This is a genomic window from Halomonas sp. SL18_1 (assembly GCF_055755715.1).
Genome location: NZ_JBVTRK010000001.1, coordinates 1022071 through 1933029 on the forward strand (window position 1 = coordinate 1022071; position 910959 = coordinate 1933029).

Genomic DNA, 910959 nt, shown 5'->3' on the forward strand with positions numbered 1-910959 from the left:
ACTGTGGGGTATGGGGACGTGACCCCGATCACCGCCCTGGGCAAGTTCTTCGCCGGCCTCACCGCCGTCGCGGGCATCGGCATCATCGCCATGCCCACCGGCATCCTGGCCGCCGCCTTCAGCGACGCCTTCCAGAACAACAAGCACCAGACATCAGAAGTGCGAGAAGGGAAGGACCCGACGTCCTCATGACCGGTGACATCGTCGTCGCGGTGGATGACGAGGCCATCGTCGCGGCGCGCCCTGTTGCTTTTCGAGGTGGCGGCAGTGATGCTTGATTAAGCATATGCCGAACAATGCCGATATGACCCGCTGACGCTCGTGCGAGGAGCGCGCTATGCCGTTGGAACTCTGGCTCTCTTTCTGCCTGGCCTCCCTGTTGATCATCGTCTCTCCCGGCCCCGCGGTGGCGCTGCTGGTGACCACCGGGATCAACCGCGGGCGACGCGCCGCCCTGGCCATGCTGCCGGGCTTCTTCCTGGGCGACCTGCTGGCCATGACCCTGTCGTTCGCCGGGGTGGGCGCGCTGCTGATGGCCTCCGCCGAGCTGTTCCAGCTGTTCAAGTGGCTCGGGGCGGCCTATCTGCTCTATCTGGGCATCAAGATGTGGCGTGAGGCGGGGCGGCTTGGCGACCTGCAGCCGACGGGCACGGACATCCGGATCGGCACGGCCAAGGCCTTTCTGGTGACCGCGTTGAATCCCAAGAGCCTGGCCTTCTTCATGGCCTTCATGCCCCAGTTCGTGACACCGAGCCAGCCCTTGTTGCCGCAGTTGGCCATCCTGTTCTCGACTTTCCTGGCCATCGGCGTGCTCAGCGATCTTGCCTTCACCTTCCTGGCCACCACCGGCGGCCGGATGCTGAGTGCCCGGTTTCGCCGCATCCTTCACCGCGCCGGTGCCGGCAGCCTGATCGGGGCGAGCGCCCTGGTCGCCGCCATGCGCCGACCCTGAAGGGAAGGGGCGCTGCCATGTGCCGCTTGCTCTGCGACCCGGATACCTTGCTTCGCCGGGATGCCGCTCCGGCGAAGCGTTGGGGGCAGAGGAGCGGGGGCTTTCGCGTCCGCCGAAGACGGGGCACCATGCCCTGAACGCCGCCGATGGAACCCTGCCATGATGCGACTCCACCACTGCGTCAGCGCCCGCTCCTTCGCCCCCTCTGGCTGCTCGAGGAGCTGGGGCTGCCCTATGAGCTGGTGATGCACCCCTTCCCGCCCCGGGTGCGTGACGAGGCCTTCCTCGAGATCAATCCGCTGGGCACGGTGCCGGCGCTGTTCGACGGCGAGGTGGCGATGACCGAATCCGCGGCCATCTGCCAGTACCTCGCCTCCCGCCGCCCCGAAGCGGGCCTGGCGGTGGCGCCGGACGATCCCGCCTATGGCGACTACCTCAACTTCCTGCACTTCGGCGAGGCGACCCTCACCTTCCCTCAGACCCTGGTGCTGCGCTACGGCCACTTCGAGCCGCCGGAGCGGCGCCAGCCCCAGGTGGTGGAGGACTACGCCCGCTGGTGCCTCTCCCGGCTGAGGACCCTGGAACCGCGCCTGACCCGGGAGCCCTTCCTGTGCGCCGGGCGCTTTACCGCCGCCGATGTCTCGGTGGGCTATGCGCTGCTGCTGGCCAGCCATATTGGCCTGGGAGAGCGCTTCAAGCCCGCCGTGTCCGCCTACTGGGAGCGCCTGCAGCAGCGGGAGGCCTTCCGGCGCGCCCTGGCCGTGGAGCGGGAGGCGGCCCTGGCCCAGGGCGTCTCGCCCGAGTCGGCCATGGCGGTGGGAAAGGCCTCGCAAGCAGGAACAGGCCCTCGTTAACTCACTGCCAGGCCGGCCCCCTGTAGACGGCAGGAGCAGCACGAGGGTAGGCATGAGGACAGTACTCGATACCCTGGCTGGCGCCCTGGCCGAGCGGCGCTACATCGCCGGTGAGACCTTCAGTGCGGCGGATATCTACATCGGCTCGCATCTCGGCTGGGGGATGCAGTTCGGCACGATTCCCCGCCGCCCCGAGTTCGAGGCCTACTGGGCCGGGCTGAGGGAGCGGCCGGCCCACCAGCGCTGCGAGGCCTTGGTGCAGCAGGCCCTGGCCTGAAAAGGGAACAGAACAGGCCCTCATTGCCTTATCCCCGGGGCGGCGTGGTGCTGGACGACCCCGACGACTACGTCAGAGACGGCTCAATGCCCCGCCAGAGAGCTGATGTCGGCTCAGCTCTGCACATGCCAGCTACCGTCGGGTTGGCGACAGGCCGTGCCATGGACCTGCTGCATGCGCCCGTCGATGGAGGCGTCGATGGTGTATCCCCGGCAGGGGCCGGTGGCAGCCTCGAATGTGCGGGTGGGTGTCACCCGGTACTGGACGCCAGTATCCGGATTCAACCATACCGCGGGCACGCCGGTGCGCACCGTCTCTAGGGTCTGGGCCGTCTTGAGCCGATCCGTGTCATCCATGGACCGGCCCACGGCGCCTCCTATGGTTGCACCTGCCAGAGTGCCGGCGATGATGGCGGCGGTCTGGCCGCGTCCTGCGCCGACCTGGCTGCCCAGCACGCCGCCCAGTACACCACCAATGACCATGCCGGCCTGCTCGGAAGGGCCTCGATAATGATTGGCGCAGCCGGCAAGGGCGAGGCTCGCTGCCAGCATGAGCGAGATGAAGATCTTGTGGATCATGGGAGTGTGCTCCAGAAGCGGCTACATCATGCGGCCCTTGCCTCCACTGTAGTTCGCTTAGGGGGAGAAGGAAAAGAGTCTGTGATCGCTCCGTAAGGAAATATGAGCCGCCCAGCAATCGTACCGAGCCGCATCTCGTGCGGGCGCCGCCAGGGCGCCCGCTTGGGTCATGGACCTCGCACTCAGAAGCGGTCGAGGCGGAACGGGGCCATGTCCACCGCAGGTTCTTCGCCATCCATCATCTGGGCGAGCAGCTCGCCGGTGGCCGGGCCCAGGGTAAAGCCCTGATGGCCGTGGCCGAAGGCGAGCCACAGCCCGGCCTTGTCGGGGGCGGGGCCGATCACCGGCTTCATGTCCGGCATGCAGGGGCGCGCCCCCTTCCAGGGCTGGCTGTCGCGGCGCTTGCCCAGCGGGAACAGCTTGCGTGCCACCTTCTCGGCGGCGGCCAGCTGCTTGTACTGGGGCGGCGAGTCCAGGTCGGCCAGCTCGGCGCCCGTGGTCAGGCGAATCCCCGCCCGCATCGGCTCGAGCAGGAACCCCTTCTCGGCGTCCATCACCCAGTGGTTGAGCTTGGCCCCCTCCTCGGAGGAGTAGTGCATGTGGTAGCCGCGCTTGACGAACAGCGGCACCTTCATGCCCAGCCTTTCCAGCATGTCGCCGGCCCAGGGGCCCAGGGCCACCACCACCTCCTCGGCCTCCAGTGGCCCCTCGCTGGTCTCGACCCGCCAGCCGCTTTCTACCTGGAGCACATCCTCGACGCTGGCCTGCACTACCCGCCCGCCCTGCGCCTCGAAGCTGCGGGCGTAGGCCTGCACCAGGCCGCCCGGGTCCGAGACCATCCAGGGCTGCGTCCAGTGGATCGCCCCGATCAGCCCCTTGCCCAGATGCGGCTCCATGGCGTAGAGCGCCTCGGCGTCGAGCACCTCATACTCGACCCCGAAGCGCTCGTGGTTCTCTCTGGCCTTGTCCTGGCACTCCTCGAACGCCTTGCGGGTGCGGTAGAGCTCCAGCCAACCGCCCTGGCGCACCAGCGCCTCGGCGCCGGCGGCCTCGATCATCGGCGCGTGGGCATCCTGGCAGCGCATGATCAGCGACGCCCACTCGGTCACGATGCGCTCGTAGCGCTTGCCACTCGAGTTCAGCCAGTAGTTCAGCAGCGGGCCCGCCGCACTCATCATGCCGGTAGGGCGGTAGCGAATGTCCACCTGGCGGTTGGGCACCACCCGCAGCAGGGTACCGATATCCCGGGGAAGGCGTAGGGGCGCACCGCCTCGCGCTGGATGATGCCGGCATTGCCGAAGGAGGTCTCGAGCCCCGGCTCGCGGCGGTCCACCAGGGTGACGTCATGGCCGCGACGCGCCAGATGCCAGGCCACTGATACGCCGACCATGCCGGCACCAAGAACGAGGATATTGCGGGCCATGAGAGTCTCCCTGCCGATGGAAATGGAAAGCTCCGCCGCGGGCGGAGCTTGTCATGCAGGGAGTCTAGCAGTGCTTCCCAGAAAATCGGATATGTCCTGATAATTAAGATGAAATCACTATTTTAATTTTTGTTTTCAGTGTTTTTATCTGCTTGTGGCATTTATTTTAGATCGCTTTCCGTGCCGCACCGCCAGGTCTGCCGCTCGGCACAGGGGAGGGGGCATGGTGCTGGGGTAGCCTCGGGCGCGGCTTGGTGGTGGGGCCCGGGCGCCTCGACTATCGTCAAGGGCGGGTAGCCATCACCAAGCGCCTGATCACAATGACGACCATAGAGGTTGCCGTGCGAGGCGGCATCTTCGCGCCGACCTTTTTTCGATCAGCGATTTCTGGTCACCTGGGAGGTGCCCGAGGCCTCCGGCAAGAACGACCGGGACGATACGCCGGAGCGATGATTCTATCCGGGCGGCATGACACCCTATCATCACCCTTTGCGGGACGATCTCCCGGGCACTGTGCCGGCCGGCGAATCTGGCAACGGGGGCCCGATCCGGGTGGCTCCCCACCACAGGAGGTTCGACTTGCATGACACAGCCCGATCGCACCACAGCCTGCCCCTGCGGCAGCGGCCAGGCCCTGACCGGCTGCTGCGGGCGCTACCACGCCGGCGAGCCGGCGCCGACCCCCGAGGCGCTGATGCGCTCGCGCTACAGCGCCTTCGTGCTTGGCCTGGCCGACTACCTGCTGGACACCTGGCACCCCAGCACCCGCCCCTCGAGCCTGCCGCTCGATGCTGCGACCACCTGGAAACGGCTCGAGGTGTTGGATAGCGGCGAGCAGGGGGAGCAGGGCTGGGTGCATTTCCGCGCCACGTTCCACGAGGGCGGGCGCTGGTCGGCGCTGGAGGAGGCGTCGCGCTTCCTGCGCGAGGCGGGGCGTTGGCGCTATGTCGATGGCAATCCTGCCGTGCAGCGGCTCAAGCCCGGCCGCAACGCGCCCTGTCCCTGCGGCAGCGGGCGCAAGTTCAAGGTCTGCTGCGGCCTCGCCTGAAGGACCGGCCGGCGCGGGCATTAACGTCTGGCGCCGCTGCCAGGCGCACCATATGCTTCTTGCTGTCCGGCACTCGCACGCCGCGAACCCTGTGTCGCCGGGCCTATGAGGGAGATTCGCCATGGAGCCTGACCAGAAACCGCCGCACCGTGGACCGCAGCTGATGCATGACGAGCTGCCCAAGGAGCACGAGGATCCGCTGATCCGGCGGCTGCACGTCGTCATCCGCTACGCCATCAAGCTGCTGGCGGTGCTGATGGTGCTGGTGATCATCTGGGGCGTGCTGGATGTCATCTACGTGCTCTACACCAAGTTCCTTGCGCCGCCGGTGCTGCTGTTCGAAGTCGGTGACATCTTCGTGATTTTCGGCGCCTTCATGGTGGTGCTGATCGCCGTGGAGATCTTCATCAACATTCGGCTCTACCTGGGAACCAACGTCCTGCCTATCCGGCTGGTGATCGCCACGGCGCTGATGGCCATCGCGCGGAAGGTGATCATCCTGGATATCGAAACCATTTCGGCCGAGGAGATGTTGGCGATTGCGGCGGTGGTGCTGGCGCTGGGGGTGACCCACTGGCTGGTCGGCAAGCAGGAGTAGCGACGGCTGTTCGAACAGGGTGGGGAAGCTGAAACGCATCAGGGCCCGCCGAGGCGGGCCCTGATGTCGAACCCCTAGGGTTCGAGAACTCGCATGACCCTTAGGTCAGGCGAGTGCCTTGATGTTCGAAGCCTGAAGGCCTTTCTTGCCTTGAGTCACGTCGAAGGAGACGCTTTGGCCTTCCTGCAGAGACTTGAAGCCTTCCGCCTGAATTTCGGAGAAATGGGCAAAAACATCGTCGCCGCCGTCAGCGGGCGAAATAAAGCCAAAACCCTTTGAATCGTTGAACCACTTGACTGTGCCAGTCGTCATAAGAAATCCTCTCGCGCTTAGCGCATTGCAATATATCCTGGTATTACCCAGATGAGCAGCGGGTACAACAAGGAATACAATGACAGGCTATCGAACGAAAGAATTCGAATGCTGCTGAAACTATGCATACTTGCCAACCAACTGGTGCCACGGTGTCATGCTTGGCGATGTGGGTCAAAGGATTTCGGTATTCATTTGTCGATGCTCAGGAGGCGATGGCTTAGCCAATGAAACCTTAACAGGCTATCGTTTGTCGGAGGGAGATTGTTGGGCCTGGCGGCCCCCGCAGCGGCGCCAATGCCAGGATGCCTGTCACGTTGCCTGAACAGGAGGCTTCATGAGCCAAGGACACGATTACACGCCCCCCAGGGTCTGGACCTGGGAGAAAGCCAGTGGCGGCAAGTTCGCCAGCATCAACCGGCCCATTGCCGGGCCGACCCACGAGAAGGCGCTGCCGGTGGGTCAGCACCCCTGCAGCTCTATTCTCTCGCCACCCCCAACGGGGTCAAGGTGACGGTGATGCTGGAGGAGCTGCTGGCGCTGGGCCATGAGGGGGCGGAGTATGACGCCTGGCCGATCCGAATCACCGAGGGCGAGCAGTTCGGCAGCGGCTTCGTCGAAGTGAATCCCAACGCCAAGATTCCGGCTCTGATGGACCACACTACGACGCCGCCTACCCGAGTGTTCGAGTCCGGCTCCATCCTGCTCTACCTGGCGGAGCGGTTCGGTGAGTTCTTGCCCGGCGATCATGCTCGCCGCACGGAGGCCTTGAACTGGCTGTTCTGGCAGATGGGTAGCGCCCCCTTCCTGGGCGGCGGTTTCGGTCACTTCTACGCCTATGCCCCGGAGAAGATCGAATACGCCATTGACCGCTACGCCATGGAGGCCAAGCGCCAGCTAGACGTGCTGAATCGCCGCCTGGCCGAGCATCGCTTCCTGGCCGGGGAGGCGTATAGCCTGGCCGATATCGCCAACTGGTCCTGGTATGGCCAGCTGGCGTTGGGTCGGCTCTATGACGCCGCCGAATTCCTGCAGGTGCAGGAGTATGAGCACGTGCAGCGCTGGGCGCAGGAGATCGATGCCCGCCCCGCGGTACAGCGCGGGCGGATGGTCAATCGCACCTTCGGCGACCTGGGAATGCAGCTCCATGAGCGCCATGCCGCCAGCGACTTTGCGACCCGGACCCAGGACAAACTCGAGCCGGTGACCTCAGGCGACTGAGCGCCCTCTGCGACTGACGCAGAGGCGCGCCGGGTGCTGTCGGTAGGAGGAAATTCCCCCTGCACTATACTGAGTCTGACGACAGCGACCTTGGGAGGTGTGACATGCTCGCGCGTCTTTGGAGAGGTATCGTGGCGGGACTGGTGGCCACCCTGGTCATCTCAATGTTCCTGATCCTGCGTCTGTCGGCGGGGCTGATGCCCTGGTACAACCCCATCGAGATCATGAACCTGACGGCCCAGAGTGCGCTGGGCACCCCCGATAGCATCATGGTGGGGTGGCTTATCCACTTCGTGGTCGGGGGGCTGATATGGGGCACCCTGTTCGGGCTGCTGGCGCCCATGCTACCCGGTGGTACCCGGGTGCGGCGCGGCCTGGTTTTCGGGTTGGTGGCCTGGGTGGTGGTGATGCTCACGGTGTTCCCCTGGCTGGCTCGGGCTTCTTCGGCCTGGGCTTCGGGCTGGCGGCACCGCTTTCCACGCTGGTGGGCCATATCGTGTTCGGCGCCGTGCTGGGCGCAGTCTACGGCTGGCTGCGTGGCATCGAGCCCTGATGCCGCCACGGTGACCCTGCCAGCGCCGGCTGTGGCATATTATGCTTTTCTGTCTGGAGGTCACCAATATGGCAAGCATCTTTACCCGCATCATTCAGGGCGAGATTCCGGGACACTTCGTCTGGGAAGACGACCAGTGCGTGGCGATCATGACCCTGAACCCCATGAAGCCGGGCCACCTGCTGGTGATCCCCCGTCAGGAGGTCGACCACTGGGACGATCTGCCGGCCGATCTCGTTGCTCACCTGATGGGGGTTTCCCAGACCCTGGCCAAGGCGCTCAAGCGCGCCTACCCCTGTGAGCGGGTGGGCATGCTGGTGGTCGGCCTGGAGGTGCCGCACGTGCACATCCACCTGGTGCCGATTGATGCGATGCAGGATATCCGGGTGGAGGGGCTTGCACAGGCCGAGCCCGAGGCGCTGGCCGAGGCGGCCGAGCGGATCCGCGAGGCCCTGCCCGCAACCGCGCGCGGCTGAGGATCACTGCACGGCGGTGACCACCACCGGCGCGATGCCGCGGCTGATCATGCCGAGCTCACGAGCGGCACGCTTGGAGAGGTCGATGATTCGCCCGCGAACGAAGGGGCCGCGATCATTGATGACGACCGTCACCTCGCGGCCGTTGTCCACGCGCGTTACCACCACCTCGGTACCGAAGGGCAGGTCGGGGTGCGCGGCGGTCAGTTGATTCTGATCGAAGCGCTCGCCGCTGGCGGTGGTGGCGCCCTGAAAACGGTCGCTGTAGAAGGAAGCAATGCCTTCCTGGGGCTCCGCCTCGATCTGGTGGGCCAGGGCGGCGTGGGTGCCGAGGGTCAATGCCGCCGTCAGGCAGCAGGTCAGGAACAGGCGCGATCGGGTTCCCATAGGGTTACCTCACGGATCTCATGATGCAGCTATCGCATGCTGCGATGCAATATACCTCGAGGGCGTGGCCATGGTAACCGGCTTCAGTGAGGGCGGCAAGCCCTGTTGGAGATGGCGGGAGATGGGCGCCAAATGGCGACAATGTCGCGAATTTGCCCTTATTCGGTGGGTGTTCACCGCCTGGCGCTACGCCGGGCGTTGAAGCAGAATTGGCGGCGCAGCCCGGCGTCGTGCTCCGCATTGACTAGGCTAAAGCCATGCCCAGTCTCGCTTCCTTGGAGAACGATATGTCGGAGACGGATCGCTACGCCTATCCTCATCGCGTGCTGCACTGGCTGGTGGCCGTGGTGATGCTGCTGTCCCTGGCCAGCGGCCTGACCCTTGGCTTTCTCGGTTTCGAAGGCGCCATGGAGCGTTTTGGCCGCGCCGGGACCGACTTCCTCTACACCTCTCACAAGTCCCTGGGTGTGGCGATTCTGGCGCTGATGACCGTGCGCCTGATCTCTCGGTTGCTGTTTGTGGTGCCCGATCACGACCCGCCGCTGCACCCCTTTCAGCGCGTTCTCAGCACCGCCGTGCACTACTCGCTCTATGTGGCGCTGCTGGCCCAGCCCATGCTGGGCTGGGCGGCCACCGCCAGCGGCGATTTCCCGGTGCAGTTCCTTCACTGGCACCTGCCCGGTGTCGTCGGGGTCAACGAGGCGCTCTCGGAGCGGCTGTTCATGTGGCACGGCTGGCTGGGCTGGACGATTCTGGGGCTGGTGAGCCTGCATATCACCGGCGCCCTCTATCACTGGCTGATTCGGCGTGACGGGGTGATGAAGCGGATGAGCCTGTTCTGAGTGATAGGCCGAAAAGCAGAACACCCAACCGGCCGGGGCCGAGTGGGGTGTGGGTCTGCTGGGTAGCAGGATCATGCCGTCAGGGCTGCTGCTCTTCCTCGAACAGCTCGGCCTTGGCGTCGCGCATGACGTCCTCGCAGGCGGCCTGGTGGGCAAGCTGGGTGAGCAGGCTTTGGGTCACCGCGAATCCCTTGCCCAAACAGGTGTCGATCTCTTCCCGGCTTACCTGCGGGGTGACGCTGCAGTCAATCTTGATCGTTCTTCCGCCGCCTTCCAGTCTGTCGGCCAGCGCTCGCATGCTCCAGGCGATACGCTCCCTCCAGCCGGCAGACGCTTCCACGCCTTCGTTTACGCTAAACGTGCACTGCCACTCAGGCTTGTAGACCTTCATGTGAACCTCCTGTGCTGGCTGGGAAAGAATGATCGATCGTGGTGGTTACTCCGTGTCAGAATCTCTTGCCCGCCCACTATACCGCTCGCCCGGCATCGGCTACCAGGCATTCGAGGGAGATAAGGTGCGAAGTGCCAGGCGAAGTCGGGTGTCAGCCCAGGTAGGCGGCGATGGCGTCGGCGGCGGTGCGCTGCCATAGGGCCTGGGCGGCCCAGAACTGCAGCACTTCGCGATCGATTGAACGGTCGGGGTAGATGAGATATGCATGGTGCGGACCCTCCTGTAGGGACTACCTTGACCAGCATAGGTGTTTTTGTTGCATTGCAGCATGAAAAGTTTGCATGTCACCCTTTGCTTAATAAGGGCTTGCAGGATCTCGGCCGCTGCCCAGCGGTGACGGCCCGATCCATGGTCGCTCAGGTGGGGTGACGCCGTAGGGGAAGGCGAATGACGACAGCAAGCAAGGCAAGCGGCAACCCGGGGGTAGGGCGCTGGCTGCGCCCCCTGCGCTGGCTTGGGGTGGCCGGGCTGGGGCTGCTGGCCAGCGGCTGTGCCATGATGGCGCCCGCTCCGCCCGAGGATCAGCGCAATATCTGCGAGATCTTTCGCGAGCAGCCCCGCTGGTATGACTATGCCCGCGACGCCCAGGACACCTGGGGTACGCCGATTGCCACCCAGATGGCCTTCATTCAGCAGGAGTCCTCGTTTCGCAGCCATGCGCGCCCGCCCCGTCAGCGCATCTTGGGCTTCATCCCCGGCAGCCGCCCCTCCTCCGCCCGCGGCTATGCTCAGGCGCTGGACCCGGTCTGGGGGAGTACCGGGACGATGCCGGCGCTACTCTGGCACGCCGCACCCACATGAAGCACGCCACCGACTTCATCGGCTGGTACAACGCCCGCTCCCATCGGCAGCTGGGGATTTCGCTCGACAACCCCGAGCAGCTCTATCTGGCCTACCACGAAGGGGCCGGAGGCTATCGGCGGGGCAGCTACCGCAGCAAGCCCCAGGTGATGCAGGCCGCCAGCCGCGTCCAGGCACGCGCTAACCGCTATCGGTCGCAGCTGGCCGCCTGCGAGGCCGAGTTCCGCTGTCGGCGTTTTTATCAGGTTGGGCCATTCTGCCCCGACAGCTAAGAGCCTAATCGTCGCCGGCGAGAGATTGGCTATCCGCTTCTGCCCGCCAGGCCTCGAGCCGCTCGCGTAGCTCGTCGGCGGTGGGCCGGGCCTGGGCCATCACCTCCTCGACGCGGTTGAAGTGCAGCAGTCGCACGCCGGTCACGTCCGGCTGCAGGTAGAGGTCGGGCGGCCGGTGCTGCACCATCTGGCGAATGATGGACTGCTGCATGATCTCGAAGGTCTTGAACAGCAGGTCGGTCATCCCGGTGGCCTCTCCCGCGACCGGTTCGCGCCTGCCCGTCACGTCCACGGCGATGACCCGATCGACCCGGCCCTGGAGCAGGTCGAAGGGCAGGGGATTGGAAGTGCCGCCGTCGATCAGCAGCTGGCTGTCGCGGCGGCTGGGCTTGAACAGCCCCGGCACCGCCATGCTGGCCGCCAGTGCCGGGAAGAGCTCGCCCTCTTCGAGCACCACGCTCTCACCGCTCCAGTAGTCGGTGGCGACCACTGAGAACGGGATGCGCAGCTCGCTGAAGTCCCGCACCTCAGTATGGCCGGCGAGAAAGCGCAAGAAACCGCTGGAATCGAGCAGGCCGCCTTCACCGAGGCCGAGCTGCAGCAGATCGGTCACGCCGAGCTCGCTGTCGCCGGCCAGCTGAGTGAGGGCGTCCAGCGGCGAGCCGCCGAAATCGTCGAACAGGTCGAGGATCTCGGCGGCGGAAAGCCCGGCCGCGTAGAGTCCGCCGATCACCGCCCCGATGCTGGTGCCGGTGATATGGTCGGGCTGTATCTCGAGTTCGTCGAAGACCTGCAGCACGGCGATGTGTGCTAGGCCGCTGGCACCGCCGGAGCCCAGCGCCAGGCCGATGGTGGGACGAGGGGTATCGTCGGCCGCACTCGGCGCGGGTGCGCCAGCCAGCAGCAGACTGGCCAGCAGGATGCCGGCGAGGCCGGCGGCAAGAGGTCGGGTCATGCAGGGCTCCTGGGATAGCCGCGGGGTAGGGCGCGATGTTGTGGTGTCACCCGATGTCGTGCCACGCCTCGTGGGCACAGCTCTGGCAGCGGTAGAACCCTTCATAGCGGCCGTCGCCCGCGGCGCTTTCGCGCACCGTGCCTTGCTGGAACCGGAAGCTGCGTAGCGAACAGATCGGGCAGCGTGCCACATCGTCTCGCGGCGCCCGGGGCAGGGTACGATGGGGCGTGGCCGCGTTGACCGGCTGCGCCGTGCCTTCTTGAGCCGCGAGATCGAGTTCGGCCAGCAGGTCGTCTGCCAGTCGGCGGGCAGTCTCGGCCTTGTCGCTGTCGGCGAGGCTTGCCAGCTCGCGGATCTGTTCCTTGATGCGCTTCAGTCGCGGCGTGATATCGGCCATCTCGGACCCTCCATCAGGTCGTCATTGCGTGAACGCTCTCTACATAAGCATACCTCGCGATGGGCGTTGCAGCCCGCTCTCGCCACGGTTGTGGCAATACGCTACTGTCAGAGGCTTTAACGTGTTGCCGATCAGGGGCATTGGTGCCCGAGGGGAGGGAGCTTGCGTGAACCCATCGCGGCGGTAAACCTGCCAGCGGCCGAAGTGAGCTGCGCCAGCTGCCGGGCCAGCTGCTGCCGCCTTGAAGTGATGCTGATCACCGATACCGGCGTGCCGGAGCGCTATATCGACACCGATGCCTGGGGCGGCCAGGTGATGGCCCGGCTGGCGGATGGCTGGTGCGCCGCGCTGGATCGTGACACCCTGCGCTGCCGGATCTACGCGCAGCGCCCCTGGATCTGTCGTGAGTTCGAGATGGGCGCCGAGGAGTGCCTCGCCGAGTATGAGCCCCGCCGTATCACCACGTCGGCGGGATGCCGCGACAGTCAGTGAACAGGGCTTGGCCAGATAGGGAGGGAGTATCGCGATGCGGGATCATCGGATCGGGCTTGGACAGGCGCGATGGGGTGGCTTGCTGCTGGTGCTCTGGACCTGCTGGCTTGGCCTGGGTGCCCCGCTGGCGCAGGCAGCCACCCCGGATACGCTGCGGCTGCTGGACCATCGCGGCGCGGCTCCGCCCGACCAGCCGGTTGCGTCGCTGTCGGGGCAGGAGCTGCCCCGCTCCCAGCGTCAGAACCTGGGCGTAGCCGCTCATCCGGTGTGGCTGCAGTTGCGCCTGTCCGAGCATCAGGCCGAGCGCCTGCTGCATCTCGACAACCCACTGCTGCACCATGTCGAGCTCTACCGCCATGAGGCGGCACAGCCGGCTCCCTGGCAGCCGGTGCCGCGCCAACGTATGGTGTCGCTCTCTGGCGAAGAGGCCTCGGCCTGGCGGCCCATCTTTCCCGCGGCTGCCGCAGGCGACTACTTACTGAAGATCGATTCTACCCAGGCGCTGCGTTTCGCGCTGACGCTGCAAACGCCAAAGGCGCTGGAGCGCGACTGGCGTGGCTTCAGCCTGGGGCAGGGGCTTTACCTGGGGCTGGTGCTGGGGTTGGTAATCTACAACAGCGTCCTGCTGTTGAGTCTGCGAGATGCCAGCTACTTCTGGTACCTCGGCTTCGTGCTGGGCTTGGCCGGCTACTTTGTGTTCCAGAAGGGGCTGCTGTACGAGTTTTGGCCATCGCTGTCTCTGCCGCTCAATGAGGCGCTGATGTTCACCTCCCTGGCGGTGGGAGCCGCCAGCGCGCTCCAGTTCTGTCGACGCTTTCTGCTGATGTCCAGGGAAGACCCCAGGCTCGACCGCTGGCTGCAGTATGTGGGGATTCTGGCACTAGCGGGCGTGTTCCTGGCCTGGTGGCGGCCGGGACATACCACCGTGGTGTTCTTCTCGCTTTTCGGTCTGGCAGTGATGGGGCTTTTCCTGCTGGTGTCCGTGCGTGCGCTGCGCCGTCACTTTCGGCCGGCGCGCTGGCTGCTGCTGGCCTGGTCGTCGCTGGTGGCGGGGGCGACGGCTTTCATCCTCGCCACCTACGGACTTCTGCCGCACCACTTTCTCACCTACTACGGCTTTCAAGTGGGCTCGGCCATCGAGGCGATGCTGCTTTCCCTGGCGCTGGCGGATCGCATCAGCCTGATGCACCGTGAGCGGGAGACGCTGCTCGATGAGCAAACCCGGTTGCAGGGGATGAGCTATACCGATGGGCTGACGAACCTGCATAATCGGCGCTTTCTGGACGAAAGGCTGGGGACGCTGGTACCCGCCGCCCAGGCGGAGGGCTCGCCACTGAGCCTTGTCATGCTGGACCTGGATCATTTCAAACGATTCAACGATGGCTGGGGACACCTGGAGGGCGACCGTGCCCTGCAGCACCTGGCAAAGGTGATGCGCAGCGTGGTACGCAGCGAGGACAGCTCTTGCCGCTACGGCGGAGAGGAGTTCGCTATCGTCCTGCCTGGGCGCAGCCAGTCCCAGGCGGCGGAGGTGGCCGAGCGTATCCGCAGCGAGCTGGCGCGGCAGCCGCTGAAGCTGGAAACCGGGGAAGCCGTTCACCTGAGCTGTACCCTGGGCGTTGCGCAACTGGCGCCGGGAGAAACTGCCGAATCGCTGCTGGGGCGCGCCGACCAGGCGCTGTATCGCGGCAAGCAGGCCGGGCGCAATCGAGTGGTCGCACATGCCGGTACAGATCCTCGCGGCCTGTACGAGCCCGTTGCCGAAGAGCGCTGAGCCTTCGCCCATTCAACCGACGAGAGACAACCGACACAGGGAGATTCGATACATGATCAATCCAGCACAGCGCGAGTGGATAAAGGGTCACCTCGAGGAGATCGCCACCGCGGTCATGACCGCCTTCTTTACCGCGCTGATGTTCCGGGTGGGGCTGGGCATGCTGTTCTCGATCGTCATGGGCCTGGCCCTGGCGTATGTGATTCGCCTCTTCGCCCTGAAGAAGGCGCTGGAGGCCATCACCCGTCGTGTGCCGTGGCTGAGGCGTGATGAGGCGCGGGATGAGCCTTAATAGCGCTGATGCCTGGCGTTGACCCTATGAGGTTGGCCCTGACTGAGTCCAGAGGAGAGTCGCCATGAAACTGCAGCTGGCCACCTGGCAGGAGGTGGAGGCCTACCTTCGGCGTGCCACCGGGATCATCGTCCCCATCGGCTCGACCGAGCAGCACGGCCCCAACGGGCTGGTCGGCACCGATGCGATCTGTCCCGAGGCCATTGCCGAGGCGCTGGGCGAGCGGCACGAGGTGCTGGTGGGACCGACCCAGCACCTGGGCGTGGCCCAGCATCACCTGGCGTTTCCCGGCACCATCAGCCTGCGCCCCAGCACGCTGATCGCGGTGCTGCGAGATACCGTGGCCTCGCTAGCCCGCCACGGCTTCACCCATGTGATGTTTCTCAACGGCCACGGCGGCAATATCGCCACGATCAACGCGGCCTTTGCCGAGATCTACGCCGAGCGCGACGGGGCGTCCCAGGGAGCGCTGCAGCTTGGGCTGTGCAACTGGTTCGCCGGCCCGCGGGTGCGCGAGCTCGCCGATTCGCTCTACGGCGAGGCCGAGGGCAGTCACGCCACGGCGTCCGAGGTATCGCTCTCCTGGTTCGCCCGCCCCGAGGCGGTCAAGCGGGTAGCAATGTCGCCGCGCATTGCGCCCTCCGGCAGCGCGCTGTGCGATGCCGAGACCTTCCGTCGCCGCTTCCCCGACGGCCGCATGGGCTCCGACCCGTCGCTGGCCAGCGTAGCGCACGGGGAGCGCTTCCTCGAGGCGGCGGTGGGGGACGCCTGGGAAGCCTACCGGCGCCTTATCGGCGGAGAGTAGCGGCCAGCGGCCGTGGGGCCGCCGGCGCGTCGTCACTCAGGCGCTGCGTTGAGCCGGGCGAAGCCCTCGCCCTGGTGGATGGTCAGCTGGTTGAACGGAATCACCCAGTCGTGCTCGTTGCAGGCCTGCACGCAGGCCGCCTGGATCAGCCGGTTGACCTTGAAGTAGTAGGCGGCGGCCTCGCCGCTGAGCGTCACCATGATCTGATAGTCCAGCGACGAGTCGGCCGCTTCGCGGAACTCCACACTGACGCTCTCCACCCAGTCGGCCAGCTCGGAGCCGGCCAGCCGCGCCTCTACGGCGTTCCGGAAGATGTCGGCCACCTCGGCCACCGGCAGGCTCTGGTGCCGGTAGTCGATGCCGAAGACCACCACCGCCAGAAAGCTGTCCCGGGAGAGGTTGCGCGGCCGGGCGGCGAGGAAACCGGCGGTGTCGTACTGCACCAGGTTGCCCAGCACCCGCAGCTGGACGACCTCGGGCGACTGGCGCGCCACCTGGCCGAAGGTGCCGTCGTCGAGCAGCACATAGTCGCCCGGCCGGGTCGGGAACCAGGGCTCGTCGTGGTTGAGCGGGCGCGAGATCAGCGTCGCCAGTTCGGACAGCGGCAGACGCAGGCGGCCGTTCTCGAGCTCCGGATTGACCAGCCAGGAGTAGAAGCCGATGGCCCGCACCCGCCAGGGAATGCCGTGGTAGATCACCCGCTCGCGCTCACGCACCTGGCCGGCGTTGAGGAACAGCCGGGCCTCGGCCAGGTAGCGTGGCAGGTAGGTGCGAAAGCTCAGCAGCAGCGCCACGATCAACAGCAGCGCCAGCGAGAACAGCACCAGGTCGCCGGCCGCGTATAGCACCATCATGAACACCAGGACCGACAGCAGCGCGGCCACCAGCCGGTAGCCGAGCAGGAACAGCCGGGTGCGCATGCCGCGACGCGGTATGCCTCGCCGTTCGCGGTACTGCAGCAGGCGGTTCATGCCGCCCTGTAGCACCAGTACGGTGAGGGCGAAGGCGCCGATGGCGACCAGCAGGGTCAGGCCGCGGCCGACGAAGAACTCGCGCAGCGCGCGCTGGCCCTGCTCGTAGAGGCTCTCGTCCCGCTCCATCAGGTTGTCGAGCTGCAGCTGGACGATGGCCTGCTGGCGCTGCAGGTCGGCCTGGCGGTCCCGCCAGCCCTGTTCCAGCTCCGCCAGCCGGGCCGCTGTGGCCTCGTCGTGGTCGGCCTCGGCGAAGGCCTCGATATCGTTCAGGGCCTGGTGGATCACCCCCAGGCGCTGATGGATCAGGGCGCGGTCCCGGCGCAGGCGCTCGAGGGTCCGCGGTCGCTCGGTGAGCTGACGCATCTCGCTGAACAGCGGACGCATGATCGAGAGCAGCTCGTCCTGCCAATTGAAGTCCTCCTGCTCGACCTGCTCGGTGAGGATCGAGCGATCGAGGCCGCCGATCGCCACGTCCTCGAAGAGCTCGCGCAGGTTGCGGCGCTGCTGCTCCAGCTGCTCGAGCTGCTCGCGAATCTGCCGGTACTCCTCGTCATCCGCGTCGAGCCCCTGCAGCTGGTGGCGAAGCATCTCGCCGCGGCTGCGCACCTCGACCAGCGAGCGCTGGATATCGCGAAGCTGGCGCAGCGCCTCGTCTCGCTCGCGCTGTTCGAGCGGGGGCTGCGGGGTGATATCGAATTCCGGCAGCCCATCGAGTTCGGATTCCAGCGCTTCCAGGGAGGAGGGCACCTCGCTCTGGGCGTTAGCCTGGCCCGGCAGCCATAGCGCCAGCAGCAACATCAGCAGCAGTGGCCAGCGCAGCGTGGCCGAGCATGAGCGGCGGTGAAGGGGATGGGTAAAAAGCATGGAGTCCTCGACGGATGGCGCGGGCGGGCAGCGCTCAGTTTACTGGCTTTGGTGCGGTGCGTAGAAGGGAGAGTGGCCGTTCGGCCTTGTCATGCCGCCGGGGATCGGCATGTTGTAGGCACACATCTTGGATGTCGAGTGCGCCATGCCGAAGCCCGATCCCCACAAACCCTCTGGCAAGCCGCCTGCCCCGCTCGACTGGGAGTCGCAGTCGCCGGGTAGCGGCCTGCAGCCCCCGCCGCGTCCCCAGTGGCCGCTGTTTCTCTGGTTCGCCTTCGCCATTCTGCTACTGTTCTTTTATCTCGATGCGGCCCAGCGTGACGTGCAGGCCGAACTGAGCTACACCGAGTTTCTCGAGGCGGTCGATGCCGGATACGTCGAACGGGTCACCCTGCGCGGCCAGTCGGTGGAGGGGCATCTCTCCGAGTCCGGACGCGAGACGCTGGACGTAGGCGAAGCCGAAACCTTCGAGACCACGCGGCCGGACGTGGAAAGCGATCGGCTGCTGGAGCGGCTGGAGGCCCAGGGGGTTCATATCGCGGCACGCCCGGTGGACCCGCCCTGGTGGCAGCGTATTCTGGTGGGGGCGCTGCCGTGGATCCTGATCCTGGCCCTGCTGTTCTGGTTCTGGAACCGCATGCAGCAGCGCGCCATGTCGGGCGGCGGCATGTTTAGCATGGGCAAGTCCCAGGCCCGTCGGGTGCGCAGCGAGGAGAGCGAGACCCGCCTGGACGACGTGGCGGGCTCCGAGAACGCCAAGCGCGAGATCATCGAGGTGGTCGAGTTCCTCAAGTCGCCCGACCGCTTCCAGGCGCTGGGCGCCAAGATTCCCCGGGGGATCCTGATGATGGGGCCGCCAGGCACCGGCAAGACGCTGATGGCGCGTGCGGTGGCCGGCGAGGCCGAGGTGCCTTTCTTCAGCATCAGCGGCTCCGAGTTCATCGAGATGTTTGTGGGGGTGGGGGCCTCGCGGGTACGCGATCTCTTCAAGCAGGCCAAGGAGCAGGCGCCGGCGGTGATCTTCATCGATGAGCTGGACTCCATCGGCCGCTCCCGGGGCGCCGGCATGGGCGGCGGCCACGACGAGCGCGAGCAGACCCTGAACCAGATCCTCTCGGAGATGGACGGCTTCGAGGCGGAGGAGTCGGTGGTGGTGCTGGCGGCCACCAACCGCCCCGATGTGCTGGATTCGGCGCTGCTGCGCCCCGGCCGCTTCGATCGCAAGATCACCCTGGAGCGCCCCCACCGCGATGCGCGCCAGGCGATTCTGGAAGTGCACACCCGCCGGATACCGCTGGCCGAGGATGTCGACCTGGAGCGGCTGGCCGAGATCACCATCGGCTTTTCCGGGGCGGATCTCGCCAACCTGGCCAACGAGGCGGCGCTGCTGGCGGGGCGCCGCGAGTACGAGGCGGTGGATTGGGCCTGCTTCACCGACGCCCGCGACCGGCTGCTGCTGGGCGAGGCCAAGGACGTGGGCCTCTCCGACCAGGAGCGCCATATCGTTGCCTACCACGAGTCGGGCCATGCGCTGCTGGCCTATCTGTTGCCCAAGGCCGACCCGCTGGAGAAGGTCACGGTGCTGCCCCGCGGCCAGGCGCTGGGAGTGACCGCCCAGGTGCCGGACGAGGAGCGCTACAACCACGGCGAGGCCTACCTGCGCGATCGCATCACCGTGATGTACGGCGGCCGCCTGGCCGAGTCGATCGTCTTCGGCGAGGTAAGCAGCGGGGCGGAGAACGACCTGGAGCAGGCCACTCAGCTGGCACGCCGCATGGTGGCCCGCTGGGGCATGAGCGAGCGGGTCGGGCCGGTGATGTTCGCCCAGAGCCGCGAGCATGTGTTCCTCGGCAAGGAGATGGCCCAGGCCCGCGAGCACAGCGAGGCCATGGCGAACCTGGTCGACGAGGAGATCCGCCGCCTGCTGACCGAGCTGGAGACGCGGGGCCGGCGCCTGCTCGAGGAGCACCGTGCCGCCCTGGATGCCCTGGCATCGGCGTTGGAGGAGCGCGAGACCCTGGAAGCCGAGGCGATTGGCGAGGTGCTCGAGGCGGCGGGCAGCGGCCAGCAGACCGGACGATAGTCCGGCGCCTTTGCCGCCTTTCTGCTATCCTGCGGCCGTCCGTATGCCCGCATTCCTGGCCGATGCCGCCCGGCTCTGGCTGCTCGTTATCTCGCCGTCCCGACGGCCCTGACTTCCTCTGCAGGATCTCACCTTGTCCGATGTCTCTCCCGATGCCGCCTTCGCCACGTTGCCGCTGGCGCCGGCGCTGATCGATAACCTCGCCTCCCTGGGCTTTGCCGCCATGACGCCGATCCAGGCCGAGGGGCTGCCGCCGATCCTCGCCGGTCGCGACGTGCTCGCCCGCGCGAAGACTGGCTCCGGCAAGACCGCGGCCTTCGGCCTGGGGCTGCTGTCGCGGCTCGACCTCGCGAGCTTTCGGGTGCAGGGGCTCATCCTCTGCCCGACCCGGGAGCTGGCCGACCAGGTGGCCGGCGAGCTGCGTCGGCTGGCGCGCACCCTTCCCAACGTCAAGGTGCTGACCCTGTGCGGCGGTGCTCCCTTCGGCCCCCAGCTCGCCTCCCTGGCCCACGGCGCCCACCTGGTGGTGGGCACCCCGGGGCGCGTCGAGGAGCATCTGCGCAAGGGCTCGCTTGCCTTGGACGGACTCGAGACTCTGGTGCTGGATGAGGCCGACCGCATGCTCGACATGGGCTTCCAGGCGAGCCTCGAGGCGATCGTCGCCGAGACCCCGGCCCGCCGGCAGACCCTGCTGTTCAGCGCCACCTTCTCCGACGCCGTGCGCCCCGTGGCCGAGGCGCTGATGCGCGACCCGGTGACGGTGGAGGTGGCCGAGGCCCACGACGCCAGCAGCATCCACGAGCGGGTCTATCGGGTGGGCGATGGCGACGAGGCGCGCCTGGGGGCGCTGTGCCGGCTGCTGCTGCACTTCCGCCCGGGTAGCAGCGTGGTGTTCTGCAATACCAAGCGCAAGACCGACGAGGTGGCCCAGGCGCTCGGGGCGGCGGGCTTCAGCGCCCTGGCGCTGCACGGCGACCTGGAGCAGGCCGACCGAGACCGGCTGCTGGTGCGCTTCGCCAACCGCAGCGCCTCCATCCTGGTGGCCACCGACGTGGCGGCTCGGGGGCTCGACATTGCCGAGCTGGATGCGGTGTTCAACTACCAGATCGCCCGGGAGCTCGAGGTGCACGTGCACCGGGTCGGGCGTACCGGCCGGGCCGGCAGCGCCGGTATCGCCTGTACCCTGGTCGGCGAGGGCGAGGCCTACCGGCTGGCGCGCCTCAACGACTTCCTCGGCGAGCCACTGGAAGAGGCCCCGCTGCCGCCCCGCTCGGTGCTCGCTCGGGAGCCGCTGGTACCGCCCATGGCGACCCTGCAGCTGGGGTCCGGCAAGAAGCAGAAGGTGCGCCCCGGCGATATCCTCGGCGCCCTGACCGGCGAGGCGGGGCTGGCCGGCGACCAGGTGGGCAAGATCAAGGTGCTGGCCAACAGCGCCTACGTGGCCGTGCGGCGCGAGGTGGCCGACGCAGCCCTGGCGCGGCTGCTCGACGGTAGAATCAAGGGGCGCAGCGTGCGCGCCCGGCGCCTCGGCCGGTGAGGCCCAGCGGCGAATTTCGGGAGAAGAGATGAAGATACCCAAGCGACTGCAGCCGCTGGTGGACGACGGCCTGATCGAGGCGGTCGAGGGCCAGCTGATGAGCGGCAAGGAGGCCCAGGTCTACGTGGTGCGCTCCTACGGCGAGCGGCGCTGCGCCAAGGTCTTCAAGGAGGCGAAACAGCGCAGCTTCAAGCAGGCCGTGCAGTACCAGGAGGGACGCCGCGAGCGCAACAGCCGCCGTGCCCGGGCCATGGCCAAGAAGACCCGCTACGGTCAGAAGGAGCAGGAGCAGGCCTGGCTCAACGCCGAGGTCGACGCCCTCTACCGGCTGGCCGCGGCGGAGGTGCGGGTGCCCAAGCCCTACGGCTTCATCGACGGCGTGCTGCTCATGGAGATGATCTCTGACGCCGAAGGCTTCACCGCCCCGCGCCTGGACGACGTCACCCTGAGCGCCGAGCAGGCCCGCGAGGCCTACGCCAAGATCATCCGCGACGTGGTGAAGATGCTGTGTGCCGGCCTGGTGCACGGGGACCTCTCCGAGTTCAACGTGCTGCTGGCCGCCGACGGCCCGGTGATCATCGACCTGCCCCAGGCGGTGGACGCCGCCGGCAACAACAGCGCCGAGTGGATGTTCGAGCGCGACGTGGACAACATGCGCCGCTACTTCGGCCGCTTCGCCCCGGCGCTTCTGGCCACCGACTACGGCAAGGAGATCTGGGCGCTCTATGAGGCCGGCGAGCTGCATCCGGAGAGCGAGCTCACCGGATGCTTCGTCCACGACACCACCCCCGTGGATGTCGACGAGCTGATGACGGTGATCGACGACGTGCGCGACGAGGAGGCCTACCGCCGGGCGGCCCTCAACCGCGGCGACGAGCCCGGGGTGGAGGAGGCCGCCGAGGAGTGGCAGGCGTCCCAGCGGGAGCGTTGAGCCCACCTGCCAGCCCCGCCGCCCTCGCCCAAGGGCCTCTCGGGCTTGACCGGATATCGCAGTAGATTCGTGTTAAATCAGACGGGCTCCTGAGTTGCGTTAGACTGTTTCATGACCTGCCTCCCTCAATAGTGGCTCTGTGTTGTTGCCTCAACCTCAACGTAACCCACGACGTTGAGGAGGGGCAGGTCAATCCATCATGTCTAAGCTGGGAGGGTGGAGGCGGGCTGCGGGTAGCCCGTCGAGCCAATCGGCGGCGGTGGCCGCCCAGCACGCCATCGCGGGATGGCAAAGGAGGACACCATGCATAAGCGGATCTATGCCCTGGCGCTGGGGCTTGCGGGCAGCGCGCTGTTGGCGGCGCCGGCCCTGGCCGACCTGGAACGTATCTCGGCCGCCGAGGACGCCGAGGTCTATTTCATCTCGCCCGAGGATGGCGCGACGCTGTCCGGTCCGGTGACGGTGCGGATGGGACTCAGGGGCATGGGCGTGGCCCCGGCCGGCGCCGACTTCCCGGATACCGGCCACCATCACCTGCTGGTGAACATGCCGCTGGAGGACGTGGACCTGGACGCGCCGCTGCCCTTCACCGACCACACCCGCCACTTCGGCGGCGGCCAGACCGAAGGCGTCCTAGAACTGGAGCCGGGCGAGTACCGCCTACAGCTGCTGTTCATGGACTACCGCCATGTCAGCTTCGACCCGCCGCTGGTCTCTGATGTCATCACCGTCACCGTGGAGTAGGGCGGGCGGCCGTCAGGCGCCGCGCAGGCGGTTGACGGCCATTACCCCCAGGGCGGTGGCCACCGCCAGCCAGCCGGCGGAGACATTGGGCATGGCCAATCTGACCTTCATCGATAGGCAGGCAAGCGACATGGCCGTTAGCGCCTCGATGTCAGGAGAGCCGCCGGGCGGCGATCCCGCCACAGACAGGCGAACATCCACAGGAACACCGGCACGTTCATCAGCAGGCCGTAGAGCAGCGGGACCAGGCCGATGGCCGGCTGCTGGAGCAGCACGAAGGCCACCATCATCGCCACGCCGGCGTTCTGTACGCCTACCTCAACGGTAATGGCGCGCACGCTCTCCTGGGGCAGGCGAAGCCGGCGGGCGACGCCTTGCCCCAGCGCCATGCTGGTTAGGCAGAGCAGCAGCACGGCCAGGGTCTCCAGGCTGATCAGTGCCGGCAGCCGCTCGGCGTGGGCGACGAAGAGTGCGACCACCATCGCGATCATGGCCACACCGGTAAACCCCTTGACCCCCGGCAGCACCCGCTCTCGCCAGTGCGGTGGCAGGGCCCGGCGCAGCAGCATGCCGGCCAGCACCGGTAGCAGGGTGACCTGCAGCAGCTGGCCCACGGTCTGCCAGTAGGGCAGCGAGAAGCCCAGCGCAGTGAGCCCCAGCCGCTCGAGGTTCCAGCCCATGATCAGCGGCAGGGTGAAGGGAGCCAGCACCGCAGCGAGAGCGGTGAGGGTGACCGACAGGGCCAGGTCGCCCCGTACCAGGTAGCTGAACATGTTGGAGGTGGCTCCGCCCGGCACCAGAGCCACCAGCAACAGGCCAGCGGCTGCCGGTGGCGAAAGCGGAAGCAGCAGGACCAGCGCCCAGGCCAGCAGCGGCAGGGCGAGCAGCTGCAGGCCGCTACCGAGCAGAACCCGGCGGGGATGGCGCCAGGTGCGGGTGAAGTCGGTCCCGGTCAGGCTCAGGCCCATGGCCAGCATCACGCTGGCCAGCACCCAGGGCAGGGCAAGCTGTGACAACCCGTCGGCGGACATCCTGCCTCCTTGCGATCGTCCTCATGACACCACAGAGTATGCCCCACGCTGGGCGTGCCGACGACCGGAAGCGCATGTTCAGGGATGACAAAGGACAGGACGACGCAATGAACAAAATGGCCATCTGGCTGCACACCCTGCGCCCGCGGACCCTGCCGGCGGCGCTGGGGCCGGTCTCGCTGGGCCAGGGGCTGGTGGTGCCCGGGCATTTCGCCTGGTCCACGGCGCTGCTTTGCCTGCTCTGCGCCCTGGCGCTGCAGCTGGCGGTCAATCTGGCTAATGATCTCTTCGATGGCCTCGCCGGAGTCGACCAGGCCGATCGCCTTGGCCCCACCCGTGCCCTGCAGGCGGGCTGGCTCAGCGCCAGTGAGCTCTGGGCGGGGCTCGCCGGGGCGCTGGGTGTGGCTGTGGTGACGGGGCTGTGGCTGGTCCTCTTTGGCCACTGGCTGCTGTGGCTGCTGGGGGCGCTGGCGCTGCTCGGCGTGCTCGGTTATAGCGGCGGAGCGCGCCCCTACGCCAACCTGGGGCTGGGCGAGGCGGTGGTGTGGTGCTTCTTCGGCCCGGTGGCGGTGCTCGGCGGCCTGCTGGCCCAGCAGAGCCCGATCACGCTCCAGGCGGTGGTGGCCAGCGTGCTGGTAGGCATGCCGGTAGCCGCTATCCTGGTGGTCAACAACCTGCGGGATCGCCACACCGATGCGCGGGCCGGCAAGCTCACCCTGGCGGTGCGGCTGGGGCCGGGCGCGACCCGGCGGCTCTTCGCTATGCTGACGGCAGGGCCGCTGGCGGTCACCCTGCCCCTGGGGCTGCCGGCCTGGTGGTGGGGCGTTTGGCTGTTGGCCGGCCTGGCGGCCCTGGCCCTGGTTCGCGAGCTGCACCGGCGCGATGGCGCGGCCCTCAATGCGCTGCTGGGCCTGACGGCGCTCTATGCGCTGCTGGTGGCGCTGTGGCTGTGGTTACGCCTGTCGGTAGCCGGCGGCTGAGGGTCAGGCAGCTTCGTGCAGAAGCGTTAGGAGGAAAGATGCTACTACGCTCGCTTGCGTGGATCGCGCTGGCTTACCTGCTGGTGGTGGCGCTGGCCTGGCTCTTCCAGGAGCGGCTGCTCTACCTGCCCCATGTGGGGCGTGACCACGTTGCGAACCCCGCCGACCGGGGCATGCCCTGGGAAGAGGTGGCGCTGACTACCGAGGACGGTCTGACCCTGGACGCCTGGTGGGTGCCGGCCCAGCACGAGCGCGGCAGCCTGCTGTTCTTCCACGGCAACGCCGGCAATATCTCCCACCGGCTGGATTCGATTCGCCAGTTCCACCGCCTCGGGCTCTCGGTGCTGATCCTCGACTACCGGGGCTATGGCCGCAGCGAGGGCCGGCCCTCGGAGGACGGCACGGCGCTGGACGCTCGGGCCGGCTGGCGCTGGCTGGTCGAGGAGCGGGGGTGCCGCCAGAGGAGATCGTGCTGTTCGGCCGCTCGCTGGGGGCTGCCGTGGCGGCGGAGCTGGCCGTCTCCCGGGACGAAGGTGAGCAGCCGGCGGCGGTGATCCTGGAGTCCGTCTTCCGCTCGGTGCCCAAGCTCGGCCAGCGGCTCTATCCCTTCCTGCCGGTGCGCTGGCTGGCCCGGCTCGACTACGATACCGAGTCGCGGGTGGCGCGAATCGACGCCCCGCTGCTGGTGATCCACAGTCGCGATGACGAGATCATCCCCTTCAGCGAGGGCGAGGCCGTCTACCAGGCCGCCAACGACCCCAAGCAGCTGCTGGTGATCCGCGGCGGCCATAACACCGGTTTCCTCGATAGCGAGCCGGACTACTCCAACGGCATCGAGGCGTTTCTGGACGAACTCAGCGGGCTGCCGCGGCGGTGACGCCGGCTCGTCTACTGCTCGGGGAGCTCGGCGTTGTGGAAGACGTTCTGCACGTCGTCCAGGTCGTTGAGCGCGTCGAGCAGCTTCTCGAACATGGCCACGTCGTCGCCCTCCACCGGCGTGGTGGTCTGGGGCACGAACTGGATCTCGTCGACCTCGAACTCGAGCTCACCGAAGGCGTCGATCAGCGCCTGCTTGGTCTTGGCGTACTCGGTATGGGGCGCGAAGACGGTGATCCGACCCTCTTCGTTCTCGATGTCGGTGACATCGACATCGGCCTCCATCAGCGCTTCGAGCACCGCTTCCTCGTCATCGCCCGCCATGGCGAGGATGGCGCAGTGGTCGAACATGTGGCTGACGCTGCCCGGGGTGCCGAGCTTGCTCTTGGCCTTGTTGAAGCAGGCGCGGACGTCGCCGAAGGTGCGGTTGGGATTGTCGGTGAGGCAGTCGACGATGACCATGCAGTTGCCCGGCCCGAAGCCCTCGTAGCGTGCCGGGGAGAAGTCCTCACCGCCCACGCCGCTGGCCTTGTCCAGCGCCTTGTCGATCACGTGGCTGGGTACCTGATCCTTCTTGGCCCGTTCGATCAGGCCGCGCAGGCTCAGGTTGCCGGCGGGGTCGGTGCCGCCCTGCTTGGCGACCACATAGATCTCGCGGCCGTACTTGCTGTACACCTTGGTCTTGGCGGCGGCCGTCTTGGCCATGGATTCCTTGCGGTTCTGAAAGGCCCTGCCCATATCGTTGTCCTGTCGCGTCAAATACGCCCCGGATTCTACGAAACCCGGGAGGAGGGAACAGCCTTATTTCGTGCCGATTCCGGGCGGCATGACGGACGTCATGGCTACACTGGCGACTGAACCCTGTCACTGCCTGGAGCTTTCCCCCATGGATCATCACGCCTACCGTCATGCCCTGGCCTCGCATCTCGAGGGGGCCGAGCTGCCCTTCCCCGCCGAGGAGTTCGATGCCCGCCTGTCGCGCACCCGAGACGCGATGCGTACCGCCGGGCTCGAGGCGCTGCTGCTTACCGACCCCGCCGATATCTTCTACCTGACCGGCTATCACACCTTCGAGGTCTCGGTGCATGCGGCTCTGGTGGTCTCGGCCGACCGCGTGGTGCTCCAGGTGCCCTCCATCGAGACCGGCCCGGCGGTGGTCACTGCCCGGATCGACGAGATCCTGGGCTATCGTTGGGAGGGCATCGACGAAGTGATCGCACCGCTGGCCGAAACCCTGTCCGGCTATCGCACCATCGGCATCGACGCCTTCGGTGCCGGCCTGCGCCTGGGGGTGATTCGGGAGCTGCAGGCGCGACTCGGCGCCGAGCGCTTTCGCGACGACGGTGGGGAGCTGCTCGATCGACTGCGCATCGTCAAGTCGGCCGCCGAGCTGGCTTGCCTGCGCGAGAGTGCACGAATCACCGCCGCCGGGCTGCGTGAGGCCGAGGCGCTGATTGCCCCGGGAGTGACCGATAACCAAATCGCCGCCGAGGGCGCGCGCGCCATGCTGGCTGCCGGCGGTGAGTTCATGAGCCTGCAGCCGATCGTTACCACGGGACGTCGCGCCAGCGTCATCCACGTCAACCACAAGCGCGTCCCCATCGAGGCGGGCGAGCCGGTGTTCCTGGAGTTCGGTTCTGCCTTCCAGCGCTATACGGCGCCGATGATGCGCACCGTGGTGGCCGGCCGCGCCAGCGACGAGATGCGGGCGGTCCGTGATCTGTGCCGCGCCCTCTTCGAGACCCTGTGCGACGCCATGCGCCCGGGCAACAGCTTCGATGCCGCCGCCCGCGCCGCCGAGTCGGTGCTCGCGCCCAACGCCGAGCGACTGTTCTTCTCTGGGGTGTACGGCTATGCGGTAGGGGCTCAGTTCCCGCCCAGCTGGGTCGAGGGCACCGGTTTCATCGCCGCCGGTCAGCAGCGTGAGTTTGCCGCCGACATGGTATTTCACCTGCCGCTCTGCCTGCGCCTGCCGGGGCAGTGGGGCATCGGGATCAGCGATACCGTGCGAGTGACGTCACGGGGCGGCGAACCGCTCACCGACAACGACTGGCAGCTGGGAGAGCGCTGAGCTGACAATTTCATGTATACAAAAATTGTCTACTGTTTTCGTTTCTATTAGGGTGTCGTGTGCATTATTGTTGTATACATAAAAATAGCCACGAGACCTGAGATGAGCACACCACAACATAACCAGTCAGTTTTCGACTTCTATGGCAAGCCTCCGCTGGGCAAGGCCTTGCCGCTCTCCTTCCAGCACATTCTGGCGATGATCATGGGCACGGTGACCGTGCCGATCATCGTCATCGGCGCGGTGGGCGGCAGCCTCGCCGAGCAGATGCTGCTGATCCAGATATCGCTGATTGCCGCCGGCATCTCCACCCTGATCCAGCTCTACGGTATCGGCCGCTTCGGCGCCCGCCTGCCGACCATCTTCGGCGTGGGGTTCGCCTATGTGCCGACGCTGGTCGCGGTGGGCGCCCAGTACGGGATCGGCGGCATCCTCGGCGCCCAGATCGTTGGCGGGGTGACCATGATGCTGGTGGGCCTGTTCATCACCCGGATTCGCCATCTGTTCCCGCCCATCGTGGCCGGTACCGTGGTGCTGGTCATCGGCCTGTCGCTCTACGACATCGCCATCCACTACATGTCCGGCGGTGTCGGCGCCAGCGACTACGGCGATCCGCGCAACTGGCTGGTGGCCATCGTCACCCTGCTGGTGGTGCTGGGTGTCTCCCAGTTCGCCCGCGGCTTCATGAAGCTGGCGGCGATCATTTGCGGCATCGGCGTGGGCTACGGGCTGGCGCTGTTTCTGGGCATGGTCGACTTCAGTCCGGTACGCGATGCCGGCTGGATCAGTACGCCGCGCCTGATGCCCTTCGAGCTGGAGTTTCACCTGGCAGCGATCATCTCGGTGGTGATCATCTGCGTAGTCAATTCGGTGCAGACCATCGGCGATCTCTCGGCCACCTCGGTGGGGGCATGAATCGCGAGCCCACCACCCGCGAGCTGTTCGGCGGGCTGATGGGCAACGGCGCCACTACGGCGGTGGGGTCGCTGTTCGGCGCCATGCCGACCTCTTCCTACAGCCAGAACGTGGGCATCGTGGCCATGACCAAGGTGACTTGTCGCTTCGTGCTGGCCCTGGCGGCGATCTTCATGCTGGTGGCGGGGCTGGTCCCCAAGTTTGGTGCCGTCATGACCACCATTCCCTATCCGGTGCTGGGCGGGGCCACCATCACGGTGTTCGGTATGATCACCATGACCGGTATCCAGCTGATCACCAAGGATGAGCTCTCGGCCCGCAACATGACCATCGCCAGCCTGGCGCTGGCGCTGAGCATGGGGATCTATGCGGTGCCCGAGGCGATCGAGGCCTTCCCGGACATGCTGCAGCTGGTCTTGGGTGGTTCGCCCATCGTGGTGGCGGCGGGGGTGGCCTTCACCCTGAACCTAGTGCTGCCCAAGCGCTCGCTGGCCGATGAGGCCGCCGAGCGCGAGGCGATGGCGCGCAAGATGAACGAGCAAGACCGCGCGCCTGCGGCGCAGTCGCGGGCGTCCTGAGCCGTTGGCCGACGGCGTGCCGGCGCTGAATCCGGTGCGGCCCTCGTCTCGCTTGGGCACCAACGGCGACCGGGCCTGTCACAAGGGTCGATAGCAACGTCTCATCAAGGAAGCGCTCAAGGAGACGCGATGACCGCCTGTCGACCCTGCCGCTCATGAGCATGACTCTGGCACTGGTGGCCGTCACCACGGCGGTGAGTTTGCTGGCGTGGCGCTGGCCCCGACTGTTCGACGCCCTGATCTACTGGCCGCCCGGCGTTGCCAGGGGGCAGTGGTGGCGGCTGCTGAGCCACGGCTTCATTCACTCCAGCGGTACCCACCTGCTCTTCAACATGATCACCCTGTACTTCTTCGGCACGGTGATGGAGCTGGTGCTGACGCCGCGCATCGGGCCCCTGGGCTTCGTGCTCTTCTATCTCTCGGGCCTGCTGGTGGCCATCCTTCCGACGCACTTTCGCCACCGTCGCAATCCTCGCTTTCGCAGCCTGGGCGCCTCGGGGGCCGTCTCGGCGATGCTCTTCGCCTATATTCTGCTGCGCCCCTGGTCGCTGCTGTTCGTGTTCTTCATCCCGGTGCCGGCGATCCTGTTCGCCGCCGCCTACGTCATCTACTCCTTTCGCGCCCAGCGCCAGGGAGGTGACAACATCAACCATAGCGCTCACCTGTGGGGCGGTGCCTGGGGGGTGGCCTTCATGTTCTGGCTGGAGCCGGCCCTGGCGCTGCGCTTCTTCCACGAGCTGGTGGCGCCGCTGGAGGCCTCCGGGGGGATCTGGCTGGGATAGGGGCTCCTGCCGTGACTATCCTATGGGAAGTACCGCTGTGATCGGCAACCAGCAGGGGAGTGACGGCCATGACCATGGCAACAGTGAAGCAGTATCTCGATGAGCAGAACGTGAAATACGTCATCATGCAGCACTCCGAGGCCTATACCGCCCAGGAGGTGGCCGAAGCGGTGCACGTCCCCGGCAGGCACTTCGCCAAGTGCGTGATGGTCAAGATCGACGGACGGCTGGCCATGGCGGTCTTGCCGGCGACCGATCAGGTGGATCTGGATCGACTGGGCAAGTCCACCGGGGCGCGGGAGGTCGTGCTGGCCGAGGAGGCGGACTTTCAGGACCGTTTCCCGGATTGCGAGGTCGGGGCCATGCCGCCTTTCGGCAACCTGTTCGACCTGGAGGTGTTCGTGGCGCCGCACCTGACCCAGGCGGACCTGATCGCTTTCAATGCGGGCAGCCACACCGAAGTGATGCAGCTGGCCTACACGGCCTTCGAACGACTGGTCAGCCCGGTGGAAGTGGCGATGTGAGCCGACGGCGCTGGGAGCCCTTGTGACGGTGTGACGCAGTTGCCGCGTCTGTTGAAGTGGCGATAACCCTCTATGCTGGGGACAGGCCGACGTCACTGCGTGGCGTCGGTAGCCCGGCAATACCCAACGGCAGTATCACTCAGCCATGTGCAGAACACTTGGGAGGATGATATGACGCAGACGGTTACCGCGAGCTACAGTAGTACCGACAAGGCCCGTAACGCCTTCGATGAACTGGTGGCCGAAGGCTTCCCCCGCGAGAAGCTCTATTTCGACAAGGAGACCAGCCAGGTCAAGGTGATCATCCCGGACACGTCCCAGCCCGAAGCGGAGGAGATTCTTCGCCGCCACGAGCCGGATGATGTCTGGTCACGCCCCTATGAGGAGCCACGGGAGGAGGCCTAAGCGATAGCCGACCGGCGGTGGAGCATCGCCCGCGAGGGCCGCTCTCCACCGCCGGCGGGTCCCTCGATAGGATGAAGCTACTCAGGGAAGTGCTCGGTCATGCGCCGGGGGGCCTTGCCGCGCCAGGCGGCGATCAGGGCGGCGCGCACCCGGTGGTGGTCCGCCACGGCCAAGCGCACGCCGGTGCAGCCGGGCCGCTGCCACTCGCCTTGGGCGGGGGCAAAGGCGTCGGGGTCGGCGGCGATGAACGCCTGCTGGTCGTCTGGCGTCAGCATGACCAGGCCCCAGGCCGCATCGGGATGGCCCAGGGCGGCGAAGACCTTGCCGCTGACCCGGAAGTCGGGGTGATACATCTCGGCGTGCTCGACCGCGCCGGGTAGTCCCAATGCCAGACGGCGAAATTCCTCATCTGTCATGACCGCCTCCCGGCGTGCCAAACCTAGTAGAGACGCTGCTCGCTTTCAGGGTAGAACAAAACGCTCGGCTTTCCCTCCGTTGCTACCGGCCGTGGCTGGCTGTCGAAGGCCGCCTGGGGCGGTCGTGCTATGGTGAGAGTGTGGCCTACGAGCCGTGTCATGCCTGGCGGTCGAGCGCCAGGTAAGGGAGGCGAACCATGCTGCCGGAGCTGCTGCTGACGATGGCCGTGAACCCGGAAGCCGACCCGGTGGCAGCGGCGCTGACTCGCGTTGAGCAAGCCACCGCCTACCGGCTGATCCTGCGCAGCCAGGGCGACGGCGGTGAAGAGGTCATTCGCTACAGCTATCGCCGGCCCGGCTTCATTCGCCTGGACATGGTCGCCCCCTACCGCGGCGCGGTGATTCTCTATCGCCCCGACACGCATCAGGTGCGGCTCTGGCCGCTCGGCGGCCCCGGGCGTCGGCCCGGGATGACGCTTGCCCCCGACAACCGCTTGGTGCGCAGCGCCCGGGGGCATCGGGTCGATGAATCGGATGTGGCGACTCTGCTGCGCAATGTCCAGCGGCTGGAGCGTCATGGCCGTTGCCAGCGGCTGGGCGTTGTCACTCTCGATGGTCGGCGTGCCGAGCAGCTGGTCGTCGAGGGCGCTGCGGACCCGCACCTGGGGGCGGTGGCACGCTACGAGCTGTGGATTGACCCCGAGACCCGTTTTCCCCTCCAGGTGATCAGTCGCGACGATCAGGGGCGACGCCTCGAGGCGGTGCGCTTCGAGGCGCTGGAGATCGACCCGGTGCTGCCTGCCGACCACTTTTCGCCTTGACCCCTTCGCGCCGCTGTCGTGCATCCTGCTCGAACCGGAATCGACGCCTCCTGCTAGGCTGAACCCACAACCCGCGGCAAAGGGAGGTGACGATGTTGCAGGCCGTACTACTCGATATCAGCGGTGTGCTCCACGAGGATGGGGAGGCGCTGCCGGGCGCCGTCGAGGCGGTGGCGCGACTGCAGGCCTCCAGTCTGGCGCTGCGCTTTGTGACCAATACGTCCCGCAAGACGGCCGCTACGGTCTATGCTGAGCTGACCCATATGGGATTCGAACTGGAGCGCCAGCAGATCGTCACGGCCCCGGCGGCGATCCGACGCCACCTGGTCGAGCAGCGACTGCGCCCCTACCTGCTGATTCACGAGCAGCTCGAGCCGGAGTTCGCCGGGCTGGATACCGTCGAGCCTAACGCCGTGGTGCTGTGCGATGCCGAGCATCGCCTCGACTATCGCCATCTCGACGACGCCTTCCAGGTGCTGCAGCGGGGAGCGCCGCTGCTGACCGTGGGCACCAATCGCTATTTTCATCAGGATGGCGGCCTGCATCTTGACGTGGGTCCCTTCGTCAAGGCCTTGGAGTATGCCGCCGAGACCCAGGCCCTGGTGCTTGGCAAGCCGGCGCCGGACTTCTATCACGGAGTGCTCGAGGATATCGGGGTGACGCCCGCCGAGGCGCTGATGGTCGGTGACGACGTCGAGGCCGATGTGGCCGCGGCCATGGCGATCGGCATGCAGGGCGCGCTGGTGCGCTCCGGCAAGTATCGCCGGGGCGATGCATCCCGGGTGCCGGAGGCGTGGGTCGAGGCCGACCTGTCGCAGGTGGTGGAGCGGCTGCTGTGAGGCCCCGCGGCCTGGGAGGCGACAGATGGCGGCCTACCACTTCGTGACCACCTGGCAGCTCGAGGCACCCATTGATGAGGTCTATCGCGTGCTGACCGAGTCGCAGCGCTGGCCGACCTGGTGGCCCAGCGTCACGTCGGTAGAGCAGTTGGCGCCGGGCGATGAGCGAGGCATCGGGCGCATGTATCGCTACGCCTGGAAAAGTCGCCTGGGCTATCGCCTGCGCTTCGATATCCGCGTCAGCCGTGTGGAGGCGCCTTGCTTGATCGAGGGTGAGGCCAGCGGCGATGTTCAGGGCCGCGGGCGATGGCGGCTGAGCGAGGAAGGGCGGGTGACTCGCGTACGCTACGAGTGGCAGGTGCGCACGACTCGGCGCTGGATGAACCTGATGGCACCGCTGGCACGGCCGCTGTTCGCCTGGAGCCATCATGCGGTGATGCGCGACGGCGCTGCCGGGCTGGCGCGGTGTCTCGGGGTGCGCCTGCTGGGAGTGGCCCACGACTGAGCCCGCTACCGGGGGATCAAGCCAGCCAGGCCACCGTCAGGCCTACCGCCAGCGACAGCAGCATCGGCACGGCGACGCGGCGGCCGATTGGCCGCGTGCCGACGGCGGTTGCCATGCCCGCCTTGACTAGATTGTTCACCGCCGCGGCGATGATGATGCCCAGCACGGCGGTGCTGGCGTCGATGCTGGTCAGCGACATGCGGCTGAGCGACAGGGTGATGGCGTCCACGTCGGCCAGGCCGGAGGAGGCCGCCAGCAGGTAGATGCCGGCCTCGCCCAGCAGCTCGCGCAGCCACTCGCCGAGCACCATGATCAGTGCCAGCAGGGCGCCGAACAGCAGCGCCACGCGCAGCTCCAGCGGGTTCTGGCTCAGCGGGTGGTCGACCTTGAGGGCCTGGCGCTGGCGATACCAGATCACCAGGGCCGGCACGTAGAGCGTCAGCCCCATCAGCGCTATCGGCAGCAGCAGCTGGGGGACCAGGCCGGGGCTGATCACCGTGGCGTAGAGCAGGATACGCGGAAACATGGTGCCGCAGGCCAGCAGGATACCGGCGGCCAGCATCGGGCTCAGCACCGGGTTACGGCGGGATTGGCGGGCGAAGTGCAGGGTCAGGGCCGTGGAGGAGCTGAGCCCGGCGAACAGCCCGGTGAACAGGATGCCCTTCTCGGTGCCGCCCACGCGAATGGCGAAGTAGCCGACGAAGGAGATCGAGGCGATCAGCACCACCAGCCACCAGATTTCGTAGGGGTTGAGTACCTCGCCTGGCCCCATGCCGCGGTTGGGCAGCAGCGGCAGCATCACGGCGGAGATCAGCAGCAGCTTGAGGCCCGCATCCAGCTCGTGGGCCTGCAGCTTGTTCAGCAGGCCGTGGATCTCCTGCTTGTTGTCGAGCACCACCGCGGTCACCACCGCGCAGGCGGTCGCCAGCACCAGGTCCACGGCCACCGCCACGGCGCCGAAGCAGAAGGTCAGCAGCAGCCCCACCAGGCCGGTGATGCTGTAGTCCTGGCTCTGCTCCATGCGCGCCCGGTAGCCCACCAGGGCGATGACTGCCACGGCCAGGAAGACCAGCGGCAGGATCCAGACGGTCACGGTTTCGGCAAGCAGGGCGGCGATGCCACCGAGCAGCCCCACCAGGGCGTGGGTCCGTATCCCCGCCACGCGCTCCCCCGACTTCTTCCTGCGTGCCACCCAGCCGCGCTCGATGCCGATCAGGGCCCCCAGCAGCAGCGCCACCGCCAGCTGGATAGCGGTTTCGTTGGCGGCAATGAACTGGCTGGCGACGTCGTCCATGTGCTTGATATCCCGGCATTCGAAGGCGGCCCATGACCTTTTCATGGTGGACCGTCACGGCCCTGGTAGCAATTGCCACGCGGCGGCCGATGGGCGTCTAGGCTGTCGCCGGTCGCTCGGCCTCAGTCGGGGTCTTTCAGGTGCGCCCTTGCCTCCTCGGCGCTTTCATAGATATGCGGCGGCACGGCGCGCGCCTCCAGCGCGTGGCCGAGTTTCTTGCGCATGAAACCGCTGGTGGTGTAGCGGGTGACCTGGTGATAGAAGCGTCGCTCCAGGTCGCCGACCATGGCGGTGTAGGCGTCCAGCAACGTTTCGTCGATGCGGAAGTGGTCGTAGTTGACGATGGCGTAGACCCGGCGTCCCAGCGGTGACAGGTGGCGCTCCACGGTGTGGCGAATGGCGTCGATATCGGCCTGGGAAGCGATCTTCAGGTTCTCGAAGTTGATGAAGAAGATCTCCTCGGCGGCGTCGAAGTGAAAGCGCTGCTCGAACGGCAGGGTGAGCAGCGACTCGCGCAGCCCCATCGGGGCCTCGCGGAAGATGCGCGCGTCCATCGGCCGTGGCGGCTCGGGCATCAGCGGGGTGAAATCCATCAGCGCCAGGATATCGCGCTCGAGGTCCACCCCCGGGGCGATCTCGGTGAGGGCGATGCCCTGCGGGGTCAGCGTGAAGACGCAGCGCTCGGTGACATAGAGCACCGGCTTGGCATCCTCGGCGGCCAGAACGCCGCTGAAGGTGCGCTGCTCCACCTCGGCAACGAACTTGTGCAGCCCGCCCGCGGGGAGGCGCAGTTGGCCGTCGACGATGGTCAGAGCCTCCTGGGTGGCGACGAAGGTGCCCATGAACACCACCCGACGGGCGTTCTGGCTGATGTTGATGAAGCCGCCGGCACCGGCCAGCCGGGGGCCGAACTTCGAGACGTTGACGTTGCCGGCAGCGTCCACCTGGGCCATGCCGAGAAAGGCGATGTCCAGCCCGCCGCCATCGTAGAAATCGAACTGGGCGGGCTGGTCGATGATCGCCTGGGTGTTGAGCGCGGCCCCGAAATCGAGTCCTCCGGCGGGCAGGCCGCCGATCACCCCGGGCTCGGCGGTGAGGGTCAGCAGCTCCAGCACTCGCTCTTCGCTGGCCACGGCGCTGATGCCTTCCGGCATGCCGATTCCCAGGTTGACCACGCTGTTGGCGGCCAGCTCGAAGGCGGCGCGGCGGGCGATGATCTTGCGCGCCGAGAGCGGCAGGGCCTCCGGGGTGGCCATGGGCGCCTTGATCTCGCCGGAGTAGGCCGGGTTGTAAGGGGTACGGAAGGTCTGCCAGTGATGCTCGGGCTCGTCGCACACCACCACGCAGTCCACCAGCACCCCGGGAATGCGCACGTCCTTGGGGTGCAGGGTCCCGCGCTCGGCCAGCCGCTCGACCTGCACGATCACCAGCCCACCGGAGTTGCGCACCGCGGTGGCGATGGCCAGCGCCTCCAGCACCAGGGCCTCGCGCTCCATGGTCACGTTGCCCAGGGTGTCGGCGGTGGTGCCTCGCAGCAGCGCCACCTGCAGCGGCAGCGCCGGGTAGAAGAGATACTCCTCGCCGTCGATGGGCAGCAGCCGCACCCGCTCCTCGGTGGTGGCCTCGTTGATCTTGCCGCCGCCCAGCCGCGGGTCGACGAAGGTGCCCAGGCCCACCCGGGTCAGGGTGCCCGGCTTGCCGGCGGCGATGTCGCGGAAGAGGTGGGAGATCACCCCCGGGGCAGGTTCCAGGCCTGAATGCGCCCCTCGATGGCGAGCCGCTGCAGGGCCGGCACCAGCCCCCAGTGGCCGCCGATCACCCGGCCGACCAGGCCCTCATGCCCTAGGTGGTTGAGCCCGCGGCGCTTGCCGTCGCCCTGGCCGGCGGCGTACATCAGGGTCAGGTCGCGGGGGCGGCCGGTCTCCAGGAAGCGCGCCTCCAGAGCCACCGCCAGGTGCTCGGCGAAGCCGATGCCGACGAAGCCGCCGGTAGCCACGGCGTCGCCGTCGCGGATCAGGTCGATGGCCTCCCGGGCGGATACGAACTTGCCCTTTTCGGTGAAGGGGCGGCGGGAGAGTAGCGGGTGGGTCTGGCGGTCCATGGGCGGGCTCCCTTGGGGATTGTTGTTGTCACGGCACCTTATCACAGACCTCGGAGCACTCGGTGAGCGGGGGAGTTGCCAAGCGGCCGAATCTTACAGATACTGTATTAAAATACAGTATCTGGGGGTGCTCATGCGACAGGCTCTGCCACCGGCCGTACGTCTTGTCGGTCGCGCCATGATCGAGTCCGCGGCCCGCACTCAGCCTCTGATGGGGTGCCGAGTGCGGGCCGGATTTCCCAGCCCGGCGGACGATCATCTGGACGTGGAGATCGACCTGCATGCCCATGTGGTGCGCCGGCCGGCCTCCACCTATTTCGTGCGTGCCGAGGGGGACTCCATGCGCGGCGACGGCATCCACCACGGTGACCTGCTGGTGGTGGACCGTAGCCTCGAGCCGTTGCCGGGGCGGGTGGTCGTCATCGCCGTGGACGGCGAGCCCACCGTCAAGCGGCTGGCCCGGCAGGGCGAGGGCATCGTGCTGCTGGCCAGCAACCCGCGCTTCGCGCCGATTCCGCTGGCCGGACGCGAATGCCATGTGTGGGGCGTGGTCACCCATGTGGTGCATGCCCTGCCGGAGGCGGCGCCATGATAGCCCTGGTCGACGCCAACCACTTCTATGTCAGCTGCGAGCGGGTCTTCGACCCGCGCCTGGAGGGGCGCCCGGTGGGCGTGCTCTCCAACAACGATGGCTGCGTGGTGGCGCGCTCTCCCGAGCTCAAGGCGCTGGGCGTGGCCATGGGCGCGCCACTGCACCTGCTGCCGCCGGAGATTCGCCGGCGCGCCACGCTGCTCTCCAGCAACTACGCCCTCTACGGCGACATGAGCCGGCGAGTGAACCAGGTGCTCGCGGAGTTCTCGCCGGACGTCGAGCCCTACTCCATCGACGAGAGCTTCGTGGGCTTCGACGGCTTTCCCGAACGGGACCTGGAGGCACGCTGCCGGGCGCTGCGCGACACCGTACGCCAGTGGACCGGGATTCCCGTCGGGGTCGGCGTGGCGCCGACCCGGGTGCTGGCCAAGGTGGCCAACCACCAGGCCAAGCGAGAGCCCGCCCACGAGGGGGTGTGCCGGCTGACGGCCGAGGGTGCCGCGACTCGCCGGGTGCTCGAGGGCCTGCCGGTGACCGCGCTGTGGGGCGTGGCGCGGCGCAGCGGCGAACGGCTGGCGCTGATGGGGATCGACACCGCCTGGCAGCTGCGCCAGGCCGACCCCAAGCGCATTCGGCGCGCCTTCTCGATGGTGCTGGAGCGCATCGTCTGGGAGCTGCGCGGCCATCCGGCCATCGTGCTCGAGGACCTGGCCGCGCCGCGCCAGCGTATCCTGGTGTCGCGCTCCTTCGGGCGGCTCACCGGTGAACTCGACGACCTGCAGGCGGCCGTTCGCCAGCACGGCGCCCGGGCCGCCGAGAAGCTGCGCCGCCAGGGCAGCCTGGCGAGAGCGCTGCAGGTGTTCTTGCGAACCAACCCCTTTCTGGCCGGCGAGCCCCAGTACCGCAACAGCGTGGTGGTGCCGCTGCCCGAGCCTACCGATGACAGCCGGGCGGTGCTCGAGGCGGCGTCGCGCGGGCTTGCGGCGCTGTTTCTCGAAGGCTATCGCTACCAGAAGTGCGGCGTGATGCTGCTGGACCTGGTGGACGCCGAGCGCCGCCAGCTTCCCCTGCTGGAAGGGCCGGTGGACGAGGCCAGGCGCGACCGCAGTCGGCGGCTGATGGCGACGCTGGACCGGCTCAACCGCGAGATGGGACGCGACACCGTGCGCTTTGGCCTGCCGCACCGGGACAGCGCCTGGATGCTGCGCTGCCAGCGGCGCACGCCGCGCTACACCACGCGCTGGGATGAGCTGATGAACGTCAGGGCGGGGTGAGGCCTCGGGGGCGTCAAAGATCGCGCTGGCGTCACTGCTAGCAAGCCCCGTGCGGTGCGGCGACAGGGCGTCAGCGGCGGGAATGGCGAAGGTGGCGCCGGGGTGCCATCCTGTAGGCACATCCCTGTCCCCGAAAGCCGGTGTTGAAGGAGACCTATGCCACTGCCGTCGATCCGGCGCTATCTGGCGCCTCTGCTGCTGGGCAGCCTGCTGCTGCTTGGCTTCCAACATGCCGCCGCTCGGGAGCTGGCCGCCGAGCCTGCCGATATGGTCGAGGTCGAGATCGCCACCGTCGGCGTGGCAGGAGCCGGCGGCCCGCCGGTGGTGCTGCTGCGCGAGCCCGGGGCCCGGGCGGTGATCCCGATCTTTATCGGGCCCAACGAGGCCGGCGCCATCCTCAGGGGGTTGAGCGGCGATCGCACGCCGCGCCCCATGACCCATGAGCTTCTCGGCAGCGTGCTCGAGGGCATCGATGTCACTCTGGAGCGGGTCTACGTCGATGCCATCGTCGATAACACCTTCCTGGGCATGCTGGAACTGCGGTTGGAGGGGCAGGAGGCGCCGGTACGCATCGATAGCCGACCCAGCGACGCCATCGCGCTGGCGCTCTATGCCGGGGCGAGCATCCATGTGGCCCCCCAGGTGCTGGAGGCCGCTCAGCAGATCGAGTATCAGGGCCTGGAAGACCAGGCGGTGGCCGCACTGGGCATTACCGTCACCCCGGTCAGCGATGACCTGCGCGAGGCCCTCGGCCTGCCGGACCAGGAAGGCGTGCTGGTCAGCGACGCCAGCGGGCCCGCCGCGGAGGCCGGGCTGACCCCCGGGGCGCTGCTGCTGGAGGTCAATGGTCAGGTGCCGGCGACGCCGATGGCGTTCCTCGAGCTGGTGCGCGATACGCCCGAGGGCGAAGAGGCCCGGCTGCGCTACTGGCAGGAAGGCGAAGAGCATGAGCTGGAACTCTCCACCGACGTTCCTTCGCCGCGCCCGGCCCCCCGTCAACGCCAGCGCCCCGACGCCCCCGCCATTCGCACCTGAGCCTTTGGCCGCTGCTCGCCACCCCTGCCCTGCGCCGCGGGGCGGTGGTGCGAGGGCGCGAGGCCGTCACTCTCGCGAGCGGGTGGCAAGCCAGGCGACGAGGGCGGCGCAGGCGCCGTAGAAGACGGGGCTGGCCAGGCCGTGGGCGATGAACGGCTCCAGGCCCAGGATGGCGCGAAGCCCGATGGCGGCGGCCATGATGCCGAAGCCGGCCAGGGCGGTAATGGTGAGGCGCTGTGATGTGGTCATCGGCGTGGCTCAGGTTGTATCGCGCAGCCGGGTGAGACCCTCCTGGGCGGTGGAGGCCACCAGACGGCCGCGGCGATCGTACAGACTGCCGCGGGCGAAGCCGCGGGCGCCCCCGGCCCAGGGGCTGTCCATGTCGTAGAGCAGCCAGTCGTTGACCTTGACGTCGTGATGAAACCACAGGGCGTGATCGAGGCTGGCGATCTGCAGCCGCGGGTCCCGAAAGCTGATGCCGTGGGGCACCAGGGCCGAGGTCAGCAGGTTGAAGTCGGAGCTATAGGCGAGCAGGTAGCGGTGCAGCGCCGGGTCGTCGGGCATATCGCCGGTCAGGCGGAACCACAGCCGCTTGCGCCCGGGCAGGCCCGGTTCGGCCTCGTCACCCAGGTGGAGAAACTCGATGGGGTGGCCGGGAAAGCGTTCCAGGCGGGCGTCGGGGCTATCGGTGAGCGCCTCCGGCAGGGCCACCTCGGGCATCGCCATCTGATGGGCCAGGCTCTGCTCGGCGCCCTGGAAGGAGGCGCTGCAGAAAAAGATCGGCCGGCCTTTCTGGATGGCGGTGACTCGGCGGGTGGTGAAGCTGCCGCCGTCGCGCACCGCGTCCACCTGATAGACTACCGGGCGATGCGGGTCGCCGGGGCGCAGGAAGTAGCCGTGCAGCGAGTGGGCGCGGCGGGCGGGGTCCACCGTGCGCGTGGCGGCCGACAGGGCCTGGCCCAGCACCTGGCCGCCAAATAGCTGCGGCAGGCCGAGATCCTGGCTGCGACCCCGAAACAGGTTCTCTTCCAGCTCTTCCAGGCCGAGCAGGTCGACCAGGGCATTCAGCGCGTCCGACATGGGGGATCCTCAGGGGCGTCTCATACGGTTGTTTCACTGTCAGCATACACGGAGTGCCGGTCGATGCGCAGCGACGAATTCTACATGCACCGCGCCCTGGATCAGGCGCGTCTCGGCCTGGCTGCCGGGGAGGTGCCGGTAGGCGCGGTGGTGGTGGATGCCGCCGGAGAGATCGTCGGGAAGGGCTACAACGCACCGGTCTCGGAGCACGACCCCAGCGCCCATGCCGAGATTCGGGCGCTGCGCGACGCCGGGGCGCGGCTGGGCAACTACCGTCTCGATGGCTGTAGCCTCTTCGTGACGCTGGAACCCTGCCTGATGTGCACCGGGGCGATCATCCATGCGCGTATCGCTCGGCTGGTCTACGGCGCCGCCGAGCCGCGCACCGGAATGGTGGAGTCGAAGGCCAACCTGATGGCCCAGCCGTGGCACAACCACCGGGTGGAGGTGCAGGGCGGGGTGCTGGCCGCCCGCGCTTCGCGGCTGCTCAAGGCTTTCTTCCAAGCGCGACGTGAGGCTTCGGACTCCGCGGCTTCATGAGCCGCGCCCCCGCTGTGCCGGTTACAGGATGGGCGGCACGATCTCGAACTCCCGGCCGTTGCCTTCCTCGTCGTCGAGCAGTTCGTTGAGCTGCAGGTACTGCTGCTGGCTGCGATCCACATGGGTGAGGATCTCGTAGTAGCGGCGGATGTTACGCACGTAGATCACCGGCTCGCCGCCGCGGGCATAGCCGTGGCGGGTCTGGCTGTGCCATTCGCGCTTCTGCAGCAGCGGCAGCGCCTCGCGCACGTCTTCCCAGGCGTCAGGGTCGCCGCCGAGCTGTTCGGCAATGCGCCGGGCGTCGTAGAGGTGGCCCAGGCCCACGTTGTAGGCGGCCATGGCCATGAACAGGCGATCCTCCCCCTGGATCGACTCCGGGAGCCGGTCCTTGATGTGGCGCAGGTAGCGGGAGCCGCCGTCGATGCTCTGGGCCGGGTCGAGGCGGTCGTCGACGCCCATTTCGCCGGCGGTGGGCAGGGTCAGCATCATCAGCCCGCGCACCCCGGTGGGCGAAGTGGCCTCCGGGTCCCAGTGGGATTCCTGGTAGCCCAGGGCCGCCAGCAGCTTCCAGTCGAAGCCGGTGTCGCGGGCGGCTTCGCGGAACAGCTCGGTATAGTCGGGCAGTCGGCCATGCACGTGGCCGATGAACACCCGAGCGCCGACGTATTCCAGGTAGTCGTCATGACCGAAGTAGCGGGCCACCAGGTCGTCCAGCACCTCTTCCTGGTGCAGGGCGTGCAGGAAGCGGTTGGCCTCCTGCTGCAGTCCGAGCCCGCCGGGGTGGGGAAACGCCCAGGCCATGGAGAGCGGTCGCCCCAAGGGAAAGCCGCGCTCCACGTCGGGAAAGAACAGCCGGTTGAGGCGGAACTGATGCTCGTAGACCACGGCGGCATCCAGGCTGCCGCTCTCGATCCGGCTGAGCAGCTCGGCCACCTCCACGTCGGAGGACTCCTGCCAGCCCAGCTCCGGGTGTTCGGCCTGCAGCTCGCGCAGCACCCGGTCGGCGCCGGAGCCGCGAATGGTCCCGATCTCGAGCCCGGCGAGCCGCTCGATATCGGTGACCGGCGGCAGGCCGCGGCGATAGACCAGCAGCGGCTGCAGGTCGAGGATCGCCCGGCTGTAGATCAGGCCTTCCCGGGTCGGCTCCAGGGGCAGGACGGCGGCGCCCAGGTCGCCTTCGCGCGCCACGGTCTCAAGCACGCTTTCGATGGAGTGGCTGGCATCCAAGGTCAGGCTGACGCCCAGGTGGTCGGCGAAACGCCGCATCAGCTCGTATTCGAAGCCGGTGGGGCCATGGCGGCCCTCGTAGTAGGTGGTGGGGGTGTTGCGCGTATGCACGCTGAGGAAGTCGCGGGCCAGCACCGCCTCGAGCTGACCCTCCGGGGGCGTCAGGTGGCGATAGGGCACGAGGCACAGCGCCACGCCCACTAGCAGGGCGGCGGCGATACGCAGGTGGCGCAGCGCTGGATGAGACGGTAGTCCGGGCATGAAGGCGACGGTCGGCGATGAGAGCCACACGATAGCGGCCGCAGCGGCGGCTGTCATCCGCTGCATTTCGCCAGCCCCCGCTTTCCAGTATCATGGGCGCTTTCTGCGCCGCCCGCGGCGGTTCCCCCTCATGCTGGCTTCAGAGGCTCCAAGACATGCTCGAACTTCGAGGCGCGCCCGCCCTTTCCGCTTTCCGTCATGCCAAGCTGCTGGCTGCCCTGCGCGCGCGGGTTCCCGAGATCGAGTCGCTGCACGCCGACTACGTGCACTTCGTGGATCACGACGGCGAACTGCCTGACCGGGCGCGGGACCTGCTCGCTCAGCTGCTCGACTATGGCGTCAAGGCCGAGGGGGCGTCCGACGCCCGCGGGGACGGTCAGCTGTTTCTGGTGGTGCCGCGCATCGGCACTCAGTCGCCCTGGTCCTCCAAGGCCACCGATATCGCCCACAGCTGCGGCCTCGGCCAGGTACGTCGCCTGGAGCGCGGGATCGCCTATCGGGTAGCCCTCAAGGCGCCGATGTCCGAAGCCGCCTTCCTGGCGATCGTGGCCACGCTGCACGACCGCATGACCGAAACGGTGCTCACCGACGCCTCTGACGCGGCCAGGCTGTTTGCCCATCACGCGCCGGCGCCGCTGGGCAGCGTGGATATCCTGGCGGGAGGGCGCGCAGCGCTCGAGACCGCTAACGGCGAGTTGGGCCTGGCGCTGGCCGCGGACGAGATCGACTACCTGGTGGGCGCCTTCCAGGAGCTTGGCCGCAACCCCACCGACGTCGAACTGATGATGTTCGCCCAGGCCAATTCCGAGCACTGCCGCCACAAGATCTTCAATGCCGACTGGGTGATCGACGGCGAGGCGCAGACGCACTCGCTGTTCAAGATGATCAAGAACACCTACCAGGCTTCGCCGGAGAACATCCTCTCTGCCTACAGCGACAACGCCGCGGTGATTCGGGGAACCACGGCGCCACGCTTCTTCGCCACGCCCCTGACCGGCGCCGATGGCGAGCGGGCCCGCTACGGCGCCGTCGAGGAGCCGATCCAGATCCTGATGAAGGTGGAGACCCACAACCATCCCACCGCCATCGCGCCCTATCCCGGTGCGGCCACCGGCGCCGGCGGCGAGATCCGCGACGAAGGCGCCACCGGCATCGGCGGCAAGCCCAAGGCGGGGCTGACCGGCTTCACCGTCTCCAACCTGCGCATCCCCGAGTTCGTCCAGCCTTGGGAGGCCTTCGACTACGGCAAGCCCGAGCGGATGCAGTCGGCGCTTTCCATCATGCTCGAGGGGCCCATCGGCGGTGCGGCCTTCAACAACGAGTTCGGCCGCCCCAACCTCGCCGGCTACTTCCGCAGCTACGAGCAGGACGCCCTGGGGGCGAACGGCATCGAGCGGCGCGGCTACCACAAGCCGATCATGATCGCCGGTGGCTACGGCAACATCCGCGACGGCCACGTCCAGAAGGGCGAGATTCCGGTGGGTGGCAAGCTGATCGTGATGGGTGGGCCGGCCATGCTGATCGGTCTGGGCGGCGGGGCGGCCTCGAGCATGGCCTCCGGCACCTCCAGCGCCGATCTCGACTTCGCCTCGGTGCAGCGCGAGAACCCCGAGATCGAGCGCCGTGCCCAGGAGGTGATCGACCGCTGCTGGGCGCTGGGCGAGGCCGATCCCATCCGCTTCTTCCACGATGTGGGCGCCGGGGGCTCTCCAACGCCCTGCCCGAGCTGGTCAAGGACGGCAACCGCGGCGGTCGTTTCGAGCTGCGTGAGGTGCCCAACGCCGAGCCCGGGATGAGCCCGCTGGAGATCTGGTGCAACGAGGCCCAGGAGCGCTACGTGCTGGCGGTGGCCCCTGAGGACCTCGATACCTTCGACGCCCTGTGTCGCCGCGAACGCTGCCCCTATGCGGTGGTGGGCGAGGCTACCGAGGCGCACCATCTCGAGGTGCGCGATGGCCATTTCGCCAGCCAGCCCGTCGACCTGCCGATGAGCGTGCTGTTCGGCAAGCCGCCGAAGATGACCCGCGAGTTCAGCCGCCAGGCCATCGAGCTGCCCGGGGTGATGCTCGACAACCTCGACCTGCGCGAGGCCATGGAGCGCGTGCTGCGCCTGCCTACCGTGGCTTCCAAGAGCTTTCTGATCACCATTGGCGATCGCTCCATTACCGGCATGGTGGCCCGCGACCAGATGGTCGGCCCTTGGCAGGTGCCGGTGGCCGACGTCGCCGTGACCACGGCGAGCTTCGACACCCATGCCGGCGAGGCCATGGCCATGGGCGAGCGCCCGCCGGTGGCGCTGATCGACCCCGCCGCCAGTGCCCGGCTGGCGGTGGCCGAGGCGATCACCAACCTGGCCGCGGCCCCTATCGAGAAGATCGGCGACATCAAGCTCTCCGCCAACTGGATGAGTGCCGCTGACCATGCCGGCGAGAACCAGGCGCTGTATGACGCCGTCCACGCCGTGGGCATGGAGCTCTGCCCGGCCCTGGGGATTGCCATCCCGGTGGGCAAGGACTCCATGTCCATGCGCACCGCCTGGCAGGAGGAGAGCGGCGAAGGCGAGCCCGAGGAGAAGAGCATCACCTCGCCGCTATCGCTGGTGGTCACCGGCTTCGCCCCGGTCACCGATGCCCTGAAGACGCTCACCCCGCAAATCAATCTGGAACAGGACGAGTCCGACCTGATCCTGATCGACCTGGGCGGCGGCAGGAATCGTCTGGGCGGCTCGGCGCTGGCTCAGGTCTACGGTCAGGTGGGCAGCGAGTGCCCCGACCTGGACGACCCGGAGGACCTCAAAGCGTTCTTCGCGGTGATCCAGGGGCTCAACGCCGAGGGCCAGCTGCTGGCCTACCATGACCGCAGCGATGGCGGCCTGCTGGTCACTCTGCTGGAGATGGCCTTCGCCGCGCGTGCCGGCCTGGAGATCAAGCTCGACTGGCTGGTCGACGAGCCCGTCGAGGCGGTGGATGCGCTGTTCGCCGAGGAGCTTGGCGCGGTGATCCAGGTCAACCGCCAGCATACCGAGGCGGTGCTGGCTCAGTTTGCCGCCGCGGGCATCGAGACCTGTGGCGTCATCGCCCGCCCGCGCTACGATGACCAGGTGCGGGTCACCCTCTTCGAGGAGCCGCTGCTGGAGACCACCCGGCTGCTGGCCCAGCGCACCTGGGCCGAGACCAGCTACCGGATGCAGGCGCTGCGCGACAACCCAGACTGCGCCAAGAGCGAGTTCGACGACCTGCTCGACGGCCGCGACCCGGGTCTATCCGCCGCCCCCAGCTTCGATATCGGCGAGGACATCGCCGCGCCCTACTTCCACCAGGCGCGTCCGGCGGTGGCGGTCCTGCGCGAGCAGGGCGTCAATGGCCACCTGGAAATGGCCTGGGCCTTCGACCGCGCCGGCTTCGAGGCCGTGGACGTGCATATGAGCGATATCCTCGAAGGACGGGTATCGCTGGAGGACTTCAAGGGGCTGGTGGCCTGCGGCGGCTTCTCCTATGGCGACGTGCTCGGCGCCGGCGGCGGCTGGGCCAAGTCGGTGCTGTTCAACGATCGGGCCCGGGAGCAGTTCGCGGGCTTCTTCGGCCGCGGCGACAGCTTCTCGCTGGGGGTCTGCAACGGCTGTCAGATGCTCGCCCAGCTCAAGGAGCTGATTCCCGGCGCCGAGGCCTGGCCGCGTTTCGTGCGCAATGAATCCGAGCAGTTCGAGGCTCGGGTGGCCATGGTCCAGGTGGAGCAGAGCCCGTCGATCCTGCTGGCCGGCATGCAGGGCTCCCGCCTGCCCATCGCCGTGGCCCACGGTGAGGGCCGTGCCGAGTTCCGCGACAGCGCCCACCTGCGCGGCATCCAGGGCAGCACCCAGGTGGCTCTGCGCTATGTGGACAACTACGGTCAGGTGACCACGCGCTACCCGGCCAATCCCAACGGCTCGCCTTCGGGGATTACCGGCCTGACCACTCCGGATGGCCGCGTCACCATCATGATGCCCCATCCGGAGCGGGTGGTGCGGGCCGTCACCAACTCCTGGCGCCCCGGCGACTGGGCCCAGGACGGCGCCTGGCTGCGGCTGTTCCGCAACGCCCGGGTCTGGGTGGACTGAAGCCGGAGAAGGCTCTGATCCCATCAGCAGAGGCGGCCACTGGCCGCCTCTTGCGCATCATGATGCTGGTGGGTGCGCCAGCGGCTATCCCGCCGATGCCATCCTGCCGCTTTGTCGGCAGGCGGCACGGTACTCCTGCAGCACGGCGTGTTCGGCGCGCTTCTGGCGGAGTATCGCCGACAGTGCCGGGTCGAGGGCGGGAATGGCGCTGGCCTCGCGCAGGTGCTCATCGAAATGCAGCGAGTATTCGGCGCCAGCGATCGCCTGCTGGAGCTCATCGAGGGCCGCGTCCGGACCATCGATGACAAAGCGGTGGGTCGAGTTGCCGTGATGGCCGTGGTGCTGCTGGGTGCCGCGGGCGGGTGAGGAGGCGTGTCCAAGCTGCTCTGCCATGCGTTTCAGCTCCTCCACGCGCATTTCGCACTGGATGCCCAGCGAGGCCATCAAGCGGCTGGTGGCAGTGTTGAAGGTCAGAAAACTGAAGGCGAGTCGTCGGTAGCGGTTAAGCTCTGCGCGCTCGTGGGCATCGGCCAGCGTCAGCAGTTCGTCCAATACCAGCACCAGCTTCGCTGTCGTTGTTTGAGTCGTTGGCATGGGCAGTACCTCGAAATGGGGGCGCAATCTTCAGGGGAGTTCGACCTGCGAAGCATCCTGATAAATTGTGCCCGGGATCTCATGATCTATGTCAAGAAATCCTGGCGATAATGACGATGAATCAGGCATTTCATAAAACAAGCATGATGAAAGTCAGCGGCCTGCCTCCCCCATTCCCCAGACAGGCTGCGGCTTTCGTCTAATTCGGCACCTCCGCTCACTATAGACCAGAGGAGCTTCCTGCGGGGTGGGCGTGCGCGATAGGGTGCATATTAAACAAGTGTTTGAATATGGTGCTTTCCCCGGGCACACTCGATACATTGACGAGGTGAGGAGAATGGCCGTGGAAAGGTGCTTCGAAGAACGGGTGCGGTTGACGGTCGATGCGGCGGGCGTAGCCCAGGTGAGCCTGGCCCGGCCGGCGGCCCACAATGGGCTGGACTGGGCCATGATCGATGGCCTGCTGGCGGCCCAGCGGTGCCTGGCCGAGCGCGAGGGGCTGCGTGCTTTGGTGCTGACGGGGGAGGGCGAGAGCTTCTGTGCCGGGCTCGACATGGGAGCGATCATGGCCCAGCCCGAGCGGGTGCCCAGCCTGCTCGAGCCCGATACCGCCGACGGCGTCAATCCCGTGCAGCGCCTGGCGCTGGGCTGGCGCACCCCCGGCGTGCCGGTGATCGCCGCGCTCCAGGGGCACGTCTACGGCGGGGGCTGCAGATCGCCCTGGGGGCCGATATCCGCGTGGTTCACCCGAAGGCGCGGCTGGCGCTGCTGGAAATCGTCTGGGGCATCATCCCCGACATGGCCATCAGCGTCACGGGGGCGGGCTTCGCGGCGATGTGCTGCGCGAGCTGGCCTGGACCGGCCGCAAGGTGGGCGGTGAGGAAGCCGTGACCCTGGGGCTGGCGACCCGGCTGTCGACCACACCGCAGGAGACCGCGCGGCAGGTGGCGGCCACCGTCGCCGAGCACTCCCCCGGGCGGTGGCGGCGGTGGGCGAACTGCTGGACGGGGCGCCGGGTCTGGACCGCCGCGAGCGGCTGGCCCGGGAGGCGCGCCTGCAAGCTACGCTGCTCGGCTCGGCCGAGCAGCAGGAGGCCGTGGCGGCACGCCTGGCCGGTCGCCCGGCGCGTTTCACCCCCTGACGTGGGCACCCTGGGCGGGTAGGATAGGTCGCCCGTCCCGGAGCCGCTTTTTTCATGACCGCACCCTCCACTGCCCCGCCCACGCTTCGTCCCTATCAGCAGGAGGCGGTGCGCCGGGTGGTGATGCACTTTCGCGGTACCGATGAGCCCGCCGTGGTGGTGCTGCCTACCGGCAGCGGCAAGTCCCTGGTGATCGCCGAGCTGGCGCGCCTCGCCCGGGGGCGAGTGCTGGTGCTGGCCCATGTGCGCGAGCTGGTCGAGCAGAACCACGCCAAGTACCAGGCCTATGGCCTCGAGGCGGACATCTTCAGTGCCGGATTGGGACGCAAGGAGAGCAGCCGCCAGGTAGTGTTCGGCTCGGTGCAGTCGGTGGCCAGGAACCTGCCCGCGTTCGCGGCGTCAGCCCCGGGGCAGGGCGAGTTTACCCTGCTGGTGATCGACGAGTGCCACCGGGTCTCGCTGGACGATGACTCCAGCTACCGCCAGGTGATCGCCTATCTTCAACAGCGCAGTCCGCGGCTCAAGGTGCTCGGCCTCACTGCCACGCCTTACCGGTTGGGGCAGGGATTCATCTACCACCGCCACTATCACGGCATGGTGCGCGGCGAGGCGGACAGCTTTTTTCAGGACTGTGTCTTCGAGCAGCCGCTGCGGCTGATGGTCAAGCAGGGCTATCTGGCCGAGCCGCGGCGAATCGATGCTGCCGTCGAACGCTACGACTTCGCGGCGCTGATTCCCTCGTCCAGTGGGCTGTTCCGGGAGGAGGCACTCAATCGGGTGGCGGCGGGCAACCGCGCCACGCCGGGCATCATCGCCGAGGTGATCGAGCGTGCCCACGACCGGCAGGGGGTGATGCTGTTCGCTGCCACCGTGGCCCATGCCGAGGAGATCATGGGCTACCTGCCCACAGGCCAGGCGGCGCTGATCACCGGCGAGACCCCCTCCGTCGAGCGCGAACGCCTCATCGGCGCCTTCAAGGCGCGCCGGCTCAAGTACCTGGTCAATGTGGCGGTGCTCACCATCGGCTTCGATGCCCCCCATGTGGACCTGATCGCCATCCTGCGTCCCACCGAGTCGGTGAGCCTCTATCAGCAGATCGTCGGTCGCGGCCTGCGCCTCTCGCCCGGCAAGCGCGACTGCCTGATCCTCGACTACGCCGGCAATCCTTGGGACCTCTACGCCCCGGAGGTGGGATCGCCGAGACCCGCCTCCGACTGCGAGCCGGTGCAGGTAGCGTGTCCCGCCTGCGGCCATGCCAACCTCTTCTGGGGCAAGCGCGACGGCGAACTGGTGATCGAGCACTTCGGCCGCCGCTGCCAGGGGCTGGTTGAAGGGGAAGCGGGCGCCGATAGACAGCATGGCGCGGCTTCGGGCGCCGATAGACAGTGCGACTTTCGCTTTCGCTTCAAGACCTGCGGCGACTGCGGCGCCGAGAATGATATCGCCGCACGGCGCTGCCACGGCTGCGACACCCTGCTGGTGGACGCCGACGACAAGTTAAAGGAGGCGCTGCGCCTGCGCGACGCCCGGGTTCTCAGAGTGGCCGGCATGCAGCTCGAGTCCACCCTCAATGGCCGTGGCATGCCCCGGCTCAGGGTCACCTACCACGACGAGGATGGGGCCACCCTGTCGGAGTGGTTCGCCCTGGAGACCCCAGCCCAGCGCGCTGCCTTCTCCACGGTCTTCCTGCGCCACCACCTGCGCGCACCGGGCGTGCCCTTCCGGCCCACCACGCCGGAGGAGGTGGTCGCCGAGCGGCGCCGCCTGCGTCACCCGGATTTCGTGGTAGGGCGCAAGGTAGGGCGCCACTGGCAGGTGCGCGAAAGCTCTTCGACTACGTCGGGCGCTATCGCCGTGCCGAAGCGGCGGAGTAAGCGTGAGTGGTCTGAACGTGAGGCGTCGGGGACAGGCCGTAGGGGAGGTCCTACGCCATGGATGGCGTCGGTAGCGTACAGGGACGTATTCACAGCGCCTCCCCGATGGTCCGACACTTCGGGGCCTGTCGCCGGATCAGCCTCGTGTGGGCTGTGAGTGCAGTCGCTGGCGCTGATGCTGTCTCCTGGGCCGCCATCTTGCTAGACTGGCGCGTTGATCCTGCGTCCCCGGAGAGGCACGCCGCGTGAGCGCCACCCCCGATACCGCCAGCCCCGAGCCGAGCGCCGCCGAGAGCGGCGGAGAAGGTGCCGCCGCGCCCCAGCAGGCCGTGGCGCTGGGGCGGCTGTTCGACGAGCCGATCACCGAGCTGCCCGAGGATCTCTACATCCCACCGGAGGCGCTGCGGGTGTTCCTCGAGGCCTTCGAGGGGCCGCTGGACCTGCTGCTCTACCTGATTCGCCGCCAGAACCTGGATATCCTGACCGTCGACGTGGCCGCCATCACCCGCCAGTACATCGAGTACGTGGAGCTGATGAAGGCCATGGAGATCGAGCTGGCCGGCGAGTACCTGCTGATGGCGGCGATGTTGGCCGAGATCAAGTCGCGCACCCTGCTGCCGCGCCCGCCGAAGGAGGGTGGGGACGGCGACGAGGAGGACCCGCGGGCCGAGCTGATCCGCCGCCTGCAGGAGTACGAGCAGCTCAAGCAGGCCGCCGAGGCGCTGGCCGAGCTGCCCCGGGTGGGGCGCGACTGGTTTCCGGCGCGTGCCGCCCTGCCGCCGCTGCAGGCGCGGGTGATCCATCCCGAGGTGGAGCTCGATGAGCTGCTCGGCGCCCTGGCCGGCATCCTCAAGCGCGCCGAGCTCAACCAGGCCCACCAGATCAGCCGCGAAGTGCTCTCCACCCGGGCGCGGATGCTGGCGATCATGGAGCGGCTGAGCCACGAGCGCTACACCCCCTTCGAGGCGCTGTTCACCCTGGAGGAGGGGCGCGCGGGCGTGATCGTCACCTTCATGGCGATCCTGGAGCTGGCCAAGGAGGCGATGATCGAGATCGTGCAGAATGCCCCGCTGTCGCCGATCCACGTGCGCGCCCGGACACCCCATGATGCCGAGGCGGAGGTCGAGTCGGCGGCTGACGAGGCAGTAGCAAGCGAGGAGGCGGGGGAGAGCGCCTTCGCCGAGGATGACCCCGAGGGAGGCGAGGCGACATGACGGCCATGGAGCAGCCGGGCAGCCTGGATGAGATCCTCGAGGCGGCGCTGCTGGCGGCCGGCGAGCCGCTGTCGCTGGATCGCCTGGAGGCGCTGTTCGATGATCACGAGCGACCGCCGCGCCGGTCGCTGCGCGAGGCGCTCACCCGGGTGGAGGTGCGCCACGAGTGCGGCGCCATGGAGCTGCTCGAGACCGCCTCGGGCTTTCAGTTGCGCATTCGGCCGCGGCTCTCGTCCTGGGTGTCGCGGCTGTGGGATGAGCGCCCCCAGCGCTACTCCCGGGCGCTGCTGGAGACCCTGGCGCTGATCGCCTATCGTCAGCCGGTGACCCGTGGCGACATCGAGGAGGTGCGCGGGGTGGCGGTGAGCAGCTCGATCATGCGCACCCTGGCCGAACGCGGCTGGGTGCGGGTCGTCGGGCATCGCGACGTGCCGGGTCGCCCGGCGGTCTATGCCACCACCCGGGCCTTTCTCGACGACTTCGGGCTCAAGACCCTGGATGAGCTGCCGCCCACGCATGAGCTCAAGAACCTCGACGAGTCGCCGTTCGGCGACCCCTACGCCGAGGAGGCGCCGCCGGCCGCGCCGGCCGAGGTGCTGGCCCAGGCCGATGCCCCCGGCCCGGACGATGAGGCCAACGTTTCAGTGGCAGCCGACCAGCAGCATGACGACACGACGGCCGGGACGGCCGACGAGACACACGCCGGGACGGCGTCCGACCGGTCAGGGCTGAGCTTCGCCGATCTCGAGGCTCGCCTGGCCGAACGTGCCCGCACCAGCGTCGCGGAAGACGGCGGAGCGGGGGCGGAATCCATACCCGAAGAGAGGTCTGACGACCCATGAGCAACACCACGGAAAAACTGCAGAAGGTTCTCGCCCGCGCCGGGCTCGGCTCGCGCCGCGAGATGGAAGCGGCCATCGCTGCCGGCCGGGTCAAGGTCAACGGCAAGCCGGCGACCCTGGGCGATCGCATCGAGCTGCGCGACCGGGTCAGCTTCGACGAGCGCCCGGTGACCCTGCGCGGCGCCGAAGAGACCCCGCGGCGGGTCATCATGTACAACAAGCCGGAAGGGGAGCTGTGCACCCGCAAGGATCCGGAGGGGCGGCGCACCGTCTTCGAGCGGCTGCCGCGCCTGAAGGGCGAGCGCTGGATCGCCATCGGCCGGCTGGACATCAATACCAGCGGCCTGCTGCTGTTCACCACCGATGGCGAGCTGGCCAATCGCCTGATGCACCCCTCCACCCAGATCGAGCGGGAGTATGCCGTGCGCGTCATGGGGGAGGTGACCCGGGAGCACGTGCGGGCCATGGTCGAGGGCGTGATGCTCGAAGACGGACCGGCGCGCTTCACCGACGTGCAGGAGTTCGGTGGGGAGGGCATCAACACCTGGTTCCACGTGGTGATCACTGAGGGCCGCAACCGCGAGGTGCGCCGCTTATGGGAGTCCCAGGGTCTGACGGTGAGCCGCCTCAAGCGGGTGCGCTACGGCAATATCTTTCTCGACAAGCGGGCCCGCGCCGGGGAATGGGTCGAGCTCTCCCAGGACGAGATCGACGACCTGGCGGTGAATGCCGGGCTGGCGCCGCGCAAGGTGCCGGAGCTGACGCCGGACGAGAAGAACCGCTGGAGCCGCGACAAGAACAAGCGCCGCCCGGTGCAGGCGATGCGCAAGCCCAAGGGGCAGCGTGGCCGGTGAGGCCGCCGGCTGCGACCAAAGGCAAAAAAGTCCTTGCCAGTGAAGGGTGCGATCAGTAATATCTGCACCCGTTCGGACGGGTCGTTAGCTCAGTTGGTAGAGCAGTTGGCTTTTAACCAATTGGTCGTAGGTTCGAATCCTACACGACCCACCATCCGAGCCTGTACGCTTGTTCGCAAGCACCGGGTCGTTAGCTCAGTTGGTAGAGCAGTTGGCTTTTAACCAATTGGTCGTAGGTTCGAATCCTACACGACCCACCAGTTGCTGACGCCCCCGCCTCCCAGTGAGGCGGGGGCGTTGTGTTTGGGCGGTCCTATGGCTTGTATCGCGGGCTTGTATCGGGTAAGGGGCTTGTATCGGACCCGGGGCGCCCCCATAACAGGCGTGATGCCGCTTTTCGGGCCGGGGCTGGTCAATACCCCAGCGTTGTGGTCTAGAATAGCGCTATGGGCATCGGCGGCGAGAGACGCTGCCGGCCCCAGGCGCATCGTCGGCGCGGAGCGCGCTGCTCGCGATGCACCCGTTACCCGCAGGGGGAGCCCCTGCCAGTCACAGTGGTAGACACGATGACGATCATGACTTCCCGAGCCGAGGTGCGCGACCACCTGGCTCGCGCCTACTGCCCCACCCGCATTCCCGCCGAGGACGAGGCCCGCGTCGCGGAAATCAAGCGTCTGCTCGAGGCCCACAACGCCGTGCTGGTGGCCCACTACTACACCGACGATGCCATCCAGCAGCTGGCCGAGGAGACCGGCGGCTGCGTGGCCGATTCCCTGGAGATGGCCCGCTTCGGCGCCCGTCACGAGGCCGACACCCTGGTCGTCGCCGGGGTGCGCTTCATGGGCGAGACCGCCAAGATCCTCTCGCCGGAGAAGCGGGTACTGATGCCGACCCTCGAGGCGACCTGCTCGCTGGATATCGGCTGTCCCGCAGACGAGTTCAGCGCCTTCTGCGACGCCCATCCCGACCGCACCGTGGTGGTCTATGCCAACACCTCCGCGGCCGTCAAGGCTCGCGCCGACTGGGTGGTCACCTCATCCATTGCGGTGGATGTCATCGAGCACCTGCAGGCCCGTGGCGAGAAGATTCTGTGGGCCCCGGACAAGCATCTGGGCGGTTATATCCAGAAGCGGACCGGTGCCGACATGCTGATGTGGGACGGCGCCTGCATCGTCCACGAGGAGTTCAAGGCCAAGGGCGTCGAGGACCTCAAGGCGCTCTATCCCGGCGCGGCGGTGCTGGTTCACCCCGAATCGCCGGCGGCGGTGGTGGAGCTGGCCGACGTGGCGGGCTCCACCTCGCAGCTGATCAAGGCCGCCAAGGAGCTGCCCCACGACAAGCTGATCGTGGCCACCGACCGCGGCATCTTCTTCAAGATGCAGCAGGCGGTGCCGGAGAAGACCCTGTTCGAGGCGCCCACCGCCGGCAACGGCGCCACCTGCAAGAGCTGCGCCCACTGCCCCTGGATGGCCATGAACGCCCTGGACAATCTGGCCGGCGCTCTGCGCCACGGCAGCGGCGAGATCCAGGTCGATGCCGCGCTGCGCCAGCGCGCCCTCAAGCCCCTGGAGCGGATGCTCAATTTCAAGGCGTAAGGTTCGAGGGACGAGGGGCACGCTTTCTGGTTCATCGCAGACTGGCGTGAACTTGCCCTGTGGGAGGGAGCTTCAGCTCGCGAAGTAGCGCGCAGCGCTACCCATGGGCGCCTGCGGCGCCTTCGCCCGGCAGAGCCGGCCTTCCACCATAGAGCCTGCCAAACATGTTCACGCTAAAGTGCGAAGAGCCTCTTTCTTGCCCCTCGCCCCTCGTTCCTCGCCCCTGCTCAGAACTTCTCCAGCGTCTCCCGATAGCCGATGAAGGCCTCGCGGCGCTGTTCGATGCGCGCCGCGGCGTTGCCGTCGCCGCTCTGCTCGGCGACCCCTCGGGCCACCTCGAGCTGGCGAATGGCGCGATCGATCTCGCCGGTGAGCTGCAGCTGCTCGGCGCGGGCCAGGTGGCCCCAGGCTTCGCGGCCGCTGCGTCCGGCGGCCTCGGCCAGCAGGGTGAAGGCCAGGGGGTCTTCCGGACGCCGCTCGGCGAGGTCGCGTAGCACCCGGTAGGCCTCGTTGGGATCGCGCTGCAGCAGCGCCTCGCCCAGCACCATCGTGGCTGGCACATGGCCCGGCATCAGCCGCAGCAGGCGCCGGCTGCGCTCGATGGCGTCGTCGTAGCGCCCGGCCGCAAAGGCCACCTCGGCGGCGCTGACCGGGATCATCGCCAGGTCGGGCAGCTCCCGGGCCAGGGCGTCGAGCTGATTCAGTGCCCTGTCGGTATCGTTCTGCCGGGCCGCGATCAGCGCGGCCAGGTAGCGCTGCGCCTCGGTGGGTGCGCCGTCCTGCTCCAGGCGTGTGGCTGCCTGCTGGGGAGCGCGCTGGTGAATGGTCAGCAGTGCCCGGGCGCGCACCAGGTGATAGCTGGGGTCGCGGTGGCGGCGATCGCTGGCCGTCAGCTGGGCGGCACGGTCCTCGGCGTCGCTGATGCGTGATTCGGTGAGCGGGTGAGTGAGCAGGAACTCCGGCGGATCGCCGCCCTGCAGGCTGGCCTGGCGCTGCATGGCGCGGAACATGCGCACCATCGCCTGGGGGTCGAAGCCCGCCTGGGCCATAGCCTGCAGCCCGATGCGGTCGGCCTCCTGCTCGAAGCGCCGCGAGTAGGCCAGGCGATCCTGGATGAAGGCGGCCTGGGAGCCCATGGCGGCGGCGATGCCGGCATCCCCGCCGCCGCTGGCGGCGATCAGCATGCCCGCCAGCATGGCGGCCATGGCCGGAATCTGGGTCTGTTCGGCGCGGGCCTGGCCGCGGGCATAGTGGCGTTGCGACAGGTGGCCCAGCTCGTGGGCCAGCACCGAGGCCACGGCGTCCTCTTCATCGGCGAAGGCGAAGAGTCCAGCGTTGACGCCGATCACCCCGCCGGGCACGGCGAAGGCGTTGAGCTGGCGGCTGTCGACCAGGGTCACCACCGTGCGGGCGTCGGTGAGGCCGCTGTGGGGCGACAGCTGCGCCAGCATGGCTTCCACGTACGCCTGGGCGATCGGGTCTTGCCAAAGCGGGGCCTGGGCGCGGAACTGGCGCAGCCAGGCGCGGCCCAATCGGTACTCCTCGCCGCTGATGGCCTGGCTGCTGCCCGTCAGGCTGGGCAGCCCATAGTCATCCGCCGCGTTGGCCGAGCCGAGGGGAGTGAAGGCCAGAAGTAGCGCCAGGGTGCCGGCGCTGAGGCAGGATCGTAAGTCGCGGGGCATGGCCATCCTCGTCATGATGGGGCGGTCGGGTCTCTTTCCGACATTGATTCGGCCTGCAAAGTGCCTTTAAATCCCAAGGGTTTTGACGCTGCCGGTCGCGGGGCGTCGCATTTCAGCATTCTCCCGGGAGACATCATGGCTGTGCAACCAGACGACGTGCTCGATGCCTGCGGGCTGCCCTGTCCGCTGCCGCTGCTCAAGGCCAAGCAGGCGCTGGCTCGGCTGGCGCCGGGACAGCTGCTCGAAGTCGTGGCCACCGATGCCGGCTCGTGGCGCGATTTCGAGACCTTTGCCGAGCAGAGCGTCCACGAGCTGGTCGCCCGCGAGGAGCGCGGCGAGGTCTTTCACTACTGGATCCGCAAGGGTGGGGACGTGGCGCCATGACCCTGCGCGCCGTTTTCAAGAGCTGGGTCGAGCGCTATTTCTCCGACGAGGAAGCAGTGATCCTGCTGGTGGTGCTGGTGCTCGGCTTCAGCGCCCTGATCCTGTTCGGGCGCATGCTGGCGCCCTTTCTCACCGCCCTGGTGATCGCCTTTCTGCTGCAGGGTGGCGTCAACGCCCTGACTCGCCGCGGGGTGCCCCACCTGCTGGCCGTGACACTGGTGTTCCTGGGGTTCATCGGGATCCTGATGGCGATGGCCTTCATCCTGATGCCCTTGATATGGAACCAGCTCGTGGGGCTGGTACAGGAAACCCCGCGCATCGTGGCCAGCGGCCAGCGCTGGCTGGACGACGTCCAGGAGCGCTACCCCAACCTGGTGACGCCCGACCAGGTGCAGGAGTGGATCGGGGTGGCCGGTCGCGAGATGACCCAGTTCGGTCAGCGTGCCCTGACCCTGTCGCTGGCGTCGCTGGGCAATGTCCTGTCGCTGATCATCTATCTGGTGCTGGTGCCGATTCTGGTGTTCTTCCTGCTCAAGGATCGCGAGCAGCTGGTGGCCTTCACCCTCTCGCTGCTGCCCCAGCAGCGCACCCTGATGACCCGCATCTGGTACGAGATGGACGACCAGATCGCCAACTACGTGCGCGGCAAGTTCGTCGAGATCATCATCGTCGGCACCGTGACCTTCTTTACCTTCGCCTTCTTCGGGCTGCCCTATTCGGCGCTGCTGGCGGTGCTGGTCGGGCTCTCGGTGCTGGTGCCCATATCGGCGCCGCGGTGGCCACCCTGCCGGTGGCGGCGGTGGCGGGGTTTCATTTCGGCATGAGCGACCAGTTCATCTATGTGCTGATCGCCTACGGCATCATTCAGGCCCTGGACGGTAACGTGCTGGTGCCGATCCTGTTCTCCGAGGCCGTCAACCTGCATCCGGTCTCGATCATCGTGGCGGTGCTGTTCTTCGGCGGCGTCTGGGGCTTCTGGGGGATCTTCTTCGCGATTCCGCTGGCCACCCTGCTCAAGGCCCTGGTCTACGCCTGGCCGCGGGGCATCAAGCAGGTCCAGGCCCAGGAGGCCGTCGAGGAGAGCGTCGAGAAGTGAGCGGCGGCGGCGCCCGCCGATGGCGGGCGCCGCCGACGATCAGCCCTCGGCGTGCAGCGCCTGGGCGGCGGCCAGCACTTCCTCGACATGGCCCTTCACCTTCACGCCGCGCCACTCCCGGGCCAGCCGGCCCTCGGCGTCGATCAGGAAGGTGCTGCGCTCTATTCCTAAGTGTTCCTTGCCGTAGAGCTTCTTGAGCTTGATGACATCGAACAGCCGACAGAGGGTCTCGTCCTTGTCGGAGATCAGTGCGAAGTTGAAGCCCTGCTTGGCCTTGAAGTTCTCCTGGGCGCGAAGGCCGTCGCGGGATACGCCGAGGATCACCGTATTGGCGGCATCGAAGGCGTCCTTGTGGTCGCGAAAGTCGCCGCCCTCGGTGGTGCAGCCGGGGGTGCTGGCCTTGGGGTAGAAGTAGACCACCACCTGCTGGCCGCGCAGCTCGGAAAGGGTCACGCGGGTGTCGCCGGTGGCGTCGGCGGTGAAGTCGGGGACGGGCTGGCCGATGGCAAGCGTCATGGGGCGCTCCTTGGTGGGTCGGGGAAGGGGTGGCCGCAGCGAAACCTGCGTGCAGCCCGCTGCTGATTACACGCAACCGGGGCGACGCTGTCAAAGACAGGCCGCGCGCCGCTGTACAGCCTTCCACCGCCTGAGTACCATTTACCCTTTGGCTACGGGGTGTCGCCGTTGGCGCGGGCCGATTCGACACTCGCGGGCGGGGCATGAGCGAGAGGAATGACAGGATGATCACTGGCAGTATCGTCGCCCTGGCGACGCCGATGAAGGTCAATGGCGATATCGACTGGGAGGCGCTGCGCCGCCTGGTGAACTTCCACCTGGAAAACGGCACCGACGGCATCGTGGCCGCGGGGACCACCGGTGAGCCCACCACCATGTCGTTCGCCGAGCACTTCGACGTGATTCGCACGGTGGTGGAGGAAGTCGACGGCCGCATCCCGGTGATCGCCGGCACCGGGGCCAACGCCACCTCCGAGGCGGTGGAGCTGGCGCGCTACGCCAGCGAGGTGGGGGCCGACTACTGCCTGTCGGTCTGCCCCTACTACAACAAGCCGACCCAGGAAGGCCTGTTCCAGCACTTCAAGGCGGTGGCCGACGGCAGCCGCCTGCCGGTGATCCTCTACAACGTGCCGGGCCGCACCGCTTCCGATCTCTACAACGAGACGGTGCTGCGCCTGGTCGAGGTGGACAATATTATCGGCCTCAAGGATGCTACCGGTAACCTCGAGCGCGCCGAGGACCTCATCGCACGCCTCGCGGGCAGCGGCTTCATGCTCTACTCCGGCGACGACGGCACCGCCTGCGAGTTCATGCTGATGGGCGGCCATGGCGACATCTCGGTGACCGCCAACGTGGCCCCCAGGGCGATGCACGAGCTGTGTACCGCCGCGGTGGCCGGCGATGCCGACCGCGCCCACCAGCTCAACACCCGGCTGATGCCCCTGCACACCAATCTGGGCATCGAATCCAATCCGATTCCCGTCAAGTGGGCCCTGCACCGCATGGGACTGGTCGAGCCCGGCATCCGGCTGCCGCTGACCTGGCTCTCCGAGAAGTACCATGCAACCGTGGACGAGGCCCTGCAGCTGGCCGGCGTGATCGACGACTGAACGTTACAACGCTCGACGAGTCACTAGGAGCCTGTCGGGTTTGACCGATCGTCGCGAGGAACACGGATTTCGAGACAAGTTTATCGATCTGATGAGGCGAATAGCGCGCTATTTAACGAATCAGATCGAATGGAATTGGCCGAAAGCCCGGGTTTCGCAGCAGATCAGCGTTAAGCCCGACAGGCTCCTCGGCCGACAACACAATGCAAGGTGGACGCATGAATTCTGCGCTGAAATGGATGCCGCTGGCGGCCGTTATCGCCCTGGCCACGGCCGGCTGCGCCCGAGACGGCTTCTACGACGACCGCAACATCGACTACGTGGAGGCCCAGCGCAGCGCGCCCCTGTCGCTCCCGGCAAGCCGTGACGAGCAGCGCTATCGGGATGCCATGCCGGTGCCCCAGGCGACCGGCACCCTGCGCCGCGACGGCGAGCGCTTCCGCGCACCCAGCCCCGAGCGCCTGGCCACCGGACGGGCCGTGGAACGCGACTTCGTCGAGCGCCGCGAGGTGGGCGATGACCGCTGGCTGGTGGTCGGGGCCGACCCCGGCATGGTCTGGCCGCAGCTGCAGGATTTCGCCCGTACCCGGGGCCTGAGCGTCGAGGCCAGCGATGCGGATCGCGGCGTGCTGGAGACCACCGAAGGTCGGCTGAGCGTCCGCCAGGGGCTGCGTGCCGGGGACAGCGAGGTGCGCTGTGACCGTCAGGGGCGGCCGGTGGCGGCCTGCCTGGAGGCGCTCGAGTCGCACTTCAGCGCTCGCACCGCCACCGCCAGCGCCGCCTCCCTGGCCGGCCAGCGGCTCGCCGGCGAAGCGCGCCTGCGCCTCGACCAGCTCGACAGCGGCGAGTGGGTCGTGCAGATCCCGCTGGAGATCGACCGGGTGTGGGCCGAGCTGAGCCATCAGCTGGAGGCCGATTTCACTGTCGAGGAGCGTCGCAACCTGCTGGAGCAGAACCCCCAGGCTCGCGATTTCGTGATCGACTACATGACCGCCAGCGAGCGCGAGCGCGGCTTCGTGCAGATCGTGCTGAGCCCCGACGTGCGGCAGATGTCACAGCAGATTCGCCTGGTGCTGGAAGAGACGGGGCCGCAGCAGACCCAACTGCGCGCCGTCAACGAGAGCGATCGCCGCTTCACGGAGGGGGATGCCCGCGAACTGCTGGAGCGGGTGGCGGGCCTGCTGCGCTGATGGCCGGAGAAGGCGCCACCGTCCCGGCGAGCCTGTCCGACCCCGGACGGCTACGCTTCGCTTCCCTGGGCAGCGGCAGCAAGGGTAACGCCACCCTGGTCAGCGACGGGGAGACCTGCCTGCTGGTCGACTGCGGCTTTGGCCTGCGCGAGACCGAGCGGCGCCTGGCCCGGCTGGGGGTTCACCCGCGTCAGCTGGATGCCGTGCTGGTCACCCACGAGCACGGCGACCACCTGCGCGGCGTCGGGCCGCTGGCTCGCCGTCATGCGGTGCCGGTCTATCTGACGCCGGGTACCTGGCTGGCGGGCCGCCTGGGCGAGGTCCCGCAGCGCCACTGGGTGACCCCCCAGGTGCGCTTCGCCATCAAGGGGTTGACCATCGACCCGGTGACTGTGCCTCACGACGCGCGCGAGCCGGTGCAGTTTCGCTTCGAATCCGGCGGTCGTCGCCTCGGCGTGCTCACCGACCTGGGGCATCCCACCGAGCACGTCGCCAGCGCCTTCGCCGGCTGCGATGCGTTGGTCCTGGAGTGCAACCATGACGTGCAGATGCTCGCCGAGGGCCCCTATCCGCCGCGGCTCAAGCGCCGCGTCGGCGGCCACTGGGGCCACCTGGCCAACGGCCAGGCGGCGGCGCTGCTTCAGCGCCTGGGGCTGGATCGCCTGCAGCGCATCGTCTGCTCGCACCTCTCCGAACACAACAACCGCCCCGAGCTGGCGCTGGAGGCGCTGACCCCGCTGCTCGACGGCGACGCCTCGCGGCTGACGGTCGCCGCCCAGGATCAGGGGCTACACTGGCAGGCGATCATCTGAGCCGCCCAACCTTATTTCCTCAAGCGCCATCATGCCTGGAGACACCCATGGAAAAGCGCCAAGAACTCTATGCCGGCAAGGCCAAGTCGGTCTACGCCACCGATGACCCGGACTTCGTGGTCCTGCAGTTTCGCGATGACACCAGCGCCTTCGACGGCGAACGCATGGAGTCGCTGGCGCGCAAGGGTATGGTCAACAACCGCTTCAATGCCTTCATCATGGGCAAGCTCGAAGCGGCGGGGATCCCCACCCACTTCGAGCGCTGTCTCTCCGACACCGAGAGCCTGGTGAAGACCCTCGAGATGATCCCGGTGGAGTGCGTGGTGCGCAACATCGCCGCCGGCGGTCTGGTCAAGCGTCTCGGCGTCACCGAGGGCCAGGAACTTACGCCGCCCACCTTCGAGCTGTTCCTCAAGAACGACGCCCTGCACGACCCGATGATCAACGAGTCGCTGGCCGAGACTTTCGGCTGGGCTACGCCCGAGCAGCTGGCCGAGATGAAGGCGCTGACCTTCAAGGTCAACGCCGTGCTCCAGGCGCTGTTCGCCGAGGGTGGCCTGCTGCTGGTGGATTACAAGCTGGAGTTCGGCCTGTTCAAGGGGCAGATCGTGCTCGGCGACGAGTTCTCTCCCGACGGCTGTCGGCTGTGGGATGCCAAGACCCGCGAGAAACTCGACAAGGATCGCTTCCGCCAGGGGCTGGGCGGTGTCATCGAGGCCTACGAGGAGGTGGGGCGCCGCATCGGTGTCGACTTCACCTGAGGCCGGCGCGTCGCGCCTAAGGCAAGACCGCGAAGGGCCCCTCGGGGCCCTTCGTCGTGGTGGGGCCGGGAGCCGCTCAGGTCGCCACGATCTCGACCACCTCCATTTGCGTGCCATGGCTGCATGAGACGGCGCGAAAGCGCACGTCCACGTCGCGCAGCCTTACGCCATAGATCCGGTCATGATCGCCGCCCAGGGTGCGCCGGTGATAGGCGGGACGCGGGTCCTGGGCCAATATCTGGATGATCAGTGCGCGCAGCGAGTCGCCGTCGGCGCGACCGGCCAGGGTGGTCTCGCTGACCGTGGAGAAGTCCACCGGCAGCCGGGGTGGGGTCTCCGGGGCGAAGCCGGCGCGGGCCTCGGGCCTGGCCTCGGCCCAGGGCAGGTAGGGCTTGATGTCGAGCACCGGGGTGCCGTCGACCAGGTCGGCACCGGCGAGCACCAGGCGCACGCCGCGCCGGGTGTCGATCTCGAGCAGCTCCACCAGCGACAGCCCCAGGCGGTTGGGGCGGTGGGTGCTGCGGCTGGCGAAGACCCCCACCTTGGCGTTGCCGCCCAGCCGCGGGGGGCGCACCAGCGGCGTCCAGCGCGGCGGGCTCTGATGAAACACGAAGGTCAGCCAAAGGTGGCTGAAGGCGTCCAGGCCGCGCACCGCCAGCGGGTCGTCGAAGGGGGGCGTTAGCACCAGGCAGGCGCGGGCGGCCGTCGCCAGGCCGGGCTGGCGGGGGATGCCAAACTTGTCGGGATAGTCGCTCTCGATGACGCCGATCGGCGTCATCGCCAGGCCCTGGGCGTCGGGCGGGGGAGGCGTCGGATTCATGGCGGCATTATGCCTGGGGGGGCGGTGTCTCGCGAGGGGGATCGGCCGCCGGCGCCCGCTTGTGTAGTCTGCTGGCGACACCGCTTGAGAGACGCCCCGTCATGATTCCGTCCGATACCGACCGGGACAGCGTGCCGCCTTCCGACCATGGGCCGCGCATCCTCTATCGCTTGGCCAAGGCCCGGGACGCCGCCGACCAGGCCGAGGTCTTCCATCACGCCGTGCTGCAGGGGCCGCTGCCCACTATAGTCGGGTCGAACGCGATGCCTGGGCCGCGGTGCTGCCCCGTGAGGCCAGCGCCTGGGCGGCGCGCCAGGCGCTCTACACTACCCTGGTGGCAGCCTGCGACGGGCGCTGCGTGGGATTCGCCGAGCTCGATATTCCCGCTGGGCGCATCGTGACCCTCTATGTCTGGCCCTCGCTGGGGCGACGCGGCATCGGCACCACTCTGCTGGCCCATGCCGAACGGCTCTTCCTCGAACAGGGTCAAGGGCGGATACGCATAGAGGCCAGCCTGGTGCTGGTCGACAGCCTGCTGAAGCGGGGCTGGTGCGACCTGGGCGAAGAGTGGGTCGAGCGCGGCGGTGAGTCGCTCTGCCGTCATCGCATGGAGAAGCGCCTGGCGGCTCTGGAAACCTGACGCCCTGTGACGCTACTGCTCGACGATGCGCATCGACAGGTCGATCGCCTGGACGTCCTTGGTCAGGGCGCCGCTGGAGATGCAGTCTACCCCGGTCTCGGCGATGGCGCGCAGGGTGGTCTCATCGACGTTGCCCGAGGCCTCCAGCGTCGCCCGCCCGGCGGTGCGACGCACCGCCTCGCGCATGTCGTCGAGGCTGAAGTTGTCGAGCATGATGATATCGGCGCCGGCGGCCAGCGCCTGGTCCAGCTCGTCGAAGGATTCCACTTCCACTTCCACGGGCAGGTCGCTGGCGATGTTGCGCGCCTCCTTGACCGCTGCGGCGATCCCGCCGCAGGCCGCGATATGGTTTTCCTTGATCAGGAAGGCGTCCCAAAGCCCAAGGCGATGGTTGTGACCCCCGCCGCAGGTAACCGCATACTTCTGGGCCAGACGCAGTCCGGGCAGCGTCTTGCGGGTGTCGAGCAGGCGCGCCCCGGTGCCTTCCAGCAGGTCGACGCAGCGGCGGGTGTGGGTGGCCGTGGCCGACAGCGTCTGCAGCAGGTTCAGCGCCGCCCGTTCGCCGGTGAGCAGGCAGCGTGCCGGGCCCTCCAGTTCCAGGAAGCACTGCCCGGCCTCCAGTCGGTCGCCGTCCGCCGCGTGCCAGCGCAGGGTGACGGTGGCGTCGAGGCGGCGAAATATCTCGTCTACCCAGGCCACGCCGCACAGCACCGCTGGCTCCCGGGTGATCACCCGGGCGCTGGCCCAGCGGGACTCCGGGATCAGCTGGGCGGTGATATCGCCACCGCCGACGTCCTCCGCCAGCAGGTGGGCGGCGGCTTCGCGGATCGCTTCGGCAAGGGCATCCTGATAGTGCATGGCGGGCCTTCTCATGGTCATGAAGCAGGGAGACCGCCATTATAGGGAAACATCGATGAGGACGTCAGGGGAGTCTATGCGAATCGACAACGGCTGGCTCGAGGGCGCCAGGCGCGTGCCGTCGCCGAACCACAATGCCCGACCCGCCGGCGAAGTCTCGGCACTGGTGCTGCACGCCATCAGCCTGCCGCCGGGGGAGTTCGGCGGCGAGCATATCGAGCGCCTTTTCACCAACCGCCTGGACCCTGCGGCCCACCCCTTCTTCGCCCAGATCGCCGAGCTCAGGGTCTCGGCCCATTTGCTGATTCGCCGCGACGGCGAGTGCGTGCAGTTCGTGCCCTTCCACGACCGGGCCTGGCACGCGGGGCGCTCGCGCTGGTTCGATGGACGGCGCTGGCGGGGGAGCTCAACGATTTTTCGGTGGGCATCGAGCTGGAAGGCGACGAGATCCGCCCCTATCGCGAGGCCCAGTATCGTGCCCTGACGGCGACCCTGCGGGCGCTGATGGCGGCCTATCCGGCGCTTACCCCGGCGCGTATCACTGGCCATGCGCACATCGCGCCGCTGCGCAAGTCCGACCCGGGACCCGCCTTCGACTGGGCCTATTTCCGGCAGTGTCAGCGACGCCATGGCTAGATCATACGGTAGTTTTATTACATGGCGCATTACTGTGCCGATTCGGCTGCCGTCATTGGCGTAACGGCTTGTGTTGCAATGCAATATGGCGTCTGTGGAAAAAATTTCCATTGCATTTGAATTGGCAGCACGGGCAGTTTACGGTATGTTCTACGACATTGGTGGCATTCGCCGCTCCATTGTTTTGTAAAATGACTACAAGTCGCCGCGAGACGGCACGGATTACCCCTGATCGTCGGTCACGCGCAACGTCCCGGCTACCCGCTCGGGCATTCTGACATCACATTGTCACTCGGAGAGACGTCTATGAGTCTTGAGGCAAGAGAAGATTTCGATCCGGTCGAGACCACGGAATGGTTGGATTCCCTGGAATCGGTCGTGGATCGTGAGGGCGAAGAGCGCGCCCGGTACCTGCTGACCCGCCTGGCCGATCGGCTGCGCCGTGACGGAGTCCAGGCCCCCTTCTCGGTGACGACGCCGCATCGTAATACCATTCCGGTGCATCGCGAAGCGCCCATGCCGGGTGACCTGTTCATGGAGCGCCGCATCCGCTCCCTGATTCGCTACAACGCCATCGCCCAGGTGATCCGCAACAACCGGGCGAACCCCGGCCTCGGCGGCCATATCGCCAGCTTCATGTCGGCCGCGACCCTCTATGACGTCGGCTTCAACCACTTCTTCCGCGCCCCCAACGGGGACTTCGAGGGCGACCTTGTCTATATCCAGGGACACGTGGCGCCGGGCGTCTATGCCCGCGCCTACCTGGAGGGTCGCCTCACCGAGGAGCAGATGGACAAGTACCGCCAGGAGGTGGACGGCGATGGCCTGTCGTCCTATCCGCACCCCTGGCTGATGCCGGACTTTTGGCAGTTCCCCACGGTGTCCATGGGCCTGGGGCCGATCCAGGCCATCTACCAGGCCCACGTGATGAAGTACCTGGACTCCCGCGAGCTCAGGGACATGCACGATCGCAAGATCTGGTGCTTCATGGGCGACGGCGAGTGTGACGAACCGGAATCCCTGGGCGCCATTCATCTGGCCAGCCGCGAGAAGCTCGACAACCTGATCTTCGTCATCAACTGCAACCTGCAGCGCCTCGACGGTCCGGTACGCGGCAACTCGCGGATCATGGACGAGCTCGAGGGCGTGTTTCGCGGCGCCGGCTGGAACGTTCAGAAGGTGGTCTGGGGGCGGCTATGGGACCCGCTGTTCGAGAAGGACAAGAAGGGCATCCTGCAAAAGCGCATGGACGAGGCGGTCGACGGCGAGTACCAGAATTACAAGGCCAACGGCGGTGCCTATACCCGGGAGCACTTCTTCGGCAAGTACCCCGAGACCGCCGAGATGGTCAAGGACATGTCCGACGAGGACATCTGGCGGCTCAACCGCGGCGGCCACGACCCCTTCAAGGTCTATGCGGCCTACCATGAGGCGGTCAACAATCCCAACGGCCGTCCCACCGTGATCCTGGCGCACACCGTCAAGGGCTACGGCATGGGCAGCGGCGACGGTGAGGCGGCCAACGAGGCTCACCAGGTCAAGACCATGGAATACGAGGCGCTGAAGAAATTCCGCGACCGCTTCGGCATTCCGCTTTCCGACGAACAGCTCAAGGACGTCCCCTACTACAAGCCGGCCGACGACTCCCCCGAGCTCAAGTACATGCACCTGCAGCGCGAGCGCCTGGGCGGCTATCTGCCGAGCCGGCGCAGCGACTTCGAGGCGCTGCCGATTCCCGACCTCGACGACAAGACTTTCGCGTCGCAGATGGGCGGCTCCAAGGGGCGCGAGGTCTCCAGCACCATGGCCTTCGTGCGGATTCTCAACGGCCTGGTCAAGGACAAGCAGATCGGCAAGCAGGTGGTGCCCATCGTGCCCGACGAGGCGCGCACCTTCGGCATGGAGGGGATGTTCCGCCAGCTGGGTATCTACACCTCCGAAGGCCAGAAGTACGAGCCCGTCGACAAGGGCCAGATCATGTTCTACCGCGAGGACAAGCAGGGCCAGATCCTCGAGGAGGGCATCTCGGAGGCGGGCGCCATGTCGGCGTGGATCGCCGCGGCCACCTCCTACAGCAACCACAACCTGCCGCTGCTGCCGTTCTACGTCTACTACTCGATGTTCGGCTTCCAGCGTATCGGCGACCTGGCCTGGGCGGCCGGTGACCTGCAGGCGCGCGGCTTCCTGGTGGGCGGCACTGCCGGTCGCACCACGCTCAACGGCGAGGGGCTGCAGCACCAGGACGGTCATAGCCACTTGCAGGCCTCGACCATTCCCAACTGTCGCAGCTACGACCCCACCTATGCCCACGAGGTGGCGGTGATCGTCCAGGACGGTCTGAAGCGGATGTTCGCCGACAAGGAGAACTGCTTCTACTACCTGACGGTGATGAACGAGAACTACGAACATCCGGCGCTCGAGGAAGTGCCCGCCGAGGACATCATCAAGGGGATGTACCGGCTGAGCGAGACCCAGGGCGACAAGGGACGCGTGCAGCTGCTGGGCTCCGGCACCATCCTGCGCGAGGTCGAGGCGGCCGCCGAGCTGCTCCGCGACGACTGGGGCGTGGGCGCCGAGATCTGGAGCGTCACCAGCTTCAACGAGCTGCGCCGCGAGGCCCTGCTGCTCGAGCGCGAGGCCTTCCTCAATCCGGAGGCCGAGCCGGTCAAGCCCCACGTCACCCGCTGCCTGGAGGGACGCGAGGGCCCGGTCATCGCTTCCACCGACTACATGCGGCTGTTCGCCGATCAGGTCCGCGCCTGGGTGCCGGGGACTACCATGTATTGGGGACCGACGGCTATGGGCGCTCCGACACGCGCGAAAAGCTGCGCCACTTCTTCGAGGTGGATCGCTACTTCGTCACCGTGGCCGCGCTCAAGGCGCTGGCCGATCGCGGCGAGCTGGATCGCAAGGTCGTCGGCGAGGCGATCAAGAAGTACGGCATCGACCCCAACAAGCCCAATCCGCTGACCAGCTGATTCCGGTGGCAGGGCGGGCCCCGGGCCCGCCTGTTCCAGGCACGATTTGGAAGGAGCGCGACCTTGAGTAGCGAAATCATCAAAGTTCCCGACATCGGCGGCAGTGAGGATGTCGAAATCATCGAGATCGCGGTCGCCGCAGGCGACGTGATCGACGCCGAGGACACCCTGATCACCCTGGAGTCCGACAAGGCCAGCATGGACGTGCCTGCCCCCAAGGGCGGCAAAGTCGTGAAGGTGCTGGTCAAGGAGGGCGATACCGTCTCCGAGGGCGACGATATCGTCGAGCTGGAGACCGAGGGTGCCGGCGGCGGCGAAAGCGAGGCACCGTCCGCGTCAGAGCCGGCGTCCGAAAAGGCCCCCGAGCCCGCCGCGGACAAGCCGGCGGCCAAGGCCGGTGACGGCGGCAAGCGCAGCGTCGAGATCAAGGTGCCCGACCTGGGCGGCGCCGAGGACGTGGAGATCATCGAGGTGGCGGTGGCCGAGGGCGACTCGGTGGCCGAAGAGGACACTCTGATCACCCTGGAGTCCGACAAGGCCTCCATGGACGTGCCAAGCCCGCATGCCGGCAAACTCCTCAGCCTGACGGTCAAGGAGGGCGACAGCGTCTCCGAGGGTGACGTCATCGGCACCATGGAAGTCGAAGGGGCAGGGGATGGCGAGGCGGCCGAGGCCGAACCGTCGGCCCCAGCCGCCGAAGCCCCCGAGCCCGCGCCCCAGCAGGCGCCGAGCGCTGAGGCCTCCGGCGAGCCCGAGCGCCGGGAGATTCGCGTGCCGGACCTCTCCGGCTCCAGTGACGTGCCGATCATCGAGATCGGCGTGGCCGTCGGCGATGAAGTCGATGAGGAGGACCCGCTGATCACCCTGGAGTCCGACAAGGCCTCCATGGACGTGCCGAGTCCCTTCAAGGGCAAGCTGCTCGAGCTCACCGTCAAGGAGGGCGACAGCGTCTCCGAGGGCGATCTGATCGGCTATATCGAGGTGGCCGGCGCTGCGGCCAAGCCGCAGCCCGCGGCGAAGGCTGAGGCGCCCAAGGCCGAGGCGCCCAAGGCTGACAAGCCGGCGGCAACGCCGGCCGGCTCACCGAGCCCCGAAGCCCAGATGGCCGCCCACCGACCGCGCGATGGCAAGCTGGTCCACGCCGGCCCGGCGGTGCGCATGCTGGCCCGTGAGCTCGGCGTCGACCTGGGGCTGGTCAAGCCGTCCGGTCCCAAAGAGCGGGTCCTCAAGGAGGATGTCCACGCCTACGTCAAGCAGGTGATGGCCGGCCAGGCCAAGGCGCCGGCACAGGCCGCGGCGCCGGCGGCCGGCGGCGCTGGGATTCCGCCGATTCCCGAGGTGGACTTCAGCCAGTTCGGCGAGGTGGAAGAGAAACCCATGGGTCGCCTGCTCAAGATGGGCGCCACCAACCTGCATCGCAGCTGGCTCAACGTGCCCCACGTGACCCAGTTCGACGAGGCGGACATCACCGAGCTGGAGGCCTTCCGCAAGGCGATGAAGGCGGAGGCCGAGGCCCAGGGCGCCGAGCTCACGCCGCTGCCCTTCCTGGTCAAGGCGTGCGCCTTTGCGCTGAAGAAGTTCCCGCAGTTCAACGTCAGCCTCAAGGGCGACGGCGAGACCCTGGTATGGAAGAAGTACGTCCACATTGGGGTCGCCGTGGATACCCCGGACGGTCTGATGGTGCCGGTGGTGCGCGACGCCGACAAGAAGTCGCTGATCGAGATAGCCGCCAACATGGCCGAGCTCGGCAAGAAGGCGCAGACCAAGAAGCTCAAGCGCGAGGAGATGACCGGCGGCTGCTTCACCATCTCGAGCCTTGGCTCCATTGGCGGTACTGCCTTCACGCCCATCGTCAATGCGCCGAGGTGGCCATTCTCGGCGTCTCCAAGGCGCAGATGAAGCCGGTATGGAACGGCGCCGACTTCGAGCCGCGGCTGATGATGCCGCTGTCGCTCTCCTACGATCACCGGGCGATCAACGGTGCCGATGCGGCGCGCTTCACGGCCTTCCTGGCCGATGTGCTGACCGATATCCGTCGCCTGCTGCTGTAAGCACAGGCGTCTCGTGGGTCATCAGCGGCGGCGCCCTGGAGGGCGCCGCCGCTGTTTGCGGTTGGGTTGCACGCTGGGTCAACGAGGAAGACCAAAGTGCTAGTTGCTCGTTAATGGATTGAAAAATCAGGCGCTTTGGCTAGTATCGGGAGCCTCATTGACCTTGGTGTGGTTGTCTGGCCGCGGCGCCACGGTTATCGTTCTTTTCCAACTCTTTATCACCACAAGATTTACCACGCTTTCAAGGAGCAACCAGATGCGTTTGATCCTGTTGGGCGCCCCGGGTGCCGGCAAGGGGACCCAGGCCCAGTTCATCTGCGAGCGGTTCAATATCCCGCAGATCTCCACCGGCGACATGCTGCGCGCGGCGGTCAAGGAGGGCAGTGAGCTGGGTCTCAAGGTCAAGGAGATCATGAGCAGCGGCGGCCTGGTGTCCGACGACCTGATCATTGCGCTGGTCAAGGAGCGCATCGGCCAGCCTGACTGCGAGAATGGCTTCCTGTTCGACGGCTTCCCGCGCACCATCCCCCAGGCCGATGCCATGAAGGATGCCGGTGTGAAGATCGATCATGTCCTGGAGATCGCCGTCGAGGACGAGGAGATCGTCAAGCGCCTGGCGGGCCGCCGCGTGCATCCGGGCTCCGGCCGGGTCTACCATGTGGAGTACAATCCGCCCAAGGAGACCGGCAAGGACGACGTTACCGGGGAGGCGCTGATCCAGCGCGACGACGACCGCGAGGCCACGGTGCGCAACCGCCTGGCCGTCTACCACGAGCAGACCGCGCCGCTGGTGGACTACTACCAGCAGTGGGCCAAGCAGGACCCGCAGGCCGCGCCGGTCTACCACCGGGTCGAGGGCGTGGGCAGCGTCGACGATATCACCGCCCAGGTGATCAAGGCCCTGGAGGGCTAATCATCCCTGCTGCCGGCACGGGGCTTTCCCGGCGACAGGCCTGTTCGGGGGCGCTGTGAACCCCTCCCTGGGCGCTACCGATGCCATCCCTGGCATAGGACCCCCTCCAGGCCTGTCCCCGGCGCCCCTGCCTCTCCACGACGTGATTTCCCTGGCCCGCTCAAGCGGGCCATCGTCGTTTCGGGCCTGTATAATGCCCCGTCCCTAATCGATCCTGATGAGGCTGCTCGCCCATGCCGATCCTGCTGGCCCTGGATGCCTCCTCCCAAGCCTGCTCCGCCGCCCTGCTGCGCCGCCGCGAGGGGGCCAGTGACGAACTGATCTCCCGCTTCGCGCTGACGCCGCGCGAGCATACCCGCCGCCTGCTGCCGATGATCGACGAGGTGCTGGCCGAGGCCGGCGTGAGTCCCGCCGAACTCGACGCCGTGGCCTATGGCCGCGGCCCAGGCTCCTTCACCGGGCTGCGCATCGCCTCGGGGACCGCCCAGGGCCTGGCCTATGGCCTGGACCGTCCGCTGCTGGGCGTCTCGACCCTGGCCGCTCTGGCGCTGGGGGCTCATCGCCGCCACCATTTCCGCTGGCTGATCACCGCCCTGGACGCGCGCATGGGCGAGATCTATGTGGCCGCCTGGCAGTGCCGGGACGGCCTGCCCGAGCCGCTTCTCGAGGAGGCGGTGATGCCGCCCGAGCGCCTGCGTCTGCCTCCGAGCCACGATGACCATGACTGGGTCGGGGTCGGCTCCGGCTGGGGCCTGTGGGAGCAGATGCCCGCCGAGGTGCAGGCGGGGCTCGGTCAGCGGCTGGCCGACCAGGAGGCCGATGCCGCCGACATGTCGCTGCTGGCGATGCACGACCTGCAGGCCGGGAAGGGGCAGCCGGCCCACCTGGTGCAGCCGGTCTACCTGCGCGACGAGGTGGCGTGGAAAAAGTCCCAGTGAGCGAGCGACTCCCGGTGGCGGTGACCGATCCGGCTCTGGTCGAGCTCGCCTCGCGCCTGGGGCTGCCGTGGCGCGACGCCGCCGATGCCGAGTTGATCCTGACGCCGACCCCGGACGGCCTGGCGCTGGCCGGGGATCCCCGGCGCTACGGTAAACCGCTGAGCGTGGATTTCGTGACCGGCCGCGCCGCCCATCGGCGCCGCTTCGGCGGCGGGCGCGGCCAGCTGATCGCCCGGGCCTGCGGATTCGGTCAGGGGATAACGCCGGCGGTGGTGGACGCCACCGCCGGCCTGGGCGCGATGCCTTCGTGCTGGCCGGTCTCGGCGCGCGGGTGCTGCTGGTCGAGCGGGTGGCGGCGATCGTCGCGCTGCTCGAGGATGGCCTGGCCCGCGCTCGGGCGGACGCCGAGACCGCCGAGATCGCCGCTCGCATGCGCCTGGTGCATGGCGACGCGGCCCGCGACCTCGAGGGCCTGGTGGCCCAAGCGGATGTTCCGCCCCAGGTGATTCATCTGGACCCGATGTTTCCCCACCGCGACAAGTCGGCGCTGGTCAAGAAGGAGATGCGCCTGTTCCGCACCCTGGCCGGCGACGATGAGGACGCACCGCGTCTGCTGGAAGCGGCCCTGGACGTGGCCAGCCATCGGGTGGTGGTCAAGCGGCCGCGCAAGGCGCCGCCCATCGCCGGCCCCGCCCCGCGCCATGTCCTCGAGGGCAAGACCAGCCGCTATGACCTCTATGTCCATCGGGCGCTGACCCGCTGACCCTTATCCGGCCAGGTCACGGGTCAGCGGGACAGGGCTGGCTATGCCGGGCTCCGCGGCGGGCGGGTTGGCGTAAGCGCTTTTCCTCGACACGCAAACATGCGTCAATTCAGCGATGCAACAGGGATACGGGGAGGCATGCCATGCATGGGGTGTGGCGGGATGGCAATCGCTTCCAGCTACTGGCGGAATCATCGCGGTTTCTGCCGGCGATGTTCGAGGCCATCGAGGGCGCGCGCCACTCGGTGCTGGTGGAGCTCTACCTGATGGAGTCGGGGCGGCTGGCCACGGCGCTGATCGAAGCGCTGACCCGGGCCGTGTCGCGCGGCGTCAAGGTGGCGCTGATGCTGGACGGCTACGGCGCCATGGGGCTTTCCGGCGAGGATCGGCGGCGCCTGGAGGCCGGCGGTGTGGCGCTGCGCCTGTTCAATCCCTTGGGCTTTCACTCCCTGGCCCGCAACCTGACCCGTGACCACCGCAAGCTGGTGGTGGTGGATGGTCGGGTCGCCTTCACCGGTGGCTTTGGTGCCGTCGACGAGTTCCTCGATGCCTGGTACGAGGTGGCGGTGCGCATCGAAGGGCCGGTGGTGGCCGACTGGGTGCGCCTCTACTCGCGCCTGTGGGATTCACCGATGACCCGCGGCGAGGGGCCGGCAGGGCTGGTGCGCGAGCTGGGCACCTCGCTTGCCCATCGCGATGACTATCGCGGCATGCGCGGCCGGGTGGTCTGGGGGCAGGGCTATCGCTACCAGGCGATTCGCCACTCGCTCTACGGCCGGGTCTCCTCGGCCCAGCGGCGGATCTGGCTGTGCACGCCCTATTTCGTGCCCACCTTCAGCCTGCGTCTGCGCCTGGCCAGGGCGGCACGGCGCGGCGTCGATGTGCGCCTGCTGTTGCCGGGCAAGGATCATGATCATCCCGGAGTGCGCTATGCCGGGCAGCGCTTCTACCGACGCCTGCTCAGGGCCGGGGTGCGGATCTATGAGTTTTCGCCGAGTTTCATTCACGCCAAGTTCACCCTGGTGGACCACTGGTCGAGCGTCGGCTCCTGCAACTTCGATCACTGGAGCCTGCACTGGAACCTGGAAGCCAACCAGGAAGTGGACGACGCTCGCTTCGCCGGTGAGGTCGCCGCGCTGTTCGAGCGCAATTTCGCCGCCAGCCAGGAGATCCACCGTCATGAGTGGGCCAGGCGGCCGCGGCTGCAGCGTCTCAAGGAGTGGTGGTTCGGCAACCTGGACGCCTGGCTGACGCGGTTACGATAGGGTTCCAGGTGCGAGGTGCGAGGGGCGAGGGAAGAGGTGCGAGGGGCGAGGGAAGAGGTGCGAGGTGCGATGGGCGAGGTTCGGGAGACGGGAGGCCGGGGGACGGTCCGGCCCGCCGCCCAATGCCGCTTACCGTTTGCCCTTGCCGGAACCGCGTCCTGCCGGTTTTTCTTGCGCGGGGTGGGTTTGGGGGTTTCCGGCGGCACCCGATAGTGCAGGTAGAGGTCGAGCACCAGCTCGGGTAGCTGAGTGGCCAGTGTCTCCAGGCGGGAGCCGTCGGCGAGAAACTCCGCCATGTCCGGCTCGTCATCGAACAGTCCCGAGAGCGCCATGAAGGGCAGCAGCAGGGTGGCGACGGTCTCTTCGTCCTGCTCGAACCAGGCAGCCTCGTCGAGAAATACCCCCTCCATGAAGCCGGCACACCAGTCGCCGATGGGGGTCTCCTCCGCCGGCAGGCCGTCGAGGGTCGCCTCGCAGGGCAGTTCCGGCAGCCCGCCCTGCTCCAGGGTGGTGATGGCGTTATCACGCAGCCGCTCCAGCAGGGCGAGGATCTCGCCGCGCTCGTCGTCATCGGCGAAGGCCGGTTCGCCGTGGAACAGCTCGGCCACCCACACCGCCGGCTCGATATCCCGCGGGGCCACCGCCAGGGCCACCAGAAAGCCGTGGGCCGAGATCAGGTCCAGGGCATCGGGGTCGACCCGATCGGAGTCGAGAAAGTCCTCGAGCCGTTCGAATTCGTCATCCTCGAGCAGGGGCTGGGGCATTGGCGTATCGGACATCGGGCTTCTCGCTTGCGCAGTCGGAATAGCGGTATGACGAGCGGGCTGGACGCCGCCGGACAGGACCGCCATTCTAGCACCCCATGAACCGACCCGCGCTCCCCCTCCCGATTCCGAAGGTCTCGCCGCCCTGAATGCCGCAGGGCTGGAGCGGGCGCTGCGAGATCGAGTCGAGCTTGCCTGGCGGCTATGCTGCGAGGTGCATCCCGCCCTGCCCAGGCCGGCGGTATGGTGCGATTTGCGCGGCAAGTGCGCCGGTCAGGCTCACTTTGGCCGCGGTGGTCTGCGCTTCAACCCGGTGCTGCTGGGAGAGAATCGCGTCGACTTCCTGGTCGAGGTGGTGCCCCATGAAATGGCCCACTGGCTGGTCCACCATCTCGAGGACGGACACTTGGCCCGTCCTCACGGGAGCGAGTGGAAGACAGTGATGCGCGGGCTCTTCGGACTCGTGCCGCGGGTGACCCATTGCTTCGATACCCACCGGGCGAGCCCGGCCCCTTACCGCTATGTCTGCGCCTGTCGCGAGCACGCCTTTAGCCCGCAGCGTCATGCGCTGGTGCGTCGAGGGCGCGGCTATCGCTGCCGCCACTGCGCTCAGACCTTGGTCTATCAACCGTTGGTAGATCGCTGAAAATCGATACAACTAATTGATATGAAAAAGGAAATTCTTGATACCAATGTCTAAAGGGAAGGTTGCCCCAGGGGGTATATGCTGGGTGGGCATCAAGGTTCCGGTTCGCCAATAATAAACAGAGCCGGTGTCATACACTGAGTGGGTGCATCTCCTGGAAGAGGCTATTCAATGACCGAACAGCAAAAAGTCCATCCGGTACGCGACGACTTTGCCGCCAAGGCGTGGATCGATAGAGAAAAGTATCAGGCGCTTTATCAGCAGTCCGTCGACGATCCCGAAGGCTTCTGGGCCGAGCAGGCCAAGCGCCTCGACTGGATCCAGGCACCGACGAAGATCAAGCACACTTCCTTCGACTCCCACAACGTGGATATCCGCTGGTTCGAGGACGGCAAGCTCAACGCTAGCGCCAACTGCCTCGACCGTCATCTGGCCACCCGGGGCGATCAGACGGCGATCATCTGGGAGGGCGACGACCCCAATGACGCCAAGCACGTCAGCTACCGCGAACTGCACGCCCAGACCTGCCGGCTGGCCAACGCCCTGAAAGCGCTGGGCATCGGCAAGGGCGACGTGGTGACCCTCTATATGCCGATGATCCCCGAGGCTGCCGTGGCGATGCTGGCCTGCGCCCGCATCGGTGCCGTGCACTCGGTGGTGTTCGGTGGCTTCTCGCCGGACGCCGTGGCCCAGCGGGTCATCGGCGCCGACTCCAAGCTGGTGATCACCGCCGACGAGTCGGTGCGCGGCGGCAAGCAGGTGCCGCTCAAGGACAACGTCGACGCCGCCCTGACCCGGCCGGGCACCGAGGTGTGCGAGAAGGTGCTGGTGGTCAAGCGCACCGGTGGCGAGATCGACTGGAAGGAGGGGCGTGACGTCTGGTACCACGAGCTAGTCGACCAGCAGTCCACCGAGTGTGAGCCGGAGGTCATGAACGCCGAGGACCCGCTGTTCATCCTCTACACGTCGGGCTCCACCGGTGCGCCCAAGGGGCTCAAGCACACCACCGGCGGCTATCTCACCTACGCTAGCCTGACCCACCAGTACGTCTTCGACTACCAGGACGGCGAGGTCTACTGGTGCACCGCCGACGTGGGCTGGGTTACCGGCCACAGCTACATCGTCTACGGACCGCTGGCCAACGGCGCCACGACGCTGATGTTCGAGGGCGTGCCCAGCTACCCGAGCCACGGCCGCATGGGTGAGATCGTCGACAAGCACAATGTCGCCATTCTCTACACGGCTCCCACGGCGATCCGGGCCCTGATGGCCCATGGCGACAATGTCATGGACTCCAGCCAGCGCGACAGCCTGCGCCTGCTCGGCTCTGTCGGCGAGCCCATCAACCCCGAGGCCTGGGAGTGGTTCTATCGGGTGATCGGCAACTCGAAGTGCCCGATCGTCGACACCTGGTGGCAGACCGAGACCGGGGGCATCCTGATCGCCCCGCTGCCCGGCGCCATGGATCTCAAGCCCGGCTCGGCGACCCTGCCGTTCTTCGGCGTGATGCCGGCGCTGGTCGACAACGAGGGCAATCTGCTCGAGGGAGCGACCGAAGGCAACCTGGTGATTCTGGACTCCTGGCCCGGTCAGGCGCGCTCCATCTGGGGCAACCACGAGCGCTTCGTTCAGACCTACTTCTCGACCTACCAGGGCATGTATTTCACCGGTGACGGCTGCCGCCGCGACGAAGACGGCTACTACTGGATCACCGGCCGCGTCGACGACGTGCTCAATGTCTCCGGGCACCGCATGGGTACCGCCGAGATCGAGTCCTCGCTGGTCGCCCATGATGCCGTGGCCGAGGCCGCCGTGGTGGGCTTCCCCCACGATATCAAGGGCCAGGGGATCTATATCTATGTGACCCTGACTGATGGCGTCGAGCCCAGCGACGAGCTCAAGAAGGAGCTGACTCAGTGGGTTCGCAAGGACATCGGGCCGATCGCCTCGCCGGATGTCATCCAGTGGGCGCCGGGTCTGCCCAAGACCCGCTCGGGCAAGATCATGCGCCGCATTCTGCGCAAGATTGCCGCCAACGAGACCGATGGCCTGGGCGATACCAGCACCCTGGCCGATCCTAGCGTGGTCGACGACCTCATCGAACATCGCGCCTCGCGCTGATCATGCGGATCGCTTGACCCCCTTCGCCGGCCTTCGGGCCGGCTTTTTGTGGGCGCAGGTCAGGAAATCGGGATGTGGCGCCGTCAGAGCTTGGGAATCGCTTTGTCCATGGGGTAACATTCTGGAAACTCATAGCTTCATCGATAGATAGTGCCCAGCGTCGTGGCGGCCGGCCGCCCCCTGCTGCTCGAGGAACCGGAGGAGTATCCATGGCTTTTGCCCAGAAATTCATCGTTGCCGATGACCATCCGCTGTTCCGCGCAGCCCTGACCCAGGCGCTGCGTCAGTTGGCACCCCAGGCCGAGATCGTCGAGTCCGATACCATGGAGGCCACCAACGAGGTGGTGACGCGACATCCCGATGCCGACCTGATCCTGCTCGACCTGCATATGCCGGGCGCCCACGGCTTCTCTGGGCTGATCCAGCTGCGCGGTCAGACCCCGGATATCCCGGTGGCGGTGGTCTCGGGCAGCGATGAGCCCCATGTGGTGCGCCGTGCCATCGACTACGGGGCCTCTGGGTTCATCCCCAAGTCGTCGTCGCTGGCACTGATTGCCGAGGCGGTCAGCGAGATACTCGACGGTGAGGTGTGGCTGCCGGCGGAGCTGGCCGATGCCATGGGAGATGCCAACGAGGACGAAACCCGTTTCGCCGAGGCGATTGCTTCGCTCACCCCGCAGCAGTTTCGCGTGCTCAACATGCTGACGGAAGGGCTGCTCAACAAGCAGATCGCCTACGAGCTCAATGTCTCGGAGGCGACCATCAAGGCCCACGTCACTGCCATTCTTCGCAAGCTGGGCGTGCACTCCCGCACTCAGGCGGTGATCGCCGCCCAGAAGCTCGAGGTGGAGCCGCCGAAGGTCGAGTCTTAGGTTCGAGGTTCGAGGTTCGAGGTTCGAGGTTCGAGGTAATGCAAGAACCCACCATACGGTGGGTTCTTGCATTAGGTGGCGATGTTATTGTTTGACGCTTCTTCCTCGCCCCTCATTTCTTTCTCCTTTCTCCTTTCTCCTTTCTCCTTTCTCCTTTCTCCTTTCTCCTTTCTCCTTTCTCCTTTCTCCTCGCTCCTCGCTCCTCGCCCCTCGCCCCTCGCCCCTCGCCCCTCGCTCTACTGCGTCGCCCGGCTGGCCTGCAGGGTGCGGGTGAGCAGGGCGCGCAGGGCGGCGGGGCGCACCGGTTTTTGCAGCAGGTGATAGCCCGAGCGGCGAATCTCCGCGGCGACTTCCTCGGTGCGGTCGGCGGTGATCACGATGCCCGGCACCACCCCTTCGAAGCGCTCGGCAAGGGCTTCCAGGGCCATCAGCCCGGTGACCTCGTTATCCAGGTGATAGTCGGCGAGGATCGCGTCCGGGTCGCCGTCCAGGTGGCGCAGGACCGACTTGGCGCCGCCGATGGAGGTGGCGGTGAACACCTCGCAGCCCCAGCCGGAGAGCATCGCTTTCATGCCCTCCAGAATCAGCGTCTCGTTGTCGATGCACAGGATGCGGGTGCCGGCCAGCTTGTTGCCGCTCCGCCGGGGCGAGGCGGCCTCCTCGGCCTGTTGGGCCGGGCTGCGCGCTTGCACCGTCGGCACGCTGACCGCGAAGACGGTGCCGAAGCCCTCCCAGGAGCGCACCCGGATCGGGTGGTCGAGCACCCGGCTCATGCGATCGGCGATGGAGAGCCCCAGTCCCAGGCCCTTCTCGCTCTCCTTGTGGCGAGAGGCCTGATCCAGGCGGCGGAACTCCTGGAAGATCTCGGCCTGCTTGGATTCGGGGATCCCGGGGCCGGAGTCCCACACCTCGATGGAAAGCCGCTCGCCCTGACGGCGGCAGCCCAGCAGCACCCGTCCCTCCTGAGTGTAGCGAATGGCATTCGACAGGAAGTTCTGCACGATGCGCCGCAGCATCTGGGGGTCGCTGTCGACCCGATTGGTGGGTTGGTACTACCACCAGGTCGAGACCGCGATCTTCGGCCATCACCTCGAACTCGGCGCGCAGCGGCTGGAAGACATCGGCCAGGGCGAAGTGGCTGCGTCTCGGGGTCAGGGCACCGGCATCCAGCTTGGAGATGTCGAGCAGGGTACCCAGCAGCTCCTCGGCGGCCTGTAGCGAGTTGTCGATATGGCCGACGGTGCGCTTCATATCGACGGGGTTCATCTCCTGAGCCAGTGCCGAGGTGAACAGCCGGGCGGCATTGAGCGGTTGCAGCAGGTCGTGGCTGGCCGCCGCCAGGAAACGCGTCTTGGAGGCGTTGGCGTTCTCGGCCAGCTGTTTGGCCTGGCGCAGCGCCTGCTCGGCTTCGGCACGCACGCGGTTCTCCTGGCGCAGCGCGGCGTTGGCCTCGGAGAGCGCCTGGGTGCGCTCGCGCACCCGCTCTTCCAGGGTTTCGTTGGTTTCCTCGAGGGCGATCTCGGCCAGGCGGCGCTCGGTGATGTCCTGGTAGAGGGCGAAGAAGCCCAGTATTGCCCCGCTGTCGCCGAAGTGCGGGGTGTAGGTCACCAGCATGTAGCGAATGCCGTCGCTGCCCTGCATGGAGACCTCGAAGCTGACCCGCTCCCCGGCCAGCGCGCGGCGGATCCAGGGCGCACGCTCGCGGGCCATCTCGCCGGTGATCACCGTATCGACATGCTGTCCGATGACCTCGTTGCGGTCGATGCCGAAAGCCTCCTCATAGGCGCGGTTGGTGAAGAGATAGCGGCACTCCTTGTCGAAGTAGGCGATCAACGCCGGCACATTGTCGGTGTAGATGCGGATATTGTTCTCGGAGCGAATCAGCGCCTCTTCGATGCGCTTCTGCTGAGTGATGTCCTGGTAGGTGTAGACGAAGCCGCCGCCGGGCATGGGGTTGCCCTGTACCTCCAGCACGCTGCCGTCCTGGCGATAGCGTACGTAGCGATGAGGCTGTCCGTCACGGATGTTGTCGATCAGCAGGCGCACGTGCTCCTCGGGGTCGCCGGGGCCGTATTCGCCGTTGTGGGCGTTGTAGCGGAAGATCTTGTCGATGGGAGCGCCGACCCGGATCAGGTGGTCGGGAAAGCGGAACAGCTCCAGGTAGCGCTGGTTCCACACCACCAGGCGCATGTTCTGATCCACCACGCTGATGCCCTGGTTGATGTTCTCGATGGTGGCCTGCAGCAGGGCGCGGTTGAACTCCAGCACCTGGGAGGCTTCGTCGACGATCGAGATGACGTCGGAGATGCCGATGCCGCGGCCCTGCAGCGCCGAGTTGACCACGATGCGTGCCGAGGAGGCGCCGAGCACCGAGGCCAGGAAGCGTTCGGTAAACTGGATGACGTCGATGGAGGCGCGGGTACCGTCTTCCAGCGAAGTGCCGCTGCGTCGGGCGTAATCGTCGAAGGCCCGCTGAACCTGGCCGGCGCCCAGGAAGCGCTCGCACAGAACCTTGAGGTCGCCCACGGTGGTGGCGCCGGTCCAGGGGCGATTGACCGAGGTCTGGCGGGTCTCCACGCTGTCGACGAACAGCGAGGCCTGGATGCGCTCCACCACCCGCTGGGAGGTGACCTGTGAGATAAAGATGTAGCAGAACAGGTTCACGCCCAGCGAGAGCATGACCCCGTGGGTGAAGCCGTCGCCGAAGTTGAGGCCAAACAGCGCCGTGGGGGAGAGCCAGGCCAGGCCCAGGGGGCCGCCGTCGAGCCAGTGTCCCGGCAGCACCCCGGCGGAGATCATGGCCGGCATCAGCAGGCTGTAGGCCCAGATGGCGAAGCCGGCGTTCATGCCGACGATCACCCCCAGCCGGTTGCCGCGCTTCCAGTAGAGGCCGCCGAGCAGAGCGGGGGCGAACTGGGCGGCGGCGGCAAACGACAGCATGCCGATAGAGGCCAGCGAGCCGAACTCGCCGATCAGGTGATAGAAGCCATAGGCCAGTGCCAGGATGACGCCGATGGTGATGCGTCGGGCGCGCAGCACCAGGCGGCCGTAGTCGCGGGGGCGGGCGTCCAGCCAATGCAGGCGGAACAGCGCCGGGATCACGATCTCGTTAGAGATCATGATCGATACCGCCACCGTGGCTACGATCACCATACCGGTGGCCGCCGAGAAGCCGCCGATATAGGTGAGCAGGGTCAGCCACTCGTTGCCGGCCGCCATGGGCAGTGCCAGCACGAAGGTGTCGGGCTCCACCGAGCCGTCGGGGAACATCGCCAGGCCGGCGGCGGCAATGGGCAGGATGAAAAAGGCGAACGCTACCAGGTAGAGCGGGAACAGCCAGCGCGCCTTGGTCGCATCGTCGGGGTGGGTGTTCTCCACGACCGCGACATGGAACTGGCGGGGCAGGCAGAAGATCGCCAGCATGGCCAGCAGGGTCTGGGCCCAGAAGCCATGCCCGAAGTTCTGGTCGGCCAGCTGGCGCTGCAGCTCGAGCTGACTATCGGCGCGCCCCATCAAGTCGCCCAGGCCGCCGAACATCCCCCAGGTCACATAGGCGCCCAGCAGCAGGAAGGCCAGCAGCTTGACCAGCGATTCGAAGGCCACGGCATGGATCAGGCCCTCGTGGTGCTCGGTGGCATCGGTATGGCGGGTGCCGAAGAGAATGGCGAAGGCGGCCATCACCAGCGCCACGTAGAAGGCGGTATCGGCGAACAGCGGCGCATGGGTGATATCGGTGGCGTCGGTAAGCACCGCGAAGGAGGTCGAGACCGCCTTCAGCTGCAGGGCGATGTAGGGCAGGGTGCCAATCAGCGCCACCAGGCTGGCGAAGGCCGCCAGCGACTGGGTCTTGCCGTAGCGCGAGGCGATGAAGTCGGCGATGGAGGTGATGTTCTGCCGCTTGGCGACGCGAATCATCTTGGCCAGCACCGGCCAGAACAGCAGGAAGGTGAGGATCGGCCCCACGTAGATACTGGCGAACGACCAGCCGGCGGTGGCCGCCTGGCCCACCGCACCGTAGAAGCTCCAGGAGGTGCAGTAGATGGCCAGCGCCAGGATATAGATGATCGGCCGGCGGCGGCTGGCGCCGTGCTTGCGGGCATGGCGGTCGCCGCGCCAGGCGATGGCGAACAGCACGGCGATATACAGCAGTGAAACGGCGACCAGTAGCCAGCCAGCGAACATGCGGGTCCCCTCTTCGGTGTCCGCCTATTTTTGGTTCTCCGCAGACTGGCGTGAACTGGCCCTGTGGGAGGGAGCTTCAGCTCGCGAAGTAGCGCGCAGCGCTACCCAAGGGGCGCCTGCGGCGCCTTCGCCCGGCAGAGCCGGCCTCCCACCATAAAACCTGCCAGACATGTTCACGTCAAAGTGCGAAGACCCTTATTTTAGGGTAATGCCGGCTGCGAGGGCAGCCGGGGCAGCACCACGTCAAGCGCTACGCGCGCTCCTCACACACCGCTCCATAGAGCGGATCATCGGCGTCGAGCTCGCGCAGCGACTCGAAGCGCGGCTGACGTGACTCGCCGACCAGCGGCAGCAGTTCCCGAGTGGTGCAGTTCATCAGGTAGGCTTGGTGGGTGACCTGGTCCACGTACTGCTGCTCGAAGCGGTAAAGAATGAACTCGACCAGCCGGTGTTCATCGGCCTGGCGGGGAATCACGTTGTCCCGGTCCACCACGCTGAAGGCGGTGGTCATGGGGAAGGCGTAGGTCCACGGGCGCCAGATGGCGCCTCCCGCCTCTCGGGAGACCACCTCGGCCGAGTCGGGGAGCTGAAGCTGCTTGTGGCTGAACCAAGTGTATTCGTGATGGATCTGGTAGCCCAGTACGCCCAGGCCGGCACAGACCGGGATGATCCAACGGGGCAGGCGCTTGCCGCTGAGAAAGCGTAGCAGCAGGCCGATGCCCGCCGCACCCAGGCCGGCGAAGGCGGCGGCGATCAAGTGCCATATCATAGTGCGTCATCCTGAATGAAAACGGGCTTCCCGAGGGGAAGCCCGATGAGTGTCGGCTCCGCGGCCCTGACCGTCAGGGCCGGGATACCATTATCGCTTAGTGGCCGGTGGCGGCGCCAGCGCCTTTCGGATAGCGCACGCTTTCCACCAGGTCCTGGATCTCCTGCGGCGGCTCTTCGGTGACGCTGGAGACCGCGAAGGCCACAGCGAAGTTGATCATCGCACCGATTGCCCCGAAGGAGAGCGGCGAGATACCCAAGATCCAGTTGTCCGGCGTGTTGGGCAGCATGTTGGTGCCGCTGATGAAGAACCAGCCCAGGTAGGTGAAGATATACAGCAGGGTGGCGATCAGGCCGGCGAGCATGCCGGCGATGGCGCCCTTGCTGTTCACCCGCTTGGAGAAGATCCCCATCATGATGGCCGGGAAGATGGAAGCGCCGGCGATACCGAAGGCCAGTGCCACCACCTGCGCCGCGAACCCGGCGGATTGAGCCCCAGATAGGTGGCCAACAGGATGGCGCCGGCCATGGAGATCCGCGCCGCCAGCATCTCGCCCTTCTCACTGATGCTGGGATTGATGGTCTTCTTGATCAGGTCGTGGCTGATGGCCGAGGAGATCGCCAGCAGCAGGCCCGCTGCGGTGGACAGCGCCGCGGCGATACCGCCGGCCGCGATCAGGCCGATGACCCAGGGCGGCAGATTGGCGATTTCCGGGTTAGCCAGTACCAGGATGTCGTTGTTGACCTCGAGCTCGTTGCCTTCCCAGCCACGCTCGGCGGCGGTGTCGGCGAAGTCTTCGTTGGCATCGTTGTAGAACTGGATGCGTCCGTCGTTGTTGAGGTCATTGAAGGTGATCAGGCCGGTCTCTTCCCAGGTACGGAACCAGTCCGGACGCTCCTCGTAGAGGATCGGCTCGGCCATGGCTTCCTCGTAGTTCTCCACCTGGCCGGCGGCCTCCGGATAGACCGTGGTCAGCAGGTTCAGGCGTGCCATGGAGGCCACGGCGGGAGCGGTCAGGTAGAGCAGCGCGATGAACACCAGCGCCCAGCCGGCCGACCAGCGGGCATCCGCCACCTTGGGCACGGTGAAGAAGCGGATGATGACGTGGGGCAGACCGGCGGTACCGACCATCAGTGACAGGGTGAACAGTACCATGTTCAGCTTGTTGTCCACGTCCGCGGCATAGTCGCGGAAGCCAAGTTCCACCAGCACCTCGCTCAGCTTGGCCAGCAGCGGCAGCCCGGATTCATTGTGGGTGCTGAACATCCCGAACATCGGAATGGGATTGCCGGTCAGCTGGAAGGCGATGAACACGGCCGGAATGGTATAGGCGATGATCAGGACGATGTACTGGGCCACCTGGGTGTAGGTGATGCCCTTCATGCCGCCGAAGACCGCGTAGAGGAAAACGATACCGGCGGCGATCCAGATGCCCCAGGTATTGCTGACTTCGAGGAAGCGCGAGAAGGCCACGCCGGCGCCGGTCATCTGACCGATGACGTAGGTGACCGAGGCAACGATCAGGCAGATGACCGCCACGGTGCGTGCGGTATTGCTGTAGAACCGGTCGCCGATGAAGTCCGGCACCGTGAACTTGCCGAACTTGCGCAGGTAGGGGGCCAGCAGCATGGCCAGGATGACGTAGCCGCCGGTCCAGCCCATCAGGAACGATGAGTTGGCGTAGCCGCCGGAGGCCAGCAGGCCGGCCATGGAGATGAAGGAGGCCGCCGACATCCAGTCGGCGGCGGTCGCCATGCCGTTGGTGACGGGGTGGACGCCACCGCCGGCGACATAGAAGTCCTTGGTGGAGCCGGCGCGCGCCCAGATGGCGATGCCGATGTAGAGGGCAAAGGACGCCCCCACGAATAACAAGTTGATTGCAAACTGACTCATGCCGGATTACTCCCCGAGACCGAATTGTTCATCGAGCTTGTTCATCTTCCAGGCGTAGAAGAAGATTAACGCGATGAAGGTCAGGATCGAGCCCTGCTGGGCAAACCAGAAGCCCAGGTCGGTCCCGCCAATGGGGATGCCGGAGAGCAGGGGGCGAAGCAGGATGGCGAAGCCGTAGGAGACCAGCGCCCAGACGGCCAGGCAACCGAATATCAGGCGGACATTCGCCTTCCAGTAAGCAGCGGCATTGGATTTTTCATCTGCCATAGTGTTGCACTCCACTTGTTGTTAAAGGTTTGGAAATTGCACTGAAGAGTTGGGCTGACTCATCAAGGCAATCGGGCGTCTACAGCCTGAATCCTCGCGTGACACCGTTGGCAGAGCCGCTCGCAAAGAGAGCGGTGTCCGTCCTGAGTGCGCGCTGTCGGAGGCGGTTATCGACGTGCGATTACCCTGCATGACGCACGAATGGATAGTGGGCAATGAAGGCGAAAATTAAATCCCAGACTTTGGTATCATGAGTTAACTGTGATTGAACGATTCCACATTAAATCTTTATTTTTCATATAGTTGCGATGATTTGTCCGGGTCTTTGGCGGGGCTGTTCGCAAGCGTATAGGACGATGGTATAGCCTGGCGAGCAGGGGCTGGAGATGACCTTTCGGGCATTCTAAAACCTTGGTCTATGGGAAAGGCGTCTTGGACGTTCGTCTAGAGTCGCCGGCCTTGAACGATCGTCTATGTATCGTCGTAAAAGTAGATGTTGCTATTCTGACTTGAATGTCATCTTCATGGTGGTTCATGGGTATCATCAGCGACGAAGCGGCATCCTACTGAGTGGCTTCGCCACCGGACTGACTCCCCCGGAGCCCCTCGAGGGGAGCCGCCGCAACACGAGGACAGCACCATGGTCGAGGTCGATCTCTCACAGCCACCCTTTACCTTTCTGGACGATGAAGGGCGTGAGCGCATTCGCAGTGGCGTGGACCTGGCCTACTTCGACCGCGACGAGATTATCCTCGAAACGGGCCAGCCCGGTGAATTCGTGTTCATCATCCACAAGGGCGAAGTCGCCGAGCTGGACACTACCCTGCCCGGGGCGCGTGAGCGCATCGGCCACTATACCCAGGGGGATCTGTTCGGAGCGATCAGCATCCTCAATGGTAAGAGCCGCTACCGCTTTCGCGCCGAGCAGGAGAGCCTTTGCTACCTGCTGCCCAAGGCGCTGTTCCTGCAGCTGTGCAACGACTACCCGCCGTTCGCCGAGTTTTTCCGCCAGACGCTCTCCCACAAGGCGCGTCTGTTGACCGAGCAGCGCGCCGAAGGGGGCGTGACCATGGCCGGTTTCATGCTGGCCAAAGTGGGCGAATGCATGCGCAAGCCGCTGTGCGTGGCGCCCGCTGCCACCGTCGCCGAGGCGGTGAACACCCTCAATGAGGGCCATGCCGACAGCCTGCTGGTGGAGGGCGAGCAGGGCGCCGGCATGATCACCAAGACCGACCTGCTCAATGCGCTGGTCATCGAAGAGCGCGACAAGCAGAGCCCGGTGATGGACATTGCCCACTTCGAGCTGGTCACGGTAGGGGCCAACCAGTACCTGTTCGAGGCGCTGGTCATCATGACCCGCTTCAAGGTCGAGCGGGTGGTGGTCATGGAGGAGGGGAAGCCCGTAGGCGTCGTGGAGCTGACCGACGTGCTCAGCTTCTTCTCCAGCCGCAGCTATGTGGTCAGCCTGCAGGTGGAACAGGCCGATAGCCTGGAGGCGCTGATGCGCGCCAGCCATCGCACCCCGGAGCTGGTCAAGGCGCTGATGGCCCAAGGCGTCAAGCTGCGCTTCGCCATGGGGCTGCTGGCGGCGCTCAACGGGCGGATCATGGCCAAGGCCTGGGGCTTTTTGATCGACGAGCGCTATCACCGCGATGCCTGTCTGATGGTGATGGGCAGCGAGGGGCGCGGCGAGCAGATCCTCAAGACCGACCAGGACAACGGCCTGATCCTGACCGACGACCTGGAGTGGCCCGATCTCGATGAGCGCATGCAGGCGCTGACCCGCACCCTCATCGATCTGGGCTATCCGCCCTGTCCAGGCAATATCATGGTCTCCAACCCGGAGTGGGTGGGCACCGAGGCGCAGTGGCGCGAGCGCATCGCCCACTGGGTGCAGGTGCGCGACGGCGACAGCTTGATGAAGCTGGCCATCATGCTCGACTCTCACGCGGTAGCGGGCAATCCGGCGCTGCTCGACCGGCTGCGCGAGGGGCTCTTCGAGCAGTGCTCCCGCGACGAGATACTGCTCTCCTATTTCGCTCGGGCCGCCCTGCGCTTTTCCACGCCGCTGACCCTGTTCGGTTCGCTGAAAAAGCCCCAGCACGGCATCGATATCAAGAAGGGGGGATCTTTCCCATCGTGCATGGCGTGCGGACCATGGCCCTGGAGCGGCGCATCAAGCCTACCTCGACGCTGGAGCGACTGGATGCCCTGGCGGCGGACGGGCGCCTGGACGAGCGCACTGCCGAAAACCTGGGCGAGGCACTGTCGCTGTTTACCGAGCTGCGCCTCAAGCAGCAGCTCGAGCGGCTGGACCAGGAGGATGACGGCAGCAGCCCCGACCGCGTGGTGGTACAGCAGCTGTCGTCGCTGGAGCGCGACCTGCTGCGCGAGGCCTTGCATATCGTCAAGGACTTCAAGCAGCACCTCTCCCAGCGCTATCACCTGGAATACAGCTGAGCCGCGGCGTGCCGGCTCTCCCTCAACAAGGTAACGACTACAATCATCACGGAGGTCTTGCATGCTGCGTGCCCTGCGACGCGTCAGCGATCGACGCCGCCACGCCAACGGCGAATATGGCTGGCTGTTCAACCCCTACACCGGCGATGAGCTGGTGGCGATCGACTGCGAGACCACCGGGGTCGACCCGCGCACCGCCGAGCCGGTCTCCATCGCCGCGGTGAAGGTGCGCGGGGATCGGGTATTGACCAGCGAGTCGCTGGATCTCCGGCTGCAGCGGCCGTCGACGCTGTCCGGGGAGTCGATCCGCGTTCACGGACTACGCGGCATCGACCTGGACGACGGCGCGTGCCTCGACCAGGCCCTCGCCGAGCTGCTCGACTTCATCGGCAACCGCCCGCTGCTCGGCTGGCGGCTGGACTTCGACCTGGCGATCCTCAATCGCCAGCTGCGCCCGCGCTTCGGCTTCGATCTGCCCAACAGCGGTATCGACGTGGCCCAGCTCTACCATCGTCAGCTGCGTCGCAGCCACCTGGAGACGGCCGCTGCACCGCGCTTCGAGACGGCCGCAGAGGCGCTGGGGGTGCCGGTCATGGGGCGCAATACCGCCCTCGGGGATGCGGTGACCACGGCGCTGATGTACCTGCGCCTGGAGCGTGGTGCGCTGCCGGCCCGGCGCGAGGCCTGATGCCCGCTTCGCCGGTCCGGGCCTGCGCGGGCCCGTCGCCAGAGCGCGGTCACGATGGTAGGATGGCGGCCGTTATCCACCACCCGCCCTGGCAGCGCCCCCACCATGCAAGACGCCATGATTTTCGACCCCCTCGCTTCCGCCGCCTCCCGCGATGCGTCCTCCGAGGCGCCCGCCGCGCGTTCGCCGTCCCCGCTGGACGCCCTGGATGGCAAAGCGCGGCGTGAGTTCAACAAGCTGCAGAAGCGCCTGCGGCGCCAGGTGGGCAATGCCATCATCGACTACGGGATGATCCACGAGGGCGACAAGGTGATGGTGTGCCTGTCCGGCGGCAAGGACAGCTACACGCTGCTGGAGATCCTGCGCAATTTGCAGCGCAACGCCCCGGTGAACTTCTCGCTGGTGGCGGTCAACCTCGACCAGAAGCAGCCCGGCTTCCCCGAGCACGTGCTGCCCGAGTACCTGGAGCGAATCGGCGTCGACTACCACATCCTCGAGCGCGACACCTATTCGGTGGTCAAGGAGAAGACGCCGGAGGGCAAGACCACCTGCGCGCTCTGCTCGCGGCTACGGCGGGGCTCGCTCTACGGCTTCGCCGAAGAGATCGGTGCCACCAAGGTGGCCCTGGGTCACCATCGCGAGGATATCCTCGAAACGCTGTTCCTCAATCTCTTCTTCGGCGGCAGTCTCAAGGCGATGCCGCCCAAGCTGCTCTCCGATGACGGCAAGAACATCCTGATCCGCCCGCTGGCCTACTGCCGTGAGGCGGACATCGCCGAGTTCGCGCGACTGATGGATTTCCCGATCATTCCCTGCAACCTGTGCGGCTCCCAGCCCAACCTACAGCGCCAGGTGGTCAAGGAGATGCTGGCCGAGTGGGAGGCCAAGCATCCGGGGCGGCTGGAGACCATGTTCAAGGCGGTGACCAACGTGGCGCCCTCCCAGCTGGCCGACCGCGATCTGTTCGATTTCGCGGGGCTGGAAGCCGAGCAGGCCCGGCGCCAGGCGCGGCGCATCGATGCGCTAGAGGTGCCCGGCCGCTGACTGAGCGAGCTGGACGCGTAACGTCCCACCCAAAACCCCGGCAAGCGATGCTTGCCGGGGTTTTGGGTGGGTGCAAGGTGGCGTAGGGCGTCAGCTCTCTTCCTGGGCCTGCTCGAGCAGGGCCTCCAGGTTGAGAATGTTGACCTCGCGCCCGGAGACCTCCACCAGCCCCTGCTGCTGGAAACGCCCCAGGATGCGGCTCACGGTCTCCACAGCCAGCCCCAGGTAGTTGCCGATGTCGGCCCGGGACATGGAGAGTCGGAAGCTGTAGGGGGAGTAGCCGCGGCGCCGGAAGCGGTCGGAGAGGCTGGCGAAGAAACTGGCCAGGCGCTGGTCGGCGGTCTTGCGCGACAGCAGGCGCATCATGCGGCGGTCGTCGCGCAGCTCCTTGCTCATGCTGCGGTAGAGCTGGCCGCGCAGCTCGGGAAGCTGTTCGGACAGCGAATCGAGCCGGTCGAAGGGAATCTCGCACACCGTGGTGGTTTCCAAGGCGATCACGCTGCCGGGGTAGGCTTCCTCGTCGATACCGTCCAGCCCCACCAGCTCGCTGGGCAGGTAGAAGTTGGTGACCTGGTCCTCGCCGGAGCCTTCTGTGGTCACCTGTTTGAGGCTGCCGGAGCGCACCGCGAATACGCTGTTGAATTCGCTGCCCTGACGGAACAGGGATTCGCCCTTCTTCAGGGGCGCACGACGCCGAATGATGGCGTCGAACTGCTCCATGTCCTCGAGCTCCAGCGCCAACGGCAGGCACAGCGAACTCAGGCTACAGTTCTGACAGCGGGTTTCGTGCAGCAGGGAGCGCCGCTTGTTGACCGCACTGGCCGCATTGACAGCCATGGCCACCTCCTCATCGTGATCATGGTGTCATTATGTAGCATTATTCAGGTAGGTAAAATGCTCGTTGCGACGATTGGACGCAAGGCAAGGACCGCGCGGAATCTCCGCAAGGGGAAAACGTCAGGCGCAGCGCCTGGTTAACGAGGAGGTGACTCGTCCGGACGGCGCGCATCGAAGGCCATGGCGAGATGCTGGATCAGCAGGCGCCCCATGGGCGTTGCCTCCAGGCGACTGCCCTGCCAGCCCAGCAGGCCGTCCCGCTCCAGGACCTCAAGGCGGGCCATGGCGTCGGCGAGGTAGCGCGGCGCATCGATACCGAAGCGTTCGCCCAGGGCGTCCAGGTCCAGTCCCATGTCGCACATCAGCCGCTCGATGGCGTAGCGGCGCACCCGGTCGTCGAAGTTGAGCCGCAGCCCTCGGGAAATGGGCAGGCCGCTGGCATCCAGCGCCCCTTCGTAGGCCGCCAGGTGGGGGTGGTTCTGGGCGTAGACATCGTCGACGCGAGAAAAAGCCGAGACCCCGAGCCCCACCAGGTCGCTGTCGACATGGCAGTCGTAGCCCTGGAAGCTGCGCTGCAGGCTGCCCTGGCGCTGGGCCTTCGCCAGGCTGTCGTCGGGCCGGGCGAACTGATCCATGCCGATATGTACGTAGCCGGCGGCGGTGAGCATGGCCACTGCGGTGCGCAGGATCGCCAGCTTTTCCTCCGGGCTGGGCAGTTCCTCGCGGCGGATACGCCGCTGGGGGGCGAACCTTTCGGGCAGGTGGGCGTAGTGGAACACCGAAAGCCTGGGCGGCGCCATGGCGATTACCTGCTCCAGGGTGACGGCGAAACTGTCGCGGGTCTGCAGCGGCAGGCCGATGATAAGGTCGAGGTTGAGAGAGCGAAAGCCCAGGCGGTCGGCTTCATCGATCAGCGCTTCGGTCAGCACCCGCGGCTGGACGCGGTTGATGGCCTTCAATACCCGGGGGTCGAGATCCTGGACGCCGAGACTCAAGCGGTTGAAGCCCAGCGCCTGCAGGTGGCGCAGGGTAAAGACATCCGCCTCGCGCGGATCGATGTCGATGGCATAGTCTCGATCACGCGCGCCGGACAGGCCGAAACGGGCGTCCAGCCGGTCGATCAGATCGCTCATCTGGTCGAGGCTCAAGAAGGTCGGGGTTCCGCCGCCCCAGTGCAGCTGCTGGACCTCCCGCGCGGTGTCCAGGCGCTGCCGGATCAGCACCATTTCCCGGTCGAGTCGCGACAGGTAGGGCTCGGCGAGCCGGTTGGCCCGGGCGGCTACCTTGTTGGAAGCGCAGTAGTGGCAGATAGTGCGGCAGAACGGGATGTGCACATAGACCGACAGCGGTCGGGCCCCGGCGTTGCTGCGCGCCAGCGCGGCCTGGTAGTCCACTTCACCGAAGTCTTCCTGGAAGGCGGACGGTGTGGGGTACGAGGTGTAGCGACGCCCGCCGATGGCGTAGCGGCGCAGCAGCGACTCGTCCCAGGCGAAGGGGTCGGCCATCGCTCGATGTACGGACATCGCGGGGACGGACATGAAGGCACTCCGGCGGCTCGATAGGTGCTCTCATGCTAGCGGGCCCTGAACCACAGTGGATTGAGCTGCGTCAAGCGAAGCGCCAATGGTCGCCGGGATCAGTGCCCGCCATGGGTCGGCAGCAGTGCCCCGCCGAGCTGCCAGAGGGCGAAGGCGATGATCGAGAGCGCGGCCAGCGTGCGGGTGGCGGGGTGGCGGATCAGCCCGGCGAGCTGGCGCGCCGCCAGACCGGTGGCGAGCAGCGCCGGGAGAGTGCCCAGGCCGAAGGCGGCCATCAGCGTCGCGCCGCGCAGTGGGTCGGCCATGGCCAGGCTCCAGGCCAGCATCGAGTAGACCAGGCCGCAGGGTAGCCAGCCCCAGACGGCGCCCAGCCCCACCGCCTGCGGCACCTTCACGACCGGCATCAGCCGGCGGCCCAGGGGCTCCAGGTGGCGCCATAGCCGCTTGCCCAGGGCTTCCAGTCGCAGCAGCCCCTTCCACCAGTCGGCGATATACAGCGCCATCAGGATCAGCATCACCGCGGCGAACAGCTGCAGCGCCACTCGGCTGGCCGGCGTCAGGGTCAGCAGGGTGCCGAGGCCGGCCACCAGGGCGCCGGCGATCATGTAGCTGGCGATGCGTCCCAGGTTGTAGCCCAGCAGCAGGCCGGTGAGGCGGCCGGGGAGCGCATGCTGGGCGGCACGGCGAAGGTCAGGGCGCTCATGATGCCGCCGCACATGCCAATGCAGTGGGCGCCCCCAGCAGCCCGAAGACGAAAGCCGCGGCGAGCGGTGGCAGATCGAGACCGGTAGGATCCATCAGCGTGGCTCGTCGTCGTCGCGAGGCTCGGCGACGTCTGGCTTGTCGCCGGCGTCGCGGCGTTGGCGGCGCTGTTCGGGGGGCAGGTCGTTGTCGTCCTCGTCGAAGAGGATGCGGTGGGCTGGCCCCTCCAGATCCTCGAACTGATCGTGCTTGACCGCCCAGAAGAAGGCCCAGACGGCCAGGCCCAGCAGTATCAGCGATAGCGGAATCAGCAGGTAGAGAATGCTCATGCGTTCACCCGTGTCGGTTCGGAGGAGGGCGTGGGCAGGGGCGCTGCTGCCGGTACGGCGCGACTGCGAAAACGGTTGAGGCGCAGGGCGTTGCCCACCACCACCAGGGAGCTGGCCGACATGCCCATGGCCGCCAGCCACGGCGGCACGAAGCCCATGGCGGCGATCGGCATGGCGGAGAAGTTGTAGCACACCGACCAGATCATGTTCTGACGCATCACCCGCCGGGTGGCGCGACTGATCTCGATGGCCTCGACGATCCGTGACAGGCGCGGGCTGAGCAGGATGGCGTCGGCGCTGGTGCGGGCCAGGTCGGTGGCGCCGTTCATGGCGATGGCCACGTCGGCGCCGGCCAGCACCGGGACGTCGTTGATGCCGTCGCCGATCATGGCCACCTTCTCACCGGCGGCCTGACGCTCGCGGATGCGCGCCAGCTTGTCCTCGGGCGTGGCGCCGCCGCGCCAGCTGGCGATACCCAGGCGCTGGGCCAGCGCTCCGGCGGCGCCGGGCGTATCGCCGGAGAGCAGCTCCACCTCCAGGCCCAGGGCTCGCAGCGCCGTCACGGTTTCGTCGGCGTCTTCCCGTACGTCATCCTGCAGGGCGAACCAGGCCCGCGGTTCGCCCTCCTCGGCCAGCAGCAGCCACTGGCCGTCGCCGGGCGCCTCGAGGCCGGCGTCGGGGGCGGCGAAGCCGGGCCTGCCGAGCCGCCAGCGGCGGCCCTCCAGGATGCCTTCCAGGCCCTGGCCGGTGCGGCTGGTCACGTCGGTGGCGGCTACCGTGGCCAGGCGGAAGGGGCGGAAGGCCCGTGCGATGGGGTGCTCGGAGCGCGCTTCCAGGGCGGCCGCCAGGGTGCGGGCGCGCTTGGCGTCGAGCTCGCCCAGGGCCCGGGTCTCCACGAGCGCCATCTCGCCGCGGGTCAGCGTGCCGGTCTTGTCGAAGATGACCCGGTCCACCTGGGAGAGTGCCTCGATGGCGTCGGCGCGGGTCACCAGCACGCCGCGACGGCGCAGCTGGCCGTGGCCGGCGGTCAGGGCGGTGGGGGTGGCCAGCGCCAGGGCGCAGGGACAGGTGACCACCAGCACCGAGAGCATGATCCAGGGCATTCGCGCCGGGTCGATGAACCACCAGGTGAGGGTGACCACGGCGGTGACCAGCAGCAGGCGCAATACGAAGAGGTGAGCCATGCGCGCGGCCAGCTGCGCCAGGCGCGGACGGCTGGCGAAGGCGCGGTCGGTGAGGTCGACGATTCCGGCCACCCGAGCGTCGCGCCCGGCATGGGTCACCCGCACCACCAGCGGGCTCTCGATGTTCTGGCTGCCGCCGGTGACGGTGTCGCCGGCACGCCGAGTGACCGGCAGGTACTCGCCGGTGAGCATCGATTCGTCGAGGCTCGACTCGCCGTCCTCGATGACGCCGTCGGCGGGCACCCCGTGACCGGCCTTGACCAGGATACGATCGCCGGCGGCGAGCTCGCTGGCGGGCAGGATGCGCTCCTCGCCCGCCTCGGTGAGACGGGTCGCCGAGAGCGGTAGGGCGCCGGCCAAGGCGTTGCCACTATGGCCGCTGCGCCGCCTGGCACGGGCCTCCACATAGCGGCCGAACAGCAGAAAGAAGGTGAACATGGCCGCGGAGTCGAAGTAGACCTCCCCTTTGCCGGTGATCACCGCGTAGCCGCTGGCGGCGTAGGCGAAGCCGATGGCCAGCGAGACCGGCACATCCATCCCCAGCACCCGAGTGCGCAGATCGCGAATGGCGTTGCGAAAGAAGGGCGCTGCCGAGAAGAACACCACGGGGGTGGCCAGGGCGAAGGAGAGCCAGTGGAAGAGGGCATGGAAGTCCTTGCTGATCCCCTCGGGGCCGGCCACGTAGATGGGGATGGAGAACATCATCACCTGGGCCATGCCCACTGCCGCGACGATCAGGCGGCGCACGTTCATGCGCTCCTCGCGCTGGAGACGCGCCTGGGCTTCGTCGGGCTCGTAGGGCTGCGCCTGGTAGCCGATGGCGGCCAGCTCGGCGAGGATGCGCGACAGCTTTACCGCCTCGGGGTCCCAGCTCACCCGCACCCGGTGGTGGCTGAGGTTGACCGCACTGGAGTCGACGCCCGGCACGGCGTTGAGGCGATGCTCGATCAGCCAGGCGCAGGCCGCGCAGGTGATGCCGTCCACCGCCAGAGTGGCGTGGACCCGGTCGCTGTCGCCTTCCGGATGCACGAACTGACGCTGCAGGCCCGGGTCGTCGAACACCGCCCAGGTCTCGGTGCGGGCCGCTTCGCGGTCGTCAGGGCGCTCGGGCAGCTCGGTGCGAAAGCGGTAGTAGCTCGACAGGCCACCGTCGACGATGGCGTGGGCTACCGCCTCGCAGCCGGGGCAGCAGAGCGGATGGCGGGTCTCGTCGAGGGTGATCGACCAGGGGGCGCCGTCGGGCACTCGGCTTCCACAGTGGTAGCAGTCCAGGTAACTGTCGGGGCTGGCGCTGATGGCGGCGTCGGTCATGGCGTCCTGTGGTCTGGCGCGGCGGCGTCAGCTGCGGCGATCGGCGATGCCCGGGGTCAGCGCGAAGTCATCGTCACTGGGGAAGCGACCCTCGCCGACGATCCGCCACTCGGGGGTCTCGTCGGTAGGGTGGAGCTGCAGGTACCAGCGGTAGCGCAGGTTGTCCGGCGCCTGGCCCAGGTAGCGGCCCTCGCGAACGTGCTCGAGGGTGAGGGTCTGGTCGCGATTGTCCTGGGTGGGGAAGATCAGCTCGAGATAGAGGCGGTCGGGCCGGTCGTCGCCGTCGAGCTGGACGACGATGTCGCTGGTCATCGGGTCGATGCGCACCGTCGCCGAGAGGTTAAGCTCGTGGGCGCGCTGCTGTTTGGCCAGCACCATGTTGATGGCGCGGCCGTGCTCATAGTAGTCCTCCTGGACCATGCCGTCGGCCGTGCGCACGGCCATCACGGCCAGGGTCGAACTGCCGAAGATCGAGGTGAACAACAGGCCGAGCAGGAACCACGGCCAGAATTGCTTGTACCAGGGGGTGGGGATCAGGGGGGTCATGGTTATCTCCGGGCTTCACCGATGAAGCGGGTATCACGTTCTAGGGCGACGCGTTCGTCGTGCTGCGAGGTGACCTGCAGCTGAATGGGGTGGCTGGGCACTTCGAGCACCGCCGGGTCGGCGGTGATCTGGATGACCCGGGTGCGAGAGCTGCCCGCCGGCACGCTGAGGCTGTCGGTGTCGAGCTCCAGGCCTGGCAGTCCGCTGATCTCGAGGCGGAAGACGTGGTCTTCCCGGTCGAGGTTGCGCACCGTTAGGGTATAGACGTTGCTGATGCGGCCCTCGCGGGTCATCTGGAACAGCTGGCCGCGCTCGCGCTCGATCTCCACGCCCAGCGGGGTGCGGTCGGCGACGGCCCAGACGAACATGCCGATCATCACCACCAGGGCGGCCAGATAGCCTAGCAGGCGCGGGCGCAGGATGTGCGTGGGCTTGCCTTCCAGGGCATTTTCCGTGGTGTAGCGAATCAAGCCGCGGGGATAGCCCATCTTGTCCATCACGCTGTCACAGGCGTCGATGCAGGCGGCACAGGTGATGCATTCGTACTGCAGGCCGTCGCGGATGTCGATGCCGGTGGGGCAGACCTGGACGCAGAGATCGCAGTCGATGCAGTCGCCGTAGCCCGCTTCTCGGGCCTGCGCGTGGCCGAGGCTGCGCTTGCGCGGCCCGCGGGGTTCGCCCGGGCCGCGTCGTAGGAGACGATCAGCGTATCGGCGTCGAACATCACCCCCTGGAAGCGGGCATAGGGGCACATGTAGATGCATACCTGCTCGCGCAGCCAGCCGGCATTGAGATAGGTGAACACCAGGAAGAAGCCGACCCAGAAGTAGGACCAGCCGTGGGCCTGGAGGGTGGGCAGGTCGATGACCAGCTGGCGAATCGGCGTGAAGTAGCCGACGAACGTCACCCCGGTAGCCAGGGCGATGGCCAGCCAGATGAGATGCTTGGCGCCCTTGCGCCAGGCCTTGTCGACGCTCATCGGCTGCTGGTCGAGTTTGATGCGCCGGTTGCGCGAGCCTTCCAGGCGGTGCTCGACCCAGATGTAGAGAAAGGTCCAGACGCTCTGGGGGCAGGTGTAGCCGCACCAGACCCGGCCGGCGAAAACGGTAATGAAGAACAGCCCGAAGGCACAGATGATCAACAGCCAGGAGAGCAGCACGAACTCCTGGGGGTAGAAGGTGGCGGCAAAGAGGTGGAACTCCCGTCCCGGCAGGTCGAACCAGATCAGCGGCCGGTCGCCCCACTGCACCCAGGGCAGCCCGAAGAACGCCAGCATCAAGACCCAGTTGCTGCCCCGACGCAGGCGCTGGAAGAGGCCCTTGATCTCGCGCACATAGATATGGCGCCGCTTGGCGTACATCTCCTGCTGTACCGTCTCGCGCGGAGAATGATGGCCCACGGGATCCGGGGTCACATCGTGGGTTGGTATCTTGTCACTCATGGCGATCTCGTGGCGGGCGAGGAGGGCCCGCTGAAGGGGAGCAGTGCGGTCGGGTCATTGTATCGAGGGGGCATCACAAAGCGAAAGGGCGCGACCCGAGGTCGCACCCTTTCTCGCGGCCGGCGGTTCAGTCGCGGAAACGTAGGCTGTAGACGTAGGCGGCCACCAGGTGGACGCGCTCCTCGCCGATGTAGGCCTCCTGAGCCGGCATGTGACCATTGCGCCCGTTACGCAGGGTCTGGCGCACGGAGTCCGCCACGCTCTGGCCCGGTGCCTGATAGAGCCAGATGTCGTTGGTGAGGTTCGGTGCCCCCAGGGCCTGGTTGCCGGTGCCGTCGGGCAGGTGGCAGGCGGCGCACACCGAGGCATAGACCGAAGCGCCCTGCTCGGCTCGCTCCTCATCGTGGGGCAGGTCCGAGAGCGCCAGCACGTACTGGGTCACATTCTCGATGTTGGTCTCGCCGATCTGCTGGAAGGCGGGCATCAGGCCGCTGCGACCCTGGACCAGGCTGGTCATGATCTGCTCGGGCTCGCCGCCATAGAGCCAATCGTCGTTGGTCAGATTCGGGAAGCCGTAGCCGCCCTGGGCGTTGGCGCCGTGGCACACCGCACAGTTGTTCTGATAGATGCGCTCGGCGACCTGCATCGCCTCGGCGTCGCGGGCCAGTTCGGGAATCGGAATCTCCTGGTACTGGGCGAAGATCGGCGTGAAGCGCTCTTCGGCGCGGGCCACTTCGCGCTCCCACTGCCCCTCCTGGGTCCAGCCCAACAGCCCGGCGAAGTTACCAAGGCCGGGATAGAGCAGCAGGTAGCCCAGCGAGAACACCACGGTGCCCACGTAGAGCTGGAACCACCAGCGCGGCAGCGGGTTGTCGTACTCCTCGATGCCGTCGGCGGCGTGGCCGGTGGTCTCGACGTTGCCCTCGGCGTCGGGCTGCTTATCGGTCTTCCGGTTGGCATACAGCAGCCAGAAGGCGAAGGCGATGGAGCCCAGCGTGAGGACGATGATCCAGGCGCTCCAGAACCCGGAAAGGGAGTCATCCCATAGATTGTTCATGCGTTCCTGTCTCCCTTGTCTTCTCGGGAATCGACTTGTGGGGATGCGGCCTCGCCCGAGTCGTTCGGCGTCGAGGCGCTCCGGTCACGGTTGGGGCGCTCATCATCCTCGTTGAAGATCAGGTGGGCCGCCTCGTCGAAGTCACGCTTGCGCCGCTTCGAGTAGGCCCACCAGGTGATGCCCAGGAAGGCAATGATCAACAGCCCGGTGATGATGCCGCGAAAGGTGCCGGTATCCATGATCAGCGCGTACCCTCGAGCACGGTGCCCAGCTGCTGCAGGTAGGCGACCAGGGCGGTGATCTCCTGCTGGCCGCGTACCTCGCGGGTGGCGTTCTCGATGTCCTCGTCGGTATAGGGGACGCCGAGCGCTCTGAGGGCACGCATCTTCTTGGGCGTATCCTCGCCGTCGAGGGTGCGCTCGAACAGCCACGGATAGGCGGGCATGATCGAGCCGGGCACCACGTCACGCGGGTTGTACATATGGGCGCGGTGCCAGTCGTCGCTATAGCGGCCGCCGACGCGGGCCAGGTCCGGGCCGGTGCGCTTGGAGCCCCACAGGAAGTTGTGCTCGTAGATGAACTCCCCGGCCACGCTATAGTGGCCGTAGCGCTCGGTCTCGGCACGGAACGGGCGGATCATCTGCGAGTGGCAGCCGACGCAGCCCTCGCGGCGGTAGATGTCGCGGCCCTCCAGTTCCAGCGCGGAGAGCGGGCGCAGGCCGTCCACTGGCTCGGTGGTCTGCTTCTGGAAGAACAGCGGCACGACCTCGGCCAGGCCGCCGAAACTGATCACCACCAGGATCAGGATGGCGAGCAGGCCCACGTTCTTTTCGACGATCTCGTGTTTCATCGGTTTCGGTATCCCCGGTTGCTCAGGCGGTCTGCGGAATCGGCTGACGCGCGGCTTCGCTACGCTTGATGGTCATGAAGACGTTGTAGGCCATGATCAGCATGCCCACGACCCAGAAGACGCCGCCGATCAGGCGCACGATGTAGCCGGGACCGCTGGCCTCGACCGACTCCATGAAGGTGTACATCAGGGTGCCGTCCGGATTGATGGCGCGCCACATCAGGCCCTGGAGGATGCCGTTGACCCACATCGAAGCGATGTAGAGCACGGTGCCGATGGTGGACAGCCAGAAGTGCGCGGCGATCATGCCCACCGAGTACATCTCGGTGCGGCCGAAGAGGCGCGGGATCAGGTGATACATGGAGCCGATGGTGATCATCGCCACCCAGCCGAGTGCCCCGGCATGCACGTGACCGATGGTCCAGTCAGTGTAGTGGGAGAGGGCGTTGACGGTTTTCACCGCCATCATCGGGCCTTCGAAGGTGGACATGCCGTAGAAGGCCAGGGCCACGACCAAGAAGCGCAGGGTCGGGTCGGTGCGCAGCTTATGCCAGGCGCCGGAGAGGGTCATCATGCCGTTGATCATGCCGCCCCAGGAGGGCGCCAGCAGGATGATCGACATGATCATGCCCAGCGACTGGGCCCAGTCGGGCAGGGCCGTGTAGTGCAGGTGGTGCGGGCCGGCCCACATGTAGATCATGATCAGCGCCCAGAAGTGCACGATCGACAGGCGGTAGGAGTAGATCGGGCGCTCCGCCTGCTTGGGCACGAAGTAGTACATCATCCCCAGGAAACCGGCGGTCAGGAAGAAGCCGACCGCGTTGTGGCCGTACCACCACTGCACCATGGCGTCGATGGTGCCTGAGTAGAGGGAGACGGAGTACATGGCGGTGACCGGAATTGCGGCATTGTTGACGATATGCAGCACCGCCACGGTGAGAATGAAGGCGGCAAAGAACCAGTTGGCCACGTAGATGTGAGAGGTCTTGCGCAGCTTGATGGTGCCCAGGAAGACGATGGCATAGCTCACCCAGACCACGGCGATCAGGATGTTGATCGGCCACTCCAGCTCGGCGTACTCCTTGGTGGTGGTGTAGCCCAGCGGCAGCGTGATGACCGCCGAGAGGATCACCGCCTGCCAGCCCCAGAACGTAAAGGCCGCCAGCTTGTCAGAGAAGAGCCGCGTCTGGCAGGTGCGCTGCACGACATAATAGGAGGTGGCAAAGAGTGCCGAGCCGCCGAAGGCGAAAATGACGGCATTGGTATGCAGCGGTCGCAGACGGCCGAAGCTCGTCCACGGCAGGTTAAGGTTGAGTTGCGGCCAGACCAGCTGTGCGGCAAGGATGACACCGATGAGCATGCCCACGATGCCCCACACCACTGTCATGATCGCAAACTGCCGAACTACCTTGTAATTGTAGGTCGGGTGCTCTAATGCTGTGCTCATGTCAGGTTCCCATCGAACGCGGTATCGAGAAGCGACTGTGGCAGCCTGCCGCAGCCGTCGCTCCCGGTAGAGGTGATGCAGGTCAAAACACCCCGGATTCTAGCGCAGGCACGTGACAGACTGAAACATGGCCATTGGTGAAAACTCATAGTGGAGTTTGACGGGTGTCGAATTTTGCACGACTTGAGCGGGTCGCAATCCCCCCGGCGCGTGTGGCGGAGTCGCTGTGCGTCGGAGCGGCCGAGAGCTGGCAAGTCGAGGGGATGGGGCCGCTCGACGTGCAGGGCAGCGGCACCGTTGGCAGGCTGTTGATTGCCCACGGGGCGGGCGCTGGGCAGGGGTCGGAATTCATGCGGACGCTGCGCGATGCCCTGGCGCTGCGGGGCGTGCAGACCCTGGCCATCGAGTTCGACTACATGCAGCGCATGCAGCAGGAGGCGCGTCGGCGACCGCCGCCGCGCATCGATCGCCTGGTGGATGAACTCGCTGCCTGGTGCGACATTCTGACACACTCCAAGCTGGGGCCGCTCTGGCTGGGCGGCAAGTCCATGGGGGGGCGTGCCGCTAGCCTGCTGGCGGCACGCGACCAGGCGCCGGGCCTGATTCTCTGCGGCTACCCCTTCCATCCGCCGGGCAAGCCGGAACGCCTGCGCCTGGCCCACTGGCCGCTGCTCGGCTGTCCGACGCTGGTGGTGCAGGGCAGTCGCGACCCCTTCGGCAGTCGAGACGAGATCGAAGGCTATGCGCTGCCCGATTCGGTGGCCGTGCACCTGCTGGAAGACGGCGATCATGACTGGAAGCCGCGGCGCGCCTCGGGACATACCCAGCAAGGGCATATCGAGGCGGCGGCCACGGCGATCGCATCGTTCATGGGCGAGTGCGAAAGGCGTTGACAACCGGCGCCGGCCCTGTAGAATGCAGCGCCACGTGACCGGGGGTGGTTAGCTCAGCTGGGAGAGCACCAGCCTTACAAGCTGGGGGTCACAGGTTCGAACCCTGTACCACCCACCATCGCCGCCGAGCGGCGCCGATCACGTAGGAAACACGCAGCGGACCGGTAGTTCAGTTGGTTAGAATGCCGGCCTGTCACGCCGGAGGTCGCGGGTTCGAGTCCCGTCCGGTCCGCCACATGTTTCCGTTGCCGCAGTCGTCTTGCGGACCGGTAGTTCAGTTGGTTAGAATGCCGGCCTGTCACGCCGGAGGTCGCGGGTTCGAGTCCCGTCCGGTCCGCCACGATGGCTTGGCAATGCGGTAATAAGCAGTACGACAATTGCGTGTAGCGTGGGTGATTAGCTCAGTTGGTTAGAGCACCAGCCTCACATGCTGGGGGTCACTGGTTCGAATCCGGTATCACCCACCACGCGGACCGGTAGTTCAGTTGGTTAGAATGCCGGCCTGTCACGCCGGAGGTCGCGGGTTCGAGTCCCGTCCGGTCCGCCATCGCAGTCGTAAGAATTCCGACCCCGAGCCCACGGCTCGGGTCGTTCGTTTTGTGCCTTCTCCTGCACGTGTCTCTATGTGTCCGCCGATCCTTTGCGGCCTTCTCCCTCCTCCCCACCCTCGGTGCGGATCACGTATTTCCTGGTCCCGGCTTCGCCAAGGTGCTATGTCCTTAGCAGCTAGGCCCATAGCCGCTAAGGGGTAGGCAGGGTGCTTTCTCTTTGCGCATCGCGGCCGACTATCATACAGTTGTTTGAATTTCGTCTGTCCGACACCGTGACACGATCAGCAGGAGGTATCCGGCGTGCGCTACCCGAATCTTTTCCAACCGCTCGACCTGGGCCATCTGACGCTGCCCAATCGGGTGCTGATGGGGTCCATGCATACCAATCTGGAGGAGGCGCCCGACGGCTTTGCACGGCTGGCCGCTTTCTACGCCGAGCGGACCCGGGAGGGGGTGGGGCTGATCGTCACCGGCGGCATCGCCCCCAACCCCGAGGGCGCGGTGTTCGACGGCGCGGCGACGCTGATGCGTCCCGACCAGGTGGCCGACCATCGCGCGGTGGTCGAGGCGGTCCACGCCGAGGGGGGGCGTCTCTGCCTGCAGATTCTACATGCCGGGCGCTACGCCTATTCGCCGGCGCTGGTAGCGCCCTCGCCGATCCAGGCGCCGATCAATCCCTTCAGCCCGCGTGAACTGACCGCGGACGAGGTCGAGCAGCAGATCGATGACTATGTGCGCTGTGCGACCCTGGCCCGGGAGGCCGGCTACGACGGCGTCGAGGTCATGGGCTCGGAAGGCTATCTCATCAACCAGTTCCTGTGTCTGCGCACCAACCGACGCAGCGATGCCTGGGGTGGCCCCTTCGAGAACCGCATGCGCTTCGCCGTCGAGATCGTCTCGCGCATCCGCCAGGCGGTGGGCGAGGATTTCCTGATTATCTTCCGCCTGTCGATGATCGACCTGGTGGAGGAGGGCAGTACCTGGGAGGAGGTGGTGACCCTGGGGCGCGCCATCGAGGCCGCCGGCGCCAGCCTGATCAATACCGGCATCGGCTGGCACGAGGCCCGGGTGCCCACCATCGTCACCAGCGTCCCCCGTGCGGCCTTCACCGAAGTGACCCGGCGCATGAAGGCCGAGCTCTCCATTCCGCTGATCACCACCAATCGCATCAACATGCCGGCGGTGGCGGAGAAGGTGCTGGCCGAGGGGCATGCCGATATGGTCTCCATGGCGCGCCCCTTCCTTGCCGACCCCGCCTGGGTGAGCAAGGCGGCCGAAGGGCGCGACGAAGAGATCAATACCTGTATCGCCTGCAATCAGGCATGTCTGGATCATACCTTCCAGGGCAAGCTGACCTCCTGCCTGGTCAACCCCCTGGCCTGCCACGAAACCGAGCTCGTCATCGAGCCTGCTGAAACACCGCAGGAGGTGGCCGTGGTCGGTGGTGGGCCGGCCGGGCTGGCGGCGGCGGTCACGGCAGCCCGCCGCGGTCATCGGGTGACCCTTTTCGAGCGCACAGCGGAGCTGGGCGGCCAGTTCAACCTGGCGCGTCAGATTCCCGGCAAGGAGGAGTTCGACGAGACGCTGCGCTACTTCCGGGTGATGCTCGACAAGTACCGTGTCTCGGTGCGCCTCAACGCCGAGGCGGATGTCTATGGGCTCAAGGACTTCGACGCGGTGGTGCTGGCCAGCGGGGTTCGCCCGCGACCGCTGGAGCTGCCTGGCAGCGATCACCCCAAGGTCATGAGCTATCCCATGGCCATCCTGCACCCCGAGCGTGTCGGGCGGCGGGTGGCGATCATCGGCGCCGGTGGCATCGGCTTCGACGTGGCCGAGCTGCTGACCCATGTGGGGCACCCGGCGCTGGACACCCAGGCCTGGTGTGCCGAATGGGGCGTGGATCTGAGTGTAGCCGGGCGGGGCGGTATCACCGAGCCCCAGCGTCCGGACACGCCGCGCCAGGTCACCCTGCTGCAGCGCAAACGCTCCAAGCCCGGCAAGGGGCTTGGCAAGACCACTGGCTGGGTGCACCGTGCGTCGCTCAAGCACCGTGGGGTCGAGACACTGGCCGGCTGCGAGTATATGGGCATCGATGATGAGGGCCTGCACATTCGCCTCGACGGCGAACCGCGGCTGCTGGCGGTGGACAGCGTGGTGGTCTGCGCCGGCCAGGAGCCGGTGCGCGATCTGCTCGAGCCGTTACGCTCGGCCGGCGTGGCGGTGCACCTGATCGGCGGCGCCGACGAGGCCGCCGAGCTGGACGCCAAGCGTGCCATCGAGCAGGGCACCCGGGTGGCGGCTGGTCTATGACCGGCGGCTGCCTCAGTTCAAGGCGACCGACATCGAGCCCGAGAGCACTAGCGCGATGAGTTCGGCCTGGCGATGGGTGTCGGTCTTCTGGAACAGGTTGCGCAGGTGAAAGGCAACCGTGGTGCTCGATACCGACATCTGCTCGGCGATCTCGTCGCTGCGCAGCCCCTCCGCCAGGGCCAGCGCGATCCGCGCCTCGGTGGGGGTCAGCCCGAACAGGCTGGCGAGCACCGTCTGGGGGACGCGGGCCCGCTTTTCAGGATCCGCGAGCAGAATGACGGCGGCCGGCTCCTGGGCAAGGCCGCCGACGTCGCCCAGCGAGCAGGCCAGCACTAGCAGGGCGCGTCGCTTTCCTGGGCGGGCCAAGCGCAGGCAGTTCACGGCCTCCCGACCGGCATCGCTGGCCGACAGCGTGGCGCGTATCGTCTGGCGCAGTGCCTGGCTGTCGGTACCGCTGCTGATCGACAGGCCGTGCGTGACCTCGAGTCCCTCGACTTCTCCGGCCAGCTGTCGAGCGGCGCGATTGGCATATAGCAGCTGGCCGTCTGGGCCCAGCAGCACCATGCCCGGAGCCACCAGGTCCAGGGCTCGCGTAGCGGCGGAAAATGCCTGGCTGCTGGCTTCATGGCGAAGGTCGGTCATCGCCTGGCGCAGCTCGTCGATCTCCCGTGAGGCCTTGCGACGCATGCGCCGCACCTGGCGCAGGCGAGCCTCCAGGGTGGCCAGCATCAGATCGAAATCGATCGGCTTGACCAGGTAGTCGTCGGCGCCCAGCCGCTTGCCATCAATGACATCGCGAGGGTCGGAGAGCGCGGTCAGGAACACGAAGGGCATGTCGGCGAGGTCGGGGCGGGTATCGCGAATCTCGCGCAGCACCTCATAGCCGTTACGCCCGGGCATGTTGATATCGCACAGGATCAGGTCCGGTGCCACGGCGTGAATCTGGCCCACGGCCTCCTCGCCGTCGGCGGCTTCGATTACCGCATAGCCGGCATCGCGCAGCTCGTCACGGATATGGCCGCGCAGCTCAGCGTGATCTTCGGCGAGCAGTACCAGCGGCGTGTCATGGGTGAGGGGCGTCTCGCTCATGGTGTGGCCTCCCTGTCGTCGAGCGGTAGTGTCAGCGTCATGGTGGTGCCGGCGTTCTCCCTCGAGTGCACGCTGATTTCGCCATGCTGGAGCCGGGCTAACTGGCGGGCGATGTGCAGTCCCAGCCCGATACCCTGGGACGAGGTGGCGTTGCGCGCCCGGAAGTAGCGCTCGAACAGCTGGGGCAGGTCCTGCTCGGCAATGCCGATCCCGGCGTCGATGATACAACATTCGGCTTTTCCGCCGTGTCGGGCCAGATGGACCTTGACCGTCGTCTCCTCGGGCGAATACTTCAGGGCGTTGGCGATCAGGTTGGCCAGTATCTGCTCGGTCAGCGAACGGTCGCAGCGCACGGCGAGCTGCGCGACACCTTCCAGGTCGATGCACCGTTGGCCGGAGGCCTCCTGCTGCAGCCGGCAGACCTGCTCGGCAATGCGGCGCAGATCGTGGCGGGCCGGGGTGACGGTTACCTGGCCGCCATCCAGCCGCGCCGTGGTCAGCGAGTTGTCGACCAGGCGCGTCATCTGGCCCACGGCATCACGAACCCGGCCGTAACGCGCCTGCCGCTCCTCTGGCGACATCCGTTCGCCGCGTCGGATCAGGCGCTGCAGGCCGGCGTCGATCACCGCCAGGGGCGTGCGAAATTGATGCGACACCATGGCGGCGAAGCTGCGATAAAACTCGCTGAGCGCTCGCTCTTGATCCAGTGAGCGTTCCAACTGCTGGGCCATCAGACGCTGACGTATCGCACCAATCAGCAGGGTGGCAAGCAGCAGTCCGCTGAGCAGGATGCCCACCACCGAGGCAATCACCTGCAGCAGGCTGCTGCGGTGGCGATCCAGTCGCTCGCCGGTGTTTTCCCACTCTTCGATCATCACCGCATTGGCGATGCGGTTGAGGGATATCATCATCGGCTTGAGCCGCGTGTAGATGGCATCGGCCGCCTCGAGACGACCCGGCTGGACGTCATCGAGCAGCGGTTCCACGGCCTGGAGCTGCTCGAAAGCCTCGTCCACCGCCTCGGCGAAGCCAATCTCGGCGAGGTAGCGGCGCTGGGGGCCTTCATCGAGTAGAACCAGTCGACTGGCCAGGACGTCATGGCGCAGCGTGGGGTGTGCCTGCTCGTCGCCGAGCACTCGCCGGTGGACCTCCTCGTCGAGTCGGTGGCTGGCGACCTGGGCCTGGGTGATGACCCACAGCATGTTCTCGCTGACATTGCTGCGCATGTCCTGCTCCACCTGAAACAGGCGCAACAACGAAAAGCCGAGAAAGGCAGCGAAGGCGACCACGGCAACCATCGGCAGCAGGTAAGGCGGTCGATGTCGCAGCCAGGACCTCATTGAATCTCCAGATGCTCCAGCTGCCAGACCCAGCGGTAGTCATAGCGGATATCCTGCAGGGCCGTGTGGTCGTCGCGGGGATAGACGATCCACAGCGGCCCTTTGTCGCGTGGGGTTAGCTCTTCGCCGTCCATGTGGGTAGCCACCACGACATCGAAATCACGAAAGTCATCCAGCGGAATGTCGACGACATAGTCGTTGAGCGCCGTCGCCACGGCGGTGTCACCTTCGGCACCGACCCATTCCAGCAGGTCGCGCATCAAAAATCCCTCGAAGCGGTTGACGCCGTCGGTAACGACGGTCGAGGTATCGAGCCGCTGGCGTGGGAGCTCGGTCAGCAGAGCGCGATCGAAATGGGCTTCGTCACCGACATTGGTGCGCGCGATCTCCCCGCTGACGCGCAGCAGTGGGGGACTATCGGGAACCGGTAGGGCCGCGGCGGACGCTTGGGCAGCCAGCAGTCCGCAGACAACACCCGTGAGTATGGCGTGGTAGCGTTTTAGCATGGTGGTCTCCTCGGCAATGCGATCGGGTCGTGCACACCATAGCCAATATCGTGCCTCCTATCTTCCGACCGGCAGACTGGGTTGTCCCCGTTCAAACGAATGGGGGAAGTCTGATATGAATCCACTAGGCTTGATCATGCAGAATGACCAGTGCATTGGGTAGAGCGGCGAGGCGGCTGGCGTCGAGTACGCTGGCCTTTCCGGTTGTTGCGCCGGCCACGCATGCGGTGGTGCCGTGGGCCCATCGATTCCATTCCGGTTGGGGGTGACATGACACCTGAGACACTTCGACAGCCCGCTGTCAAGGAGCGTGTTGTGCAGCTGGGCTATCTGCTCAAGCACACTTTCGCCCTAGTGGGCCGCGACCCGGGGATTCTCAGGCCCTGGATTCGCATGTCCGTCTACGGGGTGGTGATGGCCAGCCTATTCTTCATCAGCATGATCGCCCTGTGGGTCAACAACGGTGACATTGGTACCCCGGCGCTGCTGCTGTGCCTTGTGATGTTCGTCTACAAGTACTTCTATTATGTGCGTCAGGAGCTCCGGCAGAGCTGGCTGGTCAGCGAGGCCCTGCAAGGTCATCGGCGCACGGCGTCGGAAGCCAAGGCCAGGGTCAAGGGGTTCAAGGGGGCCAGCCGGCTCATCGCGCTGTTCGAGATGGTGTTCAACGGGGCCTTGAGCTGGGCGCTGCGTATCGGTCGCGTTGGCGTGCTGATGGCGATATTGCTGAAAGGGCTCCGTGAGGTGTGGGACCTGGTCAACCACTATCTGCTGCCCTCGGTGGTCATCGACGGCTACGGCATTCGCGAGAGCGTATCGCGCATGAAGCGACTCAAGGAGAACGTGCCCGAGACCCTGGCCGGGGTGTTCGGGATCGACGTGGCGGCTCGGGCCGTGGGCACCATCATGTTCCCGATCTACGTCCTGATGGTGCTGGTGGGCTTGCTGATCGGCATCTGGGTGGGCGATCCCCAGTCACCCTACTACCTGGGGGACCCCTGGCGGGCACGGCGATGGCCGGTGCCGGGCCGCTGCCGGACACCCTGCCCATCACGGCCCTGCCCATTCTGATCGCCCTGTGGATCGCCAAGCTGTTCAGCGTGGTGCTGGAGCGCATGGCCGCCTCGGTCAAGGTGATCTACTTCTCGATCTTTTACATGCGGATAACCCACGCCGATGACATCGTCCCGGAGATCCGCGGCGAGCTGGAAGCCTATCTGCGCATGGAGGCCGAAGACCCCGAGCCGGTGGCGTCGCCAGGCAGCCAGGGGAGCCCGTAACCACTTATGCCACATATAGCAGGCTCCGGACGGACGCATAAAAGCACGGCAAGAGGAGGTATCGACAATGTTTTACTGGCGCCACGCCGTCATGTCCCGTTGCCCGTCGGCCTGCCGCGCGCTTGTGCTGGGCATATCGGCATTGCTGCCGGCCCTGGCACTGGGCGGTGGCTCGGCCGACTGGGCAGCCGCCGAGATGCAGCATGAGTTCGAGCTGGAGTCGAGCGTCGAGCAGTTGGCGTTCTCCTCCGATGGCGCCCTTCTGGCGAGCGGCAGCGAGTCGTCCCTGAAGGTGTGGGAGACGGCCACCGGCAGGCTGAAACAGCAGCTGGATGGCCATCGCTCTCCGGAAGTGGACTGGCCGCTCCCGGTCACTGGCCTGGCCTTCAGCCCCGATGGCAGCGTTCTGGCGAGCACCAGCTGGAACCCCGGCGTGATCCCCAAGGCGTCGCTCAAGCTTTGGGACCCGGACACGGGGGAGGCGCTGCACGCCCTGGCGGGTAGCCAGGGGTGTCGCGAGGTCGCCTTTACGGCCGATGGAGAGAGCGTCTGGGCCGCCTGCGGCCGGGACGTTCAGCGTTACTCTCTGGAGACGGGCGAGCTGCTGGAGCGGGCAGAGCGCTTTCCCGGTGAGCTGCTGCCTCCGGGGGATGCCGAGGCGGCGGCGCCTGAGCTGCCCATGCCCCGGCAGGGACCGCCAACCGCCCTTGCCGTGAGCGAGGAGGGCACCCGCCTGGCCTGGGCCGGCCAGCCGCCGACTTATCCCTCCCCAATTCTGCGCATTTGGCAGGCCGCAGCGACTGCCGATGTCGCCGCTGTGGATCAGAGCAGCGGGGACGAAGCGGACTATCTCGTCCTCGACCTGCCCGGAGAGACTACCGCGCGCGATCCCGTGACCCTGGCCCGGAAGCACTACAGCCGGGAGCTGCCCAACCCCGTGACCGAGGAGCAGATCGAGCAGTGGATGCTGGACTCGGGGGAGGTGCGCGTGATGCTCACCCTGAGCAACCTGAAGGACGATGCCTCACGGGCCTGGCGCTATCGACTCACCTTCGAGCCGCTCGAGGATGGCCGCTGGGAGCTGACTCGGGTGGAGCGCAAGCACCAGTGCCGTCGCGGGCCCACTGAGTCAGATGAGTGGACTACCGAGCTCTGCTATTAACGAGCATGGCGGCGCCTCGATAGGGGGTGGCGGCCGACACACCATGTCCGGCCCAGATGGCTGGCCTCACGCCCCCGTTCGAATGAAGGGGGCCGTGAGGCTGAGACACGTCTAGGCTGTTGCTATCTGTGTATCTTTTCATGCGATAGGGGGACCCATGTGGGACTTTCGGATCGGTCAGTCGCTAGGACTGATGGCCAAGACACTGCCCTTCATTCTTTTCCGCCTGGCCGTCTATTTCGGCGTGGCCTTGGCCTATGTGCTGATGACCGGCGTCGGTGCCGGCGTCGGCTGGGGGATCGGCGGCTTCGGTGACGAGGGTTTTCGTGCCGCCTCCACCTTCTGGGGCGGCGTCGTAGGCTTCGGCATCGTCGGCGCCATCATGTACGTGCTGCGCGAGTACCTGCTCTATATGGTCAAGGCCGGCCATATCGCCGTACTGGTGGAGCTGCTCGACAAGCAGCCGCTGCCCGAAGGACGGGGCCAGATCGACCATGCCGCCACCGTGGTCAAGGAGCGCTTCGGTCAGGCCAGCCTGCTGTTCGGTGTCGACCAGCTGATCAAAGGGGTATTGAAGACCCTGACCGGGCTGGCTCGCGGCGTGTTTCGTCTGCTGCCGATTCCCGGGGCCCGCCAGTTCGTTCGGTTGATCGAGATGTTCCTGCGCATTGCCGTGGGCTTCATCGACGAGGTGATCCTGGCCTACTGCATTCGCACCCGCTCCGACAATGCCTGGGCCTCCTCCCGTGAGGCGCTGGTGCTCTATGGGCAGAACTACAAGCCGATGCTCAAGAACGCCGCCTGGCTGGCGCTGATCGTCTACGGACTCTCCTTTGTCGTGTTCCTGGTGATGCTGGCACCGGCCGCCCTGGTGGCCTACCTGATCCCCGGCGGCTGGTCGGCGACCGGTGTGATCGTGGCGCTGCTGTTCGCCTGGAGCGTCAAAGTGGCGCTGCTCGAGCCCTTCGCCATCACCTGCCTGATGCAGGCCTATTTCAAGACCATTGAAGGCCAGCAGCCCGACCCGGAGTGGGAGGCCAAGCTCGATGGCATGTCGAAGCCGTTTCGCAAACTCAAGGAGCGCGCCAAGGAGGCCGGTGGCCAGCAGAAGGATGCCGTTTCCACCGGCAGCGCCGGGTGATGAAAGCCGAGCTGGCGTTTCAGGCAGCTGGAGAGGACGAGGTAAGCCTGTCTGGGGACCTCGAGGGGCTCGAATTCGAGCAGTGAGTTATCTTGATCTCAATACCAACAAATGGGGAAGCAGACCATGGGAATCCTTCGTAGCCGGTTGGGCGTTGCCGCCCTGGGGGCGGCACTGCTTTGGCCGATGGCCGTCCAGGCCCAGGACGAGGTCATCGAGCAGATAGAGTTGGGGCTCGAGCTCTATCAGGAAGAGGAGTACGGTGCGGCCATCACCGAGCTGGAATTTGCCATCAACGATATCCGCAAGCTGATGTCGGGGCGAATCGGCGCGACTTTCCCCGATGCGCCGGATGGCTGGACGGCTGGGGAGGTGGAGTCGGCCGGCGGCGGTGCGGCGGCCATGCTGGGCGGTGCGGGCGGCACCATGCTGCAGCGTCAGTATCGTGAGCAGGACGGCAATGCCCAGCTCGAGGCCTCCCTGATGATCGACAATCCGATGGTGCAGGGCATGGCGGCGATGTTCAGCAACCCGGCACTGATTGCCGCGCAGCCCAACATGGAGCGAGTGCGCCTGGGCCGCGAGTCGGCCATCGTCAAGTGGGAGCCCGATCGCTCCCGGGTCGAGGCGACCCTACTACTCGATGGTCGCATTCTCATGCAGGTGAAGGGCCAGAACCTCGCCTCCCAGGACGTCGCGGTGGAGCTGCTGAGCGCCTGGGACCTGGCGGCCGTGCGTGAGCAGGCCGCGCGCTGATCCCTCCTGGTTGACCCGAAACCGGCCCGACGAACCGGCGTGACGGCCCCCTGACCCGGGGCCGTTACGCTTCCTTGGGTACGTCGAAGGGCCTAAGCCAAGCGTCCTTGCAGCGTTTAATGGCTCTCCTGCTGCTGATCGAACCCTGCCTGCTCCCCGCGTTCTCATGGGTACATGTTCCTTGCGTTGATAGCTCGCAGACCGCCATTGGCTGATGCTGTCTAGGCTGATGGGTAACCCACGGAGGCCATGCGGTGTCTCGATGGCTGAAGGGGCGGGCAAACAGGAGGCTTCGATGAGCATCTTCGATCATGTGCAGAATCGCTACGAACGGGTCCGGCAGGAGGAAATGAGCCTGCAGGAGTACCTGGAGCTGTGTCGCGAGGATCCCATGGCCTATGCCAGCGCCGCCGAGCGCATGCTCAAGGCCATCGGCGAGCCCGAGGTGATCGACACGGCGAAGGATTCGCGGCTCTCGAGGATCTTCTCCAACAAGGTGATCCGTCGCTACCCGGCTTTTTCCGAGTTCTACGGCATGGAGGAGGCCATCGAGCAGATCGTGGCCTACTTCCGTCATGCTGCCCAGGGGTTGGAGGAGCGCAAGCAGATCCTCTACCTGCTGGGGCCGGTCGGGGGGGCAAGTCGTCCCTCGCCGAGCGTCTCAAGCTGCTGATGGAGCGCATTCCCTTCTATGCCATCAAGGGCTCGCCGGTCTTCGAGTCGCCGCTGGGACTCTTCTCCCCCGAGGAGGACGGTGAGCTGCTCGAGAAGGAGTTCCATATTCCGAGTCGCTACCTGAAGAGCGTGATGTCGCCCTGGGCGGCCAAGCGGCTTCAGGAATACGGTGGCGACATCTCCCAGTTCCGGGTGGTCAGGCTTTACCCCTCGCGGCTCAATCAGATCGCTATCTCCAAGACCGAGCCGGGCGATGAGAACAACCAGGATATCTCCTCCCTGGTGGGCAAGGTCGACATCCGCCAGCTCGAGCTCTACTCCCAGGACGATCCCGACGCCTACAGTTTCTCCGGTGGGCTGTGCAAGGCCAACCAGGGGCTGATGGAGTTCATCGAGATGTTCAAGGCACCGATCAAGGTGCTGCATCCGCTGCTGACCGCGACCCAGGAGGGCAACTACAACCCCACCGAGGGCATGGGGGCGATTCCCTTCGAAGGCGTGGTGCTGGCCCACTCCAACGAAAGCGAGTGGCAGACCTTCCGTAACAACCGCAACAACGAGGCCTTCCTCGACCGGGTCTATATCGTCAAGGTGCCCTACTGCCTGCGGGTCACCGAGGAGATCAAGATCTACCAGAAGCTGCTCGAGCACTCCTCGCTCAACCAGGCACCTTGTGCGCCGGATACCCTGCGGATGCTGGCCCAGTTCTCGGTGCTCTCGCGGCTCAAGGAACCGGAGAACTCCAGCATCTATTCCAAGATGCGCGTCTATGACGGTGAGAACCTCAAAGATACCGATCCCAAGGCCAAGTCGATCCAGGAGTATCGCGATGCGGCGGGGGTCGACGAGGGGATGGACGGGCTCTCCACCCGTTTCGCCTTCAAGATCCTCTCCAAGGTGTTCAACTTCGACAATCACGAGGTGGCCGCCAACCCGGTGCACCTGCTCTATGTCCTTGAGCAGCGTCTCGAGCAGGAGCAGCTGCCGCGTGAGACCTTCGAGCGCTACCTCCGCTTTATCAAGGAGTTCCTGGCACCGCGCTACGTGGACTTCATCGGCAAGGAGATTCAGACCGCCTATCTCGAGTCCTACTCCGAGTACGGCCAGAATATCTTCGACCGCTATGTTACCTACGCTGATTTCTGGATTCAGGATCAGGAGTACCGCGATCCCGAGACCGGCGAGCTGTTCAACCGCCAGGCCCTCAACGAGGAGCTGGAAAAGATCGAGAAGCCGGCCGGCATCTCCAATCCCAAGGACTTCCGCCACGAGGTGGTCAACTTCGTGCTGCGGGCGCGTGCCCAGAACAACGGCATGAACCCCAGCTGGCAGTCCTACGAGAAGCTGCGCGGTGTGATCGAGCACAAGATGTTCGCTAACACCGAGGAGCTGCTGCCGGTGATCTCCTTCAACGCCAAGGCGTCCACGGCGGATCAGAAGAAGCACGAGGACTTCGTGGCACGCATGAAGGATCGTGGTTACACCGAAAAGCAGGTGCGGCTGCTGTCCGAGTGGTACCTGCGGGTGCGCAAATCGCAGTAACGGCCGCGAAGGCGGGAGGTCTGCATGACCTATTTCATCGATCGACGCGCTAATGCCAAGCACAAGAGTGCGGTCAACCGGCAGCGCTTCCTCGATCGCTACCGGACCCATATCAAGCGCTCCGTGGAGGAGGCGGTCAACCGCCGCTCGATCACCGACATGGAGCGCGGTGAGAAGGTGTCGATCCCCACCCGCGACATCTCCGAGCCGGTGTTTCAGCACGGGCCCGGCGGTAAACGCACCATCGTGGCGCCGGGCAACAAGGAGTTTGTCGAAGGGGACCGGCTGCGCCGGCCGGGTGGCGGGGGAGGCGGTGGAGGCGCCGGCGAGGGTAGCGCCTCCAACCAGGGCGAGGGCATGGACGAGTTCGCCTTCACCCTCTCCCGGGAGGAATTCCTCGACTTTGTCTTCGATGGTCTGGAGCTCCCCATCTGGAGCGCAAGTCGCTGGTGGATCTCGATGAGGTGCGCCCGGTGCGCGCCGGTGTCTCCAAGGAGGGGGTGCCGGCGCGGATCAATATCGTGCGCTCCATGCGTGAGGCCCAGGCACGACGGATCGCCATGCGCGCGCCGATCCGTCGCGCTCTGCGGGAGGCCCGCGAGGCGCTGGCGGAGGAGGAGCGCAAGGACCCGGTGCTGCGCAACCCCTCGCGTATCGCCGAGCTGAAGGAGGAGATCGAACGCCTGGAGCGGCGCCTGGAGGCGGTGCCCTTCATCGACACCTATGATCTGCGCTACAACAACCTGATCAATCAGCCTCAGCCCTCGAGCAAGGCGGTGATGTTCTGCGTGATGGACGTCTCGGGTCGATGACCCAGGGGCACAAGGATATCGCCAAGCGCTTTTTCCTGCTGCTCTACCTCTTTCTGGAGCGTAACTACGAGAAGGTGGAGCTGGTGTTCGTGCGCCACCATACCGCGGCCAAGGAGGTCGACGAAGAGGAGTTCTTCTACTCCCGGGAGACCGGTGGGACCATCGTCTCCAGCGCGCTGACCCTGGTCGACGAGATCATCGAGAAACGCTACCCCCGGGGCAGTGGAATCTCTACGTGGCCCAGGCTTCCGACGGCGACAACTGGGACGACGATTCGGTGAACTGTCGCGAGCTGCTGATGAAATCGCTGATGCCGCGGCTGCAGTACTTCACCTACGTGGAGATCACGCCCATGCCCACCAGGCGCTATGGGAGGAGTATGAGACGGTGGCCGCCGAGTTCTCCGATCGCTTCGCGATGCGCCAGATTGTCGAAGCCGGCGATATCTATCCCGTCTTTCGCGATCTGTTTCGGCGCCGAACCGCCACCTGATGCGGATGAGGAGGCAGCATGACCCGACGCAAGCCCATCGCTACCGGCTCTGACTGGTCGTTCGAGGTGCTGGAGGCCTACGAGCAGGAGCTGGTGCGCCTGGCCGACGAGTACCGCCTGGACACCTATCCCAACCAGATCGAAATCATCACCACCGAGCAGATGATGGACGCCTATGCCAGCGTGGGCATGCCGGTGGGCTATCACCACTGGTCCTTCGGCAAACAGTTCCTGGCGGTGGAGCAGGCCTACCGGCGTGGCCAGATGGGGCTGGCCTACGAGCTGGTGATCAACTCCGACCCTTGCATCGCCTACCTGATGGAGGAGAACACCCTGATGATGCAGGTGCTGGTGATGGCCCACGCCTGCTACGGCCACAACTCCTTCTTCAAGGGGAACTACCTGTTTCGCACCTGGACCGACGCCAGCTCGATCATTGATTACCTGGTGTTTGCGCGAAAGTACGTGGCGGAGTGCGAGGAGCGTCATGGGGTTACCGCGGTGGAGCAGCTGCTCGATGCCTGCCATGCCCTGCAGAACTATGGCGTCGACCGCTATAAGCGACCTTCACCGATCTCCGCCGAAGAGGAGATGCGGCGCCAGAAGGAGCGTGAGGAGCATCTCCAGGCCCAGGTCAACACCCTGTGGCGCACCATTCCCGGCCCGCTGACCAGCGAGACGCTTGCCGACGACCAGGACGAGGACGACCCACTTGGCCTGCGCGGCGGTGCCCGATACCCGCCCGAGCCCCAGGAGAACCTGCTCTACTTCATCGAGAAGAATGCACCGCTGCTGGCGCCCTGGCAGCGCGAGGTGGTGCGCATCGTGCGCAAGCTGGCGCAGTATTCTATCCGCAGCGCCAGACCCAGGTGATGAACGAGGGCTGGGCCTCCTTCTGGCACTATACGCTGATGAATCGACTCTTCGACGAGGGGTTGGTGGACGAAGGCTTCATGCTGGAGTTCCTGCAGTCGCATACGGCGGTGGTCAACCAGCCGCCTTTCGACAGTGCCTATTTCAGCGGCATCAACCCCTATGCCCTGGGCTTCGCCATGTTCAGCGACATCAAGCGCATGTGCGAGGCGCCCACGGACGAGGATCGCGAATGGTTCCCCGACACCGCCGGGGGCGACTGGATCGAGGCGGTACACTTTGCCATGCGCAACTTCAAGGACGAGTCCTTCATTCAGCAATACCTGTCGCCCAAGGTGATCCGCGACCTCAAGCTGTTCATGGTGGTCGACGATGACCAGGAAGAGATGCTGGAAGTGGCGGCGATCCATGACGACCGTGGCTACCGGCGCATCCGTGAGGCCCTGGCCACCCAGTATGCGCTGGCCGTTCGCGAGCCCAATATCCAGGTCTACTCGGCGGACATCCGTGGGGATCGCTCCCTGACCCTGCGCCATGTCCAGGACAGCCGGCGTCCGCTGGCACGCAGCGTCTATCCGGTGATGCGCCATCTCCACCAGCTATGGGGCTTTCCGGTCCGCCTGGAGTCGACCATGGACGACGATACCGTCGCCCGGCGCTATCAGTGGCCGCTCCCCGAAGAAGAAGCGCGTACGCACTGAGCCCTGGCGGTCATACCAGGCATGGCATATCGTCATCAAGGCAAACGAAACGACCGGGCGGGCGCCCGGTCGTTGACATGCAGATAGTGCACTCGCGACGTTGCCCTCAGGTGATGGGAGCCCAGGATTGGCACCAGCCCTGGGGCTCTACGCTGTGCTGCGGGAACAGCTGGCAGCCTTCCGTATCGGCTTCGAAGAACATGCAGTTGTCACAGACCTCGCCCTCTTCGTAGGCCGGGTGGTCGCTGGCATCGCTAGCCACCTCGACATAGTTCAAGGCCTGTGCCTGGTCGTCGTTGGGGTCCAGGCGCGGCAGCGTCTCAGCGAAGGCCTGTTTCGATAGGATGCCCGCACCCAGGGGCAGGGCGGCCAGGCCCAGCAGGCTGTTGCGCATGAAGTCACGGCGGCTCTGATTGCCCATGGAGTCTCCTTATCGTCACGGTCTGAGTTATCGGCCATGATAGCCCTATTGGCGGGTATCATGGAGTCGACGGTAGTCGTCCGTCTGTTGCTCCGACCCGTCTCGGGGCGTTGAGTTCGAAGCGACGCGCCGAACGCTGAAGGAAGCGGCTGGGACGAGCGCCCAGGCGATCGACAGACACAGACAAGGGAGGGGAGATGGCAATCTTTACGCGACTGGACTCGTCGCTGGGCGAGCTGCTGATCGAGGCCGACGAGCACCAGGGGATCACGCGGCTGACCCTCGATGCCGAGGGGCTGGCGGACCCCACCGATGCGCGCCGTGATGACGAGGCGCTGGAGGAAGTGCGCGAGCAGCTGCTGGCCTACCTGGCGGGGCGGCGTCGCAGCTTTAGTCTGCCGCTGGCGCCGGGCGGCAGCGATTTTCAGCGCCAGGTATGGTCGGCGCTGCAGCGCATTCCCTACGGGGAGACCTGCACCTACGGCGAATTGGCCAGGCGGCTGGGACGCGAGGGAGCGGCCCGGGCGATCGGCGCCGCCAACGGCGCCGATCCCCTGCCGCTGCTGATTCCCTGCCATCGGGTGGTGGCGGCCGGTGGGCTGGGAGGGTACAGCGGAGGGCTCGAACTCAAGCGCCGCCTGCTCGCTCTGGAGGGATTGGATACGGCTTGCTTCTAAGGGCGTGCCGGACGCCAAGGCGGTTGATTTTCCGTTTGAATGAGCGTTAATCGCAAGTGAGCATAGGGTAGATAAGGCGGAAATTAAGTACAAAGTCTAAATCAGTCGGCGCGTCATGTGACGGCTGAACGATGTAAGGTGGATAGACCTTATGCGCTGAACGTCCTGCGGTGATTCAAGGGGGCAATGTGCTCAAGTATGCTGTCAGCCTGACTGTCATGATGGCTGCCATCTGGCTACTGCTGTCCGGTTACTGGACACATCCGATTCTTGTGCCGCTAGGCGCTGCATCGGTCGCCCTCACCGTTTATCTTGCATACCGCATGCGAATTCTGGATCGAGAAGGGCATCCCATCCACCTGATGCTCCCCGTTATCCAGTATCTTCCCTGGCTGTTCAAGGAGGTCGTGAAGGCCAATCTGGTGGTGGCCATTCATATCGTGAGAGGGCGCAAGAGCCTGAGTCCGCGCATTAGCCGCCTGGATGCCACCCAAAAAACCGATCTGGGTAGGGTCTTTCTCGCCAACTCCATCACGCTGACGCCGGGCACGGTGGCCGTCTATGTTCGTGAACAGGAGGTGTGGTTCTACGCCTTGACCGAGGAGCTGGAGCAGGGCGTGCTGAGCGGTGAAATGGATCGGCGAGTGACGCAACTCGAGGGGAAATCCTGATGCTGGTTGTCATCGCGCTGGCCGTTCTTGTCAGCATAGGCTGCGCACTGACCCGCGCCTATCTGGGCCCTACGCTCTTCGACCGGCTCCTGGCAGTGAATGTCGTGGGTAGCCTGACGGTACTGCTCATTGCCCTGCTTGGCTTCATCGTCGGCCGTCCTGAGTTCATCGACATCGCCATCGTCTACGCGCTGCTCAATTACATCGGCGTCGTGGCCGTCCTGCGCTTCTTCGAGTCCGGCCGCTTCGGCGCAGCGGGCAGCCGCGATGAGGAGGAGACATCATGAGCCTGTTACTGGATCTGCTCAGCGGGCTCATGCTGGTCAGCGGCGCCATACTGGTGGTCATCAGCGGCGTCGGCCTGCTGCGTTTTCCCGATTTCTACTCCCGTATTCAGGCCGCCGGGATGACCGATACCCTCTGCATGATCCTGATTCTCGGTGGCTTGATGCTCCAGGCCGACTCCTTCGGGGTCGCGGCCAAGCTGCTGTTCACCCTGGTGTTCCTGTTTTTTACCGCGCCTGCCGCCAGCCATGCCCTGACCAAGACGGCGCGCCAGCGCAAGCTCTCTCCCTGGCGGTCTGACAAGGAGGGTGAGTCATCGCAGCCCTGATCGACCTGGTACTGCTGGCCTTCATGGCACTGGTAGCGATTGCCGTGGTGAGGATTCGCAACCTCTTCGCGGTGATCATGCTCACGGGCATCTACAGCCTGCTGGCGGCTTCGTTGTTCGTGATGCTCGATGCCGTGGATGTGGCGCTGACAGAAGCCGCCGTGGGGGCAGGGATCATGATCATCCTCATGCTGGCCGCTCTGGCACTCACCACCAGCGAAGAGAAGGTACGCATCACGCGGCAGAACGCCCTGGCCCTGGTCGTGGTCATCATCACCGGCGCGGCGCTCATCTACGGCACCCTGGACATGCCACAGGTCGGTGATCCCCAGGCGCCTGCTCATATCCATCTGGCGCCCTATTTCACCCAGCAGTCGGTGGAGGAGATCGGCATCCCCAATATGGTGGCCTCGGTGCTGGCCAGCTATCGAGCGCTGGATACCCTGGGGGAGGCCGTGGTCGTGCTCACCGCCGCGGTGGCGGTGCTGCTGGTGATCGGCAGCGGTCGGGCCCGACAGCGCAAGCGCCGCCGGAAGAGGGCGGGCAGCAGGGAGGGCGGCGCGTGAGACATCACATCGTGCTGCGGATCGTCACCAAGATCATGATTCCGCTGATCGTGATCTATGCGCTCTACATCCAGTTTCATGGCGAGTACAGCCCTGGAGGCGGCTTCCAGGCAGGCATCATCTTTTCCGCTGGTTTCATCATCTTCAGCCTGATCTTCGGGCTGGACATGGCTCAGGAGGCCATCCCCCCCGAGGTGGCCCGGTTTCTGGCGGCGCTTGGCGTGCTGCTCTATATCGGCATTGGCCTCGCCGGCATTCTGCTGGGCGGCCAGTTTCTCGAGTACAAGGTGCTGCTGGCGAACGACCAGGCAGGCGAAACCCTTGGGATCATCGGCATCGAACTGGGCGTAGGCATCACCGTGGCCGCCGTTGCCCTTACCCTGTTCTATGCCTTTGCCGGCAGGGAGCGGGAGTAATGGAGTGGATCGGGTTCTATAACTACTGGGTGGTGGTGGTGCTCATGATGGTGGGATTCTACATCGTCATCGCCCAGGGCAATCTGATCAAGAAGATCGTCGGCCTGAATATCTTTCAGACCTCCGTGTTCATCTTCTTCATCAGCCTGGCCAAGCTGGATGGCGGCACCGCACCGGTTTACCTGGAAGGGGTCAGCGACTATTCCAACCCTCTTCCCCATGTGCTCATCCTGACCGCCATCGTGGTGGGCGTGGCCCTGACCGCCGTCGGTCTTGCCCTGGTGGTGCGTATCCATGAGCTCTACGGCACCATCGAGGAGGACGAAATCCACGCTCAGGACGAGGCCCAGTGATGGGGCTTCTTGAGCATCATTTGCCGGCGTTTCAGGTCATCGTGCCCATGCTGGCGGCCCCGCTGGTGATGCTCATGGCCCGCTCGCCGCGGGCGGCCTGGGCGACCGCGACCCTGACCAGCTGGCTCACTCTAACGATTTCCCTGCTGCTGCTGCTCCGTGTTCAGGCCGAAGGCGTCGTCGCCTACCATATGGGCGGCTGGCTGCCGCCGGTGGGAATCGAGTACCGGGTGGACTCGGTCAATATTCTGGTGCTGCTGGTGATCAGCTTCATCAGCGCGGTGGTCATGCCCTTCGCGCGGCTCAGCGCGGCCAGTGAGGTCCGCGAAGACAAGCACGGCTTCTTCTATGCCGCCTTCCTGCTGGCTAACTGCGGGCTGCTGGGCATCGCCATTACCGGTGATGCCTTCAATATCTTCGTCTTCTTCGAGATTGCCGCGCTGGCGTCTTACTCCCTCATTGCCACGGGGCGCGAGCGCCAGGCCGTGATGGCGTCCTATCAGTACCTGATGATGGGAACGATCGGCACCACTTTCCTGCTCATCGGCATCGGCTTTCTTTATATCATGACCGGCACCCTGAACCTGGTGGACCTGGCCGACAGGCTGCCGGAGGTCAACGACACCAGAACGGTGCGTGCCGCTCAGGCCTTCATCGTGGTGGGCATCTCGCTGAAGCTGGCCCTCTTTCCGCTTCACCTTTGGCTGCCCAACGCCTACGCCTACGCCCCCTCCATGGTCACCGTGTTCCTCTCCGCCACGGCAACCAAGGTGGCCATCTATGTGCTGATGCGCTTCATCTTCGGCGTGTTCGGCTATGAGCTGAGCTTTGATGAGCTTGAAATGAACCTGCTGCTGATGCCGCTGGCGATGCTCGGCATCCTGATACCCTCGATCGTGGCCATCTTCCATACCAACGTGAAGCGCATGTTTGCCTACTCCAGCGTGGCGCAGGTGGGCTATATCATTCTGGGCATCAGCTTCGCCAGCACCCTGGGGCTGATGGCCTCGGTGCTGCACCTCTTCAATCATGCGATCACCAAGGCGGCACTCTTCATGGCGCTGGGCTGCATCGCCTACCGGCTCGGCGGTGTGTCCCTCGCTCATATGACGGGGGCGGGGCAGCGGATGCCCTGGACCATGACGGCCTTCATCATTGCCGGGCTGTCGCTGATCGGCGTCCCGCTGACGGCCGGCTTCGTCACTAAATGGCATTTGATTCTTGCCGCCCTGGACGGCGGGCTCTGGCCCATCGCCGTCTTCCTGTTGGGCACCTCGGTGCTGGCCCTGCTCTATGTCTGGCGGGTGGTGGAGGTGGCGTTCTTCCACGCACCGCTGAGGCGAATGGCGGTGAGAGAAGCGCCGCTGTCGCTGCTCCTTCCTACCTGGTTTCTCACCCTGGCCTGCCTCTATTTCGGTATCGAGACATCCCTGCCGGTGGGCCTGGCCGAGCATGCCGCCGAGGCATTGATGGGAGGCTACCGGTGAGTGTGTTCTCGTTCATCGACGCCTCCGTGGCGATTCCGCTTACTCTGGCCATTCCGGCCCTCGGGGCGGGGGTGATTGCACTGAGCGGCCGCCACCCAAATCTTCGTGATGGCCTGATGGTGGCCATCGCCGCGCTGCTGTTCACCGCGGTGCTGCAGCTCTTGCCGGCCGTGCTGGCGGGCGAGCGGCCCGCCGTGACGCTGATCGAACTGCTGCCGGGGCTGAGCATGGCCTTCGAGGTCGAGCCGCTCGGCATGGTCTTCGCGCTGGTGGCCTCCAGCCTCTGGATCATCACCTCGCTCTACGCCATCGGCTACATGCGCGGCGCCAACGAGAGCAAGCAGACGCGCTTTCATGCCTGTTTCGCGGTCGCCCTGTTCTCGGTGATGGGCATTGCCTTTGCCGAGAACATGTTCACGCTTTTCATTTTCTACGAGGTGCTGACGCTCTCTACCTATCCGCTGGTGGCCCACAAGGGCAACCGAGAAGCCCAGCAGGGGGCGCGGACCTACCTGGGGCTGCTGCTCGGCACCTCCATCGGCTTCCAGCTGGTGGCGATCGTCGCCACCTGGTGGCTGACCGGTTCCCTGAGCTTTACCGACGGCGGGATCATGGAGGGGCGCGTGGGCCACGGCCTGGGGGCGCTGTTGCTGCTGCTCTACATCTATGGCATCGGCAAGGCCGCGCTGATGCCCTTTCATCGCTGGCTGCCCGCTGCCATGGTGGCGCCTACCCCCGTATCCGCGCTGCTGCACGCCGTGGCGGTGGTCAAGGCCGGGGTCTTCACCGTGCTCAAGGTGAGCACCTACATCTTCGGGCAGGATTACCTCCGCGAGCTGTGGAGTGCGGATCTGCTGATGTCTATCGCCGCCTTTTCCCTGCTGGCGGCATCGCTGGTGGCCATCCAGAAGGACAATCTCAAGGCGCGGCTGGCTTACTCCACGGTCAGTCAGCTCTCCTACATCACGCTGGGGGCGATGCTGGCCCACGAGCTGGCGGCCATTGGCGGCGGCATGCATATCGTCATGCACGCCTTCGGCAAGATTACGCTGTTCTTCTGTGCTGGCGCCATTTACGTGGCCAGCAAGAAGACCCATGTCAGCGAGATGGACGGCCTCGGGCGACGCATGCCCTTCACCATGGGCGCCTTCCTGCTCGGGGCCCTGGCGGTCATCGGCGTCCCCCCATGGGGGGGCTGTGGAGCAAGTGGCATCTGGTGCTGGGGGCGGCCGACAGCGGGCAGCTGCTTATGGTCCTGGTGATCATGCTGAGCACGTTGCTCAATATCGCCTATCTGCTCACGCCGGTCGTGAGGGCGTTCTCATGCCGCCAAAGCAGGCGACGGAGGGGCACGGTGGTATCCGGGAGGCGCCGCTGCTGTGCGTGGTGCCGCTGTGCCTCACGGCGCTGGGCGGCATGGCGCTGTTCCTGGCGGCGGACCCGCTGCGCGCCATGCTGGCCGGGCTGTTCGTCAACTGATTCGGATCCACGGGGGGAACATGCTCGTCAAGCTGCTCGACCGACTGGTACGCCATGCCAACTGGCTGAAACGGGGAGTGCTGGCCGCCATGGCGGGGCTGGTGATCGCCGATCTGCTGATCCCTACCGGCTATGACCGCTTCGCCTGGGAGGCGTGGGGCGGATTCGGCGCGCTGTTCGGGGCGCTGGCCTGCCTGATCCTCATTGGTCTGGCCAAGGCGCTGGGCCTGGGGCTGGTCTATCGCCGGGAGGCCTATTACGACCAGGAGCTGGCCCCCTACCGGGCGCTCGACGAGGTCGACGAAAAGCCTGACAGCGCCGACCCCTCGTGAGCCGGGCCGTGGTGTTACGTCCTATGCCCGAGTGCCGTCAGTTTCCGGACATCGCCTAGCCGACCATTGAGAGAGCAGCCGTTATGCATGAGTGGTTCGCGATCAACTGGCCTATCATCGAGTGGCTCTCGCCTTCCCTGGTGCTGATCCTGGGGGGGCTGCTGGTTTCGGTGTTGCGCGGAGTGGCGCAGAAGCTGATGCTGCTGGCCGCGCCCACGCTGGCCCTTTTCGCCGTGCTCGGCAGCGCGCCGGGAACTCACGGCAGCCTTGAATTCCTCGCCATGCCGCTGACCCTGGGGCGGGTGGACGCGCTGAGCCTGGTGTTTGCTCATGTGTTCGCCATCATGGCCCTGTTAGGCGCCATCTATGCCCTGCATGTGCGCGACACCATCCAGCACGTGGCCGGCTTGCTCTATGCCGGCTCGGCCATGGGCGTGGTGTTTGCCGGCGACCTGGTCACGCTGTATGTGTTCTGGGAGCTGATGATGCTCTCCTCGGTCTGGCTGATCTGGCGCAATCGCCGGGCCGCCTCGCTGGCGGCCGGTTTTCGCTATCTGCTGGTGCACGCGGTGAGCGGCGTGCTGCTGCTGGCCGGCATCGTGATCTATGTCACTCACACCGGGAGCCTGAGTTTCGACGACATCGAGGCCGGGAGTCCCGCCTTCTGGCTGATTCTGCTCGGCTTCATGATCAATGCCGCGGTGCCGCCCCTGCACGCCTGGCTCACCGATGCCTATCCGGAAACTACGGTGACCGGGGCGGTGTTCCTGTGTGCCTTTACCACCAAGACGGCGGTCTACACCCTGATTCGGGGATTTCCCGAGGCCGAGGTGCTGGTCTGGCTGGGGGCGCTCATGACCCTCTGGGGGGTCACCTATGCGGTGCTGGCCAACAACATCCGTCGGCTGCTCGCCTATCACATCGTCAGCCAGGTCGGTTTCATGGTGGCCGGCATCGGTCTTGGTACCGCCATGGCGCTGAACGGCGCCGCGGCCCATGCCTACACCCATATCCTCTACAAGGCGCTGTTGTTCATGAGCGCCGGGGCCATCATCCAGATGACCGGACGCGCGAAGCTGACCGAGCTGGGTGGGCTGTACCGCTACATGCCGGTGACCTTCGTGTTCTACATGATCGCCGCCTTCTCGATTTCCGCGCTGCCGCTGACCAGTGGCTTCGTCAGCAAGACGATGATCCTCGAGGCCTATGCCGACCGTCAGGCGGCGCTTGTCTGGCTGGTCCTCTCGCTGGCATCGGCCGGTACCTTCCTGAGCGTGGGTCTCAAGCTGCCCTGGTTCGCTTTCCTAGGGCGCGACAGCGGGCTACGTCCCCGCGAGGCGCCGACCAACATGCTGGTCGCCATGGGGATCGCGGCGTTCTTCTGCCTCTTCATCGGCGTCTATCCGCAGTGGCTTTACCACATGCTTCCGCATCAGCCGGTGGGCTACAACGCCTATACGCTGGCCCATGTGTTCTGGGATCTGCAGCTGCTCTCGTTCGTCGGCCTGGTCTTCTTCGTCCTGCTGAGATTCATGGCGCCCAAGGACAGGGTCACCCTCGACACGGACTGGTTCTATCGCGTGGCGGCGCCCGCGCCGTTGGCCTGGTCCACCGCCACGGCACCATCGCCTGGCGCAGCCTGCTCGCGGCCCTGCGCTGGCCCTTGCGCCGCATCGTCGTTCAGGCCATGCGCTACCACGGACCGAGGGGGGTTCTGGCGCGCACCTGGCCGACCGGCAGCATGGTGCTCTGGGTGGCCGTGTTGCTGACCGCCTCGCTGCTGCTCTACTACATCTGATCGGTGGCCGGGCGAAGCATCGGTCGGGGAGGCGCGGCAATTCAGCTTGGCTCGGTGCGCTGCTATACTCGCGCCAGGTCGCGGCGACTGCCTTGCCGCGGGAGTTATCCGACCGGGAGAGTGTCCGATGCAGAATGCCGTGATCCTGATCAACACCGACAAGGGCCAGGTCAAGGCGGTGGCCGAACGGCTCGCCGACGTCGAGGGAATCAGCGAGGTCTACTCCACCTGTGGCCGCTACGACCTGGTGGCGATCGCCCGCACTCGGGACTTCGAGAGCCTGGCCGAGCTGGTCACCGAGCGGCTCAACGCCGTGGAGGGCATTCGCGACACCGAGACCCTCAACGCCATGCAGGTGCACTCTCGCCACGACCTCGAGACGATGTTTTCGCTGGGCTGGTAGCCAAAGGATACGTTCGCTCTCTCGCCCCATGCCGCCGCGCTGAGACGTCCGGCGGCCTCACTGACCGGATGCGAAACGACCAAGGATGGCCAGACGCCGACGCTCCCCACGCCTGTCACGCTGGCGCCGCCAGGCCCGCCGCTTCGGCATCACCCTGCTGTTCGTACTGGTGGGCAGCGGGCTCTGGTATACCCAGGAGCAGGAGTACCGCGACTCGCTCAGCTGGATGGGCGTACCCACCTGGGAGACGTTCACGCCGCTCACCGCACACCGCGTGCTGCGCAACGATGGGTTTCTGGTGGGCTGGTCCGACGTACGGGTCAACCCGCTGTGGGTGAGCTACTTCCTGTATGAGGTGGATGAGATCGGCGTCGGTCCGCGGCCGGACTTCCGTCGCGACTGGCGTACCCTCTGGCCCATCGCCGCCGATAGCTACTTCGGCAGCGGCTATGACCGCGGCCACCTCGCCCCCAACTACGCCATCGCCTCGGTGCACGGGGCCGATGCCCAGCGCCAGACCTTTCTGATGAGCAATATCTCGCCCCAGCGCCCGGACCTCAACCGGCGGCTGTGGCAGCGCCTCGAGGAGGTCGTGATCGACCACTTCGTGCCGCGCTTCGGGGTGGTGCAGGTGATCACCGGGCCGGTGTTTCCGGAACGCTTCTTCGACAACGTGCTCAATCGCGTGGGGCTCGTCGAGATTCCCGAGGCCTTCTACAAGATCATCGTGGTGCCGGCCGAGTCCCCAGGGTGCTGGCTTTCATCATGCCCCAGGCAGTGCGTGGCGATGAGCCGCTGGACGACTTCCTGGTCAGTGTCGAGGAGGTCGAGGCGCGCACCGGGCTGAATTTCTTCCCGGAGCTGCCTGAGGCGGTGGCCGAGGCGTTGGAAGGGGAGGTGGTGGCCGAGGGGTGGGCGTTGGAGGAGGTGGCGCGCCTGCCCGCCCGCTTCTGACAAACACAAAAAAACCGCGATCGCGTCGCGGTTTCCGATAGCTTGCTGTCTCGACATGACGCGGCTGGGACCGTGAGAACGGTGGTGCCCAGGAGAGGACTTGAACCTCCACATCCGTAAGGATACTAGCACCTGAAGCTAGCGCGTCTACCAATTCCGCCACCTGGGCGCATCATGTCGCTGTCGTGTTCACGCATCTGGGATGGTGCCCAGGAGAGGACTTGAACCTCCACGTCCGTAAGGACACTAGCACCTGAAGCTAGCGCGTCTACCAATTCCGCCACCTGGGCGAACACGAGCGATGCCTTTTTCGTCCCGGGCCATGCGGGCCGGGGGGCGATGGTGCCCAGAAGAGGACTTGAACCTCCACGTCCGTAAGGACACTAGCACCTGAAGCTAGCGCGTCTACCAATTCCGCCATCTGGGCAGGCGAGGCGTATGTTACCCAATTTCGTGCTCAATGCAAGGCCGCGCGGCGTCGCGAGGCGAAAAAAAACGCCGCCGGGAAGCGCGTGTCAATGCCCAAGGTTGGGTCGTGCCTTCGCCGGCGCTATACTGCGGCCATGACAATAGACCCGAATGGCAAGTTCCTACCCCCGCGGCGTATCGCCTGCGCCCCATCGGCCCTACCGAGAACGCACACTCCGACGTTGCCAAGGATGCCTGACGCATGACCCATTGGACGCTCAGCGACGACCCGCACGCGAGCCGCGAGGCCCACAAGTACGACAACCCGGCGCCCAGTCGCGAGTATCTGCTCGCCCGGCTCGAGGAGTACGGCAAGCCGATCACCCATGAGGCGATGAGCCGCATGCTGGGGCTCGAGGATGAGGACCTGCAGGAGGCGGTGCGGCGCCGCCTGGCGGCCATGGAGCGCGACGGCCAGGTGCTGCGCAACCGCGCCGGCGCCTATGCGCTGATCGACAAGCTCGACCTGATCAAGGGCAAGGTGCTTGGCCACCGCGACGGGTTTGGCTTCGTGCTGCGCGACGATGGCAAGAAGCCCGACCTGGTGCTGCCGCCGCGCCAGATGCGTCGCGTTTTCCACGGCGATGCCGTGCTGGTGCGCATCAGCGGGCGCGACCGGCGAGGACGTGACGAGGCCACCATCGCCGAGGTGCTCTCCCGCAACACCCAGACCATGGTGGGCGTCTACCGCGAGAACACGCCCGAGTTCGGGGTGCTGATTCCCGAGAATCCGCGCATCACCCAGGAGGTGATCATTCCCCACAGCGCCTGCGGCGGGGCCCAGGATGGCCAGGTGATCTCGGCGAAAATCGTGCAGCAGCCCGAGACCCGGGTGCAGCCGGTGGGCGAGGTGATCGAAGTGCTCGGCGAGCGCATGGACCCGGGGATGGAGATCGATATCGCCATCCGCAGTTACGAGATTCCCGCCGAGTTCCCCCGAGGTGAACGACCAGATCGCCGGCATGTCCGCCGAGGTGGTCGAGGAGGACAAGGCGCACCGCATCGACCTGCGCGACGTGCCCCTGGTGACCATCGACGACGAGAGCGCCAAGGACTTCGATGACGCCGTCTGCGCCTGGAAGACCAAGTCGGGTAGCTGGAAGCTCATCGTGGCGATCGCTGATGTCGCCCACTACGTGCGTCCCGGCAGCGCGCTGGATCAGGAGGCGATCACGCGCGGCAACTCGGTCTACTTCCCGGGGCAGGTGGTGCCGATGCTGCCGGAGCTGCTCTCCAACGGCCTCTGCTCCTTGAATCCCGACGTCGACCGCCTCGCCATGGTCTGCGAGCTGAATATTTCGAAGAGCGGTGCCATCAGCCGCTATCGCTTCTACGAGGGGGTGTTCCGCTCCCACGCGCGGCTGACCTACAACAAGGTGGCGGCGATCCTCGACGAGGAGGCCCCCGAGGGCGATGCCCTGCGCCAGGAGTACCGCGAGCTGGTCAAGCCGCTCAAGAACCTGAATGCGCTCTACCGGGTGCTGCGCGAGGCGCGCGAGGCGCGCGGGGCCATCGACTTCGAGACCACCGAGACGGCCATCGTCTTCAACGAGGAGCGCAAGATCGAGAAGATCGTGCCGCGCTCCCGCAACGATGCTCACAAGATCATCGAGGAGTGCATGCTGGCGGCCAACGTTGCCACCGCCCGCTTCCTCGACAAGCACGACCTGCCGGCCCTCTATCGTATCCACGAGAAGCCGTCGCCGGAGCGCCTGGACAAGCTGCGCCTGTTCCTCAATGAGCTGGGGCTGTCGCTGGGGGGCGGCGACGATCCCAGTCCCGAGGACTATCGCGACCTGGCCGAGGTGATCAAGGATCGTCCTGATGCCGACGTGATCCAGACCGTGATGCTGCGCTCCATGAGCCGGGCGGTCTATTCGCCCCGCAACGAGGGCCACTTCGGCCTGGCCTACCCGGCCTATGCCCACTTTACGTCTCCGATTCGCCGCTATCCCGACCTGCTGGTGCATCGCGCGATCCGCTCGGTGATCCGCGGTCCGCGTCAGACCAACACCGTGCTGCGCGCCGAGGGGGCCAAGGTGGACCCGCCCAGCAAGTGGTGCCCCTACACCTTCGAGCAGATGCTCGAGCTCGGCGAGCACTGCTCGATGACCGAGCGCCGCGCCGACGATGCCACCCGCGATGTCGAGGACTGGCTGAAGTGCGAGTTCATGTCCGACAAGCTTGGCGAGGTGTATGACGGCACCATCGCCTCGGTGACCCAGTTCGGCATCTTCGTGCGCCTCGATGAGGTCTTTGTGGAAGGCCTGGTGCATGTCACCTCGCTGCCGTCCGACTACTACCACTATGAGCCGGAGAAGCATCGCCTCAAGGGCGAACGCACCGGCATGAGCTATCGGCTGGGCGACGGCGTCACGGTGCAGGTGGCCCGGGTCGATCTGGACGATCGCAAGATCGACTTCGCCCTGGCCGACGACAAGCCGCGGCCCAAGCGTGCGCCCCGCAAGCGGCGTGCCGGCAGCGCGGAGGCGCCTGCGGCGTCCCCGTCAGGCGACAAGAGCGAAGACAAGCGCGCTCGCGGCGGCAAGCGCCGCCGCGGGCCGCGCAAGCCGAGGCGCAGCTGATGGCGTCGGGGCAGGGCAGGCGTCGCGGTGAGTCCGGCAAGCGCGGGGGCTCCGGCCACCCGCCGGAGTGCCTGGCGGGCTCGAGGCCGTGTTCGGGGTGCACGCGGTTCGCGCCCTGATCGAGCGTGGCGAGGCCCCGCGTGAGCTCTGGGTACAGGAGGGCGACGCTGGCCGGCGCCTCGCCGAGCTGGTTGAGACCGCCCGGCGGCTGGGGGCTCGAGTGCAGTCGCGCTCACGGGATGACCTCGACCGCCTGGCCCAGGGGGCGGCTCATCGGGGGTGGTGGCGCTGTGTCCACCGCTGGTCGCCGAGAGTGAGGCGGCACTCTGGTTCCGGCTGGAGGCCTGGCCGCTGTCGGCCCCGCCGCTGCTGCTGGTGCTGGATGGCGTTACCGACGTGCACAATGTCGGCGCCTGTTTGCGCAGTGCCGACGCCGCCGGCGTGCACGGGGTCATCGTGCCCAAGGACAAGGCCGCGCCGCTCAATGCCACGGTGCGCAAGGTGGCCTGTGGCGCCGCCGAGAGCGTGCCGGTCTATCAGGTCACCAATCTGGTCCGGTCGCTGGCCAAGCTCAAGGCGCTGGGAGTCTGGGTCATCGGCACTGCCGGCGAGGCCGAGCAGCTGGTCTTTGATGCCGACTTCACGGGGCCCGTGGCGCTGGTCATGGGCGCCGAGGGCAAGGGCATGCGCCGGCTGACGCGCGAGGCCTGCGACAGCCTGGTCAAGCTGCCCATGGCGGGCGCGGTGTCGAGCCTCAACGTCTCGGTGGCCACCGGGGTTGTGCTGTTCGAGGCGGTGCGCCAGCGCCGCACGCCTCCCGTCTGAGCGGCCGAAAAGCGGGTCTTTTCTTGCAACTGGCGCCGCGCCTCACTAGAATGCATGCGCCCGTTCCTGCGTGAGCGGGCGTTTGCATTTTGACTATCACCTCCTTGCTTCCCCTGAGCGACTGCGGTTCTCACGAGGAAGCTGCCAACCCGAAAGGAGATCCCATGCGTCATTACGAGATCGTGTTCATGGTCCACCCGGACCAGAGCGAACAAGTGCCGTCCATGGTCGAGCGTTACTCCAGCATCGTCACCGACAGCGGTGGCACCGTGCATCGCCTGGAGGACTGGGGCCGTCGTCACCTGGCCTACCCGATCAACAAGATCCACAAGGCCCACTATGTGCTGATGAACGTCGAGTGCAGCGGCGAGACCCTCGAGGAAATCGAGAACATCTTCCGCTTCAACGACGCCATCATTCGTAGCCTGGTCGTGCGTTGCAAGGAAGCCGTCACCGAAGCTTCGCCGATGATGAAGCCGGCAGAAGAGAAGCGCCCGCGTCGCGAAGAAAAGCCGCGTAGCGCCGAAACCGCCGAAGCCAACTGATTCCGCACGTCCAGAGGAGACTCTCAATGGCACGCTTTTTCCGTCGCCGCAAGTTCTGCCGTTTCACCGCAGAGGGCGTGAAGCAGATCGACTACAAGGATCTGGACACGCTCAAGGCCTACATCACCGAGACCGGCAAGATCGTTCCCAGCCGTATCACCGGGACCAAGGCCCGTTATCAGCGCCAGCTGGCTACCGCCATCAAGCGCTCACGCTACCTGGCGCTGCTGCCCTACACCGACAGCCACCAGTAAGTCGAACGCCCTGATGTTGCCGATTGCCCGCTGGCTGATGCGCGGAACCCCCTATGCCGCAGGCGGGGCCGCGGTGGCCGCGCTGGTCCCCTGGCTGTTCTGGTTCAGTGCCGCCGTGGCCGCCCTGATGACCCTGCGTCGCGGGCTGATGCCGGCGTTGCCGGTCATCGTCGCGGCGGCTGTGCCGGCCGGACTGTGGTGGACCCGGGGCGATGCCATTCCGCTGGCCACCGTCCTGCTGGTCACGCTGATGGCGGTGGTGCTGCGCGAGCGCATGCGCTGGAGCGAAGCGCTGATCGTCGGCGCCCTGGCCGGGGCGGTGCTGATCCAGCTGGGGGTCTTCGTGCCGCCCGGCGGGACCGAAGCGCTGCTGGAGCAGCTACGCCAGGGATCGGGCGAGATCGACCGCATGCTCACCGAGCTGGCCCGCCAGGGGTACGATACCCAGGAGCTGGCCACGCTGCTGATCGGCGGCGTCACTGGCCTGGTGGTGCTGGTCGCCTCCGTGGCCTGCCTGGCGCTGGGGCGCAGCTGGCAGGCGGGGCTCTACAATCCCGGCGGTTTCCGACAGGAGTTCCATGCGCTGCGCCTGTCGGTGCGCGAGTTCGCGCTGCTGGTCGCGCTGATTGTGGTGGGCATGGTGGTGGGGATTCCCGCCCTGAGCATGCTCGCCTGGATCCCCCTGCTGGTGGCGGGCATCGCGCTGGTACACGGCTTCATCGGGGCCAAGGGCATGAACGGGCTGTGGCTGATCGCCTTCTATCTGCTGCTGATCACCACCTGGCCCACGATACTGATCGTGCTGCTGGCGGCCTGCATCGACGTGTTCGTGGATTTCCGCGGCCGTCTGGCCTCCCGCAGCGACTGACAAGAGGTTCACGAGATGGAAGTCATTCTGCTCGACAAGATTGGCAAGCTGGGCGGCCTGGGTGACAAGGTCGCCGTCAAGCCCGGCTATGGCCGCAACTACCTGGTGCCGTACGGTCTGGCCGTACCGGCAACCCGCGAAAACACCGAGGCCTTCGAGGCCCAGCGTGCCGAGCTCGAGGCCCAGGCCGCCGAGCGCAAGGCCGAAGCCGAGGCGCGTGCCGCCCAGCTGGCCGAGATCGAGCTGTCGCTGGTGGCCAAGTCCGGCGATGAGGGCAAGCTGTTCGGCTCCATCGGTCCCCGCGACCTGGCCGAGGCGCTGGGCCAGGCCGGCATCGATGTCGCCAAGAGCGAAGTGCGTATGCCGGAAGGTCCGATCCGCCAGACCGGCGAATACGACATCGACCTGCACCTGCACGCCGAAGTCGACGCGACCGTGCGCGTGGTGGTCGTGGCCGAATAATCGGCTGCGTCACGCCCGCCAGGGGCGCGGGGAGCTAGGCTCCTCGCGCCCCTTTTATTGCGTTGACAGTACGGCCAATGCGTTCTTGCATGGCGCTGGTTCCTGGCCACTTCCCGACCATACTGCAGATAACGGGAGCTTTGGCGTGTCGCGATGCCGGGCTGCTGTTTCGATCTTCCCCGCGGCCCGCCAGGGTCGCGGGGATTTCCTTCAGGGCCGCATGTGGCCATGGGGTGTCGCCGGGCGATGGGGTAGATGAGCGCCGCTTACTCTGCTGCCGAGGCTCGCTGACCGCCATGAACGACACCGTCGAGTTGGATCAGGAAACCGCCGCCCTGAAGGTGCCGCCCCACTCGCTGGAGGCGGAGCAGTCGGTGCTGGGCGGTCTGATGCTCGACAACCAGGCATGGGACAACGTGGCCGACCGCCTAGTGGCTGACGACTTCTACCGCCATGAGCATCGCCTGGTGTTCAACGTCATGATCGGGCTCGCCGAGGCCGGCCAGCCGCTGGACGTGGTGACCCTCTCCGAGGCGCTGGAGGGGCGCGACCAGTTGGTGACCGTGGGCGGGCTGGCCTACCTTGCCGAGCTGGCGCGCAATACCCCCTCGGCCAGCAATATTCGCGCCTATGCCGATATCGTTCGCGAGCGCGCCACCCTGCGCAAGCTGATCCGCGCCGCCAGCCAGATCGCCGACGGCGCCTTCTCCCCCAGGGCCGCCCCGCCGATGAGCTGCTCGACGAGGCCGAACGGCTGGTGTTCCAGATCAGCGAGGAGCGCCCCAAAACGGGCGGTCCAGTGGGCATGAGCGAGCTGCTGGCCAAGGCCGTGGATCGCATCGACGAGCTGTTCAACATGCAGGGCGAGATGACCGGGCTCTCCACCGGCTTTCGCGACCTGGACGAGATGACCTCGGGGCTGCAGCCCTCCGACCTGGTGATCATTGCCGGGCGGCCCTCGATGGGCAAGACGACCTTCGCCATGAACGTGGTGGAGCATGCGGTGATCGCCAGCGAGAAGCCGGTCATGGTGTTCTCCATGGAGATGCCGGCGGAGTCGCTGATGCTGCGCATGCTTTCGTCCCTGGGCAGGATCGACCAGACTCGGGTGCGTACCGGCCAGCTGGAGGACGAGGACTGGCCGCGACTCACCTCGGCGGTCAACCTGCTCAAGGACAAGCAGCTGTTCATCGACGATACCGCGGCCCTGTCGCCCAACGAGATGCGCTCGCGCATTCGCCGGGTGGTGCGCGAGCACGGCAACCTGGCGCTGATCATGATCGACTACCTGCAGCTGATGCAGATTCCCGGCTTCTCGGAGAACCGCACCGGTGAGATCTCGGAGATCTCCGCTCCCTCAAGGGACTGGCCAAGGAGTTCGGCTGCCCGGTGGTGGCGCTCTCCCAGCTCAACCGCTCGTTGGAGCAGCGCCCAACAAGCGTCCGGTGATGTCGGACCTACGTGAATCCGGCGCCATCGAACAGGATGCAGACATCATTACCTTCGTCTACCGTGACGAGGTCTACAATCCGGATAACCCCGACAACCAGGGGCTGGCCGAGCTGATCATCGGCAAGCAGCGTAACGGCCCCATCGGCACGGTGCACATGGCCTTCATCGGCAAGTACACCCGGTTCGAGGATCTGGCGCCGGACAGCTACGGAGACTCCTTCGGCGACTGAGTGCCGGCGGCACTTGAGCCTGAAGACGGGCACCGTATAATGCCGACCCCCTGACAGATCACCCCGAAGGAGGCAGCATGGCAGGCGGATTTCGGCGCGGTAAGCGCCAGCGTACCCCGAAGCTAGAGGCTCGTGGCGAGCTGCAATCGCTGGAGCGGGAGGGGCCCTTCAAGGAGTGGCTGGGCATGCCCGACCTCTATCGTTTCCATCTGGTGGTCGACGGCGAGGCCTACAGCTATCAGACCGAAGAGGCCGAGCTGGGCGTTGCGGTCGGCGATCGGGTGGTGTTTCGCTACAAGGAGACCAAGGCCGGCAAGTGGGTCGACCGCAACTCCCTGGCCAAGGCCATCGATCCCAGCAGCTACCAGTAACGCCGTGTAACAGCGGGAACCCGGCGTTTGCCCGGTGGTCACAGCTTTGAAATAGCAGGTTAATGCAGCTGTCACGGGGCACAGTCAGGCTGTGCCCACTTTTGTATTTACTGCTATCCGCCAGACTGTCGACCACATGGAGGTAAACATGGAATTCGACGACCTCAAGGCCTTCGTGGCGCGCCACGACAATTTCGAGATTCGCGTCATCACCCATAGCGGCAGCCGTTGCTATCAAGTGGAGCTGGAAGACGTGGAAGGTGCTCGCCACATGCTGAGTCGGCGAGGCAAGCCCACGGTGTTCCGCTCGCTCGAGGATGTCTACCTGGAGCTCAAGCGGGCCGGAATCCACCGTGCCTACTTGGTCCAGCACGTTCCCCAGGACGAGGTGATCGGCCGCGAGGCCCACTACCAGGATCCGCTCACTTCGCGCATGCCGCTGGTCTTCTAGCTCGCCGGCTTTTCGGACGAATCCTCGCCATCCAGGCAGCGCCTTTCCCTACCGCTTCCGCCGCCGCCCCTCCAGCCAGCGCCCCAGGCGCACCCGGCGGCGGGCAAACCCGCGATACCCTGCATCCATCACGGTGGCCACCCCCGGCAGGCAGCTCAGCCAGACCAGCCGGCGATAGCCGAGCACGGCGTAGAGGGCCCGGCTGGCGTCCATGCCGATGAACCAGCGCCCGTCGACATCGCGCAGGTGCAGTTTTCCCATCATCGCCTCGAAACGTATGCCCAGGGCCTGCGGATCGAAGCCCGGCGCCTGAATATCCACCAGCCGTATCCGGTTGCCTCGAGGGTGGCGGCTCAGCCACTGCACTTCCTTTTGGCACAGCGGGCAGCGGCCATCGTGATAGAGGGTGACGGGGGGCCTGGCGGCCAGTGACTCGCGGCGGCTCATGGGCGCTCCTCCCGGTAGCCGGCCAGGTGGTGGGTGCGCTGCGCCTCGCCCGCCTCGTCCCAGGCCGCGGCGCGAGGCAGCTTGGCCAGGAAGGCGTCGGCCTGCTGGCGAAGGGCGGCGCGCTTCGCCTCGCCCATGCGCGCGAGCGATCCGTAGATCAGCTTCATGCGCGGGTTGGCGGCGAGGGTCTCGGCGTGACGCTCCAGGAAGCCCCAGTAGAGGCTGTTCAACGGGCAGGCGTCCTCGCCGGTCAGCTTCTTTGGATCGTAGCGGCAGTGTCGGCAGTGGTCGGACATGCGATGGATATACTTGCCAGAGGCGCAGTAGGGCTTTGAACCCATTAGGCCGCCATCGGCATGAAGCACCATCCCCAGGGTATTGGGCAGCTCCACCCACTCGCAGGCGTCGACATAGACGGCCAGGTACCAGTCGCACAGCGCCTCGGGGGCCACGTCGCAGAGCAGGGCGAAGTTGCCGGTGACCATCAGCCGCTGGATATGGTGAGCGTAGGCGTTGTCGCGGGTCATCTCGATGGCGCGCCTGAGGCAGCGCAGGTCGGTCTCGCCGTTCCAGTAGCAGGCCGGCAGGCTACCCTCGACGCCCAGCCGATTTTCCCGCTTGTAGTCGGGCATGCGGGTCCAGTAGATCCCACGCACGAACTCCCGCCAGCCCAGTATTTGACGAATGAATCCCTCCACCGAGTTGAGCGGGGCGCTACCCGCGTAGTAGGCCCGTTCGGCCGCCTCGCACACCTCCCGGGGCGAGAGCAGCCCCAGGTTGAGCGCCGCCGAGAGCCGCGAGTGGAACAGGAACGGCGCGTCGTCACGGATGGCGTCCTGGTAGCGCCCGAAATCGGGCAGGGCATGGGCGAGGAAGTGGCGCAGGTCGACCAGTGCCTGGCGCCGTGTCACCGGCCAGTTGAAGGCCTTCAGGTCGCCGAAATGGTCACCGAAGTGCTCCGCCACCAGGGTCAGTACCGCCTTCGTCGTGGCATCCCGGCCATGGTGCGGGGGCTCGGGGAGAGGTGCCGATGCCGACAGTGGCTGGCGGTTGGCCTCATCGAAGTTCCATTTGCCGCCGGCGGGCGCCTCGTCCTCCATCAGCAGCCCAGTACGGCGGCGCTGCTCTCGGTAGAAGTACTCCATGCGCAGGGCGCGTCGGCCATGGCCCCAGTCAGCGAAGTCGCTCGGCGTGGTATAGAAACGGTCGTCCTCGAGTAGCCGCCAGGGCAGGGGAGCTGCAGCGCGCTCGCGCATGGCCTGCCATAGCCGCCACTCGCCGGGGCGAACCGCGATGATCTCGTCGCAGCCGTAGAGGCTGGCAAGCCGCTCCGCTTCGGCGATGAGATCCTGGGTGTTGTCCGGATCCTCCAGGGCGCTGTAATGCACCCGCCTGCCGCGCTCACGCAGCGATGCGGCAAAGTGACGCATGGCCGACAGCATCATGGCAATTTTCTGGGGATGGTGGGGGACGTAGCGCCCCTCGCCGGCCACCTCGCAGAGCGCCACCACGGCACTGTCCGAGCGGTGATGCAGGCTGGCCAGGTCGAGGCTGAGCTGGTCGCCGAGCACCAGAATCAGGGGGTAGGACATGGCTTGTTCTCAGGCTGTACAATTATCCCCTATGGTACAACTTTATCCGACTCCCAAGCGACACTCCTGATAGACTGTCCCCACTGCACACCATCGACCCGGAGGAACCTCACGCATGACCCCAGCGAACTCGGACAATCAGCCCGACCTGGACAGCCCCGGCAGCGGACGCCTTCAGCATGCTCCGGCGGACCATCCTCCCATTCCCCGGGCCAGGGTCGGGGTGGTGCTGGCGAACCTGGGCACGCCGGATGCCACCGACTACTGGTCCATGCGTCGCTACCTCAACGAGTTCCTCTCCGACCAGCGGGTGGTCGACTATGCGCGCTGGAAGTGGCAGCCGCTGCTACAGCTGATCATCCTCACTAAGCGTCCGTTCAGCTCCGGCGCCGCCTATCGCGGTATCTGGAACACTGAGAAAGACGAGAGTCCGCTGCTCACCATCACCCGTGACCAGACCCGTAAGATCGCCGAGGGCCTACATGAGCAGTTTGGCGAGCAGGTGGTGGTGGACTTCTGCATGCGCTACGGCAACCCCTCCACCGATAGCGTGCTCAGGCGCATGCAGGCGCAGGGCTGCGAGAAGATCCTGTTCTTCCCGCTCTACCCCCAGTACGCGTCGCCGACCACCGCCACCGCCAACGATCAGGCCTTCCGCACCCTGATGAAACTCAAGTGGCAGCCCGCCCTGCGCACCGTGCCGGCCTACTTCGACGAGCCACGCTATATCGAGGCCCTGGCCAACTCGGTGCGCGAGGCCTACCAGGCGGCCGCCTCGCGTCCCGAGGTACTGGTGGCCTCCTATCACGGGGTGCCCAAGCGCTATCTGCTGGAAGGCGACCCGTACCACTGTCAGTGCCAGAAGACCACGCGGCTGCTGCGCGAGGCGCTGGGCTGGGAGGGCGACACCATTCAGACTGCCTTCCAGTCCCAGTTCGGCCCCGAGGAGTGGGTGGGGCCCCAAACGGTGGATCACGTGGCAGAGCTGGCCCGTCAGGGCAAGAAGCATATCGCGGTGATCTCACCGGCCTTCTCCGCCGACTGCGTGGAGACCCTGGAGGAGATCGAGGAGGAGATTCGCGACAGCTTCCTCGAGGCGGGGGCGAGACCTTCACCTATATCCCCTGTCTCAACGACCGCGAGGATCACATCGAGGCGCTGCTGACGGTCATTCGTCGCGAGCTCTCGGGGTGGTGCTGACCGCCTGGCCTGGCCGACCGCTCCCTATCACGCGAAAGGCTGCCTGGATGGCAGCCTTTCGCGTTCTGGGGTTTCTTCTTAGCGGCGCAGCCGCGAGCGCTTGGCCTTGCGGTACTTCCAGGGATGCTTGGCGCGGGCCGGACGCGCCACCCGGCTCTGGCCGACGTCCTCGTCGCGGAACTCGGGCACCGACCCGCGAGTGCCGGTAATGAAGCGCAGGTGCATGTGCAGGCCGGTCTTGGCCAGCATGTGGCCGGTCACCGGAGCGGTGATGAACAGGAACAGGGTGATCAGCAGTTCCTGAATGTGCAGCTCCCGCTGGGTGACCGAGAAGTAGAGCATCGAGGCGATCAGGATGCAGCCAATGCCCAGAGTGGTGCCCTTGGTGGGGCCGTGCAGGCGCATGAAGAAGTCCTTGAACTGCAGCATGCCCAGCGAGCCGGTGAAGGCGAAGACGCCACCGGCGACCAGCAGGAAGGCGATGATGCCCTCGACAATGACATAGAACGTCATGGCGTCCCCCCTTACTCGATGATATCGCCGCGCAGCAGGTAGCGGCAGATGGCCATGGTGCTGACGAAGCCCAGCATGGCGATCAGGATGGCCGCCTCGAAGTAGGTCTTGGTGTTCAGCCACAGCCCCAGCATCACGATCAGGGCGATGGTATTGACGTAGAGGGTGTCCAGGGCCAGCAGCCGGTCGGGAATGTCAGGGCCGATGGCGAGCCGGTAGATGTTCATCGACATGGCCAGCACGATCAGCGTCAGGCTGATCATCAGCGCGGTGTCTAGCATTCGAAGATCTCCTTGAGCGGCCGCTCATAGCGTTCGTGGATCTCGCGAATCAGCGCCTGCTCGTCGCTCATGTCCAGGGCGTGGATCAGCAGCGAGGAGCCGTCCAGGCGGATATTGGTGGAGACCGTGCCCGGCGTCATGGTGATGGTGTTGGCCAGCAGGGTGATCGCCAACCGGTCCTTGACCTGCAGCGGATACTCGATGAAGCCGGGATGCGGCTCGCGCTTGGGCAGCAGGATCATCAAGCTGACCTGCACGTTGGCCTTGACGATGTCGAACAGCACCACCAGCACGAACCAGGCCAGCTTGACCGGGTGCTTGACCTGGGGCAGCGGTTCCCAGAAACGCTGGGTGAGCAGTGGAATCCCCACCGCCAGAAAGGCCCCTAGCAGCAGCTGGCCCGGAGCGAGGCTGCGCACCATCAGCAGCCAGGCCGTCAGCAGCACCAGCGACAGGGTGGGAGTGGGTAGATAGCGTCCCAGGGCTCTCATGGTGCCTCCCCGTTGATCTCGTGGAAGGTGGCCGCCTGCGCGGCGGGTGGCTCGCCGAATAGTTCAACGATCGTCTGCTGCGGGTTGGCGAGCTGCTGGGCGGTGGCCTGGGTGTAGGCGCTGATCGGCCCTCCGAAGGCAACCAGCAGGGGGGCGCTGGCCAGCAGCCAGGCCACCCCGGTAAGCTGGGCACGACTGACCTTGCCGGTGGCCACTTCGCCCTTGTAGCTGGCCCAGAAGAACACCGAGCCGGCCCGCGACATGGCGATCAGCGCGCAGAGCCCGGCCAGCAGCAGCAGCGGCCACAGCCACAGCCGGGCGCTGCCCTCGGTGGCCTGCATCAGCAGCAGCTTGCCCAGCGCGCCGGCCAGCGGGGGCAGCCCGGCGACCCCCACCGCGGCGATCAGGAACAGCCCGCCAAGCAGGAAGCGCTGATGCAGCCGGCGGGCGCGTACCAGGCGGGTGCCGGCCTTGCCGCGCTGCTGGCCAAGCAGCTCGGCGATCAGGAACAGCGCCCCACAGATCAGGGTGGTATGGGGCAGGTAGTAGAGCAGCGCGGTGGTGGCCGCCGGGGTCCCCAGGGCGGTGCCCGCCAGCAGGGTGCCCACCGAGACCAGCACCAGGTAGGCGATTAGCGGACGCAGGTCGCGGGCGGCGAGCACCCCCACGGCGGCCAGCACGATGGTGGCCAGGCCCGACCACCATAGCCAGGCGGTAATGGCCGCCTCGGCCGGGCTGTCGACGAAGATCAGCGAGTGCACTCGGAGGATGGCGTAGAGCCCCACCTTGGTCATGATGGCGAACAGCGCCGCCACCGGCGCCGGTGCCGAGGCGTAGGTGCGCGGCAGCCAGAAGTAGAGCGGCAGCAGCGCCGCCTTGAGGCTGAACACCACGATCAGCAGCAGCGCGCCGGCGGTGACCAGAGCCGCCTCGTCGCCGGACATGACCGCGATGCGCCGGGCCATGTCGGCCATGTTGAGGGTACCGGTGGCGCCGTAGAGTACGCCCAGCGCGATGATGAAGAGCGCCGAGCCGGCGACGTTGAGGATCACGTAGTGCAGGCCGGCGGCGACCCGTGCCTTGCCGCCGCCGTGCATCAGCAGCGCATAGGAGGCCAGCAGCAGGATCTCGAAGAAGACGAAGAGGTTGAACAGGTCGCCGGTCAAGAAGGCGCCGTTGAGCCCCACCAGCTGCAGCTGGAAGAGCCCGTGGAAGTTGCTGCCGCGGGCGTCGTCGCCGGCGCAGGCGAACAGCACGCAGCCCAGCGCCAGCGCCGCGGTCAGGGTCAGCATCAGCGCCGAGAGCCGGTCGAGCATCAACACGATGCCGAAGGGCGCCTGCCAGTTGCCCAGGGCATAGAAGGCGAGCTCACCGCCGGCGGCTCGCTTCAGCAGCAGCAGGCTGACCACCAGCAGAGCGGCGGTAAGCGCCACGCTGACGCGCCGGTGTGCGGCATCCGAGGCCTTGCCGGCCAGCAGCAGGCCCAGGGCGCCGACCAGCGGCAGCAGAATGGGAAGGGCGATCAGGTGTTGAGGCATCAGCGTGCATCCCCCTCTTCGCCCTGCTGGCCGTCGACATGATCGCAGCCCAGCTCGCTGCGCGCGCGGATCGCCAGGATCACCACGAAGGCGGTCATGGCGAAGCCGATGACGATGGCGGTGAGCACCAGCGCCTGGGGCAGCGGGTCGGTGGGAGTGAGCGATTCGCCGATCACCGCGGCGGCATGGGTATTGAGGCCGCCGGTGGAGAACAGAAAGAGGTTGACCGCATAGCCCAGCATCGCCAGGCCTACGATCACGGGGAAGGTGCGCCCGCGCAGCAGCAGGTAAATGCCGCTGGCGGTGAGTACGCCGACCACCAGCGAGAACAGGGCTTCCATCAGCGTTCCTCCAGGCTTGGGCGGTGGATGGTGGTGATCCGACCCAGGTTGATCAGAATCATCAGAGTCGCCCCGACCACGGCCAGGAAGACCCCCACGTCGAACAGCATGGCGGAGGCCAGCTCTATCTCGCCGATCAGCGGGATATGGAAGTGATCGAAGGCCGAGGTCAGGAAGGGATAGCCGAACAGCCAGCTGGCGAGCCCCGTGCCGGTGGCGATGGCCAGGCCCGTGACGGCTACCACCGGGTAGGAGAGCGGCAGGCGCTCACGGGTCCAGTCGTGGCCGCGAGCCATATACTGCAGGATCAGCGCCACCGAGGTGATCAAGCCGGCGATGAAGCCGCCGCCGGGCTGATTGTGACCGCGCAAGAAGATATAGACCGAGACCAGCAGCGCCAGCGGCAGCAGGATCTGCGCCACCACCGAGAGGATCAGCGGATAGCGATGGCGCGACCAGCGGATGCCCTCCAGGTTGCCGGCGGGCATGAATAGCCGCATGCGATTGAGCAGCTTGAAGGTAGCCAGTCCCGCCAGGGTCAGCACGGTGATCTCGCCCAGGGTGTCGAAGCCGCGGAAGTCCACCAGGATGACGTTGACCACGTTGGTGCCGCCGCCGCCCGGCACCGCCTCGCGCAGGAAATAGTCGGCGATGGTCAGCGTCTCGCGGGTCAGCAGGGCATAGTTGAGCATGGCCACGATCAGGCCCAGGGAGGCGGCCAGCACCAGGTCGCGCACGATGCGTCGTCCCGACACCATCAGCGGGGGGCGCTGGGGCAGGAAGAACAGGGCCAGGATCATCAGGATCATCGAGGCCACTTCCACCGACAGCTGGGTCAGCGCCAGGTCGGGGCGGAGAAGCGCACGAAGGTGAGCGACACCGACAGGCCCACCACCGAGAGCATCAGCAGCGAGACCAGCCGCCAGCGGTGGCTCAGGGCGCTGCCGATGGCGCCGAAGATCATCAGCCCCGCCCCCAGCAGCAGCATGCCATCCAGCGGCTGCAGGCCGCGCTCGCCGGTCAGGGCGTTGAGCTGTGACAGGCCGATGCCGGTCATCACCAGGGCGGTGAGGATCAGCAGCGCCTGGTAGCGCTGCAGCGAGCCGTTCTCCAGGCGCAGGGTCAGCCACAGGGTGGCCTTGATCAGGCGCAGCATGACCGCCTCGAAGATCAGGCTGGCATCGCGCGACGGGAAGAGTGCGGCGATACCGGCGAAGCGCTTGTGATAGATAAGCACCAGCACGCCGCCGGTCACGGCCGCCAGGCTCATCACCAGCGGCAGATTGAGGCCGTGCCACAGCGCCAGGGTGAACAGCGGGGTAGTGTCGCCCTGTACCGCGAGACTGGCGGCATTGACCAGCGGGGCCGCCAGGGTCATGGGGAAGAGTCCCACCAGCAGGCTCATGGCGGCGAGGAACAGCCCGGGCGCCAGCATGCCGCGGGCCGGGTCGTGCACCTGCATGGGCGGCTGGGCCTTCTGCTCGCGGGTCAGCTTGGGGGCGGCGAAGAACAGGCTCCAGACCAGCCGCAGCGAGTAGCCCACCGAGAGCACCGCCCCCATCACCACCAGCAGGGGGATCAGCCCGCTCAGGGCGCCCAGGACGTCATTGACCAGGCTCTGCTCGAAGAGCATCTCCTTGGAGAGAAAGCCGTTGAACGGCGGGAACCCGGCCATGGCGGCCCCGGCCAGCAGGGTCATGGTGCCGGTCAGCGGCATCATCGACCACAGCGCCCCCAGGCGGTCGATGTCCCGGGTGCCGGTCTCGTGGTCGATGATCCCCACGCTCATGAAGAGCGCCGCCTTGAAGGTGGCGTGGTTGAGGATATGGAACACCGCGGCGACGATGGCCAGCGGGCTGCCCAGCCCCAGCAGTAGGGTGATCAGCCCCAGGTGGCTGACCGTGGAGAAGGCCAGGATGCCCTTCAAGTCGCGCTCGAGCAGGGCGAACCAGGCCGCATAGAGCAGGGTCGCCAGGCCCACCAGCGACAGCGTGATGGCCCACAGGGCGCTGTCGCCCAGCGCGGGATTGAGGCGCGCCATCAGGAAGACCCCGGCCTTGACCATGGTGGCCGAATGCAGGAAGGCCGACACCGGGGTGGGCGCCGCCATGGCATGGGGCAGCCAGAAGTGGAAGGGGAACTGGGCCGACTTGGTGAAGGCGCCGAACAGCACCAGCAGCAGGATCAGCGGATAGTGCGCCGAGGCGCGGATGGCGTCGCCGGCCGCCAGCACCTCGCCCAGGGCGAAGCTGCCGGCGGCCTGGCCGATCAGCAGGAAGCCGGCGAGCAGCGCCAGGCCGCCGGCGCCGGTCACGGTCAGCGCCATGCGTGCGCCGCGCCGGGCGTCGCTGCGGTGGCCCCAGAAGCCGATCAGCAGGAACGAGGAGATGCTGGTCAGCTCCCAGAACAGCCATAGCAGAATCAGGTTATCGGCCATGGCGATGCCGAGCATGGCGGTCATGAACAGCATCATGTAGGAGAGGAAGCGGCCGTCGTCCTCCTCGGCGCTGAGGTAGAAACCGGCGTACAGCAGGATCAGGCTGCCGATGCCCAGGATCAGCAGCGCGAACAGCAGGGTTAGTCCGTCGATGCGTAGTGCCAGGTCGAGGCCGAGCAGCGGCATCCAGCTGAGCTGGACGCTGACCACTTCACCGCCGATCACCGCCGGGGCGTGAAACAGCACCAGCAGCAGCGCGAGTAGCGGGGCGATCAGGGTAGTGGCGACACAGACCTTGCGACCACGGCGAGACGTCATCACCGGCACCAGGGTGCCGACGATGGTGAGAAGCGGAATCCACAGCAATGACATCGGTGGCTCGTCCATTCTGACGGCGGCTAGGGTGGTGTCAGCGCCACGCTTGGGTCATGGTGTCGTGGCGTGCGATGCACCCGGATACCACACAGAGGCTCATCGGGATTGGCGGCGATCGGCGGATCGCGCGGCTGGCGTCAGGCGGGCGGTATATGAAGAAACGGCGGAAAATCGCTATACTATCAGGCCGTTTCATCGACGAACGGGGCCCGGTGCTGCCAGCTGCGGCGGAAAGTTTAAAGCTTTTGCGCTGCAATAAACAGCGTCGGATGGGCCCCTTAGGCTCATCCATTGGGAGTAGGCCAGGCGCCGTGAATCAGCGTTGAATGCGATCGGCGACGCTGGCCGGAAAGCTTGCTTCGCTGTCGTTGAGCGGACGTGGTACAGCCGTTGTAGGGTTGGCGGCTGCCTAGGAGCCTGTCGGGTTTGACCGATCGTCGCGAGGAACACGGATTTCGAGACAAGTTTATCGATCTGATGAGGCGAATAGCGCGCTATTTAACGAATCAGATCGAATGAAATTGGCCGAAAGCCCGAGTTTCGCAGCAGATCAGCGTTAAGTCCGACAGGCTCCTAGGGAGTGGGGCGCCTGCGCGGCGGGCGTCATGCCATGACAGTCCCTGACACAGGATTGACCAAAAGAGAGCTGCATGATGCAACTAGCCGTGCTATCGGGTTTCTTGCTGGCCGCCTTCGCGCCGCTGCTGCATCGCTGGTTCGGCGAGCGCACTAGCTTCGTGTTGGCGGCCTTTCCCGCCGCCCTGGCCCTCTGGTTCCTGGGCCAGGTGCCCACGGTGATGGAGGGGGAGACGCTGACCCTGGCAATGGAGTGGGTCCCCTCGCTGGGCATGAGCCTGACCTTCGTCGTCGACGGGCTGTCGCTGCTGTTTGCCCTGCTGATCACGGTGATCGGCACCTTCGTGCTGATCTATGCCGGCGGCTATCTCAAGGGGCACCGCGACCTGGTGCGTTTTCATATTGTCATCCTGGCCTTCATGGTCTCGATGCTGGGGCTGGTGCTGGCCGACGGCCTGCTGACGCTGTTCGTGTTCTGGGAGCTGACCAGCATCACCTCCTACCTGCTGATCGGCTTCAACCACGCCGACCTGGAGGCGCGCAAGTCGGCCCGCCAGGGGCTCTTCGTGACCGTCGCCGGCGGCCTGGCGCTGATGGCCGGGCTGGTGATGCTGGGCATCGCCGGCGGCAGTTGGTCGCTGGCCGAGCTCAACGCCATGGGCGATGTGCTGCGCGAGCACGACCTCTACACGCCGCTGCTGATCTGCCTGCTGCTCGGGGCCTTTACCAAGTCGGCGCAGTTCCCCTTCCACTTCTGGCTGCCCAACGCCATGGCGGCGCCCACCCCGGTGTCGGCCTATTTGCACTCCGCGACCATGGTCAAGGCGGGGATCTACCTGCTGGCCCGCCTGCAGCCGGGCCTGGGCGGTACCGAGATGTGGATCGGCATCCTCTCGGTGGTAGGGGCGCTGACCATGTTCACCGGTGCCTTCCTGGCCATTCGCCACACCAATATCAAGAAGCTGCTGGCCTACTCCACGGTGATGGCGCTGGGTACCCTGACTATGCTGCTGGGCATCGGCACCGACGGGGCGCTGATCGCCTTCGTCACCTTCCTGCTCGCGCACTCCCTCTACAAGGGGGCGCTGTTCATGGTGGCGGGGATTCTCGACCACGAGACCGGCACCAAGGATGTCACGGCCATGGGGGGGCTGCGGCCGTTGATGCCGGTCACCGCGGTGGTGGCGCTGATCGCTGCGCTGTCGCTGGCCGGGGTGCCGCCGCTGTTTGGCTTTATCGCCAAGGAGCTGATGTTCGAGTCGGTGCTCGAGGCGGGTGCCTTTCGCTCGCTGATCGTGCTGCTGGCCTTCTCCGCGGCCTTCCTGACCATCGCGGTGGCGGCCATCGTCGCCCTGCGGCCCTTCTTCGGCGAGCGCCGTCAGACGCCACGGGTCGCCCACGAGGCGCCGGCCTCGATGCTGATCGGCCCGGCGGTGCTGGCGGTGCTGTCACTGCTGCTGGGGCTGACCCCGATGCTTGCCGGCACCGGCCTGCTCACCGCGGCGGCCTCGGCGGTGATCGGCGAGCCGATCGAGGTGTCGCTGTCGCTGTGGCACGGCATCAACCTGCCGCTGCTGATGTCGCTGGTCAGCCTGGGGCTCGGCTATGCGCTGTTCCGCCGCTGGGACCGGGTGCGAGGGCGGCTCGCGCGCCTCGACCCGCTGATGGCGCGGGGCCCGGAGGCGGGCTACGAGGGCTTCATGCACGGGGTCACGGTGGTCTCCGACTGGCAGACCCGGATCCTGCAGAACGGCTATATGCGCAACTACATCATGGTGATGGTGCTGACCCTGATCGCCCTGGTCGGCAACTCGCTGCTGCTGCGCCATGCCCCGGCCATCGCCTTTCATGTCGACGTGCGCTTCCACGAGGTCGTGGTGGTGGGGATGCTGGTGATGGGGGCACTGTTCGCCACCATCACCCGCTCGCGACTCAGCGCCGTGGTGTCGGTGGGTATCATGGGCTTCTCCATCGCCCTGACCTTCATCCTGTTCAGCGCGCCGGACCTCGGCATCACCCAGCTGCTGGTAGAGACGCTGACGGTGATCCTGCTGGTGCTGGTGCTGTTCCGCCTGCCGCGCTTCGCCAGCCTCTCGACACCCGTGGAGCGGGTCCGGGATATCGTCGTGGCGGGGAGCGTAGGGGTGCTGATCACCCTGCTGGTGCTGACCGCCTGGGGCATCGACCAGTTCGTGCCGATCTCCGGCTACATGATCGACAACAGCGTGCCGCTGGCCCACGGCCGCAATATCGTCAACGTCATCCTGGTGGACTACCGGGCGCTGGATACCCTGGGCGAGATCTTCGTGCTGGCTCTGGCGGCCATCGGTGTGATCGCCATGCTCAAGCTGCGCGCCGGCGACAAGGCGGCCAAGAAAGCGACCCCGGAGAAGGAGCGGTACGATGGTTAAGTCCGGTACCCTGATACTGCACACGGCGGCGCGTATCCTGATGCCGCTGCAGCTGCTGTTCTCGGTGTTCCTGCTGCTGCGCGGCCACGATGAGCCGGGCGGCGGCTTCATCGCCGGCCTGGTGGCCGCCGGGGCCTTCACTCTCTATCTGTTCGCCTTCGGCGTCAGTGCCACCCGCGACGTGCTGCGCATGGTCGACCCCCGCGACCTGATCGGGATGGGGCTGCTGCTCGGCATGATCTCGGTGTTTCCCGCCTGGTTCATGGACCAGCCCTTCCTTACCGCCCAGTGGTGGGAGATTCCGGGCATCGACTTCAAAGCCTCGACGCCGCTGATCTTCGATATCGGCGTCTACCTGGCGGTGCTCGGCTCGGTGCTGGCCATGGTCATGACGCTGATGGAGGTGGACAAGGATGAACCCTGAACCGCTGGCCCTCGCCGCAACGCCAACCTGCCAGGGAGGTCCCGTATGGAACCGATAATGGCCGTGGCCATCGGCACGCTCTACGCCGCCGCGATCTTCATGATGCTGCGCCGCTCTATCGTCAAGCTGGTGATCGGCCTCATCCTGCTCTCGAATGCCGCCAACCTGCTGATCTTCACGTCGGCGGGCATGACCCGCGGGGCCCCGCCGCTGATCCCCGAGGGGATGGCGGCGCCGCTGGGCGAGGTGGCCGACCCCCTGCCCCAGGCGGTGGTGCTGACCGCCATCGTGATCGCCTTCGGCGTGCTGGCGTTCGCCGTGGTGCTGATTCGCCGGGCCTATGAAATCGTCAAGGCCGATGATCTGGACAAGATGAAGGAAACCGACACGTGAGGCCCGAAGTTGCACTTCCCGTCCTCCTCCCGCTGCTGTCGGGGGCCGTTTCCCTGCTGTTCTGGCGCTCGCGCCCCATGCAGCGCTTCGTGGCGGTGGCCGGCAATGCCGCCCTGCTGGGGGTGGCGCTCTGGCTGATCGCTGCGGTCAGCCGCGAAGGCTATGTGGTGATCCAGATGGGCGGCTGGCCGGCGCCCTTCGGTATCTCCCTGGTGGCCGATATGCTCAGCGCGGTGATGGTGGTGCTGACCGCCATCCTGGGGCTGGCCCTGGCGATCTATTCGCTGGCCGCCACCGGGCCGGGGCATGAAAAATTCGGCTACTACCCGCTGATGCACCTGCTGCTGGCCGGGGTGGCCGGCGCCTTCCTCACCGGCGATATCTTCAACCTCTATGTCTGGTTCGAGGTGATGCTGGTGGCTTCCTTCGCGCTGCTGATCCTCGGCGGCGAGAAGGCGCAGATGGAAGGCGCCATCAAGTACGTGACCCTCAATCTGCTCGCCTCGGTGATTTTCCTGACCGCCATCGGCCTGACCTACGGCATGGTCGGCACCCTCAACATGGCCGATATCGCCCAGCGCCTGGCAGTGGCCGAGCACCAGGGCATGGTCGAGGTGCTGGCGGTGATGTTCATGGTGGCCTTCGGCATCAAGGCGGCGGCCTTCCCGCTGTTCTTCTGGCTGCCGGCCTCCTACCACACGCCGCCGGTGGCGGTCTCGGCGCTGTTTGCCGGGCTGCTCACCAAGGTCGGGGTCTACTCACTGTTCCGGGTGTTCACCCTGATGTTCGACCAGACCCTGGGCTACACCCAGGACCTGCTGATCTGGGGGGCAGCGCTGACCATGGTCACCGGGGTGCTGGGGGCGGCGGCGCAGTTCGAGTTCCGGCGTATCCTGTCGTTTCATATCGTCAGCCAGATCGGCTACATGATCCTGGGGCTGGCGCTGTTCACGCCGCTGGCTATCGCCGGGGGATCTTTGCGGTGGTGCACAACATGGTGGTCAAGACCAACCTGTTCCTGATCAGCGGCATCACCCGCCGGCTGCAGGGCACCTACGAGCTCAAGAAGATGGGCGGCCTCTATCGTGAGCGGCCCTGGCTGGCCGTGGCGTTCTTCCTCTCGGCCTTCTCGCTGGCCGGGATTCCGCCGCTGTCGGGTTTCTTCGCCAAATTCGTGATCGTGCGGGCGGGCATCGAGGCCGAGGCTTACGTGGTGACGGGCATCGCCCTGGCGGTGGGGCTGATGACCCTCTACTCCATGGTCAAGATCTGGAACGAGGTGTTCTGGAAGACCTTGCCCGAGGACAACCGGGTGCCGGTCGAGGCGACCGTGGTCGGTGACGACAGCCGAATCGTGCCGCCGAGCCTGTGGCTGATGTACCTGCCGGTGGCGGTGCTGGCGCTGTTTTCGCTGCTGATCGGCCTCTTCGCCGAGCCGCTGATGGGTATCATGAACCAGGCCGGGAGCAGCTCGATGCATCCCCAGGGATATATCGAGGCGGTGCTGGGCGCCGAGGTGGGCGTCGAAGACGCGCTGATCGAGGCGCAGGAGGTGACCCCATGACCGGTGCCATCTGGAATCTACTGCTGGCCATCGCCTGGGTCGTCCTGAGCGGCGATTTCTCGGGGCTCAACCTGATGGTCGGGCTGGTCTTCGGCTATGTCACCCTGGTGCTGATCGAGCCCCAGGTGGAGGCGCTCAAGGGCTACCCGGCGCGCATCCCGCGCATCCTGCGCTTTCTGGGCTTCTTCATTCGGGAGCTGGTACAGGCCAATCTACGTGTCGGTTTCGATATCCTCACGCCGCCCTGGCACATGAAGCCCGGGGTGATCGCTATGCCCCTGGAGGCGCGCACCGAGCTCGAGATCACCATGGTGGCCAACCTGATCTCGCTGACCCCGGGCACCCTGAGCCTGGACGTCTCCGACGACCGTCGGGTGCTCTACATTCATGCCATGTTCCTCGACGATGAAGAGGAGCTGCGCCACAACCTCAAGGAAATGGAATCCCGTGCCCTGGAGCTGTTTCGCTGACCGTGACTACGAGGTGCCGACATGGACACCGTGATTCTGATCAGCCAGGTGGTAATGGCCCTGGCGCTGATTCTCGCCTTCGTGCGCGTCGTGCGCGGCCCGAGCCTGCCCGACCGGGTGGTGGCGTTGGAGCTCTTTGCCAGCATCGTGGTGGGGCTGGTCGGGGTCTATGCCATCAAGATGGACGTGTCGAGCTTTCTCGATGCCGCCATCGTGATCGCGCTGATGGGCTTTCTCGCCGCCATCGGCTTCGCTCGGTTCCTGGAGCGGGGAGGGCCGCGCGATGATTGAGGTCGTCAAGGGCACGCTGATTCTATCCGGTGCGGTGTTCATGCTGCTGGCGGCGCTGGGCATCCTGCGCCTGCCGGACCTTTTGACCCGCATGCACGCCACCACCAAGGCCGCGGCCCTGGGGGTGATCCTGATCATGCTGGCGGTGGCGCTGCACTTCGCCGAGGTGGCGGTGGCCGCACGCGCCTTCGCGATCATCGTCTTCGTCTTGATGACCGCACCGGTGGCGGCCCATGTGATCGGGCGTGCCGGCTATTTCGTCGGCTCCAAGCTGTGGAGCGGCACGGTCAAGGACGAGCTGCGCCCCAACTACGATCCGCTCACCCACGAACTGAAGAGCGGGATGGAGACCCAGGCCAACGCCCGGCGCGAGCCGAAGGACGACGACCCGCCCTGAGGGGAATACGGAACCGAATGACGCCAGAGGCCGCCTGCGGGCGGCCTCTGGCATTAGGCGTCGGCCGATGGCGGCGCGCAAGGCTTTATCTTGTACGATATCTGTACGACAATTCATGTGTTGTCCATTTATTCGCTCGAGGTAATCGCCATGCCACGCAAGCCGCACCTGCTCGTCATGTGCTGGGGGAGCCGTCCACGGCGTATCGCCTCGCGTCGCGGTAAAACGGCTACAGGTGATGCGCCATGAGCCTCACCCTCGTCTGGCTGCGTCACGACCTGCGCCTGGCCGACAACCCCCTGCTGCGTTTCGAGACGCCGCCGCAGCAGCTGCTATGTGTCTATGTGCTTGATCGGCAATGGCTCGAGGCGCCGGGCCGTCTCGGCGTGTCGCGCCTGGGGCCGGTGAGGCTGCGCTTCCTGTGGGAGAGCCTGATTGCCCTGCGCGGCGAGCTGCTCAAGCGCGGCAGCGACCTCCTGGTACGCATCGGCGACCCGGTGGAAGTGGTGGCCAAGTTGGCGCTGCGCCATGGCGCCGACCAGGTTCGCGTCAGGCGAGACGCTGGCTGGGACGAGACTCGGCACCTGCAGCGGCTTGGTCAACGGCTAGGCAAGAGCGTCACGCTCAGGCAGCTGGATGGAGGTATGCTGCTCGATGAGGCCTGTCTGCCGATGCCGGTGCCCTCCCTGCCGACCAGCTTCTCTTCTTTTCGCCGCAAGACGGAGCGTGCCTGGTCGGTGCCGGTGGCAGCACCACCGCCCGTGACGTTGCCGCCCTGGCCGGAGGGCGCCCCGCGGGGGCTGCCGCCTCTGGGCAAGGTGTGCAGCCGGGCCGAAAGCTGGCTGCCGGATAAGCGAGCGGCCTTCTGCTTTGCCGGCGGCGAAAGCGAGGGGCTTGCCCGCCTTGAGCACTACCTCTGGAATAGCGGTGCCGTGGCGCACTACAAGCAGACCCGCAACGGCCTTCATGGCGCCGACTTCTCCACGCGGCTCTCGCCCTGGCTGGCTCACGGCTGCCTGTCCGCGCGCCAGGTGCACGATGCGGTGCGGGCCTGGGAGGCGCAGCATGGCGCCAACGAATCAAGCTACTGGGTCATCTTCGAGCTGCTGTGGCGCGACTACTTTCACTGGGCGGCCCGCCAGGAGGGGGCGGCACTATACGGCCGTCGCGAGCTGCCGGCGCCCGGCGATGCCTTCCGGGCGTGGCGCGACAGCCGCACCGGGGTGCCCTTCATCGATGCCGCCATGTGCGAGCTAGCCGCCACCGGCTGGCTCTCCAACCGGGCGCGGCAGAACGTGGCCAGCTTTCTGATCCACGAGCTCGGAGGCGACTGGCGCCTCGGGGCGGCCTGGTTCGAGCACACCCTCATCGACTATGACACGGCCAGCAATTGGGGCAATTGGCGCTACATTGCCGGCGTCGGCAGAAATCGCCGCCCCCACCGCTTTGACGTGCAATGGCAGGCGCAGCGCTATGACCTCGAAGGCGCCTATGTGGCGCGCTGGCTGCCGGCGCTTGCCGAGCGGCCCGGCGGTCCGCAGCGCCCGCTATCGCTTGTGCCGGAATCGGATCAGGAGATGCCATGACTCCCTCTCTTCCTCGACTGTCCCTGGCCCTGGCGGTGGCGCCGAATCTGCGCGATGATCCCCCCTGAACCCTGCCAGGAGAGTGATCGCGTGTTGAAACGGACCCTTGGGCTGAGCCTGCTGTTAAGCGTTCTGACCGGCTGTCAGGGCGGCCCCGTGCGCGAGGCCAGCGCCGACGAGGCGTCGCCCCCCGATGCTGCCGTGGCCGCCGACAATGCATCGGTCGAACCCGTTGCCGCGGAGCCGTCTCCCCCGCTAGCTTCGATGCCTGGCTGGCCCGCTTTAGAGACGAGGCTCGTACCGAGGGCATCTCCGAGGCGACCCTGGCCAGCGCCCTGGACGGCATCCGCTATCGACCGCGGGTGATCGAACTCGATCGCTCTCAGCCGGAGTTCGTGCGCCCGATCTGGCAGTACCTGGATACCGCCGTCTCGGCGGCACGCGTGACCCAGGGCCGAGAAACTCGCCCAGCACCGCGACACCGCGCGGCGCATGGAAGCCCGCTATGGCGTGCCGGCGGAGATCATCGTCGCCATCTGGGGGATCGAGAGCAATTACGGCGGCAACTTCGGTGACTTTTCCACCCTGGAGGCGCTGGCCACCCTGGCCTACGACGGCCGCCGTAGCGACTTCGCCCGGGCGAGCTGATGGCGGCGCTGCGGATCATCGAGTCCGGGGATATTGCCCCCCAGCAGATGGTGGGCTCCTGGGCGGGTGCCATGGGGCACACCCAGTTCATCCCCTCGAGCTTCGAAGCCTACGCGGTGGATGGCGACGGCGATGGGCGACGCGATATCTGGGGCAGCATTCCCGACGTCATGGCCTCCACCGCCAACTATCTGGCCCGTGCCGGCTGGCGAGAGGGCGAGCCCTGGGGCGTGGAGGTGCAGCTGCCCGACGACTTCGACTACGCCCAGACCGAGCTCTCCACGCGGCGCAGCAGTCGCGACTGGGCCGAGCAGGGCGTGCGTGCCCGCGGCGGTGAGGCGCTGCCGGCGTTCGAACAGGCGTCGGTGATCGCCCCGGCCGGCGCCCGGGGGCCGGCCTTCCTGGTGGGACCCAACTACCGGGCCATTCTGCGCTACAACAATGCCACCAGCTATGCGCTGTCGGTGGGGACCCTGGCCAATGAGATCGCCGGTCGTGACGGTATCGTGGCGGGCTGGCCCCGGGACGAGCAGCCGCTGGCGCGCCGCCAGGTCCGCGACATGCAGCAGGCCTTGAACGCCCGTGGCTTCGATGTCGGCGCCGCCGACGGCATCATGGGCCCCAATACCCGCCGCGGGCTGCGCGCCTACCAGCGTGAGATCGGTACCACTCCCGACGGTTTCGCCACCCGGCGGCTGCTGGAGCGGCTGCAGCGCTGAGCCCTAGCCCGGCACACACGGCCGAACGACAAGCGCCCCCGCCAAGGGCAGGGGCGCAGTTGGCCATGGTGGAGGCCTAGTCGGTCATGTTGTCGATGGCCTCCTCAATGGCTTCTCCAGCCCTCTGAGCGCCCTCCTGGGTGCGCTCCCAGGCGCTTTCGGCCCCTTCGCCGATGCGGTCGGCGCCTTCCCGGGTGTAGTGCCAGGCGCTGATGGCACCCTCCTGGGTGGTATCCCAGGCCTCGCGCGCCCGCTCGCGGGCCAGATCCCACCAGTCCTGATCGTAGTGGGGCATCTCCTCGAGGGCCTCCTCGGGGGTGTCGACGATCACATCGTGGGTGATCTGGCCGTCCGCGTCTTCGTGGGTGACGAGATGGTAGTGGGGGTTGGTGACCACCAGCGGGGTGTCGCCGAGCCCCAGTTCGCCGTCGGGGCGTACCACCAGGCCGTGAACCCGCATGTCATCCCCGAGCAGCACGTCTGCCACGCTGCTGGCTTCTGTGTCCGGGATGGACTCGAAGTAGACGTCGGCGTCGAGAATCGACTGGACCGAGTAGAGGCCCTGGGGCTCGTACTGCGCATGAGCGCCCGCCGCGAGGCTAGCGGTCAGCAAGCCCACGGCGGTAGCGAGAGTCGTCCTTGCAAAGCGGCGCTGTGCCATTAGGCGTCCTCCTTTTCCATGATGTGGCCCTCAGTGTAGACGACAGCTTGTTCAGCGCTGTCGATCTGCTCGATGCAGCAAACCCATCGCCCCTTTGGGCGGGCATATCACTCATGACTGATGCATGCCGGGCAGAGTTCCTTGTCACCGTGTCGGCATCTAAAAAGGTTCTTTGCACTTTAGCGTGAACATGTTTGGCAGGTTTTATAGTGGGAGGCCGGCTCTGCCGGGCGAAGGCGCCGGAGGCGCCCCTTGGGTAGCGCTGCGCGCTACTTCGCGAGCTGAAGTCGAGGCGTCGAACCGCCCCTTCCACAGGGCAAGTTCACGCCAGTCTGCGAAGAACCTAAAAAAGTCGGGCGAGCAGGGCGGTCACCGCCGTCTCCACGCGCAGGATACGCGGGCCCAGATGGATGCCCTCGCAGCCGGCCTCGAGCAGCCGTTCGACCTCATAGGGGATGAAGCCACCCTCCGGCCCGACGATGAGCAGGGTGGGCTGGTCGAGGCCGCGGGGGCAGGGGCTGGGCATGCCCGGATGCGCCAGCAGGCCGCGCCGCCCGGCCAGCAGCCCCGCCAGCCGCTCCTCGACGAAGGGGCGAAACCCCCTGGCCAGGTTCACCTGGGGCATCACGGTGTCTCGGGACTGCTCCAGCCCCAGCACCAGATGGTCGTGGATCTTCTGCTCGCCGAGCTCCGGGGACTGCCAGTAGCTCTTCTCCACGCGGCGGGTGTGCAGCAGGGTGATCTGCTTCACGCCCAGGGCGGTGACATGCTCGAGGCTGCGGGCCAGCATCCGCGGGCGCGGCAGGGCCAGCACCAGATGCACCGGCAGCGGTGGGGGCGGCGGCTGGTTCATGGCGTCCAGCGTGAAGCGGGCCTCGTGGGCGTCAAGCGCCACGAGCTCGCCGCGGCCGATGCCGCCGCCCTGAACGCCCAGCGTCAGGCGATCGCCGATTCCGGCGCGGTGGATCTCCCTCAAGTGGCGCAGTCGGCGCGGGTCGCGTACCCGGGCCTGGCGGCTGTCTTCGATGTCCTCGGGGGCAAGCAGGATCAGGTTCATCGGGCCTCGTCGCATCGGTTCGAGTTGCAAGGGCGGTGGCGCAGTGCACAATGGCAGTATGAAGGCAACGCTGCCTGCCATGAACAAGGAGTGCCGCCGTGCGCGTCATACGCAAATATGCCAACCGCAGGCTCTATGATACCCAACAGAGCCGCTATGTGACCCTGGAGGATCTGCGTCGCCTGATCCTCGATCAGGAGCCTTTTCGCGTCGAGGACGCCAAGTCCGGCGAGGACCTGACCCGGACCATTCTGCTGTCGATCATCATCGAGCAGGAGCAGGCCGACGGCGAGGCGGAGGTCTTCTCCAACGACCTGCTGGCGGAGTTCATCCGCGTCTACGACATGGCCCAGCCGCTGCCGCTGGCGCGCTACCTGGAGCAGGGCACGCGGCTGATGCTTGAGCAGCAGAAGCGCATGCAGGATCAGTGGCAGCAGGCCATGCGCCACTCGCCCATGGAGCTGATGCGCGACCTGGCAGAGGAGAACATGCGCTTCTGGCAGCAGACCATCGGTCAGGGAGGCCCCCAGAACAACGACGATGACGACTCCAAGACGTCGTGACCGGGGCGGCGATGGCGGCGTCTTTCTGACATAATGCGGCGATATTTTTCGCCTGCGTCCCCAGGGCGCAGGCGTCGTGCCCGTTCCCAGTCGTTTTATAGGTAGAACAGCGGATGAAGGTTCTGATCATCGGCGGCGGTGGCCGCGAACATGCCCTGGCCTGGAAGGTCGCCCAGTCGCCCCGCGTCGAGCGCGTCTTCGTCGCCCCCGGCAATGCCGGCAGCGCCCGCGAGCCCGGGCTCGAGAACGTCGCCATCGGCGTCGACGACCTCGACGGCCTGGTGGCCTTCGCTCGCGAGCAGCGCGTCGACCTCACCATCGTCGGTCCCGAGGCCCCGCTGGTCGCGGGCGTGGTCGACCGCTTCCAGGAGGCGGGGCTGGCGATCTTCGGTCCTTCCGCCGGGGCCGCCCAGCTCGAGGGCTCCAAGTCGTTCACCAAGGACTTCCTGGCCCGCCATGCGATTCCCACCGCCGCCTATCGCACCTTCACCGAGGTGGCGCCGGCGCTTGCGTATCTCGCCGAGCAGGGGGCGCCCATCGTCATCAAGGCCGATGGCCTGGCCGCCGGCAAGGGGGTGATCGTGGCCATGACCCTCGCTGAGGCCGAGGCGGCGGTGCGCGACATGCTCGAGGCCAATGCCTTCGGCGACGCCGGGGCGCGGGTGGTGATCGAGGAGTTCCTGGAGGGCGAGGAGGCAAGCTTCATCGTCATGGTGGACGGCGAGACGGTGCTGCCCATGGCCACCAGCCAGGATCACAAGCGGGCCCTGGACGGCGACGCCGGCCCCAACACCGGGGGCATGGGCGCCTATTCGCCGGCGCCGGTGGTCACCGAGAGCGTCCACGAGCGCATCATGGAGCGGGTGATCCTGCCCACGGTGCGCGGCATGGCCAAGGAGGGGCACCCCTACACCGGCTTTCTCTACGCCGGCTTGATGATCGATGCCGAGGGCAACCCCAAGGTCATCGAGTACAACTGCCGCTTCGGTGACCCGGAGACCCAGCCGATCATGATGCGGCTGCAGTCGGACCTGGCCGAGCTGTGTCTGGCCGGCGCGCGCGGCGAGCTGGCGGGTCATACCTGCGACTGGGACCCGCGGGTTGCGGTGGGCGTGGTGATGGCGGCCGGCGGCTATCCGGGCAGCTATCCCAAGGGCGATGTCATCCGCGGTCTCGAGGCCACCGAGTCCCGCGACTGCAAGGTCTTCCATGCCGGCACGGCGGAGAACGACCGCGGCGAGATCGTTACCGCCGGCGGTCGGGTGCTGTGCGTCACGGCACTGGGCGAGGGTGTCGAGGCGGCGCGCGATCTGGCCTACCAGGAGGTGAACGCCATCACCTGGGAGGCGGTCCAGTACCGCCGCGATATCGCCCATCGCGCCATTGCCCGCGAGCGCCGGGCCGACTGATCCGGCCTGGCAAATCCCTCCCCAACAACAACGAGACGGAGCGAGGATGGAACGCATCAGACTCGAGTTTCCCGCCCAGGCGGTGATTCACCGCCATCCGTTGTCGGTGCGCATCACCGACATGAACTATGGCCGCCACCTGGGTCACGACACCCTGGTGTCGCTGCTCCACGAGGCGCGCATCCAGGCCTTCGGGGCCCTCGGGCTCACCGAATGGGACCTGGGCGGCTTCCCCAGCGTGGTGGCCGATCTCGCCGTGCAGTACCAGTCCGAGGCCCGCTGGCCGGATGCGCTGGTGGTGGAGACGGCCATCCCGTCGCCGCAGGGCAAGGCGCTGGTCGTCTATCATCGGGTGTGTCACGCCGAGGGCGGCAAGCCCGTGGCCACCGCCCGGCTCAACGTGATGTTGGTCGACCCGGCCATCGGGCGCCCGGTGGCGATTCCCGAGGCCGTGCAGCAGGCCATTGCCGGAGCGGGGAGCGCCTGATGTCGCGCGAGTACCCGATCATCGCCGTGACCGGCTCGTCCGGGGCCGGGACCACCACGGTGAAGCGGACCTTCGAACGGATGTTCCTGCGCGAGGACGTGCACGCCGCCTTCGTCGACGGCGACGCCTTCCATCGCTATACCCGCGACGAACTGGCGCGGATCTTCCGTGATGAGCCCGAGCGCAAGGACGAGCTCTCCCACTTCGCCGTGCAGGCCAACCTGCTCGACCGCCTCGAGGCGCTGTTCCAGGAGTACGGCGAATATGGCACCGGGACCTATCGCCACTATATCCATGCCGAAGACAAGCAGATGATCGAGGCGGGCTATCGGGTCGGCACCTTCACCGAGTGGCAGGCCCTGCCCTGCGGCACCGATCTGCTCTTCTACGAGGGGCTGCATGGCGGCCTGGTCACCGCCGATTACGACATCGCCCGGCACGTGGATCTGCTGGTGGGCGTGGCGCCCACCATGAACCTGGAGTGGATCCAGAAGATCGACCGGGATACCAAGCTGCGCGGCCACTCCCAGGAGGCGGTGATCGACACCATCCTCGGGCGCATGGACGATTACGTGCGCTATATCCAGCCGCAGTTCTCGCGCACCCACATCAACTTCCAGCGGGTGCCCACGGTGGACACCTCCAACCCCTTCGAGGTGCAGGATATTCCCAACGACGCCGAGTCCTTCGTAGTGATCCGTTTCCGTGACCCCGCCACGGTGGATTTTCCCTGGCTGCTGGCGATGATCAAGGACTCCTTCATGAGCCGACCCCACACGCTCGTGGTGCCGGGCGCGCGGATGTCGCTGGCCATCGAGCTGATCCTGGCACCGCTGGTGCGCCACCTGCTGGCCCAGCGCCGCTTTCGCTGAGCGGCCTGCGGCGGCCGCCATCTTCATTCCCACAGGAGCGAATGCCCATGGATTGTCTGTTCTGCAAGATCGTCAACCGCGAGATTCCCGCCGATATCGTCTACGAGGACGACGAGGTGCTCGCCTTCAACGACATCAATCCCCAGGCGCCGACCCATATCCTGATCATTCCCAAGCGTCATATCGCCACCCTCAACGATATCAGCGAGGATGACCAGGCGCTGGTCGGGCGGCTGCCGCTCATCGCTGCCCGGCTGGCCGAGGAGCGCGGCTTCGCCGAGGAGGGCTACCGGGTGGTCATGAACTGCAATGACCAGGGGGACAGACGGTCTATCATATTCATATGCACCTGATGGGCGGTCGACGCTTTACTTGGCCGGCTGGCTAGCTGGCGCCCTGCGGTGTCAATCGCGCGCGTCAAGGTGTTCGACGCATCAGGTGCATACCCCCGAAACGCCACCCGCTCAGGGTGGTGTTGCCGTCATGCCGGGCGGGAACTTCTGACCGGTGCCCGACTCGGCTAGAATGGGGAACCGACGCCGAACCTGACCTGCCAGAAGGGTTGCCATGAACCGCAAGCTGAGCCGCGCCGACGCGCTGATCCATCAGTTCGATACCGTACTGCGCACCCTGGTGCCCCATGCGGCCCGTTCCTCCCGGCCATCGCCGATGACGCCGGACATCCGCGATGACGACATGACCCCGGAGGAGCGCCGCCATGCCGAAGGGTTGATGCGCATCAACCATACCGGCGAGGTGTGCGCCCAGGCGCTCTACCAGGGCCAGGGGCTGACCGCCAAGCTGCCCGAGGTGCGCGGCCAGATGGAGCAGGCGGCCCAGGAGGAGATCGACCACCTGGCCTGGTGCGACGACCGCCTGCAGGAACTCGGCGGGCGCACCAGCCTGCTCAATCCGGTCTTCTATGCCGCCTCGTTCGGGCTGGGGGCCGTGGCCGGCGCGGTGGGCGATCGCGTGAGCCTCGGCTTCGTGGCCGCCACCGAGGAGCAGGTCGGCCACCACCTGGAGGATCACCTGGTCAGGCTGCCCGCCGCCGATCACCGCTCCCGCGCGGTGCTGCGGCAGATGGCCATCGACGAGGCGCACCATGCCCAGCTGGCGCTGGAGGCCGGGGGCAGCCGCTTTCCCGCCCCGGTCAAGTTCGGCATGTCGCTGATGTCCAAGGTGATGACCAAGAGCGTCTATCGGGTCTGATCGGACCGACGCAGCCAGCGGCCGTTTGCCCCGGGGCCGCTGGCGATAGGCACTCGGTCAGCGCCTACTCCTCCAGGATCGTATAGGCGTGGGTAATCTCGACGCCGCCCTGGGCGAGCATGATGGAGGCGCTGCAGTATTTCTCGGCGGAGAGCGCCACCGCCCGCTTGACCTGGGCCTCCTTCAGGCCGCGGCCGGCCACGGTGAAGTGGACGTGGATCCTGGTGAACACCGCCGGCACCGCATCGGCGCGCTCGGCCTCCACCTGGGCCACGCAGTCGGTCACCGAGGCGCGGGCCTTCTCGAGGATCTCCATGACGTCGAAGGAGGCGCAGGCGCCCATGCCCATCAGCATCATCTCCATGGGGCGCGGCCCGGTATTGCGGCCGCCGTGGTCGGGCGGGCCGTCGATGACCACGCTGTGGCCGCTTCCTGATTCGGCAACGAATTGGCGACCGTCGGTCCATTTGATTGAGGCTTTCACGAGCTGAACTCCTTCCGATTGGTTTAGATGCGCTGACCCAGGACGGCCACCGTGGCCGCTTCCGGCTTTCTACAACCCCCGGCAACGAATTGGCGACCGTCAGTCCATTTCACAGAGGCTTTCATGACAAGGGTTCCTTTTTTGATCGTCGGGTAAAGTGGGCCAGCATACAGGGGTATCGCAGCTTCCCATAGCGAGAGGCGCCATAGCGAGAGGCGCCGGGGACAGGCCGCAGAGGGGGTCCGAGGACCAGGGATGGCGGAGGTAGCTTCGGCTCAGCCCCCCAGGCGCCGGTCGAGCTCGGCCAGCCGCTCGGGGGTGCCCACGTCGACCCACTGGCCAGGGTGATGGTGGCCGCTCACGCGCCCCTCGGCCATGGCCCGGCGCAGCAGCGGGGCCAGGGCGAAGGCGCCGGGGGCTCCGCGGCCACCAGTTCGGGACGCATCAGGCTGACCCCGGCGAAGGTCAGCCGCGGCTCGCCCTCGGCGTGCACCCGCCCCCGGGCGTCGAGGTGGAAGTCGCCCTGGGGATGATGGCCGGGGTTGTCCACCAGCGCCAGCCGGGCCAGGTCGTCGCCCAGCGGCGAAAGCGCGGTCGGGTCCAGGTCGCACCAGACATCGCCGTTGATCAGCAGGAAGGGCGCCTCCCCCAGTAGCGGCAGCGCCTGGCGGATGCCGCCGCCGGTTTCCAGCGGCGCCACCTCGCGACTCCAGGCGATGCGCACCCCGTATGCGGCGCCGTCCCCCAGCGCGTCCACGATCTGCTCGGCCCGGTAGCTCACGTTGATCACCACTTCCACGATGCCCGCCTCGCGCAGCCGCGCCAGGTGGTGGACGATCAGCGGCTTGCCCGCCACCGGCAGCAGCGGCTTGGGACAATGGTCGGTGAGCGGGCGCATGCGCTTGCCGAGCCCCGCGGCCAGGATCATCGCCTTCACGCGCCGCGCTCCAGCCGTGCCTCAAGGGTGGGGCGGAAGGTCTCCCCCAGCCAGGCCTTGAAGGCCTCGTGGCCGTCGAGCCCCGCCAGGCTGTCCTCCAGGTGGGCGAGGAAGTGGGGGAGGCGGGTCAGGTAGCCGTCGCGGCCGTCGCGCAGGGTCAGCCGGCAGAAGATGCCCAGCACCTTGAGAGAGCGCTGGGCGGCCATGGCCTGGGTCTGAGCCAGGAAGGCGGCCGGGTCGGTGCGCGAGGGCAGGCGGCCCTCTGCCGCGGCGCGCTGCCGGAAGGCCTCCACCCAGGCGGCGAAGCGCGGGGCGGCGAAGCGGCAGTAGCGGCCGCGGAGCAGCGAGATCAGGTCGTAGCTGAGCGGGCCGGCCACCGCGTCCTGGAAGTCGATCAGATGGAGACTGTCATCCTGGACCATCAGGTTCATGGCGTCGAAGTCGCGATGCACCGCGACCACCGGCTGTGCCAGCGCCGAGTCGACCAGCGCCTCGCGCAGCGCCTCCCAGCCCGGGGGCGCGGCGACCCCCAGCCACTCGTCCAGACACCAGTTGGGAAAGAGGTCCAGCTCGCGCTGGAGCAGTGCGGCGTCATAGGGCGGCAGCGCGTCCGGCGAGGCGCGGTTCTGCAGGGCATGGATCAGCGCGATGGCCCGTTCGTGCCAGGCCAGGGTCGCGGGATGGTCGTCGCCGTCAAAGCAGTGCTGCAAGGGGGTGTCGCCCAGGTCGTCGAGCTCGAGAAAGCCCGTCTCAAGCGCCTCGGCGTGCAGGGCGGGCACCGGCAGGCCGCCGGCGCGCCAGCGGCGGGCGATGGCGACGAAGGGGCGGCTGTCCTCCCGCTCGGGCGGCGCATCCATCAGCATGCGCGTCGTCCCGTCGGGTAGGCGCAGTCGATAGTAGCGACGAAAGCTGGCGTCGCCGGCGGCCAGCCGCAGGTCCAGGGCATCGGCGGCGAGACCGTGTCGCTCGGCCGCCCAGCGGCGCAGCTGGCTCAGTCGTGTCGGAGAATCGGCCTCGGTCATTCGGGCTCCTTGCGAGTGTCGGGCATCGGCGGTTGACGCCCGTGGGACGCCGCCGCATGCTGGCTCGGCGGCCGCGGCGCATACGACAGGCGGGATGCGATCTGTATAATACCGACTCTCTTCGCCGAGGACAGCGAGCACCATGGGCAAGCGATACTCAGGGATGGCCCTTGCCGGCCTGATCACCTCCGGCCTGATCCCCCTGGGCCTGGGCGCCGGCGCGCCGCCGGCCGCGGCCGAGCCGATGCCGGCCGAGCGTCTCGACTGGCGCCCCTGGGGAGACGAGCGGCCGGCGGACGCGCTGTGCCGCGGCGTCTACGTGATGCCCGACTATCGCCTGCCCGCCCCCGACGACCCGCGCCAGGTGCGCAGCGAGTCCGATACCGCCTTCTACGGCGAGGACGGCGAGACGATCCTCGGCGGCGAGGTGGTGCTGCGCCGCGGCGACAGCCAGCTGGAATCGCCGCGCGTCAGCGTGCCGGCAGCCCGCGAAAGCGCCTTCGCCGAGGGCCCCCTGGCGCTGCGGGATCAGAATCTGCTGGTGCGCGGCGAGGCCGCCGAGGTCTCGCTGGTCAGCGATGCCGTGCGTATCGACGCTGCCCACTACGTGATCCATGACCGCCATCTGCGCGGCGAGGCGCTGCGCCTGGCGCGCCAGGAGGACGGGCGCTTTCGCCTGACCTCGGCGAATTTCACCACCTGCGACCCGGGCAGCGAGCAGTGGCGGCTGGTCGGCGGCGACGTGGTGCTCGACCGCGAAAGCGGCTTCGGCACCGCCCGCCATGCGCGGCTCGAGCTGGGTCGGGTGCCGGTCTTCTACTGGCCCTGGGTGCGTTTTCCCATCGACGACCGGCGCCATACCGGCTTTCTGTGGCCGGAGATCGGCGTCTCCGGTGGCGCCCTGGACTACGCCCAGCCGTTCTACTGGAATATCGCGCCCAACCACGACGCCACCATCACCCCGCGCTGGATCAGCGACCGTGGCCTGCTGCTGGGCGGCGAATATCGCTACCTCTTCCCCACCGACGCCGGGCAGATCGAGGGCGCCTACCTGGCCCGCGACGGCGGCGGCTCCAGCGACGACCCCGCCGCTCCCTCGCGGCGCTTCGAGGGGGAGGATCGCTGGTACCTCGACTACCGGCACCAGGGGCGCTTCGATGAGCGCACCGGCTACCAGCTGCGCTACGGGGCGGCCAGCGACGGGCGCTACTTCGACGACTTCGGCAGCGTCTTCGGCGACAGCCCCTCAAACCTCTCCCGTCTGGCCCGGCTCCACTACGGCGGCGATGTCTGGCGACTGGACGCCCGGGCCCAGGGCTTCCAGCGCCTCGACGATCCGCTGCGCGACCGCGACAAGCCCTTCTATCGTCTGCCCAGCCTGAGTGCCGACGCGCGCTGGTCGCAGCCGGGTGGCCTCTACCAGGAGTGGCGCTCCAACCTGACCTATTTCTGGCGCGACGTGGATGAGACCGCGATTCCCCGTGACCGGGAGGCGGCGCTTGGCACCCGGCTGCACCTCTCGCCGGCCACCGGCTGGCGCTTCGAAGAGCGCTGGGGGCACCTGGAGCCGCGGGTCGAGTGGCTCTACACCGGCTACGCCCTGGACTACGGCCGGCGCGAGACCGACCGCGACACCTCGCTCTCCCGGACGCTGCCGGTGAGCAGCCTCGACGGCGGCCTGGTCTTCGAGCGCGAGCTGGCGCTGGGCGGGCGCGACTATCGCCAGACCCTGGAACCGCGCTTCAACTACGCCTATGTGCCGGCTCGCGACCAAACCGAGTTTCCCGACTTCGATACCAGCGAGCGCGCCTTTTCCTGGGAGCGGCTCTGGTCGCCGTACCGATTCTCCGGCGCCGACCGGGTGGGGATCTCAATCGCCTATCGCTGGGCCTCGACTCGCGCCTGCTGGAAGATGACCGCGGGCGTGAGCGCCTGGCGGTCGGCGTGGGGCAGGCGTTTTACCTCGACGACCGGCGCATCGACATGGACGGGGATCCGGACACGGTGCCGGCGCGGAATGACGACTTCCAGGGCTGGTACCGTGCCACCCGGGACCGCTCACCGCTGGTCGCCCGCGCCGACTGGCAGGTGACCGAGCGCTGGCGCACCCGCTGGCAGTGGCTCTACGACGACCACTTCGAGCAGACCGAACGCGCCTCCCTCGACCTGCAGTACCGTGCCCCCGCCGGCCACGTATTGAACCTGGGGTACCGCTGGGAACTCCAAGGCTTCGATCCGTCGGTCGAGCCCGGCGACGACGCCTTCCGTGACTTCAACCGCGAAGAGTATGATGTGTCGTTTGCCTGGAAGACCTCGCCGCGGATCGACCTGATCGGCCGCGCCCTCTACGACTACACCAACGACCGCTTCCTCGAGCAGCTGGCGGGTGTGCAGTGGAATGACTGCTGCTATGGTCTGCAGCTGGTCTGGCGCGAGTGGGTCGACGACAACGACACCGCCCGGGTCGAAGACGACACCACCGACCGCGGCATCTTCCTGCGCTTCGTGCTGAAGGGCCTCGGCGGCGTGGGCGGCGATGCCGGAGACTACTTCGAACGGGCCGTGCCGGGCTACCGCGCCACGGCCTTCTGAACGACCCGCGTGGTCGGCAAACGAGAGACATGATGAGAGGAAAGAACGACATGCGCACTCCCCGAATCGCCACCCTGGGCGTCATCCTGGCGCTGTGCCTCGGGGCCCTGTCGCTCGGCGCCCAGGCGCAGAGCTTCCAGCCGCTGGAGCGTCAGTCGCTGGACCGCATCGTGGCGGTGGTCAACCAGCAGGCGATCATGGAGAGCCAGCTCAGCGATCGCTTGGAGCAGGCGCGCAGCCAGCTGACCGGCGAACAGGCCCAGAACCTGCCGCCGGAGTCGGTGATGCGCGAGCAGGTCCTCGAACGGCTGATCCTCGAGGAGATCCAGCTGCAGAAGGCCGCCGAGGCGGGGCTCTCGGTGGACGATACTCAGCTCAATCGCCAGATGCGCGCCATCGCCGAAGAGAACGGCATGAGCCTGGAGCAGTTCGCCGACGCCCTGGAGGCCGACGGCCTGACGCTCGCCTCCGTGCGTGAAGAGATTCGCCGCGAGATGCTGATGCACGAGCTTCAGCAGCGCCAGGTGGGTAACCGGGTCAACGTCAGCGAGCGCGAGGTCGAGCGCTTCATCGAACAGCAGGGCGGTGCGGTCAGCCGTGAGCAGGCGCGCCAGGCGGTGTTCCAGCGCAAGGCCAACGAGGCCCTGGAGGCGTGGATCCAGGAGATCCGTGCCGAGGCCTTCATCGACAATCGCCTGTCGGCCGCGCGCTGATGGCCGATGCGGCCCAGGCGCCGGTGCTGGCGCTGACCACCGGTGAACCCGCCGGTGTTGGCCCCGAGCTAGCGCTGAAGCTGGCGGCCGCCGCACCGCCGTCGGCACGGCTGGTCGCGGTGGGCGACCCGGCCCTGCTGGCCGAGCGCGCCGCCCTGCTGGGGCTCGATCTGTCGCTGCCGCGGCTCTCGCCCGGCGAGCCGGTGCCCGCGCCCCGCGCCGGGGTGCTGCCGGTGTGGCCGGTGGCGTTGCGGGCGCCGAGCCGAGCGGGGGAACTGGCCACGGCCAACGCCGACTACGTGCTGGAGACCCTCGACGTGGCGGTGGCCGCCTGTCGCGCCGGTCACGCCGCCGGCATGGTCACCGCGCCACTGCACAAGGGCGTGATCCTGGAGGCCGGCCATGCCGGCTTCACGGGGCATACCGAGTACCTGCGCGACGCCTGCGGCGTCGACGAGGTTGTGATGATGCTGGCCACCGACAGCGCCCTGCACGCCGCCGCGCCCGACTGGCAGGGCGGCTCGGCGCTGCGGGTGGCGCTGGCCACCACGCACCTGCCGCTGCGTGAGGTAGCCGATGCCATCCGCGCGCCGCGCCTGGCGCGTCTCCTGCGCATTCTGCACGCCGATCTGCGGCGCTGGTTCGCCGTCGAGCGGCCGCGCATCGCGGTCTGCGGGCTCAATCCCCACGCCGGCGAGGGCGGGCACCTGGGGCGCGAAGAGCTCGAGATCATCGCCCCTGCCTGGCCGGGCTGCGCGACGAGGGCCTCGACCTTGACGGGCCGCTGCCGGCGGATACCCTGTTCACACCGCGCCACCTGGCCGGCGTCGACGCGGTACTGGCGATGTACCACGACCAGGGGCTGCCGGTGCTCAAGTACGCCGGCTTCGGGCGCGCCGCCAATATCACCCTGGGCCTGCCGTTTCCGCGCACTTCGGTGGATCACGGCACCGCCCTGGACCTGGCCGGCAGCGGCCGCGCCGACCCCGGCAGCCTGGCCGTGGCCGTGGCCCTGGCCGCTGAGATGGCTGGAAGTTCTTTTTGCACCAACGCGAGGGGCGCTGGGGCAAGCCAAAGAGGAGGTCCTACGCCAGGGATGGCGTCGGTAGCGTACAGGGACGTATTCACAGCGCCTCCGGAAGGCCGGCCCCGCTCGCAGGCGTGCCGCCAGATCAGCCCCGCATTGAAGTCACTACCGCACTCAAGACAGAGACAGAAGGACACCCCTGAATGGCAGCTCGCCCCCGGTTCACCGGGCCCGTAAGCGCTTCGGCCAGAACTTCCTGCGCGACCCCGGCATCATCTCGCGCATCGTGCGGGCCATCGCGCCGCGCCCCGACGACCGCCTGGTGGAGATCGGCCCAGGCCAGGGCGCCCTCACCGAGCCGCTGCTGGAGGCCGCCGGCGGTCGCCTCGAGGTGATCGAGCTCGACCGCGACCTGATACCGGGGCTGCGGGTGCAGTTCTTCAACCACCCCGACTTCGTGATCCACGAGGGCGACGCCCTCAAGTTTGATTTTCGCGCCCTGCGCGGCGCGGGCGAGCCGCTGCGCGTGGTGGGCAACCTGCCCTACAATATCTCCACGCCGCTGATCGGTCACCTGCTCGAGGCGGGCGATGCCGTCGCCGACATGCACTTCATGCTGCAGAAGGAGGTGGTCGACCGGCTCGCGGCGGCCCCTGGCGGGGCCGACTGGGGCGGCTCTCGGTGATGGCTCAGTACCGCTGCCGCGTGGATGCGCTGTTCGTGGTGCCGCCGGAAGCCTTCGTGCCACGCCCCAAGGTCGACTCCGCCATCGTGCGGCTGACCCCCTACGGCGAGCCGCCGCATCCGGCCGAGGACGAGGCGCTGCTGTTTCGCTTGGTGCGCCAGGCCTTCGGGCAGCGGCGCAAGACGCTGCGCAACAACCTCAAGGGGCTGGTCGACGGGGCTGCACTCGAGGCCCTGGGGATCGACCCCGCGCGTCGCCCCCAGACCCTGAACGTGGAAGAGTTCGTGCGTATCGCCAACCATCTGGCCGCGACGGAGGCGACCCCATGACCCAGGCATCGGAGACTCCTTATGCCGGCGAGATTCGCATCGACGTGGAGCCGGCCTTCCGCGAGGAGGAGTCCTCGGCGGACGAGTCGCGCTATGTGTTCAGCTACACGGTGACCATTCATAACCACTCGCCGCGCAGCGTGCAGCTGCTGGCGCGTCACTGGAAGATCACCCAGGGTAGCGGCAAGGTGCAGGAAGTGCGCGGCAAGGGGGTCGTGGGCCAGCAGCCGATGATCGGCCCCGGGCAGACCTTCCGCTACACCAGCCGGGCGATTCTCGACGGCCCGGTGGGGGTGATGGAGGGCGACTACACCTGCGTGGACACCGCCAGCCAGCGGCCCTTCGAGGTGGCGGTGCCGCCCTTCCGGCTGGCCGGTCCCAACCAGGTCCACTGACGCGGAGCGTCCGGCGCGCCTTTATATCGCACAGGGAGTGGCCATGACCACCTACGCCATCGGCGACCTCCAGGGTTGCCACGCCGAATTCGTCGAACTGCTCGAGCGGCTCGACTTCGACCCTCGCCGCGACCGGCTGTGGCTGGCCGGCGACCTGATCAACCGCGGGCCGGGCTCGCTGGCCTGCCTGCGCGAGGTGCGCGCGCTGGGCGAGGCCGCCCTGACGGTGCTGGGCAACCATGACCTGCACCTGCTGGCGGTGGCCCGCGGCGGGGCCGCGCTCAACCGCAAGGACACCCTGGACGCCATCCTCGCCGCCCCGGACCGCGAGGCGCTGCTCGACTGGCTGCAGTCGCGCCCGCTGCTGGTGCGACGAGGCGATGCGGCGCAGCGTGATACCGTGATGACCCACGCCGGCCTGCTGCCGCAGTGGTCGGTGGGGCGTGCCGAGGCGCTGGCCGAGGAGGTGGCGGCGAGGCTCGACGGTGAGCGCAGTGGCGCCTTTCTCGAGCGGATGTACGGCAATCGCCCGGCCTGCTGGCACGACGACCTCGACGGCATGGACCGACTGCGGGTCATCGTCAACGTGCTGACCCGCATGCGCTTCATCGATGCCCAGGGCTGCCTGGATTTCACCGCCAAGGAGGGGCTCGACAGCGCCCCCGAGGGCTTCGCGCCCTGGTTCCAGTATCCCCGCGATGATGCGGCCCGGCTGCTGTTCGGCCACTGGGCGGCGCTGGAGGGCGGGCTGCCCGGCGCCCGGGTGCGCGCCGAGGCGCTGGACACCGGCTGTGTTTGGGGCGGCAGCCTGACCGCCCTCAACCTCGACAGCGGCGAGCGGGTCAGCGTGCCCAGCCGCCGCAAGCGCTGAGGCCACCATGGATGACGGTCGCGATCCCGGCATCGAAGGGCTCGAGGTCTATCGGGTGGGCGGGGCGGTGCGCGATGCCCGCCTCGGCTGGCCGGTCAAGGACACCGACTGGGTGGTGGTGGGGGCGACGCCGGAGGCGATGCGCCGCCGCGGCTTCAAGCCGGTGGGGCGCGATTTCCCGGTGTTTCTGCACCCGATGACCCATGAGGAGTACGCCCTGGCGCGCACCGAGCGGAAGTCTGGCCACGGCTATACCGGCTTCGTGGTTCACGCCAGCCCGGAGGTGACCCTGGAGGAGGACCTGGCCCGCCGCGACCTGACCATCAACGCCATGGCCGAGACCCCCGAGGGCGAGCTGGTCGATCCCTACGGCGGCCTGGCCGACCTCAAGGCGAGGGTGCTGCGCCACGTTTCGCCAGCCTTCGTCGAGGACCCGCTGCGGGTGCTACGTACCGCCCGCTTCCTGGCCCGCTACGCCGGGCTCGGCTTCGTCATCGCCGAGGAGACCCAAGCGCTGATGCGCCAGCTGGCCGAGAGTGGCGAACTCTCTCACCTGGTGGCCGAGCGGGTCTGGACCGAAACCGAGAAGGCCCTGGGCGAGCCGCAGCCTGCGGTCTACTTCCGCTGCCTGGACGAGTGCGGTGCCCTGGCCGTGCTGCTGCCCGAGCTGGCCGGTGATGAGCAGGCGCTGTCGGCGGCGCTGGCACGGCTCGAGCGGATGCCGGCCGACCTGAGCGGCGAGCGGCGCTGGCGCTGGGCGCGGCTGGTGGAGCATCTCGACGAGGGAGCGCGGGCGGCCATCGCCGAGCGGCTGCGCCTGCCCCGGACCTACGGCGACCTGGGGCGTCAGGCGGCGCTGACCCGGGAGCTTTGGCGCCACCCCGAGCCGAGCGTCGATGCCGTGCAGGCCTGGCTGGACGGCGTCGACGCCTGGCGGCGCCCGGAGCGCATCCCACCGCTGCTGGCGCTGCTGGCCCTGGAGGCGCCGGTGCTCGCGAAAGCGGCAGCCCGGGGCTGGCAGGCCGCGGCGGCCCTTGCGCCCAGGGCGCTGCTGGACGAAGGGTTTCGCGGCCGCGCCCTGGGAGAAGAGCTGGCGCGGCGGCGCGGCGAGGCTATCGCCGCCGCGCTGGCCAAGGCCCTGGAGGGGTAGCGCCCCCGCTTAGCCGTCGGCGTTGATCTTGGCGATGATCTCTTGCAGTCGCTGCTCGGCCTCATCGTTGGCGATCTGGCAGGTGCCGGCATTGCGGTGGCCGCCACCGCCGTAGGCCAGGCACAGTTCGCCGACATTGGTGTTGCTGGAGCGGTCGAGGATCGACTTGCCGATGGCGAAGACGGTGTTCTGCTTCTTGAGTCCCCACATCACGTGAAGGGAAATGTTGCACTCGGGATAGAGCGCATAGATGACGAAGCGGTTGGTGGCGAAGATCGTCTCCTCGTCGCGCAGGTCGAGCACCACCAGGTTGTCGTGGACCGTGGCGCAGCGACGGATCTGTTCGCGGGCCTTGTCGTAGTGCTCCCGGTAGAGGTCGATCCGCTCGCGGACGTCGGGCAGCTCGAGGATCTCCTCGATGCTGTGCTCCCGGCAGTAGTCGATCAGCTTCATCATCAGCTGATAGTTGGAGATGCGGAAATCGCGGAAGCGGCCGAGCCCGGTGCGCGCATCCATGATGAAGTTGAGCAGCACCCAGCCCTGGGGATCGAGGATCTCGTCCTTGCTGAACTGGGCGGCATCGCCCTTGTCGACCGCCTCCATCATGTCGTCCCAGCGTGCGGGGAAGGCGTCGTGTCCGCCGTAGTGGCGCCACAGCACCCGAGCGGCGGAAGGGGCGTCGGGGTCGATGATGTGGTTGTCGGCCCGCTGCTCGTTGCGCAGGGTTTCGCTGAGGTGGTGGTCGAAGGCCAGATGGCAGCCGGGCACGTAGGGCAGGTTGGTGGTGATGTCGCGCTCGCCGATGGCCACCTTGCCGTCCTGCATGTCCTTGGGGTGGACGAAGAGAATGTCGTCGATCATGTCCAGGTGCTTGAGCAGCGCGCCACAGACCAGGCCGTCGAAGTCGCTGCGCGTCACCAGACGAAATTTGGCTGTCATGTCTTCTCCTTGTTCATTCCGCGGGCCAGCCGTGAGTCTACCCCATTATGCGGTGGGGCCAGACAAAATCCACCGGCCACAGGCGTTGGCCGGCGGCCTTGAAGTCGGCGCCCAGTTCGGCCCAGAGATCGACGTAGCGCCTGCCGGTAAGCGGATGCGGGGTGTCCGGCAGCACTTCGGCCAGCGGCTGAAGGACGAAGGCATGCTGCGTGATTTCGTCGCGGGGCAGGCTGACGCCGTCATGGACGCCGGTCAGCCGGCCCACCGTGAGCAGGTCGATATCCAGGGTGCGGGGGCTGAACTTGGGGCTATCGGGGCGGCGGCCGTTGGCCAGTTCAAGGCGCTTGCACCAGGCCTGCAGCTCCCCCACCGTCCAGCGGGACTCGAAGACCACCACCAGGTTGTAAAAATTGCGCCCGTCCTCGAAGCCGACCGGCTCGCTTTCGAAGACCCGGGAGACCGCCAGCTCGCCGAACTCGGCGTGCAGGGCGTCCAGGCAGCGGCGAATATGGCGGTCACGGTCGATGTTGCTGCCGATGCTGACGCTGACCCAGGCCATCAGGGGCTCCCCGGAGGCGTGCCGCGCTCGATACGCACGCCCACCGCGGCGGCGGCGGGCACGGCGCCGGGCTTGCGAACCGTCAGGCGCAGCCAGGCGATGCCGAACTCCTCGCGCAGCGTCTCGGCCAGCCGCTCGGCGAAGGTCTCCACCAGGGCGACGCGGTGGTCGGCGGCGAAGCGGGCGATGCGCTCGCAGATGGCCGCGTAGTCGAGGGTCTGGGTGATATCGTCATCGGCGGCGGCGGGGCGAATGTCGGTGGCCAGCTCCAGGTCGAGCAGCAGCCGCTGGGAGATGGTACGCTCCCAGTCATAGACGCCGATCACGGTGTCCACGCCGAGCGACTCGATCAGAACTTGGTCCATGGCGGGCTCCCGACCGGCTAACTAGTGGTGGCGGATGCACGGCATCCTCTGCAGGCGCCCGATTGTACGTGAGCCGGCCAGGGGATGACAGCGGCCATGCGGCTCCGGCGGGGTTTGCCGGCCAGGGGCCGCCGTCGAGATCAGGTGCGGGAGGGCGAGTAGCGGGTGACTGTGGTCGAGTGGCTATTGCCGCTGATGGGGCTGGGCTATCTCAGCGGCTCCTGGCTGGGCGCGCTGAGCGTTTGTCGGCTGGCCGGCGTGGGCGACCCGCGCCGGGCCGGCTCCGGCAATCCGGGTTTCTCCAACGTGCTGCGGCTCCACGGCCGCCGGCTCGCGCTGGCCACCCTGCTGGTGGATGCCGCCAAGGGCATGCCGGTGCTGCTGCTGGCGATCCACCTGGGGCTGCCGCCCTGGGCCCAGGGGCTGGTGGGGCTCGCGGTGCTGCTCGGCCACAGTTTTCCCGTCTGGCATCGCTTTCGCGGTGGCAAGGCGGTGGCCAGCGCCTTCGGCGTGATGCTGGTGCTGACTCCCGGGGTGGCACTGGCGTGCGCCGGGCTCTGGGCGCTGTTGGCCTGGCGGGTGCGCACTGCCGCAGTTGCCTCCCTGGTCAGCGCCGCCGCGGCGCCCCTCGCCAGCCTGTGGCTGGCGCCGGACTATACGGGAGTGGTGATCGCCTTCACGCTGGTGGTGCTCGTGCGCCACCTGCTCAATATCCGCCGGCTGCGCCGCGGCGACGAGCCGGGGCTATAGCGGGCGAGTTGGCACGGTCGTGCAGGACGGCGAGGCCGGGTAATGAAGCGAAGCGATATCTACCCGGGAGCGCTGGCAACGAGCGCCGCCGCGCACGTCAATCGATAGGGATGTCGAGTGAGGGGCACCCGTGAGGGATTATGTTGTGCCCCGACGTGCAAGCGGCAAGCGAAGTGCCAGGGTTTCGTTCCCGGGATCGCGAGTCTCGTTGCCTGGCCGTCAGGCGGGTGGCGCCAGGCTATCCATCGGCCAGCGGGGCACTGTCTTCATCACACCGACCTCGTCGCGCTCGCCGGCCAGCAGTCGGGCTGCCCCGGACGTAAAGAGCGCAATCATCCTGCCTCTCAGCGTCTGGCGGGGGCCTCCAGGGTCTCCATCGGCCAGCGGGGACCGCCTTCATCACGCCGATCTCGTCGCGCTCGCCGGCCAGCAGTCGGGCTGCCCCCACATAGGCAATCATCGCCCCGTTGTCGGTGCAAAAGCGCCCGCGGGGGTAGTCAGGCCCGGGCCTCGCGCTTCTCGCACTCCCGCTCCAGGCGCTCGCGCAGGCGAACGTTGGCGCTGACGCCGCCCGCCACCACCAGCCGCTTCAGCCCCGTCTGGTCCAGCGCGCGGCGGCACTTGATCACCAGGGTATCCACTACCGCTTCCTCGAAGGCGCGGGCCACGTCGGCGCGTGCCTGGTCGTCCAGCCCGCCATCGGCCTCGAGTTGGCGGATGGCGGTCAGGGTGTGGGTTTTCAACCCCGAGAAACTGAAATCGAGCCCCGGGCGATCGGTCATGGGGCGCGGAAAACGAAAGCGCCCCGGGTCGCCCCGTTCGGCCAGGCGGGCCACCTGGGGGCCGCCGGGGTAGTCGAGCCCGAGCATCTTGGCGGCCTTGTCGAAGGCCTCGCCGGCGGCATCGTCCACCGACTCGCCCAGCAGCCGGTAGTGCCCCAGCCCTTGCACCTCCACCAGCTGGGTATGGCCGCCGGAGACCAGCAGCGCCACGAAGGGGAAGGCCGGCGGCGCGTCCTCCAGCATCGGGGCCAGCAGGTGGCCCTCCATGTGGTGCACGCCGAGCACCGGAATGCCCAGCGCCCGGGCCATGCCGTGGGCGGTGGCAGCCCCCACCATCAGAGCGCCGACGAGGCCGGGTCCGGCGGTATAGGCGATGGCGTCGAGCTCGCCGCGGAAAAGCCCCGCTTGTTCGAGCACCTGCTCGATCAGCGGCAGCAGCCGGCGGGTGTGGTCGCGCGATGCCAGTTCGGGGACCACCCCGCCAAACTCGGCGTGCATGGCCACCTGGCTGTAGAGGGCATCGGCCGCCAGGCCGCGCTCGGTGTCGTAGAGGGCGACGCCGGTCTCGTCGCAGGAGGTTTCGATGCCGAGGACACGCATGATTCAGGCTCGCGAAATGGGCTAAGGCCGGCATTCTAGCAAAGTCGCCGAGGAGGCGGTTGGCAAGAGCGGCAGGATGGGAAAAGCAAGCCGCTAGAATTGTCCGAAATTCAACGCATGACGTCCGCTCGGTCTCGCAGTGTTGGCGAAAAATTGATCTGAATCATGGGGGTATATTGGCATTGGCCTAGGCTGCTGAGTTGGGAACAACCATAACAAGCTCGGCAGGAGCGCTGCCGGTAATGCGTGGGGATTGTCATGCACTTGTTTCGTCATATCTCTATTGGTCACAAGATACTGTTGGCGCTGATGCTGCCGCTGCTGGCCATGGCGGGCTTTGCCGGTCTGCAACTGCTGGAGCGTCAGCAGCTGGCCAGTCATATGAGTCAGCTGCATGGGCTGACCGGTCTGGCGCTGACTGCCGGGGACCTAGTTCATGAGCTTCAGCGTGAGCGGGGTGGCACGGCGATCTACCTCGGCACCCAGGGGCGGCAGTTCGGCGACGAGCTGAAGGCGCAGCGCGTACAAACCGACCGCCTGATCGAGCGTTTCAAGGCACAGCTGCAGGCACTGGGGCATGGCGCGAGTGACAGTCAGGTCCGGCAGCCGATCGAAACCGTCACAGCCCAGCTGGCCGACCTATCGACGCTACGACAGCGAGTGGATGGGTTCGGCGTCTCGGTTACCCAGGCACCTGGCCAGTATACCGAGCTCAACACAGAACTGATCGGCATCGTGGGCCAGCTTAGCCATGTCACCGATGAGGCACAGACTACCCGTAGCTTGGCGGCCTACTACAACCTCCTGCGTGCCAAGGAACTGGCTGGTATCGAGCGGGCGCTGCTCTCGCGTGCGTTCGGCGCGGACCGAATCGATGGTGAGGGGTATCGGGGCTTTGTCTCGCTGATTGGCGCCCAGGAAGCCCAGCTGAACAGCTTTCGGATCCTTGCCTCCCCCGCGCAGCGCGGGCTGCTCGACGCGCAGCTGGCTGGCCCAGAGATCCAACGGCTGGACGAACTCCGCGGGGCGGTGCTTCACAGCGTCGCGCGAGAGGCCTTTGATGTCGATCCTGAGCGCTGGTTCGAGTGGCAGTCGGTCAAGATAGATCGGCTGAAGGTTGTAGAGGATGCGCTGGCCGATAACGTGCTAACACTGGTGGCTGGCCTGCGCGACGGAGCTAGGCAAGACCTGATTCGCAACGGTGTGATCGCCACCATGATCGCCGGACTTGTGGTGTTAGTGGCGGTGATGATCGGGCGCAGTACGGTCCTGCGGCTGCGTCAAACCGCACAGGCCATGCGCGAGATTGCCGAGGGTGATGGTGACCTGACGCGCCGCCTGAGTGTGACCCATCATGATGAAATCGGTAGTCTGGCGGCCCAGTTCAATGCCTTTGCGGCGCGTATGCAGGGGCTGTTGCTTGATGTTAAGGAAAGCGCCCAGCGGGTATACCTCACGGCCGAGGAGATCGCCCAGGGGAGCGAGGCGCTGGCCGCCCGCACCGAGCAGGAAGCCTCGAGCCTGCAGGAGACCTCGGCCTCCATGGAACAGATCACCGCTACGGTCAGCCACAGCGCCGACTCGGCTCAGCAGGCCGATGCGCTGGCGCTCTCCACCGCCGAGGTGGCTCGCCGGGGTGAGAACACGATGCAGGAGGTGGGGGTCACCATGGAGGATATCAGTGCCTCCGCCGAGAGAATTGGCGAGATCATCACCCTGATCGACAGCATCGCTTTCCAGACCAATATCCTGGCGCTGAATGCTTCGGTGGAGGCGGCGAGAGCCGGTGAACAGGGGCGCGGCTTTGCGGTGGTGGCACAGGAGGTGCGAAGCCTGGCCAGCCGCAGCGGCGATGCCGCCCATGAAATTCGTCAGCTGATCGATGCATCGGTGGTCAACACCCGGCGCGGGGCAGAGATCGTGCAGCATGCCGGCGCTACCATGGAGGATATCGTTCACAGCGTTGAGCGGGTCGGCGCGGTGATCGCCGAGATCAGTGCCGGGGCTCGCGAGCAGAGCGCCGGTATCGCTCAGGTCAACCAGGCGGTCAGTGAGCTGGACGGTAACACCCAGCGCAATGTTGCCCTGGTGGAGCAGAGCACGAATGCTGCCGCCGATATGCGCGAACAGGCCGAGCACCTCAATGCTTTGATGAGCGCCTTCGTGCTGGGGTCGCGTGACCGGCACCAGTCTGATACGCCCCCCATGCTGCCATCGCCTGCGACGAGTCGGCTGGCAGAGCCCGCCTGATAAGTCGTAGCCGGAGCTAGGTGTCAGGGGCAGGGCGTGGCGTCGAGGGGTTCATCACCGCGGGCTGCGCTCAAGGCGGCCAGGGAGAAGGCCGCCTGCACCTGATCGAGCAGCTCTCGCTCTCGGCAGATGCCGGGTAGCCAGCCGTGGAGCAGGCCGCTGTCGACGGCGGCAGCGACCCTTGATGCGTCCTGGGGGCGGGCTAGGGCCAGGCAGGCGAGCTCGGGATAGAGGGCTATGACGCGCCGGTGGAACTCGAGCTCGGGCATTTCCGGCAGGTGCAGGCCGCCGATCACCACCCGAACGCCGTTGAGGGCGAGCAGGTCGAAGGCCTCTTCGATACCCGTGGCGGTCAAGGTGCGATAGCCAGCGCTTTGCAGCACACCGGCCAGCGCGGCGAGCGCCTCACCGTCGCTGTCCACCAGCAGCAGCGTGCGGTCGCCCTCGGGCGGGGTGCTGGGAGGTAGGGCCATGCGGGGCCGCTCCTTGAGCAGCGAGGCCGTTTCCGCGGCGGGCAGCGGCCGGCTGAACAGGTAGCCTTGCAGCTGGTCGCAGTGCCGGCGGCGCAGGTAGGCGGCTTGGGCCAGGGTTTCCACGCCCTCGGCCACCACCTGCAGGCGTAGGCCGTGGCCCATGGCGATGATGGTCTGGGCAATGGAGGCCTCGTCGGGGGAGGTGGTGATGTTGGTGATGAAACTGCGGTCGATCTTCAGCGTGTCGAAGGGGAAGCGGCGCAGATAGGCCAGGCTGGAATAGCCGGTGCCGAAGTCGTCCACGGCCAGGCGTACTCCCAGGGCCTTAAGCTCCTTGAGCACGGTGATGGTCTCGTCGGGGTGCTCCATGACCGCGCTTTCGGTCAGCTCCAGCTCCAGCAGCTCGGCCGGGAAGCCGGTGTCGGCGAGGATCCTGCCGACCGAGGCGGCCAGGTCCGGCTGCTGCAGCTGCCGGGCCGAGAGATTGACCGCCATGTTGAGTGAGCCAAGGCCCTGGTCCCGCCATGCCTGGCCCTGTCGGCAGGCCTCGTAGAGGGCCCATTCGCCCAGCGGCTGAATCAGCCCAGTCTCCTCGGCCACCGGAATGAAGTGCATGGGCGAGATGTGGCCTTCGCTGGGGTGATGCCAGCGAGCCAAGGCCTCCATGCCCACTACCTCGCCGCTGGCAAAATCCACCTTGGGCTGATAGTGCAGCTCCAGGGCGTTCTGCTCCAGGGCACGGCGCAGGTCCTGCTCCAGAGCGAGCCGCTTCAGGGCTGCGGCATTGAGATCCTCGGTAAAGAAGCGGAACACCCGCTGCCCCTCTCGGGCGGCAATGTGCTGGGCGGTGGTGGCGTTGCTGAGCAGGGTCTCGAGATCCCGGCCGTCCTGGGTAATACGCTAATGCCTGCGTGCATGTTGATGTGCAGCTCGTGGCCCTCGATGGCCATGGGGCGGTGCACGGCATCGATCATGCGCTGGGCCACGGCGGCAACGCCCTCATAGTGGGGGGCGTCGGCAAGGATCACCACGAATTCGTCGCCGGCGTAGCGAGCGACGGTATCCTGGCCGCGGGCGCATTCGCCAAGCCGCTGGCCGACGGTGCGTAGCACCTTGTCGCCGGCGCGGTGGCCCAGGCTGTCGTTGATCAGATGGAAACGGCTGATATCCAGGGAGAGGACCGCAATCTGCTGGCCGCGTTGCAAGGCCCGCTTGGCCAGCTTGTTGAAACGCTTGGCCAGCAGGGTGCGGTTGGGGAGATGGGTCAGGTCGTCGTAGTAGGCGAGCAGGTTGATCTGCTCCTCCATCTGCTTGCGTTCGCTGATGTCGTACTGGATGCCGACGAAGTGGGTGATGACGCCGTGCTGATTGCGCACCGGGCTGATCGAGGTGAGCTCCCAGTAGGCCTGGCCGTCCTTGCGGCGGTTGAGGATCTCGCCCTCCCAGACCTTGCCCTGCTGAAGGGTGCGGCGCAGGTTCTGATACTGGCTGCGGGGCAGGCGGCCGGGTTCCAGCAGGGGGATGCGTCGCCCCTTGATTTCCTCGGGCTGGTAGCCCGTGGTGCGCGTGAATTGGGGATTGACGTACTCGGTGATGCCGTTGGCGTCGGTGATCACGATCGAGCTGACGCTCTGGTCGATGGCTTGGTTGAGTTTCTTTAGCTCCTGCTCCGCGCGCATCCGCTCGGTGATATCCCGGCCGTTGGCCACATAGTGGGTGATCTCCCCTGCATCGTCATACAGCGGCGAGACCGCCATTTCCTCGTAGTAGAGTTCGCCCCTGGCGCTCAGATTGACGAGGATGGTACGGAAGGTCTCGCCCTTGTCCAGCGCTTCGCGAAAGCCCCGGTAGACCTCTGGAGGGTTGCGCTCGTGGCTTCTCAGCAGGCGGGCATTCATGCCCATGATGTCCTCGCGGCGGTAGCCTCGCAGCTGCTCGAAGGCACTGTTGACATACTGAATGTTGCGATCGCGGTCGGTGATGATGACCGAATCCGCGCTCTGTTCCACGGCGTGGGAGAGCTTGCGCAGCTCAGATTCGCTGGCCTCGCGCCGGGCAATATCGTCGATCAGGCTTACGCGCAGCTGTTCGAAGGCGTGTGCCAGGCTGCCGATCTCATCGTTGCGAAAGCGCGGCAGCGGGCGGTCGAGATGGCCCTGTGTCACCTGATTCATCGACCCCTCGAGCTGGCGCAGAGGGTGCAGGATGCGCCGGCGAATCGACCAGACGGCGAACAGGAAGACGCTGACGGCGGTGAGAATCGATATGGCCACCATTGCCCGTGAGAGCCGGGCGTGGTCCCGCAGCCGTTCCAGGCGGGATTCAAAGTGCTCGCTGACCGCCTCGGAGAGCACCAGTAGGGTGCCGATTCCGCGAGTGGCGTTCTGGTACCACTCGCTGGCGCCGACCGGGTAGGGCTCGCCTTCATGGCTGGCCGCATACACTGCCTCGCGCAGCGCCTGGTAGTCCCCAGGAACCCGGCGTCCAGCGCCTCCCGTGCTGCTGACATCTCGGGGATATCGGGCAGCTGCTTGAGCAAGGTGTTGGTGCGCTCCAGCGAGATGTCGACGATGTCGCGATAGCGCTCTAGTCGCGCCAGCTCGGCCTCGCTCAGCGAGCGCGACTGGGCAATGGCAGCGCCGACGATGGCGCGCTCGCGGCCGGCGTGCTCGCTGGCATTGAACAAGACTTCCTTGATCACCGGATTGGGGGTGTGGGAGTAGAGGTTGCCGGGCTTGGACTGATTGGTGGCGTCGCGAAGATCTGAGAGTGTCTCGATATGGCGGGTTGCCAAGCGTATCCACTGCTGCTCGTTCAGGGCGGGAGCGTCACCGGCGATCAGCTGGTCCACTTGCTGGCGGGCGCTGGCCAGTTCGTTTCGATGATGTTCCAACTGTCGCAGGCTGCGTGACAGCGGCAGGTCGGCATCGGCGTCGGTCAGCTCCGATGCCAGTGCCACGATGGTGCCGTAGAGCTCGTCGCCGCTGCGGCGCTGCTCGGCCATTTCGTAGAGCATCTCCGGATTGGCCCGATCGGGGTCTGAGAGAATAGCGGCGGTGATGCCGCGCTCCATGGCCATGACGCCGCTGGCGCGCAGGGAGAGGTCGGCCACCTGATTGCTCTGGTGCACCCACTGGGCGGCACTCTGCTTGGCGCGAATCTCACGAATTTCCCAGCTAGAACCGACCAGGATCAGCAGGCCCATGAGGGTCAGCAGGGTAATCAGCAGGTTACGGATGCTCATCGGCAAAGCCACCTCTTGGCCCTGGTGCCGCCTACTCGCGTTGGCGGGGCATGGGCTGGCGCTCACGGGAAAATTTCAATATTCCTTATAAAGCTAGACAGCACGCTATCCTGGCGGGCAGGGGCTGGCAAGCCGAGTGCGTCAACATGACCGGTGATGTCAAGATAACGCGTGCATTGACTCTCACATGGTTTGCAAAGCGCGGGAGCGACGACTAAAATACTGTGCGCTGCAAGACTGGGTCGTGCATCCAGGGGCATTTCCCGCATCCGTTGCCTTGTCGCCACCGGTAGTTTGCTGCCGGTGAGGTCAGGCGACCGCGAGATCTGTCCGAAGAGGGTGTGCGTACAAACCGAACTCAAGAAACCTTAAGGTAGGTGAGTGCTTAATGCCTTCTGTCAAAGTACGTGATAACGAGCCGTTTGACGTCGCCCTGCGTCGCTTCAAGCGTTCCTGTGAAAAAGCCGGCATTCTGTCCGAGGTTCGCCGTCGCGAGCATTACGAGAAGCCGACCGCAGAGCGCAAGCGCAAAGCGGCCGCCGCGGTCAAGCGTCACGCCAAGAAGCTTCAGCGCGAGCGCAAGCGCTTCGAACGGCTCTACTGATCCGTACTGTGGGGCGGTCGAGGCGTACGTCCCGGCTGTCCTGGAAGGATGACCAAGCGGCCGCCGGCGGGTGGCCGCTTGTTTTTCCATTGATCCCGCCGCGACTTTCATCCACCTGCCCTATGTCGAGGTGGCGATAACCGCATGGCCGGTCAGATTCCCCAGCGCTTCATCGATGACCTGCTGGCCCGCGTCGACGTCGTCGAGGTGGTCGGCGAGCGGGTGCCGCTGAAAAAGGCGGGGCGTAATCACGCCGGCCTGTGCCCCTTTCATCAGGAGAAGACGCCGTCCTTCACCGTTAGCGCCGACAAGCAGTTCTATCACTGTTTCGGCTGCGGCGCCCACGGCAATGCCCTGCGCTTCCTGATGGAGTACGAGCGGCTGCGCTTTCCCGAGGCGGTGGAGCAGCTGGCCGCCCGGCTGGGGCTGGAGGTGCCTCGCGAGGGGGATGACGACCCGCGGGCCCAGGCTCGCGAGCGCAAGCGCCGGGAAGGCGTCAACCTGCTGGAGCTGTCGGCGAGCTATTTTCGCGAGCGCCTGAAAATGCCCGAAGGAGAGGGGGCGCGAGCCTATCTCGAACGCCGTGGCCTCTCGGCGGACGTGCAGCGGGCCTTCGGCATCGGCTATGCGCCGGACGGCTGGGAGTCGCTCAAGCGCCATCTGGGCGAGCGCGGCATTCCCGAGTCGGTGCAGGTGGAGTATGGCCTGCTGGTTCAGCGCGAGGAGAGCGGACGGACCTACGACCGCTTCCGCGACCGGGTGATGTTTCCGATTCGCGACCTGCGCGGCCGCACCATCGCCTTCGGCGGTCGCGTGCTGGGCGATGCCAAGCCCAAGTACCTGAACTCGCCGGAGACGCCGGTCTTTCACAAGGGGCGTGAGCTCTACGGGCTCTACGAGGCGCGTCAGGCCAGCTCGCGCCTCGAGCGACTGGTGATCGTCGAGGGCTATATGGACGTGGTGGCGCTGGCTCAGTTCGGCATCCGCAACGCCGTCGCCACGCTGGGCACCTCTACCAGCGAAGCGCATCTGAGCCGGCTATTCCGGATGGTCAGCGAGGTGGTGTTCTGCTTCGACGGCGACCGGGCCGGTCGTCAGGCCGCCGGTCGCGCCCTGGAAACGGTGCTGCCGCTGATGATCGACGGACGCCAGGCGCGCTTCCTGTTCCTTCCTGAGGGTGAGGATCCAGACACTCTGGTGCGTCGGGAGGGGCAGGCGGCCTTCGAGGACCGCATTACCTGCGCCAGTCCGCTGTCGGAGTTTCTCTTCGATCAGGCGGCGGCGGGGCGCGACCTGGCGCAGGTCGAGGAGCGCGAGCGCTACGCCAGCCAGGTGCTGGCAGCGATCGCCAGGCTCCCCGAGGGGGTGCTGAAGTCGTTGATGCTGAGCGAACTCTCGCGGCGAACCGGCGTCGATCAGTCTCGCTTCGAGACACTGATGACGCGCCATGTCGCCACGCCGGCCGAGGCCGCTGCCGACAGCGTCGCACCGATGGCGCCGCCGCTGGGCGATCGACCGGCGGGTGAAGGCGATTCGCTGGGCGTCGATAGGGCGCCGCTGGGGCTGGTGGGACGAATCCTGCAGCTGCTGGTGCATGAGCCCGCGCTGGTCGAGCGGCTGCCCGCCGAAGACGACTGGTACCCCGAGGGCGATCCGGACAGCGGGCTGTGTCGTGAAGTGGTGGCGCTGCTGCGCGCCGGGCGCTATCGCAGCCCCCAGGTGCTGCTGGCGCACTTTCACGGCAGCGAACCGGGGCAGCGGCTCGCTGCCCTGGCGCAGCGCGAGATGCTGATCCCGCGCGGCGCCAGGGCGGCGGAGATCGACGGCCTGGTGGAGCACCTGCATCGCCATCGGCGGCGCCAGTCGCCCCAGGAAGAGTACGCGGCCCTGCTGGCCAGGGAGCGCGGTGGCGAACGTCTACCGCGTGAAGCGCGTCTAAGGCTGATGGAATTGCTGGTGGAGCTGAAGGGCTAAGGAGCCGGGTGGATGCGCGAAGGGCCGGTCGGGTGCGGTCGCCGGGGTTGAAATCGCCGGGCTCGCCCCCATCTTGGTCGCAGGTCTGAGGGCTCCGGCGCCAGCACAACCGAATAAATTAACACACCTGAATGATAGAGCAAATGGGGCGAGCTGGCGGGATGCAGGCATTTTCCGCTATACTGTTCGGCTTCATGAGTTTTCTCCACCCCAGCGCTTCAGGTGCTTCATTCTTCTTCGTCGAGATAGGGTTTCTATGGCTGGAAATGCGCAGCAGCAGTCGCGTCTGAAGGAGTTGATCGCGCGCGGCAAGGAACAGGGCTACCTGACCTATGCCGAGGTCAACGACCATCTTCCCGAGGACATCGCCGACCCCGACCAGGTGGAAGACATCATCGGCATGATCAACGACATGGGTATCAGCGTCGTCGAGGTGGCGCCCGATGAGGATACCCTGATGATGTCGGATCACTCCACCGATGAGTCGGCTGCCGAAGAGGCCGTGGCGGCACTGGCTGCCGTGGAGAGCGACGTGGGTCGCACCACCGACCCGGTGCGCATGTACATGCGCGAGATGGGCACCGTGGAGCTGCTCACCCGCGAGGGCGAGATCGAGATCGCCAAGCGGATCGAGGAGGGCACCCGCGAGGTGATGTCGGCGCTAGCCTGGCTGCCCGGCGCGGTCGACTCCATCCTCGAGGCCTACGACGCCACCCAGGACGAGGAGGCCCCCGGCCGCCTGTCCGACCTATTCTCCGGCTTCATCGACCCCGACGAGGGCATCCCCGGCGTGGCCGAGGCCGAGGTGCCGGAGGAGGAGCCCCGCGCTGAGTCCGAGGGCGACGGCGACGAGGATGACGACGAGGACGAGGGCGAGGAAGAGACCACCGGCGGCCCGGATCCGGAGGAGGCTCGGGCCCGCTTCGAGCAGATCCGCGAGCTCAACGAGTGCGCCCGGGCGGCGATTGCGGCCCATGGGCGCGGGTCTCCCGAAGCCAGGGCCGAGCTCGAGCGTCTGGCCGAGCTGTTCTCGCCGATCAAGCTGGTGCCCAAGCACTTCGAGCGCCTGGTCGGCCAGGTGCGCATCAGCGTCGAGCAGGTGCGCGCCCAGGAAAAGGCGGTGATGCAGCTGTTCGTCAAGAAGGCCAAGGTGCCCCGCAAGACCTTTATCAAGGCCTTCCCGGGGAACGAGTCGCGCCAGGACTGGCTCGACGAGTTCATCGCCGCCCATGGCAAGTACGCCGACCGTCTCAGTGCGCTGCGCGGCGACATCCAGCGCGCCCAGCGGCGCATCGCCTTCGAGGAGGACATGGTCCAGCTGGCCGTGCCCGAGCTCAAGGAGATCAACCGCCGCCTCTCCATCGGCGAGGCCAAGGCGCGTCGCGCCAAGAAGGAGATGGTCGAGGCCAACCTGCGCCTGGTGATCTCGATCGCCAAGAAGTACACCAACCGCGGCCTGCAGTTCCTGGACCTGATCCAAGAGGGCAACATCGGCCTGATGAAGGCGGTGGACAAGTTCGAATACCGCCGCGGCTACAAGTTCTCCACCTATGCCACCTGGTGGATTCGCCAGGCGATCACCCGCTCCATCGCCGACCAGGCGCGCACCATCCGCATCCCGGTGCACATGATCGAGACCATCAACAAGCTCAACCGGGTCTCCCGGCAGATGCTCCAGGAGATGGGCCGCGAACCCACGCCAGAAGAGCTCGGCGAGCGCCTCGAGATGCCCGAGGACAAGGTGCGCAAGGTGCTCAAGATCGCCAAGGAGCCGATCTCCATGGAGACGCCCATCGGCGACGATGACGACTCCCACCTGGGCGACTTCATAGAGGACGGCACCATGTTGCTGCCCATCGACTCGGCCACCGGCGAGGGGCTGATCGAGGCCACTCGCAACGTGCTGGGCGGCCTGACTGCCCGCGAGGCCAAGGTGCTGCGCATGCGCTTCGGTATCGACATGAACACCGATCACACCCTCGAGGAGGTCGGCAAGCAGTTCGACGTCACCCGCGAGCGGATCCGTCAGATCGAGGCCAAGGCGCTGCGCAAGCTGCGTCACCCCAGCCGCTCCGAGCCGCTGCGCTCCTTCCTGGACGAGTAACCGCCCGCCGCCCGGTCAGCCTCCGGCTGGCCTGATACGACGAAGCCCCCGCCGGCAGTGCCGGCGGGGGCTTTCGCTGTCTGCGTCACCCGGTGGCATGCAGCGTCCGGCCGGGGCCGGGCGCGTTGACCCGGTTGGGGGCGGTCTACAGCACGTAGTGGGTCGCCGATCCCGGGCCCACCGGCAGGCCCAGCACGAACACCCAGACGAAGAACAGCAGGCTCCAGCCGATCAGCATGAACAGGGTGTAGGGCAGCATCAGGGCGACCAGGGTGCCGATGCCCAGGTCCTTTCGGTAGCGCGCCGCCACGGCCATGATCAGCCCGAAGTAGCTCATCATCGGCGTGATCAGGTTGGTCACCGAGTCACCGATCCGGTAGGCGGCCTGGATCACCTCCGGGGCGTAGCCCATCAGCATCAGCATCGGCACGAAGATCGGGGCGGTCACCGCCCACTGGGCGGAGGCGCTGCCCAGCGACAGGTTGACGAAGGCGCACAGCAGGATGAACAGCGCGAACAGTGCCGGGCCACGCAGCCCCAGGGACTGCAGGACGTCGGCGCCGGCCACGGCGATCACCGTGCCGAAGTTGCTCCAGTTGAACAGCGCCACGAACTGGGCGGCGAAGAACACCAGCACGATATAGAGCCCCAGGCTGCTCATGCTCTTGGCCATGGCGTCGACGATGTCGCGGTCACCGCGCATGGTGCCGGCCAGGCGGCCGTACACGTAGCCCAGGATCGTGAAGGAGACCGCCACGATCACCACGATGCCGCCGAGGAAGGGCGAGCCGCTGACCGCGCCGGTTTCGGGATGGCGCAGAATGCCCCACTGGGGAACCACCATCAGGGCCAGCGTGGCGGCGATCGCCAGGGCGGCCAGGCCGGTGCCCTTCAGGGCCTGCTTTTCGGTGGTGGAGAGGCCTTCCATGCGCTGGTTGTCGATATCGTCCTCGGCATAGGCGGCATGGAACTTGCCGAGCTTGGGCTCGACGATGCGCTCGGTCACCAGGCCGCCGATCAGGGTCACGGCGAAGGTGCTGACGATCATGAAGAACCAGTTGGCCTCCGCACCCACGCTGTAGGCGGGGTCGAGCAGGCGGGCGGCCTCCTGGGTGATCCCGGAGAGCAGTGGGTCGACGGTGCCGATCAGCAGGTTGGCGCTGTAGCCGCCGGAGACCCCGCAGAAGGCCGCGGCCAGACCGGCCAGCGGGTGGCGGCCCAGGGAGTGGAAGATCATCGCCGCCAGCGGAATCAGCACCACATAGCCGAGTTCGGCGGCCATGTTGGACATGATGCCGGCGAAGACCACTGCAAAGGTGACGATGCGCGGCGAGCGGTTGAGCACCAGGGCGCGCATGCTGGCCGAGAGCAGGCCGGAGTGCTCGGCCACGCCGACGCCCAGCATGGCCACCAGCACCGTGCCCAGGGGGGCGAAGCCGGTGAAGTTGGTGACCATCTCGCTGATCAAGCGGCGAAGACCCTCGGCGTTGAGCAGCGAGTTGACGGCGATCCACTCACCCTCGTTGGCCGGGCGCGGGTCCGCCACCGAGACGCCCAGGGCGCCGGCAATACCACTGGCCACCACCACGATGACGCAGAGCAGGGCGAAGAGCGTGACCGGGTGGGGAAGCAGGTTGCCCAGCCACTCCACGCTGTCGAGAAAGCGGTTGAAAGCGCCGCGGCGGAGACGCTCGCTGCGCGTTGCATTAGCTGACATTGAATTATCTCGTTGTATGGCTATTTTGCAGGATATTGTGTTGCCTTAAAGGCATGGCGCGCGACATTACTTGGCATGAGCGCGTTCTGCAAACCCATTCCTGCTTTTTTTGAGCTGGGGCATAAGCGGCCTCTCGCAGAGGCCTCGAGCAGGGGGAGGGAGGTGCTATCGATGCGCTTCTTCGACGATCCAGTCGTGCACCGCGGCGACCCGGCGGTCGTCCAGGGCGCCGCTGGTGTGGACGATACCGTAGCGCTTGCCGGTGGGGATGCGGGTGGCGAAGGGGGCGATCAGGCTGCCGGTCTTGAGCTCGTCGGTCAGCAGGGCCTGGCGGGCGATGGCCACGCCCATGCCGGCCACGGCTGCCTCCAGGGCCAGGCGATGTCGGTTGAAGGTATAGCCGCGGCGGGCGTTGATCGGCGGTGCATCGACCGCTTGCAGGTAGTGCTCCCACTCGGCATAGGGGTGGCCGCCGCGCCAGGCGGTGACGTCGTGGAGCAGCGGGTACCAGGCGAGCTCTGCCGGGCTAGACAGCGAGGGGCGGCGGCGCAGCAGGGCCGGCGCGCAGACCGGGAAGATCACCTCCTCCATCAGCGGCGTGGTCGAGAGGCCGGGATAGTGGCCATCGTTGAGGTCGATGGCCAGGTCGAAGTCGCCCTCGCGCAGCGACAGGCTGCTGTCTTCGGCGACCAGCTGCATTTCGATGTCGGGGAATCGCGCCTGCAGCCGCGGCAGGCGCGGCATCAGCCACTTGCTGAGAAAGGCCGGCACGCTGCGCAGGCGAACGATGCCGCTCATCACCCCGCTGCGCAGGCGTTTCACCTCCAGGCCCACCGCCTGGTAGGCCTCGTCGACCACGCCGGCAAGCCGGCGGCCCTCCTCGGTGAGTTCCAGTCGGCGCGGCAGTCGGCGAAACAGCTTGAAGCCCAGCCGGGCCTCCAGCTGCTTGATCTGCTGGCTGACCGCGCCGGTGGTCACGTGCAGCTCCTCGGCGGCGCGGGTAAAGGAGAGGTGGCGAGCGCTGACGGCAAAGACCTTCAGCCAGGCGTGGGTCTGGGCGTGCAGGAGGCGGCTCATGCTTTAGTCATTCTATACTCAAGGGAAGTTATTCTGGTTTGTCCGCCGCAGCGAACCGCTTCAACATAGAGCGAAAGCCAACAAGATGGCAAGACTGTTTAGCTCCACTGATGTATTTGCCGGTATTCGGAGCGTCTTGCCCGCCGTCAGTCGCCGTTCCCCTGCGAGGTAGATGTCATGGCAATCAGCGCTTTCGATCTCTTCAAGATCGGTATCGGTCCATCCAGCTCCCACACCGTCGGGCCGATGCGTGCCGCCTACGATTTCGTCGAGGCACTGCGCCAGCGGCGCCTGCTCGAACGGGTGGCCCGCATCGAGGTGCATCTCCACGGCTCACTGTCGGCCACCGGCAAGGGGCATGGCACCGACCGCGCCGTGCTCATGGGCCTGATGGGCGAGCGCCCCGATGTCATCGACCCCGCCATCGTCGGCCCCAGCATCGAAGAGCTGCTGGAGTCCAGCACCCTGCTGCTCGACGGCCGCCTGGCGATCGCCTTCCTGTGGGCTCGAGACCTGCAGTGGCATGACGACTGCCTGCCGTATCATCCCAACGCCATGACGCTGGTGGCCCATGGTCACGGTGACGAGCTATACCGCAACACCTTCTACTCGGTGGGTGGCGGCTTCGTGGTCGACGAGCAGCAGGCCGCCCGGGGCGAGCTGGATAGCGACACCACGGCACTGCCCTACGACTTCAATTCCGCCGCCGAGCTGATGGCGCTGTGTCGCATGCACGACCTGCGCATCAGCGAGCTGATGCTGGAGAACGAGAAGGCCTGGCGCAGCGAGGCGGAGGTGCGCGCCGGGCTGTGGGAGATCTGGCAGGCCATGCAGGCCTGCGTGGAGACCGGCCTGCACCACGAGGGGTGTTGCCCGGGGGGCTCGACGTCAAGCGGCGCGCGGCCTCCCTCCACCGTCGCCTGCTCGCCGCCGAGGATGACCGCAGCCTGATCGCCTCGACCTTCTCGGCTATGGACTGGGTGAACGTCTTCGCCCTGGCGGTCAACGAGGAGAACGCCGCGGGTGGGCGCATGGTGACCGCCCCCACCAACGGCGCGGCCGGCATCATTCCGGCGGTGCTGCACTACTACATGAAGTTTCAGCCGGGCGCCTGCGAGCGCGACGTGGTGGACTTCCTGCTGGCCGCCGGCGCCGTGGGCATCCTGTGCAAGAAGAACGCCTCCATTTCCGGCGCGGAGGTGGGCTGTCAGGGCGAGGTCGGCTCCGCCTGCGCCATGGCCGCCGCGGGGCTCGCCGAGGTGATGGGCGGCAGCGTCGGCCAGGTGGAAAACGCCGCCGAGATCGGCCTGGAGCACAACCTGGGGCTGACCTGCGATCCGGTGGGGGTCTGGTGCAGGTGCCCTGCATCGAGCGCAACGCCATCGCCTCGGTGAAGGCGATCAACGCCGCCCAGATGGCGCTGCGCGGCGACGGCGAGCACTTCATCTCCCTGGACAAGGTGATTCGCACCATGCGCGACACCGGGGCCGACATGCAGGAGAAGTACAAGGAGACCTCCCGTGGGGGGCTGGCGGTCAACGCCATCGAGTGTTGAGGGGCGAAAGCTTCTTTAGATCAATCCTCTATATCGAGCCAGCGCGATGCCCCGACGGGTGTCGCGTTTTTGTTTGCAAGCTACTGAAAACCGGAGCGTCTACGCCATTGGTCGAGTTCGGCGTTTCAGGTGTTGCTCCTCGGGGGCGTCTCCTCTAGCTTACGTTAACGTAAAGGTTAGAAAGTCCCGGGCTGGTACTCGCCTATCAGCCTTCATGACAAAGACAACAAATCAGCGCGGATCGCCGGCGGCGATCCAGAGAGGACGTCACATGACCCAGGAGTTCATACTGGAAACTCGCGGGTTGACCAAGCAGTTCCGCGGCTTCACCGCCGTGGACGATGTCAACCTGCAGGTCCGGGAAGGACATATCCACGCCCTGATCGGTCCCAACGGGGCCGGCAAGACGACCGTCTTCAATCTCCTCACCAAGTTTTTGCCGCCGACCCGCGGCGAGATCCTCTATCGCGGCGACGCCATCACCGGCATGAAGGCCAACCAGATCGCGCGGCTGGGCATGGTGCGCTCCTTCCAGATCTCGGCGGTGTTCGCCCACATGACCGCGCTGGAGAACGTGCGGGTGGCGCTGCAGCGGCCTATGGGCACCTCCTTCCACTTCTGGAAGTCCGAGCGCACCCTCGAGCACCTCAACGAGCGGGCCATCGAACTGCTGGACGAAGTGGGCCTGCGCGAGTACGCCGACGTGCTCACCGTGGAGATGCCCTACGGGCGCAAACGGGCGTTGGAAGTGGCCACCACCCTGGCCATGGAGCCGACCCTGATGCTGCTCGACGAGCCGACCCAGGGCATGGGCGCCGAGGACGTCGACCGCATCGTCGAGCTGATCCGTCGCGTGGCCAAGGGCCGCACCGTGCTGATGGTGGAGCACAACCTCAGCGTGGTGAGCCGGCTGTGTGATCGCATCACCGTGTTGGCGCGCGGGGCGGTGCTGGCCGAAGGCGACTACGCCGAGGTGTCCGCCGATCCGCGGGTCAAGGAGGCCTACATGGGCAGTGAAGCGGATGCAGAAGAGGAGGCCAGCGCATGAATCAGGTAGCCGAACCGGTCGCCGACGCCACGCACTATCAGGATCACGACGGCGCCGAAATGCTGCGGGTGCGCGACCTGCACGCCTTCTACGGCGAATCGCACATCCTCCACGGCGTCGACTTCGACGTGAGGCGTGGCGAGCTGGTCACCCTGCTGGGCCGCAACGGCGCGGGGCGCAGCACCACCCTCAAGGCGATCATGAACATGGTGGGCCGGCGCACCGGCTCGGTCATGATCAACGGGAACGAGACGCTGGGCATGAAGCCTCACCGCATTCCGCGGCTGGGCATCGGCTATTGCCCGGAGGAGCGCGGCATCTTCGCCAGCCTCGACGTCGAGGAGAACCTGCTGCTGCCGCCCACGGTGCGCTCCGGCGGGATGAGCCTCGACGAGATCTACGAGATGTTCCCCAACCTCTATGAGCGGCGGCGCAGCCAGGGCACTCGGCTCTCCGGCGGTGAGCAGCAGATGCTGGCCATGGCGCGCATCCTGCGCACCGGCGCGCGCATGCTGCTGCTCGACGAGATCACCGAAGGGCTCGCCCCGGTCATCGTGCAGAAACTCGGCGAAGTGCTGGTCAAGCTGCGCGACCGCGGCATGACCATCGTGCTGGTGGAGCAGAACTTCCGTTTCGCCGCGCCCCTGGCCGACCGCCACTACGTGATGGAGCACGGCCGGATCGTCGAAGAGATCAGCAAGGCCGAGCTGGCCGGCAAGCGCGACCATCTCAACTCCCTGCTGGGGGTGTGAGTCCATCGCGCGGGACGATTTTTCCGGAGGGTGCCCTGGCTTGGATGCCTTCCCGAAAGCGCAGTAGCTGGGCCGCCTCGGCGGCTGACCAAAAACCGCAACCGCAACTTTCGTAACCACCACCACAGCGGCGACTGATCGCAGCGCCCGCGACAACAACAAGCAGCCCTACGGGGCCATGGAGACGAAAATGACCTTCATCAAGAAGACCCTCGCCAGCAGCATCGCCATTGCCGCCACCGCCGCCATGGCCGCTACCGCCCAGGCCGAGATCAGCGACGGCGAAGTGCGTATCGGCTACCTGGCCGACATGTCCGGCACCTATCGCGACCTGGCCGGCCCGGGCGGCCTCGAGGCCCTGCGCATGGCGGTCGAAGACTTCGGCGGCAACGTCAACGGCGCCTCGATCGAGGTGTTCAGCGCCGATGACCGCAACAGCGCCGACGTAGGCGCTAGCACCGTGCGGGAATGGATCGACACCCGCAACGTCGACATGGTGGCCGGCCTGGTGGCCTCCTCGGTGACCATCGCCGTGACCCGGGTGCTGGAAGAGAACAACGGCTTCGCCATCGTCTCCGCCTCGGCGGCGTCGAGCATCACCAACGAGCACTGCACGCCGAACCACATCCACTGGGTCTATGACACCTACCCGCTGGCCAACGGCACCGCACGGGCGATCGTCGACCAGGGCGGTGAGAGCTGGTTCATGCTCACCGCCGACTACGCCTTCGGCCACGCCCTGGAAGGCGACGTGACCCGGGTGGTGGAAGAGAGCGGCGGTGAAGTGGTGGGCGGCGTTCGTCATCCCTTCCCCACCGACGACTTCTCCTCCTACATTCTCCAGGCCCAGGGTTCCGGTGCCCAGATCATCGGCCTGGCCAACGCCGGCGCCGACACCGTCAACGCCATCAACACCGCTGCCCAGTTCGGCGTGGTCGAGGCGGGACAGCAGCTCGCCGGTCTGCTGGTGTTCCTCAACGATGTCTACGCCATGGGGCTCGATACCACCCAGGGGCTGCTGCTGACCACCGGCTGGTACTGGAACATGGACGATGAGTCCCGCGAGTGGTCCGAGCGCTACTACGAGCGCGTGGGCCGCATGCCGACCATGGTCCAGGCGGGCATCTACTCCAGCACCATGCACTACCTGCAGGCGGTGGAAGCGACCGGCAGCGACGATCCGGCGACCGTGCGGGCCTACATGATGGATCAGGAGATTAACGACTTCTTCGCCCGCAACGGCCGCCTGCGCGAGGATGGCCGTATGGTCCACGACATGTACCTGGCCGAAGTGAAGTCGCCGGCCGACTCCACCCATGAGTGGGACCTCTACGAGATCCTGGCCACCATTCCTGCCGAAGAAGCCTACCGCCCGCTTTCCGAGAGCCAGTGCAAGCTGGTGCAGAACTAAGCTGGGCAAGACACGGCGGCGGCGTCAGCCGCCGCCCCTCTGACGGCGAGGAGAACCTAACATGACGATGATATTCGGGGTGCCGTTGGCGGTGTTCATGGGCCAGCTGATGCTGGGCCTGATCAACGGCGCCTTCTACGCCCTGCTGAGCCTGGGGCTCGCGGTGATCTTCGGCCTGCTGAAGATCGTCAACTTCGCCCACGGGGCCATGTACATGCTCGGGGCTTTCGCCACCCTGCTGGGAATGCGCTACCTGGGTATCAACTACTGGGCGGCACTGCTGCTGGCGCCGCTGGTGGTGGGCCTGCTGGGGATGGTGATCGAGCGGCTGCTGCTGCGCCGCATCGGGCACCTGGACCACCTCTACGGCCTGCTGCTGACCTTTGGCCTGGCGCTGATCTTCGAAGGCACCCTGGTCAATTTCTTCGGGGTCTCAGGCGCCCGCTATCCCACGCCGGAAGCGTTGCAGGGCGGCTTCCAGCTGGGCTTCATGTTCCTGCCCGTCTATCGCGCCTGGGTGCTGCTGGCGGCACTGGTGGTCTGTCTGGGTACTTGGTTCATCATCGAGCGCACGCGGCTTGGCGCCTACCTGAGGGCCGGCACCGAGAACCCGGCGCTGATGCAGTCCTTCGGTGTCAACGTGCCGCTGCTGATTACCCTGACCTACGGCTTCGGCGTCGCGCTGGCCGCCTTCGCCGGGGTGCTGGCCGCACCGCTCTATCCGGTGTCGCCGACCATGGGCTCCAACCTCTTGATCGTGGTCTTTGCCGTGGTGGTGATCGGCGGTATGGGCTCGATCCTCGGCGCCGTGCTCACCGGCCTCGGCATGGGCCTGATCGAGGGTCTCACCAAGGTCTACTACCCCGAGGCGGCCAACACCGTGATCTTCCTGGTAATGATCCTGGTGCTGTTGATTCGACCCGCCGGTCTCTTCGGCAAGGAGGCATGACGTCATGGCCACGACGCAAACCCTGACCCCGACCATGGAGCGCCAGCGGCGCGCCAACATGCGCCGCAACCTCCTGTATCTCGTGCTGATCGCGATCGGCCTGGTGGCACCCTTCTTCGCCTACCCGGTGTTCTTGATGAAGGTGCTGTGCTTCGCGCTGTTCGCCTGCGCCTTCAACCTGCTGCTGGGCTACGCGGGGCTGCTCTCCTTCGGGCATGCCGCCTTCCTGGCCACCGGCGGCTACGTGACCGGCTACCTGTTGGCCAGCTACCCGGCGCTGACCCCGGAGATGGGCATCATCGTCGGCACCCTGGCGGCCCTGGCCCTGGGCACGGTGTTCGGTGCCCTGGCGATTCGCCGCCAGGGAATCTACTTCGCCATGGTGACCCTGGCGCTGGCGCAGATGGTGTACTTCTTCTACGTTCAGGCGCCCTTTACCGGCGGTGAGGATGGCCTGCACGGGGTGCCGCGGGGCGAGCTGTTCGGCGTGATCAGCCTGCGCAGCAACCTGGCGATGTACTACTTCGTGTTCGCCGTCTTCCTGATCGGCTTCGCCATCGTGCAGCGCGCCGTGCACTCACCCTACGGCCAGGTGCTCAAGGCGATCCGCGAGAACGAGCCGCGGGCAGTATCGCTGGGCTACAACACCGATGCCTACAAGCTGCTGGCCTTCATCCTCTCCGCGGGCCTGGCCGGCCTGGCCGGCTCCACCAAAACGGTGGTGTTCCAGCTGGCCTCGCTGACCGACGCTCACTGGCACATGTCCGGCGAGGTGATCCTGATGACCCTGCTGGGCGGGGTGGGCACCCTGTTCGGCCCGGTGGTGGGCGCCGGCCTGGTGGTCAGCCTGCAGCATCTGCTGGCCCAGGGCGCCCTGGGCGCCTGGGTGGGTCCGATCCTGGGGGTGATCTTCGTGGTCTGCGTGCTGAGCTTCCGTAGCGGCATCGTCGGCGAGATCCTCAAGTCCTATCGCAAGAACTTCAAGTGAAGGCATCGGCAAGGCCTCTTCCTGGCGCCCTACGGGGCGCTTTTTTTATTGAGATAATTCTCTGATTCCCTTGGGTTTCGCCAGCTCCATAAGCGGCCTAGACTGAAAGGCATCGACCACCTCGTCAGGAGATCGCCATGAAGACACGAGCCGCCATTGCCCGGGCTGCGGGCAAGCCGCTGGAGCTGGCCGAGATCGACGTGGAAGGCCCCAGGGCCGGTGAGGTGCTGGTGCGCATGGCCGCCACCAGCGTCTGCCATACCGACGCCTACACTCTTTCCGGCGCCGACCCGGAGGGGCTGTTTCCCTCGGTGCTGGGCCACGAGGGGGCCGGTGTCGTGGAGGAGGTGGGGCGGGTGTCGCCAGCGTCAGGCCGGGCGACCATGTGATTCCCCTCTATACCGCCGAATGCGGCCAGTGCAAGTTCTGCCTCTCCGGGAAGACCAACCTGTGTGGGGCGGTGCGTGCCACCCAGGGGCAGGGGCTGATGCCCGACGGCACCAGCCGCTTCTCGCTGGAGGGCAAACCGCTGCACCACTACATGGGTTGCTCCACCTTCAGCGAATATACGGTGCTGCCCGAGGTGTCGCTGGCGGTGGTGTCCAAGACGGCGCCGCTGGACAAGATCTGCCTGCTGGGCTGCGGGGTGACCACCGGCATCGGCGCGGTGCTCAATACCGCCAAGGTGGAGCCTGGCTCTACCGTGGCGGTGTTCGGCCTGGGGGCCATCGGCCTGGCGGTGATCCAGGGGGCGATGATGGCCAAGGCCAGCCGTATCATCGCCATCGACGTCAATCCCGACAAGTTCGCGCTGGCCGGCCAGTTCGGCGCCACCGATTTCGTCAACCCCAAGGACTATCCCGACCCGATCCAGCAGGTGATCGTCGAGATGACCGACGGCGGCGTCGACTACTCCTTCGAGTGCATCGGCAACGTCAACGTGATGCGCTCGGCGCTGGAGTGTTGCCACAAGGGCTGGGCGAGTCGATCATCATCGGCGTGGCCGGGGCCGGCGAGGAGATCGCCACGAGGCCGTTCCAGCTGGTCACCGGCCGGGTCTGGAAGGGCTCCGCCTTCGGCGGGGTGAAGGGGCGCAGCGAGCTGCCGGGCTATGTCGAGCGCTACATGAACGGCGAGATCAACATCGACGATTTCATTACCCATGATATGCCCTTCGAGCAGATCAATGAGGCCTTTGAGCTGCTGCACCGTGGCGAAAGCATCCGTACCGTGCTCCACTATTGAGCCGTGACATGCGCCGCCATGTCTCAACTTAGCCGTCGCGTGTCGCGCGACGGGTGACATCTTTGCGCGCCGGGAGAGCGTTATGACCATGACCGAACAGCTGGAGCTGGTGTCGAGCAACAAGTGCTTTGGCGGCTGGCACAAGCGCTACCGCCACCGCTCGCGGGCGCTGGACTGCGAGATGGTGTTTGCCATCTACCTGCCGCCCCAGGCGGAAACCCAGCGGGTGCCGCTGCTGTGGTGGCTCTCGGGGCTCACCTGCACCGACGAGAACTTCATGCAAAAGGCCGGCGCCCAGCGCCTGGCCGCAGAGCTGGGCATCGCCATCGTCTGCCCGGACACCAGCCCCAGGGGGACCGATCTGCCCGGCGAGCACGATAGCTACGACCTGGGGTCCGGGGCCGGCTTCTACGTCAACGCCACGCGTCAGCCCTGGAAGGCGCACTATCGCATGTACGACTACGTGGCCGAGGAGCTGCCCTCGGTGGTGCGCCAGCACTTTCCGGTCAACGGCCGCGAGTCGATCAGCGGCCACTCCATGGGCGGTCACGGCGCGCTGATCATGGCCCTGCGCCGGCCCGGCCACTACCGCTCGGTGTCGGCCTTCGCTCCCATCGTCAACCCCAGCCAGTGCCCCTGGGGGCGCAAGGCCTTCGGGGAGTACCTGGGCGACGACCCCGGCGCCTGGACTCAGTACGACGCCTGCGAGCTGGTGGCCAAGGGGGCCTCCAGCCAGCGCCTGTTCATCGACCAGGGTGAGAGCGACGACTTCCTCGACGAGCAGCTCAGGCCCGAACGGCTGGAGGCGGTGTGCGCCGAGCACGATCACCCCTGACGCTGCGTCGCCAGCCGGGGTATGATCACAGCTACTATTTCATCGCCAGCTTCATCGAGGACCACCTGCGCTATCATGCGGAGCATCTATTCAAGCGTTGACCGTCCCCCGACCCAGGGCGCGGCATGATCCGGGCGCTGCTGCGCCGACTACTGCGCTGGGCGGCCCTCGCGGTGGCCGTCTTTATTACGCTCTCGGTGCTGCTGGTGCTGGCGCTGCGAGAGGTGCCCGCCTACGGCTCGATGGTGATGTTCGAGCGCAAGGTGCAGGGCTGGCTGGTCGGAGAGCCGGTGGCGATCCAGCGCCAGTGGCGTCCCTGGAGCGAGCTCTCCGACCACGCCAAGCTGGCGGTGATCGCCGCCGAGGACCAGCGCTTTCCCGATCATCGCGGCTTCGACATGGTCGAGATGCGCCGCGCCTGGGAGGCCAGCCGCAACGGGGCGCGGCTGCGCGGGGCCAGCACCATCAGCCAGCAGACGGCCAAGAACCTCTTCCTGTGGACCGGGCGCAGCTGGGGCCGCAAGGGCCTGGAGGCCTGGTTCACGCTACTGATCGAGACGCTATGGCCCAAGCAGCGCATCCTCGAGGTCTATCTCAATATCGCCGAGTGGGACCACGGGGTGTTCGGCCTGGAAGCGGCCGGCCAGCACTACTTCGGGGTTTCCGCCGACCGGCTCAGCGAAGCCCAGGCCAGCCGCCTGGCCGCCATCCTCCCCAACCCCCGCGGCTGGGATGCGGCGCGCCCCAGCCCCCATGTGGAGCGGCGCAGTCAATGGATACGCCAGCAGATGCGCAACCTGGGTGGCCCGCGCTACCTGGAGCGGCTGGGAGGCGACTGATCCGGCTTGCCGCGTACTGCCAGCACCACGCCCACGATGGTCACCGCCATGCCGATCAGCCCGGCCAGGGGCAGTCGCTCGTCGAACAGCCACCACGCCTGTAGCGCCGTCACCGGCGGGACCAGATAGAAGAGGCTGGCCACCCGCGACGCGGCGCCGCGGCGGATCAGCGCCATCAGCAGCAGAATGGCGCTGATCGACAGCACCAGCACCAGCCAGGCCAGGGTCAGCAGGAAGGTCGGGGTCCAGTCGATGCTGCGCTCCTCGAACAGCAGCGCCCCCAGCCCCAGCAGGGTGCCCGCCGCCAGGTACTGCACCACGGTGCCGGAGAGCAGGGGCATGCCGGTGCAGAAGCGCTTCTGATAGAGAGTGCCCAGGGTGATGCCCCCCAGGGCGGCCAAGATGCTGGCCAGGGCGCCGACCCCGAAGCCCTGGAACAGCGCGGCGCCCGGATCGAGCTTGCTGCCCAGCACCAGGCCGATCCCCACCAGACCGAGCGCCAGCCCCAGCCACTGGACGGCCGTGATGCGCTCGCCGAGCAGAGGGCTTGCCAGGGTCGCGGTCAGCAGCGGCTGAAGCCCCACCAGCAGCGCGGCCAGCCCGGCCGGCATGCCTAGGTGGATGCCGTAGAAGACCCCGCCCAGGTAGGCGCCGTGCACCAGCAGGCCGGATACGCCGATATGCCCCCAGAGCCGTGCTCCCTGGGGCCAGCCGCCGTTGAAGAGCTGTACCAGCGGAATCAGCAGCATCAGGGTCAGCACGAAGCGCACGAACAGGAAGGTAAAGGGCTCGGCGTGGGGCAGGCCGAACTTGGCCCCGATGAAGCCGGTGCTCCACAGGGCCACGAACAGTAGCGGCATGGCGGCCAGACCCAGGGACTTGAGCGTGGCGGAAGAAGAGGCAGGCATGAGGGGCGACGTCCTTGACCGACGGAAAGGCTCGACGATACGGCTTCGAGCACGTCGGTGGAAGACGACCGAGGTAGCAATTAGCGGACTATCGATATATTACATAGCGTTACAAGAAAATGGTGAACCCTTATGCCCGTGGTCCGTCACAGGGGGCACATACACCGCAACCCCCCCTTGGAGGTATTCATGCAACGGATCACTGCCCTGTTCTCGGCTGCTCTGCTCACTGCCGGCCTGATGGCCGCTCACGCCCATGCTCAGCAGGACCCGGCAGCCGCACCGGAACAGCCGCAGGCGGCAGCCCCGGCGCAGGACTTCTCTGATGACCAGCTTCAGCAGTTCGCCGATGCCTCGCAAGAGATCGCCGTCATCTCCCAAGAGTACACCGAGCGCCTTCACGCGGCCGAAGACGAGCAGGCCCAGAACGAGGTCCGCATGGAAGCCAACGACAAAATGGTCGAAGTGGTCGAGGACAGCGGTCTCGATGTGGATACCTTCAACGCCATTGGCCATGCCATTCAGCAGGACCCCGAGCTGATGCAGCGTGTCCAGGCGATGGCCGAGCAGTCGTAAACGCGCGACTCGCCAAGCGGCACCTTCGAGAGGCCACCCCATGGGTGGCCTCTTGCCTATGTGGTCGACCCTCGGCTGGGTGCTTTACAGTCAACGGGCGCCCTTTCACACTGCGATAATGCCGGATCGCCACGCAATCGGAGGGGACGCATGGAAGTAGAGCTGCTGGAAATTCGCCAGCACATGGGCGCTTTCCGCCCTTCGACGGTCTCTCCGATGAGCACCTCGACGCTCTGGCCGGTCGGGTCGAAGTGGGCTACTTCAAGGCCGGGCGGATATCCTGGTGCTCGACCAGGAGGTGCACGATTTCTGCTATATCCGCAGCGGGGCTGTGGAGGTCTACCGCCGTAACGGCGATCTCTACAACCGCCTGGGCGAGGGCGATATCTTCGGCCACTTCAGCCTGATGCGAAATCACCGCGTGCGCTTTCCGGCCCGGGCATTGGAAGACTCCCTGATCTACTTCATTCCCGAGGCCGAGTTTCGCCGCCTGTGCGATGCCGACGAGCACTTCGCCGACTTCGTCGAGCTCGACCGCCCCCGCCTGAAGGCGGTGGTGGAGCAGCAGAAGAAAGCCAACGACATGATGATCACCCGGATTCGCAAGCTGCTGACGCGCTATCCGGTGATGGTCGAGGCTACCACCACGGTGCAGGCGGCGGCGCGCCAGATTACCGAGGCTCAGGCGTCATCGGCGCTGGTGCTCGATGCCCCGGGGAGCAGCCGCGCTACACCTTTACCGACAGCGAGGACCGCCCCTGGCAGCTGTGTGGCATCCTCACCGACAGCGACTTTCGCACCCGGGTGGTGGCCGAGGGGCTCTCCCCCGATACCCCGGTAGGGGATCTGGTCGACGGACGATCGATCACCATCCAGTCCGACGAGTCCGTGCACGAGGCGATGCTCACCATGCTGCGCAACAACGTGCATCACCTGCCGGTGCTGCATCGCCGCCGCCCGGTGGGGATCGTGCACCTGTCGGACATCATTCGCTACGAGACCCACTCCAGCCTCTACCTGGTGAATAATATCTTCAGCCAGTCCAGCGCCGAGGGCCTGGCCCGGCTGGCGCCCGACGTGCGCGCCGCCTTCGTGCGCATGGTGGAGGAGGGCAACAACTCCCAGATGATCGGCAGCGCCCTGTCGACCATCGGCCGCAGCTTCACCCGGCGCCTGCTGGAGCTTGCCGAGGAGGAGCTGGGGCCGCCGCCGGTGGCCTACTGCTTCATGGTGAATGGCTCCATGGCGCGCAACGAGCAGTCCATCGTCACCGATCAGGACAATGCCCTGGTGCTTGCCGATGACTTCGACCCCGACCAGCACGATGCCTATTTCCTGGCCCTGGCGAAGCGGGTCAGCGACGGGCTGGATGCCTGTGGTTACCCCTACTGCAAGGGCGAGGTGATGGCCACCACGACCAAGTGGCGTCAGCCGCTGTCGGTGTGGAAGGGCTACTTCAACGACTGGATCGACAACCCCACGCCGGAACGGCTGCTGCACAGCTCGATTTTCTTCGACCTGGACAGCGCCTACGGCGATGAGGCGCTGGTCGAACAGCTTCAGGACCTGGTGGCCAAGAAGGCGCCCCAGAGCCCGCTGTTCCTGGCGGCGATGGCCCGCAACGCCTTGAACCGCACGCCGCCGCTGGGCTTCTTTCGTACCTTCGTGATGGAGAAGGATGGCAAGCACAACAACTCCATCAACTTGAAGCGCCGCGGCACGGCGCCCATGGTCGACCTGATCCGTGTTCATGCCCTGGCCTGTGGCTCCCGCGCCCAGAACAGCTTCGAGCGGCTCGATGACATCGGCCGCACCCAGCTGCTGGCGCCCGGCGTCGGCGAGAAGCTGCGCTATGCGCTGGAGTTTCTCGCCATGTCGCGGATTCATCACCAGGTGATCGATCTTCAGGAGGAGCGCGAGCCGGACAATAATATCGAGCCGGAGAACGTCGCCGACAGCGAACGTCACAACCTCAAGGATGCCTTCCAGGTGCTGAGCAACGCCCAGAAATTCCTCAAGTACCGCTACCCGCTGCCGGCGCGTGGCGCACGGTCTCGCTGAGCCGATGTCTCTCCTGCGACTGCCCTCCCGGCGCACCGTGCCCGACTGGCCGGGCTACATGGCCCAGCGCGCCGGCGGCGCCTCGCATCCGCTGCTGGCGCGTTTCTTCGCCGCGGGCTGCCCGGCGGCGGAAACGCCCATCGGTGAGGCGCCGTTGGCGGCACTGGACATGGAAACCACCGGCCTGGATGAGCGGCGTCACGCCATCGTCAGCGTCGGCCTGGTGCCCTTCACGCTGCGGCGGATCCGGCTGGCGGAGCGCCGCTACTGGGTGGTGCGACCGACCCGGCCGCTCTCCCACCAGTCGGTGACTCTTCACCACATCACCCACTCGGAGGTGGCGGAGGCGCCTGACCTGGAAATGATCCTGCCCGAGCTGCTAGACGCCCTGGCCGGACGCCTGGTGGTGGTGCACTTTCGGCATATCGAGCGCCCCTTCCTGGAGTCGGCGGTCAAGTCCCGCCTGGGGGAGGGCGTGCGTTTCCCGGTGATCGACACCATGTCGCTGGAGGCGCGGCGCCACCGGCTCTCGCTGTGGTCGCGGTTCCGGCGCTGGATGGGGCGGCCGCCGGTGTCGATCCGCCTGCACGACAGTCGCGCGCGCTACGGCCTGCCGGCCTACCAGGGGCACCATGCCCTGGTCGATGCCCTGGCGACTGCCGAACTGCTGCAGGCGCAGATCGCCACCCACTACGCCCCCCAGACACCCGTGGGGGAGCTGTGGAGCTGAGCCGGGCGTCGCCGTTTGGCCAGGCATGGGCCCTGTCGCCACCCGGGGCATGCTGATCGGTCCACCATGTCGACCTTCAGGCCGCTTTGACTGTGCTATTCCGGCTTTCATCGACGCCCGGGCTGATGCACGATAGGCGCGTTTCACCCTTTCGCTGGCCAGTCGGTACGCGAGGTCACGCTGACGCCCATGACATCCTCCTCTCCCGCTTCTGCAGGTCGCTCGGCCATTCGGCCCATCGGCCGCATCCAGCCCTGCGGCTGGCTGCTGGTGCTCGATGCCGAGGCGTCGAGCGTGCTGCAGGCCAGCGCCAACCTAGCGGAACTCACTGGCCTGACCGTGCCTCGACTGCTCGATGCCCGGCCGGCCGAGCTGCTGGGGCGCCGCCTGGTGGCTCGCCTCAAACGCGAGCTCAAGGGGCGCTCGCGCCTGCCGGCGCCGCTGTCGGTCACCCGCCGAGTCGATGGCGGCCCGCTGAAGGTCCAGGTCAATGCCCACCGCCGGGGCGACCGTGTCATCGTCGAGATCGAGCCCCTGGGCTCGGTGGGGCAACGGCGGCTGATGGCCCTGGTCAACGAGTGGCTCAGGCGGATCGCCGAGGCCGAGAGCCGCGACCGGCTACTGGACACCCTGGTGGAGGGGGTGGCGCAGCTGACCGGCCATGACCGGGTGCTGGTGTGCCGGTTCGATGCCGACTGGCACGGCAAGGTGGTGGCAGAGTACCGTCGGGGGGCGATGGACTCCCTGCTGGGCCAGCATTTTCCCGCCAGCGACTTCCTCCCCAGGCGCGCAGCCTGATCGAGCACAATCCCGTGCGCAGCGTGCCGGATGTCCAGGCGCGTCCCGTCGAGGTGCTCAGTAGCGAAAGCGAGCTTGGCGCGCTAAGGGACGATTTGACGGCTAGCGTGCTGCGAGCGCCCTCTCCCGAGCAGGTGAGCTATCAGGAGCATCTCGGGGTCGGGGCGATGCTGTCGATACCCATCCAGAGCCAGCAGGAGCTGTGGGGGCTGTTGATCGGCCATGCCATGGCGCCGGTGCCGCTGGCCCCGGCGATCCGGGAGGCCGCCCGGGCCCTGGTACAGATGGCCACCCAGCGGCTGTTCCTGCTGCGCGCCCGTCAGGAGGCCCGCTACCTGCAGCGGGTGCAGGACAGCCGCGACCTGCTCACCCGGGCCCGGCGGCGCCTGCCCAGCCCCGAGCTGCTGGTACGCCGCCATGGCGCCGAGTGGCTGGCGCTGTTTCGTGCCCAGGGCGTGACCCTGGTGCATCACGGGGAGCTGGTCAGCTTTGGCGAGGTGCCGGCCCATGAGGCCCTGGAAACCCTGGTCCTGCGGCTGGATGCGCAGCATCGCCACGAGGGGCCCTGGTATACCGCCAATGCCGGCACGCAGGCGATGACCCAGGGGCTGGCCCTCGACGGCGTCTGCGGCGTGCTGGCGATTCCGCTGCGGCTCAATACTCAGCGCCGCGACTGGCTGCTGCTGTTTCGTCCCGAGCAGGTCGAGACCCTCTATTGGGCGGTGGCCGGCGAGTCGGCAAAGGCGCGGTCCGCTGCTGTCCCTGACCAGCCGCTGCCCGGTCGCCATTCGGCCTGGCGCGAGGAGGTCAGCGGTCGCAGTATCGCCTGGGAGCGAATCGAGCGCCTGGCCGCCATGGACCTCGGTGAGGACCTGGCGCTGGCGGCTTCCGTCCATGAGATCGACCGGCTCAACGCCCGCCTCCATGAGGAGCAGCAGGCGCTCGCCGATGCCAACTGCCGGCTCGAGCAGCTGGCCCACTTCGATTCGCTCACCGGGGTGTGGAATCGCTATCGGATCGAGCAGGCCATCGACGTTGAGCTGGCCGCCGCCGAGCGCTACGGACGCTCCTTTGCCCTGCTGCTGTTCGATGCCGATCACTTCAAGCGCATCAACGACCGCTTCGGTCATGAGATGGGCGACCGGGTGCTGCGCGAGCTGGCGCGGCGGGTCGGGCAGTCGCTGCGCGGCTGCGACCACCTGGGGCGCTGGGGCGGCGAGGAGTTCGTGGTGCTGGCCACCGAAACCGATCGCCAGGCCGCGGCGGGCCTTGGCGAGCGGCTGCGCCGGCTGATCGCCGAGGTCGCGGTCGAGGGGCTGCCGCTGTCGATCACCGCCAGCATCGGCGTGGCCCTGTGGCGGCCGGGGACAGCCGCAAGACGCTGCTCCAGCGTGCCGATCTGGCCATGTACCGGGCCAAGACCGAGGGCCGTGACCGGGTCTGCCTGGAGGAGGGCGGCGCGGAGGCGCCACCGCCGGCCTGAGCTCTGGCCAGCCGCTTCACGGCCAACGGCTTACAGCCACCGGGCAGCGAAGCTGTCGGCATCCACCGGCCGGCCGAAGTAGAAGCCCTGCACGCCGCTGCAGCCGAGAGCCCTGAGTGCCTCGGCCTGCTCCCGAGTTTCCACCCCTTCGGCAATGGTCTGCATGCCCAGGGTCTGGGCCATGGCGATGATGGTGGCGACGATGGCGTGGTCGTGGCTGCTCTTGAGCATGTCCTGCACGAACGACATGTCAATCTTCAGGGTGTCGGCGGCGAAGCGCTTGAGGTAGTTCAGCGACGAGTAGCCGGTGCCGAAGTCATCGATCGCCATGCCGAAGCCGGCATCACAGAGGGTGCGGGTAATGCACACGGTCTGATTCGGGTTGCGCATCAGGCCGCTCTCGGTCAGCTCCAGGCCGATGCACGCCGACGGCACCCGTGCGGTCAGGCGCTGAATATGCTCGGCCAGCCGGGGGTCGTCCATCTGCTGGGCCGAAACGTTGACACATAGCCGCCCGGGGAACGCCTTTCCCTGAGCCTCCCAGCCCGCCAGCTGGCGGCACGCGGTGTCCAGCACCCAGTCGCCTAGCCGGCCGATCAGGCCCTGCTCCTCGGCCAGGGGGATGAAGTCGCCGGGGCTGACCCAGCCCAGGGTGGCGTCCTGCCAGCGACACAGGGCCTCGGCGCCGATCAGCTCGCCGCTTGCCAGGCTGAACTGGGGCTGGAAATGCAGCGACAGGCTCCCCTGGCTCAGGGCGTGCAGGAAGCGTGCCTGAAGGACTTCGCGTCGATGCAGCTCATCGGCCATGCCGGCGCTGAAGAAGCGGATCCGGTCGCTGCTGCGCTTGGCATGGTTCAGCGCGATGCTGGCGTGCTGGAACAGCGACTGGGCGTCGTCGGCATCCAGCGGGAACAGCGCCGCCCCGGCACTGGTGGCTAGGGAAAAGCGTCGCTCGGCGATGCGGATCGGCGGGGAGAGGCTGCGTCGGTAGCGCTCGATCGCGCTGGCCATGGCGCTCGCGTCGGTGTCCATCAGCAGCACCATGAATTCGTCGCCCGCGAGGCGGGCGACGAATTCGCCGGGGGCCGCTGCGGCGCCGAAGCGGGCGGCGGTCTCGGCTAGTAGACGGTCGCCCAGGGCATGCCCCTGGGTGTCGTTGACCTGCCGGAAGCGCCGCAGGTCGAGATAGACCAGGCCCAGGGCGCAGCCCTCTCGGCGGGCCTGCGCGCAGCCATCGGTGAGTCTCTCCATGAACTGGCGGCGGTTGGGCAGCCCGGTGACGCTGTCCCAGTAGGCCAGCTGTTCGATGCGGTGGCGGCTGCTGCGCCGCTCCCGCTCGGTGGCCTGACGCGTCAGCTCGGCGCCGGCCTGAGCCGCCGCGATACGCAACACTTCCGGGGCGTAGTCGGTCAGTGCCAGGGGATGATTGCCAAGGATCGCCATCAGCCCCAGCAGCTGGCCGTCCGGCGCCTTGATGGGCGCCCCCATGTAGCTGTTAACCCCCATCTCGCGCAGCATGGGATCGTCGGGAAAGCTCGCGCAGACGTTGTCGGGATAGTGGCAGGTCCGGTCGTCCAGCACATGGGCGCAGGGTGTGCCAGCCAGCGGATAGCTCACCGCAGGCTGCAGCTGTCCCTGTGACCAGACGGCCACCGTTCGCACCGACTCGCCGCCGGGCAGCACCTCGGCGATCAGTGCGTGCTCGGCCTCGAATATGGCGGCCACGCGCTCGACCAGCAGATCGAACACCCGGGGGGTGCCGCTACTGCCCAGGCTGTCGGCCAGCAGGCGGAAGGCGTCTTCGGGGGCCATCATTGGCGGCGGGTGGCTCCTATTGGGTCGGGGGTGCAACGACAGGGTGCCAGGAAAATATGCCCGAAGCGGCGTCGGGTTGCCAGTGCCGGTCGCCATCGGCGCTGTCGCTCATTAGATGGCGGCGGGTTGACGCTGGACAATGCGCAACAGAGCGGGAAACGGCATAGTGGCACGCCAGCCATGCGGCACACGGTGATGACACGAGCACCGCGACATCATTCTCCACGACCCTACCACGGACACTGACAACGACAAGGAGAGCGCCATGGGGCAACGCTGGCCGGCGCTGAGGTCTGCCGAGCGCCACCTGATCCCGCTGCTGCTGGCCCTGCTGCTGGGGCTGGCGAGCTGGCAGCAGCGGGTCTGGCCGCTCGCGGTCGCCGCCGGGCTGCTGGGGCTGATGGTGCTGGCGCTGGCGGTTCACCAGGGTGTCCAGCGGCGCTCTCCCCAGGAGGTTCGCGATGCGCTGCGCTCCTCACTCGAGGAGGCCAACCTGCGCATTGCCGCAATGGCCTTCGAGACCCACCTTGGCATGATCATCACCGATGCCCGCGGCGCCATTCTGAAAGTCAATCGCACCTTCACCGCCATCACCGGCTATACCCAGGAAGAGGTGGTCGGCAGGAATCCGCGACTATGGAGCTCCGGCAAGCATGATGGGCGCTTCTACCGGCGCATGTGGCGGGCCATCCACGAGACCGGCAGCTGGCAGGGTGAGATATGGAATCGCCGCAAGGACGGTGAGCTCTACCTGCAGTGGCTGACCATCAGCGCGGTGCGCAACGATAGGGGCGAGGTGACCCACTTCGTGGCCACCCTGACCGATATCACCCAGCGCCGACATGCCGAAGAGCAGGCGTATCAGCTGGCTTTTTACGACCCTCTCACCGGCCTGCCCAATCGTCGTCTGCTGCTCGACCGCCTGGAGGCAGCGCTCAAGGCCAGCCATCGCAGCGCCGAGCATGGCGCCCTGATGTTCATCGACCTGGACAACTTCAAGGTGATCAACGACACCCAGGGCCACCAGCGGGGCGACGACCTGCTGCGTGAGGTCGCCCGCCGGCTGACCGCGGTGCTGCGGGAGACCGATACCGTGGCGCGGCTGGGTGGCGACGAGTTCGTGGTGATGCTCACCGACCTTGGCGAGGCGCCGCTGGCCGCGGCCCAGATCGCTGAGCGGGTCGGCGAAAAACTGCTGGCCGTCCTCGAGGAGTACCATGAGGTGGGAGAGCAGCGCTTCGCCATAAGTGGCAGCCTGGGCATCACCCTGTTCACTGACCACGGCAGCCGCACCGACGAGATCATGCAGCAGGCCGACCTGGCCATGTACCAGGCCAAGGCCGCCGGGCGTAATACGCTGCGCTTCTTCGACGCCGAGATGCAGGCCAGCGTGATCGAGCGGGCCACCCTGGAGGCCGATCTGCGCCAGGCCCTCGATCGCGAGGAGCTGAGTCTGCACTATCAGCCGCAGGTGGACAGCGAAGGGGCCGTCGTTGGCGTGGAGGCGCTGCTGCGATGGGAGCATCCTACCCGCGGCCGGGTCAGTCCCGGGATCTTCATTCCGCTGGCCGAGGAGACCCGCATGATGCTGCCCATCGGCCGCTGGGTGCTCCGCGAGGCCTGCCGCCAGCTGGCCGCTTGGGCGCAGGAGCCAGACAGGCGTGGGCTCAGGGTGGCGGTAAACGTCAGCGTTCAGCAGTTTGCGGCGGCGGGCTTTGTCGACCAGGTCGAGGCGGTGCTGGCCGACACCGGCGCCCCGGCCGAGCGGCTCGAACTTGAGGTTACCGAATCGCTGCTGATGCACGACCCGGAGGACACCCGCGACAAGATGCTGCGCCTACGGCGGCGCGGCATCGGCTTTGCCCTGGACGACTTCGGGACCGGCTACTCGTCGCTGGCCTACCTGCGTCGACTGCCCCTGGATCGGCTCAAGATCGACAAGTCCTTTGTCCGCGATGTGGACCAGGACGCCACCAACGCGGCCATCGTCGAGGCGATCATCACCCTGAGCACCACCCTGTCACTGGAGACCCTGGCCGAAGGCGTCGAAACCGAGGCCCAGCGCCGGTGGCTAGAGGCCCATGGCTGTCGGCGCTATCAGGGCTTTCTCTATGGCCGGCCGGCGCCGTTGGCGGACCTGACTCTCGGCGGGCTGCCGAGCGCCGTTCGCCACTAGCTCGGAGGCGACAGCGGCGCAGGCGACGCGCTGCGGAGAACGAAAAGGCGGCCCGTGGGCCGCCTCGTGAGTCTTGCTTGGATCTTGCGCCTGTTTTGCGGGGCTATGCTATACGGCCCTGGGCTCGCTCATCAGGCCCTTGACGATGGCATAGCAGGCCACCAGCAGCACCAGAGTGAAGGGCAGGCCGGTGGTGATCACCGCCGTCTGCAGGGCCGTCAGGCCGCCGCCCAGCAGCAGGGCGATGGCGATGGCCCCCTCGATGATCGCCCAGAAGAGCCGCTGGGGCTTGGGCGCATCGATCTTGCCGCCGGCGGTGATGGAGTCGATCACCAGCGAGCCGGAATCCGACGAGGTGATAAAGAACACCATCACCAGCACGATGGCGATGAAGGAGGTGATCTCGGTCAGCGGGAGACCGCCCAGCATGATGAACAGCGCATCGACGTCGCCCTCGAAGTTGCCCGCCAGGAACTGCTGGATGCCGGCGGTACCGAAGGAGGTCATCCACAGCACCGACACCAGCGACGGCACCAGCAGCACGGCGACCAGGAATTCACGCACGGTGCGGCCGCGGCTGACCCGGGCGATGAACATGCCGACAAAGGGCGACCAGGAGATCCACCAGGCCCAGTAGAAGGCCGTCCAGCCCTGGCTGAAGTTGGCGTCCTCACGACCGAAGGGCATGGAGAGGCCCGGCAGGTTGGTGAGGTAGGCCAGCAGGTTCTGGAAGAAGCCGGTGGCGATCATCAGCGTCGGGCCGACCAGGATCACGAATATCAGCAGCAGGAAGGCCAGCCCCATGTTGAGCTTGGAGAGCTGCTGAACCCCCTTGTCGACCCCCAGCGTAATGGAGCCCATGGCGACCACGGTAATACCCATGATCAACAGCACCATGGTGGCATTGGCGTCGGGAATGCCGAACAGGCTATTGAGGCCGCTGGTAGCCTGCTGAGCGCCGAGCCCCAGGGAAGTGGCCAGGCCGAATAGGGTGGCGAACACCGCCAGGATGTCGATCACATGGCCCGGCCAGCCCCAGACGCGCTCACCCAGGATGGGATAGAAGACCGAGCGCATGGTCAGCGGCAGGCCCTTGTTGAAGGAAAACAGCGCTAGCGCCAGCGCCACCACCGCATAGATTGCCCAGGGATGCAGCCCCCAGTGGAAGATGGTGGACGCCATGCCCAGGGCAATGGCCGCCTGCTCGTTGCCTTCGGCAGCGCCCAGCGGCGCCCAGTCCGTACGTGCGCCATTCTCGGTGGCGATCCCCCCCAGCGCCGACTGGAAGTGGTCCATGGGCTCGGAAACCCCGAAATACATCAGGCCGATGCCCATCCCCGCGGCGAACAGCATGGAGAACCAGCCGAGATAGCTGAAATCCGGCTTGGCCTCGGCCCCCCCGATGCGCACCTTCCCCAGGGGGGTGAAGATCAGCACGATGGAGAGAATCACGAAAATATTGGCGGCCAGCAGGAAGAACCAGGCCATGTTGACCGTCAGAAAACTGAAGCCGACATTGAAGATGGGCTCGATCTGATCCTGCAGCGCCAGGGCGATGATCACGAAGAACAGGATCACTATCGATGAGACAGTGAACACCTTGCCGTGCAGGTCGAGGTTGATCCCAAGGGGACTGGCCGTGATGTTGTCCTGACCGATCACGTAGTCGGTATCGATTAGATCGGCGGGCCCTTCCGGGGCCGGTATCCCTTCCGAAGGCTTGTTGGCCTCTGGGGTGCTGTCGTCGTCAGGATGCTTGTCCACTTGACGTTCTCCCTTTGCTTGACATCTGAATTATTGGCGGTTAGCGATGTGGCTCAGTCTGCCTTGGGTCTGACCAGAAACACCGAGACGTCGGTGTGAGTGGCGATCTTGCCCCCGTGGGAAGTCATGATGACATCCAGGTGCTTCGGAGGATGTGTTGGCATGACCACCAGGTCGGCGCCCACCTTGTCGATGGCTTTTAGCAGCAGGTCGTCCAGATTGGCCACCGGGTCCGCGCTATGCACGGTATGCGTGCTGACCGGCTGGCCGTGTACCTGGGCCCGCTTTTGGGCGAAGGCGTCCAGCTTCTGCTGAAACTCCTCCGGGCTTCGAGCCACGCTGCTGGGGCTGCTGGAGGTCACACCCACGTAGCAGACCTCGGCATCATAGTGGCGGGCCAAGTCGGCGACCGCCTCCAGGGATGGCTCGATGACGTCGATATGTGCCAAGTCGATCGGCACCATGATCTTGCGGTACATACCCTACTCCTCCTTTCGCTGCGGAGCGACCAGCGGGTCGCTCAGGGGATCGCGGCAGTATCCTGTGCGGCTGCCCCTTTGAGTGTGGCGGTTTTGTCGAACACCGCCAGTGCCGCGGGCCTCCTGCTGTCAACGGGGCTGGTGATCGCTATCGCCACCTGTCGCCGATCGCCGACGCATTGTACATGATCAAACACCTTGATTCCGAATGGGTTTAAACGCCTGTTTTTCATCCTGTCTGGGATAGGGAGATCGCGGCAGGGCAGGGGAGCCTGCTGTGACAGCCCTGACCCATGTGTCATTTTTCACCAGCGCCCTGGGGCTGAGTGTGCGTTGCTAGAGCTTGTTCGTATCTTGTTAATATATTGATTTTCAATGTTTTTTTGTCTTTTTGGCGTGTGTGGCATGCCCCCTGCAATGCGCTGGGTGAACGCGAATGACTCAGGGAGACATCCAGATGAAACACACCGATCACACTCGATTCTCGCGCCGCGGTCGTCTGGCGGCACTCGCCTCCATCGCGGCCCTGGCACTGGGCACCCTGGCCCTTGCCGGCTGCGGCAACGATGACGAACTGCCACCGATGGAAGAGCCGCCCATGGAAGAGCCGGCCCAGGATCCGGGCATGGGGCAGGACCCTGCCGATGACCCCGGCATGGGGCAGGATCCCGGCATGGAGCCGGAAGAGCCCATGGGCGAGCCGATGGATGACGAGCAGGGCGGCTTCTAACGCCACCAAGCCACGGCGCCCGCGGCGCCACCCCCAACTGCATGCCGCTGTCCGGCATTGGGCGGACAGCGGCAGAGGGCAAAAGGCCCTCCACACTTCGTCGGAAAAGACGACTCCCAGGAGGTATATAGATGATGTCCAAGACGTTTCTCAAGAAGCTTGGCGTATTTGGCGTAACCGTTGGCTTGACGGCAAGTCCGCTTGCCATGGCGGGCAGCTTCCAGCAGGACGACGACTATCAGAACCCTGCCACCCAGCAGCAGGGCGCTGAGACCGCGCCGGGCGCCGACCCCGCCGCACCGGGCGCCGACCCCTCCGCGCCGGGTGCTGACCCCGCCGCACCGGGTGCCGAGACATCACCGGCCGATGAGCCCGGATTTGGCAGCGGCACCGAGCCGATGCCCGGCGAGTCGGACCCGGCCGACGATCCGGTGATGGAGTATGAAGACGAGGAGGAAGAGTGGGAGTATCCCGACGAGGATGACGAGGAGAGCGGCTGGTAAGGCGTTCCCGGCCCTGGCCTGATGGGCCAGGGCCTTCGCCCTGAAAGCCGGATCGTTGTCATGGTGCATGACTCACCTCTTGGCGCCGCCCTCCACTGACGGTCCCACCACCCTCCCTGAGCTCCTGGCGGCATAGCCCAGGAGTGCCGTCAGCCTGGACAAGGCGCCCTTGTGCCCCCGCTCCCCACGGGGGCGTTTTTTCGCCGGAACCATTGTGGTGTGCGTCGCGACGGCATGCCCGGGGATGGCTACTCCTCCTCGAGGCGCCGATAGAGCGTGCGACGGGCAATGCCCAGGATATCCGCGGTGCGCCGTTTGTTGCCGCCGGTAGCTTCCAGCACCTTCTGGATATAGCGCTTTTCGACCTCCTCCAGGCGCGGCCAGCCGCTCTGTGGCACGGTCGGGGTCAGGGCATTGCCGGCTTCCCGGTCGCTCCCGGCTCGGCGCTGCTCGGCGCCGTGCTGGCGAATGCGCTCGGGCAGGTCGCCGTGACTGAGCAGGCCGTTCTCGGCCAAGGTCACGGCGCGCATTACGGCGTTCTCCAGTTCGCGCACGTTGCCCGGGTAGGGGTAATCGAGCAGCGCCTGGAGCGCGGCGGGCTCGACGCTGTCGATCGTCTTGCCCTGGCTCTCGGCGTGCTTGTCGATCAGCGCCGAGAGCAGGCGCTCGATATCCCCGTGGCGCTCGCGCAATGGCGGTATGCGCAGCGAGAAGGTCTCCAGGCGGAAGAAGAGGTCGCTGCGAAAGCGGCCCGCCTCGATCTCCTGCTCCAGGTCGCGGTGGGTGGCAGCGATGATGCGCACGTCCACCGCCTCTTCCTTCTCGGCGCCCACCGCACGCACGGCTTTCTCCTGCAGAGCGCGCAGCAGCTTGGCTTGCAGGCCGGCGGACATCTCGCCGATCTCGTCGAGAAACAGGCTGCCGCAATGGGCGGCCTGGAACAGGCCCTGGCGGGCGTCGCTGGCGCCGGTGAAGGCGCCTTTGACATGGCCGAAGAACTCGCTCTCCATCAGCTCAGCGGGAATGCTGGCGCAGTTCACCGCCACGAAGGGCCGCCCGGCGCGGGGGCTCTCGGCATGCACGGCCCGCGCCAGCAGCTCCTTGCCGGTGCCGCTCTCCCCCAGTACCAGGATGGGGGCATCACTTCTGGCCAGCCGGGCGGCATCGTGGAACAGCGTCTGCATGGCATCGCTGCCGCCGACGATGCCATGAAAGTGGCGGGGGGCGTGGTTTGCTGGAAGCGCTCCACCAGCCGTCGGCTCTCCAGCACCCGATAGACGGCATCGCGCACGCCCTCCAGATCCAGCGGCTTGGTCAGGAAATCGTCGGCACCGATCTTCAGGGCCTCCACCGCCTGATCGATGGTGCCGAAGGCGGTGATCACGATAAAGCCCTGCCGATAGCCCTCGGCGCGCAGCTGCTCCAGCAGCTGCATGCCGCTGATCCCCGGCAGGCGCACGTCGCTGATGATCAGCGCCACCTCGCTGTGGCTCAGGGTGGCCAAGGCCTCCTCGGCGCTGCCGACGCCCAGGGTGTGGTAGCCGGCTTCCTCGAGTTCCTCCGTCAGCAGTTCGAGAATCGCCGGGTCGTCCTCGACGATCAGCAGCGGCAGTGTGAGACAGTCGTTCCCTGTCACGTGGTGAGTCCTCCGTGGGTGGTGTCATCCAGGGGCAGGCCGATCTCGAAGCCGGCCCCGCCCAGGTCGCTGTCGAAGACGCCGATGGTGCCGCCGTGATCGTTGATGATGCGGTGTACCATGGACAGCCCCAGGCCGCTGCCCTGGCCGACGGGTTTGGTGGTGAAGAAAGGGTCGAAGACCTGGGACTGGTCCGCCGGGGCGATCCCGGCGCCGTCGTCCTCCACCCACAGCGTCAGCCAGGCCTCATCCTGGCGGGCGCGAATCCGCACCCGCTGTACGTCCTCGGCCTGGGCGGCGTTGCGCAGCAGGTTGGTCAGTACCTGGATCAGCTGCTGGCCGTTGGCCAGCAGCCGCGGCATCGGTTCGGGCAGTTCCAGCACCAGGCGGATGCGGCGCTGCTCCAGGTCCTCCTCCACCAGCTCCCGGGCGGCGTCGACCAGGCTGTCCAGGGCCAGCGGCTCCTTCTCTACGTTATGGCGGCGACCGAGCTCCATGAGCTGGCGGACGATCTCGACGATACGCTCCACCTCGCCGCGGATGCGCCCGAGGCGCTGCCGTTCGTCGTCGCCGATGTTGTCGCGTCGCGCCAGCCGCTGAGCCTGGCCGTTGATCACCGTGAGCGGCGCACCGATCTCGTGGGCCACGCCGGCGGCCAGCACGCCGAGCTCCGCCAGCTTCTTCGACTTGCGCAGGCGCTGCTCGAGCTCGATCTCCTTGTGCCTTCTGGCTTCGATATCGGCATCCTTCTCGGCGAGACCGTCTAGCATGCCGTTGAGCCCGGCGGCGAGCCGCTGGTACTCCTGGGCCCCTTGACGATGGCCCGTTCGTGGCGATCGCCACTCTCGACCCGCTGCATCACCGCCAGCAGGCGCTCGAGGGGGCGCTCGATATGGCGGCGAAACCCCCACCAGATGCCCAGCACCACGCCGGCGGCGCCGATCACGAAGGCGAGCAGCGCGACCTGACTGAGAAAGCCGGTGTAGTTCTCGATGCCGGTATTGAGCCGGTTGACCTGCAGCACGCCGCGCACCTCGCCGGTGGGCGAGGTCAGCGGCTTGAGGGCCGATGAGTAGTGCCAGCCATCGTCATTGCGGTAGTCGGCCTGCATCTCGCCGGCCTCGGCCACGGCGCGAATGTCCTCGGGGCTGAACAGCGCCTGGCCCAGCCCCAGGCCGTAGACCTCCTGGCCTTGGGCGTCGAAGACATAGGCGCCGTAGATGCGATGAAAGGAGAAGGCCGAATAGAGCGACTCCTCCAGCGGTTCGGTGGTGTCGCGGGCCAGGGCGTGGCTGAGCGAGGTGCCGATCACATGGGTGATGACCTGGACCTCCCGCTCCAGGCGGGAGCGGACGTTCTCCTCCAGCGAGGTGATGGCGACCATGCTGAAGACCAGCAGCACCAGGAACAGCGGGACGATGACGGTGAGAATGATGAGGTTGCGTAGGCGCATGGCAGCCCGGGGTAGGGAGTGGAGGGCCGCTGCCGGTGGCGGGCCGCCGGCAGTGGGCTGGTTCAGTCGGCGGGCACCAGGCGGTAGAGGCTGCCCGGCGCATCGTCGTTGAGCAGGTAGAGGGCGCCGTCATGGCCCTGGCGCACGTCGCGCACCCGGCCGATATGACCGTCGAGGATCACCTCCAGATGAGCCAGCTCGCCGTCCGCCACGGTCAGGCGTATCAGCCGCTCGCTGCGCAGACCGCCGGCCAGCAGGTCGCCCTGCCAGTCGGGGAAGGTGTCGGCGGTGACCTCGGCGAGGCCGGAGGGGGCCAGGGTGCCGTCGAAAACGTGAACGGGGTCGCGCATGCCGGGCAGGGAGTCGGCGCCGATGGGCTCGCCGGTGGCATAGTCGCGGCCCAGGCTGACCTCCGGCCAGCCGTAGTTCTCGCCGGCCTGGAGATGGTTGAGCTCGTCGCCCCCCGGGGGCCATGCTCGGTGGCCCAGGCCTCGCCGTGGCGATTGACGATCATGCCCTGAATATTGCGGTTGCCGGCGGTGAACAGCTCGTCGAGGACCTCGGGGTCATCGACGAAGGGGTTGTCGTCGGGCACGCCGCCGGCTGCGGTCAGCCGCAGCACGCTGCCGGCATGATCGCCCTTGTCCTGGGCGCGAGGCGGCTCGCTGCCGCGGTCACCGATGCTCATCAGCAGGGTGCCGTCGGGCAGCCAGGCCAGGCGTGAGCCATAGTGGCGGCCGGGGCCCGAGAAGCGGTCCTGAACGAACAGCTCCTCCACGTCGGTCAGGGCGTCTCCCTCCAGGCGTGCCCGGGAGAGTGTCGTGGCAGTACCGCCGCTGCCGGCTTGGCTCCAGGTGAAATAGAGCCAGTCGTGCTCGCCGTCGCCATAGTCGGGGTGGAGCGCCACGTCGAGCAGTCCCCCTGGCCACGGTCGTTGACCTCCGGCAGGCCCTCCAGGTGGCGGACCTCGCCCGACTCCTCGATTAGCGATAGGCGCCCTGGCCGTTCGCTGACCAGGAAGCGGCCATCGGGCAGCATGGCCAGGCCCCAGGGGTGGGCCAGGTCGGTGGCCAGCCGCTCCAGGCGCAGGTCCAGGTGCTCGGTGGCGATACGCTCCTGAACCACCTCGACCGCCTGGGCACTCCCGGCGGCCAGCGCCGTGCCCAGCAGCAGAGGGGTGGAGAGTCGCTTGCGTATGGATAGCCGTTTGCGTGTGGTGTGCATCCTGTTCTCCCGGTTGGTGGCTCTCCCTACCACAGCATAGTGACTCCCGGGGCCGGCGGGTGTTCCGGAGTCGGCCGGCTACATCAGGATCGCCAGCAGGATCGGCAGGTAGAGCAGCGACAGCAGGGTGGAGCAGAACACCAGGCTGGCCACATACTCGGGCTCATGCCCGGACCGCTGGGCGAACAGATAGTTGAACACCGCCACCGGCATGCTCATCTGCAGCACCAGGATGGCGAGGGCCAGCGGCGGCAGCCCCAGCAGGGTGCCGATGCCCAGGCCAGCAGCGCCGCCACCGGGGTGCGCAGCAGGCTGAAGCCGATGCCCGACTTGAGGCTCTTGACCTGAATGCTGGCCAGGGAGACCCCCAGGGTGATCAGCATCAGCGGCACGGTGAACCCGGAGATCAGGTCGACGCTATTGTCGAGCCACAGCGGCAGCTCAGTATCGGTAAGCAGCAGCGCCAGGGCGATCAGGATGGCATAGACGGTAGGTGTGCGGGCCAGGGTGCGCCACGGATTGCCTTGGCTTGCCAGCACCGCCCCCAGGGTGAACTGAAACAGCGACACCGTGACCATCACCGTGATGCCGAAGGCGAAGCCGGCGCTGCCGAAGGCGTAGAGCACCACCGGCAGGCCCATGTTCCCGGTATTGGGATACATCATGGGAGCCAGCAGGACCCGCCAGTTGCGACGCAGCAGACGAGACATGGCGACCGTTGCCGCCGCCATGGCGGTCATCACCAGGGCGGTGGCCAGCATGGTACGGCCGAAGCTGTTGGCATCGATCTCGGCCCCGGAGAGCGAGGCCAGCACCAGCGCCGGGGTGCCGATATTGAAGACCAGCCGAGTGACGAACTCCACTGGATAGGGGTGGCCAAGGCGGATCCAGGTGAAGCCCAGGCCGGCACCGGCCAGCACGGGGGCCATCACGGCGAAGAGTTCGGCGAGCATCGGGTTTCCTCGTGGAGTCAGCGAGGCATTGTCGTGAATCGGCTCGGTGGGGTGCAAGCCCGCTGCTTGTTGCGCGGATTCGAACGGTACGTTCCAGGAGGGCGGGCTGAACAGTGAATTGTTAATCATTACTATTCGCCCTCTGGTTGTTTCGTCCTCACAGGAGCCCGTCATATGCCGCCTGCCTCGCTCGCCTTCCTCAAGTCCCGCCTGCTGGGGAGATCCTTCTCGGCGCTGGCGTTTTGCCTGGCCTTCGCCGGCACCGCCCAGGCGAACAGCGTCGAGACCGCCAACGGCTCGGTCGAGGTGCCCGCCTCCCCCGAGCGCATCGTCACCCTCTACGAGGGTGCCCTGGATGCGGCCCTGGCCGCCGGGCACCTGCCCGTGGCGGCGGTGACTACCCGCGGCGGCGACGGCGTGGCCCGCTATATCGAATCCCACCTGGAGGCGCAGCACCCCGGTGCGTCGCTGGCCATCGTCGGCGTGGTGCGGGAGATCAACCTAGAGGCGGTGCTGGCCCAGCGCCCGGATCTGATCCTGGCCGCGCCGCAGCTCAGCGCCGAGCAGTACGCCCTGCTGTCGCGTATCGCTCCCACCGTGGTGCCCAAGACCCGCCCCCTGGCGGCGGACAACTGGGAGGCCGAGGCGCGCCTTTTCGGCGAGGCCCTGGGTGAGACCGATGCCATGGAGGCGGCCATCGCCGAGGTCCAGGCGCGCAGCGCCGCCCTGGCCGAGGCGCTGGAGGCGGCCGAGGCCGGGGGTTCCGCCAACCTGATCCGCTGGATGCCCCAGGGCCCCATGGTGATGTCGGAGCGGCTCTTCGCCTCCGGGCTGATCGCGAAGGCGGGCCTGGAGCTGGGCGAGGCCGGCCTGGTGCGCGATGGCGTGGTGCACAGCGACCCCCTGAGCCTGGAGAACCTCTCGCGGCTGGACGGCGACTGGCTCTTCCTGGCCACTCTCAATGAAGAGGGCCAGGAGGCGCTGGAGGCGGCCCGCCGCTCCCCTGCCTTTGCCCGCCTGCCCGCGGTGGCCGCCGACCGGGTGGTGCCGGTGGATGGCCAGCTGTGGACCAGCGCCAACGGGCCCCTGGCGGCCCTGGCAATCCTCGACGATATCGAAGCGGCCCTGCTGCCCTGATGGCGGGAGTGGCGGCCTATGGGGCCCTGCACGGCCGGCGCTCCCTGGCCGGGATGACGGCGTTGGCCTGCGTCCTGCTGCTGCTGGCGGCGCTGGCCAGCCTGCTGCTGGGCGCCGGTGACGTGGGCCCGACGCGGGCCCTGGCCGTGCTGCTGGGGGCGGGGACGAGGAGGCGCGCTTCGTGGTGGGGTCGCTGCGCCTGCCCCGCACCCTGATCGGCATCGGGGTGGGGCTGGCGCTGGGGGTCTCCGGCGCGCTGCTCCAGGCGGTATCCCGCAATCCCCTGGCCGAGCCGGGGCTGCTCGGCGTCAGCGCCGGGGCCGCCTTCGCCGTGGGCGTGGCGCTCTGGCTGGGCGCCAGCACCGCCACCCTGCGCGTGGCCGTGGGCCAGCTCGGCGCCCTGCTCGGCTGTGCCGCCGTGCTGAGCGTGGTACGCCTGCGCGGCGTGGGCAGCGACCCGGTGCGCCTGGTGCTGGCCGGCGCGGCGCTCTCTGCGCTGCTCGCCTCGCTCACCTCGCTGCTGCTGCTCTTCGATCAGCGCAGTGCCGACGAGATCCGCTTCTGGGTGATCGGCAGTCTCTCCGGGCGGCGCCTGGAGGACCTGCTGGCGGTGCTACCGAGCCTCGCCCTGGCCCTGGGCTTGACCCTGTGGCTGGCCCGCCCCTGGCGGCGCTGGCCCTGGGCGAGCGGGTGGCCGCGGGCCTCGGCCACCATCCCGGCCGGGTGCGCCTGCTGGTGGTCCTGGCGGTGGCGCTGCTGGTGGGCGCCGCCACGGCCATCGCCGGCCCCATTGCCTTCGTGGGCCTGGTGGTGCCCTTCGCCGCCCGGGCCCTGGCGGGCCCCGACGTTCGCCGCACCCTCTGGCTCTGCCTGCCGCTGGGCCCACTGATGGTGCTCGGCGCCGACGTCACCGCCCGGCTGCTGGTCAGCCCCGCGGAGATGCCCCTGGGCGTGCTGACCGCGCTGCTCGGCGCGCCGGTGCTGGTGGCGGTGGTGCGCGCCCGCCGCCTGCCGACGCTTTAGACAAAATGGAAGAGACGATGGGGACGCCGAGCCTTTCACAAACGGGGCTGATACCGCCGGGACTGACCCCGGCAGCGGCGGGGTCCCGCCCGGCTACTGGCACCTGACCGCCGGGCGAGCCACCCTGCTGATCGAGCGCCGCGCCCTGGCGGTCAACCTGTTGCTGCTGACGCTGCTGCTGGCCGCCTCCGCCGCCTACCTTATGGTCGGCAGCATCCCGGTCAGCCTCGCGGAGCTGGCGCGGGCGCTGGCCGGCGACGGCGAGGTGGTCACCACCTTCGTAATCCACGACCTGCGCCTGCCGCGGCTGGCGGCCGCCTGGCTCACCGGCGCGGCCTTCGCCGTGGCAGGCTGCCTGATGCAGACCCTGGCCCGCAACCGCCTGGCCACCCCCGGCATCATCGGCATCGACAACGGCGCCACCGCCTTCGCCGTGGCCTCGGTGGTGGGACTCGGCGTCTCCCTGGCGCCGCCGGCCATGGCCCTCACCGGCGCGGCCACCGCCGCGGCGATCACCTTCGGCCTGGCCAGCGGCGGCGATACCCGCGGCTACCGTTTCATCGTGGCCGGCATCGGCATCGGCGCAGTGTTCGGCGCCATCACCCAGCTGCTGCTGGCCCGGGTGCCCATCGACACCGCCAATGCCGCCTACCCCTGGACGGTGGGCACCCTCAACGCCCGGCCGGGCAGCGCGGTTACCGTGCTCGCCCTGGGCCTGGCAGTGGGCCTGCCGCTGGCCCTGGCCCTGGGCCGCTCGCTCTCGCTGATGCGTTTCTCCGACGCCGTGGCCGCCGGGCTCGGCGTCAGGCTGCGCCGCCGCCGCGCGCAGGTGCTCTCACTCTCGGTACTGTTGACGGCGCTGGCCGTGGCGGTGGCCGGCCCGGTGGGCATGGTGGGGCTGATCGGCCCGGAGATCGCCCGCTCGCTGTCGTCGTCCCGGGGCGTGCCCCTGGCCGCCTCGGCGCTGGCCGGCGCCCTGGTGATGGTGCTGGCCGACCTGGCCGGCCGCGTGCTGCTGGCCCCCATCGAGCTGCCGGTGGGCATCGTCACCGCCATCGTCGGCGGCCCCTGGCTGCTGTGGATCCTGCTGCGACCCGCCTCGAGGAGGCTCACATGAACGTGCGAACCCCGCCGCCGCAGCGCCTTGAAGCCGAGGCGCTGCGTCTCGCCCACGGCCGCACCCCGGTGATCGAGGGCCTGGATCTCGCCCTGCCGCCGGGCCGGGTGACCGCCATCGTCGGGCCCAACGGCTGCGGCAAGTCGACCCTGCTGGCCGGCCTGGCCCGGCTGCACGCCCCCGCAGGGGGCGCGGTTCTCCTCGATGGCGGCGATATCCGCAAGCTGCCGGCCCGGGAGCTGGCCCGGCGCCTGGCGCTGCTGCCCCAGGAGGCCAGCGCGCCGGAGGGGCTCACCGTTCGCGACCTGATCCGCTTCGGCCGCCAGCCCCACCAGGGCTGGCTCAGCCAGTGGTCGGCGGACGACCAGCGGGCGGTGGAGGAGGCGCTGGCCGCGGCGGGGCTCCAGGCCCTGGCCGAGCGCCCCATGGAGGCGCTCTCCGGCGGCCAGCGCCAGCGTGCCTGGATCGCCATGACCATCGCCCAGCAGACCCCGCTGCTGCTGCTCGACGAGCCCACCTCGGCGCTGGACCTGGGCCACCAGCTGGAGGTCTTCGAGCTGGTGCGCCGCCTGGCTGGCGCCGGCCGCACCCTGGCCCTGGTGCTCCACGACCTGGCCAGCGCCTGCCGCTACGCCGACCACCTGGTGGCCATGCGCGACGGGCGTATCGTGGCCCAGGGCGCCCCGTCGGAGGTGGTCACCGAGGCGCTGGTGCGCGAGCTCTACGACGTCGCCTGCACCCTGCTTCACGACCCGGTCACCGGCACCCCTATCCTCACCGACCTGCGGCGGCTGCGCTCCCCTGAGTGAATGCCGGAGGCATTGGTGGGGCAGGGCCGCCGTCGGCTATCCTGTGCGCGTCAATCACAAGGACACCCCATGACCCACACCGCTGCCCCCAACAGCTTCCAGGCGCTGGTGCGCCTGCTGCGCTACGCCCGCGGCTACCGCCGGCGCATCATCGCCGCCACCAGCTGCTCGATCATCAACAAGATCTTCGATATCGCCCCGGAGATCCTGATCGGCGTGGCCATCGACGTAGTGGTCAACCAGGAGCGCAGCTTCGTGGCGCGCCTCGGCTTCACCACGCCCCAGGAGCAGATATTCGTTCTGGCGATCCTGACCTTCTTTATCTGGGCCGGCGAATCGATCTTCGAGTACCTCTACAAGATCCTGTGGCGCAACCTCGCCCAGCGCCTCCAGGCCGACATGCGCCTGGACACCTACGAGCACGCCCAGCGGCTCGACATGGCCTACTTCGAGTCGAAGAGCTCGGGGCAGCTAGTCGCCACCATGAACGACGACGTCAACCAGCTGGAGCGCTTCCTCGACGGCGGCGCCAACTCGCTGATCCAGGTGGGCGTCACCGTGGTGGCGGTGGGGGCGGTCTTCTTCATCATCTCGCCCTTGATCGCGCTGCTCGCCTTCACGCCGATTCCGCTGATCGTCTGGGGCGCCTTCTTCTTCCAGCGCAAGGCCGGCCCGCTCTACGCCGACGTGCGCGAGAAGGTGGGCGACCTCTCCAGCCGCCTGGCCAACAACCTGGCGGGCATCGCCACCATCAAGAGCTTCACCAGCGAGGCCCGGGAGGCGGCGCGGCTGCGCGAGGTGAGCGAGGCCTACGTGGAGGCCAACCGCCGCGCGATCCGGGTCAGCTCGGCCTTCATCCCGGTGATCCGCATGGCGATCCTGGCCGGCTTCCTGGCCACCTTCACCGTGGGCGGCATGCTCGCCCTGCGCGGCGACCTCAACGTGGGCGCCTACGGCGTGCTGGTGTTCCTCACCCAGCGCCTGCTCTGGCCGCTGACGGGCCTGGCCGAGGTGATCGACCTGTTCGAGCGCGCCATGGCCAGCACCCGGCGCATCCTCGACCTGCTGGCGGTGCCCATCACCGTGCGCGACAACGCCACCACGCCGCTGGCCGAGCCCCTGCGCGGCGAGGTGAGCTTCGAGGGAATGAGCTTTCGCTATGCGGCAAGCGAGGTGGGGGTGGAGAACGTCAGCCTCCGTGTGCCCGCCGGTAATACGCTGGCCCTGGTGGGCGCCACCGGCTCCGGCAAGTCGACCCTGATCAAGCTGCTGCTGCGCTTCTACGACCCCAGCGCCGGGCGGGTGCGGATCGACGGCCAGCCCATCGACCAGGTGAGCCTCGCCTCGTTGCGCGGCGCCATTGGCCTGGTGAGCCAGGACGTCTACCTGTTCGAGGGCTCGATTCGCGACAATATCGCCTACGGCAAGCCGGATGCCGCGGAAGTCGAGATCATCGAGGCGGCCCGCACCGCCGAGGCCTGGGACTTTATCCAGGCGCTGCCCCAGGGGCTCGACACCCCGGTGGGGGAGCGGGGCATTCGCCTCTCCGGCGGCCAGCGCCAGCGGCTCTCGCTTGCCCGGGCGCTACTCGAGGACCCGCCCATCTTGGTCCTGGACGAGGCCACCAGCGCCGTGGACAACGAGACAGAGGCCGCCATCCAGCGCTCCCTGCGCAAGATCGCCCACGGCCGCACCGTGATCATGATCGCCCACCGTCTCTCCACCATCGTTCATGCAGACGAGATCGTGGTGATCGAGGGCGGCCGGGTGGTGGAGCGCGGTACCCATGCGCAGCTGCTCGAGGCCGACGGCCGCTACGCCGCCCAGTGGCGGGTGCAGACCGGGGCGCTGATGGCGGATACCGCCCTGGGTGACGCCACCCGTGCGTGAGGCGCTGGATCGCCACCAGGTGTGGGGCTACCTGGTGGCACTCCTGGCGGGGCTCGGCCTGGGGATGACCCGCCCCGAGGCGGCCGGGGCGCTGGAGGGCGCGCTCTGGCCGCTGCTCGGCCTGCTGCTCTACGCCACCTTTACCCAGGTACCGCTGGGCCGGCTCGGCCTGGCGGCGCGGGACTGGCGCTTCGGCGCGGCCCTGCTGGCCGGCAACTTCCTGATCCTGCCCCTGGCGGTGGGGGCGCTGGTGCTCCTGCTGCCCCTGGCGCCCGCCGTCTGGTGGCGGGGCTCGGCTGGCTGCCTGTGCCGCTGCTCGCCGCGGTGCTGTTCAGCATCGCCGCTACCCAAGTGGGCAGCGTGACGACCCTGGGCGGTGTGCTGCTGCAGGTGCTGCCGATCTTCGTGGCCTACCTGGCGCTGGCGGCCCTGCTGGGTCGGACGCTGGGGCGCGCATTCGCCCTGGCGCCCCCGGCGGCCAGGACGCTCACCTTCAGCTTCGCCACCCGCAACTCCTTCGTGGTGCTGCCCATCGCCCTGGCGCTGCCCGAGGCCTGGCAGGCGGCGGTGGTGGTGATCGTCTTCCAATCGCTGGTGGAACTCTTCGGCATGGTGGCCTTCCTGCGCCTCGTGCCGGGCCGGCTGATTCCCGACCGATAGGTCGGCGATACCCGCGAGGAAGATGTCTGCGCGGCCATGCCCGGCGCGTGAGAGGCGAGCGCCGTGCCTATCGGCGGCCGGGGCCCCTGGAGTAGGCGTCGCCCAGCAGTGAGGCCACCAGCTCGCGGCCAATCAGGCCATGCACCCGGCCACCCCTCAGGGGCAGGCCGGTAGCGCCAAGCAGCTGCCGTCCGTGAACCTCGAAGGTGGCAGTGTGGTTCTCGAACATGCGGTGTTTCCTATGTGTTGATCAGAATGCGATGTGGAAAGAGGCGGTAACGCTGCGTTCGGCGCCGAAGTAGCAGAAGTTCAGGTCGTAGCAGGAGGCCACGTACGTCTCGTCGAGCAGGTTGCTGACGTTGAGGCGCGCGCTCATGCCGTCGAGGCCCAGGCGCTCCAGGTCATAGCCCAGGGTGGCGTCGACCAGGGTGGTGTCCGGCACCCTCTGGGTGTTGGCGTCGTCGGCGTAGATATCGGCGTGATGGCGCACGCCGAGTCCTGCATCCAGGCCGGCCAGGGCGCCGGACTGGGCGGTAGTAGCGGCCCCAGACCGCGAGCTGATGGCGCGGCACCTGGTTGCTGCGATTGCCCTGGGTGGCGTCGCCGGTCTTCTCCAGGGTCACGTCGGTGTAGCCGTAGGCGGCCTGCAGCGAGAGGGCCTCGGTCAACTGGTGGTGCGCCTCCAGTTCGACGCCGCGGGACTGGATCTCGCCGGTGGCCCGATAGAAGGTCTCGTTGGGCCGCTTGGCGGAGACGTTCTCCTGGGTGATATCGAAGAGGGCGAGGCTGTAGCGGTGGCGCGTCCCCGGGGGCTGGTACTTCAGGCCCAGTTCCCACTGTTCGCCCTCGGTGGGGGCCAGCAGGTCGCCGTCCTGGTCGGTGGTGCTGTTGGGACTGAAGGAGGTGGAGTAGCTGGCATAGGGGGCCAGGCCGTTGTCGAATGCATAGAGCAGGCCGGCGCGGCCGCTGACCTGGGTGTCATCCAGCACGCTTTGGGTGCCGCTCACCGGGTCGCTGTTGGTGATATCCACCCAGTCGTGGCGCAGGCCGAGGTTGGCCCGCCAGTTGCCGAAGGCCAGCTGATCCTGGAGGTAGAGGCCGGTCTGCTCCAGCTCGCGGCGCTGACGTACCTCCGGGAACATCATGCTGGGTCCGGTGCCGTACTGGGGATCGAAGGCGTCGATGGCGGGGAAGGCCCCGGAGGTCCAGGTGACGTCGTTGTTGCGCCGCTGATGGTCCAGGCCCAGCAGCAGGGTGTGATCCACGCCGCCGGTGGCCAGGCGCGCCTCCAGCTGGTTATCCACGGTCAGGGCATCGAGGGACTCGTCGCCGCCGGAGAAGTAGCGGTTGAGCTCGGTGGGCGAGGCCCAGCCGTAGGCGTAGACCTGGGCCAGCTCCACCTCGGTCTCGGTATAGCGCAGCCGCTGGCGGGCGCTCAGGCCGTCATGGAAGCGATGCTCGAACTCGTAGCCGACCATGAGCTGGTCGCGTTCGAATGTCTCGAAGGCCTCCTCGCCCTCGAAGAAGGTGTTGGCGATGCGGCGGCCGTTACGGTCCACCACCGTGCCCTCGAAGGGCAGGCCGGCATGGTAGCCGCCCTCCGGGTCGCGCTGCAGGTAGGCGTGGAGGGTCAGGCTGGTGGCGTCGCTGATGTCCCAGATGAGCTGGGGGGCGATGGCGTAGCGCCGCTCCTCCACCGGGCCGAACTGGGTATCGGCGGCCCGGGCCAGGCCGGTGAGGCGGAAGGCCAGGCGGCGCTCGGCGTCCAGCGGGCCGGTGAGGTCGAAGGCGGCACTGCGTTGAGCATTGTTGCCCAGGCGCAGGCGCAGCTCGCCGCCGGACTCGAACTCCGGGCGGCGGCTGGTCTGGGCCACCAGGCCCCCCGGGGAGGCGCGGCCATAGAGCACCGAGGCCGGCCCCTTGACCACTTCGATACGCTCCAGGAACCAGGGATCGATCACCAGCGAACTGAAGGAGCCGCCGTCGCTCATCACCTTGAGGCCATCGAGGAAGGTGTTGTTGATGCTGCCGTCGGCGAAGCCGCGCAGTACCAGGTAGTCGTAGCGGTTGGAGGCGCCGATCTGGTTGGTGAAGACGCCGGGGTATAGTCGGCGGCGCGCTGGACGCTCTCGGCGCCGCGGGTCTCCCAGTCCTCCCGCTCGACCACCGAGATCGCCTGGGCGTCTCGATAAAGGGCGTCTCGGTCTTGGTGGCGGCGCTGGCGGTGACCGTCAGGGTCTCCAGGGCCTCGTCGGCCAGCAGTGGCGTGGAGAGCGGGGCGGAGGCCAGGGCGATGGCGAGGGTCAGGCGATGCAAGCGGGGCATGGATCACACTCGGAGGGTTGCTGTGAAAGTGAGAATTGTTCCACTTATTCGCCCCGGCGAGTTATGCGCGCCGCGCAAGGGGTTATGGGCGGGCCCCAGCCTGCCTTAGTGGCGGGAACTCGCCAGGCTCCCCGGCGAGACGCCATAGGTGCGGCGGAAGGCGGTGATGAAGTTGCTGGCGTGGCGATAGCCGCTCAGGTGGGCGGCCTGCTGGACGCTATGCCCGCCGAGCAGCAGCTCCCGGGCCCGGGCCAGGCGCCGGCGGCGCAGGTAGTCGATGGGCGAGCAGCCGTAGGCGGCCCGGAAGCGGCGTGCCAGGGTGCTGGGGCTCATGGCGGCCAGGCTCGCCAGGGCCGCCAGGTCATGTTCCCGCTCGGGATGCTCCTCGAGCAGGCGACGGACCGCCTCCAGGCGCCTGGCCGGGGTCGTCGCGGTGGCCGTGGCCGGGAGGCGTTCCGGAGCGGGGGCGTGAGCCCCTGGGCCAGCAGCTGCAGCGCCAGCCCCTGCAGGAAGAGACGGCGCGACTGGCCGGAGAGGCCGCTGCGATAGCCCTGCTCCAGGGTCAGGGCCAGGGCATTGGGCAGCGGCCAGGCGTATGGGGCCGCCGCGGGCAGCGAGTCGCACCACTGGCCCAGGGCCTCATCGCTCAAAGCCAGGCTGAGGGTGCGCAGGCGCTGGCCGGCGGGCTGGTGGGCACCGAGCACCTGGCGGTCGTCGAGGCGCAGGGTGTAGGCCTCGCCGGCGGTGAGCCAGCGCTCCCTGCCCGCCAGCCCCAGGCGCACGCGCCCCTCCATCACCGCCACGATCAGCAGCGCCGCCTGGCCCCGGGAGCGGGAGGCATAGGGTTGGACCACCTCCAGGTCGGAGAGCACCAGCTCGGCCCCCGCCGTCAGCGCGACCTCTTCCACCCGGCCCTGGGCGATGGGCAGCCGGGCGGCGCGCGCCGGCTGGCTCGGCGCCGCCGGGAAGCGGTAGTCGATCTGGTAGCGGCGACCGTAGCCGAGGAAGTCGGCGACGGTGTGGCGGCGGGTCGGAAACATGTCCTGTCACCTCGCCTATGGCGTGGACCGGCGACAGCTCAGCGGGCAGTTGCCGCAGTAGCCGAGCTCGGGAATCAGGTAGCGGATGCAGCACAGGCGCCGGCGCCGTTCGGGCTCGCCCCGGCGGCGTCGGCCAGGTAGCGCACCGGCTGAAAGAGCGGATTGCGGCGCCCGTCCGGCAGCTTTCGGTCCGGCATGCCGAGGGGGGCCGCCAGGGGAGTGATCGCTGGCGGGGCAAGGTGCTGCAGGGGGCCGATGTAGAGCTTGGCCAGGGAGGAGGGCATGGCGAGACCACCGGATTTGCGGAAAGCCTCATTATACAAGCAATAATCATTATCAAAAATGCCGGTGTGCGCCATGCCAGGCACGGTATCGGTTCGCCGCGGCGACTACCGCCTCACTAGTACCGCATCCAGGCTCACCGGCACCTCGTCGCCGATCTGCTCGTAGCCGAGCAGCAGCATCACCGAGCGCAGGGTCGGGTCGGCCATCAGCTCGCGGCCGTCCAGCGCCACCCGCTCGGCGTTGGTGACCCGCACCCGCTCCGGCGCCTCCCGGGTAAAGCGCACCGCCAAGGACTCGTGGCGGGTGGCGTTGCCGGACTGCACCGAGAGCTCGAGGACCTCCACCAGGGAATCACCCACGGCAAGGGCCTCCAGGCGCTCCGGCGGGAAGCGGGTGGTGAGGGTCGCCATGGGTCGCTCGGTGAAGCCCGAGAGCCAGGGCGGCAGCGGGCCCAGGCGCTCGATCACATCGCTCTGGGCCAGTCGCAGCGGCAGGCTCAGGGTGCCATCCGCCTCGGCCGCACCGGAGAGCCGGCGCACCTCATGCTGGCGCGGAATCGGCCCCTCCGGGGCGAGCTGCACCACGGTGGCGGCCACCCGCGAATGGGCCGGGTCCAGCTCCCAGGCGGCGGCCGGCAGGGCAGCCAGCAGCGCCAACAGGGCAGCGCCCGGGGTGAGAAAGCGGGTCAACGAGCGGGCAAGAGAGCGAAGGCGCACCGGCGGATCTCCAGAAGGGGCGGGCTCAATGAAGACCGCGCTAGCGGGAGAAGGTGCCGCGGCGGTGGAATAGGCGGGGGAGTGCGGCCGGCTATGGCCTCCTTCATCGCCATTCGCTATCATACGTCGGCGCGTTCGCGCCTCCTACGCTGTAAGGGCCTATAGCTCAGTTGGTTAGAGCAGGGGACTCATAATCCCTTGGTCGCTGGTTCGAGTCCAGCTGGGCCCACCAAGCATCAGGCACTTACGCTTAGCTTTCCCCTTCCTCTCGCTGCTCTTCGCGGTACTTGTCTACGTTGTGTCCATTTGGGACTGTGGCTGATCAACCGCTGTGGCGAGCTTGGGTCATGCCGAGATAGGGTAGCCATGCCTTCTGTGTAGGACTCTCCTCATCGTGGCTCAGCCACAGTAGGATGGTATCGGCCTGCCTGGCTGCTTCTATCCCGATGGCCAAGGTGCTGCGGTTATTCCATGAGCCAAGATGGCTGAATTCCGGTCTTGAAAGGAATCCTTGAGACGATGCTGGTTTACAACGCCACCAAGCAGCAATTCATCGACGATGTACGAGCCAACGTCATCACCGACGCCATTGAGAACGAGGTGGCACGCAGGCTGAACCGCAACTCGCCGCGCAGTGAGGTGACGTCCTGGGAGAACTCCCTTCGCTTCATGATGAGCGTGCTGCTCGATGAGGGCATTCCCGCATCGGCAGGCGTAGCCATCGAATACAACATTCCGCTGACCAACCGTCGCGTGGACTTCATCCTGACCGGCAAGAACCACCAGCGGGACGATGCCGCGGTCATCGTGGAACTGAAACAGTGGCAGTCCGTCGAGGTGACGCAGAAGGATGCCATCGTGCGTACCCAGCTGGGCGGCGGCGTACGCGAGACCAACCATCCGTCGTATCAGGCATGGTCCTATGGCGCGCTGATCGAGGATTACAACGAGACGGTTCGCTCCGAGTCGATCCGCCTGGTGCCCTGCGCCTACCTGCACAACATGAAGCAAGGGGACGCCATCAATGATCCCTTCTACGAGCACCACACGCGCCGTGCGCCGGTCTTTATCTCGCAGGATGCCTTGAAGCTCTCGGCGTTTCTGAGCCAGCACATCAAGTACGGCGACAGCAACGACATCATGTATCGCATCGAGCATGGTGTGATCAAGCCGAGCAAGAACCTGGCGGATGCCTTGGCCTCGATGATGCAGGGCAACGCCGAGTTCCTGATGATCGACGACCAGAAGCTGGTCTATGAAACCGCCATCGATCTTGCGCATCGTGCAGGTAGCGGCAACAAACAGTGCCTGATCGTCAAGGGCGGACCGGGCACCGGCAAGTCGGTGGTGGCCATCAACCTGCTGGTGGAGCTGACGAAGCGCGAGATGATGACGCAGTACGTCTCGCGCAACTCGGCCCCTCGTGAGGTCTTCACGAAGAAGCTGACCGGCACGCGCAAGAAGACGCACATCGATAACCTCTTCAAGGGTTCGGGTAGCTACGTCAACGCCGAGCCAGACACCTTCCATGCCCTGATCGTGGACGAGGCGCACCGCCTGAACGAAAAGTCCGGCATGTACCAGAACCTGGGGGAGAGCCAGATCAAGGAGGTGATCGCCGCGTCACGCTTCTCGATCTTCTTTATCGATGAAGCGCAGCGCGTGACGCTGAAGGACGTGGGTACGGTCGAGGAGATCCGGCGACGTGCGGCCGAGTGCGGCGCCGAGGTGCAAGAGCTTGAGCTAGCATCGCAGTTTCGCTGCAACGGCTCGGACGGCTACTTGGCATGGCTCGATCACGCCCTTCAGATTCGCACCACGGCCAACACCGACCTGGAGGACATCGACTACGACTTCCAGGTGTTCGATGACCCGAGTGCCATGCGCCGGGCGATTCTCGATAAGAACCGCAAGGCCAACAAGGCACGCATGGTGGCGGGCTACTGCTGGCCCTGGGCCAGCAAGAAGGACAAGCAGGCCATGGACATCGTGTTTCCCGAACATGGCTTCGCGGCCCAGTGGAACCTCGATGACGACGGCATGCTGTGGGCGATTGCCGATGGATCAGCAGAGCAGGTCGGCTGCATCCACACTTGCCAGGGGCTCGAGTTCGACTACGTCGGCGTCATCATCGGGGACGACTTCGTGATTCGTGACGGCCGTGCGGTGACAGACGCGGCCAAGCGGGCAGGGCAGGACCGCTCGGTGCATGGCTACAAGAAGATGCTCAAGGAGCAGCCTGAGCATGCCCGTGGCCTGGCGGACCAGATCATCAAGAACACCTATCGTACGCTGATGACGCGGGGCCAGAAGGGCTGTTACGTTTATGCCACGGACCCCGAGACCCGAGAGTACTTCGCAGCCTATGTTCGTTCTCAAGCAGCGACCGAGCGACTGGACGCGTCTGAGGACGCCGAAGTGCTGGATGGTCTGCACCTTCCCATCGTGACGCGTGACCAGGCAGCGCCATTCGAGCGCCATGTGCCCGTCTACGACTTGAGCATCGCCGCCGGCGAGTTCAGCGATATGCAGATCGCCGAAGCCGAGCATTGGGTCGAGCTACCGGATTTCATGCGCGCAAGCCCCGGCCTTTTCGTCAGCCGGGTAGTGGGGGAGTCGATGAATCGGCGCATCCCCAATGGCGCCTGGTGCCTGTTCCGTGCCAACCCTGGTGGCACACGGCAAGGCAAGGTCGTCGTGGTACAGCATCGAGCCATCGAGGATCCGGATCACGGCGGCAGCTTCACGGTAAAGCTGTATCAGAGCGAGAAGGTCGAGGAGTACGGCGAGTTCGTGAACCAGCGCATCGTGCTGAAGCCCCAGACCAACGCCTTCGGCTACAAGGATATCGTGCTCGAGGACGAGCTTGAGGACCTGAAGGTCATCGGCGAATTCCTCTCCGTGCTGTGAGCGAGTGGGCGGCTGGATGGTCGCCCATGCCGATGCTGGCTGGATAGTGGGCAACAGAGCAGGCATGCTCACTGCTATCCGATACCGTAGAACCAGGTGAGCCCTAGATGTCAGACCCGTTCAAGCAGCTTCGCGACGCCATGGACCAGTTCGCCACCGAGCGCGACTGGGACCAGTTCCACTCGCCCAAGAACCTGGCCATGGCGCTGACGGTGGAGGCAGCCGAGCTGCAGGAGTGCTTCCAGTGGCTGACCGAGGCGCAGTCCAGGGAGCTGGATGAGCAGCAACTGGCCGCCGTGCGCGACGAAATTGCCGATGTGCAGCTCTATCTGATCCGGCTGGCGGGCAAGCTGGACGTGGATATCGAAGCGGCATGCCGGGCGAAGATAGACAAAAACGCGGCAAAATACCCTTCAGATCGGGTGAGGGGCAGTGCTAAAAAGTACACACATTACGCCGATGGTGAAACAGATTGAGTTGGGCTTGTCCCTGCTGCTATTGGTCGCAGTTCACGCTGTGGCTGATGACGATCAGGTCGACGAGACATGCGGGCAGATCAGCCCGGAGATCGAGCAGGCACGGAAGACGCTCAAGCAGACAGGGACGGATACCGACTAGCCGGAAAGGTAGCGGCGAGGTGGTACCAGGGCGGAAGGCTTCAGGGATAGGAGGTCCCCTTGAGCAAAAGGACTGTATTTGCCCAGAATTTAATAAAATAAAAAAAGAGATAAATATCAGTGTAAATTTCTTCGTTTCATGAAAATGAGAAGGTAAGTATTTTGAGAACTGCAGGGAAGACCATGAGTAATTGTGAGCAAAAAATAAAGACGTTAGTGGATATTGTTTATAACTTTAAGCCAGGCTCGCAGCTTAAGAACTTTATAGGAAGCGCGCGATTCCCGAATTTCAAGGGCCTAGAGAAAGATTCAGAGATAAAGTTCGACTTTCCGTTTACTGCAATTGTAGGAGCAAATGGATCGGGGAAAAGTTCTGTTTTGCATGCTTTACATGGGATGCCTGAGGGCGAGAGTACCGCGGTTTACTGGTTCTCAACTGAATTAGACCCAATTGAAGCAAAGAGGAATAATCCGCCGCGATACATATATTCGCATTGGCACGAAGAATATAGAAATTATGTAGAGACAAGAAAGGCACGTGTCTATAGTACAGTCAGGAAGTATGAGTATTGGGAGCCAACTAAGGCTACCAAAGGCGACGGTATGGCTAGTATGCCGTCCGGAAATTATTCAAGGAAAGATCAAGATAGATGGAATCCCGTTGTTCGGCAGGTTGTTAATCTGAACATGAGGAGCGTAGTTGGGGCTTTTGATAGGGCTTTTAGTTATGGGCTTCCCTTGTCAGATTTACGAAAAAAACATGCCGAGATGAAAGCCGGGCGAAAAGAATTAAACGTGTTTTGCGAGAGGGGATTAAAAGCTGGCATGTCAGCGGAGGGCCGGAGAGAGTTTTTGAAAACAGAGTTTTAAGTAATGAAGAAGTTGGCTGGATCTCTTGTATTCTAGGCAGGGAGTACAAATCCGCCTCTTATCTAAGGCACTCCCTTTATTCTGGGCAAAAAAGTGAAGATGTTAGTGTCGTTTTTGATAGGGGGATAGAGTACTCAGAGGCTTTTGCAGGGAGTGGTGAGGTCTCAGTAGTTGAGATTGTGGTTAATGTTCTCTCAGCTGATGATTACGCCCTCGTTCTTATTGATGAACCTGAGACATCTCTGCACCCAGGAGCTCAAAGAGAACTCCTGAGCTTTCTCCTCGAACAAATTAAAAGGAAAAAACTACAGGTTGTAGTTTCAACTCATTCGATGGAGTTTTTATCAGGTTTGCCTGATAAGGCAATAAAAGTGGTGGAGGCGCAAGATAATGGAAAATCTATCATATTAAACGAGTGCTCTCCCTATGTGGCCCTAAATAGGCTTGGCAAAAAAACCGGAAAGAAAGCCATTCATGTAGAGGATGTTTTGGCCAAAGTCCTGGTTGAGCATGCGTTAAGTGCAATGGACCATGGTGAAGTAGAGGCATGCGAGGTTGTAGTGGCGCCAGGTGGTGCTAATGAGATTTTGTGTTATCAGGTGCCTGGACATATTATATCTGGGAGCGACTGTTACGTTCTTTTAGATGGTGATCAGAAGAACGTTCATGAGTTCACAAAACCAAGCTCTATACCTGACTCCCAAAGTCATCAATTTGGTGATATAATACTTACGGAAGTGGGTGTAAACCCCAAGTTCTCACTAAGTGGCGGTAATAACCCCAAGGGAACTCAGCAAGAAAAAATAGAAAAGCAGAAAGAGTATCTTGAATGGGTTGGAAAGCGTTTAAAGTATCTCCCCTGTCAATATCCGGAAGAATTTTTTTTGGAAGAGATTTTTGGTATCGCTCCAGGTAGCTTTCAAGATTCTGATGCGGCTAAGCTGGAGTTGAGGAAACAGCTTCCAAGCAGCTTAGGTCCCGGCGAAGAAGCCGTGGCGCTCAAAGTTTATTTGGATAATATCCCTGAAAGTAATGCCACTTTTGTTGAGATAAGACGGCAAATTAGAGAATGGCTTGGATGAGGTCTTTTAAGTTTAGCTATGGTTAAAGATAAACAGTTAGTTGCTATAGACCTTTTTAGCGGCTGCGGTGGCTTAAGCGAAGGCCTGAAACATTCAGGCTTTTCTGTGCTTGCCGCTATAGAACTAGACTTGAAGGCGGCTGAAACATACAGACTGAATCATCCAGAAGTCTCATTGCTGAATGAAGATATAAAAAAAGTTGATCCTGTTGAGCTTATGGAAAAGCTTAATGTGAAGCCGGGTGAAGTTGATCTTATTGCTGGCTGCCCTCCATGCCAAGGCTTCTCTAGGCTAAGGACTAAGAACAAGTCAAGTTCTGTAAGAGATGAGCGCAATGACTTGATTGAAAGTTTTTATGTTTTTGTTAACGCAATCAAGCCAAAGTGCGTAATGCTTGAAAACGTTCCTTCTATTGCGGACGACGATAGGTTTTTAAAAGTGTATGAGGAGCTCAATAAAGCTGGATATCAATGTGTTTACGATGTCTTGGACGCCTCTGATTACAATGTTCCACAGCGCAGAAAAAGGTTGATATTGCTTGGCTCTAGAGTTGGCAAGGTGAATCTGGCCGAAAAGAGCTTGAAGAAAAATACAGTCAGGCATGCTATAGAAGGGTTAGGGGCTGCCGGTGATAGCGGCGACGAGATTCATGACATGCCTGAGAAAAGAAGCAAGGAAGTCAAGAACATCATATCGATGATACCTAAAGACGGTGGGAGTAGGTTTGAGCTCCCAGAGAAGTATCATTTGGCATGTTACAAAAGGAGCGGAGGCTTTAGGGATGTTTATGGGAGAATGTCATGGGATAAAGTTTCACCAACCATTACAAGTGGGTGCCACAATCCCTCAAAAGGTAGGTTTTTGCACCCAGAAGATAATCGTGCAATAACTCTTAGGGAGGCTGCTATTTTACAGGGATTTCCTGAGCGATATAGGTTTATTTCAAGCCATGGTAAAGAAAGTATTGCTTTAATGGTGGGGAATGCTTTGCCACCCCCCTTCATAAGAGCCCATGCTGACTCATTAAAAAAATTGCTGATGGACGGCTAGTCGAATTTTGAATGTACAGTGATGGTGTTCGCCTGACACATGCCCCCGTGGGCTCCCTATAGTTAAGCAGTGTTTTCTGCCGTTTTCCTGGGCTCCTTCTTCGTCCCCTTGGGGAGTCCTTTCTTGAAGACGGCATAGGGCGTCGTCCCCTTCATGTTGCGGCCCTGATGCGGCCGTTTCGTGTTGTAGATGACCAGATAATCGTTCAGGTCCTGCTGCATCTCTTCCAGGGCCTCGTACCACTTGGTGCGCCCCTGGATGCGGAAGTGTTCGTCCAGCAGGGTGCGGTGCAGCCGCTCGACGAAGCCGTTGCTCTGCGGTCGCCGAACCTTGGTGGTGCGGTGCTCGATCTCTTCGAGCTGAAGGAACAGCTCATACGGATGCTGATCCTTCCGGCCGCAGAACTCTCGTAAGCGCTCCACGAACCCCACCTGTTGCGGCCTGAGTTAGCCTGGATATTTCATGAGCGCCGCCAGTCGGTGCTCTCTGGTTGTTGATTCGCCGAACGCACCCCACAGCGCATCATGTTGGTCAGTTTTTGATCGATTTCCCGCCGTTTGAGCACACTGCCCCCTTTCCCCCAGTGTTTATTCCGTGCCGGGGACAGCACCGCACCGGTCATCCCGGCACCAGCTTGCGAGCGAGCTTCTGGAAGAGATCCTGATCGGGGTAGTGACTGCTCAGCATCAGGCGGACGCGCCGGGTATTGCGGATCACTACGCCACCGATCTTCAGCAACTTCAGGCGCAGGGTGGTGACCTGGGCCGTGGCGTACGCGGTGCGCTTCAGGTACACCCGGCGCAGCCGTTCCAGCAGCAGGTAGGCCAGACCGGCCAGTAGCAGTCGGTACTGGTTGGGCCACCAGTCATGGCAGCTGGTGCGGTCGGCGAACAGCCATTGCTGCTCCTTGATGCGGTTCTCCATGTCACCGCGCGGGCAGTAGCGGTGGTCATAAAGCCACTGCGGACTGCCGTGCAGGTTGGTCACCACGTAACGGGTGTTGAAACCGCGGTAGCTGGTCTCGGCCTTGACCACTACCTTGCGTCGCGGGCGCTTCCAGCTGTGGGCCGCATAGTCGATGCGCCCGAAGTGACGCTGCTTGGTACGCTCAGCCTCCCAGCGAATCGCCGACTCTAGCGAATATCCAGTGACAGCTTCTCGAGGCGGCTGTTGGTCGCCAGGCCAACGATGTACTCGACACCATGGCGTTCACACCAGGCCAGGATCAGTGGTCGACAGAAGCCACTGTCGCCGCGGAAGACGAGCTTCACCTCGGGCCAGGCCTGACGCAGCCGCCGCACCAGCAGGGCCAGGATGGCGCCGGCATGGTGGGCCGCATCGCGATAGGCCGGGCGCAGGTAGCTGACCAGCAACTGCTGGCCACAGAAGACGTAGAGCGGCAGGAAGCAGTACCCGTTGTAGAAGCCGGAGAAGTGCCGACCGAGCTGCTCGCCATGCACCGGATCGTCGGTGGCATCGAAGTCGAGGATCAACCGCTTCTTCGGCGGTCGCCGGAAGGAGCGGATGAACTGCTCGACGATCTCCTCCTGGATTGCCACCGCCCACTGGCGACTGGCCTGCTGTTCGAAGCGACACAGCGTCGCCTGACTGGCCAGCACGTCGTCGGTACCGACCGCGGTCTGCAAGGCGATGTCGCGACGCAGGGCGTGGTGGTCGTTGAGGTCCTCGTAGCCCAGCGCCAGGCCAAAGACCCGCTGCCGGAGCATGGTCTCGGCCTGATGCCGACAACGGCGCGCAGCCCGCGCATCCTCCAGGCGGCGCGCGATGGTACGGGTCAGCCCCATTTCACGATCCAGTTGGCGAAGCAGCAGGGCACCACCATCGGAGGTGATCTCGCCACCGTCGAAACTGGCGGTGACCTGACGGCCTTTACAGCGTGGAAAGGAGGCGGTCGGCATGGTACATTTCGTCATGGCGGCTGTAGCGGTTGATTCTGGATTAGGCCCTTGAATCATAACCGATTTTCAGCCGCCTTTTTCATGCCTGATGAAATATCCGGGTTAGACCGGTAGAGTGTCTTTCCAGCGCCAGGGCAGCAGCATGCCGAGGTCGTCATCCTCGCCGAGTGTTGGCAGGGTCTCGAACACGAACTGCAGGTACTCGTAGGGCGAGAGGCCGTTGGCCTTGGCCGTCTCGATCAGGCTGTAGATCATCGCGCTGGCCTGGGCACCGCTCGGTGTGTGGCTGAACAGCCAGTTCTTGCGGCCAACGACGAAGGGGCGAATGGCATTTTCTGCTGCGTTGTTGTCCAGCGGGATCAGCCCGTCATCGAGGAAGCGCGTCAGGCGCTGCCACTGGCCATCCAGGTAGTGCAGGGCCTTGCCCAGAGTGCTCTTCGGCAGCACCTGCGTCAGCGACTTGTCCAACCAGGTGCGTAGCTGGGTGATTAGCGGGCGGCTCTTCTGCTCACGCAACGCCTGGCGTGCCTCGGGATCCATCCCCTTGGCCTGCTTCTCCACGGCGTAGAGCTTGCGGATCTGGTTGAGCGCCCAGTCAGCCTTGCCGGTCTTGCCCTTGGGCTGCACCTTCTGCGCCTCGACGAACTTGCGACGGGCGTGCGCCCAGCAGCCGGCATGGGTGATGCCGTTCTTTCGCACCACCTTGGCATAACCCTCGTAGCCATCGGTGACCAGGCGGCCGGCATAGTCACCCAGCAGGCGCAGGGGCACCCGACCGGCTCGGCTGGCGTCATAGTCGAACAGCACCACCTGTTGGCCAGGCGGGCCGCCGCGCTGCAACCACATGTAGGACGTTGAGCTCGCCGGCCGATCCGCCTCGGCGTTGACCTGAAGCGTGGTCTCGTCCATGTGGATCAGCGGGGCCTGTAATAGGTGCTGTCGCAGGGCCTCGACCAGCGGTATCAGTCGCTCGCCCACCTGGACCATCCAGCGGGCCAGGGTGTTGCGCGGTATCTCGGCGCCGTGTCGGGCAAAGATCTGGCTCTGCCGGTAGAGCGGCAAGGCGTCTTGGTACTTGGCGGTGGCCACATAGGCGAGCAACGTCGGGCTGGCGTTACTCTTCGGCAGCAGCTTGGCCGGCGTCGGGGCGATCTGCACGCCCTCCTCGCAGGTGGGGCAGCCGTACTTGAGGCGCACATGGCGGATCACCTCGACCCGCGCCGGCACCACATGCAACTCCTCGCTGATCTCTTTGCCGATCTCCTTAAGCCCGGTGCCGTCGTGGTGGCAATGCCGGGCATCCTCGGGGAGCTCATGGACGACCTCGACGCGGGGCAGTTCGGGCGGTAGCGCCACGCGGCCACCACGGGTGCGGCGTTTGGCCGGCTGATGGGGGTCGGCCGGTGCGTCAACCTCATCGTCAGCCGTGCCATCCTGGGCGCTGGTCTCTTCCTCGTCGACCGCTGCTTCGGCCTCGTTGATGAGAAGGTCACCCTGCGCGACACGGTACTTTTCGGTGGAGGGACCGAACTGACGCTCGATGGCCAGGCGGAACTGCTCGAACAGCGCCGCCTTGGCGGCTTCCCACTCTGCCTCTTCTTCTCCATCAGCTGATGGAGACGCGCGATCTCCTCCTGCTGAGCACGCACTTGGCGCTGCAGTTGGGAAACGCTGGCGGAAGACGTAGAGGCCGACGAAGTCATGCCGATATTTTACCAAGCAGCGCCACCGGAGGCAGCAAAAAAGTCAACCAACTGCCTGAAAATCCAACGCCTTATGAGGCTGCATGGCGCTGAGATCATAGCCGTCAAGAAGCCAGTTCAGCTCTTGGCCCGAGAGCGTGACGGTGTCACCCTCCAGCCGATCCGGCCACTTGAAGCGCTCCCGCTCCAGGCGCTTGTACCAGACCACGAAGCCGTTGCGCTCCCAGAACAGCAGCTTCACCTTGTCGCGCTGACGGTTGCCGAATACGAAGACCGCCTCCTCGAAGGGATTGAGCTCCATGGCCTCCTGAACCAGCAGGGCCAGTCCATCGATCTGCTTGCGCATGTCGACCGGCTCGCGGCACAGGTAGACGCGCAGTCCCGTGTCCGGCCGAATCATGGCGTCACCTCCACGGCGACGAAACGCTGCGGGCGATGACGAGGTGGCACAGGTACATCCTGCACCACCAGACGCTGCTCCCACGCCAGCAATGACGCCAGCTCCAGCCCTTGCTCTTCGGCGTACTCGCTCAGCGGCAGTTGCCGAGAGGAGGCATGGAACAGGTGGCCCAGCCAGAAGGCCTGTGTCGATGTCAGGTCGGTCATGGTGTCCTCCTTGGGATCGGGTGACACCAGTCTGATGGACACTATTCAGTTGCAGAAGATGGGGTTTGTGGAGCGCTTACGAACTCTCGGCCGTTGTCGCTGAGCACCGTGCTGACTTTGGCGTTGTGGGCCTCGAAGAAAGGCAGCACGTCGTTGTTGAGCACATGTACTGCCGTGGTGGGCAGTTTGCCGACCCCCTTGAGCGTTCCGACGAAGAAGGTGCCGACGGCGACCAGTTCGCCGGTGTGGTGGACTTCGATATGCCGTTCGCGAAACTCAGGGCTGAACCGCTCCAGGTGGCGGACTTGATCTTCGGTCAGCTCGATCTTCTGCTCGCGTGTAGCTCTCTCGAGCCGCAGGAGGCGTTCATGGCGGGTCAGCCAGTCATGACGCCCCCAGACGCCTCTGACGCCCGTAGAGCTGACCTGAATGCCTCGTAGGGCCAGTTCTTGCGCGACACGAACCGGGCCGTGAGTGGAGAAGGCCAGGAAATCGGGGACGTACCCCTTTTTCCAGCTGGGCCCACCAAATACCCTACTTGCCGTTGCGCCGTGATGCGCTGTCTACCGAACTGCTCCGGATGTGGGTGTGGGTGGGGATCCCTATCTGTCAACGTAGTTGTCACCTAAACGGATTGAGAGGTGATCAGCGTGCGTTACCCCGCAGAGCGTAAGGAAGCCATCCTCCGGAAGATGGCGCCGCCCATGAGCATGACCATCCCGGAACTCGCCGAGCAGGAAGGCATCACAGCGACAACCCTCTACAATTGGCGGAAACAGGCCAGAGCACGAGGACAGGTTTTGCCATCACGTTCGACCCAGCCCGACCAGTGGACCAGCCAGGAGAAATTCCAAATCGTCCTGGAGACGGCCCCGATGAACGAGGCCGAGCTCAGCGCCTATTGCCGTGAGCGTGGGCTCTACCCCGAGCAGGTGGAGGCCTGGCGGGATGCCTGCATGAACGCCAACGATGAGGCGGCAGCGCAGGCCAAGCAGCTCCGCCAGGAGCGCAAGGAAGAGAAGAAGCGGCTCCGCCAGTTGGAGCGTGAGATACGCCGCAAGGACAAGGCTCTGGCTGAGACAGCGGCGCTGCTGGCCCTGTCAAAAAAGGCCGAGGCGATCTGGGGCACGACCAACGACGAGGACGACTGACCAGCCTCCCGGATCGCCAGCGCATCGTGACCCTGGTGCAAGATGCCCAGCATGACGGTGCTCGGCTGGCCAAGGCCTGTCAGGTGATGGGCATCAACGTGCGGACCTACTATCGCTGGGTCGCCGACGGCGAGGTGACGGCTGATCGCCGCCCCGATGCCGACCGCCCGGAACCGGCCAATAAGCTATCGCCTGAGGAGCGGGAGGCAATCGTGGCGCTGTGCAACGCCCCGGAGTATCGGAGCCGCCCTCCGGCCTTCATCGTGGCCGATCAGGCGGACAAGGGCCGCTACCTGGCCTCTGAGTCGACGATGTATCGAGTACTGCATGAATACGACCAGCAACATCACCGGGGCCGGCAACAGGCCCCACAGCGCAAGCGCCCGCCGACCACGCATCAAGCCACCGCGCCAAACCGGCTTTGGTGCTGGGATATCAGCTGGTTGCCAGGCCCAGCACGCGGCACTTGGTGGTACCTGTATCTGATCATGGATGTCTTCAGCCGCAAGATCGTTGGGCACGAGGTCTACGAGACGGAGACCGGCGAGCTGGCCGCCGAGCTGATTCAAAAGGCCTGCTGGCGAGAGCACCTCACGGATCGTCACAAGCCCTTGATTCTCCACTCAGATAACGGCAGCCCGATGAAGGCAGCGACCTTCCTGGAGAAACTCTACGACCTGGGCATCACCCCGTCGTATAACCGTCCACGGGTGAGTAACGACAACGCCTTCGCCGAGTCGGCCTTCAAGACGCTGAAGTACCGGCCGGGTTTTCCCGTCGATGGCTTTGCCACCCTGACCGAGGCGCAGGAGTGGGTCCAGCGATTCACCGAGTGGTACAACCAGGAGCATCGGCACAGTGCGCTTCGCTACGTCACGCCGAGTCAGCGTCATAGCGGCGAAGCCGAAGGTATCCTGGCGAAGCGCCGGGAAGTCTTCGAGGCGGCGAAGCAGCGCCACCCGGGACGCTGGTCAGGTGGCATCCGGAAACTCAGTTTGCCAAAGGTCGTGTACCTAAATCCCGAGCGGGAACCGGTGCCACAAGCAGCAGGATTTTAAAGAGCCAGAGCTATTTCATGTGTCATCTATGTTGACAGGCTCCGATGCTGGTGTCTGGCGAGTTGCCAAGTGGCCAGCGGGCCGCCCGCTGGCGGCCTCCGAGCCTCGGCAGGCCCTGCACCGGGGTTCCCGGCTCGGGCCTGCTTGATGCTGCGCCTCACCCCTTGGCCGGGGCCGCGGCCTCCACCTTCGCCTGGTCGCGGGCCAGCTCCTCGCGCAGGCTGCGTGCCCGGTAGTAGAAGGTCACGAAGGTGGAGTTGATGACAATGAACAGCGAGTACATCACCGGGATCAGCAGCATCTGCTGCTGGGTCTCGCCGGTGAAGGAGAGGGTGATGATCAACACCGCGAGCGGCCCGTTCTGGATGCCGGTCTCCAGCGACACGGTGCGGGCCTTCAGCGGGTTCAGCCGGGCAGCGCGGCTGAACCAGTAGCCGATCAGGAAGCCGCACAGGCCCAGCCCGATGGCCGCCAGGTAGACCTCGGCGCCGGTGGTCATCAATAGCTGCCAGTTGCGCGGCACCCAGGTCGCGATCAAGAAGACGATCACCACCACGCCGAGGATGCCGCCCAGCAGCTCGGTGCAGGCCCCGAGGTTGGCGTTGCGCTGGCGCAGCCACATGCCGAACAGGGTCGGCACCAGCAGCACCCCCAGCACCGCGACGATATTGCCCGAGGGGATCCGGAAGGCGGCGTCGATGCCGGTGGTGTAGAGGGCCAGCACCACCGGCACCATGACCACCGCCAGCAGGGTCGAGCAGACCGTCATCAGGATGGAGAGGCCGAGCAGGCTCCTCGAGAAGTAGGCGAAGATGTTGGAGGTGGTGCCGCCGGGCACGCAGCCCATCAGGATCAGGCTGACCGCCTGGATGGGGGACAGCTGCAGGGCGCGGCCGATCAGGAAGGCGAGCAGCGGCATGAACAGGTACTGGGAGGCGAAGCCGATGCCGATCGCCTGGGGATGGCGCAGGGCGATGCGGAAGTCCTTGAAGGTCAGCGACGATCCCATGCCCAGCATGATCACGGCCATCATGATGGCCAGCAGCGTTTCCTCGAGTGGGCTCAGCATGATGGGCTCCCGGCGCTGGCGGCGTTTGGGTGATCCTTCAGATACTCGGCGCGCAGGTCCTTGCGCAGCACCTTGCCGATGGGGCTCTTGGGCAGGTCGTCGACGAATTCGATCTGCTTGGGCACCTTGTAGCGGGCGAGGTGCTTCCGGCAGTGGTCTTTCACCGTCTCGGGGTCGAGCTCGCCGCGGGTGACGATATAGGCGCGCACCGCCTCGCCGGTGTCGGGGTCGGGCGCGCCGATCACCCCCACCTCGTGGACGGCGTCCAGCAGGGCGATGCAGTCCTCCACCTCGTTGGGGTAGACGTTGAAGCCGCTGACCAGGATCAGGTCCTTCTTGCGGTCGACGATGCGCAGGTAGCCGTCCTCGTCCATGGCGGCCACGTCGCCGGTATGCAGCCAGCCGTCGCGCAAGGTCTCGGCGGTCGACTCCGGCTGCTGCCAGTAGCCCTGCATGACCTGGGGCCCCCGGACGGTGAGCTCCCCGGCTCGCCCTGGGCCACCGGCGCGCCGCCTTCATCGACCAGGCGGACCTCGGTGCCCGGCACCGGGATGCCGATGCTGCCCGGCTTGCGCGTCCCCAGCAGCGGGTTGAAACTCACCACCGGCGAGCTCTCGGTGAGGCCGTAACCCTCCACCAATGGGGTGCCGGTGACCCGCTCCCAGCGTTCGGCCACGGCGGCATGCAGGGCCGTGCCGCCGGCCGCCGCCGCGCGCAGCCGGCGCGGCGGGTAGAGGCTGAACCACTCCTCGTTGAGCAGGGCATTGAAGAGGGTGTTGACCCCGCTGATCCAGCTGATGGGGTAGTTCTCGATGGCGCGCTGCAGGTTCTGGATCGGCCGCGGGTTGGGCACCAAGACGTTGTGGGCGCCGTGTTTCAAGAAGGCGAGCAGGTTCACCGAGAAGGCGAAGATGTGGTAGAGCGGCAGGGCGGTGAGCACGCACTCCTCGCCGTCGCTGATGTGCGAGCCGGCCATCGCCTCGATCTGCGCCACGTTGGCGAGCAGGTTGGCGTGGCTGAGCATGGCGCCCTTGGCGATGCCGGTGGTGCCGCCGGTGTACTGCAGCGCGGCGAGGCTCTCCGGGGCCAGGTCGCGCCAGTAGTCGCTCACCGTGACGCCTTGCGCCTGGCGTAGCCGCCGGCCCTCGGCCAGCGCCTCGCCGAGCGCGGTCGCCTCGACGGGGCAGGGGGAATCACCCGGTTCCAGTACTTGAGCACCGCCTTGACCACCTGGCGCACCACGGGTGGGAAGCCATGGGCCAGGCTGGTCGTCACCACCTGGCGGATGGCGGTGTGGGGCAGTACCTCGGGCAGCTTGTCGACGAAGAGGTCGACGATCACTAGCGCCTCGGCGCCGCTGTCGCGGAACTGGTGGGTCATCTCCGTGGCGGCGTAGAGCGGGTTGGTGTTCACCAGCACGCAGCCCGCCTTGAGGATGCCGAAGACCACGATCGGGTAGCTCAGGCAGTTGGGCAGTTGCACGGCGACCCGGCTGCCGGGGGCGAGCTGAAGCCCCTCGCGCAGGTAGACGGCGAAGGCGTCGGAGGCCTCGTCGACCTGGGCATAGCTCAGCGCACCGTTCATGCCGTTGGGCATGCAGCTGGTGAAGGCCTTCTGGGTGGCGAAGCGCTCGGCGCTGGCGCTGATCAGCGCGGCCAGGTTGGGGTGTTCCGGGGGCGGCAGCTCGGCCGGGATGGCGCCGTAGTGGCGCAGCCAGGGAGGCTGTTTTCCGGGGAGTGTGGCGGCGTCCGACAATGACTCCATGGGGTGCCTCCCTGGGGCGCGATTATTATTTTAGTACCTTCTTGATAGCGCTAAATGGCCCCTCTGCACCCCTTTTATTGCCACCTGGCGCACGCTCTTTCACGCCCCGGGTTCACAGCGCCTCGGGCGAAAGGTCCACCACGACCGGGTCGTGGTCCGAGGAGCGGAAGGGATCGGGGCGGAAGTGGGGGGCCGCGTTGTCCGGCCCGTCATAGCCGAGGAACACCGGCTCGTCGGCGTTGATGGGCCAGGGCCTGACCCTGGCGACGGCCCCGGCCAGTTCGGGGCTGGCCAGGGCGTGGTCCAGGTAGCCCGACTCGCCGCGGAACACATAAGTGTAGCGGCGCTCCGGCGGCAGCTCCCGGGCCATCAGGTCGACCAGGCCGGCATCGGTCAGGGTGCGGATCGGGTCCTCGGCGCCGTAGGCGTTGAGATCGCCGGTAAGCAGCAGCCGCTCGCTCCCCTCGGCGGCGAGGCGCTCGAGAAAGCCATTCATGGCCCGGGCCTGGGCGACCCGGCGCTCATTCCAGCAGCCCTGGCCGCGGTCGATATCGCCCCGCGACGGGCAGCCGGTCTTCGACTTGAAGTGAGCGGTCACCACGCCGAAGGCCGGGCCGCCCTGGGCGCTGCGAAAGAAGGCCGCCAGGGGCGGGCGGTGGTGGACGCGGTCGTTGTCGGCGTATAGCTCGCTGACCGCCTCCACCCGGTCCGGCCGGTAGATCAGGGCCAGCTTGATGGCATCCGAGCCGCGGTCGGCGCTGCCGCCCACCGCGCGATAGCGCACCCCGGTCCGTTCGCTGAGCTGCTCGACTAGGTCGGCAAGTGCCCCCGGGTCGTTCTCCACCTCCACCAGGGCCAGGATGTCGGCGTTCAGGCCGGCCACCGCCGCGGCCAGCTTGGCCCGCTGGCGCTCCAGCTCGTCGGCGTCCGCGGCGCCGCGCTGCCCCAGGGTGGTGAAGTAGTTCTCGACGTTGAAGGTCGCCACCCGCCGCCGCTCTCCCGGTTCGTCGAGGGGCCCCGGTCTCGGGTTGGCCTCCTCGAAGCGCGGCTCACGGGTCGGGTGAAGGCGGTAGGCGTCGAAGGCGTGGGTGGGCACGCCGGTGAGCCCTGCGACCCGGCTGCCCACGCGGCGGGTGCCATCGTCGTTCAGGTAGGGAATAGGATCGGGAAAGGCGCGGTAGCTGCCGTCGTCCAGCATCAGGACGGCGCGCTCCTGGTCTTCGCCGGGCGCGTTGGTGGGCCGGAAGAGGCGCTCGTTGGCCAGCCTCAGGGAGCCGTAGCGGGCGAGCTCGTAGTTGCCGGTGACGGTCAGGGGCTCCGGGAAGGTCACCAGCAGGCCCGACAGCCGCGCCAACGCGTCCTCGTCCAGCGGCCAGGATAGCGCCTTGGGCTCGGGCAGCCGGTCGCGGGCGCAGCGTTCGACCCGTTCGACCCGCTGCAGCTGGACCCGGCCGCGGTACTCGCCGGTGCGGGCGTGGAGCTGAACGTGCTTGCCCGGGCGGAGGCGCTCGGCGTCGTGCGCCGTGGCCCCAGGCATGTAGACGAACAGGCCCACCGGACCCTGCTCGGTGGCCTGCTGGAGGTAGAAACCGTTCAGGTTGTCGCGGCCGAGGAAGGCGCCGGTCACCACGCCCTCGGTGACCACCGCCCGGCCCTCGGGCAGGGGCGAGGCGTCGCCGGCGCCCTTGATGGCGGCCAGATCGGCGGTGGAGGCCTCGGGACAGTCGGCCGCCGCCGGCGCGGTCGTCAGCAGCAGGGCCAGCAGCAGCGCCGCGCCGGCGGCCACGGGGTGGCGCCGGGGCCGGCCGACGGTGCGGGGGAAACGTCTCGGTCATCCTGGCCTCCATGTCGGTGTTGCGACTCCTTGGCAGTCGCGTCAGCCTACCATTGACAGCTCCGCCAGGCTCGCCAGCACGACCACGGCGCCGTAGGCCGCCACGCCGGCGGCTATCGGCCAGCCGAGCGAGCGAAGCCGGTACCACACGAGCAGGGTGGCGAGCACCCCGACGACGGTGGCGAGCCAGGAGATGGCGTCGGTGGTCGTCGGCACCAGCGAGACGCCGAGTACCGCGGCGATCATCAGCGGGCCGAGGATGCCGAGCCACTGGGGCGTGGCCTCGAGGCCGTCGTCGCCGTCGAGCCGCGCCAGGCGGCGGCGCATCCACAGCAGCGGCAGCAGTCGCATCAGCAGGGTGCCCGCCGCCGAGACCAGCACCGCCAGCCAGAGGGCGTTACTCATGGCGTCCTCCTCTCGATGTCACATTGCACTTCACCAGATAGAAGCAGAGCGCGCCGCAGGCGGCGGCCAGGGGGATGGCGGCGTTGGTCAGCCCGGTCACGGCCAGCAGCAGGGCGATGGCGATGCTCACGCCCAGCGCCAGCGACCAGCGTCGACTGGTGAAGCGGGGGGCCAGCAGCACCAGGAACAGGGCCGGCAGGGCGAAGGGCATGATCTCGCCGAGCAGCGGCCAGCGCCGGGTCAGCTCCTCGCCGGCCACCGCGCCCAGCGCGGTGCCGCCAATCCAGCTGGCCCAGGCCAGCAGCGCGGCGCCGGTGAACCAGCCGAGGCGCTGCGAGGCCGGCAGCTGCGGCAGCCGGGTGTGGGCCAGGGCGAAGACCTGATCGGTGAGGCCGTGCATCAGCCAGGGCCAGGCGCGGCTGGTCGTCAGCCAGGGCGCGATGTTGGGGGCGTAGACCACATGGCGGGCGTTGATCAGCAGCGTCATGATGACCACCAGCCACAGCGGCGACCCCGCGGCGACCATGCCGACGAACAGGAACTGCGAGGCGCCGGCATAGACCAGGGTGGAGATGAGCACCGCCTCCCAGGTGGTAAAACCGGCTTGAACGGCGATCAGCCCGAAGGAGATGGCCACCGGCACATAGCCGCCCAGCAGCGGGATGGCCTCGCGCAGGCCGGCAAGCCAGGGGCGCGAGAGGGCGTTGGTGGCTTGCAGACTCATGGGCTGTCTCCCTCCCCGGTATAGATGACGGTCAGCAGCAGCGTGGCCCAGGCGTCGTGGGTGCGGTAGAGGTGCGGCCGGTCGGCGGGGAAGGTCAGGGTCTCGCCCGCCGAGAGCACTGTGGTGTCGCCTTCCGGGCCGGCCTCCAGCCGGCCGCTGATCAGGGTCAGCGATTCCCGGGCGCCGGGGTATGGGGCTCGGCGCGGCGAACGGTGTGGGGGGCGCAGCGCATCCAGTAGGCGTCCACCTGGGGGCTGTCCTTGCCCTGGTCGAGCAGCCGCACCTCCACCCCCTCTTCGCCCAGCGGCACGCTGATCGGTGCCACCAGGGTGCCGAAGGGCACGCCCAGCTGGACCGCCAGCCGCCAGAGGGTGTCCAGGGTGGGGTTGCCATTGCCCTGCTCGAGCCGCGACAGGTTCGATTTGGCGATGCCGGCGGCGGCGGCCAGCTGAGAGAGCGACCAGCCCCGGGTCACACGGAGGGACTGCAGGTGCTGGCCGAGGGTGGCGAGTGAGCGCTTATCCATGACGGGCCCTGTTGGCGTTCCATTTAACGAACGTTCTATTAAAGGAACAGCCGGCTGTCAATCCCTTTCCCCTTCATCGGCAGGGATCGACAAGGTGCCTCGGACTGCTAGTCTGGAGAGGCTGAACCCGCTCATACGCTTAACTCATCAAGGATGGACTATGTTGTTGACTCGCAGCACGATATCAGGACTGGCGCTTCTGGCGATGGCCGGTGCTCCCGCCCTTGCTCATGCTGAGCCCGACGAGTGGGGGATCATCGTCTGGTACCGAGGATTGAGGGGAGCGAGCTGCTTTCCTACGAGTACGCTGAATTTGGAAGCGTCGAACTGACCTTTGGGCCTCGCGAAGATGGCGAGTATCCTGATGCGCGCACTCTGGAAGGTGAGCATACCCAGCTGCTCTACCTGCTGCGCAGACCGGAGGTGAGCCCACTACAGGTCAAGCGCGCCTACCGCCAGGGGCTGGAGGATGCCGGCTTCGAGATCGCGTTTGCCGGCAGTGGCCGCGACGAGCTCGGTCGTCGCTTTCATCGCTTCGACACCTTCGACCGCAGCCGACCCAGCGGGACCAGCGTGCACGATTATGGCTGGTCGAGCAGTGAAAGTGACAGGCACTTCCTGGCCGCCCGCCATACTGAGGAAGCGGTTTTCGTGAATGCCTATATCCACGAGAATCGGCGTGATGGCGGCGAGCCCGTGCTGCGCGTCGATGTCGTGGAGAAGCCCGAGGAAGCCCCCGCTCTGGGTGTCGTGGCCCCTGAGCCTGCAGAACCGCCACAGGAGCGTGATGAGATAGTGGCCGCGCACGACGCTGAAGACCTGAGTGCTGCCGAGATAGAGGAGGGCATTGTTGCGGAAGGCAGAGTCGCGGTGCGGGATATCCTCTTTGAGTTCGACAGCGCCGAGATTATCGACGAGTCGGCCGATGCCCTGGCCACCATCGCCGAAGTGTTGGAGTCGAGCAGCGAGCTGGAGCTGGTCATTGTGGGCCACACCGATAACGTCGGCGACTTCGACTATAACCTTAGCCTCTCCATGGAGCGGGCTCAGTCGGTAGCCGATTGGCTCGAGGAGCGCCATGGCCTGGATGCCGACCGTCTGCAGCCCGCCGGTGCCGGCATGATGGCGCCGGTGGCCACCAACCGCACCGAGGAAGGCCGCGAGCAGAATCGGCGGGTCGAACTCGTGGAGCGCTGATCGCTCGTACCCCGGCGCCACGCTTGGCGTGGCGCCGAGGGGAAGGCAATCTGATCATGGGCGGGGGACTGGTAGTGCTGGAGTCGTTCCCAGCGCGACCCGCCGCACCAGGCGACGTCGCCATCGAGATCCCAGTCAATGATCATCCCCTGACTGACGTCGTCCCGCTCGGGGTGCGGGACTCGCTGGTCGAAATCGGGTCGGAAGACCCCATCGACTCGGATGCGGATCGAGCCCAGGATCGGCTCGGCGGTGATGGCCTCCGCCATGGCCCACTGGCCGCTGCCGTCCACGGTGTTCACCACTTCGCGTCCAACCAGCATGGGGCCCTGAATACGCATACCGAGCTCCAGCGTGGGCGTTTCGGGATCAATGGGCACTCCGCTGACCTCAATCTGTGCCGGCACTGGCTGTGGGTTCCAGTTCGCGACAGGGATGTTGAGGCCCTGGTAGGGGCTGTCGTCGCCCGCCCACAGCAGGCGATAGCCGATCCGCTCAGGAAACTCCGCCCTGCCCGGCAGGTACTCATACATTACCGCGTCGTCGCGAACGTGGACGATGTCGAAGGCGCTTGGCAACTCACTGCCGCCGCCCTTCGCGGTCTCCAGTGCGAGCACTCCCTCCATGTGACCGAACGTGGCACGTTCAAAGGTGCCGGTCTCCCAGTCCACGCCCTGTAAGGTGATGCCCCGTGGAATGGGGTCGCCACCGAAGGCGGAGGTGCTTGGAGTGTCGAGGCTGCTCCAGGTGGCCGCCTCCTGTCCTTCGAGCAGTCCGTCGACACGGATCTCGTAGTGGCAGCAGGCGCCGACCTGGAACGTCGTCTGGGCAGTCAGCGCTTCGTTCTCGACCGCGGTGGCGGTGACAGTGACGGGGCCGGGCTGACCGGGGGCGGTAAAGGTACCATCGGCATCGATGGTGCCGCGGTCGCTGCGCCAATCCACCTCGATGGGCCTGCCAAACAGTGCCGGATTATCGGCGGCAAACTGCCAGGAGTCACCGGGCTCGAGGCAAACGAGCTGTGCGCAGCCGTCTTCTTCAACGACAGTTATGGTGCCGAGAGGAATCTCGACATCGGGGCGCTGCACCGGGGCGATGGTCGGGCCACGAGTCATGGTCGAGGAGATGGAAAGGGTGACATCCACCTCACCGGGAGCTTCCGGTGCGGTGAAGGCTAGCCCATCCATCGACCCTGCCGAGGTGTCGATCTCGAAATTGCTCACACCATCGAGTGAGGCGCCGGACGCCCGGATCATTCTGGTCTCTCCCGGCTCCATGCACGCTGGCAGCTCGAAGTTCATGGCGCTCAGGGTTCCTTCGAGAGTCGCCTCTCGCACCTGCGTGGCAGCCGGCTCTGGCCCGGCATTGGTCACCCGTGTGAACGGCCCCTCATTGGTTTCCTCCAACGGCACGAGCCAGCGCTTGGTACCGTCGGCAATCACCTGATGCTCGTAGACCATGCTGATATGCCCCTCGGCATCCGCATCTGCAGGCTCAATCTCTAACTGGGCCACGGCGAGTCGGTCGCGTGGTTCGTCGGGGAGACCGCTGACCTCGATCGTTTCGATCAGCAAGGGACTGGCGGCATTCGAGCGGATGACCCGGTCAATGGAGAAGTTCTCAAAACTGCCGTAGGCGCCGGCATGCCAGGTCTCGCTTGGGACCGCGCCGTAGTAGCGGTCGCCCCTGGGCTGGTTGATCCGTGCGACGAATTCGGGGAAGGCACGGTCAAACACTTCGGAGCCCAACGATGGGTGATAGAGGTAGCTCATACCGTGATGGCCGTCATCCGATAGCTGGTGCATGAGTGATCGGATGTGGGCGATGTTGTGCTTCGCACCGAGCCTGTCGCCGACGAACAGAATATAGGGCGCCTTCTCATAGCCTTCGGCAACAGGGTGAGCGAGAAACGGCTCTTGCAGCTCGAGGCTTCGCTCGGTAGCCGCCAGGACATCGATCAAATCGCTATTGGGGAAAGCGAAGGCAATGCCGACGGCCTCGGCAATGGCCTCTTCGAGGTTGAAGACCTCCTGGGCGGGCCGCAAGCTTAGGGCTGGGCTGCGGGCGGAAGCCGTGTGATACCACTCATGCGCAAGCGTTTGCGATAATCTGTCATCAAGGGCGACGGTGCCAACTTCCAATGTCAAGCTGCCAATGTTCTCCACGCCGCCAACCAGGGCTCGGGTGCCGTCTTCGTCACGCGCGAAACCTTCTTGGAGCAAGACTTGGCGCTCGTTATTCCTTCTGAGCCGTAGGTTTGACGGGAACAGGCCGATGTCATCGAACCATTCGCGGATCTCGAGCAGGGTCTCGCCGATGCGCGCGGCCTGTTCCCTGGCCCGGGCATACGTGGCGGCTGAGGTGTCGCAGTAATCTGCAGCTCTGATGTTGTCGCACCGCACGACAATATGGCCCTGTGTAGTGTCGCTGGAACGGCGCGTCTCGAGCTGGAGCTCCGGCGAGAGCCATAGCGGCTCGGCGCCGACAGGAGAGGCGAGTAGTGCGATAAGAGCAGTGATGGCATAGCGGTTTGGAGTTGGCATTGTCAGCGTTGTCCCTTTGAATCGTCTCCATTTTTCACGTCGCTTGCTGGCGGGATTGCCGGATCTCGCTCACCGATCAATAGGTCGCCAGCTGACTCCGCAGTGTAGAGGCACGGCTCTGTATATGCTTACTCCCCATGAGGGTAAGTCGATATTGGAGGCAGGGAGGGCTTTGTCCAAGGTTGGTTGAGGTGGCTGGCGGACAGTCGCCAGCGGGATGTGGTGTCGGGACCGGAGCTGGGAAAGGGGCAGGGGAAAGGGGCGGGGCGAAACGTCGGAAGCGGTTACGCCCCCCCTGGGGTCAGGTGGGCAGGCCCAGCACCGCGGTGGCGATGGCGAAGTAGATCAGCACGCCCACGCCGTCGGCGATGGAGGTCACCAGCGGCGCGGAGGCGGTGGCCGGGTCGAAGCGCAGGCGCTGCAGCAGGAAGGGCAGCAGCATGCCGATCAGGCTGCCCATGATCACGATCAGCACCATGCTCATGGCCACCACCATGGCGATCTCGGTGCCGGCCCGGAAGATACCCACCACCGAGACGGCCAGCGCCATGGTCAGGCCCAGGCCGATGGCCACGCTGACCTCGCGGCCCAGCAGCCTGGCCCAGTCGCGGGTTCGCACGTCGCCGGTGGCCATGCCGCGCACCATCAGGGTCGCCGCCTGGGAGCCAGCGTTGCCGCCGCTGTCCACCAGCAGGGGCAGGAAGAACACCAGCGCGATATAGGCCTCGATGGTCTCCTCGAAGTAGGCGATGCCGGCGCCGGAGAAGATGTTGGCGAACACCAGTAGCACCAGCCAGACGATCCGCTTGCGGTAGAGATCGAACAGGCTGGCCGAGCGCAGGCTACCTTCGATCTTGCCTATGGACATCCCCTTGTGCATGTCTTCGGTGGCTTCCTCTTCGGCTACGTCCATGGCGTCGTCGTAGGTGACGATGCCCACCAGACGGTCGCCGCCGTTGGTCACCGGCAGGGCCATCAGGTCGTAGCGTGAGATCAGCTTGGCCACCTCCTCCTGAGGGGTCTCTACCTTGGCCACCACCAGCTCTTCGGTCATCAGACTCGCCAGGGTGTCCTGGGAATTGGCCAGGATCATCTCGCGCAGCGACAGGGTGCCGAGCAGCCGGCCCTCAGCGTCGACGCAGTAGATCTGGTAGATGGTCTCGGCGTTGGGGCCGGTGCGGCGTACTTTCTCTAGCGCCGTGGCCACGTCCGCCTCGGCGGGCACGGCCACGTACTCGGAGGTCATCAGGGCGCCGGCGGTTCCTTCCTCGTAGCTGGCCAGCTTGCGGATATCCTCACGCTCGGCGTGGGCCAGGCGGCGCAGCAGGCCCTGCTGGCGGGGCTCGTCGAGCAGCTTGAAGAGGTCGGCACGCTCGTCGGCATCCATGAAGTGCATCAGCTCGGCGAGGGTGGCGTCCTCCATCTCGGCGGCAAGCGCGCTCTGGGTTTCCTCTTCCAGGTAGCCCAGGGCGCTGGCCCGCTGCTCCATGGGCAGGTAGTCCAGCAGGGAAATGGAGGTGTCTTCCTGCTCGTGCTGGATGAACTCGGCCAGGTCGGCGAGCTGCATCTCGGCGACCAGGTGGCGAATGGCGTCGGTGTCCTGACGCTGAAGGGCGCTGCGCAGGGAGGCAGCGAGAACGGCATAGCTCATGGTATGGCTCCTTGGCGCGCGTCACTGGGGCGCGCAGGAACCACGGCCTAGCGGATAGGCAGGGGCAGGCTCCGGCGCACCACGCAAGACGACGCGGCGCGATCAATCGAGTAGTCGGTCGTGTAATGGCGACTCGGAGGTTCCATTAGATTCCTCTAAGGGGGTTTCGCTGCCATGCAGCAGCGCGGCGATAGTAGACACTTGGCTAATGGAGGTCAATGGCGAGGATTAGAATTTTTCTCAATCGCACTGCCTCCCCCAGGCCTGCTCATGCCCAGGCCGCCCCGGCGCTTGCCGGGGCGCTGTCTGTGCATTTCAGTGTTGGACCAATGAGTGTCGCTATTCCAGCCCGGCGGGGGCATTCTCGGGGTCGAAGGCGCTTGCACCATGAAAGATGGCACGTGTCTCGGTAACACTGGATACATCCCAGCCGCTGATGTCCTGATTGAAGGCAGACGCCCCAGCAAACATCTGCTGCATGTTGGTGACGCTGCCGGTATCCCAGCTGCCAATATCCTGATTGAAGGAGGAGGCATTGCTGAACATGGATCTCATGTTCGTCACCTGGGAGACACTCCAGCGGCTGATGTCGCCATTAAAGGCATCAGCTTCGGCAAACATATTGCCCATGTTGGTGACACGGGAAACGTCCCAGTCACTCAGGTCCTGGTCGAAGGCGCTGGCACTCCAGAATAGGTAGGACATGTCGGTCACGCCGGATACATCCCAGCGGCCAATATCCTGATTAAAGGACCTGGCTCCGGCAAACATGCCGTGGAGGTTGCGCACACGCGATACATCCCAATCGCCGATATCCTGGTTGAAAGCCTCCGCGCCGTAAAACATGTTGGTCATGTTGGTCGCGCGGGCGACATTCCAGTCGCCGATGTCCTGGTCGAAGGCCTTGGCTTCTGCAAACATATGGCGCATGTTGTGGACCCGGGAGACATCCCAGGCACTGATGTCCTGGTTGAACGCCTCGGCGCCCATGAACATCTGGCTCATGTTGTTGACACGGGATACGTCCCAATGGCTGATATCCTCATTGAACCCGGCCTCGTCCTCGCCCAACCGGCTCATATCGAATAGTCGGCTCATCCCGTTGATGCCGCTGGTACAGGTCGTGGCGGCATTATCCGGGGTGATGTCGTCGGCGGCTCGCTTGGTGTAAACGGTGCCCTCGACCTCGCCACTGTCTCCAAGCTCGGCCTCCACGCACACCACGGTGACGCCATTGGGCGCAAGGGTGAAGTCCGAATTTTCCTGTGCATGCACAGTGAGGGGTAGCGCGAGGGGCAAGCCTGCTAGCGCGGCTGAAAGGGGTATCAGTATCCGGCGGGGCAGGGATGCATCGGTATAAGTAGGCGTCATCATGTCGATATCCGTGCAGTGTCTGAGGTGAGAGCCGTGGGCGTCATGGCTGTTCGGGTGGCGACGTGAAGCGTCGTTAGTCCAACTCAATCCCTGGTGGTGCATTGGCGGAGTCAAAGGCCTCGGCGCCATCGAACATGGCGGACGTATTGACATCGTCGGCGAGATCCCAGCCGCTCAGGTCTTGGTTGAACGACTCGGCTCCGCCGCCAAAGCCTCCAAACATGCGCTCCATGCTGGTGACGTTGGAGACGTCCCAACCGCCGATGTCCTGGTTGAACGACTCGGCAATCGCGAACATCGCGGCCATGTTGGTGACGTTGGAGACGTCCCAATCGCCAATATCACCGTTAAATGACGTCGCACGCGCGAACATCCCGTCCATGGTGGTGACGCTGGAAACATCCCAGGAGCCAATGTCCTGGTTGAAGGAGGCGGCTCTGTTGAACATCTCGCTCATGGATTCCACACTGGAGACGTCCCAGGCGCTAATATCCTGGTTGAATGCTTCGGCGTCAAAGAACATGCCCTCCATGTTCGTGACGCTGGACACATCCCAGCCACCGATATCCGCATTGAAGGACGCCGCACCCACGAACATGTTGCCCATGTGGGTAACGCGAGAGACATCCCAGCTGTCAATCTCCTGGTTGAAGGCTACTGCTCCGGCGAACATGCCTTCCATGCTGGTGACGTTGGAGAGATCCCATCCGCTGATATCCTGGTCGAATATCTGGTTGTCAGAGAACATATGATTCATTTCCCTCACGTTCGAGACATCCCAGTCGCCGATGTCTCCGTTGAACGAGTGGGCATGAGTGAACATGTCACGGGTGCTGGTGACGCTGGAGAGGTCGGGCGTGTCCGAGGCGTTATACGTCATGTTGACGGCGCCGGCAAAGGCGGCCTCCATGCTCGACCATTCGATGTCCCCCCATTGCTCAATGGTTCTTAGCCTTTCGGCATCGTCCGGATTTCCGTTGCCATCAAACCAGACATCCAGAAAGATACGGGGAAAGTCTCCGTGGATCGTCACCTGGTAGATACCTGGCTCCGTGTAGGTGTGAGAGGGGTTCGGATCGCTGCCGGAGACCTCCTCCACGATGCCGTTCCCCAGTCGATCGTAAAGTCATAGTCGGTGTAGGGGGCCGTGGGGATAAAGACCTCCTCGTCGGCCTCGAGGGTTTCCCAGGTGGTGATAAAGGCCTCTGTATCCTCAGCCTGAGCCGTAACCGGCCAGACAAGAGCTGCCGTGATGACCCCCGCCAGCGCAGTATGCAGCGTGAGACCGTGCTTCCCGGGAGACGGAGTGGGAGTAGATAAAGGATTCATAGGCTATTCCGGCGATTCGGGAATGTTGAGTTTACGGGCCTGAAAAGGGGTGCCCTATTCGTGCAGCGTACGTATAACCTGAATGCTAAACACCCCTCTTTTATGTGTTGTGCCGAATAGTCGAATCCCGTAATGTCCGAAGGGGGCAGGTGCATCATCCTTAAGTAGCGAATTGAATTAAAATGCACCTGTTTATTCGCGGCGTTTATCAAGACCATTGCGCCAGATTGCCCCGGCTCCCCCTAGCACCAGCAGGTCGGCGTGGCGACGGGCCAGGCGCGCGCCGAGGTCGTCGGGCTAGCTCATGCCCAGGCCTCCTCGGCGCTTGCCAAAGCGCGCAGGCGCTCCAGGCGGGCCGCCTGGTCGCGGCGCCGAGCCTCCCGGTCGGGGGCCTGGCACTCGGCCTGGAGTCGGGCGATGGCCTCCTCCACCTCGAGGGTGCCGAGGTCGCTGCCGTCCCGGTGGCGCAGGGTCACTCGGCCCTCGGCCGCCTCCCGGCCGCCGACGATCAGCAGGAAGGGAATCCGCTGCAGGGTCTGCTCGCGAATCTTGTAGCCGATCTTCTCGTTGCGCACGTCGGCCTCGGCGCGCAGCCCGGCGCCGCAAAGCGCCTCGCTCAGGGCCTCGGCGTAGCCCGCCTGGGCCTCGGTGATCGACATCACCACCGCCTGCTGGGGCGCCAGCCAGGCGGGCAGCTTGCCAGCGTGATGCTCGATCAGGATGCCCAGGAAGCGCTCCAGGGAGCCGAACAGCGCGCGGTGCAGCAGCACGGGGCGCAGGCGCTGGCCCTGTTCATCCACGTAGTCGAGCCCGAAGCGCTCGGGCAGGTTCATGTCCACCTGCAGGGTGCCGCACTGCCAGTCGCGGCCGATGGCGTCGCGCAGCACGAACTCGAGCTCGGGCCCGTAGAAGGCGCCCTCGCCGGGGTTGAGCTCGTAGGCCAGGTCCATCGTCTCCAGGGCGTCGGTCAAGGCCCCCTCCAGGCGGTCCCATACGGCCTCGCTGCCCATGCGGTTCTCCGGCCGGGTGGAGAGCTTGAGGCGCACCTCCTCGAAGCCGAACTCCCGGTAGATGTCGAGCACCAGCGCCACCACCCGGCGGCACTCCGCGCTCATCTGCTCCGGCGTGCAGTAGATATGGGCGTCGTCCTGGGTGAAGTGGCGCACCCGCAGCAGGCCGTGCAGGGCGCCGGAGGGCTCGTAGCGGTGGACCTTGCCGAACTCGCCCATGCGGATGGGCAGGTCGCGGTAGCTCTTCAGTCCGTGGCGGTAGAGCAGCACGCTGCCGGGACAGTTCATCGGCTTGAGGGCCAGGGAGCGACCGTCCTCCGTCTGCGTGGTGTACATGTGCTCCTGATAGTTCTGCCAGTGGCCGGAGGTCTCCCAGAGGCCGCGGTCCATGATGTCCGGCGTGTTCACCTCCACGTAGCCGCCGGCGGCCTGGCGGCGGCGCATGTAGGCGATCAGGGTCTGCAGCACCGTCCAGCCGCCGGGGTGCCAGAACACCGCGCCGGGGGCCTCCTCCTGGAAGTGAAAGAGCCCCAGCTGGCGACCCAGGCGGCGATGGTCGCGCTTTCGGCCTCCTCCAGGCGCTTGAGGTAGGCCTTGAGCGCCTTGCGGTCGGCCCAGGCGGTGCCGTAGAGGCGCTGCAGCTGGGCGTTGCGGGCGTCGCCCCGCCAGTAGGCGCCGGAGAGCTTGGTCAGCCGAAAGTGCTTGAGAAAGCGGGTGTTGGGCACGTGGGGGCCGCGGCACATGTCCACGTACTCCTGATGGAAGTAGAGCCCCAGGGTGGCCTCGTCGGGCATCTCCTCGATCAGCCGCCGCTTGTAGCGCTCGCCGCGCTCGCGGAAGAGCCGCAGGGCCTCTTCCCGGGGCACCCGCCGCTTGATGACGTCGTACTCCTGGGCGATCAGCGCCTTCATGCGCGCCTCGATGGCCGCCTGGTCCTCCGGCGTGAAGGGGCGCTCGAAGGCGATATCGTAGTAGAAGCCGTCGTCGATGACCGGGCCGATCACCATCTCGGCATCGGGGTAGAGCTGCTTGACGGCGTGGCCCACCAGGTGGGCGCAGGAGTGGCGGATGATCTCCAGCCCCTCGGGTCGCTTGGCGTGATCACCTGCACCCGGGCGTCCCGGGTGATGGGATCGCCGGCGTCCACCAGGGCCCCGTCCACGCGACCGGCCAGCGCCTGGCGGGCCAGGCCGGGGCCGATGGCGGCGGCGATCTCCGCCACGCTGGTGGGGGACGCCAGCGTCAGCTCGCGCTCGTCCGGCAGGGTGATGGTGAGGCTCTCGCCGGCGGCGGGGAGGGCGTCTCGGTCATGGTGTCGTTCTCATGGCGGTTCTCGGGGAGATGGGGTATCAGGCGCTGCCGGCGGCGAGCGTCAGCGGCGCCCAGCGGGGGCCTTCAGGCGTGTCGCGCACCTCGGCACCCAGCTCGGCCAGCTCGTCGCGCAGGGCGTCGGCGCGGGCGAAGTCGCGCTGCCGTCGCGCGCTTTCGCGCTCGGCGACCAGCGCCTCGATGCGCGCCACCGGCAGGTCGGAGCGCCGGGGCGAAAGCGCCGCCAGGGCCTCGGCGGGGGCTGCTGCAGCAGGCCCAGCAGCCTGGCCGAGGCCAGCACGGCACCCTTGGCGCGGGCGCGCGCGGCGTCGTCGGTGGCGGCCTTCAGGTCATCCACCAGCCGCTGCAGCCGGGTCAGCGCCTCGGCCACGTTGAGGTCCCGGCGCAGCGCCGCCAGCAGCTCGGCATCCGGCGGCGTCTTGGGGTCTGCCTCGAGCCCCTCCACCTCGGAAAGCGCCCGGTAGTGGTCGAGCAGGGTGCGGCGGGCGCGCATCAGGCGCTCGCTGTTCCAGTCCAGGGGGCGGCGGTAGTGGGTGGCGAGCAGGGCCAGGCGCACCGCCTCCCCCGGGGCCTGGTCGAGCAGGTCGCGCACCAGCAGCACGTTGCCCAGCGACTTCGACATCTTCTGGCCGTCCACGGTGACGAAGCTGTTGTGCACCCAGTTATGGCAGTAGCGGGCGCCGTGGGCGCAGGTGCCCTGGGCGATCTCGTTCTCGTGGTGGGGAAGATCAGGTCCTGGCCGCCGCCGTGGATATCGAGGGTGTGGCCCAGGTGCTCGCCGATCATGGCGGTGCACTCCACGTGCCAGCCAGGGCGTCCGCGCCCCCAGGGGCTCTCCCAGCCCGGCTGCTCGGGCGAGGAGGGCTTCCACAGCACGAAGTCCAGCGGGTCGCGCTTGTAGGGCGCCACCTCTACCCGGGCCCCGGCCAGCATCTCCTCGGGGCGGCGCCGGAGAGCTGGCCATACTCGGCGAAGGAGCCGACCTGGAAGAGCACGTGCCCCTCGGCCTCGTAGGCGTGGCCGCGGGCGATCAAAGTCTCGATCAGCGCGATGATCTCGGGCATGTGCTCGGTGACCCTGGGCTCGAGGTCCGGCGGCAGCACGCCGAGGGCCTGCATGTCCTCATGGTAGGCGTCGATATAGCGCTCGGTGATGGTGCGGATCGGTACCCCGGCGTCGGCCGCCGCGGCGTTGATCTTGTCGTCCACGTCGGTGAAGTTGCGCGCATAGACCACCTGCGAATAGTCGTGGCGCAGCACCCGCGCCAGCAGGTCGAAGACCACCGCCGGGCGGGCGTTGCCGATATGGGCGTAGTTGTAGACCGTGGGGCCGCAGACGTAGAGGGTCACGCGGTCCGGCCGTTCGGTGCGCAGTGTCTCGCGGCGGCGAGTCAGTGTATTGAAGAGTTGCATCGTGCTCCCGTGGGTGGCTTCCGCTGTTCTGGGTTCGGTCAGGCGGCGTTGGCGTTACTGGTTCAGCGGCGCGGTGATGACCTCCACCGCGTCGTCGCGAATGGCGTTGTAGAAGCAGTTGGGGCGCCCGGTGTGGCAGGCGGGGCCCTGCTGATCGACCCGCAGCAGCACCGCATCGCCGTCGCAGTCCAGCCGCGCTTCTATCAGCCGCTGGCGATGCCCGGAGCTTTCGCCCTTGCGCCACAGGGTCTGCCGCGAACGCGACCAGTAGCAGACTCGCCCGGTGCTCAGGGTCTCCAGCAGCGCCTCGCGGTTCATCCAGGCCAGCATCAGCACCTCGCCGCTGTCGTGCTGCTGGGCGATGGCGGTGATCAGGCCGTCGGCGTTCCAGGGGATGGCGGCTAGCACCGCCTCCAGCGGTCGACGCTCGCCGCGCTCGGCCTGCTCCAGCTGTAGCCAGATATCCATCACGCCTCCTGCCAGTTCCACTGGCTGCGTGCCACGGCGTCGTGGGCGTGCAGGCTCTCGGCGTGCACCACGCGCAGGGAGAAGCCCTCGAGGCCGGGCTGGTCGCGCAGGGCGTGGTGCAGGCGCCGGGCGGCATCCTCGCAGAACATCAGGTTCTGGCCGTTGGCTAGGGCGAAGGCCTGCTCGTCCACGCGCTTCACGGCGGTCTGCAGGGCGGTGCCCAGCGCCTGCTCCACGCGGTCGACCAGCGCCAGCAGCGGCAGCCCCGCCTGGCCGGCGTCGAGGCGCACGGCCAGGTGCGCCTGGCTGCGCTGGCTGTGGGGGGTGGCCAGCACGCCCTGGTCGCTGCCCAGCCAGGTCCGCACCGCCTCGCGGCTCACCGGCATCTCGGTGAAGTCCTCGTCGAAGGCCTGCTGGATCAGCTGGCGCGCCAGGGCTGCCGAACAGGGGCAGGTGGATGAGTAGCCCACGCTAAGCTCCAGCGTCGCCTGCAGGCCGCTGGCGTCGCGGTGGCAGCAAAGGGTGAAGGGGTAGGTCTTCCATCCCGACAGGGGGCTGATCAGCGCCGGGCGGCGCAGCAGCGCCTCGCCCTCCAGGTCGAGAAAGGCCCGGTGGGCGAGCCCCTCGTGGCTTTCCAGGAAGGCGTCGAGCACCCCGGCCACCCGCGACAGCGAGAGCTCCTGACCCTCCAGCTCGGCCAGTGCCAGGTAAAGACGCGACATATGAATGCCGCGGGCGGTGGGATCATCGAGGCTGACGCCCGCCGAAGCGCGGCCGGCGATGGCCTGGCCCGCCACCTGCAGCGGCAGGGCGATGCCCTCCATCCCGACCCAGCTCAGTGTGCCAAGGCGAGTGGCGGGCGCCGCCGCGATATCTTCCAGAGGATGCTTGTTCATGGACCGCTCTCGGTGGTTGATGCAGTAAATGTTATAACATAACATTTGAGCCCAGCCGATAACCAGCCAAGGACTACGTGAGTAGGGCTACCGCAGTTACCGATGCCGGTTAGCGAAAGGCGCCGGGACAGGCCTGAGAGGGGCGCTGTGAACCCCTCCTTGGGCGCTACCGATGCCATCCCTGGCATACGACCCCCTCTTCGACCTGTCCCCGGAGCAGCCTTGAGCGATGCCGCTACCAGCGATAGCCCTGCCCAGAGAGTACCGTCACCAGAGGTCCACCATGACGCGTCACGCCAGCTCGCTCCCTTCGTCTACCGACCCGGCCGGCGTTTCCTCCCGGCTGAGAGGTTTCCTGACACGCCACCGATGGCTGCTGGGCGGCCTGGCGCTGCTGGTCATCGCGGCCGCGCTGCTACTACAGCTGGGCGTAATGCGCGGCCTGAGCCTGCAGATCCTGGCCTGGCAGCGCGATCTTCACCGGGCGCTCACCCTGGCCGTGAGCGGTTGGTCCGAGACGCCCAGCTGGGCCACCGCCGGCTGGCTGCTGGCGCTGAGTTTCGGCTACGGGGTCTTTCATGCCGCCGGCCCCGGGCACGGCAAGGCGGTGCTCTCCACCTACCTGGTCTCCCAGGGCGGTGGCCTCAAGCGCGCCCTGGGGCTCTCGTTCAGCGCCGCCCTCCTGCAGGGCATGATGGCCATCGCCATGGTGCTGGTGCTGGTTCAGGGCCTGGGCTGGCTGACCCGCCAGGCTATGGGCAGCGTGGCGAGCCTGGAGCTGGCGAGCTTTCTGATGGTGGCGCTGCTGGGGGCCTGGCTCTGCCTGAGGGCCTGGCGGCTGCTGCGGCGCACGAAGGCCAGCGGCGATCACGGCCAGCATGATCACCGCCACGCCCACCACCATGCCCACCACCACGCTCACCACCATGATCACGACCACGCTCACGGCCATCAGCACGCGCTGGGGCCAGAACCCGGCCTCGGTCATGAGCACGCTCACCGCCATGCCCATGCCCATGCCCATGCCCATGACCACAGCCACGCCCATGACCACAGCCATACGCATGATCACGGCCACGCTCATGGGCACGCTCCCGACCATCGGCATGATGGCTGCGGCTGCGGGTCGCGCCACCATATCGCCCCGGAGGAGGTCGGCAACTGGCGCACGGCGCTGGCCACCGTGGTGGTGATCGGCCTGCGCCCCTGCACCGGCGCGGTGCTGATGATGGGGGCGGCCAGCCTGCTGGGCCATGCGGCCCTGGGCGCCGCGGCGGTCATGGTGATGGCGCTGGGCACGGGGATGACCGTCTCGGCCCTGGCGCTGGCCAGCGTGCTGGCCCGGGACTGGGTCATTCGCCACTACGGTCGGTTCGCCAGCGGCGGGGGCGCGGCGCGCCTGGGGCGGTTGAGCGGCTGGCTGGCCATGGCCGGCGGTCTGATCATCCTGTGGCTCGGCGCCTCGCTGGCCTGGCAGGTTGGCAGCGCGCCGACGGGTGGGGTGCCGCTACTGTCGTGATACGCTTTGGATCTTCCGTTGCCGGCTTTGGATTAACGAGATTACCCAATGAGCACAGTGCCTTCTCAGACCGTGTCCCAGACCACCTCGCCGATCTTCCGCGCCATTGAAACCCTGCAGGGCAGCCTGTCCTGCGGCGCGGACTACGTGATTGCCGCCGAGCCCCTGGACCCTCGACATCAAGCGCTTCCCCTGGCGCAGTCACAGGCGGTCGATCCGATGCCGACGTTCGAGGAGGTCTCCAACGGCTAAGCGGTGGCTTACGGTGGCGGTGGGGTCTGCTCGGCCTGGGGCGCTTGGAAGAAGTCGAACAGCCGGGTCACGGCCTCGGGCGCCACGCCGTTGGTAATGAACACGAAGCGCGAGACGCCGTCCGGGTAGGCCTCCGTCGGCAGGGTCACCGGTGGATGAAAGATATGCTGGACGCCGTGCAGCGCCAGCGGCTGCACCTGCCCCGCCACGTTCACGATGGCCTTGATGCGCAGCATCTTATCACCGAGTAGGCTCATCAGCAGGTCCAGCCAGTCTTCCAGCGCCTCGGGGGCAATGGGCGCCTCCACGCTGAAGCAGAAGGAGCGAATCTGCTCGCCGTGCCGGCTGAGCGGCGAGGCGGTGGTTGGCGCCAGCAGCGGTGCGGCGGCCTCGCTGGCGGTGGGCGCCAGTCCCGGCTGGAGCGACACCTGAGCGTAGGAGGCGGCACCCAGCCAGCCCTCGGCCTGCTGGCCTGCCTTGCCCGAGGCGGGCAGGCGCCGGGCGGTCAGCCGCTCGGCGTCCACCTCGCCGTGGCGCACCTCCAACTGCTCGGCGGCGGGGTTGACCTCGGTGAGCCGCTCGCGCAGCCGGGCCAGGCGGTCATCGTCGACCAGGTCGGCCTTGGTGATCAGCAGGCAGTCGGCGATGGCGGCCTGGCGCTGGGATTCCCGGTGGGCGTTCAGGGTCGAGAGGCCGTTGGCCGCATCCACCAGGCAGGCCACGCCGTCCAGGCGGAAGCGATGGGCGAGCCAGTGGTCGGTCATCAGCGTCTGCAGGATAGGTGCCGGATCGGCGAGACCGGTGGTCTCGATGATCATCCGCGAGATCGGCCGGCCGCCATCGCGCTCAATCGCCTCCCAGGCCTGCTGGACGCTCTTGCTCAGGTCGCCGCGAATGGTGCAGCAGAGGCAGCCGCTGCTCATTTCCACCACGCTATGCTCGTCGCCCTCGGCAACCAGCCGGTGGTCGAGGCCGATATCGCCGAACTCGTTGATCACCACCAGGGCATCGCGCATGGCGGGCTGGCGCACCAGCTCGTTGAGCAAGGTGGTCTTGCCGCTGCCGAGAAAGCCGGTCAGCACCGTGACCGGCATGAGGTCTGCGTCGTGCATGGGCTACTCCCAGGTGGGGAAGGGGTCGGGCAGCGCCTGCCAGGCCGCCTTGCCGGCCAGCAGCTCCTCCTCGCTGAGCAGGCAGGCGTCCAGAGCCTGACGGATGCGCGCCTCGTCGAGGTTCTGGCCGATGAAGACCAGCTCCTGGCGCATATCGCCGAAGGGCTCCTGCCACTTGTCGAGGATGGCGGCGCGATAGTCGGGGTCCTCCGGCCAGCGGGACTCCGGCACCGCCTTCCAGAACATGCCGGCGAAGCCGTAGTGGGCGATGCCGCCGGCCTGGCTCCACTGGCCGGCGAACTGCGGCCGGGTGGCCAGCCAGAAGAAGCCCTTGGAGCGCAGCAGCCTGGCGCCAAACCAGTCGCCATGCAGCAGCTCGAAGAACGCCTGTGGTCGGAAGGGACGCCGGGCGTGGTAGGCGAAACTCGAGATGCCGTACTCCTCGGTCTCCGGGACGTGCTCGCCGCGCAGCTCCTTGAGCCAGCCAGGGGCCTGCTGGGCGCGCTCGAAGCTGAAGCGTCCCGTTTCCAGCACCTTCTCCAGCGGCACCTGGCCGTGGGCGATGGGAATCAGCTCCGCCTCGGGGTTGAGTGAGCGCAGCACGGCGGTAAGCTCGTCGAGCTGGGCGGCGGTAAGCAGGTCGGTCTTGCTGATCAGCAGCACGTCGCAGAATTCGACCTGATCCACCAGCAGGTCGGCGACGTTGCGCTCGTCCTCCTCGCCCAGACTCTCGCCCGCCTCGGCCAGGGACTGCGCCTCGCGGTACTGGGTGAGGAAGTTGGCGCCGTCGACCACCGTGACCAGGGTGTCGAGCCGAGCGACGTCCGAGAGGCTTTGCCCTTGCTCGTCGGCGAAGGTGAAGGTCTCGGCCACCGGCAGCGGTTCGGAGATGCCGGTGGACTCGATTACCAGGGTGTCGAAGCGCCCCTCCTCGGCGAGCCGGCGCACCTCCACGAGAAGGTCCTCGCGCAGGGTGCAGCAGATGCAGCCGTTGCTCATCTCCACCAGCTGCTCCTCGGCGCGGTTGAGGGTCACCTCCTCCTCGCCACCGGGGGCGCCGCGTACCAGGGCGGCATCGATATTGACCTCGCTCATGTCGTTGACGATGACCGCCACCCGACGGCCCTCGCGGTTGGCGAGGATGTGGTTGAGCAGGGTGGTCTTGCCGGCACCCAGAAAGCCGGAGAGCACGGTCACCGGCAGGGGCGTTTGCGGGGATGTCATCAGCCGTCACCTCGGGTCTTGCGGTAGTGGTTCTCGCGCTGCTCCTGGCGCTCCTTGGCCTCCAGGCAGAGCCTCGCGGTGGGACGCAGCAGCAGCCGCGGCAGTCCGATCGGCTCGCCGGTCTCCTCGCAGTAGCCGTAGTCGCCCGCCTCGATGCGGCGCAGGGCCGCCTCGATATTGGCTAGCAGGCGGGTCTCGCGATCGGCCTGGCGCAGCTGCAGGCGTAGCTCCTCCTCGAAGGCCGCCTGGTCCAGCTCGTCGCTGTCACGCTCATGGGAGGCCATGGCGGCGCGTACCTCGTCCAGATGGCGCTCCACCTGCGCCTTCTCCTCGAGCAGCCGCCGGCGGAAGAAGTCCAGCTGCTCGTCGTTCATGTAATCGTCGTCGGGCATCGCCAGCAGGCGCGCCTCTTCGAGTGTCTGGGGCATGGAAGTCTCGTGGCAGGCGTCAGGTGGGATGGTTGGTCAGCAGCTGTGTCTGGCCTTCGGTTAGCGGGGGACTGCAATGTACCGGCGCCCCATGTCCGCCGCTTTCCCAGCCGCCGCCCTTGACAATGCCAGGTCGCTCATCCCGAGGCGCAGGATGGCGTCGGATAGATGAACGAGGGAGGTGGAGAGCAAGTGTCGGCATTCAGGACTCCATGGCTCGAAATATAAAGTATGTTATAACGTAACTTTTTATTGGCCTGAAGCCAAGCGTTCTACCTTGTGGCTGCAGATCGATCAGTGCCCGCCATCCAGAGGATGGCGGGTGCTGACGATCGGTCAAATCCGACAGGCTTCTTGGGGCAGGCGCTGGGCTCAGTAGCCGACCAGTATCGAGGGCAGGCCGGTGACCAGCGCCGGGAAGAAGGCCATCAGCAGGCAGGCGAGGGCGATCAGTGCTACGAAGGGCAGCACCGCCTTGTAGAGATCGACGATCTCCACCCCCTTGGGGGCCACCCCCTTCATATAGAACAGCGCATAGCCGAACGGCGGGGTGAGGAAGGAGGTCTGCAGTACCACCGCCACCATGACCACGAACCACAGCACGTCGATGCCCATCTGCTGGACGATCGGCAGCATGATCGGGAAGCTCAGCAGCACGATGCCGGTCCAGTCGAGGAACATGCCCAGCAGGAACACCAGGAACAGCATCAGGATCAGCGCCCCGGTGGTACCGCCGGGCATCGCCATCACCAGGTCGCTGATCACCGTCATGCCGCCGCCGCGGGAGAAGACCCCGGTGAAGGCGGTGGCGCCCACCAGCACCAGCATCACCATGGTGGTGGTCTTGCTGGCCTCGATCAGGGTGCGAAAGCAGGTCTTGAGCTTGCGGTCGCCGAAGATCATGAACAGCAGGAAGGCGATGCCCACGCCGATGGCCGAGGCCTCGGTGGCGGTGGCCACCCCGGTGAACAGCGCCCCCAGCACGCCCAGGATCAGCGTCATCGGCGGCAGCACGTACTTGGCCAGCATGACCAGCAGCTGGCCGGTACTGGTCTCGGCGCGCTCCTCGGCGGGCACCGGCGGGCCGTAGCTCGGCTTGACGTAGCAGATCACCAGCACGTAGAGGGCATACATCGCCCCCAGCATCAGTCCCGGCACCAGGGCGCCGGCAAACAGGGCGCCCACCGAGACCGGCGAGTAGCTGGCCATCAGGATCAGCATGATGCTCGGCGGGATCAGAATACCCAGACAGCCGCTGGCCATGATCACGCCCGAGCTGAGCTCCTTGTTGTAGCCGTGCTTGAGCATCGGCGCCAGGGCGATCATGCCCATCACCGCGATTGATGCGCCGACGATGCCGGTGGTGGCGGCCAGCATCACCGAGACGATGACCACGGTAAGCGCCAGGCCGCCGCGCAGGTTGGCCAGCAGCAGGCGCATCACCGCGAACATCTTCTCGGTGACCCCCGAGTCATTGAGAAAGCGCGCCATCAGCACGAACAGCGGGATGGCCACCAGGACATAGTTGTCCATGGCGTTGCCGTAGATGTTGTTGATGATGCTGGCGAGTATGCGCTCGCCGGGGCCCAGGTAGGCGCCGATGACGGCGACGCCGCCCAGCACGAAGGCCAGCGGATGGCCCATGAACAGGCCGATTAGCAGCCCGCCGAACATGAACAGCGTCAGCAGTTCGGGACTCAGGTTCATGCGGTTTCCTCCCGCAGCTGCTGGATGGCACGGATGACGATGGCGATGGCCTGGAGCAGGATCAGGAAGGCGGCCACCACGATGACGCCTTTCACCGGATAAACGGGAATCGACACGACCCCGTAGGTGGTTTCGCCGCGGCTGAAGGAGCGCATGAAGAAGTTCCAGCCCAGCGGCAGCAGCATCCAGATAAAGGGCACGAAGAACAGCAGATAGCCGAGGATCTCGACGGCGGCCTGCTTCTTGCGTGAGAGCAGGCGCTTGAGCACATCGACCTCGACATGGGCGTGATGGCGCAGGCCATAGGCGGCCATCAGCATGAAATGGGCGCCGAACAGCATCTTGGTGATGTCGAAGGCCCAGTCGCTGGGGCGCCCGGTGAACAGGCGCGAGGCGATATCGTAGAGCACCACCAGGGTGATGATGGCGATCAGCGGTGCGATGACTCGCCCAAGCACCTCGTTGAGCGTGTCGATCGCCTTGGCAATCGCATTCATGGATCAGTCTCCGACGTCGGAACGCAGGCCGCCCCGGGCGAGGCCGGGGCGGCTGAGGTGCGCCTTACAGGCAGGCTTCGATCTCTTCCAGGGACGGCAGGTTGTCCATGGTGCGGCTCATGTTGAAGGGCGCGGAAAGATCGCGCCAGTTGGCGTAATGATCCATGTAGCTGAGCATGGAGTGGAGCACCTTGGCGTACATGGGGTCTTCACAGGCGCCGCGCAGGTAGACCTCGTTGGTAATCTCCTGAATCTGGTCCAGTTCTTCCTCACTTAGCTGAGAAATCTCCACGCCCGCCTCCTGAAAGTTCAGGGTGCCTTCGGTAGCGCTCTGCTCGAAATGCGAGATCGACCAGGCGAGGTTGGCTTGGGCCGCAAGCTCCAATTTTTCCTGAGTTTCTTCGGAGAGAGCGTCCCAGGCTTCCTTGTTGATCATCACGCCTAGCACGGTGGCGGACTGGTGCCATCCGGGAGTGGACCAGTAGTTCGCCACCTCGGCAAAGCCTGCTTGGTAGTCGACGCCGGGAGAGGAGAACTCTGCGCCGTCGACCACGCCGCGCTCCACCGCCTGGTAGATCTCGCCGCCGGCCAGGGTCACCTGGGAGCCGCCCAGCTGTTCCAGAATACGGCCCTGGTCACGGCCGCCAAGGCGCAGACGCTTGCCTTCGAAGTCGGCGAGGGTTTCGATCTTGGTGCGCCCGAGAAAACCGGTCTCGTTGTTGAGAATGGCGTAGGGGAGGTAGTGGATATTGAACTGGTTATAGACCTCCTGATAGAGCTCATAGCCGCCCCAGTGCTGGATCCAGTTCAGATAGTCGACGGCGTTGAAGAGGCTTGCCGTGGTGCCTAACAGGGCGAAGGCAGGAGAGCGCCCGGCCCAGTAGACGCCGGTCTCACCGGCGGCATCGATGCTGCCGGTCTCCGTGGCATCGAAGACTTCACCACCAGGCATCAGGGTGCCGCCGGCGCGGAACTCGATCTCGATTTCATCGCCCGCAATCCGGTGGACCGTGTCGACCCAGCGGCGGTCCGCCTCGATTAGCGCTAGGCTATCCGGCCAGGTGGTGGTCATGGTCCAGCGCGCCTTGTCGGCCATGGCGTTGGTGGAGAAAGTGCCGAGTGTCACGGCCGTAGCCAGTGAGCAGGTGATGAACAGTTGTGAATGCTTGTTCATGACGTGGTCCTTGTAATTATTGGGTCAATGTTGAGTGATGCTCTCTCGGAATGATCATTCCTGTCTTACATCCTAGGGAGTGATGCCCCGTGCCGATATACGTAGTACTACGTAGCGGGATGCGTAGATGGTCATGCCGTCTTGACGCTCTGAGGTTGTCAAGAAAGCTGGAAGATACGAGAGACCATCTCAGCGGTATTTCGGCAGTCGAGCTTCTTCATGATGCGCGCGCGATGGGTCTCGACGGTGCGATGGGAAATACCCAGCTCCCGGGCGATCTCCTTGCAGGTCAGGCCATTGGCGATGAAGCCGGAGATTTCCCGCTCGCGCATGGAGAGCTGGTTCTCCGTCTGGGGGCGCACATCGATCTTGATGAAGGTCCACACCGCCAGGTCGAACGGCGCCTCGGGGGTCAGGGTGCGCCCGCGGGTCTTGGCCCAGAAGACTTCCCCGAGCGCGTTTGCATGAAACGCTCGTCGGCATAGTTGGGGGTCTTGAGCATCTCCTTGTAGCCGCGATCGCCGATCGTCTTGAAGTCGGCGAAGCTCGGGTAGAGCTTGAGCATCAGCTGGCCGATCAGCTCGCTGCGCGAATACTCGAAGAGCTCGCAGAAGGCATGGTTGCACTCCAGGATGCGACGCTTCTGGGTGACGACGATGGCGCTGGCGGAATGCTCGAAGGCCAGTGCCATCAGTTCGCGCCCCATGGGGGTGAGGCCGTCATCGGTGTGATACCTCCTCTGGCGGTGTCGTCCTAGACGCAGGTCCAGCCGCCGTCGATGGGCATGGCGGTGCCGGTGATATGGCTTGCCGATTCGCCGCCCAGAAACAGCGCGAGCTCCGCCACATGGGCCGGGGAATCAGGCCGCCGTCCGGCTGCTTCTCCGAGACCAGGTGGCGGATCGCCTCCTCCCGGCTGCTGCCCAGCCGCTGCTGTCGCGCCTCGATCTGTGGCGCGATGATCGGGGTGTCGGTCCAGCCCGGGCAGATGGCATTCACCGTGATGCCCTGACCCGCGGTCTCCAGTGCCACCTCCCGGGTGAAGCCCACTACGCCGTGCTTGGCGGCGACGTAGGCCGACTTGTCCACCGAGGCCACCAGGCCATGCACCGAGGCCAGGTTGATGACGCGCCCCCAGCCCTTGCGGCGCATGTCCACCAGCGCCTGCTTGGTGCAGTGGTATACCGCGACTAGGTTGATGGCGATGATCGACTCCCAGAGCTCGTCGGGGAAATCGGCGATGGGGGAGGTCTTCTGGATGGCGGCGTTGTTGACCAGCACATCGACGTCGCGCTGCTCCTCGCGCAGGCGGGCGAACATCGCGTGGATCGCCTCGCGGCTGCCCAGGTCGGCCTGCTGGTAGCAGACCTCCCGGGCCCCGGCCGACAGCAGTCGAGCCTTCAGGGCGGCCACGGCCTCCTCGTCGGCCGCCACCCGGTCATGGAGGATGATGCCGGCGCCCTGGCCGGCGTAGGCCAGGCAGATGGCGGAGCCGATGCCGCCCAGAGCGCCGGTGACCAGCACGTTCTTGTCGTGAAGGTGTGACATGGAGTGACTCTCCTTGCTTGTTGTTGGACATGACGAGGATGGGAGCTGGCAAGGTAGCACGCCGCCAGCGGCGTGCTGCCGCCAAGGTCAGTCGGCGACCCGCTCCAGCAGGCTCGCGTAGTTGGCCACCCCCATACCCCCATGTTGAAGACGGCGGCCAGGCGGGCATCCGGCACCTGCACGCCGGTCGCCTCGCCGAGCAGCTGGCGGGCCGCCAGCACGTGCATGGAGACCCCGGTGGCGCCGACCGGGTGCCCCTTGGACTTGAGCCCGCCGGAGGGGTTGATCGGCAGAGCGCCGTCGGCCATCACCCGGCCTTCCTCGATGGCGCGGGCGCCCTGGCCGTGGGGGTGAGCCCCATGGCTTCGTAGATCATCAGCTCGGCGATGGTGAAACAGTCGTGAACCTCGGCCAGCGACAGCGCCTCCAGGCCGATGCCCCCCTCGGCAAGCAGCTGCTGCCAGGCGCGCTCGGCGCCCTCCAGGCGGGTGAGGTCGCGACGGGCCAGCGGCATGAAGTCGGTGACCTGCGTCCGGGCGCGGAAGCGCACCTGGCGCGATCCGGCGGGGGCGGCCTCCGGGTGGGCCAGCACCATGGCGGCGGCGCCGTCGGAGACCGGCGAGCAGTCGGTGCGCTTCAGCGGCGGGGCGACCACCGGGTTCTTGTCCGAAGCCTCGCGGCAGAAGTCGACCCCCAGATCCTTCCTCAGCTGGGCAAGGGGGTTGTGGACGCCGTTGGCGTGGTTCTTGGCGGCGATGCGGGCCAGGGCCTCGGTGTGGTCGCCGAAGCGCTCGAAGTAGGCCCGGGCGACCTGGGCGAAGATGCCGGCGAAGCCGGCGTCGATGCCCCGGGACTCGGGCCGGTAGCTGGCACCCAGCAGCCCCTCGGCGATGGCGGCGGGGCTCGCCTCGGTCATCTTCTCGGCGCCGATCACCAGTACGCGCCGGGCCAGGCCGCCCTCGATCAGGTTGATCCCCTGATAGAGCGCCGCGGAGCCACTGGCGCAGGCGTTCTCACAGCGGGTGGCGGGCTTGAAGCGCAGCTCGGGATCGGCCTGCAGCGCCAGGGAAGCGGGGAACTCCTGGGCGCACATGCCGCTGTTGAACTGGCCGACATAGATGGCATCGATGTCGCGCGCCCCGACGCCGGCGTCGGCCAGGGCGGCGCTGGCCGCCTCACTGATCAGGGTTTCCAGGCTCGCCTCGAGCTTGCCGAACGGGCTGTGGGATACGCCGATGATGCGGGTCTTCATGGAGTGCTCTCCTCCTGTTTGCCGTTGAGGTGCTCCCTCAGGGCGGTCTTGACGATCTTGCCGTAGGCGTTCTTGGGCAGCGTCGCCAGGAACTCGTAGCGCTTGGGGCGCTTGAAACGGGCCATGTGCGCCAGGCAGTGCCGGTCCAGCTCGGCCGTCGTGACGGGGCGGTGGAGCGAGACGCAGGCCACCACCTCTTCGCCCCACTCCGGGTGCGGGGCCCCGATCACCGAGGCTTCGTGCACGGCGGGATACTGCAGCAGTACTTCCTCCACCTCGCGCGGATAGATGTTGGTGCCGCCACTGATGATCACGTCCTTGACCCGGTCGGTCAGATAGAGGGTGCCGTCGGCCTCCATGCGGCCGATGTCGCCGGTGCGCAGCCAGCCGTTGCGCAGGGCTTCCTCGGTGGCCGCGGGGTTGTTCCAGTAGCCCAGCATCACGCTGTCGCCGCGCACGCAGATCTCGCCCTCCTGGCCTGCAGGCAGCGGTCTGCCCCGGTCATCCTGGATGGCGACTGCCACCTGGGGATGGGGGCGGCCCACCGGCACCAGGGTTTGGCGCTCGGCACGCTCGGTGAGGCCGGTAGCGTAGGGGACATGGGCCTCCCGGCTCATCACCGAGATGGTCATGGGGCTTTCGCCCTGACCGTAGATCTGCACGAGTCGGGGGCCGAAGGTGGCCAGGGCGTCACGCAGGTCGCGCTCGTACATGGGGCCGCCGCCGTAGACGATCGTCTGCAGGTTGGCGAGCGCAGGCGGGGTGTCGCTGGCGGCCAGGTGATCGACCAGCCGGCGGATCATGGTGGGAGCCAGGAACATGGCGAGCCCGCGGTGCTGGGCAAGCAGCTCAACGAACTCGGCCTCGTCGAAGCCGGCGCTGGCCGGCACCAGGTTGGCACAGCCCTGCATGAGGTAGGGAAGCAGGTAGATGCCCGAGCCGTGGGAGAGCGGCGCAAAGTGCGCCAGCACGTGGTCGGATTCGACGCGATCCACGTTGGTCAGATAGCAGTTGGCCATGCAGGCCAGGTTGCCATGGGAGAGGGTGGCGCCCTTCGGGCGGCCCGTGGTGCCGCTGGTATAGAAGATCCAGGCGGGATCGTGGGAGGCCCGGTGCAGCGGCTCGTCGAGGGGCTCGCCGTCGGCCGCGAAGCCGGGTGCATCGAGCTGGAGCAGGCGCGCCGGGCTTTCGAGCGGTGCATCCGGGGTGCGGTCGGTGATCAGCAGCCGGCTGCCGCTGTCCTCGAGGATATAGTCGACTTCGCGCCAGTGGAGCTTGGCGTTGATCGGTACGACCACCAGCCCGGCGTACCAGGCGGCCAGCAGGGCCTCCAGGTACGTGGGGCGATTCTTCATGTAGATGGCGAGACGTTCGCCCGGGGTGGCTCCCAGCTGGACGAAGTAGCCTGCCAGGGCCTGGACGCGCTGCTGGAGCTCGGCATAGGTGGCCTGGAGCGCCGCGCCGTGATAGAGAGCGGGGCGCTCGGGCCCGACCCGAGCGCTGTGGTCGAGGTAGTGGGCGATGTTCAAGGGGGATCTCTCCGCACTGTCTTGTCGTTGTGGTTGGGGCCTTCGCCGCATGCCATCAAGACTAGAGGTCTCCCCTACGGATCGATATACGTAGTACTACGGAGGTGGGTGCGTATTAGGTCGAGTGCGCGCGAACCTTACAGGAGGCTCCCAATGGAACAGACCTGATGCGGCTTCCTGAAAAAGGTCCCGGTTCGGAATAGTGTCGCTGCGGGGCTCCTGCCTTGAATGTGACGCCGGGGGGCTTTGAGTGCTTTGGTGAAATGCGCTATGTATGCTTGTATGACAAGTGTGTCTGAGGAAGCATCATCGACGAAGCGAATCCTCACCGGAGGCGACGCTCACCAAGGAGTCTCGACGTTCCATGACCCCCAACCCCTTCAAGCATCGCCTGCGCCGTGGTGAGCCCATGACGGGCGTCTGGTTGGGCCTGGCAAGCCCATACGTTGCGGAGCTCGCCGCCACCGCCGGCTTCGACTGGCTGCTGCTGGACGGCGAGCATGCGCCCAACGACCTGGCCAGCCTGCTGGGCCAGCTCCAGGCCATCGCGCCCTATGGCAGTGCGCCAGTGGTGCGCCCGCCCAGGGCGACACCGTGCTGATCAAGCAGTACCTGGATATCGGCGTTCAGAACCTGCTGATTCCGATGGTGGAGACGGCGGAGCAGGCGGCTCGGGTGGTGGCTGCCACCCGCTATCCCCCGAGGGCGTTCGCGGCATGGGCAGCGCCCTGGCCAGGGCCTCGCGGTGGGGCCAGGTCGAGGACTACCTTGACCATGCCGACGAGCAGATCTGCCTGATTCTGCAGCTGGAGAGCCCCCAGGCGCTGGCCAACCTGGAGGCCATCGCGGCGGTGGAAGGGGTAGACGGGTTATTCATCGGGCCGGCGGATCTCTCCGCGGCCATGGGCCACCGTGGCGACCCCGGGCATCCCGAGGTGCGTTCGGCCATCGACGACGCCATCGTGCGGATCCGCGCCGCCGGCAAGGCCGCCGGGATCATCACCCTCGACGAGGCCGAGGCCCACGGCTACCTGGAAGCCGGGTGCGGCTTCGTCGGCGTGGGGGTCGATGCCCTGGTGCTGGCCGAGGGGCTGCGTGGGCTGGCCGGGCGCTTTGGTCAGGGTTGAAGGGGATATGATGCCGTGATGACTATCATTGGAAGAACCCTGAACGGCTTCTGCATGAAGCCTTGGAGACCCTGATGTATTTCCTGCTCACCTATGATTATGTCGACAACATTCTCGAGAAACGCCAACCGTACCGTGAGACGCATTTAGCTCAAGCCCGGGAGGCGGCAGAGCGAGGTGAACTGTTGCTGGGTGGAGCCTTGGCCAACCCCGTAGATACCGGCGTTTTGCTTTTCAAGGGGGATGACCAAAGCGTGGTTGAGGCCTTTGTCGAGCATGATCCCTATGTGCTCAACGGTCTCGTAACCCGTTGGCAGGTGCGAGAGTGGAACGTGGTGGCTGGAGCCTTGTTGTAGGGCAGGGGCCTCTAGTCCGCAACTGGCAATATCCGGCCCGGGTTCATCAGCCCGTCCGGGTCGAACAGCCCCTTGATCCCTTCCACCAGTTCCCGCTCCACCGGCGAGAGGCGTGCCAGGTAGGCATCCTGCTTGGTGCGCCCGATGCCATGCTCGGCGCTGATGCTGCCGCCGACGTCGTCGAGGATCGCAAAGAGCTGGGACTCCAGTTCGTGCAGGTGGGCCTTCTTCTGGTCGTCGCTCAGCCCCGGCGGCGGCAGGATATTGAAGTGCAGGTTGCCATCGCCCACGTGGCCGTAGGCGATGATCTCGCAGTCGGGGGAGCTCTGCTGGATCGCCTGACTGGCCCGTGTCACGAAGTCGGGGATCGCCGAAATGGGTACCGCGATATCGGTGCGCAGGTGTTCGCCGCGCCGCCGCTGCCCCTCCAGCATGCTCTCCCGGAACTGCCACAGCCGCGCGGCCTGGGTATCGCTCGAGGCCAGGGCGCCGTCTTGCACCAGGTCGGCCTCCATGCCGCCCTCCAGTAGCCGTTCGAGCATGGCGTCGAGGTCCAGGGGGCCGCTGGCGCTGACCTCCATCAGCACATACCAGGGGTGGGGCGCGTCCAGCGGGTCGGAGAGCTCGGGGGTGGCCTCCATGGCGAGCTCCAGGCAGCGCCGGGGAATCAGCTCGAAGGCGCTGAGCAGGTCGCTGCAGTCGCGCCGTGCCCGGCCATAGAGGGCGATCACCGCCTCCACCGAGGGCAGCCCGAGCAGTGCCGTGCGGCTCTGGATGGGGCGGGGCGAGAGCTTGAGCACCGCGCCGGTGACGATGCCGAGCGTTCCCTCGCTGCCGAGGAACAGCTGGGAGAGGGCATAGCCGCGGTTGTCCTTGTGCAGGGCGGTCAGGCCGTCCCACACCCGGCCGTCGGGCAGCACTACCTCCAGCCCCAGGACCAGCTGGCGCATCATGCCGTGGCGCAGCACGTTGAGACCGCCAGCGTTGGTGGCGATGTTGCCGCCGATCTGGCAGCTGCCCTGGGCGCCCAGCGAGAGCGGGAAGTCGCAGTCGTGTTCGGCGGCCGCCTGCTTGATGGTCTCCAGAATGCAGCCGGCGTCCACCGTCATGGTGAAGTTGATCGGGTCGATGTCGCGGATACGATCCAGGCGTTCCAGGCTGATCACCAGCTCGCCGCCGTCGGCGGCGGGCAGGGCGCCGGCCACCAGGCCGCTGTGGCCACCCTGGGCGTCATGGCCACGCCGTGGGCCTGGCACAGGCGCACCGTCTCGGCCACCTCCGCGGTGGAGGCGGGGCGCGCCACCGCCAGGGGCAGACCCAGGCGATCTCCCGCCCAGTCGCTCAGGTAGCGGTCCATGGAGGCGGCATCCTGCAGCAGGCCGCGCTCCCCTAGGTGCTGCTGCAGGGCATCGAGCAGATCGTTTTGCGGGGTCGGATGGTTCATGTTACGCCTCCTCCTGCCAGGCGGCGCCATCGGGGAAACGGTGCCGGGCCAGGGCCTCGGGGTGCATGGTGATGCTGTAGCCCGGCGCCTCGGGTACCCGGTAGCGGCCGCGCTTGATCACCACCGGGTCGAGGAAGTGTTCGTGGAGATGGTCGACATACTCTAGGATACGCCCTTCGAGGCTGCCGGAGACGGCAATGTAGTCGAACAGCGAGAGGTGCTGGGTGTATTCACACAGGCCCACGCCACCGCCGTGGGGGCAGACCGGCACGCCGAACTTGGCGGCCATCAGCATCACCAGAATCACCTCGTTGAGCCCGCCGAGGCGGGCGGCATCGAGCTGGCAGTAGTCCAACGCCTCGGCCTGGAAGAACTGCTTGAACATCACCTTGTTGTGGCAGTGCTCGCCGCTGGCCACGCCGATGGGGGCCAGGCGGTGGCGAATCTCGGCATGGCCGAGGATGTCGTCGGGGCTGGTGGGTTCCTCGATCCACAGCGGGTCGAACTCGGCCAGGCGGCGCATCTTGGCCACCGTCTCGTCGACCTCCCACACCTGGTTGGCATCCATCATCAGCACCTTGTCCCAGCCGATCTCCTCGCGCAGCAGCGCCGCGCGGCGGGCATCCTCCTCGAGGTTGCCGCCGATCTTCTGCTTGAAGTGGGTCCAGCCCTCGGCCAAGGCCTCACGGGCGAGTCGCCGCACCTTGTCATCGTCATAGCCGAGCCAGCCCGCCGAAGTGGTGTAGCCGGGGTAGCCGTCGCGGCGCATCTCGGCCTCACGGTCGGCCTTGCCGGCCTCCCGCCTGCGCAGCAGCGCAATCGCTTCCTCCGGGGTCAGGGCGTCGGTCACGAAGCGGAAGTCGAGGCAGCCCACCAACTGCTCCGGGGTCATGTCGGCCAGCAGCTTCCATACCGGCTTGCCTTCTCGCTTGGCCCAGAGGTCCCAGAGAGCATTGACGATGGCCGCGGTGGCCAAGTGGATCGCCCCCTTGTCGGGGCCGATCCAGCGCAGCTGGCTGTCGCCGGTGAACTCTCGCCAGAAGGCGCCCATGTTCTCGGTGAGGGTGGCAAGGGAGCGCCCCTCGACCAGAGGCGCCAGCGAGCGCACTGCGGTGACCACGATCTCATTGCCGCGGCCGATGGTAAAGGTCAGGCCGTGCCCCTCGGGGCCGCCGTCGTCGACATGGAGGATCACGTAGGTAGCGGAGTAGTCGGGCGCGGCGTTCATGGCGTCCGAGCCGTCCAGCGAGCGGGAGGTCGGGAAGCGGATGTCCTGGACCTCGACATGGGTGATGGTGGTCATGGGGGCTCCGAAGTGGGGGCGTGTCAAGCGAGCTGAATGGCCTGGCGCAGGTGGCCGGGTTACTGGTGGCTGTTCCGTCGACAAGCCGGCGCGGAGGCGCTGTGAATACATCCTTGTACGCTACCGACGCCATCCCTGGCGTAGGACCTCCCCTTCGGCTTGTCCCCGGCGCCACTCGCGGGGGTCAGCGTTCCGTCAGATCGCGCATCAGCTGGCGAATGCCGTAGGTCCAGGGGGCAGCTGGTCGCTGCGACCGACCCGGTTGACCAGGGCGCCCAGCGCCGGGGTGGCGATGGTCACGGTGTCGCCCAGGTGGTGGGTGAAGCCCTGGCCCTGGCCGTCGCGATCCTGGATCGGCGAGAACATCGTGCCCAGGTAGAGCATCACGCCATCCGGGTACTGATGGTGGGCGCCGATGGTCTGGCGCACCAGGTCGAGAGGGTCGCGGCTGATCTCGGCCATGTCGCTCTCGCCCTCGAGCAGGAAGTCGTCGTCCTGACCCTCGATGCGCAGCGAGACCTTGGCGCGGCGCACGTCGTCGATGCCGAAGGTGTCATCGAACACGCGAATGAAGGGGCCGATGGCGCTGGAGGCGTTGTTGTCCTTGGCCTTGCCTAGCAGCAGGGCGCTGCGTCCCTCGACGTCGCGCAGGTTGACGTCGTTGCCCAGGGTCGCCCCCTTCACCTCGCCGCGGCTGTCCACCGCCAGCACGATCTCCGGCTCCGGGTTGTTCCACTGCGAGGCGGGGTGCAGGCCCACGGTGGTCCCGAACCCCACCGACGACAGCGGCGGCGCCTTGGAGAACACTTCGGCGTCGGGGCCGATGCCCACCTCCATGTACTGCGACCAGCCGCCGCGGCTCAGCAGCTCGCGCTTCAGCGCCATGGCCTCGTCCGAGCCCGGCACGATGCGTGACAGATCGCTGCCGATCAGTGATTGCAGCTCGGCGCGCAGGGTGCTGGCGCGACCGGGATCGCCAGCGGCCTGCTCCTCGATGACGCGCTCCAGCAGGCTCACCGCGAAGGTGACGCCGCACGCCTTGACCGCCTGCACATCGCAGGGGGCCAGTAGATAGGGCGCGCGCTGGGGCTCGGCCAACGAGTTGTCGAGCAGGGTCTCCGCCGAGCCCAGGGACTCGCCCTCGGCGCTGCGCAGCGACTCGATCAGATCGTCGCGCTCGAGCAGATCGGCCATGGTCGGCCCCAGGTGGCTGATATCAATCGCCTCACCGTCGCGCAGCATGATCAGAGCCGGGCGCGGCTGCGGTGTCTCGCGCCAGACGCGCCCAACCAGCAGCGCGCGGTCGAGATCCTCGGGGAGCAGGGCGTGGGGAGCAGATGCGGTCATGGAGCCTCCAGAAGTGGCGAGCTGGCGATTGGCTCGGCGTCGCCTATCATGTTATTGATGTCGTCTTGTATGAAAGGTATGCCAAGACTATAACAGCGTAACGTACCCGATATCGATAGGGCGTAGCGCATCATCAGCCATGACAGCAAGATCCGGAGTGATGCCATGTTCGATGAATGGAAAGGTAAGCGCGTACTGATCACCGGCGCCAGCCGCGGAATCGGTGCGGCAGTGGCGCTGCAGCTTGGCAGGCTGGGAGCCAGGGTCGGCGTGCACTATCACGCCAGCGCCGAGGGGGCAGAGCAGGTCGCCGACGCGATTCGTGAGGCGGGGGCGAAGCGGTGACCCTGAAAGGCGACCTCGGCGGCAGCGACGCGGCACAACGGGTGGTCGATGAAGCCGTCGGTCAGCTCGGCGGGCTCGATATGCTGATCAATAACGCCGGCGACATGCTGGGTCGGGCGACACTGGAGGAGATCGACGACGACCGCTACGACCGGGTCATGGATCTCAATGTGCGCTCGGTGGTGATGGTGTCCCAGGCGGCACTGCCGCATCTGCGCCAGGCCGGGGGTGGCAATATCATCCATACCAGCTCCATCGCCGCCCGCAACGGCGGCGGCCCCGGTGCCGGTCTCTATGCCTCGGCCAAGGGCTTCGTCAGCACCCTGACCCGCAACATGGCCAAGGAGCTGGCTGCCGACGGCATCCGGGTCAATGCGGTCGCACCCGGCACCATCGCCACCGATTTTCATGCTCGCCATTCCAATGACGACCATCTGGCCGCGGCCCGGGCGAGCATCCCCATGGGGCGGCTAGGCAGCGCCGAGGAGTGTGTGGGGGCCTACCTGTTCCTGGGCAGCGAGTCATTGAGCGGCTATGTCACCGGCCAGGTCATCGAAGTCAACGGAGGGCAATTGATGCCATGAGTCATTCCCACACTGCAGGCGCTGCGACACCCCCGTTCGCCATCGCCTCGTCGATCTGCGCCGCCAGCCCGCCGCGGCAGGCGGTGAGGTATTGGCACCGGGTGACCGGGAGTGGCGCTGCATGGCCTGGCGCGATGTCGACGCGATAATGCAGTAATATGGTCGGCATGTCGGCGACGCCCTGCGGGGTGGACGCCCTAGCAGAGCAAGAGGGACGTAGATGAGCAAGTACCGCGTAGAGCGCAAGACGCTGTCCGAACAGGTCGCCGAGCAGCTCGAGGCCGAGATCCTCGAGGGGCGACTGAGCGAGAACGACCAGTTGCCTTCCGAGCGCGAGCTAATGGAGCAGTTCGGCGTCGGGCGTCCGGCGGTACGCGAGGCGCTGTTTCATCTGCAGCAGCTGGGGCTGATCGCCATCAGTAGCGGCACCCGCGCGCGAGTGATTCGTCCCACCGCCGAGGCGGTGATGGCGCGGCTCTCCGGGGTGACCCGGCAGCTGCTCTCCAAGCCCGACGGCCAGCAGTATTTTCAGGAGGCGCGGGCGATGTTCGAGATCGCGCTGGCCCGCTATGCCGCCCAGCACGCCAGCGAGGACGACCTGGCCCGGCTGCGTGCCGCCCTCGACGACAATCGTCAGGCAGTGGGTGACGGCGCGCGCTTCAAGCGCTCCGACAACGCCTTCCACGGCGTGCTGGCCAATATCGCCCGCAACCCCATCTTCGATGCCATCCACGACTCGCTCTCCGAGTGGCTCGACGACCGTCGCGCCCAGGTGCTGCAGCAGAAGGATGAGGACAAGGCCGCCATGGCCGCGCATATCGAGATCGTGGAGGCCATCGAGTCCCGCGATCCCGACGCCGCCGAGGCCGCCATGCGCCGGCACCTGGATCGCCACTATGGCACCTATATGCAGCTCAAGAAGCGGCTGGATGATAGGGAGGATGAATCCGCCTAGCGCTGCCTGGTGTCCCTAATGCAACGAGCCCGCCGATATCGGCGGGCTCGTTGCGTTCAGGGTGGCTACAGCGATACGCCGCGCTTCCAGGGGATGAAGTCGTACTGGGCGAGCCTGACCGCCTTGGTCAGGTAGCGCCCCGAGGCGGTCTCGATGCAGAGCCTGAGCAGCTCCTCGGCGAGGTCGTCGATCTGCGCTTCACCGCGGATGATCGGCCCGGCGTCGAAGTCGATCACATCATTCATACGTGCGGCCAGCTCGCTGTTGCTCGAGATCTTCATCACCGGGGTGACCGGGTTGCCGGTGGGCGTGCCGAGCCCGGTGGTGAACAGGATCAGGTTGGCGCCGGAGCCGGCCAGGGCGGTGGTCGACTCGACGTCGTTGCCCGGCGAGCAGAGCAGGCTCAAGCCGGCGCGGCTGCGCGGCTCGGTGTAGTCGAGCACATCGACGATGGGGCTGTCGCCGCCTTTCTTGGCGGCGCCGGCGGACTTCATGGCGTCGGTGATCAGGCCGTCACGGATATTGCCCGGTGAGGGGTTCATCGAGAAGTCGGCGCCGACCCGGGAAGCGTGGCGCTGGTAGGCGGCCATCAGGGCCTGGAAGCGCTCGGCCACGGCGTCGCTGGCGCAGCGCGCCACCAGCTCGTGCTCGACGCCGCACAGCTCGGGAAACTCGCTGAGCATGCCGCTGCCGCCCAGCGCCACCAGCCGGTCCATCACCGCGCCCACCAGCGGGTTGGCGGAGAGCCCCGAGAAGCCGTCCGAGCCGCCGCACTCGGCGCCCAGGGTGAGGGCGGATAGCGGCGCCGGGCGGCGCGGCGTGCGGTTGGCCTCGGCCAGGCCGTCGAAGATGGTGGTCAGCGCCTCGCGGATCAGCGCCTCTTCGCTCTTGCTGGCCTGCTGCTCGAGGTAGTGAACCGGGCGCAGCCCCTTGGGGTCGTGGCTTGCCACGGCGCTCTTGAGCATGTCGATCTGGGCCTTCTGGCAGCCCAGGCTGAGCACCGTGGCACCGGCCACGTTGGGGTGGCAGATGTAGCCGGCCAGCAGCTGGCAGAGCGCCTGGGCGTCGTCGTCGGTGCCGCCGCAGCCCAGGGTGTGGGTCAGGAAGCGCACGCCGTCGACGTTGGGAAACAGCCGCTCCGACTCGGTTTGCGGCGCGTAGGCGGCCGCCTCGCCGTGCAGCAGCTGGCGCGCCATCTGCTTGTAGTCGCGGTAGGGGTCTTCGCCGAGGGCGTCGGCCACGCACTGGCGCAGCACCTCGATATTGCGGTTCTCGCAGAACACCAGCGGCACCACCAGCCACAGGTTGGCGGTGCCGACGCTGCCATCGGCGCGGTGGTAGCCGTCGAAGGTCACCCCCTCGAAGGCCGTCACATCGGGGGCGCGCCATTCGCCGCGCCGGGCCTGGGGCTCAGTGGTGGCGGTGCTGTGCTTGGTATTCTCGGTAGTGATGGCGGTGCCGGCGGCGATGGGGCGTGTCGCAAGGCCCACGGTGACGCCGTACATGATCACGCTGTCGCCCACGGCGAGATCATGCAGGGCGAACTTGTGCTTGTGGCGGATCGGCTCGGCCAGGTGCAGCAGGCGCCCCTCGTCGTCGATCTCGCTGCCGGCGGGCAGGTCTTTGAGGGCGACGCGCACATTATCGTCGGCGTGCACGCGCAGGCTGGTCAGGCGCCCGGCGTCGCTGGCAATGGGAGAGGTCATGGTCGGGCTCCTGTTCATCTGACGTCGCCTTCGGCGACCAGGCGTTGCTGCTGCTCACCGAGACCCTCGATGCCCAGTCGCATGCGCTGGCCTGGCCTCAAGTAGGTCGGCGGATGCTGGCCCATGCCCACCCCGGGCGGGGTGCCGGTAGAGATGACATCGCCGGGCTGCAGGCTCATGAAGCGGCTCAGGTAGCTGATCAGGAAGGGAATGCGGTAAACCATGGTGCGGGTGTTGCCGTCCTGGTAGCGGTGGCCATCCACCTCCAGCCACAGGTCCAGCTCATGGGGATCGGCGATCTCGTCGGTAGTCACCAGCCACGGACCCAGCGGGCCGAAGGTGTCGCAGCCTTTCCCCTTGTCCCAGGTGCCGCTGCGCTCGAGCTGGAACTCGCGCTCGGAGACGTCGTTGACCACGCAGTAGCCGGCCACGTGATCCATGGCGTCGGTCTCGTCGATATAGCGTGCGGTCTTGCCGATGACCACGCCGAGCTCCACTTCCCAATCGGTCTTGGTCGAGCCGCGGGGAATGATCACGTCTTCATCAGGGCCGCAGAGGGCGCTGGTCCACTTGTTGAACACCACCGGCTCCGGCGGTACCTCGGCGCCGGTCTCGGCGGCGTGGTCGGAGTAGTTGAGGCCGATGCAGATGAACTTGCCGACCCGGCCGACGCAGGGGCCGAGGCGGGTGTCTGACGGGACCTCGGGGAGCTGAGAAGTGTCGAGCTCGGCCAGTCGGGCCAGCCGCTCGCGGCTGAGGTGGTGGCCGTCGAGGTCCGGCAGGTGAGCCGAGAGGTCGCGGATCGCTCCGTTGGCGTCGCGCAGGCCGGGTTTTTCGTGGCCCTGGGGGCCGAAGCGCAGCAGTTTCATGGACTCTCCTTGGTGTTCGGTTCGATCGATTCGGGTCGGTTGGTTCAAATCAGCCAGCCGCCGTCGATCACCTGGGCCGTGCCGGTGGTGTAGGCGGACTCATCCGCAGCGAGCCGCTGGCCACGAAACCGGCGCAGTTGAAGAGCACGTCCAGAGGCGGCAGCTCGGTCGCCAGGGTCGCCATGGCCGCGGCATCGAGTACGTCCAGGCGGCGGGTCTCAATGCCTTCGCGCCCCTCCAGGTCCTTGAGCTTGTCGCTGTCGATATCGGTAGCGATGACCCGTGCGCCTTCCGCTGCAAAGCGCACCGCGGTGGCGTGGCCGATGCCCTGTCCGGCGGCGGTGATCAGGGCCGTCTTGTCCTTCAATCGCATGTCTCGAGCGTCCTCGACGGGTGGCGGAGCCGTTTATGGCATTGCTGGTATGACAGGATGCTAGGATGACTGTTGGTTAGTATGGAGCATCTCGGCGAGCTTGCCAACTCCACCGGCCGCCGGGCGACGGCCACGAAAAAGGCGGCCCGCAGGCCGCCAAGGATCTCCAACATGTGTCCCCTGTCTCGATTATTCGCGCTTGCCGTCGACCAGGCGGCTGACGCCGAACGGGTTGCTGTCCTGGAGGGCCTCGGGCAGCAGGCCAGCCGGCAGGTTCTGATAACAGACGGGGCGTAGGAAGCGCTGGATCGCCGCGCTGCCCACGGACGTGCTACGGGAATCAGAGGTCGCCGGGTAGGGGCCGCCGTGGACCATGGCGTGGCACACCTCGACACCCGTCGGCCAGCCGTTGGCCAGGATGCGTCCCGCCTTGCGCTCGAGCACCGGCAGCAGGCGGCGCGCCGCCTCCAGGTCGCCGTCGTCCATCTGCAGGGTGGCGGTGAGCTGGCCCTCCAGGGATTCGGCGACCGCCTTCATCTCGCTGACGTCGGCACAGGCAACCACCAGCGAGGTGGCACCGAAGACTTCCGCTTGTAGCGTCTCGTCGGCGAGGAAGTCGGCCGCTTGGGTAACGTACAGGCCGGGCTGGCACTGGTTCGGGCCCTCACCGGCCTGACCACGGGCGATCTCGCGTACCTTGGGATGAGTCGCCAGCGTGTCGACGCCTTGCTGGTAGGCGGCATGGATACCCGGTGTCAGCATGGTCTGGGCGGTGCTTCCCTTGACCGCCTCGCCGGCGGCCTCGAGAAAGGCGTCGAGGTCCGGGCCCTTCACCCCGATCACCAGGCCGGGGTTGGTGCAGAACTGCCCGGCGCCCATATTGAGCGAGGCGACGAAGCCTTCGGCGATCTCGCCACCACGCGCCTTGAGTGCCTCGGGGAGCAGGAAGACCGGGTTGATGGAGCTCATCTCGGCGTAGACCGGGATCGGCTGGGGCCGCGCCTGGGCCGTGGCCAGCAGCGCCAGGCCGCCGGCGCGGGAGCCGGTGAAGCCCACCGCCTGGATGCGCGGGTCGGCCACCAGTGCCTGGCCCACCTCGCGGCCGGCGCCGAACGGCAGCGAGAAGACCCCTTCGGGCAGCTGGCACTTGGCCACGGCGGCCTGCACGGCGCGCCCCACCAGCTCGGAGGTGCCGGGGTGGGCGGAGTGGGCCTTGACCACCACCGGGCAGCCGGCGGCCAGCGCCGAGGCGGTATCACCGCCGGCCACGCTGAAGGCCAGCGGGAAGTTGGAGGCGCCGAACACGGTGACCGGCCCGAGGGGGATGTGCTGCTGACGCAGGTCGACCCGGGGCATCGGCGCGCGCTCGGGCAGCGCCGGGTCGAGGCGCAGGTCGAGCCACTCGCCAGCGCGCACCACCGAGGCGAACAGGCGCAGCTGGCCGCAGGTGCGGCCGCGCTCGCCCTCCAGGCGGGCCCGGGGCAGGCCGGTCTCGGCCATGCCGCGCTCGATCAGGGCGTCCCCCAGCGTTTCGATCTCGTCGGCAATGGTCTCGAGGAAGGCGGCGCGCGCCTCGAGGTCGGTCTCGCGATAGGTCGCGAAGGCCGCCTCGGCGAGCTCACAGGCCCGCGCCACGGCCTGACGGTCCAGGCCGGGGTAGTCCGGGGCCAGGGCCTCGCCGGTGGCGGGATTCACGGCGCGGATGATGGCCTGGTCGCCGGTGACGGCCTCGCGGCCGATGAGGGAAGTACCTTGCGGGGTCATGGGAACTCCTTTCTGTCTTGGAAACACGGCTTGTGGTACCGGGGAATCTGTGTCACCTATCATGTCATCATACAGGCCTACACTATGGCAATTCATGTCGCACCATCCCGCCAGGCGGCGACCAGCTCGCGGGCCTGCTTTTCGACCCGGACGGGTGATTGGCCGGGACGGTAGAGGGCGCCCCCGAGCCCGGCGCCGTCGATGCCGGCGGCCTGCCAGGCCGCGAAGTTGCCAACGCCGATGCCGCCCACCGCATAGAGGCGGGTGCCCGCCGGCAGCACGGCGCGCAGCGCTTGCATACCGTCGATGCCGACCTGGACGGCGGGAACAGCTTGAGACCGGTGGCGCCGGCGTCCAGGGCGTCGAAGGCCTCGGTGGGAGTGACGATGCCCGGCCAGCTCTGCAGCCCGAGGCGGCGGCTGGCCTGGATCACCGCCGGGCGGCAGTTGGGCGAAACCACCAGCTGCGCACCGACGGCCTGGACCTCGTACACCTGGTCGACCGTCAGCACCGTGCCGGCCCCCACCCGGGCGCGCTCGCCCAGCGCCTCCACCAGCCGACGGATGCTCTCCAGGGGCGCGGGGGAGTTGAGCGGCACCTCCAGGGTGGTGATGCCGGCGGCGAGCACCGCCTCGCCTACCGCCACCGCTTCCTCGGGGGAGACGCCGCGCAGTATGCCGATCAGGGGCAGGGGCTCGGGAAGGGTCATGGGGTGTCTCCCGTGTCGTGTCTCAGTCGGCGAGGGGTGGCAGGGTTCGATGGGCCAGGGCAAGGCCGGCCAGTCCGGCGCGCTCACCCTTCAGGCAGCGGCTGGTGTGGCCGGCGGCCTCCAGCGCCAGGGCATAGCGGTCGCAGAGCGCGGCGTCGCCGATCAGGGTAACGGGGCCGGGTGTCGCGGCGTCCGGGGCCGAGAGGGCAGGCCGGCGAGCTCCAGGCCGATGGTGAGCCCAGAGAGGCGTGCCGCCAGCCGGGTGGCGCGAGCCCTGCCGGGGGGCAGGTCGGCGTCCAGCAGGTCGGCGGCGCGCAGGCCGAACAGCCGCGACGAGTAGCGCCCTGGCTCGGCCAGGCTCTCGCGGACGGCCTTGACGAAGGCCTCATGGTCGCCGGGATCGGCCAGATCGTTCTCGTCCTGCCCCTGATCCTGCTCCAGTGAGTGCCTCAGCACCGACTGTCGGGACAGCAGCGCGTAGAGCTCGCCGGTCAGAAAGGTGGTGAAGTGGGTCACCGTGCCTTTCTCGAGGCGAGCCCACTTGGCGTGGGTGCCGGGCAGGCAGACGAGGCCCGAGGCCTCGGGCTCACTGGCTACCAGGCCGGCGAGCTGGGTCTCCTCGCCACGCATCACGTCGAAGTGGCCGTCGGTGGTCTGGCAGAGCCCCGGCAGCAGCCGGACCCGCAGCCGCGGATCCTGGCACGGTGGCGCCACGGCCCCCCGAGCCATGGCGTTCAACCGGGTCGGCACCGGCAGGTAGGCGGCTTCTCGCCAGCCCTGTCGCGCGCCTGCCATGCCGCAGACCAGCACGTCCCGTTGGTCGCGGTCGGGCAGCCAGTCGCCGATCACCCGCAGCAGGGCATCCTCGTACTCGTTGGGGGCCAGCGAGAGCATGCCGCGGTCGCTGCTGCCGCGGGCCAGGACGGCGTCACCGGCATCCAGCGCCCAGGCGCGAAGCCGGCTTGACCCCCAGTCAACGCCGACCCAGTGGACGCGCTCGCGGATGCTTTCGCTCACCATTCGGCCACCGAGCCGTCTTCGTGGGTCCACAGCGGGTTGCGCCAGCGGTGGCCGATACGGGCTCGCTCCTCGACGAAGGCCTCGTCGATCTCCACGCCGAGCCCTGGCCCCTGGGGGATGGCACAGATCCCTCCTCGATGGCCAGCGCCGACTTGTCCACCAGGTAGTCGAGGACGTCGTTATCCCGGTTGTAGTGGATGCCCATGCTCTGCTCCTGGATGAAGGCGTTGTGGCTGACCGCATCCAGCTGCAGCGAGGCCGCCAGGGTCAGCGGGCCCAGCGGGCAGTGGGGCGCCAGCGCCACATCGAAGGCCGAGGCCAGGCCAGCGATTTTCAGCCCCTCGCTGATGCCGCCGCAGTGGGAGAGGTCGGGCTGGACGATGTCGACCATGCCGTCGACCAGCAGGTCGCGGAACTGGAAGCGGGTGTGAAGGCGCTCGCCGGTGGCCAGGGGGTAGCCGAGCCCGCCGGCGATCTGGCTGAGGCAGGGCAGGTGCTCGGGGGCCACCGGCTCCTCGACGAACAGGGGGTGGAAAGGCTCGAGCTCGCGCAGCAGCGCCTTGGCCATGGGGCGATGCACCCGGCCGTGGAAATCGATGGCGATGCCGACGTCGGGGCCCACGGCCTCACGGGCCTCGGCCACCCGGGCCACCGCCTCGTCGACCTTGCGGTGGGAATCGACGATCGCCAGTTCCGGCGTGCCGTTCATCTTGAAGGCGGTGAAGCCCTGCGCCACCAGTGCCTGGGCACCCGCACCGACGTCGCTGGGGCGGTCGCCACCGGTCCAGGCGTACATGCGCATGCGGTCGCGCACCGCGCCGCCCAGCAGCTGATGCACCGGCACCCCTAGATGGCGGCCCTTGAGGTCCCATAGCGCCTGGTCGATGCCGGCGATGGCGCTCATCAGGATCGGCCCGCCGCGGTAGAAGCCGCCGCGGTACATCCGGTTCCAGAGGTGCTCGATGCGTTGGGGATCCTGGCCCACCAGGAGGTCGGCCAACTCGTGAACGGCGGCCTCCACGGTGGCGGCACGTCCCTCGACGACCGGCTCGCCCCAGCCGTAGCAGCCCTCGTCGGTCTCGATCTTGAGGAACAGCCAGCGAGGCGGCACCTGCCATGTCCTGAGTCGGGTGATCTTCATTGTGTCTCTCGTGTCGGATGTGCACGGGGCCGATCAGTTGCCACGCACGGCGGCGAGATCGGGCAGCCAGGTCACCAGCCCGGGAAAGGCGATCAGGATCACCGCCATGACCAGCAGGGTGGCGTAGTAGGGCAGCATCGCCTTGACCAGCTGCTCCATGGTCACCTTGCCCACCCCGCAGCCGACGTACAGGCAGGTGCCCACCGGCGGCGTCAGCAGCCCGATGCCGAGGATGAACGCCATCAAGACGCCGAAGTAGACCGGGTCGATGCCCACCGAGGTGACGATCGGCGTCAGCATCGGTGCCATGATCACCATCGCCGGGGTCAGGTCCATCACGAAGCCCACCAGCAGCAGCAGGCCGGCGACGATCAGCAGCAGCCAGAACGGGTCCTGGGTGATCGCCTGCACCTGGGTCACCAGGGTCTGGGGCACCATGTTGATGGTCAGAAACCAGGCGATCACCGTGGCGAAGGCCAGCAGCAGCAGCACCATGCCGGTGAGCCTGGCGGTGCGGATCAGCATCCCCCACAGCTCGCGCACGTGGAACTCGCGGTAGACCGCCAGCGAGATGAACAGCGAGTAGAGCAGCGCGGCGACCGCCGCCTCGGTGGCGGTGAAGACCCCGCCGATGATGCCGCCGACCACGATCACCGGCAGCACCAGCGCCAGCCAGGCGGCCTTGAACGCCTGCCACAGCGGGCCGAGGCGGAACGTGCGGGTCTGCCCGGCACCGCCGAAGCTGGCCATGATGAAGGTGGTGACCATCAGCCCGAGACCGATCATCACCCCGGCACGATGCCGGCGATGAACAGCCGGCTGATCGAGGTCTCGGTGACGATGCCGTAGAGGATCAGCGGAATCGACGGCGGAATGATGATGCCGATCACCGAGGAGACGGTGTTGATCGCCGTGGCCTGGGGCGCCGAATAGCCCTGCTGCTTCATCGACGGGATCATCATCGAGCCGGTGGCGGCGGTATCGGCCACCGCCGAGCCGCTGATGCCGCCGAAGAACATCGAGCCGGTGATCGCCACCTGGCCCAGCCCCCGCGGATGAAGCCGACCAGCGCGCCGGCCAGCTCCATCAGTCGCCGGGCGATGCCGCCGGCGCTCATCACCTCGCCGACCAGGATGAAGAAGGGGATGGCCAGCAGCGGGAAATTATTGATCCCGCGCACCGACTGTTCGATGAGGATCGACAGCGGGATATCGGAGATCACCGCCATCACCACCGCGGCGATGCCCAGCCCGAAGGCGATCGGCAGGCCCAGGGCCAGGGAGGCGAACAGAATGCCGAGAAAGATCCAGAGCATGACAGAGGCCTCCTAGCGGGCGCCGAGCATCAGGCGGGCGGCGCCCCAGGCGCGCCAGATCGCCACCGCGGCGATGAAGGCGGCGCACAGCACCAGCGAGATGTTGATCAGGTTCCAGGGCACGCCGAGGATCGCGGTGCGCCCGGTGGAACGGGAAATGACGAGGTAGCCGCCGACCATGATCACGATCATCAGGCCGGTGATCAGCAGGTGCTGGATCAGGTAGAGGCCGTAGGCGGCGCGCGCCGGCAACTTGCGCAGCAGCAGGTCGACGGCGATATGCTCGAAGCGCGCGAAGGCCGCGGCGGCGCCGATGAACACCAGCCAGATGAACAGCATGCGCGCCAGCTCATCGGCCCAGGGCAGCGAGCGGTTGAGCAGCGCCCGGCCGATGACGTTGGCCGACACCGAGACGATCAGGGCCACCAGGATCGTGGCGATCAGGTGCTCCATGGCCACGGTCAGCCAGCGGAACGGTGCGGGGCCGCGGCGCTGCTCGGTATCGATCTCCAGCGGCTGGCGGCGCGGGTCGTCGAGAACTCCGCCGGGTCCGGCGGGGAGTGAGAGGGGGGCATAGGCGCTCCAAACGCGGATGGACAAGACGCGGGGCAGCGTGCCCCGCGTCTGACTCAATGGGTTGCCCGAGGGCAGACGCCTTAGTCGTTCATGGTCTGTTCGACGATCTGCTGGATCTCGGCGACCAGGTCCTCGCCGATGCGCGGCGCCCACTCCTCGTAGACCGGCTGCACGGCCTCCTGGAAGGCGGCGATCTGGTCGTCGTCGAGGCGAGTGATCTGCATGCCGCGCGCTTCGAGCTGATCGCGGGACCAGTCGTCATACTCGGTGGCCAGCTGGATCTCGTACTCGGCGGCCTGGCGGGCGGCTTCCTGGATCAGCGCCTGGTACTCCTCGTCGAGGCGGTTCCAGGTGCGCTCGGAGATCATCTTGATGAACGGCGTGTAGACGTGGCGGGTCTCGGAGCCGTAGTCCTGCACCTCGTAGAAGTTGGAGGTGAGGATGGTGCTCCAGGGGTTCTCCTGGCCGTCGACCACGCCCTGCTCCATGGCCGAGAACAGCTCGCCGAAGGCCATCGGCGTGGGGTTGGCACCGAGGGTCTCCCAGATCGACAGGTGCACCGGGTTCTCCATGGTGCGCACCGACAGGCCGCGCACGTCCAGGCCAGCCACGTCTTCCGGGGACGTGACCGGCCGCGCGCTGTTGGAGAGCTGGCGGAAGCCGTTCTCGGAGAACGTCAGCGCCTTGATGCCGGTGCCCTCGAAGCCGTCGAGCATCGCCTGGGCGACCTCGCTGTTGAGCACGGCGATGGCCGCCTCGCGGGTCGGCAGCAGGAACGGCAGGTCGAACACCGCCAGCTCGCTGACATAGGTGGTGGCCGGCGAGCTCGACGGATAGGTCATGTCCAGCGAGCCGGTCTGCAGCATCTCCATCATCTGCACGTCGTCGCCGAGCTGGCTGTTGGGGAAGATGTTGACGCTGATACGACCCTCGCTGCGCTGGTCGAGGATATCGGCGAAGTACTGGGTCGAAAGGTACTGGGGCGAGGTCTCGGCCAGGCCGATCCCCATGCGCAGGGTGACGCTGCCGTGATCGCCGACCGTGTCGCCTTCGATGGCGGGAGGCGCAGAGAGGTCGGGGGTCTGGGCGTGAGCGAGGCTGACAGAGAGGGTGGCCGCGCCGGCCAGCGTGAGCGTGGTACGCCAGATTGGGAGCATGGGTGAGTCTCCAGGGTGACATTGTTTGTTATGGGGGGTACCGCAGTAAGCCGCACCGATTGCGTCGTCCGCCACTGGAATGTCGAACTTATTGCCAATTTGTTCAACATATACTTTTGTATGTATCGACTGGCCGGCGCGTGGAGGAGTAAGGTGCCAGCATCGCGGCGACACGTGTCCCATTCCGGCCTGGCTGACGGAAACAGCCGAGATGGCCCGGCAGGCCGTCTGCACCGAACGGGATGAAGGCGTCGTTGATCTGGCATCAACCCAGCGGATGGAGCGGAGACGATGACGACACACCACAAGGTCGACCCCGAGCAGCTTCGCTCGCGCTACTGGTTCGACAACCCCGAGCACCCCGGCACCACGGCGCTGTGCATCGAGCGCTATCTCAACTACGGCCTGACCCTGGACGAGTTGACCAGCGGCATGCCGATCATCGGCATCTGCCAGTCGGGCTCGGACCTCACGCCCTGCAATCGCCACCACATCGAGCTGGTCAAGCGCGTCAAGGACGGCATTCGCGCCGCCGGCGGGGTGCCCTTCGAGTTCCCCATGCACCCGATCCACGAGAACGTGCGCCGGCCCACCGCGGCGCTGGACCGCAACCTGGCCTACCTGGGTCTGGTGGAGGTGCTGCACGGCTATCCGCTGGACGGCGTGGTGCTGACCACCGGCTGCGACAAGACCACCCCGGCGGCGCTGATGGCCGCGGCCACGGTCAATATCCCGGCCATCGTGCTGTCCGGCGGGCCCATGCTCAACGGCTGGCGGGACAAGGAGCGGGTGGGCTCCGGCACCATCATCTGGGAGCTGCGCAAGCGGCTGGCCGCCGGCGACATCGACTACGCCGAGTTTCTGGCCCGGGCCACCGACTCGGCCCCCTCGGTGGGGCACTGCAACACCATGGGTACGGCCTCGACCATGAACTCCATGGCCGAGGCCCTGGGCATGAGCCTGCCCGGCTCGGCGATGATCCCGGCACCCTACAAGGCGCGCGCCATGGTGGCCTACCAGACCGGCGAGCGCATCGTCGAGATGGTCTGGGACGACCTGCGCCCCAGCGATATTCTCACTCGCGAGGCCTTCGAGAACGCCATCGTCACCTGCTCGGCGCTGGGCGGCTCCAGCAATGCCCCGATCCATGTCAACGCCATCGCCCGGCATGCCGGCGTCGAGCTCACCAACGACGACTGGCAGCGCCTGGGTCACGAGATACCGCTGCTGGCCAACGTGATGCCGGCCGGCGCCTACCTCTCCGAGGAGTTTCATCGTGCCGGCGGCGTGCCGGCGGTGATGAGCGAGCTGCTCGCCGCCGGCAAGCTGCACGGCGACGTTCAGACCGTCAACGGATGCCGCCTGGCGGACAACCTGGCGGGGCGCGGCATCGAGGATCCCGAGGTGATCTGCCGCTACGCCGAGCCGCTGGTCGAGCACGCTGGCTTTCTCAACCTCAAGGGCAACCTGTTCGACTCGGCGCTGATGAAGACCAGCGTGATCTCGCGGGAGTTTCGCGAGCGCTTTCTCAGCGACCCCGAGGACCCGGAGGCCTTCGAAAGCCGGGTGGTGGTGTTCGACGGCTCAGAGGACTACCACGCCCGCATCGACGACCCGGCGCTGGGCATCGACGAGCGCACCGTCCTGGTGATGCGCGGCGCGGGGCCGGTGGGGCATCCGGGCGGCGCCGAGGTGGTCGATATGCAGCCCCCGGAAGCGCTGATTCGCGCCGGCACCGAGTCGCTGCCGTGCCTCGGCGACGGCCGCCAGTCGGGGACGTCGGGGTCGCCGTCGATCCTCAACGCCGCCCCGGAGGCCGCCACCGGCGGCGGCCTGGCGCTGCTCGAGGACGGCGACCGGCTGCGCATCGACCTGGGGCGTCGCGAGGTCAGGCTGCTGATCGACGACGCCGAACTGGCCGCGCGGCGCGAGCGTCTCGAGGCCCGGGGCGGCTATCGCTACCCCGACCACCAGACGCCCTGGCAGGAGATTCAGCGCACCCTGGTGGAGCCGCTGGATCGCGGCATGACGCTGGAGCCGGCCACCAAGTATCGGGACGTGGCCCGGCGGAGCCCGCCGCGAGACAACCACTGACCGGTGGCGGGGCCCATCCAGTCGATCGAGGGAATACGTTATCATGCCCAGGAATCGCAACAGGATCTCACTGCTTTGACGTCTTCACGCTCCCGGCTCGCGGCCCCCAAGCCCGGCTCCCGCCCCAGCATCGCCGAACACCTGGCCGAGGCGATCTTCGCCGGTCGCTATCAACCCGGGGACTTCGTGCCCCGCGAGCTGGATCTCTGCGAGCGCTTCGCCATCAATCGCTCAGCGGTGCGCAGCGACCTTCGTCAGCTGGTCGATGCCGGCATCATCGAGCGGATTTCCGGCCACGGCTCCAAGGTTCGCGAGTACAGCGAGTGGCATATCCTCGACCCCCAGGTGACCGAGTGGATGACCCACTATGCGGCGCCCAACCCCGATATCCAGCGCGAGATCCTGGCCTTTCGTCTCGATGTCGAGCCCTATGTGGCGATGACCGCCGCGCGTCGGGCCAAGGCCCGCGACCTGGTCGCCATCGAGGAGGCCTTCGAAGGCCTCGGGCAGAACCTGCGCAACGCCGGCTGCCCGGAGGAGCGGCGGTTGCACAGCGAATGCGACGTGGCCTTTCACGTGGCGATCTTCAAGGCCACCCACAACATCGTCTGGGCCCAGCTCTCACATATCCTGCGCCCCTCGATCCACCTGCTGGTGTGGATGTCCAATGAGAATGCCAGCGACCCGGAGGAGAGTCTCGAGCGGCATCGTCAGCTGATGGAGAGCATTCGCATGCGGCGCCCGCGAGAGGCCTTCCTGGCCGCCCAGGCGGTGCTGGCCGGCACCGCCGAGGCGCTGGGGATCGAGCCCGGTGCCAGCTCGCTGGGGCGCTGCGTCGAGCTGCCCTGAGACGCGTGTTGCCCCTGCGGGAGAGTCGGGGGCAGTGCTTGCCCCTCGCCAGAATGTACGGACGGCCTGCCTTGAGCGATGAAGCCGGCTTGGACTCGGCTAGCTCGCCTGTCCGTCGCTTAGAATCTGCGAGTCGGCGGCCTGCAGGGAAATCGCGATGCCCCCAGGCAGGTCATGTCGCGATCCCAGGGGCAGCTGGCAATACGGGTGGGGCCGATCAGCTCGGTGACCAGCGCCTCGTCGATGGCGGCCTGCATGCTCTCCTGCATGGCGGCGTAGCCGCGTACCCCGGAGCCGGTCACCAGCACCAGGTCGGGATTGAACAGCGCCAGCAGATTGGCCATGCCGTAGCCCAGCGCGCGGCCCGCCTCGGCGAAGATGCGCCGGGCCTCGGGGTCGCCCTGCATGGCCAACTGGGTCAGGGCCTGCATTTGTGCCTCTGAGGGGTGGGCGCTGTCGCCGGCGGGCAGCTCGAGCACCTCGCGGGCCTCCCGATAGAGCGCGTAGTCGCTGGCGTAGGCCTCGATGCAGCCGCGCTTGCCGCAGGCGCACTGGGCGCCCCCGGCTGGTACTTGCTGTGGCCGAACTCCGCGGCGGAGCCGTTGGCTCCCAGAAACGGCACGCCGTCGATCATCACCGACATGCCGATACCGTAGCCCAGCATGATCACCGCCAGATTGGGATAGCCGGCATAGGCGGGCTTTGCGGCCAGCACGCTGGCGATGCAGTTGGCATCGTTCTCAAGCAGCACCGGGCAGCCAAAGCGCTCTGCCAGGGGCGGTGCCAGCAGCGTATTGCGAAAGCTCAATGCCGGTGACCAGATCAGCGTGCCACTGTGGGATGACACCACGCCCTGCACCGCCAGGCAGATCCCCACTAGCCGGCGGTGGCTGGCCAGTGCCGTGGCGCGCACCGCGGCAATCTTCTCCTCGAGCAGCGCCACGAGATCATCCGGCGTCAGGCTCAGGGTGGGCACGGCATGGTGTTCGCTGTGGTGCACCTGGCCGGCGTAGTTACCCACCACCAGCTGCAACTCATTGATCGACAGCTTGACGCAGATGACGCAGGCCGCCTCGGGTGCGAGCCGGATCAGCGTCTTGGGGCGCCCACGACCGCTGGGGCGTGATCCGTCGGGGGCAGTTCGGTGATGAGTCGCTGCTGAAGCAGGTCGGCACTGATCGAAGTGACGGTCGCCGAGCTGATGCCGTTGAGGGCACCGAGGTCGACGCGAGCCACCGGCCCGCGTTCGCGGAGGGTGCGAATTACCGCCAGGGTGTTGTCGTGGCGGCTGCTGTCGTGTGGCTGAGAGGAGGCCATGGATATCGCCGTTGCGTTACGTCATGGAAAGTCTACCAGAGTCGCCCCGACCCGATTGGCCAGGCAAGGCTCCGCGGCGTGATGCATGCGACTTAAGTTGCATGGCTGGGTATTTATTTTAGCGTCTAAAGTAAATCAGCGCCAAACGCTTCACTCCTTCAACGACAACAACAAGGGAGATTGCCATGCGCGAGCCGATGGCTTGCTATCCCAGTCTTGCCGAGCGCGTCGTCTTCGTTACCGGTGGCGGTGGTGGGATCGGTGCCGCCCTGGTGAGGGCCTTTCATCACCAGGGGGCGCGAGTGGCGTTCATCGATATCGACGGTGCGGCAAGCCAGGCGCTGTGCCGTGAGCTCGAGGCCCGGACCGGCCGCGCGCCCTGCTATCGACACTGCGATATCCGTGACATCGCCGCGCTGCAGGCCGTCATCGATGAGGTCAGTGAGCGCCTGGGGCCGATTCGCACCCTGATCAACAATGCCGCCAACGACGACCGCCACGATTGGCGTGACGTGAGCGTCGAGTACTGGGACGAGCGCATGTCGCTCAACCTGCGCCCGATGTTCTTCTCGAGCCAGGCGGTGGCCGAGCGGATGGCCCAGGCCGGCGGCGGTTCGATCATCAACTTCGGTTCGATCAGCGTGCGTCTGGCGCTGGGCAACCTCTCCGCCTACGTCACCGCCAAGGCGGCGGTGCACGGTCTGACGCGCAGCCTGGCCCGCGACCTGGGCGAGCAGAATATCCGCGTCAATACGGTGGTGCCCGGCTGCATCATGACCGAGCGGCAGCTCGACAAATGGATCGGCCCCGACGATGAAGCGCGCATCCGCGAGCATCAGTGCCTCAAGGTGCGCCTGGCGCCTGAGCACGTGGCGCCGATGGTGCTGTTCCTGGCGGCCGACGACAGCGCCCAGCTGACGGGCCACGAATTCTCGGTCGATGCGGGGTGGGGCTGATCGAGCGATCACAACCCCCCGCTGCTGTCGGCCCGCCGCATTTGCCGCTCGTTTGGTCCCAATCAGGTGCTGTTCGATATCGACCTCGATCTGGTGCCCGGCGAGGTGCATGCGCTGCTGGGCGAGAACGGCGCCGGCAAGTCGACCCTGGTCAAGATTCTCTCCGGCTACCTGAGTCCGACCGAGGGGGATGTCCGCCTGGATGGCGAGGCGCGTCGCTACCGCAGCAGCGGTGACGCCGAAGCCGACGGCATCGTGATGATCCATCAGGAACTGGCCCTGGCTGAACAGCTGACGGTGGAGGAGAACATCTTCCTGGGGCGTGAGCTGCGCCGCGGCCCCTTCCTCGACCGTCGCGTCATGCGCGAGCGCTGCCGTGAGGCGCTGGCAGCGCTCGAAACCCGGGTCGACCCGCGCGCCAGGGTCAAGGACCTCAGCACCTCCGACCAGCAGATGGTCGAGATCGCCAAGGCGATCACCCGCGACGTGCGGGTACTGATCATGGATGAACCCACGGCCACGCTCACCGAGCATGAAGTCGAGGTGCTGTTCGCGCTGATCGGACGGCTGCGCCAGCGCGGCGTGGCGATCCTCTACATCTCCCACAAGCTTCGCGAGATCGAGCGTATCGCCGACCGGGTCACGGTGCTGCGCGACGGTCGCTTGATCGATAGTGGGCCGATGGCCGGACGCAGCAAGGAAGAGCTGGCGCGGCTGATGGTGGGGCGAGAGATCACCGACATGTACCCCGAGCGCAGTGCGCTGGCCAGCGACGCCGAGGTGGTGCTGGAGGCTCGCGACATGGTGGTACCCGGGGCCGTGAAACAGGCGAGCTTCACCCTGCGTCGCGGCGAGGTGCTGGGCTTCGGTGGGGTGGTCGGCGCCGGGCGCACGGCGCTGATCGAGGCGCTGCTGGGGCTGCGCGGCCGCAGCGCGGGCGAGGTGCTACGAAACGGCCGGCCGGTAGCGCTGCGCCACCTTCGCGACGCCGTGCGCCAGCGCATCGCCTATCTCACCGAAGACCGCAAGGGCAAGGGGCTGGTCCTCAACATGGGCCTGCGCCCCAATCTCACGCTACTCAACCTGCGCGCCTACTGCCGGCCGCTGATCGACCGGCATCGCGAAGAGCAGGCCTTCCAGGAGGCCATCGAGCGCTTCGACATCCGCCTGCGCACCCAGGCGGCCACCGCCGCGGAGCTCTCCGGCGGCAACCAGCAGAAGCTGCTGTTGGCCAAGGTGATGTCCATCGATCCCGAGATCGTGATCATCAACGAGCCGACCCGGGGCATCGATGTGGGCACCAAGCACCAGATCTACCACTTCGTGCGCGAACTTACCGATGCAGGCCGCTCGGTGATCCTGATCTCCTCGGAAATGGCCGAGCTGATCGGCCTCTCGCATCGGGTCGCGGTGATGTGTGCCGGGGTGCTGACCGGCGTGCTCGAGGGCGAGCAGATCAACGAACACGACATCATGCAGTACGCATCCGGGATCAAGGGGATGGAGCCGATGAACAACGCCGTGCCTGACCACAAGCCAGCCGCTCGGAGTCACGTCTCCGTCGACCTCAAGACCTGGGGGCCTTTCATCGCCCTGGTCGCCCTGGCGCTGCTGGGGGTGTTGATCAATCCCGCCTTCCTGGGGCTGGACAACCTCTCCAACATGCTCACCCGTAGCGCCTTCATCGGCATCATTGCCATCGGCGCCACCTTCGTGATCACCGCCGGCGGGCTCGACCTCTCGGTGGGCTCGATGGCGGCCTTCATCGCCGGGGTGATGATCATCTTCATGAACAGCCTGGTCGAACAGTTCGGCCCCGGCCTCACCACCATCCTGCTGGGCATCGGCGCCTCGCTGCTGCTGGGGCTGTGTGCCGGTTTCATCAACGGCATGGTGACCACCAAGGGCAAGATCGAGGCTTTCATCGTCACTCTCGGCACCATGGGGATCTACCGCTCTCTGGTGACCTACCTGGCCGACGGGGGCACCCTGTCGCTGGACTGGGGGGTGCGCGATCTCTATCGGCCGGTCTACTACGGCAGCCTGATGGGCATCCCAATTCCGGTGCTGGTGTTCCTGCTGGTGGCGGTAGTCGGCTACATCCTGCTCAACCATACCCGTTTCGGTCGCTACTGCTTCGCCATCGGCTCCAACGAGAAGGTGGCCGAGTACAGCGCCATCCACGTCGATCGCATCAAGACCATGACCTACATGCTGCAGGGCGTGTGCGTGGCGCTGGCGACCATCATCTACGTGCCGCGGCTGGGCTCGGCATCGGGCGCCACCGGGGTGCTCTGGGAGCTCGAGGCGATCGCCGCGGTGATCATTGGCGGCACCGTGCTCAAGGGCGGGCACGGGCGCATCTGGGGCACGGTAGTGGGGGCGATCATGCTGACCATGATCGGCAACATCCTCAACCTCACCGATGCCATCTCCAACTATCTCAACGGCACGGTGCAGGGGATCATCATCATCGTCGCGGTGTACCTGCAGCGCGCGTCGTGGAGGAAGTCGGCGCCATGAGGCGCTCGAGTAGGCAGCAAGATAACAAGCACAAACAGCAGAGGAGCATCACCATGTCCATCACGAAAAATACCAAGATGACACTGGCGGCTCTGACCGCCACTGCGGCCCTGGGAGTTCCCACGCTCGCCGTGGCCCAGGAGGTCACCATCGGCGTGTCGATTCCTGCCGCCACCCACGGCTGGACCGGCGGGGTCAACTTCCACGCCGAGCAGGCCAAGGAGCGCCTCGAGGCGCTGCACCCCGAGATCGCCATCACCATCTCAACGGCGAGCGACCCGGGCGGGCAGGCCAACGACCTCGAAGACCTGGTCTCGCAGCGCAACATCGATGCGCTGGTGGTGTTGCCCTTCGAGTCCGGGCCGCTGACCGACCCGGTGCGCCGCGTCAAGGAGTCCGGTGTGTTCGTCACCGTGGTCGATCGCGGGCTTGAACAGGAGGGCATCGAAGACCTCTATGTGGCCGGCAACAACCACGAGATGGGCCGCGTCTCTGGCGAATACATCCGCGACCAGCTCGATGGTGAGGGCGACATCGTGGTGCTGCGCGGGATCCCCACGGTCATCGACGAAGAGCGTGTGCAGGGCTTCCAGGAGGCCATCGAAGGCTCCGATATCAACATCCTCGACATGCAGCATGCCAACTGGAACCGCGACGACGGCTTCGAGGTGATGCAGGACTTTCTGGCGCGCTTCGACCGCATCGACGCGGTGTGGGCCCAGGACGACGACATCGCCCTCGGCGTGATCGAGGCGGTACGCCAGGCCAACCGCGAGGACGAGCTGTTCATCGTTGGCGGGGCGGGCATGAAGGACATCATCGCGCGGGTCATGGAGGGCGACGAGCTGGTGCCGGTCGACGTGCTCTATCCGCCGGCGATGATCGCCACCGCCATGGATCTCACCGTGCAGAACTTCGTCTCCAACGGCCCGGTGGTGGGTGAGTACATCCTCGGCTCGCCGCTGATCACCCAGGAGAACGCCGAGCAGTACTACTTCCCCGATTCACCGTTCTGATCGAGCCTGCGGGCGGGCGTCGCAACGCTTGCCCGCTTCGACATGCCTGACACCCTATCGGAGAGCCCACTATGCAAACCATCAAAGGGCCGGCGATCTTCCTCGCTCAGTTTGCCGGTGACGACGCCCCCTTCAACAGCCTCGACGGCATCGCCGCCTGGGCAGCGGGGCTTGGCTATAAAGGCGTGCAGATTCCCAGCTGGGATGCGCGCCTGATCGATCTGAAACGTGCCGCCGAGAGCCGCACCTACTGCGACGAGATCAAGGGTAGGCTGGCCGAGCACGGCCTGTCGCTGACCGAACTCTCGACCCACCTGCAGGGCCAGCTGGTGGCCGTGCATCCGGCCTACGACGAGGTCTTCGACGGCTTTGCCGTGCCCGAGGTGCGCGGCAACCCCAAGGCCCGCCAGGCCTGGGCGGTCGAGCAGCTGATGCTGGCCGCCAGGGCCTCGCAGAACCTGGACCTGACCGACCACGGCACCTTTTCCGGCGCGCTGGCCTGGCCCTATGTCTATCCGTGGCCGCAGCGCCCGGCGGGGCTGATCGACGCCGCCTTCGAGGAACTGGCCAAGCGCTGGCGGCCGATCCTCGACGCCTTCGACGAGGCCGGGTCAACCTCTGCTACGAGATTCACCCCGGCGAGGACCTGCACGACGGCATCACCTTCGAGATGTTCCTGGAGCGGGTCGGCCATCATCCCCGCTGCCATATCCTCTACGACCCCAGCCACCTGATCCTGCAGCAGCTCGACTACCTGGGCTTTCTGGACGTCTACCGCGAGCATATCCAGATGTTTCACGTCAAGGATGCCGAGTTCAATCCCAGCCCCAAACAGGGTGTCTACTCCGGTTACCAGGCGTGGACCCAGCGGGCCGGGCGGTTCCGTTCCTTGGGCGATGGCCAGGTCGACTTCAAATCGATGTTCTCGTGGATGGCCGCCAACGACTATCACGGCTGGGCGGTACTGGAGTGGGAGTGCTGCCTCAAGCACCCCGAGGTCGGTGCCCGTGAAGGGGCCGCCTTCATTCGCGACCATATCATCCAGGTGACCGAGCGAGCCTTCGACGACTTCGCCGATGGGGGCGCCGACGAGGCGGCCAACCGTCGCTTGCTGGGCCTCGACTGAAGGATAGAACGACATGAGCCAACATCACGACACTCCCCGCCGGCTGCGCCTGGGCATGGTCGGTGGCGGCCAGGGCGCCTTCATCGGTGGCGTGCATCGCATTGCCGCGCGAATCGACGATCATTACGAGCTGGTGGCCGGGGCCTTCGCCTCCGACCCCGAGCGCGGCCGCGCGGCGGCCGCGGAGCTGCACGTGGCCGAGGAGCGTGCCTACCCTGACTATCGCGCCATGGCCGAAGCCGAGCGCCAGCGCCCGGACGGCATCGACGTGGTCGCCATCGTCACCCCCAATCATCTGCACTTCGACGTGGCCCGTACCTTCCTCGAGGCGGGCATCCACGTGATCTGCGACAAGCCGATGACCACCACTCTGGAAGATGCCCAGACGCTGGCCGCGCTGGTCGAACGCAGCGGGCTGTTCTTCGGCCTGACCCACAACTACTCGGGCTATCCGTTGGTGCGCCAGGCCCGCGACATGGTCGCCGCCGGTGAGCTGGGCGAGCTGAGGGTGGTGCAGGTGGAGTACCCTCAGGATTGGTTATCGACCCGCCTGGAAGAGAGCGGCGTCAAGCAGGCCGAGTGGCGTACCGACCCGCACCGCAGCGGGCCGGCCGGCTGCCTGGGCGATATCGGCACCCACGCCTATCATCTGGCACGCTTTGTCACCGGGCTCGAGCTCGAGTCGCTGGCGGCGGACATGCACACCTTCGTCGAGGGCCGCGCCCTGGACGACAACGTGCACATGATGCTGCGCTTCAAGGGCGGGGCGCGGGGCATGCTGTGGTCGAGCCAGGTGGTGCCGGGCAACGAGAACGGCCTCAAGCTGCGGGTCTACGGCAGCCGAGGCGGCCTGGAGTGGCACCAGGAGACCCCCAACCGGCTGATTCACTCGCCGCTGGGCGAGCCGCCGCGGATCCTGACCCGCAACGGCCCCGGCCTCGGCGAGGCGGCGCTGGCGGCATCGCGCATTCCCCCCGGCCACCCGGAGGGCTATCTCGAGGCCTTCGCCCAGCTCTACGCCGACTTCGCCGAGCAGATTCGCGCCCGCCAGGGCGACCGCACCGCCGCGGCGCTGGCGGCCAATACCCCGGGCGTGACGGATGGGGTCGACGGCCTGCAGTTCATCACCGGTGCGCTGGCCTCGTCCGCGGCCGGAGGCGGCTGGGTGGATGTGTGAGGCGCTGACCCTCGACAACGGCCGCCTCAGGCTGGTGGTCGCGCCGGCTAACGGTGCCTGCGTGGTGCGTTTCGACGCCCTGACGGCGGCGGGCCCGGTGCCCCTCTTCGGCCCGGGGAAGGGCCGGATGACGACCCCAACCGCATGGGCATGTATCCACTGCTGCCGTGGTCCAACCGTATCTCCGGCGGCAGCTTCGCCTGGCGTGGCCAGGAATATGCGCTACCCGCCAATGTGGCCGGGGAGCCGCTGCCGATCCACGGCGACGGCTGGCAGCAGCCCTGGCGGGTGGCGGCGCTGGCGCCGGAGCGGATGCGGCTCGTGCTTCAGTCGGCCTGGCAGCCGCCCTTCGACTACCGCGCCGTGCTCGACTATCGCCTGGATGGCGCCAGCCTGGTGGTCGAACTGGCACTGACGCACCAGGGCCCGCAGCCCGCTCCCTACGGGGTGGGCCTGCACCCCTGGTTTCCCCGCACGCCGGACGTGCGCCTCTCGGCCCCGGCCAGCGGGGTCTGGGAGGTGGATGCCGCCCAGCTTCCCCGCCGCTGGCGCCGTCTCGGCGAGGGCGACCCTTGGTGGTTTGCCGACAATGCGGCGCTTCCCGAGGGGCGCATCGACAATCTGTTCACCGGCTGGCGCGGGTGTGCTGAGCTGAGCTGGCCGCAGCGCGGGCTTGGCATGGCGTTGAGCGTGGCGCCAAGGCTGTCCCGTTACCTGGTGTTTTCACCGGGATGCGACGCCGACTTCTTCTGCTTCGAGCCGGTCAGCCATACCGTGGATGCCCACCATTTCGACGATCCACTGGCCGAGGGGCTGGTCGAGCTGGCAAGCGGTGACTGTTTACGGCAGCGCTGGCGGTTTGGCCCGGTGCAGTGGCACGACACGCAATAACCGAGGAGAGGCGAGATGGCGGCGGATGACATCGAGATCGTGCACGCACTGGACATGAGCCTGGGCGAGAGTCCGCTATGGTCGGTAGCGCGCCAGACGCTCTACTGGGTGGATATCAATCGCGGCACGATCTATGCCTGGCAGCCCGCCGGTGAGGCGCCGCCGGAGAGGATCCGCTTGGATGAGAAGATCGGCTGCATTGCGCTGTGTGAAGACGGGCTGCTGGCATCGATGAGCTCGGGAATCGTGCGGCTGCGTTTGCCCTTCGACGGCCGGCTCGAACGCCTGGCGGCCAATCCGGAGTGGAAGAAGAGGGGAAAGAAGCGCGGCAGGAGGGGCAGGGCAACCGCTTCAACGACGGCCGCTGCGATCCCGCCGGGCGCTTGTGGGTCGGCACCATCGACGCCGAGGAGGCCCATCCCACGGCGGCCCTCTACTGCCTCGACGGCGGGCAGCTCAAGCGCCGTGTGTCGGGCATCGGTATCGCCAACGGCTTGGCCTTCAGCCCCGACCGGCGCTGGCTCTACCACACCGACTCGCTGACAAGGCGCATCCTGCGCTACCCCTACGACGTGGAGCGCGGTGAGTTGGGAGAGGGCGACACCTGGGTCGACCTGGAGGCGCTGGGCCTGCCGGGAGTCCCCGACGGCGCCGCGGTGGATAGCGAGGGCTGCTACTGGAGCTCTCTCTACAACGGCGGCCGCGTGGTGCGGTTCTCCCCGGAGGGCGAGCTGCTGGCCGAGCACGAAGTGCCGTGTCCGCACCCCACCATGGTGGCCTTCGGCGGCCGTGACCTGCGTACCCTCTACATCACCACCGCCACCCAGCACCTGGACGCAGAGGGCAAGGCGCGCTGGCCGGCGGCGGGCAGCCTGCTCTGCATGCCGGCGCCGGTGGCGGGGCTGGAAGAGCCCCTGGGCTAACGACTCAGGCCGTGGCGGCGGTCAACCTGGCCACGACCCCGGGCAGCTCGCTGGCGTGGCGGATGGCGATGGCGCCCTTGGGCGTCCTCTCCTCCTCGGGGAAGTGGTTGAGGTGCACGACCTGCATGCCGGCGGCAAGCCCGGCTTCCACTCCCACCGCCGCATCGTCGATCACCACGCAGCGCTCGGGTGGCTGGCCCATGGCCGCGGCGGCCTGGCGGTAGAGGTCAGGGTCGGGTTTCCAGACGTTCAGGGTGTAGGCGCTGAACAACTTGTCGCCGAAGTGAGGGGCGAGGCCGCTGCTCTCCATGGCGCAGCGGATCTTGCGCTCCGGGCCGTTGGAGACCACCGCCTTGGGGTGGACGGCCAGGGCGTCCAGCGCCGCCGGGATGCCGGCGATGGGCTGCAGTTCGGCGCGCATACGAACCTCCATCTGGTCGCGCATCTGTGCTTCCATCACCGGAAAGCGCCCGTCATCCAGGTCGCCATGGCGCCTCTCCAGGGCCTCGATGATGGTCTTGAAGCGGACGCCGCGAAACTCCTCCATGTACTGTCGGGCGGAGAAGGGCAGACCGAAGGCTGGCAGGATCTCGCCCATCACCTCGGCGAGCAGAATCTCGCTGTCGACCAGGGTGCCGTCGGAGTCGAAGAGCAGGCAGAGCGCAGGGGGCATGGCGACCTCGTTGTCAGGGGGAAGAGACACCGGTCCAGCCTGGCATGGACCGGTGTCAGGGGTATGACGTCCTTGGCTCAGACAAAGTCCGGTACCAGGAAGCGCGGAATGGCCAGGATCAACTGGGGATAGACGATCAGCAGCAGAATGACCCCCAGCATGATCAGCAGGTAGAGCAGGGTGGTGCCCAGCGCCTTGAGCAAGGGGATGCCGCCGATCTTGGCCGATATCATCAGGCAGAGCCCATAGGGAGGCGTGATCAGCCCCAGCCCCAGCGCCATGACGCCGATGACCCCGAAGTGCACCGGGTGAATGCCGGCCTGCATGGCCAGCGGCTGGAAGATCGGCGCCATGATCGCCATGGCCGGCAGCGAATCCATGAAGGTACCGATGATCAGCATTACCACGGTCATGATCAGCAGTAGCACGATGGGATCGGTGATATTGACCCCGGCCATGAGTTTAGGCGGAATCTGATAGAAGCTGATCAGATAGCCGAAGATTGCTGCCCCCACCAGGCTGAACAACGACAGTGAGCAGAGCCGCACGGTAGCCGTGGAAGCCTCCAGCACGTCGCGAAACCGCAGTTCGCGATACACGATGAAGCCTAGCGCAAGCGCATAGAGTACCGCGATCATCGCCGCTTCGGTGGGGGTGACGATGCCCAGGGTAATGCCGCCGATGATCACCACCGGGATGCCCGCCGCCATCAGGCCGTCTTTGCCGGAGTGCGCCAGTTCCTTGAAGGTGGCGCGCCTGCGTACCGGCACGCTGTAGCGGCGCACGAAAAGCATATTCAGACTCAGCATCGCCACGCCGATCATGACGCCTGGCAGGATGCCGCCGAGGAACAGGCCGGCAATGGAGGTGTTGGTCAGGGCGCCCCAGACGATCATGTTGATCGAAGGAGGGATGATGATCCCCATCACCGAGGAGGCGGCGGTCACCGCCACGGCAAAGTGTGTTGGATAGCCTTCGCGCTTCATGGCCGGAATCAGCACCGTGCCAACCCCGGCGCTGTCGGCCGTGGAGGACCCGGAGACGCCGGCGAACAGCATGCTGACCAGCACGTTGACGTGTGCCAGGGCGCCCTTGAGGTGGCCCACCATCAGCATGCACAGGGTGATCAGTCGGTCGGTGATGCGCGCGGCATTCATCAGGTTGCCCGCCAGCAGGAACAGCGGCACGGCGAGCAGCACGAAGGAGTCCATGCCGTTGTACATTCGTTGGAACATCACCCAGGCGGTCAGCCGTGGGTCAAGCAGGATCATGCTGAAGGCGGTGAGGATCAGCGCCATGGCGATGGGAACCCCCGCGACGATCAGCACCCCGAGGAGGCCAAACAGCAGCCAGGGCAGCAGGAACATCCAGTCCGTTGGCATCATGAGCGGGTGCCCCCGTTGTCGTTCGAGGAGTGATCGCTGTCCAGGCGCCTGTCGAGGCCTTCGAGCGGTGTTTGGTCGGGCTCATCGACGTCGAGCGTGTCGATCTCGTTGGGGGTGTTGAGGGCCGTCTCCATGTCGTCCATGCCGTATAGCGCGGCGTGCAGCAGGCGCTGGACGCTGAATAGCAGGATGAACACGCCGCTGACCATGAAGGTGGAGTAGACGTAGACCATCGATAGGCCGGAGGCAGTGGCGCTGCGCCGCAGGCCCGACTGGGCAAAGTCCTTGCCATAGATGACGAAGATCAGGCCTATTGCCAGGCAGGCGAGGTCGCGGATCACCCGAGTGACGAGGTCGGAGCGCGAGCCGCGCGGGAAGGCCTCGAGCACGAAATGATCGGCGTGCAGCACGCCAACGGCGGCACCCAGCATGACCATCCACTGGAAGGTGAAGCGACTGAACTCCTCTGTCCAATACAGGCGCGGCATAAACGGCAGGTTGCGACTGACCACCTGATAGATGATCAGCAGGATGAAGCCGAGCACCAGCGCTAGCAGCACCACGTGCAGCAGACGCTCCAGGGCTCGGTTGAGGCTTGCCAGGCCATTGAGCAGTCGGGACATGGCATGACCTTGTGATCGAGTGTAAAGAAGGAAGGGCTTTGCTGATGGCCCCGGCCCGAAGCGGGCCGGGGCTTGGGCATTGCCTGAAAACGGGCGGCGCTCGCCGAAGGTTCGGACAGAACCTGGGCGACTGTCGGACGTAGCGCTGATCCACTGCGAGATCGGTCACATCCAACAGGCGCCTAGGGCTCTTATTCGGCGTTGACGATCATCTGGTGGAGCTCGGTGAGGCCCATGTCGTTGATGACGCCTTCCAGCGGCCCGGCGACCCTCTCCATCATGGTCTCGCGGTCCATCTCATGGAGCGTGGCACCCTCATCGACCAGCAGGTCCAGGGCCTCGGCGTCCTGGGTGAGCTGGACCTCTCGGGCATAGTCGGCCGACTCGGCCGCCGCCGCCATGATCTGCTCGCGCTGGGTATCGTCCAGGCGGTCCCAGGTGGCCTGGGAGAGGGTCAGCAGGCGAACGGTAATGTCGTGTTCGGAGAGCCCGATATGCGGGGCAACCTCGTGGAAGCGCATGCGATGGATCCACTCGGCCTCGTTGAGCAGCCCATCGATGGCCCCCAGCTGCAGGCCTGTATAGATTTCGCTCCACTCCATGACCGTCGGGTCGGCGCCCAGGGCCTCCCAGGCAGTGATCAGCGGCCGGGTGGGGTTGGTGCGAATCTGTAGCCCTGACAGATCGTCGAGGCTCTCTAGCGGCTGACTGCTGACGACCTGTCGCTTGCCGCCCCCATAGAAGGCGAGTACCCGGACATCGGTCTCGGCAGTGATCTGGTCGGCAATGGCGCGCCCCACCTCGCCGTCGAGTACCGTCTGCCAGTGGGCCTCGTCGCGGTACAGGAAGGGGATCGAGAAGACGTTGGCGGAGGGTGAGAAGTCGGTGATCAGTCCCGGATTGATGATCGAGATGTCCAGCGCGCCGGCCATCTGCTGCTCGAACATTTCGGTTTCGTGGCCCAGCACGCTATTGCCGAGGATGGTGACGTCGATGTTGCCGTCGCTCTTCTCGGCCAACAGCGCTTTGAAGCGCTCTGCGCCCAGATGGTAGGCCGTGTCTTCGGTCCCCCCGTGGCCGAAGCGTAGCTCCAAAGCCTGGGCGGTGCCGGCCATGCCCAGAGAGGCGGTCATGACAGCGCCCGCCAGCAGGCCGCGGGCCAAGGGACGAAGAGGGTGGCGGGGTGAAGCGATCCGTTCATGAGTCATAGTACACCTATTGTTGTCGGCACCCTGCGCAAAACCAGGGTGGCTGGCGTCGATGTGGCAAGGGCCACATCAGAGTGTCGGTGCGAGCCGCGAGGACGCCGTCAGGCTGGCACCGCATGAGTCGCGCATCTTGAGCTGGGGCGACAGCACGACCTGTTCCCGTGCCCCGTCGGGATGAGCGATACGCCGCAAGGCAAGCCTCGCCGCTTCCTCGCCGATGGCGTAGGGATGGGTGGCAACGCTGGTCAGTGCCGGGTCGCTGAGGGCGGCTTCTTCGACGTCATCCGTACCGATGACCGCGCAGTCGCGGCCCGGCACGAGCCCCATGCGCTTGAGCCCCAGCATGGCCCCGAAGGCGACCAGGTCGTTGTGGCAGACAACGGCGCTGGGGGAGGTGACTCCGCCATCAGCTGCTGGATCAGCTCGAAACCATGGCGGCGCGTCACCTTGGCGCGCAGCAGGCGCTGGTAGTCCAGGTCATGACGCTGCAGGGCGTCGCGATACCCCTGCCAGCGTTCTTGGGTGGCCGAGTGCTCGATATGGCCGCCGAGATAGGCGATCCGCCGGTGGCCCAGCGCCACCAGGTGGTCCATGGCCAGGCAGACCGCGTGCTGAAAATCGGTGCCGGCATAGTCGAAGGGGGGCGTTCCGATATGACGAAGTAACTGAATGCAGGGCATTCGCCACTCGGTCAGCGTCTCGATCAGCGTGGGCGAGGTGCCTTCCGCGGGGCATAGCAGGATGCCGTCGACCCGGTGTTCCCGCATGCGTTCCAGAAAGCGCTGCTGACGCTCCGGGGAGTCCTCGCTATTGGCGAGGAAGGCGACATAGCCTTGGCGACTGAGTGCCGCATCGATGCCCGCCACCATGGCCCCGAAGAAAGGATTGGTGATGTCGTAGACCACCACCCCCAGTGTCGCGGTACGGCTGCCGCGAAGCGCTGCCGCCCCGCGGTTATAGACATAGCCAAGCGCCTTGATGGAACGCTGCACCTTGCTTCGGGTTCGTTCGGCAACCAAGGGACTCTCGCGCAGCACCAGCGACACGGTGGCGCGCGATACGCCGGCATGCTCGGCGATGTCCTGCAGCGTGACGCTGCCGGATTCACGCTGTCTGCGGCGGGGCGCTGGGTCGCGGGCCATGGGCGGGCTCCTTGTCGGGGCGGCATTGTTTTTAGACTGGTCTAAAAGTTAGAGGCTGCTACGTCACCTTGCCAATAGCCTTTCGTCTAAGGTGGTGTCATTCGTCCTGGGTCGGCCACCAGGCCTCTGCGTTGACCGGGCTGATGGGGCGCTTGCCCTGGAGCGCTAGGCAGAGGTTGTCCACGGCGCGCTGGGCCATGGCGGTGCGCGTCTCATGGGTGGCCGAGCCGATGTGCGGCAGCGCCACCACGTTGGGCATATGCGGTAGCGGCGACTCCGGCGACAGCGGCTCCTGCTCGAAGACGTCGAGGCCGGCGGCGCGGATTCGCCCCATCTCCAGGGCCTCGATCAGCGCCGCCTCGTGGACCACCTTGCCCCGGGCGATATTGATGAAGATCGCCGAGGGTTTCATGCGGGCGAACTCGTGCTCGCCGATCAGGTGTTCGGTCTCGGCGGTGAGTGGGACGGTGACGCAGATGAAGTCTGCCGTGGCCAGCAGGTCGTCGAGCTCGCAGTGCACGGCGCCCAGCTCTGCTTCCAGGTCCGGCTTGGGCGAGGCGTTGGCATAGCGCACCTTCATGCCGAAGCCGAGGGCCCCGCGGCGGGCCACGGCGGCGCCGATGCGCCCGAACCCCACCATGCCCAGGGTCTTGCCGTGCACGTCGCTGCCGAAGTGCTCGGGGCCGATACTCGCCTGCCAGTCGCCGCGCCGGACGAAGTCGGCAAGCTCGACGACGCGCCTGGCGGTGGCCATGATCAGCGCGAAGCCGGTGTCGGCGGTGGTTTCGGTAAGTACGTCCGGGGTGTTGCAGAGCAGGATTCCGCGGCGGGTCAGCTCGTCCACCGGATAGTTGTCGACGCCCACCGAGATGCTGGCGATTACCTCCAGGTTCGGCGCCGCATCGAGCCTTTCCGGGGTGATGGCAAGACTCGAGCCGATCAGGCCGTGGGCGTCTTTCAGGGCGGCTTGGAAAGCGGGGTCCTCGGTCGTATCGAGTCCCCTGAAGACTTGCACCTCGAAGTCGCGGGAAAGCTCGGCGAGCTGGTCGTCGTTGAGGCGGCCATAGGCCAGGATACGCTTGCGCATGGGAATCTCCTCAGTCCAGGTTGGCTTCCAGTTCGTTCAGCCGCGGGCGAAGGGGCAGGCCCTCCATATCGCCCACCACCTGGACGGCCAGTGAGCCGATCAGGTTGCCGCGGCGCACCGCCTCGCGGGGGGTGCGGCCATCCAGCAGGGCGCTCACCACCCCTACGGCGAAGCCGTCGCCGGCGCCCACCGTGTCGACCACCTCGGCCACTGTGAAGCCCGGCACGGTGATGCTCTCCTCCTTGCCGGCGAGGTTGCCGCGATAGTAGCTGCCCTCGGGGCCGAGCTTGATGATCACCGCCGACGCGCCCTGCTCGAGGTAGAAATCGGCGATCGCCTCGGGGGTATCGCGTCCGGTGAGCAGGCGGCCCTCGGCCAGCCCCGGGAGCACCCAGTCGCAGTGGCCGGCCAGGTCGTTGAGGGTGTCGCGCATCTCGGCCTCGCTCTTCCACAGGCTGGGGCGCAGGTTGGGGTCGAAGGAGAGGCTGGCCCCGGCGCTGCGTGCCTGTTCCAGCATCTGCCGAGAGAGCTCCCGGGCGCTGGGGGAGAGCGCCGGCGGGATCCCGGTGGCGTGCAGGTGGCGCAGGGCCGAAAAGTCGACATCCGCGGCATCGGCCGGTGCCAGATGGCTGGCCGCGCTGCCGCGGCGGAAGTATTCGACCCGGGGGTCTGCTCCGCCTTCGGCGCGCTCCTTGAAGACCAGGCCGGTGGGATGGTCCGGGTCCACCTTCAGGTGCCGGCAGTCCAGCCCCTCGGCTTCCAGGGTGCGGCGAATGAAGGCGCCGAAACTGTCCTGGCCGACCCGGCTCAACCAGCCGACCCGGAACCCCAGGCGCGCCAGGCCGATGGCCACGTTGGTATCGGCCCCGGCGATTCGGCGCTGGAAGTGCTCGACCTCGGCCAGCTCGCCGCTGGACTGGGCGACGAACATCGTCATGGGCTCGCCGAAGGTGAGAATCTCGGGGGGTGTTGGCGTGTCGCTCATGTTGGCTCCTGGGACGGAGAGTGGGTAGGGAGGCGCGTGGATCCTCGGGAAATCAGCTCTGCCTGATAGAGGGTACGACGCGGTGGTGCCTGCCGCTGATCGGTCTCCAGGCGTTGAAGCAGATTCTCGACGGCGGCGCGGCCGATGGCCTCGGTGGGCTGGGCCAGGGTGGTGACGCCGGGCTCCACCAGGCCGCACCAGTCGAGCTCGTCGATGCCCAGCAGACCCGTTTCGCCCAGGCGCACGGAGAGAGCCCTCAGGGCCCGGGCGGCGGCCAGGGTGGCGTTGCCGTTGGCGCACAGCAGCGCCCGCGGGACGCTCTCCGGTTGCTTCAGAAAATTGCCGATGGCCTCGTCCAGTGACGCCTCCTCGGCGCTCAGGCAGTGCGTGATCCCCTGCAGGCCTCGGGCGGTGAGGCCTCGCTGGAAGCGCACCAGACGAGCCCGGCGCGAGCTGGCGTGCTCGGGAGCCTGGCCGATATAGAGCAGCTCGCGGTAGCCCTGGGCCTGGAGGTGGTCGAGGGCCATGTCGATGGCGCGTTCGTTGTCGAGCCCCACCAGGTCGGCCGCAACGGCCCCCAGCTCGCGGTCGAGCAGCACCAGTGGCGTGCCCTGGTCGATCAGCGCCTGCAGCTCTCGGTCGGGGCTGCCGGCGGCGTTGATCACCAGCCCTTCGACCCGATACGAGGTCATCAGCGCCAGGTGTGTGCGCTCCTGAGCGGCATCGTTGTCGGTGTTGCATACCAGCAGCGAATAGCCCCGCTCGCGACAGGCCTGCTCGACGCCGTGCATCACCGCCACCGAGAAGGGGTTGCGGATGTCGGCCACCAGCATGCCGATCAGCTTCGAGCGGCCGCCCTTGAGGCCACGGGCTATCTGGTTGGGGCGATAGCCGAGCCGCCGGGCGGCAGTGGCGATGCGCTCTCGTAGCGCCGGTGAGAGCCGCTCGCGTTCGTTGCCGAAGTAGCGCGACACGCTGGTCTTGGAGACGCCGGCATCGCGGGCGACTTCGTGAATGGTGGAACGGCGCGGGGGAAGGGGCCATCGCGGGTCCTACACTATGGGAACGTTACCATAGTAGGTCGCCGATGGCGCGACGACAAGCCGCCGGCGGCCGGGGAGCGGTACGAGGGAAGCGGAGTGGGGCGCTCAGCTCTCTTGGCGGGGAGTGCCGGTCTGCTTGCCAGCCAGCGGCTGCTGGCGTTGCTGGACCTGCAGCGCATCCAGGCGCGACTTGAGCGCGGACAGGGTGGCCTCCAGGGCCTCGGCACGGATTTCGGCCTTGGAGGCGCGCTGGGTCGCCTTCTGCGCCTGATCCATGGCCTCCTTGCGGGCACGCTCGACGTCTTCCAGGCGCGACTTCTGCCCGGCGCGCATGTTTTCGATCTCCTTGCGATGCCGGGTCTGCTCGGCCTGCAGCGCCTGGCGGTGCTGCTCCACCTGCCGGGCCCGGTCGTGGGCCTGCTCGAGGGCGGCATCGCGCTGTGCTTCCGCCACCGCCTGATGGCGCTCGGCCTTGGTCAGGGCCGTCTGGGCGGTCTGGGTGGCTCGCTCGGCCACCAGTCGGGCCTGTCGGGCCTCCTCCAGCTGGGCGGTGAGCATCTCGACCTGCTGCTGTGCCTTGACGCCCTGCTCGCGGGCCTTCTGATGGGACTGACGCTCCTGCTTGAGCTCGCCGCGCAGATCGTCGCGCTCGGCCTTGAGCGCATCGCGCTCGGTCGCCGCTTGCTCCAGGGCCTGTTCGGAGGTGGTGAGGCGCTTGGCCAGCTGCTCGACGCGGGTCTCCAGTTCTTCGCCTAGCTCCGCCAGGGTGGTGGCGTCGCTGCGGGCTTCCTGAATCGCCTGGTCGGCTTCGCCATGGGCGGCCAGCGTCTGGCGCTGGAGCTCTTCGGTCAGCGCCGTCACCAGGGCGTCGGGCAGCGTGGGGGCGGGGCGCTTGGCCGGGGGCTGCTTGCCGCGCCAGGCGGCGAGATGGCGCTGAATGGCATTTGGCGAACCGCCGCCGAGGTGTTCGCCGATGCGCTGCAGGGTGAGGGAAATGCCCTTGGCCGTCAGGTTCTCGGCGGCGGCGGCCACCTGTTCGTAGGTGATCTCGATGCGCTGCATGGTGTCCCTGTGTCCTGCGGCTGAAGGGGGAAGAACAGCACCGGTGCGCGGTGCGCCGGCCGGGCTGGCTCGCCTGGGTGGCGGCCCCATTGTCGAGTCTCGCCGGCCGGGTGGCAACCGTGATAAGGGTGCACAGGTCTTGGTGTGGAGCCCCGGGGTGGTTAAGCTGCTGCCTGTCCTGGAAACCACCCGCAGAGGAAGCCCGACCATGACCGTGATGATCCTAGGCCTGCTGATCTTTCTTGGTGTGCACTCGGTGCGCATCGTTGCCGACGACTGGCGCACCGAGCAGATTCGCCGCATGGGCGAGTTGCCGTGGAAGGCGGCGTATTCCGTCGCCTCGATCGTCGGCCTGGCCATTGCCATCTGGGGCTATGGCCAGATGCGTCTCGACCCTACCTGGGTCTGGTTTCCGCCGGTGGGGCTGCGTCACGCCGTGGCGCTGCTGATGATCCCCGCGTTCATCCTGCTGGTGGCGGCCTATGTGCCCGGCAACCACCTCAAGGTCAAGCTGGGCCACCCGATGATCATCGCCGTTAAGCTCTGGGCGTTTTCCCACCTGCTTGCCAACGGTCGACTGGGCGATATCGTCTTCTTCGGCGCCTTCCTGGCGTGGGCCGTGTTCGACTTCCGCTCCGCTCGTCGTCGCCCCCAGCAGCCGACGGTGACCGAGCCGCGCCTGGCCGGAACCGCCATCACCGTGGTCGCGGGGCTGGTGCTCTACTATCTCTTCGCCTTCCATCTGCATGTGTGGATCACCGGGGTGCCGGTGATGTGAGGCAAGGCCTCGCTGCTACGCCATGATAGAGACGCCATGACCAGACCGCGCCGGCTGCCACCGGCGCGGTCTTGTTTCGAGAGTTGACTTGCGTCAAGGCAGGCTCCGGGCGGCTGTGCCAAACCTGATGTGTGCCCACCTCCGGGCCCTCAGCGTCGCCACAGGGGAGCCGCCATGCCTGCCATGATGAAAGCCGCCATCTTCGTTGAGCCGGGTCGTATCGAGATCGACGACAAGCCGATTCCCGAGATCGGCCCCGACGACGCCCTGATTCGCGTCACCACCACGACTATCTGCGGTACCGACGTGCATATCCTCAAGGGCGAGTATCCGGTCGAGCGGGGGCTCACCATCGGCCACGAGCCGGTGGGCGTCATCGAGAAGCTGGGTGCCAACGTTCAGGGATACCGGGAAGGGCAGCGGGTCATCGCCGGCGCCATCTGCCGAGCTTCACCTCCTACGCCTGTCAGGACGGCTGCAGCGCCCAGGACGGTGGCCATCATGCCCACGGCTACAAGCCCATGGGCGGCTGGCGCTTCGGCAACACCATCGACGGCGCCCAGGCGGAGTACCTGCGGGTTCCGGATGCCCAGGCCAACTTGGCGCCGGTGCCGGACGGACTCACCGACGAGCAGGTGTTGATGTGCCCCGACATCATGTCCACCGGTTTTGCCGGCGCCGAGTCGGCGGGCATCAAGATCGGCGACAGCGTGGCGGTCTTCGCCCAGGGGCCGATCGGCCTGTGCGCCACCGCCGGGGCCAGGCTGCGCGGGGCGGGGCTGATCATCGCCGTGGACGGCATCGACGAGCGGCTCGAGATGGCCAGCCAGATGGGCGCCGATATCACCCTCGACTACCGCAAGGTGGATGTGGTGGAGGAGATCCTGCGGCTGACCGGCGGCCGCGGCGTCGACGCCTCCATCGAGGCGCTGGGCCTGCAGTCCACCTTCGAGAACGCCCTGCGGGTGCTCAAGCCCGGCGGCACCCTGTCGAGCCTGGGGGTCTACTCCGAGGATCTCAGCATACCGCTGGGTGCCTTCTGTGCCGGCTTGGGCGATCACAGGATCATCACCTCACTCTGCCCGGGCGGCAAGGAGCGCATGCGTCGCCTGATGCAGGTGATCGAGACCCAGCGCCTGGATCTTGGCCCCCTGGTGACGCACCGCTATGGGCTCGAAGAGATCGTCGAGGCCTACGACCTCTTCTCCCACCAGCGTGACGGGGTGCTCAAGGTGGCCATCGAGGCGTCGGCACGCGGCTAGCCGTGGCCCCAAACGCTGGCCAGTACCTCTAGGGCGGTGGTGATCACCGCCTCATCGCTGCGATTTTGCTGCCATACGAAGCAGAGCGCGCAGGGTAGCCGCAGTCCCTCGGCTACCACCAGGCCGCGCTCCTGGCGCTCGGCCATGGCCAGGGCGTCGCGGGCCAGGCTGAGCCCCACGCCGGCCCGTACCAGGTCGAGCATGCAGGCTTCCTGGTCCACCTGGGCGACGCCGTTGACGGTGACGCCAAGCGGGTCGAGCACGCCATGCAGCAGCCGGTGGTGGACCGAGGCCGCAGGCGTGACGATCCAGGGCAGGGCGGCCAGCTGGGGCCAGCCGGTATCAGCCAGGCGGCCGCCCCAGCCGGCCGGGGCGATGACGTGATAGTGAAACTGCGTCAGCTCGCGGTAGGCGATATCCGCCAGACCCGGCCCCTCGCCTGGCGGAGCCAGAAAGAACCCCACGTCGAGCTCCCCCGGCGCACCCACTCCAGCACCGTGCCGCTCATGCCGTGGGTGAGTTCGGTCTCGAGCTGCGGGGCGCGCTCCACCAGGCGATGCAGAAAGGCGCCCAGGCGAATGAACTCGGGGTCGACGATGGTGCCGATCTTGAGGCGGCCGCGCAGGGTGCTGTGCAGCGCCCGGGCGCTCTGCTCGAAGGCGGCCACGGCGGCCAGCGCCTTCTCGGCGGCGGACAGCAGGGCTCGACCATCCTCGGTCAGTGCGAGCCCCTTGGGGCGGCGCTGAAACAGGGTAAGACCCAGGCTCGCCTGGAACTGCTTGAGCTTCAGACTCACCGCCGGCTGGGTCAGGTGCAGCCGTTCGGCGGCCCGGGACACGCTGCCCTCCCGGGCCACGGTGACAAAGGCGCGCAGCGCTTGAAGATCCTGCATAGGGCGCTCGTGGGTAAGTGATATAAGCAGAGTTTATATATGGGTTTTGCATTTCTCAATTGATCCTGGCGCCGGTCAGGCTAGGCTGGAAAGCCACTGGCGGCATTAGCGCCGCTGAAACGATCACGGCAGCGAGGCACTCATGAGCGCAAGACAGATCCCGCATTATATCAATGGGCAAATATCCGAAGGCGAGTCCGGCCTGAGCCAGGAGGTCTTCAACCCGGCCACCGGCCAGGTGACCGGCCGGGTCGCCCTGGCCTCCGGGGCCGATGTGGACACGGCTGTGGCGGCGGCCTCCGCCGCCTTCCCGGCCTGGGCCGACACCCCGCCGATCCGCCGCGCTCGGGTGATGTTCAAGTTCCTGGAGCTGCTCAACGCCCACCGGGATGAGCTGGCCGAGGCGATCACCAAGGAGCATGGCAAGGTGTTCACCGACGCCCAGGGGGAAGTGGCCCGCGGTATCGATATCGTCGAGTTCGCCTGCGGCATTCCCCAGCTGCTCAAGGGCGACTACACCGAGCAGGTCAGCACCGGCATCGACAACTGGACGATGCGCCAGCCGCTGGGCGTGGTGGCCGGCATCACCCCCTTCAACTTCCCGGCCATGGTGCCGATGTGGATGTTCCCCATCGCCATCGCCGCGGGGAACAGCTTCATCCTCAAGCCGAGCCCGCTGGATCCCAGCGCCTCCCTGCTGATCGCCGACCTGCTCAAGCGGGCCGGACTGCCCGACGGTGTCTTCAACGTGGTGCAAGGCGACAAGGAGAGCGTCGAGGCGCTGATCGACCATCCCGAGGTGCAAGCGCTATCGTTTGTCGGCTCCACGCCCATCGCCAACCTGATCTACGAGCGCGGCGCCCGTCACGGCAAGCGCGTCCAGGCCCTCGGCGGGGCTAAGAACCATATGGTGGTGATGCCCGATGCCGACCTGGACAAGGCCGTCGATGCGCTGGTCGGCGCCGCCTACGGCTCCGCCGGCGAGCGCTGCATGGCGATCAGCGTGGCGGTGCTGGTGGGCGACGTGGCCGATAAGATCGTGCCACGCCTGGCCGAGCGGGCCCGCGCCCTGAAGGTCAAGAACGGCATGGAGCTCGACGCCGAGATGGGCCCCATCGTCACCGCCCAGGCCCATCAGCGCATCACCGGCTATATCGACAAAGGCGTGGCCGAGGGCGCCGAGCTGGTGGTGGACGGCCGGCACTTCGATGCGGCGAGCGCCGGCGAGGGCTGCGCCGAGGGCTTCTGGATGGGCGGCTCGCTGTTCGACCGCGTCACCCCGGAGATGACCATCTACAAGGAGGAGATCTTCGGTCCGGTGCTCGCCTGCGTGCGGGTGCCCGATATCGCCACGGCCATCCAGCTGATCAACGACCACGAGTTCGGCAACGGCGTGAGCTGCTTCACCGAGAGCGGCAGCGTGGCTCGCGAGTTCGGCCGCCGCATCCAGGTGGGCATGGTGGGCATCAACGTGCCGATCCCGGTGCCCATGGCCTGGCACGGCTTCGGCGGCTGGAAGCGCTCGATGTTCGGTGACACCCACGCCTACGGCGAGGAGGGGGTGCGCTTCTACACCAAGCAAAAGTCGATCATGCAGCGCTGGTCCGACTCGATCAACGCCGGCGCCGAGTTTGCCATGCCGACGCATAAGTAATGGAGCATGGCGCATCGACTTGCAGGCGGGGCCGTTGTGGGAAGCCGGCTCTGAGTTTCGTGGGAGGCCGGCTCTGCCGGGCGAAGGCGCCGCAGGCGCCCCGGCGGTGTTGGTGAGGTTGGCATCTTCCGCCAGGAGTCCTTCGGCCTCCATTCGCCGGGCAAAGCCCAGCTCCCACAATAAGTTCTCAGCCTCAACCAGGGCTCATGCCAGTTTGCGCAAGAAGCAGTATGAGCCACCATTTGCCGCAGTGAGAACACACCATGGCAGAGCAGGAATTCGACTATATCATCGTGGGGGCCGGCACCGCCGGCTGCCTGCTGGCCAACCGCCTCAGCGCCGATCCGGCCAACCGGGTGCTGCTGATCGAGGCGGGCGGCCGTGACAACTACCACTGGATCCACATCCCGGTGGGCTACCTCTACTGCATCGACAACCCCCGCACCGACTGGCGCTTTCGCACCGAGCCCGACCCCGGCCTCAACGGTCGCTCGCTTATCTACCCGCGGGGCAAGACCCTGGGCGGCTGCTCGAGCATCAACGGCATGCTCTATATCCGCGGCCAGGCCCGCGACTACGACGGCTGGGCCGAACTCACCGGCGATGACGCCTGGCGCTGGGAGAACTGCCTGCCGGACTTCATGAAACACGAAGACCACTATCGCCTGGATGCGGGAGGTGATGCCGATGCCCCCCACCGTGACTTCCATGGCCGTGGCGGTGAGTGGCGGGTCGAGAAGCAGCGCCTCAAATGGCAGGTGCTCGACGATTTCGCCACCGCCGCCGTGGAGGCCGGCATTCCGCGTACCCGCGACTTCAACCGCGGCGACAACGAGGGGGTCGACTACTTCGAGGTCAACCAGCGCAGCGGCTGGCGCTGGAATGCGGCCAAGGCCTTCCTGCGCCCGACGTGCGAGAAGCGCGGCAACTTCACCCTGTGGCACTCCAGCCAGGTACTGGGGCTCGACTTTGACAGGGCGGATGGCGAACCGCGCTGCACCGGCGTGCGCGTGGACCATGGCGGCGAGGAGGTCCTGGTGCGCGCCGGGCGCGAGGTGATCCTGGCTGCCGGGGCGATCGGCTCGCCCCAGCTGCTGCAGCTCTCGGGCATCGGCCCGGCCGACCTGCTCGCCGAGCACGAGATTCCGCTGGTGGCCGAGCTGCCCGGCGTGGAGAGGACCTCCAGGACCACCTGCAGATCCGCTCGGTCTATCGCGTCACCGGGGCCAAGACCCTCAACACCATGGCCAACTCCCTGGTGGGCAAGGCCAAGATCGGCCTGGAGTATGCGCTCAAGCGCTCCGGCCCGATGAGCATGGCGCCTTCACAGCTGTGCGCCTTCACCCGCAGCAGTGAGGAGATGGCGCACCCCAACATCGAGTACCATGTCCAGCCGCTGAGCCTGCCCGCCTTCGGCCAGCCCCTGGACACCTTCCCGGCGATCACCGCGAGCGTGTGCAACCTCAATCCCACCAGCCGTGGCACGGTGCGCATCACCAGCCGCGACCCGCGCCAGGCGCCGGCCATCGCCCCCAACTACCTGAGCACCCCGGAGGATCGCCAGGTGGCGGCGGACTCCCTGCGGGTCACCCGACGCATCGCCGAGCAGCCGGCCTTTGCCAAGTATCGCCCCGAGGAGGTCGAGCCGGGGCTGGAGTACCAGAGCGACGACGACCTGGCCCGCCTGGCCGGCGATATCGGCACCACCATCTTCCACCCGGTGGGGACGGCCAAGATGGGGCGCGACGACGACCCCATGGCGGTGGTGGATGCGCGTCTGCGGGTGCGCGGGGTCCAGGGCCTGCGGGTGGTGGATGCCAGCGTGATGCCGACCATCACCAGCGGCAACACCAATTCCCCGACCCTGATGATCGCCGAGAAGGCGGCCGGGTGGCTGCTGGCCGGGGAGTAACTTTCTTGTCACAGGGTGCAAATAGTGTTTGACCTGCGCCCGAGAAGGGCGCAAGCTGTGCGCAGTTGGTTAGCAAGTGGAACATCGCAAGTGGTCATCGAAGGCTCATGGCGTCGATTTCCCGGTGAAAGTTTCTTGTTTTACCCACTGCAACTCGGGTATTTCCCGGCAAATCAAACGCTATTCGAGGAATTCGATAATGGCTACCGGTACTGTCAAGTGGTTCAACGACACTAAAGGCTTCGGCTTCATCTCTCCGGACGACAGCGGCGACGACCTGTTCGCGCACTTCTCCGAGATTCAGGCTGACGGCTTCAAGTCCCTCCAGGACGGTCAGAAGGTCTCCTTCGACGTCACTCAGGGCAAGAAAGGCCTCCAGGCTTCCAACATCAAGGTCATCGGCTGATTCGTCACCGATCTTGATGGGCGCCACCCCCGGGTGACGCAACGCAGGGCCCGCGAAAGCGGGCCCTGCGCGTTTGTGCTGGGCTAGTGCTTATATATTATGAAATCGAATACATAAATTTCCACAAATAACTTTAAGGAATAAAGGGCGGCGTTCACAATGGCCGGGTGACTTTGCCTGGTGATGGACTCCCCCCTATGCCCCTGGATGCCTGGATCTCGCTTGCTGTCGTCAGCGCCGTCTTCCCGCTGATGGCGTTCACGCGCATCGGTCCCGACATGGTGCTGCTCGGCGCGCTGATCCTGCTGCTCACCCTGGGGGTGATCGATACCGGCCAGGCGCTGGGCGGCTTCTCCAACAGCGGCCTGTTCACCGTGGCCTTCCTCTATGTGCTGGTGGCCAGCATCCGCGAGACCGGCGGCATCGACCTGATCATCCGCTATGGGCTGGGTCGTCCCCGCAGCGAGGGCCGGGCGCTGGCGCGCCTGCTGCTCCCGGTGGCCTCGCTCAGCGGCTTCCTCAATAATACGCCGGTGGTGGCCACCTATATCCCGGCGGTGCTGAGCTGGAGCCGTCGCCTGACCATCCCCGCCCATCGGCTGCTGATGCCGCTGAGCTTCGCCTCCATCCTCGGCGGCACCATCACGCTGTTCGGTACCAGCACCAACTTGGTGGTGCACGGCCTGCTGATCGAGCGCTACCCGGATCTCGCCATGGGGCTGTTCGATATCGCCTGGGTCGGCGTGCCGGTAGCCGTCGTTGGGCTCGCCTACCTGATGCTGGTGGGGCGCTGGCTGCTTCCCGAGCGCCGCGGCGCCCAGGCGGCCTTCGAGAACCCCCGTGAGTTCACTATCGAGATGGAGGTCGACCCGAGGGGCCGCTGGTCGACAAGAGCGTGGAGGAGGCCGGGTTGCGCCATCTGCAGGAGCTCTTTCTGGTGGAGATCGAGCGCGACGGCAACGTGGTCAGCGTGGTGGGACCGGGAGAGCGGCTCAAGGGGGCGACCGGCTGGTGTTCGCCGGCACCTCGGCGGCGGCGGTGGAGCTGCAGCAGATTCGTGGCCTGATCCCCTCGCGTCACGGCGAATCGAGCCTGGAGAAGGATTTCAAGGAGCGTCGCCTGGTGGAGGCGGTGGTTTCCGACCAGTGCCAGTTCGTCGGCCGGCGCATTCGCGACGGCCACTTCCGCACCCTCTACGGTGCCGCCGTGCTGGCGGTATGCCGCGGCGGCGAGCGGGTGCTCGGCAACCTGGGGCAGGTGCGCCTGCAGCCGGCCGACGTGCTGCTGCTCGAGGCGCGCCCGCCCTTCATCGAGCGTCACCGCCAGTCCCGCGACTTCCTGCTGATCAGCCAGGTCAACGGCGCCGCCCGCCCAGTGCACGAGAAGGCCTGGCTGGCCTGGAGCATCCTGCTGGGCGTGGTGGCACTGGCCAGCCTCGGCGTGATGAGCATGATGAACGCCGCCATGCTGGGCGCCGCCCTGGCCATGCTCACCGGCTGCTGCACGGTGGGAGCGGCCAAGCGTGGCATGGATACTCAGGTGCTGCTGACCATCGCCGCCTCCTTCGGCCTGGGGGCGGCACTGGAGAGCTCCGGCGCTGCCGGCACTCTGGCCGGCCTGGCTCTGGGCCTGGCCGACGGCAACCCCTGGCTGCTGCTGGTTGGCACCTATGCGCTGGTGGCCCTGCTCACCGAGCTGGTGACCGACAACGCCGCCGCGGTAATCATCTTCCCCATCGTCATGGCCAGCGCCGAGAGCCTGGGGGTGAGCCCCATGCCCTTCGTGGTGGCGGTGATGTTCGCCGCCTCGGCTAGCTTTCTCACCCCGATCGGCTATCAGACCAACCTGATGGTCTACGGCCCCGGCGGCTACCGTTTCGGCGACTACCTGCGGGTGGGCGGGCTGCTCAACCTGCTGGTCGCCGCGGTGGCGCTGACGCTGATCCCCGAATCTGGCCCTTCTAGTACTGTAGACATGATGGATTGACCTGCCCCTCCTCAACGTCGTGGGTTACGTTGAGGTTGAGGCAACGACACAGAGCCACTATTGAGGGAGGCAGGTCATGAAACAGTCTAACGCAACTCAGCGAGCCGTTGTCGACCGCACCGTCACCGAGCAGGTCAACGCCGCCAGCAACGTTCACGCCGCCTATATCGGGCTGGATGTCCACAAGGCGAGCATTGCGGTGTCCGTCGCCGAGGCGGGGCGGCATACCCCTGAGTTTCGTGGCGAGATTCCCAATGAGCCCAAGGCGATCGACAAGCTGGTTCGCCAGCTGAGCGAGCGCTTCGCTGGGCAGCCTCTGCTGTTCAGTTACGAGGCTGGCCCCTGCGGCTACGGGGTCTATCACCAGATCCAGGCCAGCGGGCATGACTGCGAGGTGGTGGCCCCGACCCTGATCCCGCGCCGCGCCGGCGATCGCGTCAAGACTGACCGCCGCGATGCGCAGATGCTGGCGCGCCTGTCGCGGTCCGGGGAGCTCACGCCCGTCTGGGTGCCTACGCCGGAGCAGGAGGCGATACGCGACCTGACGCGGGCCCGCGAGGACATGAAGGCCGTCGAGCTCAAGGTGCGACAGCGACTGAACGCCTTCCTGCTGCGTCACGGCAAGGTCTATCCCGGCAAGAGCAAGTGGCTTCCTGCCCACTTCCGCTGGCTGGAAACGGTGCGCTTCGACACCTCGGTTCAGCAGATTGTGCTCCAGGAGTACATCGAGGCGGTGCGCGATGCCCGGCGCCGCGTGGCCGGCCTGGAGAGGCAGATGGAGACAGCGCTGCCGAGTTGGTCACTGGCCCCGGTGGTCGAGGCCATCCAGGCGATGCGCGGTGTCAGCCTGATCACGGCGATGACGGTGCTGGCCGAGCTCGGTGACATCAGCCGCTTCGACTCGCCTCGTCAGCTGATGGCCTACTTGGGCTTGGTGCCCAGCGAGCACTCGAGCGGTGGCAGCCGACGCCAGGGCGGCATCACCAAGACCGGCAACGGGCATGTACGACGCGTGCTGGTGGAGGCCGCCTGGAGCTACCGGTTCCCGGCCCGCAAGACGCGCATCATCGAGCAGCGGGCCGAGAGGACCTCGCCGACGGTGCAGGCGATTGCCTGGGAGGCGCAGAAGCGGCTCTGTGGGCGCTACCGCCGGCTGGCGGCCACGGGCAAGGTCAAGCAACAGGTGGTGACGGCCGTGGCCCGGGAGCTGGCCGGCTTCCTGTGGGCGATTGCCTGCGAGGCCATGGGCAAACCCCACGCCAGTCGAGCCACGGCATGAGCTTCCCGTCCCAGTGCCTTCGGGTCAGGGAGCGTCGGGCCGGTGGGAGAACCCCTGACGCTCCTATGAGGCCCCCGCCCTCCGGGGCAGGGTGACCCTCGCTTGTAGACCAGGGCAGCTCCGCGACGAAGTGATGACAGGTCGGTACCCAACCCACGAATACCAGAGAGATCCACCGTCGCTGATCAGCCCCTCGCTTCCTGATCCGAAGGCATTGAGGATGATCACAAACGACAGAGACAACCGAACCCTTGACAGGTCAATCCATACCAGGAGCGCCGGTCCCCGTCGCGACTGGCACCGATAGGCGCCTTGGCGGAGGCTGCCGGCGTTGGCGCTGACCGCCAGCGCAGGCAACACCGCCGGGAGGCTGCGCCTCCAGTCGCCGAAGCGTCGGACCGGAGCTGAAGCTGCTTATATGGACCCGTCCCGTTGTGCAAGCCCGACACGTATCGGCGGGGGTGAGACTGCACGCTTATATCCGGCCTGTCAGTGGCACTTCGTCGGTACCTGGCCATGATGGGATGCGCGCTCTCCGATCTGATCTCCTACTCGGCCTCACGAGTGGCCATACAGCTTCACAGAGTGGCGGAGAGCCGGTCTGACCTGTCCTGCCATCTACGTACGTACCTGCGCAACCTCCGGGGGAATCTAAGTTATTTCATGCCATCTTCGTGCTTCACGGCATGGCTGTGTAGCGCGTGTCACGCGCCATCACCGCCCAGCAGATTCTGCCGAGCTTGTTCGCCAGGGCGACAGTGGCCTTGGCAGCGCCGCGTCGCGCGGCCAAGGAGCATGCCCAACGTGCCAACCGATCCGGCTGTTGCTGGCGCTGCAAGGCACGCAAGGCCGCTCGGGCACCATGCACGAGCTGTCGACGCACCTCGCCGTTGCCCCGTCTGGAGATGCCCATCAATCGCTCCTTGCCGCCACTCGAGTGCTGGCGGGGCACCAAGCCAATCGAGGCGCTGAAGGCGCGGCCATTGGCAAACCGTTTCGGATCGCCGATATGGCTGACCAGCAAGGTGGCATTGACCGGCCCGATGCCGGGCACGCTCATCAAGCGCTGACAAACCGGCGTCGTCTTGGCCAGCCGTGCCAGGCGCTGATCATAGGCACGGATGCGGGCATCCAGCGCCAGCCACTGGTCCAGGACATCATCCAGTACCACGAAGAGGTCGTCGCCCAGCTGGGCTCGATGCTCGGCGAGCACGCGCCTGACCTCCCCCTGGCGAAACGCCGAGTGCCCCTTGGCCACGATGATCCCCATTTCGGCGAGCAAGCCATGCAGCTCATTACCCAGCGCCGTCCGGCTGGTGATGGCCCGTGAGCGCACGCGATGCATCGCCTGCAGCGCTTGCTGTTCCAGTGTCTTGGGCGCCACCCGTGGCGTGGCATCCCGGGCCGCTGCCTCGGCAATCGCGCGGGCATCCCGGGCGTCGCTCTTGTGCCCGAGGACGAAGGGCTTCACGTACTGGGGCGGAATCAACTGGACCTCATGCCCCAGCGCCTGGATCTCCCTGGCCCAGTAATGGGCCCCGCCGCAGGCCTCCATGGCGACAACGCAGCGAGGCAGTTGGGCTAGCGTGGTGGGAAATGCCGAGCGTGACACCGTTTTGCTGAACACCTGCCGCCCTTTGGAATCGACGGCGTGAAGTTGAAAGACATGCTTGGCGAGATCGATCCCGACGATGCTAATGTGATTCATGGATGGACCCTCTCTTCGAGATGCCGTGTGGTGCCCCGTGCACCCAAGATGGCGTTGCAAACTCATCTTGGCACAGGGAGGGACGGGTCCATCCCATTTCCTACATTAGAGGTGGCCGCCTGCAGGAGCGCCGGTCCCCGTCGCGACTGGCGCCGATAGGCGCCTTGGCGGAGGTCGCCGCCGCCTGGCGTTTGCGGTAGGGTGACGGCTTTCCACCGACTGCACGACGAGGGACGCAACGCCATGAGCCACCCCGGCGAACTGATCATCGAACCGAGAAGCGGCCGACCCGCCGATGCCTGCGTGTTCATCCTCCACGGCCTGGGGGCCGACGGCAGCGACTTCGAGCCCTTGGTGCCGGCCCTGCCGCTGCCCACCGACGATGCGGTGCGTTTCATCCTGCCCCATGCGCCGCGTCTGCCGGTGACCATCAACGGCGGCATGGTGATGCCCGCCTGGTACGATATTCTCGAGATGAGCCTCGACCGGCGCGTCGACGAGCCCCAACTCAAGGCCTCCGCCGAGCGCATCCAGGCCCTGATGGCCGAGCAGATCGAGCAGGGCATCGACAGCCGGCGCATTATCCTCGCCGGCTTCTCCCAGGGCGGCGCCGTCGCCTATCAGGCGGCGCTCTCCTTCGACCGGCCCCTGGGCGGCCTGCTGGCCATGTCCACCTACTTCGCCACCGCCGACAGCATCGAACTGGCCGAGGCCAACCGCGGCCTGCCCATCGAGGTGCATCACGGCAGCTTCGACCCGGTGGTGCCCGAGGCGCTGGGCAAGGCCGGCTTCGAGAAGGTGCTGTCGCTGGGTTACCCGGCCCACTATCGCCAGTACCCCATGGCCCATGCGGTCTGTCCCAGCAGGTCGGCGATATCGGCAAGTGGCTCTCCGAGCGCCTGGCGCGCTGATCCGCCGGCCCGGCGCGCGGTCCGCCTTGCCCGCTTGACCCGGCGCAAGGTTGGGCGCTTTCCCGTGTCCCGAGCCGCTCTCCGGCCAAGGTCTGTCTCGACAGCGCCGAACCGGCTCGGCAAGATGTTCCGACGTTATCCACTGCGTCAGGAACGCCCCATGAGCCCTTCTCCCTATACCGACCTGCCCGATGCCCGGGCTGCTTCGGCCGCTTCGGCGGCCAGCACATTCCGCCCGAGCTCAAGCGGGTGATGGACGAGATCGACGCCGCCTACGAGGAGATCCGCCTCCGCGAGGATTTCCAGCAGGAGCTGACCAGCCTCTTCGCCGACTACGTGGGCCGCCCCAGCCCGATCTTCCACGCCCGGCGGCTCTCCGAGAAGCTGGGCGGCGCCCAGATTCATCTCAAGCGCGAGGATCTCAATCACACCGGCGCCCACAAGATCAACCACTGCCTGGGCGAGGCGCTGCTGGCCAAGTTCATGGGCAAGACCAAGGTGATCGCCGAGACCGGCGCCGGCCAGCACGGCGTGGCGCTGGCCACCGCCTGCGCCCTGGTGGGCATTCCCTGCGAGATCCACATGGGCCAGGTGGATATCGAGAAGGAGCATCCCAACGTCACCAAGATGAAGATCCTCGGCTGCAAGCTGGTGGCGGTGACCCGCGGCACGGCAACGCTGAAGGACGCCGTGGACAGCGCCTTCGAGGAGTACCTCAAGGACCCGCAGAACTTCATCTACGCCATCGGCTCGGTGGTGGGACCTCACCCCTTCCCCAAGATGGTGCGCGACTTCCAGTCGATCATCGGCCAGGAGGCCCGCGAGCAGTTCCTGGCGTGCCACGGCAAGTTGCCCGAGCACGTCACCGCCTGCGTGGGCGGCGGGTCGAACGCCATCGGCATGTTCACCGCCTTCCTCGACGATGCCGACGTGCATCTGGTGGGCGTGGAGCCCGCCGGCGAGGGGCTCGATACCCAGCGCCACTCCGCCACCCTGACGCTCGGCAAGCCCGGCGAGATCCACGGCATGGCCTGCTACGTGCTGGAGGACGAGGCCGGCAATCCCATGCCGGTGCACTCCATCGCCTCGGGGCTCGACTACCCCGGCGTGGGGCCCCAGCACAGCTACCTCAAGGAGCTGGGCCGGGTCGACTACGAGACCGCCAGCGACGCCGAGTGCCTCGACGCCTTTCTCACGCTCTCGCGGGTCGAGGGCATCATCCCGGCGCTGGAGAGCGCTCACGCCGTGGCCTGGGCGATGCGCGTGGCACCGACCTTGCCCGCCGACCAGCATATCCTGGTCAATCTCTCCGGCCGCGGCGACAAGGATGCCGACTACGTCGCCGAGAAACTCGGTCTATGAGCTGAGTGGGAGCCAATTGTCGCCTCGGAGCGTTGTCTGAACCGTTACCCAAAAACCCGGTGCCGCCTTCAAAATTGCATTAGGGTTAGGGTAAGCGCCACGCGGCGGGGAGGGGCCCTGCCTTGTGGCCCAGGCTGGGCAATCGCCAAGGTGGCAAGGTGTGACCACGGTTCCGACACAGAATGCGCCGACGGATCGGCGCAGAAGGCTCGCTCGCCGCTGGATCATGATCATCGTCGCCGGCACCCTGCCGGTGGGGGTGGCGGTCGGGCTGCTGAAACTGGCCGTGGGCCTGGGGCCCGCCCTGGGCCTGGCGGGCGTGACCCTGGCCGGGTTGGCGGCAGCGGGCTTCGGTCTGGAGCGGCGCGACCTGGGAGAGCAGGCGCATGACCAGGCGTTCGCGCGACAGCTGCTGATCCACTACCCCGGGGCGGTGCTGCTGCTGGACGGCGACGGCGTGGTTCGGCAGACCTGCCCGCAGCTCGAGGAGCAGACCGGGCTTCAGCCCGAATCGCTGTTGGGCCGGCGCCTGGTTAGCCTCGATGTCGACCCGCTCGAGGGTACCCTCAGGCGCGCCCTGGATGCCTGCCTGGCAAGCGGCGAGCCCTGGCAGGGCGTGGTGCGCTGCAACGTCGGCGCCGATGGTCACACCAGCACCTACCAGGACGCCGTGCTGCAGCCGCTGAGCGCCTCCCACGGCGGCCGCGCCCGGGTGCTGGTGCTGCTGCGCGATATCACCCAGGCGTGGCGATCGCGGCTGGCCGACCAGAGCGAGCTGGCCCAGCTGCGCCATCTGCTCGGCCAGGTGCCGGTGGCGGTCTACCAGTCCTGCCGCGACCCCCGTGGCCGGCTCGCCTTCTTTCATATCAGCGAGGGCATTCGTCACCTCTGCGGACTGTCGCCCCAGGCGGTGCTGGACGACCCCGAGCGCCTGCTCGGGCGGGTGCATCCCGATGACCAGGCGACCGTCGAGGCCTCCGTCGCCCGGTCGGCGGTGGGGTTGACCCGCTGGCATCTGGAATTCCGCCTGGTGAACCTCGACGGCAGCGAGCGCTGGGTCGAGGGGCTGGCGATGCCCGAGCGCCAGGCGGGCGGCTATACCCTCTGGCACGGCGTGCTGTTCGATGCCACCCAGCGCAAGGCCAGCGAGGAGCGGCTCGGTCGCCTGGCCTACACTGACCCGCTCACCGGGCTGTTCAACCGCCGCGCCTTCTTCGAACGCGGCGCCGCCGTGCATGCCCAGGCGCGGCGTCAGCGGCGCACGCTGCCGGTGGCGATGCTCGACCTGGACCACTTCAAGCAACTCAACGACCGATTCGGCCACGCCGCTGGGGACCGGGCCCTACAGGCCTTTGCCGAGGCCTGCCGCGACTGCCTGCGCCCCTACGACCTGCTGGGGCGCCTGGGGGAGAGGAGTTCGCGGTGCTGCTGGTGGACACCGAGCTGGATGACGCCTGGCTGATCCTGGACCGACTGCGCGAGGCGGTAGCGGCCCTCGAGCTCGATCTGGCGGGCGCTGCCGTCCGCTTTTCGGTGAGCATCGGCCTGGCCTTCCTGCCGCCCGACGGCAGCCTGGAGGGGACCCTGTCGGCCGCCGATCGGGCGCTCTACCGCGCCAAGCAGGGCGGCCGCGATCGCATCGCCAGGGAGGGGGAGCGACCAGCCGACGCCTCGACCACCCCGCCACGTTGATCGCTCGGGGTGGCCCCTCGGGGTTGAGTCGGGCAGGATGAGTCCCAAGGTATCAAGATGATAGCCAACCCTTACCGGACGAGGAGCGCATCGCCATGCCTGACCTTAACGAAGAGATTCGTCTGCCGGTCGCCTGCCCACAGTGCGGCAGCCATCTGTTTCGCGTCTCCCGGACGCATAACGTCGACGATCCGGTGCGCTGCGCTTCCTGCAAGCACGACTTCTGCCGCTACCATGACGCCTTGACCTTCCTGCGGCTCGGCCCAGGGAGCGAAAGCGAAGCGCTGCTCGAGACCGTCGTCAATCGCCCTGCCCGCTAGGCGCCGAGCCATCACATGCCGTTAATCGGTGAATGGCCGCTGGCCCTGGCGCTGGTGGTGATGGCAGGGCTGAGCCTGTTCGACCGTCACCTGGTGCGGGCCTGCGCGGTCTTCGTGATCTTCGCCCTGGCCGTTGCCCTGGCGTGGTGGCAGCTGGGCTTCGTCTGGCTGGCCGCGCTGGAAGCGCTGCTGGGGGCGGTACTGACCGGCGCCTTCCTGTTCCTGGCGCTGGGCGTCAGGCGAGGGGCGTGGCGCCGCGAGGGCGCCTGGCGCGCTGGCGCGACCCGGTACCGCTGACCTGGCCGCGCGGCCTGGCCCGCCTGCTGCCGGCGCTGACGGCCATGGGCATGCTGGGCCTGGCGCTGGCGGCCCTGCCCGATGTGCGTCAGGGCACCGAACCGCTGCGACTGGCGGGCATCACCCTGCTGGGCCTCGGCCTGTGGGCCTTCGCCCTGCACCGCCACTTGCTGCGGCGCCTGCTGGCCTTCAATGTGATCGGCACCGGGATCTTCCTGCTGCTGATCTCGCTGGTGCGGGACACAGCGCCGGCGGCCGGCAAGGGCCTGGTGATCACCGGGCTGGTGGTGGCGCTGCTGGGCACGGCACTGGGCGCGCTGCTGATCCGCCGCCTCAATGCCCTGGATGGCCGGCGGGTCATGAAGGCCGCCAGCAGCGGCGGCGCCGCCTCATGATCGAGCGCCTGGGCCTCATCCCCCTGAGGACACCACGAGCGGCGTCGTCCCGCTGCTGCTGGTGCTGGGCCTGCCGCTGGTGCTCGGCGTGCTGGGTGGGCTGCTGCGCCCCTCGCGAAGCGGGCCGGTGGCGGGGCTGGCCCTGCTGCCGCTGCTGGTCAGCGCCTGGCTGGCGTGGCTGGTGGGCAACCAGGGCGTTCAGGTTTGGACGTTCGAGGTGGGCAGCCTGACGCTGCACCTGCGTGCCGGCGGCCTCAGCCTGGTGCTGCTGCTGCTGACCCAGCTGCTGACCCTGGCCAGCGCCGCCTATGCCCCGGCCTATCTGCGGGGCGACGGGGTATCCCACGGCATCGGCGCGGCCTGGCTGTGGCCGCTGCTGGGGGCGCTGACCGCCAGCCTGTCGCTGATCTGGTTCGCCGCCGACCTGCTGACGCTCTACGTCGGCCTGGAGCTGATGGGGCTGGCGGCGGTGGGGCTGATGCTGCTGCCAGGGCGGGTCGAGGCCCTGGCCGCGGGCATGCGCTACCTGCTGCTGGCGCTGGTTGGCTCGCTGGCCTTTCTGCTTGGTGTGGCGCTGCTGCTGGCGGCCTGGGGGCGGCTGGACCTGGTGGGGCTGGCCGCCGCGGCCGAGCCAGGGGTGCTGCTGTGGGTGGCCATGGCCTTGCTTAGCGCCGGGCTGCTGCTCAAGGCGGCGGCCTTCCCGCTGCACGCCTGGCTGGCGCCGGTGCATGCCTCGGCCTGGACCCCGGTCAGTGCGCTGCACGCGGCGCTGGTGATCAAGGCCTCCTTCTTCATCGCCCTGAAGCTGTGGCTGGTGCTGGTGCCCGATGCCGCGGTGGCCGCCTGGACCGTGGGCGCCATGGGTGGGGCGGCGGTCATCTGGGGCGGACTGATGGCCTGGCGAGCGGCCAAGCTCAAGGACGTGGTGGCCTGGTCCACGGTGTCGCAGCTGGGCTACCTGCTACTGGGCTTTCCGCTGCTGGTGGGCACGGCGCCGGCGGTGGCCGCCATCGCCTGGGAGGGCACCTGGCTGCAGCTGGCCGCCCACGGCCTGGCCAAGGCGGCCATGTTCCTGGCCGCCGGCAACCTGATGCTGGCCACCGGTGAATCGAAGGTGGCCGCCATGGCCGGGCGAGCCGGCGCTTCCCGCTCTCGCTGTTGAGCTTCGGCATCGCCGCGGTGAGCCTGGTGGGCCTGCCGCCGAGTGCCGGCTTCACCGCCAAGTGGCTGCTGCTGCACGCCTCGCTCGCCGCCGGCCACTGGCCCTGGCTGGTGGTGCTGGCGGTGGGCACGCTGCTCAGCGCCGCCTATGTGTTTCGCGTGTTCCGCTACACCTTCGACGAGCAGGCCCCGCGGCACGACTTCACCCCGGTCCCCCGCAGCATGGACATGATCGCCCTGCTGCTGGCCCTCGTCGCCATGGCGCTGGGCCTGGTGGCCCAGTGGCCGCTGGCCCTGCTGCAGCTGGGAGGTGCGTCATGAACGCCGCCTGGCTGCCCCTTGCCACCCTGGCCACCTCGCTGCTGGTGGCGCCGATGATCTTCGCCTTGCCGGAGCGCGCCTGGCGAGCCCGGGCGGTGCTCAACCTCGCCGCCGCCCTGGCCAAGCTGCTGCTGGTGGGGCTGATGGTGGTGGGGCTCTACCGGGGCCGCGACTATCAGTTCGCCTTCACCGTGGTGGACGGTGTCGACTTTCTGCTCAAGGTCGATGCCTTGGGGATGATGTTCGCCGGCCTGTCGTCGCTGCTGTGGCTGGCCACCACCGTCTACGCCATCGGCTACCTGGAGGACTCCTCCAACCGCAAGCGCTTCTTCGGCTTCTTCAGCCTCTGCGTGGCCAGCACCATCGGCATCTCCCTGGCCGGCAACCTGTTCACTTTCCTGCTGTTCTACGAGATGCTCACGCTCTCCACCTATCCGCTGGTGGTGCACCGTGGCAGCCCCAAGGCGCTGGCCGCCGGCAGCCTATACCTGCGCTACACCCTGACCGCCGGGCTGGTGCTGCTGCTCGGCGTGGTGGGGCTGCACGCCCTGGTGGGCGATGTCACCTTCGGCGAGCGCGAGGCGCTGGCCGCGCTCGACCCGGAGTGCCGGCCGCTGCTGGTCGGGCTCTTCCTGGTGCTACTGCTGGGGCTTGCGGTCAAGGCGGCGCTGGTGCCGCTGCACGGCTGGCTGCCTCGCGCCATGGTGGCGCCGGCTCCGGTCAGCGCGCTGTTGCACGCGGTGGCGGTGGTCAAGGCCGGTGCCTTCGGCATCGTGCGGCTGGTCTACGACGTCTACGGCATCCAGCTGAGCTTCGAACTGGGGCTGCTCGGGGTTCTCACGGCGGTGGCCTGTGTGACCATCCTCTACGGCTCGGTGCGCGCCCTGGCCCAGCAGGAGCTCAAGCCGCGGCTGGCCTTCTCCACGGTCAGCCAGGTCTCCTACATCGTGCTGGGGATCAGCCTGTTCGGCCCCTTCGGCACCATCGCCGGGCTCGTTCACCTGATGCACCAGGGGCTGATGAAAGTCACGCTGTTCTACTGCGCCGGCAACTACGCCGAAGAGCTGGGCATTCATCGTATCGACGAGCTCGATGGAGCGGGGCGGCGCATGCCGCTCACCAGCCTGGCCTTCACCGTGGGCGCGCTGGGGATGATCGGGCTGCCACCGGTGGCCGGTTTCATCAGCAAGTGGTACCTGGGCCTGGGCGCCGTGCAGGCCGGCATGCCCTGGGTGATCGCCGTGCTGGTGGCCAGCAGCCTGCTCAACGCTGCCTATTTCCTGCCTATCCTGCACCGTCTGTGGTTCCGGCCCGGCCCGGATCACGGCCGCGGCGAGTGGCCCGCAGAGCAGCGCCTGGGGCGGCTGGAGACCAGCGGCTGGCTGCTGTGGCCGGCGGTGGTCACGGCGCTGTTCAGCCTGCTGGCGGGGCTGCTGGCCGGCCTGCCGTTCAGCCCCCTGGACCTGGCGACCCTGGTGGCCACCGAGGAGTACCTGCCATGATGGTCGAGCTGCTGATCGCGCTGGCCGTGGCCTGGCCGCTGGTGGTGATGCTGCGCAACCCGCTGCGGCTGATGATGGAGCAGGACGGCCTGTGGCGGCCGGGCCAGCGGCCGCAGCTGCTCGATGGGGTCTGGGTCACGGCGCCGCTGCCGGCGCTGCTCCTGGCGCTGTGGCCGGGGGAAGGCGCGCTACTGCTCGATGGCTGGCTGCTCGGCGGGCTCTGGCAGCTCGACGAGACCCGCCGCCCCTGGCTGGCGTTCAGCGCCCTGCTGTGGCTGCTGGCGGGGGCTATGCCCGCGGCTATCTGGCCGCCGAACAGCAGGTGGCGGAGGCCGGTCACGGAGGCGCCTTCCGCCGCCTGCTGGGCCTGGCGCTGCTGTGGCCGCTGACCCTGGCCGGCAACCTGCTGCTGATCCTCGCCGAAGACATTCCCAGCTTCTATCTCGGCTTCGCGGTGATGACCTTCGCCGCCTACGGCCTGGTGGTGCATGCTGGCAATCGCGACGCCCAGCTGGGCGCGCGGGCCTACCTGATTCTGGCGCTGTTCGGCGAGGCGATGATCCTCGCCGGGCTGCTGTGGGCCGCCGGCAGCGCCGAAGCGCTGACTCTCGGCGGCCTGCGCGAGGGCATCGCCGCCGCCGAGCGAGGGAGCTGGATGGCCACCCTGCTGTGGCTGGGCTTCGGCGTCAAGGCCGGCGTGGTGGGGCTGCACGTCTGGCTGCCGCTGGCCCACCCGGTGGCGCCGACGCCGGCCAGCGCCGTGCTCAGCGGGGTGATGATCAAGGCCGGCCTGCTGGGCTGGCTGGGCACGTTGCCCCTGGGTGACCCCGCGGCCGGGCTCGAGTCCCTGGGGCGAGTGGCGATCGTGCTGGGGCTGGCGGGGGCCTTCGTGGCCGCCCTGTTCGGGGTCACCCAGCGCCACCCCAAGGCGGTGCTGGCCTACTCCAGCGTCAGCCAGATGGGCATGCTCACCGCCGCCCTCGGCGCGGGCCTGGCGGCCCCGGCGCTGTGGCCGGCGCTTTCGGCGGCGCTGGTGCTGTTCGCCGCCCACCATGGCATGACCAAGGGCGCGCTGTTCTTGGGCGTCGGCATCAGCGAGCACCCCCCGCGCCTGCCGGCCTGGCTGCTGTGGGCCCTGCTGGCGCTGCCGGCGCTATCGCTGACCGGGGCGCTGGCCTCGGGGCTTTCCACCAAGTGGACCCTGAAGGCGGCGCTCTACGACGGCGGCTTATCGACGCTGGTGCTGTGGCTGAGCCTGGCGGCGGTGGGCACCACGGCGCTGATGGCGCGGGCGCTGTGGCGCCAGTGGCGCGAGCGGGGCGAGGCCGAGGGCGCTACCTGGGCACCCATGCCGGTGACCTGGCTGGCCAGTGTGGCGCTGGCCGCCACGGTGCCGCTATGGCTGCCGATGGCCGGACCGGGGCCGCACTGGCCGCCCGCCGAGGAGCTGGTGGGCCTGCTGTGGCCGGTGGGGCTGGGCCTGGTGCTGGCGGTAGCGGTCTGGCAGCTGGCCCGGGCGCTGCCCTGGCGGATCAGCCGGCGGCTGCTGCCCGGCGATTTCTGGTGGCTCTATGCCTCCCTGGCCCAGCAGCTGGTCGGCGCCCTGGACGGAGCCGGCCGGGCGCTCGAGGGCTGGGCCTCGCGGCGGCGCGAGCGGCTTGTGGAGGCCGAGCGGCGCCTGCTCAAAGGGCTCGCCGAGCTGAGCCGCTATGAGCGCGGCTTCCGCCGCCTGGCGGTGCCGCTGATGGTGGGGGTGGCGCTGCTGCTGCTGGTGGGGTTTTGGTTGGGGTAGTGGGGGCTACCCCAACCTATGGAGATTACAGTAGCTCTTCGCCGGCCAGTGCCAGCCGCGAGCGCTCCACGCTTCTCAGCGTCACGTGGCCGGCGTGGGGCCAGTCGCGGAACCGCTGCACCACCGCCGCCATGCCGCAGGTGTTGGCGGTGAGATAGGGCGTATCGATCTGCCCACATTGCCCAGGCAGACGATCTTGGTATTGCGCCCGGCGCGGGTCAGCAGCGACTTGAGCTGCTTGGGCGTGAAGTTCTGCGCCTCGTCGATGATCAGGAAGGTGTCGTTGAGGGTGCGCCCGCGCATGAAGCCCGGGGCGCGGATCTGCACCCGCGAGCCGATCAGGGTGCGGGTGGCGTCCTCGCTCCAGCTGGTCGAGCCGTCCTTCTCGTCGCGCAGCAGGTTATCCATGTTGTCGTGGAAGGCCCCCATCCAGGGCGACATCTTCTCCTCCTCGGTGCCGGGCAGATAGCCGATGTCCTCGCTCATGGAGATCGGCGCCCGGGTGAAGACGATGCGCTCGAAGCGCTTGGCATCCAGGGTCTGCTGGAAGGCGGCGGCCAGGGTCATGTAGGTCTTGCCGGTGCCGGCGCTCCCGGCGATGGTCACCAGGTCGATATCGTCGTCCATCAGCAGGTTCAAGGCGAAGTTCTGGCGGCTGTCGTGGGCGTGAACGCCCCAGGCGCCGGCCTTGTGGCGATAGTTGGTGAGCAGCTGCAGCCGAGCCTGGCCGGGGAGAGTTCGCGTACGATGGCCTCGAAGCCGGCACCGTTCTCGCTGTCGGAGACCAGCATGCCCAGGTGCCAGTCGCCGGGCAGCTCGCCGCTGAGCTGGTAGAAGGTGTGGTGGTCGACCCGCTCCACCGCGACCTCCACGTTCAGCGCCTCCCAGGGGCCGCTGCCGTCGCTGTCGGCATCGGGGTAGATGCGCACGCCGTCGGGCATGGCATCGCTGTCGCTGAAGGCGCGGTCGGTGAGGTAGTCCTCCACCGGCACGCGCAGGGCGGCGGCCTTGACCCGCAGGTTGATGTCCTTGGTGACCAGAATCACCGAGGCGTCGGGGCGTTCGTCGCGTAGTCGACAGGTCTCCGCCAGCAGGCAGTTGTCGGGACTCTCCTCCAGATGCTCCAGGGGCTCGAGTTCGGGATAGCAGAGGAACCGCAGCCGGCCGAGCGGCGTGCCGCCGGCGCGGGGGATGGGGATGCCGCGCTGGATCTCGTCGAAGGTCACCTGATTGGTCAGATCAGAGAGGGTACGGCTGACCTGGCGGGCGGTGCGAGCGATCTCGCGCATGCCGTTCTTGTGCTTGTCGAGCTCCTCGAGCACGGTCATGGGAATGACCACCTCGTGTTCCTCGAACTGATACAGGGCAGCGGGGTCGTGAAGCAGGACGTTGGTGTCCAGTACGTAGAGCCGCTTGGCTTTCTTGTCGAGTCGTACCATCGGGGCAGCACTCCTGGGTTGACGGCACCTTCGACACTGGCACTGACACCTTACCGTCACATGACAGCCGGGCTCCCTCGTGGCCAGTGTCACCTGCGTTGCGTGATCTCCTCCGTTTCGCCCTGCTTGGCTTTATGACATCAGCATGAAGCCTCGGCTCCGCGGCTACCGTCGATGGCTTCAACGCTAGCCGCGGGGATGATGCAGCGTGAAAGCGTCCTCCGGCGGCGGCGACTATGGTGATAGGGGCGATTTCTCAGAATAAGGCGACCCGTGATGAGCAACCCGGTGATTTCCGACAACAAGCCGATCAAGCAAACGCTTGAGAAGGGAGAGACCTACTTCTTCTGCACCTGCGGTCGATCCAGCGACCAGCCCTTTTGTGACGGCTCCCATGCGGATACCGGCTTCAAGCCGCAGAAGTACACGGCCGAGGAGGGCGGCGAGGGGTATTTCTGTCGATGCAAGCACTCCAAGGACATGCCTTTCTGTGACGGCACCCACAAGTCGTTCAGCAGCGACCAGGTAGGCAAGGAGGGGCCGGGCGCCAGCGGCGACGACAGGGTGATCGCCAAGGCCACTCAGGAGGAGCCCACGGTGGCGTTCATCCACCAACTGGCCGAGGAGGGGCTCTCCAAGATGGGCGCCCACGGCCCGATCACCGCCATGGGCGTGCCGCGCCACACCCTGCCGCACTGGGACGACCTGCAGCTCATGGTGGCCCAGCTGGCAACGCGGCCGCTGATGGAAGACGCCGAGGTGGCCACCGAGCTGGTCATCGGCCCCGAGGCCAAGAAGCCGCTGACGCTGAAGATCCCGCTGTTCGTCTCGGACATGAGCTTCGGTGCCCTCTCGGAGGAGGCCAAGATCGCCCTGGCCCGCGGCGCCGAGCTGGCCGGCACCGGGATCTGCTCCGGCGAGGGCGGCATGCTGCCCGAGGAGCAGGCCGAGAACTCACGCTACTTCTATGAGCTGGCCAGCGCCAAGTTCGGCTATCGGGAGGAGCTGCTGGAGCGCGTCCAGGCCTTCCACTTCAAGGGCGGGCAGGGCGCCAAGACCGGCACCGGTGGGCATCTCCCCGGCATCAAGAACCGCGGCAAGATTTCCCAGGTCAGGGGGCTGGAGGAGGGCACCGACGCGACCTCTCCTCCCACCTTCGAGGATCTCGTCACGGTGGCCGACTTCCGCGCCTTCGCCGACCGGGTGCGGGAGATCACCGGCGGGGTGCCGGTGGGCTTCAAGCTCAGCGCCAATCATATCGAGCGGGATATCCAGTTCGCCCTGGATGCCGGCGCCGACTACGTCATCCTCGACGGCCGCGGGGGCGCCACCGGGGCGGCCCCGGAGATCTTCCGCGACCATATCAGCGTGCCGACGATCCCCGCCCTGGCCCGCGCCCGTCGCTACCTGGATGCCCAGAAGGCCAGCGGCCGGGTAACGCTGATCATCACCGGCGGGCTGCGAGTGCCCATCGATTTCGTCAAGGCCCTGGCCCTGGGCGCCGACGGCATCGCCCTGGCCAACAGCGCCATCCAGGCGGTGGGCTGCGTGTCGGCGCGGATGTGCCACACCAACAACTGCCCGGCCGGCGTGGCCACCCAGAAGGAGGAGCTGCGGCAGCGCCTCGACGTCGACCGCTCCGCCCAGCGCCTGAAGACCTTCTTCGAAGCCTCCACCCAGCTGATGCAGGTGATGGCCCGGGCCTGCGGCCACGACGCCCTGAGCCAGTTCCACAAGGACGACCTGGCCACCTGGCATCGGGAAATGGCCCTGCTCACCGGGGTCCGCTACGCCGGCCTGGAACCGCCGGCCGGCTAACCTCAGCACCTGCCGGCGCCGCCTGGGCGGCGCCGCCTGGGCGGCGCCGGCCCATCCTCCCTCGCCCCTTGTGCCGGGGAGTGCGTGATCCCGCGGCGGCGGTGTCGCTGTCGGTCTCGGTGTGAATCCTCCATGTAAGAGATCTCTCCATCTGCTGTAAGCCTGGCCAGGGTCCCGGGGCGATCTGGCGTTGCCTCAAGGAAATCGGTAGCTTGAGGGGCGCACTGACCAGGGGACCTCCATATGACTGCTCATATCACGCTCGTCGGCGCCATGCTGGCGCTGGCGATCCTGACCTTCCTCGTCGGCATCCGGCTGCTCTATACCCGGGTCACGGAAATGCGGGAAAAGCGCATCCACCCGCAGTCCGCCGCGACCTCGTTGCAGATGTCCGCGCGGCTGGAGAACGTCCAGGCCGCCGACAACTTTCGTAACCTGTTCGAAGTGCCGGTGCTCTTCTACGGGCTGGCAGCCGTATCCCTCGCCGTGCAGCATACGCCGGATTGGCTGGCCCTCGGCGCCTGGCTCTTCGTCGCCCTCCGCGCGGTGCACAGCCTCATCCACTGCACGTATAACAAGGTGATGCACCGCCTGGCGGCGTTCATGTCGAGCTTCGTGCTGCTGATGGGGCTGTGGGTCGCCTTCTTCTTTTCGGCTCTTCGCACTTTAGCGTGAACATGTTTGGCAGGTTCTCTGGTGGGAGGCCGGCTCTGCCGGGCGAAGGCGCCGCAGGCGCCCCTTTGGCAGTGCTGCGCACTGCTTCATCGAAGCGTCGAACCGGAGCTGAAGTCGAGACGTCGAACCGTCCCTCCCACAGGGTAAGTTCACGCCAGTCTGCGATGAACCTTCTTTTCGCTGCTTGGCGCCTCGGCCTGACGATCTCATCGACGACAACACCGATGCGCCCGGCGTGCCCGCCACGCAACCGATAGCGTGTTAACCTTTGCCCTTCACCTCTGCACCCGCTCTCCCTCGATAGTCACAGCGGGGCCATAGACGGATCACTTTCCGGATGGGGGCGACATGACACTCTTGCGCGGCTTTCTCTGGCTGCTCGGTTTCCAACTGCTCGGCCAGGTGCTCGTCGAAGCGCTGGCGCTCCCGGTCTCCCACGCCATGGCGGGGCTCCTGCTGCTGCTGGCCTGGCTGCTGGTGAGTCGAGGGCTCAGCGAAAGCGTCGCCACGGCGAGCCAGGCGCTGATACCGCTGCTCGCCATGCTGATCATGCCCGGGGTGGTGGGGGTGTTCTTCGTGATCGACGAGTTCGCCGGCCACTGGACGGCGGTGATGGTGGCGCTGCTGGTGGGCACCTTCCTTAGCGTGTTGACCACGCTGTGGCTGATGCGGCGCTTCATGCCCAGCGAAGACACGGAGCGCGACGAAGGGAGTCCCCGGCATGAACGACCTCTACGCCTCGCTGCTGGACACCCCGGCACTCGCCGTTGCCCTGACCCTGGCGGCCTACCTCGCCGGCATGGCGCTGTTCGAGCGCATGGGCCGGCCCAGTTGGTGCCCGGGGGTGCTGATCGGCGCCGTGCTCACGGCGGCAGGCCTGTGGCTGCTGCGCCTCGATTTCGCCGACTACCAGCGCAACGTGGCCGGGCTGACGCTGCTGCTGGGCCCCGCCACCGTGGCGCTGGCGGTGCCGCTCTACCAGCAGCGCCGGCATATCGTCGCCCTGTGGAAGCCGATTCTCTGCTGCCTGCCCCTGGCCGCCATGCTGGCCGCGCTCTACGCCGTCTTGATCGCCTGGCTGCTGGGGGCGCCGCCCATCGTGCTGGCCTCGCTGGCCCCCAAGTCGGTCACCGCCCCTCTGAGCATCGGCATCGTGGAGCAGATCGGCGGCTCGGTCTCGCTGATGCTGGGCGGGCTGCTGATCACCGGGGTGCTGACCACCCTCTTCGTCTCCCTGCTGGCCCGCCTGCTCAACATCACCGACCCGCGCATCCTCGGCTTCGCGCTGGGGGTGAACGGCCACGCCATCGGTATCGTGCGCGCCTTCGAGCTCGGCCCCACCGCCGGCGCCTTCGCTTCGCTCGGCATGAGCCTGACAGGGATATTCACCGCGCTCTTCCTGCCGCTGGCATGGCAGCTGCTGGGGCTGTAGAGCGCCCCAGGGCAAGGGCGAATGCCGCCTTACACGCCAGCGCAGCCTCAGTCTGCCAAGTGATGTAAGAAATAGCTTACATGCTGTAAGTCATCGCCCACGCCGATGCGACCAAGGTCAATCGCCGGGCCCGACCGCATGGATTTACACGGAAGAAGGCGGTAGGTTGGCGCTAAGCGGGCTGAAGCAGTGGCCTAATCCCGACTCTTTTGGATCATCGCAGACTGGCGTGAAATGGCTTTGTGGGAGGGACGGTTCGACGCCTCGACTTTAGCTCGCGAAGCAGTGCGCAGCACTGCCAAAGGGGCCTGCGGCGCCTTCGTCGAAGCGTCGAACCGCTGGCAGGGCCGGACTCCCATAGTGCAGCCAGAAGCACGGATTCACGCCAAAGTGTGAAGAGCCAATCTTTTTCGTGAGAAAAATCTCTGGCTGCCTCGATGACTGAATCGGACTCCTGCGTAATCCGATGATGGCATCCAGGCGGCCTGTAACCGCCAGGAGGGGGCTGGTGACCCGCATCCCCTGGCGGTAGCGTGCCTGAACGCCTCGATTTTCCTTATCCCAGAGGGCTGCGCACGCCGGCAAAGCCCTTGCCAGCCCTCACCGTAATCACCTGACGCTCGAAGTCGATATCCCGGACACGTAGGCGGCATGTTTCGATGAGCCGCAGCCCTGAGCCGTACATCAATGTCCCCATCAGATACATGGAGCCGGAAAGGTGGCCCAGTACGCGCATCACTTCCTCATGGGATAGCACTACCGGCAATCGGCGTGGGCGCTTGGCGCGTGAGAATTCACCGATCTCTCCCAAGGGCTGCTCGAGAACATGGCGATAGAGAAAGACGATAGCATTCAGCGCCTGGTTCTGCGTGGCGGCTGCCACCTGGCGCTCCACCGCAAGGTGTTCCAGGAAGGCACGCACCTCGGAGCCACCCATGCTGGAAGGGTGGCGCACGCCATGGAAGCGAATGAAGTAGCGTATCCAGTAGCAGTAGGTTTTCTCGGTACGTGGGCTGTAGCGCTTCACCCGCATGGTGGCCTTCACACGGTCCATCAGCTTTGGCGGCCTGGTGCGCGTATCCATACAGCGGCTCCCTCTTGATATGGATATACATACAGTATTATTGGTTCCGGCAAAACGCGCAAGCGCGCGAATTCTGCATGGGTGGCCGAGCTATACTTAATCTGGTGCAAAATCAATGCGTTGGGAGAGAAGGGGCGCGTCAGATAAAATCGTTGAACGCGCAGGATGTTCATTCAATATCAGGACGCGCCGTCCAATCACTGTTAAATTTATGGAACTTTCAGGTGTCATGAGCAACTGGACTCCACATGGTAAACGCTTGATCGCATTATCCATGTGCGAGAAGGGAAAATCTTTCATGGGTGCCGCCTTGCTACTTCGAAAGCAAGGCGGTTATGAATACGTAGTTCTGCACCTTTTATGCCAGGGAATTGAAGTCTTGGGGAAGGGTTACCTCTTGCTCCAGAACTACGATAAGTACGAACCTCAGCTAAGAAGCATCGGACACAATTTGGACAAATTGCTGAGAGAGGTTGAGCAGGTATCTGGCATCAATTTGCGAGCCAGAGGGGTGCAAGCGGAAGTCACAGAACTTAACCAGCTCTATTCTCAACATTTACTGAGGTATGGGTCAGGAATGGACGTTTTTATCGATCCAAAGACTATCTCCTCAAACCGGGTTCTTCGGCGTCTTGCTGCAGTTCTTCGGTATGCAGATCGCAAAGGTGCATTGAGGTAAAAATTTAACAATTCGCGGCACACGGATGTCCTTTTTTCCGCTTCGCTTCAAAAAGGCCACCGGTGCGCTCCGCGTTAGCCAATCAGAATTAAATTGAGGGTGAAATGAGAACCAGAGAAATCTTTACACCTGGACGATTCCCAACATGGACCTACGTGGATGATCACCTAAAAGATAAGGAAGATCAGCTGAAGGATACAATTGAAGATGGCTCAATGCTGGTGTCAATATCTGGACCCTCAAAGTCCGGTAAAACTGTCTTCGTCGAGAATGTTTTGGGAAGAGATAATTTAATCCAGGTAACCGGGGCTGGAGTGAAAACACCCTCCGATCTTTGGCTGCGAGTTTTCGACATAATAGGAACTCCGATTGAAAAGAGCTCCAGTACTAGCGCTACGAAATCGGGAACGATCGGAGGCAAGGTTGGAGGGGAGGGTGGAATTCTCGTTGCGAAAGCGAAGGGGGAGACATCTGCATCGGCGAGTTATGGTCGTAGCCAAGCTGAGTCAGAAACGGCAGCGATTGATTTCTTGCAGCTGCTAATTACCTGAATCCGTGAGGCTGCCCCCTGAAGCGCTTCTAACCCACTGACCTGCATGGCAATATACCTGATATCGCCATTCACCCAGACAGTGCCATGCCCAACGTCAAATTCCGCGCCAGTCGCCGCACCCTTACCAGCCACGCCGGGCTATCCATCATCGGGCAGTGCTTCGAGATCGCCGGCGTCGACAGCATCGACAGCCGCTTCCCCACCACGCTGGGCATGCGCACCAGCGACGTGGTCAAGAGCTACCTGGGCCTGCTGTGCCTGGGCATGAGCGACTATGATGCCATCGAAAACTTCCGTCGCGACAAGCCCTTCCAGCAACTGCTGACCCTGCAGAAGGTGCCGAGCACGGCGACGCTGCGACAGCGGCTGGAGAAGCTTGCCGCCAACGACCTGCAGGCACGCACCGCCACCTGGTCCACCACCCTGCTGTCGCTGGTGGAGGCACCGATCACCGCCGAGACGACACATGTCTGCCTCGACATCGACACCTTCGTCATGGACAACAGCAACTCGAAGAAGGAAGGCGTCTCGCGGACCTACAAGAAGGTCGACGGCTACACCCCAATCGCCGCCTACCTGGGCAACGAAGGGTGGTGTCTGGGCCTGGAACTGCGTCCCGGCAAGCAGCACACCATGAAGGAGAGCAACGCCTTCCTGGAGCGGGTGCTGCCCCGCGCCCAAGGCCTGACCGAGCGACCTATCTTGCTGCGTGAGGACAGCGGCTTCGACAGCCAAGCGCATCTGGCCCTTCTCGAACGGCAGCGGCTGGCCTTTGCCGAGGAAGGCCGCCAGCTGGACTACCTCGTCAAATGGAACCCGCGGGACTCGGCCACGGCCGATCAGGACACCTGGCTGGCCGTGGCGGCGGACTATTGGGAAGAATTGCGCCCCGGAAAGCGCCAGGCACTATGGACGCAGACCGTCTCGATCCGCGATGGTCGGTCTGAGTACGAGCTCAAGCGCGTGATGCGTCTGGTGGAGCGCACCGCCGATCACGATGGCCAGTTACTGCTCGAACCGGACTATGAGCTGGAAGGCTGGTGGACCAGCCTGGACGAGGCGCCGGAGGCGGTGATCAAACGCTACCAGGCGCATGCCACTCATGAGCAGTTTCACAGCGAGATCAAGACCGATCTCGACCTGGAGCGGCTGCCGTCGGGAAAGTTCGCCACCAATGATCTGATTCTGCACCTCGCCCAGCTGGCCTACAACATCCTGCGGCTGATGGGCCAGATGGGCATGACCGGCGAGCTGAGCCCGGTGCGCCATCCCGCCAAGCGGCGCCGGATCCGCACCGTGCTCCAAGAGTTGGTACATCGCGCGGCTCTCGTGATCCACAAGGCACGGCAGGTCATCCTCGACTTCGGGCAGGACATCGGGCGCATGACGGTGTTGAACACCCTGCGATGCCGCCTTCGCTATCCCCGAGGCACACCATGCTGATCGTCTGTCGGACAACGACATCACGCAGAGGGCTGACGGTCACCGGCAGCCAGCATCACCGTGCCCGGCGGGTAGAAATGCATGTCAAAACGGGCTGCCGTCGCCGGTCGACGCCGCCCTGGTCGGCCATGGCAGGTATGCGTTCGGCGGCTGAGACGGAATCGGAGGTCAAAAAATGCGCACTGGCGGTGATAGGGGAAGTGTCGGCGCCGACTTCACTGATTCAGGAATTAGAGAGCTAGCGGACACAGATTTCGTAGTCTTCATTGACGACTTTCATTATATCGAGCAGTCAATCCAATCTGACTTAGCTGAACAAATAAAAGAAGCGATCAGGCAGGGGGTGAAGTTTATCTGTGCCTCTGTCCCCTACCATTCTGACGACGTAATACGCAGCAATCCTGACCTCCGGGGGCGTTTCTTCTCAATAGATTTCGACTATTGGAATAGCGATTTCCTTAAAAAAATTGCTTACAAGGGGTTTGATAAAGCCAATATCGTATATAGGAATGGACTTGTAGATCGTCTTGCGGAAGAAGCAGCGGGCTCCCCTCAGTTAATGCAATATCTGTGCTTAAATGCCTGTTTGGAAAAGGGGATAAGGGACGTCCCTGATAGCCCAATTGATTTGGTATACGAAAAAGAATTTTTCGACGAAATATGCCGAAGAACTGTAGCTTCGACTGACTACAGTTCAATCGCTGAAAAAATGCTAGATGGACCTAAAACCCGAGGTTCGGATAGAAAGATTTACATATCAAAGTTTGGATGGCAAGGGGATGTCTATCGGCTTCTCCTTAAAGCGCTATCAATCGACCCTCCTCGTCTAAACTTTAGGTATCAGCCACTGGTAGACAGGATTAGTTCTTTATGCAATGGCGCCTCTCCGAGTGGTTCCAGTATCACAAACGCTTGTTATCACACAGCTAATATCGCAAATGATTCCGCAAACGATAATGTGGTCGAGTGGGATGGGGAAAACGACGTTTTTGATATTCGAGATCCCTATCTTCTGTTCTACCTACGGTGGTCCGAAATTGCGGATGGCTAACCAAGGGCTGCAGCCGACCGGTCTTTCGCAGCCGCTCCAAACCGGCGGCTGAGCCCAACGTTATGTGCGTTTGACACCCGAGGCGTTACAGGTTACACTTAGGGCATGATTCGAAGCTTCAAGCACAAGGGCTTGGCCAAATTTTTCAAGTCCGGCAGCACCGCAGGGATCCAGGCCGCTCATGCGAAGAGGCTTCGACTGATTCTCGGTAGGCTAAATGCAGCATCTGACGTCAAAGATATGGACTTGCCAGGCCTTCGGCTGCACGAGCTCTCGGGGAATCGCGCCGGAATTTGGTCAGTAACGGTCAGTGGTAACTGGCGCGTGACCTTCCGGTTCGAGGACGGAGACGCCGAGATAGTGAGCTACGAAGATTACCACTGAGGTATTGCCGATGTTGATGCACAATCCCCCCACCCTGGTGAAGTGTTGCGTGAGCTTTGTCTGGAGCCCATGGGCCTCTCTGTAACGGCCGCTGCAGAAGCATTGGGAGTGAGTCGAAAAACCCTGAGTGCCGTGTTGAACGGCAAGGCTGGCATTAGTCCAGAGATGGCCATTCGGCTTTCTATTGCGTTTGACACTTCGGCAGAGAGCTGGCTGAACCAGCAATCCCAGTATGAGCTCTGGCATGCTGAACAGCACCGTAAAGAGCTTAAGGTCAAGAAGCTTGTCGCCGCCTGAAGAAGCACATAACCAAGCCATGCACCGGATGTCAAAACCTTCGCTTCGCTCCGGTTTTGTCACCGGTGATGGCAGGCGTTATGTACTAAAAAGTCTCAAATCTGGTGAATGATGGCGAGTTTTAGATTTTTTAAGCCGGACAACTTTGTCAGGGGGCTGACCTATTCGGTATCCGTGGTCGCCGTGGTTTATTTCATCTGCATGTTCGTGGCCCCTTGGATACAGGGTGGAGGCGATTGGACTTACGTACAGAATGTTTGGGACCGTTGGCAAAGCTTAAATGTTGAGCTATTGGCATTTATCGCCAGCATAACGGCGTTGAATATTTCTCGCTTTAATTCAGAAAGACAGAGAGAGCGTGACTTCCTCGCATCAAAAGCATTTCTCCCTTCAGCTTTGAGCGAGTTAGTAGGCTATTTTAAAGAAAGCGCATCCGTTTATAAGCAAGGTTGGGACGCAGCACCTGGTGCGCAGCCTAGGTTCAAAATTCCGGAACTTCCTAAAGAATATAAACCAGTTTTCCAAGAATGTATTCGTCATGCCCCACCTGATGTTGGTGATTACCTCTCTCAAATACTTATGCGGCTTCAAGTTCACGATGCCCGACTCCGAAGTTACGTCTCTCAGGACGAAGACGACGCGCATTTTACGCCTCAGAGGCATAATTTGATTTCTTATTTCTATCGCCTTGGCGAGCTCTTGGCTATGGTTAATAAATTGTTTGGTTTCGCGAGAAATATCGAAGAATTCGATACTTTCCCTATAAATTGGGAGGATTTTCATACTGCGTATGCCAATCTAAATATTTGGGAGGAGCAAATAAGAATTTCAGACGAGTTAGACTTGGAGCAGTTCACAAAGCGGGCTATCGCACGAAATTCTGATCAAAATACATAACAATCGGCTGCACAGCGACCGATTTTCCGCCGCTTCGCGGCTACAAACCGGCGCGTGAGCCGGGCGTTAGATGGAAAATATGGTGAGAGTCGAAATTGTCTAGTTTTTTCTTCCCGTACATAGCATTTCTCTACGGTGCGGCGTATAGCATTCAGCAGATTTTAGAAGGGATTGGGCTAGCGTCTTCTAATTTTTTGGAGCGGAATGAAAAGGGGGGCATAGTCGGAAGTTACTGGTCTCCCGCAGAGGCAGTAATACCCATTTTGGCTCTCCTTTTGCTCTATTCGATAGTTCTACTTTGTGCGCTTTTAGCCGCTGGATTTGTGATCGCACGGTGGCGTGGTGTTATCGTTGCCTTTGCTGCACTGGCTGCTCCTGGGCTTTTGAACGTCGCTGGGTTATGGCCTCAAATAAACTATCTTCCAGATTCGTTTCATATTGGAGGTGGTTCCCTAGGGAGTCCATTAGGCATGCTCCCTCTTTTAATCGTAAGTCTGCTAACGGGGTGGTGTGTAACTATAATTGTTTACGACACTTTCAACCTAACTGATAAATTCCGTGGCTACTATGATCATTTGTGGTATGCGACGGCACTTCTCGCTGGAGTATTTTTCGTGGTAGATTCTGTTGGCAGTCGTCACGTGTCAAGGCTCGCCGAAGAAAACCGAATAAGCCGAGCAGCGAGTTTGTATTTATTGAACCAAGTCCGAAGCTACGATCAGTTTTGTAAGACCGAAGGCTTGGCTGAAACGCTTTCTTGCACCTGGGCTTCTGATGTACAACAAACATTGAATGAATATGCAGCCTATGGGGAGCACACTTTCTATCAACTAGGTCCCGCTGAGAGCGCTGAAATCTACGCTGGCATCAAAATGTCGGTGCCGGAAAAAGAAATCATCCAAATTCGTAATGAGATCGAACGCTACAATCGCACGGTTTGCCCTGTAGAAGAGCTTGGAAATGGGGTTCGGCAACACGCTAGGCCATCAGGTGTTTGCCAAATAACCCCCTCAGCATTCTGCAGAACATTCCCTGATGGGCCGGAAGTGCTGGTAGACAGATATATGATCACACGATCTGTTGCACTAGCTAGCGAATGTATTATCCCGACTCTGGTTGCTTCCAAAGCGAAACAAGAAGATTTAACTGCGGCTATCGAGAGTAAACAGAAAGAACGATACCAGCGGTGGTGGTTGTTTATCGCACTAGCTGCGGTCGTTGGTGGAAAAGTAGCTAATTCGACGACAAAAGTTGCCAATCTGGACAAGCGTGCCCCCCTGATAGACGGCGTTTAATTCGCCCACTTCTTCGGGGATTGTCTCGCGTAATCAAGATATCAGTGGGGATTGGTAAAGCCATTGGTCGATGGCTCAAGCTATGGTGGGCACATAGAAAGTTATAAGGTCACTGTGCCGGAACCGGGGTTTGGGCGAGGAACGAGGCCATCTAATATCTGTCAGATTTCAAGGCGAATTATGATTGAGTATCTATCTTACAGACGTCAGCTTGCTAGATTGAATAAATCCCTGAGCAAGCTTCTAAAGGAAGCAGAGTCAGTCGAGGCGAGTTACAAGCCAGGTGAAGACGATCAAGGTCATATCTCCTACATACACCAGAGATGTCACGAATTAGAGCAATGGATTGAGTTCCATAAAACGTGCTATTTCAAGAAAAAAGCTGATAAGTTGCTTGTTCCCATGCCGTCCCCACAAGATGCAACAATGTATGAAGAATTCGACTTTGGTGACGAGAACGGCCCCGAGAAAATATTAACAGAGAAAGGCGTTTTTCATGTCCGCGAGCTTATTCGAAATGAGAAGAAAGCGAGGCGTGATGTGGTCAGCTTTTGGTTTGGGGTTGTTACGGGACTTCTCGGCGCTGTAATAGGTTTAGTATCAGTTCTAAAAGGCTAAATCTAGCAAAAAGCTGCACGCGGACACATATTGCTACGCATGTTTTTGTGTGTGTCGCGCCGCTCCATTCTACACCAAAACGCTCTCCGCAATATGTGCCGGTGAGCTTGGCATTAGCTCTTTCGGAGACAGAGTTATTTGAAACGTATTGCTAAAGACTTCATAACGTTATTTAATGTTCTTTGGTATCGAGATTTCCCTCTCACTAAGGAACACAAAGAGACCGCATCTAGAGCTGAATGGACAACACATATAGGGTTTTGTGCTAGAACCGCATCAGATCTTCTTGGGTATTTCATGTACTTCGAGCATGGCAATAGAACTGACGCTGTCATTAAAGATAACGGTGAAAAAGTAATTTCCAATCTGGAGTGGGAATGGTACGAGCCGAGGAAGATTGAAAAAGTAAATGAAGTGAGGCAGCTGCATGAAACCAAGGAAAACTGTGAGCTATCAGTCTTTATTTCCTATTCTGATAACAATTTCCATGAAGAAAATTTAAATGCTGTAAGAACTCAATGGGGTAATTCTCCAGAGCCACTTGTTCTTATTCTGGTCCGCTTTGATCGTAAGGGAAGGCGTATCTTTGATACCATAGAAACTCATCACATTCAGAACGGTAAGAGCAGAAAAATTAGAAGCCAACCTGCATTGCCGTGGCATGCAGTAGGTAAGCGATGGGAAGATTGGAGTTAACAAGATTGTTAGTTGTAACCCATAAAAACCCCTCGGATCAACCAGTTATGAGGTTTTTGGTTAGATTACGGTTGCCTAGTGTGGCTTGGTGAGTCTAATCTTATAGGAGGTTTGTTTATGGAAAGCCTTGCCCAAAAATTCTACTTGGTAAGAACTTTGCCGGCCTTGGTAGAAAAATCTATTGTTGGGGTTGGGTGGTCTGGCTTTGATTTTTCCAAGATGGAGACTGCGGAGCAGGCCATAGCTAGTATTAATGCAGCCTATGGTATTGGGCGCTGGGCAAACCAAATTAGACGTTTTTTTGCTATCCGCCAAGGGGACGTTGTTGTTTCTCCAATGCCATATACTGTTGCCATTGGGCGGGCTGAGGGTGCGATTTTTTTTGATGAGTCCTACGCCGATGTAGATCGTGTTAATCAACGTAGAGTTCATTTTCCGCGCGGAAAAGACGGAAAGATACTGACGATTCCAAGAGCGTCTTTTTCAGAGGCTTTTCAACGTAGGATCCGTGTTCAAGGAATGACAGTGAACGACCTGACTGAGTTTGGCTGTGAGATTCAGCAGGCTTTGGAATCTCTTGAGAGCGGAGGAATCTACTCATGGACTAGCATTGTTGCTGAAGAAGTGGCAAAGAAGGAAGAGTTTTTCAAGAAAGAATTGCTCGCAAACATACAAGCGGGAAAAACAAATTTGCGCGCGGGTGGAATTGGGTTGGAGAAATTGGTGAAGGAGCTGTTGATGCTTGATGGTTATCGGGCAGAGATTATGTCAAAAAGAGCGCTCGGTAGCTACGCTGACGCCGATGTTAAAGCATCACGCACAGATAAATGCGTAACAGTCCAAATCTTGGTTCAGGTAAAGCATCATCAGGGTCAGTCAGGAATCCATGGGATAAAGCAGCTTGAAGAAATAAGGAGGCTGGCGGCCGCAGAATATTCGGATCATGACCTAGTTTTTGTTACGTCGGCCTCAGTCGATGTGGGCCTTATAGACCGAGCAGGAGATAATAACATAACGGTCATTGATGGCTATGGTTTGGTTGATTGGATCGCAGAAAAAATTGATCGGCTGTCACCGGGAACCAAGCAGGCCTTGGGAATCTGCGAGGTCCCAACTGTTGTTCAGTTACGCTCTGCCACTCCAGCTTAGGAGCCGAGGCTGACGCAGTCATATCGGCTCCTGTGCCAGAGGTCAGTGGAGTCCCTGTTTGGTGGCAGCTTCGCAGTCAGTGGTAAATGTCAACTTTCTAACTACTAGTTGAAACTAACAAGCTCTTCCGCGCGCTCCAGACCTTTCGGGTGACCTTGATATCGGCTCACATGTGACTACCCACCACCCCTGTCGATTTCGAGCAGCTCCGTTCGACATGAGATTGTCACCCACAACAATCACCCACAGAAGGGAGCTGATCATGAAGCACATGGCGAAGAACACGATCTGCCTTTGGTACGATGGCGATGCTGAGCAAGCCGCACGATTTTATGCCGAGACTTTCCCCGATTCATCGCTCGACGCGGTGCACCGGGCCCCTGGGGATTACCCAGCGGGGAAGGAGGGGAGCGTCTTGACGGTCGAATTCACCGTGCTGGGCGTTGCGTGCCTCGGGCTGAACGGCGGGCCTGCCTTCCAGCATAGCGAAGCGTTCTCGTTTCAGGTGGCGACCGAAGATCAGGAGGAGACGGATCGCTACTGGAACGCCATCGTCAGCAATGGCGGCGAGGAGAGCCAATGCGGGTGGTGCAAGGATAGGTGGGGCATCTCATGGCAGATTACCCCCATCGCGCTGACGAAGGCATTCACCAGTCCCGACCGCGCCGCCGCCAAGCGGGCGTTCGAGGCCATGATGACGATGAGGAAAATCGACATCGCCGAGATCGAGGCAGCGCTTCGCGGTTGAGATGGGGTGGGCTTATCCAAAGCCGCCGACGCTTTTCATGCGTCGGCGGCTTTTTTCTTTCCAGTAGGCCGAAACCTCACGCCTCGATCCATACCTCATCGCCCTTGAAGCTCACCTGCCAGGTGCGCAGCGTGACGGCTTCGTCCTCCAGGCACTGGCCGTCTTCCAGGCGGAAGTGCTGCTTGTAGATCGGCGAGGCGACCACCGGCTGGCCCTTGAGGTCGCCGACGATGCCGCGGGCGATGACGTTGGCGCCGGAGAAGGGGTCGTGGTGGTCGATGGCGTAGAGCTCCTGGGCGTGACCGGGCAGGTAGAAAACGGCGACTTGTGCGGGGCCTTCCGGGGTTTCCACCCAGGCGGCGACGCCGGAGTAGGGCACTAGGTCGGTGCGGGTGCAGAGGGTTTGCCAGGTCTGGGTCATGGTGTTGGCTGCTGCGGTAGCGGTGGTCATGAAAAAACTCCTGGTTCGGTCGACAAAGGGCGCCTGACGGCGCCTTCGCCCGATAAATCGGCCTCCCACAAAGGGGGGGGCAGTAGATCCGGCCTCCCACAAAGGGGGAGGCTTCGCCCGGCAGAGCCGGCCTCCCATAAGGGCCTGGATGCCATTAGGCGGGCCTTAACTGACCGCGCTCGGTGGTGTAGATAATGTCCGGGTCCGGGCGGGCGTCGTTGACGAAGCTGCGGAAGCGCTTGAGCTTCTCCGGGTCGCTGATGGCGCCCGCCCACTCGCACTCGTAGGTGTCGACCACGGCCTGCATCTGACGCTCCAGCTCCTCACCTATCCCTAAGCTGTCCTCGAGGATCACCTCCTTGAGGTAGTCCAGGCCGCCTTCCAGGTTCTCGCGCCATACCGAGGTGCGTTGCAGGCGGTCGGCGGTGCGGATGTAGAACATCAGGAAGCGGTCGATGTAGCGGAACAGCTCCTCGTCGCTGAGATCGGTGGCGAACAGCTCGGCATGGCGGGGGCGCATGCCGCCGTTGCCGCAGACGTAGAGGTTCCAGCCGTTCTCGGTGGCGATCACGCCGACGTCCTTGCTCTGGGCCTCGGCGCACTCGCGGGTGCAGCCGGAAACGGCGAACTTGAGCTTGTGGGGGGCGCGCAGGCCCTTGTAGCGGTGCTCGATTTCGATCGCCATGCCCACGCTGTCCTGCACGCCGTAGCGGCACCAGGTGCTGCCCACGCAGGACTTCACGGTACGGGTCGACTTGCCGTAAGCGTGGCCGGTCTCGAAGCCGGCTTCGATCAGCTCGCCCCAGATCGACGGCAGGTCCTCCAGGCGGGCGCCGAACAGGTCGATGCGCTGGCCGCCGGTGATCTTGGTGTAGAGGTCGTACTTCTGCGCCACCTGGCCCAGCACCACCAGCTTGTCGGGGGTGATCTCCCCGCCGGCGATGCGCGGCACCACTGAGTAGGTGCCGTTCTTCTGCATGTTGGCCATGAAGGTGTCGTTGGTGTCCTGCAGCGGAATATGGGCCGCGTCGGTGATCGGCTCGTTGAAGCAGGAGGCGAGTATCGAGGCCGCCGCCGGCTTGCAGATGTCGCAGCCCAGGCCGTGGGTGTCGGCGTTGCCGTGCTTCTCCATCAGCTCGCTGAAGGTCTTGATGCCCTCCACCCGCACGATGTCGTAGAGCTCCTGGCGGGTATGGGAGAAGTGCTCGCAGATCGACTTGTCGACCTCCACGCCGCGGCTCTCCAGCTCGTGGTCCACCAGGGTCTTGAGCAGGGCGGCGCAGCCGCCGCAGCCGGTGCTGGCCTTGGTGTCGCCCTTCACCGCGCCGAGGTCCTCGGCGCCGGCGTCGATGGTGGCGCAGACGTCGCCCTTGGTGACATTGTGGCAGGAGCAGATCATGGCGGTGTCGGGCAGTGCATCCGGCCCCAGCGCGGGGGCGGCGTCGCTGCCGGCCGGCAGGATCAGCGAGGCCGGGTCCTCGGGCAGGTCGATGCGGTTGGCGTAGTACTGCAGCAGGGTGTCGTAGTAGCTGTTGTCGCCCACCAGCATGGCGCCCACCAGGCGCTTGCCGTCGCTGGAGACCACCAGCTTGCGATACTGCTGCTTGATGGGGTCGAGGAAGCGGAACTGGCGTGCGCCGGGGGTACGGTCGCCGTGGGCGTCGCCGATGGAGCCTACGTCGACGCCCATCAGCTTGAGCTTGGTGCTCATGTCGGCGCCCTTGAAGGGCTCATTGCCTTCGAGCAGTGTGACGGCGGCGGCCTTGGCCATCTGGTAGCCGGGGGCGACCAGGCCAAAGATGCTGTTGTTCCACAGTGCCACTTCGCCGACGGCCAGGATGGCCGGGTCGCTGGTCAGGCAGTGGTCGTCGATCACCACGCCGCCGCGCTCGCCGATCTCCAGGCCGCTGTCGCGGGCCAGCTCGTCGCGGGGGCGAATGCCGGCGGAGAAGACGATCAGGTCGGTCTCCAGCACCTTGTCGTCTTGGAACACCATGCGGTGACGGCTGGCCTCGCCGTCGACGATCTCCTGGGTGGCGCGGCCGGTGAGCACCTGCACGCCCAGCGCTTCGATCTTCTCGCGCAGCAGCTCGCCGCCTTCGCTGTCCACCTGCATGGGCATCAGGCGCGGGGCGAATTCCACCACGGCGGTATCGAGGTTCAACCCGCGCAGGGCGCCCGCCGCCTCGAGGCCGAGCAGGCCGCCGCCCACCACCACGCCGGTGGTGGCGGTCTCGGCGGCCTCGCGGATGGCGTCGAGGTCCTCCAGGGTGCGGTAGACCAGGCAGCCCTCGCGGTCGTTGCCGGGAATCGGCGGCACGAAGGGGATGGAGCCGGTGGCCAGCACCAGGCGGTCGTAGGGGTAGCGACCCTGGTCGGTGACCACCTCGCTGACGTCGCGGTCGATGGCGAACACCGCCTCGGAAAGGCGCAGCTCGATGCCGTGCTCGGCATAGTAGTCGGCGGTGGAGAGCGCCAGGGACTCGGCGTCGCGCCCGCTGAAGTACTCGGAGAGGTGCACGCGGTCGTAGGCCAGATGGCGCTCCTCGCCGAACACGGTGATGGCGTAGCGCTCGGTGGCGCCGCGCTCGACCAGCTGCTCGACCAGGTGGTGGCCGACCATGCCGTTGCCGATGACGATCAGTTGCGGTTTAGCGGGCGTGTTCATGCGGCCTCCTTCGCGGGGCTGTGCGGTGAATCAGTGGCGGCGTCGGCGGCATCGTCGAGCTGCGCCTGGGCGTCGGCGGCGCCGAGCAGCAGGCCGGCGCGGCCGGCGCTGAGATCGCGCCCGGCCAGGGCCTGCTCGAAGTACCAGGGGCCGGCGGCGGTGTCGCCGTAGAGCACGGCGCCCTCCAGGCGGCCGTCTTTCAGCAGCAGGCGGCGGTAGTCGCCCTGCTGGGGGTCGCGATAGCTGAGCACCTCGTGGTCAGGGTCGGGCTCGGTGGGGCCGAAGGCGTAGAGGGAGACCCCGCTGACCTTGAGCTTGGTGGCGCAGGGGGTGTCGACATAGCCGTCCACCGTCTCGCCGGCGAGGTGGGTGGCGAGCACCTCGACCTGGCGCCAGATGGGCTCCACCAGGCCGAAGGTCTGGCCCTCGAACTCGCAGCATTCGCCCAGGGCGTGAATGGCCGGGTCGCTGGTGGTGAGCCAGGCATCGACGACGATGCCGCGGTTGACCTCGAGCCCGGCCGCGCGGGCAAGCGCCACGTTGGGCACGATGCCGATGGCCACCACCACGCAGTCGGCGGGCAGCCGGGTACCGTCTTCCAGGTGCACGGCGCCGACGCGGCCGTCGGCGCCGGCCTCCAGGCGTTCGAGCCGGGCGTCGGTGTGAATGTCGAGCCCGCGGCCGCGCAGCTCGTTTTCGAGCAGCCGGGCGGCGGTGAGGTCGAGCTGGCGATTCATCAGGCGGTCGTCCCGCTGCAGCAGGCTCACCTGCAGGCCGCCTTGGTCCTGTGCGCGCTTGCCCTGTGCCCGTTTGCGCAGCCCCTCGGCGGCTTCCAGGCCCAGCAGGCCGCCGCCGATCACTACGGCGTGGCCGCCCTTGGCGGCCCGATGCTGGCCGAAGCGCATCAGGGCCTCGGCGTCGCGGAGGTCGCGAAACACCTCCACGCCGGGCAGCTCGAGCCCCGGCACCGGGGGCGGGCCGGGCGGGAGCCGGTGGCCAGCACCAGCCGGTCGTAGTCGAGGGTGCGGCCGCTGTCGGTGGTCAGGCGCCGTGCGGCGCGGTCGATGTCGGTGACCCGCTCGCCGAGGATCAGGTCGATCCCCTGGTCCGCGTACCAGTCGCTGTCGTGCAGGGTCAGCGCCGGACGCGCCATTTCGCCGGCCAGCAGCGGGGAGAGCAGAATACGGTTGTAGGCCGGGTCCGGTTCGTCGCCGATCACGGTGATGCGCGCTGGCCGCCCCGGCTTGCCGGCCAGTGCTTCCACTAGCCGGTGGCCTGCCATGCCGTTGCCGACGATGACCAGGTGCTCGTTCGCTGGATGGGGGCTTGATGCATGCTCAGGCACCTCCGCTGAGTAAAAAGGGGTGGCGACAACGAAAGAAGGCGCCCCGGCGCGTCGCCTCCCGGGGGAGGGTGCGCTGGGACGCCTTCGTCCGATGCGTTCGTGTGTCGTCAGGGGTGATCGCCTTTGATCACCGTGCTGCCCTTCACCTATCAAGAAACCGGCCAAGATGCCGTGTGGCACGGTTTTGTTTTTTTCTTTCAAGGGATTGGAGAGGAGTGGCGCGGGCCGGAGCGCGCCGCGCGGCGGATGCCATGCACATCACTGGTGCATGGCGGCATCGAAATGCACGGGGGCGTAGCACTCGTGCAGGGTGCGAATGTCCAGTGAGCGGCCGCGGCCTTCCAGGTGGCGGCTCAGCGCCTCGGCCACCCGCCCCATGGCCTCGATATCGGGGCGCAGCACGCCGGCGCCGCACAGGCGCTGGTGGATCGGGACGCTGTCCAGGTGCAGGGTGTCGAGATGGCTCACCGAGCGGTCGAGATAGGGCGGCAGCGCCAGCCAGTCTCGGGCCTGGCGGCGATGGGCCAAGGCCGCGCCGAGCCACTGGCTGGCCGCCATCAGCGCCCGAATCAGCGCGGCCAGGGTGGCGGGATAGCGTCTGGCCCAGGAGCGGGTCACGCCCAGCACCTTCTCCGGAGCGTCTGGCCAGAGCTGGGCGCCGGTGGCGATGATGCGCCCGGTCTGGCGATGCTGGGCCAGGCTGCCCCAGGGCTCGCCGACGCAGAAACCGTCGATCTCGCCGGCCTCCAGGGCATCCGCCATGCGCGGCGGCGGCAGCACCGTCAGCTCCACGTCGCGGTCCGGGTCGAGCCCGCCGAGGGTGAGCCAGTCGCGCAGCTGATAGTGCTGGCAGGAGAAAGGGTAGACCATGGCCAGGCGCGGTCGCCGCCGCTCGGCCTGTTCGCCCAGCCCGCGGGCCAGCGCCCTGGCGCTGGTCTCGGGGGCGTCATCGAGGCTGACGTTACAGGCATCGGCAAGCGCGCTGGACAGCACCAGGGCATTGCCGTTGCGCGACAGGGTGATCGGCGCCAGGGTGTCGCAGGGCGCGCGCTCCAGGCCCAGGCTCATGGCCAAGGGCATGGGGCGAGCATCTGGGCGCCGTCGAGTAGGCCGGCGGCGACCTTGTCGCGCAGGGTGGACCAGGCGTTCTCCCGGGATAGCGTCACCTCTAGCCCCTGCTCGGCAAAGAAGCCGTGCTCGCGGGCGATCACCGGCAGGGCGGCATCCAGCAGCGGGATAAAGCCCAGGGTCACGCGGTCGAGCTCAGGGGGCAGCGGCCTGGCCGTCGGGTGGCGGTGGGGAGGGGGAGTCGATGTCACACTCATGGGGAATCCCTATTCAGGCTCGGACGATGGGGGCGTCAGGCGTTCCAGCACATCGATGACGCTGTCGGCTACCTGGGCGATACGCTGGCCGCGGTCCATGGCCAGCTTGCGCAGCATGCGGTAGGCCTGCTCCTCGTCGCAGCCCTGGTGCTTCATCAGCAGCCCCTTGGCGCGCTCGATGCGCTTGCGGTCGGCGAGCTGGTTGCGGGTCTGGTCGAGTTCGCGGCGCAGCGACTGGAAGGCGTCGAAGCGGGCGATGGCCACTTCGATGATCGGCTTGACTCGGCCGGCCACCAGTCCGTCGACCACATAGGCGCTGACCCCCGACTTGAGGGCCGCCTGCATGGTGTCGGGGTCGTGCTGGTCGGCGAAGAACACCACCGGACGCGGGTTCTCGCGGTTGAGCAGGGCCATGCTGTCGAGGGTGTCGCGGTCGGGGACTCCATATCGATGATCACCACGTCGGGCTCGTGACGCGCGACCATCTCGTTGAGGCTGGCCGGGCTCTGCAGCCGACAGATGACCTCATGGCCCTCGGCGATCAGGGCCTCCTCGACCATGGCGGCGCGTACGACCTCGTCGTCGACTAGCAGCACCTTTAAAGTAGCGGTCTGGGGGGGCATGGCAGTGTCGTCATTGGTGGGAAGTCACGTCTGCCCAGGGGTATGCAAGATGCATTCCAGCATCCCGAGAGCCGACGCGCCGCGGCAACGGCGCGGGTAAGGGCTACGCCGCGGCGCCGAGTCGGCACTGGTTTGGTGCAAGCAGTGCACCTGGCGGCAGCCGCTGGTGCGAATCGCCGGCGTCACGCTACGCCTCGGATACCCTGCGATCACACTCAGCTCACTGGTAGGGGAGGGGAAAGCGGCTTCTGGCACACGCTTTGCAAACGCTCTTTGCAGATGCCCTTTGCAAGTCCCCCTTCAGATGCGGCAACGACGCCCATCAACGTCTGTCTACCAAGGTAGCCGTTGATGGGCGTCTGCGTTTCCGACCGACCCCGACCAGGAGAACGGCATGCACCAGGCAAAAACTACCTGCCCTTATTGCGGCGTCGGCTGCGGCGTGGTGGCAGAGGTCGACGGCGAGCGAATCGCCGCCGTGGCCGGGGATAGCGATCATCCCGCCAACTACGGCCGACTGTGCGTCAAGGGCTCGGCCCTGCACGAGACGCTGGGCGATCACGGCCGGCTCACCCGGCCCCGGGTCGACGGCGTCGAGGTGGACTGGGAGACCGCGCTTGCCACCGTGGCCGAGCGGCTGGCGGCGACCCAGGCGCGCCACGGGCGGGAGAGCGTGGCGAGCTATCTCTCCGGTCAGCTGCTCACCGAGGACTATTACGTCGCCAACAAGCTCTTCAAGGGGTTTCTCGGCACCCCGCACCTGGACACCAACTCGCGGCTCTGCATGGCCTCGGCGGTGGCCGCCTACAAGCGCAGCTTCGGCGCCGATGCCGTGCCCTGCAGCTACGAGGACCTCGAGGAGGCCGAGCTGGTGGTGCTGGTGGGCTCCAACCTGGCCTGGAACCATCCGGTGCTCTATCAGCGCCTCAAGGTGGCCAAGACCCGCAATCCGCTGATGCGGGTGGTGGTGATCGACCCCCGGATCACCGACAGCTGCGAGATCGCCGATCTCTACCTGGGCATCAAGCCCGGCAGCGACGCCCGGCTGTTCAACGGCCTGCTGGCCTGGATGGCCGACAAGGGCCGGCTCGATCGGGTCTATCTGGAGCGCCACACCCAGGGCCTCGAGGAGGCGCTGGCCGCGGCCCGGGAAGACGACGTCTCGGTGGCCGCGGTGGCCGCCGACTGCGATCTGGACCCGGAGCGCCTGGAGACCTTCTACTACTGGTTCGCCAGCCAGCTGCACGTGGTGACCCTCTACTCCCAGGGGGTCAACCAGTCGAGCAGCGGCACCGACAAGGGCAACGCCATCATCAACTGCCACCTGGCCGGCGGCAAGCTCGGCCTGCCCGGCGCCGGGCCCTTCTCCATCACCGGCCAGCCCAACGCCATGGGCGGCCGCGAAGTGGGCGGGCTGGCCAACCAGCTGGCCGCCCACATGGACTACGACAGCCCCGGGGCCCTCGACCGGGTCACCCGCTTCTGGACCACCGCCACGCTCACCCCGACCCTGCCCGAAGGGCCCGGCCACAAGGCGGTGGCACTGTTCGAGGCGATCGAGCGCGGCGAGGTGCAGGCGGTGTGGATCATGGCCACCAACCCGACGGTCAGCCTGCCCCGGGTCGACCGGGTGCGGGCGGCGCTGGCCAAGTGCCCGCTGGTGATCGTCTCCGAGTGCGTGACCGATACCGACCTGTTGGCCTATGCCGATATCGTGCTGCCGGCCTCGAGCTGGTCGGAGAAGGACGGCACCGTGACTAACTCCGAGCGGCGCATCTCCCGCCAGCGGGGTATCCTGCCGCCGCCGGGAGACGCGCAGCATGACTGGTGGATCATCACCCAGGTGGCCAGGCGCCTGGGCTATGGCGAGGCCTTCGACTACTCGCATCCTTGCGAGATATTCGCCGAGCATGCCCGGCTTTCGGGCTTCGAGAATGCTGCCGACGCCCCGGGTGGCGGCGTGCGATTGTTCGATATCTCCGGGCTGGCCGGGCTCGACCGCACCGCGTACGATGCCCTGGCGCCGATCCAGTGGCCGGTCACCGCCGCCGCGCCCCGGGGCACCGCGCGGCTCTTCGAGGATGGCCGCTTCGCCACGCCGAACGGCCTGGCGCGGCTGGTGGCGGTGCGCCCGCGCGGCCCCGAGCAGAGGCTCTCCGTGGCGCGACCGCTGCGCCTCAACACCGGACGCATCCGCGACCAGTGGCACACCATGACCCGCACCGCCCGGGCGCCGCGGCTGATGAACCACCGCGCCGAGCCCTTTATCGAGGTCCATCCCGACGATGCCGCGAGACTTGGGGTCAGCGACCAGCAGCTGGCCCGGCTCACCGGCGCCGGGGGCGGCTACCGGGGGCGGGTGCGGCTCGCCAAGGGTCAGCGCCGCGGCGAGGTGTTCGTGCCTATGCACTGGAGCGACCGGTTCAGCGGCAGCGCGCGCATGGGCGGCCTGCTCGAGGCCCTCCTCGATCCGGTCTCGGGCCAGCCCGAGTCCAAGCACGGGGCGGTGGCGCTCGAGCCGCTGCCGGTGGCCTGGCAGGCCACCCTGCTGGTGGCCGATGACCTGGTGGTGAGTCCCGACTGGTGCGAGGAGAGCGCCTACTGGGCGCGTATCCCCCTTGCCCATGGCCAGCGCTGGCAGCTGGCCGGTGCCTCGGCGAGTGCGGAGCGTGACTGGCTGGCCTGGCTGGCGCGCCACCTGCCGGTGGCCCCGTCGCTTTGGCTGGAGGACCCCGCCGCCCGGCGCCTGCGCGCCGCCGGCATCGAAGACGGTCGCCTGCGCTGGTGGCTGATGGTGGGGCCGCCGGGGAGCTGCCGGGGTTGGCCTGGCTCGACGAGCGCTTCGCCGAGGCGGCCCGGGGCGAGGCCCTGTCCGCCGAGCGCCGGCGCCGCCTGCTGGCCGGCTGCGACGACGGCGCCGCCGACAGCGGCCCGGTGGTGTGCAGCTGCCATCAGGTCGGTCAGCGCTGCATCCTCCAGGCCATTCGCGGCGGCGACGCCAGCGTCGAGGCGCTGGGGGCCCGGCTGGCCTGCGGTACCCAGTGTGGCAGCTGCATTCCCGAGCTGAAATCGCTGATCGAAGAGGAGAAGGCCCATGCGTGCGCTGAGCCGACTGAAGACTCTGCTGTGGCCTGAGCCTGCTCTCGGGCGGATGGCGCCGGTGGCGGGCGCCCTGTCACGCCTGAACGGGCTGGGCGGCCTGCTGCGCTCGCCCCGAAGCGCGGCGCACTGCTGCACCCCGGCGGACGACGCGAGCCTGGGCGGCGAGGGCCGCACCGGCCGGGTCTACCTGGTAGGCGCGGGAAGCGGCGACGTGGAGCTTCTGACCCTCAAGGCCGCCCGCCTGCTCGGCGAGGCCGACGCGGTGGTCTACGACCGCCTGGTGGGCGACGAGGTGCTGGCGCTGATTCCCCCGGCCGCGAGCGCTACTACGTGGGCAAGGCGCGCGGCCACCATAGCGTGCCCCAGGCCGAGATCGGCGCGCTGCTGGTCAAGCTGGCGGGGCAGGGCAAGTCGGTGGTGCGCCTCAAGGGCGGCGACCCGGGGATGTTCGGGCGCCTGGGCGAGGAGCTGGCCGCCCTGGGCGAGGCGGGCGTGCCCGCCCAGATCGTGCCGGGCATCACCGCCGCCTCGGCGGCCGCCGCCGGCATGGGCATCCCGCTCACCGACCGGGCCCACGCCCAGCAGCTGCGCTTCGTCACCGCGCAGCGGTGCCGCGCCGACGGCGAGCCCGACTGGCACACCCTGGCACGCCGGGACGAGACGCTGATCTTCTACATGGGGCTGACCAAGGTCGAGGCGATCTGCCAGGGGCTGCGCCAGGCCGGGCTGCCCGACGACTGGCCGATCATGCTGGTGGCCAACGCCAGCCTGCCGGAGCAGGCGTCGCTGGTAGGCACCCTGGCCGATATGCCCGAGAGGCTGGCGGCAAAGCCGCTGCCCTCGCCCTGCCTGATCGTGGTGGGCAGCGTGGTGCGCATGGTGGCGCAGAGCCCGGCGGCACTCGGCTCGGCTGGCAGGTCTCAGCGCACCGGCGCTGGCTGACGGCTGGCCAGCAGCGTCTCGAAGCGACAGGGTCGATGGACGCCGTGGCCCTGAACATAGTGCACGCCCATCTCTTCGAGCAGCGTCCGGGCCTCGCCGGTCTCCACGTACTCCGCGACGATGGTCTTGTTGAGGGTCTGGCCGATCTCGTTGATGGCGCGAACCATCGCCAGGTCGGTATCGTCGTTGGCGATGTTGCGAACGAAGGTGCCGTCGATCTTGAGGCAGTCCACCGGCAGTCGGCGCAGGTAACCGAACGAGGAGAGCCCGGCGCCGAAATCGTCCAGGGCGAAGGTGCAGCCCCGCTCCGCGAGCCGCGCCATGAAGGCGTTGATGTCGAGAGGGTTGCGGGCGGCGGCGGTTTCGGTGATCTCGAAGCAGAGCTTTGCGGCGGGCAGGGCGTAGCGGTCGAGCATGCCGATGACGAAGTCCGCAAACTCCTCGTGATCGAAGGAGCGTCCGGAGAGGTTGATATGGCAGGCCTCCAGGGAGGCCAGGTGCGCGGGGTGCGCGGCCAGCTGGCGGCAGACCTCCTCAATGACCCAGCAGTCGATCTGGTGGGCCATCCCGAAGCGTTCGGCGGCAGGGAGAAAGGCGGCGGGAAGGACCGTGCCGCCCTGTTCATCGAGCAGTCTCACCAGGACCTCATAGCGTAGCGCCGCCGGCCGCTCCAGGCTGACCAGGCGCTGGGCGTCCAGGTAGAGGCGCCGCTCCTCCAGGGCGTCGCGAAGGCGACTCAGCCAGGCCATCTCGCCGCGTCGCTCGGCCAACTGCCGGTCGTCCTCGCGCAGCAGGTAGACCCGGTTGCGGCCCTGCTCCTTGGCCAGGTAGCAGGCGATATCCGCGGCCCGCAGCAGGTTGCCGGGGTCGAGGCTCTCGGCATCGATCAGCACCACCCCGATGCTGCAGCCGCCGCTGAAGGTGCTCTCTTCCCAGCGAAAGCGGGTATTGGCCACGGCGGCGCGCAGTTTCTCGGTGACCTCATGGGCGCCCTGCATGTCGCAGTCTTCGAGGATGATGGCGAATTCGTCGCCGCCGAGGCGGGCCAGCAGGTCGCCCTCGCGCAGCTGGCGGTGCAGGGTGTCGGCGATCTGGCGCAGGAACTGATCGCCGGCGACATGGCCGGCGGTGTCGTTGACCACCTTGAACTGATCGAGATCCACGAAGCACAGCGCATGGATGGACCCTTCGGTCCGCGACTGGCGCAGCACCTCCGCCACGCTGCGTTCGAAGGCGCGGCGGTTGTAGAGCCCGGTGAGGGGGTCGTGGTTGGCCTCGTACTGGAGCCTGGCGGAGAGCCGGCGCGGTTCGGAGACATCCTCGAGAATGGCCACATGGCAGGCGCTCAGGTCGTGGTCATCGCGGATCTTCGACACCGTCAGCTTGCCCCACACCGTGTCGCCGTCACCGCGCAGCAGTCGATGCTCGATGGTGTAGCTGTCGAGTTCGCGGGCGCGGATGCGGCGCTGCTCCTGACGGCCGATCTGCTGGTCTTCGGGATGCACCAGGTCGGGGTAGCGCTGGCCGAGCAGATGGGGGCGCGGGTAGCGAAGGATCTGGCACAGGGCCTGATTGACGTCCAGCAGGCGGCCCTTGTCATCCACCAGGGCCATGCCCACTGCCGCCTGCTCGAAAGTGGCCCGGAAGGCGCGTTCGGCGGCGGTCAGCGCCCGGGTCAGGCGCCAGCCCAGCAGCCAGGCGATCAGGCCCAGCACCAGCAGGAAGAGCACGCTGGCAGCGGTCAGGAGCTGCCCCAGCCAGCGGGCAGCATCGCCGATGGCCTGGCGAAAGGTGGCGCTGAGGGGAGCGAGCGCCTGGTCGACTTGGTGAAGGCGCGCGCGCAGCCGTGACAGCGCCGCCGAAGATGGGGAGGACGACTGCCATTCGGCTTCCAGTCGGTCGGCCAGGCGGCCGAGCTCGAGGATGTAGGGGTCGGAGTCGCGCCACACCGCCACCGCTTCGCGAAAGTAGGGGGCCTCGGCGAAGTGGCGGAACAGCCGGATCATGTTGGGGATGTCATCGGGGTGGTTGCGGCCCTGTAAGAGCCCGTCCCGGGCCGCCTCGCGGTCCAGCTCGTCAGCCTCCATGGCCTGGCGCGCCTGCAGATCCCCCAGCGGGATCTCAGCCAGTCGCGCGCCTGTGCCAGGGTATCGGCGTCGCCGGTCAGGGCATAGCGCTCGAGATACTGAACCGCGGAGACCTGGGCCCGCGACCAGATGCTCTCGCCGCTGACATAGGCGGAGGCCGCCGCCTGCATCTGTACCACGACCAGGTTGAACCCGGTGCCCAGCGCCGCCAGCAGCAGCAGGCCGGCGATCAGCGAGAACATCTTCCAGCGCTGTGGATCCCAGCCGCCTTCACGCCCCTTTCGCCATTGCATCGCAGCCCCTCGGAGTCGGGGGAGGTGTCGCCCCGGCGACCTCCCCGCTGCTTCCACCTTAGCAACCTGGCACGGGGCCCAGCACCGAGGCATTCAACGCTGGCGCTGAAGGGGCAGATGGCCTAGCCGTCCTGATGCCCATGCGCCTGTTCCCGAACCTTGCGTCTGGCGGCCTTGCGGAAGGCCTGCTGGACCACCAGCCGCAGCTCATCGTCGTCCCATGGCTTGGTGAGAAACTTGTAGATGGCGCCCTCGTTGATCGCGGCGGTGACTGTCTTGAGGTCGGTGTAGCCGGAGAGCACGATCTGCAGGGTCTGGGGGTAGAGTTCGGTGACCTGCCCCAGGAACTCGGTGCCGCTCATGCCCGGCATGCGTTGGTCGCTGATGATCACCTGCACCTCCTCGGTGGCCAACAGCTCGAAGGCCTGCTGGGCGGTCTCGGCGGTGAGGATACGGTAGCCGTCGCGCCGCAGGGTCCGGGTCAGGGCGCGCAGGATGTTGGCTTCATCGTCGAGCAGCAGCAGCGTCTGGCGGCCCTCGTCGCCGTGCTGGTGCGCCTGCTGCAGCTGCTGGGTGGCCTGGTGCTCACGCAGGAAGGGCTCCAGTTCGGCCAGCGGCATGGGGCGGGCGAAGTGGTAGCCCTGAAAGGCATCGCAGAGGTGTTTTTTGAGATAGGCAAGCTGGGCCTGGGTCTCGACCCCTTCGGCTACCACCTTGAGCTGCAGCGGGCTCGCCATGGAGAGGATGCCCTGGACGATGGCGGCGTCGCGGTGGTCGCTGATCACCTCGCGCACGAAGGAACGGTCGATCTTGATCTTGTCGATGGGCAGCTGCTTCAGATAGCTGAGGCTGGAAAAGCCGGTGCCGAAGTCGTCGATGGCGATCTGGATGCCGCGCTTGCGCAGCGCGTGGAGGCTGTCGATGGCGCTCCCGGAACCGTCCATCAGCACCCCCTCGGTGAGCTCGAGCTCCAGCAGCGAGGGGACAGCCGGGAGGCCTCCAGGGCCTGGGAAATACCGTCGAGGAAGTTCGGGCGATGGAACTGCATGGGCGAGACGTTGACCGCCATGACGAAGTCGCCAAGCCCCAGGCCGTTGAGGTAGACGTTGTCCCGGCAGGCGGTGGTGAGCACCCACTGGCTGATCGGGATGATTTGGCCGGTATCCTCGGCCAGGCTGATGAAATCGATGGGCGATATGTAGCCGCGCTCCGGGTGGCACCAGCGAATCAGCGCCTCGAAGCCGAGGATCGAGCCGGTGACGCCATGCACCTGCGGCTGATAGTGCAGCTCGAACTGCTGATCGTCGATGGCGCGCTGCAGGGCATTGCGCAGGGCGACCCGCTCGCTCACCTTGTGATTGAGGTCTCGTGTGTACCACTGGTAGGTGTTACGGCCCTGGCGCTTGGCCTTGTACATCGCCAGGTCGGCCTGCTGGATGAGCCGCGTGGGCTGGCGTATCTCGCCCTCTCCCATGGCGATGCCGATGCTGGCGGTGAGCCGCAGCTCGCCGCTGTCGTCGCGGTAGGGGCGGGCGATGGTATCGAGGAGCCGCTCGACGACGATCAGTACATCGTCCTGATGGGCCAGGTCGGGCAGCAGCACCACGAACTCGTCGCCGCCGAAGCGCGCCACGGTGTCGCCGGGGCGCACCCCTTGCTCCAGGCGCCGCGCCACCTCGACCAGGATGCGGTCACCCAATTCGTGACCCAGCGAGTCGTTGATCGGCTTGAACTCGTCCAGATCGAGGAATAGCACCGCCAGGCTGCGGGCGTGGCGACGAGCGAACTGGCAGCTCTGCTCCAGGCGATCTTCCAGCAGGGTGCGGTTGGGCAGCCCGGTCAGGGCGTCGTGGCTGGCGTGGTAGGCGAGCTTCGATTCGTACTCGCGCTGGGTGGAGATATCGCTCTGCACGCCGATGAAGTGGGTGACCTCGCCCTGCTCGTCGTGTACCGGGGAGATATAGAGATCGTTCCAGAAGGGGGTGCCGTCCTTGCGGTAGTTGAGCACGGTGACGTGCAGCTTGCGATGGGCCAGGAGCGCCTGTCGGATGGACTGGCGGGCGCCGGGATCGGTCTTGTCGCCCTGCAGGATGCGGCAGTTGCGGCCGATCATTTCCTCCTGGGTGTAGCCGGTGATCTGCTCGAAGGCGTTATTGACATAGATGATCGGGTTGTCGGGCTGGCGGGCATCGGCGATCACCACGCCGTTGATGCTGGCCTCCACGCTGCGCTCCAGGATGCGCAGCTGGCTCTCCGCCGCCTTGCGCTCGTTGATGTTCTGAAAATAGACGGCGAGCCCCTCCGCGGAGGGATAGGCGTGCACCTCCACCCAAAGGTCGAGGCGCGGGTTGTGCTCCTCGAAGGCGACGCTGACGCCCTCGGCCATCGCTCGCTGATACTCCGATTCGAAGAGGGTGCCGCGGGCCTCGGGGAAGGCCTCCCAGAGGCTCTTGCCCAGCAGGCGGTCGCGCCGATGGCGCAGCATCTTCTCCGCTTCCTGGTTGAGGTAGGTGAAGCGCCACTGGGTATCGAGGGTGAAGAAACCGTCGGTAATGCTCTCCAGGGTGGTGGTCAGCCGCTCGGCGAGCCGTGAGACCTCATGCTTCAGGCGCTTGTAGTCGGTGATGTCCTGGGTGGAGCCCTGCATGCGAGTGATCTGGCCCCGGTCGTTGCGTACCGCTTCGCCGATTACCCGCACCGTGCGCTGCCGCCCCTTGGCGGTGACGATCCCGAACTCCTCGTCGAACGGTTCCCCTCGGGTGATGCAGCCCTCGACGGCCTCCCGCAGCCGTGGGCGACAATCGGGATCATCGTAGCCGATAGCGCCTTCCAGGCTGGGCTGGAAACCGGGCGCTTCGTCGTGAATGTGGCAGACTTCGTCTGACCAGACGGGCCCGCCTTCGTCCAGGTCGAGATACCAGCCGCCGATCTGGGCGGTGCGCCCTGCGATCTGGAACAGCCGTTGGTCGTGCAGGCGCTGCATCTCGCTGCGCTTGCGCTGGGTGATGTCGCGGGCCACCGCGTAGATGACCTCCTCCTCGCCCAGGTCGGCGTTGATCTCCACCCAGCGAACCTCGCCCTGGGCATCGATGATCCTCGTTTCCAACTGCGTGACCCGCTCTCCCTGGGCCAGCTGCTGGATGGCTGCGGCGATCAGGTCGTGGTCCTCTGCCATGATCAGTTCGCTGTAGCGATGGCCGATCAGCGCCTCGGGGGCGTAGCCGAGCTGCTGCTGGAAGGCCGGATTCACCTGCAGGAAGCGCCCCTCCAGGCTCACCCGGCAGAACAGCTCCAGCGACAGGGTGAAAAACTGGTCGCGCTGCTGAAGGACTTTGCGCAGCGCCCGGTGGTTGTTGTCGAGGTGGCGCCGACGTTCGTTGGAGAGCCGATAGAGTTCCTGGCTGGTCATCAGCAGGAGGGTCAGCAGCAGGCCGCTGAGCAGCAGGCCGCTGGGCAGCAGGGCGCTTTGCACCAGCTGCTGCCGCGGCAGCTGGGCAGAGAGAGTCCATCGCGCCTCGCCCGGCAGCGCCAGGACCGTGCTGCCAATCGGGCGTAGGTCATGGGTGGCGTTGACCGGCCTACTGGAGAACAGCAGGTTGTCGTCCTGGCTCAGCTGGATCACGTACCGGCCCGTATGGGGATCTCTCTGCCCAGCAGGGTGGGGATGTCAAGGCTGGTGAGCAGCCAGTGGTCGGGGTGGTCGGGTAGTGCCAGCGGCAGGGCCAGCAGGATGCGGCTTTCGCCCTCGGGGCCTGGGATGAGTGGGCTCAGGCGTTGCTGGCGGTCGTGCTGGCTGGCGGTGAGCCATCCGTCCAGGATGGGATGGCTCAGGGTGTCGTCGAGCCAGGCGGCATCGATGCCGGGGTGCCGGGACTCCAGGCGCCAGGTGGCCGGGCTGTCATCCAGCAGGGCAATGAAGCCCAGCGACGGGTAGTCGTCCAGGTAGCTTTCCAGCTCGTGCTGCCAGAGGGGCGTCTCCGGCAGCCGGCCCAGGACCTCCCAGCGTCCGACCTGACGATGCATCAGGCGGATGTGCTCCGCCAGGGTGCGCTGAATGGTGGCCTCGCTCTGGGCGATGGCGAACTCACCCCCCTGATCGATGCGCTGCAGGCTCTGGCTGCTGAATAGATACCAGCCGCCCACCGAGAGCAGGGCACCCAGCACACCGGCGGCAATCGACCGGGATGCCGGCAGGGGCGAGGGGGGGCGGTTGGGCTGTGCCAGATGGACCAGCGACAGGCCGGCGAAGAGGATCACCAGGGCGGCAATGCCCGCGGTGTGGTAGTGGGTGAAGAGCGCCTCGGGTAGCCCGGTGAGCCAGCCGGTGAGCAAAAATAGACCGCCGACCAGGGCGAGTCCCCGGCCCAGCCAGCGACAGATGCCAAGCGACCGCGAGCCGCGATGGCCAAGCAGCAGCAGGCCGATGGCCAGCAGGGCGAACATCAGCGCCATGGCGTGGGGCATGCTGGTGTCGGCGGCGAGCCAGGGGCTGGCGGCCGCGGTGGCGAGCTGCCCTGCGGCAGCAACGCTGGCGAGCCGCCTGCAGCCATGCAGCGACAGCAGCAGGGCGAGGCCCAGCAGCGCGGTGGCTAGCCCGCCGTCGGGATGGATCAGCGCGCGGGAGGCGGCCGGGAAGGCCTGGAGCCAGGCGTCCAGCAGCGCGAAGGCGCCGATCGCCAGGCAGGTGATCGCCACCAGGTAGATAAGGGAGCTGTGCGTTAGGGACTTCGCTGGCATGTGGCTATGGTTTCCGCTAGGTCGACTGGGGAGGCGGAGAGTCGTCGGCGGTTGCCTCTGGCGGGTGTACCAGCAGGGAGAACCGGGTGTCTTCCAGCTCCTCCAGGCGGATCAGCTTGTCGATCAGTTGGCGGGTCAGCGCCTTGCCCTGATTCAACAGCAGCAGCCCGTTCAGCGAGTGGAGGTCCTGGGCCAGCGTCATGCCCGGTTCCAGCTTGCGCGGGGGCAGCGACAGCACTTTCTTGCCAGCGAGGCCCAGGTCGGGGGCCTGTTCGATGCATATCGCCACGAAGGGCTTGCACAGGGCGGGGTCATAGATCCGGCCGGAGAACTTGCGCAGCAGCGCCAGGGCATCCTCGCGGGGCACCCGGCGCGGCAGGATCATGCCGCGCTGCAGTTCGATGAAGTCCACCGCCAGGGCCAGCAGGCGGGCGCCGTAGGGGATCGCTTCCCCCTTCAAGTGGTCGGGGTAGCCGCTGCCGTTCCAGCGCTCGCGGTGGTGGCGAATGATCCTGGCGGCACCCTGGAGCGGCTCGAGGCTCATCAGCAGGCTTTCCCCGGTCTCCGGATAGCGCTGGTAGGCCGCCAGCTCCTTGATGAAAAGCCGCTGGGCAGGGGTCTGGATCAGGTGGTCGTTCCAGGTCAGCTTGCCCAGGTTGTAGAGGGCGGCGGCCATCTGGAGCTCCCGCTGCAGCTCCTCCTCCAGGCCGTGGGTCTCGCCAAACGCCTTGATCAGGTCGCCGACCTGAGCGTTGGTCTGCAAATGGCGCGGCAGGCGCTGGTTGAGCAGCGAGGAGAAGACCTGGGTGGCGGTGACATAGCTTTGCTTGAGCTCGCCGTAGGCGGCATCCAGCATGTCGGCCACCTGCTGCAGTTCCTGGGTGCGGGCCTCGACGCGCTGCTCCAGGGTGGCATTGAGCTCTATGAGCTCGCGATTCTGCGCCCGGGTGAGGGCTTCCAGCCGCTGCTGCTCGCGCTCGGCTTGCTGATGCGCCAGGGCCTGGCGAATCGTCAGGCGCAGCTCGTCGTCGCTCCAGGGCTTGGCGATGAAATGGTAGATGTGACCTTCGTTGATGGCGCGCACCGTGGCCGCCAGGTCGGCGCGCCCGGTGAGCAGCATGCGCAGGCAGTCCGGCCGGCGTTGCTGAATCCGGCTCAACAGCTCGGCGCCATCCATGCCCGGCATCAGGGAGTCGGAGATCACCAGGTCGACGGCTTGCGCTTCCAGCAGTGCCAGGGCCTGCTCGCCGCTGGTGGCGGTGAGCAGTCGATGGCCCTCCCGGCGCAATGCGCGCTGCAGTGCCGAGAGCACGTGGGGTTCGTCGTCGACCAGCAGCAGGCTGGCTTCGGCGGCGGGGCGCGTGGCATCTGACATCATGGGGCAACGCCCTCCGGGGTGGAGCCGTTAGCATGGCGAATGGGCAGCCAGACGCGAAAGCGGCTGCCCTGGTCGACCTCGCTTGAGACCTCGATCTGCCCGCCGTGTTTGCGCACGATGCTGAAGGAGAGCGCCAGACCGAGCCCGGTGCCTTCGCCGATCGGCTTGGTGGTGAAGAAGGGCTCGAAGAGCCGTTCGCGATGTTCGGGGCGGATGCCGCGGCCGCTGTCCTCGATCTCGAACCACACCCGCTCGCCCTCCCGGCCGGTGCGCAGGGTGATCTGCCCGCGTCCGTCGATGGCCTGGGCGGCGTTGGTCAGCAGGTTGAGTATCACCTGGTTGATCTGGGAGGGCAGGCACTCGACCGGCGGCAGGTCGCCGTACGCTTTGACCACCTCGGCTTTGTACTTGAGCTCGTTGTTGACCAGGTTGAGGGTGGTATCGAGCCTTCGGTGCAGGTTGGTCTCGACGAAGTCCTCCTCCTCGATATGCGAGAAGTCCTTGAGGGCACCGATGATGCTCTTGACCCGTTCGAGACCCTCCTCGGATTCGCCAAGCAGCGCCTGGACGTCCTCGCGGATATAGCCATACTCCAGGCGCTGCTTGAGGGTGCGCAGGTCGTCCAGGTGGGTGGCGTCGTCGATGGCGTCGATGATGCGCACCAGGTCGCCCACGTAGTCGGTCAGCGTCTTGAGGTTGGAGAAGACGTAGCCGATGGGGTTGTTGATCTCGTGGGCGACCCCGGCGGCCAGCTGGCCGATGGAGGCCAGCTTCTCGGACTGCAGCAGCTGGCTGTTGGCCTGCTCCAGCTGGTGCAGCAGCTCAGTGGTGTCGTGCTCCTGCATCTTGCCTCCTTGGCCATCGCAGGCCTCATCGCGAATGAGCGATCCTGCACGATATACGCCTTATCGGCCAGCCGGCGCCGAGCTTGAGGCAGGGCAGCGCGGCCCGGGCTACAGCTGCGCGAGGATGGCGTCGACGCTGCTCTGGTCGACCACGCCGCGTTCGGTATCGACGCCCAGATAGCGCACCACGCCGTCCTCGGCGATCAGTGCATAGCGCAGGCTGCGTATGCCCATGCCGGCGGCGCGCCGGTCGTTCTCCATGCCCACGGCACGGGTGAAGTCGCCATGGCCGTCGGCCAGCATCAGGATCGCCTCGGCGTTCTGGCTCTTTTGCCAGGCCCGCATCACGAAGGCGTCGTTGACCGCCAGGCAGGCCACCGTGTCGACCCCACGGGCGAAGAGTTCATCGGCCTTGACCACGAAGCCGGGCAGGTGGGTCTCGGAGCAGGCCTGAGTGAAGGCGCCGGGCACCGCGAAGAGCACCACCCGCTTGCTGGCGAACAGAGCGCCGGTGGCGATCTCCTCGAGGCCTTGGGCGCCGTGGGTCTTGAGGGAAACGTCGGGCAGGGTGTCACCCGTGGTGAGAGGCATCGGCAGCTTCCTGGTCGATCGGGCCGGAGTGGCTCTCTGCCAGCCTACTGGACTCTCGCGGTGTGTCCAGTCGATCGAGGGGCCGTCGTTTACTCTCCCTGGTAGGCCTCGAACACCTGCTGACCGGTCAGGTCCTGGGTCTGGTTGGCGAAGGTGTAGAACGCGGGCTTCTCGTCGATGAAGATCTGGGTATCGAAGATCCAGGCTTCGCCGTTGTCCACCAGCCCTACCGGCACGGCGTAGTGGTCACCGGTCTTCAGGCGATAGAAGAGGTGGGTGCCGCAGCGCCGGCAGAAGGCCCGCTCCGCCCAGTCCGAGGAGGGGTAGAGGCTGACGTTGTCTTCACCCTCGATCTCCACCCGGGTCACCGACTCAAGCGCCAGCAGCGGGCCGCCGCCCCAGGTGCGACACATGCGGCAGTGGCAGGCGCCGAGATTCTGCTTGTGGGCCTCCACGGCCAGGGTGACGGCGCCGCAAAGGCAGCTGCCGCGGGCGGTCATGCTGTCGTGTCTCATGGTCGTCTCCTGTGGTTGGGCTGCGCTTATGGCCGCCAGGGGCGGCCGCGTTCAGGGGTTCTGTTCGGGAAGAAAGGCCGGGCGGTGGAAGGCGGCGGCCGCCGCCACCTCGGCCACGCCGCAGATGCCGGGCTCGGGTACCTCGCCTCCCGCCAGTACCCTGAGTACAGCATGGGTCCCGCGGGCCAGCGATTCCAGGTTGTAGCCCCCTTCGAGCACGAAGGCGAGGCGCCCCTCGCAGTGGGTGGCGGCCAGTGCCTGAAGGATGCCGGTCATGGCGGCGAATCCTTCGTAGGAAACGTTCAGCGCCAGGTCGTGCCAGTGAGGATCGAAGCCCGCCGAGACCAGGATCAGGTCTGGCTGAAACCACTCGGTGGCCGGCACCAGGATGTCGTGAAAGGCCTTGAGGTAAGCCTGGTCGCCGGCGCCCGCCGGCAGCGGAACATTCAGGGTGGTGCCTTCGCCGAGGCCCACGCCGACCTCTTCGAGCTTACCCGTTCCCGGATAGAAGGGGGCGGCGCGGTGCAGGTCGAACAGCAGCACGCTGGGGTCGGCCCAGAAGATGTCCTGGGTGCCGTTGCCGTGGTGGGCGTCCCAGTCGACGATCAGCACGCGCTCGCAGCCCAGCGCCGCCTGGGCGTGGGCGGCGGCTACCGCCACGTTGTTGAACAGACAGAAGCCGCGGGCACGAACCGGCTCGGCGTGATGGCCGGGTGGGCGCACCAGCGCGAAGGCGTGGCGGGCGCGTCCCTGGGTCACGGCCTCCACGGCGGCGATGGCGGTACCGGCGGCCACCTCCGCGGCCTCGATGCTGCCCGGCGAGACGGCGGTGGTATCCACATCGAGCCAGGCGCTCTGGCCGCGCAGCCTGAGCAGGTGATCCAGGTAGCCGGTGGTATGCACCCGAGCCAGCTGCTCGCGGGTGGCGGCGCGCCCGGCCTCGAAGCGCAGCCCGTCGATAGGCTCGCGCTCCAGCAGTTGGCGGATGGCGACGAGACGGCCGGGGTGCTCGGGGTATTTCCAGGGTACACCGAGCCCCGACAGCAGCTGGCGAATACGCCGGTCCATGCGGCCGGGAACGAAGGCGGCATCGCTGTCCGGCTGATGGGCCAGCGTGCGCTCATCGAAGAAGGCGATCACGGGGGTCTCATCGACCACGCTTGGCGCTCCCTGGGTTCCTCGGCGGGCCAGGCCGCGCCCGCCGGTTGCATCCTACCTGTCGAAGGATAGACGCCGGAGCGTCAGCTGTCGCGTCGATAGGAGGGAGCCCCGTCGGCCAAGGAAGCGAGATGGTCGTCCTGAATCATCGCCTTGAAGGCGGCGGCGGCCGCAGACAGCGGATCGCGCCGGCGCATCACGATGCCGAGCTCGCGTCGAATGGTGGGTGAGACCAGCGGTCGGTGGTCGATGCCCTCCGCGGCAATCTGGCGAAAGCTCAGCGACGGCAGCACGCTGATGCCCAGCCCAGCGGCCACCATGCGGCCCACAGTGGCGATCTGACTGGCATCGCAGAGGATATCCAGGGGATGGCCCACCGCCTCCATGATGTCATCGATGTCTTGGCGGGAGCTGGAAAGACGGTTGATACCGATGAAGGGGGGTCCCGACAGCTGCGCCCAGGCGATGGTTTCCTGTTCGAGCAGTGGGTGACCCAGCGCGCAGACCGCCACGTAGCGATCCTCCAGCACCGGTTCGAAACCGAGATCCTCCGATTGCTGGGGCGGCACCGACAGCCCCAGATCAGCGCGGCCCTCGCGCACCATCTGATTGACTTGTTCGGCCAGCACATCGTGGAGGCTGAAGTTGATGCGCGGATAGCGGGCGTGGAAGGCCGCAATGATGCGCGGCAGCAGCCCCGCGGCGAGGGTGGGAAGGGCGGCCACCGTGATCTTGCCGCGCTGTTTGGTGAAGCGCTCACCCAGGTCGGAAAAGGCGTCTTCCCAGTCATGGAGCAGCCGTACCGCCACCGGCAGGAATGCCTCGCCCTCCGGCGTCAGGGCGAGCTGACGAGCGGTGCGCGAAAACAGCGGCCCGCCAACCGTCTCTTCCAGCTTGCGAAGGGTAATGGAGATCGCCGGCTGAGACAGATGGATGCGATCACTCGCCTCGGCGAGGCTTCGGGACTGGGCCACGGCGACGAAGGCCTTGAGCTGCTTGATGCTGGGGTTCATTTAGAAAGTAAAACAGAATTTAAAAACTATTCAATATACAAAATTTCTGTCCCCTTCCATCCTGCTATTGGGAAATTCCCCACCGCGATGTGACAACAACAAGCCCGCACCGCGGGCCGAGGAGCCGATCATGAGAACCCTGTTCACCGCCGTGGCGGCCAGTGCCGCCGTCATTGCTGCTTCCACCACGGCCGTGCAGGCCAACGAGCGTCTGCTGATCGGTTCGACCTCCAGTTCGTCTAGCCACTACGGCTACTTCGTGGCGGTCAACCAGATCATCAACAGCCAGCTCGATGGCGTCAGCTCCTCGGTGGCTGAGACCGGCGCTACCGTGGACAACCTGCGTCGCCTCGGCCGCAATCAGATCGACATGGGGCTGGTGACGACCAACACCGGCTACCATGCCTATGCCGGCCAGGAGGATTTCGAGGGTCGCCCCGTGGATAGTCGCCTGCTGTGGGTCTACACCGTGGCGCCCCAGAACGTGGTGATGCGCCAGGATGCCGAGGTGGCCACCCTGGAAGAGCTGGAAGGCGTGCGCTTCAATCCGGGCATCACCGGCTCTGCCACCGAGAAGACCACCGAGGCCGTCATGCGCACCCTGGGGATCTCGCCCAACTACGTGCGCGGCTCGACCACCGACATCGTCGATGCCATGAAGGATGGGCGGGTGATGGGCTCGGCCAAGTCCGGGGTCGGTAACCGCCTCGACGGCTCGAGCCTCGACATCGCTACCTTCACGCCGATCAGCGTGCTCTCGCTGTCCGACGAGCAGGCCGAGACGCTGCGTGAGGAGATGCCTGATGTGGCCATCGTCGATGTGCCGGAAGGCGCCGGCGAGGGTATCCCGCCTATACCACCTGGGCCTTCGGCGTGGCCGTGCATGCCCATCCGGATCTCGACGAGGAGACCGCCTACCAGATCGTCAAGGCGGTGATGGAGAATCCCGAGCCCCAGGCCAACGCCTTTTCCGCCGTGCGTGACGCTGACCTGGCGCAGATGACCCTCGATGTCGGCACCGTGCCCCTGCATGCCGGTGCGGCCCGCTACTTCGAGGAGCAGGGCCACGAGATCCCCGAGGCCCTGCAGCCTGCCCAGTAACGCCTACCCAAAGGTGTCTGCCATGCGCGCGAACCTGACCAAACTGCTGGCCCTGCTGCTGGGCGGGCTGATTCTCTACACGTCGGCCACCGGCCCCTTCGAGAGCCTGGTTCAGCGCAGCATCTTTCTCGCGCTGGTCATCCTGCTGGGGTTGACCGTCTATCCCCTGGGCGCCGGCAAGCGCTGGCGCCCCTTGGGGCTGGCGGCGGACCTGACGATGGCGGCCGGGGTGGTGCTGGCCTGCGGCTATGTGGCCATGAATCATGACCGTATTCTGGTGGAGCTCCCCTGGGCCTCGCCCCGGGACATGCTGTTCACCGGCGTATTGCTGGTGACGATCCTGGAGCTCTCGCGCCGGGCCATCGGGGTGATCTTCCCGCTGCTGGTGGTGGCCGGCCTGGCCTATGCTTGGCTGGGGGCCGTTATTCCCGGGCCGCTTGGCCACCGCGGCTTCGATGTCTACTACATCACCGAGACCCTCTACCTGGGGGATCTGGGCGTATGGGGCATGCTGGTCGGCGTGGCCGCCACCACCATTGCGGCCTTCGTGCTGTTTGGCTGCCTGCTGCTGCACACCGGCGGCGGTCAGACCTTCATGGATCTGGCGCTGCGGATCAGCGGGCGCTCGCCGGGTGGGGCCGCCAAGGTGGCCACCGTGGCCTCGGGCCTGTTCGGCATGGTCAGCGGCAGCGCCGTGGCCAACGTGGCCACCACCGGCAACTTCACCATCCCGATGATGAAGCGGCTCAACTATCCGCGACCCTTCGCTTCGGGCGTGGAGGCGGTGGCTTCCACCGGCGGCCAGATCGCGCCGCCGATTCTCGGGGCCGCGGCCTTCATCATGGCCGAGATCCTCGGCGAGAGTTACCTGCGCATCGCGCTTGCCGCGCTGCTGCCGGCGGCGCTCTTCTATCTTGGGTCTTTCTGACCATCCACCTGGTGGCCAAGCGCCGCAATCTGCAGGTGGTGCCCGACGACGAGCTGCCGAGCTGGCCGGATGTGCTGAGCCCGGAGCGGATCATTCCCATCCTGGCGGCGCTGGGCGGGCTCTTCTACGGCGTGCTCTCCGGGCGCTCGATCCAGATGTCGGCCTTCTACGGCATCCTGATGACGCTGCTCACCTTCGTGCCCTTCGCCCTGCTGGCGAGGATGCCGCTGCGCGAGATCGCCGGCAAGCTGCTCTCCGGGCTGATGGATGCCGGGCGGGGCATGGTGATCATCGGGGTGCTGCTGGCCGGTGCCCAGATACTCGTGGCGATGATCGGCATGACTGGGATCGGTGTGACCCTGGCCAGCCTGATCGTCAACGTCGGCGGCCAGTCGCTGTTCCTGGTGGCCTTCATCGTCGGCGGCGTCTGCCTGATCCTGGGCATGGGCATTCCCACCACCGCGGCCTATGTGCTGGTGGCCTCGGTGCTGGCGCCGGCGCTGACCACCATCGGCGTCGAGCCGCTGATCGCCCATCTCTTCGTGTTCTACTTCGCCACCCTGTCGGTGATCACGCCGCCGGTCTGCGTGGCGGTCTTCGTCGCCGCGGGTATCGCCGGCACCAACTGGCTGCCGGCGGCGGGGGAGGCGGTGCGCTTGGCGGCGGCGATCTACGTGATTCCCTTCCTGCTGCTGATCTATCCCGCCCTGGCCGGCTTCGGCAGCGCCTTCGATATCCTGCTGGCGATCTCCCAGGGCGTGGCGTTCGTTCTGGCCTTTGCGTCGCTGATGTCGCGGGTGGCGATCACCGGTAGCCGGTGGCTGGATGCGGTGAGCCTGATGCTGGTGGTGGGTCTGGCCTTGACCCCGGGCTGGTTGACCACCCTGGGCGCCTTGCTCGTGCTGGCGGGACTCTATGCCAGGCGCCGTCAGCAGGCGAGCGTGGCTTCCACAGGGGAGGCTCGGCCGCCGTCGCAAACCAAGCATGGCCTGGCGCCCAAGGAGAGCCACTCATGACCTTTCTGTTGGGCAGCGGCGCCGGTTTTTCCGGCGACCGCACCGATGCCGCCATTCCCGTGGTGAAAGAGCTGATCTGCCGCGGCCAGCCCGCCGCGCTGGTCTTCGAGACCCTGGGCGAGCGCACCCTGGCCGCTGCGCACCGGGCCATGCGCGAGGACCCCTGTGCCGGGTTCGAGCCGCTGCTGGCTGAGCTGTTGGAGCCGGTGCTCGAAGCTTGTCTGGCCAACGGCATATCCGTACTGGGCAATTTTGGCGCGGCCAACCCGGAAGGCGCCTGTGAGGTGGTGGCCAGGCTAGCCGCGCAGGCGGGATATGCCCAGGTCCGTATCGGCCGGGTTCAGGGCGACGATATCCGCACTCGGATGGCGACTCTTGACCTGCAGCGCTGGGAAGCCGAGCACCGCGAGTTGCCCGGGGAGTCAGCGCTGATATCGGCCAATGTCTATCTTGGGGCGGCACCTATCACCGAGGCGCTATCGCTAGGGGCCGAGGTGGTGGTGACCGGTAGGGTGGCCGACCCGGCGCTTTTCCTTGCCCCGCTGGTGCATCATTTCGGCTGGGCCTGGAACGATTGGGATCGCCTGGCCGCCGGCATGATGGCTGGACACCTCGCCGAATGCGGGGCCCAGGTCAGCGGCGGCTACTTCGCCGACCCCGGCTTCAAGGATGTGCCGGACCTGGCCACGGTGGGGTACCCGATCATCGAGGTGGAGGCGGACGGCAGCCTGGTGGTGACCAAGCCGCCGGGTACCGGGGGCTGCGTGACCGAGCGTACCGTCAAGGAGCAGCTGCTTTACGAAGTCCATGATCCGGCCAACTACCTGACCCCCGATGTGGTGGTGGATCTTTCCGCCGTGCGGGTGGAGCAGATCGGCCCCGATCGGGTGGCGGTGAGAGGTATAGGTGGCAAGCCGGCCCCCCAGAGGCTCAAGACCACGGTCTGCTACGAGGGCGGCTGGCAGGGGGAGGCGGAGATCTCCTACGCCGGCCCCAACGCCCTGGCGCGGGCGCAGCTGGCGGCCGAGGTGCTGCGAGAGCGCCTCACCTTCCGCGCCCCGCCTGAACTGCGCACGCGACTGGATGTGGTGGGTCATGCCAGCGTCTTCGACGGGGATGCGGGGGTCCTGCAGCGGATGGCCATGATGACCGACAGCGGTGACTATCGCCTGAGACTCGCCGCCGAGCATGTCGAACGGCGCTGGGTCGAGCGTGCCACCCAGGAGCTGCTAGCCCTCTACTGCGCCGGCCCGGCGGGCGGTGGCGGGGTGAGACGCCAGTTCCAAAGGCGCGTGTGTACCGCCTCCTGATCTAGTGCGTCGCCAGGACGTCACTCCCTCCGCGAGTCTCTATTCCGCGAGCCCTTATGCAGAAAGGAGCCAAGGCGATGTCGCGAGTTGACCTGACCCCGCTCGAGCCGCAAGTCGAGACCCTTAGCGTGCCACTGCACCGCCTGGCCCATGCGCGGGCCGGCGACAAGGGTGACCGGCTCAATCTGGCCGTATTCGCCTATGACCCTCGCCACTACGAGACGCTGCTGGCCCAAATCACCGAAGAGCGGGTACTGGCCCTGTTCGACCATCGCGGCGCAACCCAGGTTCGCCGCTATCCGATGCCGACCCTGTCAGGAATGAACCTGGTGATCGATGACGTGCTGCAGGGCGGGGTCAATGGCGCCCTCAATCTGGATGGCCACGGCAAGACGCTCTCCTATTTACTGCTGAGCATGAGCGTGACGCTCGCAGAAGACGACCTTTAAGGTCGGCTCAACGCGCCAACGGGCCACCCAAAGGTGGCCCGTTGGCGCAGGAGCAGGGCGAGGTTTACGCCTTGGCCATGCGTTTCTCCTTGGCTTTCTCCTTCTGGTCTTTCTCCTTCTCGCCGACGGCGCCGGCGCCGCGCCGCTGGGCCAGGCTCTCCACCTTGCGCTGCTTCTCGTAGAGAAAGCGCAGCACCTCCTGGCGGTAGTGGTTGTAGCGCGGGTCGTCGGCCAGGGCGATGCGGTCGCGGGGGCGGGGCAGGTCGATGTCGAGTATCTCGCCGATGCATGCCGAGGGGCCGTTGGTCAGCATCACGATGCGGTCCGAAAGCAGCACCGCCTCGTCCACGTCATGGGTGATCATGATCACGGTATTGCCCAGCTCGTCCTGGATGCGCATCACCTCCTCCTGCAGGTGGGCGCGGGTCAGGGCGTCGAGGGCGCCGAAGGGCTCGTCGAGCAGCAGCACCTTGGGCTCCATGGCCAGTGCGCGGGCGATGCCCACGCGCTGCTTCATGCCGCCGGATATCTCCGCCGGGCGCTTGTCCAGCGCATGGCCCATGCCCACCATTTCCAGGTTCTTGACGATCCACGCGTGGCGTTCGGCCTTGCTCTTGGTGCGACAGGTCTTGTTCACCGCCAGGGCCACGTTCTCGTACACGGTGAGCCAGGGCAGCAGCGAGTGGTTCTGGAACACCACGCTGCGGTCGGGGCCCGGCGAGTTGACCTCCTTGCCGTCGAGGATCACCGCGCCGGAAGTGGATTCGGTGAGCCCGGCGACGATGTTGAGCAGGGTCGACTTGCCGCAGCCGGAATGGCCGATGATGGAGATGTACTCGCCGCGGTCCACGGCCAGGTCGATGCCCTTGAGCACCTGACTCTGCGTGCCCTTGGCGAAGAAGGTCATGTCGACGTTTTCGATACTCAGGTAGCGGTTGCTCATGTTGTTCTCCTCAGCCTTGGGCGGTGCCGCGGGTCACCCGGTTGCCGATGAAGGCGACCAGGCGGTCGAGGATGAAGCCGACGATGCCGACATAGATCAGGGCGAGCACGATGTCGCTGATCATCGAGGCGTTCCAGGCGTCCCAGATGAAGAAGCCGATGCCCACGCCGCCGATCAGCATCTCGGCGGCGACGATGGCCAGCCACGACAGGCCGACGCCGATGCGCAGCCCCGAGAAGATGTAGGGAGCGGCGGCGGGCAGCATGATGCGGGTGAAGTACTCCAGGCCGTTGAGGCGCAGCACCCGGGCCACGTTGCGGTAGTCCTCGGGGATGTTACGGATGCCCACCGAGGTGTTGATGATGATCGGCCAGATGGCGGTGATGAAGATCACGAAGATTGCCGAGGGCGCGCTGTCCTGGAACCCGGCCAGCGAGATCGGCAGCCAGGCCAGGGGCGGCACGGTGCGCAGCACCTGAAACACTGGGTCGAGGCCGCGCATGGCCCAGGTCGATTGGCCTACCAGCACGCCCAGCGCGATGCCTGCCACCACGGCCAGGGCATAGCCATAGGCCACCCGCTCGAGGCTGGCGAGTATCTGCCAGGCCATGCCCACGTCGTTTCCGCCGTGGTCGTAGAAGGGGTTGGCGATCAGCTCCCAGGTATCGCGCAGTACCTGGGAGGGGGCGGCAGCACGGCGCCGGGGGAGGAGCAGAGCAGCTCCCACAGGGCGCCGAGCAGGGCGATGATCACCACCGGTGGCAGCACCCGCTGCACCAGCGCTTGCTGAAGGGCGACGAAGTCGGGGGACCAGGCGAGGGCGGCCGGCTTGGCCAGGGTATTGCTGCGTTGCACGCTATTCATGAGGATGTCTCCTTCTCGTGCGAGGTCAGGCGAGGCGCTTGATGGCCAGGCTGTCGAGATAGGCTTGGGGATTCTCGGGATCGAAGGTCTTGCCGTCGAAGAAGGTCTCCACGCCGCGGGAGGTGGAGTCGGGAATGTCGGCAGCGTCGACCCCGAGCGACGCGGCCGCCTCGCGCCACAGGTCCTCGCGGTTGACCTGCTCGATCAGCGCCCGGCTGTCGAAGTCCTGGGGCAGGTAGCCCCAGCGCTGGTTCTCGGTGAGGAACCACAGGTCATGGCTCTTGTAGGGGTAGGAGGCGTGGTGCTGCCAGTAGCGCATGCGCTGCGGGTGGTCTTCGATCACCAGGCCGGTGCCGTAATCGAAGTTGCCCTGGATACGGTCGATCAGATCGGCATACGGGGCGTGGATCCAGCGCCGGCGCGAACAGATCTGGGCCATCTCCTCGTGGTTGGCCGGGTCCTCGCACCACATCTGCGCTTCCATGATCGCCATCAGCAGCGCCCGGGTGGCGTTGGGATGGGCCTCGACGTAGTCGCTGCGCATGGCAAACGCCTTCTCCGGGTGGTCGTTCCACAGCTCGCCGGTGGTATTGGCGGTGTAGCCGATGCCCTGGTTGATCAGCTGCTGGTTCCACGGCTCGCAGACGCAGAAGGTTTCCATGCTGCCAACGCGCATGTTGGCCACCATCTGCGCCGGCGGCACCACGATGGTCGAAATGTCGCGATTGGGATCGAGGCCGCCAGCGGCCATCCAGTAGCGAATCCACAAGTCGTGGGTGCCGCCGGGGAAGGTCATGGCAGCGTTGACCGCGTCACCGCCGGCGCGCTTGGCGGCGATGGCCTGGGCGAACTCGGCGGTGTCGAGCCGCACCTCGAGATCGGCATGCTCGCGGCCCACCGAAATGCACTGACCGTTGAGATTGAGCCGCGCCAGGATGCTCATGGGTACCGGCACGTTGTTGGGGGTCATGGCACCGCTGGCAATCAGGTAGGGCATTGGCGTGAGGATATGGGCGCCATCGATGCCGTTGCGCTGGGAGCCCAGCACTAGGTTGTCGCGGGTGGTGCCCCAGGAGGACTGCTTGAGGACCTCCACGTCGGTCATGCCGTGAGCAGCGAAGAAGCCCTTCTCCACCGCCACGAACAGCGGAGCGGCGTCGGTCAGGGCGATGAAGCCGAGCTTGGCCGAGGTGGTTTCCGGCCGTCCGCTGGCCATGGCCCAGCTCAGCGGCAGGCTGCTGAGCAGGGCGGTACCGCCCACGACGCTGGCGGTCTGCTTGAGAAAACGGCGGCGGTCGAGTGCAGGGCCGCCTTTGTTGGTCTTGTTCATGGGTATGGCTCCCAATTAGAAGTGTCTGGCCAAATAAAGACGGCGCCTGCCCCGATTCGCGTGACGATGTCACGGGAACCTGGGCAGACGCCGTTGCCTGGTCCTGATGCTGCATGGAAGCGCTGAACCGTCGTTGACTCAGCGGACGAATCTACCTTGCAGCTTGGGTGCCATATGGCGGCTTTCTCTAAAATATATTAAATAAAACAGGTGTCTGCATTTGTTCGTGTGATGTCAATCAACTATTGCTTGGCCAGGTAGGGGGGCGCAACGGTGCAGGCCGGTTGTGCGGCGCACCAAAACGCAGCTAGCCGGTATCGCCGGTTTCCTTGGCTGAGGATTTCAGGATATCGGCCAGTCCTAGCACGGACTGCGCAATCTCGCTCATGCTCTTGCTCTGGTCCATGGCCAACTTGCGCAGGAAGGTATAGGCCTGCTCCTCGGTCATTTGCTGATGCGCCATGATCAGGCCCTTGGCGCGTTCGACCAGCTTGCGCTCACGCAACGCGCGCCGGGTATTTTCCAACTCGTCGCTGAGTGCCTGCAGGCGCCCCGACTGGGCGCGCATCAGCCCCACCAGCGATCGGTTCAGCGATGACCCCACGATGCGCGCGGTCACTTCCCCCAGCTCTTGGCTGGCACAGCTGTCAAAAAGCTCCACGAGCTGCTGGCAGACGCCCGGGGCCTCGTCGTTCAGCTCAGCCTGCAAGTCGCCCTGGTGCGCCAGGTTGCGGCGTGCTTCGACGGTCTTGGCCAGGCACAGGGTCGAGAGCTCTTCGATCAGATAGGCTTCCACGCGCTGGATGGCGTCGATGCGTCGGGTGGTCAGCTCGTACCAGGTTTCCCCCAGGGGGCTGGTGCCTTGCGCCAACAAAATATCGTTACAGGCCATTTCACGCAGCTGCTGGATACCGGACAGGGTCCGCGCCGGCATCTCCTGCTGCCACTGCCGACGTCCTTGCTCGCTGGTGAATTCCAGGCAGATATCGAAGCAGCGCTGCTGGTCTTCGATGAGTTGTACCAGCAGCTGGCGGTGGCTCTCGTCGAAGCGGCTGGTGGTGAAGCCGGCGGCGCCACAGGCGCGCTCCTGGCCGGCCAGTTCCTTGCCCTGCATGAGATGAAAGATGGCGACCAGGGCCAGTGTGACCTCGGGATCGATGGCTGTATCGGCAACCTCGAACACCACGGAAAGCAGTGCGCTGATCAGCTGGTTATAGGCCAGGGTGGCGGCGTCGGGGCCGGTGTCGAGGGCTTCGATCTCGCTACGCAGCGCCGTCAGGCTATCGAGGGCGTGCCAGACGCAGGCGACGCGCCTTAGCAGCCGGGCGGTGGTGGCAGGGCGCCCGGCGGTAGTGCCAAGTGCGTCAAGGCGCAGGCGTAGCGCACTTTCGTTCTCCAGGCTCTCTTCGATGCGCTCGCGACGTCGTTCTGCAAAGCGTTGTCCCCGAGAGGCCAGGTAGACGTTCGAGGCGCCACGCTCCTTTTGCAGGGCATGAACGAAGCGGCTGACGTCGCCGACGATGTCGCAGGCGGCGGTGAGATGTTCGAGATCCGCGATTTCGCAGCGCTTGGCTGCCACTAGCAGGCGTTCGGCAGGTGTCATGGTTCACCTCATGCAGACACGATGACCGCCGCCTCCGGGGCGGCGGTCTGTTGGGCATGTGCCGCGGCAGCCAGCCGCCGCGGTGCTTGCACTCAGCGCAGCGACAGGGCGCCGGCACCGGTCTCCTCGCCCACGGCGTCCCGGTAGGCCTTGGCTTCCTCGGCCTCGGTCTCGTCCGAGAAGCGCACCAGCAGCGCGCAGGAGGCCAGCACCAGCACGATCAGCCCCAGGTAGAAGAGCCCCTGCTGGTAGGTGATGGCCTCGGAGCGGAACAGGAAGGCCGCGGCCACCGCCCCCACGTTGCCGCCGGCCCCGACGATACCCGCCACGGCGCCTAGGGCCTTCTTGTTGATGAAGGGCACCACGCCGTAGGTGGCCCCCTCGGCCATCTGCACGAACAGGCTGAAGACCAGCATGATGCCGATGGCATAGGAGAGCACGTGCATCTGCGAGAAGGCCACCAGGGCGATGCCCTCGCAGATCAGGGCGATGAAGAGCCAGCGCACTCGCCCCTTCAGGCCGCCGTTCCTGGCGAACAGATCGGAGAAGATGCCGCCCAGGGTGCGGGCGAAGACGTTCATCAGCCCGAACAGGCCGGCGATCATCCCGGCGGTGGCCAGCGTCAGATCGAAGTGGTCGAAGAAGTAGATGGCGGCGATGTTGTTGATGGTGAGCTCGACGCCGAAGCAGATGGCGTAGACCACGAACAGCGCCCAGACGCGGATATCCTTGGCGGCGGCCATGAAGCTCTGGCCCGCGCCGTTCTCGCCGCTGGCGGGCGGCAGCTCGCCCGGGCCCGCAGCTCGTCGAAGTTGCCGTTGGGGGCGTCCTGGGTGAACAGCCAGTAGCCGATGCCGGTAATGAACATCACCACCCCGGGCACCACCATGGCCAGCCGCCAGCCCAGGGTCTCGCTGACCCCGAGCATCAGGATCCCGGAGAAAATCAGCGGCATCAGGATCTGGGTGGTGCCGCCGCCCAGGTTGCCCCAGCCGGCGCTGGTGGCGTTGGCAGTACCCACCACGTTGGGGGCGAACATCATGGTGGTGTGGTACTGGGTGATCACGAAGGCGGCGCCAATGGCACCGATGGCCAGGCGGGCCAGCAGGAAGGTCTCGAAGCTGTTGGCGAAACCGATGCCCATTACCGGGATCGAGCCGAGCAGCAGCAGGCCGGTATAGGTCTTGCGCGGCCCGATGCGGTCGCAGAGCACGCCGATGGCCAGGCGCACGATCACGGTGATCAGCACCGAGGCGATGATGGTGTTGCCGATCTGGGTCTGGGTCAGGCTGAGGTCTTCGCGGACCACCGCCATCAGCGGGGCGATGCCGAACCAGCCGAAGAAACAGATATGAAAAGCGAACCAGGAGAAGTGGAACGCACGCATCTGGGGAGTGGTGACGTCCAGCAGGCGGATCCTGTTGGCCTTGTTGAGAATGTCCATGGCGCTACCTCGCGGAGCAGTTCAGTCGCGTTAACAAACGAGCCCTTCGACGTTGAAGGTCAGGTTCGACGCACTCGTGCTCCACGGAGCCTGGTCCACGTCCACCAAATCTTGACCTGTGTTAAGCAAATGAGTTGCCACTTCCAGGTTTTTCTTTTTTTTCATGGGGTTGGTGAGAAAAGCGGGCCGCCTTTGCCAGGCGGCCCGTCGTTAAGGGGGCATGGGCATTCCGATGGTGCAGTGCGGTACGCTGACGCCCGATTCTGGTGCCTGCTGCGGTGAGCGCTGCGGCTCAGTGCATGGCCAGCTGGTAGTCGTCGCGCTCGCAGGACAGGAAGGCGGAGCTTTCCAGCCACTCGGAGTCGGGGAAGTAGGCGAACAGGTAGTGGTCCTCCTTGAGGCTGTCGATCAGCGGATAGGTCACTTCCTGGCGCACCGCGGGGCAGCCCTGGCTGCGCCCCAGTCGGCCGGTCTGGCGAATGAAGGCGTCGCTGACGTAGTCGGCGCCGTGAATCACGATGGCGCGCTGGTAGGCCAGGTCATTGATGCCCGGCTCCAGCCCCTCCAAGCGCAGCGAATAGCCGTTGCGCCCGTAGTAGCTGTTCAGGGTGCGAAACAGCCCCAGGCTCGACTGGTGGCTTCCCTGCACGTTGGAGAAGGTTTCGGCCATGGCATCCCCGGTGCCCTGGCCGTGGGACACCAGCTCCTCGAACATCAACCGCTCTTCGGCCAGGTCGAAGACCCACAGGCGCGGCTCGGTGGAGGGCAGCGAAAAATCGATGACCGCCAGACGCTCGGCCTCCGGGTCGGCGCAGGCCAGGGCGCTGGCGGCATGCGTCAGTACCTCGGGGTTGGCGTCGGGAGCCAGGCGCGTCAGGGTGTGGTCCAAGGTGTGACGGGTCAGCTGTTCGTGAGGCAGCATCTGGGCCACGAAATCGCCGGCCTGGAGCGGGAGGGAAGCGAGCAGCAGGGAGCCGGCCAGGGTGGCGCAGGCGACGGGAGAAGACGGTCGTGATCGAGTCATGGGCAACCTGAGGTGGTCGAATCATCGGGCCATGTCGTGCAGAGCCGTTGCCGGCATGTCCCGGACACACGAAACGGGGCCGGCTTCCCTGTGGCCCCGTAGCAGCCTCTATTATGAGGGCGAGGGCCGGGAAGGCCAGTTGAGCCATCAACGAAGCAGGAGGCGAATATGCGGGCAATTCTCGCCATGGGGAGTGTGCTGGCCGTGCTGCTGGGTATGTCGGGCGCCGTGCTGGGCGACTCCCCCGCGGCCGGCGATCGGGCGGAAGCGCCGCTTGCGGTCCAGATCGAGCACCTGGCGCAAGACGCCGACGGCGAGCTGCAGGCGTTCTATGCGCTGCGCGACCATCGCCCAGCGTGGCGCGACCGCGAGACCGTGGCGGCCTTCGCCGCTGCGCTGCACACCCTGGATGGCGATGGGCTAAGGCCCGAAGACTATCGGCCCGACGCGCTGGTGGCCGGGCATCGCCAGGCCGGTGCCTCCGGGGAGGTCTGGGAACTGGCGCGTTTCGATCTGCATGCTACCCGGGTGCTGATGACCGCGCTGGAGCATCTGCAGCGGGGCAAGGTTGACCCGCGAGAGCTCGATACCCACTGGGAGGTGCCGGTCGAGGCGCCTGCCCGCGACCCGGCAGCCATCGCCCGGGCCATCGAGGGGCAACGCTTCGAGCAGGCCTTCGCCGAGGCGCGCCCCTCCTACGCCCCTACGAGCGGCTGCGTGCGGGGCTGGCCCGCTATCGCAACATCGAGCGGCTGGGGGGCTGGGAGCCCCTTCCTGACGCGCCCCGCGTGCTGCGTCCGGGCGATGTGGATGATGCGGTGGCGCTGCTGCGCTTGCGGCTGGCGGTGATCGGTGAGCTGGAAGTGATGGCCGCCGACGCCGACGCCTTTCCGGGGGCGATGCTCGAGACGCCCGATCCGCGGCGCTTCGATGCCACCCTGGAGGCTGCGGTACGCCGCTTTCAGCGCCGCCACCTGCTGGAGGTGGACGGTCTGGTTGGCCCGCAGACACGCCGCGCGCTGAACGTGCCGGTGGAGGCGCGCATCGACCAGATTCGCGTCAACCTGGAGCGCGCCCGCTGGCTGCTTCACGGCCTGCCGGAGTCCTTCGTGCTGGTGGATATCGCCGGCTACCAGCTGCGCTATTTTCGCCCCAGCGGCGAGGTATGGCGCTCGCGCATCGTGGTGGGACGCCCCTATCGACGCACCCCGTCGCTGCGCTCCGAGATCACGCACATGACCGTCAACCCCAGCTGGACGATCCCCCCACCATCCGGCGCAATGACGTGCTGCCGAGATACGTCGTGACCTCGGCTACCTGTGGCGCGAGCGTATCCAGGTGCTCAGCCCCTCGGGCCAGCCGCTCGATCCCTGGGAGGTGGACTGGGACAACCCCGGCAATGTCGTGCTGCGCCAAGCGCCGGGTCCGCACAATGCCCTGGGCAAGGTAGCGATCCGCTTTCCCAACGATCACCTGGTCTATCTCCACGACACCCCCGCGCAGTACCTCTTCGATCGTGATCAGCGCGCCTTCAGCTCCGGCTGTATCCGGGTGGAAGGGGTGCGGGAGTTTGCCCAGCTGCTGTTCGACGATACCGACAGCGCCCGGGATATCAATGCGCTGATCGAGACCGGCCGTACCCGCAACGTGTCGCTGGCCGAGCCGGTCCCGGTGATTCTGCACTACTGGACGGTCCACCCCGACGAGGATGGCGAGCTGGCCTTTCGGCCTGACATCTACGAGCGCGACGCGGCCCTGCTCGAGGCGCTGGACCGGCCCTTGGTGCTCTGAGGGGCGCGCGAGGGGGCGTCAGGGAGAGAGCGGCGAGCGGATCCTGCCCCGGCCCTACTGGTAGCCCCTGGCCTGGAGTCGGAACAGCCGCGCGTAGCGGCCGTTGAGCGCCATCAGGCTGGCATGGTCGCCGCGCTCGATGATGCGCCCGCCGTCGATCACCAGGATCAGCTCGGCGGCGCGCACCGTGGAGAACCGGTGGGAGATCAGGATGGTCATCTTGTCGCGGCTGTGTTCGCGGAAGTCGGCGAACACCGCGGCCTCGGCGGCGGCGTCCATGGCCGCGGTGGGCTCGTCGAGCACCAGGATGTCGGCGCTCTCGCGCATGTAGGCTCGGGACAGCGCGATCTTCTGCCACTGCCCACCGGAGAGCTCCTGACCACCCTTGAACCAGCGCCCCAGCTGGGTGTGGTAGCCCCCGGCATGTCGGCGATGAAGTCCTCGGCCAGGCCGCGGCGGGCCGCTTCCTGCCAGCGCACCTCATCCTCGAAGGCGGCCACGTCGCCGGCGCCGAGATTTTCCCCACCTTCATCTGATAGCGCACGAAGTCCTGAAAGATCACCCCGACGCGCCGGCGCAGGGTCTGGATATCCCAGTCGCGCAGGTCGCTGCCGTCGAGCAGGATGCGCCCATCGGTGGGTTCATAGAGCCGGGTGAGCAGCTTGATCAGGGTGGTCTTGCCCGAGCCGTTGGCCCCCACCAGGGCGAGGCTCTCGCCGGGCTTGAGATGCAGCGAGATGTCGGCCAGCGCCGGCGTCTCGGCGCCGGGGTAGGTGAAGCCGACGTGCTCGAAGCGAATGCCGTCGCCGGGGACGCTGCCCTGGGTCAGGGTGCCCTGCTGTGGGGCTACCGGCTGCTCCAGGTACTCGTAGAGGTTGGAGAGGTAGAGGTTGTCCTCGTACATGCCGCTGATGGCGGTGAGGCTCGCCGACAGCGCCGACTGGCCCTGCTTGAAGACCATCAGGTACATGGTCATCTCGCCCAGGGTGAGCTGGCCGGTCACCGTCTCCGCGACCACCCAGGCGTAGGCGCCGTAGAAGGCCAGGGTGCCCAGCAAACCGAGCAGAAAGCCCCAGGTCTCGCGGCGAATCGTCAGTCGCCGATCCTCGGCGTAGAGGGTCTCGAAGATGTCGCGGTAGCGGCCCAGCAGCAGCGGCTCCAGGCCGAACAGCTTGACCTCCTTGATGCTGTCCTCCCGCGCCAGCACCGTCTCCAGGTACATCTGCATGCGGGTCTGGGGCGAGCGCCAGCGGAACAGCCGGAAGGCGTCGCCGGAGAACTTGGCCTCGGAGAGAAACACCGGCAGGGCGCCGATCACCAGGATCAGCAGCGCCCAGGGCGAGAACTGCACCAGCAGCACGCCGAAGCTGACCAGCGAGATGCCGTTCTGGGCGAGGCCGAAGGTCTTGTTGACCAGCCCCAGCGGGCGAATCGACGCCTCGCGGCGAGCCCGGGTCAGCTTGTCGTAGAACTCCGAATCCTCGAACTGCGCCAACGTCAGGGTGCCGGCCTTTTCGAGGATCATCACGTTGACCTTCTGGCCGAGCAGGGCGCGCAGCAGCGACTGCTGGGCCGAGAGGCCGCGCTGGGCCATGGCGATCAGTGCGATCACCCCGGCCTCGGCCAGCACGTAGCGCAGCACCGACCACCAGTCGACCTCGCCGGTCTCGCGGTGGTGGGCCATGGCATCGACCACTGAGTCGACGATCAACTGGCCGATCCATGCCGCCACCGCCGGCAGCACCCCGGCCACCAGGGTGCAGATCGCCAGCCCCACGGTCAGCGGCCGCGAGGTCTGCCACACCAGGGATAGCGCCCGCCGGCTGTAGCGGAACACGCCGAAGAAGGCGCTCAGGCGGTTGCCGTCAGGCGGTGGCTTGGGGATGGCGCGGCGCATGTGGGGCGAGGACAAACGGTCTCTCCGAGGCGATGAGCAAGGCGCGAGCGGGCCAGGGGGCGAACACGCCGACGCCCCGCTGGCGAGCGGGGCGTCGGCAGGCGAGGGCGAACGGTGGAGTCAGCCCTCGTCGTCGTCGTCCGAACGCTCGGCGGTGCTGGCCACCACCGGCCCGGTTTCGCCGCTCTCCAGAACCGCTAGCAGCGGCTTGGCCTCGCGCTGGAAGGCCATCAGCTTCTCGCCGGAGAGGCTGGTATTCTCCGGTAGGTCCACGGTCATCGGATTGACCTGGTTATTGCTGACCAGTACCTCGTAGTGCAGGTGCGGGCCGGTGCTGCGGCCGGTATTGCCGGACAGCGCGATGCGCTCGCCCATCTCGACCCGGTCGCCACGGCTGACCAGCGGCCGCGACAGGTGCAGGTAGCGGGTCTGGTAGCCGTTGTCGTGGCGGATGACCACGTAGCGGCCGGCCACCGGATGGTTGGCGACCTTCTCCACACGGCCGTCTGCCGGGGCGGTGATCGGGGTGCCGATGGGCATGGCGAAGTCGGTGCCACGGTGAGGACTCACTCGGCCGGTGACCGGGTGCTTGCGACGCGGGTTGAACGGCGAGCTGATGCGGTAGCTGCCCTCGAAGGGGTAGCGGGCGAAGGCGGGGTCGAGGCTTTCGCCTTCGGGGGTGTAGAAGTTGTTGTCGGCGCTGTTGCGCACCACGGTCAGGTTCATGCGCTCGCCCTCGTACTGGATCGCCAGCACCCGGGCATCGAAGCTCTGACCGTCGATGATGTCGGACTCGATCAGCACCTGAAACTGGTCGCCGCGACGGGTGTCGCGGCGAAAGTCGAGTTTCTTCTCCAGCAGACGGGAGACCTGGGCGATCTCGGTGCTGGACAGGCCTGTGGCCTGGGCCGAACGGGCGAAGCTGCCGCTGACGCTGCCGGCGAACAGCCGCTGGGTGGCTTCCCCGGCGCGCTCGATGCTGGCCACCTCGAACTGCTCCTCGTCGCGCTTGACCCGCACGCCCTCCCGGGCGTTCTTCATCACCTGAAGTGTCAGCAGGCGGCCGGTTTCATCGAGCTGATACTCGAACTGGTTGCCCACCCGCCAGTGGGTCAGCAAGCGCTGGTCGGGCAGGCTGTCTAGCAGCCGCATGGCTTCGCTGTAGCCCAGCCCGAGCCGGTTCTGTGCCAAAACGGCGAAGGTGTCGCCGGACTCTACGGTGTAGGTTTCCCACTCCGGCACGAAGGGCTCGGCGGTGGCGAGCTCCTGCTCGAAGACGATGGGGCCATCGTCGAACAGGCCGAGCTCTTCGTCCGGAATGTCCTCGTAGGAGGTGGCATCGGCGAGAAGCGCCTCGTCGGCCGGTTCCGCATCCAGCAGGCCACCGCTGAGGGTGCCGAGCACTACCGCCATGTGCAGGGCCCCGGGATCGAGCAGCGCGTCGGAGGCGTCGGGCTCGACGATGGTGGCATCCTGCGCTGAGGAGGCGCCAAGCGGCGCGGCGGCCAGAGTGGCCGGCGGGGTGGTGCCGGCGCCAGCGGTGTCTTTGCGCTCGCCAAGATCGACGATCTCGGTGGGGCGGAGCTGGGAAAGCGGGATGGTGTTACGGGTGGCGTCGATGGTCTGGGTGGCGATCTCCAGGGCATCGGCCACCGGGAAGCGTTCGGAATTCAGTGACGGTAGGCCGGGTTGGCTCTCGGGTGACAGGGGAAGGAGTAGGGTGTCGGCGGTTTGCGGCTGACGCTGACTGTCTTCAACGAGGGTGACGATCTTGTGTGCGCCCAGCACAGTGACCATGGTGGCGACCGGTAACAACAGCAACTTATGCGTGCGGGGCAGCGAATGGAGGATTCGCAACATGGGTAAAGGCCATATTAAAAATAAATGAAAAAAAGCAAAAAAGGCACGGGAACCTTACCCCATGCCGTATGGCCTGCCTAGTCTGTATATCCATACAGAAGCCACGCCCCGCCGGGGCCGCTAGGGCCCTGCGGGTCGTGGCTTGGATGTCGAACGCTGTTCCTTAATCTCTCCACATTGAACGCGAACGGCGTTCGAAATTCAACCCCCCTGCCGATGGGGGCGTGCGGGTGGCTCAGCCACTGATGAAGGTGCCGTTGCGATAGTCGCTCAGGGCCTGTTCGATCTCGCGCATGTCGTTCATCACGAAGGGGCCGTAGTGGGCGATGGGCTCGCGGTGCGGGGTGCCGGCGAGAATCAGTGCCTGGCCACCTCCGGCGCTGCTCAGTGCCAGGGTCTGCCCCTTGCCGAGCCGCCCCAGCTCTCCGGCGCGCAGACGCTCCCCGGCGATCTCCAACTCACCCTCGAAGGCATAGACCACCAGGGTTTCGTCGTTGACCGACAGCGTCAGCTCGCCACCGGCTGCCAGGCGCAGGTGGCCAACGGACGCCTGGCCGGCCAGGGCGTCCAGGGGGCCCTCGACGGCGTCGCCCTCGGTGGGCTGCCAGCGGCCGCCCAGGGCGATCAGCTCGGCGCCTGCCCCGGTCAGGTGCGGCATCTCGCTGGCGCGAACGTCGCGATAGGTGGCGGGGCTCAGCTTATCCTTCGCCGCCAGGTTGATCCACATCTGGAAGCCGTGCAGGCCCTGGCTGTCGGTGAGCGGCATCTCGGAGTGAATGATGCCGCGGCCGGTGTGCATCCACTGGGCGTCGCCCGCATTGATGGTGCTCGAGTGCCCGAGGTGATCCTCGTGGGTGAGGCCACCGTGGATCACGTAGGTTAGCGTCTGCATGCCGCGATGCGGGTGTGGCGGAAAGCCGCCGATGTAGTCGTCGGGCCGGTCGGAGCCGAGCTCGTCGAGCATCAGGAAGGGGTCGAGGCCGCCCCCGAAGTCGTGGATGCGCTGAATCTTCACGCCGTCGCCGTCCTGGCTGGGCTGGCTGGTCAGGCGGCGGTCGAGCCGGCGCAGTGTCGGTGAGGTAGTCATGGTAGCCGTCCTCGGAATTAAGGGATCTGACTGGCATTTTAGAGCGGAATTTTCGAAGATTAAGCGCATAGTTTTGCACTCACTGTTCGAGGAAATCGAAAATGTCACGCGTCACCCTGGCCCAATGGCAGATGCTGGCCGCCGTGGTGGATCACGGCGGCTTCGCCCGCGCCGCCGAGGCGGTCCATAAGAGTCCGTCGACGCTCAACCATGCGGTGCACAAGCTCGAGGAGCAGCTGGGCGTCAAGGTGCTGGAGCCGGTCGGCCGCCAGGTGCGGCTCACCGAGGCCGGCGAGATGCTGCTGCGCCGGGCGCGCCAGCTGATCGAGAGCGCCGAGGCGTTGGAGGATGTCGCCGGACGGCTGGCCGAGGGGCTGGAGGCGGAAGTGGTGTTGGCCCTGGATCAGATCTTTCCCTCCGATGCCCTGGCCCAGGCGCTGGGCCGGTTCTCGGCCGCCTTTCCCCATGTGCGGGTACAGCTGCACGAAACGGTACTCAACGGTGGCATCGAGATGCTCTACGACGGGCGGGCCGACCTGGTGGCCTCGGGGCTTGCCGCCCAGGGCTTCCTGGGGGAGCCGCTGGTGACGGTCAACTTCATCGCCGTGGCGCATCCCGAGCATCCGCTGCACGGCCTGGGGCGCGAGCTAGACCTGCGCGACCTGCAGCGCTATCGGCAACTGGTGGTGCGCGATTCGGCGCTGCGCCAATCGATGGATGCCGGCTGGCTCAAGGCCGAGCAGCGCTGGACCGTTAGCCATCTGGAGACCTCGCTGGATATGGTGCGACGTGGGCTGGGTTTCGCCTGGCTGCCGGAGACCCGTATCCAGCCTGAGCTCGAGTCGGGCACCCTGATTCCCCTGCCGCTCAGCGCCGGGGGGCTGCGCGAGGCGCCGATACAGCTGATCTATCGTGACCGGGACCGGGCCGGGCCGGCCACCCACGCCATGGCCACGGCGCTGCGCGAGGGGGTTGCCGATACCTGCCCGGCAAGCGCTCGGGGGTGAGTTCGATTTTTTCGAAAGAAATTCGGGAAAAAGTGCGCTTGAGCGTCGATGAAATCGGCTTATTCTAGGGGGAAACGCATTCTGAACCGGAGGTAGCATGGGCCTGTTGATCGACGGCGAGTGGCATGATCAGTGGTATGACACCGACAAGCACGGCGGTGAGTTCGTGCGCGAATCCGCCCAGCTGCGTGACTGGGTGACGTCTGATGGAACCCCCGGGCCCGACGGCCAGCCGGGGCTGCCGGCCGAGGCCGATCGCTACCATCTTTATGTTGCCCTGGCCTGCCCCTGGGCGCACCGTACCCTGATCCTGCGCAAGCTCAAGGGGCTCGAGGACCTGATCGGCGTCTCCCACGTCAGTCCGTTGATGCTCAGTGACGGCTGGACCTACGATCAGGCGGAGGGCTCCAGCGGTGACCCGATCAACGGTGTAGCCTTTCATCGCGAGCTCTACACCCTGACCGACCCCGACTATACCGGGCGGGTGACCGTGCCGGTGCTGTGGGACAAGCAGACCCGACGCATCGTCAATAACGAGTCGGCCGATATCCTGCGTATGCTCAACGGCGCCTTCGATGAGCTGGCCGGTAATCGCCTGGACTTCTATCCCGAGGATCTGCGCGAAACCATCGATGCGGTCAACGCCGATGTCTACGATCACATCAATAACGGCGTCTACAAGTCCGGGTTCGCTACTCGGCAGGGAGTCTACGACAAGCACGTGGTGGCGCTCTTCGAGGCGCTGGATCGCATGGAGGCGCGGCTCGCCGAACACCGCTACCTGACCGGCGAGTGGCTGACCGAGGCCGACATCCGCCTCTTCACCACCCTGATACGCTTCGATGCCGTCTACCACGGCCACTTCAAGTGCAACCTGCGGCGCATCGAAGACTACCCGAACCTCTCGAACTACCTGCGCGAGCTCTATCAGTGGCCGGGCATCAAGGAGACGGTGGATTTTGACCATATCAAGCGCCACTACTATTACAGCCACGACACCATTAACCCGACGCGCATCGTGCCCAGGGGCCCCGTGCTCGACCTCGAGCGCCCCCACGACCGCGAGCGGCTGCCGGGTAAGGGGATTCGCGAGAAGGGAAAATAAGGAGCGAGTAGCGCTTGGGAGTTCTGTGGGAGGCCGGCTTTGCCGGGCGAACGGCGCCGCTAGGCGCCCAAGACGCCGCTGCCTTGGCAGCGCTGCGCGCTGCTTCGCGAGCTGAAGCTCCCTCCCACAACGCTCCTCCCAACGGTTGGGTGACCGAATGTGGGAGGCCGGCTCTGCCGGCGGTTCGACGCTTGGACGAAGGCGCCGTCAGGCGCCCGACAGTTATTGCCTGTTCTTCGCCAGCCACCGATCCAGCGCATTGGCGAACTCGCGGCGGTCGCCGTCGGAGTAGCCCTTCGGCCCGCCGGTATGCTCGCCGCTGGCGCGCATCGTCTCCATGAAATCCCGCATTCGCACCCGGGCGCGGATGTTGTTGGCATCCAGCGCCTCGCCGCGGGTGGTCATCACCTTCGCGTCGCGCTCGATGGCCGCCATGGCCAGCGGCAGGTCCGAGGTGATCAGCAGGTCGCCGGCCTGAATGCGGTCGACGATCTCGTCGTCGGCGGCGTCGAAGCCGTGGCTCACCGCAAGCGACTTCACCCACTTCGACGGCGGCAGGGGAATGCTGTGGTTCGCCACGAACCAGGCGGGGGTGGCGGTGCGCTCGGCGGCCCGCACGATGATCTCGCGGGCCACCTTGGGGCAGGCGTCGGCGTCGACCCAAAGACTCGGCATGGGGATACTCCTGGCGGGAAGGGAAAGGCAAGGGCGTGCCGAAAAGGCTGGCCAGCGACTAGGGGCGATGGTAGCATGCGCGCTCCTCGCATGTGCTGACCCTCCCATCATGACGATTCGCTGGCGCCGAGCGCCTGTGTCGAATCACCGAGACCGGCGGTCATCTACCGCCAGCGTCCGAGATGTGAAGATGGAGCGCCACCAGATGCCGCCAGACGGGTGGCATCGGCGCAGAAAGGTCGCCACAGCGGTTCGCTGACCCCCAGGGCGCGAACCGGATGCCAGGTGCGACCGGCGTCCCCGATACCGTGATTCGCTCTGCCCTCGGCCCATTGGCCAGCAATAGGCGCAGCGCGCCCGACCGTTGTTGATTGCGTCGGGGATGCCTCAATGTGATTTGCCGGCCACTGCCGGCCTACCAAGGTGTGATTGATGACCTCGACTCCTGTCGCCTCGCCGAGCTTCGGCGATCTTGCTCTGCTGCCTGCCGTTCTCTCTGCCGTCGAGACCCTGGGCTACGAGACCCCCTCGCCGATCCAGATCGAGACCATTCCGGCCCTGCTGGAAGGCCGTGACATGCTGGGCCAGGCCCAGACCGGCACCGGCAAGACCGCTGCCTTTGCGCTGCCGATCCTGTCGCGTCTCGAACTGACCCGCCGCGAGCCCCAGGTGCTGGTGCTGGCGCCGACCCGTGAGCTGGCCCAGCAGGTGGCCGTCTCCTTCAGCAAGTACGGCCAGAACCTCCAGGGCCTGGAAGTCGCCACTCTGTGCGGCGGCCAGGAGTATCGCGAGCAGCTGAGCGCACTCAGGCGCGGCGCCCAGGTGGTGGTGGGCACCCCGGGCCGGGTCATCGATCACCTGGATCGCGGCAGCCTCAAGCTCGACGGCCTCACCTCGCTGGTGCTGGACGAAGCCGACGAGATGCTGCGCATGGGCTTCATCGACGACGTCAAGCGCGTGGTCGCCGATACCCCCAAGGAAGCCCAGCGGGTGTTCTTCTCCGCCACCCTGCCGACCGAGATCGAGCGCATCGTCAACCGCTACCTGGTGGATCCGGTGAAGGTGGCCATCGAGTCGCGCACCACCACCGGCGAGAACATCGAGCAGCGCCTGGTGCGCGTCGATGGCGGCGCCAAGCTGGAAGCGCTGTCGCGCATCCTGGAAGTGGAGCCGGTGGATGCCGCCATCGTCTTCGTGCGCACCCGGGCCGCCTGCACCACCCTGATGGAACAGCTCTCCGCCCGCGGCGTGAACGTGGCGAGCCTCTCCGGTGACCTGGACCAGAGCCTGCGCGAGCGCACCATCACACGCCTCAAACGCGGCAAGGTCGACGTCCTGATCGCCACCGACGTGGCTGCTCGTGGTCTCGACGTGCCGCGCATCACCCATGTCTTCAACTACGACCTGCCCCAGGACAGCGAGGCCTATACCCACCGTATCGGCCGTACCGGTCGGGCCGGGCGCACCGGCATCTCGATCACCTTCGTCGGCTTCCGTGAAGGGCGCAAGGTGGGCTGGATCGAACAGGCCACCGGTCAGAAAATGAGCGAAATGCCGGTGCCCGACGAGGCGGCCATTCGCGCCCATCGCGACGAGGTCTTCCACCAGCGCGTCATCGCCGCCCTGACCGCCGGCGCCGAAGAGCAGCGTGCCCTGGTCGAGCGCCTGGTCGAAGAGGGCTACGACCCCATCGAGCTGGCCTGTGCCTTTGCTCGCCTGGCGCGTGCCGACGAAGCGCCCATCGGCCGCCTGCAGGCGCCGCGCAAGGAGCGCAATGATCGCGCCTCTCGCGACGGCAAGCCGCCGCGTCGCGACCGCGGTCCCAGCGAGGGCATGACCCGCTATCGCGTGGCCGTGGGCCACAAGGACGGCGTCAAGCCCGGCCAGCTGGTCGGCGCACTGGCCAACGAGGGCGGGATCGAAGGCGCGCGCATCGGCCGCATCGATATCCGCAACGCCTTCTCGGTGGTCGAGCTGCCGAGCTCCCTGCCGGCGAGCATCCTGGCCAAGATGGCCCGCGCCCGGGTCGCCGGCCGTCCGCTGGAGATCAGCGAGGATCGCGGCGCTCCCGAGCGTGCCCCGCGCCGCCGCCGCGAAGATGGCGATGCGCCGATTCGCCGCCGCACCAGCGCCTGAGTGACGCCGGGCTCAGCGCCCGGCTCGCCACGCCAAAGCCCCGACGCCGTCTGACGGCGTCGGGGCTTTCGGCTGAGGCAGACCTTTCCGGCTCCGCCGGGTGAAGGAAAAACTGGTTCTCCGCAGACTGGCGTGAACAGGCGCTGTGGGAGGGAGCTTCAGCTCGCGAAGTAGCGCGCAGCGCTACCCATTGGGGCGCCTTCGGCGCCTTCGCCCGGCAGAGCCGGCCTCCCACCATAAAACCTGCTAAATATGTTCACGCTAAAGTGTGAAGAACCAAAAAACTGTGGGAGGCTGGCTTTGCCGGCGGTTCGACGCTTCGACGAAGGCGCCGCAGGCGCCCGGATATGTCCAGGAAATTGGTGACGTACCCCTATTTCACTGGGTGGGCCCATCGTGGACGATGAAGCACTCTGGTGTCGTCCCGCGGGTCAGTTGTGATAGCGAAGCTGGGCGGCCACCGCCCTGGCGAAGCCACCCAGCAGTGAGCCGGCCTCGGGCGTGGCGGCGACCCCGGCGAGCAGCGCCTCGGGGTCCTGGCCCTGGTCGCGCAGCGACTCGACCTGACGGGTCAGGTAGGCGCGCATCACCGCCGGGGTGAATTCCGGGTGGAACTGCACGCTCCACTGGCGGGGGCCGTAGCGCAGCGCCTGGTAGGCATCGTGGCCGTTGCTCGCCAGCACCACCGCTTCGGGAGGCGCCTGGAGCACCGACTGGGCGTGGGTCAACTGGGCCGGGAAACGCTCGGGCAGCTGACCGAGTAGAGCGTCCTCGCGGCCGGCCTCGGTGAGCGTTACGGCATGGGTGCCGGACTCGCGTCCCGCCGGGTGATAGCCGCTCGCCCCGCCGTAGGCCGCGGCCATCAGCTGGTGGCCGTAGCAGACCCCGAGCATCGGCAGGTTGCGCTCCCGGGCCTCGACCAGCCAGGGCTTGAGGGCCTCGCTCCAGGGCTCGGCGTCGCTGACCATGCTGTGAGAGCCGGTGATATCGAGGCCGTCGATCTCATCGAGGGCGGGGAGGGGCTCGCTGCGGGCATCGAACACCCTGGCCTCGAACCCGGCGCTGGCCAGCGCCCGCTGGAACAGCGCCTCGAAGTCGCCGTGGGCCTCCACGACTTCGGGGAAGGCGTCGCCGGTCTTGACGATCAACAGTCGGGGCATGGGTCTCTCCTTGACAGCGTTCAGTCGCGGCTCAGCCGTTTGCCCAGGGCCGCCATGAAGCGTTCGCCGGCCTTGAGCTGTTCGATCTCGATGTACTCGTCGGGCTGATGGGCCTGGGCGATGCTGCCCGGCCCGCAGATGACCGTGGGCAGCCCCTGGCGCTGAAACTGCCCGGCCTCGGTGGCATAGGCCACCGCGCCCGAGGGGCGCTCGCCGAGCAGGTCGCGGCACAGGGCGAGTACCTCGGCGTTGTTGTCGTCGGCCAGTGCCGGCACCGTTTCGTTAAGCGCCTCGGTGACGATGGCGGCCTCCGGCGCGCGCTGGCGCATCTCGGCCTCCAGCTCGCGGGCATACGCCTCGACGCGTCCGACCAGCGCCTCGAAGCGGTCGCTGGGCAGGTGACGGATCTCCCACTCGAAGGTGCACTCCCGAGCCATGATGTTGATCGCCGTGCCGCCGGCGATCTTGCCCACGTGCAGGCTCGAGTGCGCCACGTTGAAGGCCTCGTCGACCCGCCCCTCGGCACGGAGCTCGGCCATCACCGCTTCGATATAGGTGACCAACTTCGCCGCCACGTGGATCGCCGATACCCCCTGGTTGACCTGGCTGGAGTGGCTGGCGCGCCCGGTCACGGTGGTGCGCAGGTTGGTGGCGCCCTTGTGGGCCACCACCGGGTGCATCAGGGTCGGTTCGCCGACGATGACCGCCGCGGGCAGTGGATGCTCGGCCATCAGCGTCTCGATCATGCGCGGCGCACCGATGCAGCCCACCTCCTCGTCGTAGGAGAGCGCCAGCCAGATCGGGGTCTTCAGGTCGAGCTCGACCCAGCGCGGCAGCTCGGCCAGGGCGCAGGCGATGAAGCCCTTCATGTCGCAGGTGCCGCGCCCATAGAGTCGTCCGTCGCCCTTGTCGACCAGCCGGAAGGGGGTGGTGGACCAGGGCTGGCCGTCCACCGGTACCACGTCGGTGTGGCCGGAAAGCACTACCCCGCCGGCCAGGTCCGGACCGATACGCGCCAGCAGGTTGGCCTTCTTGCCGTCGTCGCTCTCAATGCGCCAATGCGGTACCTGGTGCCGGTCGAGGTAGGCCTCGACGAAGGCGATCAGGTCGAGGTTGGAGTCGCGCGAGACGGTGGGAAAGCCCACCAGAGACTCGAGCATGTCGGTAGCGGTGGTCATATCGCGCTCCTCTTGATGATGCCCACGACGAATTGAGAGAAGCCTATCACGATGCGCCGGGCAGAACGCATTCCCGGAGCCCTCGGTCCAAACTGTGACAAGGTCCACGCGTTGATCTTAGGGAGAGACCTCCATGAGCTATGTCGATGGCTTCGTGATTCCGGTGCCGCTCGAGCGGCTGGATGACTACCTGCGTTTCACCCGCCATGCCGGCGAGGTATGGAAGGAGTACGGTGCCCTGGAGTACGTCGAGTGCGTGGCCGATGACCTCAGGTCGACAGAAGAGGGTACCTCTTTTGAGCAGAGCGTCACGCTCGAGCCGGGCGAGACAGTGATCTTCGCCTGGGTCCGCTATGCGTCTCGACAGGAGCGCGACCGCATCCTGGCACAGGTGATGGATGACCCACGGCTGGCCGATATGCTGGACCGTGCAAGGCTGCCCTTCGATCCCAAACGGCTGCTCTGGGGCGGTTTCCGAGAGCGCATCCATCTATAGGCGCTGGAGAGGCGCGCGTTGCCCTCTCTTCACTGCCCCGCGCCGATCCGCAGCCGCAGGGCCTGCAGGCCGTCCAGCTCCAGGCGGATCTCGTCGGAAAAGACCGGATGGCCGATGACGCGAATGTCCAGGCTGGCTTCGGCGCCGCGGTAGCTGACGGTGGCCGAGACCTGACTGTTCGTGCTGGCCGGGGCGAGGAGGCCGTAGTCGACGCTCTGCACCTCGAGGGCGGCCAGGCCGCGGGCCTCGAGCTGCTCCGCGATGGTCTGCTGCAGGGTGATGCCGTAGTAGACATAGAGACCGCCGTAGGCCAGGGCGGCGATCACGATCAGGGATAAGAGTCGGCCCATGTATCCTCCTGGCCTCAGCTGAACGGAGCCTTCTTCAAGGCGTTATACCACACTGGCGTGGCAGCCAGCCGCCGTGGCGGATCGCCGGGCAGCCGGCCACGGGGCGATTGTAGAGGTAGAGCCAGGCGGGGCCGAAGGCGGTTGGGTAAATGGCGCGATCGTAGAGCCCCGCTGCGGGCGTGCGGACCCGATAGTCCTCTAGTCGGTCCAGGTCGTCCAGCTGGCGGGCGTCGACCCGAAAGACTTCCACGTCGATGCCGCGAGAGGGCTCGGGTTTGGCGCCCGGATACGGGCCCAGGTCGTAGAGTGTCGCCCCGGTCAGTCGGTCGCTGCCCAGAAACTCGGCGCCTTCCAGCCAGTGGTGGTTGCGTAGCCCGCGTTTCAGGGTGCCGTAGACGGCGACCAGCGGCGTGCGGGCGACGGCGAGCACGGGGGTATGCATGAACGCTGGGCTCCGTAATGCTTGGGGGTGGCCGCATTTTACCTTTCCGGCGCGGCTCGGGGCCATGGGACGCGCGCATGGGTAGCGGCGCTCAGGAAGTTGCCAAGGAATTGGTTCTTCACCGATCCGCCTGAATCTGTTGTGCAGGCAAGCCATTTCACGCCAGCTGTGATGAATCCGTTTAAAGGCTTGCCAGGGTCGCCCGGCTGGTGCCGTTGCCCTGCGGCTCCACCTGGATCTGCACCGGAATGCGCTCGTGCATCTCCTGCACGTGGGAGATCACGCCCACCCGGCGGCCCAGCGCCTGCAGGCCGTCCAGGGCCTCCATGGCCAGGGCTAGCGACTGGGGGTCGAGGCTGCCGAAGCCTTCGTCGATGAACAGCGACTCGATGACCAGTTCGCTCGAGGCCATGGAGGCGAGCCCCAGCGCCAGGGCCAGCGAGACCAGGAAGGTCTCGCCGCCGGAGAGCGAGTGCACCGAGCGCCGCTCGTCGCCCATGTCGGTATCCACCACCAGCAGCCCCAGCGGGCTGCCGCCGCGCACCAGGCGGTAGCGGCGGCTGAGCCCGGCCAGGTGGGCGTTGGCGTGCTCGAGAAGCTGCTCCAGGTTGTAGGCCTGGGCGATGCGCCGGAATAGCTTGCCGTCGGCGGAGCCGATCAGCTCGCTGATCTGGCCCCAGCGGCGGTAGTCGGCCTGGGCCGCCTCCAGCTCGGCCTCCCCCTCCCGCTGCCGCTCGCGGCGCCGGTCGTCGTCGTTGAGCGCATAGAGGGCGGTGTCCCGCGCCCGCTGGGCCTCCTCCAGCTGCGGTGCCAGGCGCTGCTGCTCCTCTTCCAGGGCCGTGCGGCGCCCGGTCAGCTCGCGATCCATCGCCTCGGCCAGCTGCGCCTCTTCCGAAGCATCCGGTGCCTGCTCGCGGCGGTGTGCCAGCAGCGCCCGGCGACGTTCGGCCAGGGTGGCGGCGGCGCGCTGCCGCTCCTGCTCGGCCGCCTCGATACGGCGCTCCTCCTCCTGGGCCTCGTCGTCGGACTGGGCCAGCAGCCTCGCCAGGGTGGCATCATCCAGCTCGGGATGGGCGCGGCGCCAGGCGTCGAGCTCCTCGCCTAGCATTTGCCGTTCCTGACGCAGGGCGTCGAGCTGCTTGGCGTCATGCGCCTGCTGCTGGGCGAGGCGCTGCGCTTCCCGCTGGGTCTCGTGCAGGCGCGTCAGGGCGCTATCCCGGGCCTGGCGGGCGCGTTGCTGACGGGCCTCGAGAGCGTGCTGCCAGGCATCCGGCGAGGCGTGCTCGCCAAGCCGGGCGGCGAGGTCGCCGGCCAGCGCCTCGCGCTCGGCGCGCAGCGGCGGGAGCTGCGCCTCCCGCTCGGCAAGCGCGTTCTCGACCGTTGTCTTCTCGGTTTCCAGCCGGGTGAGCGCCAACTGACCCTGGCGTAGCGTCTCTTCCAGGGGGGCCAGCTCGGCCTCGGCCTGGGCGATGCCGTCCAGGGTCTGCCGGTGGTGCTTGCGCTGCGCGTCGCTGGCCTCACGCTGGGCTTCTAGCCAGCCGTCGCGCTCGGCGTCGCTCACGGCGGCAAGCTCGGCGTGAAGCGGGTGCGCCTCAAGCGCCGCTCGGGCGTCGTCATGCTGTCGCTCGGCCGCTTCCAGATCCCGCTGGCGTTGCGCCAGGGCGGCCTCCACGGCGCGGTATTTGCCCAGCAGGGTGTCGCGCTGGGCCTGGGCCGCATCGCGGGCCTGGCAGGCGGCGTCGAGCTGGCGGACCTCTTCGGCTTCCTGGGCGGCGAGCTGGGCGGCCTCCGGGGTGGCCGGTGGCCGCTGGCGCCAGGGATGATCGAGCCCACCACACACTGGGCAGGGCTCGCCCTCCTTCAGGGCCTCGCGCAGCCTCGCCACGCTCTCGCTGCGCACGGCGCGGCTACGCTCGACCTGCTCGGTGACGATCTCGAGGCGCCGCTGGGCATCGTTGAGGCCCTGGCGGGCGGTCTGGCCGTCACGCAGCAGCTGGTCGCGGCGCACTCGGTCCTGTGCCGCCTGGTCGGCCAACCGCTGCCGTGCTGTCGCAGCGCGGGCGTGCTCGTGCCGGCGGCTGGCCAGCTCGCTCAGCGCCAGGTGGCGCTGGGCCGCCCGGTCGTGGTCCCGCTGGGCGGCCTGGCGGGCGTCATCCAGGCGTGGGTGAGTGCCCACTAGCTGCTCGAGACTGGCCCGCCAGTCGTCGTGCTTCTGTTGGCGGGCGCGCTGGGCATCGAGGGCCTCGCGATGGCGGTCGGCGAGTTTGGCGGCCTGGGCCTGCTGCTGGCGGTGGTGTTCGGTCGCCTCGGCGAGGCGATGCGTCAGGGTGGCCAGCCGCTGGGCCAGCTCACGGGCCTCGCGCAGCGCCGGCTCGGCCCGTTGGCGGGCGTCGCCGGCCTCGGTCAGGGTCTGCTCGGCGGTCTGTTTGTCGCGTTGCGCCGCCCGCTGTGCCGACTCGGCCTCTGCTAGCGCCTGCTGGGTCTCGGCGTGGGTCCTCTCCAGCGCGGCGATTTCCGCCGGCAGTTCGGCCCGGCGGGCGAGGGCGTGGCGCCGGGGCGCGATGAGCCGGCACCACGCTTGGTCGGCGCGGCGGTCAGCGAGGGCTTGCCACCCTTGTTCGGCCGCCTGCTGCCGGGCCAGGCCCTCGCGGTAGGCCTCGGCCAGGCGCCGGTCCTCCTCGTGCCAGCGCTGCTGGGTCTTGAGCGCTTCTTCCTGGCGAAGCAGGTGAGTGAGTGCTTGCCCGGTCGCCTCCGCGGCGCCTTCCAGCGTGGCCCGGGTCTCGGGGTCGGCGGGCAGGTCATCGGCGAGCCGGGCCTGCAGGGCGTCCACGGCCCGTTTCGCCTGGGAGGCGCGGCGGTAGGCGGCCATGGAGATTTGCGAGTATTCCTGGGTGCCGGTGAGGCGCTCCAGCAGGTCGCTGCGGGCGTTGTCGTCGGCCTGGAGGAAGGCGGCAAACTCGCTCTGGGCCAGCAGCACGGCGCGGGTGAACTGGTCGAAGGTCAGCCCCAGGCGCTCGGGCAGCAGGCGTTCGAACTCGCGCTTCTGGGCGGTGAGCAGGCGGTCGGCGTCCAGGTCGGTGAGCGACTGCTCGGCGGCCTGCAGGCGGCCGGTGGCCTTCTCCCGGGCGCGTCGCACCGCCCAGCGGGCGCGGTAGCGGCGGCCGTCGCGGCCCAGGAAGTCCACCTCGGCATAGCCGCTGGCGGTGCCGCGGCGCAGCAGGGTGCGCGCATCGCTGGTGGTCAGGGTGGAGTCTGCGGTGTCGTCGATCTGACTCTCGCGGCTCGGGGCCTGGCGCAGCCGCGGAGTGCTGCCGTAGAGCGCCAGGCAGAGGGCGTCGAGCAGGGTACTCTTGCCGGCGCCGGTGGGGCCGGTGATGGCGAACAGGCCAGCGTCGCGCAGTGGGGCCTCGGTGAAGTCGAGGGTCAGCGGCCCGGGCAGGGAGGCGAGGTTGGCCAGGCGCAGGGCGAGGATCTTCATGGGCGGCCCTCCCCGGGACGGTCATCGGCGTCGTCGCCCTCCAGGACATCCTGGCGCAGCCGTTCGAAGTCGGCGAGCACCTCGGGGCCGGGCGGCTCGCCCAGCGCGCCTGCCAGGTGCGCTCGAAGAGCCGGCGGGGCCCCAGGGTCTCCAGGTCGACCCGCGGCTGGACCGTGTCGCCTTCACCCCGGGGCAGCCGGCGCTCCAGGCGCAGCAGGCGCAGGGCGCGGCCCTCGAGCGCCGACTCGATCCGGGCGCGCAGATCGGGGATCGGCGCCTCGAGCGTCACGCGAACCTCCAGCCAGGGCCACTGCTCGCGGGGCAGCGCCGGGTCGTCCTCCAGCGCGGCCAGCTCGGCCAGCACCTCTTCCAGCGGGGCGGGGCCCAGGCGGTGCATGGCCACCGGCCGGGGAACGGGAATCGCCGTGGCATCGACCAGCGCTTCGTCCTCCAGGGTCACTTCCACCACCTGGTGGGGGTAGTCCACTTCGCTGAAGTCCAGGGGCAGGGGGCTGCCGCTGTAGCGGATGCGCGCCTCGCCCACCCGCTGGGCGCGATGCAGGTGGCCCAGCGCCACGTAGGCGAGGTCGGCGGGGAAGAGGGCGGCGGAGATCGACTCCTCGCCGCCGATCACGATGGGGCGTTCGCTGGCCTCGGAGACGGCGGCGCCGTGCAGGTGGGCGTGACTCATGGCCACCAGCGCCTGGCCGGGCTCGCGCTTGTCGCGGGCCGCCTCGATCAGCTGGCGATGCACCCGGCCGATGCCGGCCACGTAGTCGTTGCGGGGGCTGTCGCGCGAGGCGGTGTCGTCGGCGGGGTCACGGGCCAGGCCGGCGCCGGTGACCTCGGCGGGCCGCAGGAAGGGCAGCGCCAGGCACCAGGCGCGGGTCTCGCCCGCCTCGTCGGTGAGCGGCACCAGCAGGCGTTCGGCGTCCAGGGTGCCGTCGTCGCGCCAGCCGACCCGGCCCAGGGCGTGGGTGCGCAGGCGGTGCATCAGCGGGGCGGGCAGCTCCACGCGGTTGCCGCTGTCGTGGTTGCCGGCGATCAGCACGATATCCAGCATCGGCAGCCGTGCGTGGGCCGCGACGATGAAGTCGTAGAGCAGCGCCTGGGCGGCGAGCGAGGGGTTCACTACGTCGAAGAGGTCACCGGCCACCAGCAGAGCGTCGGCCCGGCGTTCGGCCAGGGTGTCGAGCAGCCAGGTGAGGAAGGCGCGATGCTCGGCGTGGCGCTCCTGGCCGTGGAAGCTCTGGCCCAGGTGCCAGTCGGCGGTATGGATCAGCGTTAACATGGGCAGTGAGGCTCCCTTCCCTGGCTGGCGTCCAAAGGCGATAGTCTACGTGACTCGACAGCGGCTGTTCAGGCCCCCGGAGCCATCCTTAGGGTGATCGCATGATGCAACGTTTTCTCATCGAGCGGCTTCTGATTGGCCAGGGGTGACCGGTGGGAGGGCGGCTTTGCCGCGCGAAGGCGCCGTCAGGCGTCCATTCTCTGGCAGCGCTGGGCGCTGCTTCGCCCGCTGAAGCGGCCTCCCACAGGAGGAATCACCCCTAGACGAGAGGTATGCTTGTCGTGCGATCGCCCTGGAGCCATCCCATCGGTGCTGAGCTGGCGACAAGCCGAGTGCAACGTTGAAGAACCCTCAGGAGTTCCCATGTCACGCGCACCCCTTCACGACTGGCACCTGACGCCGACCCAGGCCATCGCCCTGCAGCGCCGCCTGGCCGGCCGCGTCGAGCGTGAGGATCGCCTGGATCCGGTGCGCCATGTCGCCGGGGTGGATATCGGCTTCGAGCAGGACGGTGCCGTCACCCGGGCGGCGGTGGTGGTGCTGGCCTGGCCGCCGGAGGAGGGAGGCGCCTTCCGGGTGGTCGAGGAGGCGGTGCACCGGGAGCCGACCCGCATGCCCTACGTGCCGGGGCTGCTGTCGTTTCGCGAGGTGCCGGCGGCGCTGGCGGCTTTCGAGACGCTCGCGACCCGGCCGCAGCTGGTGATGGTGGACGGCCAGGGCATCGCCCACCCGCGCCGGCTGGGGGTGGCCTCGCACCTGGGGCTGTGGCTCGACCTGCCCACCATCGGAGTGGCCAAGTCGCGGCTCTGCGGGCGGCACGCGGAGCCGGGGCCGGCCCGGGGCGACTGGGCGGCGCTGACCGATGGCGCCGACGACGAGGTGATCGGCGCTGTGCTGCGCTCGCGGGTAGGCGTGAAGCCGATCTTCGTTTCGACCGGCCATCGGGTGTCGCTTGCCACGGCGCTGGAGTGGGTGGTGGGGTGTCTCGGTCGCACCAAGCTGCCGGAGCCCACTCGCCTTGCCGATCGCCTGGCCTCGCGGCGCGGTGGCTGAATCGCCGAGGCGTCACACGATATCCAGCGGCTCCTTGCGGGCCGGGGCCGGAAAAGCGGCGTCGAGCCGTGCCAGGGCCTCGGCGTCGAGGGCGACGTCCAGAGCTGCGGCGTTCTCTTCCACATGCTTCGGCTGCACCGCCTTGGGAATGGCGATCACGTCGCGCTTCTCCGCCACGGGCCGAATCGCCCAGGCCAGCAGCAGCTGCGCCGGGGTGATGCCGCGTTCGCCGGCCAGCGCCCGGACCTCGGAGTGGCCGAGCAGGTCGCGGCGCAGCCGGCCGGCCTGGGCCAGCGGGCAGTAGGCCATGGTGGGGATGCCCTGCTGGCGCTGCCAGGGCAGCAGCGAATGCTCGACCCCCGGGAGCCCAGGTGGTAGAGCACCTGGTTGACGGCACAGTCGCTGCCGCCGGGCAGGGCGTGCAGCGCGGCCATCTCGTCCACGTCGAAGTTGGAGACGCCGAAGCGGCGGATCTTGCCGGCCGTGCGCAGCCGCTCGAAGGCCTCCAGGGTCTCCTCCAGCGGGATATTGCCCGGCCAGTGCAGCAGGTAGAGGTCGAGATAGTCGGTCTTGAGGCGGCGGAGGCTCGCCTCGCAGGCGGCGATGGCGCTGTCGCGGCCGGCGTTCCAGGGGTAGACCTTGGAGACCAAAAAGGCGGCCTCGCGGCGCCCCGCGAGGGCCTCGCCGACGATCTCCTCGGCGCCGCCGTCGGCGTACATCTCGGCGGTGTCGACCAGCGTCAGGCCCCGTTCGAGCCCCAGCTGCAGGGCGCGGACCTCATCGCGGCGCGGGGCCAGCCCCTCGCCCAGGAACCAGCTGCCCTGGCCGATGGCCGGCAGCTCGATGGCGGCGTCATGTGCGGTGGCGCCCAGGCGCACCCGGGCCGGCGTCGGTGTGGGCATGCGGAGAGCTCCTTGTGGAAAAGTTTTCCATTATTTTGCAGGGGGCGGCTGACGAAGGCAATGTCATGATCTATGGTGTGGAAGGGAGGTGGCGCGCTGCGCCACCTGTTGGATCGTGGCCAGTGTTCATCATGGCCGAGCTTAACGGCAAGGAGTCGACATGAGCATCAAGAAAACTGCAAGCGCCGTCTGGGAGGGCGGCATCAAGGATGGCCAGGGTCGCGTCTCCGCCCAGAGCGGCGCGCTCCAGGACGTTCCCTACAGCTTTGCCAAGCGCTTCGAGGATGCACCGGGCTCCAATCCCGAGGAGCTGATCGGTGCGGCCCACGCCGGCTGCTACTCCATGGCGCTGTCGCTGATCATGGGCGAGGCGGGGCTGACGCCGGAGCGTATCCGCACCGAGGCGAGCGTGTCGCTGACCCCTGACGGCGACGGCTTCAGCATCACTGCCATTCACCTGGTCACGCGGGTCAAGAGTCCGGGGGCCGACGCGGCCGCCTTCGAAGAGGCGGCCAACAAGGCGAAGGAAGGCTGTCCGGTGTCGCGGCTGCTCAATGCCGAGATCACCCTGGATGCGGCCCTGGAAGACTGAACCCTCGTCTCTCCTCCTGGCCCCCGCGACGGGGACTGCATTGCCATAGCGTCAGCGCGGCCGCCCTCGGGCGGCCGCCTTCAGTTCGTCAGCCGGCGACGGGCGGCCTTGATCAGGCCACGGATCAGCCGCTGCTGGGGGCGGTTGAAGATCAGCCACTCCGGGTGCCACTGCACGCCGATCAAAAACTCGTGGTCGCGGGATTCGATGCCCTGCACCAGCCCCTCGCGGTCGCGGGCGACGATCTCGATGCCCTCGCCGGTCTCCTGCACCGCCTGGTGATGCAAGCTGTTGATGCGACACCAGCTGACACCGAGCAGGTGATGCAGGTGGCTGTCGGCGACGATGTCCACCGTCTTGCGGGGTAGCACGGTGCGCCGGCGCTTGAGGCCCTCGTGGGTGGTGTAGATGTCGGGGTCCAGAGTGCCGCCCAGATAGACGTTGAGCAGCTGAGCGCCGCGGCAGATGCCGAGCACCGGCTTGCCCTGGGGGATGAAGCGTTCGATCAGCTCGAGCTCCAGCTCGTCGCGCTGAGGGTCGACGCGCACATCGAGCTGCACCTCGCCGCCGTAGAGGTGTGCCTGGATGTCGTCGCCGCCGCCGATGATCAGGCCGTCGAGCTGCTCCGGCAGCGGCCGCGAGGGCGAGAGGCGCAGCGGTCGCCCGCCGTGGCGCCAGACGGCGAACCAATCGAACCACCAGGCGATGCGGCTCTTGTAGTCGGAGGTGGTGATGCCAATCAGCGGTCGTCTCATGAGGTGGCCCGCCCCTCCCGCAGCCAGTCGCGCACCCGCAGGAACAGCCGGGTCAGCGGCGATAGGGTGTGGTAGCGCACATAGCGGCGGGCGCGCTGGTGGAGCTGGTCACGGTCGGCGGCGAGGCGTTCGACTTCCACCCAGCGGTTCCACTCCAGCGTGGCCCCCCAGTCGGCTTGCGACAGCTGGGCGTTGGGCAGTCGGTAGTGGTAGGTCGGCCGCGCCTTGACCAGTCTGTCGGTGAACAGCTCGTGGGGATAGTCGGGGCGCAGATAGGCGAACAGCGGATAGAGGTCCAGCTCGCGATTGCGGGTCGGGTTATAGTCGATGTAGTCGGCGATCAGGCAGTCGAGGTCGGGAGCGTAGTCCGGGTCGAGCACCTTGAGCGCGTACTCCTTGGGGAAGGGGTTGGCATGGGGCAGCACCTCGCGGGTAATGTCCACGTCGATCTCCTCGCGCAGCCACTGGGCGAGCAGCAGATAGGCGCGCAGCTGGTCGAGCAGATGCGGGATCTCCAGGCTTGCCACCTCGGGGTTGAGGTGTAGGCCGAAGCCGTAGAGCAGGCTGGCGTCGGTGCCCTTGGCGCCATGGGCGTGCAGGGCGGCGAACAGGGCGTCGAGCTCGCCGAGCTCGTCCCAGGGCACCGGTGGACAGACGATCTCGGTGGGCACCAGGCCGGTGACCACGTCGCCGATCAGCTCGCGGGTCTTGTTGTGGAAATCCAGGCGCATCTGATGACGCTGGCGCTCCCACTCGGTGTCCTTGCGGGGCACCTCCTCGAGCACCTTGCTGTCGGGGTGGGCATACTGGGTGTCGAGCTCGATGGTGAAGCTGCCCCAGCGGGTGTCGACCACCTTCTGGCGGTGGGGGCTGATCAGTTCGATCTCCCCACCGAACAGCTCACGCACCAGCTCGGCGGTGGCCTGGGGGGGAGGCCGGCAAACTCGATTTCCACCCCCACGCGGCGGGGCTCTCCTTGGAAATTCAGTGTCTCGGGTGGTGATTGCGGTGACATGGGGGCATCCTGTGCGATTCGAGCGGCGATCGCCTGTCAGCCTACCATAGCGTTGTCCCGGCTCGGCAGGCAGCATGGTGAGAGGGCGGCAGGCGCCGTGCCGCTCCGCAGAATCACCGCGACCAGAGGCGACGATCAATGGAGGGATGGAGAGGCGATGCCAGCTGATTTCCTGCAGGCGCTGACACCGGGCCGGCGACCAGCCGGCCTGTGGGCGTGGCTGCTGTGCGTGATGGCGGCGGTGCTGCTGATGGCCGCTGCTCCGTCAGCCGCCCAGACGCTGCCGCTCACCGGCCTGGGCGCCGACGCCGAAGGCCCGGAGCACGATCCCAGGGCGTTCCAGCAGTCCCTGGAGGAGGTGATCGAGACCCTGGAGGACGCCGAGCAGCGCGGCGCGCTGCTCGAGAGTCTGCGTGACCTGCAGCGGGTGCATGCCGAGAGCACCGGTGAGGTCGGTATCGCCCCCGCCAGGGGCTGCTGGGAGCGCTGGCGGAGACCCTCAGCGACCTGGGGGAGCAGGCCGAGGCCGGGGAGTCGCCCATCGATGACTGGCAGCGGCAGCTCGAACAGGGCTGGTCGGATCTCAGCGACCTGATGGTGGAGACCGGCACCACCCAGCTGATGCACGTGGTCATCGACAGCGCGGTGCTGCTGGGCATCTGGGCGGGGCTGCTGGTGATTCTGATCGCCCTGGGACGGCTGCTGTTTCTGCGCCGGCGGATGCCGCTGGACCTGCCCCGGGACCCGCGGGGCTGGCTGCTGGCGCTGCATTTCCTGCGGCGCATGCTGCCCTGGGCGCTGGCCTTCGTGCTGGTGCTGGGCCTGGCGCAGCTGCTCCCTCACAGCCCGGGGCGTGCCATGGCGCTGGTGATCGCCTATGTGTCGCTGTGCGGTCGGGCGCTGTCGGTGGTGGTGGAGTGCGTGGTCTCGGTGTTCACCCGTGGCCACCGCTTCTGCGCGGTCAAGATCCTGCAGCAGCAGGGGTTGCGCCTGCTGTTCGTGATCGGGGCGCTGATCGCACTCGGCGATGCGCTCAACTCCGAGCGGCTTTCGGTGATGATCGGCGACGATCTGGCGGCGCTGGGCTCGGTGCTGGCCAATATGCTGGCGGCGCTGCTCAGCGTGCGCTTTATCCTCAAGTTCAAGCGACCGATCAAGCACCTGATTCGTAACCGCCCCTGGCGGGTGCGCCGGGAAGGCGGTTCCGGGCCCGATCTCGCGCGGATCATCGGTGGGCTCTGGCATGTGCCGGCGCTGCTGGTGGTGGGGGGCTCGCTGCTGGCGATCTTCGTGACCGTGGGCGATGTGGGAACGGCGCTGGCCCGCTCGATCGTGACCTCCGCACTGCTGGTGCTGACGCTGGTGATCACCGGCTTGATTCGTCGCCACGGCGAGCGTCGCAGCAAGCGGCGTCGACTCAGCGACTATCGCCGTCGGCTGGAGCGCTTCGGCTACGCGCTCTCGCATATGCTGACCTGGATCGTCTTCGCGGAGCTGTCGCTGCAGGTGTGGGGCGGCTCGCTGTTCGGGATCGGCCAGGCCGGGGTGGCCGGCGCGCGCATCGGCCAGGCGCTGCTGGCGCTGGGCTTCACCGTGCTGCTGGCCTGGCTGGCATGGATCTTCGCCGACACCGCCATTCAGCGGGCGCTGATCTCGTCGGGGCGCTCGCGCGGGCGGCGGGTCAACAAGGCGCGGGCCCAGACCATCACGCCGATGATTCGCAACGTGATCTTCGCCACCATCGTGGTGATCGCCGGTATCGTCGGCCTGGCCAACCTGGGGGTGAACGTCACGCCGCTGCTGGCCGGTGCCGGCGTCATCGGCCTGGCGCTGGGCTTCGGTGCCCAGACCCTGGTGCAGGATCTGATCACCGGCATCTTCATCATCATCGAGGACTCCCTGGCGGTGGACGACTTCGTGCAGATCAACGGCCACATCGGCACCGTCGAGGGGCTGACGCTGCGCACCGTGCGGCTGCGTGACCTGGACGCCGTGGTGCATATCATCACCTTCAGCCGGATCGAGTCCATCCACAACATGTCGCGGCAGTTCGGTATCGCCCTGATGCGCCTGCGCATTCCCCATACCATGAAGATCGATGATGCCATCACCCTGATGCAGGAGACGGCGCTGGAGCTGCGCCAGGATCCGATGATGCGCCACCATATCTGGTCGCCGCTGGAGATGCAGGGTATCCAGGCCTTCGAGGATGGCTGCCCGATCCTGCGCATGCGCTTTCGCACCGCCCCGGAGATGCAGTGGGACGTGGCGCGGGCCTTCAACCTGCTGCTCAAACAGCGCATGGAGGCCCAGGAGATCGATCTGGACATGCCGCGACTGAGCATCAGCATGGAGGGACGTGGCGCCAACAGCCTGGAGGGCGACGAGCAGGCGCGGCAGCGCGATGCCAAGGGCCGCGAGACGGGCGAGGCGGGGGTGGCCGATCCGCATGGTGACACCAGCGCGCGTGGCGCCTCACCCGATGGAGCGTCGCCGACGTGATCCGCGTCGAGCGTCGCGATGGCTTCCACCTCAGGATCTCCCGGGTGCTCAAGGAGGAGACCTCCCACCGCCTGGATGTCTTCCTGTTCGTGCCCGGCGAGCTGGGGCTCAACGACCATGTGATCTCGGAAGACGCTTTCTATCACGGGGCCATTCATGTCAAGCGGACCTACTACAGCGACAAGCACCACCTGCCGCTGGTGCTCAGCCGCCTGGCCAGCCGCGGCAAGCTCAGCACCGAGCAGTACCGCCTGAGCCTGAGCCTCTACGCCTACCAGTACGCGGTGGCGCTGGAGCGGGCGACCCAGGAGCTGCTGCACACCGCCGAGGAGGCCGTCGAGAAGGCCGAAGCCCAGGCCGCGGCCGAGTCGGGGCGAGCCGAGACGCGCCGCGCCGACCAGGCGCGTCTGGCGGAGCAGGCCGAGCGCTTCAATGCGCAGCTTGAGGAGCTGTGCGAGCTGGCCCAGAGTATCCTCAGGCGCCTGCGGCGCCACCGGCCTAGCGAGGAGAGCCTGCATGAGTACTACGCCAACATCGACAACTACCTCTCCTGGTTCACCGAGCAACGCCTGCTGGCACTGGTGGCGCATTTGCCCCGCGGCAAGGGCTATCGGGCCATTCGCAACCGCCTGCTGGCGATCTGTCAGGCCGAGAGCGAGCATCGCGAGCGAGCCGAGTACAATTCGGCCCGGGTCACCCGCGACCCCACGCGGATGTCCAACAAGATGCGGCTGCTGCGCCGCCTGATCGAGTACCCGGTGACCCTCAAGCAGCAGAGCCAGGAGCTCGGCAGCGGCGAGCAGAAGGCGGTCAAGGGGCTGGCCACGGCGGTGGTGATGATCTTCGTGTCGCTGGGATTGCTGCATGCCCGTGACACCCTGGGCGATATCACCGCGCTGTTCGTGCTGGCCATGGCGGTGCTTTACGCCATGCGCGAGGTGTTCAAGGACGATCTGCGCAACACCCTGTGGCGCTGGCTGCGTCGTGGGCGCCCCAAGTGGCGACGCCAGTACCTGGACGCCACCAGCAATGCCCTGGTGGGTCGCCAGCTGGAGTGGTTCGACTATAAGCGTTTCGCCCGGCTCGACGAGGAGATCCAGCGGGTGCGCAAGCGCAACGTCGCCCAGCGTGAGGAAGTGGTGCTGCACTATCGGTCGAGTTCGCGGATGTCGCCGACACGCTTCCTCAGCGGCTACGAGAAGACCCGCGAGACGCTGTCGCTGGACCTGTCGCTGTTGGCGCGTCTGATGGACAAGGGCAAGCACCATGTCTATCGGCTCAAGGATGGCCAGGTCTCACGGGAGTCGGTGGAAAAGCGCCACCTCTTCAACCTGGTGATTCGCGAGGAGGGGGCAGCGCCGAGCCGACGCTGCAGCGGTGGAAGATCGTCATGAGCCGTTCGCGGATCGTCGATGTCGAACGGGTCTATCAGGAAGGCGCCGACGACCAGGAGGAGAGACGCGATGCGCTCACCGCTCAAGAAGTTGCTGGCACCGCTGGAGTGGCTGGCCACAAGGCTCGGTCCCTCGCCGCAGGTGACTCGCCCACCCGACGAGCAGGCCCGGGTCGACCGCGAGTGTGAAGGGCTTGCGCTCTACCACTTCCGCGGCTCCCCGGAATCCATTCAGGTGCGTCGCGAGATCATTCGCCTGGGGCTGACCATCGAGGTGCGCGATGCCCAGCTCGATTACGATCATCGCCAGACCCTGGAGAAGCAGGGCGGCAGGCTGGAAGCGCCCTGCCTGCGCATCGCCCGCCCGGGAGGCGACGAGTGGCTCTATGGTCCCGAGGCAATAAAGGCCTATCTTCACCGCCATTTCAGCGCCTGAGGCCGTCCATGTTGTTGTATGTCAAGGATCCACCGTTGATACCTTGCTACGCTGAAACGCCTTGGCCCGGATTGAGAGAGTCGCCGACCCGGGCTAGAGTCAAACTAGATTATCCCTTGATCTGACGACCCAACGCTGGAGAAGCCACCATGCAAGCTGCCGATGTCATGACGCCCAACGTCATCACCGTGTCCCCCGAGGCGGACGTCCAGGAGATTGCCCGTCTATTGCTCGACAACAACATCAGCGCACTGCCGGTGGTGGACGATGACCAGAAGGTGGTCGGGATCGTCAGCGAAGGGGATCTGATGCGCCGGGTCGAGACTGGCACCCAGCGGCGCCGTTCCTGGTGGCTGCAGTTGTTCGAAGGCAACAACGCGGGCGAATACGTCAAGACCCATGCGCGCAAGGCCCACGAGATCATGACCCGCGACCCGGTGACCATCGCCGAGGACGCCTCGCTGCGCCAGATCGCCAAGCTGCTGGAGAAACGCCATATCAAGCGGGTCCCGGTGGTGCGTGACGGTCGCCTGGTGGGCATCGTCAGTCGTGCCAACCTGCTGCGCGGCTTCTCCGCCAGCGAAGCGAACGCCGAGCCGTCGGTCAGCGCCGACGATCGTGAGATTCGCGACGCCATCCTCAAGGAAATCGACGACAATACCGGCGTCTGGGTCGATCGGATCAACGTCATCGTTGCCGATGGCGCGGTACAGGTCTGGGGCCTGGTGGAGAATCAGGACGAGCGGATGGCCGTGCAGGTAGCCGTCGAGAACACCCCGGGGGTGAAGTCGGTGGAGAATAATGTCGGGCTGGTGCCGCGGGGCGTGGGCGGCTACTGAGCCAGCCGGCAACGTGAGCGCAGCGGGGCGGCCCAAGGGCCGCCCCGCTGCGCATTGGGCTGGCCTCAGCCGATCTGTGCGAGGGCGGCTTCCAGATTGGCCAGGCTGCGCTGGCGATGGTGCAGCTTGTCGAGGCCGAACAGGCCGATGCGGAAAGCCCGGTAGTCGTCGCCTTCATCGCACATCAGCGGCACGCCGGCGGCGATCTGTACGCCGGCCGCGGCGAACTTGCCGGCGATGCCGGGATCGTCGGTGTAGCGCACTACCACCCCCGGTGCCTCGAAGCCGGGCGCGGCCACGCTGCGATAGCCGTACTCGGCCAGCAGGGCGCGCACCCCCTCGCCCAGGGCCAGCTGCTCTTCGCGCACCTTGTCGAAGCCATAGGCATCGGTCTCGGCCATGATGTCGCGCAGCCGAGCCAACCCGTCGGTGGGCATGGTGGCGTGGTAGGCGTGGCCGCCGGCCTCATAGGTCTCCATGATGCCGAGCCACTTCTTGAGGTCGCAGGCGAAGCTGCTGCTGGTGGTGGCCTCGATGCGCTCACGCGCCAGCTCGGAGAGCATCACCATGCCGCAGCAGGGCAGGCCGCTCCAGCCTTTCTGGGGGGCGCTCACCAGGATGTCGACGCCGGTGGCCTGCATGTCCACCCACAGGGTGCCGGAGGCGATGCAGTCGAGCACGAAGAGCCCGCCCACCGCGTGGACGGCGGCGGCAAGACGCTTGAGGTAGTCCTCGGGCAGGATGATGCCCGCCGACGTCTCCACGTGGGGGGCGAAGACCACCTCGGGGCGCTGCTCGCGGATGGCCTGCTCGACCTCCTCGATGGGAGCCGGGGCGAAGGGGGACTGCGGATCGGCCGGGTCCAGGCGACGGGCCTTGAGCACCGAGACCGAAGCCGGGATGTCACCCATCTCGAGGATCTGGCTCCAGCGGTAGCTGAACTGGCCGTTGCGCACCACCAGGCAGCGCTTGCCGGCGGCGAACTGGCGCGCCACGGCCTCCATCCCGAAGGTGCCGCTGCCGGGCACGATCACCGCGCTATGGGCGTGATAGACCCGCTTGAGCGTGGCGGAGATATCGCGCATCACGCCCTGAAAGCGCTGGGACATGTGGTTCAGCGAGCGGTCGGTGTAGACCACCGAGTATTCCAGCAGCCCATCGGGGTCGACATCGGGTAGCAGGCCGGACATCTTTCTCTCCCTATTTCTTTCAGTGTAAGGATTCAAGCCACTGAGGATAGGCGCAACGACCGCCGCGGGCCAGGGGGATATGCTGGCGGCGGCGGTCCGGTCGAGGCGGCGGGGGCGCGAACGCCGGCGGGGTTCGCTACCCAGGTGGCATTAGGGGCTGCAGTAGTAGAGCCGGGCGGGCAGGATGTTGAGCAGCTCGAAGTCGGTCTCCACGGCGGAGAAGACACGACGCAGGTCGGCCAGCACCCGCGAGGAGAACTGGTAGATCAGCATGGAGCCGTCGGGCGAGAGGGCACCGGCGGTGCCCGTCAGGATCCGCTCGCGAATCTCCGCCGGCATGGTGCTGAAGGGGATGCCCGCCAGGACATAGTCGGCCGGGGGCAGTCCCAGGCGCTCCAGCTCGGCTTGAACGTTCTCAGCCGAGCCGTTGACCACCTGCAGGCGCGGGTCGGGCAGCGACTGCTCGAGAAACTCCACGAAGTCCTGGTTGGTCTCCAGCACCAGCAGCGTCGAATCCGGCGGCATGCGGCGCAGCAGCTCGCGGGTGATAGTGCCGACGCCGGGGCCGAACTCCACGACCACTCGGGCATTCTCCCAGTCGATCTGATCCAGCAGGCGCCTGACCAGGAAGGGGGAGCTGGGAATGATCGAGCCGAGCATCTTGGGGTGCTTGAAAAAGTTGCGTGCGAACAGCGAGAGCTGGGCGCGTCGCTGGGGTCCTGCTACCGCCTTGGGTCGGTCTTGCGCCGTCATGGGCCTGCCTCCTGCATATGGACGAAACATGCTTCCACTCTAGGCTAGTCAAGGCTCCCAGGAAAGAACGGGTTACGTTGCCGCCGCAGCAGGCCCCGCCCGGCGCGGGAGAGATTGGGCCCGGGGCGTTGGCTTCGTGTCGACGGTTCATGAACTCGCAAAAACATGCCCAGGCTGGCATAAAGATCCCTCGGCGAATTCTCGGTCACCCTGCGGGAAGCGTTGATGTCTGTGCAGGATACGATTTGTCGGAGTCGGATGAAGGGTGTGCCGCGTTTCCTCGGAGTTGAAAGGTCTAGGTGATATGCAAGATGTGTTGATCATTGGCGGCGGCGTCATCGGTATGATGACCGCCTGGCAGCTGGCCGAGGCCGGTCGTACCGTCACCTTGCTGGAACGCCGGCGGTGCGGCGAGGAGGCCTCCTGGGCCGGGGGTGGCATCGTCTCGCCGCTCTACCCCTGGCGCTACAGTGAGCCGGTCTCCAGCCTGGCGCGCTTTGCCGAGCAGGAGTATCCGCGACTGGCCGCCCGGCTGCTCGAGGAGACCGGCATCGATCCCGAGTATCGCCAGACGGGGCTGCTCTATCTGCGCGTCGAGGATGGCGACCGGGCCTTCGAGTGGGCGCGCCGACTCGGCAAGCCCCTCGAGGCGGTCAGCGCCGATCTGATTTACGAAAAGGAGCCCTGGCTGGCCGCGGGGATCGAGTCGGGGCTGTGGATGCCGACCCTGGGCAGCATCCGCAATCCGCGTCTCTGCCGGGCGCTGCGGGCTCGGCTGATGGCGCTGCCGGGCGTGACCCTCGAAGAGGGGCAGGAGGTCGAGCGGCTATGCGTCGATGAGGGGCGGGTGACCGGGGTCGAGACGCCCCGCGGGCACCTTCCGGCCGGTCAGGTGGTGCTATGCGGCGGGGCCTGGAGCGGCGTGCTCCTCGGCCGTCTTGGCGTCGCGCTGCCGGTTCGCCCGGTAAAGGGCCAGATGATGCTGTTTCGCACCCCGCCGATGGCGGGGGCAGGCAGCTGCTCGAGCGGGTGGTGCTGGCCGACGGTCGCTATCTGATCCCCCGCGGGGACGGACGGGTACTGATCGGCTCGACCCTGGAAGAGGCCGACTTCGACAAGACGCCGACCGCCGACGCAAGAGCGTCTCTGTACCAGAGTGCGCTGGCCATGCTGCCGGCCCTGGCCGACTGTGCGATCGAGCATCACTGGGCGGGGCTGCGGCCGGCCGCGCCCGATGGCATTCCCTTCATCGGCGCGGTGCCCGACATCGAGGGGCTCTACGTCAACGCCGGGCACTACCGCAACGGCCTGGTACTGGCGCCGGCGGCGACCCGGCTGCTGGTCGATATCCTGCTCGAGCGGCAACCGAGTATCGACCCTGCCCCCTATCGGCTCGAGCCCCTGGCCAGGACGGAGTGCCCCGGGGCCTCAGCCCGGCAGCGGGTTCACGCTAACGGCTAATTGCCCTGCGCCGCCTGGATGGCGGTCAGGGCGATGGTGAAGACGATGTCGTCCACCAGGGCGCCGCGGGAGAGGTCGTTCACCGGCTTGTTGAGGCCCTGCAGCATGGGGCCGACGCTGACCACCCGGGCGCTGCGCTGCACCGCCTTGTAGGTGGTGTTGCCGGTGTTGAGGTCGGGGAAGACGAACACCGTGGCGCGACCCGCCACCGGCGAGTCCGGCGCCTTCTGGCGCCCCACGCTTTCGATGGCCGCGGCGTCGTACTGCAGCGGGCCGTCGATCAGAAGCTCCGGGGCCTGCTCCCGGGCCAGGCGGGTGGCCTCGCGCACCTTATCGACGTCGGCCCCGCTGCCGGATTCGCCGGTGGAGTAGCTGATCATCGCCACCCGCGGCTCGATGCCGAAGGCCTGGGCCGAGCGGGCGCTCTGGAGGGCAATCTCGGCCAGGGTCTCGGCGTCCGGGTCGGGGTTCACCGCGCAGTCGCCGTAGACCACCACCTGCTCGGGCAGCAGCATGAAGAAGATCGACGACACCTGGCGGTAGTCGGGGGCGGTCTTGATCAGCTGGAAGGCCGGGCGCACGGTGTTGGCGGTGGTGTGAACCGCGCCGGAGACCAGGCCGTCCACCTCGTCGAGTGCCAGCATCATGGTGCCGAGCACCACGCTGTCCTGCAGCTGGGCCTCGGCGGTGAGCGCGTTCACCTTGCCGCTTCGGCGCTCGACCATGGGTGCCACATAGCGGCCGCGGATGCGGTCGGGTCGATGATCTCCAGGTCGTCGGGCAGTTCGATGCCGCGGTTGCGGGCCACCTCCTCGACCTCCTCGCGGCGTGCCAGCAGCACGCAGCGGGCGATGCCGCGGCGCTGGCAGATGGCGGCCGCCTCCACGGTGCGCGGCTCGCTGCCCTCGGGCAGGATGATGCGCCTGTCCGCCTGCTGGGCGAGCCTGACCAGCTGGTGGCGGAAGGCCGAAGGGGAGAGGCGCCGGGCGTAGCCGCGACTGAGGTGCTCCTTGAGCCACTCGAGGTCGATATGGCCAGCGACGAAGCGGGTCACCTGCTCGGCGCGCTCCAGGTCGTCCATGGGGATGTCGTTGCCCATGGCGCCCAGGTGCTTGGCGGTGGTGAAGCTGTCGGTGTCCACCGCCAGCACCGGCATGCCGGTCTTCAGCGCGGGCCGGCACATCTCCACCATGTTGTCGTTGGGCATGAAGCCGTTGGTCAGCAGCACGCCGGCCATGGGGACGCCGTTCATGGTGGCCAGCGCCGAGGCTAGCACGATGTCGTCACGATCGCCCGAGGTGACGATCAGGCTGCCGGGGCGGAACACATGCAGGGCGTTGGCGGCGCTGCGTGCGCACAGGCTGGTGGAGAGCACCCGGCGGCTGGCGGCCTCGCCCTCGCTGAGAAAGCGTGCGCCCAGCGCCCGGGCCACGTCCAGCACCCGCGGCGCCACCAGCGCCGGGTTGTAGGGCACCGCCCCGATCAGGTGGAAGCGGTCGGTGGCCAGCGCCGGCGAGTAGCGGCGCAGCTCGGTGAGCAGCTCGTCATCCAGGGCGGGGCTGGCGGTGCCGGGGATCAGGGCGGGGCTCTCCTCGGCGCCGGGTAGGTGGCGCATGCGCATCAGGATGCAGCCCAGGGTGCGCGTCGAGCCCACGCCGCCGAAGGCCCGGGCGTGCATGTCGAGCTGCTCGGCCAGCGCCTGGGGGTCGCGCATGTCGCCGCTGCCCACCAGGATGATCCGCGCATTCAGGGCATGGGCCAGCTGGGCGTTGAGGGCCGTGGCATAGGTGCCGTGGGAGGTGGGTACCAGCCCCTCCACCACGATCAGGTCGGGGCGGCTGCCCTCGTGCGCCTCGACGGCCTGGTCGTGCAGATCGATCACCTGCTCCATCAGGACGTCCAGGCGATCCTGGCGGACCAGGCGCTCCAGGTGGGCCTGGTCGAGCGGGCTCGGCGGGCGCAGGCCCAGGGTGCTGCCGACCAGCGCCGTGGAGCGGTCGGGGCCGGGGCCGTTGAGCTCGTCCTGGCGAAACGGCTTGAGAAAGCCGGCCTTCAGGCCGACGGTGTCCAGCGCCTGGATCAGGCCCAGGCTGGCCGAGGTCAGGCCGACGCCTTCGCTGGTGGGCACCATCAGCAAGACCTGGGGCTGGGGACGGGCGTTACGCGGAGTCATGCATGACCCTCCTGGAGAAGCTGGCGGGTTTCGTCGGCGATGCGCCCCTCTTCATCGGTGGGAATCACCCACAGCTGAGGGCCGCCGGCGTCGATGCGGCCTTCCCCGCCGCGAATAGTGGCGGCGTTGGCGGCGGCGTCCAGGCAACAGCCGAAGTGGGGCAGTGCCGCGACCACCCGCGTGCGGACCTGCGGCGAGTTCTCGCCGATGCCGCCGGTGAAGACGATGCCGTCCAGGCGGGGCAGGGCGCAGGAGAGGGCGGCCAGGGACTTGGCGATGCGGTAGCAGAACACCTCGATGGCGAGTGCCGCTGCGGCGTGGCCCTCGTCGGCGGCGACCTCCAGTTCGCGCATGTCATTGGTCAGCCCCGAAAGGCCCAGCAGGCCGCTGCCGCGGTTGAGCACCTCGTCGATGCGCGCCAGGCTCCAGCCCAGCTGGCGCGCCAGGTGGGCGTGCAGGCCCGGGTCCACGTCGCCGCTGCGGGTGCCCATCACTAGGCCTTCCAGAGGCGTCAGACCCATGCTGGTATCGCGGCTCTGGCCCTCCCACACCGCGGCGGTGGAACAGCCGTTGCCTAGGTGGGCGGTCAGCCAGCCGCCGCCTGTCAGGCCGCTCAAGGCGTCCGCACGCTGGCTGACGTAGGCGTGGCTGGTGCCGTGGAACCCGTAGCGGCGGATGCCGTGATCGCGATAGAGCGCCTCGGGCAGGGCGTAGCGGTAAGCGTGGGGCGGCAGGGTCTGGTGGAAGGCGGTATCGAAGACCGCCACCTGGGGCAGCTCGGCGAACACCTGGCGGGTGGCCGCGATGCCCTGCAGGTTGGCGGGATTGTGCAGCGGGGCCAGCGTGGCGGTGGCCTCGATGGCGGCCACGACCTCATCGTCGATGCGGGCGGCACGGGTGAAGCGCTCGCCGCCGTGGACGATGCGGTGGCCCACGGCGCCGGGCCGCCGGCCCTCCAGGCGCGCCAGTATCGCCTCAAGGGCGGCGGTGTGATCGGCGCCGGGCAGCGCCTGGGTGTAGGCCTCACCCCGGCTGTCGGTGCCCTTGAGACGGGCGTCGCTGCTGCCCAGCCGCTCGGCCAGACCGGCCAGCCTCGGCTGGTCGGCGGTGGCCGGCACCAGGGCATACTTGATCGAGGAGGAACCGCAGTTGATGACCAGCACCGGTGCGTTCATCGAGTCTCCGCTGAGGGGTTGATTTAGACCTTAGTCTACCATGTGTTGCGTTGCAGCAGGGAGTGCCAGGAGTCGTCTTCTCCTGGCAAGGCTGGCATGCTGAGCGGTTCGTCGAAACCCCAAGGACACCCGGACATGTCGACATCCACTGCGACCCAGGCCGCCTCGGGACCGCTTCCGCGCCATCTTGCCGTGCTGCTCCTGGCCAGCGTGGCGACGCTGTTTGCCGGCAATCATGTCGCCGCCCGGCTGGCCTTCGATGACGGCACCGGCCTGTTGTTGGCGGTGCTGGTGCGCTCGGCGGTGGCCCTGGCGGTGCTCTCGGCGCTGTTTCTGGCCCAGGGCAAGCGCCTGGCGCTGCCGAGAGCGACGTGGCCCTGGCAGCTGGCGGTGGGGGCGCTGATCGCCCTGCAGAGCCTGATGCTCTATTCGGCGGTAGCGCGGATTCCGGTGGTAGTGGCGCTGCTGTTGATGAACACCTTCCCCATCCAGCTGGCGCTGTTGACCTGGGCCCTGGGCGGCCCGCGCCCCACTCTGCGTGCCGCCCTGATCATGGCGGTGATCCTCGCCGGGCTGGTGGTAGTGCTCGACGTGCCGGCCTGGCTGGCCGATCCCGAGGCCATGGGGCCGGACTGGCGCTCGGGCGTGGTTTTCGGGCTGATTGCCGCAGCGGGGCTGGCCGGCGCCCTGTGGATCACCGAGCACCATCTCGCGGCGGTGGGCAGCACCCTGCGCAGCCTGCTGACCATGCTCACGGTGCTGGTCGCTATGCTGCTGGCCGGTGCACTGAGCCTGGTGCCCGGTGGCATGGCGCTGCCGGCTTCCGCAACCGGCTGGACGGGGCTCGCCGCCCTGGCGGTGCTCTACAGCGTGGCCTTCTCCGTGCTGTTCATCAGCGTGCCGCGGCTGGATATGGCGCGCAATGCCCCGGTGATGAACGTCGAGCCGGTGGCCTCGCTGGCGCTGGGCTACCTGGTGCTGGGGCAGATGCTCTCGGCCGTGCAGCTGCTGGGCGGCGCTATCGTACTGGGCGGCATCGTGGTGCTGAGCCTGTCGCGACAGGGCTGAGCGACTTGAGTCTTGCACGGGGACGGTCCCTGTACCAAAATGGGGGCTGCGTAGGGAAACACCGTTTCCTAATTGGAGGTAGACCATGAAAACCGTTGCCGTTACATCGATTTCCGCGCTGCTGCTGGCGGGTGCTTTCGCTACCACCGCCCAGGCCCAGCAGCCCCTCTACCCCAACCCTACGTTGGGGGCGATGCGATGTTCTGGGAAATCAATCCCGACGGTGCGCCCAGTCGCGACAGCGTTGGCCTGCGCCTGCGCGGCGGCGCCCAGTTCAATGAGTTCTTCGCCGTGGAAGGCCACCTGGGCACCGGCGGGTCGGATGGCCCTGTCGAACTCGACTACCTGGTGGGCGCCTATGCCAAGGGCATCGTGCCGATCTCCCAAGAGTTTCGGCTCTACGGCCTGGCCGGGGTGACCGAGGTGGACTTCGACGTGGATCGTGAGAGCGACTTCTCCTACGGGGCCGGGGCGGAGTTCGACGTGGCGCCTAACCTGGCAGTCGGCGCTGACTATATGCGCTACCTGGACAAGTCTGACGGCACCTTCGATGCCGCCAGCGTGGGTGTGCGCTTCCGGTTCTGAAGCGACTCCCCGCGCTTCGCCTGCGCCCTCGACGCCCTCGGTGTCGGGGGCGCTTTGCGTCGGTCTTGCGCTATTTTGGTGCGCTCTCGAGGTGCGCTGCCTCTCCATAAGGCAGCGACATCGGCGCACTGGCCCGCTCGGCGTGGCCTGTCGCCCAGCCGCAGGTTGGCATGCTACCTGCAAGGTCATAGGGTGATTCTTCTCCACGAAGGTGATGCCATGCCGACCGACACCCTGTCCGCCGCTTTGCCAGACGCCGCCAGCCGCAAGGCGCCTGTCCGGGACGCCCTGACGCCGCGGCTGCTGTTTACCGACCTGGACGGGTCGCTGCTGGGCCCGCGTAGCCGCGACGGGGCCCTGGCGCACCCTTGGCTTGCCCGCCTCAAGCAGCACGGGGTGCCGGTGATTCCCGTGACCTGCAGGACGCGCCACGAGCTGGCGCCGCTGCGCCTGTCCCTGGGGCTCGCCGATACGCCCTTTATCGCCGAGAACGGTGCCGTGGTCGGGCTGCCGCCGGCCTGGTGCCATGCGCGGCTGGAGCGATCTCCCGGCCCAGACGGGGTCTCGGTCAAGACCCTGGGGGTGGATATCGCCTTCATTCGCAAGCGGCTCTCGGTCTGGCGCAAGCGCCTGGGAGCGGAGTTCACCCTGACCAGCGAGATCGCCCTGGCGCGGCTGATGGAGGTGGCCGAGGTCGATGAGGCCGAAGCGCGTCTGGCGCGCATGCGCGAGGGCAGCGAGCCGCTACTGTGGCACGGCGATGACGCCCAGCTCGAAGCCTTGCGAGAGGGGCTGGCGGGGGATGGCCTCAGCCTGCTGCGCGGCGAGCGCTTCTGGTATGTCACCGGCCAGGTCGACAAGGGATGCGCCGTGGAGTGGCTGCTGGGGCGCTTCACGGCCCTGCGGGGCCGCCGCCCGCAGACGCTGGGGCTCGGGGATGGGCCCAACGATGTCGGCATGCTCGAAGCAATGGATCAGGCGGTGGTGATCCGCAGCCGCCACGGGCTTGCCGTCGAGCCGGCCCATCCGGCCCTCTATCGGACCGCGGCCATGGGGCCTGCCGGCTGGGCCGAGGGAGTGGCCCACTGGTGGGGGCGAACCGACAGCCGGCTGATGCCGAGGGCGGCTCGCGCCGCCTAGGAGCCTGTCGGATTTGACCGATCGTCGCGAGGAACACGGATTTCGAGACAAGTTTATCGATCTGATGAGGCGAATAGCGCGCTATTTAACGATTCAGATCGAATGAAATTGGCCGAAAGCCCGGGTTTCGTAGCAGGTCAGCGTTAAGTCCGACAGGCTCCTAGCTCTCAGGCCACTGGCCGTTCTCCCTCCACTGCCGGAGGCTGGCCGGCAGCCGGGTGAGCTCCGGGCCCTCCAATACCGCGACTTGGAGCCGCTGGGCGCGGCGCAGGTGGGATTCGCGCCGCTCGGCGCTGCCCAGGGCGGCGTCGGTCAGCAGTACCCGGGTGGCGCCGAGTTCGTCGCCGTGTTCGGCCAGCTCGTAGAGGCGATGCAGCACCGCGGCATCGTCATCGGGTCGCTCAAGGCACTCGAGGATCAGCGTTCGGTTGTGGTGCACGGCCAGACAGTGGAACACCGTGGGTTCGTCGTTGTGGCGTCCGCTGAGGTCGATCACATGGGCCTCGGCGCAGACTCGCGCCAGCCCGGCCTCCCGAGCGCACAGCCAGGCGTATTCGCCGAGCCAGCCGCCCGACAGGTAGTGGGCCGCGGCCGGAGTGGTCACGCTCAGTGCCCGGGGTTGCTCCTGTGACCAGTCGATCAGTCCCGCTTCGCCGAGCTGCTGCAGGGCGTCGGTTTCGGGAAAGAGTGGCGTGTGGGTCAGCAGGTGTGAGGTGTCGTGCTCTCCCGCCGATGGGCTTGCCGTTGCCAGTAGCGCCTTGAGTTCGCCGAGCAGCGGCGCGATGCGCGGCGCCTGATGGGCCAGGAAACGGGTCAGGGGCCGCCGGGCCGCCACGGCTTGCTGCCACTCGGCCCCGTCCGAAGCGGCGCGGATGCGCTTTCGTCCGTGGACCTGCAGGATGTGGTCGGCCGTCAGTACCGCGCTGATCGGCAGATGCCGGAGGGAGCCGGGATCGAGCGACGGGCCGAGGCGGTGGATGACGTTGCGTTCGGGGTCGAGATGGAGGCAGTCGGCGCCGCAGAGGCGCATGGCTTGCTGGAACAGCAGTGCCGTGAGGCGGTCGCCGCCGGCCAGGTCGCAGGTGACCTCAAGGGGCGGGACGTCGCGCTGCTGAGCGGCCAGCTCCCGGGCCAGCGCCAGGGCCAGCTCGGCGGTGCGCTGCGGGTCGCCCTGGGCAGGCCCTCGTGCAGCCGGATCTCGTGGGCCTCGGGCAACTCGTGCTGAAGCAGGATGCGCAGCCGCTCGGCGGCCTGCTGCCCGCGTTGGCAGGCCACCAGCACGATCCGCTCGGGTCGCAGCTGCAGCAGCGGGATCAGGGTGCGCTCGGGATGCTCGTTGACCAGCGCGATGTGCAGGTGGGGCATGGCCTGGTTCCTTCTACGGCGGCGACCAACCCGGGCGAGGGGGCGCCTTCATGAGGACAGGCTATCTCAGGCAGACCGTCTGTCGCCATTGCAGCAAAAAAAACGCCGGCCCGAGGGCCGGCGCTGTCGAGAGACTTTTGCCTGTCTACACCTCCTTGTACAGCTCGGCGCCCTCCTGGCGGAACTTCTCCGCCTGCTCCTCCATGCCCTTCATCACCGCTTCCTGGTCGCCGTTAAGCCCTTTCTCGGCGGCGTAGTCGCGCACCTCCTGGCTGATCTTCATGGAGCAGAACTTGGGGCCGCACATGGAGCAGAAGTGGGCCACCTTGGCCGAGTCCTTGGGCAGGGTCTCGTCGTGGTACTCCCGGGCGGTGTCCGGGTCGAGGCCCAGGCTGAACTGATCCTCCCAGCGGAACTCGAAGCGCGCCTTGGAGAGCGCGTTGTCACGCCTTTGCGCTGCAGGATGCCCCTTGGCGAGATCCGCCGCGTGGGCGGCGATCTTGTAGGTGATGATGCCGGTCTTGACGTCGTCCTTGTTGGGCAGGCCCAGGTGCTCCTTGGGCGTGACGTAGCAGAGCATGGCGCAGCCGTACCAGCCGATCATCGCCGCGCCGATGCCGGAGGTGATGTGGTCATACCCCGGGGCGATATCGGTGACCAGCGGGCCGAGGGTATAGAAGGGCGCCTCGTCGCAGTATTCGAGCTGCTTGTCCATGTTCTCCTTCACGAGATGCATGGGCACGTGACCGGGGCCTTCGATCATCACCTGGACGTCGTGCTTCCAGGCGATGTGGGTCAGCTCGCCGAGGGTCTTGAGCTCGGCCATCTGCGCCTCGTCGTTGGCGTCGGCCACCGAGCCGGGGCGCAGGCCGTCGCCCAGGGAGAAGGCCACGTCGTAGCGCTTGCAGATCTCGCAGATCTCCTCGAAGTGGGTGTAGAGGAAGCTCTCCTGGTGGTGATAGAGGCACCACTTGGCCATGATCGAGCCGCCGCGGGAGACGATGCCGGTGACACGCTTGGCGGTGAGCGGCACATAGCGCAGCAGTACGCCGGCGTGGATGGTGAAGTAGTCCACGCCCTGCTCGGCCTGCTCGATCAGGGTGTCGCGGAACACCTCCCAGGTGAGGTCCTCGGCCACGCCCTTGACCTTCTCCAGGGCCTGGTAGATCGGCACCGTGCCGATGGGCACCGGGGCGTTGCGGATGATCCACTCCCGGGTCTCGTGGATGTTCTGGCCGGTGGAGAGATCCATGATGGTGTCCGAGCCCCAGCGGATGCCCCAGGTCATCTTGTCGACCTCCTCCTCGATGGAGGAGGTCACCGCCGAGTTGCCCAGGTTGCCGTTGATCTTCACCAGGAAGTTGCGGCCGATGATCATCGGCTCGGACTCCGGGTGGTTGATATTGCAGGGGATGATCGCCCGGCCGGCGGCCACCTCGGCGCGCACGAATTCTGGGGTGATCTCTTCCGGCAGGCGGGCGCCGAAGCCCTGGCCGGGATGTTGGTGGCCCAGAATCCGCTCGACCTCCTCGGTGCCCAGCGCTTGCCGACGCTGATTTTCCCTGATGGCGATAAATTCCATCTCCGGGGTGATGATCCCCTGGCGAGCGTAGTGCAGCTGGGTGACGTTCTTGCCTGCCTTCGCGCGTCTTGGCGTACGGGTCAGGTCGAAGCGCAGCGGGGCCAGCGTCGGGTCGTTGGCGCGGCGCTTTCCGTACTCGGAGGTGGGGCCGTCGAGGAACTCGGTGTCGCCGCGCTCCTCGATCCAGGCGCGACGCAGTTCGGGTAGGCCGCGGCGCAGGTCATTGCTGACCTCGGGGTCGGTGTAGGGGCCGGAGGTGTCGTAGACCAGCAGCGGCGGGTTCTCCTCGTCGGACCCGGAGGTCTTGGTCGGGGAGAGCGCGATCTCGCGGAAGGGCACGCGGATATCGGGGCGTGAGCCCTCGACGTAGATCTTGCGCGAGCCGGGCAGCGGCTGGATGGCGGCCTCGTCGACCTGGGCGGTCTCGGCGAGGAAGTGGGCGGTCTTGCTCATTGGATGTTCTCCCTTGGGAGTTGTCGTCAGGGAGGACAGCTGGGAGGACAGGGGCAGGGGGCGGCACCTGGGCCCCGCTGCATGTCGCTTGATCCCTACGCTGGTCCTAGCCAGTTCAGGTTCAACGGGATCCATGCTTGCCAGCGCATGATCTCAGCCGTTTTCAACGGCACCCCGTCAAGCGTGGTGGTCGATTGCTCAGGGTTATCGCAGATAGCTCCATCGCTTGGGGCTGATCCGGCAACAAGCCTGAGAGGAGGCGCTGTGAATACCTCCCTGTACGCTACCGACGCCATCCATGGCGTAGGACCTCCTCTCTAGCTTGTCCCCGGCGCCCTTCGCTGTCGCCAACTGCGACAGCCTTGGAACTATTGCTTAGGCAAGTTACATCTTGCCTACCGCGTCTGGCGTGACCAGCACCAGAGCGGGTCTTTCTGTGGGGCCAGACCGTCAGTCGCTGCGATCCAGCCCCATCTGCCAGAAGTCGATCTCGAGGCGCGTGGCATCGCGGAAGATGCGGGTCAGCTCAGCGAAGCGCGCCGGCGTGACGTCGGCCAGGCGGCTGTCGAGCCATTCGCGCTCGGCGCGCATGGCGGCCTGGAACTCCTGGCTCTCGTACATGGCGATCCAGGCGTCATAGGGGTTGGCCTCGCCGCGAACGGTGTCGGGCCGGCCATTCAGCCAATTGGCGATCTCGCCGTAGCCCACCAGGCAGGGGGCCAGGGCCACGTGCAGGTCGAGCAGGTCGCCGCGGTTGCCGGTGTCCAGCACGTAGCGGGTATAGGCCAGGGTCGCCCGGGCCTCGGGGAGCTCGGCGAGCTCTTCCTCCGTGATGCCCCAGTCGCGGCAGTAGCTCACATGCAGGCCCAGCTCCAGGTCGACGATCGCCTTGAGCCCCTCGTGAGCCTGGCGCAAATCGGAAAGCGTCGGGCTCTTGTAGGCGGCCAGGGCGTAGGCCCGGGCGAAGTGGATCAGGAAGAGGTAGTCCTGCTTCAGGTAGTGGCGAAAGGCGTCTTCGGACAGGGTGCCGGCGCCCAGGGAGCGCACGAAGTCGTGTTCGATGTAGGCACGCCAGTCGTCGTGGATGGCGTCGGTCAGGTCGTCGAAGCGATAGCCCATGGGCGTCTCCGCTGGTCGGTGACGACCCGGTGAGAGCGCAGCGAAGCGGGTGGGGAAGGCGAGGATCGGGGAGGGCGTCGCGGGACACCCAAACGGACCACGGCCTGATTCCCTACGCCGGTTCATGCCGCCTTCCATGTCAAGGAAGGGCTCACCCGGATCAGGTTCCACGGGATCGGCGCTCGGCGTCTCGACACCCTTCGCCATCTCAGCCGGATCTCACCGGCACCCCGTCAAGCGTGAACGCCAGTCTAGCAGGACGGGCCGGGCTTGCCAGCCCCTGTATAGGTCATTTTGCGGAAATATTTTTCATTTCCTGTTTCGCCACAGCCAGCGCATGTCGATACCGAAGGAGGCCGTTAGCGCCGCCAGTGCCGTGGCCGCCAGCCAGCTGGTGGCCTGTGTACCCAGGAGCGGCAGCAGGCCCAGCATCAGCGCCACCACCTGCCAGACGCAGACCGCCTTGCGTCGCAGGCTCTCGGGCAGTTCGGCGCCGAGCCAGGGCCAGCGCCAGCCTGCCGCCACGAACCCATAGCGCATGGCGCCGATCGCTAGCACCCAGGGGCCGACCTTGCCCAGGGAGAGCAGCGCCAGGCACAGCACCAGAATGAAGAAGGCGTCCAATTCCATGTCGAAACGGGCGCCGAAGGCGCTGGCGCTGCCGGTGCGGCGTGCCACCCAGCCATCGGCGCCGTCCAGCAGCAGGGCCAGCAGCGCCAGGCCGGCCAGCGGCCAGGGATGACGGGCCAGCAGCGCCGGGTCCACCAGGGCGCCGGCCAGCAGCGCCACCAGGGCGGCACGGGTCAGCGTGACCCGGTTGGCCCAGCCCAGCCCCCGCCGGCCCGGCCAGGCGCAGAGCACCATGCCGGCCATGGCCAGGTAGACGCCCGTCGCCGTGGTGGGTACCCAGGCACTGGCCTGCAGGCCCAGCGCCAGCAGCGAGCCCAGCACCAGCACGGCGGCGAGGCCCGCCAGGAGCTCGGCCAGCGTGGAAAGGCGGCCAGTCGTGGGGCGTGATGGGTCGCTATGCTGACGAGAGTGAAGCGACATGCGCGGCACCCAGGCTGTCGGTTGACGAAAAACAATTGATGCAATTATTTTTATATGTACCACTATTGTAAAAGAAAGTCGCTACCAATGGAGCCAAAGCGCATCAGCCGTTGTCATGATCAAGGAGGCGTGACGCACAGGCTCCTAGGGAGTATTGCAGAGGAGAGGCCATGCGCGAGTCCACCGCCACCGCCTACTGGGTGTTGTCACCCGGCCACGGGACGCTGCGAGAGGAGCCGTTGCCGCCTCCGGGCAGCGGCGAGGTGAGGGTGCGTGCCCTCTACGGCGGGATCAGTCGCGGTACCGAGGCGCTGGTCTTCCAGGGCCAGGTGCCAGTCAGCGAGTACGCGCGGATGCGTGCGCCCTTTCAGGTCGGCGACTTCCCGGGCCCGGTGAAGTACGGCTACGTCAGCGTCGGCCGGGTCGAGGCGGGCGACGCCGACCTGGTCGACCGCCAGGTGTTCTGCCTGCACCCCCATCAGGACCGCTACGTGGTGCCGCGCGATGCCGTGGTGCCGCTGCCCGAGGGGCTGCCGGCCCCCCGGGCGGTGCTCGCCGCCAACATGGAGACCGCCCTCAACGGCTGCTGGGATGCTGCGCCGCGCCTCGGTGATCGCATCGCCGTGATCGGCGCCGGTGTGGTCGGCGTGCTGGTGGCCTGGCTCTGTGCGGCCATACCCGGCACCCGCGTGCAGCTGGTGGATGTGGCACCGCAGCGGGCCGACCTGGCCGAGGGGCTGGACCTCGACTTCCGCCTCCCCGAGCGCGCCGAGGCCGATAACGACCTCGTCATCCACGCCAGCGGCAATCCCGAGGGGCTGCGCCTGGCGCTGAGGCTGGCCGGCCTCGAGGCGCGGGTGGTGGAGATGAGCTGGTTCGGGAGCCTTGAAGCGACGCTGCCGCTGGGCGAGGCCTTCCACTCCCGGCGACTCAAGCTGATCAGCAGCCAGGTGGGGCGGCTGCCCAGCGAACGCACGCCGCGCTGGGATCACCGCCGACGGTTGACGCTGGCCCTGGGGCTGCTGCGCGACCCGCGCCTCGATGCCCTGATCAGCGGCGAGAGCGACTTTCACGCCTTGCCCGCCTTGATGCCCCGCCTGGCGGCCGGCGGCGGCGAGGTGCTCTGCCATCGGCTGCGCTACCGGCAGTCCGCTGGGCAACACGATGACCCTTCGACCGGAGATTCGCCATGTACAGCCTGACCGTGCGTGACCACGTCATGATCGCCCACAGCTTTCGGGGGAGGTCTTCGGGCCCGCCCAGCGACTCCATGGCGCCACCTACGTGGTGGATGTCACCTTTCAGCGCCGCGAGCTGGATGACGATGACCTGGTGGTGGACATTGGCCTGGCCGGGGCCGCGTTGAAGGAGGTGCTGGACGACTACCGCTTTCATAACCTCGACGAGTGGGAGGCCTTTCAGGGCCGCAATACCACCACCGAGTTCATGGCCCGGGTGATCTTCGAGCGACTGGCCGAGGCCATCCAGGCGGGACAGCTCGGTGACGCCGCCCAGGAGCTTCTCGCCATGCGCGTGACCCTGCATGAATCCCATATCGCCTGGGCCAGCTACGAGGCCGAGCTATGAGTCCAGGCGTGGCGACTGCGGCTGCCGAGCTGACGCTGATCGTCGCCGGCGACCCCGGCCAGCTCACCGGCGGCTATGTCTATGACGCCCGGATCGTGGCGGCCCTGCGCGAACGGGGCTGGCGGGTCGAGGTGGTGGGGCTGGAGGGGCGTTTTCCCGAGGCCGACGCCCGGGCCAGGGCGAGCATGGCGGAGGCGCTGGCGGCGCTGCCCGATGGCGCCCGGGTGGTGATCGACGGCCTGGCCCTGGGCGGGCTGCCCGAGGCCGTCGCCCCCCACGCCGACCGGCTCTGCCTGATCGCGCTGGTCCACCATCCCCTGGCCGAGGAGACCGGTCTGGATGACGCCACCCGGGAGCGCCTGCGCCACAGCGAGACCCGCGCGCTGGCGCTGGTGCGCCAGGTGATTGCCACCAGCGCCTATACCGCCCGCGGCCTGGCGCACTACGGGGTGCCCGCTTCTCGGGTCGCGGTGGTCGAGCCCGGCGTGATGCGCGCCCCCCTGGCGGCGGGCAGCCGTGAGCCGGCGCCGCCGGGCCGCTCCCCGCGGCTGCTCTGCGTGGCGACCCTGACGCCGCGCAAGGGCCACGATCTGCTGGTCGAGGCGCTGGCCTCCCTGGCGAGCCATGACTGGCGCTGCGACTGCATCGGCAGCCTGACCCGCGATCCCGCCCATGCCTCCCGGGTCGCCGAGCGGATTCGCCACCACCGGCTGGAAGATCGGCTGCGGCTGCTGGGCGAGCAGGGGGCCGAGGCGCTAGAGGCGGCTTACCGCCAGGCGGACCTCTTCGTGCTGGCCTCCTACTATGAGGGCTACGGCATGGTGGTGACCGAGGCGCTGGCCCGAGGCCTGCCGGTGATCACCACCACCGGCGGTGCCCTGGCCGACACCCTGCCGGCCGAGGCGGGACTGGCGGTGTCGCCCGGCGACAGCCGGGCGCTGGCCGCGGCGCTGGCGCGCTGGTTCGAGGCGCCGGCGCTGCGGGCCCGGCTGAGAGGCGGTGCCCGGGATGCCCGTCAGCGCCTGGGTGACTGGCACGCCGCCGGTGACGCCTTCGCTGAGGCGCTGCCCGAGCCGGCGGAGCTCGCGCCATGAATGCCCCTGCCGCACAGGGCCGCTTCAGCGCCGACTGGCTCGCCCAGCGTGAGGCGCTGGACGCGTGCTCGCGCAGCCAGCGGCTGACGGGGCTCGCCGTCGAGTGGCTTGCCTCGCGCCCGGCGCCCTTTGATCTGGTCGACCTGGGCAGCGGCACCGGCAGCAACCCGCGCTTCCTGGCGCCGCGCCTGCCCGGCCCCCAGCGCTGGCGGCTGGTGGATCACGACCCGGCGCTGCTGGCCCGCGCCCGGCGGGCCCGACTACACGACGCCGCCGGCCGACGGGTGACGCTGCAGACCCGCTGCTGCAGCCTGGCGCCCTTCGATGCGACGCTGCTCGACGGGGCGGCGCTGATCACCGCCTCGGCGCTGTTCGACCTGGTGTCGCGCCCCTGGTGCAAGACGCTGATCGATGCCGCGTCCCGGCGCGGTCAGGCGCTGCTGTTGACCCTCAGCGTGGACGGCGACTGGGGCTTTCTCGATGCCCGCGGCGAACGCTGCGACGATGACGAGGACACCGAGGTGCGGGCCCTGTTTCAGGCCCACCAGCGTCGCGACAAGGGGCTGGGCGCCGCCCTGGGCGGCGAGGCGCCGGCGCTACTGGTCCAGTGGCTGGCCGCCGCCGGCTACCGGGTCCAGGATGCCGCCACCCCCTGGGTGCTGGCGGCGGGCAGCGAGGCGGCGCGCAACCTGGGGCTGGCGCTGGTGGACGGCTGGGCCGGGGCGGCCCTGGAGCAGGCCCCGGATCGCCGGCCCCGGCTGGCCCAGTGGCAGGCGCGGCGGCGCGGTGCGCTGGCGGCCGGTGAGCTCGGCCTGCGCGTGGGGCACCGTGATCTCTTCGCCTGGCCCGGCGGGAATGGCGCTTGGGGTGGGGCATGAAGCGCCGCCTGCTGGCACGCCTGTGGCGGCCGCTGGCCAGCCTGCTGCTGCTGGCGGCGCTGGCCCTGTGGCTGGACCCCCGCGCGGTGATCGCCGAGGTCGAGCGGCTCTCGCCGGGCTGGGCCCTGCTGGCCCTGGCGCTGACCCTGCCCCAGGTGGCGCTGTCCGCCTGGCGTTGGCGCTTCACCGCCCGCCTGCTGGCGGTGCCCTTGGACTGGGGGCGGGCCCTGCGCGACTACTACCTGGCAATGTTTCTCAATCAGGTGCTCCCCGGCGGGGTGATGGGCGACGCCGCCCGAGCCTGGCGCCACTCCCGCGCCAGCGGTCGGCAGGGGGGCGCCTGGCGAGCGGTGATCATCGAGCGAGCCTCGGGGCAGCTGGCGGTGCTGCTGCTGACCCTGCTGGTGGTCACGCTCTCGCCGCTGTGGCACGGCGTCATGGCCGACGCGGCGGCCTGGGCTGCCGGGGCGCCGCCCTGGCGGCTGGCCGCCTGGCTGCTGCCGACGGCCGCGGTGGGGCTGGTCGTCGGGCTGCTGGCCTGGCGCCTGCTGCGCCATCCGCCGCGGGCGCTGGTCGGCCTGGGCGGCGATCTCTATCGCAGCCTGCTGGCGGTCTCGGCGTGGCCGCGACAGCTGGCCGGCTCGCTGCTGGTGGTGCTCAGTTACGCGCTGGTGTTCGTCTGCGCGGCCCGGGCCATCGGGGTGTCGCTGCCGACGACGACCCTGTTGGCGCTGGTGCCGCCGGTGCTGCTGGCCATGCTGATCCCGCTGTCGGTGGCCGGCTGGGGCGTGCGTGAAAGCGCCGCGGCGCTGGTCTGGGCGCTGGTCGGGCTGCCGGCGGCCCAGGGCGTGGCGGTGTCGCTGGCCTACGGCGCCCTGGTGCTGCTGGCCAGCCTGCCGGGCGGGCTCTGCGTGCTGGCCGAGATGCTGCGCCGGCGACGCCCCGCACCGGGCGGAGGTTCAGGCCCCGGTGAGCCGCAGATCGAAGAGGGTGTCGTCACCGCAGCGGAAGGTACGCGCCTGGGGGCGCCGGGCCTCGTCGAGGGTGGCGATCGGCGCCAGCGTCAGGCCCGGGCGGCCGGAGCCGATCAGCAGCGGCGCCACCAGCAGGTGCAGCCGGTCGAGCACCCCGGCCTCGAGAAAGCGCGACACCGTGACCCCGCCACCCTCGACCAGCACCCGCCTCAGACCGTGCTCGGCCAGGGCGTCCAGCACCGCGGCGGGCGAGAAGCCGTCGCCCGCCAGGGGCAGGGTCAGGCGCGTGACGTGAGGGCCCGGGGCGCCGGCGCGGCGGCCTCGGGGCCCAGCAGGTGCAAGGTCGGGGCATCGGCGTCGCACAGCAGGCGAGCGGTCGCCGGCACCCGGCCGCGGGGGTCGAGGATCACCCTGACCGGCGAGCGACCGGGCACGTGGCGCACGGTGAGCAGCGGGTCGTCGGCGATGACGGTGCCGGCGCCCACCACCACGGCGTCGAGCAGAGCGCGCAGGCGGTGCAGGTGGGTGCGGCTCGCCAGGCCGTTGATGTAGTGGGAGTGGCCGCTCTGGGTGGCGATGCGGCCATCCAGGCTCTGGCCCAGCTGGGCCACGGCCAGCCGCCCGCGGTGGGCCGCCAGCGGCACCAGGCAGTCGAGCAGTTCGCGGGCCGCCTCGCTGACGGCGCCCCGGGCGTGCCAGGCCCCCTGGGCATCGAGCCACAGCGGGGCGGCTTCCGACGGCGGCTCGCTCTCGCACCGCCGGCACAGCCACTGCCAGGCCGCGTCGCACGCCAGGGGTTCGGGCGTCGCTTCGCTCATGGGGCCTCCGGGTCGGATTCAGCGTTTCATCATGCGTCGTCCGCCATGGCGGCACAAGGCACGCAAGGAGATCGTCATGCATCAGGTTGAACGCGCCATCTTCGATATTCGCCGTGGCCTGCCGGTCCTGCTGGTGGCCGGTGAGGAGCGCGTGCTGGTCCAGGCGCTGGAGGGGGCCGGCAACGACGTGCCGGCGCGCCTCGCCGAGCGGGCCGGCATGCCGCCGGCGCTGGTGCTCAGCCAGCATCGGCTGGCGCTGCTGGGCGTCGAGGCGCGGGGGCGCCGGCACGGCTGGCACTGCCGCCCGGCCTCGACGAAATGCACCTGGCGGCGCTGGCGGTCGGCGCCGAAACGCTGCAGGGGCCACAGCGACGGGCGTGGCGCGAGCGGCTGGAGCCCGCGGCGCTGGCGGACCGCGGGGCCCTGGCGCTGATGCGCCGGGCGCTGCTGATTCCCTCGGCGCTGGTGGCCCGGGTCAGCGAGGCGCAGCGCACGGCGGTCGAGGCGGCGCTGGCCAGCGGTGAGCTGCTGGCGGTGGAAGCCGAGGCCGCCGAGCGCTGCCTGGAGGGGACCGGCGGCATGCTCAAACGGGTCAGCGAGGCGCATATTCCCCTGGCCGACGCCTTCGATACCCGCTTCATCCTGTTTCGCGAACCCGACGGGCTGCGCGAGCACCTGGCGGTGGTGATCGGCGCGCCGGAAGCCGGCAGCGCGCCGGTGCCGCTGCGGCTGCATTCGGCCTGTCTCACCGGCGACCTGTTCGCCAGCCTGCGCTGCGACTGCGGCGAACAGCTGCGCAATGCCGTGGCCGAAATCGAAGCCCTGGGCGGCGGCGTGCTGCTCTATCTGGCCCAGGAGGGGCGCGGCATTGGCCTGGCCAACAAGCTGCGCGCCTATACCCTGCAGGACAACGGCCTGGATACCGTGGATGCCGACCACACCCTGGGCTTCGGCGAGGATGAGCGCCGCTACGGGGTGGCGGTGGACATGCTCGGTTCGCTCGGCATTCGTCGGGTGCAGCTGCTGACCAACAACCCGGGCAAAGTGACGGCCCTGGCCGACGGCGGCATCGAGGTGGTGGCCCGCCAGGCCCTCTACGGCAGCCTCAACGACCACAACCGACGCTACCTCAGCGCCAAGGCGGAGCGCGCCGGCCACCTGCTCGACGAGGTGCTCGAGCGCGGAGGCGGGCGCTCCTAGGAAGCTAAAGCGTCTCCTAATATTAGAAAATTTCGCCTGTAGGAACGCCCGGTTCCCGTCGCGACTGGCGCCGGTAGGCGCCCTGGCGGAGGCATTCGGGGCTATCACCAGCGCCGACAACACCGCCGGGAGGCTGTCGCCTCCAGTCGCGATCTAAAGGTTCTCCTACATTAGAGAGACTCGCCTGTAGGAGCGCCGGTTCCCGTCGCGACTGGCGCCGATAGGCGCCCTGGCGGAGGCATTCGGGGCTATCACCAGCGCCGACAACACCGCCGGGAGGCTGTCGCCTCCAGTCGCGATCTAAAGATTCTCCTACATTAGAGAGATTCGCCTGTAGGAGCGCCCGGTTCCCGTCGCGACTGGCGCCGGTAGGCGCCCTGGCGGAGGCGGTGGCGTTCGGGGCTATCACCAGCGCCGACAACACCGCCGACAACACTGCCGGGAGGCTGTCGCCTCCAGTCGCGATCTAAAGAGGCTCCTACATTAGAAAAATTCGCCTGTAGGAGCGCCCGGTTCCCGTCGCGACTGGCGCCGGTAGGCGCCCTGGCGGAGGGCGAAGCGTTATTTGCTATTTTCAACGCCGGGGACCCCCGCCCAGAGAGGGCATGGCCCGGACCTCGCGCAGGACCCGACTGATGCGCTCGGCGTAGTGGTCGACCAGGCGCGCGCCCAGCTCGGCGCTGCCCAGGCGTGCATCGCCCACCACCCCCTCCGGGTGCAGGTCCTCGGCCAGCCAGGCGAAGGCCGCTTCCCCCTCCGGGCCCAGCAGCTGGTGCTCCTCCGCCATGGCCTGGCCCCGGGAGATCGGGTGCCCCAGATGCGCAAGGCGTACCTTCTCCGGCGCCAGATGGCGCATCAACGCAGTCTCCAGGGCGCCGCCGTGCAGCCCGTGGCGCAGCTCCTCGGGCGGCAGATCCTCGCCCGGCAGGTCGTCCGGCAGCGCCAGGCGCATATAGTGCAGCTTGACCACCAGCAGGCCGTGGCGGCGGCGCAGCGCCAGGGCGGCGCTGTCCATCATCGCCTTGTTACCGCCGTGGCTGTTGAGCAGCACCAGCCGCGAGAGCCCGGCGCGGGCCACGGCGTCGCCGTGGGCCTCCAGCACGGCGGCGGCCAGCGCCGGCGACAGGCTCAGGGTGCCGGGAAAGCTCAGGTGCTCCTCGCTGGCACCCACCGCCAGGGGCGGCAGCTGCACCAGCGGGAAGTCCTCGGGCAGGTGGGTCATCGCCGCGGTCAGCAGCCCCGTGCCGATGTCCAGATCGGTGGAAAGGGGCAGATGAGGGCCGTGCTGCTCGATGGCGCCGAGCACCATCACCGCCACGCCGTCGCGCTCGAGCTGGGCGAATTCGCGGCTGGTCAGCGCCTGCCACTGGGGAAAGGCGGGAAGGGGGGCGTCGTGCATCCGGTTGCCTCCTCGGGTCGGGGGAGTCGAGTCGTGCATAGAGATCGCCGGAGGCCAGACCGTCGGCCCCGGCGGCCAGCCAGACGCGGGTCGCCTCGGCGGTGCGCCACGTCGGCCAGTGGAAATCGCGCCGTTCGCCTTCAATGACGTTGAAGCGATAGTCGCCCAGTTCGGCCAGGCGCGCCACGCAGGCCTCGGCCACCTCCAGGGCGCCGGCGACGAACTCCACCGAGACCCCGGCCAGCGGCCGGCTGAGCCCGGCCAGCACCTCGGCCTCGAAGCCCTCCACGTCGATCTTGCAGAAGCGCGGCACGCCGTGTTCGGCGATCAGCGCGTCCAGGGTGGTGACCGGCACTCGGTGCGTCTCTTCCCAGCGCACCTGGCGAAAGCCGGGATTGCGTGTGGTGATGGCCTCGCGCCAGGGGTGGGCCAGGGTCGAGACCGTGGGCGTGGCGCGGCTGATGGCCAGCTTGGCTTCGCCGGGGGCGGCGCCGGCCGCCACCGGCAGCAGGGTTACCCCGAGCCGCCGGCCCACCAGCCGACGGAGCCAGCGAAAGAGGCGGGGCTGCGGCTCCAGGGCGACCACCCGGGCGCCGAGCCCGGCGAAGGCCGCGGTGCGGTCCCCCAGGTGGGCGCCCACGTCGAACACCAGGTCGCCGGGGCCGACGAAGTCGGCGTAGAGCCGGCGCAGGGCGCTCTGGCGGCCGGGGCGCCAGTAGATGATCAGCGAGCGGGCCAGGCCGTAGCCGCGGCGCAGGGGGCGAGCGGGGGCATGTCGGCGGCGCTCATGGGGCGGTCGACCGGTCGGGGCCCGGCGTGCGGCGTGAGAGTCGGGCCAGGGGCATCTCGCCGGGGCGTTCGGGGGTGGCGCCAGCGGCTCGGCGTGGGAGTGGGCGAAGGGCTCGTCGTTGGCTTCATGGGCGAGCAGCGCGGCCGATGCGTCGCCGGGGTAACGCTCAGCAGGCCAAGCCGGGCCAGGGCCTCGGCCGGCCGGCGGCTGCCGCTCAGCCGGGCCAGCAGCGGTGCCAGCAGCAGGCCGCCCCAGATGGGGCTGAGCCACCACAGCAGCGCCGGGGCGAGCCAGCCCACCCCCGCTGCCCACAGGGTGCCTAGCAGCAGGGCGGGGGCGGTGTGACGCAGGGCGTCGTTCCACCTCACCATGCGGCCCTCCCGGGCCTGGCTCCCCCATTCCACGCGGGTGCCGGTGAGCACGCCGAGCACGAAGGCGCTATGAAAGACCATCATCACTGGCGCCAGCAGCACCGCGGCCAGGGCCTCCAGCAGGGCGCTGGCCAGCAGCCGCAGGCGCCCGCCGAAGGCCTCGGGGCGGCTGACCAGGGCCAGCAGCAGGCCCAGCAGCTTGGGCAGCAGCAGCAGCCCCAGGGTGGTGGCGAAGAGCGCGGCGATCAGTTCGGGGCGCGCCTGGGGCCAGAGCGGAAAGAGCTGCTCGGGGTGGACGAAATAGGCCACCTGGCGCTGGGCGCGCAGCACGGCATCGAGGCTTCCCAGCAGCAGCACGGCCAGCCACAGCAGCGAGGAGAGGAAGGCCATGGCGCCCATGACGAAGTGGAGTCGGCTGAGGCCGTGCAGTCCCGGCGCGGCGAGCAGGCGCAGGTGCTGCAGGTTGCCCTGGGTCCAGCGCCGGTCGCGACGGGCATAGTCGAGCAGGTTGCCGGGCATCTCCTCGTAGCTGCCGCCGATGCGGGTCTCGAGCTGCACCTCCCAGCCGGCGCGCCGCATCAGGGCGGCCTCGACGAAGTCATGGCTGAGGATCTCGCCGCCCAGCGGCGGCCGGCCGGACAGCTCAGGCAGGCCGCAGTGCGCCATGAAGGCGCGCAGCCGCAGGATGGCGTTGTGGCCCCAGTAGTTAGCGGTGTCGCCCTGCCAGCTGCTCTGGCCGGCGGCGAGCATGGGCGCATAGAGGCCAGCGGCGAACTGGGCCAGGCGGCCGAAGAGGGTGGCCTGGCGGGCGGGCAGCGGCACGCTCTGGATCAGTCCCACCCGGGGGCGCGCCTGCAGGGCGCGGACCAGCGCCAGCAGCGCCTGGCCGCTCATGCGGCTGTCGGCGTCGAGCACCACCATGAAGTCGTAGTGCCTGCCCCAGCGGCGGCAGAAGTCGGCCAGGTTGCCGGCCTTGCGCCCGCGGTTGTGGGGTCGGCGCCGGTAGTGAAGCTGCAGGCGGCCGGCCAGGCGCCGCTGCAGGGCGGCAATGGCCGCGGCTTCCTGGACGGCGATGGTCGTATCGGTGGTGTCGCTGAGCACGAAGGCATCGAAATGGCGTGCCTCGCCGGTGGCGATCAGGGCCTCGGCGGTGGCTTCCAGGCTGGCCACCACGGCGGCGGGGGCTCGTTGTGGATCGGCATGGCCAGCACGGTACGGCACCGGATGGGGAGCGCTCGTTCGTCGCTGAGACTCGGCAGTCGCGCCAGGGTCAGCGGGTCGCGGCGGGCGAGGACCACCGCGAAGCCGAACAGCGCCGACCAGAAGGCGACGGCGATCCAGGCGAAGGTCAGGGTGAACAGCGCCAGGATCAGCAGCGTCAGCACGCCCTGTCCGTCGGCGTGAAGGATACGCCACATCAGCAGGGCGCCGACCAGGGTGGTGCTGGCCACCAGCAAGGCCAGCAGGACACGCCGGGTGCGCAGCCAGGGCAGCCGCCGGGTGTCGTTGCGGCGGTGGGCGCCGAACTCAGCGCGCTTGGTCCGGGTACCAGACATGGTTCCAGGTCTCGCTGATCGTCTCCCCGTAAAGGCTCAGTCGCAGCCGCATGTCGGCGGGCTGACGGCCCTCGGGCTCGAGTCGGAAGCTGGCCCGCCAGCCGCTCTGTGCCGGCAGGGGTTGGGTCTGCAGATGGCGCACCCGGCCGTGGCTGACCTCGAGGTCGGCCTCGACGGGCTGGTCTGCCGCCAGCCCCTCCAACTCGCCGCCGTGAAAGTCGATCATGAAGTGGCGCCGGCTGACGGGCGGTGGGTCGCTCTGGCCGGGAACGCCCCCCAGCCGTGGCGGCTGCGGGTGACCTGGGCCGGCTGGGGACGGGCAGCGCGGTGCCGAAGGTGTGGGTGCGATAGCGAAAGCGGCGTTGCTCGCCGGCCGCGAGCGGCGTATCGCCGACCCAGTAGGCGACGATGTTGTCATGGGTCTCGTCGGGGGCGGGAATCTCCACCAGCTCGACCCGACCGGCGCCCCAGTCGCCGAGAGGCTCGACCCACTGGCTGGGGCGCCGCTCGTAGCGCGCCTCCAGGTCCAGGTAGCGGGCGAAGTCGCGGCTGCGCTGGACCAGCCCGAAGCCGGCCGGGGCAGTGTCCAGGAACTGGGAGACGCGCAGCTGGCGGGGGTTGGTGAGCGGCCGCCAGATCCACTCGCCGCGGCCGGTTTGCATCAGCAGCCCCTCGGAGTCGTGCACCGCCGGGCGATGGTCGTCGGTGCGGCCAACGCTGGTGTCGCCATGGGCGAACATGCTGGTCAGCGGCGCCACGCCGAGCTTGGCCACGTCCCGCCGGGCAAACAGCCGGGCCTCCACCTCGACGCTGACGTCGCGCCCCGGGGCGATGTCGAAGCGGTAGGCGCCGGCGAGCGAGGGGCTGTCGAGCAGCGCCAGCACCGTCATGCGGTTGACCTCGGGGGCCGGCCGGACCAGCCAGAACTCGCGAAAGGCGGGGAACTCCTCGCCACGGGGCAGGGCGGTGTCGATGGCGAGCCCTCGCGCCGAGAGTCCGTAGCCCTGGTCGCGCCCCACCAGCCGGAAGTAGGAGGCGCCGAGAAAGACCGCGAACTCGTCCTGGTGCTCGGCGCGATTGAGCGGGAAGTGCAGGCGAAAGCCGGCGTGCCCGGCACCCTCCAGATTCTGCTCGAGCAGTCCGGCGGCCCGGTCATCGTAGCGGAAGCGCCCGGGGTCGAAGGCGAGCGGCGTGGTCTCGCCCGCCTCGACCAGGTGAAGCTGCACCGGGGCGTCGAACAGAAAACCGGTGTGGAACAGCTGGATCGAGAACAGCCCCTCGTTGCGCCACAGCGCCGCCTCGGGATCGAAGCGAATCTGCCGGTAGGTATCGTAGTCGAGGTCGCGAAGGGCTTCGGGCAGGGCGGCGTCACCGCGGCGATAGGCGGCCTTGGCGTGGGCCTTGGCCTGCTCGGTGACCCGGTCGAAGAGTGCGTCGATCTCGGCCTCGTCGGTGGCCGCCGAGGCCACGAGGGGGGCGCCCATCAGGGCCAGCCCCAGGGCCAGGCCGAAGCGCCGCTTGCGCTGCTGCATTCGCGTTCTCCTTCGCCGCTGGGTTGTCCTGGCCTCAGTGTCGCCGTTGGTGACGATTCGTGCACGGGCGGCAGCGTTGCAGATAGTGCGACATGAGTTGTACGTTTATCTAGTCAATGTACACCTAATCCCGGTGAGCTACCATTCGGGTAGTGCTGTCACCTCGTTGCCGCCGAAAAGGGAGTGTCACCATGCTGCGCCTGCTGATCGGTGCCGCTCTGCTCAATGTTGCATTGCTGATGCCGCTGTGGCTGCGCTTCGGCGAGCTGTCGTCGCGCTGGCTGGCCCTGGAGGCCCTGCTGCTGGCGGCGCTGCTTGCACTGCTGCCGGCGCGGGGAGCGGCCAACTGGTTGCGTTGGCCGGCCCTGGGGGCCGTGGCGCTGGCGCTGCTGGCCGGACTCGGCGATGCGGCAACCCACCAGGCGCTGGGGCGCTCGCTCAATCTCTATCTGGATCTGCCGCTGTTGCGCTCGGTCTATCACCTGCTGGCGGGCAACCTGGGCGTTCCCCTGGCCGTGCTTGCCCTGCTGCTGGCTGCGGCGGGATTGGTCCTGCTGCTCTGGGTGCTGGGGCGGGGGCTGGCCGCGCTGCAGGGGCGGGCGCGCCGCGGCGCTGCCCTGGCGATGGCACTGGTGATGCTGGCCGGTAGCGGAGCGCTGCTCGCCGCCGAGCTCGACCAGGCGCGGCTGGTGCCGGTGGTGCGGGCCCCGCTGGTGGACACCCTGCGCTTCCAGGGCCAGCAGCTGGTCGAGACCAGGCGGGCCCATCGCGACTTCGCCGCACGCCTGGCCGGGGCGCCCACCCGAGCCACCGCGCTGCCGGGGCTCGCCGGGCGCGACGTGCTGCTGGTGTTCGTGGAGTCCTACGGCGAGTCGTCGGTGTTCGACCCGCGCTTCGCCGAGGTGACGCTGCCGCGGCTGGATGCCATGGAAGCGCGCCTGGCAGAGGCCGGGCTGTCGGTGGTCACGGGGATGCTGGACGCGCCGATCCGCGGCGGTCAGTCCTGGCTCGCCCACGCCAGCGCGCTCAGCGGCCTGCATATCGACAACCAGCTTTGGTACCGGCTGATGCTGGGCAGCGACCGTCTCACCCTGGTGGACGATTTTCGCGCCAGTGGCCACCGTACCCTGACGGTCATGCCGGCCATTACCCTGGCCTGGCCGGAGGGGGAGGCCTACGGTTTCGACGAGATCCATGCCGCCGCCGATATCGACTACGCCGGGCCGCCCCTCAACTGGGTGACCATGCCCGACCAGTTCACCCTCCACCATTTTGAGCGCCAGATTCGCCAGCCGGCGGACGTGCCACTGTTCGCCCAGGTCGCCCTGATCTCGAGCCATGCCCCCTGGACGCCGATCCTGCCGGTGCTCGACGACTGGGGGGCGATCGGGGACGGCAGCATCTTCCAGCAGTGGGAAGATGCCGGCGTACCGCCCGACGTGCTCTGGCAGGATCTCGAGCGGGTGCGCGAGCACTATGCGCTCTCGGTGGACTACTCGCTGGAGGTGAGCGCGCGCTGGGCGGCGGACTTTCTCGGCGATGAGGCGCTGCTGATCCTGCTGGGCGATCACCAGGCCGCCCCCCTGATCATCGGCGATGAGGCCGGATTCGGGGTGCCGGTTCACATCATCAGCGGCGACTCGGCGCTACTCGAGCCCTTCCAGTCGCGGGGCTTTGTCCCCGGTATGCTGCCGGACTCCCCCGGGCGGCGTTCGGCCTGGAGGTCCTGCGCGACTGGCTGCATGAGGACTTTGGCCCATAGGCTCCGCCGGAATCGTCACTTAAGAGCGTTGCTCGGACAAGCCCTCAATAGATCCGGAACGACTCGTGGTCGGGTGCCCCTCGAGCTTCTGGATCACCTTGCGGTAGCGCTTGTATTCCCACTGGTACTGGACCGGGTCCAGGGCGATGGCGGCCTCCACGCAGGCGTTGACGCCGGTGGCGGACTCGGTCTCGTCCGGCGAGTAGACCCGTTCGTCGGCGGCAAGGAAGTGGATCTCGAAGCCGCGGCAGGGAAGACGCCGGGCCACCCCGGTAACCACCTTCGCTTCAGTGCGAGCCACCAGCTTGGGCAGCAAGGTGGCGGTGTAGGCGGGGCGGTCGAAGAAGGGGGCGAAGACGCCGCTGCCCCAGTCCGGCTCCTGGTCGGGCAGGATGCCGATGGCCTCGCTGCGCTTGAGCGCCTTGAGCAGTGCCGCCACCCCACGCGGGTTGGTGGGCACGAGGCTGGCGCCCATCCGCTCGCGGCCGCGGCGGATCACCGGATCGAGGCGGCGAATCTTGGGGGGCTCGTACATGGCGGTGAAGGGGAAGTGGCTGGAGAGCCAGAAGTTGAGCACTTCCCAGTTGCCGAAGTGGGGGGCCAGCACGATGACGCCGCGCCCCTCGGCGCGGGCCTCGTCGAGCAGTTCCCGGCCGTGGATCGCGAGGATCGAGGCCTCGACGCGGTCCGGTTCGGCCATCCAGGCCAGGCCCAGCTCGAGCATGGTGGCCGCTGAGTGAATCAGGCTCTGGCGCGCCAGGCGCTGATGCTCCTCACGGGGGAGGTCGGGAAGACCTGCCCAGGTTGATTTCGGTGACGTCGCGCTCGCGCCGGCTGAAGCGATGCACCAGCGGGCCGGTCCAGCGCGCCAGCCGCCACAGGGTGGTCAGGCGGCGCCCGGCCAGGGTGCGCCACAGCGCGCCGATGGCATGGGCCTGGAGGGTATGAAGAAGTTTATCGCGCTTGGCCATGGGTCAGAACAGCCAGGTGTCCACGTTATCCGGCGCGCGCTGCTGCTGCAGGCTGCGCAGTCCCTTGGCGCAGCGCACCACCAGCCACACCACGGCCACGAGCCACAGCAGGTAGCCGATCATCACCAGGGTCAGCAGGCCGGCGACGAAGAAGTAGAGCAGCGCCATCCAGAAGGTACGCACCTGGAACCGGTAGTGCTCGTCGAGCCACTCGGGGCCGTTACCACGATAGACGTAGGCGATCACCGCGCCCACCAGCGAAGTCAGGCCGCCCGAGACGATGGCCAGCAGGTGCAGCACATAAATCACGATGGCCAGAGTGGTATCGGGGCGGTGATCCCGGTCGATAACGACGTTGTCGTCGCGCGAGTTGTCGCTCATGCTCATCCCTGAATGGGTGAATGTCTGGCGCCCATGATACCGGCCGGACGCGGCTTTGCCATCACCGCTCCGGGCGGCTGATCTCCAGCAGGTTGCCGTCGGGGTCGCGTAGGAACAGCGATTCGATCTGCCCCTTGGCGCCCTGGCGGGTGACGGGACCGAGCTCCACCTCCACGTCCAGCGCCGCTAGGTGGCGCGCCACCTCGTCCAGCGGCAGCAGGCTGCGCAGGCAGAGGTCCAGGCTGCCCGGCGTCGGCGTGGCGGCGCGGGGTTCGATGTCGGTAGCCGTCCAATGCAGCCGCAGGGCCATGTCGCCAAGCATCAGGTCGACGCGCTCGCGGTCGCGATAGCGCACCTCGAGCCCCAGCACCCGGGTGTAGAAGTCCACGGCGCGGGCAATATCGGTCACGGTGATGACCAGGTGGTCCAGACCTGACAGCATGCCGGTCTCCTTGTCGTGAGGGGTTTTCTGTAAGCTTCTCAGTCGTCAGGCCCAAGAGGATACGATGATGCTGACCTGCCCGCTATGCGCAGCCACCGATGCGCGCCACTTCCACCGCGATGCGCGGCGTGATTACTACCGCTGTGAGCGCTGCCGGCTGGTGTTCGTGCCCCCGCCCCAGCGCCTTGCTGCCTCGGCGGAAAAGGCGGTCTACGACCAGCATCAGAACCGTCCCGACGACCCGGGATATCGGCACTTCCTGTCACGGCTTTACTCGCCGCTGCTGGCCCGGCTCCCTCCTGGCGCGCGTGGTCTCGATTTCGGCGCCGGCCCCGGCCCGACGCTGTCGGTGATGTTCGAGGAGGCGGGTCACCCGATGGCGATCTACGACCCCTTCTACGCGCCTGACGAGCGCGCCCTCACCGCCGAGTATGACTTCATCACCGCCACCGAGGTGGTGGAGCACCTCTTCGCGCCCGGTCCCGAGCTCGAGCGGCTGGTTGCGCTGCTGCCCCGGGGGGCTGGCTGGGGCTGATGACCAAGCGGGTCGGCACGCCCGAGGCCTTCGCCCGCTGGCACTATATTCTCGACCCGACCCACGTCTGTTTCTTCAGCGAGGCGAGCTTCGCCTGGCTGGCCGACCATCTGGGCATGGAGCTGCATCTGCCAGGACCGGATGTGGCGCTGCTGCAGCGGTGCGGCGGTCGACTGGGGTTGACCCAATAGCGTGGCCCAATCCCGCTGGGACCTCGCCGGTTGGGCCTCGGCAAAACGCGGCGCTACGATTCGCCGTGCTTTAGATAACTTGCTGTTATATTTTGAAGAAACGGCCTCCTCGACGTTGACTTATGGCGTGCCGGGCGTATGATTCGCGCCGCAAGTTTCCGCTCCCGGCCCGCTGTTCCCCGGCCACTCCACCTTCCCGAGTGATCTCCTTTTCCAAGCGAGGCGTGACATGTCGCGGCAACTGCTGGCCATGGCGCTGGCGCCCCTGCTGGGGCTGTTTATTCTGGGTATCGGCAACGGCTTTCTGGCCACGGTGATCACCCTGCGGCTGGATGCCGCCGGCGAGTCGCCGGTGGTGATCGGCTGGGTCTCCTCCGCCTACTTCATCGGCCTGGCGCTGGGCGCCATGCTCAACGATCGTCTGCTGCTGCGCATCGGCCATATCCGCGCCTACGGCAGCTTCGCGTCGCTGGTCGCGGTGACCGTGCTGCTACAGGGGCTGGTGTTCGAGCCCTGGGCCTGGTTCGTGCTGCGCCTGATCGGTGGCTGGGCCACCGTGGGGGTCTACCTGGTGATCGAAAGCTGGCTGCTCACCGCCGGCGACCAGAAGGCGCGCGGGCGGCTGCTGGCTCTCTACATGATCTCGCTGTATGCCGCCGGGGTGCTTGGCCAGCTGCTGCTGGGGGTCACCGAGGCCATGGGCGGGGCGGCCTCCTTCATGGTGATCGGCCTGCTGGCTTCGCTGTCGGTGTTGCCGATGGCGATGATCCCGCGGGTCTCACCGCTGATCGAGAAGGCCGAGCCGCTCTCGCCGCTGCGGCTTATCACGGTCACCCCCACCGGGGTGATGGGCAGCTTCGGCTCGGGGCTGGCAGTGGCGGCGGTCTATACCCTGTTGCCGCTCTACCTGCAGCGCATCGGCCTCTCGGTGGCCCAGGTGGGGCAGATGATGGCGTTGGTGGTACTGGGCGCCATGCTGCTGCAGTACCCCGTGGGGCGCTGGTCCGATCGCCACGACCGGCAGATGGTGCTGATCCTGATCGGTGTCTTCACGGTGCTGATTTCAGCGGCGGTGCTGATGCTGCCGATGACCCCCTGGACCCTGGCGGCGGCGCTGTTCCTGCTTGGCGGCGGGGTCTTCTCACTCTATCCGGTGGCGGTCGGCCATGCCGCGGACCGGGCGCCCGCGGGGGCGCTGGTGCACATGAGCCAGGGGCTGCTGTTGATCAACGCCATCGGCTCCACGCTCAGTCCGCCGCTGATCTCGCCGATCATGGTGGCGGTGGGCGATGCGGGCCTGTTCTGGGCCTTCGGCGGCCTGGGCCTGTGCCTGGTGCTCTTCTTCGGCTGGCGGCGGAGCGTGCGCCCGGCACCGGTGCCGGTGGCGCCCTTCCATCCCAGCACGCCGATGTCCTCGGTGGGGGCCGAGCTGGCGATCACCGAGGAGCTGGTGCAGGGCGCCATGGAGCACGAGTACATGGAGGATCTCTCCGAGGTGATGCCCGAGGTGGCGGTGGCCGAGCCGCTGGTGGGGCCGCCGCCGGCCGATGAAACCCATGTCGTCTACTTCGATGATGGTGACGATGCCCCGGCGGCGGGCGAGCAGGGCGAGCTGGCGTTGGCAGAGGAGGATGATAGCGACCCGCCTCGCTGAGCCTAGGAGCCTGTCGGACTTAACGCTGATCTGCTGTGAAACCCGGGCTTTCGGCCAATTTCATTCGATCTGATTCGTTAAATAGCGCGCTATTCGCCTCATCAGATCGATAAACTTGTCTCGAAATCCGTGTTCCTCGCGACGATCGGTCAAACCCGACAGGCTCCTAGACCTGGCCTTCGTTATGCGACCTAGGGATAATGGTTAACGAAAAGTAGTGAATCTACTATCACCACTATCATTTTTCCGAGGTATCGTCATGTTTCCCTATGCCGCCCCCGTTCGCGACATTCGCTTCGTGCTGGAAGAGCTGCTCGAGCACGGCTCGCTCTCGCTGCCCGGCTTCGAAGAGGCCAGCCCCGACCTGGTGGAGGCCGTGCTGGAGGAGGCGGCGAAGCTGGCCGGTGAGGTGTGGGCACCGCTCAACGCCATCGGCGACCGCCAGGGCTGCACCCGGCGCGACGACGGCGGCGTGACCCTGCCCGAGGGCTTCATCGAGGCCTATCAGGCCTACGCCGAGGGCGGCTGGAACGGCATCGGTGTTGCTGAGGCCCAGGGCGGCCAAGGGCTCCCCGAGGTGGTGGCCAGCAGCGTGCAGGAGATGCTCCACGGCGCCAACATGGCGCTGGGCCTGTGCCCGATGCTCACCGCCGGCGCCATCGAGGCCCTGGCCCACCACGGCAGCGACACCCTCCAGGAGGTCTATCTGCCCAAGCTCGTCGAGGGCAGCTGGACCGGCACCATGAACCTCACCGAGCCCCAGGCCGGCTCGGATCTCTCCAAGGTGCGCACCCGGGCAGTGCCCGAAGGGGATCACTATCGCCTGTACGGGCAGAAGATCTTCATCACCTGGGGCGAGCACGACGCCGCCGAGAACATCGTTCACTTGGTGCTGGCCCGCAAGCCGGATGCGCCCGAAGGTAACAAGGGCATCTCGCTGTTCCTGGTGCCTAAGTACTTGGTCGATCAGGAGGGCTCGCTGGGCGAGCGCAACGATGTCACCTGCGCCTCCATCGAACACAAGCTGGGCATACACGGCTCACCGACCTGCACCCTGAGCTTCGGCGAGGGCGAGGGGGCCGTCGGATACCTGGTGGGCGAGGAGGGGCGTGGCCTCAATCATATGTTCACCATGATGAACGAGGCGCGCCACAAGGTGGGCATCCAGGGCATCGGCGTGGCCGAGCGCGCCTGCCAGCACGCCTTCGGCTATGCCAACGATCGCGTGCAGGGCAGAAGCCCGCGCTCCGGGCGCAGCGACTGCGCCATCAGCGACCACCTGGACGTACGCCGCATGCTGCTCTCCATGCGGGCCCGCACCGACGCCCTGCGCGCGCTCGCCCTCTACTGCGCGGCTCAGCTCGATGTGGCGCGCCATGCCGCCGACGATGTCGAGCGCGCCGCCGCCCAGTCCCGCGTCGACGTGCTGATTCCGGTGGTCAAGGCGTTCTCCACCGATCAGGCCGTTGAGATCGCCTCGCTGGGGGTGCAGGTCCACGGTGGCATGGGCTTCATCGAGGAGACCGGGGCCGCCCAGCTGCTGCGCGATGCGCGCATCGCCCCCATCTACGAGGGCACCAACGGCATCCAGGCCCTGGACCTGGCCGGGCGCAAGCTGCAGCGCGACGGTGGCGCGGCCCTGGCCGGGCTGATCGATGAGGTGGAGGCCACCGCCGTGGCGCTCTCTGCCAGCGCCGAGTTGGCCCCCCTGGGCGAAAGCCTGGCCGCCGGCGCCGTCGACCTGCGCGCCGCCATGGCTGCGGTGCTGGCGCAGGGGGCGACCCCGAGCGCGGTCCCGACGCCGTCCAGGCCTATGCGACCCCCTTCCTGAGCCTGGCCGGTCATGTGCTTAGCGCCTGGCAGATGGGCCGGGCGGCGCTGGCCGCCGCCGCCGCCCGCGCCGCTGGGAGCGAGGAGCCCTTCTATACGGCCAAGCTGGCCAGCGCCGACTATGCCCTGCGTCAGTGGCTGCCGGTGGGCCGCGCCCAGCGCGCGGTGATCGAGGCCGGTATGGAGAGCCTGTCCGGCTTCGATGCCACCGCCCAGTGACCCTGCTGCCGCCGGCTTCGAAGCCGGCGGCGTTTTCCGCCCCACCATAGAGGGTGTTTACAAAACAGGCGAACGAAGGCAAGACGAGGCAAAAATTGATGAAATGGCGGAGTTTACGGGGTGTAAATGAGCATATTGAGTCAATTTTTAACGACGTATTGCCGAGTGCAGCCCTTTTGCAAACACCCTCATAATAACCGACGCGAAACCGGAGCCTACCCCGTATGAACCACAGCATCTTCGAACAGGGCCTGCCCAAGACGGCGGCCAACTTTGTTCCGCTGTCGCCACTGACCTTCATCGAGCGCAGCGCGGCCATCTACCCGGACTATCCCGCGGTGGTGCACGGTGAGATTCGTCGCAGCTGGAGCGAGACCTGGTCGCGCTGCCGCCGGCTCGCCTCGGCGCTGGAGAAGCGCGGCATCAAGCCCGGTGAGACGGTGGCCGCCATGCTGCCCAACGTGCCGGCCATGTTCGAGGCGCATTTCGGCGTGCCGCTGGCCGGCTGCGTGCTGAACACCCTCAACATCCGGCTCGACGCTGAGGCCATCGCCTACATGCTCGAGCACGGCGAGGCCCAGGCGGTGCTGGTGGACCCGGAGTTCGCCGACGTCATCGAGGAGGCGGTCTCGCGCTTGGCGATCAAGCCGCTGGTGATCGACGTCGACGACGCCCTGTTCGAGGGGGAGGCGCGGCGCATCGGCGAGCTGGAGTATGAAGCCCTGCTGGCCGAGGGGGATGCGGAGTACGCCTACCGCCTGCCAGAGGACGAGTGGCAGGCGATCTCGCTCAACTACACCTCTGGCACCACCGGCAAGCCCAAGGGGGTGGTCTACCACCACCGCGGCGCCTACCTCAATGCGGTCAGCAATATCCTCGAGTGGGCCATGCCGCACCACCCGGTCTATCTCTGGACCCTGCCGATGTTTCACTGCAACGGCTGGTGCTTTCCCTGGACCATCGCTGCCAACGCTGGCGTCAGCGTCTGCCTGCGCCGGGTGGACCCCAAGAAGATCACCGATCTGATCGCCGACGAGCAGGTCACCCACTTCAGCGGTGCGCCGATCGTGCTCAACGGCCTGGTCAACCTGCCGGATGACCAGAAGCGTGAGTTCGACCATCCGGTGAAGGTCACCACCGCCGGCGCCGCGCCGCCCGCCTCGGTGATCGCCGGGGTCGAGACACTCGGCATCGAGGTGACTCACGTCTACGGCCTCACCGAGGTCTACGGGCCGGTGACCGTGTGCGCCTGGCGTGAGGCGTGGGACGAGCTGTCGCTGGAGCAGCGGGCCAGGATCAAGGCGCGCCAGGGGGTGCGCTACCACATGCTGGAAGCGCTCTGCATCGCCGATCCCAATACCCTGGAGCCGGTGCCCAAGGATGGCGAGACCATCGGCGAGATCCTGATGCGCGGCAACAACGTCATGAAGGGGTATCTCAAGAACGAGGCCGCCACCGAGCAGGCGCTAGAGGGCGGCTGGTACCACACCGGCGATCTTGCCGTCTGGCACCCGGACGGCTACATCGAGATCAAGGACCGCTCCAAGGACATCATCATCTCCGGCGGCGAGAACATCTCTACCATCGAGGTGGAGAACGCCCTCTACGCCCACCCGGCGGTGGAGGAGGCGGCGGTGGTCGCCAAGCCGGACGAGAAGTGGGGCGAGACCCCCTGCGCCTTCGTCAAGCTCAAGGTGGGCTACGGCGAAATCACCGAGGCCGACATCATCGCCCACTGCCGTGCACACCTGGCCGGCTTCAAGGTGCCTAGGACGGTGGTCTTCACCGAACTGCCCAAGACCTCGACGGGCAAGATCCAGAAATTCGTGCTGCGCGAAGAAGCGCGCAAGCAGTAGCCGCGGGTCACACGAGTCAATTGCCGTGGACTCAAGCGAGAAGCGCCGAAAGGCTTCGAGCGACAGTCCGGAGCAGATCAATAAACGTTATTCAGGAGAGATGCAATGAGCCAACAAGCCATCGGTGTGGTGGGCGCCGGCACCATGGGCCAGGGCATCGCCCAGGTCCTGGTCGTGAGCGGTTTCGACGTACAGCTCTACGATGTGGCCGACGAGCAGCTGACCCGCGCTCGGGCGGCCATCGACAAGGCGCTGGCCAAGCAAGTGGCCAAGGAGAAGCTCAGTGAGGCGGACAAGAGCGCCGCCCTGGCTAGGCTCCAGGTGACCACCGCCCTGGATGCCCTGCGCGATTGCGAGGTGATCATCGAGGCCGCCCCGGAACAGCCGGCGCTCAAGGAGAAGCTGTTTCGCGACCTGAGCCGCCTGACCCACGAGGCCATTCTGGCCTCCAACACCTCGTCGCTGTCGCTGACTCGGCTGGCCGCGGTATGCGAGCGCCCTGAGCGGGTGGTGGGCATGCACTTCTTCAACCCGGTGCCGGTGCTCAAGCTGGTCGAGGTGATCCGCGCCGAGCAGACCAGTGACGCCACCGTGGCGCGCATCGAGGCCCTCACCGAGTCGCTGGGCAAGACGGCGGTGGCCATCGCCGACTCTCCCGGCTTCGCGGTCAACCGCCTGCTGGTGCCGATGATCAACGAGGCGGCTTTCCTGCTCCAGGAGGGCGTGGCCAGTGCCGAGGACATCGACCAGTCGATGAAACTCGGCGCCGCCCACCCCATGGGCCCGCTGGCCCTGGCCGACCTGATCGGGCTGGACGTCTGCCTCTCCATCATGGAGGTGCTGCAGGAAGGCTTCGGCGATCCCAAGTATCGTGCCTGTCCCCTGCTCAAGCGCATGGTGGCTGCCGGCTACCTGGGTCGCAAGAGCGGACGCGGCTTCCACGTCTACGAGTAGCGAAGCCGACTGGTCCCAAGGCGATGACCGGGCCGCTATCGGCCCGGTCATGAGGCAGGGGAAGCGTGCCGCGCTGCCCATGGCCCAGTACGACGGGGATACGCGCCGGGAGGATGCCCGGCATTTTCTTGCGATTTTGTAGACGACTGGTCTATATTGTTTCGCATGAGCGAACCAACCGCCAAGCCACGCCGTGGTCGCCCGCCCAAATCGCCGCGTGTCGATCCGGACACCCGCGCCCTGCTGATCCGCAGCGGCACCGAGGTGTTGACCGAGCAGGGCTTCACGGGGGCCGGGATCGACGGCATTCTCAAGCGCGTCGGGGTCCCCAAGGGGTCCTTCTACTACTATTTTTCCAGCAAGGAGGCCTTTGGACTCGCCATCATGGCGCACTACGGGGCCTATTTCGCCAACAAGCTGGATCGCCACCTGTTGAACACGCAGCTGTCGCCGCTTGATCGGATCCGTGCCTTCGTGGATGACGCCAAGACGGGGATGGCGCGTCATGACTTCCGCCGGGGATGCCTGGTGGGCAACCTGGGGCAGGAAGTCGGCAGTTTGCCTGAGGCGTATCGACACCGGCTGCAGGAGACGCTGGCTGACTGGCAGCAACGCCTGGCGCGCTGCCTGATGGCGGGCCAAGAGGCGGGAGAGCTCTCTCGGGACGCCGACTGCGGTCGGCTTGCCGAAGCCTTCTGGATTGGCTGGGAGGGTGCTGTGATGCGTTCCCGGCTGGAGTGCAGCGTGCGGCCCATGGACGTTTTTCTCGAGTGCTATTTGGAAGGGCTGCCTCGCTGATGTTTCATGCCACTAACTAGACGATCGGTCTAAAATACGAGGTGAAGGATGTTCAAGGCGATCTTGATCGAGAAGTCCGATAGCGAACAGCGGGTTGGGCTCCAGACCCTGGATGAGTCGCAGCTTCCGGAAGGTGACGTCACCGTGCGGGTCGACTGCAGCACCCTCAACTACAAGGATGCCCTGGCGATCACCGGCAAGGGGCCGGTCGTCAGGCAGTTCCCCATGGTGCCGGGGATCGACCTGGCAGGGACGGTCGAAAGCTCGACCGCCGAAGCGTTCCAGCCGGGCGATGCCGTTCTGCTCAATGGCTGGGGCGTGGGTGAGACGCACTGGGGCGGCCTGGCCGAGAAGGCGCGATTGGAGAGTCGCTGGCTGATTCCGCTTCCTTCGGCCTTCAGCACGAGCCAAGCCATGGCCATTGGCACCGCCGGCTACACGGCGATGCTCGCCGTCATGGCACTGGAGCGTCAGGGTGTCCTTCCGGGGGAGGGCGATGTGCTGGTGACTGGCGCCAACGGTGGCGTGGGCAGCTACGCCATTGCCCTGCTCTCGCGGCTGGGCTACCGGGTCATCGCCGCGACGGGGCGCCCGCAGGAAGAGGCGTACCTGAGAGGACTGGGGGCCCAGGAGATCATCGACCGTGCCGAGCTGTCGGAGCCGGGCCGGCCCCTGGCCAAGGAGCGCTGGATGGGCGCCATCGATTCGGTGGGCAGTCATACGCTGGCCAACGTCCTGGCCGCTACGCGCTACGGCGGAACCGTGGCGGCCTGTGGGCTGGCGCAGGGCATGGACCTCCCTTCCAGTGTGGCCCCCTTCATTCTGCGCGGCGTGACTCTTGCCGGCATCGATAGCGTCATGAAGCCGCGTGAGGAGCGTATTGAAGCCTGGCGCCGGTTGGGTGAGCTGATCGACCCGGCACAGCTGGACACCATCACCGAGACGATCGGCCTCGAGGAGGCGATCGACAAGGCAGGGGAGCTATTGGCGGGCAAGGTGCGCGGCAGGCTCGTCGTCCGCATGACGTGATGCATCGGGTTGCCCCGACGTGGCCACTTGGCCGGGGCGGTCTGCGAAAGACCCTCGACAAAGGAGGGGATTGCCTACCAACCTAGCGTTCGCTAGGGTTGTGAGGTTTCCCTGAAGAACAATTGCAGGAGTTCCCATGAGCGAGAAGCTGATCGAGGTCGTCGACAACGCCGGCGTTGTGCGCTTGACCATCTCCCGGCCCAAGGCGCTGAACGCGCTCAACAGCGCGGTCCTGAGCGAGCTGGAAGCCGTGCTGACCGAGCTGGAGCAGCGCCGCGACCTGCGCGGCGTGCTGATTACCGGTGCCGGCGAGAAGTCCTTCGTGGCCGGTGCCGATATCGCCGAGATGCGCGACAAGTCCCGGAAGAGGCCCGCGCCTTCGCCAGCCAGGCGCTGCGCACCATCAAACGCCTGGAAACCTTGCCGGTGCCGGTGGTCGCCCTGGTGAACGGGTTTTGCCTTGGCGGCGGCTGCGAACTGGCGCTGGCCTGCGACTGGGCGGTCGCCAGCGACAACGCCGTCTTCGGACAGCCCGAGGTCCTGCTCGGGGTGATTCCCGGCTTCGGTGGCACCCAGCGGCTGCCGCGTCGCGTCGGCCCGGCCATGGCGATCGACCTGGTCACCACCGGGCGTAAGATCGATGCCAATGAGGCGCTGCGCATCGGCCTGGTCAACCGCGTCATGCCCCAGGCCGAGCTCGAGGGCTATGTGGAGGAACTCACTCAGCAGCTGGCCGGCAACGGCCCCCAGGCGGTGCGCAACGCCAAGCAGGCGGTGCACGACGGCATGGACCAGGACCTGGGTAGCGCCTTGGCCCTTGAGACCAGCCTGTTCGCGCTGGGCTTCGCCGGCAGCGAGCAGAAAGAGGGCATGAGCGCCTTCCTCGAGAAGCGCAAGCCAAATTTCTAAGCTTGGCGTACCCACAGCGTCGTTCGGCCGGGAGATATGCCCCGGCTGAACGTCTCTGCCCGTTCCACAGTGTCAGTTGCGAATGATGAGGCACAAGCCTAGGCGGCGTTGATAGTGAGGCCAGAAAAGCGGGCGTCATTGTGCTTAAATGTGCAGGCTCACATTCATCCTTCGGCTGGAGGGAGCACGACATGGACGCCTCTGTCGCTGCACGAACGCTCGGCTGGCGAGCCCAGCAGCAATTTCGTCTACTGCCTCCGACACTGCGTCATGCCCTGCTTCTCGGCCTTCTGACCCTACTGCTCGGCCTGGGCACCCTGGTGGTCTATTTCACCGGGGCACCCGCTACGCCTACCCTTACCTGATGCTGATCCCGGTGCTGCTGGCCGCGGCCTGCTATGGGCTGGCCGGGGCCCTGGTCGCCGCCCTGGTGGCCGGCCTGCTGATGGCGGCGATGCCCCTCGATGTCTCGACCCAGCAGGGCCAGCCCACCCTTAACTGGCTGGTGCGTTTTGGGCTCTACCTGGTGATCGGTGGCGTGGCGGGGGGGCTGTTCAGCCTGCTCCACCGGGCCCACACCACCAGCGAGCGCCTGGCGCGCACGGATCCGCGCACCGGCCTGCCCAACCAGGTCGCCCTGCAGGAGGCGCTGCAGGGGCGCCTCGCGCCCCAGCCACGGCCGCATCGGCGTGTCGGCCTGCTGCTGGTGCGCCTCACCGATATCGCCGACGTGCTGGCGGCGCTCGGGCCCGAGGTCTCGGACGCCCTGGTCGCCGCTAAGGGCCAGCGCCTGCGGCGGCTGGATTCGCGAATCGTCGACGTCTTTCGCTACAGCAACTCGGAGCTGTGCCTGCTGCTGTACGGCGTCGATCCGCCGGTGATCGAGGAGCTCGCAGTGCGTCTCGCCGAGGTGGGCGAGGAGAACCTGACGGTCCAGGAGATGCCACTGCGCGTTCAACTGGCCATGGGTAGCAGCTGGCAGCGCTCCGCGGAGACCACCTCAGACGACCTGATCCGGCAGGCTCGGGTCGCCATGCAGGCGGCCATGGCCCGGCAATCCATCCACTGTCACTATTCGGCCGAGCTGACCCGCGACAGGCTGGAGACGGTCCAGCTCATCTCCCGGGTGCGGCGCGATCTCGAGAGGGAGCAGTTCGAGCTACACTTCCAGCCCAAGCTGCGCCTCGCCGATGGCGGCCTCTGTGGCTGTGAGGGTCTGATCCGCTGGCGCGACGGCCAGGGTGGCTATATCCCTCCCGGCAGCTTCATGCCCAAGGTGGAGAGCACCACCCTGATCGCCCCGGTGACCCGCTTCGTCCTCCAGCAGGCGTGCCGCTTCGCCAGCAGCGATGACGGAGTGGTCAGCATCAATCTATCGGTGCGCAACCTGAGCGACGAGGCGCTCCTCGACGAATTGCTGCAGCTGGTGGAAGCGCATGGCATGTCACCGGAGCGGCTGGAGGTGGAGATCACCGAAAGCGCCCTGATGCATGACTTGCGACTGGCCGAACGCGCACTCTCACGACTGCGCCGCCAGGGTGTCCGGGTCAGCATCGACGACTTCGGGACCGGCTTCTCCTCCTTCGAGTACCTTCGCTATCTCCCGATCACAGGCCTCAAGATCGATCGTGCCTTCGTCAAGGGCATCGACGCCGACCCGCGCGCCCAGCGCTTGATGGCCTGCCTGATCGAAGTGGGCCACGCCCTCGACCTGGAGGTCACGGCGGAAGGGGTGGAAACCCTGGCCGAACATCGTCTGCTGTGCCGGCTGGGCTGCGATCAGGCCCAGGGTTTTCTTTATGCCAGGGCCTTGTCGGTCGATGACTATCGCCGTTGGCGTCAAGCGCATAGGCCCAGGGAGTGGTGCAAGGCCGTCGACTTATACCAGTGACAGGGGGCGAGAGGCTCTCGGCCTTACGCCAGCCGCCAGTGCAGGCGCTCGTCCATGGCACGGACGAAGGGCGGACATGCCCCCTGAGCGTGGCGGTTCAGGGTCTCGGCAAGCCAGTCGGCCTCGGCGGTCGTGGCCCGCTCCAGCCGGAAGCGACGACGGCGCAGCGGGGTTAGCCACACATCGAGCCATTCGTGGCGGCCGCGATGCCAGCGGCACCCCACCAGCACTGCCAGCGCCGGGAAGTAGCGCTCGTGGCCGCGGATTCCCTCGTAGTCGTTGATTAGATCACCGCAGCCGTAGAGGATCGGCCGGCCCCGATAGCACTCCAACCCCCTGGGATGATGAGAGGAGTGGCCGTGGATGAGGTCGGCGCCGGCATCGATCAGCCGGTGGGCCAGGCGGCGATGCGCGGCGGGCACCCCATAGTCCCAGTTGCCGCCCCAGTGCACCGAAGCCACCACCAGATCGCCGGGCCGCTTCTCGTCAGCGATGGCGGCGGCGGTGGCATGGTCGTCAGCATCCACCCGATTGACGCCCGAGTGCCCGGCCGTGGCTCGCCACGCCGCCGGGATACCGCTGTCGGAGAGGCCCAGGCTCCACAGCAGCAGCCGGCCGCCCAGGGGAGCGGCAGCATGGCCGGGCGCCTGGCTTCTTCGGCGCTTTCCCCGGCGCCGGCATGGGCGATACCCGCGCCGTCCAGCGTCGCCAGGGTTTCGCTGAGCCCCGCCCGTTCCCAGTCCAGCACATGATTGTTGGCCAGGGTGCAGGCGTCGATGCCCGCTGCCGTGAGGCAGTCGATATTGGCCGGATGCATGCGGTAGTGGATGCCCTTCCCGGCCCAGGGGACGGGGTGGGTGGTAATGGCGGTCTCTAGGTTGATCAGGCGCAGGCTGGCGCCACGAAGCGCCTCCAGGCCGTCCCCCAGGGGTAGGCAGGATCCACGGGAGCGGGGATGGGGCCGCTTTCCCGCTCGGCCAGGCGCACATAGTCTCGGGCGTCGCGCACCCAGGGTTCGAAGAGGCCAGGGTCGCCCGGATGGGGCAGCACCTGGTCGAGGCCGCGGCCCAGCATCACGTCGCCGGCCAGCTGCAGGGTCAGGGTGTCTGCGGTGGGAGCGGTGGGAGAGGTGGTAGCCTGAGTCATGGCGGGCCTATGCTAAAAAGGGGGGCGAGGCATACCGGAACGAGATGGTTTCCCCTAAGCGTAGACCCGGGCATTGGCCGGCCAACGACGCGTCGTGCCGGTGTCAGGCCACCTCGCGCCGCCGCAGTCGCACCATGCGGGTGGCGATGGCGGTGCCGATCAGGGTGATCACCATGCCGACCAGCACCTGCAGGCTCAGGGTTTCACCCAGCAACAGGTAGCCCCACAGCAGGGCGCTGACTGGCACCAGGAAGGTAACGGTGGAGGTGGCGGTCGCCCCGGCGCTGGAGATCAGACCGAAATAGAGCAAGAAGGCGACGGTAGTGCTGAATACGGCCAGCGCCAGGCCGTTGGCCCAGGCCAGGCCGCTAATCGGTTCGCTGGGCCAGAGCAGCAGGCCGGGCAGGAGCAGGATCAGCGCGGACATGGCGGTGCTGCCCGCCGCCAGCACCCGCACGGGCAGGTGGGAGAGATAGGTCTTGGAGTAGTTGCTTGCCACGCCATAGCAGAAGGTGGCGCCGAGCACCGCGAGAATGAACCAGCCGTCCCCGCCCAGGGTAAAGTCCAGCCGGTTGGCCGAGAGCACATAGACGCCGAAGAACGCCATGGCCAGGCCCAGGTACTGCTGGCGCAGCACCGGCGTGGCGAAGAACAGCGCCCCCAACAGGGCGGTGAAGATCGGCGTGGTGGCGTTGATCAGGGAGGTAAAGCCGGCTTCCAGGCGGGTGGTGGCCAGCGCGAGCAGGGTGAAGGGCAGTACGTGGTTGACCAGGCCGAGCAGCAGCAGGGCGCCCTTGTGCTCCCACACCAGCCGCAGGTAGCGCACGCTGAGCAGCAGCGGGATCAGCAGCAGGGCCGCCAGGCCCATGCGCACCAGGATCAACGGTACCGGACCGAACTCGGGCACGGCGACCCGCATGAAGATAAACGACATGCCCCACAGCGAGGAGAGCAGCAGCAGGCGCAGGGAATCGGCCGGTGTCATCCAGCCTCCTTATTGGTATCAGGGGAGACGGCAGATTACGGTTGAAATCACTGCAAGGGAAGGCACTGGCCTGAATTTATCACGGCGGCTGCCCTACCTGACGATAACCCTTGTGGGTTTTCGCGTTGACCGGCCTTTCGTTCACTCCGTTTCGATTCGCAAGGAGTCGCTCATGTATATCAGCATTCTCACCCTGTCGCTTTCTCTGCCCGGCTGCCGCTCCCTCAAGGAGAAACGTCAGCGCATGGGAGGCCTGCATGAGCGCTTCGGCCGCAACCCGGCGGTTGCCGTCTGCGAAAGTGGCGACCATGACCGGCTCGACGCCAGCGAATGGACCTTCGTGGTAGCGGCCATGTCGGCGCAGAAGGTGGAGTCGCTGTGCAGCGAAATCGAGGACCGTCTACAGCGCAGTGTCGATGGTCGGGTCGTTGAGGTCTCGCGGGAGCGCCTGTGAGGGACACCGGACGACACGGCCATGAGGGGCCCAGGCTCGGCGTGTTTAGGCGGCGCTGGCCAGCTGAGATAGACTTCATGCGTGGTACCGGCACAAGGAGACGCATATGCACGTCACGGAACTGAATATCTACCCGGTCAAGTCACTGCGTGGTATCGCCGTCGGACGAGCGGAGCTGGGAACGCGCGGCTTGGCCCATGATCGTCAATGGATGGTGGTGGACCAGGTCGGTCGCTTCGTCACCCAGCGCCAGCTGCCGGCCATGGCACGCATCGCCGTGCGCCTCGAGGCCGACCGGCTGGTGCTGGAACATCCCGATGCTGAACCGCTTTCGGTCGAGCTGGCGCGAGATGACCAGCCACGCTTGACTGCCTATGTATGGGACGATGCCTGCCAGGCACTGGATGAAGGAGATCAGGCAGCCGATTGGCTGACCGGGGTGCTGGGGAACCTGCAGGGCAGCAGGCTGCGCCTGGTACGCTTCGATACCACCCACCGGCGCCCCTTAGCATCGCGCTCGCTTCAGGGTGAGCAGGCCCATACCGCCTTCGCCGACGGCTTCCCCTTCCTGCTGACCGCCGAGTCCTCCCTAGAGGCGCTCAACGAAGTGCTGCGGGAGAAGGGGCTGTCTCCGGTGCCGATGAGCCGCTTCCGACCCAATATCGTCGTCCAGGGGTCGATGCCCTTCGCCGAGAACGGCTGGGGTGATATCTCTACGCCGGATGGACGCTTCCGGCTGGGGGTCAGAAAGCCCTGCCAGCGCTGCAAGATCACCACCGTGGATCAGCACAGCGGCGACATTGCCGTACCCGGTGAACCGCTGCGAACCCTGGTGGCCATGCGGACCGTGACGGCACCCGGCGGATACTTCGGCCAGAATGCGATCCTGCTGGCCGGCGAGGGGGAGACCATCGCGCTCGGCGATGGACTGCAGGTCGGCCACCGCTGACGGGCAGGGCATGCAGCGGCTGAAGTACGTAGCAGCGAAGAAAAGCCCGCCGGGCAGCGGGCAAAAGGCAAGGGAACTCACATTGCCTCTGCAGTGCGAAGGTGTGAGTTCACTGATGTTAGCCTCTTCTCGTACGACGCGCTGTCAGCGTTGTAAGCGGCGTGACGTAAGTTATGGCTTACGCAGTGGCGTTGGGTGGCAGACATGTATGCATTCCTTGTATACGAAAATCTGTGCGCTATCATGTCGACTCCTTGCCCTGTTCGTACTATCGGGAGTCCACTATGAGCTTTTACGTCTATCTCTCCGGCGAGATCCACACCGACTGGCGCGATGCGATCCAGCGAGGTGCCGAGGCCGCTGGCCTGGACGTGGTGTTCACCGCCCCGGTGACCGACCACGATGCCAGCGATGCCGCCGGCGATCACCTGGGTGAGACGGCGAGCCCCTTCTGGCGCGACCATCAGTCGGCCAAGGTCAATGCCATTCGCACCAAGACGCTGATCGAACAGAGCGACCTGGTGGTGGTGCGCTTCGGTGACAAGTACAAGCAGTGGAACGCGGCCTTCGATGCGGGCTACTGCGCGGCCCTAGGCAAGCCCTATGTCACCCTGCACGCCGAGGAGATCGTTCACCCGCTCAAGGAGGTCGATGCCGCCGCTATGGCCTGGGCCACCACCACCGAGCAGGTGGTCGAGATCCTGCGCTACGTTACCAAGGCGTGATGACGGCCATGCTGGGGTAGGCGGGGGCATGGCGAGGTCCTAGTGGGTAGGGGATTTCCCGATGCTGCAACGGTATGATGCAGTGCAGTATATGCTAGGCTGGATGAGGGGCGCGGCGACGTGCCGTTGCCCCTCCTGCATCATGGAGGCCTAGCGTCATGACCCAAGCCCCCACCCCTCCCCAGAGACCGAGGCCCGGGCCTGCACCCCGCTTCCGGCTGACGAAGAGCGGCTCAATCCCGGCTACTATGCCACCCATGCGCTGGATCGCGCCTTCAAGGCCAATCTGGCCAGAATGACGGCGGGCATTACCCCCGCCGGGCTTGCCAGCGTCTATTTCGAGTGGCTGACACACCTGGCGCTCTCGCCAGGCAAGCAGCTCGAGCTCGGCGAGAAGTTTCTGCGCAAGTCCACCCGTTTCACGCAGTATGCCGGGCGCCTGGCCATGGACCCGGCGACGCCGGCCTGCATTGAGCCCATGGCCCAGGATCGGCGCTTCCGCGACGCTGCCTGGCAGCAGTGGCCCTACAACCTGATTCATCAGTCTTTCCTGCTGACGCAGCAGTGGTGGCACAACGCCACCACCGGGGTTGAGGGGGTGTCGCCGGCGCGGGAGCAGGTGATCCACTTCGTGACGCGCCAGCTCCTGGATCATGCCTCGCCCTCCAACATCCCCTGGCTAAATCCCGAGATTGCTCATACGACCCTGGCCACCGGCGGGCGCAACCTGTTCGATGGCTGGCAGAATTTCCTCGAAGACTGGGAGCGAGCCGTCTCGGGCAGGCCGCCGGTGGGGCAGAGGCCTATCGAGTGGGCGAGCAGTTGGCGGTGACGCCCGGCAAGGTGGTGTACCGAAACCACCTCATGGAGCTGATCCAGTACGCGCCGACGACCGGGCAGGTCCAGGCGGAGCCCGTGCTGATCGTGCCGGCCTGGATCATGAAGTACTACGTGCTCGACCTGGCGCCGGGGAAGTCGCTGGTGGAGTACCTGGTGGATCAGGGCCACACGGTGTTCATGATCTCCTGGCGCAACCCGGGCTCGGAGGACCGCGATCTGACCATGGACGACTACCGTCGGCTGGGGCCCATGGCGGCCCTCGACGTGGCGACCGAGATCACCGGCCAGTCCCGTGTCCACGGCGTCGGCTACTGCCTGGGGGGCACGCTGCTCTCCATTGCCGCTGCCGCCATGGCCCGCGACGGTGACGATCGCCTGGCGACCCTCACCACCCTGGCCACCCAGGTGGACTTCACTGAGGCCGGGGAGCTGATGCTGTTCATCGGCGAAAGCCAGGTCGCCTACCTAGAAAACATGATGTGGGACCAGGGCTATCTGGACGGCTACCAGATGGCCGGGGCCTTCCAGATCCTGCGCTCCAATGACCTGATCTGGTCGCGGGTGGTACACGACTACCTGCTGGGCCAGCGCCAGCCGATGAACGCGCTGATGGCCTGGAATGCCGACATCACCCGGCTACCCTATCGCATGCACAGCGACTATCTGCGCCAGCTGTTTCTCGATAACGACCTGGCCAGCGGTCGTTACCAGGTCGATCACCGACCGATAGCCATACAGGATATCCGCGCCCCCATCTTCGCTGTGGGTACCGTCTCCGACCACGTGGCCCCCTGGCGGTCGGTCTACAAGGTGCATCTGCTCACGGACGCCGACGAGGTCACCTTCCTACTGACCAGCGGTGGCCACAATGCCGGCATCGTCAGCGAGCCCAATCACCCGCGGCGACGCTACCGCCTGCGCACCCAGCGTCAGGGCGAGCGCTATCTCGACCCGGAGACCTGGCAGCAGACCACCCCGGAGCAGTCAGGCTCCTGGTGGCCAGCCTGGCAGCAGTGGCTGGTGAGCCACTCCAGCGGCCAGGTTCCCCCACCCTCGCTGGGCAGCGAGCGCTACCCGCCGCTGGAGGAGGCGCCCGGGCGCTATGTGCTGATGTCCTGAGCGACAAGGCGCCGCCGTAGCGGCGCCAGGGCCCCCATGCGGCCCTGGCGGCATGGGGGCCTGGCGAGTTACAGGGTCATGAAGGGTTCGGCTTCCCCGTTGCGGAACTGGAAGATGTGCCAGTCCTCGCGCTTGGGGCCCGGCATGCCGGGGGTGCCGATGGGCATGCCGGCCAGGCCGATGCCGCGGGTATCCGGGCGCTCCTCGAAGAGTTTTTCCACCGCCTCGAAGGGCACGTGCCCTTCGATGGCGTAGCCGCCCATCTGAATCGTATGGCAGGAGCCGTGTCCGTAGGGCAGGCCGACGCGCTGCTTGATCTTGCCCACCTCGATATCGTCGACCAGCTTGACCTCGACGCCGAGGGCTTCCAACTGGCGGGCGTACTCGTCGCAGCAGCCGCATTGCGGATTCTTGAACATGGTCGCCTTGTCGGGCAGGGCGGCCTGGGCGGTGCCGGTGCCCAGCAGCAGGGCGGCGGAGAACAGCAGGGTGGCGCGAAGACGGTTCATGAGCGGACCTCCGAGGTGGTGCGGGATGTGAGCAGGTATTTCAGCAGGGCGGCGATACCCAGGCCGAGCAGGGTGAGCATGGCGATGGGCATGATCGTGCCCAGCAGGCCCATTTGGGCGAAGCAGGTGGACATGGTGGGTCTCCTGATGAACGAATGGTATTCACCGGGGCGCCTTGCATCAGCATAGGCGGCCGGGGTAGGGGCGTTCGATCAGGCTCTGGGAGGACGTTTGGGGGGCAGTGGGATCTGCGGGGACAGGGCCATGGCCAGTGAGCTGGCCTGGCGTTCCGGCCCCATCAGGGGCAGTAGCGCCTGGCCCATGGTAGTGGAACAGGTGGCACAGGAGGCGGCGCCGTGGTCATGCTCGGCACCGTCGGGCCCGCTACCCTGTCCGTCATCCAGCATCCACGGTGCGGCGACGCCACAATCGCTCTGGTGATTCTCCATGGCGCCATGGCTCGACAGGGCGGTCATTGCCAACAGTGCCGCCAGCAGGACGGCGAGCCAGCGTCCTCCTCGGCGATATGTCAGCGATGTCCGGTCCAACCAGCCCATGGCGAAGTCTCCACTGTTAGGCTTCTAGCTTGCCTTGGTGTGAGCGGGAATGCCTTGACCCAGCGCAACACTCTGCGCTTGCTTCAGTCATCACCGTTGCGGCCATGGTGACGGTGCAGTAGGAAGTGCGCGCCAAGGCACAGCAGCATGGGCAGCAGCAGCAACAGGCCGCCCGTTGTTTGGCCACGCCACAGGACGAACAGCAAGGCGCCGCCCATCAGCACCAGGCAGGCGGTCATCAGCCAATAGTGCAGGGACCCGGAGTGCTTGTCTGGCGGCGACTGGCGCTCGGCTTCCGGAGGGTGCCGTGAGCCGGTGTCTAGCGTGTGGTGTTCCGGGGCGCGATGTCGTGTCATGAGATGTCTCCTTTGGCTTGCTCTTGAGTCGATTGCTGCGGGCTGGATGACTCCCGGCTGGGTTGCACTCGAGCAAAACGCCGCTTGAGCAGCAGCGAGTTGCCGATGACCGACAGCGAGCTGGTGGTCATGGCAATCACCCCGATCATCGGGTGCAGCAGGCCCGCGGCAGCGATGGGAATGGCGGCCACGTTGTAGCCGCTGGCCCAGATCAGGTTCTGGACGATCTTGGCGAAGGTGGCGCGGCTGAGGTGCATGGCGTCCACCACGGCGGTCAGCTCACCGCGCACCAGGGTCACGTCGGCGGCCTCGATGGCCACGTCGGCCCCGGCGCCGATGGCGATGCCGACGTTGGCCTGGGTGAGGGCGGGGGCGTCGTTGATGCCGTCGCCGACCATGGCCACGTGGTTGCCGTGCTTCTCCTGCAGCGCGCGAATGGCATCCACCTTGCCCTCCGGCAGCACCCCGGCCTGGACCTCGTCGATCCCCACCTCCGCGGCCACGGCCCGGGCGGCCCGCTCGTTGTCGCCGGTGATCATCACCACGTGCAGGCCCAGCGCGTGCATACCGCGAATCGCCTCCTTTGATTCCTCCTTGAGGGTGTCGGCCACGGCCACCAGCCCCAGGGCACGGCCATCGGCGGCGACGATCACCACGGTGCGGCCCTTGCCCTCGAGCTCGGCCATGGCGTCATCCAGGGCCTCGAGGCCGGTCACCCCTTCCTCTTCCAGCAGGCGGCGGTTGCCGATCAGCACCTTCTCCTCGCCCACTCTGCCGGAGACGCCGCGCGCCCCGGTAGAGCGGAACTCGCTGACCTCGCCGGGTTTGACATCGCGCTCCTTGGCACCCTCGACGATGGCCCGGGCGATGGGGTGCTCCGAGGCATTCTCGACGCTCGCCGCCAGGGTCAGCAGGCGCGTCTCCTCGACACCCTCGGCGGCGACGACGTCGGTCAGCTTCGGCTCGCCCTGAGTGATGGTGCCGGTCTTGTCGAGCACCATGACCTTGACGTCCTTGAAGGTCTGGATCGCCTCGCCGGAGCGGATCAGGATGCCGCGTTCGGCGCCGATGCCGGAGCCCACCATCAGGGCCGTGGGGGTGGCTAGGCCTAGGGCGCAGGGGCAGGCGATGACCAGCACGGCGATGGCCGCCAGTATGGCCAGCACCGGGGTGGCGGCCTCGGGATTCACCCAGGGGAGGAAGGTCGCCCCCCAGTCGAGGATCGGGCGCAGGGCGTCCGGCAACAGCGCCCAGACGACCAGGCTGGCCAGGGCAATAGCCAGTACCGCGGGTACGAAGCGGCCGGTCATGCGGTCGGCGAACTCCTGGATCGGCACTCGGGAGCCCTGGGCCTGATCGATCAAACGCACCACCTGAGAGAGAAGGTGTCGCCGCCGACCCGGGTCGCCTTGACCCGCAGGCGGCCTTCCTTGTTGATGGTGGCCCCGATCACGCTGTCGCCGGTGCTCTTGTAGACCGGGATCGACTCCCCGGTGGCAATGGACTCATCGAGATGACTCTCGCCCTCGATCACCTCGCCGTCGGTGGGCACCTTGTCGCCGGGGCGCACGATCATGATGTCGCCGGCCGCCAGCGCCTTGACCGGTACCTCGACCTCTTCGCCGTCGCGCTCCACCCGGGCGGTCTTGGCGCCCAGGGTCATCAGGCGGCGGATGGCCTGAGAGGCGCGCCCCTTGGCCAGCGCCTCCAGATAGCGGCCGAGCAGGTGGAAGGTCATGATGGTGGCGGCCATCTCGATGAATGACGTCATCGGGTAGACGAAACCGATCAGGCCGATCAGGTAGGGGGCAGGCTGCCCATGGAGATCAGCACGTCCATGTTGAAGGTGCCGTTCTTCAGCGACCGCCAGGTCGACTTGTGAGTGGCGATACCGCCGAAGAGAAACACCACCGGGAAGGCCAGCACGGCGATGATCGCCAGATATCCCGGGATCGGCTGCCAGAACATGTGCGGCATCATCAGCAGCATGATCAGGGTGGTGGGTATCGCGGCGATGATCAGCCGCTTGCGGGCCTGTCCGAGGTAGGCTTCCTCGATCTCGGCGTCGCTGTCGCCATCCTCCGCCTCGTCGGTCTGCACGGCGGCCACGTCGTAACCGGCTCCCTCCACGGCGCGTTTCAATGCGTCGCCATCGAGCTCGCCCGTCACCGATACCCGGTGGCTGGCGATATTGGTGTCGATCGATTCGACGCCGGCCAGCCGCTCCAGGGTGCTGCGGATGATGCCGGCACAGTGGTCCGAGCCCATGCCGGGCACCGTCAGGCGCACCTGCTGCTTGCCGCTACCGTCACTGACGGCGGCCACGTCATAGCCGGCGCCCTCCACTGCCTGGCGCAGGGCATCGCCGTCGGGGCCGTCCTGACCGGCGGTGACGCTGACTCGGTGGCTGGCGATATTGGTCTGGATCGCGTCCACCCCATCGAGGCGCTCGAGCGTCTGGCGCACGATGCCGGCACAGTGGTCGCTACCCATGCCGGGAACGGTCAGAGTGATCGTTTTAGCGTTGGTCTTGCTCATGGAGTGCCTCCTGCTGGTGCTGCCGGTTGGACGGCCAACCCTGGCCGTCCGGCTGCCGACTCAGTGACATCCCAATCAGTGATGAGCATCGTGGTCGTCGGGATCGACGGTGCTGGGCGGTGTCGCCTGAAGCCGCTGGCGCTGCTCTTCGGTGAGCAGGTCATGCATGGCATTCCGCATGCGCACCATCTCGGCCATCATCTCGCCATGCAGCTCGGCCATCTGGCCGTGAAGCGCCTGCACTTCGTCCGGGTCGGGGCGCTCGCCATGCATCTCGGCCATCAGGTCGTCGCGCAGGTTCATCAGCTGGCCCTTGCGCTCGAACTGGGCGGGACGATGCTCCCGCATCAGCTCACGCAGCTCGCCGCGCTGCTCGGGCTCGAGCATCTGCATCATGCCCATGCCCATGCCCTCGCCCATCATCGGGCAGGGCATCATGCCGCCACCCATCATGCCGGGGCCCATACCGCCTTGGCCACCCATCATGCCGGGGCCCATACCGCCTTGGCCACCCATCATGCCGGGGCCCATACCGCCCTTGCCACCCATCATGCCGGGGCCCATACCGCCCTGGCCGCCCATCATGCCGGGGCCCATGCCGCCCTGGCCGCCCATCATCATGCCGGAGCTCCTGTCTGGCTGATCAGCATCCATCATGTTGCCCTGGGCCATGGCGAGGCCGGTGCCACCGGCAGTGAGGGCCAGCGCCAGGATGGCAGCGAGTGCGTGCTTATCGTGTTTCATGCGTGTATCTCCTGTGGGCACGGAGCCCAGCGATTTGAGGGAAGTTCGGCACCGGGCCGAATCGATCTGGTGCGTGGAAAAGCGTTGCGTGGACACCTGGGTATCGCTCGCGTCGCGGGTGGCGTGGATCGATGTCAGGGGCGCAGGCGCTGCGTCAGTAGATATACGGGACAGCGGGGGGTGTCGGGAAGGCCGTGAGGCGTGCCGATCCGGGCGGGCACAGCCGGTGGCGTGGCGTGGGAGGTCAAGCAGGCCGTCGGGACGCTGGGGTCGAGCTCCTGGCGCTCGTCACGCAGCATAGCGTGGTGCATTGCCAGGGCGCCATGGCCGTGCTGGCATTGCGGGAGCGTGTCGTCCAGGGCATCCGCGCTCAGGGGGAGGTCGATCTGCGAATGGCCGGTAGGCCCAGCGTCGGTGAGCTGGGCACTGGCGCTACTGACAAGCAGCACGACTAGCAACAGGCTCAGCACTACGACCCACCCACAGCGCCGCCTAGCCGTAAGATCCATCGGCCGGTGCTCGTGGGAGGTGTCGTGGCTGACCATGGAGTTGGCTCCAGCAGCGGTGAAGGCTCTTTCACCATAGTGCAGATTGGGGGCATTTCCATTGATGCAGGTCAAACGGTAGACATCATGTAAACCTTTGTGCTGCAAGTATGTTTTTTTGCCCGGAGCGACGGGTTTACCCGGATGTGGAGGGGGGTCCCAAAGCGGGGCGGCATCGTGAGGATGGGGCTTGAAATATGGAACGATTGGTTCTAAATTGATGGCATGACACGTGGACGCCCTATCGCCTTTAGCCCCGACCAGGCCGTCATGGCCGCCATGCAGGTCTTCTGGGCCCGCGGCTATGAAGCCGCCTCGACCCGTGACCTGCTGGCGGCCATGCAGATTTCCCGTAGCAGCCTGTACCAGTCCTTCGGCAACAAAGAGCAGCTGTTTCTCGAGGCGCTCGAGCGCTATCGGCGTGCCCTGGTCGAACGGCTGCAGCGCCGCCTCGATGATGCGCCAACGGCGATGGCGTTCTTCGAGGCGCTCTTTCGCGATACCGCTCGGGAGGCCGAGAGTGAGCGGGCGGCGCTTGGCTGTCTGATCTTTAATTCCGCCACCGAACTGGGCCAGCGCGGTGATCGGCCGTCCCGGCAAGCCGCCCAGGGCGTTGAAGCTATTACCGCGCTGTTTCGCCGGGCGGTGGAGCGTGGCCAGGCCGAGGGGGAGATTTCCGCCGATCGCGATGCCCAGGCCCTGGCGCTCTATTTGACGCTGGGGATGGCCGGACTGCGGGCCCTGCTCAAGGCGGGCACCGCGGCCGCCGAGGCCGAGCAGGCCGCCGAGCTGGTACTGGCGACGCTACGCTGATTTTTTTGACTCTTCGCACTTTAGCGTGAACATGTTTGGCAGGCTTTATGGTGGGAGGCCGGCTCTGCCGGGCGAAGGCGCCGCAGGCGCCCCTTGGGTAGTGCTGCGCGCTACTTCGTCGAAGCGTCGAACCGGAGCTGAAGTCGAGGCGTCGAACCGTCCCTCCCACAAAGCCAGTTCACGCCAGTCTGCGAAGAACCAATTTTTGCCATATTTGGACCATTCATTCCGGATATGGCGTTTCACCACCCAGGAGTCTCACGACTCACAGGAGGTATGCCCCATGACGGCCGACTACAAGATTCAGCTGGCGCCCCAGACCCTCGACAATGCCGATGCCAAGGCGCGACCGCTGCTCGAGCAGGCCAACGAGAAGCTGGGTTTCGTACCCAACATGTACCAGGGGATGGCCAAGGCGCCCGGTGTGCTCGATACCTATCTGCATGGCTATGAGCTGTTTCGCCAGGACTCGGGCTTCACGCCGCCCCAGCAGGAGGTGGTGTTCCTGACCATCAGTCGGCTCAACGGCTGCGGCTACTGCATGTCCGCCCATAGCATGCTGGGCGAAATAATGTCCCAGGTGCCGGCCGAGGTGCTCGAGGCGATTCGCAACGACCAGCCGATTCCGGACGAGCGGCTGGCCGCCCTCAGTGAGTTCACCCGGGTGATGTTCGAGACCCGCGGCAAGCCGGGGCGGGACGATGTCGACGCCTTCCTGAAGGCCGGCTTCGAGGAGCCGCACATCCTGCAGATCGTGCTGGCCCTGGCGGTGAAGACCCTGAGCAACTATGCCAATCATCTCAACCATCCCGAACTCGATGAGGCCTTCGCCGGCCACGCCTGGCAGGGGTGAACGCGACGGCGCCTGCTGTTGCGGGCCCTGCCAGCCGTTCCGCGAGGACGGCTTGCGGGGCCGTGCGTGTCGTGAAACACTGTTCGGCCACGGCCGATGCCGTCCTGACGCCGACCGGATGACGCCCTGCCCATGACCCGACTCTCCCTTAACTGGCTGCTTTGCCTGCTGCTCGGTGTGCTGCTGAGTCTGCCGCCTGCCCTGGCAGGCGGCAGCGGAGCGGTGCATGACTGTGAGCGTCTCCAGCCGTCCCACATCGCCGTTGGCGTGGCAGTCGACATCATCGACGATGTCACTGAGCGACAGGATCTCGGTAGTTGCCTGCCGGCACCTTGCCCACCCCTGGGAGGCGTGTGGCTGACATTGACGGCAGACCCGCCTGCCGGCCACAGGGGCTTGGCCACCGTCACCGCGCTGCCTCAGGTACTGCCTGACCGCCTGGAGCGACCTCCCCGCGTCTGATTCTTGCCGATATCCCCAACGTAACGCGGCAAATTCGTCGCGTGTGATGCGACCGCTAGCCACTCCCCCTGCGACGTCGCGATATGGCTCGCAGGAGGTGGCCGGCGGCCGGACGACCTGGAAGGTAAGGATTAGGATGATGCAATACCCGCAAATCGACCCGGTGGCGATAGCCATCGGACCGCTGCAGATTCACTGGTATGGGCTGATGTATGTGGTTGGCTTCGTGGCCGCCTGGTGGCTGGGGCGCCGTCGTGCTCATCGCCTCGGCCTGAGTCACGACGACATCGGTGATCTGCTGTTCTATGGCGCCATCGGGGTGGTGCTGGGCGGCCGGCTCGGCTACGTGCTGTTCTACGGCATCGAGTCGTTTCTGGCCAACCCGCTGTGGCTGTTCCAGCTCTGGGATGGCGGCATGAGCTTTCATGGCGGCCTGATCGGGGTACTGGTGGCTGCGCTGCTGTTCGCCCGCAAGAAGCGGCTCGCCTTCTTCCAGCTGACCGACTTTATCGCGCCGCTGGTGCCGATCGGCCTGGGCGCCGGACGTATCGGCAACTTTATCAACCACGAGCTGCCGGGGCGGGTCAGCGAGGTGCCCTGGGCCATGCCCTTCCCCCATATGGGGCCGGAGCCGCGTCATCCGTCAGCGCTCTACGAGTTCGCCCTGGAGGGGGTGGTGCTGTTCTTGGTGCTGTGGTGGCTGTCGGGGCAGCCACGCCGCCGCGGCCTGATCTCCGGGCTCTTCCTGCTGCTCTATGGCCTGTTCCGCGGCGCCGTGGAGTTCGTGCGCCTGCCCGACGAGCACCTGGGGTTCATTGCCTTCGGCTGGGTCACCATGGGCATGCTGCTGACGCTGCCGATGCTGATCGCCGGGGCCTCGCTGATCGCCTGGTCGCGCCGCCAGCCGCGGGACGTGCCCCCGGGCCATGAAGCCGTCGCCACCCCATCGGTTTCACGCTAATCACCACCAAGGTGACGACAGAGGTCTTGAGATATGGATAACCCTACTAAGCCAGGGGGCCGGCGCTCCCGGCCGGCACTGTTCGGCAATGTAGTACCCGGCTTGCTGCTAGCGGGGCTGACGCTGCTGCCTCCCGGCCTGCTGGCCGATGAGGGGAGCGAGGAGGAATGGCCCCAGGGCCACTTTCCGCTACCGGAGGAGGGCAATGTGGTCGGCGAGGTCTATCGCGTCGAGGCGAGCGAGGAGGACACCCTGCTCGATATCGCCCGGGAGCATAACGTGGGCTACGAGGAGATCCGCAGCGCCAATCCCGATGTCAGCGTCTGGGTGCCCGGCGAGGGGACCGAGGTGGTGATACCGGCGCGCTATATCCTGCCGGATGCCGAGCGCACCGGCATCGTGATCAATATTGCCGAGCTGCGCCTCGACTACTACCCGGACGTCGGTGAGGGCGAGATGCCGCGGGTGGAGACCTACCCCATCGGCATCGGTCGCGAGGGCTACAATACCCCACTCGGGGTCACCAAGACCACCATGCGACTCGAGGACCCGGCCTGGTATCCGCCGCGCTCCATGCGGGAAGAGGCCGCCGAGCGCGGCGAGCCGGCGCCGCCGGTGGTGCCGCCGGGGCCGGATAACCCTCTGGGCCGCCACGCCATCCTGCTGGATATTCCCGGCTATCTGATCCATGGCACCAACGAGCCCGACGGGATCGGCATGCGCGCCAGCCGCGGCTGCATTCGCATGTATCCCGAGGACATCGAGTCGGTGTTTCATAGCGTGCCGGTGGGCACCCAGGTCGCTATCATCGACCAGCCGATCAAGGTCGGCTGGGACGAAGGGCAGCCGCTGGTGCAGGTCTTCGAGCCGCTCGAGGAGCAGGAACACGGCATGTCGGCGCTGGTCGAAACCCTCGGGTTGCTCAATCAGGGCAACCCCAACGGCATGGCCTTCGACTACGAGCAGCTGCGCGGCCTGCTGGATAACCCCACCGGCCAGGTCGTGGCCCTGGCGTCACCCCCGGAACGCGAGCCTGAACCCGAGGCGCCGGTCGAGCGCGAGGGGTTGCTCGAAGAGCTGGCCATCTGAGGCCCTCATGCCCTGATCGGCACTTCCCGGCGATGGCGGGCAGTGGGCAGAAGGCTTGGCTGCGACTAGCCTGAAAGCGAAGGAGCTGGGACCGCGCGATGCCGCGCTCAGCACGGCGATGTTCAGCACGGGGATACGAAATGTACCAGTCGATACTCGTTCCGGTAGATGGTTCCTCCTTTGCCGAGAAGGCCTTGCGGGTGGCCCTGTACTTGGCAGGGGCGTCGGCTACGCTGTATCTGGTTCAGGTGCAGCGGCCCCTCGATGATGGTGGCTTGCTGATCGGCGGCAGCGGCTTGCCGGTAAGCGAAGAGGTGATCCAACGGCTGGTCCGCGAGCGTGAGTCGCAGGCGAGGGCGGTGCTCGAAAAGGCTCGTTCGGCAATCAACCTCGATGGCGTGGAGGTCAAGGAGATCGTGGTGACAGGTCGGCCGGCGGAGGCGATCCTCGAGGAGGCGAGGGCGCTGGGCGTCGAGGCCATCGTGATGGGCAGTCGCGGAATGAGCGATCTGCAGGGCATGGTGGTCGGCAGCGTGTCCCACCGGGTCAGTCACACCGCCGACTGCACGGTCATTACGGTGCACTGAGGCTGCCTGGCGGCCTCTACGCGGCGATGGCGGCAGGCCGGCGCCTTCGGGCGCCGGCCTGCCGTCTATGGGAAGCGTGGATCAGTGTTGATGGTCGCCATGGTCGCCCGCCAGCTCATGGCGGATATAGAGCACGACGGACCAGACCGCCTCGTCGTCCAGTTTGTCCTCGTAGCGTGGCATGGCGCTGGCGTGGCCCCCTTCCTTGATCAGCCAGGCATACTCTCCGACGCTATGGGCGGCGCCATGGAGGGCCAGGTTGGTCGGGCTGGGGTTGAAACCGGCAACGCTGGCAGCGGGGCCATCGCCGCCGCCCGCTAGGCCGTGGCATGCCGAGCAGTAGCGCTGATAGACCTGCTGGCCATAGGCCAGGGTCTCGGCATCGGGTTCCAGCGGGCTCTCGCGCTCGACCCAGGCGTCAGGCGCCTGCCAGCCGTGACCGCCGTCTCCGTGGGCGTGGTCGTCATCGCTATGGGCATGGTCGTCGCCGCCGTGGGCATGGTCGTCGCCGCCGTGGGCATGTTCCTCGTCGCCATGGGCATGGTCGCCATGGCCGTGATCGTTATGGTCGCCGTTATCGCCATGGCCATGATCGCCATGGTCGCTCTGGTCATGGCTGCCGTGGCCGTGGTCGTGATCCGGGGAGGCCGTGGCGAAGCCGGCGCTGCCGAGTGCGACAGCCAGCGTCAGGCTGCCAGCGAGAAGGGTGGCAAAGCGCAGGCTTGCCGGTGCGAAGGCTGGCAGCGCCAGCGGGCCAAGCGGCCGCTTACGGTCTTGCGTGGACATGAGCGTCTCCTGATTACATTCGAAACTCGGCGATGGCTGAAGGTCGCCGCGTAGTCAGCGGTAATCAGGCGGTTCTGGGAGGACGCTCGTGCAGGTAGTAGGGCGTCGGCGGTAGGGAGCCAGGCCAGGCCTGCGGCGGCCGGTCGACGGCCGTGGTCGGCAGGGCGCGGTCGAGGTTCGCGGCACCGGCCAGGCAGTGGCTGGCGCCCAGGCAGGGCGTCCAGCAGTCGTCGGGCTCACCCTGTGCGGTGTGCTCGCCGACGTCATGAGAGACGCTGTGACTCCCGTGGCCGCCATGGGCGCCGTCGCTGCTCGCTTCCAGGCCGGCCAGGGCGACCGTTCCCGCCGACAGGGCGAGAATCAGGCAGAGGCTGACCAGTTGCAGAAGGATACGGTGCATGCGGTGTCGAGGCCTTGGCGGCAGAGAGAGTGTCTGGTGAGGATCATCGTTCCGCGGGGCGGCAGATGCAAGGTACCGTAGTGCCCGACACCGCCCGAGCGGGAGAAAGTGTGATCTCGGTCAGGCACACAGGCCGCGGATGTCATCCCCTGACGTGGAAAGGGAGCACGCCTGCCACATCGGCGAAGGTGATGCGCATCTGCCACTCCCCCGCCATGGGTAGCGCCGAGGTGACGGAAAAACTGTCGGGGCCGGTTTGTCTGGCCGATACCTCAAACTCCATGTCGTGGCCGGGCATGGTGAAGGTAATGGGGACTCGCATGGTCTGCCGGGGAGGGCTGCCGTCCGGGCCCCGCAGCCGGAAGGAGAGCCGGGCTTCCCGGTCGGCATCGATCGCCAGGCTGCCCGACACGGCCCACTGGTGCACGGTGCCGGAAAAATGCACGCCGCCCAGCTCCGTGCCCGGCTCCGCCGGTACCTGACCGTCGACCTGCAGGGGGGTCTCGTTGCCCGCCATGAAGGGCATGGCGATCAGCACGGCCAGGATCAGCAGGATGGGGATGCCCAGGCCCAATGCGATACGTCGGGCCGAGCGGGTGGCGGGGTCGGGGGCGGCGCGGGTTCCGGTCATCGGTGAAGACTCCGAAGTGAGAAGGGCGGGACAATCCAGCCCGATGATGCCATGGTCTCGCCTGCCCGTGCGCCGGGAGTGGCGTGGATCATGATGTCGGTCAAGCCCCGGGGTGGGCGCGAGTCACTCGGGCAGCGGACCGACCAGCTCCAGCGCCACGCAGAGGCGCACTAGCTCGGCGAGGCTGCTAGCGCCCAGTGCCTTCATGGCCCGCAGGCGATAGACCTCCACGGTCTTGGCGCTGATGCCTAGCCGTTCGGCGATCTCGCGGCTGGTCATGCCCTCGGCCACATGTACCAGGATCTGGCGCTCCTTGGGGCGCAGGGCCGCGTAGCGCGCCTGCAGCGCTTCGCGTCGCGCTCGCGCCTCGCGGGCGCGCTGGTGCTCGGCCAGCGCCTGCTGCACGGTGTCGATCAGCTGCTGGTGGTTGAACGGCTTTTCGATGAAGTCGAAGGCGCCGGCCTTGAGGGCGGCCACCGCCATGGGCACGTCGCCGTGGCCGGTCATGAAGATCACCGGCAGGTCATCGTTGCGCTCGTTCATCCGCTGCTGCACCTGCAGACCGGAGAGCCCCGGCATGCGCACGTCGAGCAGCACCGCATCGAAGGCATCGGGGGCGGCGGCGAGGAAGGCCTCGCCGTCGGGAAAGGCGCGGGTGGCCAGGCCCACGGAGTCGAGTAGCCAGGCCAGAGAGTCGCGCAGGGCGGCATCGTCGTCGACCACCGCCACACGGGGGGTGGGGGCGTCGGTGTCCGAGAGGGCCGGGGGCTGTGTCACGGCTGGCTCCGAGGCGGTGCGTGGCGGCTGGGTTCGGCCTGCAGTGTACCGGCAAAGGTGGCGCCACCGGAACCGCTGACAAGTCGGAGGTTTCCGCCCATGGCTTCCATCAGCGAGTGGCTGATGGCCAGCCCCATGCCCAGCCCCTCGGCGCGGGTGGAGTGGAAGGGCTCGAACAGATGGGCGGTCCGGTTCGCCTCGATGCCGGGGCCCCGATCACGGACCCGGAAGGTCACCTCCCGCGGGCCGCTGAGGTGCGCGTCGATCCCGACCCGGTCGGCACCCGGGTGGTGGCGGCTGGCCTCCAAGGCGTTGAGCAGCAGGTTGACCAGCACCTGCTCCAGTCCCACCGGGTCGGCGAGCACCCGGGGCAGGGCTTCGGGCAGCGCATGCGCCAGGGTGATGCCGGCCTGCTGGTACTGCCATTCGCAGAGCCGGCAGGCGGCATCGACCACATCGATCAGCGACACCGGGCGCGGCCGGGTCTGGCCCTTGCGCACGAAGGTGCGGATATGGCGCAGCCGCTCGGCCAGGCGCTGGATCTGCTCATTGATCCGCGTCAGCGGCAGCGCCAGGTCGCTGGCAGGGCGCGCCGGGTCGGCGCGCAGCTGCATCAGGGCGCCGCTGGCATAGTTGCCGATGGCGCCCAGGGGCTGGTTGAGCTCATGGGCGATGTTGGAGGCCAGCTCGCCGGTGGTGGCCAGGCGATTGGCATGAGCGATCTGCTCCTGGTGGCGGCGGGCCTGGGCCTCGGCGGCCTTGCGCAGGCCGATATCGCGGTTGAGCAGCGACAGATGGTCGGGCTCGGCGCCGGGGCCGCGGTGGGCCAACACCACGCTGAGCACCGGCACCGTCCCCGGGTGCCCTGCATCTCCAGTTCGCCGCTCCAGGAGCCGTAGCGGGCCACCGCGGGTAGCACGATCTCGCGCAGCACCGCCAGCGAGGCCGGCGTGTAGGCCTTGGCCAGGGCCGTGTCGAGGTCTTCCCGGGGCAGGGTGAGTAGCCGGCGGGCTGCCTCGTTGCAGTAGAACAGCCGCTCCTCACCGTCGACGAACAGCACATAGTCGGTGGTGGATTCCACCACCCGGGCCAGGCGCTCGCGGTTGGCCTCGGCGCGGATGCGCCGGCTCACGTCCCGGGACACGCAGAGGATGTCGAGCAGCTCGCCGGTGGCCGGGTCGCGGCGGGTACGGCTGGTGGTCTCGAACCACACGTAGTGCCCATCCTTGGCGCGAAAGCGATAGGTTTGCTGGTAGAAGCCGTCGTGGTAGTAGACCCGCGGCGACTTGTTGAGCAGGTCGGCCAGGTCCGCGGGGTGGAAGAGGTCGTAGGCGGAGACGCCGATCAGCTCCTCGGGCGCATAGCCGAGCAGGCTGCGGGCCGCCTGGGAGGCATAGAGGAAAGTGCCGTCCCGGGCATGGCGCGAGATCAGGTCGGTGGTGCTTTCGGCCAGCCACCGGTAGTGGCGTCGCTGGGCGTCGAGCTCGGCGTGCTCGGCCTCGAGCCTGGCGTGGCGGGCGGCCAGCTCAGTATGCTGTGCCTCGAGCTCAGCCAGGCGCCGGCGCAGCCGTTCGCTGTCGTCCTGGTTAGCCATCAGCGCGCCGGGTCCACCCGGCCGCCCAGGGAGGCGTTGCGCCGGAACCAGCCGGCGATGCTGGCCCGCGGCCGGCGGGCGGGCAGCACCGCATGGGGACGCGCTCCGAGAGGAAGCAGGCGAAGGTGCCCGCCTCGGGGCGCACCCGGGCCAGCTCACGTTCGGGCGCCTGGGCATCGAAGATGACCATCTCGCCGCCGGCGTCGGCGGGCCAGTCGGGATTGAGATAGCCCACGGTGGAGACCACCCGGTTGGCGCGGCCGCGGAAGCTGTCCAGGTGGCGCTGGTAGCCGGCGCCGGGCGGGTAATGGGCGAAGTGCGCCTCATACTCGAACAGCCCCAGGAAGAGCGCCTGGTTGAGCTCGCGCTGCAGCTCGGCCATGCCAGCCAGGTAGCGCCGCTGGGCGAGGCTCTCGCGGTCGAGCCAGCGGATGGCGTCGCCGCGGATCTCACGCTGCAGGTGGTGCTCGCGGCCGCGGCCGATCCCGGCCGCCGTCAGGGCGTCGCGCTCGGCCATTGCCATGAGCTCGCCATAGAGGTCGTGACACAGCTCGGGGTCGAGCATGCCGGGGCCCAGGTACCAGCCCTGCTCGACCAGGGCATCGACCAGCAGGGGGAGGGCCCGGATATCGAGCACGGGGCGTTCGCGAAAGTTCTCTAGCATGGGGGTTCCGTCGGGTTTGATTCCTTCTACCGGGCCGCCCTTCAAGGCGTCAAGCCCGAAGCGGGCGGCGTCGACGCTGCGGTCGTCCCGGCAAAGTGAAATGAACCGAAAATAATCGCAGCAGCGATGAACTTCTTTTCCCAATCACGTACAAATAGTTTGCCGTGTATAGGAATCCACGTCGGGCTCCTGCCGGCACCGAATGCTGTTGTCTGCCCACTGGGCAACCTCTCGAGGAGTGAGATCATGACACATTTCAAGGCAGCAACCCGTTGGATGGGCGCCGGCGTGGCCGGCTTGGTGTTGGCTGGCGCCGTGCAGGCGGGGAGTCACGGTGATGCCCACGACCATCCCGACATCGTCGATACCGCCGTGGCGGCCGGCCAGTTCGAGACGCTAGTGGCCGCGGTCGAGGCGGCGGGCCTGGTCGATACCCTGAAGGGCGAAGGGCCTATCACCGTCTTTGCCCCCACCGATGACGCCTTCGCCGCCCTGCCCGAGGGGACCCTGGACGAGCTGCTGCTGCCCGAGAATCAGGAGACCCTGCAGGCGATCCTTACCTACCACGTGGTGGCAGGCAAGGTGATGGCGGAGGACGCCATGGGTCTCGAGAGTGCCGAGACCGTCCAGGGGCAAGAAATCACCATCACCACCATGGACGGGAGCGTGATGATCAACGAGGCCAACGTCATCCAGGCCGACATCGAGGCCAGCAATGGCGTCATCCATGTGATCGACGCGGTGCTGCTGCCTGAGTGACCCCGTGGTTTATCCTTCTCTCGCGTCCCTTGCCTTGCCGCCCTTCGGGGCGGCCTTTTCGTTGTGCGCCTGCGTCGGCTGGGACGCTGCACTCGGGTAGGGGGGCGGTGGGGGAGGGAAGCGGTTCAAGAGCTGCGCGCCAGGGCCTCCCGGGCGCGCAGCTGGCGTTCGGAAAAGTAGCACAGCCGACCGCTTGGGGGCTCGCGGTGCAGACTCACGGGGCGCCCGAAGCCTTCGGCCATCAGTTCCACCAGCATCATCGAGGAGAGTCCCCAGATCACCTGGCCGGCGGTGTGGTAGCTGGGCACGTAGTAGGGGCGACCGTCGACCGGGATGACGTCGGTATGATGGCGTCGGTCCTCCAGGAACAGCGTCAGCGGTACCTCGAAGATGGTGTCGAGTTCACCGAGGTCCGGTGCCAGCGGCAGGTCCGGCGGTATCAGGCCCACGTAGGGGGTGACGCGAAGCCCATGCAGCGAGATGACGTCGGAGAGGCGGCCAAGCAGCTCCACTTGCTGCGGTGGCAGCGCAATCTCTTCCCGGGATTCCCGTAGGGCCGTGAACAGCAGATCGGGGTCGCCGGCCTCGCGCTTGCCGCCGGGGAAGGCCACCTGACCGCCGTGAGTGGCCAGGTGGCTGGCACGGCGAGTGAACAGCAGTGTCGGTTCCGGCCGATCGACGATGGGCATCAGCACCGCGGCCTGGGGCAGGTCGAGGACCAGCCGCTGCGGCCTGTGCGCTTGCAGGCGTTCGCGAAGTTTCTCTAACATGGGGTTTCCATCGGGTTTCGATTCCTTCTACCCGGCCGCTGTTGCCGGCGTCAAGCCCGAAGTCGGCGGTGTCGCACCGCTCGCCAGCCTGCCAGGGAGCCCCATGAACTTCTGCAGCCACTGCGGTCATATCGTGCGTTTCGCCATTCCCGAGGGGGATGACCGGCCCCGCTACCTGTGCGACGCGTGCGGCACCGTCCACTATCAGAATCCGCGTATCGTCGCCGGCACCCTGCCGGTGAGCGGCTCTCGGGTGCTGCTGTGCCGCAGGGCCATCGCCCCGCGCAAGGGGTTCTGGACCCTGCCGGCGGGCTTCATGGAGAACGCCGAGACCACCGTCGAGGCCGCTGCCCGGGAGACCCGCGAGGAGGCCTGTGCGGAGGTGGATATCCACGGGCTCTACACCCTGATCAACCTGCCGCATATCAACCAGGTCTACATGATCTTTCGTGCCGACCTGGCGGGAGGCTTCGCCGCCGGCTCGGAGAGCCTTGAGGTGGCGCTGTTCGAGGAGCATGAGATCCCCTGGGACGAACTCGCCTTTCCCACCATCGAGCGCACCCTACGCCACTTCTATGCCGACCGCGGAGAGGCGCGTTTCCCGCTGCATATCAGCGATATCACCGCCGAGGATCGCGAGCGCTACTTCGGCAGTGCCTGAGCGCGATGATCGCTGGCGTGTCGACCGCATTCACAGGTCTTCCAGCCGCCAGACATCGTAGGCCGGCTCCTCGTAGGGATGGGCCGCCTTGAGCGCCGCCAGGGCCTCGTGAATCAGCGAATCCGCGCAGACCAGCTCCACCTTGAGCTCTTCCACGTGCTCCAGGTCGCCCACGCTGCCGATATGGGGGTTGGCTCCCGCCAGCGGACGAAACTGCCCGGTGCCCGGCGTCTGGAAGCAGCACGCCTCGTAGTCGCCGATGCGTCCGGCGCCGCTGGCGAAGACCGCCTCCTTGACGGCCTCGGCGTCCGTCACGGGGACATAGAAGGCTAGCTTGTACATCGCGGTTCTCCTCTTGTTCACTCGTGCATGGCGTCTTGGGCTCTGACGGCCTCCCGAGCCCACCTTCAAGGTGCCAGAAGATCCGGCTCGCCGCATGCCGAGGCGATGAAGGCCCGGGCATCGTCGCGCAGCCTGACTGCCTCGGCCCACCCCTCTTCCCGTGGCAGCAGAGGGCGGCCCACGCTGACGTCGACCGTGCCGGGACGCGGCAGGATCTCGCTGCCGCGCAGCAGTCTACGGGTTCCGCTCAGGGCGACCGGCAGCACGGGAGTGCCGGCCTGTGCCGCGGCGACGAAGGCGCCCATATGGAAACCCTTGAGGCCGGGCTGGCGGCTGAAGGTGCCCTCCGGGAAGAAGGCCAGGGAGTCGCCGTTGCCGAGGGCTGCGAACACCTGCTGCGTATCGCGGGTCGCCTGGCGCGGGTCGAAGCGATCCACGAAGATGGCCCCCATGCGCCGTAGCAGGAAGTGCGCCGGGGCCTGGCGCTTGAACTCCGCCTTGGCCAGGTAGCGAAAATCGTGCGGCAGCACGGCGATGAGCACCAGGGCGTCCAGGTAGCTGGCATGATTGGCCACCAGTACGCAGGGGGCCTCGCCGGGCAGGTTCTCCAGGCCATGGCTGCGGATACGCAGGCCGGCGAGTCGCGCCGCCGCGCGCACGCAGCCGCGGGTGACGCGCCAGCGCCAGGCGAACCTCGGCAGCGGCAGCGCCACGACGGCAACCACGATCAGGGCGGCGGCGAACAGGCTCCAGGCGTAGGCGCCATAAAGCGTGCGACCGGCCCGCTGCAGCCACCGCCGCGACCGCATGGCGCCGGCTCGCAGGGCCAGGACCAGCGCCTGGCGCCAGACCGGCGCGGCGGCCTGGCCCAGCTGGCCACCACGATAGCAGTCGGCGGTGGCGCCACGGCGGATCTTGCCACTGGAGGTCTTTAGCACGCTGTGCGGCGGCACCAGACGGACGATGTCGGCGGGCAGGTCCAGGGTGTCCAGGGTGGTCTCGTGAATTGCCCGGGTGAGGCGTTCGCGCTGCGCGGGGTCGGTGACCCGGGTTTCGGCCACCACCACCAGCGCCTCGCTGCCGGTGTCGGGGGCTGGGTCGCCGAAGACCGCCACGCAGCCCTTGCGAATGCCGTCGAGGGCGCCGACGGCCTCCTCGAGGTCGTAGGGGTAGATGTTACGCCCGCCGCGCACCAGCATGTCCTTGACGCGGCCGCTGATGTGGAGGTCGCCGTCGGCGAGGTAGCCGCGGTCGCCGGTGCGATACCAGTCGCCGTGACGCAGCGCGGCGGTGGCCTCGGGGTAGTGGAAGTAGCCGGCGGTGGCCGAAGGGCCGCAGAATTCGATCTCGCCGTCGTGGCGTTCGGGCAGTTCGCGCCCCTCGGGGTCGAGGATGCGCACCCGGTAGCCCGGCAGAGGCGGGCCGCAGTTGACCATGACCTGCGCCTTGGCACGGTCTTGGGTTGGCCTGGCCACCTGGGTGGCGGTAAAGGTGTCGCGATCGATAGGGTCGAGTCGTAGCCCGCGGCCCGGCGGGGCAATGCACAGCCCCACCGCCGACTCGGCCAGGCCATAGACCGGCATCAGGGCCTCCCGGCGCAGCCCGCAGGGCGCCAGCCGCTCGGCGAACTGCTCCATGGTACGCGGGCTGACCGGCTCGGCGCCGTTGAAGGCGATCCGCCAGCAGCTGAGGTCCAGGCCCTGGGGGCGCTCATCCCTCAGGGCGCGCAGGCAGAGATCGAAGCCGAAGTTGGGGCCTCCCGAGAGGGTACCCCGGTGGCGATGGATCAATTCCAGCCAGCGCAGTGGATGGCTCAAGAAGGCCAGCGGCGACATCACGACCAGCGGCATGCCGTAGTAGAGGCTTGAGAGCCAGGCGCCGATCAGGCCCATGTCGTGATACAGCGGCAGCCAGCTGACGAAGACGTCCTGAGGCGTCACCCGCGCGCGCTCGCCCATGGCGCGAACGTTGGCCAGCAGCTGGCCGTGGGTGAGCATGACCCCCTTGGGGTCGCCGGTGCTGCCGGAGGTGTACTGGAGCAGCGCCAGGCTCTCCGCATCGGGGGCCTGGCGGGTATCGCCGGCGTCGACCGGAGCCGCGGACGAGAGCTCGGCAACGGTAACGATGGAAGCCAGCTGTGGGGCCTCGGCGCGCAGCAGGCGGGCCACGCGCCGCGCCTGGTCCACGGTGATCAGGCTCTCCGCGCCGGCGTTGCTGAGGATGCGGCCATGGCGGCGCAGGTGCTCCTCCAGCTGGGCCGGGCGCGCGGGAGGATAGATGGGGACCGGGACGCCGCCGGCGCGCAGGATGGCAATGAACGCGACGAAGTAGTCTCGCCCGGTGGGCAGCATCAGGGCGACGCGGTCGCCGCGGCGTACCCCGCGCTGGATCAGTGCCGCCGCCACGCCTCGCGCGTGGCGATCCAGGTCGGCATAGCTCAGGGTCTCCGGGCTGTCGCCATCGCCGTAGATCAGCAGATGGGAGCGCGCCGGCTGGTGTGCCAGGTGCCAGTCGAGCACTGCGTTCAGAGTGCCGGCGCTGGCGGGCTCGCCGCTCACCGTCCGCTCGCTGGTTGGCGACTGCCGGTCGGTCGTGTCGGGCTCTCTCTTCTCCGGTGCCTTGAGCAGCAGCGTCACCAGGTCTGCGGGGGTGTCGGCCGCCAGGGCGGATTCGGGCAGGGTCACGACGAAGGTGCGCTCCAGGCGAAGTACCAGCTCCGCCCGGGCCAGACTGTCGAACCCCAGATCCCGGTCCAGCCGCGACTGCAGCGTTGCCTGGGGGGCGGCTGTCGCCGCGGCTGGGTTTCGCGTACCAGCTCATCGATGACTCGGAGCAGGCGCCGCGAGAGCGCTTCGCTCCGGGCGTCGTGTTGGGCTCCGTTTTCCTTCGCCATTGGCTACCCCTTGTGATCGGTGTGCCGACGTTGCCTTCACTGTAGGCGCTGACGGCCGGGGAGACGCTGCACAGGTTGCCAACGCCCGGCCCAACCTGCTTCATTCAACAGACAGCGTACGCCTGGCGGTGTTGCCAAGCCCCCTATCGACCATCCAGCGAAGGAGAGAGGCCATGGACGTCGAACTGCGAGCGCTTCTGGAACAGGTGGGAATCAGCCCCCTCGGCGAGCCGCGCCCGCTGGGCGGTGGCGATATCGCAGCGGTCTACCGCCTGGCCACCGACCGGGGCGACGTGGTGGTGAAATCCGACGAGCCGGCGCGGTTGGCCGGCGAGGCGGATGGACTGCAGGCCCTGCGGGAAGCGGAGACCTCGCTACGGGTGCCCGAAGTGCTGGGGCAGGCGGGCAGGTGGCTGGTGATGGAGGCCCTGGAGAGCGCCGCCCGCTCGGCGGCGAGCGAGTCGCGGCTCGGTGAGGGGCTTCGCCAGCTGCATGCCCGGGTCGCCGACAGCCACGGCTGGCCCCGGGACAATGCCTGCGGGCGAACGCCTCAGCCCAATGCACCGCTGGCTGACGGCCGTGCCTTTCAGCGCCAGCGCCGTCTGCTACCGCTGACGGCGGCCTGCCATGCCCAGGGCCTGCTGGACGGTCGCCTGCGCGGCCGCCTCGAGGCGGTTGCCGGCGATCTCGATGCCTGGCTGGCGGATGCCCCGGCGAGTCTGGTGCACGGTGACCTCTGGTCCGGTAACGTGCTGTTCACGCCGCGCGGCCCGGCGATCATCGACCCGGCGGTCTATCGCCACTATCCTGAGGTGGACTTGGCCATGCTGACGCTGTTCGGTTCTCCCGGGGAGGCCTTCTTCGAGGCCTACTGGAATGGGGCACCGCCCGGCGACTGGCCGCGACGGGAGGCGCTGTTTCAGCTCTATCCGCTGCTCAACCACCTGCTGCTGTTTGGCGGTGCCTACTGTGGCGCCGTGGCGCGGGCGGTGGCGCGCGTCGAGGCGGGATGAGGCCCGGGGAATGCCGCTCCTGTGATGGCAGTCGCAGGAGGAGAGGCGTGTGCGCCGGCAAGGGGAGAGCATGAAGATCATGAAGGCTTGCGGGTGGTTCGCCCTGGGTGCGCTGCTTGCCCCGCTGGTTCCGGCCGTCGCCGATGTCGGCGAGGAGCCCAAAAGCGTATCGACAGTGGAGCGGGTGGTCATCACGCCCCTTGGCTATGCGCTGGTGTCGCGTCCCGGCGAGCCCCCATTACCTGGGCGATTCCCGTCCCCCCTTGGCGTGGTCGCATGTTGGGGGCTACTGGGCGCCGATGCCACCTCTGGCGCCGCCCGTCCCGGCAGCCCCGCTATGGAGTGTGCCCTATCTGCCCTATCTGCCCTATGCGGGCACCTCGGGGATCGCCGAGCCGCGGGGGGAGTGGCGCTATCCCGAAGCGCGCTACGAACGCCATGCGGGCGGCACGGTGCTGCGCAGCCGCCCACACCCCGGCGGGCGGGTCGAGATGCGCCCGGGGAGACCCGTATTCGCAGCCGTGTCACGCCCGGTGAGCGGGTCGAGCGCCACGAAGGGGGCGTGATCATCCGCAGCCGCCCGCGGGGAGAGTGAGGGTTCGCTACCCGCGTAGCCACTGCCAGCCGCGTCGCCATAGCGGCTGGGCGGGGCGGTTGTCTCTCGCCGCGGCCCGCTCGGGGGCCTGGGTCAGGAAATCGGCGATGGGGGCCACCTGGCTGGGGCGGTCCAGCATTGGGGCGTGGCCGCAGCCGGGCACTTCCAGGCTCACCAGGCCGGGCTGGGCCTCGGCCATCCGCGCTACGCTGTCGGCGTGGAGCAGCGGCGAGCGTTCGCCGCGCACCACCATCAGCGGGCAGCGGATCGCCCGCCAGTCGGCCCAGGTGTTGCGGGGCGTGTCGTGGACGAATTGCTCCCCGATGCGCGGATCGAAGTGGTAGGTCCAGCCGCCGTCGGGCAGCCGGCGCGCACTATCCAGGGCCAGCCGCCGCCAGGCGTCGTCGCTGTCGATCCCGAAGCCCACATAGTGGCGCCTGAGTTCAGCCTCCAGCTCGGCGAAGCGGCTGAAGCGGTGCGGCCTGCCGAAGTAGGTGGCCAGCTGAACGAGCCCCTCGGGGTTGAGTTCGGGCCCAACGTCGTTGAGCACCAGTCGCTCGATGCGCTTCGCGCTGTCGGGCTCGGCGGCCAGCAGCATGCCCAGCAGCCCGCCCATGGAGGTGCCGATCCACGCCGTCTTCTCCAGCTGGAAGTGATCCAGCAGCGCCAGGGCTACTGTCATGTAGCGCGCATACAGATAGTCGCGGGAGGGCGTGAGCGACCAGCTGGAGAGCCCGCGGCCGGGGGTATCCGGGGCCAGCACCCGCCACCCGGGGCCGAGCTCCCGGGCCAGGTCGGCGAAGTCGCCGCCGTGGCGGGCCAGGCCGTGCCAGGCCACCACCGTCCTGGGCGCCTCGGGGTGCCAGATCCGCACCGCCACTTCCAGGGTGTCGATGCGCACCAGTTCGAGCGTATCCATGTCGAGTATCCATTCGCCTGCTATGCTGCTTTGCAGCATAGTCCATTTCGAACGCGTTGCCGAGTCCGAGACGGCAAGGTCACGCACCGCTTGGACGGCTTGGCTCGCATACATACATGGATGTAGCTATAATCCCCGCACTCAAACTACCCCGTGCCACCCTCGCGAGCAGGCCCCATCGTCGAGAGGTGGTTCACCCGACGACACGATCTGCCGCGGAGACCCTTCATGCGCTTGTCACCCCCCGGGGGCTGCCCCCTGACACGGATACTGGCGGTTGGCTTACTGGCCCTGCTCGTCGCCGGCTGCGAACGGAATAACGACGGCGACGGCCCCGCCATGGGCGGGGGGACCAGCTGCCTCCACCGGTGGTGGTGGTGGGCGTGGAGCCCCGCAGCGTGGATGTGATCGAGGAGTACGCGGCCCGCGCGCGCGGCTCTCGTGAGGTGGAAGTGCGTGCTCGCGTCGATGGGATTCTGGAGGAGCGTCTCTATACCGAAGGGCAGGTGGTCGAGTCTGGGGAGGCCCTGTTTCGCATCGACCGCGAGCCCTACGAGATCGAGCTGAAGCGCGCCGAGGCGGAGCGGGCCAATGCCCAGGCCGAACTGAACCAGGCCAACCGGGAGTGGCGGCGGATCTCGACGCTGTTCAACCAGAATGCGGTCAGCGAGCGCGAGCGGGACAGCGCGCTGTCCGCCCGGGAGCTGGCTGAGGCCCGCCTGGCCCTGACCGAAGCCGGGGTGGCCAACGCCGAGCTCAACCTCAGCTACACCGAGGTGCGGGCGCCGCTGGCCGGCCTGACCGGATTGGAGAGCTTCCCCGAAGGCAGCCTGATCGAGCGCGGCACCCTGCTGACCACTGTCACCCAGCAGGATCCCGTTCACGTGCGCTTCTCGCTGCCGGAGCGCGATGCCGCTCTGCAGCGAACCGCCCGGCGCGCCATGGCCAATGCCGAGGAAGAGGCGCCGCGGGAGGCGTGGCTGACGCTGCCCGACGGCAGCGAGTACGGCCAGACCGGCCTGGTGGACTTCACCGCCAGCACCATTGACCCGCGTACCGGCAGCGTCTCGGCCCGGGCGGTGTTTCCCAACCCCGAGGGCCTGGTGGTGCCCGGGCAGTTCGTGCGGGTACGGGTGCTGGTGCAGGAGCTCGACGACGTTTTCCTGATCCCCCAGGAGGGAGTGGGCCAGGGCCCCGAGGGGCCGCGCGTCTTCGTGGTCGAGGAGGAGCAGGCCCAGGCTCGCAACGTGGAACTGGGGCCCATCGTCGATGGCCGCCAGGTGGTGCTGTCGGGCCTGGAGGCCGGCGACCGGATCATCGTCAGCGGCCTGGTGAACCTTCAGGACGGCATGCCGGTGCAGCCCAGCGAGGCGGACTCCGCCGAGGAGGCCAGCGACGACGAGACGGCCGCTGAGGCGCCGCTGGACGACGAGACCGCCGCTGACGAGGAGGCGTGATGCTCAGGTTCTTCATCGACCGGCCGATCTTCGCCTCGGTCATTTCCGTGATTATCGTCCTGGCCGGCCTCGCCGCGCTGCGTGCGCTGCCGGTGGAGCAGTACCCCGACGTGGTGCCGCCCCAGGTGGTGGTGCAGGCCGCCTATCCCGGCGCCAGCGCCGAGGTGATCGCCGAGGCGGTGGCCGCCCCCCTGGAGCAGGAGATCAACGGCGTCGACGACATGCTCTACATGGAGTCGACCTCCACCGACGCCGGCAGCCTGCAGATCACCGTCTCTTTCGAGATGGGCACCGATCCCGACCAGGCGGCGATCAATGTCAACAACCGCGTCCAGGCCGCCACCGCGCGCCTGCCTCAGCCGGTGCGCGACCAGGGCGTGCGCGTCGAGGCGCGCTCCAGCAACATCCTGATGGTGCCGGTACTGTTCTCGCCGGACGGCAGTCGCGACGTGCTGTTCATGTCCAACTACGGGCTGCTCAACGTGCTCGACGAGCTGGTGCGTATCCCCGGGGTGGGGGATGCCTCGCTGTTCGGCGCCCAGGACTACTCCATGCGTATCTGGCTCAGCCCCGACAAGCTGGCCCAGTACGACCTGACCCCCAACGACGTGGCCGCGGCGATTCGCGAGCAGAATGCCCAGTTCGCCGCCGGGAGTCTCGGCGCCGAGCCCTCGCCCCCGGGGCAGGCCTTCACCTTCACGGTGACCACCCGCGGCCAGCTTTCCGAAGCGGCGCAGTTCGAAGCGATCATCCTGCGCGCCGAAGAGGACGGCAGCACCCTGCGCCTGGGCGACGTGGCCCGCGCCGAGCTGGGCGCCCAGAACTACGCCTTCTCGGCGACCTACAACGGCCAGAACGCGGTGCCCATGGGGGTCTACCTGCAGCCCGGCGCCAACGCCCTGGAAACCGCCGCCGCGGTGCACGAGGCGCTGGAGGAGATGTCGGCACGCTTTCCCGAGGGGCTCACCTACACGGTGCCCTACGACACCACCGAGTTCGTCGAAATCTCGATCCGCGAGGTGTTTATCACCCTGCTGATCGCCGTGGCGCTGGTGGTGGCGGTGACCTTCGTCTTCCTGCAGCACTGGCGCGCCACCCTGATTCCGGTGGCGGCGATTCCAGTCTCGTTGATCGGCACCTTCGCCGGCATGCTGGCCTTTGGCTTCTCGGTCAACCTGCTGACCCTGTTTGGCCTGGTGCTGGCCATCGGCATCGTAGTGGACAACGCCATCATCGTGCTGGAGAACGTCGACCGGCTGATCCATGAGAAGGGCATGAAGGCCCGCGAGGCGTCCATCGAGACCATGAAGCAGGTGGCCGGTGCGGTGGTGGCCTCGACCCTGGTGCTGGTGGCGGTGTTCGCTCCGGTGACCTTCCTGGGGGCTGACCGGCGAGCTCTATCGCCAGTTCGCGGTGACCATCGCGGTGTCGGTGGTGGTCTCCGGGGTGGTGGCCCTGACCCTGACCCCGGCCATGTGCGCCCTGCTGCTCGACAAGCAGTCGCAGCGGGTGGCCAAGCCCTTCCAGTGGTTCAATGCCGGTTTCGACCGGCTCACCGCCGGCTTTAGCTGGCTGGTCTCCAAGCTGCTGCGTCATGCGCTGATCGGAGTGGTGCTGTTCGTCGGCGTGATCGTCGCCACCCTGTTCGCCATGTCGCGACTGCCTCCGGGCCTGGTGCCCCAGGAGGACCAGGGGGTGGCGCTGGTGATGTATCAGCTGCCCCAGGTCTCGGCGCTGCCGCGCACCGAGGCGGTGCGCGACCAGGTCTCCGAGATGCTGCTGGGGCTGGACGAGGTGGACGAATTCACCTCCTTCGCCGGCTTCGACATCATCGCCGGCGCCCTGCGCACCAACGTCGGCGTCGGCTTCGCCAATCTCGCCGACTGGAGCGAGCGGGAAGGCCCCGGTCAGGATGCCCAGTCGCTGACCGGCCAGATCATGGGCATGGGGGCGGCATTCCCGAGGCCTTCGTGATCGCCTTCACGCCGCCGCCGATCATGGGGCTCTCGCTGACCGGCGGGGTGGAGGGCTACCTGCAGATGCGCGGCGACGCTACCACCCAGGAGATCGCCGAGCTGGCCGGTCGTCTCGCCGCCGCGGCCAACGAGCGCCCGGAGCTGACCAATGCCCGCACTACCCTGGACACCTCCATGCCCAGCTACCGGGCCGAGGTAGATCGCGAGAAGGCGCGCGCCATGGGGGTGCCGATCAACGAGGTCTTCGCCAGCATGCAGAGCACCTTCGGCTCGCTGTACGTGAACGACTTCACCCTGGCGGGGCGCAACTGGCAGGTCAATCTGCAGTCGGAGGGGGAGTTTCGCAGCAAGCCCGAGGATCTCAACAAGGTCTTCGTGCGCTCCGAGACGGGGGAGATGATTCCGCTCTCCTCGCTGGTGACCCTGACCCGCGAGTCGGGCGCCGATATCCTCAACCGCTACAACGTTTACTCGGCCGCCAAGTTTCTCGCCGATGCGGCACCGGGCTACACCACCGGCCAGGCCAAAGCGGCCATGGAGGAGGTGGCCGCCGAGGTGCTTCAGGACGGCGACGTCATGCTCGGCTGGGTGGGTGAGGCCTTCCAGCTCGATGCCGCGGCGGGGGCCGGCGGACTGGCCTTCGGTCTCGGTCTGCTGATGGTGTTCCTGATCCTGGCGGCCCAGTACGAGCGCTGGTCGCTGCCGCTGGCGGTGGCCACGGCGGTGCCCTTCGGGGTGCTGGGGGCGGCGCTGGCCGCTTGGCTGCGTGGCTTCCCCAACGACATCTACTTCCAGGTGGGCCTGCTGGTGCTGATCGGCCTGGCGGCCAAGAACGCTATCCTGATCGTGGAGTTCGCCGCCCAGAACCGTCGCGAGGGGAAAAGCTCCAGCGAGGCGGCCCTGGCCGCCGCCCGGCAGCGCTTCCGCGCCATCCTGATGACCGCCCTGACCTTCATCATCGGCACCCTGCCGCTGGTGTTCGCCACCGGGGCCGGCGCCAACAGCCGCCAGGAGATCGGCACCGTGGTGGTGGGGGGCATGCTGCTGGCGAGTTCGCTGGCGCTGATCTTCGTGCCGCTGGCCTACAAGCTGCTGGAGGACCTAGTGACCTGGCGCCGCGAGCGCAAGACTCGTCGCCTGAACAGGGGGAGCTCCCATGCGTAAGGCACTGCCTGCTGTGCTGCTGTCCACCGCGCTGCTGGCCGGCTGCGCCGTGGGGCCCGACTACCGGGCCCCGGAGATTGCGCTGCCCGATGAGTGGCCCGAGCACGTGCTGCTCTCCGATGAGGCCCGCGCCGACTGGCAGCAGTGGTGGCAGCGGTTCGAGGACCCCCACCTGGATGCCCTGGTGGCGCGGGCGGCGGACGACAATCTTGAGCTGCGCCTGCAGCTGGCGCGGATCCAGGAGGCCAGGGCGCGCCTGGGCCTGGCCCGGGCCGAGCAGCTGCCGTCGGTGAGCGCCCAGGCCGAGGCGGCCCGGGAGCGTACCCGGGGAGCCTCTCGCCCCTGGGCGAGAGCACCGACACCACCTTCTCCCTGGCCGGCGTGCTCGACTACGAGCTCGACCTCTGGGGGCGCCTGGCCCGGGAGCGGGAGGCCGCCGAGGCGCTGCTCGACGAGAGCCTGTTCGCCCACGACGCGGTGCGCCTCAACGTCATCGCCGACGTGGTGGCCACCTACTTCGACCTGCGCAGCGCCGAGCACCAGCAGCGCATCACCGAGGCCACCGTGGCCTCCCGGGAGGAGACCTACCGGCTGGAGCAGCTGCGCTTTGACGTCGGCGAGAGCGACGAGCTGGCGCTGCGCCAGGCCCAGTCGGAGCTGGAGGCGACCCTGGCCCAGCTGCCGGCCCAGCGCGAGCGGGTGCGGGTGCTGGAGGGGGCGCTGGCGCTGCTGGTGGGCATGACGCCCGCCGAGCTGATGAGCGAGCTGGACTACGGCGACACCGAGCTGGAGGCGATCACCCTGCCCGACGCGGTGCCGGCCGTGCTGCCCTCGGAGCTGCTGGCCCGTCGCCCCGACATTCGCGCCGCCGAGGCGGGACTGATCGCTGCCAATGCCGGCATCGGCGTCGCCGAGGCGAGCCGTCTGCCGCGCCTGAACCTGGGCGGACTCTTGGGCACGGCGGCCGGCGATGCCGGGGATCTCTTCACCTCGGCAGCCGGCACTTGGGGGCTCTCCGCCACGGTGATGGGGCCGCTGTTCGATTTCGGCCGCAGCGCCTCGCGCATCGACACCGCCGAGGCCCTGGCCGAACAGGCGGAGGTGCAGTACCGCGCCACCGTGGCCCAGGCCTTCAACGAGGTTCGCAACGCCCTGGTCACCTATGAGACCAGCGGCGAGCGGGTCGAGGCCTTGCGCCGTCAGGTGGCGGCCTTCGAGCGCACCCTGGAGCTGGCTGAGGTGCGCTACCGCGAGGGCTTCGTTGGCTTCATCGAGCTGCTGGACGCCCAGCGGGCGCTGCTTGCGGCGGAGCTCGCCCTCTCCGAAGCGATGCGCGATCGGTTGACCGCTACCGCCACGCTGTTCAAGGCGCTGGGCGGCGGCTGGCAGCTCGACGGCTGACGCCGGCCAGCGGCCTACGAGACAGGGCGGCGCCCTCTGCCGCCCCATGACGGGTCTGGCGCTGGATCAGGCCACGCGATCACAAGGGAGATAACCTCATGGCGACCCGAATCACCGCTTCGCGGCGCGACGACGGCATCCTGGTGCTGCAGATCAGCTGCCCGGAGCGGCGCAATATCCTCGACGAGGCGAGCTACGCGCAGCTGATCGAGGGGCTCGAGGCGGCCGAGGCCGATGACGGCGTCAAGGTGCTGATCATCACCGGCACCGAGAACTGCTTCACCGCCGGCAACGATCTGGCCAACTACCGGGCCCTGGCCGAGGCCGACAGCGTGCCGGCGATCACCTTTCTGCGGCGTCTTCACGCCTTCGAGAAGCCCGTCATCGCGGCCGCGGAGGGCATCGCCCTGGGCCTGGGCACCTCGATCCTGCTGCACTGCGATATCGCCTACGCTGGCAATTCGACCAAGTTCTACCTGCCCTTCACCCACTTTGCCTTGAGCCCCCTGGGGGGCACCACCTACCTGCTGCCCCGGCTGGCCGGCCACAAGGCGGCCATGCAGATGCTGATGCTGGGCCAGGCCTTCAGCGCGGCGGATGCGCGGGAGATGGGGGTGCTGACCGACACCGCGCCGGACGGCCGGGCCCTGGAGCAGGCCTTCGACGGTGCCGCCCGCCTGCTGGCCAAGCCGTTCGAGGCGCTGCTGGCCACTAAGGCGCTGATTCGGGAGGGGCAGGAGGCGTCGGTCCGCGAGGCCTTCGATCGCGAAGAGCGGGCGCTGCTCGAGCGCTGCCGCTCCGCCGAGGCCCGGGGCGCCATCGACGCCTTCTTTTCCCGCAAGTCGGGGCGCTAGTCCCGGCGGCGGCGCCTCTCTCGGCGCTGGGGGTCAAACCACGGGGGCATAGAGCCTGAGCTGGGTGTCGAGCAGCGCCGTGCCGTGCTCGACCAGGGAGAACTGGTCGTGGTTGCGCAGCCAGTCATGGAAGAGGCCGCCGAGCACTGCCTGCATCAGGCCGGCGGCATGCTCGGGGTCAAGATCCGAGCGCAGCTGGCCGAGTTGGGCGGCGGCCTTGAAGTACTCCGCCAAGGCCCCGCAGGACTCCTCGGCCATCTCGTTCTGCAGGGCCAGCGGGTCGATATCGCTGAACACCTCGCAGTGGTGCACCAGGATGGCGTAGACCCGCCGATAGCGTGGCTGTTCAAGGCGCTCGAAGCCGCGCAGGCAGGCCAGGCGCACCGCCTCCAGCGGCGCCTCGACGAGATCGCGCTCGTCGAGCTCGTTGACCAGCTCCTGGAAAGGCATGCGCACCCGGTTGAGCATCGCCTGAAAGAGGTCGGCCTTGTTCTTGAAGTGCCAGTAGACGGCACCGCGGGTCATGCCGGCGTGACGGGCGATCTGTTCCAGGGAGGTGCGCGCCACGCCCTTCTCCAGAAAGATGGCCTCGGCGGCGTCGAGCAGGGCCTCGCGGGTGGCGGCGGCTTCGGCTTTGGTCTTTCTGGCCATCGGTTCCTGGGGGCTAGGCGAGTGGTGCCGCCCATTTTACCCGAGTCAAACGGCGTTTACATGCATTTGTGTATGCTAAAGGCCGCTGCTCGTCATTTGGCCACCGTCCGGGTATAAACAGGGGAACACTGTTCTGCCAGGAAGCTTGTATGGCGCGCGCCCCCTTTGACCTCGCCGGCATTCGCGTGAAGCCGGGTAACCGTACCCAGATCGACGTGCCGGTGGCGCGTCTCTACACCCATGCGCCCTTGCATATTCCCGTGGAAGTGGTGCATGGCCGCCAGGACGGCCCGGTGCTGCTGGTGTGCGGCGGCATTCACGGTGACGAGATCAACGGCGTGGAGATCGTGCGCCGGCTGCTGCGCTCGCGCCAGCTCCAGGGGCTGCGAGGCACCCTGGTGGCGGTGCCCATCGTCAACGTCTTCGGCTTCGTGCAGCACACCCGCTACCTGCCCGACCGGCGCGATCTCAACCGCTGCTTTCCCGGCAGTGAGTCGGGCTCCTTGGGGGACGGGTGGCGACGCTGTTTCGCGAGCAGATCGTCGATCACGCCACCCATATCATCGACCTGCACACCGGGGCCATCCACCGCACCAACCTGCCCCAAATCCGCGCCCAGCTCGAGACGGGCAGCGAGACCGAGCGCATGGCCAACGCCTTCGGCGCGCCGGTGATCCTCAACGCCGAACTGCGCGAGGGCAGCCTGCGCCATTACGCTCAGACTCGCGGCACCCCGGTGCTCACCTACGAGGCCGGCGAGGCGCTGCGCTTCGATGAGTGGGCGATCACTCCGGGGGTGCGTGGGGTGCTGAGGGTGATGCGCCGGCTTGGCATGCTGACCGGCGAGCACCGGCGTCGCCAGCCGCCAGCGGCGGAGCTGGCCAACGGCTCCAGCTGGGCGCGGGCACCCATCGACGGCATCCTGCGTCCCAAGGTGCGCCTGGGCGCTCGCGTGGCCAAGGGCGACCTGCTGGGCAAGGTGGCCGACCCCTTTGGCAACGCCGAGGAGGCCGTGCGCACCGGCGCCGACGGCATCGTCATCGGCATGAGCCGCCTGCCGCTGGCCAACGAGGGGGAGGCGCTGTTCCATGTCGCTCGCTTCGACGCCATCGAGGAGGCGGAGAGCGCCATCGAGGACTTCCACTCCAGCCTTGAGCCGCCGCCCGACCCGCTCGACTAAGCGATTCAGGCCGTTTCGGCGGGCTCGCGCTCGGGCACGAGGCGCAGGGCGTCGTCGAAGACGCGCAGGCAGGCGCCGTCGAGGTGGCCGTGCTCGGAGAGGTGGCGGCGGAACTTGCGCCCTCCGGGCTGGCCCTGGAAGAGGCCGAGCAGGTGGCGGGTGATATGGTTGAGCTTGGCACCCTCCTCGAGGCGCCGGGCGATATAGGGCCGAAAGGCCCGTGCCGCCGCGTGGCGGCTCGTCGCCGGCCCCGGCTCGCCGTAGAGGGCTTCGTCCACCCCGGCCAGCAGCCAGGGATTCTGGTAGGCCTCGCGACCCACCATCACGCTGTCCACCCGATCGAGCTGCTCGCGACACGCCGCCAGGGTCTTGAGGCCGCCGTTGATGCCGATATGCAGCTCCGGCCGGCTCGCCTTCAGGCGGTGCACGCGCGGGTAGTTGAGCGGCGGGATATCGCGGTTCTCCTTGGGGAGAGACCCTGCAGCCATGCCTTGCGGGCGTGCACGATAAAGACGTTACACCCTGCATCAGCCACTTGAGCGATAAAGCGCTCGAGGTCGGCGTCCTCGTCCTGGTCGTCGATGCCGATGCGGCATTTCACGGTGACCGGAATCGACACCGCCTCGCGCATCGCACGCACCGCCGCCGCCACCTTGTCGGGATGGCCCATCAGACAGGCGCCGATCAGGTTGTTCTGCACCCGATCGCTGGGGCAGCCCACGTTGAGATTGACCTCGTCATAGCCCCAGGCCTCGGCGATGGCCGCGCACTCGGCGAGCTCGCCGGGATCGCTGCCGCCCAGCTGCAGCGCAATGGGATGCTCCACCTCGTCATAGCCGAGGAAGCGCTCCCGCGGGCTGCCGTGGAGGATGGCGCCGGTGGTGACCATCTCGGTGTAGAGCAGGGCGCGGCGGGTCAGGGTGCGGGCGAAGGCTCTTTGGTCCCTTGTCGTCCAGTCCATCATTGGGGCGATAGAGAACGTCCTGTCCAGCGCGGGGCGCGGGGTGTCGGTATTCATGCGTGTGGTGGCGGCTGCTTGGTGTGTCATGGGGAAGAGAGCGGCAGTTTCTCATAATTGGCTGGGTTGCGCATCGCTCGGCGCTGGTAGTCGATCCAGGTCGGGGCGGGTGTATGGCAAGCTTCATCTCATACTGGGGATCGCCGACGTCTGCTAGGTGTGCCTGGCCGCCATGGGTCATCGTGCTCCCGCACTTCTATGCTATCTACTCAGGACAGAGGCGTATGGCCGCCATCCGTGGCGGCCGAGGATTCCCCCAGTGCTTGGAGGTGGCAGATGGCTAACCGCAAGCAGCAGCTGACGCAGCTGCGTGATGAGCTGATCGAGCGAATTGAACGCTACCGGGCCCATAAGGAGCGTCGCGGTGGGCCACTCGACAAAGATATTGAAGAGCAGGCCGTCGAGGTGCAGAACGACGACGTGGTGGATGGTCTCGAGCGTGAGGCCGAGGAGGAGCTCTCTCTGGTAATGCGTGCCCTGGCTAGGCTCGAGGCGGGAGAGGGCGATGCATGCGAGCGTTGCGGCGAGCCGATCGACCCCCGCCGGCTGGAGGTGCTGCCCTATACCACCGTCTGCGTGGTGTGCGCCGAGCCTTGAGCGATTCCCGGGCCCAGGCGCCGGGCCCGTGCCCCCTAACTGTCGGTCCCCTTCGTGCGGAAGTATGGTGGCTGGCCGTGAGAAACGCCGCTGATTCGGCTTCTTGGTGCGTTGGGGCGAACCGTTGGCAGCAGTGATAGTCTAGAAGGCCATCGAGCGGTTTGGAGGAATCCATGAAGGCTAGGCGTCGACTGACCTGGATCGGGCTGGTAGCCCTGTTGGCACTGGCGGGCTGTGGCGGTAACGACGGTGATGCGGCTGACACGGAGGCGGCGAACGGAGACGCAGAGGCCCAGCCCCAAGCCGCGGAAGCGTCCGTTGAGCCGGCGACCGAGCCTGACGTGCCGCCGTTCGATGTGCCGGTGATGATTACCGCCTCGGCATCACTGCAAACGGATCGTCGCTTGCTGGTGGAAGGTGAGACCAATCTCCCGGAAGGCGCGCGGTTGCTGATCGTGGTGGAGCGGGAGCTGAGCGGCGTGCGCTGGCAGTCGCGCACCAACGTCGAGGAGGGGCGTTTCCGGGTTGGCCCCCTGGGGCCGGGCAGCGGGTTGCCGGACGGTGGCTACGCCATTACCGTCAGTCTGCCTGAAGCCAGCGTACAGCCGGCCAGCGTGCGCGAGCGTATTGGCGATGAGGGCGAGCACTTGAGCGGCCCGCTGGTGCAGGCATCGCGCCACGGGCTAGGGCAGGTGGCGAGCTATTCTCGGCGCTATCTGATTGGCAGCGAACCGCGCCGCACTACCGATAGGGTCGAGGTGCTGGAAGTGGAGTAGGCAGAGCCGGTTGGGGTCGGCGTTCAGCCGACCTCCGGTCGCCACCGCGCCAGCATTTTTCCGACCAGCCGGTCGGTCGCTTCCAGCGGCTGCCGCTGACGTGACAGCGTCGACTCGCCGCTACACAGCAGCTCACCGCCTTCACCCTGTTCCAACTGGCCGATGAACAGGCCGTCCAGCCCCTCGATCAGATAGCGCCCGGGATGGTCGAAGGTGTCCGTGGGGCCGATAGCGGCGAGATCGCCGTCGGCCAGGAACTCGAAGCGCTCGCCAGGGCCCGGGGTAACCAGGTAACAGTCGCCACACCAGTCCATGCCGGGTAGCAGGTGGCTGTGCAGGGTGGCACGATGGGCAGACGGGTCGAGCCAGGGCAGCGCGGACTGACCCAGCAGCAGTAGCGGCGTCGGTGGCGCCGTGTCATCGCCTTCGAGCAGGCGGCTGAGCGGACAGCCGAGCGCCTCGGCCAGGGCCACCAGACGCTCGTGGCCAATCTGCTTGATCGCACCAGACTCCCAGTACGAGATCGTGACATCGGATACGCCGACCTTGCGGGCCAATGCGGCCTTGTTGAGGTTGGCCTGTAGGCGTAGCTGTTTGATGCGCGGGCCGAGTGACTTCATCCCATCATCCTGGCGAAATTGTTAAGACAAGGGATCGTCATTCATCCCCATGAATTGTGCAAATACAGTCGGTCAACGATGAGATAACATATGTGTTGATCGCGATATTCGGGTGTTGTGCTACCAGGCGATGGGATCGCCGCGCCAGTCCCAGAAGCTGCCGCTCTCCTCGGGGCGGCGCTCGCCGATGACCGCCAGTAACCGCTCGGCGACGAAGTTCGGCGAGAAGAGCCGGTCACGGGGAACGCGAGCCTGAAAGGGGCGGGACAGCCGGGTATCGGTGGTGCCTGGGTGCAGACATAGTACGGTGGTGGCGGGGTTGAGGCGCCTGAGTTCCACCGCGGCGGTCTTCATCAGCATATTGTGGGCGGCCTTGCTGTCCCTCCTGGGTCAAAGCGTCCCATGTTGACTCCGGGGGAGCCGGTTGATTCCCCACGGCGGCTGCCCGGTGGGTGTCAGGTGCGTATAATGCGAACAGGCTCATCTCCCCAACGGATAAGGACGACATGACCGTACGTACTCGTATTGCGCCGTCACCCACCGGCGACCCCCATGTGGGCACCGCCTATATCGCTCTGTTCAACCTGTGCTTCGCCCGTCAGCGTGGCGGCCAGTTCGTGCTGCGCATCGAGGATACTGACCGCGTGCGCTCCACCGCCGAGTCCGAGCAGATGATTCTCGACTCCCTGCGCTGGCTGGGCCTTGAGTGGGACGAGGGCCCCGATGTCGGCGGTCCCCACGGCCCCTATCGTCAGAGCGAGCGCGGCGATATCTATGCTGAGTACGCGCGCCAGCTGCTCAGCAGCGGCCACGCCTTCAAGTGCTACCGCACCAGCGAAGAGCTGGACGAGCTGCGTGAGGCGCGCAAGGCGGCGGGCATGCACCTGGCCCTTAAGCCCTCCGACCTGGCCCTGCCCGCCGATGAGCAGGCCCGGCGCGAGCGCGAGGGCTGGCCGTACGTCGTGCGCATGCAGGTGCCGGCCACCGGCACCTGCGTGATCGACGACATGCTGCGCGGCCCCATCGAGGTGGACTGGGCCCAGGTCGATGCCCAGATCCTGCTAAAGTCCGACGGCATGCCCACCTATCACCTGGCCAATGTGGTGGATGATCACCTGATGGGTATCACCCATGTGCTGCGCGGTGAGGAGTGGATCAACTCGGCCCCCAAGCATCGGCTGCTCTATGAGTATTTCGGCTGGGAAATGCCGGTGCTGTGCCACATGCCCCTGCTGCGCAACCCTGACAAGTCCAAGCTGTCGAAGCGCAAGAACCCCACCTCGATCAACTACTATCGGCGCATGGGCTTCCTGCCCCAGGCGGTGACCAACTACCTGGGGCGGATGGGCTGGTCGATGCCCGACGAGCGCGAGAAGTTCAGCCTCGATGAGATGATGGCGCATTTCGACATCCAGCGGGTGTCGCTTGGCGGGCCGGTATTCGATCTGGAAAAGCTGACCTGGCTCAATGGGCTCTACATCCGCGAGGATCTGGACGACCAGGCCTTTCTCAAGGCGCTGATGGAGTGGGCCTTCAACGAGCGTTATGTCGGCCAGATCCTGCCCCAGGTGCGCACCCGCGTGGAGACGCTCTCCCAGGTGGCACCGCTGGCCGGCCACTTCTTCTCGGGACTGCCTTCGATCAGTGAGGAGAGCTTCGACGGCGTCAAGCTGGGTCGCGAGGATCTGCTCAAGCTGCTGCAGTTCCTGGTGTGGCGCTTCGAGGCGGTGCCCGCCTGGCATAAGGAGGTGCTGCTCACCGAGGTGAAGACACTGGCTGGCCACTTCGATCTCAAGATGAAGGACTTCCTGGCGCCGGTGTTTATCGCCATTACCGGCTCCACCGCCAGCACCTCGGTGATGGATGCCATGGCGATACTTGGCTCCGATATGACTCGGGCACGGCTCCGTCACGCCATCGAGGTGCTGGGCGGGGTGTCCAAGAAGCAGGCCAAGCGGTTCGAGAAGGAGTACCGTGAGCTCGCCTGATGCAGGTGTAGGCGTGACAGCGCTTGACAGTAGCGGGGCGAATCAGTAACATACGCCCCGTCTTCACGAGACATGTGGGGCCTTAGCTCAGCTGGGAGAGCGCGACACTGGCAGTGTCGAGGTCAGCGGTTCGATCCCGCTAGGCTCCACCATATCTTCGTCTTGTGCGGCGCTGCGTCCCATTCGTCTAGTGGTCTAGGACACCGCCCTTTCACGGCGGGAACAGGGGTTCGAACCCCCTATGGGACGCCACCTTCATTTCTGCGCGGCTGTCGGGTCCTGCCGTCAGCGCGAATACCGAGACGCCGATGGCGTCTTTTTTGTCGCTGCTTGCGCCTCACCCCGGGGCGCAGGCGCTGCGTGAAAACTCCATTGAAGCGCCGAATTTTCACCGCTTAGCGCTTGACTTGTCCACTCGTTCGTCGTTTCCCGCCCTGTGCCCCTTGGCGCTGGGGGTAACTGGCCGTGCTCGCGGGCTTTTCTTATAAGTCCTTTATATTCAATGACTTAAATCTGGTCAAAAAATAAACAATCTAAGGGCAGGCCGCTGATCATGGCGATTTGAAGGCCTTTTCTCGTAGTTGTGAACAGCTTTATCCACAGAATGTGTGGAAAACGCCGAGCAGCCTCTGGGTGTGGGTAATTGGCGGGGCTGGATGCCGGCGGCCGGCGCCGGCATCCCCGGTTTCAGGCACGAAAAGCGCGCAGCCGTCTGAGCAGAGAAGAGGTGTCCCAGCGGCTGCCGCCCATGGCCTGAACGTCGGCATAGAACTGATCGACCAGGGCGGTCACGGGGAGTCGCGCCTGGAGTTGGCGAGCCTGCTCCAGGCAGATGCCCAGGTCCTTGCGCATCCAGTCCACGGCGAAACCGTGGTCGTACTCATCGTCGATCATGGTGCGGTGGCGGTTCTCCATCTGCCAGGAGCCGGCTGCCCCTTGGCGATGACGTCCACCACGCGCTGCTGGTCGAGGCCGGCCTGCTCGGCAAAGTGCAGCCCCTCGGCCAGCCCCTGGACCAGGCCGGCGATACAGATTTGGTTGACCATCTTGGTGAGTTGACCGCTGCCGGCGGCACCCATCAGCGTCACCGCGCGGCCGTAGTGGGCGAGCACCGGTTCGGCGGTGGCGAAATCCCTCTCCGTCCCGCCGCACATGATGGTCAAGGCGCCGTTCTCGGCCCCCTGCTGGCCCCCGGAAACCGGGGCATCGATAAAGCCGATGCCGTGCTCGCGGCAGGCGACATCGAGCGCCTCGGCAAGCTCGGCCGAGGCCGTGGTGTGGTCCACCAGCAGGCTGCCCTCCGCCATGCCGGCGAGGGCGCCGTGCTCGCCCGTGGTGACCTGGCGCACGTCGTCGTCGTTGCCCACGCAGACCAGCACCAGATCGGCGCCGGAGGCAGCCTCCTGGGGAGTAGGGTGGTGGCTGCCGCCGTGCTCCTGGGTCCAGGCCTCGGCCTTGGCAGCCGTGCGGTTATAGACGCGTACCTCGAGGCCGGCCCTGGCCAGGTGGCCGGCCATCGGGTAGCCCATTACGCCCAGGCCGATAAAGGCGACCGTCGAAATTGTCTGGCTCATCCTGCTTTCCCTCGTGTTGGAATGTTGTTTCCACGCATCTTGCAAGACGCAGAAAGCCGCCCAGGGGCGGCTTTCCGTTTGCGCTGCGGCCAGTGCCGCTTCCTGCCGCGGTTACTTGGCAGGGTAGTCGCGCTGGGAGTGGCCAGTGTAGAGCTGGCGCGGGCGACCGATCTTGTAGCTCTCGCTGAGCATCTCGTGCCAGTGGGAGATCCAGCCGATGGTCCGCGACACCGCGAAGATCACCGTGAACATGTTGGTGGGAATGCCCATGGCCTTGAGGATGATGCCGGAATAGAAGTCGACGTTGGGGTAGAGCTTGCGCTCGATGAAGTACTCGTCCTCCAGGGCGATCTGCTCCAGGCGCTTGGCGATCTTGAGCTGCGGGTCGTCGGCCATGCCCAGCTCGGCCAGTACCTCGTCGCAGGTCTCCTTCATCACCTTGGCGCGGGGGTCGAAATTGCGATAGACGCGGTGGCCGAAGCCCATCAGCTTGAACGGGTCGTCCTTGTCCTTGGCGCGGTCGACGAAGCGCTGGATGTTCTCCTCGGACTCGTCGCCGATCTCGTCGAGCATCTTCAGCACCGCCTCGTTGGCGCCGCCGTGGGCCGGGCCCCATAGCGCGGCGATCCCGGCGCTGATGCAGGCGAAGGGGTTGGCGCCGGTGGAGCCGGCCAGGCGCACCGTGGAGGTGGAGGCGTTCTGCTCGTGGTCGGCGTGCAGCATGAAGATGCGGTCCATCGCCTTGGCGTAGACCGGGTTGATCTTGTACTCCTCGCAGGGCGTGCTGAACATCATGTAGAGGAAGTTCTCTGCATAGTTCAGGTCGTTGCGCGGGTAGTTGAACGGCTGGCCCACGTTGTACTTGTAGGACATCGCGGCGATGGTCGGCATCTTGGCGATCAGGCGAATGGCGCTGATCACCCGGTCCTCCTCCTGGGTGATGTCCATATGGTCGTGGTAGAAGGCCGCCAGGCCGCCGACGACGCCGCACATGATCGACATCGGGTGAGCGTCGCGGCGAAAGCCCTTGAAGAAGTTGTTGATCTGGTCATGGACCATGGTGTGGTTGCTGACCCGGGACTCGAAGTCGGCATACTGCTCGTCGTTGGGCAGCTCGCCGAACAGCAGGGTGTAGCAGAGCTCGACGAAGTTGGATTCCTTGGCCAGCTGGTCGATGGGATAGCCGCGATGCAGCAGCACGCCCTTGCCGCCATCGATATAGGTGATGGCGGACTGGCAGGAGGAGGTGGCCATGAAGCCGGGGTCGTAGGTGAAGAGGCCCTCGGCGCCGAGGCCGCGAACGTCGATCACGTCCGGGCCCAGAGTGCCGGAATAGATCGGCAGCTCGATCGACTTGTCCAGGCCGTCTACCGTCAGCGTCGCTTTCCTGTCAGCCATGAAAGGCCTCCTCTCGAGTTCGTTGTGGGACGAAAAATCGGTATTTCGCTGAATACGCCGGCGAAAAGGTCCGCCCACTATAGAAGCGTTCCCGGGATTGTCAATTAGCCCATGGTGCGGGCGTTGTTGTGCAGTAAGCTGCTTGGTGTATAGTTATTTGTATAAGAAATGGTGCCGTGCGGCATGAGTCCCCCGGATGGCGGCGCCTGCCCGGCATCGGCTTGCCAGGCCGGGAAAATGACCGCGGTGGCGGGCTTGCACCATGGTCGAGTACCGGGGGTGTTCATTTGTCACCGGGGGTTCATGTCCCTATAATCCACTCCGCGCGACTGGCAGGTACTCGTTGTCATGCCCGTCCCGGCAGCGGCGAGCCCCCTACCTCAAACCACCGCTCGCTTCGGCCAGCCCGACCGGCCGAGCAGCGAGCCAAGAGAGTGTGTATAGAGCCGTGAATAGCAAACGACCCGTCAATCTCGATCTCACCACGATCCAGTTCCCACTTCCCGCCCTGACGTCGATCGCCCATCGGATCACCGGCGTCATCCTCTTTATCGGACTCATTTTTGCCTTCTGGGCCCTCGATAAGTCGCTCTCGTCGCCGGCCGGCTTTGCCGCGGTGAGCGATGCGCTGGCCAACAATGTGCTGGCCAAGCTGATCGCCTGGGGCCTGCTGTCGGCGCTGGCCTTCCACTTCGTGGCGGGCATCAAGCACCTGCTGATGGACGCCGATATCGGCGTGACCCTCGAAGGCGGTGTCAAGAAAGCGCAGATCACCGTGGTGGTGAGTGCGGTCCTGATCATTCTCGCGGGAGTCTGGGTATGGTAACCAATATCACAAGCTTCGGTCGCAGCGGCCTGTCAGACTGGCTGATTCAGCGAGTCTCGGCGGTCATTCTGGCCCTCTATACGCTGTTCATCGTTCTCTATCTGCTCTTCAATCCGGGGCTCGACTACGCCACCTGGAGCGGCTTGTTCGCCCAGACCTGGATGCGCATCTTCTCGCTGCTGGCGCTGCTCTCCATTGCCGCCCATGCCTGGGTCGGTTTGTGGACCGTCACCACCGATTATCTCAAGTCGACCGGCGTCCGCGTCGGCGCCCAGATCGTCATCATCCTGGCCATCTTCGTGTTTCTGGTCTGGGGCATTCAAGTTCTGTGGGGAGCCTGATACATGTCAACCATGCGTAGTCTGACGTTCGACGCCATCATCATCGGCGGTGGCGGCTCCGGCCTGCGTGCCGCCCTCGAGCTGGCCAAGTCCGGCAAGAAGACCGCGGTGCTGTCCAAGGTCTTCCCGACCCGCTCGCACACCGTCTCCGCCCAGGGCGGGATTACCTGCGCTATCGCCTCCGCCGATCCGGGCGATGACTGGCGCTGGCACATGTACGACACCGTCAAGGGCGGCGACTACATCACCGACCAGGACGCCGCGGAATACATGTGTTCCGAAGGCCCCAAGGCGGTCTTCGAGCTCGAGCACATGGGGCTGCCATTCTCGCGCTTCGACAACGGCCGCATCTACCAGCGTCCCTTCGGCGGTCAGTCCAAGAATTTCGGTGAGGGCGGCCAGGCGGCCCGCACCTGTGCGGCGGCCGACCGGACCGGTCATGCCTTGCTGCATACCCTTTACCAGAACAACCTGAAGAACAACACCACCTTCCTCAACGAGTGGTTCGCGGTGGACCTGGTCAAGAACGCCAACGGCGATGTGGTGGGCTGCATCGCCATGTGTATCGAGACCGGCGAAGTGGTGCACGTCAAGTCCAAGGCCACGGTCATGGCCACCGGTGGGGCGGGGCGCATCTATGCCTCCACCACCAATGCCCTGATCAATACCGGTGACGGCATCGGCATGGCGCTGCGCGCCGGCTTCCCGATGCAGGACATGGAGATGTGGCAGTTCCATCCCACCGGCATCTACGGGGCGGGCGTACTGGTCACCGAGGGCTGCCGCGGCGAGGGTGGCTACCTGGTCAACAAGGATGGCGAGCGGTTCATGGAGCGCTATGCCCCCAACGCCAAGGACCTGGCCGGTCGCGACGTGGTGGCGCGCTCCATGGTCATGGAGATTCTCGAGGGCCGCGGCTGCGGCGAGAATGGCGATCACGTCTTCCTCAAGCTGGATCACCTGGGCGAAGAGGTGCTCAACAAGCGCCTTCCGGGGATCAGCGAACTCTCCAAGATCTTTGCCCACGCCGATCCGACCGAAGCGCCGATCCCGGTGGTGCCGACCTGCCACTATATGATGGGTGGCATCCCCACCAACGTTCACGGCCAGGCGATCATGCAGGACGCCGACGGCAACGATCAGATCGTCAACGGTCTGTTCGCCTGCGGTGAAGCGGCCTGTGTTTCCGTGCACGGCGCCAACCGCCTGGGCGGCAATTCGCTGCTCGACCTAGTGGTATTCGGCCGTGCCGCCGGCATGTTCATCGAGGGGGCGCTCAACGAGGGCATCGACTACCTGGACGCTTCCGAGTCCGACATCGACTCGGCCATGAAGCGCATCACCCGCTGGAACGATTCCAGCGGCGGCGAGTCGGTGGCCGACCTCAAGAGCGAGCTGCAGGGCATCATGCAGAACGCCTTCGGCGTCTTCCGTCAGGAGGACAACATGCAGGAGGGGGTCAAGCAGCTGGCCGACCTGCGCGGTCGCATCGCCGAGGCGCACCTGGTCGACAAGTCCGGCGCCTTCAACACCGCCCGCGTCGAGGCCCTCGAGCTCGACAATCTGATGGAAGTGGCCGAGGCTACCGCCATCGCGGCCCTGGAGCGCAAGGAGAGCCGTGGCGCCCACTCTCGCTACGACTATCCGGACCGTGACGATGTCAACTGGCTGAAGCACTCCATGTACTTCCCGGCCGAGAAGAAAGTCGGCAAGCGCGACGTGAACTTCAAGCCGAAGACCGTCGACACCTTCGAGCCGAAAGTCCGTACCTACTAAGGGGAGTCACGATGTCCATGCTTCAGGTATCCATCTACCGCTACAACCCGGAAACCGACTCCGCGCCTTATATGCAGGAGTATCAGGTGGACACGCAGGGCCGCGATCTGATGGTCCTCAACGTGCTGGAAATGCTCAAGGCCCAGGACACCACCCTGGCCTACCGTCGCAGCTGCCGCGAAGGCGTGTGCGGCTCCGACGGCATGAACATGAACGGCAAGAACGGCCTGGCCTGCATCACCTCGCTCTCCCAGGTGGTCAAGGACAACAAGCTCACGCTGCGTCCGCTGCCCGGCCTGCCGGTGGTGCGCGACCTGGCGGTCGACATGGGGCTGTTCTATAAGCAGTACGAGCGCATTCAGCCGTATCTGCAGAACGACGAGCCGGCGCCGGCCATCGAACGCCTGCAGTCACCCGAGGAGCGCGACAAGCTCGACGGCCTCTACGAGTGCATCCTGTGCGCCTGCTGTTCGACCTCCTGCCCGTCGTTCTGGTGGAACCCGGATAAGTTCGTGGGGCCCGCCGGCCTGCTGCAGTCCTACCGCTTCCTGGCCGATTCTCGCGATACCGCGACCCAGGAGCGCCTGGCCGAACTGGAAGACCCGTTCAGCGTCTTCCGCTGCCGGGGATCATGAACTGCGTGGCGGTCTGCCCCAAGGGGCTCAACCCCACGCGGGCGATCGGTAAGATCCGCGAAATGCTGCTGGCCAATGCCACTTAAATCGTGGCCAAGGGCTTGCTATCATGGCCGCCGGTCGACGGCCGCGACACAGCGTCGCGGCCGGGTAGCAGCGCAGCACAAGAGCCGGCGCCCTGGGTGCCGGCTCTTGACCATGGGATTCAGGGTTTCCGGCCTGGCGGCCGGAACCGCCGGAGATAAGACGCCCTTCCGGCAGGGCACCAGCCAGGCCGCCGCGGCTGGGCCGTGACGGCGCCGATAACACCCCCATCAGTGCAGGGTGACCGAGAGATGCAACAAGGCATAATGGAGTTGATGTGGAACAGCTCCCATGTGAGCGGCAGCAACGTTCACTATGTGGAAGCGCTCTACGAGCAATACCTCGCCGACCCCGGTTCCGTCCCCGACGAGTGGCGAACCTACTTCGATCAGCTGCCGATTCCGGATGGCGGCTCCTCCCACGATGTTCCTCTGAGTCCCGTCCGCGAACAGTTTCACCAGCTGGCTCGCGCGCGCCGGACAGCCTCGACAGCCGCGGTCGGTAGCGGTGAAAACAAGAAGCAGGTCAAGGTGTTGCAGCTGATCAACGCCTATCGCTTCCGGGGCCACCAGAAGGCCGACATCGATCCGCTCAAGCTGCGCAGCCAGGTCCCGGTTCCCGACCTCGACCTCTCCTTCCACCAGCTCTCCAAGGCCGACCTGGATACCGAATTCCAGACCGGCTCCTTCTTTCTGGGGATGGACAAGGCACCGCTGCGCGAGATCATCGACGCCCTGGAGCAGACCTACTGTCGCTCCATCGGCTGCGAGGTGATGCACATCGTCGACACCGAGGAGAAACGCTGGCTGCAGCAGCGCTTCGAGTCGGTGCGCAGTGCCCCGAAGTACAGCGAAGAGGTGCGCAAGCACCTGCTGGAGCGTCTCACCGCCGCCGAGGGCCTGGAGAACTACCTGGCCTCCAAGTATCCCGGTACCAAGCGCTTCGGCCTGGAGGGCGGTGAGTCCTTCATCCCCATGATGGATGAGTTGATCCAGCGGGGGGCGGCTACGGGGTCAAGGAGGTGGTGATCGGCATGGCCCACCGAGGCCGCCTGAACCTGCTGGTCAATATCCTCGGCAAGAACCCGTCCGAGCTGATCGACGAGTTCGATGGCAAGAAGCTGGTCGAGCGCGGCTCCGGCGACGTCAAATACCACCAGGGCTTCAGCTCCAACGTGATGACGCCGGGCGGTGAGGTGCACCTGGCGCTGGCCTTCAACCCCTCCCACCTGGAGATCGTCTCGCCGGTGGTCGAGGGCTCGGTGCGCGCCCGCCAGGATCGGCGCAGCGACAGCGCCGGCGACAAGGTGTTGCCGATCAATGTGCACGGCGATGCGGCCTTCGCGGGTCAGGGCGTGGTCATGGAGACCTTCCAGATGTCCCAGACCCGCGCCTACCGGACCGGTGGCACCATCCACGTGGTGATCAACAACCAGGTCGGCTTCACTACCTCGAACCCCCTGGACACTCGCTCCACCGAGTACTGCACCGACATCGCCAAGATGGTCCAGGCGCCGATCTTCCACGTCAACGGCGACGACCCGGAGGCGGTGCTGCATGCCACCCAGGTGGCGCTCGACTATCGGCAGCAGTTCAAGCGGGACGTGGTCATCGACCTGGTCTGTTATCGCCGTCGTGGCCATAACGAGGCCGACGAGCCCTCCGGCACCCAGCCGATGATGTATCGCAAGATCAAGGAGCATCCCTCCTCTCGGACCCTGTATGCGCAGCGCCTGGTGGACCAGGGTGTGCTCTCCGAGGAAGATGCCAAGGCGATGGTCGAGACCTACCGCGAGGACCTGCTGGCGGGCAACCACGTGGCCAACGCCCTGGTCCAGCAGCCCAATACCTCGCTGTTCGTCGACTGGAAGCCCTACCTCGGCCATGAGTGGACCGGCTATGCCGATACCCGCGTCGAAATGAAACGCCTGCAGCGCCTGGGTGCCCGGATGTGCGAGATCCCCGACGGGGTCGGTGTGCAGCGCCAGGTGGCCAAGATCTACGAGGATCGTCGCAAGATGCAGGCGGGCGGCCTGGCGTTGAACTGGGGCTTTGCCGAGACGCTGGCCTACGCCACCCTCCTCGACGAGGGACACCCGGTGCGCATCACCGGCCAGGACGTAGGCCGCGGGACCTTCTCGCACCGCCACGCGGTGGTGCATAACCAGAAGGACGGCAGCGTTTACGTGCCGCTGCAGCACATGGCCGACGGTCAGCCGCAGTTCACCATTCATGATTCCTTCCTCTCCGAGGAGGCGGTGCTGGCCTTCGAGTATGGCTATGCCACCACGGCCCCCAACGACCTGGTGATCTGGGAAGCGCAGTTCGGCGATTTCTTCAACGGCGCCCAGGTGGTGGTCGACCAGTTCATCTCCTCCGGCGAGACCAAGTGGGAGCGACTGTGCGGCCTGACCATGCTGCTGCCCCACGGCTATGAGGGCCAGGGGCCGGAGCACTCGTCGGCGCGCCTGGAGCGCTTCCTGCAGCTGTGTGCCGAGCACAACATGCAGATCTGCGTGCCCACCACGCCCGCGCAGATCTTCCATCTGCTGCGGCGCCAGGTGATTCGCAAGCTGCGAAAGCCTCTGGTGGTGATGTCGCCGAAGAGCCTGCTGCGTCACAAGGAGGCGGTCTCCAGCCTCGATGACCTGGCCAATGGCAGCTTCCAAATGGTGCTGCCCGATCAGGCCAACCTCGAAGCCGAGAAGGTCGAGCGGGTCATTCTCTGCGCCGGCAAGGTCTACTACGACCTGGCTGCCTGGCGTGAAGAAAATGGCCGCCACGACACGGCCATCCTGCGCATCGAGCAGCTCTACCCCTTCCCCAAGGAGGAGCTCTTCGAGGCGCTCAAGGGCTACGCCAACCTCGAGACGCTGGTCTGGTGTCAGGAAGAGCCGCTCAATCAGGGAGCCTGGTATCCGAGCCAGCACCACATGCGCGCCGTTGCCGACATGCTCAAGGACGGTCTGGGCGGCGAGCTCAAGTTTGCCGGTCGTCCGGCCTCGGCGGCGCCGGCCTGCGGCTACATGTCAGTGCATACCGAACAGCAGCGACAGCTGGTGGAAGACGCCTTCAACCTCTAGGGCCTTCTGCCGGGACGAGAGAGAACATACAAGGGAAACGACATGGCTACCGAGATCAAAGCGCCCACCTTTCCGGAGTCCGTTGCCGAGGGCAGCGTAGCGGCATGGCACAAGAAGCCGGGCGACAGCGTCGAGCGCGATGAGCTGCTCGTCGAGATCGAGACCGACAAGGTGGTGCTCGAGGTGCTGGCGCCCGAGGCTGGCACCCTCTCCGAGGTGATGGCCGAGGAGGGCGATACCGTGGAGTCCGAGCAGGTGCTGGGCAAGATCGGCGAAGGCCAGGCCAAGGGCGGTGACCAACAGGGCGCTGCCAAGGCCGGTCAAGGCGCCGACAAGCAGAGCGATGCCAAGGCGGCCGACAAGAAGCGTGACGCCAAGGCCGACGCGCCGGCGGCCGGCGGTGGCAAGACTCACCAGGTGAAGGCGCCCACCTTCCCCGAGTCGATTCAGGAAGGCACCGTGTCCACCTGGCACAAGCAGGTCGGCGAGGCGGTCAAGCGCGACGAAGTGCTGGCCGACATCGAGACCGACAAGGTGGTCCTCGAGGTGGTGGCGCCCACTGACGGCGCGCTCAGCGAGATCAAGGCCGAAGAGGGCAGCCAGGTCGAGTCAGAGGCGGTGCTGGCAACCTTCGCCGAAGGTGCCGGTGGCGATGCCAAGGCCCCTGCCGCCGCGGCCTCCGCCGATGATGGCGCCAGCGACGAGAAGGTGGGCGACAAGATCCTCGCCCCGGCGGCGCGTAAGCTGGTGGCCGAGCACGACCTCGACGTCAGCAAGATCGAAGGCACCGGCAAGGGCGGTCGCATCCTCAAGGAGGACGTGCAGAAGGCGGTCAAGGACGGCAGCGCCAAGAAGAGCGCCAAGCCGGCCGCTGCCCCCCGCAGGCCGCCGCTGCGCCGGCCGTGGAGGGGGAGCGCCCCGAGAAGCGCGTGCCCATGAGCCGCTTGCGCCAGACCATCGCCAAGCGCCTGGTTCAGGCCCAGCAGACGGCTGCCATGCTCACCACCTACAACGAGGTGGACATGGGCGCGGTGATGGATCTGCGCGCCCAGTACAAGGACACTTTCCTGAAGGCCCACGACGTCAAGCTCGGTTTCATGGGCTTCTTCGTCAAGGCGGCCTCCGAGGCGCTCAAGCGCTTCCCCGACGTCAATGCCTCCATCGACGGCACCGACATCGTCTATCACGGCTATCAGGATATCGGGGTGGCGGTGTCCACCGACCGCGGCCTGGTGGTCCCGGTGCTGCGCGATACCGATAGCATGAAGATTGCCGATGTCGAGAAGGGCATCGTCGATTTCGGCAAGCGCGCTCGCGACGGCAAACTCGGTATCGACGAGATGCAGGGCGGCACCTTCACCATTACAAACGGGGGAATCTTCGGCTCACTGATGTCGACGCCGATCATCAACCCGCCGCAGACGGCCATCCTGGGGATGCACAAGATCCAGGAACGACCCATGGCAGTGAACGGCAAGGTCGAAATTCGTCCGATGATGTACCTGGCAGTCTCCTATGACCATCGCATGATCGATGGCAAGGATGCCGTGCAGTTCCTGGTGACCATCAAGGAGCTGCTGGAGGACCCGGCCCGACTGCTGCTGGATATCTGAGCGACGCACGACCCTACGGACTCAAACGCGAACCGATCAACAGGAAGAACCACATGGCCGATAAATATGATGTGATCGTCATCGGCGCGGGCCCCGGCGGCTACGTTGCCGCCATCCGTGCTGCCCAGCTGGGACTGAAGACCGCCTGCGTCGAGAAGTGGATCGGCAAGGAGGGCAAAGTGGTCTTCGGCGGCACCTGCCTCAACGTGGGCTGTATTCCCTCCAAGGCGCTGCTCGAGGCCTCGCACAAGTTCGTCGAGGCCAAACACGATTTCGCCGACATGGGCATCCAGGCGGGCGACGTCAGCATGGACGTCAAGAAGATGATGGCCCGCAAGGACAAGATCGTGAAGAACCTCACCGGCGGCATCGCCGGGCTGTTCAAGGCCAACGGCGTGACCGGCATCGAGGGCACCGGCAAGGTGGTGGGTGCCAAGCAGGTTGAGGTCACCGATCAGGATGGCAAGTCGACCACCTACGAAGCCGAGAATATCGTGATCGCCGCCGGCTCCGTGCCCGTGGAGATTCCGCCGACCCCGCTTACCGAGGGGCTGATCGTCGACTCCACCGGCGCCCTGGAATTCCAGGAGGCGCCGAAGCGGCTGGGCGTGATCGGTGCCGGCGTCATCGGTCTGGAGTTGGGCAGCGTGTGGAGCCGACTGGGCTCCGAGGTCACCATGCTCGAGGCCATGGACAGCTTTCTGCCGATGGTTGATACCGCCATCGCCAAGGAGACTCAGAAGCTGCTCAAGAAGCAGGGCCTGGACATCAAGCTGGGTGCCCGGGTCACCGGCTCCGACGTCAAGGGCGAGGAGGTGCTGGTCAAGTACACCGACGCTGACGGCGACCAGGAGATGACCTTCGATAAGCTGATCGTCTGCGTGGGTCGCAAGCCCTATACCCAGGGCGTGATTGCCGATGGCGTCGGCGTGGGCCTGGACGAGCGCGGCTTCATCCATGTCGACGACCAGTGCCGTACCAGCGTGCCGGGCGTCTATGCCATCGGCGACTGTGTGCGCGGCCAGATGCTCGCCCACAAGGCCTCCGAGGAGGGCATCATGGTGGCGGACATCATCGCCGGTCATAAGGCCGAGATGAACTACGACGCCATTCCCTGCGTGATCTATACCTTCCCCGAGGTGGCCTGGGTCGGGCTGAACGAGCAGGAGGCCAAGGCCAAGGGCATCGAGGTCAAGACCGGCAGCTTCCCGTTTGCGGCCAGCGGCCGGGCCATGGCCAACAATGCCACCGAGGGCCAGGCCAAGATCATCGCTGACGCCGAGACCGACCGGGTGCTGGGCATGCACATCGTCGGCCAGCACGCCGGCGAGATGATCGCCCAGGGCGTCATCGCGCTGGAGTTCGGCTCCAGTGCCGAGGACCTGGCGCTGACCTGCTACGCGCACCCGACCATGTCGGAGGCCGTCCACGAGGCGGCGCTGGCGGTGGAAGGCCACGCCATCCACATGGCCAACCGCAAGAAACGCAAGTAAGTCAGCTCGCCTATCGTTACAACAAGCGCCACCCTCGCGGTGGCGCGTCGTACCCGGCGATGTATCGGGTGCGAACGGGGGCGACCCGGAACAGCCCGCCTCAGGTGGCCTTTTCGCGGTTGCCGTTCGAGTCACATGCAACCAATGGCATGAATCGATGAACCTTCACGAGTATCAGGGCAAACAGCTGTTTGCCGACTATGGTCTGCCGGTATCCAAAGGCTTCGCCGTCGACACCCCCGAGGAAGCGGCCGAGGCCTGCAAGAAGATCGGCGGCGACATGTGGGTCGTCAAGGCCCAGGTGCACGCGGGCGGCCGCGGCAAGGCCGGTGGCGTCAAGCTGATCAAGAGCCCAGAGGAGGCCAAGGCCTTCGCCGAGCAGTGGCTGGGCAAGAACCTGGTGACCTTCCAGACCGACGAGAACGGTCAGCCGGTCGCCAAGATCCTGGTCGAGAACTGCACCGACATCGCCAACGAGCTCTACCTGGGGGCCGTGGTCGACCGCACCACCCGCCGCGTGGTCTTCATGGCGTCCACCGAGGGTGGCGTCGAGATCGAGAAGGTCGCCGAGGAGACCCCTGAGAAGATCCTCAAAGCCGAGATCGACCCGCTGGTGGGCGCTCAGCCCTACCAGGCGCGCGAGCTGGCCTTTGCTCTGGGCCTCAAGGGCGACCAGGTCAAGCAGTTCACCAAGATCTTCCTCGGCCTCTCCCGCCTCTTCCACGAGAAGGATCTGGCGCTGCTCGAGATCAACCCGCTGGTGATCACCGACGAAGGCAACCTGCACTGCCTGGACGCCAAGCTCGGCCTCGACGGCAACGCCCTGTATCGTCATCCGGATCTCCAGGCCATGCGTGACCCCTCTCAGGAAGACGCCCGTGAGGCCGAGGCCGCCGAGTGGGATCTCAACTACGTGGCGTTGGAAGGCAACATCGGCTGCATGGTCAATGGCGCTGGCCTGGCCATGGGCACCATGGACATCATCAAGCTCAACGGCGGCCTGCCGGCGAACTTCCTGGACGTGGGCGGTGGTGCCACCAAGGAGCGCGTGGCGGAAGCCTTCAAGCTGATCCTCTCCGATGATTCCGTCAAGGCCGTGCTGGTCAACATCTTCGGCGGCATCGTGCGCTGTGACATGATCGCCGAGGGCATTATCGGGGCCGTCGAGCAGGTCGGCGTGAACGTGCCGGTCGTGGTGCGCCTGGAGGGGAACAACGCCGAGCTGGGTGCCGAGAAACTGGCCTCCAGCGGTCTGAACATCATCGCTGCTACCAGCCTGACTGACGCGGCACAGCAGGTCGTCAAAGCGGCGGAGGGCAAGTAATGAGCATCCTGATCGACAAGAACACCAAGGTCATCTGCCAGGGTTTCACCGGTGGCCAGGGGACCTTTCACTCCGAACAGGCGCTCGCCTACGGCACCAAGATGGTCGGTGGCGTGACGCCGGGCAAGGGCGGCCAGGAGCACCTGGGCCTGCCGGTGTTCAACACCGTCAAGGAAGCGGTCGACAAGACCGGCGCCGAGGCCAGCGTGATCTATGTGCCGGCTCCGTTCTGCAAGGACTCGATCCTGGAAGCCGCCAATGCCGGTATCAAGCTGATCGTCTGCATCACCGAGGGCATTCCGACCCTGGACATGCTGCAGGCCAAGGTGAAGTGCGACGAGCTCGGCGTGCGCCTGATCGGTCCCAACTGCCCCGGCGTGATCACCCCGGACGAGTGCAAGATCGGTATCATGCCGGGCCATATCCATCAGCCGGGCAAGGTCGGTATCGTGTCGCGCTCCGGCACCCTGACCTATGAAGCGGTCAAGCAGACCACCGATCACGGCTTTGGCCAGTCCACCTGCGTGGGAATCGGCGGTGACCCGATCCCGGGCTCCAACTTCATCGACATCCTCGAGATGTTCGAGCAGGACCCCAAGACCGAGGCGATCGTGATGATCGGCGAGATCGGCGGCACCGCCGAGGAAGAAGCCGCCGCTTACATCAAGGCCAATGTCAAAAAGCCGGTGGTCTCCTACATCGCCGGTGTGACCGCCCCTCCCGGCAAGCGCATGGGCCATGCGGGTGCGATCATCTCCGGCGGCAAGGGCACCGCGGACGAGAAGTTCGCCGCCCTGGAAGACGCCGGCGTGAAGACCGTGCGCTCCCTGGCCGAGATCGGTGATGCGCTGAAGGAAGTGACCGGCTGGTAAGTGCCGCCGCGACCCTGCGTCATCCTGCAAAGAGCACCTTCGGGTGCTCTTTGCGTATCGGCGGCCGGTGAGGAGGACTCAGCCTGCCGCCAGCCAGCGGTTGCGGCCCTGGCGCTTGGCTCGCAGCAGGGCCTCGTCGGCGCGCTGGAGGGTGCGTTCGTAGCCGTCCGGCGGGCGATGCTGGGCGACTCCGACACTGGCGGTGATCCGCAGGCATTCGCCGTCCTGACGAATATCCAGGTGACGCATGCGGTTGCACAGCCGATTCATCAGTGGCTGGGCCTGCTCGAGGGTAGTCTCCGGCAGGATCACCAGGAATTCTTCACCTCCCCAGCGACCGCAGTGGTCGCTGGTCCGCAGGGTTGCCTGCAGGGTCTCGGACAGCAAGATCAAGGCGCGGTCGCCGACCTCATGGCCGAAACGGTCGTTGATCCGCTTGAAGTGATCGATGTCGAGCATCGCCAGGGTGAAGGGGCGGTGATGCCGTTCACTGGTACCGATCAGCCGTTCCAGGTGCTCGTGCAGCAGGCGACGGTTGCCCAGTCCGGTCAAGGGGTCGTAATGCGATTCATTACGCAAGGCCTCGTTGCGCTCGCTGAGCAGCGCCTGATAGCGGTCGGCGATGCGCGACAGCTTGCGCTGGCGTCGTAGCTGACGCTCCAGCGCATGGCGCGTCGCATGGAGGTCATCCTGGGCGGTGCGCTGGAAACCGTCGGCAATGCCGATCAACCGCTCCAGGCGGCGTGCCTGCTCCAGGTGGCTCCGAGTCAGCCGCTCCAGCGCCGAATACAGCGGATGCGCCCGGTAGCTCGGCTCGGCGAGCAGGGCCTCCACCTCAGCGAGCAGGCGTTCCTCTTCCGGGCGGTTCACGGGGCCACCTGGACTGGGGTGATGGCGAAGTCGAAGGTGCAGTCTTCCTTGAACTCTTCGGCCAGCTCGGCGATTCGCTCGTTGCGTTCGTCGTAGTGCCAAACCACCCGTACCTGGCGTCCCGCCTGGTGGGCGTCTTCGAGCATGTCAAAGATATCCATCATCGCCTTCACCGAACTGGTGTTGAGGTAGATGAGTTCCAGATCAAGCGTCAGCGGATGGGTGGCGTCGGCCAGGAAACGTTCCGTCCAGTCGATGACCTGGGTGAAGAGCTCGTAGGAGTTCTCCGGGTAGGAGTCCCCCTGCATGCTGAGTCGTCCTGCCTGCCAGCTGGCCTGGATCGCCGGGGTCGACTGGCTGCCAGGAATAGTCAGATCGTGAGTCATGGGCATCGAGGTCGGGTCAGATAGTAGCCGTCAGGCTAAAGAAACCTTGCCCAGAAGGCAACGCTTGAAGTACGGGGTCCAGCGGCTTGCTTGACTTGCGAGCCATGTCGAGCAGGCCCAGGCCCGCGCCGCTGATGGCCTGTTCATCGCGGGGGCGGCGCAGTTGCTGCTTGTAGGCACGCTTGAGTTCGCCGGCATCGAGGTGCGCCAGCTCGTTGACCATCTCGACCAGCCGCCGTCCATCCGCCATCTCCACGAGGTTGCCTGCCGAGACCAGATAGCGCCCCGCCTCATCCCGGGCTACGGCGATAGTCGCGGTGGCCTGCTCGTCGCTATACCCCTGAGCCTTGGCATAGTGTCGGATGTTCTGGGTCATTTCGATGTACACCGCGAACACATCCATGGCAGACGAAGGAGGCGTTGGCTGGCCCTGCAGGTAGTTGCGCAGGGCATTGCCGATCTCCTCGATCAGGCTGCGCGAGATGGGGCCGTTAAAGCAGAGCATGATCTGCTGTTGCAGGTAGCTTTCACGAAGGGACAACAGGTCCATGACGGGTCTCCGTGGGTCATGTGGCCGCCGGGGGAGGGGCGGTCGGTCTGGCATGAGGGTCGTCCGGCTCGAAGCGGAAGCTGACCAGGGTAATGTCGTCACGCTGTGGGTGTGGGCCGCGATAGGCATCCAGCTCCGCCTCGAAGGCGGTGGCTTGCGCTGCCATCGGGGCCCGGGCATGGCGTATCAGCATTGCCTCGAAGCGGCGGTTGCCGAAGCCGAAGCCGTGCTCGCCTCCCGCCTGATCGAGAAAGCCATCGGTGCACAGCGTGTAGGTCCAGCCGCGCCTGAGCGTCAGCGTCTGGTTGTGAAAGGGCTCGGGGCGCTTATGGCCGAGGGCACGTTTGCCGGCCGGATAGATCTCGAGTCGCTCGCCGTCGCTGGTATAGAGTGGCAGCTTGGCGCCGGCGAAGGTCATCCGGTCGCGGTGGGGCTCGACCCATACCAGGGCGGCGTCCATGTGGGTGGCAATGGAGCGGGGCAGGGTGTCACGGTGCAGTGTGGCGCGGTTCTGGCGATCCATCTCGTCGAGAATGGCGGCCGGGTCGTGCGGGCCGGCTCGCAGGATGGCGTGATCGACGATGGCGCGGGCCAGCATGGTCATTAGCGAGCCGGGAACACCGTGGCCGGCGCAGTCGATTACCCCCACCAGGAAGCCCTGCTGGTCAGCGCGGAAGACATAGATGTCACCGCCCACCTGATCACGCGGCCGCCACACCACCGCATGTCGGTCGGCCAGGTGGTGATCGAGCTGTCCGCGCGGCAGGATGGCGCGCTGGATGATGCTGGCATACTCCAGTGAGGCATCCACCTGCCGCCGGGCGCGTCGCATCTCGTCATTGGCCTGTTCGAGATCGCGGGTGCGTTGGCGGACCTTCTCCTCAAGCCGCTGGGTATGGTCGGCCACCTGGTCGGCCATGTCGGAGAAGGCGCGCGAGAGCGCCCCGATCTCATCGAAGCGGTCGGTGGGCAGTCGTGGCGCATAGTCGCCTGCGGCGATGGCCTTCGCGGAGAGCTGCAGCCGGCCCAGGGGCGCGAGGATCAGGCGATGGGTGGCATAGGCGAAGGCCGCCGTCAGCAGCGCCAGCAGCAGGCCGAGCCCGCCGACCAGCGGCCACAGCCAGCGGCTGTCGAGCACCGCGGCGGATTGCAGGTCCAGGGCGGTGACCAGAAACCACTGTAGCTCTGGAATGTAGCCGACGGAGAGCAGACGCGGCTCGCCCTCCAGTTCCACGTCCAGGGCGACGATGTGACCGGGGCGACGCATGGCGTCATGGAGGGCTTTACGGACGTCATCGCGCTGGGCGGTCGGTACCATCGCGTGTAGGCGTTGGCCCGATGGCGTGGCGGATGGCGTATGGGCCGCCTCCGGATGATCGAGGTATGTCCTGTCGGGATGGGCCTGCAGGGTGCCACGTGCGTCGACAATCATCGGCGTGAGCCCGGGAGCACTGTCACGAAGGAAGCGGTTGAGGAACTGGCCGAGGTCGATGCCGCCACCGGCCAGCCCCAGCGTCTCGCCGTTGTCGCGCACCTTGACGTTGACCCAGATCATCGCTCGCTCGAGGGTGGGGTCGGCATTGACGCTGATACGGTAGGTGGAGGTGCTCGACATGGTGTCGAAGTACCAGCTGTCAGCCGGCGCCTCGGGGAGAGTCGGTGCTGGGGGGCCAGCTCCCCGTTGGGCGAGCCGTCGCCGACGTAGCGGTCGCCCGTGGCGTGATCGATGACAAAGTAGGCGTTGCTAGCGAACTGCTGTCGATAGCCCTCTGCCTCGTCCAGAAAGCGGGCGCGGCGCTGCGGGTCCTCGGGGGTGCGCAGCCACTCGCGCGTCACCACGGACCCGGCAAAGCGGCGCGAGAGAGCCAGCTCTCGGGAGACGGGGGCGATGACGCGCTGCATCTGCAGCAGGGTATACTGCTCGGCGTAGGCGCTGGCGAAGTGGCGCCGCACCTCATCCACGGCCTGCCAGCCGATCAGCAGCGCTGGGATCAGAGCGATTAGGCAGGCCAGCAGCAGCGCCAGGGTGGACTGGCCGCGAAGCCCCAAGCGTTTAGCCATTTCCCTGCGTCTCTTGAGAATCTTCGGATGCGCCGTTGCCATCCCTCATCCCGGTGGTCGTGCGCTATCGCTTCACGATGGCATAGTCGTCGGCGCGGTGCGAATGCGCCTGCCAACGCAGTGCCCCTTCGGCCTCAAAGACAACGGCAACCCGAGGGTTGCCGTTTTGCTGCCTGACCTGGTCAGCCGCCTCATTCTCCGGGGCGGGCCACCAGCGAGCGGGTCTCTTCGCGGGCCTCGACCAGCGCCACACGGATATGGTCGCCCAGCTTGAAGCGCTCCTCGCCCTCCACTTGGATGCGCCCCTCCTTGTCGTCGATGGCGACCTTGTCACGGTCGCTATGCATCATCGGCGCGGGACGAAGGCGGTGGCCCCGTTGGCGGTGAGTCGCACCCGCATGCCGCCGCGGTTGATGGCGATGATCTCGGCGTCGAAGGTATCCTGATTCTGTGCCGCGCCGGTCAGGTAGCGCACATAGAGCCAGTCCTTGACGTCGCGTTCGGCCATGCGGTTGAGGCGGCGACGCTCGGTGAGCTGCTCGGTGAGCTGCTGGCTCGCCTCGGCCGGGGCCTGCTCGCCCTTGAGCACGCGCTTGATCAGGCGGTGGTTGACCATGTCGCCGTACTTGCGGATCGGCGAGGTCCAGGTGGCATAGGCAGCCAGGCCCAGGCCGAAGTGGGGGCCGGGCTTGGCCGACATGCTAGTGAAGCCCTGGAAGCGGCGCAGGCGGGCATCCAGCCAGGCATCGTCGCGGCTCTCCAGGGCGCGCTTGAGCTCCTTGTAGCGCGGCAGCTCGGAGAGCGCTTCGAGCTCCACCTCGACCTGCTGGGCGGTGAGAAACTCGTGGGCGGCCTCGGCCTTGTCCGGCTCGAAGGCGCGGTGCACGTTGAAGATACCGTGTCCGACCTTCTCCGCCAGCAGGTCGGCGCAGCAGGCGTTGGCGGCGATCATCGACTCTTCGATCATGCGGTTGGCGATGCGCCGCTCTTCGGTGCGGATGTCCAGCACGTTGCCGGCGTCGTCCAGGTCGAAGACGTAGTCGGGCCGGTCCTTGAACACCAGGGCGTGCTCGGCGCGCCAGGCGCTGCGCGCCTCGGTGAGGTCGCGCAGGGCCTCGAGCTGCTCGGCGATGGCCGCCTCGGGGGCCCAGTCGCCCTGACCCTCGAGCCAGTCGGAGACGCGATCGTAGGCGAGCTTGGCGTGGGACTTCGCGGTGGCGGCAAAGAAGCGGTAGTCGCCCAGGCTGCCGTCCGCCTCGACCTCCAGGGTGCAGGCCAGCACCGGGCGTTTCTGGTTCTCCCACAGCGAGCAGAGGTCGTCGGCCAGCTGTTCGGGCAGCATGGTGACGTTCTGGCCCGGCAGGTAGACGGTGAAGGCTCGGGTGCGCGCCTCGAGGTCCGCCGCGTGGCCCTCCTCGACGTAGGCCGTCGGGTCGGCGATAGCCACGGTCAGCGCCCAGCCGCCGCCCTCGCGGGGCACGATGCGCAGGGCATCGTCCATGTCGCGGGTCTTCTCGCTGTCGATGGTGAAGAACGGCTCGGCGGTGAGGTCCTCGCGGGTGAGGCCTTCGTCGCGCAGCGGCCAGTCGTCGCCGGCGTCGGGGCACTCCTGCTCCAGGGCATGGCGGGCGAGGGTCACCCGCCAGGGCACCGCCGGGTCACTGGCCTTGGCCACCAGCTCGTCGATCTGGGCGAAGAAGCCGCGATCGTTCTCCTTGAGCGGGTGGCGCACCAGCCGGGCGACGATCCAGTCGCCGTCGGCGATGCTCGCCTCATCCAGGCTGCGCTTGATCCGCGCCTTGAGCACGTTCTTGATCGAGGGGTGGTCGGGCGCTACCGCCAGGCGGCCATCGCGCTTCTGAACCCGGGCGATGAAGCGCGAGAGTCCCGGCTCGAGCAGGGTGTCGGGCTCCACGGAGCTCTTGTCGCCGTTGTCGTGGATGATGGCCTGAACGCGGTCGCCGTGCAGCACCTGCTTCATGGCCGGGGGCGGGACGAAATAGGACTGGCCATCGTCGGTCTCGAGGAAGCCGAAGCCCTTGTCGGTGGCCTTGATCACTCCCTCGGCGCGGGGAATGGTCTTGCGGATATCTTGCTTGAGCTGGGCGAGCAGCGGATTGTTCTGCAGCATGGTCACGAACGTGTGGCGGGATAAGAGGGCCACTATACGGATTCCCGTCGGTGACGCCAATCGCACCGGGTAGATGATGGCTTGGGCTTGCGTTCCTCAAGGCGCTGCGTGTGGCCATACCGCGGCTTTCGGCGAGGTGGGCAGAGGATGCGGCGTCTGGAACGGGGCGTCGCGTACTGGCTGTTGGGCCTTCAGGCCTGCGTCGCGGCCCGTGGGCGAGAGGGCTCAGGATGGTCGGGTGCGCATTGCGACGTTGGTCTAGGATCCCTTGCCGAGCCGCTCATGCATGCCCATCATCGAGCCCATAACGACAACGATTCACGGCGCTGCCCCGGCATCGCCTCTGCCATCGGAAAACGATGACGACAACACCCGCCACTCTTATCGTGGTCGACGACGACCCCGAAATCCGCGAACTGCTGGTCGACTACCTGGGGCGCCACGGCTATCGTGCCCTGGCCGCCGAGGATGCTGAGGCGCTGCATCGCCTGTTGGCAAGCGAAGCGCCCGACCTGCTCATTGTCGATATTATGCTGCCCGGCGATGACGGCTTCACTATCTGTCGCAAGGTGCGCCGCGACAGCGAGGTGCCGATCATCATGCTCACCGCCAGCGCCGACGAGACCGATCGCATTCTCGGGCTGGAACTGGGCGCCGACGACTACCTGGGCAAGCCTTTCAATCCCCGCGAGCTGTTGGCGCGCATCAAGGCTGTGCTGCGCCGTACCCGTACCCGTGCCCCGGTCGCGGCGTCGTGCGACCCCGCTGAGGCCCGCCTGGTGTCGTTCGGCGAGTGGCGACTTGATCGCATGACCCGTGAGTTGATCGACGCTGCGGGCGAGCGGTGCGCCCTGTCCGGCGCCGACTTCCAACTGCTGCAGGTGTTCCTTGAGCATCCCGGTCGTGTGCTCTCCCGCGAGGAACTGTTCGAGTTCACCCGTGGCCGCACGGCGCCGCCGCTGGATCGCTCCATCGACGTGCACGTCTGTCGCTTGCGCCAGCGCCTCGGCAAGGATGCCCAGCACTCGCAGCTGATCCGCACCGTGCGCGGTGCCGGCTACGTGCTCACCTGCCCAGTGGAAGCGCTGCCGTGAGCGAAGGGGAGCGCTGGCGACGGTTGCGTCGCCGCTGGGCCCGCTGCTTGCCCGGTAGCCTGAGTGGGCGCTTCGTGCTGATCATGGTAGTCGGGGTGCTAGGGGCGCAGCTCGCCAGCTACGCCATCTGGACCACTCAGGTGCGCACGAGCCAGCTCGAGCAGCTCGATGAGCTCTCCAACAACGTCGCCTTCAGCGTGGCCTCCACCGTGCGCTTCTTCCGCTCGCTGCCCTATGAGTACCGGCATATCGTCCTCGACCAGCTGCGTGACATGGGCGGCACGCGCTTCTTCGTTAGCGTCAACGAGCGACGTATCGGCATCGAGGATGTCGGGGCCGGTGCGGCCAAGCGGATGGTGGTGGACAACTTCCAGGCCGTGCTGGCCCAAGAACTCAATCTCGACGAGGTGGTCGTCGAGTTCTCGCGTCCCGAGACCCTGCGTGTCTTCAACAACGAGGTGCTGCTGCACGACCTGCCGGCACGTTGGGGGCAGCACAGCCTGCTGCTGGAGCCGCTGTCGCCGCCGATCCTGGTGGTGCAGCTCGAGCTCGAACCTGGCGCCTGGCTCTATGTGGCCACGCTGCTGCCGGTGCCCGACCTGCTGGTCGAGAACCCCTGGCTCTCCAGGGAGCGGCTGCTGGCGGGCCTGATCGTGCTGCTTACCGTGCTGGGACTGTCACTGGTGGGCATTCGCAGCGCCACCCGGCCCCTGGCGAGGCTGGGGAGGGCGGCACGCCAGTTGGGGCGCGACCTCGATGCCCCACCGCTGCGCGAGACGGGGCCGCGTGAGGTCGCTGCCACCGCGGCGGCCTTCAACCGCATGCAGGAGCGCATCCGCGAACAGGTCGATGAGCGCGAGCGCCTGTTCTCGGCCATCTCCCACGATCTCAAGACCCCGATCACCCGACTGCGCCTGCGTGCCGAGATGCTTGACGACCCGCTCCAGCGCGAGCGCTTCTGCGCCTCGCTCGACGAACTCGATCTGCTGGTCAAGGGGGCGCTGGCGTCGGTCAAGGGGTTCGATCTGCATGAGCCGGTGGAGGCGCTGAGCCCCCGTGAAATGCTGGAAGAGCTGGCCGAGGAGCTGGCCTTGCAGGGGGGCAGGGTGACGGTCATGGGCGATGCCGCGCCGGTGTCGGTCAAGCCGCTGGCCTTCAAGCGTTGCCTGGCCAACTTGGTGGAAAACGCGGTGTTCTACGGCAAGAGGGCCGATGTCACGCTGAGTGACTCCCCCGGCAGCTCACGATCCGCATCCGCGATCATGGCCCGGGCATTCCTGAGGCCCAGCTCGAACGGGTGTTTTCGCCGTTTGTGCGACTCGAACCCTCACGCAGCCGCAACACCGGGGGTAGTGGCCTGGGCCTCGGCATCGCGCGTCATATCGTCCGGGCGCTGGGCGGCGAACTGGTGCTGGACAACCATCCCGAAGGCGGTCTCGAGGTCACCCTGACGCTGCCGCGTCCCCGGGATGTTACGCCGTTGTAATATAGCGCCAATACTTTGCAGAAGTAGGTAACCCTGCCGGCGGCAGCTCTCGGTTAACGTTACGAATACCTGGTTGTAACCGGGCTCGATAACAACAGCAGGAGCATGCCGATGTACTCGTTCAAGAAGACCCCGCTGGTCATGGCCACTTCGCTGGCCGCCACCCTGGCACTGGGGAGCGCCAATGCCGGCGAAGTGGAGGTGCTGCACTGGTGGACCTCCGGCGGCGAAGCCCGCGCGGCCAATGTGCTCAAGGAGCTGATGGAGGCCGAAGGCTTCGGCTGGCAGGATTTTGCCGTGGCCGGCGGCGGTGGCGAGACCGCCATGACCGTGCTCAAGTCACGTGCCATGTCCGGCAACCCGCCATCGGCGGCCCAGATCAAGGGGCCCGAGATCCAGGAGTGGGGCGAGCTCGGTCTGCTTGGCGAACTCGACGAGGTGGCCGAGGCCGAAGGCTGGAACGCGCTGCTGCCGCCCACGGTGGCCGAGGTGATGCGCCACAACGGCAGCTATGTGGCGGTGCCGGTCAATGTACATCGGGTTAACTGGCTGTGGGCCAATCCGGGGGTGCTCGAGGCCGCCGGTGTCGAGATGCCGACCAGCCTCGACGAACTGTTCGCCGTTGGCGAGGCGATTCGCGAGGCGGGCTACATCCCGCTGGCCCACGGCGGCCAGGCCTGGCAGGACGCCACCGTCTTCGAAAGCGTGCTGCTGGCCAGCGCGGGCATCGAGTTCTATCAGCGCGCGCTGGTCGAGCTCGATGAAGAGGCGTTGGGCAGCCAGCAGATGGTCGAGGCACTGGAGACCTTCAAGCGCCTGCGCGGGCTGATGGACGACGACATGCCGGGCCGCGACTGGAACATCGCCACCTCCATGGTGATCAACGGCGATGCCGGCATGCAGCTGATGGGCGACTGGGCCAAGGGCGAGTTCACCGCCGCCGGGCTCACCTCCGGCGAGGACTACCTCTGCGCAGCGGCACCGGGCACCCAGGATGCCTTCACGTTCAATATCGACAGCCTGGCCATGTTCCGCGTCGAAGGGGCAGAGCGCGAGGCGCAGCAGGCCCTGGCACGCCTGGTCCTGGAGCCCACCTTCCAGCAAGCCTTTAACCTGGCCAAGGGCTCGATTCCCGCCCGTCCCGACCTGGACATGAGCGAATTCGACGCCTGCGCCCAGCAGTCCATGGACGACTTCCAGCGTACCGCCGAAGAGGGTGGCCTGGTGCCCAGCATGGCCCATGGCATGGCCGTTCGTGCCGATGTTCAGGGTGCGATCTTCGACGTGGTGACCAACTACTTCAACGCGCGTGACATGGCCGCCGAAGAAGCCGCCAGGCGCATGGTCAATGCCGCCCAGGCCGCCTTGTAATTCCAGCCTGACGTTGGGCCGGGCCTGAGTCCTTCAGGTCTGGCCCCAGTGCCACGCCGCTCACGCCCGAGGTTTCCCGCTATGTCCCTGTCTAGTTCCGTGGCGCCCCCCGCCAACGGTGCCGGCTTCCGGCGCAGCCACTCCGGCCGGCTCCAGGCCTGGCTACCCAAGCTGGTGCTGGCGCCCTCAATCGCCATTTCGCTGTTCTTCGTCTACGGCTTCATGCTGTGGACCTTCATTCTCTCGCTGACCAACTCGCGCATGCTGCCCAGCTATGAGTTCGTCGGCTTCGCCCAGTATGCGCGGCTGATGGCCAACGACCGCTGGTGGGTGGCCTCCACCAACCTAGTGGTGTTCGGCGGGCTGTTCGTGGCGATTTGCCTGGCGCTGGGGTTGCTGCTGGCCATCCTGCTCGACCAGCGCATCCGCCAGGAGGGCGCGCTGCGCACGATCTACCTCTACCCCATGGCGCTGTCGTTCATCGTCACCGGGGTGGTGTGGAAGTGGCTGCTCAACCCTGGGCTCGGCATTCAGGCCATGGTGCGCGGCTGGGGCTTCGAGAACTTCCGCTTCGACTGGCTGATCGACCCGGACATGGCCGTCTACACCCTGGTGATCGCGGCAGTGTGGCAGGCCTCGGGCTTCGTCATGGCACTGTTTCTCGCCGGGCTGCGCGGTATTGACGACAGCATCCTCAAGGCCGCCCAGCTCGACGGGGCCAGCCTGGCGCGCATCTACTGGCGCGTGGTGATTCCCTGCCTGCGCCCGGTGGTGTTCAGTGCGGTGATGATTCTCTCCCACATCGCCATCAAGAGCTTCGATCTGGTGGTGGCGCTCACCGGCGGCGGTCCTGGCTACGCCTCCGACCTGCCGGCCACCTTCATGTACGCCCATGCCTTCACCCGGGCGCAGATCGGCCTGGGCTCGGCCAGCGCCATGCTGATGCTGGGCGGCGTGCTGGCGATCCTGATTCCCTACCTCTACTCCGAGCTGAGGAACCGCCGCCATGGATAACGTCATTCGTCGTCGCACCGTCGGCGCCCGGCTGGGCCGGTTTGCTCTCTACGCCGTGCTGCTGCTGGCCGCGCTGTTCTATCTGCTGCCGCTGGCGGTGATGCTGATCACCTCGGTCAAGCCGCTGGCCGAGATCACCCCTGGCACGCTGCTCTCGCTGCCCCGGGAGCCGACCCTGGCGCCCTGGGCCAAGGCCTGGGGCGAAGCCTGCACGGGAATGCGCTGTGAGGGCGTGGGTGTCTACTTCTTCAACTCCATCGCCATCGTCGTGCCCGCGGTGCTGATCTCCACCATCATCGGCGCGCTCAACGGCTACGCCCTGACCAAGTGGCGCTTCAAGGGCTCGGAGCTGCTCTTCGCCCTGATGCTGTTCGGCTGCTTCATTCCCTTCCAGGTGGTGCTGCTTCCCATGGCGCAGACGCTGGGCTGGCTGGGGCTGTCGAGCTCCCGGGCGGGGCTGATCCTGGTCCACGTGACCTTCGGCATCGCCTTCACCACGCTGTTTTTCCGCAACTTCTACGTGGCGGTGCCCACCGAGCTGGTGGCAGCGGCCAAGCTCGACGGGGCCGGCTTCTTCCGCATCTTCTGGCGCATCCTGCTGCCGGTGTCGGCGCCGATCATCGTGGTCTCGGTGATCTGGCAGTTTACCCAGATCTGGAACGACTTCCTGTTCGGCGTGGCCTTCTCGGCCCACGACACCCAGCCGGTGACGGTGGCGCTCAATAATCTGGTCAACACCTCCACCGGGGTGCGCGAGTACAACGTCGACATGGCGGCGGCCATGATTGCCGCCCTGCCGACGCTGATCGTCTACGTACTGGCGGGTAAATATTTCGTCCGTGGGCTCACGGCAGGCTCGGTCAAAGGCTGAGCATCTGAACAACAAGAGGTTACTGACATGGCAGCTCTGGAAATCCACAACGTCTGCAAGGACTTCGGCAGCGAGCAGGTGCTCAAGGACGTCAGCCTAGCCATCGATTCGGGGGAGTTCTTGATCCTGGTGGGGCCTTCGGGCTGCGGCAAGTCGACGCTGATGAACGCCATCGCCGGGCTCGAGCCGGTCACTTCCGGTGAAATTCGCATTGCCGGCGAGGACGTCACCTGGCAGACCCCGGCGGAGCGCGACATCGCGATGGTGTTCCAATCCTACGCGCTATATCCCAGCATGACGGTGCGCGGCAACATCAGCTTCGGCCTGGAGATGCGCAAGGTGTCCAAGGCCGAGCGCGAGGCGGCGGTGGAGCGGGTGGCCGACCTGCTGCAGATCTCGCACCTGCTCGAGCGCAAGCCTTCGCAGCTCTCCGGCGGACAGCGTCAGCGCGTCGCCATGGGGCGCGCCCTGGCCCGCGAGCCCAAGGTCTATCTGTTCGACGAGCCGCTCTCCAACCTGGATGCCAAGCTGCGCGTGGACATGCGCACCGAGATCAAGAAGCTTCACCAGCGTCTGGGCACTACCATCGTCTACGTCACCCACGACCAGATCGAGGCCATGACGCTGGCCGACTGCATCGCGGTGATGCGCGACGGTCGTATCCTGCAGCTCGGCACGCCCGACGAGGTCTACAACGATCCGGTGGATATCTTCGTCGCCGGTTTCATGGGCTCGCCGTCGATGAACTTCATTACCGCCACGTTGGAGGACGAGGCGGGGGAGTACCGGGTGCGGGTGGATACGCCGGACCAGCCCTCGTTGCTGCTGCCCTGGCCGCGGGACAGGGTGACGCCGGCCATGGCGGGTCAGGCAGGGCGTCAGGTGATCCTGGGCCTGCGACCGGAGCACTTTGCGGAGGATGATGCCCGGCTCAGCGAATACGCCGAGGGGGTGCTGCTCACGCCTCTTATCAGCGTGGTGGAACCCACCGGGGCGGATATCCTGTTGCAGCTGAAGCTGGGCGGGGGAGAGGCGACGGCACGGGTCGGCCCCAAGTGCCGGGTAAGGGCTGGAGAGCGGTTGGCGCTGCGTATCGATATGGGGCGCGCAGTGCTGTTCGACAGCGAGAGCGAGCGGCGCCTGGCCTGATACCGCTGCAAGACTGCCGACCGCACGGGCGGTCGGCAGCGGAATGACTTAGCGCACGGTGATCACCGAGCAGCTGGCGGCGTGGCTGACCTTGTGGGAGACGCTGCCCACCACGAAGCCCTTCAGATCGCTGAGGCCGCGGCTGCCCATGACGATGGCGTCGACGCCGCGCTTGCGTGCCTCGCTGATGATGGTGCGGGCCGGGTCACCCTGGCCGATGACCGTCTCGATCTTGCTGGCGCCCTGCTGGCGGGCGGCCTCGGCCGCCTTCTCGACGACCTGCTTGCCGACGTCCTCGCGCTCCTGACGGGAGGCCTCGATGGCGATGGCCCCGATCCCCCACACCAGCGTCGTCTCGTGGGAGAGCTCCTCGGGGATATGCAGCAGATGCAGGGTCGCATCGGCCTGGTTGGCCAGCTGGCAGGCCACGGAAAGTGCCTTCTGGGCGTGCTCTGAGCCGTCGACGGGAACCAGGATGGAGTTGAACATGGGCATTGTCCTGTTGCGTTGTTGAGGGTGGGTTGCGTTCCTTCGAGCCTAGTCCCTTGCGCTGTCGGTGTCATGACCCGCGTCAAGAATCGCGTGGCTGGGGGCGCCCTCCTGGGTGTCCAGGCGGCGCAGCTGCTGCCAGAGCTCGGCGCGCAGGTCGGCGATGCGCGGCGCATCGCTGGTCTCGAAGTCGAGAGGGCGCGTCAGGCGCTGAGTCTTCAGACCCAGGCGGGCGCTTAGCAGGCCGATGCCCAGCCCCTGGCCGGCCCGGGTCGACAGGCGCCCGGCCAGGTTGAGCGAGAGCAGCTCCATGCCCGCTTCGCTGGCCATTTCAGTGGCCCCGGCGAAGGCCATGTTGTAGAGCACGGCACGCAGCAGGCGCAGGCGGCTGGCATAGCCCAGCTCCAGCCCGTAGAGATGGCACAGGCGGTCGATCATTGCCAGGTTACGCCAGGCCACCAGCGCCATGTCGACCAGGGTCAGGGGGCTCACCGCGACCATCACCGCGGTTTCGCCGGACATCCGTGAGATCAGCCGTCTTGCCGCGCGGTCACGGGGAGCGAGGAGGTGGTGCGCCAGCAGCAGACGCAGGTCGTCTCCCGTATGGTGCGGCTGGCGGGCGGCGAGGAAGGCCTGCCAGTGGGGATGATCGTCGTCGAGCCTGAGCTGACGCTTGAGGGAGCGGGCCAGCGCCAGTGCTTCTCCGGCATCGGCCTGGGGCAGCGCGGCCAGACGCTGGCGCAGCGCGTCGTGGCGCTTGAGCCGCCGCAGTCGCCAGCCTTCGCGCAGCATCGCTGCGCCGCCCAGGATGATGGCCGCCAGCCCCAGCAGGCTCCAGCCGCCGGCCAGCCAGTCGCCGCCGCTGACCGCGCCCGGCAGGCGCAGGGCAAGCTCTAGCGTACCCAGTGCGAGGCCGCCGCCGAGCAGTGCCAGCAGGCCCCAGCGGCGCTTGCGCGGCCGGCCCAGGCTTGCGTCAAGGGCCGCCTCGGCAGAGGCGGTGGCGCTGCTCCTGGCCGGCTGGGAGGGAAGGTCGGTGGCGAAGATCGCGGCCCGGACGCGGGCTATCGCCGGCGGCCTCGGGCGGTGGCGTCTCGAGGGTGAAGCGGCGCCCCGGACGCGGGTCCCGGGAGGATGGGGGTTGGGGTCGCTCATCGCAGCTTGTCTCCGATCAGCCAGTCCAGCGCTGCATCCAGGCGGATGTGCGGCAGGGCGCCACCTTCCCGCGGGGCGGGGCGGAAGGCGCGGAAATCGAAGCCCTGGCGGGCCCAGAACTCGGCCGCTGGCAGGCGGGCCGGCACTTCGCCGGGAAACACCAGCACCTCTTCGCCCGTCAGGGTGGTGCCACGCAGCGCCGGTGAGCGCTCGCTCTGGTGGACCACTTCACGGGCCTCGGTGGCACGAATCGCCGCCAGCGACAACGCCTTGACCGGCACGTCGGCGTAGCGCAGGTCCTTGAGCGGCTCGGCCAGCATTGCCTCGAGCAGCTCGGTCAGCGCCGGGTGCTGCTCGGGGGTGACATGATCGGCCTTGGTGGCGGCGATGGCCAGGCGGTCGATGCGCGGGGCGAACAGACGCGACAGCAGGCTGCGTTTGCCGTAGTCGAAGCTCTGCATCAGGGTGCCCAGCGCCTGGCCGAGGTCCTCGAAGCGCTCCGGACCGGCGTTGAGGGCGCCGAGCACATCCACCAGCACGATCTGGCGGTCGAAGCGGCGGAAGTGGTCGCGATAGAAGGGGCGGACGATATGCTGCTGATAGTGGTGAAAGCGCGCGGCCAGGGTGGCGTAGACGCTGTCGGCGGGCAGGCGGGACAGCTCGGCCGCGTCGGCGTCGAGGATTGCCGGCAGCGGGAAGAACTGCAGCACCGGCGCGCCCTCCAGGTCGCCGGGCAGCAGGAAGCGTCCCGGTTGGAGATTGGCGAAACCGGCCTCCCGTGCCGCCCGCAGGCTCTCGGCATAGCGCTGGGCAATCTCGGCGAGCCGGGCTTCATCGGCCTCGGCGGCGGGGTCGAGTTCGGTGGCGGCGTCCTGCCAGTCGGCGAGCAGGGCGCGGCGCTGCTCGCCGGCGCTGGCCAGCATGGCGCGGCTCCAGCTGGCATAGTCATGGTCCAGCAGGGGCAGGTCGAGCAGCCACTCCCCGGGGTAGTCGAACAGATCCAGGGCGAGTTCGGCGGTGTCGCTGCGCAGCAGGCCGCGGCGCGCCGGGCGGTAGCGAATCGACAGCCGCAGCTCGCTGATGCCCCGGGTGGGCGCCGGCCAGCGCGGCGGGTCGGCGTCCAGCGATGCCATGGCCTGGTCGTAGGGGAAGCGTGGCACGCCCAGATCCGGCTGGCTGACCCGACGTGCCCCCAGCAGGCGTCCCTCGCGGGCGGCCGGCATCAGGTCCAGGCGGGCCTCGAGGCCGGCGTGGCGAAGCTGGTTGACCAGCGAGGTGAGAAAGGCGGTCTTGCCGGAGCGCGACAGGCCGGTGACTGCCAGGCGCAGCTGGCGGTCGCGGCCGCGTTCGAGCAGGCTGGTCAGTTCTCGGGTCAGCGGCTGGCGCATGGCGCGTATCCTGAGCGGGAGCGATGGGCAGCATGGCCTCAGCCAGCGGCCAGCATCTGATAGAACAGCGGGGAGGCGGCGACGGCGAAGCCGCCGGCCGCCAGGGTATAGCCCGGCCAGCGGTGGCGCATGCGCTGGGCCAACGTCAGGCCGATAAGACAGATCGCGAGTCCCGTCAGATTGAAGAGAAAGATGGCCATTTCCATCAGTTCTTGGAGGGGCATGCCGGCTCCTGGGCTGCGTTGGGGCTACTGGGCCTGGATGGACGCTGTTAAGCTCATGATATCAGGATGCCCGATGCGATCCGACCCTATGCCACAGGAGCCGATCATGGCCGATATGCCGACGACCGCCGATGCGCTGCTCGACTTCTGGTTCAAGGAGCTGGAGCCGGCGCAGTGGTTTCGCAAAGACGCCGCCCTCGATGCCCGGATACGCGAGCGCTTTCTGGAGACGCATCGCGCAGCGGCGGCGGCAGAGCTGTGGGGTTGGCGGGCCTCCCCGGCGGGGCGGCTGGCCGAGATCCTGGTGCTCGACCAGTTCTCCCGCCACCTGTTTCGGGACCGGCCCGAGGCCTTCGCCCAGGACACCGTGGCGCTGGCACTGGCCCAGGAGGCCGTGGCGCAAGGGGCCGACCGTGAGCTTGACGTGACGCAGCGGGTGTTTCTCTACATGCCCTATATGCACAGCGAGTCGTTGCGCATCCATGACGAGGCGCTGCGCCTGTTCGACCAGCCGGGCATGGAGGAGAACCTGCGGTTCGAGCACCGCCATCGCGATATCCTGCTGCGCTTCGGCCGCTATCCGCACCGCAACGCCATCCTCGGGCGCGACTCGACGCCAGAAGAAGAAGCGTTTCTCGCCCAACCCGGTTCGGGGTTCTGAGTCCCGCTAAATCGCTTTACCCGATCACGGGCGCCGGGCACCATCGCACGGGTAGCCGATTCATCGACACAAGGAGCGCAAGATGGGAGTGATTGCCTGGTTGATCATCGGAGGCCTGGCCGGCTGGATCGCCGGCCATATCATGCGCGGCGGCGGCTTCGGGCTGTTCGGCAATATCGGGGTGGGAATCGTCGGTGCGGTGGTCGGCGGCTTCCTGTTCAGCCTGCTGGGGCTGCAGGCGGGCAACTTCCTCGGCTCACTGGTCACCGCCATCGTCGGGGCCGTGCTGCTGCTGTGGGTGATCAGCAAGGTGCGGGAGGCGTAGCGGCCGCCTGCGCCTCGGCCCGGGCCATGCCCGAGCCGAGCGGGGAGATCCCCGAGTCCCGTCGCTGGGCTCAGAAGGTGTAGGAGACCCCCAGCACCGCCACCGGATAGAACGGCAGCTGGTCGGCGTCGTCCTTCAGGCGCTGCTCCTCGCGGCGCAGATCGCGGCGAAATTCGTCGCTCTGGCCCTCGAAGTCATTGCTGGAGCTCAGCGAGACGTCGATATTGGTGGCCATCACGCCCAGCTCCGAGAAGACCCCGAAGCCGCTGCGGTGGGAGCTGCGCCAGCCCAGGCCGGCGTAGGGCTGGACCCGTCGGCGATGGTCAGCTTGCCCTGCAGGCTGCCGACATCGCTGGCCTGGTAGGTTGTACCGTTGAATTCGAAGCTTTCGTTGCCCTTGGCGCGGCCGGTGACGTTGGCCGCCATGTCGGGCAGCATGATGCCGGCGGTGAGGTAGAAGCGCCCCGCGAAGGGGTAGACGTCCAGGCCCAGCTTGCCGGCCGAGAGGCTCACGTCGCCGTCATAGTCGACGTCGTCGGTATCGAAGTCGCCGTCCAGTCCAGTCCGCCGGTGTAGCGGGCCGAGACGCCCAGGCGCTCGTGAAAGCGCCAGGAAACATCGGCGCCTACGCCGGTGGTGCCGGCCAGCACCCCCAGGGTGAAGCGGCCATCGTTGGCTTGGGCCTGACCGGCTCCCAAGGCGATCATCGCGCTTGCCAGGCCGGCGGCCATCGTCTTTTTCATTGCCATGTCCTTGGATGTTCCTCTGCGTGGCGGGCCAGGCATTCTGCCTCTGCCCGGTGCCTTCTCTGTGCGGCACCAAGGCGCTATCGACCGCCGGGCGTCAAACTTGAGTGAGACCAAGGTGGCAGGCATGACACCGCCCGGCCGGGGCCGGGCGGTGGTAGGCGCTGGGGTATGGCCCAGGGTGGGGCAGCGGCGTATCAGGCGCTGGCGGCGGCCTGGCTGCCGACCAACTCCTTGAGGCTCTCCTCGATGATGCCCAGGCCTTCCTCCAGCACCTCGTCCTCGATAGTCACCGGCATCAGGAAGCGAATGGTGTTGCCGTAGAGGCCGCAGGAGAGCAGGATCAGGCCCTTCTCGCGCGCCTTCTTGCACAGCGCGCCGGCCAGGTCGGCGTCCGGCGTGTGGTTGGCCTTGTCGGAGACCAGGTCGATGGCGGCCATGGCGCCCATGTTGCGGCCGTTATCCACGCAGTCGAAGTCCTGCTGCCACTGGGCGAAGCGCTTGGCCAGCTTGTCGCCCAGGGCCTGGCTCTTGCCCAGGATGTTCTCCTCCTCGAAGACTTCGAGCACCGCCAGGGCCGCGGCACAGGCGGTGGGGCTGCCGGTGTAGGTGCCGCCCAGGGAGTTGGGGCCCGAGGCGTCCATGTGCTTGTCGGTGCCCACCACGGCAGAGATCGGCATGCCGTCGGCCATGCTCTTGGCCATGGTGATGATGTCGGGCTCCACGCCGCTGTGCTCGATGGCGAACAGCTTGCCGGTGCGCCCGAAGCCGGATTGCACCTCATCGATGATCATCAGCATGCCGTGCTCGTCGCAGAGCTCGCGAATCGCCTTGAGAAAGCTTGCCGGGGCGGGATAGAAACCGCCTTCGCCAAGCACCGGCTCGAGGACGATGGCCGCGGTGTCCTTGGGATTGGCGTCGGTCTTGAGGGCCATCTTCAGGCCGCGCAGGGCCTCGTCCTCGCTCACTCCGTGGTAGGGCACGGGGTAGGGGGCGCGGAAGACGTTGCCGGGCATGCTGCCGAAGTCGGTGGCGTAGGGGGCGACCTTGCCGTTCATGGCCATGGTCATGAAGGTACGGCCGTGGTAGCCGCCGTCGAAGCAGATCACGTTGTTCTTGCCGGTGGCGGCGCGAGCCACCTTGACGGCGTTCTCCAAGGCCTCGGCGCCGGAGTTGGCCAGCATGACCTTGGCATGGCCGCGCACCGGAGTGACCTGGCTGAGCTTCTCGGCCACCTTCACGTAGCCCTCATACGGCATCACCGTCTGGCAGGTGTGCATCACCTTGTCCAGCTGGGCCTTGACCGCTTCGACCACCTTGGGGTGGCGGTGGCCAATGTTGAGCACGCCGATGCCGCCGGCGAAGTCGATGATGCGATTGCCGTCGGCGTCCCAGACCAGGGCGTTCTCGGCACGGTCGGCAAACTGAGTGGCCGGGCTGGCCGCACCGCTGGCGACATAGCGCTGCTTGAGTTCGTTGAGCTGTGCGTTGTTCATGATGCCTCCTTGGAAAAAGCGATTGGCTAGCGGTCAGAGTCCGCCGACACAGACGTAGTCTAGTTCAGTGCACTCATCCGGGCCGCGGTGTGGCCCTTCCCGCTCCGGGCTCGGCTCCTTGACGCCGCCGAAGGGCGCCAGCCCTGCCGACAGAATGCCTGCATCGACCGCTACCCTGCCACCCTCCGGCATGTCATGCGATGCCCGCGATGGCGCCGGGAAGTCGGCGCCGCGCTTTCTGCGGTTATCCGCCGCCCTCCGGTCCCCTCGGCCAGCCCCGGGGAGGACTGGAGCTCGTCCGATGCGCGGGGCAGTTTTTCCACCCTCTCCCCATCGGCCTTGGCGGCGCTTTCGGCTACACTAGGCGCCGTTTCCCGGGCATGGCAGGGCCATGCCCCCTTTTCCTGTGGCCGAACGTCGAGGTGAGCCTTGATCGATCCCCTGAAAGCCTGGTGGGCCCAGCAGCTGGTGCTGTGTGACTGGGCCTTCGAGCCGGAACCCCTGGCCGTCGAAGCCGATGCGGCCGCCGCCAGGTTGGTGGAGCTGGGCGTGGCCGAGCGCGGTGAGCTCGGCTGGCGGCTGGTCGAGGCCTTCGGGGCCGGCAGCCCAGACCCTGCGGCCCTGCTGTCGGCGCTGGAACTCCTGGCGCTGGCCGGAGCCGCCGGCTGGCTGCCGGAGCGCCGTGTGCATGACTGGGCGCTGCGGTTGACCGATGAAATTACCGCTGGCTACCGCGACCTGGATGCCTGGCTCGAGGCGCTGCTCCATGCACGCAGTGCCGTGGGCTGGGTGCACGGCGACGATGGCTTCGGTGAGGCCTGTGAGGCACTGGCCGCCCTCGAGCACGAGGGGAAGGGGTGACCTGGGAGCGCATCGCCGAGTGGGTGGCCCGGCAGCGGCGGGATCTGCACCTCTGGCCCGAGGCGAGCGGGGAGCGTGCCTGGCGACTGCGCGCCGCCTTCGCCCCGGTGATTGCCCTGCCGGCGGGGGCCGGCGACTGGCGTGACGTCGAGGCCTGGCTGGGGGAGGTGTGGCGGATCGAGAGTCGTGAAGAGCTGCTGCGCAGCCTGCTGTGGCTGGCCGGCCAGGGGCATCGCCAGGGGTGGGACCTGGACGCCACTCGCCTGCTGGGCGCCGATGCCGCCGCTCGACGGGAGTGGTTCGACGCCCTCGAGGGAGCGGAGCAGGCCTACGGGCAGGTGCTGCTGACGTTCTTGGATCGGGGCGAGCCGCTGGAGTGGGCCGCCTGGGATTGGCTGCGGCTGATCGACCTGGCCTGGGCCGGTGCCTGCGCCGGATGGCTAAGCGAGAAGGAGGCGCGCGACTTTGCCACCCACGGCGCGGACCTGATCCAGCGTCGCTACAGCGACTGGCTGGCGCTGGTGCGCGCCTACCAGCGCGGGCGGAGTCTCTTCGAGGGACGCAACCGGCTCGCCTCGCTGGAGGCCGACTGGCGGCTGCTGCTGCACTCGCCGGTGAGTCCCTGGCGCGTGGCCCTGCAGGATCTGCTTGGCCACGACGAGCGCGAGGCGTCGCGTCACGCCATGGCCGAGTGGCGCCGCTCGCCGCGTCACTGGGTGCTGGCGCTGGCCTCGGTGCGCGAACCCGAGCTTGCCACCCGCCAGGGGCGGAGGTGTCGGTGCCCCCGAGCGGCGCGACGACGCCCTGCGCTATCTCGACGAGACTCTCGAGCTGCACCCTGACGAGGGCGTCGAGGCGCTGGCCCGCTACTGGCTGCCGGCCCAGGCGCATCACCTCAACCAGCTGGCAGCGGATGCCGCCCACGACGCCCTGCCGCCGGCCGAGACGCCGTTCGGCCGCCCCGACCAGGCCGAACGCGAGCGCCTCGCCGCGCTGCGCCACGCCAGCCGCCATGCGGCAACCATTCACATGGCCGAGAAGTACGCCTTCTACCTGCAGATGGCCACGGACAGTCAGGCCTTCGATGCCGCGGCGCTGGAGGTTCTCGCCGACGCCCTGCGTGGCACCCTATGCCGCTTCTATCCCGATGCGCGGCGTCTGCTGGAGGCCTGGTCCCAGTGGGAGGCCCTGCTCCCCGAGGCCGAGCAGCCGCCGCTGGTGGCCGAGATCCGCTGGCACCTCGAAGATCCCGGCAGTCCCTTCCACTGGTTGGACTGGCGCACCGGCGAGTGGCAGGAGCCGGGAACGCGTCCCACCCTATCGCGCTTTACCGCCATGGCGCTGGTCGGGCCACTCAACAGTCCGGTATGGAGCGAGCCGCATCGGGAGAGCGAGCGCGAGGCGGTGTCGATCCGTGACTGGGTCGACGGCCACTACGGCTTCCAGAGTCGAGCGGAGCTTGTCGAGTTTCTCGATTTCCTGCTCGAGGTGGGGGATCGCCAGGATTACCAGGTCAACTACGCGCCTTACACCCTCAACGAACAGCGGCTTGCCGCGGAGATTGCCATTCTCGAGTCCGGCGACAGCAGTGAGGAGGAGCGTAATCACCGGCTTCGACTCGAGCGGGTGCGCGACAACGAGGATGGCTGCAACGAGCTCGACATGACCGCCTGGGACCTGGCTCAGGCCGTTGACCTGGCCATTGCCGGACGTCAGCTGGGCTGGCTGGATGCCGCGGCCTTTGGGACGGTGCTGGAGCGTGCCCATGCCCTGGCCGCGGCACACTACGGCGGCTGGGAAGCCTACGCGCGAGGCCTGTATGCCGGCTTCTCGTTCTTCATGGGGGAGACGCCGAGCGCGATGCTTTTCTGGCCGGCTTTCGCCAGGCGCTGGTGGCCTGGCTGTCCGGCGCTCCGCCGCTGGCGGGGCCCTGGGCGAGCCTGGATTTCCCGGGGCTCGGCCCCGTCACTGGGCGCCGATGCATATCGACACTCTGCCCGGGGATACGCGCACGCTGCATTGAGCGGTTCTTCGCACTTTAGCGTGAACATGTTTCGCAGGCTTTATGGTGGGAGGCCGGCTCTGCCGGGCGAAGGCGCCGCAGGCGCCCCGCCCCATGGGTAGCGCTTTGCGCTACTTCGCGAGCTGAAGCTCCCTCCCACTGAGCCACTTCACGCCAGTCTGCGAAGAGCCCATTAAACGGGCTAGCCTCTCGCCTCAGGAGAAAATCTGACTTATATTCAGCAGGTTTGCTGATACGGGGTCCCGCGAGGAGCCTGTCTGATTTGACCGATCGTCGCGAGGAACACGGATTTCGAGACAAGTTGATCGAACTGATGAGGCGAATAGCGCGCTATTTCACAAATCAGATCGAATGAAATTGGCCGAAAGCCCGGGTTTCATAGCAGATCAGCGTTAAGTCCGGCAGGCTCCTAGGGACCTTTCGCCACCGGCTAGCCGCCGACAGGCTGCTGTGGCAGTGGTTCGGGCGTCCATCGCACCACTGCCACAGCGACCCAACGCAGGCCGATGATGCAGGCGCTGCTTGCACACGGCCACGTGCGGCTCAGGGAATGAGGGTCTCGCTAAGATGGCTGTAAACCGATTGCATCGTGTCGTCCTTGTGGTCATGTTGCTGGTGCCGCTGGCCGGCTGCGCCGGCACCGCTTCATCCTTGATGCAGACGCCCGGCGAGTATTTTGCTCGCACCCTGCCGGGGTTGCCGGCCTCCTGGCGTCCCATGATGTCGCCGGTGGACAATCCCATCGTAGAGGCCAACGGCCTGCACCATCCGCCCCCCTCGCTGATCCGTCAGGCGCTGCTGGGCCAGCACCAGCGCTGGTCGGGTACCCCCTATCGGCTGGGCGGTACCAGCGAGCGGGGAATCGACTGCTCCGCCCTGGTGCAGAACGTCTTCCGCGACACCTTCCGCGTCGAGCTGCCGCGCTCCACCGGCGAACAGGTGCATCAGGGAGAGGTGGTATCACGAGACCAGCTGCAGGCCGGCGATCTGGTCTTCTTTCGGCCTCCGGGCCCCTACGATCACGTGGGCATCTATGTCGGTGACGGCTACTTCCTCCATGCCTCCACTTCTCAGGGCGTGATGCTCTCGGCGCTGGATAACGCCTATTGGCAGCGTCACTACTGGCAGGCGCGCCGCGCCTTGGCGCCGGCCCTGCTGGCGCAGCGGGTCGCGCTGGTGGGCGAGGGCTAGCGTCAAAGCGCACCGCGATGGGCGATCACGAAGTCGACGAAGGCGCGCTCCGCCCGGGAGAGGTAGCCGTCCCGGGCCCAGGCCAGCGACAGCGAGAGCCAGGTGGGCGGGTCGAAGGAGACCGCCGCCAGCTCCGGTTCATCCACGACGCGGCGCAGGAAAGTGGTGATGCCGAAGCCTTGGCGCACGATTGCCTTGGTCAGCGGAATCAGGTTCGATTGAAAGGCGACGTTGGCAGCCAGGCCGGTCTGGCGCGCCAGGGCCTCGACGAATTCGCGGTGGAAGTAGCCGTCCTGGAAGAGCACTAGGGGTTCGCCGAAGAACTCCTCCGGGCTGATGCCGTCGCGCTGCGCAAAGGGGTGGTCCACCGGCACGCAGACCACCATCTCCTCACTGACCAGGTGCCGACGCGTCATATGGCGGCTCTGGTCATCATCGATCACCACGCCCAGATCCAGCTCGCCGTCGGCGATCATGCGCTGCAGCCGGCGGGCGCCGGCCTCCACCACGGTCAAGCGAATCCCCGGATGCTGGGCCTTGAACCCCATCAGCAGCGGCGGAAAGTAGTAGGAGCCGAGCATCGAGGGAATGCCGATGCGCACCTCGCCCTTGACCAGGCCGTGCAGCTCGCGCATGGCCAGATGAGCCGCATCGGCACGTTCCAGCAGTTCCTGAGCATGTTCCAGCAGGGTCTGCCCCTCGGGCGTCAGGCTGATGCGTCGTTCGTGGCGATGGAAGAGCGTCAGTTCCAGGCGGCGCTCCAGATTGGCGATGGTCTGGCTGATCGCCGACTGGGCCACGTGTAGTTCCCGGGCGGCGGCGCTGAACCCGCCCCGCTGGGCCACCGTGGCAAAGACGCGCAGCGTACGGAGATCGAACGGCAAGGACACGGCATCACCATAAGTAAAACAGATGGAAGTAATCTGGTTATTCTGTTTGGCTTATTATTCTGCCCGCGCGATCATGCCCTGCCAAGGGAAACGCTGAACAAATCGGCGAGCGGAGTGAAGCGCAAGGCGCACGGAGCGCAGGAGCCGGAGCCTATGCGGTATAGGTGAGGACTGCGAGCACCGCGCAACGCAGCGATTTGCCCGCGCAGATATTTGTGCAGTGTTTTCCAAGAGGAGGGCACGATGATCGAAGCAAATACCCGCGCCTGGTGGCGCGCCACCCTGGCCCTTTGTCTGGGCTCCTTTCTGGTTTTCATCAATCTCTATGCGCCGCAGCCGCTGCTGCCGGCGCTGCGCGAGGTCTATGGGGTCTCGACGCTGGGCGTGAGTCTGATCATGTCGGTGTCGACCCTGGCCCTGGCCGCGGCGCTGTTGGTCTTTGGGCCGCTGTCGGATGCCATTGGCCGCGGGGCCATCATGCGCATCACCCTGCTGGCAACGGGGCTTTGCTCGCTAGCGCTCGCCTTTGCCCCCAACTTCGAAAGCCTGTTGGCGCTCCGCTTGCTGCAGGGATTCCTGCTGGGCGGGCTACCGGCGGTAGCCATCGCCTGGATGGGCGACGAGTTCGAGCGGCCGGCCCTGCTCACCGCGGTGGGGCTCTATATCGGTGCCAATACCCTGGGCGGCATCGGCGGACGCCTGATCGGCGGTGCGGCGGGGGAGTGGGGCGGTGCCTCGGCGGGCTTTCTCTCCGCGGGGCTGGTCACGCTGGTGGGCGTGGTGCTGTTCTGGAAGCTGCTGCCCAGCGCCCAGGCGTTCACGCCGCGGCGTTTCGAGCTGCGCGGCGCGCTGGCCGACCTGGGCGGGCATCTGCGCCATCCGCTGCTGCTGGCCGCCTACCTGCTGGGCGGCATCAACTTCCTGATCTTCATCAATCAGTACAGCTACATCACCTTTCGCCTGGCCGAGGCCCCCTTCGGCCTGGGGACCCGCTGGCTGGGGCTGATTTTCCTGACCTACCTGGGCGGTACCCTGGGCTCAACGCTCTCCGGGCGGCTGGCCGCCCGAATTGGGCAGCCGGCGTGCATGATGCTGGGGATCCTGATCCTGATGGGGGGCACCCTGATCACGCTGTCGGCATCGCTTGTCTGGATCCTCATCGGGCTGACCGTCAACGCCTTCGGTTTCTTCCTCGCCCACTCCATGGCCTCCAGCTGGGTGGGGCGTCATGCACAGCGGGCCAGGGGCAGCGCCTCGGCGCTCTACCTGGTGTTCTATTACCTGGGGGCGAGTCTTGGCAGCGCCTGGCTGGAACCGTTCTGGCAGTGGGGCGGCTGGCCGGGGGTGGCGCTGGCCTCCTGGCTGCTGCTGGGAGTGACCCTGGGCATCGCCGCCTGGCTATGGCACGGCGAGCGCTCAATGGCGCGCGCGCAGCCGGTCTAGGCCGCCGGCTTCGTCGCCCCACACGGCTTCCAGCCGACGCTCGCGGCCGCAGGCCGCCTTGTAGTACTGGTAGCGCACCGGGTTCTTGCGATAGTAATCCTGGTGATACTCCTCGGCCGGGTAGAAGGCCTCGAAGGCGTTGATCTCGGTGGCGATATCGCGTTCGAAGCGCTCGGCCAGCGCAGTGCGGGTGGCCTCGGCCAGGGCGCGTTCGTCGTCGCCGGTGTAGAAGATCGCGCTGCGATAGGCCTCGCCGGCATCGCAGAACTGGCGATTCACCGCGAAGGGATCGATATTGCGCCAGAACACGTAGAGCAGGGTCTCGTAGTCGACGCGCTCGGGGTCGTATTCCACCTTGACCACCTCGGCGTGCCCGGTGCCGCCCGCCACGACCTGATTGTAGCTGGGGTTCTCGACGTGCCCGCCGCTGAAGCCCGAGGTAGTGGCCAGCACGCCGGGCACCTGGTCGAAGGCCTCCTCAACGCACCAGAAACAGCCACCGCCGAATATCGCCTGGGCGGGGCGCTCGTCTCGTCTGCGGCGGCGTCGGCCAGCCCCAGCGAGAGCAGCAGGGCGAGACTCCAGGATATGCGGGCCATGGGCAGTCCTCGTTGGGCAAAGGTGGTAGTTTTGATGGTGTCAAGCGGTTCGGGTTCCCCCTGTAAGGATAGCGGCAGGGCGCCGACGCAAGGGGACCTCAACGACCGGACGTCCGCGACGCGGCGTCAACAAGGAGTGAATTACGTGACCAAGCGACGTCTGTTTCTGGCGGCGATCATTGCCCTGGCCGTGGCGGCCTTCTTCCTCAGCGGGGCCGATCAGGCGCTGACCCTGAGCAATCTCAAGGACGAGCAGGCTCGCTTCCAGGCCTGGCTGGCCGACGACCCCGTTACGGTGGTCGGCGGTTTCTTCATTCTCTACGTGGTCATGGCGGCGCTCTCGCTGCCCGGTGCCACCCTGATGACGGTACTGGGCGGGGCGCTGTTCGGGCTGGGCTGGGGTCTGTTGATCATCTCCTTCGCCAGTGCCCTGGGCGCGACCCTGGCCGCGCTGATTGCCCGGACCCTGGCGCGGGGGCCGCTGGAGCGGCGCTTCGCTCCCCAGCTCGAGCGTATCAACGCCGGCATTCGGCGGGAAGGCGCCTTCTACCTCTTCACCCTGCGGCTGATCCCGCTGTTTCCCTTCTTTGTCATCAACCTGGTGCTGGGGCTGACGCGGATGCGGCTGTGGACCTTTTACTGGGTCAGTCAGCTGGGCATGCTGCCGGGGACGGCAGTGTTCGTGAATGCCGGCCGCGAGCTGGGCAACCTGGAGTCGCTCTCCGGCATTCTCTCGCCGGGACTGATCGGCTCCTTCGTGCTGATTGGCCTCTTCCCCTGGCTGGCCAGGGCCGGGGTGGCGCTGGCCAAGCGCCGCCGGTTGGCCAAGCGCTATGACCGTCCCGACGCTTTCGAGCACGACATCGTGGTGATCGGCGGCGGCTCGGCGGGGCTGGTTGCCAGCTATATCGCGGCGGCGGTGAAGGCGAAGGTGGCGCTGGTCGAGCGCGACCGGCTGGGCGGTGACTGTCTCAATACCGGCTGCGTGCCCTCCAAGGCGCTGATTCGGGCGGCACGTCTGGCCAACGAGGTGCGCGGCGCCGGACGATTCGGTATCCAGGCCGGGGAGCCCGGGTGGACTTCCCCACCGTGATGGCCCATGTGCAGGGCGCCATCCGTGAGGTGGAGCCTCACGACAGTCGTGAACGCTATGAAGGGCTGGGCGTGGAGGTAATGGGCGGCTCGGCGGTGCTCGAGGACCCCTGGCGGGTGCGCGTGACCGATGCGAGCGGTGCCTCGCGCCTGGTCACCACCCGCCATGTGATCATTGCCAGTGGGGCGCGGCCGCGGCTGCCGTCACTGCCCGGTATGGAGGCCGTCGAGGTGCTCACCTCGGACAACCTCTGGCAGCTGGAGAGCTTGCCGGGGCGGCTGATCGTGCTGGGTGGCGGCCCCATAGGCTGCGAGCTGGGGCAGAGTTTCTCCCGTCTGGGCAGTCGGGTCAGCCTGGTGGAGATGGGCAGCCAGCTGCTGCCCCGAGAGGATGAGGAGGTGGCCGAGGCGCTGCGCCGCCGCCTGGAAGCCGAGGGGCTGTCGCTGTGGCTGGAGACCCGCGCGCTGCGGGTCGAGGCCGGCGAGGGCGGCGCCGGTGAGCTGGTCGTGGAGCGGCGCAGCCCCGCCGGCGAACCGAGAGAGGAGCGACTCGCCTTCGACCGCCTGCTGGTGGCGGTGGGGCGCCAGGCCAACGTGACCGGCATGGGGCTGGAGGCGCTGGGCGTCGAGACCCGCGATGACGGCACCCTGGCGGTGGACGAGACCCTGCAGAGCGTGCTGCCGAATGTCTGGGCCTGCGGCGACGTGGCGGGTCCGTTCCAGCTGACCCACGCCAGCGCCCACCAGGCCTGGCATGCCACGGTCAACGCCCTGTTCGGCGAGTTGAAGCGGTTCCGGGTCGGCTACCGGGCACTGCCGGCGGTGACCTTTACCGACCCGGAAGTGGCCCGGGTGGGACTCAACGAGCGAGAGGCGCGCGAGCAAGGCATCGACTATGAGGTGACCCGCTATGCGCTGGCCGAGCTGGATCGCGCCATTGCGGAAGGGCAGACCGAAGGCTTCATCAAGGTGCTGACAGTGCCCGGCAAGGACCGCATCCTGGGGGCCGCCATCGTCGGCCACGCTGCCGGCGAGATGCTGGCCGAGTTCACCCTGGCCATGACCCACGGGATCGGCCTCAACAAGCTGCTGGGCACCGTTCACCCCTATCCGACCTGGTCCGAGGCGGTCAAGGCCACGGCCGGGGTGTGGAAAAATGCCCACAAGCCCGAACGGCTGCTGGGCTGGCTGGCGCGCTACTTCGCCTGGCGCCGGCGCGGGCGTCGCCAGCGTGGAGTGCAGCCGCACCGGTCAGCGGCTCGTAGCTGAGCGGAAGGCCAACAGAAAGGGGCAGCCGATGGCTGCCCCTGGGTGACTCGTGGACCGGGCCGGCGGCTCAGTGCTCGACGCCGCCCTCGCCGTGCACGTGGCCATGCTCGATCTCTTCCTGGCTGGCTTCGCGCACCTCGGCGATCTCGACGTCGAAGTTGAGCTTCTGACCGGCCAGCGGATGGTTGCCGTCGACGGTAACGGTATCGCCTTCCACCTGGGTCACGGTGACCATCAGCGGGCCGCCCTGGGTCTGGGCCTGGAACTGCATGCCGGGCTCCACGGACTCGACGCCCTGGAAGGCATCACGCGGGACTTCCTGCACCAGCTGCGGCTGCACCTCGCCGTAGCCTTCTTCCGGTGACACGGAGACGTTAAGCTTCTCGCCCGCTTCGTGGCCCTCCAGCTCTTTTTCAAGGCCCGGAATGATGTTGCCGGCGCCGTGCAGGTAGGTCAGCGGCTGGCGGCCTTCCGAGCTGTCCAGCACTTCACCTGCGTCGTTGGTCAGGGTGTAGTGGAACGCGACAACGGAATTCTGCGCAATCTGCATTGATGAACCTTTCGGTGAGTGCATGTAAGAGAGCATGGTAACGTGCCGCCCCGGGGCCTGTCAGGGGGATGCGAGAATTTTCAGGATTCCCGCGGCGGCTCCTGAGGGATATTCACGCCTTTTGGCGCGGTTGCGCCACCGAGGGCCTGCGGCTACCCTAGCGGGATTCGATTTTTCGCAATGCTTCCCTCAACCCTTCCATGGAGAGTCCCATGATCGAGATTGTGCTTTGGCTGATCGCTTTCGCCGCAATCGTTTTCTTCTGCTACACCCGCTGGGAGAGCAGTGTCAGCCGCGGTGTCGACAAGATGTTGCCGGCGGTGATGAAGTCCCACGGCGACAATCGGCTGGTGTGGAGCCTGGCGCTGGGCGTGCTGGGCGCCACTACCCTGGTGCGCCCGGTGGATATCCTGCTGACCGTGATCCTGATTGGCCTCGTGGCGCTGGTCGGCAAGAAGCTCGCCAACTGGGCAATGGATCGGACGAACTTTCACTGAGCCGTCCCAGGCGCTCACCGACTCCCCACATCAAAAGGCCCGCGGCATTCGCCGCGGGCCTTCTGGTTCATGGCTGGCGTGAACGACGGTGCTCAGTAGGGTGCGACGGTAAGGTTGTTGCCGCTGCCGATCATGCGGACGCGCTGGCCGGTCTGGAACTGGCGGTCAGCCTTCTGGACCACCACGATGTTCTGGCCGTCGTCACGGCGAATCTCCATTTCCCAGGCAGCCACGCGGTTGGCGGATTCCTCGATGGCGCTGCCGGCCACGGCACCGCCGATGACACCGGCGGCAGTGGCCAGCTGACGCCCGGAGCCACCGCCTACCTGGCTGCCCAGCAGGCCACCGATCACCGCGCCGCCCCCGGTGCCGATGGCACCGCCCAGGCGGCTGTCGGCCTGGATCTGCACCTGACGAAGGGCGGTGATGGTGCCGAAGGTGACCTGCTGGCCGGTCTGGGCCTGGCTACCACGATAGACATCGCCACCGAAGGGGGCGGTGTTGGCACAGCCGGCCAGGGTCAGCAGGCCAACGGCCAGCACGGGGAGTAGACGCTTCATGAAAACCTCCTGGAGCATGGAGCCGATGCTGCCCAGGGCAGGGTAAGGCAACGGCATTAGATAACGGAACGCTGTTTGTTAATCAGCTTAACCAGTCATGCAGAGTTTGACCAGCCTGCGGCGTTTGGGTGCCCTCAGTGTAGTGGCCAAGCCGACAAACAATGTGCAAGCTGCCCAGACAAAAAGGGGGAGGCCTGCGCCTCCCCAAGGGTTCCAGTCGTTCTACCGCCAGGCCATGTCAGCCAAACTGGTTCATGGTGTTGTCCTTGCCACCGGCCTTGAGGGCCGCGTCGCCGTGGAAGAACTCCTTGTGGTCGTCGCCGATGTTGGAGCCGGCCATGTCCTGGTGCTTGACGGTGGCGATGCCCTCGCGGATCTCGCGGCGCTGGACGCCTGCCACGTAGGCCAGCATGCCCTCGTCGCCGAAGTAGCCCTTGGCCAGGTTGTCGGTGGACAGCGCGGCAGTGTGGTAGGTCGGCAGCGTGATCAGGTGGTGGAAGATGCCGGCCTCGCGGGCGCCGTCGCGCTGGAAGTTGCGGGTCCACTCGTCGGCCAGGGCCGCCAGCTCGGTGCTGTCATACTTCTCATTCATCAGGTCGGCACGGTCGTACTCGCTGACATCCTTGCCTTCCTGCTGCCAGGCGTCGAACACCTGCTGGCGGAAGTTCAGGGTCCAGTTGAAGGAGGGCGAGTTGTTGTAGACCAGCTTGGCGTCCGGGCAGACCTCGCGGATGCGGTTGACCATGGCGGCGATCTGGCCGACGTGGGGCTTCTCGGTCTCGATCCACAGCAGATCGGCGCCGTTCTGCAGGCTGGTGATGCAGTCCAGCACCACGCGGTCTTCACCGGTGCCCGGCTTGAACTGGTAGAGGCCGGAGGCCAGGCGCTTGACCTTGACCAGCTTGCCGTTCTGCTTGATCACCACGTCGCCGTTGTCGATGTCGGAAGCCGAGGTGATCTCGTCGCCGTCCAGGAAGCTGTTGTACTGGTCGCCCAAGTCACCCGGCTCGTTGGTGACGGCGATCTTCTGGGTCAGGCCGGCGCCCAGGGAGTCGGTGCGGGCGACGATGACACCATCGTCCACGCCCAGCTCCAGGAAGGCGTAGCGCACGGCGTTGATCTTGGCCAGGAAGTCCTCGTGGGGCACGGTGACCTTGCCGTCCTGGTGGCCGCACTGCTTCTCGTCGGAGACCTGGTTCTCGATCTGGATGCAGCAGGCGCCCGCCTCGATCATCTTCTTGGCCAGCAGGTAGGTGGCCTCGGCGTTGCCGAAACCGGCGTCGATGTCGGCGATGATCGGCACCACGTGGGTCTCGTGATTATCGATCTTGGCGATCAGCTCTTCCGCCTTGGCAGTGTCACCCGCCTTCTGAGCCGCTTCCAGGTCGCGGAACAGGTGGTTCAGCTCCCAGGCGTCGGCCTGGCGCAGGAAGGTGTAGAGCTCCTCGATCAGGCTCGGCACGGTGGTTTTCTCGTGCATGGACTGGTCGGGCAGCGGGCCGAATTCGCTGCGCAGGGCGGCGACCATCCAGCCGGAGAGGTAGAGGTAGCGGCGCTTGGTCTCGCCGAAGTGCTTCTTGATGGAGATCATCTTCTGCTGGCCGATGAAGCCGTGCCAGCAGCCCAGCGACTGGGTGTACTGGGCGGTGTCGGCGTCATAGGCGGCCATGTCGTCGCGCATGATCTTGGCGGTGTACTTGGCGATGTCCAGGCCGGTCTTGAAGCGGTTCTGGGCACGCAGACGGGCGGCGTTCTCGGGGCTGATGTCGGCCCATTTGCCCTGCTGGGCTTCACGCAGTTGAGCCAGTGCCTTGATATCGTCTTTGTATGACATGGAACCATCCTTCCGATCTGAGGTGTAGTCGTCAGCCTTGGGCCGCCGCGCTGCGGCGCACTGCTGGCCTGCCGGTCGCCTGCGGCATCGACGGGCGTGTCGCCGGTCATGCTGCGCCTGCGAAGTGATGCCAGGTTCTACCAGGACGGTGCATAAGTCTTTACGGCCTTGGTCGAACCAGTATCGAGATCAAAACGCTTGCGGAAGATTGCCGAGAATCGATTACCGAACAATCGTTTTAACCTCGTCTTGTTGTCACTATGGCCCATGGCTATGGGGTTCCACAATTGACACTTGGGGAGAGAGGGTTGTAGCTCGACTACAGGGCGGTGGGGAGGCAGGATGATCCTGTAGTCGATTTCCGTGTGAGACGAGAGTGCGCGCGGCTCAAGACGTTAGCTGAAGGCGCATATTGCGGTGCAAAATCCCGGCGTCCATGAAGCACTCGCCATAGGATTCGAAACCGAGGTTTTCGTAGAAGGCCAGGGCGTGGATCTGGGCGGCGAGCTCGACGGCGTCGTGACCTTGGCGTCGCGCCGCCTCGATGGCGGCGCGCATCAGCGCCACCCCGATGCCCAGGCCTCGGGCCTCGGGCAGCACCGCGACGCGCCCGATATGGGCGTCGGGCAGCAGCCGGGCGGTGCCGATGGGGACGCCCTCCCGCAGCGCCAGGAAGTGCAGGCAGGCGGCGTCGCGGCCGTCCCACTCCTCCGCCTTCGGCACCCGCTGCTCCTCGATAAAGACGAGCCGACGGATCTCCGTGGCCTCGCTGCCGAGCGCCTCCCAGCTCCCCTCGCGGATCTTTAGCGATGTCTCTTTCATACTCTCGCCCTCTGCCTGATCATGGTCGCCCTCGCCCTTATTCCTCTTCCTCATCCCAGCTTAGGCTGCCGGCGTCGAGCAGGGCGGCGAGCTGCTCGGCGGCGCCGGGCAGGGCCAATGCCTCGGCATCCAGCGGAGCATCGGAGGCGATCAGGCGCGCCAACGGCAGGGGGCATTCGCTGCCATCGCCATCGGCGAACAGGGTGGCGCGCTCGTCGTCCAGGGCACGCCAGGCGAAGCGTGAGCCGGCGGTTCTGACCAGCTCGGCGCCGTCCTGTAGTTCAGCGACAAGCTCGTCGGGGGCGGTGGGGGTCTCGCTCGGTATCAGCTGGTCCACGTACTTGGGCTGGGTCATCACCCGGCCGAACCACTGGGCCAGCTGGGCCGGGTCGTCCAGCGTCTCGAGGATCAGCGCTCGCATGCGTGCCAGGGCCGCGTCATCGAGTTCGGCGGGGTCGTGGGGTGGTGCTATGCCGGCATCGGCGTAGCGCAGCGAGGCGGGCAGCTGTTCGCCGAGGTAGTCGGCGAAGGAGGTGATCGCCTCGTCGGCGGAGGGGGCGCGAAAGCCCACCGAGAGGGTCAGGCAGTCGTCGGACTGGCTGACGCCGTGGTGGGCCCAGCCGGGCGGCAGGTAGAGCATGTCGCCGGGTTCGAGCACCCAGTCGTCGCCGGGGGTCACCTCGAAGCGCTCGAGGATGCGCAGGTCGATGCCGGCGATGATGGGGGCGTCGTCGGCCACCTTGCCGCCCAGCTGCCAGCGGCGTTGGCCCATGCCCTGGAGCAGGAAGACGTCGTACTGGTCGACGTGGGGGCCGACGCTGCCCCCGGCGGGGCGTAGCTGATCATGATGTCGTCGAGCCGCCAGCGCGGCAGGAAGGCGAAATGCTCGAGCAGTTCGGCCACCTCGGGGACATAGTGGTCCACGGCCTGCACCAGCAGGGTCCAGTCGCGCTCGGGCAGCTTGGCGAAGGTGCGCTCGTCGAAGGGGCCGTGGCTGACCTGCCAGGGGCCGTCCTTGCCGTGCTCCTCGACGATACGCGCCTCGACGCCCTCCTCGCAGGCGAGTCCCGCCAGCTCGTCGGGGTCCAGCGGGCATTCGAAGTCGGGAAAGGCGCCGCGGATCAGCAGCGGCCGGCGCTGCCAGTGGTCGCGCAGAAACTCGGTGGCACTCTGGCCTCCCAGCATGGGCAGCGGGGCATCGGGAGACATGGTCAGAGCCTCTTCGCTTGCTCGACGGCGTTGCCGATATAGCTGGCGGGGCTCAGCGCCTTGAGCTCGGTCTTGACCGCCTCCGGCAGCTCGAGGGTATCGATAAAGGCGGCGAAGCCGGCCTGGTCGATGCGCTTGCCGCGGGTCAGCGCCTTGAGCTTCTCGTAGGGCTTCTCGATGCCGTAGCGGCGCATCACCGTCTGGATCGGCTCGGCGAGCACCTCCCAGCTGGCGTCCAGATCCTCGGCCAGGCGCGCCGGGTTGGCTTCGAGCTTGCCGATGCCCTTGAGTGACGCCTCATAGGCGATCAGGCCGTAGGCCAGGCCCACGCCCAGGTTGCGCAGCACCGTGGAGTCGGTGAGGTCGCGCTGCCAGCGCGATATCGGCAGCTTCTGGGCCAGGTGGCCGAGGATGGCGTTGGAGAGCCCCAGGTTGCCCTCGGAGTTCTCGAAGTCGATGGGGTTGACCTTGTGGGGCATGGTGGAGGAGCCGATCTCGCCCTCGACGGTCTTCTGCTTGAAGTAGCCCAGCGAGATGTAGCCCCAGACGTCCCGGTCGAAGTCGATCAGGATGGTGTTGAAGCGACACACGGCGTCGAACAGCTCAGCGATATAGTCGTGGGGCTCGATCTGGGTGGTGTAGGGGTTGAAGGTGAGCCCCAGGCCCTCGACGAAGGTGCGGGCGTTGGCCTCCCAGTCCACCTCCGGGTAGGTGGCGAGATGCGCATTGTAGTTGCCCACGGCACCGTTGATCTTGCCGAGGATCTCCACCCCTTCGATCAGCTTGAGCTGACGACGCAGACGATAGGCGACGTTGGCCATCTCCTTGCCGAGCGTGGTGGGGCTCGCCGTCTGGCCGTGGGTGCGCGAGAGCATCGGTAGCTCGGCGTGCTCCCGGGCCAGCTCGGCGATGGCGTCCGCTACCCGGTGCATCACCGGCAGCAGACTCTTCAGGCCGTTGCTGAGCATTACCCCGTGAGAGAGGTTGTTGATGTCTTCGCTGGTGCAAGCGAAGTGCACGAACTCGGTGACGGCGTGCAGCTCCGGCTGGGGCTCGATCTTCTCCTTGAGGAAGTACTCCACCGCCTTGACGTCGTGGTTGGTGGTGCGCTCGATGGTCTTGATGCGCTCGGCGTCTTCCAGGGAGAAGTCGCGGATCAGCGCCTCGAGAAAGGCGGTGGCCTCGGCGGAGAGCGGCGGCACCTCGGTGACGCCGGCCAGCCCGGCGAGGCGCTGCAGCCAGCGGATCTCGACGATGACCCGGGCGCGGATCAGGCCGAATTCGCTGAAGTGCTCGCGCAGCGACTCGGCCTTGGCGGCGTAGCGGCCGTCGACGGGGGAGAGGGCGGTCAGGGCGGTGAGGGGCAGGGGGCGGCTTGCATGTGGAGTGTCCGGTTCTGTGTCTGAAAAGTGGGCAGTGGCAAGGGGCTACGGGCGGTGGCAAGGGTCAGCCGATCTGATCCAGGGCCTTCTTCAAGGCGCCGCGCTGGAACACCAGCTTCCAGCGCCGGCCGCCCTGCTGGTGCCAGAGCAGCGCGAAGCGGATGCCGGCCAGCAGGATGGCGCGCACCCGTTCAGGCATCATGCGGCTCTGCAGCAGCGAGGGGTCCCCCTGCACCACGATACGGGTCTTGAAGGTGGAGAGGGTCTCCTGATAGGCCTCGCCGAGGCTGGCGATGACGTTCTCGTGGGTGGCGTCGAAGTGCTCGGCCTGGCCCTGGATGCGCGTCAGGCGCTGCCCAGGCCGGCCATCATCTCGTCGTTGCCGCGCAGCTTGTTCATCAGCAGCAGCAGCGAGAAGCCGTAGCGCAGCACCACCGGGTTGGCCTGCTTACGACCCACCACCGCCTCCAGCACCTCGAGGCCGCGGCGCAGGTTGTTGGGGTGGCCGCCGTAGATCGCCTCGAAGCTCTCCGGATTGGTGTCCAGGGTGGCGTGGATCAGGGTCTCCCAGGCGCGCGAATCGACCTGGCCGGTGCGAGCCAGTTCATCGACCAGGCTGGCGGCCTGGAAGACCCCGGCCAGCGCCAGGGCCTGGCGGGCGGTCGGAGAGTCCGGCACGCGGTGGATCGGGGTTGCGGTCATGCGGCGCGCTCCTTGGCGTTCCAGGTGTCACGAATCACGCCGCCGCCGAGGCAGATGTCGCCGTCGTAGAGCACCAGCGACTGGCCGGGGGTGACGGCCCGCTGAGGGGCATCGAACACCACCTCCACGCCGCCATCCTCCCGCGTGCGAAGCGTGCAGGGCACGTCGGACTGGCGATAGCGGGTCTTGGCGGTGAGTCGGGCCCGGGCCGCCGGGGGCTTGCCGGCCACCCAGTCCATGGCCTCGGTGGCCAGGCTGTCGGTATAGAGCAGGGGATGATGCTTGCCCTGCACAGCGACCAGCACGTTGCGCTCGAGGTCCTTGGCGGCCACGTACCAGGGCGCTTCGGGATGGTGGGGCAGGCCGCCGATGCCGAGCCCCTGACGCTGCCCCAAGGTGTAGTACATCAGCCCCATGTGCTCGCCGATGACCTCGCCGTCGGGCGTCTCGATGGTGCCGGGCTGGGCGGGCAGGTACTGCTGAAGAAAATCGCGGAAGCGCCGCTCGCCGATGAAACAGATGCCGGTGGAGTCCTTCTTGCGGGCGGTGGCCAGGCCGTGACGCTCGGCCAGCGCCCGCACCTCCGGTTTCTCCAGCTCGCCCACCGGGAACAGCGTGCGGGCGATGGCGGCCTCGGGCACAGCGTGCAGGAAGTAGCTCTGGTCCTTGTTGGCGTCGAGCCCCTTGAGCAGGCGCGGCCGGGTCTCGCCGTCCAGCTGGCCGAGCCTCTCGCCCTGACGTACATAGTGACCGGTGGCGATCCTCTCGGCGCCAAGCATCTCGGCATATTCCAGGAACACCTTGAACTTGATTTCCCGGTTGCAGAGGATGTCCGGGTTCGGCGTGCGCCCGGCCTTGTACTCGGCTAGGAAGTGCTCGAAGACGTTGTCCCAGTACTCGGCGGCGAAGTTGGCGGTATGCAGCTTGATGCCGAGCTTCTCGCACACGGCCTCGGCATCGGCCAGATCGGCCTTGGCGGTGCAGTACTCGGTGCCGTCGTCCTCGTCCCAGTTCTTCATGAACAGGCCTTCGACCCGGTAGCCCTGCTCCAGCAGCAGCAGGGCGGAGACGGAAGAGTCGACGCCGCCGGACATGCCGACGATCACCTTGCCTGGGGTGGCGGTCATGGGCGCTCTCGGGATCGGTGGTTCACAAATGGCCGGGGATTATACCCCAGGTCGAGGTGTTGCTTCATCCTGTGGGGGCGTGTCTGCTACGGGCAGAATAATTGACCGGCCGGCCAGTTAGCATTACGCTTGCCGCATGACCCAGAAAATCCAGACCCGCGCCCCCGAGCTGACCCGCGCCCGTATTCTCGACGCGGCCGAGGCGCTGTTCGTCGAGCAGGGCTTCTCCGCCGTCAAGCTCAGCGAGCTGGCACGCTCAGCGGGCGTCACCAAGAGCCTGATCCACCACCATTTCGGCAGCAAGGAGCAGCTGTGGGGAGTGGTCAAGGACCGTGCCTTCGAGCGCTATTTCGCGGCCCAGATGGCCTTGTTCGAAGAGGCCGGAGAGCCGGATGCGCTGCTGTTGCGCCGCTCCGTGGAGGCCTATTTCCACTTCCTGCGGGACAACCCCGGCGTGGTACGGCTGTTCGCCTGGACCCACCTGGAGGGGGACAGTCACTGCAGCGAGCTCGATCATCAGCTCGTTGGGGCGGGCGCCGAGTGGATTCGCCAGACCCAGAAGCGCGGCCTGCTGCGTTCCGACCTAAATCCCACTCATATCATCGCCGTCTTCGTGATGAGCTGCACCCAGTGGTTCGAGGCCAAGTGTCATCACCAGCACTGGCCGGGCATGGGCGACGACGAGGCGTTCCTGAAGGATTTCCTGACGATCTTCATGGAAGGCGTAACGCCGCGAGAGTGAGCGTTTTTTTGCACGAATAACTGACCGGCCGGCCAGTCCATGGTGGCCCGCTTCATGGGAGGTAAGCACGATGGGGAGGATGGCGAGGGTGAGCCTGGCGGTGGTGTTGATGCTTGGCACGGTACTGCTGCAGGGGTGCGGTGAGTCCCCAGCGCCGCTCGAGGCAATCCAGCCGCCGCTGCCCAGCGTGCAAAGCGAAGCGGTGCGCCTGTCGCCGGACGAGGAGAGCTATCGCTTTCCCGGCACGGTGCGGGCCAGCGAGCGGGCCGCCTCGGCCTTTCTGCATGGCGGCGTGCTGCGCGAGCGACACGTGGTGCGCGGTCAGCGGGTCGAGCAGGGGGAGGTGCTGGCCACCCTGCACAACCCGGCGATGGCGCCGGCGCTTGTCGCGGCCGAGGCGCGGGTGCGTGAGCTGGACGCCCGCCTGGCCCAGCTCGGGCGCGACGTGTCGCGTGCCCGCACCCTGCGCGAACGCAACCTCAGTGCCGAAGAGGAGCTGGATCGCCTGCGCTCCGAGTACGAGGCGACCGAGCAGGCCCGCGCACAGGCTCTGGCCCAGCGCGACGAGGCCCAGGCCCAGCTCGATGAGCTTGCCCTGCGAGCGCCCTTTGCCGCCGAGGTGGCCGAGCTGCGCGCCGAGCCCGGGGGCTACCTCGCCCCCGGGCAGCCGGTCGTCAGCCTGGTCGGCCTCGACCAGCGCGAAGTGGCGATGCATTTGCCGGCGAGGCACGCCGCACGACTCGAGACGGGACAGGAAGCGACCCTGACGAACTCGATGACGGCTCGGCGCTTCACGGGGCGAGTCGCCGATATTGGCCGGGCGGATGAGGGCATGGTGCCGGTGATCGTTGTCATCGCCTCGGAGCCCGCGCCGGCGCTGGGCGAGCCGGTCCTGGTGCGGCTGCCGCTTGCGGCGTCGCCGATGCTCCAGGTGCCCCTGTCGGCGGTCATCGACCCCGCCGGCAGCGCGCCCTATGTGCTGGCGCTTGACGATGACGACAGGGTGCGGCGTACCCCCGTCACCCCTGGGCGCCTGGCCGGCGGCTGGGTATCGGTGAACGGCGAGGGGCTGGCGCCGGGCGACCGGGTGGTGACCGCGGGGCAGGGGCGCCTTGAAGAAGGCATGCGGGTGAGGGTGCTGCCATGAGCTGGCTGCTCGTGTCGCTGCGCTACAAGCGCCTGATCCTGACCGTCACGATCTTGCTGGCCCTCCTGGGCCTGGCGGCCTGGGTGGCGATGGATCGCCAGGAGGACCCGTTCTTTCCCTATCGCTTCGGCCAGGTGCTGGTGCCCTATCCCGGTGCGGAGCCGGAGCAGGTCGAGCGGCTGGTTCTCAACCCCCTGGAAGAGGCGCTGGCCCAGGTCGAGGAGGTCGACGATATCATCGGTACCGCGCGTCTCGGCGTGGCCCACGTCACCATCGAGATGCACGATCACGTCTACGACACCGATGCCGCCTGGGAGCAGGTGCGTATTGCCGTGAACCGGGCCGCTCGCCAGTTCCCCGAGGGCGTGGGCGAGGCAGAGATCAGCGACCGCGATGCCGATACCCACGGCATCGTGCTGGCGGTGACCGGCTCGGACGATCTGCTCGAGCTGCGCGAGGCGGCCAAGCGCCTGCGCCGCGATCTGTTCCGGCTCAAGGAGGTGTCCCGTATCGACCTGCTCGCCGACCCTGGCCAGCAGGTGGTGGTGGGTTGGGACGATACGCTGGCCGAGATGACCGGGCTGGATGCCCGGGCGCTCGGCGATCAGCTCGCCGTTCGCAATCTGACCTCGCCCGGGGGCACCCTGGCGGTGGCGGGACGCTCCCTGGTGCTCGACCCGCTCACCGAGTTCGGGTCCCTGGAGGAGCTCGCCGCCACGCCGATCCGCACCCGGCAGGGTGAGCGGGTGCCCCTCGGCGAACTCACCGGCGTCAGCCTGGCGCCGCAGGAACCCGCCAGCGCTCGCATGTGGCACGACGGCCGCCCGGCGGTGGCGCTGGGGGTGGTGCTCGCCAACGACCGTGGCAACGCCGTCCGGATCGGCAAACGGCTGCGCGCCCTGGTGGATGAGCTGCGTCCCGCCTATGCGCCGCTCGCCATCGAGGAGACCTTCTACCAGCCTCGCTGGGTGGAGCGACGCCTGGCGGAGCTGGGCGTCTCGCTGCTGTTGGGGGTCGCCATTCTCGGGGTGCTGCTGTTCCTGGTCATGGGGCTGCGGCTGGGGCTGGCGGTGATGGTGATCGTGCCGCTGGTGACCCTATCCTCCCTGGCGCTGTACGCCATGGGCGGCGGCGTGCTGCACCAGATCGCCGTAGCCGGCATGGTGGTCGCGCTGGGCATGCTGGTGGACAACGCCATCGTCATGGTGGAGAACATCCAGTACCACCGCGATCAGGGGCATTCGGCCATCCAGGCCGTGACCCGCTCGGTGCGGGAACTGGCCGCGCCCTTGCTGGCGGCCACCGGCACCACCCTGGCCGCCTTCGTGCCGCTGCTGCTTTCCCGTGGCGACACCGGCGACTTCACCCGTGCCATTCCCATCATGGTGATGCTGACCCTGGCGGTGAGCTACGTCTATGCCGTCTTCGTCACGCCGGTGTTCGCCGCCGGTATCCTCAAGCCCCGGCTGGCAGTGCGCCACGAGCGGCTACAGGCCATCGGCCAGCGTGTCGGCCGGGTCGCCGTGCGCTGGCCGCTGGCGGTGCTGGCGGGCACGGGGGCTCTGCTGGTGGCCGCCATCGCCATGCTGCCGCTGCTCGACCACGACTTCTTTCCCGACACCGATCGCAATCAGCTGGTCGTCGACCTCAACTTTCCCGAGGGCACTCACCTGGACGACACCGCCCATCGAGCCGAGGTGCTGGCCGCCGAGCTGGCCTCCCGGCCGGCGGTGCAGGCGGTGCATCGCTTCGCCGGCTTCAGCGGGCCGCGCTTCTACTACAACCTGGTCGAGCAGCCGCATCAGTCGCACCTGGCGCGTCTGGTGGTGGAGGCCGACGGTGCCGACGACCTGACCGAGCTGATGGACTGGGTAAGGGCCGTGGCGCCTGAGTGGCTGCCCGAGGCCGAGGTGGTGGCGCGCCGGCTGGGGCAGGGGCCGCCGCTGGAGGCGCCGGTGGAGATCCGAGTCTTCGGTGAGGACCGCGCCGCCCTGGCCGACGTCGCCAGCGAGATTCTCGGCGTGGTGCGGGAGGCCAAGGGCGCCCGGGATGCGCGGCATCGCCTGGGGGAGGGGCTGGCCACCCTGCGGGTGGAGACCGACGATGCCCGCGCCGCCGAGTACGGCCTCTCGCGGCATGACGTGGCCGAGGCCCTGGCGGCTGCCAGTCGCGGCATCGAGGTCAGCGCCTGGCGGGCCGAGCGCGACCCGGCCCCGCTGCTGGTGCGGGCGCCGGAGGGCGAGCGTTTCTCCCTCGAGGGGCTCGAAGGGCTGCGCCTGGCCTCGGCCGAAGGGCGTTCGCTGCCGCTCGGTGAGATCGCTACCCTGACGCCCACCTGGCGACCGGCGGTGATCCAGCATCGTGACCTTCAGCGCATGACCGTGGTGCTGGCCGAGGTGGCCGATTGCTGGACCTACGACGGCGTGCTGGGCGAGATCCTGCACCACCTGGAAGCGCTCGAGCTGCCGTCCGGAACCCGCTACAGCGTCGGTGGGGCGGCGGAATCCGCCGGCGATGCCAATACCGCGCTGTTCCAGACGCTGCCCATCGGCGGCCTGCTGCTGGTGGTCTTCCTGCTCGCCCAGTTCAACTCCTTCCGCCAGCTGTTCATCGTGCTGACCACGCTGCCGCTGGCGATCATCGGCGTGGTACCGGGGCTGTGGCTGACCGGTCAACCGTTCGGCTTCACCGCCATTCTGGGCGTGGTGGCGCTGGTCGGCATCGTGGTCAACAACGCCATCGTGCTGATCGACCTGATGAACGCCAATCGACGCCAGGGCGAGTCGGTGAGCGAGGCCGTGGTCTCGGCGGTGGCCCGACGCACCCGGCCGGTGCTGCTCACCACCGCCACCACCGTGGCCGGCCTGGTGCCGCTGACCCTGACCCAGTCGACCCTGTGGCCGCCCATGGCCTGGGCGATCATCTCGGGCCTGCTCGCCTCGACGCTGTTGACCCTCCTGGTGATCCCGGCGCTCTATCGGCTGCTGATGGCGCGTCAGGTCTCGTGAATGACCTCCATGGGGAAGAACCGGCCGGCCTGGGCGTCGCGAATGCGGCGTAGCGCCAGGGGGCTTCGCAGCCGGCCGGCCTGCGCCAGCGCTTCCAGCTCCTCCAGGGTGAGCCAGTGCGCGGCGCGGATCGCCGGGTCGAGGGGGGTGCCCAGATGGGCCAGGGCCATGCCGTAGAAGCCGTGACTGTGAAAGGTGAGCCCCCGGGGTCGTGTAGATGTAGAGGCCCAGGTAATGGGAGAGGCCGACCCGCCAGGCGGTCTCCTCGGCCACCTCGCGCAGGGCGGCGTCCTGGATGCGCTCGCCGGGTTCCAGATGGCCGGCGGGCTGGTTGAACCGCGTCTCGGCCCCGCCGCAGTCTTCTTCCACGATCAGGAAGGCGCCGGCGCGCTCGACCACGCTGGCGACGGTGACCCGGGGCGTCCAGCGGCTCATCGCTTGCCACCTCGTCCGGCCGGTTGCCGGCGCGCTGCCCGGGGGTGACCGGGCTTGGTGCGGGGCGAAGGGGCGTGCAGGGTCTCCCGCCGCCACTGGCCGGGGGCCAGGCCATCGAGCCGCCAGGGGCCGATGGCAACGCGCACCAGGCGCAGAGTGGGATGGTCGACGTGGGCGGTCATCCGCCTGACCTGGCGATTGCGTCCCTCGCGCAGGGTCAGCTCCAGCCAGGTGGTCACCGGATGGCGCTTGGGATTCAGGGGTGGGTCGCGCTCTGCCAAGCCGCTCTCGCTCAAGCGACGCACCTTGGCGGGGCGGGTGAGGCCGTCCTTGAGCGCTACGCCCTGGCGCAGCGCCTGCAGGGCGGCGTCGCTGGGCGTGCCCTCCACTTGCACCCGGTAGGTCTTGGGCTGCTTGTGGCGCGGATCGCTGATGCGGTGTATCAAGTCGCCGTCATCGGTCAGCAGCAGCAGCCCCTCGGAGTCGTAGTCGAGACGGCCGGCGGCATAGATCCCGGGCACATCGATGATCTCGGACAGGGTGGCGCGCCCCTGATCATCGGTGAACTGGGAGAGCATGCGGTAAGGCTTGTGCAAGAGATAGAGGGTGCTCATGGCGCAAGCTTACCGACAAGCGGGGTGGGATGGGAGTGGGCGGCGTGTCAGCCTTATTGATCATACGCCGAGACAGGGTGGCTGGTATAATGCGCTCGCTCGCCGGAAGCGGCCTCGTCGTTACGGGGCCTGTCGTGACTTCGCCACCGAGGATGGAGCCAAGCGCCTTCCTTGCCATATCCATGAAAAATAGAGAACCGTAGGTGGAGCACGACGAGCCCCCGTTTCGCACATCATGAGCGCGCGCAACCGTTCCAGTTTCCTGCCACCGCAGTGACCAGAGAGATCACAGCCACCATGTCTAAAACGCCGAAGATTATCTATACGTTCACCGACGAAGCGCCTGCGCTGGCGACCCACTCGCTGTTGCCGATCATTGATGCCTACACCGACGCCGCCGGTATCGAGGTGGAGACCCGGGACATCTCCCTCGCGGCCCGGATTCTCTCCCAGTTCCCCGATTACCTCACCGACGAGCAGCGTGTCGAGGATCATCTGGCCGAACTGGGTGCCCTGGCCAAGACGCCGGAAGCCAACATCATCAAGCTGCCCAATATCAGCGCCTCCATGCCGCAGCTCCGGGCGGCGATCAAGGAGCTGCAGGGGCAGGGCTATAAGCTGCCTGACTATCCCGATGAGCCGAGCAGCGACGAAGAGCAAGACATCAAGGCCCGCTACGACAGGACCAAGGGCAGCGCCGTCAACCCGGTGCTGCGCGAGGGCAACTCCGACCGCCGCGCCCCCAAGGCAGTCAAGGAGTACGCCCGCAAGTACCCGCACCACATGGGCGAGTGGAGCCAGGCCTCGCGCACCCACGTCTCGCACATGCACGGCGGCGACTTCTACCACGGCGAGAAGTCGATGACCCTGGATCGCGCCCGCGACGTGAAGATGGAGCTGCTCACCGCCAGCGGCGAGACCCGGGTGCTCGAGCCCCGGGTCGAGCTGCAGGAAGGCGAGATCATCGACAGCATGTTCATGAGCAAGAAGGCGCTGCTCGACTTCTACGAGCGTGAGATCGAGGACGCCCGCAAGACCGGCGTGATGTTCTCGCTGCACGTCAAGGCGACCATGATGAAGGTCTCGCACCCTATCGTGTTCGGCCATTGCGTGCGGATGTTCTACAAGGAGGCCTTCGCCAAGCACGGCGAGCTGTTCGAGGAGCTGGGGGTCGACGTCAACAACGGCATGGCCAATCTCTACGAGAAGATCGACACCCTACCCGAGAGCCAGCGTGACGAGATCGTCCGCGACCTGCACGCCTGCCACGACGAGCGCCCGGAGCTGGCGATGGTGGATTCGGCCCGCGGCATCACCAACTTCCACTCGCCCAGCGATGTGATCGTCGACGCCTCGATGCCGGCCATGATCCGCGCCGGCGGCAAGATGTACGGTGCCGATGGCCGCATGAAGGACGTCAAGGCGGTGATGCCGGAGTCGACCTTCGCCCGCATCTACCAGGAGATGATCAACTTCTGCAAGTGGCACGGCGCCTTCGACCCCGCCACCATGGGCACTGTGCCCAACGTCGGCCTGATGGCCCAGAAGGCGGAGGAGTATGGCTCCCACGACAAGACCTTCGAGGTGCCGGAGGCCGGCGTGGCCAACATCACCGACCTCGACACCGGCGAGGTGCTGCTCACCCAGAACGTCGAGGAGGGTGACATCTGGCGGATGTGCCAGGTCAAGGACGCGCCGATCCGCGACTGGGTCAAGCTCGCCGTTAACCGCTGCCGCGACTCCGGCATGCCGGCGGTCTTCTGGCTCGACCCCTACCGTCCCCACGAGAACGAGCTGATCAAGAAGGTCCGCACCTACCTCGAGGAGCACGACACCACCGGTCTCAACATCCAGATCATGTCCCAGGTGCGTGCCATGCGCTACACCCTGGAGCGCGTGATCCGTGGCCTCGACACCATCTCGGTGACCGGCAACATCCTGCGTGACTACCTTACCGACCTCTTCCCGATCCTTGAGCTGGGCACCAGTGCCAAGATGCTCTCCATCGTGCCCCTGATGGAGGGTGGCGGCCTGTTCGAGACCGGCGCCGGCGGTTCCGCGCCCAAGCACGTCCAGCAGCTGCTCGAGGAGAACCACCTGCGTTGGGATAGCCTGGGCGAGTTCCTCGCCCTATGCGCCTCCCTGGAGCACCTCGCCAAGACCTTCGACAACGAGCGCGCCGCCCTGATGGCCGACGCGCTGGACAAGGCCACCGGCCGGTTCCTTGAGGAGAACAAGTCGCCGTCGCGCAAGGTCGGCGAGATCGACAACCGCGGCAGCCACTTCTACCTGGCCCTTTACTGGGCCGAGGCGCTGGCCGCCCAGGACAAGGACGCCGGCCTCAAGGAGCGCTTCGCCCGCCTGGCCGAGACCCTGGTGGCCAAGGAGGCCGTCATCCTCGACGAGCTGAATGGCGTTCAAGGCCAGCCGGTGGACATCAAGGGCTACTACCATGCCGACCCCGAGCTGGCCCGCGCGGTCATGCGTCCCAGCAAGACGCTGAATGACGCCCTGGCGATGGTGGCCAAGGGATAAGCATCCGCTAGGCCCCTCAGGCCCCGTCCGCCCCTGGCGGGCGGGGCCTTTTAGCATTTAGTTTGAAAGGCCTGTTATGGGCCGGGTGGGTGGACGATGTTATACTCCGCGCTCCACCTGAACAGACCAGATAAGGGAGTTCTCTATGGGGTTCCAGAACATTGTTGTTCCCGAAGGCGGCGAGAAGATCACCGTCAACGCCGACAACAGTCTGAACGTGCCGAACGAGCCGGTTATCCCGTTTATCGAGGGTGACGGCATCGGCGTCGACGTGACGCCGGCGATGAAGATCGCCATCGATGCGGCCGTTCAGAAGGCCTACGGTGGCGAGCGCAAGATTCACTGGATGGAAGTCTATGCCGGTGAGAAGGCCACCCAGGTCTATGATGCCGACACCTGGCTCCCGGAAGAGACCCTGGAAGCGGTTCAGGACTACGTCGTCTCCATCAAGGGGCCGCTGACCACGCCCGTGGGCGGTGGCATCCGCTCCCTGAACGTGGCGCTGCGTCAGAAGCTCGACCTCTACACCTGCCTGCGCCCGGTGCGCTGGTTCGAAGGGGTGCCGAGCCCGGTCAAGAAGCCCGCCGACGTCGACATGGTGATCTTCCGCGAGAACTCCGAGGACATCTACGCCGGCATCGAGTGGAAGGCCGGCACTCCGGAGGCCGACAAGGTGATCAAGTTCCTGCGCGAGGAGATGGGGGTCACCAACATCCGCTTCCCCGAGAACTGCGGCATCGGCGTCAAGCCGGTCTCCGTCGAGGGCACCAAGCGTCTGGTGCGTCAGGCCCTGCAGTACGCCGTGGACAACGACCGCGACTCGGTGACCCTGGTGCACAAGGGCAACATCATGAAGTTCACCGAGGGGGCCTTCAAGGACTGGGGTTACGAGCTCGCCAAGGAGGAGTTCGGTGCCGAGCTGCTCGACGGCGGTCCCTGGATGCAGTTCAAGAACCCCAAGTCCGGCAAGACCATCGTGGTCAAGGACGTCATCGCCGACGCCATGCTGCAGCAGATTCTGCTGCGTCCGGCCGAATATGACGTCATCGCTACCCTGAACCTCAACGGCGACTACCTCTCCGACGCTCTGGCGGCGGAAGTGGGCGGCATCGGCATTGCCCCGGGGGCCAACCTGTCCGACGCCGTGGCCATGTTCGAGGCGACCCACGGCACCGCGCCGAAGTATGCCGGGCAGGACAAGGTCAACCCCGGCTCGCTGATCCTCTCCGCCGAGATGATGCTGCGCCACATGGGCTGGGTCGAAGCCGCCGATCTGGTGCTCAAGGGCATGGAGAAGGCCATCTCCAAGGGCGAGGTCACCTATGACTTCCACCGCCTGATGGACGATGCCAAACTGCTCAAGTGCTCCGAGTTCGGTCAGGCCGTCGCAGACAACATGTAAACGGTCCGGCGTTTCCCGGGGCCCTCGTCCGCATGGCGGGCGGGGGCCCTTTGCGTGATGACCATGAACCCTGCCGGCCCGATGGCGTCCAAGCTGAGTCGAGGCGCCTCAACGCAGCCGGCTTGTCGAGATGGTGTGTGGCTTTTATGTTCAAGAGAGACCTGTCCGGCGGGTGGTGGAGAGTCGGCGTGATTGCCGGCATGACCCGGCCACCGCGGCCGGAAGAAGAGGATGATGGCGACCTGGCCGTGCAGTCATCGGAGCCGGAGCTGGCCCGGCCGCCGATGTACAAGGTGGTGCTGCACAACGATGACTTCACGCCCATGGAGTTCGTGGTAGAGGTGCTGCAGACGTTCTTCCACATGGATAGCGAGACCGCCGTACAGGTGATGCTGGCGGTACACACCCAAGGCAAGGCCACCTGTGGTGTCTTCACCCGCGACATTGCGGAAACCAAAAGCCATCAAGTCAATCAATATGCGAGAGAGTGTCAGCACCCGCTGCTGTGTGACATCGAGGCGGCGGACTGACTCCCGGTGGTTGTCGAGACGGGATGTGAATGGCAGTCGTTGAGGACCAGACTTGCAACGGCAGCGATTGTGCCCGATGTTGATGATGCCGGACCTTGAAAGATCCGACGCAAGCCCTAGGCGGCGAGAAGGGGACTGCCATGCTGAGCAAAGAACTTGAACTGACCCTGAACACGGCGTTTACCGTGGCCCGTTCCAAGCGCCACGAGTTCATGACCGTGGAGCACCTGCTGCTGGCGCTGCTCGACAATGCCTCGGCGGCAGACGTGCTGCGGGCCTGCGGGGCCAATCTCGACAAGCTGCGGTCCGACCTGCAGGACTTCATCAACTCCACCACGCCGCTGATTCCCGAGGATCAGGGCGAGCGCGAAACGCAGCCCACCCTGGGCTTCCAGCGGGTGCTGCAGCGTGCGGTCTTCCACGTGCAGTCTTCCGGCAAGAGCGAAGTGACTGGCGCCAACGTGCTGGTGGCGATCTTCTCCGAGCAGGAGAGTCAGGCGGTCTACTTCCTCAAGCAGCAGAGCGTGGCGCGTGTGGATGCCGTCAACTACATCGCCCACGGCATCTCCAAGGTGTCCGGCCATGGTCAGGCGCCCTCGGCGTCTCCCTCCGAGTCGGAGGAGGCCGAAGAGGGCGGCGGCGAGACCAGCGCCAACCCGCTCACCGGCTATGCCACCAACCTCAACGAGCAGGCGCGGCTGGGCAAGATCGACCCGCTGATCGGGCGCGAGCACGAACTCGAGCGCGTCATCCAGATTCTCGCCCGGCGGCGCAAGAACAACCCGCTGCTGGTCGGTGAGGCCGGGGTGGGCAAGACCGCCATCGCCGAGGGGCTGGCCAAGCGCGTCGTCGAGGAGGACGTGCCCGAGGTGATCGGCGACGCCGTGGTGTACGCCCTGGACATGGGCGCCTTGCTGGCCGGCACCAAGTATCGCGGCGATTTCGAGAAGCGCCTGAAGAGCCTGCTTGCCGAGCTCAAGAAACAGCCCAACGCCATTCTGTTCATCGACGAGATCCACACGGTGATCGGTGCCGGGGCGGCCTCCGGCGGCGTCATGGACGCCTCCAACCTGCTCAAGCCGCTGCTCTCTTCCGGTGAGCTGCGCTGCATCGGCTCCACCACCTTCCAGGAATTCCGCGGCATCTTCGAGAAGGACCGGGCGCTGGCGCGCCGCTTCCAGAAGGTCGATGTCATGGCCCCCTCGGTGGAGGACACCATTCGCATCCTCAAGGGGCTGCGCTCGCGCTTCGAGGAGCATCACCGCCTCAAGTACACCGACGGTGCCCTGGAGAGCGCCGCGCGGCTGGCGGATCGCTATATCAACGATCGCCACCTGCCCGACAAGGCCATCGACGTGATCGACGAGGCCGGCGCCCATCAGCGGCTGCTGCCGCCGGAGGTGCGGGTCGATACCATCGATGTCGATCAGGTCGAGGCGGTCGTGGCCTCCATCGCGCGGATTCCGCCGAAGAGCGTCTCCAGCTCCGACCGCAAGCTGCTCGAAAACCTCGACCGCGATCTCAAAATGCTGGTCTTCGGTCAAGACGAGGCCATCGACAGCCTGTCGGCGGCGATCAAGCTGTCGCGGGCGGGACTCAAGTCGCCGGACAAGCCGGTGGGCAGCTTCCTGTTCGCCGGGCCCACCGGGGTGGGCAAGACCGAGGTGGCCCGCCAGCTAGCACGGATCATGGGCATCGAGCTGGTGCGCTTCGACATGTCCGAGTACATGGAGCGCCACACGGTGTCGCGGCTGATCGGCGCGCCGCCGGGGTACGTGGGCTACGACCAGGGCGGGCTGCTCACCGAGGCGATCACCAAGCAACCCCACTGCGTGCTGCTGCTCGATGAGGTTGAAAAGGCCCATCCGGAGGTCTTCAATCTGCTGCTGCAGGTGATGGATCACGGCCGGCTGACCGACAACAACGGTCGCGAAGCGGACTTCCGTCACGTCATCGTGGTCATGACCTCCAACGCCGGCGCCGAACAGCAGGCGCGTCGCTCCATCGGCTTCCAGACCCAGGACCATTCCACCGATGCCATGGAAGTGATCCGCAAGACCTTCTCGCCGGAGTTCCGCAACCGTCTGGACGGGATCATCCAGTTCCACTCCCTGCCAACCGCGGTGGTGCGCAGCGTGGTCGACAAGTTCCTGGTGGAGCTGCAGGCGCAGCTCGACGAGAAGCGGGTCCAGCTGGACGTGGACATGGCCGCGCGGGATTGGCTGGCCGAGAAGGGCTACGACCCGGACATGGGGGCACGCCCATGGCGCGACTGATCCAGGACCGGCTCAAGAAGCCGCTGGCCGAGCTGATCCTGTTCGGTGAGCTCTCCGAGCATGGCGGGGTGGTGCATGTCACCGTGGAGGAGGGTGAGCTGCACCTCTCGACCGAGGTGGAGCTGGCCGAACCCTGACGGCTCGCGACTGGCCAGGTACCACGCACAGCGCCCTGTCGAATGACGGGGCGTTGTCTTGTGTGCCGCTGCGCAGCGTCAGTGGGGCGTCGAACGCCGGCTGGCCGGGGAGGCGTGGCTCAGCGCGAACGGTAGACGATACGGCCCTTGGTCAGGTCGTAGGGCGTCAGCTCGACCTTGACCTTGTCGCCGGTGAGAATGCGGATGTAGTTCTTGCGCATCTTGCCCGAGATGTGGGCCGTGACCACGTGGCCGTTTTCCAGCTCGACGCGGAAGGTGGTGTTGGGAAGGGTGTCGACGACCACGCCTTCCATTTCGATATGGTCTTCGCGTGCCATATAGGCGGTTCCTCGCTGATGATGACAATGATCTTGGCGTGACTCTCACGGGCCTTCCGGCGCCCCAGCCGCCGGTAGCCAGCCTATGCCATTAGGATAGCGCGGTATTGTGCCGCAAGCCGGGCGTCAAGGCAAAGATGGCCTGGCGCCCGGCATGCGGCTTTGGTAGGTCATAAAGGAATGGTGCGGCGCCAGTGTCGTCCGTCGAGGATCTCCAGCGGCTGGAAGTTCTCCTTGTAGGCCATCTTGCGGCACTCGCGAATCCAGTAGCCCAGGTAGACGTGGGGCAGACCCTGCTGGCGGGCCTGTTCTACCAGGCACAGCACGGCAAAGGTGCCCAGTGAGCGTCGGTCCCACTCGGGGGCCGGGTCGAAGAAGGTATAAATCGCCGAGAGGCCGTGCTCTAGCCGGTCGAAGGCGGCCACGGCGAGCAGGCGCTCGCCCAGTCGGAGCTCCAGCAGCCGCGAGTAGGGCTCATCCAGGGTCAAAAAGGTGCGGTATTGTTCATGGCTGGGCGGATACATGTCGCCATCGACGTGGCGGGTGCGGATATAGCGGTCGTAGAGGGCGTAGTGCTCCGGGTCGAACAGCGCCGGGCGCTCGATCAGGCGCAGGTCGGCGTTGCGCTTGGCCACGCGGCGCTGGGTGCGACTGGGGGCGAAGTCCGCGACCGGCACCCGCACCGAGAGGCAGGCGCTGCAACCCTCGCAGTGTGGGCGGTAGAGGTGGCGGCCGCTGCGGCGAAAACCGAGCAGCGCCAAGGCGTCGTAGACCCCCTGGCCGTGGGATTCCTGGGGATCGAGAAACAGGGTGGTGGCCTCGCGCCCTTCCAGATAGCTGCAGGCATGGGGCACGGTCAGGAAGAAGCGCAGGTCCCTGACCGGCTGATGAGGCGTATTGCTGCTCACGGGCGTCCGCCTCCTGGTCGGTTGTGGATTGAGCGGGTGCCGATCATGGCACCGCCACGGCTGCCTCTGCGGGGAGCGGCCAGTCGGGGAGCGGGTGGCCGGCGTGCCGCGCCGTGGGGGTTGTCAGGCTCTCTTCAAGATAGTTGATGAAGTCGCTGCGGGCGATGTCCCGAGCGCCCAGGCTGGCCAGGTGACGGGTATGCATTTGGCAGTCGATCAGCCGACCGTTGCCTGCCTGCATGGCGCGCACCAGATGGACCAGGGCCACTTTGGAGGCGTCGCGCACGGTCGAGAACATCGATTCGCCGAAGAAGGCGCCACCCATGGCCACGCCGTAGAGACCGCCAACCAGCTGCTGCTCCCGCCAGACCTCCACCGAGCGGGCGAAGCCGAGCCCGTGCAGGGCTACGTAGGCGTCGCGCATCTCCGCGGTGATCCAGGTGCCGGGCTGACCGGCCCGCGGGGCGGCGCAGGCGTCGACGACCGCCTCGAAGGCGCGATTGAAGGTGACGGTGAAACCGCCGTTACGCAGCCGCTTGGCAAGGCTGCGGCTGACATGAAGCTCGTCGGGCAGCAGTATCATGCGCGGGTCGGGACTCCACCACAGGATCGGCTGGTCGTCGCTGTACCAGGGGAAAATGCCGCGTCGGTAGGCGGCCAGCAGCCACGCCGGCGTGAGATCGCCACCGGCGGCCAGCAGGCCATCCGGATCGCGCAGCGCCTGCGAGACGGGCGGAAAGCGCACCGGGCGTTCGGGTAGCCAGGGCAGCATGCAGGGGCTCCTGAAAAGCTTCCATTTTGACGCTGCCCGTGGCGGGGCTCAAGCGGCAGGCGCGGTACTCTGTGCCGGGGCTGCCAGGCCCGGTATGATGGGCGGCTGAGACGATCTTTGGATGACGAATGCTTCTGACAGTGTCGCCCGTTGGCGGCACGAGGGGGTGGGTGATTTGAGTGCGAAGGAAAAGCGCGCGCCGCGGCGTGCGACGGCGGAGAATGCTCGGCAGACGGCACAACGCATGGGGCTTCGCCTGCAGGGGGCGGCCCGTGAAGGCGTGGTCATCGTGCTGCTGGCGGCCTGCGTCTTCCTGCTGCTGGCGCTGTTCAGCTATCAGGCCGCCGACCCCGGCTGGTCTCGCCGTGGCCCGGAGACCGAGGTGGCGAACTGGATGGGGCCCATCGGTGCCTGGCTGGCCGACGTGCTCTATTCGTTGTTCGGTGCCAGTGCTCTGTGGTGGCCTGGCATGCTGGGATTTGCCGGCTGGTGGCTGATCCGCTCGCGTCGGGTACGCTTCGAATGGGATGCCACGGCGGTGGCCGTGCGCCTGGGGGGCTTGTGCTGCTGCTGCTGGGCACCACGACGCTGGGGGCGCTTCACTTCTATCACCCCGATAGCGTGCTGCCCTACTCATCCGGCGGCATCCTCGGCGAGGGGCTGGTGGGAGCGCTAGTGCCGCTGGTGGGGTCCGGTGGCACCGGCTTGCTGGCGCTGGCCGCCATGCTCTGCGGCTTTCCGCTGTTCAGCGGGGTGTCCTGGCTCAGCGTCATGGACGAGCTAGGCCATCGGGCGCTACGCCTGTGGGGCTGGTTCGCCGTGCCCTTCGGGCTGGCCCGCGAGCGCCGAGAGGCGAAGCGTGACGCGGTGGCAGACGAAATGGAGCCGGACGTCGAACCCGACGCCGATGATGGCGAGGAGGCGCCGGCCTCGCCGCGCCGGGGCTGGTTCGGGCGCTTCGGGCGGCGCCGAGCGGCGTCGAGTTCCGCGGCTGCCGAGCCGCGCCTCGCCCCTGGTTTTGGCGACGATGGCGACACCGAGATCCCCTGGGACGTGCCCGAGCGAACGCCTTCCGCCAAGCGGCCGGAGGCGGCCTATGCGGCGCAGCAGGCTGTCGAGCATGAGGTCGCGCCGGCAAGCCAGGCGTCGCCATCTGCCGTGCCGCGCGCTTCCGACCCCGAGCCGGCGTCACCGCTGAGCGCGCGTCGCGATGAGCCCGAGGCCGCTGAAGCCCCCATGCCCTTGAGTGCCAGGGAGCCCGAGGCCCAGTCATTCCCCGACCCGGGCGGTGAAACGGCCACGGCAAGCACGAAAGTGCCGCTGGCCGCCGAGCCAGCGGACACGCGCCACGGCGCTGATCCGGCGTCTGCCGTCGCGGCTGACGCCTCGCCGTCGCGGACGGAGGACGCCGGGCACTTTTCTCCGCCCGAGCCGGCGGTGCCCGATGAACCGGAGCCGATGCCGCCAGCGGGCGAGTCGCCTCGGGCCTCGCGTCGTGAGCCGGGTCTTGGCGACTGGCGGTCAACGGAGCCAGACGAGGGCGCCCAGCGTGAGCCGCGGCTGAGCTGGGGGAGCGTTGCCGACGAGGCCTCGGGCGAGTCGGCGCCGACTGTCTCGTCCCGTACAGCGTCCGCGGAGGCATCGCCAGCCACGACGCCGGACGCCCGCGAGGTCGCCGATCAGGCGGCTGGGCTGCGAGAGTGGCGCTCCAGTGCCGAGGCACCTGAGGCGGCAGCGGCGACCGTTGCCACCGCCGAGCAGGGACGAGCCGCGGCGGACGAGCCGGAGGGGCCGGCGCTGTGGACGGTGGAGCACCTGCAGAGCCAGCGCCCGCAGCTCGACGACCTGCCCGAGCCCGACGGCGAGCTGCCCAGCCTCAGGCTGCTGACGCCGCCGGAGCCCCATCAGCGCAACTACACCGATGCGCAGCTGGCCGAGATGGCTGAACTTCTGGAAACGCGGCTGCGCGAGTACGGCGTCAAGGCAGAGGTGGTGAACACCTGGCCCGGCCCGGTGATCACCCGCTTCGAGATCAAGCCCGCCGCCGGGGTGAAGGTGTCCAAGATCAGCAACCTGGCCAAGGACCTGGCGCGTTCGCTGATGGTCAAGAGCGTGCGCGTCGTCGAGGTGATCCCGGGGCGGCCCACGGTGGGGATCGAGATCCCCAATCCCCACCGGGCCATGATTCGCCTGCGCGAAGTGATCGACTCCGACCGCTACCAGCAGGAGGCCTCGGCGCTGACCCTGGCCCTGGGCCAGGACATCGGCGGCGGCCCGGTCGTGGCCAACTTGGGCAAGATGCCCCACCTGCTGGTGGCCGGCACCACCGGCTCGGGCAAGTCGGTGGGGGTCAACGCCATGCTGATCTCGATGCTGCTCAAGGCCACGCCCGACGAGCTGCGCCTGATCATGGTCGATCCCAAGATGCTCGAGCTCTCCGTCTATGACGGCATTCCGCATCTGCTGGCGCCGGTGGTCACCGACATGAAGGAGGCGGCCAATGCCCTGCGCTGGTGCGTGGCCGAGATGGAGCGGCGCTACAAGCTGATGGCCGCCATGGGCGTTCGCAACATCGCCGGTTTCAACGCCAAGCTGGACGAAGCGGAGCGGGCCGGCGCCCAGGTGGCCGACCCGCTGTGGGAGCCGCAGCCCTGGGAGATGCACCAGACCCCGCCGGTGCTGGAAAAGCTGCCCTATATTGTGGTGGTGATCGACGAGTTCGCCGACATGTTCATGATCGTCGGCAAGAAGGTCGAGGAGTTGATCGCGCGGCTGGCGCAGAAGGCCCGGGCCGCCGGCATCCACCTGATTCTGGCCACTCAGCGCCCCTCGGTGGACGTGGTGACCGGCCTGATCAAGGCCAACGTGCCCACTCGCATGGCCTTCCAGGTCTCTTCGCGGGTCGACTCGCGCACCATCCTCGACCAGGGCGGCGCCGAGAATCTGCTGGGTCACGGCGACATGCTTTATCTGCCCGCCGGCTCCGGGATGCCGACCCGGGTCCACGGCGCCTTCGTTGACGACGACGAGGTGCACCGGGTCGTGGAGGACTGGAAGCGCCGTGGCGAGCCGGACTACATCGACGAGATCCTCTCCGGCGGCGTCTCCGCCGAGGCGCTCACCGGCCTGGAGGCCGAGGGCGGCGACGGCGGCGACGCCGAGCAGGATGCCCTCTACGATGAGGCCGTACAGTTCGTCACCGAGTCCCGCCGCGCCTCGATCTCGGCGGTGCAGCGACGCTTCAAGATCGGCTACAACCGCGCCGCGCGGCTGGTCGAGGCCATGGAGATGGCCGGCGTGGTCTCCACCATGGGCACCAATGGCGCCCGCGAGGTGCTGGCGCCGCCCCCGGTGGGTGAATGAACGTGCAGCAACGGTGGAAGCGTGGGGGGGCCATGCAACCCCCGGTGTCGGCCCGGTCAGAGTGACAGGACGCCACAATGGACCCGTTCAGGGAGTATGACCCCATGACAGTAAAGAAGACCCTTGCCGCCCTCGCCGTCTCGGCGCTGCTGCCGGCTGCCGCCCTGGCCAGCGACGGCGCCGAGCGCCTGACCCGCATGCTCGAGCCGCTGCAGACCTACGAGGCACGCTTCGCTCAGCAGATCCTCGACGGCAGCGGCGAGCGCCTGCAGGAAGCGAGCGGCCAGATGTGGCTGTCGCGGCCGGGCAAGTTCCGCTGGGAAGTCGATGCCCCCTACCAGCAGGTGGTGGTCTCCGACGGTGACGACGTCTATCTCTACGATCCCGATCTGGAGCAGGTGACGGTGCAGGCGCTGGATCATCGCGTCACCCATACGCCGGCCCTGCTGCTCTCCGGCAGCGCCGGTGAGCTGACCGACAGCTATGAGGTCTCGCGTCGCCAGCAGGGCAGCGCCGAGACCTTCACCCTGGTGCCCAAGGCCGCCGACACTCTCTTCGAGGAGCTGGAGATGACGTTCCGCGGGGAGCGCCTGAGCGTGCTGATGATGACCGACAGCACCGGTCAGCGTACCGCCATCGAGTTTCGCGACGTGCAGATGAACCAGGCCATCGACGGTAGCCGCTTCGCCTTCGAGATTCCCGAGGGCACCGACGTGATTCGGGATACGCACTAATAAGGCCTTCGGCCAGGAGCGAGGTTCAAGGAGCAAGTTTCAAGGAATCCCCTTGGCTTGCTCCTTTCATTGGTTCATCGCAGACTGGCGTGGACTTACCCTGTGGGAGGGAGCTTCAGCTCGCGAAGTAGCGCGCAGCGCTACCCATGGGGCGCCTGCGGCGCCTTCGCCCGGCAGAGCCGGCCTCCCACCATAGAACCTGCCAAACACGTTCACGCTAAAGTGCGAAGAGCCCTTTCATTTGGGCGCAGACTGCCTCGCCCCTCGCCCCTCGCCCCTCGCCCCTAGTCACCATCCGCTCCGGCGTCGAGTTCGGCCCGCCAGGCCATCATCTGGGCGTAGCGCTTCTCCTGGCCATGGTCGGTGGGGTCATAGAATCTCGCCCGCGGCAGGTTGTCCGGCCAGCAATCGTGGGCGCTGCCGGCTGGGTAGCCGTGGGGTTCGCGGTGGGCGTAGCGATAGCCCTGGCCGTGGCCCAGTGACGCCATCAGCGTCGTCGGTGCATTGCGCAGGTAAGTGGGCACGTCCACGCTCGGCTGGGCCGCCACATAGGCTTGGGCTGCCTTCCAGGCGCGCTCCACGGCGTTGCTCTTGGGGGCCACGGCCAGGTGAATCGCCGCATGGGCGATGGCGCGCTGACCCTCGTAGTCGCCCAGGCGCAGGTAGGCGTCCCAGGCGGCCATGACGAGCGGCAGGGCGCGCGGGTCGGCGTTGCCCACGTCCTCCGAGGCGATCGCCGCCAGTCGGCGCACCACGTCGAGCGGGTCGCCGCCGCCCTGGATGAAGCGCGCGATGTAGAGCAGGGCGGCATCGGGGCGCGAGGAGCGCACCGACTTGTGGATCGCCGAGAGCAGGTCGTAGTAGTGGTCGCCCTGCTTGTCGAAGGCGCTGGTGCCATGGCTCAGGGCGGCCTCTAGGGCCTCGGGTGGCAGGCGTTCGCCGCCATCCTCGGCGAGGGTGAAATCGCAGGCGTTCTCCAGCAGGCCCAGAGCGCGGCGAGCGTCGCCTGCCGCAGCGCGGGCCACGCGCGCCAGCACCTCCTCCGCCACGGCGATGCGGCGTGCGCCCAGACCGCATGCCTCGTCCGTCAGCGCCTGGCGCATCACCTGGAGCAGCTCCTCCTCCGAGAGCGGGGTAAGCACCTGGACCGGCGCCCGGGAGAGTAGCGCCGAGTTGACCTCGAAGGAGGGATTCTCGGTAGTGGCACCGATCAGCGTCAGCAGTCCCGACTCCACGTGGGGCAGCAGGGCGTCCTGCTGGCTCTTGTTGAGCCGGTGGATCTCGTCGAGAAACATCAGGGTCGCCTGGCCCTGGTCGCGGGCCACGCCGGCCCGGGCCACTGCCTCGCGGATGTCCTTGACCCCCGCCATGACCGCCGACAGCCGCTCCAGGCGCGACCCCGACTCCGTGGCCAGAATCTCGGCCAGGGTGGTCTTGCCCACGCCGGGTGGGCCCCACAGGATCATCGAGCGGACAGTGCCGGTCTCGACCATCCGTCGCAGCGGCTTACCCGGCCCGACCAGCGCCTGCTGGCCCACATAGTCATCCAGGCGGCGGGGGCGCATTCGATAGGCCAAGGGGGCCGTCTCGGGCGGGGCCTGACCGAACAGATCCATGATGATCTCCTTGCGGTAGCGCTGTCGCTGTTCCAGTTCCGTTTACGGCGAATTTTGCAATACGACTTTGGGTGATAGGCATCATCGGGCTTTAGGCGCTAGGGTGATACGGCGTCTATCCCGTCCCGGCGTTGGCGGGAGGATGGAGTGGGCAATGAACCCGTACCCATTCCGCGTATCCAAGACTGTATGCTCGCCCATCCGATGGAAGAGGAGGCTTCGACATGCCCATGCTGACCCAACTGCGTCGGGATCATGCCAACATGGCGCGCATGTTGCACGTCCTTCAGCTCAAGCAGAAGGCGCTGGCGGTCGGCGATCGCCCCAACTTTCAGCTGGTCCGGGAGGTTGTCGACTACATCCTTGACTATATGGAGGGCTTCACCGTTCCGCTCGAACGGATCTGCACCGAACGTCTCCAGACCCTGGCACCGGAGAGCCAGGAGCTGACCGAGCGACTCAGCAATGACTACCAGGCGCTGCGCAAGCAGTTGATGCGGCTCTCCAACGATCTGGATATGATCCTGATGGACGCGGTGGTCCCCATGGACCGCTTTGCCGACGATCTCAAGGCCTATCTGGACGCTCACCGTGCCTATCTGCGCGATGAGCGCGAGCTGCTTTTCCCGCTGATTCGTGAACACTTCGACGACCAGGACCTCGAGCGTCTGGCCGAGGCACTGCCCGACGGGGCCACGGCGGCGCTGGAGCGCCTGCAGGAGGCCTATCCCGAGCTCTATGCCGAGCTGAAAGAGGCTCCCGAGCCTGCCACCTGATGGAGGGCGCGACCCGCGGCGTATTTCCGTTGCCGGCGTAGCTGGTAGAATGGGCGGCTCACTGCTGCGGAGCGACCCTGCATGACCGTCCGTTCGCCATGCCTGGCCCAATACTGATTTTCGACTCCGGCGTGGGCGGCCTTTCGGTGGTGGCGCCGCTGCGCCGCCAGCTGCCCGGTGTCGCGCTGGCCTACGCCTGCGACAACGCCATGCTGCCCTACGGCATTCGCCCGGATGAGTGGCTGGTGGCGCGCATCCTTTCGGTGTGCGAGGCGGCGGTGGCCGCCAGCCGCTGTGGCGTGCTGGTGGTCGCCTGTAATACCGCCAGCACCCTGGCCCTGGATGCCCTGCGGGAGCGGCTCGGCGTGCCGGTGGTGGGCACGGTGCCGGCCATCAAGCCTGCCGCCCGGCTGAGTCAAAGCCGCCATATCGGCCTGCTGGCAACCAGTGCCACCGTGGCGAGGCCCTACACCGAGCGCCTGATCCAGGCGTTCGCCGCCGACTGTCGGGTGACCCGCGTGGCCGCAGACGCGCTGGTGGAGCAGGCCGAGCGGCTGGTGGCCGGCGAACCCGTGGATCGCGACGTCGTCGCCCAGGCCACGGCGCCGCTTTGGGAGGCCCCGGACCTGGATACCGTGGTGCTGGGCTGCACTCGACTTTCCCCTACTGCGCGCGCACATCGCCGAGGCGGCGCCACGCCCGGTGACCCTGGTCGACTCCGGCGAGGCCATCGCTCGGCGGGCCGCCCAGCTGGCGGTCGACCCACCCCCGCGTCAGGGCTGTGACCCAAGCTTCGCCACCGCCCCGGATGGCCGCCTGGCCAGGGCGCTTTCCCGCTACGCCTTTGCAGAGCCGGGTCTGCTGACCGTCGGCTGATGTCCGATTTTCCCTGCACCGCACACGACAGGAGATGCCGTGTCCCTTCCCGTTGTCGAACCCGGCCGATACGACGAGCAGCTCGCGGCCAAGCGCGAGCGCATCACCGCGCAGTTCGCGCGCTTTGCCCCCCGCCGCTCGAGGTGTTCCCTTCGCCTGCAACCCACTATCGTCAGCGCTGTGAGTTCCGCCTCTGGCACGAGGGCGACGATCTCTACTACGCGATGTTCGAGGTGGATGCCGAAGATCCCAAGCGTAAGAGGGTGATCCGCCTGGACCAGTATTCGGTGGCGAGCCGTGCGATCAATGCCCTGATGCCGCGCCTGCGCGAGGCGCTGCTTGAGAGCCCGGTGCTCCGGCGTCGGCTGTTCCAGGTCGAGTTTCTCACCACTCTGTCGGGCGAGGCGCTGGTGACGCTGATCTACCATCGCCCCCTGGACGATGCCTGGGAAACCGAGGCCCGCGAGCTGCAGGCGCGGCTTGGTATCATGATCATCGGCCGCTCCCGCAAGCAGCGCCTGGTGCTCGAGCGGGACCATGTCTGGGAGCGCCTCGAGGTCGAGGGGCGGCCCTTCGTCTATCAGCAGGTGGAGAACAGCTTCACCCAGCCCAATGCCGAGATCTGCCGCGCGATGCTGGCCTGGGCCCAGAGGCGACGCGCGCTAGCCAGGACGGCGATCTGGTGGAGCTCTACTGCGGCAACGGCAACTTCACCATCGCCCTGGCCGAGAACTTCCGTCGCGTGCTGGCCACCGAGATCTCGCGCACCTCGGTGGCCAGCGCCCGTGAGAACCTGGCCGCTAACGGTATCGACAACGTGCGCGTGGCGAGGATGTCCGCCGAGGAGTTTGCCGCTGCGCTGAACGGCGACAAGGGCGGGCGCCGGGTGGCAGAGATGGCGCTCGACGAGCACGACTTCTCGACCGTGCTGGTCGACCCGCCCCGGGCCGGGCTCGATGAATCCAGCTGCCGTCAGCTGAGCGAGTATCCACGCATCGTCTATATTTCATGCAACCCCGATACCCTGGCGCGCAACCTGGAGACGCTCAGTCGGACCCATGAGGTGACGCGCTTCGCCCTGTTCGACCAGTTTCCCTGGACGCATCACTGCGAGTGCGGCGTGCTGTTGGAACGGCGAGCCGGCTGAGCGCCGCGGCGCTTGGGTTGGCGGCGTCATCGGCAAGGCTCGGCGTCATGCCGGCAAAGTCAAGGCGAAAAGCCGCGGCCAATGATGCAGAAGCGACATGCTCCATGAGAAGGCTGGCAAGTCGATAGGGTGGGGATCGGGGCTGCAGTAAGCTGACATCAGGCGGCCGAGGGGCCGCGCTGACTCTTTCCCAGGGCCGCAATCCGCGGTCCCAGGCAGCCGAGGTGTAGGGATGCATTACGAAACGATCGAAGCCGGCAGGCAGGACATTCTCAAGCAGCTACGGGAACGCCTGTTCAGTCGACTGGACGAGAAGCGGGCCGAGGCCGTGGATGCCTTCGCCCGCTATTTCTATGCCACAGTACCGCTGGAGGACCTTGCCGACCGCCGGCTCGATGACCTCTACGGTGCCACGCTTTCGGTCTGGCACTTCATCCAGCACCACAATCCGGCCGAGCCCAAGGTGCGGGTCTTCAACCCCGATTTCGAGGAGCACGGCTGGCAGTCGACCCACACCTTCGTGGCCGTTCTGCACGAGGACATGGCCTTTCTGGTCGACTCGGTGCGCATCGAGCTCAACCGCCGCGGGTTGACCGTGCACGCCATCCACAATGCGGTCCTCGCCGTGGAGCGGGGCGCCGATCATACCCTGACGCGGGTCGTTTCGCCGCGCGAGGCGGATGCGCCCCAGGCCCGCGAGTCGCTGATCGCCATCGAAATCGACCGCCACACGGACATCAGCGTCCTGGAATCGCTGGAGGACGCCCTGCAGGAAGTGCTCGAGGACGTGCGCACGGCAGTGAACGACTATGTGCCCATGTGCGAGCGGGTCAACGAGGCGATTGCCGAGCTCAAGTCGAGCTGCCCCGAACAGGTCGACCCGGCGGATCACGAGGAGGCTATCGCCTTTCTCGAATGGATGGTGCGCGACAACTTCACCTTCCTGGGCTATGACGAGTACGTTATCGAGGCCGACGCCGACGGCGACCGCCTGACCAAGGTCGCCGGCAGCGAGCTGGGGGTCTTTCGTCTGGACCAGCCGCGCTACCAGGAGCGCATTCGTACCGAGCTGGGCGTCGAGGGGAATCGCTTCGTGCTGGTGCCCCAGCTGCTCTCCTTCGCCAAAAGCGCCCACCATGCTCGGGTGCACCGCCCCACCTATCCGGACTACATCTCCATCGATCGCTACGACGAGAAGGGGCGCGTGATCGGGGAGCGGCGCTTCCTGGGGCTGTTCACCTCCACCGTTTACAATGAATCGCCGCGCAACATCCCGCTGCTGCGCCGCAAGCTCAAGGCGGTGATGGAGATCGCCGGCTTCAATCCCAAGGGACACAACGGCAAGCAGTTATTGCAGATCCTCGAGGTCTATCCCCGCGACGATATTTTCCAGATCGACACCGATGAGCTGGCCAAGACCGCGCTGGGTATTCTCGACATTCGCGAGCGGCGCCGGGTCCGGCTGTTCATCCGCACCGACCTCTCCGGCCGCTTCCACTCCTGCCTGGTCTTCGTACCGCGGGATGTGTTCTCTACCGACCTGCGCCTGCGCATCCAGCACCTGCTGTGCGAGGAGCTCAACGCCTCCTTCGGCGATTTCAACACCTACCTCTCCGAGTCGGTGCTGGCGCGTATCCAGTTCATCCTGCGCTTCAACGAGGAGGGCCCGCGCGATTTCGACATCAAGCGCATCGAAGCCAAGGTGGCGCGGCTGGCGCGCAGCTGGCGCGATGAGCTCCAGGAGGCCATGATCGAGGGCTTTGGCGAGGAGCAGGCCAACATCCTGATGGACCGCTTCCGTGATGCCTTTCCGGCCAGCTACCGAGACGACTTCGGCGCCCGGACGGCGGTCTTCGACCTGCAGCACATGGGGGAGCTGGATCGCGGTGAGCCGCTGGCGCTGACCCTCTATCGCCTGGTCGAGGAGGAGGGCAGCGGCGTCAACCTCAAGCTGTTCCACCGTGACCAGCCGATTCCGCTCTCCGATGTGCTGCCGATGATGGAGAATCTCGGGCTGCGGGTGATCGGCGAGCGCCCCTACGAGATCGATACCCCGGATATCCGCTACTGGATCCACGACTTCGACCTGGAGCACCACACCAGCATCGAGGTCAGCCTGCAGGAGATGCGCGAGCCCTTCATCGAGGCCTTCCGGCGCATCTGGGCCGGTGAGGCTGACAACGACGCCTTCAACCGCCTGGTGATCGTGGCCAACCTGGACTGGCGAGAAGTGGCCATGCTGCGCACCTACGCGCGCTACCTGAAGCAGATCCGCTTCGGCATGTCCCAGGACTACATCGCCGCCACCCTGGCCAACCACCCCGAGATCACCCGTGATCTGGTGCTGCTGTTCGCACTGCGCTTCGATCCGAAGCAGCGTCCCGACGAGGAGCAGGTCAACGCCTGCGTGGAGCGCATTCTTCGCGGTCTCGACGGCGTGGCCAGCCTCAACGATGATCAGCTGCTGCGCCGCTACATGGAGCTGATCCAGGCCACCCTGCGAACCAACTACTATCAGCCCTCAGCGGATGGCCGGGTCAAGGATTACATCGCCTACAAGCTCGACCCGAGCCGGGTCACCGGCATGCCCCGCCCGCGCCCGGCCTACGAGATCTTCGTCTGCTCGCCCCGGGTGGAGGGCGTTCACCTGCGCGGCGGCAAGGTGGCCCGCGGAGGGCTGCGCTGGTCGGACCGTCACGAGGACTATCGCACCGAGGTGCTGGGTCTGGTCAAGGCGCAGCAGGTCAAGAACGCGGTGATCGTGCCGGTGGGTGCCAAGGGCGGCTTCGTTTGCAAGCGCATGCCCGAGGGCGCCGACCGCGATACGCTTCAGCGCGAAGGGATCGCCTGCTACAAGACCTTCATCAGCGCGCTGCTGGATGTCACCGACAACCTGGTGGGCGGCGAGGTGGTGCCCCGGAGAACGTGGTGCGCCACGACGACGACGATGCCTACCTGGTGGTGGCCGCCGACAAGGGCACGGCGACCTTCTCGGATATTGCCAACGAAATCTCCGCCGAGTACGGCCACTGGCTGGGGGATGCCTTCGCTTCGGGTGGGGCCAACGGCTACGATCATAAGAAGATGGGTATTACCGCTCGCGGGGCCTGGGAGTCGGTCAAGCGCCACTTTCGCGGCCTGGGACTCAATACCCAGGAGGACGAGTTCAGCGTGATCGGCGTCGGCGACATGGGCGGCGATGTCTTCGGTAACGGCATGCTGCTCTCCGACAAGATTCGCCTGGTGGGGGCCTTCAATCACCTGCATATCTTCGTCGACCCCAACCCGGACGCCGCGGCCACCTTCGCCGAGCGTCAACGCCTGTTCGACCTGCCTCGCTCGAGCTGGGAGGACTTCGATACCTCCCTGATTTCCGAGGGGGGCGGGGTGTTCAAGCGCAGCGCCAAGTCGATTCCCATCTCCCGGGAGATGCGGGAAGTGTTCGATATCCAGGAGGAGCGGCTGTCGCCCAACGATTTGATTCGCGCCATGCTGCGCTCCCGGGTCGATCTGCTGTGGAACGGCGGCATCGGCACCTACGTCAAGGGCAGCGACGAGTCGGATACCGAGGTCGGCGACAAGGCCAACGATGCCCTGCGCATCAACGGCCGTGAGCTGAACTGCCGGGTGGTCGGTGAGGGGGCAACCTGGGGCTGACCCAGCACGGGCGCATGGAGGCGGCCGCCAAGGGCGTTCGCGTCAATACCGATTTCATCGACAACGCCGGCGGGGTCAACTGCTCCGACCATGAGGTCAATATCAAGATCCTCATCGACGAGATCGTCAAGCGCGGCGACATGACCGATAAGCAGCGCAACCAGCTGCTGGCGGATATGACCGAAGAGGTTGCCGACCTGGTGATCCGGGACAACTATCGCCAGACCCAGGCGCTGGATCTCTCCGAGATCCTCTCCCGCCACGGCATCGGGCCTTATCGCCGCTTCATCAGTGAGCTCGAGGCGGTGGGGCAGATCGACCGCGAGCTGGAGTTCCTGCCGGCGGACGAGGAGCTGCAGGAGCGGGCCGCCAACGAGCAGGGCATGACCCTGCCGGAGCTGTCGGTGCTGATCTCCTACGCCAAGAGCGTGCTCAAGGGCGAGGTGCTGGCCTCCGACGTTCCCGACGACCCCTACATTCAGCAGTACCTGGAGCGCATCTTCCCGCCGGTGCTGGTCGAGCGCTTCAAGGATGAGATGTATGACCACCGCCTGCGGCGCGAGATCGTTACCACCCAGGTGGCCAACGATCTGGTCGACCACATGGGGATGGTGTTCGTGCGCCGGCTGATCGACTCTACCGGGGCCGGCCGGCCCGAGATCGCCCGGGCCTATATCGTCGCCCGCGACAGCTTCCAGCTGGCCGCTATCTGGGAGCGGATCGAAGCCCTGGATAACCAGGTGCCGTGCCAGGTGCAGTACGCCATGATGCTCGACCTGATGCGCCTGATCCGCCGCGCCACCCGCTGGTTCCTGCGCCAGCGCTTGGGGCTCTCGACGCGGGATGCGATCGAATACTTTGCCCCCGGGTCGCGCAGCTCCAGGAGAGCATCGGCGAGCTGGTGCGCGGCGAGGAGCGTGACAGCTGGGAGGCCAAGCGCAGCGAGCTGATCGAGGCCGGGGTACCGGAAGAGCTGGCCGCCACCGTGGCCGGTGCCGGCAGCCTCTATGGTGCGCTGGGCATTATCCAGGCGGCGCGGCAGACCGATGAGAAGCCCCAGCGCGTGGCCGAGATCTTCTACGAGATCGGCCACCGTCTCGAACTGCCGTGGATGATCCAGCAGGTCACCGACCTCAAGGTGCGCGACAGCTGGCAGGCCCAGGCGCGTGAAACCTTCCGCGACGACATCGACCGCCAGCAGCTGGCGCTGACGGTCAGCGTGCTCAAGACCGAGGACGGCCGCGAGCCCGAAGAGCGCGTCGAGCACTGGCTTCAGGCCCACCGCTCACTGCACGAGCGCTGGTGCCGCCTGATCGCGGAAGTGCGCAGCGGCAGCCAGGCTAGCTTTCCGCTGTTCGCCGTGGCGGTGCGCGAGCTGGTCGACCTCGCCGAAAGCAACGACGAGGGATGACGGCGTCAGCTCGCATTTCCTTGCTGGTGCATCGGTCCAGGGTGGGAGGCCGGCTCTGCCGGGCGAAGGCGCCGCAAGGCGCCCGGGTGTAGACAGCGCTCCGCGCTGCTTCGCGCGATACATCGCCCTCCCACAAGTGGTGGCAAGGGCTGGTATACTCCTGCCGCCCGTTGCCAGTCACTGCCCGGAGATGCCCATGTACGCCTTGGCCCGTTCGCTGCTGTTTCGCCTCGATGCCGAAACCGCCCATGGGATAGCGCTACGCGCGCTGGATGCATCGCACCGGCTGAACCTTGCGTCCCGCCTGGGGGGCGGTCGCGTCGAGGATCCGGTGGAGCTGATGGGGCTGCGTTTTCCCAATCGGGTGGGGCTGGCCGCGGGCCTGGACAAGAATGCCGACTACCTTGACGCCCTGGGAGCGCTGGGTTTCGGCTTCGTCGAGGTCGGCACCGTGACCCCCAAGCCCCAGGAGGGCAATCCCCGGCCGCGGCTGTTTCGCATCCCCCAGCGCGGCGCCATCATCAACCGCATGGGGTTCAATAATGCCGGCGTCGATCACCTGGTCGAGCGGGTTCGCCAGCGCCGCTATGATGGCATCCTCGGCATCAATATCGGCAAGAATCTCACCACGCCGGTAGAGCGGGCCGTGGAGGACTATCTCCACTGCCTGGAGAAGGTGCACGCGCATGCCGACTATGTGACCGTCAATATCTCCTCGCCCAACACCCCGGGACTGCGCGACCTGCAGTTCGGCGAGCAGCTCGATGCCCTGTTGGGCACCCTGAGAGAGGCCGGCAATCGCCTGGATGCCGCCGCCGGCAGGCGGGTGCCGCTGGCGGTCAAGATCGCCCCGGACATGACGCCCGAGGAGATCGGCCTGGTGGCCGAAAGCATAGCGCGCAGCGAGATCGATGCGGTGATCGCCACCAACACCACGGTGTCGCGCGAGGCCGTGGCCGGGCTCCCCCACGCCGACGAGCAGGGTGGGCTGTCAGGGCGGCCGGTGTTCGAGCCGTCCAATGCGGTGATCCGTGAGCTGCGTCGCCATCTGCCCGACCTGCCGATCATCGGCGTGGGTGGCATCGACGGCGGCGAGGCGGCGGTGGCCAAGCGTCAGGCGGGGGCGGATCTGGTGCAGCTCTACTCGGGCTTCATCTACCGTGGGCCGGCGCTGGTCGGCGAGTGTGCCCGGGCGCTCAAGGCGGCAGCGGCAGGTTAGCCGGAAGCCAAAAGTAATGTATTTCGCTCTTTAGCGTGAATAAGTTTGGCAAGCGTCAAGGTGGGAGGCCGGCTCTGCCGGCGGTTCGACGCTTCGACGAAGGCGCCGCAGGCGCCCCCTGGGTAGCCCTGCGCACTACTTCGCGAGCTAAAGTCGAGGCGTCGAACCGTCCCTCCCACAGAACCAGCTCACGCCAGTCTGGGATGAACCAAAAGAAAGCCCGTGAGCGAATCACGGGCTTGGGTGATGTCCGCCGCGGCAGCGGCGGCAGTGGACGGTCGATTGGGTCGATAGAGGGTTACATTACCATGGGGTTCTTGTGAATCCCGGAGACGCCGGTCATGCCGGCCCATTGATCTCCGCGACCTTCACGCCAACCGCTCATCCAGTATTCGCGAATATTGACATCCTGACTGGGACAGTCGTCGCGGGAGCGCCCTGAGACACCGGCCTTGTAGCCATGAAGGTAAGCGCGCTGAAAGCGATCACGTTTCTGTCTTTTCATCGGATGACCTCTTGTAAAGGTACCAATTTGGGCCGAACACCATGTTCCAACCCGACGTTCCACCGCCTCCAGTGCCGTTGCCAAGTCAACGGCAGAGCGAAGGGGTAGCGAGCCCGGGGGTCGCTGACAGAACGCATGCGTCTATAGAGTAGCTACTCACCTTATTCTTAGCTCATTATGGGCAGCATTGTCGACCTATGTTTCGTCATAAGATCGACGCAAAACTGCAACCTGAGGAATATGCCCGATCAAGCACGGGCCCCATTGCCATGACCGAGTCACCCGATACCCCACTACGCCTGCTGGCCAGCTGTCCAAAAGGGCTCGAGGAGCTGCTGGCCGATGAGCTCCGCGCCCTGGGCGCCGAGCCGGTCAAGACCACCGTGGCCGGCGTGCACTGTCACGCCGATCTGGCGGCCGCCTATCGAGCCTGCCTCTGGTCGCGCCTGGCCAACCGCATCGTGCTATGCCTCGCCCGGGAGGAGGGCGTCGAGACGCCCGAGGCGCTGCGCCAGGCGGTGACCCGGGTGCCGTGGGCATCGCACCTATCCCCAGGCGCCACCCTGGCGGTGGATTTCCACGGTCGCAGCGAGCAGATCCGCCATACCCGCTTCGGCGCCCAGCTGGTCAAGGATGGCGTGGTGGCGGCGCTGCAGGGGGCGGGCCAGCCGCGTCCGAACGTCGACCTCAAGCAGCCGGACCTGCGGCTCTATGCCCACCTGCATCGCGGTCGGCTAACCCTCGGGGTGGATCTTTCCGGTGAGAGCCTGCATCGCCGGGGCTACCGTCGCGACGTGGGGCATGCGCCGCTCAAGGAGAACCTGGCGGCGGCGCTGCTGATCCGCGCCGGCTGGCCTGAGCGGCTGCGCGCCGGGGAGGCCCTGGTAGACCCGCTGTGCGGGGCCGGCACGCTGCTGATCGAGGCCGCCCTGATGGCCGCCGACATGGCGCCCGATCTGTCGCGTGAGCGTTTCGGTTTCCACGGCTGGGCGGGCCACGACGACACCCTGTGGCGTGAACTCAGGCGCGAGGCCGAGGCGCGGGCCAGCATCGGCCGCAAGCGCTGTCGGGTGAAGCTGTTCGGCTTCGACCAGAGTCCCCGGCGCTGGCGGCGGCCAAGGCCAACGCCATGCGCGCCGGCATTCCCGCCCTGATCGACTTCCACGGTGCCTCGCTCGGTCAGCTGCAGCGGCCGGAGGCGCTGGAGGCCTCGGCTCGCGGGCTGGTGATCACCAACCCCCCTTACGGCGAGCGGCTCGGCGAGCTGCCGGAGCTGGTGGCGCTCTATGCCGAGCTGGGGGAGGGGGTGCGGCGGGCCTTTCCCGGATGGCGCCTGGCAGTGTTCACCGCCAACCCGGACCTGGGCCATCGCCTGGGCATGCGTGCCGACAAGCAGTATTCGCTGAAGAATGGCCCCCTGGAGGCGCGGCTGCTGCTGATGGACGTGCCCGATGGCGCTGCCGGCGCAGGTGGTGCCAGTACCAGATCCGCCGAGGCGTTGGAGGGAGGGGCGACCCCCGCGCGCAGCGAAGGGGCCCAGATGTTCGCCAATCGCCTGCAGAAGAACCGCAAGCGCTTGAAGAAGTGGCTGAAACAGTCCGGTGAGACCTGCTACCGACTGTATGACGCCGACATGCCCGAGTACGCCCTGGCCATCGATGTCTACGATGGCCGGGTGCACGTTCAGGAGTATGCGCCGCCGCGCTCGGTGAATGCCGCCCAGGCCCAGAAACGGCTCTTCGATGCCCTCTCGGTAATTCCCGAGACGCTGGGCGTCGAGGCCTCGGCCATCGTCGTCAAACGGCGTGAACGCCAGCAGGGCAAGGAGCAGTACCAGAAGCAGGGCGCAAGGGGCGAGCGCTTCGAGGTGCGAGAAGGGCGTGCGAGGCTCTGGATCAACCTGCACGACTACCTGGATACCGGCCTGTTCCTCGATCACCGGCCGGTGCGTCGGCGGCTGGCCGAGATGGCGCCCGGCAAGCGCTTTCTCAACCTGTTCTGCTATACCGCGACCGCCACGGTGCAGGCGGCGCTGGGCAGCGAGGCCGAGGGCGGTGCCAGCGAAAGCGTGAGCGTGGATCTCTCCAATACCTACCTGGCCTGGGCACGGGACAACTTCGCCCTCAATCGCCTCGACCCCGCGCGCCATCGGGTGGTGCGCGATGACTGCCTGCGCTGGCTGGAGACCGCCCGGGCCGAGTTCGACCTGATCTTTCTCGACCCGCCCACCTTCTCGAACTCCAAAAAGATGGACGCCACCCTGGACGTGCAGCGCGACCATCCGCAGCTGGTCGAATTGGCCATGGCGCGCCTGGCGCCAGGGGGCACCCTGGTGTTCTCCAACAATCAGCGTCGCTTCAAGCTCGACCCGGCGCTCAGCGCGCGCTACGCCGTGGAGGATATCTCGGCGAAGACATTCGACCCGGATTTCCAGCGCCGACCCGATCTTCACCATGTGTTTCTGATTCGCCACCGGGAGGGCGCATGATGCGACTGAGGCTCTATACCACCCTGGGCTGTCATCTCTGCGAACGGCTCGAGGCGCTGCTGGCGACCCTGTGTCGGGGCGACTACCGGCTGGAGGCGATCGAGATCAGCGAGGACGATGCCCTGGTCGAGCGCTATGGCGTGAGGATTCCGGTGCTGGTGGACCAGGCGGGTGATGAACTGGACCGGGGTTTCGAACCGGCCCGGCTGGCCGCCTGGCTGGAGGCGCGCGGCCGGCTCGATGCGGCGGCCTGGGAGCGGCTGCAGGCGGGGGAGTCGCCGCGGGCCCCGGCAGTGCGGCCGGCCTCTCCCGGGCGAGGCAGTGGGCGGCGCTACCTGGGCTGATCAGGCCTTGTCGAGCAGCGAGAGCTGCTCGACCGCCGCCTGGCCCTCGGCGCTTTCGCTCGCCACCTCCAGCACCTTGCGCAGGCCGCGGGAGGCCTGAATGGTGGTCTCGTCGGCGAGCCACATCAGCGCCTGGTCGTGATCGTCGGCCAGCTGGTGTTTCAGGCCGCCGAACTGGGTGCCGATCTGCCCCCAGGCGCGGCTGAAGATCCAGTCGCCGAACATGTCCTGGTGGATATGCACCAGCACATAGTCATGGTCACTCTCCCAGCGGACGATCACGATGGCTCCCTAGCGGTGTGACGCCGCCGGGTGGCGACGTTCCTGTGCGTTTGGCGGTATTGTAAGGGTTCACGCAGACTGAACAAGTCGCATGAAGGCCGTTTTCGGGAGAGTGCCTGTGAAGGGAGAGTGCCTGTGAGAATTGTTGTCGATGCCAACGTGCCGGCCGCCGAGGCGAGCTTCGGTTCGCTGGGGGAGCTGGTGCGCCTGCCGGGGCGCGAGATCGATGCCGAAGCGGTGCGCGACGCCGACATCCTGGTGGTGCGCTCGGTCACCCGGGTCGACGAGGCGCTGGTGGCGGGGTCGCGGCTGCGCTTCGTGGGCAGCTGCACCATCGGCACCGACCATGTCGACCAGGCGGCGCTGGCACGCCACGGCATCGCCTTCGCCAGCGCGCCCGGCTGCAACGCCGAGGCGGTGGTCGACTATGTGCTGGGCAGCCTGCTGACCCTGGCCGAACGCCAGGGGTGGCGGCTTGGCGAGCGGCGTGTCGGCATCGTCGGGGTCGGCAACGTGGGGGGGCGGCTGCTGACCAGGCTTGCCGCCATGGGCATCGACTGCCTGGCCTGCGACCCGCCCCGCGCCGAGCGCCAGGATGCGCCGCCTGCCGGGGTTGAGGCGTTCCGCGACCTGGACACCCTGATCGATGAGTGCGATGTGCTCTGCCTGCATACCCCGCTGACCCGCGAGGGGCCCCATGCCACCCATCACCTGCTCGACGCCCAGCGTATCGCCGAGCTGGCGCCGGGCACGGTGCTGCTCAACGCCGGCCGCGGTTCTTGCGTGGACGGCCTGGCGCTGCGTCAGCGCCTGGCGGGCCAGGGCGACATCAGTGCGGTGCTGGATGTGTGGGAGCGCGAGCCCGGCATCGATGCCGCGCTGCGCGATCTGGCGACACTGGCCACGCCCCATATCGCCGGCTACAGCCTGGACGGCAAGCTGCGTGGCACCCACCAGATCTATACGGCGCTGGCGCATCGGCTGGGCCTGCCGGCGCGGCTGACCCTGGCGGAGCTGCTGCCGGCACCGCCCGTGGCGCGCCTGGCGCTGGGCGAGGGGCTCTCCGCCGAGGAGGCCCTGAGGCTCTGTGCCCGGGCAGTCTACGATGTGCGCCGCGACCATGACAGCCTGCGGCGAGAGGCCGGGCGCCGCGGGATCGAGAAGGGCTTTGAGGCCTGCCGCGCCGATTACCCGCTGCGCCGGGAGTTTGCCACCCTGGCGATCGAGCTTCAGGGGAGGCCCGCGAGTTGGCGTTGCTGTTGACGGCCGCCGGTTTCCGGGCAGGAGAGCCCTGACGCCTCGCCTTCGTCTCACATAACGCAGCGGGCCCGCCGAATGGCGGGCCCGCTGCGTTGGCGCCGAATACGCGACCGGGGATCAGCGATAGGCGGCTTCTTTCAGCGCGCGAATGCGATCGTCCAGGGGCGGGTGGCTGGCGAACAGCCGCTCCATCAGCGACTTGGTCTGGCCCTTGGTGATGGCCATGGCGCGCAGGGTATCCGGCATCTGGTCGGGCATCTCGGTCTCGGCCTTGAGGCGGGCCAGGGCGTTGATCATGGCGCCGGAGCCGGCCAGCTGGGCGCCGGCGGCGTCGGCGCGGTACTCGCGGAAGCGCGAGAACCAGGCGACGATGGCCGAGGCGATGATGCCGAACACGATCTCGGCGACGATCACCACCGCGAAGTAGCCCATGAAGCCGAGTCCGGCGCCGTCGCTGCGGCTCTTGAGGAACTGGTCCACCAGGTGGGCGACCACCCGGGCGAAGAACATCACGAAGGTGTTCACCACCCCCTGGATCAGCGCCAGGGTCACCATATCGCCATTGGCCACATGGCCGATCTCGTGGGCCAGCACTGCCCGGACCTCTTCGGGGCGCATGCGGTTGAGCAGCCCGGCGGAGACCGCTACCAGGGCGTCGTTGCGGTTCCAGCCGGTGGCGAAGGCGTTGGACTGCTGGGCCGGGAAGATGCCCACCTCGGGGGTCTTGATGCCGGCCTCTCGGGAGAGCTCTTCCACCGTCTCGACCAGCCACTTCTCGGTGGCATTCGACGGTGTCTCGATGATCACGGTGCCGGTGGTGCGCTTGGCCATCCACTTGGAGATGAACAGCGAGATCATCGAGCCGGCCATGCCGACGATGAAGCAGAAGATCAGCAGGGCGTTGAAGTTGATGCCCTGGCCGCGCAGGTAGCCTTCCACGCCCAGCAGGCGCAGGGTAATGCTGGCGACGATGATGACGCCCAGGTTGGTGCCCAGAAAGAGCAGGATTCGCAGCATGGTACGGGTTCTCCGATTGGTCATCGTAAGGGGGGCGCCACGCGGTCCTGCGCGTGGCATCCAGAAGCTGTTGCTTAGATACGGTCTCGGCGATTGGGTTTCAAGCCGCTGCAAGCTTTGGCGGACCGCGGCGTCAATCCGGGCCGGGACTACTGCCGGTAGCGCGACAGGAACCGTGCGAAGCGGTCCAGGGCGTCGCCCAGCTGGTCGGCCCAGGGCAGGGTGACGATGCGCACATGGTCGGGCTCGGGCCAGTTGAAGGCGGTGCCCTGGACCAGCAGGATCTTCTCCTGGAGCAGCAGGTCGAGCACCATCTGCTGGTCGTCCTGGATATTGAACACCTTGGGGTCCAGTCGCGGGAAGGCGTAGAGCGCGCCCTTGGCCTTGGTGCACGTCACCCCGGGAATGGCGTTGAGCTTGTCGAAGGTGATGTCGCGCTGGGCGAGCAGCCGCCCGCCGGGCAGGATCAGGTCGTTGATCGACTGATAGCCGCCGAGAGCGGTCTGAATGGCGTGCTGGGCCGGCACGTTGGCGCACAGGCGCATCGAGGCCAGCATGTTGATCCCCTGGAGGAAGTCCTGGGCACGCTGCATGGCGACGCTGCCGGAGAGGATCATCCAGCCGGAGCGGAAGCCCGCGCAGCGATAGCTCTTGGAGAGCCCGTTGAGGGTCACCACCAGCTGGTCCTCGTCGGCCAGCGCCCCGGTGGAGACATGCTCGGTGCCGTCGTAGAGGATCTTGTCGTAGATCTCATCGGAGAACACCACCAGGTCGTGCTGGCGGGCGATCTCCAGCAGCTCGCGCACTACCTCCGGCGGATAGACGGCGCCGGTGGGATTGTTGGGATTGATGATCACGATGGCTCGGGTATGGCCGGTGACCTTGGCGCGGATATCGTCCAGGTCCGGCGCCCAGTCGGCCTGCTCGTCGCAGCGGTAGTGCACGGCATGGCCGCCCGAGAGGTTGGCAGCGGCGGTCCACAGCGGGTAATCCGGCGCGGGGATCAGCACCTCGTCACCGTCGTTGAGCAGCGCCTGCAGCGCCATCACGATCAGCTCGGAGACGCCGTTGCCGATGAAGATGTCCTCGATGCCAACGCCGGGAATCTCCTTGCGCTGGCACTCCTGCATGATCGCCTTGCGCGCCGAGTAGAGCCCCTTGGAGTCACAGTAGCCCTGGGCGGTGGGCAGGTTGCGCATCACATCCTGAAGGATCTCCTCCGGCGCCTCGAAGCCAAACGGCGCAGGGTTGCCGATGTTGAGCTTGAGAATGCGCTGACCCTCGTCTTCCAGGCGCTTGGCATGTTCGAGCACCGGGCCGCGGATGTCGTAGCAGACGTTGTCGAGCTTGTGCGATTTCCTGAAAAGGGCGGGCGTGTCCATGGCGTATCCGAATTCCAGTGGTGTCCAGTGGCCGCTCGAGTCGGGGCGGCTCGGGTGATTATGCGGGCTCGCTGCCTGCGCCGCCACGGCAGTCGGAAGCGGAGGCTTCGTCGAGCGCTTCCGGCGCGGGCGGTGGCGGAATGTCGGCCGGTGTTTCCAGCGTCAGCCGGCCCAGCTTGCCGTCGCGCAGCTCGTGGAGCAGTACCTCGGCGCCGCGGTGCAGGTCCACTTCGCCGCCCGGGCGCAAGCCGCCGCGCCTGGCGGCGATCTCGGCCAGTATCGCATGGCCGTCGAAGCCCGCCAGGGCCAGTAGGTCCACCCGCGCCGGGCCGTCGGCCTCCACCCGCTCCGCCTCGGGATTGGGGCTGTAGGGGGTAGCACCTTGAGCTTGTAGCGGGACTTGAGCGCGTCGGGGTAGCGTTTGGCCAGCTCGGCGGCGGTGACCATGCCCACGTCGATATAGTCGATGGCGGTATCGCGGATGGCGCCGCTGGCGGCCAGGCGGTAGGCGCTGGCCTGATCCTCGATCTTCGGCCATAGCACCCCGGGGGTGTCGATCAGCGCCACTCGTCCGTTGATGCGCACCTTCTGCTGGCGCTTGGTGACCGCCGGCTCGTTGCCCGTCTTGGCCAGGGTGCGGCCGGCCAGGCCGTTGATCAGGGTCGACTTGCCGACGTTGGGAATGCCCATGACCATTACCCGCACATCGCGGTCGGCGCGTACGGCGCCCGCCAGCTCGTGGCACAGCTTGGGAATGCGCTTGAGTTCGCGGGCCTGAGTGGTGGTGATGGCGAGCGCGCGGGTGTCGGGCTGGGCGTCGAAGTGGGCGACCCATTCGCGGGTGCGCTCGGGGTCGGCCAGGTCGGCTCGGGAGAGAATCTTGAGCACCGGGGTGTGACGGGTCAGCTCGGCCAGCATGGGGTTGGCGCTGGAGTAGGGCAGCCGGGCGTCGAGGACCTCGATCGCCACGTCGATCTCTGGCAGCGCCTCCTGGATTTGGCGGCGCGCCTTGTGCATGTGTCCCGGGTACCAGCCGAGCATCGTGCCTCTCCTGCCTAAATGAAACGGCCGCCCATCATACCAGAAGGGCGGCCGTTTCAGGGCAGGGGAAAGACGGCTACTCACCGGGGTGGAAGGTGATGGCCACCGAGTTGATGCAGTAGCGCAGGCCGGTGGTATCGGGCGGGCCGTCCGGGAAGACGTGGCCCAGGTGGGCGTCGCAGTGGGCACAGGTGACCTCGGTGCGCTGCATGCCGTGGGAGTCGTCACTATGCTCTTCCACCGCCGACTTGCCCAGCGGCCGGTCGAAGCTCGGCCAGCCGCAGCCGGCATCGAACTTGTGCTCGTTCTCGAAAAGCGGCGCATGGCAGCACACGCAGTGATAGATGCCGTGCTCGTCGCTGACTCGGTAGTTCCCGCTGTAGGGGCGTTCCGTGCCCTTCTCGCGGGTGACGCGATACTGCTCCGGAGTGAGCTGGGCACGCCATTCGGCGTCGCTCTTCTCTATCTTCTTGCGCATGGCGTCTCTCCTGCTTGGTGCTTTCCGTCATCTCGTGTCCATCAGACACTGGATGCCGCCGTCATTTCCAGCCCCGGGGCGTTCACGGCCGAGTGTTGACAGCTCCCGGGGGCTTGAGTAATATTCGCGCCACCTCGTTGAGGCGAGACGGCTGCGTCCCATTCGTCTAGTGGTCTAGGACACCGCCCTTTCACGGCGGGAACAGGGGTTCGAACCCCCTATGGGACGCCAATCGCTTCATCAGGGTGCCGGAGTGCGGGAATAGCTCAGTGGTAGAGCATCGCCTTGCCAAGGCGAGGGTCGGGAGTTCGAATCTCCTTTCCCGCTCCAGCTCCTGCTTCGGCAGGGGAGCACAGGCTCCAATGCGTCCCATTCGTCTAGTGGTCTAGGACACCGCCCTTTCACGGCGGGAACAGGGGTTCGAACCCCCTATGGGACGCCACGCTGCCGGTTGCATCCGCTATAGCGGTTGCGTTAGTGATAGCATAGACTGTCGTGCATGCGGGAATAGCTCAGTGGTAGAGCATCGCCTTGCCAAGGCGAGGGTCGGGAGTTCGAATCTCCTTTCCCGCTCCAAAGCCGACAAGCTTTTGCGTCCCATTCGTCTAGTGGCCTAGGACACCGCCCTTTCACGGCGGGAACAGGGGTTCGAACCCCCTATGGGACGCCACCTCGAAAAGCGGGAATAGCTCAGTGGTAGAGCATCGCCTTGCCAAGGCGAGGGTCGGGAGTTCGAATCTCCTTTCCCGCTCCAGTTTTCCTCTCCATCTCGAACATGCCAAGGCTCGCCCCCCCTACTTAATTTGATGACCTTGCCCAACGGCGGGGATTTCTGCGTTTTTCCAGGCGGCGACTTGAAAATTTCCTTCGCGCCCTAATGTCTTCTCTCCCCTACCGATTTCAATGCAAGGATGTCTCATGGCCGAACCGGCGCTGTCGATCCGTGGCCTGACCAAGGTGTACGGCAACGGTTTTCACGCCCTCAAGGGCATCGACCTTGATGTCGAGCAGGGCGATTTCTTCGCTCTGCTCGGCCCCGACGGCGCCGGCAAGTCCACCACCCTGGGCGTGGTCTGTTCGCTGGTGCAGAAGAGCGCCGGCCAGGTTTCGATCTTCGGCATCGATATCGACCGCGACTTCGCCCGCGCCAAGTACCACCTGGGCGTGGTGCCCAGGAGTTCAACTTTAACCAGTTCGAGAAGGTCATCGATATCGTGCTCGCCCAGGCGGGCTACTACGGCATGCCGCGTCGCGAGGCGCTGCCGCGGGCCGAGCGGCTGCTCAAGGACCTGGGGCTATGGGACAAGCGCCAGGGCAGCGCGCGGATGCTCTCCGGCGGGATGAAGCGCCGGCTGATGATCGCCCGGGCGCTGATGCATCGGCCCCGGCTGTTGATCCTCGACGAGCCCACCGCCGGCGTCGACATCGAGCTTCGCCGCAGCATGTGGGAGTACATGCGCCGTATCAACCGGGAGGAGGGCACCACCATCATCCTGACCACCCACTACCTGGAAGAGGCCGAGAGCCTGTGCCGCAACGTGGCGATCATCAACCACGGCGAGATCATCCGCAACACCGGGGTGCGCGAGCTGCTCGCCGAGCTCGATACCGAGACCTTCCTTCTCGACCTGTCCCAGGCAGTGGATGAGCCGCCCAGCGTCGACGGCTTCGAGGTGCGCCAGGTCGACAGTGCTCAGCTCTCGGTGGTGGTGCACCGAGGGCAGCGGCTCAACGATGTGTTCGATGCCCTCAGTCGTCAGGGTATCCAAGTGGTCTCGATGCGCAACCGGGCCAACCGGCTCGAGGAGATGTTCGTCTCCATGGTGGAGCAGGGCAACGAGACGCAGGCCGCGGACGCTGCCACGGAGGCCCGAGCATGACGCCGATGCAGATCGTCATCGCCCTCTGGACCCTGGTGCACAAGGAGATCAAGCGCTTCACGCGGATCTGGCCGCAGACCCTGCTGCCCCCATCCATCACCATGACCATGTACTTCATCATCTTCGGCAACCTGATTGGGTCGCGCATCGGCGAGATGGATGGGTTCACCTACATGGACTTCATCGTCCCGGGGCTGATCATGATGGCGGTGATCACCAACAGCTACTCCAATGTGGCCTCGAGCTTCTTCTCCAACAAGTTTCAGCGCAGCGTGGAGGAGATGATGGTCTCACCCATGCCCAACTGGGTGATTCTGACCGGCTTCGTGCTGGGCGGCATGGCCCGCGGCCTGGGGGTGGGCCTGATCGTCACCCTGGTATCGCTGTTCTTCACCCGCATCAGCGTGGCTCACCCGCTGCTGACGCTCGGCGTGGTGGTGCTGACCGCGGCGCTTTTTTCCATTGGCGGTTTCATCAACGCACTGCTGGCCAACAAGTTCGACGATGTGTCCATCGTGCCGACCTTCGTGCTCACGCCGCTGACCTACCTGGGTGGGGTCTTCTACTCGATCTCGCTGCTGCCGACATTCTGGCAGAATGTCTCGCTGCTCAACCCGATTCTTTACATGGTCAATGTCTTCCGCCACGGGTTTCTCGGAGTCTCCGATATCCCGGTGGGCTGGGCGCTGACGGCCATCTTCGCGTTCATCATCGTGCTCTTCGCCATCGCCCTGGGGATGCTCGAGCGCGGCAAAGGTATCAGAAGCTAACTCATGACTCACGATCGCCCCGACACGCTCGCGCATGCCCTCTCGGCCGCGAATCCCCCTATCCCGACCGCTACGATGCCGGGCTGCTCTATCCCATTGCGCGCGGTGCCAACCGGGCGCCGCTGGGCATCGAGGAGGGTGCCTTGCCCTTCGTCGGCGAGGACGAGTGGCACGCCTTCGAGGTCAGCTGGCTCAATGATCGAGGCAAGCCGGTGGTCGCCGTGGCGCGCTTCCGCCTGCCGGCAGACTCGCCGAACCTGATCGAATCCAAGTCGTGGAAGCTCTACCTCAACGGCTTCAACCAGACCCGCTTCTCCAGTCGCGAAGCGGTCATCGAAACACTGGTGAGCGATCTGTCACGGGCGGCCGGCGCCACGGTGGCCGTCGAGCTGTTTGACGTGGACGATGAGCGGCTGGCCCCGCGCCGTCTGCCTGGCGAGTGCCTGGATGACCTGGATATCGAGGTTAGCGGCTACACGCCGAGTGCCTCCCACCTGGCGGTGGGTGATGAGATCGTGGAGGAGACGCTCTATTCCCATCTGCTCAAGTCCAACTGTCCGGTGACCGGTCAGCCGGACTGGGCAGCGTGCTGATTCGCTATCGTGGCCCCCGGCTCGACCGCGAGGGGCTGCTGCGCTACCTGATCGGCTATCGCCAGCACCAGGATTTTCACGAGCACTGCGTCGAGCATATCTTCACCGATCTGATGGCGCGCGCCCGGCCCGAGCGCTTGCTGGTACTGGCCCGCTACGTGCGCCGCGGCGGCCTCGATATCAGCCCCTGGCGCGCCACGCCGGGGGAGCGCCCGCCCGAGCCGCTGCGCCTAGCCCGCCAGTAGCCAACCCTGGGGTGAGCGGCGAGGCCGCAGCTGGTAGAGTGGCGAGAATTCTTCTCGTTGAAGTCCTGGCAAGGGAGTAGAGGGTATGGATGCAATGACCCTGCTGCACGAGCGCAGCTCCATGGGTAAGCTGATCGGGCCGCCGCCGAGCCCCGACCAGCTCGAGGCCATCTATCGGGCCGCGCTGCGTGCCCCGGACCACAAGGAGCTGCGCCCCTGGCGCTTCATCGAATTTTCCGGCGAGGGACTAAGCCGACTGGGGGAGCTGTTTGCCGAGGCGGAATTCCGCGAGGACCCGCACGCCAGCGATACCGTGCTGGACGCGGCGCGCAAGAAGCCGCGGCGGGCGCCAATGATCATCGCGGTGATCGCCAAGGTCACTCCCGACGTGCCCAAGGTGCCCAAGGTCGAGCAGGTGATCTCCGCCGGCTGCGCGGCCCATGCCATTCTGCTGGCCGCCCAGGCGCTGGGGCTGGGGGCCATGTGGCGCAGCGGCAAGTACGCCTTCGACCCTGCCGTTCACAAGGGGCTCGGCTTGGAGGAGGACGACGAGATCGTCGCCTTCCTCTACATCGGCCAGCTGGGGGACGCCACAAGCCCCTACCCGAGCACCGTATCGACGACTTCGTCCAGCGCTGGAACTGAGCGGGAGCTTCCGATGCGTGAGATCGGCGTGCCACACCCGCGGCTTCCCCTGCCGAGGGAAGGCCAGTCCGACGACCCGGCCACGTTTCTTCGCTGGCTGGGCGAGGCCATTCCCCTGGTGGAGCACCTGGGCATTGTGGCCATGCACCGGGACGGCGAACGCCTGACCTGGGAGCTGGCGCTGGTCCCGAGCCTCAACGACAAGGGCACCGGCTTCGGCGGCGCCCTGACCGCCCAGACCACCCTGCTGGGCTGGTGCTGGACCACCCTGTGGCTGCGCCAGCGCGGCTACGCCCGCGATGTCGTCGTGGCCGAGGCCAGCCAGCGCTTTCTCGCGCCGGTGGGCGCAGACTATCGGCTGATCTGCGCCCCGGAAAGCCCGCAGGGCCCCGAAGCGCTTGCCGAACGCCTGCAACGCCGAGGCCGCGGCCGGATCGCGCTGACCCAGCGGCTCTGGTGCGGCGACACCCTTTGCCTGGAAGCCCGCGGCGATTACGCGGTGCTGCCGGCCGGATGACGCAGATGGAAAAAAACGGCTTGCCATCCGGCACTTAAGTCGATACTATGTGCGCCGTTCTGACGCGTTAGGCGCAACGCCCAAGCCGAAGAACCACAATGCGGAGGGGTGTCCGAGTGGTCGAAGGAGCACGCCTGGAAAGTGTGTAAGTCGAAAGGCTTCGAGGGTTCGAATCCCTCCCCCTCCGCCACTGAATATGAATAAGCCGCTGATTTCAGCGGCTTTTTCTTTGCCTGGAAAATGGCAGTCTCCCGGCCGGTTCCCCGCTTGATCTTGCACGGGTGACTGCGCCATCGCACGCCAACTTGGTCCCGTGCCCAACACCATGTCACGGGAACTGGCACGCCACACGGCCCGCCCTGATAAACGATATAACGCCAGCCTCGCCCACCGAGCGCCGGGAAAAGGTAGCGATAGTCGTGGGACCCAGGCCTACTGGATCAGCACCGGGGTATCGATCCCAACCAGTGAGGAGATCTGGCGTACCTGCTCGTTCTCGATAGCCAGGCACCCCTCGGTCCAGTCGATCCGCCGGTTGAGGAAGGGGTCGCGGTCGCCCAGTCCATGAATCCCGATATTGCCGCCCAGCGCGGTATTGGGGTAGGAGAGGCGGTTCTGCTGGTAGTGGCGGCGAATCCGCTCCGCCTCCTCCTGGGTGATCAGCCCCTCCGCCAGCGCCTGGTCGGCCACCCGGGGATTCGGGTAGTTGATGCCGATGAAGGTGATGTACGGGCTGTTGGGGTTGATCCGCTCGACCCGGAACTCGCCCTTCGGCGTCATGGCGCTGCCGCGCATGCGCAGGGTGTCGGCGCCGTTGATTCCGATGGCAAAGTGGGGAATCTCATGGATGACGTGGCGGCCGCGCACCACGGACAGGGTGCGCTGCTTCACGCTGAGGTGGAGCCAGACCACGCCATCCTCGACAGGCAGCAGGCTGATCCCCGTGTCGAGGTCATCCAGAAAGTGAAGCCCAGCTGATCCGGATCGGTAGCTCGACGGCGGTTCGGCCGGTTCGCTCAGCGACGCGCCGGCGGGGCCAGTGGCAAGCAGCAGGGAGAGGGCAAGAAACGTAAGCGGGCGGATCAGCATGGACGGTGGTTTCGTGTGATGAGGGTGGGCTGTGAGCGATAGTGAGGCAATCTACCACGTCCCGGCGCCAGCGGGCAGGGGCTCCCAGCGACCTTCGCGATTTCCAAAGCGTTCAGCACGAGCGGCGAGCGCCAACTCCTGGCCCTGGTCTACGCTGATCAGGGAAGCCATCGGGGTTCTCGGCAGGGGAGTGTGATGCCTGGAACCTTTTGACGGGAGGTTTCCATGGCCATCCGCCTGACCGATCCCCTGCGCGGCGAGTACGAGCGACTGTTCGAGAGTTGCGAGATCCTGCCTCAGCGCCACGCCGAGGTGGAGCGCAGCGTCGATCGGCTGCTCACCCATCGCGAACGCTACGCGTCAGTGACCGAGCGCCGCGGGGTGCCCTGGCACTTCGTGGCGCTGGTGCACAGCATGGAGTCCGGCAGCAGCTTCAGCAGCCACCTGCACAACGGCGACCCGCTCACGGCGCGCACCGTCCAGGTGCCCGCGGGTCGTCCGAAGCGAGGCTCGCCCCCCTTTACCTGGGAGGAGAGCGCCGCTGACGCCATGGCGCTCAAGCGCCTGGATGGCGACACCGACTGGAGCCTGGCCGGCACCCTCTACCAGCTGGAGCGCTACAACGGCTGGGGCTATCGGCTGTACCACCCCCATGTGCTTTCGCCCTACCTGTGGAGCTTTTCGACGCACTACAGCAGCGGCCGCTACGTGGCCGATGGCCGCTGGTCCGACACCGCCGTCTCCCGCCAGTGCGGTGCGGCGGTGGTGCTGCGGCGGCTGGTCGAGCGCGGCGAGGTGGACCTGAGCGACCAGCCGGCCGCCACGCTCTACGCGGAGGTGGCCGGCAAGTCCAAGAAGCGCCGTAGCCCAATGGTGTCGCGCCATCGCATGAGGCGCAGCGGCGATGAGGAGACCGAGAAGGCCCAGCGGCTGCAGCGCTGGCTCACCAGCTTTCCGGGCATCTACCTGAAGCCCGACGGGATCCCCGGGGATCGTACCTCGGACGCCTATCGCCTGGTCACCGGCCACTACCTGCCCGGCGACCCCCGACGTGAGTAAACCCCGTTCACGCTGAGGTCATTTCATGAACCATCGACCCCTGGTACTGCTGCATGGTTGGAACGACGAGGGCCGCTCCTTCGAGCAGCTGGCCGGTCACCTGCGCAAGCGGCTGGGGGCCGACCATGTCCAGCGCATTGCCATCGGCGATTACCTCTCCAAGGACGATGCATTGCGCTTCGACGACCTGCAGGCGGCCCTGGATCGCGCCTGGACTGCGCATGGGCTGCCGCGAGACGTGGCCAGCGTCGATCTTGTCGTCCACTCCACGGGGGGGCTGGTGATCCGCGATTGGCTGGTGCGCCACTTCGCGCCCGAGCAGGCCCCGGTCAAGCATCTGGTGATGCTTGCACCCGCCAACTTCGGATCGCCGCTGGCCCACCTGGGCCGTTCGATGCTGGGCGGATCCGCAATGGGTTCTTCAGCCGTCAGGCGGGGCAAGCGGTCATGGAGACCGGCGCCAATATCCTGCGCGGCCTGGAGCTGGCCAGCCCCTTCAGCTGGACGCTGGCCCTGCAGGACCGCTTCGTCGAGGGCGAGGGCAGGTATGGCCCCGGGCGGGTCCTGTGCAGCGTGCTCTGCGGTAACACCGGCTACGGTGGTATCCGCTCGCTGGCCAACGAGGAGGGCAGCGACGGCACCGTGCGGCTGGCCACCGCCAACCTCAACTGCGCCAAGGTACAGATCGCCTTCCGCGAGGAGGCGCGCGACGGCGGCCGGGTCACCGTGCCGGAGGTGGTCGAGGTCCGCCAGGCCACCGGTCGCTGCGCCTTTCGGATTCTCGATGGCCTCGACCACTCGGCGATCAAGCTCAACGCCGCCGAAAGCCGTCTCAGCCGTGCCCAGCGAGACACCCTAGCGCTGATCGAGCGAGCCCTGACCATCGAGGACGACGCTTTCCACGCCTTCTGCGACGAGTGCGAGGCGGCCAACCAGGCGCTGACGCGCGAGCCGGGGAGAGGCGCGGCAAGCCGGGCTTTCAGAACACCGTGGTGTGGGTGCGTGACCAGTTCGAGGTGCCGGTCGAGGACTACCTGATCGAGTTCTACGACCCGGGTCGTCCCGACGGCGGTGGGCTGGCGCGTACCATCCACGAGTCGGCGATTCGCAAGGTGCACAACTACCAGGCCGACACCTCGCTGCGCAGCCTCTATATCGACACCGCTCGTCTCTGCGAGGCCGTCGAGCGTGCCGGCACCCGGCTCGGCATGTCGATCACCGCCGAGCCGATGCTGGATGAGGACGAGCGCAATGCACGCTATACCCCGGTGGGGTTTCGCACTCTGGCCGATGAGGACATCGAGGATCTCTGCCTGGAGTCCGACCAGCTGCGGGCGCTGTTCCAGCCCCATCGCACCCTGCTGGTGGAGGTTCGATTGCATCGCTCCCAGGCCGACAACGTCTTTCGCTTGAACGAGGCGCCAGGCTGATCGGCGCCCCGGACTTCAGTGTCGGCACAGGTGCCCAGGCGAGCCTTCTCGCTGGCCCACCAGCTGTTGGAAGCAGGGCGACTGCTCCAGTAGCCGGGCGCCGATGCGGCGCAGCGCATCCACCTCCTCGGCGGGCAGGTGGAAGCGGGTGGGAATGCGCTGGAAGCGCTCCCGTTCGTCGGGGTCCTCCAGCTGATCGAAGCCAACGTAGATGTAGTAGAGATCGACCTGGTGCAGGCCATTGCCGGCCTCCCGGGAGAGCCGCTGGGCATCCGCGCGGTCGCGCAGGGTCTCCCGGAGCAGCTCGACCGTATCGAAGGAGTAGTTGACCAGCGGCGTCGTGGCGATGGTATTGATCACCTGCTTGGGGCCGGGGGAGCGAGGGGAGGTATCGAAGTCGGCCGCCGGGCTTGCCGGCTTGGCGTCCACCACGATCACCACCAGCGTGTCTACCAGCTCCCGGTTGATCTTGTTCAGCACGCTCCACTCCACCTCCTGTAGGGTGGGGGCGCGCAGGGCGTCGAGGGCGGGGCGCAGGCCGATATTGTCGGAGACGCCGCCGTCGAGCAGGTGCACATAGTCGCGCTCCAGCTCCTGGTAGCGCTCCCAGTTGCGCGCCCGGTAGTAGCGGCGGGGATCGGCCTCCAGGCCCTGCAGTGCGTTGGCCACCCAGGGCGGCGCCTCGTAGCCGCAGCGCCCGGGGTAGCTGTTGAGCGTGAGCGGCGTGAAGGCGATGGGAAAGTTCGAGGAGGCCGCCACGGCGCGCGACAGGGGGATGCTGTCCAGGTCGACGCACATCGGGTCCAGCTGCGACTGCACGAAGGTGAACTGGGCCCCCTTGTCCATGTCGGTGGCGTTGATCAGCAGGAACGGCTTGCGGCCCCGGTCCGTCAGGTCGGCGAAGCTGGCCTCGTCGAAGAGCAGCTGCTGGTAGACCTCCTCGGCGAGCTCGATGCGCCCGAAGGTGGGTGAGGCCAGCCTCGCCCAGTTGATGGGGTTGAGCAGCCGGCGCCTCAGGTCCGCCTCCACGTCCCGGTAGAGGAAATCGCGCTCGAACCTTCCCCCCTCCTCGAAGATGGCGTCACCGTGCAGCCCGTAGTAGGCCGCGGTGAAGCTGCCACCGGATACCGATGAGATCACGTCCACCTGATCCAGCAGGTTGCGCGACGCCCCATTCATCTCGACCTGGCTGTCGCGCAGCGTCTCCAGCACGCCGTAGGCCAGGGCGGCGGCCCGGGTGCCCCCGCCGGAGAAGCTGAGAATCACGAACAGCTCCTCGCTGTTCTCCGCGCCCTCGAGATTGGCGTAGCGGTAGCCGCTGGTGGGATCGACGCGCTCCAGCGGCCGGGCCTCGGGAAAGGAGGCGCAGCCGGCCAGCGCCGCGAGCAGCAGCAGGGTGATCGACAGCCTGGCGACAGGGCTCACGGGGCCGACGCCTTGGGGGTGAACTCGACGATCAGCGGCGCCGTGGGCAGGGTGCCGACGACCTCGACACGCTGGGACTCGGGCGTGAAGTCGGCCGGCGGGCCCAGGGTCACCGTGTACCAGCCGGCGTCGACCTGGCAGACCGTCTGGGTCCAGGCGGCGGGCTCGCCGTCGATCCAGACCTCGCGGCGATAGGGAAAGACGACCTTCAGGTACTCGGCCATGGCATGGCTCCTAGAATGGTTCCTAGAGGGTCTTCAGATATTCGATCAGCGCCGCCTTGTCCTCGTCGTCGAGCTGGGTGCCGAAGGCCTCTCCCTCATGCCCCTGGTGGCTGTTCCCCGGCTCCGCGGTGTCATAGAGAAAGCCCTCGCGCTCGGCGGCCTCGCCCGCGTGGATGAAGCCCAGGCGCTCGGGATGGTAGACGTCGTAGCCGCGGTAGAAGCGCTCGGGACGCGCGTCTGCGGGCTCGAGCAGATCCTCCAGGGTGGGAACCGAGCCGTTGTGCAGGTAGGGGGCGCGCAGCCAGATGCCGGTCAGGGGCTTGGCCACATAGCCGTCCGTCTTGACGAAGGCATTGAAGTCCCAGGGGTAGTCCTCGGCGTAGGCGTTGTAGCGCTCGGCGGCCTCGGCGGTCCACATCGCCAGGCGGTGGGGGTCGGTATCCACCTCCGGCTGGGGAATCACCGTGCCGGTGCGCGCCCCCTCCAAGCCGTGGCAGCCGGCGCAGGTGCGCTGGAACACCGCCTCGCCTTCGGCAGCCAGGTCGGCGTCGAGGGTATCGAGGAAGGGGTAGGGCGGGGGGCGCTTGGTGAGCAGGTACGCCTCCAGCTCGGCGAGGGCGTCCACGGGCAGGGTGTCGGGGCGCGCGCCGTCGCCGATGGCTCCGCTCAGCACCACCTCGGTCAGGGAGTCGTTGAGCCCGTCCCAGTGTAGGGCGAAGCCCTCCTGCTCGTCCATCGCCCACAGCGGCATGATGTCGGAGTTGCCGATGGTGTCGTCCTCGGCGGGATCGAGGGCCAGCAGGTCGGGGTGGAACTTGACCGGATTGAAGGGATCGATCCGCCCCGGCCCCCAGCGCGGGCGGTCCTCGGTCCAGGTGAAACGCTCGGCCTGCTCCTGAAGGCCGTCCCGGGTCCGCGGAATGATCAGGAAACGGTAGAGCAGGCGGTCGAGCCAGGAGAGCTCGGTCTGCTCCTCGATGGCCGCCAGCAGGGTGGCGGCGGTGAAGTCCGGGTCATGGGCGGCATCCCCCAGGAAGCGCAGGTAGGCCTGGGGGTCGAAGGTCTGATGGGGGCCAGTGGGCACGATCTGGCGTTCGGCGTCCTCGGCGGTGCGATAGCTGGCGGTGTGGCAGGCCGCGCAGTTGATGCCAATGCGCGGGAAGCCGATGGTCTTCTTCGAGAAGCCGACCGGGGTCGCCTCGCCCTCTTCCCAGAGCATGCCCAGGGCAGCGTAGCCGCCTTCGCCGGGCAGGTGCTGGGGAAAGACATCGGGCAGCACCCGCCAGATCCAGTAGGGGATACCCTCCTCCTGTTCGGCGCCGATGGAGCCGTAGAGGTAGTAGGCCTCGACGCTGTCGAAATGCTGCGGCTCCTCGCGAAACAGCTGGTACCAGCCAAGGGCCGCGATGCCTCCCCCGGCCACCAGCAGCAGGAGCAGCCACGCCAGCCAGCGCCGTTTCGTCCCGGAAGTGTCTCCATGCCTGGGTGCCATGAGCGTCTCTCCTCGAGTGCGTTATGCCGTCTTATCGGCGCGGCGAAGCAGCAGCAGCAGGACGCCCTGGCTCATGCCGAAGAACAGGTCCATCAGGGCGAACAGCGGAAATTGCGGATACAGCAGGGTGAAGAAGACCACCCCGGCGAAGCGCGCCAGGACGGTCAGCAGGGCGATGGCCCGGTAGTGAAAGGGATCGAAGGCCGCCGGCAGGTAGAACAGGCTGAGCAGGATCAGCAGCCAGGCGGCGAAGGCGGGCCACACCGTTTCGGTAACGGGGTCGCCCCCACCAGGCCGATCACCGCATTGGGAAAAAGACCGCCGGCAGGGCGAAGAGGAGATTGGCCGCCACTCCCAGCAGCACCATGGTACGAAATCCCACCGCATAGCCGCCCATCACCCGCTGTCCTCCCTGGCCTCGTGCGTCCACGGAACCCTGCTGGTGGTAACTGAAACCCTGTGCTAGAGGTTAGTAGTCAAGTTCAGTAGGGTCACGTTCAACCTACGGGATCAAGACCTCTAAACCTCGCGGCGCCTGGGTTGGCAGCGGTGGTTTTGATCAGGGAGGAGTCCCATGTTCGATCAACGGGGTAGCGGCCTGCTTGGACGCATGTTTCGACGCCTCAACCGGCGCCGCCAGTGGTATCGATTTCCCTTCCCCATTGCCGTCCTCAATCTCGTGGCCCTGCGCCGTAACCTGCGCTGGCACAACCTCTTTTCCACCGAGCGTGAGCCACCCCCGGCGCCCGACAGAGAGGCGATCGACGTTCATGAATTCCGCACCGCCGATGGCAGCTACAATGACCTGGCGGCACCGGCCATGGGCAAGGCCTATACGCGCTTCGGCCGCAACGTGCCGCCTGCCGAGACCTTCGGCGAGACCGGCGAGCGGCTGATGACCCCGAGCCCCAGGGTGATCAGCCGGCGCTTGATGACCCGCGACACCTTCGTGCCGGCGACCACCCTCAATGTGCTGGTCCCCGCCTGGCTGCAGTTCATGGTGCACGACTGGTTCAGCCATGGCAGCAATGACACCGAGGCCGAGCGCTACGAGGTGCCCCTGGACGAGGACGACGACTGGCCCTGGGAAAAGATGACGGTGCTGCGTAGCCGCCGCGACAGCACCCGCTCGGCCGCCGACGAGGGGCACCCCGCGACCTTCCTCAATACCGAGACCCAGTGGTGGGACGCCTCCCAGATCTACGGCAGCAGCCTGCGCCGTCAGCGCCTGGTGCGCACCGACCCCGAGAGCGGCGAGCTGCTGGCCGACGGCAAACTCTACCTCAGGCCCGATGGCCACCTGCCGCTGGACGAGCACGGCATCGAATTGGCCGGTACCAATGGCAACTGGTGGGTGGGGCTGTCGCTGATGCACACCCTGTTCGCCAGGGAGCACAACGCCATCGTCGACCGGCTGCGCATCGAGCACCCCGACCGCGACGGCGAGTGGCTGTTCCAGAAGGCCAGGCTGGTGAATGCCGCCCTGATCGCCAAGATCCATACCGTCGAGTGGACCCCGGCACTGCTCGACACCCCGGAGCTTAGGCTCGGCATGCGCGCCAACTGGTGGGGCGTGCTCGACGAGCACTTCTACCGCAGCCGGGGGCGTGTCAGTGACAGCGAGCTGTTCAGCGGCATCGTCGGCTCACCGGCGGATCACCATGCCGCGCCCTACGCCATCACCGAGGAGTTCAGCGCCGTCTACCGCATGCATCCGCTGATCCCCGACGACTTCAGCTTCCGGCGCCTGGCCGACGACAGCCTGATCAAGGAGTGCGGCCTGACCGAGGTGGCCGGCTCCCTGGCCCAGGCCCTCTACTCGGAGGTGTCGCTCGAGGATGCGCTCTACTCCCTGGGCACCAGCCACCCCGGCGCTCTGGTGCTGCACAACTTTCCTCGCCACCTGCAGCAGCACGAGAAGCAGGCGCCGCATCATCGCACCATCGATCTGGCCACGGTGGACGTGCTGCGCGACCGCGAGCGCGGGGTGCCGCGCTACTGCCGTTTTCGTCGGCTGATCGACATGCCGGCCCCGGCAAGTTTCGCCGAGCTGACCGACAATCCCCAGTGGCAGCGCGAGCTGGAGGCCATCTATGGCGACGTGGAAGAGGTCGACCTGCTGATCGGCTGCCTGGCGGAGACCCCGCCGCCCGGCTTCGCCTTCAGCGATACCGCCTTTCGGATCTTCATCCTGATGGCCTCCCGACGCCTCAAGAGCGACCGCTTCTTCACCGATGACTACACCCCCGAGGTCTACACCCGGGCGGGCATGGAGTGGATCGACAACAACGGCATGGCATCGGTCATCGGCCGCCACTTCCCCGCCCTGGCGCCGCGGCTGGCGGGCGTACGCAACGCCTTCTTCCCGTGGAACCGCGGCTAGATCGTGGGCTGAAAGGATTGGGAGGTGGTGTGGCCAGACGAGTCAATTTTCCCGGCCTGATCAGCCTGCTGGAGGTCACCGACCCCCGGGAGATTCGCCTGCTCGACGGCGAATCGCGTCTCGACCGCTCCCTGGAAGCCGGCGGCGGCGCGATCAATCGGCTGCGCCTGGCCCGCCTGCGCCGCGCCTTCGTTTTCGACGGCGAGCCGCTGCCCGCCCTGCTGGGCGTAATGCGGAGGGGCGCAAGGCGCGTCATGCCGAGCTGGGTCGCCGCCTGGATGAGTGCGCCGAGGCGTCCTCCTGGCGCCGGGACCCGGCCTTCGGGGCCCTGGTGGCTGGGGTTGCCGGCCAGGACCAGGGCGTGGCACTGGGCCCCGCCGCCCAGGGGGTGCTGGGGCGGCTGTTTCGCGACGATTACCGTGCCGATGCGGCAAGCTTCGCGGCCGCTCGGCGGCTCAACGACTATCCGCGGATCAATGCGCTCAAGGCGCTGGGCCAGCGCCTGGGCGGGCAGCTTCGCCGGGACCGCCGGCTGCTGCACGACCGGGCCCGGGGGATGCCATGACCCTGCATGCCACGGGCGTGGCCGTGCACAACCTGGTGGGGGCGCTGGAGGGGATGCGTGCCCTGGCCGCTACGCCGGGGGCCGCGGGCCTCTCCACGGCGGCGGTGCTGGGGCGCTGCCTTAGCGTGCCGGAGACGCTGCTGCGCCAGGTGCTGGCGCCGCTGTCGATGCCCTGCGCCCCGCGGCGCCTGATGCCCGGCGACCTGGTGCTGCTGCGCCTCGCCGAGGCCGTTCGGGCCAGCGGCGACCGGGAGCTGGCCTTCATGGGAGGGAGCTGGGCGCGCTGTCCGGCCCAGCGCTTCATCCTGGCGCTGCTGGCGGATATCTGGGACCGGGCCGTGGCGTCTCGCACAGGGGAGGGCGGATGATGGGCGAGGATGTCATCTTCACGCCGCTCGAGTGGCGCAACCTGGCGGTCAAGAACCGCCTGTTCCGCTCGAACATCTCCGGGCGCTTCGACAACGAGGACGGCAGCCTGACCCAGACGCGCCTCAACTGGGAGTGTCTCTTCGCCCGGGGCGGGGTGGGGGTCATCATCTCCTCCTTCGTGCCGGTGCAGATGGAGGGGCGCATCGTGGCGGGCTACGCCACCATCCACCGCGATGACTTCATCCCGCTGTGGCAGCGCCTCGGCGAGGCCGTTCACCGCTTCGACTGCAAGTACATCCTGCAGCTCAGCCACTCCGGGCGGCAGATGGATCTCCCCGGGGTGCACAACCAGCATCGCCGGGCGCTCAGTTCGACCCACCACAAGGAAGCCCTGCACGGCTTCCTGTGCCGGGCCATGAGCGAGCATGAGATCGAGGACACCGTGGAGGCCTTCGCCCGCGGCGCCTGGCGGGCCCGGGAGGCCGGGCTCGACGGGGTGGAGCTGCACGCTGCCAACGGCTACCTGTTCACCCAGTTCCTGAGCTCCGCCATCAACGACCGGCGCGACCGCTACGGCGGCTCGCTGGCCAACCGGGCGCGCTTCCTGCTGGAGGTGATTCGCGCCATCCGCCAGCGTGTGGGGCCGGACTTCCACCTGCAGGTCAAGATCAGTGTCGTGGACCATAACGACATCCTGCCCTGGGAGGGCAAGGGCAACACCCTGGCGGAGAGCCTGCAGGTGTGCCGCTGGGTTGAGACGGCGGGGGCCGACGCCCTGCATGTGTCGGTCGGCAGCCTCTTCCCCACCCCCTGAACCCGCCGGGGGATTTCTCCTTCGAGACCATCGCCAGCACCTATGACGCCATGCTCTCCGCCGGAGTCGACACCTTCCGCAACTACCTGCTGTTTCGCTACGCGTCGCTGCGCTGGATCTTCCGCTGGCTGTGGTTTCGTCACCAGCGTGGCCATGCGGTAGAGGGGGTGAGCCTGGACGAGGCGCGCGCCGTCCGCCAGGCGGTGGGGATTCCGGTGATCAGCACCGGCGGCTATCAGCGTGCCTCCCTGGTGCGCGAGGCCATCGACAGTGGCGCCTGCGACGCGGTCTCCAGCGCCCGTGCGCTGATCGCCAATCCCGACCTGCCGAAACAGTGGCGGGCCGGGCAGGACCTGCCGGCGCGTCCCTGCACCTTCTGCAACAAGTGCCTGCTCAATGCGCCGAAGAATCCCCTGGGCTGCTACGAGCTCTCCCGCTTCGACGGCGACCACGAGCGCATGATCGCGGCCCTGATGGCCATCTACGACACCCGTCCCGAGCTGCGCCTGCCCCCGGTGCCGCCGGTGCAGAACCCGTGAGACCGCCATGAGACGACAGGAGCCGCCCGTCACCGCCGTGCAACAGGAGGCCCGCCGCCGGCGCCGGCGGCGCCTGCCGCTGACCCTGCTCGCCCTGGCCGTGGGGGTGGCCGGCCTGCTGGCCCTGGCGATCGGCGTGCCGACCCTGTGGCGCTACAGCGGCGAGTCGGTGCGTCACTACGCCGACCCGGAGACCCACTTCCGTCACGGCTCCATCGGCAGCGAGGTGAGCGGGCTGCCGGTGCGGCTGTGGCGGGTCCTGCCGAGCCTCTTCCCGGAGGTCTTCGACGATGGGCACTATGAGGTATTCGGCTTTCTCTACGCGCCGGGCGACGAGGCGAGCCGCGGGGATCTGCCCGTCGGCCTCGGGACCCGGGAGGTGCGGGGCGTGGAGATCGCCTGGTTCAACTGTGCGCTCTGCCACGTGGGCACGGTTCGCGAGTCGTCCGACGAGCCGGCGCGGCAGATCGCCGGCATGCCCTCCAACAACCTGGATCTCTACGGCTTTATCGGCTTTCTGCTGGAGATCGCCGACGACCCGAGGCTGGCGCCGGACAGCGTGCTCGCCGCCATGGACGAGCAGGGCCAGTCGCTGGGCTGGATCGAGCGGCGGGTGTGGCGGTATGCGGTCCTGCCCCGGGTGCGCGAGGGACTGCTGGAGACCCGGGCCGCCCTGGCGCCTCTGCTGGCCGTGCAGCCGCCCTGGGGGCCGGGGCGGGTGGATACCTTCAATCCCTACAAGGTGATCCAGTTCGGCATGGACGCGGCGGAGCTGGAGGAGCAGGAGCGCATCGGTGTCAGCGACTTCCCGGCGATCTTCCTGCAGCGCCCCCGCCAGGGCATGGAGCTGCACTGGGATGGCAACAACGCCTCGCTGCAGGAGCGCAACCTGAGCGCCGCCATCGGCGCCGGGGTAACCGAGGAGAGCGTCGACCACCGGTCCATCGAGCGGGTGGCCGACTGGCTGCTGGACCTCGAGCCGCCGCCCAGCCCCTATCGCCCCGACCCCGAGGGGGTGGCCGCCGGCCAGTCGCTCTACATGCGCCACTGCGCCGACTGCCACGGCTACCAGGACGGTGACCGCTACGTCTTCGAGGGGGAGCGCCTCGGCCGGGTCGAGCCCAACGCGCGGCTCGGCGTCGACCCGGCCCGGCTCGACAGCTACACCGAGACCCTGCGCCGCTACCAGCTGACCCTGTTCGAAGACGACGAGCGCTATCGCTTCCGGCACTTCCGCACCACCGACGGCTACGCCAACCTGCCCCTCGACGGCCTCTGGCTGCGCGCGCCCTACCTGCACAACGGGGCCGTGCCGACCCTCTACCACCTGCTGCTCCCCCCGGAAGAGCGCCCAGAGGCCTTCGTGCGCGGGCTCGACGTGCTGGACGAGGAGAAGGGCGGCTTCGTGGCGCCTTCGTGCACGCCCGGCGAGCCTCTGGAGGCCGGCTTCTGCTTCGACACCTGCCTGCCCGGCAACGGCCGCCAGGGGCATGAATACGGTACCGAGCTGACGCCCCAGGAGCGCTCGGCCCTGCTCGACTATCTGCTGACGTTCTAGGCTGCTGGCCCAGGAGCACTGCTATGCCAACCTCACAAGATGTGTTCGCGACCTATCGGCGGGTGATGACGGTAGGCATCGCCCTCAACGTGCTGCTGGGCCTGTGGCTCTGGCTCTGGCCGGTCGGCCTGCTGGGGATCATGGGGGCCGACCTGCCCTATCCGCTGACCTGGGTGCGCTATGCGGGCCTGGCGATGATCGCGGTCGGGCTGCTCTATCTGCCGGCGGCCCTGGCGCCGCTGCACAATCGCCTGGTGGCGCTGCTGTCGATCCTGTTTCGCGGCCTCTTTGCCCTGTTCTTCCTCTTCGCCATGGGACCGCTGTGGCTGCCGGCGCTGTTCGAGACGGTGTTCGCCGTGCTGCAGGGCGTGACCTTCTGGCGGGCCTGGCGCCGCGACCTGATGGCCAAGCCCTGATCCCGTCATATTCATGAGGACGCTGATCGAGAGGCTTGAAGGCCCTTGCTGCCAGCACTGTCAAGCGACATCAGAAAGTGACCCCCTGGCGACAGTGAAATCTGACCACCTTATCCTCTGCCACTCTATCGCCAAAGACGTCACCCCAGTCGGTGAACGACTTGTTGGAGGGAGATCGGGCAGATGGGTTGAGGGTGCATGCTTCCTGGGAGGTTCCACGGCCGATGGAAGCGTACGGCATCGACACCGTACGCCATGCAAGGCACCGGGGGTTGGTTCCCGATTAATTTGCACTCCTGGGTATGAGAAAAGGCAATTGGTGTTGCTTTGCTATTATAATAATAAGGAATGAAAATTTACTGAACGGTAAGCTCTCGATAGACATTGCGCTAAAATGGTTAATATATGGGTGTGGAATAGATTTAAGCTGGGGTTGGCCAGTATGTACTGGTGACGCCTCATGCTGCGAGTCGATATGTGTCTTCTGAGTATTTTTCATTGTTGGTTATGTTGTTGTCCTGATAATTATTTCTTTGCATGTATTTAGCAAGCTAATATTAATAGTTATAAGGAGGCTCTCAATGCGCCCGCTATATTCACTGCTTCCTGCTATCGCTTTTTTCCTGGTGGCCACTCATGCCCTTTCCCAATCATTTGACACTGGGATGGAGGCTGTCCATGAGGGAGATTACACCACTGCGTATGAAGAATTTCATACTTTGGCGGTGGAGGGAAATGCCGATGCACAATTCCACCTGGCCTGGCTCTATCTAAGTGGAAAAGGGATCTCTCAGGATCCGGATGAAGCCGCGAAGTGGTTTCGATATGCAGCAGACCATGGGCATACCATTGCCCAGTTTATTGTGGGGGATCGCCAAGCCTGTATGTTGAATTTTGTATGTTAAAAGCCTGATGCTTAGGTTGGGAAGAGCTGGTTCGCTGACCTTCTCAGTATCATTTTTCACTAAAAAGCACAGGCGCTGTCAAAAATAGGTTCAGCCGCTAACGCGGATTGCCTGTAATATCATGGCGATGCTTCCTAAGCATACTGCCCACCCGGTAATGATTATTAAAGTTCTTATGGCTTTCAGCATAAGGATGGTAAGCCAGCGTAGTGGTTCTTTCAGTATATAATTCAACCCATATCCTATGGAAAAGGCGATTCCGGCATGATAGTACCACTCGAGATTTGAGAGGGCGCTAAGATATATAAAGATAGAGATGCCAGTAATGGTGCTGATAAAGTTGGCTAGCCCATCAGTGGGGTCGATTTTACTAGCAGGCCTTGGTGAAGGCTTTGGCGTTTTGTCGCCTGTGGCATCAGGTTCGTAGACACTGAACCTGCACATGCCACCACACTGGTAGCAAGTTTTCCAAATGGGAAGGCCATGGCTATCGACTCCATCGGGTATGCTACCGACGCCGTTACACAGCGAGCAGTTCTTTAGTTTGTAGGGCATAACGACCCCCTTCAGCGCACCATGTGCGTTAAATATGTGGCATTATTCAAGCAACTCTCGAGTTTTTGTCACGGCCTGACGCAGCGATTCATCCAACTCGGACATCCCAGCATCAATTAAGGCAGTTCCTGATGGAATACGTGGCCAGATCCAGTGTGCGTGATTCGCTGGAATTATATTGGGGCGCATGCTTCTGCCATCACTCGTATATACGGTCGGTGGGCGTGGGGTGTAATCTGACATCGCAAACGGGGGCTCGATTTCCGTCTTATCGGAGATGTTCAGGAAGGTCCATGCTTCACTGCCGACAAACTGAGGGAGAAAAGCTACATTCTCACTGTCAGGATCGAATACGACGAACCCTGAGTGTACCGGATGGGTGAAGAACGCCTCATCCAGACCATCATCTTTCCAGAAGCTTACCTCTGTCTGGTTACTCTCCTCTGAGGGATGGGTCACCCCGATAACCCTTCCATTATTATGGCAGTCCATGGTTCTATCGAAGATGAGGCCTCCGATATCGGACTTGCCGTATTGACGGAACGTGCCTGTGATTGGGTCCAAGAGGCCGACGACAACAGTGCTCATTTCTTTTCCTGAATCTACGGAGTAACTCGTCAAGATAAGGCATGCATGATCATTGCTTTCCCAGTTGGCATATACGAAAAGGTGACCATCAGGAAGAGGAGCTAGCTGACGGAAGTCGCTATCTACGAATGCCGAGACGAGCTTGGTAGATTCACCAATGCGCCAGAATCTAAGTTCATGATCAGTGCCCTCTTTGCTCAAGGCCATGAGTTGGTTGCCAGCGGGGTTGAAGCGAAGATTATAGGTCAGCGCTATTCGCTGAGAGTATCGTGGCTGCGATGTTTGATCTGGAAGCTCCGGGAATACCTTCAGGTTTGCGAGACGCGTACCATCGATGGCGCTGAATAGAAGCACTTCGTTTCCCTTGCCTGCGGCAATTAGCCTGCCGTCGTCAGAGAAGGTAGAGGGCACAGGCGCATAGGTCATTTCACCATGAGTGTCCTGTAAAAGAACTGCGATATGCTGGCCGCTGTCAACATCCCACAATTCAAGCTGAAGCGGAGGTTCAGGGAAGTTAGAGGTTAACGCCACTCGGCTACGATCAGGTGAAATTGAATAGTAGCCCCAGCCTTCTTGACCGGTAATAGGAAGTTTCACGGAGCGTGACGAGACTGCCAAGTATAATGCACGATAAGCCTCAGAGTATGGTATCAAGGCATCATCATCTTGAACGCTTGCCGGTATGCCTTTCAACGCGGCGGCGATGGCTTCCTGACGCTCTCCCATGGCCAGCAGCTGAGCGGAGCGTGACGCCCACTGCCGTGATGTTGCTTCGGTCCCCGAGACCATCGAGTCTCCTCGATGTTGAGCGCGATTCGTGGCAATATCAGCCAAAGTTTGTTCATCCAGCTTTTTTTCTGCTTCCTTGATCATCTCCACTCCTACGGGAAGCTGTTTCCATAAATATCGACTAAAATGGTGAAGCGTACCAGGGGTGGTAGTTGTTACCTGATGCTGCGTGTTTCCCTCACCGAATATTACAGGTGGCTTGGGCATGAACCCCTCGGGGCCATATGGGTAGTCGACTTTTGACATGTCATCAACCTTTATGGTGATGGGCCCTGCCGGTGTGTATGCCCCAAGATATTGACTTGAGTGATCGAAGCCGATGACGGCGGCATTCTGCTCAATATGTATCAGTTCTGCTTCCGGAAGCGACCATATCTTCAAGATATGGAAATGCCCGGGATCATCCGCATGCTGGCTATAGGAAGCAGAAAAAAAGCGCTGATCATAGCTGCAAGAAATGTTGGCGTCCGGTGAGGCAGCAGCATTGCCTAGCGTGTCAATATGGAGTAAGTCTCCAGTGTCGATATTGGCTATGGACAGGGAAATAAAGCTGTCAGAAAGATCCTGTAGGTTGACGGATTGCAAGCCAAGGCATAAGTTGGATTCATCGCCGAAGTTGGCAGCAAGCAGTGCCGTCTGGCTTCGGGGAAAGTTTGCCAAAGCGCTCAGTCGCTCTGCTTTCCATTGGAGTGCTGGTTTATCCAGGTCAGGATCATCAAGATCCCAGACGGTAATGGCAACAGGATTCTGCTGAAGTACCGCCAAACGATTTCCAGAGGGTGAGATGACAAAGTCCGAAAAGTAGGGGTAGGGGCCCTCTGCTGAGGCCTGCACAACCGCTGGCAATGATTTTAATAGTGATCCATCGTCTGGATTAAAAAGGAGCACTTGACCGTCTTCACTCCCCACCAGAAGATACTGACCATCTTGCGAGAATACCTGTGGGTCATAGCGGCGATAGGCAGAGTGGCTCTCCTGATCGCTGATGAGAAGAATGGAGGCGTCGCCTGTCAGGTCGAGTAGCTCTATAAGGCGCCCTCCTTCATCTCGTTCTGACCTCTTTACGGCACGCTTCCGGTCGGGAGATATGGCCGTAATGTGTGCATGACTTTCTGTTATAGGGAAACGCCCAATGTCAGCATGTAATGCTGAATAGAGAGCGTGATATGCCGCCGCATACGACTCTAGCTCTTCATCGATAATGCTGGATGGAAAAGCGCTCAGTGCTGCCGCAATTGCTGCCTGTCGATCTCCTCCGGCCAGATGCTGAGATGATGTGTCGGCCCATTGCTTAGATGATATGATAGCCTCCGCCTCAGAGCCATCCACTACGCTATCAGACAGAGCTGGTAAAGATAAGGTAAGCGCAGCTGCGGTGGTGAGGCGACGTAAATAAGATGAAACAGCGATATTGTTTTTCATAGTTAATTCGTCCATAGGCGCCGGGCTGCGAAGCATAGAGGGAAACAAAAGCTAGGCCGGCCAAGGTACTGGTTGATAGCCTTGGCGATCATGATTACCTTGCTGGTTCACAGTCGATATGGGAGAGTTGCCAGATCCCCACCGCTGCGATATCGGCAATCTTCCAATGGCCCTGGTGCTCTTCGAATTCGTAGCGGTAGTGGTTTGGTTCGCCGAAATTTGTGAAGCGTGCCTCTACAACTCGGCGGTTCCCTTGTGTTTGAGTGTCGAGGGATAGCGTACGGTGAATTTCGTCGGCCATGAAGTCGTTACCGTCGAGGATCAGCGGCATGGGCACGCAGCCGAAGATCAAGTCGTCACCGTAGGTGTCATTGATTTCAAACAGCTCGACCATCTCAGGCGTGAAATAGCGTTGGCGATGGGCGGATGAGATCATCGTGGCGATCTGATAATCACTCTGACTGGCCGGTGTGCCCACGGCCAGGTAGATCTGACGGACCAGCTCTTCCGGTGTGTCCTGAGCGTGTCCCAGGCCGGATAAAAGCAGTAGGCTGATAGACGCCAACGTGGCAATTCGCTTTGACATGACCGTTATGCTCCTTGGAGTATTGGATTAAAACCTTATGCCCGAGCCCGATGTTTCATTCACCTCTTGATCGGTGGCTTCGGCTGTTTTGGCTTCTTGTTGCTGCAGGCTGGCGAGATACGTTTTCGCATAGGTGGATAAGTCAAAAAGCCAGATATTCAAAGTGTCGTATACGGTGATGCCTTGCCGGTGCGGGTGACGGGTAGGGCTGAAAATAGCCGCTACGGCCTTGCCTCCTTCACAGGTTTCTGCCAACCGTGTGACCTCCTCCATCTGGATATGCGTGATCGGGGTAAGTGCCGAGAATGGCTGCCGGCTGCGCTGCTCCAGTTGTGCAACGCCAAAGGGGGAGTCGTCCATATGTCGCCACCCTCTGTTGAGGTGCTTATTCGTACTGATGGGGAGGCAGTCTTGCACCACACGGTGAGACATATGTCGCGTGAAGACGCTAGCATCTCCCCATATCATCAGTCCTTCACCCAGCATGCTATTGTCGACTACGTCAGGCGGGCCATAGTTTTTCTGGAGCTCGTCAATTATGGTGCTGGGGGGAATGGTGTCGGCTGGTAACAGCACCTGCCGGGCGACGCCCATGACGATGCCCTCGGCAGCAGGAGGCTCATCGTAGAGAATGATGCTTTCCCGCTGGTCGCTGGATAGGAAGAGGCGCGCAGAGTTGAGCAGCGCGATATTTCCGATGGCGGCACCGGTTTGCCATTTTCGATCGGCTACCGCTTCCAGTCCGACGTCCATATGTGCTTGGATCAATGACTCGGCCTCCTCAAAGCTCATGCCCAGGTGAATGCCGAGGATATCGGGTCCCTCTGAAGCGGTATGAAGATCGTAGGCTTCTGTTGTAGTTGTTGTTTCTTCGGATGGTGCAGCCTCGGTTTGCAGCGGGAGCGGTGGCTCTTCCAGTTCAAGCGATGCAATCACATCACGGCTGCGTGAATCCGGCAGGGGGAGCTCCACGTCCTCGGGAAGGTATTGCAGCCCCAGTGAGTCCCGAGGGTCGGCATCTGTCTGATCGTTGATCGTGGCAGGGTCAGCGGTCGCGACATGAGGGCGCTTTTGTTCGGCTTGTACGTCCGTCGTGGCGGTGAGAGGCTCAGAGGGGGCGGGTTGTAGCGTGCTTATCACGCGTCCACTCGGTGTCCGAATCGCTATCTCTTCGGGGACGCCCAGGTACAGGGCTGTGACATTGGTGCCATCATCCACGATTTCTACCGAATTAAGGCGCAGGGTCACATTGGCCTGTAGGCCGAGTCCCCGACGATCCAGTTCTACCAGCAGCCTTTCGGCCTCCTCGACAGCCATTGGCAAGTGAGTGAGACGCAGATCATGGCTTAAGGCCAGTACCGGTCTGGCCAGACCGCTGCCACTAAGGTCTGCCAAGCGCTGCCGCCAATGGTGACTGGGGGAGTTCTGTTTGCAGGCATAATCGCCACCTGGACTTGTCGTGCTAAAAGGTTCCGTAATATGAGCACGTGGGAAAGGCTCGTAAAGGTGTTCCTCTCGCTCCAGGCCACGTATTGAGGCAAGGGGAATCAGCGAGGTACTTTCGATAAAGTGGTCTCTATTATCCTGCTTGAAGCGAAGGGCGTCGATACTAAAGTCGTAGTCAACGGCTGGTAGCCGGTAGCTTGCCTGTACACGCAGCGGCCCCTGTTCGCTGGTGACGGCCTCGAGATGCTGTTGGAAAACGGTGGAGAGCTCTCGGGCGGCAAAGCGCCTGTCGCGTTCCAGGATGGCGTCACTGCTGAAGATAAAGGCATCGATCAGGTGGCCATATTGCACATCATAATCTGGCCAGTGTGTCAAGAAAGACCAGTCGGGACTCGGTGAGTCGAAAAGCTCGATGAGTGTTTGCTTTCCTGCACTATCGTCTCTCGACAGAACTTCCTGCCAGGAGAGCGTAATGACAGGAAGGCTGGGGTTGAGACGCAGCGACTGGGAGCGCATGGGGTGTTGGCTTGTCTCATTGATCGCAGTGTAGCAGTGCTGCTCATGAGCAATCTGGCGCTCTGTTATACTGAACAAGATGTCATCCGTCAGCAGCTCAGGGGCGTGATGCAGCAGTAGCTTGGAAAGGTGGTATCTCGAAAGGTGGGGAAGTTCTTCAGCGATGCTTTCAGCTGCGATATCGAGTTCGGCTTCTGGCAGTGGCTCCGGCTCGGTTGGTGCGGGTGGTGCCAGCTCGAAAACATGCAGGACTTCGCGGGTCTGCGGATGAAGGACTCGGGCAGCCAAGGTGCGGGCTGGCACCTGGAGGCGCTGCATGGAACTGCTGGCAAGACTGGAAGGTCCTGCCTCGACAATCGTTTCCAGAATGACACCACGCCCCCTATCCAGAGATTGGAGATGAGCCTCTGCTTGCTGTGGTGTCATGGGTAACCGATCAAGTGCTTCATCTTCGGCAATAACGAGGCTGTAACTGCTTGGTGCGGTATTCCGGCCTGGAGCTGTGAGATCACGGTTTCGGATCAATGTGCAGTGATCCGTAATCGGACCTTGATAGATATTCCTGCCTCTTTGTCCACGGTGGTGACGAATTAGAAACTCTCCTCCGAAAAGAAGAGGTCTTCTATTATCGGTCATCATGAAGCCTTGTTGCTCATGATTGTAGGGGGCAAGCTATATGGTGTTTCCAACCGGAACAAGGATTTTTCTGGCCATGCGCTGGCTTCTGATAAGCCTTGCTGAAGGGATTCTCGGAACTGATTCTTTACGCGTTGAAGCTCAAACTCGTTTGCGTTCATTCTTTGGTACAGCTCTCTGCATTGATCCGATGGTCTGCCCCTTTCGTTACCTGGTTCTACGTGAAAGACACGATAGTACTCCGATGCAAAGACTTCGTTGTCGAGACGATCCCGGTTGGCGGCCATATAGAGCCTCAGCATGGCCTGGTGATCGGGCTCGGGTAACGTATCGAAGGAAAGCTCGTGAGCCATAGCATGCTCGGAGGGTTCGGATACGTGGCGCTCATCTGTAACGGTAGTCTGCTGGACTGCTACCCTTGCCGATGAAGTGGTCGTGTCGGTTGCGGCTTGATCAGGGCCATCGCAGATGAGCGCGTTGCCGCAGTAGTCATGGCGCAGTTGGCCGAGCAGCTCAGGAGTCAGGTGGCCTGAGGCCGCCTGGCGGCGATCTCGCTGGAAGGCGGTAATGGCGCTTCGGGTTTGCCGACCCATCAGGCCATCCACCGGACCGGGCTCATACCCCAGCTCGGAGAGCATTTGCTGGGCTTCGGCAATCTCCTCGCGGCCGATCTGGGTTCGCTGGACAGGGGAGGCGGGCGGAGTGGCCGCCTGGGCAGCGATGAGCTGCCCCTCAGCGGTGTGCGTCCAGGTGCCGATGGTCTGGCCATGAACGCTGCCGATCAGCTGCAGCTGCTGAATGGCGGGGCACTCGAGTCCGAGTATCTGGCGAACGCCACCGGCGAGCAGTTGCAGCTGGCGAGTGTCGTCGCCGCTCAGCTGTGCGGGGTCTGGTGCGTGAACGCGAATCTCGACCGTCTCGCCGCACCACTGGGCTGTCTGGCTGATGGTGGCCTGCAGACCGCCCATGCGGGCAACGGTGCGCTCCGATGCCTGAGACGGGGTGGCAAGCCATGGCAGAAGGGCAAGCGTAGCGGCAATGGCGACGAGTATATGCATGTGGAGCCCCCTTGCCGGTGTGCTAGGCGTATTGGCTCGTCTCGAGCTAGTCAAGCGCCAGCCACCGGTAACCATCCCAGACGAAGCGTTTCTGGCCGATGTCTCCCGCTGCAGGAGACCCTCCATTGACGGAGTCAGTGCCAGGCCACCTGTGGCGAAGCTAAGTCGATATTCGCATACCCATCCGGGGCGTCCCTGGGCTTCGGCACAGCCAATCTTGCGGAAACGGGTCAGCTCGGCTCGAATGCCGCCTTGCCCGCCGGTGGCACCGAGAATGCTCAGGCACTGCATTGCCAGGAAGGGGTCATTTTGGAAGCGTCGTGCGCGACAGGCGGCCTCGGTATCCCGCATATTGGCGTTGTAGTTGTCGAGCAGTGCCTTGACCGCCTCGTACATTTCCTCTTCGCTGGGCGCCCGACTGGCCGGGTTGGGCGCCCTTCTCGATGCGGCAACCGCGTCGCGACCGAGAATCGCCTCACGCTGCTGGGCTTCGCGGCGCTTGTCGGCGAGACGGAAGAGCGCCGCCACCTCGCTGACTTGCCGGTCGGATGCCAAGGGAACGTAGCGTTCGAGAAGTGCCGAGGCGGCGCGGGAAGTGTCGGTCGCCTCGAGCCGCCTCTGCAGCTCGGACTGCGATGCTGCGAGCAGCTCGCTTCGCTGCGCGAGGAATGTCCGGCTGAGGTGACGGGGGCCTTCATGGCCCATAAGCGGGCTGAAACGCGAGTGGAACTGTCGATACCAGCGGGCGCCCTGTTCCAGGCCCTCAAGCCCTGCCGGCAGCGCTCTCACTCTGGCGCGCTCGTCGCTCAGCAAGTTGTCGAGTAGCCCGTTGCGGGCGTTGTCGAGTCTCTCCCGGTAGGCGCTTCTGTCAGCGGGTTCCAGAAGAGCGAACAGCTCGGCGTTGTTATCAGGGAACTGATCGAGAGCCTGTATGCCAGCGAAGCCTCGAGCGGACTGCAGCCGCGCCTGGAGACTGGCTTCCAGGGCGGAGCGGCGGCACGCTGCTTGGCGGCGTGAAGCGCTTCGCTGAGCGCCCGGACCTCGGATGGCCAGAGGATGGCGAACTTTTCGCTGCGCTGTTCATACTCGGCTGCCCGGGACCAGGATGCCGCCTCGGGGGGCAGGGCAGCGATAGCCTCAATGGTGTCGCTCAATTCTTGGCGTAGCTGACGACGCTCAATCACGCCCCCATCACCTGGGCGTGAGAAAAGCTGCCAGCCTTCAGAATGAAAGGGCGCTCCAGCGTACGTTTCCAGAGCGCCATGCCGCTGAGCTGCGGGCTCCGGAAGCATTGGCGCATGACCTGTGTGCCGATCCGGGAGCGCTGTGCCTCGCTGAGTCGGTCGTAGGGCCGGCCAAAATAGCGGGTGAAATACTCATCTTCGAACAGGTTCATGATCCGGGGATAGGTCTGGCCAAGCGGCGTCCGGTCCAGGTTGGCTTCCGGGTATTCTTCAGCGACCCGCGAGCTCCAGCTGCGGAAAGCCAGGCAGGCTTCGGGAAATTGTCCGGTAGCGATGGCCGCGGGCGGCAGATTGTCCAGTTGACGCTGCGTCTCTTTGGCCTCGCGCAGCAGCCGGGCGGTGAGGACGTGGTTGCGTGAAATCTCCACCGTGCTGCAGCCAGGCGCCGGTATGCTGGCTTCGAGGGTGTCCAACTCCACATCGTAGCGTCCGGTGACGCCGACCATCCTGTATCCCAGAGGTGCAGAACTCATCCACCGATCCGGTTCGAGCTGAAATCGCCCGCTGCTGGCTGTGTACTGGCCTTTCAGGGAGTAACGGGCTTCTTGGTTTTGTCCCGGCGGCTTGAAGGCGAAGGTGCCTGTCAGGGCGCCCTCGGCGTCGGCAAGAAGGGAAAGCGTGAGCGTGGTGTAGCCTTGTTGGCAAATGTAGTAGCCGATATAGGCCCCGCTGATGGGGGGGAACTCGATCGCCTTCTGCGCTTCGGTTGGCTCGGAGGGAGAGCGGTCAGGCTCAAGTGCTGCCGGCGGTTGTGGTGTGGCACGCTCTTCCGACACCACCGACGTTGCCTGGGGCTGTGTGTCGGAGGCTGACGGCGAATTGGTAGAGAGCGTGGCCGACCTTCCTCCAGGTTGCCTGCGTTGCGGGTCGCGTGAAAGTGTCCGCCGCCTTGCTGGCGTGTGCATTCGGGTAGCTCACCCTCGATGCTCAGACGGTTGTCATCGATTCTGCCTGTCAAACTAACGGGGAAGTATCCCCTGGGGTGTACGATCCAGTCGCCTGGCATTAGATGAAACTGGCGGCTGGTATCGGAGATGATGCCCTGAATATCGTAGGAACCCGCTTCTCGGCGGGGGATGGCGAACTCGAACACGCCCGATACCATGCCGTGTGCTTCTTCTTCCACCCTGAGCGTAAAGGTGTTCTCGTTGCGGCCGCAGTTGTAAGTGCCTGACCAGGTTCCTGAAAGAAGTTCTTGAGAGGCGTGTGCCGGGGAGGTTGGGGAAAGCAGTGCCAGTGGTAGCAGTGCCAGAAATAGTGCAATGAAAAACAGGCACTGCGCCAGTTTGAGCCAGGCAGAATAATAAGAGTATTCGAGTGCGCAGCCAATTGTTGCCGGTCGGTTGTTGCCGCACGATTGCCTTGATTTCGCCATCACGCTGCCCCTAAAAGAGTATGGCGCCGCAGCTGTCAAACTTCTTCGATGATGTAGCCATCGGGACCCTGGCAGATGCGTATGCGGTCTTCGACGGTGGAGCCATCCGGCTGTGTCACGGTGGTGGAGTTGATACTGCAGGTCTGGTTGGCATCGACCAGCATCGTATCCGCGCCGGAAGCGGGTTGAGTCGGAGCGGAGGGCCGCTGCCCGGCCGGTGCTGGGCGCAGCAGTCGCGTTGCCACAAAGCCGCTGGCTGCACCATCTTCCGAGATGAGGTACCAGTCGCGCCCTTGCACTTTGCCGACAACCTGCACGTGCTGCCCCGCTGCCAGCGAACCGACACTGCGATATTCGGTGCTGGGTCCGCCACGGACATTGCTGCTGCTGTCGGCAACGTAGGTTTCGCCAATCAGGTCGATGGGAGGCAGCTGCTCCACGCGGTCCCGCTTGACGCTGACGGGGACCTGGCTGCGCTGTGTGCTGCGTTCGGTGACCTCCGTGCGGCCACTGGCACCGGTCTCGGGGTCCTGCCACTCTTGCGGCTGCCCTGTCTCCAGGGCCCGCTGATTGGCCTGTACCATTTGCTCTTGGCCGGGCTGACTCAGGTGGCGTGCAATCTCCCGGCCGATCAGCGCACCGGCAACGGCGCCGGCTCCCGTGGCTAGAATCCTCCCCCGACCACCACCGACCTGCGAACCAATCAGGGCACCCGTTCCACCACCCACCAAGCCGCCAATGGTGTCGGGATTCCAACCGCTGCCCGTCGTTTCGCAGCCTGCCAGCGAAAGTGTGAGCGCTGAACTGGCCATGAGCATGGCCAGCGGGGAGAGCTTTTGTGGTAGTCCTGATCCTGATGAAGTGGTCATGCCCTTCCCCTCGCTAATTGTTATTTATTGTTAAAGATTGGTAGCCATGCGGCCTTCATTCAACAGGGAATTGCTAGTCGCAAATGGTGGGGAGATGCCATCTTGCGCGTTGAGTCCAAATAGTCCTTTGGTGTCCTTCCGATGATCCCGCCTTCCCCGGAGTGCAACTGAAGTGGGAGTGCCTCATTCCCCTGGCCGAGCAGAACCGCCTGATCCTGCCCATCGGCCACTGGGTGCTGGAGACCGCCTGCCGGCAGCTGGCCGACAGCCTGGGGCTCGGGGTGATTTTCAGGGCTACCTGTTCGGCCGCCCGATGCCGGTGTCGGAGCTGGCGCTGGCGACCAACGCTTTCCCCATCGTCGGCCGACTGCGGTAAGCTGTGGGACGTGCCGGCCAAGGACGGTACTCGACCACACGCAATAATCGACCGGAGAGACTCCATGCCGTTTCGTTCCCTGCTAGCCGCTGCCGCTTTGGCCCTGCCGCTGACCGCCGTGGCGGGCAGTCCCAATATCGTGCCGGGGCAGTGGCAGTTCACCAGCACCACCACGGTGGAAGGTGACATCCCGATCCCCGACCAGACCGAGACTCATCAGGAGTGCATCGTTCAGGGTGATCTCGACGACGCCGACTTCCAGTTCCTGGAAGTGGAAGACGACTGCGAGCTGCTCGAGCACAACGTCTCCGCCGACGGCATCGACTACCAGATGGTCTGCTATGCCGAGGGTGGCCAGGCCGACATCGACGGTCGCATGGACTTCCTGGGCGAGACCGTCGAAGGCAACATCAACGTGGTGGCCGACTCCCCATGGGCGAGATGACCATGCGCACCACCGTGAACGGCGAGCGCCTCGGCGACTGCTGAGTGCCTGCCGCCCTGCTTGCCAGCCTGAGGCGGGCGGGGCAGGCCGCGGTAAGCGCGAAAGTGCGAAGAACCAAAGAAAAGCGCCCATCGGTACACCCGATGGGCGCTGGCTCGCGTGCCGGCATGGCGTTCGCTGGGGGCTGAAGGTCAGCCGCCCGCCACCACGATGTCGTCACGGGTGGGGCCGAGCAGGCCGAGCAGTTCCTGCTGCTCCGCTTCGGGCACCTCCAGGCTATCCAGGGTCGCCACGAAGATTTCCACCATGCGATCCCACTCTTCGGCCGTAACACCGAGCCCGTCATGGGCCTCGCGCATGTCCTTGCCGGTGTACTGGCAGGGGCCGCCGCTGAGCTCGCAGACCAGAGCCGTCACCTGGAACTTGATATAGGGAGCGGCTTGGGCGGTCTTCTGTTCGGCCACCGCCGGGTTGGCCATGATCAGCGGGTCTTGAACGAAGTCATCGACGAACTCGCTGACGGCCAGGGAGATGGCCGGCAGGCCGCCGAGACGATCATAGAGCGGCGCTTCATCGGCGTGGGCGGGACCGCTGGCGAAGGCGCCAAGGGTGGTCAACAGTAGGGCGAGGGTACCGCCAAGCAGGGTTCGACAGGGGGTTGATGTTGTCATTGGGGACCTCCTTGAACAGGTTATGATCCCACCTCTCAGGGTAGTCCTCGGATGCTGGCCGCGCACCGAAAATCAGGCGTCGCGGACGCCCTGCAGCGGTGCCTTGAAGCACCCAGCCGCCGCGGGGCTGCGCCGTTGGGCCGGGCGATTCGAGGGCAGCCAGTCGTCGGGCCTTAGATACCATCTCTCCTAACCGGCCACAAACATTCCATCAGGCGGTTTGTGGCCGATATTCGGTCTGGGTCTTGAGGACACCGTAGGCGATGTGGATTAGCTTCCGCATCGCCGCCCCCAAGGCCGCCATTTTGCTCTTGCCGTTTGTTGTAAGCCGCTGGTATAGCGCGGAGATATCCGGATTCCGCCTCAGCCCGACAACGGCTGCCATGTACAGGCTCTGCCTCAGTTTCGGATTGCCGGCTTTCGACAAGCGAGGCCGCCCACGTACGGAGCTGCCCGATTCCCAACTAACAGGCACAAGCCCCGCAAACGCCGCGGCCTGGCGGGCGCTTTCGAAAGCGCGGCTACGCAGCATCGCCAACAGTCGGAGAGATACCGCAGGGCCAATGCCGGGAATTGTTTGCAACAAGGCGCGATCCTGCTTCAAGCCAGGGTGCTGATCGAGGTGGTCATCGATCTCCTGTTGGAGGCGATCCCGCTCACGAGTCAATGCCAACAGGATGTCATCGATCGAGCGGAGGATATCGCTTGCCATGGCGAACTCGGCTTTCTCGCGCCGGTTTCGCTCACGCTGGATGTCCTTGTCCAGCGCGTCGAGTCTCGCTGCCAGCGCCTTGAGCTTGCGCACTTCCTCGGGCTCCGGCTTCCAAGCCTCAGGTCGTTGCGTCGCGCCATAGCGTGCCAGCACCACACTGTCCTTCTTATCCGTTTTGCCGCGTACTCCCAGGCTTCGGGAGAAGTCGCGCACCTGCGCGGGGTTGAGGACATAAACCTGGATGCCGGCAGCATGCAGCCAATACGCGAGCGTTTCGTGATAGATGCCGGTGGCCTCCATCAACACATGCAACTGATCCTGTGGCTCCCCGGTCTGGTGTTCGAGCCATTCAAGCAAGCGAGGAAAGTCCTGCCGACGATTAGGGAATACACGGGTCTTGACCTTGCCGCTCGCCACATCGCGCAGCCAGGCGCAGTCGATCTTCTGCTTGCTGACGTCGATACCGATCACTGCCATGCTCTCGTCGCCTTTCCTTGTTCGTGCAGCCTCACTCCGGGTTGGGAGGGGCTTGGATACCATTCAAGCTATCGAGATAGAGGGCATCAGGGGGCATAATCTAAATCCCAGGCTGTTGCGCCTCAGGCTCTGTGGATGCTCACCCTGATGCCAGGCCTGCTGGTAGCTAATCAACAAGCCCGGAGAGACACAAGGCTCTGTCTGAAAACTGGTTGCGCTCGACCATACGGCGTTAAAAATCGGCTCGTGCGCGAGTCCGATCAAAGTACTCATTTACACCCCGTAAACTCCGTCTTTTCGCCGATTTTTGCCTTGTCTGGCCTTCGCTCGCCGACTTTTCGGACAAAGCCTAGCGCCCGGTCGGCGCCTCGGCCATCTCCTCTTCCAGTTGGCGCTTCACGTCGCCGGGCGAGCCGGTGTGGCGGGCCAGCAGGTCGTAGGCCACCGGCACCACGAACAGCGTGAACAGGGTGGCGGCGGCCACGCCGCAGAGGATCACGGTGCCGATCACCATGCGCGACTCGCTGCCGGCGCCGCTGGAGACGATCAGCGGAATCGAGCCGGCCATGGTGGTCACCGCGGTCATCAGGATCGGCCGCAGGCGGGTTACCGAGGCGTCGAGCAGGGCGTCGCGGAAGGCGCGGCCCTGATCGCGCAGCTGGTTGGCGAACTCCACGATCAGGATGCCGTTCTTGGCCGCCAGGCCGATCAGCATGACCAGCCCCACCTGGCTGTAGATGTTCAGCGACTGGCCGGTGACGAACAGCCCCAGCATGGCGCCGCTCATCGCCAGCGGCACGGTGAGCATGATCACGAAGGGGTGGATGAAGCTCTCGAACTGGGCGGCCAGCACCAGGAATACCACCAGCGCGCCGAGGATCAGCAGGAAGGTGGTGGCACCGCTGGCCTGGCGGAAGTCGCGGGAGGCGCCGGCCACGTCGGTCTGCGCCTGGCCGGGCAGCACCTCGGCGGCGGCGGCCTCCAGGTAGTCCAGCGCCTCGCCCAGGGAGTAGCCGTCGGCCAGGTTGGCCTCGAGGGTGATGGCGCGCAGCCGGTTGAAGCGGTTCAGGGTGCTGGCACCGGCGTAATCAGTAAAGCTGACCAGGCTGGCCAGGGGGATCAGCTCCCCCGAGCGCGACGAGCGCACCTGGATGTTGTCCAGGGCACGGGGGCTTGTCTGGCTGGCCCGCTCGCCCTCCACGATGACGTCGTACTCCTGGCCGTTGTCCAGGTAGCGGGTCATGGTGCGCCCGCCCAGCAGCACCTCCAGGGTGCGGCCGATCTCGGTGACGGTGACTCCCAGGTCGGCGGCCCGGGCATAGTCGATGTCCACCCTGAGCTGCGGCTGGGTCTCGCGGTAGTCGCTGTCCAGCCCGATCAGCCGGGGGTTGTCCTCGCGGATATGGTCCATCAGGGTGTCGCGCCACTCGGCCAGCTCGTCATAGGTGCCGCCGCCCAGCACGAACTCCACCGGCTTGCTGATGCGCTGGCCGAAGCCCTGGCGCATCACCGGGAAGGCCTGCACGCCGGGCAGGCCCGCCAGCTTGCCGCGCACCTCGTCCATGATGGTCCAGGCGTCGCGCCGCTCCCCCGGGGGCCATGCCGATGATTACGAAGCCGCCGTTGAAGTTCTCGATATTGCCGAAGCCGCGCGGGGCGCGTACCAGCACCCGCTCCAGCTCGCCGGCCTCACGCAGCGGTTCCAGGCGCGTCTCGATCTCGTCCATGTAGTCCATCACATAGTCGAAGGTGGCGCCCTCGGGCCCGTTGACCAGGATGATGAAGCTGCCGCGGTCCTCCTGGGGGGTATACTCGCTGGGCAGCAGGTCGGCCAGCCACACCGTGGCGGCGATCAGCGCCACGAACACCGCCAGCACCGCCACGCGCGCCTTGAGCACCCACACCAACAGGAAGCGGTAGACCCGCTGGGAGAGCTCCAGCAACCACTGCACGGCCAGGGCGATGCGCCCCTCGTGCATCGAGGGCTTGAGGATCTTGGAGGCCATCATTGGCGTCAGCGACAGCGCCAGCACGCTGGAGATGGCCACCGCGGCGGCCATGGTCAGGGCGAACTCGGTGAATAGCCGGCCCACGTTGCCCTGCAGAAAGCCCAACGGCACGAACACCGCGATCAGCACCAGGGTGGTGGCGATCACTGCGAAGGCGATCTGGCGGGTGCCGCGAAAGGCCGCCACCAGCGGCGTCTCGCCGTAGTCGTGCATGCGCCGGTGGATGTTTTCCAGCACCACGATGGCATCGTCGACGATCAGGCCGATGGCCAGCACCAGGGCCAGCAGGGTCAGCAGGTTGATCGAGAAGCCCATCAGCGCCAGCGCCATGAAGGCGCCGATCATCGCCACCGGTACCGTCACCGCCGGAATCAGGGTGGTGCGCACGTTGCCCAGGAACAGGAAGATCACCACCACCACCAGCCCCAGGGCGATGAACAGGGTAATCACCACCTGTTGGATAGCGCCGGAGACGAACACCGAGGCGTCGTAGTTGAGGGAGAGCGACATGCCCTCCGGCAGGCTCTCCTGGATCCGTGCCAGCTCCGCCTGCACGCCCTGGGAGACCTCCAGCACGTTGGCGGTGGACTGCTTCATGATCCCCAGCCCCACCATGGGCACGCCGTTGGCGCGAAACACCGAGCGATCCTCCACCGAGCCGATCTCCACCCGGGCCACGTCGCCCAGGCGCACCAGGTAGCCATCGTCGCCCTGGGTCAGCGCCAGCCGCTCGAAGTCGCCGGGCTGGTTGAAGCTTCGCGGCAGGCGCACCCGGAACTGGCGGTCCCGGGACTCGATGGCGCCCGCCGGCAGCTCCACGTTCTCGGCTCGCAGCGCGCTCTCCACGTCGCTCACCGTCAGGTGGCGTGCCGCCAGGGCGTTGCGGTCGAGCCACACCCGCATGGCGTACTCGCGCCCGCCCCCGACCCGCACCCGCGACACGCCCGGCTGCACCGAGAAGCCATCCACCAGGTAGCGGTCGGCGTAGTCGGTCAGCTCGGGCACGCTGTACCCCTCGCCGGAGAGCGACAGCCACAGCACCACCTCCTCGCTGGAGTCGGCCTTCTGGACCTCGGGCGGGTCGGCGTCGTCGGGCAGGTTGCGCAGCGCCCCGGAGATCCGGTCGCGGACATCGTTGGCCGCGGCGTCGATATCCATGTCCAGGCGAAACTCGATATTGATCCGCGAGCGGCCGTCCTGGCTGGAGGAGGTGATCAGCTCGATCCCCTCGACCCCGGCGATGCGATCCTCCAGCAGCTGGGTGATGCGGGTCTCCACCACGCTGGCCGAGGCCCCGGGATAGCGGGTGTCGATGGAGACCACCGGCGGGTCGATGGAGGGGTACTCCTGCAGCGGCAGGCGGTCCATGGCCAGCAGGCCGAAGGCCACGATCAGCAGCGCCAGCACGGTGGCCAGCACCGGGCGCTGCACGGAGAGGTCGGAGAGGCGCATCAGGCGCTGTCCTCGCCGCGGGTCGCCTCGAGGATCTCGCGGATCGAGGTGGCGTCATCGGCGATGCCCAGCAGCCGCACGCTCTCGCCCTCGTGGGTGCGCTGCAGGCCGTGGCTCACCACCAGCTCGCCGGCCGCCAGGCCCTCGAGAATCTCCGCCTGGCCGGTGCGCCGCTCGCCCACCGTCACCCGGCGCCGCTCCAGGCGGTTGTCGTTGGCCTCGTCGATCACCATCACGAACTGGCGCTGGCCGCTGGGAATCAGCACGCTCTCCGGTACCACCACGGCGTCCCGGGGGCGGCGCTGCACCACCACCTCCATCAGCATGCCCGGGCGCAGGCGCAGCTCGGGATTGGCCAGCTCGGCACGCACCGTCACGCTGCGGCTCACCGGGTCGACCCGAGAGCCGACGCTGGCCACCTCGCCCTCGAAGGTCTCTTCCGGGAAGGCGGCGCTGCGAGCGGTCAGCGCAAGGCCCGGCTCGAGGATCGCCAGGAACAGCTCCGGCACGCTGAAGTCGAGCTTCATCACGTCGAGCTTGTCCAGGGTGACCAGCGCCGTGCCGGGGGTGACCAGGCTGCCCACGCTGATATTGCGAAAGCCCACCCGGCCTGCGAAGGGGGCGCGCAGGCGGTAGTTGGCCAGCCGCGCCTCCAGGCCCTGGATCTCCGCCTCTACCTGGCGCAGCCGCGCCTGGCTGTCCTCCACGTCGGCGCGCGGGGCCATGTTGCGGCTCTGCAGCTGGGCCAGGCGGTTGACCGCGTTGCGCCGCTCGTCACGCAGCGCCTGGGCGGCGCGCAGGTTGGCCTGCTGCTCGTCGTCGGCCAGCCGCACCAGCAGCTCGCCGGCCTCTACTACGTCGCCGTCGCGAAAATTCAGCTCCGCCACGGTCTCGGTCACCGTGGCGGAGAGCGTCACGCTCTCGTCGGCGCGCAGGGTGCCCAGCGCCTCCAGCGGGTCGGACCAGGGCTCGACGGCCACCCGGGAGGCGATCACCGGGGTGCGTTCGTTGGCGGACCCTGCTGCGGGAATGGTGGAAAGCAAGAGCAGCAGCAGCGGTAGCCCAGCTAGCAGCGCGGTGCGAAAAGGCGGCGATGTGGTCATAGGAGCTCGCGGTATGAACAACGACAATGACAAGCCGCGCAGTCCTTGGCGGCTGGCTGACAGGTTACGCTATTCCACTGTTTGGAGTGTGACGACAATGCGCAAGTTTCCCATAGCGGATTACTATATGTACAGGTATTGTACATGAAGCGTCCAGCGTCATGTTAATGTCAACACCCAGGCGGTTCGGCATCGGCCCATCTGGGTCTGCTGAGAATGCGCGCCCTGACTCTGGGCGCGGCGGGAAGGAAGAGGCATGACCTATGACGTAGTGGTGATCGGCGCCGGGGCGGCGGGGCTGATGTGCGCCCTGACCGCCGGCTACGCCGGACGGCGGGTGCTGGTGGTGGACCACGCCAACCGGGCGGGCAGGAAAATCCTGATGTCCGGCGGCGGGCGCTGCAACTTCACCCACCTGGCCTCCACCCCGGCCCATTTCTTCTCCGATAACCCGCACTTTTGCATCTCGGCGCTCAAGCGCTACCGCCCCGAGCACTTCGTCGAGCTGGTGGAGCGCCACGGGGTCGACTACGTGGAGAAGACGCCGGGGCAGCTGTTCTGCGCCGATTCCGCCAAGCAGATCGTGGCACTGCTGCTCACCGAGTGCGAGTGGGCCGGCGTGGCGCTCTCCCTGAAGACCTCGGTGGAGCGCGTCGAGCGGCTGGGGGAGGGGATGTGCTTGACCACCTCCCGGGGGCGCATCGAGGCCGGGGCGGTAGTGGTGGCCACCGGCGGGCTCTCCATTCCCACCATGGGCGCCACGGGCCTGGGTTACGACATCGCCCGCCAGTTCGGCCTGGCGGTGACCCCGACGCGGCCGGCGCTGGTGCCCTTTACCCTGACCTCCGGCTGGAGGGCGCGGGCCGAGGCCCTGGCCGGGGTGTCCTGCGAGGTTGCGGTGCGCGTGCGCCGTGACGGCGAAGCCCTGGGCCACTACCGGGAGCCGCTGCTGTTTACCCATCGTGGCCTCTCCGGGCCTGCCATGCTGCAGATCTCCAGCTACTGGCAGCCCGGCGACGAGCTGGAGATAGACCTGCTGCCGGGCGTGGACGCCTTCGCGGCGCTTTCCCAAGCGCGCCGGGACACCCCGAAGCGCCGGCTCTCCACCTGGCTGGCCGAGCCGCTGCCCAGGCGCCTGGCCCAGGCGCTGGTGGAGTGGTACGACGACGACCCGGTGCTGGCCGAGTGCGGCAACGCCCGGCTGCAGGCCTGGGCCGAGCGGCTGGGGGCCTGGCGGCTCAAGCCGGCCGGCACCGAGGGCTGGCGCACCGCCGAGGTGACCCTGGGCGGGGTGGATACCGGGGCGGTATCGTCGAAGACCTTCGCCGTGGAGGCGCTGCCTCAATTGCGCTTCATCGGCGAGGTGCTGGATGTGACGGGTGAGCTGGGCGGGCACAATTTCCAGTGGGCGTGGGCCAGTGGGGTGGCGTGCGGCAGCGCCCTTTAGGCGATGCCCGAAACTGGCTGCGCTCGCCGCCTTTTCGGACATCGTCTCGCGTCTTTTCCCTTGGTCTATCCTGCTGATAGGTATTCACGACCCGAAGGGAGAGTCGCGACATGAGCATGATTGCCGTGCATGATGCGTCCGCCAGCGAGTCCACCGCCTTTACCGAGCGGGTGGTCGAGGAGGCGGTGCGCCAGGCCGAGGCCCAGGGCTGGGAGGCGGTGCGTATCACCGAGGTGGCGCGCGCGCTCGAGCTGCCAATGTCGGCGGTACTGACCGAGTTTCGCGACCTCGACGCCGTGGCCAATGCCTGGTTCCAGCGCGGCTGGCGGGCCATGCTGGCCCAGAAACCCGAGACCTTCCACGACTGGTCGCCCCGGTCGCGAATCGAGCACTGCCTGCTGGCGTGGCTCGATGCCTTCGCCGCCCATCGCCGCGTCACCGTGCAGATGCTGCGCACCAAGGCGCACCTGCCGCACCTGCACACCTGGGTGCCGATGGCCTTCGATCTGTCGCGCACCGTGCAGTGGCTGCGCGAGGCGGCCGAATTGGAGGCCCCCTATGGAACGCGTCGCGCTCAGCTCGAGGAGATCGCCCTGACCGGTCTGTTCCTGGCGACCCTGGCGGTCTGGGCCAGGGACAGCAGCGAGGGCCAGCACAAGACCCGGCAGTTTCTGCATCGGCGCTTGGAGCGTGGCGAGGCGTGGATGAAATGGGCGCCCGGGGAATCCCGGGGAGGGAAGCGCCGGGCGGCGGCGCAGCTGTAGGTACAGGCGCCTGCCGGACCTAGCGCGTGGCGTCCAGCAGCCGCTTGGCACGTCTCAACATCAGGGCGCCGGCAGTCAGGCGTTTGGCGATGCGCAGCAGGGAGCCGGGATGACGGGCGTTCTTGAGCAGCAGCACGCCGCCCACGCCGAGAAACACCGCCTTGAAGCGCATCAGGGTGTGCCAGCCTTCGTCGATCGGCCGGGTGGCGTCGCGCCAGCGGCTGGCCTCCACGTAGATGTCGATGCGCTGCTGCTCGATGGCGGTCAGCAGCAGGGCCTTGCGCTCGGCGCGTCGCTGACGCCGCGAGACGCGGTGCCGTCGTTCAGGAGTGCGATTCGTCACGGGCTCTCTCCCTTGCCTCCTGCTTGGCGACCAGTTCACGATCGATGGCCAACTGGGTCAGGGTGTTCTTGAGCAGGGTGGGACGGCGGGCCATGCGACGGGCCAGCAGGGCCAGCAGCACGCCGCCGCTGAGCAGCACCCCGGCGCTGGTGGCAATGGCCGCCACCCGGTGGGTGTCCCAGAACAGCACGGCCACCAGCAGTGCCAGCACCGCCAGGCCGAGCAGGATCATGACCAGGCTCAGGCCGATGACCAGCAGCAGGGTGGCCACCCGGGCCCGCTCCTCCTCCAGTTCCAGCACGGCGAGACGCAGGCGCGTCTCGCCGGCATCGAGCAGGCTGCCCAGCAGGCGCTTGCCGGCGCCGAATACCCGCTGTGCCGGTCCCTGGCTGGACGTCATCAGCGACGCCCGATCAGCATGCCGATCACGATCCCCGCTGCGGCGCCCAGGCCGACGCTGGTCCAGGGGTTCTCATGCACATAGCGGTCGCAGGCGTCCGCCTGGTGGGTCAGGGAGTCGCGGGCCTCGCCGTAGAGGCGTTCGCCGCGGGATTCGAGCCGGTCGCGGGTGTCCCTGAGGCGCTGCTCGGCGCGCTCGCGCAGTTCCTTGATGTTGCTGCGCGAGTCGTCGGCGGTGGCGCTGACCAGCTCTTCGATGGTCTGGGTGAGATGGTGCAGGTCTTCCTTGAGCTGCCGGGTGGTTTCATCGGTGTGGGGAGTGCGCGATGCCATGGCTGTCTTCCTCTGACGTTGAGTGACAGGCTCAGCATAGCAGCCGCGCAAGCGAGTTCAATCCGCTGGGTTTAGCGTTCAGTGCTATTGCACATAGGTTTCCCTAGCTTGGGGATAAGCCTGCGAGGAGGCGCTGTGAACCCCTTCTTGGGCGCTACCGACGCCATCCCTGGCGTAGGACCTCCTCTTCGGCTTATCCCCGCGCCCCTTGCTTTGGGCAATTGGGTGCTGCTCGACGCGCGTGCTCTGCTCAGCGGGTGAGGACGCCACCGGTGAACAGCGGGTTGAGGCTGAAGCCCAGGCTCAGGCGGTTGCTGCGATGATCGTAGTCGATCATGCTCTCGCCGTAGCCGTAGTAGTACTGGACATGGGCGCGGATATTGCCGAACAGCTCCCAGGAGTAGTCGAACTGAGTGCCCATATGGCCGGCACTGGGGTTGCCGCGTACCATCAGGCTGGCTTCCTGGTCACCGTGGATGCGTCGCGCGACGGTGATATCCCCATAGCCCATGAAGCGGTGGATATCGGGGTTGTCGTCCTCGTTCTTCGATTCGGGGATTCGCCAGTGCGGCGCGATGCTGACCCCCAGTCGCCGCGCTGGAACATGCTTTCCAGATAGACCCGGTTCCAGCTGCGGGAGAGCGGCTCGGAGCGGCCGTTGGAGAGGTGGTTGAGGGCCACGCGGTTGCGCACGTTGGTCCAGCCGAAGGCGCGCCAGGCGTTGTCGAAATTGATGAAGACTTCCGGCTCGTAGTTGGTTTCGCGAAACGGCGACGAGGCATCGGTGTTATAGGCCTGCCACCAGCTGCGCTGGGTGAAGGCAAAGTAAAGGTCGCCGGTGTCGCCGAACAGGTCTTCGATCAGATTGACCTTGGCGCTGAACTGGAACTTGACCTCCACGTCGCGCGGGCCGTTGTCGCTGCTGATGTTGGCGAAGGCGGGCTTGTTGGGCTTGGCGTTGTAGCTGATCGGGAAGATGTAGTTGCGCCGATGGGTGGTAATGGCGAGCGGGTTGCGGGTCGACTCGCGCTCCAGCTGGCGGCGCTGGGCGATCTCTTCGCGCACCAGCTCGGCCTCTGGGTCCAGGGGGAGAGCTCATCCCCGGGTAGCGACTCCAGCTCGTGCTGAAGCCGCTCGATTTCGCCGGTCAGCGACTCGATCCGGGACTCGATGGCCTGGCGCTGATCCATCCGCTGATCATCGCTCTGGGCCAGGGCTCCAGTGGCAGGCACGCCCGCCAGGATAACGCCGGCAAGTAGGAAGGAACGGATATTCATGGCGTGACTCGAAGCGAAGCGGTGAGAAGAGCATTCTACCCCGACTTCTACCACGACGCCTCGGCAAGTCAACCGCTGCAGGCGCCGTTTGCCAAAGGCGTTGCGGCGGCAGAAAATCATGCCGCGTGCACCGGCTCCCTTGATCGAGGAATGGCGTGAATCACACCAAGGTTTCTTTCATCCTGGGCCTGCTGATGAGCTGGCTATTGCTGGCCACCCTGGTCCAGGCGGACACACCGCCACTGCCCGATCGGGAGGCCGTGACCCAGCGCATCCAGGCGCTGCAGCCTGGCGACGAGGAGAGCGCCAGCGATGCCGTGCAGCGAGAGCTGGAGGCACTCCAGGCAGCCGAGGAGGCGCTGGGTGAGCTGGTGCATATCGAGGAACGCCTGGCAGCGCTTGAGCAGCGCGTCGCCGATGCGCCGGATGAACTGCTGCGCCTCGAGCGAGCGCTGGCCGAGGAGGAGGCGCAGGCGCTGGCGCTGAGCGCCACCGATCTGAACGACCTGCCTATCGCCGAGCTGGAGGCGCGTCAGCAGCAGGCGATTCTCGAACTGCAGCAGCTGCAGGATCAACTCGCCGAGGTCAACGCTCAGCTGCTGGGGGCGCAGACCCTGCCGGAGCGCGCTCAGCAGGCCATTGCCGAGGCCATGCAGCGCGTCGAGCAGGCGCGTCGCGCTCAGGAGGAAGTGGAGGCGCAGGCGCTGGCCGCCGATGACCCTCGGCTGATTCGTCGTCGTGCGGAGCACCGCCTGGCCGAGGCGGAGCTGCGCTTTCATCAGCTGGAGTTGAGCACCAATACCCGGCTGCGCGAGCTGGCCCAGCAGCGTCAGGAGCTGCTCAATCGCCAGGTGGCCACCCAGGAGGCCGAGCTGGCGACGCTGCAGAGCGTGATCGACCGCCAGCGTCGCCTGGCCTCGGAGCAGGCGATCGCCGATGCCGCGGTGGAGGACCCGCTGATTGCCGCCGGGCATCCGGTGGTGCTGCGTGCCCAGCAGATCAACCGCGATCTCAGTCTCGAGCTGCTGCGCTCCACCGACCGGACCAATAGCCTGGTGCGCGAGGGCATCGAGGTGCGACGTCAGCTGGACCATGTGCGCCAGCTGGAGCGTAGTCTGACCGAGCAGATCGAGGCGGTACGCGGCAGCATGCTGCTGTCGCGTATCCTGCGCGAGCAGCGCCAGGCGCTGCCCCAGGTGGCGCCGCGGCGCGACCTGCAGGAGGAGATCGCCGACCTGCGGCTGCGCCAGTTCGACCTGGGCCGCCAGCGCGACCAGCTGCGCCAGAGCGAGCGGTTGGCCACTCAGCGCCTGGAGGAGGCCGACGTCGAGGTAACCCCGGCGCTGGTGGATTCGCTGCTGCGGCTCTACCAGTCCCGCCGCGAGCTGGTCGATCAGCTGGAGCAGGCGTACGGCAGCCTGCTGACCGCGGCCATCGACCTGCAGCTTAACCAGCAGCAGCTGATGGCGACGTCACGCGAGCTGCGCCACACCATCGACGAGCAGCTGTTCTGGGTGGCCAACAGCCGCCCTCTGGGGCTGGCCTGGCTGCAGCATCTGCCGGCCAACCTGCTGCTGGAGTGGCAGGAAGGGGAGTGGCGTCATGTCCTGCCGCCCCACTGGGAGGCCCCCGATGCCCGCGGGCTGGCGGGGCTGCCCCCGCTGCTGGCGGCGCTGCTGCTGGTAGGATTGCGACGGCGCATCAAGGCCCGCCTGAGCGAGCTGCACGAGCAGATCGGCCGGCTCAAGAGCGACAGCCAGGGGCATACCCCCAGGCGGTGGCGCTCAACGCCCTGCTGGCGATACCGGGGCCGCTGGCGCTGGCGGCGGCGGGCACCGTCCTGGCGGTGGGGGGCGATGCGGTAGCGGTCAACCTGGGGCAGGCGCTGTGGCAGCTGGCGCTGGCCTGGGGAGTGATCGCCTGGGCGCGGCGCCTGCTGGTTCGCGATGGCGTGGCCACCCAGCACTTCTACTGGCCGGCGGGCTACGTGGCACGGCTGCGCGCCCTGCTGCGCTGGCTGGGGCTGTCGCTGGTGCCGGTGCTGGGCATTGCCGCGCTGGCGCGGGGGGCCGAGCTGCCGCTGGCGTCGCGTCCGCTGGCGCTGGGGCTACTGCTGGTGGGGCTGCTGGCCATGAGTGTGATCCTGGCGCGGCTGATCCTGGCTCATACGCCCTTTTTCGGTGTCAAGCTGTTCCGTCTGGTGCTGGGGCTGTTGCTGGCGCTGGTGCCCCTGGTACTTGCGGGGCTGATCGTGGCCGGCTACGAGTACACCGCCCTGAGCCTGGTGGGGCGCTTTGCGGTCACCCTCTATGTACTGGGCATGTGGATTCTGGTGGAGGCCACGGTGGTGCGCGGTCTGGCGGTGGCGGCTCGGCGACTGGCCTTCAAGCGGGCCCTGGCACGGCGACGCGCCCAGGTGCAGGAGGGCGGCGAGGGCGGCCTGGAGGTGGTCGAGGAACCGCCTCTGGACATGGAGCAGATCAACCAGCAGTCGCTGCGTCTTTCCAAGCTGATCCTGCTGGTGGGCTTCGCGCTGTTGCTTTATCTGGTCTGGGCCGACCTGCTGGCGGTGCTCGGCTACCTGGAGCAGGTGACGGTCTGGGAAGTGGACGAGCGCCAGGAGGGGGTGGAGCTGGTAACCGGCGCGCTGGCGGTCTCCGATGTCTTCACCGCCCTGCTGATTCTCGCCTTCACCGGGATGCTGGCGCGCAACCTGCCGGGGCTGCTGGAGGTGATGGTGCTGTCCCGCCTGGAGCTCAAGCAGGGCAGCGCCTACGCCATCAGCTCGCTGCTCTCCTATGTGATCGTCGGCACCGGCCTGGTGCTGGCGCTGGCTACCCTGGGGGTGGCCTGGAGCCAGCTGCAGTGGCTGGTGGCGGCGCTGGGCGTGGGCCTGGGCTTCGGCCTGCAGGAGATCTTCGCCAACTTCGTCTCGGGGCTGATCATCCTCTTCGAGCGCCCGGCGCGGATCGGCGACACCATCACCCTGGGCAACCTCACCGGCACGGTGAGTCGCATCCGCATCCGCGCCACCACGGTGATCGATTTCGACCGCAAGGAGATCATCATCCCCAACAAGACCTTCGTCACCGACCAGCTGATCAACTGGTCGCTCTCCGATACCGTGACCCGGGTGGTGCTTAGCTATCGTGTCTCTTATGGCTCCGATCAGGCGCTGGTGCATCGCCTGCTGCGCCGGGCCGCCGACGAGATCCCCGGGTGCTGGCCGACCCGGAGCCGCAGGTGTTCTTCATGGCCTATGGCGAGAGCACCCTCAACTTCGAGCTGCGGGTGTTCGTCAACGCCCTGGGCGACCGGCTCTACGCCACCGACGAGATCAACTGCCGGGTAGGCGAACTGTTCGCCGAACATGAGGTGGATATCGCTTTCAATCAGCTGGAGGTCTGGCTGCACCGCCCCGACGGTGTCCGGCAGAAAGTGGTCAGCGGCGCATCGCGCCCGGTCGTCGACCCGGCACATCCGCCGCCCGGTGCTGCGGGGGACCCCGGCGACTTCGAGAGTGGCAGCGGTGAAGGAGGCGAAGCTGACGCCGGCGGGCGCTGAGCCCGACTGGCGTGTCAGGCGCCGTCCGGTTCGCGAACGGCATGCAGCAGAAATTCGCGGTTGCCGTCGCCGCCGCGCAGCGGGCTCTCCTGCCAGTGCAGCACCGCCAGCCCCAGGGCCTGGCAGCAGGTGCGCAGGGTCGCCTCCACCTCGGCGTAGCGGGCCGGGTCGTTGACGATGCCCCGGGCGTTGACGCCGCTCGGGCCCACTTCGAACTGCGGCTTGACCAGCGACAGCAGCTCGCCGCCGGGGGCGAGCAGGGCGGCGATCTCGGGCAGGATCAGTCGCTGGGAAATGAAGGAGACATCCATCATGGCGATGTCCGGTCCGCTGGCGCCCTGGGCGATAAAGGCCTGCTGCAGCCTAGTTTCGGCGGCCATCTCCCGGGCGTTCACGCCTTCCAGGCAGCTCACTCGGGGGTCGTCCCGCAGCGCCGGGTCGAGCTGGTCGTGGCCCACCTCCACGCCGATCACATGGCGAGCGCCGAAGCGCAGCGCACAGTCGGTGAAGCCGCCGGTGGACTGGCCCACATCGAGTACCAGTCGGCCGCTGAGATCGAGGCCCAGGCTCTCGATCAGCGCCTCAAGCTTGAGGCCGGCCCGGGAGACATAGCGCTCCTCGGGGTCGTCCTCGACCGCCAGCTGGGCGTTATCGGGGAGCTTCTCGCCGGGCTTGGCGAGCAATCGGCCGCCCTCTGCCAATCGCACCCGGCCGTTGCGGATCAGCCGCTGGGCGCGGGTGCGAGAGCGGGCCAGGCCCTGGGTCACGAGCAGCTGGTCGAGGCGCTGCATGTATGCGGTCGTCCGGTACGTGGTCGAGTCATGGGCCCTGGTCGGCTTGCAGATCGGTCGGCGGTACCCGGTCGGCGCCCCAGCTGCGGTGAATGTAGCCGACTACCCGGTCCAGCTCCTCCTGGGTGATCTTGGCCAGTTCACCGCGCTCCAGCGGATCGTAGTGGAAGATATAGAGCCTCGAGGCGAACTGCTCGAAGGGCAGCGAAGCTTCGCCGAAGCGTTCGCCGTTGCCGGCGGTGCTGACCTTGACGTCGTCGCCCCAGTCCTGGCCGCTGTCGTTGTTGGGGTTGTAGAAGTAGACCCGCATCACCTCGGTGGGATCCAGGGCGACCCGCAGCACGGTGATGGCGTGCCAGCCGATGAAGCGCGCCGCACTGTCGGTGACGGCGATGCCCGCGGGCTGGGGATGGATCAGTGGCTGGTTGCCGTTGTAGTAGGGGTGGTAGCTGGCATAAAAGTGGCGCAGGAAGTCGTCCAGCTCGTGTAGCTGGCCGCTGGCCACGTCGACGTTGATCCGAAAGCCCCGTCCCGACCACCAGCCGTGGAACTCCGGGTTCACCCAGCGGTGCGGATCGCCCTCGCGGCCGACGCAGCGGCGGCCCATCTCGGCATAGATGCGATCCAGGTGCGGCACCACGATCAGCGAAACGGGATCGAGGTCGATGGGGAGGGTCTTGGCAACGCCGGAGAGGCTGGCCATCGACGAGATCGGCTGGCCCTCGAAGTGCATGATGATCTCGTCGTCGCGGGCCGCCCAGGCCACCATCTGCAGCAGATAGTCCGGGTCGTTGTAGGCCCACATGGAGAGCGCCCGGGCCGACTGGCAGGTGGGATTATTGCCCTGGCCGACGCCCAGTGGCAGCCCGAGCATACAGAGCACGCCTTCCAGCAGCCGGGCACGGGGCGAGACGGCGTCGCCATAGGCGATGGTCAGACGTGCCTCCGACCACTCCGACAGCGCCAGCCCCAGTTGGCGCCACATGGCCGGTGCCACCGGCGGCTGGTAGAGGATGCCGCGTTCGAGCATCAGCGCCAGGCCGTAGGCTGCCTGGGGCGTGGCAGGGTAGACGGCGCCGCGGATCAGGGCATGGACCAGCTGCCGGTAGCAGAGCAGGCAGTCGCGCCCGGTGGAGGAGAGCCCCAGCGCCTCGGCGAGCAGGTGGTCGCTGTGATCGAGCAGGTGGCGAAGCAGCACCGGATGGTAGGGCGAGACCAGGCCGGTGTCATGCATGGCTCGGGCAAACCCGGTAGCCTCGTACTGCAGGGCGGATTGGTCCATGCTGCCCAGCCGCTGGCGGTAGACCTCCAGCCCCGGGTCTTCGCGACAGGCCTGGGTGGGACCGAACAGCGAGCTGACCAGGCGGTCCGCGCCCTGGCCGCTGATGCCGAGATCGATCTCCGGGTTGGCCTGGCAGATGGCGATCTGGGTGATCATCTGCTTGACCGGCTCCACCTGGATCGGGCGCTGCTGCAGGATGCGCCAGATCTCCTCGATCAGCTTGTCGATGATGTGTTCGTAGCCGATTCGCCGCGCCAGGTGCTGAAACAGCTGGCGGGGAATCTGGGCCAGGCGACCCTGGGTTTCGCGCTCGGCCTCGCTGGGAGCGCCGAACAACAGCCACAGGTTGATCGCCATGACCTGGGTGAGATAGTGGTGCGACTGTTCGGCGGACACCACGGGGTGCAGGTAGTCGCCCTTGGCGACTGCCAGCAGGCGCAGCTCGCTGAGCGCCTCGATCACCACGGTGTTGGGGTCCGGGCTCTTGAGCGCCTGGGTGGTGAGCGACGGGACCAGGTACTGGGGAGTCTCCCAGTCGGAGCCGAGGAACACCCCCGCCTCCTCGAGCTGCTGGACCCGGGCCTCGATGGCCGCGCAGCCGCCCTCCTGAAGCAGGACGCGCCGCGCGGTATCGAGCACTCGGGGAAGTTTGGCCGGTTTGGCAAAGGCGCGGGCGCCGGCCAACAGGGACACAGCCTCGTCGAGTTTCTCCACCAGGCCGCCCAGTCTGTCGTCCCCCGCGGGGACGCCCCATCTTGCATCGTCACGTCGACTCCTCGTCGTCAGGTTGGCGTGGCCACCATGACGCCCTGATCAGACATAGAAATCAAGCTCTTCCTGGTGCTTGAGCAGATCCCGCAGGGTGTGCGGGTCTTCGCCCTTGAAGTAGATCAGCCCCCAGTGGGTGCCGAAAGCGGTGCGTTTGGTGACCGTCTCCTCCACGGGCGGGGTGAGCTCGTGGGACTCGAAGTAGGGGTGATCCTCGACCTCCTCCGGGATCTCCAGGCGGCTGACCACCCGGCGACGCGGGTAGACGCCGAAGCAGCCGGCGTAGCACTTGGCGTCCTCGACCTCCTTGGGGAAGAACGCCTTGACCTCCTCCGGGGTGCTCTTGGGGTCGAAGACCAGCATGCTGGCCTGGTAGGCGTTGAAGCCGTAGACCCGCTCGAGCAGCTCGAAGACCTTGAAGCCCGGGGGGCGATAGGCCACCTCACCGAAGTACATCTCACCGTCGCTGGTAACGAAGTATTCCGGGTGGATCAGGCCGAACTCGATGTCGAACGCCTTGATCAGCTTCTCGATCTGGGCGGTGATCTGCGGCCGGTACTGCTCGAGTTCCGGCGAGGCGGGCACGAACACCGAGTAGCCCAGGGTCACGTACTCGGAAATATTGAGAAATACGATCTTGCCCTTGTGGACCCAGGCCTCAACGGCGAACTCCCAGCCGTCCAGGTGCGACTCCATCAGCACCGGAAACTCCTCGTCGGGGATGGTATCGACCTCATCCGGGGTGCGAATTACCCGGTGACCCAGGCAGCCGGCCTTGTCGAAGGCCTTCAGGTGGATGGGGTCGTTGGGGTCGCCGTCGAGCTTGAGCAGGGTCTGGTTGACCCGCTTGAGGAAGCGGATGACGTCGGCCTTGTCATGGGCTTCTTCGAAGATGCCCACGCGGATGCCGCCGAGCTGGGCGCGGCGCTTCATCAGCGCCTTGTCGCGCAGCAGCAGCGACTGGCCGTAGAGCCGCGGGCTGTCGAGCAGCACCGAGTTGATGGCCCCGGCCCACTCCACGGTCTCCTCGAACAGCGGGATGGCGACGTCGACGCCCATGTCTCGCAGGGTCTCGGCGATCTCCATGGAGCGGTCGTTCAAGCGTTCGAAGTTCCACGACACATAGGGGATGTCGTGCTTCTGGCAGTACTCCTCCGCCCAGTCCGGCGCCACCACCACGTAGCGTCGATCGAAATCCTCGGCGGCTTCGATGGCATTCAGGCTCCAGCCGAGCAGGGCGATATAGCCCTTGTTGGGATCCTTTTTCATGCGGTTGCCTCCTGGTGCGTAAGAAGTGCCATGACCTTCCGGGCGGCTGTCGGGCAGCCACCGAGAAGGCCGGCGTAGTGGTTTCACCTTACACGAGGGAGCCGCATCTGACATTGTTGCGTCGCAGCATTCTGCGCGAAGGCGGCCCGGCTCTTGTGGCGCCGTCGAGCCACTGGTATAGTGCCAATCACTCGGCAAGTCATTGATAGCGCGCCGGGTTCGGTGCCGGCTCCTGCTGTTTCCAAGCCGTCATCGCGCTGTGGTGGCCTCGTCGGTCCTCCCGCAACGCTAAACCGCAAACCCCGCCAGGCCCGGAAGGGAGCAACGGTAGCGGTGGTCGCGTGTGCCGGGATGTGGCTGTCGGGGCCGCCTCCATTTGTGCACTGCGAAGCGCAAGGCGCGTGTTCGCCGAAAGTACGGTGCAAGCTGTCGCCCGCCCCCTCGAGTGCGCCCCTGCTGGAGACGTTGCCATGAGCCAAGGCAAGGTGCTGGTCCTGCATGGCCCCAATCTCAATCTGCTGGGGACTCGCCAGCCGGAGATTTACGGGCACGAGACCCTCGATGATATCGACAACGCCCTGCGCGAGACGGCGATCCTGGCCGGCTGGGATATCCGCTGTCGGCAGAGCAATCATGAAGGCGAGCTGATCGACGCCATTCAGGCCGCCCGCCTGGACGGGACTCAGGCGATCATCATCAATCCTGCCGCCTTCACCCACACCTCGGTGGCGATCCTCGACGCCCTCAACGCCTTCGATGGCCAGGTGATTGAGGTGCATCTCTCCAACGTGCACAAGCGCGAAAGCTTCCGCCATCACTCCTACGTCTCGCTGCGTGCCGACGGCGTTATCGCCGGGCTGGGGAGCCAGGGCTACCATGCCGCCCTGGACGCCGTAATCAAGGCCGCTGCGTCCGGCTGATACGTTTTTTCAACGCCTTTCCCTGCGGGCCCGCCAGCAATGGCGGGCCCGCTGCGCTGTGCGCCTTTGTCACCCGGGCTGACAGGATCGGCATATTGGCTACCTTGGTAGGCAGCGTCATCAATAGTCGTGCTTTATCTGGATGAGGGGATATCCCAATGGAGAAACCGGAGACCATGGCCCCGGAAACGCGCAAGAAGCAGGAGCTCAAGCTGTTCCTGTTCATTGCCGTGCTGCTGTTCCCGATCCTGGCCATCGCCGTGGTCGGGGCTTCGGCTTCGCCGTCTGGATCTACCAGATGTTTGCTGGGCCCCCGGGCCCACCTTCCTGACACGAGGTGCTGGACAACGAGGTACCATGCCACAGCCCGATAATAACAAGCGTCGTCAATTCTTCCGCTCGCTGGGCGGCCAAGGCCCGATAAGACGACCTCCCTGGACCGCTGACGACTTTACCGACCGCTGTGCGCGCTGCCGGGCATGCGTGGATGCCTGCCCGGAGGGCGTGCTGTTTATCGGCGGAGGTGGCTATCCGGAGCTGCGCTTCACCGACGGCGGCTGCACGCTGTGCCGTGCCTGCGTGGACGTCTGTGACGCGCCGGTCTTCGATACCGGTCGGCCAGCCTTTCCCTGGCGAGCCCGCATCGAGTCGAACTGCCTGGCCCTGGCCAACGTGCACTGCCAGAGCTGCCAGGACGCCTGCGAGTGGCGCGCCATCCGCTTCGTTCCACAGCTGGGCCATGCCCCGACCCCGCGGCTGGACACCGCTGCCTGTACCGGCTGCGGCGCCTGCCAGGCCCAGTGCCCCAATCACGCCATCACAATGACAAGCGAGGAGAGGGCCCATGTCGACTGATGCCCTGCATATCGCCAGCCTCCTGGTCCACGTGCAGCCGGGCCAAGCCCGCTCGGTTGCCCGCTGGGTGGAAGGCCAGGCCGACACCGAGATAGGCGCCGAGGATGCTGCCGGCAAGCTGGTAGTGGTGGTGGAGAGCCAGCACGAGAGGCGCATCCTCGCGCTGGTCGATGCGCTCCAGGTGCTACCGGGGGTGCTGGGGGCAGCGCTGGTCTACCACCAGATACTCGATCCCGTCACCGCCGATGAGCCAGAGGGGGCCCTGTCATGAAGATGACCCGTCGTGAATTCGCCAAGGCCAACGCGGCGGCCGTGGCGGCTGCCACCGCCGGCATGGCCATCCCAGCCGGCGCCAGCAACCTGATCACCAACGCCGAGCTGACCCAGTTGAACTGGAACAAGGCGCCTTGTCGCTTCTGCGGGGTGGGCTGCAGCGTGATGGTGGCGACCCAGAACGATCGCATCGTGGCCACCCACGGTGACATCCACTCGGAGGTCAATCGCGGCCTCAACTGCGTCAAGGGCTACTTCCTCTCCAAGATCCTCTACGGCGAGGACCGGCTGACCCGGCCGATGCTGCGCAAGCGCAACGGGGTCTACGACAAGCGCGGCGATTTCGAGCCGGTCTCCTGGGACGAGGCGCTGGATCTGATGGCGGAGAAGTTCAAGGAGGCCATTCGCGACCACGGGCCGGAGAGCGTGGCGATGTTCGGCTCCGGCCAGTGGACGATCTGGGAGGGCTACGCCGCCAGCAAGCTGTTCAAGGCCGGGCTGCGCTCCAACAACATCGACCCCAACGCGCGGCACTGCATGGCCTCGGCGGTGTTCGCCTTCATGCGCGCCTTCGGCTCCGACGAGCCGATGGGCGTGTATGACGACATCGAAGCCGCCAACGCCTTCGTGCTGTGGGGCTCCAACATGGCGGAGATGCATCCGATCCTCTGGACCCGGGTCACCGACCGCCGGCTCTCCTACCCGGATACCCAGGTGGCGGTGCTCTCCACCTTCGAGCACCGCAGCTTCGATCTGGCCGACATCCCCATGGTGATGACGCCCAATGCCGACGTGGTGATTCTCAACTATATCGCCAACCACATCATTCAGACCGACCGTGTGGATCGCGACTTCGTCGAGAATCACACCAATTTCGTGCGGGCGGTGGACGACATCGGCTACGGGCTGCGCGATGAGCATCCGCTCGAGCAGGCGGCCGCCAACGCCGAGGATCCCAACCGCTGGTCGGCGATGAGCTTCGAGGAGTTCGCCGAGCATGTGGCGCCCTTCACCCTGGAGCGCGCCGCCCGGGAGTCCGGTGTCTCCGAGAGCCGCCTGGAGCAGCTCGCCGAACTCTACGCCGACCCCGACACCAAGGTCATGTCCTTCTGGACCATGGGGGTCAACCAGCACACCCGCGGCGTCTGGGTAAACAACCTGATCTACAATCTCCACCTGCTGACCGGCAAGATCTCCGAGCCCGGCAACAGTCCCTTCTCGCTGACCGGCCAGCCCTCGGCCTGCGGCACCGCGCGGGAGGTGGGCACCTTCTCCCACCGCCTGCCGGCGGACCGGGTGGTTACCAACCCCGAGCATCGCCGCGAGGCGGAGGCGATCTGGAAGCTGCCCGAGGGCGCCGTGCCCGAGCGGGTCGGCTTTCACGCCGTGGAGCAGAGCCGCAAGCTCAAGGACGGCGCGATCAAGGTCTACTGGACCCAGGCCAGCAACAACATGCAGGCCGGCCCCAACACCCAGCAGGAGATCCTGCCGGGCTGGCGTCATGACGAGGCCTTCGTCATCGTCTCCGATATCTACCCCACGGCCTCAGCCCAGGCCGCCGACCTGATCCTGCCGGCCGCCTCCTGGGTCGAGAAGGAGGGCGCCTTCGGCAACGCCGAGCGGCGCACCCAGTTCTTCCATCAGCTCGTCTCACCCCCGGGGAGGCGCGCTCCGATCTCTGGCAGCTGGTGGAGCTTGCCAAGCGCATCGACGTGGCGGACGTGTGGCCGAGCGAGCTGCTCGACAAGGCGCCCGAGTATCGGGACAAGACCCTGTTCGAGCTGCTCTACGCCAATGGCCAGGTGGATCGCTACCCGCTCTCGGACATGGAGGAGGGCTACGCCAACCAGGAGGCCGAGGCGCTGGGGTTCTACCTCCAGAAGGGGCTATTCGAGGAGTACGCCCGCTTCGGCCGCGGCAAGGGCAAGGACCTGGACGCCTTCGACCACTACCACCAGAACCGCGGCAAGCGCTGGCCGGTGGTCGATGGCGAGGAGACCCTTTGGCGCTACCGCGAGGGCTACGACCCCTACGTGGAAGAGGGCAAGGGCGTGCAGTTCTACGCCAGGCCCGACGACCGGGCGCTGATCTTCGCCGTTCCCGACGAGCCGCCCCCGAGTCGCCGGACGAGGAGTATCCCTACTGGCTCTCCACCGGGCGGGTGCTGGAGCACTGGCACACCGGTTCGATGACCCGGCGGGTGCCGGAGCTGCATCGGGCGGTGCCGGCGGCGCTGCTCTACATGCACCCCGAGGATGCGCGGGAGGAGGGCATGCGCCGTGGCAGCGAGGTGAGGGTGGTCAGCCGGCGGGGCGAGGTGCGCCTGCGGGTGGAGACCCGGGGGCGGGTCAGGCCGCCCAGGGGGCTGGTCTATGTGCCCTTCTTCGATGCCAATCGACTGATCAACAACGTGGTCCTGGATGCCACGGACCCGATCTCCAAGCAGACGGACTTCAAGAAGTGCGCGGTCCGCCTGGAACTGATCAGCCTGGCCTGAGGCCGAGACGCAAGGAGAACGACGATGAAATGGCTCAGCACGCTTTGTCTCTCGATCCTCCTGGTGGTGGCCGGCCTGGCGCTGGCCGAAGAGCGCCGGGACGATTCCGCCCCCGACGGCCTGCGTCCCGGGGCACCCTCGGCCAGTCGCTGCCGGCGCCACCGCTGGCCGGCGAGCCCCGGGAGCTCGGTCGGCAGGTACTCAACTACCCCGAGCAGCCGCCGGTCATTCCCCACGGCATCCGCGACTATCAGGTCGATACCCGGACCAACCGCTGCCTGACCTGCCATAGCCGCAGCGAGGCGGTGCAGGCCGGTGCGCCCATGGTCAGCATCAGCCACTTCCGTGATCGCCACCAGCAGGTGCTGGCGGCCGTGTCCCCGGATCGCTACTTCTGCACCCAGTGCCATGTTCCCCAGACCGATGCCCGGCCGATCGTCAGCAACACCTTCCTGACGGTGGACGAGGTGCTGCTCGAGATGCTGCATGAGCGGGGGAACAACCATGAAACGCTGGCTGCAACGCTACTGGCACATCCTGACCAGCCCCAGCATGCACTTCAGCCTGGGCTTTCTGACCCTGGGCGGCTTCATCGCCGGGGTCTTCTTCTGGGGCGGGTTCAATACCGCGGTGGAAGCCACCAATACCCAGCAGTTCTGCGTCTCCTGTCATGAGATGGAGCGCAATCCGCTGCGGGAAATGCAGGACACGATCCACTACAACAACCGCTCCGGGGTGCGTGCCCAGTGCGCCGACTGCCACGTGCCCCACGACTGGACCCATAAGATGGCGCGCAAGATGGAGGCCTCCAAGGAGGTGTGGGGCTGGGTCTTTGGCACCATTCGCACCGAGGAGCAGTTCGAGGAGAAGCGCCGTGAGCTGGCCGAGCGGGAGTGGGCGCGGCTGCGTGCCAACGACTCCCTGGAGTGCCGAAACTGCCATGAGTTCGAGCACATGGACTTCACCCAGCAGAGCTCGCGGGCGGCCCGCGCCCACTCCACCACCCTGGCGGAAGGGGAGGCGACCTGCATCGACTGCCACAAGGGCATCGCCCACGAACTGCCCGACATGGGGCCGGACTTCGAGCCCGGCACCGCCGGGCTGCCGGACTTCGAGTCGTGGGTCGCCCACCTGGAGCGCGACGGCTGACGGCAGGCCAGGCAGATGGGCCGCTTTTCGAAGCAGCGCCATCGCCGGCGGAAAACCGCCGGCGATGGCTTGGGCATTGGTCTTTGGCGCTTTGTTGCCCTATGTCTGTCGGGGTGCGTGCGCCGGCTCTCCCAGCACCAGGTCGTCGTGGCCGACGATGCCGAGGATGGTGCCGTCCGAGTCGATCACCGGTGCGAGCGACAGTCCGAAGCGATGGAAGAGCCTGGCGCAGTAGCGCCGTTGCATGGTAGGGGGCACCGAAATGACCGGCTTGCTCATGATTTCATAGACGTTGACTCGCTCCGGTGCTCGGTTGGGGGCCATGACCTGCTTGGCGATGTCGGAGGGCAGCACCAGCCCGTACTCGTCATCGTCATCGCGCTTGCGCACGATCAGCACCCGGGTGTTCTGTTGGCGCATCAGCTGGAGGGCATCGGCGACGGTGGCAAGCCCGTCGACCAGGCTGAAACCGGGATGCATCACGTCCCTGACGCGAATGATCGGCGGTGACGACATGGCGGTGCTCCTTAGAATTCGTCCTTCAGGGTTTCGGAAATGCTGAGCATCTGGTGCTTCACGCCCAGGGCGTCCTCCACGTCGAGCTGGAAGGCGATGCCGGTGCCCGGGGTGTCGTCGAACTCGCCGACCTCGGCAATGGTTTCCAGGATGCGCCGGCAGCGATGCTCCTCCACCAGCAGCAGCAACACGTCCCGCTGGCTGCTCAGCGCCATCCCGAAGATGCCGTGCGCCTTCTTCAGCCCCTCACCGCGGGCGTTGTTGACGATGGTTGAGCCGGTGGCGCCGGCCCGGCGCGCCGCCTCGAGCAGGTCGTCGGTCTTCTCGTCGTCGACCAGGGCCAGAATCAGCTTGAAGCGCATGGGTCGCTCCTCTGGGGCGTGTCAGGATGGGGATGTCTCGCGCCGCGAGCTGCGCCGCTCCCTCCACTCGGCGATCTGGGCATAGCCCATCACCGAGATGATCGGAAACAGGCAGGCCAGGGCGATCATGCCGAAGCCGTCGGTGATGGGGTCGCGTCCCGGTATGGTGGTGGCGAGCCCGAGGCCCAGGGCGGCGATGATCGGTACCGTGATGGTCGAGGTGGTGACTCCCCCGGAGTCGAAGGCCAGCGGAATGATGCTGCGCGGCGAGCGCAGCGTCTGGATGATCACCAGCACATAGGCCGCAAGCACGAACCACTGCAAGGGTAGCCCCAACACGATGCGCAGGGTGCCCAGGGTGATGCCGAAGGCCATGCCGAGCGCCACGGCAATGCGCAGCATCAGCGGGTCGATGGTACCGCCGGAGATTTCGCCGGCCTTGAGCGATACCGCGATCAATGCCGGTTCGGCAATGGTGGTGCTGGCGCCGATGGCGAAGGCGAACAGGTAGACCCAATAGTAGTCGTGCCAGCGCCGCTGTGCTCCCTCGGCGAGAGCGGGCAGGAAGTGCTCGGAGGTCAGCTGCTCGGCCATCAGGGTGCCCATGGGGAAGAGGGCGGTCTCCAGGCCGACGAGAAACAGCGACAGCCCCACCAGGACCAGGCCGAAGCCGGTCAGTACCTGCTTGAACTGCTTGATGGGGCGGCGAATTACCAGGTACTGGAAGCCGAAGATGATGGCGGCAATGGGCAGGATATCGAGCAGGGTGCTGCCCAGCACGGAGATCACGTTCATCCGCCGGCCTCCGCGGTGACGATGCCGAACAGCAGCACGAAGAGGATCGGCATCACCGAGGCGAAGGCGATCAGGCCAAAGCCGTCGAGCATGGGATTGCGGCCCTGGATGGCGGTGGCGAGCCCCACCCCCAGGGCGGTGACCAGCGGCACGGTGATGGTCGAGGTGGTCACCCCGCCGGCGTCGTAGGCGATGCCGACGATGGCGTCCGGCGCCAGCAGCGTCAGCAGCAGCACCATGAAATAGCCGCCGATGATCATCAGGTGCAGCGGCCAGCCCTTGAGGATCCTCAGCACGCCGAGCATCACCGCACTGCCTACCGAGAGCGCCACGACAAAGCGCAGCTGCCAGGCGAAGCCGGCGCGGGCGCTGTCCAGGTCGGGGATCTGGCCGGCCTCAGCCATGATCCTCGCCGCCTTGCCGGCGATGGCGATCAGCGCTGGTTCGGCCACGGTGGTGCCGAAACCCAGGGCGAAGGCGAACAGCATCAGCCAGGCGACGCTACCCTTGCGGGCGAATGCCCGGGCCAGGTTCTCGCCGACAGGAAACAGGCCGAGCTGCAGGCCCTGGATGAACAGCGTCAGCCCGAGCACCACCAGCAGCAGGCCAATGGCCAGGTCGAACAGTGCCACGTCGTCCGGTAGTGGCTGACGGATCACCACCAGCTGAAAGAAGGCGATGACCAGCACCACCGGTGCCAGGTCACGCAGGCTGTCTCGGGTCTGCCGCAGCAGGGCCGTCAGCAGGTCCATGGGCAGGTTGGCTCCGTCAAGTCACGCCACGGGACGCTGCTCGGACAGCTTCTTGATGTGCTCCTTGAGCCCCAGGGCGCGACAGACGTCCAGCTCGAGGGCAATGCCGGTTTCGAGGCTGTCGTCCAGCCCGCTGGCCTTCACGATGGCCTGCATGACGCTGTCGCAGCGGCGTGACTCGACCAGGATCAGCACCACGTTGCGCGGGCTGAGAATCTCCAGCCCAAACAGGCCGAAATGCTGCTCGAGGCCCTGGCCCCGGGCGTTGCTGATGATGGTGGCTCCCGTCGCGCCCGCTTTTCGAGAGGCATCTATGGCCTGGTCGGTCTTGCCTTCGTCGACCATCAGGATGATCAGCTTGAAGGCCATCGCCTCGCTGGCGTCCGTCGGGATGCGGTCATCCCGCTTCTCTGTCGTCATGTGCTCCCCTGCAAACGTGTGCTTCTGGTTTCATGACCATGGGATGCCTGGGGGGTGGCGTCAATGATCAATATCAAGTTTCGGTGCCAGTGGCCTGTCAGGGTGCGCCATGGAGAAGTCGGTTGGCTTGCGACACCCGGTCGCGGCTATCGACCTTGGTCGCATATCGACCTTGGTGTATAATGCGCCGCAGCAAATGCTTGCGAAAGGGGAAAGGCGGACCATGACCATCGATACATCCACCACGGCCGGTATCCAGCGCAGCCTTCGCCAGTGCCTCTCGAACGTAGCGGTGCTGCTCTACCATCACGGCCATGTCCTGGAGACGGTGACGATCCCCCATCGCGGTCTCGACCGCAGCGCCCTGCGGCAGCTGGGTCAGGCCTCGGACGACTGGCGCACCTGCCAGCAGGTGCTCGAGCACAGCGAGGCGGCCTCCTTCAACGAGTATGATCGCTTCGTGCTGACCCGTCTGGGCCGCGAACTGCTCTTCGACATGTTCGGCGAGGGTGCCGCCGACTGCGCCTGATGGCGCGATGCTGCGCGAGCCGGACGACGACAGCGGGGAGGCCAGTGGCCTCCCCGCGCTGTTTCTGTCCCTCTTGGCTTACTGCGAGATATCGCGTCCGAAGTACTGCTCGCTGATCTCGGCGTAGGTGCCGTTTTCCTGGATCGTGGCGAGGGCCTCATTGAGGCGCGCTAGCATCTCGTCGTTGCCCTTGTTCACGGCGATACCGATGTTGTCGACATAGATCGGCTCACCCAGCGGCTGCACCGCCAGGTTGGCGTTGAGGATGGCGTTCTCGCCGATCAGCTGGTCGGTGATCACCGCATCCACCCGGCCGCGGACGGTGAGGTCGCGTAGCGCCGTGACGTCGTCGGTGTAGGTGGTCAGGTCGTCGCTGTACTCCCGTGCGGCATCGGCGAAGCTGCTGGCCACCAGCACGCCGAGGGTCTTGCCGCGAATATCCTCGACCTCGGTGAGTGCCTCGTTGTCTGCCGAGATGAATACCTGGGCGCCGGAGCGGTAGTAGGGGGCGGTGAAGTCCACCTGCTCCAGGCGCTGCTCGGTGATCGCCATGCTGCCGATGATGGCGTCGAAGCGGTCGGAGCGCAGGGCGGCGATCAGCGTCTGCCAGGGGTTGCCCACCGGCTCGGCGCGCATGCCCATTTCGTCGGCCAGCGCCTGGCCGATCTCCACGTCGAAGCCGGCCAGTTCGCCGTTCTCGCGGTAGCTGAAGGGCGGGTAGAGCCCGGTCATGGCGTAGGTGAAGGTCTCCTGTTCCGCCCGGGCCTCGCCGGCCGGGAAAGACTCAGGCCGGCGGCTACCGTCAGGGTGCCGGCGGCGGCCAACAGGGTGGCCAGCGGCGTGGCGAAGGCGCCTTGGGTGGCATCATGGGTTGTCATTGTTATCTCTCCTGATCGTGTGGTGTTGCTGGTGATAGGCCGTATGGCCTGGTTGACTTACAGCACTCGGCTGAGGAACTGCCTGGCCTTGGGGTGCTGGGGGTTCTTGAAGAAGGTCTCGGGCTCGTCCTGCTCGGCGATGGTGCCGCCGTCGAGGAACACCACCCGGTCGGCGACCTCGCGGGCGAAGCCCATCTCGTGGGTCACCACCACCATGGTCATGCCGTCGGCGGCCAGGCCCTTCATGACGTCCAGCACCTCGCCGACCAGCTCCGGGTCCAGCGCCGAGGTGGGCTCGTCGAACAGCATCACGGTGGGCTCCATGGCCAGCGCCCGGGCGATGGCCACGCGCTGCTTCTGCCCGCCGGAGAGCTTCTCGGGATAGACGTCGCCCTTGTCGGCCAGCCCCACCTTGGCGAGCAGCGCCTGGCCCTGCTCGATGGCCCGGGCCTTGGGGGTACGTTTGACGTGGACCGGGGCCTCGATGACGTTCTCCAGCACCGTCATGTGGGGAAGAGGTTGAAATGCTGGAAGACCATGCCGACATGCTCGCGATAGGCGTTGAGCGGCGTGGTCGACGGGTCGATCTCGCGGCCGTCGAAGGTGATGCGGCCCTCGTCCTTGATCTCCAGGAAGTTGAGGCAGCGCAGCAGGGTGCTCTTGCCGGAGCCGCTGGCACCGATCATCACCACCACCTCCTGGGGCTCGATCGTGAGGTCCACGCCCTTGAGCACGTGGAGCTCGCCGAAGTATTTGTGCAGGTTCGTTACGTTGATCATTTGGCGGTATCCATGCGGTTCTCGAGGCGGCTGAGGATATAGGTGAAGATCGCCACCATGGCCAGGTAGTAGAGGCCGGCGATGGTGTAGAACTCGAGCTGCTTGAAGGTCACGGCGGCGTTGTCCATGGAGAGGCTGAAGATCTCGGTGATACCGATGAAGGCCACCAGCGAGGAGTCCTTGAGCCCGATGATGAACTGGTTGCCCATGGGCGGAATCGCCCGCTTGAAGGCCTGGGGCAGGATGATGCGGCGCATTGCCAGGCCCCGCTTCATGCCCAGCGACTGGGCGGCCTCCATCTGGCCGCGATCCACCGACTGGATGGCGCCGCGGAAGATCTCGGCGATATAGGCGCCGCTGTGGATGGCCAGGGCGATGGTGCCGGCCCAGAAGGCGGAGAGCACCACGAAGTGGGTGATGCCGAAGTAGAGCCACATGATCTGCACGATCAGCGGGGTGCCGCGGATGATGCCCACGTAGCCGTTGTAGAGGATGCTCAGCGCCTTGATGCCGGAGACCTTCATCAGGGCGAACACCAGGCCGATCACCAGGGCGAGCCCCAGCGAGATGCCGGTGATGCGCAGGGTCATCCAGGCCGCCTGGAGGAAGGCGGGATAGGTGTTGAAGAAGTCCTGAAGAAACGACGTCATTGTTGGATTCCTTGTAGGGGTCGTATGAAGCGGCGGAAGCGTCAGCAGCGCTCCAGGATCATCGCAACGCCCTGGCCGCCGCCGATGCAGGCGGCCGCACAGCCGTAGCGCCCTCGCTGCGCCTGGAGAAGGCGTGCCAGGGTGCCGGCCAGGCGGATCCCGGTGGCGCCCAGCGGGTGGCCCAGCGCCAGGGCGCCGCCCCAGACGTTGACCCGCGCCGGGTCCAGTCCCAGCTCGCCCATGGCGTGCAGCGGCACCGCGGCGAAGGCCTCGTTGATCTCCCAGGCGTCGATGTCGGCCGCGGCGAGGCCCGCCTGGGCCAGCACGCGCCGAATGGCGGCTGCCGCCCCGGCGCCCATCCGCTCGGGTTCGACCCCGCAGTCGGCCACGGCCACCACCCGGGCCAGGGGCGTAGCGCCATGGCGGGCCAGGGCCTCCCCGGACATCAGCAGGGCGGCGGCGGCCCCGGAGGTGAGCGGCGAGCTGTTGCCGGCGGTGACCCGGCCGCCCTCGAGAAACACCGGGTCGAGGCCGGCGAGGCGCTCGGCGCCGGTGTCGGCACGGATAGTGGCGTCTCGCGCGATGCGCTCGCCCTCGGCGTTGGCCAGCGTCAGGCGCTCGCCGTCGAAGCGCCCCGCGGCATCGGCGGCGCCGGCCCGCTGGTGGGAGGCCAGGGCGAAGGCGTCCATGGCCTCGCGCTCGATGCCCGCGGCCTCGGCCAGGCGCTCGGCGGTCAGGCCCATGTTCAGCGCCACGTCGAGCTCGAGCCAGGGTGCCTGGCGCAGCGCGGCGGGGCTGGTCAGCACCCCCTCCTGGAAGAGCGCCGGGCCCATGGGGACGCGAGTCATGTTCTCGACGCCGCCGGCGAGGCCGACCTGGATGGCGCCGGCCTGGATCTCCCGGGCGGTGCTGCGCAGGGCGGCGAGCCCCGAGCCGCACTGCTGGTCGATCTGGCGGCTGGCGCAGCCGCGCCCCCGCTCGCCCAGGCGTTCGGCGAGCCACAGCGGGTAGCGGCCGCCGAAGCTCCACTGCTCCTTCACCGGCAGGGCGCAGCCGACGCTCAGCTCCTCCACGGCGGCGCCGTCGAGGTCGCCCCGATCCAGCAGGGCGTCGATCACGGCGGCCAGCAGGGCGTCGCTGCGGGTATCGGCCCAGGCGTCCACCTCCGGCTTGCGGGGGTGGGCGCGGCTGAAGGCGCTGCGGGCGTAGTCGACGAGATAGGCGTCTCTCATGCGCTCGGCTCCTGTGGCGTGGCCTGCTGTCCCCAGCGGTGGAGGAACAGCGCGTAGGTGGTCAGCACGTGGCGGATGGAGTCGATTTCCACGCATTCGTCGACACCGTGGATGCGCTCGGCCACCGGGCCGTAGCAGGTGCCGTTGATCCCCCCGGCAACGTGGAAGGCGCGCAGGTCGGTGGTGCAGGTGGCCAGGTAGTGGGCCGGCGGCTCGCCGAGCAGCGCCTCGTGACAGGCCGAGAGCAGCCGAATGCCGGGGTGTCCAGGTCGACCAGGTGCCCCTCGGAGCGGAAGCCGTGGAAGCTGACCCGGGGCGGCGGCGTGGCGTCGTCGAGTTCGGCGTGGCGGGCGGCGATGGCCTCGCGCACCCGCTGCATGACCGCATCGGGCGTCATGCCCGGCGGGAAGCCGACGCGCCCCTCGAGAACGGCATGGGCCGGCACGCTGGAGGCCCAGTTGCCGCCCTCCACCCGGCCGATGCTGAGGTTGAAGGGGTGGGGGTGATCCGCGTAGGGCGCCGGGCGGGGCAGGGCGTTGATCTCCTCCTCCAGCGCCTTGAGTGCCGGCAGGTAGTGCTGCAGGGTCTCGATGGCGTTGCGACCGGCGGCGGTGTCCAGCACGTGGGCCGGGACGCCGTCCAGGCGCATGCGAAACCATAGCACGCCCACCTGGCCGCTCAGGATTCGGGCGCCGAAGGGCTCGGGGATCAGCACGAAGTCGCCGCCGTAGCCCTGGTGCAGGCAGGCCAGGGCGCCGTTGCCGGTGCACTCCTCCTCGATCACCGTCTGCAGGGTCAGCGGGAAGTCGATGGCAACCCCGGCACGGCGCACCGCCGCCACCGCCATCACCATGGCGGCGATGCCCGCCTTCATGTCGCCGGCACCGCGGCCGTAGAGCCAGCCGTCCTGCTGCCAGGGCTCCCAGGGTGGGCGGGTCCACATGTCGACGGGTTCGGCGGGCACCACGTCCAGGTGGCCGTTGAACACCAGGTGCGGGCCGCGGGCCTCTGGGTTGAGCCGCGCGACCAGGTTGTAGCGCCCGGCGCTCGCCCACTCGGTGGGTGCCCGGCGGGGGTGGTCGGCCAGGCCCGGGGCGTCCAGCGGCACCCGGGTCGCCGGCAGGCCGAGCCGCTCGAGCCAGGCCACCATGGTGTCCAGGGCCCCGTGCTCCTGACCCAGCACGCTGTAGCCGCGTACCAGATCCCGGGTCAGTTCCAGGGTGTCGTCCATCAGCGCATCGCAGGCGGCCACGATGCGCTTTTCGGTGGTGTCCAGCATCAGAATCTCCCCAGCCGTGATTCGTCGATGATCAGCCTGGCGGCGGTGGCGTCGCGCAGTTCGGCAACGCTCAGCCCTTCGGCGATCTCCACCGCCTGCAGGCCTTCGGGGGTTACGTCCAGCACCGCCTTGTCGGTGATGATCCGCGACACGCAGCCGCTGGCGGTCAGCGGCAGGCGGCAGCGCTCGAGCACCTTGGGGTGGCCGTGTTTGTCGTTGTGGGAGCAGAGGATCACCAGCCGCCTGACCTTCTGGGCCAGCTCCATGGCACCGCCGATGCCCGGCGAGAATTTGCCGGGGATCTTCCAGTTGGCCAGGTTGCCCGCGGCGTCCACCTCGAAGGCGCCCATGAAGGTGATGTCGACCCGGCTGCGCCGGATCATGGCGAAGGAGGTGGCGCTGTCGAAGACGCTGGCCCCGGGGCGGGTGGTGATATAGGTCCCGCCCGAGTCGATCATGTCGTGGTCCGGCGCCTCGCCGTCGCGGTGCGGGCGGCAGCCCAGCACGCCGTTCTCCGAGTGCACCAGCACCTCCATTTCATCGGGCAGGTAGTGGAAGAGGCGGGTCGGCAGGCCGATGCCGAGGTTGACGATCTGGCCGGGGATCACCTCCCGGGCGGCCCGGGCCAGGATGCGCTGGGTATCAGAGGCCATGGGGGCGGACTCCCTGTTCACTGGTGGCCCGGTCGACCGGCACCACCCGGCTGACGAAGGCGCAGGGGGTGTGGATGGCGTCGATGGGCAGCTCGCCCGGGGCGTCGAGGCGGTAGGTCTGGGCGATGACGGTGTCGGCGGCCATGGCCATCAGCGGGTTGAAGTTGCTGGCGGTGGCACGATAGATCAGGTTGCCGTAGCGGTCGGCCCGCTCGGCATGGACCAGGGCGACGTCGGCATGCAGGGCCGGCTCAATGCCCCAGGTGTGGCCGTCGACTTCCACCTCCTGGCGGTCCTCGGCGATTTCGGTGCCCTGGCCGATATCGGTGAGAAAGCCGGCGTGGCCGGCGCCGGCGCAGCGGATCTTCTCCGCCAGCAGGCCCTGGGGGTGGAACCTCACCTCGAGCCGTCCCGCGTTCATGGCCTCGATGGCGGTGCGGTTGAGCCCCAGGTGGGAGGTGATCAGCCGCTTGACCCGGCCCGCCTCGATCAGCCGTCCGATGCCGATGCCGGGTTCGTTGGCATCGTTTTTGATCAGGGTGAGCCCGCTCTGGCCAGACTCGAGCAGGGCGTCGAGCAGGGCGAAGGGCGTGCCCGGCGAGCCGAAGCCCCCGACCATGATCGTCGCTCCCTCGGGGATGGCGGCGATGGCCGCCTCCAGATGACAGACCTTTTCGGTAAGCAGGGTCATGAGGCGCGTACCTCCTGGGGGCGCGGTGCCGAGACGGTCGCCTCGTCGGCCAGCGCCCGGTCGAAGTGCGCCATGGCGCGGCCCAGCCGCTCGAGCAGGACCTCCACCTCGTCGGCGCGAATGGTCAGCGGCGGAGAGACCAGGAAGTGGTCGCCGGCCACGCCGTCCAGGGTGCGGCGGGGTAGATCAGCAGGCCCCCTCCCTGGCCAGGGCGGTGATCTGGGCGAAGCGGTTCTGCTCGGCGGGGAAGGCTTCCCGGGTGTCGGGGTCCGCCACCAGCTCCAGGCCCCACAGCAGGCCGAGGCCGCGCGCCTGGCCGACCCAGGCGTACCGCTCGGCCAGCGCCTGCAGGCCGGCGCCGAGCTGCTCGCCGCGCGCCCGGGCGTTGGCCAGCAGCCCTTCGCGGCGGATCGCCTCGATGACGGCCAGGCCCGTGGCGCAGGCCAGCGGGTTACCCGCGTAGGTGTGGCCGTGCTGGAAGCCGCCCGACGCCATCACGGCCTCGACGATGTCGGCCCGGGCCAGCAGCGCCCCTACCGGGTAGTAGCCGGCGCCCAGCCCCTTGGCGGTGACCAGCAGGTCGGGGGTGATGCCATAGTGCTGGTAGGCGAACCAGCTGCCGGTGCGGCCCACCCCGGTGAGCACCTCGTCGAGGATCAGCAGGCAGCCGAACTCGTCGCACAGCGCGCGGATGCCCTTGAGGTAGCGCTCGCCGAGCAGCCGGGCGCCGGTGCTGGCGCCGCCCACCGGCTCCAGCACGAAGGCGATGATCGACTCGGGCCCGGCGGCCTCGAGGGTCGCGCGGGTCTCGGCCAGCACCCGGTCCACATGGGCGTCGTCGTTGGCGTCGGCGTGGCGATAGAAGTCCGGCCCCGGCACCTTGAGCGAGGCCTGGGTGATCTCGGCGAAGGGCGCCTCCAAGGGCCGGTAGCCGGTGACCCCTGAGGGCCCCCAGGGTGCTGCCGTGGTAGGAGGGACGCAGGGAGACGAAGCGGCGCCGCTGGGGTTCGCCGGCGTTGATCATGTACTGACGGGCCAGCTCGAGGGCCGACTCCACCGCCTCGGAGCCGCTGGAGACGAAGAACACCTTCTCCAGGGCATTGTCGGTGATCGCGACCAGGGCCTCGCCCAGGGCCAGGGCGGGGGCGCTCTCGAACTGGGTGCGGTAGGTGAAGGCGACGCGGTCGAGCTGGTCGAGCATGGCGTTGCGAATGTCCAGCCGGCCGTGGCCGAGGTTGCAGGAGATGGCGCCGGAGCAGCCGTCCAGGTAGGCCTTGCCCTGGGTGTCCCAGAGGGTGACGCCGTCGGCGTGGCTGACTTCCGGCAGGGCCGGGCCGGCCTGGTAGAACAGCGGGGAGTCGGTCATCGAGGCTTCCGTTTGTCGTTATGGGCGTTGGGAGACTCGTTGCAGTCTAGGTAGCGGCGACAGCATATTTCAATATATGATGTTTTTACGGAATTCGATGAGTAAAAGTCATGGCTGATGTGACCATCCACTCGCTCAAGGCGCTGGCGATCTTCAAGTCGCTGTTCGAGGCGGGCAGTGCCTCCCAGGCGGCGCGCACCCTGGGGATCACCCAGTCCGGGGTTAGCCGCTCGCTGGCCCAGCTGGAGCGCAACCTGGGCATTCCGCTGTTCCTGCGCGAGAAGAATCGCCTGATCGCCACCCCCGAGGCCCGCGAGCTCTATGACGAGATCCTGCGGCTGATGGGCAATATCGAGGAGCTGCGCCACAGCGTGCTGGCGCTCAAGGAGTTCGGCACTTCGCGGCTGCGGATTGCCGCCATTCCCGGCCTGTCGTTCGGCTTCGTACCGCGCCTGGTGGCAGCCCTGCTGGAGGAGAATCCGCGCTTCAGCATCAGCCTCGACATGATGTCCAGCCACGAGGTGCAGCTGGCGGTGGAGTCGAGCCATGCCGATATCGGCTTCGTCACGCTGCCGGTGACCTCGCGCCTGCTGCAGGTAGAGCCGTGGCTGACCACCCAGGCGGTGTGCCTGCTGCCACAGGGGCATGCCCTGACCGAGCGCCAGCGGGTCGAGGTCGAGGATCTGCGCGACCAGCACCTGGTGATCAGCAACCAGCCGAGTCTCGGTACGAACCCTCTGCTCGATCTCGTCGCCCGGCACGGCGTCCATATTGCCGGCAAGACCGAGGCCAATATCGGCACCATTGCCGCGCTGGTGGCCAATCGAGTGGGGATCACGGTGATGAACCCCGTCACCGCCCGGGATCAGCTCGCGCCCCGCGACGGAGTGGTGATTAGGCCCTTCTCGCCGGCCATGACGTTTAGTTTCGGCCTGGTCTACCGTGAAGACTGGAAACAGGCGCGGGCGCTGGAGTTCATTCGTCGGCGGGGCAGGGCACTGCTGGCCGACTATGTCCCGGAGAGCGGTGAAGCCTGATGCCATTGGCCCCGGCGTGCTTTCCGCGGCTGTCCCCAGTCGCTAGAATGGGGGTTTGCCGTCGGCCGGCGCGTGGGGCACGCCCGGACGCCAAGGTCCCTCCATCACCGCTGCAAGGATTCCGCGCTGCATGAGCTATCAGGTACTGGCCCGCAAGTGGCGGCCGCGCACCTTCCATGAGCTGGTTGGCCAGGAGCATGTCCAGCGCGCGCTGGTCAACGCCCTGGACCAGGGGCGCCTGCACCATGCCTATCTGTTCACCGGCACCCGCGGCGTCGGCAAGACCACCCTGGCGCGGATTCTCGCCAAGTGCCTGAACTGCACGGCCAAGGGCGACGGCGACGAGGCGGTGACTTCGACGCCCTGCGGCGAGTGCGACAGCTGCCGGGCCATCGACGAGGGGCGCTTCGTCGACTTGATCGAGGTGGACGCCGCCTCGCGCACCAAGGTGGAGGATACCCGCGAGCTGCTCGACAACGTGCAGTACGCCCCGACCCAGGGGCGCTACAAGGTGTACCTCATCGATGAGGTGCACATGCTCTCCACCAGCAGCTTCAACGCGCTGCTGAAGACCCTGGAAGAGCCGCCGCCCCATGTGAAGTTCCTGCTGGCCACCACCGATCCCCAGAAGCTGCCCGCCACGGTGCTGTCGCGCTGCCTGCAGTTCACCCTCAAGAACATGCCGCCGGAGCGCATCGTCGACCACCTGGCCAGGGTGCTCGAGGCCGAGGAGGTGGGCTTCGAGGAGAGCGCCCTGTGGCTGCTCGGCAAGGCCGCCGACGGCTCCATGCGCGATGCCATGAGCCTCACCGACCAGGCCATCGCCTTCGGCCAGGGCCAGGTGCGCCACCTCGACGTGGCCGCCATGCTCGGCACCCTGGACCATCGCCACGTGCTGGCGCTCATCGAGGCGCTGGCCGAGGTGGACGCCCCCGGGTGCTGGCCGAGGTCGCCCAGCTCGCCGAGCAGGGGCCCGACTTCGCCGCCGTGCTGGATGATATCACCGGCGTTATGCACCGCCTGGCGGTGGCCCAGATGGTTCCGGATGCGGTGGACAACGGCCACGGGGATCGCGAGGCGCTGCTGGCGCTCGCCGCGCGCTTCACCGCCGAGGACGTGCAGCTCTACTACCAGATCGGTATTCAGGGGCGCGGCGACATGGCCAACGCCCCGGATCTGCGCACGGCGCTGGAAATGACCCTGCTGCGCATGCTGGCATTTCGCCCCCAGGGCGTGCCGCAGCCGGCCAAGACACCGCTGCCGCTGCGCGGCCGGGCGCCTGAGGGCCAGGGGGGCGCGACGCCGGCCGAGCAAGGCGGCACGGCCGCCGGCGATCCGGCGCCCCCACCCGCGGCGACACCCTCGCCCGCGACCGGCGCCGGACCGGCCACGCCAGCCCCCGCCGAGGCTGAGGACGATGCGCCACCGCCATGGGAGGCCTCGCCGCAGCAGGAGGCTGCCCCCCTGCGCCCCCTGAAGCGGCATCCGCCCCCGAACCTTCACCCGCGCCGAAGGTGGCCGCTGTGCACGCCCAGAGTGAACCTTCGCCTGGCGCCATGGCGCCCGCTGCGTCGCCCGAGGCCGCTGCCTTGCCGACCGTTCCCGAACACCCGGCGCCGCCATCCGCTCCTGCGTCGACGGTGACCGCCTCTGAGCCGGTTCGTCCGGCGCCGGAGGCGCCGTCGGAGCGCGGTGACGCCCCCGCCGGCCGCTTTACCCACGCCGACTGGCTGGCGCGGTTCGAGGCGCTGGGCCTCGGCGGGCTCACCCGCAACCTGGCGGCCCACTGCGTGGTCGAAGCCGATGACGGCAGCCGGCTGACGCTGCGCCTGGACCCCTCCCAGGCCGCCATGAATGCCGAGGTGCACGAGCGGCGCATCCGCGAGGCCCTGGCGGCGATCGACGTGCCCCGCCAGCTGCAGATCAACGTGGGGCCGCTGCCCGAGGAGGTGGAGACGCCCCGGCAGCTCGCCGAGCGCATCGCCGCCGAGCGCCACGCCTTGGCGGTCGCGGCCCTCGAGCGCGACCCTCATGTACGTCAGCTTCAGGAAGCCTTCGGGGCGCGCCTGATCACATCTACCGTCAAGCCAGCGGACGTTGCGCCGCCGGCCTGATGACCACAGCGACGAATCCACAGCCGAGAGGATATTCCCATGATGAAAGGTGGAATGGGCAACCTGATGAAGCAGGCCCAGGAAATGCAGGAAAAGATGCAGCGCGCCCAGGAGGAGGTGGCCAAGGCCGAAGTGACCGGCGAAGCCGGTGCCGGCATGGTCAAGGTCACCATGAACGGTCGCCATGACGTCAGCAAGGTCGATATCGACCCGAGCGTGATGGAAGAGGACAAGGAGCTGCTCGAGGACCTGCTGGCCGCCGCGGTAAACGACGCCGTGCGCAAGGTCGAGGTCAACTCCAAGGCCAAGATGGAAGAAGCGACGGCCGGGCTTAACCTGCCGCCGGGCTTCAAGATGCCCTTCTGACACGGCTGAAACAGGCTGCCAATGAGTTTTTCCCCCTGGTCGAGCGACTGATGGAGGCCCTGCGGGTGCTGCCGGGCGTTGGGCCGAAGACCGCCCAGCGCATGGCCATGCATCTGCTGGAGCGTGATCGCGACGGTGGCCGACGCCTCACCGAGGTGCTGGGGCTGGCGCTCGAGCAGGTCGGCTACTGCCGGCGCTGCCGCACCCTCACCGAAGAGGAGGTTTGCGCGCTGTGTACCAGTGCCCGCCGCGACGACTCGCTGCTCTGCGTGGTGGAGTCGCCGGCCGACCAGCTGGCCATCGAGGAGGCCGGCGGTTTTCACGGCCGCTACTTCGTGCTCCACGGCCACCTCTCGCCGCTGGACGGCATCGGGCCGGAGGATATCGGCCTCGATCTGCTCGAATCGCGGGTCGCCGAGGGCGGCGTGACAGAGGTGATCCTCGCCACCAACCCCACGGTGGAGGGAGAGGCCACCGCCCACTACATCGCCGCCCAGCTGGCTCCCCAGGGCATTACGCTGTCCCGCCTGGCCTACGGCGTGCCCATGGGCGGCGAGCTGGAATACGTCGACGGCGGTACGCTCAGCCGCGCCTTCAATGGTCGCCTGCCCTTTCGCGGCGACTGACGCCCCTAGCCGGATAACCGCATGACCCTGACCCCCGAGATACGCTGGATCGATACCCCCGAGGCCCTGGATGCCGCCTGCGCTGAAGTGGCCGATGCCGACGTGCTGGCCGTGGACACCGAGTTCTTCCGCGAGAAGACCTTTCATCCGGTGCCGGCGCTGATCCAGTTTGCCGCCGATGAGACGGCCTACCTGGTCGACCCCCAGGCGCTGGCGTGCACCGAGGCGTTTCGGCGCCTGCTCGGCGAAGGGCCGCTCAAGCTGCTGCACGCCAGCAGCGAGGACCTGGAGGTGTTCGCCCATTGGGCCGGCGTGCCGCTGGCGCCGCTGGTGGATACCCAGATCGCCCAGGCGCTGCTGGGCGACGACCCGGCAATGGGCTACCAGCGCCTGGTGGCCCACTGGACCGGGGAGACCCTGCCCAAGGACGAGACCCGCTCCGACTGGCTGGTACGGCCGCTCTCCGACTCCCAGCGCCTATACGCGGCGCTGGACGTGGTCTTTCTGCTGAAGGTATGGCAGTGCCAGCGCGAGGCGCTGGAGCGGCTGGGGCGCATGGCGTGGCTCGAGGCGGACTGCCGTGAGCTGGTTGCCCAGGCGCTGCGCAGCGCCGAGGCCGACGGCCAGTGGTACCGTCGCCATCGTCAGCTATGGCGGCTCACTCCTGTCCAGATCGAGGCCTATCGCAGGCTGACCACCTGGCGGGAAGGTGAGGCGCGTCGGCGCAATCTGCCGCGGGGCTGGCTGGTCAATGATCGCGTGCTTTACAGCATTGCCGAGCGCATGCCGGAGAGTCGCTATGCGCTTTCCGGCGTCGACGACATCAAGCCGAGCCTGATCAAGCGCGACGGCGATACGCTACTGGCGCTGGTCGAGCAGGCCCGGCAGTGTGATGCGGCAGCGCTGCCGGCGCCCCTGCCGTCACCCATGGAGCCCGAGTTCAAGAAGCGGCTCAAGGCGCTCAAGCGGGTGGTGGCCGCCGAGGCGGAACGCCTGGGCGTGGCCGCCGAGGTGCTGCTGCGTCGCCGCGATCTGGAGGCGCTGGTGATCGCCGAGCTGGAGGGCGAGCCGCTGCCGCTGCCCGGTGGCTGGCGTGGTGAACGACTGAATGCGGGCCTGACCCAGGCTCTGGAGGAGGTGTCGGCATGAGTGACGATCGGATGCAGGGTGACAAGCTGCTGTGCGAGGTCTTCAAGAGTGCGCGCAAGGAGGAGATGTATCTCTACGTGGACAAGCGCCAGGGGCTCGCCGAGGTCCCCGAGGCGCTGTTGGAGCGCTTCGGCAAGCCGCTCTCCACGATGACGCTGATCCTGACCGCCGACAAGCGCCTGGGCCGCGCCAAGGCCGCCGATGTCATGGCGGCGATCCGCGACAAGGGATTTTACCTGCAGATGCCCCCGCCAAGGAGGAGTACCTGCTGGACCTCTATCGCACTCCCACCGAGGCGCGCTATTGAACTGGCTGAGCTTGGCAGTTACTGCCGGTGGTAAGGGGCGCCGGGGCAAGCCGAAGGGAGGTCCTATGCCAGGGGTGAGAAGCATTGCTTCGAACGGGCTGGCCATGGATGGCCAGCACCGGACCTGCAAGTGGAGCGGGACGCGAGAGCGCAGTAGGGCATCGGTAGCGTACAGGGAGGTATTCACAGCGCCTCTCTCGCAGGCTTGTCCCCGGAACAGCCCCGTCGTCGCTTCTGCAAGATGGCAGGATAAATGGGAGACGTCATGAGAGAACGCTTCTGGGAGCACTATCCCCTCGAGGAGCTCACCACCGAGGAGTGGGAAGCGCTGTGCGACGGCTGCGGCCAGTGTTGCCTGCTCAAGTTCCAGGACGATGACACCGGCGAGCTGGCGGTCCTCAACGTGGCCTGCGAACTGCTGGACATTTCCAGCTGCCGCTGCGGCGACTACGCCAACCGCTTTTCGCGGGTGCCGGACTGCACCCAGCTGACGCCTGAGCGTATCGACGACTTCCGCTGGTTGCCGCACTCCTGCGCCTATCGCCGGGTCGCCGAAGGGCGCAAGCTGGCCCGCTGGCATCCGCTGCTCTCGGGCGACCCCGAGCGGGTCCACCGCAAGGGCATCAGCGTGCGTAGCTTCGCCGTGTCCAGGCGCGACGTTTCCGAGGAGCGCTTGGAAGAGCACATCATTGCCATTCTACCCGTCGAGGACTAACGGACTTTCATTAGGCCACCTGTAGGGCCTCTCCGCGACTGCTACCGGTACCGCAGCGAGTAGCAGTTTTTTCATCTCGTCCCTGCCGCTTCAGCTTAATACTCTGGGCCATCACTTTCATCCAACCTTCTGATGGCGGCTTCTTTGTTTCATTGCGATGCTTGTGACTACTGTAACAGTTTGTTGGTTTCAGTGATTGCATATTACATGGGCACTTGGCGGCGCCCGTGGTGCGGTGGGGATATCATGGAGGGACGAGCGATGAAGCGATACAAGGTGCTAAGCCTTGCGGTGGCATTCGGGACCCTGACATCGATGGGGGCCTTGGCGGAGACGCAGCCGTCTTGGGAGAGCACAGTCAGCGATGAAGAACTGGCCGAGATGTTCAATCGGCTGATCAACGAGGGCGAGGTGCTGACCGACGAAGAGCTGGATCTGCTGCTGCGTCGACTGCCGCCTACTGGTGCCGGTGGGGCCATCGGCGGTGTTGGCAGTTTTGGTGGAGGCGATGGCGAGGCCATTACGGTCGGCGCAGTGGATCCCGGGCCTGGCGACAACGGCGACAACGGCGATAACGGCGACAACGGCGATAACGGCGATAACGGCGACAACGGCGATAACGGCGATAACGGCGATAACGGCGACAACGGCGATAACGGCGACAACGGCGATAACGGCGATAACGGCGATAACGGCGACAACGGCGATAACGGCGATAACGGCGACAACGGCGATAACGGCGATAACGGCGATAACGGCGATAACGGCGACAACGGCGACAACGGCGACAACGGCGACAACGGCGACAACGGTAACGGCATCGGCGGTGGTGGAGAAGGTGGTGCCGGTGGCGGCGGTGGTGCCGGAGGCGGTGGCGCCGGAGGCGGCGGTGCCGGTGGCGGTGCCGGTGGTGGCGGTGCTGGCGGAGGTTCCGGCAGCGGAGGTTCCAGCGGGGGCGGTTCCGGTAACGGCGGCTCAAGCGGTGGTGGTTCTGGCAGCGGTGGCTCCGCAGGAGGCAGTGGTGCGGGGGCTCAGGTAGCTCCGGTGGCGGCGCCGGCGGTGGCCCTGGAGGGGGTGCTGGCGGAGGCAGTGTCTGAGCTTTGCCAGAGCGTTATGACGCTGTTCGGATAGCGTCAAGCGGGCTCGGCCAAGGTCGAGCCCGCTTTCTCGTGGGGGCTTGTCAGCTCTGCCGCGGCTCAACCCCCAAGGCCCAGAGGATAAAGGCGTCCTGGCGGGCATTCTCATGCCACGCCTTGAACCGCCCCGAGGCGCCGCCGTGCCCGGCTTCCATGTCGGTATGCAGCAGCACCGGCCCTCGCGCGGTACCCAGCTCGGTCAGTCTTGCGTACAGCTTGGCCGGCTCCCAGTAGGGCACCCGGGTGTCGTGCCAGCTCCCCTGCAGGAAGACCGTGGGGTAGGGCTGAGGCGAGAGGTTGTCCAGCGGTGAATAGCTGCGGATGTGTCGATGCGCCGCGGGGTCGCCCGGGTTGCCCCACTCGCTGTATTCGGCGGTGGTCAGCGGCAGATCGGGATTTTCCATGGTGCGCAGTACGTCGACGAAGGGCACGTCCAGCACCGCGGCGCAGAAAGCCTGAGGCGACAGGTTGAGGCTGGCGCCGACCAGCAGCCCGCCGGCGCTGGCGCCGTAGGCGGCGATCCGTTCACCGTCGCTGATGCCCTGTTCCACCAGGGCATCTCGAGCGGCGAGGAAGTCGCGAAAGCTATTCTGCTTGTGCTCCAGCTTGCCGGCCAGGTACCAGGGCTCGCCCCGGTCGCCGCCGCCGCGCACATGGGCCACGGCGAAGGCCACGCCGCGATTCAGCAGCTCCAGGCGGGCGACCGAGAACCAGGGGTCGAGCACCTCCCCGTAGGCGCCGTAGCCATAGAGCAGCGTGGGTAGCGGGTGGCCTGCCAGGTCGGCGCGCATCACCACCGAGACGGGAATGCGTTCGCCGTCATGGGCCTGGGCCCAGAGGCGCTCGCAGCACAGCGATTCGGGGGCAGGTCACCGTAGATACGCTGCGCCTTGATCAGCCGCTGCTCGCCGCTGTCCAGGTCGTGCTCCTGCCAGCGCGGTGGCAGAACGAAAGACTCCTCGCGCAGTCGCAGCCGCCGGCTGTCGAAGTGCGGCATATCCCCAGGGCGAGGCTGCAGGGAACCTCCGGTAGCGCCAGCCGCTGGTCGCGGGTGACGCTGTGCTCGGCATCCAGCTCGAGAATGCGCACATGCACCTGGGCCTGCCGATGGTCGCGCTCGCCGACCACCAGCCCCCAGGCGAAGGCATCCACGCTTTCCAGGGTGACCTCGCTGCAGTGGTCGATCAGCGGGCGCCAGTCGGCATCGGGGGCGTTCTCCCGTACCGTGTCGAGGCGGAAATGGACGGCGTGCCGGTTGTGCAGCACATAGAAGTGCCCGGGGCGATGATCGATACCGTATTCGACCCCGCTTTCCCGGGGGCGAAAGCAGCGCGGCGCCGTGTCTGGGGCGCGTGCGGGGAGCAGGTGGCACTCGCTGGTATCCTTGGAGGCGCTCTCTACGATCAGCCACTCACGGGAGCGGGTCTTGCCTAGCCCCAGCCAGAATTCCGGGTCTTGCTCACGCAGGACCAGGGCCTCCTCGCAGCACCTGCCCTCATGTAGGCGCAGGCGCCAGACGCTGTCGGGGCGCTGGGTGTCATCGAAGCGGGTGAACAGCAGGGTGGCGTTGTCTTCGGCCCAGGTCAGCTCGGGGCCGATCTCCTCCAGCAGTCGGACGGCCTCGCCATCGGGCAGCCGCTTGAGGTAGAGCGAGAAGCGCTCATCGCCGCTGGTATCCTCGGTCCACGCCAGCCAGCGCTCATCCGGCGAGAGCGCCATGTCGCCGGCGTCGAGGAAGGCATGCCCGGCGGCTCGCCCCTGCAGGTCGAGGATTCGTTCGGGCGCATCGGGCGCGCCATTAGGGTGACGCCACCAGACCGGATAGTCCGCCTCAACGGCGGTTTCACTCCAGTAGGTGTAATGGTCCAGTGCGCTGCGCAGGCCATGGACGGCAAGATCCCGGCGGGCCAGGTGGCCGTGGTAAAGGCGCTCCACTAGATCGGCCAGGGGATGCAGCCAGTCGCGGGATTCGTCGTTGGCGGCCTCGAGGAAGGCGGCGACCTCGGGATCCTCGCGGTGTTCCAGCCAGTGCCATGCCGGGTCATCGGGGCGCCGGAAGCGCTCGACCGGTGTCTCGCTTGGCTGAGGTGTCGGGGCAGTCTCACTCGGCGGCTGTGCTTTCATTGGGTGGCGTGTACCATGATAGACAAGGGTTTCCATTCGTCGCGAACCGGCCGGATGGCCGGCGTGATGCTACCGGGAGGTGTTACCGAAGGTGTCGATGCTGACTTCTGATTCGATGTCCCTACTATGGCTGACCTATCTGGGTTTGTCGCTGATTGTGCTGCTGACCGGCTACCTGGGCCTGGCCTTCATGCCGCGTCTGCTACGGCTGCCGATTACCTGGGCCGTGGCGGGCATGCTCTGGGTGCCCACGCGCTTTCGCCTGCCGCTGGTGGAAGAGGGGAGTTCTACACCGGCATGGCGCCGGCCCTGGTGGTGGCCTCTGTCGCCTTTCTCGAGCGCAACACCCCGGTACTGACCACCTCGGGCCTGCTGGTCGCCGCCGGGGCGTTGCTGGGCGTGGCGTTGGGGCTGGCCCAGTGGTGGGCCTTTCGCCCGGAGGATACCTATCGTGATATGGATGATGAAGGGCGCGATGGCCGTGACGGCGGACGATCCCGCGAGCCGCGCGAGCGCCGGGAGCCGGTAATCGGCTAGGGAGCCCCCATGGGCGGGTACGGGAGACGCCGATGTCGGCGGCTGGCAGCGCTCGTTGCGGCGACCCTGCTGACGGGGAGCCTGATGGCGTCACCGTTGCAGGAGGCGCCGGATGTTCGGTTGATCGTCGATGTCTCGGGGAGCATGCGTCACAACGACCCCGAGCAGCTGGCGGCCGATGCTCTGGAGCTGCTGGTCGCCCTGCTGCCGAGCGGCGTCTCCGCGGGTGTCTGGACCTTCGGTGAAAGGGTGGCCAATCCGCTGCCGCTGGGGCAGGTGGATGCCGAGTGGCGCCAGCGGGCGCTGGCCTTGAGGCCACGGCTGGTGGACTACCAGCCGTTCACCGATATCGAGGCGGCGGTGCGTGAAGCCGCCCGGGCCGAGGCCGAAGGCTGGCGACACTTGGTGCTGTTGACCGACGGCATGATCGACTTGCCGCCTTGGCGAGGCGCCAAGCCGGACATCGACGCCGCCTCGCGCCAGGCCCTGCTGGATGAGCTGGTCCCGCGGCTGGCCGAGCAGGGCGTGGTCGTCCATGGCATCGCCTTCTCCGAGGAGGCCGACCTGGCGCTGGTGGAGCGGCTCGCCCGGCAGACCGGGGGCTCTCGGCGCCGGTCAATACGCCGAGGCGCTGCTTGGCGCCTTCCTGAATATCGTCGATCGAATCTTCCCCGCGGACCGAGTGCCGCTGAGCGACGATCGTTTCCTGATCGAGCCCGGGCTGGAGAGCTTCTCGGCGCTGCTGTTTCACCAGGCGACGCCGCCGGTACTGGTCGCCCCGGACGGCAGCCGTCACCAAGCCGCTGCCCCGCCGGACGGCTGGCGCTGGCGCAGCGAGCCTCGCTATGACCTGATCCAGGTACCTGACCCGATGCCGGGGCAGTGGCAGATCGAGGGTGACGTTGGGCATGAGAGCCGCATCACCGTGGTGTCGCCGCTGAGCCTGCAGACCGCCGGGTTGCCGGGCACCCTGTATCTCGGTTTCGACGTGCCGGTTCAGGCCTGGCTGGCGCGGGAGGGCGAGCGGCTCACCGGCGAAGCGCTGCCGCCCCACCTGCAGGTGACGGCCGAGCTGCGTGACGAGGCGGGGCGGATCCAGTCGGCGAAGGTGCTGCAGCCCGATGGGGGCCGCTTCGTTGGCGTGCTGCCCGCGCCGGCCCTGACCGGTACGGCGCAGCTGGTGGTGCGTGCAGAGGCGCAGGGGCTACGCCGTCAGCGCCTTCAGCCGGTGAATGTCCAGCCGGCCATCACGGCGCACCATGAGGTGGCGGCCCATCGCGTCTTGCTTAGGGCCGAGCACCCCCTGCTGCACCGCGACAACACCCGTTTGCACGGGGAGCTGCAGGGCGAGCGTCTGGCGGCTGAAGCGGTGGAGAGGCGGCGCTGGGCCATGCGGCTGCCCGACCTGGACACCGAGCTCAGTCAGCCGCTGATGCTGCGGGCACAGATTACCCTCGAGGGGCGCTCTCGCGAGCTTCGCCTGCCGCGCCTGATGCTGTTTCCGGATGGGCCGACCGGCATCGATCGGGCCGATACCGCCCCGGCCGTGGTGGTGGAGCGCTTTCATGAGGAGCTGGCGCCGGTCCGGGAACCCGAGCCGGTCGCGCCCCTCAGTGCGGCGGACCGCGTCGTCGACCTGATCGATGGGCTCTGGCAGCGGGCCTGGCGTCAGTGGCACGGCACGGCGGCGCCGCGGCAGCGGCTATGGGACACCTATGGCGGTGATCCTCGGCTCTGGGCGGCGCTCTTGGTGGTGTTCGGGGCGGTTCTGCTGGGGTGGCGGTGGCGCCGCCGGCGCCGGGCGACGAGGGGTTATCACCGGGAGGAGCCGTATGTGTGAGCTACTGGGCATGAGTGCCAATGTGCCCACCGATATCTGTTTCAGTTTTACCGGCTTCTTGCATCGTGGCGGTGGCACTGGACCTCACCGCGACGGCTGGGGAATCGCCTTCTACGAAGCGGGCGGCTACCGCGATTTTCGCGACCCCCACCCGTCGGTGCGTTCGCCGATCGCCCGGCTGATCTGTGACTACCCGATCAAGTCGCATATCGTCATCAGCCATATTCGCCAGGCCAACGTGGGCGAGGTGCGGCTCGCCAATACCCACCCCTTCACCCGCGAAATGTGGGGGCAGACCTGGTGCTATGCTCATAACGGCCAGCTGGCGGACTGGGCATCGCTGCCGCTCTCCTTCTACCGCCCGGTGGGTGATACCGATAGCGAGCACGCCTTCTGCTGGCTGATGGGAGAGTTGCGCCAGCACTTTCCCAAGGCCCCCGAGGAGGGCGAGCGAGAGGCGCTGTGGTGCCTGCTGCATCGGCTCTGCGAACGACTGCGTGGCCTGGGGGTCTTCAATCTGCTGCTGGCGGATGGCGACTACCTCTATACCTACTGCTCGACCAAGCTGGCGCACATCACCCGCCGCGCGCCGTTCGGCAAGGCGGAGCTCTCCGATGCCGAGCTGACCGTGAACTTCGCCGAACACACCACGCCCGACGACATCGTGTCGGTGGTGGCCACCGAGCCCCTGACCAGCAACGAGGAGTGGGTGCGCATGCTGCCGGGTGAGCTGCTGGTGTGGCGACAAGGCAGGATCCTGGCGCGCTATGCCACTCCCTGAGGGTTGTGTCAGCGTGGAGGGGCGGCTTGCCTTTCGCCGCCGTATTGCCCACGTTGAAGGCGACAGCGGCTGTTGGGAATCGAATGCAATGGCCCGTGAACGACTGTTTCAATCGCTCGTTTTACAGTCCGCTGGCGCTTGGTATATCGTAGGGGTTCATTGCAGAACAACAACTGTCGATGCTCGGGGGTGGCCCACGACATCGACGATGCCGTGGAGAAACTGCTTATGAGTGAACACGCCAGCGCTCCGATCCTGAACGGTCCTCAACTGGAGGGCATGGAGGATTACCGCTCGGTCATGGAGGTCTTCCATGCCGCCGTCAAGCGCTTCGCCGACAACCCGGCCTTTAGCTGCATGGGCCAGACCCTGAGCTTCGCGGATCTGGATCGGCTATCCGCCGATTTCGCCGCCTGGCTGCAGCATGAGACCGGCCTCCAGCCGGGCGACCGTATCGCCATCCAGCTGCCCAATGTGCTGCAGTTCCCGGTGGCGGTGTTCGGCGCCATGCGCGCGGGGCTGGTGGTGGTCAACACCAACCCGCTCTATACCGAGCGCGAGATGGCTCACCAGTTCAAGGACTCCGGGGCTAGGGCCATTCTCATCCTGGCCAACATGGCCGACAAGCTGGAGAAGGTACTCGATCGTACCGATATCGAGCATGTGCTGGTCACCGAGCTGGGCGACCTGCACGGCTTCCCCAAGCGGCTGCTGATCAACGCCGTGGTCAAGTACGTCAAGAAGATGGTACCGGCCTATTCGCTGCCCATGGCGGTGCCGTTTCGTCAGGCCCTCAAGGCGGGCGCCGCGCGCCAGCACCGCGAGGTCGAGCGCGAGCTGGATGACATCGCCGCGCTGCAGTACACGGGCGGGACCACCGGCCTGCCCAAGGGCACCATGCTGACCCACCGCAACCTGGTGGCCAACATGCTACAGGCCCGTCAAGCCATCGGTCCTGGCCTCGACGAGGGCAAGGAGGTGGTGATCGCGCCGCTGCCCGTCTACCACATCTATACCTTTACGGTGAACTGTCTGTTCTTGATGGAAACCGGCAATCATTCGGTGCTCATCACCAATCCCCGCGACCTCGACAACTTCGTCAAGGAGCTCAAGGGGCTGCAGTTCACCGGCTTTATCGGCCTGAACACCCTGTTCAACGCCATGTGCAACCGCGAGGATTTCCGCCAGCTCGACTTCTCCAAGCTGCACCTGACGATCTCCGGTGGCATGGCCTTGACCAAGGCGGCGGCACAGCGCTGGGAAGAGATCACCGGCTGTCCCATCGCCGAGGGCTACGGTCTCACCGAGACCTCGCCCATCGTCAGCTTCAACCCCATCGATGCCATTCAGCTGGGCACCATCGGCAAGCCGGTGGCCGATACGGCGGTCAAGGTAGTGGACGCCGATGACAACGCCTTGCCGTTCGGCGAGCCGGGTGAACTCTGCGTCAAGGGGCCTCAGGTCATGAAGGGCTACTGGAACCGCGACGAGGAAACCGCCAAGGTGATGACCGAAGACGGCTGGTTCCACACCGGTGACATCGCCGTGCTGCAGGAAGACGGCTATATCCGTATCGTCGATCGCAAGAAGGACATGATTCTGGTCTCCGGCTTCAACGTCTATCCCAACGAGATCGAGGATGTCGTGGCGGCCCACTCCGGGGTGCTGGAGTCCGCGGCGGTGGGGATCCCCGACGAGAACAGCGGCGAAGTGATCAAGCTGTTCGTGGTGGCCAAGGATGAGAGCCTCGACGCCGAGTCCCTTCGCGACTGGTGCAAGAAAGAGCTGACCGCCTACAAGGTGCCCAAGGTCATCGAGTTCCGCGACGAGCTCCCCAAGACCAACGTCGGCAAGGTGCTGCGCCGCCAGCTTCGCGACGAGGAAATCCAGAAGGATCAGCAAGCCGAGCAAGCGTGACGCCATAGCGGCGGCCTTGCCGCGCGATAGCGAGCCGCAATCGTCAGAATTAGCCGCCGCTGCTTTGCCGGCGTTACAATATCCTGCCCGTCCCGGCTTAGCCGGGGCGGGCAGGTTTGTTCCACTGCTCGAGGATGTCGTGACCACCGCCACTCGCCCTGACTCCGCCCCCCTCCGTGACGCCTCCACCGAGCTCGAGCGCCTGCGTCAGGCGCTCGACGGCGTGATGCTGCATGACCGTGCCAAGCTCAGCCGGCGGCTGGGCGGGCTTGCCCGGCGGATGGCCCAGGACAAGCCCGTGGACCGCGGCCTGGCGGAGGTGGCCCAGGCAGTGGCACGCTCGGCGGCCCAGGTCGAGCGGCGCGCCGCTCGCCCCGTCACCCTGGCCTATCCCGAGGCGCTGCCGGTGGCCGAGCGTCGCGAGGATATCCTGGCCGCGCTGCGCGATCATCAGGTGGTCGTGGTGGCCGGCGAGACCGGCTCCGGCAAGACCACCCAGCTGCCCAAGCTGTGCCTGGAGCTCGGCCTGGGGCGTCGCGGGCTGATTGGCCATACCCAGCCGCGGCGCCTCGCCGCGCGCTCGGTGGCCGCGCGCCTGGCCGAGGAGATGGCGGTCCCGCTGGGCGAGCAGGTCGGCTATCAGGTGCGCTTTACCGACCAGACCGACGAGGCCACCCTGGTCAAGCTGATGACCGATGGTATCCTGCTGGCGGAGACCCGCCACGACCCGGATCTGATGCGCTACGAGGCGATCATCATCGACGAGGCCCATGAGCGTAGCCTCAACATCGATTTCCTGCTCGGCTACCTCAAGCGCCTGCTGCCGCGCCGCCCCGACCTCAAGGTGATCATCACGTCCGCGACCATCGACGTGGCGCGCTTCGCCGAGCACTTCGCCCTGCCCGGGGAGCGCAAGGGGAAGCGCAGGGCGACCCCACGCCCGCCCCGGTGGTGGAGGTCTCGGGCCGCACCTACCCGGTGGAGGTCCGCTACCGCCCGCTGGTGCGCGACGCCGAGGATGAGGCCGACCGCACCCTGCAGGAGGGCATCCTCCATGCGGTGGAGGAAATCGAGGCCATCGAGCGGGAGAAGCGCTGGTTTCACGGCCCCCGCGACATCCTGATCTTCCTGCCCGGCGAGCGCGAGATCCGTGAGGCCGCCGACACCCTGCGCCGCGCCGACCTCAAGAGCACCGAGGTGCTGCCGCTCTATGCCCGGCTCTCCAACGCCGAGCAGAACCGGGTCTTCGCTCCCCATGCCGGTCGTCGCATCGTGCTGGCCACCAACGTGGCCGAGACCTCGCTCACCGTGCCCGGTATCCGCTACGTGATCGACCCGGGGCTGGTGCGCATCAGCCGCTACAGCTACAAGGCCAAGATCCAGCGCCTGCCGGTGGAGCCGATCAGCCAGGCCAGTGCCGACCAGCGCAAGGGCCGCTGCGGCCGGGTGGCCGAAGGGGTCTGCATCCGCCTCTATGACGAGGAGGATTTCCTGGCCCGGCCCGAATTCACCGACCCCGAGATCCGCCGCACCAACCTGGCCTCGGTGATCCTCTCCATGCTGTCGCTGAAGCTGGGCAGCATCGAGGCGTTTCCCTTCGTCGACCCGCCCGATGCGCGCTTCATCAAGGATGGCTTTCGGCTGCTCTTCGAGCTGGGCGCCGTGGACGCCGGCAATCGCCTGACCCCGACCGGACGCCAGCTGGCGCGGCTGCCCATCGACCCGCGCCTGGCACGCATGGTGCTGGCCGGGGCCGAGCAGGGCGGGCTGCGTGAGGTGCTGATCGTGGTGTCGGCGCTGGCGGTGCAGGACCCTCGCGACCGTCCGGCGGACAAGCGCGAGGCCGCCGACCAGGCGCACCGGCGCTGGCGCGATCCCGACTCCGATTTCGTGGCGCTGCTCAACCTGTGGGACGGCTTCGAGGCCGCCCGCGGCGAGCTCTCCGGCAACCGGCTGCGGCGCTGGTGCAAGGAGCACTATCTCAACTACCTGCGCCTGCGCGAGTGGCACGATACCTTCCGCCAGCTGCGCCAGCTGTTGCGCGAGATGCAGATCGAGGTGCCGCCGCCGGCGCCACGACCCGTCCCCGAGGAGGGCGGTGCGGAGAAGGCGCTTCAGGAGGCGCGCCGCCGCCAGGCCGCCACGCTGCACCGGGCGCTGCTGCCGGGGCTGCTCTCGCACCTGGGCCTGCTCACCGAGAATCGCGAGTACCTGGGGGCGCGCAACCGCAAGTTCATGATCCATCCCGGCTCCGGCCTGGCCAAGAAACCGCCCAAGTGGGTCATGGCCTTCGAGCTGGTGGAGACCTCACGGCTCTTCGCCCGCACCGTGGCCAGGATCGATCCGCAGTGGATCGAGCCGCTGGCCGGCCACCTGGTGAAGCGTAGCTACAGCGAGCCGCACTGGGAGATGAAGCGTGCCCAGGTGGTGGCGAAGGAGCAGGTGACCCTCTTCGGGCTGCCCATCGTCGCCGGGCGCAAGGTGCACTACGGTCCCGTCGACCCCGTCGAGGCGCGGGAGCTGTTTATCCGTCGCGCCCTGGTCGAGGGTGAGTTTCGCACCCGCGGTGAGTTCTTCGCCCACAACCGGGCGCTGATCGAAGAGGTCGAGGATCTGGAGGATCGCGCCCGCAAGCGCGATATCCTGGTGGACGAAGAGGCGCTGTTCGCCTTCTACGACGCGCGGATTCCCGAGGGGATCACCACCGGCAAGGGCTTCGAGCAGTGGCGCAAGCAGGCCGAGCGCGACGACCCCGAGGTGCTCAAGTTCGATCGCGCCGAGCTGCTGGCCCGGGAGGCGGAGGAGGTCACCCAGGCCCAGTATCCCGACGCGCTGGTGCTCGATGGCGTGCGCTATCCGCTTGCCTATCGCTTCGAGCCCGGCGCGCCGGACGATGGTGTGACCCTGACGGTGCCCGCCGCTATGCTGCCGCAGCTGCCCCTGGCGCGCCTGGAGTGGCTGGTGCCGGGCCTGCTGCGCGACAAGTGCATCGCCCTGCTCAAGTCGCTGCCCAAGTCGATTCGCCGCCAGGTGGTGCCGATTCCCGACTGGGTGGATGCCGCCCTCGAGGCATTGGTACCCGAAGACGTGCCCCTGACCGAGGCGCTTGGCGAGTTTCTGCGGGTCAAGACCGGGGTGCGCCTGCATCCCGACGACTGGCATACCGAGCAGCTCGAGCCCCACCTGGTGATGAACCTGAAGGTGGTGGACCATCACGGCAAGGTGCTGGGGCAGGGGCGCGATGCCCGCGAGCTAGAGCGCCGCTTCGAGGCAGCGGCCGGGGAGGGCGCTAGGGCGTTGGCCGCCGAGGCCGGCGGCGAGCCCGACGTGACCTCGCTGCCCGAGACGCCGCTGCCCGAGTCGCGGGTGACCACCCAGGCGGGCATTCGTGTCGAGGCCTACCCGGCGCTGGTGCCCGAGGGCGAGGCGTTTCGTATCGAACTGTTTGACCATCCGGGCAAGGCGGTGCAGGCTCACCGGCGCGGCGTGGCGCGGCTGGCCATGGCGCGACGACCCGAGGTGGTGCGCGCCATCGAGCGGCTCAAGGGGCTCAATACCTGCGCGCTGCTGTTCGCCAAGGTAGGCAGCAAGCGCCAGCTCAACGAAGACTTCGTCGAGGCGGTCTTTCTCCAGCGCGTGGCTCAGGCGCCGCTGCCGCGCGCCGAGGATGAGCTGGCGGAGCGCCTGGCCGAGGTCGAGGAGACCCTGGTGCCCCATGCCGAGGCCCAGGTGGCCACCCTGCAGGCGGCCCTGGAGGGTCACCTGGCGGTCACCAAGGCGCTCAAGGGCAACCTCAGCCTGGCCCTGGCGCTGGTCTACAGCGACCTCAAGGCCCAGATGCAGCGGCTGGTGCATCCGGGCTTCGTGACCGAGGCCGGCGAGTGGCTCGAGGAGTACCCGCGCTATATGGAGGCCGCGCTGATCCGCCTGGAGAAGGCGCCGCGGGAGCGCATGCGCGACCAGATGCACATGCAGGCGGTTCAGGACTTCGAGTCCCGCCTGGCCGCGCGGCGCGAATGCCAGCGACGCGGCGGCTACGAGGACCCGGCGCTGGTCGAGTTCGGCTGGTGGATCGAGGAATTGCGGGTCTCGCTGTTTGCCCAGCAGCTGGGTACCCGGATGCCGGTCTCCGTCAAGCGGCTGGAGAAGCGCTGGGCCGAGATCACCGACTGACGCCCAGGGGCGTCGCCGTTCGCGGCAGAGCCTAAGGAAACACGCGCATCGGTCGATATCCGATGTGAGCAATGCGGCCAGCGGGCCGCCTAATGGAGAACACCATGACAGACGTCGTGATCACCGGCACAGGGCTTTATACGCCGGCGCACGCTATCGATAATGATGCCCTGGTGGCGGCGTTCAATGCCTGGGTCGATCAAGAGAATGCCCACCATGCCGCGGCTATCGCAGCGGGTGAGCGCGACCCCCTGGCCCATTCGAGCAGCGAGTTCATCGTCAAGGCCTCGGGGATTCACAGCCGCTACGTGATGGATGCCGAGGGTATCCTCGATCCCCAGCGGATGCGCCCGCGCCTGCCGCGGCGGGGCAATGACGAGCCCTCCCTGCAGTGCGAGATGGGCCGGGCCGCGGCCGCCAACGCCCTGGCCGCCGCCGGGGTGGCGGCCGCCGATATCGACCTGGTGATCGTTGCCTGCTCCAATCTGGAGCGGCCCTATCCGGCGGTGGCCGTGGAGCTGCAGGCGGCTCTTGGCGCCGGCGGCTACGCCTTCGACATGAACGTGGCCTGCTCTTCGGCCACCTTCGCCATCGAGATCGCCGCCAATGCCATCCGCGCCGGCAGCATCAAGCGGGCGCTGGTGGTGAACCCCGAGATCTGCTCCGCGCATCTCAATTTTCGCGACCGCGACAGCCACTTCATCTTCGGCGATGCCTGCACCGCCATCGTGCTGGAGGCCGACGACGTCGCCACCGCCGACGCCCGCTTTGCGGTGCTCGGCACCCGGCTGGTCACGCGCTTCTCCAACGCCATTCGCAACAACGCCGGCTTCCTCAACCGCGTGACCGACAGCGACCCGCTGGCGGCCGACAAGCTATTCGTCCAGGAGGGGCGGCGAGTGTTCAAGGAGGTCTGCCCCATGGTGGCGGCGCTGATCGGCGAGCACCTGGCGAGCCTCGAGCTCGCCGGCGGCGACCTCGCGCGGCTGTGGCTGCATCAGGCCAACCGCCATATGAACGACATGATCGCGCGGCGCGTGCTGGGCCATGACCCGGAACCCGACCAGGCGCCGATCATCCTCGACCGCTATGCCAACACCAGCTCGGCCGGCTCGATCATCGCCTTCCATCTGCACCGTGAGCGATTCGGCCCCGGGCGCCTTGGGCGTGGTATGTTCCTTCGGCGCCGGCTACAGCGCCGGTAGCGTCGTGGTGCGTCGTCAATGAGGTCGCGGCAGGCGCTGCCGGACAGAGAGGCGGTATCAATGGATTACGCTCGGACAGGTTCACTCATGCGGACCCTGATGACGCTGGCCCTGGTGGCCGTGCTGGGGGGCTGCGCCGGCAACATCCCCGTCGAGGATCGCCATCCGGACGACCCGTGGGAGGGTTTCAATCGGCAGGTGTTCGTGTTCAACGACGCCATCGACCGGGCGGTGCTCAAGCCGGTGTCGCGGGGCTACCGGACCGTTACGCCGCAGCCGGTGCAGACCGGGGTGGGCAACTTTTTCTCCAACCTCGGCGAGATCCGCACGGTCCTCAACAGCCTGCTGCAAGGCAAGCCGGGTAACGCCGGTATCGCCACCTCACGGTTCTTGATCAATACCACCGTGGGTATCGGCGGGCTGTGGGACTTTGCCACCCACATGGAGATCACCGGTCGTGACGAGGATTTCGGCCAGACCCTGGCGGTCTGGGGGTGGGAGGAGTCGCGCTACCTGGTGCTGCCGTTTCTCGGCCCCAGCACGCTGCGCGACACCACCGGTCTGCCGGCGGATACCTACACCTATCCGCTTACCTACGTGGATGACGACAGGCTACGCTATGGGCTGACGGCACTCAGGGTGGTGGACATGCGGGCTGGCCTGCTCGATCAGGAGGAGCTGATTCGTGGCGACCGCTATGTCTTCATTCGCGATGCCTATCTGCAGCGACGCCGCTTCGAGGTCAGCGATGGCGAACTGGGCGACGACCCCTTCGCCAGCGATGACTTCGACTTCGATTTCGACGATGCGGATTTCGATGATTCAGACTTCGCTGACTGAGGCAGCTTGCCCATGGATGTCCCCAAGCCGTTGATCGGCGTACTCGATGAGCCCGGCGACTACCGCGATGCCCTGGCCGACACCATCGCCCGTGATGGGCTGGCGGTGCTGGCTGCCGAGCGGCTCGAGGACCTGCCGGCGGACACCTCGCTGGTGGTCGCCCATGCCCGGGCGATTCCCAGCCTGGAGTGGGCGAGCTTGACCGAGCGGCTGCCCACGGTGGTGGTCAGCGACTCGCGTCTGGATGCCGACCTGTTGACGGCGGTGGACGTGGGGCTGGTGGACTATGTCGTCGAACCCATGCGCCATGGCCAGCTGCTGCGGCGCATGATTCGCAAGGCTATCGAGCTGCGCCAGCTGGAGGAGGAGCGTGACCGCGACCGCGAGCGGCTGGCTGAGCTTAACGAGAGCCTGGAGACCCACCTGGCGCTGCTGAGGCTGGACCAGCAGGCCGGCGGACAGATCCAGCGCAAGCTGCTGCCGCCGCATGATCAGACGCTAGGGGGGTTCGCTGCGACTACTGGCTCGTGCCGTCGCTCTACCTGTCCGGCGATTTTCTCGACTTCCAGCGCTTCGATGAGCGCTTCAGCGTCTTCTATTTTGCCGATGTCTCGGGCCACGGGGCCTCCTCGGCCTTCGTAACGGTGCTACTCAAGTACCTGTGCAATCGCTGGCTGAACGAATGGGACGGCGAACAGCCGGACCAGCTGCCCGCACGCTGGCTTCGGGCGCTGAATCGGGAGCTGCTGGATACCGGTATCGGCAAGCACATGACGCTGTTCGTGGGAGTCATTGACCATCGCGAGCGCTGCCTCCACTATTCCCTGGGGGCGCAGCTGCCCAGACCGCTGCTGGTCAGCGATGACCGCGTCGAAGAGCTGCCCGGCGATGGCATGCCGGTGGGGCTCTTTCCGGAGGTCGACTATCCACGTTTGTGTCATAGTCTCCCGCCGAACTTCAGGCTATGGTTGTGTTCGGATGGAGTATTGGAGTGCCTGCCGGGCGAGACGCTCGACATGCGGCTCAGGGAACTCGAGCAACGTGTCCTGAACTGCACGACGTTGGTAGAACTGCGAGACAGCCTGGCCCTGGAGCTCCCTCGGGACATCGACGTTGGAGGGGACCACAGCGGCGAGGATCTGCCAGACGACCTGACGATCATGATGTTGAGCGGATTTGGCGATGATCATAAATGAAGGCCGCGTCAAGGCGGCGTTCGACTCCGGTGTCTTCGTGCTCAAGCTGTGTGGCGATGTGCGACTGACCCTCTGTGCCACCCTGGACAGCCAGGCCGAGCAGCTTTCGGAAACCCCGGGGCTGAAGGCGCTGATCATCGACCTGCGCGAGGCCACCAACGTGGACTCCACCGCCCTGGGGTTTCTGGCCAAGGTGGCCATGGCGGTGAGGGACAAGATCGAGCACAAGCCCACCATCGTGGCCGACAATCCCGATGTGCAGCGCATGCTCGAGGTGATGGGGTTTGCCCAGTTCTTCACCCTGGTGGACGCGCCCATCACCGAGGCCTGCGAGCTCTGCGACCTGCCCGAGGTGCCCGCCGACATGGAAGCCACTCGCCGGCGCATTCTCGAGGCACACCGCATCCTGATGCGCATGAACGAGCACAACCGCGAGGAGTTTCAGCCCCTGGTGGAGATGCTCGAAGCCCAGGAGGCGGCCTCCCAGGGCCACTGATCCCGCCTCCCTTCCTCTTCGCCGTTCGGCGCGATGGCTGTTATCCGAGTGCCTCCCCCTGCCGGTGACGGCCAGTCGCCCGGCAGGGGAAAGGGATGCCCCCTTATGCGCTCTTTCCTTTGCGCAGCTCGCCTAGCAGGTCTTCCAGCTTGCGCTGGTCGTCGGTGAACTTGCGGATGCCCTCGGCGAGCTTCTCGGTGGCCATGGCGTCCTCGTTGAGGGCCCAGCGGAATTCCGCTTCGTCGTGGGGCTCCGGCGCCGAGGTGTCGGCGCCCACCGGGGTCAGGCGTCGGCTCAGGGTGCCGCGGCTCTCGGCCAGCTCACCGAGCAGCCCCGGGGAAATGGTCAGCCGATCGCAGCCGGCCAGTGCCAGGATCTCGCCGCTGTTGCGGAAGCTGGCGCCCATCACGATGGTCCGGTAGCCATGGCCTTTGTAATGCTCGTAGATTCGCCGCACCGACTGCACGCCGGGGTCGCGTTCGCCGGAGAAATCGGCCTCGGGCTGGCGCGCCTTGTGCCAGTCGAGGATGCGTCCCACGAAGGGCGAGACCAGGGTGACTCCGGCGTCGGCGCAGGCCTGGGCCTGGGCGAAGCTGAACAGCAGGGTCAGGTTGGTGCGAATCCCTTCCCGCTCCAGCTGGCGGGCGGCGCGAATCCCTTCCCAGGTGGCGGCCACCTTGATCAGGATGCGCTCGGGGCCCACACCGTGGCGGTCATAGCGCTCGATCAGCGAGCGGGCGCGGGCCAGGGAGGCATCGCTGTCGAAGGAGAGTCGGGCGCTGACCTCGGTGGAGACATAGCCCGGCACCAGGCCGGCGATCTCGCTGCCGATCTCCACCGCCACAGCATCCAGGGCATCGTCGATATCGGTGGCGTGGCGGGCGATCTCGGCCAGGCGGGCGCGCCGCTCCTCCTGCTGGGCGGCCTGCAGGATCAGTGACGGATTGGTGGTGGCATCATGGGGCGAAAAGCGGCGAATCGCGTCCAGGTCGCCGGTGTCTGCCACCACGGTGGTCATCTGTTTGAGTTGCGACAGCAGGTCGTCGGCCATGGGAAGGCTCCAATTCATTGTGGTAAGCGTCTTCACACTTTAACAAGACGCCCGGCCCGCTGACAGCGGCAGGCCAGCGGGGAGGCGGGCGGGGGTTATCTGGGCTATCATTAGCGGCCTAGCTATTTTCCTCTTTTCGACCCGGGAGCCGCCTTGAGCCTCAACCCTCGTCGCGTGGCGCTGCTGGTAGCGGCCAACACCGCCCTGGCCCCCTTTGCCATCGATGCCTACCTGCCTGCCATGAGCGTGCTGGCCGACCATGTAGGCGCCAGCATTCATCACACCGAGCTGTCGATCAGCACCTTCCTGGCCGGCTTTGCCATCGGCCAGCTGCTGTTCGGGCCGCTCTCCGACCGTCTGGGCCGCAAGCCGGTGCTGCTCGCCGGGCTGCTGGCCTTCTTGCTGGCGAGCCTGGCGATCACCACGGTCGACTCGCTGACCGAGCTTTTGGTCTGGCGGTTCGTGCAGGCGCTCGGGGGCGGGGCCTGCGTGGTCAATTCGGCCGCCATCGTGCGCGACTGCTTCAGCGGCCGCCAGGCGGCCAGCGTCATGTCGACCATGGCGATGATCATGATGCTGGCGCCGCTGGTGGCACCGCTGGTGGGCAGTGGGCTGCTCTATCTCGCCGACTGGTGGCTGATCTTTGTGTTCCTGGCGGTCTATGCGGCCTTCCTGATGTGGCTGATGGGCACCCGGCTACCTGAGACCCGGGCGCCGGGGCAGCCCGCCGCCTCCTTTCGCCAGGTGTTGCGCAACTACGCCAGCGTACTGGGTCATCGCGAGGCGGTAGGCTATATCTGCGCGGTGGCGGCCTCCTTCGGCGGGCTTTTCGCCTTCGTGACCGCCTCGCCCTATGTCTACCTGGAGCACTTCGGGCTGTCGCCGGCGGTCTACCCCTTCGTGCTGGGGATCAACGTGATCGTCATTGCGCTCTCCAATCAGCTCAACATCCAGCTGCTGCACAGGCGCTCGCCGCTGCAAAACCTGCTGCTGGGGCTTGCCGTTCAGCTGACGATGGCGCTATGTCTGGTACTGGCCGCCGTGGCGGGGGTGGCGTCGCTGCCGGTGGTGGTGGTGCTGGTCATGTGCTATTCGGGGATGATCGGCCTGATCACCCCCAACGCCATGTCGCTGCTGCTCGATCAGTTCGGCCATATGAGTGCCACGGCCACGGCGATGATGGGCGGCATCAAGTTCGGTGCTGCGGCCCTGGCCGGGGTCATGGTGGGCGCCTTCGAGATCGAGAGCCTCTGGCCCATGGTGCTGACCATGCTGGCGGCATCCTTGATTGGCAATGCCGGCCTGAGACGCCTGGCGGGTACGCCGGCTCATGCCTGACGGCCTGCTTGCCTGGTTCGATCTGTCGCTGGCGACCTGGCTCGGCTGCGCGCTGACGCTGATGCTCGGCGCCTTCGTGCAGCGCGCTACCGGCTTCGGCCTGGCGGTGGTGGGGGCGCCCCTGCTGCTGATGCTGGAGCCGCGACTGGTGCCGGTGATTTTGGTGCTGTTCGGGTTCACGGTGTCGCTGCTCACCGTGCGCCACTACCTTCAGGAGGTACGCATCGGCGAGATCGGCATGGCGCTGGTGGGGCGTGTGCCCGGCAACGCCCTGGGCCTCTGGCTGCTGCTGGCCGCTCCCATGGCCGTGCTGGAGACGCTTATCACCGGCAGCGTGCTGTTCGCCGTGGCGGTGACGCTGTTTCGTTTTCGGCTGCCGGTCAACTCGGGCACCCTCTTCGGTGCCGGGTGCTCTCCGGGATCTTCGGAACGGTGGCAGCCATCGGCGGGCCGCCGATGGTGCTGTTGATGCACGGGCTGTCGCCCAATCGGCTGCGCGGTACGCTGTCTGCCTTCTTTATCATCACCTCGCTGATGACCCTGGCCACCCTGGCCCTGGCGGGGCAGGTCCGCCTGTGGCACCTGGCCTTGGCGCTGAGCCTCTCGCCGGCGGTGCTGCTGGGCACCGCGCTGGCCAACCGCATTGCTCACCGCCTCGACCGGCGCCTGCTGCAGGGAGTATCGCTTGCGCTGTGCACCCTGGCGGCGCTGGGGCTATTGATATAAGTCCTTATGGTCACTGTCACACAAGGTTCATCAAACCGCCGGCAAATGTCACTGAAGTGTCATCCGGTCTCCCTATAGTCGCAGCCATCGGTTCACGTAGAGCGGACCGAGACCGCAACGCTGCGACTCATTAGCGCACGAACCCTGGAGACCAAGATGAAACTCAAGCTCATCGCTGCTGCCGTTATCGGTGCCTCGTTTGTCACCACTACTGCCATGGCGGATCGCGTCGACCCCAACCTGCCCGCCTATGAGCCCGTCAGTGGCATCTCCGGCAACATGACCAGCATCGGCTCCGACACCCTGAACAACCTGATGACCCTGTGGGCCGAGGAATTCGCCGGTTTCTATCCGAATATCAACATCCAGATCCAGGGGGCCGGCTCGGGTACCGCCCCCACTGCCCTGACCGAGGGCACCGCCCAGTTCGGCCCCATGAGCCGCGAGATGCGTACCTCCGAGATCCAGGCCTTCGAGGATCGCTTCGGCTATCCGCCGACCATGGTGCCGGTGGCCATCGACGCTCTGGCCGTCTACGTCAACCAGGACAACCCCCTGGAGAGCATCACCCTGCCGCAGGTCGACGCGATCTTCTCCGACACCCGCCGCTGCGGCTATGACCAGGACATCACCCGCTGGGGCCAGCTGGGCCTGGACGGCGCCTGGGAGAACCGCGACTTCACCCTGTATAGCCGCAACGCCGTCTCCGGCACCTACGCCTTCTTCGCCGAGAACGCGCTGTGCGGCGGCGACTTCAAGGACACCATCAACGAGCAGCCGGGCTCCGCTTCGGTGGTGCAGGGCGTGAGCGAGTCGATCAACGGCATCGGCTACTCGGGCATCGGCTATATCACCTCTCAGGTGCGTGCCGTGCCGGTGGCCCGCGACGAGGGCGAGGAGGCCTACCCGGTGGACAGCGAGAACTACCCGCTCTCCCGCTTCCTGTTCGTCTACGTCAACAAGCACCCCAATGAGGACCTGGCGCCGCAGCAGGCCGAGTTCCTGCGCATGGTGCTCTCCCAGCAGGGGCAGGAAGTGACCGCCCGCGATGGCTACATCCCGCTGCCCGAGAGCGTGGCCAGCCGGGTGCGCGGCGAGCTGGGCATCGACTGACCGTTCGTCATGCAGGGATGTACCGGGGCGCTTCGGCGCCCCTTTGGCGTTTTGGGGTGGGCTGTCACATGGCTGTCATGGTGGCTGCTTACCCTCTGCCTATCTTTCCACCTGTCGGGATTGCCCAGCCATCATGAATGACCTGTCCCAGCTCCCCGCCTCGGCGAAAGGCAGATCGCTGCTGCCCAGCCCCGAACAGCGCGAGCGCCTGCGGCGCAAGCGTGCGTTTCGGGACGGTGCCTCCCGCTACGGCATCGGCGCCGCCGGCATCGGCGTGGTGCTCGCCTTGGGGATGATCTTCGTCTATCTCTTCTCCGAGATCATGCCGCTCTTCCAGTCGGCCCAGGTATCGACCCAGCAGACCTATGCCACGCCCGGACTGGAAGAAGGGGAGACACTCGAGCACCTGACCGTCGATCGCTACGACACCCTGGGGGCGAGCTTCACGGACAGGGGGCGCATCACCTTCTTCGAGCTGGAGGATGGTGCGGGGCGCGCCGCCTTCGAGATGCCGCGCCCGGAGGCCGCCCAGACGACGGCCTTCGCCACCGGCTTCGCCACGACGCGGGCCTTCGCCTATGGCTATGACACCGGCGAGATCAGCCTCGGGCAGATCGAATACGCGATCACCTACCCGGATAACTTGCGCCATATCGAGCCGGAGCTGCGCTTTCCCCTCGACGAGGCACCCTTGACCCTGGACGAGGAGGGCCGCGCCATCCAGGTGTTGGGCCTGCAGGTGAGCGACCGCGGCATCTATGCGGCGGCCGAGCTCGAGGACGGCACCCTGATGGTGACCTCCTTCGACCGCCGGGAAAACATCATGACCGGGGAAGTGAGCGTGGAGCAGACCACCGCCGAGCTGCCCGGCTTCGACGGCCGCGCCCGGCAGATCCTCATCGACAACCGTTTTCGCCACCTCTACGTCGCCGACGACGCCGGCTATATCCATCACTACGATATCGGCAACCTGCGCGCCCCCCAGTACCGTGGGGCGGTGCCGGTCACCGACAGCGGCTATGTCACCCATATGGCCCTGCTCAATGGTACGGTATCGGTCATTGCCGGTACCTCAGATGGCCAGGTGCGTCAGTATTTCCCGGTCCGGGATGACCAGAACCGTCACGACCTGACGCATATTCGCGACTTCGCCCGCTATCAAGCCCCGATCACCCATATCGAGGCGGAGTATTCGCGGCGGGGCTTTCTGGTGGGCGATGCACAGGGCAACCTGGGGATCCATCACGCCACCGCCTCGGCCGATGTCTTCGATGCCCGGATGGCACAGGGGCCGCTTGCGCGGATCGCCATCTCGCCGGTCAACTCGATGGCGCTGCTTGTCGACGAGAACCGCCAGCTGCAGGTGGCCAGCGTCAGCAATCGCCACCCCGATATCTCCTTCTCCTCGCTGTGGCAGCGGGTGTGGTACGAGGGCAGCAGCCAGCCACGCTTCGTCTGGCAGTCTTCGGCGGGCGGTGACGAATTCGAGCCCAAGATGAGCCTGGTGCCGCTGACCCTGGGCACCCTCAAGGCGGCTTTCTACGCCATGCTGTTCGCCACCCCGCTGGCGCTGATGGGGGCTATCTACACCGCCTATTTCATGTCGCCCAAGCTGCGCGGCAAGGTCAAGCCCACCATCGAAGTGATGGAGGCGCTGCCCACGGTGATCCTCGGCTTCCTGGCCGGCCTGTGGCTCGCCCCTTTCGTCGAGAATCGCCTGCCGGCGGTGTTCAGCGTCCTGTTGATGATGCCCATCGCCATGCTGGCCTTTGCCTACCTGTGGAGTCGCCTGCCCGAACGGCTGCGGACCCGGGTGCCCGACGGCTGGGAGGCGGTGCTGCTCATGCCGATCGTCATTCTGGTGGGCTGGGCCTGTGTCGCGGCGAGCCCCTACGTGGAGATCGCCTTCTTCGACGGCAGCCTGCGCCAGTGGCTTACCGACAACGGCATCAGCTATGACCAGCGCAACGCCCTGGTGGTGGGTATCGCCATGGGTTTTGCGGTGATCCCGACGATCTTCTCCATCGCCGAGGATGCGGTGTTCAACGTGCCCAAGCACCTGACCCAGGGGTCGCTGGCCCTCGGTGCCACCCGCTGGCAGACCGTGGTGGGGGTGGTGCTGCCCACGGCCAGCATCGGCATGTTCTCGGCGGTGATGATGGGCTTCGGCCGTGCGGTAGGGGAGACCATGATCGTGCTGATGGCGACCGGCAACAGCCCGATCATGAATTTCAATATCTTCGAGGGCATGCGCACCCTGTCGGCCAATATCGCCGTGGAACTCACCGAATCCGCCGTGGGCTCCAGCCACTTCCGGGTCCTGTTCCTCGCCGCCCTTGTCCTGCTGGCCATGACCTTCGTGGTCAATACCCTGGCCGAGATCATTCGCCAGCGCCTGCGCAAGCGCTACGGCAACCTCTGATTCCGGGAGACTTCGATGAAACGTTGGTGGAAAAGCGGTGCCCCCTGGGTCTGGTTGAATGCCGGCGCGGTGGCGATCTCGATCATCATGGTGCTGGGGCTGATCGGCCTGATCGCCGTCCGCGGCCTCAGCCATTTCTACCCGAGCGAGATCGTCGAATTTCAGGTGGGCGATCCTGAGCTGGGTATCGGCCAGATGGTGATGGGCGAGCATGTACGCTCCGAGACCATTCCCGTGGCCGTGGCGCGGGATGCCGGGATCAATGTGCCGCCCGAGCTGGGCATGGGGATCTGGTCACCCGTCATCTGATCAAGCAGGGCAACCGCGACGTGACCGGTCAGGACTTCGCCTGGTATGCCGAGCTGCAGATGTCCGAATGGCGCTCGCCCCCGGATGCCATGCGTCTGGAGCGCCGCGAATGGGGTGACTTCTACGGCTATCCGCTGCGCGTGCTGCAAGAGGGCGAGGTGGTCGCCGAAGGCGAAGGCCTGTGGGAGGCGCTGCAGGCTCGCGTCGAGCGTGCCAATAGGCTGTTTCGTGAGCTGCGCCGGATCGAGCGCAACGACGTCGGGGTGATCAGCGCGGAAATGGAGGAGCTGCGCCTGCGCGAGCGGGCCCTGCAGCGGGACCCCGACATCGACCCCGAGGCGCGTCAGGTCGAGCTGGAGGCTATCACGGCGCGTCAGGCCAGCCTGCAGGAGGCGTTCCAGACGCTGCGTGGTGAGATCGATGTGCTGCGCCGCGAGCTCCATCGCGACACCCTAGTGGCCACGGTGGCCGGCGGGCAGGAGGTGCAGATTCGCATCGGCGAGATCGTGCGCGCCGTGCAGCCCAACAGCCTCTCGCTGCCCGCGAAAATGGTCGAGTACGTGCAGCAGTTCTGGGCCTTCGTCAGCGGCGAGCCCCGCGAGGCCAACACCGCCGGCGGCATCTTCCCGGCGATCTTCGGCACCGTGACCATGGTGCTGCTGATGTCGATGATCGTCAGTCCCTTCGGCGTGCTGGCCGCCATCTACCTGCGGGAATATGCCCGGCAAGGACCGCTGCTGCGCCTGATCCGTATCTCGGTCTATAACCTCGCCGGGGTGCCCTCCATCGTCTATGGCGTCTTCGGCCTGGGGTTCTTCATCTATACCCTGGGTGGCTCCATCGATGAGCTGTTCTACTCGGAGCGGCTGCCGTCGCCCACCTTCGGCTCTCCGGCGCTGATCTGGGCCTCCTTGACCCTGGCGCTGCTGACCCTGCCGGTGGTGATCGTCTCCACCGAGGAGGGCCTGGCACGGATCCCCTCCGCGGTGCGCCAGGGCTCCCTGGCCCTGGGGGCGACCAAGTCCGAGACCCTGTGGAAGGTGGTGGTGCCCCTGGCCACCCCGGCGATGATGACCGGCATGATTCTGGCCATTGCCCGCGCCGCGGGCGAGGTGGCGCCGCTGATGCTGGTGGGGGTAGTCAAGCTGGCGCCGACCCTGCCCGTCGACGGCACCTTCCCGTTCATCCACCTGGATCGGCAGATCATGCACCTGGGCTTTCATATCTACGACGTGGGCTTCCAGAGCCCCAACGTCGAGGCCGCCCGCCCGCTGGTCTATGCCACGGCGCTGGTGCTGGTGCTGTTGATCATCGTGCTCAACCTGACCGCCATCAGCATCCGCAATCGGCTGCGCGAGCGCTACCGCGCCGCCTCCGACTGATCTACACCGAACGTCGAGCGGCGGCTGTGGCCGCCGCTTACCGGAACACCAGGAACGAGACCATGACCTCCATGACCACTGCGCCCCGCCCCGTTGCCGGCCATGCCCGGCCGACAGGCATGCAGGACCTGACCTTCCAGGTGCGCGACCTGAGCCTCTTCTACGGCAAGGACCAGGCGCTCAAGAACATCAGCCTGGATATCCCGCGTCACCAGGTCACCGCTTTCATCGGCCCCTCAGGCTGCGGCAAGTCGACGCTGCTGCGCTGCTTCAATCGCATGAACGACCTGGTGGATATCTGCCGCATCGAGGGGCAGATTCTGCTGGACGGCGAGGACATCTACGCCCGCGGCGTCGACGTGGCGGAGCTGCGTCGCAAGGTGGGCATGGTGTTCCAGAAGCCCAACCCCTTCCCCAAGTCGATCTACGAGAACGTGGCCTATGGCCTGCGCCTGCAGGGGGTCAACAACAAGGCGGTGCTCGACGAGGTGGTGGAGCGCTCGCTGCGCGGCGCCGCCCTCTGGGATGAAGTCAAGGATCGCTTGAACGACAACGCCTTCGGCATGTCCGGCGGCCAGCAGCAGCGCCTGGTGATCGCCCGGGCCATCGCCATCGAGCCCGAGGTGATCCTGCTCGATGAGCCCGCCTCGGCGCTGGACCCCATCTCGACGCTGAAGATCGAAGAGCTGATCAACGAGCTCAAGACGCAGTACACCATCCTGATCGTCACCCACAACATGCAGCAGGCGGCCCGGGTCTCCGACTACACGGCCTTCATGTACCTGGGGGATCTGGTGGAGTTCGGTGAGACCAACACGATCTTCACCGAGCCCGAGAAGAAGCAGACCGAGGACTACATCACCGGCCGCTACGGCTGAGCCGGGGAGGCGCCTTCGCTGGGCGGTGGCGTCTGCTTGCCGTAGAATCGTCATGACATTCCGCTGCCTGTCCCGGGGGCTCGCTTGACGCTGGAACCTGCTCGTTTCTTCAAATGCTTGGGCGACGAGACTCGCCTCACGCTGATTCTGCTGATTCAGCGTGAGGAGGAGCTGTGCGTCTGTGAAATGACCCATGCGCTGGAGGCGTCGCAGCCCAAGGTGTCGCGGCACCTGGCCCAGCTGCGCACCTGCGGGCTGCTCAACGACCGCCGCGACGGCCAGTGGGTCTACTATCGCCTGGCGGACGATCTGCCGGCCTGGGTGCTCGAGGTGCTGACTGCCGCCGATCGGGGCCAGGACAGGCCGCTTGGCGAGCTGCAGCGGCGCCTGTCGCGCATGGGCAACCGTCCCGAGCGCCGCCTGGCGATGTGCTGACCGACTCTCTCTCGAACGGCTGCTACTCCGCTTCCACCCAGCGAATCGGCTGGTAATCAAGCCCGGCCTGGGTCGCAGCAGGTGGTTTTTGAACGCTGCGGATGTGCAGCTGCCAGGTGACTGTCTTGCCGGCCAGCGGATGGTTGCCATCCAGCATGGCGCCGCGCTCGGTGAGGCCCACCACCTTGAGTGAGAATTTTCCCCGCTGGCCGCCCGGCGTCAGGATCATGCCGACGCGCAGCGCCTGGCCCGGCGGCAGGTTCTCGCGTACCGCCTCGAAGACCAGTTCGGGACGGTGGGGGCCGTAGGCCGCTTCCGGCGTCAGGGTCACCGTCAGCGTGTCGTCCGCCTGGCGGCCCATCAGCCGTGTTTCCAGTGCCGGGAGCATCTGCCCGGTGCCGTGCACGTAGTGCAGCGGGTTGGCGGGCGTCGATTCGGCGATCAGCTCGCCTTCGGCGTCGGTCAGGCGGTAGTCGGCGATGACCTCGCATAGATCATGAATCTTCATCCTTTCCTCCCTCGTGCCGGTTGCCTTGTGGCTGGCGGTGTGATCGCCGCCCCCGGCATGGCGGGCTGTGAGGTATCCACCTCGCTGCACGGCGGACATACCGCCAGGTGGGCGGCGTCGAGCCCGGCGGTCTCCAGCCGCTGCCGCATTTCCGTCAGGGTGGCGTCCGGTGTGAAAGGGGTCCCGCAGACTCGGCAGGCCAGCGGTGTCGATGTGAGGTTTGTCCTGCCGTAGGTGCGGTCGTTCGCCTGGACGGTCGGGGCCTCTGGCGCTGACTGGTGGTGCGCCTCGTGAAACAGTGGCGGCGATGAGGCGTTCGATTCCCGGGCGAGTGGTGCCCACTCGGCGAGATCCCGCTGCAGCTGCCGGCGGGTCAGCTGCACCAGCAGGTGCCAGAGGCGCTGTTCGGCCGGGGCCCCATCGGCCATGCCGGTAAGTTTCTGGTGCATCTGGACGACGGCGGGCAGGGTGATGTCGGCGGCCATATGTAGCAGATCGGCCAGGCAGGTAACCGGTATCGCGGCATCGGTGGACGGCGCTGAGCGCTCCTGCTCCCAGCGGCTCAGCACCCAGGCGAACCACTGCAGGTTGAGGGCCAGGTGGTCGGGCAGGTCGTGGAAGCCGGCGTCCCGACCTAGCCGGTGGCGATGATAGAGTGCCTCGATCCGCCGGCTGCCTTGGCCCATGAGGCCGCCGTCCAGATAGCCGCCCAGGTTCAGCGGTGCCGGTGCCGGCGGCGTCAGAAACAGCCGGCTGTAGCCGACCAGCAGTCGCTCGGAGGAGGGAACGGCCTCGAGGGTGCTGCGAAATGCGGCCAGCCACTCGGCGTCGATCGCCGGCAGCCGTTCGGCGAGCTCTTCGAGGTCGGGCTGCAGACCCTCACGCAGCGCCCTCAGGGTGACACCGTTGAGCGGGGTCAGGAAGGCCCGCGACAGGCAGAGATAGAGCTCCGCCGAGGCCAAGGGGTCGATGTCTCGGTTCATGGTCACTCCCTGGAAGTGGCCCGCCCCTGGGGGCGGGCCGTGAGGCCTTGGCAGCTGGCGATGGCATCAGGTTCCGGCCGGCTGGGGGCGGCCGTCGGTGAGTCGGCCAGCTGCCGGGGCATGTCGCCCAGGTCGAGGAACTTCTCGCCCAGCAGGTAGAGCACGAAGAACAGCGACCAGCCGGCAATGCTCAGCGCCCACTCGGTGGCAGAGGGCGTATAGCGGATCAGGTTGGGCACCCAGGTGCCCTGGAAGAGCGGCACCACCTGGCCGCCCACCACGAAGTAGAAGCGCTCGGCAAACAGCCCCAGGAAGACCAGACAAGCGACCAGCACCTGGATATCCATGCGGCTGCGCCACTGTGCGCTCAGCATCAGGGCGAAGGGCACCAGCAGGCCGACGATCAGCGAGAGGTTATACAGCGGCGAGGCGAACAGGTAGTCGGACCACACCAGGCTGATTTCCGGGTTGTTGCTGTACAGCCCGGTGATGGCGCGGGCGGCGATAAACAGCAGCGTACCGCCGATCAGCGCGGCGAACAGCTTGGGCAGGGCGCCGGTGAGCAGCGACTGCAGTGCAGCGGGCATGCGCTCGCGCTGGAAGCCATAGGCCAGATAGACGAAGAACACCAGGGCGGCCACGCCGCTGGTTACGCCGGTGAAGTAGAAGTAGATCGGCAGCAGGGCATCGAACCAGAAGGGGCGCATGCTCATCATGCCGAAGATCAGCGCCAGGTTGCCGCTGGCCAGCAGCACGCCGATGAACGACGCGATACCCACCTGCTTGCTGGTCTTGCTGTCCCATTCACCGTTCTGCAGCTTGCTGAACTTCCACAGCAGGAACAGCAGGTCCAGGGCATAGAAGACCCCCATCCAGAACATCGCCGACTGCACCTGCAGGTTGAGCGGGATGGCCCACAGCATGCGGAAGACGTTGCCAAGCTCCAGGGCCAGGACCGCCATCCCCGAGATCAGCACGATGAAGGCCAGGAAGATGCAGCGCTTGGCGATGGGGTAGTACTGCTTGAAGCCGAAGACCAGCGGCAGCGAGGCGATCAGCCCCAGCCCCGATGACGCCAGGGCGAAGTAGAGATAGGTGGCGATGGGCTGGCCCCAGGGCAGGGTGGAGCTGGTGTTGAAGGAGGTGTGGCCCTGGGTTGCCAACTGTGCCACGCCGTAGCCGAGGCTGACCAGGAACACCAGCGAGGCAGCCAGCAGCAGCAGCGAGCCCAGCTTGCCCTGCAGCGCATTGGGTTGGGTAGAGGCACTCATGCGTCATTCTCCCTGTCAGCGGGGGTAAAGGCGGGCACGCCGGCGCCGGCACCGAGATAGTAGACCTGGGGACGATTGCCGGTATGGTCCTTGAGACGCACCCCGTGCTTGTCACCGATCAGTTGGTTGACCTGGCTCTCGGGATTGTCCAAGTCACCGAAGTAGCGCGCCTTGGGGGCACAGGTGCGCACGCAGGCCGGCACGTACTCCTTGACCTCGGGGTTGTCCTCGTCGAGGTCGGCCACCCCCTCGGGGGCATGGCGGACCTTGTGGTAGCAGAAGGTGCACTTGGAGACCACGCCCTTGGGCTGGATGCCGATACCGCGCCGCCAGTCCTCCTCGGGGCTCTGGTAGGGCGGGCTCCACAGCTGGCCATTCTCGCCGGGGAAGGCCTCACGGACGTCCGGCTCGATCAGCGGCTTCTCGTCGGCGTAGAAGCGCACGCCGTAGGGGCAGGCGATCATGCAGTATTTGCAGCCGATGCACTTGTTCCAGTCGACGAAGACGATGCCGCCGGCATCCGGGTCCTTGTAGGTGGCCCGGGTCGGGCAGACGTGCACGCAGGAGGGGTTTTCGCACTGCATGCAGGGCCGCGGCAGCCACTTCATCTGGGCGCTGGGATATTCGCCCTCGTGGTAGAAGAGCACGTCCTGCCAGCTTTCGCCCGGCAGGGTGTTGTTTTCCATCGAACAGGCCGTGGTGCAGGCCTGACAGCCGGTGCACTTGTCCAAGTCGATGACCATTCCCCATTTTGCCATGGTGATGACTCCTCAAGAGTTCTGTGTCCGTGGATCAGGCGCGTTCGAGTCTGACCTTGCCGGTGTAGTAGCTGGCGAGTCCCGAAATCGGATCGGACACATTGGCCGTCACCTCGCCGGAGTGCCCTGGGCCGCGACCGGCGGCCCAGCGCCCCTGGGCCCAGTGGCCGAACTCGAAGGGCAGCACCAGGGTGTCGGGGCGGTGGGCCGCCACGAAGCGACACTCCGCCTCGATGCTGCCCGGGTCCGAGGTGATCCTGACCCGATCGCCGTTGCGGATGCCGCGCTCGCGGGCCGTGCGCGGGTGCACCTCCAGATAGACGGTGTCGCGGCCGCCGACGATGGGCTGGTGGATGGCGATGTTGTGAGGGATATTGGCGCCGCGCCCCTCGGCGTGCAGCGGAGTCTTGGGCGTCACGAAATAGAGGTCGCCGTCCCCGCCGCTGTGCTGCGGCTCGACCCACTGGATCAGGCCCGCGCGATCGCGGGGAATGCCCATTTCCCGCTCGATGTAGGCGGCGTGTTCTTCCAGGAAGCCGGACTTGAACTCGAACTTTCCGGAAGGCGTCCGGAGCAGCTTGGCCTTCACCTCCTCGGGACTCATCTGCAGGCTGTAATCGAGACCGTCCCACTCATAGAAGCGCCCGCGGTGCAGCCGCCAGTGATAGGGCTTCTTGTACCAGACGCCTTTCTCCTTCCAGCTCTCGAAGTCGTTGACGCCGTTGTCGCCGGGATTCTGCGCGAAGCCGGCGGCGCGGTGGCGCAGCACGTTCTCGACGCTGTCGAGTGCCCGGTAGTACTCCCCGCCGGGCCGTTGAGGCGCTTGCCGATGCCGATCAGGATGTCGCCGAAGTGGCGGGTGTCGTAGATCGGGTCCACCGCCGGCACGCGCAGGGCGGTCATCGGCCAGCCCTCGAAGGGGTAGGTGGGCGAGTCCTGGAGTCGCTCCAGATAGGTCGAATCCGGCAGGATCAGGTCGGCGTACATGGCGGTCTCGCCGGGAAACGGCGAGGTGTCGATGATGAACACATCCTTGAAGGCTTCTTCCCACACCTTGGGATCCGGTGCCGTCCAGATCGGATTGGTGTAGAAGAACATGGCGGTGTCGAGCGTGTAGGGGTCGCCCGCCAGATGATTGGGCCCGTCTCCTGCATCATGTGGCTGGTCATCGGCCAGCGCTCGGTGCGGGCCATGTCGATGCGCGGCTGATCTCGCCAGGCGCCGTTGCGGGCATAGTCGTCGAGATAGTCGTCGGCGCTCACCGGCAGGTCGCCGTAGGGCACGCCCATCTGGTAGCCAAGCCCGCCCTTGGCGAACAGCGAACCGACCAGGGCATTCAGGGCGTGAATGGCCATGCCGTTGTAGGTGCCGTTGGTATGGCCGGTAGGACCGCGTTCGAACAGCGCCACGGCGGGGCGGGTCGAACCGAACTCGATGGCGGTCTGGCGAATGTGACGGGCGGGGATGCTGGTGATTTCCTCGGCCCACTCGGGGGTGCGGTCCTTGAGCTCCTGGTTCCACCACTCGGTCAGGCCATGGACCCAGTTCTCCTCGAAGGAATCCTCGGGAATCGTCTCGCCGCTGATGAAGCGGCGCGAGGCCTGGTAGAAGTCACCGACGAACTCCTTGTCCCACAGCCCCTCGGTGAGGATCACATGGGCCACCGCCAGGGCGAAGGCGCCGTCGGTGCCCGGCTTGATGTAGAGCGCCCGATCGGCGGCCGCCATGGTGGGGTTCATGCGCACGTCGACGCAGGTGACGCGGGTCTTGGGGCTCTTGCTGCGCATATGCCCCCACATCTGCATCACGTTGTTGTAGGGGCGGAAGGCCTCGAGGAAGCTCGCGCCCATGATCAGCAGGTAGTTGGTGTGGCGGTAGTCGTAGGAATTGTAGGAGTCGTTGCCGTCGGTGGCGCGCTTGGCCCGCTTGGAGCCCTCGGCACACATGGAGGCGTGGCCGATGGCCGAGTTGGGCGTGCCGTAGAGCCTGCCGAAGTCGCCGTAGAGGCCGGCATCGGAGGCCCCCAGCCGCGCCCGTAGAAGTGCGCGAAGCGATGGGATTCCCCCCGTTCGCGCAGCCCGTTGAGCCGCTCGGCGACCATATCCAGCGCCTCGTCCCAGGAGATCGGCACGAAGCCGGGATCCTCATCGCGCCCCTTATTGGGGTTGGTGCGCTTCATGGGTCCCTTGAAGCGGTCCGGGTCGTAGAGAAAGTAGCTGCCCAGGTGTCCCTTGGGGCAGAGCTTGCCGTTGGCGATGGGGTTGCCGGTGTCGCCGTAGATCGCATGCACCCGGCCGTCGGTGGTATAGACATCGATGCCGCAGCGCGCCGGGCACTGGGCGCAAATGTTCTTGGTGATCGTTGTCTCGCCGCGAGGGGCCTGGGCGCGGGCCTCCTTGACGGGGGTGAGCCCGGTCAGCCCGGTGATGCCTGCCGTCACGGCGCCGGCCGAGGCACCCACTGCCGCGGTCGACTGCAGGAATCGGCGCCGATTGATCAATGACTGAAACAGTTTCATGGAGTCTCCCTCGGGATGCACGTCTTGTTCTCGGGTCGCTACGCTTTCGGGTGGTGACTGCGTTGTTCTTCTACTCTTGGGGCGTGTTGAAGTGGTCGAAAATGAGGTCAGCGCGCGCTGCCGTGCCGACCCGCCAGCCGGATTCGGCCGAGTTCAGCCAAACAGGTCATGAAAACTCTCCTGGAGCAGGGCCTGCTCCCGACGGCAGGCGGGGCAGACCGGGGTGTCCGACGCCATGGCGTCGCGGCTCGCGGAAAAGGGTCGCCGGCACTCGAAGCACGCCAGTGTCTGTGCGTGGCGCAGGGTAACGGTGACTGGGGCAGGCGCATGGCTCATGCTCAGCGCCTGCTCGGGGCAGGTGCTCAGGCAGTGGCCGCAGTCGAGACAGGCCCTGGGGTCGAAGACAAGCTCGCCTTCCCGTAACGCCTGCAGGGCCTTGGTGGGGCAGACCCGGGCACAGACACCGTGCGCTCGGCAGGCATCGAGATCCAGGCTGAGCCCCGGCAGTGGCGGTGTCAGCCCCTGGGTGCCTAGCCTCTCGGAGGCGGTCCGCAGTCGCTCTGGTCGTCGCGCCCCGGGAGCCGCATCATCGGCGGGAATGGCCGGCAGTCGCGGTGCAGGCCGGCCGCGCAGCAGCTCGCGACGGCTCACCGCTGGGCGTGCGGCCCGGAAATCTTTGTCGGCAGGCTCCTCGCTGATCGTTGCCCGCGTTTCGGCCTCGCGGCGCCAGGGGTCGAAGCCCTGTTCGGGGGCGGCGGTGCAGTCTCGGCAGCCCTCGGGCAGGGTAAGAGTGACCGCCTTGGGCATTGCCTGTGCTGCTAGCCAGGCCAGTAGGTCGGGGCCCAGGGTGCGCAGGCAGTGCAGGCGGACCAAGTCGGAGGCATCCTGGGCACGGTGACAGCCCAGCTGCAGCGGCTCACCTTCCGCCTGACCTGACAGGAGGGCGTCGACCTCGGCGCTGACTAGGGCTTCGCTGGGGCAGGCCGGGATGCACTGTCCACAGCCATGGCAGGCGTCGCTGGCCAGCAGGGCAGTGCCACCTTGGCTATCTTCTTGAAAGGCGAGAGCCTCGACTGGACAGGCGTCGACGCAGCGGGTGCAGGCCAAGGGATGCGGCGGCGCCTGCAGGCATCGCGTGGCGACCCAGCCAAGTGGGACCCCCATAGGCGTGAGAGGCCTAGGCGTAGGATCGGAGTAGGTGTCACGGTGCGGCATGGTAATTCGTCCGCTATCATTGTTATGGTTATATGTGCATTGCCATATGTCTAGAGGGAAGCCTGGCAAAGAGACGGAGCCGCTGCCACGATCTTTAGTCGAATAGATGCCCGACAAGCGATAAAACTTGCTTTGGATCAATACTGGGGCTGTCTGGCGGCGAGACACGTCGAGATGGCCATCCGCTCCGTGGGGGAGAGATGCATGGCGGTACTGGTAGAAGCCACGGCGGTGATCGTCCGCGCGGCGGCGGTGGAAGCGCGAATCCCGGGTGGCTGGGAGGCGCTGAGCGCCAGCCTGCCCGCCCAGGGCGTCTGCTCCGACGATGAGCTGGTCAGCATTAGCCTGTTCGATCCGGCCGAGGTGCGGTGGTTGGTAGAGCGCCTGGTGGCGCTGGGCTTGCGTTTCGACTGGGAAGGCAATGTCGAGGACATCGCCTTCGCGGACCAGAAGCGCGGCCTTATCACCCCTTGCGACTGGCTGACCTGTGAGACGGCGAATATCGGCATCGGCGGCACGCCGCCCGGCGTGGCGATTTGCCGCCTCGCCGGTAGCCAGAGTCATGAGCTGCGGGTGCCGGAGGGCTGGCGCTATCAGGGGTCACTCAGCGAGGCCTTCGGCGCCTAGGGCAGCGGCCTGCTCGGGATGCTCCCTCGCCATGGGTTAGCCCCTGGCCTCGGCGGGGGCCTGGGCCGCGGCCTCGGGGAAGTGGTGCCGGGTCTTGTTGGCGATGCGCACCAGGGCCAGCATCAGTGGCACCTCCACCAGCACCCCCACCACCGTGGCCAGCGCCGCGCCGGACTGCAGCCCGAACAGGGCGATGGCGGCGGCCACGGCCAGCTCGAAGAAGTTGCTGGCGCCGATCATCGCCCCGGGGGCGGCGACGCTATGGGGCACCCTCCACGCCTTTGCCCAGCCGTAGGCGATGAAGAAAATCAGCACCGTCTGGATGATCAGCGGGATGGCAATCAGCACGATGTGCAGTGGGTTGGCCAGTATCACGTCACCCTGGAAGGCGAACAGCAGGACCAGGGTCACGATCAGCCCGATCGGCGTCACCGGGCCGATACGCTTCATAAAGACATTGTCGTACCACTCGGCGCCGCGGCGGGCGATCAGGGCGCGTCGGGTCAGGTAGCCGGCGGCCAGGGGAATCACGATATAGAGAAAGACCGACAGCGCCACCGTGTCCCAGGGCACCTGGATATTGGAGATGCCGAGCAGGAAGACCACGATGGGGGCGAAGGCGAACAGCATGATCAGGTCGTTGAGCGACACCTGCACCAGGGTGTAGGCGGCGTCGCCCCGGGTCAGGTAGCTCCAGACGAAGACCATGGCGGTGCAGGGGGCGGCGCCGAGCAGGATGGCACCGGCCAGGTATTGGCTGGCCAGCTCCTCGGGAATGAAGGGGCGGAACAGCACCATCAGGAACAGCCAGGCGATGGCGAACATGGTGAAGGGCTTGATTAGCCAGTTCACCGTGGTGGTGATGACCAGCCCCTTGGGCTGGCGGCGCACCCCGAGCACCGCGGCGAAGTCGATCTGCGCCATCATGGGGAAGATCATCGCCCAGATCAGGATCGCCACTGGAATCGACACTTGGGCGACCTCAAAGCGCGAGAGCGTCTCGGGCACTGCGGGGGCGAACTGGCCAAGCAGCACCCCGGCGACGATGGCCAAGGCCACCCATACGGAGAGAAAGCGTTCGAAAAAGCCCATGCCCTCGGAGGTGCTGGGGGCCTGGGTGTCCTGGTGTGCGGTCATGCAGCACTCCTTGTTTCGCAACGGCTGGTATCGGGACGTCAGTCGAATATATGAATCTCCATATATGATACGGGGAACCGCCTAGGGTCGCCATCGCCTAGGCCGGTTATCATGTGGTTGTTCGATCGGTTATGAGGAGACCCCGTGTCCGTTACTGATACCCTGCGACTCGAGGGCCTGGCCATCGGTGATGTGGCGCCGGTGAATCTGGTCATTGCCCCGGGCGAGATTGTCTGCCTTTCCGGGGTGAGCGGCTGCGGCAAGAGCCGGCTGCTGCGTGCCGTGGCCGATCTGGAGCCGCACGGTGGCGAGGTGTGGCTGGGCGGAGCGGCCCAGTCGGCTACCTTGGCTCATGCGTGGCGAGCGCAGGTCATGCTGGTGCCGGCGGAGAGCCACTGGTGGGCGGAGCGCGTGGGTGAGCACCTGTACGATCCCGAGACGGCCGATCTCGCGGCGCTGGGGTTCGAGCGCACCGTGCTCGACTGGTCGGTGGCCCGGCTCTCCTCCGGCGAGAAGCAGCGTCTGGCGCTGCTGCGGGCCATCACCCGAGAGCCGGCGGCGCTGTTGCTCGATGAGCCCACGGCGAACCTGGACGACGCCACGGCGCGACGGGTCGAGGCCTGGCTCCGCCAGCGGGTTCGCCAGCGCGGCTGGCCGGTGCTGTGGGTGGCCCATGACGGGGCGCAGATTCGGCGCGTGGCGGATCGCCACTGTCGCATCGAGCAGGGCCGGCTGACGGAGGGCACCGCCGCATGGACGTGATCGAACTCGGCTGGTGGCAGCTGGCCGCCGCTGCGTTGCTGGTGGTGGCGCTGGCCGGCTGCACGGCCTGGGCACGGCTTGGCATGACGCAAAGCCTGTTGATCGCCGCGGCCCGCACGGTGATTCAACTGGCGCTGATCGGCCTGGTGCTCGAGGCGCTGTTCGCCGCAGAGCGGCTGCTGTGGGTGGTGCTGATGGCGCTGGCCATGCTGCTGATCGCCGGACGCGAGGTGATGGCCCGCCAGAAGCGGCGCCTGCGCGGCGGCTGGGCCTTCGGCATCGGCACCCTGGCGATGTTTCTGTCCTCCTTCACCGTCACCGTCCTGACCCTGACGGTGATCATCGGTCCCGAGCCCTGGTATCTCCCCCAGTACGCCATCCCCCTGCTGGGCATGCTGCTCGGCAATACCATGACCGGGGTCGCCCTGGCGCTGGATCGGCTGACCGACAGCGCCTGGCGCCAGCGGGCGGTGATCGAGAATCGCCTGATGCTGGGGCAGCCCTGGCATCAGGCGATCGGCGACATTCGCCGCGAGGCGATGCGCAGTGGCCTGATGCCGATGATCAACGCCATGGCCGCCGCCGGGGTAGTGAGTCTGCCGGGCATGATGACCGGCCAGATACTGGCCGGCACCGCCCCGGGGCTAGCGGTGAAGTATCAGATCCTGATCATGTTCGCGATCACTCTGGGCACCGGCTTCGGGACCCTGGCCGCGGTGGCCGCGGGCAGCCGGCGGCTGTTCGACTCCCGGGAGCGGCTTCGCCTGGACCGGCTGCTTGCGCCGCAACGCTGATCAGGCTTGGATGAGAAACTCGGCCACCAGTATGGCGAGCCGCTCGGGGCACTCCCGGTGGGGCACATGGCCGCAGGGCAGGATGTGCGGTTCCCGCGGGCCGGGCGTCAATTCGGCGATGCGCCGGGGCTGGTCCAGGGACCCGTACTCATCCTGTTCGCCGTGGATCGCCAGGGTGGGGCAGGTGACCCGCGCCAAGGCGGCATCCAGCGTCCAATCGGCGAAGGCCTCGGAGTGCCAGTTGTCGACCCAGCTGCGCAGCGCCCACTCAGCCTTGTCCCCATGATATTTGGCCAGGCGCGACAGGCTACCCGGTGCCACCAAGGCCTGTTCCGCCTCGCCAATCCCGGCCAGGGTTCGGGGTTCGGTGAAGGCCTGAGCCGCCACGGTGATCAGCGCCTCGCAGCCGTCACGGTGCAGGCCGGCCGCATAGGCGGCCATGCTGCCGCCCACGCTATGGCCGAGCAGCACGAAACGCGCCAACGCCAGCTGGTCGCGAACGGTGGCGAAGGTGCCCGTGGCCTCGTCGGCGATAAAGCTGTGCGGCTGTGGCCCCGGGAAGGGCGCCGAGCGCCCGTAGCCGAGACGGTCGTAGGCGATCACCTCGCGGCCTGCGGCCTTGGCCAGCCGCGCCGGAAAGTCTCGCCACAGGGCCACGCAGCCCAGCGAATCGTGCATCAGCACGATGGGGCTGCCGGCAAGGGTGTCGGTGTCGGGCCGCCAGCGGGCGGCGAAAACGCCGCCCGCCGGGGTGTCGAGGGTGAAGGTGTCCATCGCCCGGCCCGCTCAGTCGATCAGCTCGACCGCCACCGCGGTGGCTTCGCCGCCACCAATGCACAGGCTGGCGATGCCGCGCTTGCCGCCCTTGGAGCGCAGGGCGTGGATCAGGGTGGCGATGATCCGCGAGCCGGTGGAGCCGATGGGGTGGCCCTGGGCGCAGGCGCCGCCGTAGACGTTGACCTTGTCGTGGGGGATGTCGAGCCCGTCCATGGCCAGCAGGGTAACCACCGCGAAGGCCTCGTTGATCTCGAACAGGTCGACGTCGGCGACGCTCCAGTCGAGTTTTTTCAGCAGCTTGTCGATGGCCCCCACCGGCGCGATGGTGAACTCGCTGGGGTGCTGGGAGTGGGTGCTGTGCCCCAGCATGCGCGCCAGGAGCTTGGCGCCCAGGCGGTCTGCCGCGCCTTGGCTGGCCAGGATCAGCGCCGAGGCACCGTCGGAAATCGAGCTCGAGTTGGCGGCGGTGATGGTGCCCTCCTTGGCGAAGGCGGGGCGCAGCGAACGGATCTTCTCGAGATTGGCCTGGAAGGGCTGCTCGTCATGCTCGACCACCGTTTCGCCCTTGCGGCTGGTCACGGTGACTGGCGCCATCTCGGCCTGGAGGTGGCCGTCGTTGGTGGCCGCCATGGCGCGCTCCAGCGAGGCGATGGCGAAGTCGTCGAGGCGCTCCCGGCTGTAGTCGCGCTGGCCGGCGACGTCCTGGGCGAATACCCCCATCAGCTTGCCGGTCTCGGCGTCCTCCAGACCGTCGAGGAACATGTGGTCTTTGAGCTCGCCGTGGCCGAGGCGATACCCCGTCCGGGCCTTGGTCAGCACATGGGGCGCGTTGGACATGGACTCCATGCCGCCGGCCAGCATCACCTCGCCGCTGCCGGCGCGGATCAGGTCGTGGGCCAGCATGGTGGCCTTCATGCCCGAGCCGCACAGCTTGTTGATGGTGGTAGCGCCGATGCCGTCGGGAATGCCGGCCTGACGCATTGCCTGGCGAGCCGGGCCTTGCTTGACGCCGCCGGGCAGCACGCAGCCCATGATGCCTTCGTCGATGGCCGAGGCCTCGATGCCGGCGCGTTCGATGGCGGCGCGGATGGCCACGGCGGCCAGTTCCGGCGCGGTCAGGCTGGAGAGACTGCCCAGCATACCGCCCATGGGCGTGCGTGTAGCGGACAGAAAGACGATATCGTTGGGGCTGCTCATTACGTGATCTCCCGGTAGGACATTGAGTGGGTGGCGGATGGCCGCCCTGCTATTGTGATTGTGGCCCGGCCCGGCCGGTTCTGACTCCCAAGGGTGACAGGGCGGCCTCGGCGCACCTTGCGTTGACCTGTCGACGGGGCTGTGTTTCTCTCAAGATCAACCAAGCAAGCGCTAGTGTAAACCCGATGAATGTCGTTAACGAGTCCCCCGCCGTAAGGAATTGACCCGCCTGGCCGCCCAGTTGTTCGTGCAGGAGGGCTTCGATCGGACAACGGTGCGCATGCTCGCCCAGGAGATGGGTATCAAGTCCGGCAGTCTCTTTCATCATTTCCGCGACAAGCAAGAGATTCTCGCCGCGGTGATCGAGGAGGGCACCCAGAACGCCTTGAGCATCGCCCGCCAGGCGCTGGAGAGCTGTGCGGATTCTGCGGAGGCACGGCTGCACGCCATGGCGCGGGCCCATCTGGAGACCCTGCTAACCGACCGCAACGCCCATGTGGTGGCGCTCTACGAATGGCGGCGCCTGGATGCCGAGGCCCGCGACCACCTGAGCCACCTGCGTGACGCCTACGAAGCGCTATGGGAGCAGGTCATCGATGAGGCGCTGGAGGCCGACCTGATCCGCGGCGACCGCTTTCTGGTCTCGCGCTTCGTGATGGGGGCGCTCAACTGGACCGTACGCTGGTACGACCCCGAGGGCCCGCGCAAGCCCGAGGACCTGGCCCGTGAACTCATCGCCATGATGGCGCCTGCCACCTCCGACGCCGCGCAGTCTACCAAGGTATAGCCTATGAAAGCCGGTGCGGGGGTTGCCCCGGCCGGCTTTGCTTCTAGCTTGTACCTAGCGCTTGTTAGGTTGACGCTTACGTCAACTGCTACTAAGCCAGATCAGAACGATCGCGCCGCGAGTGACCCTTGAGCGGCGCCGGTCGGCTACGGTGAACCACTCACAACAAGCACAAACAGGCAGAGAGGGCAGTTCATGAGCACGCAAGCGACGCTTCCCGACTACGCGACCTATCTCGAAGGCTTTTCCGTCGACCAGGTGATCGCTCGCCTCGACGATCATCAGGACGGCAGCTTCAATGCCTACGAGTCCTGCTGCGGCACCCACCTGCGGGCCGGCCGCGGCGATGTCCAGGCGCTGGTGCATGAGGATCTCCAGGGCAACGTCAACACCCTGACCTATGCTGAGCTGGACGCCGAAAGCGCCCGGCTTGCCGGCTGGTTTCAGTCCCGCGGCCTGGGCGTGGGGGATCGCATCGCCTGCATGCTGCCGCGCTCGCCCCAGCTGCTGGTGGCGGTGCTGGCCACCTGGCGAATCGGTGCGGTCTATCAGCCGCTGTTCACCGCCTTCGGGCCGGATGCCGTCGACTACCGACTGGGACGTGCCGACACCAAGCTGGTGATCACCGATCACGCCAACCGCTTCAAGTTCGACGGCCTCTCCCAGTGCCCGCCGGTGCTAGCGGTGGGGGGCCCCGATGCCGAGCACGGCGATGATCTGGACTGGGCCGAGGCCCTGGGACATGCGGCCATGACCGGCAAGCCGCCGCGTCTGTCGCCGGAGGCTCCCTTCCTGCAGATGTTCACGTCCGGCACCGTGGGCAAGCCCAAGGGCGTGGCGGTGCCGCTTTCCGGCATGCCGGCCTTCGCCATCTACATGGAGCTGGCCATCGACCTGCGCGAGAGCGATCGTTTCTGGAACATGGCCGACCCCGGCTGGGCCTACGGCCTCGATCTACGCCATCGCCGGGCCCCTGCTGCTGGGCGTGACCACGCACTTCTGCGAGGCCGGTTTCAGCGCCGAGGGGGCCATGGCCTTCATGAAGCGCCATCGCATCACCAACTTCGCCGCCGCGCCCACCGCTTACCGGCTGATGAAAGCCTCGGGGCTGTTCGACAGCGCCCATGAGACCCTCGAACTGCGGGTGGCGAGCTCCGCCGGCGAGCCGCTCAATACCGAAGTGGTCAGCTGGGTGGAGCGCTCGCTGGGCTGCCAGGTGATGGACCACTACGGCCAGACCGAGACCGGCATGACCTGCTGCAACCACCATGCGCTGGCGCACCCCAAGCACGTCGGCGCCATGGGCGTGCCGATGCCGGGCTACCGGCTGGCGATCCTCGACGCCGAGTACCATGAGCTGCCCCGGGCGAGCCCGGCGTGCTGGCGGTCGACATCGAGAACTCCCCGGCGCACTTCTTCGCCGGCTACACTTGGCAGGAGAAGCACCCCTTCGCCAACGGCTACTACCTGACCGGCGACGTGGTAATTCGCAACGAGGACGGCACCTTCCAGTTCGCCGGCCGTGACGACGACATCATCACCACCGCCGGCTACCGGGTCGGGCCCACCGACGTGGAGAACAGCGTGCTGACCCATCCGGCCGTGGCCGAGTCCGCCGCCGTGGGGCAGCCCGATGAGATCCGCGGTGAGATCATCAAGTCCTATATCGTGCTGCGCGAGGGTTTCGAGGCCAGCGATGCGCTGGCCGACGAGATTCGTCAGCAGGTGCGCGAACGGCTCTCCACCCACGCCTTTCCGCGGGTGATAGAGTTCGTCGAGACGCTGCCCAAGACACCCAGCGGCAAGATCCAGCGCTTCAAGCTGCGCGCCGATGCCAGCGAGAAGGCCGAGACGGAAGCCGCCAAATGAACACTGTGGAGACAGGCTAGATGCAACTGAAGGACAATACGTTTCTGATCACCGGTGCCGCCTCCGGGCTGGGGGCGGCCACTGCCGATCGCATCGTCGCCGGCGGTGGCCGCGTGGTGCTGTGCGATCTCAGCGATGCGGTGGACGCCCATGCCGAGCGCCTCGGCGAGGCGGCTCGGGCGTCCCGGGGGGATGTCACCTCGGCCGACGATATGCAGGCCGCCGTCGACGCCGCGCAGGCGCTGAGCGGGGACAGGGGCCTGGCCGGCGTGGTGCATTGTGCGGGCATCGTCAGCGTGGCCAAGCTGGTCGATCGCGAGGGCAATCCGGCGGACCTGGATGCCTACGCGCGCACCGTCAGCATCAACCTGGTGGGCACCTTCAACGTCATGCGCCTGGCCGCCGCCGCCATGGCCAAGAATGCCCCGGGCGAGGACGGCGAGCGCGGGGTGATCATCAACACCGCCTCGGTGGCCGCCTTCGACGGCCAGGTAGGACAGTGCGCCTACAGCGCCTCCAAGGCCGGGGTGGTGGGCATGAGCCTGCCGGCGGCGCGTGAACTCTCGCGCCACGGCATCCGCGTCATGGCCATCGCCCCGGGCGTGTTCGAGACGCCGATGATGAGCGAGATCCCCGATGAAGCCGCCGCGGCGCTGGCCGCCTCGGTGCCCTTCCCCAAGCGGCTAGGCAAGCCCGACGAGTTCGCTCGCCTGGCCGAGCAGATCATCATCAATGCCATGCTCAACGGCGAGACGATCCGCCTCGACGGCGGTATTCGGATGCAATGACCCGGCGTCGCCGGGAGCTTTAAGGCATAAGCTCCAAGCTTGAAGACAACACCCTCGTGGCCATGCTGCGGGGGTGTTTTCATGGTTCATCGCACTTTAGCGTGAACATGTTTGGCAGGTTTTATGGTGGGAGGCCGGCTCTGCCGGGCGAAGGCGCCGCAGGCGCCCATGGGTAGCGCTGCGCGCTACTTCGCGAGCTGAAGCTCCCTCCCACATAGCCTGTTCACGCTAAAGTGCGAAGAACCTTTTTCATGGGGTGGAGACGCGGATGCGGCTTTCCAGCCTCTGGCTTTGAAACGAACGCTTGACTCTCGGCGCGGTGGCGGCTAATTTCAAACACATGTTTGAAAGCGGCCGCCGCCGCCTTCGCGTCCCAATAAGCCGGTGCCAACTTTGGCACGGCCGTGGATTTGGAGAGTTCGAGATGCCCGACTATCAGGCCCCCCTGCGCGATCTTCGCTTCGTGATGGACGAGATGCTGGACTATCCGGCCCACTACGCTCGCCTGCCGGGCGGCGAGGAGGCCACGCCCGACGTGGTGGCGGCCATCCTGGAGGAGGGCGCCCGCTTCGCCCGCGAGGTGCTGCTGCCGCTGAATCAGAGCGGCGACCAAGAGGGCTGCCTGCTGGAGGGCGGCGAGGTGAAAGCACCCAAGGGCTTCAAGGCGGCCTATGCCCAGTACGTGGAGGGCGGCTGGCCGAGCCTGGCCGCGGACCCGGCCCACGGCGGTCAGGGCCTGCCGCACTCGCTGGCCATGGTGCTCAACGAGATGGTGTGCGCCACGAACCTGGCCTGGGGCATGTATCCGGGGCTCTCCCATGGCGCTGCCGATGCCCTGCGGCATCACGGCACCGAGGCGCAGCAGGCCACCTACCTGACCAAGCTGGTGGAGGGCACCTGGACCGGCACCATGTGCCTGACCGAGCCTCACTGCGGTACCGACCTGGGCCTGATCAAGACCCGTGCCGTGCCCACCGATGATGGCGCCTACGACATCACCGGCACCAAGATCTTTATCTCCGCCGGCGAGCACGACCTGGCCGAGAATATCGTCCACCTGGTGCTGGCCAAGCTGCCGGATGCACCGGAGGGCTCCAAGGGCATTTCGCTCTTCGTGGTGCCGAAATATCTGCCCACCGAGCAGGGCGAGCCGGGAGAGCGCAACGGCGTGGTATGCGGGTCGCTGGAGCACAAGATGGGGATCCACGGTAACGCTACCTGCGTCATGAACTTCGACGGCGCCAAGGGGTTCCTGGTGGGCGCGCCCAATAAGGGCCTGGCCTGCATGTTCACCATGATGAACGCCGCCCGCATCGGCGTCGGTATCCAGGGCCTGGGCCTGACCGAGGCGAGCTTCCAGAACGCCCTGGCCTACGCCCGCGACCGCTTGCAGATGCGTTCACTGGCGGGCGCCAAGGCCCCCGAGAAGGCCGCCGACCCGATCATCGTCCATCCGGACGTGCGGCGCATGCTGCTGACCCAGAAGGCCTTCGCCGAGGGCGGCCGGATGCTGGTTCTCTACACGGCGCAGATGATCGATATCGTCGAGCACGGTACCGATGCCGCCGAGCGCGAGCAGGCCGAGACCCTGCTGGGCCTGCTGACGCCCATCGTCAAGGCGTTTCTCACCGAGGTGGGCTTCGAGGCGACCAACGAGGGCGTGCAGGTTTTCGGCGGTCACGGCTTCATCCAGGAGTGGGGCATGGAGCAGTTGGTGCGCGATGCGCGCATCACTCGCCTCTATGAGGGTACCACCGGCATCCAGGCCCTCGACCTGCTGGGCCGCAAGGTGCTGATGAGCCAGGGCGAGAGCCTCAAGGTCTTCACCAAGGAGATCCACAAGTTCTGTCAGGCGGAGGAGGGCAACGCGGCACTGGCCGAATTCGTGCGGCCTCTGGCCAAGCTCAACGCCGAGTGGGGCGAGCTGACCATGGGCGTCGGTATGAAAGCCATGAATGACCGCGAGGAAGTGGGGGCAGCCAGCGTCGACTACCTCATGTACTCCGGCTACGTGACCCTGGCCTACCTGTTCGCTCGGGCTGCCAGGCAGGCTCAGGCGACCCTGGCAGAGGGCAGCGACGATGCCGCCTTCTATCGCGCCAAACTCAACACCGCGCGCTTCTTCTACCAGCGCCTGCTGCCGCGCACCCGCGCCCACAAGCAGGCCATCGAAGCCGGCGCCGAGTCGCTGATGGCGCTTTCCAGCGAGGACTTCGGTCGCGGCTTCGAGCTCTGATTGACCAGGCATCTCTCTCGGTCAGTGCTGTTCTGATCGGTTTGCGGCGGGCTTTGCCCGCCGCTTTTTTCTATGGTGTGGCTGGCCCCATCCTGGGCCGGGAGGCATTATGGTCGCCCGATCTCATTCCCGCACGGGCCGTTGGCCCAGCGGGGACGACTCAGCATGGACCTCGCGCCCACATGACCGCCATTTCCCACCCTGAAGACGCCCTTGCCGGCCTTGCCGAAGGGGCAGGTTTCGAGGCCTGTCTGGCTGCCCTGTTTCGCTGGCTGCGCAGCGGCAACCCCGAGCGTGTCGCCGAGCGGATGGAGGCGCTGGTGGGCTATCTGCAAGACGAGCCGCAGCATGCCCGTCGGCTAGCGGAAGGCGTTTTCGGACGTTTTGCCCGGCTGGAGATCTACCCGGCGTTGGTGCGGCTGGGGATTCTCGCGGGAGGGGCTGGTGCGTGAGATCACCACGCGGCTCTACGATCGGCTGAACCCACCGCCCGTGGATCGGGAGGATTCCAGCGATTTGCTCGCCAGCCTGCTGACTCGCCACGACAAGCCCTGGCTCGAAGCCCTGCCCGCCATTGCCTGGCTGCGGCTGGGCCGAGTGCTGCTGGACGCCCTCGATCCCGAGACCCGCCGACAGGCCCGTCTGCACCTGGAGGAGGAGTGTCTCTATGCGCTGGAAATGCTGGCCATCTGGGTGGCGGCGGAAGAGCTCGACCCGGAGCTGATGCGCATCGACGAGCGGCTGACCCGCATCGACTCCCCGCTGATTGCCCTGCAGCGGGAGGTCCACGCCTTCGTGGAGGCGCGCGGTGGTACCCTCCGCGGCGATGATGGCGACGCCGGGATCGACCACCTCTGGGTGATGTTGGATCAGTGCAACGAGCAGGTGGCGCGTTTCCGGCGGCGCGGTGCCGGAAGCCTGGGCTCTTCCGCCAATGCCTCCCACCTGATCGAACGGCTGGAGGATACGCTCAAGCGCATCGAACGCCTGATCGTGCTGAGTCGTCCGCCCTACCGGGTCTCCGGACCGAGGGCCGCGCTGCGGCTCTGGCAGGAGTTGCTGCTGGCCACGGTCGAAAAGCGCAGCATTCGCGCCGTCTGGAGGAAGAGCACGCGGATGGTGTCGCGCAGCGTGACCCAGAACAAGAGCGACCACGGCGAGCACTACATTTCCCGCGACCTGCCAGGCTACCTTCGGCTGGTGGTCTCCGCGGCCGGTGCCGGCGTGATCATCGCGGTGATGGCGCTGCTCAAGATCACCATCGAGTCCTGGGGGCTGGCGCCGCTGCCCCAGGCCGTGCTGGTCAGCCTCAATTACGGCCTGGGGTTCGTGCTGGTGCACCTGTTGCACTTCACCATCGCCACCAAGCAGCCTGCCATGACCGCCGCCAGCTTTGCCGCCGAGGTGGAGCGCAATCGACACGGCAAGGCCATGGAGCGCAAGCTGGCGAGGCTGCTGCGCGACGTGAATCGCTCCCAGTGGGGGGCCGTCTGGGCAATGTGGCGGCTGCGCTGGCCACCGCTTTCGTCATCACGACGCTGGCGCTGGCAGTCAGCGGCCAGGCGCTGCTGGCAAGCGAGCAGATCGATTACCAGCTCCGGGCGATTTCGCCGATCCATAGCCTGGCGCTGTTCTATGCGGCCATCGCCGGCGTCTGGTTATTCTGCTCTGGGATCATGGCGGGGTTCTTCGATAACCGGGCCGATCATATCCGACTGGAGAGGCGGCTGGTCGGACATCCCGCCCTGCAGCGGCTGTCGCCGGCCCGGCGGGCGCGGTTGGCACACTATCTTCACCATAACTACGGCGCCCTGGCCGGCAACTTCCTGTTCGGCGTGCTGCTCGGCATGACCGGGTATCTGGGCTATCTGCTGGGCCTGCCGCTGGACATTCGCCATGTGGCCTTCTCATCGGCCAACCTGGGCTTTGCCAGCTTCAGCGATTTCCAGGGCTGGGCTTGTTTTCTGGTCGGGCTGCTGTTCGTGATGATGATCGGCTTCGTCAACCTGTGGGTGAGCTTTGCCCTGGCACTGATGGTGGCGCTGAGATCCCGGGGCTGCCGGGTCGAGCCGTCCACCCTGTTGAGCGGCGTCAAGGAGGAGTTTCGCCGCGATCCGCTGCGGTTCTTCCTGCCGAGGGTGGTCACCGGCGGCCAGAACCGTCCTGGGGACTCTCGCCGGTCGCGGTCGTGATCCTGCCGCGCAGTGCCTACCGGCAGAGTGCATCCTGGGCCGCGCCGCGGCGCGTTCGTGCCCGGAGGGCAGCTCGGCGTGAGGATCCTGCAGCCAGGCGGCGATGTCCGCCTCGACCTGTTCCCGTCCACTGTAGCGGGTCAGCATATGGTAGCCGCCGGGGTAGAGTGCCAGGCGCCAGGGCGGCCTTTCCTCTGGGGCCTGGGTGTCGGGAAGCCGCTCGAGCAGTGCGCAGAAGGCCTCCGGCGGGATGACCTCGTCCGCATCGCCGTAGAGGATCAGCGCGGGCCCGGGCAGGTTTGGCGCGGCCTGTAGCGCCCGATCCATGGTGTCGGTGACCCCGTGCAGGGTGTCCATGCGCGCCCGGCGCAGGATCAGCGGGTCCTCGGCCAGCATCTGGCGGATCTCGGGATCGTCGGTGGGCTCGATGCCCAGTTGACGTGCCGTCTGAACCGAGAACGATACCGAGGGGAACAGCCGTACCCCCAGCCACAGGCCAAGCCGCTGGTACCAGGGCATGGCGGTCTGTCCCCAGGTCGCCGGGGCGATCAGCACGCTGCCGGCGACCGACGGCGGGGTGTCGCCGGTCATCGTCAGGATCACCACGGCGGCTCCCATGCTCTTGCCGATCAGGTAGAGCGGGGTGTCCGGGTAGCGCTCCTGCAGAAGCTCGACGAGCAGCTCCACATCCTGCACCAGTCGCTCGTGGCCGGGCCAGAGCCGGCGCTGTGCGGTGGTGCCGAAGCCGCGCTGGTCGTGGGCATAGACGCGGATGCCATGGGGGGCCAGGGCCTTGGCCAGCACCTTGAAGCTGCCGCCGTGGTCGTTGAAGCCGTGCACCGCGAGGGCCACCGCCCGCGGGTCACCGTCGGCGGACCAGTGGCGCAGCGGCAGGCGGTAGCCATCTTCGGCGATGACGTGGAAGGGGGTGAGGTAGGGATGTGCCGTGCCAGGGCCGGGGACTGCAGGCTGGCCCGGCTCGTACAGCCGGCAACGCCGAGTGCCAGACTGGCGCACAGCGCCAGCAGCCCCAGTGTAAGGCTGAGCGTGGGGAGGCGCCCGCACGGATAAGCTCCTTGGCTCATGGCACCCGCGGATAGCCAAGCGCCTGACGGATCCGGTCGGCATGAGCCGATACCCAGTGGGGGGCGATGGGCCCCCAGTCGTGGATCACATACTGGCCACTATTGTGCGGCTCCCCTGCCTGATGCGTGAACTCGCAGCGGATATCGAGCTCGCCCAGCGCCTTGAGCGTGTCCTGAGCCGTGCGCCGCGGCATGCCGGTGGCGGCCGTGATGGCCGGGACACTGGCGATGCCGATCCGGATCAGGTGGGCCACATCGAGGCGACGATAGAAGCTGGACTGGGTCTTGCTGAGCGGCATGGGGGCTTCCTGAGGGGGCGCTGGGGCTTACCTCGCCAGGGTAGGCGAGTCGCTGGGCGCGGGCAACAGGAGCGACCGTCCGTCATGGCATACCGCACTCTTGTTCGAGATCAAGGCGTTCTTGCGCGCATCTACCATGCTGAAAGAAAGGCTGGAGGGAGGGGGTCAGCCGGGTTGCCCGAGGAGGGGCGAGCATAACCCTGGAGGTGGAAGCGATGTCGTGGAACGTGTTCGTGATCGGGCTCGATGAGCTTAGCGAGCGGCTGTTACCGCAGCTGCGTCACGCCGATGAGTATGCCTTCTACGGGCTGCTGTCGCTGGATGAGGTAGTGCGTGCCAACCAGTATCCTTTCAATCGTCTCGTGCAGGATGCGCTGCGACAGCTGGAGCGCTTTCCTGGCTCGGTGGATGCCATCGTGGGCTACTGGGATTTCCCTACCAGTTTGCTGCTGCCAGTGTTGCGTCGCCACCTCGGGTTGCCCGGGCCCTCACTGGAGGCGGTGCTCAAGTGCGAGCACGAGTACTGGAGTCGGCTCGAGCAGCTGCGCTCGGTGCCGGAGTGCGTTCCGGCTTTCCAGGCCGTCGACCCCTTCGACGAGCGTGCGGTGGACAGCATTCGTATCGACTATCCTTTGTGGATAAAGCCGGTGAAGGCGCACTCGTCCCATCTGGGCTTTCATGTCGCCGATGCGGAGCAGTTGCGCGACGTGCTGTCGAAGATTCGCACGGGTATCGGCCGATTCGGCCGGCCCTTCGACGAGGCGCTGACATATGCCGAGCTGCCCGATGATGTGGCAGCGGTGACCGGCTACCACTGCATCGCCGAGTCGATCATCTCGGCGGGCCAGCAGTGCACCCTGGAGGGCTATGTCCAGCACGGCACGGTACACCTGACGGGCATCGTGGATAGCATTCGGGATGATCGGCATCGCTCGGTGCTGATGCGCTACGAATACCCCTCGTCGCTGCCCGCGGCGGTACAGCAGCGGATGTTCGATGCCGCCCGGCGCTTCATCGAGTGGATCGGCTATGACAATGCGCCATTCAACATCGAGTTCTACCACGATGCCGAGCAGGATCATCTCTGGCTGCTGGAGATCAATGCGCGAGTCTCCCGCTCCCATGCGGCGATTTTCCAGCTGGTCGACGGTGCACCGCATTATCAGGTGATGGTGGATGTGGGGCTCGGCGTCACGCCGCGCATGCCGCGCGGGGAGGGGCCCTATGCCGTTGCTGCCAAGCAGATGCTTCGGGTCTTCGAGGATGGCATCGTGCGTCGGGTGCCAACGGTCGAAGAGATCCGTCTGGTCGAGCAGACGTTTCCCGGTACCAAGGTCGGGATCAATGTCGACGAGGGGATGCGGCTATCCGCCATGCGCCATCAGGACTCTTTCTCCTGGGAGCTGGCCATCCTATTCGTGGGTGCCGGCACCCACGACGAGCTGCTGGCCCGCATCGCGCTGTGTCGCGACATGCTGCCATTCGATATCGAGCCGCTGATGGTCGAGTCAAACGCTTGAGCCGAGCCGAGCCAGATAGGGGAGGGATAACGGCATGAAAGTGGTGAACGATTTTCCCCATGACGTCGAGTGCCACGACCCCGTCTGGATTCCCATGCCTGACGGTGTGCGCCTCTGTGCGCGTCTCTGGCTGCCTGAGGGTGCCACTCGCTGCCCGGTACCGGCGATCCTCGAGTACATTCCCTATCGCCTGCGGGATGGATCCGCCCGACGTGACGCCATCCACCACCGCTATTTCGCCGGCCACGGCTACGCGGCGCTGCGCGTCGACCTGCGCGGCAGCGGCGACTCCGGGGGCGTGCTGAAGGACGAGTATCTGGAGCAGGAGCTGGCCGATGGGGAAGCGATCCTCAGCTGGCTCACCGAACAGCCCTGGTGCGACGGCCGGGTGGGCATGATCGGCATCTCTTGGGGAGGCTTCAACGGTCTGCAGCTGGCCGCCCGCCGCCCGCCGGCCCTCAAGGCCGTGATCAGCGTCTGCTCCACCGACGACCGCTACGCCGACGATGTTCACTACATGGGCGGTTGCCTGCTGGGAGACAATCTCTCCTGGGCTTCCACCATGTTTGCCTATAACTCCCTGCCGCCGGACCCCGAGGTGGTGGGGGATCAGTGGCGCGAGCTGTGGCATCAGCGGCTTGAGGGCAGCGGCCTATGGCTGGCCACCTGGCTGGAACATCCGCATCGCGATGGCTACTGGCGACACGGCTCCGTCTGCGAGGATTTCTCTCGGATCGAGGTGCCGGTGCTCGCTGCCAGCGGCTGGGCCGACGGCTACTCGAATGCGGTGAAACGACTGGTGGCAGCGCTGCCTCCTCGGTGCAAGGGGCTGATCGGTCCCTGGAGCCACAAGTACCCCCACCTGGGCGAGCCCGGGCCGGCCATCGGTTTCCTGCAGGAGTGCCTGCGCTGGTGGGATCACTGGCTGAAGGGGCTGGAGCGGGGCGTGGAGGCGGACCCGGCGATCCGGGTGTGGATGCAGGACAGCATGCCGCCGACCACTCGCCCCGGCTGTCGCCCCGGCCGCTGGGTGGCGGAGCCGGCCTGGCCGTCGCCCAATATCAGCCACTGGCGGCTTCCCCTGGCACCGGGGCGTTTGACTCTGGACGGCCAGAGACGCCGGGACGAGAATGCCTTGACCGTGCAATCGCCCCTGAGCTGCGGGCTGTTCGCCGGCAAGTGGTGTTCCTACGCCGCGGGCCCGGATCTGGCCCACGACCAGCGCGAGGAGGACGGCGGTGCCCTGACCTTCGATACACCGCCCCTTGAGCACGAGCTGGAAATGATGGGAGCAGCGGAGCTGGAGCTCGAGGTGGCGGCGGATCGCCCCGTGGCCATGCTGGCAGCGCGGCTCTCTGACGTGGCGCCGGACGACAAGGCCACTCGGGTCACCTATGGACTGCTCAACCTGACCCACCGGGAGAGCCATGAGGCACCCGCGCCGCTGGAGCCAGGGCGTCGCTACCGGGTTCGGGTACAGCTCAACGATGCGGCCCAGGTCTTCCCCGCGGCCATCGGCTGCGGTTGTCGCTCTCGACTTCCTATCGGCCGCTGGCCTGGCCGCCCCCGGAGCCGGTACGGCTGACGATCTTCGACAGTGGCAGCGCCCTGCACCTGCCCGTTCGGTCGCCGCGGGAGGAGGATGCGGCGCTGGTGACCTTCGCGGCACCGGAAGGGGCCCCGAGCATTGCGGTGACACGGCTCGATGCCGAGCACCACAACTGGTACGTGCATCGCGATCTGGCCGAGGATCTCTCGACCCTGGAGGTGATCAACGACAATGGACGAATTCGCCTGGAGGACAGCGGGATCGAGGTGCAGACCCGAGCGGTGGAACGCTACAGCTCCCGAGCCGACGACTTCGCCTCGATCAAGGGCGAGACGTGTTGGGAGCGCTCCCTGAAACGGGGTGACTGGGAGGTAAGCACGGTAACGCGTACCGTGCTCTCCTCTAGCGGCGAGGCGTTTTTCCTGCATGCCACCCTGGATGCCTATGAAGGCGAACGACGGGTCTACTGTCGCTGCTGGGACCTCACCATTCCGCGTCGGTTGGTCTAGGAGCCTGTCGGACTTAACGCTGATCTGCTGCGAAACCCGGGCTTTCGGCCAATTTCATTCGATCTGGTTCGTTAAATAGCGCGCTATCCGCCTCATCAGATCGATAAACTTGTCTCGAAATCCGTATTCCTCGCGACGATCGGTCAAACCCGACAGGCTCCTAGGTGGCCTACTCCGACGGGCGGGCATGGGCGGCCAGACGCTCCAGGGCACGCTTGAGCCGCGGGTCCTCGGTATCGGCGGCGCACTCTTCCAGTTCCCGTCCGGCCGGGGCCGAAAGCTGGCGCACCGTGCGCGGCGGTGCCTTGACCGGTCGCACGGGGCGCACCTTGAGGGTGAAGCCGCTGACCGCGGCCAGCTCCGGCAGCTGATGCAGCAGCTCGAGCAGGCGCGGCTGCTCGTAGCGCAGCCAGGTCAGCCACACGGCGCGGTCGGTGATCAGGGTCAGCTTGCCCTGGCGAAAGCCGCCCACGAAGACGTGCTCGCCAACCTCTTCCGGCAGGTGCTCGCGCAGGTGCTGCTGGGCGCGATCGATCACCCTGGCCGTGCGCATCAGCGGTGCCAGCTCGCCGCTGCCGCCGAGCAGTCTCGACATGGGCTGTGCGCGTGAGCGCTTAACCTTTATACTCATGAGCTTAATTCTCGGGGCGGCGGGCCGGCGTCCGCCCGGCGGTTTCGATGCCCGCAGAGCCTGGTGTCGAGGCCACTACCACCGACAGCCGCGGATTGTCCGTGTTTCAGCAAGAGCCTAGCACGCTCGGGAGATCGTCTACAGCATGCCTGCCGCCGCCGCCCAAGCGCCTTCTGCCACGCCTTCGCCCACCGCGGGGGCGTCGCGTCGCCGGCTGGGCTCTCGCTGGTGGCTGGCGGGGCTGCTGGTCGGCTGTCTGCTGCCGGCGGGGCTGAGCCAGGTCGAAACACTCAGGCTGACCGAGCGGATCGTCCAGGTCTGCATCCTGGCGCCGGCACTGATGCGTGCCCGCTGTCGCTGTGTGGCGCGTCGTCGAGCGCTGCGTCACTGGCCGCCGCGTTCCCGCTCGGTACCGGGCCGTGTTCGCCGGCTTCCCTTCCTTGCGATCTCCCGGCGGCGCTGGACCGCTGCCCATGATGTCCTGACGCGTCGTGGTCCCCCTGGCCGGCGGTAGTGCCAAGTAACACTTCGTCAGCTGCCGGCGGGGGTTTCTCCCTCTCATAGCGCCTAGCCGCCGGTCGATTGCCACACGCAGATACTGGACGTTTCATGATCAACTCTTTGTTACGCAAGGTCGTCGGCTCCAAGAACGACCGCGAAGTCAAGCGCATGCAGCGCCAGGTCGCTCAGATCGGCGCCCTGGAACCGCAGCTCGAGTCGGCCGATGATGCCGCCATCAAGGCGCGCACCGACGAGCTGCGCGAGCGCCTGGCCGGCGGCGAGAGCCTGGATGCGCTGCTCCCCGACGCCTTCGCCACGGTGCGCGAGGCCAGCAAGCGGGTGATGGGCATGCGCCACTTCGACGTGCAGATGGTCGGCGGCATCACCCTGCACCGGGGGCGTATCGCCGAGATGAAGACCGGCGAGGGCAAGACCCTGGTGGCGACCCTGGCGGTCTATCTCAATGCGCTGCCTGGCAAGGGCGTGCACGTGGTCACGGTCAACGACTACCTAGCCCGCCGCGACGCCGAGTGGATGCGCCCGCTGTATGAATTCCTCGGCCTCTCGGTGGGGACCATCTACGCCGGCCAGACCGCCGAGGAGAAGCGCGCCGCCTACGGCTGCGACATTACCTACGGCACCAACAATGAGTACGGCTTCGACTACCTGCGCGACAACATGGCCTTCTCGCTGGAGGACAAGGTGCAGCGCGGGCTGCACTACGCCATCGTCGACGAGGTCGACTCCATCCTGATCGATGAGGCGAGAACGCCGCTGATCATCTCCGGGGCGGTGGACGAGAATACCGAGCTCTACAAGGTGGTCGACCGCCTGGCCGTGCACCTGGTCAAGGGCGAGGTCTCCGAAGACCCGGAGGTGCCGGTCGAGGGCGACTTCCTGCTCGATGAGAAGCAAAAGCAGGTCGAGATCACCGAGGCCGGCCACAACAAGGTCGAGGAGCTGATGCGCGGCGAGGGCCTGCTGGGCGAGCACGACTCGCTGTATGCCGCCCAGAACCTCAACCTGCTGCAGCATATGCACTCGGCGCTGCGTGCCCGCCATCTCTACCACCGCGACGTCGACTATATCGTCAACGAGGGCCAGGTGGTGATCGTCGACGAGCACACCGGCCGCACCATGCCGGGACGGCGCTGGTCGGAAGGCCTGCACCAGGCGGTGGAGGCCAAGGAGGGCGTTACCGTTCAGCGCGAAAGCCAGACGCTGGCCTCCACCACCTTCCAGAACTACTTTCGCCTCTACGAGAAGCTGGCCGGGATGACCGGTACCGCCGATACCGAGGCCTTCGAGTTCCGTCAGATCTACGGCCTGGATGTGATCGTCATCCCTACCAACCGGCCGCTGATCCGCAAGGATCTCAACGACCTGGTCTATCTGACCGCCGAGGAGAAGTACGAGGCGATCATCAAGGACGTTCAGGCCGAGACCGAGGCCGGACGCCCGGTGCTGGTGGGGACCGCCTCCATCGAGACCTCCGAGTACCTGGCGGACCTGATGAAGCAGGCCGGCATCGCCTTCAACGTGCTCAACGCCAAGCAGCACCAGAGCGAGGCCGAGATCATCGCCCAGGCGGGCCGCCCGGGCGCGGTGACCATTGCCACCAACATGGCCGGTCGCGGTACCGATATCGTACTCGGCGGCAACTGGGAGGCCGAGGCGGCCAAGCTGGAGAACCCCAGCGAGGCGCAGATCGAGACGCTGCGCGAGGAGTGGCGGGCGCGTCACGAGGCGGTGCTGGAGGCCGGGGGCCTGCACGTCATCGGCTCCGAGCGCCACGAGTCGCGGCGCATCGACAACCAGCTGCGCGGCCGTGCCGGGCGCCAGGGTGACCCGGGCTCGACCCGCTTCTTCCTCTCTTTGGAAGACAGCCTGATGCGCCTGTTCGGCTCCGACCGGGTGCAGCGCATGATGAAGGCGCTGGGACTGGAGCGCGGCGAGGCAATCGAGCACAAGATGGTCTCCAACGCGGTGGAGCGCGCCCAGAAGAAGGTCGAGAGCCGCAACTTCGATATCCGCAAGCAGCTGCTCGAATACGACGACGTGGCCAACGACCAGCGTCGGGTGATCTACGAGCAGCGCAACGAGATCCTCGCCTCCGAGGACGTCTCCCAGAACGTGCTGGGCATTCGCGAGGAGGTGCTCGATCAGGCCATCAGCGAGTTCGTGCCGCCTCAGAGTCTGCCCGAGCAGTGGGACCTGGCGGGCCTGCAGGAGCACCTCAAGACCGAGTTCAACCTGGAGGCACCGGTCGTCGAGTGGGCCGAGCAGGACGAGCGTTTCCACGAGGAGCAGCTGCGCGAGCGTCTGCAGGAGATGCATCGCGAGACTTACCAGAAGAAGAACGAGGTGGCCGGCGAGGCGCTGATGCGCCGCTTCGAGAAGCAGATCATGCTGCAGGTGCTCGATACCCGCTGGAAGGAGCACTTGCAGTCAATGGACCACCTGCGCCGCGGGATTCATCTGCGCGGCTATGCTCAGAAGAACCCCAAGCAGGAGTACAAGCGCGAGTCCTTCGAGCTGTTCCAGACCCTGCTGACCAACATCAAGTCGGATATCACCCGCATCACCAGCCACGTGCAGGTTCGCCAGCCCGAGGAGGTGGATGAGCTGGAGCGTCAGCGTCGCGAGGCCCTGGAGCGTGAGAAGGCCGCGGCGGCCAGCCGCCACGACACCCCTGGCCCCGCCGCGGCGGAAGGCCAGGAGCAGGCACCGCTGCCGCCAGGCGCCGACGGCCGCCCGATGCGTCGCGAGGGCCCCAAGGTCGGGCGCAACGATCCCTGCCCCTGTGGGTCGGGGAAGAAGTATAAGCAGTGCTGCGGCAAGCTGAGCTGATCGCCGCTTGATCGCGATTCAATGACAGGAGGGCTGAAGATGGCAGTGGGTGACGTGAGCTTTCCGGCGATGCCGGCGATAGAGGGTCTGCGCCTGGGCACCGCCGAGGCGGGGATCAAGAAGCCCGGACGTCGCGACCTGGTGGTGATCGAGATTCCACCGGGGGCGCGAGTGGCGGGCAGCTTCACCCGCAATGCCTTCTGCGCGGCGCCGGTGACGGTGGCCAAGGCGCATCTGACGGCCTGTGTGTCACGCGGGGAGGCGCCTCGCTTCCTGGTGATCAATACCGGCAACGCCAACGCGGGCACCGGTGAGGTAGGCCTGCGTGACGCCTATGCCACCTGTGCCGAGCTGGCGCGGCTGACCGGTGTGCCCGAGGACAGCGTGCTGCCGTTCTCTACCGGGGTGATCGGCGAGCCGCTGCCCATGGAGCGGCTGCTGGGGGGCTGCCGCCGGCGCTCAATGCGCTGCAGGATGGGGGCGAGGCCTGGCATCAGGCGGGCGAAGGGATCTGACCACCGACACCCGCCCCAAGGGGGCCAGTGTGACCCTCGAGATGGGCGAACGCACGGTGACCATCAACGGCATCAGCAAGGGCTCGGGCATGATCAAGCCCAATATGGCCACCATGCTGGCCTTTGTGGTCACTGATGCCGCCATTGAGCAGCCCCTGCTCGACACGCTGCTGCGCGAGGCGGTGGATCGCTCTTTCAACTGCATCACCGTGGACGGCGATACCTCTACCAACGATGCCTGCATGCTGGTCAGCACCGGCCGCGGTGCCGCCGTGGTCAGCGATGAGCAGATTGCGATATTTCGCAACGGCCTGCAGCGGGTGATGACCGAGCTGGCGCAAGCGGTTATCCGCGACGGCGAGGGGGCCACCAAGTTCGTGACGCTACAGGTGAACGGGGCGGTGAGCCGCGAGGAGGCGCTAGATGTGGCCTTTACCGTGGCGCACTCGCCGCTGGTCAAGACGGCGCTCTACGCGTCGGACGCCAACTGGGGGCGCATTCTGGCCGCGGTGGGACGCGCTCCGCTTGCCGATTTTGACGTCGACCGGGTGGTCATCGACCTGGATGATGTGCGCCTGGTCGAGCATGGCGGTCGCGCGCCGGGCTATACCGAGGAGGCCGGCAGTGCGGTGATGGCTCGTGAGGAGATCACCATCCGCATTGCGCTGGGGCGCGGCGGCGAGAGCGCCACGGTGTGGACCTCCGACCTCTCCCATGACTATGTCAGCATCAACGCCGATTACCGCAGCTGAGGGCGGTATCGGCAGACCAACACGCCCGTGTCGAGCGAGCGGCGCGGGCCAAGCGGGTAAAGGGTGAATGAACGCAATGGTGAAAAGAAGGGTGCATGTGGCGGCCGCCGCCATCATCAGCAGCGACGGGCGCGAGGTGCTGCTCGCCCGACGGCCGTCCAACGTCGACCATGGCGGCCTGTGGGAATTTCCCGGCGGCAAGCTGGCACCCTACGAAACCGGCCTCGAGGGTCTCAAGCGGGAGCTGCATGAGGAACTGGGTGTGGAAATACATCGCGCCCAGCCGCTGATCCGCATCCATCATGAATATCCCGACAAGCATATCCTGCTCGATGTCTGGCAGGTGCATGAGTTCACCGGCGAGCCCTTCGGTCGCGAGGGGCAGGCGGTGCGCTGGGTGCCCATGAACGAGCTGGTCAACTATCCCTTCCCGGCGGCCAACCTGCCGATCCTGCGGGCGGTGATGCTGCCCACCGAGTACCTGATCACCGGGGAAGAGGCGGACGAGGCGCGCTTCGATGCCCGCCTGGCGCGGGCGCTGAGTGAGGATGGCGTGCGACTGGTGCAGCTGCGTGCCAAGGGGTTGGATGAGACGGCTTACCTGGCCCGTGCCGAGCGGGCGCTGGCGCTGTGCCGCGAGCATGGGGCGCGACTGCTGCTGAATGGCGAGCCCGAGCTGCTGGACAAGGTAGAGGCCGATGGTATCCACCTGACCAGCGAACGACTCGCGGCGCTGGAGCGTCGGCCGATCGCCGAGGACAAGTGGCTGTCGGCATCGACCCACGACTCCCAGCAGCTGACCCAGGCCGGGCGCATCGGCTGCGACTTCGTCACCCTGTCGCCGCTGCGCACCACGCCGTCGCACCCCGAAGTGGCGCCGATGGGCTGGCACGACTTCCAGCAGCTGGTAGAGCGAGCCGCCATGCCGGTCTTCGCGCTGGGCGGCATGACCCGCTTCGACGCCAACCACGCCCGCGCCGTGGGCGCCCAGGGCATCGCCTCGATTCGCGATTTCTGGAAATAAGGGCAGGGCAGAGGAACTAGGAACGAGGGGCTAGCCGCTCAGTGACGGCAGCCGTCCCTAAGTAGATGCCACCCGCGCTTGCTTGACCGTGCAAGCGCGGGTGGCATTTTCGTCCCTCGTCTCTGTCAATCTCATAGCGCCCGATAGTCGCTGGCGGTGGACACCCAGCTCATGCCGCCCAGCATGCCGATGGTTTTCATGGGGCAGGGGACTCCTTGTCGTGACCTTGGCCCCCAGCTTATCCGTGTGCCGGCCGGCGGACAATGGGCCGGGGGTACCGTGCCGCAACTGTCGCCGAGGGAATGGGGCAGGCCGCCTTTGTTGGCGATTTCCTACACGGCTGTCCGTGAAATGTCACAGATACGCACTCCCATGACTGGTATTTTGACCGCCCGATAATGCGCGATGGCTTGCCAGTTCCCACTGTTATCGCGTTCTTCTCCAGTCGCAGGGAGGCGACAACATGGCCGATTCCACCGGACTCCAGTTCACCCTGAGCCTCGCCGGCATCCCCGACCTGGCGGTGGTCGACTTCACCCATCGCGAGCGGCTCTCCGCCCCCTTCGAGCTCAGGGTCACCCTGGCCAGCCGCGACCCCGACCTCAGCCCCGCCGAGGTGCTCGAGCGCAACGCCACCCTGATCGTCTGGGAGGACGGCGAGCCGCTGCGCCACCTCCACGGCGTGGTCAGCGAGTTCGGCCGCGGCGACCGCGGCCACCGCCGCACCTTCTACACCCTGGTCATCCGCCCGGCGCTGTGGCGCCTCGGCCTGCGCCACAACTCGCGGATCTTCCAGGACGTCCCGCCCAGGACATCCTCGCCACCCTGTGCGACGAGCGCGGCCTGACGGACGTGGCCTTCGCCCTGACCCGCGAGCCCGAGGAGCGCGAGTACTGCGTGCAGTACCGCGAGAGCGACCTGGCCTTCGTCGAGCGCCTGGCCGCCGAGGAGGGGCTCTTCTACTTCCATGAGTTCGAGCCCGCGGTCGGCGGCGCCCACCGGCTGATCTTCGCCGACGCGCCGGTGCTGCTGCCCCACCTGGGCGAGCGCACCTACCACGGCCGCGCCGGCGGCACCCCGCCGCGCCGCCATGTGCGCAAGCTGCGCCAGGTCTCACGGGTGCGCCCGGCGGCGGTGACGCTCAAGGACTACACCTTCAAGAACCCGGCCTATGACCAGCTTCATGAGCAGGCTGCAGAGGGGCTGGCGGAACATGCGCAACGGGACGACTACGAGCACTTCGACTATCCGGGCCGCTACAAGGCGGACGCCTCCGGGGTGCCCTTCACCCGGGTGCGGCTGGAGGCGCTGCGCGCCGAGGCCCATACCGCCCAGGCCGAGAGCGACCTGCCGGAGCTGGCCCCGGGCAGCCGCTTCACCCTCGCCGATCACGATATCGACGCCCTCAACCGCGACTGGCAGGTGGTCGAGGTGGTGCATCACGGCGAGCAGCCCCAGGCCCTGGAGGAGGATGGCGTCGACAGCGACGGCCGCACCCGCTATTTCAACGAGCTGGTGCTGGCCCCCGCCGACCGCGCCTGGCGCCCCGAGCCCCCGTCCGGCCCCGGGTCGACGGCCCCCAGGTGGCCTTCGTGGTGGGGCCCGAGGGCGAGGAGATCCACTGCGACGAACACGGCCGGGTCAAGGTGCAGTTCCCCTGGGACCGCTACGCCGAGCCTGACGACACCGCCAGCGCCTGGATTCGGGTCAGCCAGGACTGGGCCGGCGGCGGCTACGGCGCCATGGCCATCCCGCGCATCGGCCACGAGGTGATCGTCTCCTTCCTGGAGGGCGACCCGGACCAGCCGATCATCACCGGGCGCACCTACCACGCGGTCAACACCCCGCCCTACGCGCTGCCCGCGCACAAGACCCGCACCGTGCTGCGCACCCAGAGCCACAAGGCGGAAGGCTTCAACGAGCTGCGCTTCGAGGATGCGACCGACGCCGAGCAGATCTGGCTGCACGCCCAGAAGGACCTGGAGCTGCTGACCCTCAACGATCGCACCGAGACCATCCGCCGCGACAGCCACCTCGCCATCGAGCGCCACCGCCTCGGCGAGATCCACGGCGACGACCACCTCACCGTGCACGGCCAGCGCCACACCCAGGTGAAGGGCGATGACCACCTGCGAGTCGACCAGACCCGCCACGAGCACTATGGCACGGCCCAGCGGGTGGAGGCCGGCCAGGAGGTCCACCACCAGGCCGGTACCCAGGTGGTGGTGGAGGCCGGCGCCGAACTGACCCTGGCCGCCGGCGGCAGCTTTATCAAGCTCGACGGCGCCGGGGTGACCATCGTCGGCAGCCAGGTGCGCATCAACTCCGGCGGCAGCCCCGGGCGGGGCCGCGGCCAGGCCGTGGTGCTGCCGCGCCTGCCCGGCGAGGCCAGCCCGGAGACCAGCGAGGACGTCACCCTCGAACCTCACCAGACGCCATTGTTGGAAAGCGAGATCGTCGCCGCCACACCGCTGGACCTGGACGCGGTGGATATCGCCGATGGCCTGGCCGACCGCTGCAGCGCCTGCGCGCCCGCCGTGGGCAGCCCGGTCAACCCGCTGCTCGGCGCCAAGCTGCTGCCCGCCGAGACCGACATCGCCCTGCCGGCACCGCGGCCCTTCGTGTTCAGCCGCGGGTATCTCTCCTGCAACGCGCGCATCGGCGTGCTGGGCCAGGGCTGGTCCGTGCCCGGCGAGGGCCTGTCGCTCACCCTCGATGACGACGCCTGCGTGATCCACGACGCCCAGGGCCGCGATATCACCTTCGGCCCCCTGGCCCCGGGCCAGGCGCGCCACTCGCCCACCGAGCAGCTCTGGCTGCGACGTGGGGGTAGCCTGCCGGAGGAAGCTGCCGAGCCAACGGCTGCCCAAGACGACGTGCGTTGGGACAGCGTGCCCGAATCGCTTCGCGAGAATCAGCAGCGCATTTTGCTGAAGGACGCCAGTGGCCTGACCTATGTCTTCGCGCCGCATGACGAGGACAGTAGCCATAGCGGCAGGGAAGACACGCCCTCCAGCAAGTGGCAGCTGATTCAAGAGCGGGACCGTAACGGCTACACCACCACGTTCCACTGGGAGGCCGACCTGCTGGTGTGGGTCGAGGACAGCGCCGGGCGCCACTACCGCTTCGACTATGACGCGCTGCTGCCTGAAAGCGACGCAGACCGCGGCCAGCGCCTGATGGGCGTCAAGCTGACCCAGGAACACGACGGCAGCGCCCAGGACGACTGGCTGGTGCGCTACTCCTATAGCCCCGCCGGCGACCTGATCGCCGTGCGCCATCGCCATGGCGAGGTGGTCCGCGAGTTCGAGTGGCAGGACCATATGCTCGTCGCCCACCGCGTGCCCGGCGGCCTCGAGGCCCACTACACCTGGGACCGCCACGCCCCCGATGGCCGGGTGATCGGCCAGCAGGAGGCCGGTGGCCTGGCGCGCGCCTACGCCTACCATCCCGATCACACCCGCGTCACCGATAGCCTCGGCCGCGAGGAGCGCTACCACTTCGTCGGCGCCGGCCCCGGCCAGCGCTGGACGGCGCATACCCGCGCCGACGGCTCGGTGATCGAGTTCCGCTACGACCGCGCCGGACGCCAGATCGCCAGCGTCGATCCGCTGGGCCGGGAGAGTGAACTCGAACGCGATGAGGCGGGGCAGATCATCGCCCAGACCGCCCCGGACGGCAGCCGCTGGGCCATCGAGCGCGATGCCCTGGGCCTACCGGTGCGTCTCGAAGGGCCTGACGACCAGCACTGGCAAATCGAGCGCGACACGCGAGGGAACCCGCTGACCATCACGGGCCCCGAGGGCACCACCACCCTGGCCTACGAGGACGAACGCCTGCCCGACCGGCCCACCGCCGTCACCGATGCGGGTGGAGCGACCCATCGGCGGGAGTGGAACGCCCTGGGCCAGCTGGCGGCGGAGACCGACTGCTCCGAGCGGCGCACCACCTACGCCCATGACGCCCGCGGCCATCTGGCCAGCATCACCAATGCCCTGGGTGAGACCACCCGCACCACCCATGACGTCATGGGCCGGCGCCAGTCCACCCAGCTGCCCGACGGCAGCCACTGGCACCACCACCACGACGCCCAGGGGCGCCCGGTGGAACAGGAGGGCCCCCAGGGCTACCGTCAGCAGCTCTTCTACGACGACTACGGCCGTCCCGCCCAGCGGATCGATGCCGACGGCAGCCAGACCCTGCTCGCCTACGACGAGGCCGGGCGCCTCGGCGAGCTGACCCTGGGCAACGGCGCGGTCTACCGCTTCGCCTATGACGTGATGGACCGCCTGATCGGCGAGACCGGCCCCGACGGTCGCGAACAGCGCTACGCCTATGATGCCGCCGGCCAGTTGATCGAGCACACGGAAGTCAACCGCCCGGGCCCCGATGACCAGCCGCTCGTCATCCGCTACGAGTACGACGCCAATGGCCGGCTGATCGCCCGCCATCTGCCCGAGACCGACGCCGCCCCGGCCAGCACCGAACGCTACCACTGGCGTGCCGATGGCCAGCTGGCCGGCGCCGAGAATGCCCATGGCGAGGTCACGTTCGCCTTCGATAAGGCGGGGCGGCCAAGCGGTGAACAGCAGCGGCATGCCGGCTTGGAAGGAGATAGCGGTTGGAGCTGGCAGCACCAGCACACCCTGACCGCCACCGGCGCACCCCAGGCCAGCCAGTTCGGCGACCTGCCCGAGTTCAACTGGCTCACCTACGGCAGCGGCCACCTGCATGGCCTGCTGGCCAGCGGGCTCGGCCTGGAGATCGCCCTGGAGCCGGATGCCCTGCATCGCGAGACCCGGCGGCGTCTGCACAGTGCCGATCACGCCCAGCCGCTGATCCTCGAGCGTGGCTATACCGAGCTCGGCCAGATCGCCCAGTTGAGCCTCAGCAGCACGGGCGGCGCTCAGGGCAAGCAGCATTACCGGTACGACGCCCTGGGGCGGATGACCTTCCGCACCCAGCAGGGCCAAGGCCAGGCCAGCACCATCGCCTACCGCTACGACCCGGCCGGGCGACTGATCGCCAGCCAGCACGGCGACCACGCCCACCGCTACCCGGTGGACGCCGCCGGCAATCGCCTCGAAGGCCAGGCCACCGCCCAGGCCGATAACCAGATCAGCCAGCTCGGCGGCACCCGCTACCGCCACGACGGCGCCGGCAACCTGATCGAGCGCGAGGCCCCCAACGGCGAACGCCTGACCCTGGGCTACGACGGCGCCAACCGTCTGGTCACGCTGACCCACACCAGCGCCTACGGCCATACCCGCGAGGCCACTTACCGCTACGACGCCCTGGGCCGGCGCATCGGCAAGACCGTGCGCCACGCCAACGGCACCGCCGCCACCCACCACTACGGCTGGGACGGCGACCGCCTGGTCCACGAAGCCACCGAGCATCAGCGCACCACCGTAGTCTACGAACCGGGCTCCTTCGTGCCGATGCTAAGGATCGATGAAACGGCGAGCGGGAAGGAAGTGGAACGCCGCCTTAGCGCCTACGTCACCGACGCCCTGGGCACCCCGTTGCAGCTACTCGGCCCCAACGGCCAACCCCGCTGGCTCGCCGACCCCGACGACTGGGCCGCGGTCAAGAATCAACGCGCCGAGCGCAACGTCACCCAACCCATTCGCTTCCAGGGCCAGTGGCACGACGAGGAATCGGGCCTCGACTACAACCGCCACCGCTACTACGACCCGCAGCAGGGCCGCTATATCAGCCAGGACCCGATTGGCCTCAACGGCGGCACCAACCTGTACGGCTACGTGACCAACCCGACGGGCATGGTGGATCCGCTGGGGTTGAGTGGTGTGGGGCTAAGCAACCTAAGCGCTGCATTTGGACCAGCAGCTCGAGGGGCGCATGGAGAAAATATGAACGTGCTAAGAGAAGCAGTAGCTAAACCTCCATCCGAGTGGGAGTTCGCAGGTTGGGAAGTGTTTGAGCCAGAAGGACGGATAGAAAAACTCTGGGCAGACTATAAAGATGTGCATGCTATTTGTGAGGATCAGCACGGAGAAAGGATGTCTATATCAGCCAAATATTTTCAAACGAGGCCATTCTGTATTAATGAAATTTGCTCAAGTGGAGGGCCTAACCCCGACGCACACTTAGTAGACACTCTTTTTGAGCTTGGGGAGGCCGCTTCACATGCAAGAAGCTGTGGAGGAATGAGCAAGTTTGAATGCTTCATGCAGAATGAAGCAACTCCAGAGCTAGGCATTGAAATGTGTCAAAATGCAGGGCGATAGCATGAGAAACATAGAGGCAGAAGTAAGGTTAATCATATTCCATTATCTGGTCTGTATAACCTCATACCGTTTTGCGAAGGATGTATGGCAGGCTATTGCCAACCTTCTGTCCAATAATATTATATCGGGCAGGACGGTAACTCTTGTGGTTATGGTTTATTTTGCGTATTTTTTAATGTTCTTGTGCGGAGTGTTGATGGGTTTTTTGGCAAAAAGAAAAATCATTGTCCATTCTTGCCTAGCAGCCATGGCCGGAGTAGCCCTTGATATTTATTTTGTCACAGGAATGACAGTTGGTGACAGTGTAGGGGTTATTTTTATGCTGGCAAACGGAGCAGTGCTAGGAAGTATAGGAGGGGTGGTTGCTATGGTTTTAAAAAATCTGAATGCTAGGAGCAATGCTTAATATGCCCCCTGGATTCAAGCAATAAAAAACATCGCACTCATGTACCACCCGCCAGGGAAGGCACCTCGCTGCCTTCCCTGGCGGTAGCGTGGCAGAACGGCCGACCCTCCAACGCCTTGAGGACATGATGCGTCTTTCTTATCCTTGTTTCCTGCTCGCCACCGGTCACGCCGTGGACTGCGGCGGCAGGTGATCGGCCAGCGCTGGACCGCGCATACCCGCGCCGACGGCTCGGTGATCGAGTTCCGCTACGACCGCGCCGGACACCAGATCGCCACCGTTGACCCGCTGGGCCGCGAGACCGCGATGGAGCGGGATGAGCAGGGCCAGGTGATCGCCCAGACCGCCCCGGACGGCAGCCGCTGGACCATCGAGCGCGACGCCCTGGGGCAACCCATTCGTATCGAAGGCCCCGAAGGCCTGCACTGGCAGATCGAGCGCAACGAGCGCGGTCACCCCGTGGCGATCAGCGGCCCCGAGGGCACCACCACCCTGGCCTACGAGGATCCGTGCCTGCCCGACCGGCCCACGATCATTACCGATGCGGGAGGGGCAACCCATCGGCGGGAGTGGAACGCCCTGGGCCAGCTGGCGGCGGAGACCGACTGCTCCGAGCGGCGCACCAGCTACGCCCATGACGCCCGCGGCCATCTGGTCAGCGTCACCAATGCCCTGGGTGAGACCACCCGCACCCCCATGACGTCATGGGCCGGCGCCAGTCCACCCAGCTGCCCGACGGCAGCCACTGGCACCACCACCACGACGCCCAGGGGCGCCCGGTGGAACAGGAGGGTCCCCAGGGCTACCGTCAGCAGCTCTTCTACGACGACTACGGCCGCCCCGCCCAGCGGATCGACGCCGACGGCAGCCACACCACCCTGGCCTATGATGAGGCCGGGCGCCTCGGCGAGCTGACCCTGGGCAATGGCGCGGTCTATCGCTTCGCCTATGACGTGATGGATCGACTCATCAGTGAGACCGGCCCCGACGGCCGCGAACAGCGCTATGCCTATGATGCCGCCGGCCAGCTGATCGAACGCACGGAAGTCAACCGCCCGGGCCCCGACGGCCAGCCGCTGGTCACCCGTTTTGATTACGACGCCAACGGCCGGCTGATCGCCCGCCATCTGCCCGAGACCGACGCCGCCCCGGCCACGACGGAGCGCTACCACTGGCGCGCCGATGGCCAGTTGGCCGGCGCCGAGAACGCCCATGGCGAGGTCACGTTCGTCTTCGACGAGGCGGGACGGCCAAGCGGCGAACGCCAGCGGCATCACGCCATACCAGCAGGCAGCCACAGCGCGAGCGACTGGCAGTGGCAACACCAGCACACCCTGACCGCCACCGGCGCGCCCCAGGCCAGCCGCTTCGGCGACCTGCCCGAGCTAAGCTGGCTCACCTATGGCAGTGGCCACCTGCATGGCCTGCTGGCCAGCGAGCTCGGCCTGGAGATCGCCCTGGAACCCGATGCCCTGCACCGCGAGACCCGGCGGCGTTTCCACCTCAGCGCGCCGGACGCCAATGGCAGTCCCCAACCGCTGATCCTCGAGCGCGGCTATACCGCCCTCGGCCAGATCGCCCACCTCAGCCTGGGCAGGCCCGGCCTTAGCGCCGAGCAACACTACCAGTACGACGCCCTGGGCGGATGACCTTCCGCACCCAGCAGGGCCAAGGCCAGGCCAGCACCATCGCCTACCGCTACGACCCGGCCGGGCGGCTGATCGCCAGCCAGCACGGCGACCACGCCCACCGCTACCCGATGGACGCCGCCGGCAATCGCCTCGAAGGCCAGGCCTCCGCCCAGGCCGATAACCAGATCAGCCGGCTCAACGGCAACCGCTACCGCCATGACGGCGCCGGCAACCTGATCGAGCGCGAGGCCCCCAACGGCGAACGCCTGACCCTGGGCTACGACGGCGCCAACCGTTTGGTGCACCTCACCCACACCAGCGCCTACGGCCATACCCGCGAGGCCCACTACCGCTACGACGCCCTCGGCCGGCGCATCGGCAAGCGCGTGCGCCACGCCAACGGCACCACCGCCACCCACCACTACGGCTGGGACGGCGACCGCCTGGTGCATGAGGAAACCGACCATCAGCGCACCACCGTGGTCTATGAACCCGGCACCTTCGTGCCCATGCTGCGCATCGATGAAGCGCAGCACGATGGTGAGCCAGTGCGTCGCCTTAGCGCCTACGTCACCGACGCCCTGGGCACCCCGTTGCAGCTACTCGGCCCCAACGGCCAACCCCGCTGGCTCGCCGACCCCGACGACTGGGCCGCGGTCAAGAAGCAGCGCGCCGAGCGCAACGTCACCCAACCTATCCGCTTCCAGGGCCAGTGGCACGACGAAGAGAGCGGCCTCTACTACAACCGCCACCGCTACTACGACCCCCAGCAAGGGCGGTATATCAGCCAGGACCCGATTGGCCTGAACGGCGGGATGAACTTGTATGGCTATGTGACCAACCCCACCGGCATGGTGGATCCGTTGGGGTTGTTTAATCGCCCAGGGGATATTGATCAATCAGGACGTCGGGGACGTACCGGCCCCCCATTACTTCACAAGGTCCTGCTCCAAGATCTACGCTTGAACGACTGACTAACGCAGCATTAGGCAACAGGCTCGGGAGTGTTACCGGTGGTACACTTAAGATTGATCCTGGCACAGGTGCGTTTATTAAAGGCCATCCCCTTTTCGTGTTTGTGTTTGGGGTTGCCTCACCTAATAGTATAAGTGTTATGCAGTCAAGGTTTTACGATATGGATGGCGATGGTTTGTCTGATCAGTATTACAGTTTGGGTATGTGTGTTCCTGGGAGAAATTAATGCATTTGCAGGGTTCATCGATTTATTGGAGGAATAAATGGGTGGAAGGCTTAACTATGCTTCCGCTCTATGTCTTGTATGTGATAGGCATCATTGGTCTTCCCATGATGCCAAGGCTATTGCTTTTCGCAGTTGGGTTTTTCCTGTTTTCGCCATTATATAGGGTCATGTTTATAAACCGGCCACTCTTGCTTGAGAGAATGCCAAGGCTGGCCTTGGTCATTGTCATATGGTGCTCGCTTCCTGTGTTTTTCTTTTTGACTTTTTTATAGTTTTGGAGAAAAACTTTAAAAACAGGATGGCCTGGGCGCAAAGCTCGGTTATGTTCTTCTTCTCTCAGTTGCTTGTGCTGTGTGCCGGAGTTTTTTAATTAGTGTGACCCCTATCTGTCAACGTAGTTGTCACCTAAACGGATTGAGAGGTGATCAGCGTGCGTTACCCCGCAGAGCGTAAGGAAGCCATCCTCCGGAAGATGGCGCCGCCCATGAGCATGACCATCCCGGAACTCGCCGAGCAGGAAGGCATCACAGCGACAACCCTCTACAATTGGCGGAAACAGGCCAGAGCACGAGGACAGGTTTTGCCATCACGTTCGACCCAGCCCGACCAGTGGACCAGCCAGGAGAAATTCCAAATCGTCCTGGAGACGGCCCCGATGAACGAGGCCGAGCTCAGCGCCTATTGCCGTGAGCGTGGGCTCTACCCCGAGCAGGTGGAGGCCTGGCGGGATGCCTGCATGAACGCCAACGATGAGGCGGCAGCGCAGGCCAAGCAGCTCCGCCAGGAGCGCAAGGAAGAGAAGAAGCGGCTCCGCCAGTTGGAGCGTGAGATACGCCGCAAGGACAAGGCTCTGGCTGAGACAGCGGCGCTGCTGGCCCTGTCAAAAAAGGCCGAGGCGATCTGGGGCACGACCAACGACGAGGACGACTGACCAGCCTCCCGGATCGCCAGCGCATCGTGACCCTGGTGCAAGATGCCCAGCATGACGGTGCTCGGCTGGCCAAGGCCTGTCAGGTGATGGGCATCAACGTGCGGACCTGACTCATCGCTGGGTCGCCGAAGGCGAGGTGACGGCTGATCGCCGCCCCGATGCCGACCGCCCGGAACCGGCCAATAAGCTATCGCCTGAGGAGCGGGAGGCAATCGTGGCGCTGTGCAACGCCCCGGAGTATCGGAGCCGCCCTCCGGCCTTCATCGTGGCCGATCAGGCGGACAAGGGCCGCTACCTGGCCTCTGAGTCGACGATGTATCGAGTACTGCATGAATACGACCAGCAACATCACCGGGGCCGGCAACAGGCCCCACAGCGCAAGCGCCCGCCGACCACGCATCAAGCCACCGCGCCAAACCGGCTTTGGTGCTGGGATATCAGCTGGTTGCCAGGCCCAGCACGCGGCACTTGGTGGTACCTGTATCTGATCATGGATGTCTTCAGCCGCAAGATCGTTGGGCACGAGGTCTACGAGACGGAGACCGGCGAGCTGGCCGCCGAGCTGATTCAAAAGGCCTGCTGGCGAGAGCACCTCACGGATCGTCACAAGCCCTTGATTCTCCACTCAGATAACGGCAGCCCGATGAAGGCAGCGACCTTCCTGGAGAAACTCTACGACCTGGGCATCACCCCGTCGTATAACCGTCCACGGGTGAGTAACGACAACGCCTTCGCCGAGTCGGCCTTCAAGACGCTGAAGTACCGGCCGGGTTTTCCCGTCGATGGCTTTGCCACCCTGACCGAGGCGCAGGAGTGGGTCCAGCGATTCACCGAGTGGTACAACCAGGAGCATCGGCACAGTGCGCTTCGCTACGTCACGCCGAGTCAGCGTCATAGCGGCGAAGCCGAAGGTATCCTGGCGAAGCGCCGGGAAGTCTTCGAGGCGGCGAAGCAGCGCCACCCGGGACGCTGGTCAGGTGGCATCCGGAAACTCAGTTTGCCAAAGGTCGTGTACCTAAATCCCGAGCGGGAACCGGTGCCACAAGCAGCAGGATTTTAAAGAGCCAGAGCTATTTCATGTGTCATCTATGTTGACAGGCTCCGTGACCCTTTGACCTGAACTCAACCAATAAATGCAACACGGACGTTGCACCCATGCACTACCCGCCAGGGAAGGCACCTCGCTGCCTTCCCTGGCGGTAGCGTGGCCGAGTGCCCGCTGACCAGCAGGCAGGCCTGGTCACGCTCACCCACACCAGCGCGTACGGTCATACTCGAGAGGCCCACTACCGCTACGACGCCCTGGGCCGGCGCATCGGCAAGCGCGTGCGCCACACCAACGGCACCACCGCCACCCACCACTACGGCTGGGACGGCGACCGCCTGGTCCATGAGGAAACCGATCGCCAGCGCACCACCGTGGTCTACGAACCGGGCACCTTCGTGCCCATGCTCAGAATCGATGAAACGCAGCACGATGGTGAGCCAGCGCGCCGCCTTAGCGCCTACGTCACCGACGCCCTGGGCACCCCGCTGCAGCTACTCGGCCCCAACGGCCAACCCCGCTGGCTTGCCGGCGCTCCTCTGAGTAACGAGGCATGAGTGTCTCCTTTCGCCCCCCTGATCGGTTTATAGGAACAGGGTATCAGAGGGCACGACAGTCATCCTGACACTGGGGGGCGGGGCGTCCAAGCGGCGAACAGCAGCGGCATGCCGGCTTGGAAGGAGATAGCGGCTGGCAGTGGCAACACCAGCACACCCTGACCGCCACCGGCGCCCCCCAGGCCAGCCAGTTCGGCGACCTGCCCGAGCTCAGTTGGCTGACCTACGGCAGCGGCCACCTGCATGGCCTGCTGGCCAGCGAGCTCGGCCTGGAGATCGCCCTGGAGCCCGATGCCCTGCATCGCGAGACCCGGCGGCGTTTCCACCTCAGCGCACCGGACGCCAATGGCAGTCCCCAACCGTTGATTCTGGAGCGCGGCTATACCGAGCTCGGCCAGATCGCCCAGTTGAGCCTCAGCAGCACGGGAGGCGCCCAGGGCAAGCAGCACTACCAGTACGACGCCCTGGGGCGGATGACCTTCCGCACCCAGCAGGGCCAAGGCCAGGCCAGCACCATCGCCTACCGCTACGACCCGGCCGGGCGGCTGATCGCCAGCCAGCACGGCGACCACGCCCACCGCTACCCGATGGACGCCGCCGGTAATCGTCTGGAGGCACAAGCGGGCAACCCACCCGCGGCCAACAGTAGCAACCGGCTCAGCCAGCTCGACGGCAGCCGCTACCGCCATGACGGCGCCGGCAACCTGATCGAGCGCGAGGCCCCAACGGCGAGCGCCTGACCCTGGGCTACGACGGCGCGAACTGTCGACAGCTGAAGCCGCGCAGCGTGCCAATGACCTGCGCCAGGAGGCCGAACGCCAAGTGCGCTACGCCTTCTCGTCTGGCCAGGCCTCCACTGTCAATCCCGATAGCGCCGGGTCAAATCCCCATAGGCGTCGATGCGGCGGTCGCGCAGGTATGGCCAGATTCGCCGCACCTCCTCGCCGCGGGCCATGTCCAGGGTCACCAGCAGCCGCTCGGCCTGCACCCCGGCGTGGGCCAGCAGTTCGCCCTGGGGGCCGCAGATGAAGCTGCCTCCCCAGAAGTCGATGCCGCGGCCCATCCCCGAGTGGTCGGGCTCGTGGCCGACCCGGTTGGCGACGATCACCGGCAGGCCGTTGGCGACGCCGTGGCTGCGCTGGATCAGCGTCCAGGCGTCCTTCTGACGGGCTTTCTCGGCGTCGTCGTCGGCCGGGTCCCAGCCGATGGCGGTGGGGTAGAGCAGCAGCTCCGCGCCGGCCAGGGCCATCAGCCGTGCGCCTTCCGGATACCACTGGTCCCAGCACACCAGCAGCCCGAGTCGCCCCACCGAGGTGTCGATGGGCTCGAAGCCCTGGCCGCGCGCGGCGTCGATATCCCCCGGGTGAAGTAGAACTTCTCGTAGAAGCCCGGATCGTCGGGGATATGCATCTTGCGATAGTGGCCCACGGCCCCCTGCTGGCGGTCGTAGACCACCGCGGTGTTGTGATAGAGCCCCGGCGCGCGGCGCTCGAAGAGCGAGCCCACCAGCACGATATCGAGCTCGGCGGCGAGCGCCGCCAGGCGGGTACCGGTGGGACCGTCCAGAGGCTCGGCCAGGTCGAACAGCGCGGTGTCTTCGTACTGGCAGAAGTAGTGGGTGGCGTGCAGCTCCTGCAGCATGACCAGCTCGGCGCCGGCGGCGGCCAGCTCGCGGATGCCGGCCTCGCTCTCGGCGAGGCTTCGGGCCTTGTCGGGCCAGGCGGGCTGCTGGACCAGGCCGACCTTCAGATGGCGGGGCATGATGAAACCTCCTCGGTTGCTCGTTTCTCGGGGCTTTTCTGGCGACAAGCCTGCAAGGAGGCGCTGTGAATACCTCCCTGTACGCTACCGACGCCATCCCTGGCGTAGGACCTCCTCTTCGGCTTGTCCCCAGCGCCCCTGGTGTTGTGCTTCCGATCTGCCCTCAGGTCAGGTCGGCCAGGCTGCCCTGGGCAGCTGCATGGTGAGGCAGTGCAGGCTGCCGTGCTGGCGGATCACGCTCAGGCACTCGATGGGAATGATATCGCGCCCCGGGAAGGCGCCGGCCAGGGCGGTCAGCGCCCGGGTGTCGGCGGCGTCGCCGTAGGTGGGCACCAGCACCGCGCCGTTGATGATCAGGAAGTTGGCATAGGTGGCCGGCAGGCGGTGGCCGTCCTCCGGGTCGTGGCAGGGCCGCGGCCAGGGCAGGGCGATCAGCCGATAGGGGCTGCCGTCGGCCTGCCGCAGCGCCTTGAGCTCCGCCTCCATGGCGGCCAGGGCCGGGTAGTGGGGGTCGGCCTCGTCGTCGCAGCGCACATAGGCGATGGTGGCCGGGTCGCAGAAGCGCGCCAGGGTGTCCACATGGCTGTCGGTGTCGTCGCCTTCCAGATGGCCGTTGGCCAGCCACAGCACCCGGCTCGCCCCGAGGTCGTCGCGCAGCCTGTTCTCCACCGCGTCACGGTCCAGGGTCGGGTTGCGGTTGGGGTTGAGCAGGCAGGCTTCGGTGGTGAGCAATGTCCCTTCGCCGTTGCACTCGATAGCCCCTCCCTCCAGCACCAGGTCGTGGCTGATCACCGGGCAGGCGTAGACGTCGGTATCGGCCAGGCGCCGGGTCAGGGTGTTGTCACGGGCGGCTTCGAACTTGCCGCCCCAGCCGGTAAAGACATAGTCGAGCAGGACGAGTTCCCCATCGCGCTCAATGGCCAGCGGGCCGTGATCCCGGGTCCAGGTGTCGTCGCTGTCGGCGACGACCAGGGTCAGCCGGTCGGCGGCCACGCCCAGGCAGGCCAGGCGGTGGGCGAGATGGCGCCGGGTCGCGCCATCGGGCACGCTGATCAGCACCCGCTGATAGCGGGCGATGGCCACCACCATGGCCTCCAGGGTGGCCTCGATGCGCTCGAGCAGCGGGGCCCAGTCGCTGGTCGGCGCCGGCCAGGTGAGCTGGACGGCGTCCTGGGGGTGCCATTCGGGGAGCAGGCGGTTGGCCATGGAGCAGAGCCTTACGTCGGGAGTCTAGGGGGGCGCGGCCGGTCGGTCGGCGCTGGCGAAATGTAGGCGGCGCCTGAGCAGGATGCAAGTCCTTGGAGGAGACGACGCCCCCGGGCGTCAGGAGCGCGGGGCGCTGGGCAGCAGGCGGCGGTACTGGTCGAGCCGCTCGTCGAGCCACTCGCCGCTGGCCTGGATCCGGTCATCGGCACAGGGCACGCTGACCTCGAGCAGCAGCAGCCCGCGGCGCTCGGCCACCTCGGCCGCTTCGGGGTCAAGAGTTTCCAGCAGCGACCGGGCCAGCTTCTCGGGCAGGCTCGCGGTGCGTCGCCAGGTCAGAGTCAGGGCCCGCTGGTTGAGCAGGTAGTCGAAGCGGGCCGCATCGGGCAGCACGCCCACGGCGCCGTGCACCAGCCCCTGGGAGAGACTCTCCAGGGTGCGGTAGGCCGGCGCGCCGGCGGCTCGGCAGGCGTGGGCACCGTCGACCCGGCAGCCCTCGCGCTCGGCCGGCGCCGCGGGCCAGTTGCCCCGTCCATGCGCTCCGCCGTGGCCGCAAACGGCAGCGCCACCGCGATCGCGGGGGTACCGTCGTGCAGGCGGCGGGACGTCGCGGTCAGCACCCCGTGGGGAAAGGCCCGGCGCAGCCAGCGATAGTCGCAGGCGCGCTGAATGGTTTCCCGCGTGTCCTGCAGGGAGGCGTGGGCGCTCTGCAGCGAGCGCAGCATGGCAAGGGTGCGAAACATCTCGGCTCTCGCGTGGTCTGGGTAGGCCGTGAGATCTCGGCAGGTGCCCAGTCTATCAGGGCGCGTGTCGGCCGTGCCCGTCAAAGTTGCAAGCATCGCGGAAACGCGCGGTGCCCCCGGTGCAGCGCGGAGCAAAAAACCGTACCATGATCCCCCGCTGACAAGGAACGCCATGATGCTAGACCGCCTGCCACTGCTGATCGGGCTGCGCTATGTGCGCGCCAAGCGCCGTAACCACTTCATTTCTTTCATCTCACTGACCTCCATGCTGGGGCTGATGCTGGGCGTGGCGGTGCTGATTCTGGTGCTGTCGGTGATGAATGGCTTCGACCACGAGCTGCGCACCCGGATTCTGGGCATGGTGCCCCACACCAAGATCGAGTCGCGCACCGGCCTGGTGGAGTGGGAAGCGCTGGCCGAGCAGCTTACCCAGCGCGAGCGGGTGATCGGCGCCGCCCCCTATATTCAGCAGCAGGGCATGTTCTCGGTGGCCGGGCGCAACGAGGGCGCCATGGTCAATGGCATTCATCCCGAGTGGGAGGATCGCGTCTCGATCATCGGTCGCCACATGCGCCAGGGGAGCCTGGACGACCTGGTACCCGGCGAGTGGAACGTGGTGCTCGGCTCCATGCTGGCTCGGCATCTGGGCGTCGGCGTCGGTGACCGGGTCACCCTGCTGGTGCCGGAGGCCTCGATCACCCCGGCCGGCGTCTTCCCGCGGCTCAAGCGCTTCACGGTCAGCGGGATCTTCAGCGTTGGCGCCGATCTCGATGCCAATCTGGCCTATGCCAATATCGAGGATATGCAGACGCTGGCGCGCCTGGGCGACGCCGTGGGTGGGCTGCGACTGGAGCTCGACGATCTCTTCGCCGCGGCCAGCGAGACCCGGGCCATCGTCAACGAGCTGGGGCCGGGCTATCGTGGCGTGGATTGGACCTTCTCCCACGGCAACCTCTTTCAGGCGATCCAGATGGAGAAGCGCATGATCGGGCTGCTGCTCACGGTGATCATCGCCGTGGCGGCCTTCAATATCGTCTCGACCCTGGTCATGGTGGTCACCGACAAGCACGCCGATATCGCCATCCTGCGCACCATCGGCGCCACGCCCCGCTCGATCATGGGCATCTTCATGGTGCAGGGCATGGCCATCGGGGTGATCGGCATCCTGGTGGGCGTGGGGCTGGGCGTGCTGCTGGCGCTGACCATCTCCGATCTGATCGGTGGAGTGGAATCGCTGCTCGGCATCCAGTTCCTCGACGCCGGGGTCTACTTCATCAGCGACCTGCCGTCCCGGCTGCACTGGGACGACGTGCGCAACATCGTCGCCGCCGCCTTCGGGCTGACCTTCCTCTCGACCCTCTATCCGGCCTGGCGGGCGGCGCGGGTCCAGCCCGCCGAGGTGCTGCGCTATGAATGATATGGCGACCCGCAACCAGGAGAGCAGCATGAGCCAGACGACAGCCCCCAGCGGCAAGGTGATGCTGGCGTGCCACGATTTGACGCGAATCTATCGCGAGGGGCCCCAGGATGTCACCGTGCTGGACGGCCTCTCCCTGGAGGTGCGGGCCGGCGAGCGAGTCGCCGTCGTCGGCAGCTCCGGCTCCGGCAAGACCACTCTGCTCAATCTGCTGGGCGGGCTGGATCGGCCCAGCCGGGGGAGGTGCGCATCGCCGGGGAATCCCTGCTGGAACTCGGCGAGGCCGCGCTGGGCCGCTTTCGCAATCGGCACATCGGCTTCGTCTATCAGTTCCATCATCTGTTGGCCGAGTTCACCGCCCTGGAGAACGCCGCGCTGCCGCTGATCGTGCGCGGCCAGCGCAAGAAAGCAGCGGAAGCCAGGGCCCGGGAGCTGCTGGAAAAGGTGGGCATCGCCGAGCGCGCCGCTCACAAGCCGGGGAGCTCTCCGGGGGCGAGCGCCAGCGGGTGGCGATCGCCCGGGCGCTGGTCACCGACCCCAGCCTGGTGCTGATGGACGAGCCCACCGGCAACCTGGACCAGACCACTGCGGCGAGCATTCTGGCGCTGATGGATGATCTGGCCCGCACCACCGCTTGCGCCTTCGTGGTGGTGACCCACGATACCGCCCTGGCCGCCCATCAGGACCGCGTGCTGCGCCTGGACGGCGGGCGTCTCAGCGAGCAGCCCGAGCGCGCCTGAGCGCTCACCCCGACCCGCTCGGGCCGGGATCACTCTTCTAGTTCGCGCCGTCTTCCGCGGCGCTTCTGGGTGCGCCGCTTCCAGCTGCGCGACACCTGCCAGCGCCAGATCAGGCGAATGACCACGTTGCCGAGCAGGCCCGCGATAAGCGCCGAGGCCATCGAGCCGACGGCCAGTGCCGGCAGGATGTCGGCCATCTGCTCGGCGATCCAGCGCGTGGAGACACGCTCTGGCGCCTCTCGGGCCGGGGCCTGCATCAGCCAGGCGCCGAGTCGGTAGTTGCCGTAGAAGATCAGCGGCATGGTCAGGGGGTTGGTGATCCACACCAGCCCCACCGACGGGGCAGGTTGCAGCGCAGCACCCAGGCGCCGAAGGCGGCCACCACCATCTGGAAGGGGATCGGCAGCATGGCGCTGAACAGTCCCACCGAGAAGGCGTTGGCGACGCTGCGCCGCGAAAGAATCCACAGGCCGGGGTCGGCGATCAGATGGCTCATGAAGCGCAGGGAGCGCTGGCGACTGAGCGTCTCGGGCTTGGGCATGTAGCGCTGCAGGAATCGGCGCGGCATGTCGACTTGGCTCGCTGCTTGATGACCGGGCTATTATCCATGGAAGGCGAGGGCGTCGCTATGCCGTGGCGTGAATAGGTCGGGCGCGCATGCGAGGCCAGGGAAGGCGCGTCGTCCCCGTTCGCCGGGGCGACGGCCGCTGGGCAAGGGAGTGCGTATGGGAGTGGCGTTGCCGCTGGCGCTGGCGAGTCTGGGCGGTGTGGCGCTGGGTTGGCTGTCGCCGCCGGGCGTAGCGGAGGCCTGGGGGATCGCACTCTTGGGCCTGGTCGCGGCGGGGCGCTGGCGTCTGGTGGGACTGGGGGCGGTGGTGGCGCTGACGGCGGGGCAGCTGCTGCTGGCCCGGGGGGCGGATCTGCCTGACGGCCTTCTGCGGGCCGACCTGGCGGTGGAGGGGCGGCTCGAGTCGGTCACGACCCAGGGAGCGCTGACCCGCCTGCTGGTGCGCGTCGACGACTGCCGTCCGCTGGCCGCAGGCCGGCTGCCCTGCGACGAGCTGCGGCGCATTCGACTCAGCCATTTCCAGGCCCCAGCCATGCAGCCCGGCGAACGCTGGGCGCTGACCGTGAGGCTGCGTCCGCCGGCGGGCTTCGCCAATCCCGGCGCCTTCGATTACCGCGCCTGGCTATGGCGGGAGGGCATTCAGGCCACCGGCTATGTGCGAAGCGAGCCGGCGCCGCGGCGGCTGGCGCTCCCGGGGCCCTCGCCGCGGCGCCTGGCGCTGGCCCATCTCGACGAGCGCGACCTGTCGCCGACGGCGAGTCGCTGGCTGGCGGCGCTGACCCTGGGCGCCGGCGATCGGCTCGAACGCGACGACTGGGCGCTGCTCAACGCCAGCGGCACCACTCATCTGATGGTGATTTCGGGGCTGCACGTGGGCCTGGTGGCCACCTTCACCCTGCTGGTGGCACGCGGTGCGGCGCGGCTGATGACCCCCGGTCGCTGGCGCCTGGCGACCTGGCCCTGGTGGCTGGCCGGTGCCGCGGCCGTTGGTTACGCCTGGCTGTCGGGGCTGCAGCCGCCGGCGATGCGCGCCATGCTGATGACCCTGGTGGGGCTCTGGGTGGCAAGCGGGCGCCACGCCCCCGGGCCCTGGCAGGCCTGGTGGTTGGCGCTGGGGCTGGTGGTCCTGGTCGACCCGCTGTCGGTGTGGCGCCCGGGGCTGTGGCTCTCCTTCGTGGCCGTGGCGCTGCTGATCCTGATCTGGCAGGGGCGTGCGCGGCCTCGAGGCGTGCGCGGCTGGGTCTGGGCGCTGGTGCGCACCCAGCTGCTGCTGGCACCGCTGATGGCCGCCGCCGTCCTGCTCGCCTTCGCGCGACTGGCGCCGGCCGCCCCGCTGGTCAACCTGGTGGCGGTGCCGCTGGTCAGCTCGCTGCTGGTGCCGCTGGGGCTGGCAGGCTGGCTGCTGACCCCTTTGCCCCCCTGTCGGCGCTGTGCTGGTGGCTCTTCGAGCGCCTGGCCCGGGCGCTGATCGCACTGCTCGCCTTCGCCGTGAGCTGGCTGCCGCCCTGGTGGCCGGCCCCCGAAACGGTGCTGCCGCTGGCGCTGATGCTGGGGCTGGTGGCACTGCTCTGGTCGCTGCCCGCCCTGACCATGGGGCTGCGCCTCGGGGGCAGCGCGCTACTGGCGATCGCCATGCTGACCCTGGCCCCCCCGAGCCGGAACCCGGCACGTTGCGGGTCCGGGTGCAGGACGTGGGGCAGGGGCAGCTGGTGGAGCTGCGCAGCGCCGGCTACCGGCTGCTCTACGATACCGGGCCGCGTTTCCGTTCCGGCTTTACCCCGCTGGCAGCTCTTTGGCCGCCGGGGCAGCGCTTCGATGCGGTGATGGTCAGCCATGACGACCTGGACCATGCCGGCGGCGTACCGCTGCTGGCCGAGCAGCACCGGGTGGGCGAGTTTCTGGCCCCGCTGGGCGAAGCGATCGGCGTGCCCTTTGCGCCCTGCCGTCGCGGACAGCGATGGGAGCGCGACGGGATACGCTACCGGGTGCTGTGGCCGCCGAAGGAGACGCAGGCGCTCTCCAGCAACGACCGCTCCTGCGTGCTCGACGTGAGCGTCGGGGAGCATCGGCTGCTGATCACCGGTGACGCGGGGCGCCGAGTGGAGCGCACATTCCTGCGCGATGTCGAGGGGCCGGTCACTGTGCTGGTCGCCGGCCATCACGGCAGTCGCACCAGCTCGGGCCCGCAGCTGGTCCAGCGGCTCTCGCCCGAGCACGTGATCTACAGCGCCGGCCGCCACAGTGCCTTCGGTCATCCCCACGCCGAGGTGGTGCGGCGTTTCCGGCGCGCCGGCAGCTGCCGATGGAGCACCGCCGAGGATGGCGCCGTGACCCTGTGGCTTGGCCGTGACGACGGTGTGGCACCGGCGACCGAGCGCAAGGCTCCCTGGCGCCGCGGCGGTGTCGAAGGGGGGTGCCATGCGGTAGAATCGCCCCACTGATGGCCTGCCCGGATGCCGTCCGGGCCGCGTGAGGAGAGGTGAGGATGGACGTGATGGATGCGCTCGTCGCCGGGGGATGGCTGATGCTGCCCCTGCTGGGCTGTTCGCTGGTGGCCACGGTGATCGTTATCGAGCGCCTGTGGACCCTGCGCGTCCGGCGCATCGCCCCGTATGGCCTGGGCCAGGAAGTCTGCGGCCTGGTGGTGCGCGGCCAGGTCAATCTCTACTGGCTGGAGGCCCACTCGCCGCTGGGCGGGGTGCTGGCCGCCGGGCTGCGCAATGCGCGGCTGGGTCATGAGCAGGTGCGCGCTCGGCTGCAGGAGGCCGCCACCGCGGTGATCCACGACATGGAGCGCTTCCTGAGCCCGCTGGGCACCATCGCCGCCATCACCCCGCTGATCGGCCTGCTGGGCACGGTGGTGGGCATGATCGAGGTGTTCGCAGTGATCGTGGCCGGCGACGGCGTCGGCCGTACCGCCGACCTGGCGGGCGGGATCTCCCGGGCCCTGGTGACCACCGCCGCCGGCCTCACCGTGGCCATCCCCGCGCTGATGTTCCACCGCTATTTCCAGCGCCGGGTCGAGGACATCACCGTGCGCATGGAGGAGCAGGCCGGGCAGGTCGTCGAGTTTCTCGCCCACTATCAGGGGGAACTCGGCGTCAGCGAAGGCCCGGAGAGCGAGCCTCGCGGCGGCGCTCGGGCCGCGGATGATCGGCGCGAGGCCGACGGGCGCATCGCGCCGGAGGTGAAGCGCTCGTGAGGTTCGTGCGCCGGCGCCGCGATCCGGTGGAGGTCAACCTCACGCCGCTGATCGATGTCGTCTTCCTGCTGTTGATCTTCTTCATGGTCTCCACCACCTTCGAGACCCGCCAGGCGCTGGAGCTCACCCTGCCGGAGAGCGTCGCCGGCACCGACCTGGAGTCGTCGCCGGTGACCCTGGTGGTCACCGAACAGGGAGGCTACCGGCTCGGTGACCGCGACCTCGCCGCGGCGGGGCTCGCCGAGGCCCTGGCGGCGGAGGCCGAGCCGGCCCGGCAGCACGGCCTGGTGGTGGAGGCCGACGCCCGTGCCGCCCATGCCGACGTGGTTAGAGCCCTCGACCAGGCAGGGGCGCTGGGTATCCAGCGGGTCCGTATCGCCACTCGAGACGCCACCGCGCCACCGCTGCCAACGGAGACACCGTGACTCAAGACGGCACCCAACGTTCGGGCTGGACGCTCTACCGGCGCCTGCTGGGCTATGTGAAACCGCACTGGGTTTCCTTCCTGCTGGCTATCCTCGGCTATGCCATCTATGCCGCCTCCAGCACCGCCCTGGCGGAGATGATGAAGCGTCTGATCGACGGCATCCAGGACCCCACCGCCAGTTTCCGGCTGTTCCTGCCGCTGTTCGTGGTGGGCATGTTCGCCGCCCGGGGACTCGGCACCTTCCTGGGCACCTACTTCATGAGCAACGTGGCGCGCAACGTGGTCCATGCGCTGCGCTGCAATGTTTTCGATCATATGCTGCACCTGCCGGGGCGCTTCTTCGATGCCCACTCCAGCGGCCATCTCATCTCGCGGGTCACCTACCACGTGGAGCAGGTCACCGGTGCCGCCACCAAGGCGGTGACCATCGTGCTGCGCGAGGGGCTCTTCGTGCTGGGGCTGCTGGGCTACCTGCTGTGGACCAACTGGATGCTGACGCTGCTGTTCCTGGCGGTGACCCCGCTGATCGGCGGCGTGGTCCGCTATGCCAGCAAACGCTTCCGGCGTATCTCACGGCGCATTCAGCACTCCATGGGCGATGTCACCCATGTGGCCTCCGAGGCGCTGACCGGCTACCGGGTGGTGCGCACCCACGGCGCCGAGGCCTTCGAAAAGGCCCGCTTCGCCGCGGCCAGCGACTACAACCGTCAGCAAAGCATGAAGGAGGCGTTGACCAAGGCGATCAGCACCCCGGTGATCCAGCTGCTGGTGGCGCTGTCGCTGGCGGTGCTGGTGTGGCTGGCGATGTCGCCGGCGCTGATGGCCGACATGACGCCCGGGGAGTTCGTGGCCTTCATCACCGCGGCATCGCTGATGGCCAAGCCGGTGCGCCAGCTCACCGAGGTCAACAGCGAGATCCAGAAGGGGATCGCCGCCTCCGCCGAGCTGTTCGGCCTGCTGGAGGTGCCCGCCGAGCCCGATGAGGGCCGCGTGGAGCCGGGGCGCCTCAGCGGCCGGGTGGTGTTCGAGGGGGTGCGCTTTCGCTACGGCGAGGATCAGCCGGAGGTGCTCAAGGGGATCGATCTGAGCGTGCGGGCCGGGGAGATGGTGGCCATCGTCGGCCGTTCGGGCAGCGGCAAGTCGACCCTGGTTGGCCTGCTGCCGCGCTTCTACCGGCCCACCCAGGGGCGACTGCTTATCGACGAGGTGCCCCTGGACGACTACCGGCTGGCCCCACTGCGCCGCCAGATCGCCCTGGTCTCCCAGCAGGTCACTCTGTTCAATACCAGCATCGCCGACAATATCGCCTACGGTGAGCCCGGCGCCGACCCGGCTGCGGTCGAGGCGGCGGCCCGGGCCGCCCACGCCCACGAGTTCATCGAGCAGCTGCCCGAGGGCTATGCCACCGTGGTGGGCGATAACGGCGTGATGCTGTCTGGCGGCCAGCGCCAGCGCCTGGCCATCGCCCGGGCCATCTTCAAGGATGCACCGCTGCTGATTCTCGACGAGGCCACCTCGGCCCTGGATACCGAGTCGGAGCGCTACATCCAGGCGGCCCTAGAGGAGGTGTGCCGCGGTCGTACCACCTTCGTCATCGCCCATCGCCTCTCCACCATCGAGCGCGCCGACCGCATCCTCGTCATGGAGCAGGGCCGCATCGTCGAGCAGGGCTCCCACGCCGAGCTGCTGGCCCGCGACGGCGCCTATGCCGCCCTGCATCGGCTGCAGTTTCAGGAGTCATGATGGGCCTGGGGGAGCGCTGGCTCGAGGCCGCCTATCGCGGCGCTCCCTGGCTGGCACTGCTGCGCCCCCTGGCGGCGCTCTATCGGCTGGCGATCACGCGCCGTGCCGCTGCCTACCGTGACGGGCGGCGCCCGGTGTGGCGGGCCGAGGTGCCGGTGGTCGTGGTGGGCAACATCACCCTGGGCGGCACCGGCAAGTCGCCGCTGGTGGCCTGGCTGGGTCGCTACCTCAGCGAGCAGGGGTGGCGGCCGGGCATCGTCTCCCGGGGCTATGGCGGCAAGGCGGCCGGCTATCCGCTGCGGGTGCTGGACGACACCCCGGTCGCCCAGTGCGGCGACGAGCCGCGCATGCTGGCCCGCCAGACCGGCCTGCCGGTGGTGGTGGACCCGGACCGGCCGCGCGGGGCGCGGATGCTGTGCGAGCTGGGCTGCGATATCCTGATCAGTGACGACGGCCTGCAGCACCTGGCGCTGGGGCGCGATATCGAGCTGGTGGTGGTCGACGGCGCCCGCGGCTTTGGTAATGGACACTGTCTGCCCGCCGGGCCGCTGCGCGAGCCGCTGACGCGCCTGGCGCAGGTCGATGCGCTGCTGATCAACGGCGAACCGGCCTTCCCCCACCGGAGGGAGCCTGGGCGTTTCGCCTGGCGCCGCAGCGCTGGCGCTCCCTGGCCGATGGCTCGGCCCATGGAGTGGCGCCGCCGCCATTTGCCGGGCCGGTGCACGCGGTGGCCGGCATCGGCAATCCGGGGCGCTTCTTTGCCACCCTCGAGGGCCTGGGTCTGGAGGTAGTGGGGCACCCCTTCGCCGACCATCACCGCTTCAGCCGCGCCGATCTCGAGTTCGGCGATAGTCGGCCGGTGGTGATGACCGCCAAGGATGCCGAGAAGTGTCGGACCTTTGCGGCGGCCAACGGCTGGGTGCTGGAGGTGGAGGCGGAGCCCGCGCCAGGCTTTGGCGCCTGGCTTTCCCGGCGCATCGCGGCGTTGCAGAGTGACGGAACGGTTTCTGAGTGACCCCGCGGGCCCAGGCCGGCGGCGGATGATTTCCCGTGTGGAGGTGCAATGATGGACAAGGAACTGCTGGCGATGCTGGTCTGCCCGCTGTGCAAGGGCAAGCTGAAATATGACCGGGAGCGTGAAGAGCTGTGCTGCCATTTCGACGGCCTGGCCTATCCGATTCGCGACGGTATCCCGGTGATGCTGCCTGAGGAGGCGCGCCAGATGGACGTCGACGAGAAGTTGCCGCCCTCGCCGGGACGCACGGGCGAGCCATGAGGGCGACGCAAGTGACAGCCGACGACAACGACTTCGTCGCGGTGATACCGGCTCGCTACGGTGCCTCGCGGCTGCCGGGCAAGCCGCTGCTCGACATTGCCGGTGCGCCGATGGTCGCCCATGTCTGGCGGCGGGCCTGTGAGAGTGCGGCGTCGCGGGTGGTGGTCGCCACCGATGACCCGCGCATCCGCGAGGCCCTGGTGCCCTGGGGCGCCGAAGTGGTGATGACCCGAGATGACCATCCCTCGGGCACCGACCGCCTGGCCGAAGTGGCCGACCGGCTGGGGCTGGCCGACGAGGCGGTGCTAGTCAATGTCCAGGGCGACGAGCCGCTCGATTCCCCCTGGCTTGATCGACCAGGTGGCGGCGCGGCTGTTCGATGACCCGGCGGCCTCGATTGCCACCCTGGCCGAGCCGATCGACGACGTCGAGGCGCTGTTCAACCCCAATGTGGTCAAGGTGGTCCGGGCCCACTCCGGCCGGGCCCTCTACTTCTCCCGGGCCCCGGTGCCCTGGGATAGAGCCGCCTGGGAGCCGGGAAGCTGGCGTGGCAAGGCCTTGCCCGCCCCCTGGTGGGCGATACCTGGCTGCGCCACATTGGGCTCTATGCCTATCGGGCCGGCTTTCTTGCCGAGTATCGCCGCTGGCCGCCGTCGCCGCTGGAGCAGCGCGAGCAGCTGGAGCAGCTGCGCGCGCTGCACCACGGCCACGCCATCCAGGTGGCGCTGGCACGCGAACCCAACCCTGCCGGCGTCGATACGCTGGAGGACCTGGAGCGCGTGCGAGCGCTGCTGGACACAACCAAGCGAGGAGGCTGACCATGCGTGTGCTCTTTGTCTGTCTTGGCAATATTTGCCGCTCGCCCACCGCCGAGGGTGTGTTTCGCCGCCAGCTGGCGGCGGAGGGGCTCTCCGACGGGGTAGAGGTCGACTCCTGCGGCGTCGGGTCGTGGCACGTGGGCAAGGCGCCGGATTCACGGGCCCAGCAGGCTGCGGCTCGTCGCGGTATCGAGCTTGGCCAGCTGCGCGCCCGCCAGCTCAGCGACGCGGATTTCCAGCATTTCGATTACCTGCTGGCCATGGATCACGACAACCTGGCGGTCCTGGAGACGCGCCGACCGCCCGATTGTGCCTCCCATCTCGGGCTTTTCCTGGCCTTCGCCGGCGAGCCGGATCGCGCGGTGCCCGATCCCTACTACGGCGGTGAGCAGGGGTTCGAAGAAGTACTCGATCTGATCGAGGCGGCCTCCCGGGGGCTGGTGGCGGAAATTCGTCAGCGTCTCGAGGCGGGGCGGCGTTGAGCGCGACGATCCTTGCCGAACACGACCTGACGCGGGCCAACACCCTGGGACTGCCCTGCATGGCAGAGCGGTTCGCGGCGCCCGACGGCGACGCTCCGCTTCGCGAGGTGCTACAGTTGGCGGCCCGGCGGGGCTGGCCGCTGACCCTGCTGGGCGGGGGAGTAACCTGATCCTGCCCCAGCGCCTGCCTGGACTGGTGGTGCAGCCGGCGATGGCCGGCTGGTGGCTGGAGGAGGGCGATGCCGGTAGCGTACGCGTTCACGCCGAGGCCGGTGTCAACTGGCACGCGCTGGTGATGACGCTAGCCGCCCACGGGCTGTGGGGCGTCGAGAACCTGGCACTGATACCCGGCCACTGCGGTGCCGCGCCGATCCAGAACATCGGCGCCTACGGCGTGGAGCTCGACGATGTGCTCGAGGCGGTGCATCTGCGCTACCTGGAGGATGGCCGCGACGCGCTGTTCACCCCCGCCGACTGTGCCTTCGGCTATCGCGACAGCATCTTCAAGGGCGAGCTTGCCGGGCGCGTGGTCATCACCCGCCTGGTGCTACGGCTGTCGAGAGCGCCGCGGCCTCGGCTCGATTACGGCGACCTGGCAAGTCGGGTAAGGGGAGAGCCCACGCCGCTGGCCGTGGCCGAGGCGGTTTGTGCGATACGTGGCGAGAAGCTTCCCGACCCGGCAACGCTTGCCAACGCCGGCAGCTTTTTCAAGAATCCGGTGGTAGAGAGGGCACAGGCCGAAGCGCTGCTGGCCGACTACCCCGAGATGCCCCAATTCGTGCAGGCCGATGGACGGGTCAAGCTGGCTGCCGGCTGGCTGATCGACCGCTGCGGCCTCAAGGGCTGGCGGGCTGGTCACTTCGGTGTGCATGAGCGCCAGGCGCTGGTGCTGGTGCACTTCGGCGGCGGCAGTGCCGCCGAGCTGCTGGCCTTTGCCGAGGGGGTAGCGGCGCGGGTATACGCCCGCTTCGCGGTGACGCTGGAGCGTGAGCCGCGGCTGGCCGGCTGAGCCCAAGAAAGCCGCCGGCCCTAACGGACGACGCCCGCGCAATCTGCGCGGGCGTCGTCGCTATGGTGCAGGGGCTGGTCTAGCCCTGCTTGCCGTCCTGCGCCTTGCCTTCCTGCTCCCGGCGGCGGATTTCCCGCGGGTCGTTGTGGGCGCGGCGCCGACGGCGCCGGGATGCCGCTGAAGGCTTGTCACTGTCATCGCTACCGGCGGCGGCTGTCTCGGCCTCGGCCTTGGGCGCCTCGGTGGCCTTCTCGGCCGGCTTGGCGTCAGCTTTGGTCTCGGCCTTGGGCGCTTCGGCGGCCTTCTCGGCCGGCTTGGGCTCTTGTTTAAGCTCGGGCTTGGCGTCGGCCTTGGGCGCCTCGGCGGCCTTTTCGGCCGGCTTGGCGTCGGCCTTGGGCGCCTCGGCGGCCTTTTCGGCCGGCTTGGCGTCAGCCTTGGGCTCGGCCTTGGGCGCCTCGGCGGCCTTTTTGGCCGGCTTGGCGTCAGCCTTGGTCTCGGCCTTGGGCGCCTCGGCGGCCTTTTCGGCCGGCTTGGCGTCAGCCTTGGTCTCGGCCTTGGGCGCCTCGGCGGCCTTTTTGGCCGGCTTGGCGTCAGCCTTGGTCTCGGCCTTGGGCGCTTCGGCGGCTTTCTCGGCCGGCTTGGGCTCAGGCTTGGCGTCGGCTTTGGGCGCCTCGGCGGCCTTCTCGGCCGGCTTGGGCTCAGGCTTGGCGTCGGCCTTGGGCGCTTCGGCGGCCTTCTCGGCCGGCTTGGGCTCTTGTTTAAGCTCGGGCTTGGCGTCGGCCTTGGGCGCCTCGGCGGCCTTCTCGGCCGACTTGGCGTCAGGCTTGACGTCGGCCTTGGGCGCTTCGGCAGCCTTCTCGGCCGGCTTGGCGTCAGGCTTGACGTCGGCCTTGGGCGCCTCGGCGGTCTTCTCTGCCGGCTTGGCCTCAGCCTTGGTCTCGGCCTTGGGCGCCTCAGCCCCCTCTGCTGGCTGAGCCGCGGCGGCTTGTGCCTGCAGCCGCTTCTGCTCGGCCTCGGCCTGGGGGTTGAGGGCATGCTGGCGCGAGCGGTTGCGCGGGTTGTTACGGGTGCGCTTGGGCTTGCCGTTCTCTGGCTTTTCCGCGGCCTCGGCTACCTTCTCGGTGGTTTTTCCCGGCGCCTCGGTGGTTTTTCCCGGCGCCTTGTCGGCACTCTCCGGCTTCTGGCGGCGGGGCGCTGTATCGCGGCCGCCGGACTGCGGGCCGGCCTGACGGCTTCCGCTCTCCTGCTGGCCGCGACCGCCCTGACGGCCATCCTCCTGCTGGTTTCTGTCCGGGCGCTGGCCGCGGCCGCCACGGCTTGGGCGACCGCCGCGGCTCTCGCCGTCCTGACGGGTGTCGCCGCGGGTCTCCTGCTGACGCCCCTGGCCACGCGGCTGGCCGCGACCGTCGTCACGGCTGTCGGCGCGCTCACTGCGCTGACGGCGGTTGCGGCCTCTGCCGCCACGCTCCTCACCGTTCGTCGTGCTGCGCTGAGTCGGCTGCTGAGGTGGACTCGGCTTGCGCGACGGCTCGCTGCCGGCTTCTTCTTCGCTGCCGCCGAGCCACTTGGCTACGCCCTTGACCAGCCGGCCGAGCACGCCAGAGGCAGCCGGCACCGGTGCTGTTGGAGGAGCGGGGCTGGCAGGCTCCTCCTGCAGGGAGCTGGGCGCCGGCTCGTTATGGATCACCGTTTTGACTGCCGCTTCGGCGCGCTGGACCGGTCGGCTGCCGCTGCTGTCCGGCTCCTTGCCGACCTCGGTATCGACCGAGAGCTCGAAGCTGGATTTTTCTACGCCGCCCTCTTCCTCGACATGGTCGTCACGCAGGCGCTGGACGTCGTAGTGAGGGGTGTCCATGTCGGGGTTGGGCAGCATGATGACCTGCACCCCCTGGCGGCGTTCGATTTCGGCCAGGACCGCCCGCTTTTCGTTGAGCAGGTAGGTGGCCACCGGCACCGGCAGGATGGCGCGGATCTGGGCGCTGCGCTCCTTCATGGCCTCTTCCTCGATCAGGCGCATGATGGAAAGCGACAGGGAGCGTACGTCGCGGATGGTGCCCTGGCCGTTACAGCGCGGACAGACCACGCCGCTGGTTTCGCCCAGCGAGGGGCGCAGGCGCTGGCGCGACATCTCCATCAGCCCGAAGCGTGAGATGCGACCGATCTGCACCCGGGCGCGATCCAGCTTGAGGGCGTCGCGCATGCGGTTCTCGACCTCGCGCTGGTTGCGCGCCGGGCTCATGTCGATGAAGTCGATCACCACCAGGCCGCCGATGTCGCGAAGCCGCAGCTGGCGGGCGATTTCGTCGGCGGCTTCCAGGTTGGTCTGGAGCGCCGTTTCCTCGATATCGCTGCCGCGGGTGGCGCGTGCCGAGTTGATGTCGATGGACACCAGCGCCTCGGTGTGGTCGATGACGATGGAGCCGCCGGAGGGCAGTTTCACTTCGCGTTCATAGGCGGTCTCGATCTGCGACTCGATCTGGAAGCGCGAGAAGAGCGGCACTTCGTCGGCGTAGAGCTTGATCTTCTGCTGGTAGGAGGGCATCACCTGGCGGATGAAGGCCAGCGCCTCCTGGTGAACCTCGGGGCTGTCGATCAGCACCTCGCCGATGTCCTGGCGAAGATAGTCGCGCATGGCGCGGATGATGACGTTGGACTCGCGGTAGATCAGGAAGGGGGCAGGGCGCTTGCCGGCCTCTTCGGTGATCGACTCCCACACCTGAACCAGGTAGTCGAGGTCCCACTGCAGCTCTTCGGTGGAGCGGCCAATGCCCGCGGTGCGCACGATCACGCCCATCTTGTCGGGGACGGTGAGCTGGCCCATGGCTTCCTTGAGCTGGCTACGCTCCTCGCCCTCAATGCGCCGGGAGATACCGCCGGCCCGCGGGTTGTTGGGCATCAGCACCAGGAAGCGGCCGGCCAGGCTGATAAAGGTGGTCAGCGCCGCGCCTTTGTTGCCGCGCTCCTCCTTGTCGACCTGAACGATGACTTCCTGGCCCTCCTTGAGCACCTCCTTGATGCTGGGGCGTCCCGACGTCTCTTTCAGGAAGTATTCGCGGGAGATCTCCTTGAGCGGCAGGAAGCCGTGGCGATCGGCGCCGAAGTCGACGAAGGCGGCCTCGAGGGAGGGTTCTACGCGGGTGATCTTGCCGCGGTAGATGTTGGCCTTCTTCTGCTCCCGGGCACCCGATTCGATGTCCAGGTCATAGAGGCGCTGTCCATCGACCAGAGCGACGCGCAGCTCTTCGGGCTGGGTCGCATTGATGAGCATCCGTTTCATGTTGTCTCGCAAACTGGACGCGCCGGTGGGCGCCCGAAGGCGACGACGAAGGCGAACCTCTGGGTGCTGCGTGCTTGTAGCTCAGCGCATGTCGCGGATGCACGGTAGCGCCCGCTCGAGCCGGCCCAGGTAGAGCGCCGGCTCGAGATGATCATGTTGAGTACGCGGCGGAGGCAGGACATGTCTCGGTGGGGCTTCTCCCATCCGGCCCTGCGGTCACCGCCAGACACCTGGCATTCATCGATTCGCCAACGCCGGCCACCGGCACGATGTTGAACGATTCCCGTGGCCACCGCCCGCCAGCAGTGTGCTGGCGAGCCGGGATCCGGGCGTGGCGTTACTGCTTGTTCGTATCGGGGCAGCGCGTGTTGCACTGGCCTGAGCTGTCTTTCACCTAAGGAAACACTGCACAAATGCCTGCACGGGCAAATCGCTGCGTTGCGCGGTGCTCGGAATCCTCACCTATACCGCATAGGCTCCGGTTCCTGCGCTCCATGCGCCTTGCGCTTCACTCCGCTCGGCGATTTGTTCAGCGTTTCCCTAACTCTGAGTCTTGCAGCTATTACGTCACTCGTCGGCGGCAGGACCTCTGATGGGGGTCGTTGCGGCCCGATTTCGTCGCTCCGGCCTGCGTGTCTGTCGGGCAGGCGCCATGGGACCGAAGGGATCCATCCGAGCGAGCTGGCAATATAGCAGTAATGGGTGAGAGCGGCAATTGGCGCAGGGGGCCGCGGAGTGCGTTAGAATGCCGATTCACAACGATTTCTCGAGCGGGAGTCACATGACCGAAGGACGCGATGTGCAGTGGGTGGAAGTGGGCGACGGGCAGGCTGGCCAGCGCGTCGACAACTTCCTGATGGCGCGCCTGAAAGGCGTGCCGCGAACCCTCGTCTACCGCATCGTGCGCAAGGGCGAGGTGCGGGTCAACAAGAAGCGTGTCAAGGCGGATACCCGTCTGGCGGTGGGTGACCTGGTGCGTATTCCTCCCCTCAAGCTGGCGCCGCGTGAGGCGGTCAGGGCGGTCAGTGACAGCCTGCGCAACCTGCTGGCCGGCAGCGTGCTGGTGGAGGGGCGCGACTGGCTGGTGATCAACAAGCCGGCAGGGCTCGCCGTGCACGGCGGAAGCGGGGTCAAGATCGGCCTGATCGAAGCGCTGCGCCAGGTGCGCGAGGATCTCGACTTTCTGGAGCTCGTCCACCGCCTGGATCGCGACACTTCGGGCTGCCTGCTGCTGGCCAAGTCGCGTCCGGCCCTGCTGGCGCTCAATGACTCGCTCAAGCAGCACCGGATGGACAAGCAGTATCTGGCGCTGGTGGCCGGGCGCTGGCCGGCACGACGCGACTTCGTCAGCGCCCGACTTGACCGCTATGACGCCGGCAACGGGGAGCGTCGGGTGCGGGTGGATGCCGACGGCAAGGTGGCGCGCACGCGGTTTGCGGTGCGCGAGACCTTCGAGAAGGTCACCCTGGTGGCGGCCGAGCCGGTAACCGGACGAACCCACCAGATTCGCGTGCATGCTGCCCATGCCGGTCATCCGCTGCTGGGCGACGACAAGTACGGCTCCCGGGAGGGCGAGAGTCTCGCCAGGCGGCTGGGGCTGTCCCGCCTGTTCCTGCATGCCACCTCGCTGACCTTCCCTGAGCCGACCAGCGGCCGTCCGGTGCAGATTCGCGCCCCGCTGCCCGAGGACCTGGAAGCCGTGCTTGGGCAAGCGCGGACGACCCGATAAGCCTACCCGACCGACCGGAGCCCTGATGCGCTATCGATTGATGATCTTTGACTGGGACGGCACCCTGATGGATTCCGCCGCCCGTATCGTGTCCAGCATGCAGTCGGCATCGCGTGATGCCGACTGGGGGAGCTGGCCGACGAGGCGGTACGGGATATCATTGGCCTGGGGTTGCCCGAGGCCATCGAGCGGCTCTGTCCCGGCATCGATCCCGGCCGCGCCGAGCTGCTGCGCAGCCGCTATGCCTTCCATTTCGTGCAGGGCGATACCACGCCCATGCGCTTCTTTCCCGGAGTGGAGGCCGGCGTGGCGAGACTGCGGGAGCGCCAGGAACGGCGCCTGGCGGTGGCCACCGGCAAGAGCCGCCGGGGACTCGATCGCGTGTTCCGAGAGAGCGACAGCGGCAGCTGGTTTCACGCCAGCCGCACCGCCGATGAAACCCGCTCGAAGCCGCACCCCCAGATGCTCGAGGAGCTGCTCGATGAGCTCGGCGTTGGCGTCGAGGAGGCGGTGATGGTTGGCGATACCGAGTACGACCTGGAGATGGCGCGGGCCCTGGGGATGGATCGAGTCGCGGTGACCTGGGGCGTGCATGCACCGGCGCGGCTTGCCGCGAGTCGCCCGGTGTTTACCGCCGGTGAGGTGGATGAACTGTTCGACTGGCTCGCTCGCTGAGCCAGTCGGCGAAGGCAGGTTCGCTCAGCTGGTGAGAGGGTGTCGACAACAGGACCGTCATAGGAGTGCAGCAAGCCCATGAGCGATGATGACAAGCGTGACGACCGCTGGACCCAGGGCCCTCAGCTGAGCCCCGAGCAGGCGAAGGAGGCGAGGGGGGCCAAGCAGGCCGAGGCGGCCGCGACGCAGCACGAGCCGGAGAGCGCCGAGACCCTGCGAGAGCGTCAGCGATTGGCGCAGCAGCAGATGCTGGATCGCTGGATCGACGGGGTGCTGGTCGAGCAGCGTCGCACGCGGCGCTGGAAGCTGTTCTTCCGCTTCTTTTTGCCCTGCTGATTCTGGGCTCGCTGGCCACCACGCTCTACGGCATCTTCGGTACCCAGACCGCTCGCGAGCCCGAGCGCGAACACCTGGGAGTGGTCAAGGTTCGGGGGGTGATCGACGGGGAGTCGCCGGCCAGCGCCGAGCGCGTCATCGAGGGGGTCAGGCGGGCCTGGGAGGCCGAGCGCGCCGCGGCGGTGGTGCTGCATATCGACAGTCCCGGCGGCAGTCCGGTCCAGTCCCAGCGTATCTATGATGAGCTGATCCGGCTGCGCGAGCAGGGCGACAAGCCGATCATCGCGGTGATCGAGGACGTCGGCGCCAGCGGGGCCTATTACATTGCCGCGGCGGCCGACGAGATCGTCGCGGCGCCGGCCAGCCTGGTCGGATCCATCGGCGTGATCTTCGCCAGCTTCGGCTTCGAGGAAGCCATCGAGCGGCTCGGCGTGGAGCGTCGCGTCTATGCCGCCGGGGATAACAAGGCGTTCCTCGATCCTTTCTCCTCGGTGGCGCCGGAGCAGCGTGAGTTCTGGCAGTCGGTGCTCGACACCACCCATCAGCAGTTCGTCGAGGCGGTGCGCCAGGGAAGGGGCGATCGCCTGGTCGAGGATGAACGCCTCTATTCCGGGCTGGTGTGGAATGGCGAGCAGGCCGTCGAGCTGGGTCTGGTCGACGCCCTCGATAGCCTCGATGGGCTCTCGCGCCAGCGCCTGGGCGAGGTGCGCCTGCACGACTACACGCCGCGCCTCGACCCCTTCGAGCGGCTGACGCGTCGCTTCGGCCGGGTCGCGGCGGAATGGCTGGGCGTCCCCTCGAGCGGTTCGCCGGTGCGCTATCAGCTACCCTGAGGCTCGCCCAGCGGGTCCAGGCCAGCTTCGCGCAGCAGGGCGCACAGGCGGATCAGCGGCAGGCCGATCAGGGTGTTGGGGTCGTCGCCCTCGAGCCTCTCGAACAGGGCGATACCCAGCCCCTCCATGCGAAAGCTGCCGGCGCTGTCCAGCGGCTGCTCCCGTTCGACATAGCGGGCGATTTCGCCCTCGCTCAGCCGTCGAAAGACCACCTCGTAGCGCTCGTGGCCGACCCAGTGGCGGTTGGCGCGGGTATCCACCAGGGCCAGGCCGGTAAGAAAGCGAACCCGCTGACCCGAGAAGCGTTCGAGGTTGTGGCGCGCGGTGGCGGCGTTCCCTGGTTTGCCGAGAATCTCGCCGTTGAACAGGGCCACCTGGTCGGAGCCGATGATCAGATGGTCGGGATGGTCCGCGGCGACGCGGTTGGCCTTGGCCAGCGCCAGGCGGTGCACCAGCGCCTCGGGGGATTCCCCGGGCGTGGCGTCTCGTCAATGTCGGGGCTCGCCCAGGTGTAGGGCAGGCCCAGGCGATCGATTAGCTGGCGTCGCCAGCGCGAGCCGGAAGCGAGAACGAGGCGCGGCATGCGGTGCTCCTTGTGTCGTATGGCTGTGGGGACGTCGCCCTGTGAATCGCCTGTGTCGAGCCGGCGGGGTCGGGGCGTTGCGGTCCTTGGCGTCACCATTGTAACCCGCCGTGACGGCGGCTTTGACAGGGACGGGGGGAGTGCCTATCATTGCGCGCCTATGTTGACTTCACGACTTCCCCATCGGGTCGAGCCCTATCGGCTCGCGGCCCGCGCCGAGCGCCTCGAGGGCCTGATGGCGCTCGACCAGTTCGAGCGCCTGGCCGAGCACGTCGGTGCCCAGGTCGGCGACTGCCGGGTGTGGCTCACCTTCGCCATCGACGCCCAGGGGCGCCGCGAGATTCGCGGTCGCCTGGAGGCCGAGCTGCAGCTGCCCTGTCGGCGCTGCCTCGAGCCGCTGACGCAGTGCGTCGAAAGCGATTTCCTGCTGGGAATGGTGACCAGCGATGCGCTGGCCGCCGAGCTGCCGAGCACCCACGAGCCGGTGCTGGTGGAAGACGAACAGCTGAACCTGCTGGCGGTGGTCGAGGATGAACTCATTCTCAGTCTGCCCAGGTGGTTTACCACGACGAGGCCCAGTGTGGGGTTTCGCGCGACCAGCTGAGCAGCGGTGAGGAGGCCGAGTCCGCGGAGCCGACTCCCGCAAGCCCCTTCGAGGTGCTGCGTCGCCTCAAGGGCAAAACCTGATCTACCCTCGATTCACTCTGGAGTGACACCTCATGGCAGTTCAACAGAACCGCAAGACCCGTTCCAAGCGCGGCATGCGTCGCAGCCACGACGCTCTGAGCGCCCCGACCCTGTCCCAGGACAAGGAAACCGGCACCACCCACCTGCGCCACCACGTCTCTCCCGACGGCTTCTACCGTGGCCGCAAGGTCGTCGACGCCTAATATCGGCGCGCTGTCGAAGCGGCGCGGTGCCTGAGCGTGCGGATTGCCGTCGATGCCATGGGTGGCGATGCCGGTCCGCGCGCAGCGGTTCACGGTGCGGCCGCCGCGGTGCGGGCATGGCCGGGACTGTCGATCGATCTGTTTGGCCCGCGTACCTTGCTGGAAGCCGAGCTTGAAAGCCTGCCGCGGCACCTTGTCGCGGCAGGCTCACATCTGGCCGTCCATCATGCCCCCGAGGCGATCCGTCAGGACCAGCGCCCCTCCGAGGCGCTGCGACGCGGCGAGCGCAGCAGCATGGCGAAGATGCTCGGACATCTGGCCGATAAAAGGGCCGCGGCCGGCGTCAGCTCGGGTAACACCGGCGCCTTGATGGCTCTGGCCCGGCGCGAGCTGGGCACGGTGGCGGATATTCCGCGCCCGGCGATCAGTACCGCCATTCCCGTGCGCGGCGAAGGGCTCTGCTATCTGCTCGATCTGGGGGCCAACGTCGACGTCGGCGCCGAGCGGCTGGTCGACTTCGCCCGCATGGGCGATGTGATGGCGCGGCACGTGGACGGCCTGGCCGCTCCCCGGGTGGCGCTGCTCAACGTCGGCAGCGAAGGCACCAAGGGAAGCGCCAGCGTGCGCGAAGCCGATGCCCGGCTGCGGGCGTTACCGGGGCTGCGCTATTGCGGCTTCGTCGAGGGAGACGGCATTTTCGCCGGAGAAGCGGACGTGGTCGTCTGTGACGGCTTCGTCGGCAACGCTGTGCTCAAGGCCAGCGAAGGGTTGGCGCGGATGCTGATCGAGCGCGTGCAGACGACGTTCGAGGCCCACTGGAGCAGCCGTCTGGTGGGGCTGCTGGCTCGCCCGGCGCTGCGGCGCCTGAAGGGGGAGCTGGACCCGGTGCGCTACAATGGCGCCAGCCTGCTGGGGCTGGCCGGCATCGTGGTCAAGAGCCACGGCGGGGCCGAAGCCACCGGCTTCTCCTATGCGGTGCTGCGGGCCGCTCGCGAGGTTAGCCATGACCTTCCATCACGACTGGCCTGCGAGCTCGGTGCCGGTCAGCGGCGGTAGATAGAAGCAGGCAGGACAGCACTCAACAAGAGTAAAGGTGAATGACATGACTCAACCCCTTGCCCTCGTCTTTCCCGGGCAGGGCTCCCAGCAGATTGGCATGCTGCGTGAGCTGGCCGAGCGCTACAGCGTGGTGCGAACCACCTTCGAGGAGGCCGCCGATGCGCTGGGCTATGACCTCTGGCAGGTCGTGCAAGAGGGGCCCGAGGAGGCGCTTAACGCTACCGCCTGCACCCAGCCGGCGCTGCTGACCGCCAGTGTGGCGATCTGGCGCGTCTGGCAGGAGTTGGAAGGGCCTCGGCCCGGCGCCATGGCAGGACACAGTCTCGGTGAGTACAGCGCCATGGTATGTGCCGGCGTGCTGGGCTTTGCCGACGGCGTGCGTCTGGTCAAGTTGCGTGGCGAGGCCATGCAGCAGGCGGTGCCCAAGGGGGAGGGGGCCATGGCGGCGATTCTGGGGCTCGACGATGCCGTGGTGGAAAAGGCCTGCGCCGAAGCCGCTCAGGATGAAGTGGTCTCTGCCGTCAACTATAATGCGCCCGGCCAGGTGGTGATCGCCGGCAGCAAGGCGGCCGTCGAGCGAGCCGTGGCGGCCTGTCAGGAGGCGGGCGCCAAACGCGCCATGCCGCTGCCGGTGTCGGTGCCCTCGCACTGCGCGCTGATGCGTCCGGCGGCGGAGCGACTCGAGTCGGCCATGGGCGCCCTCGACATGCGCCCGCCGCGCTATACGGTCTATCAAAACGTCGACGCCCAGCCGCACGCCGACCTGGCAACGCTGCGTACCCGCCTGGTGGAGCAGCTCTATCAGCCGGTGCGTTGGACCGCCTGCGTAGAGGCCATGGCCGCAGGCGGCGCCGAGGTCTTCATCGAGTGTGGCCCGGGCAAGGTGCTCACCGGGCTGGGCAAGCGGATTGCGCGCGGCACCAAGGGGTTGGCGGTCAATGACCCCGACAGCCTGGAGGCTGCTCTGGAGCTGGCCCGCGAGAAGGCCGGGCAGTGAGCCGCCGGGGCGACAGCCCCAGTTCAAACAGCATGGATATCGGGAACAGCTATGACGAGCGAACGCAGAATCGCCCTGGTGACAGGCGCCAGTCGCGGCATCGGCCGCGCTATCGCCCATGAACTGGGTCGCCAGGGACGAGTGGTGATCGGTACGGCCACCACCGAAGCCGGCGCGGAAAGGATCGACGAGGACCTGCGTGCCAGTGGCATCGAGGGGGGCGGTCGCGCCCTGGACGTGACCGATCCGGCCAGCGTGGAGGCGCTGGTCAAGGCGGTTGGCGAGGAGTTCGGCGCACCGACCATCCTGGTCAACAATGCCGGTATCACGCGTGACAACCTGCTGATGCGCATGAAGGAAGACGAATGGGATGCGGTGATCGACACCAATCTCAAGTCGGTCTATCGCGTCACCAAGGCCTGTCTGCGAGGCATGACCCGCGCCCGCTTCGGCCGCATCGTCAACATCAGCTCGGTGGTGGCGACCATGGGCAATCTGGGGCAGAGCAACTATGCTGCCGCCAAGGCCGGCATGGAGGGTTTCACCCGCGCGCTGGCCCGTGAGGTCGCCACACGGGCGATCACCGTCAACGCGGTGGCGCCGGGCTTCATCGCCACCGACATGACGCGGGCCCTGCCCGAAGAGCAGCACAAGGCGCTGCTGACCCAGATTCCGCTGGCCCGACTGGGCGAGCCTGAAGAGATTGCGGCCGCGGTGGGCTTTCTCACCGGGGAGAGTGCCGGCTACATTACCGGCGAGACCCTGCAGGTCAACGGCGGCATGAACATGCGTTGAAGCCCTTGTTTGTCGGCGGTTGCGCCGACGGGGGGCGTCTATAAACTACCCCGCAGCTTGAGGTTGCGGACCACCCGGCTGGTCATCAGAACGGCTAACGTGAACGACTGGAGTACGTCATAATGAGCACCATCGAAGAGCGCGTGAAGAAGGTTGTGGCCGAGCGCCTGAACGTCAAGGAAGAGGATATCCAGAACAGCTCCTCCTTCACCGAAGATCTGGGCGCCGATTCCCTGGACACCGTCGAGCTGGTCATGGCGCTCGAAGAGGAATTCGACACCGAGATTCCCGATGAAGAAGCCGAGAAGATCACCACCGTTCAGGAAGCCATCGACTACGTCAACGCCCATCAGTAAAGGCGTGGTAGTCACTGCTTGCTGAGTGAGAGGCCCCTACCTCAGGGCCGTGGAAAGCCGTCCTGATCACCAGGACGGCTTTTCGTATTGTGGGGCAGCCGATGCCCAAGCGGTGCGATGTTCGTTATAATGCGCGCAATGGCGACCCCGCTGACGGGTCGTGTCACCAAGGTTGTCTGGAGGAGTGCTGATGGCTCGTAGAGTAGTGGTGACCGGGCTGGGTCTGGTTACGCCGGTGGGCAACACCGTCAAGGAAAGCTGGGCCAACATCCTGGCAGGCAAGAGCGGTATTGCCCCCATCGAGCATTTCGATGCCAGTGGCTTCAATACCCGCTTCGGGGGGTCGGTCAAGGGCTTCGATATCAGCCCCTACCTAAATCCCAAGGACGCTCGCAAGATGGACCTGTTCATCCAGTATGGCGTGGCCGCGGGCGCACAGGCCATCAGCGATGCCGGCATCGAATGCACCGAGGAGAACGCCCCGCGCATCGGCGTGGCGATCGGCTCCGGCATCGGCGGGCTGCCGATGATCGAGCATAACCACAATGCCCTGAACAAGGGCGGCGCGCGGCGCGTATCGCCGTTCTTCGTGCCCGGCTCGATCATCAACATGATCTCCGGCAACCTGGCGATCCAGCACGGTTTTCGCGGGCCCAACATCGCCATCACCACGGCCTGCACCACCGGGACGCACAACATCGGTTACAGCGCCCGCACCATCGCCTATGGCGATGCCGATGTCATGATCTGCGGCGGTGCCGAGATGGCAACCACGCCGCTGGGTCTCGGCGGCTTTCTGCCGCCCGGGCGCTGTCGACCCGCAACGAGGCGCCGGAAGCGGCCAGCCGCCCCTGGGACCGCGACCGCGATGGGTTCGTGCTTTCCGACGGCGCCGGGGTGCTGGTGCTCGAGGAGTATGAGCATGCCAAGGCCCGCGGCGCGACCATCTACGCCGAGCTGAGCGGCTTTGGCATGAGCGATGACGCCTACCACATGACCGCGCCGCCGGTCGACGGTAGCGGGGCGGCGCTTTCCATGCGCAATGCGGTTCGCGATGCCGGCATCGATGCCTCGACCATCGACTATATCAATGCTCATGGCACTTCCACGCCGGCCGGCGACCTGGCCGAGAGCCGCGCCGTTCAGGCGGTGATGGGGGAGGCGGCCAAGTCGGTGGCGGTGAGCTCCACCAAGTCGATGATCGGCCACCTGCTGGGAGCCGCCGGGGCCGTCGAGGCGGTCTTCTCGGTGCTTGCCATCCGCGACCAGGTGGCGCCGCCCACCATCAACCTGGACAATCCTCAGGAGGGCTGCGATCTGGACTATGTGCCGCACACTGCCCGCGAGATGAAGGTCGAGGTGGCGTTGTCCAACTCCTTCGGCTTCGGCGGCACCAACGGTACCCTGCTCTTCACCAAGGTGGGATGAGCGAGGCGCAGCTGCCGGAGCCGGCCGCGGTGCCCCTGGACGACCGCGGCCTGGCCTACGGCGACGGGCTGTTCGAGACCGTGCTAGTGCGTGACGGCATCCCGCTGCTCTGGGCGTTTCACCTGGCACGGCTCGCGCGCGGCTGTGAAGCGCTGGGCCTGCCGATGCCCGCGCGCGACCGCCTCGACAGCTTGCCCGAACGGGTCGGGAAAGAGCTTGGGATACTCAAGCTGATCCTGACCCGCGGCAGCGGTGGACGCGGCTATCTGCCCCCGAGTCAGCCGTCACCGCGCCTTCTCTGGCAAACCCTGCCCTTCGCGCCGCAGCCGTCACGCTGGCGCGCTGGGGTGCGGGTGAGACTGTGTCGGCTGCGCCTTGGCCTCCAGCCGGCCCTGGCGGGTCTCAAGCACCTCAACCGCCTCGAGAATGTCCTGGCTCGCCGCGAGTGGCAGGACCCCGAGGTGGCGGAGGGGCTGCTGTGCGATAGTGACGGTCGACTGATCGAAGCGACCTGCATGAATCTGTTCTGGCAGCGGGGCGGTCGGCTAGAAACTCCGCGTCTCGACCGCTGCGGCGTGGCCGGTACGCTGCGCGCCGCCCTGATGGAGGCGCTGCCCATCGCCGAGGTGGAGGCGGGCCCCGAGGCGCTGCTCGATGCCGAGCTGGCCTGGCTGGGCAATTCGGTGCAGGGCGTCTGGCCACTGGTCCGCCTCGATGACCCCGAGGGGAGCGAGCTCAAACGCTGGTGGCCGCAGAGCGAGCGCCATCCCCTGCCGGACAAGGCCCATCAGCTGCTGGGCTATCTACACCCTGACCTGAGATGACACGACGAGGACGCCGATGCGCGTGGTAACAATCCTGCTGGTACTGGCCATTCTGGCCGGTGCGGCGCTGTTCGGTGGCTATCGCTACTGGGAAAGCCGCCTGGAGGCACCCATCGCGGTGGATCAGGCGACCCTCTACGAGGTGCCGCGGGGGGCCGGTTACAATCGGGTGGTGGCGGACCTGGCCGCCAAGGGCATCATTCGCGACGACTGGGCGTTTCGCCTGCTGACCCGAGTGGAGCCCGAGTCGATTCCGCAGCTGCGTGCCGGCGAGTACATGCTCGAACCGGGGATGAGCGGGCGCGACCTGATCGACCTGCTGGGCAGCGACCGCGTGGTCACCTATCCGCTGACGATTCCCGAGGGGTGGACGTTTCGCCAGATGCGGGCCGCACTGGAGACAGCCCCCAAGCTGGAGAGCCGCACGGCGGGCCTGGAAGACGACGAGGTCATGGCGCTATTGGGGCGCGAGGGGGAGCATCCTGAGGGCTGGTTCTTCCCCGACACCTATCGCTATCACAAGGGCATGAACGACCTGGAGATCCTGCAGCAGGCGCTTTCGCGCATGGAGCGCATCCTCGAGGAGGTGTGGGAGGGGCGCAGCGAGGACCTGACCATCGACACCCCCTATGAGGCGCTGATCATGGCCTCGCTGATCGAGCGCGAAACCGGTGCGCCCGAGGAGCGGCGTGAAATCGCGGGGGTCTTCAAACGGCGCATGGAGCGCGGGATGCGACTGCAGACCGACCCCACGGTGATCTACGGCATGGGCGAGCGCTACGATGGCCGCATCACCCGCGCCGACCTGCGCGAGGCAACGCCCTATAACACCTATGTGATCGACGGCATGCCACCCACGCCGATCGCCATGCCCGGTCGTGCCTCGCTGGAGGCGGCGGTGGACCCGCTGCCGGGCGAGACGCTCTACTTCGTCTCCCGCGGCGACGGCACCCACCACTTCTCGCGCACGCTTCGCGAGCACAATAATGCGGTAAACCGCTATATCCGCAATCGCTAATTGGAGCAGGCATGGGCAATCATGATCCTGACCGGCTTGTGCGGGGCGCCGGGGATAGCCCGGAGAGGAGGTCCTACGCTAGTGACGGCATCGGTAGCGTACAGGGAAGTATTCACAGCGCCTCCTCGCAGGGCTATCGCCGGAAAAGCCCCGAACGGAATGGCAATCAAGGTAAGGGCCGCTTCATCACCCTGGAGGGTGGCGAGGGGGTCGGCAAGTCCACCAACCTCGAGCGGGTGGCCGAGTGGCTGGAGGCGCGAGGCCTGGAGGTCGTGCGGACCCGCGAGCCGGGCGGCACCCCCGCGCCGAGGCCATCCGGGCGCTGCTGCTCGACCCCGGCGGCGACGAGCCGCTGGCCAGGGATGCCGAGCTGCTGCTGATCTTCGCCGCCCGCGCCCAGCACCTGGCCGAGCGTATCCGCCCGGCCCTGGCCCGCGGCGCCTGGGTATTGTGCGACCGCTTTACCGATGCCACCTTCGCCTACCAGGGCGGCGGGCGCGGTATCGAGGCGGCGCGAATCGCCGAGCTGGAAGCCTTCGTACAGCAGGGGCTCGCTCCCGACCTGACGCTGCTGCTGGACATGCCGGTGGACGCTGCCCAGCGGCGGCTCGACGGGCGTTTGACCGCCAGTGGCGGCGTGCGCGACCGCTTCGAGCAGGAGCGGCGCGACTTCTTCGAGGCCGTGCGGCGTGCCTACCTGGCGCGAGCCGAGGCCGAGCCGGAGCGAATCGTCGTGATCGATGCCGATGCCCCCCTCGAGCGTGTCCAGGCGCAACTCGAAACCTCCCTGGAACAGCGGGTGGCCCCGTGGCTATAGCCCCCGCCGACCCCGCGTCCGCGGTACTGCTGGGCCCGCTGCCCTGGCAGCAGCCGCTATGGCAGCGCTTCCTGGACCTCGCCGGCAGCGGGCGCCTGCCCATGCGCTGCTGCTCTCCGGCCCCCACGGGGTGGGCAAGCAGCAGTTCGCCGAGGCGCTGATTGCCAGGCTGCTGTGCCTCGCCCCGGGGGAGGTGGCCTGCGGCCAGTGCCATGCCTGCCGCATGCTGGCCGCCGGCTACCATCCGGATCTGCTGCGCGTCTCGCCGGAAGAGGGCAAACGCCAGATTCGTATCGACCCCATCCGCGCGGTCAACGGCTTCGTCGCCCAGACCGCGCAGCAGGGCGGCCATCGGGTGATCGTTATTACCCCGGCGGAGGCCATGAACGTGGCCGCCGCTAACGCTCTGCTCAAGAGCCTGGAAGAGCCGGGAGAGCGGACCCAGTTCGTGCTGCTGGCCGATGTGCCTTCGTGCCTGCTGGCCACCGTCCGCTCCCGCTGTCAGCACTGGAGCCTGACGCAGCCCCAGGCCGACCAGAGCCTTGGCTGGCTCACCGAACGGCTGGGCGGCGAGGAGGAAGCGCGCTTCTGGTGGCGGGTCTCGGGGGGCTGCCGCTGCTCGCCACCGAGCTGGCTGCACCGCCGGCACGTGCCTTGCGTCAGCAGCTCCACGAGACCTTCGATGCCCTGGTGCGCGGTGCCGAGCCGGTGGCCGAAGCGGCGCGGCTGGATCGCCAGTCCACCGAGGCGATCCTGTGGTACGGTATCGCCTGGCTGGAAGACCTGATTCGGCTGGGGCTGTCGGGCGACGGCGCACGGGTCCGCAATGCCGACCTGCTGCCGCTCTATCGCCAGGCGGTCAAGAACGCCCGGGTGCGCGACTGGTTCCGTCTGCTGGACTATGCGCGTGAACAGCGTCGGCTGCTGGCGGCCGGCGGCAACCCCAATCCCCAGCTGGTCCTCGAGGCCTGGCTGGTTCGCTGGTCCGCTCTGCTGCGTTCCTGACGCCGGAGCCACGGGAGGAGAATGCCATGGCTGCACAGAAGGCGCTGTCGCTGACCATCCAGGATGAGCAGACCCTGCTCTCCGCCTACATGCCACTGCTGGAGCGGGGCGGCATCTTCGTGCCCACCCGCGAGCGCTACGAGCTCGGCCAGGAGGTGTACCTGCTGCTGACATTGCCCGGCGATCAGGAGCGGGTCCCGGTGACCGGCCAGGTGGTATGGGTCTCGCCGGACGGTGTGGCTGGCCGCCGGGTGCCGGGTATCGGCATCCATTTCAGCCCCGAGGACCAGGCCGTACGCGATCGGATCGAAACCCTGCTGGCCGGCCAGCTGAATAAGGGGGAGCCACCTACACCCTATGAGCGGTGCCGGCCGCTGTCCCTGTCACTCACCCTTTGAGCCTGATTCTGCATGTTTGTCGACTCCCACTGCCATCTCGACCGTCTCGACCCCGCACCCACGGTGGCGACCTCGCCGCCGTTCTGGCCGTGGCCCGCGCCCGCGATGTCCGCCAGTTCCTGGCCATTGCCGTGACCCTGGAGGAGCTGCCGGGCATCGCCGCCATCGCTCGGGCCCATGAGGACGTGGTGATCTCCGCCGGGGTGCACCCGCTGCATCGGGTGGAGGAAGAGCCGAGCGTCGAGGCGATCAAGGAGGCCGCCGAGCGCTATGGCGTCGTGGCCATCGGCGAGTGCGGCCTCGACTACCACTACCTGGAGAAGTCACCCGAGACGGTGCCCTCTCGGGAGGTCCAGCGTGAGCGCTTTCGCCGTCAGCTGATCGCCGCCACCGAGCTCGAGTTGCCGGTGATCGTGCATACCCGCGACGCCCGGGAAGAAACCCTCGCGATGATTCGCGAGCACACCGACCCGGCCATCGGTGGCGTGCTGCACTGCTTTACCGAGGACCTGGAGATGGCCCGGGAGGCGGTGCGTCACGGCTTCTTTATTTCGCTGTCGGGGATCGTCACCTTCCGTAACGCCGAGTCGCTGCGCGATGTGGCCCGGCGGGTACCGCTGGATCGATTGCTGATCGAGACCGACAGTCCCTACCTGGCACCGGTGCCCCATCGCGGCAAGCCCAATGAGCCAGCCTGGGTGGTGGAGGTCGCCGAATGCATCGCCGCCGAGCGCGGCATCAGCGTCGATGAAGTGGCGATGCAGACCACCGCCAATTTCTACCGCCTCTTCCCCGCCGCCGCTCCCGAGGCCCCGGCCGAGGTGCGCCAGGCCCTGGCCCGCGCCGGGCTGGTATAGACTGACAGTAACGCGCCATGCCGGAGACTGCCGCCATGAATCTGGAGCCGCTGATCGAGCATGTCGACCCGACCGGCGAGATACCGCCCGTGGACCGCTGGCATCCCGAGCGAGTCGGGGAGATGGACCTGGTGATCGAGGCCGACGGCCGCTGGATCCACGAGGGCGGCGTGATCGCCCGGCCGCGCCTGGTGAGGCTGCTTTCCACCGTGCTGCGCCGTGACGACGACGGCCATGTCTACCTGGTGACGCCGGCGGAGAAGCAGCGCATCCGGGTCGTCGACCGCCCCTTCGTGGTCGTCGATGCCGAGCGTGACGCGGCGGGCCGCTGGTGGCTGACCACCAACGTCGGGGACCGGCTGAGCCTGGATGATGAGCACCGCCTGCGGGTGACCGAGACCCCCGACGGCGAGCCTGTGCCCGAGGTGCCGGTGCGCTTTGGGCTCGCCGCACGCCTGGGGCGCAACGTCTTCTATCGGCTGGTGGAAGCTGCCGAGCAGCGCCGGTGCCAGGACGGCCGCCTGGAGCTGGGGCTGACCAGCGCCGGCGTCTGGCAGCCGCTCGGCGAACTGCCCGACGAGGCCCCGTGAGACTCACCGCCGAGCAGCGCGCCGTGGTGTCGCATGGCGCCGGTCATGCCCGGGTGGCCGCCGTGGCCGGCTCCGGCAAGACCACCACGCTGGTGGCCCGGGTGCTGCAGTTGCTCGCGCGGGGCGTGCCGGCGGCGCGTATCCTGGTGCTGATGTTCAACCGCTCGGCCCGTGACGACTTTCAGGCACGCTTGGCCGCGCTGGCCCCGCCCGGTCAGCGCCTGCCGGACGTACGCACCTTTCACTCCCTGGGGCATCGCCTGACCGGAAGCCTGACCCGCTGGGGAGCCCTGTCGCCGCGTCGGCTGCTGTCCGCCGACTGGCAGGTCGAGCGGCTGCTGCGGCAGGCCTCCCTGGAGGCGCTAGGCGACGACCCGGAGCGCCGCGAGAGCGCGCTGGAAGCCGAGACCCTCGATGCCCTGGCGCATTTCTGCGGGCTGGTGAAGGCCGAGATGGCACCCCCGGCGGCGCTCTATGAGCGACTCGACTTCGGTGCGGAGACCGCCCACTTCGTGGATGCCTTCCAGCGGCTCGAAGAGCTGCTCGCCGAGCACGGCCTGATGACCTACTCGGATCTGCTCTACCGCCCCCTGCGCGCCCTGGAGGCCGACCCGGCCCTGACCGCCCGGGTCCAGGGCTTTCTCGATCAGGTGATCATCGACGAGTACCAGGACATCAACCAGGCCCAGCTGCGCCTGCTCGCCACCCTGGCCGGGCGTGACGCCGCAGTGATGGCGGTAGGCGATGCCAATCAGTGCATCTACGAGTGGCGCGGTGCCCACCCCGACACCATGCGCGAGCACTTCACCGCCACCTTCGGGTCGGCCACCGACTATCCGCTCTCTACCACCTTTCGCCACGGCCATGCCCTGGCGCTGGCGGCCAACCACGCCATCGCCGCCAACCGCCGCCGGCCCGATCAGCTGTGCCTGGCGGCTCCCGGTAACCCGGTCACCACCCTGGCGGTGGAGAGCGGCCCCGGCGCGCTGCTCGTCGAGCTGGCCGGCTGGCAACGGGCGGGGAGGCGTCTCGACGAGGCCTGTCTGCTGGTGCGCAGCTGGGCGCTGTCGGTGCCGTTCCAGCTTCAGCTGCTGCAGGCCGGCATTCCCTTCCGGCTCTCCCGGGAGGATCGCTTCGTGTTTCGCCTGCCCCTGGTGCAGGCCTTGGCCGGCTATCTGCGCCTGGCGCTGAGCCCCGGACTGCTGCACGACCCGGCGCTGCTGCAGCGGCTGCTCGAGCAGCCCACCCCCTTCGTGGCTCGAGAACGTCTTGCTGCCCTGGCCAGGCGACTGGCCGAGAGCCAGAGTTTTCCCGATCGCCACGACCCGCTGCTGGCGGGGCTCAAGCCGATCCAGCGGCGCAATCTCTCGCGACGCTGGCAGCTGCTATGCGAGCTGCCGCGGCTCGCCGGCTGGTCGCCGGCGCGGCTGCTGACCCACGTGGTCGACAGCCTGGATGCCGAGAAGGTGCTCAAGCGGGCCGCCGCGCGCCGCGAGAAGGGCGAGGAGGACGTGCGACTGCTCGACGTGCTGGTCGAGCAGGCCGCGGAAGTCCGCGACATCGGGGCCTTCATCGAGCTGCTGGAACGACCGGTGGAGAACCACAGCAGCGGGCTGCTGATCACCACCGTACACGGTGCCAAGGGGTTGGAGTGGCCGCTGGTGGCCGTGGGCGGCGCCAACGAGGAGGACTTTCCCCACTATGGTCGCGACAATCCCCTCACCGTCGACCGGCTCGAGGAGGAGCGGCGGCTGTTCGATGTGGCCATCACCCGCGCCCGCGAACGGCTGCTGATCCTCCACGACGGCGGCGCGCACCGTCCCAGCCGCTTCATCGGCGAAACGTCCTGGCAGGACTGCCTGCGAGTGGCGGCGCGGCTGGACGACGGGGCAGGGGAGGCTCAGGCGCCGCTGGTGGTGGGCTCGCCGGCCCGGGTGGCCGGCTATTTGGCGGCGCTGGGGCGTGAGCTGCCGCTCGCGCCGCTAGCCGCCGACGGGGTGGCCGAGGACGGCCCCGCCTGGGAGGCGGCGGCGTATCATCCCGGTCAGCGCCTGCGCCATGCGGTGTTCGGCGAAGGCGAAGTGACCGTGGTGGAGGGGGACCCGGCCGACCCGGTGATCGAGGTGCACTTCCGCCAGTCCGGCCGCCGGCGTCTGTTGGCCAGGCGCGCCCCCATCGAGCGCCTCGCCGCCGATCCGTCGTCGGCGGATTCCTGAGCGGGGCCGAGTCGTGAATGAGCCAAGTCCTGGGAAAGGAGAGAGACCATGTCGAACGTGCTGATTTCCGCGGCGGAGCTGGCCGAGGCGCTGCGGGGGCGCATCCGCCCCGGGTGCTGGACTGTCGGGCGCGGCTCGGTGAGCCGGAGGCCGGGCGACGGCTGTGGCAGGCAGGGCATGTGCCGGGCAGCCAGCACCTGGATCTGGATCGTGACCTGGCTGGCACGCCGGGGGAGGCCGGTCGTCACCCGCTGCCGAGCCAGGGCGCCTTTACGGCCACGCTGCAGCGTCTCGGCCTCTCCCCGAGCGGCCGGTGGTGGTCTACGACGACATGGGCGGTCAGCTGGCCGCGGCCCGGGCCTGGTGGATGCTGGCCTGCTGGGCGGGGCATCCCGAGGTGCGGGTGCTGGACGGTGGCCTGCGGGCCTGGCAGGTGCAGGGCGGCGAGCTACCGCTGAGCAGCGACGCCGCCGAGCCCGCCCCCAGCGACTGGCAGCCGGATTTCGCCGAGGCCGCCCGGGTCGACGCCGACCGGGTCTTTTCCGGACGCGAGCTGAAGCTCGATGCCCGCAGTCTCGAGCGCTTTCGCGGCGAGGTCGAGCCCATCGACCCGGTGGCGGGGCATATCCCCGGCGCCCGCTGCCGGCCCAGCCCCGCCAACCTGGCCGAGGATGGCCGCTTCAAGCCGGCGGCCGAGCTGGTGGCCGAACTACCCGAGGCGTCGGCGATCATTGCCTACTGCGGCTCAGGGGTTACCGCCTGCCACAACATCCTGGCCTATGCCATCGCCGGTCGTCCCCTGCCGCGCCTCTATGCCGGCTCCTGGAGCGAGTGGATCCGCGATCCCTCGCGGCCGGTGGCGCGTGGCGGCCAGGCGAAGTAGGCTTGACCCTCAATCGATTTACGGCCCAAGGCTGACCACGACCAAGGGAGAGGGACATGAATTTCGCGCTGATTGGCGCCGCCGGCTATATCGCACCGCGTCATATGCAGGCCATCAAGGAGACCGGCCACTCGCTGGTGGCGGCCTACGACCTCAACGATTCGGTGGGCATCATCGACTCCATCTCGACGAACTGCGCTTTTTTTACCGAGTTCGAATATTTTCTCGAGCACGCCTGGCGGCTGCGGCGCCGGGGGAAGGAGCACTGGACTATATGGTGGTCTGCTCGCCTAACCACCTGCACAGCGCCCACATCGTCGCCGGCCTGCAGCTGGGCTGCGACGTCATCTGCGAAAAGCCGCTGGTGCCGACGCCCGAGCAGCTCGACGAGCTGCGCCTGGTGGAGGAGGAGACCGGTCGCCAGGTGTACAGCATCATGCAGCTGCGTCATCACCCGGCGATCCATGAGCTGCGCGACAAGGTGCTTGCCGAACAGCGCGACAGCAAGTACGAGGTCGAGCTCACCTACATCACCGCCCGGGGCCCCTGGTACCTGGCGAGCTGGAAGGGGGACCCGCGCAAGTCCTTCGGGGTGGTGGCCGAGATCGGCATCCACTTCTTCGACATGCTGCACCAGATCTTCGGGGAGCTGGAGCATCAGGTGCTGCACTATAGCGACGACCACAAGGCCGCCGGCTACCTGGAGTACGAGAAGGCCAGGGTGCGCTGGTTCCTGTCCATCGACGAGCAGGACCTGCCCGATGCGGTGCGTGGGCGGCAGTCCACCTACCGCAGCATCACCTGTGACGAGGAGCTCTTCGAGTTCTCCACCGGCTTCACCGACCTGCACACCGTCAGCTACCGCGAGATCCTGGCCGGTCGCGGCTTCGATATCGAGACCGTGCGCCACTGCCTGGAAACCGTGACGGCGATTCGCGCCGCGACCCCCGAGTCGCCGCGCCAGGGCGAGGGCCACCCGCGGATGCTGGAGCTGGGATTGGCCACCAGCGTATAGGGAGGCGCTACCATGCAGTTCATCGATCTGGCCGCCCAGCAGGCGCGCATCAAGCCGCAGCTCGATGCGGCCATTGCCCGCGTGCTGGCCCATGGCCGCTATGTCCTTGGGCCGGAGGTGGAGGCGCTCGAGCAGCGGTTGGCCGACTACGTCGGCGTGTCACACTGTATCGGCTGCGCCAACGGCACCGACGCCCTGCAGATCGCCCTGATGGCGCTGGAGATCGGCCCGGGCGACGAGGTGATCGTGCCCGGCTTCACCTTTGTCGCCTCGGCGGAGAGCGTGGCGCTGGTGGGGGCCAGGCCCGTCTACGTGGACATCGATCCCGACACCTACCTGCTCGACCCGGCTCGACTCGAGGCGGCGATTACGCCGCGCACCCGCGCCATCATGCCGGTGTCGATGTTCGGTCAGTGTGCCGACATGGCGGCGATCGAGGCGGTGGCCGACCGCCACGGGCTGGCGGTGGTCGAGGATGCCGCCCAAAGCTTCGGGGCGACCCAGCGCGGCCGGCGCTCGGGGAGCCTCAGCCGTGTCGCCACCACCAGCTTCTTTCCCAGCAAGCCGCTAGGGGCCTATGGCGACGGCGGCGCGCTGTTCACCGACGACCCCGCACTTGCCGAGGCGATTCGCCTGGTGGCGCGTCACGGCGAGGCCAGGCGCTACCATCATGTTTGCCTGGGCATGAACAGCCGGCTCGATACCCTGCAGGCCGCCGTGCTACTGGCCAAGCTGGACATCTTCGACGAGGAGGTGGCGCTGCGCCAGGCGGCGGCCGGGCGCTATGACCGGCTGCTTCAGCAGGCGGGAATCACCACCGCACCGGTGCTCGCGCCTGGCAACACCAGCGTCTATGCCCAGTACAGCCTCCGAGTGGCCAACCGGGAGGCAGTGCAGCGCCGGCTTGCCGATGCCGGCATTCCGACCGCCGTTCACTACCCGCAGCCGCTCAACCGCCAGCCGGCGGTAGCGGACCCGGAGAGCCGGCTGCCGGTGACCGACGGCGTCTGCGCGGCGATTCTCAGCCTGCCGATGCACCCTTATCTCGAGGCCGAGCAGCAGCAGCGGGTCGTGGAGGCCCTGGTGAAGGCCTTGGAAGAGGAAGGAAACGGTCCTGTCTGAAGGGGGCTCGATCCCCAGGGCGGCGACACTGTGCGGGAGTTTGCAGATGGTTCGTTGCACAGTGGGCTGAATCAGTTATGCAGCCCTATGGTGGGAGGCCGGCTCTGCCGGGCGAAGTCGCCGAAGGCGACCCGTTTGTAGCGCGGAGCGCTACTTCGCGAGCTGAAGCTCCCTCCCACAAATTCGTTTCGCGCCTGTCCGTCTAGAGTCTTACATATTGGGGTAGTTGGGCCCGCCGCCGCCCTCCGGCGCCACCCAGGTGATGTTCTGGGCCGGGTCCTTGATGTCGCAGGTCTTGCAGTGCACGCAGTTCTGGAAGTTGATCTGGAACTGCGGTTTGCCCTCGTCGTCTTCCACGACCTCGTAGACCCCCGCCGGGCAGTAGCGCTGGGCGGGCTCGGCGTACTCGGGCAGGTTATCGCGGATCGGCAGCTCGGGGTCGGCCAGCTTCAGGTGGCAGGGCTGGTCCTCCTCGTGGTTGGTGTTCGACAAAAACACCGAGGAGAGCTTGTCGAAGGAGAGCTTGCCGTCGGGCTTGGGGTAGTCGATCTTCTCGAACTCGCTGGCCGGTTTGAGCGTGGCGTGGTCCGGGGTGGTGTCGTGGACGTTGGGCAGCCTGCCGCCGAGCAGCTGGTTGACGAAGTTGTAGGCGCCGCCGCCCACGGTGCCGTACTTGTGGATCGCTGGGCCGAAGCTGGCGCTCTCCTTGAGCTCGGCATAAGCCCAGCTGGCCTCCCACTTCTCGGTAAAGGCGGCGAGCTCGGTGCCCCCTTCATCACCGGCGGCGACGGCCTCGAACACCGCCTCGGCGGCCACCAGGCCGGACTTCATGGCGGTATGCAGTCCCTTGATCTTGGAGAAGTTCAGGGTGCCGGCATCGCAGCCGACCAGCAGGCCGCCGGGGAAGGTCATCTTGGGCAGGCAGTTGAGGCCGCCCTTGGTGATGGCTCGGGCACCGTAGGAGACCCGCTTGCCGCCTTCCAGGTGCTTGGCGAGCACCGGGTGATGCTTCATGCGCTGGAACTCGTCGAAGGGGGAGAGCCACGGATTCTGATAGGAGAGATCCATGATCAGGCCGACCACCACCTGCTGGTTCTCGGCGTGGTAGAGGAACCAGCCGCCGTGGGTCTTCTTGTCCAGCGGCCAGCCGGAGCCGTGCAGCACCAGGCCGGGCTCGTGCTGCTCGGCGGGGATGTCCCAGAGCTCCTTCAGGCCGATGCCGTAGTGCTGCGGGTCCTTGCCCTCGTCGAGCTTGAACTCTTCGATCAGCCGCTTGCCCAGATGGCCGCGACAGCCCTCGGCGAACAGGGTGTACTTGGCGCGCAGCTCCATGCCCGGCATATGGCCGTCCTTGGGCTGCCCATCGGCGCCCACCCCCATGTCGCCGATCAGGATGCCCTTGACCACGCCGTCCTCGACGATCGTCTCCTGGGCGGCGAAGCCGGGGAAGATCTCCACCCCCAGCGTCTCGGCCTGCTCGGCCAGCCAGCGGCACAGGTTGCCGGCGCTGATCACATAGCGGGGCATGTCGCCACCGGTGTTATGCATCGACTTGGGCACCAGGGCGTTGGGGAGCTTCTGGGCCTTCTCGGCGTCCTTGAGCAGGTAGACCTCATCGCGGGTCGCCGGCGTGGTGAGGGGCGCGCCGCGCTCCTCCCAGTCGGGGAAGAGTTCGGCCAGGGCGCGGGGCTCGAAGACCGCGCCGGAGAGGATATGGGCCCCCACCTCGGAGCCCTTCTCCACCACGCACACCGACAGCTCCTGTTCGGCCTCATTGGCCTGCTGCATCAGCCGACAGGCCGCCGACAGGCCTGAAGGGCCGGCGCCGACGATGACCACGTCGAACTCCATCGAATCACGCTCTACTTGCTCTGACATCCGGTTGCTCCTCCCTCACCATCGACGTCACGGCTACGGTCTACCACCAACGTCGAAAGAATTTAAAACGGTCGTTTGCTTCTCGATATTCTCCATGATAGGCATAATAGACGACTCAGGTCACCCCTACGATGGGTAATGTGCGGCGGGAGCCGCGAGAAGCTCCGATCGGCTGGGATTGTTGCCCCGGGTCTGCCTGTGGCACATTAAAAGGGTTTTGCGTTGCGGCGCCTATCAAACGCTTGCATGAAACACACAAAGGCATGCCAGCCGGTTCTAAGGAAACGCCAGCAGGTCCGGTGCGAGTCGGGCGTATCGGCGCTCCCTAACCAGACGGTTCCTACACTGAACCAAGCGAGGACACCATGAAAGTACTCGTCGCGGTCAAACGCGTCATCGACTACAACGTCAAGATCCGGGTCAAGCCGGACAACTCCGACGTCGACCTCACCAACGTCAAGATGGCCATGAATCCCTTCTGCGAGATCGCCGTGGAAGAGGCGGTGCGCCTGAAGGAGAAGGGCGTGGCCACCGAGATCGTCGCGGTGACCATCGGTCCCAAGGCCGCCCAGGAGCAGCTGCGTACCGCGCTGGCGCTGGGCGCCGACCGTGCCGTGCATGTCGAGACCGACGAGCGCGTCGAGTCGCTGGCCGCCGCCAAGCTGCTGGCCAAGGTGGTGGACGAGGAGCAGCCGGGCCTTACGATCCTCGGCAAGCAGGCCATCGACACCGACAACAACCAGACCGGCCAGATGCTCGCCGCCCTGACCGGCCTGCCCCAGGGCACCTTCGCTTCCGAGGTGGTCATCGACGGCGACAAGGCCCAGGTGACTCGCGAGATCGATGGCGGCCTGCAGACCGTCGAGCTCTCCCTGCCCGCTATCGTCACCACCGACCTGCGCTTGAACGAGCCGCGCTACGCCAAGTTGCCCGACATCATGAAGGCCAAGAAGAAGCCGATGGACGTCAAGTCGCCGGCAGACCTGGGCGTCGAGGTGGCCTCCAAGGTCAAGCTGCTCAAGGTCGAGCCGCCGGCCGAGCGCCAGGGCGGCATCAAGGTGGGCTCCGTGGATGAGCTCGTGGACAAACTGAAAAACGAAGCCAAAGTGCTTTGAGGGAGCTGATTTCATGAGCATTCTGGTCCTGGCCGAACATCACGACGGCGCCCTGGTTGGCGCCACTGCCCACGTGGTTGCCGCGGCGCAAGCCATCGGCGGCGACATTGACATCCTGGTGGCGGGCGAGAACGTTGGCGCCGTGGCACAAGCGGCCGCCAAGCTCGACGGTGTGCGCAAGGTCCGCGTGGCCGACAACGCCGCCTACGCCCACCTGCTGGCCGAGCCCACCGCCGCGCTGCTCGCCGAGCTGGCCGGCGACTACAGCCACCTGCTGGCCGCCGCCTCCACCACCGGCAAGAACGTGCTGCCCCGCGTCGCCGCCCTCAAGGACGTCTCCCAGATCTCCGAGATCATCGCGGTGGAGTCCCCGGACACCTTCAAGCGCCCGATCTACGCCGGCAACGCCATCGCCACCGTGCAGAGTGAGGATCCGCTCAAGGTGATCACCGTGCGTGCCACCGGCTTCGATGCCGTTGGCGAAGGCGGTAGCGCCGAGGTCGAAGCGGTGGACGTCGTGGCCGACAACGCCCAGTCCACCTTCGTCAAGGAAGCGCTGGCCGAGTCCGACCGTCCCGAGCTGGGCGCCGCCAAGGTGGTGATCTCCGGCGGTCGCGGCATGGGCAGCGGCGAGAACTTCAAGCTGCTCGAGGGCATCGCCGACAAGCTGGGTGCGGCCATCGGCGCGTCGCGTGCCGCAGTGGACGCCGGCTTCGTGCCCAACGACATGCAGGTGGGCCAGACCGGCAAGATCGTCGCGCCGGAGCTCTACATTGCCGTGGGCATTTCAGGAGCCATCCAGCACCTGGCCGGCATGAAGGACTCCAAGGTGATCGTCGCCATCAACAAGGACGAGGAGGCGCCGATCTTCCAGGTGGCCGACTATGGTCTGGTGGCGGATCTCTTCGAGGCCCTGCCGGAGCTGGAAAGCAAGCTGTAAAAAATGGTTCATCGCACTTTAGCGTGAACATGTTTGGCAGGTTTGATGGTGGGAGGCCGGCTCTGCCGGGCGAAGGCGCCGCAGGCGCCCCATGGGTAGCGCTGAGCGCTACTTCGCGAGCTGAAGCTCCCTCCCACATAGCCTGTTCACGCCAGTCGGCGAAGAACCTAAAAAAGACCGGGATCTTCCCGGTAGCGCTCTCAACGGTCGGTGGCCTCGAGGCGCTACCCCGGCAGCGAGCCGGCCCTCCTGAGAGGGCCGGCTCGCTGCTGTTGGGGTTATAGCCATGGGGAAGCCGGCAGAGGGAGATTGTCAGAGCCTATATAAGCTGATAACGATTTTTATTAGCGCGGTGAACGATGATCTGCCATCCTTGGGGATGAAGTCCACGGGGCCAGCCCCCTTTGCCATCCTTAAGGAGGAGAGATCATGCCGCATACACTGCCCGACCTTCCCTATGGCTATGATGCGCTGGAGCCGTATATCGACACGACGACCATGGAAATTCACCATGGCCGGCATCATCAGACCTACGTCAACAATCTCAATGGCGCCCTGGAGGGGACGGGGCTCGAAGAAGTGCCGGTGGACGAGCTGCTCGCCAATCTCGACCGGGTACCGGAGGACAAGCGCCAGGCGGTGATCAACAACGCCGGCGGCCACTCCAATCACTCCAAGTTCTGGCAGATGATGTCGCCCAAAGGGGGCGGCCAGCCCCAGGGCAAGGTGGCTCAGGCCATCGACAGCGAGCTGGGAGGTTTCGATGCCTTCAAGGACGCCTTCACCAAGGCGGCACTGGGGCGCTTCGGCAGCGGCTGGGCCTGGCTCAGCGTGACCCCGGAGAAGACGCTGGTGGTGGAGAACACCTTGAACCAGGATAGTCCGATCATGCACGGCAATACCCCGGTACTGGGCCTGGATGTCTGGGAACACGCCTACTACCTGAAATATCAGAACAAACGCCCGGACTATGTGGCCGCCTTCTTCAACGTGATCAACTGGGAAGACGTCGAGCGGCGCTACCAGGCCGCCGTTTCCTGATCGCGTCGTACCTCCGCCGACCGTCCTGACGATCGCCGTGGCCTTTGGGTCGCGGCGATCTGCTTAGGGCAGCGCCGCGGTGGTTAAGCGTCTCGCTGCAGAAGGGTGAATGCCACGACGCCGGGTCTCTGGCAAGATAGGGCGCTTTGGACATGACAGGATCAAGGACGCGGCATGGCTCACCTGCTACGCATCGTGATGATTCACGGCCATCTCGAGGGAGTGGTCGAGCTCAGTGTGGACGGCCACACCAATATCTGCGGCACCAATGCGTCGGGCAAGACCACTCTGCAGCGCCTGGTGCCGGTGTTCTATGGTGAGCTACCCAACCGGGTGGTGCCCAAGACCCGGATGAAGTTCGACGCCTTCTACCTGCCGCATCGCAACAGCTACCTGGTCTACGAGTACCGCCGCGAAGCGGGCAACGTTTGCCAGGCGGTGCTGACCCGCAAGAGCGACGGCGGGGTGGAGTATCGCTTCGTCGGCGCCCCCTATCGTCCCGAGGATTACCTGATCGAGAGCGATGCCGGGGTAGTGGCGCTCGACTACGCGCAGTGGGCCAACGGGCTGCGTCGCGAGGGAATCAGCGTGTCGGCGAAGCTGGGTGCCACTTCCGAATACCGCTCGGTTATCCAGAACGACTTCACCCAGCAGGGTGCGGCCCAGTCCCAGGGCAACCGCCGCGACGGACTCAAGCTGCGCCAGATCGCCGCCCAGTTCAGTCTGGTCAAGCCCGAGCGGCGCATACGCCATATCGAGAAGCTGGTCTCGGCGGTTCACGCCAAGGAGGGCAAGATGGATACCCTCAAGACCATGCTGGCGGCGATCTTCGAGGAGGATGGGGTCGAGCTGCCGGTGACGCGTATCCGCAACACCAAGGCGCGGGAGTGGATCGCCCAGATGCGCCAGTCGATGCGTCTGGCGCCTCTCCAGCAGCGGCTGGGGGAGTTGGGCGGGGTGGACCGTGAGCTTGCCGAGCTTGAAGCCACCTTATGGCAGTTGAAACCCCAGCTGGAGGCAGATCGCCATCGCGCCGAGCGCACCCTGGCCGATCTGGAGGCACAGCTCAGCCAGCACCAGCGTGATTTTCAGGTGCGTGAGCAGGAGTACGAGCAGGCGCGGGATGCCCTCAATGATCGCGCCAGCGAGCTGGGCAGCGAGCTGGATCACACCCAGCGCGACCTCAATGACCTGCAGCGCCAGTATGAGCAGTATGCCGAAGCGGACATGCCCGTCCTGGAGCGCGACCTGGAGGCGTTGCCGCAATGGCGTGAACAGCATCAGCAGCTGCGCGACCACCTCGAGTTCATGCAGCAGGCCGTGCAGGCCAGTCAGGCCAAGCGGGAAGGGCGGCTTCGCGAGCTGGCCGATACCCTGGCCCGGCAGACCGACGAGGCCCAGGCGCTCATCGATGCCCTGGGCGAAGAGAAGGAGAGCTGTCGTGAACGGCACTGGGAGGCGCAGCGAAGCCTCGAGGCGCGCAGCCAGGGCGAGCGAGTCGACCTGGAAGCTAGCTACCAGGCGCGCCTGGAGCAGGGTGTCGAGCGTCTGGCCGAGCTCAAGACACAGCTGATGCATACTGCTCAGACCTCGGAAGAGGCTCAAGAAGCCGAGCTGGCCCAGGCGCGCCTGGACAGGGCCCAGAGCGACCGCAGCGCGGCCGCCACGACCCTCGATGGACTGCGCCGCGAGTATGAAAGCGGAAAGAAAGAGCGTGACAGCGCCGAGCGTGAGCTCGAGCAGACTCGCCAGCAGCGCTCCCAGGTCGAGCGTCGCTGCGAAGCGCTTTACCGGCAGCGCGACCCCGCCCAGGGCAGTCTGCGTCATTTCCTGCGCTATCACCGTCCGGGGTGGGAGCAGCGGCTGGGTAAGGTGATCGCTCCCGAGCTGCTGGAGCGCCGGGATCTTGCCCCCCAGCTTGCCGAGGAGGCTGGCGACGACCTATTTGGCGTGGTCCTGGACCTTGCGGCGATTGCCTTGCCCGATGACGCCCAGGATGAGGCGAGCCTGCTGGCCGCCATCGAGGCGGCCGAGGCGGCCCTGACTCGCGCCGAGGCGGATGTCCAGGCCGCGGAAAACGCCTCAAGGCGCAACATGACCGGGTCCAGGGGGCCGAGGTGACACTGGGGCAGGAGCGTAGCGCCCTCAAGCGTGCCGACGAGGAGGTGGAGTACGCCCTGGAAGCTCGCCGCCAGCTCCATGATCGCCACGTCAAGCAGCAGCAGGCGCGGCGGGCGGCCGGAGAGGCGGCGCTGGCCGAGCAGGAAGCGCTCCAGCAGGCGCTGCGTGACGAGAAGCGCGAGGCGCTGGACGCGCTCACCGAGACCCATCAGGCGCAGTTGCTCGAGCTCAAGGCCGATGCCCAGAGCCAGCTGGACGGCCTGGAAGCGCAGATCCGCCAGCACAAACACCAGCTTGGCGACCTGAAGGCGGAGCATCGGCGCCAGCGAGACGAGCTGGAAGCCGCCTTCAACCAGGAGCTGGAGGCCCAGGGCGTCGACCCGATCACCCTGAAGGAGACCCAGTCACGGCTGGCCGCCCTGGAGGAGCGCATGCGCCTCACCGCGGCCCGCCAGGAGGAGCTGGCGGCCTACCGGCGCTTCATGCGCGTCGAGTGGGGCGAGCGCAAACCGCGGCTGGTGGAAAAGGAAGCCACGCTGACCCGTGAGCAGCAGGCGGTACAGCGTGAGCGAGACCAGCTGCGCAGCGACTTCCAGGCCGCCAAGGCGGCCTATCAGCAGACGCTCAACGCGCTGAAAGGCAGTCAGCACGCCGAGCAGGAGGTCATTGGCGCTCTCGAACCGCTGCTGGACCAGGTGGAGAGCCTAGGGCTGAGCGCGGCGGTCGAGCCGAGCCGCGAGTCCCCGGGGATGTGCACGAACGTATCGAGCGGACCCGTCAGGCGCTGGCCAGCCGCAGCCGCGAGCTGGAGACCCTGCGCAAGGGCTGCGAACAGGTGGAGGGTGAGCTGATCAAGGGAGCCAGCAGCGGCTTCGTCGAGGCCCTGGACACCGAGCGGGGCAAGCTCGCCGGTGAGTCTGATTCGCCCCGGCGGCTGCTGCCGCTGCTGCGCGGCATGCTCCAGCTGCTGGAGGACCAGCAGCAGCAGCTGGTGCAGCAGGGGCGCAATCTCAGTGACGACCTGGACAAGTTCTTCGCCGTGTTCCGCGACCTCAACCGCCGCATCAGCGCCCAGAGTCGTCGCCTCTCCGAAGAGGTCGCCGACGACCTGACCCTGGAAGGTATCGGCAAGGCTGAGGTGAAGATCCAGTCCACCATCGACGAGCTTGGCTTCTGGGAGCCGCTCAAGCTGTTCGCCCAGCGCTATCGGGAGTGGCGCGAATCGGGGCAGCCGCTGCCGAGCGACGACTACCTCGACGCCTTGGCCGACGTGGTGGAACTCTTGCGCAGTGACCAGCAGTACAGCTTCGAGAGCCTGCTGCGCCTGGAGCTGCACCTCAACGAGGGAGGCACCGACCTGGTGATCAAGAACGACCGCCAGCTGCTGGAGTCATCCAGTCACGGTATGGCCTACCTGATCCTGTGCAAGTTCCTGCTCGCCTTTACTCGGCTGCTGCGCGGTCGGGCCGAGATCGCCATCCACTGGCCCATCGACGAGATCGGCACTCTGGCCTACCACAACGTCGAGAAGTTGTTCGACGCCTGCGACAGCAACCGCATCCATATCGTCGGCGCCTTTCCCAACCCGGAGTCGGACGTGCTGCTGCTGTTTGACAACCGCTATCTGATCGACCGGGATGAGGCCGATCCTTCCCTGCGTCGACTCAAGCGTATCGAACCGCGACTGAGCCGTCTGGCCGAACGGCTGCAGGCCCGCGCCGCTGAGGAGGTGACCGCATGATCGAGCACGGTCCACTGCTTGAACGTCTGCTGGCCGGGGAGTTCATCTGTGCGGTGAGTGACGAGCACGCCTTTCGTCGCCTTCAGGATGACCAGCTCCGCGAGCAGATCGACACCTACCTGCGCCCGCTCAACCGTCGGCTGGCCGCCAATGTGGGCGGCAGCGTCTATTTCCTGGCCTGGCGACAGCTGAACGACGACGCTCGGGAGCAGCTGTCGCGCCAGCTCGGCGATACCGTCAATAGCCTGCTGCCGCTGTTGGAGTGGCTGCAGCTGGTGCAGGAGGCGCTGGGGCGCGACGCCCTGATCGCCCCCGGCGACATTCTCAAGCCCGCCGAGCTCAGCGCCCGGTGCGAGGACAACCAGAGTCTGCGCGAACGCCTGGAGCGACTGGCTACCGACGGCTTCTTCGGCTCCCAGAGCGACCAGCTCGACGCCCAGATCAAGCAGCTCTTCAAGCGCTTGAGGGAGCACGGCTACCTGCTCCAGCCCCATGCCGAGCGCCAGGTGTACCTGGTCACCGGCAAGATCGACTATCTCGTCGACCTGGTGCGCTTTATCCGTGACGAGGAGAACCTGCCTGTCGAAGAGGAGGCGCCAGTCACCCAGGAGAGCCTGCTGTGAGCGACGGTCATGCCTTGGAGAGCCGCCTGATCACCACCGGCGCCGAGCGCCTGGCGCTGCTCGGCAAGCATGCCGAGGCGCTGATGGCTGGCTATGCCCGGGATGAGGTGCCAATGGCGGCGCTGAGCGAGACGGCGCTGCGCAAGCTGCTGGCGGCGCGTGTCCTGTGGCGACCGGACGAGCAGGGTGGCGTCAAGCTCGCCCCCAAGGTGCGCGACCTGATCGCCGAGATGCTTGCCGACGAGACCCGCCGCCATGTCAATGCCGGCGTGGCGGAGACCCTGGAGCTGCTGCGCGGCCTGGTGCAGAGCTATCGCGAGGCGCGCGATGCCGGCGAACACTGGCGCCAGGAGCAGCACCTTTTGCGCCTGCGCCAGGAGGTGGACGACCTCAACGGTCGCTTCGCCGATGCCATCGACAGTCTCTGGCAGCGACTCAACAGCGACTTTGGTTTCGTCAGTCGCCTGAATGACAAGATCCGTGAGAACGACCGCGCCCAGAAGCAGATCGTGCGCTTGCTCGACGGGCTGGCGCTGATCGATTTCGATGAATTGATCGAGCTGGTGGGCAGCGACGGCGCCCTGCGCAAGCTGCTGATCAGCCAGCTGCAGCAGCAGCTCAGCCAGCACTATACCGGCCTGCGGGAGGTTCAGCGGCGGCTCATCGAGCTGATGGCGCGCTTCCGCCAGCAGCAGTCGCGCAGCCGCCTGGTAGCAGGCATGGCCGCTTTCCTGCGCGAGCAACCCGGCTTCGTGCCCGGCAACTACGCCCGGCGCAGCGAAGTACCGACGCTGGTGAATCGGGCCGCGCCCCTGACCGCCGCCGCGTCGCCGGCGGTCGACCGCCATCTGGATGCCAGGGTGCTGACCGAGCTGCTTCACCAGCTGCCCGCACCGCCACACAAGCCTCAGGCGGTCAGCGCCGCGGGCCCCGCCGAGGCCCAGCAGGCGAGCCTGGTGGCCGCCCGCCAGCAGGCCCTCAAGCAGGACGTGGAGCGCTTCTATCTAGCGGTGATCGACCGCGACGGCGAGGCGCTCAGCGCCCTGGCCTACCTGCAGGCCAGCGACATGGCGTGGACCGACGAGATCTGGCTTTTTCAGGTGATTGCCGAGTACCAGGGGCTGCCCAGAGGGGAGCAGCGTGCCTTCCACCTGCGCCAGGAGGAGACCCAGGCGAGTCCCTTCAACCACCTGCGTCTGATCCACGACGTCCACCTACAGCTGGCGCTGCCCGCATGAGCCTATCGCCTGGTGGCCATCTGTTGCGAGACTACCTGGCGCTTATCTTAGACCAGCAGCGCGGGCTCAGGCAGCAGTGGTTCGGCGAACGACTGGAAAGAGTGTCGCTGGATCGAGATTGATCCGGCTCTGAATGACGAGCGCATCGAGGCGCATAATCGCGATGCCTACCGGCAGCTGTTCTCGGTGGTGTTCTCCGACATTCAGCGCCTCATTATGCGCACGGCTGCTCGCCAGCATGTACTGGAAGGCCAGCGGTCGAATGCCGCTGGAGGCAGGCAGTACGGCACCGTGCCAGGGGCGCAAGCGCCCCGGTCGAAGTAGGCACACGATGCGACGTCAGCGCGTATCGAAGACTTCTCGTTTTCTCCTTGACAGACCTATATGTAGGTATCTTAACCTGTAATGGCACAATATATGGTGTTGTTGGGTTGCCGTTTGTTATGTCCGCTCCATGGCGAGGAGCAAGCAGAGAGATGGAGGAGAGAACGATGGAAGTCCATGTCTACAGCCGCCCGGCCTGTGTACAGTGCTCCGCGACCTACCGGGCCCTGGATCGCCGGGGGCTCGATTACCGCGTGCTCGATATCGATGACGACCCCATGGCGCGGCGTACCGTGGAAGCATTGGGCTACCGTCAACTGCCGGTGGTGGTGGCCGGTGACGACCACTGGTCGGGCTTCCGTCCGGACCGCATCCAGGCGCTGTCGTAAATCGCTTCGAGGCCATTCGCAGGAGACCGCCATGTCGGCCGCACAAGCACAGCAGGCAGCGCTCGGCGCCGCTCAGCCGGATGGCGAGCTGGTGTACTTCTCGACCAAGTCGGGTAATACCCATCGCTTCGTCGAGAAGCTCGGCCTGCCGGCGCGGCGCATCCCGCTGAACCGCGACGAGCCGCCGCTGCGAGTGACCCGCCCCTATATCCTGATCACCCCCACCTACGGGGGCGGCAGCGCCGACGGTGCGGTGCCCAAGCAGGTGATCCAGTTCCTTAACGACCCGCACAACCGCGGGTTGATCAGAGGGGTGATCGCCGCCGGCAATACCAACTTCGGTACCGCGTACGGCCTGGCCGGGCGCATCATCGCCGACAAGTGCGGCGTACCGCTGCTATATCGATTCGAGCTTCTGGGCACGGATGAAGACGTGGCCAGGGTTCAACAGGGAGTAGACGCGTTTTGGAAACGACAGCCATGAGCGAGACCCACCGGCCCGCCGGCCAGGGCGAGGCGGCACGCACGCTGGATTATCATTCCCTCAACGCCATGCTCAATCTGTATGGCCCCGAGGGTGAGCTGCAGCTGGACAAGGACCGCGAGGCGGCGCGCCAGTATTTCCTGCAGCACGTCAATCAGAACACGGTGTTCTTCCACTCGTTGGAGGAGAAGCTCGACTACCTGGTCGAGGAGAGCTACTACGAGCCCCAGGTGCTCGAGCAGTACGACCGCGCCTTCATCAAGTCGCTGTTCGAACAGGCTTACGCCTACAAGTTTCGTTTCCCGAGCTTCCTCGGCGCCTTCAAGTACTACACCAGCTATACGCTGAAGACCTTCGACGGCAAGCGCTACCTCGAGCGCTACGAGGATCGCGTGTGCATGGTCGCGCTGAGCCTGGCGCGCGGCGACGAGACCCTGGCCCGGGCGCTGGTCGACGAGATCGTCAGCGGCCGCTTCCAGCCCGCCACGCCGACCTTCCTCAACTGTGGCAAGCGTCAGCGCGGCGAGCTGGTGTCGTGCTTCCTGCTGCGCATCGAGGACAACATGGAGTCCATCGGCCGTGCCATCAACTCGGCGCTGCAGCTCTCCAAGCGCGGCGGCGGGGTGGCCTTCCTGCTCAGCAACATCCGCGAGTTCGGCGCGCCGATCAAGCGCATCGAGAACCAGTCGTCGGGCATCATCCCGATCATGAAGCTGCTCGAGGATGCCTTCTCCTACGCCAACCAGCTGGGCGCGCGCCAGGGCGCCGGGGCGGTCTATCTCAACGCCCACCACCCGGACATCCTGCGTTTCCTCGACACCAAGCGCGAGAACGCCGACGAGAAGATCCGTATCAAGACGCTGTCGCTGGGCGTGACCATCCCCGACATCACCTTCGAGCTGGCCAAGCGCAACGAGGCGATGTACTTGTTCTCGCCCTACGACGTGGAGCGCGTCTACGGCGTGCCGTTTGGCGATATCAGCGTCACAGAGAAGTACCATGAGATGGTCGACGACTCGCGCATCCGCAAGTCAAAGATCAACGCCCGGGAATTCTTCCAGATCCTGGCCGAGGTGCAGTTCGAGTCGGGCTATCCCTATGTGATGTTCGAGGACAACGTCAACCGCGCCAACCCCATCGCCGGGCGTATCAACATGAGCAACCTCTGCTCGGAGATCCTCCAGGTCAATACGCCGAGCCTCTATGACGACGACCTCGGCTATCGCCACACCGGCGAGGACATCTCCTGCAACCTGGGCTCGATGAACATCGCCAAGGTGATGGACGCCGGCGATATTGGCACCAGCGTCGAGATTGCCGTGCGCGGCCTGACCGCGGTCTCTGAGATGAGCCACCTCGCCTCGGTGCCGTCGATCGCCGAGGGCAACGCCCACTCCCGTGCGATCGGCCTGGGGCAGATGAACCTGCACGGCTTCCTGGCTCGCGAGCATATCCACTACGGCTCGGACGAGGGGCTGGACTTCACCAACCTCTACTTCTACTGCGTGGTCTATCACGCCCTGCGCGCCTCCAACCGCTTGGCCGTCGAGCACGGCGCGGCCTTTGCCGGCTTCGCCGACTCCGACTACGCCAGCGGGGCGTTCTTCGACAAGTACACCGAGCGCGAGTGGCAGCCGCGTACCGAGAAGGTGCGGGGGCTGTTCGAGCGCGCCGGCATCGCCATCCCGACCCGCGAGGAGTGGCAGTCGCTCAAGGCCTCGGTGATGGAGCATGGCCTCTACAACCGCAACCTGCAGGCGGTGCCGCCCACCGGCTCGATCTCCTACATTAACCACTCCACCTCGAGCATTCACCCGGTGGCGGCCAAGATCGAGATCCGCAAGGAGGGCAAGCTGGGGCGCGTCTACTACCCGGCGCCCTATCTCAATGACGACAACCTGGACTACTACCAGGACGCCTACGAGATCGGCCCGGAGAAGATCATCGACACCTATGCCGAGGCGTCGCAGCACGTCGACCAGGGCCTGTCGCTGACGCTGTTCTTCCCCGACACCGCCACCACCCGCGACATCAACAAGGCCCAGATCTACGCCTGGCGCAAGGGCATCAAGACGCTCTACTACGTGCGCCTGCGCCAAAGCGCCCTGGAAGGAACGGAAGTAGAGGGCTGCGTTTCCTGCAGCCTCTGACAAGCGAGCGAATCATGACCAACGTACACGCAGCACAGGGCACGGCGCCGCGCCTCTCGCGGGTCGATGCCATCAACTGGAACCGCCTCCAGGACGACAAGGACCTGGAGGTGTGGAACCGCCTGACCAGCAACTTCTGGCTGCCGGAGAAGGTGCCGCTGTCCAACGACATTCAGTCGTGGAACACCCTCACGCACCAGGAACAGCAGCTCACCATCCGCGTCTTTACCGGCCTGACGCTGCTCGACACCATCCAGAGCAGCGTCGGCGCCCCGGCGCTGATGCCTGATGCGCGTACCCCCCACGAAGAAGCGGTCTACGCCAACATCGCCTTCATGGAAGCCGTGCACGCGCGCTCCTACAGCTCGATCTTCTCGACCCTGTGCGCCACCCGGGACGTCGACGACGCCTTCCGCTGGAGCGAAGAGAACCCGACCCTGCAGGCCAAGTCGGAGCTGATCCTCGAGCGCTATCGCGCCGACGACCCGCTGATGCGCAAGGTCGCCAGCGTGTTCCTCGAGTCGTTCCTGTTCTACTCCGGCTTCTACCTGCCGATGTACTGGTCGAGCCACGCCAAGCTGACCAACACCGCCGACCTGATCCGCCTGATCATTCGCGACGAGGCGGTGCATGGCTACTACATCGGCTACAAGTTCCAGCAGGCGCTGGCCGAGGCCACCCCGGAGCGCCAGGCGGCGGTCAAGGAGTACGCCTACGAGCTGCTGCTGGAGCTCTACGACAACGAGGTCAAGTACACCGAGTCGCTCTACGACGAGGTGGGCCTGACCGAGGACGTCAAGAAGTTCCTCCACTACAACGCCAACAAGGCGCTGATGAACCTCGGCTTCGAGGCGCTGTTCCCGTCAAGCGTCACCGACGTCGATCCGACCATCCTCGCCGCGCTCTCGCCCAACGCCGATGAGAACCACGACTTCTTCTCCGGCTCCGGCTCCTCCTACGTGATCGGGCGTGCGGTGGCCACCGAGGACGAAGACTGGGCCTTCTGACATGAACAAGGAGTTATCGACCGTGTCCGACGATATCGACTCGCCGCTGTTGATCCGCATCGCTGCTGCCATTGTGCTCGACTCTGGCCAGCGATGGCTTCTGGTGCGTAAGCGGCATACCCGTTATTTCATGCAGCCAGGAGGCAAGATCGAGGCAGGTGAAGCGGCTGACTCGGCGCTCTGTCGTGAGCTCGCGGAGGAGCTGGGTCTTCGGGTCGAGCCCGACCGGTTGACGGAGTGCGGTATTCGCCGCGCTCCCGCAGCCAATGAGGCGGGGCATGAGGTAGAAGCCCATCTGTTTCGACTGGTGACCGATGAGCGTGTCGCGGCGGCCGCGGAGATTGCCGAGATACGTTGGGTCGATCGACGAGATGCGCTGCGACTGCCTTTGGCGCCATTGACGCGAGAGCTTTTGCTGTGTGGGCTGAGCTCGATTGCCCCTCGCTGGCCGCCTGGCACGACCTGCCCTACTACCATCTCCCCATCACCCCGGAGACCAAGCCCGAGCAGGAGGCCCAGGTGTGGCAGGTGATCGAGGAGAGCGGCGCCGAGCTGGTCATCCTGGCGCGCTACATGCAGGTACTCTCCAGCGAGATGAGCGAGAAGCTGGCGGGCAAGGCGATCAATATCCACCACTCGCTGCTGCCCGGCTTCAAGGGCGCCAAGCCCTACCACTGTTCGAGCGGCTGCTGGAGGCGCCGCGTGCCGATCTCGACGAGGAAGGCAACCGCCTGTTGGCCAAGCTGCATCTGCAGCACAAGGTACGGGTCGAGAACGGCGCCTTCTCCACCCAGGCGCTGTCCCAAGGCCAGCGCAAACGCCTGGCACTGGTGGTGGCCTATCTGGAGGGTCGCCCCTTCCTGGTCTTCGACGAGTGGGCAGCGGATCAGGATCCGCTGTTCAAGGAGGTGTTCTACCGCGAGGTGTTGCCCGAATTGAAGCGCATGGGCAAGGCGGTGCTGGTGATTTCCCACGACGACCGCTACTTCCCCTCGCTGACCGGCTGGTGCGGCTGGAGAGCGGCAAGCTGTTGGCAGCTGAGGCGGTGGCTGGAGCGGAGGTGGTGTAATCAGAATTATCATGACAGCATTCATGCTGCATGGGTGGTCAGCCAGCCGCGCGGCCCTTGAATGCATCGGTCGGCACCCCGAATCGCTCGGAGAGCCCGCAGATCTGACGCCAGTTCAGGGAGCGTTTACCCGCCAGGATGGCAGATACGACGGGTTGAGCACCAACTTCGGGTAAGTTGCTTTGGGTGACGCCATGTTCTTCCATGAGATAGCGGAGCACATCGACGTTGGAGACGTCCGGCATGGGACGATGCTCCTCGTCATAGGCTTCGATGATGTCACCGAGGCGCGCTACCAAACCTGCCAGTGGGTGATTCTCGTCGTCACCTACCATGTCGAGCAGTTCATCCAGGGCCTCGACCTTGGTGTCGTAATCCGCTTCACTCTCAGGTTCGCTGAGCAGGGGGGCGATGTATGCCCAGTGCATTGTCGCTTGATCAAGAATGGCGTTCATGGTCAGTCCTTCCATCTGCCCTTGTCGTACTCGCTATGCTCGAGGATCTCCCGGATGTAGACCCGTCTGGCGCGTACTGTCCGTCTACGCTCTCAGGTCACTCCCCTTCACGCGGAAGGATGATGGAGTGGCCTGCACCTAGCACGCCACGGCGATGCGATGCTCGCCATTGGGGTGAGGCATCACCTGCATCGGTAGACCGTAGATCGCTTCCAGAGTGTCGTTGGTCATCATTTCCGTGGGGGAGCCGTGGGCCAGCACCCGGCCGCTGTGCAGGGCGAGGAGTTCGTCGCAGTAGCGCGAGGCCATGTTGATGTCGTGGAGCACGATGATCACGCATAGCTTGAGTTCGTCGCACAGCTTGCGGATCAGTGCCAGCACTTCCATCTGATGGGAGATATCCAGTGCGGCCAGCGGTTCGTCGAGGAGCAGGAAGCGACTCTCCTGGGCCAGCAGCATGGCCAGCCACACCCGCTGGCGCTCGCCGCCGGATAGGGTGTCCACCAGCCGGTCGGCGAAGTCCTCGGTATGGCTGAGTTCGATGGCGCGCTCGACAGCGGCCTTGTCCTCTTGGGTGTGGCGGCCCAGTAGCCCATGCCAGGGGTAGCGCCCGAAGCTGATCAGCTCGCGGCCGATGAGATTCTCGGCGCTAGGCAGGTGCTGGGGCAGATAGGCCACCCGGCGGGCGAACTCGCGCTGGCCCCAGTCACGCACGGGGCGGCCATCCAGCAGCACCTCGCCTTGGCTGACGGGCTGCTGTTGGGCGAGCAGCTTGATTAGGGTCGATTTCCCCGAGCCGTTATGGCCGATCAAGCCGTAGATCTTTCCCTCCTCGAAACGGTGCTCCACGGGATGGAGCAGACAGGTGCCGTTGACCTCGAAGGTAGCGCCCTTGACCTCGAACATGATGGTTTCCTTGCGCGGGTAGTCGATTCCCATAGGGTAAACGAGAATCGTTGTCTTTATCTACCGTGTTTGACTGCCTTGGGCGGATAGCCGAAGAAACGCGCGAAGGCTGTGCTGAAGTTGCCGGGGTGGCAATAGCCGGTGGCATAGGCGGCCTGGGCTACCTGCTGGCCGCTTTCCAGTAGGGCATGGGCGTGGCGCATGCGCTGTTCGTGGAGAAAGCGCCCCGGAGTAATCGCGAACAGCTGGCGAAAGCCCGCCTTGAGCTTCTGCTCTCCCAGCCCCACCCGCACCGCCAGGTAGGCCAGGGTCAAGGGGCGATCCAGCTCATCCAGGATAATCTCCCGCGCACGATTGATGCGTTCGGCATCCGCCGTGGTGATACGTCGCGCAGGCGGCGCCGGTAGCAAGGTTTCGAGCTGCTCCCCCAGCAGGCTAAGGGCGTGGATGTGCCGCTGGATATGTGATCCGCCCATCTGCAGAAGGGCGCGCAGCGCCTCAAGGTGCGCACGACTGCTCGCCGGCGTGGGTTGGAAGGCCAGCGACCGAATGCCGCGGGAGGCGGGTAGCACAGCCTGGCAGCGTTCGCCCAGATAGCGGGTCAGCCAACCGGCGGTGGCGACCAGGCGAAGCTGGAGTACGGCGTCACCGCCCGGCATATGGCGCTCGCCTTGGCTGTGGTGGAAGGCGGTGACCGTGGTGTGGTCGCGGTAGAAGTCGACCCGCGGGCCGCAGCGCTCCCGGTATTCGGAGCGACCCTCTAGGCCGAAGGTCATAATCACCCCAGCGTCTGCATGGGGGCGTGGCTTGTCTCGATCAGTGCCCGGGACGGGCGGCAGCGCGTGAGCGCTACCGCAAGACCGTCGTCGAGTCGATGGAGCCGGGTGTCTTGATGCAGTGAGCCGCGGCTGGGGCGTGATGCATCGTCGCGCATAGGAAGCGGGTCGCTTTGCATATGAATGAATATGATAATTGATCGTATTTGTCGCTAGCCTACTCCTTCGAGCGCCCCCATGCCAGGGGCGCCAGAGGTCCGAATCGAAGGAGGCAAGCGATGCGACGAACTGGCTGGAGCAGCGGCGCGGCGATACTGCTGGTGGCAGGCTGGGCAGGCGCCGTGGTCGCCCAGGAGGCGGCGTTGCCGGCGGTCACGGTGACGGCCAATAAGGTCGCCCAGGCCGAGGAGGAGGTACCGTCGAGCCTGGCGGTGGTCTGGGGTGAGGCGCTGGCGGATAGTGGGGCCAGTAGGGTGGAGGATCTGGCGCGCCATGAACCCGGGCTGAGCTTTCAACCCTTCGGCCAGTCGGGCACCGCGCTGCCGGTGATGCGTGGGCTGACCTCGGGGGCCACGGCTTTTTCCTCATCGGTGTTGATGCTGGTCGACGGCGTGCCGGTGGTGAGTGGACAAGGCTTCGATCATAACCTCCTGGGGGTGGAGCGGATCGAGGTGCTGCGCGGCCCCCAGTCGACGCTCTATGGCCGCAATGCCGAGGCCGGGGTGATCAGCCTGCATACCCGTGAACCGGATGAGGGCCCCTATGCCGAGCTGGAGGGCGTGCTTGGCAGTCGCGATCTGGCGGCCTTGCGCCTCGATGTCGCCCAGCCGCTGGTGCCCGAGCGGCTCTATCTGGGCGTCAGCGGTGAATGGCGCCAGCAGGATGGCTATGTGGCGAACCTGGCCCGTGATGGTGCGGCGGACGATCACCAGCGCCAGGGCGGGCGGCTGAGCCTGCGCTGGCTGCCGGCACCGGGCAGCGACGTGACCCTGCGCTATGGCCGGCTGGCCTATCGTGACGCTGCGGCCCCCTGGGGGCGGGCCGAACGCGGGGCACGCCAAGTGACCTCCCCAGACCCGGGCAGCAACCGTTCGTCGGGTGAGGATGCGTCCCTGGATGTGCGCCATGCCCTGGCACCGGGCTTGACGCTGCGCTCGATCACGGCGCGGCGCGAGATCCGCGACCGCATCACCCAGGACACCGATCTAACGCCGGCCCAGCGTTTTGCCATGGGGCGCGACCAGCGTCTGACCACCCTCTCCCAGGAGCTGCGGCTGGAGCGCCAGGGCGATGAGTGGCAAAGCAGCTGGGTGCTGGGGCTCTATGGTGACCGTGACGACCATCGGTTGCAGTTCGAGCAACGCAACCCGATGGGCACCCAGCGCAATCGGGCGCTGCTGGAGGGGAAAACCTGGCGCTGTTCGGGCAGTGGACGCTGCCGCTGAGGGAGCGCTGGCGCCTGACGCCAGGGCTGCGCATGGAGCAGAGCCGCGTGGCCTTGACGCCCCAGGGAGCCGAGCGGCGCAGCGAGCGCTGGCGCGACGTTACCTCGCAGCTGGCCCTGCAGTACCGCCTGGGAGATGACGACTGGCTCTACGCCCGTTATGCCGAAGGGTTCCGCTCCGGGGGCTTCAACGCCTTCTCGGCCCAGAGTGGCTACCCCGGCTACGACCCGCAGCAAGTCACCGCCTATGAGCTGGGCATCAAGGGGACGGCATTGTCGCAACGGCTGCGCTATGGGCTCGCCACTTACTGGATGAGTATCGACGATATGCAGGTGCAGCAGGTCCTCCAGCCTGGCAGCGTGTTGATCAGCAACGCTGCCGCGGCACGCTCGCGGGGTGTCGAGCTGGATCTCGATTACTGGTTGGGCGGCCCTTGGACGCTGCAGGCGGGGCTGGTGCTCAATCGCACCCGCTTTCGTCAGTTCGTGGATGTCACTGGCGACCATGCTGGCAATCGCAACCCCTTCGCGCCAGACATCAGCGGCAGGCTGGGGCTGCGCTACGACTCGCCCCAGGACTGGTATGCCCAGGCCAACCTCAGCGGCATGGGCAAGACCTACCTGGATGCGGCCAACCACTTGCATCGCGCCGGACACGCCGAGCTGGACCTGTCCGCTGGTTATCGCCACGGGCCCTGGCAGTTGGGGCTCTACGTGAATAACGCCACCGATCGCCGCTTCGATGCCGTCGGCCTGCTCAACGGCAGCGTGCGGGAGTACAGCCCACCCCGGGAGATCGGCCTGCGTCTGGGGGTGTCGCTATGAGCCCGCTTGACGATGCGCCTGGCCATGCGCTGCAACCCTACTGGGATCTGGCCCTGGCCGCGGTGCAGGCCGAAGCACTGCAGCTGGCGCTGGCGGAGGCGCTCTTCGATACGCTACAGCAGCCTCACTCAGTGGCGGCCCTGGCCAGCGCCAGGGGCTGGCGGCCAGCGAGCGTCGAGCACTGGTTGACCCTGCTGTGGAGCATGGGGCTGCTCGACCGCCAGCGGGATGCCGCCGGCGAGTGGCACTACACCAGCAGTGAGGTGGCGCGGCGCTATCTGGTGGTGTCTTCCGATATGGCGTGTGGCGAGGCGTGGCGCTTTCGACTCACCTCGCTACGGGACTTCGCTGACAACCTGGGGGCTGGCTTGGATGAACAGCGCCGGCCGGCACCGCTCGCCAGCGGTGTGCGCTGGGCCGCGGCAGCGCGTGGCCATCTGGCGCGGGAGCAGGTCGCGGTAACGGCGCCTGCCGCCTGTGAGCTGGTCTCACGCCGGATGGCGCATGAAACACCCTGGCGACTGCTGGATCTCGGCGGTGGCCCCGGGCGGGTGGCCGTGGCCCTGGCCAAGGCGTTTCCGCACATGCGCGGCGTCGTCTTCGAGCTGCCCGAGGCCGCCGAGGTGGCCGCCCGGCATATCGCCGAGGCGGGCTTGGCATCACGACTTGAGGCGCGCGGCGGCGATCTGGCGACGGATACCCTCGGCAGCGGGTACGACCTGATTTGGTGCTCCTCGGTGCTGCACTTCGTGCCGGATCTCGCGGCCTGCCTGGCCAAGCTGCATGCCGCGCTGCGGCCCGGTGGTGAGCTGATCTGCGTGCACGCTGAGATTCCCGACGAGCCCGTGGTGGCACGCCGCATGCTCTCCTACTACCTGCCGTTGCTGTGGCAGGGGCGCCGGGTAACCCATGCCGGCGAGCTGCGCGATGCCCTGCTGGCTCATGGCTTCGAGGTGTGCGAGGAGCAGCCGATCAACCTGCCCATGGCACCTGCCTCTGCCTTGGTGGCGCGGCGGAGGAGAGCATGATGGGCAAGATGACGGCTAAGCAGCTGGCGTTCGGCTGGTTCCACTTCGTGTTGGCGCTGCCCAGCATCTACCTGTTGCTGGGGATGCCGCTGGTGCTGCGAGAGCAGGGCTGGAGTGGCACTCAGATCGGCCTGCTGCAATTAGCGGGCCTACCGGCGGTGCTCAAGTTGCTCATGGCGTTTCCCGTGGAGCGATGCCGGCCGGCGGGCGGCGGTTATCGGGCTTGGGCCGGCCTGCTCGGGGTACTGCTGTGTCTGACGCTACTGGGGCTGGCGTACAATCTGCCGCTGACACAGCCGCTGCGCTTTGTGGCCTGGGTGTTGCTGATCAGCCTGCTGGCGACCTGGGCCGATGTGCCTGTCAACGCCTTGGCGATTCGCTGCCTGCCCGCCGGGGAACGGCTGCGCGCCGGCAGCATTCGCTCGGCGGCGCTGTTTTTGGCCGCGGTGGTGGGTGGTGGCCTGCTGCTGGTGCTGCACCAGCGAGCGGGCGGGGCCGCTCCCTTTGTGTTGATGGCGCTGCTGCTGGCAGCGGGGGGCCTTATGCTGTGGGGCATGACGGCGCCCGCCGAGACACCCAGCCGGCCGGAAACGCTGGCTGTCTCGGCGCGTGGCCGTGATGGGGCGATGGGCTTCTTTCGCCAACCCGCTGCTGGCATCTGGGTAGCGCTGTTGCTGCTGCTCTTTCCCTTTGTCGGGGCCGGCTGGGTCTACCTCAAGCCGCTGATGCTCGACCTTGGCATGCCAGCGGAGCAGGTCGCCTGGTGGGTGGGGGTAGGCGGTGGAACGGCGGGAGCACTGGCTAGCCTGGCGGGACAACGCCTGGCGCGGGGAATCGGCATTGGCCTAGCGTTACCGCTGTGCGCGGGCCTGGGGGCGCTGGCCTTGGCGCTCCTGGGGCTGGTGAGCCATATGGCGGCTGGGCAGACGTTATGGCTGGTGGGCGCGGGGCTGCTGGCCTGTGCCATGGGAGCGCTCTCGGGGCTGGTGTTCGGGCTGATGATGCACTTCGCACGGCCAGGGTATCGTGCGCTCGACTACGGTCTGCAGGCGAGCCTGTTCACCCTCTCGCGCCTGGCGGTGCCGGTGCTGGCCGGGATAGCGCTCGACCAACTGGGCTATTCGGGGATGTTCAGCGTGCTGGCGCTGTGCATGCTAGCGGTGGCGGTCTTGCTGGGACCGAAGAGTAAGCGGCTCGAGATAGCGCTCTCGCGGTCTCTACCAACCCGGTCGGTTGCGCAGGTGTAAGGCTGAGGGGGCGATTAAGCATTGAGAGCGTCGACTATCTAAGCTGCGCCCCGGTTATGGCGAAGCTGGAAAAGGTCATAATTGGCCTGCATGGAGAGCCAGAACTCGGCGCGTCCAGTGCTCAACTGTTCCAGTGCCAATGCCATTTCAGGGGTGACGGAGGCGCTACCGTTGATCACCCGGTTCAGGGTGTTACGGTGACAGCCAAGTTGCTCGGCGACCATGGCCACGCTGCCTATCTTGTGGCCGTCTTCGTCTTCAATCAGGCGCTGCCGGATGATCCGGCCCGGGTGTGAAGGGTTATGCATCGCCATGTTTGCTTCTCCCATCAGTGGTAATCGTCATAGTTCAGCAGGTAAACATTGCCGTCCCGGAATTCGAAGAATAGTCGCCAGTTACCCGACACCTTGATGGCATATTGGCCCTTCAGATTTCCAGTCAAAGGGTGCAGGCCCCAGTTGTTGGCGGCTATATCGTCAAGGCAGGTGGCGGCGTCAAGTACGGTCAGGCGATCACGGCAGGCGGTCAATATGATCGGCACGGATGCCGATCATATTGTAGCGTGTCGCGCGACACTGTTCAATTCTGGACTGATTCAATTACCCGCACCCTGCTAGCCTGTTAGCGATAGTCGATGCAGCGTTAGGTTATGCGTCGTGCTGCGGATAGGGCCGCGACTGCACGTTCGACGACGCTGAAGGCGATACGCTCCTGTTCCAGCCGCACCCGCTCCCCCAAGCGGTCTGTGCGCAGTTCCTCGAACAGTGCCTGCTCCGTGGCGGTAAGCCGGGTGGGGTGGCCGGTGTAGCGCTTGTCCTGGGGCTCCTGGCCCCATAGGGGCTGGTGGTCGATCAGGGTGGGGCGGTCCATCAACAGGGAGCGGGCATGGGGCAGGCCTGCACGCAGGCGGTTGAGGATGCCGAAGCCGTGGGTATCGATGTCGCCCCAGTACCAGATGGCGGTATCGTGCAGCCAGGGGATCTCTCAGCCGCTCCAGGCCATAGCCCAGCCCGAAGATCACCAGGCTACCGGCGGCGTCGGGGAAGGCCAGGCCATTGGTGCGGTTCTCGGTGATGAACACGCGCCGCACCGGCAGGTTCAGCCCGGCGAACTCCTCCGGCGGAACCGCGATATCGCGCATACCGTGGATGGCCAGCGCCTGGTCGAGTAGGCGAAAGCGGATCTGTGGCGCTTCCGTGCGCAGGCCATAGCGACGCGCGAAGCCCTTGACGCCGCTGGCATCGCGCTGGATGGCGGTCGCCGGTAGCACCACATCCAGCAGCTCGGCAAGCAGGCTCCGGCGAGTTTCGATGAACTTGGTGTCGACGCCGGGGATATCCAATTGGCGCAGGTAGAGCCCCGGCCGTGGATTGGCCAGGAACCACGCCAACACGGCCAGTAGCCGGGGCCAGTCGTCGGCGTGGCGTAGCACGCTGAGGGGGCGGCGCGCTACCCAATCCCGCAGCTCGGGGTGTTGATGGAGCAGGGTGTCGGCCAGGGCCTGGAAACGCTGGGTATCCTGTTGGCGGCCAATCAGGCGCAGCGCCTGGGCCTCATCGGGGATCACTGCTGCCACCGGCATGGCGTTGCTGCCGTGGACCCGGTTGTTGACCTGCTGCCAGCGCAGGTCGTAGCCATAGCCGCGTTTCTCGCGGCTCTGCTCCCGCAGCCCGCTAACCCAGTCCATCACCGCGCCGAAGCGCTCGGTGATGTCCCGGGCGCCGGGGCGGCGCAGGCGGATCTCCAGGGGAACGGTGATTCGCCGGACACCCGGGCGCCGAGAAGGCGGCCGCTGTCCCAGGCCTTTTCCACCTGCGCGCGGATGGATGCAGGGGTGCTCCAGCTCATGACGCGCTTATCATGCTGCGGGCGGCGCGCTCGGCGCGATACTCCTCGATGCTGAGGTTGCGCACCATGGAGTGCTGGCCACCGTCGTTGTGCACATAGCCCACGTTGGCCACAAAGGGCTCGATGATATGGATTTTCTGCAGCGGGGTGATGATCAGCAGCTGCAGATTGAGCCGCTGGAATAGCTCGAGACCGTAGCGGGCGGATTCGTCGGAGCCGCGGCCGAAGGCTTCATCGATGACCACGAAGCGGAATGAACGTGAACTTTGCCCGCCCGTTTCGAGGCCGAACTGGTAGGCCAGGCTGGCGGCCAGCACCGTGTAGGCGAGCTTTTCCTTCTGACCACCGGATTTGCCGCCAGCATCGGTGTAGTGCTCGTGCTCGGCGTCGTCCTCTCGCCAGCGTTCTGAGGCGGAGAAGACGAACCAGTTGCGCACATCGGTGACCTTGCGTGTCCAGCGCTTGTCGAGCTCGGTCTGGCCCTCGCGTCCACGCAGGCGCTCGATGATGGCTTTGACCTGCAGGAATTTGGCTTCGGAGTACTCCTCGCTTTCCGAACCGGTCAGCGCCCCTTCGGTGCAGGCGCGCAGCGACTCGCGGAACTCGCGTACCTCTGGGTCCGGGTCGGTTCGGCCTGCAGACGGATATAGCGGTTGGGGTTGTAGTCGATGGCGTGCAGCGAGCGGTTGATGGTGTCGATGCGCTCGCGGATCAGCTCGCGCTCCTGGTTGAGCTTGGCCTGGAAGCCGGCCACCTCGCGGATGGTGTTCTCCTTGAGCAGCTTGCGGAAGTCCGCTTCGAAGCGCGGCAGGTCGTCGCTGATCAGCTGCTCGAGCATACTGCGGTATTCGTCGCCGGAGGCGATGCTGACATCCACCTCGCGGGTCTCCAGTGGCCACTCGTTCTGGTAGCTGCGCATGGCGTCGATGATGCGCTCGCCAAGGCGCTTGAGGCGTTTCTCCTCGGCGTCGATGCGCCCCTGAAGCCAAGTGCGCATCTCGCGCTCGGCATTGTCGCAGGACTCCACGGTCAGCCGCCGCTCGGGCAGGGCCTCGGGGCGTAGCGCGTCGAGGCGGGGAAAGTCGCTTTCGCGCACCGTGGCAGCGGTACGCTCCACCAGGGCTTCGGCCTCGGCCTGGGCGTCACCGGCCTGATCGTACTTGAGCCGTGCAGTGGCGCGTTCGTCGCGCAGCCCGGTCAGGCGCGCGTCCTGCTCCTTGAGCTCTGCTTCCAAGTCGCCGAGCTGCTGCTGGAGCAGGCGCAACGTATCCGAGGTCGCCTCGAGCGACTGGCGCTCCTCCTCGAGTCGCTGGATGAGCAGCGTCGGGGTGTGCCAGTCAAGCTCCTGAAAGTGGCGGTAGACATCGATCCGGTGGAGCAGGGTGCCGCGGGTTTCCAGTTGCTTCTGGGTCTCCTGGGCCTGGCTCAGGGTGTCGGCCAGATGCTGTAGCCGTTGCTGCAGCTGATACTGCTGCTGTTCCAGGGCGGCGATCTTGGCCTCGTTGCTCCAGCCCAGCACGTAGCGAGCGCGGTCATTGATGGCGTGGCGGTCGTCCTTCTCGTGGCGCTCGCCTTTGGCCTTGATCTGGCCGCTACGGGTGATGGCGCGTTGCTCGCGGCGCAACTGCGCCAGGTCGCGGCAGCAGGCGTAGTCGAAGCGGCGGGCGAGCTCCTGTTCCAGCCAGGCGTAGAAGTCGGAGTCTGGCCGTACGGCGAGCTTGCGCACCAGGGAGTCCGGGTGCAGCTGCGGCAGGCCGGCGCCTTTCGGCTCGCGCACCCGGTAGTAGACCAGGCGTCCACGCAGGTGTGTGCGGTCCACCCACTCGGCGACCTCCTGATAGTGTGCATCCGGCACCAGCAGCGACAGACCGAAATTGTGCAGCACGCGCTCGATGGCGCCCTCCCAGTCGCGCTCTTCATCACGCACCTGGATCAACTCACCGGCAAAGGGCAGCGACTCCACTGGCAGCCCGGCGCTCTCGCACAGCCGCTCACGCAGTGCCAGCATGGCGGCAGGGATGTTGGAGCGACGCTGGCGTAGGGAGTTCAGCTCGCGCTCGACCTCCTCGACACCCTCGCGGCCATCGCGGAAGGCGACCGCCGCCTCGGTTACCGCGTTCTGGGCCTCGGCCTTGCGGTCCTCCAGGGTCTCGAGGGCGTGTTCCACCCGCTGGCGGTTCTCCACAAACACCGCCTCGTCGCCCAGCGGATCCAGCGCTAGGCGTCGGGTCAGCTCCTGGTACTCCTCGGCCCGCCGGCGGCGCTCATCGGCCCGCTCGCCCTGATCCTTGATCTGTCGCTTGAGTTGCTCCAGGCGGTCGCCGCCGTTGTCGGCAATGGCCTGCTTCAGCTCGTCGCGCTTGGCCTGGTGGTGCTGTTGCTCGCTGGCCAGCGCCTCAATACGCGAGGCCAGCCGTTCCAGCTCCCGCTCCAGCTTCTCCCGCCGCTGCTCAAGCAACTGTGCCTTGATCCCGGCGAACCAGGGTTGTAGCGCCTCGCGGCAGGCGGTGAGCTCCCGGGCCTGGTCGCTGGCCTCGGCGTAGCGGTCCAGGTTGTCGACCATCGGCTGCAGGTCGTCGATCTGCGCCTTCGCCTTGAGCACCGCCTGATGGGCGCGGTCAAGATCCTCGAAGTGGCGGATCAACGCGTCGATGCGCTCCTCTACCGCGAAGGCTTCCAGCATGTGCCCGCGTACGAACTCGGTGAGATTGCCGACTGATTTCATCGAGACCGTCTGGTTGAACAGCTCCAGGGCCTGCTCGCTGTCGAGACCAAAGCGTCGGCGGAAGGCCGCCCCATAGGGCGGGAAGTGGTCGAACAGCTCTGTGTGGGGCAACTGGCGTAGGCGCTTGCGCAGGGCGTTGAGGTCGCTGCCGAAGTTGGCGAAGTCCTCAGTGATGGTCAGCGGCCGGTCGGCGACCACGTAGCTGCGAGCGGGTTGCCCTTGGCTATCGCGCAGCCAGAACAGCTGGGCCAGGGTGACGTGCTGGTCGTATCCGGCATGATAGAACTGGGCGAGAATCACCGAATAGCTATTGAAGTCGCGCAGGGCAACGGGCTTGGCGGCCAGGGCGCCATCGCCGCGCTCTGTCTTGTAGTAGCCCAGCACGTAAGAGCGCAGGCTACGCTCGCGCTGTTCGGCGCCAGCGGCCTTGTTGTAGGTGATACGCTGGGCGGGTACCAGCAGGGTGGTGATGGCGTCTACCAGCGTCGACTTGCCGGAGCCGATGTCGCCGGTGAGCAGGCTGGTCTCGCCATTAGGCGCCAGGTGCCAGACCCGCTGATGAAAGGTACCCCAGTTATAGACCTCCAGGCGCTGGAGGCGAAACCCGCTGTGCGAGTCGCCGCCGGCGAAGTCGAACAGCGCGTTCTGCAGGTTATCCGTCATCGTTGTCATCCAGGTGCTGGCGGTAGTCTGCCAGGCGTTGGTCGAACTCGGCGAGCCACTGGGCGTCGACGAAGGCGGCGAGAATGCGGCGCACCTCGAAGCGCTCCTCCTGGCCGCGCAGCCGGCGCAGAAAGCCCAGTTCCACTACCCGTTTGATATGGCTGTCCATGCGGCTCATCAGGCGCACTTCATCAGCCGTTTCGGGCAGGAACAGACGCATCATATCGGCGATCTGCTCACGGGAGAGAATCAGTCGCGGATCGCCGCCGGTGGCGTCATGCTCGGCCAGCTTCTTGCGCAGCAGTGCCAGCAGCAGGCTGACCGGGTAGCTGAGCTGGCGTCGTGGTACTAGGCGCGGCAGCTCCTCCTCACCCTCCTCGGCCGGGCGCTGGCGCAAATAGGCGTAGCCCTCGGCTTCGTCCAGGATCAGCTCCAGCCCGAATACACCGGCATGGTCGCGTACTTGCGCCTGGAGTCGCAACAGATCCTGCCACGCTCCGGCCTGGTCATCGCGGTAGAGGACGCCTTTGAACAGCAGGATCAACACCGGAGACAGCGCCGGTTCGCGCTCGTTGGCTGGGGTGCCGGTCTCGTTCATGGGTGGGCTCCCTGGTGGCCACTGACGAAGATCACCGCAGGCAGGGCGGCGCGGCGCTGCTGGCCCTGGTCATCGGTCCAATACACGACCTGCTCCTGCGTTTCATCGACGAGGCCCAGTCCCTCCCCGGTGGCCAGGCTCAGCCAGGTCACCAGCTCCGCCAGTCCCTGCTCCAGTGGATGCCGCTGCAGCAGCGCCTCCAGGCTGATCTGGCGCTGGGTCTGCAGCGCCTGGCGTAGCCGGGCCCGCAGCCGCTCCTTGTCCACGTAGACCTGCTCGAACAGCGGGTCGGCAGCGATGTCTGCGGTTCCCCGCTCAAGCGGTGCCTGCTCGATATGCGGCTTGATGGGAGGGCTGAACAGCGGCCGGTCCATGGCCAACTGGACATCGGGGGCCGGCGCCTCCACGGCCATGAAGGGGGCGCCGGGCATGGTCTCACGCACCGCCAGGGCGTGCTGTTCCAGCCCGCGCAGCAGATCCATGATACGCCGGTTCTCCAGCCAGGCCTGATCGTCCAGATAGCGTCGCAGCTGCTCGGAGAGTCTCAGCCACGGTGCGCTGGGTCGCCTCCCCGGCGGTCAGCCAGTCGTAGTGGATACGGCGCAGCCTCGGGTCGGGATTCAGCTCAGCGACCGGCTCCAGCGACAGGATCGACTCCAGCAGTTCAGTGAGCTCTTGCTGGCGGTCGGCGGACATCAGGAAGTCCCAGAAGGCACGAAAACTGCGGCCCTGATCGGAGTCTGTGATGGCATCACGCTGGCCCAGTACCTCCTCCAGTATCGCAGCCTTGCCGCCCTCCCAGGTGGCGATGCGCTCGCGCACCTGACGGTCCAGGTCGCGAAAATTCTGCTCCACCTGGCGGAAGTCGGCCAATAGCGCCCGAGCCGTCTCGGTGGCCTGAAGAAAGCGCTCGCGCAGCCGCGAGGGGTCCATAAACGCCATATGGCCTGCACGAATCTCCTCGATCTCTGCGTCAATGGCGGCGCGGCGGCGGCTGAGTTCGGCAATCCGTGCCTCGGGATCCGTTTCGCTGTACTGGGAGATGTCCCGCAGCAGGTCGAAGACCAGCTTCAGCCGCGACTCCGCCCCCACGAAGGTGCGCTGCTCAAGCCCGGCCAGCCACTGCACGGCTTGCTCGACGGCAGGTACCAGATCGTAGTGCGGCTCGTCCGAGTCGGCGGGAAAATAACGCCGCAGCCAGCCGCGCTCATCGCTAGCCCAGGTATTCAGATACTCCCGCGCGGGCTTGGGGAAGTGCCCTTCGCCCAGCCTCAGGCGGAGGTGGAACAGATAGTCTTCCAGCGTTGCCGCCAGCTCCTGCTCCGGCAGGCTGCGCACATTGGGCTCGATAAAACTGCGATGCACGAAGGCAATGATCAGCGGGGCGTGATCGGCCAGCAGCAGCCGCCAAGCAGGGTGGTTTTTACGTAGACTGGCGAGGTAGTCGTAGTCCATGCGGTTGGATTATGCCTGACGACTAGCGGCACTTACCAACCCAGCCAACCACGCAGCCGCTGGCGAGGAGATGAGGAGGCGGCGCTGGTGCGCTGGGTGCGACTCGAAAGTTGTGCGGTAGCTTCCTTGAGCGGTGCCATGATCGCCGAAAGATGGTGCTGGCAGAGTTGCCGGTTGAGGGCCGCGGGGCACTGTGCCATCAGCAGGCCACAGTGGTAAATGGCGGTATCCAGCGGCTGGTTGACCTCTTTGAAGGGTGCCGCCTCCTGACGGCAGCGCTGCAGCTCACCGAGCAGCAGACGCAGCGTCTGAGCATCCAGCCAGCAGGGCGTGTCGTCCCCTCGCGGAGAGGTGGCGACCGAATTCCGGATCGCCTGGAAGGAGACGTGCAGAAAAACGCATGTGTAGTAAAGCTGGGAGCGTTCCGCGTTCATAGAGCACCATAGGTCATCTCAATGAGACTGATTTGCATTCTGGTCCTTGGTAGCGGTTATGTCAAATGCCCAAGCGGAGGGTCGGACAGCCGTTGACAGGCCTGGCCATTTGAAAAAGAATAAGAATCATTTTTGAAAAGACGATGGAAACGCCATGTCGGCACACCGCCCGGCCGAGACTGTGGCCTATCACACCTCGAATCGAGCCTCTCTCGGACAGCTCTATTACCACCACCAGCCCTGGCTGCAGCGTTTGCTGTGCCGGCGGCTCGGCTGTGGCGATACCGCCGCCGACCTGGCTCAGGACGCCTTCGTTCGCCTGCTCAAGACCCCCGCCATTTCGACAGTGACGAAGGCGCGCGGGCCTACCTCAGCCGCATGGCCAAAGGCCTGTGCGTGGACCACTGGCGCCGGCTCGACATCGAGCGAGCCTGGCAGGAAACTCTCGCCACCCGTGCCGATGCCGGCCTGCCCTCCGTCGAGCACCAGCAGATCGTCATCGAAACCCTATGCGAGATCGACCGTATGCTCTCTCGGCTACCGGAGAAGGTGGCGACGGCGTTCCTGGGCTCTCAGCTGCAGGGTAAGCCTTACCGGCAGATTGCCGAGGAGTTGGGCGTTTCCGAGCGTATGGTCAAGAAATACATGGCCCAGGCCATGCTGCAGTGCGCGCTAATCGAAGCCGGGTTCGAGGCCAGCCTCTAGCATGGCGGGGGATGCCCACAGCACTGACGAAGCGGCGCAGCGGCAGGCGCTGAGTGAGGCCGCCGAGTGGTTTGCCGAATGGCAGGCGGGCGGGCTCGCTCCCACTCAGCGTGAGCGCTGGCAGGCCTGGCACGATGCCAGCGATACCCACCGCTGGGCGTGGCGGCAAGTGCAGAGCGTGAGTCGGCGCTTCAGCAATGAGCTCGGCGAGTCGGAGCGGCAGCATGCCACCCAGGTGATTGGCCAGGCTCGCCAGCGGCGGCGGGGCCGGCGCCACCTGCTAGGCGGCTTGGCCAGCCTGGCCATGGTGGCCGTGCTGGTGGGGACTCTATGGCAATCGACGCCGCTAACCCAATGGGTGGCCCGCTGGGGGGCCGACTACCGCACCGCTACGGGCGAGATCACCCACATCGTGCTGGACGACGGCACCCAGGTGTGGCTGAACAGCGCCTCGGCCCTCGACGTCGACTACGACGCAGAGCGGCGGCGACTGGTGCTGGTGGCCGGCGAGGTGCTGGTGGTCACCGGCGAGGACCCGCAGCGGCCGCTGTATCTCGATACGCGTAGCGCACGGCTCACGCCACTGGGCACCCGCTTTAGCGTTCGTGAACGGCCAGACGACGAGCTGTTGACGGTATTCGAAGGCGCCGTGGAGATTCGCACCGCCGGCCAGGCGGGCCAACAGCAGTTGATCGAGGCCGGCCAGCAGGCCAGCTACTCCAGCGCAGGCATAGCGCCGCCGGATACCGCCCAAGGCACTCGGGAGGCCTGGGCCAGCGGCATTCTACTGGCCGAAAATCTCACCCTGTCGGCCTTCGCCGAGGAGCTTGGGCACCACCATTGGGGCAGGATTCAGGTCGATCCCGCCGTCGCCGACCTGACCTTGCTGGGAACCTACCCCCTCCACGACCTGGAGCGTACCCTGAGGATGATGGAAAGCGCGCTGCCGGTGCAGGTTCAGGTGCATCGCGTCGTGCCGGGGTGGATCAGGATCGAGGCTGGCGCAAAGGCAAGCGAGTAAAAATTTTACTCTGCCCGGTTCCCCTTTTTTCGGCTGGTTCGATTCCTGAGTACAAGCTCACGAAAACAGCCACAAGGGGAACCGATCCATATGACCTACAAGCCCTCCTCGATTCAACCGCCATTGCGCGCTCGCCGGCGCATGCTGGCAATGGCCATTCACCTTGCCGCGGCGGGGCTGGTGGCTATACCCACGACAGCGCTGGCTCAGCAAACGAGCCAGCAGCAAGTGCAGCAATACGACATCCCCGCCGGCCCGGTCAGCACTGCACTCAACCGCTTTGCGGCCCAGGCCGGCATCTTTATCAGCGGCGCCGGCGAACTGGGGAAGGGCGCCAAAGCCCAGGGCTGCAGGGCCAGTATGGAGTAGATGGTGGGCTACAGCGGCTGCTGGCGGGCACTGGCCTTGCCGCGGTGCGGCAGGGTGATGGGGGCTATCGGTTGGAGGAGAGGTCTACCGATGTGGAGCTGCCTCTGGTGCGAGTGGAAGCTGACTGGCTGGAGCGTTCCGCCGTTGGGCCCGATAAGGGTTACCGGGCCCAACGCAGCTTGACGGCAACCAAGACAGATACGCCGTTGTCCGAGACACCACGCTCTATTTCGGTGGTGACAAGGAATCAGATTGATGATCAGGGGGCTCAAACACTGGAAGATATTCTGGAGTATGTACCTGGTGTTAACAGGTACAGCTATCCTGGTGGCGAGTCTCTGGCTGGGGATATTTTCTACATTCGTGGCATGAACCAACGTGATTATGGTTACGGTACCTATCGCGATGGCCTACGCGTTCAGTCCAATGCCTACGCTACATCGGCTGAGCCTTATGGCCTCGAGAGGGTCGAAGTGCTTAAAGGGCCGACAGCGATTCTATACGGCGAAAACGTACCTGGTGGAATGGTGAACTTGGTCAGCAAACGACCTACGTATGAACCTCAAGGAGAAGTCAATATTAGCTATGGAAGCCATGATCGCAGGCAGTTATCTTTTGATGTGTCGGGTGCTCTAAATGGAGATGGCAGTGTTCGTGGTCGAGTAGTGTCTTTGGTTCGCGATGCCGATACGCAAATCGATAGCATGGGGGATGACCGAGTTTACTTTGCCCCCTCGTTGGCTATCGATCTAAGCGACAGGGATACCCTGACACTGCTGGGGCAGTATCAAGAGGATAGTACCCAGATGCAACTGGGGTTGCCTGCGTCGGGGACGTTGCTTGGCAATCCTGCTGGGCAATTAAGTACCGATACCAACTTAGGTCGCACAGATTGGGACTCGATTGATCGTGAGTTTTGGACGCTGGGATACGAATACGAGCATCGCTTTGGCGACGATTGGACGTTCCGCCAAAACTCGCGTTACACGCGCTCTCAAGTAGACCGACGGGAAACTTGGTTGCAGTATGTCGATGCGGGTTATAGCTCTAATATTGGAACATATAGCCTTGATCGATCCAACGAGTCTAGAATTTATTCAATTGATAACCAGGTGGTGGGTAATGTGACCACTGGTGTACTTGAGAACACATTCCTGTTCGGTGCCAGCTTTAACAAAACCTCATTCGAGGAGACTAGGTATGCTAGCGACTTCGCCAGTGGCGAATTCGAGATTATCGATATATTTAATCCCCTGTATAGCAGTGAAGCTCAGACCTCCAACTTGTCTAATGATGGCGATCTTAAGCAGGAGCTGACCGGGAGCTATGCTCAATGGCAAGGAAAATGGGGCGGTTTCAACGCACTGGTAGGTGGTCGTTACGACTGGGCCGTAAGTGAATACGATGACTATACTGACGCCAGCGACGATACTCGGCGCACTGAAAGTGCATTCTCCTGGCAAGCAGGGATAATGTATCAGTTCGGTAACGGAATATCCCCCTACGTTAGTTATTCTACCACCTTTGTGCCGGTGCAGCTTATAACAGAAGGTGATTTTAAGCCTATTACTGGAGATCAGGTCGAGGTCGGGATAAAGTATGATCCTGATGGCTGGAATACTACGATGACGATTGCTGCTTATGATATTAGCAAGAAAGATGATGTTAGCTACGAGGCAAGCACTGGAGAATATCGTCAAGTGGGAGAGACGCAGTCCCAAGGGGTAGAGGTGGAGGTCAAGAGCGATATTAATGAAAGCCTTAACTTAACTGCTGCCTATAGCTATATCGATGCGAAAATCCTCGAGGATGCCGGCTCGCGACTCGAAGGTAAGCAAATAAGTGGGATCCCTCGCCATCAGGCATCTATCTGGGCTAATTATAGATTTCGTCAGGGAACGCTTAACGGCCTGAGAGCGGGTCTCGGGGTTCGTTATTTGGGAAAATCCCACGGATATTCGATGGAAAGTTTAGACTATGGAACGCTTGAAACAAATGATGAGATACTAGTCGATGCATCTATCGGCTACGAATTTTCCGATAACTGGAGCGCGAAACTTGATGCCAAGAACCTTCTTGACCGTGAATATGTTGCCCGCTGTAACAACGGAGGACTTTGCTACTGGGGTGCCGAGCGTACCGTGAGGGGACCGTCTCTTACAATTGGTGAAACGTAGATTGTAAGGAGTCGCACCGCTTCTCTTAAGGGCGGTGCGATGCCTGTGCTCATTCAGTTAGAGGATGTTTGTTTCTTGTGATTGCAACGCTAATTGTCGAGTATTGGAAGGCCCTTAGAGTTTTGTCTTGTAGAGTGAAAGTGAGCACTTGCTGTTGCATTTGTATTATCATCCATGGTGTCAACCACGGTCTGTGTTGGACGTTGGGAAAAGAATTGACGAAGAGTTTTCATCGCCGTTTGAGCTGCCTTAAAAGAGTTTTCTTGGTGTTGATCTTACTGGCTGGATGGCTGGCTAGTGTTGCTTCGATGGCAAGTGGCAATATTAACGAACCACCAGTGGCAGCGTTTGATTTTGCAATCGCCGAGACACTCAGCGCGATCGACCGTCCTCCTAGATTTTTAGCGGGGCTTAAGGGGTACGAAACATACTATCGCCAAGATGGAGTTATTCCGCATACGACTAATCTGGGTTTCCGCTTTCTTCCTAACTATGAGCTTCTTGCAAGTCTTCCACCACAGCATATCCTTATTTCTCCTCCCGCTCATGTGAATTTGATGCCAAGTCTTAGAAAAATTTCTGATGTCAAAGAATATCCGATTTATAATTTTTCTGAGCAAGCAGGCGATGGTCAGAGCGATTGGATGACGGTTGAGGAGATGACACTTAGGCTTGGTTTTCTTGTCAACAATTCCACCGTATCACAACAGTATATAGAGGCAGTAAATAGCTACTTTGACGATTTAAAAAGGCAGCTTGCTGGCATAGAATATCCTCTATTAATGGTGCGATTGGTAGATGAGCGCCATGCACGTATATATGGCAAGGGAAGCCTGGAAGGTATGGTGATGAATCGCCTTGGCCTTCAGAATGCCTGGCAAAGAGAGCTAGGACAATGGGGATCTACGACTGTCAGTGCAGAGATGCTTTTTAATATAAGTGCTAAAATTATTTTTCTTGAAAGTCCTTATGATCCATCTGGTGGACAGGGAAAGCTACTTTCTGATGGCCAATGGAGACATTTGACAGCCGTGAATGAAGGCAATTATACAGTTATTCCTATCAACTACTGGTCTTGGGGTGGATTTCCCTCCGCCCTGCGCTTCGCTGAGGCCCTGGTCGAGGCATTGGAGACAAGCACTGTCCCTGGGGATGGGCCCATCTGTCGTGCCGAGCCTTGATCTGGCGCTTACCGCCTTGAACCGTCAGGGCGGCTCAAGATCAAAGGCGAGGGCTTGTATCCTCCTGGGTCTCTCAATATTATGACAATAATTATCATTTGCATAGTGCTGAGGCCAGAAGGTCGCCATGTCATCTGGGAACTACCCGCTGCGCGAGCAGGTGCATACCCTGTATTCCGACCATCACCGCTGGCTGCTTGGCTGGCTGCGCAGTCGTTTGGGCTGTTCGCAGCAGGCCGCGGATTTCGCTCAGGATACCTTTGTTCGCATCCTGGGGCGTGACGACGCTGAACGCCAGGTCGAGGCTATCCGTGAGCCACGCAGTTTTCTGGCGACCATCGCCAATCGGGTCCTGGTCGATCACTTCCGCCGCCATGCGTTGGAAAAAGCCTACCGGGAAAGCCTGGCCCAGCAGCCCGAATCGGTTGCCATTTCGCCAGAAGAGCAGGCCATCGTGCTGGAAACGCTGCACGAACTGGATGCCATGCTCAGCGGCCTGGGCAGCAAGGTGCGCCGCGCCTTCTTGTTGTCCCAGTTGCAAGGTATGCGCTACGCGGATATTGCCCGTGAGTTGGGCGTATCGCTCAGTTCGGTCAAGAAATACATGGCCAAGGCCACCGAGTCTTGTTTGCTCTATGCGCTGGAAGCGGAGCTGTAACGTTGTCTGCCACAGCCCCCCAGGAACTGACCCGGGCTCGGCGGGAGGCCCTGCAAGCGGCTGCGCAATGGTATGCGCGCCTGTGTTCGGAAGAGGCGGGTCCAGAAGACGAGCAGGCCCTGCAGCGGTGGTTAGGCAGCGATCCACTGCATCAGTGGGCTTGGCAGCGGGTAGATCAACTGCAGGCCCGGCTGGGACGAGTGCCGGGCCACCTGGCGCTGAAGACACTGGAGCGTGCCGACCAGCACGCCAGTATGAGCCGTCGCGGCGTGTTGAAAGGTCTCGCATTGCTGTTGGGCACGGGGACGCTTGGCGTGGCTGCCTACCGCCACGCCCCGGTGGAGCACTGGCTGGCGGACCACCATACCGCTACCGGTGAGATCAAACAGCTGACGCTGGATGATGGTTCCACCCTGATGTTGAACACCGCCTCGGCCGTGGATATCCATTTTGACGCCAACGAGCGCCTGGTGGTGTTGCGCGAGGGCGAGATCATGGTGACCACCGCCAGTGATAGTGCCGAAAACCCGCGGCCTTTCATTGTGCAGACGCCGCAGGGTAGGGTGCGCGCTCAGGGGACGCGTTTCTCGGTGCGAATGCTGGAAGCAGAAACGCAGGTCGCTGTGTTCGAGCATGGTGTGCAAGTGACGACTCGCGCGGGGGCGCAAAACCTCTGTGCTGCTGGCCAGCAGCTCACGTTTACTACCGACGCCACGTCACCACCGACGAGCCTGGTGCCTACTGATGACGCCTGGACTCGCCAGATGCTGGTGGTGCAAGACATGCGTCTGGATGCCTTTATCGCCGAGTTGAGCCGCTATCGAGCGGGTGTTTTACGCTGCAGCCCCAGCGTCGCCCATTACCGCATCACGGGCGCTTTCAGGGTAGACGACACCGACCAGGCACTGCATGCACTGACCAAGTCCTTCCCGGTATCGATCAATTCCCGCACGCGGTACTGGGTGGTGGTGGACGAGAAAGAATAATTTTTGCCAATGGCGGTACTTTTTTGTCCCCCGTTCGACCCACTGGTGAAGAACGCACTCTTTTGCTGCTCACCAGAGGGGACCCCATGCACGATATGACGCTAAAAAAATCACGGCTCACCCAGGCGATTGGCGGTGCAGTGCTGTGCTCCGGGCTATTACTGCCCGGCGCTCTGCTGCCGCTGATCGCTCATGCCGAGCAACAAATGCAACAAAGTGCGCAGCATTTCGACGTGCCTGCCGGTGACCTGGGCCGTGCCCTCGCCACTTTGCCGCCGATTCCGGCGTGGTCATCTACTTTGACGCCAGCCTGACCGAGGGTAAGCAGACTCACGGGCTATCCGGTGATTACAGCGTGGAAGGTGGGTTACGGGCACTACTCAGCGGCAGTGGGTTGTCTTTACTCAAGGAACCCGATGGTAGCTATCGGTTGGAGGAGCGGTCTACCGATTTAGCGCTTCCTACAGTGCGTGTAGAAGCGGATTGGATTCAGGAGACGGCCACGGGGCCGGTAGAGGGATACCTTGCCACGCGTAGTGCCACTGCCACCAAGACCGATACGCCGATACTTGAGACACCGCGCAGCATCAGCGTGGTGACTGCTGAACAGATCAATGATCGAAAGGCGATATCCGTAGAAGAGGCCGTGGCTTATTCTTCAGGCGTCAGTGTCGGTGGTTCGGGACTGGATCCTCGATTCGATCAGATCAGGATTCGCGGCTATGCCGCCACCTCGAATGCCGATTATCTCGATGGTATGCGTCAGCCAAATAGTGGATGGCTCTCGTATTTTGCTAGCGATCCCTTCGCTCTCGAGCGTATCGAGATCCTCAAGGGGCCTTCTTCGGTGCTATACGGACAGATCAATCCTGGTGGAATGGTCAACCGAGTCAGCAAGCGTCCCAGTGAAAAGGCAGTGGAACAGGTCGAGCTGCAGTATGGAAACAATAGTCATGTGCAAGGTCAGTTCGATGTCGGAGGGGCATTGAATGAGAGCGGGAGTGTGCTCTATCGCTTAGTAGGTGTCGTACGCGATGCCGATACTGATATTGAACAGGTGCCTAACGATGTCGCATTGCTGGCGCCTTCGCTGAGCTGGAAGCTGAATGAACGTACCGATTTGACTATCCTGGCACAGTATCAGGATCGTGAAACCGCCGGATCTCCGCGGCCGTACCAAGCTGACGACGTTCTCACCGAGTTCTGGTCCGGCGACGAAGATTTCGACAAACTGGATCAACAGCAGGCATTGCTCGGTTACGAATTCGAGCACCGTTTCAACGATGCCATCCGTTTTTACAATACTCTGCGCTATGGCATGACGGATACGACCAATCAGTACACATCGGCGACCTCGACGGGAAATGGGAACGTTCTCGACCGAATCGCTTGGGGGTTTATGAAAATATGGACTCCGTTAGCACGGATACTCGTTTGGTATCAGAGTTCGATACGGGCGTGCTGGAACATACCCTGTTGACGGGAATCGACTATTCCTATCTAGATTTCGAGGTCGAGTATGCGATGGGATCCGCACCCTCTATCGATAACCTGAATCAGTGAAGTCGGCGCCGACACTTCCCCTATCACCGCCAGTGCGCATTTTTTGACCTCCGATTCCGTCTCAGCCGCCGAACGCATACCTGCCATGGCCGACCAGGGCGGCGTCGACCGGCGACGGCAGCCCGTTTTGACATGCATTTCTACCCGCCGGGCACGGTGATGCTGGCTGCCGGTGACCGTCAGCCCTCTGCGTGATGTCGTTGTCCGACAGACGATCAGCATGGTGTGCCTCGGGGATAGCGAAGGCGGCATCGCAGGGTGTTCAACACCGTCATGCGCCCGATGTCCTGCCCGAAGTCGAGGATGACCTGCCGTGCCTTGTGGATCACGAGAGCCGCGCGATGTACCAACTCTTGGAGCACGGTGCGGATCCGGCGCCGCTTGGCGGGATGGCGCACCGGGCTCAGCTCGCCGGTCATGCCCATCTGGCCCATCAGCCGCAGGATGTTGTAGGCCAGCTGGGCGAGGTGCAGAATCAGATCATTGGTGGCGAACTTTCCCGACGGCAGCCGCTCCAGGTCGAGATCGGTCTTGATCTCGCTGTGAAACTGCTCATGAGTGGCATGCGCCTGGTAGCGTTTGATCACCGCCTCCGGCGCCTCGTCCAGGCTGGTCCACCAGCCTTCCAGCTCATAGTCCGGTTCGAGCAGTAACTGGCCATCGTGATCGGCGGTGCGCTCCACCAGACGCATCACGCGCTTGAGCTCGTACTCAGACCGACCATCGCGGATCGAGACGGTCTGCGTCCATAGTGCCTGGCGCTTTCCGGGGCGCAATTCTTCCCGATAGTCCGCCGCCACGGCCAGCCAGGTGTCCTGATCGGCCGTGGCCGAGTCCCGCGGGTTCCATTTGACGAGGTAGTCCAGCTGGCGGCCTTCCTCGGCAAAGGCCAGCCGCTGCCGTTCGAGAAGGGCCAGATGCGCTTGGCTGTCGAAGCCGCTGTCCTCACGCAGCAAGATAGGTCGCTCGGTCAGGCCTTGGGCGCGGGGCAGCACCCGCTCCAGGAAGGCGTTGCTCTCCTTCATGGTGTGCTGCTTGCCGGGACGCAGTTCCAGGCCCAGACACCACCCTTCGTTGCCCAGGTAGGCGGCGATTGGGGTGTAGCCGTCGACCTTCTTGTAGGTCCGCGAGACGCCTTCCTTCTTCGAGTTGCTGTTGTCCATGACGAAGGTGTCGATGTCGAGGCAGACATGTGTCGTCTCGGCGGTGATCGGTGCCTCCACCAGCGACAGCAGGGTGGTGGACCAGGTGGCGGTGCGTGCCTGCAGGTCGTTGGCGGCAAGCTTCTCCAGCCGCTGTCGCAGCGTCGCCGTGCTCGGCACCTTCTGCAGGGTCAGCAGTTGCTGGAAGGGCTTGTCGCGACGGAAGTTTTCGATGGCATCATAGTCGCTCATGCCCAGGCACAGCAGGCCCAGGTAGCTCTTGACCACGTCGCTGGTGCGCATGCCCAGCGTGGTGGGGAAGCGGCTGTCGATGCTGTCGACGCCGGCGATCTCGAAGCACTGCCCGATGATGGATAGCCCGGCGTGGCTGGTAAGGGTGCGGCGACTGGCGCGGAATTTGACGTTGGGCATGGCACTGTCTGGGTGAATGGCGATATCAGGTATATTGCCATGCAGGTCAGTGGGTTAGAAGCGCTTCAGGGGGCAGCCTCACGGATTCAGGGATAAGCGAAATCCCGACTATCGGCAGAATATTTCTCGTCCTGATACCGTTCTGACCGATCAACACGGTACTTCTCATCGCACTGGCGTCTACCTGAATGACCAGATCAACATGGGACGGTGGCGGCTCTCGGCTGGTTTGCGCCGCGACTGGGTCGAGTCAGAAACTATGAATAATCTGACTCAGGAAAAAAGCAAGAGTGAGAACCATCAGACTACGGGGCAGCTTGGGGTGCTTTACCTTTTTGATTCTGGCTTGGCGCCTTATATCAGTTATGCTCAGTCGTTTCTGCCTCAGAGTGGTACCGGTGCCGATGGTAAGAACTTCAATCCGACGGAAGGTGAGCAAGTCGAGCTTGGTATCAAGTATCAGCCGCCTGGCAGCCGAACGATGTTGACCGCATCTGTCTACAATCTGGTTCAAGATAATACTCTGACATCGCTGCCCGGCACTGCTTTCAGCGTGCAGAAAGGGGAGGAAACATCGAAGGGAATCGAGATAGATCTGACTTCAGAGGTCATTGACGGTCTCAAGGCGACTGCCAACTATTCCTTTAACGATGCGAAAGTTACCGAGAGCAACGACGGTGATGTAGGCAATACGCCCACTCTGGTTCCGCGCCACCTGGCCTCTCTTTGGATGGATTATACCGTTGTTAGTGGTTCACTTCGTGGTTTGGGAGTCTCCGGTGGAGTTCGCTATGTGGGAAGCAGTTATGCCAATAGTTCCAATACCGAGAAAAATGAGGGCTATACCGAGATCGATCTTGGTACGAACTATCAGTTCAGTGGTTCCTGGAAGGAGTGGAGTTGGGAGTGAACGTCAAGAATTTGACGGACGAGCGAAACATCGTCTGCGATGCTCCCGGGTTTGACAGATATCAATGTAAGTTATTGATTTTTAGTGATTTTGGTTTTCTTGTAGTGACACGTTTTGGCCTTCAGAGTTGCCATCTTGGCTAACATCACAGTATCGTGATGTTGTAAAGCGACGCTTCAATGGAGCTTCTATAGGCAGGTAAATCAATAGGTTACTGATTCAAACAGTTGTTGTAGTGCCAATCCTGGAACCCGACTTTCAGGAAAAACAGTCACTTACGCGGTTATCTGTCGAAGTCGGGGATGCTGGCTATTGTTATCGTGGAGCTGGTAGAGCGGTGGTCGGAAGTGTCGGTTATCGATGGTAACTTCACTGATCGGGATAAATCAAAATCATTCATGAGTAATAGGGTGGTTATATGATGGATTCATCGAAAAGATTGCCGTTATGAGAGTGTTCGCGATGTTGGTTGCTGCCTTTATCGTCTGGTCATTCATGGATCGTGGCTATGCCATGGAAGGCAGTCAGCCGGTGGCATTGTCAGGAACGGTCGAATGGAAAATGAAGAATGATCGAGGGGAAACGTATCGCATCATGATCAGCTGTCCCGAAGGGGACGTGCCGAGCTCGGGAGGTTACCCGGTTCTCTATGTGTTGGATGGCAATGCGTACTTTGCCTCTTTTCATTCTGCCAAGCGATCTCTGGAGCGGTTCAGGAATGCGATAATCGTTGGTATCGGTTATCCGGGAGAAGAGCCGCTCAATTTCTTGAGGAGGTCCTACGATTTTTCGCCTCCCGTTTCGGAGCAACCTTCGGATCCACCACAAGGCGGTCAAGATGAATTTCTTGACTTTCTCGAGAGCCGAGTCATGTCTGCCTTAGCCGATCGCTTCACTGTGGATCCGGACCGGCAAGGCTTGTTCGGCCATTCCTTTGGGGGCATGTTCGCCGTCTATGCGTTCTTCACGCGTCCGGAGATGTTCAATCATGTAGTCGCAGTCAGTCCGAGCCTCTGGTGGCGCGACCAGTATCTTCTGAAGTCAGAGCGTGCGTTCCGGGAAAGCGTCGAAGAGGGCGGTGTCGATGCCACCTATAAGAGCCTGGCTTTTATTCTGGCGGAACATGACTCTCCGCAGGTGATACAAGATGCTTGGTTGCTCCAGCGACGTTTGCAGCCGCTATCGGCATGGGGGATACGAAGCAGTGTCCATGTCGAAACCAATAGCAATCACATGTCAGTGCCGTACCAGATAGAGTCCCGCGTATTGAAGGAGGTGCTGTCAGCACGACGGAGCTGACCTAAGATACATTGTTGTAATGTTAATCGTTATCATTTATTGTCGCTGCTATACGGTCACTGCTGCGCTTGCCAGCGGAAATGACAACAAGCGATTGGGTCAGTCATGGGGTATGTCAAGCAACCGCAGGGGCGAGACACGGCTTTCGATACGCTCTATAGCGAGCATCATGGCTGGCTGCGGCGCTGGTTGGGTAGCCGCCTGGGCTGCTCCCATACGGCCGCCGACCTGGCCCATGATACCTATCTGCGCATACTGGCGCGGGGGAGCACCCCCGAGCCTGAGCAGTCACGTCGCTTCCTGACCCAGATCGCCAAGGGCTTGATGGTCGATCATTTCCGACGTCGGCGTATCGAGGCCGCCTACCTGGAAACCCTTAGCCTCATACCGGCGTCGCAGGCGCCGTCGCCGGAGGAGAAGGCGCTCACCGTCGAGGCGCTGGTCGAGATCGATGCGCTGCTCCACGAGCTTCCCGACAAGCCGCGGCGCGCCTTCCTGATGTGCCGGCTGGATGGCCTGAGCTACCGAGAGATCGCCGAGGCACTGGATGTCTCTGTCTCTTCGGTGGAGAAGTATATCGCCCGGGCGCTGTTGGTCTGCCACCACGCCATGCGTGAGTCCGCGCCATGAGTCGCCCGCCCGCTGACGCTCCTCGCAAGTGCCCTTCTCAAGAGGACGTCTCTCAAGACACCCTCTGTCCCGCGTGTTGGAGCAGGCCAGCCTGTGGATGGCAAGGCTATGGAGCGAAAACACCACCGCAGCGCAGCGCGAGGCGTGTCTGCAATGGCGGCAAGCCGCACCAGAGCACGAACGTGCCTGGCAGCAACTGCAGGCCATCGACGTCCGGCTCGGCGCATTGCCGCGCCATGCCGCCCGCAGTGAACTTTTCGAGTCCTCCCGCCAGGTATCACGGCGCGGCCTGCTGCAGTGGGGCGGTCTGGCGGTGTTGCTGGGTAGCCTTGGGTTCGGGCTGCCGCGCACGCCCCAGTGGCAGCGCCAGTTCGCCGATTATGCCACTGCTGTCGGTGAGGCTCGTGAGCTGACCCTAAGTGATGGGACTCGGCTGCGCCTGGACACCGACACGGCGATAAACGTGCACTTCGACATCGACCAGCGGCGTATCCATCTGCTGCGTGGCGAGGTGCTGGTCACCACCGCTGAGGCGCGGGACCCACGCCCCTTTAGCGTGGTGACGCAACAGGGTGCTTCCTTCCCGATCGGGACACGCTTCAGCGTGCATCAGCACCACGACAGTACTCGAGTGCAGGTCTACCAAGGGCAGGTGATGCTGGAGCGCCGCGGTAGTAACCAACGCATGACGCTGGAGGCTGGCCAGCAGGCGGCCATGGGGGCAGAGACGATAACTCCCGGCGAACCGCTGGACCATGCCGTGGAGTCACGCTTCCAGGGGCGGCTAGTGGCCGAGCGCATGCGGGTCGCCGAGGTGGCCGAGACCTTGGCGCGATATCGCCATGGGGTGGTGCGCTACTCACCCGAGGTCGCCGATCTGCGAGTGAACGGCGTCTTCTCCCTGGAGGATACCGATCGCGCCCTGGCCAGCCTCGCCGATGCCCTGTCGCTGGAGGTGGTCTACCGCACGCCGCTGTGGGTCACCATTCAGCCGAGACCTGGTGGATGAAACTGGGCGAAAAAATGTGGCGAAATCATTGAGGGATTCGCGTTCTCGTTCGGAAAAGACGATGTAGACATAAAAACTGCATCACTGAACGGGGATCTTCATGACGACGCAGCAAGCGCACTCACGCTTTATTCGAACGCCGTTGGCGCGAGCCATTCAATATGGTCTGCTGGCCGGTAGCCTGGCCGTTGGTCTGCCCGCGACTGCGCTGGCGCAGGACGCGGCAGGCCAGGGCACGACTACCCAGCAAAGCTATTCCATCGCAGCCGGGCAGCTCGACACGGCCCTCAACCGCTTTGCGGTGATGGCCGGTATCGAGATTGCGTTCGATGCGGCGCTGACCAGCGGCCTGCAGACCGCCGGTCTGCAGGGGCAGTACAGTATCGATGAGGGATTGCAGCGCTTGCTGGCCGGCACCGGGCTTGCCGCCGTGCGCCGCACCGATGGTAGCTATCGGTTGGAAGCACGGCCGACGGATGTCGACCTGCCTCTGGTGCGCGTAGAGGCCGATTGGATGCAAGAGACAGCCTATGGGCCCGTGCAAGGCATCGCCGCCACCCGGAGTGCAACAGGCACCAAAACCGATACGGCGATCATCGAGACGCCGCAGTCCATCTCGGTAGTGAGTCGCGAGGAGTTTCAAAACTACGGGGCGCGGAATTTCACTGAAGCCTTGGCTTACACCGCCGGGATATCAAGACAGGAAGGCGCCGACCGTAGCACTGAATCACTAAGAGTCCGCGGATTCACCGTTGATAGATCTTATCGTGACGGTAGTAAATACCAAGCGAATCTTTACGATGGTCAGCAGGAGCTTTATGGTCTGGAACGACTGGAAGTCTTAAAGGGCCCATCCTCTATTCTTTATGGCGTGGCCTCTCCAGGTGGCATGCTCAATGCTGTGAGTAAACGTCCGACCAGTGAGCCCCTGCGCGAGGTTAATATCGAGGCAGGCAGCTTTGATCGTCGCCAGATCTCTGCTGATTTCTCCGATGCTTTGGATGAGGATGGCGTCTGGTCATACCGCCTGACCATGCTGCACCGGGATAGCGATACGTTTATCGACCATGTGCCGGATGATCGCACCTATATTGCCCCTGCTTTAAAATGGCAACCCAACGAGGATACCTCGCTCACTCTGCTGAGCGAGTATCAGCGCGATCAAACGGCCTATGTTTACGGGCTACCCAACAGTGGCACTATTCTTCCTAACCCGAATGGTCAAATTCCCCGGGAGCGATTTACAGGGGAGCCCGGCTATGATGAGTATGATAACGAGCGCTATTCGATCGGCTACTTGCTTGAGCATGGTTTCTCTAACAGCCTCCGCCTCCGTCATAGTCTGCGTACTTTCCGATCTGATCGAGACTTTCCTCAGATGGGTATTGGTCAGAGTAGCGATCAGAGAATTTATACAAGGAGCGCTCAAGATCGACGCGATGCGTCATCGGGCTTGATCTCAGATACCTCCTTGCAATATGACTGGGAGGCTGGCAATACCGCCAACACCAGCATGATCGGAATAGACTACCTACGACAACGGCACGAAACCGAGCGCTACAACCGTACAGCGCCACCGCTTGACCTCTTTGATCCTGTTTACGGCAGTGGAAATTTCGGCGAACCGGTCCCTTTTGCATGGTCATCCAAGCAACGCAGCGAGCAGGTTGGCTTGTATGCTCAGAATCAGATGAAAATCGCCGAAAAGTGGGTTTTCCTGCTGGGCGGGCGACAGGACTGGACGGAGAGTGAGACCTCGCCCTATTTTGGCCCCACTGAGTGGAATCGCCGTACGGCCAATGCATTCACAGGACGGGTAGGTGGTGTCTATCTAGCCGATAACGGTTTGGCACCCTTTATCAGCTATAGCCAGTCGTTTGAACCTACCAGCGGTACTGATCGCGGAGGGAGTCGGTTTGAGCCTACTAGAGGGGAGCAGTACGAGGTGGGATTTCGTTACCAACCGGATGGCTGGGACACGATGCTAACCGCTGCTGTGTATCAGTTGACTCAAGAGAATGTGCTGACTATCGATCCGGTTGATACTAATTTTAGTACACAGATAGGCGAGGTACGTTCACGCGGTGTCGAGTTGGAAGCGAAGACGGCGATTGGACCCAATGCTAATTTGGTGACGGCCTATGCCTACACAGATGCGCGCACCACGAAGAGCAGTCCTGTGACACCAGGCGAGGAGGGAAAGAGGACGCCTAACACCCCTTATAATCAGTTCTCGCTATGGGGTGACTATCGCTTCTCTGATTTTGGCCTGCCAGGGCTTAAACTCGGCGCTGGGGTGCGCTATATGGGGCCAACCAAGGCGACTTGGGTTGAAGGTGAGGTGCCATCATTTGCACTTCTCGATACACGAGTGAGCTATGAGACAGGGCCATGGATATATGCATTGAATGCCACCAATCTTACTGACAAAACCTATATCGAGTCCTGCACCTATGGATGTTTTTATGGTGAGCCACGAAGCGTTGTGGGGTCAGTAAGTTATCAGTGGTAGCGCTGCGATCAGTAGGAGATGTGGCGGGCGGATCCACCGCCTGTCACTGTTTTTATAAAGTCAGAATAAAAAATATGTTTATGACTTGTGCTGGTGATTTGTCGTCTTTATGTCGAAAAGCAATGTCTCTATCAGGCTTGCTTTTTCTGTCGCTGGCCGTTTCACTAGCTCACGCTGAAGAGATGAAGAAATTCGTCGCCTTCGACTATGCTGTTGCAGATACGCTAAGTGACGTGAAGCAACCGCCCATAGCCCTAGCGGGACTTTTGCAATATAGGAAGTTATACCAAGAAAAATTATTGCCTAACACTCTCGAGCTTGGGAATAGGTTTCAGCCCAATTTTGAGTACTTGGCTTCATTGGAGCCTGATATTATTCTGATATCACCACCGGCCCACTTGAATCTAGAGGATAGGCTTTCCCACATTGCTAATGTGAGATTGATGCGGCTGCTTTGGAGAGAGCAGGAAGTATGGGAAAGCCTGGAAAGCATGACCAGAGAGTTGGGAGAGTTAAGCGATAAGCAGCAGAGGGCCGAGGAGTTAATTAATAATGCCGAAGCCAAGCTGGCAGCAATGGCGGAACAGATTAAAAGGCCTGGAGAGCCACTGTTTATTGCACAGATTATTGATGACCGTCATCTGCGACTCTATGGGCCTGGAAGCTTGGAAGATATGGTTCTCACACGGCTTGGCTTGGAGAATGCCTGGCAAGGTCCTACTAACGACTGGGGTTTCAGTACATTAACCATTTCCGAAGCGTTTCAATTAGAGGGAAGGTTTATCCTGCTTGGTGCGGCTTATGGCTTATCTGATTCTGCCTTGCCAACTGCAGGGCTATGGCAGCATTGGCTGGATGATATGCCAGTCACTGCCCATAGGAATTATTGGCCATGGGGAGGGTTTTTCTCCGCCCTGCGCTTCGCTGAGGCCCTCGTTGACGCGCTGGACGAGGCCGATGACAGTGCCCCGGCGGCCAGCCGCTAATGCGATGTTATCCCGTACGCGTATTTCAATGATAATCGTTTTCAATTAAAATGTGGCCCGGCTGAATCGTCTATGCAAAGGGGGCAGAACGCATGACTGAAGGTAGCTTGTGCCACCGGCGGGAACAGGGGCAGTGGGCATGACGGGGTACGCGATGCGCAGGGGCGCGCCGGCACTTGCCTGCTGGCTGCTGAGCCTGCCGCTGGTGGTGCTGTTCTGGCTGGGCCTGGAGGCCCAGGGCGGTATGGCGTTGGGCTTCAAGGCGCTGTTGTCGCCTTCGTTCGAGGACGTCGACCAACTGCTGCTGCACTATGCGTGGTGGCCACGGCTCTCGGTTGCGCTGCTGGCCGGCGGCGGCCTGGCGCTGGCTGGGGTGCTGATGCAGCAGGTGCTGCGCAACCCGCTGGCGTCGCCTACCACCCTGGGGGTGGCCTCGGGGGCCAACCTGGCGTTGATGACGGCGACCCTGCTGGCGCCGGGGCTGCTGGCCGTTGGCCGCGAGTGGGTGGCGCTGGCCGGTGGTGCCTTGGCGGTGGGGCTGGTGTTCATGCTGGCCTGGCGGCGCGGTTTGGCGCCGATCGTGGTGGTGCTGGCCGGGCTGGTGGTGAACCTCTACCTGGGCGCGTTGGCCACCGCGCTGCTGCTGTTCAATCATGAGGCGCTGTCGGGGCTGTTGATCTGGGGCGCCGGCTCACTGGCTCAGAATGGCTGGGATGGCGTGGCGATTCTTTGGCCGCGGATGGCCATCAGCTGCGTGCTGGCCTGGTTCCTGCTGCGCCCGTTGGCGGTGCTGGAACTGGACGATGCCAGCGCCAAGAGCCTGGGGGTGTCGCTTACCCATCTGCGCTTTGCGGGCATGGGGCTGGCGGTCTTCATCACCGGCAGTATCGTCAGTGTGGTGGGCATCATCGGCTTTATCGGCTTGGCCGCGCCCAATATCGTGCGCCTGGCGGGGGCGCGTCGCCTTAGCGAGCGCTTGCTGTGGGGCACGCTGCTGGGGGCGGTGCTGCTGGCCACCACCGACTTGCTGCTGCAGAACTTCAGCGGCCTGGTGCCGATGCTGATTCCTACCGGTGCGGTGACCGGCGCCCTGGGGGCGCCGCTGTTAATGTGGCTGATCCCACGCCTCAAGTTGCACGGCAACAAGGCGCCCCAGCCGTCGGCCGTGATCGCGAGCCGGCATCCTGCTCCCAGGCGCCTGGCCACGCGCCTGGCCATTGGTTTGCTGTTGGCTGCCGCCCTGGGCCTGCTACTGGGGCAGGGGGTGAATGGCTGGTACTGGCTGTCGCCGGATAACTGGAACGTGATGCAGTGGCGTATGCCCCGGGTGCTGGCGGCGGCGGCCAGCGGCTTGATGCTGGCAGTGGCCGGCACCTTGCTGCAGCGCCTCTCCGCCAACCCCATGGCCAGCCCCGAGGTGCTGGGTATCAGCGGTGGCTGTGCGATTGCCCTGATCCTGGGGATCTTCCTGCTGCCCGCGCCGACCAGCGGCATGCTGGTCGGGGTCGGCACCCTGGGGCCTTTGCCACGCTGCTGATCCTGGTGGCACTCAATCGCCGCAGCGGCTTCGTACCGGAGCGCCTGCTGCTCACCGGGGTAGCGGTCACGGCGCTGTTCGATGCGGTGCGCAGCGTGATGCTGGCAGGCGGTGATCCCCGTGGGCAGCAGGTGATCGCCTGGCTGGCGGGCTCTACCTATTACGTCGATCTTACCAGCGCCCTGGTGGTCGGGACGCTGGCCGCGTTACTCACGCTGTGCACCCTGCCGCTGACCCGCTGGCTGGACATTCTCCCCCTGGGGGCGCCCACCACGCTGGCGCTGGGCATTGCCCTCAATCGTGCTCGCCTGGTGCTGCTGCTGCTGGTGGCCCTGCTCACGGCCTGCGCCACCCTGGTGGTGGGCCCGCTCTCCTTCGTCGGGCTGTTGGCGCCGCACATGGCCAGGTTGCTGGGGCTGTCACGCGCCCGCCATCACCTGCTGGGTGCGGCACTGGTGGGCATGCTGCTGATGGTGCTGGCCGACTGGCTGGGTCGCCAGGTGATCTTCCCCTACGACATGCCGGCCGGGCTGGTCGCGTCGCTGATCGGTGGCGCCTATTTCATGTGGGGGCTGCGCAGGCTGTGAGGTGTGGCCGCTCATGGCCAGCCAGAGATGATGGTGCACTGAAGAGAGGAGGCGGATATGACAGGGATGGCGGAGTTGCCGGTGTACCGCAACGATGCGGCCGAAGCGCTGCTGTCACTCTATCGGCAGCCACCCCTCGACAGGCTCAAGGCGCCCCGCTTTGGGGTGCCGGAGGGGCCGACCACCGCGATGTCCGACCTGCTCGAGCCTGGGATGCTGGAGGAGACGATACGCCGCTTTACGGCCACCTTCGGCGAGGGGGCCGACCGCAAGGCGGCGGCCTCGATCTGGTCGAAACACCACTTCAGCGGCGTTTCGATCCCCACCCTGGCGGCCAATCTGCTGCTGGGCCAGGCGCTGCCGGTAGGTCTCGAGCAGATGCGCCTCGAGCTTGGCGACAGGGGCAGCCGGCGCATATCTGGCTACCAGATGGCGGCGAACCGCTGCCTTCGCAGCTCCCCTCGGCGCGCTTTGACTATCTGTTCGACGCGCACTGCGCGCCGCTGATCGAGGCGCTGGCAGCGGTCTCCGGTCTGGCGCCCAAGGTGTTCTGGAGCAACCTGGGGCACTACGTGGAGTTCGTGGGAAAGACCTGCTCGCAGCATCCTGAATTTAGCGGGGCGGGGGAGCCGCTGTTGCGCTATCTCGACACCAAGACGCTCACTGATGGGCGTCGCAACCCGCTCTACCAGCCGGTGCGCTATCTCGAGCTGGGCGGTGAGACCCCCACCCGGGTGCGGCGACTCTGCTGCGTCAAGTATCGGCTGCCCGATGAGCCGCTGTGCGGCGGCTGCCCGCTGAAGCCGGAAAACAAACCGGCCAAGAAACGCCATTAAGGCGGCGCGACACGCTGCTGCGCGTTCAACTCTTTGAAGGAGCCAAGGGTAATGGAGCTGTTCAGGATCGTATGGCGGGATTACCGCTGGCCATTCGTGGCCGTGGTGGTGCTGAGTCTGGCCAGTGCGGGACTAGGCATTGGGGTCATCGCCTTTATCAATCAGCGGCTGTTGGGTATCTTTCCCGACCCCTGGCGAATCCTGCCGGAGTTCCTGGGCCTGATCACGCTGTTGTTGGTGATCACCCTGGCGTCGCAGCTGGCCTTGACTACCCTGGGCCACCACTTCGTGTTCCGGCTGCGCGGGCAGTTGATCAAGCGCATCCTGGACACCGACATCGAGCGCGTCGAGCAGATCGGCAGCGCCCGCCTGCTGGCTAGCCTGTCTACCGATGTGCGCTATATCACCGTAGCCTTCGTGCGCTTGCCGGAGCTGGTGCAGGGTGGGGTGCTGACCGTGGGGGCCTGCCTCTACCTGGGCTGGCTGTCGCCCTCGATATTGGCGGTGACGGTGTTATGGACCGCGGTCACCGTGGCGGTCTGTATGCGACTTGTCACCTGGGTCTACCAGCATATGGCCAAGCTGCGCGAAGTCGAGGACCGGCTCTACGCGGACTATCAGTCGGTGATCGAGGGGCGCAAGGAGCTGGCGCTCAACCGCGACCGGGCCAAGTGGCTCTATCGTGACGTCTATACGCCCAATGCCGATGCCTATCGGCACCATATCGTGCGCGGCGACACCTACCACCTCAGCGCGATCAACTGGTTCAATATCATGATGCTGGGCGCCATCGGCGTGGTGTTCTTCTGGCCAATGGCCTGGGCTGGGCGTCGGTGCAGGTGGCGACCACGTTCTCGCTCACGCTGCTCTTTCTGCGTGCCCCCTTGATCCAGGCGGTGGGGGCCGTGCCGACGCTGATCAACGCCCGGGTGGCGTTCGAGAAGTTGAGTTCGCTGGCCCTGGCGGATTACCGCGATAGCTTCGATAGCGATACTCGGCGCCACGGCTGGCAGGAGATCGTCCTCGAGCAGGTGACCTATCGCTACCCCGAAGAGGAGGCGCGGCCGGGCTTTGCGATAGGGCCTATCGACCTGACCCTGCGGCGCGGCGAGGTGGTGTTTCTGATCGGCGGCAACGGCAGTGGCAAGTCGACCCTGGCACGCTTGCTCACCGGGCTCTACCAGCCCCAGGGCGGAGTGGTGCGGGTCGATGGCCGGGCGCTGCAGGAGGCGGATTGGGTGACCTACCGCCAGCACTTCTCGGCGATCTATACCGACCTGCACCTGTTCGACCGCCTGATGGGGCCGGGAGGCGAGTCGCCCGATGCGACGCTGGTGGAGGAGTGGCTGGCCGCCCTGGGCATGCACAGCAAGCTCGACATCGAAGACGATCGCGTCACCAATATCAATCTCTCCCAGGGGCAGCGCAAGCGCCTGGCGATGCTGCTGGCGGTGGCCGAGCACCGTGACCTTCTGCTGCTCGACGAGTGGGCCGCCGACCAGGACCCGCAGTTCCGGCGGGTTTTCTATCGCGAGCTGTTGCCGCGTCTGCGGGCGCTGGGCAAGACACTGGTGGTGATCAGCCACGATGACCACTATTTCGACCAGGCCGACCGCCTGCTGGAGATGCGCGGCGGTCAGCTGCATGAGCTGACCGGAGAGGAGCGTAAGGCGGCGAGCAGGGATGCAGTCGCCAGGGTGGAGCAGTAGGCACGACCTTTCAGCCTCCCTTGCCGTGGATACCCAGATAGCGCCTCGCCGCTGGTGCGGCTGGGGCTCGGCGAGGGGCTTTACATAGCAATGAGAATCATATTTAATTGATATGTTATCTCATAACGCGAGGCCGACATGAAACAAGGTATTCATCCCGACTATGACTATGTGGTGTTCCGCGATACCAGCTGCGGTGCCACCTTCCTTATCCGCTCTACCTGCAAGTCGGACAAGACCATCGAGTGGGAGAATGGCAAGACCTATCCGCTGGTCGATCTCGATGTCTCCAGCGCTTCCCATCCGTTCTATACCGGCGAGCAGCGTCGTGTCTCCGCCGAGGGCCGGGTGGCGCGCTTCCAGCAGCGTTTCGGTAAGTTCTCCGCCAAGTCCCCCGAGTCGCGTTAAGGAGCGGTGTTCAGGCCGCGGGCAGGGCCTCCACCAGAAGCTCGGCGAAGCGCCGTGCCGAGGGCAGGGCGCCAAAGCTCCATGCCGCTGGCAGCGTAATATAGCTGCCGTCGCGGACGCTGGGTAAATGTTGCCATAGCGCACTGCAGCGGAGTTTTTCCTCGACGCCGGTGGGGTACCCGAGTTCGACAGTTATAAGCGTAAACCACTGATTAGCCTGGAAACATGCTTTCAAAATTGGCACTACAAGCGGGATGCAGTCGGTGCCGGCAGGCCAATGGCCTCGAAAAGGTCGCGTTGTTCAGGCTTCAGCTTGGTCAGGCCGCTCGCCGTCTCACGACGGTGAAGCAGGACCTGGTGGAACTGGATCTTGCGGGCCATTTCCAGTGCCCGCGTCGGCGACAGCGGATGATTGCTGGCCTTCAGCCGCAGCCTCAGTACCCGGTAAAGCACTAGGGCAAGGAAGCAGATCAAGGCATGGACGCGGATGCGATCCGGCAACCGGTGGTAGACCGGGGCGATCTCGATGTCGCTCTTCAGCACCCGGAAACCGCGCTCGATATCGGCCAGTGCCCGGTAGCGCTCCACGATCTGCTCGGGCTCATGGTCGGCCATGTTGGTGACCAGCAGCAGTTTGCCATCCAGCATGCGGGCGCGATCGAGGGCTCGCTGATCGAGCACATAGTTGAACGTCTCGGCGGTCAGATCGACTTTGAAAATGTGGCCGAGATGGGCGTCAGTGACGGCCTTGTAGAATCTTGCCGTCACGCCGGCATCGGAGAGCTTTCTGCCACGATAGCGGCGCCCGGCATCCTGGTTGTCCAGCTTTTCGAACCACTGGCGAGCGTCGGCCTGGAGCGCCTCGATCTTCTGATCGCGCGCAGCCGTCTGCACCTTGGCCACTTCAGGCCGGTGCGCCACGATCAACCGATGATCCTTCCAGGCCATCTCGCCGTAGGCTTCGCTATCGGCGTCCTGACAGTGCGTTTGATGGAACGCCTTCAACAGGTCATCGAACTCGCCATAACGGCGGCCCGGCACCGCCAGAATGAATTCGAGGGGCGCCCCTCGATCCTCACGGCGGACAGGGCTTCCAGATTGTCTAGAGAGCAGCCCCCGGTCCGCCACCAGCACGACGCGCCGCACGTTGAAGCGCTTGGTCACGGTCTCGATGGTTGGCAGCAGCGTCTTCGGTTTCCGCCGCATTGCCATCGAAGACTTCATGGTGGATGGGCAGGCCTTCCGCCGTCTGCACGACACCCAGCATGAACTGTCGGGCGATCCCGCCCTCCTTCGAAGGGCCGTAGTGGCGGACGTCACTGTCGAGCGAGGTCTTGCCCTCTGCCCGGATCGTGGTGAGGTCATAGAAGACGATCGACAGCTCTTGATCGATTAGCGGCTTGAGCTGTTGTGCCAGCACGTCATTGAGGGCTTCGCTGCAATCCGAGAGGGTGTCCATGGTGCGCAGCAGGTGCTGATGACGGATCGAGGCCGTGTCGACATCAGGCACCAAGACATCCTCCAACCAGCGGAGTACGCCGAGCTTGGATTCCGGGTCACAGAGGCGGTTGAACACCATGATCCGCAGCAGCCGCTCGGCATCGAACTGGCGCTTGCTGCGCAAGACACGCCGGAAGGCGTCATCCAGGCCAAGCTCTTTCCAGAGTGACGTCAGCAGCCAGGTATCACCAACCGAACGCGCCGGCGCGAAGTCAGTCTCGCCGGTGCCTTCTTCGAGCGTCGGCTGGCCGGAGACGCGCAGCAGGCCATTGATCAGCGCGCTGGATTCGCCGGCGGTGACGGTCTCCAGGCGTCCCAGCGTGGCGATCACGCGTTGGCGCGGCTTGCCGGCCTCGTCACGGTAGGACTCGACAAGCTTCACGTAGCGGCGCGGGCCGGATTTGGTGACTTTGACGAACATGTCATCACGATAGACCGGCCAAACCACGGATGGCAAGACACCATGAGAAAAACGTGTCACTACAAGGAATTCGAATGGATTTTGCTAAGCCACTGATTTTTCAGAGTGCGGACACCGATTTCAGGCCAAAATCGGGCTGAAAGTGTCGAACTCGGGGGTAGGCGCCACCACGCCTCGTGCGTTGTGGTGGTCGGCGACCCGCCCCCCCCCCAGAAGGGGCTGCCCAGCAGGAACAGCATCGATCCCAGCAGGATCAACCCGGCCCACTGCGAGAATGGCAGGCCGAAGCGTTCCACTAGCACTGGCAGTGCGACCAGCAGACCGTTCTGGCCGTGGCCGAGCAGTGCCGCCCAGGCGCTGATTCGCCATAGGGGGAAGAGGCATGGCCAGTCCTTGGTAAATACAGTTGAGAGTAGTTATCATCTGGGCGGTTGCCGTCAAGGCGGGAAATGTTTCGGCTTGTGAAATAGGGGGCGTGAGCGGGCACGAGAAACGCCCACCAAGAGGGTGGGCGTGAGGCGAACGAGTGGTATTGCGATGAAGGCGGGGATCAGTAGTCCATCGACCAGGTCAGGCTGTAGGTACGCCCGCGGCCCTGGTAGTCGTAGAGGTACTCCGGGCCGTAGTAGGGCGAATAGAACATCGCCGCGCGCTGGCCCCAGACGGTGGAGTAACTCTCGTCGAGCAGGTTCTGCACACCGAGGCTGAACTTGCCGACGTCGGTTTGTTGGCTGAGTGCCAGATCCAGTGTGGTATTACCGTCGATCTTACGATCGGCATCGTCCTTCAGGTCGAAGGTGTGGTTGACCTGCAGGCGTGCCGAGCGAACCCGATTGTGCCAGCCGACAAAAGCCGTGGCCGAGGAGAGCGAGGAGTCACGGGCGTCGCGCTTCTCCCACTCACCGACGTCGTTCTCCCGTTCGGAGCGCACCAGGTGCAGGCTGCCGCCAGCCTCGATGCCGTTATCGAAGTAGCGGGTCAAAGCGCCCTCGAGGCCGTAGTCGCGCTTTTTGTCGTCGATCACGTCGACGCTCAGGTCGCCGCTGTTGACCTCCAGTGCCTTGTCGGACCAGGCGTAATAGGCCGCCGCCTGGGCCACCCACTCCCCGCCCCGGTAGCGCCAGCCGAGCTCGACCTGATCGGTCTCGATGGCAGAGAGCGGATTCTCATCGACGCTGATGCCCGGCCGACCGTAGTACTTGGCCGGGTCGGGGAGCTCGAACCCCTGGCTGTAGCGCAGCCAGTTCTGGTGGCCGTTGCCGTAGTCGTAGAGCACGCTGGCGTTGAGCAGGGTGGCGTCGTAGTCGTTCTCGCCGCCGGGAATGTCGTTGAAGTCGTCGACCTCGACGTCGGAATGCTGGCGCCGGACACCGGCGGAGAGCTTGAGGGCGTCTGTCGCCTGCCAGTCGGTCTGGGCGAAGGCGGTGAGGCTGTCGACCCGGTAACCGGGATAGCGCGGCGCGATGCTGGCCTGCTCCTGTACCAGGCCGCCGGTTGCATCGGACACGGCCTTGTCGAAGGTCATCTGGCTGGCATAGAAGCTCTCGCGGTCGAGATCCAGGCCATAGGTAAGGTCGACTCGGTCGGTCAAGCGAGCGTCGAACAGCGCCTTGAGGCCACTGAGGTCGGTATTTTGTTGGGAGGCGCGGAATTCGGAGCCTCCGCTGATGGGGTAAGGGAAGGCCTGGAAGCTGGCCTCCTCCTGGCGATGGAAGGCCTGTAGGTAGAAGTTCTGCCCCAGCAGGTCGCCGTGATGGTACTGCAGGTTGAGCATCATGCGGTCGGTGGCCGGATCGCGGTCGGAGCGATAGCCGTCGCGGATCTGGGCATCCTCCAGGCTGGGGCTGTCGGCGGCGAGGTGCGGAAAGTAGACGCCACGGTCGCCCTCGTAGCCCGACCGGTAAAGCTGGGCGCCCAGTTCCAGGGTCTGATTGTCGTCCAGGCTGAAGGTGAGGTTGCCGAGCAGGTCGATGCTGCGGTTGTCCTGCAGGTCGGTCTGGGCGATATCGGGGAAGATCTCGTCGCCGCGGCCGTCGTACTGGCGGCCGTTGTCCTGAAAGGCGGTGCCCAGGTAAGCCTGAACCCGCTCGTTGCCGCCGCTGACCGACTGCGCAATGCGCTTGTCGAGGTCGTCGCTGTCATTGAAGCCGGTGGTGATGCCGACCTCGGTGCGCCAGCCTGGGCCGCCGGCCCGGCCCTTGCGGGTAATGATATTGATGATGCCGCCGGTGGCGCCGCCGCCATAGAGACTGCTGGCACCCGAGAGCACCTCGATGCGCTCGATGTTGAAGGGATCGATGGCGTCGAACTGGCGGGACAGGCCCCGGGAACTGTTCATCGACATTCCGTCGATCAGCACCTGCACGTTGCGCCCACGCAGGTTCTGGCCATAGTTGGTGCGGCCCTGGGGGGCCATGTCGAGCCCTGGGACGAGCCTGCCCAGGGCGGTCTTGAGATCGGCGCCGGCTTCAATCTGCTGCTGCAGCTCCTTCTTCTCGAGTATCCATGCCGCACCGGGTATCTGGCTGATCTGGGTGGGGGTGCGTGATCCTACCACGACCATGGTTTCCTGCGGTTCCTGAGCCTGCAGGGTCATGGTCGCCGAGCCGGCGACCACGGCGAAACCAAGGGGCACTCGCTTCTTCATGGGGTTCCCTTGCCTGGAAGATGTGAATGGTTCTTGCTGGAAGTGGGCAAGCATAGCATTGAAAAATATGATATCAATGATACTCATTCATATTAAAGCTGGGCTCAGGAAGGATCATATCGCCGCCGATTGTGATGTGTTGGGGCGCCGGTGCCGGCATAGGGTAGATGCGACAGTCCGCCGGCGCTGCAAGCGAATCAGCGTATTCTCAGGCCTCGGGGGCGGCAGCCAGAGCGGCTGCCAGAAGCTCGGCGAAGCGCCGTGCCGAGGGCAGGGCGCCAAAGCTCCACACCGCTGGCAGCGTAATATAGGTGCCGTCGCGGACGCTGGGTAAATGTTGCCATAGCGCACTGCGGCGGAGTTTTTCCTCGACGCCGGTGGGGTAGGGCGCCACCACGACGAGTTGCCCGTCGAGCTTCATCAGCTGTTCGAGGCCGACGAGGCTGAACCCCCAGGCGTTGGTCTCCTGCTGCCAGGCATTCTCCAGTCCCAGGCGATCCAGCACCGCGTGGAAGAGACCGTTCTCACCGAAGACCCGCACGTGCCGATCATCCATGAACTGGACCACCAGCAGGGGGCGACCCTCGTCCGGCAGACAGCTACGTAGCGCCTGGAGTTGCGCTTCTGTGGCGGCGATCAGCGCTTCGGCCGCCGCGCTGCGCTGGGTCATCTCGCCCAGCTCGCGGGTCAGCGTTAGCGCCTCCTCCCAGGTGTCGTGGCCGGGCGTATAGAGACGCAAGGTATCGACCCGACCGATTTCTCCCAGGCGTGGTGCCAGGTTGGCGAACATCGGCGAGATGACAATATGCGTAGGCGCCAGATGCGCCAATAGCTCGGTATTGGGTTGCGAGCGCAGCCCGATGTCGAGCACGTGCTCTGCCAGGCGGGGCTCTCCGACCCACTCATGATAGGCGTCTACCTGGGCAACGCCTTGGGGCGAGGCGTCGATGGCCACCAGGGTCTCGGCCAGGGTCCAGTCGAGCGAGGCCAGGCCAGCACCATTACTGGCCACGGCAGGGGTGGCTGCCAGCCATAGCCAGCCGAGTATCCCGGCCAGGCATCGAGAGCGTATCCTGTGACGAAAACCGCAAAGCAGCATTACGGGCATGACGTGACTTGAGCAGAGTTCATGAGTGCAGCGAGCCTACTTGGGTGAGCATGACCTCGGTGGCAACCCATACTTGGCTCGCTGTGGGTGGGCCCGCGTCCATATCGGCACAGGTGTCGAAGCGCCGTAGCATCCTCGGTTCGCAGCGCACCGCGAGTTGTCCGGTATCGCTTCCGCCGCGCCAGTGTATGGCTAGCCACCTCTGGCGCGATTCACGCTCGTTAGTCGGCTGGACCACCGACACCTCTCCGTTTATTCCGCGTGCGGCCAGCCACTCCAGCGCCGCGACCTGGGCACACTGTTGTATCGGGCTGAGTCGCGAATCGCCTCGGTAGCACGGCAGGTAGGGGCGGTCGTCCATCTCGCTTGCGAGCAGGGAGGGCGCATCATCTGGCGCGATGCGACCGTACTTGCGTAGTGCGGGAAACACCACGGCGCTGGCTGCGAGCCGGCAGCCGCCCAGGTGGGTGCTTTCCCAAACCTCGAAGGGGAGTCCACGCTCTGTTGCTAATGCGTCCAGAGCCTTGTATGTGGAATAACCGAATTTTGCGCAGCACTTGTCCTTCTTGCCGTGGGTACAGCACAGCAACAGCGGGCCTGTGGGCGAGGCTACCTCCCAATGGAAGAGCGGTTCGTCCCGCTGTAGCGCTGCCAAAAAAACGGCTAGCTCTTCACGCGCTACGTCGTAGCGGAGATTTTCCGGCATCAAGTAGAGGCAGTGGTCTTCGCTGGGTTGGCTGCGCCGATGAATCAGATTGACCCGCCGCCCCGCCTCGGCGATGGCCTCGAGTTGTGCCGACACCTGATCGGGCATGTCGCTGGCCTGGCGCAGGTTGCGCCGCCACTTGGCACGGGGCCAGCTGAGCAGCAGGTTACGCTCGGCGTGGGCGGCGCTGCCCGCCAGCGGGTCGCCGAGCGCCAGGCTTTCACAGGCGCAGAAGCGGTGAGCCTCACTCATGCCGAGATTTCCTCCTGTACGGCTCCCAGCGCCGCCGCCCGACCAAGGGCCGGCACGCAGACCGGCTTGCCGGTATTCGGCGCGCGCATCACCTCGGCGTCGAGGCCGAAGACCTGCTTCAGGTTGGCTGTGGTGAAGACCTCGTTCGGGGAGCCGCGATGCTCGATGCGTCCGTCGCGCATCATTACCAGCTCGTCGGCATAGGCAGCGGCCAGGTTGAGGTCGTGGAGGACCACCAGCAGGGTGCGGCCACGTTCGTGGGCCAGCCGTACCAGCAGCTCCAGCAGGTCGACCTGTACCTTGAGATCGAGAAAGGTGGTCGGCTCGTCGAGCAGGATGAGATCGGTCTCCTGGGCCAGCACCATGGCGATCCAGCAGCGCTGGCGCTGGCCGCCGGAGAGGGCGTCGACGCTGCGCTCGGCGAAGTCCGCGACATCGGCATAGGCCATCGCCGCGCGGATGGCGCGGGCATCCTGCTCGGCATCCTGTCGCCATAGCCGCTGGTGGGGAAAGCGTCCCATGCCGACCAACTGCCTGACGGTGAGGCCTTCCGGGGCGGAAGGGCCCTGGGGCAGGATGCCCAGGCGCTGTGCCACCTCTCGCGTGTTGCGGCGGTGGATGTCCTGGCCATCGAGGCAGACCCGCCCGGCGCTGGGCGTCAGGGTGCGCGCCAGCGTCTTCAGCAGCGTCGACTTGCCGCTACCGTTGGGGCCGAGCAGCACCGTCAGCTTGCCTTCGGACACCGCCAGGTCGACGCCGTCCAGCACGCGGCGGGATTCGTACCCGGCGCGTAGGGCTTCGCCCGTTAGTCGAGGTGGCCTGGCTGCTATCGAGGGCATGGGATAGGGGCTCGTCGGTGTGGCTCCTGGACCGGATCACTCTAAGGAAAAAAGTTCTCATTTTCAACGTCGGCCGACACCTGTTCGGTCTTTCACCACGCTGGGAGGTCAGGCGATGGCGAACGATGCATTGGCAACTCGGGGCATGCATTGACATTAATGATTATTGTAATCATTCTCATCTAAGAAAACGCTGGCAGATAACCACCACTGCATGACGACTTCGCCAAGTGACTAGCGAGGGACGCGCGGATTCACCCATCCACAGGAGCCTTGCGCCGACGGTACGGCAAACCTGGGGGGGTGGGTCTTCAAAGGAAGGCATTGTTGCGGAGGCCATATGAGCTATGCCCGTATCTCTCGCTTACCCGGCGAGACGAGCCGACATGCATCCACGCATGCGTTGCTGAATTGCATCATCAAGGAAGTGGCCATTCCCCATGACACCTTGACCTATCGATGGCCGGTTCGGCGGGAGGAGCTGCCGGAGCGTCTGCATGGCACGCCTTTGTTGATCGAGTGGTCGGCATCGTTGTCGTTGTTCGTGATGGTGGATCGGCGCTCGGTGATCGGCAGCCATTTCTATCTTTCCGATGTCTACCTTCGGGAATCGGGGGCCGCCGGCTGGCATGTCCCCGAGATGGCGGAGTTGATCGACTCCCTGCTGGCGCACTGCCAGTGGCATGACGGCACGCTCAATCAGGAGCTTCGCGATCAGGTCGTGCAAAGTCAGGAGGTCATGACGACGATCGTCGCGCATGCCGTCGACCATCCCGGACGTCATCCATTGACGGATTATCGTCGGAGCGAGCAGGGGCTATGGTTCGGCCATCCCAATCACCCCACGCCCAAGGCCAGGCAATGGCCGCCTCACCTGTTGCAGGACAGGCCCGCCTATGCCCCGGAATTCAATGCGACCACGGCCCTGCACCAGTTTTCCTTCCCTGTGGAGGGGCTGAGTGTCCAGGCCAATCGGCTGACTGACCGGGATGTGCTGTTGAATGTGGCCGACCAGACCCATGCCGAGGGTGACGAGCGCAGGGTGCTCAGCATGCACCCGGTGCAGGCCGATCTCTTTCGGCGGGATCCCCGGGTGGCGGAGTTGATTCGCCACGGCATCATCGGCGATCTCGGGCAGAGCGGCTGGTCCGCCGCGCCCACCGCTTCCATGCGCACCTGGTATATCGAGGGCCATCCCTGGTTCCTCAAGGGATCGCTCAATGTGCGCATCACCAATTGCGTACGCAAGAACGCCTGGTACGAGCTGGAGAGCACGTTGGTCATCGACCGCATCATGCACCGGCTCGCCCGGATGAAGGACTCGGTGCTGGAGGCGCTGTGCGTGGCCCAGGAACCGGCCACGGTGCACTGGGCGCCGACCGAGGGCGACGACGCCGTGAAGCGCTGGTTCCGGGAGCAGACCGGCGTGATCCTGCGGGAAAACTTCTGTCAGCGATTCGCGCCCGAACACTGCCTGCTCAGCGCGACGCTGTTCGCCCGCGATACCCAGTTGGCGCCTCTGGTGTTGTCCTTCATCGGCGGTTCGACGCACGGCGAGGGTGAGCAGGCACTGCCGTCGGAGCGCCGCGTTCGCCAGTGGTTCCAGGCCTATCTGCGCACGCTGGTGGCGCCGGTCATGGGGCTGTTCTTCCGTCATGGCATCGTCATGGAACCTCATTTGCAGAATTGCGTTCTGATCCACGACGAGGGCATGCCCTGGAAGATGCTGCTGCGTGACTTCGAAGGGGTCAAGCTGACCGACGACAAGGGCGTGGACTGGCTCGCGGGGGAGTCTCTGCATCCCCGCGTCAGGGAGTCGATGACCTACCGCCGCGAGCAGGGGTGGAACCGGATCGCCTATTGCCTGCTCGTCAACCATGTCGCCGAGGCGATCCTGGCGCTGAGCTGGCAGCGCCCCGAGCTGGGCGATGCCCTGTGGCAGGACACCCTGGACGAGTTGCGGCGCGTTCGACAGACCCTGGACATACCGGCCCCCGAGCTGGATGCGCTGCTCGAGGGAGGTGATCTGCCCTGCAAGACCAACTTCAAGCTACGGCTCATGGCCCAGGCGGACCGCCAGGCCGAGTACGTAGCGCTGCCCAGTCCCTGGCAGGTCGCCCGGACGGTGGACAGGGAGGTGGCTTATGGCTGAGCACTTTCCAATTCCCGGGCACATCTTCGATGCCATCGAGGCGCATCGACAGGCATGCCGCGATCCCATGGCAGCGTTCTTCTATGACCTGCCGGCGCTCGCGGCGAAGGGCAGTGCCATGAAGGCGGCATTGCCGTCGGGCGTCGAGCTCTACTACGCGATCAAGGCCAACAGCGAGGCGGCCATCATCGATACGCTGGCGCCCGTGGTGGATGGGCTCGAGCTGTCGTCCGGCGGCGAGATCGAGCGTGCCTGCGCCTGTTCGACGCCGCGCCCCTGGGTGCTCTCGGGACCGGGCAAGCTCGACGCCGACATGCGTGAGGCCATGAGCCGAGGTGTCGAGGCTTTCCATGTCGAAAGTCTCGGCGAAGTGGCTCGCCTGCAGGCGATCGCGGCATCGCTGGGGCGCGTGCAGCCCGTGCTCGTGCGCATCAATCCCTCGCTGCCCGCGGATTTCTCCAGCCGCCTGAGGATGGCCGGCACCGCCACGCCTTTCGGTATCGATGAGGCGCAGTTGGCCGATGCCGTGCAAGCGGTGGATGAGGCCCCAAACCTGACGCTCGTCGGCTTCCACGTGCATGCCATGTCGCACCAGAAATGCGAGCAGCGACACCAGCGGCTCCTGGCATTCTATCTGGAGCGCTGGCCCGAGTGGCGCGCGCTGTCCCGCCATCCGGAGCAGGTGGTCCAGCTTAACGTGGGGGGCGGTATCGGCGTGAACTATCTCCAGCCGTCCGAGCAGTTCGACTGGCCTGGCCTGTGCCGGGCCCTGGAGCGATGCCTGTCGACCATGCACGAGCCGCCGTTGGTGCGCTTCGAGGTCGGTCGTTTTCTCTCGGCCTTCTGTGGCTACTACGCGGTCGAGGTGCTCGATACCAAGGTCAGCCATGGGGAAGGCTTTCTCGTCTGTCGGGGCGGCACGCACCAGTTTCGCCTGCCCGCGGCCCAGGGGCACGACCACCCGGTCATCCATGTGCCGCGCGATCCTCGGCGGGCGCGTGAGGGTGAGCGCCGGGCCTGGACCGTGGTGGGGCAGCTCTGTACTCCGAAGGATGTGTTGAGCCGCCAGCAGGCGATGCAAGGGGTCGAGGTGGGAGACCTGCTGGTGCTGCCGTTGGCCGGCGCCTATGGCTACAACATCTCTCACGCGGACTTCCTGTGCCACCCACGTCCCGATCAGATCTTCGTCTCCGCAAGCCGCGAGGGCAGCGTCCCAGAGACGAGGGCTCAACGGCGCGCCGAGCCGGTGAGCTGACCGAGAGGGTCGCCGTTCCATTTATCAGGCTTTGAAGGTACATCATGTCATCTCATGAACGTGTTCTGCCGCAGGCCGCGGCAACGCTGGGCGACGCTGACGCCCCGGGATTCGTCTCCACGCCTTTCGCTTCCCCGGAGCACTGGCGGCATCACGCCCGCATCGAGCAGCGTGTCATCGGCCAACTGTTACAGACCCTGCTCTATGAAGACGTGCTCCCCACCAGGTCGCCGGCGAGCCGTCATTCGGTATCTCCGGTGCGACCTCGTTCTCCTTGACCCTGGGCGAGCGCCACTATCAGGTGAGCGGCTGGCAATGCCACAGTTTCCGGTCGATTCGTCTCGAGCACTCCACGCTGACGGTCGAGGACCATGAGGGCACCCCGGCGCCATTGAGCCTGCAGCGGTTCCTCGAGGACCTCGAGGCGGCGTTGGGGGATGCCGCGATTCAGCCCGGCTTCGTCAACGAGCTGACGCAGACGCTAGTCAAGGACGTGCAGTCATCCGCCTGGCCGGTGTCCTATCGTGAGACACCGCAGACGTTGGATGCCGATGCCCTGGAGCAGTACTTCACCGACGCGCACAGCTATCATCCCTGCTACAAGTCACGGCTCGGCTTTTCCCTGCGGGACAACCAGCGTTATGGGCCGGAGTTCGCGCAGCCGCTGCGGGTTTGGTGGCTTGCCGTGCCGGCCCGCCTGGCGCACCAGGGAGCGGTCAGCGGAATGGCGCTGGTCGAACGGGTCGCGGAGGATCCCGGGCCGCGAGTGCTGGCGAGTCTGGATGACTACCTGGCGCGGCGGCGGCTGGCGCGAGACGAGGTCGTGCTGATGCCGGTGCATCCTTGGCAGTGGGAAAACGCGCTGGTGCCCGCGCTCTACCCGGAACTGGCCAGTGGCGAGATCGTTTTGCTGGGCGAGGGCGAGACGACCTATACCGCCCAGCAGTCGATCCGCACCCTGGCCCCGCAGGATACGGACAAGCCGTATCTCAAGCTGGCGATGAGCATCACCAATACGTCCAGCACGCGCATCCTGGCGCGCCATACCGTGACCAACGCGCCCGTCATTACCCAGTGGCTTCAGCGGCTCATCGACACGGACGCGACCGCCAGGGCGGCGGGATTCGTGATCCTGGGCGAGGTCGCCGGCGTGGCGCTGGACGAGCGCGCCTTTCCCGAGTCCCGATACAACGACGTCTATGGCAAGGTCGGTGCCATCTGGCGGCAGAACGTCAGTGAATTCCTGCAGGACGGCGAGCGGGCCGTGCCCTTCAATGGGCTGAGCCAGTTCACGCGAGATGCCCAGGGGGAACCCGTCGCCCCCTTCATCGCCCCCTGGGTGGAGCGTCATGGGCTGGAAGCCTGGACCCGGCAGCTCGTGCAGGTCGCCACCTTGCCGATCATCCACATGCTGTTCGCCGAGGGGGTGGGGATGGAGTCCCATGGCCAGAATATCGTGGTCATCCACCGTGACGGCTGGCCGCTCAGGGTGGCATTGAAGGACTTCCATGATGGCGTGCGCTTCAGTGCGTCGCATCTGGCACGGCCCGAGCTGGCACCTGTCCTGGAGCCCGTGCCCGATCGCCATGCCGCCCTCAACCGCAATTCCTTCATCGTCACCGATGACCTGGAGGCGGTGCGCGATTACTCCTGTGATGCCTTCTTCTTCATCGCCCTGGCTGAGATGGCCGTCTTCCTGCGTCGGCACTTTGGCCTGGAAGAGTCGCGTTTCTGGGCCATGACAGCGGACGTGATCAAGGCCTACCAAGAGGCGCACCCGCAGCACGGTGAGCGCTACCGCCGCTTCGATGTCTTCGCTCCCCGGTGGGAGGTGGAAGCCCTGACCCGTCGTCGTCTCTTCGGCGATGACGATCCCCAGGTCAAGCATGTGCCCAACCCGCTGGCGGCCTTTGCGCCGGAGAGGGCGGTGTCATGCTGAGGGCCAATCGACTGAAGCGGGCGTTGGCCGAAGGGCGGGAAGTCCACGGTGTCATGGCCTCCCTGCCCACGGCGGCCTCCATCGAACTGATCGCGGAGGCGGGCTTCGACTTCGTGGTGATCGATACCGAACACGTGCTGATCAACCCGGAAACCGTCGAGCACATGATCCGTACCGCCGAGAGTTACCGGCTGACGCCACTGGTTCGGGTCGCGGATGCCGACCCCAAGGCGCTGCTGCGCCTGCTCGACGGCGGCGCCCAGGGCATCGTGCTGCCCAACGTGGAAGACCCCGAGACCCTCGAGCGGGCCGTGGCCGCGTGCAAGTACGCCCCGGAAGGCGAGCGCAGCCTCAATGCCGGGCGTCCCGGTTCCTTCGGCAACGCCTCCCTGGCGGAATACGTCGTGCAGGCGAATCGGGAGATCATGGTGGTCGCCATGATCGAGAGCCGCCAAGGGGTGGCAAGGATCGAGGCGATTTGCGGCGTGCCGGGCCTCGACATGGTGCTGGAGGGGGCGGCGGACCTGTCCCAGTCCCTGGGCGTGACCTGGCAGCCCGGTCATCCCGATGTTGTCCAGGCGCTGGAGACGGTCCAGCGCACGGCGAGCGAACGGGGCCTTCCCTACTGCGCCTTCCTGCGTCAGCCAGGCGCCAAGGCCCGGTGGCAGGCGCGTGGCGTCAGCACCTTCATGTTGGGCGACGAGCGTGGCATTGCCTTTCGTGCCTTGCAGAAGGCGCTCGGCGAGGCCAGGGGCGCCGAGCAGCAAGAGGCCTCGCCATCATGAGTTCACCGATGACGCATTTTCCCCTTTCTGATCATCGAGCGAGCCATGTGCCCTCGCTCGACCGTACTGATACCGCTTCGGAGTTCACGACCATGGAATCTTTCAATGCCCAGCACCATGCCCAGGCGCAGATCATGCAGTCATTGGTGGATGGTCTGCTGATAGAGGGCATGCTGGACGATCTCGGCGCGGTCTGGCAGGACGCCTCCGAGGTCGATGACGAGGTTACCCGCCTGCCGGTGTTCCAGGCCCATGGCGGGCAACCCTCGCGCTGGTTCTGGAGCTGGCCCCAGGATCGGCATCAACGCGTGGTCATGCTGCTGCAGTCCGGTATCGCCCAGGCGTGGAAAAGGTGCCTCGGACCCCGGTGATCGTGGTGGATGACGCGAGGGGTGAGTGGGCGTCACTCGATCCGGTTACCTTGATGCGTTGTGTCTTCGGTGCCATGGCAGAAGGTGACGATCAGGCCCTGGGACAAGGGCAGCAAGTGTTTCTCGAGGCGCTTGCCGACAGCCTCTGGCAGGCGGAACGTTCGGTGGAGCACCGGGTGGCGACACGAGACTTGCTGCGCCGCGATACGGCCGAGCATTTCGCGATCATGGAGCAGTGGGCGTCGTTGCTCGACCGACCCTACCATCCCACGGCGAAGGCCAAGCAGGGACTCAGTGAGGACGAGTATCGCGCCTACATGGCAGAGTTCGATGCGCCCATCACGCTGCGCTGGGTCGCGATGGCCCGCGACCGGGTGATGACCGGTGCTGGAGTCGACGAGGCGTGTCCGGCACCGATGGCATGGCTCGTCAGTGATGAGGACCGTCAAGCGCTGGATCGGGAGATGAGCTCACGGGGCCTGGCTCGGACACACGTTGCCATTCCCGTGCATCCCTGGCAGCACGAGCATGCGCTGCCCCACTGGCTGGAAGCGGCCTTCGCGGTGGGCGACTGCGTCTCGCTGGAGACGGTCACGGCTCCCTGGCTGGCGACGTCCTCGCTTCGCTCCTTGGCCCCGACCATGGCGAGTCCGCATTACCTGAAGCTGCCGATGGCCATCCATTCCCTGGGGGCGTCGCGTTACCTGCCGGCGGTCAAGATGTTCAATGGCGATCTCAGCGCCCGCCTGCTGCACCAGGCCAAGGAGAAGGACGCCCGGCTCGCCGAGGGGCTCTACCTATGCGACGAAGGCAAATGGTGGGCCTACATGCCGGAGGAGGCGACGCTGTTCGACGAAGCGCCGCGGCACTTGTCTGCCATGGTGCGCAGTTATCCTCGAGCCTTGCTGGAGGACCCGAACGTGCGCCTGGTGCCCATGGCCACCCTGGGGACACCGCTGCCGGGCGGCGAGCACCATGTGTTCGACGACTGGCTGGCACAGCGCGGCATGACGGCCGGCCCCGATGCGATTCGGGCGCTGTTGGGCGAGCTGAGCGATACCTTCTTCGATATCAACCTGCGCATGTTCCGGCTCGGCATGCTGGCCGAAGTGCATGGCCAGAATGCCGTTCTGGTGTTCAGAGAAGGACGGTGCGAGGGATTGCTGCTGCGCGACCATGACTCGCTGAGGATCAATGTCGCGCGCCTGGAGCGGCACGGCATGCAGGACCCGTGCTACTGCATCAAGCCCGGCCACGCCAACACCCTGTACCACGACAGTCTCGAGGCCCTGCTGTTCTGGCTTCAGACCCTGGCCATACAGGTCAACCTGAGGGCGATCATCGAGACGCTGGCGGAACATTACGCCTTGCCGGTTCGCGATCTCTGGCGAGAGGTGGCGGCTCGTCTCGCGGCCCGGATCGAGGCGATTCCCTTCGACGATCGCGACCGTGAGATGCTCAAGGAGGCGCTCTTCGAGAGGGCGCAATGGCCATACAAGCGTCTCATCACGCCGATCATCGAGCGCGCCGGGGGACCGGGCAGCATGCCCTTCGGTACCAGCTTGACCTGCAATCCGTTCATCCGCGCAGGCCTGCCGGATGCGGCCATGCCCGCCGAGGCGCTGAGCGAGGCCTGAGACGAACGGCGCCCGATACGCCCCACACCGCCCGACATGCCATCGGGCGGTGTTTTCTACGGGCGTGTTGTCAGCGGAACCACTCGGGGAATTCGGCCTCGATGGCGTGTCGCTTTTCTTCCTCCTGTGCCTGCTTTTCCTCCGCAGCGTTGGCCAGCGCGTCGGCACGGTGCGGCGGAATGACGAAAAGCCCATCGTCGTCGCCTAGCACCAGGTCGCCGGGATTGATCGTGACGCCGTCGATGGCGACCGGAGTATTGATCTCTCCTTCCAGCTCCAGCGCTCTGGTGGTCAGTGGGCTGGTCGAACTGGCGTAGATGGGCAGGTTCAGCCGGGACAGGGCGTCCCAATCGGTGATCGCGCCGTTGGTGACGACCCCCGCAAGCTGCTTGCGCAAGGCGGCGTAGGCTCGGAACTCACCCCAGCAAGCACGATGCTGGTCGCCGGAGACATCGATCACCAGCACATCGCCCGGGCAGGCCATCTTCAGCGCCTCGCGGATGATGCTACCGTCGACATGGGGGATCCTGACCGTCACGGCCGTGCCGAGAAGCCGGATAGGACGACGCAGTGGCGTGAGCGAGGCAATGGCGCCGAAGTCGGTAAGGTGTCCCAGGGTGGAGGTGGCAAGCGTTCGATAGCGTTGCCGTTGCTGTGCCGTGAGGGTGTCCTGGCGGGGGCGATATGAAACATGGGCTTTCCCTGGTCGTGCCATGAAGTGAATGGGGCGATGATCGGCCGGCCGATTCAGTGACGGCGGCCACGGGAGCGATGCAGCAGATAGACGAAGAAGGGCGCGCCGACTCCCGAGACGAAGATGCCGGCGGGCAGGTCCTTGGGCAGGAAGGCCACGCGGCCGATCAGATCGGCATAGAGCACGATCAGGGCGCCGATCAGGGCGGCGGCAGGCATCAGTCGGGCGAAGCCTCGTCCCACCAAGCGAGCCGCGATATGCGGAGCGATCAGGCCCACGAAGCTTAGCCCGCCGGCGAAGGCCACGGCCGCGCCCGCCAGAGCCACGCTGCAGGCCATCAACACCAGGCGGCTGCGCAGGAGGCTCACGCCCAGCCCCTGGGCAACCGCGTCGCCCAGCGTCATGGCATCCATGTGCCGCGCCAGGGACAGGCACAGGGGAACGGCGACCAGCAGCCAGGGCAGCAGGCCGAACACGTCTTGCCACTGGGCGGCGTAGAGGCTGCCGGTCAGCCACACATAGGCGACCATGGCCGACGCATCGTCGCTGATCACGATCAGCAGGGTGGTCACAGCCCCCATGGCGGCGGAGAGGCCGATGCCGACCAGCACCATGCGCGAGGGCGTGATGCCGCCTTTCCAGGCCAGTAGAAACACCAGCATGGCGGACAGCAACGCGCCGGCGAGCGCGGCAGCCGGCAGCCAGTGGATGCTCAGGCCGGTGCCAAAGAGTGCCAGGAAGGCGACGGCGGTCATGGCAGCACCGCTGGTGATGCCGATCACATCCGGCGAGGCCAGCGGGTTGCGCACGATGCCTTGCAGGATGGCGCCGGCCACGGCCAGAGCCGCTCCCACCAGCACGGCCAGCACGATGCGTGGCAGGCGCAGCTCCCAGATGATGAAGGCAATGTCGCTGTCCTGTGGCGTGGCCAGCGCATCCAATACGTTCACGAACGGCGTGGGGAAACTGCCGAGGCCGAGCGACACGCCCATGCTGGCGAGCAAGACCAGCAGGAGCAGGATGGTGACGCCCAGGTCGCGGAACCGGCGGGCCTCGAGGGAACGCTCGCCCTGGCGTTTCAGGGAAGGGGAGGCGGTCATGGTCATCAGGCCTGCTTCCTGCGCGCCAGATAAATGAAGAAAGGCGTGCCGATCAGGGCGGTCATCACGCCAACCGGAACATCCTGAGGGGCCATCAGGAAGCGCGATGCCACATCGGCCAGCAGCAGCAGGCTCGCGCCCAGCAGGGCGCAGGCCGGTAGCAGCCAGCGGTGGTCGACGCCGAAGATCCCCGCGCCATATGCGGCACGATAAGCCCGACGAAGCCGATCATGCCGGCCAGCGCGACCGAGCTGCCGGCCAGCAGGATCACCGCCAGGCCGAGCAGCAGCTTGATGGTACCGGCACGCATGCCCAAGCCTTCGGCCATGTCGTCGCCCAGCAACAGGGCATTGGCGTGCCTGACGAGCAGGGCGCACAGCAGCAGGGCGATACCGAACAGCGGCAGCAGCGGCACTACCAGCGAGAGTTCCCGCCCGGACACGGAGCCGGCCAGCCAGTACAGCACGCTCTCGAAGCTCTGGCGGTCGATGATCAGCAGGCCCTGGCTGAAGGAAACGAACATGGCCGTGACGGCCACGCCGGCCAGGACGACCCGCAGCGGCGACAGCTCCCCCTGACGGCCGCGACTCAACATCATCACCAGGCAAGCGGCGACGAGCCCGCCCAGCAGTGCTGCCCAGACATAGTCGGCCGGTGCGTGGAGGGGCAGCAGCGAGACCGCGATCACCACGAAGAACATGGCTCCCGCGTTGATCCCCAAGATACCCGGCGAGGCCAGTGGATTGCGGGTCATGGTCTGCATCAGGGCGCCGGCGATGGCCAGGCTCGCGCCGACCAGGGCGGCGATGACCGCCCGGGGCAGGCGCTCCGTGACGATGATGATATGAGCGACCCGTGAGGGATCGTAGTGCATCAGGGCCTTGGCGAAGGTCGGCGGGGCGATCTCCGTGGTGCCCAGCATGACGCTTGCCGCGAAGGCCGCCGCGACCAGCATCATGCCCACCAGCAGCCCCGCGATCCGTGACAAACGGCAACTCAGCATGCGGCTGGCTCCTCGTCCCTGTGGGATGCCACGGCGGTATCGCCGGCGCATGCCGTGGCCGCGGCGTCTGAGGATATCGCGCCGGCCGAGCTATCTGGCGAAGAGGCCGTGTGCCCGGTGTGGGGCGCCAGTCCGTAGTGACGGTAGAGGTCGTCCAGCATGGCGTTGGCGGCCAGGATGCCGCCGCCCATGATCCAGTTCACGGCATCCACCTCGAAGACGCGCTCGTTTTGCACGGCATCCAGCCGCTGCCAGAGCGGGTGGGCGGTCCAGTGCCGATAGTTCTGGATGATGGCGGGGTCATCCGGTTCCATCAGCACGAAGATCACGTCGGCATTGATGACCGGGATGTTCTCCTTGCTGGTCAGCTTCATGCCCCACCCTTGATCCTGGACGGATGCCGGCTGCTCGAAGCCCAGCTCATCGAGAATGGAGCCGGCGAAGCCTGTGGAATAGAGACGCACATGGTCGCTCTTGAAGCGTACCACGGCGGCCTTCTGGGCCCAGTCGTCGCCCAGGCGGTCGGCGATCTTGCGGCGAAAGTCCGCCACGCGCTCGTTCCAGTCCCGCAGCAAGGCGCGGGCGCGGGGCTCCCGGCCTGTGGCCTCGGCCATCAGCGACAGGGTGGCCTTGAAGTCGAAGACGGTGCTGGTGGCGACCGTCGGCGCGATCTTCTCCAGCAGCGGCCTGACCCGCTCATGGCGGAAGCGCGTGGCCACGATCAGGTCGGGATCCAGCCAGGCCACCTTCTCCAGGTTGGGTTGGGTCTCCAGGCCGACGTGTTCCACACCATCCAGCGCATCACGCAGGTAGCGATACATGGGCTGCTCCAGCCAGGAGTCGACAACGCCGACCGGCCTGATGCCGAGTGCCATCGCGCTGTCCGTCGCGCCCTGATAGAGGGTGACGACCCGCTGCGGTGTGGCGGGGATGACCGTGTCGCCGAAATCATTGGGGACGATGCGCATGCCTTGGGTGTCGTCTGCGGCGAGGGTGATAGGCCCCAACGGCATGATGGACAGTAGCAGCGCCGTCAGCCACAAGCGCCGGATCCTGGCGCGAGTCTTCATTCCGGCCTCCTGGGGGATGCGGTCTTCAGGGAATGCCCGGGCGGGTGGAAGGGCGCTGCCGCCTCGCTGGGCGATGGCGGATCACCCCGCGACACAGCGCGACCGAGCCGCCAGGTCAATGGCAGGCAGAGCACGGCGATGGCCGCCAGGGCCAGGAAGGCGTGGTGGAGGGCGGCAGCGCTCGCCTCGGTGTAGGGGATGCCCTGCTGCAGCGCAGCCTGCACGGCCGTGTCGTAGTGAATGGACAGCGCCACGATACCGAGCGACGAGACCATACGCCGGGACATGTTGTTCATGGCCGAGGCCTGGGCGACCTGTGACTCGGGCAGGTCACGCATGCCCACCGTGGTGGAGGGCAGGTAGGCGCAGCCGAGGCCGAGACCGCGCAGGCCCATCCAGGCACCGATCATCCACACCGGCGTGGCCTCCGTCAGGGTGGCGAGCCCGAGCAGGCTGGCCATGGTGATCAACAGTCCGGCGCCGATGCAGCATTGCGGCGGGTAGCGGTCGATCAGGCGCCCCGCGATGGGCGAGCAGGCGGAGGCGGCCAGCGCGGTGGCCAGGAACACCAGCCCCGTGGTCAGCGGGCCGAAGCCCAGTGCATTCTGCATCCACAGTGGCACCAGCAGGATGCAGCCGAACAGGATAATCGACTGCAGGCAGGCCAGGATGACGCTGAGGCGATATCCCGGGTGAGCAAACAGGGAGAGATCGAGCAGCGGCGTATCGGCGCCTCGCTCGACGCGCACGAAGAGTGAAAGTGCCAGGAGACCGGCCGTGAGCGGGAGAAGGGCTTGGAAGCTCAGGAGGTCCGTCAGCGTTTCCACCTGGCTGAGCGAGAACAGCACCGCGCCCATGCCCAGGGTAATCAGCGCAAAGCCTGGCAGATCGAACCGACGCCGGTGGTTGGAGGGGTCTGCCGAAAGATAGCGATAGCCACACAGCAGCCCCAGCAGCGCAAACGGCATGTTCATCAGGAACAGTGCTCGCCAGTGGCTGACTTCGAGCAACAGCCCGCCGACACTAGGGCCAATGGCCGGGGCGATCATCACTGCAAAGCCCCAGATCCCGCTGGCACGGCCTCTCTGGTCGCCGGGGTAGGCAGAGAAAATCAGTGACAGGGACAGGGGAATCATCAGTCCCGCCGCAACGCCCTGTAGGCCACGCGCGAGGATGATACCGGTAAGGCTCTGGGCCATGGCACCGAGGGCAGAACCTGCCAGAAACCCCCACAGCCCCAGTAGATAAACACGCTTGCGGCCAAACCTGTCGGCCAGGTAGCCGGTCAGCGGCATGGTCATGCCCATGGTGATCATGAACAGCGTCACCACCCAGCTGACCGCCGTGGCGCTGGCCTCGAAGGTGGCCATCAGTTCGGCCACGGCAAGGTTCAGGGCGCTGTTGTTGAGGCTGACGGTAAAGGTGCCCAGCAGCACACTGATCAGCTTTTTCCGCCCTGCACGGAAGCATTCGGCATGGACACTCACTCGGCGGGGCACGACGGGCGCTGGTGGGGCGATGCGCCTGCGTGAAATGCGTCATGGGGCAGGATGATGCCATGGCTCAGACTTAAATGCAAAACGTTATCAATTGCAGCCAGGGCAGGGCGACGGTGCCATCGGGGCTGGACATCCGAGCCGCACTTTCCGGGGATCCTCTCGAGGAGGGCGATAAGCCTGAAAAAGCGGCGCCCGATGGGGCGCCGCCAAGCAGCGAGCTAGTCTGGGAAGGGCGAAGGCCCTCGAAGACGCTTAGAAGTCGAGCTGGTAGCCCAGGGTGAAGGTGCGTCCCCGACCCTTGAAGTACAGATCGTCCTCAAGCACAGGCGATTGGGGGAACGACTGCGAGTAGTAGGTGAAGTAGTCCTTGTCGGTGAGGTTCTCGATGCCGAAGGTGGCGCGGCCCACGGGTAGCTGGTAGGCCAGGGAGGTGTCGACCAGGGTGTAGCCGTCGAACTCGAGCTCCGGGTCGTCGAAGCTGCGATCGCGGTAGTAGCTGGCCTGCAGGTGGCTGGACAGCTTGTCGTTCCAGGCCGCGCTCCAGGCCAGCTTGAGGGTATCCGGGGCGAGGTCCGACCCGTCAGCTTGGTATCGACGCTGCCGTCGCCGTCGGTGTCGGATTTGCCCTCGGTGCGGGTATAGGAGAGCCGCAGCTGGTGGGCGTCGCTCACGCGGGCCTCCCCGGTGACCTCGAAGCCCTGGATCTCGGTCTTCTCCCGCTGAACCCGGTAGTTGCCCTGGTCATCGGGCTGGATTCGCTGGCCGAGGTCGGAATTCGACTCGTAGTAGCTCAGCTCGAGGCCGTAGCGGTCCCAGTCGAAGCGGGCGCCGATCTCGCGGTTGTCGGTGACGATGGGGGAGAGGTCGATCAGGTCGTCGACGTCCTGGTCGGGAGTATTGACGCCGCGCAGCACACGGCCCACGTCAGGCATGCCGAAGCCTTCGGAGTAGTTGGCGAACAGCTGGGCCCAGTCGGTGACCTGATAGACTAGACCTATGTTGTATAGCGTCTCGTCGAAACTCGGCTTGCCGCCTTCCACCGTTACCCCATCCTGCCTGACGTCGCTGCGGGAGATGGTCTGATAAGTATCGACATCGAGCTGAGCGTGCTCATAGCGGACGCCGGCATGTAGCGTCAGTGGCTCGGTCACTTGCAGCGAGCCCTGCAGGAAGGCTGCCGCGTTGCGGAACCGGCTCTCCGGCACATAGTTGCGACCGGTCTTCACCAGTTGCTGGCGGGTGTCGTCCTGCAGCAGGTCGAGGCCGCTGGTCAGCTTGAGGCGGTCGTCGAGCAGGCCGGCGTGGGAGAGAGTGAACTTGGCGCCCAGCTTGTCGGACTCGTTGCGGGTCTGGTCGAACCGCGTCTCGCCATTCTCGTCCTGGAAGGGGAAGGAGCCGAGGCCGGTGGTACCAAATTGGGCGCGGAAGCGCTGGCGGTAGACCTGGGCATCCAGCTCGTTGCCGAACCAGTCGGCATGGTAATAGGAAAGCCGTGCCGTGGTGGCCTCGTTGTAGCCGGGCTCGCCATCCGGGTTGCCCTTGCGCGCGGTGGTGGCGATGCCGGCGGCGCGGTCGCCGGCCACCGACTCATAGTCGTTGTTGCCCTCCAGTTCGAAATGGTTGAGGGAGAGCTCGAGGTTCTGGTCGTCGTCGAGCCAGTAGCCGAGCTTGCCGAAGAGATCGTAGCTGGTGGAGTTCTGGATCTCGCCATGGTAGGCCATGCCGACGATCTCGTCGTTGCCGTCGTAGAAGACGCCGCGCTTTTGGCGGCTGGCGGCTGCCAGGTAGTCCCAGTCGCCGCTCTGGCCGCTGATGCGGTAGTCCAGCTTGTGGCCGAAGCCCTCAGACTCGAAGTCGTCGTCGCTGGTCAGGCTGATTCCGACGTGCTGATTGAGCTCACCGGCGTCGGGGCGCTTGGTGACGTAGTTGATGATGCCGCCAGTGGCACCCAGGCCATGCTCGGCGCTGGCGCCGTGGATGACTTCGATGCGCTCGACCATGGAGAGGTCGATGGTGTAGCTGTCCCTGCCGCTGTCGCGCAGTGGATTGGACTGGGGCACGCCGTCGATCATGAACAGGGGCGAACGACCGCGGAAGGTCTCGCCGGTGTTGTTGAGCTTCTGGCGGCTGGGTGAGTAGGAGGGAATCAGGTTGCTGAGCACCTGGCCGGGATCCTGGGTGATCGCCAACTGCTGCTCGATCTGCTCGCGGGTGATGACGGTGACCTTCTGGGGCGTTTCGCCGGCCTGGCTGCGGTTGCGGGTAGCTGTCACCACTACCGGGGAGAGATCGGAAGAAGTGGCGGCTTCGTCAGTAGCCTGGGCAAAGGTCAGTCCGGGCAGGGTGGAGCCGAGTATCGCCGGTGCCAGCCAGGCGATAGATGTCTTGTGGGTCATGGGAGCATTCCCTTGCTTGCGGTTGGGATGTCGCGTCGTCTCAGTTCATTCTAGGAATATAAATAATAACATTTCGCATTTTCATTTATCAATAGATAATAAGTCCTTTTACGCCGGTCACCCTGGAACGTAGTGAACTCAGGGATTTCGGAGGCGTGGTGATTCGCCAGCTGTCATTGATAACTGTTATCATTTATGGCATTGTTCCGGCATGTCCACCGGGCGCTATCGCCTGTTTACCGAGTTTTAGCCGGGAGAAAGTACGTGAGATCGTTTCGCCAACCATGCTTCTGGGGGGCTTTTATCTGGCTGGGGGTGGCCGTTTCTGCGTTAGCCAGCCCGGAGCTGCATCAGCAAGCCAGAGAAGCGCAGCACAGCCAGGCCGAGCTACAGGAGCGGATCGATGCCGCTGACGATGACGCGCGCGCGATGCTAGACGAACTGCGCGAGCTGGAGCGCAACGAGCGCCGGTTGGCTCGCGAGAGTGAGGCGGTGGTGGTCCGCCTGGAGCGCCAGGCCGAGGCGTTGGATCGCCGCGAGGCGGCGCTCGTCACCCTGGCACAGACCCGTGATGCCCTGCCGGTGCTTCAGGAAGGCCTGATCATGCGACTTGCCGGGTGGGTCGACCAGGACCTGCCCTTCCTGGTCGGTGAGCGTCGTGCACGGGTCGACGGCCTGGAGGCTGACCTTGTCGACCCCGACCTGTCCGAGGTCGATCGCCTGGAACGCATCCTGGCTGCCTGGCGAGCCGAGCTGGACTACGGGCGCGAACTGGACGTCTGGCGTGGCTATCTCGATGAGGGCGACCGGCGGCGTGAGGTGGATTATCTCCGCCTGGGGCGCGTCGGCTTCTACTATCTGACCCCCGATGGACGCCAGGGCGGTGTCTGGCGGGCCGACGAGCGAGAATGGCAGCCCCTGGACGAGGCATCGCGTCGCCAGGTGCGCAGTGGGCTGCGTATCGCCCGCGATCAGCGCGCCCCGGAACTGCTGACGCTGCCCATCTCGCAGCCGCTGGAACGTGCCGGGGAGGGTGACGCATGAGAGCGCTGACCCCCTTGATCGCTGTGTTGATCACCGCCCTCTTGGCGGTGCCGGTCATGGCCCAGGCGGAATCCGAGGCGCTGACGACACTGCGCGCCGAGCGCGAAGCCGCCGAGAACCGTGACCGCGAGCGGCTGGCCGCGCTGCTCGAGGATCGCAACGCCCTGGAGGCGGCCCTCGAAGAGGCGCGGGCCGCCCATGCAGAGACCGAATCTCGTCATGCCGAGCTGCAGGCCGAGGCCCAGGCCTTGGGCGAACGTCAGGCCGAGCTCGACGCCCGCCAAGCCGAGCAGGGCGATGATCTGACCGCCCTGCTCGCGGTGCTGGCTCGACACAGCGGCGAACTGCGGGATGGCTTGAGCGACAGCTGGCTTACCGTTGCCGGTACCGAGCTTCCGCCGCGGCTGGATGATGCCGAGGTTCTGGAGCTGGCGCATCTCGAGGCCCTGGCCGACAGCCTGATGGCGTTGACCGCCGAGACGGCTCGCGCGGCCCGCTTCGAGGCGCCGGTCGCCGGCGCCGACGGTGAGATCCAGTCCCGCGAGGTGATACGCCTGGGCGATATGGCGGCCTTCACCCGCGGCGAGCTGCTGCGCCAGGGGGCTGATGACCAGACGCTGTCGGTGGCGGAGCGCACGCCTCGCGAGGTGGCGGGCGATCTGGCCGCGTTTCACGCCGGCGAAACCGAACGATTGGCCCTGGATCCGACACGGGGCCAGCTACTGGCGGCCCTGGCGCAGCGGCCTTCGCTGGTCGAACGCTTCCACCAGGGCGGGGCCGTCGGCTATGTGGTGGTGGCGCTGGGCGGCCTCGGGCTGCTGGTGGCGCTGCTTCAGTACGCCTATCTGCTGCGCGTCAGCCTGACCATGCGCCGCCAGGTGCGCGATCTTGGCCGGCTGCGGGATGACAATCCGCTGGGCCGGGTACTGCTGCGTTTTCGCTCGCTGAAAGACAACCCGATGCCCGAAGCGCTGGAAGCGCGCCTCGACGAAGCCGTGCTGGCGGAGCTGCCGCGGCTGGAGCGCGGTCAGCCACTGGTCAAACTGTTGGCCGCGATTGCGCCGCTGCTGGGGCTGCTGGGCACCGTCACCGGGATGATCGTCACCTTCCAGGCCATCACCGTGTTCGGCACCGGTGACCCGCAGCTGATGGCCGGCGGCATCAGCCAGGCGCTGGTGACCACCGTGCTGGGGCTGATTATCGCTGTGCCGCTGCTGTTTGCCCATACGGCGCTGGCCGGCCGCAGCCGCCATCTGGCCGGACGGATGGAAGGCCAGGCCAGTGCGGCCCTGGCCGAAGCGCTCGAGCGGCGTTCAGCGCCGTCCATGGCACCCCTGGGGAGCGAGGCCCGTGATGCCGCTCTGGCTTGAGCCCCTGGAGCGCCTGGTCGAGGCGGGCGGGGCGATCCTGGTGGTCATCGCACTGGTGGCGATGCTCCTGTTCAGCCTGGCGCTGGAGCGGGTCTGGTACTTCCGTATCACCTATCGCCGCGCCCGCCGCCAGCTGATCGATCGCTGGGCGGCGCGTCCCGACCATGTCAGCTGGAGTGCCCTGACCCTGCGCGAGGCCTGGACCCGGGCGCTTATCGCCCGGCTGCGCCGGCCGCTGCCCTGGCTCAAGCTGCTGGTGGCGCTCTGTCCCCTGCTGGGGCTGCTGGGCACGGTCACCGGCATGATCGCCGTCTTCGACAGCCTATCGCTGAGCGACACCGGCCAGGCCCGCTCCATGGCGGATGGCGTGGCGCGGGCCACCCTGCCGACCCTGACCGGCATGGCAGTGGCAGTGGTGGGGCTACTCTTTACCAGTCGTCTGGAGCACATCATTCGGCGTGAGGATCAGCGGCTGCATGACCGCCTGGCCCGTGCCGTGGAGGAATCCCATGCGTAGACGCCGCAACGGTAGTGACGTCGGTGAGGCCGGCGAGGTCAACCTGACGCCGATGCTGGACGTGGTCTTCATCATGCTGATCTTCTTTATCGTGACCACCAGCTTCATCAAGGAGAGCGGGGTCGAGATCCAGCGTCCGGAGTCGAGCGCCACCAGTCCCCAGCCGGATGCTCAGGTGATGGTGGCCATCACGCCGGAGGGGGCGGTCTGGGTGGACGGTCAGCCGGTGGATCTGCACCGGGTAGGCGGCAAGGTCGCCGATATGGTCAGCGGTGAGGGCTCCGTGGTGGTCCAGGCCGATCGCGAGTCCACCACCGGGCTGCTGATCGAAGTGATGGATCGCATTCGCGAGGCCGGCGTGGATCAGGTGGCGGTGGCCGCCAGCCGGAGTCGCTCGTGACCCGCTTGCCGCTCTCGTCGCTGGGGGGTGTCGGGCTGGCGCTGCTGCTGTTCTGGCTGTTGGCGCTGCTGGTGGCGCCGCCAGAGGAGGAGTTCGATGTGATCGATGTCAGCATGTCGATGAACTTGGTCGAGGCGCCCGAGCCGGTCCCGGAAGAGGTTGCCGAGCCCACCGCCGAGCCGCCGCCGCCGGTCGAAGCCAGCCCGCCGCCACCGCCGGAGCCCCTGCCGCCGCGGGAGAGCCCCATTGCCATGCCGGAACCCGAGCTGCCACCGGAGCCGCCGGAGCCGCTGGAGCTCGATAGCCGCCTTCCCGAGCTTGTCGAGGTTCAGCCTGAGCCGCCGCCGGAACCGGCGCCCGAGCCGCCGCCGGAACCGGCGCCCGAGCCGACGCCGGAACCGGCACCCGAGCCGTCTCCGGCCCCTGCGCCGAGCCCATCACCCACCGCGGCACAGGAGGGGGCGACCCGCGAGTCGGCGGCGCCTGCCGAGACGGGGCCGGTGGATGTCGGCCAGATCGCCCCGACCAGCCGGGTGCCACCGGAGTATCCGTCGCGTGCCCAGCGGCGAGGCCTGGAGGGGCATGTCGAACTGCAGTTCCTGATTCGCCCCGACGGCAGCGTCGATCGCTCGTCGATTCGCGTGGTCGAGTCGCAGCCGCGCAACGTCTTCGACTCGGCCGCCGAGCAGGCCGTGGCGCGCTGGCAGTTCGAGCCTGCCTCTGGTGTGCGTCGGGCGCGCCAGCGCCTGGAATTTCAGCTGAGGTGAGATCATGAAGCGACGCTTAGCCTTGTGGCTCTTGGCCGCTGCCTGGCTGCTGTCGGCCGGCCCGCTGGTGGCCGACCCGCCGGCGCTGCCCGGCGATATCATCGCCGACCTGGAGCGCTCTCAGCAGCGACTGCAGCAGGGAGACGAGGCGCTAGCAGCGCATGCCGGCTCCCAGGCTCGGCGCCTGGAGAGCGGCAACGCCGCCGACCGCTGGGCCAGCGCACTGTACCGCCAGCTGGCGGCCGGTGCCGAGGCCGCAGCCGGCCGCCGCGAGGCGGCGGCGGAGCATTTGGCCCAGGCCCGTCGTGTTCAAGAGGTTCCCCAGCGAGAACACGACCACTGGTTGAATGAGGAGGCGAGGCTGCGGCTATCGGCCGGGCAGACGCAGCAGGCGGTGGCGCTGCTACTGGAGTGGCATCAGCGCTATCCGGGCAGCGCCGACGATCGCTGGCGGCTGGCGCGTGCGCTGGCCGAGCTCGAGCGCTGGCAAGAAGCGTCGCGCTGGATCGACCGAGCGCTGGAGGTGGACGACTCGCCGGCTGCCAGGCGTCAGGCGCTGGCCGCTGCCGTCTATCAGCGGGTGGGGCGCGGGAACGACGCCTTATCCCGGCTGGAAGCGGGCCTGGAGGCCACCTCAGACCCGCAGGCCTGGCGTCAGGCCGCTGCCCTGGCGCAGCGTCTGGGGGAGCCCAGGCGTGCCGCGGCGCTGTGGGAGGCCGGCTGGCGTCTGGGCGTGCTGGGAGGCGAGGCGGACCTGTTGCAGCGCATCGAGCTGCACCTGGCGGCGGGAACGCCGGCTCGGGCGGCGGAGTATCTTCATAACGCCCTGGCGCAGCAGGCGCTTGACGACAGCCTGGCCCACCGCCGGCTGCTGGCCGAGGCTTGGCAGGCCGCCCGGGATCGCGACCGGGCGCTGGCCGCCTGGCAGGCGCTGGCGCAGCGCACTCAGGCCGCCGAGGATTGGCTGCGCCTGGGCCAGCTGGCCCATGGCTGGGGGCGAGACGAGCTTGCCGTCACGGCCCTGGAGACCGCGCAAGCGCTGGGGGCCGAGCAGGCCGAGCCATGGCTTGCGGCGATGCGGCCGGTCGAATCCATGCCGAGCGCCTTGCGATGAAAGCACCCAGGACTTGACCCAGATCCCTTGAATCTTCATTTGGTAGTGATAATCGTTTACATTCCTGGTGTTCGTTGCTAGCGTTAAAGCGGCTGAATAGTCATGGGTTGTTGCTTGCCCTTGCTGAGACACTCAACGAATCGTAGAGGATTACATATGCATAAGCCGCTGATCGCTATGGCCTTCTCGGGCCTTTTGGTTGTTGCGCCTTTCACATTGGCACATGATGAATCGCGTATTGATCATTTTGAAGCCTTGCCCTCGGAGACACTGGTGCAGGCGGTGGACAACTTCACCACGCACAATGTCCATCTGGCTGCGATTCTGGAGCAGGAAACCCTGAGTATGGACGACCTCAATGCCGTCCATGAGTTGACCTATACCCTGGAGGTAGCGCTGGAGAAGCTTCACACCGATCTGGCAGCCCTTGCCGATACGCTAGAGGCGGTGCATGTGGCTTCTGAAACCGGCGATATCGACGGCGTCAGGGTCAACGGGGATGCCTACCTGAAGACCGCCTGGAGCGTTATGAGGTAATGCACACACTGTGAATGGCGCCTGCAAAGCGCGGCCACCCTTGAGGTGGCCGCACGCGGCTTCAGCTATTGCGATGGCGTTGCGGGCTCAGGGGGCCAGCTCGGTCCACACCGGGGCGTGGTCGGAGGGCTTCTCCATGCCGCGCAGGTCGTAGTCGATCCCCGCGTCGCGCACCTTGGCCGCCAGCGGTTCGCTGACCAGGATATAGTCGATGCGCAGCCCCCGCTTGGGGTCGCGGTCGAAGCCCTTTGAGCGGTAGTCGAACCAGCTGAAGCGGTCGTCGACCTCCGGGTAGCGTAGCCGGTAGCTGTCGACCAGCCCCCAGGCCTTGATGCCCTCGAGCCATTCGCGCTCTTCCGGCTGGAAGCTGGTCTTGCCCTCCCGCAGCCAGCGCCTGCGGTTGGCCTCCCCGATGCCGATATCGCGATCCTCGGGGGAGATATTGAAATCGCCCATCACCGCCAGGTTCTCGTTCGGCCGGTGCGACTCCTGCAGCAGGCGCCCCAACTGGGCGTAGAACGCCCGCTTGTGGGGAAATTTGGTGGGATGAGCCACGTTCTCGCCCTGGGGAAAGTAGCCGTTCCATACGGTCAGCGGGCGGTCGTCGCCGCCGCGCAGGCGCACGCCGATCATGCGTCGCTGGGCCGTCTTGGCATCGTCGGGAAAACCGTAGTAGACCGCCTCGGGTTCGCCGCACTGGGCGGTATCGACCATCAGCGCCACCCCGTAGTGGCCCTTCTGGCCGTGGAAGATGACCCGGTAGCCCAGCGCCTCGACCGCCTCCCGGGGGAACTCGCTGTCCTGGACCTTGGTTTCCTGCAGGCCGATCACCGCCGGTCGGTGGCGCTGGGTCAGCGCCTCGAGCTGGTGCAGTCGAGCGCGAAGGCCGTTGATGTTGAACGAGACGAGGCGCATCACTCCTGGCTCCCCTCGGAATCGGACCGTGACCCCTCGGGATGGATGGCGATCGACTGCCCCTCTTCCTGGCGGGCCTGCTTGCGTGCGGCCTGCAGCTTGCGCTGCTGGCGCTTCTTCTGGGTGAAGCGGCGCGACGAGGTTACCTGGTCGGGATTCTCGTGGCGCCACTGCTTGTAATCCTTGCGCCGGCCGGTGCGAATCGTCACCTTGTCGGCCAGCGAACGGGTCTTCTTGCGGCGTGTCATCGGCCGAACTCCCTCGTATGGAAAGGTGGATGGGCCGCTATTCTACCAGCCCGATGCGGCAGGCGCGCCCTCGTCGCCGGAGGCTGTTACAATGCCCGACTGAACGAGGCTTCCCATCCACTGCTACGGACAGACATACAGCCTATGAGCGAGTCGGAACAGACCACAGCCCCGGCCCAGAACCGCAAGCCCAAGCGTCGTCGCCGCAAACCGCGTCGCCGCCAGTCGAACTGGGACCTGCGCCAGTTTCAGGTGCCTGTCGAGGCGGGCAAGTGGCGCTTTCACGACTTTGACCTGCCGCTGCCGCTGATGCGGGCCATTCACGCCCTGGGGTTCGAGTACTGCACCCCGATCCAGGCGGAGGCGCTGACCCACACCCTGCTGGGTGGCGACGTGGTGGGCAAGGCGCAGACCGGCACCGGCAAGACGGCCGCCTTTCTGATCTCGATCCTGGCCTACTTCCTCGAGGAGGAGGCGCCAGACGGTCAGAAGCCGGGGGCCCCGCGGGCACTGATCGTGGCCCCGACCCGCGAGCTGGCGCTGCAGATCGAGAAGGACGCCAAGGCCCTGGCGCGCTTTACCGATCTCAACGTGGCCAGCGTGGTCGGCGGCATGGACTACCAGAAGCAGCGCGACAACCTGGGCAAGAAGCTGGATATCCTGGTGGCCACCCCCGGGCGGCTGCTGGATTTCCACGAGAAGCGCGACGTCGACCTGACCCAGGTCGAGGTGCTGGTGCTTGACGAGGCGGATCGCATGCTGTCGATGGGCTTCATTCCCGACGTCAAGCGTATCATCCGCCACACGCCCAAGAAGGAAGAGCGCCAGACCTTCCTGTTCTCGGCGACCTTCTCCCAGGACATCCTCAACCTGGCCAGCCAGTGGACCCATCAGCCGACCCACGTCGAGATCGAGGTCACGGTGGAGAACAGCGCCAATATCGATCAGCGGGTCTACCTGGTCAGCGATGATGACAAGCAGCGCCTGCTGGTGAAGCTGCTCCAGCAGGAGAGCTTCGATCGGGTCATGGTCTTCGGCAATCGCCGCGACCTGGTGCGCAAGCTCGACGAGCTGCTGAAGAAGGCCGGGATCAACGCCGCCATGCTCTCCGGTGACGTGCCCCAGGCGCAGCGCATCAGGACCCTGGAGCGCTTCCGCGAGGGGGAGATCCAGGTGCTGGTGGCCACCGACGTGGCCGGCCGCGGCATCCATATCGAGGATGTCAGCCACGTGATCAACTACACCCTGCCGGAAGACCCGGAGGATTACGTGCACCGTATCGGTCGTACGGGCCGGGCCGGGGCCGCCGGGGTATCGATCAGCTTCGTGGGCGAGGAGGACGCCTTCTCGCTGCCGGAGATCGAGCGCTACATCAACGACAAGCTGCCCTGCGAGCACCCGCCCGAAGGACTGCTCTAACGGCAGCTATAAGCTGTAAGCCTTAAGTTAAAGGGCTTGCAGCCTCGGTGTATCCGCTTATTCAGCCAGGTTGGGCTCTGCTGGGATGTGTTTCTCTTACAGCTTACGGCTTAAGGCTTACAGCTTGGACGCTTATGCTTGACGAGGCCCTCAAGGGCGAGATACAGGCCGCCTACCGTCGCGTGCTGGAGGGGCTCGACCTCACCCCGCGCTACGGTCAGCGGCTGATGATCGCCGAGATCGCCCGAACCCTCAGCGCCATCGAGGCTGACGAGGCGGGCAAGCGGCTCTCCGACGAGCATATCTGCGTGCTCGAGGCGGGCACCGGCACCGGCAAGACCCTGGCCTATCTGCTGGCGGCGCTGCCGGTGGCCAAGGCGCGGGGCAAGCGGCTGGTGATCGCCACCGCCACCGTGGCCCTGCAGGAGCAGGTGCTGCACCAGGACCTGCCGTCGCTCAAGGCGCATAGCGGCCTGGACTTTTCCTATGCCCTGGCCAAGGGGCGCGGCCGCTACCTCTGCGTGGCGCGCCTCGAACAGGCGCTGGACGGCGTGGCCGGCAATCCTACCCTCTCGCTCTTCGAGCAGAGCCTGGGCCAGGAGGCCGGGGCGGATTTCAAGGCGCTGATCACCGAGATGGCCGAGGCCTATGGCAGCGGTCGCTGGGAGGGAGATCGCGAAAGCTGGCCCCAGACCGTCGCCGACAGCGACTGGCGGCGCCTGACCATCGATCATCGTCAGTGCACCAATCGCCGCTGCGGCCATTTCGCCGCCTGCGCCTTCTTTCGCGCCAGGCGCGATCTGGAGAGCGCCGACATCATCGTCGCCAATCACGACCTGGTGCTGGCCGACCTCTCCCTGGGCGGTGGGGTCGTACTGCCGCCTCCGGGGACTGCATCTACGTCTTCGATGAGGGGCACCACCTGCCCGACAAGGCCCTCAACCACTTTACCCACCGCGTCGGCGTGGGGGCCGCGCTGCGCTGGCTGGGCAGCCTCAAGAAGTCGCTGACCGAGCTGAACCAGGCGCTGGCGGTGCAGCCCACCCTGGCACGCCTGTTGGCCGGGCTACCGGACGCCATCGCCGCGCTGGAGCCGCGACTGGGCGAGGCCTTTGCCCTGGGGCACCAGCTGGCCGGTCGCCCCCAGGGGCTGGCCAGCGACGAGGAGAGTCGCCAGCACCGCTTCGCGATGGGGCAGGTGCCGGAGGCGCTGCGGGACCACGCCGCGACCCTACTGGTGGGGTTCGCCGAGCTGTCGCGGACCCTTGAGTCGATGAGCGATATCCTGCGCGAGAGCCTCGACCCCGACAAGCACACCGGCCTCGACCGCGAGCAGGCCGAGGCCTGGCTGCCGCTGATGGCGCTGCTTCACGGCAGGGCCCTGGAGGCCCACGCCCTCTGGCAGGCCTATGCCGAGCCGGATCCGGGAGGCGAGGCGCCGCGGGCCCGCTGGCTGACGCTGGAGCGGATCGGTGGGGAGGCGGAGCTGACCTTCGCCGCCAGCCCGGTCTCGGCGGCGCCGACGCTTGCCAAGACCCTGTGGGGAAGCTGCTACGGCGCCGTGGTGACCTCGGCCACCTTGACAGCGCTGGGGCGCTTCGAACGGCTGCAGGAGCGTGCCGGCCTGGCCAATCGCTATCGCTACCAGCGCCTGCCCAGTCCCTTCGACTACTCCCGGGCGGTGCTCAGCGTCCCCCGCGAGGCCTGTGATCCTGCCGACCGCGACGCCCACGAGCGTGCCATCGTCGACTTCGTCGAGTCGCTCGGCGATGACGAAGCGGTGCTGATGCTGTTCTCGTCCCGGGCGCAGCTGCGCGGCGTAGAAAAGGCGCTGTCGCCGCAGCGCCGCCAGCGGGTGCTGGCCCAGGATCGGCTGCCCAAGCGCGAGCTGATCGAGCGGCATCGGAGTCGGGTGGACGAGGGGGAGGGCAGCATCATCTTCGGGCTGGCCAGTTTCGCCGAGGGCATCGATCTGCCCGGCGACTACCTGACCCACGTGGTGATCACCCGGCTGCCGTTTGCGGTGCCCGACGACCCGGTGGGGGCGACCCTGGCCGAGTGGATCGAGAGCCAGGGGGCGATCCCTTCATGCGCATCAGCGTGCCGGACGCCTCGATCAAGCTGGTGCAGGCCTGCGGTCGGCTGATTCGCAAGGAGGCCGACAGAGGGCGCATCACCCTGCTCGATCGTCGCGTGCTGACCCGCCGCTACGGCCGGGCCCTGCTCGATGCCCTGCCGCCTTTCGTGCGGGAGATCGACGGCGCCGGGTAGGGGGCTGCCGGAGAGCCAACGCAGCGGGCCCGCCGATGGCGGGCCCGCTGCCTTATTGGCGGTGGCGAGGGATCACGCCGTACGCTCGGGCAGCACGGTGGCGAGCTTCTGGGCCATGCGCTTCATGGCCTCTTCGGTGGTGTCCCAGTCGATACAGGCGTCGGTCACCGAGACCCCGTACTGCATCTGGCTGTGGTCGTCGGTGATCTTCTGGTTGCCCCAGCCGATATTGGACTCCACCATCAGGCCCATGATTGAGCGATTGCCTTCCAGGATCTGGTTGGTGACGTTCTCCATCACCAGCGGCTGCAGGCCCGGGTCCTTGTTGGAGTTGGCGTGGGAGCAGTCGATCATGATGTTGGCCTGGACGCCCGCCTTGCGCAGCTCCTGCTCGGCCAGCGCCACGCTGACGCTGTCGTAGTTGGGCTTGCCGTTGCCGCCGCGCAGCACCACGTGGGCATAGCGGTTGCCGCGGGTGCGGATGATCGCCACCTGGCCGCTTTGGTTGATGCCCAGGAAGTTGTGCGGGTGCGAGACGGACTGCAGGGCGTTGATCGCCACGTCCAGGCTGCCGTCGGTGCCGTTCTTGAAGCCCACGGGACTGGAGAGGCCCGATGACATCTCGCGGTGGGTCTGGGATTCGGTGGTACGCGCGCCGATGGCCGACCAGCTGATGCAGTCCTGCAGGTACTGGGGTGAGATCGGGTCCAGCGCTTCGGTGGCCAGCGGCAGGCCCAGCTCGGAGAGTTCCACCAGCAGCCGGCGGGCGATGTGCAGGCCCTCCTCGATCTCGAATGAGCCGTTGAGGTGAGGGTCGTTGATCAGCCCCTTCCAGCCTACGGTGGTACGGGGCTTCTCGAAGTAGACCCGCATCACCACGAATAAACTATCCTTGACCTCATCGGCCAGGCGTCGCAGGCGGCGTGCATAGTCCAGGGCAGCATCCACGTCATGAATGGAGCAAGGCCCGATCACCACCAGCAGGCGCGGGTCGGAGCCGTCGAGGATGTTCTGGATGGTCCGGCGTCCTTCGATGACGGTGCGTTCCGCCTCTTCGCTCAGCGGAATTTCCTGCTTGAGCGTCTCGGGGGTGATCAGGACGTCCTGGGAGAGAACATTGAGGTTGCTGACCTGCTGATCGGACATTGTGGTACCTGTGTCGTGAAGCGTTGAAGGCAAGAAAGGTATTCTACTATCACCCCGTGGCTGGGAAAAAATCAATTGCCTCGGGAACCCGCGTGCGGTGCATCCTGTCCCATCGCGGGCACCGGCGTGCGTGGCAGCCGGCTTGATGCGCGGCCAAGAAACAGGAACACTGACCCGTCTTCGACAGGTCTTCGACTTTCCAGGGATATCAGCTGCCGATGGGCACCAGGTTGACACCATGCATTCAGACACCGTTTTGACATTTCATATGCCCGCCATTCATCAGGGGTTCTCCCGGTCGGGGAGGGTGTGAATGGGCAACCGGGAAACCGATCAGCAGCTCGTCGAGCGTGCTCAGCAGGGCGATAGCCGTGCGTTCGATCTGCTGGTCCGGAAGTATCAGCACAAGATCATTGGCCTGATCGGACGCTATGTGCAGGACCATGCCGAGGTCCAGGATGTGGCCCAGGAGGCGTTCATCAAGGCCTATCGGGCGCTGGGTAAGTTTCGCGCGGAAAGCGCCTTCTATACCTGGATGTATCGCATCGCCATCAATACCGCCAAGAACCACCTGGTTTCCAGAGGGCGCCGCCCCCCGGCAGCGACCTCGATATCGTCGATGCCGAGGTGGTCGATCATAGCGGGCGGCTAGCCGACATCGAGACGCCCGAGGCCGCCATTGCCCGAGACCAGCTCGAGGCGGCGGTGTTCGAGGCCATCGAGAAGCTGCCCGATGACCTGCGCACGGCGATCACGCTGCGCGAGCTCGATGGCCTCTCCTACGAGGATATCGCCAATATCATGCAGTGCCCGGTCGGCACCGTCCGCTCGCGGATCTTTCGGGCCCGCGAGGCGGTCGACCAGCACATTCAGCCCCTGGTGACCACCCACCGTACTCGCGAGTCGGTGACCGAGGAGGGGAGCTAAGCAAGGTTTTCGCCTGGGCGCTGAACTGTCACGCGCCGTTGGCGTCTGAAGCTGTGACCGATGTTTCAGGAGTGTGCCGGCATTGCCACCATAACCTAGCCGCAGCGGGGAATGCCGGGATTACATTGAATGCAAGGCGGGCGCCTTGAGAGTAGAGGGTGTAAAGAAATGAGTCAGAACGCACGGGAATCGCTTTCTGCCCTGATGGACAACGAAGGTGATGATCTCGAGCTGCGTCGGGTGCTTAAGTCGCTGGAAGACGATCCCGACGCGGCGGACGCCTGGCGGCGCTATCATCTGATGCGCAGCCTGATGCGACGGGATCATGACGTCGATGTCAGCACGGATCTCTCTGCCGGCATTCTAGCGCGCCTCGAGGACGAACCGGTGCCGGTAGCCGAGGCGGGCAAGCGCCCGACGGCTCGTGCCCCGTCTCTCGCCCGCAGCGCCGGTATCGCGGCGGCCGTGTCGCTGATGGTGATCACCGGCGTGCAGTTCTACAACGGCAGCGGCTATTTTGGCGATGCGCCGGCCGAAGTGGCGAGCGGTGGCGAGGCCTCTTCGGCTCCGGTGACGGACCAGCGCGCTCCCGCTTCCCCGGCCTCCGGCGGCGGCCAGCTGGCCGCATCCGGCCTACCGCTGTTCCCCGCAGGGGGGAGTGCCTCCGGTATCATGCCGGTCGGCGCCGGCGTCGAGGGACCGCTCTTCATGGCGCCTAACCCGCGCCAGTCGTTGCGTGCCGACCAGGAGCAGGCGCGGCTGCTGCAGTCCTACCTTGACCGCCATGCCGAGGGCGCGGCCTATCCTAGCGGCGATGCCTGGATGCCGCTGCTGCGGGCGTCCGGTAGCGAGACACTGGGGCAGCGCTGATGGTTGTCCGGCACACAGGGTGGCGCCTGGTGCTGCCGTGCCTGATGCTGTTGCTGGCTGCCACGGCAGTTGTCGAGCAGGCGGCGGCAGCCGAGGAGGAGCGCTTCGACTGTCACCAGCTCGCCGATTGGGCGGCGCCGACGTCGGCCCAGGAGTGGTTCGAGCGCAGCCTGTGGGCCAACCACTGCTACGTTTTTCAGGCTCGCGCCGTGCGAATCGGCATCGACGGCGTTCGCACCCTGGCGCTTTCCCACGATATTCAGGACGGTGTCGAGCGTGAAGTGGCTCGCTTTCTCGATGGGCCGGCGGTGGTGTTCGAACGGCGCGGGCGCATCGGGCGGCTGAGCTGGTCCGACGGCGACGCTGAAGTGCCCGCCTCTCCCGAAGGGATCGCCCGTCACCTCGATCAGCACTACCGGATCACCCTGGGGGTGAGGAGCGTATCGCCAGCCGGCGAGTGGTGCGTCTGGACATCGAACCCTTGGACCACCTGCGCTTCGGTCATCGGCTCTGGGTCGATCGGCAGACCGCGCTGCCGATGAAGCAGGAGCTGATCGACGAGCAGGGTAGGGTGGTGGAAACCTTCCAGTTGACGGAGCTCGAGCAGCCGCGACTCTATGAAGGTAGCGTGGTGCTCGATTCCCACCGCGAGCCTCCCTCGCTGCCTTGGCAGCCTGGCTGGCTTCCCGACGGCTTCATCGCCCAGCCCGTCGATACCCGCAGCCGTCGGCACAGTGACCGGGTCGGGCATCGCATCTATAGCGACGGTCTCTCTACGCTGAGTCTGTTTGTTGAGCCCCTTGATGAGGGCGGCGAGCGGCTGATTCCCGGTCTGCATCGGCTCGGGATCTCGCTGGCCGTGGTGCGCCACCTGGCACTGGAAGAGGGGCAGGTACAGCTGGTGGTCATGGGGGAGCTGCCGCCACGGGTGCTGGTGCAGGTCGCCGAGAACCTGGTGTGGGATGAAGCGCCGACACGGTGACCCGGCGTCAGCTGCCGGCGTCGCTGGGTGGCAGAGGCGTGGCGGAGATTGCTGTTTGTGAACCTTTCTTGTCGGCTGTGGTTATGGGAGTGGGTGACGGCTTCCTCAAGTCGCAAACAATGAGTCGTTGAGAACGAGCAAGCTGATGCAGGAGCATTCCATGAAGCCAATGATGCGACACCTTTCCCTTTGGGCCGTCGTGGCCGCCTTGATGTTGGCCTGGCAGTCGGTTCAGGCGCGCGACCTGCCGGATTTCACCGAGCTGGTCGAGCAGGCCGCCCCGGGGTGGTCAATATCGCCTCGACGCGGGTGGTGGAGCGACGCGATCCCTTCCAGGGGTTCGGTGGGCAGGAGATTCCCGATATCTTCCGCCACTTCTTCGGCGAGCGTTTTCCGCAGCCGCCGGGGGGCGGTGGCCGGAGCGAGGAGCGTCAGTCGCTGGGCTCCGGCTTCATCATCAGTGCCGACGGCTACATTCTGACTAACGCCCACGTAGTCGAGGGTGCCGATGAGATCATCGTCCGCCTCGCCGATCGGCGCGAGCTGGAGGCCGAGCTGATCGGCGCCGACAGTCAGACCGATGTGGCCCTGCTCAAGGTGGAGGCCGAGGATCTGCCCACCCTGGCGATTGGCGACTCGGACGACCTGAAGGTCGGCGAATGGGTGGCCGCGATCGGCTCTCCCTTCGGCTTCGAGCACTCGGTTACCGCGGGGATCATCAGCGCCATCAACCGTACGCTGCCGCGCGACGCTTATGTGCCCTTCATCCAGACCGACGTGGCCATCAACCCGGGCAACTCGGGTGGGCCGCTGTTCAACCTCGACGGCGAAGTGGTCGGCATCAACGCCCAGATCTTCACTCGCAGCGGCGGTTTCATGGGGCTCTCCTTCGCCATTCCCATCAACGTGGCCATGGGGGTGGCGGATCAAATTCGTGATGATGGGCGGGTGCGCCGCGGCTGGCTGGGCGTGATGATTCAGCCGGTCTCCCGCGATCTGGCCGAATCGTTCGGCATGGACGGTCCCCGCGGGGCGCTGATCGCCGATCTCGACCCGGAAGGGCCGGCCTCACGTGACGGCCTGCGGGTCGGTGACGTGATTCTCGAGGTCGACGGCGAGGAGGTCGAGCGCTCCAGCACCCTGCCGCGGCTGATCGGGCGAGTGGTGCCGGGCAACGATGTCGAGCTGACCCTGATGCGTGACGGCGAACGGACCACCGAGACGGTCACCATTGCCGACTGGCCGGAGACGCATGAGCGCGCCGAACGGCCCGATGCGCCGAGCGGCCACGAGCGTCTGGGCATGACGGTGGCCGAGCTCGAGGCTGCCGACCGCGAGCGGCTGGGCATCGAATACGGCGTGCGGGTGCGTGAGGTCCAGAGTCAGGGGCCGGCCGCCGAGGCCGGTATTCGCCCGGGTGACATCATCGTCAGTATCGATCATCAGCGGGTGGAGAATCCGGCCGAGCTGGCCGAGCTGGCCGGAACCCTTGATGGCCAGCGCGCGCTGCCGGTGCGCCTCTATCGCGACGGCCGCTCACTGTTCGTGGCGCTGAGGCTTGCAGAGTAACGGCACTTCACCACCGGTGACCTAGCCGCCTGCCTTCCCCGGCGCCCCTCCACACCCCTCTGGGGCGCCACTGGCGCGGCCGCTTCTGGCGGCCGCGCTGTCCAACCCCCCGCCATGCCGGTACAATACCCGCCATTGAATTCATACGACGTGGCCGGGGCGCGGCCGATGCTGCCGCTTCCGCCCGCGACGAACACCGGACCGGGCTAGATGAGCAACGACGCACGCAACGACAAGCTGAAGCACATACGCAACTTCTCGATCATCGCCCATATCGATCACGGCAAGTCGACCCTGGCCGATCGCCTGATCCAGACCTGCGGCGGGTTGACCGAGCGCGAGCTCAAGGAGCAGGTGCTCGACTCCATGGACCTCGAGCGTGAGCGCGGCATCACCATCAAGGCGCAGTCGGTGACGCTCGACTACCACGCCCAAGATGGCAATACCTACCAGCTCAATTTCATCGATACCCCCGGCCACGTCGATTTCTCCTATGAGGTGTCGCGTTCGCTCTACGCCTGTGAGGGGGCCCTGCTGGTGGTGGATGCCGGGCAGGGCGTCGAGGCCCAGTCGGTGGCCAACTGCTATACCGCCATCGAGCAGGGCCTCGAGGTGTTGCCGGTGCTCAACAAGATGGACCTGCCCCAGGCCGACCCCGACAAGGTCTCTCATGAGATCGAGGAGATCATCGGCCTCGACGCCACCGATGCCTGCCAGGTGTCGGCCAAGAGCGGGCTGGGCATCGATGCCCTGCTCGAGCGCCTGGTTCGCGACATCCCGCCGCCCAAGGGCGACCCGGACGGCCAGCTCCAGGCACTGATCATCGACTCCTGGTTCGACAACTACCTGGGGGTGGTTTCGCTGGTGCGGCTCTTCGATGGCACCCTCAAGAAGGGCGAGAAGATCCGCATCAAGTCCACCGGCCGCGATTGGCAGGCCAACGAGGTGGGCATCTTCACGCCGCTGCGCCGCGAAACCGACATCCTGCGCGCCGGCGAGGTGGGCTTTATCGTCGCCGGCATCAAGGACATCCAGGGCGCACCGGTGGGCGATACCATCACCCATGCCAAGACGCCGGACGTCGAGCGCCTGCCCGGGTTCCAGAAGGTCAAGCCCCAGGTCTATGCCGGCATGTTCCCGGTCAGCGCCGACGACTACGAAGACTTCCGCGATGCCCTGGAGAAGTTGGCGCTCAACGACGCCTCGCTGGAGTATGAGCCGGAGAACTCCGACGCCCTGGGCTTCGGCTTCCGGGTCGGCTTCCTTGGCACCCTGCATATGGAGATCATCCAGGAGCGGCTCGAACGCGAGTACGACCTGGACCTGCTCACCACGGCGCCGACGGTGGTCTACGAGCTGGCGATGAAGACTGGCGACGTGAGGTACGTGGCCAACCCTTCCAAGCTGCCCGACATGGCCGACGTGGAGGAGATGCGCGAACCGATCGTGCGGGCCAGCATTCTGGTGCCCCAGGAGTTCGTCGGCAACGTCATCACCGAGTGCGAGCAGCGCCGCGGCACCCAGCTCGACATGCAGTTCCTCGGCAGCCAGATTCAGCTCACCTATGAGCTGCCGATGTCCGAGGTGGTGATGGACTTCTTCGACCGGCTGAAGTCCATCTCCAAGGGCTACGCCTCGCTGGAGTACAACTTCGAACGCTTCCAGGCCGCCAAGCTGGTGCGTCTCGACGTGCTGATCAACGGCGACCGGGTCGATGCGCTGGCGGTGATTATCCACCGCGATCACGCCCACAGCCGGGGTCGCGTGCTGGTCGAGAAGATGAAGGAGCTGATCCCGCGCCAGATGTTCGACGTGGCGATTCAGGCGGCCATCGGTGGCCAGGTGGTGGCGCGCTCCACCGTCAAGGCGCTGCGCAAGAACGTCACCGCCAAGTGCTATGGCGGCGACGTCACCCGCAAGAAGAAGCTGCTCGAGAAACAGAAGGCGGGTAAGAAGCGCATGAAGCAGGTCGGCCGAGTGGAGATTCCACAGGATGCGTTCCTGGCCGTGCTCAAAGTGAATGACTAGGGGTCGACGACAACATGGATTTCTCTCTTCTGCTGGTGGTGGCCGTGGTGGTGACCGGCGTCATCTGGCTCATGGACCTGGTCTGGTGGCGACCGGCGCGCCGCCGCAACCTGGCCGCCGCCGAGGCCGCTACCACCGAGGGGCTCGATGAGGAGGCGCGTGCCAAGGTGCTCAAGGAGCCCTGGCCGGTCGACTATGCGCGTTCCTTCTTCCCGGTGCTGCTGGTGGTGCTGCTGCTGAGAAGCTTCCTGGTCGAGCCGTTTCAGATCCCCTCGGGTTCCATGCGTCCGACCCTCGAGGTGGGCGACTTCATCCTGGTCAACAAGTACGCCTACGGCCTGCGCCTGCCGGTCACCCATACGCGCATCGTCGAGCTGGGCGAGCCGCAGCGCGGCGACGTCATGGTGTTCCGCTTTCCCAACGAGCCCTCGGTGAACTTCATCAAGCGGGTCGTGGGGCTGCCGGGCGATACCCTGAGCTACGAAGACAAACAGCTCTACGTCAACGGCGAGCCGGTGCCCAAGCAGCTGTTGGAGAACAGTCCTGCCCAGGCGCCGGGCGAGCTGCTGCTGGAGGAGCAGCTGGGCACGATCAGCCACCGTATCTACAATAATCCCCGAGACCCTGGCCCCCGGGTGCGCGAGCTGGTGGTGCCGGAAGGCCACTACTTCACCATGGGGGACAACCGTGACCACTCCAACGATAGCCGCTACTGGGGCTTCGTCCCGGAGGAGAATATCGTCGGCCGTGCCTTCGCCGTATGGATGCAGTGGGACGGTGGTCTGCCGAGCTTTTCCAACGTGCGCCGTATCCACTGAGCCGGGGCCGCCTCGAGGCGCCGGTGAGCGGGGGCGATCATGCCCTCGCCGCGGGCCGTCCGCTCTGCGGGCCGCCGCCAAACCCCATTATTGCCGCTAGACAACAAGCAGGAGCTTCGTGAGCAACTCTTCCAACGCCCGCATTCTCGACGCCTTCAGCCGTCGCATTGGCCACTCGTTCGGCGATATCGTGCTGCTGGAGCTGGCCATGACCCACCGCAGCTATGGCGGGCAGAATAACGAACGACTCGAGTTTCTCGGCGACTCGATCGTCAACTTCGTGATCGCCGAGGCGCTCTACCAGCGCTTTCCCGAGGCTCGGGAGGGCCAGCTGTCGCGGCTTCGCGCACGGCTGGTGCGCGGCCAGACGCTGGCCGAGCTGGCCCGCGAGATGGCCTTCGGCGAGTGCCTGCGGCTGGGCTCCGGCGAGATGAAGAGCGGTGGCCACCGGCGAGAATCGATCCTGGCGGATGCCGTCGAAGCGGTGATCGGCGCCATCTATCTGGATGCCGGCATGGAGACCGCCCGTGCCCGTGTGCTGGCCTGGTACGCCGAGCGGCTGGAAGCGATCGATCTGCAGGACACCCAGAAGGATCCCAAGACGCGTCTCCAGGAGTTTTTGCAGTCGCGTCAGGTGCCGCTGCCCCGCTATGAGGTGGTCTCGGTGGAGGGCGAAGCCCACGACCAGACCTTCACCGTGGAGTGCCATGTGGAGCTGCTCGAAGCCCACACCCTGGGCACCGGTTCCAGCCGTCGCCATGCCGAGCAGCAGGCCGCCGAAACGGCCCTGGCCCAGCTCGAACCCCGGGAGGGGCGCAACTCATGACTCAGACCTGTGGCTTCGTGGCAATCGTCGGCCGCCCCAACGTGGGCAAGTCGACCCTGATGAATCGCATCCTCGGCCAGAAGATCTCGATCACCTCGCGGCGCCCCCAGACCACTCGCCATCAGGTCATGGGGATCAAGACCGAAGGGGAGGCGCAGTTCATCTATGTCGACACCCCCGGCATCCATATCATGGCCAAGGATCGCAGCAAGGCGATCAACCGCTTCATGAACCAGGCGGCGACCCAGGCCCTGCGCGACGTGGACTGCGTGGTCTTCATCATCGACCGCACCCGCTGGAGCGATGAGGACCAGGTCGTGCTTCAACGACTCGAACACGTGAAGGCGCCGGTGATCCTGGCGGTCAACAAGGTCGACCGCCTGCAGGACAAGGCCAGCCTGCTCCCCTGGCTGGCCGAGGTCGGCGCGCGCCGCGACTTCGAGGCGATCATTCCGATTTCGGCCAAGCACGGCACCAATGTGCCGGAGCTGGAGCAGGAGGTGGCGAAACACCTGCCGGAGAGCCTTCACTTCTATCCGGAAGACCAGGTCACCAACAAGAGCCAGCGCTTTCTGGCCGCCGAACTGGTGCGAGAGAAGATCATGCGCCAGCTTGGCGATGAGCTGCCCTATCAGGTGACGGTGGAGATCGAGGAATTTCGTGACGAGGGCAGGGTGGTGCATATCAGCGCCCGCATCCTGGTGGAGCGCCAGGGCCAGAAGAAGATTCTGATCGGCGACAAGGGCGAGCGGATCAAGAACATCGGCCGCGAGGCGCGCCTGGAGATGGAGCGCGCCTTCGAGGCCAAGGTCATGCTCAATCTGTGGGTCAAGGTCAAGCGGGGCTGGTCCGACGACGAGCGCGCCCTGAAAAGCCTCGGTTATGACCACGACTGAGTGACCCCGAGGGGACAACCCTGCCCCTTGACCCTCGACCTTCGAACCTCGAACCTCTTCGCCCATGACCCCCCAGCCCGCCTTCCTGCTGCACAAGCGGCCCTACCGCGAAACCAGCGCCCTGGTGGAGCTGCTGACGCTGCACCACGGCCGGGTGCGGGCGGTGGCGCAGGGCGTGCAGCGTCCCGGTTCGCGCTCCCGGGGGCGACTGCAGCCTTTCGCGCCCCTTCACCTGACCTGGACAGGGGAGGGCGAGCTCAAGCGCCTGCGTTTGATGGAGAGCCGCGGCGCGGCGGCGCTGCTGGCCGGCGAAGGGCTGCTGTGCGGACTCTATGCCAACGAGCTGCTGGCGCGCACCCTGCCGGTGGAGCTGCCGGTGCCCGAGGTGTTTGCCTTCTACACGGCGCTGCTGGAGGCGCTGCCGCGCCCCGAGGGTCGGGCGGCGGCGCTGCGGCGGTTGGAAGTGACGCTGCTCGAGGCCCTGGATGCCGAGCCGCGCTTCACCGAGCCCGATGGGCGAGCGCTCGACCCTCAGCGCCGCTACCGCTTCGACGCCGCCTCGCGCGGCTTCGTGCCGGGGGAGCCGGGCATCGACGGTCGTACCCTGCGGCTGCTGGCCGGCGGCGACTGGGGCCTGCCCGGCCTCGCCGGTCCGGCCAAGGCGGTGACCCGCGCCGCCCTGGAGCCGCTGCTGGGCGCCCGGCCGCTGCGATCGCGAGAGCTGATGCGCCAGCTTGCCGAGCGACGGCGGGCCCGCCCCGACTCCGTCCGGGAGCTGTAAGCTGTAGGCTGTAGGCTATAAGATGCTACTCCATCTTACAGCTTATGGCTTACGGCTTACCGAAGGAGCTCCCATGCACCCCCCCCGTATCCTGCTCGGCGTCAATATCGACCATATCGCCACCCTGCGTCAGGCCCGCGGCACCCGCTACCCGGACCCGTCCAGGCGGCGCTGCTGGCCGAAGAGGCCGGCGCCGACGGCATCACCGTGCACTTGCGTGAAGATCGCCGGCATATCCAGGAGCGCGACGTCCGCCTGCTAGCCGAGGTGCTCAACACCCGCATGAACCTGGAGATGGCAGTCACCGAGGAGATGCTGGCGCTGGCCGAGCAGGTGCGTCCCGCCCACGTCTGCCTGGTGCCGGAGAAGCGTGAGGAGCTCACCACCGAGGGCGGCCTGGATGTGGTCGGCGGCTTCGACGCCATCGCCGCTGCCTGCTCGCGCCTCGCTGCGGCGGGCTGCGAGGTGTCACTGTTCATCGACCCGGAACCGGCTCAGATCGAGGCCGCGGCGAAGGCCGGAGCGCCGGTGATCGAGCTGCATACCGGGGGTTATGCCGAGCACTTTGGCGATACCGCTCGGAAAGAGCACGCCAGGCTCAGCGCAGCGGCGGAAATGGCCCTGGAGCTGGGGCTGACGGTCAATGCCGGCCACGGGTTGCACTACCATAACGTCGAGGCGATCGCCGCCATTCCCGGGCTCCATGAGCTCAATATCGGTCATGCCATCATCGCACGGGCGCTGTTCGTGGGGCTCAAGGAGGCGGTGGCCGAGATGAAGCGGCTGATCATCGCCGGCCAGGAGGCCGGGTTTCTGGCCGCGCTCGAGGAGCATGACCACCACCACGAAGACCACGACTGACCCTGATGATCATCGGCATCGGCACCGACGTTGCCCAGATAGCCCGCTTCGATACGGCGGTTGCCCGCCACGGCGACCGCTTCGCCGAGCGCTTGCTCGGCGAAGCGGAGCGCGAGCGGCTGGCCGATCACGTCTCCCCCGGGGCCTACCTGGCCAAGCGGTTCGCCGCCAAGGAGGCCTTCGTCAAGGCGCTTGGCGTGGGGCTAAGGCGCGGCATGCGCTGGACCGAGATCCAGGTGGTCAACGACGCCCTGGGCCGCCCTTCGCTGGTGCTGGGTGGCAAGGCGCGTGAGCTGGCCAATGCCGCCGGGGTCAAGGCCATTCATCTGTCGCTTTCCGACGAGGCCGAGGTGGCGCTGGCCATGGTGGTGCTCGAAGGCTGAGCGGCGTGCCAGGCCTGGAGGCGCGCCATGGCCTGCAGCAGCTCGTCCATCAGCGCGGCTATCTCGGTCATGCCCCGCGAGCGCAGCCGCGTCTCCAGGGTCTCGGCCACCAGCGCCAGCTCGGGCGCCCCGCAGTAGCGGCAGGCCCCGTTGAGGGCGTGTACCGCATCCAACAGCCCCTCCTCATCGTGTGCCGTCAGGGCGGCACGCAGCGCTGCCTCGGTCGCCGGCAGCGATTTGGCCAGCTCGTCGAGCAGCTCGCGCGCCAGGGACTCGCTGCCATTGGCCAGCCGTGTCCCCAGGGCCAGGTCTACGGTGGCCAGTTCGCCGCTGGCAGAATGAGCCTGTGTCGCCGACGAGCGGGGTTCGGCAGCAGGTGGGGCGGCGGCCCCGCCCAGGTAGCGGCGCAGTACCCCTTCGAGCTCGTTGGCATCCACCGGCTTGAGCAGAATGCCCTGGAGGCCGGCCTCCAGCAGCTGGCGGCGGTCCTCCTCCAGGGCATGGGCGGTCACCGCAATCACTGGACACTTTGCCCAGCCGGCGTCGAGCCTGCGCAGGGCGCGGGTGGTCTCCACGCCGTCGATGCCCGGCATGCGAATGTCCATCAGCACCAGGTCGAAGAGGCGGCTTTCGGCCAGCGCCAGGGCCTCCTCGCCGCTGGCGGCTTGCTCGACGATCAGCCCCGGGCGCTTGAGCAGTTCGCCGAGCAGGCGGCGATTGCTGGCATTGTCGTCCACCACCAGCAGACGTGACTGGCGGCGCTCGCCGTTCGCGGTGAGTCGCGCGGTACTATGGCGTCGCAGCGCATCGGCCAGGGTTTGGCGTGGCAGCGGCTTGCAGAGGATCTCGCCTCCCTCGGGCAGCGCCAGATCGGGCAGCTCCAGCGGGCTGGCATTGGCCAGCAGCAGCACCGGGCAGGAGGCGGCTTCCAGCCGGCCCTGCCACTCATCGAGCTGTCGGCTGGTCGCCCTGGTGGGCAGTGCGGCGATCATCAGGGTGGCGTCCGGCACCGCGGCCAGGGGAGTGTCGGACTCGACCACCCGGGCGCCCCAGCTGCCGAGCAGGTGGCGAAGCGCATGGCGGGTGGGGGCGTGGGGCTCATGCAGGGCAATGCAAGCGCCGTCGAGGCTCCGCTCAGCAGGGGGCGCCTGTCGCTCGCTGCACTCCAGCGGCAGGGTGAAGGCGAAGGTCGACCCGCGGCCGGGCTCGCTCTCCACACTGATCTCGCCCCCCATCTGTTCTACCAGCTGACGGCTGATGGCCAGCCCCAGTCCCGAGCCGCCGTAGTGGCGAGGGTGGCTGGGGGCCGCCTGGCGAAAGGCCTGGAACAGCTCGAGCTGCTCCTGCTGCGACAGGCCGATACCGGTGTCGCTGACGCCTATGCGTAGCGCTACCTGGCCCGGCTCGGCCGACTCCTCGACCATGACCCGCACGATCACCTCGCCCCGGTCGGTGAACTTCAGCGCGTTGTGAACCAGATTGGTCAGCACCTGGCGAATGCGCAGGGGGTCGCCGCGCAACGAGGTCGGAACGTCATCGTAGACCAGACCCAGCAGCTGCAGGTCCTTCTGGTGCGCCAGCGGCGCCTGTAGGCCGAGCGCCTCGTCGACCAGAGTCACCATGTCGAGCTCGGTGCGGTCCAGCTCGAGTCGGCCGGCCTCGATGCGCGAGAAATCCAGGACATCGTTGACCAGCGCCAGCAGGTTGTCGCAGGCCACCTGGACCTGGTCGAGCCACTCTCGCTGGCGGGGGTCCAGGCGCGAACGGCCGAGCAGGCGACAGAAGCCGACGATGCCGTTGAGGGGGGTGCGAATCTCGTGGCTCATGCTGGCCAGGAACTCCGACTTGATGCGGCTGGCCTCGAGCGCCCGGCGATGCGCCAGGTCGAGCTCGATGTTCTTGATCTCGATGGTCTCCATCGACTCCTGCAGGTCGGCCGTGGTCTGCTCGATCTGGCGCTGCATGTTGTCCCGGGAGTGCTGGAGTTCATCGCCCAGGGCATTGACCTGCGCCGCCAGTTGACTGAGCTCGGCGGGTCCCTGCTCGTTGAGTCGAACATGGGAGTCGCCACGCCTCAGGCAGCGCAGGGCGCTTCCGGCGTCCCTCAGGCTGCTGTCCAGTCGCCGCCCCAACAGCGAGCCCAGCACGAACAGGCCGAGCCCCAGTACCAGCAGGATAAGCCCGGTGCTCGCCAGTCGCCGATAGTGGTCCAGGGTCAGGGAGCGGGTGTCGATATCGATCTCCAGCCAGGCCGCTGGCGAGGCGCCCGCCTGTTGCTCGGCGTCGGGCAGCGGCACCAGCAGCCGCCATCGGTCGTTGCCATCGTCCAGACGTGTCGCGTCGGGAGGCGCTGCGGCTGCGGACGTGTCGTTGCGTCCCAGCTCGAGCAGGGGGACCCCATCGCCTTCGTAGAGCCCGATCCCGCGGGCTTCCTCGATGGACAGCAGCTGCCGGGCCAGCGCGTCCAGGCGCTGGGTGTCCTGTTCGCCCAGCGCCACGCCGAGCCCAGGGGCCTGCAGCTCGGCAGCCAGGGTCAGGCGCTCCTTCAGGGCCGACTTGCGCCACTCGGTATCCTGATGAAGCACCAGCACGGCTACCGCCATCAGGGCTAGCGGCAGGCAGAGTATCCATAGCGTCAAACGGTTTCCGAGCGACATCGGGGCATCCTTGGCACGGTGATTCGCGCTCCAGTATGCCACAGGCGGGCGGGATGCCTGTCCAGTGGATGGCGCCCCGGATATAATGATGAAAAGGCGTTTCCATAAGGAAGGTTACATGCATTTCCCCACCCTCGAGGAAATCATCGGCAACACGCCGCTGGTGCGCCTCAAGCGTATTGCGGCGGGCCGCAACAATACCCTGCTGGCCAAGCTGGAGGGCAACAACCCGGCGGGGTCGGTCAAGGATCGCCCGGCGCTCTCCATGCTCGAGCAGGCCGAGCGTCGGGGCGACATCGCCCCGGGCGACACCCTGGTCGAGGCGACCTCGGGTAACACCGGGATCGCCCTGGCCATGGCGGCCGCCATCAAGGGCTATCGCATGGTGCTGATCATGCCCGAGAGCGCGTCGAGCGAGCGCAAGCAGGCCATGGCCGCCTTCGGTGCCGAGCTGATCAGCGTGAGCAAGGCCGGCGGCATGGAGGAGGCCCGCGACCTGGCCGAGGCGATGATTGCCCGGGGCGACGGTAAGCCACTCAATCAGTTTGCCAATCCCGACAACCCCCTGGCCCACTATCAGGGACCGGCCCCGAACTGTGGGAGCAGACCGCCGGCAGCATCACCCATTTCGTCAGCTCCATGGGCACCACCGGCACCATCATGGGGGTGTCGCGCTACCTCAAGGAGCGCAACCCCGAGGTGCAGATCGTTGGCCTGCAGCCAGAGGACGGCGCCAGCATTGCCGGGATTCGTCGCTGGCCCGAGGAGTACCTGCCCAGCATCTTCGACGCCTCGCGGGTCGATCGCGTGCTCGATATCGGCCAGCACGAGGCCGAGGTGCACATGCGGCGCCTGGCCCGGGAGGAGGGCATCCTGGCCGGTGTCTCATCCGGCGGCGCCCTGGCCGGTGCACTGCGCGTGGCCGAGACGGTGGAGAACGCGGTGATCGTGTTCATCGTCTGCGACCGTGGCGACCGCTACCTCTCCACCGGCCTTTTCGCACCGGAGGCCTGAGGTGGCGATGCTCGGCAAGCGCCGCCCGCCGCGCAAGCGCTCCGGCGTGTCCGGCCTGCAGGGGGCGCGAGAGACTGCACGCCGGCCCCGCCCCGATGCCGATCAGGCGGTGACCATAGAGCGCCTGGCCCATGACGGCCGCGGCGTGGCCCGTGCCGCCAGCGGCAAGACGCTGTTCGTCGAGGGGGCGCTGCCCGGTGAGCGCGTCGAGGTGGCGGTGCATCGCACCCGTCAACGCTTCGACGAGGCCCACGTGCGCACCCTGGTGGCGGTGTCTCCCGAGCGTGCCGTGCCGCCCTGTCCCCACTATGGCCAGTGTGGCGGCTGCGACCTTCAGCATCTGTCCCTTGAGGCGCAGCGTGCCCACAAACGGTCGGTGCTGGAGGAGCTGCTGGCCCGGGAGGGCATCGCGCTGCCAGCGCCCCCGGCCCTACTGGCCGAGCCGGGAAGTGCCTACCGTCGCCGTGCCCGGCTGGGCGTCAAGGTGGATGCCGAAGGCGGCCTGCACCTAGGCTTTCGCGCGCGTCACGCCAGTCGGCTGGTGGACCTGGAGGCTTGCACGGTGTTGGTGCCGTCACTGGCCACCCTGCTGGCGCCGCTGCGCGCGCTGCTGGCCACCCTGGAGGCCCCCCGGTGGGTGGGGCACCTGGAGCTGGTGGCCGGCGATGACGCCACGGCGGTGATCGTGCGCCAGCTGCGCGAGAATGGCGCCGACCGCCAGCGCTGGCAGGCGTTCGCTGCCGCCCAGGGAGTGGCCGTGGGGCGCTGGCTGGGGCGCGAGACACCCGTGTTCGAATGGCTGACGGCGCCGCCGAGTCTGGCCTATCGATTGCCTGGGGCCGGTGGCGAGCTGCGCCTGGGCTTTGCCCCGGGGGATTTCCTGCAGGTCAATGAGGCCGTCAACCGTCGCCTGGTCGCGACGCTGCGTGAGTGGCTGGCGCCGCTCGACGGGAGCGCCGTGCTGGATCTCTACGCCGGGGTGGGCAATTTCAGTCTGCCGCTGGCGGCCGATGGCGCCCAGGTGAGCGCCGTGGAGGGAAGCCCGGCGATGGTCGCGCGGCTGGCCGAGAATGCCCGGGCCAATGGCCTGGCGGTCAATGCGAGCCAGGCCGACCTCAACGACCCGGCCGCCGTGGCGGACCGGCTCGAGGCGCTTCGCCCCGGGGCAGTGGTGCTGGACCCGCCCCGGGATGGTGCAGACGCCGCCTGTCGCGCCCTGGTGGCGCATCCGGTGCCTCGGGTCGCCTATGTGGCCTGCGACCCCGCCACCCTGGCGCGGGATGCGGCACGCCTTGTGCATGGCGGTTACCGCATCAGCCGAGCGGCGGTGGCCGATTTCTTCGTGCACACCTCGCATCTGGAATCCGTGCTGCTGTTCGAGCACTACGAATAGCGGCCACCATCGCAAGGAGTGTAGCGAGATGGTGAAAGTGCGTGACGATCAGCCGTTGACCCGTGACGGTGACGTCGATATCGAACATTGGCTCGAGCGCCTGCAGGAGGACGTCAAGCTGCGCGACCCCGACGCGATGCGTCGCACCTGCGAGCTGGCCAAGCGCCTGGCAGAGGAGTCGCCACGCTCCCACAAAGCCTGGCTGCCGGCGGGCTCCAGCTTTCGCATGGGGCTCGAGATGGCCGATATCCTCGGCGAGCTCAAGCTGGACCAGTCGGCGCTGGAGGCGGCGGTGCTCTATCGCGCCGTGCGCGAGGGGCTGATGTCGCTGCCGGCCATCGAAAAGCACGTCGGTTCTGAGGTGGCGGGGCTGATCGACGGGGTGCTGCAGATGGCCGCCATCAGCAATCTCCAGACACCCAGCCAGGGCATGGTGCAGCACGACCAGCAGGACAATCTGCGCAAGATGCTGGTCAACATGATCGACGATGTGCGGGTGGCCCTGATCAAGATCGCCGAGCGAACCTGCGCGCTGCGGCAGGTGCGGGATGCTCCTCGCGAGAAGTGTCTGCAGGTGGCTCGGGAGGTCTTCGACATTTATGCACCGCTGGCCCATCGGCTGGGCATCGGCCAGCTCAAGTGGGAGCTGGAGGATCTCTCCTTCCGCTACCTCCACGAAGATGAGTACAAGACCATTGCGCGCCAGCTGGCCGAGAAGCGCCTGGACCGCGACCGCTATATCCACGAGGTGGTCGAGACCCTCAAGGGGCTGCTGGACGCCCAGGGCATCAGCCCCTACGACGTCAACGGTCGCGCCAAGCATATCTATTCCATCTGGCGAAAGATGAAGCGCAAGCGCATCGACTTCTCCCAGGTCAACGACGTGCGCGCGGTACGGATCCTGGTGCCTGAGGTGGCGGACTGCTACACCGTGCTGGGGCTCGTGCACTCGCGCTGGCACCACGTGCCCAATGAGTTCGACGACTATATCGCTAACCCCAAGAAGAATGGCTACCAGTCGCTGCATACCGCGGTGCTGGGCCCCGAGAACAAGGTGCTGGAGATTCAGATTCGCACCTTCGCCATGCACGACGAGGCCGAACTGGGCGTCTGCGCCCACTGGCGCTACAAGGGGCACGATACCAAGGCCAAGAGCACCAGTTACGAGGACAAGATCGCCTGGCTGCGCCAGGTGCTGGAGTGGCAGGAGGAGGTCGGCGACTTCGGCAACCTGCGCGAGGGGCTCTCCAGCGACGTGGCGCCCGACCGCATCTACGTGTTCACCCCCGACGGTCATGTGATCGACATGCCGCGCGTCGCCACGCCCATCGATTTCGCCTACCGGGTGCACACCGAGGTGGGTCACCGTTGCCGCGGGGCCAAGGTCGACGGCCGCATCGTGCCGCTCACCTACAAGCTCAAGACCGGCCAGCAGGTGGAGATTCTCACCGCCAGCAAGGGCGGGCCGAGCCGCGACTGGCTCAACCCCAGCCTCGGCTATGTGCGTACCTCCCGGGCCCGAGCCAAGATCCAGGCCTGGTTCAAGCATCAGGCCCGCAGCCAGAACCTCGAAGAGGGCAAGGCGCTGTTCGAGCGAGAAATGAAGCGCCTGGACATCGAGGACATGGACCTGGCGACGCTGGCCAACAAGGTCAACTACGTCAGCCCCGACGACATGTACGCGGCGCTGGGGGCCGGCGATCTGCGCATCGGCCAGGTGCTGCACCAGGCCCAGCAGCTGTTCGGCGAGACCGACGATCAGGAGCAGCTCGACCGGCTGCTGGCCAAGCCGCGCCGCGACGCCGCCAAGGGCGGCGGCTCCGACATCACCGTGCTCGGGGTGGGCAACCTCAAGACCAGCATGGCCAACTGCTGCCACCCGGTGCCCGGCGAGCCGATCGTCGGCTTCATCACCCAGGGGCGCGGGGTCACGGTGCACCGCCAGGACTGCCCCAATATCCTGCAGCTGCGCCTCGACGAGCCGCAGCGGGTGATCGAGGTGGAGTGGGGCGAGCGGGCCCGCACCCAGTATCCCGTGGATATCGAGATCCAGGCGTGGGATCGCTCGGGGCTGCTGCGCGACGTGACCAGCGTGCTCAGCCATGACAAGGTCAACGTGCTGTCGGTCAATACCCTGACCGACACCCGCGATGGCATCGCTCGCATGCGCATCACCGTGGAAGTCGATGGCCTGGAAACCCTGGGCCGGCTGTTCTCGCGGATCCAGCAGCTCTCCAATGTGATCGACGTCAAGCGCCTGCGCAGTGGTGCCAAGGGCGGCAAGGGAAAGCGCAAGGGGAAGCCGTCATGAGCGAGTTGCGCTACGACATCGATGACCTGCTGACCCTGATGGCGGTGCTGCGCGACCCGCGTGATGGCTGCCCCTGGGACATCAAGCAGGACTGGGACTCCATCGTCCCCCACACCCTGGAAGAGGCCTATGAAGTGGCCGATGCCATCGAGCGGCGCGCCTTCGACGAGTTGCCGGGAGAGCTTGGCGACCTGCTCTTCCAGGTGGTCTACTACAGCCAGTTCGGGGCCGAAGAGCGACGCTTCGATTTCCATGACGTGGTCCATGCGCTGACCGCCAAGATGCTGCGTCGCCACCCTCACGTCTTTCCCGACGGTACCCTGGCCTCGCGCCGGCCCGTCGGGGTTAGCGCGGCCGAGATCGAGGCGCGCCAGGTCAACAGCCGCTGGGAGTCGCTGAAGGCCGCCGAGCGAGCCGAGCGGGGCGACGGTGCGTCGGCGCTCTCTGCTCTTGACGATGTGCCCCGCACCCTGCCCGCGCTGTCGCGTGCCGCCAAGCTCTCCAAGCGCGCGGCCCGAGTCGGCTTCGACTGGCCCGACGCCCGTGGAGTGGTGGCCAAGATCCGCGAGGAGCTCGACGAAGTGGAGCAGGCGCTGGCCCTGGGCGACCGTGACCACGCCGCCGCCGAGGTCGGCGATCTGCTGTTTGCCGTGACCAACCTCGCGCGCACCCTCAAGGCCGACCCCGAACAGTGTCTGCGGGGACCAATGCCAAGTTCGAGCGCCGCTTTCGCTACGTCGAGCGGTCGCTGAGTGAGCAGGGGCTGCGGCCTCAGGACGCGGGCCTTGCCACCATGGAGCGCTACTGGCAGCAGGCCAAGCATGATGAACCACCCCACCCCGACCCCCCCAAGGAGGACGCCGGCCATGAGCCACGATCTGCATGAATCCCTGCGTGACAACGTTCGTATTCTGGGTGATAGCCTGGGCGTACCATCGCCGATGATCTTGGCCAGGGGTTCGTCGACCGGATCGAGACGATCCGCGGGCTGGCTAAGCAGGGGCGTCAAGGGGATGTACAGAGCAGCCGAGAGCTGATCGACTTCCTGCGCAAGCTGCCTGACCGGGAGCTGCTGCCGGTGACCCGCGCCTTCAACCAGTTTCTCAACCTGGCCAACATAGCCGAGCAGCACTACCGGGCGCGTTTTCGTCGGGTGGAGGACTATCGCCCCGGCAGCCAGCCCATGCTGGGTGAGCTGCTGGCGCGCGCCCGGGACTCCGGCCATGCGCCGCGCAAGCTGGTGGAGAGCCTGGCCAGCATGCGCGTCGAGCTGGTGCTGACCGCGCATCCCACCGAGGTCATACGCCGTACCCTGATCCAGAAGTACGACGCCATTGACGATTGCCTCTCGACCATCGAGTCCTCCGCCGACTATCCCGAGCGGGCCAGCCGCGCGCGTGGCCGCCTGGAGGAGCTGATCAGCCAGGCCTGGCACACCGACGAGATTCGCCACGAGCGGCCCACCCCGGTGGACGAGGCCAAGTGGGGCTTCGCGGTGATCGAGAACTCCCTGTGGCAGGCGGTACCCGACTTCCATCGCGACCTGGACAGCCTGCTGCTGGAGACCGCCGGCGAGCGGCTGCCGCTGGATGCCGCCCCGCTGGTCTTCGCCTCCTGGATGGGCGGCGACCGTGACGGCAACCCCAACGTCACTTCCCGGGTGACCCGGGAGGTGCTGCTGCTGGGGCGCTGGATGGCCGCGGATCTCTACTCCCGCGATCTGGACCAGCTCAAGGCCGAGCTCTCCATGTGGAAGGCCAACAGCGCGCTGCGTGCCGAGGTAGGAGACGTCGCCGAACCCTATCGCGAGCTGCTGCGGCGGCTGGCCACGCGGGTGGAGGCGACCCGCGACTGGGCCAAGGCGGAGCTCGACGGCAAGAGCTTCGAGGGCGGGCCGATCATCGAAACCCGCGACCAGCTCTATGCGCCGCTGCTGGCCTGCTACCGCTCGCTGTGCGACGTGGGGCTGGATACCATCGCCAACGGGGCCCTGCTGGATACGCTGCGCCGGGTGGCGGTGTTCGGCGTGACCCTGACCAAGCTCGACATTCGCCAGGAGGCGAGCCGTCATGCGCTGGTCATGGAGGAGCTCACCGGGGCGCTGGAGCTCGGCCACTACCGCGACTGGAGCGAGGCGCAGCGCCAGGCCTTCCTGCTCGCCGAGCTGGAGTCGCGGCGCCCCTTGATCCCGCGTCGCTGGGAGTGTTCCGCCGAGACCCGCGAGGTGCTGGATACCTTCCGGGTGATCGCCAGCGAGCAGCCCGAAGCGCTGGGCACCTACGTCATCTCCATGGCGGCCCAGCCCTCCGATGTCCTTACCGTGGCGCTGCTGATGAAGGAGGTCGGCGGGGCGGTGACGCTGCCCATCGCGCCGCTGTTCGAGACCCTGGACGACCTCAACCGGGCCGGCGACGTCATCGACCGTCTGCTGGCGCTGCCAGGCTACCGCGCCCTGGCCGGCGACAGTCAGGAGGTGATGATCGGCTACTCCGACTCGGCCAAGGACGCCGGCCAGCTGGCGGCGGCCTGGGCCCAGTACCGCGCCCAGGAGCGGCTGGTGGAGGTGTGTCAGCTGCGCGGCGTCGACCTCACCCTTTTTCACGGCCGCGGCGGGGCGGTCGGTCGCGGCGGCGGGCCGGCCCATGCGGCCATCCTCTCCCAGCCCCCGGGTCGGTGAACGGCAGCCTGCGGGTGACCGAGCAGGGGGAGATGATTCGCTTCAAGTTCGGCCAGCCCGATATCGCCTTGCGCTCCATGGAGATCTACGCCTGTGCGGTGCTCGAGGCGACGCTGCTGCCACCGCCGTCACCGCAGCCGCACTGGCGAGAAGAGATGGATCGCCTGGCCGAGATCGCCCATCGCGGCTACGTCAGCGTAGTCCGCGAGAATCCCGATTTGTACCCTATTTCCGGGCGGTGACCCCGGAAGGGGCGCTTGGACGCCTGCCGCTGGGCTCGCGGCCCACCAAGCGGCGTCAGGACGGCGGCGTTGAGACCCTCCGGGCGATTCCCTGGATCTTCGCCTGGACCCAGATCCGTCTCATGTTGCCGGCCTGGCTGGGCAGTGGCGAGGCCTTTGCCGCGCGCATCGAAGAGGAGGGGGGCTTGAAACCCTGCAAGAGATGCGTGAGCAGTGGCCCTTCTTCGGTACCTATCTGGACATGCTCGAGATGCTGCTGGCCAAGGCCGACGTGGGCATCGCCACCTACTACGAGCGGCGGCTGGTGGATGAACCGGCTCTGAAGGCGCTGGGCGAGGAGCTGCGCGAGCGCTGTGGTCGCCTGCAGTCGATGCTGCTGGCGATTCTCGACCAGCAGCAGCTGCTGGAGCAGATGCCCCTGATCCGCCAGGCGATCGAGGTACGCAATCCCTACATCGACCCGCTACACGGCCTGCAGGCGGAGCTGTTGCAGCGCAACCGGGATGCCGACGGCGCCATCAGCGGCGAACTCACTCGCGCCCTGATGGTCACCATGGCGGGGATCGCCGCCGGCCTGCGAAATACGGGGTAGGCCCGGGCTTCGACCGGGAGGAGCGAGGGGCAAGGCGCGAGGAAAACGATATTGGTGTCATGGCGCTGGCAGGGCACAATCCTGCTCGAACCTCGAACCTCGAACCTCGAACCTCGAACCTCGAACCTCGAACCTCGAACCTCGAACCTCGAACCTCGAACCTCGAACCTCGAACCTCGAACCTCGAACCTCGAACCTCGAACCTCGAACCTCGAACCTCGAACCTCGAACCTCGAACCTCGAACCTCGAACCTCGAACCTCGAACCTCGAACCTCGAACCTCGAACCTCGAACCTCGAACCTCGAACCTCGAACCTAGAATGGAAAGTGCACCGACGCGGTGATCTGATTGAGGTGCGCCATGCTGGGCGCATCGATCTCCTCGAACTCCAGGCGGCTGATCGCCCGGTTGAGCTGCAGCCTGGCGCCGAATCCCTGGATACGGGAGGTGCCGGCCGTTGCCATCTGGCGGCCGTCGCCATGGCCATGGTTCACCGGGTCGCCGGCCCAGTCCGCGTAGCCGGTCTTGGCATAGAGACCGAACTGGCCGAGGCGCACCCCGGCGATCAGGCTGCCGCCGAGGCTGGTGGTGTTGAGGAGTAGGTTCTCGCCGGCGTAGGCGCTTGGTACCTCGTCGCTGGTCCGATAGGTGATCTCGGCGCCCAGATCGAGTCGCGGCAGGGTCAGGGGCCGGTAACCGGCCACCACGCGAAAGCCCGAGGTGAAGCCGTCGAGGGTGCTGACGCTGTTACCCTGCAGCAGCACGCCGTTGTCTAGCGGTAGTAGCTCCGGGCTGTCACCGGCATAGGCGGGGGCATCGAGTTCGCCCGGCTGTGCCAGCGTATCTGCCAGGCTCATGACGTCGTCGCTGGCCAGCGCATTCGGTGCACCTAGCGATAGAGTCACTGCCAGTGCGGCAGCGGCATGGGTTCCCGGTTTCATCTTACCTGACCTCGAGAAACGGCGGGCAGCGAACGGTCGCTTGGCCTGCCAAATACCCATCTAGCATAACAACCCGGCTGAAGTTACGCCAGGCGCTGATATATCATCGGGCTGCCGCGAGCCAGTCGTCGAGTTCGGTCAGGCGGGGCGCCGCCAGACCATGGCGCCGGGCGGCCTCCTCCAGGGGGCCGAGAATGGCCTCCCGCTCGGTGGGGCGACCGGCGAGCACGTCCTGCAGCATGGAAGCGCGGTTTCCGGCGGTGTCCGCCACGACCCGCCAGACCCGAGCATGCCAGCCCCCCTCGGGGGCGGGAATCCCTTCGGCGGCCAGGATCGCTGCTACTTCATCGATGACGGCGTCGACCAGCGGGCGGAAGGGGCGGTCGCGCAGCTGGCCGTTGCGGATGCGAAAGCGCGCGACCAGCGGGTTGATGGCCGCGTTGACGGCCAGCTTCTGCCACAGCCGGTGACGGATATCGGTGACCGCGCACGCCTCGAGGCCGGCGGCGTTCAGGGTGTCGGCGAGGGCGACAGCCAGCGCGGTGTGGCCGCCGTCCAGGGCACCCAGCAGGGTCTCGCCGCGGCCGGCATGCACCACCCGGTCGTCGCTTTCGACATAGGCGCCTTCGGTGGTGGTGGCGCAGAGCACCGGGCCTGGATGGCGGGCGGTGAGGCGCGGCTGGCAGCCGAAACCGTTCTGCCACAGCACCAGCGCCGTGCCGGCGGGCAGCCGGTGGACGATGTCGCCGTAGGCCGCCTCGGCGGCGTAGGCCTTGGTGGTCAGATGGACGACCCGGGGGCGTCGTCAGGCAGGGCATCGAGACAGGCCACGGCCACATGGGAAACGAAGGGCTCGCCGCCGGGGGTGACCAGGGTCTGCTCGGCGGGCAGCGCCCGGCGCCCGATCAGGGTCGCCGGCGCGAGCTCGGCGAGGCGCAGGCCGATCAGGCGACCCAGGGCGCCGGGGCCGACGATCCAGTGGGTCTCCCGCCGGGTCATGCGGGGCCCCGCTTGCGGGAGGCGCGGCGCCGCGACTGGCCCTGTCCCGAGGTGCTTCGCCGGCGAGGGGCGCTTGTGCGGCGCCGGGTCGGGACGGAAGCCTCCTCGCCCTGCGCGCTGGCGAGCGCGCGGCGCAGCCCCTCGGCGTCGGCGCCGCCGAGCAGGCCGCGCAGGTCCTCGATCAGCGCCGCCACGAAGGTGCTCGGGTCGTCGCCCTGCTCGGCGATGGCGGCCAGCCGCTGCTCCCACAGGGCGGTGCGCTCGGGACGCGTCGCCGCCTCGGGCAGCGAGGCGATCAGTGCGCTGCCAAGCCGCGTGGCGCGCAGCGCCTTGCCCTGCCTGACCAGGTAGCCGCGCTGCAGCAGCGTTTCGATGATCCCGGCCCGGGTGGCCTCGGTGCCCAGGCCGTCGGATTCGCGCAGGGTACGCCGCACCGCGGAGTCGTCCACGTAGCGAGCGATGTTCATCATCGCCTTGATCAGGCTGGCGTCGGTAAAGGGCTCTGGGGGGCGGGTCTCGCGATCTTCCACCCCTGCCTGCTCGACCCGGCAGCGCTCGCCCTCGGCCAGGGGCGGCAGCGGGGCGCCTCGTCGCGGGTGGTGAACAGCGGCTTCCAGCCGGGCTGGAGAATGGTCTGGCCCCGGGCCCGGAAGCGTTCCCCCAGGATCAGGAATTCGGCCTTTACCTCGCGGGTGGCAAGCGGCGGGTAGAACTGGGCCAGGACGTTGCGGGCGATCAGTCGAAAGACGTCGGCCTCGGCCTTCTCCAGACGCGAGAGCTCCGCCGGCTTGCCGGTGGGGGCCAGGGCGTGGTGGGCGCCCACCTGCTTGTCGTTCCAGGCCCGGGAGCGCAGGGAGAAGTCCGCTCCGGCGAGCCATTGCGCCAGGGTGGCGTCGGCCTGGCAGGCTCGCTCCAGGGTAGCGCCGGCGGTACGCAGATGCTCCTGGGGGAGATAGCGGCAGTCCGAGCGGGGGTAGGTGATCAGCTTGTGGCGCTCATAGAGCCGCTGGCAGATATCCAGCACCGCCTTGGCCGAGAGCCCGAATCGCCTTGCGGCGTCGACCTGCAGCGCCGAGAGCGAGTAGGGCAGCGGGGCGGGCTGGCGCTTGTCGCGGCTCTCCAGGGAGGCGAGCTCCCCCTCGGCGCCGGGCAGGCGCTCGGCCAGTGCCGCCGCCGGCTCCCGCGCGAGCAGGCGCCCCTGGTCGTCCAGCGGATGGGGCTCGCCGGGCTGCCACCAGGCACGCAGCTGTCCCCGGGGCAGGGCCAGGTCGACCCACAGCGGGAAGAAGGGGCGGGGGTGAACTCGCGGATCTCCGCGTCGCGGCGGACGACCAGCCCCAGCACCGGGGTCTGTACCCGTCCCACCGAGAGCACGCCGTCGTGGCCCGCCTGGCGGCCGGTGAGGGTCCAGGCCCGAGTCAGGTTGATGCCGTAGAGCCAGTCGGCCCGGGCTCGGGACTCCGCGGCCCGGTAGAGCGGTTGGTAGCGAGCGTTGTCCTCGATCCGCGCCAGCGCGCGCTGCACCGCCGGGCGGTTGAGGTCGCTGATTAGCAGCCGCGACACCGGCCCTTTCCAGCCCAGGTGCTCGATCACCTCCTGGACCAGCAGCTGCCCCTCCCGGTCCGGGTCGCCGGCGTGGACCACCTCGCCGGCCTGCTTGAGCAGCCGGCGAATCACCGCCAGCTGCCCACGCGCCTTGGGCCGCGGGGTGAGCTTCCACTGCCCGGGCAGAATCGGCAGGTGGTCGAGCCGCCACTGCTTGAAGGCGGGGTCGTAGGCATCCGGCGGGGCCTGCTCCAGCAGATGGCCCAGACACCAGGTGATCACGGTGTCGCCCGCGTGGAGGGCGCCCTCGTCGCGTCGTACGCTGCCGGTCAGCCCCTCGGCGATGGCCCGGGCCAGGCTGGGTTTTTCGGCAATGATCAGGCGCATGGGAATGGTCGGCGGTTCTCTATGTGGTGGACATTCTTCCAGTATCGCGGCGCCGTGGCCAGATGTCGGGAGGCTTGTTGTTGTACAAAGTTTGTATCATTATGGGTGGCCCGCCAAGGCAAACGGATATTGTGCAGGCTGGCATGGCGTCAATCTCGGGGCATGGCAAGTCAAACGATAGGGGATGAGGAGGGCATCGCGATGCGTGAACGAGGGCGTACCCGGCGTCTGCTGGGGCTGGGAGCCCGCACCGGCAGTGCCATGATCCGCACTCGCCTGGGTGGGCAGGCCGACTGGCGCGCCCTGGGCGAGGCGCTTTTCGAGGGACTCTCCGAGCTCAAGGGCCCGGCCATGAAGCTCGCCCAGATCATGGCCCAGTGGGATGACCTGCTGCCGCCGGATCTGGTCGAGGAGCTGTCGCGGCTGCAGCGCCAGGCCGAGCCGATGCCCTGGGAGGGCATACGCCGCACCCTGGTGGAGCAGTACGGCGACCTGGACGCGCATTTTCGCGAGGTCGAGCCGCGTCCCTTCGCCAGCGCGTCGATGGGGCAGGTGCACCGCGCCGTGACCCGCGACGGCGATACCCTGGTGCTCAAGGTGCAGTACCCGGGTCTTGCCGAGGTGCTGGAGAGCGACCTGGCCCAGGTGAGGCGTATCATGCGGCTGGGGCGCTGGCTCAAGGTGCCCCAGGTGCGGCTGGATGCCCTGTTCGAGGAGCTCGCTGCCAGCCTGCGCGGCGAGCTCGACTACCACGCCGAGGCCTGCGCGCTGGCCCGCTACCGGGCCCGCTACGCGCACCTCGAGACGCTGGTGATCCCCGAGCCACTGCCGTCGCTCTCTGGCCCGCGGGTGCTGGCCATGCGCTACGTGGCGGGAACCCCGCTGCGCGAGCTGGAGGGGGCCGACGATGCCTGTCGGCAGCGGCTGGCTGCGACCCTGGCCGACTGGCTCACCGAGGAGCTGTTCACCCACCGCGAGCTCCACGCCGACCCCCACGCCGGCAACTTCGCCGCCGACGACCAGGGGCGGCTGGTGATCTACGACCTGGGGGCGGTGATTCCCGTCCCCGAGGCGCGCCTGCGCGCCATGATGGCCCTGCTCGATGCCACCCTGGCGGGGACCCCATGGCCATGGACGAGGCGCTGCTCAAGCTGGGCGGCCGTCAGGGCCAGGGGGCGCCGCTGGCCCTCTATCGCGAATCCGCCGAGGCGGTGGCGCCGCTGTTCGCCCCCGGGGTGCAGGACTTCTCCGACGTGCGGGTGCACCGCCGGCTGCGCGACCTCACCCCCAAGGTGTGGGCCGCCATGGACCGCCTGCAGCCCCCCGCGGATACCCTGCTGCTCTCCCGCACCCTCAACGGCCACTACTGGAACCTGGTGCGGCTGGGCGCGCGGCTGGACATGCACGCCCGCACCCGACCGCTGCTGGCCTGGGCCAGAGGAGCCCGTCGGACTTAACGCTGATCTGCTACGAAACCCGTATTCCTCGCAACAATCGGTCAAATCCGACAGGCTCCTAGGGGACTGAGCGCGCCTGCCCAGAGCGTGACGGGGCTGTTAGACTGTGGCGTTTTCGGGTTTGCGGAGGCGGCGATGCTGGCAGTATGGGTGGAACAGTTGCTGGGCTTTGCCTCGGGGGCCCTGGAGGCGATCCGCGAAGACGAGCACTATCCGGCGCTGATGGCTTGGGCCCGGGACGAGGGGGCCGCCCAGCTGGGCAACGACCTGCCCCTGGCCCAGGCGCTGGCACCGGAGCTGTGGTGCCAGACCCCGCTGGAGCGTGCCGGCTTCGCCTGCGAGCCGCTGGCGCGTCCCGGGCGTAACGAGCCCTGCTGGTGCGACTCGGGGCGCAAGACCAAGCACTGCTGCGGCGCGGTGACCCTGCCCGGCGAGGTGCCAGGCCACCTGATGTGGATGCTGTCGCTGCGTGACTGGAAGGGGCCGACCCTCAAGGCGGCTCTGGAGAGCGGTCGTGCACCGGCCCAGGCACTGCTCGAGGCCGGACTGATCGCCGCCGAGACCGGTCAGCGCGGGCGCGCCCAGCAGATTCTCGAGTCGCTGTTCCAGCGCGCCGACTGGTCGCGCCTGCCGGTTCAGGCGGAGCCGGCCTTCGAACTGCTGATCGACCTCTACCAGGAACGCGGTTTCACCCGCAAGCGTGCCGAGCTGCTCGACGAGGTGCTGGAACGAGGGCCGCTGTTCCTGCGCGGCGTGGCGCTGGAGCGGCTCTGCCTGATGCATCTCGACAGCGATGACCTGGACAGTGCCCGAGCCGCCTTCGTGCGCGCCCAGCAGGCGCTGCCCGATTCGCCCACCCTGGCGTATATCGAAGCCATGCTGCTGCTTCATGAAGGTCATGAACAGGAAGCCGCCGAGCGGGCGCGCTTCTGGTTCCGTCGCCTGGCTCGCCAGGGCGAGCTGGATCCGGATCAACTGCAGTTCCTCGCCGACTTGGCCGAGAATCCCGGCGCCACCCTGGCCGACCAGCTGCTCAACGCCGAGGAAGATCTGGCCGAACCCCTGGCGGCCCTGCAGGCGCTGCTTGCCGAGCTGCCCCGGCCCCCGGGCTGGATATTCGCCATACCTCGCAAGGGGAACTCGAATATCACAGCACCGCCCGCGAGGACACGCTATTTGCCGCCTTTCAGGTGCATTTCGAGGCGGCCGTGGACGAGGAGAGCGCGCTGGGCTTCGAGACCGATCCCTGGCTCCAGGCAGGTGCCTGGCTGCGTGAGCTCTGCGCCCATCCCGAATGGCTCGATTCGCCGCGGGTGGTGCAGTCCTTGGCGCTGGCACTGACCAGTCGTTTCGGCAGCCTGCCGTGGATGTCGCCGAGCCTGTTCGAACCCCTGGCCGACCGGCTGGAGCGCTGGCTGGTGCGGATTCGCGGCGAGGGTGACGGCCCCTTCCTGTGGGACAGCGCGGACAACGCGGTGCTGCTGCGCACCGGGCTGGCGCTGGTGGTGGGCATGGAGCGTGGCGCGCGGGAGCGCTCCCGGCTGCTGGCTGAGCGCCTGCTGTCGCTGGACGACCAGGACAGTTTGGGTCTGCAGGAGCTAGTGCTCGACCAGCTGCTGCGGGAGGGGCGCGATCAGGAGGCTCTGGCCATGACCGAAACCCATGGCGGCCAGACGCCGGTGCTGGGCATGCTGATGGGGCGTGCGCTCGCCCTCTATCGCCTGGGGCGCCGCGAGGAGGCAGAGGCGGTCTTGACGGAGGTGGCGCGTCACAACGCCCACGCTCTGGCGATGCTCTGCGCCGAAAACCCGCGTCCGGTGGCGTCGGCCCAGGACGGCGTGGCCGAGCCGGGCTCGCGTGCCGAGGCCTGGCAGTACCGCACCCTGATGCGCGACCAGTGGCGCGCCACCCCTGGCGCGCTGGCCTGGCTGCAGGCGCAGCAGGCCGACTGATCGCGAGCCGTCGGGCGTCCAGCTCGCTCTCAAGCGGTGCGCGGCGCCGGCGGTGGCACCAGTTCCCGGTCGCGGCTGATCCAGATGGCCAGGGCGATGGCCGGCAGCCCCAGCGCGGTGGCGATCACGAAGAAGGTGGCATAGCCTTCGGCCGCCACTACCAGGCCGCCGAAGCCGCTGAGGAACTTGCCCGGCAGGGTCATCAGCGACGAGAACAGCGCGTACTGGGTAGCGGTGTAGGCCTTGGAGGTCAGGCTCGACAGAAAGGCGATGAACACCGCGCTGGCCAGGCCGTTGGCCAGGTTGTCACCGACGATGGCCATGACCAGCATCGGCAGGCTCTGGCCGGCCAGGGCCAGGGCGGCGAACAGCAGGTTGGTGAGAGTCGCCGCCGCGGCGCCCAGTACCAGAATCGGCCCGATGCCGTAGCGGGCGACCAGCAGTCCGCCCAGGATGCCCCCGCTGATGCTCATGGCGATGCCGAAGACATTGGTGACATTGGCGATGGTGGCCAGTGAGAAGCCCAGGTCGATATACAGCGGATTGGCCATGGAGGCCATGGCCAGGTCGCTGATGCGAAAGATCGCGATGAATACCAGCAGCCACAGCGCCTTGAGCTTGTGACGGGTGAAGAAATCGGTGAAGGGGCAGACCACCGCGCCGATCAGCCAGGCCCCTAACCGTCGCAGATGGCGCGGCTTGCCGCGGCTGGCGCGCAGGAAGGCGCGTACCCGGGGCTCATGGATCAGCTGGGTATTGAGCGATAGGCGAGCCGGCTCCGGACGGAGCAGCACGGTGATGACCCCGATTCCGACCAGGCCTGCCATGGTCAGGTAGGCCGCCTCCCAGGAGATCGCCGAGGCCACATAGAGAGCGCCGGCGCCGGCTGCCAGCAACCCGCCGCGATAGCCGATGATATAGGTCGAGGCCATGGCGGCCTGCATGTCGTCCGGGGCGGACTCGATGCGGAAGGCATCGATGGCGATGTCTTGGGTGGCCGACCCGAAGGCGACCAGCAGGGCGAAGACGGCCACCAGCAGCAGGTTCTGTGTCGGGTCGAGACTGGCCAGGGCGACCAGCCCGGTGGCGATCATGGCCTGGGCGGTCAGCATCCAGCCGCGGCGCTGCCCTAGCGTGCGAGTCAACAGCGGCAGCGCCAGGCGGTCGACCACCGGGGCCCAGAAGAACTTGATCGAGTAGAGGATGCCGATCCAGGAAAAAAAGCCGATGGCGGCGACTTCCACGCCATCGCTGCGCAGCCAGGCCGAGAGGGTCGAGAACACCAGCAGAAACGGCAGGCCGGCGGAAAAGCCCAGAAACAGCATGGTGATGACCGGGGCGCGCAGGTAGATCGCCAGGGCATCACGCCAGCTGCGATGGACGGTAGGGAAGGTCATGCGCTAAGTCGCTCCTGGCAGCTGGCCGGCCGCTGCCTGACAGAGATGATAGAATTACCTTGCAGCCGACACGGCGAGTGGCCAGGCGACGGCCGATCGATTGTTGCAGAGCAGCGCCATCGATTCCAGCAGGATATCCCGACTAGGTAGGAGCCCGTCATGAGCGATTCCCAGTGCCTCCCCAGTGATTTCGATGACGACGGCCTGCCGCGCTGGTACGTGGTCCAGTGTAAGGGAGGAGAGACCTTTCGCGCGGCAGAGAATCTGGGCAACCAGGACTACGAGCTGTTTCATCCGATCCTGGAGGTGCAGAAGAAGCGGCGGGGCAAGCTGCTGTGGGTGAGCGAGCCGCTGTTTCCCCACTACCTGTTCATTCGTCTGGATCGCCTGGCCAGCAACTGGCGGCCGATCCGCTCTACCCGCGGTGTGCTCAAGATCGTCACCTTCGGCGACCGTCCGCTGCCGGTGGATGACGCCCTGATCGAGACGCTTCGCCAGCATGGCAGCGACGGAGACGGCGACGGCGCCAACGTCTATTTTCGTGCCGGCGAGACCGTTGAGATCACCGAGGGGCCTTTCAAGGACCTTCAGGCAGTCTTTGCCAGCCACAAGGGTGATGAACGAGCCGTCGTGCTGCTCAGCCTTCTGCACCGCCAGCAGCGCCTGGAGATGCCCGTGGCGCACCTGCGCGCCCAGCGCTGACGTCATCCGTCCTATCCCTATCAGAGGAGACCTTCATGATAATCGCCCCGCAGCGGGTCGTGACCCTGCACTACGAGCTCAGCGACGAACAGGGCCAGGTGCTCGATGACTCCCGGGCGCGAGGCAGGCCCCTGGAGTATCTGCACGGCCATGCCAACATCATGGCCGGCCTGGAACGGGCCTTGGAGGGACGCGAGGTCGGTGCCGAGCTCAGCGTGACCTTGCAGCCCGCCGAGGCCTATGGCCAGCGCGATGAGGCGCTGGTGCAGCGACTCAGCCGTAGCGCCTTCCCGGGCGAGGCCCTCTCGCCCGGCATGCGTTTCCAGACCCCGGGGAGGATGGGCCTGAGATCGTCACTCTCCTCGAGGTGCACGAGGAGAGCGTGCTGGCCGATACCAATCATCCCCTGGCGGGACACACCCTGAGCTACCGGCTGTCGGTGCTGTCGGTGCGCGAGGCGCGCCCTGAGGAGCTGACCCAGGGCCACCCGCTGGCGTCGGCCTCGCCCGATGCGGCCCCTTAGTCGCCAGTGGAAGCGCAATAAAATTGACTTGAGTCAGTTTCGCCGCCGCCCCGATGCCATCCCAGAAGCAAATTTGATGCAGGTCAGTTTTTCTTTGCCGATCCCGGGCTACAGTGCAGTCATCGCATCGGAGACGGGGAGAACACACCATGTACTGGGATGACGCAGTAATTTTCGGCTTGGTCACCGTCGCCATGATGATCGCATTTCTTGCCGGCTGGGTCGGGTTCATCGTGCGGGATCACCGCAAGAAGAAACACTGAAGCAGCGGCATAGCAAGTCGTCAGGGGAGGGGATCTTCCCCAGTAGCCGGCCCGGTTGGGTCGGCTTTTTTTCGTGGTAGACTCTGCTCCATACAATATTACCAATAAACGACGCAGAGGGAACGAGGCATGTTGTCATCATGTCATGGGGGTGTCCGCCTTCTCGCCGGGCTCATTGCGGGTGCAAGCCTTCGGCTTACCACCGCCGCCCTGGCCAGCCCCGACCATCTGGTCCTAAAGCAGCAGGGAGAGCGGTCAACGTCGATCGCCATCGACGACCTGCGTGAACGCGCCGATCAGCATTTCCATTTCTTCGACCCCTACGAGGCCGAGGAGATCGAGGTGCGCGGCCTGGTGTTCCGCGATTTTCTCGAAGCCGAATACGGCGCAGTGCCGGAGCGGCTGGCCTTCACCGCCTGGGACGACTATGAGGTGACGCTGGGTGGATGGGACGATCCCAACTGGATTCTTGTCACCCATCACGATGGCGAGGCGCTGGGGCTTCGTGATCGCGGCCCGCTGCGCCTCGTCGAGCGCGACTACGGTGATCGCGATCCTGCCAATCTGCGCAACTTCAACGACTGGGTGTGGATGATCCGCAGCATCGAGGCGGTGCCGTGAAACCGGCCCTGCCGTGGCGGCGGCATGTGGGCTGGCTATGGCTCAGCCTGATGAGCTTCACGGCCCTGATTCTGCTGATCACCTACGAAACGCGCTGGGTGCATCCCGAGATTCATGCCTACTTCAGCCAGTCTGGCAACCTGACCGGTCAGCAGCTGGCCACGCGCTCCCGAGGGTACCTGCAAGAGAGCCTTGGCCTGCTGCTTGAGGAGGCCGACGAGCCGGCCAGCCTCGAGCGGGCTCTGTTCCGTCTCGAGCTCGCCTACAGCCTTTTCGATATCGGCCTGTATCGCCGCGAGTACGCCTGCACCAAACCCAGTCTGGAGCGACTGGACCATCTGGCGAAGCGGCTGCAGGCCGGCGAGGTGCCGACGCCGGGCGAGCTCAATCATCGCCTGTTGGCTCCGATCGGCTGCCTCACCGAGATCGAGATGGGGCAGCTCGATCGTCGTGGCCTGGTAACCAATCAGTTCGTCGAGGAAACTCGGCGTCACCAGACACTGGTGCTGCTCGGCAGTTTGCTGATCTATGTCCTGGGGATCGTTTTTTGGTGGATGCACCAGCGCCAGCGGCGAAGCGCCGAACAGGCGACGCAAGAAAGCCTGAGGTGGATGTCCCGGGCCATGCTCGATCCGCTGACCGGCGTGGGCAACCGCAGTGCGCTGCATGAGGCGATCCTACAGCGCGAGGGGCGTCCAGTGGGGCTGCTGCTGATCGATATCGATTTCTTCAAGCAGTACAACGATGCCTTGGGACATCCCGACGGCGACCAGTTGCTGCGTCGCCTGGCCATGTTGATCGACGACTCCCTGGCCGGGCAGGCACGGCTCTATCGCATGGGAGGCGACGAGTTCGCCGCGCTGTTGGACTGCCGTGACAACGCCGCCCTGGAAGTGTACTGCCAGAGACTGACCGAGCAAGTGGGCGAGGCGGCCCTCGATCATCCGGCCCACCCCCATGCGCAGCGCGTCACCCTGAGCATCGGCGCAGCGCGCTTCATCGCCGGGGAGTCGGGGTTTGCCCTGGGCTATGCCGCCGCCGATCAGGCCCTGTATCGGGTCAAGGCCAAGGGGCGCAACGGCTGGGAGCTGGCGCCGCTCGAAGCGAGTGTCTAGTAGCCTGTCGGACTTAACGCTGATCGGCTACTTCGCGACGATCGGTCGAATCCGACAGGCTGCTAGTCGGTGCCCGCCAGTGCCGGGTCCAGGCGCGCATCACGCGTTCCGGATACCAGGTCTGGCCCAGGCTACCGTTGTAGCGGGCCAGCGCTCGGGTCAGGTCGCCGCGCTCTACCGTCAGGTAGTGGGCGAGGATGGTGGTGCCATAGCGCAGGTTCAGCCAGGGATCCTGGAGCTCGTCGGCGGGCCGCCCCAGCTCGCGGATCCAGAACGGCATGATCTGCATCAGCCCCACCGCACCGGCGGAAGAGACGGCGTCGGGGCGAAAGGCGCTCTCCACCTCGATCACCGCCAGTACAACCTCCGGCGGCAGCCCGGCGAGTCGCGCCTCGTGATAGATGCGGTGCAGCAGGGCGTCGCGCAGCGCCTGGTCATCGACGAAGCGCGCCAGGCTAGGGGCCATGTCGTTCATCCACTGGCGGGCGGCCCAGATCTCGGCGGCCGGCAGGCGGGCGCCGTGCAGCTCGTCCAGGGTTCGGCGCAGGGATGCGGGGGCATCACGGACCTGCCGCGCGCTCGGGTCGGTGGGGGAGCGAGGCCGGCAGCGCGCCAGCAATCTTCTCCCCGTCGTCCTGAGCGCCGGCCTGTGGGGTCAGCCAGAGGGCCGCCGCGAGCGCGGCGACGCCTCGGCTAGCGGCCCAGCGCTTCGGCCAGGAAGTCCTGAATGCGCTCGGCCGGCACCGATGGTGGCATCACTGTCACGACGTCCCTTGTACTCCAGCTCGCCCTTGTCCAGGCCGCGATCGCCGATCACCAGGCGGTGGGGAATGCCCATCAGCTCCTGATCGGCAAACTTGACGCCCGGGCGCAGGTCGCGGTCGTCCAGCAGCACGTCGAAGCCGGCGGCGCTGAGCGACTGGTAGAGCGTTTCAGACGCTTCGCGCACCCGCTGCGACTTGTGGGCATTCATCGGCACCAGCGCGATCTCGAAGGGGGCGATGGTGTCGGGCCAGATGATGCCGGCAGCGTCATGGTTTTGCTCGATGGCAGCGGCGACGACCCGGGTCACCCCGATACCGTAGCAGCCCATCCAGGGGTGGGTGCCCTTGCCGCTGTCGTCGAGGACCGTGGCATTCATCGCTTCCGAATATTTCGTGCCCAGTTGGAAAACGTGGCCCACCTCGATGCCGCGCCGGATGGAGAGGGTGCCCTGGCCATCGGGCGAGGGGTCGCCTTCCACCACGTTGCGCAGGTCGGCGACCTTGGGGAGCGTCGTGTCGCGCTCCCAGTTGATGCCGAAGTAGTGCTTACCGTCGACGTTGGCGCCGGCGCCGAAGTCGCTCATCAGTGCCACGCTGCGGTCGATGACGATCGGCATATCGAGCCCCACCGGGCCCAGGGAGCCGGGGCCGGCGCCCACCGCACCACGAATCTCCTCTTCCGTGGCCATGACCAGCGGCGAGGCCACCTCGGGCAGGTGCTCGGCCTTGACGGTGTTGAGTTCGTGGTCGCCGCGCACCAGCAGTGCCACCAGGCCGCCCTCGTTGCCGTGCACCATCAGCGTCTTGATGGTCTTCTCGATGGGGAGGCCGTGCTGTTCCACCAGGGCGGCGATGGTCTTGGCGTCTGGCGTATCGACCAAGCGCAGCTCCTCGCTGGGAGCGGGGCGTTCGGGGGTGGTCCCCAGCGGCGCCGGCAGGGCCTCGGCCTTCTCGACGTTGGCGGCGTAGTCGGACTCGCTGGAGAAGGCGATATCGTCCTCGCCGGACTTCGCCAGCACATGGAACTCGTGGGAGTTGTCGCCGCCGATGGCGCCGGTATCGGCGAGCACCGGACGGAAGTCCAGGCCCAGGCGAGTGAAGATGCGCGAGTAGGCGTCATACATCGCCTGGTAGGTCTCCTTCAGGGAGGCCTGGTCCAGGTGGAAGGAGTAGGCGTCCTTCATGATGAACTCGCGGGCGCGCATCACCCCGAAGCGGGGGCGGATCTCGTCGCGAAACTTGGTCTGGATCTGGTAGAAGTTGGCCGGCAACTGCTTGTAGCTGGCCAGCTCGCGGCGCATCAGATCGGTGATCACCTCTTCATGGGTCGGCCCCACACAGTAGTCGCGCTGGTGGCGATCCTTGAGACGCAGCAGCTCCGGGCCATACTGCTCCCAGCGTCCCGACTCCTGCCATAGCTCCGCGGGCTGAACGGCTGGCATCAAGACTTCCTGGGCGCCGGCGCGGTCCATCTCCTCCCGCACGATCCGCTCCACCTTGCGCAGCGTGCGCAGGCCAACCGGCAGCCAGGTGTAGAGACCTGAGGTGAGGCGACGGATCATGCCGGCGCGCAGCATCAGCTGGTGGCTGATCACTTCGGCATCGGCGGGCGTTTCCTTGAGGGTGGCGATCAACAGTTGAGTGGCGCGCATGGCTCCGGCAATTCCTCGCGATCTGACATCGGGTGTGGCCTGGGGTGGCCGCGGTTGAGGCATTGTACGGCCAAGCAGTAGCGGCGGCAAAACGCGCCTGGAAACCAAGACGCGTGGAACGGGAAAACGCTCGTATGAACTCGGGCTGTGATACGCTTTGACGATTTCGTCCCCTCGGTACCGGACGCGCCGCTCCAGGACCCTTGACCCAACGGAGACCTCTTTGTCATGAGCTCAGCCAGTATGCCCTGGTTTCACCGCGCCTTGCGCCCCCTGGTGGTAGGTGCCTCGATCAGTATGCTGGTGGCCTGCGGTGCGGCTGTCCAACCTGAAGGCAAGGGGCGGGTGAGCGGACACAGCGACCCGGCGATGGCCATCGCCGATGGCGTTGGCCTGCTGTTCTTTATCGTGCCCGGTGTGGTCGCCTACGCCATCGACTTCTCCAGCGGTACCCTTTACCTGCCCAGCGGCCACACCCGGGCTCAGGTGGATACCTTGCGGCTCGATGATGGCATGGACGTGGCGACCCTTGAGCAACTGCTCAGCGAGCAGACGGGCAAGCCGGTGGACCTCGATAGCGAGGCGCTCCAGGTGGCCGCGGTCGATAGCCTCGACGAGGCACTGGCGATGGTGCGCATGGCGGGCATTGATGACGCCGACCGCCTGGCAGGGGAAGCCTTGCCCGGGGACGACGTCCTGTAACCCCAGCCATTCCCGCTCCGCCGCCCGTTGTCGGTCACCATGCCGGCCGCCAAGAGCGTCATGGGGTCACTTCCTTGAGCCAGAAGACCATGGGCTTGTCACTCTCGCTGGCCTCGCCGAGATCCTTCCAAGCGAAGGTGGTGGCGAGCTCTGGGTGGCGCTTCTACCCCGGGAGCGCCAGAAACCGTGCAGCGGCTCATAGTCGGCGGGCCGGCGGGGGTGGTCCTCGGGGCGTTCCACGGCGCAGAAGGCAGCGAAGGCGAAGCCGTTGTCCCGCGCATGGGCCACCCGCTCGGCCATGAAGGCTTTGCCGATGCCCCGGCCCCGAAACTCGGGCAGCAGCACCGACTCGCCGTAGTAGAAGACCGTTTCCGGGGCGATGCCAGCCGCAGCGAAGGGGGCGCGGAATTCCGCTACCTCATCGGCCAGGGGCTGGCCGGTGGCGGCTCCCACCAGGGTCTCGCCGTCGAAAGCCAGCACGAAGAGGCTGGCCGGGTTCTCGGCGTAGCGACCCAGATAGGTGGCTTCATAGGCCGGGTCGCCATCGTAGAGGTAGGGAAAGTCGCGGAATACTCGAATGCGGAGTCCGGCTAGCGCCTCCAGATGGGGGGCGATGGCCGTTCCCCGGCGGGTGGTCAAGGTGAGCGTAGTCATATCGCCTCTCCCCGGGCGGTGAAAGTCCTGAACCTTAGCAACCACCGGTGTCATCGCCAATTCTCCCGCGACGCGAGACTAGGTCTTAGCGTCGCCAGGCGTTCAACCCCAGCATGGCCAGGCCGGCCACCAGGCCCCAGAAGGCCGCGCCGATGCCCAGCAGGGTGACGCCGGAGGCGGTGAAAAGGCAGGTGACCAGGGCGGCGTCGCGCTGCTCGGGCTGTGCCATGGCGCCGGCCAGGCCGTTGCCGATGGTGCCCAGCAGGGCCAGGCCGGCCAGGGCCATCACCAACTCGGCGGGAAAGGCGGCGAACAGGGCGGTGACGGTGGCGCCGAAGACCCCCAGCACCAGGTAGCCGGAGCCGGCGGCGACCCCGGCGGTATAGCGCCGGGCCGGGTCCTCGTGGGCCTCGCGGCCCATGCAGACCGCGGCGCTGATCGCCGCCAGGTTGAGGGCGAAGCCCCCGAAGGGCGCCAGCACCAGGGTGGTGGCCCCGGTCCAGCCGACCAGCGGCGAGCTGGGGGCCGGGTAGCCGGCGGCCCGCAGCACCGTGATGCCTGGCAGGTTCTGGGTGGCCATGGTCACCACGAAGAGCGGGATGCCCACGCCGATCAGGGTCGAGAGCGAAAAACTTGGCGCCGTGAAGACCGGCAAGGTCGGGGCTAGGGCGATGCCACCCAGTTGCAGCTGCCCCTGGGCGGCGGTGACCGCCACCCCGGTGAGCAGCACCAGCACGATGGCGTAGCGGGGCAGGAAACGCCGGCCCAGGGCATAGGCGATCAGCATGGCCATGGGCAGTCGCCACTGGGTCTCGAAGGTGGCGAAGAGGTCGATGCCGAAGCGCAGCAGCACCCCGGCCAGCATCGCCGCGGCCAGGGCCGGGGGAATGCGCTTGACCAGGGCGCCGAACAGGCCGGTGACGCCGCACAGGGTGATCAGCGCCGCCGAGAAGAGAAAGGCGCCAATGGCCTCCTCCATGGGCACGCCGGGCAGGCTGGTGGCCAGCAGGGCGGCCCCGGGGGTCGACCAGGCGGTGAGTACCGGCATGCGGTAGCGCAACGACAGGCCCAGGGAGGTGAGGCCCATGCCGATGCCCAGCGCCCAGAGCCAGGAGCCGATCTCTGCCTGGCTGGCGCCCGCCGCCTCGGCGGCTTGGAAGATGATCACCGCCGAGCTGCCATAGCCCACCAGCACTGCCACCAGGCCGGCGGTGACGGTGGAGGGGCTGAGGTCGCGCCACAGCGAGCGGCGCGATGTCTCGAGTGCGTGGGTCTGTGGTGGCATGGCCGATGTCTCCTGGCGCGGGGGATCTCCCCGGGTTGTGCGTTATAGCGTACAATGCCGGCACTCTAGCATTGTGCGTCATAGCGCACAATGGGAATGCATCTCACTGGAGGCTCTGATGCAGGAGATCGCCAATCATATCGCCACCCGGCTGCGCGGCCTGCGCAAGGCGCGGGGCTGGAGCCTCGACCGCGCGGCCCGGGCCACCGGGGTCAGCAAGGCGATGCTGGGACAGATCGAGCGGGGCGAGTCGAGCCCCACGGTATCGACGCTCTGGAAGATCGCCAGCGGCTTCTCGGTCTCCTTTTCGTCGCTGTTCGCCCCGCCGGGAACCGATGCCGAGGAGGGGCCGGCGGGGGAGACCCGCTGGGGGCGCGACGCCGTGGGCATGCAGGCTCGGGTGCTGTTTCCCTTCGACCCCTTGCTGGGCTTCGAGATGTTCGAGATCGAGCTGGCCCCGGGGGCGGTGAGCGAGTCGTCGCCCCATGCCCGAGGGGTGGTGGAGCATATTGTGGTGGTGGAAGGCACCCTGGGGCTGACCCTGGAAGGCGAAGAGGAGCAGCGCCTGGCCCCAGGGGCGGGGCTGCGCTTCCATGCCGACCGCCATCATGTGATGCGCAACCTGGGCGAGGGGCCCCTGCGTTTTCATGACGTCATCCACTACCTGCCTGGTGTGGTCTCCGGCGCCTGAGCTTGGTACCAGGGCGTGCCCGCGCAACGGAGGCTGGGGCAGGTCAGCCCATCGTGTCCAGTATCAGCAGTCTGAGGGTCAGGCCCAGGATCAGGGTCGAGGCCACGCTGATCAGGGTGCCCAGCAGTACATACTCGGTGAGCTTGCGATCCCGGGATTCGCGCAGGTCGCCGTAGCGCAGCACCGACTTCGCCGCCAGCAGGAAACCTACCGCGGTGAGCTGGTCGAGCAGCACTAGGGTAAGCACCACCACCCGCTCCAGCATGCCGATACGCGCACCGGCCCGGGCCAGGGTGTCCCGGTCCTCGATCTCATGGCTCCAGTGCTGCATCACCATGGCGATGGCGAAGGCGAAGGGGCGGGTGACCACCAGATAGGCGACCGCCACGCCGAGCACCGGTGGCGAGGTCAGCCAGGCCGCAAGCGTGACAAGCGGTGTCAGGCTGGCGATCCATGCCAGCCAGAGGGCGCCCAGCACCAGCAGATGCAGCCCCTGGTCGAGCAGGAACCAGCGCAGCTTGCCAGGCGGCAGGTGCGCCTTGCCCAGGTCGATCAGCCAGTGGCTGCCCGCCACCGCCAGAGCCCCGGCCAGGGACAGCGCCAGCCCCGGCGTGCCGGTCATGGCCAGACTGGCGGCGGCCAGCACCGCCAGCGTCAGCGCCCCGTGTACCAGCACATGATGCAGCAGGTGGCGCGAGTGCTGCTTGTGCCGCTCGCGGTCCACGACCCAGTGATACGGCTGCAGCAGGAAATCGCCCACCAGGTGAGCCAATACCAGCGCCATCAACAGGGAGAGCGGCGCGGTGTCGACGGGCGTCATGGGCATTCGTCTCCGGTGGCCAGGCGAGCCTCGAAATGGGCCAGGGTGTCGGCCAGCAGCGGCCAGCGCGCCGCCCGCAGGCGCTTGTGTACGCTGGGCTGGCGAATGCCGAGCCGCTCGGCCATGGCCTGCTGGGAGGTCTCGCTCTCCAGGCTTAGCCTGACCACCTCGGCCGAGTAGCGCGACCAATTGGCCACCATGTCGTCCAGGTAGCGGGTCAGCAAGGCCAGGCTGCCATCGTCCGTTTCGTCGAGCAGCGCTAGCACCAGGTGCGAGCTGCCCTCGCTCAATGTATCCAGTTCATGGCCGGACCGCACGAAGGGTTCGCTGTCCGCCGTGGCAAGCCGGCCGTTCTCCGGCCAGGTTGCCGGCCCGATCGCCATCGCAATGCGCGCGTCCCAGCGTTGGTCAGCCTCGGAATTCTCGATCAGAGCCGCACGCAGGGCGATCGCCACCTCCATGGCGGTGGCGGCCCTGGGGAGGGCCAGTTGAAAACCATCGCCGCGGAAGCGTTCGCTGCGTCCGCCATGCCGGGCGGACAGCCCGGCCAGGGTTTGGTCCAGCAGTGCATAGAGCCGCTGACGATCCTCGACCTTGCGAGAGTCGATCACATCTCCGGTCAGCACGGCGATTCGCTGGGTCATGGCAAGCGCTCCGGGGAGGGTCGACTTCATCATAGCCGAAAAAGGCTATTTGGCAACCAAATAACCCTTAAGGGCTATATTTTTTCATTATCGCCCTGCAGGGCTATCAGTGTTCAGCGAGCCAGCACCCGCATGGCGTTCTCCAGCCCCTCCAGGGTCATGGGATACATGCGGTCGTCGATCAGCTGGCGGATCAGCTGAGTGGAGTGGGTGAATTCCCACGCCCGCGGTGGCATGGGGTTGAGCCAGGCCAGGCGTGGGAACTTCTCCACAAGGCGCTTGAGCCATACCGCGCCGGCCTCGTCGTTGAAGTGCTCGACGCTGCCGCCCGGGTGGGTGATTTCATAGGGTGACATAGCGGCGTCGCCAACGATCACCACCTGGTAGTCGTCGCCGTAGGTGTGCAGCACGTCCAGGGTGGGGATGCGTTCGTCGAAGCGCCGGGCATTGTGTCGCCACAGCCCCTCATAGAGGCAGTTGTGGAAGTAGTAGGGCTCCAGGTGCTTGAACTCCGAGCGTGCCGCCGAGAACAGCTCTTCGCAGGTGCGGATGTGGTCGTCCATGGAGCCGCCCACGTCGAGCAACAGCAGCACTTTAACGGCGTTATGGCGCTCCGGGCGCATCTGCACGTTGAGCAGGCCGGCGTCCCGGGCGGTCTCGCGGATGGTGGCGTCCACGTCGAACTCTTCCGCCGCCCCCTGGCGGGCAAACTTGCGAAGCCGGCGCAGCGCCATCTTGATATTGCGGGTACCCAGCTCCAGCGAATCATCGTAGTCGCGGAAGCGCCGCTCGTCCCATACCTTCACCGCCCGGCGATGGCGTGAGCCCTCCTGGCCGATGCGGATCCCCTCGGGGTTGTAGCCGTAGGCGCCGAAGGGGCTGGTGCCGCCGGTACCGATCCATTTGTTGCCGCCAGCGTGGCGCTCCTGCTGCTCCTCTAGCCGCTGCTTGAAGGTCTCGATCAGTTTCTCGAGGCCGCCCAGCGACTCGATCTTCGCCTTCTCCTCCTCGGAGAGCTGATTCTCGAACTCCCGGCGCAGCCAATCGTCGGGAATCAGCGCCTCAATGGCGGCGTCGAGGTTCTCGAGCCCCTCGAACCAGGCGGCGAAGGCGCGATCGAAGCGGTCGAAGTGGCGCTCATCCTTGACCATGACGGTGCGCGCCAGCCGATAGAAGGCCTCCATGTCGGCGAATACCACGCCGCGTTCCACCACCGCGTGTAGGTCGAGCAGTTCGCGTAGCGACACCGGCACCCCGGCGCGCTTCAGCGTTTCGAACAGGCCGATGAACATGGCTCAGCGCCTCTGGTTGCCCTGACGACGCAGCATGAAGGCCAGGCGTTCCAGGAGCTGCGTATCCTGCTCGTTCTTGACGAGTGCCCCGGCCAGCGGTGGGATGGCCTTCACCGGGTCGCGCTGGTAGAGCGCCTCCCGGGCCAGGTCGTCGGCCATCAGCAGCTTGAGCCAGTCCACCAGCTCCGAGGTGGAGGGCTTCTTCTTCAGCCCCGGGGCCTGGCGCAGTTCGAAGAATACCTCCAGCGCTTCGCCCACCAGTTTCGGGGCAATATCGGGGAAGTGGACATCGACGATGGCGGCCATGGTCTCGCGGTCGGGGAACTCGATGTAGTGGAAGAAACAGCGGCGCAGGAAGGCGTCCGGCAGCTCCTTCTCGTTGTTGGAGGTGATCACGATGATCGGCCGATGCTTGGCGGTGATGGTCTCGCCGGTCTCGTAGACATGGAATTCCATGCGATCCAGCTCCTGGAGCAGGTCATTGGGGAATTCGATGTCGGCCTTGTCGATCTCGTCGATCAGCAGCACTACGCGCTCGTCGGCGGTGAAAGCCTCCCACAGCTTGCCGGGCTTGATGTAGTTGGCGACGTTCTCCACGCCCTCCACGCCCAGCTGGGAGTCGCGTAGTCGGCTTACCGCGTCGTACTCGTAGAGGCCCTGGGCCGCCTTGGTACTGGACTTGATATGCCAGGTGAGCAGCCGGGTGCCGAGCGATGCCGCCAGCTCCTCGGCCAGCAGGGTTTTGCCGGTGCCCGGCTCGCCCTTGATCAGCAGCGGGCGCTCCAGGGTCACGGCGGCGTTCACCGCCTGCTTCAAGGCATCGGTAGCCACATAGGTAGAGGTCGAATCGAAAGCCATGGTCATGCCTCGGCAGTTAGCATCGTGTAGGGGAAGTCAAACAAGTGTACGGAAGGGTGGGGCGGGGACAAATGGTCATGTCTCCCATTTCCTCCATTCCGGCGTCATGGCCTACGGCGATACGCCTCCACCAGAATCGCCGGGTCGTGCTCGGCGTGTCCGCGGTTGGCATGGGTGCGCATCAGCTGGGCGGCGAGGGCGCTCATGGGGGTGGCACTACCGGCGCGCTGGCTCTGAGCCACGGCCATGTCCAGGTCCTTGAGCAGGGTACGCAGGTGCCAGGGCGGGTTGGCGAAGTCGCTCGCCGCCATGCGCGGGGTGAGGATCTGAAAGGGCTTGGAGTCGGCGAAGCCACCGGCCAGGGCGTTGGCGAGCCGGCCGGCCTCCACGCCGCTGGCCTCCGCCAGCGCCACCATCTCGGCGATCACTGCCGACTGGCAGCCGACGATCATCTGGTTGCAGACCTTGGTGACCTGGCCGGCGCCCACCGGGCCCATATGGGTCACCCGCGCGGCCAGGGGCGCCAGCAGCGGGCGGATCGCCTCCAGGTCGGTATGCTCGCCGCCGCACATGATCGCCAGGCTGCCCGCCTCGGCGCCGGCGACGCCTCCGGAGACCGGGCAGTCAATCCAGGACATGCCGCAGTTCTCCCCAAGCCGGGCGGCGAAGTCCCGGGTGGCAGACGGGTCGCTGCTGGAGAAGTCGATCAGCCGCTGGTCGGCGCGGCCATGGGCAGCCACCCCGTAGGCGCCGAAGACGACGTCCTCGACCACGGCGGTATTGGCCAGGCACAGCATCACCACGTCCACGGCGTCGACCAGCTCCGCAATGCTATGGGCCTGACGTGCACCGGCGGCCACCACGCCTGCGGCCTTGTCCGGTGAGCGATTCCAAACGGTGACCTCGAAGCCGGCGTTAAGCAGGCGCCGTGTCATGGGATCGCCCATCAAGCCGATACCAATAAAACCGAGGCGGGGGGAAGTCATGTGCGAGTCTCCAGGATGGATGAAAGGACATAGCATGCGGCATGGAAAGCATTTCCACCAATCCTGTCGTCCGTTGCCGGTTCAGGCATTTGCAGGTGAGACCTCTGTCTGGCCGAACTGCAGGTCAGCGAGATGGCGATAGAGCGGGCTGGTCTCGAGCAGCTCGCGATGCTGGCCGGTGGCCACCAGCCGCCCCTGATCGAATACCAGCAGGCGGTCGGCGGCGATCACCGTGGCCAGGCGGTGGGCGATCACCAGGCTGGTGCGTGCTTCCATGAGTCGGTTCAGCGCCTGTTGCACTTGACGCTCGCTCTCGGCGTCCAGGGCGCTGGTCGCCTCGTCCAGCAGCAGTACCCGCGGGTCCTTGAGCAGGGCCCGGGCGATCGCCAGGCGCTGGCGTTGACCGCCGGAGAGCTGCACGCCGCTCGGTCCCAGCGATGTGTCGAACCCCAGGGGAAGCGCCTCGACGAAGTCCAGGGCGTTGGCGTCGCGAGCCGCGCCGCGCAGCTCGTCCAAGGTGGCGTCGGCCTTGCCGTAGCGCAGATTCTCGGCAACGGTGCCGGTGAACAGCACCGGCTCCTGGGCCACCAGGCCCATCACGGCACGCAGGGCCTGAGGGTCGAGATCACGCAGGTCGATGCCGTCCAGGCGTATTCGACCGGTGTCCGGGTCGTGGAAGCGCAGCAGCAGGGTAAGCAGGGTGCTCTTGCCGGCGCCCGAGGGGCCGACCAGTGCGACCCGCTCCCCGGAACGGATGTGCAGGTCGAGCCCCGCCAGCGCGGGCTGTTCGCGCCCCGGGTAGGTGAAGCTCAGCTGTTCCAGGTGGATCTCCCCGCGCAGCGGGCTGGGCAGCGTCCGCGGCGTGGCCGGTGCTTGAATGGTGGGGCGCGTATCGAGCAGCTCCAGCAGCCGCTCGGCGGCACCGGCAGCGCGCTGCACATCGCCTGCCACCTCGGCCAGGGTGGCCACGGCGCCGGCGGCCAGCACCGCATAGAAGACGAAGGCCGAGAGCTCGCCGGCGGTCATGGTGCCGGCCAGCACGGCATGCCCGCCCTGCCACAGCATCAGGCCAACGGCCGCGAACACCGCCAGCATGGCGACCGCCGTCAGCCAGGCGCGCTGGCGGGTGCGGATCACAGCCGTGGCGAAGGCATCTTCGACGCGTTCGCCGTAGCAGCGGCGGTCGACGGCCTCGTGGTTGAAGGCCTGCACCGTGCGGATGCCCGATAGCGCTTCCCCGGCGTAGCGGCCCAGCTCGGCGACCCGGTCCTGGCTGGATCGGGAGAGCCGGCGCACGCGCCGCCCGAACCACAGGATGGGCAACACCGTTGCGGGAATGCCCAGCAGTACCAGGGCCGAGAGCCACGGCTGGGTCACCAGCATCAGTGCTACCGCGCCGAGCAGCATCACCAGGTTGCGCAGCGCCAGCGAGATCGAGGAGCCGAACAGGGTCTGCAGTACGCTGGTATCGGCGGTCAACCGCGAGGTGATCTCGCCGGGACCGCGATCCGTGTGGTCCGAACTCTCGAAGAAGCCCGGCTCGAGGTCGAGCAGATGGTCGAAGACTCGGCGACGCAGGTCCGCGGCGAGCCGTTCGCCAATCCAGGTGACCAGGTAATAGCGAAGTGCCGCGGCGCTGGCCAGCAGGGCCACCACGCCGAACATTCCCAGCAGCGTCTGGTTGAGCTGAGCGAGGTCTTCGGCGAGAAACCCCTGGTCGATCACCAGGCGCAACCCCTGACCCAGCAGCAGCACGCTTCCGGAGGCCGTCAGCAGGGCGATGGCGGCCAGCAGCAGCTGCAGGCGGTAGGGACGCAGCAGGGTGAGCAAGCGCAGCAGCACCCTCGGGTCGGGATGCGTCATGGAGTCGGTGCCTCTCGGGAACGAAGGATCATCACCGGCAGCGTATCGTGCCGGGCGCCCGAGGGCCATGTGCCGGAGAGGCGACGGAAACGACCGCGGAGGGTCGAAGGCCTCGGCAAGCGTGGAAATGAGCGGGGTGTGGTCGTCAGGAGGTCACGGCCGATAGCGGTGGATCCTGGCGAGAGACTACAACGCAGTTGCGGCCGCGGGCCTTGCCTTCGTAGAGCGCCTTGTCCGCCCGCTGCAAGGCGCCGTCGAGTCGTACCTCATCCTTCTCGACCAGGCTAATGCCAACGGTCACCGATAGGCGCACCGCATCGTCGACCATCGGCAGAGAGAGCCTTGAGACCTTGTCGCGGAGCCGCTCGGCAATGGCGCTGGCGGTATGCAGGTTGGCTTGGGGCAGGGCGATCACGAACTCCTCGCCGCCGTAGCGACCGATGATGTCGGTTTCGCGCAGCACCGACTGACAGCAGGCCGCCACCGCGGTCAGCACGCGATCGCCCACCGCGTGGCCGTGGCGGTCATTGAGGCGCTTGAACAGGTCGATATCGACCATGCAGATGGCCAGAGGCGAGTCGTCGCGGCGTGCCCGCCGCAGCTCCCGCTCGGCCAGTTCGAAGAAGTGGCGTCGGTTGGCGATGCCGGTCAGGTCATCGATGCTGGCCATCTGGCGCAGCTGCTCCTCGAGCTGGGTGCGCTCGGCGATCTCCACATGCAGCTGGCGATTGGCTTCGCGCTCCTCCAGCAGGGAAGCGAACTGCTCGCGCTGCAGGCGGCTTAGGCGGGTCAGGGTCAGCCAGCCAAGCAGGTTGACGAAGCCTAGCAGCAGCAGGCTCGTGGCCATCATGCCCGGCGGCACGGTCACCCACAGCCAGGTGGCGATAATAAAGCCGGTGAACAGGTAGGCATTCCACCCGAGAATCCACGGCAGACGGTTGGGTACGAAGAGGTAGAGCACCATGCTGGCGACTACCATTGAGGCGAGATGAATGCCGGTGCTTTCAGACTTCAGCGGGATCGTCAGCAGCAGGCCGCTGATGCCTACCAGGCAGACTAGGTTGACCGGCAGGGCACGGTGGGCCAGAGCCGGGCGGCTCCAAACCGACCAGGCCGCCAGCAGGCAGACGGCTGCCACCGTGAAGCGCATCGCCAGTAGCGTCAGAAAGGGAGCGTCGAAACCGACCAGGCTGTAGTCGCTGAGGCTGAAGGCGAGGAAGAGCGCGGCGACCACGGATAAAGCGATGCGCATCTGGCAGGCATCATGGGACTGCATGGTGCGCCGATAGAGGGCCTCAAGCGCTGCGTCACGAAACTGTGCTCGCCAGTCCAGGACAGAGTCTGTCCTGGTATCGGCTGTATCAGTCGGGCTAGCTGCCATGCGCCACACTCCTTGAAATACAGGACGAACGGGACGTCATAGGATCGCCCTGCTTCCCTATCTTGGGTGTAAGCTGGCGGCGCTATGCGGGATAGGCTGAAAAATACTGAGACGCGCGTGTGTGCTGGCTGCCGCTTACCGAAGTATCCATGTGCCTGACAGTGTCGGCAAGAAGAGGCAGATTGCGCAAGAATGAGCTTATTTATCAGTTCATTACGTGGCTTTTGCTGAGGCGAAAGGGTGAGGGGCCTAGTCCTGAGGGCATGGCGTCAATCCTGTCGTCCCTTGAGCTGCTCGCGGAGCTGCTTGGGCACCTGTTTGATGATCAGGCGGTCCTGGGAGGCGTCATACTCGATGCTCGAGCCCAGCAGATGGGAGTCAAAGCTGATCGAGACGCCGCCGGCACGACCGGTAAAGCGGCGAAACTGGTTGAGGGTGCGCTTGTCGGGCGGAATCTCCGGGGAGAGCCCGTAGTCGGCGTTGCGAATATGGTCGTAGAAGGCCTTCGGCTGCTGCTCGTCGAGCACCTCGGAGAGCGCCTCCAGGGTCATCGGCTCGCCGCGGCCGGCCTGGTCGTTGGCGTAGTCGATCAGCGCCTCGGTCTTCTCGCGGCTCTGTGCTTCGGCCAGCTCCTCGTGGGCCACGTCGTCACTGAATGCCTTGAGCAGGGTGCGGGTCTCGCTCGGGGCGTCCACGCCTTCCTCGATCCCCAGGCTGACGGCGAGGTCATCGGCCAGCTTGCGGCCGCCCCGGTCGCGCAGGAAGGTAATGTACTGCCGGGAACTCGGTTCGCCCTGCCATTGGCTCAGGTTGATGCGCAGCGCCAGGCTCGGCTGGCTTAGGTTGAGCTGGAAGGCCGGTGCGATCTGCAGCGCGGGGTCGATCTGCAGGCCGCTGCGGTGGTGCAAGAGCGCTAGGCTCAGGTACTCGGTGTCACCCAGCCGGGTGTGGGCCACCAGCAGGTGACCGGACATCGACAGGTGGGCATCGACCACCTGGAGAAGGCGCTGCGACAGGCGCTGGGTCAGGTCGACGAAATCTCGGCGCTGCGCTAGATAGTCGTCCAGCTCGCCGGCGAAAACCGCCGCGGTAGCGTCCTGATCCTCGGTCGAGCCGAAGTAGCCCCACGCCTTGGGCTTGGCATTGAGGGTGTCATGCAGCCCCACCACCAGGCTTTCCAGAGGCTCCGAGTCGGCCAGCTCCGCCTTGGCAAGCGTCAGGGTAGCTGGCCGCTCGATGGCCTCCTTGTCGATGCGGTGAACGATGCAGTGCAGAGTCGGCATGGGCGCTCCAGATGTTGAAAGGCGGCGACCGATGATACTCGTCTGCATAAGGTGACGGTAGTCGGGAACGCGCCCAGCAATCCACCTGTGCCCATGAGGCTTACTGCACCTCCAGCGGGGTGGTGGCAAGCACATCACCGCTGTCCGTGGCCCGGTAGCGGATTTCGTAGCTACCCGCCGCGGACGGTGCAAAGAGCTGAACCGGGCTGCCTTGAGAGGCACGTGCATCCCGCACCGCATCATCGCCCGGGTCGGCGCCGGATTCCACGATCTCGATGAGGTCTTCAAAGCGCCCAGGGCCGGAAAAACTGACTTCC

General features: G+C 66.5%; 734 protein-coding genes, 20 tRNA genes, 1 other RNA gene, 163 pseudogenes and 2 riboswitches (2 of these 920 cut by a window edge). Of the genes and pseudogenes, 528 read left to right on the forward strand and 390 right to left on the reverse strand.

Features of this window, described 5'->3' with window-relative positions:
• The 4 genes from ACSJDS_RS05135 to ACSJDS_RS05150 all read left to right on the forward strand — a co-directional run.
• Nucleotides 1-192: the 3' end of an ion transporter gene (locus tag ACSJDS_RS05135; protein WP_473032341.1), read on the forward strand. It extends 600 nt beyond the left edge of the window; 192 of the gene's 792 nt are visible here — the last part of the coding sequence; its start codon lies off the left edge, out of view; the stop codon is at nt 190-192.
• Between the two features lie 145 nt (nt 193-337).
• Nucleotides 338-952, forward strand: a complete 615-nt coding sequence (locus ACSJDS_RS05140) for a LysE family translocator (RefSeq protein ID WP_473032342.1) — start codon at nt 338-340, stop codon at nt 950-952.
• A gap of 146 nt (nt 953-1098) precedes the next feature.
• Complete coding sequence (locus ACSJDS_RS05145) at nt 1099-1806, forward strand: glutathione S-transferase family protein (RefSeq protein WP_473032343.1); 708 nt, start codon at nt 1099-1101, stop codon at nt 1804-1806.
• Between the two features lie 52 nt (nt 1807-1858).
• Nucleotides 1859-2083, forward strand: a complete 225-nt coding sequence (locus tag ACSJDS_RS05150; RefSeq protein WP_473032344.1) for a glutathione binding-like protein — start codon at nt 1859-1861, stop codon at nt 2081-2083.
• 113 nt (nt 2084-2196) lie between these two features.
• Here the strand turns inward: ACSJDS_RS05150 and ACSJDS_RS05155 are convergent, their stop codons facing one another.
• Together ACSJDS_RS05155 and ACSJDS_RS05160 are read right to left on the reverse strand one after the other, a co-directional pair.
• The gene (locus ACSJDS_RS05155; RefSeq protein WP_473032345.1) at nt 2197-2661 is read right to left on the reverse strand and encodes a glycine zipper 2TM domain-containing protein; all 465 of its coding nucleotides are present in this window, start codon (nt 2659-2661) and stop codon (nt 2197-2199) included.
• Between the two features lie 182 nt (nt 2662-2843).
• Nucleotides 2844-4084: pseudogene (locus tag ACSJDS_RS05160) on the reverse strand (NAD(P)/FAD-dependent oxidoreductase).
• A 583-nt stretch (nt 4085-4667) separates the two neighbouring features.
• Here ACSJDS_RS05160 and ACSJDS_RS05165 point away from each other — a divergent pair.
• Together ACSJDS_RS05165 and ACSJDS_RS05170 are read left to right on the forward strand one after the other, a co-directional pair.
• The gene (locus ACSJDS_RS05165; RefSeq protein WP_473032346.1) at nt 4668-5132 is read left to right on the forward strand and encodes a YchJ family protein; all 465 of its coding nucleotides are present in this window, start codon (nt 4668-4670) and stop codon (nt 5130-5132) included.
• Between the two features lie 121 nt (nt 5133-5253).
• Nucleotides 5254-5730, forward strand: a complete 477-nt coding sequence (locus ACSJDS_RS05170) for a phosphate-starvation-inducible PsiE family protein (protein WP_473032347.1) — start codon at nt 5254-5256, stop codon at nt 5728-5730.
• Nucleotides 5731-5835: 105 nt separating this feature from the next.
• Here the strand turns inward: ACSJDS_RS05170 and ACSJDS_RS05175 are convergent, their stop codons facing one another.
• Nucleotides 5836-6042, reverse strand: coding sequence for a cold-shock protein (locus tag ACSJDS_RS05175; RefSeq protein ID WP_473032348.1), 207 nt, complete (start codon nt 6040-6042; stop codon nt 5836-5838).
• 337 nt (nt 6043-6379) lie between these two features.
• On the opposite strand from ACSJDS_RS05175, the pseudogene yghU reads away from it, so the two are divergent.
• The 4 genes and pseudogenes from yghU (at nt 6380) to ACSJDS_RS05195 (ending at nt 8292) form a co-directional block, all read left to right on the forward strand.
• Nucleotides 6380-7263 (forward strand): annotated as a pseudogene (yghU, locus tag ACSJDS_RS05180) (glutathione-dependent disulfide-bond oxidoreductase).
• Between the two features lie 164 nt (nt 7264-7427).
• Nucleotides 7428-7634: pseudogene (locus ACSJDS_RS05185) on the forward strand (DUF6789 family protein); the annotation flags it as partial.
• On the forward strand, nt 7574-7816 hold the full coding sequence (locus tag ACSJDS_RS05190) for a hypothetical protein (RefSeq protein WP_473032349.1): 243 nt from the start codon (nt 7574-7576) through the stop codon (nt 7814-7816). The pseudogene ACSJDS_RS05185 and the gene ACSJDS_RS05190, both read left to right, overlap by 61 nt.
• 68 nt (nt 7817-7884) lie before the next feature.
• The gene (locus ACSJDS_RS05195) at nt 7885-8292 is read left to right on the forward strand and encodes an HIT family protein (protein ID WP_473032350.1); all 408 of its coding nucleotides are present in this window, start codon (nt 7885-7887) and stop codon (nt 8290-8292) included.
• A gap of 3 nt (nt 8293-8295) precedes the next feature.
• Here the strand turns inward: ACSJDS_RS05195 and ACSJDS_RS05200 are convergent, their stop codons facing one another.
• The gene (locus tag ACSJDS_RS05200) at nt 8296-8679 is read right to left on the reverse strand and encodes a septal ring lytic transglycosylase RlpA family protein (RefSeq protein ID WP_473032351.1); all 384 of its coding nucleotides are present in this window, start codon (nt 8677-8679) and stop codon (nt 8296-8298) included.
• 287 nt (nt 8680-8966) lie between these two features.
• Between ACSJDS_RS05200 and ACSJDS_RS05205 the strand changes: the two genes are divergently transcribed.
• On the forward strand, nt 8967-9521 hold the full coding sequence (locus tag ACSJDS_RS05205) for a cytochrome b (protein ID WP_473032352.1): 555 nt from the start codon (nt 8967-8969) through the stop codon (nt 9519-9521).
• A gap of 79 nt (nt 9522-9600) precedes the next feature.
• Here the strand turns inward: ACSJDS_RS05205 and ACSJDS_RS05210 are convergent, their stop codons facing one another.
• Nucleotides 9601-9912, reverse strand: a complete 312-nt coding sequence (locus tag ACSJDS_RS05210) for a hypothetical protein (RefSeq protein ID WP_473032353.1) — start codon at nt 9910-9912, stop codon at nt 9601-9603.
• Nucleotides 9913-10470: 558 nt separating this feature from the next.
• Between ACSJDS_RS05210 and ACSJDS_RS05215 the strand changes: the two are divergent.
• Nucleotides 10471-11045: pseudogene (locus ACSJDS_RS05215) on the forward strand (transglycosylase SLT domain-containing protein).
• A 4-nt stretch (nt 11046-11049) separates the two neighbouring features.
• Here ACSJDS_RS05215 and ACSJDS_RS05220 read toward each other — a convergent pair.
• Together ACSJDS_RS05220 and ACSJDS_RS05225 are read right to left on the reverse strand one after the other, a co-directional pair.
• Complete coding sequence (locus ACSJDS_RS05220) at nt 11050-12000, reverse strand: patatin-like phospholipase family protein (RefSeq protein ID WP_473032354.1); 951 nt, start codon at nt 11998-12000, stop codon at nt 11050-11052.
• 46 nt (nt 12001-12046) lie between these two features.
• Nucleotides 12047-12397, reverse strand: coding sequence for a hypothetical protein (locus tag ACSJDS_RS05225; RefSeq protein ID WP_473032355.1), 351 nt, complete (start codon nt 12395-12397; stop codon nt 12047-12049).
• A 162-nt stretch (nt 12398-12559) separates the two neighbouring features.
• Here ACSJDS_RS05225 and ACSJDS_RS05230 point away from each other — a divergent pair, with 162 nt between their 5' ends.
• The 4 genes from ACSJDS_RS05230 to ACSJDS_RS05245 all read left to right on the forward strand — a co-directional run bounded on the left by ACSJDS_RS05230 (nt 12560) and on the right by ACSJDS_RS05245 (nt 15760).
• The gene (locus ACSJDS_RS05230; protein ID WP_473032356.1) at nt 12560-12889 is read left to right on the forward strand and encodes a YkgJ family cysteine cluster protein; all 330 of its coding nucleotides are present in this window, start codon (nt 12560-12562) and stop codon (nt 12887-12889) included.
• Between the two features lie 88 nt (nt 12890-12977).
• Nucleotides 12978-14663 (forward strand): diguanylate cyclase, encoded by a 1686-nt coding sequence (locus tag ACSJDS_RS05235; RefSeq protein ID WP_473034978.1) that lies wholly within the window; start codon nt 12978-12980, stop codon nt 14661-14663.
• 52 nt (nt 14664-14715) lie between these two features.
• On the forward strand, nt 14716-14955 hold the full coding sequence (locus ACSJDS_RS05240; protein ID WP_473032357.1) for a hypothetical protein: 240 nt from the start codon (nt 14716-14718) through the stop codon (nt 14953-14955).
• Nucleotides 14956-15019: 64 nt separating this feature from the next.
• A complete protein-coding gene (locus ACSJDS_RS05245; protein ID WP_473032358.1) occupies nt 15020-15760 on the forward strand; it encodes a creatininase family protein in 741 nt (246 codons plus the stop codon).
• Nucleotides 15761-15792: 32 nt separating this feature from the next.
• Here the strand turns inward: ACSJDS_RS05245 and ACSJDS_RS05250 are convergent, their stop codons facing one another.
• On the reverse strand, nt 15793-17598 hold the full coding sequence (locus ACSJDS_RS05250; protein ID WP_473032359.1) for a hypothetical protein: 1806 nt from the start codon (nt 17596-17598) through the stop codon (nt 15793-15795).
• 145 nt (nt 17599-17743) lie between these two features.
• Here ACSJDS_RS05250 and ftsH point away from each other — a divergent pair, with 145 nt between their 5' ends.
• From ftsH to ACSJDS_RS05270, 4 genes are all read left to right on the forward strand, one after another.
• Nucleotides 17744-19681 (forward strand): ATP-dependent zinc metalloprotease FtsH, encoded by a 1938-nt coding sequence (gene ftsH, locus ACSJDS_RS05255; protein ID WP_473032360.1) that lies wholly within the window; start codon nt 17744-17746, stop codon nt 19679-19681.
• Nucleotides 19682-19814: 133 nt separating this feature from the next.
• Complete coding sequence (gene dbpA, locus ACSJDS_RS05260) at nt 19815-21218, forward strand: ATP-dependent RNA helicase DbpA (protein ID WP_473032361.1); 1404 nt, start codon at nt 19815-19817, stop codon at nt 21216-21218.
• 28 nt (nt 21219-21246) lie between these two features.
• A complete protein-coding gene (locus ACSJDS_RS05265; RefSeq protein ID WP_473032362.1) occupies nt 21247-22149 on the forward strand; it encodes a PA4780 family RIO1-like protein kinase in 903 nt (300 codons plus the stop codon).
• 303 nt (nt 22150-22452) lie between these two features.
• Nucleotides 22453-22893: a DUF4399 domain-containing protein gene (locus ACSJDS_RS05270; RefSeq protein WP_473032363.1), complete on the forward strand. Its 441-nt coding sequence runs from the start codon at nt 22453-22455 to the stop codon at nt 22891-22893.
• Between the two features lie 137 nt (nt 22894-23030).
• On the opposite strand, the gene ACSJDS_RS05275 is transcribed toward ACSJDS_RS05270, so the two are convergent.
• Nucleotides 23031-23924, reverse strand: coding sequence for a bile acid:sodium symporter family protein (locus ACSJDS_RS05275; RefSeq protein WP_473032365.1), 894 nt, complete (start codon nt 23922-23924; stop codon nt 23031-23033).
• A 107-nt stretch (nt 23925-24031) separates the two neighbouring features.
• On the opposite strand from ACSJDS_RS05275, the gene menA reads away from it, so the two are divergent.
• The 3 genes from menA to ACSJDS_RS05290 are packed head-to-tail and all read left to right on the forward strand — an operon-like array spanning nt 24032 to nt 25781.
• Nucleotides 24032-24904 carry a 1,4-dihydroxy-2-naphthoate octaprenyltransferase gene (menA, locus tag ACSJDS_RS05280; protein WP_473032366.1) on the forward strand — a complete coding sequence of 291 codons (873 nt, stop codon included), beginning with the start codon at nt 24032-24034 and terminating at the stop codon, nt 24902-24904.
• 38 nt (nt 24905-24942) lie between these two features.
• A complete protein-coding gene (locus ACSJDS_RS05285; protein ID WP_473032367.1) occupies nt 24943-25458 on the forward strand; it encodes an alpha/beta hydrolase in 516 nt (171 codons plus the stop codon).
• Nucleotides 25404-25781 (forward strand): alpha/beta hydrolase, encoded by a 378-nt coding sequence (locus ACSJDS_RS05290; protein WP_473032368.1) that lies wholly within the window; start codon nt 25404-25406, stop codon nt 25779-25781. Before ACSJDS_RS05285 ends, ACSJDS_RS05290 begins: the two co-directional genes overlap by 55 nt.
• Nucleotides 25782-25792: 11 nt before the next feature.
• Here ACSJDS_RS05290 and ACSJDS_RS05295 read toward each other — a convergent pair whose 3' ends face one another.
• Nucleotides 25793-26518, reverse strand: a complete 726-nt coding sequence (locus ACSJDS_RS05295) for a YebC/PmpR family DNA-binding transcriptional regulator (protein WP_473032369.1) — start codon at nt 26516-26518, stop codon at nt 25793-25795.
• Between the two features lie 148 nt (nt 26519-26666).
• Between ACSJDS_RS05295 and ACSJDS_RS05300 the strand changes: the two genes are divergently transcribed.
• The 6 genes from ACSJDS_RS05300 (at nt 26667) to ACSJDS_RS05325 (ending at nt 31055) form a co-directional block, all read left to right on the forward strand.
• Nucleotides 26667-27851 (forward strand): M24 family metallopeptidase, encoded by a 1185-nt coding sequence (locus ACSJDS_RS05300; RefSeq protein WP_473032370.1) that lies wholly within the window; start codon nt 26667-26669, stop codon nt 27849-27851.
• 102 nt (nt 27852-27953) lie between these two features.
• A complete protein-coding gene (locus ACSJDS_RS05305) occupies nt 27954-28766 on the forward strand; it encodes a uracil-xanthine permease family protein (protein ID WP_473032371.1) in 813 nt (270 codons plus the stop codon).
• Nucleotides 28763-29344, forward strand: a complete 582-nt coding sequence (locus ACSJDS_RS05310) for a solute carrier family 23 protein (RefSeq protein ID WP_473032372.1) — start codon at nt 28763-28765, stop codon at nt 29342-29344. The genes ACSJDS_RS05305 and ACSJDS_RS05310 overlap by 4 nt, the downstream gene beginning before the upstream one ends.
• Before the next feature lie 155 nt (nt 29345-29499).
• Nucleotides 29500-30126 carry a rhomboid family intramembrane serine protease gene (locus ACSJDS_RS05315; RefSeq protein WP_473032373.1) on the forward strand — a complete coding sequence of 209 codons (627 nt, stop codon included), beginning with the start codon at nt 29500-29502 and terminating at the stop codon, nt 30124-30126.
• Between the two features lie 68 nt (nt 30127-30194).
• On the forward strand, nt 30195-30650 hold the full coding sequence (locus tag ACSJDS_RS05320; protein WP_473032374.1) for an aminoacyl-tRNA deacylase: 456 nt from the start codon (nt 30195-30197) through the stop codon (nt 30648-30650).
• A 171-nt stretch (nt 30651-30821) separates the two neighbouring features.
• Nucleotides 30822-31055: a hypothetical protein gene (locus tag ACSJDS_RS05325; protein ID WP_473032376.1), complete on the forward strand. Its 234-nt coding sequence runs from the start codon at nt 30822-30824 to the stop codon at nt 31053-31055.
• A gap of 77 nt (nt 31056-31132) precedes the next feature.
• On the opposite strand, the gene ACSJDS_RS05330 is transcribed toward ACSJDS_RS05325, so the two are convergent.
• Entirely contained in the window at nt 31133-31471 is a 339-nt protein-coding gene (locus ACSJDS_RS05330) for an MmcQ/YjbR family DNA-binding protein (protein ID WP_473032377.1), read from the reverse strand.
• 197 nt (nt 31472-31668) lie between these two features.
• Between ACSJDS_RS05330 and ACSJDS_RS05335 the strand changes: the two genes are divergently transcribed.
• The 3 genes from ACSJDS_RS05335 to ACSJDS_RS05345 all read left to right on the forward strand — a co-directional run bounded on the left by ACSJDS_RS05335 (nt 31669) and on the right by ACSJDS_RS05345 (nt 33636).
• Nucleotides 31669-32292: a LolA family protein gene (locus ACSJDS_RS05335; protein ID WP_473032378.1), complete on the forward strand. Its 624-nt coding sequence runs from the start codon at nt 31669-31671 to the stop codon at nt 32290-32292.
• A gap of 92 nt (nt 32293-32384) precedes the next feature.
• Nucleotides 32385-33131 (forward strand): TIGR01458 family HAD-type hydrolase, encoded by a 747-nt coding sequence (locus ACSJDS_RS05340; protein ID WP_473032379.1) that lies wholly within the window; start codon nt 32385-32387, stop codon nt 33129-33131.
• Nucleotides 33132-33156: 25 nt separating this feature from the next.
• A complete protein-coding gene (locus ACSJDS_RS05345; protein WP_473032380.1) occupies nt 33157-33636 on the forward strand; it encodes an SRPBCC family protein in 480 nt (159 codons plus the stop codon).
• Between the two features lie 16 nt (nt 33637-33652).
• Here ACSJDS_RS05345 and ACSJDS_RS05350 read toward each other — a convergent pair whose 3' ends face one another.
• From ACSJDS_RS05350 to ACSJDS_RS05360, 3 genes are all read right to left on the reverse strand, one after another.
• Complete coding sequence (locus ACSJDS_RS05350; protein WP_473032382.1) at nt 33653-34930, reverse strand: MgtC/SapB family protein; 1278 nt, start codon at nt 34928-34930, stop codon at nt 33653-33655.
• Nucleotides 34931-35052: 122 nt separating this feature from the next.
• Nucleotides 35053-36663 (reverse strand): acyl CoA:acetate/3-ketoacid CoA transferase, encoded by a 1611-nt coding sequence (locus tag ACSJDS_RS05355; protein WP_473032383.1) that lies wholly within the window; start codon nt 36661-36663, stop codon nt 35053-35055.
• Nucleotides 36660-37031, reverse strand: coding sequence for a CoA-transferase (locus ACSJDS_RS05360; RefSeq protein ID WP_473032384.1), 372 nt, complete (start codon nt 37029-37031; stop codon nt 36660-36662). Before ACSJDS_RS05360 ends, ACSJDS_RS05355 begins: the two co-directional genes overlap by 4 nt.
• Before the next feature lie 178 nt (nt 37032-37209).
• On the opposite strand from ACSJDS_RS05360, the gene ACSJDS_RS05365 reads away from it, so the two are divergent.
• The 3 genes from ACSJDS_RS05365 to ACSJDS_RS05375 all read left to right on the forward strand — a co-directional run bounded on the left by ACSJDS_RS05365 (nt 37210) and on the right by ACSJDS_RS05375 (nt 39932).
• The gene (locus ACSJDS_RS05365; protein ID WP_473032385.1) at nt 37210-37623 is read left to right on the forward strand and encodes a LexA family protein; all 414 of its coding nucleotides are present in this window, start codon (nt 37210-37212) and stop codon (nt 37621-37623) included.
• Complete coding sequence (locus ACSJDS_RS05370) at nt 37620-38897, forward strand: Y-family DNA polymerase (protein WP_473032386.1); 1278 nt, start codon at nt 37620-37622, stop codon at nt 38895-38897. The genes ACSJDS_RS05365 and ACSJDS_RS05370 overlap by 4 nt, the downstream gene beginning before the upstream one ends.
• Nucleotides 38898-39053: 156 nt before the next feature.
• Nucleotides 39054-39932 (forward strand): bifunctional nuclease family protein, encoded by an 879-nt coding sequence (locus tag ACSJDS_RS05375; protein WP_473032387.1) that lies wholly within the window; start codon nt 39054-39056, stop codon nt 39930-39932.
• 66 nt (nt 39933-39998) lie between these two features.
• Here ACSJDS_RS05375 and ACSJDS_RS05380 read toward each other — a convergent pair whose 3' ends face one another.
• Nucleotides 39999-40181 carry a hypothetical protein gene (locus ACSJDS_RS05380; protein WP_473032388.1) on the reverse strand — a complete coding sequence of 61 codons (183 nt, stop codon included), beginning with the start codon at nt 40179-40181 and terminating at the stop codon, nt 39999-40001.
• Nucleotides 40182-40190: 9 nt separating this feature from the next.
• Nucleotides 40191-41012 carry an acyl-CoA thioesterase gene (locus ACSJDS_RS05385; protein WP_473032389.1) on the reverse strand — a complete coding sequence of 274 codons (822 nt, stop codon included), beginning with the start codon at nt 41010-41012 and terminating at the stop codon, nt 40191-40193.
• 63 nt (nt 41013-41075) lie between these two features.
• Here ACSJDS_RS05385 and tadA point away from each other — a divergent pair, with 63 nt between their 5' ends.
• Nucleotides 41076-41552, forward strand: coding sequence for a tRNA adenosine(34) deaminase TadA (gene tadA, locus ACSJDS_RS05390; protein WP_473032390.1), 477 nt, complete (start codon nt 41076-41078; stop codon nt 41550-41552).
• 21 nt (nt 41553-41573) lie between these two features.
• On the opposite strand, the gene mltF is transcribed toward tadA, so the two are convergent.
• Nucleotides 41574-43040 carry a membrane-bound lytic murein transglycosylase MltF gene (gene mltF, locus ACSJDS_RS05395; protein ID WP_473034979.1) on the reverse strand — a complete coding sequence of 489 codons (1467 nt, stop codon included), beginning with the start codon at nt 43038-43040 and terminating at the stop codon, nt 41574-41576.
• A 155-nt stretch (nt 43041-43195) separates the two neighbouring features.
• Here mltF and purL point away from each other — a divergent pair.
• Nucleotides 43196-47136 (forward strand): annotated as a pseudogene (gene purL / locus ACSJDS_RS05400) (phosphoribosylformylglycinamidine synthase).
• Between the two features lie 84 nt (nt 47137-47220).
• Here purL and ACSJDS_RS05405 read toward each other — a convergent pair.
• Nucleotides 47221-47730: a hypothetical protein gene (locus tag ACSJDS_RS05405; protein ID WP_473032391.1), complete on the reverse strand. Its 510-nt coding sequence runs from the start codon at nt 47728-47730 to the stop codon at nt 47221-47223.
• Between the two features lie 343 nt (nt 47731-48073).
• Here ACSJDS_RS05405 and ACSJDS_RS05410 point away from each other — a divergent pair, with 343 nt between their 5' ends.
• The 9 genes and pseudogenes from ACSJDS_RS05410 (at nt 48074) to nadA (ending at nt 55250) form a co-directional block, all read left to right on the forward strand.
• Nucleotides 48074-48610, forward strand: coding sequence for an enoyl-CoA hydratase-related protein (locus ACSJDS_RS05410; protein ID WP_473032392.1), 537 nt, complete (start codon nt 48074-48076; stop codon nt 48608-48610).
• 108 nt (nt 48611-48718) lie between these two features.
• Nucleotides 48719-48871: a hypothetical protein gene (locus ACSJDS_RS05415; protein WP_473032393.1), complete on the forward strand. Its 153-nt coding sequence runs from the start codon at nt 48719-48721 to the stop codon at nt 48869-48871.
• Nucleotides 48872-48925: 54 nt separating this feature from the next.
• A pseudogene (radD, locus tag ACSJDS_RS05420) lies at nt 48926-50745 on the forward strand (DNA repair helicase RadD).
• 245 nt (nt 50746-50990) lie between these two features.
• Entirely contained in the window at nt 50991-51959 is a 969-nt protein-coding gene (locus tag ACSJDS_RS05425) for a segregation and condensation protein A (RefSeq protein ID WP_473032394.1), read from the forward strand.
• Nucleotides 51956-52801: an SMC-Scp complex subunit ScpB gene (gene scpB / locus ACSJDS_RS05430; RefSeq protein ID WP_473032395.1), complete on the forward strand. Its 846-nt coding sequence runs from the start codon at nt 51956-51958 to the stop codon at nt 52799-52801. The genes ACSJDS_RS05425 and scpB overlap by 4 nt, the downstream gene beginning before the upstream one ends.
• Complete coding sequence (gene rluB, locus ACSJDS_RS05435) at nt 52798-53655, forward strand: 23S rRNA pseudouridine(2605) synthase RluB (RefSeq protein ID WP_473032396.1); 858 nt, start codon at nt 52798-52800, stop codon at nt 53653-53655. The genes scpB and rluB overlap by 4 nt, the downstream gene beginning before the upstream one ends.
• Nucleotides 53656-53733: 78 nt before the next feature.
• A tRNA-Lys gene (locus tag ACSJDS_RS05440) sits at nt 53734-53809 on the forward strand.
• 30 nt (nt 53810-53839) lie between these two features.
• Nucleotides 53840-53915: transfer RNA gene (locus tag ACSJDS_RS05445), tRNA-Lys, on the forward strand.
• Between the two features lie 306 nt (nt 53916-54221).
• On the forward strand, nt 54222-55250 hold the full coding sequence (gene nadA, locus ACSJDS_RS05450) for a quinolinate synthase NadA (protein ID WP_473032398.1): 1029 nt from the start codon (nt 54222-54224) through the stop codon (nt 55248-55250).
• A 227-nt stretch (nt 55251-55477) separates the two neighbouring features.
• Here the strand turns inward: nadA and ACSJDS_RS05455 are convergent, their stop codons facing one another.
• The gene (locus ACSJDS_RS05455; protein ID WP_473032399.1) at nt 55478-56932 is read right to left on the reverse strand and encodes a M48 family metalloprotease; all 1455 of its coding nucleotides are present in this window, start codon (nt 56930-56932) and stop codon (nt 55478-55480) included.
• 135 nt (nt 56933-57067) lie between these two features.
• On the opposite strand from ACSJDS_RS05455, the gene ACSJDS_RS05460 reads away from it, so the two are divergent.
• Together ACSJDS_RS05460 and ACSJDS_RS05465 are read left to right on the forward strand one after the other, a co-directional pair.
• Nucleotides 57068-57316: a sulfurtransferase TusA family protein gene (locus tag ACSJDS_RS05460; RefSeq protein WP_473032400.1), complete on the forward strand. Its 249-nt coding sequence runs from the start codon at nt 57068-57070 to the stop codon at nt 57314-57316.
• A pseudogene (locus ACSJDS_RS05465) lies at nt 57313-58412 on the forward strand (AI-2E family transporter). The gene ACSJDS_RS05460 and the pseudogene ACSJDS_RS05465 overlap by 4 nt, the downstream one beginning before the upstream one ends.
• Nucleotides 58413-58451: 39 nt before the next feature.
• Here the strand turns inward: ACSJDS_RS05465 and ACSJDS_RS05470 are convergent.
• Nucleotides 58452-58928 (reverse strand): peroxiredoxin, encoded by a 477-nt coding sequence (locus tag ACSJDS_RS05470; RefSeq protein ID WP_473032401.1) that lies wholly within the window; start codon nt 58926-58928, stop codon nt 58452-58454.
• A gap of 224 nt (nt 58929-59152) precedes the next feature.
• Here ACSJDS_RS05470 and dapA point away from each other — a divergent pair, with 224 nt between their 5' ends.
• From dapA to purC, 4 genes are all read left to right on the forward strand, one after another.
• Nucleotides 59153-60037, forward strand: a complete 885-nt coding sequence (dapA, locus tag ACSJDS_RS05475) for a 4-hydroxy-tetrahydrodipicolinate synthase (protein WP_473032402.1) — start codon at nt 59153-59155, stop codon at nt 60035-60037.
• 218 nt (nt 60038-60255) lie between these two features.
• Entirely contained in the window at nt 60256-61227 is a 972-nt protein-coding gene (locus ACSJDS_RS05480) for a lipoprotein, NlpB (RefSeq protein ID WP_473032403.1), read from the forward strand.
• Nucleotides 61227-62039 (forward strand): MBL fold metallo-hydrolase, encoded by an 813-nt coding sequence (locus ACSJDS_RS05485; RefSeq protein WP_473032404.1) that lies wholly within the window; start codon nt 61227-61229, stop codon nt 62037-62039. The genes ACSJDS_RS05480 and ACSJDS_RS05485 overlap by 1 nt, the downstream gene beginning before the upstream one ends.
• Before the next feature lie 47 nt (nt 62040-62086).
• Nucleotides 62087-62800: a phosphoribosylaminoimidazolesuccinocarboxamide synthase gene (gene purC / locus ACSJDS_RS05490; protein ID WP_473032405.1), complete on the forward strand. Its 714-nt coding sequence runs from the start codon at nt 62087-62089 to the stop codon at nt 62798-62800.
• Nucleotides 62801-62876: 76 nt separating this feature from the next.
• On the opposite strand, the gene tsaA is transcribed toward purC, so the two are convergent.
• The gene (gene tsaA, locus ACSJDS_RS05495; protein WP_473032406.1) at nt 62877-63620 is read right to left on the reverse strand and encodes a tRNA (N6-threonylcarbamoyladenosine(37)-N6)-methyltransferase TrmO; all 744 of its coding nucleotides are present in this window, start codon (nt 63618-63620) and stop codon (nt 62877-62879) included.
• 101 nt (nt 63621-63721) lie between these two features.
• Between tsaA and ACSJDS_RS05500 the strand changes: the two are divergent.
• A pseudogene (locus ACSJDS_RS05500) lies at nt 63722-64260 on the forward strand (GNAT family N-acetyltransferase).
• Nucleotides 64261-64272: 12 nt separating this feature from the next.
• On the opposite strand, the gene nadC reads toward ACSJDS_RS05500, so the two are convergent.
• On the reverse strand, nt 64273-65118 hold the full coding sequence (gene nadC, locus ACSJDS_RS05505) for a carboxylating nicotinate-nucleotide diphosphorylase (RefSeq protein ID WP_473032407.1): 846 nt from the start codon (nt 65116-65118) through the stop codon (nt 64273-64275).
• Nucleotides 65119-65194: 76 nt separating this feature from the next.
• On the opposite strand from nadC, the pseudogene ampD reads away from it, so the two are divergent.
• The 7 genes and pseudogenes from ampD (at nt 65195) to ACSJDS_RS05540 (ending at nt 74662) form a co-directional block, all read left to right on the forward strand.
• Nucleotides 65195-65754, forward strand: a pseudogene (gene ampD, locus ACSJDS_RS05510) (1,6-anhydro-N-acetylmuramyl-L-alanine amidase AmpD).
• Between the two features lie 306 nt (nt 65755-66060).
• Nucleotides 66061-68732: pseudogene (gene aceE, locus ACSJDS_RS05515) on the forward strand (pyruvate dehydrogenase (acetyl-transferring), homodimeric type).
• A gap of 63 nt (nt 68733-68795) precedes the next feature.
• Nucleotides 68796-70783, forward strand: a pseudogene (aceF, locus tag ACSJDS_RS05520) (pyruvate dehydrogenase complex dihydrolipoyllysine-residue acetyltransferase).
• A 256-nt stretch (nt 70784-71039) separates the two neighbouring features.
• Nucleotides 71040-71696 (forward strand): adenylate kinase, encoded by a 657-nt coding sequence (gene adk, locus ACSJDS_RS05525; protein ID WP_473032408.1) that lies wholly within the window; start codon nt 71040-71042, stop codon nt 71694-71696.
• A gap of 233 nt (nt 71697-71929) precedes the next feature.
• The gene (gene tsaB, locus ACSJDS_RS05530; protein WP_473032409.1) at nt 71930-72634 is read left to right on the forward strand and encodes a tRNA (adenosine(37)-N6)-threonylcarbamoyltransferase complex dimerization subunit type 1 TsaB; all 705 of its coding nucleotides are present in this window, start codon (nt 71930-71932) and stop codon (nt 72632-72634) included.
• 62 nt (nt 72635-72696) lie between these two features.
• Nucleotides 72697-73397: pseudogene (locus ACSJDS_RS05535) on the forward strand (class I SAM-dependent methyltransferase).
• A 143-nt stretch (nt 73398-73540) separates the two neighbouring features.
• On the forward strand, nt 73541-74662 hold the full coding sequence (locus ACSJDS_RS05540; RefSeq protein ID WP_473032410.1) for a phospholipase D-like domain-containing protein: 1122 nt from the start codon (nt 73541-73543) through the stop codon (nt 74660-74662).
• Here ACSJDS_RS05540 and ACSJDS_RS05545 read toward each other — a convergent pair.
• Nucleotides 74575-75441, reverse strand: a complete 867-nt coding sequence (locus ACSJDS_RS05545) for a YecA/YgfB family protein (protein WP_473032411.1) — start codon at nt 75439-75441, stop codon at nt 74575-74577. The two genes, ACSJDS_RS05540 and ACSJDS_RS05545, sit on opposite strands and share 88 nt — an antisense overlap.
• Nucleotides 75442-75640: 199 nt before the next feature.
• Here ACSJDS_RS05545 and ACSJDS_RS05550 point away from each other — a divergent pair, with 199 nt between their 5' ends.
• The 3 genes from ACSJDS_RS05550 (at nt 75641) to ACSJDS_RS05560 (ending at nt 79065) form a co-directional block, all read left to right on the forward strand.
• On the forward strand, nt 75641-76072 hold the full coding sequence (locus tag ACSJDS_RS05550; protein WP_473032412.1) for a SprT family zinc-dependent metalloprotease: 432 nt from the start codon (nt 75641-75643) through the stop codon (nt 76070-76072).
• A 171-nt stretch (nt 76073-76243) separates the two neighbouring features.
• Nucleotides 76244-78193: an acetate--CoA ligase gene (gene acs / locus ACSJDS_RS05555; protein WP_473032413.1), complete on the forward strand. Its 1950-nt coding sequence runs from the start codon at nt 76244-76246 to the stop codon at nt 78191-78193.
• Between the two features lie 209 nt (nt 78194-78402).
• Nucleotides 78403-79065 carry a LuxR C-terminal-related transcriptional regulator gene (locus ACSJDS_RS05560; protein WP_238976798.1) on the forward strand — a complete coding sequence of 221 codons (663 nt, stop codon included), beginning with the start codon at nt 78403-78405 and terminating at the stop codon, nt 79063-79065.
• Between the two features lie 236 nt (nt 79066-79301).
• On the opposite strand, the pseudogene ACSJDS_RS05565 reads toward ACSJDS_RS05560, so the two are convergent.
• From ACSJDS_RS05565 to ACSJDS_RS05580, 4 genes and pseudogenes are all read right to left on the reverse strand, one after another.
• Nucleotides 79302-83247, reverse strand: a pseudogene (locus ACSJDS_RS05565) (hybrid sensor histidine kinase/response regulator).
• Between the two features lie 250 nt (nt 83248-83497).
• Nucleotides 83498-84016: a hypothetical protein gene (locus ACSJDS_RS05570; RefSeq protein WP_473032414.1), complete on the reverse strand. Its 519-nt coding sequence runs from the start codon at nt 84014-84016 to the stop codon at nt 83498-83500.
• A gap of 97 nt (nt 84017-84113) precedes the next feature.
• A pseudogene (locus ACSJDS_RS05575) lies at nt 84114-85909 on the reverse strand (sodium:solute symporter family protein).
• Between the two features lie 6 nt (nt 85910-85915).
• Entirely contained in the window at nt 85916-86176 is a 261-nt protein-coding gene (locus ACSJDS_RS05580; RefSeq protein WP_473032415.1) for a DUF4212 domain-containing protein, read from the reverse strand.
• A 640-nt stretch (nt 86177-86816) separates the two neighbouring features.
• Between ACSJDS_RS05580 and ACSJDS_RS05585 the strand changes: the two are divergent.
• From ACSJDS_RS05585 to ttcA, 3 genes and pseudogenes are all read left to right on the forward strand, one after another.
• A pseudogene (locus ACSJDS_RS05585) lies at nt 86817-88636 on the forward strand (putative nucleotidyltransferase substrate binding domain-containing protein).
• A gap of 61 nt (nt 88637-88697) precedes the next feature.
• Entirely contained in the window at nt 88698-89324 is a 627-nt protein-coding gene (locus ACSJDS_RS05590) for a 3'-5' exonuclease (RefSeq protein ID WP_473032416.1), read from the forward strand.
• 117 nt (nt 89325-89441) lie between these two features.
• Nucleotides 89442-90368 (forward strand): tRNA 2-thiocytidine(32) synthetase TtcA, encoded by a 927-nt coding sequence (ttcA, locus tag ACSJDS_RS05595; RefSeq protein ID WP_473032417.1) that lies wholly within the window; start codon nt 89442-89444, stop codon nt 90366-90368.
• Nucleotides 90369-90458: 90 nt separating this feature from the next.
• Here the strand turns inward: ttcA and fnr are convergent, their stop codons facing one another.
• From fnr to ccoN, 12 genes and pseudogenes are all read right to left on the reverse strand, one after another.
• A complete protein-coding gene (gene fnr / locus ACSJDS_RS05600; RefSeq protein ID WP_473032418.1) occupies nt 90459-91205 on the reverse strand; it encodes a fumarate/nitrate reduction transcriptional regulator Fnr in 747 nt (248 codons plus the stop codon).
• Nucleotides 91206-91342: 137 nt separating this feature from the next.
• Nucleotides 91343-92743, reverse strand: coding sequence for an oxygen-independent coproporphyrinogen III oxidase (gene hemN, locus ACSJDS_RS05605; protein ID WP_473032419.1), 1401 nt, complete (start codon nt 92741-92743; stop codon nt 91343-91345).
• Between the two features lie 98 nt (nt 92744-92841).
• Nucleotides 92842-93541, reverse strand: a pseudogene (locus ACSJDS_RS05610) (sulfite exporter TauE/SafE family protein).
• Nucleotides 93541-93774, reverse strand: coding sequence for a cbb3-type cytochrome oxidase assembly protein CcoS (gene ccoS, locus ACSJDS_RS05615; protein ID WP_473032420.1), 234 nt, complete (start codon nt 93772-93774; stop codon nt 93541-93543). The pseudogene ACSJDS_RS05610 and the gene ccoS overlap by 1 nt, the downstream one beginning before the upstream one ends.
• A complete protein-coding gene (locus ACSJDS_RS05620) occupies nt 93771-96269 on the reverse strand; it encodes a heavy metal translocating P-type ATPase (RefSeq protein WP_473032421.1) in 2499 nt (832 codons plus the stop codon). The genes ccoS and ACSJDS_RS05620 overlap by 4 nt, the downstream gene beginning before the upstream one ends.
• A 27-nt stretch (nt 96270-96296) precedes the next feature.
• Nucleotides 96297-96815 carry a FixH family protein gene (locus tag ACSJDS_RS05625; RefSeq protein WP_473032422.1) on the reverse strand — a complete coding sequence of 173 codons (519 nt, stop codon included), beginning with the start codon at nt 96813-96815 and terminating at the stop codon, nt 96297-96299.
• Nucleotides 96816-96817: 2 nt separating this feature from the next.
• Complete coding sequence (locus ACSJDS_RS05630; RefSeq protein ID WP_473034980.1) at nt 96818-97312, reverse strand: FixG Ig-like domain-containing protein; 495 nt, start codon at nt 97310-97312, stop codon at nt 96818-96820.
• 15 nt (nt 97313-97327) lie between these two features.
• Nucleotides 97328-98256: pseudogene (gene ccoG / locus ACSJDS_RS05635) on the reverse strand (cytochrome c oxidase accessory protein CcoG); the annotation flags it as partial.
• A gap of 127 nt (nt 98257-98383) precedes the next feature.
• Entirely contained in the window at nt 98384-99313 is a 930-nt protein-coding gene (gene ccoP, locus ACSJDS_RS05640) for a cytochrome-c oxidase, cbb3-type subunit III (protein ID WP_473032423.1), read from the reverse strand.
• Complete coding sequence (locus tag ACSJDS_RS05645) at nt 99310-99552, reverse strand: cbb3-type cytochrome oxidase subunit 3 (RefSeq protein WP_473032424.1); 243 nt, start codon at nt 99550-99552, stop codon at nt 99310-99312. The genes ccoP and ACSJDS_RS05645 overlap by 4 nt, the downstream gene beginning before the upstream one ends.
• 2 nt (nt 99553-99554) lie before the next feature.
• Nucleotides 99555-100163, reverse strand: a complete 609-nt coding sequence (gene ccoO / locus ACSJDS_RS05650) for a cytochrome-c oxidase, cbb3-type subunit II (RefSeq protein ID WP_473032425.1) — start codon at nt 100161-100163, stop codon at nt 99555-99557.
• A gap of 22 nt (nt 100164-100185) precedes the next feature.
• Nucleotides 100186-101610, reverse strand: coding sequence for a cytochrome-c oxidase, cbb3-type subunit I (gene ccoN / locus ACSJDS_RS05655; RefSeq protein ID WP_473032426.1), 1425 nt, complete (start codon nt 101608-101610; stop codon nt 100186-100188).
• Nucleotides 101611-101774: 164 nt separating this feature from the next.
• Between ccoN and ACSJDS_RS05660 the strand changes: the two genes are divergently transcribed.
• The 7 genes from ACSJDS_RS05660 to ACSJDS_RS05690 all read left to right on the forward strand — a co-directional run bounded on the left by ACSJDS_RS05660 (nt 101775) and on the right by ACSJDS_RS05690 (nt 105364).
• Nucleotides 101775-102503 (forward strand): alpha/beta family hydrolase, encoded by a 729-nt coding sequence (locus ACSJDS_RS05660; RefSeq protein WP_473032427.1) that lies wholly within the window; start codon nt 101775-101777, stop codon nt 102501-102503.
• Nucleotides 102504-102545: 42 nt separating this feature from the next.
• Nucleotides 102546-102621: transfer RNA gene (locus ACSJDS_RS05665), tRNA-Val, on the forward strand.
• Between the two features lie 40 nt (nt 102622-102661).
• Nucleotides 102662-102738: transfer RNA gene (locus tag ACSJDS_RS05670), tRNA-Asp, on the forward strand.
• A 28-nt stretch (nt 102739-102766) separates the two neighbouring features.
• A tRNA-Asp gene (locus ACSJDS_RS05675) sits at nt 102767-102843 on the forward strand.
• Between the two features lie 50 nt (nt 102844-102893).
• Nucleotides 102894-102970: transfer RNA gene (locus tag ACSJDS_RS05680), tRNA-Val, on the forward strand.
• Between the two features lie 3 nt (nt 102971-102973).
• Nucleotides 102974-103050, forward strand: a tRNA-Asp gene (locus ACSJDS_RS05685).
• A gap of 304 nt (nt 103051-103354) precedes the next feature.
• On the forward strand, nt 103355-105364 hold the full coding sequence (locus ACSJDS_RS05690; RefSeq protein ID WP_473032428.1) for an FAD-dependent oxidoreductase: 2010 nt from the start codon (nt 103355-103357) through the stop codon (nt 105362-105364).
• Between the two features lie 12 nt (nt 105365-105376).
• Here the strand turns inward: ACSJDS_RS05690 and ACSJDS_RS05695 are convergent, their stop codons facing one another.
• Genes ACSJDS_RS05695 through ACSJDS_RS05705 form a run of 3 tightly spaced genes read right to left on the reverse strand, consistent with a single transcriptional unit; the run spans nt 105377 to nt 108299 of the window.
• The gene (locus tag ACSJDS_RS05695) at nt 105377-106453 is read right to left on the reverse strand and encodes a response regulator (RefSeq protein ID WP_473032429.1); all 1077 of its coding nucleotides are present in this window, start codon (nt 106451-106453) and stop codon (nt 105377-105379) included.
• Nucleotides 106450-107793: a sensor histidine kinase gene (locus ACSJDS_RS05700; RefSeq protein WP_473032430.1), complete on the reverse strand. Its 1344-nt coding sequence runs from the start codon at nt 107791-107793 to the stop codon at nt 106450-106452. Before ACSJDS_RS05700 ends, ACSJDS_RS05695 begins: the two co-directional genes overlap by 4 nt.
• A complete protein-coding gene (locus ACSJDS_RS05705) occupies nt 107790-108299 on the reverse strand; it encodes a putative pterin-binding protein (RefSeq protein WP_473032431.1) in 510 nt (169 codons plus the stop codon). Before ACSJDS_RS05705 ends, ACSJDS_RS05700 begins: the two co-directional genes overlap by 4 nt.
• Before the next feature lie 315 nt (nt 108300-108614).
• Here ACSJDS_RS05705 and ACSJDS_RS05710 point away from each other — a divergent pair, with 315 nt between their 5' ends.
• From ACSJDS_RS05710 to ACSJDS_RS05745, 8 genes and pseudogenes are all read left to right on the forward strand, one after another.
• Complete coding sequence (locus tag ACSJDS_RS05710; protein ID WP_473032432.1) at nt 108615-109370, forward strand: hypothetical protein; 756 nt, start codon at nt 108615-108617, stop codon at nt 109368-109370.
• Nucleotides 109313-109579 carry a hypothetical protein gene (locus ACSJDS_RS05715; RefSeq protein ID WP_473032433.1) on the forward strand — a complete coding sequence of 89 codons (267 nt, stop codon included), beginning with the start codon at nt 109313-109315 and terminating at the stop codon, nt 109577-109579. The genes ACSJDS_RS05710 and ACSJDS_RS05715 overlap by 58 nt, the downstream gene beginning before the upstream one ends.
• Nucleotides 109580-109646: 67 nt before the next feature.
• Complete coding sequence (locus ACSJDS_RS05720; RefSeq protein WP_473032434.1) at nt 109647-110741, forward strand: WD40 repeat domain-containing protein; 1095 nt, start codon at nt 109647-109649, stop codon at nt 110739-110741.
• A gap of 157 nt (nt 110742-110898) precedes the next feature.
• Nucleotides 110899-111882: a hypothetical protein gene (locus tag ACSJDS_RS05725; protein WP_473032436.1), complete on the forward strand. Its 984-nt coding sequence runs from the start codon at nt 110899-110901 to the stop codon at nt 111880-111882.
• 126 nt (nt 111883-112008) lie between these two features.
• Nucleotides 112009-112638 carry a hypothetical protein gene (locus ACSJDS_RS05730; RefSeq protein ID WP_473032437.1) on the forward strand — a complete coding sequence of 210 codons (630 nt, stop codon included), beginning with the start codon at nt 112009-112011 and terminating at the stop codon, nt 112636-112638.
• A 295-nt stretch (nt 112639-112933) separates the two neighbouring features.
• Nucleotides 112934-114855 (forward strand): annotated as a pseudogene (locus tag ACSJDS_RS05735) (PrkA family serine protein kinase).
• Nucleotides 114856-114879: 24 nt separating this feature from the next.
• Nucleotides 114880-116159 (forward strand): annotated as a pseudogene (locus tag ACSJDS_RS05740) (YeaH/YhbH family protein).
• Nucleotides 116160-116177: 18 nt separating this feature from the next.
• Nucleotides 116178-117733 (forward strand): annotated as a pseudogene (locus tag ACSJDS_RS05745) (SpoVR family protein).
• A gap of 106 nt (nt 117734-117839) precedes the next feature.
• Here the strand turns inward: ACSJDS_RS05745 and ACSJDS_RS05750 are convergent.
• Nucleotides 117840-118154 carry a high-potential iron-sulfur protein gene (locus ACSJDS_RS05750; protein WP_473032438.1) on the reverse strand — a complete coding sequence of 105 codons (315 nt, stop codon included), beginning with the start codon at nt 118152-118154 and terminating at the stop codon, nt 117840-117842.
• Between the two features lie 197 nt (nt 118155-118351).
• Here ACSJDS_RS05750 and ACSJDS_RS05755 point away from each other — a divergent pair, with 197 nt between their 5' ends.
• The 14 genes and pseudogenes from ACSJDS_RS05755 (at nt 118352) to ACSJDS_RS05820 (ending at nt 127903) form a co-directional block, all read left to right on the forward strand.
• On the forward strand, nt 118352-118831 hold the full coding sequence (locus ACSJDS_RS05755; protein WP_473032439.1) for a methylated-DNA--[protein]-cysteine S-methyltransferase: 480 nt from the start codon (nt 118352-118354) through the stop codon (nt 118829-118831).
• A gap of 188 nt (nt 118832-119019) precedes the next feature.
• Entirely contained in the window at nt 119020-119502 is a 483-nt protein-coding gene (locus tag ACSJDS_RS05760) for a Na+/H+ antiporter subunit E (protein WP_473032440.1), read from the forward strand.
• Nucleotides 119502-119789 carry an MrpF/PhaF family protein gene (locus tag ACSJDS_RS05765; RefSeq protein ID WP_473032441.1) on the forward strand — a complete coding sequence of 96 codons (288 nt, stop codon included), beginning with the start codon at nt 119502-119504 and terminating at the stop codon, nt 119787-119789. Before ACSJDS_RS05760 ends, ACSJDS_RS05765 begins: the two co-directional genes overlap by 1 nt.
• Complete coding sequence (mnhG, locus tag ACSJDS_RS05770; protein WP_473032442.1) at nt 119786-120115, forward strand: monovalent cation/H(+) antiporter subunit G; 330 nt, start codon at nt 119786-119788, stop codon at nt 120113-120115. The genes ACSJDS_RS05765 and mnhG (ACSJDS_RS05770) overlap by 4 nt, the downstream gene beginning before the upstream one ends.
• Nucleotides 120116-120138: 23 nt before the next feature.
• Nucleotides 120139-120681: a DUF4040 domain-containing protein gene (locus tag ACSJDS_RS05775; protein WP_473032443.1), complete on the forward strand. Its 543-nt coding sequence runs from the start codon at nt 120139-120141 to the stop codon at nt 120679-120681.
• Complete coding sequence (locus ACSJDS_RS05780; protein ID WP_473032444.1) at nt 120678-121097, forward strand: Na(+)/H(+) antiporter subunit B; 420 nt, start codon at nt 120678-120680, stop codon at nt 121095-121097. Before ACSJDS_RS05775 ends, ACSJDS_RS05780 begins: the two co-directional genes overlap by 4 nt.
• Nucleotides 121097-121450, forward strand: coding sequence for a cation:proton antiporter subunit C (locus ACSJDS_RS05785; protein WP_473032445.1), 354 nt, complete (start codon nt 121097-121099; stop codon nt 121448-121450). The genes ACSJDS_RS05780 and ACSJDS_RS05785 overlap by 1 nt, the downstream gene beginning before the upstream one ends.
• The gene (locus ACSJDS_RS05790) at nt 121450-122937 is read left to right on the forward strand and encodes a monovalent cation/H+ antiporter subunit D family protein (protein WP_473032446.1); all 1488 of its coding nucleotides are present in this window, start codon (nt 121450-121452) and stop codon (nt 122935-122937) included. Before ACSJDS_RS05785 ends, ACSJDS_RS05790 begins: the two co-directional genes overlap by 1 nt.
• The gene (locus ACSJDS_RS05795; RefSeq protein ID WP_473032447.1) at nt 122934-124199 is read left to right on the forward strand and encodes a proton-conducting transporter transmembrane domain-containing protein; all 1266 of its coding nucleotides are present in this window, start codon (nt 122934-122936) and stop codon (nt 124197-124199) included. The genes ACSJDS_RS05790 and ACSJDS_RS05795 overlap by 4 nt, the downstream gene beginning before the upstream one ends.
• A 61-nt stretch (nt 124200-124260) precedes the next feature.
• Nucleotides 124261-124416: a hypothetical protein gene (locus ACSJDS_RS05800; protein WP_473032448.1), complete on the forward strand. Its 156-nt coding sequence runs from the start codon at nt 124261-124263 to the stop codon at nt 124414-124416.
• A 20-nt stretch (nt 124417-124436) separates the two neighbouring features.
• Nucleotides 124437-124748 carry a hypothetical protein gene (locus ACSJDS_RS05805; RefSeq protein ID WP_473032449.1) on the forward strand — a complete coding sequence of 104 codons (312 nt, stop codon included), beginning with the start codon at nt 124437-124439 and terminating at the stop codon, nt 124746-124748.
• Nucleotides 124749-124831: 83 nt separating this feature from the next.
• Complete coding sequence (locus tag ACSJDS_RS05810; RefSeq protein WP_473032450.1) at nt 124832-126517, forward strand: Na(+)/H(+) antiporter subunit D; 1686 nt, start codon at nt 124832-124834, stop codon at nt 126515-126517.
• Nucleotides 126518-126673: 156 nt separating this feature from the next.
• Complete coding sequence (locus tag ACSJDS_RS05815; RefSeq protein ID WP_043510462.1) at nt 126674-126949, forward strand: Lrp/AsnC family transcriptional regulator; 276 nt, start codon at nt 126674-126676, stop codon at nt 126947-126949.
• An 85-nt stretch (nt 126950-127034) separates the two neighbouring features.
• Nucleotides 127035-127903, forward strand: a pseudogene (locus ACSJDS_RS05820) (DNA/RNA non-specific endonuclease).
• 82 nt (nt 127904-127985) lie between these two features.
• Here ACSJDS_RS05820 and ACSJDS_RS05825 read toward each other — a convergent pair.
• From ACSJDS_RS05825 to ACSJDS_RS05835, 3 genes are all read right to left on the reverse strand, one after another.
• Nucleotides 127986-128072, reverse strand: a tRNA-Leu gene (locus ACSJDS_RS05825).
• A 34-nt stretch (nt 128073-128106) separates the two neighbouring features.
• Nucleotides 128107-128193: transfer RNA gene (locus tag ACSJDS_RS05830), tRNA-Leu, on the reverse strand.
• A gap of 50 nt (nt 128194-128243) precedes the next feature.
• Nucleotides 128244-128330, reverse strand: a tRNA-Leu gene (locus ACSJDS_RS05835).
• A 243-nt stretch (nt 128331-128573) separates the two neighbouring features.
• Between ACSJDS_RS05835 and rnr the strand changes: the two are divergent.
• The 9 genes and pseudogenes from rnr (at nt 128574) to ACSJDS_RS05880 (ending at nt 136414) form a co-directional block, all read left to right on the forward strand.
• Nucleotides 128574-130956 (forward strand): annotated as a pseudogene (gene rnr / locus ACSJDS_RS05840) (ribonuclease R).
• An 88-nt stretch (nt 130957-131044) separates the two neighbouring features.
• Nucleotides 131045-131781: pseudogene (gene rlmB / locus ACSJDS_RS05845) on the forward strand (23S rRNA (guanosine(2251)-2'-O)-methyltransferase RlmB).
• Between the two features lie 164 nt (nt 131782-131945).
• Nucleotides 131946-132326, forward strand: coding sequence for a 30S ribosomal protein S6 (rpsF, locus tag ACSJDS_RS05850; RefSeq protein ID WP_473032451.1), 381 nt, complete (start codon nt 131946-131948; stop codon nt 132324-132326).
• Nucleotides 132327-132352: 26 nt separating this feature from the next.
• Entirely contained in the window at nt 132353-132580 is a 228-nt protein-coding gene (rpsR, locus tag ACSJDS_RS05855) for a 30S ribosomal protein S18 (RefSeq protein WP_102652548.1), read from the forward strand.
• A gap of 13 nt (nt 132581-132593) precedes the next feature.
• Nucleotides 132594-133448, forward strand: a complete 855-nt coding sequence (locus ACSJDS_RS05860) for a hypothetical protein (RefSeq protein WP_473032452.1) — start codon at nt 132594-132596, stop codon at nt 133446-133448.
• 15 nt (nt 133449-133463) lie between these two features.
• Nucleotides 133464-133910 (forward strand): 50S ribosomal protein L9, encoded by a 447-nt coding sequence (gene rplI / locus ACSJDS_RS05865; RefSeq protein WP_473032454.1) that lies wholly within the window; start codon nt 133464-133466, stop codon nt 133908-133910.
• Between the two features lie 296 nt (nt 133911-134206).
• Nucleotides 134207-135592: pseudogene (gene dnaB / locus ACSJDS_RS05870) on the forward strand (replicative DNA helicase).
• 77 nt (nt 135593-135669) lie between these two features.
• Nucleotides 135670-135963 (forward strand): hypothetical protein, encoded by a 294-nt coding sequence (locus ACSJDS_RS05875; RefSeq protein ID WP_473032455.1) that lies wholly within the window; start codon nt 135670-135672, stop codon nt 135961-135963.
• 148 nt (nt 135964-136111) lie between these two features.
• Complete coding sequence (locus ACSJDS_RS05880) at nt 136112-136414, forward strand: DUF6482 family protein (RefSeq protein WP_473032456.1); 303 nt, start codon at nt 136112-136114, stop codon at nt 136412-136414.
• Nucleotides 136415-136462: 48 nt separating this feature from the next.
• Here the strand turns inward: ACSJDS_RS05880 and ACSJDS_RS05885 are convergent, their stop codons facing one another.
• Nucleotides 136463-136861 (reverse strand): thiol-disulfide oxidoreductase DCC family protein, encoded by a 399-nt coding sequence (locus tag ACSJDS_RS05885; RefSeq protein ID WP_473032457.1) that lies wholly within the window; start codon nt 136859-136861, stop codon nt 136463-136465.
• Nucleotides 136858-138453, reverse strand: a complete 1596-nt coding sequence (locus tag ACSJDS_RS05890; RefSeq protein WP_473032458.1) for a cryptochrome/photolyase family protein — start codon at nt 138451-138453, stop codon at nt 136858-136860. Before ACSJDS_RS05890 ends, ACSJDS_RS05885 begins: the two co-directional genes overlap by 4 nt.
• A gap of 115 nt (nt 138454-138568) precedes the next feature.
• Between ACSJDS_RS05890 and hemH the strand changes: the two are divergent.
• Nucleotides 138569-139653, forward strand: a pseudogene (gene hemH, locus ACSJDS_RS05895) (ferrochelatase).
• A gap of 78 nt (nt 139654-139731) precedes the next feature.
• Here the strand turns inward: hemH and ACSJDS_RS05900 are convergent.
• The 6 genes and pseudogenes from ACSJDS_RS05900 to ACSJDS_RS05925 all read right to left on the reverse strand — a co-directional run bounded on the left by ACSJDS_RS05900 (nt 139732) and on the right by ACSJDS_RS05925 (nt 145626).
• A complete protein-coding gene (locus tag ACSJDS_RS05900) occupies nt 139732-140166 on the reverse strand; it encodes a Na+/H+ antiporter subunit G (RefSeq protein ID WP_473032459.1) in 435 nt (144 codons plus the stop codon).
• An 11-nt stretch (nt 140167-140177) separates the two neighbouring features.
• Nucleotides 140178-140447, reverse strand: coding sequence for a K+/H+ antiporter subunit F (locus tag ACSJDS_RS05905; protein ID WP_473032460.1), 270 nt, complete (start codon nt 140445-140447; stop codon nt 140178-140180).
• On the reverse strand, nt 140441-140938 hold the full coding sequence (locus ACSJDS_RS05910) for a Na+/H+ antiporter subunit E (RefSeq protein WP_473032461.1): 498 nt from the start codon (nt 140936-140938) through the stop codon (nt 140441-140443). The genes ACSJDS_RS05905 and ACSJDS_RS05910 overlap by 7 nt, the downstream gene beginning before the upstream one ends.
• Nucleotides 140935-142476: a monovalent cation/H+ antiporter subunit D gene (locus ACSJDS_RS05915; protein WP_473032462.1), complete on the reverse strand. Its 1542-nt coding sequence runs from the start codon at nt 142474-142476 to the stop codon at nt 140935-140937. Before ACSJDS_RS05915 ends, ACSJDS_RS05910 begins: the two co-directional genes overlap by 4 nt.
• Nucleotides 142476-142817: a Na+/H+ antiporter subunit C gene (locus tag ACSJDS_RS05920; RefSeq protein ID WP_473032463.1), complete on the reverse strand. Its 342-nt coding sequence runs from the start codon at nt 142815-142817 to the stop codon at nt 142476-142478. Before ACSJDS_RS05920 ends, ACSJDS_RS05915 begins: the two co-directional genes overlap by 1 nt.
• Nucleotides 142817-145626 (reverse strand): annotated as a pseudogene (locus ACSJDS_RS05925) (monovalent cation/H+ antiporter subunit A). Before ACSJDS_RS05925 ends, ACSJDS_RS05920 begins: the two are co-directional and overlap by 1 nt.
• 656 nt (nt 145627-146282) lie before the next feature.
• Between ACSJDS_RS05925 and ACSJDS_RS05930 the strand changes: the two are divergent.
• The 9 genes and pseudogenes from ACSJDS_RS05930 to ACSJDS_RS05970 all read left to right on the forward strand — a co-directional run.
• On the forward strand, nt 146283-148616 hold the full coding sequence (locus tag ACSJDS_RS05930) for a putative monovalent cation/H+ antiporter subunit A (protein WP_473034981.1): 2334 nt from the start codon (nt 146283-146285) through the stop codon (nt 148614-148616).
• The gene (locus ACSJDS_RS05935) at nt 148609-149040 is read left to right on the forward strand and encodes a Na+/H+ antiporter subunit B (protein WP_473032464.1); all 432 of its coding nucleotides are present in this window, start codon (nt 148609-148611) and stop codon (nt 149038-149040) included. Before ACSJDS_RS05930 ends, ACSJDS_RS05935 begins: the two co-directional genes overlap by 8 nt.
• 45 nt (nt 149041-149085) lie before the next feature.
• A complete protein-coding gene (locus ACSJDS_RS05940) occupies nt 149086-149433 on the forward strand; it encodes a Na+/H+ antiporter subunit C (protein ID WP_473032465.1) in 348 nt (115 codons plus the stop codon).
• Nucleotides 149430-150997, forward strand: a pseudogene (locus ACSJDS_RS05945) (Na+/H+ antiporter subunit D). Before ACSJDS_RS05940 ends, ACSJDS_RS05945 begins: the two are co-directional and overlap by 4 nt.
• Nucleotides 150994-151467 (forward strand): Na+/H+ antiporter subunit E, encoded by a 474-nt coding sequence (locus tag ACSJDS_RS05950; protein WP_473032466.1) that lies wholly within the window; start codon nt 150994-150996, stop codon nt 151465-151467. Before ACSJDS_RS05945 ends, ACSJDS_RS05950 begins: the two are co-directional and overlap by 4 nt.
• A gap of 21 nt (nt 151468-151488) precedes the next feature.
• The gene (locus tag ACSJDS_RS05955) at nt 151489-151758 is read left to right on the forward strand and encodes an MrpF/PhaF family protein (RefSeq protein ID WP_473032467.1); all 270 of its coding nucleotides are present in this window, start codon (nt 151489-151491) and stop codon (nt 151756-151758) included.
• On the forward strand, nt 151751-152155 hold the full coding sequence (gene mnhG / locus ACSJDS_RS05960) for a monovalent cation/H(+) antiporter subunit G (protein WP_473032469.1): 405 nt from the start codon (nt 151751-151753) through the stop codon (nt 152153-152155). Before ACSJDS_RS05955 ends, mnhG (ACSJDS_RS05960) begins: the two co-directional genes overlap by 8 nt.
• Nucleotides 152156-152400: 245 nt before the next feature.
• Nucleotides 152401-153741: a DASH family cryptochrome gene (locus tag ACSJDS_RS05965; protein WP_473032470.1), complete on the forward strand. Its 1341-nt coding sequence runs from the start codon at nt 152401-152403 to the stop codon at nt 153739-153741.
• A 245-nt stretch (nt 153742-153986) separates the two neighbouring features.
• Nucleotides 153987-155108 (forward strand): annotated as a pseudogene (locus ACSJDS_RS05970) (lytic murein transglycosylase); the annotation flags it as partial.
• Between the two features lie 76 nt (nt 155109-155184).
• Here the strand turns inward: ACSJDS_RS05970 and ACSJDS_RS05975 are convergent.
• Nucleotides 155185-155769, reverse strand: coding sequence for a PRC-barrel domain containing protein (locus ACSJDS_RS05975; RefSeq protein ID WP_473032471.1), 585 nt, complete (start codon nt 155767-155769; stop codon nt 155185-155187).
• A 343-nt stretch (nt 155770-156112) separates the two neighbouring features.
• A complete protein-coding gene (locus tag ACSJDS_RS05980; protein ID WP_473032472.1) occupies nt 156113-156826 on the reverse strand; it encodes a 16S rRNA (uracil(1498)-N(3))-methyltransferase in 714 nt (237 codons plus the stop codon).
• A 98-nt stretch (nt 156827-156924) separates the two neighbouring features.
• Between ACSJDS_RS05980 and phaR the strand changes: the two genes are divergently transcribed.
• The 6 genes and pseudogenes from phaR (at nt 156925) to coq7 (ending at nt 161369) form a co-directional block, all read left to right on the forward strand.
• A complete protein-coding gene (gene phaR / locus ACSJDS_RS05985) occupies nt 156925-157389 on the forward strand; it encodes a polyhydroxyalkanoate synthesis repressor PhaR (RefSeq protein WP_473032473.1) in 465 nt (154 codons plus the stop codon).
• A gap of 113 nt (nt 157390-157502) precedes the next feature.
• A complete protein-coding gene (purD, locus tag ACSJDS_RS05990; RefSeq protein ID WP_473032474.1) occupies nt 157503-158798 on the forward strand; it encodes a phosphoribosylamine--glycine ligase in 1296 nt (431 codons plus the stop codon).
• Between the two features lie 46 nt (nt 158799-158844).
• The gene (locus ACSJDS_RS05995) at nt 158845-159285 is read left to right on the forward strand and encodes an acyl-CoA thioesterase (RefSeq protein ID WP_473032475.1); all 441 of its coding nucleotides are present in this window, start codon (nt 158845-158847) and stop codon (nt 159283-159285) included.
• Nucleotides 159285-160157, forward strand: coding sequence for a phosphoribulokinase (locus ACSJDS_RS06000; RefSeq protein WP_473032476.1), 873 nt, complete (start codon nt 159285-159287; stop codon nt 160155-160157). Before ACSJDS_RS05995 ends, ACSJDS_RS06000 begins: the two co-directional genes overlap by 1 nt.
• A gap of 47 nt (nt 160158-160204) precedes the next feature.
• A pseudogene (locus tag ACSJDS_RS06005) lies at nt 160205-160545 on the forward strand (histidine triad nucleotide-binding protein).
• Between the two features lie 179 nt (nt 160546-160724).
• Nucleotides 160725-161369 (forward strand): 2-polyprenyl-3-methyl-6-methoxy-1,4-benzoquinone monooxygenase, encoded by a 645-nt coding sequence (gene coq7, locus ACSJDS_RS06010; protein ID WP_473032477.1) that lies wholly within the window; start codon nt 160725-160727, stop codon nt 161367-161369.
• Nucleotides 161370-161433: 64 nt separating this feature from the next.
• On the opposite strand, the gene ACSJDS_RS06015 is transcribed toward coq7, so the two are convergent.
• From ACSJDS_RS06015 to ACSJDS_RS06025, 3 genes and pseudogenes are all read right to left on the reverse strand, one after another.
• Nucleotides 161434-161853 carry an OsmC family protein gene (locus ACSJDS_RS06015; RefSeq protein ID WP_473032478.1) on the reverse strand — a complete coding sequence of 140 codons (420 nt, stop codon included), beginning with the start codon at nt 161851-161853 and terminating at the stop codon, nt 161434-161436.
• Nucleotides 161854-162128: 275 nt separating this feature from the next.
• Nucleotides 162129-162790: pseudogene (murU, locus tag ACSJDS_RS06020) on the reverse strand (N-acetylmuramate alpha-1-phosphate uridylyltransferase MurU).
• On the reverse strand, nt 162787-163812 hold the full coding sequence (locus ACSJDS_RS06025; protein WP_473032479.1) for an aminoglycoside phosphotransferase family protein: 1026 nt from the start codon (nt 163810-163812) through the stop codon (nt 162787-162789). The pseudogene murU and the gene ACSJDS_RS06025 overlap by 4 nt, the downstream one beginning before the upstream one ends.
• A 142-nt stretch (nt 163813-163954) precedes the next feature.
• On the opposite strand from ACSJDS_RS06025, the pseudogene ACSJDS_RS06030 reads away from it, so the two are divergent.
• The 7 genes and pseudogenes from ACSJDS_RS06030 (at nt 163955) to ACSJDS_RS06060 (ending at nt 171574) form a co-directional block, all read left to right on the forward strand.
• Nucleotides 163955-166404 (forward strand): annotated as a pseudogene (locus tag ACSJDS_RS06030) (LPS-assembly protein LptD).
• A 50-nt stretch (nt 166405-166454) separates the two neighbouring features.
• Entirely contained in the window at nt 166455-167117 is a 663-nt protein-coding gene (locus ACSJDS_RS06035) for a SurA N-terminal domain-containing protein (protein WP_473032480.1), read from the forward strand.
• Nucleotides 167117-168147, forward strand: a pseudogene (gene pdxA, locus ACSJDS_RS06040) (4-hydroxythreonine-4-phosphate dehydrogenase PdxA); the annotation flags it as partial. The gene ACSJDS_RS06035 and the pseudogene pdxA, both read left to right, overlap by 1 nt.
• A gap of 196 nt (nt 168148-168343) precedes the next feature.
• A pseudogene (gene rsmA, locus ACSJDS_RS06045) lies at nt 168344-169158 on the forward strand (16S rRNA (adenine(1518)-N(6)/adenine(1519)-N(6))-dimethyltransferase RsmA).
• Nucleotides 169155-169553, forward strand: coding sequence for a Co2+/Mg2+ efflux protein ApaG (gene apaG, locus ACSJDS_RS06050; protein WP_473032481.1), 399 nt, complete (start codon nt 169155-169157; stop codon nt 169551-169553). The pseudogene rsmA and the gene apaG overlap by 4 nt, the downstream one beginning before the upstream one ends.
• 43 nt (nt 169554-169596) lie before the next feature.
• Complete coding sequence (locus ACSJDS_RS06055; RefSeq protein ID WP_473032482.1) at nt 169597-170424, forward strand: symmetrical bis(5'-nucleosyl)-tetraphosphatase; 828 nt, start codon at nt 169597-169599, stop codon at nt 170422-170424.
• Between the two features lie 7 nt (nt 170425-170431).
• On the forward strand, nt 170432-171574 hold the full coding sequence (locus tag ACSJDS_RS06060) for a tRNA nucleotidyltransferase/poly(A) polymerase-related protein (protein ID WP_473032483.1): 1143 nt from the start codon (nt 170432-170434) through the stop codon (nt 171572-171574).
• Between the two features lie 9 nt (nt 171575-171583).
• Here the strand turns inward: ACSJDS_RS06060 and ACSJDS_RS06065 are convergent, their stop codons facing one another.
• From ACSJDS_RS06065 to folB, 3 genes are read right to left on the reverse strand one after another with little or no spacing between them, the layout of a single operon-like run.
• Complete coding sequence (locus ACSJDS_RS06065; protein ID WP_473032484.1) at nt 171584-172513, reverse strand: exopolyphosphatase; 930 nt, start codon at nt 172511-172513, stop codon at nt 171584-171586.
• A gap of 37 nt (nt 172514-172550) precedes the next feature.
• A complete protein-coding gene (gene folK, locus ACSJDS_RS06070; RefSeq protein ID WP_473032485.1) occupies nt 172551-173072 on the reverse strand; it encodes a 2-amino-4-hydroxy-6-hydroxymethyldihydropteridine diphosphokinase in 522 nt (173 codons plus the stop codon).
• Nucleotides 173072-173437: a dihydroneopterin aldolase gene (folB, locus tag ACSJDS_RS06075; protein ID WP_473032486.1), complete on the reverse strand. Its 366-nt coding sequence runs from the start codon at nt 173435-173437 to the stop codon at nt 173072-173074. Before folB ends, folK begins: the two co-directional genes overlap by 1 nt.
• 195 nt (nt 173438-173632) lie before the next feature.
• On the opposite strand from folB, the gene plsY reads away from it, so the two are divergent.
• Nucleotides 173633-174187: a glycerol-3-phosphate 1-O-acyltransferase PlsY gene (plsY, locus tag ACSJDS_RS06080; RefSeq protein WP_473034982.1), complete on the forward strand. Its 555-nt coding sequence runs from the start codon at nt 173633-173635 to the stop codon at nt 174185-174187.
• Between the two features lie 344 nt (nt 174188-174531).
• Here plsY and tsaD read toward each other — a convergent pair.
• A pseudogene (gene tsaD, locus ACSJDS_RS06085) lies at nt 174532-175569 on the reverse strand (tRNA (adenosine(37)-N6)-threonylcarbamoyltransferase complex transferase subunit TsaD).
• A 258-nt stretch (nt 175570-175827) separates the two neighbouring features.
• Here tsaD and ACSJDS_RS06090 point away from each other — a divergent pair.
• A complete protein-coding gene (locus ACSJDS_RS06090; RefSeq protein ID WP_473032487.1) occupies nt 175828-177819 on the forward strand; it encodes a methyl-accepting chemotaxis protein in 1992 nt (663 codons plus the stop codon).
• A gap of 23 nt (nt 177820-177842) precedes the next feature.
• Here the strand turns inward: ACSJDS_RS06090 and ACSJDS_RS06095 are convergent, their stop codons facing one another.
• The 3 genes from ACSJDS_RS06095 to ACSJDS_RS06105 are packed head-to-tail and all read right to left on the reverse strand — an operon-like array spanning nt 177843 to nt 181536.
• Nucleotides 177843-179105 (reverse strand): EAL domain-containing protein, encoded by a 1263-nt coding sequence (locus tag ACSJDS_RS06095; RefSeq protein ID WP_473032488.1) that lies wholly within the window; start codon nt 179103-179105, stop codon nt 177843-177845.
• A complete protein-coding gene (locus ACSJDS_RS06100) occupies nt 179063-180568 on the reverse strand; it encodes an EAL domain-containing protein (RefSeq protein ID WP_473032489.1) in 1506 nt (501 codons plus the stop codon). Before ACSJDS_RS06100 ends, ACSJDS_RS06095 begins: the two co-directional genes overlap by 43 nt.
• Nucleotides 180463-181536, reverse strand: a complete 1074-nt coding sequence (locus ACSJDS_RS06105; RefSeq protein WP_473032490.1) for a nitrate- and nitrite sensing domain-containing protein — start codon at nt 181534-181536, stop codon at nt 180463-180465. Before ACSJDS_RS06105 ends, ACSJDS_RS06100 begins: the two co-directional genes overlap by 106 nt.
• A gap of 388 nt (nt 181537-181924) precedes the next feature.
• On the opposite strand from ACSJDS_RS06105, the gene rpsU reads away from it, so the two are divergent.
• From rpsU to rpoD, 3 genes are all read left to right on the forward strand, one after another.
• Nucleotides 181925-182140, forward strand: coding sequence for a 30S ribosomal protein S21 (gene rpsU / locus ACSJDS_RS06110; protein WP_010629611.1), 216 nt, complete (start codon nt 181925-181927; stop codon nt 182138-182140).
• A gap of 144 nt (nt 182141-182284) precedes the next feature.
• On the forward strand, nt 182285-184114 hold the full coding sequence (dnaG, locus tag ACSJDS_RS06115; protein WP_473032491.1) for a DNA primase: 1830 nt from the start codon (nt 182285-182287) through the stop codon (nt 184112-184114).
• 256 nt (nt 184115-184370) lie between these two features.
• Nucleotides 184371-186218 (forward strand): RNA polymerase sigma factor RpoD, encoded by a 1848-nt coding sequence (gene rpoD, locus ACSJDS_RS06120; protein WP_473032492.1) that lies wholly within the window; start codon nt 184371-184373, stop codon nt 186216-186218.
• Between the two features lie 145 nt (nt 186219-186363).
• On the opposite strand, the gene ACSJDS_RS06125 is transcribed toward rpoD, so the two are convergent.
• A complete protein-coding gene (locus tag ACSJDS_RS06125; protein ID WP_473032493.1) occupies nt 186364-187935 on the reverse strand; it encodes an AbgT family transporter in 1572 nt (523 codons plus the stop codon).
• Between the two features lie 165 nt (nt 187936-188100).
• Nucleotides 188101-189012 (reverse strand): LysR substrate-binding domain-containing protein, encoded by a 912-nt coding sequence (locus tag ACSJDS_RS06130; protein ID WP_473032494.1) that lies wholly within the window; start codon nt 189010-189012, stop codon nt 188101-188103.
• Nucleotides 189013-189189: 177 nt separating this feature from the next.
• Here ACSJDS_RS06130 and ACSJDS_RS06135 point away from each other — a divergent pair.
• The 9 genes and pseudogenes from ACSJDS_RS06135 (at nt 189190) to mtgA (ending at nt 198634) form a co-directional block, all read left to right on the forward strand.
• Nucleotides 189190-190567: pseudogene (locus tag ACSJDS_RS06135) on the forward strand (L-serine ammonia-lyase).
• Nucleotides 190568-190838: 271 nt separating this feature from the next.
• The gene (locus tag ACSJDS_RS06140) at nt 190839-191615 is read left to right on the forward strand and encodes an ABC transporter ATP-binding protein (protein WP_473032495.1); all 777 of its coding nucleotides are present in this window, start codon (nt 190839-190841) and stop codon (nt 191613-191615) included.
• Nucleotides 191612-192367, forward strand: a complete 756-nt coding sequence (locus ACSJDS_RS06145; protein ID WP_473032496.1) for an ABC transporter ATP-binding protein — start codon at nt 191612-191614, stop codon at nt 192365-192367. Before ACSJDS_RS06140 ends, ACSJDS_RS06145 begins: the two co-directional genes overlap by 4 nt.
• Before the next feature lie 190 nt (nt 192368-192557).
• Nucleotides 192558-193778, forward strand: coding sequence for an ABC transporter substrate-binding protein (locus tag ACSJDS_RS06150; protein ID WP_473032497.1), 1221 nt, complete (start codon nt 192558-192560; stop codon nt 193776-193778).
• Between the two features lie 61 nt (nt 193779-193839).
• Nucleotides 193840-194727 (forward strand): branched-chain amino acid ABC transporter permease, encoded by an 888-nt coding sequence (locus ACSJDS_RS06155; protein ID WP_473031805.1) that lies wholly within the window; start codon nt 193840-193842, stop codon nt 194725-194727.
• A 4-nt stretch (nt 194728-194731) separates the two neighbouring features.
• Nucleotides 194732-195715, forward strand: a complete 984-nt coding sequence (locus tag ACSJDS_RS06160) for a branched-chain amino acid ABC transporter permease (RefSeq protein ID WP_473031804.1) — start codon at nt 194732-194734, stop codon at nt 195713-195715.
• 137 nt (nt 195716-195852) lie between these two features.
• A pseudogene (locus ACSJDS_RS06165) lies at nt 195853-196960 on the forward strand (S-(hydroxymethyl)glutathione dehydrogenase/class III alcohol dehydrogenase).
• Nucleotides 196961-197042: 82 nt separating this feature from the next.
• Nucleotides 197043-197896, forward strand: a pseudogene (gene fghA, locus ACSJDS_RS06170) (S-formylglutathione hydrolase).
• Between the two features lie 24 nt (nt 197897-197920).
• The gene (gene mtgA / locus ACSJDS_RS06175; protein WP_473032498.1) at nt 197921-198634 is read left to right on the forward strand and encodes a monofunctional biosynthetic peptidoglycan transglycosylase; all 714 of its coding nucleotides are present in this window, start codon (nt 197921-197923) and stop codon (nt 198632-198634) included.
• Here mtgA and ACSJDS_RS06180 read toward each other — a convergent pair.
• Nucleotides 198607-199542 (reverse strand): DMT family transporter, encoded by a 936-nt coding sequence (locus ACSJDS_RS06180; RefSeq protein ID WP_473032500.1) that lies wholly within the window; start codon nt 199540-199542, stop codon nt 198607-198609. The two genes, mtgA and ACSJDS_RS06180, sit on opposite strands and share 28 nt — an antisense overlap.
• A gap of 189 nt (nt 199543-199731) precedes the next feature.
• Between ACSJDS_RS06180 and ACSJDS_RS06185 the strand changes: the two genes are divergently transcribed.
• The 5 genes and pseudogenes from ACSJDS_RS06185 to ACSJDS_RS06205 all read left to right on the forward strand — a co-directional run bounded on the left by ACSJDS_RS06185 (nt 199732) and on the right by ACSJDS_RS06205 (nt 205272).
• On the forward strand, nt 199732-200118 hold the full coding sequence (locus tag ACSJDS_RS06185) for a DUF4168 domain-containing protein (RefSeq protein WP_238976901.1): 387 nt from the start codon (nt 199732-199734) through the stop codon (nt 200116-200118).
• 150 nt (nt 200119-200268) lie between these two features.
• Nucleotides 200269-202179 (forward strand): annotated as a pseudogene (locus tag ACSJDS_RS06190) (DUF294 nucleotidyltransferase-like domain-containing protein).
• 4 nt (nt 202180-202183) lie between these two features.
• Nucleotides 202184-202909: a 3'-5' exonuclease gene (locus tag ACSJDS_RS06195; protein WP_473032501.1), complete on the forward strand. Its 726-nt coding sequence runs from the start codon at nt 202184-202186 to the stop codon at nt 202907-202909.
• A 189-nt stretch (nt 202910-203098) separates the two neighbouring features.
• Nucleotides 203099-203707, forward strand: coding sequence for a hypothetical protein (locus tag ACSJDS_RS06200; RefSeq protein WP_473032502.1), 609 nt, complete (start codon nt 203099-203101; stop codon nt 203705-203707).
• A gap of 14 nt (nt 203708-203721) precedes the next feature.
• A complete protein-coding gene (locus ACSJDS_RS06205; RefSeq protein ID WP_473032503.1) occupies nt 203722-205272 on the forward strand; it encodes a sensor domain-containing diguanylate cyclase in 1551 nt (516 codons plus the stop codon).
• Here ACSJDS_RS06205 and ACSJDS_RS06210 read toward each other — a convergent pair.
• Entirely contained in the window at nt 205221-207005 is a 1785-nt protein-coding gene (locus ACSJDS_RS06210) for a sensor domain-containing phosphodiesterase (RefSeq protein ID WP_473032504.1), read from the reverse strand. The two genes, ACSJDS_RS06205 and ACSJDS_RS06210, sit on opposite strands and share 52 nt — an antisense overlap.
• Nucleotides 207006-207270: 265 nt before the next feature.
• Here ACSJDS_RS06210 and ACSJDS_RS06215 point away from each other — a divergent pair, with 265 nt between their 5' ends.
• Nucleotides 207271-209181, forward strand: coding sequence for a putative bifunctional diguanylate cyclase/phosphodiesterase (locus ACSJDS_RS06215; protein WP_473032505.1), 1911 nt, complete (start codon nt 207271-207273; stop codon nt 209179-209181).
• A 108-nt stretch (nt 209182-209289) separates the two neighbouring features.
• On the opposite strand, the gene ACSJDS_RS06220 is transcribed toward ACSJDS_RS06215, so the two are convergent.
• Together ACSJDS_RS06220 and ACSJDS_RS06225 are read right to left on the reverse strand one after the other, a co-directional pair.
• Nucleotides 209290-210945, reverse strand: coding sequence for a BCCT family transporter (locus ACSJDS_RS06220; RefSeq protein WP_473032507.1), 1656 nt, complete (start codon nt 210943-210945; stop codon nt 209290-209292).
• Nucleotides 210946-210998: 53 nt separating this feature from the next.
• On the reverse strand, nt 210999-211424 hold the full coding sequence (locus ACSJDS_RS06225) for a universal stress protein (RefSeq protein WP_473032508.1): 426 nt from the start codon (nt 211422-211424) through the stop codon (nt 210999-211001).
• A 457-nt stretch (nt 211425-211881) separates the two neighbouring features.
• Between ACSJDS_RS06225 and ACSJDS_RS06230 the strand changes: the two genes are divergently transcribed.
• Nucleotides 211882-212154: a hypothetical protein gene (locus ACSJDS_RS06230; RefSeq protein WP_473032509.1), complete on the forward strand. Its 273-nt coding sequence runs from the start codon at nt 211882-211884 to the stop codon at nt 212152-212154.
• Between the two features lie 131 nt (nt 212155-212285).
• A complete protein-coding gene (locus ACSJDS_RS06235; protein ID WP_473032510.1) occupies nt 212286-212657 on the forward strand; it encodes a hypothetical protein in 372 nt (123 codons plus the stop codon).
• A 248-nt stretch (nt 212658-212905) separates the two neighbouring features.
• Here the strand turns inward: ACSJDS_RS06235 and ACSJDS_RS06240 are convergent.
• The 5 genes and pseudogenes from ACSJDS_RS06240 to ACSJDS_RS06260 form a co-directional block, all read right to left on the reverse strand.
• Nucleotides 212906-214293 (reverse strand): annotated as a pseudogene (locus tag ACSJDS_RS06240) (sigma-54-dependent transcriptional regulator).
• On the reverse strand, nt 214290-215063 hold the full coding sequence (locus tag ACSJDS_RS06245; RefSeq protein WP_473032511.1) for a sensor histidine kinase: 774 nt from the start codon (nt 215061-215063) through the stop codon (nt 214290-214292). Before ACSJDS_RS06245 ends, ACSJDS_RS06240 begins: the two are co-directional and overlap by 4 nt.
• Nucleotides 215057-215746 carry a methyl-accepting chemotaxis protein gene (locus tag ACSJDS_RS06250; protein WP_473032512.1) on the reverse strand — a complete coding sequence of 230 codons (690 nt, stop codon included), beginning with the start codon at nt 215744-215746 and terminating at the stop codon, nt 215057-215059. Before ACSJDS_RS06250 ends, ACSJDS_RS06245 begins: the two co-directional genes overlap by 7 nt.
• 62 nt (nt 215747-215808) lie before the next feature.
• A pseudogene (locus ACSJDS_RS06255) lies at nt 215809-216970 on the reverse strand (PQQ-dependent sugar dehydrogenase).
• Nucleotides 216971-217048: 78 nt separating this feature from the next.
• Nucleotides 217049-217923 (reverse strand): annotated as a pseudogene (locus ACSJDS_RS06260) (AEC family transporter).
• A gap of 174 nt (nt 217924-218097) precedes the next feature.
• On the opposite strand from ACSJDS_RS06260, the gene ACSJDS_RS06265 reads away from it, so the two are divergent.
• From ACSJDS_RS06265 to ACSJDS_RS06295, 7 genes and pseudogenes are all read left to right on the forward strand, one after another.
• The gene (locus ACSJDS_RS06265; RefSeq protein WP_473032513.1) at nt 218098-219060 is read left to right on the forward strand and encodes an ABC transporter substrate-binding protein; all 963 of its coding nucleotides are present in this window, start codon (nt 218098-218100) and stop codon (nt 219058-219060) included.
• A 53-nt stretch (nt 219061-219113) separates the two neighbouring features.
• A pseudogene (locus tag ACSJDS_RS06270) lies at nt 219114-220083 on the forward strand (FecCD family ABC transporter permease).
• Nucleotides 220084-220243: 160 nt separating this feature from the next.
• The gene (locus tag ACSJDS_RS06275) at nt 220244-221200 is read left to right on the forward strand and encodes a FecCD family ABC transporter permease (protein ID WP_473032514.1); all 957 of its coding nucleotides are present in this window, start codon (nt 220244-220246) and stop codon (nt 221198-221200) included.
• Complete coding sequence (locus ACSJDS_RS06280; protein WP_473032515.1) at nt 221197-222009, forward strand: ABC transporter ATP-binding protein; 813 nt, start codon at nt 221197-221199, stop codon at nt 222007-222009. The genes ACSJDS_RS06275 and ACSJDS_RS06280 overlap by 4 nt, the downstream gene beginning before the upstream one ends.
• Before the next feature lie 69 nt (nt 222010-222078).
• Nucleotides 222079-223899 (forward strand): ABC transporter ATP-binding protein, encoded by a 1821-nt coding sequence (locus ACSJDS_RS06285; protein WP_473032516.1) that lies wholly within the window; start codon nt 222079-222081, stop codon nt 223897-223899.
• Nucleotides 223880-224263: a hypothetical protein gene (locus tag ACSJDS_RS06290; protein ID WP_473032517.1), complete on the forward strand. Its 384-nt coding sequence runs from the start codon at nt 223880-223882 to the stop codon at nt 224261-224263. The genes ACSJDS_RS06285 and ACSJDS_RS06290 overlap by 20 nt, the downstream gene beginning before the upstream one ends.
• Nucleotides 224260-224559 carry a hypothetical protein gene (locus ACSJDS_RS06295; RefSeq protein WP_473032518.1) on the forward strand — a complete coding sequence of 100 codons (300 nt, stop codon included), beginning with the start codon at nt 224260-224262 and terminating at the stop codon, nt 224557-224559. The genes ACSJDS_RS06290 and ACSJDS_RS06295 overlap by 4 nt, the downstream gene beginning before the upstream one ends.
• Before the next feature lie 67 nt (nt 224560-224626).
• Here the strand turns inward: ACSJDS_RS06295 and ACSJDS_RS06300 are convergent, their stop codons facing one another.
• The 9 genes from ACSJDS_RS06300 to ACSJDS_RS06340 form a co-directional block, all read right to left on the reverse strand.
• Nucleotides 224627-224788 carry a hypothetical protein gene (locus ACSJDS_RS06300; RefSeq protein WP_473032519.1) on the reverse strand — a complete coding sequence of 54 codons (162 nt, stop codon included), beginning with the start codon at nt 224786-224788 and terminating at the stop codon, nt 224627-224629.
• A 21-nt stretch (nt 224789-224809) separates the two neighbouring features.
• Nucleotides 224810-225049: a hypothetical protein gene (locus tag ACSJDS_RS06305; RefSeq protein ID WP_473032520.1), complete on the reverse strand. Its 240-nt coding sequence runs from the start codon at nt 225047-225049 to the stop codon at nt 224810-224812.
• Entirely contained in the window at nt 224961-226613 is a 1653-nt protein-coding gene (locus ACSJDS_RS06310; RefSeq protein ID WP_473034983.1) for a TonB-dependent siderophore receptor, read from the reverse strand. Before ACSJDS_RS06310 ends, ACSJDS_RS06305 begins: the two co-directional genes overlap by 89 nt.
• Complete coding sequence (locus tag ACSJDS_RS06315) at nt 226550-226726, reverse strand: hypothetical protein (protein ID WP_473032521.1); 177 nt, start codon at nt 226724-226726, stop codon at nt 226550-226552. Before ACSJDS_RS06315 ends, ACSJDS_RS06310 begins: the two co-directional genes overlap by 64 nt.
• 263 nt (nt 226727-226989) lie before the next feature.
• Complete coding sequence (locus ACSJDS_RS06320; RefSeq protein WP_473032522.1) at nt 226990-227217, reverse strand: helix-turn-helix domain-containing protein; 228 nt, start codon at nt 227215-227217, stop codon at nt 226990-226992.
• Nucleotides 227214-227924 (reverse strand): hypothetical protein, encoded by a 711-nt coding sequence (locus ACSJDS_RS06325; RefSeq protein WP_473032523.1) that lies wholly within the window; start codon nt 227922-227924, stop codon nt 227214-227216. Before ACSJDS_RS06325 ends, ACSJDS_RS06320 begins: the two co-directional genes overlap by 4 nt.
• Nucleotides 227925-227939: 15 nt before the next feature.
• The gene (locus ACSJDS_RS06330) at nt 227940-228020 is read right to left on the reverse strand and encodes a (2Fe-2S)-binding protein (protein ID WP_473034984.1); all 81 of its coding nucleotides are present in this window, start codon (nt 228018-228020) and stop codon (nt 227940-227942) included.
• Nucleotides 227999-228208: a hypothetical protein gene (locus tag ACSJDS_RS06335; RefSeq protein ID WP_473032524.1), complete on the reverse strand. Its 210-nt coding sequence runs from the start codon at nt 228206-228208 to the stop codon at nt 227999-228001. Before ACSJDS_RS06335 ends, ACSJDS_RS06330 begins: the two co-directional genes overlap by 22 nt.
• Before the next feature lie 105 nt (nt 228209-228313).
• On the reverse strand, nt 228314-228925 hold the full coding sequence (locus tag ACSJDS_RS06340; RefSeq protein ID WP_473032525.1) for a hypothetical protein: 612 nt from the start codon (nt 228923-228925) through the stop codon (nt 228314-228316).
• 155 nt (nt 228926-229080) lie between these two features.
• Between ACSJDS_RS06340 and ACSJDS_RS06345 the strand changes: the two genes are divergently transcribed.
• From ACSJDS_RS06345 to ACSJDS_RS06370, 6 genes are all read left to right on the forward strand, one after another.
• Nucleotides 229081-229157, forward strand: a tRNA-Ile gene (locus tag ACSJDS_RS06345).
• A 287-nt stretch (nt 229158-229444) separates the two neighbouring features.
• A complete protein-coding gene (locus ACSJDS_RS06350) occupies nt 229445-231835 on the forward strand; it encodes a DNA/RNA helicase domain-containing protein (protein ID WP_473032526.1) in 2391 nt (796 codons plus the stop codon).
• Nucleotides 231836-231942: 107 nt separating this feature from the next.
• Nucleotides 231943-232311: a nucleotide pyrophosphohydrolase gene (locus ACSJDS_RS06355; protein ID WP_473032527.1), complete on the forward strand. Its 369-nt coding sequence runs from the start codon at nt 231943-231945 to the stop codon at nt 232309-232311.
• A 324-nt stretch (nt 232312-232635) separates the two neighbouring features.
• Nucleotides 232636-233322: an AAA family ATPase gene (locus ACSJDS_RS06360; protein ID WP_473032528.1), complete on the forward strand. Its 687-nt coding sequence runs from the start codon at nt 232636-232638 to the stop codon at nt 233320-233322.
• A complete protein-coding gene (locus ACSJDS_RS06365) occupies nt 233253-234404 on the forward strand; it encodes an ATP-dependent nuclease (RefSeq protein ID WP_473032529.1) in 1152 nt (383 codons plus the stop codon). The genes ACSJDS_RS06360 and ACSJDS_RS06365 overlap by 70 nt, the downstream gene beginning before the upstream one ends.
• Nucleotides 234405-234422: 18 nt before the next feature.
• Complete coding sequence (locus ACSJDS_RS06370) at nt 234423-235454, forward strand: DNA cytosine methyltransferase (RefSeq protein WP_473032530.1); 1032 nt, start codon at nt 234423-234425, stop codon at nt 235452-235454.
• A 62-nt stretch (nt 235455-235516) separates the two neighbouring features.
• Here ACSJDS_RS06370 and ACSJDS_RS06375 read toward each other — a convergent pair.
• The 6 genes and pseudogenes from ACSJDS_RS06375 to ACSJDS_RS06400 all read right to left on the reverse strand — a co-directional run.
• Nucleotides 235517-235864, reverse strand: a pseudogene (locus tag ACSJDS_RS06375) (integrase core domain-containing protein); the annotation flags it as partial.
• 208 nt (nt 235865-236072) lie between these two features.
• Nucleotides 236073-237388, reverse strand: a pseudogene (locus ACSJDS_RS06380) (IS1380 family transposase).
• Between the two features lie 87 nt (nt 237389-237475).
• A pseudogene (tnpC, locus tag ACSJDS_RS06385) lies at nt 237476-239076 on the reverse strand (IS66 family transposase).
• A 43-nt stretch (nt 239077-239119) separates the two neighbouring features.
• On the reverse strand, nt 239120-239476 hold the full coding sequence (tnpB, locus tag ACSJDS_RS06390) for an IS66 family insertion sequence element accessory protein TnpB (RefSeq protein ID WP_027961197.1): 357 nt from the start codon (nt 239474-239476) through the stop codon (nt 239120-239122).
• The gene (locus tag ACSJDS_RS06395; RefSeq protein ID WP_473032531.1) at nt 239473-239682 is read right to left on the reverse strand and encodes a hypothetical protein; all 210 of its coding nucleotides are present in this window, start codon (nt 239680-239682) and stop codon (nt 239473-239475) included. Before ACSJDS_RS06395 ends, tnpB begins: the two co-directional genes overlap by 4 nt.
• 68 nt (nt 239683-239750) lie before the next feature.
• Nucleotides 239751-240170: pseudogene (locus tag ACSJDS_RS06400) on the reverse strand (transposase family protein); the annotation flags it as partial.
• Between the two features lie 204 nt (nt 240171-240374).
• On the opposite strand from ACSJDS_RS06400, the gene ACSJDS_RS06405 reads away from it, so the two are divergent.
• Nucleotides 240375-241891, forward strand: a protein-coding gene (locus ACSJDS_RS06405) for an IS3 family transposase (protein WP_473032532.1) whose coding sequence is annotated in 2 segments (ribosomal slippage) — nt 240375-240809 and nt 240812-241891 — 1515 coding nt in all. Because the reading frame shifts where the segments join, the coding sequence is not laid out codon by codon here.
• Between the two features lie 157 nt (nt 241892-242048).
• Here ACSJDS_RS06405 and ACSJDS_RS06410 read toward each other — a convergent pair.
• The 8 genes and pseudogenes from ACSJDS_RS06410 to ACSJDS_RS06445 form a co-directional block, all read right to left on the reverse strand.
• Nucleotides 242049-242960, reverse strand: a complete 912-nt coding sequence (locus tag ACSJDS_RS06410) for a bile acid:sodium symporter family protein (protein WP_473032533.1) — start codon at nt 242958-242960, stop codon at nt 242049-242051.
• On the reverse strand, nt 242954-243334 hold the full coding sequence (locus ACSJDS_RS06415) for an AMP-binding enzyme (RefSeq protein WP_473032534.1): 381 nt from the start codon (nt 243332-243334) through the stop codon (nt 242954-242956). Before ACSJDS_RS06415 ends, ACSJDS_RS06410 begins: the two co-directional genes overlap by 7 nt.
• Nucleotides 243286-244071 carry an AMP-binding protein gene (locus tag ACSJDS_RS06420; RefSeq protein ID WP_473032535.1) on the reverse strand — a complete coding sequence of 262 codons (786 nt, stop codon included), beginning with the start codon at nt 244069-244071 and terminating at the stop codon, nt 243286-243288. Before ACSJDS_RS06420 ends, ACSJDS_RS06415 begins: the two co-directional genes overlap by 49 nt.
• Nucleotides 244068-244724 (reverse strand): AMP-binding protein, encoded by a 657-nt coding sequence (locus ACSJDS_RS06425; RefSeq protein ID WP_473032536.1) that lies wholly within the window; start codon nt 244722-244724, stop codon nt 244068-244070. Before ACSJDS_RS06425 ends, ACSJDS_RS06420 begins: the two co-directional genes overlap by 4 nt.
• A 112-nt stretch (nt 244725-244836) precedes the next feature.
• A complete protein-coding gene (locus tag ACSJDS_RS06430; protein WP_473032537.1) occupies nt 244837-246510 on the reverse strand; it encodes an ExeM/NucH family extracellular endonuclease in 1674 nt (557 codons plus the stop codon).
• 90 nt (nt 246511-246600) lie between these two features.
• Complete coding sequence (locus ACSJDS_RS06435) at nt 246601-246963, reverse strand: AzlD domain-containing protein (RefSeq protein WP_473032538.1); 363 nt, start codon at nt 246961-246963, stop codon at nt 246601-246603.
• Nucleotides 246956-247687 carry an AzlC family ABC transporter permease gene (locus ACSJDS_RS06440; protein ID WP_473032539.1) on the reverse strand — a complete coding sequence of 244 codons (732 nt, stop codon included), beginning with the start codon at nt 247685-247687 and terminating at the stop codon, nt 246956-246958. The genes ACSJDS_RS06435 and ACSJDS_RS06440 overlap by 8 nt, the downstream gene beginning before the upstream one ends.
• Nucleotides 247684-248213, reverse strand: a pseudogene (locus tag ACSJDS_RS06445) (helix-turn-helix domain-containing protein). Before ACSJDS_RS06445 ends, ACSJDS_RS06440 begins: the two are co-directional and overlap by 4 nt.
• Before the next feature lie 246 nt (nt 248214-248459).
• On the opposite strand from ACSJDS_RS06445, the gene ACSJDS_RS06450 reads away from it, so the two are divergent.
• A complete protein-coding gene (locus ACSJDS_RS06450) occupies nt 248460-249410 on the forward strand; it encodes an OmpA family protein (RefSeq protein WP_473032541.1) in 951 nt (316 codons plus the stop codon).
• Between the two features lie 2844 nt (nt 249411-252254).
• Here ACSJDS_RS06450 and mgtE read toward each other — a convergent pair.
• The 9 genes and pseudogenes from mgtE to folE2 form a co-directional block, all read right to left on the reverse strand.
• Complete coding sequence (gene mgtE / locus ACSJDS_RS06455) at nt 252255-253604, reverse strand: magnesium transporter (protein WP_473032542.1); 1350 nt, start codon at nt 253602-253604, stop codon at nt 252255-252257.
• Between the two features lie 339 nt (nt 253605-253943).
• Nucleotides 253944-254978: a BspA family leucine-rich repeat surface protein gene (locus ACSJDS_RS06460; RefSeq protein ID WP_473032543.1), complete on the reverse strand. Its 1035-nt coding sequence runs from the start codon at nt 254976-254978 to the stop codon at nt 253944-253946.
• A 73-nt stretch (nt 254979-255051) separates the two neighbouring features.
• A complete protein-coding gene (locus tag ACSJDS_RS06465; RefSeq protein WP_473032544.1) occupies nt 255052-256077 on the reverse strand; it encodes a BspA family leucine-rich repeat surface protein in 1026 nt (341 codons plus the stop codon).
• A gap of 532 nt (nt 256078-256609) precedes the next feature.
• Nucleotides 256610-258587 (reverse strand): annotated as a pseudogene (gene thrS / locus ACSJDS_RS06470) (threonine--tRNA ligase).
• Between the two features lie 79 nt (nt 258588-258666).
• Nucleotides 258667-258837, reverse strand: coding sequence for a CysS/YqeB C-terminal domain-containing protein (locus ACSJDS_RS06475; RefSeq protein ID WP_473032545.1), 171 nt, complete (start codon nt 258835-258837; stop codon nt 258667-258669).
• A gap of 350 nt (nt 258838-259187) precedes the next feature.
• Nucleotides 259188-259579 (reverse strand): annotated as a pseudogene (locus ACSJDS_RS06480) (class I tRNA ligase family protein); the annotation flags it as partial.
• Entirely contained in the window at nt 259558-260058 is a 501-nt protein-coding gene (locus ACSJDS_RS06485; RefSeq protein ID WP_473032546.1) for a hypothetical protein, read from the reverse strand. The gene ACSJDS_RS06485 and the pseudogene ACSJDS_RS06480, both read right to left, overlap by 22 nt.
• A 54-nt stretch (nt 260059-260112) precedes the next feature.
• Nucleotides 260113-260526 carry a phosphoribosyl-AMP cyclohydrolase gene (hisI, locus tag ACSJDS_RS06490; protein ID WP_473032547.1) on the reverse strand — a complete coding sequence of 138 codons (414 nt, stop codon included), beginning with the start codon at nt 260524-260526 and terminating at the stop codon, nt 260113-260115.
• A complete protein-coding gene (gene folE2 / locus ACSJDS_RS06495; protein ID WP_473032548.1) occupies nt 260526-261422 on the reverse strand; it encodes a GTP cyclohydrolase FolE2 in 897 nt (298 codons plus the stop codon). Before folE2 ends, hisI begins: the two co-directional genes overlap by 1 nt.
• A gap of 283 nt (nt 261423-261705) precedes the next feature.
• Here folE2 and ACSJDS_RS06500 point away from each other — a divergent pair, with 283 nt between their 5' ends.
• Together ACSJDS_RS06500 and ACSJDS_RS06505 are read left to right on the forward strand one after the other, a co-directional pair.
• Complete coding sequence (locus tag ACSJDS_RS06500) at nt 261706-262941, forward strand: nickel/cobalt transporter (protein ID WP_473032549.1); 1236 nt, start codon at nt 261706-261708, stop codon at nt 262939-262941.
• A 48-nt stretch (nt 262942-262989) separates the two neighbouring features.
• The gene (locus ACSJDS_RS06505; protein ID WP_473032550.1) at nt 262990-263193 is read left to right on the forward strand and encodes a hypothetical protein; all 204 of its coding nucleotides are present in this window, start codon (nt 262990-262992) and stop codon (nt 263191-263193) included.
• An 8-nt stretch (nt 263194-263201) separates the two neighbouring features.
• Here ACSJDS_RS06505 and ACSJDS_RS06510 read toward each other — a convergent pair whose 3' ends face one another.
• From ACSJDS_RS06510 to ACSJDS_RS06565, 12 genes are all read right to left on the reverse strand, one after another.
• Nucleotides 263202-264305, reverse strand: coding sequence for a CobW family GTP-binding protein (locus tag ACSJDS_RS06510; RefSeq protein WP_473032551.1), 1104 nt, complete (start codon nt 264303-264305; stop codon nt 263202-263204).
• Nucleotides 264306-264308: 3 nt separating this feature from the next.
• The gene (zigA, locus tag ACSJDS_RS06515) at nt 264309-265529 is read right to left on the reverse strand and encodes a zinc metallochaperone GTPase ZigA (protein WP_473032552.1); all 1221 of its coding nucleotides are present in this window, start codon (nt 265527-265529) and stop codon (nt 264309-264311) included.
• The gene (gene dksA, locus ACSJDS_RS06520) at nt 265529-265957 is read right to left on the reverse strand and encodes an RNA polymerase-binding protein DksA (protein WP_473032553.1); all 429 of its coding nucleotides are present in this window, start codon (nt 265955-265957) and stop codon (nt 265529-265531) included. Before dksA ends, zigA begins: the two co-directional genes overlap by 1 nt.
• 372 nt (nt 265958-266329) lie before the next feature.
• A complete protein-coding gene (locus ACSJDS_RS06525) occupies nt 266330-267664 on the reverse strand; it encodes a TRAP transporter large permease (protein WP_473032554.1) in 1335 nt (444 codons plus the stop codon).
• Complete coding sequence (locus ACSJDS_RS06530; protein ID WP_473031648.1) at nt 267661-268161, reverse strand: TRAP transporter small permease subunit; 501 nt, start codon at nt 268159-268161, stop codon at nt 267661-267663. Before ACSJDS_RS06530 ends, ACSJDS_RS06525 begins: the two co-directional genes overlap by 4 nt.
• A 64-nt stretch (nt 268162-268225) precedes the next feature.
• Nucleotides 268226-269335: a TRAP transporter substrate-binding protein DctP gene (dctP, locus tag ACSJDS_RS06535; RefSeq protein ID WP_473032555.1), complete on the reverse strand. Its 1110-nt coding sequence runs from the start codon at nt 269333-269335 to the stop codon at nt 268226-268228.
• A gap of 158 nt (nt 269336-269493) precedes the next feature.
• Nucleotides 269494-269721 carry a LuxR C-terminal-related transcriptional regulator gene (locus ACSJDS_RS06540; protein ID WP_473032556.1) on the reverse strand — a complete coding sequence of 76 codons (228 nt, stop codon included), beginning with the start codon at nt 269719-269721 and terminating at the stop codon, nt 269494-269496.
• A gap of 26 nt (nt 269722-269747) precedes the next feature.
• Nucleotides 269748-270041: a PAS domain-containing protein gene (locus ACSJDS_RS06545; protein WP_473032557.1), complete on the reverse strand. Its 294-nt coding sequence runs from the start codon at nt 270039-270041 to the stop codon at nt 269748-269750.
• A gap of 13 nt (nt 270042-270054) precedes the next feature.
• Nucleotides 270055-270840: an SDR family NAD(P)-dependent oxidoreductase gene (locus ACSJDS_RS06550; RefSeq protein WP_473034985.1), complete on the reverse strand. Its 786-nt coding sequence runs from the start codon at nt 270838-270840 to the stop codon at nt 270055-270057.
• Nucleotides 270735-271190, reverse strand: coding sequence for a thiolase C-terminal domain-containing protein (locus tag ACSJDS_RS06555; RefSeq protein ID WP_473032559.1), 456 nt, complete (start codon nt 271188-271190; stop codon nt 270735-270737). The genes ACSJDS_RS06550 and ACSJDS_RS06555 overlap by 106 nt, the downstream gene beginning before the upstream one ends.
• Nucleotides 271190-272134, reverse strand: a complete 945-nt coding sequence (locus tag ACSJDS_RS06560) for a thiolase domain-containing protein (protein ID WP_473032560.1) — start codon at nt 272132-272134, stop codon at nt 271190-271192. The genes ACSJDS_RS06555 and ACSJDS_RS06560 overlap by 1 nt, the downstream gene beginning before the upstream one ends.
• Complete coding sequence (locus tag ACSJDS_RS06565) at nt 272131-273663, reverse strand: AMP-binding protein (protein WP_473032561.1); 1533 nt, start codon at nt 273661-273663, stop codon at nt 272131-272133. The genes ACSJDS_RS06560 and ACSJDS_RS06565 overlap by 4 nt, the downstream gene beginning before the upstream one ends.
• Before the next feature lie 364 nt (nt 273664-274027).
• Here ACSJDS_RS06565 and hpaI point away from each other — a divergent pair.
• Both hpaI and ACSJDS_RS06575 read left to right on the forward strand, forming a co-directional pair.
• Nucleotides 274028-274790 (forward strand): annotated as a pseudogene (hpaI, locus tag ACSJDS_RS06570) (4-hydroxy-2-oxoheptanedioate aldolase).
• A gap of 74 nt (nt 274791-274864) precedes the next feature.
• A complete protein-coding gene (locus ACSJDS_RS06575) occupies nt 274865-275146 on the forward strand; it encodes a YciI-like protein (protein ID WP_473032562.1) in 282 nt (93 codons plus the stop codon).
• Nucleotides 275147-275157: 11 nt separating this feature from the next.
• Here the strand turns inward: ACSJDS_RS06575 and ACSJDS_RS06580 are convergent, their stop codons facing one another.
• From ACSJDS_RS06580 to ACSJDS_RS06595, 4 genes and pseudogenes are all read right to left on the reverse strand, one after another.
• Nucleotides 275158-276351, reverse strand: coding sequence for an FAD-binding oxidoreductase (locus ACSJDS_RS06580; protein WP_473032564.1), 1194 nt, complete (start codon nt 276349-276351; stop codon nt 275158-275160).
• On the reverse strand, nt 276309-276590 hold the full coding sequence (locus ACSJDS_RS06585) for an FAD-binding oxidoreductase (protein ID WP_473032565.1): 282 nt from the start codon (nt 276588-276590) through the stop codon (nt 276309-276311). The genes ACSJDS_RS06580 and ACSJDS_RS06585 overlap by 43 nt, the downstream gene beginning before the upstream one ends.
• 1 nt (nt 276591) lies before the next feature.
• Nucleotides 276592-277893, reverse strand: a complete 1302-nt coding sequence (locus ACSJDS_RS06590; protein WP_473032566.1) for an L-fuconate dehydratase — start codon at nt 277891-277893, stop codon at nt 276592-276594.
• Nucleotides 277894-278077: 184 nt separating this feature from the next.
• Nucleotides 278078-279240 (reverse strand): annotated as a pseudogene (locus ACSJDS_RS06595) (fumarylacetoacetate hydrolase family protein).
• 165 nt (nt 279241-279405) lie between these two features.
• Here ACSJDS_RS06595 and ACSJDS_RS06600 point away from each other — a divergent pair.
• Nucleotides 279406-280169 (forward strand): annotated as a pseudogene (locus ACSJDS_RS06600) (SDR family NAD(P)-dependent oxidoreductase).
• 220 nt (nt 280170-280389) lie between these two features.
• Entirely contained in the window at nt 280390-281124 is a 735-nt protein-coding gene (gene nanR / locus ACSJDS_RS06605) for a transcriptional regulator NanR (protein ID WP_473032568.1), read from the forward strand.
• Nucleotides 281125-281189: 65 nt separating this feature from the next.
• Here nanR and ACSJDS_RS06610 read toward each other — a convergent pair whose 3' ends face one another.
• The 11 genes and pseudogenes from ACSJDS_RS06610 to ACSJDS_RS06660 form a co-directional block, all read right to left on the reverse strand.
• Complete coding sequence (locus ACSJDS_RS06610; protein WP_473032569.1) at nt 281190-282830, reverse strand: UxaA family hydrolase; 1641 nt, start codon at nt 282828-282830, stop codon at nt 281190-281192.
• 14 nt (nt 282831-282844) lie between these two features.
• A complete protein-coding gene (locus ACSJDS_RS06615) occupies nt 282845-283699 on the reverse strand; it encodes a fumarylacetoacetate hydrolase family protein (protein ID WP_473032570.1) in 855 nt (284 codons plus the stop codon).
• Nucleotides 283700-283766: 67 nt separating this feature from the next.
• Nucleotides 283767-284072: an SDR family NAD(P)-dependent oxidoreductase gene (locus ACSJDS_RS06620; RefSeq protein WP_473032572.1), complete on the reverse strand. Its 306-nt coding sequence runs from the start codon at nt 284070-284072 to the stop codon at nt 283767-283769.
• A 189-nt stretch (nt 284073-284261) separates the two neighbouring features.
• Entirely contained in the window at nt 284262-285836 is a 1575-nt protein-coding gene (locus tag ACSJDS_RS06625; protein ID WP_473032573.1) for an aldehyde dehydrogenase (NADP(+)), read from the reverse strand.
• Between the two features lie 82 nt (nt 285837-285918).
• Nucleotides 285919-286545, reverse strand: coding sequence for a beta/alpha barrel domain-containing protein (locus ACSJDS_RS06630; RefSeq protein ID WP_473032575.1), 627 nt, complete (start codon nt 286543-286545; stop codon nt 285919-285921).
• A 22-nt stretch (nt 286546-286567) separates the two neighbouring features.
• Nucleotides 286568-286711 (reverse strand): hypothetical protein, encoded by a 144-nt coding sequence (locus ACSJDS_RS06635; protein WP_473034986.1) that lies wholly within the window; start codon nt 286709-286711, stop codon nt 286568-286570.
• The gene (locus ACSJDS_RS06640; protein ID WP_473032576.1) at nt 286708-287565 is read right to left on the reverse strand and encodes a 2-dehydro-3-deoxygalactonokinase; all 858 of its coding nucleotides are present in this window, start codon (nt 287563-287565) and stop codon (nt 286708-286710) included. The genes ACSJDS_RS06635 and ACSJDS_RS06640 overlap by 4 nt, the downstream gene beginning before the upstream one ends.
• Nucleotides 287519-288706 carry a galactonate dehydratase gene (dgoD, locus tag ACSJDS_RS06645; RefSeq protein WP_473032577.1) on the reverse strand — a complete coding sequence of 396 codons (1188 nt, stop codon included), beginning with the start codon at nt 288704-288706 and terminating at the stop codon, nt 287519-287521. The genes ACSJDS_RS06640 and dgoD overlap by 47 nt, the downstream gene beginning before the upstream one ends.
• A gap of 33 nt (nt 288707-288739) precedes the next feature.
• Nucleotides 288740-290021: pseudogene (locus ACSJDS_RS06650) on the reverse strand (TRAP transporter large permease).
• Nucleotides 290022-290033: 12 nt separating this feature from the next.
• On the reverse strand, nt 290034-290615 hold the full coding sequence (locus ACSJDS_RS06655) for a TRAP transporter small permease (protein ID WP_473034987.1): 582 nt from the start codon (nt 290613-290615) through the stop codon (nt 290034-290036).
• Nucleotides 290616-290677: 62 nt separating this feature from the next.
• Complete coding sequence (locus ACSJDS_RS06660) at nt 290678-291754, reverse strand: TRAP transporter substrate-binding protein (RefSeq protein WP_473032578.1); 1077 nt, start codon at nt 291752-291754, stop codon at nt 290678-290680.
• Nucleotides 291755-292045: 291 nt separating this feature from the next.
• On the opposite strand from ACSJDS_RS06660, the gene ACSJDS_RS06665 reads away from it, so the two are divergent.
• Together ACSJDS_RS06665 and ACSJDS_RS06670 are read left to right on the forward strand one after the other, a co-directional pair.
• Nucleotides 292046-293848 carry an IlvD/Edd family dehydratase gene (locus tag ACSJDS_RS06665; RefSeq protein WP_473032579.1) on the forward strand — a complete coding sequence of 601 codons (1803 nt, stop codon included), beginning with the start codon at nt 292046-292048 and terminating at the stop codon, nt 293846-293848.
• 75 nt (nt 293849-293923) lie between these two features.
• On the forward strand, nt 293924-294697 hold the full coding sequence (locus ACSJDS_RS06670) for a FadR/GntR family transcriptional regulator (RefSeq protein WP_473032580.1): 774 nt from the start codon (nt 293924-293926) through the stop codon (nt 294695-294697).
• A 119-nt stretch (nt 294698-294816) separates the two neighbouring features.
• On the opposite strand, the pseudogene ACSJDS_RS06675 reads toward ACSJDS_RS06670, so the two are convergent.
• Nucleotides 294817-295721: pseudogene (locus ACSJDS_RS06675) on the reverse strand (ROK family protein).
• Between the two features lie 65 nt (nt 295722-295786).
• A complete protein-coding gene (locus tag ACSJDS_RS06680) occupies nt 295787-296014 on the reverse strand; it encodes a hypothetical protein (protein ID WP_473032581.1) in 228 nt (75 codons plus the stop codon).
• 185 nt (nt 296015-296199) lie between these two features.
• Here ACSJDS_RS06680 and ACSJDS_RS06685 point away from each other — a divergent pair, with 185 nt between their 5' ends.
• The 8 genes and pseudogenes from ACSJDS_RS06685 to ACSJDS_RS06720 all read left to right on the forward strand — a co-directional run bounded on the left by ACSJDS_RS06685 (nt 296200) and on the right by ACSJDS_RS06720 (nt 304626).
• A complete protein-coding gene (locus ACSJDS_RS06685; RefSeq protein WP_473032582.1) occupies nt 296200-296970 on the forward strand; it encodes an SDR family NAD(P)-dependent oxidoreductase in 771 nt (256 codons plus the stop codon).
• A 66-nt stretch (nt 296971-297036) separates the two neighbouring features.
• Entirely contained in the window at nt 297037-299493 is a 2457-nt protein-coding gene (locus tag ACSJDS_RS06690) for an ATP-binding cassette domain-containing protein (RefSeq protein ID WP_473032584.1), read from the forward strand.
• Between the two features lie 53 nt (nt 299494-299546).
• Nucleotides 299547-300509: an ABC transporter substrate-binding protein gene (locus ACSJDS_RS06695; protein WP_473032585.1), complete on the forward strand. Its 963-nt coding sequence runs from the start codon at nt 299547-299549 to the stop codon at nt 300507-300509.
• A 71-nt stretch (nt 300510-300580) separates the two neighbouring features.
• Nucleotides 300581-301635: pseudogene (locus ACSJDS_RS06700) on the forward strand (sugar phosphate isomerase/epimerase family protein).
• 13 nt (nt 301636-301648) lie between these two features.
• Nucleotides 301649-302812, forward strand: coding sequence for a Gfo/Idh/MocA family protein (locus tag ACSJDS_RS06705; RefSeq protein WP_473032587.1), 1164 nt, complete (start codon nt 301649-301651; stop codon nt 302810-302812).
• 144 nt (nt 302813-302956) lie between these two features.
• Nucleotides 302957-303703: an aldose 1-epimerase gene (locus ACSJDS_RS06710; protein WP_473032588.1), complete on the forward strand. Its 747-nt coding sequence runs from the start codon at nt 302957-302959 to the stop codon at nt 303701-303703.
• 54 nt (nt 303704-303757) lie between these two features.
• Nucleotides 303758-303946, forward strand: a pseudogene (locus ACSJDS_RS06715) (SMP-30/gluconolactonase/LRE family protein); the annotation flags it as partial.
• Nucleotides 303947-304005: 59 nt separating this feature from the next.
• The gene (locus tag ACSJDS_RS06720) at nt 304006-304626 is read left to right on the forward strand and encodes an SMP-30/gluconolactonase/LRE family protein (RefSeq protein ID WP_473032589.1); all 621 of its coding nucleotides are present in this window, start codon (nt 304006-304008) and stop codon (nt 304624-304626) included.
• A 4-nt stretch (nt 304627-304630) separates the two neighbouring features.
• Here ACSJDS_RS06720 and ACSJDS_RS06725 read toward each other — a convergent pair whose 3' ends face one another.
• The 10 genes from ACSJDS_RS06725 to ACSJDS_RS06770 all read right to left on the reverse strand — a co-directional run bounded on the left by ACSJDS_RS06725 (nt 304631) and on the right by ACSJDS_RS06770 (nt 313834).
• Nucleotides 304631-305299 carry an HAD-IA family hydrolase gene (locus tag ACSJDS_RS06725; RefSeq protein WP_473032590.1) on the reverse strand — a complete coding sequence of 223 codons (669 nt, stop codon included), beginning with the start codon at nt 305297-305299 and terminating at the stop codon, nt 304631-304633.
• A 77-nt stretch (nt 305300-305376) separates the two neighbouring features.
• Entirely contained in the window at nt 305377-306684 is a 1308-nt protein-coding gene (locus tag ACSJDS_RS06730) for a TRAP transporter large permease (RefSeq protein ID WP_473032591.1), read from the reverse strand.
• Nucleotides 306681-307307 (reverse strand): TRAP transporter small permease, encoded by a 627-nt coding sequence (locus ACSJDS_RS06735; RefSeq protein ID WP_473032592.1) that lies wholly within the window; start codon nt 307305-307307, stop codon nt 306681-306683. Before ACSJDS_RS06735 ends, ACSJDS_RS06730 begins: the two co-directional genes overlap by 4 nt.
• A 191-nt stretch (nt 307308-307498) precedes the next feature.
• Complete coding sequence (locus ACSJDS_RS06740; RefSeq protein ID WP_473032593.1) at nt 307499-308440, reverse strand: TRAP transporter substrate-binding protein; 942 nt, start codon at nt 308438-308440, stop codon at nt 307499-307501.
• Between the two features lie 144 nt (nt 308441-308584).
• Complete coding sequence (locus ACSJDS_RS06745; RefSeq protein ID WP_473032594.1) at nt 308585-308860, reverse strand: substrate-binding domain-containing protein; 276 nt, start codon at nt 308858-308860, stop codon at nt 308585-308587.
• The gene (locus tag ACSJDS_RS06750) at nt 308761-309657 is read right to left on the reverse strand and encodes a LacI family DNA-binding transcriptional regulator (RefSeq protein ID WP_473032595.1); all 897 of its coding nucleotides are present in this window, start codon (nt 309655-309657) and stop codon (nt 308761-308763) included. Before ACSJDS_RS06750 ends, ACSJDS_RS06745 begins: the two co-directional genes overlap by 100 nt.
• Nucleotides 309658-309754: 97 nt before the next feature.
• The gene (locus ACSJDS_RS06755) at nt 309755-310744 is read right to left on the reverse strand and encodes a 2-hydroxyacid dehydrogenase (protein ID WP_473032596.1); all 990 of its coding nucleotides are present in this window, start codon (nt 310742-310744) and stop codon (nt 309755-309757) included.
• Between the two features lie 10 nt (nt 310745-310754).
• On the reverse strand, nt 310755-311729 hold the full coding sequence (locus tag ACSJDS_RS06760; RefSeq protein WP_473032597.1) for a sugar kinase: 975 nt from the start codon (nt 311727-311729) through the stop codon (nt 310755-310757).
• Complete coding sequence (locus ACSJDS_RS06765) at nt 311726-312703, reverse strand: LacI family DNA-binding transcriptional regulator (protein WP_473032598.1); 978 nt, start codon at nt 312701-312703, stop codon at nt 311726-311728. The genes ACSJDS_RS06760 and ACSJDS_RS06765 overlap by 4 nt, the downstream gene beginning before the upstream one ends.
• A gap of 174 nt (nt 312704-312877) precedes the next feature.
• Nucleotides 312878-313834, reverse strand: coding sequence for a DNA-binding protein (locus ACSJDS_RS06770; RefSeq protein ID WP_473032599.1), 957 nt, complete (start codon nt 313832-313834; stop codon nt 312878-312880).
• A gap of 208 nt (nt 313835-314042) precedes the next feature.
• On the opposite strand from ACSJDS_RS06770, the gene ACSJDS_RS06775 reads away from it, so the two are divergent.
• The 3 genes from ACSJDS_RS06775 to ACSJDS_RS06785 all read left to right on the forward strand — a co-directional run bounded on the left by ACSJDS_RS06775 (nt 314043) and on the right by ACSJDS_RS06785 (nt 315874).
• Nucleotides 314043-314612, forward strand: coding sequence for an NnrU family protein (locus tag ACSJDS_RS06775; protein WP_473032600.1), 570 nt, complete (start codon nt 314043-314045; stop codon nt 314610-314612).
• 174 nt (nt 314613-314786) lie between these two features.
• Entirely contained in the window at nt 314787-315254 is a 468-nt protein-coding gene (locus ACSJDS_RS06780; protein ID WP_473032602.1) for an alcohol dehydrogenase catalytic domain-containing protein, read from the forward strand.
• Nucleotides 315255-315268: 14 nt separating this feature from the next.
• Nucleotides 315269-315874, forward strand: coding sequence for a zinc-binding dehydrogenase (locus ACSJDS_RS06785; RefSeq protein WP_473034988.1), 606 nt, complete (start codon nt 315269-315271; stop codon nt 315872-315874).
• Here ACSJDS_RS06785 and ACSJDS_RS06790 read toward each other — a convergent pair.
• Nucleotides 315871-316766, reverse strand: a pseudogene (locus tag ACSJDS_RS06790) (LysR family transcriptional regulator). The gene ACSJDS_RS06785 and the pseudogene ACSJDS_RS06790 overlap by 4 nt on opposite strands.
• 142 nt (nt 316767-316908) lie before the next feature.
• On the opposite strand from ACSJDS_RS06790, the gene ACSJDS_RS06795 reads away from it, so the two are divergent.
• The 6 genes and pseudogenes from ACSJDS_RS06795 to ACSJDS_RS06820 all read left to right on the forward strand — a co-directional run bounded on the left by ACSJDS_RS06795 (nt 316909) and on the right by ACSJDS_RS06820 (nt 324003).
• Entirely contained in the window at nt 316909-318420 is a 1512-nt protein-coding gene (locus ACSJDS_RS06795; protein ID WP_473032603.1) for a CoA-acylating methylmalonate-semialdehyde dehydrogenase, read from the forward strand.
• Nucleotides 318421-318683: 263 nt separating this feature from the next.
• Nucleotides 318684-319733 (forward strand): GMC family oxidoreductase, encoded by a 1050-nt coding sequence (locus tag ACSJDS_RS06800; RefSeq protein WP_473032604.1) that lies wholly within the window; start codon nt 318684-318686, stop codon nt 319731-319733.
• Entirely contained in the window at nt 319664-320332 is a 669-nt protein-coding gene (locus tag ACSJDS_RS06805; protein WP_473032605.1) for a GMC family oxidoreductase, read from the forward strand. Before ACSJDS_RS06800 ends, ACSJDS_RS06805 begins: the two co-directional genes overlap by 70 nt.
• A 199-nt stretch (nt 320333-320531) precedes the next feature.
• Complete coding sequence (locus ACSJDS_RS06810) at nt 320532-320738, forward strand: cold-shock protein (protein WP_238978801.1); 207 nt, start codon at nt 320532-320534, stop codon at nt 320736-320738.
• Nucleotides 320739-320935: 197 nt separating this feature from the next.
• Nucleotides 320936-322702: pseudogene (locus tag ACSJDS_RS06815) on the forward strand (SLC13 family permease).
• A 98-nt stretch (nt 322703-322800) separates the two neighbouring features.
• Nucleotides 322801-324003 (forward strand): IS110 family RNA-guided transposase, encoded by a 1203-nt coding sequence (locus ACSJDS_RS06820; protein ID WP_473032606.1) that lies wholly within the window; start codon nt 322801-322803, stop codon nt 324001-324003.
• Between the two features lie 679 nt (nt 324004-324682).
• On the opposite strand, the gene ACSJDS_RS06825 is transcribed toward ACSJDS_RS06820, so the two are convergent.
• Nucleotides 324683-325711, reverse strand: coding sequence for an IS110 family RNA-guided transposase (locus tag ACSJDS_RS06825; protein WP_473032607.1), 1029 nt, complete (start codon nt 325709-325711; stop codon nt 324683-324685).
• Between the two features lie 243 nt (nt 325712-325954).
• Here ACSJDS_RS06825 and ACSJDS_RS06830 point away from each other — a divergent pair.
• The 11 genes and pseudogenes from ACSJDS_RS06830 to ACSJDS_RS06880 all read left to right on the forward strand — a co-directional run bounded on the left by ACSJDS_RS06830 (nt 325955) and on the right by ACSJDS_RS06880 (nt 335464).
• A pseudogene (locus ACSJDS_RS06830) lies at nt 325955-326622 on the forward strand (alpha/beta hydrolase).
• A 252-nt stretch (nt 326623-326874) separates the two neighbouring features.
• Nucleotides 326875-327984 carry a tryptophan synthase subunit beta gene (gene trpB / locus ACSJDS_RS06835; RefSeq protein WP_473032608.1) on the forward strand — a complete coding sequence of 370 codons (1110 nt, stop codon included), beginning with the start codon at nt 326875-326877 and terminating at the stop codon, nt 327982-327984.
• Between the two features lie 226 nt (nt 327985-328210).
• Nucleotides 328211-329676, forward strand: a pseudogene (locus tag ACSJDS_RS06840) (sensor domain-containing diguanylate cyclase).
• Nucleotides 329677-329771: 95 nt separating this feature from the next.
• Nucleotides 329772-329996 (forward strand): hypothetical protein, encoded by a 225-nt coding sequence (locus tag ACSJDS_RS06845; RefSeq protein ID WP_473032609.1) that lies wholly within the window; start codon nt 329772-329774, stop codon nt 329994-329996.
• 15 nt (nt 329997-330011) lie between these two features.
• Nucleotides 330012-330293 (forward strand): hypothetical protein, encoded by a 282-nt coding sequence (locus tag ACSJDS_RS06850; RefSeq protein WP_473032610.1) that lies wholly within the window; start codon nt 330012-330014, stop codon nt 330291-330293.
• A complete protein-coding gene (locus tag ACSJDS_RS06855) occupies nt 330245-330688 on the forward strand; it encodes an NADH-quinone oxidoreductase subunit K (protein ID WP_473032611.1) in 444 nt (147 codons plus the stop codon). The genes ACSJDS_RS06850 and ACSJDS_RS06855 overlap by 49 nt, the downstream gene beginning before the upstream one ends.
• 61 nt (nt 330689-330749) lie before the next feature.
• Nucleotides 330750-331850, forward strand: a complete 1101-nt coding sequence (locus ACSJDS_RS06860; protein WP_473032612.1) for a proton-conducting transporter transmembrane domain-containing protein — start codon at nt 330750-330752, stop codon at nt 331848-331850.
• Nucleotides 331847-332170, forward strand: a complete 324-nt coding sequence (locus ACSJDS_RS06865; protein ID WP_473032613.1) for a proton-conducting transporter transmembrane domain-containing protein — start codon at nt 331847-331849, stop codon at nt 332168-332170. The genes ACSJDS_RS06860 and ACSJDS_RS06865 overlap by 4 nt, the downstream gene beginning before the upstream one ends.
• A complete protein-coding gene (locus ACSJDS_RS06870; protein ID WP_473032614.1) occupies nt 332167-333672 on the forward strand; it encodes a complex I subunit 5 family protein in 1506 nt (501 codons plus the stop codon). The genes ACSJDS_RS06865 and ACSJDS_RS06870 overlap by 4 nt, the downstream gene beginning before the upstream one ends.
• Nucleotides 333669-334061: a hypothetical protein gene (locus tag ACSJDS_RS06875; RefSeq protein WP_473032615.1), complete on the forward strand. Its 393-nt coding sequence runs from the start codon at nt 333669-333671 to the stop codon at nt 334059-334061. Before ACSJDS_RS06870 ends, ACSJDS_RS06875 begins: the two co-directional genes overlap by 4 nt.
• On the forward strand, nt 333944-335464 hold the full coding sequence (locus tag ACSJDS_RS06880) for a proton-conducting transporter transmembrane domain-containing protein (protein WP_473032616.1): 1521 nt from the start codon (nt 333944-333946) through the stop codon (nt 335462-335464). Before ACSJDS_RS06875 ends, ACSJDS_RS06880 begins: the two co-directional genes overlap by 118 nt.
• 25 nt (nt 335465-335489) lie before the next feature.
• Here ACSJDS_RS06880 and ACSJDS_RS06885 read toward each other — a convergent pair.
• Nucleotides 335490-336903 (reverse strand): annotated as a pseudogene (locus ACSJDS_RS06885) (PhoH family protein).
• A 276-nt stretch (nt 336904-337179) separates the two neighbouring features.
• Between ACSJDS_RS06885 and ACSJDS_RS06890 the strand changes: the two are divergent.
• From ACSJDS_RS06890 to ACSJDS_RS06905, 4 genes and pseudogenes are all read left to right on the forward strand, one after another.
• Complete coding sequence (locus tag ACSJDS_RS06890) at nt 337180-338721, forward strand: glutamate synthase-related protein (RefSeq protein WP_473032617.1); 1542 nt, start codon at nt 337180-337182, stop codon at nt 338719-338721.
• 243 nt (nt 338722-338964) lie between these two features.
• Nucleotides 338965-339396, forward strand: coding sequence for an MAPEG family protein (locus ACSJDS_RS06895; protein ID WP_473032618.1), 432 nt, complete (start codon nt 338965-338967; stop codon nt 339394-339396).
• Between the two features lie 441 nt (nt 339397-339837).
• Nucleotides 339838-340005, forward strand: a pseudogene (locus tag ACSJDS_RS06900) (CidA/LrgA family protein); the annotation flags it as partial.
• A gap of 112 nt (nt 340006-340117) precedes the next feature.
• Nucleotides 340118-340828, forward strand: coding sequence for an LrgB family protein (locus ACSJDS_RS06905; RefSeq protein ID WP_473032619.1), 711 nt, complete (start codon nt 340118-340120; stop codon nt 340826-340828).
• 556 nt (nt 340829-341384) lie between these two features.
• On the opposite strand, the gene ACSJDS_RS06910 is transcribed toward ACSJDS_RS06905, so the two are convergent.
• Both ACSJDS_RS06910 and ACSJDS_RS06915 read right to left on the reverse strand, forming a co-directional pair.
• Entirely contained in the window at nt 341385-341912 is a 528-nt protein-coding gene (locus ACSJDS_RS06910) for a phage integrase N-terminal SAM-like domain-containing protein (RefSeq protein ID WP_473032620.1), read from the reverse strand.
• 96 nt (nt 341913-342008) lie between these two features.
• A complete protein-coding gene (locus tag ACSJDS_RS06915) occupies nt 342009-342212 on the reverse strand; it encodes a hypothetical protein (protein ID WP_473032621.1) in 204 nt (67 codons plus the stop codon).
• 534 nt (nt 342213-342746) lie between these two features.
• On the opposite strand from ACSJDS_RS06915, the gene ACSJDS_RS06920 reads away from it, so the two are divergent.
• The 11 genes from ACSJDS_RS06920 (at nt 342747) to ACSJDS_RS06970 (ending at nt 351722) form a co-directional block, all read left to right on the forward strand.
• Nucleotides 342747-343142 (forward strand): hypothetical protein, encoded by a 396-nt coding sequence (locus tag ACSJDS_RS06920; RefSeq protein ID WP_473032623.1) that lies wholly within the window; start codon nt 342747-342749, stop codon nt 343140-343142.
• Between the two features lie 86 nt (nt 343143-343228).
• Nucleotides 343229-344587 (forward strand): IS1380 family transposase, encoded by a 1359-nt coding sequence (locus tag ACSJDS_RS06925; protein WP_473032624.1) that lies wholly within the window; start codon nt 343229-343231, stop codon nt 344585-344587.
• A gap of 175 nt (nt 344588-344762) precedes the next feature.
• Nucleotides 344763-345638, forward strand: a complete 876-nt coding sequence (locus ACSJDS_RS06930) for a P-loop NTPase family protein (protein ID WP_473032625.1) — start codon at nt 344763-344765, stop codon at nt 345636-345638.
• Nucleotides 345639-345743: 105 nt separating this feature from the next.
• On the forward strand, nt 345744-346022 hold the full coding sequence (locus ACSJDS_RS06935; RefSeq protein ID WP_473032626.1) for a type II toxin-antitoxin system RelE/ParE family toxin: 279 nt from the start codon (nt 345744-345746) through the stop codon (nt 346020-346022).
• A 69-nt stretch (nt 346023-346091) separates the two neighbouring features.
• Nucleotides 346092-346319 carry a HigA family addiction module antitoxin gene (locus tag ACSJDS_RS06940; RefSeq protein WP_473032627.1) on the forward strand — a complete coding sequence of 76 codons (228 nt, stop codon included), beginning with the start codon at nt 346092-346094 and terminating at the stop codon, nt 346317-346319.
• Nucleotides 346320-346502: 183 nt separating this feature from the next.
• A complete protein-coding gene (locus ACSJDS_RS06945; protein ID WP_473032628.1) occupies nt 346503-347216 on the forward strand; it encodes a hypothetical protein in 714 nt (237 codons plus the stop codon).
• A 95-nt stretch (nt 347217-347311) separates the two neighbouring features.
• Complete coding sequence (locus ACSJDS_RS06950) at nt 347312-348511, forward strand: hypothetical protein (protein ID WP_473032629.1); 1200 nt, start codon at nt 347312-347314, stop codon at nt 348509-348511.
• Between the two features lie 180 nt (nt 348512-348691).
• Nucleotides 348692-349129, forward strand: coding sequence for a hypothetical protein (locus ACSJDS_RS06955; RefSeq protein ID WP_473032630.1), 438 nt, complete (start codon nt 348692-348694; stop codon nt 349127-349129).
• 138 nt (nt 349130-349267) lie between these two features.
• Nucleotides 349268-349825, forward strand: a complete 558-nt coding sequence (locus tag ACSJDS_RS06960) for a hypothetical protein (RefSeq protein ID WP_473032631.1) — start codon at nt 349268-349270, stop codon at nt 349823-349825.
• A gap of 117 nt (nt 349826-349942) precedes the next feature.
• Entirely contained in the window at nt 349943-350974 is a 1032-nt protein-coding gene (locus ACSJDS_RS06965) for a restriction endonuclease (RefSeq protein WP_473032632.1), read from the forward strand.
• Nucleotides 350975-351236: 262 nt separating this feature from the next.
• On the forward strand, nt 351237-351722 hold the full coding sequence (locus ACSJDS_RS06970; RefSeq protein ID WP_473032633.1) for a VOC family protein: 486 nt from the start codon (nt 351237-351239) through the stop codon (nt 351720-351722).
• A gap of 76 nt (nt 351723-351798) precedes the next feature.
• On the opposite strand, the gene nirD is transcribed toward ACSJDS_RS06970, so the two are convergent.
• The 5 genes and pseudogenes from nirD to ACSJDS_RS06995 form a co-directional block, all read right to left on the reverse strand.
• The gene (gene nirD / locus ACSJDS_RS06975) at nt 351799-352173 is read right to left on the reverse strand and encodes a nitrite reductase small subunit NirD (RefSeq protein WP_473032634.1); all 375 of its coding nucleotides are present in this window, start codon (nt 352171-352173) and stop codon (nt 351799-351801) included.
• Nucleotides 352174-352327: 154 nt separating this feature from the next.
• Nucleotides 352328-354841: a nitrite reductase large subunit NirB gene (gene nirB / locus ACSJDS_RS06980; protein ID WP_473032635.1), complete on the reverse strand. Its 2514-nt coding sequence runs from the start codon at nt 354839-354841 to the stop codon at nt 352328-352330.
• Nucleotides 354838-356123: pseudogene (locus tag ACSJDS_RS06985) on the reverse strand (NAD(P)/FAD-dependent oxidoreductase). The gene nirB and the pseudogene ACSJDS_RS06985 overlap by 4 nt, the downstream one beginning before the upstream one ends.
• Before the next feature lie 321 nt (nt 356124-356444).
• Nucleotides 356445-357511, reverse strand: a pseudogene (locus ACSJDS_RS06990) (CmpA/NrtA family ABC transporter substrate-binding protein).
• A gap of 9 nt (nt 357512-357520) precedes the next feature.
• Nucleotides 357521-357925 (reverse strand): ANTAR domain-containing response regulator, encoded by a 405-nt coding sequence (locus ACSJDS_RS06995; protein WP_473032636.1) that lies wholly within the window; start codon nt 357923-357925, stop codon nt 357521-357523.
• Nucleotides 357926-358528: 603 nt separating this feature from the next.
• Between ACSJDS_RS06995 and ACSJDS_RS07000 the strand changes: the two are divergent.
• Together ACSJDS_RS07000 and cobA are read left to right on the forward strand one after the other, a co-directional pair.
• Nucleotides 358529-361269: pseudogene (locus tag ACSJDS_RS07000) on the forward strand (nitrate reductase).
• Nucleotides 361229-362178: pseudogene (gene cobA / locus ACSJDS_RS07005) on the forward strand (uroporphyrinogen-III C-methyltransferase). Before ACSJDS_RS07000 ends, cobA begins: the two co-directional pseudogenes overlap by 41 nt.
• Here the strand turns inward: cobA and ACSJDS_RS07010 are convergent.
• The 11 genes and pseudogenes from ACSJDS_RS07010 to ACSJDS_RS07060 all read right to left on the reverse strand — a co-directional run bounded on the left by ACSJDS_RS07010 (nt 362157) and on the right by ACSJDS_RS07060 (nt 374795).
• Entirely contained in the window at nt 362157-364265 is a 2109-nt protein-coding gene (locus ACSJDS_RS07010; protein WP_473032637.1) for a putative bifunctional diguanylate cyclase/phosphodiesterase, read from the reverse strand. The pseudogene cobA and the gene ACSJDS_RS07010 sit on opposite strands and share 22 nt — an antisense overlap.
• Nucleotides 364181-364558, reverse strand: coding sequence for a hypothetical protein (locus tag ACSJDS_RS07015; protein WP_473032638.1), 378 nt, complete (start codon nt 364556-364558; stop codon nt 364181-364183). Before ACSJDS_RS07015 ends, ACSJDS_RS07010 begins: the two co-directional genes overlap by 85 nt.
• 122 nt (nt 364559-364680) lie before the next feature.
• The gene (locus ACSJDS_RS07020; RefSeq protein WP_473034989.1) at nt 364681-365178 is read right to left on the reverse strand and encodes a response regulator; all 498 of its coding nucleotides are present in this window, start codon (nt 365176-365178) and stop codon (nt 364681-364683) included.
• 60 nt (nt 365179-365238) lie between these two features.
• A pseudogene (locus ACSJDS_RS07025) lies at nt 365239-367967 on the reverse strand (sensor domain-containing protein); the annotation flags it as partial.
• A gap of 209 nt (nt 367968-368176) precedes the next feature.
• Nucleotides 368177-369295 carry a hypothetical protein gene (locus ACSJDS_RS07030; protein ID WP_473032639.1) on the reverse strand — a complete coding sequence of 373 codons (1119 nt, stop codon included), beginning with the start codon at nt 369293-369295 and terminating at the stop codon, nt 368177-368179.
• Nucleotides 369296-369311: 16 nt separating this feature from the next.
• Nucleotides 369312-370673 (reverse strand): response regulator c-di-GMP phosphodiesterase, NosR family, encoded by a 1362-nt coding sequence (gene nosR / locus ACSJDS_RS07035; protein WP_473032640.1) that lies wholly within the window; start codon nt 370671-370673, stop codon nt 369312-369314.
• Complete coding sequence (locus tag ACSJDS_RS07040) at nt 370670-371518, reverse strand: ATP-binding protein (protein WP_473032641.1); 849 nt, start codon at nt 371516-371518, stop codon at nt 370670-370672. Before ACSJDS_RS07040 ends, nosR begins: the two co-directional genes overlap by 4 nt.
• Before the next feature lie 108 nt (nt 371519-371626).
• A complete protein-coding gene (locus tag ACSJDS_RS07045) occupies nt 371627-372109 on the reverse strand; it encodes a redoxin family protein (RefSeq protein ID WP_473032642.1) in 483 nt (160 codons plus the stop codon).
• Nucleotides 372110-372198: 89 nt separating this feature from the next.
• Entirely contained in the window at nt 372199-372624 is a 426-nt protein-coding gene (locus tag ACSJDS_RS07050) for a GFA family protein (protein WP_473032643.1), read from the reverse strand.
• Between the two features lie 51 nt (nt 372625-372675).
• On the reverse strand, nt 372676-373782 hold the full coding sequence (locus ACSJDS_RS07055) for a histone deacetylase family protein (protein ID WP_473032644.1): 1107 nt from the start codon (nt 373780-373782) through the stop codon (nt 372676-372678).
• Between the two features lie 83 nt (nt 373783-373865).
• A complete protein-coding gene (locus tag ACSJDS_RS07060; RefSeq protein ID WP_473032645.1) occupies nt 373866-374795 on the reverse strand; it encodes a LysR substrate-binding domain-containing protein in 930 nt (309 codons plus the stop codon).
• A gap of 130 nt (nt 374796-374925) precedes the next feature.
• Between ACSJDS_RS07060 and ACSJDS_RS07065 the strand changes: the two genes are divergently transcribed.
• From ACSJDS_RS07065 to ACSJDS_RS07085, 5 genes and pseudogenes are all read left to right on the forward strand, one after another.
• Nucleotides 374926-375732, forward strand: coding sequence for a TAXI family TRAP transporter solute-binding subunit (locus ACSJDS_RS07065; protein WP_473032646.1), 807 nt, complete (start codon nt 374926-374928; stop codon nt 375730-375732).
• Nucleotides 375675-375896: a TAXI family TRAP transporter solute-binding subunit gene (locus ACSJDS_RS07070; RefSeq protein WP_473032647.1), complete on the forward strand. Its 222-nt coding sequence runs from the start codon at nt 375675-375677 to the stop codon at nt 375894-375896. Before ACSJDS_RS07065 ends, ACSJDS_RS07070 begins: the two co-directional genes overlap by 58 nt.
• 307 nt (nt 375897-376203) lie before the next feature.
• A pseudogene (locus tag ACSJDS_RS07075) lies at nt 376204-377840 on the forward strand (TRAP transporter permease).
• Complete coding sequence (locus ACSJDS_RS07080; protein ID WP_473032648.1) at nt 377837-379150, forward strand: acyclic terpene utilization AtuA family protein; 1314 nt, start codon at nt 377837-377839, stop codon at nt 379148-379150. Before ACSJDS_RS07075 ends, ACSJDS_RS07080 begins: the two are co-directional and overlap by 4 nt.
• A gap of 77 nt (nt 379151-379227) precedes the next feature.
• Entirely contained in the window at nt 379228-379599 is a 372-nt protein-coding gene (locus tag ACSJDS_RS07085; RefSeq protein WP_473032649.1) for an AtuA-related protein, read from the forward strand.
• 64 nt (nt 379600-379663) lie between these two features.
• Here the strand turns inward: ACSJDS_RS07085 and ACSJDS_RS07090 are convergent, their stop codons facing one another.
• The 7 genes and pseudogenes from ACSJDS_RS07090 to ACSJDS_RS07120 form a co-directional block, all read right to left on the reverse strand.
• Nucleotides 379664-380542, reverse strand: a complete 879-nt coding sequence (locus tag ACSJDS_RS07090; protein WP_473032650.1) for an ABC transporter ATP-binding protein — start codon at nt 380540-380542, stop codon at nt 379664-379666.
• A 10-nt stretch (nt 380543-380552) separates the two neighbouring features.
• Nucleotides 380553-381152, reverse strand: a complete 600-nt coding sequence (gene ntrB / locus ACSJDS_RS07095; RefSeq protein ID WP_473032651.1) for a nitrate ABC transporter permease — start codon at nt 381150-381152, stop codon at nt 380553-380555.
• Nucleotides 381153-381193: 41 nt separating this feature from the next.
• Nucleotides 381194-381406: a hypothetical protein gene (locus ACSJDS_RS07100; protein WP_473032652.1), complete on the reverse strand. Its 213-nt coding sequence runs from the start codon at nt 381404-381406 to the stop codon at nt 381194-381196.
• A gap of 25 nt (nt 381407-381431) precedes the next feature.
• A complete protein-coding gene (locus ACSJDS_RS07105) occupies nt 381432-382736 on the reverse strand; it encodes a CmpA/NrtA family ABC transporter substrate-binding protein (protein WP_473032653.1) in 1305 nt (434 codons plus the stop codon).
• A 307-nt stretch (nt 382737-383043) separates the two neighbouring features.
• A complete protein-coding gene (locus ACSJDS_RS07110; RefSeq protein ID WP_473032654.1) occupies nt 383044-384339 on the reverse strand; it encodes a nitrate- and nitrite sensing domain-containing protein in 1296 nt (431 codons plus the stop codon).
• Between the two features lie 92 nt (nt 384340-384431).
• Nucleotides 384432-385783, reverse strand: a pseudogene (locus ACSJDS_RS07115) (NarK family nitrate/nitrite MFS transporter).
• 292 nt (nt 385784-386075) lie between these two features.
• Nucleotides 386076-386807 carry a murein L,D-transpeptidase catalytic domain family protein gene (locus tag ACSJDS_RS07120; protein WP_473032655.1) on the reverse strand — a complete coding sequence of 244 codons (732 nt, stop codon included), beginning with the start codon at nt 386805-386807 and terminating at the stop codon, nt 386076-386078.
• A 168-nt stretch (nt 386808-386975) separates the two neighbouring features.
• On the opposite strand from ACSJDS_RS07120, the gene ACSJDS_RS07125 reads away from it, so the two are divergent.
• Genes ACSJDS_RS07125 through ACSJDS_RS07135 form a run of 3 tightly spaced genes read left to right on the forward strand, consistent with a single transcriptional unit; the run spans nt 386976 to nt 388598 of the window.
• Complete coding sequence (locus ACSJDS_RS07125; protein WP_473032657.1) at nt 386976-387656, forward strand: L,D-transpeptidase scaffold domain-containing protein; 681 nt, start codon at nt 386976-386978, stop codon at nt 387654-387656.
• Nucleotides 387626-388114, forward strand: a complete 489-nt coding sequence (locus tag ACSJDS_RS07130; RefSeq protein ID WP_473032658.1) for a peptidoglycan-binding protein — start codon at nt 387626-387628, stop codon at nt 388112-388114. The genes ACSJDS_RS07125 and ACSJDS_RS07130 overlap by 31 nt, the downstream gene beginning before the upstream one ends.
• Before the next feature lie 31 nt (nt 388115-388145).
• Nucleotides 388146-388598 carry a L,D-transpeptidase family protein gene (locus ACSJDS_RS07135; protein ID WP_473032659.1) on the forward strand — a complete coding sequence of 151 codons (453 nt, stop codon included), beginning with the start codon at nt 388146-388148 and terminating at the stop codon, nt 388596-388598.
• A gap of 54 nt (nt 388599-388652) precedes the next feature.
• On the opposite strand, the pseudogene ACSJDS_RS07140 reads toward ACSJDS_RS07135, so the two are convergent.
• From ACSJDS_RS07140 to ACSJDS_RS07150, 3 genes and pseudogenes are all read right to left on the reverse strand, one after another.
• Nucleotides 388653-390495: pseudogene (locus ACSJDS_RS07140) on the reverse strand (ABC transporter ATP-binding protein).
• Between the two features lie 120 nt (nt 390496-390615).
• Nucleotides 390616-392355, reverse strand: coding sequence for a peptidoglycan DD-metalloendopeptidase family protein (locus ACSJDS_RS07145; protein WP_473032660.1), 1740 nt, complete (start codon nt 392353-392355; stop codon nt 390616-390618).
• Between the two features lie 235 nt (nt 392356-392590).
• Nucleotides 392591-393442 carry a pirin family protein gene (locus tag ACSJDS_RS07150; RefSeq protein WP_473032661.1) on the reverse strand — a complete coding sequence of 284 codons (852 nt, stop codon included), beginning with the start codon at nt 393440-393442 and terminating at the stop codon, nt 392591-392593.
• A 101-nt stretch (nt 393443-393543) separates the two neighbouring features.
• Between ACSJDS_RS07150 and ACSJDS_RS07155 the strand changes: the two genes are divergently transcribed.
• Together ACSJDS_RS07155 and ACSJDS_RS07160 are read left to right on the forward strand one after the other, a co-directional pair.
• The gene (locus ACSJDS_RS07155) at nt 393544-394449 is read left to right on the forward strand and encodes a LysR family transcriptional regulator (protein ID WP_473032662.1); all 906 of its coding nucleotides are present in this window, start codon (nt 393544-393546) and stop codon (nt 394447-394449) included.
• Between the two features lie 97 nt (nt 394450-394546).
• On the forward strand, nt 394547-395554 hold the full coding sequence (locus ACSJDS_RS07160; protein WP_473032663.1) for a glutathione S-transferase family protein: 1008 nt from the start codon (nt 394547-394549) through the stop codon (nt 395552-395554).
• A gap of 222 nt (nt 395555-395776) precedes the next feature.
• Here ACSJDS_RS07160 and ACSJDS_RS07165 read toward each other — a convergent pair whose 3' ends face one another.
• A complete protein-coding gene (locus ACSJDS_RS07165) occupies nt 395777-396229 on the reverse strand; it encodes a YaiI/YqxD family protein (RefSeq protein ID WP_473032664.1) in 453 nt (150 codons plus the stop codon).
• Between the two features lie 432 nt (nt 396230-396661).
• On the opposite strand from ACSJDS_RS07165, the gene ACSJDS_RS07170 reads away from it, so the two are divergent.
• A complete protein-coding gene (locus ACSJDS_RS07170; protein ID WP_473032665.1) occupies nt 396662-398365 on the forward strand; it encodes a DEAD/DEAH box helicase in 1704 nt (567 codons plus the stop codon).
• Between the two features lie 431 nt (nt 398366-398796).
• On the opposite strand, the gene ACSJDS_RS07175 is transcribed toward ACSJDS_RS07170, so the two are convergent.
• Nucleotides 398797-399525, reverse strand: a complete 729-nt coding sequence (locus ACSJDS_RS07175) for a glutamine amidotransferase (protein WP_473032666.1) — start codon at nt 399523-399525, stop codon at nt 398797-398799.
• Between the two features lie 20 nt (nt 399526-399545).
• Nucleotides 399546-400703, reverse strand: a complete 1158-nt coding sequence (argE, locus tag ACSJDS_RS07180; RefSeq protein WP_473032667.1) for an acetylornithine deacetylase — start codon at nt 400701-400703, stop codon at nt 399546-399548.
• Between the two features lie 133 nt (nt 400704-400836).
• On the opposite strand from argE, the gene ACSJDS_RS07185 reads away from it, so the two are divergent.
• The gene (locus ACSJDS_RS07185; RefSeq protein ID WP_473032668.1) at nt 400837-401199 is read left to right on the forward strand and encodes a DUF1428 domain-containing protein; all 363 of its coding nucleotides are present in this window, start codon (nt 400837-400839) and stop codon (nt 401197-401199) included.
• A gap of 29 nt (nt 401200-401228) precedes the next feature.
• On the opposite strand, the gene ACSJDS_RS07190 is transcribed toward ACSJDS_RS07185, so the two are convergent.
• From ACSJDS_RS07190 to ACSJDS_RS07205, 4 genes and pseudogenes are all read right to left on the reverse strand, one after another.
• Nucleotides 401229-401549, reverse strand: coding sequence for a hypothetical protein (locus ACSJDS_RS07190; protein ID WP_473032669.1), 321 nt, complete (start codon nt 401547-401549; stop codon nt 401229-401231).
• Between the two features lie 34 nt (nt 401550-401583).
• Nucleotides 401584-401991 (reverse strand): gamma-glutamylcyclotransferase family protein, encoded by a 408-nt coding sequence (locus ACSJDS_RS07195; protein WP_473032670.1) that lies wholly within the window; start codon nt 401989-401991, stop codon nt 401584-401586.
• Between the two features lie 181 nt (nt 401992-402172).
• Entirely contained in the window at nt 402173-405469 is a 3297-nt protein-coding gene (locus ACSJDS_RS07200; RefSeq protein WP_473032672.1) for an AAA family ATPase, read from the reverse strand.
• Between the two features lie 166 nt (nt 405470-405635).
• Nucleotides 405636-406760: pseudogene (locus ACSJDS_RS07205) on the reverse strand (exonuclease SbcCD subunit D); the annotation flags it as partial.
• A 363-nt stretch (nt 406761-407123) separates the two neighbouring features.
• On the opposite strand from ACSJDS_RS07205, the gene nfi reads away from it, so the two are divergent.
• A complete protein-coding gene (gene nfi / locus ACSJDS_RS07210) occupies nt 407124-407813 on the forward strand; it encodes a deoxyribonuclease V (protein ID WP_473032673.1) in 690 nt (229 codons plus the stop codon).
• A 12-nt stretch (nt 407814-407825) separates the two neighbouring features.
• On the opposite strand, the gene ACSJDS_RS07215 is transcribed toward nfi, so the two are convergent.
• Together ACSJDS_RS07215 and ACSJDS_RS07220 are read right to left on the reverse strand one after the other, a co-directional pair.
• Nucleotides 407826-408122, reverse strand: coding sequence for an aldo/keto reductase (locus ACSJDS_RS07215; RefSeq protein WP_473032674.1), 297 nt, complete (start codon nt 408120-408122; stop codon nt 407826-407828).
• Nucleotides 408123-408241: 119 nt separating this feature from the next.
• Nucleotides 408242-408715, reverse strand: a pseudogene (locus ACSJDS_RS07220) (aldo/keto reductase); the annotation flags it as partial.
• A gap of 14 nt (nt 408716-408729) precedes the next feature.
• Here ACSJDS_RS07220 and ACSJDS_RS07225 point away from each other — a divergent pair.
• Complete coding sequence (locus ACSJDS_RS07225; protein ID WP_473032675.1) at nt 408730-408879, forward strand: hypothetical protein; 150 nt, start codon at nt 408730-408732, stop codon at nt 408877-408879.
• The gene (locus tag ACSJDS_RS07230) at nt 408876-409307 is read left to right on the forward strand and encodes an OsmC family protein (RefSeq protein WP_473032676.1); all 432 of its coding nucleotides are present in this window, start codon (nt 408876-408878) and stop codon (nt 409305-409307) included. Before ACSJDS_RS07225 ends, ACSJDS_RS07230 begins: the two co-directional genes overlap by 4 nt.
• An 80-nt stretch (nt 409308-409387) precedes the next feature.
• Here ACSJDS_RS07230 and ACSJDS_RS07235 read toward each other — a convergent pair whose 3' ends face one another.
• A complete protein-coding gene (locus tag ACSJDS_RS07235) occupies nt 409388-410062 on the reverse strand; it encodes a gamma-glutamyl-gamma-aminobutyrate hydrolase family protein (protein WP_473032677.1) in 675 nt (224 codons plus the stop codon).
• Nucleotides 410059-411077 (reverse strand): annotated as a pseudogene (locus tag ACSJDS_RS07240) (amidoligase family protein). Before ACSJDS_RS07240 ends, ACSJDS_RS07235 begins: the two are co-directional and overlap by 4 nt.
• 157 nt (nt 411078-411234) lie before the next feature.
• On the opposite strand from ACSJDS_RS07240, the gene ACSJDS_RS07245 reads away from it, so the two are divergent.
• The 5 genes and pseudogenes from ACSJDS_RS07245 to ACSJDS_RS07265 all read left to right on the forward strand — a co-directional run bounded on the left by ACSJDS_RS07245 (nt 411235) and on the right by ACSJDS_RS07265 (nt 416247).
• Complete coding sequence (locus tag ACSJDS_RS07245; RefSeq protein ID WP_473032678.1) at nt 411235-411672, forward strand: hypothetical protein; 438 nt, start codon at nt 411235-411237, stop codon at nt 411670-411672.
• A complete protein-coding gene (locus ACSJDS_RS07250) occupies nt 411672-413579 on the forward strand; it encodes a mechanosensitive ion channel family protein (RefSeq protein WP_473032679.1) in 1908 nt (635 codons plus the stop codon). The genes ACSJDS_RS07245 and ACSJDS_RS07250 overlap by 1 nt, the downstream gene beginning before the upstream one ends.
• Nucleotides 413576-415026 (forward strand): annotated as a pseudogene (locus ACSJDS_RS07255) (hypothetical protein); the annotation flags it as partial. The gene ACSJDS_RS07250 and the pseudogene ACSJDS_RS07255, both read left to right, overlap by 4 nt.
• Before the next feature lie 16 nt (nt 415027-415042).
• Nucleotides 415043-415408: a glutathione S-transferase N-terminal domain-containing protein gene (locus tag ACSJDS_RS07260; protein WP_473032680.1), complete on the forward strand. Its 366-nt coding sequence runs from the start codon at nt 415043-415045 to the stop codon at nt 415406-415408.
• A 149-nt stretch (nt 415409-415557) separates the two neighbouring features.
• On the forward strand, nt 415558-416247 hold the full coding sequence (locus tag ACSJDS_RS07265) for a CBS domain-containing protein (protein ID WP_473032681.1): 690 nt from the start codon (nt 415558-415560) through the stop codon (nt 416245-416247).
• Nucleotides 416248-416312: 65 nt separating this feature from the next.
• Here ACSJDS_RS07265 and ACSJDS_RS07270 read toward each other — a convergent pair whose 3' ends face one another.
• Together ACSJDS_RS07270 and ACSJDS_RS07275 are read right to left on the reverse strand one after the other, a co-directional pair.
• On the reverse strand, nt 416313-417437 hold the full coding sequence (locus ACSJDS_RS07270) for an aminotransferase class V-fold PLP-dependent enzyme (RefSeq protein ID WP_473032682.1): 1125 nt from the start codon (nt 417435-417437) through the stop codon (nt 416313-416315).
• A 150-nt stretch (nt 417438-417587) separates the two neighbouring features.
• Nucleotides 417588-418190: a class I SAM-dependent methyltransferase gene (locus tag ACSJDS_RS07275; protein ID WP_473032684.1), complete on the reverse strand. Its 603-nt coding sequence runs from the start codon at nt 418188-418190 to the stop codon at nt 417588-417590.
• A 304-nt stretch (nt 418191-418494) separates the two neighbouring features.
• Here ACSJDS_RS07275 and thiO point away from each other — a divergent pair.
• Nucleotides 418495-419651, forward strand: a pseudogene (gene thiO, locus ACSJDS_RS07280) (glycine oxidase ThiO).
• Here the strand turns inward: thiO and pta are convergent.
• Nucleotides 419648-421824 (reverse strand): annotated as a pseudogene (gene pta / locus ACSJDS_RS07285) (phosphate acetyltransferase). The pseudogenes thiO and pta overlap by 4 nt on opposite strands.
• Nucleotides 421821-422999 (reverse strand): acetate/propionate family kinase, encoded by a 1179-nt coding sequence (locus ACSJDS_RS07290; protein WP_473032685.1) that lies wholly within the window; start codon nt 422997-422999, stop codon nt 421821-421823. The pseudogene pta and the gene ACSJDS_RS07290 overlap by 4 nt, the downstream one beginning before the upstream one ends.
• Nucleotides 423000-423134: 135 nt before the next feature.
• Between ACSJDS_RS07290 and ACSJDS_RS07295 the strand changes: the two genes are divergently transcribed.
• The 3 genes from ACSJDS_RS07295 to ACSJDS_RS07305 all read left to right on the forward strand — a co-directional run bounded on the left by ACSJDS_RS07295 (nt 423135) and on the right by ACSJDS_RS07305 (nt 425792).
• Entirely contained in the window at nt 423135-424067 is a 933-nt protein-coding gene (locus ACSJDS_RS07295; RefSeq protein WP_473032686.1) for an EamA family transporter, read from the forward strand.
• A gap of 198 nt (nt 424068-424265) precedes the next feature.
• Entirely contained in the window at nt 424266-424652 is a 387-nt protein-coding gene (locus ACSJDS_RS07300) for an outer membrane beta-barrel protein (protein WP_473032687.1), read from the forward strand.
• Nucleotides 424653-424871: 219 nt separating this feature from the next.
• Nucleotides 424872-425792, forward strand: a complete 921-nt coding sequence (locus ACSJDS_RS07305; RefSeq protein ID WP_473032688.1) for an HAD-IIB family hydrolase — start codon at nt 424872-424874, stop codon at nt 425790-425792.
• A 160-nt stretch (nt 425793-425952) separates the two neighbouring features.
• Here the strand turns inward: ACSJDS_RS07305 and ACSJDS_RS07310 are convergent, their stop codons facing one another.
• The 5 genes from ACSJDS_RS07310 to ACSJDS_RS07330 all read right to left on the reverse strand — a co-directional run bounded on the left by ACSJDS_RS07310 (nt 425953) and on the right by ACSJDS_RS07330 (nt 431361).
• Nucleotides 425953-426822, reverse strand: a complete 870-nt coding sequence (locus ACSJDS_RS07310) for a Card1-like endonuclease domain-containing protein (protein WP_473032689.1) — start codon at nt 426820-426822, stop codon at nt 425953-425955.
• The gene (locus tag ACSJDS_RS07315) at nt 426705-427157 is read right to left on the reverse strand and encodes a hypothetical protein (protein ID WP_473032690.1); all 453 of its coding nucleotides are present in this window, start codon (nt 427155-427157) and stop codon (nt 426705-426707) included. Before ACSJDS_RS07315 ends, ACSJDS_RS07310 begins: the two co-directional genes overlap by 118 nt.
• 145 nt (nt 427158-427302) lie before the next feature.
• Nucleotides 427303-429192, reverse strand: coding sequence for a phosphomethylpyrimidine synthase ThiC (gene thiC, locus ACSJDS_RS07320; protein ID WP_473032691.1), 1890 nt, complete (start codon nt 429190-429192; stop codon nt 427303-427305).
• A gap of 75 nt (nt 429193-429267) precedes the next feature.
• A riboswitch (TPP riboswitch) is annotated at nt 429268-429379 on the reverse strand.
• A gap of 263 nt (nt 429380-429642) precedes the next feature.
• Nucleotides 429643-430311: a thiaminase II gene (gene tenA / locus ACSJDS_RS07325; protein ID WP_473032692.1), complete on the reverse strand. Its 669-nt coding sequence runs from the start codon at nt 430309-430311 to the stop codon at nt 429643-429645.
• A 91-nt stretch (nt 430312-430402) separates the two neighbouring features.
• Nucleotides 430403-430554, reverse strand: a riboswitch (TPP riboswitch).
• Nucleotides 430555-430620: 66 nt separating this feature from the next.
• Nucleotides 430621-431361: a CDP-alcohol phosphatidyltransferase family protein gene (locus tag ACSJDS_RS07330; protein WP_473032693.1), complete on the reverse strand. Its 741-nt coding sequence runs from the start codon at nt 431359-431361 to the stop codon at nt 430621-430623.
• Nucleotides 431362-431531: 170 nt separating this feature from the next.
• Between ACSJDS_RS07330 and ACSJDS_RS07335 the strand changes: the two genes are divergently transcribed.
• The 5 genes and pseudogenes from ACSJDS_RS07335 to ACSJDS_RS07355 all read left to right on the forward strand — a co-directional run.
• Complete coding sequence (locus ACSJDS_RS07335) at nt 431532-432563, forward strand: zinc-dependent alcohol dehydrogenase (RefSeq protein WP_473032694.1); 1032 nt, start codon at nt 431532-431534, stop codon at nt 432561-432563.
• 82 nt (nt 432564-432645) lie between these two features.
• The gene (locus ACSJDS_RS07340) at nt 432646-432948 is read left to right on the forward strand and encodes a 6-pyruvoyl trahydropterin synthase family protein (RefSeq protein WP_473032695.1); all 303 of its coding nucleotides are present in this window, start codon (nt 432646-432648) and stop codon (nt 432946-432948) included.
• 8 nt (nt 432949-432956) lie between these two features.
• Entirely contained in the window at nt 432957-434042 is a 1086-nt protein-coding gene (locus ACSJDS_RS07345) for a glycosyltransferase family 4 protein (protein WP_473032696.1), read from the forward strand.
• Nucleotides 434039-434920 (forward strand): hypothetical protein, encoded by an 882-nt coding sequence (locus ACSJDS_RS07350; RefSeq protein WP_473032697.1) that lies wholly within the window; start codon nt 434039-434041, stop codon nt 434918-434920. Before ACSJDS_RS07345 ends, ACSJDS_RS07350 begins: the two co-directional genes overlap by 4 nt.
• Nucleotides 434917-435801: pseudogene (locus ACSJDS_RS07355) on the forward strand (lysylphosphatidylglycerol synthase transmembrane domain-containing protein); the annotation flags it as partial. The gene ACSJDS_RS07350 and the pseudogene ACSJDS_RS07355, both read left to right, overlap by 4 nt.
• Before the next feature lie 78 nt (nt 435802-435879).
• Here ACSJDS_RS07355 and ACSJDS_RS07360 read toward each other — a convergent pair.
• Both ACSJDS_RS07360 and ACSJDS_RS07365 read right to left on the reverse strand, forming a co-directional pair.
• On the reverse strand, nt 435880-436257 hold the full coding sequence (locus ACSJDS_RS07360; protein WP_473034990.1) for a RibD family protein: 378 nt from the start codon (nt 436255-436257) through the stop codon (nt 435880-435882).
• Entirely contained in the window at nt 436173-436712 is a 540-nt protein-coding gene (locus tag ACSJDS_RS07365) for a RibD family protein (protein WP_473032698.1), read from the reverse strand. The genes ACSJDS_RS07360 and ACSJDS_RS07365 overlap by 85 nt, the downstream gene beginning before the upstream one ends.
• A gap of 76 nt (nt 436713-436788) precedes the next feature.
• Here ACSJDS_RS07365 and ACSJDS_RS07370 point away from each other — a divergent pair, with 76 nt between their 5' ends.
• Nucleotides 436789-437145: a hypothetical protein gene (locus ACSJDS_RS07370; RefSeq protein WP_473032699.1), complete on the forward strand. Its 357-nt coding sequence runs from the start codon at nt 436789-436791 to the stop codon at nt 437143-437145.
• Nucleotides 437031-437912 (forward strand): GTP cyclohydrolase II, encoded by an 882-nt coding sequence (locus ACSJDS_RS07375; protein WP_473032700.1) that lies wholly within the window; start codon nt 437031-437033, stop codon nt 437910-437912. The genes ACSJDS_RS07370 and ACSJDS_RS07375 overlap by 115 nt, the downstream gene beginning before the upstream one ends.
• A 574-nt stretch (nt 437913-438486) precedes the next feature.
• Here ACSJDS_RS07375 and ACSJDS_RS07380 read toward each other — a convergent pair.
• The 9 genes and pseudogenes from ACSJDS_RS07380 to ACSJDS_RS07420 form a co-directional block, all read right to left on the reverse strand.
• Nucleotides 438487-439311: a creatininase family protein gene (locus ACSJDS_RS07380; RefSeq protein ID WP_473032701.1), complete on the reverse strand. Its 825-nt coding sequence runs from the start codon at nt 439309-439311 to the stop codon at nt 438487-438489.
• A 247-nt stretch (nt 439312-439558) separates the two neighbouring features.
• Nucleotides 439559-439960 (reverse strand): annotated as a pseudogene (locus ACSJDS_RS07385) (FkbM family methyltransferase); the annotation flags it as partial.
• A gap of 74 nt (nt 439961-440034) precedes the next feature.
• The gene (mdoH, locus tag ACSJDS_RS07390) at nt 440035-441645 is read right to left on the reverse strand and encodes a glucans biosynthesis glucosyltransferase MdoH (protein ID WP_473032702.1); all 1611 of its coding nucleotides are present in this window, start codon (nt 441643-441645) and stop codon (nt 440035-440037) included.
• Complete coding sequence (locus ACSJDS_RS07395) at nt 441609-441923, reverse strand: hypothetical protein (protein WP_473032703.1); 315 nt, start codon at nt 441921-441923, stop codon at nt 441609-441611. The genes mdoH and ACSJDS_RS07395 overlap by 37 nt, the downstream gene beginning before the upstream one ends.
• A gap of 76 nt (nt 441924-441999) precedes the next feature.
• Nucleotides 442000-442446: a glucan biosynthesis protein gene (locus ACSJDS_RS07400; protein ID WP_473034991.1), complete on the reverse strand. Its 447-nt coding sequence runs from the start codon at nt 442444-442446 to the stop codon at nt 442000-442002.
• Nucleotides 442355-443560 (reverse strand): annotated as a pseudogene (locus tag ACSJDS_RS07405) (OpgD/OpgG family glucan biosynthesis protein); the annotation flags it as partial. The pseudogene ACSJDS_RS07405 and the gene ACSJDS_RS07400, both read right to left, overlap by 92 nt.
• Before the next feature lie 1806 nt (nt 443561-445366).
• Nucleotides 445367-446293: pseudogene (locus ACSJDS_RS07410) on the reverse strand (lysophospholipid acyltransferase family protein).
• Between the two features lie 3 nt (nt 446294-446296).
• Nucleotides 446297-446674, reverse strand: coding sequence for a DUF4870 family protein (locus ACSJDS_RS07415; RefSeq protein WP_473032704.1), 378 nt, complete (start codon nt 446672-446674; stop codon nt 446297-446299).
• A gap of 61 nt (nt 446675-446735) precedes the next feature.
• Complete coding sequence (locus ACSJDS_RS07420) at nt 446736-447116, reverse strand: VOC family protein (protein ID WP_473032705.1); 381 nt, start codon at nt 447114-447116, stop codon at nt 446736-446738.
• Between the two features lie 64 nt (nt 447117-447180).
• On the opposite strand from ACSJDS_RS07420, the pseudogene ACSJDS_RS07425 reads away from it, so the two are divergent.
• From ACSJDS_RS07425 to ACSJDS_RS07470, 10 genes and pseudogenes are all read left to right on the forward strand, one after another.
• Nucleotides 447181-447842: pseudogene (locus ACSJDS_RS07425) on the forward strand (class I SAM-dependent methyltransferase).
• Between the two features lie 229 nt (nt 447843-448071).
• Complete coding sequence (locus tag ACSJDS_RS07430; protein ID WP_473032706.1) at nt 448072-449496, forward strand: MFS transporter; 1425 nt, start codon at nt 448072-448074, stop codon at nt 449494-449496.
• A 259-nt stretch (nt 449497-449755) separates the two neighbouring features.
• Nucleotides 449756-451545, forward strand: a pseudogene (locus ACSJDS_RS07435) (acyl-CoA dehydrogenase).
• A 224-nt stretch (nt 451546-451769) separates the two neighbouring features.
• Nucleotides 451770-453401, forward strand: a complete 1632-nt coding sequence (locus tag ACSJDS_RS07440; RefSeq protein ID WP_473032707.1) for an acyl-CoA synthetase — start codon at nt 451770-451772, stop codon at nt 453399-453401.
• A gap of 105 nt (nt 453402-453506) precedes the next feature.
• Nucleotides 453507-454355, forward strand: coding sequence for a 3-hydroxybutyryl-CoA dehydrogenase (locus ACSJDS_RS07445; protein ID WP_473032708.1), 849 nt, complete (start codon nt 453507-453509; stop codon nt 454353-454355).
• A 165-nt stretch (nt 454356-454520) separates the two neighbouring features.
• On the forward strand, nt 454521-455153 hold the full coding sequence (gene acuR, locus ACSJDS_RS07450) for an acrylate utilization transcriptional regulator AcuR (protein WP_473032709.1): 633 nt from the start codon (nt 454521-454523) through the stop codon (nt 455151-455153).
• Nucleotides 455154-455201: 48 nt separating this feature from the next.
• Nucleotides 455202-456182, forward strand: a complete 981-nt coding sequence (gene acuI / locus ACSJDS_RS07455) for an acrylyl-CoA reductase (NADPH) (RefSeq protein WP_473032710.1) — start codon at nt 455202-455204, stop codon at nt 456180-456182.
• A 136-nt stretch (nt 456183-456318) separates the two neighbouring features.
• Nucleotides 456319-457091, forward strand: a pseudogene (locus ACSJDS_RS07460) (enoyl-CoA hydratase-related protein).
• Between the two features lie 191 nt (nt 457092-457282).
• Nucleotides 457283-457456, forward strand: coding sequence for a hypothetical protein (locus tag ACSJDS_RS07465; protein ID WP_473032711.1), 174 nt, complete (start codon nt 457283-457285; stop codon nt 457454-457456).
• Nucleotides 457456-458982, forward strand: a complete 1527-nt coding sequence (locus ACSJDS_RS07470; RefSeq protein ID WP_473032712.1) for a putative bifunctional diguanylate cyclase/phosphodiesterase — start codon at nt 457456-457458, stop codon at nt 458980-458982. The genes ACSJDS_RS07465 and ACSJDS_RS07470 overlap by 1 nt, the downstream gene beginning before the upstream one ends.
• A 23-nt stretch (nt 458983-459005) precedes the next feature.
• On the opposite strand, the gene ACSJDS_RS07475 is transcribed toward ACSJDS_RS07470, so the two are convergent.
• The 4 genes and pseudogenes from ACSJDS_RS07475 to ACSJDS_RS07490 all read right to left on the reverse strand — a co-directional run bounded on the left by ACSJDS_RS07475 (nt 459006) and on the right by ACSJDS_RS07490 (nt 461113).
• On the reverse strand, nt 459006-459779 hold the full coding sequence (locus ACSJDS_RS07475) for a CapA family protein (protein WP_473034992.1): 774 nt from the start codon (nt 459777-459779) through the stop codon (nt 459006-459008).
• Nucleotides 459668-459910: pseudogene (locus ACSJDS_RS07480) on the reverse strand (CapA family protein); the annotation flags it as partial. The pseudogene ACSJDS_RS07480 and the gene ACSJDS_RS07475, both read right to left, overlap by 112 nt.
• Nucleotides 459865-460128 (reverse strand): hypothetical protein, encoded by a 264-nt coding sequence (locus ACSJDS_RS07485; RefSeq protein ID WP_473032713.1) that lies wholly within the window; start codon nt 460126-460128, stop codon nt 459865-459867. The gene ACSJDS_RS07485 and the pseudogene ACSJDS_RS07480, both read right to left, overlap by 46 nt.
• A 103-nt stretch (nt 460129-460231) precedes the next feature.
• Nucleotides 460232-461113, reverse strand: coding sequence for a DMT family transporter (locus ACSJDS_RS07490; RefSeq protein WP_473032714.1), 882 nt, complete (start codon nt 461111-461113; stop codon nt 460232-460234).
• Between the two features lie 172 nt (nt 461114-461285).
• On the opposite strand from ACSJDS_RS07490, the gene ACSJDS_RS07495 reads away from it, so the two are divergent.
• From ACSJDS_RS07495 to ACSJDS_RS07515, 5 genes are all read left to right on the forward strand, one after another.
• Nucleotides 461286-461567: a DUF503 domain-containing protein gene (locus ACSJDS_RS07495; RefSeq protein ID WP_473032715.1), complete on the forward strand. Its 282-nt coding sequence runs from the start codon at nt 461286-461288 to the stop codon at nt 461565-461567.
• A gap of 106 nt (nt 461568-461673) precedes the next feature.
• A complete protein-coding gene (locus tag ACSJDS_RS07500) occupies nt 461674-462516 on the forward strand; it encodes an MOSC domain-containing protein (RefSeq protein ID WP_473032716.1) in 843 nt (280 codons plus the stop codon).
• A gap of 284 nt (nt 462517-462800) precedes the next feature.
• Nucleotides 462801-463241 (forward strand): YtoQ family protein, encoded by a 441-nt coding sequence (locus ACSJDS_RS07505; RefSeq protein ID WP_473032717.1) that lies wholly within the window; start codon nt 462801-462803, stop codon nt 463239-463241.
• A gap of 295 nt (nt 463242-463536) precedes the next feature.
• Nucleotides 463537-464073: a poly-beta-hydroxybutyrate polymerase N-terminal domain-containing protein gene (locus ACSJDS_RS07510; protein ID WP_473032718.1), complete on the forward strand. Its 537-nt coding sequence runs from the start codon at nt 463537-463539 to the stop codon at nt 464071-464073.
• Complete coding sequence (locus ACSJDS_RS07515) at nt 464052-465200, forward strand: PHA/PHB synthase family protein (RefSeq protein ID WP_473032719.1); 1149 nt, start codon at nt 464052-464054, stop codon at nt 465198-465200. Before ACSJDS_RS07510 ends, ACSJDS_RS07515 begins: the two co-directional genes overlap by 22 nt.
• 68 nt (nt 465201-465268) lie before the next feature.
• Here the strand turns inward: ACSJDS_RS07515 and ACSJDS_RS07520 are convergent, their stop codons facing one another.
• From ACSJDS_RS07520 to ACSJDS_RS07560, 9 genes are all read right to left on the reverse strand, one after another.
• Complete coding sequence (locus ACSJDS_RS07520) at nt 465269-465709, reverse strand: DUF411 domain-containing protein (RefSeq protein WP_473032721.1); 441 nt, start codon at nt 465707-465709, stop codon at nt 465269-465271.
• Nucleotides 465706-465843: a hypothetical protein gene (locus tag ACSJDS_RS07525; protein WP_473032722.1), complete on the reverse strand. Its 138-nt coding sequence runs from the start codon at nt 465841-465843 to the stop codon at nt 465706-465708. Before ACSJDS_RS07525 ends, ACSJDS_RS07520 begins: the two co-directional genes overlap by 4 nt.
• A 78-nt stretch (nt 465844-465921) precedes the next feature.
• Entirely contained in the window at nt 465922-466266 is a 345-nt protein-coding gene (locus tag ACSJDS_RS07530; protein ID WP_473032723.1) for a hypothetical protein, read from the reverse strand.
• Between the two features lie 83 nt (nt 466267-466349).
• Nucleotides 466350-466622, reverse strand: a complete 273-nt coding sequence (locus ACSJDS_RS07535) for a hypothetical protein (protein ID WP_473032724.1) — start codon at nt 466620-466622, stop codon at nt 466350-466352.
• Nucleotides 466619-467986 carry a heavy metal translocating P-type ATPase gene (locus ACSJDS_RS07540; RefSeq protein WP_473032726.1) on the reverse strand — a complete coding sequence of 456 codons (1368 nt, stop codon included), beginning with the start codon at nt 467984-467986 and terminating at the stop codon, nt 466619-466621. The genes ACSJDS_RS07535 and ACSJDS_RS07540 overlap by 4 nt, the downstream gene beginning before the upstream one ends.
• The gene (locus ACSJDS_RS07545) at nt 467983-468393 is read right to left on the reverse strand and encodes an HAD-IC family P-type ATPase (protein WP_473032727.1); all 411 of its coding nucleotides are present in this window, start codon (nt 468391-468393) and stop codon (nt 467983-467985) included. Before ACSJDS_RS07545 ends, ACSJDS_RS07540 begins: the two co-directional genes overlap by 4 nt.
• Nucleotides 468394-468419: 26 nt before the next feature.
• Nucleotides 468420-469160, reverse strand: a complete 741-nt coding sequence (locus ACSJDS_RS07550) for a heavy-metal-associated domain-containing protein (protein ID WP_473032728.1) — start codon at nt 469158-469160, stop codon at nt 468420-468422.
• A gap of 75 nt (nt 469161-469235) precedes the next feature.
• Entirely contained in the window at nt 469236-469904 is a 669-nt protein-coding gene (locus tag ACSJDS_RS07555; RefSeq protein WP_473032729.1) for a Spy/CpxP family protein refolding chaperone, read from the reverse strand.
• Between the two features lie 134 nt (nt 469905-470038).
• Entirely contained in the window at nt 470039-470449 is a 411-nt protein-coding gene (locus ACSJDS_RS07560; RefSeq protein ID WP_473032730.1) for a hypothetical protein, read from the reverse strand.
• Between the two features lie 225 nt (nt 470450-470674).
• Between ACSJDS_RS07560 and ACSJDS_RS07565 the strand changes: the two genes are divergently transcribed.
• The 6 genes from ACSJDS_RS07565 (at nt 470675) to ACSJDS_RS07590 (ending at nt 475214) form a co-directional block, all read left to right on the forward strand.
• A complete protein-coding gene (locus ACSJDS_RS07565) occupies nt 470675-471262 on the forward strand; it encodes a TetR/AcrR family transcriptional regulator (protein ID WP_473032731.1) in 588 nt (195 codons plus the stop codon).
• Between the two features lie 283 nt (nt 471263-471545).
• Entirely contained in the window at nt 471546-472115 is a 570-nt protein-coding gene (locus ACSJDS_RS07570) for a carboxymuconolactone decarboxylase family protein (RefSeq protein WP_473032732.1), read from the forward strand.
• Between the two features lie 132 nt (nt 472116-472247).
• Nucleotides 472248-472577, forward strand: coding sequence for a hypothetical protein (locus ACSJDS_RS07575; RefSeq protein WP_473032733.1), 330 nt, complete (start codon nt 472248-472250; stop codon nt 472575-472577).
• A gap of 136 nt (nt 472578-472713) precedes the next feature.
• Nucleotides 472714-473538, forward strand: coding sequence for a prolipoprotein diacylglyceryl transferase (gene lgt, locus ACSJDS_RS07580; protein WP_473032734.1), 825 nt, complete (start codon nt 472714-472716; stop codon nt 473536-473538).
• A 33-nt stretch (nt 473539-473571) separates the two neighbouring features.
• Complete coding sequence (locus tag ACSJDS_RS07585) at nt 473572-474627, forward strand: L,D-transpeptidase family protein (RefSeq protein ID WP_473032736.1); 1056 nt, start codon at nt 473572-473574, stop codon at nt 474625-474627.
• Nucleotides 474628-474767: 140 nt separating this feature from the next.
• Nucleotides 474768-475214, forward strand: coding sequence for a universal stress protein (locus ACSJDS_RS07590; RefSeq protein WP_473032737.1), 447 nt, complete (start codon nt 474768-474770; stop codon nt 475212-475214).
• Between the two features lie 81 nt (nt 475215-475295).
• On the opposite strand, the gene ACSJDS_RS07595 is transcribed toward ACSJDS_RS07590, so the two are convergent.
• From ACSJDS_RS07595 to ACSJDS_RS07625, 7 genes and pseudogenes are all read right to left on the reverse strand, one after another.
• Nucleotides 475296-476000: a c-type cytochrome gene (locus ACSJDS_RS07595; protein WP_473032738.1), complete on the reverse strand. Its 705-nt coding sequence runs from the start codon at nt 475998-476000 to the stop codon at nt 475296-475298.
• A 64-nt stretch (nt 476001-476064) separates the two neighbouring features.
• The gene (locus ACSJDS_RS07600; RefSeq protein WP_473032739.1) at nt 476065-476400 is read right to left on the reverse strand and encodes a hypothetical protein; all 336 of its coding nucleotides are present in this window, start codon (nt 476398-476400) and stop codon (nt 476065-476067) included.
• 142 nt (nt 476401-476542) lie between these two features.
• Entirely contained in the window at nt 476543-477031 is a 489-nt protein-coding gene (locus ACSJDS_RS07605; RefSeq protein WP_473032741.1) for a FixH family protein, read from the reverse strand.
• A 123-nt stretch (nt 477032-477154) separates the two neighbouring features.
• Nucleotides 477155-477808, reverse strand: a complete 654-nt coding sequence (locus ACSJDS_RS07610) for a response regulator transcription factor (RefSeq protein WP_473032742.1) — start codon at nt 477806-477808, stop codon at nt 477155-477157.
• Complete coding sequence (locus tag ACSJDS_RS07615; protein WP_473034993.1) at nt 477805-478530, reverse strand: sensor histidine kinase; 726 nt, start codon at nt 478528-478530, stop codon at nt 477805-477807. The genes ACSJDS_RS07610 and ACSJDS_RS07615 overlap by 4 nt, the downstream gene beginning before the upstream one ends.
• Nucleotides 478422-479402 carry a PAS domain-containing protein gene (locus ACSJDS_RS07620; protein ID WP_473032743.1) on the reverse strand — a complete coding sequence of 327 codons (981 nt, stop codon included), beginning with the start codon at nt 479400-479402 and terminating at the stop codon, nt 478422-478424. Before ACSJDS_RS07620 ends, ACSJDS_RS07615 begins: the two co-directional genes overlap by 109 nt.
• Nucleotides 479402-480066, reverse strand: a pseudogene (locus tag ACSJDS_RS07625) (2OG-Fe(II) oxygenase). Before ACSJDS_RS07625 ends, ACSJDS_RS07620 begins: the two are co-directional and overlap by 1 nt.
• A gap of 246 nt (nt 480067-480312) precedes the next feature.
• Here ACSJDS_RS07625 and ACSJDS_RS07630 point away from each other — a divergent pair.
• The gene (locus ACSJDS_RS07630; RefSeq protein ID WP_473032745.1) at nt 480313-480825 is read left to right on the forward strand and encodes a fasciclin domain-containing protein; all 513 of its coding nucleotides are present in this window, start codon (nt 480313-480315) and stop codon (nt 480823-480825) included.
• A gap of 125 nt (nt 480826-480950) precedes the next feature.
• Here ACSJDS_RS07630 and ACSJDS_RS07635 read toward each other — a convergent pair whose 3' ends face one another.
• Nucleotides 480951-481595, reverse strand: coding sequence for a CoA pyrophosphatase (locus ACSJDS_RS07635; RefSeq protein WP_473032746.1), 645 nt, complete (start codon nt 481593-481595; stop codon nt 480951-480953).
• Between the two features lie 103 nt (nt 481596-481698).
• On the opposite strand from ACSJDS_RS07635, the gene ACSJDS_RS07640 reads away from it, so the two are divergent.
• Nucleotides 481699-482256: an NUDIX hydrolase gene (locus ACSJDS_RS07640; protein ID WP_473032747.1), complete on the forward strand. Its 558-nt coding sequence runs from the start codon at nt 481699-481701 to the stop codon at nt 482254-482256.
• 30 nt (nt 482257-482286) lie between these two features.
• Here ACSJDS_RS07640 and ACSJDS_RS07645 read toward each other — a convergent pair whose 3' ends face one another.
• From ACSJDS_RS07645 to ACSJDS_RS07655, 3 genes and pseudogenes are all read right to left on the reverse strand, one after another.
• Complete coding sequence (locus ACSJDS_RS07645; protein ID WP_473032748.1) at nt 482287-482598, reverse strand: NGG1p interacting factor NIF3; 312 nt, start codon at nt 482596-482598, stop codon at nt 482287-482289.
• 65 nt (nt 482599-482663) lie between these two features.
• Nucleotides 482664-485282 carry an AMP-binding protein gene (locus ACSJDS_RS07650; protein WP_473032749.1) on the reverse strand — a complete coding sequence of 873 codons (2619 nt, stop codon included), beginning with the start codon at nt 485280-485282 and terminating at the stop codon, nt 482664-482666.
• Nucleotides 485283-485366: pseudogene (locus ACSJDS_RS07655) on the reverse strand (phosphopantetheine-binding protein); the annotation flags it as partial. It abuts the gene before it with no gap.
• A 298-nt stretch (nt 485367-485664) separates the two neighbouring features.
• On the opposite strand from ACSJDS_RS07655, the gene ACSJDS_RS07660 reads away from it, so the two are divergent.
• Together ACSJDS_RS07660 and ACSJDS_RS07665 are read left to right on the forward strand one after the other, a co-directional pair.
• Nucleotides 485665-486504 carry a fructosamine kinase family protein gene (locus ACSJDS_RS07660; RefSeq protein WP_473032750.1) on the forward strand — a complete coding sequence of 280 codons (840 nt, stop codon included), beginning with the start codon at nt 485665-485667 and terminating at the stop codon, nt 486502-486504.
• A 299-nt stretch (nt 486505-486803) separates the two neighbouring features.
• Nucleotides 486804-487070 (forward strand): hypothetical protein, encoded by a 267-nt coding sequence (locus ACSJDS_RS07665; RefSeq protein WP_473032751.1) that lies wholly within the window; start codon nt 486804-486806, stop codon nt 487068-487070.
• Between the two features lie 36 nt (nt 487071-487106).
• Here the strand turns inward: ACSJDS_RS07665 and ACSJDS_RS07670 are convergent, their stop codons facing one another.
• Nucleotides 487107-488018 (reverse strand): alpha/beta fold hydrolase, encoded by a 912-nt coding sequence (locus tag ACSJDS_RS07670; RefSeq protein WP_473032752.1) that lies wholly within the window; start codon nt 488016-488018, stop codon nt 487107-487109.
• Between the two features lie 383 nt (nt 488019-488401).
• Here ACSJDS_RS07670 and ACSJDS_RS07675 point away from each other — a divergent pair, with 383 nt between their 5' ends.
• The 5 genes and pseudogenes from ACSJDS_RS07675 (at nt 488402) to ACSJDS_RS07695 (ending at nt 494870) form a co-directional block, all read left to right on the forward strand.
• Nucleotides 488402-489475, forward strand: a complete 1074-nt coding sequence (locus ACSJDS_RS07675) for an efflux RND transporter periplasmic adaptor subunit (RefSeq protein WP_473032753.1) — start codon at nt 488402-488404, stop codon at nt 489473-489475.
• A pseudogene (locus ACSJDS_RS07680) lies at nt 489475-491449 on the forward strand (efflux RND transporter permease subunit). Before ACSJDS_RS07675 ends, ACSJDS_RS07680 begins: the two are co-directional and overlap by 1 nt.
• Nucleotides 491446-492615 (forward strand): efflux RND transporter permease subunit, encoded by a 1170-nt coding sequence (locus ACSJDS_RS07685; RefSeq protein WP_473032754.1) that lies wholly within the window; start codon nt 491446-491448, stop codon nt 492613-492615. The pseudogene ACSJDS_RS07680 and the gene ACSJDS_RS07685 overlap by 4 nt, the downstream one beginning before the upstream one ends.
• A gap of 381 nt (nt 492616-492996) precedes the next feature.
• A complete protein-coding gene (locus tag ACSJDS_RS07690) occupies nt 492997-494016 on the forward strand; it encodes an efflux transporter outer membrane subunit (protein WP_473032756.1) in 1020 nt (339 codons plus the stop codon).
• 98 nt (nt 494017-494114) lie between these two features.
• Nucleotides 494115-494870 (forward strand): enoyl-CoA hydratase-related protein, encoded by a 756-nt coding sequence (locus ACSJDS_RS07695; RefSeq protein ID WP_473032757.1) that lies wholly within the window; start codon nt 494115-494117, stop codon nt 494868-494870.
• A 33-nt stretch (nt 494871-494903) separates the two neighbouring features.
• On the opposite strand, the gene ACSJDS_RS07700 is transcribed toward ACSJDS_RS07695, so the two are convergent.
• Nucleotides 494904-495521, reverse strand: a complete 618-nt coding sequence (locus tag ACSJDS_RS07700) for a TetR family transcriptional regulator (protein WP_473032758.1) — start codon at nt 495519-495521, stop codon at nt 494904-494906.
• A 149-nt stretch (nt 495522-495670) separates the two neighbouring features.
• On the opposite strand from ACSJDS_RS07700, the pseudogene ACSJDS_RS07705 reads away from it, so the two are divergent.
• A pseudogene (locus ACSJDS_RS07705) lies at nt 495671-496701 on the forward strand (succinylglutamate desuccinylase/aspartoacylase family protein).
• A gap of 5 nt (nt 496702-496706) precedes the next feature.
• On the opposite strand, the pseudogene dusA reads toward ACSJDS_RS07705, so the two are convergent.
• Nucleotides 496707-497719, reverse strand: a pseudogene (dusA, locus tag ACSJDS_RS07710) (tRNA dihydrouridine(20/20a) synthase DusA).
• Nucleotides 497720-497995: 276 nt separating this feature from the next.
• On the opposite strand from dusA, the gene ACSJDS_RS07715 reads away from it, so the two are divergent.
• Both ACSJDS_RS07715 and ACSJDS_RS07720 read left to right on the forward strand, forming a co-directional pair.
• Nucleotides 497996-498316 carry a TraR/DksA family transcriptional regulator gene (locus tag ACSJDS_RS07715; protein ID WP_473032759.1) on the forward strand — a complete coding sequence of 107 codons (321 nt, stop codon included), beginning with the start codon at nt 497996-497998 and terminating at the stop codon, nt 498314-498316.
• A gap of 173 nt (nt 498317-498489) precedes the next feature.
• Entirely contained in the window at nt 498490-499092 is a 603-nt protein-coding gene (locus ACSJDS_RS07720) for a hypothetical protein (protein ID WP_473032761.1), read from the forward strand.
• A 23-nt stretch (nt 499093-499115) separates the two neighbouring features.
• Here the strand turns inward: ACSJDS_RS07720 and ACSJDS_RS07725 are convergent, their stop codons facing one another.
• Nucleotides 499116-499712 carry a helix-turn-helix domain-containing protein gene (locus ACSJDS_RS07725; protein ID WP_473032763.1) on the reverse strand — a complete coding sequence of 199 codons (597 nt, stop codon included), beginning with the start codon at nt 499710-499712 and terminating at the stop codon, nt 499116-499118.
• Between the two features lie 120 nt (nt 499713-499832).
• A pseudogene (locus tag ACSJDS_RS07730) lies at nt 499833-500096 on the reverse strand (Rossmann-fold NAD(P)-binding domain-containing protein); the annotation flags it as partial.
• Nucleotides 500097-500218: 122 nt separating this feature from the next.
• On the opposite strand from ACSJDS_RS07730, the gene gltX reads away from it, so the two are divergent.
• From gltX to ACSJDS_RS07745, 3 genes are all read left to right on the forward strand, one after another.
• Entirely contained in the window at nt 500219-501700 is a 1482-nt protein-coding gene (gene gltX / locus ACSJDS_RS07735) for a glutamate--tRNA ligase (RefSeq protein ID WP_473032764.1), read from the forward strand.
• A 76-nt stretch (nt 501701-501776) separates the two neighbouring features.
• Nucleotides 501777-501852: transfer RNA gene (locus tag ACSJDS_RS07740), tRNA-Ala, on the forward strand.
• Between the two features lie 24 nt (nt 501853-501876).
• Nucleotides 501877-501952 (forward strand) — tRNA-Glu (locus tag ACSJDS_RS07745).
• Nucleotides 501953-502387: 435 nt separating this feature from the next.
• Here ACSJDS_RS07745 and ACSJDS_RS07750 read toward each other — a convergent pair.
• Nucleotides 502388-503274: pseudogene (locus tag ACSJDS_RS07750) on the reverse strand (NAD(P)-dependent oxidoreductase).
• Between the two features lie 111 nt (nt 503275-503385).
• Nucleotides 503386-504672, reverse strand: a complete 1287-nt coding sequence (gene gltA, locus ACSJDS_RS07755; RefSeq protein ID WP_473032766.1) for a citrate synthase — start codon at nt 504670-504672, stop codon at nt 503386-503388.
• 448 nt (nt 504673-505120) lie between these two features.
• Here gltA and sdhC point away from each other — a divergent pair, with 448 nt between their 5' ends.
• The 9 genes and pseudogenes from sdhC to sucD all read left to right on the forward strand — a co-directional run bounded on the left by sdhC (nt 505121) and on the right by sucD (nt 516718).
• The gene (gene sdhC, locus ACSJDS_RS07760) at nt 505121-505498 is read left to right on the forward strand and encodes a succinate dehydrogenase, cytochrome b556 subunit (protein WP_238976561.1); all 378 of its coding nucleotides are present in this window, start codon (nt 505121-505123) and stop codon (nt 505496-505498) included.
• Nucleotides 505492-505839: a succinate dehydrogenase, hydrophobic membrane anchor protein gene (gene sdhD / locus ACSJDS_RS07765; protein WP_473032768.1), complete on the forward strand. Its 348-nt coding sequence runs from the start codon at nt 505492-505494 to the stop codon at nt 505837-505839. Before sdhC ends, sdhD begins: the two co-directional genes overlap by 7 nt.
• A 3-nt stretch (nt 505840-505842) precedes the next feature.
• Nucleotides 505843-507615 (forward strand): succinate dehydrogenase flavoprotein subunit, encoded by a 1773-nt coding sequence (sdhA, locus tag ACSJDS_RS07770; protein ID WP_473032769.1) that lies wholly within the window; start codon nt 505843-505845, stop codon nt 507613-507615.
• Nucleotides 507616-507626: 11 nt separating this feature from the next.
• Nucleotides 507627-508336 (forward strand): annotated as a pseudogene (locus ACSJDS_RS07775) (succinate dehydrogenase iron-sulfur subunit).
• A 249-nt stretch (nt 508337-508585) separates the two neighbouring features.
• Nucleotides 508586-511416: pseudogene (locus ACSJDS_RS07780) on the forward strand (2-oxoglutarate dehydrogenase E1 component).
• Nucleotides 511417-511458: 42 nt separating this feature from the next.
• Nucleotides 511459-513029 (forward strand): annotated as a pseudogene (odhB, locus tag ACSJDS_RS07785) (2-oxoglutarate dehydrogenase complex dihydrolipoyllysine-residue succinyltransferase).
• A 53-nt stretch (nt 513030-513082) separates the two neighbouring features.
• Nucleotides 513083-514522, forward strand: a complete 1440-nt coding sequence (gene lpdA, locus ACSJDS_RS07790) for a dihydrolipoyl dehydrogenase (RefSeq protein ID WP_473032770.1) — start codon at nt 513083-513085, stop codon at nt 514520-514522.
• Nucleotides 514523-514679: 157 nt separating this feature from the next.
• Nucleotides 514680-515846 carry an ADP-forming succinate--CoA ligase subunit beta gene (gene sucC, locus ACSJDS_RS07795; RefSeq protein ID WP_473032771.1) on the forward strand — a complete coding sequence of 389 codons (1167 nt, stop codon included), beginning with the start codon at nt 514680-514682 and terminating at the stop codon, nt 515844-515846.
• Nucleotides 515846-516718 (forward strand): succinate--CoA ligase subunit alpha, encoded by an 873-nt coding sequence (gene sucD, locus ACSJDS_RS07800; protein WP_473032772.1) that lies wholly within the window; start codon nt 515846-515848, stop codon nt 516716-516718. The genes sucC and sucD overlap by 1 nt, the downstream gene beginning before the upstream one ends.
• A gap of 78 nt (nt 516719-516796) precedes the next feature.
• On the opposite strand, the gene siaD is transcribed toward sucD, so the two are convergent.
• From siaD to ACSJDS_RS07830, 6 genes and pseudogenes are all read right to left on the reverse strand, one after another.
• A complete protein-coding gene (gene siaD, locus ACSJDS_RS07805; protein ID WP_473032773.1) occupies nt 516797-517588 on the reverse strand; it encodes a biofilm regulation diguanylate cyclase SiaD in 792 nt (263 codons plus the stop codon).
• Nucleotides 517585-517974 carry a biofilm regulation phosphoprotein SiaC gene (gene siaC, locus ACSJDS_RS07810; RefSeq protein ID WP_473032774.1) on the reverse strand — a complete coding sequence of 130 codons (390 nt, stop codon included), beginning with the start codon at nt 517972-517974 and terminating at the stop codon, nt 517585-517587. Before siaC ends, siaD begins: the two co-directional genes overlap by 4 nt.
• 16 nt (nt 517975-517990) lie before the next feature.
• The gene (siaB, locus tag ACSJDS_RS07815) at nt 517991-518524 is read right to left on the reverse strand and encodes a biofilm regulation protein kinase SiaB (protein WP_473032775.1); all 534 of its coding nucleotides are present in this window, start codon (nt 518522-518524) and stop codon (nt 517991-517993) included.
• A 16-nt stretch (nt 518525-518540) separates the two neighbouring features.
• Nucleotides 518541-520139, reverse strand: a complete 1599-nt coding sequence (gene siaA, locus ACSJDS_RS07820) for a biofilm regulation protein phosphatase SiaA (protein WP_473032776.1) — start codon at nt 520137-520139, stop codon at nt 518541-518543.
• Nucleotides 520076-520585, reverse strand: coding sequence for a hypothetical protein (locus ACSJDS_RS07825; protein WP_473032777.1), 510 nt, complete (start codon nt 520583-520585; stop codon nt 520076-520078). Before ACSJDS_RS07825 ends, siaA begins: the two co-directional genes overlap by 64 nt.
• 191 nt (nt 520586-520776) lie before the next feature.
• A pseudogene (locus ACSJDS_RS07830) lies at nt 520777-522716 on the reverse strand (exoribonuclease II).
• Nucleotides 522717-523075: 359 nt separating this feature from the next.
• On the opposite strand from ACSJDS_RS07830, the gene ACSJDS_RS07835 reads away from it, so the two are divergent.
• From ACSJDS_RS07835 to ACSJDS_RS07860, 6 genes and pseudogenes are all read left to right on the forward strand, one after another.
• Entirely contained in the window at nt 523076-523810 is a 735-nt protein-coding gene (locus tag ACSJDS_RS07835; protein WP_473032778.1) for a response regulator, read from the forward strand.
• An 83-nt stretch (nt 523811-523893) separates the two neighbouring features.
• A pseudogene (locus tag ACSJDS_RS07840) lies at nt 523894-525296 on the forward strand (ATP-binding protein).
• Nucleotides 525297-525407: 111 nt separating this feature from the next.
• Nucleotides 525408-526667 (forward strand): ABC transporter substrate-binding protein, encoded by a 1260-nt coding sequence (locus ACSJDS_RS07845; RefSeq protein WP_473032779.1) that lies wholly within the window; start codon nt 525408-525410, stop codon nt 526665-526667.
• An 81-nt stretch (nt 526668-526748) separates the two neighbouring features.
• Nucleotides 526749-527681, forward strand: a complete 933-nt coding sequence (locus ACSJDS_RS07850; RefSeq protein ID WP_473032780.1) for a carbohydrate ABC transporter permease — start codon at nt 526749-526751, stop codon at nt 527679-527681.
• Complete coding sequence (locus ACSJDS_RS07855; RefSeq protein ID WP_473032781.1) at nt 527674-528552, forward strand: carbohydrate ABC transporter permease; 879 nt, start codon at nt 527674-527676, stop codon at nt 528550-528552. The genes ACSJDS_RS07850 and ACSJDS_RS07855 overlap by 8 nt, the downstream gene beginning before the upstream one ends.
• Nucleotides 528553-528579: 27 nt before the next feature.
• A complete protein-coding gene (locus ACSJDS_RS07860) occupies nt 528580-529701 on the forward strand; it encodes an ABC transporter ATP-binding protein (RefSeq protein WP_473032782.1) in 1122 nt (373 codons plus the stop codon).
• Nucleotides 529702-529749: 48 nt separating this feature from the next.
• Here ACSJDS_RS07860 and ACSJDS_RS07865 read toward each other — a convergent pair whose 3' ends face one another.
• From ACSJDS_RS07865 to ACSJDS_RS07880, 4 genes are read right to left on the reverse strand one after another with little or no spacing between them, the layout of a single operon-like run.
• Nucleotides 529750-530190 carry a universal stress protein gene (locus tag ACSJDS_RS07865; protein WP_473032783.1) on the reverse strand — a complete coding sequence of 147 codons (441 nt, stop codon included), beginning with the start codon at nt 530188-530190 and terminating at the stop codon, nt 529750-529752.
• A gap of 48 nt (nt 530191-530238) precedes the next feature.
• Complete coding sequence (locus ACSJDS_RS07870) at nt 530239-531342, reverse strand: TIGR01620 family protein (protein ID WP_473032784.1); 1104 nt, start codon at nt 531340-531342, stop codon at nt 530239-530241.
• Nucleotides 531339-532730 (reverse strand): YcjX family GTP-binding protein, encoded by a 1392-nt coding sequence (locus ACSJDS_RS07875; protein WP_473032785.1) that lies wholly within the window; start codon nt 532728-532730, stop codon nt 531339-531341. The genes ACSJDS_RS07870 and ACSJDS_RS07875 overlap by 4 nt, the downstream gene beginning before the upstream one ends.
• A 38-nt stretch (nt 532731-532768) precedes the next feature.
• Nucleotides 532769-532954 carry a hypothetical protein gene (locus ACSJDS_RS07880; protein ID WP_473032786.1) on the reverse strand — a complete coding sequence of 62 codons (186 nt, stop codon included), beginning with the start codon at nt 532952-532954 and terminating at the stop codon, nt 532769-532771.
• Nucleotides 532955-533069: 115 nt separating this feature from the next.
• Between ACSJDS_RS07880 and ACSJDS_RS07885 the strand changes: the two genes are divergently transcribed.
• Entirely contained in the window at nt 533070-533615 is a 546-nt protein-coding gene (locus tag ACSJDS_RS07885; RefSeq protein ID WP_473034994.1) for a DUF924 family protein, read from the forward strand.
• 82 nt (nt 533616-533697) lie between these two features.
• Entirely contained in the window at nt 533698-533940 is a 243-nt protein-coding gene (locus tag ACSJDS_RS07890) for a GlsB/YeaQ/YmgE family stress response membrane protein (protein WP_473032787.1), read from the forward strand.
• A 70-nt stretch (nt 533941-534010) separates the two neighbouring features.
• Here ACSJDS_RS07890 and ACSJDS_RS07895 read toward each other — a convergent pair whose 3' ends face one another.
• The 5 genes and pseudogenes from ACSJDS_RS07895 to ACSJDS_RS07915 form a co-directional block, all read right to left on the reverse strand.
• Nucleotides 534011-534178 (reverse strand): hypothetical protein, encoded by a 168-nt coding sequence (locus tag ACSJDS_RS07895; RefSeq protein ID WP_473032788.1) that lies wholly within the window; start codon nt 534176-534178, stop codon nt 534011-534013.
• Nucleotides 534175-534453: a hypothetical protein gene (locus ACSJDS_RS07900; RefSeq protein WP_473032789.1), complete on the reverse strand. Its 279-nt coding sequence runs from the start codon at nt 534451-534453 to the stop codon at nt 534175-534177. Before ACSJDS_RS07900 ends, ACSJDS_RS07895 begins: the two co-directional genes overlap by 4 nt.
• Nucleotides 534450-534683 carry a hypothetical protein gene (locus ACSJDS_RS07905; protein WP_473032790.1) on the reverse strand — a complete coding sequence of 78 codons (234 nt, stop codon included), beginning with the start codon at nt 534681-534683 and terminating at the stop codon, nt 534450-534452. The genes ACSJDS_RS07900 and ACSJDS_RS07905 overlap by 4 nt, the downstream gene beginning before the upstream one ends.
• A 200-nt stretch (nt 534684-534883) precedes the next feature.
• A complete protein-coding gene (gabT, locus tag ACSJDS_RS07910; protein WP_473032791.1) occupies nt 534884-536182 on the reverse strand; it encodes a 4-aminobutyrate--2-oxoglutarate transaminase in 1299 nt (432 codons plus the stop codon).
• 33 nt (nt 536183-536215) lie between these two features.
• Nucleotides 536216-536368: pseudogene (locus ACSJDS_RS07915) on the reverse strand (NAD-dependent succinate-semialdehyde dehydrogenase); the annotation flags it as partial.
• Between the two features lie 243 nt (nt 536369-536611).
• Between ACSJDS_RS07915 and ACSJDS_RS07920 the strand changes: the two are divergent.
• The 4 genes from ACSJDS_RS07920 to ACSJDS_RS07935 all read left to right on the forward strand — a co-directional run bounded on the left by ACSJDS_RS07920 (nt 536612) and on the right by ACSJDS_RS07935 (nt 540257).
• On the forward strand, nt 536612-537043 hold the full coding sequence (locus ACSJDS_RS07920; RefSeq protein WP_473032792.1) for a hypothetical protein: 432 nt from the start codon (nt 536612-536614) through the stop codon (nt 537041-537043).
• On the forward strand, nt 537040-537885 hold the full coding sequence (locus tag ACSJDS_RS07925; RefSeq protein ID WP_473032793.1) for a DUF1266 domain-containing protein: 846 nt from the start codon (nt 537040-537042) through the stop codon (nt 537883-537885). The genes ACSJDS_RS07920 and ACSJDS_RS07925 overlap by 4 nt, the downstream gene beginning before the upstream one ends.
• A complete protein-coding gene (locus ACSJDS_RS07930; protein ID WP_473032794.1) occupies nt 537794-539167 on the forward strand; it encodes a DUF1266 domain-containing protein in 1374 nt (457 codons plus the stop codon). Before ACSJDS_RS07925 ends, ACSJDS_RS07930 begins: the two co-directional genes overlap by 92 nt.
• 505 nt (nt 539168-539672) lie before the next feature.
• Nucleotides 539673-540257 carry a C40 family peptidase gene (locus tag ACSJDS_RS07935; RefSeq protein WP_473034995.1) on the forward strand — a complete coding sequence of 195 codons (585 nt, stop codon included), beginning with the start codon at nt 539673-539675 and terminating at the stop codon, nt 540255-540257.
• Nucleotides 540258-540259: 2 nt separating this feature from the next.
• On the opposite strand, the gene ACSJDS_RS07940 is transcribed toward ACSJDS_RS07935, so the two are convergent.
• The gene (locus ACSJDS_RS07940; RefSeq protein ID WP_473032795.1) at nt 540260-541147 is read right to left on the reverse strand and encodes a LysR family transcriptional regulator; all 888 of its coding nucleotides are present in this window, start codon (nt 541145-541147) and stop codon (nt 540260-540262) included.
• A 243-nt stretch (nt 541148-541390) separates the two neighbouring features.
• Between ACSJDS_RS07940 and ACSJDS_RS07945 the strand changes: the two genes are divergently transcribed.
• Complete coding sequence (locus ACSJDS_RS07945) at nt 541391-542590, forward strand: MFS transporter (RefSeq protein ID WP_473032796.1); 1200 nt, start codon at nt 541391-541393, stop codon at nt 542588-542590.
• On the opposite strand, the gene msrA is transcribed toward ACSJDS_RS07945, so the two are convergent.
• A complete protein-coding gene (gene msrA, locus ACSJDS_RS07950) occupies nt 542564-543052 on the reverse strand; it encodes a peptide-methionine (S)-S-oxide reductase MsrA (RefSeq protein WP_473032797.1) in 489 nt (162 codons plus the stop codon). The two genes, ACSJDS_RS07945 and msrA, sit on opposite strands and share 27 nt — an antisense overlap.
• 282 nt (nt 543053-543334) lie before the next feature.
• Here msrA and ACSJDS_RS07955 point away from each other — a divergent pair.
• Nucleotides 543335-545550: pseudogene (locus ACSJDS_RS07955) on the forward strand (FAD-dependent oxidoreductase).
• 67 nt (nt 545551-545617) lie between these two features.
• On the opposite strand, the gene ACSJDS_RS07960 reads toward ACSJDS_RS07955, so the two are convergent.
• On the reverse strand, nt 545618-546100 hold the full coding sequence (locus ACSJDS_RS07960; protein WP_473032799.1) for an FKBP-type peptidyl-prolyl cis-trans isomerase: 483 nt from the start codon (nt 546098-546100) through the stop codon (nt 545618-545620).
• 212 nt (nt 546101-546312) lie between these two features.
• Here ACSJDS_RS07960 and ACSJDS_RS07965 point away from each other — a divergent pair, with 212 nt between their 5' ends.
• Nucleotides 546313-546597 carry a hypothetical protein gene (locus ACSJDS_RS07965; RefSeq protein ID WP_473032800.1) on the forward strand — a complete coding sequence of 95 codons (285 nt, stop codon included), beginning with the start codon at nt 546313-546315 and terminating at the stop codon, nt 546595-546597.
• A 92-nt stretch (nt 546598-546689) separates the two neighbouring features.
• Here the strand turns inward: ACSJDS_RS07965 and ACSJDS_RS07970 are convergent, their stop codons facing one another.
• The 7 genes and pseudogenes from ACSJDS_RS07970 to mnmA form a co-directional block, all read right to left on the reverse strand.
• Nucleotides 546690-547157 (reverse strand): outer membrane lipoprotein, encoded by a 468-nt coding sequence (locus tag ACSJDS_RS07970; RefSeq protein WP_473032801.1) that lies wholly within the window; start codon nt 547155-547157, stop codon nt 546690-546692.
• A gap of 238 nt (nt 547158-547395) precedes the next feature.
• Nucleotides 547396-548991, reverse strand: a complete 1596-nt coding sequence (locus ACSJDS_RS07975) for an isocitrate lyase (RefSeq protein WP_473032802.1) — start codon at nt 548989-548991, stop codon at nt 547396-547398.
• A 387-nt stretch (nt 548992-549378) separates the two neighbouring features.
• Nucleotides 549379-549813 carry a GNAT family N-acetyltransferase gene (locus ACSJDS_RS07980; protein WP_473032803.1) on the reverse strand — a complete coding sequence of 145 codons (435 nt, stop codon included), beginning with the start codon at nt 549811-549813 and terminating at the stop codon, nt 549379-549381.
• Nucleotides 549814-549850: 37 nt separating this feature from the next.
• Nucleotides 549851-551022, reverse strand: a pseudogene (locus ACSJDS_RS07985) (JmjC domain-containing protein).
• A gap of 2 nt (nt 551023-551024) precedes the next feature.
• Nucleotides 551025-552389 carry an adenylosuccinate lyase gene (gene purB / locus ACSJDS_RS07990; RefSeq protein WP_473034996.1) on the reverse strand — a complete coding sequence of 455 codons (1365 nt, stop codon included), beginning with the start codon at nt 552387-552389 and terminating at the stop codon, nt 551025-551027.
• A 79-nt stretch (nt 552390-552468) separates the two neighbouring features.
• Nucleotides 552469-553106 (reverse strand): annotated as a pseudogene (gene hflD, locus ACSJDS_RS07995) (high frequency lysogenization protein HflD).
• Nucleotides 553103-554233, reverse strand: a complete 1131-nt coding sequence (mnmA, locus tag ACSJDS_RS08000; RefSeq protein ID WP_473032805.1) for a tRNA 2-thiouridine(34) synthase MnmA — start codon at nt 554231-554233, stop codon at nt 553103-553105. The pseudogene hflD and the gene mnmA overlap by 4 nt, the downstream one beginning before the upstream one ends.
• 136 nt (nt 554234-554369) lie before the next feature.
• Between mnmA and ACSJDS_RS08005 the strand changes: the two genes are divergently transcribed.
• The 3 genes from ACSJDS_RS08005 to ACSJDS_RS08015 all read left to right on the forward strand — a co-directional run bounded on the left by ACSJDS_RS08005 (nt 554370) and on the right by ACSJDS_RS08015 (nt 559130).
• A complete protein-coding gene (locus ACSJDS_RS08005) occupies nt 554370-554975 on the forward strand; it encodes a TetR/AcrR family transcriptional regulator (RefSeq protein ID WP_473032806.1) in 606 nt (201 codons plus the stop codon).
• A gap of 79 nt (nt 554976-555054) precedes the next feature.
• On the forward strand, nt 555055-556122 hold the full coding sequence (locus tag ACSJDS_RS08010; protein ID WP_473032808.1) for an efflux RND transporter periplasmic adaptor subunit: 1068 nt from the start codon (nt 555055-555057) through the stop codon (nt 556120-556122).
• Nucleotides 556119-559130, forward strand: coding sequence for an efflux RND transporter permease subunit (locus ACSJDS_RS08015; protein ID WP_473032809.1), 3012 nt, complete (start codon nt 556119-556121; stop codon nt 559128-559130). The genes ACSJDS_RS08010 and ACSJDS_RS08015 overlap by 4 nt, the downstream gene beginning before the upstream one ends.
• Here ACSJDS_RS08015 and ACSJDS_RS08020 read toward each other — a convergent pair.
• From ACSJDS_RS08020 to ACSJDS_RS08030, 3 genes and pseudogenes are all read right to left on the reverse strand, one after another.
• Entirely contained in the window at nt 559118-559300 is a 183-nt protein-coding gene (locus tag ACSJDS_RS08020) for an NUDIX hydrolase (RefSeq protein ID WP_473032811.1), read from the reverse strand. The genes ACSJDS_RS08015 and ACSJDS_RS08020 overlap by 13 nt on opposite strands.
• Nucleotides 559301-559385: 85 nt before the next feature.
• Nucleotides 559386-559565 (reverse strand): annotated as a pseudogene (locus tag ACSJDS_RS08025) (NUDIX domain-containing protein); the annotation flags it as partial.
• Nucleotides 559562-560179 carry a pseudouridine synthase gene (locus tag ACSJDS_RS08030; protein ID WP_473032812.1) on the reverse strand — a complete coding sequence of 206 codons (618 nt, stop codon included), beginning with the start codon at nt 560177-560179 and terminating at the stop codon, nt 559562-559564. The gene ACSJDS_RS08030 and the pseudogene ACSJDS_RS08025, both read right to left, overlap by 4 nt.
• A gap of 297 nt (nt 560180-560476) precedes the next feature.
• Between ACSJDS_RS08030 and ACSJDS_RS08035 the strand changes: the two genes are divergently transcribed.
• From ACSJDS_RS08035 to clpA, 4 genes and pseudogenes are all read left to right on the forward strand, one after another.
• Nucleotides 560477-562714: an NADP-dependent isocitrate dehydrogenase gene (locus ACSJDS_RS08035; protein WP_473032814.1), complete on the forward strand. Its 2238-nt coding sequence runs from the start codon at nt 560477-560479 to the stop codon at nt 562712-562714.
• Between the two features lie 145 nt (nt 562715-562859).
• On the forward strand, nt 562860-564116 hold the full coding sequence (gene icd, locus ACSJDS_RS08040) for an NADP-dependent isocitrate dehydrogenase (protein ID WP_473032816.1): 1257 nt from the start codon (nt 562860-562862) through the stop codon (nt 564114-564116).
• Nucleotides 564117-564316: 200 nt separating this feature from the next.
• Entirely contained in the window at nt 564317-564646 is a 330-nt protein-coding gene (clpS, locus tag ACSJDS_RS08045; protein WP_473034997.1) for an ATP-dependent Clp protease adapter ClpS, read from the forward strand.
• A 140-nt stretch (nt 564647-564786) separates the two neighbouring features.
• Nucleotides 564787-567059, forward strand: a pseudogene (gene clpA / locus ACSJDS_RS08050) (ATP-dependent Clp protease ATP-binding subunit ClpA).
• Between the two features lie 119 nt (nt 567060-567178).
• On the opposite strand, the gene infA reads toward clpA, so the two are convergent.
• From infA to aat, 3 genes are all read right to left on the reverse strand, one after another.
• Nucleotides 567179-567397 (reverse strand): translation initiation factor IF-1, encoded by a 219-nt coding sequence (gene infA / locus ACSJDS_RS08055; protein WP_010627817.1) that lies wholly within the window; start codon nt 567395-567397, stop codon nt 567179-567181.
• A gap of 170 nt (nt 567398-567567) precedes the next feature.
• The gene (locus ACSJDS_RS08060; protein ID WP_473032817.1) at nt 567568-568305 is read right to left on the reverse strand and encodes an arginyltransferase; all 738 of its coding nucleotides are present in this window, start codon (nt 568303-568305) and stop codon (nt 567568-567570) included.
• Nucleotides 568306-568348: 43 nt separating this feature from the next.
• On the reverse strand, nt 568349-569077 hold the full coding sequence (gene aat, locus ACSJDS_RS08065) for a leucyl/phenylalanyl-tRNA--protein transferase (protein WP_473032818.1): 729 nt from the start codon (nt 569075-569077) through the stop codon (nt 568349-568351).
• A 244-nt stretch (nt 569078-569321) separates the two neighbouring features.
• Between aat and ACSJDS_RS08070 the strand changes: the two genes are divergently transcribed.
• The 3 genes from ACSJDS_RS08070 to lolA all read left to right on the forward strand — a co-directional run bounded on the left by ACSJDS_RS08070 (nt 569322) and on the right by lolA (nt 573174).
• On the forward strand, nt 569322-569753 hold the full coding sequence (locus ACSJDS_RS08070; RefSeq protein ID WP_473032819.1) for a DNA translocase FtsK 4TM domain-containing protein: 432 nt from the start codon (nt 569322-569324) through the stop codon (nt 569751-569753).
• Nucleotides 569639-572440 carry an FtsK/SpoIIIE family DNA translocase gene (locus tag ACSJDS_RS08075; RefSeq protein ID WP_473032821.1) on the forward strand — a complete coding sequence of 934 codons (2802 nt, stop codon included), beginning with the start codon at nt 569639-569641 and terminating at the stop codon, nt 572438-572440. The genes ACSJDS_RS08070 and ACSJDS_RS08075 overlap by 115 nt, the downstream gene beginning before the upstream one ends.
• Before the next feature lie 104 nt (nt 572441-572544).
• Nucleotides 572545-573174 (forward strand): outer membrane lipoprotein periplasmic chaperone LolA, encoded by a 630-nt coding sequence (lolA, locus tag ACSJDS_RS08080; protein ID WP_473032823.1) that lies wholly within the window; start codon nt 572545-572547, stop codon nt 573172-573174.
• 284 nt (nt 573175-573458) lie between these two features.
• Here the strand turns inward: lolA and ACSJDS_RS08085 are convergent, their stop codons facing one another.
• Nucleotides 573459-574790, reverse strand: a complete 1332-nt coding sequence (locus tag ACSJDS_RS08085; RefSeq protein ID WP_473032825.1) for a replication-associated recombination protein A — start codon at nt 574788-574790, stop codon at nt 573459-573461.
• A 230-nt stretch (nt 574791-575020) separates the two neighbouring features.
• On the opposite strand from ACSJDS_RS08085, the gene ACSJDS_RS08090 reads away from it, so the two are divergent.
• From ACSJDS_RS08090 to ACSJDS_RS08110, 5 genes and pseudogenes are all read left to right on the forward strand, one after another.
• Nucleotides 575021-575566 (forward strand): hemerythrin domain-containing protein, encoded by a 546-nt coding sequence (locus ACSJDS_RS08090; protein WP_473034998.1) that lies wholly within the window; start codon nt 575021-575023, stop codon nt 575564-575566.
• A gap of 98 nt (nt 575567-575664) precedes the next feature.
• The gene (murI, locus tag ACSJDS_RS08095) at nt 575665-576351 is read left to right on the forward strand and encodes a glutamate racemase (protein WP_473032826.1); all 687 of its coding nucleotides are present in this window, start codon (nt 575665-575667) and stop codon (nt 576349-576351) included.
• A 130-nt stretch (nt 576352-576481) separates the two neighbouring features.
• Nucleotides 576482-577589 (forward strand): annotated as a pseudogene (gene trmA, locus ACSJDS_RS08100) (tRNA (uridine(54)-C5)-methyltransferase TrmA).
• A gap of 232 nt (nt 577590-577821) precedes the next feature.
• Nucleotides 577822-582657 (forward strand): annotated as a pseudogene (locus tag ACSJDS_RS08105) (NAD-glutamate dehydrogenase).
• A 196-nt stretch (nt 582658-582853) separates the two neighbouring features.
• The gene (locus ACSJDS_RS08110; protein WP_473032828.1) at nt 582854-583876 is read left to right on the forward strand and encodes a quinone-dependent dihydroorotate dehydrogenase; all 1023 of its coding nucleotides are present in this window, start codon (nt 582854-582856) and stop codon (nt 583874-583876) included.
• A gap of 298 nt (nt 583877-584174) precedes the next feature.
• Here ACSJDS_RS08110 and rmf read toward each other — a convergent pair whose 3' ends face one another.
• Nucleotides 584175-584381 (reverse strand): ribosome modulation factor, encoded by a 207-nt coding sequence (gene rmf / locus ACSJDS_RS08115; RefSeq protein WP_473032829.1) that lies wholly within the window; start codon nt 584379-584381, stop codon nt 584175-584177.
• Between the two features lie 269 nt (nt 584382-584650).
• Between rmf and rlmKL the strand changes: the two are divergent.
• Together rlmKL and ACSJDS_RS08125 are read left to right on the forward strand one after the other, a co-directional pair.
• A pseudogene (rlmKL, locus tag ACSJDS_RS08120) lies at nt 584651-586869 on the forward strand (bifunctional 23S rRNA (guanine(2069)-N(7))-methyltransferase RlmK/23S rRNA (guanine(2445)-N(2))-methyltransferase RlmL).
• A complete protein-coding gene (locus ACSJDS_RS08125) occupies nt 586866-587213 on the forward strand; it encodes a glutaredoxin family protein (RefSeq protein WP_473032830.1) in 348 nt (115 codons plus the stop codon). Before rlmKL ends, ACSJDS_RS08125 begins: the two are co-directional and overlap by 4 nt.
• Here the strand turns inward: ACSJDS_RS08125 and ACSJDS_RS08130 are convergent, their stop codons facing one another.
• Entirely contained in the window at nt 587214-587495 is a 282-nt protein-coding gene (locus ACSJDS_RS08130) for a hypothetical protein (protein ID WP_473032831.1), read from the reverse strand.
• Between the two features lie 135 nt (nt 587496-587630).
• On the opposite strand from ACSJDS_RS08130, the gene pdxB reads away from it, so the two are divergent.
• Complete coding sequence (pdxB, locus tag ACSJDS_RS08135; protein WP_473032832.1) at nt 587631-588758, forward strand: 4-phosphoerythronate dehydrogenase PdxB; 1128 nt, start codon at nt 587631-587633, stop codon at nt 588756-588758.
• Between the two features lie 114 nt (nt 588759-588872).
• On the opposite strand, the gene htpX is transcribed toward pdxB, so the two are convergent.
• The 4 genes and pseudogenes from htpX to msrB form a co-directional block, all read right to left on the reverse strand.
• On the reverse strand, nt 588873-589772 hold the full coding sequence (gene htpX, locus ACSJDS_RS08140; protein WP_473032833.1) for a protease HtpX: 900 nt from the start codon (nt 589770-589772) through the stop codon (nt 588873-588875).
• Nucleotides 589773-589921: 149 nt separating this feature from the next.
• Nucleotides 589922-591154 (reverse strand): pyridoxal phosphate-dependent aminotransferase, encoded by a 1233-nt coding sequence (locus tag ACSJDS_RS08145; protein WP_473032835.1) that lies wholly within the window; start codon nt 591152-591154, stop codon nt 589922-589924.
• Between the two features lie 58 nt (nt 591155-591212).
• A pseudogene (ylqF, locus tag ACSJDS_RS08150) lies at nt 591213-592195 on the reverse strand (ribosome biogenesis GTPase YlqF).
• A gap of 76 nt (nt 592196-592271) precedes the next feature.
• Complete coding sequence (msrB, locus tag ACSJDS_RS08155; RefSeq protein ID WP_473032836.1) at nt 592272-592673, reverse strand: peptide-methionine (R)-S-oxide reductase MsrB; 402 nt, start codon at nt 592671-592673, stop codon at nt 592272-592274.
• 155 nt (nt 592674-592828) lie between these two features.
• On the opposite strand from msrB, the gene ACSJDS_RS08160 reads away from it, so the two are divergent.
• From ACSJDS_RS08160 to ACSJDS_RS08215, 12 genes and pseudogenes are all read left to right on the forward strand, one after another.
• Nucleotides 592829-592904: transfer RNA gene (locus ACSJDS_RS08160), tRNA-Glu, on the forward strand.
• Nucleotides 592905-592928: 24 nt separating this feature from the next.
• A tRNA-Gly gene (locus ACSJDS_RS08165) sits at nt 592929-593003 on the forward strand.
• A 36-nt stretch (nt 593004-593039) separates the two neighbouring features.
• Nucleotides 593040-593115: transfer RNA gene (locus ACSJDS_RS08170), tRNA-Glu, on the forward strand.
• Between the two features lie 59 nt (nt 593116-593174).
• Nucleotides 593175-593249: transfer RNA gene (locus ACSJDS_RS08175), tRNA-Gly, on the forward strand.
• An 18-nt stretch (nt 593250-593267) separates the two neighbouring features.
• Nucleotides 593268-593343 (forward strand) — tRNA-Glu (locus ACSJDS_RS08180).
• A 9-nt stretch (nt 593344-593352) separates the two neighbouring features.
• Nucleotides 593353-593427 (forward strand) — tRNA-Gly (locus ACSJDS_RS08185).
• A gap of 164 nt (nt 593428-593591) precedes the next feature.
• Nucleotides 593592-594553, forward strand: a pseudogene (locus tag ACSJDS_RS08190) (ABC transporter ATP-binding protein).
• Complete coding sequence (locus ACSJDS_RS08195) at nt 594550-595323, forward strand: ABC transporter permease (protein ID WP_473032837.1); 774 nt, start codon at nt 594550-594552, stop codon at nt 595321-595323. The pseudogene ACSJDS_RS08190 and the gene ACSJDS_RS08195 overlap by 4 nt, the downstream one beginning before the upstream one ends.
• Before the next feature lie 3 nt (nt 595324-595326).
• Nucleotides 595327-596161: pseudogene (gene queF, locus ACSJDS_RS08200) on the forward strand (NADPH-dependent 7-cyano-7-deazaguanine reductase QueF).
• A gap of 85 nt (nt 596162-596246) precedes the next feature.
• Nucleotides 596247-596806, forward strand: a pseudogene (locus ACSJDS_RS08205) (nitroreductase family protein).
• Between the two features lie 13 nt (nt 596807-596819).
• Nucleotides 596820-597323, forward strand: a complete 504-nt coding sequence (locus ACSJDS_RS08210) for a YiiD C-terminal domain-containing protein (RefSeq protein ID WP_473032838.1) — start codon at nt 596820-596822, stop codon at nt 597321-597323.
• A 102-nt stretch (nt 597324-597425) separates the two neighbouring features.
• Nucleotides 597426-597513: transfer RNA gene (locus ACSJDS_RS08215), tRNA-Ser, on the forward strand.
• 242 nt (nt 597514-597755) lie between these two features.
• On the opposite strand, the gene ACSJDS_RS08220 is transcribed toward ACSJDS_RS08215, so the two are convergent.
• The gene (locus ACSJDS_RS08220; protein ID WP_473032839.1) at nt 597756-598412 is read right to left on the reverse strand and encodes a L,D-transpeptidase family protein; all 657 of its coding nucleotides are present in this window, start codon (nt 598410-598412) and stop codon (nt 597756-597758) included.
• 225 nt (nt 598413-598637) lie between these two features.
• Between ACSJDS_RS08220 and ACSJDS_RS08225 the strand changes: the two genes are divergently transcribed.
• Entirely contained in the window at nt 598638-599471 is an 834-nt protein-coding gene (locus ACSJDS_RS08225) for a hypothetical protein (protein ID WP_473032840.1), read from the forward strand.
• A 7-nt stretch (nt 599472-599478) separates the two neighbouring features.
• On the opposite strand, the gene ACSJDS_RS08230 is transcribed toward ACSJDS_RS08225, so the two are convergent.
• Nucleotides 599479-599736 carry a hypothetical protein gene (locus tag ACSJDS_RS08230; RefSeq protein ID WP_473032841.1) on the reverse strand — a complete coding sequence of 86 codons (258 nt, stop codon included), beginning with the start codon at nt 599734-599736 and terminating at the stop codon, nt 599479-599481.
• 182 nt (nt 599737-599918) lie between these two features.
• On the opposite strand from ACSJDS_RS08230, the gene ACSJDS_RS08235 reads away from it, so the two are divergent.
• Together ACSJDS_RS08235 and ACSJDS_RS08240 are read left to right on the forward strand one after the other, a co-directional pair.
• Nucleotides 599919-600509 (forward strand): hypothetical protein, encoded by a 591-nt coding sequence (locus ACSJDS_RS08235; protein ID WP_473032843.1) that lies wholly within the window; start codon nt 599919-599921, stop codon nt 600507-600509.
• Nucleotides 600470-600901 carry a hypothetical protein gene (locus tag ACSJDS_RS08240; protein ID WP_473032844.1) on the forward strand — a complete coding sequence of 144 codons (432 nt, stop codon included), beginning with the start codon at nt 600470-600472 and terminating at the stop codon, nt 600899-600901. The genes ACSJDS_RS08235 and ACSJDS_RS08240 overlap by 40 nt, the downstream gene beginning before the upstream one ends.
• Before the next feature lie 15 nt (nt 600902-600916).
• Here the strand turns inward: ACSJDS_RS08240 and ACSJDS_RS08245 are convergent, their stop codons facing one another.
• The 5 genes from ACSJDS_RS08245 to ACSJDS_RS08265 are packed head-to-tail and all read right to left on the reverse strand — an operon-like array spanning nt 600917 to nt 604472.
• Nucleotides 600917-602326, reverse strand: a complete 1410-nt coding sequence (locus ACSJDS_RS08245; protein WP_473032845.1) for a patatin-like phospholipase family protein — start codon at nt 602324-602326, stop codon at nt 600917-600919.
• The gene (locus ACSJDS_RS08250; RefSeq protein ID WP_473032846.1) at nt 602323-602550 is read right to left on the reverse strand and encodes a hypothetical protein; all 228 of its coding nucleotides are present in this window, start codon (nt 602548-602550) and stop codon (nt 602323-602325) included. The genes ACSJDS_RS08245 and ACSJDS_RS08250 overlap by 4 nt, the downstream gene beginning before the upstream one ends.
• A gap of 22 nt (nt 602551-602572) precedes the next feature.
• On the reverse strand, nt 602573-604042 hold the full coding sequence (locus ACSJDS_RS08255; RefSeq protein WP_473032847.1) for a c-type cytochrome: 1470 nt from the start codon (nt 604040-604042) through the stop codon (nt 602573-602575).
• A 21-nt stretch (nt 604043-604063) separates the two neighbouring features.
• Nucleotides 604064-604306: a hypothetical protein gene (locus tag ACSJDS_RS08260; protein WP_473032849.1), complete on the reverse strand. Its 243-nt coding sequence runs from the start codon at nt 604304-604306 to the stop codon at nt 604064-604066.
• 34 nt (nt 604307-604340) lie between these two features.
• The gene (locus ACSJDS_RS08265) at nt 604341-604472 is read right to left on the reverse strand and encodes a hypothetical protein (protein WP_473032850.1); all 132 of its coding nucleotides are present in this window, start codon (nt 604470-604472) and stop codon (nt 604341-604343) included.
• A 144-nt stretch (nt 604473-604616) separates the two neighbouring features.
• Here ACSJDS_RS08265 and ACSJDS_RS08270 point away from each other — a divergent pair, with 144 nt between their 5' ends.
• From ACSJDS_RS08270 to ACSJDS_RS08305, 8 genes are all read left to right on the forward strand, one after another.
• The gene (locus ACSJDS_RS08270) at nt 604617-606425 is read left to right on the forward strand and encodes a peroxidase family protein (RefSeq protein ID WP_473032851.1); all 1809 of its coding nucleotides are present in this window, start codon (nt 604617-604619) and stop codon (nt 606423-606425) included.
• 361 nt (nt 606426-606786) lie between these two features.
• A complete protein-coding gene (locus ACSJDS_RS08275; RefSeq protein WP_473032852.1) occupies nt 606787-606990 on the forward strand; it encodes a hypothetical protein in 204 nt (67 codons plus the stop codon).
• On the forward strand, nt 606987-607358 hold the full coding sequence (locus tag ACSJDS_RS08280) for a hypothetical protein (RefSeq protein WP_473032854.1): 372 nt from the start codon (nt 606987-606989) through the stop codon (nt 607356-607358). The genes ACSJDS_RS08275 and ACSJDS_RS08280 overlap by 4 nt, the downstream gene beginning before the upstream one ends.
• Nucleotides 607355-608173, forward strand: coding sequence for an NADH:flavin oxidoreductase (locus ACSJDS_RS08285; protein WP_473032855.1), 819 nt, complete (start codon nt 607355-607357; stop codon nt 608171-608173). Before ACSJDS_RS08280 ends, ACSJDS_RS08285 begins: the two co-directional genes overlap by 4 nt.
• A 50-nt stretch (nt 608174-608223) precedes the next feature.
• Nucleotides 608224-608712, forward strand: coding sequence for a tRNA-dihydrouridine synthase (locus tag ACSJDS_RS08290; protein WP_473032856.1), 489 nt, complete (start codon nt 608224-608226; stop codon nt 608710-608712).
• 7 nt (nt 608713-608719) lie between these two features.
• Complete coding sequence (locus ACSJDS_RS08295) at nt 608720-610270, forward strand: c-type cytochrome (protein WP_473032857.1); 1551 nt, start codon at nt 608720-608722, stop codon at nt 610268-610270.
• 23 nt (nt 610271-610293) lie between these two features.
• Nucleotides 610294-610686 carry a hypothetical protein gene (locus ACSJDS_RS08300; protein ID WP_473032858.1) on the forward strand — a complete coding sequence of 131 codons (393 nt, stop codon included), beginning with the start codon at nt 610294-610296 and terminating at the stop codon, nt 610684-610686.
• 581 nt (nt 610687-611267) lie between these two features.
• Nucleotides 611268-611591, forward strand: a complete 324-nt coding sequence (locus ACSJDS_RS08305; protein ID WP_473032859.1) for a tetratricopeptide repeat protein — start codon at nt 611268-611270, stop codon at nt 611589-611591.
• A gap of 597 nt (nt 611592-612188) precedes the next feature.
• Here ACSJDS_RS08305 and ACSJDS_RS08310 read toward each other — a convergent pair.
• The 6 genes from ACSJDS_RS08310 to ACSJDS_RS08335 form a co-directional block, all read right to left on the reverse strand.
• Nucleotides 612189-614945: a WD40 repeat domain-containing protein gene (locus ACSJDS_RS08310; protein WP_473032860.1), complete on the reverse strand. Its 2757-nt coding sequence runs from the start codon at nt 614943-614945 to the stop codon at nt 612189-612191.
• Nucleotides 614946-615039: 94 nt separating this feature from the next.
• On the reverse strand, nt 615040-615531 hold the full coding sequence (locus tag ACSJDS_RS08315) for a hypothetical protein (protein WP_473032861.1): 492 nt from the start codon (nt 615529-615531) through the stop codon (nt 615040-615042).
• A 27-nt stretch (nt 615532-615558) separates the two neighbouring features.
• On the reverse strand, nt 615559-618132 hold the full coding sequence (locus tag ACSJDS_RS08320) for a hypothetical protein (RefSeq protein ID WP_473032862.1): 2574 nt from the start codon (nt 618130-618132) through the stop codon (nt 615559-615561).
• Complete coding sequence (locus ACSJDS_RS08325) at nt 618129-620000, reverse strand: peptidoglycan-binding domain-containing protein (protein ID WP_473032863.1); 1872 nt, start codon at nt 619998-620000, stop codon at nt 618129-618131. Before ACSJDS_RS08325 ends, ACSJDS_RS08320 begins: the two co-directional genes overlap by 4 nt.
• Before the next feature lie 367 nt (nt 620001-620367).
• Entirely contained in the window at nt 620368-621210 is an 843-nt protein-coding gene (locus tag ACSJDS_RS08330; protein WP_473032864.1) for a hypothetical protein, read from the reverse strand.
• Between the two features lie 631 nt (nt 621211-621841).
• The gene (locus tag ACSJDS_RS08335; RefSeq protein WP_473032865.1) at nt 621842-622675 is read right to left on the reverse strand and encodes an SH3 domain-containing protein; all 834 of its coding nucleotides are present in this window, start codon (nt 622673-622675) and stop codon (nt 621842-621844) included.
• Nucleotides 622676-622836: 161 nt separating this feature from the next.
• Here ACSJDS_RS08335 and ACSJDS_RS08340 point away from each other — a divergent pair, with 161 nt between their 5' ends.
• A complete protein-coding gene (locus ACSJDS_RS08340) occupies nt 622837-623496 on the forward strand; it encodes a DUF3617 domain-containing protein (protein WP_473032866.1) in 660 nt (219 codons plus the stop codon).
• Nucleotides 623497-623687: 191 nt separating this feature from the next.
• Here ACSJDS_RS08340 and ACSJDS_RS08345 read toward each other — a convergent pair whose 3' ends face one another.
• From ACSJDS_RS08345 to ACSJDS_RS08360, 4 genes and pseudogenes are all read right to left on the reverse strand, one after another.
• On the reverse strand, nt 623688-624167 hold the full coding sequence (locus ACSJDS_RS08345; protein ID WP_473032867.1) for a group I truncated hemoglobin: 480 nt from the start codon (nt 624165-624167) through the stop codon (nt 623688-623690).
• A 211-nt stretch (nt 624168-624378) separates the two neighbouring features.
• Nucleotides 624379-625356, reverse strand: a complete 978-nt coding sequence (locus tag ACSJDS_RS08350) for an IS110 family RNA-guided transposase (RefSeq protein WP_473032061.1) — start codon at nt 625354-625356, stop codon at nt 624379-624381.
• Between the two features lie 349 nt (nt 625357-625705).
• A pseudogene (locus ACSJDS_RS08355) lies at nt 625706-628817 on the reverse strand (efflux RND transporter permease subunit).
• Entirely contained in the window at nt 628817-629920 is a 1104-nt protein-coding gene (locus ACSJDS_RS08360) for an efflux RND transporter periplasmic adaptor subunit (RefSeq protein ID WP_473032868.1), read from the reverse strand. Before ACSJDS_RS08360 ends, ACSJDS_RS08355 begins: the two are co-directional and overlap by 1 nt.
• A gap of 256 nt (nt 629921-630176) precedes the next feature.
• On the opposite strand from ACSJDS_RS08360, the gene ACSJDS_RS08365 reads away from it, so the two are divergent.
• Nucleotides 630177-631367, forward strand: a complete 1191-nt coding sequence (locus ACSJDS_RS08365; RefSeq protein WP_473032869.1) for a BaiN/RdsA family NAD(P)/FAD-dependent oxidoreductase — start codon at nt 630177-630179, stop codon at nt 631365-631367.
• Between the two features lie 110 nt (nt 631368-631477).
• Nucleotides 631478-632131: a hypothetical protein gene (locus ACSJDS_RS08370; RefSeq protein WP_473032870.1), complete on the forward strand. Its 654-nt coding sequence runs from the start codon at nt 631478-631480 to the stop codon at nt 632129-632131.
• A gap of 19 nt (nt 632132-632150) precedes the next feature.
• Here the strand turns inward: ACSJDS_RS08370 and ACSJDS_RS08375 are convergent, their stop codons facing one another.
• From ACSJDS_RS08375 to ACSJDS_RS08390, 4 genes and pseudogenes are all read right to left on the reverse strand, one after another.
• Nucleotides 632151-632474 (reverse strand): YqjK family protein, encoded by a 324-nt coding sequence (locus ACSJDS_RS08375; RefSeq protein WP_473032871.1) that lies wholly within the window; start codon nt 632472-632474, stop codon nt 632151-632153.
• Nucleotides 632455-632874, reverse strand: coding sequence for a phage holin family protein (locus ACSJDS_RS08380; RefSeq protein ID WP_473032872.1), 420 nt, complete (start codon nt 632872-632874; stop codon nt 632455-632457). The genes ACSJDS_RS08375 and ACSJDS_RS08380 overlap by 20 nt, the downstream gene beginning before the upstream one ends.
• Nucleotides 632874-633206 carry an ElaB/YgaM/YqjD family protein gene (locus ACSJDS_RS08385; protein WP_473032874.1) on the reverse strand — a complete coding sequence of 111 codons (333 nt, stop codon included), beginning with the start codon at nt 633204-633206 and terminating at the stop codon, nt 632874-632876. The genes ACSJDS_RS08380 and ACSJDS_RS08385 overlap by 1 nt, the downstream gene beginning before the upstream one ends.
• Nucleotides 633207-633456: 250 nt before the next feature.
• Nucleotides 633457-634271 (reverse strand): annotated as a pseudogene (locus tag ACSJDS_RS08390) (phospholipase A).
• 56 nt (nt 634272-634327) lie between these two features.
• Between ACSJDS_RS08390 and ACSJDS_RS08395 the strand changes: the two are divergent.
• Both ACSJDS_RS08395 and mscK read left to right on the forward strand, forming a co-directional pair.
• Nucleotides 634328-634465, forward strand: a complete 138-nt coding sequence (locus tag ACSJDS_RS08395; protein WP_473032876.1) for a hypothetical protein — start codon at nt 634328-634330, stop codon at nt 634463-634465.
• Nucleotides 634466-634677: 212 nt separating this feature from the next.
• Nucleotides 634678-638047 (forward strand): annotated as a pseudogene (gene mscK / locus ACSJDS_RS08400) (mechanosensitive channel MscK).
• Nucleotides 638048-638061: 14 nt separating this feature from the next.
• On the opposite strand, the gene ACSJDS_RS08405 reads toward mscK, so the two are convergent.
• The 3 genes from ACSJDS_RS08405 to ACSJDS_RS08415 all read right to left on the reverse strand — a co-directional run bounded on the left by ACSJDS_RS08405 (nt 638062) and on the right by ACSJDS_RS08415 (nt 642157).
• The gene (locus ACSJDS_RS08405) at nt 638062-638838 is read right to left on the reverse strand and encodes a TlyA family RNA methyltransferase (RefSeq protein ID WP_473032877.1); all 777 of its coding nucleotides are present in this window, start codon (nt 638836-638838) and stop codon (nt 638062-638064) included.
• A 28-nt stretch (nt 638839-638866) separates the two neighbouring features.
• Nucleotides 638867-640834 carry a hypothetical protein gene (locus ACSJDS_RS08410; RefSeq protein WP_473032878.1) on the reverse strand — a complete coding sequence of 656 codons (1968 nt, stop codon included), beginning with the start codon at nt 640832-640834 and terminating at the stop codon, nt 638867-638869.
• 99 nt (nt 640835-640933) lie between these two features.
• The gene (locus ACSJDS_RS08415) at nt 640934-642157 is read right to left on the reverse strand and encodes an ATP-grasp domain-containing protein (RefSeq protein ID WP_473032879.1); all 1224 of its coding nucleotides are present in this window, start codon (nt 642155-642157) and stop codon (nt 640934-640936) included.
• A gap of 269 nt (nt 642158-642426) precedes the next feature.
• On the opposite strand from ACSJDS_RS08415, the gene ffs reads away from it, so the two are divergent.
• The 9 genes and pseudogenes from ffs to ACSJDS_RS08460 all read left to right on the forward strand — a co-directional run bounded on the left by ffs (nt 642427) and on the right by ACSJDS_RS08460 (nt 647851).
• An RNA gene (gene ffs, locus ACSJDS_RS08420) (signal recognition particle sRNA small type) lies at nt 642427-642523 on the forward strand.
• Between the two features lie 104 nt (nt 642524-642627).
• Nucleotides 642628-643077, forward strand: a complete 450-nt coding sequence (aroQ, locus tag ACSJDS_RS08425; protein ID WP_473032880.1) for a type II 3-dehydroquinate dehydratase — start codon at nt 642628-642630, stop codon at nt 643075-643077.
• 158 nt (nt 643078-643235) lie between these two features.
• Nucleotides 643236-643451 (forward strand): periplasmic nitrate reductase, NapE protein, encoded by a 216-nt coding sequence (locus ACSJDS_RS08430; RefSeq protein ID WP_473032881.1) that lies wholly within the window; start codon nt 643236-643238, stop codon nt 643449-643451.
• Entirely contained in the window at nt 643435-643932 is a 498-nt protein-coding gene (gene napF / locus ACSJDS_RS08435; protein WP_473032882.1) for a ferredoxin-type protein NapF, read from the forward strand. Before ACSJDS_RS08430 ends, napF begins: the two co-directional genes overlap by 17 nt.
• Nucleotides 643922-644203, forward strand: coding sequence for a chaperone NapD (locus ACSJDS_RS08440; protein ID WP_473032883.1), 282 nt, complete (start codon nt 643922-643924; stop codon nt 644201-644203). Before napF ends, ACSJDS_RS08440 begins: the two co-directional genes overlap by 11 nt.
• Nucleotides 644200-646293, forward strand: coding sequence for a nitrate reductase catalytic subunit NapA (gene napA / locus ACSJDS_RS08445; protein WP_473032884.1), 2094 nt, complete (start codon nt 644200-644202; stop codon nt 646291-646293). Before ACSJDS_RS08440 ends, napA begins: the two co-directional genes overlap by 4 nt.
• 73 nt (nt 646294-646366) lie before the next feature.
• Entirely contained in the window at nt 646367-646702 is a 336-nt protein-coding gene (locus ACSJDS_RS08450; protein WP_473032886.1) for a molybdopterin dinucleotide binding domain-containing protein, read from the forward strand.
• Nucleotides 646703-646731: 29 nt separating this feature from the next.
• Nucleotides 646732-647094: pseudogene (locus ACSJDS_RS08455) on the forward strand (nitrate reductase cytochrome c-type subunit); the annotation flags it as partial.
• A gap of 112 nt (nt 647095-647206) precedes the next feature.
• Nucleotides 647207-647851 carry a NapC/NirT family cytochrome c gene (locus ACSJDS_RS08460; RefSeq protein ID WP_473034999.1) on the forward strand — a complete coding sequence of 215 codons (645 nt, stop codon included), beginning with the start codon at nt 647207-647209 and terminating at the stop codon, nt 647849-647851.
• 99 nt (nt 647852-647950) lie between these two features.
• On the opposite strand, the gene ACSJDS_RS08465 is transcribed toward ACSJDS_RS08460, so the two are convergent.
• Genes ACSJDS_RS08465 through ACSJDS_RS08485 form a run of 5 tightly spaced genes read right to left on the reverse strand, consistent with a single transcriptional unit; the run spans nt 647951 to nt 650696 of the window.
• Entirely contained in the window at nt 647951-648367 is a 417-nt protein-coding gene (locus ACSJDS_RS08465) for a CBS domain-containing protein (protein WP_473032887.1), read from the reverse strand.
• A gap of 11 nt (nt 648368-648378) precedes the next feature.
• Nucleotides 648379-648729: a P-II family nitrogen regulator gene (locus tag ACSJDS_RS08470; protein ID WP_473032888.1), complete on the reverse strand. Its 351-nt coding sequence runs from the start codon at nt 648727-648729 to the stop codon at nt 648379-648381.
• A gap of 21 nt (nt 648730-648750) precedes the next feature.
• The gene (locus ACSJDS_RS08475) at nt 648751-649524 is read right to left on the reverse strand and encodes a DUF1538 domain-containing protein (protein WP_473032889.1); all 774 of its coding nucleotides are present in this window, start codon (nt 649522-649524) and stop codon (nt 648751-648753) included.
• Nucleotides 649521-650276 carry a DUF1538 family protein gene (locus tag ACSJDS_RS08480; RefSeq protein WP_473032890.1) on the reverse strand — a complete coding sequence of 252 codons (756 nt, stop codon included), beginning with the start codon at nt 650274-650276 and terminating at the stop codon, nt 649521-649523. The genes ACSJDS_RS08475 and ACSJDS_RS08480 overlap by 4 nt, the downstream gene beginning before the upstream one ends.
• Nucleotides 650277-650297: 21 nt before the next feature.
• Nucleotides 650298-650696, reverse strand: coding sequence for a P-II family nitrogen regulator (locus ACSJDS_RS08485; RefSeq protein ID WP_473032892.1), 399 nt, complete (start codon nt 650694-650696; stop codon nt 650298-650300).
• Nucleotides 650697-650919: 223 nt separating this feature from the next.
• On the opposite strand from ACSJDS_RS08485, the gene ACSJDS_RS08490 reads away from it, so the two are divergent.
• The gene (locus ACSJDS_RS08490; RefSeq protein WP_473032894.1) at nt 650920-651225 is read left to right on the forward strand and encodes a hypothetical protein; all 306 of its coding nucleotides are present in this window, start codon (nt 650920-650922) and stop codon (nt 651223-651225) included.
• 78 nt (nt 651226-651303) lie between these two features.
• Here the strand turns inward: ACSJDS_RS08490 and ACSJDS_RS08495 are convergent, their stop codons facing one another.
• The 11 genes and pseudogenes from ACSJDS_RS08495 to ACSJDS_RS08545 all read right to left on the reverse strand — a co-directional run.
• Nucleotides 651304-651957: a transporter substrate-binding domain-containing protein gene (locus ACSJDS_RS08495; protein ID WP_473032896.1), complete on the reverse strand. Its 654-nt coding sequence runs from the start codon at nt 651955-651957 to the stop codon at nt 651304-651306.
• Complete coding sequence (locus ACSJDS_RS08500; protein WP_473032897.1) at nt 651954-652103, reverse strand: hypothetical protein; 150 nt, start codon at nt 652101-652103, stop codon at nt 651954-651956. The genes ACSJDS_RS08495 and ACSJDS_RS08500 overlap by 4 nt, the downstream gene beginning before the upstream one ends.
• Before the next feature lie 57 nt (nt 652104-652160).
• A pseudogene (locus ACSJDS_RS08505) lies at nt 652161-652882 on the reverse strand (amino acid ABC transporter ATP-binding protein).
• Nucleotides 652879-653532, reverse strand: a complete 654-nt coding sequence (locus ACSJDS_RS08510) for an amino acid ABC transporter permease (protein ID WP_473032898.1) — start codon at nt 653530-653532, stop codon at nt 652879-652881. The pseudogene ACSJDS_RS08505 and the gene ACSJDS_RS08510 overlap by 4 nt, the downstream one beginning before the upstream one ends.
• A gap of 41 nt (nt 653533-653573) precedes the next feature.
• Nucleotides 653574-654764 (reverse strand): acetyl-CoA C-acyltransferase, encoded by a 1191-nt coding sequence (locus tag ACSJDS_RS08515; RefSeq protein ID WP_473032899.1) that lies wholly within the window; start codon nt 654762-654764, stop codon nt 653574-653576.
• Nucleotides 654765-654825: 61 nt separating this feature from the next.
• Nucleotides 654826-656043 carry a M20/M25/M40 family metallo-hydrolase gene (locus ACSJDS_RS08520; RefSeq protein ID WP_473032900.1) on the reverse strand — a complete coding sequence of 406 codons (1218 nt, stop codon included), beginning with the start codon at nt 656041-656043 and terminating at the stop codon, nt 654826-654828.
• On the reverse strand, nt 656043-656696 hold the full coding sequence (locus ACSJDS_RS08525; RefSeq protein WP_473032901.1) for a 3-oxoacid CoA-transferase subunit B: 654 nt from the start codon (nt 656694-656696) through the stop codon (nt 656043-656045). The genes ACSJDS_RS08520 and ACSJDS_RS08525 overlap by 1 nt, the downstream gene beginning before the upstream one ends.
• The gene (locus ACSJDS_RS08530; RefSeq protein WP_473032902.1) at nt 656686-657387 is read right to left on the reverse strand and encodes a CoA transferase subunit A; all 702 of its coding nucleotides are present in this window, start codon (nt 657385-657387) and stop codon (nt 656686-656688) included. Before ACSJDS_RS08530 ends, ACSJDS_RS08525 begins: the two co-directional genes overlap by 11 nt.
• A complete protein-coding gene (locus ACSJDS_RS08535; RefSeq protein ID WP_473032903.1) occupies nt 657384-657548 on the reverse strand; it encodes a hypothetical protein in 165 nt (54 codons plus the stop codon). Before ACSJDS_RS08535 ends, ACSJDS_RS08530 begins: the two co-directional genes overlap by 4 nt.
• Nucleotides 657549-657573: 25 nt before the next feature.
• Nucleotides 657574-658308: an aminotransferase class III-fold pyridoxal phosphate-dependent enzyme gene (locus tag ACSJDS_RS08540; RefSeq protein WP_473032904.1), complete on the reverse strand. Its 735-nt coding sequence runs from the start codon at nt 658306-658308 to the stop codon at nt 657574-657576.
• Between the two features lie 82 nt (nt 658309-658390).
• Nucleotides 658391-658753 (reverse strand): annotated as a pseudogene (locus tag ACSJDS_RS08545) (aminotransferase class III-fold pyridoxal phosphate-dependent enzyme); the annotation flags it as partial.
• Nucleotides 658754-658863: 110 nt separating this feature from the next.
• Here ACSJDS_RS08545 and ACSJDS_RS08550 point away from each other — a divergent pair.
• The 8 genes and pseudogenes from ACSJDS_RS08550 (at nt 658864) to ACSJDS_RS08585 (ending at nt 666198) form a co-directional block, all read left to right on the forward strand.
• Nucleotides 658864-659790, forward strand: coding sequence for a LysR family transcriptional regulator (locus tag ACSJDS_RS08550; RefSeq protein WP_473032905.1), 927 nt, complete (start codon nt 658864-658866; stop codon nt 659788-659790).
• Nucleotides 659791-659920: 130 nt separating this feature from the next.
• Nucleotides 659921-661904: pseudogene (gene dnaX, locus ACSJDS_RS08555) on the forward strand (DNA polymerase III subunit gamma/tau).
• Nucleotides 661905-661943: 39 nt separating this feature from the next.
• Complete coding sequence (locus tag ACSJDS_RS08560; protein ID WP_473032906.1) at nt 661944-662270, forward strand: YbaB/EbfC family nucleoid-associated protein; 327 nt, start codon at nt 661944-661946, stop codon at nt 662268-662270.
• Nucleotides 662271-662275: 5 nt separating this feature from the next.
• Nucleotides 662276-662896 carry a recombination mediator RecR gene (recR, locus tag ACSJDS_RS08565; RefSeq protein ID WP_473035000.1) on the forward strand — a complete coding sequence of 207 codons (621 nt, stop codon included), beginning with the start codon at nt 662276-662278 and terminating at the stop codon, nt 662894-662896.
• A gap of 21 nt (nt 662897-662917) precedes the next feature.
• Entirely contained in the window at nt 662918-664045 is a 1128-nt protein-coding gene (rnd, locus tag ACSJDS_RS08570; RefSeq protein WP_473032907.1) for a ribonuclease D, read from the forward strand.
• Nucleotides 664042-664352, forward strand: a pseudogene (locus ACSJDS_RS08575) (YcgL domain-containing protein). Before rnd ends, ACSJDS_RS08575 begins: the two are co-directional and overlap by 4 nt.
• Nucleotides 664353-664605: 253 nt before the next feature.
• Complete coding sequence (locus tag ACSJDS_RS08580) at nt 664606-665067, forward strand: YcgN family cysteine cluster protein (protein WP_473032908.1); 462 nt, start codon at nt 664606-664608, stop codon at nt 665065-665067.
• Between the two features lie 261 nt (nt 665068-665328).
• On the forward strand, nt 665329-666198 hold the full coding sequence (locus tag ACSJDS_RS08585; RefSeq protein WP_473032909.1) for a hypothetical protein: 870 nt from the start codon (nt 665329-665331) through the stop codon (nt 666196-666198).
• A gap of 49 nt (nt 666199-666247) precedes the next feature.
• On the opposite strand, the pseudogene ACSJDS_RS08590 reads toward ACSJDS_RS08585, so the two are convergent.
• A pseudogene (locus ACSJDS_RS08590) lies at nt 666248-668327 on the reverse strand (S9 family peptidase).
• Nucleotides 668328-668424: 97 nt separating this feature from the next.
• On the opposite strand from ACSJDS_RS08590, the gene ACSJDS_RS08595 reads away from it, so the two are divergent.
• The 10 genes and pseudogenes from ACSJDS_RS08595 (at nt 668425) to ACSJDS_RS08640 (ending at nt 681312) form a co-directional block, all read left to right on the forward strand.
• Nucleotides 668425-668685 (forward strand): hypothetical protein, encoded by a 261-nt coding sequence (locus ACSJDS_RS08595; RefSeq protein WP_473032910.1) that lies wholly within the window; start codon nt 668425-668427, stop codon nt 668683-668685.
• Nucleotides 668640-668864: a hypothetical protein gene (locus ACSJDS_RS08600; RefSeq protein ID WP_473032911.1), complete on the forward strand. Its 225-nt coding sequence runs from the start codon at nt 668640-668642 to the stop codon at nt 668862-668864. Before ACSJDS_RS08595 ends, ACSJDS_RS08600 begins: the two co-directional genes overlap by 46 nt.
• 84 nt (nt 668865-668948) lie before the next feature.
• Complete coding sequence (locus tag ACSJDS_RS08605; protein WP_473032912.1) at nt 668949-669713, forward strand: vWA domain-containing protein; 765 nt, start codon at nt 668949-668951, stop codon at nt 669711-669713.
• 983 nt (nt 669714-670696) lie between these two features.
• Nucleotides 670697-671485: a class II glutamine amidotransferase gene (locus ACSJDS_RS08610; RefSeq protein WP_473032913.1), complete on the forward strand. Its 789-nt coding sequence runs from the start codon at nt 670697-670699 to the stop codon at nt 671483-671485.
• Between the two features lie 228 nt (nt 671486-671713).
• A complete protein-coding gene (locus tag ACSJDS_RS08615) occupies nt 671714-673402 on the forward strand; it encodes an AMP-binding protein (protein ID WP_473035001.1) in 1689 nt (562 codons plus the stop codon).
• Nucleotides 673403-673628: 226 nt separating this feature from the next.
• A pseudogene (hrpA, locus tag ACSJDS_RS08620) lies at nt 673629-677575 on the forward strand (ATP-dependent RNA helicase HrpA).
• A gap of 104 nt (nt 677576-677679) precedes the next feature.
• Nucleotides 677680-678802: pseudogene (locus tag ACSJDS_RS08625) on the forward strand (beta-ketoacyl-ACP synthase III).
• Between the two features lie 65 nt (nt 678803-678867).
• Nucleotides 678868-679620 (forward strand): MlaA family lipoprotein, encoded by a 753-nt coding sequence (locus tag ACSJDS_RS08630; RefSeq protein WP_473032914.1) that lies wholly within the window; start codon nt 678868-678870, stop codon nt 679618-679620.
• 12 nt (nt 679621-679632) lie between these two features.
• Nucleotides 679633-680816: pseudogene (locus ACSJDS_RS08635) on the forward strand (PP2C family protein-serine/threonine phosphatase).
• Entirely contained in the window at nt 680803-681312 is a 510-nt protein-coding gene (locus ACSJDS_RS08640) for an STAS domain-containing protein (protein WP_473032915.1), read from the forward strand. Before ACSJDS_RS08635 ends, ACSJDS_RS08640 begins: the two are co-directional and overlap by 14 nt.
• A gap of 103 nt (nt 681313-681415) precedes the next feature.
• Here ACSJDS_RS08640 and tal read toward each other — a convergent pair whose 3' ends face one another.
• A complete protein-coding gene (gene tal / locus ACSJDS_RS08645) occupies nt 681416-682363 on the reverse strand; it encodes a transaldolase (RefSeq protein WP_473032916.1) in 948 nt (315 codons plus the stop codon).
• A gap of 153 nt (nt 682364-682516) precedes the next feature.
• Here tal and ACSJDS_RS08650 point away from each other — a divergent pair, with 153 nt between their 5' ends.
• The 7 genes and pseudogenes from ACSJDS_RS08650 to ACSJDS_RS08680 all read left to right on the forward strand — a co-directional run bounded on the left by ACSJDS_RS08650 (nt 682517) and on the right by ACSJDS_RS08680 (nt 690966).
• The gene (locus ACSJDS_RS08650; RefSeq protein WP_473032917.1) at nt 682517-683701 is read left to right on the forward strand and encodes a multidrug effflux MFS transporter; all 1185 of its coding nucleotides are present in this window, start codon (nt 682517-682519) and stop codon (nt 683699-683701) included.
• Nucleotides 683694-684427, forward strand: a pseudogene (locus ACSJDS_RS08655) (TSUP family transporter). Before ACSJDS_RS08650 ends, ACSJDS_RS08655 begins: the two are co-directional and overlap by 8 nt.
• 156 nt (nt 684428-684583) lie before the next feature.
• Nucleotides 684584-685540: a PstS family phosphate ABC transporter substrate-binding protein gene (locus ACSJDS_RS08660; RefSeq protein WP_473032918.1), complete on the forward strand. Its 957-nt coding sequence runs from the start codon at nt 684584-684586 to the stop codon at nt 685538-685540.
• Between the two features lie 133 nt (nt 685541-685673).
• The gene (locus tag ACSJDS_RS08665; protein ID WP_473032919.1) at nt 685674-687962 is read left to right on the forward strand and encodes an ABC transporter permease subunit; all 2289 of its coding nucleotides are present in this window, start codon (nt 685674-685676) and stop codon (nt 687960-687962) included.
• A gap of 15 nt (nt 687963-687977) precedes the next feature.
• A pseudogene (gene pstA, locus ACSJDS_RS08670) lies at nt 687978-689653 on the forward strand (phosphate ABC transporter permease PstA).
• 62 nt (nt 689654-689715) lie between these two features.
• Nucleotides 689716-690531, forward strand: coding sequence for a phosphate ABC transporter ATP-binding protein PstB (gene pstB, locus ACSJDS_RS08675; RefSeq protein WP_473032920.1), 816 nt, complete (start codon nt 689716-689718; stop codon nt 690529-690531).
• Nucleotides 690532-690621: 90 nt separating this feature from the next.
• Nucleotides 690622-690966: a metalloregulator ArsR/SmtB family transcription factor gene (locus tag ACSJDS_RS08680; protein ID WP_473035002.1), complete on the forward strand. Its 345-nt coding sequence runs from the start codon at nt 690622-690624 to the stop codon at nt 690964-690966.
• A gap of 22 nt (nt 690967-690988) precedes the next feature.
• On the opposite strand, the gene ACSJDS_RS08685 is transcribed toward ACSJDS_RS08680, so the two are convergent.
• The 8 genes from ACSJDS_RS08685 to ACSJDS_RS08720 all read right to left on the reverse strand — a co-directional run bounded on the left by ACSJDS_RS08685 (nt 690989) and on the right by ACSJDS_RS08720 (nt 698111).
• Complete coding sequence (locus tag ACSJDS_RS08685; protein WP_473032921.1) at nt 690989-691474, reverse strand: FKBP-type peptidyl-prolyl cis-trans isomerase; 486 nt, start codon at nt 691472-691474, stop codon at nt 690989-690991.
• Nucleotides 691471-692457: a molecular chaperone TorD family protein gene (locus tag ACSJDS_RS08690; RefSeq protein WP_473032922.1), complete on the reverse strand. Its 987-nt coding sequence runs from the start codon at nt 692455-692457 to the stop codon at nt 691471-691473. The genes ACSJDS_RS08685 and ACSJDS_RS08690 overlap by 4 nt, the downstream gene beginning before the upstream one ends.
• Nucleotides 692458-692459: 2 nt before the next feature.
• A complete protein-coding gene (nrfD, locus tag ACSJDS_RS08695; RefSeq protein ID WP_473032923.1) occupies nt 692460-693728 on the reverse strand; it encodes an NrfD/PsrC family molybdoenzyme membrane anchor subunit in 1269 nt (422 codons plus the stop codon).
• Complete coding sequence (locus tag ACSJDS_RS08700) at nt 693725-694486, reverse strand: 4Fe-4S dicluster domain-containing protein (RefSeq protein WP_473032924.1); 762 nt, start codon at nt 694484-694486, stop codon at nt 693725-693727. The genes nrfD and ACSJDS_RS08700 overlap by 4 nt, the downstream gene beginning before the upstream one ends.
• 34 nt (nt 694487-694520) lie before the next feature.
• Entirely contained in the window at nt 694521-695255 is a 735-nt protein-coding gene (locus ACSJDS_RS08705) for a molybdopterin dinucleotide binding domain-containing protein (RefSeq protein ID WP_473032925.1), read from the reverse strand.
• 202 nt (nt 695256-695457) lie between these two features.
• A complete protein-coding gene (locus tag ACSJDS_RS08710; RefSeq protein WP_473032926.1) occupies nt 695458-696432 on the reverse strand; it encodes a molybdopterin-dependent oxidoreductase in 975 nt (324 codons plus the stop codon).
• The gene (locus ACSJDS_RS08715) at nt 696339-697004 is read right to left on the reverse strand and encodes a molybdopterin-dependent oxidoreductase (protein WP_473032927.1); all 666 of its coding nucleotides are present in this window, start codon (nt 697002-697004) and stop codon (nt 696339-696341) included. Before ACSJDS_RS08715 ends, ACSJDS_RS08710 begins: the two co-directional genes overlap by 94 nt.
• Before the next feature lie 153 nt (nt 697005-697157).
• Nucleotides 697158-698111, reverse strand: a complete 954-nt coding sequence (locus ACSJDS_RS08720; protein ID WP_473032928.1) for a 4Fe-4S dicluster domain-containing protein — start codon at nt 698109-698111, stop codon at nt 697158-697160.
• A gap of 312 nt (nt 698112-698423) precedes the next feature.
• Between ACSJDS_RS08720 and ACSJDS_RS08725 the strand changes: the two genes are divergently transcribed.
• A complete protein-coding gene (locus ACSJDS_RS08725; RefSeq protein ID WP_473032929.1) occupies nt 698424-698846 on the forward strand; it encodes a hypothetical protein in 423 nt (140 codons plus the stop codon).
• A 36-nt stretch (nt 698847-698882) separates the two neighbouring features.
• Here ACSJDS_RS08725 and arsB read toward each other — a convergent pair whose 3' ends face one another.
• Nucleotides 698883-699983, reverse strand: a complete 1101-nt coding sequence (gene arsB / locus ACSJDS_RS08730) for an ACR3 family arsenite efflux transporter (protein WP_473032930.1) — start codon at nt 699981-699983, stop codon at nt 698883-698885.
• A gap of 144 nt (nt 699984-700127) precedes the next feature.
• Between arsB and ACSJDS_RS08735 the strand changes: the two genes are divergently transcribed.
• Both ACSJDS_RS08735 and ACSJDS_RS08740 read left to right on the forward strand, forming a co-directional pair.
• Complete coding sequence (locus tag ACSJDS_RS08735) at nt 700128-700745, forward strand: ABC transporter ATP-binding protein (RefSeq protein ID WP_473032931.1); 618 nt, start codon at nt 700128-700130, stop codon at nt 700743-700745.
• On the forward strand, nt 700736-701539 hold the full coding sequence (locus ACSJDS_RS08740; protein ID WP_473032933.1) for an ABC transporter permease: 804 nt from the start codon (nt 700736-700738) through the stop codon (nt 701537-701539). Before ACSJDS_RS08735 ends, ACSJDS_RS08740 begins: the two co-directional genes overlap by 10 nt.
• On the opposite strand, the gene ACSJDS_RS08745 is transcribed toward ACSJDS_RS08740, so the two are convergent.
• Both ACSJDS_RS08745 and ACSJDS_RS08750 read right to left on the reverse strand, forming a co-directional pair.
• A complete protein-coding gene (locus ACSJDS_RS08745; protein ID WP_473032935.1) occupies nt 701540-702313 on the reverse strand; it encodes an alpha/beta fold hydrolase in 774 nt (257 codons plus the stop codon).
• A gap of 12 nt (nt 702314-702325) precedes the next feature.
• The gene (locus ACSJDS_RS08750; protein WP_473032936.1) at nt 702326-703513 is read right to left on the reverse strand and encodes an acetyl-CoA C-acyltransferase; all 1188 of its coding nucleotides are present in this window, start codon (nt 703511-703513) and stop codon (nt 702326-702328) included.
• Nucleotides 703514-703733: 220 nt separating this feature from the next.
• Here ACSJDS_RS08750 and ACSJDS_RS08755 point away from each other — a divergent pair, with 220 nt between their 5' ends.
• From ACSJDS_RS08755 to ACSJDS_RS08780, 6 genes and pseudogenes are all read left to right on the forward strand, one after another.
• Nucleotides 703734-704300 carry a TetR/AcrR family transcriptional regulator gene (locus ACSJDS_RS08755; RefSeq protein ID WP_473032937.1) on the forward strand — a complete coding sequence of 189 codons (567 nt, stop codon included), beginning with the start codon at nt 703734-703736 and terminating at the stop codon, nt 704298-704300.
• A 195-nt stretch (nt 704301-704495) separates the two neighbouring features.
• Nucleotides 704496-706169: pseudogene (locus ACSJDS_RS08760) on the forward strand (AMP-binding protein).
• Between the two features lie 20 nt (nt 706170-706189).
• Nucleotides 706190-706957: an SDR family NAD(P)-dependent oxidoreductase gene (locus tag ACSJDS_RS08765; RefSeq protein ID WP_473032938.1), complete on the forward strand. Its 768-nt coding sequence runs from the start codon at nt 706190-706192 to the stop codon at nt 706955-706957.
• Between the two features lie 424 nt (nt 706958-707381).
• Nucleotides 707382-709193, forward strand: coding sequence for an acyl-CoA dehydrogenase C-terminal domain-containing protein (locus ACSJDS_RS08770; protein ID WP_473032939.1), 1812 nt, complete (start codon nt 707382-707384; stop codon nt 709191-709193).
• Between the two features lie 182 nt (nt 709194-709375).
• Entirely contained in the window at nt 709376-709645 is a 270-nt protein-coding gene (locus ACSJDS_RS08775) for a hypothetical protein (RefSeq protein WP_473032941.1), read from the forward strand.
• Nucleotides 709638-711385: pseudogene (locus tag ACSJDS_RS08780) on the forward strand (recombinase). The gene ACSJDS_RS08775 and the pseudogene ACSJDS_RS08780 overlap by 8 nt, the downstream one beginning before the upstream one ends.
• A 150-nt stretch (nt 711386-711535) precedes the next feature.
• Here ACSJDS_RS08780 and ACSJDS_RS08785 read toward each other — a convergent pair.
• Together ACSJDS_RS08785 and ACSJDS_RS08790 are read right to left on the reverse strand one after the other, a co-directional pair.
• Nucleotides 711536-712513: pseudogene (locus ACSJDS_RS08785) on the reverse strand (lysophospholipase); the annotation flags it as partial.
• Nucleotides 712467-712769 carry a winged helix-turn-helix domain-containing protein gene (locus tag ACSJDS_RS08790; protein WP_473032942.1) on the reverse strand — a complete coding sequence of 101 codons (303 nt, stop codon included), beginning with the start codon at nt 712767-712769 and terminating at the stop codon, nt 712467-712469. The gene ACSJDS_RS08790 and the pseudogene ACSJDS_RS08785, both read right to left, overlap by 47 nt.
• 215 nt (nt 712770-712984) lie before the next feature.
• Between ACSJDS_RS08790 and ACSJDS_RS08795 the strand changes: the two genes are divergently transcribed.
• From ACSJDS_RS08795 to ACSJDS_RS08805, 3 genes are read left to right on the forward strand one after another with little or no spacing between them, the layout of a single operon-like run.
• Nucleotides 712985-714289, forward strand: coding sequence for an ATP-grasp domain-containing protein (locus ACSJDS_RS08795; protein ID WP_473032943.1), 1305 nt, complete (start codon nt 712985-712987; stop codon nt 714287-714289).
• 34 nt (nt 714290-714323) lie between these two features.
• Nucleotides 714324-715874 (forward strand): CocE/NonD family hydrolase, encoded by a 1551-nt coding sequence (locus tag ACSJDS_RS08800; RefSeq protein ID WP_473032945.1) that lies wholly within the window; start codon nt 714324-714326, stop codon nt 715872-715874.
• Nucleotides 715814-716347: a hypothetical protein gene (locus tag ACSJDS_RS08805; protein WP_473032946.1), complete on the forward strand. Its 534-nt coding sequence runs from the start codon at nt 715814-715816 to the stop codon at nt 716345-716347. The genes ACSJDS_RS08800 and ACSJDS_RS08805 overlap by 61 nt, the downstream gene beginning before the upstream one ends.
• Before the next feature lie 169 nt (nt 716348-716516).
• Here the strand turns inward: ACSJDS_RS08805 and ACSJDS_RS08810 are convergent, their stop codons facing one another.
• Complete coding sequence (locus ACSJDS_RS08810; protein WP_473032947.1) at nt 716517-716942, reverse strand: DUF721 domain-containing protein; 426 nt, start codon at nt 716940-716942, stop codon at nt 716517-716519.
• A gap of 181 nt (nt 716943-717123) precedes the next feature.
• Between ACSJDS_RS08810 and ACSJDS_RS08815 the strand changes: the two genes are divergently transcribed.
• The 12 genes and pseudogenes from ACSJDS_RS08815 to ACSJDS_RS08870 all read left to right on the forward strand — a co-directional run bounded on the left by ACSJDS_RS08815 (nt 717124) and on the right by ACSJDS_RS08870 (nt 735382).
• The gene (locus ACSJDS_RS08815; RefSeq protein WP_473032948.1) at nt 717124-717492 is read left to right on the forward strand and encodes a hypothetical protein; all 369 of its coding nucleotides are present in this window, start codon (nt 717124-717126) and stop codon (nt 717490-717492) included.
• A gap of 95 nt (nt 717493-717587) precedes the next feature.
• Nucleotides 717588-720329 carry a preprotein translocase subunit SecA gene (gene secA / locus ACSJDS_RS08820; protein ID WP_473032949.1) on the forward strand — a complete coding sequence of 914 codons (2742 nt, stop codon included), beginning with the start codon at nt 717588-717590 and terminating at the stop codon, nt 720327-720329.
• A 39-nt stretch (nt 720330-720368) separates the two neighbouring features.
• Nucleotides 720369-721596, forward strand: a pseudogene (gene argJ / locus ACSJDS_RS08825) (bifunctional glutamate N-acetyltransferase/amino-acid acetyltransferase ArgJ).
• A gap of 76 nt (nt 721597-721672) precedes the next feature.
• The gene (locus ACSJDS_RS08830; protein WP_473035003.1) at nt 721673-722620 is read left to right on the forward strand and encodes a Nudix family hydrolase; all 948 of its coding nucleotides are present in this window, start codon (nt 721673-721675) and stop codon (nt 722618-722620) included.
• A 463-nt stretch (nt 722621-723083) separates the two neighbouring features.
• Nucleotides 723084-725070 (forward strand): annotated as a pseudogene (locus ACSJDS_RS08835) (type VI secretion system Vgr family protein); the annotation flags it as partial.
• 87 nt (nt 725071-725157) lie between these two features.
• Complete coding sequence (locus ACSJDS_RS08840; protein ID WP_473035004.1) at nt 725158-728871, forward strand: RHS repeat-associated core domain-containing protein; 3714 nt, start codon at nt 725158-725160, stop codon at nt 728869-728871.
• A 1-nt stretch (nt 728872) separates the two neighbouring features.
• Nucleotides 728873-729277: a hypothetical protein gene (locus ACSJDS_RS08845; protein WP_473032950.1), complete on the forward strand. Its 405-nt coding sequence runs from the start codon at nt 728873-728875 to the stop codon at nt 729275-729277.
• A gap of 779 nt (nt 729278-730056) precedes the next feature.
• Nucleotides 730057-730926: a hypothetical protein gene (locus tag ACSJDS_RS08850; RefSeq protein WP_473032951.1), complete on the forward strand. Its 870-nt coding sequence runs from the start codon at nt 730057-730059 to the stop codon at nt 730924-730926.
• A complete protein-coding gene (locus ACSJDS_RS08855) occupies nt 730923-731882 on the forward strand; it encodes an RHS repeat-associated core domain-containing protein (protein WP_473032952.1) in 960 nt (319 codons plus the stop codon). The genes ACSJDS_RS08850 and ACSJDS_RS08855 overlap by 4 nt, the downstream gene beginning before the upstream one ends.
• 699 nt (nt 731883-732581) lie before the next feature.
• Nucleotides 732582-734100 (forward strand): annotated as a pseudogene (locus ACSJDS_RS08860) (IS3 family transposase).
• Nucleotides 734101-734252: 152 nt separating this feature from the next.
• Nucleotides 734253-734642, forward strand: a complete 390-nt coding sequence (locus ACSJDS_RS08865) for a hypothetical protein (RefSeq protein ID WP_473032953.1) — start codon at nt 734253-734255, stop codon at nt 734640-734642.
• Between the two features lie 116 nt (nt 734643-734758).
• Nucleotides 734759-735382 carry a hypothetical protein gene (locus tag ACSJDS_RS08870; RefSeq protein ID WP_473032954.1) on the forward strand — a complete coding sequence of 208 codons (624 nt, stop codon included), beginning with the start codon at nt 734759-734761 and terminating at the stop codon, nt 735380-735382.
• 119 nt (nt 735383-735501) lie between these two features.
• On the opposite strand, the pseudogene ACSJDS_RS08875 reads toward ACSJDS_RS08870, so the two are convergent.
• The 4 genes and pseudogenes from ACSJDS_RS08875 to ACSJDS_RS08890 form a co-directional block, all read right to left on the reverse strand.
• Nucleotides 735502-736403 (reverse strand): annotated as a pseudogene (locus ACSJDS_RS08875) (carbon-nitrogen hydrolase).
• Nucleotides 736404-736571: 168 nt separating this feature from the next.
• Nucleotides 736572-737609, reverse strand: coding sequence for an agmatine deiminase family protein (locus tag ACSJDS_RS08880; protein ID WP_473032955.1), 1038 nt, complete (start codon nt 737607-737609; stop codon nt 736572-736574).
• 117 nt (nt 737610-737726) lie between these two features.
• Nucleotides 737727-737999, reverse strand: a complete 273-nt coding sequence (locus ACSJDS_RS08885; RefSeq protein WP_473032956.1) for a hypothetical protein — start codon at nt 737997-737999, stop codon at nt 737727-737729.
• Nucleotides 737948-738349, reverse strand: coding sequence for a hypothetical protein (locus tag ACSJDS_RS08890; protein WP_473032957.1), 402 nt, complete (start codon nt 738347-738349; stop codon nt 737948-737950). Before ACSJDS_RS08890 ends, ACSJDS_RS08885 begins: the two co-directional genes overlap by 52 nt.
• A gap of 175 nt (nt 738350-738524) precedes the next feature.
• On the opposite strand from ACSJDS_RS08890, the gene ACSJDS_RS08895 reads away from it, so the two are divergent.
• Nucleotides 738525-739766, forward strand: a complete 1242-nt coding sequence (locus ACSJDS_RS08895) for a lipoprotein-releasing ABC transporter permease subunit (protein ID WP_473032958.1) — start codon at nt 738525-738527, stop codon at nt 739764-739766.
• Between the two features lie 28 nt (nt 739767-739794).
• Nucleotides 739795-740506, forward strand: a pseudogene (locus tag ACSJDS_RS08900) (ABC transporter ATP-binding protein).
• A gap of 29 nt (nt 740507-740535) precedes the next feature.
• Here the strand turns inward: ACSJDS_RS08900 and ACSJDS_RS08905 are convergent.
• Nucleotides 740536-741074, reverse strand: a pseudogene (locus tag ACSJDS_RS08905) (DUF2062 domain-containing protein).
• A gap of 157 nt (nt 741075-741231) precedes the next feature.
• Between ACSJDS_RS08905 and ACSJDS_RS08910 the strand changes: the two are divergent.
• From ACSJDS_RS08910 to murB, 10 genes and pseudogenes are all read left to right on the forward strand, one after another.
• Complete coding sequence (locus ACSJDS_RS08910) at nt 741232-742542, forward strand: ComEC/Rec2 family competence protein (protein WP_473032959.1); 1311 nt, start codon at nt 741232-741234, stop codon at nt 742540-742542.
• A 223-nt stretch (nt 742543-742765) separates the two neighbouring features.
• Entirely contained in the window at nt 742766-743515 is a 750-nt protein-coding gene (locus ACSJDS_RS08915; RefSeq protein ID WP_473032960.1) for a ComEC/Rec2 family competence protein, read from the forward strand.
• Between the two features lie 44 nt (nt 743516-743559).
• Nucleotides 743560-744276: a MotA/TolQ/ExbB proton channel family protein gene (locus tag ACSJDS_RS08920; protein ID WP_473032961.1), complete on the forward strand. Its 717-nt coding sequence runs from the start codon at nt 743560-743562 to the stop codon at nt 744274-744276.
• Complete coding sequence (locus ACSJDS_RS08925; RefSeq protein WP_473032962.1) at nt 744273-744701, forward strand: ExbD/TolR family protein; 429 nt, start codon at nt 744273-744275, stop codon at nt 744699-744701. Before ACSJDS_RS08920 ends, ACSJDS_RS08925 begins: the two co-directional genes overlap by 4 nt.
• On the forward strand, nt 744698-746446 hold the full coding sequence (msbA, locus tag ACSJDS_RS08930) for a lipid A export permease/ATP-binding protein MsbA (protein ID WP_473032963.1): 1749 nt from the start codon (nt 744698-744700) through the stop codon (nt 746444-746446). The genes ACSJDS_RS08925 and msbA overlap by 4 nt, the downstream gene beginning before the upstream one ends.
• Nucleotides 746446-747461 (forward strand): annotated as a pseudogene (lpxK, locus tag ACSJDS_RS08935) (tetraacyldisaccharide 4'-kinase). Before msbA ends, lpxK begins: the two are co-directional and overlap by 1 nt.
• A gap of 51 nt (nt 747462-747512) precedes the next feature.
• On the forward strand, nt 747513-747722 hold the full coding sequence (locus ACSJDS_RS08940; protein ID WP_473035005.1) for a Trm112 family protein: 210 nt from the start codon (nt 747513-747515) through the stop codon (nt 747720-747722).
• Nucleotides 747719-748540: pseudogene (gene kdsB, locus ACSJDS_RS08945) on the forward strand (3-deoxy-manno-octulosonate cytidylyltransferase). The gene ACSJDS_RS08940 and the pseudogene kdsB overlap by 4 nt, the downstream one beginning before the upstream one ends.
• Before the next feature lie 2 nt (nt 748541-748542).
• Complete coding sequence (locus tag ACSJDS_RS08950; protein WP_473032964.1) at nt 748543-749022, forward strand: low molecular weight protein-tyrosine-phosphatase; 480 nt, start codon at nt 748543-748545, stop codon at nt 749020-749022.
• A gap of 59 nt (nt 749023-749081) precedes the next feature.
• A pseudogene (gene murB, locus ACSJDS_RS08955) lies at nt 749082-750031 on the forward strand (UDP-N-acetylmuramate dehydrogenase).
• Nucleotides 750032-750110: 79 nt separating this feature from the next.
• On the opposite strand, the gene rne reads toward murB, so the two are convergent.
• A complete protein-coding gene (gene rne, locus ACSJDS_RS08960) occupies nt 750111-753308 on the reverse strand; it encodes a ribonuclease E (protein ID WP_473032965.1) in 3198 nt (1065 codons plus the stop codon).
• A 781-nt stretch (nt 753309-754089) separates the two neighbouring features.
• Between rne and ACSJDS_RS08965 the strand changes: the two genes are divergently transcribed.
• The 3 genes and pseudogenes from ACSJDS_RS08965 to sppA all read left to right on the forward strand — a co-directional run bounded on the left by ACSJDS_RS08965 (nt 754090) and on the right by sppA (nt 756881).
• Nucleotides 754090-755037 (forward strand): RluA family pseudouridine synthase, encoded by a 948-nt coding sequence (locus ACSJDS_RS08965; RefSeq protein ID WP_473032967.1) that lies wholly within the window; start codon nt 754090-754092, stop codon nt 755035-755037.
• A 25-nt stretch (nt 755038-755062) separates the two neighbouring features.
• Nucleotides 755063-755712 (forward strand): annotated as a pseudogene (locus tag ACSJDS_RS08970) (HAD-IA family hydrolase).
• 78 nt (nt 755713-755790) lie between these two features.
• Nucleotides 755791-756881, forward strand: a pseudogene (sppA, locus tag ACSJDS_RS08975) (signal peptide peptidase SppA).
• Here sppA and ACSJDS_RS08980 read toward each other — a convergent pair.
• Nucleotides 756869-757464, reverse strand: a pseudogene (locus tag ACSJDS_RS08980) (Maf family protein). The pseudogenes sppA and ACSJDS_RS08980 overlap by 13 nt on opposite strands.
• A 160-nt stretch (nt 757465-757624) precedes the next feature.
• On the opposite strand from ACSJDS_RS08980, the pseudogene ACSJDS_RS08985 reads away from it, so the two are divergent.
• From ACSJDS_RS08985 to ACSJDS_RS09075, 19 genes and pseudogenes are all read left to right on the forward strand, one after another.
• Nucleotides 757625-758151, forward strand: a pseudogene (locus tag ACSJDS_RS08985) (YceD family protein).
• A 32-nt stretch (nt 758152-758183) separates the two neighbouring features.
• Entirely contained in the window at nt 758184-758354 is a 171-nt protein-coding gene (gene rpmF / locus ACSJDS_RS08990) for a 50S ribosomal protein L32 (protein ID WP_021820795.1), read from the forward strand.
• A gap of 36 nt (nt 758355-758390) precedes the next feature.
• Nucleotides 758391-759410: a phosphate acyltransferase PlsX gene (gene plsX, locus ACSJDS_RS08995; RefSeq protein ID WP_473032968.1), complete on the forward strand. Its 1020-nt coding sequence runs from the start codon at nt 758391-758393 to the stop codon at nt 759408-759410.
• Between the two features lie 46 nt (nt 759411-759456).
• Nucleotides 759457-760410, forward strand: a complete 954-nt coding sequence (gene fabD, locus ACSJDS_RS09000) for an ACP S-malonyltransferase (RefSeq protein ID WP_473032970.1) — start codon at nt 759457-759459, stop codon at nt 760408-760410.
• A gap of 51 nt (nt 760411-760461) precedes the next feature.
• Complete coding sequence (gene fabG, locus ACSJDS_RS09005; protein WP_473032971.1) at nt 760462-761205, forward strand: 3-oxoacyl-ACP reductase FabG; 744 nt, start codon at nt 760462-760464, stop codon at nt 761203-761205.
• 122 nt (nt 761206-761327) lie between these two features.
• On the forward strand, nt 761328-761561 hold the full coding sequence (acpP, locus tag ACSJDS_RS09010) for an acyl carrier protein (protein WP_008956801.1): 234 nt from the start codon (nt 761328-761330) through the stop codon (nt 761559-761561).
• Nucleotides 761562-761751: 190 nt separating this feature from the next.
• Nucleotides 761752-762428, forward strand: a pseudogene (locus ACSJDS_RS09015) (beta-ketoacyl synthase N-terminal-like domain-containing protein); the annotation flags it as partial.
• A gap of 9 nt (nt 762429-762437) precedes the next feature.
• Nucleotides 762438-762989 (forward strand): beta-ketoacyl-[acyl-carrier-protein] synthase family protein, encoded by a 552-nt coding sequence (locus ACSJDS_RS09020; RefSeq protein ID WP_473035006.1) that lies wholly within the window; start codon nt 762438-762440, stop codon nt 762987-762989.
• Nucleotides 762986-763813, forward strand: a complete 828-nt coding sequence (gene pabC / locus ACSJDS_RS09025) for an aminodeoxychorismate lyase (protein ID WP_473032972.1) — start codon at nt 762986-762988, stop codon at nt 763811-763813. Before ACSJDS_RS09020 ends, pabC begins: the two co-directional genes overlap by 4 nt.
• Nucleotides 763814-763829: 16 nt before the next feature.
• Nucleotides 763830-764831 (forward strand): endolytic transglycosylase MltG, encoded by a 1002-nt coding sequence (mltG, locus tag ACSJDS_RS09030; RefSeq protein WP_473032973.1) that lies wholly within the window; start codon nt 763830-763832, stop codon nt 764829-764831.
• Nucleotides 764832-765016: 185 nt separating this feature from the next.
• Nucleotides 765017-765648: pseudogene (tmk, locus tag ACSJDS_RS09035) on the forward strand (dTMP kinase).
• Nucleotides 765645-766653 (forward strand): annotated as a pseudogene (locus ACSJDS_RS09040) (DNA polymerase III subunit delta'). The pseudogenes tmk and ACSJDS_RS09040 overlap by 4 nt, the downstream one beginning before the upstream one ends.
• 26 nt (nt 766654-766679) lie before the next feature.
• A complete protein-coding gene (locus tag ACSJDS_RS09045; RefSeq protein WP_473032974.1) occupies nt 766680-767051 on the forward strand; it encodes a PilZ domain-containing protein in 372 nt (123 codons plus the stop codon).
• A gap of 12 nt (nt 767052-767063) precedes the next feature.
• Nucleotides 767064-767908, forward strand: a pseudogene (locus ACSJDS_RS09050) (TatD family hydrolase).
• Nucleotides 767909-767943: 35 nt separating this feature from the next.
• The gene (locus tag ACSJDS_RS09055) at nt 767944-768498 is read left to right on the forward strand and encodes a DUF1285 domain-containing protein (RefSeq protein WP_473032975.1); all 555 of its coding nucleotides are present in this window, start codon (nt 767944-767946) and stop codon (nt 768496-768498) included.
• Complete coding sequence (locus ACSJDS_RS09060) at nt 768495-770714, forward strand: ATP-dependent helicase (RefSeq protein ID WP_473032976.1); 2220 nt, start codon at nt 768495-768497, stop codon at nt 770712-770714. The genes ACSJDS_RS09055 and ACSJDS_RS09060 overlap by 4 nt, the downstream gene beginning before the upstream one ends.
• 313 nt (nt 770715-771027) lie before the next feature.
• On the forward strand, nt 771028-771597 hold the full coding sequence (locus ACSJDS_RS09065; protein WP_473032977.1) for a sulfurtransferase: 570 nt from the start codon (nt 771028-771030) through the stop codon (nt 771595-771597).
• A gap of 274 nt (nt 771598-771871) precedes the next feature.
• Nucleotides 771872-772612 carry a Gfo/Idh/MocA family oxidoreductase gene (locus ACSJDS_RS09070; RefSeq protein WP_473032978.1) on the forward strand — a complete coding sequence of 247 codons (741 nt, stop codon included), beginning with the start codon at nt 771872-771874 and terminating at the stop codon, nt 772610-772612.
• A gap of 12 nt (nt 772613-772624) precedes the next feature.
• Nucleotides 772625-773734, forward strand: coding sequence for a DegT/DnrJ/EryC1/StrS family aminotransferase (locus tag ACSJDS_RS09075; RefSeq protein ID WP_473032979.1), 1110 nt, complete (start codon nt 772625-772627; stop codon nt 773732-773734).
• A gap of 210 nt (nt 773735-773944) precedes the next feature.
• Here ACSJDS_RS09075 and ACSJDS_RS09080 read toward each other — a convergent pair whose 3' ends face one another.
• Nucleotides 773945-775612, reverse strand: a complete 1668-nt coding sequence (locus tag ACSJDS_RS09080) for an electron transfer flavoprotein-ubiquinone oxidoreductase (protein ID WP_473032980.1) — start codon at nt 775610-775612, stop codon at nt 773945-773947.
• A 365-nt stretch (nt 775613-775977) separates the two neighbouring features.
• Between ACSJDS_RS09080 and ACSJDS_RS09085 the strand changes: the two genes are divergently transcribed.
• The 8 genes from ACSJDS_RS09085 (at nt 775978) to ACSJDS_RS09120 (ending at nt 784431) form a co-directional block, all read left to right on the forward strand.
• Entirely contained in the window at nt 775978-776727 is a 750-nt protein-coding gene (locus ACSJDS_RS09085; protein ID WP_473032981.1) for an electron transfer flavoprotein subunit beta/FixA family protein, read from the forward strand.
• 13 nt (nt 776728-776740) lie between these two features.
• Nucleotides 776741-777667 carry an electron transfer flavoprotein subunit alpha/FixB family protein gene (locus ACSJDS_RS09090; RefSeq protein WP_473032982.1) on the forward strand — a complete coding sequence of 309 codons (927 nt, stop codon included), beginning with the start codon at nt 776741-776743 and terminating at the stop codon, nt 777665-777667.
• A 429-nt stretch (nt 777668-778096) separates the two neighbouring features.
• Nucleotides 778097-778708, forward strand: coding sequence for a superoxide dismutase (locus ACSJDS_RS09095; protein ID WP_473032983.1), 612 nt, complete (start codon nt 778097-778099; stop codon nt 778706-778708).
• Between the two features lie 174 nt (nt 778709-778882).
• Nucleotides 778883-780829, forward strand: a complete 1947-nt coding sequence (locus ACSJDS_RS09100) for an ATP-binding protein (RefSeq protein ID WP_473032984.1) — start codon at nt 778883-778885, stop codon at nt 780827-780829.
• Nucleotides 780826-781680: an ATP-binding protein gene (locus tag ACSJDS_RS09105; protein ID WP_473032985.1), complete on the forward strand. Its 855-nt coding sequence runs from the start codon at nt 780826-780828 to the stop codon at nt 781678-781680. Before ACSJDS_RS09100 ends, ACSJDS_RS09105 begins: the two co-directional genes overlap by 4 nt.
• Entirely contained in the window at nt 781581-782570 is a 990-nt protein-coding gene (locus ACSJDS_RS09110; protein WP_473032986.1) for an ATP-binding protein, read from the forward strand. The genes ACSJDS_RS09105 and ACSJDS_RS09110 overlap by 100 nt, the downstream gene beginning before the upstream one ends.
• Nucleotides 782567-783193, forward strand: coding sequence for a condensin complex protein MksE (locus ACSJDS_RS09115; RefSeq protein ID WP_473032987.1), 627 nt, complete (start codon nt 782567-782569; stop codon nt 783191-783193). Before ACSJDS_RS09110 ends, ACSJDS_RS09115 begins: the two co-directional genes overlap by 4 nt.
• On the forward strand, nt 783190-784431 hold the full coding sequence (locus tag ACSJDS_RS09120; RefSeq protein ID WP_473032988.1) for a hypothetical protein: 1242 nt from the start codon (nt 783190-783192) through the stop codon (nt 784429-784431). The genes ACSJDS_RS09115 and ACSJDS_RS09120 overlap by 4 nt, the downstream gene beginning before the upstream one ends.
• Before the next feature lie 66 nt (nt 784432-784497).
• Here the strand turns inward: ACSJDS_RS09120 and ACSJDS_RS09125 are convergent, their stop codons facing one another.
• Nucleotides 784498-784737, reverse strand: a complete 240-nt coding sequence (locus tag ACSJDS_RS09125) for a hypothetical protein (RefSeq protein ID WP_473032989.1) — start codon at nt 784735-784737, stop codon at nt 784498-784500.
• A 185-nt stretch (nt 784738-784922) separates the two neighbouring features.
• Between ACSJDS_RS09125 and nrdH the strand changes: the two genes are divergently transcribed.
• The 7 genes and pseudogenes from nrdH (at nt 784923) to ACSJDS_RS09160 (ending at nt 789915) form a co-directional block, all read left to right on the forward strand.
• On the forward strand, nt 784923-785144 hold the full coding sequence (nrdH, locus tag ACSJDS_RS09130) for a glutaredoxin-like protein NrdH (RefSeq protein WP_473032990.1): 222 nt from the start codon (nt 784923-784925) through the stop codon (nt 785142-785144).
• Nucleotides 785145-785175: 31 nt separating this feature from the next.
• Entirely contained in the window at nt 785176-785628 is a 453-nt protein-coding gene (nrdI, locus tag ACSJDS_RS09135; RefSeq protein WP_473032991.1) for a class Ib ribonucleoside-diphosphate reductase assembly flavoprotein NrdI, read from the forward strand.
• On the forward strand, nt 785625-787778 hold the full coding sequence (gene nrdE / locus ACSJDS_RS09140; protein ID WP_473032992.1) for a class 1b ribonucleoside-diphosphate reductase subunit alpha: 2154 nt from the start codon (nt 785625-785627) through the stop codon (nt 787776-787778). Before nrdI ends, nrdE begins: the two co-directional genes overlap by 4 nt.
• A gap of 14 nt (nt 787779-787792) precedes the next feature.
• Nucleotides 787793-788785, forward strand: coding sequence for a class 1b ribonucleoside-diphosphate reductase subunit beta (gene nrdF / locus ACSJDS_RS09145; protein WP_473032993.1), 993 nt, complete (start codon nt 787793-787795; stop codon nt 788783-788785).
• A gap of 1 nt (nt 788786) precedes the next feature.
• Nucleotides 788787-789317: an NUDIX hydrolase gene (locus tag ACSJDS_RS09150; RefSeq protein ID WP_473032995.1), complete on the forward strand. Its 531-nt coding sequence runs from the start codon at nt 788787-788789 to the stop codon at nt 789315-789317.
• Nucleotides 789218-789460 (forward strand): annotated as a pseudogene (locus tag ACSJDS_RS09155) (formyltransferase family protein); the annotation flags it as partial. The gene ACSJDS_RS09150 and the pseudogene ACSJDS_RS09155, both read left to right, overlap by 100 nt.
• A 59-nt stretch (nt 789461-789519) precedes the next feature.
• A complete protein-coding gene (locus tag ACSJDS_RS09160; RefSeq protein WP_473035100.1) occupies nt 789520-789915 on the forward strand; it encodes a hypothetical protein in 396 nt (131 codons plus the stop codon).
• On the opposite strand, the gene ACSJDS_RS09165 is transcribed toward ACSJDS_RS09160, so the two are convergent.
• The 3 genes from ACSJDS_RS09165 to ACSJDS_RS09175 all read right to left on the reverse strand — a co-directional run bounded on the left by ACSJDS_RS09165 (nt 789893) and on the right by ACSJDS_RS09175 (nt 791991).
• Entirely contained in the window at nt 789893-790324 is a 432-nt protein-coding gene (locus tag ACSJDS_RS09165) for a helix-turn-helix domain-containing protein (RefSeq protein ID WP_473032996.1), read from the reverse strand. The genes ACSJDS_RS09160 and ACSJDS_RS09165 overlap by 23 nt on opposite strands.
• A gap of 123 nt (nt 790325-790447) precedes the next feature.
• Nucleotides 790448-791215, reverse strand: a complete 768-nt coding sequence (locus ACSJDS_RS09170) for an ABC transporter ATP-binding protein (RefSeq protein WP_473032997.1) — start codon at nt 791213-791215, stop codon at nt 790448-790450.
• Between the two features lie 56 nt (nt 791216-791271).
• On the reverse strand, nt 791272-791991 hold the full coding sequence (locus ACSJDS_RS09175) for a helix-turn-helix domain-containing protein (RefSeq protein WP_473035007.1): 720 nt from the start codon (nt 791989-791991) through the stop codon (nt 791272-791274).
• A 278-nt stretch (nt 791992-792269) separates the two neighbouring features.
• Here ACSJDS_RS09175 and ACSJDS_RS09180 point away from each other — a divergent pair, with 278 nt between their 5' ends.
• The 4 genes from ACSJDS_RS09180 to ACSJDS_RS09195 are packed head-to-tail and all read left to right on the forward strand — an operon-like array spanning nt 792270 to nt 796535.
• Entirely contained in the window at nt 792270-793436 is a 1167-nt protein-coding gene (locus ACSJDS_RS09180; RefSeq protein ID WP_473032999.1) for a TonB-dependent receptor, read from the forward strand.
• On the forward strand, nt 793427-794260 hold the full coding sequence (locus ACSJDS_RS09185) for a TonB-dependent receptor (protein WP_473035008.1): 834 nt from the start codon (nt 793427-793429) through the stop codon (nt 794258-794260). The genes ACSJDS_RS09180 and ACSJDS_RS09185 overlap by 10 nt, the downstream gene beginning before the upstream one ends.
• Nucleotides 794257-795288 carry a methyltransferase gene (locus tag ACSJDS_RS09190; protein ID WP_473033000.1) on the forward strand — a complete coding sequence of 344 codons (1032 nt, stop codon included), beginning with the start codon at nt 794257-794259 and terminating at the stop codon, nt 795286-795288. Before ACSJDS_RS09185 ends, ACSJDS_RS09190 begins: the two co-directional genes overlap by 4 nt.
• Nucleotides 795288-796535: an MFS transporter gene (locus tag ACSJDS_RS09195; protein ID WP_473033001.1), complete on the forward strand. Its 1248-nt coding sequence runs from the start codon at nt 795288-795290 to the stop codon at nt 796533-796535. Before ACSJDS_RS09190 ends, ACSJDS_RS09195 begins: the two co-directional genes overlap by 1 nt.
• Before the next feature lie 38 nt (nt 796536-796573).
• Here ACSJDS_RS09195 and ACSJDS_RS09200 read toward each other — a convergent pair whose 3' ends face one another.
• The 9 genes from ACSJDS_RS09200 to ACSJDS_RS09240 all read right to left on the reverse strand — a co-directional run bounded on the left by ACSJDS_RS09200 (nt 796574) and on the right by ACSJDS_RS09240 (nt 804258).
• A complete protein-coding gene (locus ACSJDS_RS09200; RefSeq protein ID WP_473033003.1) occupies nt 796574-796849 on the reverse strand; it encodes a HigA family addiction module antitoxin in 276 nt (91 codons plus the stop codon).
• A 14-nt stretch (nt 796850-796863) separates the two neighbouring features.
• Nucleotides 796864-797076 carry a type II toxin-antitoxin system RelE/ParE family toxin gene (locus tag ACSJDS_RS09205; RefSeq protein WP_473033004.1) on the reverse strand — a complete coding sequence of 71 codons (213 nt, stop codon included), beginning with the start codon at nt 797074-797076 and terminating at the stop codon, nt 796864-796866.
• Between the two features lie 72 nt (nt 797077-797148).
• Nucleotides 797149-798378 carry a DUF3322 domain-containing protein gene (locus ACSJDS_RS09210; RefSeq protein WP_473035009.1) on the reverse strand — a complete coding sequence of 410 codons (1230 nt, stop codon included), beginning with the start codon at nt 798376-798378 and terminating at the stop codon, nt 797149-797151.
• A 1-nt stretch (nt 798379) separates the two neighbouring features.
• Nucleotides 798380-798820: an SbcC/MukB-like Walker B domain-containing protein gene (locus ACSJDS_RS09215; protein ID WP_473033005.1), complete on the reverse strand. Its 441-nt coding sequence runs from the start codon at nt 798818-798820 to the stop codon at nt 798380-798382.
• 125 nt (nt 798821-798945) lie between these two features.
• A complete protein-coding gene (locus tag ACSJDS_RS09220; protein ID WP_473033006.1) occupies nt 798946-801771 on the reverse strand; it encodes an ATP-binding protein in 2826 nt (941 codons plus the stop codon).
• A complete protein-coding gene (locus ACSJDS_RS09225; RefSeq protein ID WP_473033007.1) occupies nt 801761-802369 on the reverse strand; it encodes a DUF4194 domain-containing protein in 609 nt (202 codons plus the stop codon). The genes ACSJDS_RS09220 and ACSJDS_RS09225 overlap by 11 nt, the downstream gene beginning before the upstream one ends.
• Nucleotides 802366-802851, reverse strand: coding sequence for a DUF3375 family protein (locus ACSJDS_RS09230; protein ID WP_473033008.1), 486 nt, complete (start codon nt 802849-802851; stop codon nt 802366-802368). Before ACSJDS_RS09230 ends, ACSJDS_RS09225 begins: the two co-directional genes overlap by 4 nt.
• Nucleotides 802805-803824 (reverse strand): DUF3375 domain-containing protein, encoded by a 1020-nt coding sequence (locus ACSJDS_RS09235; RefSeq protein ID WP_473033009.1) that lies wholly within the window; start codon nt 803822-803824, stop codon nt 802805-802807. Before ACSJDS_RS09235 ends, ACSJDS_RS09230 begins: the two co-directional genes overlap by 47 nt.
• A gap of 32 nt (nt 803825-803856) precedes the next feature.
• Entirely contained in the window at nt 803857-804258 is a 402-nt protein-coding gene (locus ACSJDS_RS09240; RefSeq protein ID WP_473033010.1) for a hypothetical protein, read from the reverse strand.
• 154 nt (nt 804259-804412) lie between these two features.
• Between ACSJDS_RS09240 and ACSJDS_RS09245 the strand changes: the two are divergent.
• The 10 genes and pseudogenes from ACSJDS_RS09245 to ACSJDS_RS09290 form a co-directional block, all read left to right on the forward strand.
• Nucleotides 804413-804538: pseudogene (locus ACSJDS_RS09245) on the forward strand (sigma-70 family RNA polymerase sigma factor); the annotation flags it as partial.
• A gap of 98 nt (nt 804539-804636) precedes the next feature.
• Nucleotides 804637-804963 (forward strand): sigma factor-like helix-turn-helix DNA-binding protein, encoded by a 327-nt coding sequence (locus ACSJDS_RS09250; protein ID WP_473033011.1) that lies wholly within the window; start codon nt 804637-804639, stop codon nt 804961-804963.
• Between the two features lies 1 nt (nt 804964).
• Nucleotides 804965-805984, forward strand: a complete 1020-nt coding sequence (locus tag ACSJDS_RS09255; protein ID WP_473033012.1) for a FecR domain-containing protein — start codon at nt 804965-804967, stop codon at nt 805982-805984.
• A gap of 90 nt (nt 805985-806074) precedes the next feature.
• The gene (locus tag ACSJDS_RS09260; RefSeq protein ID WP_473035101.1) at nt 806075-806353 is read left to right on the forward strand and encodes a hypothetical protein; all 279 of its coding nucleotides are present in this window, start codon (nt 806075-806077) and stop codon (nt 806351-806353) included.
• A 92-nt stretch (nt 806354-806445) separates the two neighbouring features.
• Nucleotides 806446-808530 (forward strand): TonB-dependent siderophore receptor, encoded by a 2085-nt coding sequence (locus tag ACSJDS_RS09265; RefSeq protein WP_473035010.1) that lies wholly within the window; start codon nt 806446-806448, stop codon nt 808528-808530.
• Nucleotides 808531-808796: 266 nt separating this feature from the next.
• Nucleotides 808797-809711 (forward strand): ABC transporter substrate-binding protein, encoded by a 915-nt coding sequence (locus tag ACSJDS_RS09270; protein ID WP_473033013.1) that lies wholly within the window; start codon nt 808797-808799, stop codon nt 809709-809711.
• A gap of 127 nt (nt 809712-809838) precedes the next feature.
• Nucleotides 809839-810369 carry a sigma-70 family RNA polymerase sigma factor gene (locus ACSJDS_RS09275; protein WP_473033014.1) on the forward strand — a complete coding sequence of 177 codons (531 nt, stop codon included), beginning with the start codon at nt 809839-809841 and terminating at the stop codon, nt 810367-810369.
• Nucleotides 810370-810371: 2 nt separating this feature from the next.
• Nucleotides 810372-811355, forward strand: a complete 984-nt coding sequence (locus ACSJDS_RS09280; RefSeq protein ID WP_473033015.1) for a FecR domain-containing protein — start codon at nt 810372-810374, stop codon at nt 811353-811355.
• Nucleotides 811356-811441: 86 nt separating this feature from the next.
• The gene (locus ACSJDS_RS09285) at nt 811442-811669 is read left to right on the forward strand and encodes a hypothetical protein (protein WP_473033016.1); all 228 of its coding nucleotides are present in this window, start codon (nt 811442-811444) and stop codon (nt 811667-811669) included.
• Nucleotides 811642-812835: a TonB-dependent siderophore receptor gene (locus tag ACSJDS_RS09290; protein ID WP_473033017.1), complete on the forward strand. Its 1194-nt coding sequence runs from the start codon at nt 811642-811644 to the stop codon at nt 812833-812835. Before ACSJDS_RS09285 ends, ACSJDS_RS09290 begins: the two co-directional genes overlap by 28 nt.
• Before the next feature lie 298 nt (nt 812836-813133).
• Here ACSJDS_RS09290 and ACSJDS_RS09295 read toward each other — a convergent pair whose 3' ends face one another.
• The gene (locus ACSJDS_RS09295) at nt 813134-814492 is read right to left on the reverse strand and encodes an IS1380 family transposase (protein ID WP_473033018.1); all 1359 of its coding nucleotides are present in this window, start codon (nt 814490-814492) and stop codon (nt 813134-813136) included.
• A gap of 97 nt (nt 814493-814589) precedes the next feature.
• Here ACSJDS_RS09295 and ACSJDS_RS09300 point away from each other — a divergent pair.
• From ACSJDS_RS09300 to ACSJDS_RS09350, 11 genes and pseudogenes are all read left to right on the forward strand, one after another.
• Nucleotides 814590-815402: pseudogene (locus ACSJDS_RS09300) on the forward strand (TonB-dependent siderophore receptor); the annotation flags it as partial.
• 447 nt (nt 815403-815849) lie between these two features.
• Nucleotides 815850-816701, forward strand: coding sequence for an alpha/beta hydrolase (locus ACSJDS_RS09305; protein ID WP_473033019.1), 852 nt, complete (start codon nt 815850-815852; stop codon nt 816699-816701).
• A gap of 105 nt (nt 816702-816806) precedes the next feature.
• Nucleotides 816807-817331, forward strand: a complete 525-nt coding sequence (locus ACSJDS_RS09310) for a sigma-70 family RNA polymerase sigma factor (protein WP_473033020.1) — start codon at nt 816807-816809, stop codon at nt 817329-817331.
• A 73-nt stretch (nt 817332-817404) separates the two neighbouring features.
• On the forward strand, nt 817405-818340 hold the full coding sequence (locus ACSJDS_RS09315) for a FecR domain-containing protein (protein ID WP_473033021.1): 936 nt from the start codon (nt 817405-817407) through the stop codon (nt 818338-818340).
• A gap of 100 nt (nt 818341-818440) precedes the next feature.
• A complete protein-coding gene (locus tag ACSJDS_RS09320) occupies nt 818441-820852 on the forward strand; it encodes a TonB-dependent siderophore receptor (protein ID WP_473033022.1) in 2412 nt (803 codons plus the stop codon).
• Nucleotides 820846-821838: an ABC transporter substrate-binding protein gene (locus ACSJDS_RS09325; protein ID WP_473033023.1), complete on the forward strand. Its 993-nt coding sequence runs from the start codon at nt 820846-820848 to the stop codon at nt 821836-821838. The genes ACSJDS_RS09320 and ACSJDS_RS09325 overlap by 7 nt, the downstream gene beginning before the upstream one ends.
• A gap of 139 nt (nt 821839-821977) precedes the next feature.
• Nucleotides 821978-823962, forward strand: a pseudogene (gene fhuB, locus ACSJDS_RS09330) (Fe(3+)-hydroxamate ABC transporter permease FhuB).
• A gap of 57 nt (nt 823963-824019) precedes the next feature.
• Nucleotides 824020-824469 carry a hypothetical protein gene (locus tag ACSJDS_RS09335; protein WP_473035102.1) on the forward strand — a complete coding sequence of 150 codons (450 nt, stop codon included), beginning with the start codon at nt 824020-824022 and terminating at the stop codon, nt 824467-824469.
• Entirely contained in the window at nt 824406-824798 is a 393-nt protein-coding gene (fhuF, locus tag ACSJDS_RS09340) for a siderophore-iron reductase FhuF (RefSeq protein ID WP_473035011.1), read from the forward strand. The genes ACSJDS_RS09335 and fhuF overlap by 64 nt, the downstream gene beginning before the upstream one ends.
• 51 nt (nt 824799-824849) lie before the next feature.
• A pseudogene (locus ACSJDS_RS09345) lies at nt 824850-826507 on the forward strand (multidrug ABC transporter permease/ATP-binding protein).
• A gap of 138 nt (nt 826508-826645) precedes the next feature.
• Nucleotides 826646-826915, forward strand: a complete 270-nt coding sequence (locus tag ACSJDS_RS09350) for a type B 50S ribosomal protein L31 (protein WP_473033024.1) — start codon at nt 826646-826648, stop codon at nt 826913-826915.
• 243 nt (nt 826916-827158) lie between these two features.
• On the opposite strand, the pseudogene ACSJDS_RS09355 reads toward ACSJDS_RS09350, so the two are convergent.
• The 5 genes and pseudogenes from ACSJDS_RS09355 to ACSJDS_RS09375 all read right to left on the reverse strand — a co-directional run bounded on the left by ACSJDS_RS09355 (nt 827159) and on the right by ACSJDS_RS09375 (nt 834388).
• Nucleotides 827159-828836, reverse strand: a pseudogene (locus tag ACSJDS_RS09355) (IS1634 family transposase).
• Between the two features lie 550 nt (nt 828837-829386).
• A complete protein-coding gene (locus ACSJDS_RS09360) occupies nt 829387-831483 on the reverse strand; it encodes a TonB-dependent receptor (protein ID WP_473033025.1) in 2097 nt (698 codons plus the stop codon).
• Between the two features lie 208 nt (nt 831484-831691).
• Nucleotides 831692-832591 carry an ABC transporter substrate-binding protein gene (locus ACSJDS_RS09365; protein ID WP_473033026.1) on the reverse strand — a complete coding sequence of 300 codons (900 nt, stop codon included), beginning with the start codon at nt 832589-832591 and terminating at the stop codon, nt 831692-831694.
• A gap of 19 nt (nt 832592-832610) precedes the next feature.
• Complete coding sequence (locus ACSJDS_RS09370; protein ID WP_473033027.1) at nt 832611-833549, reverse strand: sucrase ferredoxin; 939 nt, start codon at nt 833547-833549, stop codon at nt 832611-832613.
• On the reverse strand, nt 833546-834388 hold the full coding sequence (locus ACSJDS_RS09375) for an ABC transporter ATP-binding protein (protein ID WP_473033028.1): 843 nt from the start codon (nt 834386-834388) through the stop codon (nt 833546-833548). Before ACSJDS_RS09375 ends, ACSJDS_RS09370 begins: the two co-directional genes overlap by 4 nt.
• Before the next feature lie 340 nt (nt 834389-834728).
• Here ACSJDS_RS09375 and ACSJDS_RS09380 point away from each other — a divergent pair, with 340 nt between their 5' ends.
• From ACSJDS_RS09380 to ACSJDS_RS09405, 6 genes are all read left to right on the forward strand, one after another.
• Nucleotides 834729-836540 (forward strand): IucA/IucC family protein, encoded by a 1812-nt coding sequence (locus ACSJDS_RS09380; RefSeq protein WP_473033029.1) that lies wholly within the window; start codon nt 834729-834731, stop codon nt 836538-836540.
• A 67-nt stretch (nt 836541-836607) separates the two neighbouring features.
• A complete protein-coding gene (locus ACSJDS_RS09385; RefSeq protein ID WP_473033030.1) occupies nt 836608-837795 on the forward strand; it encodes a type III PLP-dependent enzyme in 1188 nt (395 codons plus the stop codon).
• Between the two features lie 274 nt (nt 837796-838069).
• The gene (locus ACSJDS_RS09390) at nt 838070-839734 is read left to right on the forward strand and encodes an IucA/IucC family protein (RefSeq protein ID WP_473033031.1); all 1665 of its coding nucleotides are present in this window, start codon (nt 838070-838072) and stop codon (nt 839732-839734) included.
• Nucleotides 839728-840519, forward strand: coding sequence for an HpcH/HpaI aldolase family protein (locus tag ACSJDS_RS09395; RefSeq protein ID WP_473033032.1), 792 nt, complete (start codon nt 839728-839730; stop codon nt 840517-840519). The genes ACSJDS_RS09390 and ACSJDS_RS09395 overlap by 7 nt, the downstream gene beginning before the upstream one ends.
• A gap of 92 nt (nt 840520-840611) precedes the next feature.
• Entirely contained in the window at nt 840612-840890 is a 279-nt protein-coding gene (locus ACSJDS_RS09400) for a hypothetical protein (protein WP_473033033.1), read from the forward strand.
• Entirely contained in the window at nt 840872-842527 is a 1656-nt protein-coding gene (locus tag ACSJDS_RS09405) for an IucA/IucC family protein (protein WP_473033034.1), read from the forward strand. Before ACSJDS_RS09400 ends, ACSJDS_RS09405 begins: the two co-directional genes overlap by 19 nt.
• A 70-nt stretch (nt 842528-842597) precedes the next feature.
• On the opposite strand, the gene ACSJDS_RS09410 is transcribed toward ACSJDS_RS09405, so the two are convergent.
• The 6 genes and pseudogenes from ACSJDS_RS09410 to ACSJDS_RS09435 form a co-directional block, all read right to left on the reverse strand.
• Nucleotides 842598-843242 (reverse strand): RraA family protein, encoded by a 645-nt coding sequence (locus ACSJDS_RS09410; protein ID WP_473033035.1) that lies wholly within the window; start codon nt 843240-843242, stop codon nt 842598-842600.
• Nucleotides 843243-843274: 32 nt separating this feature from the next.
• On the reverse strand, nt 843275-844321 hold the full coding sequence (locus ACSJDS_RS09415; protein WP_473035012.1) for a FecCD family ABC transporter permease: 1047 nt from the start codon (nt 844319-844321) through the stop codon (nt 843275-843277).
• Between the two features lie 5 nt (nt 844322-844326).
• Nucleotides 844327-845324: pseudogene (locus ACSJDS_RS09420) on the reverse strand (FecCD family ABC transporter permease).
• Complete coding sequence (locus tag ACSJDS_RS09425; protein ID WP_473033036.1) at nt 845318-846394, reverse strand: ABC transporter substrate-binding protein; 1077 nt, start codon at nt 846392-846394, stop codon at nt 845318-845320. The pseudogene ACSJDS_RS09420 and the gene ACSJDS_RS09425 overlap by 7 nt, the downstream one beginning before the upstream one ends.
• Complete coding sequence (locus ACSJDS_RS09430) at nt 846391-847830, reverse strand: DHA2 family efflux MFS transporter permease subunit (protein ID WP_473033037.1); 1440 nt, start codon at nt 847828-847830, stop codon at nt 846391-846393. The genes ACSJDS_RS09425 and ACSJDS_RS09430 overlap by 4 nt, the downstream gene beginning before the upstream one ends.
• Before the next feature lie 315 nt (nt 847831-848145).
• Nucleotides 848146-850289 (reverse strand): annotated as a pseudogene (locus tag ACSJDS_RS09435) (TonB-dependent receptor).
• 264 nt (nt 850290-850553) lie between these two features.
• Here ACSJDS_RS09435 and ACSJDS_RS09440 point away from each other — a divergent pair.
• The 7 genes from ACSJDS_RS09440 (at nt 850554) to ACSJDS_RS09470 (ending at nt 856038) form a co-directional block, all read left to right on the forward strand.
• The gene (locus ACSJDS_RS09440; protein ID WP_473033038.1) at nt 850554-851333 is read left to right on the forward strand and encodes a DUF3450 domain-containing protein; all 780 of its coding nucleotides are present in this window, start codon (nt 850554-850556) and stop codon (nt 851331-851333) included.
• On the forward strand, nt 851330-852703 hold the full coding sequence (locus ACSJDS_RS09445; protein ID WP_473033039.1) for a MotA/TolQ/ExbB proton channel family protein: 1374 nt from the start codon (nt 851330-851332) through the stop codon (nt 852701-852703). Before ACSJDS_RS09440 ends, ACSJDS_RS09445 begins: the two co-directional genes overlap by 4 nt.
• Complete coding sequence (locus tag ACSJDS_RS09450; RefSeq protein WP_473033040.1) at nt 852687-853220, forward strand: MotA/TolQ/ExbB proton channel family protein; 534 nt, start codon at nt 852687-852689, stop codon at nt 853218-853220. Before ACSJDS_RS09445 ends, ACSJDS_RS09450 begins: the two co-directional genes overlap by 17 nt.
• On the forward strand, nt 853213-853620 hold the full coding sequence (locus ACSJDS_RS09455) for an ExbD/TolR family protein (RefSeq protein WP_473033041.1): 408 nt from the start codon (nt 853213-853215) through the stop codon (nt 853618-853620). The genes ACSJDS_RS09450 and ACSJDS_RS09455 overlap by 8 nt, the downstream gene beginning before the upstream one ends.
• On the forward strand, nt 853617-854387 hold the full coding sequence (locus tag ACSJDS_RS09460; protein WP_473033042.1) for an energy transducer TonB: 771 nt from the start codon (nt 853617-853619) through the stop codon (nt 854385-854387). The genes ACSJDS_RS09455 and ACSJDS_RS09460 overlap by 4 nt, the downstream gene beginning before the upstream one ends.
• A gap of 4 nt (nt 854388-854391) precedes the next feature.
• Nucleotides 854392-855501 (forward strand): tetratricopeptide repeat protein, encoded by a 1110-nt coding sequence (locus ACSJDS_RS09465; protein ID WP_473033043.1) that lies wholly within the window; start codon nt 854392-854394, stop codon nt 855499-855501.
• 156 nt (nt 855502-855657) lie between these two features.
• Entirely contained in the window at nt 855658-856038 is a 381-nt protein-coding gene (locus ACSJDS_RS09470; protein ID WP_473033044.1) for a DUF6746 family protein, read from the forward strand.
• A gap of 87 nt (nt 856039-856125) precedes the next feature.
• Here the strand turns inward: ACSJDS_RS09470 and xthA are convergent, their stop codons facing one another.
• The gene (gene xthA / locus ACSJDS_RS09475) at nt 856126-856953 is read right to left on the reverse strand and encodes an exodeoxyribonuclease III (RefSeq protein ID WP_473033045.1); all 828 of its coding nucleotides are present in this window, start codon (nt 856951-856953) and stop codon (nt 856126-856128) included.
• On the reverse strand, nt 856953-857201 hold the full coding sequence (locus ACSJDS_RS09480) for a hypothetical protein (protein WP_473033046.1): 249 nt from the start codon (nt 857199-857201) through the stop codon (nt 856953-856955). Before ACSJDS_RS09480 ends, xthA begins: the two co-directional genes overlap by 1 nt.
• 144 nt (nt 857202-857345) lie before the next feature.
• On the opposite strand from ACSJDS_RS09480, the gene rhlB reads away from it, so the two are divergent.
• Both rhlB and dinG read left to right on the forward strand, forming a co-directional pair.
• Nucleotides 857346-858620 carry an ATP-dependent RNA helicase RhlB gene (rhlB, locus tag ACSJDS_RS09485; RefSeq protein WP_473033047.1) on the forward strand — a complete coding sequence of 425 codons (1275 nt, stop codon included), beginning with the start codon at nt 857346-857348 and terminating at the stop codon, nt 858618-858620.
• A 134-nt stretch (nt 858621-858754) separates the two neighbouring features.
• Nucleotides 858755-860891, forward strand: a pseudogene (gene dinG / locus ACSJDS_RS09490) (ATP-dependent DNA helicase DinG).
• 72 nt (nt 860892-860963) lie between these two features.
• Here dinG and ACSJDS_RS09495 read toward each other — a convergent pair.
• On the reverse strand, nt 860964-862037 hold the full coding sequence (locus tag ACSJDS_RS09495) for a 3-deoxy-7-phosphoheptulonate synthase (RefSeq protein WP_473033048.1): 1074 nt from the start codon (nt 862035-862037) through the stop codon (nt 860964-860966).
• A 313-nt stretch (nt 862038-862350) separates the two neighbouring features.
• Between ACSJDS_RS09495 and rpoE the strand changes: the two are divergent.
• From rpoE to acpS, 12 genes and pseudogenes are all read left to right on the forward strand, one after another.
• A pseudogene (rpoE, locus tag ACSJDS_RS09500) lies at nt 862351-862964 on the forward strand (RNA polymerase sigma factor RpoE).
• Nucleotides 862965-863132: 168 nt separating this feature from the next.
• Nucleotides 863133-863834: a sigma-E factor negative regulatory protein gene (locus ACSJDS_RS09505; protein WP_473033049.1), complete on the forward strand. Its 702-nt coding sequence runs from the start codon at nt 863133-863135 to the stop codon at nt 863832-863834.
• Between the two features lie 29 nt (nt 863835-863863).
• Nucleotides 863864-864376, forward strand: coding sequence for a LolA-like protein (locus tag ACSJDS_RS09510; RefSeq protein WP_473033050.1), 513 nt, complete (start codon nt 863864-863866; stop codon nt 864374-864376).
• Nucleotides 864295-864816, forward strand: coding sequence for a MucB/RseB C-terminal domain-containing protein (locus ACSJDS_RS09515; protein ID WP_473033051.1), 522 nt, complete (start codon nt 864295-864297; stop codon nt 864814-864816). Before ACSJDS_RS09510 ends, ACSJDS_RS09515 begins: the two co-directional genes overlap by 82 nt.
• Nucleotides 864817-864976: 160 nt before the next feature.
• Nucleotides 864977-866385 (forward strand): annotated as a pseudogene (locus tag ACSJDS_RS09520) (DegQ family serine endoprotease).
• A 210-nt stretch (nt 866386-866595) separates the two neighbouring features.
• Complete coding sequence (lepA, locus tag ACSJDS_RS09525) at nt 866596-868413, forward strand: translation elongation factor 4 (RefSeq protein WP_473033052.1); 1818 nt, start codon at nt 866596-866598, stop codon at nt 868411-868413.
• A gap of 14 nt (nt 868414-868427) precedes the next feature.
• Entirely contained in the window at nt 868428-869231 is an 804-nt protein-coding gene (lepB, locus tag ACSJDS_RS09530) for a signal peptidase I (protein ID WP_473033053.1), read from the forward strand.
• Nucleotides 869232-869349: 118 nt separating this feature from the next.
• Nucleotides 869350-870057, forward strand: coding sequence for a ribonuclease III (gene rnc, locus ACSJDS_RS09535; RefSeq protein WP_473033055.1), 708 nt, complete (start codon nt 869350-869352; stop codon nt 870055-870057).
• Complete coding sequence (gene era / locus ACSJDS_RS09540) at nt 870054-870953, forward strand: GTPase Era (protein ID WP_473033056.1); 900 nt, start codon at nt 870054-870056, stop codon at nt 870951-870953. Before rnc ends, era begins: the two co-directional genes overlap by 4 nt.
• Before the next feature lie 64 nt (nt 870954-871017).
• A complete protein-coding gene (gene recO, locus ACSJDS_RS09545; RefSeq protein ID WP_473033057.1) occupies nt 871018-871734 on the forward strand; it encodes a DNA repair protein RecO in 717 nt (238 codons plus the stop codon).
• A gap of 154 nt (nt 871735-871888) precedes the next feature.
• A pseudogene (gene pdxJ / locus ACSJDS_RS09550) lies at nt 871889-872595 on the forward strand (pyridoxine 5'-phosphate synthase); the annotation flags it as partial.
• Nucleotides 872596-872600: 5 nt separating this feature from the next.
• A complete protein-coding gene (acpS, locus tag ACSJDS_RS09555; RefSeq protein WP_473033058.1) occupies nt 872601-872978 on the forward strand; it encodes a holo-ACP synthase in 378 nt (125 codons plus the stop codon).
• Here acpS and ACSJDS_RS09560 read toward each other — a convergent pair.
• A complete protein-coding gene (locus ACSJDS_RS09560; RefSeq protein WP_473033059.1) occupies nt 872918-875635 on the reverse strand; it encodes a response regulator in 2718 nt (905 codons plus the stop codon). The two genes, acpS and ACSJDS_RS09560, sit on opposite strands and share 61 nt — an antisense overlap.
• A 118-nt stretch (nt 875636-875753) precedes the next feature.
• On the opposite strand from ACSJDS_RS09560, the pseudogene cysM reads away from it, so the two are divergent.
• From cysM to ppc, 5 genes and pseudogenes are all read left to right on the forward strand, one after another.
• A pseudogene (gene cysM / locus ACSJDS_RS09565) lies at nt 875754-876649 on the forward strand (cysteine synthase CysM).
• Nucleotide 876650: 1 nt separating this feature from the next.
• Entirely contained in the window at nt 876651-878042 is a 1392-nt protein-coding gene (locus tag ACSJDS_RS09570; protein WP_473033061.1) for a TRAM domain-containing protein, read from the forward strand.
• Between the two features lie 28 nt (nt 878043-878070).
• Nucleotides 878071-880353 (forward strand): GTP diphosphokinase, encoded by a 2283-nt coding sequence (gene relA / locus ACSJDS_RS09575; RefSeq protein WP_473033062.1) that lies wholly within the window; start codon nt 878071-878073, stop codon nt 880351-880353.
• Nucleotides 880350-881239: pseudogene (mazG, locus tag ACSJDS_RS09580) on the forward strand (nucleoside triphosphate pyrophosphohydrolase). Before relA ends, mazG begins: the two are co-directional and overlap by 4 nt.
• Nucleotides 881220-883864 (forward strand): annotated as a pseudogene (ppc, locus tag ACSJDS_RS09585) (phosphoenolpyruvate carboxylase). Before mazG ends, ppc begins: the two co-directional pseudogenes overlap by 20 nt.
• A gap of 315 nt (nt 883865-884179) precedes the next feature.
• Here the strand turns inward: ppc and ACSJDS_RS09590 are convergent.
• The 4 genes and pseudogenes from ACSJDS_RS09590 to ACSJDS_RS09605 all read right to left on the reverse strand — a co-directional run bounded on the left by ACSJDS_RS09590 (nt 884180) and on the right by ACSJDS_RS09605 (nt 887737).
• The gene (locus tag ACSJDS_RS09590) at nt 884180-884806 is read right to left on the reverse strand and encodes a hypothetical protein (protein WP_473033063.1); all 627 of its coding nucleotides are present in this window, start codon (nt 884804-884806) and stop codon (nt 884180-884182) included.
• Nucleotides 884807-884909: 103 nt separating this feature from the next.
• Nucleotides 884910-885590, reverse strand: coding sequence for a ketopantoate reductase family protein (locus ACSJDS_RS09595; protein WP_473035013.1), 681 nt, complete (start codon nt 885588-885590; stop codon nt 884910-884912).
• A complete protein-coding gene (locus ACSJDS_RS09600; RefSeq protein ID WP_473033064.1) occupies nt 885587-885805 on the reverse strand; it encodes a hypothetical protein in 219 nt (72 codons plus the stop codon). The genes ACSJDS_RS09595 and ACSJDS_RS09600 overlap by 4 nt, the downstream gene beginning before the upstream one ends.
• Nucleotides 885802-887737, reverse strand: a pseudogene (locus tag ACSJDS_RS09605) (DNA topoisomerase III). The gene ACSJDS_RS09600 and the pseudogene ACSJDS_RS09605 overlap by 4 nt, the downstream one beginning before the upstream one ends.
• A 201-nt stretch (nt 887738-887938) precedes the next feature.
• Here ACSJDS_RS09605 and ACSJDS_RS09610 point away from each other — a divergent pair.
• Together ACSJDS_RS09610 and ACSJDS_RS09615 are read left to right on the forward strand one after the other, a co-directional pair.
• Nucleotides 887939-889194: pseudogene (locus ACSJDS_RS09610) on the forward strand (ABC1 kinase family protein).
• 135 nt (nt 889195-889329) lie between these two features.
• Nucleotides 889330-891146 (forward strand): annotated as a pseudogene (locus ACSJDS_RS09615) (SEC-C metal-binding domain-containing protein).
• A gap of 29 nt (nt 891147-891175) precedes the next feature.
• Here ACSJDS_RS09615 and ACSJDS_RS09620 read toward each other — a convergent pair.
• Nucleotides 891176-892543, reverse strand: coding sequence for an AmpG family muropeptide MFS transporter (locus ACSJDS_RS09620; RefSeq protein WP_473033065.1), 1368 nt, complete (start codon nt 892541-892543; stop codon nt 891176-891178).
• Between the two features lie 159 nt (nt 892544-892702).
• Between ACSJDS_RS09620 and rfaH the strand changes: the two genes are divergently transcribed.
• The 5 genes and pseudogenes from rfaH (at nt 892703) to ACSJDS_RS09645 (ending at nt 895767) form a co-directional block, all read left to right on the forward strand.
• Complete coding sequence (gene rfaH / locus ACSJDS_RS09625) at nt 892703-893245, forward strand: transcription/translation regulatory transformer protein RfaH (RefSeq protein WP_473033066.1); 543 nt, start codon at nt 892703-892705, stop codon at nt 893243-893245.
• Between the two features lie 35 nt (nt 893246-893280).
• A pseudogene (locus tag ACSJDS_RS09630) lies at nt 893281-893768 on the forward strand (FKBP-type peptidyl-prolyl cis-trans isomerase).
• A gap of 149 nt (nt 893769-893917) precedes the next feature.
• Nucleotides 893918-894031, forward strand: a complete 114-nt coding sequence (gene ccoM / locus ACSJDS_RS09635; protein ID WP_309674856.1) for a cytochrome c oxidase subunit CcoM — start codon at nt 893918-893920, stop codon at nt 894029-894031.
• A gap of 129 nt (nt 894032-894160) precedes the next feature.
• Complete coding sequence (locus tag ACSJDS_RS09640; RefSeq protein ID WP_473033067.1) at nt 894161-894652, forward strand: hypothetical protein; 492 nt, start codon at nt 894161-894163, stop codon at nt 894650-894652.
• Nucleotides 894649-895767, forward strand: coding sequence for a GGDEF domain-containing protein (locus tag ACSJDS_RS09645; protein WP_473033068.1), 1119 nt, complete (start codon nt 894649-894651; stop codon nt 895765-895767). Before ACSJDS_RS09640 ends, ACSJDS_RS09645 begins: the two co-directional genes overlap by 4 nt.
• 13 nt (nt 895768-895780) lie before the next feature.
• Here the strand turns inward: ACSJDS_RS09645 and ACSJDS_RS09650 are convergent, their stop codons facing one another.
• Nucleotides 895781-896386 carry a lytic transglycosylase domain-containing protein gene (locus ACSJDS_RS09650; protein ID WP_473033069.1) on the reverse strand — a complete coding sequence of 202 codons (606 nt, stop codon included), beginning with the start codon at nt 896384-896386 and terminating at the stop codon, nt 895781-895783.
• Nucleotides 896387-896460: 74 nt separating this feature from the next.
• Nucleotides 896461-898183 (reverse strand): annotated as a pseudogene (locus ACSJDS_RS09655) (proline--tRNA ligase).
• 228 nt (nt 898184-898411) lie between these two features.
• Here ACSJDS_RS09655 and ACSJDS_RS09660 point away from each other — a divergent pair.
• A complete protein-coding gene (locus tag ACSJDS_RS09660) occupies nt 898412-898885 on the forward strand; it encodes a hypothetical protein (protein ID WP_473033070.1) in 474 nt (157 codons plus the stop codon).
• A 66-nt stretch (nt 898886-898951) separates the two neighbouring features.
• Here ACSJDS_RS09660 and ACSJDS_RS09665 read toward each other — a convergent pair whose 3' ends face one another.
• Together ACSJDS_RS09665 and ACSJDS_RS09670 are read right to left on the reverse strand one after the other, a co-directional pair.
• A complete protein-coding gene (locus ACSJDS_RS09665; RefSeq protein ID WP_473033071.1) occupies nt 898952-899539 on the reverse strand; it encodes a GNAT family N-acetyltransferase in 588 nt (195 codons plus the stop codon).
• An 85-nt stretch (nt 899540-899624) separates the two neighbouring features.
• Nucleotides 899625-900824: a benzoate/H(+) symporter BenE family transporter gene (locus tag ACSJDS_RS09670; protein WP_473033072.1), complete on the reverse strand. Its 1200-nt coding sequence runs from the start codon at nt 900822-900824 to the stop codon at nt 899625-899627.
• A 118-nt stretch (nt 900825-900942) separates the two neighbouring features.
• On the opposite strand from ACSJDS_RS09670, the gene ACSJDS_RS09675 reads away from it, so the two are divergent.
• A complete protein-coding gene (locus tag ACSJDS_RS09675; RefSeq protein ID WP_473033073.1) occupies nt 900943-901515 on the forward strand; it encodes a helix-turn-helix domain-containing protein in 573 nt (190 codons plus the stop codon).
• Between the two features lie 43 nt (nt 901516-901558).
• Here the strand turns inward: ACSJDS_RS09675 and ACSJDS_RS09680 are convergent, their stop codons facing one another.
• The 9 genes from ACSJDS_RS09680 to ACSJDS_RS09720 form a co-directional block, all read right to left on the reverse strand.
• On the reverse strand, nt 901559-902335 hold the full coding sequence (locus ACSJDS_RS09680; protein WP_473033074.1) for a DUF3307 domain-containing protein: 777 nt from the start codon (nt 902333-902335) through the stop codon (nt 901559-901561).
• Complete coding sequence (locus tag ACSJDS_RS09685; RefSeq protein ID WP_473033075.1) at nt 902332-902979, reverse strand: hypothetical protein; 648 nt, start codon at nt 902977-902979, stop codon at nt 902332-902334. The genes ACSJDS_RS09680 and ACSJDS_RS09685 overlap by 4 nt, the downstream gene beginning before the upstream one ends.
• A 113-nt stretch (nt 902980-903092) precedes the next feature.
• Nucleotides 903093-904271: a vWA domain-containing protein gene (locus tag ACSJDS_RS09690; RefSeq protein WP_473033076.1), complete on the reverse strand. Its 1179-nt coding sequence runs from the start codon at nt 904269-904271 to the stop codon at nt 903093-903095.
• Between the two features lie 3 nt (nt 904272-904274).
• Nucleotides 904275-905129, reverse strand: a complete 855-nt coding sequence (locus tag ACSJDS_RS09695) for an AAA family ATPase (protein WP_473033077.1) — start codon at nt 905127-905129, stop codon at nt 904275-904277.
• Between the two features lie 104 nt (nt 905130-905233).
• Nucleotides 905234-906115, reverse strand: coding sequence for an NAD(P)-dependent oxidoreductase (locus tag ACSJDS_RS09700; protein ID WP_473033078.1), 882 nt, complete (start codon nt 906113-906115; stop codon nt 905234-905236).
• Nucleotides 906116-906196: 81 nt separating this feature from the next.
• On the reverse strand, nt 906197-907978 hold the full coding sequence (locus tag ACSJDS_RS09705; protein WP_473033079.1) for an ABC transporter transmembrane domain-containing protein: 1782 nt from the start codon (nt 907976-907978) through the stop codon (nt 906197-906199).
• A 145-nt stretch (nt 907979-908123) separates the two neighbouring features.
• Nucleotides 908124-909254 carry a GGDEF domain-containing protein gene (locus ACSJDS_RS09710; RefSeq protein ID WP_473033080.1) on the reverse strand — a complete coding sequence of 377 codons (1131 nt, stop codon included), beginning with the start codon at nt 909252-909254 and terminating at the stop codon, nt 908124-908126.
• A gap of 374 nt (nt 909255-909628) precedes the next feature.
• Nucleotides 909629-910642, reverse strand: coding sequence for a nucleoid-associated protein YejK (gene yejK / locus ACSJDS_RS09715; RefSeq protein WP_473033081.1), 1014 nt, complete (start codon nt 910640-910642; stop codon nt 909629-909631).
• Nucleotides 910643-910742: 100 nt separating this feature from the next.
• Nucleotides 910743-910959, reverse strand: partial view of a vWA domain-containing protein gene (locus ACSJDS_RS09720; protein WP_473033082.1) — the 3' portion only. 2309 nt of this gene lie beyond the right edge of the window; only the last 217 of its 2526 coding nucleotides appear in the window; its start codon lies beyond the right edge, outside the window; the stop codon is at nt 910743-910745.

Excerpts from the sequence above, each read along its gene's own strand:
- ACSJDS_RS05140 (WP_473032342.1), top strand. The coding sequence starts at position 338 with ATGCCGTTGGAACTCTGGCTCTCTTTCTGCCTGGCCTCCCTGTTGATC.
- ACSJDS_RS05145 (WP_473032343.1), top strand. The coding sequence starts at position 1,099 with ATGGAACCCTGCCATGATGCGACTCCACCACTGCGTCAGCGCCCGCTC.
- ACSJDS_RS05150 (WP_473032344.1), top strand. The coding sequence starts at position 1,859 with ATGAGGACAGTACTCGATACCCTGGCTGGCGCCCTGGCCGAGCGGCGC.
- ACSJDS_RS05155 (WP_473032345.1), bottom strand. The coding sequence starts at position 2,661 with ATGATCCACAAGATCTTCATCTCGCTCATGCTGGCAGCGAGCCTCGCC.
- ACSJDS_RS05165 (WP_473032346.1), top strand. The coding sequence starts at position 4,668 with ATGACACAGCCCGATCGCACCACAGCCTGCCCCTGCGGCAGCGGCCAG.
- ACSJDS_RS05170 (WP_473032347.1), top strand. The coding sequence starts at position 5,254 with ATGGAGCCTGACCAGAAACCGCCGCACCGTGGACCGCAGCTGATGCAT.
- ACSJDS_RS05175 (WP_473032348.1), bottom strand. The coding sequence starts at position 6,042 with ATGACGACTGGCACAGTCAAGTGGTTCAACGATTCAAAGGGTTTTGGC.
- ACSJDS_RS05190 (WP_473032349.1), top strand. The coding sequence starts at position 7,574 with ATGGGGCACCCTGTTCGGGCTGCTGGCGCCCATGCTACCCGGTGGTAC.
- ACSJDS_RS05195 (WP_473032350.1), top strand. The coding sequence starts at position 7,885 with ATGGCAAGCATCTTTACCCGCATCATTCAGGGCGAGATTCCGGGACAC.
- ACSJDS_RS05200 (WP_473032351.1), bottom strand. The coding sequence starts at position 8,679 with ATGGGAACCCGATCGCGCCTGTTCCTGACCTGCTGCCTGACGGCGGCA.
- ACSJDS_RS05205 (WP_473032352.1), top strand. The coding sequence starts at position 8,967 with ATGTCGGAGACGGATCGCTACGCCTATCCTCATCGCGTGCTGCACTGG.
- ACSJDS_RS05210 (WP_473032353.1), bottom strand. The coding sequence starts at position 9,912 with ATGAAGGTCTACAAGCCTGAGTGGCAGTGCACGTTTAGCGTAAACGAA.
- ACSJDS_RS05220 (WP_473032354.1), bottom strand. The coding sequence starts at position 12,000 with ATGACCCGACCTCTTGCCGCCGGCCTCGCCGGCATCCTGCTGGCCAGT.
- ACSJDS_RS05225 (WP_473032355.1), bottom strand. The coding sequence starts at position 12,397 with ATGGCCGATATCACGCCGCGACTGAAGCGCATCAAGGAACAGATCCGC.
- ACSJDS_RS05240 (WP_473032357.1), top strand. The coding sequence starts at position 14,716 with ATGATCAATCCAGCACAGCGCGAGTGGATAAAGGGTCACCTCGAGGAG.
- ACSJDS_RS05245 (WP_473032358.1), top strand. The coding sequence starts at position 15,020 with ATGAAACTGCAGCTGGCCACCTGGCAGGAGGTGGAGGCCTACCTTCGG.
- ACSJDS_RS05250 (WP_473032359.1), bottom strand. The coding sequence starts at position 17,598 with ATGCTTTTTACCCATCCCCTTCACCGCCGCTCATGCTCGGCCACGCTG.
- ftsH (WP_473032360.1), top strand. The coding sequence starts at position 17,744 with ATGCCGAAGCCCGATCCCCACAAACCCTCTGGCAAGCCGCCTGCCCCG.
- ACSJDS_RS05265 (WP_473032362.1), top strand. The coding sequence starts at position 21,247 with ATGAAGATACCCAAGCGACTGCAGCCGCTGGTGGACGACGGCCTGATC.
- ACSJDS_RS05270 (WP_473032363.1), top strand. The coding sequence starts at position 22,453 with ATGCATAAGCGGATCTATGCCCTGGCGCTGGGGCTTGCGGGCAGCGCG.
- ACSJDS_RS05275 (WP_473032365.1), bottom strand. The coding sequence starts at position 23,924 with ATGTCCGCCGACGGGTTGTCACAGCTTGCCCTGCCCTGGGTGCTGGCC.
- menA (WP_473032366.1), top strand. The coding sequence starts at position 24,032 with ATGAACAAAATGGCCATCTGGCTGCACACCCTGCGCCCGCGGACCCTG.
- ACSJDS_RS05285 (WP_473032367.1), top strand. The coding sequence starts at position 24,943 with ATGCTACTACGCTCGCTTGCGTGGATCGCGCTGGCTTACCTGCTGGTG.
- ACSJDS_RS05295 (WP_473032369.1), bottom strand. The coding sequence starts at position 26,518 with ATGGGCAGGGCCTTTCAGAACCGCAAGGAATCCATGGCCAAGACGGCC.
- ACSJDS_RS05300 (WP_473032370.1), top strand. The coding sequence starts at position 26,667 with ATGGATCATCACGCCTACCGTCATGCCCTGGCCTCGCATCTCGAGGGG.
- ACSJDS_RS05305 (WP_473032371.1), top strand. The coding sequence starts at position 27,954 with ATGAGCACACCACAACATAACCAGTCAGTTTTCGACTTCTATGGCAAG.
- ACSJDS_RS05310 (WP_473032372.1), top strand. The coding sequence starts at position 28,763 with ATGAATCGCGAGCCCACCACCCGCGAGCTGTTCGGCGGGCTGATGGGC.
- ACSJDS_RS05315 (WP_473032373.1), top strand. The coding sequence starts at position 29,500 with ATGAGCATGACTCTGGCACTGGTGGCCGTCACCACGGCGGTGAGTTTG.
- ACSJDS_RS05320 (WP_473032374.1), top strand. The coding sequence starts at position 30,195 with ATGACCATGGCAACAGTGAAGCAGTATCTCGATGAGCAGAACGTGAAA.
- ACSJDS_RS05325 (WP_473032376.1), top strand. The coding sequence starts at position 30,822 with ATGACGCAGACGGTTACCGCGAGCTACAGTAGTACCGACAAGGCCCGT.
- ACSJDS_RS05330 (WP_473032377.1), bottom strand. The coding sequence starts at position 31,471 with ATGACAGATGAGGAATTTCGCCGTCTGGCATTGGGACTACCCGGCGCG.
- ACSJDS_RS05335 (WP_473032378.1), top strand. The coding sequence starts at position 31,669 with ATGCTGCCGGAGCTGCTGCTGACGATGGCCGTGAACCCGGAAGCCGAC.
- ACSJDS_RS05340 (WP_473032379.1), top strand. The coding sequence starts at position 32,385 with ATGTTGCAGGCCGTACTACTCGATATCAGCGGTGTGCTCCACGAGGAT.
- ACSJDS_RS05345 (WP_473032380.1), top strand. The coding sequence starts at position 33,157 with ATGGCGGCCTACCACTTCGTGACCACCTGGCAGCTCGAGGCACCCATT.
- ACSJDS_RS05350 (WP_473032382.1), bottom strand. The coding sequence starts at position 34,930 with ATGGACGACGTCGCCAGCCAGTTCATTGCCGCCAACGAAACCGCTATC.
- ACSJDS_RS05360 (WP_473032384.1), bottom strand. The coding sequence starts at position 37,031 with ATGGACCGCCAGACCCACCCGCTACTCTCCCGCCGCCCCTTCACCGAA.
- ACSJDS_RS05365 (WP_473032385.1), top strand. The coding sequence starts at position 37,210 with ATGATCGAGTCCGCGGCCCGCACTCAGCCTCTGATGGGGTGCCGAGTG.
- ACSJDS_RS05370 (WP_473032386.1), top strand. The coding sequence starts at position 37,620 with ATGATAGCCCTGGTCGACGCCAACCACTTCTATGTCAGCTGCGAGCGG.
- ACSJDS_RS05375 (WP_473032387.1), top strand. The coding sequence starts at position 39,054 with ATGCCACTGCCGTCGATCCGGCGCTATCTGGCGCCTCTGCTGCTGGGC.
- ACSJDS_RS05380 (WP_473032388.1), bottom strand. The coding sequence starts at position 40,181 with ATGACCACATCACAGCGCCTCACCATTACCGCCCTGGCCGGCTTCGGC.
- ACSJDS_RS05385 (WP_473032389.1), bottom strand. The coding sequence starts at position 41,012 with ATGTCGGACGCGCTGAATGCCCTGGTCGACCTGCTCGGCCTGGAAGAG.
- tadA (WP_473032390.1), top strand. The coding sequence starts at position 41,076 with ATGCGCAGCGACGAATTCTACATGCACCGCGCCCTGGATCAGGCGCGT.
- mltF (WP_473034979.1), bottom strand. The coding sequence starts at position 43,040 with ATGCCCGGACTACCGTCTCATCCAGCGCTGCGCCACCTGCGTATCGCC.
- ACSJDS_RS05405 (WP_473032391.1), bottom strand. The coding sequence starts at position 47,730 with ATGCCAACGACTCAAACAACGACAGCGAAGCTGGTGCTGGTATTGGAC.
- scpB (WP_473032395.1), top strand. The coding sequence starts at position 51,956 with ATGACGGCCATGGAGCAGCCGGGCAGCCTGGATGAGATCCTCGAGGCG.
- rluB (WP_473032396.1), top strand. The coding sequence starts at position 52,798 with ATGAGCAACACCACGGAAAAACTGCAGAAGGTTCTCGCCCGCGCCGGG.
- nadA (WP_473032398.1), top strand. The coding sequence starts at position 54,222 with ATGACGATCATGACTTCCCGAGCCGAGGTGCGCGACCACCTGGCTCGC.
- ACSJDS_RS05455 (WP_473032399.1), bottom strand. The coding sequence starts at position 56,932 with ATGCCCCGCGACTTACGATCCTGCCTCAGCGCCGGCACCCTGGCGCTA.
- ACSJDS_RS05460 (WP_473032400.1), top strand. The coding sequence starts at position 57,068 with ATGGCTGTGCAACCAGACGACGTGCTCGATGCCTGCGGGCTGCCCTGT.
- ACSJDS_RS05470 (WP_473032401.1), bottom strand. The coding sequence starts at position 58,928 with ATGACGCTTGCCATCGGCCAGCCCGTCCCCGACTTCACCGCCGACGCC.
- dapA (WP_473032402.1), top strand. The coding sequence starts at position 59,153 with ATGATCACTGGCAGTATCGTCGCCCTGGCGACGCCGATGAAGGTCAAT.
- ACSJDS_RS05480 (WP_473032403.1), top strand. The coding sequence starts at position 60,256 with ATGAATTCTGCGCTGAAATGGATGCCGCTGGCGGCCGTTATCGCCCTG.
- ACSJDS_RS05485 (WP_473032404.1), top strand. The coding sequence starts at position 61,227 with ATGGCCGGAGAAGGCGCCACCGTCCCGGCGAGCCTGTCCGACCCCGGA.
- purC (WP_473032405.1), top strand. The coding sequence starts at position 62,087 with ATGGAAAAGCGCCAAGAACTCTATGCCGGCAAGGCCAAGTCGGTCTAC.
- tsaA (WP_473032406.1), bottom strand. The coding sequence starts at position 63,620 with ATGAATCCGACGCCTCCCCCGCCCGACGCCCAGGGCCTGGCGATGACG.
- nadC (WP_473032407.1), bottom strand. The coding sequence starts at position 65,118 with ATGCACTATCAGGATGCCCTTGCCGAAGCGATCCGCGAAGCCGCCGCC.
- adk (WP_473032408.1), top strand. The coding sequence starts at position 71,040 with ATGCGTTTGATCCTGTTGGGCGCCCCGGGTGCCGGCAAGGGGACCCAG.
- tsaB (WP_473032409.1), top strand. The coding sequence starts at position 71,930 with ATGCCGATCCTGCTGGCCCTGGATGCCTCCTCCCAAGCCTGCTCCGCC.
- ACSJDS_RS05540 (WP_473032410.1), top strand. The coding sequence starts at position 73,541 with ATGCATGGGGTGTGGCGGGATGGCAATCGCTTCCAGCTACTGGCGGAA.
- ACSJDS_RS05545 (WP_473032411.1), bottom strand. The coding sequence starts at position 75,441 with ATGTCCGATACGCCAATGCCCCAGCCCCTGCTCGAGGATGACGAATTC.
- acs (WP_473032413.1), top strand. The coding sequence starts at position 76,244 with ATGACCGAACAGCAAAAAGTCCATCCGGTACGCGACGACTTTGCCGCC.
- ACSJDS_RS05560 (WP_238976798.1), top strand. The coding sequence starts at position 78,403 with ATGGCTTTTGCCCAGAAATTCATCGTTGCCGATGACCATCCGCTGTTC.
- ACSJDS_RS05570 (WP_473032414.1), bottom strand. The coding sequence starts at position 84,016 with ATGATATGGCACTTGATCGCCGCCGCCTTCGCCGGCCTGGGTGCGGCG.
- ACSJDS_RS05580 (WP_473032415.1), bottom strand. The coding sequence starts at position 86,176 with ATGGCAGATGAAAAATCCAATGCCGCTGCTTACTGGAAGGCGAATGTC.
- ACSJDS_RS05590 (WP_473032416.1), top strand. The coding sequence starts at position 88,698 with ATGCTGCGTGCCCTGCGACGCGTCAGCGATCGACGCCGCCACGCCAAC.
- ttcA (WP_473032417.1), top strand. The coding sequence starts at position 89,442 with ATGATTTTCGACCCCCTCGCTTCCGCCGCCTCCCGCGATGCGTCCTCC.
- fnr (WP_473032418.1), bottom strand. The coding sequence starts at position 91,205 with ATGGCTGTCAATGCGGCCAGTGCGGTCAACAAGCGGCGCTCCCTGCTG.
- hemN (WP_473032419.1), bottom strand. The coding sequence starts at position 92,743 with ATGTCCGTCCCCGCGATGTCCGTACATCGAGCGATGGCCGACCCCTTC.
- ccoS (WP_473032420.1), bottom strand. The coding sequence starts at position 93,774 with ATGAGCATTCTCTACCTGCTGATTCCGCTATCGCTGATACTGCTGGGC.
- ACSJDS_RS05620 (WP_473032421.1), bottom strand. The coding sequence starts at position 96,269 with ATGACCGACGCCGCCATCAGCGCCAGCCCCGACAGTTACCTGGACTGC.
- ACSJDS_RS05625 (WP_473032422.1), bottom strand. The coding sequence starts at position 96,815 with ATGACCCCCCTGATCCCCACCCCCTGGTACAAGCAATTCTGGCCGTGG.
- ACSJDS_RS05630 (WP_473034980.1), bottom strand. The coding sequence starts at position 97,312 with ATGGACAAGATGGGCTATCCCCGCGGCTTGATTCGCTACACCACGGAA.
- ccoP (WP_473032423.1), bottom strand. The coding sequence starts at position 99,313 with ATGAACAATCTATGGGATGACTCCCTTTCCGGGTTCTGGAGCGCCTGG.
- ACSJDS_RS05645 (WP_473032424.1), bottom strand. The coding sequence starts at position 99,552 with ATGGATACCGGCACCTTTCGCGGCATCATCACCGGGCTGTTGATCATT.
- ccoO (WP_473032425.1), bottom strand. The coding sequence starts at position 100,163 with ATGAAACACGAGATCGTCGAAAAGAACGTGGGCCTGCTCGCCATCCTG.
- ccoN (WP_473032426.1), bottom strand. The coding sequence starts at position 101,610 with ATGAGCACAGCATTAGAGCACCCGACCTACAATTACAAGGTAGTTCGG.
- ACSJDS_RS05695 (WP_473032429.1), bottom strand. The coding sequence starts at position 106,453 with ATGAGCGAGACGCCCCTCACCCATGACACGCCGCTGGTACTGCTCGCC.
- ACSJDS_RS05700 (WP_473032430.1), bottom strand. The coding sequence starts at position 107,793 with ATGAGGTCCTGGCTGCGACATCGACCGCCTTACCTGCTGCCGATGGTT.
- ACSJDS_RS05705 (WP_473032431.1), bottom strand. The coding sequence starts at position 108,299 with ATGCTAAAACGCTACCACGCCATACTCACGGGTGTTGTCTGCGGACTG.
- ACSJDS_RS05715 (WP_473032433.1), top strand. The coding sequence starts at position 109,313 with ATGGCCGGTGCCGGGCCGCTGCCGGACACCCTGCCCATCACGGCCCTG.
- ACSJDS_RS05720 (WP_473032434.1), top strand. The coding sequence starts at position 109,647 with ATGTTTTACTGGCGCCACGCCGTCATGTCCCGTTGCCCGTCGGCCTGC.
- ACSJDS_RS05725 (WP_473032436.1), top strand. The coding sequence starts at position 110,899 with ATGTGGGACTTTCGGATCGGTCAGTCGCTAGGACTGATGGCCAAGACA.
- ACSJDS_RS05730 (WP_473032437.1), top strand. The coding sequence starts at position 112,009 with ATGGGAATCCTTCGTAGCCGGTTGGGCGTTGCCGCCCTGGGGGCGGCA.
- ACSJDS_RS05750 (WP_473032438.1), bottom strand. The coding sequence starts at position 118,154 with ATGGGCAATCAGAGCCGCCGTGACTTCATGCGCAACAGCCTGCTGGGC.
- ACSJDS_RS05755 (WP_473032439.1), top strand. The coding sequence starts at position 118,352 with ATGGCAATCTTTACGCGACTGGACTCGTCGCTGGGCGAGCTGCTGATC.
- ACSJDS_RS05765 (WP_473032441.1), top strand. The coding sequence starts at position 119,502 with ATGCTGGTTGTCATCGCGCTGGCCGTTCTTGTCAGCATAGGCTGCGCA.
- mnhG (WP_473032442.1), top strand. The coding sequence starts at position 119,786 with ATGAGCCTGTTACTGGATCTGCTCAGCGGGCTCATGCTGGTCAGCGGC.
- ACSJDS_RS05775 (WP_473032443.1), top strand. The coding sequence starts at position 120,139 with ATGGCACTGGTAGCGATTGCCGTGGTGAGGATTCGCAACCTCTTCGCG.
- ACSJDS_RS05785 (WP_473032445.1), top strand. The coding sequence starts at position 121,097 with ATGGAGTGGATCGGGTTCTATAACTACTGGGTGGTGGTGGTGCTCATG.
- ACSJDS_RS05790 (WP_473032446.1), top strand. The coding sequence starts at position 121,450 with ATGGGGCTTCTTGAGCATCATTTGCCGGCGTTTCAGGTCATCGTGCCC.
- ACSJDS_RS05800 (WP_473032448.1), top strand. The coding sequence starts at position 124,261 with ATGCCGCCAAAGCAGGCGACGGAGGGGCACGGTGGTATCCGGGAGGCG.
- ACSJDS_RS05805 (WP_473032449.1), top strand. The coding sequence starts at position 124,437 with ATGCTCGTCAAGCTGCTCGACCGACTGGTACGCCATGCCAACTGGCTG.
- ACSJDS_RS05810 (WP_473032450.1), top strand. The coding sequence starts at position 124,832 with ATGCATGAGTGGTTCGCGATCAACTGGCCTATCATCGAGTGGCTCTCG.
- ACSJDS_RS05815 (WP_043510462.1), top strand. The coding sequence starts at position 126,674 with ATGCAGAATGCCGTGATCCTGATCAACACCGACAAGGGCCAGGTCAAG.
- rpsF (WP_473032451.1), top strand. The coding sequence starts at position 131,946 with ATGCGTCATTACGAGATCGTGTTCATGGTCCACCCGGACCAGAGCGAA.
- rpsR (WP_102652548.1), top strand. The coding sequence starts at position 132,353 with ATGGCACGCTTTTTCCGTCGCCGCAAGTTCTGCCGTTTCACCGCAGAG.
- ACSJDS_RS05860 (WP_473032452.1), top strand. The coding sequence starts at position 132,594 with ATGTTGCCGATTGCCCGCTGGCTGATGCGCGGAACCCCCTATGCCGCA.
- rplI (WP_473032454.1), top strand. The coding sequence starts at position 133,464 with ATGGAAGTCATTCTGCTCGACAAGATTGGCAAGCTGGGCGGCCTGGGT.
- ACSJDS_RS05875 (WP_473032455.1), top strand. The coding sequence starts at position 135,670 with ATGGCAGGCGGATTTCGGCGCGGTAAGCGCCAGCGTACCCCGAAGCTA.
- ACSJDS_RS05880 (WP_473032456.1), top strand. The coding sequence starts at position 136,112 with ATGGAATTCGACGACCTCAAGGCCTTCGTGGCGCGCCACGACAATTTC.
- ACSJDS_RS05885 (WP_473032457.1), bottom strand. The coding sequence starts at position 136,861 with ATGAGCCGCCGCGAGTCACTGGCCGCCAGGCCCCCCGTCACCCTCTAT.
- ACSJDS_RS05890 (WP_473032458.1), bottom strand. The coding sequence starts at position 138,453 with ATGTCCTACCCCCTGATTCTGGTGCTCGGCGACCAGCTCAGCCTCGAC.
- ACSJDS_RS05900 (WP_473032459.1), bottom strand. The coding sequence starts at position 140,166 with ATGACGTTCTATGTCATTGTCGAGGGCATCATCGCCTTCCTGCTGGTC.
- ACSJDS_RS05905 (WP_473032460.1), bottom strand. The coding sequence starts at position 140,447 with ATGCTAGACACCGCGCTGATGATCAGCCTGACGCTGATCGTGCTGGCC.
- ACSJDS_RS05910 (WP_473032461.1), bottom strand. The coding sequence starts at position 140,938 with ATGAGAGCCCTGGGACGCTATCTACCCACTCCCACCCTGTCGCTGGTG.
- ACSJDS_RS05915 (WP_473032462.1), bottom strand. The coding sequence starts at position 142,476 with ATGCCTCAACACCTGATCGCCCTTCCCATTCTGCTGCCGCTGGTCGGC.
- ACSJDS_RS05920 (WP_473032463.1), bottom strand. The coding sequence starts at position 142,817 with ATGGAAGCCCTGTTCTCGCTGGTGGTCGGCGTACTCACCGCCAGCGGC.
- ACSJDS_RS05930 (WP_473034981.1), top strand. The coding sequence starts at position 146,283 with ATGCAACTAGCCGTGCTATCGGGTTTCTTGCTGGCCGCCTTCGCGCCG.
- ACSJDS_RS05935 (WP_473032464.1), top strand. The coding sequence starts at position 148,609 with ATGGTTAAGTCCGGTACCCTGATACTGCACACGGCGGCGCGTATCCTG.
- ACSJDS_RS05940 (WP_473032465.1), top strand. The coding sequence starts at position 149,086 with ATGGAACCGATAATGGCCGTGGCCATCGGCACGCTCTACGCCGCCGCG.
- ACSJDS_RS05950 (WP_473032466.1), top strand. The coding sequence starts at position 150,994 with ATGACCGGTGCCATCTGGAATCTACTGCTGGCCATCGCCTGGGTCGTC.
- ACSJDS_RS05955 (WP_473032467.1), top strand. The coding sequence starts at position 151,489 with ATGGACACCGTGATTCTGATCAGCCAGGTGGTAATGGCCCTGGCGCTG.
- mnhG (WP_473032469.1), top strand. The coding sequence starts at position 151,751 with ATGATTGAGGTCGTCAAGGGCACGCTGATTCTATCCGGTGCGGTGTTC.
- ACSJDS_RS05965 (WP_473032470.1), top strand. The coding sequence starts at position 152,401 with ATGAGCCTCACCCTCGTCTGGCTGCGTCACGACCTGCGCCTGGCCGAC.
- ACSJDS_RS05975 (WP_473032471.1), bottom strand. The coding sequence starts at position 155,769 with ATGGCACAGCGCCGCTTTGCAAGGACGACTCTCGCTACCGCCGTGGGC.
- ACSJDS_RS05980 (WP_473032472.1), bottom strand. The coding sequence starts at position 156,826 with ATGAACCTGATCCTGCTTGCCCCCGAGGACATCGAAGACAGCCGCCAG.
- purD (WP_473032474.1), top strand. The coding sequence starts at position 157,503 with ATGAAGGTTCTGATCATCGGCGGCGGTGGCCGCGAACATGCCCTGGCC.
- ACSJDS_RS05995 (WP_473032475.1), top strand. The coding sequence starts at position 158,845 with ATGGAACGCATCAGACTCGAGTTTCCCGCCCAGGCGGTGATTCACCGC.
- ACSJDS_RS06000 (WP_473032476.1), top strand. The coding sequence starts at position 159,285 with ATGTCGCGCGAGTACCCGATCATCGCCGTGACCGGCTCGTCCGGGGCC.
- coq7 (WP_473032477.1), top strand. The coding sequence starts at position 160,725 with ATGAACCGCAAGCTGAGCCGCGCCGACGCGCTGATCCATCAGTTCGAT.
- ACSJDS_RS06025 (WP_473032479.1), bottom strand. The coding sequence starts at position 163,812 with ATGACCGAGGCCGATTCTCCGACACGACTGAGCCAGCTGCGCCGCTGG.
- ACSJDS_RS06035 (WP_473032480.1), top strand. The coding sequence starts at position 166,455 with ATGCGCACTCCCCGAATCGCCACCCTGGGCGTCATCCTGGCGCTGTGC.
- apaG (WP_473032481.1), top strand. The coding sequence starts at position 169,155 with ATGACCCAGGCATCGGAGACTCCTTATGCCGGCGAGATTCGCATCGAC.
- ACSJDS_RS06055 (WP_473032482.1), top strand. The coding sequence starts at position 169,597 with ATGACCACCTACGCCATCGGCGACCTCCAGGGTTGCCACGCCGAATTC.
- ACSJDS_RS06060 (WP_473032483.1), top strand. The coding sequence starts at position 170,432 with ATGGATGACGGTCGCGATCCCGGCATCGAAGGGCTCGAGGTCTATCGG.
- ACSJDS_RS06065 (WP_473032484.1), bottom strand. The coding sequence starts at position 172,513 with ATGACAGCCAAATTTCGTCTGGTGACGCGCAGCGACTTCGACGGCCTG.
- folK (WP_473032485.1), bottom strand. The coding sequence starts at position 173,072 with ATGGCCTGGGTCAGCGTCAGCATCGGCAGCAACATCGACCGTGACCGC.
- folB (WP_473032486.1), bottom strand. The coding sequence starts at position 173,437 with ATGGACCAAGTTCTGATCGAGTCGCTCGGCGTGGACACCGTGATCGGC.
- plsY (WP_473034982.1), top strand. The coding sequence starts at position 173,633 with ATGGGGCTGGGCTATCTCAGCGGCTCCTGGCTGGGCGCGCTGAGCGTT.
- ACSJDS_RS06090 (WP_473032487.1), top strand. The coding sequence starts at position 175,828 with ATGCACTTGTTTCGTCATATCTCTATTGGTCACAAGATACTGTTGGCG.
- ACSJDS_RS06100 (WP_473032489.1), bottom strand. The coding sequence starts at position 180,568 with ATGGTGGCCATATCGATTCTCACCGCCGTCAGCGTCTTCCTGTTCGCC.
- ACSJDS_RS06105 (WP_473032490.1), bottom strand. The coding sequence starts at position 181,536 with ATGAGCATCCGTAACCTGCTGATTACCCTGCTGACCCTCATGGGCCTG.
- rpsU (WP_010629611.1), top strand. The coding sequence starts at position 181,925 with ATGCCTTCTGTCAAAGTACGTGATAACGAGCCGTTTGACGTCGCCCTG.
- dnaG (WP_473032491.1), top strand. The coding sequence starts at position 182,285 with ATGGCCGGTCAGATTCCCCAGCGCTTCATCGATGACCTGCTGGCCCGC.
- rpoD (WP_473032492.1), top strand. The coding sequence starts at position 184,371 with ATGGCTGGAAATGCGCAGCAGCAGTCGCGTCTGAAGGAGTTGATCGCG.
- ACSJDS_RS06125 (WP_473032493.1), bottom strand. The coding sequence starts at position 187,935 with ATGTCAGCTAATGCAACGCGCAGCGAGCGTCTCCGCCGCGGCGCTTTC.
- ACSJDS_RS06130 (WP_473032494.1), bottom strand. The coding sequence starts at position 189,012 with ATGAGCCGCCTCCTGCACGCCCAGACCCACGCCTGGCTGAAGGTCTTT.
- ACSJDS_RS06140 (WP_473032495.1), top strand. The coding sequence starts at position 190,839 with ATGACCCAGGAGTTCATACTGGAAACTCGCGGGTTGACCAAGCAGTTC.
- ACSJDS_RS06145 (WP_473032496.1), top strand. The coding sequence starts at position 191,612 with ATGAATCAGGTAGCCGAACCGGTCGCCGACGCCACGCACTATCAGGAT.
- ACSJDS_RS06150 (WP_473032497.1), top strand. The coding sequence starts at position 192,558 with ATGACCTTCATCAAGAAGACCCTCGCCAGCAGCATCGCCATTGCCGCC.
- ACSJDS_RS06155 (WP_473031805.1), top strand. The coding sequence starts at position 193,840 with ATGACGATGATATTCGGGGTGCCGTTGGCGGTGTTCATGGGCCAGCTG.
- ACSJDS_RS06160 (WP_473031804.1), top strand. The coding sequence starts at position 194,732 with ATGGCCACGACGCAAACCCTGACCCCGACCATGGAGCGCCAGCGGCGC.
- mtgA (WP_473032498.1), top strand. The coding sequence starts at position 197,921 with ATGATCCGGGCGCTGCTGCGCCGACTACTGCGCTGGGCGGCCCTCGCG.
- ACSJDS_RS06180 (WP_473032500.1), bottom strand. The coding sequence starts at position 199,542 with ATGCCTGCCTCTTCTTCCGCCACGCTCAAGTCCCTGGGTCTGGCCGCC.
- ACSJDS_RS06185 (WP_238976901.1), top strand. The coding sequence starts at position 199,732 with ATGCAACGGATCACTGCCCTGTTCTCGGCTGCTCTGCTCACTGCCGGC.
- ACSJDS_RS06195 (WP_473032501.1), top strand. The coding sequence starts at position 202,184 with ATGTCTCTCCTGCGACTGCCCTCCCGGCGCACCGTGCCCGACTGGCCG.
- ACSJDS_RS06200 (WP_473032502.1), top strand. The coding sequence starts at position 203,099 with ATGACATCCTCCTCTCCCGCTTCTGCAGGTCGCTCGGCCATTCGGCCC.
- ACSJDS_RS06210 (WP_473032504.1), bottom strand. The coding sequence starts at position 207,005 with ATGATGGCCCCCGAAGACGCCTTCCGCCTGCTGGCCGACAGCCTGGGC.
- ACSJDS_RS06215 (WP_473032505.1), top strand. The coding sequence starts at position 207,271 with ATGGGGCAACGCTGGCCGGCGCTGAGGTCTGCCGAGCGCCACCTGATC.
- ACSJDS_RS06225 (WP_473032508.1), bottom strand. The coding sequence starts at position 211,424 with ATGTACCGCAAGATCATGGTGCCGATCGACTTGGCACATATCGACGTC.
- ACSJDS_RS06230 (WP_473032509.1), top strand. The coding sequence starts at position 211,882 with ATGAAACACACCGATCACACTCGATTCTCGCGCCGCGGTCGTCTGGCG.
- ACSJDS_RS06235 (WP_473032510.1), top strand. The coding sequence starts at position 212,286 with ATGATGTCCAAGACGTTTCTCAAGAAGCTTGGCGTATTTGGCGTAACC.
- ACSJDS_RS06245 (WP_473032511.1), bottom strand. The coding sequence starts at position 215,063 with ATGCTAGACGGTCTCGCCGAGAAGGATGCCGATATCGAAGCCAGAAGG.
- ACSJDS_RS06250 (WP_473032512.1), bottom strand. The coding sequence starts at position 215,746 with ATGCGCCTACGCAACCTCATCATTCTCACCGTCATCGTCCCGCTGTTC.
- ACSJDS_RS06265 (WP_473032513.1), top strand. The coding sequence starts at position 218,098 with ATGCCGCCTGCCTCGCTCGCCTTCCTCAAGTCCCGCCTGCTGGGGAGA.
- ACSJDS_RS06280 (WP_473032515.1), top strand. The coding sequence starts at position 221,197 with ATGAACGTGCGAACCCCGCCGCCGCAGCGCCTTGAAGCCGAGGCGCTG.
- ACSJDS_RS06285 (WP_473032516.1), top strand. The coding sequence starts at position 222,079 with ATGACCCACACCGCTGCCCCCAACAGCTTCCAGGCGCTGGTGCGCCTG.
- ACSJDS_RS06300 (WP_473032519.1), bottom strand. The coding sequence starts at position 224,788 with ATGTTCGAGAACCACACTGCCACCTTCGAGGTTCACGGACGGCAGCTG.
- ACSJDS_RS06320 (WP_473032522.1), bottom strand. The coding sequence starts at position 227,217 with ATGAGCCCCAGCACCCTGGCACGCCGCTTCCGGGCCGCCTACGGCTGC.
- ACSJDS_RS06325 (WP_473032523.1), bottom strand. The coding sequence starts at position 227,924 with ATGTTTCCGACCCGCCGCCACACCGTCGCCGACTTCCTCGGCTACGGT.
- ACSJDS_RS06335 (WP_473032524.1), bottom strand. The coding sequence starts at position 228,208 with ATGCCCTCCTCCCTGGCCAAGCTCTACATCGGCCCCCTGCAGCACCTT.
- ACSJDS_RS06350 (WP_473032526.1), top strand. The coding sequence starts at position 229,445 with ATGCTGGTTTACAACGCCACCAAGCAGCAATTCATCGACGATGTACGA.
- ACSJDS_RS06355 (WP_473032527.1), top strand. The coding sequence starts at position 231,943 with ATGTCAGACCCGTTCAAGCAGCTTCGCGACGCCATGGACCAGTTCGCC.
- ACSJDS_RS06360 (WP_473032528.1), top strand. The coding sequence starts at position 232,636 with ATGAGTAATTGTGAGCAAAAAATAAAGACGTTAGTGGATATTGTTTAT.
- ACSJDS_RS06370 (WP_473032530.1), top strand. The coding sequence starts at position 234,423 with ATGGTTAAAGATAAACAGTTAGTTGCTATAGACCTTTTTAGCGGCTGC.
- tnpB (WP_027961197.1), bottom strand. The coding sequence starts at position 239,476 with ATGATTCGGCCGGACACGGGACTGCGCGTCTACCTGTGCCGCGAGCCG.
- ACSJDS_RS06395 (WP_473032531.1), bottom strand. The coding sequence starts at position 239,682 with ATGACCGACCTGACATCGACACAGGCCTTCTGGCTGGGCCACCTGTTC.
- ACSJDS_RS06410 (WP_473032533.1), bottom strand. The coding sequence starts at position 242,960 with ATGCTGAGCCCACTCGAGGAAACGCTGCTGGCCATCATGATGGCCGTG.
- ACSJDS_RS06415 (WP_473032534.1), bottom strand. The coding sequence starts at position 243,334 with ATGGACGAGGACGGCTACCTGCGCATCGTCGACCGCAAGAAGGACCTG.
- ACSJDS_RS06425 (WP_473032536.1), bottom strand. The coding sequence starts at position 244,724 with ATGGAGTCATTGTCGGACGCCGCCACACTCCCCGGAAAACAGCCTCCC.
- ACSJDS_RS06435 (WP_473032538.1), bottom strand. The coding sequence starts at position 246,963 with ATGAGTAACGCCCTCTGGCTGGCGGTGCTGGTCTCGGCGGCGGGCACC.
- ACSJDS_RS06440 (WP_473032539.1), bottom strand. The coding sequence starts at position 247,687 with ATGAGTCTGCAAGCCACCAACGCCCTCTCGCGCCCCTGGCTTGCCGGC.
- mgtE (WP_473032542.1), bottom strand. The coding sequence starts at position 253,604 with ATGAGCTATGCCGTTCTCGCTGCCTCCCTGCGCAGCGCCCTTCAGCGT.
- ACSJDS_RS06460 (WP_473032543.1), bottom strand. The coding sequence starts at position 254,978 with ATGATGACGCCTACTTATACCGATGCATCCCTGCCCCGCCGGATACTG.
- ACSJDS_RS06485 (WP_473032546.1), bottom strand. The coding sequence starts at position 260,058 with ATGCAACTCTTCAATACACTGACTCGCCGCCGCGAGACACTGCGCACC.
- hisI (WP_473032547.1), bottom strand. The coding sequence starts at position 260,526 with ATGGATATCTGGCTACAGCTGGAGCAGGCCGAGCGCGGCGAGCGTCGA.
- folE2 (WP_473032548.1), bottom strand. The coding sequence starts at position 261,422 with ATGAACAAGCATCCTCTGGAAGATATCGCGGCGGCGCCCGCCACTCGC.
- ACSJDS_RS06500 (WP_473032549.1), top strand. The coding sequence starts at position 261,706 with ATGACGCGTCACGCCAGCTCGCTCCCTTCGTCTACCGACCCGGCCGGC.
- ACSJDS_RS06505 (WP_473032550.1), top strand. The coding sequence starts at position 262,990 with ATGAGCACAGTGCCTTCTCAGACCGTGTCCCAGACCACCTCGCCGATC.
- ACSJDS_RS06510 (WP_473032551.1), bottom strand. The coding sequence starts at position 264,305 with ATGCACGACGCAGACCTCATGCCGGTCACGGTGCTGACCGGCTTTCTC.
- zigA (WP_473032552.1), bottom strand. The coding sequence starts at position 265,529 with ATGACATCCCCGCAAACGCCCCTGCCGGTGACCGTGCTCTCCGGCTTT.
- dksA (WP_473032553.1), bottom strand. The coding sequence starts at position 265,957 with ATGCCCCAGACACTCGAAGAGGCGCGCCTGCTGGCGATGCCCGACGAC.
- ACSJDS_RS06525 (WP_473032554.1), bottom strand. The coding sequence starts at position 267,664 with ATGAACCTGAGTCCCGAACTGCTGACGCTGTTCATGTTCGGCGGGCTG.
- ACSJDS_RS06530 (WP_473031648.1), bottom strand. The coding sequence starts at position 268,161 with ATGAATGCGATTGCCAAGGCGATCGACACGCTCAACGAGGTGCTTGGG.
- dctP (WP_473032555.1), bottom strand. The coding sequence starts at position 269,335 with ATGAACAAGCATTCACAACTGTTCATCACCTGCTCACTGGCTACGGCC.
- ACSJDS_RS06545 (WP_473032557.1), bottom strand. The coding sequence starts at position 270,041 with ATGGGGCGCGAACTGATGGCACTGGCCTTCGAGCATTCCGCCAGCGCC.
- ACSJDS_RS06555 (WP_473032559.1), bottom strand. The coding sequence starts at position 271,190 with ATGGCCGACGGCGCTCTGCCGATCAACCCCTCCGGCGGGCTCAAGTCC.
- ACSJDS_RS06560 (WP_473032560.1), bottom strand. The coding sequence starts at position 272,134 with ATGAAGACCCGCATCATCGGCGTATCCCACAGCCCGTTCGGCAAGCTC.
- ACSJDS_RS06575 (WP_473032562.1), top strand. The coding sequence starts at position 274,865 with ATGTATTTCCTGCTCACCTATGATTATGTCGACAACATTCTCGAGAAA.
- ACSJDS_RS06585 (WP_473032565.1), bottom strand. The coding sequence starts at position 276,590 with ATGAACCATCCGACCCCGCAAAACGATCTGCTCGATGCCCTGCAGCAG.
- ACSJDS_RS06590 (WP_473032566.1), bottom strand. The coding sequence starts at position 277,893 with ATGACCACCATCACCCATGTCGAGGTCCAGGACATCCGCTTCCCGACC.
- nanR (WP_473032568.1), top strand. The coding sequence starts at position 280,390 with ATGAGCAAGTACCGCGTAGAGCGCAAGACGCTGTCCGAACAGGTCGCC.
- ACSJDS_RS06610 (WP_473032569.1), bottom strand. The coding sequence starts at position 282,830 with ATGACCTCTCCCATTGCCAGCGACGCCGGGCGCCTGACCAGCCTGCGC.
- ACSJDS_RS06615 (WP_473032570.1), bottom strand. The coding sequence starts at position 283,699 with ATGAAACTGCTGCGCTTCGGCCCCCAGGGCCACGAAAAACCCGGCCTG.
- ACSJDS_RS06620 (WP_473032572.1), bottom strand. The coding sequence starts at position 284,072 with ATGCGATTGAAGGACAAGACGGCCCTGATCACCGCCGCCGGACAGGGC.
- ACSJDS_RS06625 (WP_473032573.1), bottom strand. The coding sequence starts at position 285,836 with ATGACCCCGCAAGGTACTTCCCTCATCGGCCGCGAGGCCGTCACCGGC.
- ACSJDS_RS06630 (WP_473032575.1), bottom strand. The coding sequence starts at position 286,545 with ATGACCCTTCCCGAGCCCCTGCCCCTGATCGGCATACTGCGCGGCGTC.
- ACSJDS_RS06640 (WP_473032576.1), bottom strand. The coding sequence starts at position 287,565 with ATGGTGAGCGAAAGCATCCGCGAGCGCGTCCACTGGGTCGGCGTTGAC.
- dgoD (WP_473032577.1), bottom strand. The coding sequence starts at position 288,706 with ATGAAGATCACCCGACTCAGGACATGGCAGGTGCCGCCTCGCTGGCTG.
- ACSJDS_RS06660 (WP_473032578.1), bottom strand. The coding sequence starts at position 291,754 with ATGCTCCCAATCTGGCGTACCACGCTCACGCTGGCCGGCGCGGCCACC.
- ACSJDS_RS06665 (WP_473032579.1), top strand. The coding sequence starts at position 292,046 with ATGACGACACACCACAAGGTCGACCCCGAGCAGCTTCGCTCGCGCTAC.
- ACSJDS_RS06680 (WP_473032581.1), bottom strand. The coding sequence starts at position 296,014 with ATGGCCTCCTCTCAGCCACACGACAGCAGCCGCCACGACAACACCCTG.
- ACSJDS_RS06685 (WP_473032582.1), top strand. The coding sequence starts at position 296,200 with ATGCGCGAGCCGATGGCTTGCTATCCCAGTCTTGCCGAGCGCGTCGTC.
- ACSJDS_RS06695 (WP_473032585.1), top strand. The coding sequence starts at position 299,547 with ATGTCCATCACGAAAAATACCAAGATGACACTGGCGGCTCTGACCGCC.
- ACSJDS_RS06705 (WP_473032587.1), top strand. The coding sequence starts at position 301,649 with ATGAGCCAACATCACGACACTCCCCGCCGGCTGCGCCTGGGCATGGTC.
- ACSJDS_RS06710 (WP_473032588.1), top strand. The coding sequence starts at position 302,957 with ATGGGCATGTATCCACTGCTGCCGTGGTCCAACCGTATCTCCGGCGGC.
- ACSJDS_RS06725 (WP_473032590.1), bottom strand. The coding sequence starts at position 305,299 with ATGCCCCCTGCGCTCTGCCTGCTCTTCGACTCCGACGGCACCCTGGTC.
- ACSJDS_RS06730 (WP_473032591.1), bottom strand. The coding sequence starts at position 306,684 with ATGATGCCAACGGACTGGATGTTCCTGCTGCCCTGGCTGCTGTTTGGC.
- ACSJDS_RS06735 (WP_473032592.1), bottom strand. The coding sequence starts at position 307,307 with ATGTCCCGACTGCTCAATGGCCTGGCAAGCCTCAACCGAGCCCTGGAG.
- ACSJDS_RS06740 (WP_473032593.1), bottom strand. The coding sequence starts at position 308,440 with ATGACCGCCTCTCTGGGCATGGCCGGCACCGCCCAGGCTTTGGAGCTA.
- ACSJDS_RS06745 (WP_473032594.1), bottom strand. The coding sequence starts at position 308,860 with ATGCTGGGGCTCAAGCGCATGGGGCTCGTGCCGGGCCGCGACTGCGCG.
- ACSJDS_RS06750 (WP_473032595.1), bottom strand. The coding sequence starts at position 309,657 with ATGGCCCGCGACCCAGCGCCCCGCCGCAGACAGCGTGAATCCGGCAGC.
- ACSJDS_RS06755 (WP_473032596.1), bottom strand. The coding sequence starts at position 310,744 with ATGCGCAAGCGTATCCTGGCCTATGGCCGCCTCAACGACGACCAGCTC.
- ACSJDS_RS06760 (WP_473032597.1), bottom strand. The coding sequence starts at position 311,729 with ATGAGCGACACGCCAACACCCCCCGAGATTCTCACCTTCGGCGAGCCC.
- ACSJDS_RS06770 (WP_473032599.1), bottom strand. The coding sequence starts at position 313,834 with ATGCAGCGCATCGAGATCACCTACGAACAGGTGGCCGCCGCCGCCGAG.
- ACSJDS_RS06775 (WP_473032600.1), top strand. The coding sequence starts at position 314,043 with ATGACCGTGATGATCCTAGGCCTGCTGATCTTTCTTGGTGTGCACTCG.
- ACSJDS_RS06780 (WP_473032602.1), top strand. The coding sequence starts at position 314,787 with ATGCCTGCCATGATGAAAGCCGCCATCTTCGTTGAGCCGGGTCGTATC.
- ACSJDS_RS06785 (WP_473034988.1), top strand. The coding sequence starts at position 315,269 with ATGTCCACCGGTTTTGCCGGCGCCGAGTCGGCGGGCATCAAGATCGGC.
- ACSJDS_RS06795 (WP_473032603.1), top strand. The coding sequence starts at position 316,909 with ATGAGCGCAAGACAGATCCCGCATTATATCAATGGGCAAATATCCGAA.
- ACSJDS_RS06800 (WP_473032604.1), top strand. The coding sequence starts at position 318,684 with ATGGCAGAGCAGGAATTCGACTATATCATCGTGGGGGCCGGCACCGCC.
- ACSJDS_RS06805 (WP_473032605.1), top strand. The coding sequence starts at position 319,664 with ATGGCCAACTCCCTGGTGGGCAAGGCCAAGATCGGCCTGGAGTATGCG.
- ACSJDS_RS06810 (WP_238978801.1), top strand. The coding sequence starts at position 320,532 with ATGGCTACCGGTACTGTCAAGTGGTTCAACGACACTAAAGGCTTCGGC.
- ACSJDS_RS06820 (WP_473032606.1), top strand. The coding sequence starts at position 322,801 with ATGAAACAGTCTAACGCAACTCAGCGAGCCGTTGTCGACCGCACCGTC.
- ACSJDS_RS06825 (WP_473032607.1), bottom strand. The coding sequence starts at position 325,711 with ATGAATCACATTAGCATCGTCGGGATCGATCTCGCCAAGCATGTCTTT.
- trpB (WP_473032608.1), top strand. The coding sequence starts at position 326,875 with ATGGACGAGATCGACGCCGCCTACGAGGAGATCCGCCTCCGCGAGGAT.
- ACSJDS_RS06845 (WP_473032609.1), top strand. The coding sequence starts at position 329,772 with ATGCCTGACCTTAACGAAGAGATTCGTCTGCCGGTCGCCTGCCCACAG.
- ACSJDS_RS06850 (WP_473032610.1), top strand. The coding sequence starts at position 330,012 with ATGCCGTTAATCGGTGAATGGCCGCTGGCCCTGGCGCTGGTGGTGATG.
- ACSJDS_RS06870 (WP_473032614.1), top strand. The coding sequence starts at position 332,167 with ATGAACGCCGCCTGGCTGCCCCTTGCCACCCTGGCCACCTCGCTGCTG.
- ACSJDS_RS06875 (WP_473032615.1), top strand. The coding sequence starts at position 333,669 with ATGATGGTCGAGCTGCTGATCGCGCTGGCCGTGGCCTGGCCGCTGGTG.
- ACSJDS_RS06890 (WP_473032617.1), top strand. The coding sequence starts at position 337,180 with ATGAGCAACCCGGTGATTTCCGACAACAAGCCGATCAAGCAAACGCTT.
- ACSJDS_RS06895 (WP_473032618.1), top strand. The coding sequence starts at position 338,965 with ATGACTGCTCATATCACGCTCGTCGGCGCCATGCTGGCGCTGGCGATC.
- ACSJDS_RS06905 (WP_473032619.1), top strand. The coding sequence starts at position 340,118 with ATGAACGACCTCTACGCCTCGCTGCTGGACACCCCGGCACTCGCCGTT.
- ACSJDS_RS06910 (WP_473032620.1), bottom strand. The coding sequence starts at position 341,912 with ATGGATACGCGCACCAGGCCGCCAAAGCTGATGGACCGTGTGAAGGCC.
- ACSJDS_RS06915 (WP_473032621.1), bottom strand. The coding sequence starts at position 342,212 with ATGAAAGATTTTCCCTTCTCGCACATGGATAATGCGATCAAGCGTTTA.
- ACSJDS_RS06925 (WP_473032624.1), top strand. The coding sequence starts at position 343,229 with ATGCCCAACGTCAAATTCCGCGCCAGTCGCCGCACCCTTACCAGCCAC.
- ACSJDS_RS06930 (WP_473032625.1), top strand. The coding sequence starts at position 344,763 with ATGCGCACTGGCGGTGATAGGGGAAGTGTCGGCGCCGACTTCACTGAT.
- ACSJDS_RS06935 (WP_473032626.1), top strand. The coding sequence starts at position 345,744 with ATGATTCGAAGCTTCAAGCACAAGGGCTTGGCCAAATTTTTCAAGTCC.
- ACSJDS_RS06940 (WP_473032627.1), top strand. The coding sequence starts at position 346,092 with ATGGGCCTCTCTGTAACGGCCGCTGCAGAAGCATTGGGAGTGAGTCGA.
- ACSJDS_RS06955 (WP_473032630.1), top strand. The coding sequence starts at position 348,692 with ATGATTGAGTATCTATCTTACAGACGTCAGCTTGCTAGATTGAATAAA.
- ACSJDS_RS06965 (WP_473032632.1), top strand. The coding sequence starts at position 349,943 with ATGGAAAGCCTTGCCCAAAAATTCTACTTGGTAAGAACTTTGCCGGCC.
- ACSJDS_RS06970 (WP_473032633.1), top strand. The coding sequence starts at position 351,237 with ATGAAGCACATGGCGAAGAACACGATCTGCCTTTGGTACGATGGCGAT.
- nirD (WP_473032634.1), bottom strand. The coding sequence starts at position 352,173 with ATGACCACCGCTACCGCAGCAGCCAACACCATGACCCAGACCTGGCAA.
- nirB (WP_473032635.1), bottom strand. The coding sequence starts at position 354,841 with ATGAACACGCCCGCTAAACCGCAACTGATCGTCATCGGCAACGGCATG.
- ACSJDS_RS06995 (WP_473032636.1), bottom strand. The coding sequence starts at position 357,925 with ATGGCCCTGCTCAACCGCGAGAACCCGCGTCCGGTGGTGTTCTTCGCC.
- ACSJDS_RS07010 (WP_473032637.1), bottom strand. The coding sequence starts at position 364,265 with ATGGAGGCTGACGAGCTGGACCGCGAGGCGGCCCGGGACGGGCTCTTA.
- ACSJDS_RS07015 (WP_473032638.1), bottom strand. The coding sequence starts at position 364,558 with ATGCAATGGCGAAAGGGGCGTGAAGGCGGCTGGGATCCACAGCGCTGG.
- ACSJDS_RS07020 (WP_473034989.1), bottom strand. The coding sequence starts at position 365,178 with ATGCCGCTGGCCGAACTGGAGCCCTTCCTGCGTGAGCACCAGGCCACC.
- ACSJDS_RS07030 (WP_473032639.1), bottom strand. The coding sequence starts at position 369,295 with ATGCCAGCGAAGTCCCTAACGCACAGCTCCCTTATCTACCTGGTGGCG.
- nosR (WP_473032640.1), bottom strand. The coding sequence starts at position 370,673 with ATGATGTCAGATGCCACGCGCCCCGCCGCCGAAGCCAGCCTGCTGCTG.
- ACSJDS_RS07040 (WP_473032641.1), bottom strand. The coding sequence starts at position 371,518 with ATGCAGGAGCACGACACCACTGAGCTGCTGCACCAGCTGGAGCAGGCC.
- ACSJDS_RS07045 (WP_473032642.1), bottom strand. The coding sequence starts at position 372,109 with ATGCCTCTCACCACGGGTGACACCCTGCCCGACGTTTCCCTCAAGACC.
- ACSJDS_RS07050 (WP_473032643.1), bottom strand. The coding sequence starts at position 372,624 with ATGAGACACGACAGCATGACCGCCCGCGGCAGCTGCCTTTGCGGCGCC.
- ACSJDS_RS07060 (WP_473032645.1), bottom strand. The coding sequence starts at position 374,795 with ATGAACCCCAGCATCAAGCAGCTCAAGGCCTTCGTCGCCGTGGCCCAG.
- ACSJDS_RS07065 (WP_473032646.1), top strand. The coding sequence starts at position 374,926 with ATGAGAACCCTGTTCACCGCCGTGGCGGCCAGTGCCGCCGTCATTGCT.
- ACSJDS_RS07080 (WP_473032648.1), top strand. The coding sequence starts at position 377,837 with ATGACCTTTCTGTTGGGCAGCGGCGCCGGTTTTTCCGGCGACCGCACC.
- ACSJDS_RS07085 (WP_473032649.1), top strand. The coding sequence starts at position 379,228 with ATGTCGCGAGTTGACCTGACCCCGCTCGAGCCGCAAGTCGAGACCCTT.
- ACSJDS_RS07090 (WP_473032650.1), bottom strand. The coding sequence starts at position 380,542 with ATGAGCAACCGCTACCTGAGTATCGAAAACGTCGACATGACCTTCTTC.
- ntrB (WP_473032651.1), bottom strand. The coding sequence starts at position 381,152 with ATGGCCTGGCAGATACTCGCCAGCCTCGAGCGGGTGGCCTATGGCTAT.
- ACSJDS_RS07100 (WP_473032652.1), bottom strand. The coding sequence starts at position 381,406 with ATGAATAGCGTGCAACGCAGCAATACCCTGGCCAAGCCGGCCGCCCTC.
- ACSJDS_RS07105 (WP_473032653.1), bottom strand. The coding sequence starts at position 382,736 with ATGAACAAGACCAACAAAGGCGGCCCTGCACTCGACCGCCGCCGTTTT.
- ACSJDS_RS07110 (WP_473032654.1), bottom strand. The coding sequence starts at position 384,339 with ATGACACCTGCCGAACGCCTGCTAGTGGCAGCCAAGCGCTGCGAAATC.
- ACSJDS_RS07120 (WP_473032655.1), bottom strand. The coding sequence starts at position 386,807 with ATGACTCGATCACGACCGTCTTCTCCCGTCGCCTGCGCCACCCTGGCC.
- ACSJDS_RS07125 (WP_473032657.1), top strand. The coding sequence starts at position 386,976 with ATGCGGGCAATTCTCGCCATGGGGAGTGTGCTGGCCGTGCTGCTGGGT.
- ACSJDS_RS07145 (WP_473032660.1), bottom strand. The coding sequence starts at position 392,355 with ATGTTGCGAATCCTCCATTCGCTGCCCCGCACGCATAAGTTGCTGTTG.
- ACSJDS_RS07150 (WP_473032661.1), bottom strand. The coding sequence starts at position 393,442 with ATGACTACCTCACCGACACTGCGCCGGCTCGACCGCCGCCTGACCAGC.
- ACSJDS_RS07155 (WP_473032662.1), top strand. The coding sequence starts at position 393,544 with ATGTCACGCGTCACCCTGGCCCAATGGCAGATGCTGGCCGCCGTGGTG.
- ACSJDS_RS07160 (WP_473032663.1), top strand. The coding sequence starts at position 394,547 with ATGGGCCTGTTGATCGACGGCGAGTGGCATGATCAGTGGTATGACACC.
- ACSJDS_RS07165 (WP_473032664.1), bottom strand. The coding sequence starts at position 396,229 with ATGCCGAGTCTTTGGGTCGACGCCGACGCCTGCCCCAAGGTGGCCCGC.
- ACSJDS_RS07170 (WP_473032665.1), top strand. The coding sequence starts at position 396,662 with ATGACCTCGACTCCTGTCGCCTCGCCGAGCTTCGGCGATCTTGCTCTG.
- ACSJDS_RS07175 (WP_473032666.1), bottom strand. The coding sequence starts at position 399,525 with ATGCCCCGACTGTTGATCGTCAAGACCGGCGACGCCTTCCCCGAAGTC.
- argE (WP_473032667.1), bottom strand. The coding sequence starts at position 400,703 with ATGACCACCGCTACCGACATGCTCGAGTCTCTGGTGGGCTTTCCCACC.
- ACSJDS_RS07185 (WP_473032668.1), top strand. The coding sequence starts at position 400,837 with ATGAGCTATGTCGATGGCTTCGTGATTCCGGTGCCGCTCGAGCGGCTG.
- ACSJDS_RS07190 (WP_473032669.1), bottom strand. The coding sequence starts at position 401,549 with ATGGGCCGACTCTTATCCCTGATCGTGATCGCCGCCCTGGCCTACGGC.
- ACSJDS_RS07195 (WP_473032670.1), bottom strand. The coding sequence starts at position 401,991 with ATGCATACCCCCGTGCTCGCCGTCGCCCGCACGCCGCTGGTCGCCGTC.
- ACSJDS_RS07200 (WP_473032672.1), bottom strand. The coding sequence starts at position 405,469 with ATGAAGATCCTCGCCCTGCGCCTGGCCAACCTCGCCTCCCTGCCCGGG.
- nfi (WP_473032673.1), top strand. The coding sequence starts at position 407,124 with ATGTCACGCGCACCCCTTCACGACTGGCACCTGACGCCGACCCAGGCC.
- ACSJDS_RS07215 (WP_473032674.1), bottom strand. The coding sequence starts at position 408,122 with ATGGCCTACTGCCCGCTGGCCCAGGCCGGCCGGCTGCGCCGCGACCTG.
- ACSJDS_RS07230 (WP_473032676.1), top strand. The coding sequence starts at position 408,876 with ATGAGCATCAAGAAAACTGCAAGCGCCGTCTGGGAGGGCGGCATCAAG.
- ACSJDS_RS07235 (WP_473032677.1), bottom strand. The coding sequence starts at position 410,062 with ATGAGACGACCGCTGATTGGCATCACCACCTCCGACTACAAGAGCCGC.
- ACSJDS_RS07245 (WP_473032678.1), top strand. The coding sequence starts at position 411,235 with ATGCCAGCTGATTTCCTGCAGGCGCTGACACCGGGCCGGCGACCAGCC.
- ACSJDS_RS07250 (WP_473032679.1), top strand. The coding sequence starts at position 411,672 with ATGGTGGAGACCGGCACCACCCAGCTGATGCACGTGGTCATCGACAGC.
- ACSJDS_RS07260 (WP_473032680.1), top strand. The coding sequence starts at position 415,043 with ATGCGCTCACCGCTCAAGAAGTTGCTGGCACCGCTGGAGTGGCTGGCC.
- ACSJDS_RS07265 (WP_473032681.1), top strand. The coding sequence starts at position 415,558 with ATGCAAGCTGCCGATGTCATGACGCCCAACGTCATCACCGTGTCCCCC.
- ACSJDS_RS07270 (WP_473032682.1), bottom strand. The coding sequence starts at position 417,437 with ATGTCCGGCCTGCTACCCGATGTCGACCCCGATGGGCTGCTGGAATAC.
- ACSJDS_RS07275 (WP_473032684.1), bottom strand. The coding sequence starts at position 418,190 with ATGACGGCGCAAGACCGACCCAAGGCGGTAGCAGGACCCCAGCGACGC.
- ACSJDS_RS07290 (WP_473032685.1), bottom strand. The coding sequence starts at position 422,999 with ATGAACGCACCGGTGCTGGTCATCAACTGCGGTTCCTCCTCGATCAAG.
- ACSJDS_RS07295 (WP_473032686.1), top strand. The coding sequence starts at position 423,135 with ATGTCGACATCCACTGCGACCCAGGCCGCCTCGGGACCGCTTCCGCGC.
- ACSJDS_RS07300 (WP_473032687.1), top strand. The coding sequence starts at position 424,266 with ATGTTCTGGGAAATCAATCCCGACGGTGCGCCCAGTCGCGACAGCGTT.
- ACSJDS_RS07305 (WP_473032688.1), top strand. The coding sequence starts at position 424,872 with ATGCCGACCGACACCCTGTCCGCCGCTTTGCCAGACGCCGCCAGCCGC.
- ACSJDS_RS07310 (WP_473032689.1), bottom strand. The coding sequence starts at position 426,822 with ATGCGCCTCTGCGGCGCCGACTGCCTCCATCTCGACCCCGAACGCAAC.
- ACSJDS_RS07315 (WP_473032690.1), bottom strand. The coding sequence starts at position 427,157 with ATGCCCCACCTGCACATCGCGCTGGTCAACGAGCATCCCGAGCGCACC.
- thiC (WP_473032691.1), bottom strand. The coding sequence starts at position 429,192 with ATGAGCAAGACCGCCCACTTCCTCGCCGAGACCGCCCAGGTCGACGAG.
- tenA (WP_473032692.1), bottom strand. The coding sequence starts at position 430,311 with ATGGGCTATCGCTTCGACGACCTGACCGACGCCATCCACGACGACTGG.
- ACSJDS_RS07330 (WP_473032693.1), bottom strand. The coding sequence starts at position 431,361 with ATGTCGCTTCACTCTCGTCAGCATAGCGACCCATCACGCCCCACGACT.
- ACSJDS_RS07335 (WP_473032694.1), top strand. The coding sequence starts at position 431,532 with ATGCGCGAGTCCACCGCCACCGCCTACTGGGTGTTGTCACCCGGCCAC.
- ACSJDS_RS07350 (WP_473032697.1), top strand. The coding sequence starts at position 434,039 with ATGAATGCCCCTGCCGCACAGGGCCGCTTCAGCGCCGACTGGCTCGCC.
- ACSJDS_RS07365 (WP_473032698.1), bottom strand. The coding sequence starts at position 436,712 with ATGAGCGAAGCGACGCCCGAACCCCTGGCGTGCGACGCGGCCTGGCAG.
- ACSJDS_RS07370 (WP_473032699.1), top strand. The coding sequence starts at position 436,789 with ATGCATCAGGTTGAACGCGCCATCTTCGATATTCGCCGTGGCCTGCCG.
- ACSJDS_RS07375 (WP_473032700.1), top strand. The coding sequence starts at position 437,031 with ATGCACCTGGCGGCGCTGGCGGTCGGCGCCGAAACGCTGCAGGGGCCA.
- ACSJDS_RS07380 (WP_473032701.1), bottom strand. The coding sequence starts at position 439,311 with ATGCACGACGCCCCCCTTCCCGCCTTTCCCCAGTGGCAGGCGCTGACC.
- ACSJDS_RS07400 (WP_473034991.1), bottom strand. The coding sequence starts at position 442,446 with ATGACAACATCGTCGCCTACTGGGTCGGCGATACGCCGCTCGCGGCCG.
- ACSJDS_RS07415 (WP_473032704.1), bottom strand. The coding sequence starts at position 446,674 with ATGAGCGACAACTCGCGCGACGACAACGTCGTTATCGACCGGGATCAC.
- ACSJDS_RS07420 (WP_473032705.1), bottom strand. The coding sequence starts at position 447,116 with ATGCTGTCAGGTCTGGACCACCTGGTCATCACCGTGACCGATATTGCC.
- ACSJDS_RS07430 (WP_473032706.1), top strand. The coding sequence starts at position 448,072 with ATGTCGCGGCAACTGCTGGCCATGGCGCTGGCGCCCCTGCTGGGGCTG.
- ACSJDS_RS07440 (WP_473032707.1), top strand. The coding sequence starts at position 451,770 with ATGAACCACAGCATCTTCGAACAGGGCCTGCCCAAGACGGCGGCCAAC.
- ACSJDS_RS07445 (WP_473032708.1), top strand. The coding sequence starts at position 453,507 with ATGAGCCAACAAGCCATCGGTGTGGTGGGCGCCGGCACCATGGGCCAG.
- acuR (WP_473032709.1), top strand. The coding sequence starts at position 454,521 with ATGAGCGAACCAACCGCCAAGCCACGCCGTGGTCGCCCGCCCAAATCG.
- acuI (WP_473032710.1), top strand. The coding sequence starts at position 455,202 with ATGTTCAAGGCGATCTTGATCGAGAAGTCCGATAGCGAACAGCGGGTT.
- ACSJDS_RS07465 (WP_473032711.1), top strand. The coding sequence starts at position 457,283 with ATGGACGCCTCTGTCGCTGCACGAACGCTCGGCTGGCGAGCCCAGCAG.
- ACSJDS_RS07470 (WP_473032712.1), top strand. The coding sequence starts at position 457,456 with ATGCTGATCCCGGTGCTGCTGGCCGCGGCCTGCTATGGGCTGGCCGGG.
- ACSJDS_RS07485 (WP_473032713.1), bottom strand. The coding sequence starts at position 460,128 with ATGACTCAGGCTACCACCTCTCCCACCGCTCCCACCGCAGACACCCTG.
- ACSJDS_RS07490 (WP_473032714.1), bottom strand. The coding sequence starts at position 461,113 with ATGACACCGGCCGATTCCCTGCGCCTGCTGCTGCTCTCCTCGCTGTGG.
- ACSJDS_RS07495 (WP_473032715.1), top strand. The coding sequence starts at position 461,286 with ATGTATATCAGCATTCTCACCCTGTCGCTTTCTCTGCCCGGCTGCCGC.
- ACSJDS_RS07500 (WP_473032716.1), top strand. The coding sequence starts at position 461,674 with ATGCACGTCACGGAACTGAATATCTACCCGGTCAAGTCACTGCGTGGT.
- ACSJDS_RS07505 (WP_473032717.1), top strand. The coding sequence starts at position 462,801 with ATGAGCTTTTACGTCTATCTCTCCGGCGAGATCCACACCGACTGGCGC.
- ACSJDS_RS07510 (WP_473032718.1), top strand. The coding sequence starts at position 463,537 with ATGACGGCGGGCATTACCCCCGCCGGGCTTGCCAGCGTCTATTTCGAG.
- ACSJDS_RS07520 (WP_473032721.1), bottom strand. The coding sequence starts at position 465,709 with ATGAACCGTCTTCGCGCCACCCTGCTGTTCTCCGCCGCCCTGCTGCTG.
- ACSJDS_RS07525 (WP_473032722.1), bottom strand. The coding sequence starts at position 465,843 with ATGTCCACCTGCTTCGCCCAAATGGGCCTGCTGGGCACGATCATGCCC.
- ACSJDS_RS07530 (WP_473032723.1), bottom strand. The coding sequence starts at position 466,266 with ATGGGCTGGTTGGACCGGACATCGCTGACATATCGCCGAGGAGGACGC.
- ACSJDS_RS07535 (WP_473032724.1), bottom strand. The coding sequence starts at position 466,622 with ATGACACGACATCGCGCCCCGGAACACCACACGCTAGACACCGGCTCA.
- ACSJDS_RS07545 (WP_473032727.1), bottom strand. The coding sequence starts at position 468,393 with ATGACGTCATTCATCGAGATGGCCGCCACCATCATGACCTTCCACCTG.
- ACSJDS_RS07550 (WP_473032728.1), bottom strand. The coding sequence starts at position 469,160 with ATGAGCAAGACCAACGCTAAAACGATCACTCTGACCGTTCCCGGCATG.
- ACSJDS_RS07555 (WP_473032729.1), bottom strand. The coding sequence starts at position 469,904 with ATGAAACACGATAAGCACGCACTCGCTGCCATCCTGGCGCTGGCCCTC.
- ACSJDS_RS07560 (WP_473032730.1), bottom strand. The coding sequence starts at position 470,449 with ATGGTCAGCCACGACACCTCCCACGAGCACCGGCCGATGGATCTTACG.
- ACSJDS_RS07565 (WP_473032731.1), top strand. The coding sequence starts at position 470,675 with ATGACACGTGGACGCCCTATCGCCTTTAGCCCCGACCAGGCCGTCATG.
- ACSJDS_RS07570 (WP_473032732.1), top strand. The coding sequence starts at position 471,546 with ATGACGGCCGACTACAAGATTCAGCTGGCGCCCCAGACCCTCGACAAT.
- ACSJDS_RS07575 (WP_473032733.1), top strand. The coding sequence starts at position 472,248 with ATGACCCGACTCTCCCTTAACTGGCTGCTTTGCCTGCTGCTCGGTGTG.
- lgt (WP_473032734.1), top strand. The coding sequence starts at position 472,714 with ATGATGCAATACCCGCAAATCGACCCGGTGGCGATAGCCATCGGACCG.
- ACSJDS_RS07585 (WP_473032736.1), top strand. The coding sequence starts at position 473,572 with ATGGATAACCCTACTAAGCCAGGGGGCCGGCGCTCCCGGCCGGCACTG.
- ACSJDS_RS07590 (WP_473032737.1), top strand. The coding sequence starts at position 474,768 with ATGTACCAGTCGATACTCGTTCCGGTAGATGGTTCCTCCTTTGCCGAG.
- ACSJDS_RS07595 (WP_473032738.1), bottom strand. The coding sequence starts at position 476,000 with ATGTCCACGCAAGACCGTAAGCGGCCGCTTGGCCCGCTGGCGCTGCCA.
- ACSJDS_RS07600 (WP_473032739.1), bottom strand. The coding sequence starts at position 476,400 with ATGCACCGTATCCTTCTGCAACTGGTCAGCCTCTGCCTGATTCTCGCC.
- ACSJDS_RS07605 (WP_473032741.1), bottom strand. The coding sequence starts at position 477,031 with ATGACCGGAACCCGCGCCGCCCCCGACCCCGCCACCCGCTCGGCCCGA.
- ACSJDS_RS07620 (WP_473032743.1), bottom strand. The coding sequence starts at position 479,402 with ATGGCTAACCAGGACGACAGCGAACGGCTGCGCCGGCGCCTGGCTGAG.
- ACSJDS_RS07630 (WP_473032745.1), top strand. The coding sequence starts at position 480,313 with ATGACACATTTCAAGGCAGCAACCCGTTGGATGGGCGCCGGCGTGGCC.
- ACSJDS_RS07635 (WP_473032746.1), bottom strand. The coding sequence starts at position 481,595 with ATGTTAGAGAAACTTCGCGAACGCCTGCAAGCGCACAGGCCGCAGCGG.
- ACSJDS_RS07640 (WP_473032747.1), top strand. The coding sequence starts at position 481,699 with ATGAACTTCTGCAGCCACTGCGGTCATATCGTGCGTTTCGCCATTCCC.
- ACSJDS_RS07645 (WP_473032748.1), bottom strand. The coding sequence starts at position 482,598 with ATGTACAAGCTAGCCTTCTATGTCCCCGTGACGGACGCCGAGGCCGTC.
- ACSJDS_RS07660 (WP_473032750.1), top strand. The coding sequence starts at position 485,665 with ATGGACGTCGAACTGCGAGCGCTTCTGGAACAGGTGGGAATCAGCCCC.
- ACSJDS_RS07665 (WP_473032751.1), top strand. The coding sequence starts at position 486,804 with ATGCCACCTCTGGCGCCGCCCGTCCCGGCAGCCCCGCTATGGAGTGTG.
- ACSJDS_RS07670 (WP_473032752.1), bottom strand. The coding sequence starts at position 488,018 with ATGGATACGCTCGAACTGGTGCGCATCGACACCCTGGAAGTGGCGGTG.
- ACSJDS_RS07695 (WP_473032757.1), top strand. The coding sequence starts at position 494,115 with ATGGCGACCCGAATCACCGCTTCGCGGCGCGACGACGGCATCCTGGTG.
- ACSJDS_RS07700 (WP_473032758.1), bottom strand. The coding sequence starts at position 495,521 with ATGGCCAGAAAGACCAAAGCCGAAGCCGCCGCCACCCGCGAGGCCCTG.
- ACSJDS_RS07715 (WP_473032759.1), top strand. The coding sequence starts at position 497,996 with ATGGCTAACCGCAAGCAGCAGCTGACGCAGCTGCGTGATGAGCTGATC.
- ACSJDS_RS07720 (WP_473032761.1), top strand. The coding sequence starts at position 498,490 with ATGAAGGCTAGGCGTCGACTGACCTGGATCGGGCTGGTAGCCCTGTTG.
- ACSJDS_RS07725 (WP_473032763.1), bottom strand. The coding sequence starts at position 499,712 with ATGAAGTCACTCGGCCCGCGCATCAAACAGCTACGCCTACAGGCCAAC.
- gltX (WP_473032764.1), top strand. The coding sequence starts at position 500,219 with ATGACCGTACGTACTCGTATTGCGCCGTCACCCACCGGCGACCCCCAT.
- gltA (WP_473032766.1), bottom strand. The coding sequence starts at position 504,672 with ATGGCTGACAGGAAAGCGACGCTGACGGTAGACGGCCTGGACAAGTCG.
- sdhD (WP_473032768.1), top strand. The coding sequence starts at position 505,492 with ATGGTAACCAATATCACAAGCTTCGGTCGCAGCGGCCTGTCAGACTGG.
- sdhA (WP_473032769.1), top strand. The coding sequence starts at position 505,843 with ATGTCAACCATGCGTAGTCTGACGTTCGACGCCATCATCATCGGCGGT.
- lpdA (WP_473032770.1), top strand. The coding sequence starts at position 513,083 with ATGGCCGATAAATATGATGTGATCGTCATCGGCGCGGGCCCCGGCGGC.
- sucC (WP_473032771.1), top strand. The coding sequence starts at position 514,680 with ATGAACCTTCACGAGTATCAGGGCAAACAGCTGTTTGCCGACTATGGT.
- sucD (WP_473032772.1), top strand. The coding sequence starts at position 515,846 with ATGAGCATCCTGATCGACAAGAACACCAAGGTCATCTGCCAGGGTTTC.
- siaC (WP_473032774.1), bottom strand. The coding sequence starts at position 517,974 with ATGACTCACGATCTGACTATTCCTGGCAGCCAGTCGACCCCGGCGATC.
- siaB (WP_473032775.1), bottom strand. The coding sequence starts at position 518,524 with ATGGACCTGTTGTCCCTTCGTGAAAGCTACCTGCAACAGCAGATCATG.
- siaA (WP_473032776.1), bottom strand. The coding sequence starts at position 520,139 with ATGTCGAGCACCTCCACCTACCGTATCAGCGTCAATGCCGACCCCACC.
- ACSJDS_RS07825 (WP_473032777.1), bottom strand. The coding sequence starts at position 520,585 with ATGGCTAAACGCTTGGGGCTTCGCGGCCAGTCCACCCTGGCGCTGCTG.
- ACSJDS_RS07835 (WP_473032778.1), top strand. The coding sequence starts at position 523,076 with ATGACGACAACACCCGCCACTCTTATCGTGGTCGACGACGACCCCGAA.
- ACSJDS_RS07845 (WP_473032779.1), top strand. The coding sequence starts at position 525,408 with ATGTACTCGTTCAAGAAGACCCCGCTGGTCATGGCCACTTCGCTGGCC.
- ACSJDS_RS07850 (WP_473032780.1), top strand. The coding sequence starts at position 526,749 with ATGTCCCTGTCTAGTTCCGTGGCGCCCCCCGCCAACGGTGCCGGCTTC.
- ACSJDS_RS07855 (WP_473032781.1), top strand. The coding sequence starts at position 527,674 with ATGGATAACGTCATTCGTCGTCGCACCGTCGGCGCCCGGCTGGGCCGG.
- ACSJDS_RS07860 (WP_473032782.1), top strand. The coding sequence starts at position 528,580 with ATGGCAGCTCTGGAAATCCACAACGTCTGCAAGGACTTCGGCAGCGAG.
- ACSJDS_RS07865 (WP_473032783.1), bottom strand. The coding sequence starts at position 530,190 with ATGTTCAACTCCATCCTGGTTCCCGTCGACGGCTCAGAGCACGCCCAG.
- ACSJDS_RS07870 (WP_473032784.1), bottom strand. The coding sequence starts at position 531,342 with ATGAGCGACCCCAACCCCCATCCTCCCGGGACCCGCGTCCGGGGCGCC.
- ACSJDS_RS07875 (WP_473032785.1), bottom strand. The coding sequence starts at position 532,730 with ATGCGCCAGCCGCTGACCCGAGAACTGACCAGCCTGCTCGAACGCGGC.
- ACSJDS_RS07880 (WP_473032786.1), bottom strand. The coding sequence starts at position 532,954 with ATGCCCCTCCAAGAACTGATGGAAATGGCCATCTTTCTCTTCAATCTG.
- ACSJDS_RS07885 (WP_473034994.1), top strand. The coding sequence starts at position 533,070 with ATGCCGACGACCGCCGATGCGCTGCTCGACTTCTGGTTCAAGGAGCTG.
- ACSJDS_RS07890 (WP_473032787.1), top strand. The coding sequence starts at position 533,698 with ATGGGAGTGATTGCCTGGTTGATCATCGGAGGCCTGGCCGGCTGGATC.
- ACSJDS_RS07905 (WP_473032790.1), bottom strand. The coding sequence starts at position 534,683 with ATGAAAAAGACGATGGCCGCCGGCCTGGCAAGCGCGATGATCGCCTTG.
- gabT (WP_473032791.1), bottom strand. The coding sequence starts at position 536,182 with ATGAACAACGCACAGCTCAACGAACTCAAGCAGCGCTATGTCGCCAGC.
- ACSJDS_RS07935 (WP_473034995.1), top strand. The coding sequence starts at position 539,673 with ATGTTGCTGGTGCCGCTGGCCGGCTGCGCCGGCACCGCTTCATCCTTG.
- ACSJDS_RS07945 (WP_473032796.1), top strand. The coding sequence starts at position 541,391 with ATGATCGAAGCAAATACCCGCGCCTGGTGGCGCGCCACCCTGGCCCTT.
- ACSJDS_RS07960 (WP_473032799.1), bottom strand. The coding sequence starts at position 546,100 with ATGCAGATTGCGCAGAATTCCGTTGTCGCGTTCCACTACACCCTGACC.
- ACSJDS_RS07965 (WP_473032800.1), top strand. The coding sequence starts at position 546,313 with ATGATCGAGATTGTGCTTTGGCTGATCGCTTTCGCCGCAATCGTTTTC.
- ACSJDS_RS07970 (WP_473032801.1), bottom strand. The coding sequence starts at position 547,157 with ATGAAGCGTCTACTCCCCGTGCTGGCCGTTGGCCTGCTGACCCTGGCC.
- ACSJDS_RS07975 (WP_473032802.1), bottom strand. The coding sequence starts at position 548,991 with ATGTCATACAAAGACGATATCAAGGCACTGGCTCAACTGCGTGAAGCC.
- ACSJDS_RS07980 (WP_473032803.1), bottom strand. The coding sequence starts at position 549,813 with ATGAAAGAGACATCGCTAAAGATCCGCGAGGGGAGCTGGGAGGCGCTC.
- mnmA (WP_473032805.1), bottom strand. The coding sequence starts at position 554,233 with ATGACCGCCACCCCAGGCAAGGTGATCGTCGGCATGTCCGGCGGCGTC.
- ACSJDS_RS08005 (WP_473032806.1), top strand. The coding sequence starts at position 554,370 with ATGACCCAGAAAATCCAGACCCGCGCCCCCGAGCTGACCCGCGCCCGT.
- ACSJDS_RS08010 (WP_473032808.1), top strand. The coding sequence starts at position 555,055 with ATGGCGAGGGTGAGCCTGGCGGTGGTGTTGATGCTTGGCACGGTACTG.
- ACSJDS_RS08015 (WP_473032809.1), top strand. The coding sequence starts at position 556,119 with ATGAGCTGGCTGCTCGTGTCGCTGCGCTACAAGCGCCTGATCCTGACC.
- ACSJDS_RS08020 (WP_473032811.1), bottom strand. The coding sequence starts at position 559,300 with ATGGCCCTGGCCCATCTGGGCACCCCCCTCGACCCGGCGATCCGCGCC.
- ACSJDS_RS08030 (WP_473032812.1), bottom strand. The coding sequence starts at position 560,179 with ATGAGCACCCTCTATCTCTTGCACAAGCCTTACCGCATGCTCTCCCAG.
- ACSJDS_RS08035 (WP_473032814.1), top strand. The coding sequence starts at position 560,477 with ATGTCTAAAACGCCGAAGATTATCTATACGTTCACCGACGAAGCGCCT.
- icd (WP_473032816.1), top strand. The coding sequence starts at position 562,860 with ATGGGGTTCCAGAACATTGTTGTTCCCGAAGGCGGCGAGAAGATCACC.
- clpS (WP_473034997.1), top strand. The coding sequence starts at position 564,317 with ATGACCCGGCCACCGCGGCCGGAAGAAGAGGATGATGGCGACCTGGCC.
- infA (WP_010627817.1), bottom strand. The coding sequence starts at position 567,397 with ATGGCACGCGAAGACCATATCGAAATGGAAGGCGTGGTCGTCGACACC.
- aat (WP_473032818.1), bottom strand. The coding sequence starts at position 569,077 with ATGCTGCCCTGGCTACCCGAACGCCCGGTGCGCTTTCCGCCCGTCTCG.
- ACSJDS_RS08070 (WP_473032819.1), top strand. The coding sequence starts at position 569,322 with ATGGGGCTTCGCCTGCAGGGGGCGGCCCGTGAAGGCGTGGTCATCGTG.
- lolA (WP_473032823.1), top strand. The coding sequence starts at position 572,545 with ATGACAGTAAAGAAGACCCTTGCCGCCCTCGCCGTCTCGGCGCTGCTG.
- ACSJDS_RS08085 (WP_473032825.1), bottom strand. The coding sequence starts at position 574,790 with ATGGATCTGTTCGGTCAGGCCCCGCCCGAGACGGCCCCCTTGGCCTAT.
- ACSJDS_RS08090 (WP_473034998.1), top strand. The coding sequence starts at position 575,021 with ATGCTGACCCAACTGCGTCGGGATCATGCCAACATGGCGCGCATGTTG.
- murI (WP_473032826.1), top strand. The coding sequence starts at position 575,665 with ATGCCTGGCCCAATACTGATTTTCGACTCCGGCGTGGGCGGCCTTTCG.
- ACSJDS_RS08110 (WP_473032828.1), top strand. The coding sequence starts at position 582,854 with ATGTACGCCTTGGCCCGTTCGCTGCTGTTTCGCCTCGATGCCGAAACC.
- rmf (WP_473032829.1), bottom strand. The coding sequence starts at position 584,381 with ATGAAAAGACAGAAACGTGATCGCTTTCAGCGCGCTTACCTTCATGGC.
- ACSJDS_RS08125 (WP_473032830.1), top strand. The coding sequence starts at position 586,866 with ATGATGCGACTGAGGCTCTATACCACCCTGGGCTGTCATCTCTGCGAA.
- htpX (WP_473032833.1), bottom strand. The coding sequence starts at position 589,772 with ATGCTGCGAATCCTGCTCTTTCTGGGCACCAACCTGGGCGTCATCATC.
- ACSJDS_RS08145 (WP_473032835.1), bottom strand. The coding sequence starts at position 591,154 with ATGGACACGCCCGCCCTTTTCAGGAAATCGCACAAGCTCGACAACGTC.
- msrB (WP_473032836.1), bottom strand. The coding sequence starts at position 592,673 with ATGCGCAAGAAGATAGAGAAGAGCGACGCCGAATGGCGTGCCCAGCTC.
- ACSJDS_RS08195 (WP_473032837.1), top strand. The coding sequence starts at position 594,550 with ATGACGCCGATGCAGATCGTCATCGCCCTCTGGACCCTGGTGCACAAG.
- ACSJDS_RS08210 (WP_473032838.1), top strand. The coding sequence starts at position 596,820 with ATGCGTGAGATCGGCGTGCCACACCCGCGGCTTCCCCTGCCGAGGGAA.
- ACSJDS_RS08220 (WP_473032839.1), bottom strand. The coding sequence starts at position 598,412 with ATGCTGATCCGCCCGCTTACGTTTCTTGCCCTCTCCCTGCTGCTTGCC.
- ACSJDS_RS08225 (WP_473032840.1), top strand. The coding sequence starts at position 598,638 with ATGGCCATCCGCCTGACCGATCCCCTGCGCGGCGAGTACGAGCGACTG.
- ACSJDS_RS08235 (WP_473032843.1), top strand. The coding sequence starts at position 599,919 with ATGGAGACCGGCGCCAATATCCTGCGCGGCCTGGAGCTGGCCAGCCCC.
- ACSJDS_RS08250 (WP_473032846.1), bottom strand. The coding sequence starts at position 602,550 with ATGGCCGAGTACCTGAAGGTCGTCTTTCCCTATCGCCGCGAGGTCTGG.
- ACSJDS_RS08255 (WP_473032847.1), bottom strand. The coding sequence starts at position 604,042 with ATGGCACCCAGGCATGGAGACACTTCCGGGACGAAACGGCGCTGGCTG.
- ACSJDS_RS08270 (WP_473032851.1), top strand. The coding sequence starts at position 604,617 with ATGTTCGATCAACGGGGTAGCGGCCTGCTTGGACGCATGTTTCGACGC.
- ACSJDS_RS08280 (WP_473032854.1), top strand. The coding sequence starts at position 606,987 with ATGACCCTGCATGCCACGGGCGTGGCCGTGCACAACCTGGTGGGGGCG.
- ACSJDS_RS08285 (WP_473032855.1), top strand. The coding sequence starts at position 607,355 with ATGATGGGCGAGGATGTCATCTTCACGCCGCTCGAGTGGCGCAACCTG.
- ACSJDS_RS08290 (WP_473032856.1), top strand. The coding sequence starts at position 608,224 with ATGCTCTCCGCCGGAGTCGACACCTTCCGCAACTACCTGCTGTTTCGC.
- ACSJDS_RS08295 (WP_473032857.1), top strand. The coding sequence starts at position 608,720 with ATGAGACGACAGGAGCCGCCCGTCACCGCCGTGCAACAGGAGGCCCGC.
- ACSJDS_RS08300 (WP_473032858.1), top strand. The coding sequence starts at position 610,294 with ATGCCAACCTCACAAGATGTGTTCGCGACCTATCGGCGGGTGATGACG.
- ACSJDS_RS08305 (WP_473032859.1), top strand. The coding sequence starts at position 611,268 with ATGCGCCCGCTATATTCACTGCTTCCTGCTATCGCTTTTTTCCTGGTG.
- ACSJDS_RS08310 (WP_473032860.1), bottom strand. The coding sequence starts at position 614,945 with ATGAAAAACAATATCGCTGTTTCATCTTATTTACGTCGCCTCACCACC.
- ACSJDS_RS08315 (WP_473032861.1), bottom strand. The coding sequence starts at position 615,531 with ATGTCAAAGCGAATTGCCACGTTGGCGTCTATCAGCCTACTGCTTTTA.
- ACSJDS_RS08320 (WP_473032862.1), bottom strand. The coding sequence starts at position 618,132 with ATGATGACCGATAATAGAAGACCTCTTCTTTTCGGAGGAGAGTTTCTA.
- ACSJDS_RS08335 (WP_473032865.1), bottom strand. The coding sequence starts at position 622,675 with ATGACCACTTCATCAGGATCAGGACTACCACAAAAGCTCTCCCCGCTG.
- ACSJDS_RS08345 (WP_473032867.1), bottom strand. The coding sequence starts at position 624,167 with ATGACAACATCAACCCCCTGTCGAACCCTGCTTGGCGGTACCCTCGCC.
- ACSJDS_RS08350 (WP_473032061.1), bottom strand. The coding sequence starts at position 625,356 with ATGGCAGTGATCGGTATCGACGTCAGCAAGCAGAAGATCGACTGCGCC.
- ACSJDS_RS08360 (WP_473032868.1), bottom strand. The coding sequence starts at position 629,920 with ATGACCACATCGCCGCCTTTTCGCACCGCGCTGCTAGCTGGGCTACCG.
- ACSJDS_RS08365 (WP_473032869.1), top strand. The coding sequence starts at position 630,177 with ATGACCTATGACGTAGTGGTGATCGGCGCCGGGGCGGCGGGGCTGATG.
- ACSJDS_RS08370 (WP_473032870.1), top strand. The coding sequence starts at position 631,478 with ATGAGCATGATTGCCGTGCATGATGCGTCCGCCAGCGAGTCCACCGCC.
- ACSJDS_RS08380 (WP_473032872.1), bottom strand. The coding sequence starts at position 632,874 with ATGACGTCCAGCCAGGGACCGGCACAGCGGGTATTCGGCGCCGGCAAG.
- ACSJDS_RS08385 (WP_473032874.1), bottom strand. The coding sequence starts at position 633,206 with ATGGCATCGCGCACTCCCCACACCGATGAAACCACCCGGCAGCTCAAG.
- ACSJDS_RS08405 (WP_473032877.1), bottom strand. The coding sequence starts at position 638,838 with ATGCAGCGCCTCGACCAGCTGCTCGTGACCCAGGGCCTGGCCCGCTCT.
- ACSJDS_RS08415 (WP_473032879.1), bottom strand. The coding sequence starts at position 642,157 with ATGAAAAAGGATCCCAACAAGGGCTATATCGCCCTGCTCGGCTGGAGC.
- aroQ (WP_473032880.1), top strand. The coding sequence starts at position 642,628 with ATGAGCCAAGGCAAGGTGCTGGTCCTGCATGGCCCCAATCTCAATCTG.
- ACSJDS_RS08430 (WP_473032881.1), top strand. The coding sequence starts at position 643,236 with ATGGAGAAACCGGAGACCATGGCCCCGGAAACGCGCAAGAAGCAGGAG.
- napF (WP_473032882.1), top strand. The coding sequence starts at position 643,435 with ATGCCACAGCCCGATAATAACAAGCGTCGTCAATTCTTCCGCTCGCTG.
- ACSJDS_RS08440 (WP_473032883.1), top strand. The coding sequence starts at position 643,922 with ATGTCGACTGATGCCCTGCATATCGCCAGCCTCCTGGTCCACGTGCAG.
- napA (WP_473032884.1), top strand. The coding sequence starts at position 644,200 with ATGAAGATGACCCGTCGTGAATTCGCCAAGGCCAACGCGGCGGCCGTG.
- ACSJDS_RS08460 (WP_473034999.1), top strand. The coding sequence starts at position 647,207 with ATGAAACGCTGGCTGCAACGCTACTGGCACATCCTGACCAGCCCCAGC.
- ACSJDS_RS08465 (WP_473032887.1), bottom strand. The coding sequence starts at position 648,367 with ATGTCGTCACCGCCGATCATTCGCGTCAGGGACGTGATGCATCCCGGT.
- ACSJDS_RS08470 (WP_473032888.1), bottom strand. The coding sequence starts at position 648,729 with ATGCGCTTCAAGCTGATTCTGGCCCTGGTCGACGACGAGAAGACCGAC.
- ACSJDS_RS08475 (WP_473032889.1), bottom strand. The coding sequence starts at position 649,524 with ATGAACGTGATCTCCGTGCTGGGCAGCACCCTGCTCGATATCCTGCCC.
- ACSJDS_RS08480 (WP_473032890.1), bottom strand. The coding sequence starts at position 650,276 with ATGGACCTGCTGACGGCCCTGCTGCGGCAGACCCGAGACAGCCTGCGT.
- ACSJDS_RS08485 (WP_473032892.1), bottom strand. The coding sequence starts at position 650,696 with ATGACGACAGAGAAGCGGGATGACCGCATCCCGACGGACGCCAGCGAG.
- ACSJDS_RS08490 (WP_473032894.1), top strand. The coding sequence starts at position 650,920 with ATGACCATCGATACATCCACCACGGCCGGTATCCAGCGCAGCCTTCGC.
- ACSJDS_RS08495 (WP_473032896.1), bottom strand. The coding sequence starts at position 651,957 with ATGACCGGGCTCTACCCGCCCTTCAGCTACCGCGAGAACGGCGAACTG.
- ACSJDS_RS08500 (WP_473032897.1), bottom strand. The coding sequence starts at position 652,103 with ATGACAACCCATGATGCCACCCAAGGCGCCTTCGCCACGCCGCTGGCC.
- ACSJDS_RS08510 (WP_473032898.1), bottom strand. The coding sequence starts at position 653,532 with ATGACGTCGTTTCTTCAGGACTTCTTCAACACCTATCCCGCCTTCCTC.
- ACSJDS_RS08515 (WP_473032899.1), bottom strand. The coding sequence starts at position 654,764 with ATGAGAGACGCCTATCTCGTCGACTACGCCCGCAGCGCCTTCAGCCGC.
- ACSJDS_RS08520 (WP_473032900.1), bottom strand. The coding sequence starts at position 656,043 with ATGCTGGACACCACCGAAAAGCGCATCGTGGCCGCCTGCGATGCGCTG.
- ACSJDS_RS08525 (WP_473032901.1), bottom strand. The coding sequence starts at position 656,696 with ATGGCCTCTGATACCCAGCGCATCCTGGCCCGGGCCGCCCGGGAGGTG.
- ACSJDS_RS08530 (WP_473032902.1), bottom strand. The coding sequence starts at position 657,387 with ATGACCCTGCTTACCGAAAAGGTCTGTCATCTGGAGGCGGCCATCGCC.
- ACSJDS_RS08550 (WP_473032905.1), top strand. The coding sequence starts at position 658,864 with ATGGCTGATGTGACCATCCACTCGCTCAAGGCGCTGGCGATCTTCAAG.
- ACSJDS_RS08560 (WP_473032906.1), top strand. The coding sequence starts at position 661,944 with ATGATGAAAGGTGGAATGGGCAACCTGATGAAGCAGGCCCAGGAAATG.
- rnd (WP_473032907.1), top strand. The coding sequence starts at position 662,918 with ATGACCCTGACCCCCGAGATACGCTGGATCGATACCCCCGAGGCCCTG.
- ACSJDS_RS08580 (WP_473032908.1), top strand. The coding sequence starts at position 664,606 with ATGGGAGACGTCATGAGAGAACGCTTCTGGGAGCACTATCCCCTCGAG.
- ACSJDS_RS08585 (WP_473032909.1), top strand. The coding sequence starts at position 665,329 with ATGAAGCGATACAAGGTGCTAAGCCTTGCGGTGGCATTCGGGACCCTG.
- ACSJDS_RS08595 (WP_473032910.1), top strand. The coding sequence starts at position 668,425 with ATGCTGACTTCTGATTCGATGTCCCTACTATGGCTGACCTATCTGGGT.
- ACSJDS_RS08605 (WP_473032912.1), top strand. The coding sequence starts at position 668,949 with ATGGCGTCACCGTTGCAGGAGGCGCCGGATGTTCGGTTGATCGTCGAT.
- ACSJDS_RS08610 (WP_473032913.1), top strand. The coding sequence starts at position 670,697 with ATGTGTGAGCTACTGGGCATGAGTGCCAATGTGCCCACCGATATCTGT.
- ACSJDS_RS08615 (WP_473035001.1), top strand. The coding sequence starts at position 671,714 with ATGAGTGAACACGCCAGCGCTCCGATCCTGAACGGTCCTCAACTGGAG.
- ACSJDS_RS08630 (WP_473032914.1), top strand. The coding sequence starts at position 678,868 with ATGCGGACCCTGATGACGCTGGCCCTGGTGGCCGTGCTGGGGGGCTGC.
- ACSJDS_RS08640 (WP_473032915.1), top strand. The coding sequence starts at position 680,803 with ATGATCATAAATGAAGGCCGCGTCAAGGCGGCGTTCGACTCCGGTGTC.
- tal (WP_473032916.1), bottom strand. The coding sequence starts at position 682,363 with ATGGCCGACGACCTGCTGTCGCAACTCAAACAGATGACCACCGTGGTG.
- ACSJDS_RS08660 (WP_473032918.1), top strand. The coding sequence starts at position 684,584 with ATGAAACTCAAGCTCATCGCTGCTGCCGTTATCGGTGCCTCGTTTGTC.
- ACSJDS_RS08665 (WP_473032919.1), top strand. The coding sequence starts at position 685,674 with ATGAATGACCTGTCCCAGCTCCCCGCCTCGGCGAAAGGCAGATCGCTG.
- pstB (WP_473032920.1), top strand. The coding sequence starts at position 689,716 with ATGACCTCCATGACCACTGCGCCCCGCCCCGTTGCCGGCCATGCCCGG.
- ACSJDS_RS08685 (WP_473032921.1), bottom strand. The coding sequence starts at position 691,474 with ATGAAGATTCATGATCTATGCGAGGTCATCGCCGACTACCGCCTGACC.
- ACSJDS_RS08690 (WP_473032922.1), bottom strand. The coding sequence starts at position 692,457 with ATGAACCGAGACATCGACCCCTTGGCCTCGGCGGAGCTCTATCTCTGC.
- nrfD (WP_473032923.1), bottom strand. The coding sequence starts at position 693,728 with ATGAGTGCCTCTACCCAACCCAATGCGCTGCAGGGCAAGCTGGGCTCG.
- ACSJDS_RS08700 (WP_473032924.1), bottom strand. The coding sequence starts at position 694,486 with ATGGCAAAATGGGGAATGGTCATCGACTTGGACAAGTGCACCGGCTGT.
- ACSJDS_RS08710 (WP_473032926.1), bottom strand. The coding sequence starts at position 696,432 with ATGTGTGCCGAGGGCTCCAAGCGGGCCAAGCGCGCCACCGACGGCAAC.
- ACSJDS_RS08715 (WP_473032927.1), bottom strand. The coding sequence starts at position 697,004 with ATGAAACTGTTTCAGTCATTGATCAATCGGCGCCGATTCCTGCAGTCG.
- ACSJDS_RS08725 (WP_473032929.1), top strand. The coding sequence starts at position 698,424 with ATGGCGGTACTGGTAGAAGCCACGGCGGTGATCGTCCGCGCGGCGGCG.
- arsB (WP_473032930.1), bottom strand. The coding sequence starts at position 699,983 with ATGACCGCACACCAGGACACCCAGGCCCCCAGCACCTCCGAGGGCATG.
- ACSJDS_RS08740 (WP_473032933.1), top strand. The coding sequence starts at position 700,736 with ATGGACGTGATCGAACTCGGCTGGTGGCAGCTGGCCGCCGCTGCGTTG.
- ACSJDS_RS08745 (WP_473032935.1), bottom strand. The coding sequence starts at position 702,313 with ATGGACACCTTCACCCTCGACACCCCGGCGGGCGGCGTTTTCGCCGCC.
- ACSJDS_RS08750 (WP_473032936.1), bottom strand. The coding sequence starts at position 703,513 with ATGAGCAGCCCCAACGATATCGTCTTTCTGTCCGCTACACGCACGCCC.
- ACSJDS_RS08765 (WP_473032938.1), top strand. The coding sequence starts at position 706,190 with ATGCAACTGAAGGACAATACGTTTCTGATCACCGGTGCCGCCTCCGGG.
- ACSJDS_RS08770 (WP_473032939.1), top strand. The coding sequence starts at position 707,382 with ATGCCCGACTATCAGGCCCCCCTGCGCGATCTTCGCTTCGTGATGGAC.
- ACSJDS_RS08775 (WP_473032941.1), top strand. The coding sequence starts at position 709,376 with ATGACCGCCATTTCCCACCCTGAAGACGCCCTTGCCGGCCTTGCCGAA.
- ACSJDS_RS08790 (WP_473032942.1), bottom strand. The coding sequence starts at position 712,769 with ATGCCGCTCAGCAAGACCCAGTCCAGCTTCTATCGTCGCCTCGATGTG.
- ACSJDS_RS08795 (WP_473032943.1), top strand. The coding sequence starts at position 712,985 with ATGTCGTGGAACGTGTTCGTGATCGGGCTCGATGAGCTTAGCGAGCGG.
- ACSJDS_RS08800 (WP_473032945.1), top strand. The coding sequence starts at position 714,324 with ATGAAAGTGGTGAACGATTTTCCCCATGACGTCGAGTGCCACGACCCC.
- ACSJDS_RS08810 (WP_473032947.1), bottom strand. The coding sequence starts at position 716,942 with ATGTCGAGACTGCTCGGCGGCAGCGGCGAGCTGGCACCGCTGATGCGC.
- ACSJDS_RS08815 (WP_473032948.1), top strand. The coding sequence starts at position 717,124 with ATGCCTGCCGCCGCCGCCCAAGCGCCTTCTGCCACGCCTTCGCCCACC.
- secA (WP_473032949.1), top strand. The coding sequence starts at position 717,588 with ATGATCAACTCTTTGTTACGCAAGGTCGTCGGCTCCAAGAACGACCGC.
- ACSJDS_RS08830 (WP_473035003.1), top strand. The coding sequence starts at position 721,673 with ATGGTGAAAAGAAGGGTGCATGTGGCGGCCGCCGCCATCATCAGCAGC.
- ACSJDS_RS08845 (WP_473032950.1), top strand. The coding sequence starts at position 728,873 with ATGAGAAACATAGAGGCAGAAGTAAGGTTAATCATATTCCATTATCTG.
- ACSJDS_RS08855 (WP_473032952.1), top strand. The coding sequence starts at position 730,923 with ATGACCTTCCGCACCCAGCAGGGCCAAGGCCAGGCCAGCACCATCGCC.
- ACSJDS_RS08880 (WP_473032955.1), bottom strand. The coding sequence starts at position 737,609 with ATGGCCAACCGCCTGCTCCCCGAATGGCACCCCCAGGACGCCGTCCAG.
- ACSJDS_RS08890 (WP_473032957.1), bottom strand. The coding sequence starts at position 738,349 with ATGTTTCGCACCCTTGCCATGCTGCGCTCGCTGCAGAGCGCCCACGCC.
- ACSJDS_RS08895 (WP_473032958.1), top strand. The coding sequence starts at position 738,525 with ATGCTAGACCGCCTGCCACTGCTGATCGGGCTGCGCTATGTGCGCGCC.
- ACSJDS_RS08910 (WP_473032959.1), top strand. The coding sequence starts at position 741,232 with ATGGGAGTGGCGTTGCCGCTGGCGCTGGCGAGTCTGGGCGGTGTGGCG.
- ACSJDS_RS08920 (WP_473032961.1), top strand. The coding sequence starts at position 743,560 with ATGGACGTGATGGATGCGCTCGTCGCCGGGGGATGGCTGATGCTGCCC.
- ACSJDS_RS08940 (WP_473035005.1), top strand. The coding sequence starts at position 747,513 with ATGGACAAGGAACTGCTGGCGATGCTGGTCTGCCCGCTGTGCAAGGGC.
- ACSJDS_RS08950 (WP_473032964.1), top strand. The coding sequence starts at position 748,543 with ATGCGTGTGCTCTTTGTCTGTCTTGGCAATATTTGCCGCTCGCCCACC.
- rne (WP_473032965.1), bottom strand. The coding sequence starts at position 753,308 with ATGAAACGGATGCTCATCAATGCGACCCAGCCCGAAGAGCTGCGCGTC.
- ACSJDS_RS08965 (WP_473032967.1), top strand. The coding sequence starts at position 754,090 with ATGACCGAAGGACGCGATGTGCAGTGGGTGGAAGTGGGCGACGGGCAG.
- rpmF (WP_021820795.1), top strand. The coding sequence starts at position 758,184 with ATGGCAGTTCAACAGAACCGCAAGACCCGTTCCAAGCGCGGCATGCGT.
- fabD (WP_473032970.1), top strand. The coding sequence starts at position 759,457 with ATGACTCAACCCCTTGCCCTCGTCTTTCCCGGGCAGGGCTCCCAGCAG.
- fabG (WP_473032971.1), top strand. The coding sequence starts at position 760,462 with ATGACGAGCGAACGCAGAATCGCCCTGGTGACAGGCGCCAGTCGCGGC.
- acpP (WP_008956801.1), top strand. The coding sequence starts at position 761,328 with ATGAGCACCATCGAAGAGCGCGTGAAGAAGGTTGTGGCCGAGCGCCTG.
- pabC (WP_473032972.1), top strand. The coding sequence starts at position 762,986 with ATGAGCGAGGCGCAGCTGCCGGAGCCGGCCGCGGTGCCCCTGGACGAC.
- mltG (WP_473032973.1), top strand. The coding sequence starts at position 763,830 with ATGCGCGTGGTAACAATCCTGCTGGTACTGGCCATTCTGGCCGGTGCG.
- ACSJDS_RS09045 (WP_473032974.1), top strand. The coding sequence starts at position 766,680 with ATGGCTGCACAGAAGGCGCTGTCGCTGACCATCCAGGATGAGCAGACC.
- ACSJDS_RS09055 (WP_473032975.1), top strand. The coding sequence starts at position 767,944 with ATGAATCTGGAGCCGCTGATCGAGCATGTCGACCCGACCGGCGAGATA.
- ACSJDS_RS09070 (WP_473032978.1), top strand. The coding sequence starts at position 771,872 with ATGGTGGTCTGCTCGCCTAACCACCTGCACAGCGCCCACATCGTCGCC.
- ACSJDS_RS09075 (WP_473032979.1), top strand. The coding sequence starts at position 772,625 with ATGCAGTTCATCGATCTGGCCGCCCAGCAGGCGCGCATCAAGCCGCAG.
- ACSJDS_RS09080 (WP_473032980.1), bottom strand. The coding sequence starts at position 775,612 with ATGTCAGAGCAAGTAGAGCGTGATTCGATGGAGTTCGACGTGGTCATC.
- ACSJDS_RS09085 (WP_473032981.1), top strand. The coding sequence starts at position 775,978 with ATGAAAGTACTCGTCGCGGTCAAACGCGTCATCGACTACAACGTCAAG.
- ACSJDS_RS09090 (WP_473032982.1), top strand. The coding sequence starts at position 776,741 with ATGAGCATTCTGGTCCTGGCCGAACATCACGACGGCGCCCTGGTTGGC.
- ACSJDS_RS09095 (WP_473032983.1), top strand. The coding sequence starts at position 778,097 with ATGCCGCATACACTGCCCGACCTTCCCTATGGCTATGATGCGCTGGAG.
- ACSJDS_RS09100 (WP_473032984.1), top strand. The coding sequence starts at position 778,883 with ATGGCTCACCTGCTACGCATCGTGATGATTCACGGCCATCTCGAGGGA.
- ACSJDS_RS09115 (WP_473032987.1), top strand. The coding sequence starts at position 782,567 with ATGATCGAGCACGGTCCACTGCTTGAACGTCTGCTGGCCGGGGAGTTC.
- nrdH (WP_473032990.1), top strand. The coding sequence starts at position 784,923 with ATGGAAGTCCATGTCTACAGCCGCCCGGCCTGTGTACAGTGCTCCGCG.
- nrdI (WP_473032991.1), top strand. The coding sequence starts at position 785,176 with ATGTCGGCCGCACAAGCACAGCAGGCAGCGCTCGGCGCCGCTCAGCCG.
- nrdE (WP_473032992.1), top strand. The coding sequence starts at position 785,625 with ATGAGCGAGACCCACCGGCCCGCCGGCCAGGGCGAGGCGGCACGCACG.
- nrdF (WP_473032993.1), top strand. The coding sequence starts at position 787,793 with ATGACCAACGTACACGCAGCACAGGGCACGGCGCCGCGCCTCTCGCGG.
- ACSJDS_RS09150 (WP_473032995.1), top strand. The coding sequence starts at position 788,787 with ATGAACAAGGAGTTATCGACCGTGTCCGACGATATCGACTCGCCGCTG.
- ACSJDS_RS09165 (WP_473032996.1), bottom strand. The coding sequence starts at position 790,324 with ATGGAAGGACTGACCATGAACGCCATTCTTGATCAAGCGACAATGCAC.
- ACSJDS_RS09170 (WP_473032997.1), bottom strand. The coding sequence starts at position 791,215 with ATGTTCGAGGTCAAGGGCGCTACCTTCGAGGTCAACGGCACCTGTCTG.
- ACSJDS_RS09175 (WP_473035007.1), bottom strand. The coding sequence starts at position 791,991 with ATGACCTTCGGCCTAGAGGGTCGCTCCGAATACCGGGAGCGCTGCGGC.
- ACSJDS_RS09180 (WP_473032999.1), top strand. The coding sequence starts at position 792,270 with ATGCGACGAACTGGCTGGAGCAGCGGCGCGGCGATACTGCTGGTGGCA.
- ACSJDS_RS09190 (WP_473033000.1), top strand. The coding sequence starts at position 794,257 with ATGAGCCCGCTTGACGATGCGCCTGGCCATGCGCTGCAACCCTACTGG.
- ACSJDS_RS09195 (WP_473033001.1), top strand. The coding sequence starts at position 795,288 with ATGGGCAAGATGACGGCTAAGCAGCTGGCGTTCGGCTGGTTCCACTTC.
- ACSJDS_RS09200 (WP_473033003.1), bottom strand. The coding sequence starts at position 796,849 with ATGGCGATGCATAACCCTTCACACCCGGGCCGGATCATCCGGCAGCGC.
- ACSJDS_RS09220 (WP_473033006.1), bottom strand. The coding sequence starts at position 801,771 with ATGACGGATAACCTGCAGAACGCGCTGTTCGACTTCGCCGGCGGCGAC.
- ACSJDS_RS09225 (WP_473033007.1), bottom strand. The coding sequence starts at position 802,369 with ATGAACGAGACCGGCACCCCAGCCAACGAGCGCGAACCGGCGCTGTCT.
- ACSJDS_RS09230 (WP_473033008.1), bottom strand. The coding sequence starts at position 802,851 with ATGGATCTGCTGCGCGGGCTGGAACAGCACGCCCTGGCGGTGCGTGAG.
- ACSJDS_RS09235 (WP_473033009.1), bottom strand. The coding sequence starts at position 803,824 with ATGGACTACGACTACCTCGCCAGTCTACGTAAAAACCACCCTGCTTGG.
- ACSJDS_RS09240 (WP_473033010.1), bottom strand. The coding sequence starts at position 804,258 with ATGAACGCGGAACGCTCCCAGCTTTACTACACATGCGTTTTTCTGCAC.
- ACSJDS_RS09250 (WP_473033011.1), top strand. The coding sequence starts at position 804,637 with ATGGCCAAAGGCCTGTGCGTGGACCACTGGCGCCGGCTCGACATCGAG.
- ACSJDS_RS09255 (WP_473033012.1), top strand. The coding sequence starts at position 804,965 with ATGGCGGGGGATGCCCACAGCACTGACGAAGCGGCGCAGCGGCAGGCG.
- ACSJDS_RS09260 (WP_473035101.1), top strand. The coding sequence starts at position 806,075 with ATGACCTACAAGCCCTCCTCGATTCAACCGCCATTGCGCGCTCGCCGG.
- ACSJDS_RS09275 (WP_473033014.1), top strand. The coding sequence starts at position 809,839 with ATGTCATCTGGGAACTACCCGCTGCGCGAGCAGGTGCATACCCTGTAT.
- ACSJDS_RS09285 (WP_473033016.1), top strand. The coding sequence starts at position 811,442 with ATGCACGATATGACGCTAAAAAAATCACGGCTCACCCAGGCGATTGGC.
- ACSJDS_RS09295 (WP_473033018.1), bottom strand. The coding sequence starts at position 814,492 with ATGCCCAACGTCAAATTCCGCGCCAGTCGCCGCACCCTTACCAGCCAC.
- ACSJDS_RS09305 (WP_473033019.1), top strand. The coding sequence starts at position 815,850 with ATGAGAGTGTTCGCGATGTTGGTTGCTGCCTTTATCGTCTGGTCATTC.
- ACSJDS_RS09310 (WP_473033020.1), top strand. The coding sequence starts at position 816,807 with ATGGGGTATGTCAAGCAACCGCAGGGGCGAGACACGGCTTTCGATACG.
- ACSJDS_RS09320 (WP_473033022.1), top strand. The coding sequence starts at position 818,441 with ATGACGACGCAGCAAGCGCACTCACGCTTTATTCGAACGCCGTTGGCG.
- ACSJDS_RS09335 (WP_473035102.1), top strand. The coding sequence starts at position 824,020 with ATGACAGGGATGGCGGAGTTGCCGGTGTACCGCAACGATGCGGCCGAA.
- ACSJDS_RS09350 (WP_473033024.1), top strand. The coding sequence starts at position 826,646 with ATGAAACAAGGTATTCATCCCGACTATGACTATGTGGTGTTCCGCGAT.
- ACSJDS_RS09360 (WP_473033025.1), bottom strand. The coding sequence starts at position 831,483 with ATGAAGAAGCGAGTGCCCCTTGGTTTCGCCGTGGTCGCCGGCTCGGCG.
- ACSJDS_RS09365 (WP_473033026.1), bottom strand. The coding sequence starts at position 832,591 with ATGCCCGTAATGCTGCTTTGCGGTTTTCGTCACAGGATACGCTCTCGA.
- ACSJDS_RS09370 (WP_473033027.1), bottom strand. The coding sequence starts at position 833,549 with ATGAGTGAGGCTCACCGCTTCTGCGCCTGTGAAAGCCTGGCGCTCGGC.
- ACSJDS_RS09375 (WP_473033028.1), bottom strand. The coding sequence starts at position 834,388 with ATGCCCTCGATAGCAGCCAGGCCACCTCGACTAACGGGCGAAGCCCTA.
- ACSJDS_RS09380 (WP_473033029.1), top strand. The coding sequence starts at position 834,729 with ATGAGCTATGCCCGTATCTCTCGCTTACCCGGCGAGACGAGCCGACAT.
- ACSJDS_RS09385 (WP_473033030.1), top strand. The coding sequence starts at position 836,608 with ATGGCAGCGTTCTTCTATGACCTGCCGGCGCTCGCGGCGAAGGGCAGT.
- ACSJDS_RS09395 (WP_473033032.1), top strand. The coding sequence starts at position 839,728 with ATGCTGAGGGCCAATCGACTGAAGCGGGCGTTGGCCGAAGGGCGGGAA.
- ACSJDS_RS09400 (WP_473033033.1), top strand. The coding sequence starts at position 840,612 with ATGGAATCTTTCAATGCCCAGCACCATGCCCAGGCGCAGATCATGCAG.
- ACSJDS_RS09410 (WP_473033035.1), bottom strand. The coding sequence starts at position 843,242 with ATGGCACGACCAGGGAAAGCCCATGTTTCATATCGCCCCCGCCAGGAC.
- ACSJDS_RS09415 (WP_473035012.1), bottom strand. The coding sequence starts at position 844,321 with ATGACCGCCTCCCCTTCCCTGAAACGCCAGGGCGAGCGTTCCCTCGAG.
- ACSJDS_RS09425 (WP_473033036.1), bottom strand. The coding sequence starts at position 846,394 with ATGAAGACTCGCGCCAGGATCCGGCGCTTGTGGCTGACGGCGCTGCTA.
- ACSJDS_RS09445 (WP_473033039.1), top strand. The coding sequence starts at position 851,330 with ATGAGAGCGCTGACCCCCTTGATCGCTGTGTTGATCACCGCCCTCTTG.
- ACSJDS_RS09450 (WP_473033040.1), top strand. The coding sequence starts at position 852,687 with ATGCCGCTCTGGCTTGAGCCCCTGGAGCGCCTGGTCGAGGCGGGCGGG.
- ACSJDS_RS09455 (WP_473033041.1), top strand. The coding sequence starts at position 853,213 with ATGCGTAGACGCCGCAACGGTAGTGACGTCGGTGAGGCCGGCGAGGTC.
- ACSJDS_RS09465 (WP_473033043.1), top strand. The coding sequence starts at position 854,392 with ATGAAGCGACGCTTAGCCTTGTGGCTCTTGGCCGCTGCCTGGCTGCTG.
- ACSJDS_RS09470 (WP_473033044.1), top strand. The coding sequence starts at position 855,658 with ATGCATAAGCCGCTGATCGCTATGGCCTTCTCGGGCCTTTTGGTTGTT.
- xthA (WP_473033045.1), bottom strand. The coding sequence starts at position 856,953 with ATGCGCCTCGTCTCGTTCAACATCAACGGCCTTCGCGCTCGACTGCAC.
- ACSJDS_RS09480 (WP_473033046.1), bottom strand. The coding sequence starts at position 857,201 with ATGACACGCCGCAAGAAGACCCGTTCGCTGGCCGACAAGGTGACGATT.
- rhlB (WP_473033047.1), top strand. The coding sequence starts at position 857,346 with ATGAGCGAGTCGGAACAGACCACAGCCCCGGCCCAGAACCGCAAGCCC.
- ACSJDS_RS09495 (WP_473033048.1), bottom strand. The coding sequence starts at position 862,037 with ATGTCCGATCAGCAGGTCAGCAACCTCAATGTTCTCTCCCAGGACGTC.
- ACSJDS_RS09505 (WP_473033049.1), top strand. The coding sequence starts at position 863,133 with ATGAGTCAGAACGCACGGGAATCGCTTTCTGCCCTGATGGACAACGAA.
- lepA (WP_473033052.1), top strand. The coding sequence starts at position 866,596 with ATGAGCAACGACGCACGCAACGACAAGCTGAAGCACATACGCAACTTC.
- lepB (WP_473033053.1), top strand. The coding sequence starts at position 868,428 with ATGGATTTCTCTCTTCTGCTGGTGGTGGCCGTGGTGGTGACCGGCGTC.
- era (WP_473033056.1), top strand. The coding sequence starts at position 870,054 with ATGACTCAGACCTGTGGCTTCGTGGCAATCGTCGGCCGCCCCAACGTG.
- recO (WP_473033057.1), top strand. The coding sequence starts at position 871,018 with ATGACCCCCCAGCCCGCCTTCCTGCTGCACAAGCGGCCCTACCGCGAA.
- acpS (WP_473033058.1), top strand. The coding sequence starts at position 872,601 with ATGATCATCGGCATCGGCACCGACGTTGCCCAGATAGCCCGCTTCGAT.
- ACSJDS_RS09560 (WP_473033059.1), bottom strand. The coding sequence starts at position 875,635 with ATGTCGCTCGGAAACCGTTTGACGCTATGGATACTCTGCCTGCCGCTA.
- relA (WP_473033062.1), top strand. The coding sequence starts at position 878,071 with ATGGTGAAAGTGCGTGACGATCAGCCGTTGACCCGTGACGGTGACGTC.
- ACSJDS_RS09590 (WP_473033063.1), bottom strand. The coding sequence starts at position 884,806 with ATGAAACCGGGAACCCATGCCGCTGCCGCACTGGCAGTGACTCTATCG.
- ACSJDS_RS09600 (WP_473033064.1), bottom strand. The coding sequence starts at position 885,805 with ATGACCCGGCGGGAGACCCACTGGATCGTCGGCCCCGGCGCCCTGGGT.
- ACSJDS_RS09620 (WP_473033065.1), bottom strand. The coding sequence starts at position 892,543 with ATGACCTTCCCTACCGTCCATCGCAGCTGGCGTGATGCCCTGGCGATC.
- rfaH (WP_473033066.1), top strand. The coding sequence starts at position 892,703 with ATGAGCGATTCCCAGTGCCTCCCCAGTGATTTCGATGACGACGGCCTG.
- ccoM (WP_309674856.1), top strand. The coding sequence starts at position 893,918 with ATGTACTGGGATGACGCAGTAATTTTCGGCTTGGTCACCGTCGCCATG.
- ACSJDS_RS09640 (WP_473033067.1), top strand. The coding sequence starts at position 894,161 with ATGTTGTCATCATGTCATGGGGGTGTCCGCCTTCTCGCCGGGCTCATT.
- ACSJDS_RS09660 (WP_473033070.1), top strand. The coding sequence starts at position 898,412 with ATGAGCTCAGCCAGTATGCCCTGGTTTCACCGCGCCTTGCGCCCCCTG.
- ACSJDS_RS09665 (WP_473033071.1), bottom strand. The coding sequence starts at position 899,539 with ATGACTACGCTCACCTTGACCACCCGCCGGGGAACGGCCATCGCCCCC.
- ACSJDS_RS09670 (WP_473033072.1), bottom strand. The coding sequence starts at position 900,824 with ATGCCACCACAGACCCACGCACTCGAGACATCGCGCCGCTCGCTGTGG.
- ACSJDS_RS09675 (WP_473033073.1), top strand. The coding sequence starts at position 900,943 with ATGCAGGAGATCGCCAATCATATCGCCACCCGGCTGCGCGGCCTGCGC.
- ACSJDS_RS09680 (WP_473033074.1), bottom strand. The coding sequence starts at position 902,335 with ATGACGCCCGTCGACACCGCGCCGCTCTCCCTGTTGATGGCGCTGGTA.
- ACSJDS_RS09685 (WP_473033075.1), bottom strand. The coding sequence starts at position 902,979 with ATGACCCAGCGAATCGCCGTGCTGACCGGAGATGTGATCGACTCTCGC.
- ACSJDS_RS09690 (WP_473033076.1), bottom strand. The coding sequence starts at position 904,271 with ATGTTCATCGGCCTGTTCGAAACGCTGAAGCGCGCCGGGGTGCCGGTG.
- ACSJDS_RS09695 (WP_473033077.1), bottom strand. The coding sequence starts at position 905,129 with ATGGCTTTCGATTCGACCTCTACCTATGTGGCTACCGATGCCTTGAAG.
- ACSJDS_RS09700 (WP_473033078.1), bottom strand. The coding sequence starts at position 906,115 with ATGACTTCCCCCCGCCTCGGTTTTATTGGTATCGGCTTGATGGGCGAT.
- ACSJDS_RS09705 (WP_473033079.1), bottom strand. The coding sequence starts at position 907,978 with ATGACGCATCCCGACCCGAGGGTGCTGCTGCGCTTGCTCACCCTGCTG.
- ACSJDS_RS09710 (WP_473033080.1), bottom strand. The coding sequence starts at position 909,254 with ATGCAGTCCCATGATGCCTGCCAGATGCGCATCGCTTTATCCGTGGTC.
- yejK (WP_473033081.1), bottom strand. The coding sequence starts at position 910,642 with ATGCCGACTCTGCACTGCATCGTTCACCGCATCGACAAGGAGGCCATC.